At 53.0% G+C, this 922,746-nt stretch carries 692 protein-coding genes, 1 tRNA gene and 8 pseudogenes (2 of these 701 running past the window's edge); 321 read left to right on the forward strand and 380 right to left on the reverse strand.

The window, feature by feature from the left end; genetic code table 11:
• The 5 genes from DFER_RS06275 to DFER_RS06295 form a co-directional block, all read right to left on the reverse strand.
• On the reverse strand, nt 1-878 hold the 5' portion of the coding sequence (locus DFER_RS06275) for a dihydrodipicolinate synthase family protein (protein WP_015810774.1). Its footprint begins 184 nt before the window's first position; the window shows 878 of its 1,062 coding nt (coding positions 1-878); its start codon is at nt 876-878; its stop codon lies beyond the left edge, outside the window.
• A gap of 53 nt (nt 879-931) precedes the next feature.
• Nucleotides 932-1,948: an NAD-dependent epimerase/dehydratase family protein gene (locus DFER_RS06280; RefSeq protein ID WP_015810775.1), complete on the reverse strand. Its 1,017-nt coding sequence runs from the start codon at nt 1,946-1,948 to the stop codon at nt 932-934.
• A gap of 1 nt (nt 1,949) precedes the next feature.
• Nucleotides 1,950-3,182: an Nramp family divalent metal transporter gene (locus tag DFER_RS06285; protein ID WP_229206192.1), complete on the reverse strand. Its 1,233-nt coding sequence runs from the start codon at nt 3,180-3,182 to the stop codon at nt 1,950-1,952.
• A 102-nt stretch (nt 3,183-3,284) separates the two neighbouring features.
• Nucleotides 3,285-4,343 carry a substrate-binding domain-containing protein gene (locus DFER_RS06290; protein ID WP_015810777.1) on the reverse strand — a complete coding sequence of 353 codons (1,059 nt, stop codon included), beginning with the start codon at nt 4,341-4,343 and terminating at the stop codon, nt 3,285-3,287.
• Nucleotides 4,344-4,529: a hypothetical protein gene (locus DFER_RS06295; protein WP_041734772.1), complete on the reverse strand. Its 186-nt coding sequence runs from the start codon at nt 4,527-4,529 to the stop codon at nt 4,344-4,346. It lies immediately after the preceding gene.
• 45 nt (nt 4,530-4,574) lie between these two features.
• Between DFER_RS06295 and DFER_RS06300 the strand changes: the two genes are divergently transcribed.
• On the forward strand, nt 4,575-5,576 hold the full coding sequence (locus tag DFER_RS06300) for a bestrophin family protein (protein WP_015810778.1): 1,002 nt from the start codon (nt 4,575-4,577) through the stop codon (nt 5,574-5,576).
• A 45-nt stretch (nt 5,577-5,621) separates the two neighbouring features.
• Nucleotides 5,622-6,281 (forward strand): response regulator, encoded by a 660-nt coding sequence (locus tag DFER_RS06305; RefSeq protein WP_229206193.1) that lies wholly within the window; start codon nt 5,622-5,624, stop codon nt 6,279-6,281.
• On the opposite strand, the gene DFER_RS06310 is transcribed toward DFER_RS06305, so the two are convergent.
• From DFER_RS06310 to DFER_RS06325, 4 genes are all read right to left on the reverse strand, one after another.
• Nucleotides 6,246-7,136 (reverse strand): sensor histidine kinase, encoded by an 891-nt coding sequence (locus DFER_RS06310; protein WP_041734773.1) that lies wholly within the window; start codon nt 7,134-7,136, stop codon nt 6,246-6,248. The two genes, DFER_RS06305 and DFER_RS06310, sit on opposite strands and share 36 nt — an antisense overlap.
• 265 nt (nt 7,137-7,401) lie before the next feature.
• On the reverse strand, nt 7,402-7,782 hold the full coding sequence (locus tag DFER_RS06315) for a hypothetical protein (protein ID WP_015810780.1): 381 nt from the start codon (nt 7,780-7,782) through the stop codon (nt 7,402-7,404).
• A 255-nt stretch (nt 7,783-8,037) separates the two neighbouring features.
• Entirely contained in the window at nt 8,038-8,784 is a 747-nt protein-coding gene (locus DFER_RS06320) for a LytR/AlgR family response regulator transcription factor (protein WP_015810781.1), read from the reverse strand.
• A 49-nt stretch (nt 8,785-8,833) separates the two neighbouring features.
• Nucleotides 8,834-11,842 (reverse strand): sensor histidine kinase, encoded by a 3,009-nt coding sequence (locus DFER_RS06325; RefSeq protein WP_229206194.1) that lies wholly within the window; start codon nt 11,840-11,842, stop codon nt 8,834-8,836.
• A gap of 275 nt (nt 11,843-12,117) precedes the next feature.
• On the opposite strand from DFER_RS06325, the gene DFER_RS06330 reads away from it, so the two are divergent.
• Nucleotides 12,118-14,676, forward strand: a complete 2,559-nt coding sequence (locus tag DFER_RS06330; protein WP_015810784.1) for a TonB-dependent receptor — start codon at nt 12,118-12,120, stop codon at nt 14,674-14,676.
• Between the two features lie 59 nt (nt 14,677-14,735).
• Entirely contained in the window at nt 14,736-15,452 is a 717-nt protein-coding gene (locus DFER_RS06335) for a LolA-like protein (RefSeq protein WP_015810785.1), read from the forward strand.
• Nucleotides 15,453-15,503: 51 nt separating this feature from the next.
• Here the strand turns inward: DFER_RS06335 and DFER_RS06340 are convergent, their stop codons facing one another.
• Both DFER_RS06340 and DFER_RS06345 read right to left on the reverse strand, forming a co-directional pair.
• The gene (locus tag DFER_RS06340) at nt 15,504-16,133 is read right to left on the reverse strand and encodes a response regulator transcription factor (protein WP_015810786.1); all 630 of its coding nucleotides are present in this window, start codon (nt 16,131-16,133) and stop codon (nt 15,504-15,506) included.
• Nucleotides 16,134-16,184: 51 nt separating this feature from the next.
• Nucleotides 16,185-16,814 carry a response regulator transcription factor gene (locus DFER_RS06345; RefSeq protein WP_015810787.1) on the reverse strand — a complete coding sequence of 210 codons (630 nt, stop codon included), beginning with the start codon at nt 16,812-16,814 and terminating at the stop codon, nt 16,185-16,187.
• Nucleotides 16,815-17,284: 470 nt separating this feature from the next.
• Here DFER_RS06345 and DFER_RS06350 point away from each other — a divergent pair, with 470 nt between their 5' ends.
• The 3 genes from DFER_RS06350 to DFER_RS06360 all read left to right on the forward strand — a co-directional run bounded on the left by DFER_RS06350 (nt 17,285) and on the right by DFER_RS06360 (nt 20,341).
• The gene (locus DFER_RS06350; protein WP_015810788.1) at nt 17,285-17,932 is read left to right on the forward strand and encodes a response regulator; all 648 of its coding nucleotides are present in this window, start codon (nt 17,285-17,287) and stop codon (nt 17,930-17,932) included.
• An 87-nt stretch (nt 17,933-18,019) separates the two neighbouring features.
• Entirely contained in the window at nt 18,020-18,379 is a 360-nt protein-coding gene (locus DFER_RS06355; protein WP_015810789.1) for a BlaI/MecI/CopY family transcriptional regulator, read from the forward strand.
• Between the two features lie 18 nt (nt 18,380-18,397).
• Nucleotides 18,398-20,341, forward strand: coding sequence for a M56 family metallopeptidase (locus DFER_RS06360; RefSeq protein ID WP_015810790.1), 1,944 nt, complete (start codon nt 18,398-18,400; stop codon nt 20,339-20,341).
• Nucleotides 20,342-20,352: 11 nt separating this feature from the next.
• On the opposite strand, the gene DFER_RS06365 is transcribed toward DFER_RS06360, so the two are convergent.
• The 3 genes from DFER_RS06365 to DFER_RS06375 all read right to left on the reverse strand — a co-directional run bounded on the left by DFER_RS06365 (nt 20,353) and on the right by DFER_RS06375 (nt 22,979).
• Nucleotides 20,353-21,486: an oxidoreductase gene (locus DFER_RS06365; protein ID WP_015810791.1), complete on the reverse strand. Its 1,134-nt coding sequence runs from the start codon at nt 21,484-21,486 to the stop codon at nt 20,353-20,355.
• Nucleotides 21,487-21,557: 71 nt separating this feature from the next.
• Nucleotides 21,558-22,178 carry a Crp/Fnr family transcriptional regulator gene (locus tag DFER_RS06370; protein WP_229206195.1) on the reverse strand — a complete coding sequence of 207 codons (621 nt, stop codon included), beginning with the start codon at nt 22,176-22,178 and terminating at the stop codon, nt 21,558-21,560.
• Between the two features lie 60 nt (nt 22,179-22,238).
• A complete protein-coding gene (locus DFER_RS06375; RefSeq protein ID WP_015810793.1) occupies nt 22,239-22,979 on the reverse strand; it encodes an SDR family NAD(P)-dependent oxidoreductase in 741 nt (246 codons plus the stop codon).
• Between the two features lie 97 nt (nt 22,980-23,076).
• Between DFER_RS06375 and DFER_RS06380 the strand changes: the two genes are divergently transcribed.
• Together DFER_RS06380 and DFER_RS06385 are read left to right on the forward strand one after the other, a co-directional pair.
• Nucleotides 23,077-23,466 carry a winged helix-turn-helix transcriptional regulator gene (locus tag DFER_RS06380; protein ID WP_015810794.1) on the forward strand — a complete coding sequence of 130 codons (390 nt, stop codon included), beginning with the start codon at nt 23,077-23,079 and terminating at the stop codon, nt 23,464-23,466.
• A 106-nt stretch (nt 23,467-23,572) separates the two neighbouring features.
• Nucleotides 23,573-25,237 carry an ArnT family glycosyltransferase gene (locus DFER_RS06385; protein WP_015810795.1) on the forward strand — a complete coding sequence of 555 codons (1,665 nt, stop codon included), beginning with the start codon at nt 23,573-23,575 and terminating at the stop codon, nt 25,235-25,237.
• A 35-nt stretch (nt 25,238-25,272) separates the two neighbouring features.
• Here the strand turns inward: DFER_RS06385 and DFER_RS30050 are convergent, their stop codons facing one another.
• The 5 genes from DFER_RS30050 to DFER_RS06410 all read right to left on the reverse strand — a co-directional run bounded on the left by DFER_RS30050 (nt 25,273) and on the right by DFER_RS06410 (nt 29,921).
• Nucleotides 25,273-26,691 (reverse strand): hypothetical protein, encoded by a 1,419-nt coding sequence (locus tag DFER_RS30050; protein ID WP_015810796.1) that lies wholly within the window; start codon nt 26,689-26,691, stop codon nt 25,273-25,275.
• Nucleotides 26,678-27,262 carry an RNA polymerase sigma factor gene (locus DFER_RS06395; RefSeq protein ID WP_015810797.1) on the reverse strand — a complete coding sequence of 195 codons (585 nt, stop codon included), beginning with the start codon at nt 27,260-27,262 and terminating at the stop codon, nt 26,678-26,680. Before DFER_RS06395 ends, DFER_RS30050 begins: the two co-directional genes overlap by 14 nt.
• 43 nt (nt 27,263-27,305) lie before the next feature.
• A complete protein-coding gene (locus DFER_RS06400; protein ID WP_015810798.1) occupies nt 27,306-28,244 on the reverse strand; it encodes a hypothetical protein in 939 nt (312 codons plus the stop codon).
• A gap of 39 nt (nt 28,245-28,283) precedes the next feature.
• A complete protein-coding gene (locus DFER_RS06405) occupies nt 28,284-29,021 on the reverse strand; it encodes a hypothetical protein (RefSeq protein ID WP_015810799.1) in 738 nt (245 codons plus the stop codon).
• 111 nt (nt 29,022-29,132) lie between these two features.
• The gene (locus tag DFER_RS06410; RefSeq protein ID WP_015810800.1) at nt 29,133-29,921 is read right to left on the reverse strand and encodes a mechanosensitive ion channel family protein; all 789 of its coding nucleotides are present in this window, start codon (nt 29,919-29,921) and stop codon (nt 29,133-29,135) included.
• Nucleotides 29,922-30,036: 115 nt separating this feature from the next.
• On the opposite strand from DFER_RS06410, the gene DFER_RS06415 reads away from it, so the two are divergent.
• Nucleotides 30,037-30,645: a hypothetical protein gene (locus DFER_RS06415; RefSeq protein WP_015810801.1), complete on the forward strand. Its 609-nt coding sequence runs from the start codon at nt 30,037-30,039 to the stop codon at nt 30,643-30,645.
• Nucleotides 30,646-30,688: 43 nt separating this feature from the next.
• Here DFER_RS06415 and DFER_RS06420 read toward each other — a convergent pair whose 3' ends face one another.
• Entirely contained in the window at nt 30,689-31,726 is a 1,038-nt protein-coding gene (locus DFER_RS06420) for an AI-2E family transporter (protein ID WP_015810802.1), read from the reverse strand.
• A gap of 82 nt (nt 31,727-31,808) precedes the next feature.
• Nucleotides 31,809-32,546, reverse strand: coding sequence for a LytR/AlgR family response regulator transcription factor (locus DFER_RS06425; RefSeq protein ID WP_015810803.1), 738 nt, complete (start codon nt 32,544-32,546; stop codon nt 31,809-31,811).
• Nucleotides 32,547-32,884: 338 nt separating this feature from the next.
• Here DFER_RS06425 and DFER_RS06430 point away from each other — a divergent pair, with 338 nt between their 5' ends.
• Both DFER_RS06430 and DFER_RS06435 read left to right on the forward strand, forming a co-directional pair.
• Nucleotides 32,885-33,274, forward strand: a complete 390-nt coding sequence (locus DFER_RS06430) for a helix-turn-helix domain-containing protein (protein ID WP_015810805.1) — start codon at nt 32,885-32,887, stop codon at nt 33,272-33,274.
• A gap of 85 nt (nt 33,275-33,359) precedes the next feature.
• Nucleotides 33,360-34,730 (forward strand): FAD-binding oxidoreductase, encoded by a 1,371-nt coding sequence (locus DFER_RS06435; RefSeq protein WP_015810806.1) that lies wholly within the window; start codon nt 33,360-33,362, stop codon nt 34,728-34,730.
• A 36-nt stretch (nt 34,731-34,766) separates the two neighbouring features.
• Here DFER_RS06435 and DFER_RS06440 read toward each other — a convergent pair whose 3' ends face one another.
• The 3 genes from DFER_RS06440 to DFER_RS06450 form a co-directional block, all read right to left on the reverse strand.
• A complete protein-coding gene (locus DFER_RS06440) occupies nt 34,767-37,070 on the reverse strand; it encodes a penicillin-binding protein 1A (protein WP_015810807.1) in 2,304 nt (767 codons plus the stop codon).
• A 185-nt stretch (nt 37,071-37,255) separates the two neighbouring features.
• Nucleotides 37,256-38,173, reverse strand: a complete 918-nt coding sequence (locus tag DFER_RS06445; protein ID WP_015810808.1) for a helix-turn-helix domain-containing protein — start codon at nt 38,171-38,173, stop codon at nt 37,256-37,258.
• 75 nt (nt 38,174-38,248) lie between these two features.
• Entirely contained in the window at nt 38,249-39,076 is an 828-nt protein-coding gene (locus DFER_RS06450) for an SDR family NAD(P)-dependent oxidoreductase (RefSeq protein WP_015810809.1), read from the reverse strand.
• A gap of 133 nt (nt 39,077-39,209) precedes the next feature.
• Between DFER_RS06450 and DFER_RS06455 the strand changes: the two genes are divergently transcribed.
• The 3 genes from DFER_RS06455 (at nt 39,210) to DFER_RS06465 (ending at nt 42,751) form a co-directional block, all read left to right on the forward strand.
• Complete coding sequence (locus DFER_RS06455) at nt 39,210-41,549, forward strand: GAF domain-containing protein (RefSeq protein ID WP_015810810.1); 2,340 nt, start codon at nt 39,210-39,212, stop codon at nt 41,547-41,549.
• Nucleotides 41,550-41,723: 174 nt separating this feature from the next.
• Nucleotides 41,724-42,440, forward strand: a complete 717-nt coding sequence (locus tag DFER_RS06460) for a DUF4198 domain-containing protein (protein WP_015810811.1) — start codon at nt 41,724-41,726, stop codon at nt 42,438-42,440.
• 23 nt (nt 42,441-42,463) lie between these two features.
• Nucleotides 42,464-42,751, forward strand: a complete 288-nt coding sequence (locus DFER_RS06465) for a transcriptional repressor (protein ID WP_015810812.1) — start codon at nt 42,464-42,466, stop codon at nt 42,749-42,751.
• 65 nt (nt 42,752-42,816) lie between these two features.
• Here the strand turns inward: DFER_RS06465 and DFER_RS06470 are convergent, their stop codons facing one another.
• Nucleotides 42,817-43,338, reverse strand: a complete 522-nt coding sequence (locus tag DFER_RS06470; RefSeq protein WP_310586757.1) for a hypothetical protein — start codon at nt 43,336-43,338, stop codon at nt 42,817-42,819.
• 579 nt (nt 43,339-43,917) lie between these two features.
• On the opposite strand from DFER_RS06470, the gene DFER_RS06475 reads away from it, so the two are divergent.
• On the forward strand, nt 43,918-45,885 hold the full coding sequence (locus DFER_RS06475; protein ID WP_015810814.1) for a glycoside hydrolase family 97 protein: 1,968 nt from the start codon (nt 43,918-43,920) through the stop codon (nt 45,883-45,885).
• On the opposite strand, the gene DFER_RS06480 is transcribed toward DFER_RS06475, so the two are convergent.
• Complete coding sequence (locus DFER_RS06480; protein ID WP_015810815.1) at nt 45,861-47,078, reverse strand: PepSY-associated TM helix domain-containing protein; 1,218 nt, start codon at nt 47,076-47,078, stop codon at nt 45,861-45,863. The two genes, DFER_RS06475 and DFER_RS06480, sit on opposite strands and share 25 nt — an antisense overlap.
• 253 nt (nt 47,079-47,331) lie before the next feature.
• On the opposite strand from DFER_RS06480, the gene DFER_RS06485 reads away from it, so the two are divergent.
• The 4 genes from DFER_RS06485 (at nt 47,332) to DFER_RS06500 (ending at nt 51,276) form a co-directional block, all read left to right on the forward strand.
• On the forward strand, nt 47,332-48,381 hold the full coding sequence (locus DFER_RS06485) for a sensor histidine kinase (protein ID WP_229206196.1): 1,050 nt from the start codon (nt 47,332-47,334) through the stop codon (nt 48,379-48,381).
• 118 nt (nt 48,382-48,499) lie between these two features.
• On the forward strand, nt 48,500-49,618 hold the full coding sequence (locus DFER_RS06490; RefSeq protein ID WP_015810818.1) for a sensor histidine kinase: 1,119 nt from the start codon (nt 48,500-48,502) through the stop codon (nt 49,616-49,618).
• Nucleotides 49,615-50,400 (forward strand): LytR/AlgR family response regulator transcription factor, encoded by a 786-nt coding sequence (locus tag DFER_RS06495; RefSeq protein WP_015810819.1) that lies wholly within the window; start codon nt 49,615-49,617, stop codon nt 50,398-50,400. Before DFER_RS06490 ends, DFER_RS06495 begins: the two co-directional genes overlap by 4 nt.
• A 96-nt stretch (nt 50,401-50,496) precedes the next feature.
• Nucleotides 50,497-51,276 (forward strand): hypothetical protein, encoded by a 780-nt coding sequence (locus tag DFER_RS06500; RefSeq protein ID WP_015810820.1) that lies wholly within the window; start codon nt 50,497-50,499, stop codon nt 51,274-51,276.
• A 3-nt stretch (nt 51,277-51,279) separates the two neighbouring features.
• Here the strand turns inward: DFER_RS06500 and DFER_RS06505 are convergent, their stop codons facing one another.
• Nucleotides 51,280-52,407 carry a metallophosphoesterase family protein gene (locus DFER_RS06505; protein ID WP_041736003.1) on the reverse strand — a complete coding sequence of 376 codons (1,128 nt, stop codon included), beginning with the start codon at nt 52,405-52,407 and terminating at the stop codon, nt 51,280-51,282.
• 149 nt (nt 52,408-52,556) lie between these two features.
• On the opposite strand from DFER_RS06505, the gene DFER_RS06510 reads away from it, so the two are divergent.
• Genes DFER_RS06510 through DFER_RS06540 form a run of 7 tightly spaced genes read left to right on the forward strand, consistent with a single transcriptional unit; the run spans nt 52,557 to nt 57,671 of the window.
• Nucleotides 52,557-53,066, forward strand: a complete 510-nt coding sequence (locus tag DFER_RS06510; protein WP_015810822.1) for an RNA polymerase sigma factor — start codon at nt 52,557-52,559, stop codon at nt 53,064-53,066.
• An 11-nt stretch (nt 53,067-53,077) separates the two neighbouring features.
• Nucleotides 53,078-53,644 (forward strand): hypothetical protein, encoded by a 567-nt coding sequence (locus DFER_RS06515; RefSeq protein ID WP_015810823.1) that lies wholly within the window; start codon nt 53,078-53,080, stop codon nt 53,642-53,644.
• Between the two features lie 10 nt (nt 53,645-53,654).
• A complete protein-coding gene (locus DFER_RS06520; protein WP_015810824.1) occupies nt 53,655-54,545 on the forward strand; it encodes a hypothetical protein in 891 nt (296 codons plus the stop codon).
• Nucleotides 54,546-54,592: 47 nt separating this feature from the next.
• Nucleotides 54,593-55,834: a hypothetical protein gene (locus tag DFER_RS06525; protein ID WP_015810825.1), complete on the forward strand. Its 1,242-nt coding sequence runs from the start codon at nt 54,593-54,595 to the stop codon at nt 55,832-55,834.
• A gap of 39 nt (nt 55,835-55,873) precedes the next feature.
• A complete protein-coding gene (locus DFER_RS06530) occupies nt 55,874-56,263 on the forward strand; it encodes a hypothetical protein (RefSeq protein ID WP_015810826.1) in 390 nt (129 codons plus the stop codon).
• 11 nt (nt 56,264-56,274) lie between these two features.
• Nucleotides 56,275-57,087 (forward strand): metallophosphoesterase family protein, encoded by an 813-nt coding sequence (locus DFER_RS06535; protein ID WP_015810827.1) that lies wholly within the window; start codon nt 56,275-56,277, stop codon nt 57,085-57,087.
• Nucleotides 57,088-57,089: 2 nt separating this feature from the next.
• Entirely contained in the window at nt 57,090-57,671 is a 582-nt protein-coding gene (locus tag DFER_RS06540; RefSeq protein WP_015810828.1) for a hypothetical protein, read from the forward strand.
• 69 nt (nt 57,672-57,740) lie between these two features.
• Here DFER_RS06540 and DFER_RS06545 read toward each other — a convergent pair whose 3' ends face one another.
• From DFER_RS06545 to DFER_RS06555, 3 genes are all read right to left on the reverse strand, one after another.
• Nucleotides 57,741-59,996 carry an ATP-binding cassette domain-containing protein gene (locus DFER_RS06545; RefSeq protein ID WP_015810829.1) on the reverse strand — a complete coding sequence of 752 codons (2,256 nt, stop codon included), beginning with the start codon at nt 59,994-59,996 and terminating at the stop codon, nt 57,741-57,743.
• Nucleotides 59,997-60,180: 184 nt separating this feature from the next.
• Nucleotides 60,181-60,600 carry a VOC family protein gene (locus tag DFER_RS06550; RefSeq protein ID WP_015810830.1) on the reverse strand — a complete coding sequence of 140 codons (420 nt, stop codon included), beginning with the start codon at nt 60,598-60,600 and terminating at the stop codon, nt 60,181-60,183.
• Between the two features lie 8 nt (nt 60,601-60,608).
• Complete coding sequence (locus DFER_RS06555) at nt 60,609-61,100, reverse strand: VOC family protein (RefSeq protein ID WP_015810831.1); 492 nt, start codon at nt 61,098-61,100, stop codon at nt 60,609-60,611.
• A gap of 178 nt (nt 61,101-61,278) precedes the next feature.
• On the opposite strand from DFER_RS06555, the gene DFER_RS06560 reads away from it, so the two are divergent.
• From DFER_RS06560 to DFER_RS06570, 3 genes are all read left to right on the forward strand, one after another.
• Nucleotides 61,279-62,250: a GlxA family transcriptional regulator gene (locus DFER_RS06560; protein ID WP_041736005.1), complete on the forward strand. Its 972-nt coding sequence runs from the start codon at nt 61,279-61,281 to the stop codon at nt 62,248-62,250.
• A 158-nt stretch (nt 62,251-62,408) separates the two neighbouring features.
• Nucleotides 62,409-62,909 carry a DUF4468 domain-containing protein gene (locus DFER_RS06565; protein ID WP_015810833.1) on the forward strand — a complete coding sequence of 167 codons (501 nt, stop codon included), beginning with the start codon at nt 62,409-62,411 and terminating at the stop codon, nt 62,907-62,909.
• A 42-nt stretch (nt 62,910-62,951) separates the two neighbouring features.
• Nucleotides 62,952-63,398 (forward strand): DUF3592 domain-containing protein, encoded by a 447-nt coding sequence (locus DFER_RS06570; RefSeq protein WP_229206197.1) that lies wholly within the window; start codon nt 62,952-62,954, stop codon nt 63,396-63,398.
• A 4-nt stretch (nt 63,399-63,402) separates the two neighbouring features.
• On the opposite strand, the gene DFER_RS06575 is transcribed toward DFER_RS06570, so the two are convergent.
• The 3 genes from DFER_RS06575 to DFER_RS06585 form a co-directional block, all read right to left on the reverse strand.
• Nucleotides 63,403-64,881, reverse strand: coding sequence for a DUF1501 domain-containing protein (locus tag DFER_RS06575; RefSeq protein WP_015810835.1), 1,479 nt, complete (start codon nt 64,879-64,881; stop codon nt 63,403-63,405).
• An 11-nt stretch (nt 64,882-64,892) separates the two neighbouring features.
• On the reverse strand, nt 64,893-68,099 hold the full coding sequence (locus DFER_RS06580; protein WP_015810836.1) for a DUF1553 domain-containing protein: 3,207 nt from the start codon (nt 68,097-68,099) through the stop codon (nt 64,893-64,895).
• A 239-nt stretch (nt 68,100-68,338) separates the two neighbouring features.
• Nucleotides 68,339-69,706, reverse strand: coding sequence for a glycoside hydrolase family 140 protein (locus DFER_RS06585; protein ID WP_015810837.1), 1,368 nt, complete (start codon nt 69,704-69,706; stop codon nt 68,339-68,341).
• A gap of 513 nt (nt 69,707-70,219) precedes the next feature.
• On the opposite strand from DFER_RS06585, the gene DFER_RS06590 reads away from it, so the two are divergent.
• The 11 genes from DFER_RS06590 (at nt 70,220) to DFER_RS06640 (ending at nt 87,039) form a co-directional block, all read left to right on the forward strand.
• Complete coding sequence (locus DFER_RS06590; RefSeq protein WP_015810838.1) at nt 70,220-70,729, forward strand: phage tail protein; 510 nt, start codon at nt 70,220-70,222, stop codon at nt 70,727-70,729.
• Nucleotides 70,730-70,765: 36 nt separating this feature from the next.
• Nucleotides 70,766-71,281, forward strand: a complete 516-nt coding sequence (locus DFER_RS06595) for a phage tail protein (RefSeq protein WP_015810839.1) — start codon at nt 70,766-70,768, stop codon at nt 71,279-71,281.
• A 47-nt stretch (nt 71,282-71,328) separates the two neighbouring features.
• Nucleotides 71,329-71,850 (forward strand): phage tail protein, encoded by a 522-nt coding sequence (locus tag DFER_RS06600; protein WP_015810840.1) that lies wholly within the window; start codon nt 71,329-71,331, stop codon nt 71,848-71,850.
• Nucleotides 71,851-71,892: 42 nt separating this feature from the next.
• On the forward strand, nt 71,893-72,396 hold the full coding sequence (locus tag DFER_RS06605; RefSeq protein WP_015810841.1) for a GNAT family N-acetyltransferase: 504 nt from the start codon (nt 71,893-71,895) through the stop codon (nt 72,394-72,396).
• On the forward strand, nt 72,378-72,686 hold the full coding sequence (locus tag DFER_RS06610) for a DUF6916 family protein (protein WP_015810842.1): 309 nt from the start codon (nt 72,378-72,380) through the stop codon (nt 72,684-72,686). The genes DFER_RS06605 and DFER_RS06610 overlap by 19 nt, the downstream gene beginning before the upstream one ends.
• 65 nt (nt 72,687-72,751) lie before the next feature.
• On the forward strand, nt 72,752-77,758 hold the full coding sequence (locus DFER_RS06615; protein ID WP_015810843.1) for an Ig-like domain-containing protein: 5,007 nt from the start codon (nt 72,752-72,754) through the stop codon (nt 77,756-77,758).
• A 338-nt stretch (nt 77,759-78,096) separates the two neighbouring features.
• On the forward strand, nt 78,097-81,240 hold the full coding sequence (locus tag DFER_RS06620) for a SusC/RagA family TonB-linked outer membrane protein (RefSeq protein WP_015810844.1): 3,144 nt from the start codon (nt 78,097-78,099) through the stop codon (nt 81,238-81,240).
• 12 nt (nt 81,241-81,252) lie between these two features.
• Nucleotides 81,253-83,148: a RagB/SusD family nutrient uptake outer membrane protein gene (locus DFER_RS06625; RefSeq protein ID WP_015810845.1), complete on the forward strand. Its 1,896-nt coding sequence runs from the start codon at nt 81,253-81,255 to the stop codon at nt 83,146-83,148.
• A gap of 137 nt (nt 83,149-83,285) precedes the next feature.
• Nucleotides 83,286-83,975, forward strand: coding sequence for a DUF3823 domain-containing protein (locus DFER_RS06630; protein ID WP_015810846.1), 690 nt, complete (start codon nt 83,286-83,288; stop codon nt 83,973-83,975).
• Nucleotides 83,976-84,092: 117 nt separating this feature from the next.
• On the forward strand, nt 84,093-85,400 hold the full coding sequence (locus DFER_RS06635; protein WP_015810847.1) for a glycoside hydrolase family 99 protein: 1,308 nt from the start codon (nt 84,093-84,095) through the stop codon (nt 85,398-85,400).
• A gap of 67 nt (nt 85,401-85,467) precedes the next feature.
• Nucleotides 85,468-87,039: a M81 family metallopeptidase gene (locus tag DFER_RS06640; RefSeq protein ID WP_015810848.1), complete on the forward strand. Its 1,572-nt coding sequence runs from the start codon at nt 85,468-85,470 to the stop codon at nt 87,037-87,039.
• Between the two features lie 68 nt (nt 87,040-87,107).
• Here DFER_RS06640 and DFER_RS06645 read toward each other — a convergent pair whose 3' ends face one another.
• The 3 genes from DFER_RS06645 to DFER_RS06655 all read right to left on the reverse strand — a co-directional run bounded on the left by DFER_RS06645 (nt 87,108) and on the right by DFER_RS06655 (nt 88,600).
• Nucleotides 87,108-87,665, reverse strand: coding sequence for a dihydrofolate reductase family protein (locus DFER_RS06645; RefSeq protein WP_015810849.1), 558 nt, complete (start codon nt 87,663-87,665; stop codon nt 87,108-87,110).
• 44 nt (nt 87,666-87,709) lie between these two features.
• Nucleotides 87,710-88,123: a DUF6157 family protein gene (locus tag DFER_RS06650; protein WP_015810850.1), complete on the reverse strand. Its 414-nt coding sequence runs from the start codon at nt 88,121-88,123 to the stop codon at nt 87,710-87,712.
• 90 nt (nt 88,124-88,213) lie between these two features.
• Nucleotides 88,214-88,600, reverse strand: a complete 387-nt coding sequence (locus DFER_RS06655; protein ID WP_015810851.1) for a winged helix-turn-helix transcriptional regulator — start codon at nt 88,598-88,600, stop codon at nt 88,214-88,216.
• 80 nt (nt 88,601-88,680) lie between these two features.
• On the opposite strand from DFER_RS06655, the gene DFER_RS06660 reads away from it, so the two are divergent.
• Nucleotides 88,681-89,571, forward strand: coding sequence for an SDR family oxidoreductase (locus tag DFER_RS06660; RefSeq protein ID WP_015810852.1), 891 nt, complete (start codon nt 88,681-88,683; stop codon nt 89,569-89,571).
• Nucleotides 89,572-89,603: 32 nt separating this feature from the next.
• On the opposite strand, the gene DFER_RS06665 is transcribed toward DFER_RS06660, so the two are convergent.
• The 4 genes from DFER_RS06665 to DFER_RS06680 form a co-directional block, all read right to left on the reverse strand.
• Nucleotides 89,604-90,368, reverse strand: coding sequence for a methyltransferase domain-containing protein (locus DFER_RS06665; RefSeq protein WP_015810853.1), 765 nt, complete (start codon nt 90,366-90,368; stop codon nt 89,604-89,606).
• Between the two features lie 7 nt (nt 90,369-90,375).
• On the reverse strand, nt 90,376-91,560 hold the full coding sequence (locus tag DFER_RS06670; RefSeq protein ID WP_015810854.1) for an ATP-binding protein: 1,185 nt from the start codon (nt 91,558-91,560) through the stop codon (nt 90,376-90,378).
• A 133-nt stretch (nt 91,561-91,693) separates the two neighbouring features.
• A complete protein-coding gene (locus tag DFER_RS06675) occupies nt 91,694-92,347 on the reverse strand; it encodes a dihydrofolate reductase family protein (RefSeq protein ID WP_015810855.1) in 654 nt (217 codons plus the stop codon).
• Between the two features lie 190 nt (nt 92,348-92,537).
• Nucleotides 92,538-93,071: a glycine zipper family protein gene (locus tag DFER_RS06680; RefSeq protein ID WP_229206258.1), complete on the reverse strand. Its 534-nt coding sequence runs from the start codon at nt 93,069-93,071 to the stop codon at nt 92,538-92,540.
• A gap of 96 nt (nt 93,072-93,167) precedes the next feature.
• Here DFER_RS06680 and DFER_RS06685 point away from each other — a divergent pair, with 96 nt between their 5' ends.
• Together DFER_RS06685 and DFER_RS06690 are read left to right on the forward strand one after the other, a co-directional pair.
• Nucleotides 93,168-94,535 (forward strand): alpha/beta hydrolase, encoded by a 1,368-nt coding sequence (locus DFER_RS06685; RefSeq protein WP_015810857.1) that lies wholly within the window; start codon nt 93,168-93,170, stop codon nt 94,533-94,535.
• A 118-nt stretch (nt 94,536-94,653) separates the two neighbouring features.
• A complete protein-coding gene (locus DFER_RS06690; protein ID WP_015810858.1) occupies nt 94,654-95,067 on the forward strand; it encodes a hypothetical protein in 414 nt (137 codons plus the stop codon).
• A 17-nt stretch (nt 95,068-95,084) separates the two neighbouring features.
• On the opposite strand, the gene DFER_RS06695 is transcribed toward DFER_RS06690, so the two are convergent.
• Nucleotides 95,085-95,885, reverse strand: coding sequence for a hypothetical protein (locus DFER_RS06695; RefSeq protein WP_143828682.1), 801 nt, complete (start codon nt 95,883-95,885; stop codon nt 95,085-95,087).
• A gap of 137 nt (nt 95,886-96,022) precedes the next feature.
• Here DFER_RS06695 and DFER_RS06700 point away from each other — a divergent pair, with 137 nt between their 5' ends.
• The 3 genes from DFER_RS06700 to DFER_RS30055 all read left to right on the forward strand — a co-directional run bounded on the left by DFER_RS06700 (nt 96,023) and on the right by DFER_RS30055 (nt 97,434).
• The gene (locus DFER_RS06700; protein WP_015810860.1) at nt 96,023-96,778 is read left to right on the forward strand and encodes an MBL fold metallo-hydrolase; all 756 of its coding nucleotides are present in this window, start codon (nt 96,023-96,025) and stop codon (nt 96,776-96,778) included.
• Between the two features lie 242 nt (nt 96,779-97,020).
• On the forward strand, nt 97,021-97,266 hold the full coding sequence (locus DFER_RS06705) for a type II toxin-antitoxin system ParD family antitoxin (RefSeq protein WP_015810861.1): 246 nt from the start codon (nt 97,021-97,023) through the stop codon (nt 97,264-97,266).
• Nucleotides 97,267-97,434 (forward strand): hypothetical protein, encoded by a 168-nt coding sequence (locus DFER_RS30055; protein ID WP_187293432.1) that lies wholly within the window; start codon nt 97,267-97,269, stop codon nt 97,432-97,434.
• Between the two features lie 421 nt (nt 97,435-97,855).
• On the opposite strand, the gene DFER_RS06715 is transcribed toward DFER_RS30055, so the two are convergent.
• Complete coding sequence (locus DFER_RS06715) at nt 97,856-98,065, reverse strand: SymE family type I addiction module toxin (RefSeq protein ID WP_015810863.1); 210 nt, start codon at nt 98,063-98,065, stop codon at nt 97,856-97,858.
• Nucleotides 98,066-98,216: 151 nt separating this feature from the next.
• On the opposite strand from DFER_RS06715, the gene DFER_RS06720 reads away from it, so the two are divergent.
• From DFER_RS06720 to DFER_RS29090, 5 genes are all read left to right on the forward strand, one after another.
• Nucleotides 98,217-98,426: a helix-turn-helix transcriptional regulator gene (locus tag DFER_RS06720; RefSeq protein ID WP_015810864.1), complete on the forward strand. Its 210-nt coding sequence runs from the start codon at nt 98,217-98,219 to the stop codon at nt 98,424-98,426.
• Nucleotides 98,427-98,540: 114 nt separating this feature from the next.
• Complete coding sequence (locus tag DFER_RS06725) at nt 98,541-99,362, forward strand: HipA family kinase (protein WP_015810865.1); 822 nt, start codon at nt 98,541-98,543, stop codon at nt 99,360-99,362.
• A complete protein-coding gene (locus DFER_RS06730; RefSeq protein WP_015810866.1) occupies nt 99,359-100,192 on the forward strand; it encodes a DUF3037 domain-containing protein in 834 nt (277 codons plus the stop codon). Before DFER_RS06725 ends, DFER_RS06730 begins: the two co-directional genes overlap by 4 nt.
• A 720-nt stretch (nt 100,193-100,912) precedes the next feature.
• Complete coding sequence (locus DFER_RS06735; RefSeq protein WP_015810867.1) at nt 100,913-101,971, forward strand: nucleotidyltransferase-like protein; 1,059 nt, start codon at nt 100,913-100,915, stop codon at nt 101,969-101,971.
• Nucleotides 101,968-102,888 (forward strand): STING domain-containing protein, encoded by a 921-nt coding sequence (locus tag DFER_RS29090; protein ID WP_015810868.1) that lies wholly within the window; start codon nt 101,968-101,970, stop codon nt 102,886-102,888. The genes DFER_RS06735 and DFER_RS29090 overlap by 4 nt, the downstream gene beginning before the upstream one ends.
• Before the next feature lie 135 nt (nt 102,889-103,023).
• Here DFER_RS29090 and DFER_RS06745 read toward each other — a convergent pair whose 3' ends face one another.
• Entirely contained in the window at nt 103,024-105,279 is a 2,256-nt protein-coding gene (locus tag DFER_RS06745; RefSeq protein WP_015810869.1) for a M28 family metallopeptidase, read from the reverse strand.
• A 160-nt stretch (nt 105,280-105,439) separates the two neighbouring features.
• Between DFER_RS06745 and DFER_RS06750 the strand changes: the two genes are divergently transcribed.
• Entirely contained in the window at nt 105,440-106,009 is a 570-nt protein-coding gene (locus DFER_RS06750) for a helix-turn-helix domain-containing protein (RefSeq protein ID WP_015810870.1), read from the forward strand.
• Here the strand turns inward: DFER_RS06750 and DFER_RS30860 are convergent.
• Together DFER_RS30860 and DFER_RS06760 are read right to left on the reverse strand one after the other, a co-directional pair.
• Nucleotides 105,999-107,176 (reverse strand): annotated as a pseudogene (locus DFER_RS30860) (monodechloroaminopyrrolnitrin synthase PrnB family protein). The gene DFER_RS06750 and the pseudogene DFER_RS30860 overlap by 11 nt on opposite strands.
• Nucleotides 107,177-107,406: 230 nt before the next feature.
• A complete protein-coding gene (locus DFER_RS06760; protein WP_015810871.1) occupies nt 107,407-107,769 on the reverse strand; it encodes a DUF1304 domain-containing protein in 363 nt (120 codons plus the stop codon).
• Between the two features lie 233 nt (nt 107,770-108,002).
• Between DFER_RS06760 and bla the strand changes: the two genes are divergently transcribed.
• Complete coding sequence (gene bla / locus DFER_RS06765) at nt 108,003-108,737, forward strand: subclass B1 metallo-beta-lactamase (RefSeq protein WP_015810872.1); 735 nt, start codon at nt 108,003-108,005, stop codon at nt 108,735-108,737.
• Nucleotides 108,738-108,954: 217 nt separating this feature from the next.
• Here bla and DFER_RS06770 read toward each other — a convergent pair whose 3' ends face one another.
• From DFER_RS06770 to DFER_RS06835, 14 genes are all read right to left on the reverse strand, one after another.
• A complete protein-coding gene (locus tag DFER_RS06770) occupies nt 108,955-109,698 on the reverse strand; it encodes a ThuA domain-containing protein (RefSeq protein WP_015810873.1) in 744 nt (247 codons plus the stop codon).
• Nucleotides 109,699-109,738: 40 nt separating this feature from the next.
• Nucleotides 109,739-113,188 carry a PVC-type heme-binding CxxCH protein gene (locus tag DFER_RS06775; protein WP_015810874.1) on the reverse strand — a complete coding sequence of 1,150 codons (3,450 nt, stop codon included), beginning with the start codon at nt 113,186-113,188 and terminating at the stop codon, nt 109,739-109,741.
• 133 nt (nt 113,189-113,321) lie between these two features.
• Complete coding sequence (locus DFER_RS06780; protein ID WP_015810875.1) at nt 113,322-114,554, reverse strand: GDSL-type esterase/lipase family protein; 1,233 nt, start codon at nt 114,552-114,554, stop codon at nt 113,322-113,324.
• A gap of 90 nt (nt 114,555-114,644) precedes the next feature.
• Complete coding sequence (locus DFER_RS06785) at nt 114,645-115,916, reverse strand: MFS transporter (RefSeq protein ID WP_015810876.1); 1,272 nt, start codon at nt 115,914-115,916, stop codon at nt 114,645-114,647.
• An 81-nt stretch (nt 115,917-115,997) separates the two neighbouring features.
• Nucleotides 115,998-117,725, reverse strand: a complete 1,728-nt coding sequence (locus DFER_RS06790) for an SGNH/GDSL hydrolase family protein (RefSeq protein WP_015810877.1) — start codon at nt 117,723-117,725, stop codon at nt 115,998-116,000.
• 18 nt (nt 117,726-117,743) lie between these two features.
• A complete protein-coding gene (locus DFER_RS06795) occupies nt 117,744-119,111 on the reverse strand; it encodes an enolase C-terminal domain-like protein (protein ID WP_041734780.1) in 1,368 nt (455 codons plus the stop codon).
• A 33-nt stretch (nt 119,112-119,144) separates the two neighbouring features.
• Complete coding sequence (locus DFER_RS06800) at nt 119,145-121,454, reverse strand: outer membrane protein assembly factor BamB family protein (RefSeq protein WP_015810879.1); 2,310 nt, start codon at nt 121,452-121,454, stop codon at nt 119,145-119,147.
• An 82-nt stretch (nt 121,455-121,536) separates the two neighbouring features.
• Entirely contained in the window at nt 121,537-123,261 is a 1,725-nt protein-coding gene (locus DFER_RS06805; protein WP_015810880.1) for a RagB/SusD family nutrient uptake outer membrane protein, read from the reverse strand.
• Nucleotides 123,262-123,285: 24 nt separating this feature from the next.
• Entirely contained in the window at nt 123,286-126,747 is a 3,462-nt protein-coding gene (locus DFER_RS06810; RefSeq protein ID WP_041736018.1) for a TonB-dependent receptor, read from the reverse strand.
• Between the two features lie 297 nt (nt 126,748-127,044).
• Nucleotides 127,045-128,271 carry a FecR family protein gene (locus DFER_RS06815; RefSeq protein WP_015810882.1) on the reverse strand — a complete coding sequence of 409 codons (1,227 nt, stop codon included), beginning with the start codon at nt 128,269-128,271 and terminating at the stop codon, nt 127,045-127,047.
• A gap of 98 nt (nt 128,272-128,369) precedes the next feature.
• Nucleotides 128,370-128,963: an RNA polymerase sigma factor gene (locus tag DFER_RS06820; protein ID WP_015810883.1), complete on the reverse strand. Its 594-nt coding sequence runs from the start codon at nt 128,961-128,963 to the stop codon at nt 128,370-128,372.
• Nucleotides 128,964-129,100: 137 nt separating this feature from the next.
• On the reverse strand, nt 129,101-130,927 hold the full coding sequence (locus tag DFER_RS06825) for an alkaline phosphatase (RefSeq protein WP_015810884.1): 1,827 nt from the start codon (nt 130,925-130,927) through the stop codon (nt 129,101-129,103).
• 118 nt (nt 130,928-131,045) lie between these two features.
• A complete protein-coding gene (locus DFER_RS06830) occupies nt 131,046-131,855 on the reverse strand; it encodes an AraC family transcriptional regulator (protein ID WP_015810885.1) in 810 nt (269 codons plus the stop codon).
• Nucleotides 131,856-131,889: 34 nt separating this feature from the next.
• Entirely contained in the window at nt 131,890-132,747 is an 858-nt protein-coding gene (locus DFER_RS06835) for an NAD(P)H-binding protein (protein WP_015810886.1), read from the reverse strand.
• Between the two features lie 234 nt (nt 132,748-132,981).
• Here DFER_RS06835 and DFER_RS06840 point away from each other — a divergent pair, with 234 nt between their 5' ends.
• From DFER_RS06840 to DFER_RS06850, 3 genes are all read left to right on the forward strand, one after another.
• Nucleotides 132,982-133,962 carry an alpha/beta hydrolase gene (locus DFER_RS06840; protein ID WP_015810887.1) on the forward strand — a complete coding sequence of 327 codons (981 nt, stop codon included), beginning with the start codon at nt 132,982-132,984 and terminating at the stop codon, nt 133,960-133,962.
• 207 nt (nt 133,963-134,169) lie between these two features.
• Nucleotides 134,170-135,420 (forward strand): SGNH/GDSL hydrolase family protein, encoded by a 1,251-nt coding sequence (locus DFER_RS06845; protein ID WP_015810888.1) that lies wholly within the window; start codon nt 134,170-134,172, stop codon nt 135,418-135,420.
• 105 nt (nt 135,421-135,525) lie between these two features.
• Entirely contained in the window at nt 135,526-136,224 is a 699-nt protein-coding gene (locus tag DFER_RS06850) for a hypothetical protein (RefSeq protein ID WP_015810889.1), read from the forward strand.
• Nucleotides 136,225-136,313: 89 nt separating this feature from the next.
• Here the strand turns inward: DFER_RS06850 and DFER_RS06855 are convergent, their stop codons facing one another.
• The 14 genes from DFER_RS06855 to DFER_RS06920 all read right to left on the reverse strand — a co-directional run bounded on the left by DFER_RS06855 (nt 136,314) and on the right by DFER_RS06920 (nt 153,155).
• Nucleotides 136,314-138,065 (reverse strand): RagB/SusD family nutrient uptake outer membrane protein, encoded by a 1,752-nt coding sequence (locus DFER_RS06855; protein WP_015810890.1) that lies wholly within the window; start codon nt 138,063-138,065, stop codon nt 136,314-136,316.
• A gap of 21 nt (nt 138,066-138,086) precedes the next feature.
• Nucleotides 138,087-141,200, reverse strand: a complete 3,114-nt coding sequence (locus tag DFER_RS06860) for a SusC/RagA family TonB-linked outer membrane protein (RefSeq protein WP_015810891.1) — start codon at nt 141,198-141,200, stop codon at nt 138,087-138,089.
• Between the two features lie 265 nt (nt 141,201-141,465).
• Nucleotides 141,466-142,509, reverse strand: coding sequence for an FAD:protein FMN transferase (locus DFER_RS06865; RefSeq protein WP_015810892.1), 1,044 nt, complete (start codon nt 142,507-142,509; stop codon nt 141,466-141,468).
• Nucleotides 142,485-143,696 (reverse strand): Gfo/Idh/MocA family protein, encoded by a 1,212-nt coding sequence (locus DFER_RS06870; RefSeq protein ID WP_015810893.1) that lies wholly within the window; start codon nt 143,694-143,696, stop codon nt 142,485-142,487. Before DFER_RS06870 ends, DFER_RS06865 begins: the two co-directional genes overlap by 25 nt.
• A 150-nt stretch (nt 143,697-143,846) precedes the next feature.
• Nucleotides 143,847-145,184 (reverse strand): hypothetical protein, encoded by a 1,338-nt coding sequence (locus DFER_RS06875; RefSeq protein ID WP_015810894.1) that lies wholly within the window; start codon nt 145,182-145,184, stop codon nt 143,847-143,849.
• Nucleotides 145,171-145,755, reverse strand: a complete 585-nt coding sequence (locus DFER_RS06880; RefSeq protein ID WP_015810895.1) for an RNA polymerase sigma factor — start codon at nt 145,753-145,755, stop codon at nt 145,171-145,173. The genes DFER_RS06875 and DFER_RS06880 overlap by 14 nt, the downstream gene beginning before the upstream one ends.
• A gap of 51 nt (nt 145,756-145,806) precedes the next feature.
• Nucleotides 145,807-146,730: a hypothetical protein gene (locus DFER_RS06885; RefSeq protein WP_015810896.1), complete on the reverse strand. Its 924-nt coding sequence runs from the start codon at nt 146,728-146,730 to the stop codon at nt 145,807-145,809.
• Between the two features lie 43 nt (nt 146,731-146,773).
• Entirely contained in the window at nt 146,774-147,433 is a 660-nt protein-coding gene (locus DFER_RS06890) for a hypothetical protein (RefSeq protein ID WP_143828684.1), read from the reverse strand.
• Nucleotides 147,434-147,611: 178 nt separating this feature from the next.
• Nucleotides 147,612-148,526 carry a glycoside hydrolase family protein gene (locus DFER_RS06895; protein WP_015810898.1) on the reverse strand — a complete coding sequence of 305 codons (915 nt, stop codon included), beginning with the start codon at nt 148,524-148,526 and terminating at the stop codon, nt 147,612-147,614.
• Nucleotides 148,527-148,561: 35 nt separating this feature from the next.
• Nucleotides 148,562-149,869: a purple acid phosphatase family protein gene (locus tag DFER_RS06900; RefSeq protein ID WP_015810899.1), complete on the reverse strand. Its 1,308-nt coding sequence runs from the start codon at nt 149,867-149,869 to the stop codon at nt 148,562-148,564.
• Between the two features lie 180 nt (nt 149,870-150,049).
• Nucleotides 150,050-151,513, reverse strand: a complete 1,464-nt coding sequence (locus tag DFER_RS06905) for a Gfo/Idh/MocA family protein (protein WP_015810900.1) — start codon at nt 151,511-151,513, stop codon at nt 150,050-150,052.
• A gap of 114 nt (nt 151,514-151,627) precedes the next feature.
• The gene (locus tag DFER_RS06910; RefSeq protein ID WP_015810901.1) at nt 151,628-152,002 is read right to left on the reverse strand and encodes a hypothetical protein; all 375 of its coding nucleotides are present in this window, start codon (nt 152,000-152,002) and stop codon (nt 151,628-151,630) included.
• Complete coding sequence (locus DFER_RS06915) at nt 152,002-152,199, reverse strand: hypothetical protein (protein ID WP_015810902.1); 198 nt, start codon at nt 152,197-152,199, stop codon at nt 152,002-152,004. Before DFER_RS06915 ends, DFER_RS06910 begins: the two co-directional genes overlap by 1 nt.
• 89 nt (nt 152,200-152,288) lie before the next feature.
• Nucleotides 152,289-153,155 (reverse strand): helix-turn-helix domain-containing protein, encoded by an 867-nt coding sequence (locus DFER_RS06920; protein WP_015810903.1) that lies wholly within the window; start codon nt 153,153-153,155, stop codon nt 152,289-152,291.
• A 159-nt stretch (nt 153,156-153,314) separates the two neighbouring features.
• On the opposite strand from DFER_RS06920, the gene DFER_RS06925 reads away from it, so the two are divergent.
• The 3 genes from DFER_RS06925 (at nt 153,315) to DFER_RS06935 (ending at nt 156,937) form a co-directional block, all read left to right on the forward strand.
• Nucleotides 153,315-154,196 carry a phytanoyl-CoA dioxygenase family protein gene (locus tag DFER_RS06925; RefSeq protein ID WP_015810904.1) on the forward strand — a complete coding sequence of 294 codons (882 nt, stop codon included), beginning with the start codon at nt 153,315-153,317 and terminating at the stop codon, nt 154,194-154,196.
• A gap of 241 nt (nt 154,197-154,437) precedes the next feature.
• Nucleotides 154,438-156,000, forward strand: coding sequence for a carboxylesterase/lipase family protein (locus DFER_RS06930; protein WP_374754554.1), 1,563 nt, complete (start codon nt 154,438-154,440; stop codon nt 155,998-156,000).
• A gap of 58 nt (nt 156,001-156,058) precedes the next feature.
• On the forward strand, nt 156,059-156,937 hold the full coding sequence (locus DFER_RS06935; protein ID WP_015810907.1) for a sugar phosphate isomerase/epimerase family protein: 879 nt from the start codon (nt 156,059-156,061) through the stop codon (nt 156,935-156,937).
• A gap of 5 nt (nt 156,938-156,942) precedes the next feature.
• Here DFER_RS06935 and DFER_RS06940 read toward each other — a convergent pair whose 3' ends face one another.
• The 9 genes from DFER_RS06940 to DFER_RS06980 form a co-directional block, all read right to left on the reverse strand.
• Entirely contained in the window at nt 156,943-158,232 is a 1,290-nt protein-coding gene (locus DFER_RS06940) for an enolase C-terminal domain-like protein (RefSeq protein WP_015810908.1), read from the reverse strand.
• 301 nt (nt 158,233-158,533) lie between these two features.
• Nucleotides 158,534-159,661: a mannonate dehydratase gene (locus tag DFER_RS06945; protein WP_015810909.1), complete on the reverse strand. Its 1,128-nt coding sequence runs from the start codon at nt 159,659-159,661 to the stop codon at nt 158,534-158,536.
• A 36-nt stretch (nt 159,662-159,697) separates the two neighbouring features.
• Complete coding sequence (locus DFER_RS06950; RefSeq protein ID WP_015810910.1) at nt 159,698-160,552, reverse strand: NAD(P)-dependent oxidoreductase; 855 nt, start codon at nt 160,550-160,552, stop codon at nt 159,698-159,700.
• Nucleotides 160,553-160,582: 30 nt separating this feature from the next.
• Nucleotides 160,583-162,049: a GntP family permease gene (locus DFER_RS06955; RefSeq protein ID WP_015810911.1), complete on the reverse strand. Its 1,467-nt coding sequence runs from the start codon at nt 162,047-162,049 to the stop codon at nt 160,583-160,585.
• A 12-nt stretch (nt 162,050-162,061) separates the two neighbouring features.
• Nucleotides 162,062-162,829: an HpcH/HpaI aldolase family protein gene (locus DFER_RS06960; RefSeq protein WP_015810912.1), complete on the reverse strand. Its 768-nt coding sequence runs from the start codon at nt 162,827-162,829 to the stop codon at nt 162,062-162,064.
• A gap of 23 nt (nt 162,830-162,852) precedes the next feature.
• Entirely contained in the window at nt 162,853-164,379 is a 1,527-nt protein-coding gene (locus tag DFER_RS06965) for a SusD/RagB family nutrient-binding outer membrane lipoprotein (protein ID WP_015810913.1), read from the reverse strand.
• Nucleotides 164,380-164,388: 9 nt separating this feature from the next.
• Nucleotides 164,389-167,886, reverse strand: a complete 3,498-nt coding sequence (locus DFER_RS06970) for a SusC/RagA family TonB-linked outer membrane protein (protein ID WP_015810914.1) — start codon at nt 167,884-167,886, stop codon at nt 164,389-164,391.
• A gap of 120 nt (nt 167,887-168,006) precedes the next feature.
• The gene (locus DFER_RS06975; protein ID WP_015810915.1) at nt 168,007-169,104 is read right to left on the reverse strand and encodes a FecR family protein; all 1,098 of its coding nucleotides are present in this window, start codon (nt 169,102-169,104) and stop codon (nt 168,007-168,009) included.
• 54 nt (nt 169,105-169,158) lie between these two features.
• Nucleotides 169,159-169,746, reverse strand: coding sequence for an RNA polymerase sigma factor (locus DFER_RS06980; protein WP_015810916.1), 588 nt, complete (start codon nt 169,744-169,746; stop codon nt 169,159-169,161).
• Nucleotides 169,747-169,935: 189 nt separating this feature from the next.
• Here DFER_RS06980 and DFER_RS06985 point away from each other — a divergent pair, with 189 nt between their 5' ends.
• Nucleotides 169,936-170,292, forward strand: coding sequence for a winged helix-turn-helix transcriptional regulator (locus DFER_RS06985; RefSeq protein ID WP_015810917.1), 357 nt, complete (start codon nt 169,936-169,938; stop codon nt 170,290-170,292).
• Between the two features lie 336 nt (nt 170,293-170,628).
• Nucleotides 170,629-170,778: a hypothetical protein gene (locus tag DFER_RS30060; RefSeq protein WP_015810918.1), complete on the forward strand. Its 150-nt coding sequence runs from the start codon at nt 170,629-170,631 to the stop codon at nt 170,776-170,778.
• A gap of 117 nt (nt 170,779-170,895) precedes the next feature.
• Here DFER_RS30060 and DFER_RS06990 read toward each other — a convergent pair whose 3' ends face one another.
• The gene (locus DFER_RS06990; protein ID WP_015810919.1) at nt 170,896-171,969 is read right to left on the reverse strand and encodes an NAD(P)H-dependent flavin oxidoreductase; all 1,074 of its coding nucleotides are present in this window, start codon (nt 171,967-171,969) and stop codon (nt 170,896-170,898) included.
• A 339-nt stretch (nt 171,970-172,308) separates the two neighbouring features.
• Between DFER_RS06990 and rsgA the strand changes: the two genes are divergently transcribed.
• On the forward strand, nt 172,309-173,373 hold the full coding sequence (gene rsgA / locus DFER_RS06995) for a ribosome small subunit-dependent GTPase A (RefSeq protein ID WP_015810920.1): 1,065 nt from the start codon (nt 172,309-172,311) through the stop codon (nt 173,371-173,373).
• A 298-nt stretch (nt 173,374-173,671) separates the two neighbouring features.
• Here rsgA and DFER_RS07000 read toward each other — a convergent pair whose 3' ends face one another.
• The 4 genes from DFER_RS07000 to DFER_RS07015 form a co-directional block, all read right to left on the reverse strand.
• Entirely contained in the window at nt 173,672-175,456 is a 1,785-nt protein-coding gene (locus DFER_RS07000; protein WP_015810921.1) for a RagB/SusD family nutrient uptake outer membrane protein, read from the reverse strand.
• 20 nt (nt 175,457-175,476) lie between these two features.
• Complete coding sequence (locus tag DFER_RS07005; RefSeq protein WP_222837308.1) at nt 175,477-178,926, reverse strand: TonB-dependent receptor; 3,450 nt, start codon at nt 178,924-178,926, stop codon at nt 175,477-175,479.
• A 311-nt stretch (nt 178,927-179,237) separates the two neighbouring features.
• The gene (locus DFER_RS07010) at nt 179,238-180,224 is read right to left on the reverse strand and encodes a FecR family protein (RefSeq protein WP_015810923.1); all 987 of its coding nucleotides are present in this window, start codon (nt 180,222-180,224) and stop codon (nt 179,238-179,240) included.
• A gap of 103 nt (nt 180,225-180,327) precedes the next feature.
• The gene (locus DFER_RS07015; protein ID WP_041734783.1) at nt 180,328-180,909 is read right to left on the reverse strand and encodes an RNA polymerase sigma factor; all 582 of its coding nucleotides are present in this window, start codon (nt 180,907-180,909) and stop codon (nt 180,328-180,330) included.
• 279 nt (nt 180,910-181,188) lie between these two features.
• Between DFER_RS07015 and DFER_RS30490 the strand changes: the two are divergent.
• Nucleotides 181,189-181,356: pseudogene (locus DFER_RS30490) on the forward strand (Fic/DOC family N-terminal domain-containing protein); the annotation flags it as partial.
• Between the two features lie 76 nt (nt 181,357-181,432).
• A complete protein-coding gene (locus tag DFER_RS07020) occupies nt 181,433-181,906 on the forward strand; it encodes a Fic family protein (RefSeq protein ID WP_050774650.1) in 474 nt (157 codons plus the stop codon).
• A gap of 117 nt (nt 181,907-182,023) precedes the next feature.
• On the opposite strand, the gene DFER_RS07025 is transcribed toward DFER_RS07020, so the two are convergent.
• The 4 genes from DFER_RS07025 to DFER_RS07040 form a co-directional block, all read right to left on the reverse strand.
• Entirely contained in the window at nt 182,024-182,902 is an 879-nt protein-coding gene (locus DFER_RS07025) for a helix-turn-helix domain-containing protein (RefSeq protein ID WP_015810926.1), read from the reverse strand.
• A gap of 105 nt (nt 182,903-183,007) precedes the next feature.
• Nucleotides 183,008-184,243 (reverse strand): DUF4374 domain-containing protein, encoded by a 1,236-nt coding sequence (locus DFER_RS07030; protein ID WP_015810927.1) that lies wholly within the window; start codon nt 184,241-184,243, stop codon nt 183,008-183,010.
• Between the two features lie 35 nt (nt 184,244-184,278).
• The gene (locus tag DFER_RS07035) at nt 184,279-186,654 is read right to left on the reverse strand and encodes a TonB-dependent receptor (RefSeq protein ID WP_015810928.1); all 2,376 of its coding nucleotides are present in this window, start codon (nt 186,652-186,654) and stop codon (nt 184,279-184,281) included.
• A 279-nt stretch (nt 186,655-186,933) separates the two neighbouring features.
• Nucleotides 186,934-187,788, reverse strand: coding sequence for a sugar phosphate isomerase/epimerase family protein (locus DFER_RS07040; RefSeq protein ID WP_015810929.1), 855 nt, complete (start codon nt 187,786-187,788; stop codon nt 186,934-186,936).
• Nucleotides 187,789-188,032: 244 nt separating this feature from the next.
• Between DFER_RS07040 and DFER_RS07045 the strand changes: the two genes are divergently transcribed.
• Nucleotides 188,033-189,820: a hypothetical protein gene (locus DFER_RS07045; RefSeq protein WP_015810930.1), complete on the forward strand. Its 1,788-nt coding sequence runs from the start codon at nt 188,033-188,035 to the stop codon at nt 189,818-189,820.
• Nucleotides 189,821-189,895: 75 nt separating this feature from the next.
• Nucleotides 189,896-190,336 (forward strand): hypothetical protein, encoded by a 441-nt coding sequence (locus DFER_RS07050; protein ID WP_015810931.1) that lies wholly within the window; start codon nt 189,896-189,898, stop codon nt 190,334-190,336.
• Between the two features lie 30 nt (nt 190,337-190,366).
• On the opposite strand, the gene DFER_RS07055 is transcribed toward DFER_RS07050, so the two are convergent.
• From DFER_RS07055 to DFER_RS07070, 4 genes are all read right to left on the reverse strand, one after another.
• A complete protein-coding gene (locus tag DFER_RS07055) occupies nt 190,367-192,601 on the reverse strand; it encodes a xanthine dehydrogenase family protein molybdopterin-binding subunit (protein ID WP_015810932.1) in 2,235 nt (744 codons plus the stop codon).
• A gap of 6 nt (nt 192,602-192,607) precedes the next feature.
• Nucleotides 192,608-193,615, reverse strand: coding sequence for an FAD binding domain-containing protein (locus DFER_RS07060; RefSeq protein WP_041734784.1), 1,008 nt, complete (start codon nt 193,613-193,615; stop codon nt 192,608-192,610).
• The gene (locus DFER_RS07065) at nt 193,612-194,238 is read right to left on the reverse strand and encodes a (2Fe-2S)-binding protein (RefSeq protein WP_015810934.1); all 627 of its coding nucleotides are present in this window, start codon (nt 194,236-194,238) and stop codon (nt 193,612-193,614) included. Before DFER_RS07065 ends, DFER_RS07060 begins: the two co-directional genes overlap by 4 nt.
• 94 nt (nt 194,239-194,332) lie before the next feature.
• The gene (locus DFER_RS07070) at nt 194,333-196,705 is read right to left on the reverse strand and encodes a glycoside hydrolase family 95 protein (RefSeq protein WP_015810935.1); all 2,373 of its coding nucleotides are present in this window, start codon (nt 196,703-196,705) and stop codon (nt 194,333-194,335) included.
• A gap of 380 nt (nt 196,706-197,085) precedes the next feature.
• Between DFER_RS07070 and DFER_RS07075 the strand changes: the two genes are divergently transcribed.
• The 6 genes from DFER_RS07075 to DFER_RS07100 all read left to right on the forward strand — a co-directional run bounded on the left by DFER_RS07075 (nt 197,086) and on the right by DFER_RS07100 (nt 209,725).
• Nucleotides 197,086-199,416: a S9 family peptidase gene (locus DFER_RS07075; RefSeq protein WP_015810936.1), complete on the forward strand. Its 2,331-nt coding sequence runs from the start codon at nt 197,086-197,088 to the stop codon at nt 199,414-199,416.
• 91 nt (nt 199,417-199,507) lie between these two features.
• Entirely contained in the window at nt 199,508-203,023 is a 3,516-nt protein-coding gene (locus tag DFER_RS07080) for a PVC-type heme-binding CxxCH protein (protein WP_015810937.1), read from the forward strand.
• Nucleotides 203,024-203,061: 38 nt separating this feature from the next.
• Nucleotides 203,062-206,061, forward strand: a complete 3,000-nt coding sequence (locus DFER_RS07085; protein WP_015810938.1) for a SusC/RagA family TonB-linked outer membrane protein — start codon at nt 203,062-203,064, stop codon at nt 206,059-206,061.
• A gap of 19 nt (nt 206,062-206,080) precedes the next feature.
• A complete protein-coding gene (locus tag DFER_RS07090; protein WP_015810939.1) occupies nt 206,081-207,664 on the forward strand; it encodes a RagB/SusD family nutrient uptake outer membrane protein in 1,584 nt (527 codons plus the stop codon).
• A gap of 102 nt (nt 207,665-207,766) precedes the next feature.
• Nucleotides 207,767-209,152, forward strand: a complete 1,386-nt coding sequence (locus tag DFER_RS07095) for an aminopeptidase P family protein (protein ID WP_015810940.1) — start codon at nt 207,767-207,769, stop codon at nt 209,150-209,152.
• 114 nt (nt 209,153-209,266) lie between these two features.
• A complete protein-coding gene (locus DFER_RS07100) occupies nt 209,267-209,725 on the forward strand; it encodes a DUF6934 family protein (protein WP_187293434.1) in 459 nt (152 codons plus the stop codon).
• Between the two features lie 168 nt (nt 209,726-209,893).
• Here DFER_RS07100 and DFER_RS07105 read toward each other — a convergent pair whose 3' ends face one another.
• The 5 genes from DFER_RS07105 to DFER_RS07125 form a co-directional block, all read right to left on the reverse strand.
• Nucleotides 209,894-211,678 (reverse strand): DUF885 family protein, encoded by a 1,785-nt coding sequence (locus tag DFER_RS07105; RefSeq protein WP_015810942.1) that lies wholly within the window; start codon nt 211,676-211,678, stop codon nt 209,894-209,896.
• 163 nt (nt 211,679-211,841) lie between these two features.
• Nucleotides 211,842-212,579, reverse strand: a complete 738-nt coding sequence (locus tag DFER_RS07110; protein ID WP_041736044.1) for a helix-turn-helix transcriptional regulator — start codon at nt 212,577-212,579, stop codon at nt 211,842-211,844.
• Between the two features lie 228 nt (nt 212,580-212,807).
• Nucleotides 212,808-213,578: a LytR/AlgR family response regulator transcription factor gene (locus DFER_RS07115; protein ID WP_015810944.1), complete on the reverse strand. Its 771-nt coding sequence runs from the start codon at nt 213,576-213,578 to the stop codon at nt 212,808-212,810.
• Nucleotides 213,575-214,582, reverse strand: a complete 1,008-nt coding sequence (locus tag DFER_RS07120) for a sensor histidine kinase (RefSeq protein ID WP_229206198.1) — start codon at nt 214,580-214,582, stop codon at nt 213,575-213,577. Before DFER_RS07120 ends, DFER_RS07115 begins: the two co-directional genes overlap by 4 nt.
• Before the next feature lie 134 nt (nt 214,583-214,716).
• Nucleotides 214,717-215,751 (reverse strand): AraC family transcriptional regulator, encoded by a 1,035-nt coding sequence (locus DFER_RS07125; RefSeq protein ID WP_015810946.1) that lies wholly within the window; start codon nt 215,749-215,751, stop codon nt 214,717-214,719.
• 129 nt (nt 215,752-215,880) lie between these two features.
• On the opposite strand from DFER_RS07125, the gene DFER_RS07130 reads away from it, so the two are divergent.
• Nucleotides 215,881-216,453, forward strand: coding sequence for a cupin domain-containing protein (locus DFER_RS07130; RefSeq protein WP_015810947.1), 573 nt, complete (start codon nt 215,881-215,883; stop codon nt 216,451-216,453).
• A 61-nt stretch (nt 216,454-216,514) separates the two neighbouring features.
• Here DFER_RS07130 and DFER_RS07135 read toward each other — a convergent pair whose 3' ends face one another.
• The 5 genes from DFER_RS07135 to DFER_RS07155 all read right to left on the reverse strand — a co-directional run bounded on the left by DFER_RS07135 (nt 216,515) and on the right by DFER_RS07155 (nt 222,473).
• Complete coding sequence (locus tag DFER_RS07135; protein ID WP_015810948.1) at nt 216,515-216,937, reverse strand: SRPBCC family protein; 423 nt, start codon at nt 216,935-216,937, stop codon at nt 216,515-216,517.
• 120 nt (nt 216,938-217,057) lie between these two features.
• Nucleotides 217,058-218,095 (reverse strand): LLM class flavin-dependent oxidoreductase, encoded by a 1,038-nt coding sequence (locus tag DFER_RS07140; protein WP_015810949.1) that lies wholly within the window; start codon nt 218,093-218,095, stop codon nt 217,058-217,060.
• A gap of 141 nt (nt 218,096-218,236) precedes the next feature.
• Nucleotides 218,237-220,852 (reverse strand): ABC transporter permease, encoded by a 2,616-nt coding sequence (locus tag DFER_RS07145; RefSeq protein ID WP_222837310.1) that lies wholly within the window; start codon nt 220,850-220,852, stop codon nt 218,237-218,239.
• A 1-nt stretch (nt 220,853) separates the two neighbouring features.
• On the reverse strand, nt 220,854-221,192 hold the full coding sequence (locus DFER_RS07150; RefSeq protein ID WP_015810951.1) for a PadR family transcriptional regulator: 339 nt from the start codon (nt 221,190-221,192) through the stop codon (nt 220,854-220,856).
• Nucleotides 221,193-221,579: 387 nt separating this feature from the next.
• Nucleotides 221,580-222,473, reverse strand: coding sequence for a sugar phosphate isomerase/epimerase family protein (locus DFER_RS07155; RefSeq protein ID WP_015810952.1), 894 nt, complete (start codon nt 222,471-222,473; stop codon nt 221,580-221,582).
• 858 nt (nt 222,474-223,331) lie between these two features.
• Between DFER_RS07155 and DFER_RS07160 the strand changes: the two genes are divergently transcribed.
• Complete coding sequence (locus DFER_RS07160; protein WP_015810953.1) at nt 223,332-225,728, forward strand: TonB-dependent receptor; 2,397 nt, start codon at nt 223,332-223,334, stop codon at nt 225,726-225,728.
• A 31-nt stretch (nt 225,729-225,759) separates the two neighbouring features.
• Nucleotides 225,760-226,971: a DUF4374 domain-containing protein gene (locus DFER_RS07165; RefSeq protein ID WP_015810954.1), complete on the forward strand. Its 1,212-nt coding sequence runs from the start codon at nt 225,760-225,762 to the stop codon at nt 226,969-226,971.
• A gap of 20 nt (nt 226,972-226,991) precedes the next feature.
• Here DFER_RS07165 and DFER_RS07170 read toward each other — a convergent pair whose 3' ends face one another.
• The 10 genes from DFER_RS07170 to DFER_RS07215 form a co-directional block, all read right to left on the reverse strand.
• The gene (locus DFER_RS07170) at nt 226,992-229,436 is read right to left on the reverse strand and encodes a TonB-dependent receptor domain-containing protein (RefSeq protein WP_015810955.1); all 2,445 of its coding nucleotides are present in this window, start codon (nt 229,434-229,436) and stop codon (nt 226,992-226,994) included.
• 99 nt (nt 229,437-229,535) lie between these two features.
• Nucleotides 229,536-230,351 (reverse strand): helix-turn-helix domain-containing protein, encoded by an 816-nt coding sequence (locus tag DFER_RS07175; protein WP_015810956.1) that lies wholly within the window; start codon nt 230,349-230,351, stop codon nt 229,536-229,538.
• A gap of 132 nt (nt 230,352-230,483) precedes the next feature.
• Nucleotides 230,484-231,017: a YceI family protein gene (locus DFER_RS07180; RefSeq protein ID WP_015810957.1), complete on the reverse strand. Its 534-nt coding sequence runs from the start codon at nt 231,015-231,017 to the stop codon at nt 230,484-230,486.
• A 247-nt stretch (nt 231,018-231,264) separates the two neighbouring features.
• Nucleotides 231,265-232,797: an FG-GAP repeat domain-containing protein gene (locus tag DFER_RS07185; protein WP_015810958.1), complete on the reverse strand. Its 1,533-nt coding sequence runs from the start codon at nt 232,795-232,797 to the stop codon at nt 231,265-231,267.
• Between the two features lie 88 nt (nt 232,798-232,885).
• Nucleotides 232,886-234,664 (reverse strand): RagB/SusD family nutrient uptake outer membrane protein, encoded by a 1,779-nt coding sequence (locus DFER_RS07190; protein WP_015810959.1) that lies wholly within the window; start codon nt 234,662-234,664, stop codon nt 232,886-232,888.
• Nucleotides 234,665-234,690: 26 nt separating this feature from the next.
• Nucleotides 234,691-238,260 (reverse strand): TonB-dependent receptor, encoded by a 3,570-nt coding sequence (locus DFER_RS07195; RefSeq protein WP_015810960.1) that lies wholly within the window; start codon nt 238,258-238,260, stop codon nt 234,691-234,693.
• Between the two features lie 210 nt (nt 238,261-238,470).
• A complete protein-coding gene (locus DFER_RS07200; protein ID WP_015810961.1) occupies nt 238,471-239,571 on the reverse strand; it encodes a FecR family protein in 1,101 nt (366 codons plus the stop codon).
• Between the two features lie 88 nt (nt 239,572-239,659).
• Nucleotides 239,660-240,253 carry an RNA polymerase sigma factor gene (locus DFER_RS07205; protein ID WP_015810962.1) on the reverse strand — a complete coding sequence of 198 codons (594 nt, stop codon included), beginning with the start codon at nt 240,251-240,253 and terminating at the stop codon, nt 239,660-239,662.
• Nucleotides 240,254-240,394: 141 nt separating this feature from the next.
• Nucleotides 240,395-243,751: a sensor histidine kinase gene (locus DFER_RS07210; RefSeq protein WP_015810963.1), complete on the reverse strand. Its 3,357-nt coding sequence runs from the start codon at nt 243,749-243,751 to the stop codon at nt 240,395-240,397.
• Entirely contained in the window at nt 243,748-244,152 is a 405-nt protein-coding gene (locus DFER_RS07215; RefSeq protein WP_015810964.1) for a response regulator, read from the reverse strand. The genes DFER_RS07210 and DFER_RS07215 overlap by 4 nt, the downstream gene beginning before the upstream one ends.
• 342 nt (nt 244,153-244,494) lie before the next feature.
• Here DFER_RS07215 and DFER_RS07220 point away from each other — a divergent pair, with 342 nt between their 5' ends.
• The 5 genes from DFER_RS07220 (at nt 244,495) to DFER_RS07240 (ending at nt 248,948) form a co-directional block, all read left to right on the forward strand.
• Complete coding sequence (locus tag DFER_RS07220) at nt 244,495-245,082, forward strand: hypothetical protein (protein ID WP_015810965.1); 588 nt, start codon at nt 244,495-244,497, stop codon at nt 245,080-245,082.
• Between the two features lie 89 nt (nt 245,083-245,171).
• Entirely contained in the window at nt 245,172-245,396 is a 225-nt protein-coding gene (locus DFER_RS07225) for a hypothetical protein (RefSeq protein WP_015810966.1), read from the forward strand.
• A 173-nt stretch (nt 245,397-245,569) separates the two neighbouring features.
• Entirely contained in the window at nt 245,570-247,978 is a 2,409-nt protein-coding gene (locus tag DFER_RS07230; RefSeq protein ID WP_015810967.1) for a TonB-dependent receptor, read from the forward strand.
• A gap of 145 nt (nt 247,979-248,123) precedes the next feature.
• Entirely contained in the window at nt 248,124-248,456 is a 333-nt protein-coding gene (locus tag DFER_RS07235) for an ArsR/SmtB family transcription factor (RefSeq protein WP_222837311.1), read from the forward strand.
• Nucleotides 248,457-248,516: 60 nt separating this feature from the next.
• The gene (locus tag DFER_RS07240; protein ID WP_015810969.1) at nt 248,517-248,948 is read left to right on the forward strand and encodes an SRPBCC family protein; all 432 of its coding nucleotides are present in this window, start codon (nt 248,517-248,519) and stop codon (nt 248,946-248,948) included.
• Between the two features lie 40 nt (nt 248,949-248,988).
• On the opposite strand, the gene DFER_RS07245 is transcribed toward DFER_RS07240, so the two are convergent.
• Nucleotides 248,989-249,612 carry an NAD(P)H-dependent oxidoreductase gene (locus DFER_RS07245; protein ID WP_015810970.1) on the reverse strand — a complete coding sequence of 208 codons (624 nt, stop codon included), beginning with the start codon at nt 249,610-249,612 and terminating at the stop codon, nt 248,989-248,991.
• A gap of 99 nt (nt 249,613-249,711) precedes the next feature.
• Between DFER_RS07245 and DFER_RS07250 the strand changes: the two genes are divergently transcribed.
• The 5 genes from DFER_RS07250 (at nt 249,712) to DFER_RS07270 (ending at nt 254,037) form a co-directional block, all read left to right on the forward strand.
• Nucleotides 249,712-250,635: a LysR family transcriptional regulator gene (locus DFER_RS07250; protein ID WP_015810971.1), complete on the forward strand. Its 924-nt coding sequence runs from the start codon at nt 249,712-249,714 to the stop codon at nt 250,633-250,635.
• A 164-nt stretch (nt 250,636-250,799) separates the two neighbouring features.
• Nucleotides 250,800-251,744 carry a heme-binding domain-containing protein gene (locus DFER_RS07255; RefSeq protein WP_015810972.1) on the forward strand — a complete coding sequence of 315 codons (945 nt, stop codon included), beginning with the start codon at nt 250,800-250,802 and terminating at the stop codon, nt 251,742-251,744.
• A gap of 57 nt (nt 251,745-251,801) precedes the next feature.
• Entirely contained in the window at nt 251,802-252,257 is a 456-nt protein-coding gene (locus tag DFER_RS07260; protein WP_015810973.1) for a hypothetical protein, read from the forward strand.
• A 12-nt stretch (nt 252,258-252,269) separates the two neighbouring features.
• Complete coding sequence (locus tag DFER_RS07265; RefSeq protein ID WP_015810974.1) at nt 252,270-253,289, forward strand: sensor histidine kinase; 1,020 nt, start codon at nt 252,270-252,272, stop codon at nt 253,287-253,289.
• Entirely contained in the window at nt 253,270-254,037 is a 768-nt protein-coding gene (locus DFER_RS07270; RefSeq protein WP_015810975.1) for a LytR/AlgR family response regulator transcription factor, read from the forward strand. Before DFER_RS07265 ends, DFER_RS07270 begins: the two co-directional genes overlap by 20 nt.
• A gap of 162 nt (nt 254,038-254,199) precedes the next feature.
• Here the strand turns inward: DFER_RS07270 and DFER_RS07275 are convergent, their stop codons facing one another.
• Nucleotides 254,200-254,880: a metal-dependent hydrolase gene (locus DFER_RS07275; protein WP_015810976.1), complete on the reverse strand. Its 681-nt coding sequence runs from the start codon at nt 254,878-254,880 to the stop codon at nt 254,200-254,202.
• Between the two features lie 256 nt (nt 254,881-255,136).
• Between DFER_RS07275 and DFER_RS07280 the strand changes: the two genes are divergently transcribed.
• From DFER_RS07280 to DFER_RS07300, 5 genes are all read left to right on the forward strand, one after another.
• The gene (locus DFER_RS07280; RefSeq protein ID WP_015810977.1) at nt 255,137-255,706 is read left to right on the forward strand and encodes a hypothetical protein; all 570 of its coding nucleotides are present in this window, start codon (nt 255,137-255,139) and stop codon (nt 255,704-255,706) included.
• Nucleotides 255,707-255,802: 96 nt separating this feature from the next.
• Nucleotides 255,803-256,585, forward strand: coding sequence for a hypothetical protein (locus DFER_RS07285; RefSeq protein WP_015810978.1), 783 nt, complete (start codon nt 255,803-255,805; stop codon nt 256,583-256,585).
• Nucleotides 256,586-256,598: 13 nt separating this feature from the next.
• Nucleotides 256,599-259,307, forward strand: coding sequence for a COG1470 family protein (locus DFER_RS07290; RefSeq protein ID WP_041734788.1), 2,709 nt, complete (start codon nt 256,599-256,601; stop codon nt 259,305-259,307).
• 8 nt (nt 259,308-259,315) lie between these two features.
• A complete protein-coding gene (locus DFER_RS07295) occupies nt 259,316-259,852 on the forward strand; it encodes a hypothetical protein (RefSeq protein WP_229206199.1) in 537 nt (178 codons plus the stop codon).
• On the forward strand, nt 259,852-260,328 hold the full coding sequence (locus tag DFER_RS07300; RefSeq protein WP_015810981.1) for a hypothetical protein: 477 nt from the start codon (nt 259,852-259,854) through the stop codon (nt 260,326-260,328). The genes DFER_RS07295 and DFER_RS07300 overlap by 1 nt, the downstream gene beginning before the upstream one ends.
• A 38-nt stretch (nt 260,329-260,366) precedes the next feature.
• Here the strand turns inward: DFER_RS07300 and DFER_RS07305 are convergent, their stop codons facing one another.
• Entirely contained in the window at nt 260,367-260,912 is a 546-nt protein-coding gene (locus DFER_RS07305) for a DinB family protein (protein WP_015810982.1), read from the reverse strand.
• A 214-nt stretch (nt 260,913-261,126) separates the two neighbouring features.
• On the opposite strand from DFER_RS07305, the gene DFER_RS07310 reads away from it, so the two are divergent.
• Nucleotides 261,127-261,759: an NUDIX hydrolase gene (locus DFER_RS07310; RefSeq protein WP_015810983.1), complete on the forward strand. Its 633-nt coding sequence runs from the start codon at nt 261,127-261,129 to the stop codon at nt 261,757-261,759.
• 70 nt (nt 261,760-261,829) lie between these two features.
• Here DFER_RS07310 and DFER_RS07315 read toward each other — a convergent pair whose 3' ends face one another.
• The 11 genes from DFER_RS07315 to DFER_RS30495 all read right to left on the reverse strand — a co-directional run bounded on the left by DFER_RS07315 (nt 261,830) and on the right by DFER_RS30495 (nt 284,919).
• Nucleotides 261,830-264,586, reverse strand: coding sequence for a PQQ-dependent sugar dehydrogenase (locus DFER_RS07315; protein WP_015810984.1), 2,757 nt, complete (start codon nt 264,584-264,586; stop codon nt 261,830-261,832).
• Nucleotides 264,587-264,725: 139 nt separating this feature from the next.
• Entirely contained in the window at nt 264,726-266,033 is a 1,308-nt protein-coding gene (locus DFER_RS07320) for a hypothetical protein (RefSeq protein WP_015810985.1), read from the reverse strand.
• Between the two features lie 174 nt (nt 266,034-266,207).
• Complete coding sequence (locus DFER_RS07325) at nt 266,208-267,842, reverse strand: glycoside hydrolase (protein ID WP_015810986.1); 1,635 nt, start codon at nt 267,840-267,842, stop codon at nt 266,208-266,210.
• Nucleotides 267,842-269,518, reverse strand: coding sequence for a RagB/SusD family nutrient uptake outer membrane protein (locus tag DFER_RS07330; RefSeq protein ID WP_041736082.1), 1,677 nt, complete (start codon nt 269,516-269,518; stop codon nt 267,842-267,844). The genes DFER_RS07325 and DFER_RS07330 overlap by 1 nt, the downstream gene beginning before the upstream one ends.
• 17 nt (nt 269,519-269,535) lie before the next feature.
• A complete protein-coding gene (locus tag DFER_RS07335) occupies nt 269,536-272,706 on the reverse strand; it encodes a SusC/RagA family TonB-linked outer membrane protein (RefSeq protein WP_015810988.1) in 3,171 nt (1,056 codons plus the stop codon).
• 272 nt (nt 272,707-272,978) lie between these two features.
• Nucleotides 272,979-277,193, reverse strand: coding sequence for a two-component regulator propeller domain-containing protein (locus DFER_RS07340; protein ID WP_015810989.1), 4,215 nt, complete (start codon nt 277,191-277,193; stop codon nt 272,979-272,981).
• Between the two features lie 87 nt (nt 277,194-277,280).
• Nucleotides 277,281-279,113 carry a malto-oligosyltrehalose trehalohydrolase gene (gene treZ / locus DFER_RS07345; RefSeq protein WP_015810990.1) on the reverse strand — a complete coding sequence of 611 codons (1,833 nt, stop codon included), beginning with the start codon at nt 279,111-279,113 and terminating at the stop codon, nt 277,281-277,283.
• Between the two features lie 126 nt (nt 279,114-279,239).
• Nucleotides 279,240-281,003, reverse strand: a complete 1,764-nt coding sequence (locus tag DFER_RS07350; protein WP_015810991.1) for a flavin monoamine oxidase family protein — start codon at nt 281,001-281,003, stop codon at nt 279,240-279,242.
• Between the two features lie 9 nt (nt 281,004-281,012).
• On the reverse strand, nt 281,013-282,209 hold the full coding sequence (locus DFER_RS07355; RefSeq protein WP_015810992.1) for an FAD-dependent oxidoreductase: 1,197 nt from the start codon (nt 282,207-282,209) through the stop codon (nt 281,013-281,015).
• A 34-nt stretch (nt 282,210-282,243) separates the two neighbouring features.
• Nucleotides 282,244-283,089 (reverse strand): heme-binding protein, encoded by an 846-nt coding sequence (locus tag DFER_RS07360; RefSeq protein ID WP_015810993.1) that lies wholly within the window; start codon nt 283,087-283,089, stop codon nt 282,244-282,246.
• A 399-nt stretch (nt 283,090-283,488) separates the two neighbouring features.
• Nucleotides 283,489-284,919 carry a Gfo/Idh/MocA family protein gene (locus tag DFER_RS30495; protein ID WP_015810994.1) on the reverse strand — a complete coding sequence of 477 codons (1,431 nt, stop codon included), beginning with the start codon at nt 284,917-284,919 and terminating at the stop codon, nt 283,489-283,491.
• 343 nt (nt 284,920-285,262) lie between these two features.
• On the opposite strand from DFER_RS30495, the gene DFER_RS07375 reads away from it, so the two are divergent.
• The 7 genes from DFER_RS07375 to DFER_RS07405 all read left to right on the forward strand — a co-directional run bounded on the left by DFER_RS07375 (nt 285,263) and on the right by DFER_RS07405 (nt 295,950).
• Nucleotides 285,263-285,811 (forward strand): RNA polymerase sigma-70 factor, encoded by a 549-nt coding sequence (locus DFER_RS07375; protein WP_015810995.1) that lies wholly within the window; start codon nt 285,263-285,265, stop codon nt 285,809-285,811.
• A 618-nt stretch (nt 285,812-286,429) separates the two neighbouring features.
• A complete protein-coding gene (locus tag DFER_RS07385) occupies nt 286,430-287,476 on the forward strand; it encodes a FecR family protein (protein ID WP_015810996.1) in 1,047 nt (348 codons plus the stop codon).
• A gap of 131 nt (nt 287,477-287,607) precedes the next feature.
• On the forward strand, nt 287,608-290,916 hold the full coding sequence (locus DFER_RS07390; protein ID WP_015810997.1) for a TonB-dependent receptor: 3,309 nt from the start codon (nt 287,608-287,610) through the stop codon (nt 290,914-290,916).
• A 21-nt stretch (nt 290,917-290,937) separates the two neighbouring features.
• Nucleotides 290,938-292,584 (forward strand): RagB/SusD family nutrient uptake outer membrane protein, encoded by a 1,647-nt coding sequence (locus DFER_RS07395; protein ID WP_041734793.1) that lies wholly within the window; start codon nt 290,938-290,940, stop codon nt 292,582-292,584.
• Nucleotides 292,585-292,639: 55 nt separating this feature from the next.
• Nucleotides 292,640-292,942: a hypothetical protein gene (locus DFER_RS30500; protein ID WP_229206200.1), complete on the forward strand. Its 303-nt coding sequence runs from the start codon at nt 292,640-292,642 to the stop codon at nt 292,940-292,942.
• A complete protein-coding gene (locus DFER_RS07400) occupies nt 292,857-294,308 on the forward strand; it encodes a glycoside hydrolase family 28 protein (RefSeq protein WP_229206201.1) in 1,452 nt (483 codons plus the stop codon). Before DFER_RS30500 ends, DFER_RS07400 begins: the two co-directional genes overlap by 86 nt.
• Complete coding sequence (locus tag DFER_RS07405) at nt 294,295-295,950, forward strand: glycoside hydrolase family 43 protein (RefSeq protein WP_015810999.1); 1,656 nt, start codon at nt 294,295-294,297, stop codon at nt 295,948-295,950. The genes DFER_RS07400 and DFER_RS07405 overlap by 14 nt, the downstream gene beginning before the upstream one ends.
• A gap of 24 nt (nt 295,951-295,974) precedes the next feature.
• Here the strand turns inward: DFER_RS07405 and DFER_RS07410 are convergent, their stop codons facing one another.
• From DFER_RS07410 to DFER_RS07420, 3 genes are all read right to left on the reverse strand, one after another.
• On the reverse strand, nt 295,975-296,361 hold the full coding sequence (locus DFER_RS07410) for a hypothetical protein (RefSeq protein ID WP_015811000.1): 387 nt from the start codon (nt 296,359-296,361) through the stop codon (nt 295,975-295,977).
• Nucleotides 296,362-296,437: 76 nt separating this feature from the next.
• Entirely contained in the window at nt 296,438-297,202 is a 765-nt protein-coding gene (locus tag DFER_RS07415) for a LytR/AlgR family response regulator transcription factor (RefSeq protein ID WP_015811001.1), read from the reverse strand.
• A gap of 6 nt (nt 297,203-297,208) precedes the next feature.
• Complete coding sequence (locus DFER_RS07420) at nt 297,209-300,799, reverse strand: histidine kinase (RefSeq protein ID WP_229206202.1); 3,591 nt, start codon at nt 300,797-300,799, stop codon at nt 297,209-297,211.
• Between the two features lie 301 nt (nt 300,800-301,100).
• On the opposite strand from DFER_RS07420, the gene DFER_RS07425 reads away from it, so the two are divergent.
• A complete protein-coding gene (locus DFER_RS07425) occupies nt 301,101-301,802 on the forward strand; it encodes a DKNYY domain-containing protein (RefSeq protein WP_015811004.1) in 702 nt (233 codons plus the stop codon).
• Nucleotides 301,803-301,870: 68 nt separating this feature from the next.
• On the opposite strand, the gene DFER_RS07430 is transcribed toward DFER_RS07425, so the two are convergent.
• The 3 genes from DFER_RS07430 to DFER_RS07440 all read right to left on the reverse strand — a co-directional run bounded on the left by DFER_RS07430 (nt 301,871) and on the right by DFER_RS07440 (nt 303,989).
• The gene (locus DFER_RS07430; protein ID WP_015811005.1) at nt 301,871-302,350 is read right to left on the reverse strand and encodes a hypothetical protein; all 480 of its coding nucleotides are present in this window, start codon (nt 302,348-302,350) and stop codon (nt 301,871-301,873) included.
• A 7-nt stretch (nt 302,351-302,357) separates the two neighbouring features.
• Nucleotides 302,358-303,515: a zinc-dependent alcohol dehydrogenase gene (locus tag DFER_RS07435; protein ID WP_041734795.1), complete on the reverse strand. Its 1,158-nt coding sequence runs from the start codon at nt 303,513-303,515 to the stop codon at nt 302,358-302,360.
• A 93-nt stretch (nt 303,516-303,608) separates the two neighbouring features.
• A complete protein-coding gene (locus DFER_RS07440) occupies nt 303,609-303,989 on the reverse strand; it encodes a hypothetical protein (protein ID WP_041734796.1) in 381 nt (126 codons plus the stop codon).
• 264 nt (nt 303,990-304,253) lie between these two features.
• Between DFER_RS07440 and DFER_RS07445 the strand changes: the two genes are divergently transcribed.
• Complete coding sequence (locus tag DFER_RS07445) at nt 304,254-305,447, forward strand: MFS transporter (protein WP_015811008.1); 1,194 nt, start codon at nt 304,254-304,256, stop codon at nt 305,445-305,447.
• Here the strand turns inward: DFER_RS07445 and DFER_RS30065 are convergent.
• The 3 genes from DFER_RS30065 to DFER_RS07455 form a co-directional block, all read right to left on the reverse strand.
• A complete protein-coding gene (locus DFER_RS30065) occupies nt 305,444-305,617 on the reverse strand; it encodes a hypothetical protein (protein WP_015811009.1) in 174 nt (57 codons plus the stop codon). The genes DFER_RS07445 and DFER_RS30065 overlap by 4 nt on opposite strands.
• Before the next feature lie 132 nt (nt 305,618-305,749).
• On the reverse strand, nt 305,750-306,229 hold the full coding sequence (locus tag DFER_RS07450; protein WP_015811010.1) for a hypothetical protein: 480 nt from the start codon (nt 306,227-306,229) through the stop codon (nt 305,750-305,752).
• Between the two features lie 82 nt (nt 306,230-306,311).
• Nucleotides 306,312-307,319, reverse strand: coding sequence for a glycoside hydrolase family 43 protein (locus DFER_RS07455; RefSeq protein WP_015811011.1), 1,008 nt, complete (start codon nt 307,317-307,319; stop codon nt 306,312-306,314).
• A gap of 244 nt (nt 307,320-307,563) precedes the next feature.
• Here DFER_RS07455 and DFER_RS07460 point away from each other — a divergent pair, with 244 nt between their 5' ends.
• The 3 genes from DFER_RS07460 to DFER_RS07470 all read left to right on the forward strand — a co-directional run bounded on the left by DFER_RS07460 (nt 307,564) and on the right by DFER_RS07470 (nt 311,027).
• Nucleotides 307,564-309,009 carry a baeRF7 domain-containing protein gene (locus DFER_RS07460; protein ID WP_041734798.1) on the forward strand — a complete coding sequence of 482 codons (1,446 nt, stop codon included), beginning with the start codon at nt 307,564-307,566 and terminating at the stop codon, nt 309,007-309,009.
• A 182-nt stretch (nt 309,010-309,191) separates the two neighbouring features.
• Nucleotides 309,192-310,223, forward strand: a complete 1,032-nt coding sequence (locus tag DFER_RS07465; protein ID WP_015811013.1) for an SDR family NAD(P)-dependent oxidoreductase — start codon at nt 309,192-309,194, stop codon at nt 310,221-310,223.
• Nucleotides 310,224-310,229: 6 nt separating this feature from the next.
• The gene (locus DFER_RS07470; protein ID WP_015811014.1) at nt 310,230-311,027 is read left to right on the forward strand and encodes a helix-turn-helix domain-containing protein; all 798 of its coding nucleotides are present in this window, start codon (nt 310,230-310,232) and stop codon (nt 311,025-311,027) included.
• 78 nt (nt 311,028-311,105) lie between these two features.
• Here the strand turns inward: DFER_RS07470 and DFER_RS07475 are convergent, their stop codons facing one another.
• Nucleotides 311,106-312,767 (reverse strand): arylsulfatase, encoded by a 1,662-nt coding sequence (locus DFER_RS07475; RefSeq protein WP_015811015.1) that lies wholly within the window; start codon nt 312,765-312,767, stop codon nt 311,106-311,108.
• 356 nt (nt 312,768-313,123) lie between these two features.
• On the opposite strand from DFER_RS07475, the gene DFER_RS07480 reads away from it, so the two are divergent.
• Nucleotides 313,124-313,534: a response regulator gene (locus DFER_RS07480; protein ID WP_015811016.1), complete on the forward strand. Its 411-nt coding sequence runs from the start codon at nt 313,124-313,126 to the stop codon at nt 313,532-313,534.
• A gap of 256 nt (nt 313,535-313,790) precedes the next feature.
• Nucleotides 313,791-316,355 (forward strand): TonB-dependent receptor, encoded by a 2,565-nt coding sequence (locus DFER_RS07485; RefSeq protein ID WP_015811017.1) that lies wholly within the window; start codon nt 313,791-313,793, stop codon nt 316,353-316,355.
• Between the two features lie 107 nt (nt 316,356-316,462).
• Here DFER_RS07485 and DFER_RS07490 read toward each other — a convergent pair whose 3' ends face one another.
• Both DFER_RS07490 and DFER_RS29105 read right to left on the reverse strand, forming a co-directional pair.
• Nucleotides 316,463-316,756, reverse strand: a complete 294-nt coding sequence (locus DFER_RS07490; RefSeq protein ID WP_015811018.1) for a helix-turn-helix domain-containing protein — start codon at nt 316,754-316,756, stop codon at nt 316,463-316,465.
• A gap of 1 nt (nt 316,757) precedes the next feature.
• A complete protein-coding gene (locus tag DFER_RS29105; RefSeq protein WP_050774653.1) occupies nt 316,758-317,120 on the reverse strand; it encodes a hypothetical protein in 363 nt (120 codons plus the stop codon).
• Between the two features lie 275 nt (nt 317,121-317,395).
• Between DFER_RS29105 and DFER_RS07500 the strand changes: the two genes are divergently transcribed.
• The gene (locus DFER_RS07500; RefSeq protein ID WP_015811020.1) at nt 317,396-320,701 is read left to right on the forward strand and encodes a glycosyl hydrolase; all 3,306 of its coding nucleotides are present in this window, start codon (nt 317,396-317,398) and stop codon (nt 320,699-320,701) included.
• A 53-nt stretch (nt 320,702-320,754) separates the two neighbouring features.
• Here the strand turns inward: DFER_RS07500 and DFER_RS07505 are convergent, their stop codons facing one another.
• Both DFER_RS07505 and DFER_RS07510 read right to left on the reverse strand, forming a co-directional pair.
• Nucleotides 320,755-321,513 (reverse strand): rhamnogalacturonan acetylesterase, encoded by a 759-nt coding sequence (locus DFER_RS07505; protein ID WP_015811021.1) that lies wholly within the window; start codon nt 321,511-321,513, stop codon nt 320,755-320,757.
• Nucleotides 321,514-321,602: 89 nt separating this feature from the next.
• On the reverse strand, nt 321,603-322,667 hold the full coding sequence (locus DFER_RS07510; RefSeq protein WP_015811022.1) for an endonuclease/exonuclease/phosphatase family protein: 1,065 nt from the start codon (nt 322,665-322,667) through the stop codon (nt 321,603-321,605).
• A gap of 150 nt (nt 322,668-322,817) precedes the next feature.
• Between DFER_RS07510 and DFER_RS07515 the strand changes: the two genes are divergently transcribed.
• A complete protein-coding gene (locus DFER_RS07515; protein ID WP_015811023.1) occupies nt 322,818-324,392 on the forward strand; it encodes a glycoside hydrolase family 43 protein in 1,575 nt (524 codons plus the stop codon).
• Here DFER_RS07515 and DFER_RS07520 read toward each other — a convergent pair.
• Together DFER_RS07520 and DFER_RS30685 are read right to left on the reverse strand one after the other, a co-directional pair.
• On the reverse strand, nt 324,389-325,309 hold the full coding sequence (locus DFER_RS07520) for a sugar phosphate isomerase/epimerase family protein (RefSeq protein ID WP_015811024.1): 921 nt from the start codon (nt 325,307-325,309) through the stop codon (nt 324,389-324,391). The two genes, DFER_RS07515 and DFER_RS07520, sit on opposite strands and share 4 nt — an antisense overlap.
• Before the next feature lie 91 nt (nt 325,310-325,400).
• Nucleotides 325,401-325,529 (reverse strand): hypothetical protein, encoded by a 129-nt coding sequence (locus DFER_RS30685; RefSeq protein WP_015811025.1) that lies wholly within the window; start codon nt 325,527-325,529, stop codon nt 325,401-325,403.
• Between the two features lie 266 nt (nt 325,530-325,795).
• Between DFER_RS30685 and DFER_RS07525 the strand changes: the two genes are divergently transcribed.
• From DFER_RS07525 to DFER_RS07535, 3 genes are all read left to right on the forward strand, one after another.
• A complete protein-coding gene (locus tag DFER_RS07525; protein WP_015811026.1) occupies nt 325,796-327,040 on the forward strand; it encodes a hypothetical protein in 1,245 nt (414 codons plus the stop codon).
• Nucleotides 327,041-327,221: 181 nt separating this feature from the next.
• Complete coding sequence (locus tag DFER_RS07530) at nt 327,222-327,962, forward strand: SDR family oxidoreductase (RefSeq protein ID WP_015811027.1); 741 nt, start codon at nt 327,222-327,224, stop codon at nt 327,960-327,962.
• 92 nt (nt 327,963-328,054) lie between these two features.
• Complete coding sequence (locus DFER_RS07535; protein WP_015811028.1) at nt 328,055-329,383, forward strand: rhamnogalacturonidase; 1,329 nt, start codon at nt 328,055-328,057, stop codon at nt 329,381-329,383.
• 2 nt (nt 329,384-329,385) lie between these two features.
• Here the strand turns inward: DFER_RS07535 and DFER_RS07540 are convergent, their stop codons facing one another.
• The gene (locus DFER_RS07540; RefSeq protein ID WP_015811029.1) at nt 329,386-329,787 is read right to left on the reverse strand and encodes a response regulator; all 402 of its coding nucleotides are present in this window, start codon (nt 329,785-329,787) and stop codon (nt 329,386-329,388) included.
• A gap of 17 nt (nt 329,788-329,804) precedes the next feature.
• Nucleotides 329,805-331,790, reverse strand: coding sequence for a PAS domain-containing sensor histidine kinase (locus DFER_RS07545; protein ID WP_222837313.1), 1,986 nt, complete (start codon nt 331,788-331,790; stop codon nt 329,805-329,807).
• A gap of 101 nt (nt 331,791-331,891) precedes the next feature.
• Between DFER_RS07545 and DFER_RS07550 the strand changes: the two genes are divergently transcribed.
• From DFER_RS07550 to DFER_RS07560, 3 genes are all read left to right on the forward strand, one after another.
• Nucleotides 331,892-333,151, forward strand: coding sequence for an Hsp70 family protein (locus DFER_RS07550; RefSeq protein ID WP_015811031.1), 1,260 nt, complete (start codon nt 331,892-331,894; stop codon nt 333,149-333,151).
• A 64-nt stretch (nt 333,152-333,215) separates the two neighbouring features.
• Complete coding sequence (locus DFER_RS07555) at nt 333,216-334,454, forward strand: Tm-1-like ATP-binding domain-containing protein (protein WP_041734800.1); 1,239 nt, start codon at nt 333,216-333,218, stop codon at nt 334,452-334,454.
• A gap of 38 nt (nt 334,455-334,492) precedes the next feature.
• Nucleotides 334,493-335,359, forward strand: a complete 867-nt coding sequence (locus DFER_RS07560) for a phosphoenolpyruvate hydrolase family protein (RefSeq protein WP_015811033.1) — start codon at nt 334,493-334,495, stop codon at nt 335,357-335,359.
• A gap of 160 nt (nt 335,360-335,519) precedes the next feature.
• Here the strand turns inward: DFER_RS07560 and DFER_RS07565 are convergent, their stop codons facing one another.
• The 6 genes from DFER_RS07565 to DFER_RS07590 form a co-directional block, all read right to left on the reverse strand.
• Entirely contained in the window at nt 335,520-337,757 is a 2,238-nt protein-coding gene (locus DFER_RS07565; protein WP_015811034.1) for a xanthine dehydrogenase family protein molybdopterin-binding subunit, read from the reverse strand.
• Between the two features lie 18 nt (nt 337,758-337,775).
• A complete protein-coding gene (locus tag DFER_RS07570; protein ID WP_041734802.1) occupies nt 337,776-338,795 on the reverse strand; it encodes an FAD binding domain-containing protein in 1,020 nt (339 codons plus the stop codon).
• Nucleotides 338,788-339,258 carry a (2Fe-2S)-binding protein gene (locus tag DFER_RS07575; protein ID WP_229206203.1) on the reverse strand — a complete coding sequence of 157 codons (471 nt, stop codon included), beginning with the start codon at nt 339,256-339,258 and terminating at the stop codon, nt 338,788-338,790. Before DFER_RS07575 ends, DFER_RS07570 begins: the two co-directional genes overlap by 8 nt.
• 60 nt (nt 339,259-339,318) lie before the next feature.
• Nucleotides 339,319-339,804 (reverse strand): response regulator, encoded by a 486-nt coding sequence (locus tag DFER_RS07580; RefSeq protein ID WP_015811037.1) that lies wholly within the window; start codon nt 339,802-339,804, stop codon nt 339,319-339,321.
• 245 nt (nt 339,805-340,049) lie between these two features.
• Nucleotides 340,050-342,452, reverse strand: a complete 2,403-nt coding sequence (locus tag DFER_RS07585) for an ABC transporter permease (RefSeq protein WP_041736101.1) — start codon at nt 342,450-342,452, stop codon at nt 340,050-340,052.
• Nucleotides 342,453-342,609: 157 nt separating this feature from the next.
• Nucleotides 342,610-343,029: a hypothetical protein gene (locus DFER_RS07590; RefSeq protein ID WP_015811039.1), complete on the reverse strand. Its 420-nt coding sequence runs from the start codon at nt 343,027-343,029 to the stop codon at nt 342,610-342,612.
• Between the two features lie 183 nt (nt 343,030-343,212).
• Between DFER_RS07590 and DFER_RS07595 the strand changes: the two genes are divergently transcribed.
• Entirely contained in the window at nt 343,213-343,518 is a 306-nt protein-coding gene (locus DFER_RS07595) for a recombinase family protein (protein WP_015811040.1), read from the forward strand.
• A gap of 531 nt (nt 343,519-344,049) precedes the next feature.
• Nucleotides 344,050-344,805 (forward strand): hypothetical protein, encoded by a 756-nt coding sequence (locus tag DFER_RS07605; RefSeq protein ID WP_015811042.1) that lies wholly within the window; start codon nt 344,050-344,052, stop codon nt 344,803-344,805.
• A gap of 69 nt (nt 344,806-344,874) precedes the next feature.
• On the opposite strand, the gene DFER_RS07610 is transcribed toward DFER_RS07605, so the two are convergent.
• Together DFER_RS07610 and DFER_RS07615 are read right to left on the reverse strand one after the other, a co-directional pair.
• Complete coding sequence (locus DFER_RS07610) at nt 344,875-345,855, reverse strand: ThuA domain-containing protein (protein WP_015811043.1); 981 nt, start codon at nt 345,853-345,855, stop codon at nt 344,875-344,877.
• A 97-nt stretch (nt 345,856-345,952) separates the two neighbouring features.
• Nucleotides 345,953-347,149 (reverse strand): cytochrome-c peroxidase, encoded by a 1,197-nt coding sequence (locus DFER_RS07615; protein WP_050774655.1) that lies wholly within the window; start codon nt 347,147-347,149, stop codon nt 345,953-345,955.
• Nucleotides 347,150-347,724: 575 nt separating this feature from the next.
• Between DFER_RS07615 and DFER_RS07620 the strand changes: the two genes are divergently transcribed.
• Genes DFER_RS07620 through DFER_RS07630 form a run of 3 tightly spaced genes read left to right on the forward strand, consistent with a single transcriptional unit; the run spans nt 347,725 to nt 350,080 of the window.
• Entirely contained in the window at nt 347,725-348,537 is an 813-nt protein-coding gene (locus DFER_RS07620; RefSeq protein ID WP_015811045.1) for a glycosyltransferase family 2 protein, read from the forward strand.
• On the forward strand, nt 348,521-349,369 hold the full coding sequence (locus DFER_RS07625; protein WP_015811046.1) for a glycosyltransferase family 2 protein: 849 nt from the start codon (nt 348,521-348,523) through the stop codon (nt 349,367-349,369). The genes DFER_RS07620 and DFER_RS07625 overlap by 17 nt, the downstream gene beginning before the upstream one ends.
• 3 nt (nt 349,370-349,372) lie before the next feature.
• Nucleotides 349,373-350,080 carry a glycosyltransferase family 2 protein gene (locus tag DFER_RS07630; protein WP_015811047.1) on the forward strand — a complete coding sequence of 236 codons (708 nt, stop codon included), beginning with the start codon at nt 349,373-349,375 and terminating at the stop codon, nt 350,078-350,080.
• Here DFER_RS07630 and DFER_RS07635 read toward each other — a convergent pair.
• The 3 genes from DFER_RS07635 to DFER_RS07645 are packed head-to-tail and all read right to left on the reverse strand — an operon-like array spanning nt 350,077 to nt 352,341.
• Nucleotides 350,077-350,934 (reverse strand): glycosyltransferase family 2 protein, encoded by an 858-nt coding sequence (locus tag DFER_RS07635; protein ID WP_015811048.1) that lies wholly within the window; start codon nt 350,932-350,934, stop codon nt 350,077-350,079. The genes DFER_RS07630 and DFER_RS07635 overlap by 4 nt on opposite strands.
• Nucleotides 350,935-350,964: 30 nt before the next feature.
• Nucleotides 350,965-351,333 (reverse strand): sugar 3,4-ketoisomerase, encoded by a 369-nt coding sequence (locus DFER_RS07640; RefSeq protein WP_015811049.1) that lies wholly within the window; start codon nt 351,331-351,333, stop codon nt 350,965-350,967.
• A gap of 18 nt (nt 351,334-351,351) precedes the next feature.
• Nucleotides 351,352-352,341 carry a hypothetical protein gene (locus DFER_RS07645; RefSeq protein ID WP_015811050.1) on the reverse strand — a complete coding sequence of 330 codons (990 nt, stop codon included), beginning with the start codon at nt 352,339-352,341 and terminating at the stop codon, nt 351,352-351,354.
• Between the two features lie 266 nt (nt 352,342-352,607).
• On the opposite strand from DFER_RS07645, the gene DFER_RS07650 reads away from it, so the two are divergent.
• Nucleotides 352,608-353,390: a methyltransferase, TIGR04325 family gene (locus DFER_RS07650; RefSeq protein WP_015811051.1), complete on the forward strand. Its 783-nt coding sequence runs from the start codon at nt 352,608-352,610 to the stop codon at nt 353,388-353,390.
• Nucleotides 353,391-353,399: 9 nt separating this feature from the next.
• Here DFER_RS07650 and DFER_RS07655 read toward each other — a convergent pair whose 3' ends face one another.
• Nucleotides 353,400-354,068 (reverse strand): DNA alkylation repair protein, encoded by a 669-nt coding sequence (locus tag DFER_RS07655; RefSeq protein ID WP_015811052.1) that lies wholly within the window; start codon nt 354,066-354,068, stop codon nt 353,400-353,402.
• 75 nt (nt 354,069-354,143) lie between these two features.
• On the reverse strand, nt 354,144-354,683 hold the full coding sequence (locus DFER_RS07660) for a RidA family protein (RefSeq protein ID WP_143828689.1): 540 nt from the start codon (nt 354,681-354,683) through the stop codon (nt 354,144-354,146).
• Nucleotides 354,684-354,957: 274 nt separating this feature from the next.
• On the opposite strand from DFER_RS07660, the gene DFER_RS07665 reads away from it, so the two are divergent.
• The 7 genes from DFER_RS07665 to DFER_RS07690 all read left to right on the forward strand — a co-directional run bounded on the left by DFER_RS07665 (nt 354,958) and on the right by DFER_RS07690 (nt 366,127).
• Complete coding sequence (locus tag DFER_RS07665; RefSeq protein WP_015811054.1) at nt 354,958-358,272, forward strand: SusC/RagA family TonB-linked outer membrane protein; 3,315 nt, start codon at nt 354,958-354,960, stop codon at nt 358,270-358,272.
• A 10-nt stretch (nt 358,273-358,282) separates the two neighbouring features.
• Nucleotides 358,283-360,052: a RagB/SusD family nutrient uptake outer membrane protein gene (locus DFER_RS07670; protein ID WP_015811055.1), complete on the forward strand. Its 1,770-nt coding sequence runs from the start codon at nt 358,283-358,285 to the stop codon at nt 360,050-360,052.
• 149 nt (nt 360,053-360,201) lie between these two features.
• The gene (locus tag DFER_RS07675) at nt 360,202-360,537 is read left to right on the forward strand and encodes a PadR family transcriptional regulator (RefSeq protein WP_015811056.1); all 336 of its coding nucleotides are present in this window, start codon (nt 360,202-360,204) and stop codon (nt 360,535-360,537) included.
• Nucleotides 360,534-361,928: an ABC transporter permease gene (locus tag DFER_RS30785; RefSeq protein WP_310586758.1), complete on the forward strand. Its 1,395-nt coding sequence runs from the start codon at nt 360,534-360,536 to the stop codon at nt 361,926-361,928. The genes DFER_RS07675 and DFER_RS30785 overlap by 4 nt, the downstream gene beginning before the upstream one ends.
• Before the next feature lie 62 nt (nt 361,929-361,990).
• Nucleotides 361,991-363,157, forward strand: a complete 1,167-nt coding sequence (locus DFER_RS30790) for an ABC transporter permease (protein WP_310586759.1) — start codon at nt 361,991-361,993, stop codon at nt 363,155-363,157.
• Nucleotides 363,158-363,251: 94 nt separating this feature from the next.
• Complete coding sequence (locus tag DFER_RS07685; protein ID WP_015811057.1) at nt 363,252-365,117, forward strand: M61 family metallopeptidase; 1,866 nt, start codon at nt 363,252-363,254, stop codon at nt 365,115-365,117.
• 83 nt (nt 365,118-365,200) lie between these two features.
• Nucleotides 365,201-366,127 (forward strand): DUF3078 domain-containing protein, encoded by a 927-nt coding sequence (locus DFER_RS07690; protein WP_015811058.1) that lies wholly within the window; start codon nt 365,201-365,203, stop codon nt 366,125-366,127.
• Here DFER_RS07690 and DFER_RS07695 read toward each other — a convergent pair.
• The gene (locus DFER_RS07695) at nt 366,119-367,036 is read right to left on the reverse strand and encodes a ClpXP adapter SpxH family protein (RefSeq protein ID WP_015811059.1); all 918 of its coding nucleotides are present in this window, start codon (nt 367,034-367,036) and stop codon (nt 366,119-366,121) included. The genes DFER_RS07690 and DFER_RS07695 overlap by 9 nt on opposite strands.
• Nucleotides 367,037-367,207: 171 nt before the next feature.
• Here DFER_RS07695 and DFER_RS07700 point away from each other — a divergent pair, with 171 nt between their 5' ends.
• The gene (locus DFER_RS07700) at nt 367,208-367,564 is read left to right on the forward strand and encodes a winged helix-turn-helix transcriptional regulator (protein WP_015811060.1); all 357 of its coding nucleotides are present in this window, start codon (nt 367,208-367,210) and stop codon (nt 367,562-367,564) included.
• A 14-nt stretch (nt 367,565-367,578) separates the two neighbouring features.
• Here DFER_RS07700 and DFER_RS07705 read toward each other — a convergent pair whose 3' ends face one another.
• From DFER_RS07705 to DFER_RS07780, 15 genes are all read right to left on the reverse strand, one after another.
• Nucleotides 367,579-369,891: a glycosyl hydrolase family 95 catalytic domain-containing protein gene (locus DFER_RS07705; protein ID WP_015811061.1), complete on the reverse strand. Its 2,313-nt coding sequence runs from the start codon at nt 369,889-369,891 to the stop codon at nt 367,579-367,581.
• Nucleotides 369,878-371,332 (reverse strand): RagB/SusD family nutrient uptake outer membrane protein, encoded by a 1,455-nt coding sequence (locus DFER_RS07710; RefSeq protein ID WP_015811062.1) that lies wholly within the window; start codon nt 371,330-371,332, stop codon nt 369,878-369,880. The genes DFER_RS07705 and DFER_RS07710 overlap by 14 nt, the downstream gene beginning before the upstream one ends.
• A gap of 43 nt (nt 371,333-371,375) precedes the next feature.
• Nucleotides 371,376-374,777 carry a TonB-dependent receptor gene (locus tag DFER_RS07715; protein WP_050774658.1) on the reverse strand — a complete coding sequence of 1,134 codons (3,402 nt, stop codon included), beginning with the start codon at nt 374,775-374,777 and terminating at the stop codon, nt 371,376-371,378.
• Nucleotides 374,778-375,013: 236 nt separating this feature from the next.
• On the reverse strand, nt 375,014-376,078 hold the full coding sequence (locus DFER_RS07720) for a FecR family protein (RefSeq protein WP_015811064.1): 1,065 nt from the start codon (nt 376,076-376,078) through the stop codon (nt 375,014-375,016).
• An 86-nt stretch (nt 376,079-376,164) separates the two neighbouring features.
• The gene (locus tag DFER_RS07725; protein ID WP_041734809.1) at nt 376,165-376,758 is read right to left on the reverse strand and encodes an RNA polymerase sigma factor; all 594 of its coding nucleotides are present in this window, start codon (nt 376,756-376,758) and stop codon (nt 376,165-376,167) included.
• A 133-nt stretch (nt 376,759-376,891) separates the two neighbouring features.
• A complete protein-coding gene (locus tag DFER_RS07730; RefSeq protein ID WP_015811066.1) occupies nt 376,892-377,383 on the reverse strand; it encodes a hypothetical protein in 492 nt (163 codons plus the stop codon).
• A 114-nt stretch (nt 377,384-377,497) separates the two neighbouring features.
• The gene (locus DFER_RS07735) at nt 377,498-379,873 is read right to left on the reverse strand and encodes a glycoside hydrolase family 31 protein (protein ID WP_222837314.1); all 2,376 of its coding nucleotides are present in this window, start codon (nt 379,871-379,873) and stop codon (nt 377,498-377,500) included.
• A 28-nt stretch (nt 379,874-379,901) separates the two neighbouring features.
• A complete protein-coding gene (locus DFER_RS07740) occupies nt 379,902-381,800 on the reverse strand; it encodes a glycoside hydrolase family 44 protein (RefSeq protein WP_015811068.1) in 1,899 nt (632 codons plus the stop codon).
• Between the two features lie 4 nt (nt 381,801-381,804).
• Nucleotides 381,805-382,974 carry a glycan-binding surface protein gene (locus DFER_RS07745; protein WP_015811069.1) on the reverse strand — a complete coding sequence of 390 codons (1,170 nt, stop codon included), beginning with the start codon at nt 382,972-382,974 and terminating at the stop codon, nt 381,805-381,807.
• Nucleotides 382,975-382,992: 18 nt separating this feature from the next.
• Nucleotides 382,993-384,618 carry a RagB/SusD family nutrient uptake outer membrane protein gene (locus tag DFER_RS07750; protein WP_015811070.1) on the reverse strand — a complete coding sequence of 542 codons (1,626 nt, stop codon included), beginning with the start codon at nt 384,616-384,618 and terminating at the stop codon, nt 382,993-382,995.
• A gap of 37 nt (nt 384,619-384,655) precedes the next feature.
• Complete coding sequence (locus tag DFER_RS07755; protein WP_015811071.1) at nt 384,656-387,781, reverse strand: SusC/RagA family TonB-linked outer membrane protein; 3,126 nt, start codon at nt 387,779-387,781, stop codon at nt 384,656-384,658.
• A 490-nt stretch (nt 387,782-388,271) separates the two neighbouring features.
• A complete protein-coding gene (locus tag DFER_RS07760; protein WP_015811072.1) occupies nt 388,272-392,408 on the reverse strand; it encodes a hybrid sensor histidine kinase/response regulator transcription factor in 4,137 nt (1,378 codons plus the stop codon).
• Nucleotides 392,409-392,474: 66 nt separating this feature from the next.
• On the reverse strand, nt 392,475-393,440 hold the full coding sequence (locus DFER_RS07765) for a methylenetetrahydrofolate reductase (protein WP_015811073.1): 966 nt from the start codon (nt 393,438-393,440) through the stop codon (nt 392,475-392,477).
• A 107-nt stretch (nt 393,441-393,547) separates the two neighbouring features.
• Nucleotides 393,548-394,012 carry a PD40 domain-containing protein gene (locus DFER_RS07770; protein ID WP_143828690.1) on the reverse strand — a complete coding sequence of 155 codons (465 nt, stop codon included), beginning with the start codon at nt 394,010-394,012 and terminating at the stop codon, nt 393,548-393,550.
• Between the two features lie 171 nt (nt 394,013-394,183).
• On the reverse strand, nt 394,184-394,591 hold the full coding sequence (locus tag DFER_RS07780; protein WP_015811075.1) for a Dabb family protein: 408 nt from the start codon (nt 394,589-394,591) through the stop codon (nt 394,184-394,186).
• 435 nt (nt 394,592-395,026) lie between these two features.
• Here DFER_RS07780 and DFER_RS29110 point away from each other — a divergent pair, with 435 nt between their 5' ends.
• From DFER_RS29110 to DFER_RS07795, 3 genes are all read left to right on the forward strand, one after another.
• Nucleotides 395,027-396,211 carry a T9SS type A sorting domain-containing protein gene (locus tag DFER_RS29110; RefSeq protein WP_015811076.1) on the forward strand — a complete coding sequence of 395 codons (1,185 nt, stop codon included), beginning with the start codon at nt 395,027-395,029 and terminating at the stop codon, nt 396,209-396,211.
• Between the two features lie 216 nt (nt 396,212-396,427).
• On the forward strand, nt 396,428-398,233 hold the full coding sequence (locus tag DFER_RS07790; protein WP_015811077.1) for an Ig-like domain-containing protein: 1,806 nt from the start codon (nt 396,428-396,430) through the stop codon (nt 398,231-398,233).
• A 144-nt stretch (nt 398,234-398,377) separates the two neighbouring features.
• A complete protein-coding gene (locus DFER_RS07795) occupies nt 398,378-400,114 on the forward strand; it encodes a tetratricopeptide repeat protein (RefSeq protein WP_015811078.1) in 1,737 nt (578 codons plus the stop codon).
• A 51-nt stretch (nt 400,115-400,165) separates the two neighbouring features.
• On the opposite strand, the gene DFER_RS07800 is transcribed toward DFER_RS07795, so the two are convergent.
• From DFER_RS07800 to DFER_RS07820, 5 genes are all read right to left on the reverse strand, one after another.
• Nucleotides 400,166-401,410: a M14 family zinc carboxypeptidase gene (locus DFER_RS07800; protein ID WP_143828691.1), complete on the reverse strand. Its 1,245-nt coding sequence runs from the start codon at nt 401,408-401,410 to the stop codon at nt 400,166-400,168.
• Nucleotides 401,411-401,466: 56 nt separating this feature from the next.
• Nucleotides 401,467-402,906, reverse strand: a complete 1,440-nt coding sequence (locus tag DFER_RS07805; protein WP_015811080.1) for a RagB/SusD family nutrient uptake outer membrane protein — start codon at nt 402,904-402,906, stop codon at nt 401,467-401,469.
• A 14-nt stretch (nt 402,907-402,920) separates the two neighbouring features.
• Complete coding sequence (locus DFER_RS07810; protein ID WP_015811081.1) at nt 402,921-406,454, reverse strand: TonB-dependent receptor; 3,534 nt, start codon at nt 406,452-406,454, stop codon at nt 402,921-402,923.
• A gap of 182 nt (nt 406,455-406,636) precedes the next feature.
• The gene (locus DFER_RS07815; RefSeq protein WP_015811082.1) at nt 406,637-407,809 is read right to left on the reverse strand and encodes a FecR family protein; all 1,173 of its coding nucleotides are present in this window, start codon (nt 407,807-407,809) and stop codon (nt 406,637-406,639) included.
• A gap of 72 nt (nt 407,810-407,881) precedes the next feature.
• Complete coding sequence (locus DFER_RS07820) at nt 407,882-408,460, reverse strand: RNA polymerase sigma factor (RefSeq protein ID WP_015811083.1); 579 nt, start codon at nt 408,458-408,460, stop codon at nt 407,882-407,884.
• Nucleotides 408,461-408,601: 141 nt separating this feature from the next.
• Here DFER_RS07820 and DFER_RS07825 point away from each other — a divergent pair, with 141 nt between their 5' ends.
• From DFER_RS07825 to DFER_RS07845, 5 genes are all read left to right on the forward strand, one after another.
• A complete protein-coding gene (locus tag DFER_RS07825; protein ID WP_015811084.1) occupies nt 408,602-408,922 on the forward strand; it encodes a DUF6660 family protein in 321 nt (106 codons plus the stop codon).
• 89 nt (nt 408,923-409,011) lie between these two features.
• A complete protein-coding gene (locus DFER_RS07830) occupies nt 409,012-413,331 on the forward strand; it encodes a CusA/CzcA family heavy metal efflux RND transporter (protein WP_015811085.1) in 4,320 nt (1,439 codons plus the stop codon).
• A complete protein-coding gene (locus DFER_RS07835) occupies nt 413,328-414,575 on the forward strand; it encodes an efflux RND transporter periplasmic adaptor subunit (RefSeq protein ID WP_015811086.1) in 1,248 nt (415 codons plus the stop codon). The genes DFER_RS07830 and DFER_RS07835 overlap by 4 nt, the downstream gene beginning before the upstream one ends.
• 87 nt (nt 414,576-414,662) lie before the next feature.
• Nucleotides 414,663-414,902, forward strand: coding sequence for a hypothetical protein (locus tag DFER_RS07840; RefSeq protein WP_015811087.1), 240 nt, complete (start codon nt 414,663-414,665; stop codon nt 414,900-414,902).
• Between the two features lie 202 nt (nt 414,903-415,104).
• Complete coding sequence (locus DFER_RS07845) at nt 415,105-416,379, forward strand: YihY/virulence factor BrkB family protein (protein WP_015811088.1); 1,275 nt, start codon at nt 415,105-415,107, stop codon at nt 416,377-416,379.
• A 19-nt stretch (nt 416,380-416,398) separates the two neighbouring features.
• On the opposite strand, the gene DFER_RS07850 is transcribed toward DFER_RS07845, so the two are convergent.
• The 7 genes from DFER_RS07850 to DFER_RS07880 all read right to left on the reverse strand — a co-directional run bounded on the left by DFER_RS07850 (nt 416,399) and on the right by DFER_RS07880 (nt 427,235).
• Nucleotides 416,399-416,668, reverse strand: coding sequence for an SWEET family sugar transporter (locus tag DFER_RS07850; RefSeq protein WP_015811089.1), 270 nt, complete (start codon nt 416,666-416,668; stop codon nt 416,399-416,401).
• Between the two features lie 92 nt (nt 416,669-416,760).
• On the reverse strand, nt 416,761-418,923 hold the full coding sequence (locus tag DFER_RS07855) for a chitobiase/beta-hexosaminidase C-terminal domain-containing protein (RefSeq protein ID WP_041734816.1): 2,163 nt from the start codon (nt 418,921-418,923) through the stop codon (nt 416,761-416,763).
• Nucleotides 418,924-418,944: 21 nt separating this feature from the next.
• Complete coding sequence (locus DFER_RS07860; protein WP_015811091.1) at nt 418,945-420,405, reverse strand: DUF1501 domain-containing protein; 1,461 nt, start codon at nt 420,403-420,405, stop codon at nt 418,945-418,947.
• 201 nt (nt 420,406-420,606) lie between these two features.
• On the reverse strand, nt 420,607-422,904 hold the full coding sequence (locus DFER_RS07865) for a PSD1 and planctomycete cytochrome C domain-containing protein (protein WP_015811092.1): 2,298 nt from the start codon (nt 422,902-422,904) through the stop codon (nt 420,607-420,609).
• 196 nt (nt 422,905-423,100) lie between these two features.
• Entirely contained in the window at nt 423,101-423,832 is a 732-nt protein-coding gene (locus DFER_RS07870) for a GntR family transcriptional regulator (RefSeq protein WP_015811093.1), read from the reverse strand.
• A gap of 78 nt (nt 423,833-423,910) precedes the next feature.
• The gene (locus DFER_RS07875) at nt 423,911-426,067 is read right to left on the reverse strand and encodes a hypothetical protein (RefSeq protein WP_015811094.1); all 2,157 of its coding nucleotides are present in this window, start codon (nt 426,065-426,067) and stop codon (nt 423,911-423,913) included.
• 79 nt (nt 426,068-426,146) lie between these two features.
• Nucleotides 426,147-427,235, reverse strand: coding sequence for a Gfo/Idh/MocA family protein (locus tag DFER_RS07880; RefSeq protein WP_041734818.1), 1,089 nt, complete (start codon nt 427,233-427,235; stop codon nt 426,147-426,149).
• 321 nt (nt 427,236-427,556) lie between these two features.
• On the opposite strand from DFER_RS07880, the gene DFER_RS07885 reads away from it, so the two are divergent.
• The 6 genes from DFER_RS07885 to DFER_RS07910 all read left to right on the forward strand — a co-directional run bounded on the left by DFER_RS07885 (nt 427,557) and on the right by DFER_RS07910 (nt 439,111).
• Nucleotides 427,557-428,891: a sugar porter family MFS transporter gene (locus tag DFER_RS07885; RefSeq protein ID WP_015811096.1), complete on the forward strand. Its 1,335-nt coding sequence runs from the start codon at nt 427,557-427,559 to the stop codon at nt 428,889-428,891.
• A gap of 15 nt (nt 428,892-428,906) precedes the next feature.
• Nucleotides 428,907-429,824: a carbohydrate kinase family protein gene (locus DFER_RS07890; RefSeq protein WP_015811097.1), complete on the forward strand. Its 918-nt coding sequence runs from the start codon at nt 428,907-428,909 to the stop codon at nt 429,822-429,824.
• Between the two features lie 36 nt (nt 429,825-429,860).
• Complete coding sequence (locus tag DFER_RS07895) at nt 429,861-433,028, forward strand: SusC/RagA family TonB-linked outer membrane protein (protein ID WP_015811098.1); 3,168 nt, start codon at nt 429,861-429,863, stop codon at nt 433,026-433,028.
• Nucleotides 433,029-433,048: 20 nt separating this feature from the next.
• Complete coding sequence (locus DFER_RS07900; protein WP_015811099.1) at nt 433,049-434,761, forward strand: RagB/SusD family nutrient uptake outer membrane protein; 1,713 nt, start codon at nt 433,049-433,051, stop codon at nt 434,759-434,761.
• Nucleotides 434,762-434,840: 79 nt separating this feature from the next.
• On the forward strand, nt 434,841-436,343 hold the full coding sequence (locus DFER_RS07905) for a glycoside hydrolase family 32 protein (RefSeq protein WP_041736111.1): 1,503 nt from the start codon (nt 434,841-434,843) through the stop codon (nt 436,341-436,343).
• 53 nt (nt 436,344-436,396) lie between these two features.
• A complete protein-coding gene (locus DFER_RS07910; protein ID WP_015811101.1) occupies nt 436,397-439,111 on the forward strand; it encodes a substrate-binding domain-containing protein in 2,715 nt (904 codons plus the stop codon).
• 17 nt (nt 439,112-439,128) lie between these two features.
• On the opposite strand, the gene DFER_RS07915 is transcribed toward DFER_RS07910, so the two are convergent.
• Together DFER_RS07915 and DFER_RS07920 are read right to left on the reverse strand one after the other, a co-directional pair.
• Entirely contained in the window at nt 439,129-440,484 is a 1,356-nt protein-coding gene (locus DFER_RS07915) for a hypothetical protein (protein WP_015811102.1), read from the reverse strand.
• 67 nt (nt 440,485-440,551) lie between these two features.
• Nucleotides 440,552-442,684, reverse strand: a complete 2,133-nt coding sequence (locus DFER_RS07920; protein ID WP_015811103.1) for a sensor histidine kinase — start codon at nt 442,682-442,684, stop codon at nt 440,552-440,554.
• A gap of 222 nt (nt 442,685-442,906) precedes the next feature.
• Here DFER_RS07920 and DFER_RS07925 point away from each other — a divergent pair, with 222 nt between their 5' ends.
• Nucleotides 442,907-447,007: a response regulator gene (locus DFER_RS07925; protein ID WP_015811104.1), complete on the forward strand. Its 4,101-nt coding sequence runs from the start codon at nt 442,907-442,909 to the stop codon at nt 447,005-447,007.
• Here the strand turns inward: DFER_RS07925 and DFER_RS07930 are convergent, their stop codons facing one another.
• Complete coding sequence (locus DFER_RS07930) at nt 447,008-447,622, reverse strand: DUF3455 domain-containing protein (protein ID WP_015811105.1); 615 nt, start codon at nt 447,620-447,622, stop codon at nt 447,008-447,010.
• A 249-nt stretch (nt 447,623-447,871) separates the two neighbouring features.
• Here DFER_RS07930 and DFER_RS07935 point away from each other — a divergent pair, with 249 nt between their 5' ends.
• The 3 genes from DFER_RS07935 to DFER_RS07945 all read left to right on the forward strand — a co-directional run bounded on the left by DFER_RS07935 (nt 447,872) and on the right by DFER_RS07945 (nt 452,502).
• Nucleotides 447,872-449,155: a vanadium-dependent haloperoxidase gene (locus DFER_RS07935; protein ID WP_041736118.1), complete on the forward strand. Its 1,284-nt coding sequence runs from the start codon at nt 447,872-447,874 to the stop codon at nt 449,153-449,155.
• 145 nt (nt 449,156-449,300) lie between these two features.
• On the forward strand, nt 449,301-450,125 hold the full coding sequence (locus tag DFER_RS07940; RefSeq protein WP_015811107.1) for a class I SAM-dependent methyltransferase: 825 nt from the start codon (nt 449,301-449,303) through the stop codon (nt 450,123-450,125).
• A 208-nt stretch (nt 450,126-450,333) separates the two neighbouring features.
• Nucleotides 450,334-452,502: an outer membrane protein assembly factor BamB family protein gene (locus tag DFER_RS07945; protein WP_015811108.1), complete on the forward strand. Its 2,169-nt coding sequence runs from the start codon at nt 450,334-450,336 to the stop codon at nt 452,500-452,502.
• 72 nt (nt 452,503-452,574) lie between these two features.
• Here DFER_RS07945 and DFER_RS07950 read toward each other — a convergent pair whose 3' ends face one another.
• The 15 genes and pseudogenes from DFER_RS07950 to DFER_RS08015 form a co-directional block, all read right to left on the reverse strand.
• Nucleotides 452,575-453,195 (reverse strand): dihydrofolate reductase family protein, encoded by a 621-nt coding sequence (locus DFER_RS07950; RefSeq protein ID WP_015811109.1) that lies wholly within the window; start codon nt 453,193-453,195, stop codon nt 452,575-452,577.
• A gap of 94 nt (nt 453,196-453,289) precedes the next feature.
• A complete protein-coding gene (locus DFER_RS30505; RefSeq protein WP_015811110.1) occupies nt 453,290-454,132 on the reverse strand; it encodes a Kelch repeat-containing protein in 843 nt (280 codons plus the stop codon).
• 98 nt (nt 454,133-454,230) lie between these two features.
• Nucleotides 454,231-454,476: pseudogene (locus tag DFER_RS30865) on the reverse strand (hypothetical protein); the annotation flags it as partial.
• A gap of 68 nt (nt 454,477-454,544) precedes the next feature.
• Nucleotides 454,545-455,789 (reverse strand): sulfite dehydrogenase, encoded by a 1,245-nt coding sequence (soxC, locus tag DFER_RS07960; protein WP_015811111.1) that lies wholly within the window; start codon nt 455,787-455,789, stop codon nt 454,545-454,547.
• 2 nt (nt 455,790-455,791) lie between these two features.
• Nucleotides 455,792-456,436, reverse strand: coding sequence for a c-type cytochrome (locus DFER_RS07965; RefSeq protein WP_083769054.1), 645 nt, complete (start codon nt 456,434-456,436; stop codon nt 455,792-455,794).
• Nucleotides 456,417-458,156, reverse strand: coding sequence for a hypothetical protein (locus DFER_RS07970; protein ID WP_015811113.1), 1,740 nt, complete (start codon nt 458,154-458,156; stop codon nt 456,417-456,419). Before DFER_RS07970 ends, DFER_RS07965 begins: the two co-directional genes overlap by 20 nt.
• Before the next feature lie 17 nt (nt 458,157-458,173).
• Nucleotides 458,174-459,601, reverse strand: a complete 1,428-nt coding sequence (locus DFER_RS07975; protein ID WP_015811114.1) for a hypothetical protein — start codon at nt 459,599-459,601, stop codon at nt 458,174-458,176.
• 11 nt (nt 459,602-459,612) lie between these two features.
• The gene (locus tag DFER_RS07980; protein ID WP_015811115.1) at nt 459,613-460,959 is read right to left on the reverse strand and encodes a RagB/SusD family nutrient uptake outer membrane protein; all 1,347 of its coding nucleotides are present in this window, start codon (nt 460,957-460,959) and stop codon (nt 459,613-459,615) included.
• A complete protein-coding gene (locus tag DFER_RS07985) occupies nt 460,959-464,003 on the reverse strand; it encodes a SusC/RagA family TonB-linked outer membrane protein (protein ID WP_015811116.1) in 3,045 nt (1,014 codons plus the stop codon). Before DFER_RS07985 ends, DFER_RS07980 begins: the two co-directional genes overlap by 1 nt.
• Nucleotides 464,004-464,039: 36 nt before the next feature.
• Complete coding sequence (locus tag DFER_RS07990) at nt 464,040-464,993, reverse strand: cyanophycinase (protein ID WP_015811117.1); 954 nt, start codon at nt 464,991-464,993, stop codon at nt 464,040-464,042.
• A gap of 19 nt (nt 464,994-465,012) precedes the next feature.
• Nucleotides 465,013-466,356 (reverse strand): RagB/SusD family nutrient uptake outer membrane protein, encoded by a 1,344-nt coding sequence (locus DFER_RS07995; RefSeq protein WP_015811118.1) that lies wholly within the window; start codon nt 466,354-466,356, stop codon nt 465,013-465,015.
• Nucleotides 466,356-469,718: a TonB-dependent receptor gene (locus DFER_RS08000; RefSeq protein ID WP_015811119.1), complete on the reverse strand. Its 3,363-nt coding sequence runs from the start codon at nt 469,716-469,718 to the stop codon at nt 466,356-466,358. The genes DFER_RS07995 and DFER_RS08000 overlap by 1 nt, the downstream gene beginning before the upstream one ends.
• Before the next feature lie 12 nt (nt 469,719-469,730).
• On the reverse strand, nt 469,731-470,720 hold the full coding sequence (locus tag DFER_RS08005; protein WP_015811120.1) for a FecR family protein: 990 nt from the start codon (nt 470,718-470,720) through the stop codon (nt 469,731-469,733).
• A 68-nt stretch (nt 470,721-470,788) separates the two neighbouring features.
• Nucleotides 470,789-471,364 (reverse strand): RNA polymerase sigma factor, encoded by a 576-nt coding sequence (locus tag DFER_RS08010; protein ID WP_015811121.1) that lies wholly within the window; start codon nt 471,362-471,364, stop codon nt 470,789-470,791.
• Between the two features lie 228 nt (nt 471,365-471,592).
• Entirely contained in the window at nt 471,593-472,339 is a 747-nt protein-coding gene (locus tag DFER_RS08015; RefSeq protein WP_143828692.1) for a hypothetical protein, read from the reverse strand.
• A gap of 131 nt (nt 472,340-472,470) precedes the next feature.
• Between DFER_RS08015 and DFER_RS08020 the strand changes: the two genes are divergently transcribed.
• Nucleotides 472,471-473,241 (forward strand): TerC family protein, encoded by a 771-nt coding sequence (locus tag DFER_RS08020; protein ID WP_015811123.1) that lies wholly within the window; start codon nt 472,471-472,473, stop codon nt 473,239-473,241.
• Nucleotides 473,242-473,270: 29 nt separating this feature from the next.
• Here DFER_RS08020 and DFER_RS08025 read toward each other — a convergent pair whose 3' ends face one another.
• The gene (locus tag DFER_RS08025) at nt 473,271-475,613 is read right to left on the reverse strand and encodes an outer membrane protein assembly factor BamB family protein (protein WP_187293435.1); all 2,343 of its coding nucleotides are present in this window, start codon (nt 475,611-475,613) and stop codon (nt 473,271-473,273) included.
• Nucleotides 475,614-475,854: 241 nt separating this feature from the next.
• Between DFER_RS08025 and DFER_RS08030 the strand changes: the two genes are divergently transcribed.
• Complete coding sequence (locus DFER_RS08030; RefSeq protein ID WP_015811125.1) at nt 475,855-477,657, forward strand: sensor histidine kinase; 1,803 nt, start codon at nt 475,855-475,857, stop codon at nt 477,655-477,657.
• Here DFER_RS08030 and DFER_RS08035 read toward each other — a convergent pair.
• Nucleotides 477,626-478,357 carry a response regulator gene (locus DFER_RS08035; RefSeq protein WP_015811126.1) on the reverse strand — a complete coding sequence of 244 codons (732 nt, stop codon included), beginning with the start codon at nt 478,355-478,357 and terminating at the stop codon, nt 477,626-477,628. The two genes, DFER_RS08030 and DFER_RS08035, sit on opposite strands and share 32 nt — an antisense overlap.
• Nucleotides 478,358-478,645: 288 nt before the next feature.
• On the opposite strand from DFER_RS08035, the gene DFER_RS08040 reads away from it, so the two are divergent.
• Nucleotides 478,646-479,500 carry a hypothetical protein gene (locus DFER_RS08040; protein ID WP_015811127.1) on the forward strand — a complete coding sequence of 285 codons (855 nt, stop codon included), beginning with the start codon at nt 478,646-478,648 and terminating at the stop codon, nt 479,498-479,500.
• A gap of 8 nt (nt 479,501-479,508) precedes the next feature.
• Here DFER_RS08040 and DFER_RS08045 read toward each other — a convergent pair whose 3' ends face one another.
• Nucleotides 479,509-480,642, reverse strand: coding sequence for an acyltransferase family protein (locus tag DFER_RS08045; RefSeq protein ID WP_015811128.1), 1,134 nt, complete (start codon nt 480,640-480,642; stop codon nt 479,509-479,511).
• Between the two features lie 238 nt (nt 480,643-480,880).
• Between DFER_RS08045 and DFER_RS08050 the strand changes: the two genes are divergently transcribed.
• The 4 genes from DFER_RS08050 (at nt 480,881) to DFER_RS08065 (ending at nt 484,783) form a co-directional block, all read left to right on the forward strand.
• Nucleotides 480,881-481,129: an acyl carrier protein gene (locus DFER_RS08050; protein WP_015811129.1), complete on the forward strand. Its 249-nt coding sequence runs from the start codon at nt 480,881-480,883 to the stop codon at nt 481,127-481,129.
• Nucleotides 481,130-481,165: 36 nt separating this feature from the next.
• Entirely contained in the window at nt 481,166-482,359 is a 1,194-nt protein-coding gene (locus DFER_RS08055) for a cytochrome P450 (RefSeq protein ID WP_187293436.1), read from the forward strand.
• A 97-nt stretch (nt 482,360-482,456) separates the two neighbouring features.
• Complete coding sequence (locus DFER_RS08060; RefSeq protein WP_229206204.1) at nt 482,457-483,788, forward strand: MBOAT family O-acyltransferase; 1,332 nt, start codon at nt 482,457-482,459, stop codon at nt 483,786-483,788.
• A 20-nt stretch (nt 483,789-483,808) separates the two neighbouring features.
• On the forward strand, nt 483,809-484,783 hold the full coding sequence (locus tag DFER_RS08065) for a hypothetical protein (RefSeq protein WP_015811132.1): 975 nt from the start codon (nt 483,809-483,811) through the stop codon (nt 484,781-484,783).
• Between the two features lie 82 nt (nt 484,784-484,865).
• Here DFER_RS08065 and DFER_RS08070 read toward each other — a convergent pair whose 3' ends face one another.
• From DFER_RS08070 to DFER_RS08085, 4 genes are read right to left on the reverse strand one after another with little or no spacing between them, the layout of a single operon-like run.
• A complete protein-coding gene (locus DFER_RS08070; RefSeq protein ID WP_015811133.1) occupies nt 484,866-485,609 on the reverse strand; it encodes a DUF6250 domain-containing protein in 744 nt (247 codons plus the stop codon).
• Nucleotides 485,606-486,979, reverse strand: a complete 1,374-nt coding sequence (locus DFER_RS08075) for an arylsulfatase (protein ID WP_015811134.1) — start codon at nt 486,977-486,979, stop codon at nt 485,606-485,608. Before DFER_RS08075 ends, DFER_RS08070 begins: the two co-directional genes overlap by 4 nt.
• Nucleotides 486,980-487,005: 26 nt before the next feature.
• A complete protein-coding gene (locus DFER_RS08080) occupies nt 487,006-489,258 on the reverse strand; it encodes a RagB/SusD family nutrient uptake outer membrane protein (RefSeq protein ID WP_015811135.1) in 2,253 nt (750 codons plus the stop codon).
• Between the two features lie 16 nt (nt 489,259-489,274).
• Nucleotides 489,275-492,592, reverse strand: coding sequence for a SusC/RagA family TonB-linked outer membrane protein (locus tag DFER_RS08085; protein ID WP_015811136.1), 3,318 nt, complete (start codon nt 492,590-492,592; stop codon nt 489,275-489,277).
• A 439-nt stretch (nt 492,593-493,031) separates the two neighbouring features.
• On the opposite strand from DFER_RS08085, the gene DFER_RS08090 reads away from it, so the two are divergent.
• The 11 genes from DFER_RS08090 (at nt 493,032) to DFER_RS08140 (ending at nt 506,550) form a co-directional block, all read left to right on the forward strand.
• On the forward strand, nt 493,032-495,758 hold the full coding sequence (locus tag DFER_RS08090) for an exo-rhamnogalacturonan lyase family protein (protein ID WP_229206205.1): 2,727 nt from the start codon (nt 493,032-493,034) through the stop codon (nt 495,756-495,758).
• Between the two features lie 94 nt (nt 495,759-495,852).
• Nucleotides 495,853-496,041: a hypothetical protein gene (locus DFER_RS08095; protein ID WP_015811138.1), complete on the forward strand. Its 189-nt coding sequence runs from the start codon at nt 495,853-495,855 to the stop codon at nt 496,039-496,041.
• A 75-nt stretch (nt 496,042-496,116) separates the two neighbouring features.
• Nucleotides 496,117-497,085 carry a hypothetical protein gene (locus tag DFER_RS08100; RefSeq protein ID WP_015811139.1) on the forward strand — a complete coding sequence of 323 codons (969 nt, stop codon included), beginning with the start codon at nt 496,117-496,119 and terminating at the stop codon, nt 497,083-497,085.
• Between the two features lie 104 nt (nt 497,086-497,189).
• Entirely contained in the window at nt 497,190-497,555 is a 366-nt protein-coding gene (locus DFER_RS08105) for a hypothetical protein (RefSeq protein ID WP_015811140.1), read from the forward strand.
• Nucleotides 497,556-497,615: 60 nt separating this feature from the next.
• Nucleotides 497,616-498,020 carry a GreA/GreB family elongation factor gene (locus tag DFER_RS08110; RefSeq protein ID WP_015811141.1) on the forward strand — a complete coding sequence of 135 codons (405 nt, stop codon included), beginning with the start codon at nt 497,616-497,618 and terminating at the stop codon, nt 498,018-498,020.
• A gap of 241 nt (nt 498,021-498,261) precedes the next feature.
• Entirely contained in the window at nt 498,262-499,341 is a 1,080-nt protein-coding gene (locus DFER_RS08115; protein WP_015811142.1) for a calcium:cation antiporter, read from the forward strand.
• A 165-nt stretch (nt 499,342-499,506) separates the two neighbouring features.
• Entirely contained in the window at nt 499,507-500,478 is a 972-nt protein-coding gene (locus tag DFER_RS08120) for a phytanoyl-CoA dioxygenase family protein (protein ID WP_015811143.1), read from the forward strand.
• A 92-nt stretch (nt 500,479-500,570) separates the two neighbouring features.
• Nucleotides 500,571-501,563 carry a 2-hydroxyacid dehydrogenase gene (locus DFER_RS08125; protein ID WP_015811144.1) on the forward strand — a complete coding sequence of 331 codons (993 nt, stop codon included), beginning with the start codon at nt 500,571-500,573 and terminating at the stop codon, nt 501,561-501,563.
• Between the two features lie 95 nt (nt 501,564-501,658).
• Nucleotides 501,659-502,474, forward strand: a complete 816-nt coding sequence (locus DFER_RS08130; RefSeq protein ID WP_015811145.1) for an AraC family transcriptional regulator — start codon at nt 501,659-501,661, stop codon at nt 502,472-502,474.
• A 24-nt stretch (nt 502,475-502,498) separates the two neighbouring features.
• Nucleotides 502,499-504,034: a SulP family inorganic anion transporter gene (locus tag DFER_RS08135; protein WP_015811146.1), complete on the forward strand. Its 1,536-nt coding sequence runs from the start codon at nt 502,499-502,501 to the stop codon at nt 504,032-504,034.
• Nucleotides 504,035-504,147: 113 nt separating this feature from the next.
• The gene (locus DFER_RS08140) at nt 504,148-506,550 is read left to right on the forward strand and encodes an ABC transporter permease (protein ID WP_015811147.1); all 2,403 of its coding nucleotides are present in this window, start codon (nt 504,148-504,150) and stop codon (nt 506,548-506,550) included.
• Here DFER_RS08140 and DFER_RS08145 read toward each other — a convergent pair.
• Entirely contained in the window at nt 506,537-507,349 is an 813-nt protein-coding gene (locus DFER_RS08145; protein WP_015811148.1) for a universal stress protein, read from the reverse strand. The two genes, DFER_RS08140 and DFER_RS08145, sit on opposite strands and share 14 nt — an antisense overlap.
• A gap of 258 nt (nt 507,350-507,607) precedes the next feature.
• Here DFER_RS08145 and DFER_RS08150 point away from each other — a divergent pair, with 258 nt between their 5' ends.
• Nucleotides 507,608-508,423, forward strand: a complete 816-nt coding sequence (locus DFER_RS08150; protein WP_083769055.1) for a GLPGLI family protein — start codon at nt 507,608-507,610, stop codon at nt 508,421-508,423.
• Nucleotides 508,420-511,059 (forward strand): TonB-dependent receptor, encoded by a 2,640-nt coding sequence (locus DFER_RS08155; protein WP_015811150.1) that lies wholly within the window; start codon nt 508,420-508,422, stop codon nt 511,057-511,059. The genes DFER_RS08150 and DFER_RS08155 overlap by 4 nt, the downstream gene beginning before the upstream one ends.
• A gap of 46 nt (nt 511,060-511,105) precedes the next feature.
• On the opposite strand, the gene DFER_RS08160 is transcribed toward DFER_RS08155, so the two are convergent.
• The 5 genes from DFER_RS08160 to DFER_RS08180 form a co-directional block, all read right to left on the reverse strand.
• On the reverse strand, nt 511,106-512,275 hold the full coding sequence (locus tag DFER_RS08160; RefSeq protein ID WP_015811151.1) for an FG-GAP repeat domain-containing protein: 1,170 nt from the start codon (nt 512,273-512,275) through the stop codon (nt 511,106-511,108).
• 90 nt (nt 512,276-512,365) lie between these two features.
• Nucleotides 512,366-513,859 (reverse strand): RagB/SusD family nutrient uptake outer membrane protein, encoded by a 1,494-nt coding sequence (locus DFER_RS08165; RefSeq protein ID WP_015811152.1) that lies wholly within the window; start codon nt 513,857-513,859, stop codon nt 512,366-512,368.
• A 32-nt stretch (nt 513,860-513,891) separates the two neighbouring features.
• Nucleotides 513,892-517,218: a TonB-dependent receptor gene (locus DFER_RS08170; RefSeq protein ID WP_187293437.1), complete on the reverse strand. Its 3,327-nt coding sequence runs from the start codon at nt 517,216-517,218 to the stop codon at nt 513,892-513,894.
• Between the two features lie 219 nt (nt 517,219-517,437).
• Nucleotides 517,438-518,475, reverse strand: coding sequence for a FecR family protein (locus tag DFER_RS08175; protein ID WP_015811154.1), 1,038 nt, complete (start codon nt 518,473-518,475; stop codon nt 517,438-517,440).
• 110 nt (nt 518,476-518,585) lie between these two features.
• Nucleotides 518,586-519,149, reverse strand: coding sequence for an RNA polymerase sigma-70 factor (locus DFER_RS08180; protein ID WP_187293438.1), 564 nt, complete (start codon nt 519,147-519,149; stop codon nt 518,586-518,588).
• Nucleotides 519,150-519,459: 310 nt separating this feature from the next.
• Here DFER_RS08180 and DFER_RS29115 point away from each other — a divergent pair, with 310 nt between their 5' ends.
• Together DFER_RS29115 and DFER_RS08190 are read left to right on the forward strand one after the other, a co-directional pair.
• Complete coding sequence (locus DFER_RS29115) at nt 519,460-520,935, forward strand: SdrD B-like domain-containing protein (RefSeq protein ID WP_015811156.1); 1,476 nt, start codon at nt 519,460-519,462, stop codon at nt 520,933-520,935.
• Between the two features lie 157 nt (nt 520,936-521,092).
• Entirely contained in the window at nt 521,093-522,307 is a 1,215-nt protein-coding gene (locus tag DFER_RS08190; protein WP_015811157.1) for a sensor histidine kinase, read from the forward strand.
• Between the two features lie 30 nt (nt 522,308-522,337).
• Here DFER_RS08190 and DFER_RS08195 read toward each other — a convergent pair whose 3' ends face one another.
• The 9 genes from DFER_RS08195 to DFER_RS08235 form a co-directional block, all read right to left on the reverse strand.
• Entirely contained in the window at nt 522,338-522,970 is a 633-nt protein-coding gene (locus DFER_RS08195; protein ID WP_083769056.1) for a response regulator, read from the reverse strand.
• 214 nt (nt 522,971-523,184) lie between these two features.
• Entirely contained in the window at nt 523,185-524,888 is a 1,704-nt protein-coding gene (locus DFER_RS08200) for a hypothetical protein (protein WP_229206206.1), read from the reverse strand.
• A 227-nt stretch (nt 524,889-525,115) separates the two neighbouring features.
• Nucleotides 525,116-526,102 (reverse strand): FAD:protein FMN transferase, encoded by a 987-nt coding sequence (locus tag DFER_RS08205; RefSeq protein WP_015811160.1) that lies wholly within the window; start codon nt 526,100-526,102, stop codon nt 525,116-525,118.
• A gap of 1 nt (nt 526,103) precedes the next feature.
• A complete protein-coding gene (locus DFER_RS08210; protein ID WP_015811161.1) occupies nt 526,104-528,302 on the reverse strand; it encodes a PepSY domain-containing protein in 2,199 nt (732 codons plus the stop codon).
• Nucleotides 528,303-528,307: 5 nt separating this feature from the next.
• Complete coding sequence (locus DFER_RS08215) at nt 528,308-528,793, reverse strand: DUF2271 domain-containing protein (RefSeq protein ID WP_015811162.1); 486 nt, start codon at nt 528,791-528,793, stop codon at nt 528,308-528,310.
• A gap of 97 nt (nt 528,794-528,890) precedes the next feature.
• Nucleotides 528,891-530,420: an ankyrin repeat domain-containing protein gene (locus DFER_RS08220; protein ID WP_015811163.1), complete on the reverse strand. Its 1,530-nt coding sequence runs from the start codon at nt 530,418-530,420 to the stop codon at nt 528,891-528,893.
• Between the two features lie 7 nt (nt 530,421-530,427).
• Nucleotides 530,428-531,768 carry a DUF4374 domain-containing protein gene (locus DFER_RS08225; protein ID WP_015811164.1) on the reverse strand — a complete coding sequence of 447 codons (1,341 nt, stop codon included), beginning with the start codon at nt 531,766-531,768 and terminating at the stop codon, nt 530,428-530,430.
• An 11-nt stretch (nt 531,769-531,779) separates the two neighbouring features.
• Nucleotides 531,780-534,251, reverse strand: a complete 2,472-nt coding sequence (locus DFER_RS08230; RefSeq protein WP_015811165.1) for a TonB-dependent receptor — start codon at nt 534,249-534,251, stop codon at nt 531,780-531,782.
• 148 nt (nt 534,252-534,399) lie between these two features.
• Nucleotides 534,400-535,416 (reverse strand): helix-turn-helix transcriptional regulator, encoded by a 1,017-nt coding sequence (locus tag DFER_RS08235; protein ID WP_015811166.1) that lies wholly within the window; start codon nt 535,414-535,416, stop codon nt 534,400-534,402.
• A gap of 165 nt (nt 535,417-535,581) precedes the next feature.
• On the opposite strand from DFER_RS08235, the gene DFER_RS08240 reads away from it, so the two are divergent.
• The 7 genes from DFER_RS08240 to DFER_RS08270 all read left to right on the forward strand — a co-directional run bounded on the left by DFER_RS08240 (nt 535,582) and on the right by DFER_RS08270 (nt 541,141).
• On the forward strand, nt 535,582-536,448 hold the full coding sequence (locus DFER_RS08240; protein ID WP_015811167.1) for an STAS domain-containing protein: 867 nt from the start codon (nt 535,582-535,584) through the stop codon (nt 536,446-536,448).
• 19 nt (nt 536,449-536,467) lie between these two features.
• Nucleotides 536,468-536,866 carry an STAS domain-containing protein gene (locus tag DFER_RS08245; RefSeq protein WP_015811168.1) on the forward strand — a complete coding sequence of 133 codons (399 nt, stop codon included), beginning with the start codon at nt 536,468-536,470 and terminating at the stop codon, nt 536,864-536,866.
• The gene (locus DFER_RS08250; RefSeq protein WP_015811169.1) at nt 536,841-537,260 is read left to right on the forward strand and encodes an anti-sigma regulatory factor; all 420 of its coding nucleotides are present in this window, start codon (nt 536,841-536,843) and stop codon (nt 537,258-537,260) included. The genes DFER_RS08245 and DFER_RS08250 overlap by 26 nt, the downstream gene beginning before the upstream one ends.
• Nucleotides 537,253-538,260 carry an ATP-binding SpoIIE family protein phosphatase gene (locus tag DFER_RS08255; protein WP_015811170.1) on the forward strand — a complete coding sequence of 336 codons (1,008 nt, stop codon included), beginning with the start codon at nt 537,253-537,255 and terminating at the stop codon, nt 538,258-538,260. Before DFER_RS08250 ends, DFER_RS08255 begins: the two co-directional genes overlap by 8 nt.
• 4 nt (nt 538,261-538,264) lie before the next feature.
• The gene (locus DFER_RS29120) at nt 538,265-539,941 is read left to right on the forward strand and encodes a PAS domain-containing sensor histidine kinase (RefSeq protein WP_015811171.1); all 1,677 of its coding nucleotides are present in this window, start codon (nt 538,265-538,267) and stop codon (nt 539,939-539,941) included.
• Entirely contained in the window at nt 539,938-540,348 is a 411-nt protein-coding gene (locus tag DFER_RS08265; protein ID WP_015811172.1) for a response regulator, read from the forward strand. Before DFER_RS29120 ends, DFER_RS08265 begins: the two co-directional genes overlap by 4 nt.
• Nucleotides 540,349-540,445: 97 nt before the next feature.
• Nucleotides 540,446-541,141, forward strand: coding sequence for a hypothetical protein (locus tag DFER_RS08270; RefSeq protein WP_015811173.1), 696 nt, complete (start codon nt 540,446-540,448; stop codon nt 541,139-541,141).
• Between the two features lie 3 nt (nt 541,142-541,144).
• On the opposite strand, the gene DFER_RS08275 is transcribed toward DFER_RS08270, so the two are convergent.
• Nucleotides 541,145-541,897 carry an OBAP family protein gene (locus DFER_RS08275; RefSeq protein WP_041734829.1) on the reverse strand — a complete coding sequence of 251 codons (753 nt, stop codon included), beginning with the start codon at nt 541,895-541,897 and terminating at the stop codon, nt 541,145-541,147.
• Nucleotides 541,898-541,908: 11 nt separating this feature from the next.
• A complete protein-coding gene (locus DFER_RS08280; RefSeq protein ID WP_143828693.1) occupies nt 541,909-542,139 on the reverse strand; it encodes a hypothetical protein in 231 nt (76 codons plus the stop codon).
• Between the two features lie 129 nt (nt 542,140-542,268).
• Between DFER_RS08280 and DFER_RS08285 the strand changes: the two genes are divergently transcribed.
• The 6 genes from DFER_RS08285 to DFER_RS08310 all read left to right on the forward strand — a co-directional run bounded on the left by DFER_RS08285 (nt 542,269) and on the right by DFER_RS08310 (nt 551,435).
• Complete coding sequence (locus DFER_RS08285) at nt 542,269-543,141, forward strand: manganese catalase family protein (RefSeq protein WP_015811176.1); 873 nt, start codon at nt 542,269-542,271, stop codon at nt 543,139-543,141.
• A gap of 105 nt (nt 543,142-543,246) precedes the next feature.
• Entirely contained in the window at nt 543,247-543,645 is a 399-nt protein-coding gene (locus DFER_RS08290; protein WP_015811177.1) for a DUF4345 domain-containing protein, read from the forward strand.
• A gap of 17 nt (nt 543,646-543,662) precedes the next feature.
• A complete protein-coding gene (locus tag DFER_RS08295) occupies nt 543,663-544,145 on the forward strand; it encodes a hypothetical protein (protein ID WP_143828694.1) in 483 nt (160 codons plus the stop codon).
• A gap of 241 nt (nt 544,146-544,386) precedes the next feature.
• Nucleotides 544,387-547,599 (forward strand): SusC/RagA family TonB-linked outer membrane protein, encoded by a 3,213-nt coding sequence (locus tag DFER_RS08300; RefSeq protein ID WP_041734831.1) that lies wholly within the window; start codon nt 544,387-544,389, stop codon nt 547,597-547,599.
• A 101-nt stretch (nt 547,600-547,700) separates the two neighbouring features.
• Nucleotides 547,701-549,479: a RagB/SusD family nutrient uptake outer membrane protein gene (locus DFER_RS08305; protein ID WP_041734833.1), complete on the forward strand. Its 1,779-nt coding sequence runs from the start codon at nt 547,701-547,703 to the stop codon at nt 549,477-549,479.
• A gap of 66 nt (nt 549,480-549,545) precedes the next feature.
• Nucleotides 549,546-551,435 carry a heparinase II/III domain-containing protein gene (locus DFER_RS08310; protein WP_015811181.1) on the forward strand — a complete coding sequence of 630 codons (1,890 nt, stop codon included), beginning with the start codon at nt 549,546-549,548 and terminating at the stop codon, nt 551,433-551,435.
• A gap of 39 nt (nt 551,436-551,474) precedes the next feature.
• On the opposite strand, the gene DFER_RS08315 is transcribed toward DFER_RS08310, so the two are convergent.
• Nucleotides 551,475-551,753 (reverse strand): ABC transporter permease, encoded by a 279-nt coding sequence (locus DFER_RS08315; protein WP_187293439.1) that lies wholly within the window; start codon nt 551,751-551,753, stop codon nt 551,475-551,477.
• Here DFER_RS08315 and DFER_RS31005 point away from each other — a divergent pair.
• From DFER_RS31005 to DFER_RS08375, 13 genes are all read left to right on the forward strand, one after another.
• Nucleotides 551,716-551,847, forward strand: a complete 132-nt coding sequence (locus tag DFER_RS31005; RefSeq protein WP_510185862.1) for a DUF8464 domain-containing protein — start codon at nt 551,716-551,718, stop codon at nt 551,845-551,847. The genes DFER_RS08315 and DFER_RS31005 overlap by 38 nt on opposite strands.
• Nucleotides 551,848-552,466: 619 nt before the next feature.
• A complete protein-coding gene (locus DFER_RS08320) occupies nt 552,467-553,360 on the forward strand; it encodes an OmpA family protein (protein WP_229206208.1) in 894 nt (297 codons plus the stop codon).
• A gap of 486 nt (nt 553,361-553,846) precedes the next feature.
• Nucleotides 553,847-555,421, forward strand: a complete 1,575-nt coding sequence (locus DFER_RS08325; RefSeq protein WP_187293440.1) for a vitamin K epoxide reductase family protein — start codon at nt 553,847-553,849, stop codon at nt 555,419-555,421.
• A gap of 115 nt (nt 555,422-555,536) precedes the next feature.
• Nucleotides 555,537-556,916 (forward strand): glycosyltransferase family protein, encoded by a 1,380-nt coding sequence (locus tag DFER_RS08330; RefSeq protein ID WP_015811184.1) that lies wholly within the window; start codon nt 555,537-555,539, stop codon nt 556,914-556,916.
• Nucleotides 556,913-559,234: a peptidase domain-containing ABC transporter gene (locus DFER_RS08335; protein ID WP_015811185.1), complete on the forward strand. Its 2,322-nt coding sequence runs from the start codon at nt 556,913-556,915 to the stop codon at nt 559,232-559,234. Before DFER_RS08330 ends, DFER_RS08335 begins: the two co-directional genes overlap by 4 nt.
• Nucleotides 559,235-559,332: 98 nt before the next feature.
• Complete coding sequence (locus tag DFER_RS08340) at nt 559,333-560,619, forward strand: HlyD family secretion protein (protein ID WP_015811186.1); 1,287 nt, start codon at nt 559,333-559,335, stop codon at nt 560,617-560,619.
• 371 nt (nt 560,620-560,990) lie between these two features.
• The gene (locus tag DFER_RS08345) at nt 560,991-561,719 is read left to right on the forward strand and encodes a porin family protein (RefSeq protein ID WP_015811187.1); all 729 of its coding nucleotides are present in this window, start codon (nt 560,991-560,993) and stop codon (nt 561,717-561,719) included.
• Nucleotides 561,719-561,988, forward strand: coding sequence for a hypothetical protein (locus DFER_RS08350; RefSeq protein ID WP_015811188.1), 270 nt, complete (start codon nt 561,719-561,721; stop codon nt 561,986-561,988). Before DFER_RS08345 ends, DFER_RS08350 begins: the two co-directional genes overlap by 1 nt.
• A gap of 18 nt (nt 561,989-562,006) precedes the next feature.
• Nucleotides 562,007-562,882, forward strand: coding sequence for a hypothetical protein (locus DFER_RS08355; protein ID WP_015811189.1), 876 nt, complete (start codon nt 562,007-562,009; stop codon nt 562,880-562,882).
• Nucleotides 562,883-562,891: 9 nt separating this feature from the next.
• Entirely contained in the window at nt 562,892-563,650 is a 759-nt protein-coding gene (locus DFER_RS08360; protein WP_015811190.1) for a MotA/TolQ/ExbB proton channel family protein, read from the forward strand.
• A gap of 36 nt (nt 563,651-563,686) precedes the next feature.
• Nucleotides 563,687-565,132 (forward strand): S41 family peptidase, encoded by a 1,446-nt coding sequence (locus DFER_RS08365; protein ID WP_015811191.1) that lies wholly within the window; start codon nt 563,687-563,689, stop codon nt 565,130-565,132.
• Nucleotides 565,129-567,123: a tetratricopeptide repeat-containing sensor histidine kinase gene (locus DFER_RS08370; protein ID WP_015811192.1), complete on the forward strand. Its 1,995-nt coding sequence runs from the start codon at nt 565,129-565,131 to the stop codon at nt 567,121-567,123. Before DFER_RS08365 ends, DFER_RS08370 begins: the two co-directional genes overlap by 4 nt.
• Before the next feature lie 3 nt (nt 567,124-567,126).
• A complete protein-coding gene (locus DFER_RS08375; protein ID WP_015811193.1) occupies nt 567,127-567,750 on the forward strand; it encodes a response regulator transcription factor in 624 nt (207 codons plus the stop codon).
• On the opposite strand, the gene DFER_RS08380 is transcribed toward DFER_RS08375, so the two are convergent.
• From DFER_RS08380 to DFER_RS08420, 9 genes are all read right to left on the reverse strand, one after another.
• Nucleotides 567,747-569,396: an FAD-dependent oxidoreductase gene (locus DFER_RS08380; protein ID WP_041736168.1), complete on the reverse strand. Its 1,650-nt coding sequence runs from the start codon at nt 569,394-569,396 to the stop codon at nt 567,747-567,749. The genes DFER_RS08375 and DFER_RS08380 overlap by 4 nt on opposite strands.
• 29 nt (nt 569,397-569,425) lie before the next feature.
• Nucleotides 569,426-571,594: a PKD domain-containing protein gene (locus tag DFER_RS08385; protein WP_041734838.1), complete on the reverse strand. Its 2,169-nt coding sequence runs from the start codon at nt 571,592-571,594 to the stop codon at nt 569,426-569,428.
• A 38-nt stretch (nt 571,595-571,632) separates the two neighbouring features.
• Nucleotides 571,633-573,078, reverse strand: a complete 1,446-nt coding sequence (locus DFER_RS08390) for a SusD/RagB family nutrient-binding outer membrane lipoprotein (protein ID WP_015811196.1) — start codon at nt 573,076-573,078, stop codon at nt 571,633-571,635.
• A gap of 12 nt (nt 573,079-573,090) precedes the next feature.
• Nucleotides 573,091-576,621, reverse strand: a complete 3,531-nt coding sequence (locus DFER_RS08395) for a SusC/RagA family TonB-linked outer membrane protein (protein WP_015811197.1) — start codon at nt 576,619-576,621, stop codon at nt 573,091-573,093.
• 282 nt (nt 576,622-576,903) lie between these two features.
• On the reverse strand, nt 576,904-578,001 hold the full coding sequence (locus tag DFER_RS08400) for a FecR family protein (protein WP_015811198.1): 1,098 nt from the start codon (nt 577,999-578,001) through the stop codon (nt 576,904-576,906).
• A gap of 159 nt (nt 578,002-578,160) precedes the next feature.
• Nucleotides 578,161-578,766, reverse strand: a complete 606-nt coding sequence (locus DFER_RS08405) for an RNA polymerase sigma factor (RefSeq protein ID WP_015811199.1) — start codon at nt 578,764-578,766, stop codon at nt 578,161-578,163.
• Nucleotides 578,767-578,786: 20 nt separating this feature from the next.
• Nucleotides 578,787-579,611 carry a class II fructose-bisphosphate aldolase gene (locus tag DFER_RS08410; RefSeq protein ID WP_015811200.1) on the reverse strand — a complete coding sequence of 275 codons (825 nt, stop codon included), beginning with the start codon at nt 579,609-579,611 and terminating at the stop codon, nt 578,787-578,789.
• Nucleotides 579,608-580,561, reverse strand: coding sequence for a carbohydrate kinase family protein (locus DFER_RS08415; protein ID WP_041736174.1), 954 nt, complete (start codon nt 580,559-580,561; stop codon nt 579,608-579,610). The genes DFER_RS08410 and DFER_RS08415 overlap by 4 nt, the downstream gene beginning before the upstream one ends.
• A 2-nt stretch (nt 580,562-580,563) precedes the next feature.
• Nucleotides 580,564-581,718: an SIS domain-containing protein gene (locus tag DFER_RS08420; RefSeq protein WP_015811202.1), complete on the reverse strand. Its 1,155-nt coding sequence runs from the start codon at nt 581,716-581,718 to the stop codon at nt 580,564-580,566.
• A 190-nt stretch (nt 581,719-581,908) separates the two neighbouring features.
• On the opposite strand from DFER_RS08420, the gene DFER_RS08425 reads away from it, so the two are divergent.
• The 13 genes from DFER_RS08425 (at nt 581,909) to DFER_RS08485 (ending at nt 597,666) form a co-directional block, all read left to right on the forward strand.
• Nucleotides 581,909-583,867 carry a S9 family peptidase gene (locus DFER_RS08425; RefSeq protein ID WP_015811203.1) on the forward strand — a complete coding sequence of 653 codons (1,959 nt, stop codon included), beginning with the start codon at nt 581,909-581,911 and terminating at the stop codon, nt 583,865-583,867.
• Nucleotides 583,868-583,918: 51 nt separating this feature from the next.
• Nucleotides 583,919-584,770 (forward strand): EamA family transporter, encoded by an 852-nt coding sequence (locus DFER_RS08430; protein WP_229206209.1) that lies wholly within the window; start codon nt 583,919-583,921, stop codon nt 584,768-584,770.
• A 115-nt stretch (nt 584,771-584,885) separates the two neighbouring features.
• Complete coding sequence (locus DFER_RS08435) at nt 584,886-586,097, forward strand: hypothetical protein (RefSeq protein ID WP_015811205.1); 1,212 nt, start codon at nt 584,886-584,888, stop codon at nt 586,095-586,097.
• Nucleotides 586,094-587,296, forward strand: coding sequence for an NHL repeat-containing protein (locus tag DFER_RS08440; RefSeq protein WP_015811206.1), 1,203 nt, complete (start codon nt 586,094-586,096; stop codon nt 587,294-587,296). The genes DFER_RS08435 and DFER_RS08440 overlap by 4 nt, the downstream gene beginning before the upstream one ends.
• Nucleotides 587,297-587,307: 11 nt before the next feature.
• On the forward strand, nt 587,308-589,218 hold the full coding sequence (locus tag DFER_RS08445; protein WP_015811207.1) for a glycoside hydrolase domain-containing protein: 1,911 nt from the start codon (nt 587,308-587,310) through the stop codon (nt 589,216-589,218).
• A 35-nt stretch (nt 589,219-589,253) separates the two neighbouring features.
• Nucleotides 589,254-592,517, forward strand: a complete 3,264-nt coding sequence (locus DFER_RS08450) for a DUF5107 domain-containing protein (protein ID WP_187293441.1) — start codon at nt 589,254-589,256, stop codon at nt 592,515-592,517.
• 2 nt (nt 592,518-592,519) lie between these two features.
• Nucleotides 592,520-594,547: an alpha/beta hydrolase gene (locus tag DFER_RS08455; protein WP_015811209.1), complete on the forward strand. Its 2,028-nt coding sequence runs from the start codon at nt 592,520-592,522 to the stop codon at nt 594,545-594,547.
• Between the two features lie 2 nt (nt 594,548-594,549).
• Nucleotides 594,550-594,819: an ACT domain-containing protein gene (locus tag DFER_RS08460; protein WP_015811210.1), complete on the forward strand. Its 270-nt coding sequence runs from the start codon at nt 594,550-594,552 to the stop codon at nt 594,817-594,819.
• Between the two features lie 132 nt (nt 594,820-594,951).
• Entirely contained in the window at nt 594,952-595,710 is a 759-nt protein-coding gene (gene agaR, locus DFER_RS08465; protein ID WP_015811211.1) for a transcriptional repressor AgaR, read from the forward strand.
• A gap of 84 nt (nt 595,711-595,794) precedes the next feature.
• A complete protein-coding gene (locus DFER_RS08470) occupies nt 595,795-596,019 on the forward strand; it encodes a hypothetical protein (RefSeq protein ID WP_015811212.1) in 225 nt (74 codons plus the stop codon).
• Nucleotides 596,016-596,372, forward strand: coding sequence for a type II toxin-antitoxin system PemK/MazF family toxin (locus DFER_RS30870; RefSeq protein WP_015811213.1), 357 nt, complete (start codon nt 596,016-596,018; stop codon nt 596,370-596,372). The genes DFER_RS08470 and DFER_RS30870 overlap by 4 nt, the downstream gene beginning before the upstream one ends.
• 61 nt (nt 596,373-596,433) lie before the next feature.
• Complete coding sequence (locus DFER_RS08480; protein WP_015811214.1) at nt 596,434-596,748, forward strand: helix-turn-helix domain-containing protein; 315 nt, start codon at nt 596,434-596,436, stop codon at nt 596,746-596,748.
• A 39-nt stretch (nt 596,749-596,787) separates the two neighbouring features.
• Nucleotides 596,788-597,666 carry a HEPN domain-containing protein gene (locus tag DFER_RS08485; protein ID WP_041734839.1) on the forward strand — a complete coding sequence of 293 codons (879 nt, stop codon included), beginning with the start codon at nt 596,788-596,790 and terminating at the stop codon, nt 597,664-597,666.
• 1,368 nt (nt 597,667-599,034) lie between these two features.
• On the opposite strand, the gene DFER_RS08495 is transcribed toward DFER_RS08485, so the two are convergent.
• Nucleotides 599,035-599,916: an Rpn family recombination-promoting nuclease/putative transposase gene (locus DFER_RS08495; RefSeq protein WP_187293442.1), complete on the reverse strand. Its 882-nt coding sequence runs from the start codon at nt 599,914-599,916 to the stop codon at nt 599,035-599,037.
• Between the two features lie 323 nt (nt 599,917-600,239).
• Between DFER_RS08495 and DFER_RS08500 the strand changes: the two genes are divergently transcribed.
• From DFER_RS08500 to DFER_RS08510, 3 genes are all read left to right on the forward strand, one after another.
• Nucleotides 600,240-603,455 carry a SusC/RagA family TonB-linked outer membrane protein gene (locus DFER_RS08500; protein ID WP_015811218.1) on the forward strand — a complete coding sequence of 1,072 codons (3,216 nt, stop codon included), beginning with the start codon at nt 600,240-600,242 and terminating at the stop codon, nt 603,453-603,455.
• A 38-nt stretch (nt 603,456-603,493) separates the two neighbouring features.
• Nucleotides 603,494-604,969 (forward strand): RagB/SusD family nutrient uptake outer membrane protein, encoded by a 1,476-nt coding sequence (locus tag DFER_RS08505; protein WP_015811219.1) that lies wholly within the window; start codon nt 603,494-603,496, stop codon nt 604,967-604,969.
• Nucleotides 604,970-605,089: 120 nt separating this feature from the next.
• Entirely contained in the window at nt 605,090-607,381 is a 2,292-nt protein-coding gene (locus DFER_RS08510; protein ID WP_222837315.1) for a glycoside hydrolase family 20 zincin-like fold domain-containing protein, read from the forward strand.
• A 25-nt stretch (nt 607,382-607,406) separates the two neighbouring features.
• On the opposite strand, the gene DFER_RS08515 is transcribed toward DFER_RS08510, so the two are convergent.
• Nucleotides 607,407-609,776: an outer membrane protein assembly factor BamB family protein gene (locus DFER_RS08515; protein WP_015811221.1), complete on the reverse strand. Its 2,370-nt coding sequence runs from the start codon at nt 609,774-609,776 to the stop codon at nt 607,407-607,409.
• Nucleotides 609,777-609,999: 223 nt separating this feature from the next.
• Between DFER_RS08515 and DFER_RS08520 the strand changes: the two genes are divergently transcribed.
• The 4 genes from DFER_RS08520 (at nt 610,000) to DFER_RS08535 (ending at nt 615,517) form a co-directional block, all read left to right on the forward strand.
• Nucleotides 610,000-610,542, forward strand: coding sequence for an RNA polymerase sigma-70 factor (locus tag DFER_RS08520; RefSeq protein WP_015811222.1), 543 nt, complete (start codon nt 610,000-610,002; stop codon nt 610,540-610,542).
• A 37-nt stretch (nt 610,543-610,579) separates the two neighbouring features.
• Complete coding sequence (locus tag DFER_RS29125; RefSeq protein WP_143828695.1) at nt 610,580-611,560, forward strand: FecR family protein; 981 nt, start codon at nt 610,580-610,582, stop codon at nt 611,558-611,560.
• A 132-nt stretch (nt 611,561-611,692) separates the two neighbouring features.
• Complete coding sequence (locus tag DFER_RS08530; RefSeq protein WP_143828696.1) at nt 611,693-614,359, forward strand: TonB-dependent receptor; 2,667 nt, start codon at nt 611,693-611,695, stop codon at nt 614,357-614,359.
• A gap of 3 nt (nt 614,360-614,362) precedes the next feature.
• Nucleotides 614,363-615,517: a PepSY-associated TM helix domain-containing protein gene (locus DFER_RS08535; RefSeq protein ID WP_015811225.1), complete on the forward strand. Its 1,155-nt coding sequence runs from the start codon at nt 614,363-614,365 to the stop codon at nt 615,515-615,517.
• Here the strand turns inward: DFER_RS08535 and DFER_RS08540 are convergent.
• A complete protein-coding gene (locus DFER_RS08540; RefSeq protein ID WP_143828697.1) occupies nt 615,514-615,747 on the reverse strand; it encodes a hypothetical protein in 234 nt (77 codons plus the stop codon). The two genes, DFER_RS08535 and DFER_RS08540, sit on opposite strands and share 4 nt — an antisense overlap.
• A gap of 193 nt (nt 615,748-615,940) precedes the next feature.
• Between DFER_RS08540 and DFER_RS08545 the strand changes: the two genes are divergently transcribed.
• Nucleotides 615,941-617,551, forward strand: a complete 1,611-nt coding sequence (locus tag DFER_RS08545; RefSeq protein ID WP_015811227.1) for an outer membrane protein assembly factor BamB family protein — start codon at nt 615,941-615,943, stop codon at nt 617,549-617,551.
• Here the strand turns inward: DFER_RS08545 and DFER_RS08550 are convergent.
• Entirely contained in the window at nt 617,548-618,516 is a 969-nt protein-coding gene (locus DFER_RS08550) for a GlxA family transcriptional regulator (protein WP_015811228.1), read from the reverse strand. The genes DFER_RS08545 and DFER_RS08550 overlap by 4 nt on opposite strands.
• Before the next feature lie 252 nt (nt 618,517-618,768).
• On the opposite strand from DFER_RS08550, the gene DFER_RS08555 reads away from it, so the two are divergent.
• The 8 genes from DFER_RS08555 to DFER_RS08590 all read left to right on the forward strand — a co-directional run bounded on the left by DFER_RS08555 (nt 618,769) and on the right by DFER_RS08590 (nt 627,015).
• Nucleotides 618,769-619,749 (forward strand): helix-turn-helix transcriptional regulator, encoded by a 981-nt coding sequence (locus DFER_RS08555; RefSeq protein ID WP_015811229.1) that lies wholly within the window; start codon nt 618,769-618,771, stop codon nt 619,747-619,749.
• 87 nt (nt 619,750-619,836) lie between these two features.
• Nucleotides 619,837-620,790 (forward strand): DUF6268 family outer membrane beta-barrel protein, encoded by a 954-nt coding sequence (locus DFER_RS08560; RefSeq protein WP_015811230.1) that lies wholly within the window; start codon nt 619,837-619,839, stop codon nt 620,788-620,790.
• Nucleotides 620,791-621,148: 358 nt separating this feature from the next.
• Nucleotides 621,149-621,895 carry a hypothetical protein gene (locus DFER_RS08565; protein ID WP_015811231.1) on the forward strand — a complete coding sequence of 249 codons (747 nt, stop codon included), beginning with the start codon at nt 621,149-621,151 and terminating at the stop codon, nt 621,893-621,895.
• 14 nt (nt 621,896-621,909) lie between these two features.
• The gene (locus tag DFER_RS29130; RefSeq protein WP_187293443.1) at nt 621,910-622,692 is read left to right on the forward strand and encodes an AraC family transcriptional regulator; all 783 of its coding nucleotides are present in this window, start codon (nt 621,910-621,912) and stop codon (nt 622,690-622,692) included.
• A 2-nt stretch (nt 622,693-622,694) separates the two neighbouring features.
• On the forward strand, nt 622,695-623,546 hold the full coding sequence (locus tag DFER_RS08575; protein WP_015811233.1) for a helix-turn-helix domain-containing protein: 852 nt from the start codon (nt 622,695-622,697) through the stop codon (nt 623,544-623,546).
• 86 nt (nt 623,547-623,632) lie between these two features.
• Nucleotides 623,633-625,072 (forward strand): sigma-54 interaction domain-containing protein, encoded by a 1,440-nt coding sequence (locus DFER_RS08580; RefSeq protein ID WP_015811234.1) that lies wholly within the window; start codon nt 623,633-623,635, stop codon nt 625,070-625,072.
• A gap of 159 nt (nt 625,073-625,231) precedes the next feature.
• Nucleotides 625,232-626,215 carry an alpha/beta hydrolase gene (locus DFER_RS08585; protein ID WP_015811235.1) on the forward strand — a complete coding sequence of 328 codons (984 nt, stop codon included), beginning with the start codon at nt 625,232-625,234 and terminating at the stop codon, nt 626,213-626,215.
• Nucleotides 626,216-626,238: 23 nt separating this feature from the next.
• Nucleotides 626,239-627,015, forward strand: coding sequence for an alpha/beta hydrolase (locus DFER_RS08590; protein WP_015811236.1), 777 nt, complete (start codon nt 626,239-626,241; stop codon nt 627,013-627,015).
• 62 nt (nt 627,016-627,077) lie between these two features.
• On the opposite strand, the gene DFER_RS08595 is transcribed toward DFER_RS08590, so the two are convergent.
• The 4 genes from DFER_RS08595 to DFER_RS08610 form a co-directional block, all read right to left on the reverse strand.
• Nucleotides 627,078-628,118 (reverse strand): sigma-54 interaction domain-containing protein, encoded by a 1,041-nt coding sequence (locus DFER_RS08595; protein ID WP_015811237.1) that lies wholly within the window; start codon nt 628,116-628,118, stop codon nt 627,078-627,080.
• 87 nt (nt 628,119-628,205) lie between these two features.
• Nucleotides 628,206-629,606 (reverse strand): RagB/SusD family nutrient uptake outer membrane protein, encoded by a 1,401-nt coding sequence (locus DFER_RS08600; protein ID WP_015811238.1) that lies wholly within the window; start codon nt 629,604-629,606, stop codon nt 628,206-628,208.
• A 2-nt stretch (nt 629,607-629,608) separates the two neighbouring features.
• Nucleotides 629,609-632,887: a SusC/RagA family TonB-linked outer membrane protein gene (locus tag DFER_RS08605; RefSeq protein ID WP_015811239.1), complete on the reverse strand. Its 3,279-nt coding sequence runs from the start codon at nt 632,885-632,887 to the stop codon at nt 629,609-629,611.
• 13 nt (nt 632,888-632,900) lie between these two features.
• Nucleotides 632,901-633,890, reverse strand: a complete 990-nt coding sequence (locus DFER_RS08610) for a FecR family protein (protein ID WP_015811240.1) — start codon at nt 633,888-633,890, stop codon at nt 632,901-632,903.
• 196 nt (nt 633,891-634,086) lie between these two features.
• Between DFER_RS08610 and DFER_RS08615 the strand changes: the two genes are divergently transcribed.
• Nucleotides 634,087-634,608, forward strand: coding sequence for an RNA polymerase sigma-70 factor (locus DFER_RS08615; RefSeq protein WP_229206260.1), 522 nt, complete (start codon nt 634,087-634,089; stop codon nt 634,606-634,608).
• A gap of 77 nt (nt 634,609-634,685) precedes the next feature.
• Here DFER_RS08615 and DFER_RS08620 read toward each other — a convergent pair whose 3' ends face one another.
• The gene (locus DFER_RS08620; RefSeq protein ID WP_015811242.1) at nt 634,686-636,173 is read right to left on the reverse strand and encodes a choice-of-anchor A family protein; all 1,488 of its coding nucleotides are present in this window, start codon (nt 636,171-636,173) and stop codon (nt 634,686-634,688) included.
• 256 nt (nt 636,174-636,429) lie between these two features.
• Nucleotides 636,430-638,082 carry an ATP-binding protein gene (locus DFER_RS08625; RefSeq protein ID WP_015811243.1) on the reverse strand — a complete coding sequence of 551 codons (1,653 nt, stop codon included), beginning with the start codon at nt 638,080-638,082 and terminating at the stop codon, nt 636,430-636,432.
• A 220-nt stretch (nt 638,083-638,302) separates the two neighbouring features.
• On the opposite strand from DFER_RS08625, the gene DFER_RS08630 reads away from it, so the two are divergent.
• Nucleotides 638,303-638,641 (forward strand): zinc ribbon domain-containing protein YjdM, encoded by a 339-nt coding sequence (locus tag DFER_RS08630; protein ID WP_015811244.1) that lies wholly within the window; start codon nt 638,303-638,305, stop codon nt 638,639-638,641.
• 77 nt (nt 638,642-638,718) lie between these two features.
• Here the strand turns inward: DFER_RS08630 and DFER_RS08635 are convergent, their stop codons facing one another.
• Both DFER_RS08635 and DFER_RS08640 read right to left on the reverse strand, forming a co-directional pair.
• On the reverse strand, nt 638,719-639,126 hold the full coding sequence (locus DFER_RS08635; RefSeq protein WP_015811245.1) for a VOC family protein: 408 nt from the start codon (nt 639,124-639,126) through the stop codon (nt 638,719-638,721).
• A 99-nt stretch (nt 639,127-639,225) separates the two neighbouring features.
• Nucleotides 639,226-640,125 carry a helix-turn-helix domain-containing protein gene (locus tag DFER_RS08640; RefSeq protein WP_015811246.1) on the reverse strand — a complete coding sequence of 300 codons (900 nt, stop codon included), beginning with the start codon at nt 640,123-640,125 and terminating at the stop codon, nt 639,226-639,228.
• Nucleotides 640,126-640,260: 135 nt separating this feature from the next.
• On the opposite strand from DFER_RS08640, the gene DFER_RS08645 reads away from it, so the two are divergent.
• Both DFER_RS08645 and DFER_RS08650 read left to right on the forward strand, forming a co-directional pair.
• Nucleotides 640,261-642,762, forward strand: a complete 2,502-nt coding sequence (locus tag DFER_RS08645; RefSeq protein WP_015811247.1) for a glycosyl hydrolase family 95 catalytic domain-containing protein — start codon at nt 640,261-640,263, stop codon at nt 642,760-642,762.
• A gap of 258 nt (nt 642,763-643,020) precedes the next feature.
• Nucleotides 643,021-645,426, forward strand: a complete 2,406-nt coding sequence (locus tag DFER_RS08650; protein ID WP_015811248.1) for an ABC transporter permease — start codon at nt 643,021-643,023, stop codon at nt 645,424-645,426.
• Between the two features lie 13 nt (nt 645,427-645,439).
• Here DFER_RS08650 and DFER_RS08655 read toward each other — a convergent pair whose 3' ends face one another.
• Nucleotides 645,440-649,426: an ATP-binding protein gene (locus DFER_RS08655; RefSeq protein WP_222837316.1), complete on the reverse strand. Its 3,987-nt coding sequence runs from the start codon at nt 649,424-649,426 to the stop codon at nt 645,440-645,442.
• A 191-nt stretch (nt 649,427-649,617) separates the two neighbouring features.
• Between DFER_RS08655 and DFER_RS08660 the strand changes: the two genes are divergently transcribed.
• From DFER_RS08660 to DFER_RS08670, 3 genes are all read left to right on the forward strand, one after another.
• Nucleotides 649,618-650,487, forward strand: coding sequence for a DUF808 domain-containing protein (locus tag DFER_RS08660; protein ID WP_015811250.1), 870 nt, complete (start codon nt 649,618-649,620; stop codon nt 650,485-650,487).
• A gap of 818 nt (nt 650,488-651,305) precedes the next feature.
• On the forward strand, nt 651,306-657,713 hold the full coding sequence (locus DFER_RS08665; protein ID WP_015811251.1) for a N,N-dimethylformamidase beta subunit family domain-containing protein: 6,408 nt from the start codon (nt 651,306-651,308) through the stop codon (nt 657,711-657,713).
• A gap of 33 nt (nt 657,714-657,746) precedes the next feature.
• A complete protein-coding gene (locus DFER_RS08670) occupies nt 657,747-658,772 on the forward strand; it encodes a T9SS type A sorting domain-containing protein (protein ID WP_015811252.1) in 1,026 nt (341 codons plus the stop codon).
• 76 nt (nt 658,773-658,848) lie between these two features.
• On the opposite strand, the gene DFER_RS08675 is transcribed toward DFER_RS08670, so the two are convergent.
• Nucleotides 658,849-661,650, reverse strand: a complete 2,802-nt coding sequence (locus DFER_RS08675; RefSeq protein WP_015811253.1) for a BspA family leucine-rich repeat surface protein — start codon at nt 661,648-661,650, stop codon at nt 658,849-658,851.
• A gap of 361 nt (nt 661,651-662,011) precedes the next feature.
• On the opposite strand from DFER_RS08675, the gene DFER_RS29135 reads away from it, so the two are divergent.
• From DFER_RS29135 to DFER_RS08695, 4 genes are all read left to right on the forward strand, one after another.
• The gene (locus tag DFER_RS29135) at nt 662,012-662,428 is read left to right on the forward strand and encodes a TetR family transcriptional regulator (RefSeq protein WP_015811255.1); all 417 of its coding nucleotides are present in this window, start codon (nt 662,012-662,014) and stop codon (nt 662,426-662,428) included.
• 166 nt (nt 662,429-662,594) lie between these two features.
• Complete coding sequence (locus DFER_RS08685) at nt 662,595-664,904, forward strand: TonB-dependent receptor (protein WP_015811256.1); 2,310 nt, start codon at nt 662,595-662,597, stop codon at nt 664,902-664,904.
• Between the two features lie 241 nt (nt 664,905-665,145).
• Nucleotides 665,146-665,463: a nuclear transport factor 2 family protein gene (locus DFER_RS08690; RefSeq protein WP_187293445.1), complete on the forward strand. Its 318-nt coding sequence runs from the start codon at nt 665,146-665,148 to the stop codon at nt 665,461-665,463.
• A 158-nt stretch (nt 665,464-665,621) separates the two neighbouring features.
• Nucleotides 665,622-666,092 carry a Crp/Fnr family transcriptional regulator gene (locus tag DFER_RS08695; protein ID WP_222837317.1) on the forward strand — a complete coding sequence of 157 codons (471 nt, stop codon included), beginning with the start codon at nt 665,622-665,624 and terminating at the stop codon, nt 666,090-666,092.
• A gap of 51 nt (nt 666,093-666,143) precedes the next feature.
• Here DFER_RS08695 and DFER_RS08700 read toward each other — a convergent pair whose 3' ends face one another.
• The 7 genes from DFER_RS08700 to DFER_RS08730 all read right to left on the reverse strand — a co-directional run bounded on the left by DFER_RS08700 (nt 666,144) and on the right by DFER_RS08730 (nt 675,472).
• Entirely contained in the window at nt 666,144-667,055 is a 912-nt protein-coding gene (locus tag DFER_RS08700; protein WP_015811259.1) for a glycerophosphodiester phosphodiesterase family protein, read from the reverse strand.
• A gap of 77 nt (nt 667,056-667,132) precedes the next feature.
• Nucleotides 667,133-668,578, reverse strand: coding sequence for a RagB/SusD family nutrient uptake outer membrane protein (locus tag DFER_RS08705; protein WP_015811260.1), 1,446 nt, complete (start codon nt 668,576-668,578; stop codon nt 667,133-667,135).
• A gap of 11 nt (nt 668,579-668,589) precedes the next feature.
• A complete protein-coding gene (locus tag DFER_RS08710; protein ID WP_015811261.1) occupies nt 668,590-671,940 on the reverse strand; it encodes a TonB-dependent receptor in 3,351 nt (1,116 codons plus the stop codon).
• Between the two features lie 126 nt (nt 671,941-672,066).
• A complete protein-coding gene (locus tag DFER_RS08715; RefSeq protein ID WP_015811262.1) occupies nt 672,067-673,263 on the reverse strand; it encodes a FecR family protein in 1,197 nt (398 codons plus the stop codon).
• Nucleotides 673,264-673,438: 175 nt separating this feature from the next.
• Nucleotides 673,439-674,035 (reverse strand): RNA polymerase sigma factor, encoded by a 597-nt coding sequence (locus DFER_RS08720; RefSeq protein ID WP_015811263.1) that lies wholly within the window; start codon nt 674,033-674,035, stop codon nt 673,439-673,441.
• Between the two features lie 202 nt (nt 674,036-674,237).
• Entirely contained in the window at nt 674,238-675,107 is an 870-nt protein-coding gene (locus DFER_RS08725; protein ID WP_222837318.1) for a TolB-like translocation protein, read from the reverse strand.
• Nucleotides 675,108-675,193: 86 nt separating this feature from the next.
• The gene (locus DFER_RS08730) at nt 675,194-675,472 is read right to left on the reverse strand and encodes a hypothetical protein (protein ID WP_041734848.1); all 279 of its coding nucleotides are present in this window, start codon (nt 675,470-675,472) and stop codon (nt 675,194-675,196) included.
• Nucleotides 675,473-675,759: 287 nt separating this feature from the next.
• On the opposite strand from DFER_RS08730, the gene DFER_RS08735 reads away from it, so the two are divergent.
• From DFER_RS08735 to DFER_RS08760, 6 genes are all read left to right on the forward strand, one after another.
• Nucleotides 675,760-676,326 carry a Crp/Fnr family transcriptional regulator gene (locus DFER_RS08735; RefSeq protein WP_015811266.1) on the forward strand — a complete coding sequence of 189 codons (567 nt, stop codon included), beginning with the start codon at nt 675,760-675,762 and terminating at the stop codon, nt 676,324-676,326.
• A gap of 93 nt (nt 676,327-676,419) precedes the next feature.
• Complete coding sequence (locus DFER_RS08740; RefSeq protein ID WP_015811267.1) at nt 676,420-676,812, forward strand: RidA family protein; 393 nt, start codon at nt 676,420-676,422, stop codon at nt 676,810-676,812.
• A 317-nt stretch (nt 676,813-677,129) separates the two neighbouring features.
• On the forward strand, nt 677,130-680,183 hold the full coding sequence (locus tag DFER_RS08745; RefSeq protein WP_229206211.1) for a SusC/RagA family TonB-linked outer membrane protein: 3,054 nt from the start codon (nt 677,130-677,132) through the stop codon (nt 680,181-680,183).
• 3 nt (nt 680,184-680,186) lie between these two features.
• On the forward strand, nt 680,187-681,833 hold the full coding sequence (locus tag DFER_RS08750; RefSeq protein ID WP_015811269.1) for a RagB/SusD family nutrient uptake outer membrane protein: 1,647 nt from the start codon (nt 680,187-680,189) through the stop codon (nt 681,831-681,833).
• Between the two features lie 5 nt (nt 681,834-681,838).
• The gene (locus DFER_RS08755; protein ID WP_015811270.1) at nt 681,839-683,602 is read left to right on the forward strand and encodes a sulfatase family protein; all 1,764 of its coding nucleotides are present in this window, start codon (nt 681,839-681,841) and stop codon (nt 683,600-683,602) included.
• Nucleotides 683,603-683,647: 45 nt separating this feature from the next.
• The gene (locus DFER_RS08760; RefSeq protein WP_015811271.1) at nt 683,648-685,210 is read left to right on the forward strand and encodes a sulfatase family protein; all 1,563 of its coding nucleotides are present in this window, start codon (nt 683,648-683,650) and stop codon (nt 685,208-685,210) included.
• Between the two features lie 31 nt (nt 685,211-685,241).
• Here DFER_RS08760 and DFER_RS30510 read toward each other — a convergent pair whose 3' ends face one another.
• A complete protein-coding gene (locus DFER_RS30510; protein WP_229206212.1) occupies nt 685,242-686,162 on the reverse strand; it encodes a sulfatase/phosphatase domain-containing protein in 921 nt (306 codons plus the stop codon).
• A gap of 84 nt (nt 686,163-686,246) precedes the next feature.
• The gene (locus DFER_RS30515) at nt 686,247-686,855 is read right to left on the reverse strand and encodes a sulfatase-like hydrolase/transferase (RefSeq protein WP_229206213.1); all 609 of its coding nucleotides are present in this window, start codon (nt 686,853-686,855) and stop codon (nt 686,247-686,249) included.
• Nucleotides 686,856-687,028: 173 nt separating this feature from the next.
• On the opposite strand from DFER_RS30515, the gene DFER_RS08770 reads away from it, so the two are divergent.
• The 5 genes from DFER_RS08770 to DFER_RS08790 all read left to right on the forward strand — a co-directional run bounded on the left by DFER_RS08770 (nt 687,029) and on the right by DFER_RS08790 (nt 694,965).
• Complete coding sequence (locus tag DFER_RS08770; RefSeq protein ID WP_015811272.1) at nt 687,029-690,148, forward strand: SusC/RagA family TonB-linked outer membrane protein; 3,120 nt, start codon at nt 687,029-687,031, stop codon at nt 690,146-690,148.
• Nucleotides 690,149-690,166: 18 nt separating this feature from the next.
• Nucleotides 690,167-691,624, forward strand: a complete 1,458-nt coding sequence (locus DFER_RS08775; protein WP_015811273.1) for a RagB/SusD family nutrient uptake outer membrane protein — start codon at nt 690,167-690,169, stop codon at nt 691,622-691,624.
• 3 nt (nt 691,625-691,627) lie between these two features.
• Complete coding sequence (locus tag DFER_RS08780) at nt 691,628-693,073, forward strand: sulfatase family protein (protein ID WP_015811274.1); 1,446 nt, start codon at nt 691,628-691,630, stop codon at nt 693,071-693,073.
• A 115-nt stretch (nt 693,074-693,188) separates the two neighbouring features.
• Complete coding sequence (locus DFER_RS08785) at nt 693,189-694,454, forward strand: erythromycin esterase family protein (RefSeq protein WP_041734849.1); 1,266 nt, start codon at nt 693,189-693,191, stop codon at nt 694,452-694,454.
• Nucleotides 694,455-694,620: 166 nt separating this feature from the next.
• Nucleotides 694,621-694,965, forward strand: coding sequence for a winged helix-turn-helix transcriptional regulator (locus DFER_RS08790; RefSeq protein WP_222837319.1), 345 nt, complete (start codon nt 694,621-694,623; stop codon nt 694,963-694,965).
• A 61-nt stretch (nt 694,966-695,026) separates the two neighbouring features.
• Here DFER_RS08790 and DFER_RS08795 read toward each other — a convergent pair whose 3' ends face one another.
• The 13 genes from DFER_RS08795 to DFER_RS08855 all read right to left on the reverse strand — a co-directional run bounded on the left by DFER_RS08795 (nt 695,027) and on the right by DFER_RS08855 (nt 709,819).
• Nucleotides 695,027-695,545, reverse strand: a complete 519-nt coding sequence (locus tag DFER_RS08795; RefSeq protein ID WP_041734851.1) for a GNAT family N-acetyltransferase — start codon at nt 695,543-695,545, stop codon at nt 695,027-695,029.
• 193 nt (nt 695,546-695,738) lie between these two features.
• Nucleotides 695,739-696,308: a dihydrofolate reductase family protein gene (locus tag DFER_RS08800; RefSeq protein WP_015811278.1), complete on the reverse strand. Its 570-nt coding sequence runs from the start codon at nt 696,306-696,308 to the stop codon at nt 695,739-695,741.
• 249 nt (nt 696,309-696,557) lie between these two features.
• The gene (locus DFER_RS08805) at nt 696,558-696,953 is read right to left on the reverse strand and encodes a hypothetical protein (RefSeq protein ID WP_015811279.1); all 396 of its coding nucleotides are present in this window, start codon (nt 696,951-696,953) and stop codon (nt 696,558-696,560) included.
• Nucleotides 696,954-697,000: 47 nt separating this feature from the next.
• Nucleotides 697,001-697,213, reverse strand: a complete 213-nt coding sequence (locus tag DFER_RS08810) for a hypothetical protein (protein WP_222837320.1) — start codon at nt 697,211-697,213, stop codon at nt 697,001-697,003.
• Nucleotides 697,214-697,224: 11 nt separating this feature from the next.
• Entirely contained in the window at nt 697,225-698,232 is a 1,008-nt protein-coding gene (locus DFER_RS08815; protein ID WP_015811281.1) for a cbb3-type cytochrome c oxidase subunit II, read from the reverse strand.
• Nucleotides 698,232-698,714: a cbb3-type cytochrome c oxidase subunit I gene (locus DFER_RS29880; RefSeq protein ID WP_041734853.1), complete on the reverse strand. Its 483-nt coding sequence runs from the start codon at nt 698,712-698,714 to the stop codon at nt 698,232-698,234. Before DFER_RS29880 ends, DFER_RS08815 begins: the two co-directional genes overlap by 1 nt.
• Nucleotides 698,714-699,454 carry a YggS family pyridoxal phosphate-dependent enzyme gene (locus DFER_RS29885; RefSeq protein WP_015811282.1) on the reverse strand — a complete coding sequence of 247 codons (741 nt, stop codon included), beginning with the start codon at nt 699,452-699,454 and terminating at the stop codon, nt 698,714-698,716. The genes DFER_RS29880 and DFER_RS29885 overlap by 1 nt, the downstream gene beginning before the upstream one ends.
• Before the next feature lie 281 nt (nt 699,455-699,735).
• On the reverse strand, nt 699,736-701,322 hold the full coding sequence (locus DFER_RS08830) for a RagB/SusD family nutrient uptake outer membrane protein (protein WP_015811283.1): 1,587 nt from the start codon (nt 701,320-701,322) through the stop codon (nt 699,736-699,738).
• 9 nt (nt 701,323-701,331) lie between these two features.
• Complete coding sequence (locus DFER_RS08835; protein ID WP_187293447.1) at nt 701,332-704,829, reverse strand: TonB-dependent receptor; 3,498 nt, start codon at nt 704,827-704,829, stop codon at nt 701,332-701,334.
• 187 nt (nt 704,830-705,016) lie between these two features.
• Entirely contained in the window at nt 705,017-706,114 is a 1,098-nt protein-coding gene (locus DFER_RS08840; protein ID WP_015811285.1) for a FecR family protein, read from the reverse strand.
• Between the two features lie 83 nt (nt 706,115-706,197).
• Entirely contained in the window at nt 706,198-706,809 is a 612-nt protein-coding gene (locus tag DFER_RS08845; protein WP_015811286.1) for an RNA polymerase sigma factor, read from the reverse strand.
• Between the two features lie 99 nt (nt 706,810-706,908).
• Nucleotides 706,909-708,210, reverse strand: a complete 1,302-nt coding sequence (locus DFER_RS08850) for an OmpA family protein (RefSeq protein WP_015811287.1) — start codon at nt 708,208-708,210, stop codon at nt 706,909-706,911.
• A gap of 124 nt (nt 708,211-708,334) precedes the next feature.
• Complete coding sequence (locus tag DFER_RS08855; protein ID WP_015811288.1) at nt 708,335-709,819, reverse strand: serine hydrolase domain-containing protein; 1,485 nt, start codon at nt 709,817-709,819, stop codon at nt 708,335-708,337.
• Between the two features lie 240 nt (nt 709,820-710,059).
• On the opposite strand from DFER_RS08855, the gene DFER_RS29140 reads away from it, so the two are divergent.
• Nucleotides 710,060-710,500, forward strand: coding sequence for a GNAT family N-acetyltransferase (locus DFER_RS29140; RefSeq protein WP_015811289.1), 441 nt, complete (start codon nt 710,060-710,062; stop codon nt 710,498-710,500).
• Between the two features lie 179 nt (nt 710,501-710,679).
• A complete protein-coding gene (locus tag DFER_RS08865) occupies nt 710,680-711,321 on the forward strand; it encodes a hypothetical protein (protein WP_015811290.1) in 642 nt (213 codons plus the stop codon).
• 58 nt (nt 711,322-711,379) lie between these two features.
• Here the strand turns inward: DFER_RS08865 and DFER_RS08870 are convergent, their stop codons facing one another.
• Complete coding sequence (locus tag DFER_RS08870; RefSeq protein ID WP_015811291.1) at nt 711,380-712,006, reverse strand: CAP domain-containing protein; 627 nt, start codon at nt 712,004-712,006, stop codon at nt 711,380-711,382.
• 153 nt (nt 712,007-712,159) lie between these two features.
• Between DFER_RS08870 and DFER_RS08875 the strand changes: the two genes are divergently transcribed.
• From DFER_RS08875 to DFER_RS08895, 6 genes are all read left to right on the forward strand, one after another.
• On the forward strand, nt 712,160-712,981 hold the full coding sequence (locus DFER_RS08875; RefSeq protein ID WP_015811292.1) for a hypothetical protein: 822 nt from the start codon (nt 712,160-712,162) through the stop codon (nt 712,979-712,981).
• 302 nt (nt 712,982-713,283) lie between these two features.
• Nucleotides 713,284-713,847 (forward strand): DUF4833 domain-containing protein, encoded by a 564-nt coding sequence (locus tag DFER_RS08880; protein WP_015811293.1) that lies wholly within the window; start codon nt 713,284-713,286, stop codon nt 713,845-713,847.
• A 153-nt stretch (nt 713,848-714,000) separates the two neighbouring features.
• Complete coding sequence (locus tag DFER_RS08885) at nt 714,001-715,491, forward strand: catalase (protein ID WP_015811294.1); 1,491 nt, start codon at nt 714,001-714,003, stop codon at nt 715,489-715,491.
• Nucleotides 715,492-715,582: 91 nt separating this feature from the next.
• Nucleotides 715,583-715,642 (forward strand): hypothetical protein, encoded by a 60-nt coding sequence (locus DFER_RS30875; protein WP_374754562.1) that lies wholly within the window; start codon nt 715,583-715,585, stop codon nt 715,640-715,642.
• A gap of 186 nt (nt 715,643-715,828) precedes the next feature.
• A complete protein-coding gene (locus tag DFER_RS08890) occupies nt 715,829-719,188 on the forward strand; it encodes a SusC/RagA family TonB-linked outer membrane protein (RefSeq protein WP_015811295.1) in 3,360 nt (1,119 codons plus the stop codon).
• Between the two features lie 10 nt (nt 719,189-719,198).
• Nucleotides 719,199-720,737: a RagB/SusD family nutrient uptake outer membrane protein gene (locus tag DFER_RS08895; protein ID WP_015811296.1), complete on the forward strand. Its 1,539-nt coding sequence runs from the start codon at nt 719,199-719,201 to the stop codon at nt 720,735-720,737.
• Nucleotides 720,738-720,849: 112 nt separating this feature from the next.
• On the opposite strand, the gene DFER_RS08900 is transcribed toward DFER_RS08895, so the two are convergent.
• Nucleotides 720,850-723,258, reverse strand: coding sequence for an ABC transporter permease (locus DFER_RS08900; protein WP_015811297.1), 2,409 nt, complete (start codon nt 723,256-723,258; stop codon nt 720,850-720,852).
• A 499-nt stretch (nt 723,259-723,757) separates the two neighbouring features.
• On the opposite strand from DFER_RS08900, the gene DFER_RS08905 reads away from it, so the two are divergent.
• Together DFER_RS08905 and DFER_RS08910 are read left to right on the forward strand one after the other, a co-directional pair.
• Nucleotides 723,758-726,130, forward strand: coding sequence for an ABC transporter permease (locus tag DFER_RS08905; protein WP_015811299.1), 2,373 nt, complete (start codon nt 723,758-723,760; stop codon nt 726,128-726,130).
• 254 nt (nt 726,131-726,384) lie between these two features.
• On the forward strand, nt 726,385-726,795 hold the full coding sequence (locus DFER_RS08910; RefSeq protein ID WP_015811300.1) for an ankyrin repeat domain-containing protein: 411 nt from the start codon (nt 726,385-726,387) through the stop codon (nt 726,793-726,795).
• 1 nt (nt 726,796) lies between these two features.
• Here DFER_RS08910 and DFER_RS30690 read toward each other — a convergent pair whose 3' ends face one another.
• Nucleotides 726,797-726,925: a hypothetical protein gene (locus DFER_RS30690; protein ID WP_262485296.1), complete on the reverse strand. Its 129-nt coding sequence runs from the start codon at nt 726,923-726,925 to the stop codon at nt 726,797-726,799.
• A 70-nt stretch (nt 726,926-726,995) separates the two neighbouring features.
• Between DFER_RS30690 and DFER_RS08920 the strand changes: the two genes are divergently transcribed.
• The 7 genes from DFER_RS08920 (at nt 726,996) to DFER_RS08950 (ending at nt 739,510) form a co-directional block, all read left to right on the forward strand.
• Nucleotides 726,996-727,676 carry a response regulator transcription factor gene (locus DFER_RS08920; RefSeq protein ID WP_015811302.1) on the forward strand — a complete coding sequence of 227 codons (681 nt, stop codon included), beginning with the start codon at nt 726,996-726,998 and terminating at the stop codon, nt 727,674-727,676.
• Nucleotides 727,673-729,025 (forward strand): sensor histidine kinase, encoded by a 1,353-nt coding sequence (locus DFER_RS08925; protein WP_015811303.1) that lies wholly within the window; start codon nt 727,673-727,675, stop codon nt 729,023-729,025. Before DFER_RS08920 ends, DFER_RS08925 begins: the two co-directional genes overlap by 4 nt.
• A gap of 106 nt (nt 729,026-729,131) precedes the next feature.
• A complete protein-coding gene (locus DFER_RS08930; RefSeq protein WP_143828700.1) occupies nt 729,132-730,427 on the forward strand; it encodes a TolC family protein in 1,296 nt (431 codons plus the stop codon).
• Nucleotides 730,428-730,442: 15 nt separating this feature from the next.
• A complete protein-coding gene (locus DFER_RS08935; RefSeq protein ID WP_015811305.1) occupies nt 730,443-731,537 on the forward strand; it encodes an efflux RND transporter periplasmic adaptor subunit in 1,095 nt (364 codons plus the stop codon).
• 9 nt (nt 731,538-731,546) lie between these two features.
• Nucleotides 731,547-734,669 carry an efflux RND transporter permease subunit gene (locus DFER_RS08940; protein WP_015811306.1) on the forward strand — a complete coding sequence of 1,041 codons (3,123 nt, stop codon included), beginning with the start codon at nt 731,547-731,549 and terminating at the stop codon, nt 734,667-734,669.
• A 3-nt stretch (nt 734,670-734,672) separates the two neighbouring features.
• The gene (locus tag DFER_RS08945; RefSeq protein ID WP_015811307.1) at nt 734,673-736,157 is read left to right on the forward strand and encodes a capsule assembly Wzi family protein; all 1,485 of its coding nucleotides are present in this window, start codon (nt 734,673-734,675) and stop codon (nt 736,155-736,157) included.
• 812 nt (nt 736,158-736,969) lie between these two features.
• The gene (locus tag DFER_RS08950) at nt 736,970-739,510 is read left to right on the forward strand and encodes a hypothetical protein (RefSeq protein ID WP_143828701.1); all 2,541 of its coding nucleotides are present in this window, start codon (nt 736,970-736,972) and stop codon (nt 739,508-739,510) included.
• Between the two features lie 33 nt (nt 739,511-739,543).
• On the opposite strand, the gene DFER_RS08955 is transcribed toward DFER_RS08950, so the two are convergent.
• Nucleotides 739,544-739,936: a putative quinol monooxygenase gene (locus DFER_RS08955; protein WP_041734862.1), complete on the reverse strand. Its 393-nt coding sequence runs from the start codon at nt 739,934-739,936 to the stop codon at nt 739,544-739,546.
• 174 nt (nt 739,937-740,110) lie between these two features.
• Here DFER_RS08955 and DFER_RS08960 point away from each other — a divergent pair, with 174 nt between their 5' ends.
• From DFER_RS08960 to DFER_RS08970, 3 genes are all read left to right on the forward strand, one after another.
• Entirely contained in the window at nt 740,111-741,313 is a 1,203-nt protein-coding gene (locus DFER_RS08960; RefSeq protein WP_015811310.1) for an RICIN domain-containing protein, read from the forward strand.
• The gene (locus DFER_RS08965; RefSeq protein WP_015811311.1) at nt 741,310-741,819 is read left to right on the forward strand and encodes a jacalin-like lectin; all 510 of its coding nucleotides are present in this window, start codon (nt 741,310-741,312) and stop codon (nt 741,817-741,819) included. Before DFER_RS08960 ends, DFER_RS08965 begins: the two co-directional genes overlap by 4 nt.
• Nucleotides 741,820-742,029: 210 nt before the next feature.
• Complete coding sequence (locus DFER_RS08970) at nt 742,030-742,872, forward strand: hypothetical protein (protein WP_015811312.1); 843 nt, start codon at nt 742,030-742,032, stop codon at nt 742,870-742,872.
• A 91-nt stretch (nt 742,873-742,963) separates the two neighbouring features.
• Here DFER_RS08970 and DFER_RS08975 read toward each other — a convergent pair whose 3' ends face one another.
• The 4 genes from DFER_RS08975 to DFER_RS08990 form a co-directional block, all read right to left on the reverse strand.
• Entirely contained in the window at nt 742,964-744,166 is a 1,203-nt protein-coding gene (locus tag DFER_RS08975; protein WP_015811313.1) for a hypothetical protein, read from the reverse strand.
• A complete protein-coding gene (locus DFER_RS08980; RefSeq protein ID WP_015811314.1) occupies nt 744,138-744,734 on the reverse strand; it encodes an RNA polymerase sigma factor in 597 nt (198 codons plus the stop codon). The genes DFER_RS08975 and DFER_RS08980 overlap by 29 nt, the downstream gene beginning before the upstream one ends.
• 53 nt (nt 744,735-744,787) lie before the next feature.
• Complete coding sequence (locus tag DFER_RS08985; RefSeq protein WP_143828702.1) at nt 744,788-745,597, reverse strand: hypothetical protein; 810 nt, start codon at nt 745,595-745,597, stop codon at nt 744,788-744,790.
• Between the two features lie 189 nt (nt 745,598-745,786).
• Nucleotides 745,787-746,734, reverse strand: a complete 948-nt coding sequence (locus DFER_RS08990; RefSeq protein ID WP_015811316.1) for a fasciclin domain-containing protein — start codon at nt 746,732-746,734, stop codon at nt 745,787-745,789.
• 296 nt (nt 746,735-747,030) lie between these two features.
• Here DFER_RS08990 and DFER_RS08995 point away from each other — a divergent pair, with 296 nt between their 5' ends.
• Nucleotides 747,031-748,779 carry an FAD/NAD(P)-binding protein gene (locus DFER_RS08995; protein WP_015811317.1) on the forward strand — a complete coding sequence of 583 codons (1,749 nt, stop codon included), beginning with the start codon at nt 747,031-747,033 and terminating at the stop codon, nt 748,777-748,779.
• Entirely contained in the window at nt 748,773-749,603 is an 831-nt protein-coding gene (locus DFER_RS09000) for an MOSC domain-containing protein (RefSeq protein ID WP_015811318.1), read from the forward strand. Before DFER_RS08995 ends, DFER_RS09000 begins: the two co-directional genes overlap by 7 nt.
• Nucleotides 749,604-749,735: 132 nt before the next feature.
• Here DFER_RS09000 and DFER_RS09005 read toward each other — a convergent pair.
• From DFER_RS09005 to DFER_RS30340, 3 genes and pseudogenes are all read right to left on the reverse strand, one after another.
• Nucleotides 749,736-750,208 (reverse strand): annotated as a pseudogene (locus DFER_RS09005) (DUF4625 domain-containing protein).
• 42 nt (nt 750,209-750,250) lie between these two features.
• Nucleotides 750,251-751,120, reverse strand: coding sequence for a TonB-dependent receptor domain-containing protein (locus DFER_RS29545; protein WP_222837321.1), 870 nt, complete (start codon nt 751,118-751,120; stop codon nt 750,251-750,253).
• A gap of 74 nt (nt 751,121-751,194) precedes the next feature.
• Nucleotides 751,195-751,587, reverse strand: coding sequence for a TonB-dependent receptor (locus tag DFER_RS30340; RefSeq protein ID WP_041734870.1), 393 nt, complete (start codon nt 751,585-751,587; stop codon nt 751,195-751,197).
• A gap of 284 nt (nt 751,588-751,871) precedes the next feature.
• Between DFER_RS30340 and DFER_RS09020 the strand changes: the two genes are divergently transcribed.
• On the forward strand, nt 751,872-752,264 hold the full coding sequence (locus DFER_RS09020; protein WP_015811319.1) for a response regulator: 393 nt from the start codon (nt 751,872-751,874) through the stop codon (nt 752,262-752,264).
• A 352-nt stretch (nt 752,265-752,616) separates the two neighbouring features.
• Here DFER_RS09020 and DFER_RS09025 read toward each other — a convergent pair whose 3' ends face one another.
• Together DFER_RS09025 and DFER_RS09030 are read right to left on the reverse strand one after the other, a co-directional pair.
• On the reverse strand, nt 752,617-753,555 hold the full coding sequence (locus tag DFER_RS09025) for an NAD(P)-dependent alcohol dehydrogenase (protein ID WP_015811320.1): 939 nt from the start codon (nt 753,553-753,555) through the stop codon (nt 752,617-752,619).
• A 77-nt stretch (nt 753,556-753,632) separates the two neighbouring features.
• The gene (locus DFER_RS09030; RefSeq protein WP_015811321.1) at nt 753,633-754,211 is read right to left on the reverse strand and encodes a flavodoxin family protein; all 579 of its coding nucleotides are present in this window, start codon (nt 754,209-754,211) and stop codon (nt 753,633-753,635) included.
• A 256-nt stretch (nt 754,212-754,467) separates the two neighbouring features.
• On the opposite strand from DFER_RS09030, the gene DFER_RS09035 reads away from it, so the two are divergent.
• Nucleotides 754,468-755,808: a serine hydrolase domain-containing protein gene (locus DFER_RS09035; protein WP_015811323.1), complete on the forward strand. Its 1,341-nt coding sequence runs from the start codon at nt 754,468-754,470 to the stop codon at nt 755,806-755,808.
• Between the two features lie 294 nt (nt 755,809-756,102).
• Here the strand turns inward: DFER_RS09035 and DFER_RS09040 are convergent, their stop codons facing one another.
• The 3 genes from DFER_RS09040 to DFER_RS09050 all read right to left on the reverse strand — a co-directional run bounded on the left by DFER_RS09040 (nt 756,103) and on the right by DFER_RS09050 (nt 759,864).
• On the reverse strand, nt 756,103-756,894 hold the full coding sequence (locus DFER_RS09040) for a glucose 1-dehydrogenase (RefSeq protein ID WP_015811324.1): 792 nt from the start codon (nt 756,892-756,894) through the stop codon (nt 756,103-756,105).
• Nucleotides 756,895-756,995: 101 nt separating this feature from the next.
• Nucleotides 756,996-757,844, reverse strand: a complete 849-nt coding sequence (locus DFER_RS09045) for a helix-turn-helix domain-containing protein (RefSeq protein WP_015811325.1) — start codon at nt 757,842-757,844, stop codon at nt 756,996-756,998.
• A 4-nt stretch (nt 757,845-757,848) separates the two neighbouring features.
• On the reverse strand, nt 757,849-759,864 hold the full coding sequence (locus DFER_RS09050; RefSeq protein ID WP_015811326.1) for a BCCT family transporter: 2,016 nt from the start codon (nt 759,862-759,864) through the stop codon (nt 757,849-757,851).
• 257 nt (nt 759,865-760,121) lie between these two features.
• Here DFER_RS09050 and DFER_RS09055 point away from each other — a divergent pair, with 257 nt between their 5' ends.
• From DFER_RS09055 to DFER_RS09065, 3 genes are read left to right on the forward strand one after another with little or no spacing between them, the layout of a single operon-like run.
• Nucleotides 760,122-761,726: a tyrosinase family protein gene (locus DFER_RS09055; RefSeq protein WP_015811327.1), complete on the forward strand. Its 1,605-nt coding sequence runs from the start codon at nt 760,122-760,124 to the stop codon at nt 761,724-761,726.
• 12 nt (nt 761,727-761,738) lie between these two features.
• Complete coding sequence (locus DFER_RS29145) at nt 761,739-762,533, forward strand: DUF2182 domain-containing protein (RefSeq protein WP_015811328.1); 795 nt, start codon at nt 761,739-761,741, stop codon at nt 762,531-762,533.
• Nucleotides 762,534-762,549: 16 nt separating this feature from the next.
• Entirely contained in the window at nt 762,550-763,011 is a 462-nt protein-coding gene (locus tag DFER_RS09065) for a DUF7868 domain-containing protein (RefSeq protein WP_015811329.1), read from the forward strand.
• Between the two features lie 46 nt (nt 763,012-763,057).
• Here the strand turns inward: DFER_RS09065 and DFER_RS09070 are convergent, their stop codons facing one another.
• A complete protein-coding gene (locus DFER_RS09070; RefSeq protein ID WP_015811330.1) occupies nt 763,058-763,510 on the reverse strand; it encodes a ferritin-like domain-containing protein in 453 nt (150 codons plus the stop codon).
• Between the two features lie 183 nt (nt 763,511-763,693).
• Between DFER_RS09070 and DFER_RS09075 the strand changes: the two genes are divergently transcribed.
• Nucleotides 763,694-764,680, forward strand: coding sequence for a nucleoside hydrolase (locus DFER_RS09075; RefSeq protein WP_015811331.1), 987 nt, complete (start codon nt 763,694-763,696; stop codon nt 764,678-764,680).
• A 49-nt stretch (nt 764,681-764,729) separates the two neighbouring features.
• Here the strand turns inward: DFER_RS09075 and DFER_RS09080 are convergent, their stop codons facing one another.
• The 10 genes from DFER_RS09080 to DFER_RS09125 all read right to left on the reverse strand — a co-directional run bounded on the left by DFER_RS09080 (nt 764,730) and on the right by DFER_RS09125 (nt 783,526).
• Nucleotides 764,730-766,445, reverse strand: a complete 1,716-nt coding sequence (locus DFER_RS09080; protein WP_015811332.1) for an endo-alpha-N-acetylgalactosaminidase family protein — start codon at nt 766,443-766,445, stop codon at nt 764,730-764,732.
• 9 nt (nt 766,446-766,454) lie between these two features.
• Nucleotides 766,455-768,293: a right-handed parallel beta-helix repeat-containing protein gene (locus DFER_RS09085; protein WP_015811333.1), complete on the reverse strand. Its 1,839-nt coding sequence runs from the start codon at nt 768,291-768,293 to the stop codon at nt 766,455-766,457.
• 77 nt (nt 768,294-768,370) lie between these two features.
• Complete coding sequence (locus tag DFER_RS09090) at nt 768,371-768,877, reverse strand: DUF5018-related domain-containing protein (RefSeq protein WP_015811334.1); 507 nt, start codon at nt 768,875-768,877, stop codon at nt 768,371-768,373.
• Nucleotides 768,878-768,894: 17 nt separating this feature from the next.
• Nucleotides 768,895-770,676 carry a RagB/SusD family nutrient uptake outer membrane protein gene (locus tag DFER_RS09095; RefSeq protein ID WP_041736242.1) on the reverse strand — a complete coding sequence of 594 codons (1,782 nt, stop codon included), beginning with the start codon at nt 770,674-770,676 and terminating at the stop codon, nt 768,895-768,897.
• A gap of 10 nt (nt 770,677-770,686) precedes the next feature.
• Nucleotides 770,687-774,073 carry a SusC/RagA family TonB-linked outer membrane protein gene (locus tag DFER_RS09100; RefSeq protein ID WP_015811336.1) on the reverse strand — a complete coding sequence of 1,129 codons (3,387 nt, stop codon included), beginning with the start codon at nt 774,071-774,073 and terminating at the stop codon, nt 770,687-770,689.
• Nucleotides 774,074-774,306: 233 nt separating this feature from the next.
• The gene (locus tag DFER_RS29150) at nt 774,307-775,389 is read right to left on the reverse strand and encodes a FecR family protein (protein WP_015811337.1); all 1,083 of its coding nucleotides are present in this window, start codon (nt 775,387-775,389) and stop codon (nt 774,307-774,309) included.
• 107 nt (nt 775,390-775,496) lie between these two features.
• Nucleotides 775,497-776,093, reverse strand: coding sequence for an RNA polymerase sigma factor (locus DFER_RS09110; protein WP_015811338.1), 597 nt, complete (start codon nt 776,091-776,093; stop codon nt 775,497-775,499).
• 182 nt (nt 776,094-776,275) lie between these two features.
• Nucleotides 776,276-778,747 carry a hypothetical protein gene (locus DFER_RS09115; protein WP_015811339.1) on the reverse strand — a complete coding sequence of 824 codons (2,472 nt, stop codon included), beginning with the start codon at nt 778,745-778,747 and terminating at the stop codon, nt 776,276-776,278.
• Nucleotides 778,748-778,767: 20 nt separating this feature from the next.
• Nucleotides 778,768-780,441 carry a RagB/SusD family nutrient uptake outer membrane protein gene (locus DFER_RS09120; RefSeq protein ID WP_015811340.1) on the reverse strand — a complete coding sequence of 558 codons (1,674 nt, stop codon included), beginning with the start codon at nt 780,439-780,441 and terminating at the stop codon, nt 778,768-778,770.
• A gap of 25 nt (nt 780,442-780,466) precedes the next feature.
• Nucleotides 780,467-783,526, reverse strand: a complete 3,060-nt coding sequence (locus DFER_RS09125) for a SusC/RagA family TonB-linked outer membrane protein (RefSeq protein WP_015811341.1) — start codon at nt 783,524-783,526, stop codon at nt 780,467-780,469.
• Nucleotides 783,527-783,705: 179 nt separating this feature from the next.
• On the opposite strand from DFER_RS09125, the gene DFER_RS09130 reads away from it, so the two are divergent.
• Nucleotides 783,706-785,028 carry a hypothetical protein gene (locus tag DFER_RS09130; RefSeq protein ID WP_015811342.1) on the forward strand — a complete coding sequence of 441 codons (1,323 nt, stop codon included), beginning with the start codon at nt 783,706-783,708 and terminating at the stop codon, nt 785,026-785,028.
• A gap of 135 nt (nt 785,029-785,163) precedes the next feature.
• Here the strand turns inward: DFER_RS09130 and DFER_RS09135 are convergent, their stop codons facing one another.
• The 10 genes from DFER_RS09135 to DFER_RS09180 all read right to left on the reverse strand — a co-directional run bounded on the left by DFER_RS09135 (nt 785,164) and on the right by DFER_RS09180 (nt 801,976).
• Complete coding sequence (locus DFER_RS09135) at nt 785,164-785,838, reverse strand: DUF3575 domain-containing protein (RefSeq protein WP_015811343.1); 675 nt, start codon at nt 785,836-785,838, stop codon at nt 785,164-785,166.
• Between the two features lie 105 nt (nt 785,839-785,943).
• The gene (locus DFER_RS29155; RefSeq protein ID WP_222837322.1) at nt 785,944-787,536 is read right to left on the reverse strand and encodes a BspA family leucine-rich repeat surface protein; all 1,593 of its coding nucleotides are present in this window, start codon (nt 787,534-787,536) and stop codon (nt 785,944-785,946) included.
• Nucleotides 787,537-787,825: 289 nt separating this feature from the next.
• On the reverse strand, nt 787,826-788,200 hold the full coding sequence (locus DFER_RS09145; protein ID WP_015811345.1) for an NAD(P)H-dependent oxidoreductase: 375 nt from the start codon (nt 788,198-788,200) through the stop codon (nt 787,826-787,828).
• Between the two features lie 246 nt (nt 788,201-788,446).
• Complete coding sequence (locus tag DFER_RS09150; protein WP_015811346.1) at nt 788,447-791,125, reverse strand: CBM35 domain-containing protein; 2,679 nt, start codon at nt 791,123-791,125, stop codon at nt 788,447-788,449.
• A 12-nt stretch (nt 791,126-791,137) separates the two neighbouring features.
• On the reverse strand, nt 791,138-793,483 hold the full coding sequence (locus DFER_RS09155) for a glycoside hydrolase family 95 protein (RefSeq protein ID WP_015811347.1): 2,346 nt from the start codon (nt 793,481-793,483) through the stop codon (nt 791,138-791,140).
• Nucleotides 793,484-793,569: 86 nt separating this feature from the next.
• Complete coding sequence (locus tag DFER_RS09160; RefSeq protein ID WP_015811348.1) at nt 793,570-795,087, reverse strand: RagB/SusD family nutrient uptake outer membrane protein; 1,518 nt, start codon at nt 795,085-795,087, stop codon at nt 793,570-793,572.
• Complete coding sequence (locus tag DFER_RS09165) at nt 795,087-798,167, reverse strand: SusC/RagA family TonB-linked outer membrane protein (RefSeq protein WP_015811349.1); 3,081 nt, start codon at nt 798,165-798,167, stop codon at nt 795,087-795,089. The genes DFER_RS09160 and DFER_RS09165 overlap by 1 nt, the downstream gene beginning before the upstream one ends.
• Before the next feature lie 115 nt (nt 798,168-798,282).
• Nucleotides 798,283-799,938: a sodium:solute symporter gene (locus DFER_RS09170; RefSeq protein ID WP_015811350.1), complete on the reverse strand. Its 1,656-nt coding sequence runs from the start codon at nt 799,936-799,938 to the stop codon at nt 798,283-798,285.
• Nucleotides 799,939-799,959: 21 nt separating this feature from the next.
• On the reverse strand, nt 799,960-801,186 hold the full coding sequence (locus tag DFER_RS09175; protein ID WP_015811351.1) for an enolase C-terminal domain-like protein: 1,227 nt from the start codon (nt 801,184-801,186) through the stop codon (nt 799,960-799,962).
• The gene (locus tag DFER_RS09180; RefSeq protein ID WP_015811352.1) at nt 801,176-801,976 is read right to left on the reverse strand and encodes an SDR family NAD(P)-dependent oxidoreductase; all 801 of its coding nucleotides are present in this window, start codon (nt 801,974-801,976) and stop codon (nt 801,176-801,178) included. Before DFER_RS09180 ends, DFER_RS09175 begins: the two co-directional genes overlap by 11 nt.
• A gap of 264 nt (nt 801,977-802,240) precedes the next feature.
• On the opposite strand from DFER_RS09180, the gene DFER_RS09185 reads away from it, so the two are divergent.
• The 6 genes from DFER_RS09185 to DFER_RS29160 all read left to right on the forward strand — a co-directional run bounded on the left by DFER_RS09185 (nt 802,241) and on the right by DFER_RS29160 (nt 808,030).
• Complete coding sequence (locus tag DFER_RS09185; RefSeq protein WP_015811353.1) at nt 802,241-803,143, forward strand: AraC family transcriptional regulator; 903 nt, start codon at nt 802,241-802,243, stop codon at nt 803,141-803,143.
• A 103-nt stretch (nt 803,144-803,246) separates the two neighbouring features.
• Nucleotides 803,247-804,503, forward strand: a complete 1,257-nt coding sequence (locus DFER_RS09190) for a GNAT family N-acetyltransferase (protein WP_015811354.1) — start codon at nt 803,247-803,249, stop codon at nt 804,501-804,503.
• A 150-nt stretch (nt 804,504-804,653) separates the two neighbouring features.
• On the forward strand, nt 804,654-805,088 hold the full coding sequence (locus DFER_RS09195; protein WP_015811355.1) for a cupin domain-containing protein: 435 nt from the start codon (nt 804,654-804,656) through the stop codon (nt 805,086-805,088).
• A gap of 299 nt (nt 805,089-805,387) precedes the next feature.
• Entirely contained in the window at nt 805,388-805,699 is a 312-nt protein-coding gene (locus DFER_RS30695) for a zinc-binding dehydrogenase (RefSeq protein ID WP_222837323.1), read from the forward strand.
• Nucleotides 805,699-805,956, forward strand: coding sequence for a zinc-binding dehydrogenase (locus DFER_RS30700; protein WP_222837324.1), 258 nt, complete (start codon nt 805,699-805,701; stop codon nt 805,954-805,956). The genes DFER_RS30695 and DFER_RS30700 overlap by 1 nt, the downstream gene beginning before the upstream one ends.
• A 79-nt stretch (nt 805,957-806,035) precedes the next feature.
• Nucleotides 806,036-808,030, forward strand: a complete 1,995-nt coding sequence (locus DFER_RS29160) for a BspA family leucine-rich repeat surface protein (protein ID WP_187293448.1) — start codon at nt 806,036-806,038, stop codon at nt 808,028-808,030.
• A 23-nt stretch (nt 808,031-808,053) separates the two neighbouring features.
• On the opposite strand, the gene DFER_RS09215 is transcribed toward DFER_RS29160, so the two are convergent.
• Nucleotides 808,054-809,412: a hypothetical protein gene (locus tag DFER_RS09215; protein WP_143828703.1), complete on the reverse strand. Its 1,359-nt coding sequence runs from the start codon at nt 809,410-809,412 to the stop codon at nt 808,054-808,056.
• Nucleotides 809,413-809,791: 379 nt separating this feature from the next.
• On the opposite strand from DFER_RS09215, the gene DFER_RS09220 reads away from it, so the two are divergent.
• The 7 genes and pseudogenes from DFER_RS09220 to DFER_RS30530 form a co-directional block, all read left to right on the forward strand.
• Nucleotides 809,792-810,316 carry a hypothetical protein gene (locus DFER_RS09220; protein WP_015811359.1) on the forward strand — a complete coding sequence of 175 codons (525 nt, stop codon included), beginning with the start codon at nt 809,792-809,794 and terminating at the stop codon, nt 810,314-810,316.
• 25 nt (nt 810,317-810,341) lie between these two features.
• Entirely contained in the window at nt 810,342-810,905 is a 564-nt protein-coding gene (locus DFER_RS09225; protein WP_015811360.1) for a hypothetical protein, read from the forward strand.
• Nucleotides 810,902-811,900, forward strand: a complete 999-nt coding sequence (locus tag DFER_RS09230; protein ID WP_015811361.1) for an alpha/beta fold hydrolase — start codon at nt 810,902-810,904, stop codon at nt 811,898-811,900. The genes DFER_RS09225 and DFER_RS09230 overlap by 4 nt, the downstream gene beginning before the upstream one ends.
• 48 nt (nt 811,901-811,948) lie before the next feature.
• Entirely contained in the window at nt 811,949-812,311 is a 363-nt protein-coding gene (locus tag DFER_RS09235) for a GIY-YIG nuclease family protein (protein WP_015811362.1), read from the forward strand.
• A 6-nt stretch (nt 812,312-812,317) separates the two neighbouring features.
• Nucleotides 812,318-813,052 (forward strand): MBL fold metallo-hydrolase, encoded by a 735-nt coding sequence (locus tag DFER_RS09240; protein ID WP_015811363.1) that lies wholly within the window; start codon nt 812,318-812,320, stop codon nt 813,050-813,052.
• Nucleotides 813,053-813,161: 109 nt separating this feature from the next.
• Nucleotides 813,162-813,662 carry a GNAT family N-acetyltransferase gene (locus DFER_RS09245; RefSeq protein ID WP_015811364.1) on the forward strand — a complete coding sequence of 167 codons (501 nt, stop codon included), beginning with the start codon at nt 813,162-813,164 and terminating at the stop codon, nt 813,660-813,662.
• A gap of 35 nt (nt 813,663-813,697) precedes the next feature.
• A pseudogene (locus DFER_RS30530) lies at nt 813,698-813,787 on the forward strand (DNA-binding response regulator); the annotation flags it as partial.
• 62 nt (nt 813,788-813,849) lie between these two features.
• Here DFER_RS30530 and DFER_RS09250 read toward each other — a convergent pair.
• Nucleotides 813,850-815,094 (reverse strand): hypothetical protein, encoded by a 1,245-nt coding sequence (locus tag DFER_RS09250; protein WP_015811365.1) that lies wholly within the window; start codon nt 815,092-815,094, stop codon nt 813,850-813,852.
• An 863-nt stretch (nt 815,095-815,957) separates the two neighbouring features.
• Here DFER_RS09250 and DFER_RS09255 point away from each other — a divergent pair.
• The gene (locus DFER_RS09255; protein WP_015811366.1) at nt 815,958-816,890 is read left to right on the forward strand and encodes an alpha/beta fold hydrolase; all 933 of its coding nucleotides are present in this window, start codon (nt 815,958-815,960) and stop codon (nt 816,888-816,890) included.
• Nucleotides 816,891-817,160: 270 nt separating this feature from the next.
• Here the strand turns inward: DFER_RS09255 and DFER_RS09260 are convergent, their stop codons facing one another.
• Nucleotides 817,161-817,652: a hypothetical protein gene (locus DFER_RS09260; protein ID WP_015811367.1), complete on the reverse strand. Its 492-nt coding sequence runs from the start codon at nt 817,650-817,652 to the stop codon at nt 817,161-817,163.
• Between the two features lie 308 nt (nt 817,653-817,960).
• A complete protein-coding gene (locus DFER_RS09265) occupies nt 817,961-818,629 on the reverse strand; it encodes an IS3 family transposase (protein ID WP_015811368.1) in 669 nt (222 codons plus the stop codon).
• Between the two features lie 46 nt (nt 818,630-818,675).
• Between DFER_RS09265 and DFER_RS09270 the strand changes: the two genes are divergently transcribed.
• Both DFER_RS09270 and DFER_RS09275 read left to right on the forward strand, forming a co-directional pair.
• Nucleotides 818,676-819,083, forward strand: a complete 408-nt coding sequence (locus DFER_RS09270; protein WP_015811369.1) for an IS3 family transposase — start codon at nt 818,676-818,678, stop codon at nt 819,081-819,083.
• Between the two features lie 8 nt (nt 819,084-819,091).
• Nucleotides 819,092-819,916: an IS3 family transposase gene (locus DFER_RS09275; RefSeq protein ID WP_041734881.1), complete on the forward strand. Its 825-nt coding sequence runs from the start codon at nt 819,092-819,094 to the stop codon at nt 819,914-819,916.
• A gap of 239 nt (nt 819,917-820,155) precedes the next feature.
• Here DFER_RS09275 and DFER_RS09280 read toward each other — a convergent pair whose 3' ends face one another.
• A complete protein-coding gene (locus DFER_RS09280; RefSeq protein ID WP_015810378.1) occupies nt 820,156-820,467 on the reverse strand; it encodes a transposase in 312 nt (103 codons plus the stop codon).
• Between the two features lie 128 nt (nt 820,468-820,595).
• Nucleotides 820,596-821,051 carry a DUF6624 domain-containing protein gene (locus DFER_RS09285; protein WP_015811371.1) on the reverse strand — a complete coding sequence of 152 codons (456 nt, stop codon included), beginning with the start codon at nt 821,049-821,051 and terminating at the stop codon, nt 820,596-820,598.
• A gap of 195 nt (nt 821,052-821,246) precedes the next feature.
• Between DFER_RS09285 and DFER_RS09290 the strand changes: the two genes are divergently transcribed.
• Both DFER_RS09290 and DFER_RS09295 read left to right on the forward strand, forming a co-directional pair.
• Nucleotides 821,247-821,876 (forward strand): hypothetical protein, encoded by a 630-nt coding sequence (locus tag DFER_RS09290; protein ID WP_015811372.1) that lies wholly within the window; start codon nt 821,247-821,249, stop codon nt 821,874-821,876.
• A 766-nt stretch (nt 821,877-822,642) separates the two neighbouring features.
• Nucleotides 822,643-823,512: an AraC family transcriptional regulator gene (locus tag DFER_RS09295; RefSeq protein WP_015811373.1), complete on the forward strand. Its 870-nt coding sequence runs from the start codon at nt 822,643-822,645 to the stop codon at nt 823,510-823,512.
• 40 nt (nt 823,513-823,552) lie between these two features.
• Here the strand turns inward: DFER_RS09295 and DFER_RS09300 are convergent, their stop codons facing one another.
• The 19 genes from DFER_RS09300 to DFER_RS09390 all read right to left on the reverse strand — a co-directional run bounded on the left by DFER_RS09300 (nt 823,553) and on the right by DFER_RS09390 (nt 845,457).
• On the reverse strand, nt 823,553-824,917 hold the full coding sequence (locus DFER_RS09300) for a hypothetical protein (protein ID WP_229206216.1): 1,365 nt from the start codon (nt 824,915-824,917) through the stop codon (nt 823,553-823,555).
• Nucleotides 824,918-825,007: 90 nt separating this feature from the next.
• Nucleotides 825,008-826,096, reverse strand: a complete 1,089-nt coding sequence (locus DFER_RS09305; protein WP_015811375.1) for a dipeptidase — start codon at nt 826,094-826,096, stop codon at nt 825,008-825,010.
• 5 nt (nt 826,097-826,101) lie between these two features.
• Complete coding sequence (locus DFER_RS09310; RefSeq protein WP_187293449.1) at nt 826,102-826,977, reverse strand: 3-hydroxyacyl-CoA dehydrogenase family protein; 876 nt, start codon at nt 826,975-826,977, stop codon at nt 826,102-826,104.
• 43 nt (nt 826,978-827,020) lie between these two features.
• The gene (locus DFER_RS09315; protein WP_015811377.1) at nt 827,021-828,319 is read right to left on the reverse strand and encodes an aspartate aminotransferase family protein; all 1,299 of its coding nucleotides are present in this window, start codon (nt 828,317-828,319) and stop codon (nt 827,021-827,023) included.
• Nucleotides 828,316-829,299, reverse strand: a complete 984-nt coding sequence (locus tag DFER_RS09320; protein ID WP_015811378.1) for a 3-hydroxyacyl-CoA dehydrogenase family protein — start codon at nt 829,297-829,299, stop codon at nt 828,316-828,318. The genes DFER_RS09315 and DFER_RS09320 overlap by 4 nt, the downstream gene beginning before the upstream one ends.
• Nucleotides 829,300-829,310: 11 nt before the next feature.
• On the reverse strand, nt 829,311-829,694 hold the full coding sequence (locus DFER_RS09325; RefSeq protein ID WP_015811379.1) for a RidA family protein: 384 nt from the start codon (nt 829,692-829,694) through the stop codon (nt 829,311-829,313).
• Nucleotides 829,695-829,805: 111 nt separating this feature from the next.
• Nucleotides 829,806-830,585 carry an SDR family oxidoreductase gene (locus DFER_RS09330; protein WP_015811380.1) on the reverse strand — a complete coding sequence of 260 codons (780 nt, stop codon included), beginning with the start codon at nt 830,583-830,585 and terminating at the stop codon, nt 829,806-829,808.
• A gap of 37 nt (nt 830,586-830,622) precedes the next feature.
• Nucleotides 830,623-831,528 (reverse strand): Gfo/Idh/MocA family protein, encoded by a 906-nt coding sequence (locus DFER_RS09335; RefSeq protein WP_015811381.1) that lies wholly within the window; start codon nt 831,526-831,528, stop codon nt 830,623-830,625.
• A 7-nt stretch (nt 831,529-831,535) separates the two neighbouring features.
• Nucleotides 831,536-832,489 carry an aldo/keto reductase gene (locus tag DFER_RS09340; RefSeq protein WP_041734883.1) on the reverse strand — a complete coding sequence of 318 codons (954 nt, stop codon included), beginning with the start codon at nt 832,487-832,489 and terminating at the stop codon, nt 831,536-831,538.
• Nucleotides 832,490-832,518: 29 nt separating this feature from the next.
• Nucleotides 832,519-833,325, reverse strand: coding sequence for an HpcH/HpaI aldolase family protein (locus tag DFER_RS09345; RefSeq protein WP_015811383.1), 807 nt, complete (start codon nt 833,323-833,325; stop codon nt 832,519-832,521).
• Between the two features lie 95 nt (nt 833,326-833,420).
• Entirely contained in the window at nt 833,421-834,380 is a 960-nt protein-coding gene (locus tag DFER_RS09350; RefSeq protein ID WP_015811384.1) for a hypothetical protein, read from the reverse strand.
• Between the two features lie 16 nt (nt 834,381-834,396).
• Nucleotides 834,397-835,185: an SDR family oxidoreductase gene (locus tag DFER_RS09355; protein WP_015811385.1), complete on the reverse strand. Its 789-nt coding sequence runs from the start codon at nt 835,183-835,185 to the stop codon at nt 834,397-834,399.
• 69 nt (nt 835,186-835,254) lie between these two features.
• Nucleotides 835,255-836,454, reverse strand: coding sequence for a sialidase family protein (locus tag DFER_RS09360; protein ID WP_015811386.1), 1,200 nt, complete (start codon nt 836,452-836,454; stop codon nt 835,255-835,257).
• Nucleotides 836,455-836,491: 37 nt separating this feature from the next.
• Nucleotides 836,492-837,646 carry a sialidase family protein gene (locus tag DFER_RS09365; RefSeq protein WP_015811387.1) on the reverse strand — a complete coding sequence of 385 codons (1,155 nt, stop codon included), beginning with the start codon at nt 837,644-837,646 and terminating at the stop codon, nt 836,492-836,494.
• 41 nt (nt 837,647-837,687) lie between these two features.
• The gene (locus tag DFER_RS09370; RefSeq protein WP_041734885.1) at nt 837,688-838,947 is read right to left on the reverse strand and encodes an MFS transporter; all 1,260 of its coding nucleotides are present in this window, start codon (nt 838,945-838,947) and stop codon (nt 837,688-837,690) included.
• A 55-nt stretch (nt 838,948-839,002) separates the two neighbouring features.
• Nucleotides 839,003-840,061, reverse strand: a complete 1,059-nt coding sequence (locus DFER_RS09375; protein WP_015811389.1) for a hypothetical protein — start codon at nt 840,059-840,061, stop codon at nt 839,003-839,005.
• 34 nt (nt 840,062-840,095) lie between these two features.
• Entirely contained in the window at nt 840,096-840,860 is a 765-nt protein-coding gene (locus tag DFER_RS09380) for a phytanoyl-CoA dioxygenase family protein (protein WP_015811390.1), read from the reverse strand.
• Nucleotides 840,861-840,902: 42 nt separating this feature from the next.
• Entirely contained in the window at nt 840,903-842,381 is a 1,479-nt protein-coding gene (locus DFER_RS09385; protein WP_015811391.1) for a RagB/SusD family nutrient uptake outer membrane protein, read from the reverse strand.
• A gap of 13 nt (nt 842,382-842,394) precedes the next feature.
• Complete coding sequence (locus tag DFER_RS09390; RefSeq protein ID WP_229206217.1) at nt 842,395-845,457, reverse strand: SusC/RagA family TonB-linked outer membrane protein; 3,063 nt, start codon at nt 845,455-845,457, stop codon at nt 842,395-842,397.
• 498 nt (nt 845,458-845,955) lie between these two features.
• On the opposite strand from DFER_RS09390, the gene DFER_RS29165 reads away from it, so the two are divergent.
• Nucleotides 845,956-847,899, forward strand: a complete 1,944-nt coding sequence (locus DFER_RS29165) for a BspA family leucine-rich repeat surface protein (RefSeq protein ID WP_015811393.1) — start codon at nt 845,956-845,958, stop codon at nt 847,897-847,899.
• Between the two features lie 32 nt (nt 847,900-847,931).
• Here the strand turns inward: DFER_RS29165 and DFER_RS30880 are convergent, their stop codons facing one another.
• From DFER_RS30880 to DFER_RS30540, 3 genes are all read right to left on the reverse strand, one after another.
• Complete coding sequence (locus DFER_RS30880) at nt 847,932-848,108, reverse strand: T9SS type A sorting domain-containing protein (protein ID WP_083769077.1); 177 nt, start codon at nt 848,106-848,108, stop codon at nt 847,932-847,934.
• A 484-nt stretch (nt 848,109-848,592) separates the two neighbouring features.
• Nucleotides 848,593-848,928: a Rossmann-fold NAD(P)-binding domain-containing protein gene (locus DFER_RS30535; protein WP_229206218.1), complete on the reverse strand. Its 336-nt coding sequence runs from the start codon at nt 848,926-848,928 to the stop codon at nt 848,593-848,595.
• Nucleotides 848,928-849,188 carry an NAD-dependent epimerase/dehydratase family protein gene (locus DFER_RS30540; protein WP_229206219.1) on the reverse strand — a complete coding sequence of 87 codons (261 nt, stop codon included), beginning with the start codon at nt 849,186-849,188 and terminating at the stop codon, nt 848,928-848,930. The genes DFER_RS30535 and DFER_RS30540 overlap by 1 nt, the downstream gene beginning before the upstream one ends.
• Nucleotides 849,189-849,286: 98 nt before the next feature.
• On the opposite strand from DFER_RS30540, the gene DFER_RS09405 reads away from it, so the two are divergent.
• Nucleotides 849,287-849,520 carry a hypothetical protein gene (locus DFER_RS09405; RefSeq protein WP_143828705.1) on the forward strand — a complete coding sequence of 78 codons (234 nt, stop codon included), beginning with the start codon at nt 849,287-849,289 and terminating at the stop codon, nt 849,518-849,520.
• Between the two features lie 567 nt (nt 849,521-850,087).
• Here DFER_RS09405 and DFER_RS09410 read toward each other — a convergent pair.
• The 3 genes and pseudogenes from DFER_RS09410 to DFER_RS09415 all read right to left on the reverse strand — a co-directional run bounded on the left by DFER_RS09410 (nt 850,088) and on the right by DFER_RS09415 (nt 852,918).
• Entirely contained in the window at nt 850,088-851,494 is a 1,407-nt protein-coding gene (locus tag DFER_RS09410; protein ID WP_015811397.1) for a TolC family protein, read from the reverse strand.
• Between the two features lie 12 nt (nt 851,495-851,506).
• The gene (locus DFER_RS30705; RefSeq protein WP_262485297.1) at nt 851,507-851,632 is read right to left on the reverse strand and encodes a hypothetical protein; all 126 of its coding nucleotides are present in this window, start codon (nt 851,630-851,632) and stop codon (nt 851,507-851,509) included.
• Nucleotides 851,629-852,918 (reverse strand): annotated as a pseudogene (locus DFER_RS09415) (efflux RND transporter permease subunit). The gene DFER_RS30705 and the pseudogene DFER_RS09415 overlap by 4 nt, the downstream one beginning before the upstream one ends.
• A 20-nt stretch (nt 852,919-852,938) precedes the next feature.
• Between DFER_RS09415 and DFER_RS09420 the strand changes: the two are divergent.
• The 3 genes from DFER_RS09420 to DFER_RS09430 are packed head-to-tail and all read left to right on the forward strand — an operon-like array spanning nt 852,939 to nt 855,314.
• On the forward strand, nt 852,939-853,820 hold the full coding sequence (locus DFER_RS09420; protein ID WP_015811398.1) for a PNPOx family protein: 882 nt from the start codon (nt 852,939-852,941) through the stop codon (nt 853,818-853,820).
• Nucleotides 853,821-853,825: 5 nt separating this feature from the next.
• Nucleotides 853,826-854,887, forward strand: a complete 1,062-nt coding sequence (locus tag DFER_RS09425) for a 2Fe-2S iron-sulfur cluster-binding protein (RefSeq protein ID WP_015811399.1) — start codon at nt 853,826-853,828, stop codon at nt 854,885-854,887.
• Nucleotides 854,888-854,891: 4 nt separating this feature from the next.
• A complete protein-coding gene (locus DFER_RS09430) occupies nt 854,892-855,314 on the forward strand; it encodes a nucleoside deaminase (protein WP_015811400.1) in 423 nt (140 codons plus the stop codon).
• A gap of 472 nt (nt 855,315-855,786) precedes the next feature.
• Here DFER_RS09430 and DFER_RS09435 read toward each other — a convergent pair whose 3' ends face one another.
• The 5 genes from DFER_RS09435 to DFER_RS09455 are packed head-to-tail and all read right to left on the reverse strand — an operon-like array spanning nt 855,787 to nt 859,878.
• Nucleotides 855,787-856,041 carry a T9SS type A sorting domain-containing protein gene (locus DFER_RS09435; RefSeq protein WP_015811401.1) on the reverse strand — a complete coding sequence of 85 codons (255 nt, stop codon included), beginning with the start codon at nt 856,039-856,041 and terminating at the stop codon, nt 855,787-855,789.
• Between the two features lie 3 nt (nt 856,042-856,044).
• Nucleotides 856,045-856,956, reverse strand: coding sequence for a hypothetical protein (locus tag DFER_RS09440; protein WP_143828706.1), 912 nt, complete (start codon nt 856,954-856,956; stop codon nt 856,045-856,047).
• Between the two features lie 11 nt (nt 856,957-856,967).
• The gene (locus DFER_RS09445) at nt 856,968-858,221 is read right to left on the reverse strand and encodes a hypothetical protein (RefSeq protein WP_015811403.1); all 1,254 of its coding nucleotides are present in this window, start codon (nt 858,219-858,221) and stop codon (nt 856,968-856,970) included.
• On the reverse strand, nt 858,197-859,249 hold the full coding sequence (locus DFER_RS09450) for a right-handed parallel beta-helix repeat-containing protein (protein ID WP_015811404.1): 1,053 nt from the start codon (nt 859,247-859,249) through the stop codon (nt 858,197-858,199). The genes DFER_RS09445 and DFER_RS09450 overlap by 25 nt, the downstream gene beginning before the upstream one ends.
• Nucleotides 859,246-859,878, reverse strand: coding sequence for a TetR/AcrR family transcriptional regulator (locus DFER_RS09455; RefSeq protein WP_015811405.1), 633 nt, complete (start codon nt 859,876-859,878; stop codon nt 859,246-859,248). Before DFER_RS09455 ends, DFER_RS09450 begins: the two co-directional genes overlap by 4 nt.
• 80 nt (nt 859,879-859,958) lie before the next feature.
• Between DFER_RS09455 and DFER_RS09460 the strand changes: the two genes are divergently transcribed.
• On the forward strand, nt 859,959-860,396 hold the full coding sequence (locus DFER_RS09460) for a cupin domain-containing protein (RefSeq protein ID WP_015811406.1): 438 nt from the start codon (nt 859,959-859,961) through the stop codon (nt 860,394-860,396).
• A gap of 56 nt (nt 860,397-860,452) precedes the next feature.
• Here DFER_RS09460 and DFER_RS30885 read toward each other — a convergent pair whose 3' ends face one another.
• The 8 genes and pseudogenes from DFER_RS30885 to DFER_RS09505 all read right to left on the reverse strand — a co-directional run bounded on the left by DFER_RS30885 (nt 860,453) and on the right by DFER_RS09505 (nt 866,005).
• A complete protein-coding gene (locus DFER_RS30885) occupies nt 860,453-860,689 on the reverse strand; it encodes a DUF1016 N-terminal domain-containing protein (protein ID WP_187293451.1) in 237 nt (78 codons plus the stop codon).
• A 98-nt stretch (nt 860,690-860,787) separates the two neighbouring features.
• A pseudogene (locus DFER_RS29560) lies at nt 860,788-861,934 on the reverse strand (IS3 family transposase).
• 1,116 nt (nt 861,935-863,050) lie between these two features.
• Nucleotides 863,051-863,491 (reverse strand): arsenic resistance protein, encoded by a 441-nt coding sequence (locus tag DFER_RS31010; RefSeq protein ID WP_510185864.1) that lies wholly within the window; start codon nt 863,489-863,491, stop codon nt 863,051-863,053.
• A complete protein-coding gene (locus tag DFER_RS09485; protein WP_510185863.1) occupies nt 863,382-864,113 on the reverse strand; it encodes an arsenic resistance protein in 732 nt (243 codons plus the stop codon). The genes DFER_RS31010 and DFER_RS09485 overlap by 110 nt, the downstream gene beginning before the upstream one ends.
• A 3-nt stretch (nt 864,114-864,116) precedes the next feature.
• Nucleotides 864,117-864,530 carry an arsenate reductase ArsC gene (locus DFER_RS09490; protein ID WP_015811408.1) on the reverse strand — a complete coding sequence of 138 codons (414 nt, stop codon included), beginning with the start codon at nt 864,528-864,530 and terminating at the stop codon, nt 864,117-864,119.
• Nucleotides 864,531-864,536: 6 nt separating this feature from the next.
• The gene (locus tag DFER_RS09495) at nt 864,537-865,031 is read right to left on the reverse strand and encodes a GNAT family N-acetyltransferase (protein WP_015811409.1); all 495 of its coding nucleotides are present in this window, start codon (nt 865,029-865,031) and stop codon (nt 864,537-864,539) included.
• Nucleotides 865,032-865,054: 23 nt separating this feature from the next.
• Nucleotides 865,055-865,621 (reverse strand): DUF6428 family protein, encoded by a 567-nt coding sequence (locus DFER_RS09500; RefSeq protein WP_015811410.1) that lies wholly within the window; start codon nt 865,619-865,621, stop codon nt 865,055-865,057.
• Between the two features lie 54 nt (nt 865,622-865,675).
• A complete protein-coding gene (locus DFER_RS09505) occupies nt 865,676-866,005 on the reverse strand; it encodes an ArsR/SmtB family transcription factor (protein ID WP_015811411.1) in 330 nt (109 codons plus the stop codon).
• Between the two features lie 489 nt (nt 866,006-866,494).
• Here DFER_RS09505 and DFER_RS09510 point away from each other — a divergent pair, with 489 nt between their 5' ends.
• Both DFER_RS09510 and DFER_RS09515 read left to right on the forward strand, forming a co-directional pair.
• Nucleotides 866,495-867,127: a hypothetical protein gene (locus DFER_RS09510; RefSeq protein ID WP_050774673.1), complete on the forward strand. Its 633-nt coding sequence runs from the start codon at nt 866,495-866,497 to the stop codon at nt 867,125-867,127.
• Nucleotides 867,124-867,480, forward strand: a complete 357-nt coding sequence (locus DFER_RS09515) for a hypothetical protein (protein WP_015811413.1) — start codon at nt 867,124-867,126, stop codon at nt 867,478-867,480. The genes DFER_RS09510 and DFER_RS09515 overlap by 4 nt, the downstream gene beginning before the upstream one ends.
• Nucleotides 867,481-868,116: 636 nt before the next feature.
• Here the strand turns inward: DFER_RS09515 and DFER_RS09525 are convergent.
• The 5 genes and pseudogenes from DFER_RS09525 to DFER_RS09555 all read right to left on the reverse strand — a co-directional run bounded on the left by DFER_RS09525 (nt 868,117) and on the right by DFER_RS09555 (nt 872,978).
• Nucleotides 868,117-869,226: pseudogene (locus tag DFER_RS09525) on the reverse strand (IS3 family transposase).
• Nucleotides 869,227-869,236: 10 nt separating this feature from the next.
• The gene (locus DFER_RS09535; protein ID WP_187293452.1) at nt 869,237-870,142 is read right to left on the reverse strand and encodes a PQQ-dependent sugar dehydrogenase; all 906 of its coding nucleotides are present in this window, start codon (nt 870,140-870,142) and stop codon (nt 869,237-869,239) included.
• Nucleotides 870,120-870,545: an energy transducer TonB gene (locus tag DFER_RS09540; RefSeq protein WP_187293453.1), complete on the reverse strand. Its 426-nt coding sequence runs from the start codon at nt 870,543-870,545 to the stop codon at nt 870,120-870,122. Before DFER_RS09540 ends, DFER_RS09535 begins: the two co-directional genes overlap by 23 nt.
• A gap of 59 nt (nt 870,546-870,604) precedes the next feature.
• Nucleotides 870,605-870,937, reverse strand: coding sequence for a hypothetical protein (locus DFER_RS30360; protein ID WP_222837327.1), 333 nt, complete (start codon nt 870,935-870,937; stop codon nt 870,605-870,607).
• Between the two features lie 718 nt (nt 870,938-871,655).
• Nucleotides 871,656-872,978, reverse strand: a complete 1,323-nt coding sequence (locus DFER_RS09555; protein WP_015811417.1) for a glycosyltransferase — start codon at nt 872,976-872,978, stop codon at nt 871,656-871,658.
• 57 nt (nt 872,979-873,035) lie between these two features.
• On the opposite strand from DFER_RS09555, the gene DFER_RS09560 reads away from it, so the two are divergent.
• Complete coding sequence (locus tag DFER_RS09560) at nt 873,036-873,989, forward strand: SDR family oxidoreductase (RefSeq protein WP_229206220.1); 954 nt, start codon at nt 873,036-873,038, stop codon at nt 873,987-873,989.
• Nucleotides 873,990-874,482: 493 nt separating this feature from the next.
• Here the strand turns inward: DFER_RS09560 and DFER_RS29170 are convergent, their stop codons facing one another.
• Nucleotides 874,483-875,988: a choice-of-anchor E domain-containing protein gene (locus tag DFER_RS29170; protein WP_015811419.1), complete on the reverse strand. Its 1,506-nt coding sequence runs from the start codon at nt 875,986-875,988 to the stop codon at nt 874,483-874,485.
• An 804-nt stretch (nt 875,989-876,792) separates the two neighbouring features.
• Between DFER_RS29170 and DFER_RS09570 the strand changes: the two genes are divergently transcribed.
• Both DFER_RS09570 and DFER_RS09575 read left to right on the forward strand, forming a co-directional pair.
• A complete protein-coding gene (locus tag DFER_RS09570; RefSeq protein ID WP_015811420.1) occupies nt 876,793-877,353 on the forward strand; it encodes a class I SAM-dependent methyltransferase in 561 nt (186 codons plus the stop codon).
• Between the two features lie 1,020 nt (nt 877,354-878,373).
• The gene (locus DFER_RS09575; protein ID WP_229206221.1) at nt 878,374-882,375 is read left to right on the forward strand and encodes a hybrid sensor histidine kinase/response regulator transcription factor; all 4,002 of its coding nucleotides are present in this window, start codon (nt 878,374-878,376) and stop codon (nt 882,373-882,375) included.
• A 380-nt stretch (nt 882,376-882,755) separates the two neighbouring features.
• Here the strand turns inward: DFER_RS09575 and DFER_RS09580 are convergent, their stop codons facing one another.
• Together DFER_RS09580 and DFER_RS09585 are read right to left on the reverse strand one after the other, a co-directional pair.
• Nucleotides 882,756-883,526 (reverse strand): hypothetical protein, encoded by a 771-nt coding sequence (locus tag DFER_RS09580; protein ID WP_041734903.1) that lies wholly within the window; start codon nt 883,524-883,526, stop codon nt 882,756-882,758.
• A gap of 1,066 nt (nt 883,527-884,592) precedes the next feature.
• Nucleotides 884,593-885,351 carry a helix-turn-helix domain-containing protein gene (locus DFER_RS09585; RefSeq protein WP_015811424.1) on the reverse strand — a complete coding sequence of 253 codons (759 nt, stop codon included), beginning with the start codon at nt 885,349-885,351 and terminating at the stop codon, nt 884,593-884,595.
• Between the two features lie 1,716 nt (nt 885,352-887,067).
• On the opposite strand from DFER_RS09585, the gene DFER_RS09595 reads away from it, so the two are divergent.
• Nucleotides 887,068-888,045 (forward strand): IS481 family transposase, encoded by a 978-nt coding sequence (locus tag DFER_RS09595; RefSeq protein WP_015811427.1) that lies wholly within the window; start codon nt 887,068-887,070, stop codon nt 888,043-888,045.
• 50 nt (nt 888,046-888,095) lie between these two features.
• On the opposite strand, the gene DFER_RS09600 is transcribed toward DFER_RS09595, so the two are convergent.
• The 7 genes from DFER_RS09600 to glgB form a co-directional block, all read right to left on the reverse strand.
• The gene (locus DFER_RS09600; RefSeq protein WP_262485298.1) at nt 888,096-888,629 is read right to left on the reverse strand and encodes an ISAon1 family transposase; all 534 of its coding nucleotides are present in this window, start codon (nt 888,627-888,629) and stop codon (nt 888,096-888,098) included.
• On the reverse strand, nt 888,619-888,951 hold the full coding sequence (locus tag DFER_RS30710) for a transposase (RefSeq protein ID WP_262485299.1): 333 nt from the start codon (nt 888,949-888,951) through the stop codon (nt 888,619-888,621). The genes DFER_RS09600 and DFER_RS30710 overlap by 11 nt, the downstream gene beginning before the upstream one ends.
• 43 nt (nt 888,952-888,994) lie before the next feature.
• On the reverse strand, nt 888,995-889,357 hold the full coding sequence (locus DFER_RS09605; protein WP_015811428.1) for an ISAon1 family transposase N-terminal region protein: 363 nt from the start codon (nt 889,355-889,357) through the stop codon (nt 888,995-888,997).
• Nucleotides 889,358-889,515: 158 nt separating this feature from the next.
• Nucleotides 889,516-889,587, reverse strand: a tRNA-Arg gene (locus DFER_RS09610).
• A 126-nt stretch (nt 889,588-889,713) separates the two neighbouring features.
• Nucleotides 889,714-890,385 (reverse strand): NUDIX hydrolase, encoded by a 672-nt coding sequence (locus tag DFER_RS09615; RefSeq protein WP_015811429.1) that lies wholly within the window; start codon nt 890,383-890,385, stop codon nt 889,714-889,716.
• A gap of 19 nt (nt 890,386-890,404) precedes the next feature.
• The gene (locus DFER_RS09620) at nt 890,405-890,995 is read right to left on the reverse strand and encodes a hypothetical protein (protein ID WP_229206222.1); all 591 of its coding nucleotides are present in this window, start codon (nt 890,993-890,995) and stop codon (nt 890,405-890,407) included.
• A 226-nt stretch (nt 890,996-891,221) separates the two neighbouring features.
• Nucleotides 891,222-893,228: a 1,4-alpha-glucan branching protein GlgB gene (gene glgB / locus DFER_RS09625; protein WP_015811431.1), complete on the reverse strand. Its 2,007-nt coding sequence runs from the start codon at nt 893,226-893,228 to the stop codon at nt 891,222-891,224.
• Nucleotides 893,229-893,522: 294 nt separating this feature from the next.
• Between glgB and budA the strand changes: the two genes are divergently transcribed.
• The 3 genes from budA (at nt 893,523) to DFER_RS09640 (ending at nt 896,145) form a co-directional block, all read left to right on the forward strand.
• A complete protein-coding gene (gene budA / locus DFER_RS09630; RefSeq protein ID WP_015811432.1) occupies nt 893,523-894,341 on the forward strand; it encodes an acetolactate decarboxylase in 819 nt (272 codons plus the stop codon).
• A gap of 75 nt (nt 894,342-894,416) precedes the next feature.
• Nucleotides 894,417-895,424 carry an alpha/beta hydrolase gene (locus DFER_RS09635; RefSeq protein ID WP_015811433.1) on the forward strand — a complete coding sequence of 336 codons (1,008 nt, stop codon included), beginning with the start codon at nt 894,417-894,419 and terminating at the stop codon, nt 895,422-895,424.
• A 79-nt stretch (nt 895,425-895,503) separates the two neighbouring features.
• Complete coding sequence (locus DFER_RS09640) at nt 895,504-896,145, forward strand: HAD family hydrolase (RefSeq protein WP_015811434.1); 642 nt, start codon at nt 895,504-895,506, stop codon at nt 896,143-896,145.
• Here the strand turns inward: DFER_RS09640 and DFER_RS09645 are convergent, their stop codons facing one another.
• Nucleotides 896,146-896,646 (reverse strand): DinB family protein, encoded by a 501-nt coding sequence (locus tag DFER_RS09645; RefSeq protein ID WP_015811435.1) that lies wholly within the window; start codon nt 896,644-896,646, stop codon nt 896,146-896,148.
• A 272-nt stretch (nt 896,647-896,918) separates the two neighbouring features.
• On the opposite strand from DFER_RS09645, the gene ybiA reads away from it, so the two are divergent.
• Entirely contained in the window at nt 896,919-897,290 is a 372-nt protein-coding gene (gene ybiA, locus DFER_RS09650) for a riboflavin biosynthesis intermediates N-glycosidase (RefSeq protein ID WP_229206223.1), read from the forward strand.
• 49 nt (nt 897,291-897,339) lie between these two features.
• Here the strand turns inward: ybiA and DFER_RS09655 are convergent, their stop codons facing one another.
• A complete protein-coding gene (locus tag DFER_RS09655) occupies nt 897,340-898,134 on the reverse strand; it encodes a class I SAM-dependent methyltransferase (protein WP_015811436.1) in 795 nt (264 codons plus the stop codon).
• A 192-nt stretch (nt 898,135-898,326) separates the two neighbouring features.
• Between DFER_RS09655 and DFER_RS09660 the strand changes: the two genes are divergently transcribed.
• From DFER_RS09660 to map, 4 genes are all read left to right on the forward strand, one after another.
• Complete coding sequence (locus tag DFER_RS09660) at nt 898,327-899,142, forward strand: AraC family transcriptional regulator (protein WP_015811437.1); 816 nt, start codon at nt 898,327-898,329, stop codon at nt 899,140-899,142.
• Between the two features lie 79 nt (nt 899,143-899,221).
• Nucleotides 899,222-899,686, forward strand: a complete 465-nt coding sequence (locus tag DFER_RS09665) for a VOC family protein (protein ID WP_041734907.1) — start codon at nt 899,222-899,224, stop codon at nt 899,684-899,686.
• 170 nt (nt 899,687-899,856) lie between these two features.
• Nucleotides 899,857-900,642, forward strand: a complete 786-nt coding sequence (locus DFER_RS09670) for a DUF3050 domain-containing protein (RefSeq protein ID WP_015811439.1) — start codon at nt 899,857-899,859, stop codon at nt 900,640-900,642.
• Nucleotides 900,643-900,652: 10 nt separating this feature from the next.
• Nucleotides 900,653-901,417, forward strand: coding sequence for a type I methionyl aminopeptidase (gene map, locus DFER_RS09675; RefSeq protein ID WP_015811440.1), 765 nt, complete (start codon nt 900,653-900,655; stop codon nt 901,415-901,417).
• Here the strand turns inward: map and DFER_RS09680 are convergent.
• Nucleotides 901,414-903,921: a M1 family metallopeptidase gene (locus DFER_RS09680; protein WP_015811441.1), complete on the reverse strand. Its 2,508-nt coding sequence runs from the start codon at nt 903,919-903,921 to the stop codon at nt 901,414-901,416. The two genes, map and DFER_RS09680, sit on opposite strands and share 4 nt — an antisense overlap.
• A gap of 282 nt (nt 903,922-904,203) precedes the next feature.
• On the opposite strand from DFER_RS09680, the gene DFER_RS09685 reads away from it, so the two are divergent.
• The 5 genes from DFER_RS09685 to DFER_RS09705 all read left to right on the forward strand — a co-directional run bounded on the left by DFER_RS09685 (nt 904,204) and on the right by DFER_RS09705 (nt 909,506).
• Nucleotides 904,204-904,506, forward strand: a complete 303-nt coding sequence (locus DFER_RS09685; protein ID WP_015811443.1) for a hypothetical protein — start codon at nt 904,204-904,206, stop codon at nt 904,504-904,506.
• 27 nt (nt 904,507-904,533) lie between these two features.
• Nucleotides 904,534-906,897, forward strand: coding sequence for a S9 family peptidase (locus DFER_RS09690; RefSeq protein ID WP_015811444.1), 2,364 nt, complete (start codon nt 904,534-904,536; stop codon nt 906,895-906,897).
• 91 nt (nt 906,898-906,988) lie between these two features.
• A complete protein-coding gene (locus tag DFER_RS09695) occupies nt 906,989-907,771 on the forward strand; it encodes a 3-keto-disaccharide hydrolase (protein WP_015811445.1) in 783 nt (260 codons plus the stop codon).
• Between the two features lie 17 nt (nt 907,772-907,788).
• Nucleotides 907,789-908,673 carry a cyclase family protein gene (locus tag DFER_RS09700; RefSeq protein ID WP_015811446.1) on the forward strand — a complete coding sequence of 295 codons (885 nt, stop codon included), beginning with the start codon at nt 907,789-907,791 and terminating at the stop codon, nt 908,671-908,673.
• Nucleotides 908,674-908,738: 65 nt separating this feature from the next.
• Entirely contained in the window at nt 908,739-909,506 is a 768-nt protein-coding gene (locus DFER_RS09705) for an SDR family NAD(P)-dependent oxidoreductase (protein WP_015811447.1), read from the forward strand.
• Here DFER_RS09705 and DFER_RS09710 read toward each other — a convergent pair whose 3' ends face one another.
• Nucleotides 909,507-910,790 (reverse strand): PQQ-dependent sugar dehydrogenase, encoded by a 1,284-nt coding sequence (locus DFER_RS09710; protein WP_041736280.1) that lies wholly within the window; start codon nt 910,788-910,790, stop codon nt 909,507-909,509. It abuts the gene before it with no gap.
• A gap of 178 nt (nt 910,791-910,968) precedes the next feature.
• Between DFER_RS09710 and DFER_RS09715 the strand changes: the two genes are divergently transcribed.
• Together DFER_RS09715 and DFER_RS09720 are read left to right on the forward strand one after the other, a co-directional pair.
• Nucleotides 910,969-911,295, forward strand: a complete 327-nt coding sequence (locus DFER_RS09715; protein WP_015811449.1) for a hypothetical protein — start codon at nt 910,969-910,971, stop codon at nt 911,293-911,295.
• Between the two features lie 110 nt (nt 911,296-911,405).
• A complete protein-coding gene (locus DFER_RS09720) occupies nt 911,406-912,584 on the forward strand; it encodes an AGE family epimerase/isomerase (RefSeq protein ID WP_015811450.1) in 1,179 nt (392 codons plus the stop codon).
• Nucleotides 912,585-912,589: 5 nt separating this feature from the next.
• On the opposite strand, the gene DFER_RS09725 is transcribed toward DFER_RS09720, so the two are convergent.
• The 4 genes from DFER_RS09725 to DFER_RS09740 all read right to left on the reverse strand — a co-directional run bounded on the left by DFER_RS09725 (nt 912,590) and on the right by DFER_RS09740 (nt 920,817).
• Nucleotides 912,590-914,764 carry a c-type cytochrome domain-containing protein gene (locus DFER_RS09725; RefSeq protein ID WP_015811451.1) on the reverse strand — a complete coding sequence of 725 codons (2,175 nt, stop codon included), beginning with the start codon at nt 914,762-914,764 and terminating at the stop codon, nt 912,590-912,592.
• Nucleotides 914,765-914,809: 45 nt separating this feature from the next.
• Nucleotides 914,810-916,264 carry a DUF1501 domain-containing protein gene (locus tag DFER_RS09730; RefSeq protein WP_015811452.1) on the reverse strand — a complete coding sequence of 485 codons (1,455 nt, stop codon included), beginning with the start codon at nt 916,262-916,264 and terminating at the stop codon, nt 914,810-914,812.
• Nucleotides 916,265-916,379: 115 nt separating this feature from the next.
• Complete coding sequence (locus DFER_RS09735) at nt 916,380-918,698, reverse strand: PSD1 and planctomycete cytochrome C domain-containing protein (protein WP_015811453.1); 2,319 nt, start codon at nt 918,696-918,698, stop codon at nt 916,380-916,382.
• Nucleotides 918,699-919,038: 340 nt separating this feature from the next.
• Nucleotides 919,039-920,817 carry a DUF885 domain-containing protein gene (locus tag DFER_RS09740; RefSeq protein ID WP_015811454.1) on the reverse strand — a complete coding sequence of 593 codons (1,779 nt, stop codon included), beginning with the start codon at nt 920,815-920,817 and terminating at the stop codon, nt 919,039-919,041.
• Between the two features lie 126 nt (nt 920,818-920,943).
• On the opposite strand from DFER_RS09740, the gene rbsK reads away from it, so the two are divergent.
• Both rbsK and DFER_RS09750 read left to right on the forward strand, forming a co-directional pair.
• Complete coding sequence (rbsK, locus tag DFER_RS09745) at nt 920,944-921,852, forward strand: ribokinase (protein WP_015811455.1); 909 nt, start codon at nt 920,944-920,946, stop codon at nt 921,850-921,852.
• Nucleotides 921,845-922,746, forward strand: partial view of a nucleoside hydrolase gene (locus DFER_RS09750; protein WP_015811456.1) — the 5' portion only. The gene runs 40 nt beyond the window's last position; 902 of the gene's 942 nt are visible here — the first part of the coding sequence; it begins with the start codon at nt 921,845-921,847; its stop codon lies beyond the right edge, outside the window. Before rbsK ends, DFER_RS09750 begins: the two co-directional genes overlap by 8 nt.

A 922,746-nucleotide genomic window follows, 5' to 3' on the forward strand; every position in this document is an offset into this window, starting at 1 on the left:
ATGCAGCCATGAAATGCATGGGCGGGGTCGAAAATGGCGGCGTTCATATCGGTGACGGCGATGTTTGTACTGAGCATCGAGTCCATGTCCGGGTTGCCGGTAGCAAGGGTTTGTTTGATATTCCGGAACAATGCCACGGCCCTTTCGGTCCAAACTGCCCAATGCCCGAGCAGGCCGCCGACGAAGCGCTTTTCGATGGTTTGACCCTGTATTTCAAAGCGGTACGGCGTGAGCAGGTCGGCCACGATATTATCGTCGTTGCCGGTGTAAAGGGCAATCTCGTCGCGGCGGCCCGAATGCGCTACCGCACGCACGACGTCGAGCGTCTGGTAGCGGTTAAATGCGGCCACTTTAATGGCATACACATTCGGTATTTCCGCAAACTGCTGCCAGAAATCGTAACTGTACACGCGCCCGCCGATGGCAGCCTGCAAGTAGAACCCGAACACCGGGATTACCTGCGCCACTTTTGTCACGTGCGCAATGATCTCTGCCTCCGACTGCGCTTTGAATGCGGCCATACTCACCAAACCGAGGTCGTATCCGTGTTTGACCGCAATACGGGCCTCATTCAAAGCCTGATCCGTCAAACCGCAAATGCCCGCCACTTTGATAAACGGCCGCTCCAATGCCGCCGTCCCAATCTCCTCCGCCGCGATTTCCAATACTTTTTCATACAAGCCGACTTCCGGGTCACGGATTTCGAACTGGGTTGTATGCACGCCCACAGCCACGCCCCCGGCGCCGCTGGCCATGTAATAGCGCGTCAATCCGCGCTGCTTGTGCTCATCCAGCTGCAACTCGCGCGTCAGTGCCAACGGATGTGCCGGAATCACCGTTCCGTCAAATAGCAGCTTTTTTATATCTTCCTTCAACATATTAACATAACTAATTGAACACTAAACCCATACACAATTAACTCCTTCCTACCCTAGAACTGCCCCTTCCGTTCCTGAAAATGCGTAGGCTTATTAATGGTCTTGCCGCCTTCCAGCAGCCATTGCGCTGTGATTTCGATCATTTGCTTCAAAGTAGTGCGCGGATAACCGAACAGCCGGAACGATTCGGCCGCATTGCTCAGCAGCGCGGTGGATTGTTCTTCTCCGACAAGCTGCGGTTCGATATTGAATATACGTCCGAACTCCATCGCCAGCCAGCGCAGCGAAACCGTCTCAGGGCCCGTAATGTTCAGGATTTTTGAGGGTGATTCGCAATGCAGCAGCGAGCGGATCGCCATTTCGTTGGCGTCGCCCTGCCAGATCACGTTTACATGGCCCATCGTGATGTCCAGCGGCTTGCCGTTCAGCACCGATTTGGCTACTTCGAGTAATACGCCATATTTGAAATCAATGGCATAATTCAGCCGGTACAGGAGGATCGGCGTGCCGTAAACCGAGGAGAAATACTGGAACATCCGCTCTCTTCCGAGGCACGATTGCCCGTATTCGCCCACCGGGTCGGCGCGCATGTCTTCCGTCGCGCCGCCTGCACCTACGGGCGTGAATGGGTACACATTACCGGTAGAATACACGACAATGCGCGATTTACGGAATTTTTCGGCCACGCGCCCGGGTAAATAGGTGTTCATCGCCCATGTGTACGGCTCGTTGCCCGCCGTGCCGAACTTCTGTCCGGCCAGGTAGAGCACGTTTTCCACTTCCGGTAAATCCTGCAACTGCGTGTCATCGAGAATGTTGGCAACAATCGTCTCGATCCCCTCTGCATTCAGTTCCTCCACCAGGCCCTCTTCGCTGAAACGCGACACGGCGATTACACGCTTGTCCAGCCCCGCACGCTCGATGGCCTGCATGGTGAGCCTGGCAATGCTCGGACCGATTTTCCCGCCCGCGCCAAGGATCATAATATCGCCGTCGATGCGCTTCATGTCTTCGACCAGCGCTTCGGACGGACTAAGCCATTGTTCTTCAATTGATTCTATTCCGTTCATTTTATTTAAAAAGCGGATTGTTAAAAAATAATTCTTTGACATTCACAAGCGCCAGGGCGAAAATGATGAGCAAGCCGAGCCCTGCGAAAACTTTCACGAAAGGTTTATTGACCTTGTCTCCCATAATACTCGCGTCGTTGGCGACCAGGTACATGACCGTCCCGATAAACGGCACGACGAAAATGGTGACGCTCTGCGCGAAAACGATGAGTTCGAGGGGTAGTTTGCCAAAGCGAATGGCCACAAAGGCGCCGATCACCATCACCAGCGCGACCAGATAGCGGACCTGTTTGGAAGAAAAATTACTGCCCAGGCCTAATGCATCGCCCAGTAGCGTGCCGCCCACCGACGCATTACCGATGACCGACGAAAACGCCGCTCCAAAAAGCCCGATCAGGAAAAACGCCGAGGCATTGCTGCCAAAAAGCGGTTCGAGGGCTTTGGCCATGTCGGACGCGGAAGTGACCGAAATGCCCTGGGGTTTCAAAATTGCCGCGGCGCACACGATCACGATCAGGCACATGACGCCGAGCAGGATGATGCCGGTAATGCTGTCGTTCCGGCCGTGGCGCACGGCTGGGTTAATGCGGATGCGCTCCTGGATCAGGTAGGCCTGGTACAACGCGCCCACGATGGAAAAACAGGAGGCCGTGAAAGCGATAATCAGCCCCAGCGAGCCCTCCGGCACCTCCGGGGTTACCAGCCCGCCCGCCATTTCGGCGGCATCGGGTTTGGCCCAAAACAGGGTGGTGATAAACGAAAGGAGCATCAGCACGATCAGGAAAATCATCGTTTTTTCCAGCACCGAATAGAAACTCCTGAAAAACAGCAGACAAATCGCCAGCGCATTGAAAAACAATATCCACGGTACCGGCGAGGTATGAAACAGCTCACCGGCCGCAATGCCCACACCCACCGAATTACCCGCCTGAAACGACGAAGCCACCAGAAAAACCCCGATGCCCATTGCAACAGCCGCGCCCCTGCCCCACTTCTGGCGCACCGTGGCAAGGAGCGACTGCTCAGTGGCAACGCCGATGCGGGTGGCCATGGTGGTGAATATCGCCATGAAGAAAATGGCCACTACCACCAGCCAAAGCAGCGAGTAGCCGTAAATGGCACCCATTTTGGAAGTGATGGTCATTTTACTGGGCCCGAAAACCAGTGCCGCGGTGATCATACCGGGACCGAGCGACCTAAGCCATTTGAGCAGATTGTTCTCCGATTTTTCCAATGTAAAAGGGTTTGGCTTTGAGTGAAATATGAATGAATGATGAATTACGGGCACGTGCCCGTAAAGGTAGAAAAGAATTTGTAATTTCCATTTTTGAGGAAATTAATTCTGGTAAAACTCGTAATTCTCCTTCGTGACGATGTCGATCGGCATGTAGTTCTGCCGCGTCACGGGCGCATTCACTACGAGCGTCTGGTAAAGTGCCATCATGCCCCGATAGCCCTGGTCGTCCGGGCGGTGGCAGATCAGGAAATCGATCACATTGTTTTCCAGGTAATCCACATTCTCTTTTACAAAATCGTAGCCGATCAGCGAAACGTGTGTCCGGTGGCTGTTTTTCAGGAATGACGCGACGGTGTGCACGCGCGAATTGGTGACGAATGCCGCGCCGATGTCCTTATTTAAATGGAACACATAGGTAAGGTGCCGCGCTACCGATTGGTAATCGGTTTCACGAATATCAATGCGTACGATCTCGTTCGGCTGCTTGTTGTCGTTGAAATAGGCCCGGAAACCGTCCTCGATTTCGGGGTAATTGAAATTATCAACCTCCTTGGAAATGTTGATGATCAGCACTTTCTTCTCGGGTTCGAGCCTGTAAGTGAGGAGTTTGGCGCCTACATATCCGCTCTTGCGCAGGTGCGGGCCAATGTAGGAGAGGCTGTTGAGATCGGGAATGTCGGAGTCGATGAACACATAGGGAATCTTGCGGCGATTGCATTCGGATGCGAACTTTTGGGTTTCCCCGATAAACGAGGGGGAGATCAGGATTCCATGAAACCCGCCGTCGAGTACATGGCGGATCTGGCCCGCAAATGAATCCTTATCATTCAAATCAAACAAAAAAACCTGCACCTGCACGCCATACTGCTTCATTTCTGCCTCTGCACGCCGGATACCCGCCAGCGGGGCCGACCAAAAATCCGTTTCTTCCGACACGTCGGGGATCAGCGCCGCGAGGCTGATGATCTTGCGCGAGGCCAGGCGGCTGGCCAGGATATTGGGCTGATAGTCCATTTCCTTGATGATCGCATTGATCTTCGCCTTGGTTTTTTCCGAAACGCCGGTCCGGTTGTGCAGCACACGGTCGACCGTCGCGGTGGAGACATTGGCACGCCTGGCGATCTCTTTCACGCCGAACAATTCGTTCTCTTTTTCCATTCAGGGATTCGTTTGGGCCGCGCGTAAACCTGCTTTTCGCGCACACATTCCGACAGCCGCATGGCAGCGGAGCGGGTTAAAGGTTATGTTCGAAGGGTAAATATAGTCGTTACCGCCCGTTTCCTCCAAGCGTTCTTCCGGCGGCGCGGCGCGGCGGGCATTGCCTATGATGCGATTTGTTTGCATTTTAGGGGGTTCAAAACCATCACTCCATTCACTCAAAGGCGCTTTATGTATATCAACCGTTTCCTATCTCCCATTATCGTCTACTACTATTCATGGCGGATGGTCCTGTTTTCGCTCTTCACAGGTTCCACCGCCATTTTTGTTTATGAATATCTAGACTGGAAATGGGTGGCGATCCCCTGGCTGCCTGTGTCGCTGGTGGGTACGGCCACGGCATTTTTTGTTGGTTTCAAAAACAACCAGTCCTACGACCGCAGCTGGGAAGCGCGCAAAGTTTGGGGTGCGATCACGAACCACAGCCGGTCGTTCAGCGCAGCAGTGCGCTCATTTACCACCTGCTCACCGGATTCGGACACCATTTCCGCCGCCATTGAAAACCGAACCATCATTTACAGACACATTGCCTGGCTTTATGCATTGAAAAACTCGATGGCGCAGCGCACCAACTGGGAGCATAAGGACCGCGCGAGCGAGCGCCAGCGCAGAGCCCTCCGGCGCGCACAAGTGCCCTGCGACATTGAAATAGCCAAATACCTGCCGGAATCGGAGCTGGCGCTGATCAAGGACAAAAAGAACCAGGCGACGCAAATCCTCGACCTGCAATCGCAGCACATCCGCGACCTGCGCCGTGCGGGCTCGCTCGATGCCTATCAGCATGTGGCATTGCAGGACCTCGTTTCGAAACTGTACGATGAGCAGGGCAAAAGCGAACGGATCAAGAACACGCCGTTCCCGCGCCAGTACGCAACGACTTCCACGCTTTTTATCTTCATTTTCATGACGCTCCTGCCATTCGGGCTGCTGCCGCAGTTCCTTGATCTGGGCGAAAAATTCATGTTTCTGCTCATTCCATTTAATATGATCGTGTCATGGGTGTTTATGTTTATGGAATACGTGGGCGATATCAGCGAAAATCCGTTTGAAGGCCTCCTGAACGATACACCCGTGAGTACCATCATCCGCAACATTGAAATAGACCTCAAAGAAATGCTCGGAGACGACGATCTGCCCGAGAAACTGACCGCCTATTCGGGCACTTTGTTTTAAGCAGCATGACCCGGCACTTGCAGAACCGCCCAAATTCTTGCGATATTGCCATTAATTAGATTCTCGACGTTCGAAATGATGAAAATATTGATAGCCGACGACCATTCACTGGTGAGGTACGGACTGAAACTGGTGCTTACCAACTATTTTTCGGAGAGCCAGATAGATGAGAGCTGGGATGGTGAGTCGGTAAGGGCGCAATTTACGGCACATCGCTATGACCTCCTCCTGCTCGACCTGAACATGCCCGACACCGATTCTACGGAGCTTTTGCAATGGATCCGGGATTTTTACAGTGAGACGAAGATTCTCGTCGTTTCCATGAATGATGAAAGCGTTTTCGGCAAACGGTCGCTGCAACAGGGCGCGCATGGTTACCTCGAAAAAGACTCTTCGCCCGAGGAGCTCGCCAGAGCCGTAACCACCATCATGAGCGGCAAACGGTACGCCAGCACGAACCTGGCCAACATCCTGATCAACGACACGCTCACGGGTAAGTCGGCCAACCCGTTCGACCGGCTGACGGCCCGGGAATTCCAGGTAGCGACCTATCTGGCAAAAGATTACTCGGTGACGCAGATCAGCGAAATACTGCAAGTGCAGTATACTTCCGTTAACACCTTCAAGCGCAGGATTTTCAAGAAGCTCAATATTCCCAATAAAGCCGCGTTAGTCAGGCTGGCAGATGCCTATAACCTCGGCTGAAAGCAGCGCGCCGACGGCCGGACTGCCGCATTTCAACCCGCTGATACTTACCGAAGTACCAATGCCTCTGCTGCTCGTCACCGACATTGCGTAGCCCAGCGTGTGCGCGAAGTCGGCGATGAGCTGGTAGCCCAGCCTGCTATTCGGCTCCACGGGCGCATTCAACATAGGGTTTGAAAGTCTGCGGCGGATTTTTTGTAGATCGGCCGGAAGCATTCCGCTGCCGTTATCGGCGATGGTGAGCAGCGAATGATTCGGTTCGTTGGTGAAAACGAGCTTTATTTCCCCTCCGCGCGTATGCTTGTTCGCATTGTCGATCAGGTTCCGCAGGACGGCTTTCAGAATGTCGCGATTGGTGTAAACATACACTTCGTCCGGGCAATCAACCGTGAGCACGTTGTGATTGAGCAGCAGCATATCCTCGAAAAACTGCTGCAACTCTCCTACCAGCTCATTGAAAGAAAACGAATGCTCCGCCAGCTGGAAGTTCTCGTGCTGCGAACGCGCCCAGAGGTTCACTTCTTTCACAAATGCGTGGATGTTGCCGGTGGCCTTACGCATCTCCTCCGTGCCCGCTTTTACCTCGGACAGCTGGTTATTGGCCGCAAAGCGCGACACATGTTCGGAAAGTACATTCAGAAAATGCAGGGGCGACTGGAGATCGTGGGCGATCATCATCGTGATCTTTTGTTTCAGCCCATTGCTAAATTCGAGTTTTCGGGAAAGGTCTTCTACCTGCATTTCGAGCAGCCTGCGCGCATGGGCGAGCCGGAAGTAGCGGCTGCGCGCCCACAGGGAAAACACCAGCAGCCCCGCCGCTGTCAATATGATGACACAGATCCATTGCAAGATCATAACTCACTACCGGGATTAGTTTCGGTTTAATTGAATAAGAGTTGTATCGTGGCGGGTGCTTTCAGAAATGCAAATAAATGAGATTTGTAGTAAATATTGGTACGCAAGGCTTATTTTTTTCTCACAATTTCTACAAAATCACTACAAACTATAAACGAAGGTGATCAGACACATTGGTTTATGAAAAACAAACAGTCCCGCAGCAAAGCCGCGGGACTGTCATGGTATTCTACTTCGGGCGGCTGGCGCCCGTCCTCTCACGCTGTTACTCCACAAACCTGATCCGTTTGCATTCTTCAATGGTAACGCTGGCCGAACTCGCCTTCCAGTTCCCAACCAGCTCGCCGCCTTTATACCGCTTGCCCGACACCGCGTAGCTGCCGACGGGCAATGTAAGGCTTACTACCGCCGCGCTGCCCTGCGCATTGCACTCCGGCCTCACCGCCGCCGTTTCGGAAATCGACCCCATGATTTTGCCATCGACAATAACGTCGATTCGGTCGTATTTTTCCGGGGTGTAGTTGGTATAAAACAGCAGGTTTCCCTGCGGCACAGGCTCCTTGTCGTCTTTACAGGAGAAAGTGAAAACGATGACAAACAATAATGCAATGCTGCTCAGGCGACTCTTGTTCAATAGATTTTTCATGACTAGTAAATAATAATTGATTGTAAATAATCTGATTGCTGCGGACAGGTATTTTGCTAACTGACACGACAAAATTATATCCGCCCATCGCCGCCGCATCATGGCATTGAGCCGCCTGCACGTTTATTGAGCAAATCGACAGAAACGTAAAATGCCCTGCATCCGGCAGGGCATTTTGCATAAATCACATTCACAACTCGCTGATTACTAATTAAATAAACAAAACCGTTTAATAAAATTCATTTGAGTATCCGGTCAAAAACGGGCGAACATTTCCATGAACTCCTGTCGCCTCGATCTTGAAATGCTGATGGCCACATCGTTGTCCATCACGATATAGCCGCCTTCGCCGCGTACAAATTTCTTGATGCGGTTCAGGTTCACAAGGTAGGAATTGTGTACACGGTAGAAATCGGGGCCGCTGAGGGCTTCGTCGATGTCTTTCAAAACCTTGGAAACCACTACTTTCCTGCCCGTAACGAGCACGACGCTCGTGTAGTTGCTTTCGGCCTCGCAATAGAGAATATCCTGGGTAGGCACAAAAATCATCCCGTCGCCGGCGGTGAGCGCGATCCGCTGCGGCGTGTTTTTCATCTGTCTCACATTCTGGAACAGCAGTTCGATCTGTTCGCGCGACGGCACGCTCCGCTTCTCCTCGATCCGCCGGATGGTCTCGATCAGGTCGTCGGGGTCAATGGGTTTCAGTAGGTAATTCAATGCGCTGTATTTGAATGCCTTGATCGCGAACTTGTCATAGGCGGTTGTAAAAACGACGTCGAAATGCAGCTTATCAAACTTTTCGAGCATATCGAAACCATTCATCCGCGGCATTTCGATGTCCAGAAAAACGACATCGGGCCGGTGTTCACGGATAGCCTCGATGCCCTTTTCGCCCGAGCTGCACATGGCCGCCACCGACACACCCGGAGCGTAGGTTTTGAGCAGCCATTCCAGCATTTCGAGACAATTGTTTTCGTCGTCGATGATCACACATTTAATCATAAGTTCATTCGGTTTTTATCTTTTAATACCTTCAAACAGGCTCACTACTTCAAACAGGGATTTTGACAATCACCCGCGTTCCTGCGGCTTGGCCGAGGTCGTCGACCAGGTCCACAATGGCGACACTCGCATTCGTGCGGGCATATTGGTTGAGCACCGCAATGCGGTCCTCGGTGAGTTTCATGCCCAGCGACTTCTTCCCGGTAGCCGACTTGCTGCGGAATTCCGCCGCCTTCCCGCGCCCCACGCCATTATCTTCCACGATGCATTCCAGCGTGCATTCGTCCAGCATCCTGATCCTGATCCAAAGGCTCCCGTGACTCTCCTTGTGCAGCAACCCGTGCCAGATCGCATTCTCGACATAGGGCTGGATGATCAGCGATGGAACTTCGATTGAGTCGGGATGCACGTCTTCTCCGAGCATAAACTGATAGTCGAATTGGTTATCAAACCGTATCCGCTCCATTTCGATGTATAACTTCAAGGCTTCCAGCTCGTTGGAAAGCAGCACTTTCTTGCTATTGGAGTTGTCGAGGATAAGCCGTATTAGTTTGGCAAAACGCGTCAGGTAAAGCGACGCCGTCGCATTGTCGCTTTTGACGATGTATCGGTTAATGGAATTGAGGCAATTAAATATAAAATGCGGGTTCATTTGCGCGCGCAATGCCCGCATTTCCAGTTCGGCCATGTGTTCCCGCAATGCGGTTTGGCGCTTGATAACCCATAACCTCCGTTTGAAAAGCCAATAAGCAAGTCCACCTGCCGCCAGAAGCAAAGCCGCCGTGAACCACCACGTTTTCCACCAGGGCCGCAAAATCACGAAGGACAATGGCCTTGCCGTTTCCGACCATGTGAGCCCGTCCAGGCTGGCAGCGACCGAGAAGGTGTACGAACCAGGCGGCAGCGACGTGAACCTCACCCGGCTGTTGCGCGCATTGTCCGTCCAGGCGTCGTCGAGCCCGCTGAGGCGGTACCGGTACATGAGTTTGCCCGGGTTTCTGAAATAGGGTGTCAGATACTGGATTTCCACGGAATTCTGCGTCCAGTCGAGCGTGAGCGGCGCTGCGGTTTCGGTGAGCAGGGAATCGTCCTGGTTCGCGGTTACGGCGGCGATGATCACATTCAGTTTTTCTTCGCGGTGTTTCAGGAGCGCCGGATCGAAATAGTTCAATCCGTTCAAGCCGCCGACGTACATCCGGCCGTCAGCCGCTTCGAGCACAGCATTGCTATTGAAAGGTTTGTTTTGAATGTTATCCCTGAAATCGAACCATTGCAGCTTGTCGGCATTCGGATTGAGCAGGTAAAGGCCGTCATCGCCGCCGATCCATATCCGCCCGCCTTTGTCGCGGTGGATCATCGAAATCCGCTGGTTGGCCAGTTCGGGAAAGATTTTGCGTTTGCGGAGCGAACGTCCGCTTTTCACTACTTCGTAAACGCCCACCGAGCCGCACCATGCCGTAGAATCGTTCCGGACGAGCACCGCTCCCACAAGCTTTCCCGGAGCGAAACCGCTATCCGAGAGCGCATTCCGAAAGTCCTGATCCGTAACGAGCAAGCCCTGGTAAGTTCCCATCCAGTGATGCCCGTTCGCGTCGCGGGCCACGGTCTGGATCAGTTTTTCAAATCCCTCGACAGGTATTTCCGCAATTTGGTAGGATCCGGCCCGCACTTCGTAGCAGCCCAGTTCGCCCATAATAAGGAAATTCCCATCGGCCTTTCTGATCATGGTTCCAACGGCATCGTCGTTCAGTTTGGAGCGGAGGGCCTCCCCTTTCACCCCGGCAGGGTAATGCAAATCGGCGAAAGTTTTGCGCACCGGATCAACCAGCATGGGCAATGCGCCGCTGGCCGCCACGAGCAGGTGCTTTCCATCAAAAATCAGCCCTCTTACCTCCCCCAAATGCCCGTCCCTACGGCCAGGCAGCTTCACAGCATTCACCTTACCGCTGCGAATATCCAGCACCGCCAGCCCGCGGGACGTACCGAGCCAGATATTTCCCTGCGCATCCTCGGCGATGGATTTGACATTATTGCTCAAACCAGGATCGCTGACGCCATTGAGCCAGCCGACGGTATGCGCCAGCGGCCTGAAAAACAGGATGCCTTCCGGGGAAAGTATCCATTGCGTCCCGTTCTGATCATGAAAGTCGGCGTAATTCTCATCATTCGGCAGCGGCTTACCGGAGTCGAAGAGCGTGGCGCGGGTGAATGTCCGGCGGTGAATGTGGTGCAAAAAGCAGCCTTTGGTAGTATTCACGAGTTTTCTGTCACCGTCCAGCGGTGTAATGCTGATCAGCTCCGCAAGCGGAATTCCTTCCGGGTTGTTCGCATCGGCCGGAGCGATTTGCCGCACATTTCCCGAAGCGAAGTTGATTTCAAACGTCTGTAACAGATTGTTGCTCGCCCACACCACATCGTCGCTCACAGGCACCACTGCCCGCACATCCGCGAATGCGGCCCGGCGCGTGCGTCCGGTGCGCGTATCGTGGCAGAATACCGTTCGCACATCCGCCAGGTACAGCTGATAATCTTTCCTGCTGAAAATCCGCCGGTAAAAGTAATGGTTTTCAAGCCCAGCCATTGGAACGAAGCGGAAGGAGCCGGCGCGAGGATCGTAGCGGTACAGGCCGCGGCCTGCATTGGCCCATACCCGGTTGTCGGGGGTTACCTGCAATTTGTTCAGCTTGTTGAGTGGTGCAATGGCGGGGCCGGTTAGAGGAATTTTTCGCAGTGAACGGTCGCCGATACGGTAGTTGCGGATGCCGCTGCCCGACGCCGTCCAAACCGTGCCGGAGCTGTCGGCTGCGATATCGAGCAGGTTTTCGCCCTGCGTTTCGATCCGGCGCACATTCTGGCCGTCGAAACGCTGAATGTGCCTTGGCGAAAGGACCCAGAGAAACCCGTGGCGGTCGCGGATGATCCTCGACGCATTGGCCGTCTGGATGCTGCTCTGGTCGTCGAGCAGCTGCACATTGAAATCCGGCAACTGCCCGCGGCATAGGGAACCCGCCGCCAGCAGCGCAAACAGACCAACACACAGACATTTAACAAAGGCCACCTGGTTTGACGGGACAGAGGTTAGTTCGAAAGCATGCAAGTTTTACAATTTAATACAGGAATGACGGAACCGTTCAGTAAGTTGCCGATTTTGTTAGTCTGCGGCCGTATTCGGCCAGCCGATCCACTTCGGGCCGGCCCTGGGGGCGTATGGCGGCCGGTTTATCGCCCATCGCGCCGAACCCTTCATCCATCCCCTATATTTCGGCCTTTGTCATATTTTGCTTTCAGAGGAGCCCTCGCACAAGCATTTTTGTTGCGTCATTTACCAAACCCATGAAAATGCTAAGATTTCTCCTCGTTGTTTCCATCCTTGCCTGCTCACTCCTGTCACCGGCATTTGCGCAATTTCCCGCCGCAGGAAGCAGCCAGCCCAAAGCCCTGCCCGGAACGGCCGGCGACCAAAGCCCCAAGGGATCGGCCAGAATTACCGGTTCCATCGTTGATTCCGCTTCATCCAAACCCATCGAATTTGTTAGCATTGCACTTTACGACAAGTCGAACAACAAGGCCATTGACGGAACGGTAGCCGATGATAAGGGGAAATTCGCGCTCACCAAACTCGCTGCCGGCGACTACAAGATACTCGTATCGTTCATTGGTTATGCCAATAAAACCGTCGACAATATCAAGCTCGGCAAAGGACAGGACGTGGATCTCGGGACGATCAGCCTCGGCTCCAATACCAAAACCCTGAATGAGGTAACGGTAACCGGACAAGCCGCGTTGATCGAAGAGAAAGTTGACCGCCTCGTTTACAATGCCGAAAAGGACATTACCGCCAAAGGTGGCGACGCTACCGACATCCTGCGCAAAGTTCCGCTCCTAACCGTTGACCTGGACGGCAACGTATCGCTGCGCGGAAGCCAGAATATACGCGTGCTGATCAACAACAAACCCAGCACGATCATCGCCAACAGCGTAGCCGATGCATTGAAACAAATCCCGGCCGACCAGATTAAGTCGGTAGAAGTGATCACCAGCCCATCAGCCAAATACGATGCAGAAGGCTCGGGCGGGATCATTAACATCATTACCAAAAAGAACTCCCTGCAAGGTTTAAACCTGAATATCGACGCGGGTGTCGGAAACCGTGGTTCCATGCTTGCACTCAATGGCGGCTACCGCAAGGGCAAAGCCGGTTTCACGATCGGCGGCTTCGGACGAGGGATGTACAATACGGTAACCAAAAGCACATTGGAACAAACCAGCACCGTAGAGAACGTTACCACAACCACGCGCCAAACCGGCGACGGTTCCAGCCACGGCCTTTTCGGTAACTATAACCTGGGTTTTGATTACGACATTTCCAAAAACCAAAGCCTCACGGCCGGTGTGAAATACGGCGTACGCAATTTCTCCAACCAGCAGGACCTCGCCACCCGACTAATGAAAACCGGCTCGACGGATGTGCTTTCAGCACGTAATGTGGCTGCCGACAACCTTTCGGGAACGGTGGACGTGAACGTCGATTACCTGCATACGTTCAAGCCGCAGCAGGAATGGAGCGTATCGACGCTGTACAGCCGCAATGACCTGACCAATGACTTCGACGCCGACATTTTTGACGATAAAAACCTGAAAGCGCGCCAGCGGAACCTGAACAAGAGCATTAACCAGGAATTTACGTTCCAATCTGACTATCAGACACCTATTAAGAAAAACCAGATGCTGGAATTCGGTGGAAAAGGCATTTTCCGGGAAGTAAAAAGTAAATACAGCTTCCTCATCGCCGAACCTACCGGCGACTACCGCCCCGAAACCGACCAGCCTGCCGGTGACCTGACTTACCATCAGAACATTGCCGCGGCCTATTCGTCCTACACTTATACGACTAAAAAGCGCTACACTTTCAAAGGCGGCTTGCGCTACGAACACACATTTATCGACGCGGCCACGAACGAAGGTGTGGTGGGTGTGGGCAATTACGGCGTGCTCGTGCCGAGTGTGAATGCATCCAAAACATTTAAGGGAACCACCGTGAAACTGGGTTACAACCGACGCATCCAGCGCCCGGGCTTGCAGCAGCTCAACCCCAACTTTAACTCGGCCAACCCGCAGAACATTACCGTCGGTAACCCCGAACTGCGCCCGGAACTTACAAACAACTACGAACTCGGGCTGAGTAAGAACATCAAGAAAACGTATGTGAATGCTACATTCTTCGGTCGGTTCACGAACAATGCGATCACGCAGGTACGCCAGCCTTCGGATACGCTCGCGGGCGCCATCGTGACGACCTACGAGAACATCGGTAAGCAGCATGCCTACGGCGCGAACATCTTCGCCAACATCGCCGCTACTTCCAAAATCAACTTCGGGATGTTCGCCAATGCATTTTACACGAAGCTGACCGGCCAAACAGTCGGACAGGACGGGATTTCGCAGGAAATCGACAACACCGGGGTGAATATCAGCGGTGGTTTGTTCTCGCAGGCTACCTTCGGCAATGGCTGGGGCGCGCAGGCGTTCGGATTCATGCAAGGTCAGCAGATCCAGTTGCAGGGTAAGCAGGGCGGATTCGGGTTCTACACCGTCGGTGTGAAGAAGGAATTTGCCAATAAAAAGGCCAGCCTCGGCCTCGCTGCGGAAAACTTCCTGAGCAAAAGATTTAAAATGCATACCGAATTGACTTCCTTGCAGTTCAACCAGGTCAATGACATTTATTTGTACAACCGCGGGTTCCGCCTCACATTCACCTACAAAATAGGTAAAATGACAATGGACGCGCCGCGCAGAAAAGCCAAATCCGTGAACAATGACGACGTGAAAAGCGAAGGCGGAGGCCAGCAGCAAGGCGGTGGCGGCCAGGGCGGCGGAAACGCCCCTCGCTAAGTGCGACAATATTTCATGAACTTACACAAGCCTGTTTAACTCAAAATACAACTTCGGTTATGAAAACAAACAAACTAATGTGGACGCTGGCAGTAGCGCTCGTTTCTACCGCTTCCTTTGCGCAGACTGTGGACGAAATCGTAGATAAACACGTCGCTGCCCTCGGTGGGCTCGACAAGATCAAAGCTGTGAATACCGTGATCACCGACCGCTCCCTGGCGGTGCAGGGCATGGAAATACCCAATAAAACGACGCTCGTCGTGGGTAAGTCCGTGCGCAACGAATCGACGGTGATGGGTAACACCATGGTGCAGGTGGTGGACAACGGCCAGGGCTGGATGATCCGTCCGACGATGATGGGCGGCACCGGCGAGCCGGAAGATATGCCTGCCGACCAGCTCAAACAGCAACTCAGCTCGCTGGACCCATTCGGCGGCCTGGTGAACTACAAGGAAAAAGGCAACAAAGTGGAGCTGGTAGGTAAAGAAACGGTTAACAAAAAAGACGCATTTCACCTGAAACTCACCACGCAGGACGGCCAGGTGATCGACGAGTACCTCGACGCGAACACCTACCTCGTAAGCAAAGTGAAGGTATCAATGAACGGCCAGGACGGCGAAATCGAAATGTCGGATTACAAGGAAGTCGATGGCGTGAAATTCCCGAATACCATGGAGATCAGCAACGCGCAAATGGGCACGATGTCGTTCATTACCAACAAGATCACCGTCAACTCCCCGGTAGATCCGGCGATATTCAAAAAGCCGGCGAAATAGCCCGGGCCAATTGCACGATTCGTGCGCCGGCATGACCATACAATAGCGTTGTTATCTGAACAACGCTATTTTTTTTGATAGTTCCACCGGGTCCTTCACCTGCATTTTGTCGTAAATGCGCCTTTTGTACGTGCTGATCGTGTTTTCTTTCAGGTTCATGATGGCCGCTATTTCCTTTGTCCATTTTCCCTCGGTCATGAGCTGCATTACGCGGCGCTCGCGGGGTGAGAGCGACACAATCGGGTTGCCCGTGGAGCGGCCGCTGGTGTCGGTGAAGCTGGTGAGGAACACTTGCTGGACTTCGTAGCTGACATACCGGCCGTGATCGAGGATCGCCTGCACCGCATTCTTGAATTCCTCATGCGGCGCCTGCTTAGAAATGAAGCCGTCCGCCCCGGCTTGCAGGTAGGGCAGCGCATACACCTTTTCATCGAATCCCGAATGGATCAGAATAGGAAGTCCGACCTGCTTTTCGCGCATGATTTCCATCATCCGCACGTTTTCGCCGCCGGGGATTTCGATGTCTACCACCGCCAGAGCGAACGTTTCCGTTTCGAGTATAGTAAGCGCCTCTTCGAACGTAGCAGCGTGGGCGACGGTTGCATGCGGGTAGCATTCGGCAAAAACCATTCTTAGTCCCAGCAACAGAAGCGGGTGGTTTTCAATACATAAAAATTTCATAGAAGTGTCGTCAATACGCGTCGGGGGTGCGGGTTATTGATATAAATGTCTCTAACTCAACATTCTGACCTTTTCGATCAGCTTGATGAGACTATTGACCTGCATTTTCCGGAGTATCCGCATTTTGTGAGTACCCACGGTTGTCTTGTTAATGTTCAGAATTGCGGCGATTTCGGCGGTGGACTTTCCGGCGATCAGGTGGTTCATGACCTGCTTCTCTCGGGCGGAAATGCTTTTGAGCGGATTGGCATGCCGCACGGACCGCGTGACGTGGTTTTCCTGGATAATCTGCTGCTGCAAAGCGGTACTGGCATATTTACCCATCACCATCATGCCCCGGATTGCCTCGTCGAACTGTGCGGATGGCGCCAGTTTGGATAAAAATCCGTCAGAACCTGCCTTGATATACGGCAGTCCGTAAATGCGCTCATCTAAATCCGTGATCACGAGAATCGCGGTGGCGGGATAAAGCGTTTTCATGCGCTCCACCACTCCGGCGCCTGCCTTGCCTTTAATGTCGATATCGAGGATAATCAGTTCGTAAGTGTTTTGTCCGGTCAGTTCAAAAGCCATGTCGACGGACGGGGCATTATCCACCATCGCGGCGGGATTGATTTCTTTGATTTTCTGTTTCAACCCAAGCACCGTCAGCGGCTCGTCCTCGATAATGAGTATATTCATAAAATTGCTGAATGGCAGACAGTTGGCCCTGCCGATAACCGTTTCAAATCTGTCATAATTCTACTCATGACCTCGTAGCAAGTAATTCGTTTTTAATATACCTTGTTTAAGTACAAATTAAATGCATCTACTCCTACATGTAAATGTAGAAATTTCTCTAACATACATCAAACAAACTCGTCTAGAATCGTCGGCTGGCAGGCGTTTGGAGGGCTAAAATTCGTCGAAAACACCTGCCTACATGATGTAAACCGCGTTTTTGGACGTTAAGAACGGCTTCTTGCGCATTTCGACAAGTAAAAGTTTTTTTGCCTATACGCACAATTAACTGTAAACTTGTACAGACCGCTGGATAAGTATTGCCTTAAATAATTGGAGATTTATCCAATATTTACTGCATTTGATTCCCAACTAATAGCGTCCCGAAAATGGCGGGCGGTCTGAAACCGATACAATCCCTTCTCTGAAAAATGAAAAAAATCTTACTGGTTGAAGACCATGCGATTGTCAGGCTGGCCACCCGGTTCCTGATCCTCGACTTACTGAATCCGGTGGTCGTGTACGAGGCTGGTTCTTTCAGTGAGACCCTTACCCAACTGTCGCACTCTCCGGCGGACCTCGTCGTGCTGGACATCAACATTCCAGACGGTGAAGGCTTCAATATGATCCCGAAGATCCGTGAAATTCAGCCGAAAGTCCTGATCATGATCTTTTCCAGCCTGGAAGAAGAGATTTACGCATTGCATTACATGAAAGCAGGAGCCAATGGATTTCTTTCAAAAAACGCTTCGCAGGAGGAGATTAAAAAAGCAATATTATCCATGCTTGAAGCAGGCAACTATATCAGCACCGCCGTGCAGCAGCAGCTCCTCCGCAACACGGTCGAGAACAAACCGAATGGCGAAAATCCCCTCGAACACTTGTCGCAACGCGAACTGGAAGTGATGGATATGCTTATTGAAGGCTACTGGACGAAAGAAATTGCCATCAAACTCAACCTGACCGAAAGCTCGGTTAGCACCTACAAATCACGCATTTTTGACAAACTGAAAGTATCGACGCTGATCGAAATGTTCAAAAAAGTGCAGTTTTACAAAAGCCGGAATCCCGGCATCTGACATGCCCGTGCCGGTCATCTGATATTTTTCACCAAAATATTTGACTTAATTACGAACAGTTCGTAGAATTACGAAAAAATCGTAGATATGGAAAAATTAACGACACAGGAGCAAGACGCCATGCTGGCGGTATGGAAAACGGGAGAAGGCAGTGTGAAGTCGTTTATGGAAGCAATGGCACCTCCCGCCCCACCCTATACGACAGTCGCTTCCACCATCAAGAATCTCGAAAAGAAGGGCTACCTCACCAGCCGGCTGATCGGCAATGCGTACCTCTACGCCCCGGCGATCAGCGAAGAGGCTTATAAACAGAAGTTTATGGGAAGTGTGGTGAAAGATTATTTCGAAAATTCCTACAAGGAACTGGTGAGTTTTTTCGCGCAGAAAAACAAAATATCGGCCGACGAACTGCGGGAGATTATCGGCATTATAGAAGGTAAAAAGTAACCTCAAACCCAGTCAGCTATGTCGGCATTCCTGGATTACCTGCTCAAATTGTCGGTCAGCTTCGGTTTGATCGCGCTTTTTTACCAGTTTGTGTTGCGCAAGCTCACTTTTTACAACGCCAACCGGCATTATCTGCTGCTGTACTCCGCACTTTGCTTTATCATTCCGCACATCAATATTAACACGGTGATCGAACAAGCACCAGCCACGTTGCCGGCCCGCACGTTTGTCCAAAGCGTGCCCACGATCACACAGGCGCAGGCACCGGCGATCGTCGTGCCGCCGCCAGTGGCAGAAAGCCCCGCCGGCCCTACTCCTACCGACTGGATTGCCATGCTCTGGATCTCCGGCATGGTGGTTATGGTTTCCAGGCTGTGCATGCACATCCGGTCCTACCGGCGCATTAAGGCGGAATCGTGGCTCGTGTCGGACGACGGCGTGAGGATCTACCATTTCGACCTCGAAATCAGCCCGTTCTCCTTCGGAAACTCCATTTTCTATAATCCAACCCTGCACCAGCCCGACGAATTACAGGACATGATCCTGCACGAGTACATCCACGTGCGGCAATGGCATTCGGTGGACGTGATCTGGTCCGAAATCCTGTGCATCATCAACTGGTACAACCCGTTCGTGTGGCTCATCCGCAGCGCGATCCGGCAGAATCTCGAATACATTGCCGATGAGAAAGTGCTCGAAAATCATCCGGATACCAAAGCATACCAGTATTTATTGCTCAAAACGGCCGTTGGTGCCGAGTTTTCGCTCGTCAACCAGTTCGGTTACCATTCCCTGAAACAGCGGATTGTGATGATGAACAAAAATGCTAGCCCGCGTATATTGCTGGCGTGTTTCCTGTTCACACTGCCGCTGCTGGCGGTGATGCTGGCGGCATTCAGGGTTGACCAACCGAAACCAGCGCCCGTGAAACGCATCTTCATGCGGCAATGGCAGTCGGACAAGAAAACCGTGAGCAGCCGGAAGCCCAAAGACCACATTCACCTGGCGGGCCTCTTGTTCGACGCCTCGACCGGCAAGCCGCTTGACCGCGAAATGCTCACTGTGACGCACGACGACCTTACCGTCAAAACGATCATGACCGACGAGGACGGCTACTACTTTGCGGAGGTGCCCGTCAAGATGGAAAAGGGGGTCATGCATTCCTACGAGGTGAAATACCTTAGCAAAGGCCGCGAGCGGTCGATTGCCGGCCAGACTTACCAGCAAGATTACGTCTGGGGCGACGGGTTTAATGTGACCTTCCTCACAACGCAAGGCCCACCGGCTTCGCTGAGCAACCACTACTACATTCCCACCAAGCCATTTTACGACAAGTACGAGCCGCGGCGCGCCCGCTCCGAACTTAAAGCGTACTTACTTCAAAACCTGCGTCCATTCCGCGATGAGGTTGCGCTCAAAATGGATTTCCAGCGAACGCACCGATTCCCGAAAGACGTGATCACACTCTACAAAGGAGGTTATTTCGACCGCAAAAAGGAGCTCGTCGGCTATGAAGGAGAAACCAAACTGTACCTGAACGGCAAGGAAGTCACGCACCGCGAGGTGAATGCGGCATTCAAAAGCTACCCCTATATGCTCAGCTGGGACCAGGAGCGCAGAGCGCCGTCGATGGTGGGCATCTGCACGCAGATCGTTTACCTTACATGCCCGATCCACCGCGACGCCCCGCCAGCAGCCCTCGTAAAAGGCAATGTAGAAGTGCTGGACGCCCCATCCTTCGATCCCGGCAGGCTGCAAACCGAACCGTATATGCTCGACGGTTTCCGCCAGGTGTACGGTGCAAGCAGCAATCTGATGCCTGAAAAGCACGAAATCAAAAGGATTATGCTGCTCAAAGGCCGACTCGCCCGCTACTACGATCCGGCCCTCGACCGGATTTGGTGGATCGAAACGCGGCCTGTGGCCGAAGTATTTGAGCGGCCGGACTTCGCGCGGCGATAATGTATTGTTAATCATGACAAACACAGGTCCGACTCTTGCTGCTGTGCTTTCACACGTCGCGTATGGGCGAGCGTAAGGCTGGGCTTGATGAGCTCCTTGTAAAACGGCACCACCGGTTCGCCCGCGGCAATGCGCTGCGGCCAGTCGGGCGTGGCAATAGCGGCGCGGCCGATGGACACAAGGTCGGCCGCACCGCTATTCAGCAGCGTTTCGGCCAATGCTACGTCATGCATTCCGCCATTGGCGATCACGGGCGATCGGAGAATGCTTTTGGCAATGCTGTTGGACGAAAGGCCGTCCGGATAGAGGCATTCGCGTTCCCAGCGGCCGCCTTCCGCAGCAATATGCACGTAATCCGGGTTAATTTCAGAAAGTACTTCAAAAAGCCGTCGCGCCGTGGCCGACCCGCCCGGCCAGCGGTAAGTGAGGTCGTTCACCTTGCTCTCCGAAAGCCGGATACCCACGATAAAACGTTCCGGCAATGCCGCTTTCACCGCCTGGTATACTTCCATCAGAAACCGCAGCCTGTTCCGCTCGTCGCCGCCGTATTGGTCGGTTCGGAGGTTGGTATGCGGGGTAATGAACTGGTCGAACAGGTAACCGTTGGCCGCATGCAGCTCCACGCCATCGAAACCAGCCTGCTGTGCAAGTAAGGCGGCATTTACATAACCTTCCCTGACATTTTGAAAATCCTCCTGCTGCATTGCCCGGGGCACTGGAAAAGGACTTGGAGCGCTGGTGAAGTCCGTTGTTCGCAAACCTACGGGCCTCACGGCCGAAGGCGCGATCGTTTCGTCGCTGAACTCCGACAATGCGCCGGCATGCATCAGCTGGCTGATGATCACCGCATCGTGCTGGTGCACGGCGTCGGCCACCCGTTTCCAGCCCTCCATTTGTTCCGCATTCACGAGTCCTGGCTGATCGTAGTTCGCCTTACTGAACAGCGTGTCGGTGAAAGTACCTTCGGTGATTATCATTCCGAAGCCCCCGGCGGCAAATGCTTCGTAATAGTCCGCCATTTCCTGTGTAGGCACGCCCGCGGCTGTGGCGCTTACGCGCGTCATCGGTGCTACCACCAACCTGTTTGCCAAGGCTTTACCCTGCATTTCGGCAGGGTCGAATATCGTCTTTCTAATCGTTTCCATACTTCGTTTTTTGATTACAAAAGTACCGGGCCGATCAGCCAGAGGACGTATAACTATTTTAATAAAACCCCTTAAACTTGTTTAATGCCGGGGGCGTCGGGCCGGGTGGCCTGCTTGCGGATCTGGCTCAGGAAAACGGGCGTAATGCCGAGGTAGGAAGCAATATGGCGCTGCGGCATGCGCTGTTCGAGGGTCGGGTATCTGGCAATGAGCGCTTCATACCGCTCTGCGCCGGTCATGGAAATGGCATTCAGGATGCGCTGGTCCTGGGCGATGCCGCTCTTTTGTTCGAGTATGCGCCAGAAGCGTTCGAAGACGGGAATATCACGGTACAGCTGTTCGAGGTCGTCCTTTTCAATTTGTAATAAAACTGAACTTTCCAGCGCCACAATGTTGCGCGTGGCGGGTACCTGCAAATGGTAACTGGTGGAATCGGTGATCCACCAGTCCTCCATCGCGAAATGCAGCGTGTGGTCATTCCCCTTCTCATCCACATAAAACGACCGCAGAAAACCTTTGCACACGTAGTTTTCGTACCGGCAAATGTCGCCCTGCTGGACGAGGTATTGCCTGGGAAGCAGCCTCCGGATTTTGAGAAGGGAAACGAAATGGTCCTGTTCGGCCGGCGTGAGCGCGATCCGGCGCTGGACGTGGCCGAGGATCATGCTGTGCAATGCGGGATCTTTTTCCAATGGACGGGCGGCATATTATGGGCCGTAAATATTGGAAACTAATCCGTGCGATCCAAAAACCTAGCTTAGCGTGCCTCCGTCGATGGTGAACACCGAGCCGGTGGTGTAGCTGTTGGCCGGACTCGCGAGGAAGGCCACGGCATCGGCAATGTGTTCGGGACGGCCGTACTTCGGAATGGCCATCATGGCCCGCTGCGAGTCGGAGAATGCCGACGACGCCGGGTTCATGTCCGTATCCACCGGCCCGGGCTGGATGAGGTTGACGGTAATGTCTTTGAGCCCGAGGTCCCGCGCGAGCCCTTTCGTAAAGCCCGACAATGCCGATTTACTGGCGGCGTACAAGGTTGCCTGCGGCCCCGCCACGCGATCGGCCATGCAGCTGCCGATGGTAATGATCCGCCCTGCCCGCTCCATTTTGCGGGCCGCCGACAGGCAGGCTTCGAACACCGACTTTACATTCACATTCATCACATAATCGTAATCCCCTGTCGTATGCTCCTCGAATGGCTTGCCTACATACACGCCGGCGCTGTTGACGAGGATATCCAGCCGGCCGTAATGTTCAACGACCTGGTCGATGGCCGCCGAAACGGCCCCTTCTTTTGCATTATCGGATTGAATGGCGGCAGCGTTAAGGCCTCGTCCGGCCAGCTCGCTCACGAGCGCTTCGGCCTGCGCCTTGCCGTTCACGTAGGTAAAAGTCACCTTCGCGCCTTCCGCAGCGAGCCGCCTCACGATAGCTGCTCCTATTCCCCTGGACCCTCCTGTTACGAATGCGACTTTGTCTTTCAGATTTTGCATGATGTTCGATAGGTTTGATTTCGTTGCAAAACTATCCTGATACTCTTACTTTTACAGGTACTAACATAATTGTCAAGTACTAACATTAATGTAAGTTATGCGAAAACAAAGCTCCACGAACCTTGAAAACGAAATGCTGATCAACGGGAATTGCGACATGGCCTACACGCTGGACCTCATCGGCGGGCGGTGGAAGCCCTCTATCCTGTGGCGGCTGGCTAATGGCGCCATGCGGTACAGCGACCTCCGCCGCAGCCTGCCGGCGGTTTCGGAACGCATCCTTATTTTGCAGCTGCGCGAAATGGAAAGCGACGGGCTCATCAGTCGTAAAGCGTACCCCGAAGTTCCGCCGCGTGTGGAATACCAGCTCACCGACCTCGGCAAAAGCCTCGAGCCGGTTATAAACATCCTCACCGACTGGGGTGCTGAAAACCGGCCGGGTTCGGACGGCAAAAGGGTAAGTTGCGCGCAATTAACAATTAAATAACACGGATTTTACATCCGCAACCGTCACAAGTTCAAAACTTCGTGCGTACATCACAAGGCAGGCATAGTTTTAACGCACTCCTGTATCCCCCGAAATACGCAACGTTATGAACAACCGTGACCCCTATTTGAACCGCTATTTTCCCTGGCTGCTCCTCGTCGGCATTTTGCTCAACATCCCCGGGCTCTGGCTGGACATCATCGAGCCCGACGGCGCATTGTACGCCACCATCGCCAAGCATATTGTACTTCATAACGACTGGATAAATCTCCACGGCGACGGCCACGACTGGCTCGATAAGCCCCATTTCCCGTTCTGGATGGCGGCGATCAGCTACAAAATCTTCGGCATCACGGGCTTTGCATACAAATTGCCCGCATTTCTGTTCTGGCTGCTCAGTCTGCGCTACACCTACCTCATTGCCAGAGACTTACATAGCGAAGATGTCGCCAAAATTGCCGTGCTTATTTACACCGTGGCATTGCACAGCACACTGGCCAATTTCGACGTGCGCGCCGAGCCTTACCTCACGGCCTGCATTATCGGGGCAGCCTGGCACATGCTGCGCGTGAATGCCCGGGCGCATTGGTCGCACATCGTTTGGGCGGCATTGTTCGCGGCTTGCGCCATCATGACGAAAGGCATTTTTGTGCTCATTACGCTGGGTGGCGGATGGGTAATCTACTGGCTCATCACCAGACAGTTCCGTGAGTTTATCAATTACCGCTGGTGGCTTGTGCTGGCGTTGTGTTTCGTGTTCATATTGCCGGAGCTGTACAGCCTTTACGTCCAGTTCGATCTCCACCCGGAAAAGGTCGTTTTTGGGCGTACGAATGTTTCCGGTTTGCGGTTTTTCTTTTGGGACAGCCAGTTCGGGCGGTTCTTCAATACCGGGCCTATTAAGGGCTCGGGCAATGTCACTTTTTTCCTGCACACCACGTTATGGGCATTTCTGCCGTGGTCGGTGGGGCTTGTGGGCGGGATCGTTTACCTGCTGCGGTTCGACAAGGAACGGAATGCGCTGCGTTGGGTCATTTACGGCAGCACGCTGGTGACATTTGTGCTGTTTTCCTTGTCCAAATTTCAGCTTCCGCATTACCTGGTGATCGAATTCCCATACTTTTCAATGATCACGGCCTACTTCTTCGTTGAACTGGCGCGCCGCTCCCGGCTTAATCACCTGGTGACGGTGCAAACGGTCCTGCTCGTAATCACGCTGCTTTTCATTGCCGGTTTGCTGTACATCACCCGCATTGAGAATGGTCTTTTGGCGGCCGGCATTGCGCTCGCGATCGTGGTGATAGCGAATGTAGTCAGTTACCGCAATGCCATGCAGCAGCTGCTATTCAAAGGGTATGCAATGGCCGCGATGTTGTATATTTTCCTGTTCCAGTTCTTTTACCCTTTTTTACTACAATACCAATCGGGTATGCAGGCGGCGAGGGTTATTCCTGAGAAAAACCGGGATCTTCCCGTGGCGGCGTACGGGTCGTTTTCTTACAGCTTCGAATTCTATTCGCCCGGTGAGGTGAAGCTCATTAAAAACGGCGAGCACCTCGACGATTTTATCGATGATGCGCCCTGCTATCTCTACACCACCGCCGCCATAACAGACAGCCTCATCCGCTCGGGCGTGGATGCCGAGGTGCAGGCATCGCCCCAGCATTTCCATGTTACGCGGTTGAAATATGGTTTTCTGGATGAAAAAAAGCGCGGTGCCGTGGTGGAACCGCGCTATCTGTTGCTGATCCGCGACGAAGATACGCTTTGATAGCCCTCCGGACGGGTGAGTCCGAGGGCTTCGCGTCATTTTTTCATATAACGCAAACCTACCGAGAGGCCGATCTGGTAAGGCTGGATTTTAAACGGATTGTCGGGATTGCGCAGTTTGGTAAGGCTGTATTCGATGTAAGGGCCCACGGTCATCACCACATTGTTGCCTGCAAAAAGCTCTTTGCCAAAACCCGCATTTACCCACACCATATTCCTTTTCGACGTCAGGTCGCGGCTGAACTCCGCGCCTACATCGCCGAAATAGTCGCGCAGGAAATGCGACCGGCGAACGGTATGTTTTTTCACAGCAAGGCCCACGAGCCGCACGGTGCTGTTTTCCTCCTGCGGAATTCCTTTCCGGATCACCTCATAGTTGCCGGACAAGTCGGGCCCGACCTCGAACTCGCTCGTCGCGATTTCATAGCGGTACGATTGCCGGAACTGGCCGTAATTGACCAGCATTTGGAAACCTTTTCGCTCCACGCCCGCCGAAAACTTATAGCCGACCGTTTCCGCCGAAATTTTAGCAGGCAATACAAAATTCTGATACACAACGCCATTACCCGGCCGCACGGTCAGTATCTGGAATGTACGCAGCGGGGTGACGCCCGCGATAATACTCCAACGTTCCTTGAAAAGATATTCGTAGCGCTTTTTCGGCTCGCCGGGCGTTACGAGTGTGTCCGGTTGCCATTGGTATTGTGGAAGGGCCAGTGGCCTGTGATCCAGCACCCCGATGTCTTGATCGGCCACCGAAGGCCCTTCCAGTGTCTTCCGGTCCGCGGTAATGAGAGGCGTTTCGCTCTCCTGCACATCGGCAAGCTGTGCATTGGCGAGCTGCCCGTCGGCGAGCTGCACATCCGGCAATTCGCGAACTGTTAATGGCGCTTTGTATGACGGAGCGTCGCCCGGCAGCCTTTGTCCCTCATCTATTTTGCGGGATGAAGGAGTGCGGCCGGCAATGCGGCCTGTTTTATCCCTGCTAATCTTTGTCTGAATATGCTTTTCCGCTGGCGCTGAAATGCCTTTTTGCGCCGGCAATTCAGCCTCTGCGGCAGTTACGCGCTCTGCCGCATTAGCCTCAGCGGCTTCCGATAAGTTTTCCGGCACATTGGTTTGATCGATCACTTTTTCCTTCCCCGCAGCCCCGCTCCTTCGCGAATGCACTGCGACGCGCTTTCCTGGGCGCTCTCGCTGCGTGCCGGCGGATGCATGCGTGAGGGCTGCATGCTCCTGGCTGCGTGATGATGCCACGAAGTACACCAAGCCTGTCACCGAGATCAGCAGCAGCAGCGAGGCGATCAGGCCGGCCTGGACCAGGCTGGTGCCGCCGCCGAGCTCCTTAAAGATCTTTTCGCGCAGGCCCGGGTCGGGCAGCCTTTCAAAATTACCGAACCTTTCCGTGAGGGCTTTCCGCAATTCCTCATCGATGCGCTCTTCAGAAGATTTCATATTGCGTAATTCCTTTTTCCTGTAACTTCTTCATTAACAAATTCCTTCCTCTCAAAAACTGCGACCGCGACGTGCTGTCCGATATGCCCAGCATTTCGCCGATCTCCGTGTGCGTGTAACCATCCACCAAATGCAGGTTGATGATCATCCGGTATCCATCCGGCAGCGTGCTGATTATGTTCAGCAGCACATTCATGTCCATTTGCGTGATTACCCTGCCGTAGTCGCCCGAATCAATCTCCCGCTGGTAGTCGTCCAGGTTCGAATGCAGCTGCTGTTCCTTGGTGGTCCGGTGGTAGTAGTTGATCGCCGTCCTGATCACCACCGATTTCACCCAGCTATCAATCACCTCGACATTCCTTAATTCATTGATATTTTTGAAAACCTTGATAAATCCTTCCTGGAAAATGTCCTCCGCTTCCGCCTTTGTTTTGGCATACCGGAGGCAAAGTCCAAGCAGCCTGGACTTGTACCGTTCGTAGAATGCCGTCTGCGCCCTGGTATCGCCTGTTTGACAAGCCCTTACCAGATCGGCCAGCGAACTATATTTCTTGTTTCGGAAAAGGGACATTCAAAGGGGTCGAGAAGTGTATCGTTGATTAGCTATTTCCTGTTCATCGTTCTAGTGCTGTCTGATAAGTCATGCTCACGAAATTCCCGTCCTGATCAAAATTCAGCCAGCAGTTCTCCTCTGTTCCCTGCATGCTGATCACATAGCCCGTCCCCGCCGGATCAGAAAATTTATATCCCTCGGCAATTTTCATCCCTGAAAAAGCAGGTGAATTCTGGATAAAGGTCTGCATTTTTCCAGGCAGTTCCTTCACATCGTAATAAAAAGCTTCAGCCCGGTAAATGGTATTGATTAATTTACCCGAACCATCAAATGTAAATGAATAGTTGGTACTCGATGCGGTGGAAGCATGCACGAAGTATTGTTTTTCATTTTTTTCAGTAATCGAAACCGTCCCGCCCGAAAATCTCAGCTTTTCTCTTTCAATAAAACTGACAGCCGGCCCCGGCAGCGTGGTAAGTTCTTCTTTGGTTAACGGGTACGAAAACTTCACGTAAGGTTCCAGCCGGAGCATGTATTTCACCGGGTCCGACGGTTTGTTTTGTATCCAGGTAAGCAAATAGTTATTGTTATTCCAAGTGTATTTCGAACTGAACACTTTATCCACAGCTGGCTGAGGGACAGGTTCTTTATAGGCATCGGCCGCTCCTCCCGTCACGCTCCGCGCAGGCAGCGCCTGCTGCATGGAATCGGGAATGGCGCCGTGCATGCGGTACACGCTCAATATTTTTCTCGTATTTAATGCGGCATAAAAAGGATTGCCATTGAGTTTGTAATAAACTTCATACAATTTTTCCTTTTCGATGGATTGAAATGTGGCATCCGTCGCATCCGGAAATGCATCGGACATTACTTTAATGACCGATTCCGGTAAATTTTCCGGCGGTGTAATCTGTTGATCTTTGTAATTGCTGCACCCGGCCGTAACCAGAACGGCAGCGATCATCAGGAATAATTTGTCGGTAAATTTTCTATCATTCATAGCATCAAACAATTGATCGCCGGGGTGCCAGATCTGTAATTAATATAACGATACTCCATATTGATGTTCCGCATCGCGGTTTTCTACGTCGGTCAACCAGGCAGCACGCATGATGAATGCATAAGTCACCTTTCCTGCCTCGGTATGCTCCTCCACCAGCACCTTGATCCGCTCCGGACTAGCTGCGCGCCGGGCTTCCTCCACACTTCTGAACAGCGGGGCAGGCTCCGCGGCCACATAGCCGGTGTCCGGTAGCCAGTCCGAGCCCGACAATGCTCCGGCGATCGTGCGAATGCTGCCGGGCAAGGCGAATTTCAGCATCTTGCGCTCCTCGTCCCACGCCCACTCGCCGCTATTCTTTATCGTGAGGGACATCAGCACGCATTGAAACGTCCCGAACGGCACTTTGCCATAGGCGCCCGACATTCTGCCTTCACTCACGGTCCCTTTTCCAAATGTTCCGCGTTTGAATTGCAGGGCTACAAATGGTATCACGTCGTGCAGATAATAGCTGTTTAGCATCGGGGAATTTTCCCTGACGTTCACCGTCGCGATCTGGTCTTCTTCCTGGCGGGTGATTTCCTCCACGCGCCAGTATCTTTCCTGAACCATGATCCGCCCCAAAAACTCCGCTTTCGTCAGGCCGGTCGATTCCGGCTTCGGTTCCACATTTCCCTCGCAGGAAATGAGCACCACCAACGTTGCGAAAAGAAGGCTGCCGAGCGGCCATCCGCCGGCCAGCACGCGGCGACCGGCTCTTCCACACTTCATTTTCATTCAAATCCCTTTTGATACTAAAATGTCTTCCCGCAGGTTCGCGCCACGGGCGGAACATGCAGGAAGACACGATGTTCGAAAATATCGCTGCACGGAGCAGCAAAAAAAAATTTAACTGAGGCCGGGCAGTTTCAGGCCGGAGCCTTTAAGCGCTTCCATGATTTTTTCCTGGATCTCCATTTTGGTATCCACATAACCATGCGCATCCAGCCACACATTCACCATTACCTTGTAGCCGTCGGGCTCGATGGAGGATATCCCGATGCGCCTTGCGGGGACTTTAAGGGCACTTTGGGCATGATCGAGGACATTGTTGATGACCTTTTTGACCTCCCCGAAATCGATACTGTTGTTGAATTTCATTTCCACATCCAGCCGCCGGTTGCCCGACCCGCTGATGTTGATGATCACCTCGTTTGAAAGTTTGCTATTCGGGATCACCACTTTGCGGTTATCATAGGTTTTCACCACCGTGTAAAAAATCTTGATCGCCTCCACGGTCCCCTCCTGCCCCTGCGCCACGATATTATCGCCCACATGGAATGGTTTGAGAATGAGAATAAGCACGCCGCTCGTGAAATTTTGCAGCGTTCCCGACAGCGCCAGTCCCGCGGCAACGCCTATTGCACCGATTAATGCGGCAAAAATCGTCATTTGAATGCCCACAATCTGCATTACTGAGACGATCAGCAGTACACGCAACGTGGTGACGGTCAGGCTCAGTAAGAAAGGGGTTAGCGAAGGGTCGATTTTGCGTTTGTACATGTGTGTGGTCAGCCAGCGCGACAGCAGCCGGATGAGCCAGAAGCCGACGATGAGTACGGCTATACCAATGAGGACCGCAGGGCCCTTTGCTAAAATCCAGGTGTAAGCCTTGTTATAAAACTGCTCGATTTTCATGTGTTGAGTGCATTGTTTTAAATAATGCCGCTCCCGGAAAAATCCGTTCCAAACCGCTGTGGCATATTTTTTGATCCATTCCTACCATAAAAATCAAGGAAAAAACCCAACAGACATGGAAATTCATCATCATCAACAACGGACCAGATCATACCGGTATGTCGTGTATCTGGTGCTGGCGGCCATTGCTGCCGGGATCAGCATTTATTTTTATGCGCCGAAGCCCGTGAATGAGGCTGCCAATGAAAGCATGTCGCTTTTCCTGCAAAACAAGATCAGCGATATAGATACGAAACTGAAAAACGGCGACGCCGATACCGATCTCGCCACGCGGTTATCATGGCATAAATCGAACACGGCGCTTTATGACGAAGCGAAATCCAACAACGATAAAAAGATCGTTGGCCAACGCGAGCTTCTGAAAAAGAAAATGGTGCAGGTCCAGCAGCGCGATTTTCCCGAACTGCGTACGGCATACGTGGAGTCCAAAAAAGAAGCGCTGGACGGACAGCACGTGGCGATCGGCCTTTCCGGCACTCACCAGGAAGTGCTCACATTTGAAGGCGATATTTTCAAGCCCGAGCAGGTCCAGGAAGATTTCATGAAAAACATTTACGGCATCGTGAATGACCTCCGGTTCAAAAAAGTGGTGTACAAATGGTCGGACGCGCCGGACGGCCATCACAACTACGAAATCAAATCCAAACAAGACGCGGAGATCTGACACGCAGAGCGGGCCGGTCAGGTCGACCGAATCGGCAACCCGCCTATTCTGTCGTCTTGACCGGCTCGCTGCGTGAACCGCTGAATTCGTTTTTATAAATCCGCACCAGCAGCATGAGATAGCTGATCAGCAGCGGCCCGAATATGAATCCCCAGAAACCGAACAGTTTCAAACCGGCGATGAGCCCTAGAATGGTGATCACGGGATGTACATTGCCGACCTTTTGCAGGAATGTGATACGCGCCACATAGTCGATATTGCCGATCACCGTCACGCTGTACGCCGCCAAACCGATCGCTTTCCCGCTTTCGCCTTTTGAAAAAAGGAATATCACCAATGGCAACCAGATCAGCGCCGTCCCGATCACAGGGAAGAAGGCGCAGAAACCGGTAATGAGCCCGAGCAGCACAAAATCTTCGATGCCTACCACCCAGTAACCTAGTAATGCCACCAGGCCCTGGATCAATGAGATCAGCGGGATGCCCAATGCATTGGCACGCACCATTCCGCAGGTTTCATCGGCCAGGAGGTCGATATTCTTGTGTTTAAGGGGAATGAAATCGTCGATCGTCCGCTCCATGCTCCGGCCGTTTTTGAACATAAAATAGGCCAGGAAAAGGATCATCAGCAGGTTGCCGAGCATCATGGCCGAGCTATTGAGTATAGCTGGAATAAAACCTGCCGCTTTCTTGCCCATATCGGCGGTAGCCTCTTTGGTAAGCAGGTCCTGGCCGGTCCATTCGCGGAGCTGGCGGGAAATGGCGGCGATGGCCTGGTTCACCTGCTCCGGGTTATCCATAATGCCCGTGACTTTCTGGAAAACCATTTGCAAGGCCAGGTAAACCGGCGCCACGATACACGCCATAAAAAGCACCATAAACAATATTGCCGTGAGGCTTTTGTTCCACTTGCGCTTTTCGGTGAGGTGGAAATAATACCTCCGGCACAGGATGTAGAGCGTAAGAGCGCCCAGGAATCCGGGGAAGAATATGTAAAGTTGTTTGAAAACAATGATTGCCAAAGCGGTGACAATCAGCAGAAAACTGACCTGACGGATGCGGTTGTTGAATTCGGGAGCCATGTGGATCGTATTAGAACTATATACGTAATACAATTACCGTACCAGAATGGTTACAACAGCGACCGCTTTCAAGTCAGGGCGCCTATCCGCCGGACCGTCCCCCGCGCGCAATGCGCGACACGTGCCCCCGGTACGGCGCGCTCACCGGCAGGATGTGCCCATTGATTTCGAGCGTGTCGTCTGTGAAGGCGGTAATCCTGTCGATGGCTACCACGAGCGCCCGGTGTATGCGCATGAACCCTTTCCCCGCCAACCGCTTGGCAATGGGTGTCAATCCCTGGTGAATGATGATCTCGTTTTCGGTAGTCGTGAATTTGCAATGGTTCTTCACGCCTTCCACGTACATCACTTCATCCAGATAAACCTTCACCATGGCCGGGCCCGAAAAGAAATAGACGAACGGCCCACGGTCGCGCCCGCCGCGTTTGGGCTTGCTCAGAATGGCGTGCCGCATTACCGCGGGCAGCGTTTCGTAGAAACGATCGATGGTTATGAGGAAATCCTCGAATGCTACCGGCTTCATGAGACAGCCCAGGATATGATCGTCGGCGCCGGGCTTCCACTTTCTTCTCCGTGAAGAGACGAAAATCACCCGCGGCCTGCTCGGCAGCATCCTGAGAAACGCATCGCCGGTTACTTGGGGTAGCATGATATCCAGGAAAAGCAAGTCGATTTTGTTTTGTTGAAGATACATCAGCGCTTCAACGGCGCTGTAAAACGTGCCCGCGAGTTCGAGCGAATCCAGTTCGCTGATATAAGCTTCGAGCACGCGTGCGGTGGTAGGTTCATCGTCGATGATCAGGCATTTTATTCTGTTCATAAGTAATCCGGCCAAATGACTTTTTTGAAAAACTCCAGACCCTGTGCGGGCAGTGAATTGAACAAGGGGCCGTTCCGGGAGATTTGCCGGGTAAAGTAGCGGAGAAAACGGATTGAGTAGGAGGCCGTCAATTTCTGAATAATTCCGCACATCTGCAATGCCTGCTCCGGCCGGCACACCGGCCGGAATGGAAAGCCTGCATTTTTGTGCCTCAGCCTGCTCTTTTTTGAGCCTCACAGCAAAAATTTCATCATAAATATCACTTACATTTGGTCAATAAGGTGTGATCATCGCAATGACCCCGCCCGTTTTCCTCTAACTGCTAAAATGACGTTACGATGATCAACGGAGATGAATCCCCCCGATACCCGCCGGTCCGCCATGACCACCGGCAGATCGACGACCGCAAACGGGCGTCGCTGCTGGATGTGATGGAGACCAATTACATGTATAATCTGTCTTTGGAAGAGTATGCAAGAATTTCCAACCGGAGCCTGGCGACTTTCAAACGGCAATTCAAGAGCCTTTTTTATACGACACCCGGCAAATGGCTCATGGCCAGACGGCTGGATTATGCATTGCTGATGCTCCGTACCACCCGCAAAAACATCAACGAAATCACGCTGGAATGCGGCTTTGAAAACAGTTCCCATTTCAGCCGGGTCTTCAAAGAGCGGTTCGGCACATCGCCGCTCAATTACCGGAAATCGCGGCGCGCTGCGATATAACGCTTTTGCAACACCACAACCATCTGAAACGCGGTCACCCCGGCCGGGCAAGGCTTTCTTGTTTATTATTCAAACCTCTTCCCATATGGAAACAAAAAGTACTTCCATGACAGTCCCGCATTTCAGGGGCAGAATCATCACCCCCGGCGATGCCGATTATGAAACCGCCAGGAAGGTCCACAACGGTATGGTGGACAAATGCCCCGCATTTATCGTCCGCTGTGCCGACGAGACGGACGTGCAGCAGGCCATCCGTTTCGCACGGGATAACGACCTGCTCGTGGCCGTGCGCGGCGGTGGGCACAACGGCGCCGGCCTCGGCGTATGTGACCAAGGGTTAGTCATCGACCTGTCTGCGATGCGCAATGTGACGGTTGATCCGCAGGCCCGCACCGTACGGGCGCAGGGTGGCTGCCTGCTCGGCGACCTCGACGCGGCCGCTCATCCGCACGGCCTGGCGGTGCCCACGGGGATCAATGCCACTACCGGCATCGGCGGCCTCACGCTCGGCGGCGGGCTGGGGCATCTGACGCGCTTCGGCGGGCTTACGATCGACAACCTCCTCGAAGCCAATATGGTACTGGCCAATGGCGAGATAGTAAAGGCCTCAGTTACCGAAAACGAGGACCTGTTCTGGGCCATCCGCGGCGGCGGGGGAAATTTTGGCGTGGTAACGTCCTTTCTTTTCAGGGCGCATGAGGTGCACACGGTGTACGGCGGGCCGATGTTCTGGCATATGGACGACGCGAAGGAGCTCATGGCGTGGTACCAGGATTTTATCAAACAGGCTCCCGAAAGTGTCGGCGGTTTCTTTGCATTTCACAAAATACCCCCCGCACCCATGTTCCCCGAGCAATACCACCTCGAAACCATGTGCGGGATCGTATGGTGCTGTGTGGATGAAGAAGAAGCGGCGGAGGTGTTCGACATGGTGCGGGCATTCAGAAAACCGCTCATAGACGCCGTGGGGCCATTACCGGTGCCGGCATTGCAAACCATGTTCGACGACCTTTTCGCGCCCGGATTGTACTGGTACTGGAAGGGCGATTTTGTAAAACATCTCAGCCCGGAAGTGATGGACGTGCACATCAGGCACGCACATAAAATCCCTAATTTTTTCTCGGGAATGCATCTGTACCCTGTAAACGGCGCCGCCGGCCGCGTTCCGAACGATGCCACCGCCTGGAACTACCGCGACGCCACGTGGTCGATGGTGATCGTGGGCATTTCACCCGATCCGTCTGAAAAAGAGCTCGTCACCTCTTTCGCCCGCAATTACTGGCAGGAACTCCACCCTTACGGCGCCGGCGGCGCGTATGTCAATTTCATGATGGATGAAGGCGCCGACCGCGTGAAGGCCACTTACGGCAGCAACTATGAAAAGCTGGCGCGCATCAAAGCCAAATACGACCCCGATAACCTCTTCCGCGTGAACCAGAATATCAAGCCCCAATAATGCGAACAGGCAGGCCGCGAATGGCCTGCCTGTTTTTCAGAATAAGACGCCTTCATCATCCGACTTGGCCGGAGGCGTGTATATCTCGTCCGGCACGATCGTAGAATCGGTCGCGCATTCGCCCGTGTAGCCTTCCGGGCGAGGGAATGGGCCTTTGCGGTATTGGATGAGCGTTTGGTCGTTGTAAACTTTCTGCATGAATGCACCCCAGGCCGGCATTGCCACGCGGCCGCCCTGCCCGAGCGCGAGCGTACGAAAGTGAATGCTGCGGTCTTCGCCGCCTACCCACACACCTGCCACGAGGTTGTGGGTCATGCCCATAAACCAGCCATCCGACTGGTTTTGCGATGTTCCGGTTTTCGCGGCGATCTCATTGCCATCCGTCACGCCGTACTGGCGCAACCGGCCCGCCGTGCCGCCCGCGTCTTCCACCGCGCCGCGCATCAGGTAAAGCATATTATAGGCCATAGGCGCACTGAGTTCCTGGCTTTGCTGCTCATGAAACTCGGCCAGCAGCTTTCCGTACCGGTCTTCAATACGCAGAATCGTCATTGGCATTACCTTATAACCACCATTGGCAAACGACGAATAGGCCGATACCATTTCGAAGACCGACACATCGCCCGTGCCCAGGCACAGGGCGGGCGTCGCGGGGAGATCGCTCGTGATGCCCAGCTTATGCGCATAATCCACGACGGTGTTGGCTTTCACCATTTTCATGATATTGGCCGTTACCGAGTTCACCGATTTCCCCAATGCCTGCCGCAGCGAAAGCGCCTGTTCGGAATACACGTTGTTGGAGTTTTTGGGTGTATAATCTTCCGATACGTCGTCGATACCGGCGTGGAATGTCACCGGAGAATCCATGATCTTTTCGCAGGGAGTGATAAAGTTTTTGTCCAGCCCCGCCGTGTAAACGAACGGCTTGAACGTCGAGCCGGGCTGCCGTTTGCCCTGCTTCACGTGGTCGTACTGAAAGTGTTTGAAGTTGATCCCTCCTACCCATGCCTTCACATACCCGTTGCGCGGGTCCATGGCCATCATACCGGCGCGCAGGAAGCGTTTGTAGTATTTAATGGAGTCGATCGGGCTCATGGTTACTTCTTTCTCGCCGTCCCACGAGAATACCTTCATTTTGTAAGGCTTCTTCATGATTTTCCAGGCCTCTTCCTCTCCCAGCTTGTTTTTCAGGAGATTGAAATAAGGCAGCCGGCGCACGGCGGTGTTGATGAAACCCGGAATTTCCTTGCCGCTCTCGTCGATCCACGGGTTGCGGCCTTTCCAGTGTTCGCTGAAAATCTTCTGCTGCTCCTTCATGTGGCGCGTGAGCGCTTCTTCCATGTAGGTCTGCATGCGCGAGTCGATGGTCGTGTAAATGCGCAAACCGCTGGTGTAGAGGTTCAGGTCGGTGCCGTTTTCCTCGTTGTACAGCTTCACCCACGCTTTTAGATAGCCCCGCATCGACTCCCAGAAATATGGCGCCGGGCCGTTGGCGTGCGTTTCCATCGCAAATTCCAATCCGAGCGGTTGCTCTTTCAGCTGGTTGAAATCCTCGTCGGTAATGTAATCGTACTTCGCCATTTGCCCCAGCACGGTATTGCGGCGGTTGGTGGCGTTCTGCGGGAACCGCATCGGGTTGAAGATCGTCGGGTTCTGCAGCATGCCTACCAGCAATGCGGATTGCGGAATGTCGAGATCCGCGACGTCGGTATTGAAATACGTTTTGGCAGCCACTTTAATCCCGTAGGCATTGTTCCCGAACGACACGGTGTTCAGGTACATTTGCATGATCTCCTGTTTGGTATATTTCCTTTCAAGAATCACGGAAAGAATCCACTCCTTCGTTTTGGCGATCACAATGCGCACTACGGGAATTTTGCCCAATGTGCCTTCAAACTCCTCTGAACGCGTGTTAAACAGGTTTTTGGCGACCTGCTGGGTGAGGGTACTGCCGCCGCCGGAGCTGGAATTGCCGGTAACAATGCCCTTTACAACGCGCAGCAAACTGCGCGGGTCGATGCCCGAGTGGCTGATAAAACGGGTATCCTCCGTGGCGAGCAATGCATTGATGAGATTCGGCGAAATTTCGGATATCTCCACCGGCGAGCGGTTTTCGATCAGGTATTTGCCGAGTGATTTGCCATCCTGCGAGATCAGCTCCGAAGCGACTTCGCTTTTGGGGTTTTCCAGCGCTTTCAGGTCGGGCATGCCGCCGAACAGCCAGAAAAAATTGTAGTTGACGGCGGTAATGTATAAAATCAGCAGCGCCAGTCCAATGCCGAAGCCCCGCCACAGGTATAGAATGCGACGCCGGTATTTTCCGGGTTTCAATTGAATCATGTAAGTTCCAGAGTAACGTCCAATAAACCGACCAAATAAGCGAATTTGATCCATTAATCAGCTACTAGAACGTCACGGGGAAGCTTTTCTGCTATTTTTTAAATCAAATTTTAACCGAACGACCCTACTACACGCGGCTCGCCACACATTAGGGCAAGCCCGCAACATGCACATTTCCAATGTACTCAGGCCACGCCCGGCTGTCCCGGATACTCCACCCGCTTTTTATATTCGTTCGGACTGAAACCGGTTTCTTTTTTGAATAGCCTTGAAAAATAGGGCGGATTTTCGAAACCCAGCAGGTAAGCCGTCTCGGCTACGGTTTTATCGCTGCTGAGCAACAGGTTTTTGGCTTCCGAAACGAGGAAAATGTGGATCAGTTCAATGGCCGTTTTACCCGTTTCCTGTTTGAGCAAGTCACTCAGATAGCGCGGCGAGGTGTTGAGCATATCGGCCATCAGTTTCACGGACGGCAGCCCCTTTTCCTGGAAATTGCCATCTTCGAAATAATGGGCAAGACTATCGTTAAATCGCGAAACCGTGGTGCCCGAGAGCTGCGTGCGGTTAATGAATTGTCTTTTATAAAAACGCTGCGAATATTTAAGCATCGAATCCAGGTGGGTGAGCATAATGTCTCGGCTGTATTCGTCGGTGTTATTGAAATACTCCATCTGGATTTTACTGAACAGGTCCCAGATAATCTGCTCCTCGCGTTCCGATAAATGCAATGCCTCGTTGGCCTCATAATCGAAAAAGCCGTATTTGCGGATTTCGGAATGCAGCGGGTGGCCGGTCAGGAAATCTTCATGCACATAAAGCATAAATCCCTTTTCTTCCAGTTCGATATTATTCATTTCAACCACCTGGCGCGGCTTTGCAAAAAGCATCGAACCGTTTTCATGATCGTATTTCGTGCGGCCGTACAGGACATGCCCGGCCTTGATCTTTTTAAATGCGATCATGTAAAAGTCCGTCGTAAACTCGCGGCGGCCCAGCGAGCAGCTTTTCAGCTCGTCGCAGGTGAACATGCTGATCATCGGACTTTCGGGCGCGGACATATTGCTGGCCCGGTGCAGCTCACTGATGCTTTTATAATGTTCCATGACTTTGAAACGGTTAAATCTGCACCCTTTTCCGGGGTGCAGATCTGATGATTTTAATCAAAAGTTATTCAAAAATCAGACAGTTGCATGACCGTGCGCGGCGTCCGCTACTTCTTTCCATTCTTCCCAGGTCGCGAGGCGGTCGGCATATACCTGGCTCAACCATGGAAACCCTACTTTTCCGAGGAAAATTCGCAATGGGGGATTTTCTTCGTCGACCACTTTCAGAATGGCCTCCGCGGTTGCTTCGGGCTTGCCGATGGTGTCGGGTGTGAGTCCCGCGTAGAGCGAGGCCTTCACGTCTTCATACAATGGATTAGCCTCGGTGTGGAAGGCCGAAGCGCCGCCCCAGTCGGTAGAGAAGCCGTTCGGCTCCACGATGGTAACCTTAATACCAAAGTCTTTCACTTCCGAAGCCAGTGTTTCGCTAAGGCCCTCAACTGCCCATTTGGAAGCATTATACAGGCCCAGCACCGGCAGTGTTGCCACGCCCAGCACGCTAGATACTTGCAGGATATGCCCGCCGCCCTGCGCCCGCATCACGGGAATGGCGGCCTGCGTCACCCATAGCAAACCGAATACGTTGGTTTCGATCTGGTCGCGGGCCTGCTGTTCGCTGGTTTCCTCGATCGCCCCGAACAAGCCGTAACCGGCATTGTTGATCACGACATCGAGCGATCCGAAATGGGCGGCGGCCCGGTTCACGGCGGTGAAGCTGGCCGCGCGGTCGTTCACATTGAGCTGAATGGGCAGTAATGTATCGGGGTATTGCGCGGCGAGGTCGGCCAGGGTTTCAGTATTGCGGGCGGTGGCCGCTACTTTGTCCCCTCTTTCCAAAAAAGCCTCGGTCCATATACGGCCGAATCCTTTGGAAGCGCCGGTGATAAAAATTGTTTTTGACATGATTGACAAATGTTTTGGTGTTTTAATGCTACAAATTTACCGGGTCGCTTCCGCCGGCGACTTATACAAAAATCCGGAAATGCGATACACTTTTACGTCGTATATTTAGGCATCCATTGCCAGCCATAGCACCATGAAAAACGAAGTACTCGACGTATCCGGCATGAGGGCGCTCCCGCTCGACCTCGACTCAGCCATTTCCTTTATGCTCTACATCCGCTTCCTCGAACAGCGCGTGGCGGAGGAGAAAACGCTCAAATCGACGTTCTACCAAACCATACTCGACCATTTTTACGGCAATCACCTGCCGCAGGGCGACGTGCCGCTCGGCGAAGCCCACCAATACAGTGATTTTTTCGAATATGTTTACAGCAGCCTGTCGGCACCGCTGGCGTCGGAACATAAGCTGGCCTGGGGCATGTGCATGCCATTGTATCCGAACATTTTCTATGGCACCGACCTGCTGTTCGATATGCTGAACATCCAGTCGGCCGAGGCCACTTTCGAATTGCAGAAGCGCCCCGAGGATTACCAGCGCGAACGGCTGCACCTGATATACACGCTTATTTTACAACGGCTTTATAATTTCCAGGTACCCGTCAAAATAGAGCAATACCACGCCTGGACGGACACCGAAACGGGGCTTTTCCGCTATTACGAGGTGCTGGTAAGCCCCGAGTTCGTGGAAGTTTCGGCGAAAGTGCCATTGCCCGAGCTCAACTTCGTTGAGATTTATGCGCATTTCAGCGAAAAGGACGGCCATTTGCAGCTTCAAAAAGTGCTGCCGCTGGACATGTTCCGGTTCCGCGGCTTTGCCGTCGTGTCGGTTTCGGACGTTACCGCGCGAATGGCTGTTGAAAACATTAAAAAGGTGCAGTTCAACCGCGTGCGCGGCGATAGCCCGAACCGCTACCAGCGCATTATCCAGTCGCTCAAAACGCTTGTCCAAAACAACCGCATCGAGTTCGATCTTTTCCCTTTCGTACGCGTGAACGGGCAAGCGGTGTATGGCTACGGGCAGGCGGGCACGGGCGTGCTGTTTCAGATATGGGGTGAAAACCGCCTCACGCCCGAAGAATTCCGCCGGCAGGCCGAAGGCTATGCAGCAAAGCCCAACTCCTTCTTTTCGCCGGATATCCAGGGCGACGACGAGCAGCAGATCGGCTGGCTGACGCCCTTCCGCAATCTGAATGTGCGATCGCTGGCCCTGGTGCCGCTGTTTTTTGAAGACAAACTCGTTGGCGTGCTCTGCATGCACACGTGGGAGAACGAACGGTTCGACGAAAAGAAACTGGCGTCGCTCGAAATGGCCTTTGCGCCCGTGGCCCAGCTGCTCAACATTTATATAGAGGAATTCAACCTCGAACTGGAAAGCATTATCAAGGAAAAATTCACGTCCATTCAGCCCGCCGTGCAATGGAAGTTCAATGAAGCGGCTTGGCATTATCTGCACCGCCGGAAAAAAGGCTTGCCGGAGGTGAATGAAAACATTGCGTTTTTCGACGTGTTCCCGCTGTACGGCGCCATAGACATCCGGAATTCTACCAGCGAACGCAATGCGGCCATCCGCGCCGACCTTGGCCATTACCTTCAAACGCTCGACGAATTGCTTAAAGCTCTGGACGGCCTCGACCGCTCGTCGCTCATGCAGGAACTGCGCTTCCACTGCACCAAATGGCAGCAGACGCTCAACCAGGGCGACCTGAGCAGCACTTCCGAAAACAACCTGAATGTGTTCCTGAACGAGGAAGCGCGGAATTACCTGCTGCATTTGTCGCAACAAGACGCGCGAACCACGCCGCTCGTGAACGAATACCTGCGCATGACCCATTCCGCGCAAGGCGAGGTGCATCGCCACCGCGAAGCGCTCGACCGCTCGATGGAATGCATTAACACGGCCGTAAACAGTTATTTCGAAGACCAGAAAGAAGCCTTGCAGCAGTCGTATCCGTGCTATTTTGAGAAATTCAGGACGGATGGGATCGAGTATGACATCTACATCGGCCAATCCATTGCGCCCGACAGGCCGTTCAGCCATTTTCATCTCAAAAATCTGCGGTTATGGCAACTATCATCGATGATCGAGGTAGCCAAACTCACGCGCGGGCTGCTGGACGGAATGCCTAAGGAATTGCACACGACACAGCTGATATTCGTCCACAACCACATGATCGACATCAGTTTCCGCAGCGACGAACGGAAGTTCGACGTAGAAGGCGCCTACAATATCCGCTACCAGATGATCAAGAAGCGGATCGACAAGGTGCGGATCAGGCATTCGCAGGAACGCCTCACGCAGCCCGACAAGATTGCGCTCATTTACCTGCATCACCGTGACATTGAGGATTACCTGCCATTTATCCATTATTTGCAGGAAACAAATGCCCTCGAACCGGTTATAGAAGAACTGGAACTGGAAGACTTGCAGGGACTCAGCGGCCTGCGAGCGCTGCGGCTGGGAATTGCATATTGACTAATCTATAATTCAGTGCCAGGCCTTCGGTTCAAAGCCGGAGGCTTTTTTTTGTGTCAATTTATATTTAAATATTATTTGGACTTATTATAAATAATTTATCTTTGCAGCTCCACTGGCGAAACGGGCAATAGAATTCCCCTTCGCTTTTTTACTACTCATTTTTCTCAAATCATGTTTAAAAAACAACTTCTCATTGCCGCATTTCTGCTCTGCTGCTCTGCCCAACTCTTCGCGCATGCGCTCTGGATTCAAACAGCTTCGAAAGGCAAAGCCGGTCAGAAACAGACCGTTAAAATCATCTACGCCGAGCCGGGAGATAAGCCGGAAAAACTGGGCGAATGGTATTCCGATGTAAAGGAATTCGAACTCTGGCTTACAGCTCCCGACCAGAAACGCACAAAACTCGCGACGGTAGCTGCCGACGACCATTTCACGGCCGATTTCACGCCCGACCAGCAGGGCGTATACACGCTATCGGTGGGCCACACGTCGAAAGACCTGGGTGGAACGACCGTTTATCAGTTCAATGCCAGCGCATTAGTGACCGTGGGTAAAGCCGATGCGGGTAACAATCCCGGTGCAAATGCCAACGAGCTGAGCGTATTCGCCGATCCGGCCAAAACCTACAAGGTAAACAGCCCGCTCAACCTCCGCGGCCTTTTCAAAAACAACGGCAATGAAAAACTATATGTGACGGTGGCGTCGCCATCGGGATGGAGCAAACAAATCACCACGGATGAAAAAGGGCTGGCGGAATTTGTACCACTTTGGCCGGGCACGTATTACATCGAAGCGTCCAAAAGCTGGAAAGAAACCGGCACACATAACGGCAATGAATACAAATCGTTTTGGCGCTGCGCGACAACGCTCGTAGAAGTTGGAAAATAATTATCAAGGAGCCTTTCAAACGCATGTCACTTCACGAGCAAATCAGCGCTTATTGCGCCAACCATAAAATTAGGCTGGCCGAAAAACGGGTCGTTGTGGCCGATCAATTATTGGTGGCCAATGAATTTACGGACGGCGATACGTTGTGGCGTGATATGCGCAGCAGGGGGATCAAGATCAGCCCGGCGACTGTTTATGAATCGCTCAATTGGCTGGTAACGACGGGATTTGCCGAGCGGCGTTTCGCGACCGACAGCCGGAAAAATCTGTTTGGAATTTCGCGGTCGGTACGAAACGGGCTGGCAGGATAAACCGGAAAATCCTGTTTACCAGACGCTAACGAAAAAGGGTTCGCGATTGCGAACCCTTTTGTTATTTATTCTGCTACCACTGCATTCTTTGGCTTGCGGCCGCGGGGTTTGCCTGTGTAAGCCGGCTTGGGATCTTCCGTTCCCAATGTAAGTTCATAACCAACAACACCTTCTTCGTAATTGAAAAGCGTCACCTCAAAAATGTGCTTGGTATTTTCAAAATCAACACCGCCTTTGCGAAGGATCAGTTCGAGCGGGATGGAATAGCCGCGACCACTTCTGGTGAGGGCGAATGTACCGTTTTCATCGGAACTCGGGATCAGATAAAGGTGCTTCAACGTTCTTTTTCCTTGCGCAGATCCGATTTTAAAGCGGGCTGTTTCAGGTTCGATACCTAATTCTTCCAAAGTTTTGGGAGGAAGAACAAGCTTGCCGGATGAAGAAATGTAGCCGGTCGGCTTTGCTTTCTCCTGTGGTTTTTTAGTTACTGAAACATTATCCTCAGGAGAAAAGAATTTAATTGCTCTTGCTTTCATAAATAAATTGCGGGTTGCTGGTGGATTATTACTTATCGCAAAAGTAATCAAGTTAACATTTTATTAAAATGTTTTTTTTGATAAATAATATTTCAAATGAAGTAAAATAAAAACGATTCGAATATTGGCTGAGCCGTTATATTCAAGCATTTTACATCGCCTCATTTAAAATCGAATAAATAAAAGACGACCGAATTCCATACATTACAACCCGATTGAAGGCACAGGCAATGCGGTTTCGTCTTCACTTATCCAATTGGTTTTCCTAAAACGAATCGACGTGCGGATACATTTTGCATTTTGGGTGACCGGCAGTTGCACAAGATGTTAGGCAAACAAATTTGTAGCATACGGTTACATATTTCACTTTTACAAAGTCAATCAATCTGTGAATCACCCGCATAATCAAATTCAAATCAACCGCTGATCCGTTTTTTGGTAATTGATATTAACCTTCTGATAGATTTTGTGATGATGAATAAACTGCATTTCGTAGAAGTAGTTTGTCTTTTTGCGTTTTTACCTAAGCTTTAAGTTATAAAACTATAAAGTCATTAATTGTCCGGCGCGCGTTCCGTTCACCGCATTATCCCTTACATTGCATGTAATACGGCGTAAATCATACTTGCTATGAAAAAACTGCTAATTACATTTCTGCTCTTCGCATCCTTTGTCGCAAATGCGCAGGCCACACGGGAGGTCTCCTCCCCCAACGGCGCGATCAGGCTGGTAGCACAGCTGGGCGACCAGTTGCGATACAGTGTTTATTTCAATAATGAAATCATAGTCTCACCGTCGGAAATCGATATGGTGCTGACCGACGGCAGGAAGCTTTCCGACGGCCTCGCCCGGCCTCAGTTCACGGAAAGGAACGTCAGCGAAACCATCATTTCGCCGGTCCCTGAAAAGCGTATCCGCATTCCCGACCGTTATAAGGAACTCAAAATCACGCTTCGGAATGCATTTACTGTCATTTTCAGGGTATATGACGATGGCGTCGCGTACCGTATTGCCACGTCGTTGCCCGGCGAGATCACCGTCCGCTCCGAAACGGCCGCTTTCCGGTTCCCGGCCAATCATCCCGTGTATTTCCCGGAAGTGGTGCCGCCGACGAACATGGACATTTATCACACCGGCTTTGAAGAGCCCTACACCATCCGGCCGCTCGAAAACATTTCATCCAAGAACCTGTTTTTCTCGCCTGTGCTCGTCGCCCCGAAAGAGGCGCCGAAAATCGGCATTACCGAATCCGATCTGGAAGATTACCCGGGCATGTTCCTCACCGGCAATGCCGAAAAAGCGCTTTTTGGCAACTTCGCGCCCTACCCCGCCGAAGAAACGGAGACGAAGGAGCTGTACTCGACCCGCTATGTTTCCAAACGCGCCAACTTCCTGGCCAAAACCAAAGGCACCCGCGCATTCCCGTGGCGCGTGCTGATTATCGCGGCGCAGGACAAGGATTTGCCCGCCAACGACCTCGTGTACAGGCTAGCGAGTCCGTCGCGCGTGGCGGATGTGTCGTGGGTGAAGCCCGGCAAAGCGACCGACGAATGGATTATTACTTCCAACATATTCAATGTGCCTTTCAAAAGCGGGATCAACACGGCGACCTATAAATATTACATCGACTTCGCCAAACGCTTTGGCTTTGAACGCATTATGATGGACGCCGGGTGGAGCGACAACAACGACCTGTTCAAGATCAACCCGGACATTGATATGGACGAAATCGTCGCTTATGCCAAAAGCAAAGGCGTGGGGATCAGCATGTGGACGCTGGCGCTCACACTCGACAAGCAGCTCGAACCGGCGCTGAAACAGTTCAGCAAATGGGGCGTCGACTTCGTCATGACCGATTTCATCAATCGCGACGATCAGAAGGCAGTGCAATTCTTTTACAAAATCGCGGAGGCCTGCGCCCGTCACAAGATCATGCTCATGTTTCACGGGGCTTTCAAACCGGCGGGCTTCAACCGCACCTTCCCGCATGCGGTGGCGCGCGAGGCTGTGCTGGGCTCGGAGTACAACATGTGGAGCGCCAAAGCAACGCCCGAACACAATGTGTTGCTGGCATTCATACGCATGCTGGGCGGCCCGCTCGATTACGAACCGGGTATGCTGAACAACGCCACGCCGAAAGGCTTTCATCCAATGCCCGAAAATGTAATGTCGCTCACCACGCGCACCCAGCAGCTGGCCATGTTTGTTGTGTACGAAAGTCCGATCCAGTTTTTTGCCGGCAATCCTTCTCAGGGCCTCAAAGAACCCGGATTTATGGAATTGCTGGGAAGCATTCCCACCGTTTGGGACACGACGCGCATCCTCGACGCGCGCCTTGGAGACTATGTGGTAACGGCCCGGAAAAAGGGCTCGGATTGGTTCATCGGCGCATTGAACGACTCTACCGCCCGCGAGCTCAGCATTCCGCTGGATTTTCTGCCGGCAGGCCAATTCAATGCTACCATTTGCGAAGACGGCGTGAATGCCGACCGCTACCCGGCCGACTACCGGATCTCGGAAGCTGTTCTCACCTCGCGCGACCGGCTTACAATCCGCCTCGCGCCGGGCGGCGGCTATATGGTGCGGCTGAGGCGGTGAGCCGGTTTCGGCGATGCGAGCGGGCTCTTCGCTCCTTTCCGTGGCTTGCTTTCCTTTTTGCGGCGTCCCCACCAGATCACAATCCCGGTTACGGGCAAACTGGCGCAGATGAGCCCTGCAAAAAAAGTGAGGATTTTGCCCGGCATTCCTGCCCAGGCGCCCACGTGCAGGTCGAAATTCAATGCGTACAGCTGCTCGCCATTGGTAAGTTCACCGAACGATCGCGAGCGTAGCTGCGCGCCGGTAAACTGATCGTACTGACCCTGAATGCGGTCGTACCGATTGCTGGCCGTGAGATAGGTGGATGTATTGAGGGGCAATTTGCCTTTAACAGGGAAGTTAATCAGGTAACCGTGGGCGTCGGGCTTGTCGGCCTGTAACTGGCTGAAAATGCGATCCACGGCGGCTGCGTCCTTTTGTTGGGTGGTATCCGAAAAAACGGCCGGCACTTTGGCGAGCGTGCCGCCGTCGGCGACGGTCTTTACACCTGTTTCAAACCATTCGAACGCCCAAACCAGTCCGGTAAGCGCACAAACGAGCAGGATCACGCAGGCATAAAAGCCCAGCACATTGTGCAGGTCGTAGTTTACGCGCTTCCATTTGGCGTTCCATTTGATTTTGAAGCTCTTATCTACATTAGATTTGCTCCATTTCGAAGGCCACCAAAGCACCAGTCCCGAAATCAGGATCAGCACAAAGGCAAGCACGGAGTAACTTACCACGGCATGACCGATTTTTTCACCGAACAACATCCGCATATGCAAGCCCAGCACAAGGTTGAAAAACTCGTTACGGCTGTCTTCCAGCTTCACCACCTTTCCATTATACGGATTCACATATGCCCGCCAGTAGTATTTGTAATAATCCCAATGCGAAAACCCTTCCTTATCGACCTTCAATGCCCTGAAAATGTACGTTCGGTCGGGCTGGGAGGATATTTCCACGCGCGTGACGGGCCGGTTGGGACCGACCGCCTCCTGTGCTACGGCCAGCAGCTGGCTTAGCGGGAGTTTGGGTTTATTTTCGGGTTGGATAAAAAGCCGGTCGCGGTACACGAGCGGCTTGATCTCATCTGTAAAAACGTAGATAGCACCGGTGAGGCCGATCACGATAATGACCAGTCCGGACGCCAGCCCCAGCCAGAGGTGCAATGTTCCTATGAACTTTCCCAGCGCCGTCTTTTTTTGAGACATGAATACAATTCGGGTTTGTAAAGCAAGCAAAGCGGTCCATTCACCTCCGGACGCTCAGGAAGCAAAGAAATACCGTATTTAGTTTAATTACAAATTATGCCACCCGGTGGGCTGCATTATTTGTGATAGCGCTTGCATTCCACGGCATTCAGCATGTACGCTTTCAAGTCCGCCGGATAATCAGTCTCGCCCATTGATCCCCGAATTCTGTTAATTTTGTCGTTCCTGTATACCCTTATCAACCAAGAGTACATTGAAGCCGGCCTTTTTCTCGAAATACGAGTGGTGGTACCATTTTGCGATGATGCCCGTTTGCTTTGCGCTGGGCAACTATTACATGCTGGGCGAGCGGTACTTCTTCCATTTGCCTACGTTTTTAACGGCAACCTCTCTCGCATTTGCCCTCTACTGGTTTTCGGTGGTGCTGCTCACGGTTACCATCCGCAAAACGGCCGGCAGCGCCGCCGAAGGGCATATTCTCCGGCAAATGCTCCGGATGTTCCGGAAGCTGGCGCTCGTAACGGCATTCCTGGCCATTTTCAACTGCTGGATTTACAGCCTGGTGCCTTCGCTCCAAGTCGGCTTTTCGTGGGCGGTCCTGTGGCCGCTGGTCGCGATCGGGCTGCTTTGCGATGCGTTTATCTGTGCCCTGCTCGGTCTTTTTTATGCATTGCAGCAATGGAAAAACGACCAGGCCGACGATGAGAAACTCGCCCGGCAATCCGTGGAAGTGGAATTTGATGCATTGAAAGGGCAGGTTAACCCGCATTTTTTGTTCAACAGCCTCAATACGCTGTCGTCGCTCATTAATGCCGACCCGATGCAGGCCGAAGATTTTGTGGAAGACCTCGCGCGCGTTTACCGCTATACGCTCCAAGGTGGCCGCACGGAGCTGGTGCCGCTGCAATCGGAGCTCGGCTTTCTCCAAGTCTACATCCAGCTTTTGCAGGCGCGCTACAACGATGCGCTGGTAGTTGAAATGCCCGACCGCTGTCCGGCCGACCTATCCATTCCGCCGCTGATGCTGCAAATCCTGATCGACAACGCGGTGCAGTACAACATGCTTTCGTCCAGCCGCCCGCTCACGATCACGCTCAGCATTACCGGCGAGCGCGCCATACGCGTGACAAACAATATTCAGATGCGCCACCGCACCCTTCGAGCCACCGGTGCCGGCCTCCGGGGTTTATCGACGAAGCTGCTGGCGTTTACCTCCCGCAAGCTGGAAATATCGGAAAGCGACGACACTTTTTCGGTAACGATCCCGCTCCTGCCCGACACCGCTCCGGCTTCAATGCAATGACAATTCATGCCATTAAAAATACAGTTGGTGCAATTCACGCGGTTGCTTTTGAATGGCAATACCCTATTTTTGAACCAGTCGCAAATGCCCCCAAGACAGGCCCGACGGCTGCCTACCCATGAAGAAGAAATTATTGTTTGAAAAACTCCCGGAAAAAATCCCGTCGGCAAACCGCTGGGCCTATGCTGCCTGCGCGGTTGCATTCCTGTTGTTTTTCAATTTTCTGACGGTCGGAGCGGCAGTTTTTGGCGACCCTGCATTGTTTCTGAAAACGACATTCCTGAATGCGGCCATCCTGGGTGCGGCATTCGGCATCCAATCGGCGGTGGGACGGTACATTACCCGGCGCTACGCCGATGTGCAGCAGACGCTCGTGCGCGTGGCTTTGTCTATTTGCATGCACGCGGTGGTTTCGGGCGTATTTGTGCTGCTGGCGGGCTGGTTGTACATTGGCTGGGGCTTGTTCCGTTCGGTTTTGACGGCCGATGCCCTGGTAGTCGTGTACATGGTGAATCTCGCGGCGATCGTGCTCGGCACGGGGCTATGGGAAAGCTTCGACGCTCTCGCACGCTGGCGGCAGCACGAGATCAACAGCGAACGGCTGATGAAAGAGAACGTAAACGGGCAGCTCGAAAGCCTCAAAACGCAGATCAGCCCGCATTTTCTTTTCAATACATTAAACTCCCTCTCTGCGCTGATCGGCGAAGACCCGCAAAAGGCGGAACAGTTTGTGGATGAAATGGCGCGGGTGTACCGCTATCTGCTGCAAACGAACCATTCGTCCGTAGACCAGGGGGATTTCGGGCAGTTAACGACGTTAAAAAAAGAATTGTCGTTCATTGAATCGTACGGACACCTCCTCAAAACGCGATACGGCGACGGTATGAAGCTTTACATCCACGTGGAAGACAGCTTCCTGGACGCCCGCATTCCGCCGCTAACGCTGCAATTGCTCGTCGAAAACGCTGTTAAGCACAATGTAATACGCGCGAGCAGACCGCTCACGATTTTTATCCTGAGCACCGTGGAGGGAGGACTGATGGTGCGCAACAACCTGCAAAAGAAAAATCTCACGGCCGGTGCGGAAAACATCGAATCCACGCACGTAGGCCTGGCGAATATCATTACCAAATATAAACTGCTGGCAGAATACCGGGCCTGGCCTGGCCCAGCCGATGGTCGAAAGCAATCACGAGTTTTTCACCGTAACCATCCCATTGATTTCCTGAAAGCATGAATGCGCTTATCGTAGAAGATGAAGACCTGTCGGTCCGCCGCCTCAAAAAAATGCTGTCCGAAGTAGCACCGTCGCTGCACATCACCGGTGTTACCGACAGTATCGAGCAAACCGTGGAATGGGTACTCGAAAACCGCGCGGCCGGCCATGCCGACCCCGATCTGATATTCCTGGACATCGAGCTTTCCGACGGCCAGAGCTTCGAGATTTTCAACCGGATCGAAGTTTCCAGCTCGATCATCTTCACGACCTCCTACGACGAATATGCGTTGCAGGCATTCAAGCACAACAGCATCGACTACCTGCTCAAACCCGTGCACCGCGACGAATTGCAGCGCGCCCTGCACAAATACGACAAATTGAAGGGACAACCGGCGACCGACCAATCGCTGGCAAGCATTAAAAAGCTGCTGGAAGATTTCAAAAAGACATCGGCTGTTGAATACCGCCAGCGCTTTCTGGTGAAACAAGGCCAGAAAATGCTGTCCATCGAAGTGAATGAAATAGCCTATTTCTTCACCGACGACCGTTACAGCTTTTTCATGACGGATTCCAACCAGAAAATGCTCGTAGACTACACGCTCGACGAGCTCGCCGACTCGCTGAACCCTTCACGCTTTTTCCGGATCAACCGCGGCATGATGATCACCCACCGCTCGGTAGAAAAAATCGACCCCTATTTCGGGAACCGCCTCGCGCTCACCTTACGCCCCGCGCATAACAAAGAAGCGCTCGTGAGTCGGGAGAAAGTGAGTGATTTTAAGGTTTGGATGGGGAAATAGTTGCCTCTGCAAAAAGTGCTGGTTTTCGAAATACCGGTAAACGGTTACAACCTTTGGGCTTCATTGCGAATCCAGAGAGAAAATCAGCTATGAAAAATGAAAACAGCTCAACTCCTGCTATTCCTGGCCGTGATCTGCACGGCCTGCTCCAAAGATTCCAGTGATCCGAAAGTGCTTTTCGACGAAACAGACCCACGGCTCGACGCCGCCCGGTTTTACTTCGTCGATCAATCCTACTACGCAGTACAGTACAAATACAATGGTGACGGCCTGCTCGATAGCGAAACGCAGCTGCTGACAAACGGCCAGCCACTTCTGACAACGACATATAAATACAAAGAGCAATTCCTGACAGAGCAGCGGATCAGCGGTAATCCGAAAGTAACGGCATTTACCTACCAATATATAAAGGACACCCTCGTATCCGTCGACTACCACGATTTCCAGCTCCCTCCGGACCATCTGCATTTCACCAGAAGCTACTCCTATCCCGAAAAAGGCATTGTGAAGATCGTAGAGCAGGATGTGCTGACCAAAACGACCCAGCACATTTACCTCTTCATCCGGGACGGCAACATCGTCAAAACCAAAGTCCTAGACCCAGTTACGGATCAGGTTAAAGAAGAAACTGCATTTGAATACGACCAGCATCCCAACCCCTATTCCGGCCTCACCGGCAAAGGTGATTACATGAAGTTCTACAGTGCCAACAATGTAACGGTGGAACGGACGCTGTTCCGCAACAGCGCGTCGGTGAATCAGGAAGTGCGGTACGAATATGAATATTCACCCGGCGGCTGGCCCCTCAAAAAGCACCAGGTGCTGGGCGGAAGCAAGAAGCTCCTCGAACAGGAATACATTTACAAGGGCCGTTAGCACTCATATTTTCACTACCAGCCGGTCTTCCAGCGCGGCATTCTGTCCCGGCCCGATGTGGCGCTCATGGGGAAGCGTATAGAATTCGGCGGTGAGCGTGATGCCGTCGGCTGTTCTTTCCAAAAGCACTTTTAGAAATCCGTGCTTGGTATCGCAGCTGCTTTCCAGCTGAATGCCTTCGAAAATGGGTAATGCGCTGGTGAAACGGTAGTCGTTTGTGTAAGCGACGGGGTGCAGCTCGTCGTACCCGCCGCTACCTGCCACAATGAAAGGCAGCACGCGGCCGCCGTGGTAGTACCTGCTGAAACGCTGGTAATTATGCACGTGCCCGCTGAAAACGATGTCGGGATAAATGCCGGTTTCTTCAAAAACACCTTCCAGTAATTCGATCATCGGAATGCTCGAACCGTGGTTGATATCCGCCGAATAAGGCGAATGGTGCAGGCAGAGGATCACGGCTTTGTCGGGGCGCTCTTTATCGGCGGTCCGGAGTTCGTGCATGAGCCAATTGCGCTGCTCGTCGGTCACTACGCCGAATTTGGGCACATTGCTATACATACCGATGATGTTCGCGAGCGGAGTGACGAGCGTCCAGTACACGTTCGGCTGGATCATGCTTTTCCGTTCCGCATTGCCGCTGAAAGGCACCGTGCGGCGCTCGGTATCGCAAAAAACGGTCGTGAATGCATCGAGACTGCCGTAACGGACGCGGCTGTCGGGATTGATGTCGCTGTCGTGGTTGCCGGGGATCGCGAAAATCGGCCCGGGGTATTTTTTATAAGGATCGAAAAACTGACGCTGGTACTCGCTGGCTTCACCGTGATTGTACACCACATCGCCGAGGTGGAACAAAAACTGCGGTTCGTAGCCTGTTTTCTCCGTCGCTTCAAACTGCTTCACCATTTCCCCTACCACCAGTTTCTGAAAATCGGGCGTGCGGATGCTGCCGGTATCGCCTACCATGTGGAATGCCAGCTTGTTCTGATCGGGCACGGGATCGATGGCTTCGAGATCGAGGTGGTAAGGATATTTTCCGGACGGTTTGGGTGCGGGCTGGTACTTGAAGGTATCGTCGGGAACGTCTCTTTTGAAAACGGGTTTGGAGAATTTCTTGAAAAAATCTGGTTTCATTACGGATGGCTGCCATTTATCAGCCTTTTTTGCTTTCGACAGCGGAAAGCTAACAAAATTCCAAAACACCTCTTCTTTTTTCTTCGCATCCATACAACCAATTCCTCATCTTGCGGCCTCTTTAATCCGAATACGTTAAAAACCATTACATGACTTCGGAAGCCGACTTGATCTCTGGTTGCCTCTTAAATGACCGCATTGCGCAGCGGCAGCTGTACGACCGATACAAAAAGGCCATGTACACGCTAGCCTACCGCATTACCGGTGATTTCGACGACGCCAACGATGTTTTGCAGGATGCCTTTCTTGAGATATTCAAACACCTGAACCAGTTCCGTGGCGAATCGACGCTCGGGGCGTGGATCAAGCAGATCATCGTGCGGAAATCCATGAAGAAGAAACGGCTGGTGATCTGGGAGAATGTGGAGGGTTACATGGGCGAGAGCATCGACTGGGGCGAATCGGAGATCAATGCCGCACATCTGGAAACAGCCATTCTGTCGCTACCCGACGGTTTTCGTACAATCTTCGTCCTGGCCGAAGTGGAGGGATACACGCACCGGGAGATTGCCGTAATGCTCAAAATTTCGGAAGGAACTTCGAAGTCACAGCTGTTTCATGCCAAAAGAAAACTCCGGACAATGCTTTCGGCAAACTGAGATCTGATACCATGGAAAAGAACGAGCATAATCTGCAAAATGCCATCCGGCGCTTCCCGACCTACGAGCCGGGAGAAGAAGTGTGGCAGGCGATACGGGAAGACCTCGGATCACAGCCGATGCGCCAGGCGCTTTCGGAAATGCCGGCTTATGAACCGGACGACAAGCTGTGGGACATCATCGACCGCAAAAATGTGCGCCAACAGCGCTGGAAATGGGGCTATGCGGCGGCGGCGCTGCTGTTTGCGGCCGGCATAGCCTGGATGATGCGCCCACTGGCCCCACATCGGGTTGCCTACTCGCAGGAGACCGTCGACGACCGGCTGCAAATGGACGCCGACCTCAAAACGGACCGGCAGTACAAGCTATTGAAGGCCTATTGTGAAACCGAAACCCTCGTTTGCGACAGCCACGAATACCGCTCCCTGCAAGAGGAATACGAACGCCTCAGCGCCGCTTCACACCAGCTCGCGCAAGCTATTGGCGACTATAACACCGCGCCTGAACTGCTCCGGCAATACAATGATATAGAAAGACAAAAAACGGACATTCTCAATGCAATGGCCAAAATGATTTAAGCATCCAATCATGAAAAAGTATATTAAAACCATTCGAAAACTGACGCTGCTCGCCTGCATGCTCGGGGCCGCCACTGCCCACGCACAGGGTAAGTTGCAGGTGGCGACGAAAAAAATTGAGAGGACGATCGGTGCGCCGGCCGTGCGGACGATGTACATCAGCGCCGAAAAGGCCGATATCGAGATCGTCACCTGGGACAATGCGGATATCAGCGTCACCATTGAACTCTCTGCCCGGCATCCCGACCGCTCGACGGCAACGCAGGACCTTTCCAAACTGCAATACATCGCCGACCGCAACGGCAGGGACTATTTTCTGCGCAACTATATCGTGCTCAAAAACGGGGAAAGCAAGCCCGTGTCCAACCTGAAAGCGCGCTACACGATCCATTTGCCGGCTTCGTGCGCGGTAGATCTCAAAAACTCCTTCGGGACGATTACACTGCGCGGACTGACCAACCAGCTGAACCTCAAAGCCGATTTCTGCACGACCAATCTCACGGGAATCAGCGGAAAAGGCGCACTTCAAACCACATTCGGCGCGCTTTCGGGCAATGAACTGGCGGGCACATTCACGTTCACAAGCGACCATACCAATGTCCGCCTGGAACAGATCGCCGGCGCGGTGCGCGTGGATGCCGAATACGGCAATGTGGAAATATACCCGACCGTGGGCCTCACAAGCCTGGGAATTCACTCCAAAAAGGCCGAAGTGACACTCCTGGCCAAGAACTGGAAGCATTTCGACTACACCATCAACGGCGCCTACGCGACGATGAAGCTGCCGAACGGTTTCAAGTGGAAACGCAATACCGCCGATTTTAAAGAAGCATTCTTTTCCCGGAACCAGCTCGCCAGCGTCGATATCAACGCCGAGTTTGGAAGGGTCACGATCAAATAAAACGCATCCACATTTTGCACACACATCGCTAACCCCTTACCCTTAGTATGTTTAAAGCTTTATTGCGCAGCCTGATTCTGGCGGCCGGGCCATTTGTGGCTTACGCGCAGGACTCGATCCAAGTGTCTTATTCCGAAGAATCCGACACCCTGGTCAAGCAGCGGTTTCTCGACCGGTATGAGCATGTATTCATGACCAAAGTGCCCACGCGGCACATGCTCAAAATCGGGCTCTCGCAGTATTACCAGGCGGTGGACTTTCCGCTGCGGGACGACAAAATATTAAACAATACCTCCCTGAAACTGGGATACGAGTTCAAGTTTTTGCCTGCGTTCTCCATTGCGCTGGCGGGTCACATGCCTTTTTTCGACCTGAATATGCCATTGAAAACGCTGGTGCAATACACGGTAATGGACGCGCAAATCAGGTGGTTTGTCGGGATGGGCAAGCGTATCCGAAAGGGTTTGAGCGCCAACAATTTCAGTGGAAATTACGTGGCTGTGTTTTATAACCTGCCGGGCACGGCCGATAATTACAACCCGAAAGTCGGCCTGAAACTGGGTCTTCAACGGCGGTTCCTGAACCACGGTTTTATGGATTTCAGCGTGGCGGTGTTCCAGGGGGCATACGATGGCAGCCCGTCGTTCTCTTCGCAGGCCAGCCTCGGGATTGCATTTGGCGACTGGAAGCAGATCAGCAAGGCGCCACTTTGCGACATTCTGCTATGCGACGCCCAGATCATGAACCAATGGAAGATCCGGCTGCCTGAGATCACGGTAGGTTACTATATGAACAGGCTCAAAGCCGGGGTAGCATTTGAACAAAAACTGGGCGCATGGCCCCTCACGCTCAATTTCCAGCTCGATGCGTCGATGAACAACGGCTTCAACCTGATCCGCTACACCGACATGCCGTGGAATTCCTATGGTGGGTATATGCAGGTATATTCGCGGGAAAAAATCGTGTCGTTTTCCGTGCAACCGAGGTATTACATCCTTACCAAACGGCAGCAGATGAAAGGAAGGAACACCAATGGGATGTCGGGGATTTACGGTGGAATCAACACACAATACTACTATTACAAGGGCAAGCACAGCGACATTCCGCCCAATGACCTGCGGCAGGAGGACAACATCATCCATGCAGGACCGCTCCTCGGCTTTCAGTTGCGCCTTTTCAACCGCGGCTATTTCGATTGCAATACGTCATACAACTTTCAGGATTATTTAAAGAGCACAAAAACCGACTTCGGGTTCCGAACGAATTTCACGCTGGGAATCGCTTTGTAAGACCTTTTTTCACTAGCCGTATTTTAACACAACTTCCCCATGGCACGCAATGCTAAAATATGGGCCGGCATCGCTATGTCCGCCGCGATCGTCCTGCTATTCCTTGCCCGGCGCGATACGGAAGACGAACGAATGCAAGCTGTGTGGCAAGAGAAATACCGTCACACACAAAGGCGGATCGGTTGGCAGTTGGTGCACCTTCGGCACGAGTACGCAAGACAGCCAATCCGGACTTCGGAAAATACGCTATTCGAAATCAAGCAATTATGGATAGATAAAGACATACTGACGCATTTAATCCAATCCGCCAAGAGCCGGTTCCCCGCCGACAGTCTTATGAAATTGGAAAACTTGATTACCCAAAAAGCACCAACCATCGCCGTAGTACGCGAAATCGAACGAATTGAGAAAATCAATGCAAACCATTAACCTTCAATGCCATGAGAATCAAAAGCGGCATTCGATGCCTCACTTTACTGGCTGTACTCGCTTTCCTGACTTCGTGCGACCAGTTCGAATTCAGTCCGAACCAGTATTTCGATCATTCCAGCCCTAGCAACCTGAACGCACAAAACCTGGCCAGGCTGCGCCAGCACGCGGCCGATGACACGGTCACGATCGTATTTGCGGGCGATACCCAGCGGTGGTATGCAGAACAGGAAAGGTTTGTCAATAAAGTGAACAGCCTCGAAAATGTAGACCTCGTATTACTCGCGGGCGACATTTCCGACTTCGGCCTCTTGCAGGAATTCAAATGGGTGCACAAAAGACTCTCCGAACTGCGTGTACCGTACTTTGCAATCATCGGCAATCACGACATGGTAGCGAATGGCAGGCAGATATTCCGGCAAATGTTCGGGGAGCTGAATTACTCCTTTGTTTACGGCGGTATTAAATTCATTGCCCACAATACCAATGGCCTGGAAGCTCCCGGCGAGCACATTCCCGACCTCGGCTGGCTCGCGCACGAGCTGCAAAACACGGAGCGCGCCAGGCACATTATCACCGTTTCGCATGTGCCGCCATTCAATCCGGCCGAATTTGGGCCCGAATCGTTGGAGCCCTACACGCAACTCCTCCAAAACACCCCCAATCTGCTGCTATCCCTGCATGGCCACGTTCACCAGCACCAGGATTACTCCCCTTTTGGCGACAACGTTCGCTACATGACCAGCTTTTCCTTCGAGCAAAGTGCATTCGTGCTGCTCAGGATCGTGAACGGCCAGGTAATCAAATCCACCATTCCTTACTGAATATGAAACAAATACTGGTAAGCGCAGCGCTCCTCGTGACGGGAGCTGCCGGGGCGGCTTATGCGCAATCCGGCCAGAAACTGGTGCCCGATTTTGCCCAGCTGCAATACGCAGGAAGTATCGGCTGGATGGGCGTGGGAGCAGGTTACGAGTTTTTCAACCGCCGCGTGCGCACACACCTGCAATACGGCTATGTGCCGCCGGACAAAGGCGGGCGACTGCATTTGCTGTCGGGAGCCGTGTTTTACCAGCCCGTCCGCATCAAAGCCGGCGCACGTTGGGAGATCAACCCGCTCGATATCGGGTTTAAAGCCAGTTACCAGTTTGGGAACAACTACTTTTTCAACCTTCCCTCCCGCTACCCGCCAAACTACTATTGGTGGAAACCGGCTTTGAGAATGCACCTGGCAACCGAGTCATCGATAACGCGCAAATTGCGTCGAAATGCCTCGATCCGTTCCGTAAGCGCCTACCTGGAATTCAATACCAACGATCTGTACCTGGTAAGCTACGTGTTGAATGCAGGCTCGTTGCGGGTGACGGAAGTAGTCAAAGCGGGGTTGGGAATCCGCGTGGGCTTTTGAATGGCTTAAAAAAAAGACATTCGAAGGGTGGTTCCGGTCAGAGAACCTGCCCTTCGAATGTCCTCAGGGCTAATTACCGCCGCGCAGGTATTCGGCCGTCAGCGACTCGCGGCATTTGAGCAGGTCGGCCGGTGTTCCTTCGAACAGTATTTGTCCACCCTTGTGCCCGCCTTCCGGGCCGAGGTCGATGATCCAGTCGGCGTGTTTCATAACCTCGGTGTTGTGTTCGATCACGATCACGGAATTGCCCTGATCTACCAGATGGTCGATGATTTCCAGCAAATGCCCGGTGTCCGACATGTGCAGGCCGGTAGTAGGCTCGTCCATGACGTAAATGGTGCCGTTTTTGTGCAGTTCCCCCGCCAGTTTGATCCGCTGGCATTCACCGCCGGACAACGTGCTCAGCGGCTGCCCGAGCGTGAGGTAGTTCAGCCCTACCTGGTTCATCGCCGTCAGTTTATGCACCACGTCTTTGGCCTTAAAAAAGCTTAATGCCTCTTCCACAGGCATATCCAGCACATCCGTGATCGATTTGCCATTCACTTTGTATTCCAGCACCTCCTGTTTGAAACGCTTCCCCTCGCAGGTTTCGCAAACCGTTTTCACCGGTTCAAGGAACGCCAGGTCCGTAAAAATAAAACCCAGCCCCTGGCATTCCGGGCACGCGCCGTCGGAGTTGAAGCTGAACAGCGACGCACTCACTTTATTCGTTTTTCCGAACAATTTGCGGATATCGTCCATGATACCCGTGTAAGTGGCCGGGTTGGAGCGGATAGACGTGCCCACTGCCGACTGGTCGATCACGATCGCCTCGGGATGCTGCGAAAGGAACACGCCATTGATGAGTGAGCTTTTTCCAGAACCCGCCACGCCGGTTACCACGGTAAAAACGCCGGTAGGTATGTCAACCGACACATTTTTGAGGTTGTGCCGCCTGGCATTCTTCACTTTCAATGCGCCGGTAGGCTGGCGGAAGCTGGATTTTACCCTCAAATCGCGCTTCATGAAGCGGCCGGTAAGCGTATCTGCTTTCAACAACCCTTCATAATGCCCTGAAAACACGATTTCGCCCCCACCGCTTCCGGCTTTCGGGCCAACGTCCACCACGTAATCCGCTACACGGATCACATCGGGATCATGCTCCACAACCAGGATAGTGTTACCCTTATCGCGAAGTTTTTGCAATAACTCATTGAGCCTGTGCACATCGCGTGGGTGCAGACCAATGCTCGGTTCGTCGAAAATATAAGTTATGTCGATCAGGCTGCTGTTCAAATGCTTCACCATTTTGATCCGCTGCGACTCGCCGCCGGATAATGTGCCCGTTTCGCGGTCGAGGCTCAGGTAACCGAGGCCAATGTCGACCAAATGTTGCAGCCGCTCCGTGAGCGTGTCGATCATCGGTTTAGAGACCGGATCATGGATTTCACTGATGATTTTAACGAGTTCCGACACTTCCATAGCGGACATTTCGGCGATATTCAGCCCATTAATGCGGCATGCCATTGCCCGCTCGTTCAGGCGCGCGCCTTTGCACGCAGGGCAATCGCCCATTTTCAGGAAACGCTCCACCTTTTTAACGGTCTTTTCCGAAATCTCGCTGCTATCTTTTTGAATATAAAGCCGGTTGAACTTATCGACGAGCCCCTCGTACTTCGTTTCAAACACCGACCCATTGTAATTGGATTCATACGTGCCCTTCCCGTAAAGCAGCATGTGCATTTCGTCGTCGGAATAATCTTCAAGCTTTTTATCATTATCCAGCATGCCCGAAAACGTGTAGGCTTTCCAATACCACGTGCCCACGGCGAACACCGGAAAAAGGATCGCCCCTTCGTTGAGCGACTTGGTCGGATCGAGGAACTTTTCGAGGTCCAGCTCGACCTTCTTGCCCAGGCCGTTGCATTCGAGACACATGCCGGCAGGGTCATTGAAAGAAAATGCGTTGGAAAAGCCCGCATGAGGTTTTCCAAGGCGCGAAAAGAGCAGTCTGAGCACCGCTGAAATGTCGGTAATTGTGCCCATAGTCGATCTGGAATTGCCGCCAAGGCGCTTCTGATCAATGACAATGGAAGTAGAAAGGTTTTCGATCGCGTCGGCCTCAGGCTGGCTGATGCGCGGCAGTCGGTTGCGGATAAACATGCTGAAAGTCTCATTCAGCTGGCGCTGCGCCTCTGCGCCGATGGTATCAAAAACGATAGATGATTTGCCTGACCCCGAAACGCCCGTGAAGATCGTAATTTTGCGTTTCGGAATGTCTAATGAAACATTTTTAAGATTATTCTCCCTGGCCCCGCGAATGCGGATGTACTCCTGTTGATTCATGATGGTTGGTTTGAGGTTGGCTAATAGGTAATGAGTGAATGAGCCTCCGTGGAACGGGGAATGATTGAATGATTGAATGATTGAATGATTGAATGATTGAATACAATTTTATTCATTCATTCGGTCATTCGGTCATTCAATCATTCAATCATTAAAACACTCACTCATTCACACATTCACTCATTCACTCATTCCCCGTTCCACTTGCGGCTGAAAAAATCCATTGTACCGCGTAGCGATCGGTGAGTGTGGCCCATTGGCCTTTGAGAATGGAGGGCGAGAGCGGTGCGGTGATTTCGCCCTCTCGCGCCAGCTTTTGAAATACCGATTTCAACTGCCGGGGAGCGGCAATGCTGATCCACAGCGAAATGCTGTTCCCCGAAGCTACCCCTTCCTCGTCACCCAGATCGGACGCAAACAGCCTCACATGCTCCGATTCCAACCTCGCGTGCAGCACCAGCTGCCGGATTTCCAGCGGGAACAGCTTTCCGTCGGGCGTGTCGCCCAGGTACGTGAAATGCAGCTCGCCCCCGAAACACGACTGGTAAAAGCGCATCGCCTCTCTGCAATTGCCGTTGAATGTAAGGAAGGGGTAAATCGCCATTTTGTAATTTATTGATTGTAAGCGCGGTCGAGCTCCGCAATGTCGAGCTTTCGCATGCCCATTACCGCCTGGAACATCTGTCCTGCCCGTTTCGGATCGCCGTTGGCTAAGCGCTCGCCGAGCACCTCCGGCACGATCTGCCACGACAATCCGAACTTGTCCTTCAACCAGCCGCATTGGCTTTCCTCGCCGCCATCGGCGGTAAGGGTGTTCCAGTAATGGTCAATTTCCTCCTGGTCTTTGCAGGAAACAAACAGGGAAACCGACTCATTGAACTTGAATTCCGGGCCGGCGTCGAACATATGGAGCGTGAGGCCCTTGATTTCGATGGTACCCATCATCACCTGGTCGGCCGGGAAGGGACCGCCTTCACCCCATCTTTTCAATGCTTTGATCTTCGAGTCCGGAAATAGCCGGGTGTAAAGGTTCATGGCTTCCTCGGCCTGGCCGTCGAACCACAGAAACGGCGTAATGCCTTGCGTTGTTGATAATTCGCCCATTGTTTTGATTGTTGAAGGTGATTGGTTTGGATAAAATGATTTTTAGTTTGCTGATGTTTGACATTACAAATTTGGGGGGTTGTTTAAAAATAAAGGGGGTGTAAAAGCGCCGATCGCAAGGGGCAAAAATGCCAACTGAATATTTTTCTATATTTACAGGTCTAAATCCATGATCGTTATGAAACATATCTCGGTATATGTCCCCCAATGCTCGTACATCGAAGCGGTTTCGCCCGCTTACCGGCTGTTCAACACGGCCAACGACTTTCTGAAAGCATCGGGAAAAGAACCGCATTTCCATGTCGAATTCGTAGGCCTTAACCACGATATCCGGGCGCAGGACGGAGAATACACGATCCGGATCAACAAGCTGCTGAGCGAAGTGACCCGCACCGACCTGGTCGTGATCCCTGCATTATGCGGTAACCTGCGCGACTCCGTGGAGCTCGACCGGCCCGCCATTCCGTGGATGCTCGACATGCGCGAAAAAGGTTCGGAGATTGCGTCGCTCTGCCTCGGGGCGTTCCTGCTCGGTGCTACCGGGCTGCTCGATGGCAAGAAATGCTCTACCCACTGGGCTTATTATGAGGAGTTTAAAGAAATTTATCCGCAGATCGAAGTAGTGGATGGCACCATCATCACGGATGAAGGTAAAGTATATTCCAGCGGCGGCGCCAACTCGATCTGGAACCTGCTGATCTACATCCTCGAAAAATACACCAGCCGCGATATCGCCATCCTTGCCGCCAAGTATTTCGCAATTGACATCGACCGCGACAACCAGCGCGCATTCACGATCTTCAAAGGCCAGAAGAACCACAACGACGACGGTATCCTGGCGGCGCAGAATTTTATCGAGAACAATTACACCGAAAAGCTGACGATCACCGAGCTGGCCGATATTGCCAGCGTAAGCCGCCGCAGCTTCGAGCGGCGTTTCAAGAACGCCACCAATAACACCATTAATGAATACGTGCGTCGCGTGCGCGTCGAGGCGGCCAAACGCAGTTTTGAAGTGTCACGCAAAAATGTAACCGAAGTCATGTACGACGTGGGCTACACCGATACGAAGGCATTTCGGGACGTGTTCAAAAAAGTGACCGGCCTGACGCCCGTCGAGTACCGTAATAAATACAGCAAAGACAATTGAAAGCGGCCACCGAGCCGCTTTTTTTATCGAATGGCATTGTGCTAATCAATTGTTTTTCAAGGGTAACTGAGATTTACCGGTAGCTCATTTTATTTGCGCTCTCCCTGCCGATTGCGCAATTTCGCACCGCATTTTTTAAATCGAACAAATTTATAATCATGTCAAAATCCATTTTGATCGTCGTGCTCGCATGCATGATCAGCTCCGCGCACGCGCATTCCAATTTGAAACCAGCTATGAACAGCAAAATCGCCTACACCGAAACTGTCGATTGCGGCAGTGTTTCCCTCATCGACATTTTCAGACGCGCCCGCTTGTGGGTCAGCAAGTCGGCGCCGGACAGTAAAACGCTGGTTGACGACAAGGAAACGGGCGATCTGGTTACGCAAGGGCAAATTACCATTACCATTCCAAGGTCGGAAAGTAGTGCGGGCGGTGTTTACAAATTTGCTTATGTACTTTCCGTCGAATGCGCCAACCGCAAATACCGTGCGTCGCTGGCGAATGTCGAGTACCAGGAATCCGCCGGCCGGGGAGTGCCGCTCGAAATTTTCAGCCAAAAAACGGAGAACAAAGTCGCTGCCGCCGAGCTCGATGGCAAACTCAAAGCGCTACTCGCCGATTTGCAGACGAACGTAAAGGATTACAAGCCGTTCTGACCGTGAATACCAGCAGATATACCCATGGCTTTAATGCCGGAAATGATGGAAACAAGTAAAGGAGTTCCCGGCTTTGCGCTGTTCACGCTTCTGTTTTTCACAGTAGGCGCGGTTTTCGCGGTGATATCGTATACCATTTACCGTAACAATCAGAACCTGATCGAACACGGCATTGAAACTACCGGCGTCGTGATCGACCTGCATCGGCTGAAACCGCGGGAATATCCGCTGGCGCCGTCCATCCGGTTTGTCAAAAAAGGCGGCTCCGAGCACGTTTTTCACAGCTCGGAAGCCCGCAACCCGCCCGCATACCAGATCGGCGAACAGGTGACACTTTACTATGATCCCGCCGACCCGGACAATGTCCATTTGGAAGGAAACTATCTCTTCGTATATGTGTTTGCCGGCATGGCAGCAATGTTCTGGTTGTTTTCGATCTGGAATATCGGCTCGGCGGTGAGGGAGATATTCCAATGGATTGCCGGCTGATGCGCTATGCCAGCAACGGCTTCACCACCTTGCCATGCACGTCGGTAAGCCGGTACCGGCGGCCCTGATGCTTGAACACCAGCTGCTCATGATCGACGCCCATTAAATGCATAACCGTAGCCTGAAAATCATGCACATGCACCGGGTCCTTGATCACATTGTAGCCAAAATCGTCCGTTTGTCCGTACACAAAACCCTTTTTAACGCCCGCGCCGGCCATCCAGATCGTAAAACTCCGGGGGTGGTGGTCGCGGCCGTAATTTTCACGGGTGAGCTTGCCTTGCGAATAGGCCCCCCGACCGAATTCGCCACCCCAAACCACGAGCGTCTCATCCAGTAAACCGCGTTGTTTCAAATCGTTGATCAGCGCCGCCGAGGCCTGGTCCACGCTTTTAGCCATGATCCGGATGTCGTTGGGCAGGTTGCCGTGCTGGTCCCAACCCTGATGGTAGAGTTGCACAAATTTCACGTCCTTCTCGATCAGTTTCCGCGCCAGCACGCAGTTGGCCGCGAACGTGCCGGGCTTGCGTGAATCTTCGCCGTACATGTCGAAAATGTACTCGGGCTCTTTGGAAATATCCATCGTCTCGGGCACGGCCGTTTGCATGCGGTAAGCCATTTCGTACTGTGCCATCCGGTAGTTGATCTCCGGATCGAGCAGTTTCTCGAACTGGCCTTGCTGCAATTTCGCAAGCGAGTTCAGCATTCGTCTGCGACTTGTGCGGTCGATTCCCTCCGGATTGTTGAGGTAAAAAACAGGGTCCGGACCGGAGCGGAACACCACGCCCTGGTGTACCGACGGCAAAAACCCATTGCTCCACAATTTGGCATACAACGGCTGATCACCGCTGCGGCCCTTGGAAAGCAGCACCACAAACGAAGGCATATTCTGATTATCGGAACCCAGCCCGTAGCTCACCCACGAGCCCCACGACGGCCGACCGCCCTGCTGGCTGCCGGTTTGGAAAAAAGTAACGGCGGGATCGTGGTTAATGGCCTCGGTGAACATCGAACGGATGAAAGTGACGTCGTTGACGATGCCGGTAGTGTAAGGCATCAGCTCGCTGATCATCATGTCGTGATCACCATATTGCTGGAATTTGTATTTCGAAGCGGCGAGCGGGAAGCTGCTTTGCCCGGCTGTCATACCGGTGAGCCGCTGGCCCTTCCGCACCGATTCGGGGAGGTCTTTGCCCCACATTTCTTCCAGTTTCGGCTTGTAATCAAAGAGTTCGAGCTGCGAGGGCGCGCCGCTTTGGAACAGGTAAATCACCCGCTTCGCTTTGGGGGCGAAATGCGGATGCCCGATCGGCATTCCTGCCGCCTCGGCGCCCTTCTCCCCTGCCTTTTTGGCAAGCGAGCTGTCTGCACTTAAAAGCGATGCCATCGCTGCCGCACCCAGGCCAAGGCTCGTTTTGGAGAGGAAATTACGCCTGCTCAACTGCTCGTGGACATGGTTTTCAAGTTCTCTGTAAAGGCTCATTGCTTTGATTTTTATCGCTTGATCAAAAATTCGTCGAAATTCATCACCGTGCTCGCCACGATGGTCCCCGCCGCCAGCTGCGCCGGGTTCAGGGTTTTGTCCACGGGGTATTCCCCTACCGAAAGAATCGATTTCGCGCGTTTGGGATTGTGGGTAAAATCCTTCAATTCTTCGTCATACAGCTCGCGCAGCACTGTTTTCTCCCGGGTATCGGGCTTGCGGCTCGTTAATGCGGTGAATGCGTAATCGAGCTGCTCGTCGATGGTTTTGCCGTTTTTAAGCATCTGCTGCGCCAGCACGCGCGATGCTTCTACAAACTGCGGGTCGTTCATGACTACCAATGCCTGCAAAGGCGTGCTGGTTTTCTGCCGTTTGGTAATGCAGAAATGCCGTTCGGCAGCGTCAAAGTTGAGCATCATCGGCGGCGGCGAGCTGCGTTTCCAGATGGTATAGAGGCTTCGGCGGTAAAGCGAGTCGCCGTGCTGTTGCTTGTAAGTGACCTCGTTACGCGTAGCGAGCGCTTCCCAAAGGCCCGCAGGCTGGTACGGGTACGCGCTCTTACCCCCGATCCGCCGCGTAAGCAATCCACTAGACGCCAATGCATTATCCCGGATTTGCTCCGCACTCATGCGGTAGCTGGGGCCGCGGGCGTACAGGCGGTTATCAGGGTCGACGTCCTGCGCACCGGGACCGATCTTCGACGACTGCCGGTAAGTTGCCGAAGTGACGATCAGCTTTTGCATGGCCTTCACATTCCAGCCCGATTCGCGGAAGCGTGCCGCCAGATAATCGAGCAGCTCCGGATGCGTGGGCAATTCGCCCTGGTTTCCGTAATCGTCGCTCGAAATCACGATGCCCTTGCCGAAATACATCATCCAGAAACGGTTCACCGTCACCCGGGTGAAAAGCGGATGGTCCTGATCGAGCAGCCATTTCGCCAGGCCGAGGCGGTTTTTGGGGTAATTTTTGGGTATTTTAAAAAATGCGCCGGGCGTATCCATCGTGACCGCTTTACCGGGCGCATCGTAAGCTCCGCGATTGAGGATGAACGTCTTGCGTGGATATTTCCGCTCTTTCATCACCATTACGTCAATCTCCTTGTCCATGATTTCCGTTTCCTCGCCAATCAGCGCGCGGCTGTCGGCCAATGCTTTTCTGTAGGCGGGATCGACGTTGGTCAGGTAGTAGTTCTTCAATGAGGCCAGCTGGGCAGGTTTCAGCTGTGCGGCAGGCGTTTGCAATGCTGCAAGCAGTTCATTTTTTAATGTAAACATCCCCTGCATTTCCAACGGACTGATCGCACGGGTGTAGATCCGGAATTCATCGACTTCGAAATTCTTTGTCCGCTGGTCCGACAACCGGCCGATATTCAGCCTGTCGACGTACCAGTTTGTTTTATTTTTTCCGTACAAAATGCTTTCCGTCAGATGGTCGTTATGCACGGCGACTTTCACGGGCTGGCCGTTCACATACAGTTTCAGCCCGGCCGCTTTGCTCAAACCGTCATACGTGAAGCCCAGCTGCGTCCATTTGTTCATCGGGAATTTGTCTACCGTCTGAATTTCAATCGCATTCTCGGGCCACACATGGCTGATCGTCAGCCGGATGCGCCCGTCTTTTTCACGAAACACATTCCAGCCGCGGTAGCCGTTCATGACGCCATTGGACTTATGCAGCAGCGACCCGCTCACCGATGGATCATGCAGGTTGAGCCAAATGCTGATGCTGAACGGCTGGTTCCGTTCGAAGAAGGCGAAATTATCACCGAAGCTCACCGCATTTTCACCAAAAATATCCCGCGCCTTACCAATCCGCCCGGCTCGTGAAGCCACATTGGACAAGCTATCGTCGCCTTCGGCCGTTGCTTTGTGCTTTGGATTAGCAAGATTGGCAAACTCCTTACCCGTCGGTTCATCGAACGTGAAATGCCCCAGCAAATCTGCTTTTTCAGATAGTAATGCCTTTTCGGGTGCCGCCTGGGCCGTGACCAGCCATTGCCGGAAGTTTTTTTCATACACTGCCGCATTGCCAGCCAGCACCGACCGCTCCTTTGCCAGGTTAGCGTGGATGAATTTCAGCCTGGCATCCGCTTCCGGAGTCGGCAGCGTTATTGCAGGGCTGGCCTCTCCGTTGTAGGGAATCTGGCCGTTTTCATCATTATTATTGAAGAACGCATATAGCGAATAGTAATCCTTGTGGCTGATCGGGTCATACTTGTGGTCGTGGCAGCGCGCGCATTCGACGGTCAGGCCGAGGAATGTCTTGCCAAACGTATCCACCCGGTCGGACACGTAGGCGGCGCGGTATTCCTCCGGGATAATGCCGCCCTCCTGGCTCTGCTGGTGCATGCGGTTAAATGCCGTCGCCACCATCATTTCTCGGGTCGGGTTAGGCAGCATATCACCGGCGAGCTGCCAGATCACAAACTGGTCGTATGGCTGGTTTTTGTTGAACGAGTTGATCACCCAGTCGCGGAACGGCCAGGCGGTGCGCAGGCCGTCATCCTGGTAGCCGTGAGTATCCGCATATCGGGCGGCATCGAGCCAGGGAACGGCCATATGCTCGCCGTAATGCGGCGATGCAAGCAGCCGGTCCACCGCCTTTTCGTAGGCATCCGGAGACTTGTCGTTCATGAAGGCTTCCACCTCCGCAGGCGTGGGCGGCAGGCCAGTCAGATCCAGGGAAACCCGCCGCAGCAAGGTTGATTTACTGGCCTCCGGCGAAGGCTTTATTTGCTTGTCTTCCAGCTTTTTAAGGATAAAGCGGTCGATATCGTTGCGCCCCCAGGCTTCATTTTTCACCTTCGGCAACCGGGGCTTTTCAACCTTGGTGAACGCCCAATGCGGCTCATACCCGGCGCCTTCCTCCACCCAGCGGATGAGGATGGCCTTCTCCCGGGCGGTGAGCGATAAATGCGATTCGGGCGTGGGCATGACGATGTCGGGATCGGCCGAGAGGATGCGATGCACAAGCTCGCTGCTGCCTGGCTTCCCGGGCTTAATGGCCTTCAAACCGCTTTCGGCTTCCTTTTTATAAGCCACTTCGGCCACGTCGAGGCGCAAATCGGCTTTCTGGTGATTGGCATCGGGGCCGTGGCATGCGAAGCACCGGTCCGAAAGGATCGGCTTCACATCGTAGGTATAGTCCACGGGTGCAACCAGGGTGTTCATCTCGGCGGCCACGTCGTCCGGCAAGTCTATTTTTTTGTCGCACGACATTAAAAAGAGACCAGCGGCTGGAACCAGCAAACAGTATTTAAACCACAATTTCAACATCAACAAAAAGTATTAAATGGGCAGTGGGCAAATGGTGCTTCAAACTGATTTCAAAAGCTGATCCCATCCGTTTCTCTAATCTAAGATAATAAATAAATCCCAATTGACATTGGTTTAATCCAATAACAATCAGAATCCGCGCCGTTCAACACACGGTCTTTACAGCTTTATGATGGAATCGTTTACGGCTTTTTGTAACCCTTTGAAGCATCATCCACTACCAGTACCCAGTCGTGCCCGTAGCCTGAGGTGGGCGGCACAAACTTGTTGACGCTCTGGTTACTAAACTTTCCCGCGTCCCGCGTCTTGCCCGTCCGGGGATCATACCAGAATGCCGTAAGTTCCGACCCTGAAATTTTTCCCGGCTGGACCGAAAAGGGCTTTCCGGCTGCCGTATACACGAAAAGATAGTCGGCACCGCGCGTAGCCTGCACGCGTTCGGCAGCCGGCAGATCGCCTTCCACCACGATGGATTGGTCGGGAACGCGCTCCGTGATTGGCCGCGATTCGAGGAGCCTGCGCACGTGTTTCATTTCCAGCGCGCCCGGTAAATCGAGTGCCTGCTGCCAGAACAAATGCGGGCCATTCACCGCCTCGCGGCCCGGAGCGTACATCTGCCAAATGTCGTGGCAGCCGTAAGTATGCCCGAATGCGCCCGCGAATAGATCGAGATAGGCCGATTTGCGCACATCATACGCACTTGACGTACCGTTTTCCTTCGCGTTGAAACACACCGGATGGTCCTCATAAACCGGTTCGGCATCGATCACCGGCTTCACGCGTGTGCGGTTGTAGGAGCGCTGGATAAGGTCGTAAACGGGCGTATCGCGGCAATGGCCGGTCTGGAACATATTGAAATCGAACCATTCGTCGTCGTGGAACCATTCGCTCGAACCTTCTTTGTTAGGCTGCGGGTGGTAGGTGACCAGTACTTTGTCGTGGCCTCCAGCACCTTCGGCAATGCCGGCGGCCATGGCGCGCCATATTTCCACGTCGCGGCTGTCCTTACGGGGCTGGCGGTCACCGCCGAGCACCCAAATGATATTCGGCTTGCTTTTATAGCGCGTGGAAAGCCATTTTCCATACGCTTTTGCATTGCTTTCATTGAAAATCTCCGGCCCCTTGCCCCAGGTATTCTTGAAAACTTTGTCGCCCCAGGTGGGCAGGAAGGCGATGGTCAGCCCGTAACTGGCGGCTTTGTCGATAATGTAGTCGACATGTTTGAAATAATTCTCATTCGGCTGCGTGGGGTCGTTGTTGACGAGCGGCTTTTCGCCATATGCATTGGGAGAGTCCAATCCGTCGAGCTCGGCCAGCCCTACGGCCTGGATGACCGAGAATCCCTGGTCCGCCCTTTTTTGCAGGTAATAATCGGCGTCGGCGCGGTCGAGGCGATGGAAGAGCTCCCAGGCGGTATCGCCCAGCCAGAAAAACGGCTTATCGTCGCGAAGTAGAAAGCGTTTGTTTTCACTGACCTTATAATGCTGCGCGTGAACGCCGGAAAGCGAGCAGCCAAGAACTGCCAGAGCAAGGAGCTTGATGGATTTCATGAATTGTAAAGATTAACAGTAGATGTTCCACCGAAGAAAGGCGCTTGTCTTCCATTCTTAATATCCGGTCTTCGAATAATCTCACAAAAAAGTGAGGTCCAAACCGCATAAAACATTCTCTGCGTGCACTCCGAAACAAAATTAGTTTTAAAACACCGGATAATCATCGCAACAGCGTCAATCTCAGCGATATATCACGAAATGCTTGTAGATAACTATGGCATTATACGTAGAATAAATATGACCGTTAAGTAATTTATTTCATCGAACTGGTGATATATCATTAATATTGAAGTACTAATTTTACAAAACCTAACCCGACGTACCTCCCGATGAAAACAACTTCTACTCCTATTGCTGTCATTGTTGCCCACTTGCGGCCCTCACCCTGACAGTTACAAGCCACCCAGCATTCAGCTCAACGACCGTCTTTCGATTACACTTCATTGACCCGCCGCAACCCGGCGGCAAAGTATCATTTTATTTATCCATCTATCCAACCTATTTCACTTTATGGCAGAACCATTTCTATCTGAGATCCGGATGGTGAGTTTCAATTTCCCACCGAAAGGCTGGGCGCTCGCCAACGGACAACTGCTCCCTATCAATCAGAATCAGGCCTTATTTGCGCTTTTGGGAACGACCTACGGAGGCAACGGGCAAACGACCTTCGCATTGCCGGACTTCCGAGGCAGGGTTCCCATTCACTTCGGACGAGGCCACGTTCTCGGTGAATCCGCCGGCCAGGAATCGCATACGGTCAACATGCAGGAGATGCCGGAGCATACGCATTTTCTGTCTGCTGTGGACAACAACGGTTCCAATACCAATAACCCGATCAACAACTCCCTTTCCAATTCGTTACCCAACAATCTTTACTCCAACACCGCGGGTAGTCCGGTGTTCATGCACCCGAGCACCATATCGAGTGTGGGAGGCAGTCAGGCTCATAACAACATGCAGCCATACCTGACGCTCAATTTCATTGTCGCACTGCAGGGTATTTTCCCAAGCCAAAACTGAGGTCAATTTTCTATCAACCCAAAACTTTCGAAATAAATGGGACAACCTTACGTCGGAGAAATCAGAATGTTCGCCGGCTCTTTCGCACCTGCCGGATGGGCTTTCTGCAGCGGTCAAACGCTTCCTATATCTGAAAATGACGTGCTCTTTCAACTGATCGGCACAACTTATGGCGGCGATGGCCAGGAAACCTTCAACCTGCCCGACCTTCGCGGGCGGCTTCCCCTGCACATGGGTACCGGAAAATTCGGGAATACGTATCAGATCGGTGAATCGGCCGGAACGGAGAGCGTCACCCTGTCCACCCAGCAGATTCCCAACCATACCCACAGCTTTCGGGCGAGCAATGACATTGCCAACTCCGGAAGTCCGAATAATTCGGTCATAGGGGTATCGAGCTCAACCTCTGTTTTCATCGCGGATCTTGCATCCGAGCCGATGAAACCTGCGCTGAGCCCTGTCGGCGGCAACCAGCCACACGAGAATATGCAGCCCTTTCTGTGTATCAGCTTTATCATTTCGTTGTTCGGCATTTTCCCTTCGCAGACTTAGGCGCGGTAACCGGCAATTGTTGAACCTCAAAACCTCTTTCAATCCATATGGCAGATCAATTTGTAGCAGAGATAAGAATATTTCCTTTCAATTTCCCCCCCACCGGGTGGGCATTTTGCAATGGACAAATCATGCCCATTTCCCAGAACACGGCCTTGTTCTCTTTGCTGGGAACCTATTACGGGGGCGACGGAAAATCCACATTCGCACTTCCCGACCTGCAAGGTTCTGCGCCGATGCACCAGGGGGACGGGCCCGGCCTGAGCAACCGCTCGCTCGGTGAACAATCAGGTTCGCCATCGGTTACGCTCATTCAAACGGAGATACCGGTGCACACGCATAACCTGAATTCGGTGGGTGCAATTGCGGATTCGAAAGATCCCAACGGCACTTGTTTTGGTGTGTCCCAGAACGGCAACGTGTACACAGCTTCGGCCGGTCCGTCGGTCATTATGCAACCAACTGCACTCAGTACCGCGGGAGCGACATTGCCGCACAACAACATGATGCCTTACCTGACGGTCAATTTCTGCATTGCTTTACAGGGCATTTTCCCGCAGAGAGGCTAACTAACAACCCGAAGTAACACTGCTTATTTTTTCTGATTATTGATGAAGTTGACGCTTACCGACCCTAACCTTCGGTTGCGGCCCATTGAGCCCGCCGATATGGACAAACTGCTTGAAATCTACGGCAGTACAAGAGAAAAAGAAATGGAAAGGGTGCCGCACTGGTCCGATCTCATGAAAAAGGAGTTTATCGCCAGCCAATTCCGGGCGCAGCATGAACACTATCAGAAAAACTATATCGGTGCCGACTTCTGGGTCATTGAAAAAAACAACAAAACGATCGGAAGGCTCTACTTCCAGGAAGATCACCAGGGATTGGGTATGCGGATCATTGATATCAGTATTCTGCCGGCCTACCGCAACCAGGGAATAGGCTGGGGAATATTTGAAGACATCTTCGGAAAAGCGGCCGAACTCGATCGGCCGCTTACGATCCATGTCGAGAGCTTCAATCCTGCCAAGAATCTGTATACCCGCCTTGGATTTAAAACAATCAGTGAAACCAATGGAATTTATCATTTAATGGAATGGAAGCATACGATTTAAGCCAGATCACATCCTCGGATTTTACGCCTTATGTGCAACAGTCGTTAGAGATCCATTTCGCAGAGAACGTTGTCGTACAAGCCGTTCTGAAAGGTGTGACGGAATTGAACGGTTATAGTCCGCTGGAAAGAAAATCGTTCTCGGTCGAACTTCAGACCATCGGCGACCACCGGGCCCACCAACAGGGTATCTACCGGATCGTCCACGCGACCGGCAAATTCCTGGACGTATTCATGGTCCCCATCGGACCCGACCGCGAAGGAATGCGCTACGAAGTGTTGTTTTCTTAATCCCAACTTTTCGAACTAAACGCATGATGTATCATGAGCCAATGATTGCTTAACAAACTAAAACTATGAGAAACCTATACTTCTACCTGGCAGGCGCCGCCCTGCTCGCGTCGGGCGTTGAAATGGTCGGCAGGCTAGCCGAAACCCCGGCCGTACCCCAGGAATGGATCGTCCAAAAGGCGGACAGATCCGTCCGCAACCAGCAAGAGCGGGTTCCGTTCGCCCGCACACGCAAGAAATCGGGCACCAAAGCCCTTCTCGCCCCGAGTATCACCGCCACCAACACGTATGTCATCACCAGTAATACCGGGCCTTCCGGCGCTTCGGCGGGCGATGAGCTGGAATATACCGTCACCATCAACAACGGCGGGCCCGACCCTGCCACGGGAACGGTGTTCACGGAAACGATCGACGCCAACACAACACTGGTGCCGGGGTCCGTCAAAGCGAGCCCGATCGCGCAAAACGATTCCTACTCGACCATAGGAAACGTCGGGATCAACATTCCCGAAGGCACGGGCCTATTCGCAAACGATGTCAGCCCCGCCGGCACGCCCATCAGCCTGAACAGTACCACGACCGTTGCGACGACGGGCGGTGGTTCGGCCACTATCACTGCGGCTACCGGTGCTTTCATTTACGAACCGGCAGCAGGTTATTCAGGAAATGACACTTTTACCTACGAGATTCAGAACGGATCGGGCATGACTTCGACTGCTACGGTTACCATTTCCGTAGGAAGTGCTACCAATATGATTTGGTTTATCAATTCGGCTGCCGCTGCCGGTGGTACGGGAACGCTGAGCAAACCATTCAATTCCATCTCCGCTTTCAATAGTATTAATGGTGACGGAGCAGCTTCACACCCTCAAAACGGACATGTGATATTCATTTATTCCGGATCGTACACCGGCCCGCTCACGCTGCGCAACGACCAGAAAATCCTTGGACAGGGCTCCACGCAGTCGATCCTCAGCTTCACAGGGTTCTCCGCTCCGAATGGCACCAACCAGCTCCCGGCCGTAACCGGAAGCAACGCAGGCAGGCCTACCCTCACCACATCGAGCGGAACGGACAATGCGATTAACCTGGGCACCACCAACATCATAAAAGGGATAAATATAGCCAACACGACCGGCACCAAAATTTCCGGATCGTCAGCGGGGACATTCACCGCTTCGGAAGTCGGCTTATCAGGCAGCGGAAGCGCATTGAACCTAACGAACAAAACGCTGAATGCAAGCTTCTCGGAAGTATCGAGTTCGTCTGCGACCAATGGCGTCAGCCCGATCAGGATATCATCCGGTAACGGGACACTTACCATACCAGCGGGTTCCATCACGTCCACGTCTGTACCCGCGATCGACATTGCCGGCAAGGGCACAGGCGACAGGATTGCCCTCAATGTGACATTGACCTCCGTATCAGCTAACGGCGGCTCCAAAGGTCTGGCATTGCAAAATGCCACCGGTTCGTTCCAAATTAACGGTACCGGCACAACAGGGGGATCAGGCGGGACCATTCAGAACATCGCCGACCGCGGGATCGATTTACGTGACGTTCAGAATATCACGATCAAAAATATGAACCTGGCGAGTGCCAATACGGCAGAGGGGCCAGTTGTTACCGGCGCAGACAATACCAACGCCAACGCAGCAATCCACGGTTTGAATGTCGCCGGCCTTGCGCTGGATCGCATTGTAGTAAGTGGAATTGTTGCACAAATGGGGATCAACCTGCGCGGAGGCAGCAACTTTAACCTCACCAATAGTACCATTAACCAATCCGGTACGGCGTCCATCGTTGAAGAAGGTAATATCTATGCAACGAACCTCGGCGGAACCAACTCGATTGTAAATTCTGCATTAAAAAGACCGGGCGGGCGGGCCGCGTACTTCACCAATTACGACGTGAATATGACGAGGCTGACCATCGATAACTCTTCATTCGAAGATGCAGAGTATGCAGCGTGCTTACTCTTCGAAGGAAAAGGTTCGTCTACGATGAGCCTTAAAGTTCAGAATGGCAGTCGTTTTACGAAACCGGGTTCGGCGGGCATTGAGGTTTATTCTAATAACAGCGCCCAAATGGAGGCCGACATCCAGGGTGCCACCATAGATATCGGCTCAGGAGCAGACGAGGGTAAAGGGATCGACATGGCCGCATCGGGAACATCCAGATTGAAATTCAATGTAGCCGGTAACACCTCGGACTACCGAAGTGGCCCGGGCTTCAATTTCTTCGCTTTCAGCGACGGATACCTTGAAGGCAATGTAACAAACAATGTGCTGACGAACAACGCTACTGGTGAGGGAGGCTCTTTCCACGGTATCGCATTCTCGACACAGGGATCAACCGCTCGCGGAATTGTCCGGATAAATGGCAATACGATTAACAATTCTTTGAGCTCCATTGGTATCAGCGCCCAGGCGGGTTCGACTGGCGGCGCACAGAGCAGCGCTGTGATCGACAACAACAATGTTTTCTTGACCGGCAGCAATTTCGCTCACGGGGTGTATGTCAACTCCATCGGAGGTACCAACTATAACGGAACACTGTGCGCCAGCGTTACCAACAATGATGTGACGTTAAACGGCGGCGGCGCTGCCGCAGGTGGTTACAGGGCCGGCACGCCAGGCACAGTTCTCAACGTGCAGCAAGCCGCCTCATCCGGTTCAACGGCCTGGACTGCCGGCAACAACACTCCGAGTGGCTCCGGAACCCAAAACGGGCTTGGTACAATCAACTATAACGCAGGAGGCCCCACAGGCTGTCCGACTCCGTCGTTCAGCGGGTTGCGTGAAGCGGCTATCGAGGAGCCGGTCGCGGGAAGAATTTCGGCTGACTCATCTGTAACGGAGCAACAGCCGGTACAACAAGTGGCAGCTCAGGCGCCTGCACCAACGGAACCGAAAGAAGAAATCGCCCAGGCTGCCACCACGGCACCAAGCCCGGCCAGGACGGATGCTACGCAATCGGGTGAAACCGTGACGGTAAACGGCACCGGCAGCGGCTTTACATTGCCTGCCGGCAAAAACACTGTCATCAAGTTCAGAGTGGTGATAGATGCGAACATTCCGGCGTCAGACTGCGAAGTTTCGACCCAGGGAACAGTTAGCGGCAGCAACTTCACGTCTGTCCTGACCGACGATCCTAATACTACCGGAACCGACAATCCAACCGTCACCCCGGTGGTGTCCGTACCGGTGATCACATTCTGCCCCGGCGACCAGACCCTATCGCCAGACCCGGGAACCTGTACATCCACGCAGACCTTCGCGGCGACTGCCGGTGCTTGTCCGGTAGCGACGATCACCTACACCGTCAATGGCAACCCGATCACCTTCCCGTATGCATTCCCGGCCGGCAACACCACCGTGCTGGTAACGGCTTCCAACGGCATCGGCACCGCGCCAACCTGCTCGTTTACCGTAACGGTAACCCCTACCCCGGCACCGCCGATTACCGACGAGCCGGATGCTGCAACTATTTGCGCAGGTTCGGGCGCTTCGTTCACCGTGGCTACTTCGCAGACAGGCGTTACTTATCAATGGCAGAAAAAGCCATTCGGGGGCGCATTCGCGGACATTTCGACCGGTACTAACCCTACTGCCGACGATGCAACGCTGACGCTGACCAATGTACCGGCTTCGGATAACCTTTCGGAATACCGCTGTATCATTACAAACCCTTGTAACAACAGCACCTCCGATGCGGCCGTGCTCACGGTGAACGAGATCACCGGTTCGAGCGCTACCGGAACGACCAGCATTGCTCAGGGAGGGCCTATGCCGCACGTGACGTTCACTGCTACCGGAGGGACACTGCCGTACACGTTCACCTACAAGATCAACGACGGGGCAAATCAGACCGTGAGCACCACGGGGGCGCTCACCAGCGCCAAGGTAGGCCAGCCGACCGAGACTGTGGGGGCATTTACGTACGAACTCGTGAGCGTAACGGATGCCCAGAACTGCACGCTGACGCCGCCTTCGCCCCAAACGGCCACCATCACGATCACCAGCAACCTTTCCGCTACGATTTCAGGCAGCACTACCGCTTGCCAGAGCGAGACGGCTCCGCTGGTCACATTCACGGCTGTGAACGGCATCGCGCCATTTACATTTACCTACCAAATCAACGGCGGGGCTGAACAGCAAGTAACCACTACCGGGGCTAGCACCACGGCCACCGTGAGTGTGCCAACCACTGCCACCGGCACATTTGTGTACACGCTGACCAACGTGACCGGCGCAGGCAGCGCTTCCACGGCGATTTCAGGACAAACGGCCTCCGTGACCATCGACGCGAAGCCGACAATCGCATTGACCGGCGACGAGTACCAATGCGACTTCGGTGCCGATCCGCAGACGTACACGGTGTTTTTCACCGCCACCGCCGGAGCCGTGATCACAACTGACAAGGGAACCGTGAGCGGTAACACCGTGACAGGCATCCCAAGCCAGGAAACGGCGATCATCGTAGCCACAGTGAACAACTGTTCGGACACGCTTATCGCTTTCAAAGACTGCTCGATGCCGGTGACCCTGATCGATTTCAGCGGTGCAAAGGTGGAAAACACGGTAGCACTGAAATGGAATACCGCAGAGGAAACCAACAGCGACTATTTCGAGGTCCAGCGCAGCAGCAACGGCAAGAACTGGACGGCCATCGGCACGCAGAAATCGCAAGGCGAAAGCTACAAACTCGTGGATTACGCATTCGTGGACCAGAAACCCGCTCAGGGCGACAACTTCTATCGCCTGAAAATGGTGGATGCTGACAAGACCTTCGCTTACAGCAAGATCATCAACGTTCGCTATGACGGACTGGCCCTCGTATCGGAACTTTATCCGAACCCGGTTTCCACCACCCTCAACCTGAGAAGCACCGACTGGGGCCAGGTTAAATCGGTGGAACTGCATAGCCTGACGGGAATGTCGGTTTATAAATCGGGTAAGACTGTTTCCAAAACGATCGACGTGAAAAACCTGCCTGTGGGCATGTACATTCTGACGATCACGCACAAAAACGGGGAAATTGTGAACCGAAAAGTGGTAATCAACCGATAATCGTATGACACCAATGCTTAATTAAAGCGTTGTTTAGGTTAACTGATATCAGGCGGGGAGTTTCTCTCCGCCTGATTTTTTTGCCCTCTCCTCATTCCGGCTTCACAGCGCTTTCGCCGCCTACTTCCTCAAATACCTCAATATTTTACCCGGAAAATGTAAAAAAGAGGCCAATTAAGCGCCCCGTTAATGCTTTGTTAACCATTTCTTAATCAGTGCCCGATTACTTTGACCACAAGGTTCGGCCGACCGATTGCTCATTTCACCCACGCTTCCCGACCGGGGAGCGGCATTACCAACCAAACACATTTAAACAACCAGGAACTTGACCCTACGGTATGAACAAACAACTTCTATCAAAACATTTATGCAGGCAATCCTTCCGGACCAGGCTCTGGCGCGTGTGCATTGCATTGTGCGCGGTGCTGCTCGTACAGACTGCCGCGTTGGCCCAGGTAGCCGCGGACGAGGTGCTCGTCGGCGGCGAAGTGAAGGATGAAAAAAACAGCGCGATCCCCGGCGCAAGCATCGTGCTCCAAGGCACCGCGAAGGGCACAACGACCGACGCCGACGGAAAATTTTCACTCGCCGTCCCTAAGTCGGGATCGGTGCTGATCGTGAGTTTTTTGGGTTACAAAAGGCAGGAGGTCGCGGTCGGTAACCATACCGATTTCAGCATTCGCCTGGAACCCAGCTCCGACGACTTGCAGGAAGTGGTGGTGGTAGGCTACGGCACGCAGCGCAAGCAAACGCTCACCGGCGCCATTTCAAACATTGTTTCGGAACAAATCAAAACCACCACGCACACGAGTCTGGCGCAAAGCCTGCAAGGCAAGGTGGCCGGGGTGCAGATCCGCCAGAATTCCGGCGAACCGGGCTCGTTCAGCACGAACATTAATATACGTGGTTTTGGAGAGCCGTTGTATGTGGTAGATGGCGTGGCGCGCGACGGCGGTTATGAATTTCAGAAAATCAACCCGGACGACATTGAGAGTATTTCGGTGCTGAAAGATGCTTCCGCGGCGATTTTTGGTATCCGTGCGGGGAATGGCGTGGTGATCGTGACGACGAAAAAAGGGAAGCAGGGCAAGCCAAAGTTCAGCTACAACATGGTGTACGGCCGCCAAAGCCCCACCGATGTGCCCCGGATGACCAACGCATTGCAATGGGCCGAAATGCGGAACGACGCTGCCAAGAACCTGGGAGAAAACCCGGTGTACTCGCCCGAAGAGATCGAAAAGTTCCGCTCCGGCGCGCCCGGCTACGAGGGCACCGACTGGTACAAGGAAACGCTGAACAGATCGGCCGGCCAGCAGCAGCATTTCATTTCGGCATCGGGCGGCGAGGGCGTGGTGAGCTACTTCACGAGCTTTGGCTACCAGAAAGAAAACGGCCTGCTCAAAAGCCGCGATATGGGTTATCAGAAATATACCTTCCGTTCCAATATTGGTATTGATTTAACCAAAAACCTGAAAGCGGACCTGATCCTTTCGGGGCTGTTTGATAAGCGGGAGCAGCCGGGTGATAACTTTTTTAACATCTATAAAGGAACCCGCATTGCGTTGCCTACCGAGCGTCCTTTCGCCAATGACAACCCCAAATACCCCGCATTACTGAGCGGCGGCTATAATCCGGTGGCATTGGCCGACCGGGAACTCACGGGCTACTCGCAGGAGGTGAACAAGTTCTTTCAATCGACATTCGCACTCACCTACACCGTGCCATTCGTGCCGGGGCTGCGCATTAAGGGGCTCGTGGCCTACGACAGCAACAACTACCGCGGCAAGTCGGTGTCGAAGGCCTACAACCTGTACACCTACGACGCCGCAACGGACAAGTACACCGCGCACGCCCAGCGCAATCCTTCGCGCATCGGCAACAATTTCACGGACAATAACCGCATTACCTTCCAGGGACAGCTGTTTTACAACACCGTGATCGCGAAAAACCACAACCTCGGCGCGACGCTCGTGTACGAGCAGCAGGAATCGCACAACCGCTGGGCTGGGCTCGGCCGTGAATATGCATTCTTCACCAACGACCAGATCGACCAGGCAGGACTCAACAACCAGACCACGAGCGGTTCCGAGGCGGAATATGCCAGCCAGTCGTACGTCGGCCGGTTGAATTATGATTTCAAAGAGAAATACCTGCTGGAAATCGCCGCGCGCTACGATGGCTCCTACCGCTACCATCCCGACCGCCGCTGGGGGCTATTCCCGGTCGTATCGGCGGGCTGGCGCGTGTCCGAGGAAGGTTTCATGAAACAAATCCCATTCATTTCGATGCTGAAACTGCGGGGCTCTTACGGCCTTGTGGGTGCGGATGCAGGTGCGCCGTTCCAGTATGTGCCCGGCTTCTCGCTCACCGGCGGCGGCGGATATGAGTTTACGAACGGCAATTACACCACCGGCGCCGCTTCCCCGGCAATCGTGAACGAAAAGCTGACGTGGTTTAAGTCAAACATCCAGGACGTGGGTATCGACGTGGGCCTTTGGGATAACAAAATCGACCTTACTTTCGACGTCTACCAACGCGACCGCAAGGGCCTGCTCGCCCGCCGGAACGTGTCGCTGCCCAACACATTCGGCGGCACATTGCCCGAGGAAAACCTGAACAGCGACCGTGTGCGGGGAATCGAGTTTTCAGCCGGCTATAATGGACAGATCCGCGATTTCAAATATGGGATTTCCGGTAACTTCAACTTCGCACGCACGCAGAACCGGTACGTGGAGCGGGGCGAGTTCCTCAGCAGCATGGACAAATGGCGCGGCGGAGCTACCAACCGGTGGAATGACGTGGTGTGGGCCTACCAGCTCGAAGGCCAGTTCCAGAGCAAGGACGAGGTCATTTACGCACCCATTCAGAATGGCGACCTGGGCAACACCCGCGAGCTGCCGGGCGATTTTAAATACAAGGATGTGGACGGCAACGGCGTGATCGACGGCAACGACGCCATTCCGCTGTTCTTCGGCGGCGATCCCAAAATGTACTACGGCGTCACGCTCAACGCGTCGTGGAAGGGCTTCGATTTTACGGCATTGTTCCAGGGTTCGGGGAAATACAGCGTGCGCTTCCGCGAAGTGTATGCCGAAGTCTTCGCATTCCGCGGCAACACGCCGGAATATTTCTATGACAGATGGCAGCAGTCGCCCGACGGCCAGTGGATTCCCGGCGAATGGCCGGCTTCCCGCTTCAACTACAATGTGGGCGCCATGTACGCCGAAAGCGGTGCGTGGCGGAAGGATGCTTCCTACCTGCGTTTCAAAAGCGCGCAGCTCGGCTATACGTTCAACCTGTCGTGGCTGAAAAAAATCGGTATTGACGATGTACGCGTGTACGGCAATGCGCACAACATCTTCACCTGGGCCGATCCGTTCGTGAAGCCCTTCGATCCTGAAAAAGTGGAAGGCTTATTCGGCGCGGGACTTACCTACCCGGTAACGCGGAGCTTCAACTTCGGGATCAATGTCAACTTTTAACTTCAATTGATAATGAGCTATTTAAAAAATATCCTGACGCTCCTGCTGGTGCTCGTGGCGATGAGCTGCGGCAATGTGCTCGACAAGCAGCCGCTCGATAAGTTGCAGGGCGAAAACCTCTTCTCCAACCCGGAAGGTGTGAAACTGTACATGGCAAACCTGTACTACCAGCTGCCGATAGAGGATTTTACTTTCTTCCGGCAGGGATTCAACTGGAACACCGGCGACCCTAACAACGGCGGCTTCGCCCCGGCCATGGCCACCGACGAGGCCGTGCATACCGAATTCGGCGATTTTGTGGGAGATGGCGATTTCCAATGGTGGGACCAGGGTTACAAACTGATCCGTGACGTGAATATCCTGATCGACATCATCCCTACCCTGGATGTGACAGACGACGAACGCAAAGCCCTCATCGGCGAAAGCGCATTCATCCGCGCCTATGCGTATTTTGCCCTGGCCAAACGCTACGGCGGCGTGCCGCTGATCACTTCGGTGCAGAAATATGAAGGCGATGTGGAAGCCCTGAAAGTGCCGCGCAGTACCGAAAAGGAAACCTGGGATTTTGTATTAAAAGAATGCGACACTGCTGCCGGCAATCTCGGCGACGCCTGGCCGGGTGGCGAACGCCGCGCGACTAAATGGGTGGCATATGCCCTCAAATCCCGTGCAGCACTGCATGCGGCGTCACTAGCCAAGTACGCCGACCGGGCCCCTATCTCGGGAACCGCCGCCGATCAGAAGCTTGTCGGATTAGACAAAACCGCGGCCGCGGAATTTTACAAAGCAGCCATTGATGCGTCGGAGGCCATTATCAGTGCGGGGAAATTCAATTTATATAAACCCTCACCAGCCACACCCGAAGAAGCTGCAAACAACTACCGGCTGCTTTTCGAAGACCCCAACAATGCGCCGGAAGAGGTGATTTTTATCAAAGGCTATGCACGACCGGGCTCGGGCACAGGGCATAATTACGGCATCTGGTACCAGCCCAACCAAACAGCCAACGGCTGGCCGCACCCGGGCCGCATGAACCCGACGCTCGAACTGATGGACGTGTACGAAAGCTACGACAAGCCCGGGGAAAGCGCGCCGCTGGCCACGTCGGCCGCAGCAAACGACCTGAGCGATTACACCGGTTTCAATGCAGCCAAACAATACAAAAGGTTTGATACCGAAAACGAAATTTTCAAAGGAAGGGATGCGCGCATGTGGGCGACGATGATCCTGCCCGGTACAAGCTGGAAAGGCCAGAAAATCGTTATCCAGGCCGGGTTCATCAAACCGGACGGAACGGCACAGATCATGGGCGGCGACCCTTTCACCCATGCAGGCAAAACCTATTACACCTATGGCGCGGCAGATCGGACGCAATATTCGGGATTCGATACCTGGGGCGGCAATAATACCCGCACAGGTGTGAGTTTCAAGAAGTTCCTGAATGAGGGCCTGAACATCCCGCCGGGCTGGAACCAGTCCGTAACCGATTTTGCCGACTTCCGCTATGCCGAAATCCTGCTGAACTACGCGGAAGCCATCGCCGAAAGCGGCACGGGCGACCAGACGAAAGGTAAAAAGGCATTGAACGACATCCGCCGCCGGGCCGGCCACAAAACGGAGATCCCGCTGACGATCAACAATGTGATCCGCGAGCGGCGCGTAGAACTTGCGTTCGAGCACAAGCGGTTCTGGGACCTCATCCGTCGCCGGGAATACCACACGCTGTTCAATAACACCATGCGCCACGCATTGCTGCCGATCCTGGACCTGCGCGTCACCCCCGCGAAATACATTTTTGTGCGCGTCAACGTGCCCCGCAGCAACCCGGCCACATTCGACTACCGCCAATACTACCGTTCGATTCCGGGCATTGGGGCGAATGGTCTGGTTCAAAATCCGCAGTATTGAGGGGGCTTTAAGCATTAGGCTATAAGCTTTAGGCTTTAAGCGATAGGCTCGACAAGCGAGAATTTTTGAAGCATAGTACAGCTTACAGCTTACAGCTTGCAGCTTACAGCCTTCACAACGTAACAAACGATCTAACAATGAAACAAATAACCACCCACATCTCCGCTCTGCTCCTGCTTTTCGGCGCGGCGGCTTGCGGCGTCGACAATTATCCGGCGCCTGATTCTCAGCTGTATGGCACGTTTCTCGATATCGACACCGACGAGCCTGTGGAACAGGACATCATCCGCGGCAGCACGATCGAGTTCATCGAGCACGGCTACGCATCGCAGACGAAGCAAACGATGATCGTCAAAAACGACGGAAGCTACCGCAACAACCTGATTTTCGCGAATACTTACACGATCACGCCCGTACGCGGTAATTTCGTGCCGATGGGGGCACAGGAAGTGGCCGTCAAAGGCGATACGAAGCTCGATTTCAAGGTGCAGCCCTACATTCGCGTGAAAGAAGCGAGCATTGAAAAAGCCGGAACGAAAGTGATCGCCAAGTTCAAATTGCAGCAAACCGTAATGAATAATGTGCGCAAAATAGGCCTCTACGCACACCCGGAACCCTCCGTGGGCGAGCCTATGCGCGTGGCGCTGGCTGAGCAGGAAATCAACGGCGCCATCGACCCGGATAAGGTGTATCAGCTGGAAATCGACATTCCATCCAACAGCAATGTATTGAAAGCCGGCAACCCTTACTTCTTCCGCGTAGGAGGCATCATCGACGCACCGGAGTCGAAGTTTAATTATGCGAAAGCGGTTAGGATTGCATTGTAAATTAAAAAGCCGTAGGCCATAGGCTTTAAGCAATTAGCTTTCAGCACCAGCCTGCGGCCACAAATATTTTATCTAAAAACTAGCCAACTGCATACAGCTTAAAGCTTACAACCCCTTATGAAATTAATAAAACTCCTAATCTGCATTTCCCTGGTTTCGTTCGGCTGCAAGGGCAGCGATGAAGATCCGAAAACGAACGATCCCAAACCCGTCGAGGAAGTCAGATACGACGAATCGCATTCGCTTTATAAAAGTTACAAGGGGCTGGTCATGGCCGGTTACCAGGGCTGGTTTACGGCCGAAGGCGACGGCGCCGGGCGCGGCTGGCATCACTATCAGAAAGCCGGAAAGTTCGAGCCGGGGTTTGCCTCGATCGATTTCTGGCCGGATGTGAGCGAATATTCCAAATCTTACAATACGGCATTCAAATATGCCAGCGGCGAGGCGGCGAAAGTGTACAGCCCCTACGACGAAGAAAGCGTAGACCTGCATTTCAAATGGATGAAAGAGCACGGCATCGACGGCGTATATATGCAAAGGTTTGTGGTGGAAGTGAAGGGCGAAAGCGGCAAGCGGCATTTCAATAAGGTACTCGCCAATGCATTGAAAGCCGCTAAGAAATACGGCAGGGCGATCAGCATCATGTACGATCTCAGCGGCTCCACTTCGGCAGACATGGATTTCATCGTCCGCGATTGGGAGGAACTCCAACAGCAGTTTAAACTCTTCGATGGCCAGGAAAACCCGACCTACCTCCGGCATAACGGTCGTCCGCTGCTTGCCATTTGGGGCGTAGGCTTCAACGACGGCCGTAAATACACCATCGCGGACATTCAAAGCCTGCTCGAAAAAGTGAAAGGGCCGGCCAAAAAAGCCTCCATTCTCCTCGGCGTGCCCTATTACTGGCGCGAGCTGGGCAACGATACCGAGCAGTCGCCGCTGCTGCACACGGTGATCAAACAAGCCGATATAATCATGCCATGGGCCGTGGGGCGTTACAATGCCTCCAATTATGTGAGCGTGGCCGGACCGAACCTGCCTGGGGATATCAACTGGTGCAAAACAAACAAGATTGACTACGCGCCGCTGGTGTTTCCCGGTTTCAGCTGGGGTAACCTCAAAAACGACAAGTCGCTTTACAACCAGATCCCGCGCAACAAGGGCGAGTTCCTGTGGCAGCAGATCGCTGGTGCGAGAATGTCGGGTGCAGAGGCGCTCTACGTCGCGATGTTCGATGAAGTGGACGAAGGCACCGCGATCTTCAAAACCCTCAAAGAAGGAAGCACGCCGCTGAACGGTGACGGAAAGTTTGTCGGGATCGAGGCGGACCTGCCTTCCGATTATTACCTATGGCTCGTGGGCCAGGGGGCCAACTGGTTTCACGGTGCGGGCGGGTACGGCGCCGAAAAGCCTGTTAGGAAATAGATTTCGCCATTTTTCATTATGTTTAAACAAAATAGCGGCCTAAAACCATTTTGTTAAAACATTAAATATGAAAATTACATTTTCCCTGATCCTTTCTTTCCTGCTGGCCGGTTTGCAGACGCTTTCCTTTGCGGACAGCGGAAAAAAATCCAAAGCACTTCCCCGGATCGCGATCGCCGGGCTCGGCATCGAGTCGAGTACGTTTTCGCCTGCCCGCACGGAGGAACCGGCGTTCAAGGCGAAATACGGCGAACAGATTTTTACCTCCTACCCCTTCATGGCCGCCGATTCCAGTCTGCGCAAACGCGCCGAATGGCTTCCGGCGCTGGTGGGGAAATCGCTGCCGGGCGGTATGGTGACGCGGGCGGCCTATGAGTCGCTGGTGAAGCAGACCCTCGACCTGCTCAAAAAGAACGGCCCGTACGACGGCCTGTATTTCGATATCCATGGTGCCATGAGCGTAGAAGGACTGGACGATCCCGAGGGTGACCTCATTACCCGCGTCCGCGAGGTGATCGGCAAAAAAGTGCTCATTTCTACGTGCATGGACCTGCACGGCAACGTCTCGTGGCGTCTCGCACAGCACACGGACCTCATTACGTGCTACCGCATGGCGCCGCATGAGGACGCCATGCAATCCAAGCGCCGCGCGGTCGAAAACCTGCTCTCGCGACTGGAAAGCGGCAAAGGAAAACCCGCCTACAAAGCGTGGATTCCCGTTCCGGTCCTTCTCCCCGGCGAAAAAACCAGTACGCGCATCGAGCCCGGCAAATCGCTTTATGCCAAAGTCGCCCCCGCCTCCAAGCAGCCGGGCGTGATCGACGCGGCCATGTGGGTGGGCTACGCCTGGGCCGACGAGCCGCGCAACCACGCGGTAGTAATGGTGACCGGCGACGACAAAGCCAACGTGACCCAAAGCGCCGAAATGCTCGCAAAAAGTTTCTGGGATGTCCGCAAGGAATTCGCATTCGTAGCACCCACCGACGATCTGAAAGGCGCACTCAACAAGGCACTCGGCAGTAACAAGCGACCGTTTTTCATCAGCGACTCGGGCGATAATCCCACGGCAGGCGGTGCAGGCGACGTCACCTGGACGATCACCGAAATCCTGAAACGACCGGAATTCAAAGCCGAAAACGGGCCATCACTCATTTACGCCTCCATTCCCGGCCCCGAACTGGTGGAAGCAGCGGTGAAAGCAGGCGTGGGAGGCAAAATCGACGCGCATGCCGGTGCAAAGGTGGACGCACGTTTTGCGCCGCCCGTTCACCTGGCAGGCACCGTGGAGGCCATCCATCACGGCGATATCAATGCTGAAACCGAGGTGGTTGTGAAAGTGGGCAGCGTGCGCGTAATCGTTACGAAAAAGCGTAAGCCCTACCATAAAGAAGCTGATTTCACCAGATTGGGCCTCAACCCGCGCAAGTCGGATATTGTAGTGGTAAAAATCGGTTACCTCGAACCGGAGCTTTATAACATGCGCGCTGATTGGATTCTGGCGCTTACGCCGGGCGGCGTCGACCAGGACTTGGAGCGATTGCCCTACAAACGCATTAAACGGCCGATGTTCCCGCTGGATAAGGACATGAAAGAGCCCGATCTGAAAGCGAAACTGGTGCCGTCATCTGACAGTAATTAGTATTAAAAATGCAAAGCCGGCTGCTCCTGAGGGGTAGCCGGCTTTGTTTTGCAGGAGTGCGGGGACGATCAAACGTCCCGTTTCCTCGAATATTCCAGGAATGTAATGCCATTGTTGCTGCTCTTCACCTGATCAAGTTGGAGGTTGACACGGTGCCTGATATTGTCGAACACCGGCTTACCTTCTCCCAGTATAACGGGGTAAATCGCGAGGCGGTAAACATCGATCAGATCCAGATTAATGAACGTCGTGATCAGCGAGCCTCCGCCGTAGAGCCAAATGCCCTTGCCCGGCCTTTGCCGAATTTCCCGGACGTGTTCCGCCAAATCGGTGTTGATGAACGTCGCTTTGCCATCGCCAACCGCATTATGCGAGAAAACGTATTTCTCCTTGCTGTGAACGGCTTCCCAAAGCTGCTTTTCCGTTTCGGACACCTCGGCGGGCGGCAGGTACTGGCCCCAGAGGTCGTAGCTGACACGACCATAGAAAATGGCATCGATACCCGAGAGAAAATCGACGAGGCCACCGCCCACGCTATCGTCCATCGTGATCCAGTCGATTTCGCCGTTCGGGCCTTCGATGAAACCGTCGAGGCTCACCGCCAGATCGAGAATGATTTTGCGCATAGTTTTTGGTTGATGAACTAAAATAAATGCTGCATTCCGCCAAATCAGCGGCTGGATTTCATCGCTTTCACCGTTTTCAAATCCGGTTTTTGCGTGAATTTCTTGTATTCGGGACTATCACATGCGTACAATGCAATCTTCCCGTTCCCGTCGTTGTGAATGCCCCAGCCATAGCGTTTCGTCAAAGGTGACGCGCGCATACACGCCTGGCCTTTTGAGAAAAACTGCTTCCGCGCATCTTCCAGTTCACTTTCTGTAAGATCCTTCCGTTCGGCAAAAACCTGGAAAAGCACATCGTCGGACGTGAATTTGTAGGGATTTTTGCTGATCATCTCGTATTGAATACCGGCCACGGTTTTGGAATCGCCTTTCATCGGTGGTACCTCGCCCCCGGCAGCCGGACAATCGTCGGCTATCTCGATGAATGTGTTTTCGTAATTGGTGGTATGAACTTTCATGACGTGTCTGTTTTGGACGCAAAATAATGACTCTGCTGACAACAGTATGTCAGCAGCAAATGCAAAATCGACAAAAACTTTGCCCGGCTATCACGCCGCGATTTCCGCCTCAACTGCCGCATGGCTCCGTTTCATATCACGGTAAGCCCATTCCGCCATCGCGTTAATCACCGATTCGAGCTCCCGGCCGCCTTCGGTGAGCGTGTAGGTAACATACGGCGGCACCACCGGCTTAGCCTCGCGGATGAGCAAACGGTCGTTTTCCAGCTGTTTTAAATGCTGAATCAGCATTTTTTCGGTGATATGCGGCATCGCCTTCCGGATTTCGCTGTAACGCTTGCTCCCGGCCAGCAGGTGATAAAGAATGATGGGCTTCCAGTGGCCGCCGATCTTGTTCATCACATACGTAACCGGACATTCCTGCATTACGATCTCGCGGTTCGCATTGTAAGTCGAGCTTTCTTTGATTTTAGTCATACATACTCTCGGGTAAGTACTTGTCAAAAAGTAAGTACAAATATAGCTTTGTCCCATCAAAAAACAAATGCAAAACAGACATGAAATACATCATCACAGGGTCACTCGGCAACATTAGCCTGCCCGTTACCCAAAATCTCTTAAAAGCTGGTCACGAAGTAGTGGTTATCAGCAGCAACACCGATAAAAAAGAGCAGATCGAAAACCTCGGCGCGCAAGCGGCGATCGGTTCGGTACAAGATCCGGTCTTCCTCGAAGCGGCGTTCCGGGGCGGCGACGTGGCCTATCTCATGATCCCGAGCGTGTTTTCTCTGAGCGATTACGCCGCGTTCCAGATTGACGTAGCCGATAAATACGTGCAAGCCATTCAATCGGCTGGCATCACGCGCATTGTGCTCCTGAGCAGCATCGGCGCACACATGCGCAAGGGCGCCGGGCCGATCGACGCATTGGGTTATCTGGAAGAAAAGCTGGCAGAAGTCCAGGGATTGCAGGTCAAAATCCTGCGTCCTTCCTACTTTTTTAATAACCTTTATTCACAAATCGGGCTAATAAAAAATGCGGGAATCGCGGGCAGCAACTTCGGCGGCACGGACGAGAAACTCGTGCTGGTAGATACCGACGACATCGCCAAAGTAGCCACCGAGCAGCTTCTCGCGCCATTTCCCGAAGCTCAAACGATCACCTACATTTCCAGCGACGAACGCCACCCGACCGAAATCGCCGCCGTCCTCGGCGCGGCCGTAGGCAAGGAAGGAACACCCTGGGTTACATTCTCCGACGAAGACAGCTACAACGGCATGCTCCAAGCCGGCCTGAACGAAAGCTTCGCCGGCCTCTACCGCGACATGGGCCAGGCGCTGCAGAACGGCACAATGCAGGAAGACTACTGGAAAAACAGCAGCGAAATCAAAGGAAGTTTCAAACTCGAAGACTTCGCCAAGCGCTTCGCCGGCGCTTATCAGGCTTAATTATTTTGAAGGGCTGGTCTTGTGTCAGCCCTTCAAAATTCCGCCCCTATCAAGATCCGCTTAAACGGATAAAAAACAGGGGTTTTCGGGAAGTGGCTTTTTAGCATTGCCTTGTAATCTTCTACAAATACCGCTTTCAACTCCTCCGGCAAGCGTTGGAGGTAGGGAATCAGTGCCGTGCCGGAAACCCAGGTCAGCAGCGCGTCCACGTCGTTCAGCACGAGCGGGTATATTTTTTCAGACACCTGCATGGATTTGCTTCCGTTTTCGAAAAGCAGCTGGGCGTAACTGTCCAGTTCCAATACGGGTGACAGGCGGTTCCAGCCCTCGTATGCCGATGCATAAGTTTCCCGTGTGGCGAGCTCATTGAGCAAACGGTTGGTTAGGTTGTGATGCTGGGCAGGCATTTGCACCAGCAGCTGGCCGCCGGGCTTTATTTTGGAAATGAGCCGGGGGAATAGCGCGCGATGATCCGGTATCCATTGCAAGGCTGCATTGGAGAAAACCACATCCCATTGCTGCGGCTTTTCGAGCTGGTTTTCGATCGTGATGCATTCAAAATTCAATGTACTACCATTCGCTTTTTGTGAACTGCCCAGCATTTCCTGGGAAGAATCCACGCCCAAGACCCGGGATTCCGGCAGGGTATCAGCCAACTTGGCCGTTAATTCGCCCGTTCCGCAACCCAAATCGATCACTTCCAGCCCCGGCCGGACTTTCAGCAACGCCATCAAATCGTAAAACGGCGCCGAGCGCTCTGATTTAAACTTATTATACACTTCGGGGTTCCAGGCCATAGGGAATTTATATTTTCAGATTGAGTAATTCGGTAACCATATCCGCCAGCGGAATGGCCGTAACGTCCTTTGCAAGGGGAAACCTCTCTTTGCCGGGATATACCAAAAAACGTTTCTCGGCTCCGATATCTTCGCAACCCAGGTAAAAACCTTTCGAAAGCGCGGGAGACAGCGATCTTTTTATTTCGATTGCATACCGCTCCTTCGGCCCCCTTTCGAGAACCAGGTCAATTTCTGCTCCCGCGGAGGTGCGGTAATACCAGGGCGTCATGCCCATAGGCACCGCAGCCATTAGGTTTTCTATCACAAACCCCTCCCAGCTATTGCCCGACACCGGGTGGCCAAGCAAATCATCGTACGTGGCGAGGTTGAGCAGCGCATGCGTGAGGCCGCTATCACGGATATATACTTTGGGTGTTTTCACAAGTCGTTTGCCCACATTTCCCGACCAGGGCCGCAATGTCCGTATCAGAAAAAGGTCTTCGAGCAGCTCCACATAGCGTTTCACCGTCGGCAATGCGATATCGAGGCTTGAACTCAGCTGCGCCGTATTCAACTGCCCGCCCTGATGGTGCGCGAGCATGGTCCAAAGTCTTCTCAACAAGACAGTGGGAATGCGCGGCCCGAACTGCGGAATGTCCCTTTCCAGATAAGTATTAATAAAATTGAGCCGCCAGCGAAAGCTGTTCACGTCGTTTTTGGACAAAAAACTATCTGGAAAGCCACCCCGCAGCCACAATTTATCCTGCGCGCCGGGGCCGGTTTCTTCAATTTCATTAATAACAAACCCCGAAAGCTCACGGTAAGCAATCCTTCCGGCCAATGTCTCGGACGATTGTCTCAAGAGATCGAGGGAGGCGGAGCCGAGGATCAGAAACTGGCGTGAACGCAATCCTTCTTTTCTGCGCCGGTCGATAACGCCACGCAGCACCGGGAAAAGTTCGGGCACACGATGCACTTCATCCAGGATAATCAGACTTCCCTTGTGCGCTTCGAAATACACCTCCGGCGCATTGAGTTTGGCCAGATCAAGTGGATTTTCAAGGTCGAGGTAAATGGGTTTGGGATCGAGCGACTCAGCCACGAGCTCGGCAAGCGTAGTTTTGCCAATTTGCCGTGGCCCTAATACGCCCACAGCTGGAAAATTATCCAGCAACTCATCAATTTCTTCCTTCGCTATCCGTGGTATCATCCTTGCAATTATAACATCCGGTGTTAGATTTACAAGGTAAAACTAACCTTTTCCCTTCGGAATTACTACGGTTTTACCTTGTAAATCTAACACTAAGTGTTATAATTACAAGGTAAAACACGCAGGCAAAGAGCTACACTCCACTTTCCCTTCGCTTGATTTCCAGCTCAGTAGGCTCTTCCAGTGCAAAAGAACCCACTTTAATCTCGCCATCGGGCACGTAGGTTGTCATGATGACGCCGGTGCTTGATACGCTGTGTTTTGTCAGTTTGAGATTGGACGGGACTGTGCCGTTGGCAAACAGCTTTTTGCCTTGACCGATCACGAGTGGGAAGATCCAGATATTCATTTCGTCGATCAGGTTGTGGCGGAGGAGCGTCTGGATAAAATCGGCGCTGCCATGTACCTGCAAGTCGATGCCGTCCTCGGATTTGAGGGCCTTCAATTGCGCAAGCGTGTCGCCATTGAGCAGCACCGTGTTTTGCCAGGTCGCATCTTTCAGCGTTTGCGTCGCCACGTATTTGTTGCAGGCATTGAACTGCTCGGCGGTGGGGTCGTTTTCCATGAACGGCCAGTGGGCGGCGAAAATATCGTACGTTTTACGGCCTAGCAACAGGTCGTAGGGCCGGCTCATCCCCTCGTCCATGACCTGGCCCATGATTTCGTCCCAGTAGTGAAACGACCATCCGCCGAGCTCAAAGCCGCCGGCACGGTCTTCCTCGGGGCCGCCGGGTGCCTGAATAACGCCGTCTAATGTCGCGAATGTGTTGGTGATGATCTTTCTCATGATTTCTGAAATGTTGATGGTTGATTAATGATTGATTATCAATACAAATTTAGAGCACCAACTGCATTTCAAACGAGTGTCAAAGCGCCTTTTGAAAGGGTCATTTGCGACAAGATTCGGCTTTGAAAGGTCGATCAAAAAAAATGCCGGCCTCACGACCGGCAATTTGCCTTTCTTATAGCGTATGTGATTATTGTTGTTTGCGTTTTTTGACACTCTGGTCGACGATCGCGCCGGTACCTGCACCTACGCCGGCACCGATTAGGCTGCCGATCAATGCACCTTCACCCCGCTTCTTGTTGACGATCGCGCCGGTGATCGCGCCGGTCCCCGCGCCCACGACTGCCCCTTTGGCGGTATGGCTCCATTTCTTTTTAGCCGGAGCTGATTGTGCGGCAGGTGCGCTTGCAACGGCCTGATTGTGGTTTGTTGCCTCATTTTTCTCAACATCTTCCCACTTTTCCGCTTCCGCGCGTTGCGTGTGCAGCGTGTTCATTGAATCTATGATGGCCTGCTTTTCCATGGCTACACGCATGGAATCAATGGTTTTCTGTTGTGATTTCAAGAGTGCTTCCTGCTTATCTGACTGCGTATTACAAGCCACCATAACGGAGGCGGCACATAACACCGAAATAACAGCTTTCATCTTTGGTGTTTGGATGGTTATGCCAATGAAATGACCAAAATTGTGCCAGCCAACCATTTCTGCTCCCGCCGCATGCACATTCAAGTCCTCCTGCCGGTAAATAACAAACGATTGAGTAAAATCACGATCCTCGCTAACTTGTAGAAGTACCTTGATTTTTAAATAACCATCTCCATGGAAGGAATTATCAACGACGACCTCGACCAGCGATCGCAGCGCCCCGGTCCGAATGGTGCGCGACCGTTTTTTACCAGAGGCAATCCGGTCACCGTCACCCGCGCCGAGCGCGACGGCCGTGCATTGTGGTACATCACGAGCGACGGCACGAAGGTCATCGCCAATAAGGTGGAACTGAATGCCTACTCTGGCCTTTCGTCTGCCGATCAGTCGCATTTCTTCGTTTGCTACCGCGCGCAAACTGCCGGCGTGCCGGTGATCGAAATGGCGGATGCGCCCGACAGGCTATTTTTTGCCAACCTTCCACCCTCGCCGAACCGCGAATTCAAGGTGATGGAGCTGTTTCCAGAGGTTTGGGCCACAGCCGTGACGCAAGCCGCGAGCCGCCTGCCCGAATCCCGCAAGCATGTTTTCGTTTACATTCACGGTTTCGACTGGGAGCCTGGCCTTAAACTGGATCTCGTGCCGCAGTTTGTACAAAGCTACCTGGCCCACCCGCAAAACAGTGTGGCCAATGTGCTTTACTTCGGGTGGCCGTCGTACGGATGGCGCAAAAAGGCCGACGACCGTTCGATCGGCTACGGCGAGCAATTTACGCGGAATGGTTTGTTCAAATACTTCGAAGTGCTCTCCAGTAAACTGAAAGAAGCCGGAAAAACGCTTAACCTCGTCGTTCATTCATTCGGCCACCAGCTATTGAACGGCATGGTCAACCCCGGCGGCGGCCACAGCATTCCTACCGGCATTTTTGAAAACATATTCCTCATGGCGCCGGATATAACTCACCTGGCGGTACAAAAAGGCGGCGTGCAGCTCAGAAATATGCGCAGAAAGTTCAAAGGGCCGCATTTCCATTACAATTACACCCCCTTGAAGCAACTCGCCAAAAACGTCCACATTTACTACGACCCGAGCGATTACTTGCTGTACGTGAGCTCCAAGCAGTTCAACCTCAATGCAAATTCAGCCGCATTCGATCCCCGCCCCGACGCCGAAGGCCTCACGACCGACTTCCGCAACCTGGGCAGCTACGGCGACGAAATCTTTAAAAACGATCCCAATCTCCAACTCGAAGACGGCTTCAACTTCTACAACGTATTGGATATTATCAAAAATAGCACCGATCCCGAGCCCGACCCGCTCTACTACGGCTTCCTGGACAACACCGACGAAGCCATGACCCAAGCCCGCGAAGGCGATTACAGCGGCATTAAACTGCTTAGCACCTTCTGGGACCGGCATTTCCTCATGAACCATCATGCCTACCTATTCAGTTGCAGGCCAGTTGTCGCGCATGTGCTGGAAAGGCTGGCGGCGACAGCTCCTCAACCGGATATCCGTGAGGAAGAGGCACCCATTGTATAGACCTGCGCATTCAAAACACAGGCTAATCGTAAGATTGTTATATCCAAAGACATTAGTTTACAACCAAATACAGCACATTTTGGTCTTCAAACCCACTCACATTCCCTAATTCAAGACGATGAAGACCTTTATACCAATTCTCGCTCTTTTGCTGGCTATGGCTTGTAAAAAAGACCAGCCGACCCCGATCCTGTTCGAAGACTTTTCATTTGTAGCACCATCCGACTGGAAAAAATTCGAGGCACAGGGCTACGATTCCAAAGTGGGCGGCATTACCAATGGAAAAGACACGCTGCGGTACGATATGGGCATGTATTCCTACCGCTTTACCAAAGAAACGGATGCCACGCATTACCGAACGGAATCTATGCGAAACGGATACAAAACACTCACCGTCAGGCCAAAAAAACGTGGAAAGGGATTGATCGGTCTTTACATTGAAGTCGACGCTTTCAGGAAACTGAGCATTTACGGGCAGAGCAAGGATGAGGATGAAATTTTGGAAATACTGGCGTCGGTGACAATACTTTGAGCGATTGCTTCTCCTACTTATTCCAAATGCTTCAACACTTTACCATCCCAAACACCCTTATAATTCTCGCTCAAACCCTGGATCGCAATGTGAAAGGTGCGATCCTTGTCGTTGTATCGGGATTTAATAGCGTTATCGCTCTGATCCAGAAACTCATAGCCGTAGCGGAACGGCAATTCCTCGCTGATAAAGCGCGTTTTAAGGCCCCCGTTTTGCCGATCGAAAACCGCGATGTGGAAGTGCTCGGGATAGCCTTTGTCGGCATACACTTCGTAGCCGGTGTCCTGCGATGCCAAGAGCAAAAGCTGTTTATGATGCGGTAATTCTTGCCTGAAAGCAGCCAAATCGTGCGGCCGGAAGTCGGTATAGTAGCGCTTACCATCGATGCGCAGGGAATAGCACATATCAAACGAATACTTCCCGCCGTCAGCATCCTTTTGCAAATAGACCTGATTGTAAAAAATCGTATCCACGATCGCCATCGACGGGCTCATTAATTTCCCGGCCACGTTCGTCAGTTCCTTCAATTCTTTCGTCCTAAAAAGCAGAATGCCTTGCTGCGGAGGGTAAACAAGCCACATCCCAGCCTCCGGATCCGGCATGAACGTCTGCGCCGGGACTTCCGCTTTCACCTTCGCGAGCGCCTTCGCGTCCGTACTTGCGGGTGTATAGAAGCCGTTTTTGACATTGAAATTAAATGGCGCTACGACGAATTTTTGGGCTGATGCCTGAAAACAGCTGCTGACGCCGACCAAAGCGCAGAACAGAAAGAATGTGAACCGGGCCATGCGGTCGGCCATTTTGTGATGAAGAGTCATTCAAATGCGCGTTAAACAATGCGGCTGCAAGCTAAACAAGTCCGGCACTTCGCTATTAAAAAGCAATGAAAAAATCTGCAAAAGCTTGATCGTGGGCCTGTAAACCCTAAATTTGGTTAATCTAACCTATACAGATCATGAAAACTACGTTCACCTTTTTAGTATTGTTCGCAGCGTCGCTCTGCTTCGCCCAACTTCCCAAACCCGATGAAATCCCGACCTCCAAAGGTCCGCTCAAAATCCAGCCGCTCAACCACGCCACGCTCGCGCTCACGTGGAACGGCAAAACCATCTACGCCGACCCCTACCAAGCCCCCAAAACCTTCGTAGGCATCGCCAAACCCGACCTGATCGTGATCACCGACATCCACGGCGACCATTTCGACCCGGCCTCCCTCAACGCCCTCGACCTGACGAACACCGTGATCGTCGCCCCGCAAGCCGTCGCCGATAAAATGTCCGACGCATTGAAAGCCAAAACGACCGTCCTCGCCAACGGCGCCACCACCGAAAAACTCGGCATCAGCATCACCGCCATCCCGATGTACAACCTCCCCGAAACAGCAGACTCCCGCCACCCCAAAGGCCGCGGCAACGGCTACATCCTCAAAATGGGCGGCAAATCCGTCTTCCTCAGCGGCGATACCTCCGGCATTCCGGAGATCAAGGCATTGAAGAATATCGATGTGGCATTTGTCTGCATGAATTTGCCTTATACGATGGATATTAATGAGGCTGCGGCTACTGTGGCGGCGTTTAAGCCGAAGGTGGTTTATCCTTATCATTATCGTGGGCAGGGTGGGTTCAGCGATACGGAGGCGTTTAAGAAGCTGGTTGTTGAGAAGGATGGGAAGATTGATGTGCGGGTTAGGGATTGGTACACGGTGAAGTGACGCCTATGCCGTACCGCCCGCCTTCGAGCGGAGCAGTGCATATCGCAGACATCACGCGTAGTGCTTCGACTTCGCTCAGCATGACAATTGAAAGATGTCAGTCTGAGCGGACCGGGCCGCCGGGCGGTCGAAGACAGTCGATACAGTACAAAATCCCTTCGATTAGTGGAGGGATTTTTTGCTGCTATATATTACCAATTTTTGGTACTTTTATTTCGCTACCAACTCGACAGAAATCGGTCATGACAAAAAATACATCAATTTCCCTCGGCCCTCATTTTGACACATTTATTCAGAATCAAATAGAAACCGGCCGTTATGCTTCCACCAGCGAGGTCGCAAGAGCTGGCTTGCGCTTGCTGGAAAAAGAAGAAGAGAAATTGAAGCTATTGAGACAAGCATTGGTAGACGGCGAGCAAAGCGGATGGGCGGATGACTTCGACCCGGAGGAATTTAGAGCCAGAATGAGAGGTAAAAGAAAATCGTAAATGCGATCATACCGCCTGGCCCGTCGGGACGAGTCCGACTTGGAGGATATCGGGGTTACACCGAAAGCACTTGGTCGGCAGAGCAGGCGGAAAAGAAAGTCCTCCGGCCACGTCATCGAAATTATCCGCATTCTTCATGTAAGCATGGATGTAGAGCTGCATCTTTGAGCTTGAAGGATTAGCCCAGCCAATTGCCGTCGCCCGCAGGCAAAGCCGATATTCCGTACGAAGCGGTACAAATTCTCCTATACTTAGCGCCATGCACGCTGCGCATCCAACAAGCAAAAAGGTGCAGAGCGCCGTAATATTGCAGCAATGCCGTCAGGCATGGAATATAGGTAGCAGATCACTGGAATAGCGGTAATCCAATGCCCCTTGGGCATGAAACAACCACGCAAGTGACAAGCACTGCAGGTTTCTGTTGTTGCATCCCTGCCGGGATTATCGATTGCCTGTTCCCTCGATCTTTCTACCAATGTTACATCGCTACGCGACTTGAAGTAGTTGCCCCGCAATAGCGATACCAGCTGAGGCTGGAATTCCGATGGCAGAGTAGTCGAACACATAGGGGCTCGGACGCGAAGATATTCTACTCTTCCGGGTTCAACGTAATCTCCAATTTATTCCCCAAACACCGCACCGTCACTTCGTCGCCGCATTCGAAACCGGCTTCTTGCAGCCACTTGCCGCAGAGGCGGATTTCGGGCATGACGGCGTATTGGTAAACACGCGGGAGGAATTTTCGGTAGACGGTTAGACGGCGTTCGGTGGGGATGGAAGATTTTTTTTCGCGTGTCATAACTCAAAATTCGCCATACAGTAGTACTATAAATAGTAATATTTACAAACTAAATATACATAAAAATACTATTTCAATACAAATTTAGTGCTTTTAAAGTTGTGCAATTTTTATATTTTATTTACACGAAACAGCTATAAATGAGCATCTCGTGGCAAAATTGCGCCTTAATAGGATAAAAATTGTTCTTATAGAAAAAGAGAAATCTGGGAAAGACTTAGCCAAACATTTGGGCAAGACTGAAACCACCGTCTCGCGCTGGGCTCGGAATGAGGTACAGCCAACATTGGAGACGCTTTACGAGATTGCGATGTATCTTAAAATTGATATTCGGGAGTTATTGGTGAGTACAAAAGAATAGCTTTCGATACCATTTCTCAGCCCGATCTTACCGTTCGTTCATCGAAAACAAACAATCCAGTAAGTCCTTCAAGATCTTAACTTTCAATAGCAAACCCCTTCGACAAGCTATTGAATGCCCAAAATCACAGACGAAAACTATTTAGTCAAGACAGTTCATGCTACTGAGTGGCAAGATGTGCTTTCGACAGGGACGACTGAACCGATGCTGATTTTGGCATTGGATGCCGAAAGTGGGGAACGCGACAGCTATGTGGTAAAACCATTCGGTCATCCGCGGATATACAGGCAAGCTGTGATGAAAGAATGTTTAGGTGCTTGGATTGCCATGGAACTGGGATTGAATGCATTTGAACCGGTTTACATTGAAGTAAGTACCGATTTCGCCGATACGCTTCGCGGAAACCCACATTATCAGCGATTTACTGAAAGTATAGGATTGAACTTTGGAACAAAATACGTTCCGGGGACTATTCCGATTGTTGGCCCGAAGTGCTTTTCCAAGATTCAGGCTTCGCAGGCCGAACAAATCACGGCGTTTGACCTGTTCATTTCAAATGCCGACCGTCGCGAAGGAAAGCCGAATCTGCTGATGGTACAGTCGGACCTGTTCGTTTTTGATCATGAACTGGCATTTGATTTTATGCTCATGCTGTCCTTCAACCGTAACCTGAAACCCTGGGAGCTTGGGGAGATGGAGCTGACAATGCTCCGAAAGCACTTCCTTTATCCAAAACTGAGGGGGACACAGGTTGATATTCACGACTTCATAGAACGGTTCACCGGCATTGACGACCATTTTTGGGCAAAAGCTTCAAATCTGCTTCCACCCGACTGGGTTTCAGACGATTTGGCAACAATCCAAAACCACCTTGCGTTGATCGTTGAGAATAGAACTATCTTTGCACAACAACTGGCACAGGCAATTTTGATATGAAAAAATATCAGTATCAAATCATCCGATATCTTCACGACCGTGTCACCGGCGAGTTTATCAACGTTGGCGTGATCGTATATTCGCCTGAATACCAACATCTAAACTGCAAGATTATCACCAAATACGGAAGAATTACTTCATTCTTCCCAGGAGCGGACGGAAGGGTGATCCTCAAAACCCTTCGCCAGTTCGAAAGAGAAATCACAAAAGCAAAGCAGCTATTCTCGGAACTCCTTCCCTTCCCCGAGGACTTGGTAGAACTCACTCAAAAAATCCTACCGGACGATGACAGCTCATTGATTTTGACAGAGGTAAAAAAAGGAATCGACCTGGATTTCAACAAAACCCTCGCCGACCTCTATCGTCTATTGGTAACCAAATGGCAAAGTGACGATGACGAATCCGCAACCAGCGACGCCGACGTTTGGAAGAAAAAGTATAAAAAGTATTTTGACGAATATGGAATAACCGCCAAGCTGACTAACCACGAAGTGGAGACTAAATACGACAGTTTCCAGTTTGACAAAGCTTGGAAAAATGAAATTTGGCATTGCTATCTGCCGGTTTCATTCGACTTGCAAAATGTGGAGAATATCAGGAGTAAGGTTTACAAATGGGCGGGAAAGCTTGCGGAATTAGCCACATCGAGTGAGAGTATTGATCTTACTTTGCTAACCTCAGTTCCTAGACGGCATTTAGAGTTGAATAGCTTTATTCAGGAAAAACTGACTTTGAAGTCGGCTGAGATTAATGTTAGGTTAGTTTCTGAGACGGAGGCTGAGAGTTTTGCAAGGAGGTTGATTAGGGAGATGGACGAGCATAATGAGTAAGGTAGATTTCCCCACTGTGTGCGCAGAAGTTCTATGAGGCTACGCTTACTTAAATAGGGCTTAGGACTTGTCGCGAATGCTCAATGACGTGAAAATGTCAGAGCACAGTTACAAAATGTCAGCTCGATACTGTCAGTATCAATTTGTAGAAATACTTCAATGCTTTAAAATATCAGACTTGCATTAATACGCTTGCCGAGATAGCCGTTTTACGTCATCATTTCCAAAATCGAATCTCACCTAAGCGTTTCAGTCGTCATCAGTGAATTTCTTGCATCTCATCGGTAGCCAGAATATCGACTAAGTTCGTGGCTATTTTTCGAATATAAAAGATCGCGCATCGAAGATGTTCTATTTGCCCTTATGGCCAGATACTAGAATAATATTTGCTTAAACCAATACAACCCAACTTTTTCTTCTGACATTATGTCACCACTCGGATGTGGCACGGTAATATACGTAACCTCCTCAGGATCTTGAATGAAAAAATCGCAATCAGACAAAGTGGGGACTTTAAAAGTTGCGATTTCCAATTGAGATTGGTCAAGTTGGCACTTGCCCAAAGATTAGGCCCGGAGGATTGAGCACAGTTAAAACGGACTGCAAAAGTATAGTTGCTTCGCCAAAATCCAAACGGGTTTCTTCATTTTCCCTTCGCTCGGCTAAATGGTGTCCTACTCCGTAACCAGATCGGAACACCAATAACTAACAAACAAGAAAATGAATTCAAATTACAAATCGCTCACTGAGCAAATGCAGCGTCGTCTCAATCCTGAGAATTTAGCTTTTAAGGAACCTTTTCGCGAAGAGCTCCGATCTCTTCAATATCAGGATGCTTTATTGTTTATCCGATTTGCTATGAAAGGTGTAGAACCGGAATACACTAGCAAAAGCATCGAAGCAGGAAATCGTGCTAAAAAACACCTTGAAGCGGAGCTTATGAGTGTGGACTATCGCTTTCAGGGCTCAGTTATGACCAACACACACATCCGAGGTTATAGTGACATTGACTTACTTTGCCTGTCCTCCAAATTTTACAATTGGGATAGCTATAATGTAGACCGATATCTAAACGAAGATTCATTTCGACAACAATTGACGGAGCTACAAATTAGAAAACTCAATGCCGAAAAAAACAAGAGTAGTTACCAAGGGGATTCAAACAATGACCTAAGAACTATCCGGCTAACATCCGAACGCATAATGACTTCGAAGTACACCGAATGCGACACATCAAAACCTAAGTCAATAAAGATCAGGAATAAGGACCTTCATCGTGATGTCGATATAGTCACAGCTGCTTGGTATAATGACCTCCGGACGATCTTAAGAGATGACAAGGAAAACCGCGGAGTTAAAGTGTATGATAAAGACGCAAATGCAACTGGATCAGCTGACTTCCCATTCATAAGCATTGCACGCATTAATCAACGGAGCAGCGACACGAATGGAAGATTGAAAAAGATGATTCGATTTTTGAAGAATGTTAAATCGTTTTCGGATTTGGAAATCAACCTGAGTAGTTTCGACATAAACGCCTTATGCTTCGATATCGATACTTCGGATTATTGGTCTGCAACATATATCGAGCTTGTTACGGTGCTGCACAGGCAATTAACTAGAATAGTTAATGACAGCGCCCATGCTGATAGCATAGTTTCAGTAGATGAGAGAGAATACATTTTCCGAGGCAAGCCTCAAAAAGTTGATGGAATACGTCGACTTTTAGGAGAAGTCAGTCAAGTTCTTCGTGACATGCCTAAACCACTTTACTCATGAAACCGAGAGTTTTCATTGGAAGCTCGCGGGAAGGACTCCCAAAAGCAAAACTTCTAAAAGGCTATCTTAGCGGTGTTGCCGATTGTCAGATATGGAATGAAGATTTTTTCGAAAACAACAAAAGCTCATTTGAATCTTTGAGCCAGAGTTCTACCCTATTCGACTTCGCAATCTTACTTGCGTCGGCAGATGATGTCGTGTTAAAGAGAGACAACTTGGAAATATCCGCTCGTGATAATGTGCTCTTCGAATTTGGTCTCTATGTAGGCAGACTTGGCCGAAACAGGGCATTTTTTGTAAAGGAAAAAGGCTTGAATTTGCCAAGCGACCTTTATGGCATCACATTATCAGAATTTGACTTCGGTTCTAATTTTGAAGACGTAAGTAATGGGATTGGAAAACGCATTGTAGATCTGTGGCAAACTTTTGAGCTCGGGCTTGCTCCATCAACAATCCTAGCTCTGGGATATTTTGACAATTTTGTCTTACCTGTTTCAAGAGAATTAATGCAATCCGAGAAACGAAGCGTAGAAGGGCTAAATTTCGCAGACTTTACCTTGAATATCGTCATACCGGATGAACTGCCTAATAATTTCCAGGACGAAGTGATTGCGTATCTTGGCACGCATAATTTGAAAGAAATGAAGGTTGAAACGGTGACTCGTAAGTTTAATTTTTATCTCGACTATGATTATGCAAATCAAGAGTCTCTGAATCTCTATGATCTACCCACAACTCTTGGGGCATTGAAGCGAGCAATTGAAATGGCGGTCCCGAATAGTTATTATGGTGAAAGTGAGAGGGAAAGAGTTTTTAAAAAGAAGGAAATGAATAACTTTTGCCGTGCATTAACTTACCTCGTGGGGAACAACTCAATAACAAAGAAGAAGGTAAAAATTACGATGGTTGATGTATAGTTGAGCTCCTTAGTCCAAATCAGTAGCGGAACACAAATGGGTAGCACATCATGAGATATATGTGCTACCCAAAAATCCGCTGGGCTAAAACAAGAAGGAAGCAGGTCATCCGCCTCAATCTTTAACTTCTACAATTCAATCCAAGCTCCCCACCCCCGTCGCCCGCTCAACCTCCCCCACAAACCCCTCCAAAACCCCCGTCACCCGCAATATCCCCTCCTGAGCCTCCTTCCAATCCCTCTGTTCAATCGCCTCCCGGATCATCGGCAAAGTCTTCACCCCATACCCCGTATAAAATCCCGGCGCATAAATCTGATGCCGGTACCACGGCCGGCGCGGCAAGCCATCGGCATGGATCAGCTTCCTTTCGGTTTTATATAAAATCTCGTTCAGCTCCTTCAACTTGTCCGCAGGCAAGAAAGCAAACTTCGAAGACGAAGCGGAAAATGCTTTCGCGGTGTTTTCCAATGCTACCAATGCATTATCCAGCGGCGCGAAGTTCAAATAGGGAGCCACCGACAATACAGCAGGCTTCACAAACGGGTCTTTCGGGTCGGAAGCGGCTTCGAAGCGGCCTTCGCCGACCGCTTTGTTGTGCTCCTCCGCTTTGGTGCGCGTGGCTTCAAGTTCCTTTTTTACTTCCGAAGCGTAGAGCTGCACCGTGTTGGCGAAGTTACTGAAATCGAACGGCAGCACATCGGCATTGGCAAAGCGCAGCACGGAGCGGCCCAGGGTTTTGGCAAGCGTGACGCCGTAGGCAAAGTCGCCGTCCTTGGAGCGGGTGTAATGGTCGTAAGAGTCGAAAATCGAGTGGTAGTCGCCGCCGGCATCTTCGCCGCCGTAGCCGACGTTGAGGGAGGCGATGCCGAGGTGCTGGATGAACGGCGTATAGTCTGAACCGGAACCCAACGCGCCAATGCGCAGGTCGGCGCGGGTGCGCGCTTCCTGTTTAGCAACCGGCGAGCCGTTCAGGATCGTGCGCGAACGCAGGCGGTCGATTACGCTCGTGCCCTTTTCGGGGTCGGTCACGTCGCGGCCTACCTGGTTGATGAATTTTTCGAGCGTGTGCGAGCCGCCCGCGCTCAGGTATCCGCGACCGTTTCCGTCCGAATTGAGGTATACAACGGCCTTTTCCCGCAAAACAGACTGGTATTTTTCCACCCATTCCGTCGAGCCGAGCAGGCCGGGCTCCTCACCGTCCCACCAGCAGTAGACGATGGTGCGTTTGGGTTTCCAGCCCGTTTTGACGAGTTCGCCCAAGGCGCGCGCTTCTTCCAGCTCGGCCACCGCCCCGCTCACCGGGTCGGCCGCGCCGAACACCCAGGCGTCGTGGTGGTTCCCGCGGATCACCCATTGATCGGGGAACTCGCTGCCTTTCAGCGTCGCGATCACATTGTAGCAAGGCACGATATCGAAATTGAATTCCAACTTCAAATGCACCTTCGCCGGGCCGGGGCCGACGTGGTAGGTGATCGGCAATGCGCCACGCCAGGTCGCAGGGGCAATTTGTCCGCCCAATGCTTTGAGCAGCGGCAACGCATCGCCGTACGAAATCGGCAGCACCGGAATCTTCATCATCGCCGGGGCCTCCTCCACCGACAGCCTCTTATGCGTCGCGTCGGCCACGAACCCATTCGTCAGCGGATCGCCCGGCGCGAGCGGCAAATCCACCACGGAGCCACGCTGCACACCCGACTCGTTTTTAAATGCCCCTTTGGGATATACGTCGCCCTGGAAATAGCCGTCCTCCTTCGGATCGGAATAGATAATACAGCCGATCGCGCCCTGCTCGTACGCGACTTTCGGCTTGATGCCCCGCCAGGAGCCGCCGTATTTCGCAATCACGATCTTGCCTTTCACATCCACGCCCAGCTTCGCCAGTTCCTCATAATCGTCGGGCACGCCGTAGTTCACAAAAACCAGCTCCGCCGTCACGTCCCCATTGGCCGAAAACGCGTGGTATGGCGGCAGCACATCCTTCGTCTGTGCGGATGTTGCGTCCTCTTTCAATGGCTTTTCGGTTAATGAGGCCTTGAATTTCGTGGGCTCGGTCAGTTCCAGAATGCGCACCTTGGGCGTCGGGAAAAGCACATGCACGGTATCCAGCCGTGCCTCAAAACCCCAGGAAGCGAGCTTATCGCGGAGGAAAAGTGCATTATTGATGCCATACGGCGAGCCGAGCTGGTGCGGGAAAGCAGTCATGCGTTTCATCCAGTCGCGCAGGTTACCCGCTTGCAGTTGCTTGTCGAAGGTTGCTTCGAGGGCGAGTTGCTTTTTCGCTGCTTCGGTGCCGAAGCCCTGCAGTGATGGCTGTTGCTGCGCTAGTGCTGAGGCTGCGGCCAGGCCGGTTATGAGTATGGAAGTGAATGTGCTTTTGAAAAGGTGTCGCATGCGAATAGAGTGAAACGGGTTTGGTAATATTTAAATATAGCGAATGCACCGAAAATGCGGGCTTTTCGACCGCCGAAATTACCACCGGTTGCAAATGCCGTAAGAATGCCGCTATCATTCCCGCTCGTGAATGGTTAAATTTGGGTAAAACAACTTCAATATGAGCAAGCTAAGCATCTCGGAACAAATCAAAACCCTGCGCCGCGCGAAGGGACTTTCGCAGGAAAACCTGGCCGAAAGCGCCCGCATCAACCTGCGCACATTGCAACGCATCGAAGCCGGCGACACCATCCCGCGCGGCGAAACGCTCCGCCTCCTCGCCCAGGTGCTCGACGTGCGTGTTGAAAGCCTCACACCTACCCTCGCAGAGGACACCGCCTTTCTCAAACTCCTGAACCTCTCCGCATTGGCATTCTGGATCTTTCCGTTCGGTAATGTAATTGTACCGCTCGTACTTTGGATCAATAAACGCAACGAGGTCGCCGGAGTGATGGGCCTCGGCAAGAGAATCCTGAATTTTCAGATCACGTGGTCGATACTCGTGTACGGATTTACGACGGTTACCATCATCGGCCTCATGTCCGGACAATTCTTCTTCCACCCTTTCCTAATGGTCGGTTTCTGCTTTCTAATGGCGTTCCTGAACACCGCGGTGATCCTCACAACCCATTTCCGGATCGTGAAGGGCGAAGGGGATTATTACGGGATAGGGCTGCGGATCATTCAATGAGATGTTCCCTGCGCGCGTACATGAGCGAAGTCCCCGATTTCATCTCGTAAAAGGAAATATAGGCATCCAGCTTGTCCGCCTTCTTTTTGGTCAGGCCGACGATATGGGACAAAATATCAGGAGAATAGCCTCCGCTGCCGGTATTCCTATGGTCGCTGTTTTCCGAATCCCTGCCCTCGTGCGCATACGCTTCCTCCGCGACTTTCCTATGCGGCATCCGAAATCGTTTCAGCTGCTGGAAGCATTGCCGGAGCGCACGGAGGGATGCCAGCACGGATAGGTCAAAATCGCGGCGATCGTTGATGATCGCGCGGAAGGATTTACCTAGCAAGCTGTCACGTTTTTGGTATTTCAAATAAATTTCCCGCATTTCGGGATGAACATAAGGCAGGTAAGTTTCCTTGAAAACGCGGTAATCCTCGTCGGCACAGTCGCAACTCCAAAGCAACTGATCGAACACAAACATAGGCATTTCCACCGCCCCCGGGCCGAGGTATTCACGCCCGCCGATCTGCACCGGATCGAAATACAGGCGGAGTTCCGATGCAAAATAGGACAACGACACATTCCGCCGCGCCAGCACCATTCCGTCGACCACCTGCTGAAAATGGCCCGTCACTTTTCGCAAATCGTCTTAAAATCAGCGGAGTGCATGGGTGTTTGGTGTAAATCCGCCAGCAATTGAATCGCATTCACCAGCGGCTCCATCGCCGTCACGACACTGTCGATCAGACAATGCTCGTCACGCGTGCCCGTATATGTACGCCTGCGATGATCGCCTGGGTTCCAAACCGTATAGTGCAAAAGCGTATCGCGCGGCGGCATCGAAGTCGTCTCCGATAACACATTCACAACAGCTTCCAGATTACCGATAACAGCACAAGGCTCAATACCATGCCTTTTGATCGAACCCAGAAAGATACCAATATCCCGAACCGCCGCATGGGCCTGATAGTAGTCAAAATCCCGCGCATCAGCCACCGACGGCATCATATCCCGCGCCAGCGACACGAGCGTATACAAATCCTTATTGCGGTTCAAATCGGGTATTCTCTTCATCAAATCATCTGCCCCCAGCGGGTCCAGACTTGCAATAATGCTATTTTCATTCTTTCTCCCCTGCCCCGTCCAGGCACAATGAGCGATCGCTACCATGCATATCTCCATTAAGTTTTAAACTAAACCAGGCCGCCGCCCGTGGAAGCGACCGGTTGGGAGACAGGGAAATTTGTACCGCGGTTCAGCGATTCTGGAAAGAAATAATCCTCCGGCCGAAGTCGATGACTCAACGGCTGGATTAATGTCTTTGAATAGATTCAGGAAGGATTTTGCGTTAAGGTAATGGGGATATTTTCGACATTAGTGTGTGCTTATGGCATTGCGTTTACTGAACTCCCTCACAAATGCAACACTACCAAAGCCACAATCGCCGGCAGCGCCTGCACAAAAAATATCTTCTTACTAGCGGTAACCGCCCCATAAATCCCGGCCACAATCACGCAGGTAAGAAAGAAAACCCCGACGTACAACCGCCAGTGATGGTCCTCGATCAGCAGCGACCAGATGAGCCCGGCAGCGAGAAAGCCATTATAAAGCCCCTGGTTTGCCGCAAGCGTTTTGGTAGGTTTAAAAAGCTCCGGTGCGAGTGAGCCTTTGAAGGTCTCCTTCCCCTTGGTTTCCCAGGCGAACATTTCGATGTAGAGAATGTAAAGATGTTCCAGCGCGACGAGGGCGACGAGGATGGTGGCGAGTGTTTGCATAAATTTTGATTAATGAATGCTGTTTCGATTGGAGATCATGGAAGTTGAAGCAGCAATTTCAGCTTCGAATTTGGTTCCGTCAATTCAATAGTCGACAACCTGATTAATCGCTTCCAAAGTCTTTTGAATAATCGCCTGTTTTGTCATCGTTTCGCAAGTTGTGTATCCAAATATAGCAATTTCCCTTATCTTGTCACCCACAATTTCCGTCACTTCTATTCACCAGTCAACCCATGCAAAATCACATTCTCACCTGCCTGCTAGCGCTCGTGTGCGCATACGCGCACGCCCAAACGCCCGACAAAAGTTTCAAAACCGACGACCTGATCGTCCAGAAGTTGACCGACCACACCTATCAGCACCTCACGTACCTGCAAACACAGACCTTCGGCAAAGTGCCCTGTAACGGCCTGATCGTGTTCGATGGCGGCGAGGCGGTGATTTTCGATACGCCGGCAGATGACGCGACGTCGGAAAAGGTGATCCGTTGGGTGGAGGATAGTTTGAAATGCAAGGTAAAGGCCGTGATCGCGACGCATTTTCACGAGGATTGTGTAGGCGGGTTGAAGGCGTTTCACGAGCACGGCATCCCCTCCTACGCGACCAACAAGACGATTGCATTCGACAAAGAGCACAAATTTCCCGTGCCGCAAAAAGGTTTCGACAACAAACTGGAATTGAATGTGGGTACAAAACCAGTCGTGGCCGCATTCTACGGTGAGGGACATACGCGGGATAACATTATCGGCTATTTCCCGTCGGAGAAAGTGATGTTCGGCGGCTGCCTGATCAAAGAAGTCGATGCTACCAAAGGCAACCTCGCCGACGCGAACGTGGATGTATGGCCAGCGACCGTGGCGAATATTAGAAAGCAATACAGCGACGTAAAAGTAGTGATACCGGGCCACGGAAAGATCGGCGGCAGCGAGCTGCTGGATTATACGATAAAACTGTTTTCACAAAAATAAACGCGGCACGACTGACCGCAGCGCGACTAACCGCAGCATGACTGACCGCGGCACGATTGACCGCAGCGCGGTCTCCTGTTTATAGCAAACAGGTCACGCAAAAATGATTCAGCTCCGGCGGAGCTTCCTGACGTAAGATGTTCAAGGAAGCTCCTGCGGAGCTGAAACGTTATTTGGGCATTCGGATTCTATAAACAGGAAGCCGCGCTGCGGCTGGCTACTTCAACCCCTTTCCAGTCGCGGCCCAGTAAATGCCGCCGTACAGGTGATCCAAAAACGATTGATCCGAGTAAACAAGCCCAATGTGGCCCAGGCCCGTATAAAATGCGCGGCCGCCGTCGAAATTGTGGTACCAGGCGATGGGGTGGTCGCCCATGCCGGTACCCTGGCTGGTTTTAGGATCGTAGGTTTTTTCGTCGATCGTGATGAGCACTTTCAGATCGTCGGCGTTGAGGGGCTTTTTGTATTCGTACCATTCGTCAGTCCAGAGCATACGCTTTGGGAAGCGTTCGAGGCCGGGGAAATTGCTGTCTTTGACGTCCAGATAAGCCGTTTGCTGCGCCGGGTGGGTTTTGAAATAAGCGCCCACCAGCTTCCCGTACCAGGGCCATTCGTACTCCGTATCGGCCGCCGCATGGACGCCCACCCAGCCCTTTCCACTCTTAACGAACTTTTCAAGCGCTGCCTGCTGCGCTTCATTGAGGATATCTCCGGTCGTGTTCAGGAAAATCACCACGGCATAGTTAGCAAGACTTTTGTCATTGAACACATCCGCATTCTCCTGCCAGTCGACCGAAAAGTTATGTCGCGCCGCGATGTTCCGCACGCCCGCCACACCCTCATGGATCGAAACATGGTGAAAGCCAGCGGTTTTGGTAAACAGCAGCGCCTTAAACTGCTGCGCATGCGCCGTAACCGCGCTTGCGATCAGGAGAGACAGGGCCAGAATTTTTTTAAGCATGATTGTATTTTGAGATTGAATGTAAAAGTATTTAAAAAGATCACCTCCCCACCTTCAACCGCGTCTGTGCCCCTCCATTCACATCCTTCAACTCCACTTTCAAACCAGCTTTTACGGCGTTCCTGTCGAGAATGAGGGTGATCGGTTGCACGCCTTGCGCGAGGTCGGTGGTCAGTGTACCGTTGGCGATTTTGAGCGGTTTGGTGCCGCTGTATGCGGTTATGCCCGTCGGATTGCTGAGCGCCAGCGACACCGTTCCTTTGGTCAACGCTTCGATTTCGAAATTGACGATGCTGAACGGCTTGCCGGCACTGTTTTGCATTTCAGGCAGCTCATCCACAGGCAGTTCTCCCGAAACTTTGCTATATACCGGCGTCTTTACGAGCCTTGCACCTTTTCCGGCAAATATCGCGCCTTCCATGTTGAATTTGGAAGCCAGGTCTTTGCTCAGCTCCACATGCTCCCACCTGCGCACGTAGCGCGTCGCCGGTACGCGGAAGTCGCCGGGTTCGCCGAGCTTCGTGAGGAATGCGACGAGGTTTACGAACTGGTCGCGGTCGAGGCTGGCGGTGAGGCCTGGGGGCATCAGCGAGCCGGGCACTTTTTCCATTACCTGCACCTGGCTTTTGGCGATCGACACTTCCTTGCCCGTCACGTCGCGGATCACGATGTCGTTGGCGCCGTCGGAAGCGAGGTAACCCATGAGTTCGGAGCCGTCTTTTTTCACGACGCGTTTGAGATCGTAACCTTCCTTGATCGATTCGCTGGGGTACAGGATCGACCGGATGATAGTCTCGGCCGGCGAGCTCGTTCCGAGGCTGCTCAAATCAGGGCCGATGAGCCCGCCCGCGCCGCCGATGGCGTGACAGGTCGTGCAGCTCGACTCCGCTTTGCGGAAAATCAGTTCACCTTTCGCAGCATCGCCTTTCTCACGGGCTAGCTTCGCAAGGCCTTCAATCGTCTTGTCGTCGAGGTCCTGCGGCATTTTGGGAGCAGGCAACGAGCCTCCCGACGCCTCGAGGGCTTTTTTCAATGCGGCGATCTCGTCAATGCTCTGTCGCGTCCAGCCGGCACGCTGCTGCACCAGCACGCGACCGCGTTTGGCCACGCTTTCAGGAATCTTTTTCGCAGCAATTGCCTCCGCTAGTGCCGCAGCACCGGGGTTTGAAGGGATGAATGCGAGAAACAGTTCCGACATATCCGTGTCCGCGGGGAGCGTGCGCATGAGCTCGGCACTGACGCGGGCGCCTTCCTTCGCATCGAGTGAAGCCAGCTGTGCAGCAGCGATAATGCGCACTTCCGGCGTGTTTTTCGCACCGGTCAGGTCGGTGACGAGTTGCAGCGCTTTGGGCTTATCAATAGCCCCCAGCGCGCCCAGCGCAGCCTTTTTAGTGGCCGGGTTACCATTTTGGATCAGGCCGGTAAGGCGGTCGTTCAGCGAGCTCAGCTTCCAGAGGCCGATCAGGCGGATCGCGCTCAGGTTCACGGCCTCGTCGTCGTTGCCGATGAGCGTTGCAATGCGTTCAGGGTTTTTATTGGGAGAAACATGGCGCTGATTACCAGCCTCTTCCAGCGCGGCCAATTGTGCAGCCGCATGCTTGTTGTTGGCCTGCACTGCCAGATCAAGCAGCACATTCAGGTCTGCCGGCTGGCCGAGGCGCGCGATGGATGCGAGAACATCTTTCTGATAGTCGTCCGGCACCTGGCCTTTCTGGTAAAGCGCCGTCAGCAATGTGGCGGCATCCGCACCGGTGGCCGATTTCAATGCATAGGAAGTCTTTTTGGCGTCGCCGAGCAGGTTGGCGTCGGTTTTCAGTTTCGGAAGCCACACCGGTTCCAATTCGCGGACGGTTTGCCACAATGCAAAGTCCAGGAACTCGTCCATCTGCCCATCGAGCGCTGTCAGGGCGGTTTTTGCCGCTTCCGGCGTCTTGGTTTTACGCAATGCGATCACCGCTTCCAGACGCACCTGCGGGTGGGTGTCGCCTACTGCCTTCGCCAGCAATGCGGGTGTGTTCGAAACCTTCGGGTACCAGAGTGCCAGCGCACGCAGGGCTGCCGCACGGGCATTGTGGGTTTTCGCATTCAGCAAATTGAGCAGCACCGGTTCATTTACGGTTTCAAGGGTTTGATATAACCACAAGGCTTCGAGGAGATTATGCTCATATTTCGAATCATTTTTATCCAAAGCACCTACCCATTTTTCCAACGCGGGCAGCACTTCCTTCGCTCCGCGCGCTTTCAGAACCTGCTTGGCTTGCAGGCGCGTCCAGTCTTCCGGCAGTTTCAGCGATTCGAGCAGGTCGTTCACGCTCGCTTTGCCGAGCTGCGGTTTTGGGACCAACGGGCGGTTTTTCGCAACGATCCGCCAGATGCGGCCATGTTGCTGGTCGCGGCGGGGATCGTGGAAGTCCACCTCGCCATGCTGAATAATGGGGTTATACCAGTCGGCGACGTAAATGGCGCCATCCGGACCTACATTGATATCAACCGGACGGAAAGCCACATTGTCGGACCACATCAGATCGTCGGTTTGTTTCGACACATAACCACTACCCTGCTCTTCCAGTTTGAAACTGTTAATGCGGTTAGCGCGGAAGTCGTTGGTGATCATGCGGCCCTGCCACGCATCGGGCAAATGCCGACCGGAAACGACGTCCAGCCCGCTGTGCTTCGGCTGACCGGGGTTCAAGCCGCGCAAAAGGCGGGCTGCGCCGGGTGCCGTCACGAATGTAGCGCCGGGAAATGCATAATTAATACCCTCACCGCCGGCACCGTCGGTCAGGAATGATTGCCCCCAGCGGTCGAACTGCAAGCCCCACGGATTCACAAGCCCGCGGGCGTACACGTCCATGTCCAGGTTACGCGTGTTGAGCTGCCACACACCGCCGCCTTCGAGGCGTTTGATGCCGAAAGGCGTTTCCACGTGGCTGTAAATGTAGATCGACTGGTTGAAATACATCCTACCCTCCGGTCCCCAGCGGAAAGTGTGGATCAAATGGTGCGTGTCGCCGGTGCCGAAGCCGTTCAGGATGCGGCGCTTTTTGTCGGCCTTGCCGTCGCCGTCGGTGTCTGCAAAATGCAGGATTTCCGTCGAGTTGGCCACATAGCAGCCTCCGTCGCCCGGCAGGATACCGGTCGGCTGGATGAGCCCTTCGGCAAACACGGTCGATTTATCGGCTTTGCCGTCGCCGTCGGTGTCTTCCAGGACGAATATCTTATCGTTCGCCGATTCGCCGGTTTTCAAATGCGGGTACACCGTGCTGCTAACCACCCACAGGCGGCCATCTGTATCCCAGTTCATCTGAATGGGCTTCGCGACCATCGGATCAGCGGCGAACAATGTTACCTCGAAGCCGTCGGCTACTTTAAAGGATTTGAGTTCCTTTTCAACATCCGGGTCGACATTAAAAGAATGGTGCTCGGGTTCGGTCGAGGCGGTAATCAGCACCATGGGAAGGAGCAGTGCTCCGTATAATAGTTTTTTCATATTTGGGCTTTCGGCCGTCGGCTATCAGCTTTCGGCCTTGTTACAAATCTTACGGTGCGCTGCACCTGTTTTAACATCAAAACTCAGGGTAACTCAAATCGCCGGCTGCCGATAGCCGACAGCCGAAGTTCCATCATTCCAATTTCCGCAACTCATACACGACTTCCTTCGGTTCGCTGTTGAGGATAATCTGCCCTTCGAGCCATTTGATCAGGATATTCTGCTCTTCAAGGCCCTTCACATGGCGTCCCTGCTCGTATTTGCGGAAACCGATAATGTAGGTCTGGTTCAACGGACGGTACTGGAAAAAGTGCAATTCGTTTTTGCGGATCATCATCTCCCTGATCCGCGCCGATTGCTCAAACTGCGGACCTTGCACGATCGCCACGCCTTTTTCCCAATCCCGGGCAGATGCAGTCACAACCTGGTTGTTGGCCGCAGTCAACGTGTAATAGCCTTTTTTCAAACCCACCACCCGGATCACATTGGCATTATCGCCGACCTGGTTTCCGGCTTGCGGGAACGGCAGCGGCAGGTATTTGTCGGTTGCCACAAACCGCACGATCGCGTCGCCGTTTGTGTCGTCCGTGAGGATTCTCACATTGGATGAATAGGGCGAGGGCTTGCCGATCGTGATCGTGGAAGTCTCGCGGTCGGTCGGCAGGCCCAGCGCTTTTTCGAGCACCCCGGCGAGGAAATAGTAACCCGCTTCGTTCAAATGCACGGTGTTTTCGATAATGTCCGCCTTTTTGCTCCTTTCGAGCACGGGGTTGTAAATGTCGATAAACTGCTTGCTGCGCTGCGATGCCACATCCGAAATCGCTTTGGAATACAATTCCAGTTCCGCATTCCGCGGGCCGATGCGCTGCGATGTATCCGACGACACGACGGGAATCGTGGAAAGCAGCACAGCCCTGGCGCCGAGCGCGTCTATTTTATCGATGAGTTTATTCAAACCATCCTTAAAATGCGCCACGCCATCCTGCCCTTCCTGAGCCTCCACGCCTCCGTAAGCGAGGAAAACGACCGTCGGGGCGGCATTGGTAATGTCCTGCATCAGGTGCTCGTAGGGTGTCGGCGGGTTGGTGTAGGTGCTGCGCGCCTGGCCCCAAACATTGTCGCCCGTCCAGCCGAGGTTGCGGAAAGTAATGCCTTTATCGGCAAAACGGGTCGTGAGCGCGAGTTCCAGGTAACCGTACTGGAATTCGTTTTCAAAAATGGAATTACCCAGAAAAACGACACGGTCGCCGTCTTTCAATGTGAATGCATTCGGGCTTTTGTTTTGAGCAAGGGATGGTCCGCAGACGAGGGTTAGTAACAACAGAAAAACACAAACCGGGGTTGCCGGCAGTCTGAAACTTCTCATTTACTTCGGGTTAATGGTTTAGCAGAGTACTTTAAGCATACAAAGGCCGGAAGCCACGGAAGCTAACTGCCCTGCATGCAAAAATCAATTTTATACTTCCTCGGCGACGGGCCGGGCTATCTGCGGAGCGGGAATGACGGCGATAGTGATCACGGTCGCCAGCACCAGCGCGACGGACATCAGGATGTACGATGCGTTGAAATTCCCCGTTTCGCTATTGAGATAACCCACCAGGTAAGAGCCTGCAAATGAGCCTAATGCACCCAGGCTATTGATAAGCCCGATGGCCCCGCCAATCACATTTTTGGGCAGGATTTCGGCGATGGCCGCAAAGAAAGGGCCGTACGGCGTATATAATGCGCCGCCAGCCACCACCAGCAAGGCATAAGCCACCCAAAACTGCTCTGTACCGATCCACACGGCCCCGTACAGGCACACGGCCGCCACCAGCAGAAACGGCCAGACGAAGATTTTACGGTTACCTGTTTTGTCCGAAAAATAGGAAGCCGCCAGCATCCCGATCACCGCGAGCACGTAAGGCACCGACGAAAGCCAGCCTGTGGTGACCATATCCATATTGGGTGCCGCTTTGATGATCGACGGCAGCCACATAACAAACCCGTAAACGCCCACGCTCCACAGCAGGTATTGCAGGCAAAGCAAAATCACTTTGGTGGATTTGAAAGCCTCCGCATAGTTTTTGACGGGTTTAATGCCCGCTTGCTCCGCTTTCAGCTTTTCCTCCACGGCAAGTTTTTCCTCGTGTGTGAGCCAATCGGCGTCCATCGGCCGCTCGTCGATGAGTTTCCACCAGATAAATGCCCAAAGGATGCCCGGAAGCCCCTGGATGATGAACATCCAGCGCCAGCCCATCGAGTCGATGAGGTAGCCCGAGAGCACCGACATCCACAATACCGTCACCGGATTGCCCAAAATCAGGAATGTATTCGCCCGCGAGCGTTCCTCTTTGGTAAACCATTGGCTGAGCAATATCAGCATGGCGGGCATCACGGCGCTTTCCACGACGCCAAGCATGAACCGGATGACGATCAGCACGGTGGTATCGTTCACCATGCCCGTAGCCGCCGCGAGGCCTCCCCAGAGGATCAACGATATGAATATCAGCTTCTTGGCGGTGCGGGTAGCCGCATAATGCGCGCCGGGAATCTGAAAAAAGAAGTAACCCAGGAAGAAGAGCGAACTCAGCAGCGTGGAAGTGTTGGGCGTGATGCGCAGGTCTTCGGCCATTCCGCCCGCCACGGCGAAACCGAAATTGGCCCTGTCGAGATACGCGAGGCTATATGTGACAAATACAACGGGAATAATCCGGTACCAGCGTACCTGTGCGAGTTGGGGCTTCATGCGAGGTTCAGGAATTGATATGGAGTTAAAACGCAGATGCGCGGCGGTTCTACCATTGTGCAAGAAAAATGCCTTGAATGGCTACCGTTGCGCTTCCGCCTGCTGCTGCACCACCGTCAGCAGCTCGTTGAGGTTAAACCGCGACGTGTTGTTCGCCGCCGCGTAGCGCACGTAGGGCAATGCTTCGCCGGGCTTGTCCATTTTCAGGAGTATTACAAAAAGCATTCGTGCGCGCTCGAAGCTGTTTTCCATTCTGAATGCTTTCGAGAGGTAATTGACCGCCTGCGCGTTGAGGCCGCTGGCGATGCTCAGTTTGGCGGCATTGTCGAAAGACACGGGATTCAGGGGATCGTCCAGCGCCAGGGCTTCGGCCACGCGGAGCATACCCGTCGTATCGTGCCGGGCGGCGTAATGTGTGTGCAGGCGTGCCATGGCGTCGCGCCAGGTGATTTGCTTTACTACCAAGGCCCCGGCCAGCGTTTCTTCCTCGGTTTTCGCGCGCTTTTCCTCCGCAGGCATGGGTATGTTGAACGGCCAGCCTTCTTTCAGGATCATCATTTCATATTCCCCTTTCAGCGAATCCACCAATGTAATGGGCATTTGTTTTTGCAAAACATCGAAGGGCATTTCATACGCAGGCGCAGGCAGGAGCGCGGTTTTTCGAAGAGATTGGTAAAATGCCTCTGATAGCAATGCATATCCCTGCAAATTCGGGTGAACGTGTTCCAGCAATGTTTCTTTACCCAAAATCCCTCCTTCCGAGTGCTTTTCGAACAGGTCTCGCGCATTCACGAGCGTCACGCCCTTGTACGTCCGTGCGATTTCATCCAGGATGGGATTGAATGCCTCGGGCGCCCGGAAACGCAATGCGTCCAGGTCCTTGGCTCGGGTTAATTCACGTTTTGCGGCAGCGTAATTTCCTTTTTGGTACAAATCAATACCGGATTTGAAATGCTCATCCGCGGATGTTTCCTGCTTATCATTCAGGCTGATGAATGGTTTCAGGTCCTTCTCATTACTTACCAGGTTCCCGATCAGCAGCGGCACTCCCTTCGCGCCGGCGGCATCCGCGAGCTCGTTCATATTTGCCTTAAATTGGTCTATACCAGCATGATATTCATCTGAGCCAAACGCAATTTGCTGATCGGCTGCCATTCGTTTCATGAGGTTTTCGCGCAAATCGAGCCTTTCTCCGGATAGGAGGGCTGCGGTTTTGTCGGTGAACGAGGCTATGAGCTGGGTCGATCGCCAACCGCGCAAATGCATTAGCAGGCGGGCCAGCGTGCGGCTGTGCCCGATGCCCTGCGTGGAGGCTACGCCCATTGCACCATAATACTCGTTGTGGCCCGTGTACACCAGCACGGCGTCCGGCTCGTAGTCGAGCACGGCTTTGCCGAAATCGAGCACGGTGTAAGAATTTACAGCCGTGAGCGAGAGGTTAATGACTTCAAAATCACGTTCGGGATAGCTTTGCGACAGCCTGTATTGCAGCCAGCGGTGAAACGAGCCGTTATTCATATAGGGATAGCCGATGGTCGTCGACTCGCCGAGCACGAACATGCGGAAAGTCCCCGGCGCTTTTCGGGCGGCAAATGGCTCCGCATTCCCGTAAGTCGCATTTTTTTGGTTGGCAAAATAACGCTTCGAGGCATGCTGATTCAGCACGAGATAACCTTTCCGGGACGGATCTTCGGTAAACACCGCCAGATCATGACCATAACCGAACAACCGCAATGCCCCTTCCAGCACCAGCAGTACCAGAAAGGGCATGAACATGGCAATGACTTTAAAAACAGACTGTCGCTTCATCGAAAAGTGGTTACACGCCTACGGCCGGATGCTCGTTCCGTCAAATTTACGAACCTGCCAGTTGGATTTGCTGGTAATCGGATATTTAGCCGCTTCTTTTTCATCAATATCCACACCCAGTCCGGGCACTTCGTTCACCGACATGTACCCGTCCTTCATCGTAGGACACCCTTTGAAAATCGCCTGCGTTTTCTCATTAAAGCTCACAGCCTCCTGGATACCGAAGTTCCATACCGCGAGATCAATGTGCGCGTGCGCCGCGTGGCCCACCGGCGAAACGTCACCCGGACCGTGCCAGGCCGTTTTTACATTGAACCACTCCCCTAGCCGCGCCACTTTCATGGCCGGCGTAATGCCGCCGATCTGCGACACGTGGCAGCGGATGTAGTCGAACCACTGGTTGGTCATCGGGTCGCGGAACTCGTTCACATTGTTGAACAGCTCGCCCATCGCAATGGGCACCGTCGTGCTTTGGCGCAACTGGCGGAACCAACCCATGTTTTCGGGCGAAAACGGGTCTTCGATGAAGAATGGCCGGTAATCCTCCAATGCGCGGATCATATTGATGGCGTCCATCGGCTGCACTCGTTCATGAATGTCGTGCAGCAGCTCGATCTCCTCGCCGCAGCGCTTCCGCACCGCTTCAAAAAGCTTGGGTACCGATTTCAGGTACGCCCGCTCATTCATAAAATTATCGGTGGCCCCTCCAAACCCGGCCGCTTTAAAGTCGGGCTTCTGCTCGGTGGCGCCTACCGCGCCATAGCCGCCCTGCTGGATGCGGATGTACTTGAAGCCGCGGTCCATAATGCGCTGCACATCGTCGGCCACGGCCTCGGGCGTGGTACCATTGGCGTGGGTATAGCATGGTATCGCGAAGCGCGCTTTACCGCCAAGCAGCTGGTACACAGGCATTCCGGCACGCTTGCCCTTGATGTCCCAAAGCGCTTCGTCCAGCCCGCTTAATGCATTGTTCAGCACCGGGCCATTGCGCCAGTAGGAGCTCACGTAGGTGGAATGCCACATGTCTTCGATATTGTCGACGTCCTTTCCGACGCAGAATTCATTGAGGTAAGTGTCAATGGCCGTCACCACTGCAAATGCCCGCTGGGTGAATGTTGCACAGCCGAGGCCGTAGAGGCCTGGCTCGGTGGTTTCCACCTTCACCACGATGAGGTTGGAGCCCTGGGGTGCGGTGGCAATGGCTTTCACGCTCTTGATTTTCACGGGCGCCATGCCTTTTGTGTAGGCGGGTTGCGTGTAATTTGCCTGCGCATGCGCACGATCAGCCGAGCCCAGCAGGCCGAGCAGCCCCGCAGCCGATCCGGCTCCCAGCATTTTCAGGGCATCACGACGATTTTGTTGGGGCTCAAAGGGATGGTTATTCATAGTTTTCTGGATTAGGAATGGTATAAATTTGGTTCAGGGCAGGGCGAATGCGATGTATTTACCTCCGGCTTTATGGCCGTTTTTGGCACCTCCGGCGGCGATCACCACGTACTGCTTCCCATTCACCATGTAGGTGGCCGGGGTTGCAAAGCCGCCTGCGGGCAGTTGGTATTCCCAAACGGTTTTGCCGGTTTTACGATCGAATGCGCGGATTTTCTCGTCTTTGGTGCCTGCAATGAATACCAGGCCGCCGGCTGTCACGATCGGGCCGCCGTAGTTTTCGGTGCCTGTAATGGGAACGCCTTTTTTGGTCAGCTCGGGGAATTCGCCGAGCGGGACGCGCCAGAGGTATTCGCCGGTGTTGAGGTCGATGGCGTTGAGCGTGCCCCAGGGTGGCTTAATAGCCGGGTAACCGTCCGGGTCGAAGAAGCGCGTCCAACCATTATTAATGTAAGGCGGAATGTAGGGAAACACCGATTGCGCTTCCGCAGGCGCTTCGCTGGCACTGTGCTCCTCCGCGCCGGGAGTTTTAGAAGGTGTATTCAAAAGAAAACCCACCAGCTCGTCGCGATCCTTGTCGGAAATGTGCTGAAATGACGGCATTCGTCCCCGACCGGTTTTGATAATGCTGCCGATTTCTTCTTTCGACATCCGGCTACCGACCTGCACAAGGCTCGGGTACTCCTGCCCGCTGCCCTGGCGGTCGGCGCGGTGGCAGGCGGCGCAATTGCGCATGTACACAGCCTGGCCGGGCGATGCGGCGGTCTGGCTGGTTCCCGGCTTTCCGGCAGATGGTCTGCGTTGGTAGTCCATCATTTTCAGGTCCCACACCATTTCGTTGGCGTTTTGGTACAAAATGCCTTCCGGGTCGGCCGCGTTACCGCCCCATTCGGCACCGCCGCCGATGCCCAGGTACAGGCTGCCTTCCTTGCTGGGCGGCATGTATTTATTGCCGGAGCGGGTTTGTTTGAATTTTTCCAAAACAAATGCATGCGCTTCGGGCGTGCGGTCGGTGATTTCGCTTTCGGTGAAATTCTGGCGTGCGAATGGCGCCGGCCTGATCGGGAATGGCTGCGTGGGCCAGGGATGTTCGCCGGGCAGGTGGTAGTCGGTCAATGCGGGGCGTTCTTCTACCGGGAACAACGGCTTGCCGGTGTCGCGGTCGAGCAGGAACAGCAGGCCGTCTTTGGTAGCCTGTGCTACGGCGTCGATTTTGCGGGGTTTGCCGTTGCTGCCTTTGTGGGTGACGGTGAGCAGGTTGGGCTGGCAGGAAATGTCCCTGTCCCAAAGATCGTGGTGCACGGTTTGGTAGTACCAGTTCATCTTGCCCTTCTCTGCATTGAGCGAAATCACGCAATTGGCATACAAATTCTTCCCTTCCCGGTCCGCGCCGTAAAAATCGACCGACGGCGAACCGGTACCGAAATACACGGCGCCGCGCTTTTCGTCGAGCACCATTCCGGCCCAGTTGTTGGCACCGCCAATGCGTTTCCAGGCATCTTTCGGCCAGGTATCGTGGCCGGGTTCGCCGGGTTCGGGCACGGTGTGAAAGGTCCATTTGAGTTTTCCGGTGCGCACATCGAATGCACGAATGTGCCCCGGTGCGGCATCGCCGTACTCGGATACCCGCGAGCCGATCACGAGCATATCCTTATAAATCACGCCCGGCGAGGTCGCGTCCACGGATAGTTTGTCATTATCCCGTCCGGGCCGGCCGGTCACTCCTGCACTCAGGTCCACCCGACCGCCATCGCCGAAGCGCTGCACGAGCTTTCCAGTGGCCGCATCGACGGCACAAAGGTGGTTCCCGGCGGTGTATAGGATTCTTTTATCCCTGCCATCTTCCCAAAACATTACACCCCTGTTGGCATGAAACCGCGGCGTGCCCCCGGCAAACGGATCGAAACGCCACAACTCCTCACCGGTGTCGGCTTTCAGGGCAAAAAGGCTCAGATACGGCGTGGTGCCATACAGCACGCCGTTCACGATGATCGGCTGGCACTGGATTTCCATCGGGCGCCGCCGCGCGGGCGACCCTGAAGCAGGCGCCCCTGCGGCAGGCGATCCTGCGGCAGGCGCCCCTGCGGCAGGCGTCACTTCGGCAAGTTTCGCGGCGTCGTACTCCCAGGCCACCCGGAGCTGGCTTACATTGCTGAGGTTAATCTGCGTCAATGGCGAATAGCGGTTCCCGGCCTTGTTGCCGCCGTAGGCGATCCAGTCGGCATTCCGGTCGTCGGTTTGCAGGCCGTTGAATGCGACCAGGGCTGTCAGTATCACGGGAACCGCCACCAAGCGCAAGGATCGCCCCGGCGGACCGACTTTTTTGTGTTGGTTCGAATGCATTAAATGAAGGTTGGGTTTAGGAAAATCTGATTAGATGTCAGTCTGAGCGAACGGGCGGGCCCGTTCGCTCAGACTGACATCGTCAATATCCCGGATTTTGCCGCATGTTTACGTTGGCGGTGATTTCGTTGATCGGGATCGGCTGAGCGTAATCGGTCGGGTCCCATTGAATGGCCCCGCCGCGAATCCGCTGATAGTAAGCCGCTTCCTTGTCACCGATTTGCCAGCGGCGGACGTCGAGCCACCAGTGTCCTTCGGCGAAGAGCTCGGCCCAGCGCTCGTATTTGAGCGGGTCGTTTTTCAGGACGGCGTCCGTGGCCTTGGTCTGGTCGGTGAGACTTTTGTAATCCATTGCGGAAGGCGTGTTCACCGGTAAGCCGTACGCGCGCCGTTTGACCTTATTAATGTATTCCAATGCACCCGCATTATCACCTGATTTAGCGAGTGTTTCCGCATACAGCAGGTACACGTCGGCCAGCCTCAGCCACGGGAAGTTGGCACCATTCGACATGTTGATCTCCGCTTCCGTTCCGTTCGGGTTTGTGAATTTCCGGAAGCTCCACGCCTCCATATCCAGCTCGGTTATGTCGAGATAATGCGAGATCGGGCGTTTTCGGCCATTTACCACCATCGAGTCCACGTAAGGCTGATAGCAAGCCACCCACAGGCGCGGGTCTACGGTTTGCTTCTTTTTCGCTTCAAGGGAACGGGTGATGTAGGCAGGGTCCACATTGGCGATGTTCGCACTGGTGGTGCCGGGTTTGAAATAATGCCCTTCATTGAAGCCGAAACGCGCGATGTTTTTGGCATGCGGGAACACATTGGACCAGGCCGAAGCCGCCTGCCCGCCATTGTCGTTCACATAGGTAGGCGCGATCACCATCCCGATGCTCGATCCCATCGACTGGTCGTCGCCCCCGCGCGCGGTCATGTCCACGTTCAGGTTCAGTTCAAAAAGGGATTCGGAAGTAAACTCATTTTTACCATTGAACATATCCTTGTACACATCAAACGACACGAGCGACTTGCCGCTGTTGTTCACCACATCGGCCAGGTAGGTTTTCGCATTTGCCCAATCGGCCTGATAGGTGTACACTTTTCCCAAAAACCCTTTCACCGCCCAGCCCGACACTTTGTGCTTGTCGGTAGCGCCGGTCCAGTTGGTGTTTTTGAGAAGGCCTTCGGCTGCTTTGAGGTCGGCGATGATGAAATCCCAGCCTTCCTTTACGGTCTTGCGTGGCACCTGCGTTTCATCGAGGCCCGACGCCACTTCGGTGATGATCGGCACGCCCATTTTAGCACCGTCCGTGGCCGCATTGAAGCCCTCACCCCAGAACGACACGAGGTGGAAATAGTACCACGCGCGCAGGAACAGCGCCTGTCCTTTGATCACGTCAATGGTCGCCGCGTCGTTCGGCGCTTTCTGGCGGTAGGTTTCAATGCCGGCCAGCAAAGTATTGCTGCGCTGCACGCCGCGCCATAGTTCGCGCCAGGTGTCGTACAGGAAGCTGTCGTTGGGCTGCGAATTGTTCTGGCCCATCTGAATCCAGGTGGGTGTTCCCTGCCAGCTCAAATCAAGCGTGTGGTCCCAAAGCCAGAGATTTTTGCCAAGCATGGTGTGCCCGTAGAGGCCCGTGGCGTGCTGCGTGCCGTACACGCCGGTGAGCAGCTGTTCTAGTTCAGCTACCGTGGACGGGTATTGCGAAGGTGCCAATGCGCCCGGGTTTTCGACATTGACGAAATCGTCGCTGCACGAAAGCAGGCCCGTGAGCGTGAAAATCAGGAGAAATCGGTGTAGTATTTTCATAGCCTTGCCAGCTGTTTAATTCGGTTAGAAATTCAGATCGATACCCATGGAAACGAGCCGCGTGCGCGGGTACGAGTAAATCGTGTCGAGCCCGCGGGCGGTGGTGCCATTGCGGCCCAGCACTTCCGGATCGAGGCCCGAGTAGCCCGTAAATGTGAGCAGGTTCTGAGCCTGGAAGTAAATGCGCAGGCCGCTCATTTTCCATTGTTTCACCAATGCCGACGGCAATGTGTAGCCTACTTGCAGGTTGCGCAGTTTCAGGAACGAACCGTTTTCCACCACAAAGGACGAAATACGGGTATAGTTCGAGTTCGGGTCGCGGACGTAGTTGCCCGAAGCGTCCGTCGTGCCCACACGCGGCTGGTCGGTAAGGCCGTTTCCGTTGAAGAACGAGGTTTTGAAAATGTCGTTAGTCGTGTTATAGTCGCCGACGAAGAACTGGGTGTAATATTTGTTTCCATTAAAAACATCCACACCCTGCACACCCTGGAACATCGCCTGTACGTCAATGCCTTTCCAGCCGAGATTGAGCGAAAGACCGTAGGTGATCTTCGGCCACGGATTGCCAATGTACGTTTTGTCGTCGATCGTAATGCGGCCGTCGCCATTCACATCGCGGAATTTGAGGTCGCCCGCGCCGGTGCCCGAGTTCTGGAAAAACACGCCGGCAGTAGGCCTGCCCGCCGCAGCAGCAGCTTCCTGGGCGCTCTGGTTCAAAGTGGCTACTTCGGAGTCGGTTTGGAAAATGCCTTCTACAATGTACCCGAAGAACTGGCTCAGCGGCTTGCCTGCCTGCGTGCGGGTAACTGTGCTTTCGAGGTAATCTCCCGCTGCGCCGTCGTTGATCGGGTTGTTGTTGGTCCCGCTCAGCTGTTTCACGAGGTTTTTGTTAAATGCCGCATTGGCGCTCACAGCGTAGGTAAAATCCTTCACCTTACCCCGGTAATCGACCGCCAGTTCGAGCCCTTTGTTGCTCATCTGGCCGATATTGGTGTACACACTCGACCCGTAGAACCCTGCCGAAACCGGCACGGGCACCTGGTAAATCATGTCCTGCGTCTGGCGGCTGTACCAGTCGGCGGTGATATTCAATGCATTTCTGAACAAACCAATGTCGATACCGATGTCGGTCTGGTTCACCTGCTCCCATTTGATATTCTGGTTGGTGAGCTGGGCGGTGAGCGCGTAGCCTTTCGAGCGGTCGCCGTTGGGCAGGCCGTGAATGTTGGTACCGCCGCTGCCGCCGTACGACGCCTGGTAGGTGTATTGCGGAATGCTGCTGGTGCTGCCGAGCTTACCGTAGCTCGCACGCACTTTCAGGTTGGAAACCTGCGAAAAGTTGTCCCGCACGAATGCTTCCTCGCTCAGCTTCCATCCCACCGAGAACGACGGGAACACGCCCCATTTGTTGGCCGGGCCGAAGCGGTCGGAGCCGTCGCGGCGGACGTTGGCGGTGAACAGGTATTTGTCGGCAAATGTATAGTTGATCCGCCCAAACTGCGAGAGCAGGCGCGTTTGCGGGAATTCGCCGCCGCTGGCCCGGTAAGTGCTTGGATTGGTGGTCATGCCCAGGTTGTAGGTGATCACCTGAAAACCCTGCGCCTCTCCGCGCAAATTGCTCAGATCCGACTGGTAAGCCTCATAACCCGCCATGGCCTTGATCTCGTGGCGACCGAATGCTTTATTATAGGTCAGCACGAAGTTCGCCGTCAGGTTGCGCGAGTTGTTCAGGTCGCGGCTCAGGAATGCATTCACGTTTTTAAGTGTACCAAAATCAAATGCTTCGGTAAACTTATAGTTCGCGCCGCTGTAAATGGACGCGCCGAACGTGGAGCGGAAATTCAGCCCTTTTACGATCTCCCAATCCAGGTAAACATTGCCTTCCAGTGCATACTGGATGTTTTTGGCGTGGTTGATATACTCGTTACCCACGAGGTTCGGGCCTGTAAAGAACGTCCCGGTTTTTGCCCAGCCGCCTACGGGGTTCGTCGGGTCGTACACGGGGATCAGTGGCGCCGAGCGGAACGGGAATGTGCTCGTTTGCACCGGGTTATTGCCTGTACGCCAGCCATACAGCGTCTCGCCCACTTTCAGGCGATTGTTGATTTTGAAATCCGCATTGGAACGGATACCGTAGCGCTCAAACCAGTTGTCGATAATGGTACCGCCCTCGCGCTGGTAGTTGGCCGAGAGGTAATAGTTGGTTTTGGCCGTCGCGCCCGAGAGCGAAAGTGAATAGCTCTGGTCGCTGCCGTTGCGGTAAATCTGGTCCACCCAGTCGTTGTCAGGCAATGTATTTGGGTCGCCCCAGCCGCTGGTATTCACGCCCGAAGCCGACTTAGCCTTGATATAATCGGGCGTGTTGAGCATCGAATACAGGTTAACCGGCTGGCGCACACCATAATAGGCATTGAAATTGATATTCATCTTGTCGGAACCGGCTACGCCGCGCTTGGTCGTCACCAGCACCACGCCGCCCGCAGCCTGCGCGCCGTAAATAGCCGCGGCGCTCGCATCTTTCAGTACTTCAATGGATTCCACATCCTGCAAGTTGAAATTGTTACCGGCCGACATGCGGATACCATCCACAATGTACAGCGGCGACATTCCGCCAATGGACCCCACGCCCCGGATCACAATGTCCGACGAGCCGCCGGGCGCACCGTCGTTGCGCGTTACCTGCACGCCCGCCGCACGCCCCTGCAATGCCTCGTTCACGCTGCGTACGGGCAGGTTTTTGATTTCTTCCGACTTCACTGACGACACCGAGCCCGTCAGGTCCGAGCGCTTTTGCGTGCCATAACCTACCACCACTACTTCTTCCAAAGCCTTGTTATCGACCCGCAATGTGACGTCAATCTGGCTGCGGCGGCCTACGATCACTTCCTGCGACAAAAAGCCGACGAAAGAGAATGTGAGCACTGCGTCGGCGTCTGTAATGTCGATATTGAAAACGCCCTGCTCGTTGGTGGACGTCCCGCGCTGGGTGCCTTTCTGGATCACGTTCACACCTGCGAGCGGCTCGCCTTTTTCGTCGGTAACCTTACCGGTAACGCTGATGTCGAAGATCGTTTGCAGGTCGACCTTCTTGCGCATCAGCTCCGTCATCCGCTCCCTCAAAACCGGGTCGGAGTTGAAGGAAAACGGCTCTTTTATGCTCGCCTCTTCCTTCGGCTTTCGGGCCGGTTCGCGTTTTTTCTTGACGATAATAGTCTTGTCTACAATGTTGTAGGTCAATGGCTGACCCGAGAAGCAGGCGTCGAGCACCTCTTTCAGCGGCGCGTTGGTCACGTTGATATCGACCTTTTCCGCCTGTTCGAGCATACCGAGGTCGCAAATGAAGAGATAGCCCGTCTGTTTCCTCACGGTTTTGAGCACTTCCAGTAACGTTGCATCCTTCTTTTTGATCGATACCTGCTGGGCGAACGTGTTTTCGGCCAGCACCTGCAATGTACCAATCAGGAATATCAACACGGTTAATTTCATCGTCAGGAGGACTTTGCCAAAGTCGGTTCGGTGTTTTATGGCGTAAGCTTCCCACAAAGAACGGATTAATATATACGCTCTCCATAGGACAGTTTTGCCCTTGTATACAAATTTCATAGTTTTGTATGCCTGGTTAAAAGTGAATGAATCGTTGTCCAATGATCTCAGAACTGATCAGGTCGGGCCGGGTGCGGTCGCAACGCATCCGGTCTTTTTCCTCATCGTCCTTTTCCGTAAGCTGCTCAGGATGAATTCAGAAGGCTCATGTGTCAGGGGTCGGGTTTAAATTGAAGGTAATCAATCTGCATTTTTCACGGTAATTTTTCTGTCATCGATCCGGAACTGGATTCCGCCGGTCATTTCGAGCATTTTCAGCACTTCCGACACGTTGTTTTTGCGCGAGATCGTCCCGGCAAACGACTTCTTCTCCACGTCGCCTTCATATTTTACATCGAGATCGTACCAGCGCGAAATCTGCCGCATGATCTCCCGGATATTGCCGTTGAACTCGAAACGCCCCTCTTTCCAGGCTACAACACTCTCGGTATCAACCGTTTTCACAGCGATGTCGCTTTTCTCGCCCGTGGCTACCCGCGCTTGCTGGCCCGGTGTGAGCACTTTGGTCACCGCGTCCTTCTCCACCCGCACCGAACCTTCGAGCAGAGTGGTTTGCATGGTCGGTTCATCGCCGTACGAACTGATATTGAAATGGGTCCCCAAAACAGTGATTTCCATATCCTTCCCTTTCGCATTCTTGTCGGCGACCCGCACCAGAAACGGCCGGCTTTTATCAGGTTCTATTTCAAAATACACCTCGCCGGTCATTTCCACATCCCGCCGGTTACCTTGAAAAGCCGTCGGGTATTTCAGGCTCGAACCGGCATTGAGCCAGGCGCGCGAGCCGTCTGGCAGCACGATTTTGTATTGCCCGCCGAGGGGCGTTTTAAGCACGTTATACGCCACAGCGCCGCCATTGGCCGTATTTTCATAAATCACTTCCCCTTTCGATTTGTCGATCGTCGTCCCCGGCTGCACCGCAAGATTGCCTTCTGTAATCGTGTTCAGATCATACGTGCGGCCGTCGGCGAGGGTGAGGCTTGCTTTGTTGCCGCCCGCAGGCGCATCGTCGCCGTACACGCTTTGCAGTACAGCCACCTGCGGCACGGGCTTCGCGCGGTTGAGCCAGCGGTAGCCGCCGTAAACTAGGAACAGCACCACCGAAGCCGCTGCGAGCTTGAAAAGCCACATCGGGCGGGTCCGCGTTTCGTCTTCATGGGCACGGGGCTCTTCGATCACATTCCGCTCGCCCGTAGCCGAAAAAATGGAACTGAGAATGTCGTCAGCCGTTTCGTCGGATAATGTGTGCTTTGATCCGTCGCTGCGCATGAACTGGTCGATGAGCCCGTTGATCTGCTCGCGGTGATCGTCCGAAAGCAGCATGGCCATGAGCTCTTCCCGCTCTTCGTCGGTTATTATTTTCTCACAATACCGGAAAAACAAGTCGTCCAGTCGTTGGTTTCGCATAAATAGTCAGGATTACGGACGGCTTTTACCGACCTTCACCCGTAAAGACATTTGCGGGACGATTTCGGGGGACAATGAGACGAAAAAAAGTTTAAAAATTAATTTACCAGGAAAAACAGCAGCCAGGAAATGGAAATTTCGAGCTTCAATTTGCTGTACGCACGGATGTGGCGCAATGCGCGTGCGAGATGGGTTTTCACGGTTTCCGAAGAGATACGGAGCTTTTTCGCGATTTCCTCGCGTTTGAGTTCCTGCTCCTTGCTCATGAGGTAAACCTGTTTTTGCTGTGCAGGCAGCAATTCTACCGCCTGATGCACAATCTCCGCAATTTCGAGGTCCAGAATGCGGTTGTAAGTCGTGTTTTCGGCAACGGGCAGTTCAAGTTGCAGGTCATCGACGAGCTGCTGCTGCCGCGCCATTCTTTTGAGGGCCGAAAACACGTGGTTGCGGGTCATAATGAAGAGATAGTCCTCAAAACCGGCGATTTCAAGTAATGTCTCCCTTTTGACCCATAATTTCAAAAACACATCCTGCACCACTTCTTCGGCCAGGAAACTGGAATGCGTAAGCCGGAATGCGGCGGAATAGACCTTATCGCGGTACCAATGAAACAGCGTGGCAAAAGCCCTCTCGCTGCCGGCTGCAATCTCAGTCAGCAACTCCGTCTCATTATGTGTCGCGTTTATCTTCAAAGGAATACATACCAGATTCGCACAAATGTAATATCAAAACGGAATCAAATAGGAAAATATGGTTATTAAATGTTTTTAAAAAGGGAATAGGGGGAGGAAAGGGAAAAAATTCACTTCCCCTTCCTCCCTTTTCCTCCCTACTTCAAAATCGCCCTCATCTTCCGATAAATCTCCGTATTCTCGTACACGCCACGGAAATCCAGGGAATGGGGACCGTAGGCGAAAACGGGGACCATAATGCCCGTGTGGTCGCCGGTGCTGAACTGGCCGTCCACGTAGCCGGTTTTCAGATTGCCGTCCAGAAGCGTGAGGCCGCCGGTTTCGTGGTCGGCAGTGACGATCACGAGCGTTTCGCCGTTCGAGTCGGCGAAGCGCAGGGCCTCTCCTACCAGTTTGTCAAAATCAAGCATTTCGGTCACTACGTAAGGCACTATGTTCGCGTGGCCGCCGTAATCCACCTGCGCGCCTTCGGCCATCATGAAAAAGCCCTTCTGGTTCGATTGCAGGGATTGAAGTGCTTTTTGAAACGAATCTTTCAGGAAATCGCCGCGGCCTTTGAGCATTGACACCGTGTGCTTATCGTCGAGCAAAACGAATGGCGCTTTCATGCTCGCCAGGTCGTTCCAATTGTCCGACACTCCAAATCCGCGTGCTTTCAGTGAATCGGCAGTTTTGGTTTTGGCGAAATGGCTGTAACCGCCGCCGATGAGCACATCCACGGGCTCTTTGAGGTAATCCGTCGCGATTTCGTCCATTTGGCTGCGCTCGGGGCGGTGGGCGTAGAATGCGGCCGGTGTGGCGTCGGTAATGTCACCGGCGGAAATCAGCGCCGACTTGCGGCCGGTGGCCTTCACTTCACGGATAATGGACGGCACGGCCACCAGGTTGGAATCGACGCCGATGGCGCGGTTGCGGGTTTTGTTGCCCGTGGCGAAGGCGGTCGCGCCTGCCGCCGAGTCGGTAATGTAGTTGTCCGAAGAGGCCGTTTTGGAAAAACCGATATTGAGGAATTTGCCGAGGTTGAGTTCGCCGCGGTTGGCGGTGAGGCCGGAGTGAATCTGCGCGAGCCCCATTCCATCGCCGATGAGCAGGATGATGTTCTTCACCTTGCCCAGCGCATCATTGTTTTTGTAGGTGGGCTGGTAGGGCTTGTAAAACTCCCTGGACTGGTATTCGGCGTTCTTGCGGCCGCTGAGAAATGTGCCCAGCTCGGCCACGTGGTCGGTGTTAATGTAGTCGGCGCCGAGGTTCATGAGCACTTTCCATGCATTGATGTTGTCGGGGCTTGCCCAGAAACGGAACGGCTTGCCCATCGCGTGCGCTTGCGAGATCGCGTCCACGAGCGCTTTGCGGTCCTTTTCAACCGGGATGCCCTTTCCGTTCCATTGCGAATATTTGTGGAAGTCCTGGCTGATCATCCCCAGGCGCGCGGCCTGCCCGGAGGTATAGCTCACACCCGGACGACCGTCAAAGAATATAAATGCCGGATATTGTTCAAATTCCGCCGGCGGGGGCGTGTTGCCGCTCAGCACCACCTTCACCGAGCCTTTCGGGGCCAGCAGCGCTTCATGCGGCGCCAGGGCTTTTACCAATGCCGGCAGGGTCGCTTTGTAAGTAGTTTTCAGGTCGATCAACAGCGTCATTACGCGCCTTTTATCCTTGTAAATGCTCCCCTGGTTTTTGCTGATCTGCTTGATGATTTGCTGCAAATACAGCTTGTCGAAAGTGCGGTCGGCGCTGATGTCGCGGGAATCGTGTGCGACGTAAAGCGTGTCGTTACGGAAATGCACATCGGCTTCAACCGAGCCGAACTGGTGCTCGTGGGCGAGCGTGAATGGCGCCGCCTGCATGTAATCATTATGCGAATGCGCCCGCGAAAGCGGGTTTTCGGAATTGTGTTGAGCGGAAACAGCCCAGGGCAAAAGGGCAAAAAGTGAAATCGAGAGTTTTGAAAAAGCATTCATGAATCAATGTCCCCGGCGGTTTGAATAGCTGATTGAACCGGGAATGGCGGCAAATATGCGTTGAAAAGGCATTCCCCCACGCGGAAATGCCTTTTTCATAACAATTATTTAAAACCGCCTACGACTGGACCAGCACCGGAAAATTCTCCACCGTTTCGTGAATGCTTTTCCGAAACTGGAAGGGCGTGAGGCCTGTAAACTCTTTGAAATTGCGGATAAAATGGGATTGGTCGGCGTATTCCTGCTCGAAGGCAATGTCGGACAGCTTGTCGTACGACTGCCTGCGGAGCTGGTTAAGCGAGGCCTGGAAACGGCAGATCCTTCCAAAAAGCATGGGCGATAACCCTATTCCCTCCTGAAAGCGCCTTTCGAGCGTGCGCTCCGATACCCGCAACTCGTGCCGCAGTTCCTTCATCGAAATATTGCCGTGCGATTGGATAATGCGCTGCAATGCATGGCGCGTGGCGGTTTGCAGGTGGTGATCGTTGCGGCAAATCTGCGCCCAAAGGCATTCAGAGAGGATATTTGCCTTGGTATCCACATCGGAAGCGCCGTCCAGCCGTTCCATCAGATGCTGGCCATTGAAAAACAGGTCCAGGTCCAGGCAATCGTTCGTGAGCTCGTTGGAATCCATCCCGAAAATCGATTTCAGCGCATGCGGATAAAAGTATACCCCGATGGTGCTGAACGTGGCCGGCGACACGATGCGGGTGTGGGCGGTCGATTGTCCGTACAGGAACACCGACGATAATTGCTTCCCTTCCTGAAACGAAGCCCCCGGAGATTGCTGGAAAATGATGCCCGGAGAACCGTCGGCGATGGTCACGAAATGGATTTGCTCGTCGGGCCTGCCCGTGCTTTCGAGCGCCCAGTAATACCGGACGTAGTCTCGTAAATGCGGCGGCGGCAGGATCTGATGGTATTTCATGGCTAATGATGAATAAGGCAAGTTACCTATTTTTTCAAAACAATTCTTTCAGATATTGCTGAACCCCAAGCGGTTTGCGTCCCAGGAAGCCTTCGAGCGAATGATGCGTTTTTTCAAATTCGCCTGCGCGGATGCTGTCGGCCATGCTGGCATAAAACCCGGCCTCATCCTCGCCCAGCCCGAAACCGAGCAGTCCTTTACGGTAATCTTCCGGCGAAATATCGGTGTGCGCGGCGTCGTGGTAGCCTGCTATATCTTTTAATGTTAATGCAATGTCCGCAAAACTGAATGTCTCCGCGCCGGTAATATCGAACGTCGCGTTGTTGAAAGTCGGGCCGGTGAGCACATTGGACAGCGCCTCGGCAATGTCCTTCCGCGACGCGAAACTCACGCGCCCGCTGCCCGACGGGTAAAAGATCCGGCCGTCGCCCATGGCTTCGCCGATAAACAGCGGGATCGTTTCATGGTACATGCTGTTGCGGAACAAGACGTAACGCATGCCGCTCTGCCGGATCAGTTCCTCGGTATTGCGGCAAATATGCGCTGCGTGAAAATGGGCCGATTCGTGGGGGAACAGCGTGCTGGTGTAAGCGATTTCTTTCACTCCGCAGCGCACGGCGGCCTGCACCACGCGCGTTTCCTGCGCCATTGCCCGGACGCCCGTGGCCGAAGCGGAGATCTGCAACAGCCTGTGCACGCCTTTCAGCGCCTTCTCCAACGACTGCTGATCTTCATAATCTGCCGTGCGGATATGGATTCCCGAACCGATGTATTCGCTGAGCTTACCTGCATCACGCACAATGGCGACGATGTTGCCCGGTAATGTTTTTTTCAAAAGGAATGCGAGTGTGGCTTTTCCAAGGTTTCCGTTTGCTCCTGTGATGGCTATCATTGTTTGTCTGTTTTAGTTTAAGACAAAACTAGAAGCTCCCCTACCCTCAAAATAGAACAAATCCGTCATGTGCGATTTTTTCGGCCGCGGCCACACATTTTCAATTTTTTTGCCAAAATCTTTTTTTCTTAACCTAGGTTAATGTTTCCCGTTTCGGCCGCGTCTAGTTTTGTCCTATCAAATCAATCACAACCGAACGAAACAAATATTCAATCACAAAAACCTTTTTAGATCATGGAAACGCTGCATATCATCGACCCCGCCAACGACCCTGCTATTTTTGAAGATGTTAAAACCTTCCTCAACGCGCTGAATTCCGGCGGCGGCACGCCATTGGAACAACTCTCGCCCGCTGATGCCCGTAATGTGCTCGTAGGCGCACAAAATTCGGTGGAAGTGGATCTGTCGGGTGTGGAAACGAGTGAAAAAACCATTACACAGGACGGCATTACGGTTAAACTCGACATTGTGAAACCCGAAGGTGCCACCGGCAAACTCCCCGTGTTCATATTCATTCACGGCGGCGGCTGGGTGCTCGGCGACTTCCCTACCCACCAACGCATTGTCCGCGACCTGGTGGTTTACTCCGGCGCAGCAGCTGTTTTTGTCAATTACACCCCGTCACCCGAAGCCCAATATCCGACGGCGATCAACGAAATTTACGCCGCTACCAAATGGGTGGCCGCACATGGCGAAGAAATTAATGTGGATGGCAGCAGGCTGGTCGTCGCGGGCAATAGCGTCGGTGGCGACATGGCCGCCGTAACCGCCCTAAAAGCGAAAGACGACAATGGCCCGGAAATCAAATTGCAGGTGCTGCTCTGGCCCGTTACCGACGCCAATTTCGAAACCACATCCTACAACCAGTTCGCCGAAGGCCGCTTCCTGACCAAAAACATGATGAAATGGTTTTGGGATAACTACACCACCGACCCCGAAGAACGGAAACATCGCTACGCATCGCCATTGCAAGCTACCACTGAACAGTTGCAGGGACTTCCCCCAGCCCTGGTCCAAACTGCCGAAAATGACGTCCTGCGCGACGAAGGCGAGGCTTATGCTCGCAAACTGGAAGCTGCGGGCGTAAAAACCACGCTCGTGAGATACCAGGGACTGATCCACGATTACGGCCTGCTGAACCCGCTGGCAAACGTTCCGGCGGTGCAGGGCGCATTGCTCCAAGCCGGTGCCGCCATCCGCGAAGCTTTGAAATAAACTCTTATATATACTACTACACGGAAACGGGTTGCGCGCAAGTGTAACCCGTTTTTTATATTCTCCAATCCTATAAATCACATTATCAATTCATTATAAATTTCTGATAAAAAATAAAATAAAAACGTGAACAATTTCCGTCTTTTTCCGTGTCTGGTTGAATGTAAGCGGTTAAATTGCCGCACCTATATCCTTACAGTGATTCTAATGACGCAGAGACAAATCGGGGCAATCGCCGTCTTTTCCGGCTATTTGCTGCTGGCCATAGCGGTTTACCGCTGGCAACTTTTCACACACTTCACATGGACCGTGCTACTTTTCAAGGCATTCGTCCCGCTGGCGTTCGTCGTTTTCTGCTGGTCGGTTACCCGGCTGCTGAAATGGCCTTTCTGGACGGCGCTGCTGCTGCCTGTTTTAATGGAAACCGCCGCCTATTTCTACATCCGGCATACGATTGAGGTCAACGAGCGAGCCGAACGCCAGGAAGTGGGTGTGCTGGGCAAATGGATCAACTACCGGGATGTGATCCAGTTTAACCGGAATTTTGCGAGCTATTCGCCCGATCTGGGATATGTGCTCCGGCCCGGCAGCGAAGGCGTGCATTCCAGTTTGGAATATAGTAATGAATTCAAAATCAACAGCTTCGGCGTCCGCGACGACGAACCCTCGCTTAATAATCCTAAACTCGTCTTCCTAGGCGACTCGTTCACCATGGGCTGGGGCGTGGATGAAAACCAGACATACGCCGACCTGACCGGCCGGAAACTGGGCGTAAAAACGCTGAATGCAGGCATTTCATCCTACGCCACGTTCCGCGAAATGCTGCTTTTTTCAAAGATCAAACGGGATTCCTGCCAACTGGTGGTACTGCAATACTGCGATAATGACCTTGAAGAAAACCAGGCCCGCAACGAGCCCGCCAACCAGGGCCAGCTGCTTACGCCCGAAACATTTGCGAACACCGCCATATTCAACCAAATCAACGAAACCTACTATCCGATGCGCTTTACTTACTTTTTCGTGCGCGAAAAGGATCTGCTGAAACGGATCTGGACGAGTCCAATATCGGCATTCGGCGAAATCGGGGGAGGATTATCGGCCTGGTTTGGTGGCCGGAAGTTGAACGTGGTCACGCCGCAGAAGATCAAAACAGCGGAGGAAACAGCGAAGCATACGGAGTACTTTTTCAAATCACTCGCCAAAATCCGCCGGTTTTACCAGGGCAATATCGTGGTGCTGCACCTCGATGGCCGGTACACACGCCCCGAACTGATCCGCGCATTCGAAGCGGAGGCGCAGAAAACCGGCGACGGGCATTTGTATTTTCTTCACACTGACGAACTGCTGAAAGCGCCTGATTACTACCCCGTCGATGGCCATATCAATGCATCGGGCCATGCGAAAATCGCCAATGCATTGGCTGCGCTGGTTCAGGAAAAAGCATTGCTCACACGCTGAGAGGCTATCGGTTTACGCATCTTTTTTTTTTAAGTCTAAAAACGAATTGATTTATAACTTAACTTGTAACCGATCATAGACTTTATTCAATAACCCCTCATATCCATGAGACAATTTCTACCATTTCTTGCCTCATTGCTACTGCTGTTTGCCTGCGAAAAAGAGGAAAAAGATACGCCGCAACCCGAAGACCCGAACTGGTACGTGCTCCGCGCCCCCGACAACCGGGAAATCAAGGCCGTGCACGGGAACATCGACGATACGCTGGTAATCACCACCGGTTTCAAGATATTTGTCACCACCGACCAGGGCAAAACCTGGCAGGCAAGCAACTACGACGGAGGCGTCGGCCTTTTCGCATTCATAAAAAGTGAGGACACATTGTTTGCCATGGAAGGACAGCGGGGCAGTTTCACGACGCGCGACAATGCATTCGGCATTCAACCCTACTGGTGCAGCCTCGACAATGGCCTTACCTGGGCGCGAGCGCGCGGCAGTATGGCCAAAGACGGCTGGCAGGTGCCGATTAATTATGCATATTCCGGCAACGGGATCAAGTTCGGTATCGACATGATCCAGACGGCCGAAGGTTACCTCCAAACGATCGGGATCAAATCCGAAAGCGGCACCAGGTTGACGCTGCCCGCGGATCATCAACTGATCAGCATTAGTTTCGACCGAACGTCGCGGTTGTACGTGACAGGTTCGGCGCCGCTCTGCGGGCAAGGTGTGACATTCGAATATTGCGACGACAAAATCAGAAGCGGAACGTTGTATGTTTCCCGCAAGCCAATTTTGTACTGAAAAGTATTGCATTAAAAAGCTTTCTACTGAAACGAAAATGCCATCACATGAACTCGTGTGATGGCATTTCGCGTGATAACGCTTACAGGCTACTCGATTTTCGTCAGCGGCGGCACGTTTCTGTTCGCGCCGTCGTAGCCAATGTTCTGGTTGATCACGCCTTTGGTGTTGGCGGTGATCACGAGTGAAGGGATCGGCCACAGGGCATGGAACGGCGCCATATTTGCCGTGTTGCCGAGTAGCTGGATCTTCTTTTCGTAGGTATTGTTATACTTCATCACCCGGTCGAAGTAGAAATTCTTCTCGCTGAAATTGGTCAGGCTGTAACCGTTCAAACCGGCTTTGGCCATGATGTAGGAAATCCGTACCAACTCCGAATGCCGGGGTTCTTCGGCGAAAAGCTCCCGCGCACGCTCGTGCAGCAGGAAATCGACGGTCACTTCCCCTGCCGACACCGGCATTGCTTTGGCGCGCTGGCGCACTTTATTGATATCGTCGGCAGCGAGGCCGAGCTGGTTTTTCCAAAGGTAGGCTTCCGCACGCAGGAGGTAGGTTTCGGCTAGCCTGAAAATATACCAGTCGCCATTACCGCCCATCGGTACCGCCTTGGGATCGTCCTGCGGATTGTACATAATGTAATGCGGCATCGCATATACGTGCTTGAAGGTATCCACCTGCGCGGCCAGGAATTTGGTATTGATTGGTTTGCCGAAATCCACCGACGCGGGATTGTTGTATTTCAGCTCATGAATGTCCACCCAGTTGATATCCGCGCGCCGCAAATCGGGCGTGTTGCGCCAGGTAGCGCCCTTGTACGACCAGATATCATATTGATAATAACCTGTAAGTCTGATATTTGCATTGCCTCTTCCCAATGAATCATACATCGGCCCGCTCGCTACCATGCCCGGCTTGCCCTGGCTGTCGAGCACCTGCGGCTGGAACCACTGGCAGTTGTAGAGTCGCATGGTGTACAATCCTACCGACCGTGCGGCGGGGGGCGCTTCGTACCGGTCGATCGCCGCTAGGATGGTTTCGGTGTTTTGCGTAATGCTGAAATTCTTGGGCCGGTGCAGGTCCCACATGAGGTTACGGTTGCCCTTCGCGGCATCGATGCCGAATCGCTGGGTCATGAGCGCGTAAGGGCCATTGATCACCTTCGTCGCGGCTTCGATCGCCTTGTCGAATTCCAGGTTTGCCAGATAGATTTTCGTCAGCAAATGATTGGCGGCGCCTTTGGTGATTACCCCCGGCTTGGCCGTGGCCGGCAGCCATTCGGCGGCGAACTCTACATCCGTTCTGATCTTTTCCAGGATTGTCCAGCGGCTATGCGTCTGAAAATCGAGCTTCGCTTCCTGGATTTCACCACTCAGAAACGGCACATCGCCATACGAATTCACGAGGCGGTAATACCAGTAAGCCCGGTGCCATAGCGCCTCGCCCAGAATGGCGTTGCGCTCCTGGTCCGATGCCCATTTAATGTCATCAATCCTGCTAATGAGCACATTACAGTTTTTGATGGAAGAATAAATCACCGTAAACATCGTCAGGAAGCGGTAATACTGATCGGTGTTCGGCGTGAGGTTGTAGAAATCGAGCTGCGACCACGGCGATGCCAGATCCGACGCGGCAAATTCCATTGTGAGGTTGGGCATTGTGCCGGTACTCTCGTTTTTGAGGTCTTTGCGCATGGTAATCAGCAGCGCTTCCATGCCGGCCTTGTCCACAAACACATTCTCCGGACTGAAAAACGACAGCGGCTCGGGTTTCAGCCAGTCTTTATCGCACGCCGACTGGCTGAGCAGCAGCGTAAAAAGGATGAGGTATTTAAATAGCTTCATAATGCAAGGTGAATGGCGGTTTTACAATGACAGGTTGAAGCCAACCGTGAAGTTTTTCGGCATTGGCAAGTTATTGCCTTCGGTATCCCAGGCCTCGGGGTCCCAGCCTGGCCACCGGGTGAATGTGAGCAGGTTGCGGGCAGATGCGAAAACACGCACACTGCTCACTTTCAGCTTCCTGGAAAGTTCAGAAGGTAGCGAATAGCCTACATTCACGTCCTGAACGCGGAGGAACGAAAGTTTTTTATAAACCTTGATCCCCCCGCCGAACACGTTCGTGTTGGTGTTCAGCCGCGCATAATCGTTGGTCGGGTTTTCGGGTGTCCAGTAGGGAAAATCGTTTGTATTCCGGCGGTCGTACGTATCGGCACCGCCCGTGCGCAAACCTTCCGCAAACGGTGCCATATGCCCGAGTTCGCTCCTGAGGAATACGCTGGCTGTCAGGTTTTTGAAGAATGTAAACTCGTTCCGCAAACCGATCCGGAAACGCGGTTGCCGGTAGCCGATAAATTGCTTGTCGATCAACGCCTCGTATTTGCCGTTTCCATCCACATCCACTGCCTTGAAATCGCCGGGCTGCAATTTGTATACCGCCGCCGCGTCCTTTTCAGCCGTCTGCCAGATGCCCGTCACATTGTAGTTCCAAACCCGGTCGATGGGCTGGCCGGGGAACCATTCGTTGGAATAGTCGGGCAGCTCCCTCGTCACGGTTTTACCATCCACGGTTTCTTCCTTGTAATCGCCGAATAACCGCTTGATTTTGTTTCGGTTAAATGAAAATACCAGTCCGCTGCGCCATGAGAAATTGGGCCGCTCGGTATTCACCGTGTTGATGGTCATTTCAAAACCCTTGTTCCCGAGCAGCCCCAGGTTGGTGGTAATGTCCTTAAAACCCGTGATTTCGGGCAGGAGCCGCCTCATGAGCAGGTCGGTGGTGGTCATATCGTAATATTCCACGCTCAGGTCGATCCGGTTTTTAAGCAGGCTCAGGTCCATACCCAGGTTGATCGACTTCGTCTTTTCCCAAACCAGGTTCGGATTGGCCAGCGAGGTGTTGTACACGCCCACCTGCACATTGGTACCGTCGTAGTACATGGCCGAAAGCAGCTGCGCCAGGGCCGAATAAGCACCGATATCCCGGTTACCATTCACACCCCACGACAAGCGAAGTTTCATCTGGCTCACAAAATCAAGCTGAAAAAACTTCTCTTCCGATATTTTCCAGGCAATGGCTGCTGCGGGAAAAACGGCGCGCGGCTGCTTGGTACCGAATGCAGAGAAGCCATCGCGGCGAACGGAGGCGGTAATCAGATACTTGTCGAGCAGCGTGTAGTTGAGGCGGGCCATGGCTGCGTCGCCGGTGATTTGCGTATCATTGGTTTCCATGGCGGGATTTGTTCCGTACTGCATGCCGTGGAAGCCCAGGTTGCCATTGGGTACAAAGCCCTGGTTGGCGATCCTGGAATACCATCCGCGGTTGCGCTCGGCGCTGTACAGTAGGGTGACGTCGAACTGGTGAATCCCGAATTGCTTGTTCCAATGCAGGAGGTTGTCCAGGATGTACTCATACGCGGATGCGTCCGCCCGCGTCCCGTACCCGCCCGAGCGCGTGGAGCCACCGTCAATCGTGCTGGGGGACCAATAGTTATAGTCCTTCGACGTCTCATAACGCGGTTGAAAACTTATTTTGTAGTCAAATCCGAACGGGAGCTTGATTTTACCATACAGCGAAGCAAAAAGCGTATTCACTTTCTTCATCCGGTCCTGACCAAAATAGTTGATCAGCGGGTTGGCCACTGCGAAACTGTTGGGAAACCACATCACATCTCCGTTTTCTTCAAACATCGAACCATAGGGGCTCATGATGTACATTTGGCCAAGCGACGCGGCTACGGTACTCTCGTCTCGGTCGGCGAACTGCGTGTTCACGCCCACATTGAGCCAGTCGGTGACCTTGAAATCCACATTCAGGCGCGAGCGGATCGTCGAAAACTTATCGCCGCGCAGCACGCCCTCATTGTTTTGATATCCCAATGACCAGTAATAGGTCACATTCTGCGATCCGCCGCCGATGCTGACATCGTAATTCTGCCGTAAGCCGGTGCGGATCACCTCTTTGTACCAATCCACGGTTTTGCCCGCGAGGTAGTTTTCAGTTTCGATCGGGAAGAAGCGCAGGCGGCTGAGCCATTCCTGGGTATTGTCCGTTTGCGGGTTGTTACTTGCGGTGCGCCACTGTTCGAGGCTCACACCAGCCGGTAGCGTACCCGGGTTATCGTAGTAAAAAGATGGCCGGTCGGGGTTAGTCGCCCGGAGCAGGTCCCGGCGGAAGCTCAGGTAACCGTCTTTATCGAACGGCTTGAATTCGTTCGTAGTTTGCGCCGTGCCCACGTTCGCCGACACGTTGATCACCGGCTTGCCGGTAGCACCCTTTTTGGTCGTGATCAGGATCACGCCCCCGGCCGCGCGCGCACCGAACACCGCCGCCGAGCTGGCGTCTTTGAGAATATCCATCGTTTCAATGTCCGCCGGGTTGATATCGGCAATGCTTCCGTTGAAAATCACCCCGTCCATTACCACCATCGGGCTCGAATTGGCCGTGAGCGATTTCGGGCCGCGGATTTGCAGCGAGCTCCCGCCAGCCGCCGATGTGGCCTGGTTCGCATTGAAACCCGCTACCGTTCCCGTAAGCATGTCGGTGAGCTGCGTCATCGGCTGATTTTTGAAGGTTTTAGAATCAATGCGGATCACGGCGCCGGTGAGGTCGCTTTTTTTCATTGTTCCATAACCAACCACCACCAGCTCGTCGAGGGCATTGGTGCTCGGCTGCAAAGCAATTTCGATCACCGACTGATTACCCACCGGCACTTCTTTCATCACATAACCGACATAACTGAATGTAAGCACGTCGGAAGCCGCCGCCTGCACGGCATAGTGGCCATCGGCATCGGTGGTGGTGCCGCGCTGCGTTCCTTTTACCACGACGGTCACGCCGGGCAGGCCCTGTTTGGTGAGGCTGTCGGTAATCACACCGGTAACGTCCTTTGGATTCTGGGCGTGCAGCCACAGCGGGGCGAGCCATGCCAAAACGACGAGAATACGGGCCCATGGATGGGTGGGTAATTTTACATGCATAAAGTTGTTGGTTAGGAATTGAAAATGAATTTCCCGAGGGCGAGGCCAAAAAATCCGGGCACGGCAAATCTTGCTTCGCAATGCGGCTGCGAAGATGATTTGGATGCATTATCCGCATCCGGCAGTATTTAATTTTGGCTTATGGCAATGTTACAAGGATTTTGATAGGTATCCATGCACAACAGCGGAAATAATACCGATAACGTTCTCGAAACCGGGAATTGCTGATTATGAGGAAGAAAGGGAAAACAGGCTGCCCGCGTGATCAGCGGACAATGTAGCGGCCAAAGCCAGCGGAAGCCGTGTCCGCAATTGTGCCGTCGGGCTTTTTGTAGATCAGGTAGACCTGCATTTCAGGATGAGTTTTGAGTATTTCAAACGCCCCGTCGATGCCAGCAGCGAGCAGTGCATTGTCGAAACCGTCGGCGGTGATCGCGTCGGGTGCTACTACGGTTGCGCTGATGATCTCGCGCCGGACGGGGAAGCCAGTTGCCGGGTCGATGATGTGGGAAAGCCGCACACCGCCCGATTCGCGGAACTTCCGGTAGCTGCCCGACGTGGTAACGGCCCCGTCGCCAATGCTGATCACCTCGCGGATCACGGGCGCGGCAAAGCCGGTCGCCGAGGGTGTTTCAATCCCGATCCGCATCGGCTCTCCACCCGGGTGTTTCAGGCCGCGCGTCCGGATCTCCCCTCCCACTTCCACCATGTAATCGGCAATGCCTCTCGCTTCCAGAAACCGCGCAATGACATCTACCGAATAGCCCTGCGCGATCCCATTCACATCGACCTGCACGCACGGTCCAGTTTTCAAAAGCCGGTTACCCTGGATTTCCAGCCTATCCGAACCTACACATTCCAAAAGCGTACGGATGCTGGCGCTGTCGGGCATGGCCACCGGGGCCGCGGTGCCGAACCCCCAGGCGCGCACAAGCGGGTACACCGTTATATCGAACAGGCTGCCCGTTTCGCGATAGATCTGCAAGGATTTTGCGATCACCTTCGAAAAATGAAGGTCCATTTCAATGCCCTTTTGGGAAGCATTGAAACGGCTGATCAGCGAGCTGGGGTCGTAAATGGACAGGGACGCGTCGAGGCTTTTAAAAGCACTGTCGATCTCCCTTTTGGTAGCCAGCTGCCGTTTGGCATAGTAAGTAATGGCATAGGTGGTCCCCTGCGCCTCGCCGGTGATTTGGAAAGTGCGCAGTTTGTCAGGCATTAACGCACTCATTGACAGGCACATCAGTACCATCGCTAGCCCAGCCCTATGCCGGTATTTGCCCATCAGGCTGAGTATTCCGGTTTCCATAGCTGCACCGTTTCGGTGTCCGCCGCGGCGTTGCCCATATGGATGGCGATCGAGCCGTCACGGCCGGTTTCGACGTTCGATATCGGTTCCTTTTTGTTCCTCACGCATTCGGCGAAGTCCTTCAATGCAAAAACCGTCGGTTCCAGCTGCGCTTCGCCGGGCTTGCCGAATTTTACCTCCACCCCTTTTCCTTGCGTGGTCACCGCGATCGTGGCGCCGGTGACGCCGTCCACGGTGCCCTTCGCATTATTGATCGTTTCGGGGTAGATCAATGCCTTGTCGCGAAGGATTTCAACGGTAGCCTTGTCGCCCAGGATGCGGATGCTGTAACCATTGTAGGCATTGGAAAGCACCGAAGTAACGCTCGCCTTTACACCGTTCGGGTAATCATACACCGTTCGGATATTGTCGTACGTGTCGCGGCCGTCCTTCCAGTAGTTGATACCGCCCAGGCCGACCACCTTCACAGGGCGGCTGTCGGTGAGGTAGTTCACGACATCAATCTCGTGCGCGCAAAGTTCCGAAAGCGGGCCGCCGCAGTATTCGCGGTACATCCGCCAGTTGATCGCCCGCTCCATTTTCGGGTCCTTTACCGGAAAGCGCCAGTTGGAATTGCGGTTGTACTGGCATTCGAAATGCGTGATCTTGCCCAGCCAGTTTTCCTTCATGATTTCCTTCACCCGATGGTACAGGCCGTAGTACCGGTATTGATACCCGATTTGAAAAACCAGTCCCGACGCTTTCACCTTTTTCACCAGGTCGATTGCCTGCGGAATGTCGTACGTCATGGATTTTTCGAGGTAAATATGCTTACCTGCCTGCAATGCGGCCACGGCCATCGGGTAATGCAGGTACAAAGGCGTGGCGATCACCACGGCGTCGATGGATTTGTCGTCGAGCAGCTTACGGTAATCGGCGTAACCCTTGGCGTTTTTCGCGGCCAGGCTCAGGCCTTTTTGGAGATTTTCGGGAATAATGTCGCAGCAGGCTACAAGTTCGTAATCGGGCATTTCACGGATAAGCGTGGCCAGCCCCGCCCCGCGTGACCCGGTGCCGATGATCCCAAGCCTGATCTTGTCAGCCGGGCGCACGGGGGTACCGAACGCCGAGGGAAATACGGATAATCCCGCCACTGCGGCCAGGCCGGTAGCGATAAAATTTCTTCTGGAAGCGGATTGCTGGGTCATGGGTCAGAATAGGTTGAAAAAGATTTACGGGCACGTGCCCGTAAATGTATGAATTTTTAAATCATATTGAAAATGAATCACTCGCAGAAAAAAATATGGATTACAAAAAAAGCCCGGCAGCCTGCTGCCGGGCTCTAAAACCGCGTCGTATCAGGGACGGACAAAACGTAGTCCGGCCGAGATGCCCACGCGGTACGGCTGATAGTAGAACGGGTTTGCGGTACCTCTCACCTTCACCGGGCTGAACTCGGCGTAAGGCCCAATGCTGAATGCCGTATTGCGGCTGACCGCAAACTGCTTTCCAAGCCCCAGATTGATCCAGCCGAGGCTCTGGCTGCTGCTCAGATCACGCGAATACTCGGCGCCGAAAGTGGCATAAAACCGGCTTACCGGCGAATGCCCCCAGCGAAACTGCCTGGCCAAACTGATGCCGAGCATTGAAAACTGCCGGTTTTCCTCGATCCGATCGCCCTGGCGAACGGTTTGGTACTGGCCCTTGTCGTCGGGCTTTACGAGGTAATTGTTGTTCGCGACTTCGTACGAATACGTTTGCTTGAAGCTGTTGAAATGCAATTGCAGCTGAATGCCATTCCGTTCCACACCGCCGCTCAGCTTGTACCCCAGCGACCGGGCCGTGAACAATGACGGGAAACTGAAATTCTGAAAATCCTTCGCTGCCGACGATGGCACGGTCAATATCTGGTACGAATGCAGCACCGACGCATTCAACAGCCAGGCCACTTTCGCCGGGTTGGTCACGATCACTTTCGCCGGTTTATAAGCCGGCACGGCCACGCCACGGAGTTGCAGCGGAATGCCCGCCTCGGTGCGGGGCATTGCGGCCAATTCTTCCAGCGGCGCGATGTGAACGACCGGGCCTGCTTGTATGGCTATTTCATCGGCGAGCGCTGCCGCTATGTCGGGAGCTGCCGCGACATTCGAAGCGTCCAACTGCATTCCCGGATCGGCATGTTCAAGTTGCGCCGTACCGCCCCCAGTGGCGCCCCCATCGTTGCCGGAAGGCACCTGATGCACTCCCGCCCGTACTTTATTGACTGGTTTGTTTATAAAAATACCCTTACCACGCGCCGACGCATTCGGTATCGCCGCCGTTGTCCTTTCTTTCAATACTTTTTCAGGCGTCGATAGCTGACTAATGCGCTGCGCTGCGCTAACCGCTGTATTTGCCGGCATTTCGGCCGGAGTTGATATGGCGGCCCTCGTCTCTTCCGGTGCCTTGGCGGCAACGTTTTCCCGGATGCCTGCCGGTGCTGCGTCATCATTTGTATAGCGGTTCAGCACGATTCCCGAGCCGGAAATCAGCAGCAATGCGCCGGCGAACCACCAATATTTCCAGCTTCGCGCAGGCTTCGCGCGCGCGCGAATGCGGTCGAGCGCGTCCGGGGCGGGCCGCTCTTCATAGTCATCAAACTTACGTTTGAGGACGTTGCGCAGGGCTTCGTTCAGTTTGTCCTCAGTAGTTTTCATGATGCACTATCCCTTTTTTTTCGAGTTTTTTCATTAGCAGGTTACGTCCTCTCATAAACTGCGACCGCGCCGTCGCGTCCGACATGGACAATATTTCACCAATTTCAGTGTGTGTATAGCCGTCGATCAGGTGCATATTGATTACCGTCCGGTAACGGTCGGGCAGCTCGTTGATCAGATCCACCAGGTCGCGGACGTTCATCTGGTCGATGATCCGCACGTAATCGTCCGATTCCATATGCCATTCCACGCCGTCCAGCGAGCTGTGCAGCTCTTCGTGGCGTGTGGTACGGTTGTAATAATTAATGGCCGTCCGGATCACCGTCACTTTCACCCAGCTGTCGGCCGCCTCGGGTTCTTTCAGGTCGCCGATGCTGTTGAATATCTTCACAAATGCATCCTGGAAAATATCGTCCGCTTCGGCCACCGTTTTCGCGTACCGGCGGCATATTCCCGTCATCCGCGTTTTGTATCGCTCGTAAAATGCAGTCTGCGCCCTCGGGTCCTGCTTTTGGCAGGCTCTCACGAGGCAGGCGAGGCTGTCGTATTTGTTAGAGCGAAAAAATTTCATCAGGGGAACGTCGGTTCAGGAACTACAATAAACTTAGTTAATTTATATTTTTTATTGAAATGTCATATAACACTTTTTGTAAACTACATTAAAATCCTTGTCGAAATACAGGTCGTAGCGGCCATTTGCGTAGCTTAGGCTGATGTAGTAGGAAGTTAATCCGCGGTAATCGCTCACCAGTTTCAGGTTGTACGTAAATCCTTTCAGCTCGTCCTGACTGTTCAGGTAATCTTCAATGGGCGCCGGGACGGTCTGCATATTCGAACTGGCGCCCGTCACGCCGAGTTCGGTGAATTTGGTGCTGCTCCAAACAAGCCTGCCGTCGTTATTGAACAGCATGGATATCCTTTCGCTCATCTGACCGTTCCAGGTATCGCCCATCACATGGTATAGCCTCGAATCGTCCATGATCACCCACGTTTGTCCTTTCACGTATTTCATCGTGGGAATGGCCCGGAGCGTGTCGGCAACGAAGGCCGGGAGCTCCACTACATCGTAGGTCGTGAGGCGGTACAGCGAGCGGTCAAACGTGGCCCAGCTGGCGTTGCCTCCAGTGTTCCACTCAAACGAATAGTTACCTCCTTTATAATTGAAAACCAGCTTGTTATTGGCGCTCGTCGCGAAAAATGCCGTCGTGTAGGCCGATAGAGTACCCGCGGCAAACACTGTTTTTTGCAATGATGCCTGCAATGCGGCTGGCACGCCGTCGGGCATGATCTTATAGGTCTCCCACAATTTGCCATAATCCACCAGGGAGATGTAGCGGTCGGCCTCCGATTTCAGCCTCACTTCCCAGATTTTGTCCTTCATCACGGGTTTGAACACCAGTTCCTCCGCTTTGGGAAACTTTGCCTTCACCACATTCACGGCCTCTTCCGGAATCGCCGGGTCGGGACCGGTGGGTCGGAGGTCGTTCAGGTTGTTGCAGCCCCAAAGCACCCATGCGCAAGTGAATATCAGAGCGAGGGATTTCATAGTCTTAGCGTTCTCTCCACCGTTGCCGGTGCCCGGTTTGGATTTAAAATACGACAAATTTTGCGTAGGTCTGCTGGTATTCCTCGCGGTAATATTCGTACAGCGGTTTCAATGTAATCTTGTAGGTGACCTTGCCCAGCTTCGGGTCCTCGTCGTCGTACACGAAAACCATCTTCGGTTTCACTTTCGATGCCTGCGCGTCCTGCCGCGTACGGCAGTATTTGAATGTGGCGGGGTCGAGATAAGCCTTTTTCCCGGGAATGATCATCGGCAGGTAGGAGCTCGTGCTGACGCTTTCCACGACGAGCGTTTCCTTTTCTTCGTCCCACGCTACCCGCAGCCCGGTGGGCTGGTTGGTGCGGATCTGCATGTTGAAGGTAAGCGCCGTGCCCGGGAATTCGGTATTGGCCAGCGGGCTCAGCGACCAGAAGTTAATGTATCCGTTTGTGAAAAAGAATTGGAGGCTCACGGAATTCCGGTAGGTATTGAAAAGCGGCACCTCATTCATGATGTCCACCGAATCCTTGCCATTGAAGCGGTAGGCTTCGGCGACGTACTGCGGAAAATAGGAAGCAAACATGACCGAGTCTTTGTTCAATTTCACGGGCTCGGGCTTTGGCTCCGGCTGGGGATCGTCCTTCGAGCAGCTGATTTGCCATGCGGCAAGAAACACGAGGCAAGCTATCGACCAAAATCTTTTCATAACGGGTGTCGTTTTCATAAGCGTGAAACTGCATTTGCAGCTTCGAATACAAAGACACCCCGGCGCATTCCCCGCGTGGCGACTTCCATGCCTTTTTTTCATGTATTTCTACAAAAAAAGCATTGCAGCCACATAATCAACAGGTTGCAATGCCTTAAAAGTACAAAAACCGCGCGTGCTATTCCGGAAAATAGACGCGCACATCCGGGTGCATGGTGTAAAAGCGATATTGCTTGCCATCGAACACTGGAAATCCGCTCGACGCATTATCCCCGGCAATGGGGTTTCCCGCGTACTTTTTCCAATGGATGAGATCTCGCGAAACGGCCACATTCATCGTCCATTCCCGCCAGTCTTTGAACGCCGAACCGTGGTAGTAGGCATAATACAAGCCTTTGTGCCGGATAATCTTATTGAATGCCACGGCAAAGGCGTCGTACTTTTCGGGGCCGGCGTCCAGCACGGGTTCGTCTTGCACATTGGTCCACGTTTTCAGGTCTTTGCTGGTGGCGAGCCACACGGCGGCGTCATTGCGCTCGTAGAACAGGTACCACGTGCCGTTCTCCTTCCAGATCGTGGGCGTGCCGTATGGGCCTTTGCTGATGGGTGAGCCGTTTTTAAGCCGGATGTCGATAGCCCCCTGGTCTTTCCAGCTGATGCGGTCCGTCGAGGTGAGCAAATGCGCAATGTCATCTTTGCTTTCGGCGAACATGTAGTAGGTATTCCCTTCTTTCAAAACACACATATCCTCCACCCAGAGGGTCGTGTGAATGGGGTTTTCCGGATGACGCGTCCATTTCAGGCCGTCGTCGGAGGTGGCCAGGCCCAGGTATTTCATGTCATTGCCCGATGCCTTGGTATAGCCCGTGTACCACATATAATATTTGCTTCCCTCTCGGAGAATGTAGCCCCGCTCACGTATTTTTTCGTCCCAGGTTTTAGGGTCGCCGGTGCCTGCGAAAAGCGGATTACCGGCATAGGGTTTAAATTTGATGATCTCGGCCGGGAATTCCTCGACGGCCGCCGAGCGGAAGGCTGTTACCAATGCCGCGCCCGACAATGCCAGCGAAAGGAAAAGAATGATGCGTTTCATGGATGGTCAAAAAGCTATGTAATGCACGGAGACGGCTAGCGGCGCTCGGCAACGTTGGCCGGTATGCGTTCGACGATGCGGTTAACCTTGTTCTTTTGTTTAATCAGGTCAAAAGCGTCGTAAAGCTCGCCTGTGGCGGTATATGTTTCAAAAGAAAGCTTTTCTCCCTCTACATTTACTACATGAAACAGTTGGGTGTAAAGCGCCGAGCGGTCCATCCACGCCGCACGGTCGACATTGGAGCCGGTCATTTTCGGGCCGCTCACCGACACCACATACATCGTACCCGACGGTGCCCCTTTTCCAGTCATCGGAATGTTGGCCATGCCCCGGGCATAAGTGTGGTCGTGGCCTTGCAGCACGAGGTCTACCTTATACTGGTCGAAGAGCGGTTTGAAAGTTTCGCGCATGCGCTTGTTGTCGCGGGTGCTTTTGGGTGAAAAAATGGGGTGGTGAAAAGTGATTACCGTCCACCGGTTGGGGTTATTTTTGAGAATGCCTTCAAGCCATTGTTTCTGTACCTCTGCCCATTGCTCCGAAACATCCACCTGATCGGAGTTTAACGAAATGAATCTCACGCCCTGAATATCTGCATAGTAGCAGGTTTCTTCCAAGCCTTTGGGGCCGTTTTCGGGCAATGTAAACTGCGGCCGCCAGAATACCGACGTGGTGTTGATGCCCTCGGGTGTTTCGTAGTGATCGTGGTTGCCGGGCGTAGGGAAAGCGGGGATCATGGCGTGGATGAAGCTGCCGCCGCGGAACCAGTCGCCCCATTCAGCATCGCGGTTGGCTTTGTTGATCAGGTCGCCCGCGTAGATGGCCAGGCGTGCGTCGGGCGCCTTGGCAAACGCCTCGCGCGCCACCCGCGACCATAGCGAGGAAATGTTCACCTGCACATCGCCATAGTAGATGAACGACAATTTCTGGTCACGCGTGCCGGCGGTGGTGAAGTGTATCCACTCACTCCAACCCTGCTCGCAGCCCACGCGGTAGGCGTATTTGGTGGCAGGTTGCAGGTTTTCAAACACCACGGAATGGTAGCTGGCCGACGGCGTGTCCTGCCACACGAGCTTTTCAGTGCGTGCCTTGAATTTCTGAGCTTTCGAGACAAAACGCGGATCGGCTTCCGCCACGGCAATTTCAGCAAAGCTTTCGGCGACCGAATCGGACGTCCGCCAGTTCACCGCCATCGAGGTCGACGGATCGGCCGTGACATTGAGTACAATGCGGTCGGGATTGTCTCCGGGTGCGTACAAGGCGGCGTTTTGCGCGGATACCGCCAGCGCACACAGCGAGAGCGCGCCCGCCGAAATCAATTTTGAAATGCTGATTTTGAAATACATACTAATAAAACCAGCTGGCGCCGGATTGAGGATCGTTCACAAGGAATACGGCCCAATGACCGGTTCAGGCTACGCAGCGCGACAGCCGTAAAGAAATTTGATTCAGAAATATGTCCCCATGGAAAATGCGAAGAGCCCTCCTGCTCGTGCAAAAGGGCTCTTCGCTCATTGACTTTCAGGTTAAACGCCCAGGCTCCAACCTTCGCGGTAGTTGCGTTTCACCCACTGGTTCACCTCATCGAAGTTAGTGACTTTCATATTTTTATAATCCCACAACATTTTCAGGTTAGCACCCGGATAGTCGTAGCCATTGCCTGTGGCGCGCGGCTTAGGCATATCTGCTCCGCGGATCGCAAGGTTGGCCATCAGGATCGCCTCGGTTAACGGACCGGCTTTTTCAAACGGCGAGCTGAGCTCCATTTTGCCGTAACCGGCAATGCATCCTTCCACCCATTGCGCGTAGTGGCCGTCGGCCGAGCCCGGCACGCGTGCGAATTTCTGCTTCACCTTCACCTCTTCCATGCGCGAAAGCGGCAGCAATCGTGGATTGGCGGCATATTCGCTGGCCATCATCTTACCCTTCGTTCCTACGAAAAGGATTCCGCTGTTGCCGTCGCCGAACAGTTCGTTCGGTCCCAGTTCCTCGGGACGCTCGGGCTTGATGCCGCCGTCCATCCAGTGCATGGTTACCTGTCCTTTGGTTTTAGGTGTTTTCGGGAAAGTAAGAGTAGCGTGGCTTGACGGCGGGCAGCTGTCGGGGAAAATGCCTCTTTTACCAAATGCCGTAAACACGCTGCCGACGCTAGCCTGCATATCGAGCGCGTATTTCAGGTCGAGTATGCGGAATGGCGCTTCCATCAGGTGGCAGCCCAGGTCGCCCAATGCACCGGTGCCGTAATCCCACCATCCGCGCCAGCTGCCGGGAATGAGGTTATCTACATAATCTTTGTACGGAGCCGTACCGAGCCACAGGTTCCAGTCGAGCTCAGCCGGAACGGCGGGCTTGTCGGTAGGCCAGGGAATGCCTTGCGGCCAGATTGGCCGGTTGGTCCAGATATAAACCGTGTGCACATTGCCGATAATGCCGGCGTCGTGCCATTCGTGGAGCTGGCGCACACCGTCGCCCGAAGCGCCCTGGTTGCCCATTTGCGTCACAACCTTGTATTTGGCGGCCGCTTCGGTAAGCATCCGCGCCTCGTAAATATCGTGCGTCATGGGCTTCTGCACATACACGTGCTTGCCCAGCTGCATGGCGGCCATAGCAACTACCGCGTGGGTATGGTCGGGCGTCGATATCGACACGGCATCGAAATTCTTGGATTCCTTTTCGAACATCTCCCGCCAGTCCTTGTAATATTTAGCCTGCGGGAAATTTTTAACGGAGGTCGCTGCACGTCTGTCGTCCACATCGCACAGGTAGCCGATATTGGCTTTACCGCTTTTGAAGAAATTGGCGATATCGGACGTGCCTTTTCCGCCCACCCCTACTCCTGCAACCGTCAGCTTGTCACTGGGTGCCACATAGCCTTTGCCCAGCACGTGGCGGGGAACGATCATCAGGCCGGCGGCAGTACCCGCGGCCGCTTTAATGAAATCCCTCCGCGAAGAAGAAGGTTGCTCTTGAACGGTATTCTTTTTTTCCATGTACGTGATTTTTTGATTTAGGAAACGGATATACAGATTACAGGTACTTCACCTCAATTTACTACTAGGTTAAGTACTTTTTTTCAAGTTTTTACTCTGAATGTCCGATAATGACTACCGTGAGAGGTTTTCAAAACGCTTTTGAGCCAGTTGGTCCCTGTACCGTTTCATCTCGCATTTGATTTCCGCAAGCCGCTCGGGAGATGTATCCGGGGCGTGGTATTCGATGGTCAGCTCACGAATGTAGCGGTACACTTTTCGTTCGGTGAATGCAAGCGACACCCAATGCGCCATCTCAGATAGAGCAAAGCGTTTTACGAGAACAAAAACATGGTACACAAAATAAGCCAACAGGCCAACCATAACAAGCAGGATCTCTTTGTATATGCCGTCCGGCAGCTTGAATATGATCGCGCTCAATGCGGTGGTAATGGTGGCAATGGCTTTACTTTTTGGATAGGCTACCGGAGGGTTTGGCCGCCTGGGCATTAGTCAAGAACATCTTGGATTTCCTTGGAAAGACCATCCCGGTGGTGCCGTCCCAACGTCACCGATTTTCCGGTTCTGGGGTTGGTGAGGACGATGTCCCCGTAAATCAGATTGTAAACCCAGCGGGTAAGTTTGAAGAGAATCAGCATGGCCGTTATGACCAGGATGGCCGTCGACAGCATATCAGCAATTTCCATAATGAAGTGTGAGTTTAGTTGATTAATGCCCTGAAAGTATCTCTTCTTCCCCGGTTAAAAAACTTTAAACACAAATATTTCACCACCATTTATCCTTCGGCTTCCGTCGTGCGGAACTGATTGCGATAGGCGGCGGGCGTGATGCCGCCGAATTTGCGGAACTGCCTGAAAAAGAAGGGCGGACTTTCATATCCGCAGGCAAAACTGATCTCGGCGACCTGCATGTCGGTTTCGATGAGCATTTTGGAAGCCATATTAATGCGGTACTCATTCAGGAATGTGAAGAGCGGCTTTTGCATGGTCCGGCTGAAAAACCGTGAAAATGATTCTTCACTCATATGCACGAGCCCGGCCAGCGTAGCCAGCGTAATGCGCTCGGCATAATGCTCGCGGATGTAGTTGTACACGGTGTTGATCCGCTGGTTATCTTCATAATTGAGCGGGTGCGTAAATCCCTGTTCACAAAGCAAATGGATGCTTTTCACTGTCGCCAGCAGTTCCAGGATTTCCAGGAACTTCATCAGCCGGGGAAATGGCTGCATGTCCAGCATCGCGGCCAGCATGGGCAGCACCCGGGCCGACACTTCCTGATTGAACCGCACTCCCTGCGTGGCCAGCTGTAACAGCCGGCGGATCGATTTGAACTCCTCCACATTCAGCCAGCCGCTTCCCATGAATTCCGCAGGCCACTGCACCACAATGGAACTGGCCGGGCCGACGCTGTCGGGCGTGTTTTTCCAGCAATGCGGCAGGTTCGGCCCCAGCAGCACCAGGTCGCCGGCCTCGAAACTTTCCATGCTGTTGCCCACGTAGCGGATACCTTCGCTTTGCAGGATCACCGTGAGCTCATATTCGGGATGGTAATGCCACGGCGCATCAAACTCCTTCACTTCGTAGCCGAAGATGCGGAAGGAGGATTCGGGTAGCGGCTGAAATGCTTCGAATTGTGCTTTCATCGCATTAAAATTAGGATTTATACCCTATTTGACAATCCATTTACAATTAAGCATGAATATTATTACAAAATAAGTTAGTTATTGATCAAAATCGGCAACCTGCTTAAATCCTGACATCCGTCATATTTGCATCGCTATAACTAATCCCGAACAAAAATTATGGAAGTAGCGATCCGGGACCTTTCGAGGCATCATGAGTTGATTTCCGACCTTTTCAAACAGCCTTCCAGCAAGGAAGAATGGGAACAATACCGCCTGAGCGACGAGCAGGTGGCGTTTTTCCACGAAAACGGTTATCTCTCCAACATCAAACTGCTGGACAACTGGCAGGTGGATGCTTTGAATAAGGAACTGGCCGTTACAACCGACCCCGCGCACCCCGGGCATCATTTATATTACGAATTCCATTCCAACGAATCGGCCGACCCGAATGCCGTGCTTTTGCACGCCCTGGGCGCCTGGCGCGTCACCGAAGGCTTTCACGATGTGCTCTGGAACCCGGCATTCGTGATGGCTGCCAGCCAGCTGCTCGGCAACAGGCCCGTCCGTTTCTGGCACGACCAGCTGTTTTGCAAGCCCGCCCGCCACGGCGGAGTGGTAGCATGGCACCAGGATTATTCCTACTGGACGCGCTCGGTACCGATGCAGCACCTCACCTGCTGGACCGGCCTGGACGACTCGATGGTTGAGAACGGTTGCCTGTATTATGTACCCAAAAGCCATCGCTGGGGCCTGCTCGACAAGCCTGAGCTGGCCGGCGACATGGAAGGGCTCATGCAATACCTCACCGAAGAGCAAAAAGCGGAATTCAAACCGATACCCATTGAAATGAAGCGGGGATATGGCAGCTTTCACCACCCGCTCACCGTCCACGGCTCCTACGAAAACCGCTCCGAACGGTCGCGCCGGGCCTTTGTACTGAACGTTTTCGCCGACGGCACCGCCTCGGATACGGACGCCCCGCTACTCGACGGCGTACCAGCCATTCCGAAAGGACAAGCATTAGAAGGACAATTTTTCCCGCTCCTTTACAACGCATAACGCTACTATTCCTAATCCCGAAACACAAATTCTACACACGCTTAACCGGATAGCTGCCTTCCTTGGAGGGCAGCTATTTTTTTGCCGGAAAGCAGCCGTTTGAAAGATAATCCTGGGACCGCCGTTCCGTCTCCTGCAAAAACCAAGAGAAGCCGAGCTGATGCAGAATGCGGTAATTCGGGAGCGCGAGCGCAAACATCTCAAAAATAAAATCGAAATTACGCTCTGAAACGACTATCCGATGCGCATCAAATACCTTTCCTTGTTTTTGTGTAGGACAATGCTCCTGGCCGCGACCTGCGGCATTCACTTCGCTGCTTTTGCTGCTGACACGCTGCGCGTGGAGGGTGGGAAGATTTCCGGGACCGTCAGTAGCGACGGGCGGGTGAGTATCTATAAAGGCATTCCTTTTGCGGCGCCCCCGGTGGGTGATCTCCGTTGGAAAGCGCCTCAGCCAGTAAAGAAATGGAACGGTGTGCGGGCCTGTAATGCATTCGGGCCCAGTCCGGTGCAGGGTGAGCCGGTACCATTCAGCATGTGGAGCGCGGAGTTCCTGATTCCAAAAACGCCTATCAGCGAAGACTGCCTTTACCTGAATGTATGGGCGGAAAAACAGGGGAAAACGTCGGCAAAGAAACCGGTGGTGGTCTGGATTTACGGAGGCGGTTTCGTGAGCGGCGGCGCTGGCTGTGCCATTTATGACGGCGAAGCGACGGCCCGGAAAGGCGTTGTTTTTGTCAGTATCAATTATCGGGTGGGTGCATTCGGCTTTTTTGCGCACCCCGAACTGACGAAGGAATCGGGCAAAAACGCGTCTGGTAACTATGGCCTGATGGACCAGATCGCGGCTTTGAAATGGGTGAAAAAAAACATTGCCCAGTTCGGTGGCGACCCTGATAATGTAACTATCGCCGGGCAATCGGCGGGGTCGATGAGCGTTAACTGCCTCGTCGTGAGCCCCCAGGCGAAGGGTTTATTCAACAAGGCGATCGCGGAAAGCGGCGCGGGCTTCGGCAGGAATTATCCTTCGCTGAAACAAGCAGAAGAAGCAGGACTGAAAGCCGCGGAGAAACTGAATGCCGGCTCGCTGGCCGCATTGCGCAAGGTTCCGGCGGAAGATATCCTGAAAAACGTGACCACCTACCGCGGCCCGATTACCGACGGACTGGTCGTCCCCGAGCCGATCGACGCCATTTACGCAGCCGGGAAGCAAAATCCCGTGGTGCTTTTGACCGGCTGGAACCAGAATGAAAACGCAATAGCGAAACCGAAAACGGCCGCTGATTTTCAGGCACAATATAACCAGCAGTACGGCCCGGCGGCGCAGGTGTTTTTTCAGCATTACCCCGCCCAAACAGACGCCGAGGCCGCCCATTCGCAGAACGAACTGGCCCGCGACATGAGTTATGGAGTTCAAAACTACTCGTGGGCCAAGGCGCAGGCTGCCCAGGGCAAGCCGGCCTATCTCTACCGCTTCACCCGCAAGTTGCCCGCGACGGGCATTTACGCGCAGTACGGGGCATTCCACACCGGCGAGGTGGCTTATGCGTACGACAACCTCCGGTTTATCGACCGCACCCTGCGCCCGCTGGAAGCAACCGACGATCAGATCGCTAACGTAATGTCGGCATACTGGGTGAATTTCATCAAAACCGGGAACCCTAATGGCCGGGGACTGCCCGAATGGCCTGCATTTAACGCCAATGCACCGCAAATGATCCTGCTTGGCGAGGACATCAAAGCTGCGCCGCTGACCGAACAGCCCGCACTCGATTTTCTGATCGAGCAGGCCGCGAGGCGGTAGATTTGACGGACAGCCGGCTTAAAGCGAGTGTAACCATTCAAATCCAAACCGGCTTCCCATGCGCATCGACAGAAAGACTTTCCTTCAAAACCTCTCCATTGCGGCCGGGGCCGCGCTCCTGCCCGACCTGACCCAAGCCAGCCCGTATATTTGGAAAAAACCCAAAATGCAGCTCGGCTTCGTGACCTATCTGTGGGGTAAGGACTGGGATGTGCCGACATTGATCAAAAACCTTTCTGACACACACATTACCGGCGTCGAACTTCGTGTGGAGCACGCGCACAAGGTCATGCCCGACCTCACAGCCGGGCAGCGGAAAGAGGTAAAAAAACAGTTTGCCGACAGCCCCGTGAAGATCGTGGGCCTCGGTACGAACCAGCAATACGACTATCCCGACCAGGAAAAACTCAAAGCTTCCATCGAAAAGACCAAGGACTTCATCCGCCTCAGCGCCGACGTAGGCGGTACGGGCGTGAAAGTGAAACCCAATGCGTTACACAAAGAAGTCCCAACGGAAAAAACGTTGGAGCAAATCGGGCTCTCGCTGCACGCGTTAGCGGCATACGCGGCCGATTTTGGTCAGCAGCTGCGGCTCGAAGTGCATGGCGAAGAGACCCAGGAACTGCCCAACATCCGCAAAATCATGGATTATGCCGATCATAAGAATGCCAAAATCTGCTGGAACTGCAACAAGCAGGACCTGAATGGCGAGGGCTTTCAATACAATTTCGACCTCGTGAAAAAGTATTTTGGCGATACCTGCCACGTCCGCGAGCTCGACCGCACCGATTACCCCTACCCCGAACTGATCGACAATCTTGCCAAAATGGATTACAAAGGCTGGGTATTGCTCGAATGCCACACCAATCCCGATGACAAAATCAGTGCCCTGCAACAACAACGCAAGGTTTTCGACCAAATGATGGCTAAATATTGACGCTGCTACCAGCGCACGGCCTTGAACTCCCAGCCGGGCACCTTTTTTTGCATTTCAATCTCGTCGTCGCGCTTTTTAAGGCCGCATTCGAGGTAATTCTGATGTAGTTTTTGCAATGCCGCCCGATCCAGCTCCACACCCAAACCGGGGCCGGTGGGCACGGCCACACTGCCTTCGTCGAACTGAATCCGTCCGCCGACGATCACCTCGTCGCTTTGCCAGGGATAATGCGTATCGAGCGCATAGGGCACGCCGGGCAGCGCCGCGCCGAGGTGAACCATGGCAGCAAGCGATATGCCCAAATGGCTGTTGGAATGCATGGAAAGTCCGCGCCCGAATGTTTCGCAAATGCCCGATAGCGTCATCGACGCCCGCAGGCCGCCCCAGAAATGATGATCGCTGAGGATAATGTCCTCCGAGCCCAGCTCAATGCTCCTCGGGATGTCGCCGAACGACGTGGTACACATGTTGGTAGCCAGGGGAATGCCAAGTTCCTTTCGGACTCTGGCCATATTTTCCTGTCCGCGCACGGGGTCTTCGAGGTATTCCAAAATGCCTTTCAGCTCTCGGCCGTAGCGGATCGCCGTGTCCACTTCCCAAATCGCATTCGGATCGACGCGCAGCGGTACGGCAGGCCCGAATGCCCTGTGCAATGCGAGCATAGAATCTACCTCGACCCGCGGCTCAAAAACGCCTCCTTTTAATTTAATGGACTGAAAACCAAATTCTTTACACATCGCACGCGCTTGCTCGACGATGCTCTCGGGGTCGAGCGCGGCAGCCTGGCGCGCTGCGGCCCAGCCAGTTGCATACGGGTCCGTCCCAAACCCCAGCGGGCCGCCAGCGCCCTCGAACTTGTAGAACAGATAAGCGGAAAAAGGCACCCTATCCCGCATTTTCCCGCCCAGCAGATCGACCACCGGACGACCGGTGATTTTGCCGATAATGTCCAGGCAGGCCACTTCCACCGAGCTGAAAATGTGCACGAGCTTCCGCTGGTCCCAGGGCGCATCCCCGCGCGCAGCGGCCGATTCCGTCCCGAAATGTCCCGCAAGCACCTGCCGGATCACATTCAGGTTAAAAGGATCGCGGCCGATCAGCAATGCTTTCGCTTCTTCCAGCGCAGCATCGATGTCCGCATTACCGGGGATTTCGCTAATGCCCGAAATGCGGTCGTCGGTAACAATCTCCACCACCGTCCGCAGCGCATAAGGCGCATGCAGCCCGGCAGCATTCAGCAACGGCGGATCGACGATGGCAATGGGAGTGATGTGGATTTCTTGGATGAGTGGCATTTTTAATTTTGAATGATTGAATGAATGAATGAATGAATGAATGAATGAATGAATGATTGAATGAGCCGCCGTGGAACGGGGAATGAGTGAATGAGTGACTGGGTGAGAATTGTCGGGTATGGTCAGCATGGATTGCTTTTGAATTACTATTGGACGAATAACAGGTTTTGAAATAACTAACCATATCAATCCTAAATGACAAAACCAATACTATTCAATCATTCAGTCATTCAATCATTCAAAATTCCCCCCATTCACTCATTCACCCATTCACTCATTCACTCATTCAAAATCCCCCCCCTCACGTCCTCACCTCGTCCGATGCCGCCTGGATGAGGCCTTTGATATACCCGTACGTGAATGCGAATGCTTCGTTTGTGGAACCGGGGGCTTCGTGGTGGGGGACGTGGTCGGGCATGACCATGCCGTCGAAACCGACGTCGCGGAGCGCGCGGACAACTTGCAGGAAATTCATATCGCCATTGTCGGGGTAAACTTCCTGAAAATTGTTCCAGCCGCCTTTGATATTGCGTAAATGGATATTAAAGATCTGTTTCCGGTCGCCTACCCATTTGATAATCGGCAAAATTTCAGTTTTGGGGTCCTTCAAACCTTCGGCAATGGAGCCGATGCAGAAGTTGAAACCATGCCACGGGCTGTCGTACAGCTGCGCGAAACGCTTGATGCCCGCAAACACTTCCGGACTGTTCCACCGCGTAATGCCTCGGTAACCGACGGGCGTCGGCGGATCGGCGATGTGGTTGCCGAGCTTCACCTTGTATTCCTTTGCAACGGGCAGGCAGCGGTCGAGCAGGTAGGTAATGCGCTCGAACATCATATCGATATTCACGTCACCCGCGATCGTTTTCGGGTCGTTCCTTTTCGATGCCTCTTCGTAGTTCCAGGTACTGTATGTCGCATTGCCGCGCTTCGGATCCACCGTGCGGCCGGTGCGCAGCACGGGAAGAATGGTTGTATTGTAGTTCAAAAGCGGCACGCCCGTTTTCCCGGCGACCATGATCATTTGCTGCAATTGTTCGATCTCCCGGTCGCGCTGAGGGCTCTTGCCGAGCATTACATTGGGAAATATGGCCTTATCGATCCCCGACGATGCCAGCGGCCAGTGGTAGGCGTCGAGGCTGATGCCGTATTTTTCGCACGCCTCCCGCTTCCGCATTGAGTCGTCGAGGTCCCAGCCTTTGCCTTCGATAATCTTCGGCGCGCCGCCGTCAATGTTAAAAACGCCGTGCCTCGCCTTGAATTCGAGGTTTTCGACCGATGTACCGCCCGACTGGCATCCCACTTTCATCAAAACCTTCTTGGGTTCGGCGGGGGTTGCGGGGACTGCCGCGCGGGCGTCGTTTTCGCCTATTACCGCCGCTCCTACCGAGCCGGTGGCGAGCACCTTCATAAACTGATGTCTTTTCATGATTTGAATCGGTTAAGGTGGAATAATCAGAAACTGCTAATGCCCGAGGTTGAGAAACAGGGCACTATGGTCCAGTTCGCCGTTGCCCTGCTGCATGGCGGCTTCCATTTGCCGTGCCACGGTTTCGGTTCCGGGCAGTGTGACTTGGAGTTCGCGGCCGGTTTTGAGGGCAATGCCGATGTCTTTCTGGTGTAATTTGATTTTAAAACCGGGCTTGAAATTCTGGTCGATGATCCGCTGGCCGTGAAGGTCGAGAATGCGGCTTTGCGCGAAACCGCCTAGCAGTACTTCCCGCATTTTGACCAAATCCACGCCCGCTTTTTGAGCCAATGTAAATGCCTCTGCAACCGCCTGGATCGTCTGCCCTACGATCATCTGATTGCATGCTTTGGTAGTTTGTCCCGCACCGGGCTCGCCGATATGCACAATGTTTTTGCCCATGGCCTGAAACACGGGCAGCGCTCTCCCGAATGCAGCCGCGCTGCCGCCTACCATAATGGACAATGCAGCACCCTCCGCGCCTACCTGTCCGCCCGACACCGGCGCGTCCAGCGCCTCCACGCCGCGCTCCCGCATGGCGTCGAAAAGGTTGCGGGCGACGAGCGGTGCAATGGTGGACATATCAATAAAAAGGCTGCCCGCACGAACGCCGCTTAGTACGCCGCTGTTCACGACCTCCTCCACCTGCGGCGAATCCGGCAGCATGGTAATGATGATGTCGCTGGCCGATGCAAGGGCGGCTGCATCCGGCCATATTTTCGCTCCGGCGTCATTCAAAATGGCCGATGCCTGGCTCGTGGCGAGCACGCCCACCGGATAACCCGCTTTCAGCAGGTTGAGCGCCATCGGTTTTCCCATGATTCCCAGCCCTATAAAACCTATTTTCTCCATATCAAACCTAACTATCTGTTTTTGAATAAATTAAACCAATGGAAACAGCCGCGCCGCAATCATCAGCACCACCAGGCCCACGCAGCCCATCACCACGAGCATTGGGGAGAAGGTTTTGAGCGCCTCTTTTTCAGTAAGGTTGCTGATTTTGACGATGATCCAGAAGCCGGCGTCGTTCATCCAGGGCACGAGCTTCGAGCCGCAGCCGATCGCCAGGCCGAGGTACAGCGGGTGGTATTCCAAATGGGCGCTGGTAGCCATTCCCGACAAAATGCCGGAAGCGGTGATAAGCGCCACCGTAGCTGAGCCCTGCGCGGTGCGTACCACTGCGCTGATGACGAATGCGAGCGGAATGAGGGTCATCTGATAGTCGGCAGTAAGTGCCGCGATGCGTGCACTGATCCCGGTTTGTTGTAAAACCCCGCCAAATGCCCCACCCGACGCCGTAATGAGGATAATGCCTCCCCCGCTCATGAGCGCAGCCTGTACAAAGGCAGAAATGCCATCCTTGCTACCTTTTTTCCTGACCGCCAACAGCACCAACGCAATGAGCCCACCGGCCACGAGCGCGATGTTTTTGTCCCCAACCAATGCCACAAAGTCCACCAGAAAATGTGCTAGGGAAGATTCCGGCACGAATGCGCCCGATTTGATCATCGACCTTACAATATTGTCCAAACAAATGAATACCAGCGGAAAAGTGACCGGCAGCAGCGAAAACCACAGCGGCGGCAGCTCTTTATCATCGCGTTCGGCAAGTGAACGGATGTCCTCCAGCCGTGCTTCGAGCGAATCGCGGAGCTCGACGGGCCATTTGGCATTGGCCCATTTGGCAAACAGGAATCCGGCAGTGATCGTGATCAGCCCGAGCAATGTGCCGCCGGCCATCATCATGCCGATAGGGATGTTCATTTCGCCGATGAGGAACAACGGCCCGGGCGCCGGCGGAACGAACGAATTGGCCATGGCCGCACCGCCGGTGATGGCGAGCACGAGCAGGAGGTAATTTTTGCCGATGCGCATGCTCACTGCTTTGGCAAGCGGGATCATGAGGAAAATCACAATGTCGAAAAACACCGGCACGCCCAGGAAGAAACTGCTCACGAGGAATGCAAATGGCGCGTTGTTTACCCCAGTCACCCCCAGCATCGACCGCACGATCCGCTCGGCCGCGCCGCTTTCGAGCATAGCCTTACCGATAATGGCCGCCATGGCGATCAGAATGCCGATTTTACCGCACGTGCTGCCGAATTCCGTGGCAATGCGCTCGCCAATGCTCTTTTTTGCCAATGCGGCTGCGGCTTCCGGCGACGAGCCTTTCGCGATGGCAAACGCCTCGATGGATGCCGCAGGCGTGAGCAATGCCACTATAAATGCGGCGAGGATGAGCGCGAGGAATGGATGTAGTTGCAGGAAAATAATGCCTCCCACCACGATAATGACACCGATGAGGAGGATGAAGAGCGGGTCGCTGAATAACACAGTCATTAAAGTCATGAAAAGTCAGGTTTAGGATGGACGGAGTTCGTTCAGCTTTTTGGCCATGGTGCGGGCACCTTCTGCAACAAAGGTGGCATCGGAGCCGCAGGCGATGAACCGGATGCCCAGCTCGTGATAGGCCTGGTATTCATTGGTGTTGAAAAACAGGATACCTACCGCCTTTCCCGCTTTCCGGGCGGCCTCGCACGTGGCACGGACGGCGTCACGGAACGTAGGATGATCAAACTGCCCGAAGATGCCGAGCTCCATCGACAGGTCGGCCGGGCCGATGAATAGGACATCTACGCCATCCGTATTCGCTACGGCGTCGAGGTGGTTGAGCACTTCCACCGTTTCGATCTGCGCGATGCCCAGGATATTGGCCCGGCTGTTGTCATAATATTCCTGAAAATGCTGACCAAAACCTGTCGCACGCACCATTTTGGCCACTCCACGGCCGCCAAACGGCGGGTAATGCAGCCCTTGCACGAGCTTTTGCACCCCCTCGGGATTCACGATTTTGGGACACATTACCCCCTCCGCACCCATATCGAGCACGCGGTGAATGCGCTGGCTTTCCGAACTTTCCACACGCACGATCGCCGCCGTGGCCGTGTGTTCGAGCGCTTGCAACTGGTAAAGCACGTCCTTTTCGGTACCGGCCCCGTGTTCGAGGTCGATGAGCACCCAGTCGAAACCGGCCATTCCAACGATCTCCGCGGTGAGGGAGCTGCCGGTATTGAGCCAGCAGCCATGCAGGGTTTCCCCGTTTTGCAGTCTTTTTTTCAGGTTTTTCATTCCAAAAATCAGTTGATACAATGCTATTTCTTATCCCACCACACGCGCGTGTCGAGCAGGTCGGGGCCTTGTGCGGAAATGGCCTTCTGGACATTATCCTGGTTCACATTCAGTTCAGCGTCGGTGTAGGTGAGCCGGCGGATAAACGGCTCGGTTTTGAGGTCGCTGCCGGGGTATGGGTTGGGTTTCAATACCGGGAAGCCGCTGCGGCGGAAATTGGCAAATGCCTCGGGGCCAATCAGGAACGACGCCACCCAATATTGCGTATTGATCTCTTCCAGCTCTTTGCCCGCATGGAGCGGGTGGGCGGCCACGTAGGCATTCACCGCCGCGTCGCCGATCGCCGTGCTGGCGCCGTACATGGCAAATTGCTGCATATGCGCCCTGATTCCCTCGCTGTACAGCGCCGCGGCGTCGCCGGTGGCCCATTTGCGGACCACCGCTTCCGCCAGCAGGAATTGGGTTTGCGCGTAAGTTACCAGGAAGCTCGGCGCTGTTAATGCAGCCATGCGCGTCCGGTCGAGCTGGCTGTAATCCCACAAACTCGCGAGTTTCTTCGCCGCTACATCGGCACTGATGGTCGTATTATCATATCCCTGCGGCATTCCGATCTGCACCGCTACCGAACGGTTGGCTTTTGCTTCCACCTGGTCAGCACCGCTTTGGGCGCCCACGTAACGCACTGCGATAGACGCGAGCCGCGGGTCGTTATTAGCGGCCAGGTAAGTCACGAATTCATCGTCCAGATAATAAAATGCCGACTGGCCGCCATTCAGCGAGCTGCCCACCGGGTTGCTGAAACTCGCCGTGTGCCGGATCACCGCATTATCCTGGTTGGACTGCATGAGCCCGCCCGCCACTGCCTTAGCCACATATTCTTCCGCCTTCGCGGGATTGATCTTCACAAGCCGCATGGCCGCGCGCAGCAGCAGCGAGTTGCCCAGCCGCTTCCACTTATCCACGTCGCCGCCATAGAGCACATCGCTCGACACCGCCGCTTTGGAGGCATCCAGGCCGTTGGAAGCAGCATCGAGTTCGGTCAGAATGTCGTTGTAAATGGCCTCCTGGTTGTCATAAGCCGGTGTGGTGGTGCCGGTGAGGAAGCCCGCGCCTGCCTCGGTGTAGGGAATGTTGCCGTAGGTGTCGGTGAGGACCATAAATGCGTAAGCTTTCCAAATGCGCGCCATGTTGTACAAATTGGTGCGGGCGGCATCGTCTTTGGTCTTCGCCACCACGTCGGCCAGCTCTTTAATGATCGTCCGGTAATAGGTGTTCCAATTGCCGGACGTAACGCCCCGGTTGTCCTGGTTAAAATTCGCCGCCGACCCTTGCCCGCTGAATGGCGTGATCATCTGCTTCACGATCGTCGTTTCATAGCTGAGGTTGCCGTACACCGGCGCGCTGTTTACGATGGTGGTATTGAGCTGATAGGCAGGATTCACGGCCGTGAGGGCAATGGGATTGATATTCATTTTATCAAAACCGCTGTCGCAGGAATGCGTTGCCGCCATGCAGATTCCGCTGATCATTATTTGTAGGACCTTTTTCATAGTCGATGCTTAGAATTTCAGGTTGAGGTTGAAACCCGTGCTGCGGGTAATGGGCAAGCCGGTCGCTTCGAGGCCGATGAGGTTGTCGGACGGGAAACCGAACTGATCGGGGTGGATGGTCGGTACCCATTTTTTGAGGACCGCCACGTTGTTAGACACAATGCTCAGCCGCGCGCCTTTGATAAACGGAATGTTTTTAGGCAAAAACCGCGCGAAATCGTAGCCGAACGTGATCTGCCGCAGTTGCCACAAACCCGCATTGTACACAAACTGCTCCGCGATATTCTGCGAACGGACCGTTTCGTAATAAGCCTGCACAACCGACTTTGTCTGGTTCACTTCGCCGTTCGGGTTCACGCCATCACCGATCACGAAGCCTTCGGCGCGGCCAGGCAGCGTTTCTTTGAGCAACCCGTGGCGCCAGGCATTGTGATTTGTGCCCGAGATCATCTTATGGCCGAGTTTGAAGTCGACCAGCACCGAGGCAGAGAAGTTTTTGTAATTAAAACTATTGGTAATGCCCCCTACCCATTTCGGCAATGCACTTCCGAACGCGATTTGCGTGGGTGTACGCAGCGGGCGGCCATTGCCGGCATCGAATACCTGCCGTCCCTGCTCATCGCGGAGGTAGCCAAACCCGAACAGCTGGCCCATTGGCTTACCCACCACCTGCCTGAGCTCGCCGGTGAAGTCGCCCGTGCCGACGGTGATCATCGCGTCGCTTACATTCCCGCCGAGGTCGAGCGTCTTGGTGACATTGTACGCCGCATTGAAATTCAGGTTCCAGACAAAGTTTTTGGTTTGGTATGGCGACACATTCACCATCATTTCCAGGCCCCGGTTGCGGCCCTTACCGACATTGATCAGCTGCGTGAGATAGCCTGACGCGTCGGAAGTCTGCGCTTGCAGGATCTGATCGGACGACAGCTTGTCGTAATACGTAAAATCCAGTCCCAGCCTGTTTTCAAACAGTTTCAGCTCCAATCCCACCTCTTTCTCGGAAACACGCATCGGGCGAAGGTTCGCATTAGGCACCGTGGAGCCGTTGATCGTCGCCAGTGGCTGGCCGGCGCCGTTCGGGTTGGGAAATTGTTGTGGGTTGATATTGTAAAACAAATTGTTGGCGTAAGGCTGAACATCCGTGTCGCTGCCTACTTCGGCATAGGCTACGCGGACTTTACCAAACGAAATCCAAGCCGGAAGCGAGGCAGTAAATGCCTGCGAGAAAACGAAACTGGCTGTGACTGACGGATACATAATGCTCCGGTTCGCCGCTGAAAGTGTCGAAAACCAGTCATTCCGGATCGTACCGTTCAAAAACAGAAAGTCGTTATAGGAAATTTCCGCCGCGCCGTACAGCGAGTTTACCTGCCGTTTGGAAATCTCATAAGTAGCATCGCGCTGCCGGCCGTTACCGATTGTGTAGAGATCGCGCACATAAAAATCCTGGACGAATACATTGTGGCGGCTCAGCTTGCGGTACATCTGGTTACCGCCCGCATTGATATTCAAGCCAATGCGGCCAAACGTTTTATTGGCCGAGATCAGGAAATCGGTATTCAGCTCGCGTACCGAGCGGGTATCCTGCACATATTGCCCATTCACAAAGCCCTGAGGGGCTGCGGCCTGGCGCTGGCTCCCGGTAGGCAGGTTATAATCCTGCTCGCGGGAGAAATAGTCCTGCCCTACCCGCACCTGCGCATACAGCCAGTCGGTGAAATTGTACCGCACCGACAGGTTCCCGAAAACACGGTCCTTTTCCACGTTTTCGAAGCGTTTCAATGCGAAATAAGGATTGGTTCGGTTGGTGAAGCGCGACCATACGTACTCATTTCCATTGGCGTCGTTCGCATATTTTTCCAGCAGATCGAGCGGCATTGAGTTCGCCATGTTGTACAGCACCACCGGACTGTAATCCTGTTCGGCAATGTTCGGCGGATTCTTGCGGTCCTCATTGGAATAATTAATATTACCCGAAACGGTCAGCTTTTTGGCCATAGTTTGGGTAAAACCCAGGTTCACCGTCTTGCGATGGTAACCCGAGCCCGGCAGGATCGTCTTGTTGTCGAGGTTGGACAGCGACAGGCTGAAACCGCCGAATTCGCCGCCGGAAGACACCGTAATCGTGTTCGTAAAAGTACTCCCACGGCGGTAATAATCGGTGATCTGGTTGCGCTGCGGCACATAAGGCACTTCCACACCATCGAAAAGCACCTGGGTCATTCCCGGCTCGAACCGCTCGCCAAAGCTCCATTGCCCCGAAGTCGGGTTAGGCGTGGTGGGCCGCTTGCCGTTTTCGCCCTGGCCGTATTCATATTGGTAATCGGTATAGTCGAGCGGCGTTTCGGTGGTAAAATTGGAATTAAACTCAATGCCGATGCCCACGCCCGCACCGCGGGTTTTGGTGGTGATCATAATCACGCCGTCTTTCGCGCGCGATCCGTACAGCGCCGATGCCGCGGCACCTTTGAGCACGGTCATTGATTCGATATTGTCGGGATTAATGCTGCTCAGCCCGTCGCCGCTGTCGGAAGTGCGGTTGGAGCCCTTATCGGCCGCGTCGCCGCGTGCACCGAAGTTGCTGTTGTCGATCGGCACGCCGTTCACGACGATCAGCGGCGAGTTGTTTCCGCCAAAAGAAGACTGCCCGCGAATGCGGATCTTGCTCGTTCCGGCCGGCCCGGAGCCGAGCGAAGTAATGTTCACGCCCGCCATTTTCCCCTGCAATGCATTCATAAAATTAGCCGTGCGGTTCACGGTCATTTCCTCGGTAAGCACGCTGGCGGTGGCATACCCGAGGCTTTTGGCCGCTTTTTTTATACCCAAAGCCGTTACCACCACTTCCTCCAACGCCTTGCTCTCGGGTACGAGCGACACCACGAGGCTCGTCTGGTTTCCCAGGATCACCTCTTTGGATTGATAACCGACAAAACTGAAAAGCAGCGCCCCGTCACCATCCTCCAAGTCGATCTCGAAGGCGCCTTCGGTATTGGTGGTCGTGCCGCGCTGGGTGCCTTTCACCATGATATTCACCCCCGGCAATGCGCCGCCTTTTTCGTCGGTTACCTTGCCCGACAGTTTCTTTTTAGGCGAAAGCCCGGGTGCATTATCTTCCGGAAGCAGCAGGCCATTACCGTTTCCCTGCCAGTCGCCGGACGACAGGATGATCTTCTTCCCGGATAGTTCATATTTGATTTTCAAAGGTTTGAGCAGCTTCGCCAACACTTCTTCCAAAGTCGTGTTCGGTGCCTTGATAGTGACTTTCCGCGACACGTCTAGGACATTGGAACTGTAAACAAACTGTACGTCCGTTTCCTTTTCGATATGCGCCAGCACTCGCTTAATCTCGCGGTTCTCCGCCTGGACCGTCAAACGCCGGTTCAGGTATTCCTGCGCAATGCTCGTGTGCGCATACGCCACACCCGCGAGCAAAGCCATGACCAAACTCTGTGTGATTGAAAACCTCATAAGTTTCAGCCAGAATTTTCTGGTAATGCGTTTTTTCATACTTTTGATCAGGGTTTAAAAGGTTCTTTTAACCGGGAACTCGCAGATTCCGAGCGTGTAACTTTGGCGAGTGGCCGCTCGTAATCCAACCTTGATGGCAGTGTGAACCACTGCCATTTTTCATTTACTGCAACCCTGTCCGCTGACGATGATCTGTCCGTCGACAACCTCGTAGCCGGCGGAAACGGTTTTGCAGAGAATGCTCAATTTGTCGTACATGCTTTCGTCGGAGAAAGCCACCGTAATTTTGCAGGTCCAGAAGCTGTCGGCATCGAACTGGACAGGAATTCCGTACAGTTTTTCAATATCCCGCAGGATAACCGGCAGCGGCACTTCATCGTACTTCAATATGCTTTCGACGGGGCCGTCAGGCAGCCTTTCCGGATTCTCGACGACGGTTTTAGAAAGCTGGTTGGCACTTTTCTCAAAAACAGCCGCCTGATTTGCTGTGATAATCAACCCTTTAACCTCTTTCTCCGAGGGTTTATCGACATACACCGATACTTTGCCCGTTTGCACCTGTACCCTGATCTCCCGATCATCGTCGAACGCGCTCACGACGAAACGGGTGCCCAGCACCTTGGTAACCACCTTGCCGGTGTGTACCATGAAAGTCTGGCCCTGCTTTTTCACCGAAAAAAGCGCCTCGCCGGTGAGGTAAACCACGCGGGCACCGTCCTCAAACTCCGAGGGATACCGCAGGCTGCTGTTTTCACTCAATATCACTTCCGAACCGTCATTTAAACTGATTTTCAAAGTCTTATCGGTATCATTCCGGGTCGTTACCAGGTTCGGCGGGCTTGTATCCGCAGTGGCGATGCCGGGTGCGGTGTGATTGGTCTGATAATAATGCCAGCCGATTCCCGCTCCCAGCACGAGCACGGCGGCTGCGGCAATGAGCCAGCGTTTCCAGAAAATGCTACGGCCGGCATCGTCGTCATCATCGGGAAAGCTGAATTCCAGATCGCCTTCCTGCGCGCCACTCTGCCCGATAAACCGCTCCACCTCAGCACGAATCTCGCGCTCCGAAATCCGGCTATCCTCTACATGGGCTGCACGGATAATATGCTCGGCCTGCCGGAAAGCCTCCTGCTGGGCCGGGTATCGTTCCCTGAAAGCAAGCCAGAACACTTCCTGCGTGCCCCGGCCCTGCACCCATTCGCGGAAGTGCTCGTCTTCGAGAAAATCTTCCACGGTATACAATTCGTAGGGCTTCATGCTGGTTTCGGTTGTATGACGTTATAGGCTATACGCGGGACTGCGCAAGGGTTTTCAGCTCACGTGGTAGTGCTTTCGCAGGCTCCCCAGCGATTTTTGCAAAAGATTGTAAACCGACTGCCTGCTCAGGTTCATCACCTCGGCGATCTGTTCGAAGCTCAGGCTTTGGTAAAACCGGAGGTAAATCAGCTCCTTCTGCCGGCCGGAGAGACTATTCAGTATTCCTTCCAGCTTTCTCACCTGGTAAATTTCATGCTCCTCGTCAATCAGCCGGAGATCGGACGAAAACTCCACGGAAAACGAGTATTCATCCGAAAGCATGGATTGGTGCGTCACATGCTTTTTTGATAACTCCCGCAGAATCCGCGTTTTGAGCGAAACCAGCAGATAAGAACGGACATTGGTGACCACTCCCGCGGGCCCTTTCACTTCCGCGCCCGACGACTGCTGCATCCGCCACAGGTTCACAAACATGTCCTGAATGCAGTCCTTCACAAACTCGCGCTCGCCGTGCAGCCGCAATCCCCAATGGAACAGGTCGGCGTAGTAGCCCTGCATGATGTTCGCCAGCGCGTACATATCACCCGACTGGTAGTCGTTCCAAAGTTTCTGAGCTTCATCGGGAGTAATGCGTGGTCTCATCTTTTGGTGGCTGTCACTTTTCTAGATGAGACTCAGTTTTAGATTATATACCCCATTATTTTCATCTTTTTTATCAAAATAATACAGAATGTTTTCTTAAACGAGCTGCGTCGCCGGCTTGAACGATCTTGACACGCGATCATTATCTGCGTAAATTGTGAGTAGCTCCTATAAAAATGAGCCGGACCTATGAGAAAACTTACCTCGACGAATTACTACAACCAGACGTTCCTGGAAGAAAAATGTACATTGAACGAACTGATCAATCTGCTTAGCAAACGGTGGCTCACGGAAGTAATGTTCAGCATTGAAGAAGGCAATAACCGATTTTCGACGCTTAAAGAAGACCTTAAACACATTAGCGACAACATTTTAGCGGACCGCCTGCGGCTGCTCGAACAGCACAAGCTGATCATCCGCAACGACAATTTCCGCGAAGTCCCAAGCCGCGTGGAATACTCTCTATCGGAAACCGGCTCCAAGCTCAGCGAACTGCTCGACGGCCTCTGCCACTTCTCGGAAACCGAAATGGAATTCCCCGAATAGCCCCCACAAAGGCGCCCCCTCCCGCCCCTTAACAATTGTTAACATCCACTTCGGAAATTGTGAGTGCGCCGGGGAGCTTTGGGCGCCGTTTGATCATGGGTTGGCGCTGTTTGATCATTGCATTCTGTGCCCCCTTACCGGATTCCTACATTCGGTAATGCATTCAAACCTGCCTCGGCACATCGCCTGGAACACACAACATTTAACCGGTTCCGTTCAACACACGGTCACCGGCGAGGCAGTTGGGGCGTGTGTGAGAACCGCATGTTTATCGATACCCGCGAAGCATTGACACTGATCAGGCATTATTTGAGATAAATATAGACAAACAAGCTTATGATTGATTTCAAAAAAATGGACGAAAAGGACTTTGTTTTTCTGGACAAAAAGCTGTCCGACAAAGAACAGAAGGCATTCAGTGAATTTCTGAAATCTCAAAAGTCTTCTTCCAGCAAGAGTGCTGCCGTGAGAACGGTACATCAATAACCATGATCCTTCCTATTCTGGAAACCTATTGACAGGCGATCGGAACAACCTGATGGATTCAGCGGAACAATATATGCTTCCGGCCGGTTGCGCGTCGCTAACCGGCCGGAATTTTGTTTATCTCAAAAAGACTGGCACTTCCTCTACGATTGTTTCAAAAAGCTTTTTTGCGCTTGTGTGCTTCAAGTTGGGCGCGATTTGTCCTCCCCAGAACATGATCAGGTCATATTGCTGCTTTTCGGTCGCGGCTTTGCGGAGCGGTACGATAAACTGGTTTTGTAATGGAAATGGCAGGAGTTCGTCGTTGCGACCGGCCAACGTTTCGGTGAAGCGGCTTCGGATACCGCGGCCCAGGCGCCCTGTCGATACTTTCGTCAATGTCGTGTACCGGGCCGCGTCGGAATGCAGCAGGTTGCGGTGGTATTCGCTGGCGCCCGACTCTTCGGTGGCAAGGAACGCGGTACCGATCTGCACTCCTTCCGCTCCGAGGGTCAATGCGGCGGCCATTCCGCGGGCATCGGCAATGCCTCCGGCGGCCACGACGGGCGTTTTCACCTTTTCGCGGATTTGCTGCACGAGTACAAATGTGCCTGTGAGCGAAGCTTCGGCCGATTCGAGGAACGAGGGCCTATGCCCGCCGGCTTCGAAACCGGAGGCGATGATGACATCCACGCCCGCATTTTCAAGCGCGATGGCCTCGTCGAGGGTGGTTGCATTGCCGATAAGTTTAATGCCTTTTTTGCGAAAATCGTCCAGAATGGTTTGTGAAGGCACACCAAAAATAAAGCTGAAAACCGGCGGCCGCGTCGCGAGCAATGCTTCCACCTGATTTTCGAAACGCGACGGGTAGGCTTTCGGCTTGGCAGGCAGCGGCGCGCCGAGCTCGTCGAAAAACGGCTTCACCAGCGCAGCAGCTTTCTCATAAGCCTCTTCGGAAACTTCGCCGGAGGTTTGATCGCTGTCGGACACCCAGAGGTTGATGTTATAGGGTTTTGCAGTGGCCTCTTTCAGCTCCTTATCCAATGCCACGATCTCATTGGGCGTGAGCATGTAAGCGCCGTATCCGCCCATTCCGCCCAAATTCGAGACAGTCGAGACGAGTTTAACAGACGATAAATTCCCTCCGAATGGGCCTTGCAATATCGGATATTCGATTCCCAGCGTGCGGGAAACCCTGGTTTGATTCCACATAATTCGCGCGGCGGGCGGTAAGTGAAACCCGCCGCGCAAATTAAACAGAGAAAACGATCGATGCGGCGTGAAATACGGTACATTTTTGCCCCGGTTCGCTACCGGTGTTCCTGCGAGATGGTGCATTGCAGGATCTCTTGCATTAATTATTTACCTTTGCCCCCAGTATGTCAAGATCTGAAACTACATATCGCCCCTCTGCTGACATTGCAGCCTGACGCCGGTCTTCCGAACTACTATCTCTCCGGGACCCGCGACCAGCTACTGCTTTGATCTATTTTTTCCCACGCTATGCGCGCGGACAGGCGATGTGCTGCCCATAGCTCAGACTTTACAATCATGACATCTTTAACTTCATACGGGTGGAACCCCCATTTTGAACAACATTTCCATACTTTCCAGTCACAAGGCCTCGAACCGGGGCGCGTTACTGCCATCGAGGGATTCCGGCATAGGCTCGTTTCGGCATCCGGGCAGGTTGACGCATTGCTTTCGGGTGCCCTGATGAACGGCGCTAATCATTGGGAACTACCCAAAGTCGGCGACTGGGTCGCATTCAAAAACTATGATAATGAAGGTATTATCATCTCCGTGCTGCCGCGGGCGAATGAGCTGAGCCGCAAAATGCCCGGCCGCACGACCGAAAAGCAGGTGATTGCGACCAATATCGACACCGCGTTCATCGTGCAGGGGCTCGACCGCGACTTTAATCCGATGCGCTTGCAGCGCTACATTGTGCAGATTATGCAATGCAACATCCGGCCGGTGGTGCTGCTGAACAAACAGGATCTCGTGGCCGATCCCGAATATTACCGGCAACAAGTGACCGCATTGGGCTACGAATGTCCGGTACTCCTGCTAAGTGCTACGGGCCGCGAGGGCTTGCAGCAGTGGGCGAACGAACAGCTGCTGCCCGGGCAAACGTATGTGCTCATCGGTTCATCGGGTGTGGGTAAAAGCACGCTGGTGAATGCATTGCTCGGGTACCGGTTGCAGGAAGAGGGCTCGGTGAGCGATTTTAATCACAAGGGAAGGCACACGACGGTGTCGCGGAACCTGGTCATGCTGCCGTCGGGCGCGATGCTGATCGATTCGCCGGGCATGAGGGAATTTGGCGTGACGCTCGATGCCGATGATCAGGGCATGCATTACCATCCTCTGCTGGCAGCATTGGCGGCTGATTGCCGGTTTCACGATTGCACGCATCTCCATGAGCCCGGCTGCGCGATAACGGCCGCCGTACAAAGCGGCGAGCTTCCACGCGAGGTTTACGACAGTTACCTCAAAATCAGTCGGGAACAAGCGCATTATCAGGGCGACTCGATTGAAAAGAAGCGTGCTGAGCGACAATTCGGGAAAATGGCCAAGCAGGTGGTGCAATACCGGAAACAGCGAAAATACTAGTGTAGCTGGCGTGTGCAACAAGCGCGTGCAACAGGCGCGTGCAACAGGCGCGTCCGGGCCGATGTTCGGTTACGGGCGCGCCCTGTTTTTTACAAAAAGAAAAAGAGGAACATGCCGCCCCTCTCTTTACTCAAACTACAATGAAATCATGTCCGGAAACCCGGACTCCACTAAAAGGCCTTTAAACGCCGTTCTCTAATGAATTTTGCCCCAAGGACCGATTAAACGGTATTTTACAAAAACCGTGCGAATACAAAAAACCCCGGAGCGAGAGGCGCTCCGGGGATAAAGCATTGGTTTAATAACCTGGATTCTGAATGATCTTTTTATTCTGATCCACAACCGGTTGCGGCACCGGGTTCATATACATTTTCTTCGTAAAAACATGCGGATGGTTCAGTCCCACGACCTCGTACACCCATTTGCCCTTATTATCGTTCGGCGAAGTGTTCGTGATTTTCATGCCGTGGAAATCCTTGTTCATCACGTCTTCAGCAATTACCCAGCGGACAATGTCGTAAAACCGCTTGGCCTCGAAGCATAGCTCCACGCGGCGCTCGCGGCGGATGGCCTGGCGCATGGTTTCCTTCGTGAGGCCGGCGGGAAGTTCAGGCAGATTGGAGCGCTTGCGGATCGCGTTCACCGCCGAATACACCGACGCATCGGGCCCGGCAGCCTCGTTTTGGGCTTCGGCGTAGTTGAGCAGCACTTCGGCGTAACGGTAGTATACATAGTTTTGCCCGCTGGCAGCGCCCCCGCGCGGCTTTAATGGGTTGATTTTCTTTTTGAAATAATAACCCGTATTTCCCACGTCGTCCGTACCGAAATCGATCTGATTTTTCGATGGCCGTACTTTGTCGATCCGCGTGTAAATGGTATCGGTTTTGGCCATCCAATCCTGCTTGTAGGGCGCGCCGTCGTACACGATGAAGTCGTAGAAACGCTTTTCACGGTTTACGTAGGGATTTTGCGGGTCATAACCGGATGCGGGATCGGAAATGGGCTTGCCGTTGGCCATTGCAAACTGGTCGACGAGCTCCTGCGTGGGACAGTAGTTGCCCCAGGTGTAGTACACGCCGTCAATCCACACCGGGCCGCCATATTGCTCGTAGTTCGAGCCCATGATCACCGCAACCACCTGCCGGTCCCAGATCACCTCCGAGTTGTACTCGTTTTTCTCCCACCAGAATGCATTGATGTCCGGAAACAAGGCATAAGTACCGCCAAACGTGTCCATAAACTGCTTGTTGGTCGCAGCGGCGGTAGCCCAGCGTTTTGGGTCGAAGTTGCCAAAGCCGACGAGCTTGTTCGGATCCGTGCCGGCGGCGGGTGTTGCTGCATTGAAGGCCGGGCTGGCCGCGTACAGTTCGAGCCAGCCTTTGAGCGCCAGCGCAGCGCCGAGGGTAGCACGCCCGGCGTCGGCATCGCCATTATTGTATTTAACCGGCAATGCTTTGTTGGCCACAATTTCACCTAACTCTTTGATTATGAAGTTAAATGTCTCCTCGAATGTAGCCCGCGGGCGGTAGAGCTCCTCCTCGCTCATGGTATTGCGGTCGAGCACCTCGGTGATGATCGGCAGGCCGCCCAGGTGCATAAACAGCTCGCTGTAATAGTAGGCCCGCATGAACCGGACCTCGTCGATACGCTTTTTGCGATAAGCCTCCGAGAAGTTCGCCGCGTTTTCGGTGACCTTCTGGATAAACAGGTTGCATTTGCGGATTTTGAGGAAACCGGCCGCCCACGACGCGTAATCGGTCGCATTGCCATTGGCATGGTCCATGGGCGTACCGTTGTTCACGGCCGGGTCCACGATGCCCTGGCGCCACGAGTAGGATTTCCAGTAGAAGCCCGCGTCGTTGTCGTCCGTGAAGTTGTCGAGGTTATCGGGCGAGTTCCATTTGTTGGAAAGCACTGCGTAAATGTCGTTCAAAAACAGGTCCGCATTGCCTTCCGACGACCATTGCATATCATCTGTCAGTCGGCTTTTGATGTCGTTTTCGAGAAAATCCTCATTACAGCCGGTCGTAAAAAGGCCCAGGGCCAGCACTGCGAGGGAAATGGTATGTTTAATTCTTTTCATTGTTTCAAAGTTTTTCGAGATCAGAATGTCACATTAAGCCCAAATACGTAAACCCGCTGGTTCGGATAGGCGGTTTCGCGATCGGTGTAGCCCACTTCCGGGTCCATGAATTTCAGCTTGCTGAATGTCAGCAGGTTCTGGCCGGAGGCATACACACGTACATTCTGGATGCGAATGGCCTGGGTAATGCTTTTGGGCAATGTGTAGCCGACGATGGCGTTTTTGAGGCGCAAATGCGCAGTGCTCGTCATCCAGAAATCCGACAGCTGGGTGTTGTTCGCATAGGGCGCCTGGGTGGCACGCGGGTAGCGCGCATCCTGCGTTTCGGGTGTCCAGCGGTTGTCGTAATATTCGTAGCTCGAATTGCTGTTGTTGTTATTGAACGGAATGGTCTGGAACTGGCGGATGTCGAGGCTGGCCAGCGACGAGCCCTGGAAGAACAGGTTCAGGTCGAAGCCTTTCCAATCGGCGGTGGCGTTCAAACCATAGGTTAACAGCGGGTACACCGGTTTTCCGATCATCACCTCGTCATTCGAATCAATTTTGCCATCGGGCACACCCTGCGGGCCGCTCACATCCACATAGCGAATGTCGCCCGGGCGTAATGCACCAAACTGCGTTACGTTGTAGCCGTCGGCGGAGTTAATCAGTCCGTCGTCGTTCTTGTCGTCGTCGGTCGTGAACAGGCCGTCGGTTTTGTAGCCGAATTGCGTGCCCAATGCCCGGCCTGTGCGGCTGCGGTTGGGATTATTGCGGGTTGCAGCCGTTTCAAACACCTTGATCATCTTGTTTTTGGCATAACTCACATTGCCGTTAATACCCAGTCGAAGGTCATTCTGAAAGCGGTACTGCGTGCCGAGGCTGAGCTCGACGCCATTGTTTTCCATGATCCCGCCATTCTCGTCGGCCAATGCAAGACCATACTCTACCGGCACGCTCACAGCCGGCGGCAGCAGCATTCCGGTGCGTTTTTCATGGAAGTAATCGGCTTCGATCGTCAGCAAACCGCGCCAGAGTGATGCTTCCAGACCGATATCGGTTTTGGTAGAAATCTCCCAGGTAATGTTCTTGTTCGCTTCGTTGGGCACCACGGCGCCCTGCACCATCGATCCCGGGCCGAATGCGTACGCATTGCCATTGAGGTTGTAGCCCGTCAGGTACTGGAATGCCGTTCCCGCCAGGTTACCCGATTTCCCCCACGAGCCCCGCAGTTTCAGGTTATCCACCCAGTTGAAGCCGTTTTTGAGAAAATTCTCTTCCGAAATCACCCAGCCCGCCGAGAATGCCGGGAAATACCCCCAGCGCTTGCCGGGCGCGAAATAATAATGGCCGTCGTACCGTCCCGAGGCTTCGAGCAGATATTTGCCGGCATATGCATAGCCCACGCGGTACACGTAGCCGATCTGACTGCCCGTGGACGACGTGCCGCCATTGTCGAAATCGTTTTTGTTGGAACTACCCATATTCAGCTCGTCCACGTCCACGGCGAAGTTGTTGCGCCGGGCCGAAAACAGCTCATAGGTGTTGTTCCGCGCCTCGGCCACGATGAGCCCCGTGAAATCGTGCTTGCCGAAAGTGTTGTGGTAATTGAGATAACCCTGGTAAGTAAATGTCTGGGTTTTGATAAACTGCTGCGCCAGCCAGGAAAATGCCGCTGCACCGCCCTCCGCGGTCGAAATCTCGCGTTTGTAGGTGTAGGGCGTCGTGGTCAGGTCCTGGGTGTAGTAATAAAACGGTTTGTGATAACCCTTCTTCGTGCGCTGGCTCGGGTCGTAGCTGAATGTGCCTTTGATGCTGAGCCCTTTGATAAACGGCAGCTTCTGCTCGATGCCGATGGTCGTGAGCAAAGTATTGTTGGAATTTTTGGTATAACCTGCATTCAAAACCCCTACCGGCGAGTTGCCTGCAAATTCGCCCCATAAACCGTTGCTGTAATACAATGCACGTATCGGAATGTATTTGAACCCGTTACGGAACAGATTTCCGGCCGACACCGCTGTATCCACCGACGATACCCGCTCCACGGAGCCGATCAGTGACAGCGAAACCGTCGTGGTTTTGGTCGCTTCGGCAGTGAGGTTCATGTTGTAGCTGTAACGCATGTATTTCACCGGATCGAACATCCCGTTCTGTTTCAGAAACCCGAAACCCGTCTGGTATTTGATCCGCTCCGACCCGCCGCTGAGCTGCAATGTGTAGTTCTGCATTGGGGCATTCATATTCACGAGGTCTTTCGTGTTGCTGATCGGATATTTGTCCGGGTCTTCGCGGTTCAGGTTCACGTAGTTTTCCACCAGATCGGTCGCGAAAGGCAGTTGCGTTCCCGTTGGATTTTCATTGCGGTAGGCTTCGTTTTTCAGCCGCATGTAGTCCTGGGCGCTCAGCAGTTTTGGATAATAAGTGGGCGTTTGAGAACCATAATATGCGCCGAAAGTTAACGTTGGTGCGCCGCTGGCCCCTTTCTTCGTCGTGATAAGCAATACGCCGTTCGCGCCGCCCAGTCCGTAGGGTGCAACGGCCGCCGCATCTTTCAGCACCGTCACGGTTTCAATGGAGCTGGGGTCGATCTGGTTGATATTGTCGCGGATTACGCCGTCCACGACCACCAGCGGCTTGTTATTGCCCGTGGTACCAATGCCCCGGATATGGATTTCGGGCGAATCATTGCCCGGCTGGCCGCCATTCGGGCGCATACTTACGCCGGCCACGCGTCCGGCAATGGAGTTGGAAATGTTCGGGACCGGGTTTTCGGCAATTTCACTGCCTTTCACGGCCGCAATGGAGCCCGTAAGCGTCGATTTTTTCTGCGTGCCGTAGCCCACCACCACAATTTCGTCCAATGCCTTGGTATCCAGCTGCAAAGCAATGCTGATATCGGTGCGGTTTCCGACGACCACTTCCTGCGAGAGATAGCCGACGAACGAAAAGATGAGCGTCGCGTTCTCGTCCGGCACATCGAGCTGGAACTTGCCGGCGGCGTCGGTGGTGGTGCCGCGCTGGGTGCCTTTCAGGATAATGCTCACGCCTGGCAGCGGTTCGTTGGTTTCGGGCGAGGTTACGGTGCCCTTCACGGTCCGGTCGGCGGCAGCGAGCATTTCGGTCGCATGGGCAGCAGGCAATTCACTGGTTTTCTTCGGCGCGCGGGAGAGCAATATCTGGTTGTTGCGCACGCGGTAGTTGATGTCCAGCGGCAGCAGCAGGCGGTCGAGTACGGCGAAGAGCTTTTCCTGCCGCGCTTCCACGCTGACGGTCTTTTGCAGGTTCACCAAACCGCTGCTGTACGCGAATTTCACCTTTGCGCCTTGTTCAAGACGGGTGAGGGCTTCATTCAGCGTTACGTTTTTGAGGTCCAGCGTCACGTCGCGGTTCAGCAGCTCCTGGGCCGGCGAATGGCTCGCCACCGCCACCACCGAGCACAGGCTGATCAACAGTAACTGGTAAAAAGTCAGGCGCATGATATGGAGTAGCAATCTATGCCATGGATGAAAAGGTTTTTTCATAATTTTACATTTGACTGGGTTGAAATTCAGACAATAGTTATCCTGCCAAGCCTGCCTTCGGGCGAGCCTGTGAACCGCACGTTCCGGGATATTTTAGCCGGTCTCGATCAGGGGTGTCGCAACCACTCCTGATTTTTTATGGCTAAAAGTTGCTGGTGGGGACGGGTTATGTTTTCATGATGGTGATTAGGGGATTAATTTGGGTTGTCTGTAATGTATTGACGTTTTTAGGGCCAGGTGTTATCAGGTGTTGTCATTACTTGACCCGTTATGGGGTCTTGTTATCGGCACCCTTGCCCTTTCAGCGTAATGCTGTCGCCGTCGATGCGGTAGGTGCTTCCTAAGAGGGTATCAATCATGTCGAGGATTTCGGGGAGGCGTTGGTTGGTGAAGTCTACTTTAAGGCGGCAGTCGGCCAGGCCGTCGTTTGCAAAGCTGATTTTCACCTGGAAAGTCTGCATTAAGCGCTCCGCCACCTCCGTCATCGGCGTTTCGTTGAACACCAGCGATGCCGCTTGCCATATTTCCTTGTCGGATTCCTTTTCCTGCACCGCCTGAACGGCCAGATGTTTGCTTTTGGGCTCAAAAACCGCTTCTTGCTCGGGTTTGAGCACTACGCTCGTGCGCTTGGCGGCGTCGCTCACTTCTACCCTGCCCGTCGCTACCGACACTTTCACCGTTGCCTCGCCCGGAATGGCCCGCACGTTGAAGCTTGTACCGAGCACGCGCGTCTGCAAATCGCCCGAATGGATGACGAACGGACGCTCGGGATCGCGCTTCACGTCAAAGAAACCTTCGCCGGAGAAATGCACGTTGCGGGCGGCGAAAGGCTCTGCCCACCGCACCTCGGCCCGCGGGTGGAGCCATATTACCGAGCTGTCCGGCAATACATAAGGCACAATCCTGGCTTTGGTATTCGTGAAAGTAACCCAGCCCACAGTGGCGCCCCGACGTTGCTCCACTATCCTTTCAGGTTTTTGATATAAAAAATAAAGAATACCCAGCCCAAGCACGAATACCGCGGCCACGCGGCCCACATAATGCCACAAACTGGACACCGGCTCCGCCGGCTCATCGTTCCGGCGCAGCTCCGAGAGGTACGATTTGATGCGATTGAACAGCCTGGCCTCGTCGGCATCCGTGAATGCCTCATCGGCGGGCTGGTCCAGCTGCTGGTACCATTTGTTTACCAAACGGCGTTCTTCGTCTGTGCATTTGTTGGCCAGGTACTTTCTAAAGATTTCAGGAGGTAACGGGGGCTTTTCCATTAGGTGTAATTTTTACACTTATTAATCAACTAACAGTACAGTCCCGGAAAAGCGGGCGTATCCCTTACTCCAATAGGAATTTTTTTTCAAAAAATTGGATGTGTCAAATGACGGGCAGCATAAGGACGGCCAGCGCGATGTAATCTTTCATTTCCACGCGGAGGATTTTGAGCGCTTTACTGATGTGGGCTTCCACCGTTTTCTCCGAAATTTCCATCTGACCGGCGATTTCTTTGAGGCTGTAACCTTTGCGGCTGAGCGAGAAAACCTCCCGGCATTTCTCGGGCAGTTTGAGCAGCGACTGTTCGTAAAACTCGTTGAGGGTATTGAAATCGAGGTCTTCGGCGGTAACATTATCGGGCACGAAATCATCTTCTTCGAGCGTCGAGATCTGTTTGCGCTGCTCCTGGTGGTAGTAATTGATAATGCAATGGCGAAGCGTGCCATTGAGGTAGGCCTGGATATTTTTCTGGATATCAAACTTGTGCCGCCCGAGCCAGAACTTCACAAAAGTTTCCTGCACAAGGTCCTCCGCGATGGCTTTCCTGCCCGTTTTGCGGATAGCGGTATGCACGAGCAGCCGCACATGCCTGCGGTACAACTCCCTGAAAGCCAACTCCTCATCCTGCTCGCAAATCAGCGTCATCAGGGTCTGTTCGGTGTAGCTGCTGTATGGATGGTTCACGGGAAATGCAGGTAAAAGTGTAAGACATGCAGGGAATATTTCGGAAAAGCGGAAGGTGTTTACAATTTAATGATATAAATTATAATAAATATATCCCGCCAGCAACCTTGTGAACACCCTCGAATTGTTCATTCATCAACATGCCGATGCGCATCAATGGACCTACAAATTAATCGTTGTAAGCGAGCGGATTGATTTTGGGTTGCGGGTGGGGTGAATATTGATATTCTGATATATTTGTGATGACACGTCTCTGGTAATTAAGCTTTTCTACCTTGTATGCCTTACAAAGTTTCGCCGCTTCCATTAGAAATCGAACTGGAAACCAGGGCGGTTTTAAAAAAAGTTACTGCGGCCCGTAGTGCACTCGCGGAGCTTAAAGGATCAGTTGCGGGCATTCCGAATGAGACAATACTCATCAACACGCTGTCATTACAGGAGGCGAAGGATAGTTCCGCGATCGAAAACATCATAACTACACAAGACGAGCTATACCAATTTGACACATTCGGCGCGACGGATTTTGAATATTCTTTATCTCGTAAAAGAGGGCTTGCTAAATATTCCTGTATTGTATTTAAGTCGGTACATCAATCAATACAAGGCAGATTACTACCGGTTGCTACAAAAGGTGCGCACAGACAATGCGTGGGAAGAATGGGTGCTTTATATGCTCGATGGAGTTGAGAAAACTTCTTTACAGACCATTCAGCAAATTCAAGGCATCAAGGCATTAATGTTGAAGCACAAACAAAAGGTGCGCAGCGAGCTTCCGAATATTTACAGCCAGGATTTACTGAACAACATTTTCAAGCACCCTTACACGAAAATTGATTTTATAATGGCCGATTTGGAGATATCCAGGATTACGGCAGCACGTTATCTTGATCAGCTGGCGCGAATCGGGATACTTCACAAGCAGAAATTCGGGAGGGATTATATTAACCTGGATTTGTACGACCACCTGGGTAACGTTAACAGCTTTCCACAGACTTGATGATATGTATAGAAAATCGGCATTTTCTATACATATCGCAAAAACATGTATAGAAAAGTGCCGTTTTCTATACATATCCAAAAAACATATATAGAAAAGCGGCATTTTCTATACACATCACCCCTCATAAAGCGCCGCGATCTTCTTCCTGAAATCCTCCGGCGCGAGGCCGGTTTGCTTCCCGAAAAACCTTGTGAAATACGATGGCTCCGAAAAGCCGAGCTCGTAGCTGATTTCTTTGATGGGCTTGCGTAGGTAGCCGATTTCGCGCTTGGCTTCGAGCACCAGGCGATCGTTGATGATCTGGCTGATGGTTTTACCGAACGAGCCGCGGGTGAGTTCGTTGAGGCGTTTTGCGCTGAGGGATAGTTCGTTGGCGTAAAAATCCGCCTTGCGCTGTCGCCGGTAATTGAGCTCGATGGATTCGAGCAACATTTGCAGGCGCGCGTCACGCGGGGCGGCGTCGCCGGCTTCTTTTTGGAGATCGAAACAATGCAGGAACCAGCTCCGAAGGTAGGATTCCAGGATGGCCGGGCGTTTGCCGTCCTCGTATTCGGTGCGGATGAGGGTCATTAATGCGTTCATCACCGGCAGCCGGCTGTCGGGGATGGTGACGGTGAAGTTGGCCGAGTATCTGAATAGTTTGAAAATGTCGCTTCCGATAAACCTTTCGAAGAAGTCTTTTGAAATAGCCATCACAAAGCCCCGTTTTTCGCGCTGGTCCATGCTGTGGACCTGGTCGGGCAGCAACAGGAATAGGTCGTTGCGTGCAATGGGATATTGGTTGAAATCAATGTAATGTGCCTGGCCGGGCTCTACGTCGGTAAACCAGAGGACTTCGTAAAAATCATGGCGGTGCACACCGTTGAAAAAGTGCTCGTCGCCGTCTTCGATGGTGGTTATGGCAAAAAAATCATCGCCCAGGTCGTGCAGCGGGAACTCGCTGCGCTGCGGCTCGTGCGGTCTTTCGTTTGCCCTGTTACCTGTATATTCCATATCGCTCACTGCTTTCTGGCTCCGCCGGCAAATATCGGCTTTTTAAACACAAATCCCCGCCGTCCATGAGGAGCGGCGGGGTTTGTAGCACTTGTAAAACCCAAACTATTTGACTTTAACAATGGCGGTAATAGCTCCGCCTTCCACTTTCAGACCTTGCTTGGCCGTAGCAGTGGCAATATCCACCGTGTACACCCAGCTGCCGGCCTCGGTGTTGATCCCCACGAAAACGCTCTTCTTATCGTCGCTGATCGTGTTGTTGTTATACGATGCGGATGACGACGCGATCACGTCGGGCACGCCTGTCACCCATGTAAATGTCTGGTTGTAGGCATCTGCGATAGCGAGTTTCTTCGCGCCGGATGCTTTGCCCTGGTCGCCGTACATATAAAGCAGGAACTTGCCGCTGCCGAGGTAGGTCTGGTTGGCGATTTTGTACCCGCCCGATTTTTCCTGCACGTTGAAGAAATAGCTTTGGTCAAACTCGGTCGTTCCTTTTTTGATGCGAACGAATGCCGATGGCTTGGTGGAAGTGAGCGTACCGCTGTTGGTAGCCGCTGCGGGCGAGAAGCCGTACACGTCGCCGTTTTCGTCCACTGCCAGGCCGTTGTTGAAATAGGCACCAATGTAACTGGTGCGGTTGTCTTTGATGACTTTTTCAAGCGTCATAGCCGGGTAATTGAACACCGCGATCCAGCTGCTGTCGGGATATGCCGTGCCGAATACGTCGGGAGCGGCTCCTTTGATGCACATGTAGGGAGCGAAAACTTTGTCGCCTACCTGCGTTGCCCACGTAAAATGCGCACGCTCGCCGTTGCCCGCGAGTTTTACGATATTCGTTTGTCCTTCACCCACGATTTTGGACTGATCCGCATTGATCCGGAACCACGAAGCGCTTTCATTACCGCTTCTCGGCACTTTGATCGTCAGGATGTCATCGCCGGCAGGCGCGAATACCTGAACGGTTTCACTCTGAAAATCCGATGTTTTCACCAATGCGCCTTTTTCATCCAATGCATAAGTGGTAACCGCGCCGGGGTTGCCCTGGCCGTACAACAGACTGAAAAACTTGCCTTTATGGGTCAGGTAATAGCGGTATGAGCCATCCTGCTCGATGCCCTGCCCTACCGTGCTGATCGTTCCCTGGCTGAGGTCGCTGGTGGTGAGGAGGTAATCGGCCACCCCCTGCGAGCCGATCGGCGCGGATGCCACCACGTAGCGCGACTGTGTTCCATTGCCGGGCTCCGGCGTGGGGGTTGTATTGTTATCGTCGTCACTGCACGCTCCAAGGAACGCGCCCATACCTACCACGAAAAACCATTTCAAATATGACTTTTTCATTTGCTTACTTTTATTGAATTATTAATTATGAACTGTTATTTACTGATAAAATAGCGTAATTTGACGTAGAAACCGCGACTAGGCTTCTGCAAACTGAAATTGTCAAATAGCTTCGCGTCGAGGAGGTTTTTGCATTCCAGCGAGACATTGTATTTACCATCGGCCATGGCGTACACCACATTCACATCGTGGCTGAGCTGCTCGGGAATATCGAGCTTGTCGCTGCCGAGGCTTGGCCAGTAGAGGTAATAAGCGTGCACGTAAAGCAGGTTGTAACCGAGCGTGAGCGTGTTCCCTTTTTTACCCAAATCCTTGAAGAAAACCGCTGCATCCGCATTGCCGAAGAGGAACGGCATGTTGGGGATACGGTCGCGGTAGAGCGGGCTTTCGGTCGTGTAGCCTTCCTCGAAACGAGTGTTGTTGCGCAGGTTCTGGTAAGTAAGGTTCACGCCGGCGGTGAGCAGCTGGCGGAACGAGTAGCGCACTTCTCCATCGATGCCGAAGTTGGTCACGTCGGCCAGGTTGTCCATTACCTGCTTGGTTTGGTTGGCATTCAGGCGCGGGCGGATGAAGCCCTGGGCGTCGCGGTAGAGCACATTCGCATCCACGCTGAACCGGTGCGCGCGGTTAATGGCGCCATTGTAGCTGAAACCCAGGTTGTAATTATAGCTTGTTTCAGGATCGAGTTCGATATTGCCTTCGAGGTTGAGCAGATCGCCGAAGAGCTCGTCGGTTTCGGGCAGGCGGTAACTTTTTTCAAATGAGCCTTTTAACTGGAAATTTTTGAAAAGAAAATAGGTGGATGCGACGCCGTAGCCCAGCTTTTCGAAACTGTTTTTCTGAACCATGAATGCCTCGTCGCCCCAGTTTCCGGTCGGGTTGTAAGAAACGGAGAACTTGTTGTTTTGGGAGAAATGCTTGACGAACAAAGACGTGTTCCAGCGTTCGGAATAATCAAACTTATAGCCCACGCCGAGTACATTCTTACGGTTGACGCGCGGCTGCTCGTACCTCGCCGATTCGGGAAAAAGCTCGTCCTCACCCTTGCGGTTAAATGTATTGAGCACATTGTTGATCGTAATCGAATGCCGGGGATCGATCTGGTAGGTCACATTGGCCGTAGCCAGGCCATTGTTGTTCCGGAATTTGTACAGTGACCGCTCGCGCTCGCTGCCTTTCCCTTCATATTGTTTAAACTGCTGAAACCAGTTGTAGCGGCGGTAAACGGTATCCACATTCTGCTCCTGCCCCAGGTTGTAATTGGCTGATACATTCACGCTCAATCCTTTGACAAACAGATCTTTTTTGGAGTATTTCAAACTCGGCATCACAATGTTACCCTTGCGATGCCACTGCCCAAACACGCTCACCATCCGGGCTCCCGTCTGGATCTCGGCCTTGTTCTTACCCAGCGTAACACCCACCAGCAGCCGGTCGGCGAACTTCTTGCCCACCACACCCACGTTGGCGATCACCGTTTCGTTGTGGTAGGTGTCGTGAAAACGGCGCAGGCGCTGGTTGCGGAAATACTCGCCGGTGTTCACATCGGCCACGTCCACGGTGATCCAGTAGTTATTGTCCGAATAGTTCTGAAATGCGTTCAGTTGGGCGGTAAAGCCGTTTTTTGCTGTAAAACCTGCATTAATCGTCGTGCGGTGCGTGTTGAACGAGCCGTACGAATAAGAGGCATCGAGGTAACTGTTCTGGCGCGTGTTCGTCACGATATTCACGGCACCGCCCAGCGCATCGGAGCCAAGCCAGATCGGCACCACGCCCTTGTACACTTCAACGCGCTCGGCGAGGTTGATGGGAATGTTATTGAGCTGAAACGACGAACCGAAATTATCCATCGGCACGCCGTCCAGGAAGAATTTCACCTGGCGGCCTGTGAAGCCGTTCAGCGAGAAGTTCATGTTCGATCCCACGCCGCCGCTTTCCCGCACACGCACCCCCGACACGCGGTCGAGTGCATGGGAAAGGTCGAGCGTCGAGTTTTGCAGCTTTTTGGCGTCGATCGCCGTTACATTATAAGCCTGGCGGTTGATTTCCTTCGTCTCCGTCCGCCCGATCACCGAAACCGATTCCAGCTCGCGGGTTTCAGAAACCAGTTTGGGATTGTATTTGAAATGCTCGCCGGCTTTGAGCGTAATGTCCTTGGTTTGCGTTTCGTAACCCATAAACGAAACCAGCAACTTATAAGAGCCGGGACGGACGTGTTCGAGGGTGTATTGGCCGTCCGCATTGGTAAACGTTCCGTTGGAAGTGCCTTTCAGGCTCACGGAGGCTCCGGGGAGCGTTTCGCCGTCCTCCGACCTGACGTGCCCTGTGAGGGTAACATCCGCCTGCTGGGCAAAGGCGACGAACGATAAGGCACAAAGGAGCCCTGTATGCAGAATTTTACTAATTTGCATTTGCTTTAAATGTTTCAGCGTTTATAAGTAATGCGCTTTGGCGCAGCAAACCGGGTGGGTACCAGCCATCCGGTTTTTATTGATAAGTAGACTCGTTCTAAATAGCGCCACAAAAGTAGCCGCCCGGCGACAGTTACGCTTATACAATTTGCCGGTTTAGATGGACAATCTGCACATTCGGCTAAACTAACGGTTTTTGCTGTACCATTGGATGAAAAAGAAAACGCGCGCTGCCTCCGGAGGAAAGCAAGCGCGCGTTGCAAAAAAGAGCTCTTACATTCAGTATTTCAAACTCTTAAGATAAGCGATCGATTGCGGCACCTGGGTCGCGTAGCTCGGGCTTTCATCCTCGATGTAATAATGTTTAATGCCTGATTTTTTGGCTGCCTTCAGAACCGAAGGAATGTCGATCTGGCCGGTGCCCAGGGCGACGTCGTTCTCCACGGGCGTGCCGCCGGACATATTGCCGGTAATGCCTTTCTTGAGGTCCTTCATGTGCATCAGCTTGAAGCGATCGGGGTATTTGCTGATCAACGCCGCCGGGTCCTGGCCGGGGAAATACGTCCAGAGCATATCGAGCTCGAAGCTGACATATTTTGGATCGGTATTTTGGATAATATAGTCCATGAGCGTGCCGTCGCCATGTTTTTCAAACTCGTAGCCGTGGTTATGGTAGCAGAACGTCAGACCGAACTCGTCTTTCAGCTGCTTACCGATCTTATTGAAATCGGCAACGGTTTTCTGGGCCATTTCGAGGGTAAAAGGGCCTTTGTGCGGCACCCAGGCCACGCGCACATAGCTCGCTCCCAGCGCTTTGGCATTATTTCCCACTTCCTGCGTCTTATTCAGCGCATCGTCATAGCTCACCCCGAACGACGAGCATTTCATCCCACGCTCATCCAGCATCTTGCGGATTTCGGGGGCCTTCTTTCCAAACAGGCTGGAAAACTCCATGTCGGTCACTTTCAGGGCTTTGATCGTGTCGAGCGTAGCCGCTACATCTTTGGAAAGACTTGCGCGGTACGTGTAGGAAACCATACCGGGCTGATCGGGAAAAAGTGGTTTACCTTTCTGTGCCAAAGCGGTATAACCGCAAGCCATCGCGGCGAGGAGCGTCAAATGTTTGATTTTCATATTCAAATGGTGATCAGGTTTTGAGGTTCGTTTGTGTCCCGGAAACTGGAATTGAAAATGGACTTACTATTCATGCAGAAGACGATGAAGCGGATGGTTTACCCTACACCGGCATCGCACGTGTTGCAACTTGGCAAGCATAACAAATGCCGTCTGATAATTTCAATCAGCCCAAGGATCATTTAGCAGCAAGAGGGGCAAGCAAAGCCAATAGTTTGGTGGCCAGCATTAAAACGCTCCACCAATGAATTTAGCAGTTTTCACACTTTTGTCTGTCGGCGTGGGCAGTACTGCCCTGTGGGCGGTCCGCCTGCACCGCGCTAAAACGCACCGCCCGGCGACTGCAAAATATGCCGTTTCCGGCTCACTCGAACTCCGGCACGTCCTTTTTGTTGTCGCCTTTGCGGCACCTGCGCTGCTGTTTTTCATCGTGTGGGGAGTCAATGCAGTTAATATCCCGTTTCAGGATGATATCGATGCCATCCTGGAATCAACCGCGATAGTGGCCCAGGGGCCCGGCTCGTTCAGTGAACTGTGGCTCGTTCTCTCGAAACAAGACGATGAGCGGCGGATCGTGGTGGTGAGGCTGGCGGCTTGTTTGCTCTACTGGGCCACCGGTTCCGTCGATTTCCGCATCCTGGCATTTGCCGGGCTCTGCTCCTATCTGGTCTTTTTGAGGATGATTTTCCTGTGGTTCAAAGCGCAGCGGGATCTTTCCCTGGCATTGCTCCTGCCAGTCCCCTACCTGCTTTTTTCCAATTACAATTACGAAGCATTGTACTGGTCCATTATCCCTTTGCAGCAGATTGCGGTGTTTATCTGGGGCTTTGCGAGCATCTGGATGGCGAGCCGGAACACCAAAGTGGGCCTGGCTTGCGGCATCGGCTTTGGAATTCTTGCCATTTATTCGGATGTATCGGGCATATTCGTCGGGCCTGTTGTAGCGCTTATGCTCTTCGCCCGCCGCGACGGGCTGTCTGCAATGGTCTGGATATTGCTGATCGGCCTCGTCACCACCTATTATTTTAGTGAGCTGACAATCCCAGATTACCGGCCGACGACGGCGCAAAACCTATCGTCGTGGCGCGATATGCTGCTCATGATGGTCGCCATGCCCGGTATGATCACCGACGTGATGATCGACCAGAGTGCTTCGTCGCGGCTGGCGGGCGCTGCCGTTGCGGGGCTGGTCAGTCTCTTGTTCGTGGGCGGCAGCGCATTCGTGTTTTGGAAAAAACTAATGCGTGCACCAACTACGATCACTCCGGGCGAATGGTGGCTTGCGGGCTGCATACTGTTCCTGCTCATCACCTTTTTCGCCCTCGCGTTCGGGCGTGCGGCGTTTGGGGCGCATAACATTTTGATCAGCAGATACAAGCATATATTTACGTTCTGGGCGATTTTCAATTACCTGCTTTTGCTACGTCTGCCGATCTTCCGGCGCGTACTTGGTCGGTGGCTGCTCGTGGTGCAGGCTGTGGCGGTCATTTACTGCGCAGGAAGCTATTTTCAAACGTGGGGAGAAATGATGTTTTTCCGCAAAACAATCCAGGCAGATGCTTACGGCTGGACCAGAAACCGCGAGTTCCCGTCGGCGCCCATCTACCTTTCCGTGAAAAGAACGGTGGATGCGATATTTGAAAATGCACTGAAAAATCGCGTGTATCAGTTTCCCAACCTTCCTTTCGATGATTTGCAACATGCCGATGTACGCGGCTCGTCGGATGTGATCGTCCGCACGACGGACTTTATTGTTGTAGGAGCACAAGCTCCCGAGCTGCGCTGCTCACCCGACGATGGCATTTACCTCATCATCCACACCAGCGACGAAACCCACGTATTGCCCATGCGGATGCGCAAAAACTCATTCCTTTGCTTCCTTCGGACCGCGCGCTATTATAGCAGTTACTGCGAGTCGATGGGCATGCTCAGGCAATATTTGTCCAAAAACAAAAAGTACAACCTCACCCTCGGCGTGATCAGCGGGCCGAACCGCTATTTGCTCACTACCGGGAAAAAGGTTACCGGCTAGCGGCATCACTCCTTCACGAATATTGAGCTTCGGAAACACTTTCTGTCTTAATTTGCGGCATAGAAACCGATTTCCATGCGCAATAACCTTATTACCGGCAAGCCCTGGCTGCCACTCCTGCTTACCTGTTCCATCGTCGCACTCATTGCCTGGATCAGGCGCGGGCTCGTGGCGGATGTGCAGCTTTACGACACCTACTTCGTCTTTGAAATACATCTACTGGCCGGTATTCTGATCACGATCATGCTGGTTACCTCGCTGCTATACCGGCTCACCAGCCGTCGTAACGGCCTTCGCCAACTCACCGCCGCGCATGTGCTGGGCACCATCGGGCTTGCGATTTACATCGTCAGTTCGGCCGGGCACGCGCCGGAGCAGGCGAATATCACGATGTCGTTTGCCGAATACAAGGCTTGGCAGGATGCGAATGCCCGGTTTGCGATGGCGCTCGTTGCATTAGGGAGTGTTCAAATGCTTTTTGTGGCAAACCTGATCGCGAAATGGGTGAAGGGCTGATGCGCCCGGATTCAGCAAGCAGCCGGGTGCTCATACCAGTTGATCAGGTGTGATGGGCAATGTCCTGATCCGCTTTCCCGTAGCATTGAAAACCGCATTGGCAATGGCGCTTGCCACGCCTACGATGGCGATTTCGCCCAAGCCTTTGGAACCGATGGGATTGGCGTGCGGATCGGGCTTGTCGATGTAGTACACCTCGATAGGCGGGACATCGGCATGCACGGGGATATGGTAGCTGGCGAAGTCGGTCGTAACGTACCGCCCGAAGCGATGATCCATTTGCGAATGCTCCATCAATGCCATGCCGATCCCACCCACTACGCCGCCAATGGATTGGCTGCGTGCGGTTTTCGGGTTGATGATCGCGCCCACGTCCGCGCACGTAACCACGCGGGTCACGCGCACCTCGCAGGTGAGCGGGTCCACCTCCACCTCTACGAAATGGCACCCGAAAGAATACATCGAGTACTGGTCCCGCTCCGCACCCGACTTCGATTCCTCCATTGCTTCCAGGCTGTCCAGCCGGTGGTACTTCAATATCTCCGAGAATGCAATTCCGGTCTGACCGCCCGTAGAGCCAAACACCCGGCCTTCCCTGACCACCATCGGCCCCATTGATCTACCCTCCGGCATTTCCGAGGCCAGTGCAAGCAGCTTGGCCTTCAAGGCCTCGCAGGTCACATACACCGCCGAGCCCACGCTCGGGATCGTGGACGAGCCGTTCTGGCCGGGCGCGTCGGGCAGGTTGGAATGGCCTAGCTCAAACCGAACTTTTTTAGCTTCGAGCCCCAGTACTTTTGCCGCAATGCGCGTCATGGCGGTGCCGGTACCCGGCCCGATGTCCATTGTCGCGCTGGAAACGGTCACTGAGCCGTCGGCATGCAGCACGGCCCGCGCCCTGGACGGATGCCGGTGATAGCCGTAAAGGCTCGAAGCCATTCCAACCCCGACCAGCTTGCCGTTCCGTCGTACCGATGCCGGTTCCATCCGGCGGTCGTGCCAGCGAAATTTCCCGGCACCCAGCTCGTAACACGCTTTCAGCGACTTGGCCGACCACGGCAGATTCCGCTCCGGATCGGTTTCAGCATAATTCTTCAACCGCAATTCCAGCGGGTCCATTTTCAATGCAAATGCCAGCTCATCCATAGCCGATTCCAGGGCGAACATACCTGTGGCATCGCCCGGCCCGCGCATCCACGTAGGCGTACTCACGTCGAGCGGAAGCAGCCGGTAGCGCGTCGCCACGTGTGGACAGGCGTACAGGGCGCGGCTCGCAAGGACGGTCCGTTCGAGATGCTCTTCGTACATGGACGTTTGCCCCGTGCCCTCATGCACAATGCCGAGCAGCCTGCCGTCCGCCGCCGCCCCCATGCTGATTTTCTGGACGGTATAAGGCCGGTAACCAACGGATGTAAACATCTGCTCCCGGCCCAGAACCAGCTTCACGGGGCGTTTCAGGTGCCGTGCCGCCATCACCGCCGCCATGGTGTGCGGCCACACCCTTATGCCAGAGCCAAATGCCCCGCCGATGTATTTCGCCACCACCTGCACATTTTCTCTTGGAATTTTAAAGGCCTGGGCGAGCTGTCCCTGCACCGATTTGACGCCCTGGTTTTTGTCATAAACCGTAAGCTTGTCCTCCGCCTCCCAAACGGCGATAATCGCATGCGGTTCGAGCGGCTGGTGGTGCTGGGTGGGGATGGTGTATTCGGCTTCAATTTTGGTGTGTGCCTGATTTAATCCAGCCGAATCACCCCGGTCATAGTCTTGAAAAGGCGAACTTTTGGAACGCTGAACATTTTGAGGAACGACGGCCTTTTGGGTATTTTTCTCAAAATGCGTTTGATGTTTTTCCTGCTGATACGTCACGCGCACCAGCGACGCCGCATGTACCGCCTGCTCGCGCGTTCCCGCCACGACCATCGCTACGGGCTGGCCGTCGAAATAGATGAGCGGATCATAAAAAACGCGCAACGCCGTGCCGGTCGGGGCGCGTTCGGCGGGTTGCTTGCGGGCTGGCCAGCCGGGTACCTCGACCGCATCGACGTGGCTGATCACCGCGAGCACGCCCGGGGCGGCCGCGGCCTCGCGCGATTCTATATCCTTAATGCTGCCTTTCGCAATGGTACTCGTGACGAGCACGGCGTGGGCCAGGCCTGGAATGGCATATTCGGCGGAATAGGTTGCGGTGCCGGTCACTTTTGCCGCGCCGTCGACGCGGCTCAGCGAACTATCCGAAGGGTCATCCATGGGTTGTCTGGTCATAGCCGGTTAGGAAATCCCCGCTGCGAGTTTCAACGCCGCAACGATCGCATTGGAAGTAAGTCTGATTTTGAATGCATTTTGCTCCGTGGCTTTGGCGCTCTTCATTTCATGCTCCGCAACTTCCCTGAAAAGCTTCTCCGAGGGCGCCTGCCCTCTCAGCATCAGGTCCACGGCCCAGTAGCGCCACGGCTTGTGCGCCACACCGCCGAGTGCCATGCGCGCGTCCCAGATCTTGCCGCCGTCAATTTGCAACGCAGCAGCCACCGACACCAGTGCAAAGGCGTAAGACGCGCGGTCGCGCACTTTCAGGTAATGGCTGTGCCGGGCAAATGCATTGTCCTCCACCTCGATGGCCGTGATCAGCTCACCCGGGCGCAGGTTGGTATCGAGCTCGGGTTGCTGGGTGGTTAGCCGGTGGAAATCTTTCATCATCACCCGCCGCTCGCCATCCGGGCCGTTCACGACCACGGTTGTTTCCAAAGCGGTGAGGGCCACGCACATATCGCTCGGGTGAACGGCCAGGCAGGAGGATTTTTCGATCCCCCCGAAACCATTTCCCGCGAAAAATATGGCGTGCGTGCGGTTAATGCCCTCTTCCGCGCCACAGCCCGAGCCGGGCTTGCGCTTGTTGCAGGGTAATGCGAGGTCGTAAAAATAGCTGCATCGCGTCCGTTGGAGCAGGTTCCCGCCCACGGTGGCCATGTTACGCAACTGGCCCGATGCGCCCGCCAGCAATGCCTGGGCGAGAAGCGGCTGGCGCGTTTGGATCAGCCTATGCTCCGCCACGTCGCTATTGAGGGCTAATGCGCCAATGCGGACACGGTCGTTGCGGTGTTCTATTTTTCTTAATGGGAGATGATTAATATCAATCAGTTTGGCGGGCGAGGTAACGCCCCGCTTCATGAGGTCGATCAGGTTGGTACCGCCGGCAATGTACTGCGCTTCCGGATTGTCACCAGCCATAGTAACGGCCTCGGCAACCGTTTTGGGTCGAAGGTATTGAAATGGCCTCATACCTTTGTCCCTGCTTTTTTAACTTCCAGGATCGCGTCCACGATATTCGGGTAAGCCCCGCATCGACAGAGGTTTCCGCTCATATATTCCCGGACCGATTCTGCCGACCCGGCGTGTCCTTCGCGGATGCAGGCCACGCCCGACATGAGCTGGCCCGGCGTGCAGTAGCCGCATTGAAAACCATCGTGTTTCACAAATGCCTCCTGTAACGGATGCAGCTGGTCACCGTTTGAGAGGCCTTCGACGGTCGTGATTTTCCGGCCGTGCTGCATCACCGCGAAGCTCAGGCACGACAGCGTCCGGCGGCCGTCCACGTGCACGGTACAAGCCCCGCATTGACCCAGATCGCAGCCCTTTTTGGTACCGGTAAGGCCCAGGTTTTCGCGAAGCAAGTCCAGCAGCGTCATGCGCGGATCGACCGACAGGCGCCTCCTTTTGCTATTGATCATCAGCGAAATCGTCACCTTCACCGCATTCCCTACCGGCCCGTCGTCCGGGGCCGAGTGCAAGAGGCCTGACGGGGCGATCGAAAGGCCGGCAATGGCGATCGATTGTTTGAGAAAAAAGCGCCGGTTTTCGTTCTCGGCATCGGGTGAGGCTTCGTTATCAATGGCCATGACCATCCGGTTTCGGTGAATTTACAGGCAAAAGTTATTTCCACGCCTGATTTACCGGTCGGATGGCCATGTTATGAGAAGGCGCGGTAAGTAAGCGCTGCTATCTGAAATCGTTTGCCGTCCAGGTTTTTGCCTTCCCGGCCGCTAATGCCGCGTCGATCGTTTTGCTACCGTATTTCAGCACACGTTTCTGCGCGGTGGCCGACGTGAGGGTCACCGTTTTCAGTTTTCCATTCTCCCAAACTTCGTCGACCGTTACATTGCCCCGCGCTTTCAATCCTTTCACGGAGCCGGTCGGCCAGGCGTCGGGCAATGCGGGCAGGAGTTCGATCACGCCGGTTTGCGATTGCAGAAGCATTTCGGCCACGCCCGCCGTGGAGCCCATGTTACCGTCTAGCTGGAATGGCGGATGCGCGCAAAGGAGATTGGCATACGATCCGCCGCCGTCGGCCATGTTGGTTCCCTGGCTTGCCACAGGCCTCAGCACGCTTTTGAACAACTTATGCGCGCGGTTACCATCCTGCAAGCGCGCCCAGAAATTCACTTTCCACGCCAGCGACCAGCCCGTGCCGTCGTCGCCGCGGGCATTCAGGCTCACCCGAGCCGCTTCGGCCTCGGCCGGGGTTTGCGCATTGGAAATCTGCTTGCCCGGGTGCAATGCAAACAAATGCGAAACGTGGCGGTGGTGATTCGTGGAATCGTCCACGTCTTCGCGCCATTCCTGTAACTGCTTCCAGCGGCCGATCTGCAACGGCAGGATCTTGTCGCGCGTGCTGCGGGCTTTTTGCGCAAAATCCTGGTCGACACCCAGTATTGCGGCAGCCTCGGCGGTGTTGTTGAGCACGTCCCAGGCCATTTCATGGTCCATGGTGGCGCCGGTTGAAATGCCGCCATGCTCGGGCGAGTACGACGGAGACGACACCAGCCGGCCCCTGCCGTCGTCAGTAAGATAATCCATCCAGAACTCCGACGCCTCCTTCATGATCGGATAGGCTGTGTTTTTCAGGAATGCCTTGTCGTTGGTAAATGCATAATGCTCCCACAAATGCTGGCTGAGCCACGCCGCACCGCCCGGGAAAAAGCCCCACGGAAAATCCCAGCCCGGCGAGGTATACCCGTAGGCGTTCAGCATCGTGTTCACGATCCAGCCTTTTGCATTGAAAAACTCCTTCGCAGCAAGCCGTCCCGGCGCTACAATGGACTGCGTGAAATCCATCAGCGGCACATGGCATTCGGACAAATTCGTCACCTCCGCAGGCCAGTAGAGCATCTGAATATTGATATTGGTATGATAATCGTTCGCCCAGGGGGGATTGGTACTGTCGTTCCATTTGCCTTGCAAGCTCATGGGCATCGTGCCGGGGCGCGTGGACGAGATCATCAGGTAGCGACCATATTGAAAATACAGTTCTTCCAGGCGGCCATCGGCCTGTCCGGCCGAATAGGCCTTTTGCCGCTGGTCCGTCGGGATAGCGGGCGCGTCGGCATTACCTAATGTGAGCGCCACGCGATCGAACAGGCTGTGGTAATCTTTCTGCTGCGCGGCGACCAGCGACGCGTAGTTTTTTCCGGCCACTCCGGCCATGGTTGCGGCATTGGCCTTTTTGTAGTCGTTGCCTTTATAATCAGGGAATTTCATCACATAATCCGTCGCCACGGTGTGGATCAGGACAATGGACCTGGCGCCTGTCACCGTGAGCACGCCATCGCTGAAAGCCGTTTTACCGTCGGTATCAATACGGTACACGGTTTCGAACTCCTGGTGGTTATCCTTCAAATGCCCGCCGAATGTGTACTGCTTGCCCTCAAAGCGCTCATAATCCTTCGCATGCGGCGTTTCGAAGCGGATTGAGTAGGTTTCGGGCGTCGACGATGTGAAGCGGTACACCATTACTTTGGCTGGATAATTGCCGAAATAGCTTCTTTCAAACCGCGTACCGCCTGCTTCGTACTGCACTTTGCCCAGCGCGTCGGAAATATTCAGTTCGCGGCGGTAGTTCTGCGCGGCGCCTTTGGAGGGCATTTTAATGAAAAGATCGCCCACCGTTTGCTGCGCGCCGAAATCGGAGGAAGGCGTATTTTCCTTCTTTTCATGTATCGCGCCGGTGAGTTCTTTGTTCGCCAGTGCGTGCGCCTCCTTCAATTTCCCGGCTGCGAGCAGTTCGCGCACTTCGGGCAAATGTTTATGAGCTTCTTTTTTTATACCAAAATTATAATCCGCATTCGCGCCCTTACCGCCTGCCCAGAGGCTGCCTTCCGAGAACTGAATGCGTTCTTCGTCCGTCCCGCCGAAAAACATGGCCCCGACATGGCCATTACCGATCGGCAATGCCTGCGTCATCCATTCTTTTGCGGGCTGGTCGTACCAGAGCGATAAGGGTGCGGTCTTGGAAGTAGGCTGCGCTTGCAGCGGGGCCAATGCGGTAGCCGCGAAGAGCAGCAGGGAGAGGCTGGAAAGTAACGTATTATGCATATGAGGTTTTGGCAAATAATGGTAAAATTAGAAGCCGTTGTTGAATAAAAAACCTATTTCAAACAAAAACCTGCCCGGATCGGGCTCAGCCGCAATCATCCGGAGGCGCGAAAGGATTGCCGCCCAACAAGCCATTATTCGCCGTTTTGAAGGAAAGGCCAAATAAAATCACCCAAATTCACAGTTTTGCGGAATTTCGGAGAGAAATAAGTTAATATCGGTAAAAAAGCCGCTAATTCACATCAAGTTTTTGGTTTTCCGACCTGCTAATTTTACAAATAGATAATTTTCAAAACGGGCCGCCGGGCCTGCTTACTAACCCAACTGCCTACGCAACAGGCGGCCAGTATCTTATTGCCTTTTTATTCGTGAACGGAGCTATGAAAATCCCTAACCCAGGCTTTTACAAAAAACTTTACCTGCACACGATCAGCGCGTTATGCATTGCTACACCGCTGGTGGCCCAGAAATCGCTGCCGGCGTATCAACCCAGTCCGGCGGAGCTCGCGGCGTCATACAAGCGGATGGCGCTCATGGATTCGCTCACCAAAGGAAGCGTGCTGAAAGCGCAGGTACAGCCGAATTGGCTCGCGGACGGGCAGTCGTTTTGGTACAGGAATGTATTAAAGGATAGTTTGACTGAATATATGGTTGTAAAACCGGCCGAAGGCAAAAAAACTCCCGCTTTTGACCAGGCGAAACTCGCCGCGGCACTTTCCAAAGCGTACGACTCTACTTTCTCGGCGACGAAGTTGTGGATCAGCGACATTCATTTCGAACCCGAAAAACACAGTATTATCCTGCAAAGCAAAGGCAAATGGTTCGCGTACGACACCGAATCGGGCACGGCGCGGAAAATCGACAAGCCGGACTTTCCCAAACCGAAAGAAATCGGCTGGACGAAGCAGCTGAGCCGCTGGGGCCGGTTCCGGGCCGACAGCGTGTCGCCCGACAAGCAAACGAAGGCATTTGTGCGCAATGGCAATATTTATTTGGGTAAAAAGGAAGATAAAATCGGTAAACAGCTGACCTACGACGGCAACCCGCTGAAACCTTACGGCGAGCTGAGCTGGTCACCCGATGGCAAATACCTGGTGTGCTATCGGATTGATCGCCGTGACGAACGGCAGGTGAGCATTATCTTCTCTTCATTGCCCAACACCACCCGCGGCGAGGTAAAAACCCGTGGCTATGCGCAACCGGGCGATGAATTTACGAGCTACGAAATGCACGTGATCGATGTCCAAAGCGGTAAATCGGTGCAAGTACAATCGGAAGTGATCGACTTTTTCAATGCACCCGTGATACGCTGGCGCAAAGGCGACGCCACGCATTTTACCTACGAAAAAGTAGACCGCGGCCACCAGCGCTTCCGCGTCATCGAAGTGGACGCCACGAGCGGTGCTACGAAGCACATCATCGACGAGCAGAGCAATACATTCATTTACCAGAACATGATTTACACGCATTACCAGCCTGAAAGTCACGAAATTATCTGGGTTTCCGAGAAAGATGGCTGGCGACACATTTACCTGGTGGACGAGCAAACGGGCAAGATCAAAAACCAGGTAACCAAAGGCGATTGGGTGGTGCGCGACATCGACAGCATCGACACGCAGAAACGCGAAGTGTGGTTCAAAGCGAGCGGAATGAATGCGAACGAAGACCCGTATCACATTCATTATTACCGCGTTAAGTTCGATGGAACAGGCCTCGTAAAATTGACCGACCACGCCAAAGCCACGCACCAGCTCACATTTTCTCCCGACAGAACTTACTACGTCGACACCTACTCGACCATGACTACCGCGCCGGTTTCGGAACTGCGCAAAACGGCCGACGGCTCGCTGGTGACGAAACTCGAAACCGCAGATATTTCCCCGTACCTCACTTTGGGCTTCAAACTGCCGGAGATTTTCAAGGCTAAAGGCCGCGACGGCAAAACCGACATCTGGGGCATCGTGTACCGCCCAAGCCACTTCGATCCGAAAAAGAAATACCCGATCATCGAAAACATTTATGCAGGCCCGCAGGACTCGTTTGTTCCGAAGGCATTCCGCCATTATGGTGAGATGCAAAGCATGGCCGAGCTGGGCTTCATTGTGGTGCAAATGGACGGAATGGGCACTTACAACCGCTCCAAGGCATTCCACGACGTATGCTGGCAGAACCTGGCCGACGCAGGTTTCCCCGATCGCATTGCGTGGATGAAAGCATTGGCAGACAAATATCCGCAGGTGGACTCGACCCGCGTGGGCGTGTACGGAACATCCGCGGGGGGCCAGAATTCCCTCGGTGCATTGCTCTTCCACCCGGGCTTTTACGATGCGGCGGTTTCGGCATGCGGCTGCCACGACAACCGCGTCGATAAGCAATGGTGGAATGAGCAATGGATGGGCTATCCGGTGGGCAAGCATTACGACGAGCAGTCGAATGTGACGAATGCGGCCAAATTGCAGGGCGATTTGCTGCTTATTGTAGGCGAGGTGGACACCAACGTGCCGCCCGAAAGCACTTACCGCGTGGCCGACGCATTGATTAAGGCCAACAAGGAGTTTGACCTGCTCGTAGTGCCCGGCATGGGCCACAGCGACGGCGGGCCTTACGGGCGCCGCAAAAAGCGGGACTTTTTTGTACAAAAACTTTTAGGTGTAAATCCTCCGAACAGAAACAGGCAGACCGCCGCAGAGCCAGTCGGGCTTGGGCGGTAAGCGTGCCTGCATATTGACATGACGATTGCAATTTTATGAGAAGGCGGCCTCCCGCCTTGCAGTTACCCTTATGCGCTTAGCTTTCATTTTTATGAGAAAATCAATACTGATACTGGCCATTCTTCATCTGCTTTTTGTGGGATGCGCGCGGAAAAAAGGAACCGTACAAACCCCGACGGCCCCGGCGGAAACCGGCAGCGGTCGGCGGATCGAACTGCTTTTCCTCGGGCACGACAGCCGGCACCATTTTTCGGAGAAATATTTCCCGATGCTCTCGCTGCCGCTGTTTCAGAAGGGCATTAATCTTACCTACACCTCCGACCCGAATGCATTGAACACCGAAAACCTCGCGCGTTACGACGGTGTGGTGATTTATGCCAACCATAACACCATCACGCCCGCACAGGAAAATGCCTTGAAAACCTTTGTGGAGGGCGGTAAGGCGCTTATACCGCTCCACTCGGCTTCTTTTTGCTTTCAGAATTCGGATTGGTATATCAAAGCGGTGGGCGGGCAGTTCATTTCGCATAAATACGGTACGTTCACGGCGCCGGTGGTGAAAGCAGACCACCCGGTGATGAAAGACTGGAAGACGTTCGAAACCTGGGATGAGACATACGTACATTCTAAGCTTAACCCGGACATCGTCGTGCTGCAAGAGCGCGTGGAAGGTGACCACCACGAGCCCTGGACCTGGGTGCGCACGCAGGGCAAGGGGCGCGTGTTTTACACCGCATACGGCCACGACGAGCGCACTTGGAAGCAGTCTGCATTCCAGGAGTTGGTCGCCAACGGCATCATGTGGGCCGTAAGCGACGAGGCGAAGGAGCGTTTGAAAAAATTCAATTTAACCAAACCCACCTACACCGACGCCAATGTCCCCAACTACGAAAAGCGCGACCCGGCACCGAAATTCCAGCAGCCGCTGTCTCCCGCCGAGTCGCAGAAACTGACGCAGGTGCCGGTCGATTTCGAGCTGCAACTCTTCGCCTCCGAGCCGGACATTGTGAAGCCCATTGCAATGGCCTGGGACGAGCGTGGACGGTTGTTCGTAGCCGAAACGCAGGATTACCCCAACGAAGTGCGCGACCAGGACGGCGTGGGCAAGGACCGTATCAAGATCTGTGAAGACACAGACGGCGATGGCAGAGCCGATAAATTCACCATTTTCGCCGATAATCTCAATATTCCGACCAGTTTGGTATTTGCCAACGGCGGGCTCATCGTAGCGCAGGCACCGCATTTCATATTCCTGAAAGACACCAACGGCGACGACAAGGCCGATATCCGCGAGAACATTATCTCAGGCTGGGGCAAAAGCGACACGCACGCCGGGCCATCGAATTTGAAATATGGATTGGATAACAAAATATGGGGCGTGCTGGGATACGCCGGGTTTCGCGGCACGAACGCTGGTAAGCAGCTGAATTTCAGTCAGGGTATTTATCGCTTCGACCACGACGGAAAAAACCTGGAATACATTGGCCGCACGTCCAACAACACCTGGGGCCTGGGCTTTTCGGAGGAGTTTGAAGTGTTTATTTCAACAGCGAACGGCAATTACAGCGGGCATTTCGCCATGCCGCTTGAATATGCAAAACGCTCGGTAGCAGACGGTTCGGGTAATACGGTTTACAAACTGGACTCGCATTATGAAATGAATTACCTCACGCCTGCATTGCGCCAGGTGGACTTTCATGGCGGGTTTACAGCCGCGGCGGGCCATAATTTGTACACAGCCCGTAACTTCCCGAAATCGTATTGGAATGCGACGGCGTTCGTCTGCGAGCCCACCGGGCGACTGCTTTACCGGGCATTGCTGAAACCGAAAGGCGCCGGTTACAAAGAAAAAAACGGGTTCAACCTGCTGGCAAGCGCCGACGAATGGTTCTCGCCGGTACACGCGGAAGTGGGCCCGGACGGTGCCGTGTGGGTGGCGGACTGGTACAGTTTCATCATCCAGCACAACCCTACCCCGCGCGGATTCGAGAATGGCAAGGGCAATGCATACATTAACCCGCTGCGCGACAATCAGCACGGACGTATATACAGGGTCGTTTGGAAAAACGCAAAACAAACACCTTATCCCAAACTCGACAAAAATGATGCGGCCAGTCTGGTCGCAGGCTTGAAAAACGACAACATGTTCTGGCGTACGACGGCGCAGCGGCTGATCGTCGAGGGAAAGCATACCTCGGTGGTACCGGAGTTGATTAAGATGGTCAACGACCAGTCGGTAGATGAAATCGGATTGAACAGCCCCGCCGTGCATGCATTATGGACGCTCGACGGCCTTGGCGCATTCACCGGCCCGAATGAGGAGGCCTATCACACCCTCGTGCGCGCCATGCGCCACCCGGCGGCGGGCGTGCGAAAAACAGCGGTAAAATTACTCCCACGCAACGACAAGGCCCTTTCTGCATTGAAATGGACCAACTCGCTCAACGACCCCGACCTGAAAGTGAGGCTCGCCACCGTGCACGCCCTCACCGATCTGCCCGCCTCCGATGAAATAGGCCGCATGCTTTACCTCGCCGGCCAGGATTCGCAGAATGCCGCCGACGAATACCTTGCCCAGGCCATTTTTTCAGGGGTTATCAGGCACGAAAGCGGTTTCAAAGCCGCAGCGGCGAAGCTGAAAGATTCGACATTGACGGCCCGGATCGAACGCGGGCTGGTGGAAGAGACTTATATGCTCAATCTTTGGGCGCCGCCTATTTACCCACCGGTGATTTCACATAAAGAATTGAGGATCAAAGCGATTATTACCAAGGCACAGGAAGATCTATCCGGTGTGGTGGTGTCGCAGGGCAACCGGCAGAATGGGTACAGCCTGTACATGCAGGATGGAAAGCTGCATTGGCTGGTGCGGCAGAATGGTCAATCCTACCAGGTCACCTCCACGCGAAAGCTGCCCGACGAGCGTTTTACGGCTTACGCCACCCTTTTGGAAGGCGGTAAAATGACGCTGGCCATTGAGGACGAAACGCCGGTAACAGCCAACGCGGCAGGCCTTTTCCATCAGCCATTCACACCGGACGACATCCGCCTGGGCCGCGACCTCCGCGAGGGCAACCAGGTAGGCGAATATGCAGATAATGCCCGCCTGCGCGGCTGGCTCGACATCAAAAGCACCTTACAGCTGAACCAGGTCGTTCATAATCAAGAAGATAAGAAACTATCCCGCACCCATACCGAAGCACCGGTTGAAATACTGAAAGGAAAAGGCACGCCGGTAACTGTGAAGCTGAAAGTGATCGAGCATGAAATGAAGTTTGACCAGAAAACTTTCACGGTAAAGCCTGGCCAGAAAGTGACGATCCAGTTCACAAACCCGGATTTTATGCAACATAACCTGCTCATTATTAAATCCGGAACATTGGAAAAAGTAGGCAATGCGGCCGACCTGCTGGCGCGGGAGGCGAACGCGATCGCGCTCAACTACGTACCCAAAATGCCCGAAGTACTGCACGCAACGGAACTGGTGAGCCCCGAGGGCAATGCCACGTTGGTATTCATCGCGCCCGACAAGCCCGGCGATTACCCGTTCCTGTGCACCGTACCGGGCCATTGGCGGATCATGAATGGTATTATGAAAGTGCAATAATCACCCTCAAATAAGTTTCACCATCTAACTCCAATTGTATGAAAAGACCATTATCCCGCCTGATCCGAGAACTGCACCGCATTTGCCTGCTCGTAGCGGCGGTGGCCTGTTTCCTGACCGAAAATGCCCTGGCGCTCGCCGCCGACCGACAGATCTCCGGCAAAGTGGTGTCCGCCGAGGACAAAAACCCGCTGCCCGGCGTGACCATCATCGTGAAGGGAAAGAATACCGTTGGTACAGCCACTGATACCGATGGAAAATTTAAACTGGAAGTGCCCGAAGGAGCGACGCTTATCCTCAGCTACATCGGCTACATCAGCCAGGAAGTGCCCGTGGGCAACCAGAGCGAAGTGAATGTAGAGCTGGCGCCCGATCAGAAACAGTTGCAGGAAGTGGTCGTGATTGGATATGGTACCCAGAAAAAAGGCGACATTACCAGTTCTGTGGCGAGCATCAAGCGCGAAGATTTCGTTCAGGGAACGGTACGCGATGCGGCCCAGCTCGTGCAGGGCAAAGTGGCCGGCTTGCGCATTACCACGCCCAGCGGCTCCCCCACTTCCAACACGCAGATTAATTTGCGGGGGATTAATTCCATTGAGGGAACGGCAAACCCGCTCATCCTGATCGATGGCATCCCCGGCGGCCTGAACACCGTCGCGCCGGAAGACATCGAGTCCGTAGATGTGTTGAAGGACGGTTCAGCGGCGGCCATTTATGGTACCCGGGCAACGGGCGGCGTGATTTTGATCACCACCCGCAAGAACCGCGGCACTTCGCGATCTACCATCGAGTATTCCAATTATGTCAATATCCAATCCATCGCGCGTCGCCCCGAGCTGCTTACCGGTGACGATTACCGGCAGAAAATCAAGGAAGGAATCGACTACACCGACTATGGCGGCAATACCGACTGGCTTTCCGAGATCATGCAAAAGCCCGTGAGCCACAACCATAACCTGACGTTTTTCGGCGGGAACAGTACCACCAACTTCACTGGCTCGGTGAATTACCGCAACTGGGAAGGGATCTTTCTGAGGTCCGGGCAAAACCGCTTCACCGGCCGCGCGGATTTGAACCATTCGATGTTTAACAACAAACTGAAAACCAATTTGCAGCTCATCAACCGCATTACCCGTTCCAACGGTGCGGTGAGCCCGGCTAACGACGACGCGGCTTATGGCTACGCCTACCGCCAGGCGATCATCCGCAACCCTACTGATAAAGTAATCGGCGACAATGGTAAATGGCAGGAGCGCGACGGCTATTTCTACGAAAACCCGGTTTCGTTGCTCAACGAGTCGAACTTCAACAGCTCATTCAAAGAAATGCGGATGGCCGGTAGCCTCGATTACGCGCCGATCGACGACCTGAACTTCAAATTACTGGTTTCCAATGTACAAAACAGCAACCTCGAAGGTGGCTCCACGACATTCAACCACACCAGCACGCGCCTGGGTAACCAGAACGGCACAGCGTTCCGCAACACCTATGCCAACAATGAAAACCTGCTGGAATTGACCGGAAATTATTCCAAAACGATCGGTAAACACCGCTTTTCGGTACTCGGCGGGTATAGCTGGCAGGACGCTACCTATGAGGCATTTGCAGCCAGCAACTGGGATTTCCCGACCGATGCCTACGATTGGAACAACCTCGGCGCGGGTGGCGCATTGCAAAAAGGACAGGCAGCGATGAGCAGCACCAAAAACAAATGGCAGCTGGCCGGCTTCTTCGGAAGGGTTACTTACAGCCTGAGCGACAAGTACTTATTCATGGCAAGCGTGCGCCGCGAGGGTTCTTCCCGATTCGGGGTCAATAACCAATGGGGTACATTCCCGGCGGCGTCCATCGGCTGGCGCATCAGCAAGGAAAACTTCATGGGCGGCCTGGGCGCGGCCTCGGACATCAAACTCCGCGCGGGGATAGGCGTAACGGGCACGATCGCGAATAACCCGTATATGTCGCAGATCAGCTACAATTTCGACCGGGCGCAGGGTGCATTCATCGGCGGTAAATGGGTACCGGGCTTTGTGCCGGCACGTAACTTCAACCCCGATCTCCGCTGGGAGAAGAAAGAGGAATACAATGCGGGTGTAGATTTTGGTTTCCTGAAAAACCGCATCAACGGGTCGATCGACTTTTACAGCCGGAAGGTGAAAGACCTTCTCTATAATTTCCCTGTGCCGGTTCCCCCCTATCTAACGGGCAGCATGTTTATCAATGCCGGGGTAATGGAGAACAAAGGCCTGGAAGTATTGCTGAACATCGTGCCGATCCAGACCGGCGATTTCCAGTGGAACACCGGTTTGACCTACTCTACCAACCGCAACAAGCTCGTGAGCCTCTCGAACGAACAATTCCAGGCCGCAAACGACTTCTTCGACGCGGGATATACGGGTGAGCCGATCCAGGTGAGCACGCACCGCGTGAAAGTGGGCGAGCCGATCGGCCGGTTCTTCGTATGGAAGAGCGTGGGCGTGGACGACAAGGGCGCGTGGCTCGTCGAAAACAAGGAGGGCGAGGTGATCCCCATCGCCGATGCTACGCCGGAAGACCGCCAGTATTATGGTAATGGTATTCCAAAACACATTCTGGGCTGGAACAACAACATCCGCTACAAGCAGTTTGACCTCGCTGTGAACATGCGCGGCGCATTCGGATTTGACATTCTCAACTTCCAGAATATGTTTTACGGCAACCCGCGCAACAAGGCCTACAATATGCTCAAAACGGCCTACGACCCGATCGACGGCAAAGTGCTGACCAGCGACCTCGTGTACGTGTCGCATTATATCGAAAAGGGAGATTACTGGAAGGTCGACAATGTGACGCTCGGCTACACGCTGCCTGCCAATACGATCAAAGGCCTTAAAAATGCACGCATTTTCGTGTCGGGCCTTAACCTGGCGACCATTACCGGCTACACCGGCATCGACCCGGAGGGCGTCAGCTTCACCGGCTTCTCGCCCGGCAGTGACTACCGCGACAAGTACCCTACCACCCGGACATTCACCGCCGGCCTGAGCGTAACATTCTGATCCTCAAATCTTGCAAACAATGAAAAACAGAAATATAAGATACGCGGTCCTCGCTGCATTGCTCGCCGGAGCGCCGCTCTACTCCTGCACCGACCTGAACGAGGAAGTATATTCCGAGGTGCTCGGCAGCAGTTACCAGCCTACCGAGAAGGACCTTCCGGCGATTGTTGCGCCGGTGTACTCCTCATTGCGCTCGCTGATGCTCGGCTGGCAAGGCTACTTCGATTTGCAGGAAGAAGCCGCCGACGCGATCATCACGCCGGTCCGCCCGAATGGATGGGACGATGGCGGCACGTACCGCCGGATGCACCAGCACACGTGGACGTCGCTGCAATGGCAACCCGAAAACGCGTGGCGCCAGGCATTTGCCAGCATTACCACGGTAAACCGGGTGCTTTCCCAGATTGAAGACGGCGATTTGCCCATTACCAACGGCAAGGACGCCACCATCGCCGAGCTCCGCGCCGTGCGTGCATTTGCCTATTACCTTTTGCTGGATAACCACGGTAATGTGCCCATCGTGACCAATTTCAAGGACGTAACGCTTCCCGAGCAAAGCACCCGTAAGGAGGTTTATGAATTTGTGATTAAAGAACTGACGGAAGCGCTGCCCAACCTGAGCGAAAATGCGCAAACGACCTATGGCCAAATGAACAAATGGGGTGCGAAAACGCTCCTGGCTAAAATTTACCTGAATGCGCAGGTCTACACCGGCACCGCACAATGGGCGAAGGCGATCCAGGAGGCCGACGACGTGATCAAAAGTGGAAAATATACGCTGGATGCCAATTATTCGGATGTATTTACCTGGACTAACTTCAACTCGAAGGAAATCATCTTCGCAATTCCCTACGACGAAATCTACGGAACCGGCAACCAGATCCACATGAAAACGCTCGACCCGCTGAGCCGCTCCGTGTACCCGATGAACGCCGGCCCGTGGGGCGGAAACTGTGCCGTGCCGCAGTTTATCGACACTTACGACGCGGCCGACAGTCGCCTGGCCGACACCTGGATCATGGGCCCGCAGAAAAGTGCTGCCACCGGCGCCGTGGTGATCACCTACAACAAGGCCGTGCCAGGAATGGACAAAACCACGGTTCAGGACGGTTACCGCATTGGCAAATACAAAATCAAACCCAATGCCACCGGCAGCCTCGACAACGACTTCCCGTTCCTGCGCTATGCGGATGTGCTGATGATCAAGGCCGAGGCGTTACTGCGCACGGGCAAGGCGGCCGAAGCGGCGGAGATCGTTACCCAGGTACGCCAGCGCGCATTTAAAGGCACACCGGCGAAAGCGACCGTTACCGCGGCCGATCTGGCCAAGGGAAGCCGCTATAACTATGGCTACCAGGCCACCGACGGCACCATTACCGAGCGCCAGGGAGGCGACGACATCCAGTTCGGCCGCTTTCTCGACGAGCTGGGCTGGGAGTTCGCCGCGGAGGCCCACCGCCGCCAGGACCTGATCCGTTTCGGGGTGTACGAAACCAAGAAATGGTTCAACCACCGTCCGGCGTCGGCCCAGCGCGCGCTCTTCCCGATCCCGCAGAACGAGCTCGACAAGAACCCGAAACTCAAACAGAACCCGGGTTACTGATACATTTAATTTGGGTTAGGTAGTTCCTATTTGCTCACCGGACGAACTATATTTGTTTCGGTGGGCAAATTTTTGTTTTTATTCCAAAACCGATTTTATCTCATGTTTTCTAAATCAACATACTTAAACCGCAGACAGACACTTCAATCCGGACTCGGCAGCGGACTGCTGCTTTTCCTCGGCAATGAAGAAAGCGGCATGAACTACCGGGACAATGTATATCCGTTCCGCCAGGACAGCACATTTCTTTACTACTTCGGCATCGACCACGCGTCGCTCACCGCAGTGATCGACATCGACAATAACCGCGAAATCATCTTCGGCGACGAGCTCACCATCGACGACATCGTGTGGACCGGCCCCAAGGAACCGATCACCGAAAAAGCCGCCAAAGTGGGTGTTACCGAAGTAAAACCGACCTCGGCCATCGGCAGCTTTTTGAAGGACGCGGTATCGCGCGGCCAGACCATCCATTTCCTCCCGCCCTACCGCGGCGAGCATTACCTGAAATTGCAGGAGTGGCTGCATATCAATCCTGCCGAAGCCGCTCAAAAGGCTTCCGTGGCGTTCATAAAGGCGGTAGTATCCATGCGCTCGTACAAAACGGACGAAGAAGTGGCTGAAATCGAGAAGGCAGTGAATACCTCCGTGGACATGCACCTCGCATTCATGCGCAGGACACGCGCAGGCATGACCGAAAAGGAGATCGCCGGCAACCTGCAAAGCATCGCCATCGCGCAGGGCGGCGACATTTCCTACCCCATCATCCTCACTGTGAATGGCGAAATCCTGCACACGCACGCCCGCGACCTCGCCATCCGCGAAGGGCAAATGGCCCTCTGCGACGCCGGTGCGGAAACCGCCATGCATTACTGCGGCGACCTGACGCGCACCATTCCCGTGGGCAAATCGTTTAGCGGCATTCAGAAAGAAATGTACGAAATCGTGCTCCAAGCGCAGGAAGCAGCCATTGCAGCCTGCAAGCCGGGGGTTTTGTTTAAAGACATCCACAAACTGGCCTCGACAAAGCTCGTGGAAGGCATGAAACAAGTGGGCGTCGTAAAAGGCGACGTAGCTGAAGCCATCGAACACGACGTGCACACCCTCTTCTTCCAATGCGGCCTCGGCCACATGATGGGCCTCGACGTACATGACATGGAAAACCTGGGCGAACAATACGTCGGCTACACCGACGACCTGCAAAAAGGCACCGCTTTCGGATGGAAATCCCTCCGCCTGGGCCGCGCCCTCGAACCCGGTTTCGTCGTCACCGTAGAGCCCGGCCTCTACCTCATCCCCACCCTCATCGACCGCTGGAAAGCCGAAAACAAACTCTCGCAGTTCATCGACTATAACAAACTCGAACATTTTCGGAATTTCACCGGCATTCGTATTGAAGATAACCTTTTGATAACCGAAACCGGCAACCGGGTACTCGGGAAGGAACTGGTGAAAAGTGTAGCGGATGTGGAGGGGTTGAGGGAGTAATATAGTAAAGCGTGTGTGTTAACTTAGTTCGTTTTTATACATTTTAGCACACACTCTTTTGACTAAGTAATGCATTTACCCAAATACATGTGCACAGCAAACGAGTCCAAATCCTTGTTTGAATTTTTTAGTGAAGGCCCTCACGGACGAATCAGAAAACTGGTCGAATTCAGCAGGACCGAGGCAGCCAACGTGTATAATCTTGGCTTCGGTGATTTTGACAAGTTTTCCGGATGCATTGATGATCTCGCCGTTACCAATAATGGTGATAGCACAAAAGTACTTGCAACCGTCGCCACAACAGTGTACGAATTCACATCTGCATACCCAGATGCAATCATATTCGCCACCGGAAGCACCAAATCAAGAACCAGGCTTTATCGGATAGGAATCAATCGGCATTTAACTGAAATCCAAAGAGATTTCGTTATTTTTGGTAGTACCAACTATCTTATTTGGCAAGAATTTGTTCCCGGACGAGACTATAATGCATTCTTTCTGACCAAAAAAGAAAACCGTCAAGCACTATGGCAACAGCTAATAAAAATAAATCAGCGCAATCATCCACAGTAGTCGTGAAGAATCTGAGTCACTTGGAAGGCCGCATTCACTTTCCCGAAAAATTGCGGAAAGCCAATGAAATATTAGCAAAACTTAATTTTCCCAAATGGGAGGATTCTGACTAGTCCACCCATTTAGTGAATTCTCGGCACCAGGGGCTCAACCAAGCCATTGACCCGGCTATTTATAAAACTTCCACCCCGTCTTAAAATCACGGCTCAAACTCTGCTTCGTTAGCGTCGCACGTACCATTTCGATGGGCATGTTGTTTTCCTTCATGACCGCGTCGTGGAATTGCTTGAAGGTCATTTTCTTGCTGTCCACGAGTTCCTTTTTCAGGCTGAACAGTTGTAATCCGCCGATGAGATAGGCTACCTGGTATAGCGGGCTGTAATTTCCTTCGAACGAGCGCCTTACTTCCCCTTCCGCATTCGCACGCTCGTGACCCACGCGGTCGACGAGGAAGTCGATGCATTCCTGTGGGGTCCATTTGCCGAGGTGGTAGTTGAGTGAGAATATAATGCGAGCGCAGCGGTGCATTCGCCAGAACAGCATCCCGATCCGCTCCTCGGGCGTTTTGGCGAAGCCTTTGTCGTACAGCAGCAGCTCCCAGTACAGCGCCCAGCCCTCCGTCCAGAAAGGGGTACGGAAATCGTTGCGGTAGGATTTGTACCGGCTGCTCATGTAGTATTGCAAATGGTGCCCCGGAACAAGCTCGTGGTGCACGGTGGAACGGGAGAAGTACGGGTTGTTGCCCCGCATGCTCATCAGCTTGTCGTCGTGCGCCATGGTGTTGGTCGGGTAGGAAATGATAATGTCCCTCCCGCCTAAAAAAAACGGGTTAATGAGCTGCCTTTCGGGTGTCATCATTTGCATTCCCCAGGTTTCGTCGGCAATCTCGGGGTATTCGATGAGGTCGTTTTTGAGTATAAAATCCTTTGCGTCGTTGTAAAGTTTCAGGATCAGTTCCGGCTGCGTTCCTGCGGGGACGTAGCTGTTTTTAACCTTTTCCTGCGCTTTTTTCCAATCTTTTCCAAAACCCATTTCCGCCGAAGCTTTCAGCAGCTCCCGGTCGCACCAGGCAAATTCCTTGTTTGCCAGCTCGATGAGCTCGTCGGGCGTGTAGCTGATCATTTCAGTGCCCAGCTGGCGAATGAGCTCTTCCGGGCCGATCGGTACGCCTTTAATGCCGCTGGCGTCCTCCTTCTGCGTCGTATTCAGTTTTCCCTTGCTGCGGATCAGCTTCGCATAGCCCAGGAGCGTGCTGTCCAGCGTTTTGTAGGGTTTTGGCACCCACCAGGTGAACATGGGGTCGTAGCCGTTGTAAAACTCAAATGTACTCTTCAAACGTGCTTCCAGTCCGTTCACCGCTTCGGCACCGATGCGCGACAGCGGCATATCGAGCGATTCGAGCTTCTTGAATGCCTCTTCCGCCTTCTTTACTTCTTTTTGCAGGTCGTTCAGCTTCGCGGCCACAGCCTGACCATCCACGGTAGCGCCACGGCGACGGCCTTTTTCCAGTTCGTAAATGCCGGCAGCGAAGGGAATGTACCGTTCGATCTGCGCATATTCCTTTTCCTCCTGGCTGAGCGAAAGCAAATGGTCGTCTATATTCCGTTTCAGCAGCAGATAATCCACTTTGCCGTAAATGCTCATCGCATTGAAATCCACTTTGCCGAGCTTTGCCAGGTAGTCATTATCCACTTCCCGGAGCCGCTTCCGCTGTTCCGGCGACGCCAACGCCGATCCGCCCCGCTGCCCGCGTCCTTCCGCAGGCATGGGGCCATAAAAGTAGTTTACCGCCCGAACGTCCTGCGCATAACGGATCACCAGGCCCGCCACTTCGCTGGTTTGTTCATAGAGGTTAAAATTGGATTGGGAAGATTGCGCCGCCGCACCGAAAGCTGCCAGCCAGCAAAACAGGAAAACCGCCCAACGCGGGCGCGTCACGTAGTTATGCGTCATAAGGTTCAGGATATTTGAAATGGATTTTACCAAAAATACCCTAAAATCCCTGACGAAACGTGCCGGGTTTTAATCATTTCTTGACGGATTTTAGCAAGAGGCCCATTAGCCTGGATCACCGTCATTTTTTGCATGAGCAACGGGTAAATGAATGCAACCGCTCCTACGCTTGCAAATCCAGCAAACGCGCGCGGGCGAGTTCCGATCGGTAGCGCCCGATGATCGCCTTCAAGGTTTCGCCGGTGCCCTTGATCACCATTTTGTTGAGGTTGTACTGCGACATATCCATCGCCACGGCGATCTCCTGGATGGTCAGGTGCTCGTTCCGCTGCAACATTTTGCGCACGTCATTCAGCACACGGTCGGTTTCTTCGCTGTATTGCGCGGCAGGTTCGGGGCGGTGGGAGTCGGCGAGGTTGCGCTTCACCAGGTTCACGAGCAATGCCACCGAGTTGGTGACGAGCTCGCGACTGCTTTCCTGCACATGTGCCAGTTCGGTTTCGATCAGGCGCACGAGCTGCGTTACGGCCAGGCGGTCGGTTTCGCTGCGGAGCTCATTCTGGCGTAGGAAGCTGGGTACCGAAAACAGGTCTCGCACGGCCCGGAACATGCCCGAAAAGCCGCTGAGAGGATCCGCCGCCCCGGCGATGCGGAACGGATCGAAGAAAATGGTAAGCAAGTTTGTCCTGTAAAAGGACTTGAAGTGAATCGGGTGGCCGGGGGAAAGGAGAAAGATCGCCTGCTCTTCGTAATGCCACGAATCGTCGTCGCAGGATAAAACACCCTCCCCCTCCGTGACAAACGCAATACCAAACAAGCCGCCGTAGCGGGATGACTTTTCAAGCTCGCGGGCTTCGCAGCTAACCAGATTCAGGGTTTGGTCGATATTGAATTCTTTCATCACGTTGAAGAAGGGTTTAGGAATAGTCACCTTCATTCGCCAGCATCACAAAACACTCACGAACACAGGGTTTAGGTTTATGGTCAACTTACTGTTCGTTTTGGTTAAAACACAGTCAGTAACCAAAGATGTATACCATCGGTTAAAACAAAAAATCAAAGGTGACCAATGCCGGATTTCAGATGCCGAATGCCCGGATTGCAAGGAAGAAGGAAAATTAGCGAACGGTTATTTACCGAGCCATTGCTTGAAATCGGCCATCCGGTCGCCGCTGACGAACACTTCCTGCGACGTTGCCGGCGTGAGTTCGAGTTTCAAACGGCCGGCCGAAACCGTGTAGATCGAGCGGATGCTGTTCAGCGAAATAATGAGCGAACGGTTAATGCGGAAAAATTCTTTCGGGTTCAGCAGCTGCGCCAGTTTGTCCAGACTGTAATCCATTGCGAGGTGCTGGCCGTCGTATGTGCGCAGGAAGGTCGCCTTTTGCTCAATGGTGAAATAGGCGATTTCGCTCGTGCGGATGCTGAACAGCTTCTGTCCGGCCGTGGCGAGGAAACGCTCCTTGTACCCTTCGTCGCCCGACTGGTACATGGCCATCAGTGTGGCGAAATCCGGCATGGGCGCCACGGCCGATTTGGCGTGCAATGCCACGAATTTGTCGATTGCGACGGACAGTTCTGATTTATCAACCGGTTTGAGCAGGTAATCCACGCTGTTGGCTTTGAATGCTTTGAGCGTGTACTCGCTGTATGCGGTTGTAAAAATGATGGGAATAGTGAGTTTGAGCTCTTCGATGATTTTGAAAGCGAGGTCGTCTTCCAGGTGTAAGTCCATGAAAATCAGGTCGGGCCGGACATTAACGGGATCGCTCAGCCACTGAATGCTTTCGCGCACCGACGATAACTTCGCCATTACATTGATTTTCGGGTCATATTTATTCACGAGGCTTTCCAGCCGGTTGGCACTGAGCGACTCGTCCTCGATAATAAGCACATTCATGAAAGCAGGGGCACTTTTACTGTAAAACAGCCATCGGTTTTGTCCACCATTACCGGCTTGTCGATGAGCAGTTTATAACGATTTACAATATTCTGAAGTCCCAGCCGCGTGGATGACTCCGGCAACTCGCGGACTTGCAGCGGATTACTGATCACCAGGTAGTCACCGTCCACGCCGATCGTGATCAGCAGCGGATTGCTGGCCGACATCCGGTTATGTTTCACGGCATTTTCAACAAGCAGTTGCAGGGTAAGCGGCACGATCGAGTACTTTTCGCGCTCCTGGCAGGAAATGCGGATATCCAGGTTCAGCTTGTTTTCGAAGCGGATCATGAGCAGGAACATGTACGTTTCCAGAAACTCCACTTCGGTAGCGAGCTTGATGGAGTCATAAACCGATTTTTCGAGAATATAGCGATACGCTTTCGATAACTGGTTGATGAATTTGACGGAAAGCTCCTGGTTCGTCTCCACGAGCGTGGTGAGGACGCTGAAATTGTTGAACAGAAAGTGCGGGCTCACCTGGTTTTTCAATGCATTGAAATGGGCCGTCGCGTTTTCCTTCTGCAAACGCTCCTCGTTGATCACCACCCGTTGCAGGCGCTCGTACACGCGCTTGTTGGCCGCCAGGTAGTATTCGGCCATGAGCGCCATGACCGTAATGCTCGTATTGGCGCGTTGTTTCAGCACGGGCGAATTGTTCAGCGTAATGGGCAGCACATCAAAGCTTTTTTTCTCAAAAACCGCCTCCATCCAATGCCAGAGATACCGGTACCAATGGTTAAACACCATAGCCAGACCGATCGCTACTACAAGCATAATTGCCTGGTTCAGAATGCGATGCCGTTCGGGAAAGTCCTCACCCAGGAAACGCGTGGTAATGTATTGCAGCCATTCGATCACATTGATCCACAATACGAAAAACGCAATGCTGAAAACCAGCTCCATGGTCCAGAGCGGAAGCCGGTGCCAGAAAATCGGCATGTCGATCTGTAAAACGTTCATATATATGCGTATAGGCACATATATGACCGCCAGGCCCAGGCCCAGCTCCCATTTATGACGGCTGGTAAGACGTGATGTGATCGGGGACTGCATTGAATTGCGTATTCAGAACCTCAAAAGTAAACAAAGTAGCATTAACTGCGATCTACTATTTTCGGGGCGTCAGTCAGCCTTTTCTGCCGGACGGGGCTTGTGCGGGTCCAGTTGCGGAAAGCGCGGTGAAATGCGCTCGGCTCGGCATAGCCCAGCACTTCGGAAATGGCGTACACCTTCGCATCCGTATTGCGTAGAAGGCTCACGGCCAGCTCCTTTTTCAGTCCGGCGGCCAGCGAACGGTAACTTTCGCCATCCTCGTGCAACCGGCGCTGAAACGAGCGCTCGCTCAGATTCAAATGACCGGCAATGATTTCGAGCGATGGTATTCTACCCCCGAAATCGCGCGCGATCACGGCCCTTACCTGCGCGCCGAACCGCTCCGACTGACCGCTGGCCGCACTTTTTTCACGGAGGATTTGTGCAAACGAGGCATATAGCGATTCATCGGCGCTGATGAGCCGCGTATCGCCCAGGCCGCGCTCAAATACTACCCGGTTTTGGGCTTTTCCAAAATACACGGGGCACCTCAGTAGCTGCTCGTAAGTGGCTTTGGGAACCGGCGTCTGCAAAACCAGTTCGGCCCTGACCGGACAGATTTGTTTTCCCGTAAGGATCTGAATGTGGTTAAAAATGCCGGCAACCGCCATTTCAACGCCCTGGCGTGCAGTTTCGGGCGAAACCTGCTCCCAAAGTGGATGCACCTTGAAAATCAGTTCGAACTCCTTGCCGTCCACAAAATCGTACGATATCCAGCCCGAGACGGTTTGCTGGTATTTCACTACTTGAGCGTAAGCCTCTTTCAATGTGCGGCAGCTTTGCATTAAATACCCCAGCACGCCGAATATCGAAGGATTATTGGCCTGCCCGATGTGCAGGCCGGCAGCCTGGTCGCCCGTGGACCTTACCACCTCGGTCCAGAGATCGATGATCGGCTGCACGCCTTCAATGCGCTTATCCGCGTCGGTGAGGTCCGCCGGGCTGATCCCCAATGCCGCGCATAAGCGCCCGGGGTCGCCGCCTCTTTCGACGGCGGCATACACGATATTTCGTAAAACGCGCACAGTTCCGTACATAACCTGCTGAATGGCGTGAAAAACTTCGACCTGGCGTAAAGTACCACAATCCTGGCGTAATGCGTCATCCGTTTCGGGCAGCAGACCGGATTGTTTTGTACTGTCAAATCAAAATTAAATAAAACAGCCATGGAAACACTTACCGTACCCGAACTCGCCCAAACCAAATCTCTGCAACGCGTGATCTCCAACCAGGAGTACACCGTTACCTTCCTCACCACCGCCGCCGAAAGCCGCAACAGGCTTACGGAAATGGAAGTGGTACTGCTGCCCGGCGGCGGCAACGAGCTGCACACGCACCTCAATTTCGCAGAAACGTTTATCCCGGTTAAAGGCACCCTCGAAGTGCAGCTGGGCTCCAAGAAATTGCTTCTCGAACCCGGCGAGCGATATACGGTGCCGGTGGGTGTGCCCCACAATTTCACTAACCCGGGCAACAAACCAGTGCATTTCCGGGTGGTGATCGAGCCGGGTCACGAGGGCTTCGAATACTCGCTGCGCATGCTCTACGGCCTCGCGAATGCCGGCCGCGCCGATATTCGCAACTGGGACGACCTGATGAGTGTGGCCGTTATCCTCGGGATCAGCGAAATGCGGCTTTGTGGCAAAAAGGCGATCCTTAACCCATTCATCCCGCTGCTGTACCGCGTGGCACGCAGGAAAGGCATCGAGGAGGAAATGATCCGGAAGTATTGTGTTTAGTACAAAAACAAATGCCCGGTCGAACGACCGGGCATTTGCCTGTTTTATAGCGCAAAACTGCTTATTTGCTTTCTGCATACTTCTTAAAATTATCCAGTATCGCCTGCCAGCCGGCTTGCTGAAACTCGACCGGATGCGTGTTTTCCGGATCGAAAGTCTCGACGACCTTCGTGCCATCACCTTCCTGTTCGAACGACACGGTTACCTTCCGGCCGTCGCCCAGGGTGTAGGCCAGGTAACGGTTTTCCTCCACTTCGGTGTAAGTACCGCCGAAATCGAAGCTGAAACTGCCGTCTTTGGCGGCCATGGTGGTTTTGATGCTGCCGCCTACCCGCAAGTCGTTTTCGGAAAACGGCGCATGCCAGTCGTCCGATGCGAAGCACCACTGGGTAATGTGCTCCGGCGCATTCCATTTGTTCCAGACTTCCGCTACGGGTGCATTGATTGTCGCTTGTACAGTTACAGGTTGTGTTGTCGTTTCCATTTCTTTGTGTTTTTTAGTGATTGATTGATGTTACAAAGTTGCCGGGTTTCGGCGAAACGGAGCGATGCCTGTTGCGACAAAAAGCGGGTGCAATTACGTCACCCGCTTCCAAACTGCCATTTATTTTACCGCAAGGGCCTTTTTTACCGCCGGAGCGACATGCGTGCCGAGCAATTCGATGGACTTCATCAGGTCCTTGTGCGCAGGCGCACCCACGTCCGTATGCATCAGAAAGCGCGTGAGCCCGAACATCTCCTGATGGTAAAGGATCTTGTCCACCACGGCCGCAGGCTCTCCTACGAACAATGCGCCATTGCGGGTTTGCCCGCCTTCGAACTGCGAGCGCGTGTAAGGCGCCCAGCCCCGGCTGCGGCCCACCCGGTCCATTTGCGCAGCGTACGACGGAAAGTAAGTATCGTTCAGCGCCTTGCCGTCCAGCCCGATAAGCCCGTGCGAATGCGTTGCCAGCTGCATTTTGGCCGGATCGTGGCCTGCTTCGAGGTATTCTGTTTTATATAATTCAAAAAACGGCTGAAACTGGGACGGCATACCGCCGATGATCGCGATGATCAATGGCAAACCGAGCCGCGCCGCGCGCACTACCGACTGCGGCGTGCCGCCCACAGCCACCCAGATGTCCAGGTTATTGTTCACCGCCCTCGGCAAAACCTCCTGCCTGTCGAGCGTTGCGCGGTACTTGCCTTTCCAGGTAATCACGTCGTTTTCATTGATTTCCTTCAACAATTGCAGCTTTTCCGAAAACAGGCCGTTGTAATCATTCAAATCATAGCCAAAGAGCGGAAACGATTCGATGAAGCTCCCGCGGCCGACCGTGATTTCCGCGCGGCCTCCCGAAATGAGGTCCACCGTCGAAAAGTTCTGGTAGATGCGCACCGGATCAGCCGAGCTGAGCACGGTCACCGAGCTGGTCAGTTTGATGTTTTTCGTAACCGAAGCCGCCGCTGCAAGGATGATTTCCGGCGCTGACACCGCGAAATCCGGGCGGTGGTGCTCCCCTATCCCGAAAACATCGAGCCCTACCTCATCGGCCAGCTTGATTTCCTCCAACATATCCTGCAAACGCTCCTGCGGCGACTGAAAAGAACGGGTGGCATTGTTAAAAGCCAGGTCCCCGAACATACTGATTCCTATTTCCATTTCCTGTTTGTTTTTCGTCTTTGTCTAAGCCAGGCATTACTGCAAGGCAACGAAAATACAACCAGCAACCCGGTGTTTAGATTCCGCAAGGAGGCTTTTGAAGCGGTATCCAAAAGTATAGCGAGCGTGGGGTACGACGGCCTACTCACTCTTCAAACTCCTCACCGGATTCACCATGGCCGCCCTTACCGATTGAAAACTGATAGTAAACACGGCGATCAGCACGGCGATAATGCCAGCCAGGGCGAACATCCACCATTCGATATTGATCTGATAAGCAAAGCCTTGCAGCCAATGCTTCATAATGTACCAGGCTACCGGAGATGCCAGCACGATGGCCATGACGACGAGTTTCAGAAAATCTTTGGAAAGCAGCCCCACAATGCCCGCTACCGAGGCACCCAACACCTTACGCACGCCGATTTCCTTGGTACGCTGCTCGGCGGTGAATGCCGCCAAGCCGAATAGCCCGAGGCAGGAAATGAATATTGCCAGGAATGCGAAATACCCCGCCAGCTTGCCGACGATCTGCTCACTTTGGTATTGCCGCGCATATTCCTGATCGGTAAATGCATAAGTAAACGGTACGTTAGGATTAAATTTCTTGCATATCTGCTCGATGGCCGCCAGTGTTTCGGGCGTTTTACCCGCCTGAATGCGGATCACCACGCTGCCCTGCGGCTGGCGTGCGCCCAGGTAGGCAATCAGCGGACGAATGGCCTTGTGCAGCGACTCGAAGTGAAAATCTTTCAAAACGCCCACAATGCGGACTTTCGACTGGCCCCAATTTATTTCCCGGCCAACGGGATTTTTGAGGCCCATTACTTTCACAGCCGTCTGGTTGACGAGCACGCCGCTCGAATCCGTCGGGAAATCCTTCGAAAAATCGCGACCGTCGGCCATTTTCAGGTTCATGGTTTTGGTAAAATCATAACCAACACCCACGGGCGTGAACCGGACCTGTTCGGTCGGGTTGCTGCCCGGCCAGGTAATGCCGTCGGTGCCGTTGCCGTTGGACGCGGGATTGGCGGTCATGTGGGTGACCTGTTTGATGCCTGTAACCTGCGTGAGTTGTTCTTTTAACAGGTCGAATTTGGAGAAAAGGTCGCCTTCAATGGGAAAATAGACGAGGTTCTCACGGTCGAAACCAAGGTTTTTATTTTGTACAAAACCTACCTGCCGGTAAATAATGATCATACCCACGATGAGGATCACCGACAGCCCGAACTGGAACACCACCAGCCCCTGCCGCACCCATACCGAGCTGGAATCGAATTTCAGGGCACCTTTGAGAATGCGCACCGGATTGAGCGACGATAGGAAAAATGCAGGGTAACTCCCCGCCAGCAGGCCCGTTAACACAAGCAGCCCGCCGATCACCGCCCAGAACACCGGCTCCGAAAAAGGCAACGCCATCTGCTTGCCTGTGAGGTTGTTGAATGCGGGCAAGAGCAGCGTCACCAGCAACACGGCCATGACCGCAGATAGTGTCGCAATCAGCAATGCCTCGCCCATAAACTGTCCGGCCAGCATCGAGCGCATGGCGCCTACCACCTTCCTCACGCCCACTTCCTTCGCCCGCCGCGACGATCGTGCCGTAGCGAGGTTCATAAAATTAATGCAGGCAATAAGCAGGATAAACACGGCTACAAAGCTAAAAAGCCGCACATACTCAATGCGCCCGCCGTCCATTTTGGCGTCTTTGATATTGCTGTTCAGGTAATATTCATGGAAAGGCTGCATGGCCAGCTGCGTCTTGTAGGGCTTATCGCCGTCGCGGTTTGTTTTGTCGAGCAGGTGGAGCATTTTGGCTTCCACCTTGGCGGGATCGGCATCTTTCCGGAGTTTAAAAAAGGTTACCGGATCGGTATTACTCCAGTGCGTGGCCCAGTTGTTGTCGTCCACATAGGCATCCCAGGTCATGAGGCAATCGAATTGCAGGGAACTGTTGGTTCCTATATTTTCGAAAACGCCCGAAACGGTCATTTCCTTGCGGTTGTCGTAGCGGATCGCCTTCCCTATGGCAGCCTCGGGAGTTCCGAAAAACGCTTCGGCCATATTACGCGAAATCACGATGTTGCTCTTGTCGCGTAATGCCCCCTCAGGAGTTCCCTGCAAGAGCTTGTAGCTGAACATTTTAAAGAAATCCGCGCCCCCCCAGTTGGTCGCCTGCTTGTGAATTTTATTACCAACAGAAAAGGTCTGCTGAATGGTCCAGGAAAACGGCGTGCTCATTTCGATCTCGGGAACCGACTTTTTCAGCTCTTCGGCCAGCGGCCCGGGCGTCCAGATCACGCCCTGCACCTTCCCGCTGAAATGTTCGCGCATGTAAATCCGGTACAGCTGGTCCTTGTTGGCATGAAACGAATCCACGGCGCGTTCGTCGCGGATCCAGAGCAGGATCATGAGGCTGCACGCCATCCCGAGCGCAAGCCCGAGGACATTAATGGCAGAAAATGTTTTGCTTTTGAGCAGGTTACGAAATGCGATTTTGAAGTAATTCTGAATCATGGCTGCACTAAAGGAATAGGTTTCGGAATAGTCGTTTACCCTTTTCGGGCGGGCGAACGGCCGCATGAGCCGGATTGCCGCGAGGGCATATTTCCGGTCGGCGGCCGGCTTGCCGAGGCTTTCGAGCCAGTAGGCGTACATTTCGAGCATATCGCCCTGCAATTCTTCACGTGCATCCGGATGAGACCAGCGTGCAAGCAGTCGGATAGCCCAGCGCGGCGGATGGTGATTAGCGTGCGGCTCCATATCAGTTACCCATTAGTTGGAGTGTCTGCGGCGACATGGCATTCCACAGCGTCTCCCGCGCCTCTTTGGCCTCGCGCAATGCCTTGCGCCCGAATGCAGTCACCCGGAAAAACCGCTTGCGGCGACCGCCCCGCTCGGCGGTCGCCCCGCCCATTTCGGACGAGAGATAGCCTTTTTCCTCCAACCGCTGCAAAGTAGTGTGCACGGTACTGAACCCGACGGCCCGCCCGGTCTTCTGGTCGAGCTCCTGCGCGACGGTGACCGCGTAGGCTTCTTCCGCCAGTAGCGCCACCGTGAGGAGCACGACCTCTTCCAGCTCCCCTAGAAATGTTCTTTTCATGGCTAAAAGTATTTATTCCGATAATGTCGGGCAAATGCCATGCCAAATTCCGAAACCGGCCATTAACCCCTCAAAAACAGGTTTTTAAGTATTTAAATCAGCCCTTGCATGTCCGATTCCGAACATCGTAACCGTCAAACCGGACAATGAGGACAATGCCACAGGGTGGCTACCTGTTTATACCAATCGAACGGCGATTTAGCGGTTGACCTTTTACGGGCTTTCCATGCTCGGATTAGGCGGCTCCTACGGAGCCCAAATGTGGGTTGTACCTGGGTTGCTATAAACTGGATGGCCCGCCGGGCCACGTTTTATCTTGCTTTTACTCCATTCATCCTAACATGCCAACTCCTTTCTCCTGACTTGTTTGGCCCGTTGGTAGCCTTACTACTTATAGGATTCCAACGCCTCGAAATCGGTCTGCTCTTTTAAAATTTTCTTCAAACCCTCCACATTCATTGTCAGCCCTGCTTCGGCGTCGGGCGCGGTGTCTTCGTTGATGATGCCGATGGGACCGCGGTAAGGGCTGTCGCGGATGATGCGGATCATTTCGGCTTCTGCGTCGCCCTGGCCAATGGGCACTACTTTTACGGGATTTCCCTTTTTAAGCCCCATGAGGTTGACGGCCATTAAATGCGGGAGTATTTTCGGGAAAAATTGCGGAAAACGCTCAATGTCCTCCTCGGCGTGATGCAGGTTGTAAACGATCCCGATGTTCGGGCGTTTGAGATAATCCATCACTTCCAGCTGGTTTTCAGGCATTCCGTACCAGCCGCCGTGGTTGTAAAGACCTAACATACAGCCGATTTCGGCTGCTTTGTCGGCAATGTAGGCCACTGGTTTGGCCACTGCTTCCACCTTCTGTTGCTGGGTCATTTTGTCCATGTCTTTTATCCCACCGATCATGCACCAGATTTCGGTTTTGGTATTGTGGCGTTTCAGCAAATCGAGGATAATGGGCAGGTTTTTGTCGTTTTCCGGGTTCGGGCCGGAATAGAGCCAGAATGCCTGTAATTTGATCCCATGCTTTTTCAATGCTTCGAGCTCGGCGTCGAATTCGGGAATGTGCTTTTCGCGCCAGTCGTAAGCAAGCATGGTGAAACCCAGCTTGTTGAGCATTTCGGCCCGCTGCACAGGACTACGCTCTTTGGAATCGAATGGGACAATGCACCAGGCGATGAGGTTTTGCCGGGCGTAGATGTTGTCGGTACCCGCGGATTTTTGGCCCAAAGTAAGCTGCGAAACAAGCAGCAGCATCGACAGAAGCGTTTTTTGGATCATGGGAAATTTTGAATGAGTGAATGAGTGACCGGGTCGCCGGAGCGATGAGTAAATATGGCAGTTCGTTTATTAGACAACTTCTAATCCTGCGCCTGCGCAATCCGTAAATGCCGTCAGGCATGCAATATTGGTAGCAAAAAGCCCCTTATCTAACGTGCCATTAATGCCGTCAGGCATGTTACAACGACGCACTGCGCAATCCCTGTTGTTACATCCCTGACGGGATTAGTGGGACTATCGGTAAACATTTTTCTACCAATATTACATCGCGTCGCGATTGCTGCGTCTAATCTAGTGCATCTATTAGTTAACTGCTAATCCTGTGCCTGCGCAATTCGTGTAAATGCCGTCAGGCATGCAATATTGGTAGCAAAAAGTCCCACATCCAAAGCGCCACGAATGCTGTCAGGCATGTAACAACATGCGCGCAAATGCCGTCAGGCATGCAATATCGGTAGCAAAAAGCCCCTTATCCAAAGCGCCACGAATGCCGTCAGGCATGTAACAACAATGCACTGCGCAATCCGTGTTGTTACATCCCTGACGGGATTTGTGGACTATCGGTAAACATTTTTCTACCAATATTACATCGCTTCGCGATTTATTCAATCATTGTCGGCGATCCGGTCAATCATCGCTCCGGCGGCCCGGTCAGTCAGTCATTCAATCATTCACTCGTTCACTCATTCACTCATTCACTCATTCACTCATTCACTCATCGCTCCGGCGACCCGGTCACCCATTCCCCTTTCACCCCTTCACTCATGCTTTCTTATAAAATTTTAATTTTTTTCAAAAACCGACCTTCGGGTCGTTTGGGGTAATGCTACTATGAGGTGATATTAGCATTAACACCTCATGCCAAGCAGCTTATTTACACGTTTATTCCTCCTGATTTCAATCAGTTTTATTGGGTTACAAGGGTTTGCCCAGAAAGTCCCTTCTGTTACCGGTTATGTGAAGACGGAATCGGGCGAGGCGTTGCCCGGGGCGACGGTTTCCCTGCTTAAAACACCACACGGCGTTACTACCGATGCGAACGGCTTTTTCACGTTACCGAACGTTAAAGCGGGCAGTTATACGATCCAGGCCACGCTCATGGGCTATAAGGCGATGTCCGAAACGGTTAGCATCCAGGCTGGAAAAACGGCCTCTCTGAGCTTTCAACTCAAAGAAAACCAGCAGAATCTCAGCGAAGTGAGCGTTTACGGGAAAACGGAAACGCAGGTGGTGAAGGAGCAGGCATTTACCGTGAATGCCATTGAAACAAAACAATTCCAGAACACCACCGCCGATTTGAACCAGGTGCTCAACCGCAGTGCGGGTGTGCGCATCCGTGAGCAGGGCGGGCTGGGTTCGAACTTCAATTTTTCGATCAACGGGCTGTCGGGCAAGGCGGTGAAGTACTTTATCGACGGCGTGCCTATGGAAGTAATGGGCAGCGCGATGTCGCTGAACAACATCCCGGTAAACCTTTCGGAGCGGATTGAAGTGTACAAAGGCGTGGTGCCGGTGCAGCTGGGTTCTGATGCGATGGGCGGCGCCGTGAATGTGATCACAAACCAGAAGCAGACCAATTATCTCGACCTCAGCCACAGCTACGGCTCGTTTAACACCCACCGTTCGGCGGTGACGGCCCAGTATGTGCACAAGCCAACGGGCATTACCGTGAAAGCGAGCGGCTTTTTCAATTATTCCGACAACAATTATAAAATGAAGGGCGTCGAGATCCTGGAAGGCGGCACGCGGGTCGGCAACCAGATCACCGATCTCAATGGCGCCAACTTCGTGACAACCAACGTGAAGCGCTTCCACGATCACTACCGCTCCGGAATGGGCCAGGTGGAGGTGGGTATTTCCAACAAAAGCTGGGCCGACGTGCTGTATGCCGGATTTGGCTATTCGGAAACGCGACAGGACCAGCAAACGGGTTTCGAGCAAGCGATCGTGTATGGCAATGTGGACCGGAAAGGAAAGTCGTCGACAGCGACATTGCGTTACAAGAAAAGCAATTTGCTCGTTAGCGGACTGGATGTGAATGTGTTCGCATCGCTTTCCAAAGACAAATTCCTGACCGCCGACACGCTGCTGCGCCAATATTACTGGGATGGTTCGTGGACGGTTAAGGGCGCAACGGAAATGGGCGGGGTTAAATCGCTTTCGCACATCAACCGCCCGCGCTCGTTTATGCGGGCAAATGCGAGCTACACGCTCAGCGATCAGCATTCATTTAATATCAACTACACTTTCGACCGCCTCAAAAACGAGAACTACAATGAGCTGCTCGTCTCCGGCGACGATATGCCGGGCATTATGACGAAGCAAATCCTCGGCCTGGCCTACCAGCAGGAGCTGCTCAACAAGCGCTGGACGAATACGTTTTTTATCAAATACTACGGCCTGGGGCTTGAACGGAAGAAATGGATCGACAATAGTTACCAGACGCTGAACGACAAATTCCCGAACTACGGCTACGGCGCGGCGTCGCGCTACAAGATCCTCCCCGACCTTGGCATAAAGCTGTCCCTTGAACACACGTTTCGCTTGCAGGAAGTGGAAGAAGTTTTCGGCGACGGCCTGAACCTGCAACCGAATCCCGATCTCAAACCCGAGCGCAGCGACAATGTGAACCTGGGCTCCTACTACGGCTTCCGCACCGGCAAACACCGGTTTTTTGCAGAAGCGGCGGGATTTTACCGCAATGCCTCGGACTTCATTTACCCCGTGGCCGACCAGCGTTCGAAGGCTTTGAAGAATGAAAATAAATCCAATGTGCGCGTGACCGGCTTCGAAGCCGAACTCCGGTACGACTACGCGGACCTGCTGTCGTTCAATGTGAATGCGACCTATCAGAGTGCCGTCAACATGACCAAATTCGGCAGCACGACTTCCAATTTGCCCGAAGCGACCTACAAGAACAAGATCCCTAACCAGCCGTGGTTCTTCGGCAATGCCAACTTCGGCATCGGGAAAAGTGATGTATTTACAAAAGGTTCGCGCCTGCAATTCAGCTGGTTTACGCAATATGTGCATTGGTTTTACCTGACCTGGGAGGCATTCGGCAATGTAAATGGCAAATCCACCATCCCGAGCCAGCTGATCCACAACGCAACGCTGAGCTACTCATTCCGCGATGGCCGCTACAATGTCTCCGCGGAATGCCGCAACCTCACCGATGACCTTGCCTACGACAATTTCAGGCTCCAAAAACCCGGTCGCGCTTTTGCATTGAAACTCAGGTATTTTATTCAGTAATCAACCCAAATTTTCATCTATAACACCCAAAATGAACAGATTTTTCAGCTATCAGGCAAAAGCCATCATGGTGGCCCTCACTGCTTTCGCCCTGAACGGATGCAGCGACAGCGACGACAACAACGGCGGCACGCCCGTGCAGGAAGAAGGCAAGTATTCAGCCGTGCTCTGCGTGGGCGCCTGGCCTAACACCGCCTATTACATTGCCGACGTGCCGTCACTCATGGGCGGCAGCATCAGCCTCAAAGGCAACGGCGCCGAAATGACCGGCAAAGTGTATGCACAGGACATTATCCAGAAAGACGGATTTTACTACCATGCCAACTTCGGCAGCGGGCGTTTCGGCAAATACCATGTCGAAAAGGGCGTATTGGTGATCGACAAGGAAGTGCCTTTTACGTTCCTGAATTGGAGCTCGTACGTGTGGGTCGACGATCAGACGCTCGTGATTCTGGGCGATGCAGAAGGCGAAGGTCGCTATGCGATCGTGAAAGTGGCCGATATGACACTCACCACCGGCAAACTTGATTTGAAAGCGAAACCGGCAGGATTTACAGGTTACAACATCGGCTTCGCCGAGTACCGCGACGGAAAGCTGTTCCTCGGCTACGGCTACGCATTTTCGGACTGGTCTCAGGACCCGCTACCGGTGAACCCGGATTTCAATGTGGCAGTAGTGAGCTACCCTTCGATGAAAACCGAAAGTGTGATCACCGACAACCGTACCACCACTCCGGGCGGACCGATCGTGTATGCACCGGCGTCTTTCAAGGATGAAAACGGCGATATCTATTTCGTGAGCGACCCGGTGGCGGGCTACGACTACAAATCGCCTTCGGTGGTATACCGCATCAAAAACGGCGCTACCACCCTCGACCCGACCTATTTCTTCGATCTCTCGGCGAAAACCGATTTCGGAATGGGCGCGGCCATGTGGTACATCGGCAACGGCAAGGCGGTGGTGCGCACGCGTATCAAAGGCGAGTCCATCGACGCCGTGCATTCGTTCTCGATCATTGATGTAAGAACCGGCACATTCATCAAGAAACTCGACCTCCCCGACGATGAAGGCGAACGCATGGTGAATGCCGTGGTAGTGGAAGACGGCAAGGCTTACATTGCCGTGAACGGCGCCGACAGGGACTACATCTGGGAATACGATCCCGCAGCCGACAAGCTGACCAGAGGTGCTGAGTTTGTCGACGGTGTCGATTTCATTCTTCGCCTGGAAAAGACGAAGTAGGAAAGCATTGTCTCATAGTTTCAAAACTCCCGCTCACCGAATTCGCTGGCCGGGAGTTTTGCTTTTTTGGTCAGCTGGTTGAGATTATAGCTAAGGTTTAACAGGAAAATGTCGGTTTCCTGAATGTAGTTGGTGGTCGTGAAAAAATCCTTTCCCCAGGTAGATATGCGCTGCTGATTGGCGCCGGTAATGCCCAGGTCCATATTCTGCCATTGCAATGTGGCGGCGAGCTTGCCTTTCAGGAACGTCTTCTTTACCGACAGTGAGGGATTCACGAACCGCGAGTCCTCCCCTTGCGCCGTCACCCTTTTGGACAAGTAGCTGATCCCCCATTGCAACTGCCATGCCGGTGCGATTTTGAATGTAGAGGTAGCGTTGACGGAATATACTACGCTCGACGTGTTCACCACTACCGTATTTCGGAAAAGCCCGCCTTCGATCGCGTACCGGTACACGTTTGCGCCCGCGTAAAGTTGCCACCATCTGGTCACATTTGCATTTCCACCTGCTTCTATGCCCCAGGAGGTTGCCAGGCCCGCATTGGTGTAAATGCGGTTGATGATGCTATCGTTGTAGACGCTGTTCACGCGGTTCAACACGTTGTCGATCCGCTGATGATACAGGGTCAGAAACGCGCTGCCTTTTTCAAATTCCTTAACTAAACCGGCTTCCGCCTGGCCGATAAACTCCGGCAAAATGTCCGGGTCGCCCGATTCGAGGGTTTCGGAATGCTCGCGTTCGGGGAATGGGTTGAGCTCGTTGTTGGTGGTGCGCTGCACGCGGCGTGTGTAGCCTGCCTTCGCGCGCCAGCCTTTGGAAAATGCATATTGCAGCTGGGCCGACGGAAAGAAATTAGAGAGGTTAAGATCACGGGTTTCCGTGCCCCCGGCGGTGAATTGGCGCGTCGCGTATTCATACCGCAAACCGCCCGAATATTCCAGCTTCCCCGATTTCCCGCTATACTGCCCGTACACCGAATGAATATGGTTCAACAGCCGCGTACGGTTCGAAAATTGCGGCACCTCCACAAATTCGCCCGTTTCCAGGTTTTGATCAAGGTATTGAAATACCCCTTTTTGTTCCTGGTTCCGGTACTGATAACCGGCTTCCAGTTTGCCTTTGCCAATGGGCACGACGTAATCTGCTTGCAGGCGAAATGCATTTAATGGATTCTCGCCGGGATTGCGCGTGCTCTGCAGCGTGCGGTTGCGGCCGGGTTCGGACAGGTTCATGTTCGTGGTCAGGCCGTCAAGGTCCGCCGCTTCGATCAGCCCCGACAGCGTCAGTTCGGATTTGTTCCCAAAACGGTGCAGGTAATCGAGGTTAGCGGACGTTACATCGGCCGTTTTCCTGGCAATATTGGAGTTAAAATAAATGATCTGTCCCAGGTTCTGCCCCGTTTCCAGGTCGGTTTTTGTATTGTTATAAACCAGGTCTGCTCTCCGCGACTGAAAGCGGTATCCTTTGTAAAAACCTGCCGAAATCACATTCGAAGGGTCGGCCGTGAAGCTCACCGACGCCCGCGCCGTGTAGTTGTACCGTTTGAAACTACGCTCGCCGTCGGACGGGAAGGTAGTAAAAATGCCGTCGATGGTCGTATTCACATCGCCCACTCTCCTTCCGGCGAGGTCGTTCCGCAGGTAATTACCGCTCAGGTTCACCTCCCATTTTCCGGCCCGCAAACCCCACGAGGCATCCGCCCCGAATCGCTGCGGGTTTTTCAGGTTGTTGTAAGTGCGGACCGATGGCAATCCGCCCAGAATATTCACAATCAGACTTTGACTGTTCTTTTCAGCGGTCTTGGTGGTGATATTAATGATGCCTGATTTGCCATCCGGATCGAAACGAGCCGAAGGACTGGTAATGATTTCGACGTTTTCAATGCTGTTGGCGGGGATCTGGTTGAGCACTACCGACGGGTCGGTCTGCACGGGTTTGCCGTTCACGAGCACCAGGAAGCCCGTGGAGCCACGTAAGGTAATGTCGCCTTCGCTGTTCACCGTTACCGACGGCGTGTTTTTGAGTACATCCACCGCCGTGCCGCCCTGGCTGCCCAGAAACGCACCGGCACGATACACCTGGCGATCGATCCGGCTTTCCACCGCATTGCGGTTGTCGGTTACTTCCACGGCGTCCAGTACACGCCCGTCGGCCAGCAATGCAATGGGCGCAAGCTCCTCCACGCCAGCTGGCACTGTGGTGCGCACCGTATTGTATCCCATATATTGCGTTTCAAGATAATATGCCTCCGCACCAGGCTTGTCGAACCGGAAATTGCCTGTGTCGTCGGCTAGCACGCCGCTTACCAACGCCGAGTCGGCCGAGCGGTACAATGCAACGGACGCATAAGGCAGCCCCTGGCCGGTCTGCCGGTCGGTGACTTTGCCGGAAATAGAAGGTTTGCGCTGCGCCCCGGCCGTGGCCAACAGGCAAAAAAGGAATGCAAGGGTTAAAAGGAATCTCATGCGGGCTAAATGTGCGCGTTCATGGTGTTGAGCAACGCGGCAAAAATAACCCTACAAATCAAGTAGACTTTTGTACTTTCAGTCCGAATTCTGGTACATTCAGGAAATTCCCTTGCGATAAATACTTGGCAAAACGCCCGTTTGCCTTTTGAAGAACTTATTGAAATGCGAAGGATCGGTAAAACCGAGCTCGTAGGCGATTTCCCCCAGGTTAGCCTGCGAGTACAACAGCCTCCGTTTACTTTCGGCCGTGAGCTTTTCGCCGATCACCGCCCCGGCCGTCTTGTCGAGAAACTTCCGGCAATTGGCATTCAAGGTTTTGGCGGTGACATTCAGGGCATTGGCATACCAGGCTACTTCGTGCCGGGACTGATAATGGGCCGCTACCAGGTCGAAGAACGATTTGAGCAATGCCGGCTCGGGCCGCGTGCGGTCGATGTGCGTTTCGCGTTGCAGGAGGTTGAAGAGCAGCAAAAGGTACGTCTGGATTATAGCCTGGTAGTTCGGTCGCTGCTCAGCGTGTTCGGCTTCGATACTTTCAAAAATGCCCTGAATGGTCGAGGCTGTGCTTTCCAGTTGGTAGCCGCTGCTGAATGCGAGCGGGAATGTCTGGAAAAGTGCGTCATACAGCGGATGACCGAGCAGGAAATCTTTTTGAACCATCATCACAAAGCCCTTTGGAATGGCCGTCAGCTCCCAGTTATGAATCTGGCCGGGCATTACCAGGTACAGGCTATTGCCGGAGACGGGGAAGCGATGGTGGTCGATCTGGTGAAGGCCTTCGCCCTGCGTCAGAAAAATGATTTCGAGATATTCCTTATGCCCGTGCGGACGGGTGGTTTTGATGACCTCTTTCATTCTCTTGATCCGGAACAACTCATTGTTTTCCAGCTTATTCTTAATCTCGATTTGCATTCGGGCCGGGGCGCTTTGGGATAATGGCAGGTAGAAAGGGCTGCAAAGTAAATGAAAAACAGCTCATCACGAAAAAGAGGGTGCCCCGAAACAGGGCACCCTCTCGCACTTTAGCTACTCTAAATAATGGCGTTATGCCTGTTTCGCGAGCTGGATGTTCGCGAGGATTTTGATGTTTTCGCCCAGGGCGAGGCCGCCGGTTTCGGTGAGTGAGTTGAATGTCACGCCGAATTCCTTGCGGTCGATCGTGCCGCTTACCTCGAATCCTACCTTGATATTGCCCCAGGGATCGCGCTCGGTGCCGCCGTATTCCGCGGCCAGCTCCACTTCTTTCGTTACGCCCTTGATCGTCAGGTCGCCTACAAGTTTATAAAGGTCGCCTTTGTCCTTTCTCAGGGATGTGGATACGAAACGGAACTCGGGGTATTTCTCGGCTTCGAAGAAATCGGCATTGCGTAAATGCTCGTCGCGGCCCGGCTGACCGGTATCCACGCTGTTGACGTCAATCGAAAAATTGACATTTGCATTCTCAAAATTGTCACCCTCCGTTGAAGCGGAACCGCTGAATGTGCGGAAGAATCCGGTTACGGTTGAAATGACGAGGTGTTTCACTTTAAACTGCACTTCTGAATGTGCAACGTCTACGGTCCAGGTTGTCTTTGACATGATTTCATTGTGTTTGGATGGTATGAATAGTGCCCGGCGGCGATGCCTGCCATGGTCGGGCGGCGATACAAAATTAGGGCGTAACCCAACCGCTGATCGACCGCTAACCCCGAGGTTACCGCTATCCTATACGATAGCGCACCCGTTTTTTGGCCTATTCAAGTGCTTTTCCATCCCTAGTACCGTGTGGCGTGCGAGGGGGCCTTTCGGCTCCCGGCGTGGTGACAATCAATGAATCAGATTCCGGCTAATGCGCATTAGCGGAGTGGGTTTCGTTTTGCAGGATGATAAATGGCAGGTACACATTCCAATCGGCCTTCACCTCTTCCTGGTTCAGAAATCCTTTGGAATAATTACCCAGCACGATGTCCGGGCGGCCATCACCGTTCCAGTCGTTCACATCCATGCAAATCCAGCGGCCCTGCCCGGCAATGGGCGGCGAAAAGGGCTGGAATTTCAAGCCATTGCCTCCTTCGTTTCGGAGATAGAGAAACTTTTCACCGGGGTTTCGCAGAAGGTCCGCGAAGAATGCGACGCAAGCGATATCAGGGTCTCCGTCGCCGTCAAAATCTACCGAAATGGCCTTTGTGGCTCCGTTTACAGGAAAAAACCAGCTTTGCTCTAAACGAAAATCGCCTTTGTTGAGATAAATATAAATGCCGTGATAAGGTTTGAGAATGCGGGAATAATCGCTATTGTCGCCGGCGGTGTAAAGGATATCGGGAAGCCCGTCGCCATTGAAATCGGTGAGCTGGAAACTGGACGAACCGTAAACAGGCGGAAACCGGAGCAAAGGCTTTTCGGAAAACCCACCTTTGCGATCATTGGTAAAAAGCCAGATGCCTTCCTGCGCATGCGCGAAGAGCGCGATAATATCCGGCCAGCCGTCGCCGTCGAAGTCGCCCGTGTAGGATTGCGTTGCACCTGCCGCTTCGCGGATGGGGATTTGTTCAAACTTCCCGTCATTCAGCTGGCGGAATTCATAAAGCCCGCCCTGGTTATGGCCGAAAGCCGAAACTACGTAATCCGTTTTACCGTCGCGGTTGAAATCCGCCGCAGCCGTATGCAGCGGCCTGCGCAGTCCTGTTATCAAAGGCTTCGGATCGTTGGCACCGGATCGTTTGAAACGGCGGAGCTCGCCCTGCGTGACGTCGTAGGCACGCATTTCTCCCACCACGGTGAGCACGGGCTCGTCTTCAAACAACATATGCATCGCCGGTGATGAGAGCGGCGCTTTCATTGTTTTCGTCATTGCCGTGTTCCAGGCCATGAGCGAAGGCGTTTCGGAACTGCTCGTGTAAATCGTGCTGCGTGCGCTGTCGATGGCCACGAGCGTCGTGGTGGCAATACGCGAGGTGTCGGTAGCGGGGGTTTTCAGGCTGAAACCGGCCCATTCTTCGCACACGGGCACGGTCGGGCGGGCAGCGGGCAGGCTCACGGGCGCGAGGGAGTCGTAATAAGCAACGATCTGCATCCATTCGGCGATGGGCATAGCGGCGCGCTCGCCGGCAAAATACTGATTGCGCTGCCACACTTCAATCCCGAAATATTGGGCCATTACCGGCAGTACGCGGTTTTTCCAGGTATCCTTGTCGAGCAATGCAGGATCTACCGGCAAATGGCAGGTGCTGCAATGCCTTTGGGCCGCATCCCGTCCCTGTGCCAGTTCGCCGGTCAGCTCGTTTTCCCCCGATTGTCCGCTCGTACCGCACGCCTGCATGCACACCGCCACCGCAAAAATGCCGAGCGGCAATCCTGAAAGCCATTTTAACCAGTTCATATAATTTTCAATAATCCTCTATAAAAACAAAAAGGGGCAGTTTATAACTGCCCCTCCGGCGATAACCGCCTTCTTCGGTATTAGCTTGTTATTGATAACCCGGATTTTGCTTCAATGACGATACGCCATTTTTAGTACTAAGGTCGATCTGCCGTTGCGGGATCGGGAAGTACTCATTCACATTTTTCAGGAACTTGCCGCCCCGCACGTCAGGGGTGATTTTCCCTTCAAATGCAATGTAGGAATTGAGCGTCTGCTCGGCGATACCCCAGCGCGACAGGTCGAAGAAACGGTGACCTTCCATCGCCAGTTCCAGCTTACGCTCGAAATAGATGGCTGCAAGCGATCCGTCTTTTCCTTTTGCCGCAAATGCACCTGCCGGATATTGCGCGACTTTGTAATTCGCAGCCGGCGTTTTGGTGAATCCAGCCATTGGTTTCGAAGGATCGGCGTAAGTGTACACCCAGCTTTCGGGTTTCGCGGCGCGGGCGCGGACGCGGTTTACATATTCCTGCGCTTTGGCGAGGTTGTTCAGCTGCGCTTCCGCTTCCGCTGCCATCAGGAGCACGTCCGCAAACCGGATTACCTGAATATTGATCGCCGTTCCCGGAGCCCATGAATGCTGATCGGAATACTTATCCTGCGTTGCCTGCCAGTAAATATTCTTTTTAGGCGAATAAGGTCCTGCGTAGCTCTGGTCGCGGATCCATGACTGCCCCGGGTGATTTCCCCAATCGAGGAACGGGATACCGCGGCGGCCTACCGTCCAGTCGATCCGCGGATCGAGCGCGGTGGTGACGTCCGGCGCGAATGCGGCGTCGGATTTGACACCCATATCGTTTTTCAGGGTTGTCGCATTGTAGTTGTCCACTTTGGGCAAACCATTGGCGTCGGTCTGGAACGAATTGGCCAGGTCGAGGCTCGGCTGGTAGAACCCGCAGCAGCGGAACGGCGAGTTGTACGGGAAGTTGAGCATGCCGCCGGTATTGGCATTGTCGATGGTGTTGGTACCATCGTTAGCCGCCATCTGGATCGCGAAAACCGACTCCGCGAGGTTCTTTTGCGCCGCATCGAAGTTGTCCTGGTATTTCGGCAGCAGGTCGTATTTCAGGCCATTGCTCGTTACACCCTGCGTGATCACCTGGTCGAAAATCGTTTTGGCATCGGCAAATTTCTTCTCGTACAGATAAGTTTTCGCAAGGTAAGCCGCAGCCGCCCATTTGTTGGCACGGCCCACTTCCGACTGTGTTGCCGGAAGGTTATCCATCGCAAACCGGAAATCCTCTTCAATTTTCGGCCAGATGTCCGCATCGTTTTTCACGGCTGCCGGGTCGGGTGTATTCTCGTCCACCCAGGGCACCATGTTGAACATTTTTTTCAATTCCGAATAGTAATGCCCGCGCAGGAAGCGTGCCTGAGCCGTGTAATCGGTCTTTTCGGCATCGGTGATTCCCGAAGTGACGAGCGGAATGAACCGCAGCACGCTATTGGCCCGGTTGATGCCCTCGTAGGCAGCGCGCCATTTGCTGTTGAAAAACCCATTGCTCGGACCGGCGCTGTAAATCATGATGGAGTTGATCCCCGGCTGGTCGGCGCCGTCGCTGCCTTTTTTGGCGTCTCCGCCGGCAATGCTGCCGTAAATCCAGTTGTCGGCGGCGGCATCCCAGGCGCTGGCAGCACCTACCCCGTTCCCATCGAGCGCCGCATATGCGCCGATCAGCAGGCTTTGCACACCGGCTTTGGTGCTCAGCTGGGCATCGCTCAGCGACCCTAGTGCGGGTTTATCGAGGAAACTCTCTTGGCAGGAATATGAAATCAGACCGAAAATTGCGACCAGCGCTATTTTTGAAAATCTAAATGTCTTCATCTCTTTCTGTTTTTAAATACAGTGAATTAGAATGTCAGGTTTAAACCAACCAGGAACTGGCGCGTGTTTGGATAAACCCCTTCGTCCAGACCGAATGCCGTAGAACCAGCCACCTGGCTTTGTCCAACCTCTGGGTCCGGACCGGAATATTTCGTGATCGTGAACAGGTTGGCCGTTTGCACATACACGCGCAGGCGGTCGATTTTCAGCGCCTGGGTCAGGCTCTTAGGCAGTGTGTAGCCGATCTGTGCGTTTTTGGCGCGCAGGTAAGAGCCGTTTTCCACGTAGTAAGAGTTGGGCACGTTGGTGGTGCTGAAAGAACCGGTGTTTTCCTGAATAGGCGCCGTAGCGTTGGTGCGCTCGGGTGTCCAGGAATCGTACAATGCCGTGTTGCTTTTTGCGCCCTGGAAGTTGGTGTAGAAGTCGTGCCACCATTTCAGGTTGTTCCAGATCTGGTTGCCCTGTACACCGTAAAGGAAGATACCGAAATCGAAGTTTTTATAGGTAGCACCGATATTCAGACCGTAGCTGAACTTAGGGCTTGGGTTACCGAGGAACGTGCGGTCGTCGGCGGTGATAATGCCGTCGCCATTCACATCCTCATAGCGGAAACGTCCTACTTTCACTTCGTTCTGATAAATGGCCGCCGGGTTACCGCTCTTTTCAGCAGCCTGCGCGTTAGCCGCGTCGATTTCCGCCTGCGAGTTCCAGAAACCCACGATGTTGTACCCGAAGAACTGGCCGATCGAGTGGTTCACCGCGTTGCGAACGATCGTGCTGCCATTGAAACGGCGGCCTTCCTGGTCGAAATAGCTTACACCGTCGGTGATTTTCACGATTTTGTTGTTATAAGTCGTAAGCGTAACGGTGGCATTCAGTTTCAGGTCCTTGCCAATGTTCTTTTCGCCGTAGATCGACATATCGATACCTTTGTTCTTCATCTTACCGATGTTCACAGCGGGTGCAGTTCCCTGGCCCACGGTTCCTGCGAGTTCAGGTGAGAAAAGCAGGTCGTCGATGTTCTTCTGATAGTAGTCGATCGTGAAATCAATGGCTCCGTTGAACAACTGCGCGTCGATACCGATGTTGGAGTTGATGTTACCCTCCCATTTGGCGTTCGGGTTACCTACGCGGGTGCGCTGGAAGCCCAGCACCGTGCTGTTTCCGGTTCCTTTGATGTCGTAGAATGCAAAGCTCCTGTTCTGACCGTAGGTAGTAAATGCATTCGCAGGGTCCACATTGAACTGGTTACCCATTATCCCCCATCCACCGCGGATTTTCAGGTCGGTAAGCCAGGTTGCCGAGCGCATGAATGCCTCTTCTTTCAGCCTCCATCCCGCACTCACTGCCGGGAACCAGCCGTATTGCGAGGTAAAGCGCGAAGAACCGTCGCGGCGTAATGTACCGCTCAAAAGGTATTTGTCTTTGAAATTGTAGTCAATGCGGCCGATGTAGGAGAACAATGCATCTGCCGAACGGTTGGAGAAGTTGGTAGGTGTTCCCGAACCGGTCGAAAGGCTGGTGTAGTTAGGGTCGAAAGAGAAATAGTTCTGCGTCGATCCGCCTACTTCGCGGTAGGTGCTGTTGTATGCTTCCGTTCCCAAAAGCACTTTCACATTGTGCTTGTCGTTAAACGAGTGCTCGTAGGTAACGGTGTTGGTCCAGGTCCAGTTGTAGCCCGAGTTCACGCGTTCCGAGTAGGAATTGGTCGTCACGTTTTCGGAGTTCTCCCATTCAGGATAGGCAAATGTATTCTCCGCATAAGTGAACTGCCCGCCACCGAAGCTTGTACGGAAGTTGAAATCTTTGAGGAAATCCACCTCTGCAAACATGTTACCAAACAGGCTGTTAACCACCCCACGGTTGTTGCGAGCGCGGTCGCGGATCGCGACGGGGTTTTTGGCATTACCCAGGCCGCTACCGAATGAACCGGCATAGTTACCCTGGATATCGTACACCGGGATGATCGGCTGCATGCGGTAAGCCATACCGATACCACCGCCTTCTTCGAGGATACCCGTACGCGGGTTGTTCACGAGGGTAAGCGCGATGTTTTCACCCACGCGGATGTTTTTCGTGATGTTGTACTGGCTGTTGGCGCGGATCGTGTAGCGTTTCAGGAAAGTGTTCATCAGGTTACCCTGCTGGTTGAAATGATTGAACGAAAACAGGTAGTTACCCTGCTCGCCGCCGCCGCTCACCGAGAGGTTGTGGCTCTGGATCGGCGCATTCTTGAACACCTCGTGGAACCAGTCGGTACCCTGCTTGTTGGCCTTCACAATGCGGTAAAAGGAGTCCATATCCGCTTTGTCGGTGTAGTTCGGGTTCACGTAATATTTCGAAAGGTCCACGCTGCCTTCTTTCGCACCGGTAGGCACGATGTAGTCGGGAAGCACAGGCGATTCTCCGCTGCCGTACTGTGGATCGTTGATCGCCGCTCCCGAGTTTTTCAATGCGAGGAATTTCAGGTCGGCCATTCCCTGCGGCGAAAGAATGTCGTACACATTGCCTTTCGGAACGGTTTGTGTGCCGTAGAACATGTCGTAGCTTACTTTCACTTTGCCCTGGCCACGCTTGGTGGTAATGATCACTACCCCGTTGGAAGCGCGCGAACCGTAAATGGAAGCCGAACCGGCATCTTTCAATACCTGCATCGAAGCCACGTCATTGGGGTTCAGGTTGTTGATATCCTGGGTAGGCACGCCGTCCACCACGAACAATGGCGTGTTGTTTCCGAACGAGTTGATACCGCGGATACGGATCTGCGGCGCTTGTCCCGGCTGGCCGGAAGTAAGGACGGTCACACCGGAGGCACGGCCTTGCAGCTGGTTGCTCAGGTTGGCATTCGGCTGCTCGGTCAGTTCCGATACTTTCACGATCGATACCGCACCGGTGAGGTCCTTGCGGCTGGCGGTTCCATAACCTACCACCACCACTTCGTTCAGCAGTTTTTCGTCCTGCGTGAGCGTCACGTCGAGCACATTCTGGCCTGCGGCTACGTCCACATCTTTGGAAGTAAATCCTACAAAGCTGAATGTAAGGGTCACATTGCCATCCGGCGCGTCGATTTTGTAAGCGCCGTCGGCATCAGTACCTGTACCGCGGGAGGTGCCTTTCACCACCACCGAAACGCCCGGAAGGAAGGAGCCGCTCGCATCGGTAACCACCCCTGAAATAGTCCGGTCTACGGTCGCCGACTTGTAGCTTTGCGGGTTCAGCCTTTCGACGGGCATTTTCACCCTTTTCAGGATGATCTGCTTGCCTGAGACTTCAAAATCGAGGTTCAAAGGCGTCAGGATGGTTTTCAGCGCGGCGCCCAGCTGTTCCTGCCGGACATTCACGCTTACCTTCCGCTCCGCCTTGATCAGACTGGAACTGTACAGAAATTTGATTTTAACCTGGTCTTCTATCGCTGACAACACTTTACGGACGTCCTGGTTCTGCACCTGGATCGTCACACGGTTATTCAGGACCTCCTGCGCTTCGGTAACACCAGCCACGGCCACGGTCGTCAGGAGTGCAGCAATGATGAGTTGCATACAACTGAATCTCATAAGGATCTGCCAATAAGCATAGTTAGGATACAATTTTTTCATAACTTTACTAAGTTTTGTAACATGGAAAATGGGCAAAACGAATCCTCCATCCGCTGGTAACGGATGTAATCGTAATGGGGATGAATTCAGGGTTGGTGATGGTGCAACATCGCCAACCTTTTTTTGTAGGGAAGTTTTGGTTAAATCATAGAAGCAGCAGGGTTAGGGTTGTCAGTTAGGTTTGTTATGCATTTGGTAAAATCTTGAATTTCAATTACATCCGTGACCCGAGATGATCATCCGGCCGTCCACTATCTGAAAATCGGCCTCGATGCCTTTGCAAATGAGGTCCATCTTTTCATAGAGACTTTCGTTTGTGAAAGAGGCAGTGAGCAGGCATTGGCTGAATAAACGGTCGTCATATACGATGTCGATCCCGTACGTTTCCTCGATGTTGCTGAACAGCTGCGCCACCGGCATATCCTGGAATTTCTGCAACGGTGCTGGTAACACCGCCGACACAAGAACTTCCGGTGATTCCACCAATTCTTTGCGGATTTGTATCTGATCTCTCGAAAAAAGCACTTTTTGGTTCGGGGTGATGATCGTTCCCGCGAGTTCCGGGGTGGCTATACCCTCGCACACTTCGGTGTCGGTGCGGGGAAAAACCGATACTTTGCCGGTCTTGACGCACACTTCCACCTGTTTCGCATCCTCGAACGCCTTTACCATAAAGCTCGTACCCAACACCTTGGTGACCAACTCATTGGAATACACCACAAACGGACGCTGGCGGTTTTTGGTTACTGTAAAAAACGCATGTCCCGACAGGTACACTTCGCGCAATGCATTGTCCATGAATGCCCTGCGATAACTTACGCTGCTTTTAGGCTGCAACAATATCGTGCTGCTATCGGGCAATGTGAGCAGAATCGGTGCGATGGTCGTGTTCGTTTGCTCGATTAGTGGCTCTTCCACGGCCGACAACAGTTCTGAATAACTCACATGGTTGTCGTGACGGTTGGGTTTCCGCAGCCAGCCGATCACTACCAGCACCACCGCAGCGGCCGTGAGTGAAGCGCCCAGCCTGAACCATAACCTCCTCGCCTGCCCGCCGCCCGTCGTTTCCCGCCGGCTCTGGATTCCTTCCAACATGGATGCCACCTGGTCGTCTGCCGGGAAATCCTCTTCCATCTGCGATTGTATGCCCAGGAGCAGTGATCTTGCGCCTGCTATTGCTTCTGATTTTTCGGGGTGTTGCAATAAAAAGTTGTTCCAAAAATCATCGGATTCGCGGTCCGGGGTCAGCACCCAGGACTTGAAATGTCGATCTTCCAGAAAATCAGCTAATCCGTAATGATAGTAACTCATCGGATATGATTATTTAATGAAAAAATGTAAACATGGTGCTCATAAGGAAAGAGCAAATGCGAAGGCGGTTTAACTCGTTTGGCGCGAATTATTTTAGAAGAAAAATGAAAAGGCCGGAAATGGCGGCTGAAATGGTGAGTTGGCGCAGCTTGCTTACTGCCCGCTGCACAAGGTTGCGCACCGATTGCTCATTGATCGTGAGCATTTCGGAAATTTGTGAGTAGCTGAAATCCTGGTAGTAGCGCAGCATGAGCACCTCATATTGCCGGCCGGGCAGGCTTTTGAGCCAGGCATCGAGCTCATCCTTTTGCTTCTGGAACTGCTCCGATTCGATGATCTCGCTTTCCTTCGAAAGTTCCACCGGGTGGAAGCCTTCGTCGATGTATTCCCAGCGCTCATTGAAACGGCCGTTGCCAGCCTTATGAATGCGCCTGCGAAGCGAGCGGAATAGGTAAAAACGGGGAGATTCGGCGTCGGCCAGGCGGGAGCGGCTTTGCCAGAGATCGATAAACAAATCCTGAACGAGGTCCTCGATCACCGCATCTTCGGTAGCGAGTTTCTTTCCATAACTATACAGCACCCGTACATACCGCTGGTAGAGTGCCGTAAATGCCTCTTCATCACCCTGGCGAAAGCGTTGCCAGAGGACTTTATCGTCGTTATCAGTAAAAGTTGAAGCCAAATAGTCAGGATTTTTGCTTTGTCCAAAAATACTAAAAAATGTTCAAATAGAACAATTTCACTAATAAATCTCACCATATATTGGCATATTGTTATGCAATATTGGCATGTTTTGATACATAAATGGCTGGTTACATAGCAATTACGCGGGCAACCACAGGTGAAAAACAGCCCCTTCGCCTGGGTGTGATTCGGCAGAAACGTAGCCATTGTGCTGCTCAATGATTTTCTTGACAATGCTCAGCCCGATTCCCGTTCCGGCATATTCCTGCCTGCGGTGTAGCCGCTGAAACAGCGCGAATATCTTCTCACTAAACTCCGGCTCGAAGCCGATCCCGTTGTCCCGGATCGTGATGTGGTAATAGTCGCCTTCGCGCGGCCCGGTACCGGCAAGCGGGATGTCCCGTCCGGCCTCGCGGCGGCCGGTGATCCGGATTTCGGGCTTTCCGTTCGAGAATTTGAGCGAGTTGCTGATAAGATTGGAAAACAGCTGGTTCATTTGCAGCACATTGGCGCGGAGCACGGGCAGGTTTTCGCACACCACCGCCGCCTGCTTTTCCTCGATCGCCAGCTCGAAATCCACGCGAATGTCGTCGATGACCTTGTTCAAATCCACCAGTTGCAAGTTTTCGCCATTTTCGGAAAGACGGCTGTACGACAGTACCGACTGGATCAGCTCGCCCATACGCTGCGATGCGAGGTAAATTTTCTTGAAATAACCCTTCGAAAGGTCGCTATCGAAATCGTTGCGTTCGATGAGGTGAATGAATGTCTGGATCTTGCGCAGCGGCTCCTGAAGGTCGTGGCTGGCCACGTAGTTGAACGATTCCAGTTCTTTGTTGGCATGGAGCAGGTCTTGTGTCCGCTGGTCCACTTTTCGTTCGAGTTCCTCCGTGAAAATGCGCTGGTCGTGCGAATCGGAAAACGCGCCGATCCAGTTGATAATGCTGCCCATTTCGTCGCGAATGGGCTCTCCGATGCCGGAATGCCAGCGGTATTCGCCGGTTTTGCTTCGCAGGCGCACTTCCGCCTTGTAGCCTGCGCCTGTTGCCAGGCTGTATGCCCAGCTTTCTGAAATGGCTTCAAGGTCGTCCGGGTGGACGATCTGCCGCCAGGAATGCTCGTCTGTCGGCGCCACACCCGAATATTCCATCCATCGCCCCGAAGCGAAAAGCACATGGCCTTTTTCGTCGGTCATCCACACCAGCTGGGGTAATGTTTCCGTGAGCGTCCTGAACTGCTTTTCGCTCGCTTCGATCTTGCTCCGCGCGCTCGACATGCGCATTTGCGCCTGCGCCCGCACGATGAGCTCCCTGCTCGAAAACGGCTTTACAATGTAATCATCCGCACCGATCTCGATCCCCTCGATCCTCGACTCCTCTCCTGCCCGGGCGGTGATCAGGATAATGGGCGTTTGGGCGATCACCGGATCATTTTTCACGGCCTTTAACAATGCAATTCCGTCCATTTCGGGCATCATCACATCGCTCAACACGAGCGCCGGCCGGTGCCGCCGGATGATTTCGAGGGCTTCCACGCCATTGGAAGCGGTTAAGGTATCGTATTCGCTGCCCAAGAGCGACTGGATGTGCTGGCGCATGTCGGCATTGTCGTCGGCAATCAGGACGCAATTTTTGCCGCCATTGTCGCACGACTTGTCGCTTCGGGCGGCAAATTGCCCCGCAGCCAGCAGCGTTTCAGCTTCTTTGATATAAAAATCGGAGATCGCCTCGGCCATTTCCGGGTCTGTTTCGAACACTTGCGACGCGTCCAGGTGCTTGTTGCCAAGCGGCACGGTTACTGTGAAGCGACTGCCTTTGCCCTCCATGCTCTCCACGCCAATGTCGCCTCCGTGCAAATGCACCAGTTCCCGGATCAGCGACAAGCCTATGCCGGTGCCTTCGTAGGTACGCCCGGCCGAGTTTTGCACGCGGTGAAAACGCTCGAACACATGCGGAAGCTCATGCGCGGGAATGCCCACGCCCGTATCGCTTACCGCCAGCCGTACGGCCTTCTCCTCCGCGCTCAGTTCCAGTGTGATCGTGCCTTCCAGGGTATATTTGAATGCATTGGACAAAAGATTGAAAACCACTTTCTCCCACATCGGCCGGTCTACGTACGCATCGCATTCATCCCCGGCCACCTTCACCTCGAACTGCATACCCGCCTTTTCGATCACCGAACGGAAATTGGAAGCCAGGTTTTGGGTGTAAGCCGCCAGGTCCGTCCGCACAAACCGTGCGTGGCCGCGGCCGCCTTCCATTCTGCTGAAATCCAGGAGCGTATTCACGAGTTTCAGCAAACGCAGCGCATTGCGGTGGGTCACTTCCACTTTGGCTTTTTCCGCTTCCGACCATTCGGGCGCATTGAGGCGGAGCAATTCTTCAAGCGGACCGAGCATGAGCATGAGCGGCGTGCGGAACTCGTGGCTGATATTGGTAAAAAACAAGGTCTTGGCCTTGTCCAGCTCTTCCAGCGCACGCAGCCGCCGCTGTTCTTCTTCGTAGGCCATCACATTGCCGAGGCCCAGCGCAATGCGGTCGGCGATCTGTTGCAGGAAGTTCCGGTAGGCCTCATCCAGCTTTCGGTAGGGGTTCAATCCCACCGCGAGCAATGCCAGCGGATACTTGCGGCTAGCCGACTGGATGGGCAGGTAAGCCACATACTTCGGCGCTACATCCCAGCCGCCCCTTGCAAGATCCTCCCATTGTCCGCGGTTGAGGGCTTCGGTGGCTTTGTTATCCTCCACGGCGCGGGCGAAATGCACATAGCGCCCGGCATCTTCCGATAGCCGGATTTGCGCGTCGAGCCGGCTGTCCGTTCCCTCCACGCCCGAAGTGGCCACGAGATCGGCGCGCTCGCCGTCCTCGGAGATTTTATACAATACTGCAAAAGGAAAGTCCAGCACGTTGGCCGACAATGCCCGGCCTACCTGGGCGAAAACCTCCCCTTCGCGCTTCCTTTCGCCCAGCGTATCGAGCTGCTGCATGGTTTTGAGCGCGCGCTCGCTGAGAATGCGTTCGGTATCGGCGGTGTTGTAGCAAATGATGCCGGCTGGGCGGCCGTCGTCGCCCAGCACGGGTGTGTAGGAGAATGTATAATAAGTTTCCTCGGGAAAACCGCTTCGGACCATGATCAGCAGCCGGGATTCCACATAAGTGCCCTCATCGCGCTGCATTGCCCGCGACAACATCGGTTCTATCTCTTTCCAGATGTCTTTCCACACCACCGATGCCGGGTCACCGAGTGCGTGCGGATGCTTTCCCCGGACTATATCAATGTAAGCGTCGTTGTAAAATTTCAGCAAATTGGGCCCCCATCCTATCCAGATGGGCTGTTTAGAGCTGAGCATGATGCGGATACACGTTCTCAGGCTCTGCGGCCAGCCGCCCGGACTCCCCAGTTCAGTAGCCGACCAATCGAATTCCCGTATGCGCCGTCCCATTTCACCACCACCCGCCAGAAATTCCAATGCGGTTTGTTCCCTCGGGTCGGTCATATGGCAGTCCTTTTATCGATCACATTTATAAAATCTCTTCTGAGCTCTTCAATATCCGGACTCTTCTTCATAAACCCCGATGCCCCCAGCTCCATGCACCGCGTCACGATCTCCCGCTGGTCCGACGTCGAATACATATAGATCGGCGTTCCGTCCAGCCGTGGGTTTTGTTTCAATTCGGCGAGCAGTTCCATGCCGTTCATTTTAGGCATGTTGATATCTATAAAAATCAGATTGGGCTTGTAGGCAGGCTCGCCCAGCTTTTGGAGCGCCTGGATGCCATCGCATGCGAAATCGCAGGCTACATTCGTGCCTGTGTCCTGAATTGTGAGGAGGAAAATTTCCTGGTCGTCGATATCATCATCTACCAGGAGAATCGAAATATTTCCGGGTGTCTTCATTTCTTAACTTAATCAGCGCTGTCCGTTTCCACCTGCATTGCATATACGTCGGTGACCGGCACATTATAGGCGTTAATTTTGTAACTGCAAAAGTTATTCCATTGACCGGCTGAGATTCCGCATTGCCAGATCAACCGATTAAACGGCCCGTGATTCGGCGAGCATCAGGGTACCTGCCTGAACGCGCCTCAGTGTTGGGAAAAATTTGCACGTATGTCCAATATCGGGGAAAAGTCGACCATTTTTGTAGTAATAATTCAAAATAAATACTACAAGTATCGAATTAATTAACTTTTCTGTATACTTGCGGACACAACAATTGTTTCCCAACACCTATTATCCATGAAGAAAAATTTCCTTCGCTTGTGGCTGCTCATGCTCATGACGGCCGTATCCATGTCGTGCGGCGACGATGATGACAAAACCCCCGAGACGATCCGCCTGGAAGATTCCTGGAAGGACGGCTGGAACGCGCAAAAGGTGCTCGACATTGCCAAGGGGCAACGCCCGGCGCCATCGGTGTACCTGGATGAAAAGTATATCAACTTCCACCTCGCCCAATTCGCCGGCGGAGCCACCTACCTCGTTACGAAAAAAGCATTGGACGACTACGGCCGCGACACACTCGGCTATCCCGACAACACCCAGTTTGTGATGACCAAAGCGGAAATGGACGCAATGCTCACCAAAACCGGAAAGGACATCAGCAAAATTGAGAAAGAATTGGGCATCCCTGCCGACAGCTGGAAAGGCAAGGAAATGGTACGGATTTCGATCCCCGACCCGAAAACGCTGAACGTGCGCCTGCCTACCGGCAACGAAATGGGCGCCAACAGCTTATGGCTCCCGGGCGGGCATTTGCCGACGGGCTATTCCGAGGCCGTTGTAAACCGCATTCCGAAAGGAAAATACACTGAGACACCACTATAACCCATGAAAAAGGAGGCGGCGCGTTGGGCGACGCGCCGCCATTCCGTTTTTTACGACGTATATTCAGCCCCGCATAACGCTATTTTTAAATGAAAGAAATTGCCAAAGAGGCCTGGAATTACACTTTGTCGGAGGAGCAGCCGGGGAGCTACGTCCTTTCGGTCGTGTGTGGCGGTGTGGGCATGTACGACTTTGCCATCCGGCTCACGCCCGCGCAGGCTGCGCGGTACGGGCAGGAAGGAATCGCCTACATTGCCGGTCTGGCCGCCGACGTTCGCCACGACCAGCGGCCTTTCGAGGCCCAGCGGGCTTAGTCCCACAGCGGCTTCCTGGGAAATTACAGGTTGATTAACAGACTGACAAAGGCCCTCGCGGGCCTTTTTTCTTTTTCCGTGCAACGTTACGGAAACTTGATCGTCATTGCGTTGCATTGAGATGCCCAGGCATCCCAGTGGACGCAAATCGAACAGTCGTTAAACAGCCATGTATGAAAACACCCCTACTCACCCTGGCCATTCTGGCCCTCACCATGCATTTTCTATCGGCGCAGCACGTGCGCATTTCGGGCCTGCTGATGGATTCCACGGCAGCTAAACCGATCGAATTTGCGACGGTCGCATTGATGAAAGACGGCAAAATCACCGAAGGCGTCACCGCCGATTCGAAGGGAAGGTTCGTGTTCGCCAAAGTTTCACCGGGCATTTACATTGTACAGGCCTCCCTCATGGGTTATACTACCAAAACCTTTGGTCCGGTTCATGCCGACAAGGGAGAGGATATCGAACTCGGTGTGATTAAACTGGTTGCCGCGGCGCAAGACTTGAAAGAAGTGACGGTTAGTGAGCAAAAAGCACTGTTCGAAGAGCGTTCGGACCGGATGGTTTATAATGCGGAGAAAGACATTAGCATCAAAGGCGGCGATGCGACGGACGTGCTCAGGAAAATCCCTTCCATAGCAGTCGATATCGAGGGCAATGTGCAGCTGCGCGGAAGCTCGAACATCAAAGTACTGATCAACAACAAGCCTTCCAACATCGTGGCACGCAGCGTTTCGGAAGCATTGAAACAGATTCCGGCCGACATTATCAAGCAAGTGGAAGTAATCACCTCACCTTCTGCCAAATACGACGCAGAAGGAACGGCGGGCATTATTAATATCATTACCAAAAAGAACACCCTGAAAGGCACGAACGGCTCCATCAGCCCCAATTTCGGACAATGGAACAATTGGCCCAATGCGACCATCAGTCACCGCGTGAAGGGGCTTACGCTCTCGGCCAACGGCGGGTTCAGCAACTGGAAAAATAAACGGTTTATCATGCAATCGCGCGCATTTACGAACGCGGATACGGTCACCAACCAGGAGCAATCGCAATGGGTGCGCGGCCGCGGGCAGAATGTGTACGGCACGTTTAATGCCGACTGGGATATCGATTCGCTCAACCGCATCGGCGCCGGGCTCAACTATTATAACGGCATCAATACCAACTGGTTCGATATTGTTTTCGAGGAAAGCAGCATGAGCGTGCCGGGCCAGTTTTTCAAGCGCAACATGAGGCGGACCTACGACTGGCAGGGCTCGACGATCAACCTCGACTATACGCGTTTGTTCAAAAAACCTAAAAAAGAGCTCACATTGCTCATGATGTACTCGTTCGAAGGCGAAGACAGCGATTACGACTCCGACCTGCTGAACCGCAGCAACAGCATTTACTACCGCGAAAAAAGCTACAACATCAGCAACAACAAGGAAGGAACAATCCAGCTCGATTTCACGAACCCGCTCGACAGCATCAGTACGCTCGAAACAGGCACGAAAACGATTTTCCGCAAAATCCTGAGCGACTACCGTATATCCAGCGCCATAGACGGCTCGGACGATTTCCGCGACATTCCCGAGCAGGCCAACGTGTTCGACTACGCCCAGCAAGTGACCTCCGCTTACCTCGTTTATAACCGCACGCCCAAAAAAGGATGGGGTATCAATCTCGGCGCGCGTTACGAGCACACATTCATCCAGGCCGACTTTCTCAATGGCGCCGCTTCATTTTCAAACAATTATGGCAATATCATCCCGAGTGTCAGCCTGTCGCGCAGCCTGAAAAAGAACCAGCAGATCCGCATGAGCTACACGCAGCGCATCCAGCGACCGCAGTTCTACTACCTCAATCCCTACGTGAACCAGGCCGATTCGAAAAACCAGTACGGCGGCAATCCCTACCTGAAACCAGAGCTAACGCATTCGGTAGAAGCGAATTACAGCGTTTCGATCAAACAAACGAGCATTAATGCTTCTTTCTTTTTACGCAAAACCAACAATGCGATCGAGAGCATCAGCACTGTGGACAGCGCCGGTGTGTTGCGGCAGATTTTCCAGAACGTCGCCGAGAATTCCGCCTACGGCCTCAACCTCAGCGCGAACACGAAGCTCATGAAGCAATGGACCGTCAACGGCTCGCTTAACGTATTTTACAATATCCTCGAAAGCGCCGAGCTCAAAACCCGCAATGCCGACTGGATGTACCGGATCAACCTCAATTCAACCATTGATTTCGGAAAGGGCATCAAGGCGCAGCTATTCGGGTTTTACAACTCACCGCGCGTGAACCTGCAAGGCAGTTACGGCGGTTTCGGGTTCTATAATATGGTGTTGCAAAAAGAGGTGCTCAAAAAGAAAGGAACCATCGGCTTCGGTTTCGACAACCCCTTCAACCGCACCATCAAGTGGCGGAATGAGTTTGTGGGCGCAAACTTCCTGCAAACGCAGGACATCGCCATGTACCGCCGCGGCTGGCGCCTGAACCTCAAATATGAGTTCGGGCAAATGTCGGGCAGCCAGCGACAAAAGAAACGGATCAGCAACGACGATAAAAAAGCAGGCGAAGGAAATAATTGATAATCAATACATTAAAGTTATATCACAATATTGAGGTCCGGATTTTCGAAAAAATCCGGACCTTTCTTTTGGAAACCATATGGTTTCATTTATATTTGGAAACCAAACGGTTTCCATTTTTCATTTTAACCCGTTTCTGTCAACCATGAACCAAATCCGTCGCGATGTTTTCCAGGCCATTTCCGACCCTACCCGTCGCGAGATCATCCATTTGCTAGCCCGCAAGACATTGAACCTGAACAATGTAGCCGACCATTTCCCGATCAGCCGTCCGGCCGTTGCGAAGCACATCCGCATCCTCACCGAATGCGGGCTGGTAAGCGTGGAAACCCGCGGCCGGGAGACATTCTGCCAGGCCGACCTGAAAGGGCTCAAAGAAGTTTCGGACTGGGCCAATACCTACAAAAAGTTCTGGACCGAGAAGCTCGATGCATTGGAACGCTATCTCGACGAAGACACCCCGGAAGAAAAACCTTGACAATCAACTCATTAAAAACCAGTTTCAACAATTATTTCTTTCAACTTAATCAATCAAACCATGGCTTTTGAACCATTTGTTTTAGAAAAAGTACTCAATGCCCCGCCAGCACGCATTTGGCGCGCGATCACCGACGCCGGCGAGATGAAAAACTGGTATTTCGACATTCCGGATTTCAAAGCGGAAACCGGGTTCGAATTCGAGTTTACAGCAGGCAGCGAGGACCGGGAATACCGCCACCTGTGCAAAGTCACGGAGGTGGAGCAAAACCGCAGGCTCAGCTACTCCTGGCGCTACGCCGACTACCCGGGTGACTCCGAGGTGAGTTTCGAACTCATTCCCGAGGGCGAAAAAACGCGCTTACGGCTCACGCACAAAGGCCTCCACACCTTCCCCAAAGATCATCCGGACTTCGCACCGGAAAGCTTCTCCGCTGGCTGGAACCACATTATTGGCAAAAGTCTGGCCGCATTTGTGGAGCAGGAAGGTTAGGCGGTGCGCCTGCCCGGCCACATCCCGGAGCGAACGTCGCTCAGGCTTCGCATGCGATTTCCAGATTGCTGAAAACACCGGCCAGGTGCGTCAGATACTGATTTTTATAGGCTTCGATGCGCTCCGGCGTCGCGTTCTTTTCGAGATCGTGGAAATGGAAGCTTTCGAGCGGCTCCATTCCGGTGAATGCGTTCATCCGGTGAAAACCGAACATCACGCCGTCGTCCACCGAATGCTCGCGGAAAAACTCGCCGGGCAATGTGAATGCGGTTTCGGGTGCGTTCCAGGTGGTGGTAAGCATATATTTCCGGCCGTGCAGCATGCCACCGGTGCCGTAGTTGATGGCCGGGTTGTCGTTTTTCCGGCCATCACTGCGGTAAATCCCCTTGCGGTGACCGGCCGTAAAGACGATGTCTATGTACTCCTTTAATTTATATGGCATGGAAAACCACCACACCGGCGTGTGGTATACGACTATGTCCGCCCAAACGAATTTTTGCACCTCCTCATCCGGATTATAGGGCCGATTAATATCGGTTACTTGCAATTGAAAGCCATTTCCAGCTGTAAAAAATGCCTGGTCTAGGCCCATGAGCGTGTGGTTGAATTTTCCTCCCGAATGCGCGAAATGCTGGCCGCCGTTAATGACAAATATCTTTTTCATAGTTGTATTTAAATTTGAACACCACAAATTTCCGGCGATTGAATGCATTATCAAAATAACTTAAATAGTACATTTGTATTATAAAACTTATAGATAGCTATGCAACTCAATCTGGAATGGCTGCGCACGTTCAAGGCGATATATGAAACCGGCACGCTCTCTGCGGCGGCGCAGGAGCTTTTCATCTCACAGCCGGGTGTAAGCCTGCATTTGAATTCGCTGGAAGCGTACACGGGCCACAAGCTGTTCGACCGCTCGCCCAGGAAAATGGTGCCTACCGAAAAGGGGAAGGTGCTGTATAACTTCGTGCTCGACCCGCTGCACAAGCTGGAAGCCGTGGAGCAGCATTTTCACAAAAGCTCCAAGTCCGAACGGGCGACTATCAGTGTGGGAATGTGCTTCGAGACATTCCAGTACACGCTTGAAGAGCATATTTCCACTTTGCCGTTCAACCTGATCATCAAATTTGGGGAATATCCGCAAATGCAGCAGGACCTCGACAACGGCCTGCTCGACCTGATCGTGACCCCGCACCAGGGCCAGCAGCAGAACCTGCAATACAAAGCATTCTCCAAAGAACGGATCGTGCTGATCGCCGGCAGCCGCACCGACACCGGCGCGCTCCAAGACCTGCTGCACCAGCCCCGGAAAACGGAAGCAGCCAACTGGCTCAAACAGCAAACCTGGTACAGTACGGCCGCCGATATGGAGCATTTGAAAAATTTCTGGCTCAAAAACTTCGACCAGCACCCCGATTTCCGCCCCAACTACATCGTACCCAACATTTGCTCGATCATCCGTTGCCTCAGCGACGGCGAGGGTTTCTCCATCGTGCCGCACTTCCTGTGCGTAGAGGCCATCGAGGCCGGCCAGATCGTGCTGGTTTGGGAAGGCACCACACCTATGGAGAACACGCTGTACTTCGGAACGCGCAAGAAGACCATTTACCAGCAGGAGATCGCACAATTGCAGGAACTGTTCATCAGCAAATGGAAAGCGCCGGCTGTGCTGTCCGTAGCCTGACGCGCATGCCCGGCGCGCGAGCGGAACTTGCGGCGCGTTTCCTGCACCACCGGCCCTACCCGCCCTTGGCCGTGTCTATTTCGGAGGCCGAAGTGTCCAGTTCAACCATTTTCTGATTCCCGCCGCCTCGCTGCGGCGCTAGTTTTGGGAAAAAACCAATCGAAATGGACACCCCAAAACGCAACCGATTCCGCTCCGCCGCTACCATCCTCGCCGGCGTTCTGTTTACCGGCTTCGCCGTGTTGCAGGCCAATAGCCCCAAAGTCGAAAACCCGCCGGTAACCTCCGAGTTTCACGGGCCCGAAGAAGTGACCCGCATCCTGAAACGCTCGTGCTACGATTGCCATTCCAATGAATCCAACCTGCGTTGGTACGACAAAATCGCTCCCTTTTCCTATAAAGTCGCTGCCGATGTGGAGGAAGCCCGCAAGCGCTTCAACTTTTCGGAATGGGACAGCATTCCCAAAGGCGAGCAGGAAGGCAAGCTCTGGTATATTGTGAATATGATCGACGCGGGCCGGATGCCGCTGCCTGCATATGCCGCCGCGCATCCGTCGGCCCGTGTGACGCCCGCCGAACTCACGATCCTGAAAAACTACGTGACCAACCTCTCCCGCGCACATCAGCCCGCAAGCGACACCGCGCGGATCGCCGGAAAGCAAAAGCCAACAACGGTTCCGACATCTGTCAACGGTATCCGTTACATCGACGACTACAAAAACTGGAAGGTGATCAGCACCACGGGCCGGCCCGACAATGGCACTTCCCGCATTATTTACGGCAACGACATCGCCGTGAAAGCCCTCGAACAGGACCAGATCCGCCCCTGGCCCGACGGTGCGGTGATCGTCAAGGTCGTTTGGAACAGTCAGGCACCGGACAAGGACGGCAACATCATGCCCGGCAGTTTCAACAACATTCAATTGATGGTGCGCGACGCCAAAAAGTTCACCGATACCGAAGGCTGGGGCTTTGCCAAATTCAATGGCCCCGAGTTGAAACCTCAGGGCCAGAAGGCCTCATTCGCGACGACCTGCATTAACTGCCACCAGCTCGCCAGCGAAACCGGTTTCGTATTCGACATTCCCACGCGCCCGGTCGCCAGGTAACCGGGCCCCGAAGCAGCCGCCATAGCCCGTCAGTTCATTAAACAACCAGATATTCTCATGAAAAACCGCATTATCACACTTATTATCAGCACATTCACTTTCGCAGCCTGCCATGAGCCCCGCAAGCTGGCGCCCGCTCCCGAAACCATTTTCGACGACCACGGCATGCACGTCATCACATCATTCTACAACGAGCGGACGCGGATCATTTTGGTGCTATACGGCAACGACGACGCCCTCGCACACGCCGGCGGGGAACAGGCCGCCCACATGCCGGGCGAGGTTTTCAAGCTCGTCACCTGGGACCTCAAATCCAACCCGCTGTGGTTTGGGAGCGATATCAACGGCGGACTGAAAACCATCGAAACAGTTACCGTGCGGCCCGGTGCATCCGGCCCGGCGATTAACTACACCATCGAAAACCGCAGCCCCGCGACCGGCAAAAGTGCGCCTTCGGACAATGCGGAGCGGATAAGTTTTATATTTGCCCAGCGGGCATCCGTTTTCCCGTAAACTCAAACCATAATGGCACAAAAGACATTCAGGGTTTCGGCGGTGATCGTGTGGCTGAGCTCCCTGTCGCTCGGCGTGCTTACCACCGTCCCGAAAATCGCTGAAAAGGACCCCAATGCATTCGAGGCGGTTACGAGCGCGCTCATTACCACCTCGTTCACATTGTTTGTGTGGTATTTCAATATCTACTCGCTGCCAAAGTTCACGAAGGAGCATTCCGCTACGGGCTTTTCGTACCCGCTGCTGTTCAGGAGCATAGCCATTGGCCTGATACTCATGTTCCTGATGGTGGGCGCGCAGAAACTGCTTATTCCTACCTTGGATTTCGGGCCGGTGGTGCTGATGTTCGAAGTGCGCGGGATCATGATCAACCTGATCTTCTACATGCTGCTGCACCTGCTCTACCAAACCCACCGGAACCAGCAGGTGGTCCTTGAACTCGAACGCAGCAAGGCCGACAACCTGGGTGCGCAGTACGAGCTGCTGAAACAGCAGGTGAACCCACATTTCCTGTTCAACAGCCTGAGCACCCTCAAATCCATGGTGGAGCTGGAAGACAAAAACAGCGTGGACTTTATTCTAAAACTATCTGATTTTTACCGGTTTACATTAGAAAACCGAAAACTCGACCTGATCACGCTCGCGGAAGAAACCGAGATCCTCGACGCGTATATGTACCTGCTGAAAGCCCGGTTCGAGGAAGGGATCGAGCTCGAATACCGGATTCCCGCGGAGGTTTACCACACCTGGATTCCCCCGTTTACATTGCAGCTGCTCGTCGAGAATTGCATTAAGCACAATGTCGTTTCCCTCGATTACCCGCTCCACATTAAAGTGTATGCGCAGGACGGCCTGTTAACGGTCGAAAACCCGCTCCGGCTCAAAAAGAACCCCGAGCACTCCACCGAAGTTGGTTTGGACAATATCAACCGGCGCTATTACCACCTGCTGAAACAGCACGTCGAGGTTGAAAATGACCAGCAATATTTCCGCGTCAAACTACCGCTTATCCATGAAAATCGTAATCATTGAAGACGAGATCAAAACCGCACGCTCGCTGGCGCAGCTGATTACCACGCTCCGGCCCGATGCGGAGATCGCCGCCACGATCCAAAGTGTGGAAAGGGCCATTTCCTACCTCACCGAAATGCCGCAGCCCGACCTGATCTTCATGGACATTCAGCTATCCGACGGTTTGTGTTTCGAAATTTTCGAATCGGTGAAAGTGGTGCCGCCGGTGATATTCTGCACAGCGTACGACCATTACGCGATCGAGGCATTTAAAGCCAATGGCATCGATTACCTGCTCAAACCTTTTAAAAAAGAGCACATCGAGGGCGCGCTGTCCAGGCTCGATCAGTTGAAAAGCTATTTTTCAAGCGAAAAACCGCTCATTCCCGACCTGGAAATGCTGCTGAAACGGCTCGCCGGGCCCGAAGGCAAAAAGTCCTTTCTCGTTTTTAAACAAAATAAATACATCACCATTAAAACCGACACGATCGCATTCTTCTACATTCACAATGAAACCACCTGGCTGCGGACGTTCGAAAACCAAGATTACACCATTTCGCAGCCGCTGGAAGACGTGCAGGCGACGGTCGCCGCAGCGCAGTTCTACCGGCTGAACCGGCAATACCTGGTCAATTTCGATGCGGTGAAAGAAGTGGAGCATTACTTTTCGCGGAAGCTGTACATCAAGCTGAGCGTCCCCACACCCGAGAAACTGCTGATCGGAAAAGAGAAAGTGAGCCATTTCCTCGGCTGGCTTGAAAACCGGTGAACAGGCATAAAAAATCCATTGACCATAATAAGGACAATGGATTTTTGACTACATAACTCAATAGCAATAACCGCACTATTCGTACCTGTTATTGATTGCTAAATATATTGTGAAGATCGGGGCAGTGGAATTAAAATGAGATTAAAATTGCCGCCCTGCGCCTCAGATCGTGATCGTTTCTCCGATTTCCGGCAGATGAAGCGTGAGCCCGGCTTCGCGGAACGCCGCTATCGCCTGCGCCTTATCCACTTTAATGAACCCGAAAGTATCGTAATGCACGCCGAGCACCTGCGTCACTTCGAGTAATTTGGCCGCTTCAATGGCATCCTCTATGCCCATCGTGAGCACATCGCCGATCGGCAATACCGCGAAATCGAGCCGCGCCCATTTCGGAACGAGCGTCATATCGAGCGTCAATGCGGTGTCGCCGCTGTAATAGAAGTTCCCGTCGGCTGTTTTGAATGCAAAACCTTCGGCTACGCCTGCATAGCTGCCGTCCTGGAAGCTGCTCGAATGCACGGCTGCGGTGCCTTTGGCCGTGCCGAAATCGAACGTCCATTTTCCGCCCGGGTTGAGCGGGTGCACGTTTTTCAAGCCCTGCGCACCAAAATGCGTGTACAGCTCCCAGCTCCCTACCACCATCGCGTCATTATGTCCGGCGATTCTCACCACGTCGTGCGAGTGGTCGAAATGTCCGTGCGATACGAAAATATAGTCGACCCGGATGTCGTCGGGATTAATGCCGCTGGCAAGTTCGTTGCCCGAAATGAAGGGATCGAACAGGATGGTTTTGCCGCCCGCGACGACGGAAAAACAGGAATGGCCATAATAGGTAATTTTCATTGTTCAGTTTTTGGCGTAAGTATACATTCCTCACATGAGCGATCAAAATGATCCCGCGGATAAAACACCAGTAAACGTATAACGACTGCTTAATCGTCCATTTCTATCATTTCGGGCACATCACTGTAAACTCACTCTAACACAACGCCTTGTAGAAAAAATTTTTTCGCAAAGTTTGTTGGTATGTAAAAGTATTTCTACATTTGTGTGATTTTACAAACCAGTACAATTCATCTATTTTAATTCTTTCATTTCTATGAAAAACAGAAGTACCCTCGTCTATTCACTGCTCGTGATGTTGATGGCCGGGATTTCCGGTCGGGTTGTGGCGCAGGACACTCAAACCGATAACCATCAGGTGACGGTAGTGGTGCCCGTGGTAGCGCTGCTGGACCTTGAAACTTCGGACACCGAGAATCTGACCGCCACTTTTACCAAGCCCGCTAACGACGAGGCCGGTAACAAAATCGTGGCCCCGACTGCCATTAGCACTACATGGCTCAATTACACAACGATCCAGGCCGGCACTACCACCAAGAAAGTGAATGTGAAAGCCAGTGGCGTAGTCGATGGCGTGGACATCCAGCTGGTAGCAGCCACCGCTTCCGCAACAGGCGCAGGCACCAAAGGCACCCCTGCGGGCACAATTACCCTGTCGACGACCGACCAAACGCTCATTTCGGGCATTGGAAGCGCCTACACGGCCTCAGGAGCGAGCAGCGGCCACCAGCTCACCTACTCGTTCGTAGCAGACGATGCTAATTACGCCAGCCTGCGTTCGGACGAGACAACGATCACCGTGACTTACACGCTGGCCGACAACTAAGCAACAATCCGATCAGCAGTAACAAACCAGACTCCACGCAACGCTCCGGCCGCCAGCGGTAGCCGCCCGGCCGGCAGCTTGCCCAGCTTGTTCCGAATGATGAAATGGATTGCCCTACTCAGCATGCTCCTGCTGACCGGAAACCTCCGGGCCGCAATAGCGATCCTGAACGGACTGACGCACCAACACAGCATTCCCACCGCCGCTACCAAGGTCCAGGGGATCATTAAGGTCAAAAATGAAGGTGGAAAAGAGGCTCGTATACTGGTATACCGTCAGGACCTCCTTTCGCAATGCGACCAGCAGGCGGCCTACCCCGAGGTGGGCAGCCACAACCGCTCTCTTGGGACGGCCCTGAAAACGAATATCGACGAACGGGTGATCGCCGCCAATGAGGAATACGACCTGCGCTACACGGTCGACGCCGATCCGAACCGCGCTGCCGGCACCTACTGGGAGGTGATCATGGTGGAAGTAGCCGACCCCGTGCGCGAAGAAGCGCACAAGGGCATTCAGGTGAGTTCCAAAGTACGTTACGCTATCCAGGTGATCGTGGACATCGGACCGGTGGAAGGGCCGGCGCTGTCCTATGAAAAGGTCGCCTATGAGAAAGTCTCCGCCGACCAGTCGGTTTTGAAAGTGGTGCTTAAAAACAACGGCACGTTCGCCGCACGCACGAATGTGATCCTTGAAATTTACGACGGCAAAGGCAACAAGCTGAAAACAACACAGCCCAACACGCGGATGATGTATCCCGGCCAATGCAACACTTTTGAAATCCCCGTGGCCGACGTGCCCAAAGGAAAATACGACTGCGTGATTATTGCCGACACGAAAAAAGATCTGTTCGGCTCGAACATTTCTTTACAGATTGAATAATCCTCCTCTTCCATTGTACCGGCTACTAGCCATATTGTTGCTCATCAGCGGCCTGGACGCTCACGCACAAGCACCCATGACCGTAAGCCTCACCAATGCACCGGGCACGATCGTTCCCGGCGGGCATGTCACACTGTTTTTTGAAGTTAAATCCTCCTCTTCATTGCCGGATTCGCTGCGGGAAGATATTGAGTTGCCCAACCAATGGCGGCTGCTTTCCCAGCGACGACCTGTGCGATCCGCGGCCGATCAGGCGGTACGCTACTTTTACGTGCTGGCCACACCTGCGGAATGCGCGCCGGGCGAATACCAGGTGGCCTTCCGGGTGCGGGCGGGCGCACAGCAGGTGGCGGCAAAAGCTCAGGTTACAATCCGCCAGATCCGCAGCCTCGGGCTGTTTTTAGTGGAAAAACCCGAATACATCCGCGAAGGCGACACCCTGCGCCTCACCTATCTCATCCGCAACACCGGCAACCATACCGAACATTTCTTCCTGAAAACCGAACAGGGCAAAGTCGAGAATGCCGCTGACAGCCTCACCCTGGAACCCGGCGCAGGCACCAATGTAACCGTGGCGCAGGTGATCCCCGCAACGGGTAACAATGCCTGGCAGGCATCGTCCAACCTTACACTGGTCATGACCGGCGACGCCGAACCCGTTTATTCGGTGACCAGCATTCCCGTTTTTTCTTCCAAATCCACCAAAATCGATCGCTATTTCCGCTTCCCGGTGGAAGTGGGCGGTGCGCATCTGTCTTATCGATATGGCGGTAAACACGTCTCCGCTTACCAGTACCAGGCCACCGGCCGGGGGTTTGTGGACCAGAAAGACCGGCATTATATCGACTTCACGCTCCGCGGTCCTAACCAGTTTGTATTTCCGGCCGTAGGCACTTACGACCAATATTCCCTGAATTATTCCTATCGCAAACGGCTTCATATTTCGGCGGGCGACTATGTATTGCAGCTCAACAACCTCATGGAATTTGGGCGCTTCGGGCGCGGGCTGCGTATCGAGCAGCAACTCTCCAAAGTGGCGTACACCGCCTTTTACCAGCGTGCGCGCTTCTTTATGAACCAGCGGGATGCGTTTGGGGGCAAGTTTTTGATTAAAATCAAAGAGACTTCCGACGTCGGCCTGCATTATGCTTCCAAAAATGTGGTATTTCAAAACCGCCGATTCTGGTCGCACATGGCGGGGCTTGCCGGGCACATTCACTCGAAGGAATTGAATGTTGAAACCGAGCTCAGTGCGGGCCAGGCTGTCGGCAAGACCGATTATGGCGCGTTTCTGCGTCTTCAAGTCACTAAAAAATGGCTTAGCCTTACCAGCAACGTCATTTATGCGGGGAAACACTTTTATGGCTTTTACAACAACAGCCGCTTGTTCAACAACAACATTGGTTTCAACATTACCCGCAAAATCACGATCGGGATAGGCAACAATTTTTCCGACGTCAACCCGAGCCTGGACGCCAACCTATACAGCGTGTCGCCGAAGGACCGCAGCTACACGGCCTACGCCTCGTACCAGCCCGACCAGCGCAACCGGTTCTTCCTTTTTTACGCCACCGTAGAGCGGAAAGACAGGCAGACACCCGCGGAATTCCATTACTCCGAGAATTTCAGCAATTTCTCCTACAATCTCACTTCCAAGAAGTTTACCGTCTTCTATCAGGGCCGTTACGGTTATTCCAAAAATCACCTGGCCGTGGACAACAATGGCCTGAACGAGTCGATTTCGAACCTGGTCCAGCCGGCCGTGCGCCTTTTTCCCTGGGCGTGGCTGGGCGGCTATTTCGAACACCAGCACACGAGCAAGTTTTCGAGCTCCGGGGTGGTCGAAAACCTTTTCTTTTATGGCGGCAATGCGCGCATTAATGTCAAACGGAACCTCTACGCGAACGTGTTGTACCGTAACAATTACGCGCCGGACGAATTGTATATGCGAAGAAGTTTTGTGGACGCGTCCGTCGTGCTCGATCTGCAACGGCATATGTTTTCGCTCTCCGGAGGCCGATCGCACATCCCGAACCTGACCAGCACCGACCAGAATACTTTGTTTTTCAACCTCCGGTACACCCTCCGCCTCAATGTCCCGTTGGGCAAAAAGAAAAACATCGGGACCGTGCGCGGCAGGCTCACGGGCGCAGGCTACCGCAAGCAGGGCAACCTCATCCAGCTGGGAAGCCACAAGTTCATGACCGACAGCACCGGCCTATTCAGTTTCGAAGGCGTGGCCCCCGACCGCTATTATCTCAGCATTACCCAACCCGGCGCAGACAACGAAGGCGTGGTACCGGCCATCAAAATGCCGATGCTCCTCGACGTACGCCCCGACAGCCTGCAAACGATAGAGATACCGCTCACGCGCACGGGCAACGTCACAGGTAGGATCGAGTTTTCGAAAGGCAAACAAAACGGCGTCGCGTCCGCATTGGCCGAAAAGCCCGTGGTGCTCATTAAACTGACCGGCGACGGCGGCAGCCACCTCACCGAACTGAACGGCAAGGGCGAGTTCTCATTCCGGGAAATGCAGCCGGGGAAATGGGCGATATCGGTGTTTATCCCGGGCGGCGAGGACCGTTTTGTGGTGGAAGACAGCCAACGCGAGCTGATGCTGGAAACAGACAAGACGCTCGATCTGCTATTCACGATCCGGCCAAATGAAAAGCGCATTCATTTTTCAGGAAAAAGCTTTGAAGTATCGGTTAAAAAATGAGGTATGTGATGATCATATTCGCAATGTGCTGCTGCGGCATTTCCCGCGCCCAATCGACCGTGGCGAACGTGGACGTGAGCCTGACGATGCCTTCGGTAGCGCTGGTGGACATCCTGCCCTCCGGCTCCAACGCCGTCACATTACAGATGACCGCGCCTTCCGAAGCGGGCAACACGGTGGGAACGGGTACAGCGAACAGTGCCAACTGGCTGGTATTCACTTCGGCTGTCGCCCCCGGCGCATCGCGCAGCATCAGAGGCGACGTGGTGGGCTCATTGCCGCCGGGAATCCGCCTGCGGCTGGATATTTCGCCTTATGTGGGCACCGGGCAGGGGTTCACGGGCGGCAACAGCTACGTCACCGCCAATACTTACCTGACCAATACGCCGACGAATTTTATAGCCAACATCAAGGGCGCGTACACAGGTATCACCTACGGCAGCAGCGGATTCAAGCTCAACTATTCCCTTGAAATACAAGATTTTGCAAACATGCGCAGCGGCACTACGAGCGTGACCGTGCGCTACACGATGGTGGATAACTGATGAAATACCTGATCCTTTTCTGCATGGTTTGCCTGACGGCGCGGCTGGCGCCCGCGCAAACGATTTCGATCAAAGGCGGAGCGAGCTGGTCTATCCCGTCGGTTTCGTCGGTCATTACCAAAGCAGGGAAAAATTACGAGCATACCGAAACCAGCAGCGCTTCACATACTTTGCTGAAAGTCAACTCATTGATACTCTGGAACATTACGGCCCATTTGAGCACCACATCCAACTGGGACCCGGCGCTGAAATTATCCGTCGTGCGCACCGGCAACGGCACGGGCATCGCCATCCTCACCGGCGGAACCACCTATTTGCAGCTTACAAGCACCCCGCAGGCGTTTTTCAGCGGACTGCTGAATCTCACGGCCCACCGCGACGACATTCCGATCCAGTACAAGATCGAAGGGCTTTCGGTAACATTGCCGGTTAAAACCTACACCACCACCGTGATGTACACGATTTCCGGACTGTGAATCCTGCTTAATGCGAAAAAGAGACCAGGCAATGCAGTTCATCGCGACAGGTCGCTTTGCGGCTCATACTTTCCGAATGTCCGCTCCAAAAATGCCTCGATCCGCTCCTTTTGCCGCAAATGATGCCTGAAATGCATTTCTGAAAACGCAAACCATTCCTCAGCGCTCAGATAATGCAGGCCGGGATGCCTGGTTTTGCCGTGAAAGAGGCTGGTGGCGATCAGTTGGGCGGTTTCATCGACGATCATTTTTAACGCCAGAAGGCGGTCGATCAGGAGCTCTTTGCTGGTCGGCTGCCGCACGTAGGCATTGGACGGCGGCCCTTCGATGATCATGTCGGGGAATGCCCGGTTACGCAGCATGGCTTTCGCTTCGGAAGTGCAATCTTCCATCGCATAGTCGTTCGATGCCAGACAGGTTTTGATTTGTGAAAAGTAAAATTCCGTTTCGTCGAGCATGTGCACATACACCTGCCCCAGCGACCATGCCCCCGGCGCCGGCTGGGCCAGAAGCCTCGCAATATCGTAAGGTTCAAGCGATTTGATCCAGATGTCGATGGTGTGATGATAATCCTTGACTCTCATGGGTAAGTCCGGTGCTAATTTCTGCACAAACCTACAAGCATTGCCGCCGAAAATGGGCGGGTGTTAACGACAATCGACGGTGGCATTTGCGCCAAATTTGGCTACATGCGTGTTTTTATCTGTGTTTTTTTGGTGCTGCACATTATCTTACGGCGCGAGAACCGTGGTGCAGAGCGCTACATTTCAGCTCCCTTTTACTTTAATTTAAATACAAATGCCTTCAAATCCCTGGCTTGGCGCCATGAAGCGGGTCCTTGCTCTTTCTCAAACCGGCCTGGCTTTCCAGCCGAACGACTACGACCGTGAACGCTACGAAGAAATCCGCCAGATCAGCCTGGACCTGCTCGCCCACATGAGCAATGCCCCGGTGCAACAGATCATGAGCCTTTTACCAAACGATGTCGGTTACATAACGCCGAAAGTGGATGTGAGGGCGGTGCTTTTCAATGCCGGCCAGATCCTGATGGTGCAGGAAAAAATAGATAACGACCGCTGGACGCTGCCCGGCGGATGGGCCGACGTCGGGTACACACCATTCGAAGTGGCGGTGAAAGAGGCTTTCGAGGAAACCGGTCTGCGCACGGAGGCGGTTCGGCTGCTAGCTGTTTTTGATAAAAGCCGGCACGACCATCCCGAGGAACCGTGGTACGTTTACAAATTTTTCATCCTCTGCGAAGTGACCGGCGGCGAAATCCTGCGCCAAACCACCGAAACATCGGACGTAGCCTGGGTGAAGTTCGAAGACGTGGCCGGCCTCGATTTGTCGGAGAACCGGGTGACCTACTCGCAGATCACCCGGCTGCTGCCATTTGCTGCTGACCCCACGCTGCCGGTTTTGTGCGACTAGCATGCATTGGCGGAAATGGACGGACAGTCCACGCGGCCTGTTGCAGACCAGCGCGATAACAAACACTATTTCAAGGCCTTGTCTTAAACCTGATTTTAGAAAAGGACATCAGCGGTTCGATCGGCTTGGCCTCCGCATTGCGGAATACGAAATAGATATCCTGCTTGCCCGCGGTGGGTTGCAGCGCGATGCGAACGGGCGGCTGTGCGAAGCGGCTGCGCGGGGCAGGTGCCGGTTTGGCGGGCTGCGTGCCTTCTTTTTTGGCTCCACTTTCCAGCTCAGCCATCATTTTGGTCATATCCACCGGCTTCGCAACCGTGAGGTTATGCTGGCCGATCAGGGCGCCGGTGGGCGAGCCAAGCCGCACCTCGATCGTGCCGCCCACGCTGCCTTCGCGCTGTTGCGCGGCGGCGTTCAGTTCCAGGGTGTCGATGCCCGTGAGATCAATGCCAGGGAATGCAATGTAGCTGTTTTCAAATGCTACTACGCTGAAACCCAGTCCCGCCACGCCCAATGCCTTTGTTTCCACACCTTTCGTCACAGGTGCCTCGGCTGCATTCAGTTCCGGGCTGCGGAGCACGATCGTTTCCTCGGTAGTTTGGGCCGGCACCGCTTTGGTAGTCCCCACGGGGCGGTCGGTGTATGCGGCCCGGATGATCACCGAGCCTTTGCCGTTGTCGGTCCTGGGAATGCGCGGTGTGTACCGGCCTTCGAGCGGGAGCGTCGAGAGCGTTTTAGCGGTGCTGTTGAGCATATACCGGACAATCACCTCGGCGTCGGCCACGGGCAGCGCCGGATGTGCGGCCATTGCCACTTCCCCCCAAACACCCGAGCCGCCTTCGAGCACCTTTTTCACGAGCCGGTCCAATGCGCCGGGGTCGCTTTTGTATTTGTTAGAAACATCGGCGAACGACGGCCCTACCGACTTCGTATCCGGCTGGTGGCATACTTTGCAGTCGCTTTTGCTCATTAATGTCTGCGCAACGGCAAATTGCGTGGTGGCATCCACACTACGCTGGCTCTGGGCAACTTCGGCATAGTCGAAACCTTCCGCGGTGTAGTCGATGCTAACGGCCACCTGGCCGGGGTTAATGCTGCCGTCGGCTGTGCTGCCGTCTTCCTTGTCGGAAATACCCACGGAGTAGCCTATGACCTTGTTCGGGAAGAAAAACGTGTTGTTCCCGTCCAGCCTGATCGCCACTTTCGGCGGTTCGTTGCCGGCAATGATGCGCACCGACTGGCTGTTACTGGCGCCTTTGGTGTCGGTTACAGTGAGCGTGGCCGTGTACACGCCGGCCTTATCGAATTTCACGACCGGGTTTTCAGTGGTAAATGTCTTTGGCGCCACACCTGGGCTCGTCACTTTCCAGCTGTATTTCAGGGCATCGTTATCGAAATCTTTGGTGCCTTTTGACGACAAAACCGTTTCAAACGGCACTGTCCCGCCCTTCTTTTCGGCATTGGCGGCGACGATCGGCTTGCGGTTGCCGCCGTTGTATTCAATGCGCACCAGGCGCGAGTTGTCGCTTTTCCGGAACCAGTTGCTTCCGTATTCGAGAATGTACAAATCGCCATCCGGCCCGAATTTGATATCGATCGGCTGTACCGGGTGGTAAGCCGGCAGCACCCGCTCCATGGATTCGTAATCGCCTTGCGCATTCATGCTGATGGCCATGATCCAGCCCCGCGAGAAGTCGGCGGCGATCCATTTGTTTTCATAATAGGCCGGCCAGGGACGTTTCGGATTTTTGAAATCGGAGCGGTGGTAGACAGGCCCGCCCGTGGCGCTGCGCGAGCCTGAACCCACTTGCGGAAACTGCTCGGAAACGCCGTAAGGATAATATATGAAGCTCGGGGCAGTGGGAAACAGCTCTTTCAGGCCGGTGTTGTTCGGCGATGTGTTCACGAGGTTTTTGGGGTCTTTTTTTGCGCCCGGCTTGTTTGCGGCGTAGTCGAACACGGGAAATGCCTGGTCGTTGCCCACAAACCACGGCCAGCCGAAGTTGCCGGGCTTGCGCGCCTGGTTCAGCTCGTCGTAGCCTCTCGGGCCAATTTCCGAATCCTCGTTCGCATCCGGTCCTACTTCGCCCCAGTACACAAAGCCTGTTTTGCTATCCACCGCAATGCGCCATGGGTTGCGGTGGCCCATCGAATAAATTTCGGGGCGGGTTTTCGCGGTGCCTTTGGGATAAAGGTTGCCATCCGGAATGGTGTAGGTACCGTCGGGTTCGGGATGAATGCGAAGGATTTTGCCCCGCAAATCATTGGTATTGCCCGCGTGGCCCTGGTCGTCCCAGCTCTCGCGGCCGGGGCGCTCGTCGGTTTGCGCGGCCTTGTCGTTGCCGGTGTTGTTACCGACCGTCAGAAACAGGTTTCCGTTTTTGTCCCAGGTCATCCCGCCGCCCGTATGGCAGCACACTTCGCGCTGGGTGGTTACTTCGAGCACTACCTTTTTCGAACTTTCCACCAGTTGGTCATCCACAAGGTCCCAGCGTGCGAGGACATGTTTTTTCTCCGTCGGATGCGCATAATAGAGGTAAATCCAGTGATTTTTCGCGAAGTTGGGATCGAGCGTGATGCCCATCAAGCCCTCCTCGGCCTCCCGGGAAACGCCCTCTTTGTTCACATATTTGGTATTAACGGGAATCGTCGTGATCAGCTCGGTGGTCCGGCTGGACGGGTTGTATTTCTTCAAAGCACCTTTCCGCTCGATAATGTACGAACTACCGTCCGGCAGCACTTCAAATGCCATCGGTTCGTCCAGGTTATCGGCCAGGACAACCGGCGTGAAACGGCTCTCGTCGGGTTTGGTAGCGGTGTCCTGCATGGTGAATGCCGCCAGAGAGGCTATTGCAATGAGTTTTGCAGACCATCGGGCAAATGAAACAGTACGGTTTTGTGGGCTCGGAAAACGTTTAGGCATAGATGATTACGTCAAAAGTGAATCATCGAATATATGGATTTTTTTAATCCTTATCCAAAGGAAGTATGCCCCTCAATGTAGGATTATCCAGCAGGCTCCGCAAACGGATCGAATCCGGGTAAGGAATTTCAAACTGAGGCTGAACGAGTGTCGCCGGATCGTGGGTTTTCAGGTATTTCCTCACGTTCGCATCCTGTTTTAAAGACAGGTCGTGAGTTTGGCGAACGGCACGCATATCGCTGTTTTTGCGGGTAATGTGGCCCATCACGAACACCACGAAGAACACCGCCCCCAGCCAGGCAATGCGCCAGTTTTTACGAAAAATCTCAATGAAACGCACTGCAAACCACGCATTGCCGATTAAGCCCAATGTAAACAGCTCCGTGTACCGCGACGATACGCTGAGCATCGACTGCCCGCGCCCATACGCGATCGCGATCGTTTGCGCGAACGACCACATCACGCATCCCGCCATAAACAGGTCTGCTGGCGTCAAATCACGCTTTCGCAGTAACCAGGGCACCATCGCGAATGCGGGTAGCCACAGCACAATGGCCGCCGGCCAGCTTTTCGACACCGGCCAGGCGAGAATGTACCGGAGCGCGCTGAACAGCTCCCCGACACTCCGCGCACGAAAAATATGGTTAGCCTCGATTTTCGGCATAATCGAATATCCCAGTCCGGCGAGCGCGACGAGCACAACCGCCAGCACCGCGTGCTTCACATTAACCTCCCTTTCCGAAATGCTGCGCAGCACATACACACCCGCTACCGCAAGCGGCGTGAGGATGCCGGAAGCCATTGTGAGTACGCTCAGCCATGACACCACCAGCACACCGACCATCGCCAGCGGCTTTTCGGGATATAATGTGGCAAGGATAATGCCGGCAAGGGTGAAAATGATCAGGAAATAGAACTGGCTCTGGAAACCTACCAGCAGATTTTCGAATGCGAAGGGCAGCGAAAACTGGGCGATGATCACGATCAGCACCAGCCAGCGCGGGCCGTAGAGCGCATTCCGGCGCATGAGAAATAAGAGCAGCATAAGCGGAATACACGCCGCCACGAGGATATTCACCCGCGCTTCGGTGAGGTTATCCCAAACGCCGGTGGCGCTGAATATCGCCAGCGACAGCAGGCGCGTCGGGAAAATCCGGTGTTCGTTGTGCGGCTGCCAGAGGTGCGCAAGTTGTAACCGGCCTTCGAGCCACGGCCTGAGCAGATAGTCACCCTCCGCATCCCACTGGTCCCAGAAAGGAAGGCGGATGGCGAATGTTTCGATAAAATAAAACCGGGCCGCTATGATGGCGACAAGTGTGCCAAGCAGCGCGAGAATGTGTCTTGTTTGCAATAGCGTAACATGAGTATAGACGTCAAAATTAGTTTGTAACTGTTATAAAGCGACATTTTTTTCCGAAATATCAAGAACGGGCCGGCACACCCGTGCCGACCCGCGTCTGCTGAACGACCGCTTGCGGCCACTCATGCTGCATTATTCTAAAAGTAACGACTGGCGAAACTTCGGTTACAATTGCCTGATAATGGTGACAATGCTTTGCTTCTTCACAGCCAGGCGCCCGTCGGCACCGGCATTCCGAACCGGGGCGAGGTCATGCTCGGCCGATGTCTCGTAAACGCTTACCGCACCGGCCGGCTGCCCGCCGCTGATCGCAAGGCTGATGTCACGGTCCTGGTTGTCGGCATTCACGATCACCGTCACCAGCGACTTATCGGTGTTCAGGTAGGAAGAAACGACCATCGCGTCCGTGCCCAGGCCACCCGAAACATCCACACGCACCGCACCCGGGCGTACGAAACGGCTGAAATTGCCCAGTGCCCAAAGCATTTTGGAGGACTGAAAGCTGCCGTCGTTTTTATTTTTATCAATGTAAACCAGGCCGTCCTTGTAGTCGTACGGCGATACAGAAATCCACCAATGCCATGCCGCTGCCTGCGCATTCACAAGGTCGTTGTGGATCACGCGCGCCATGTACAGCCCGGCATTGATGCCCAGGTCACGCCCCTCTCCCTTAATTTCCCCCTCATTATCACCCAGAATGCAATACTCCGACTGCCAGTATTCTAGGCCGGGAACTTTGGCAACCGCGGCGGCCAGCTGCCGGCGTTTCTCGGCAGCGGCTTTGTAGGGAGAAGTGGTGAAATAGCTGTGCCCCGAAATGGCCGGAAGCACATTGGGCAGGTTACAGACGTAGTCGGGGCTGTTTTTGTCAAAAAACGCAGTGACCTGGCTGGCGCGTCCGGGCCGGTTATGCTCGGAATACAGGTAGTCGATCTGCCCCGCCTCCGCGATGTTGATTTTGGTAGCCAGGTTCTTCTTCAAAAGCGCCGCGCTGAGCGAGCGGGTAATGGCGGCGATCTGGTTGTTGAAATAAGGTGTTCCCTCCTGCCCTCCGTCGCTCCAATCCCATTGCGGCTCGTTCACAGGGCTGACGTATTGAAATGTAATGCCCGTTTTCCGGCGCACGCCGTCGATCACATCGGCCAGGTAACCGGCGAACTTATCGTATTGCTGTGCGGGCAGGTTCGGCTGACCATTGGTAGCATAGCCTTTTCCATTGGTGGTAAATTGCACGGGCGGGGAGTTCGGGAAAACCAGGAACTCATTCACACCGCGTTCTTTGGCGGCTTGGAGGAACCACATCTGGCCCTCCTGCTTGTTCCAGTCGTAGCCGCCATCAGCAGCAAAAAACGACTCGGCGCGGCGCCATTCGTCCCGGATACCGCTGGCATCGCCCTGCTCGGCTGTGCCGCCGCCCGCGTTGAAACGCCACAGCGACAAGCCGATGCCTTTCGGACGGCCGTCGCTGTGCGTGTCTTTACTGAAGAGGAGGTCGGCAATGGCATTCTTCTTCGCCAGGGGCCATTTACCTACAAACTGGCAGGCCCAGGCGTCGGAACCGCCGAAATGGCGGATGGTCTGGTAAGTTTTGGATGGATCAATGCGGATCGTGACCGTCTCCTGAACCGGGTCAACGGGTTTGGTGGCGGATTCGGCGCCTTGGCAGCTCATGGACGACGTCATGAGGAGCCCGAGGAACAGCGTTCCGAGGTGTTGGGAAATTTGCATGAACAGGTCTGTCAGGGAATGGAAGAAAAAAGAACTCCCGGCGACAGAGGCACCGGGAGCGGAAATTTGCATTAATAGCCCGGGTTTTGTTCGAGCTGGTTATTCGAAGCCTGGATCTCGGTGCGCGGGATAGGCAGCCAGTACTGCTTGTCGGCAAAACTGCGGCCGGTAAGCGCCTCTTTACGGGTGTAAGTAAACGTGTTGCCGGTTTTACCGATTTCCACACCATAAGCAGGCGCATTTTCGGTGGTGCTGGCGATTTTCCAACGACGAACATCATAAAAACGGTGCTCCTCAAACGCCAGCTCAATGCGGCGCTCAGCACGGATACGCTCGCGCATTTGCGCCTGCGTGAGGCCCGCAGGCAATGCAGGCATGCCTACGCCTGTGCGCTGGCGTACCGCATTCACGGCCGCGTAAACGCTTGCATCAGGACCAGTCGCTTCGTTTTGCGCCTCGGCGTAGTTCAACAGGATCTCGGCGTAGCGGAAGTAAATCCAGGTTTGCGTACCAGCTACATCCCACGGGTTTTCGATCGGCAGGTTGTCGTTCATGAATTTTTTCAGATAGTAGCCGGTTTTCGACGTGTTCCAGTTCGAAGGGCCGTCTTTGCTATCCTTTCCACCCGGTGTGAACGTTTCCACGGTGCTGCCGCGGTAAGGTGCGCCATTGTAAAGGATGGTCGCGTAGAAGCGCGGGTCGCGGTTTTTGTACGGATTTTTCGGGTCGTAGCTCGTATTTGCGTCGGTGATGCGCGTGCCGTCCATCATTTCATAGTCGTCTACCAGGTTCTGCACCGGCACGTTACCGCCCCATGCATTGTAGCCATTAGGACCGTTCGCGATTTCGAGGCACACGTGGCGCGCGCCAATGGCGTACAGTCGACCGAAAATGATCTCCGGGTTGTCGGAAGTGATGAAAAGGTTGCCGTATCCGCCGGTGTACAGGTTGTATTTGTTCAAATCCATCACTGCTTTGGCTGCCGCTGCTGCCTGCTGCCAGGTTCCGGCATTGTAAAGCGGGCTCGCCGCGTACAGGGCCAGACGCGATTTCAAAGCCATTGCGGCGCCTTTGGTGGCACGGCCGAGTTTCCAGTTGTTGTCATTCGATGCCGGCAGCAATGCGGTTGCTTCGTCGAGCTGCGCGATGGCGTAGTCGAGGCCCGCTTTGATTTCGGCACGCTGGAACAGCTCGGGGCTGGTGAGGTCGTCGCTTACCTCCGAAACTTTGTCGCCCATGAGCACCACTTTTCCGTAGTTACGGATCAGGTCGTGGTAGCGGAATGCGCGGATAAACTGCAATTCGCCCTTCAAGCGGCTGCGGCGGCCGGCGCTCATCGGCACCTGCTCAATGTTCGCCAATGCATAGTTCACCTCACGGATGCTGCGGTAGCTGCGACCCCAGAATGTGCCCGCGATACCGGTATTCTCAGGCGCAATTTGTCCCCGCTGGATCAGCCAGGTATTGTCGTCATTGTTATAAATGGACTCATCGGTAAGTGACGACCACATTGCATATTCGAATCCGCGGCCAAAGCCCGGCAGCGTTCCTTCCGCTTCCTTGTCCGTGAGCCGCACGCCCATGTAGCGGTTGGTCACGTAGGCTTCAAAAAGTACCGAATCGGAAAGAATGGAGGCATCGGAGACACGGTCGGTCGGCACGACGTCGAGGAAGTTCTGGTCGCAGGCAGTCACCGTCAGGAGCGCAGCCACGGCCAAACCGGGTAGTTTCAAGCTTTTTATATTCATGTCAATCATGATTGCAATTAGAATTTGATATTGAGGCCCAGGTTCATGATGCGCTGCTGCGGATAGAACTGGCCGCTCTCGTTATTTCCTTCCGGGTCATAGTCCTTCACGCCCGTGATGGTGAACAGGTTGAATGCGCTCGCATAAATACGCAGCGACGATATTTTCAGCTTCGCCAATGCGTCTTTCGGCAGCGTGTAACCCAGCTCCACGTTTTTGAGGCGCACGAACGAAGAGTTGTTCAGCCAGAAATTGTTGGCATACAAACCGCCGTTGATCGACGACGAAGCACGTGTATCCACCCGCGGGAAAGAGCCGTCCGGATTGCTCGGGCTCCAACGGTTGTCGGCCCAGCTGCTGTAAAAGTTCCCTACCTGGCCTGACTCAGGCAATACATACTGGCTTACCATTCCCTGGCCTGCAAACACGAGGGCAATGTCGAATGCATCGTAACCCGCATTGAAAGTAAGGCCGTAGGTCAGCAACGGCACATTGCCGTACTTGCTGCGTACCTGGTCGTCGGCGGTGATTTTGCCGTCTTTGTTGTAATCTTCCAGGATAAGGTCGCCCGGCTGTGCGCCTTGCAGGTGCGGGTAAGCGTCGAGGTCGGCCTGGGTGCGGAAAATGCCGAGGGTGTTATAAAGCAGTTTCGTGTAAAGCGGACCGCCTGTTTCGCGCTGATAATCAAGCGCACCCGGAGCCTCGTCGATGAAAATCACCTTGCTTTTGGCATAAGTAACATTACCCGAAATGTTGTAGCGGAACCGTCCGTTGTGGTTGTAGCCCAATGTCGCTTCCATACCGCTGTTGTTCACTTTCCCAAGGTTCTCATCCGGCACGAGCGGCGTGTTGTCGTTGGTTTTGTGCGGGTTTACAATCCCCGAAGTGTTTGGAATAGAAGCGTTTCTGGCAGCAAGAATGTCTGATCTTTTCTGTTTGAAATAGATCACTTCAATGTTGAAGTTTTTCAGGAAAATCGCATTCAAACCGATATCCAGCTTCCGGGAAGTTTCCCAGGTAATGTTCGGGTTGGCGAGCTTCGTGAGGTCGATACCGGGCGAGATCACATTATTGCCCAGCACATACTGGTTCACGAACGAGTAGTTGTTGTAGAACTGGAATTGCCCCACATTGTCGTTACCCAATGTACCGTAAGAAGCGCGGAATTTCAGGTCGTCGATAAAACGGACGCTATTTTTGAACCAATCCTCCTGCGAAATACGGTAACCTGCCGAAACCGACGGGAAGAAACCATATTGCTTGCCTTTCGGGAAAATCGACGAGCCGTCCACACGTGCCTGCACTTCGGCCAGGTATTTCTCATCGAAATCGTAGGCAATGCGGCCAATGTAGCTCCGGCGGGTAAAGTTGAAGCTGCTACCCGAGTTGTTTTTGTCGGTTGCCGCCGCGCCTCCCTGCGAAAGTTCCGGCGTGGAGGCCGTAGGGAAGTTGATACGCGTCGCACCGAACTTCGCCTCATGGCGCTTGTTTTGCTCGTAGGCCACAAATGCATTGATATTGTGCTTGCCAAACGTTTTGAGGTAGTTCAAACGAAGGTTTTGCGTGATGTTGGTGATGTTCACCTGCGACTGGTCGATGGACGCCGCTCCGGCCGAACCGCCTGTAACCACACCCGTGTAAGCACCCGTGGTTTGGTTGTAGTTATAAAGCGTGTAAGGGATGCTGAACGACTTCGAGAAGTTGAACGATTTGTCCACCGAATAAAAACCATCCACCGACAGACCGTCCAAAAACGGCATGTTGTAGCTCGCACGCAAAATTCCGTTAAAAACGGACGTCGGGTTATTCACCGTTCCGCCCATGTCCGTGCCGAGCACAACCGGGTTCTGATTTTCCACGCCGGTGGAGTAGAAGCCGTTCGGATACTGCGAAATTACCGTCGGATAAGCCCGGTAGATCGAGCGGAACGTGTTACCCGCGGAAGAAATCGGGAATGTACGGTTTTCCTGGCGGCCCGAAAGTCCAAGGCTCACCTTGAAATCCTTCGTCACATTGGCATCAATGTTAGAGCGGAAATTGTACTGCTTGTATTTCGTAGCGGCATTTTTGTACAATGCATCCTGGTAAATCGTCCCCAGCGACACGTAGTATTTCACATTGTCGGTTCCGCCATTGATGGCCAGGCTGTGCTGGTTTTGCAGCGCAAACTTTTTGAGAGTTTCCTTTTGCCAGTCGGTGTTAGGGTAGTTCAATGGGTCGGAACCGTTGCGGAACTTCTCGATTTCCTCGGCCGTGTAATGCTGGTTCATTCCGCCCGACGGATTGTTATAATAGTCGATTTCGTTCATGATCGTCGCGTAAGTACCTGCGTCGGCAAGCTTCGGCAGGCGTGTCGGCGACGAAAATCCCTGGTTGAAGCTGTAAGAAATAACCGGTTTGCCGGTAGTTCCGCGCTTGGTAGTTACAAGGATTACCCCGTTGGCCGCCCGGCTTCCGTAAACCGCCGCCGAAGCGTCTTTCAGAATGGATACGCTTTCGATGTCGTTCGGATCGAGGCGATCGAGGCCGCCTACCTGGCCGGGGATACCGTCTACGACGATCAGCACGTCGTTATTGCCGGTGGTCGCAAAACCGCGCACGGTGTAGCTCGAACCATCGTAACCAGGCTCGCCGCCGCGGTTGTTGGCTACAAAACCGGAGAACCGGCCTGCCAGCGAGTTGGACAAGTTCGGCTGAGGGCTTTTTACCATATCGGCCCCTTTTACTTCCGAAACCGAGCCGGTCAATGTCGCCTTTTTCTGCGTTCCATAACCGACCACCACGATTTCGTCCAGTGTTTTGTCGTTTGTCGCGAGTTTCACATCGAGCTGCGTGCGGTTACCCAGCACGATTTCCTGGTTGACATAGCCAATGTAAGTGACCACCAGCGTGCCATTGCCATCGGGCAGGCTGAGGGAATACTTGCCGTCCACATCAGTTGTGGTGCCGGTGGTAGTACCTTTCAGGATCACACTCGCGCCCGGCAGGCCTTCACCGTTTTCGGCGGTGACGGTACCTTTTACCGTAAATGTGTTTTGTGCAAATGCCGGGAGTGTAATGAGCGCGAAGCAAAGCGACCAGCAAACGGCCTGCAATACTCCCCGGAGGGTTGGCCGACCGGCCTTGCGCATGCCCGTCCGGAGAGCCGGCCTGGCGCGTTCGGGGTCGTTGTGAAAAGTTTTTTTCATACAGCTGTAAAAAGTTGAATAATTGGATGCCGGGACCAGTTTAAAACAGCGGCGGGCGAAGGCGGTTGGTCCGGACATCCGGTAATCTTGAAATAGTCATAAGCCGGGGTGCCAATCGCCGCGATTTATAAATTGATCAATCAAAAGTAGGACTATTTCAACCCGGCCATAGGGGGACATTTTCGCATTAAAGAGGGGGTGAATTCACAAAAAATGCCTGATTTTGTTAGAATCAGGCATGAAAAGCTGGGGAAACTCCAATAAACCCGCGGTTACACGGATTTCTGACGGAAAATATCCTTGTCGATCGTCGTACGCTCGTGGAAGGGTTTTCTGAATTTCTTCACATATTCCGAAGGCTTCATTCCAAACAATTTCTGGAAGTGTTCCCGGAAATACCGGATGTCGTTAATGCCGACGCTGAATGCCGTTTCGCTGATCGTCGTGTCGGTCGTGATCAGCAGCTGCGCGGCCTTGCGCAGGCGTATGAACCGGACAAAGCTCGTCGCCGACTGGCCGGAAATGGACTTAATGCGGCTGTACAGCGTGGAATGGCTCATTCCGATCTCGGAAGCGAGCACTTTTATATTGAAAGCAGAGTCGGTAATGTGGCTTTCTACAATGCGGATACATTCGGTGAGGAACTCCCGGTACTCCGCCGAAATCTTAAAATCGCTTGTTTGCAGCGTGATTTCGTTGTAGAAATACCGTTGAAGATCGTTGCGGTTTCGCAGGATGGAAGCCACGCGGGCCACGAGTATGCCGTTATCGAACGGCTTGCTGATATGGTCGTCGGCCCCGCCTTCGATGCCTTTGAGCCGGACGTCCTGGGAGGTGCTTGCCGTGAGCAGGATCACCGGAATGTGGCTCAATGCCATATCGAGCTTCATCTGCCGGCACAATTCAATGCCTGAAATGCCGCCCATCATCACATCGCTGATCACGATATCGGGCAAATGTTTGCGCACAAGTTCCAGCCCCTCCTCCCCGCTCCCGGCTTCGAATATTTTGTACTTTCCCGCGAACACCGTCGAAAGGTATTGCCGGATCTCCGGGTCGTCGTCCACCACAAGCATCGTATAAATGCCGGGCGAGGGCTCCTTCATGTCGAGTAACTCGCTCTGCCAGTCGGGCAAGGCGGGTGCTTTCACGGGCAGCACGCCATCGGACAGTTCTTCCAGCAACACCGAGTCGCGCGCTTCGCCCGCAACGGCACCGGAAGCCAGCCCCGGATGGGCCTTCCACAGCAGCACCCGGAACGTCGTGCCGCGGTCAAGCTCCGACTCATATTGCAGCGTTCCGAAATGGTTTTCTACAAAGGTTTTAGCCAGGTATAATCCAATTCCAAAACCACCTTTGGCCGCAAAACGGCGGTCGGCGTACTGGTGAAACACCTTGAAAATGTCATCGCCCGCATCCGCCGGGATGCCCGGGCCGGTATCGCTCACGACGATCTCCACCTGCTCGCCCATATCAACCACCTGCACATTCACAGTGCCATGTTCAGGCGTGAATTTCAATGCATTTGAAATCAGGTTAAATACGGCTATTTCAATTTTTTCCCAATCACAAATCACTTCCAGCTCCGCTTCCGGGAGGGCGAGCTCGTAGCGGATGTGCTTCTGCTCGGCCTGGTGCAGGAAGCATTGAAATACTTCTGTAATAAGCTGTGGCAGGTGATGAGCGGCGGGTTTGAGCTGGTCGGTTTGCTGGTCGGCCTTGCGGAAAAGCAGCAGCTGGTCCACCAGGCTGAGTAGCCGCTTCGCATTGCGGTAAATGATGTGCATGCTCGGCGAAGTGGCATCCGCGCCCGCGGCCTGCATCATTTCCCGGATCGGGTTGATAATCAATGTAAGCGGCGTGCGGAACTCATGCGATACATTGGTAAAAAACGAAAACTTGCGCTCATTCAGTTCGATTTGCTGGCGCGTTTCGAGCTGCGCGAGCTGAACTTCGTACTTCATCTTCTCCTGCCCGAGCTTGTATTGCTGGTAATAGTAAAGTACCACGCCGACCGTCAGAATGTACAGCATGTACGCCCACCAGCTCTGGTACCAGGGCGGCATCACACGGATCGGCAACGAAGCGTAGTCATCAAACCAAACCCCGTCCTGGTTGGCCACTTTTACCTTGAACTCATAATTCCCCGACGGCAAATAACGGTAGGTTGCCGATCGCTCATTTTGTACATAGTTCCAATCCTTATCGAGCCCTTCCAGCATATAGGCGTAGCGGGTCAGCTCCGGGTAGGCGTAGTTTAATGCCGTAAAATCAATCGTGAAGATCGGCTGACCGGGCCGGATGGTGAACCGGCGCGCTTTGCCCAGGTATTCGAAAAGCGAAACCGGCTCGTTACCTTCCTTGTCTTTGCCGAAAATGCGCATTCCGCTGATCATCACCTTCGGCTGGTACCGCGATGCGCTCACTTTTGCCGGGTCGAAGAGGTTCCAGCCCTCTGTTCCGCCGAAGCTCATCAGGCCGCTTTTGGCATTGAATAATGTAGAACCAGGGTTGAACTGCCCGCCCTGCAAGCCGTGGCTGGTATCGAAATTCTCGATAGCGCCCGTGCGTGCGCTGATCCGCGACAGGCCTTTGTCGGTGCTCACCCAAACCTTGTCCGTACCCTCGGGCTGGATGGCATTGATCACATTGCTTGCAAGCCCGCGCTTTTCATCAAAGTAGCGGACCGATTTGGCGCGCGTGTCGAACAGCAGCAGCCCATTACCCTCCGACCCTATCCATAGCCGGTCGAGCGGGTCCATGTAAAGGGAAAATATGATGCGGTTGGACAAAAAAGGCTCTTTCCCCGCCTCATTGAACCATGAAACGAACTGCATCGTGCGGGTATTGAGGTAGTTGAGCCCGCCGCCATAAGTCCCGATCCACAGGTTGCCATACTTGTCCTCGGTAATGGCACGGACGTCGTTGGCATTGATGGAGCTGTTGGATGGCACGAAACTGCGGAATTTACCCGTCCGCTCATCGAGCAGCCCCAGTCCGCCCCCATTGGTGCCTACCCATACATTTTTACGCTTGTCCTGGTAAATCACCCGCACGTCGTTTCTCCCGAGGGAATGCGGGTCGGCAGGATCGTGGGCGTAGCGTTTAAAAGTATCCGTGGCGGGGTCGTACCGCACCAATCCTTTGGAATAAGTCCCGAACCACAGGCGGTCCTGGCGGTCGCGGTGCGCGGCGATTACGGCACCATCCGGTAACTGGCCGGGTTTTGCGGACGCGGCATAATGCTTTAATACCTCGCCTGAGGCCGTGGTTTTGAAAATGCCATCGCCATCGGTGCCAATCCACAGGTTGCCGTCCTTGTCCGCGCACATGCCGTAGTAGCGCAAGTATCCTTCGGCGCGGGAATCGATCGTTTTTTGCTCGAACTTCCTGAATTTCTCGGGAATAGCGCTCATCAGGAAAGTGCCTTCCCCGTACGTGCCGAGCCATACGTTGCGGTCCTTATCAATATAAAGCGACTGCACCGAACGCTGCGTAATACCTTTATTGTCCTTATCCCGAACCGGTTCAAAAATGAGGGCTTCCGCCGGCCGCGACGCTACCTGATCCAATGCGAGCCTGTAAATGCCGCCGTCCTGCACGCCGATGAGCAGGTTTTGCCGGTGGTCTTCGATTACCGAAAGGTAGATGTCGCTGTGATGGAATGTATCGATATGCAAGTCGTAAAAGCGGCCTTCGCTCCGCTTGAAGAGGATCAACCCGCGGGAAGATGCGATCCAGACGTTGCGCAGGTGATCTTCGTAAATCGCATTGACCCTCGCCGAAGGCACATTGTTTAAATTGAATGCGACTTTCACCAGCTTGCCCGACCCGCCTTTTTTCCAGACCTCAATGCCGCTGTCGCGGGAGCCGAGCCACAGCATTCCCTGTGAATCTTCGAACACATTCAGGATGGAATTGGTAAAAAGCCCAGGCAGCGTTTGCTGGTTATAGAGGGTAAATTGATGATTTTGGGTGTTGAACGAAGCGAAACCGGAGCCGTTCAGCGCCAGCCACAGACTATTGCCGCCTCCCTGGCTGATGTCGCTCACGTCGTTTCCGGCGCCGTTCTGGTTTTGGAATGGTTTATATCGATTGAATTGCTGCTTGGCAGGTAAAAATTCTCCGATCCCGTCGCGCGAGGACACCCAGATCGTGCCGTCCTTATCGCGGAGAATGGATTTGACATAATTACCCGGCAAGCTGTGCGGATCGCTGCGGTCGTATTTGTAATTGCGGAACGTGGTGCCATCGAACCGGCTCACGCCGTCGCCCGTCGCGAACCACATGAGCCCGTCGTTGTCCTGCGTCATGCTGTTCACCACGCCGAAAGAAAGCCCTTCACCGATGGAATAGCGCAGCACGCGCCCCGCCGCAGGGTCCGCCGCATTCCCAACTGCCGGCAGCCAGCAGATCGCCGCGAGCAAAACGATCAATAAATTTGAAAATATGCGTTTCATCACCCGCATAGCCACTTTTCCAGACATATTTTCTAACAATGCAATCCTGAGCCGCCCCGTTTTTTTCCGGGCGGAACTTCAAATATAGCATAATCCGGGGCGACTATCTAAGTTTCACGCACGCTCACATACGATTGCCGTTAAACCCTGCACTGCGATTTTGCCCTCTTGCAGCGGAGCGGGCTCCTGGGGCTCGGTTGCCGGTTTTGATTCACCATTCCAATCCGCGTCGCGCGAGTTCAATATCGTAATCCATGGCTGCGCGTCGCCGGGTAATGCCACATCCGCGGTTGTTTCGCCGAGGTTGAAAATGCAGGCCAGTTCGGTCTGCTGGTCGGCGCTGCGGCGGTGAAGCACCAGGCAAGTGTCGCTGACGATGTTTACACGCACATCGTTTTTGGCAAAATGGCGCAAGGCCGGATGCGTTTTACGCAAGGCTATCAAAGCGCGGTGCCAGCGGAGCAAAGCAGCGTGCTCCCCGCGCTCCGGCTCCGACCAGTCGAGTTTGGAGCCCTGAAAAGTGGTTTCATCCTGCGGGTTGGGCGGATCTTTTTCCCACTTGTAGTTTTCAAATTCCTTCCTGCGGCCTTCCACCACCTTTTGGATCAGTTCTTCGTCGGAATGGCTCACAAAGTAGAAGAAGGGCGTCTGCGCGCCATATTCTTCGCCCATGAAGAGCATAGGCAGATAGGGAGCCAGCAAAATGGCGGCGGCAGCCAGTTTTTGTCTTTCAAAACTGACGAGCATACTCAGTCGCTCTCCCCCGACGCGGTTGCCCACCTGATCGTGGTTTTGGTTGAACACGAGGAATTTTTCGCCCGGAATGCCCGCCGACGATGCGCCGTGCCGCCGCTTGCGGAACCTGACGTATTCGCCGCTGTGCACGAAGCCGTCGGTAAAGGCCTTGCCCCATTGCCCGATGCTGCCGAAATCCTCGTACCGGTCGCGTCCGCTTTCATCGAGCAGCACATATAATGCGTGGTGGAAGTCGTCGAGCCATTGAACGTCGAAGTCCCAGCCGCCATTTTCCGGCGATTTCACCACGTGCGGACTGTTCAGGTCGCTTTCGGCAATGAGGTAGAAATTGCGGCCCATTCGCTGGCGCATTACATTGAGCTCCCGGGACACCAGTTCCCAGAAATGCACGGCGCCATTGTCGAACATCATGTGCACGGCGTCCACACGCAGGCCGTCGAGGTGGTAATGCTCATACCAATGCATGACGGCCTGGCAGAAGTAGGCCCGCACGCCGTCGGACCATTCGCCGTCGAAGTTGATCGCATTGCCCCAGGGCGTACAGTATTGATCGGTGAAATACGGCCCGAATTGCGGCAGGTAATTACCCTCCGGACCGAGGTGATTGAAAATCACGTCGAGAAACACGGCGATACCCTTTGCGTGAGCGGCATCGACGAGCGCTTTCAGGCCATCGGGACCGCCGTAGCTGTGCTGCACGGCGTAGGGAAACACCATATCATACCCCCAGTTGCGCCCGCCCGGGAACTGCGACACGGGCATCAGCTCGATCGCATTGACACCCAGACTGGACAGGTAATCTAGTTTTGAAATAATCCCTTCAAAAGTGCCTTCGGGTGTAAAAGTACCGGTGTGTACCTCGTAAAATATAAGATCCTGCAACGGGAGGCCTTTCCAGCCGGCATCGCTCCACCGGTAAGCTTCGTGATCGACCACCGCGGATGCGCCGTGCACGCCGTCGGGCTGGAAATGCGACGCAGGATCGGGATAGCTGTCGCCGCCTGCTGGTGCGAAACGGTACCGCGCGCCGGGCGCAATGTCGCTCACGTCGAGTTCGAAGTATCCTTCTTCGTCTTTGAGCATATCGGCTGGCGGACGGCCGTCGATGACGAGTTGCATGGCATCTTTTTCGGGAGCCCAAACCGTGAATTTACATTGTCCTGCGGAGAAGCTTGCACCTGTGTTGCGCATCGTTGGATCGAAACGTTTAATTCATAAAAACTGCGCACTTACCAATAAAACTGTGCCCCGGTGCCACAAGAAAAAAGGAAGCCCGGTTACGGACTTCCTTTCGGTTACTATAATATGTACTGAATGTCACCAGCCCATATAGTAACGGTCGTTCAGCCAATGCGGACGCGTGAGACCGAAGTGGCTGTCGAGCATCTTTTCGGCTTCGCAAAATGCGCCTTCCACCCAGCCCTGCTGGTCGGAATAGGCTTCACCCACGACGTAGATATTCTCGTCGGCATTGGGCTTGCGCATGTAGGGCATCACGTCCCAAACGGCCACCCCGGCCTTCCACGCATGGTAACCGGCACCGAACGGATCGTCGGACCAGTCGCGGAAGTAGGTCACGTAAGGCTCGGGAATCTCCACCTCGTGGCCGTGCAGCTCGCGCAGCTGCGACATGATTTCGTTCACCATCAGCTGTGTTGCCTGTTCGTGTTCCAATGCTTTCAGCTCGTCCAGCGAGGCCGACCGCGCTGCCCGGACTTTGAACAAAACTTCATTTTCGGAAAGTGCTTTCCAGAAAGTCTCGGTTTCCATATCGCCATAGCTGCCTAGCAGCATAGCGTTGTTGGTCTGCTCGTCGGTCCCGAAATAGTAGCATTGGCGCATGGGCAAGTCGGTGATCGAATGCCCCGAATCGATGCCGAGCTTCTTCCACCACGGCTCGGGAAAGCCCATCAGGATCTTGAATGCAGGCTCCATGATCACCGACTCGATGTTGCCGCAAAGCCGTGCATTTTCATTGGCATTGAAGAAAAAGTTCTCCTGGTCGAGCAATTGGAGCGATTTGCGCGGCATACCGAGGATAATATGGTTTGCATAAACATGCCAGAGCGTATTCGAAGGAATGTTCAGGAATGTCAGCTCGTAGCGGAAATCATCGCGCCGTTCGTGGCCTTTCGAGAACGTGATCAGCTTGTTTTCCGACCAGATACACGCACCCTCGATGCCCGTATACTGATTTGCCAGCGCATAGGCAATGCTGTCGTAGCCTTCCCCGATGGTTTTATAGGTAACATCCGCCGAAAAATCGCCTACCATGTACGGAAACGCCTCCGCGGCATTCCAGTTGATCGTGTTGGAATAATAACCTCCCGCATTCGCGACAAACAGATAACCTTCCTGCGAAACCTGGTCCTTGATCAGGTTCCAGAAACCGAGGTCGTTGACCTTCCGGCCGTCATAAGGCGAACCGGGGAAGTGGTATCTCAGATGCGGCTTCACCTTGTCCCAATCCTCGCTGGTGAGCATGAACGCGTAGTCGTACTCGGTCGGGCCTTTTTTGACCCTGTCGGAGAAGTTTTCTACGAACCACGGATCGGCCATGAGCACGTCGTAAATGATTTTATTGAAAAGCTGGTCGGAGCTGAAACCGATGTCGTCGTCGTTGAGATAATACCTTGTCACCAGCTTTTCCCCATTCTGCTGCGCCACATTCCACGCGTCCTGTTTGAAATGCTCCTTTCGGAGGTAAAACAGCAGATCCGCCGCATTGCCCATCGGAAATGGAATGGGCGTCATGCGGTCGTTGAGCACAAATTTCCGCTTCGCCGGGTCTTTTTCCGTGAGCGGGTAACCTTCGATGAGCGTGGTGACGATTTCCTGGGACGTGAGGTAACGCATGCCGCCCAGTTCGCCCCAAAAGTTCATCCCGGGCAGGACCACCGATTCGAGCCGCCCGCCGAGCCGCTCGCTCATGTCGAATATCTGCACCTGCGATCCGGTGTATTTGCCCACCTCCGTCAGCCGGAAGGCGCTGTAAAGGCCGGACGTTCCCGCACCGATGATGGCGACCTCGGTTTCCAGGCCGGGCTTCATTCCGTTGTTAAGTGGCGTGTTTTTGTTCATGATTTTGGATTAAAGCGCTTTGAAATAATTATAGCCCAGCTTGAACGGCGATATATCGAACGTAGAATGGCCGTCAATCGCCATTTCGGTCAGTATTTTGCCCAAAAACGGTGTGAATTTGGCGGCCCAGCCGGTGGCGTAAACCACGATGTTTTGATGGTTGGGTACATACGGCGGCGCAAAGTCGATCAGCAGTTCCTTGTTGGCGATCTTGCTGAGGGCTATGAGGCAGGTGGACGTGAAATGCGGCGTCGGGTCGAGACCGGTCATATGCCGGCGCACCCATTCGGATGTGTAGGCCAGCTCCTGCGGGTTCGGCACGAGCGTGCGCTGCTCGGGACTGGCGAGCGGGTCGATCACGAAATCCGGCGCCACGCGAATGTACTCGGGATGGTCCCAGGCCACGCCCGGGAAGCCGTAAAACTGGTTACCATTCGAACCGATGGCATTTTGGAATACAAACCAGGTGGGATATTGGATCGTCGGGTCGGTTTTCTTGAAATAGCACGACGACATATTCCAATAAGTCGCTTCGATGGTGAAACCGAGCAGATTGATCGCATTATCGACATAAGGCCCCGGCACCAACACCAGCTTTTCGCTCGTAAAAACGCCTTTCGGGGTAGTTACTTGAAACAGGCTCCCGTCCTGCTCGATGCGCGTCACCGGCGATTCGTCCTGCAAGGTCGTGTAGGGATCGCGTTCGCAGGCCTCGTACAGCGTTTCGATCGTCGCCCGGAAGTCGATGCTTGCGCCGTCTGCCTGGAAAAGGCCGGTGTAAGTATCGGGCAGGTCGCGAAAATGGTATTGCGCTTCGATCTCCCTGGCCGTGAGGCTCGTGTAAGGCACATTCAGCGCTTTGAGCGCCTGCTCGGCCTCGGCAATGTTGCCCTCCGTGGAATGCACGGCCGGATCGCCGAACCACAGCGTCCCCACCTTGTCGAGCAGGGTTTTCGGGGTGAGGCTTTGCAGCTCGTCCCAGTACGGCTGGGCATCGAGCGCCATTTGCACCATGTATTCTTCGGGGTAAGGAATGCGGTACTGGCGCGACACGCCGGCGGAGCTGCCGAGCTGGTTTTTGAAGGTAAACTGTTCCAGGACCAGCGTTTTGGCCTTTCCTTTTCCCAAATGGTAGCCGGTGGAGAGGCCAATCGCCCCTCCCCCGACCACGATCACATCGAAATGACGATCTGATGGTTGCGACATAATATCGTTTTTTATTGTGAAGGCTTTCTGAATGCTATTGTTTCACGAGGGTGTTGATGTTCACATGCGGCCACTGAATCAGCTTAGACGGATCGTGGAACTGCGGAATGAACTCGATAATGGAATTCTGCGAGTATTGTAATTGAAGGAACGACCCGCCGGTGTTGGGGTTCTGCACGGTTTCGATCCAGTAGGTAGCCTCGAAACTCGTAGTATTCGCGTTCTGAACGATGAATGGAATGTTGGTAATGCCGCCCTTGTTGGCCGTACTAACTGAAATGGTGGTGGCGGAGGTGATCGTCTGCCCGGCGATCGCGTCGTGCAAGGTCGCATTGGGGTTCACCTTGTTGAAACCCGGCATGGGCGTCAGGTAAGGATCAGTATAGCCCAGCGGCTTCGAGCCGGGGCCGGTGATCGGCAATGTACTGATTTCGGGGAAAACGGGCGCACCGCCGGTTACCGACGAGCCGCCAAGCGCCAGCAGCGAATCCCCGTGCGGCACCGACGCCTGGCGGGCAATGCTGAACTCATCGGGGCAATCCTGCAACAAAAGCCAGGTGCCGTTTTCCGCGTGCAACAAACTGCCGTCGGTATTGCTATGAATGGTAAGCTGGTAAAGCAATGTGGGCACCTGCTGCACAATGTGCGTTCCGCGGTTGGGCGTAGGCGTGCTCAGGGGCGTTACGGTGAGGGTTTCGGTGTAGGGCTGCACGAGGAGGATAAACCCGCCCCGCTGGTTGGGGACCGCTACGAGGTTCCAGCCCTTGTTCCCCACCCACGTACCGATAAGGTCGGTAAGCGGACCGAACATGGATGTGGTTTCTGTGGGGGAGCCACCCAAACGGGTCGTTTGGGGAGCACTACTAGCAACTTTTAACATGGTGTATGATGGTTAGATTGAAAAATGAATGCGGTTTCATCACGCTCTGGTTTGTGAACCCCCGCTTCATTTCCACTCCACCACCGGATTCGGATCACCTGCGTATTAGAATTAGTTTTACATTTTTCGACAAAATAGATTAGATAAATTCTATTCAAACTATTATTATTTCTAAACTTATTTAACGGTAAAAAATCGACAGTTCGGTGACAACGATCGATCCGGGCGGCCACGGAGGAGCCGCCGGGAGAATGCCCGGAAGTATATTTGGGAGATAAAGTCGCAGCGAAGCGCGGAGGCGGTCAGTCTGCTGAGCGCTCCGGGGTTTTGGGTGAAATCGGGGCGGGAGCCTTGTTTTCAGGCAGCGGTCAGGTGGGACTGCTGCCCGTTTTGGCGGCGCTAGCTTCGTGGCATTTTGTAGCCGTTGTGGTATGCATTTCCGATCAGCTTGTTGGCGGCGGCGTTGTCGAACTCGCCCTTTGCGGCGTTCCAATGCAGCGTGCTTCCCGTTCGGTAAGCGATATTGCCCATTTGAGAAAGTATAGCTACGTCGGCGCCGGCACGTATGGGTGCGTGGAGGTCGCCCATACGCCGCGAGCGGATCACTTCCACGAAGTTTTTGGCATGCTCGTCCAGCCCGTTGTCCGACGATGCCTGGAACGGCACTGCTGCCATCCGTTTTTCGTACGGCACCACTTCCCAGCCTTTGCGATCGACGATCAGCGTCCCGTTTTCGCCCAGAAATGCTACCCCGTGCTGCCGGTTGTAAATGCCCGCACCATAGCCGATTACGTGCTCCCACTGGATATTGAAATCGTCGTACTCGAAAAGTGCCGTCAGCGTATCAGGCGTTTCCGCGCCGGGGTTTCGCATCATGGCACCACTCGCACTCACCCGCTTCGGACCAACGGCCAGCGAACCGGCGGCCGGCGAACCGGCGGACGGCGAACCGGCGGCAGGCGACCCGGCAGCAGGCGATCCTGCGGCCGGCGTACCGGCGGCAGGCGTACCGGCGGACGGCATCCCGCCCGAAGCCTTCATTCCCAGCAAGGCATAATCCAGCAAATGCACGCCCCAGTCGGTGAGAATGCCGCCTGCATAATCCCAGTACCAGCGGAACGAGCCGTGAAAGCGGTTGGCGTTGAACGCCCGTTTCGCCGCCGGGCCCAGCCACATGTTATAGTCGACGCCGGCTGGTGCAGCACCGTCCGGCCGTTGCAAAATAGGATCTCCGTAATTGAAATACCCCCAAACCTTCACAAGGCCCACCTTGCCCAGCTTTCCCGAATGCACAAAATCGACGGCATCGGCGAAGTGCTTCTGGCTGCGCTGCCACTGCCCCACCTGCACCACGCGCTGGTAACGTTCCTGCGCGGCCACCATCGCGCGGCATTCGGCGATGGAGTTGCCGATGGGCTTTTCCACGTACACATCTTTCCCGGCCTCGCAGGCCTCGGCCATCATCAGGCAATGCCAGTGGTCGGGCGTGCCAATCACCACCGCATCAATGTCCTTGTTTTCCAGCACCCTGCGGTAATCACCGAAGGTTTTTACCTGAATGCCTTTTGAAGCGAATTCGCCGGCGCGTTTATCGAGCACGTTGCGGTCCACGTCGCAGAGTGCCACGCATTCGACACCGGGATTTTTAATCACTGCATTCACATCCGCCCACCCCATGCTGTTGATCCCGATCGCGGCTACGCGGATTTTGTCGGCAGCCGAACCGGCCCTGCGACCAACTTGCGCAGGTTCTGCAAAAATGGGGGAAAGCCCGGCGCCGGCGGCGAAGGCTGTGGCGGAATGGATGAATTTTCTTCTGGAAATAGTCATGACAAATCAAGGTGTTGAATGGCTTAAAACAAAGGCTGTGGCGGCGGACATTTACCGCCGCTTTTACACAAAGTATTCCTTTAATATTTCAAATGTCATTCTGACAAATCTAGCCGGATAATTTTGTCTTGCCGGGAAAAAGTATGGCTTTCCTTATAAAAATCCCGAATGACAACGTTCCCGGCAACGTCTGCGTAAAAAAATCGGCCGATTGCATTGGTCACGATCAAAAATGGATTCAAATTAAGTCCGGGCAAGTATCCGGCAAATTGGCACCTATCGGAATAATCCAATTTTCTTTCAGGATGGCCCGCACCGGCTTTACGACACTATCCAGCAGCAAATGAACCTTAAATCTCTTTCGGACCAACACCTCGTCGACGCAATGCGCCACGACGACGGCATGGCATTCCGGGAGATTTACCAGCGCTACTGGAAAAAAATGTACCTGCTCGCACTCCGCAAGGTGGACGACCGCGAAGCAGTCGAAAGCATCGTCCAGGATGTGTTCCTGCGACTTTGGGAGCGCCGCGACCTTTTGCAGATCGACAACCTCGAAGCCTACCTGATCACGTCGGTCAAATATTCGTGCATCAACCATTTCAAATCGGCCATGGTGCGCGAGAAATACATGGCACACGCATTCGCCGGCTATTCCGACTCCATTTGCTCCACCGAAGAGCAGCTCAATGCAAGCGAGCTCATGCGGAACATCGAGGAGCGCCTCAGCCATTTTCCCGAAAAAGCCCAGACCATCTTCCGCCTCCACCGCCTCGAAAACCAATCCACCCGCGAAATCGCCTCCCAAATCCAAATGCCCCAACGCACCGTCGAGCATCACCTAAGCTTGGTAGTGAAGGCATTGCGGGTTTATTTAAAGGATTATTTTTGAAAAGGGCAGCAATGGAAAAAGCGGAAAGCGAACGAAGAGGAAGTGGACGATGGTAAAGTTGAGTCAAGAACGCATGAAAAGCCACAGAGTGGCAGATGGCAAAGTGGAGTCCAAGAACGCATGAAAAGCCACGGAGTGGCAGCCTGTTTATAGAAATAGCAATGCAATCGGGTGGCTGGCTCCGTCGGAGCCTCCTTCGCTGTGATTAGGAGGCTCCGACGGAGCCAAAACGTGGGGCACGTTCGGATTGCTATAAACAGGGTGGCCCTAGCGGGCCTGTTTGCTTTGCCGTTTTTGCTGGGTTCGTTTCCACCCGATCTTGCATTCCTTCCATTCATTCCACCCAATCCTCCATCCTTCTATACCCTTTCCACCCAATCTTCCATTCCACCCGTTACATTGCATCCGAATCCTTCATCGCACCCATTCCACCATTCCTTCGGTTCCTCCCGTTGTACCCTGCCTTCCACTCCGCCTTTCCCCAAATTGCATTAAACCCATAACTTTTTACACAAACAACCCTCCCAATATAATTAATCCAATAACATTTAAAAACTTTTGCGGAATACCGGGTTGCATTTTGACTACTTACCGGAAACACTAGCAGCCATTCAGGCAATGAACCGGGAACAATTCGCAGCATTATTGGAGAAATATCAGGAGGGACGATGCTCTGAGCAGGAAAAACAGCTCGTGGAGCATTGGTTCGCGCTGCTGGAAAACGAGAATGCAGACGATGTTTCGGAGAATGATCTGGACGGGGCCGGAGACCGGATGTGGGTATCTATGCAGGAACAGGCATCCCTGCCCGATCTCCATGAGCGCGAAAGACGCAGTCCGCTTCGGTCCGTTTACCTGCGGTGGGCGGCTATGGCGGCTTCCCTCGTACTGATCGGCTGGTTTTTCACGGGCCGGCGCGCCGACCGCAATGTGCCGCTCACGGCTTACACCTGGCAGGAGCAGCGGAACGACGGCGAAACCGTCCTCCCCGTTATGCTGGAAGATAGCAGCGTGGTAGAGCTGCGTCCGGGCAGTTCATTGCGTTATCCGAGCCGGTTTAGTGAGGAAAAAAGGGAGGTGGTGCTGAAAGGCGATGGGTTTTTCAGTGTTAGAAAAAATTCCAAAAAGCCGTTTTACGTGCATTCCGGCGGGGTTACGACCAAGGTGCTCGGGACGAGTTTCCGGGTGAATACCGGGGCCGACGGCCGGCAAACGAAGGTAGAAGTGGTGACCGGCCTGGTGTCGGTGTACAGCGAGCGTAACAGCAAAGAGGAGGTGGATATGCTCGTGAGCCCCAACCACACCGCTACATTCGACCGCAGTTCCGGCAGGTTTTCGGCAGGGCTGTCGGAGCGACCGCGATTGCTGAATGCCGGGGTGTCGTTCCGGTTTCGTAATGCGCCGTTGTCGCAGGTAGCGCAGCACCTGCGCGATGCGTGGGGCGTGGATGTGTATGCCGAAACGAGCCAGATCATGAACTGCCCTCTCACCGCCGACCTGAGCGGACAGCCGCTTTTTGTACAAATGGACATCATTTGCGCCGCCCTGGGCGCCAGATATAAGGTAAGCGGATCGACCATCCGCATTTCAGGGCCGGGCTGCCAAAGCCGCGGAACGCACGCTTTCCAGACACGTAAACCCAATCATTCCGATATGCATACATAGCCGCCAACGAAAACGCTGGCCATGCAGCGAACATGGGCCAGCGCCAGAAAAAATCCGGGAGACCGACAGCGAATCGAGCCACTCCGGAGCTTCATTTTATCAAATGTCCATTCAATAAAACATTTAAAGGTATGAAAAAAACAGAACCTTTACTTTTTAGCCTTACCGGTTACAAGGGCAAAAATTCTACCCGCAAACTGCTATTATGGTTCGTGGTGGTTACCCTGCTCGCCTGTCAGTCGGCATTGGCGATCGATTTTCAGCAGGAAGTAATGTCGCGGCTGGTGACGCTCAAAATCCGCAATCAGCGGTTTGAAAAAGTCATCAACAGCATCGAAAAACAGACCAAAGCCCGCATCGTGTACAGTTCCGAGCGCGTGAATGTGGCCCGGACGGTGAGTGTGGAGGTCAATAATGTGCGCCTGGATGCCGTTTTGGACGAAATCCTCTCCCCTTTGAACCTCACCTACCGCGTGGTAGGCGGGCAGATCGTCCTGGAAAATGCGGCGCGCGAGGAATCAATGGCCCCGCAGAAAAGCCAGGCCGTCGACCGCACCATTTCCGGCGTACTGACCGATGAAAAGAATGCCGTACTGCCGGGCGTGAGCGTGGTGCTGAAAGGGACCAACCGCGGAACTACCAGCGACGGCGAGGGCAAATTCAGCCTCATTGTGCCCGACGACCCTTCGGCCATTCTCACGTTTTCGTTCGTAGGTTACCAGAGCCAGGACGTGGTGCTGGGCGCGCAGACCGCATTTAATGTATCCCTGAAACCGGATATTGGTGCCTTGGAAGAGGTGGTGGTGATCGGCTATGGCGCCGTGCGCAAGCGTGACCTCACCGGCTCGGTGGTGCAGCTCAAAAGCGAGCAGCTGAAAGAAGTGCCTTCCAACAACGTCCTCGACGCCGTACAGGGCAAGATCGCCGGTGCGGACATTACCCGCAGCAGCGGCCAGGCGGGCGCGGGCGTGAACATTACCATTCGTGGTAACCGTTCGATAGGTGGAAACAACTCCCCGCTCATTATCGTCGACGGCGTGCAGTACGGAGACCTGGCGGACATCAACTCGAACGACATCGAATCCATGGAAGTGCTGAAAGATGCGTCCTCGATTGCGATCTACGGCTCACGCGGTGCGAACGGCGTTATTTTGATTACGACCAAAAAAGGAAGAAGCGGTCGTCCGGACATTTCTTTCAACTCCTACGCGGGTGTTTCGCAGGTGACCATGTATCCCCGCGCGATGAATATCACCGAATTCCGCGATTTCAAACGCGAAGCCTGGCGTGCCGCGGGCGTGTGGAATAGCCCTGCCGACGATCCGGCGATTTTCACCAACGTAGCCGAATACGACGCATTGCAAAAAGGGACCTGGACGGATTATCAGAAAGAACTCATTCACCCGGGCTTTCAGCAGAACTACCAGCTGGGCTTCCGGGGAGGCTCGGAAAAGCTGAAATCCTACGTTTCAGTGGATTATTTCAATGAAAAAGGCGTGCTTAAAATGGACGAAATGAAGCGCTACACCGCGCGCCTCAACGTGGATTACACGCTTACCGACTGGATGAAGATCGGGTTGCAAAGCCAGCTCACCTACTACAACCAGAGCGTCCGCCGCGACCCCCTGAACCAGGCCAACAAAATCAGCCCGCTGGGCTCGCTCTATGACGAAAACGGCAATTTCAACTTCATCATGCTCGACGGACAAACTGCCAACCCGCTTTCGGACGAGCAGCCCGGCGTATTTAACAACAATATTCTCACAACCCGCACGCTCACAAACGGTTATGTAGAAATTACACCATTGAAAGGACTAACATTCCGCAGCACATTGGGCGCCAACCTGTCCAGCTCGCGCAACGGGGCATATTCCTCACCGAAGTCCATCGACCGCTCGCTGACAGGCAAATCCCTGGCTACTTATAATGTATCCAACGGCCGTACCATTAACTGGGAGAACGTGCTCACTTACCAAAAGGTATTTGAACAACATAGCTTTACTTTCACGGGAATCGGTAGCTCGCTCGCGACGGTTTCGGACAATGCGTCGGCATCGGGGGTAAACCAGCTGATTCCCTCGCAGCTCTTTTACTCCCTCGGCAGCGCTACGGAAGAGATTAAAATCAATTCGGCCTATTCCAAAAACAACCTCGTTTCCTTTGCAGCGCGGGTGAATTATGGCTTTAAGGAGCGGTACTTGCTCACGCTGACAGCACGGAAGGACGGCTCGTCCAAACTCGCGCCGGGCAACAAATGGACATTCTTCCCTTCGGCGGCATTCGCATGGCGGATCATCGACGAGGGTTTTATGAAAAATGTAAAGAAACTCAGCGATCTGAAACTGCGTGTGAGCTACGGTATCGCGGGTAATGACCCATCCGGCCCTTATGCGACGCAAACCACCCTCACGCGCATTGCATTCGGATTCGACGAAGTGGCTTATCCGGCCTACACTTTCTCCCGGAATGTCGGCAATGCGGCCCTGGGCTGGGAGCTTTCGGCGACGCAAAACCTGGGTCTTGACTTCGGGCTGTTCGATGGCCGCATTAATGGTTCGATCGACTACTACGACACCCGCACGTCCGACCTGCTGCTCGATCGCGGCCTGCCGCCAACTACCGGCGTAACCACCGTGAAACAGAATATCGGTAAAACCCGCAACCGCGGAATCGAGGTCGTATTGGGGACCACCAATGTGCGCACCCGCGATTTTACCTGGAATACCAACCTCACATTTACCAAAAACAAAGAAGAGATCACCGAACTCGTAACGGAGGGCAACGACATTGGCAACGGCTGGTTCATCGGCAGCCCGATCAGCGTTTTCTACGATTATGAAAAACTGGGAATCTGGCAGACATCGGAAGCGGAACAGGCGAAAGCAATGTCGCCCACGCAGCTGCCCGGTGAGATTAAGGTAAAAGACCAGAATGGCGACGGCAAGATCGACGCCGTGAACGACCGCGTGATCCTCGGCACCCCGCGCCCGAAATGGAGCGGCGGCCTGGACAATACCATCAAGTTCAAAGGGTTTGACCTGAATTTCATGATTTACGCAAGGATAGGATCGATGATCAACTCCGATCGCTACGCGCGCTTCGACCAGCAGGGTGTGGGCAACAGCACCGCCGGACTGGATTACTGGACGCCGGAGAACCCGACCAACGACTACCCCCGACCGAACAAGAACGCGGGCCTCAAATACCTGTCGACGCTCGGTTATCGCGACGCCTCCTACGCACGTATCCGTAACGTGACGCTCGCGTACAACCTGCCGGTAGACAAGTTCAACTGGAAAATCATCCGCGGCCTGCGCATTTATGCCACCGCGAAAAACCTGGCGACATTCACCAAGCTCGATTACGACCCCGAGCGGGGCGGATCGGAGAACTTCCCGATGACGAAACTGTTCGTTTTTGGTCTGAATGTAAACCTTTAACCCTTTAAACCAGTCGAAACAATGCGATCAAAACTATTGAAAACAGGGTTAATAGCGGTTTCCCTCATGGGGCTGTTTGCCTGTGAAAATACGCTGGAAGAATACAACCCGTCGGGCCTGACGTCCGCCAACGTGTACACGACGCCCGAGGGCTTCGAAACGCTTGTGAATGCCGCCTACTCGTACCAGCGCTGGTGGTACGGCAAGGAAGAAGGCTACAACATCGCTGAAACCGGCACGGACATCTGGACCAGCGGCGCCGGCGAAGTGTACCGCGATTTGACCCAATACCTGAACCTGCAAGGCAGCAATACGGCCCTTACCAATGAATGGCGGGAGTTTTACGCGGCGATCAACCTCTGCAACGGGGGCATCAACCGCATTGACGAAGCCGGCCTTTCAGCCACATTGCGCCTCGTGCGCGAAGGTGAGCTGCGCTTTCTGCGGGCATTCTACTACTGGCACATCGTCGAAACCTGGGGCGGCGTGCATTTCACCACCACCGAAACGAACGGCATCGTGACTACCGCCAACAAAACACCGGTAGAGACATTCTACAAGCAGATTTTCGAAGACCTGCAAATAGCAGCCAATAACCTGCCCGCCACGCAGCCGCAATATGGTCGCGTTACAAAGGGCGCCGCGCAGGCGTTTCTGGCCAGAATGTACCTCACCCGGGGCATGAACAAAGAGGCGCTGGAAATGGCCAAAGCGGTACTGGAAGGCAACTACGGCTATCAGCTTGAAGCGAACTATGCCGATTTGTGGAAAATGAGCAATTTGAAGTCCAAAGAGGTGATTTACACGGTTGATTACGCGGCTAACCTCGCCCTGAACGACCTCGCCAACTCGACTTTCAACCCGTACGGCCACAGCCGCGGCAGCAACAACGCGCATTTGCTCTTCCTGATGAAGTACGACGACCGCCCCGGCATGACGCGCGACATTACCAACGGCCGGCCGTTTAACCGCTACATGCCTACCCGCTTCCTGCTGGACCTGTTCTCGGCCGACGACGCCCGTTACGAAGGCAGTTTTATGGAAGTATGGTATGCCAATTCAAACACGCTTCCTACGGGCATTGCAAAAGGTGATACCGCTGTTTACTGCACTAAAAAAGAAATCCCGGATAACGTGGAAGCTTCGAAAAAGTACCAGACCTACGACCGCAGCGACATTTACCTTGCCGATGGCACCGTGAAGGACAACCTGCGCTACCCGACGCTTTCGAAGTTTATGGACCCGTCCCGCGCCAGCCTGAACGAGGCGCAAAGCGCGCGCGACGTGTTCGTGATCCGCCTTGCGGAAGTATACCTGATCGCCGCCGAAGCTGCCATGCAGCTGGGTGACCTCGCCGCAGCCGCGGAGTACGTCAACAAAGTGCGCACGAGAGCTGCGAAACCGGGCAAGACGGCGGCTATGCAGATCAAACCGGCCGACGTAACCCTGGATTTCATCCTCGATGAGCGTGCCCGCGAGCTGGCGGGAGAGCAGCTCCGCTGGTTCGACCTGAAACGGACCGGCAAGCTGGTGGAGCGCGTTAAAAAACACGCCCCCGACAATGCAATCAACATTCAGGAGCACCATACCCTGCGCCCGATCCCGCAAACCCAGCTCGACGCGGTAGTGAACAAAAGCGAGTTCAATCAGAATGCCGGTTATCAATAAATCCATTTTCTATTAAACGTCTTCCTGCCCTCAAAGGCAGGAAGATTCTTTTGCTATGACTTACAAAACCAAAATTGCCGCATTGGCCCTCGCCTCCCTGGCCTGGTGCAACGTGTCAGCGCCGGAAGCTTCCGCTCAGTCGGCACCGTACAGCTGGTCCAACCTGCCGAAGATCCAGCAACCGGTTTTCCGCAAGGACACCGTCCGCATTACCGCATTCGGCGCGGTGGCCGATGGCCATACACTCAACACAAAGGCCATTAACCAGGCCATTGAAAGTTGCAGCAAAAAAGGCGGCGGCGTGGTGCTGGTTCCCGGCCGGGCTGTGGATCACGGGGCCGGTGGTGATGAAAAGTAATGTGAACCTGCATTTGCAGGAGGGCTCGCTGCTGCTTTTCACGACCGACAAGTCGCAATACGCCATTACCGAAGGTTTTTATGAAGGAAAAGCCGCCGCACGGAACGAGTCGCCCATTTCGGGAAAAGACCTTGAAAATGTGGCCATTACCGGCAAAGGGATTGTGGACGGAAACGGCGATGTGTGGCGGGCTGTAAACAAAAACCAGCTCACCGAGCCTCAATGGAAAGAAAAAATCGCCTCGGGCGGCGTGCTGAAAGACGATGGCAAGGTATGGTACCCGAGCGAGCAGTTTAAAAGCGCCAGCGTGGGCAATAAGAGCATGCTGCTGACAGGCGGCAAAAAGCCTGCGGACTTTACGGATATCAAAGATTTTCTGCGGCCTAACCTGGTGGTTTTCAATAACTGCAAAAAAGTGTTGCTGGAAGGCGTTACGTTCCAGAATTCGGCCGCCTGGTGCCTGCACCCGCTCATGGTTCAGGACCTGACCATCCGCAATGTACGTGTCAAAAACCCCGAATACGCCCATAACGGCGACGGAATGGACATCGAATCCTGCAAAAACTTCCTGATCGAAGGCTGCGTGCTCGATGTGGGTGATGACGCCATTTGCATTAAGTCAGGCAAAGACGAGGAAGGCCGCAAGCGCGGTATCCCGACCGAAAACGGCATTATCCGCAACAACATCGTGTACCAGGGCCACGGCGGTTTTGTGGTAGGCAGCGAAATGAGCGGTGGCGCCCGAAACATTTTCGTGGAGGAATGCACGTTCATGGGCACCGATAAGGGCCTGCGTTTCAAATCGGTACGCGGTCGTGGCGGCGTGGTGGAGAAGATTTATGCGCGGAATATCAATATGAAAGACATCAAGCAGGAAGCGATTTTCTTCGACCTGTATTATTTCGTCAAGTTCGCGACCGACGGAGAGCGTGATATGCGGCCTGTCGTGAATGAGGGCACGCCGGTTTTCAAAGACATGCATTTTGAAAATATCGTGTGCAATGGCGCTACCAAAGGCGTGTTTGTGCGCGGGTTACCGGAAATGCCGGTGCGCAATATTGTGATGAAAAACATGGTGCTTTCAGCGGAAACCGGCGTGGAACTTACCGACGCCGACCAGATCCGCTTCAAGGATGTGAAACTGATCACAAAGCATTCCAAACCGGTGATTTTCACAGACAATGCCACCAATGTCACATTCGACGGCCTCAAATACAACGACCGCAGCGAAACGCTAATTTCGGTAAATGGCGAACGCAGCAAGAACATCAGCATTTCACACACCGACGCGTCGAAAGCACAAAAAGTAAAGGAATTTTCAAAAGGAGCACAGGAGAAGAGCCTGGTTATTCATGAAGGTAAATAAATACTGCTGGGTAGCCGGCGCATTGCTGGCTACCTCGGCATTTGCACAGAAAAAAACGGTTTCACAACCAACATCCATTTCCGAAACCTGGGTGACCGATCTGCGCGACGGCCGCTACCAAAACCCCGTCCTGCACGCCGATTACTCCGACCCGGACGCATGCCGCGTGGGCGACGACTTCTACATGACCGCATCCAGTTTCGACGCGGTGCCCGGCCTGCCCATTCTGCATTCCAAAGATCTTGTGAACTGGACGCTGATCGGCCACGCATTGCCGAGACAAGTGCCGATCGAGCATTTTGAGCAAACGCAGCATGGCAACGGCGTGTGGGCGCCGGCGATCCGGTTTCATCAGGGAGAATTTTATATCTACTACCCCGACCCGGATTTCGGCATTTATGTCACCAAGGCTAAAAATGCTGCGGGGCCGTGGAGCGAGCCGGTGCTGGTGGAAGGAGGAAAAGGGCTGATCGATCCGTGCCCGCTCTGGGACGACGACGGGCAGGTGTACCTCGTGCACGGATGGGCGGGCAGCCGCGCGGGCATCAAGAGCGTGATCACGGTGAAGAAAATGAATGCGGAAGGCACCAAAGTGACCGACGCCGGCGCGCTCGTGTACGATGGCCACAAGATTGACCCAACCGTGGAAGGGCCCAAATTTTACAAAAGAAATGGCTTTTACTACATTTTTGCCCCTGCCGGTGGCGTGGCTACGGGCTGGCAGATTGTGCTGCGGTCCAAAAACGTGTACGGTCCTTATGAGCGGAAAGTAGTGATGGCCGAGGGCAAATCGGGCATTAACGGGCCGCACCAGGGCGCCTGGGTAACCACCAGCCCGGTGAACGGCAAATCGGAAGACTGGTTCCTGCATTTTCAGGACAAAAACGAATATGGCCGCGTGGTGCATCTGCAACCAATGAAATGGGTGAACGACTGGCCGGTAATCGGCACAGACCCGGACGGGGACGGCATCGGCGATCCCGTGCTGACGTACGCCAAACCATTGACCGCCAAGCAATACCCGCCCGCCACTCCGCCCGAGTCCGACGAATTCAGCGGGCCTGCATTGGGAAAACAATGGCAATGGCAGGCGAACCCGAAAGGCATATGGGCCATGCCCGCGGCGGGCTTTTTGAGATTATATAGTTACAAAACACCCGCACAGGCGAAAAACCTCTGGGACGCCCCAAATGTACTGTCGCAGAAATTTCCGGCAGAGGCATTTACCGTCACAACCAAATTCCGATTTACCCCGAACGCCAATCTGAGCAACGAAAAGACGGGTTTGGTGATCATCGGGCAAAGCTATGCGAGCATTTATCTGCGGAGCGGGAAAAATAAAATGGAGCTGGTTTATGCCACTTGCGCGAAAGCTGCTGACGGAAAGCCGGAAACGGAGCGCGTTTTGGCGGAATGGAAGCCGGAAACCGACCTGTACCTGCGCGTGAAAGTGAGCAAAGGCGGCCAATGCACATTCAGTTACAGCGAAAACGGCACCGAGTTTAAAACAACCGGGGAGACATTCAAAGCGGAGCCAGGCAGGTGGATCGGTGCGAAAGCGGGCATATTCTGCACCCGCGAAACACAAACCAACGACTCGGGCTATGCAGATTACGACTGGTTCCGACTGACGAAAGATTAGTGTCGAACCATGTCAAATAGGTGGTTAAGCAATTCCGGGATTTTCGGGATTCAGGACGACGTTGCGCTTACGACCTGAATAGTTGAATTTGACCGAAACGTGGTCGCCGGCCTGGGGAATGCGGTTGAGTTGTTCGCGAAGCACGTGAATTTCTGTTACAAAATTGCGTCCCCTGGCCGGTTTCACATGCACCTGAAAAGTGTAATAGGTTTCGCCCTGCAAATAAGAGCCGGGATGTTCTTCCGAGAGCAGCACCACGGCATCGGCAACCTGCCCGCCCTGCATGCTTTTGCCGCCGAGCAGCAGCATTGTCCTCCTGAAACGATACAGGAACCATAGCCCGCCGACGATCAGAAAAGCCAGTAATAAAATGAGCAACCATTGCTCCGTTAGTGTCGCCAGTATCTCCATAGCCCATAGAATTCAATGGCTTCAAAGAAAACCGGCAACGTTCCAAGTTAAGACAATAGTGATTTAACGGGCATTCTCACTTATCGAGTGGCTGGTTTCCGAGCGGCAATTGTAAAAGCACTTCTTCCTTCTTGCGTCTCGATATTTCTACACGGCTGCCATCCAGCAATTCCACCAGATCATGGTCAGCCATGAGTTTTGCAATAAATTTCGGATTCACCAGGTGTGATTTGTGTGTGCGGATAAAGCCGAATTCCGTCAGCATTTCTTCATAGTGTTTGAGCGTCTTGCTCGCGAGAACGGGTTTCCGGCTTTTGATGTAAATATTGGTATAGTTACCCTCTCCCTGCAACCGGACGATCTGGTCGAGCGTGAAAAACGATACGCCGTCCTGATAAGGCACCGCCAGACGGAATTCGCTGGCCCTTTTGTGGGCAATGTTCCGGACCAGGTTATCGAACAGCACGGGGTTCTGATGTACGTTGGCCTTTTTGAGAAAACGGTTCACGGCCGACCGCAACTCGTCGGGATCGACGGGTTTCAGCAGGTAGTCCAATGCGCTGAACCGGATCGCCTGCACGGCGTACTGATTGTAAGCCGTGGTAAAAATCACTTCGAAAGCCGGTTCCTTCAATGCCCTGAGAAAGTCGAAGCCGTTCTTGCCCGGCATTTCAACGTCCAGGAAAACAATGTTCGGCCGGAATGTTTTCAGTATCTGGAGGGCATTATCCACCGATTCCGCTTGCTTTACTTCACGCACCTCCTCCACATAGGTTTCAATGTAATGCGCCAGCACATTTCTTGATCTAGGCTCGTCGTCGACAATAAGTACTTTGATCATCTTCGTCTAGGTTTGATATAAATAGGTGGATAATTCTATTCTGACAAGCGTTCCGGTGGGGTTGCCGGCGTCGTCGTAAAGGTCTGTCACCTCCATCTGCGCGTGGTTCCCCTGCCGCGCCAGCACGTCGATCCGGTCTTCACAGATACGTATCCCGCGCGACTCGTGTTCCCGTGTACGCGAGGAATTCTGGCGTAGTTCTGCCGATTTTTTCCTCCCAATGCCGTTGTCCTCGATTTCGCAGGCGAATTGTTCGGGGCCGGTCAGGAAAAAACTGATCCGCATGTGCCGGTCGCCCTGCTTATGCATGAGCCCGTGCCACAGCCCGTTTTCCACGAACGGTTGCAGCAGCATGGACGGCAGGCGCACATAATCGTCTTCCAGCTCGGGATCTATTTCAATGGAATAGGTAAATCCCTGTCCGAAACGCATCAGTTCCAGTTCGAGGTAAAGTTCCAGCACGTCGCGCTCCTCGGCGATCGTGACGAGGTTCCTGCCCGAGTTGTTGAGCACCAGCCTGAACAGCTTGGCGAATTTATTCAGGTACTTGCTCGCTTCGGTGTATTTCTGGGTGACGATGCATTCCTGTATGCTATTCAGGCAATTAAAGATAAAATGCGGGTTCATCTGCGCACGCAGGGCCATTAGCTGACTCTCCGCCAGCATTTTATTAATGCGAAGCAGCATAATCTCCTGCCTTTCCGCCTGCGCGCGGGCCATAGCCTCGGTGATTTTGTTGGCGCTGATGGCCGCGATCGTGGAAATCGCACGGACGTGATCGTGGTTATAAAAATTCTTGCTGGGATGCTCCGAGTCGATCACGCCGATCACCTGGCCCTCGTGCAGAATGGGCACGGCGAGTTCCGAAAACCGCGCCTGGTCGTCGATGATATAACGCGGGTCTTTGGACGTGTCGCCGATGATTTGCGGCAACCCGGTGGCGGCCGCCGTGCCCACGATCCCCTCGCCGACCGGTATTTCGATCGGGTTCAGGATTTCATATTCCTTCGGACTTTTGGGACCGTAGGCGGCTTTCTGGATGAGTGTGTTGGTTTCCTTATCGAGCAAATACACGACGCAATCCTCGAAATGCAGCTTTGAAATGCAATTGCGGGCAATGTCCCAGCAAATTTCGTTCACCGAGTTATCCCCGTAAACGCTGTTGGCAAAGTACTCGATCGTGTCGTCGAGATCCTTCTTATGCCGCCTTTTAGTATAAATCCGGGCAAACCAGTAGAGCGAACCGCCTGTCGCAAGGGCGCACACAACGAAAAACCACCAGGTTTGCCACCAATGCGGCAATACTTTCAGGCTCAGCGTTTGCGCGGTGCGCATCCAGCGGCCATTTTCATCGGTACTTCTCACTTTGAAAACATATTCGCCGGGAAGGAGGTTGGTATACGACGCCGTGATGTTGCGGCCCGCCATCACCCAGTCGTTGTCGAGGCCCACGAGCTGGTAGCTGTATTGCAGCGACGGAATGTCGCGGTGACTGAGCGAGGCGTACTGGAATGCGACGAACGATTCGTCCGGGTTCAGTTCCAGCGGCCCGCCGTCCAGGTCCTGCAACCGCTCCTGCCCGAATATCTTCACGGAGGTAATGGCCGGAGGCTTCTGCACCGGCACCGAAGCGAAATGCCGCGGGTTGATTACCACGACGTGGTCGAGCATGACCGCGTAAATTTTGCCCTCGGCCAGCGTCACGTAATTCCAGTAATCCTGCAAGGTCTTGCCCAAATCGAGCTCCACCTTGCTCACATTGTTGCTCGCGGGATCATACGTTGCCAATCCTTCGCGGCTCGCGCACCAGATTACGCCCTTGTCGTCAATGCCCAGTGACGAAATCTGGTCGTACGGCAAGCCATCCTTCGTCGTGATACTCCGGATCACCTTCCCGCCCGCATCGATTTTGAGCAGGCCGCTGGAAGTCGCCGCGGCCCATATTTCGCCGGTTTTGCTTTGGCGCATTTCATAAATGTACTCCTCGGCAATGTCGGGCGCGGGCAGCATGGAGAAATGCTCGCGTTGGTGATCATAGCGCAGCATTCCTTTGCCCTGCACGCTAAACAGAATGTCGCCATTTGAAAGCGGTATAAAAGCCTGTGCATCGGCGAATGCGAAAAGGCCGTAACGCGGGTCGGTACCGTCAAACCGCAGGGTCGTTTTAGTAGCCGGCTGGTAGCGGTAAATGGCGTCGCCGTCAATCTGGAACCATATATTTTTTTGTTTATCCAAAAAAACAAAGGGTGCTTCGTAGGATGCCAGGCCGGGCTTCGTCTGGTTGAAGCGCCGCAACACGGTTTCTCCGGGCGAGAGTGAGTAAATACCGTCGAAACCGGCAAACCACCAGGTATCGTCCACTTTGGCGGTCATAACGAACCGGTTATTGCGCAGCCGTTTGCTGGGCGTCACGAATTTCTGGTATTTGCGATCTGCCGTGTTGTAGAACACAACGCCATCTTCCTTGCAGGCCACGATCATGCTGCCGTCGACGGTGATGGAGTTGGCATGGGCAAAGTTTGTTTCGAGAAAAAACGGAAAGCTGGGCAGTTTGTAAATCGCCTCGATGGGATTTTTGGGGAGCGTTTTGCTCACGCCATTGATCGTCCCGAGCCATACATTGCCTTGCGCGTCGGAAATCGCGTCCCGAAAATGCCCGTAAGCGATGGTGTAGGCCTGGTCCTGGCTGTATTCGATTTTGCGGAAAGGCTGCCCCGGTTCTTTCACAAATGCCGCAAAGAGCCAGGTAGAGACCCACAGCCGGTCCTGCCGGTCCATAAAAATGAAATTGCAGCCCTCACCAATCAGCTTGCCATCCAGCGCATAATGCGTGTCCACTTTGCCGGTGCGGTAGTTCCAGTAGTTCAGCGACGGGTCGGTATCGCAGCCATACCACACATTTCCCGTACGGTCGACGGCGATCGCGTGCACTTTCGCCGATTCGAGCAGCGGGCTGCGCAGGACATTGTTTCCTTTGAAGTATACGCGGTCGGCTTTGCAATCGATAAACAGCGGCCGGTTACCTCCTACCCACATCCCGCGTCTCAGCGTATCGTACACCATCACTTTTAGCTCAAAGCCACGGAAATCGAATTTGCGGGCGTCGGGAAACAGATCGGTGACAGGACCTAGTTTATTATTTTGGTAAACAAACAGGCCATCGGAGGTCCCGATCCAGATGCGCTGCCGGCCATCCTGACGGATGCTGACGATGTAGCGATTTGCCAGCTCTCGAAACCGGGGATCATGCGAAAAGCGGCCGTTTTTTTTATCAAACAAAAGCACACCGCGCCGCAGGCCGATCATCAGCGTGTCCTCTCCGCCGAACGGCCAAATCGCATTCACATAATGCTTCTGACCTCCCGCCGCATCATGAAAACGCCGGACGACGGCACCGTCGTAACGGTCGAGGCCGGCAGACGTGCCAATCCACAAAAAGCCGGATGAATCTTTGTACAAACAGCGGATTTGCTTTGCACTAAGGCCATCCTGCCAGCGGATGTTCTGGAATAACGTCTGCGCCCGAAGGCCTCCGCTGTACAGCCAGAGACCCATAACGGACATTGTCCAGAACAGCCTTTTGAGGAAAAACGACACGGGTTAGGGGGATTTCATGGAAGATTCGCATCTAATATGCTTCATCTGAAGCCCAAATACGTCAATTCTATGCAACCGTACTACCTCATTTATTTATCGGTAAACGCCAGGAACCGCCTCAAAACGGCGGAAACGGCGATTTTGTAATTACCGCTTACTCAATGATTTACCGGTAAATAGTCGAAAGCTACCGTTGCATCATTAAAATTCAACGTTGCACAAGCCGATATGCACTTTTGCGCCGCCATTCCCACCGCCATGAAAAATAAAACCTTATCACTCAATCTCATCCTATACCATTATGCTGATCCTGCTATTGATCGCGAGTGTATGCCTGACCCTGGTCGTTGCAAGTATGTTCCTGCTCCGCCCTGCCGCCAAATCCTTCGTCCCATCGGGTGCATCCGACATGTACCAGATTGAAAACAAGCTGGTTTACTACATGGAAAAAGCCGGACACAAGGTTCGGATCGCCGACGCACACGCCCGGACATTCCAGGTGCTGACTACCGGCGCTGCCGGTCGCTCCGTTGCTTCGCATTATGCTCGTGACTTTCAGAACGTCTATTTCCGGGGTAAATGCATTCCCGGCGCCAATCCGGTCTATTTCCAGATTCTGGGCTCCGACCTCGGCCGCGACGACCGCAATGTATTCAAAGCCAGCGAAATGATTTCGTCCGATGCAAAGAATTTCAAATGCCTCGACGAGCGTTTAAGCAAAGACAGCCAGCGCGTTTACTTCGATGCGCAGGTGATTTCGGAAGATGCCAGCCATTTCAGATACATTGGCAAATGGCAGAAAAACGCATTTTATAAGGACCACAGCAAAGTGTTCGTGGACGGCAAAGGCTACCGCGTGGCCGACATTGATACATTCGGCTATGCAGGCAATGGCGTTTTTACGGATCGCTACCAGGTTTATAAATTCGACGGCGAAGGATTTCGGAGCAATTCCGGCCAGCCGGTTTTCCGGGCGATGATGCAGTTCGAGCCGGCATTCTGATCCATACAAAAAGGTGCCGCCCCGCGCTACAACACGCCGGACGGCACCTCGTCACTTCAACCTTACGGTCACTTTCTGCGCGACAGCGCCACCAGCAGACCTACCACTGCCACCGTACAAATCACCTTTCCGGCGAATCCGGCAGCATTATGTTTCAGCTCGGCTTTGCCTCCGTGTTCCTCGAAAAGATTGGGCACGTGGCCGCCTTTCAGGTCGTCGGCAATGCCTTCCATAATCTGCACGCGATCGGCCATCAGCAGCCCGATCCAATGCATGACGTGCGACTCGCTGAATGTGAATGCCCAGCGGCGCAGCTTTCCGCTCAATCCGGTTGGCGGGTTGGGCGTTCCGAAAACGGCTGAGAGGCTTGGCCTTTCGTTCGAATGCAGGATTTCCACGAGCTGCGGCTGCTGGGGCGGACGTTCCCAGATCATTCCCCTGTTATCATTCTCGGTCCGCTTTTTCATCGGATAATTGGGCACATCGAGCGGGTCCGCATCGATTCCCCAGCCGTTGATATGGCTGTAATCAGTGAGTGGCTTTTTCATAACAATATTATTTTCTGGCTGATGGCGGGATCAGGATAGGCTTGATACAATTGTCGAGTTTTGCTGAGAAGATGTGATAAGCATCAGCCACTTCTTCGAGCGGCACACGGTGCGTTACGATCGCTTTCGGGTCAATCCGGCCGGATTGCACGTGTTCGATCAGCCGCGGCAAAAGCCGCTTAACGGATGCCTGGTTAGCCCTGAGCGTCAGCCCTTTGTTGACCACGTTACCGATCGGAATGATGTTCCCGGTGGGCCCGTAAACCCCGACGATCGACACAATACCTCCTTTTTTCACCGCATTGATCGCCCAATGCAGCGCAATGGCCGAGCCCGATTGCAGCATCATTTTCCGACCTGTGATGGTATGGAAAGCACTTCCCGCCGCTTCGCAGCCAACGGCATCGATACACACATCGGCACCGATCCAGTCGGTTGTTTTTTTAATGAAAAGGACCGGATCTTCCAGCGAGCGAAAGTTGTAGGCCTCGCATTGCGCGTAGTTTTTCACAAATTCGAGGCGGTATTCCAGGTGGTCGATCACAATCACGCGGCCCGCACCGAAAAGCCAGGCGCATTTGGCAGCCATGATCCCAATGGGCCCCGCACCGAACACCACCACCGTGTCGCCCGGTTTAATGCCCGCCATTTCGGCGGCCTGGTAGCCGGTCGGCAGCACGTCCGTGAGCAACACGGCGTCGTCATGGTCCATATCGTCGGGGATGATCATCGGGCCTACGTCCGCGTAAGGAACACGCACGTACTCCGCCTGGCCGCCGTCATAGCCGCCGGCCGTGTGCGAGTAGCCGAAAATCCCTCCCACAGCCGTAGCTTCGGGGTTGGACTCGTGGCAGTTGCCAAAAAGCTGTTGTTCGCAAAAAACGCATTTGCCGCAAGCGACATTGAAAGGGACCAATACGTTATCGCCCACTTTGAGTTTGGTCACATCGGGCCCCACTTCTTCCACCACGCCCACAAATTCATGACCGAAAGTGGTCCCTATGCGCGTATCGGGCACCATTCCGTGGTAAAGGTGCAGGTCGGAGCCGCATATGCAGGACCGGGTGACGCGCACGATGGCGTCACCCGAATGCTCGATGCGCGGCATCGGCTTGTTGCGGTCGGCACGGACCCGGTAGGGTCCTCGATAATTCATTGCTAGCATGTAGTTCGTGTTTAAACTGTTGATGATCGGTTTTTTGGATGGCGCGATTGCTTAAAAATCGTGCCCGATCAACAGCCTGAACCCGCATGCCTCCTACTTCACCCGCTTGGCCGAAGCGTCGAACATATTCATCATATTGCCTTTCAGGTTATCGTCGTCTACTTTCGAAAGGTCGAGCGTAACGTCGTAGCCCTGCGCTGTGAAGCCGATAATGATCTTGTCCGCTGCCTCGTCAATGCCGGTAATCGCGATTTTGTCCGCGCTCGGGTCCGTAGCGTTGGTGATCTGTCCGGTCAGTTTCCCATCCGTCCGGGTGAGGTCGGCCAGGAGCTTTGCATCGCCGTTAGGTGTACCCACAACCGTGATTTCCCACTTGCCCGCAAAGAAATCGGCAGGCGCAGCGGTTTGGGCAATGCTGGTGCAAACGACGCCCAGCATTAAAAAGAGCATGATCATAGAACCGATTCTTCTCATAGTCGCAATGGATTTGTGGTTAAAATAAAATGAAACCGCGATCAGCAGGAGTCGCTGTGCCGATCAGCTGAGACAAAGTAAAGAAGAAGTTCTCTTATTGTCTATAATAAAGACAATAATATTTTTGCAAATAAATACCCTTTTAATGCAAACTTGCTTCATGGCCGGATTTAAGCGGATTTGTCTGAATCACCCCTTGAAAAAGTCTGGTTCACCGACCGTCCGCGCATCCGCAGCCGGGTAATTTTGCAAAAAGATTTCACCATGAAAATGAAACCCGCGGAGTTTATCGCCCTCTCCGCCTGCACGATGACGCTCACCGCGTTGGGAATCGACGTAATGCTGCCTGCCTTCGGCGATGTACGGCGCCATTTCGGCCTCAGCGCCGACTCCACCGCCACCGCGCAAATCATTTCGTTCTTTTTCATGGGGCAAGTCGCGCAAATCATTTTTGGCGCCTTATCCGATCGCTTCGGCAGGCTTCCTATCCTTCGGACCGGCTTTCCGCTTTACATTATCGGCGGGATCGTCGCGGCCATTGCGCCCGACCTGCCTATCATGCTTACCGCCCGCTTTTTCGCCGGCATGGGCGCGTCGGCCGTGTTCATGACCACCATCGCGGGTGTCCGCGACCGCTTTGTGGGTGATCATATGGCGCGTATCCTGTCACTCATCTTCACGATTTTCCTCTTCACGCCTGTATTCGCGCCGTTCCTGGGCCTGGCTATATTATCGGTGGCTTCCTGGAAAATGGTTTTTCTCACGCCTCCGCTGTTTGCGGTGGCGGTGTTCATCTGGTCGCTTCGGTTGGAAGAGTCCCTCCCACCCGCGCAGCGGACGTCACTTACGCGTGCGCACATCGGCCGGTCGATTGCCAGAGTGCTGGGTAACCGCACTTTTGTGCGCTACACCACGATCACGACATTGCTTTTCACCGCGCTAAGCTCTTACGTGTCCAGTTCGGAACATATTGTTGGGGAAATTTATGGCAGGCCGGAGCTGTTTGCCTGGATTTTTGCGGGAATGGGCGTCATGATGTCGCTCTGTGCATTGCTGAATTCGCGGCTTTCGTCCACGTTCGGAGCGCGGAAAACGATTCAATGGCTGCTGATCATCTACACGACCGTGGGCGCGGCCTTGCTCGCGTTCACCTCGGCGTTCGGCGATCCGCCGCAAATGCCGGTGTTTTTTGCCGCGATCACCATCATGCTTGCCATCAATCTGGCCGTGGAGCCCAACAGTAGCGCGCTAGCGCTCGAACCGATGGGCGAAATGGCCGGAATGGCATCGGCCATTTACGGCACCTGCTTCTTTTTCGTGGGTGCGCTGTTCGGTTCGGTCACGAGCCACCTGATGGTGGACGGCGTGTTTCCGCTTGTGCTATGCTTTTTTGTTTTCGGGCTGATATCGGTGGCGCTGGTGCTAACCGACCGCCGGCCGGCCGGAGAAGTTTCCTAGCTGCGTTTCCACTTCTTTTTCATGGCCGAATAGGATTTTTTGCTCACGGTTTTCTTACTCTTCGACCGCGACGTGCCTTTCTTTTTGCGCGCATTAATATTGTTAACCAGCGAATTCTTCACGCCGAGCTTGTTGCGTTTGGTGTTTCTTTTCTTCTTAGTTGTTGACATATCTTTTTTGTTTTGATAATAGATATGTCAATATCCGTGCCGCATAGGACCTCGTTTACGAAAACGAAGGACAATGATATTCAACTCGCAGGTCTGCATTGGCCTACAATGCTGCATTTGCCTCACAAATCCCTAGTCATTCGAAGAACTGCATGAATCGCCGGATGAATCCGAAGAAGAATCGCTGCCGGAGCCGTCGCTATCGCAGCTACTTCCCGAATCATCGTAGCTGAAAGCGTTGCCGGCATCGCCAGCATCGGATGGATCGCTTCCATACGCGCCCGTATCGTAGGATTCGCCTCCAAACGTGCCTGTATCGTAGGATTCGCCTCCAAACGTGCCCGTATCGTAGGATTCGCCCGCGCCTCCGCCACCAAACTCGGCCCCTCCGAAAGCCAACGGTTCGTACAGGGTATTTTCAGATCCGGGACTATTTGTATAAAACTGATCCGAAGAGCCGGAATGACCGAATGCCGTCGGGTGATCATCGATTGCATTACCCCGGTTTGGAGGTGCTACGCGTTTTCTGTAAGCAATGGTATTCTGCCTTCCGGCGCGCAAAAACAGGAGCACCAGCGCAATGATGACGAGCAATATAACCGCTTCGAACATATCAGGTAAGTTTGGGATGAGTACCCAATATACCCGTCGCTACACCTCTCCCCGCATCCGATTAGCAGGCGGAGACAAACAGTTAGCGTCCGTTTGTAATCTGCTTCCCGACCACCAGTTTATCCCCCGAATCGTCCACTTCGAACAGCTTCGGAACGCGCACCGTACGGCCGTTTACACCGCGATGGCTGTGAATGGACATCAGCAATCTGCCGTCGAAGGTGCGGAACAACATGCCGTGTCCGAAGTTGGGCGGCGTGATCGGTTCCTTTTCCTGGATCCAGGGGCCATCGAGCGTGCCGCTTTGGGAGTAGGCAACGCCTTGCGTGTACACGTCGTAAATCCAGCTCGTCCAGAGCATTCCCAGCTTGCCTGTTTGGGTACGGAATACCCACGGACCATCTGTCACTTTGTTGGGCCTGTCGGAACCGTCCTTGTTTTTCTCGCGGCTCCACGGCGAGTCGCTGGCCAGGAAAAGGAGCTTTGCCGGACCGGTAGTGCCGCTGAAATCCGGTTTCAATGCGATCTTTTCGACCGTTCCATTGCCATTTTGCAGCCATTCGTGGCAAAAAAGCATGTAGGGCTTACCATCGGTGTCGGTCCAGAGGGTAGCATCGAGCGTCAGCTTGTCGGCCGGCAGGTAAACGGAATCCTTCATGGGTGCATACGGGCCATCCGGACGATCACTTACAAGCACGTGGCACGCGCGCCGTTCAAGGCCTTCGCCCAGCTTGACAGCCTTGTTGGTGAAGGTCGCGAAATAATAGTATTTGCCCTTGTAAGCATGCAGCTCGGCGGCCCATATCATCGGCTCAGGCCCCATCCAGGACTTCGGGTCGGTTTTCGCCACCGTGTAAGGTCCGGTCCATTTCTTCAAATCCTTACTCTTCCAGAGTTTGCCGCCTGTGCCGGTCATGTAGTAGGTTTGGGAAGGTCCATCGGCGAGGATAAATGGGTCGCTCAGCCGGATCGAATCCAGCGGAATGTCGTTCCGCACCGGCTGTGCGGCATTTTGCGCCCTTACGCCACCAGCTAGTGCAATGGAAAGTGAAACGGACAAAACAGCGCGTTTGATAAGGGATAGGAGCATTTGGAAAAGTAATAATGGAAAATCAGTACCAGACGCCAAAATAACGAAATTACCTACTGCCGCGGCGGGTGCGGGTCAATAAATATGCCATCCGCGCGCGGGGAAACGGTTGTGCAATGCATTGGGGAAAAGATGCAACTCTCCCTTCCGGCCGATCGCCCCGCCCGCGCCTGCCACGGCGTGGCATATCTTTTTCCGGGGCGCTCGGCATTAACATATTCAAACATCAACAATCTACATCGTTATGGCAAAAGACCGATCAGGAGGATTTCATCCCACTAAAGGAAAACCATCCGGCGGCCGCCCGGAAGGACTGGGCGTTTCCACCGCCCCGCCGGAGGAAATCGAGGAGTTCCTCGACCGGACCGACCAATATGTTCAGGATGACGAAACATTAGATCCCACAGTCCCTGTGCGCCACCCCAACAGGCGTACCGGCGGCGGTAACGGCAGTTCCCGCAAGCCTAATCTGCGCGGATCGGACACCACCATCGAAATGGCCACCGCGCCGGATGTGGAAACCGAGCCGGAGCAGCTGCCCGACCTTCCGGACAAGGAATTATTCGCCGAACTCGCCGGATTCCAGTCGGATTGTTGCGTCACCATTTACCTGCCCACGCACCAGGCGGGCGTGGAAGTGAATGAAAAACACGACGCCATTTTGCTAAAAAATACATTAAAGGACGTGGCCGCACAGCTGGCGGGCCAGGGCATCGAAACCGCCCGCATTGAGCAACTCCTCACGCCGGCGTATGGCTTATTGCAGCAAGATCGGTTTTGGGGCAGAATGGAGAAGGGGCTGGCCATTTTTATTGCCGACGGCTATTTCAAATACCTCAAAATGCGCGTAGCACCGCAGCACGAGGCCGTTTGTCAGAAGCGCTTTTACATGACGCCGCTCATTCCGGCGCTCGCCTGCAAAACATATTTCTACCTGCTGGTGATCAACAAGCAGAAATGCAAACTGTTCCGCGCCGACGCTTCCGGCATGGAACCGATTGAAATTCCGGAACTTCCGGATGAAATGCTGGACGTTAAAAGATTGTCGGATAAGGACGCCAGTACTTTCCGCGCGGGCGTGAGCTCGGGCGCGGGCGGGGCCAATTTCCATGGCATGGGCGGCGGCAATCCCGATCATAAGGATACCATCGCCGTCTATTTCGAGGCAGTCGACGATATCATTTACAAAGAAGTGCTGCATGCGGAAAATGTGCCGCTCTTGCTCGCAGGCGTCGAATACCTGATCCCGATTTACCGCTCCGTGAGCGATTACCACAACATCTGCCCCGAATCGCTCACCGGCAGCCACGAGCACGACGAGCTGCACCATCTCTATGCCCAGGCGCGGGAGATCATGCAGCCGTATTTCGACCACGGCCTGGACAAGGCGCTGACGATCTACGCCAACCAGTCGGCCTCGCCGCTGAGCTCATCGGTGATTGACGACATCATTCCTGCTGCTTACTATGGCCGGATTTCGCATCTGTTTATACAAAAAGGAACACATATCCACGGTCAGTTCGACGAAATGAATGCAAAACTCGACATGCAGGAAAGCGGTCAGGAGTCGGCCGAGGACCTCGCGGATATGGCGGTGATCAAAACGCTTACCCAAGGCGGGGATGTGTACCTGCTTCCTGAGGAACGAATGCCGGTGCCTTCGCCAATGGCGGCGGTATTCCGATACTGATATAGTTTTTTTGAGGTTGGTTAATGTAAATGGAGCGGGGCATTTTCAATGTCCTGTTCCATTTTGTTTTTTGGGCCGGGCCAAATAATATGGTCTTTAAAACAAATAAAACAGGCCCTTAAAACAAAACAGCCTCAGGCAGCCCCGCCTACCTTTGTTCCATCAAAAACAAATTCATTTTTATGGAACATTCAACAGCAACAGCCTCACAAACAAATCATCATCAAAAACCCACCGACTCGGGGTTCGATGCATTTTCCACCGCGCAGGACGTAATCCGGGGCATTGACCTCACAGGTAAGACGATCATCGTCACAGGCGGTTACGCCGGCATCGGCCTGGAAACCGTGAAGACATTCGCGCAAGCCGGTGCCCGGGTGATCGTGCCAGCCCGGGATGTCCCGAAAGCTGCCCGCAACCTGGCCGGCATTCCCAACACAACGGTAGAGTCTCTCGACCTTACCAGCCCGGCTTCGATTGATAGTTTTGCGGCGCGGTTCTTGGAAAGCGGCCAGCCGCTGGATATATTGGTCAATAATGCGGGCATTATGTGGGTACCGCTTCTGCGGGACGCCCGTGGCTATGAATCGCAGCTCTCGACGAACCATCTTGGTCATTTCCAGCTGACGGCCCGCTTGTGGCCGGCATTGAAACTATCGGGAAATGCGCGGGTGATCAGTGTGTCGTCTTTCGGTCACCATATCGCGCCGTTCGATTTCGACGATCCCAATTTCGAGCAAAGGGAATATGAAACACTGGCTGGCTACGGGCAGTCCAAAACGGCCAACAACCTGTTCGCGGTAGCGCTCGACCATCTCGGGCAGTCGCACGGCGTAAGGGCATTCTCGCTGCACCCCGGCTCGGTGAACGGTACCGAACTGGGGCGTGTGGCACCGATGGAGCTTTTCAGGCAAATGGGCACGCACGACGCCGACGGCAATATTTACCCGGAAGTGGCCCGGAAGCTGAAAACAATCCCACAGGGAGCAGCCACGACCATCTGGTGCGCTACCAGCCCGAAGCTCGAAGGGCTCGGCGGGCTATATTGCGAAAATGCGGACGTGGCGGAGGTGGATCACGGAAATATCGCGCACCGGTACGACGAACCGCTCACTTTACGCGGTGTGAAACCCTACTCGATCGATCCCGGTAACGCCCGCAGACTGTGGACTTTGAGCGAGCAATTGACAGGAATTGATTTTAAACCAAACTGACATCCGGTGGCACACGAGGCACACTACATTCATCCCGACCTGAAAATATCCGGATTTACGGAACATTTTCAAAAGAGCGACGTGCTGTTCGAATCGCATTTGCTGGTTTGGTTTATTTCGGGTGAGACGAAGATCATACAGGGCGGACAGGCGCATATTTTCGGAGCCGGTGACACGCTTTTCTTTCCACGCCACGAGCTGGTGACGGTGATTAACTATCCCAAAAACGGCCTCCCGCACCGATCTGTCGTCATGCATTTGACCGCCCCGCGGCTCGAAGCCTATTATGCGAAAAACAAAGTGGATGTGAAGCCCGTGCCCAGGCCCGGATTCAGGACATTTGAAAAGCATCCGCTCCTGCAAAGCTGCATGGCCTCGCTCGTCCCCTATTTTGACCTGCGCGAAGCACTGCCGGAAGCACTCGCGGGCATGAAGATCGAGGAGGCCATTACCATTTTGCGGACCATCGAGCCGGAAATTGACCACTTCCTGGCCGACTTCGGCGAGCCGGGTAAGATCAATCTGGTCGATTTTATGGAGCAACACTTCATGTACAACCTCCCGATGACCAAGTTTGGCTACCTTACCGGTCGCAGCCTCACGACTTTTAAGCGGGATTTTAAGAAAACCTACCAAACCACGCCGCAAAAGTGGCTTACCGAAAAACGGCTGGCCCTGGCCCATTACCTCATCCGCGAGAAGAAACGGCGACCGTCGGAGGTGTATCTGGAAGTCGGTTTCGAAAACCTGTCGCATTTCGGATATGCATTTAAAAAGCATTTTGGCTACGCACCTACGGATTGATTATCCCAAATGCCCCGACCGCTCCTTAATCCCGGGCGGTCGAGGCATTTAAAAACTTGCTATCCTTACATTACTATTTCAAAAAGTAGGCGGGGCGCGGTTCGGACGGGGTGCCGGGGCGCCGATGGGGGTAGCGGGCTTGATTTTGTCATATTCCACTACACCCGTTTTTTCCGCCCAGCGAAAGTAGTCGGCAGCGAGCTGGTCCACTACATTCGGGTTGGCGGAGGCCACATCGCTCGTTTCGCCGCGGTCGGTTTCGAGGTCGTAGAGCTCCCATTTGTAGGCCGGGTAGGTTGACACGATTTTCCATTTCCCCTTCCTCACAGCCCGGTTTCCGGCGCGTTCCCAAAAGATAGGCTCGCCGCCACGGTCCACCTCGCCCGATTTACCCGTGAGTACCGGCACCAGGCTTTTGCCCGGAAGGGTATTCGTAGCAACACCATTCGCTGTGGCCGGATAGGCGGCTTTGGCAAGATCATAGAACGTCGGCGCAAGGTCGATCAGGTGGCCGGTGCCCTTCACGATCTGCCCGCCTTTGATCTGCCGGGGAAACCAGGCAATGAATGGCGCGCTGATACCGCCTTCGTGCATGTTGTTCTTATATGCGGCGTGCGGTGCGTTTGACACGTACGCCCAGGGCTGGTCCTGATACACATACGAACCTGCCGTGCCCGCCGGGCCGGTGTTGCGCTGTGGCCTGCGCGGAGATGCGCCCGCGTAACCACCCTGCGCACCATTGTCGGAAATGAAGACAATCAGCGTGTTATCGTCTTTGTTAAGCGCTTTCAGTTTTTCGCGAAGCTTGCCTATATTCTGGTCCACCCGATCGACCATCGCCGCATAAATCTCCATTTTACGCTCCCAAAGCAGTTTTTCATCATATGGCACATTCTCCCAGGGCGTCACGTCCTTGTCGCGCGCCGCCACGGATTGTTTGGGATCGGTAATGCCCAGCGCTTTCTGCCTTTGCAGGCGCTCGGCACGGAGCGAGTCCCAGCCGATGCTGTACCGGCCCTTGTATTTGGCAATATCCGCTTCCGGGGCTTGCAGCGGCCAGTGCGGCGCATTGTAGGCGAGGTAAAGGAAAAACGGCTTGGCGGTTTTGCTTTGCTCGTCGAGGAATGCGAGGGCGTGATCGGTGATCTCGTCGGTCAGGTATTTGTCGGGCGGCAGGTTAATGCGCTTATTGTTCTCCACCAGCTCCACAGCCGGGCCTTTGCCGTATTTTCCAATATCGAAATAGTTGCTTGCCCCATTGATGAAACCATAGAAACGATCAAACCCGCGCTGGTTGGGCCACGCGGTGCTGTCGTTCCCGACGTGCCATTTGCCGCTCAGCAAGGTGCTGTAACCCGCATTGCGCAGCACTTCCCCGAATGTGAGCGACTCCTTGTTGAGATACCCCTGGTAAGCCGGCAGGCCCAGATTTACATTAAAATATCCCACTCCGGCCTTGTGCGGGTACTGGCCGGTGATGAGCGACGCCCGCGTGGGCGCACAGATGGAATTGTTATAAAATTCGCGGAACCGGATGCCCTCGCCGGCGAGCTGGTCGATATGCGGGGTTTTGATCTCGGAGCCGTATGCGCCGATGTCGGAGTAGCCCAGGTCGTCGACCATGATGAGGATGATGTTGGGCCGCTGGTCGGCAACCCGGCGGTCCGGGGCGGATTTCTTTTGCGCCGCCACGGCCGAAAAGGCAAACAGCGCAGCGGCAAAGAATGCAGAGGTCTTCATGATTTTGGAGAAATGTAGAACAAAAGGTTTCGCTCGCAAAAATATATTTATTCTATATAATTAATATACTATTCAAAAATTCTCTTTCTTGAATGAAGCGCAGCATTGGGTCGGCGGGGCTTGTTTTGAGGCTGATACGGTCGGAAACGGCCACTTTTCACATGTATCTATACATGACCGGACGCCGCTGATTTTCAAATTTCTAAGACAGATAAGCGGCGATAATGGTGATTGGTAAGGAAATATGGCTAACTTGCCTTTACGTCACTCCCTTCTCCTCTGTTGCCGCCTGCCTTTACGGTTACCAAAACCGGTCGTTTTCTTAAAAAATGTGTGTACCAAGCTATCGTGGGGTGATGAAAAGAAATACTGTAATAATTGCTGATGACGATGCGGATGACCGCTATCTGATCGGAGAAGCGCTGAACATCGTGGGTCAGCGGAGGAAAATACTGGAAGTTGAGGACGGCCGCGAACTGGTGGACCTGCTCGCGAACGACAATCCCAATCCCGAACTGATCCTGGTAGATATGAATATGCCGCGGATGAACGGCGTGGAAGTGCTGGACGCGATCCAGGCGTTTGCAGGCTACGGCGATGTGCCCAAAATTGTCCTTTCGAATGATAGCCAAAATGCCCAAAAAGCCTACCAGGCCGGCGCCGACGGCTTCTACACCAAGCCCGTCACACTCGATGGTTACCTGGACGTAGCCCGAAGAATCCTGAAAAAATACCTCGGCGGAGAGCCACCCAAGCCATTGATTTAAAGAACCTTGTGGACAATGCATGAATAAAGTGCAGATCCATTTTTATCTTATTTTCAAAAAATATTACTCTACTATTTCTATATACTAAATAATATCCATAGCTTTGCCGGAGAAACTTACAATCCCTACATATGAAACCACCGATTATACCTTACTGTTGTCCTGCGATGTTTCCCAAACAGTACTAGGACAGGCTGTTTCACAGTAACCACCACTCATGAACACCATCAAAAAACAGTAAAGCAACACCGCATTTATGAAGACATTTTTAACGACCCTATTCAGCACAACAATTCTACTCATCTCATTGGTTGCCCAGGCGCAGAACCCGCCGATCGTGAATGCCACGGTTACCGGAACGATTCTCGACGCCGCCACCGACTCCCCGCTTATTGGTGCTACCGTCACCATTAAGGGAACAACGAACGGTGCCGCAACGGATGCAAACGGTGAGTTTCAGCTGGTAACGGGTCAGAAACTACCTTTCACACTGGTTGTTTCGTTTTTGGGCTATATCAAAAAAGAAGTTGTGATCGAAGGCAGCGGGGTGACTATCAAGCTCGATCCTTCGGCGGATAACCTGGAAGACGTGATCATTTCGTCGCGTCGCCGTCAGGAATCTGCTCAGGAAGTTCCCATTCCGATTTCCGTGATCCGCGGATCGGCCGCTGAGGATGCAGGTGCGTTCAATGTAAACCGTTTGAAAGAACTGGTTCCGACCGTTCAGCTGTATGTGTCGAACGCGCGTAATACAACTTTGAACATCCGCGGCCTCGGATCTACCTATGGCCTTACCAACGATGGCATCGACCCTGGCGTGGGTTTTTATGTGGATGGCGTTTACTACGCACGTCCGGCTGCAACGGCACTCGATTTCATTGATATTGAGCGCATTGAAGTATTGCGCGGACCACAGGGAACACTTTTCGGAAAAAACACGACGGCCGGCGCATTCAACATCACCACCCGCGGCGCGAGCTTCGACCCCAGCGGCAGCTTCGAGCTAAGCTATGGTAACTTCGGTTACATTCAGGCCAAAGGGTCATTCACCGGCCCCATCAATAAGAAACTTGCGGCACGCGTGTCGTTCACGGGAACGCAGCGTAATGGGCTGTTTTTCAACGAACACACGCAACAGCCGATCAACGATATCAATAATATCGGTGTGCGCGGCCAGATTCTTTACCAGCCAAACAGCAAGGTGAACATTACCGTTATCGGCGACGTGTCGGATCAGAAACCAAACGGCTACGGCTGGCCTATCGCAGGCGTGGTGCCTACAAAACGTGCGCCTTACCGTCAATTCGACGCGATTATCGCCGACCTGGGCTACAAACTCCCCTATTCAAGCGCATTCGAACGCAAACTTGACCTTGATACGCCTTCAAAAGCAGATAACAGACTTGGTGGCGTATCGGCCAACGCTGACATCAAAATCGGAAACGGAACCCTTACCGCAACTTCGGCATGGCGTTTCTGGAAATGGGTGCCCCTTAACGACCGCGATTACCTGGGATTGCCGGTATTCACGATTTCGTCCGGTAACTCGGTGCATGACCAATGGTCGCAGGAGATCCGCTATTCAGGCAAAATTTCCCCTAAACTCAGCGGTGTAGTTGGTTTGTTCGGACTTTGGCAAGACCTGAAATCCGATCCTGTGCAAACGGAAGAGGCCGGTTCTGCACAGTGGCGTTTTGCACAAAACAGCACCAGCGAACTCTGGAAAACACCGGGCTTGTTCGATAACTTCGGTATCCGCACCACCAACCGCATCAAAAGCACCAGCCTTGCCGTGTTCGCACAGGCCGACTGGGCAATCACCGACAAGCTCCATGTATTGCCGGGCGTTCGCTACAACTACGACAAGAAAGTGGTGGATTACAAAAGAGAGACTTACGGCGGCCTGCAAACGACCGACGCTGCATTGCTCGCGCTGAAACGACTGGTTTACACGGACCAGGCCTTCAACACGAACTACGACCAGGGTAACTTTTCGGGACAATTGTCGCTCCAATACAAAGCCAGCAGCCGTTTCAATGCCTATGCAACGTATTCGGTGGGTTACAAGCCTATCGGCGTAAACGTGGGCGGCTTGCCGACAGCCAATGGCGCTGTTCTGCTCGACCTGGCTAATGTGAAGCCCGAGCACGTGGATCACAAAGAGTTGGGTATCAAAACAAAACCGACTGCTAACTCCGTCCTGAACCTGACCTTGTACCGTTCGGACATCAACGATTTCCAGACCCAGGTTCAGACTCCCGAGCCGGGCGTAAACCGCGGCTATCTTGCCAATGCTGAAAAAGTGCGGGTACAAGGCGTGGAAGTAGATGGTAACATTCGATTCAGCAACCTGTCGTTCAATGCGGCGGTGGCTTATACCGACGGAAAATATGTCAAATTCGCCAATGCACCCGTGCCTTTGGAAGAAGTAGGCGGTGAGCAGGCATTCAAGGATATTTCGGGCGGTGCGCTGCCGGGCATTTCGAAATGGTCGGGCTCCGTAGGGGGTGAAGGAACGGTGAAAGGCACCTTCCTGGGACTGAAAGGCAACTACTTCCTGGGTATCGACGTATTTGCGCGCTCCGGCTTCTCATCCAGCCCATCACCATCCAAATACCTGAACATCGACGGCTACTCGCTGACCAACGGCCGCCTCGGTTTCCGCGCCTCGAACGGCATTTCGTTCTTCGTATGGGCCAGAAACGTGTTCAACAAAGACTACTACGAACTGCTCCTGGCAGCACCGGGCAGCTACGGCCAGTACGCCGGCATCGTGGGCGACCAGCGCACCTACGGCGTCACATTGCGCTACTCGTTCTAATGCATAAAAACGAAAAAGGATATTATAACACAAAAAAATCAGGGCGCCCCGCTGGGGCGTCCTGATTTTTTTGTGCTACCTGTAAAATGGACGTAGTCCGCCCCCATTCAAACCGGCTCCGGTACCTCCTGCTCAATGGGCTGTATAACCCCATTCGACACCTGGAAAATTGAGACGCCCAGTTTCACTTCAAGCAATGCCAGTGTCTTGATCGTAAAGTTGTGCGTCCCGGTCATCCATTTACTCACCTGCGACTCCTTTTTGCCGAGCATTTCGGCCAGTTCCTTCTGTGAAATCCCCTTGTTTTCCAGTATCTCATGGATACGGTCGGAAAGATCGAAGCTTGTTCCAATAAATCTGTGTATGACCGGATCCAGAGGAATTTTTTCTAGCGCATTCATATCAAATACCTATAAATAGTTCACCTTCTAATTGCATCAAATCCCGGGAGTACCAAATCTCTCCCGCCCTGATTTTCTCTACTAATTTCTTGTCAACGGCCATCATCATCTTCAAGGCCTTCCAGGTTTCGGCGCCGTCCTGGGCCTTTCGACCTTTCTTTTCACCACCACCACCCAGAATGACGATATTCTCGCTACATCTGATGCAGTAGATTCTGAGCCGAGAGAATGTGATCGGCCCGGCACTCACGTTGTTCTCGGGACGGAAATACCGCATTTGTGCTCCCCGCCTTTCGAGGTACCATATCCAGCTCCTGATCATAACGACATCTTCTCCAAAGCCTTTCTCTTTGTACTGGTCCACAAATGAACTGGTTTCGGTACTTGCGCTACCTTCAAACCGGATCGATTAAACAGTCACCTTCTGCGACCGGGTGTACACTTCAAGATAAATACGATTCACTTTTAAGTTAAGTTCAAATATAAGACATTTCCAATAAAAGGAATGCTGAGTGAATTCGTTTTGCATCGGTAATATCTAAAAAAATCATCTCAAAATATCATAAGTAGATATAGCAAATTCATCGCTTCACCATCCGGGCGATGTCTTTTTACCGGCAGATAATCAATACCTTACGTATGAAAAAACTTATACTACTTGCGTGGGCGGTGCCTGCGCTTGCCTGGGGGCAGTCACCCGCTTTGCAGCAAGGCTTCCAAACGCCTCCCGATGCGGCTAAACCGCGTGTTTGGTGGCATTGGATGAACGGCAACATTACCAAAGAAGGGATCACCAAAGACCTCGAATGGATGAAGCGCGTAGGCATTGGCGGCTTCCAGAATTTCGATGCGAGCCTTTTTACACCCAATGTGACGCCCAAAAAGCTGGTGTTCATGACGCCCGACTGGAAGGACGCTTTCAAACATACCACCGACCTCGCCCAAAAGCTCGGCCTCGAAATGGCGATCGCAGGCTCACCCGGTTGGAGCGTTACCGGCGGGCCGTGGGTACCGGCCGCAGATGCGATGAAAAAGTACGTTTGGACCGAAACGCATGTGCCGGGCGGGCAAACTTTTACAGGCAAACTCCCCCCGCCCGCACCGGTGGCCGGGAAGTTTCAGAATGTGCCATTGCCTGCCGAAGGCGGGATGTCAGGACCGTCGGGCGAAGTGCCGGATTATTATGCCGATGCGCTCGTGATCGCCTACAAGCTGCCTTCTGCCGACAAGCGCATGAGCACGCTCAATCCCAAAGTAACGTCGAGCGGAGGCTCTTTTTCGGTAGCCGAACTGACCGACGGCGATTTGGGCAAAACCTCCCTCCTGCCGCCGATGGAAGTTGGCCAGGATATGTGGGTACAATATGAATTCGATACACCGCAGACATTCAAGGCATTGACGATTGTAGGCGCCAGCTCGGGCGGCGCATTGGCCGAGTTCAACGGAGCGCCCAACAACCGGACGCTGCGGGTAAGCGACGACGGCGTCACTTTCCGCGACGTTGCGCCCATCAAAGGCAGCATTGTTCCTCAAAACACACTGGCATTTACTCCCGTAACGGCCAGATTCTACCGGATCGCGTTCAAAACGCTGGCGCCGCCGTTCAATCCTTTCGTAGCGATGATGGGCGGAGGCGGCGGGCAGCCGGCCGCGCCCGAGGGCGTTCATGTGGCCGAAATCGTGTTTCATAATACCGACCGGATGGATCAGTTCGAAGAAAAGGCTGGTTTCAGCCCCTGGCGCGAGAATACTTCCTCGCTGATCCAGCCCAATGCGGACGCGGTACCCCTCACCGACGTGATCGACCTGACTTCCAAAATGACCGCCGACGGCAGCCTGAACTGGACACCGCCTGCCGGCAACTGGGTGGTGGTACGGCTCGGGTACTCGCTCACCGGGCGCAAAAATCATCCCGCCTCGCCGGAAGCAACCGGTTTAGAAGTGGATAAGCTCGATAAAGCAGCCGTGACCCGCTATATTAATACCTATCTCGATATGTATAAGGACGCTACCGGCGGGCAAATGGGCGCGAAAGGACTGCAATTCATGGTGCTCGACAGCTACGAGGCAGGCCATATGACCTGGACGAAAGAAATGCCGCAGGAGTTCAAAAAGCGCCGAGGCTACGACATCACGCCCTGGATTCCCGCGCTCACAGGCATCATCGTGAAAAGCGCCGCTGAAAGCGACCGCTTTTTGTGGGATTTCCGAAAAACCATCGGCGAACTGATCATCGAAAACCACTACGAGGTGATCGGCGACGCATTGAAAGCGCGCGGAATGAAGCGCTATACCGAATCGCACGAGGGCGGCCGCATTTACCTGGCCGACGGCATGGATGTGAAGCGCAAGGCCGACATTCCGATGGCTGCAATGTGGACGCCCGGCAGCCTGGCCGGGGGCGCCGACGAGGAAGTGCGGAGCGAAGCCGACATCCGCGAATCGGCCTCGGTGGCGCACATTTACGGACAAAACATCGTCGCGGCGGAATCGATGACGTCCGTTGGCAATGCATTCACCTGGTATCCCGAAAAGCTGAAACGCACGGCGGATCTCGAAATGGCGTCGGGACTGAACCGGTTTGTGATCCACACCTCCGTTCACCAGCCACTGGACGACAAAAAACCCGGCTTTTCGCTCGGGCCGTTCGGGCAGTATTTCACGCGGCAGGAAACCTGGGCAGAACAGGCAAAGGCGTGGATGGATTACCTGGGGAGGAGCTGTTTCATGCTGCAACAAGGCAAGCCGGTGGTGGATGTGCTGTATTATTATGGTGAAAACTCAAATATCACGCAGATCTCCACGCAAAAACTTCCCCCGATACCTGCCGGCTATGCATTCGATTTCGCGAATTCGAGTGTGATCAAAGATATGCTGAAAATAGAAAAAGGCTTGATCGCGACGCCATCGGGCCAGCAGTATCGTTTGCTGGTGCTGGACTCTACCGCCAGGGATATGACATTGCCGGTGCTGCAAAAGATTGGCGAACTGGTGGATAACGGAATGAAAGTGGCGGGCGTGAAACCGGAGCGTTCCCCCAGCCTGGGTGACGATCCGTCGGCATTTACGGCGCTCGTCAACAGGATTTGGAATAATCCGAATGTTTCCTCGCAGCCGCTGGAAACCGTTTTGAGCAGCATTGCGCCCAAAGATGTGGCCATATCCGGCGAGAAAGCGAAGATCCTTTACGTGCACCGCCAAACACCCGACGCCGACATTTACTGGCTCGACAACCGCAGTAACGAGGCCAACCAGGCCAGTATCAGCTTCCGCGTTACCGGCAAAATTCCCGTACTATGGAACCCAGAAACCGGCAAAACCAGTAAAGTCTTTTACCAGATCGCCGACGGCCGGACCACCATTCCTTTGAAATTCGATTCCTGGCAGGCCTATTTTATCGTTTTCAGTGGCAAGGCTCCCAACAATTTGCATTCCGAGCCCGAATGGCGCGAATCGGACGCCACTGCTGTGACGGGCACCTGGACCGTGCGCTTTCAACCGGGCCTGGGCGCTCCTGCGCAGGCGCAAATGAATGAACTCGCCTCGCTATCGGAGCATGCGGATGCCGGGATCAAATACTTTTCGGGAACTGCCACTTACGAAAACACGCTCAATGTGTCGGCAATTAATAAAAAAGCGCGCTACTGGCTCCACCTCGGCGATGTGAAAAATCTCGCCGAAGTGATCGTGAATGGCAAAAATGCAGGCATTATCTGGAAAAAGCCGTTCCGTATCGACATTACCGACGCGGTGAAGCGGGGCGCTAATAGCATTCAGGTGCGTGTTACCAATACCTGGGTAAACCGCCTGATCGGCGACGCACAACCCGGCACCGCCACCAAAATCACTTATACGACGATGCCGTTTTACAAAGCCGATTCACCTTTACAGCCCAGCGGCTTGCTGGGCCCGGTGAAACTGGTGGCGGCAACGCCCGCAAAATAGCGAATGCGGCAGGCGTAGAAACTTGTGTTTTCAAATCCAGGTGTTTTCCGTGATCAGGGATTTTTAACGATCCGTTCGGCCAGCGCCAGTTTGAGCGCCTTAATGTCGGCCAGCACAAGCTGTGCCATTTTACGGGCACCAAGCTCGCTGAAATGGGTATTGTCTTCTTTTCCGGCCGGGTAGTTGGGATGTTCATCCGCAGCAAGGTGCAGGTAGAGCAATTTCGAGTTCTCCACGCCCATGCTTTGAAGTAATACCTGGCTTCGTTTATCAAGATCGATCAGCGGAACGCTTTGTGCCGCCGCTACGTCGCGCACGAGCTGCGAGTACACGGCGTGCGTGTCCTGAATTTTCCCCTCGGCATCGAAACTCCGCCGCGCTACCGGGGTAATGAGCACTGGATTGGCCTTTTTCGCTCGCGTTTCTTCGATAAAACGCACCAGGTTGTTCTGGTAACCCGCCTCATCAATGTAGCTTTTCTTGGTTTTAACTTCATCATTATGCCCGAACTGGATCAGCACATAATCGCCTTCCCGTAGACTGTCGGACACCGATTGCCAGCGCTTTTCCTCTATAAAGGTTTTCGTGCTACGCCCATTCACCGCCCGGTTATCGACCTTCACCGTTTGATCAAAAAAATAGGCAAATGGCATTCCCCATCCTGCTTCGGGATAAGCTTTTACTGCTTTGTTGGCCATCGTGGAGTCGCCGATGAGGTACACGGTAATGGGCCGTTCGGCAACCCGGAAACCCGCTGCGATCAGCAAAAATAATGTAGCCGCCAATGGACGGAGTAAGTGTTTTCTGGTCATAAAATCTTCCGAAATGAATCGCCGCAGAGTTCGAAATGACCGCAAAAGCTGTCGTTAGGGCCGGTCTACTGGATAGCGGGCCTGTGAATTCACTCGGGCACTTCCTTCGAGATTTTTTCGTTGGCGAGCTCAATGTCCTCCGGTTCGGCCTCGGGCTCTTCCTGCTCCGCACTTGCCGCCTGCTCATATTGTAGCGAAAGCAGGATAGGGAAATGGTCGGATGAGAAATTTTCGAGCCGCGCGAGTTCTACCAGCTTGAAATCGGTGGAACAAAACACGTGATCGAGCGGGAAACGCAGCAGCGGCATACCCGCATGGAAGGTATTGTAAAAACCCCGCCCAATGCGCGGATCGAGCAGGCCGCTGATTTTGGTAAAAAGATCGGTGGTGTAGGACCACGCCACGTCGTTCAGGTCGCCCACCACAATGCAGGGTAACCGGCTGGCTTTAACCTCCTTAGCTACCAGCAGCAGTTCCTTGTCGCGCTCGGTGGAATGCAGGTTTTCTCCGGGCACGGGCGGCGTCGGGTGCACGCAAAACAGCTGTATCCGCTGGCCCGAGGGCAATGCGACCTGCGCTTTAATGGAAGGTATTTCTTCGTCGACCAGGTAGCGGACCTGCACATCCGACAGCTCCAATTTCGAGTAGAGCAGCATTCCATAGGTGTTTTCCAGCGGCACCGGCACCTCGTACGGATAGTCCTTTTGCAATGCCAGCGTGCTTTCATGCCAGAAACGGTCGGTTTCCAGCAGCAGCAGCACGTCGGGATCGTACTTCCGGATCAGGTTCATGCAGCCCTCGGTATTCCGGTTGTCCTGAAATACATTCGATGAAAGGATCGACAGGCGGTTTTCGGGCAAGTGCTTCTTGGCAGGCTCGATCACAGTCCCCGCAAGGCGCGTAAACGGGTACACGAGGTAGCACAAATAAATGGTGTTTAATAGGAAGGCACCCGACAGGATGAGTGTCTGCAAATCGGTCGAGAAAAACAGACTAATGTAAATGCCGGTGACAGCCACGCAGAGGACGAGTTTCTGCAACCGCGGGTATTCGAAAACCCGGAATGTCCAGTAATCGCTCCGGATCAGGGGAATAAGCGACATCATGACGATCAGCACGCCGGCCACTTCCAGGAAGCTCTTGAAATAGTGCATTGTTATGTTGAAGTAAGAGCTGCAATATTTTAATTATTTCGGATCATTTCAACTATCCTGACCCCTGCACGGCTGATATTTTACGATATAGGCCGGTTTCTTATCCAAAAATAAATCCCTTTCTTCGCAGTTCCATCAATTTGCCCGATCATGAAGTTCCTGCCCGGTGTATTTCTTTTCACATGGATGTTCGCTGTCCAAGCTTTTGCCCAACGGCCTGCGCCCACCCGCGTGATCACTTATCGAAACCCGGTCATCGCCGGCGACTTCGCCGATCCGTCGGTCGTGCGCGTGGGCGATACCTATTATGCCGTCGGCACTTCTTCCGAATGGGGGCCGGCCTACCCTATTTACAGCTCCAAAGACCTGGTGAATTGGGAATACGTGGGCCCCGTTTTCGCCGAACTACCCAAATGGACCATGGGAAGCTACTGGGCGCCGGAGCTGTTCTACCGGAATGGGACGTTTTTTATGTACTACACCGCCCGCAGAAGGGCCGACAAGCAGTCGGTAATCGGTGTGGCCACCAGCAAGGACCTTCGAAAGGGATTTAAAGATCACGGCATTATCATTGAATGGACCAAAGAGGCCATTGATGCATTTGTGGTGGAAGACAAGGGAAAACTGTTTATCACCTGGAAAGCATACGGCCTGGACAAAGACCGGGGCATCGAACTGCTAGGCGCCGAACTTTCACCCGACGGCTTAAAGGTGACCGGCAAGGAGTTCAGCCTCATCAAGGCCGATCCCACAGGCTGGGAAAGCGGCGGGGCCGAGGGACAGGCCATTTTCAAACGCGGCAACTACTGGTACATGCTCTATTCGGGCAATGCGTGCTGCGGCGATCGCTGCGACTACCAGGTCGGGGTGGCAAGGGCCGAGAAGTTGCAGGGGCCGTGGGTCAAATATTCGGGAAACCCGGTGCTGTTCGGCGACGACGCCTGGAAATGCCCGGGACACGGCACGGTGGTGGTAACGCCCGATCGCCGTTACTTTTACCTGCACCACGCCTACAACGGCATCGATTTTACATTCGCCGGCCGCCAGGGTGTGCTGAGCGAGCTGGTTTGGGACGAAACGACCCATTGGCCGGCATTCCGGTACGGGAAAACAACGCCCATCCAGGCAGAAGCGCCCGCGGTACTGGCCACGACACCGCCCCAGACACACAATTTTTCGGTGAACTACGACCGCGACACGCTCAAACTACCCTGGGTATTCGATGCGGGCTTTCCGAAACCGAAATATGAAGTAACGGGAAGCGCTTTGGTGCTGGAATGCGGCAACCCGGCACGTACGGGCAACTTCCTTGGCCAGACCATCCGGAAAGGAACCTACACATTTGCCGCCGAAGTGATCATGAAGGACGACGTGATGCAAAACGTGGTCATCTACGGCGATGCGCAGAACGCCATCGGCTACGGTGCCGGAAACAATCGCATTGAGCTGTGGCAAGTGAAAGACGGCGTATATGAAGTACTTAAAACCCAGAACATTCCCGACAAGTACAATAACATCCGCCTCGAATTGCAAAGCCGGTTCGGACGTTTCTACACATTCAGCTGGGCGGTGAAAGGCCAAAAAATCGATTCGCTCACGAGCGCCGTGCAAATGGAAATCCCCTGGCTGCCCAGGTGGGACCGGGCGCCAAGGGTGGGAATCAGCGTAACGGGAAATGCAGGGCTGAAAGGTGAAATCAAAGCCGTGGAAATGAAGTACGATTAAAAGTACTGCTGCATGAGCCCGGGAAATGCCGGGATGACAATTTCAGGATCTTCGATTTCGGGATGCCACTTTTTCTCCCATTCGAAACTATAATAGCCTTTGTAATTGTCTTTCACCAGCACGCTGATGGCCTCTCGCAGCGGCCCCTCGCCTTTTCCGACCTGTGTATAGCGGATTTTGCCGCCTTCCAGGATGCCGTCCTTGATATGGGTGTGGCGGATGTACTTTTTCAATGTCCGGTATACCTCCGCAGGCGGCTCTTTCGTGACCGACCACATATTGAAAATGTCCCAGATGAGCCCGACGTGCTTGTGTTCAGCCCGGCCCATTACCTTGGCTAGGATGTCCTTGCCGGTAACATCGCCATGCGATTCGAGCAGCACCGTTACGGATGTCTTTTTGGCATACTCGCCCAGTTCCAGCAGCCCGGAACTGATCAGTTCGATGGTTTTCTCCACTTCCTGGTCTTTCGGCAAATCATTCGGAAATACGCGCACAAACGGGCAATTGAGCTGCTGAGCCAGGTCGATAAACCGCTTGGCTTCGTCCAGGTTTTTGGCACGCACCGCGGGATCGGCCATGTGGAGCGACGCCGATGAGCCCAGGTCCACGATCCTCAGCCCCTTTTCCTCAGCCATCGCCCGCGAGCGCGCAATGTTGGCCGGCGAATTGAAATCCTCACATTTAGGCAGATCCATACAATCCAGCACCCCTCGGATCTCGATGCCTTTGTAGCCATTGTCGGCGGCATATTTGACGATCGTCGCCCAGTCCCATTTCGGGCAGGCGAGTGTTGAAAATGAAAAGAGCGGCTTGGCTTTGCCCTGAAAATGGAAAGGCCGGACGAAAGGCAGGGCCAGTCCGGCGGAAGCGGCCATCAGGAAACCCCTGCGGCTCAGCGAAGTAGATTGGTTCATAAGGTTCAGGAAAAATTCTCCTGACAATATATCAGCAAATCAGGGCTTTGACAAATGCCTTTTAGTACAATTTGCTTCTATATTAAGTCCCCTACTCGGCGGCCTGGTCGTTCCATTCCGTTTTGCGGAGTTCAAGAATGATCCGGATACCAATCGCGGCTATTGCTACCGCTATCCCGATCTGGACCGCTCCGGCCCATAGGCTGATTGTAGATTCCATTTTGTGCTGGTTGATTTTTGTGCAAAGTAAAGTCAGGTAAGAGCGCAACTAAGGCGTTATTAATTAACCGGTTAGCAAATTGAGTTAACGGCACGGGCAGCGCGTGAAAAAAATTTTGACGCACAGTATTGCGGAAATTCAAATCGTTTTTAACTTTGAATCACAAAGTACTTTTTAATATTCATAAAAAAGCACAGCAACACTACAAAGGGAGTAACCATTCAATCCAATCTTTAAAGGGAGTAACCATTCAATCCAATCTTTTTATGCGCGAGGAAATCCTGTTGAACCAAGACAATCCCCTGCAACTGGAAAAGTTGTACCGGGGCAACAAGCCGAGCTTCAAGGCTGCATTTAACGCATTGTACCCCGAAATCCGCACGAGTCCGCTGGCGGAAGGCTGGTATCAGCGCCTCAATTTCCATCAGGATGAGTTTTTCTGGGGCACGCCCGCCGAGCGGTCCTTCGTGATCGCCGCGTCGCTGTTTGCGGCACTGCTCGCGAAGCTGCCCGAAATTTTCTCCATTCAGGAAGACTTCTTTTATCCCCGCAATCTAGGGTTCATCGTCGGCCCCGCCCTGATGGCCTATTTTGCCTGGAAAAACAATATTACGTGGAAAACGCGCGGACTGGCGATCGTGCTGCTGGCGGTTGCGGCCATTTTCATCAACTGGCTGCCCCGCGATCAGCATAGCGATACGCTGATCCTCTCGTGCATTCACCTGCCGCTGTTGCTGCTCTCGATGCTGGGCATTGCTTTTCATGGCGGCAAATGGAACAGGGACACCAACTGGCTCGAATTCCTGCGCTACCTTGGCGAACTGGTGGTGATGTCGGGCTTGCTGGTGCTGGCGGGCGGACTTACCACGGGCATTACGCTCGGGCTTTTCCACCTGATCGGCTGGAATATCGAGAACTTTTACGGCAAGTACATTATTGTCTGCGGCCTCGCTGCCGTTCCGATCGTCGCCACATTCATCACCCGCGTGCAGCCTACGCTCGTGAGCAAGATCCCCCCGGTCATTGCGAAGCTTTTCAGCCCGGTGGCGCTTGTAATGCTGGTAGTATACCTTGGAGCAACGCTCGTTGCGGGCAAAAGTCCCTACCACGACCGCGAGTTTCTCCTGCTGTTTAACGGACTGCTGATCGGCGTGATGGCACTCATCTTCTTCTCCATCGCCGAAACGGACAGATCCGAAGGCAACCGGTTGCAGATCACCGTGTTATTCCTGCTCTCCGCCGTGACACTCCTCGTAAACAGCATTGCATTATCGGCCGTACTGTTCCGCATTTCGGAATGGGGCCTCACGCCGAACCGTGCGGCCGTATTGGGTGCCAATGTGCTGATGCTCGCCCATTTGTTTTATGTAGGATTAAAACTGTTTTCCGTGCTGAGCAAGCGGAGCGGGTTGTCCGCTGTGGGCGCGTCGCTGGTCGTATTCCTGCCGCTGTACACCATTTGGAGCGCATTGGTGGTGTTTGTATTTCCTTTTCTATTCGGGTTTGAATAAGCACTGGCGCGTGCAGCAAGCCGGGCCCGGATATTGATTATGCAGAAAAGTTGTCGGAATGCCGGCGGCTTTTCTGCTTTTATAGCCATTGGGAATTTGTAACGCTTCCTGAGCAGCTTGTACGCGTTAATGTGCCGGTTACATGCCATCTTTGCAATGTTCCAGCCAAAAACAAACCTATATGAACTCACTCCAAAACAAAGTAGCCCTGGTGACCGGCGCGTCACGCGGGATTGGGGCGGCAATAGCCATACACCTCGCCCAAGCCGGCGCCAGGGTAATCGTGAACTACACCAGCGGCGAAGAAGCCGCACAGCAAACCGTTGCCGCGATCCGCTCGGCTGGCGGCGACGCCATTGCGTTACAGGCCGACGTCGCCAATCCGCAGCAGGTGAAAGCGCTTTTTGACGACGCCATCGCCCATTTCGGGCGGATCGACGTGCTCGTCAACAATGCCGGCATCATGATCACCAAGCTCCTCAAAGACACCACTGACGAGGACTTCACCCGCCAGTTCGAAGTAAATGTGCGCGGGACATTCAACACCCTCCGCGAAGCTGCCACGCGCCTGGCCGACGGCGGAAGCATTATCAACTTTTCCTCCACCACCACGCGCCTGATGATGCCCACCTACGCGACCTACGTAGCGACCAAAGGCGCTGTGGAGCAAATGACGCGCGTTTTTGCCAAAGAAGTAGGCGCTCGGGGCATCAACGTCAACGCCGTGCTGCCCGGCCCTACCAACACTGAGCTCTTCACCAAAGGCAAACCCCAGGAGCTTATCGACCGCCTCGCATCCCTGAACGCCTTCAACCGCCTCGGCGAGCCCGACGACATCGCCAAAACCATCACCTTCCTGGCCAGCGACGACGCCAAATGGATCAGCGGCCAGACGATCGGGCTGAACGGGGCGATGGCGTAGCGGCGAGCAAAAACCTGTAAATGCTGCCGACAATGAAGCTTGAACCGGAAATAGTTGCAAATTGTGATGGATTTCTATCACAATTTGCGGTTATGAAAAAATACACCCTGCTCGTTTCCTTGTTTTGCTGTGTCGCGCTTTCTGCCATTGCCCAGGGCACGAGATCTGCCAACTTCCCCGACGGCACCCAAATACCCGACTGGTTTTCAGACACTTCCAAAATTCAGCTAAGCAAACTCGGCAAGCAGTATGTGCTTACGGAGCATGGCGTGGGGGCGGATAGCAACGTCGTTCAGACGGCCCGGATACAGCAGGTCATTGATCGGGCGCATTCCCAGGGAGGCGGGGTGATCGTCGTGCCGAAGGGTGTTTTTTTGAGCGGGGCTTTGTTTTTTAAACCCAAAACACACCTTTACCTGGCCGATGGCGCCGTATTGAAGGGGTCTGATCAAATAGCGGATTACCCGATGATGCCTTCGCGGATGGAAGGGCAAAACCTGGATTATTTTCCGGCGCTGGTGAATGCTTATGGCGTGAATGGTTTTACCATTTCGGGAAAAGGGACCATCGACGGTAACGGGCTGAACTACTGGAAGGCTTTCTGGCAGCGGCGGAAGGAAAATCCCAATTGCACCAACCTGGAAGTATCGCGACCGCGACTCGTTTTCATCTGGAAAAGTAACGATGTGCAGGTACAGGATGTAAAGCTCCGGAACTCCGGGTTCTGGACGAGCCATTATTACCAATGCAATAATATCAAAATCCTCAATGTGACGATCACAGCTCCCCACGAGCCGATCAAGGCGCCCAGCACGGATGCCATTGACCTGGATGTGTGCAACAATGTCCTCGTGAAGGGTTGCTACCTCGCCGTAAACGATGACGCCATTGCATTGAAAGGCGGAAAAGGCCCCTACGCCGACAAAGATCCCGGCAACGGCGCGAATACCAACATCATCATCGAGGATACGAATTTCGGGTTTTGCCACGCCGCGCTCACACTTGGCAGCGAGGCCATTCACAACAAAAACGTGATCATGCGCAACTGCCACATCGAGAATGCCATGCGCGTGCTCTGGCTGAAAATGCGCCCCGATACACCCCAAAAATACGAGTTTGTAAGTGTGGAAAACGTGGATGGTTACGCATACAGCCTCATTTACGTAAAGCCTTGGAAACAATTCTTCGATTTGAAAGGAAGAACAGACGTGCCGCTCTCCTATTCCGACCACATCAGTTTGAAAAACATTAAACTGAAATGCGAGGTGTTTTTCGATGTGAGCCCGGGCGATTACGACAAACTATCCAGATTCCACTTCGAAAACCTGGATATTACCGCCAAAAACGTGGCATACGACAAATCCGTAGTGCGCGACTTTACGCTCACGAATGTAAAGGTGAACGATAAGCTGATCCGGTGAAGTCAGGCGCCCAGATCGCGGCAGGCCAGCTGGTAAAGTTCCTTCACGAATGCCTCGTAGGCGATGAATATGTCGGGTTTGGCAATAAAATCCTTGGCGCCGGCGGAAATGCATTTCTCGCGGGTGGATACGACGGACGACGTGGAAGTTGCGATGACGGCGATGCCGGGATAGTCCACTTTGAGTTCCCGGATAATGTCGTACCCGTTTTTCCCGGGCATATTCAGGTCCGACAGCACGATTTCGGGCAGTTCGGCGGGCCGGCCGTGGAGCCAATCGGTCAGCTGGTCGCCGTTGCCGAATTCTCCGAGGATCTGGAATTCCCCGGAGGCCTTGAATGCCTCCGACATGAAGTACCGTTCGTCTTCATCATTTTCAACAATGGCAAGTCGGAATATTTTCATGTTCTTGCGTGTGGGGCTTAAATCTTGGGTAACAAAATATGGAAACTGGCGCCTTTTCCCTGCGCCGACTCGGCCCAGATCCGTCCTCTGTGGCGCTCCACCACTTTCTTGCAAACGGCCAGCCCGACGCCGTGGCCGGGATATTGGTTCGCAAAATGCAGCCTTCTGAATATCTCGAAGATCTTTTCCAGGTTTTCAGGTGAAATGCCGATGCCATTGTCCGACACCACAAACCGCACGCTTCCATTCTCCATCCAGGATTTCACGGTCACCTCCGGCGTGCTGCCGTTGGTGAATTTCAATGCATTCGCGACCAGGTTCTGGAAAAGCTGCACCAACTGCACACGGTCGCCATAAATGAATGGCACGAGGCTCTCGACCTGTATTTTCGCGCCCGATTGCGCAACGGCGTCGTCGAGGTTCTGGATCGCCTCCCCGATCACTTCTTCCACTCTCAGCTTCTGCCGTTGCAGCCCCACCTTGCTGATCTGCGAGTAATGAAGCAGATTATCGATCAGATCGTGCATTCGCTGGGCGGCGAGGATACCTTTGCCAATGCTCAGCCGCAGGTTATCATAGTTTTGCTGGTCGACATGCCGGTCCATCAGGTGCAGGAAGCTGCGGACCGTCCGCACGGGTTCTTTCAAATCATGGGAAACAATGGCCGTAAACTGTTCGAGCTCGCGGTTGACGGAGGACAGTTCGCTGTTCGTGACCGAAAGCTCGTCCACGAGCTGCTTGTACCTGTCGGAGCTTTCCTGCAATGCCTGCTCATTCATTTTCCGCTCGGTGAGGTCGCGGGTAACTTTGGAAAATCCGCTCAGCCTGCCCTCGGTGTCGTACACGGCCGTGATGACGATATTTGCCCAAAAGCGGCTTCCGTCCTTCCGCAGCCTCCAACCTTCTTCTTCATATTTGCCGGTAGCGCGCGCCACTTTCAGTTCCCAGGCAGGTTTTCCGTTCAGAATGTCCTCTTCGGGATAAAATATCGAGAAATACTTTCCGATCACATCGTCGGCGCTGTAACCCTTGATCCGCCGGGCGCCTTCGTTCCAGCTGATGATCCGGCCCCGGATGTCGAGCATGAATATGCCGTAGTCGCCTACTTGTTCCACGAGCGAACGATAGCGGGCTTCACTTTGCCGTAGGACGTCCTCACTTTTCAGCCGGTCGGTCAGGTCGCGGGTAACTTTGGAGTAGCCGATCAATTTGTTGCGGTCGTTGTAGAGCGCGGTCAACACCACATTTGCCCAAAACAGCGAGCCATCCTTCTTCACACGCCACCCTTCCTCGCGGTACGAGCCACTTTCGCTGGCTGTTTGCAATGCCTTTCGCGGCTTGTCGTCGATGACATCGGATGCGGAATAGAATACGGAAAAATGCTTGTTGAGAATCTCACTTTCGGCGTAACCATGCACAAAAGTGCCGCCGTCGTTCCAGGTGATCACATGGCCTTCGGGGTCGAGCATAAAAATAGAATAGTCGCGGATAGCCTCCACCATGAGCCGGTAGCGTTCCTCGCTTTGGAGCAGCTGGAACTGGTGCTGCTTTTTTTCCGTGATATCGCGCATCAGCACACAAAACCCCACATGTTTTTGAAAATCATCGAATAACGGTGAATAGGAAGTCTCGGCCCAATAACGGGTCTGGTCTTTTTTCAACTTCCACCCTTCTACAACGAGCGATTTCTTTTTGAGTGCCTGGTCGAGCTCGTAGCGGTATTTGATCGGATCGTCCTGGCCGTCGCCGATGGTAAAAAACGGCTTGCATTCAAGATCGGTGTCATCGTAGCCTGTAATCGCGCTTGCGGCTGCATTGCACGCGGTGATTCTTCCTGTTTCGTCCAACACAAAGATTCCCTCGGAGCAGCTACGGAAAATCAGGTCGTAATTCAAATGCATGGATGGGTAGCGGGTAATAAAGTCGGCAAGAGAAACAGCAAATATCATGCCCGGCCCGCCCGCATTACCCGGCCCGCTATACGTCGCAGGGAAGGGAGGCACTTTTGGTGCCGGACTCTGTGGCTACACATCGTAACTAATCTCTTTCTGATTTGCATTGCCGGGTAAATAATGAGAAATTGCGCGCCCAATTTTCAAAAACCATGATATCTCCTGTTTTCTGCGGCATCGATTTCGGCACCTCCAATTCCAGCCTCGCCATTGCAAACCCTGACGACGTTTTCCTGATCCCGGTAGAAAACGAACACAAAACCATCCCCAGCGCCATGTTTTTTGCGCGGAAAGACAATGCGGCATCCTTCGGCCGTGCGGCCATGGAACAATTTCTCAGTCGCAACCCCGGGCGCTTAATGCGAAGCCTGAAACGCGTGCTGGGAACGCCGGCCATGCGCCAGGGCACGATGGTGAATGGCGAATTGATGAAGTTCGACCAGATCGTGGCGGCCTTTCTCGACCAGATGAAGCGCAAGGCGGAAGCCGATTGCGGTACGGAACTGAAACACGTGGTAATGGGCCGGCCCGTGCATTTCATCGACAACGACCCCGCCGCCGACCAGCGCGCCGAGAATGAGCTGAAAGCCATCGCCACAAGCCTAGGTTTCGAGCATGTAGGCTTCCAGTTTGAGCCGATCGCAGCCGCCTTTGCGCACGAGGCACGGGTGACGGGCGAAAAACTCGCGATGGTGGTGGACCTCGGCGGTGGAACTTCCGACTTCACGGTGATCCGCCTGTCGAAAGACAACGCCAGCAAGCACGACCGCAGCAGCGATATCCTCGCCAACACAGGCGTGCGCCTCGGCGGCAACGACTTTGATAAAGACCTGAGCCTCGCGCGCATGATGCCCGAGCTCGGCTTCCGCACGACTTACGGCGCCAAAAACCTGGAAGTCCCCTCCTACCATTATTTCGATCTTTCGGAATGGAGCAAGGTGAATTTTTTATATACCAACCGCACGATATTCCAGGCAAAGCAGTTGCTGCGCGAAACGCATGCGCCGGAAAAGTACGGACGGCTTATCAACGTTCTCGAACAGGAGAGCGGCCACGCCGTGCTGGCCGAAACTGAGAATATCAAAATAGGCCTCACCCAGAGCGATGCGTACGTGGCCTCTCTCCCGTTTATTGACGAAAACCTGGAAATTAACGTTGAACGCAAGGTTTTCAATGACGCCATTGGCGCCAAGGCGCAGCGCATTGTGGATGCGGCCAGGCAATGTCTCGAAACGGCGGGCATTAGCGCCGGAGCCATCGGCCTGGTGATCATGACCGGCGGTTCTACGGAAATTCCGCTGATCCAGGAGCGCTTCCGCGAGCTGTTCCCCGCCGCCGAATGGTCGGAAGAAAACAAACTTTCCAGCGTGGGGCTCGGCCTGGCGTACGACGCACGGAGCCGGTTTGCCTGACGTCCCGGCATCACTTTCGCGGCCGGGTTTGCATCGGATGCCCATCTCTGGTTATACTTGCATTATGTCAATTCCAGATAAAAGCATTTTAATACTCGGCTGCTTTGATACTAAGGGAGAAGTGTTTTCCTACCTGCGGCAAAGCATTATCGCGGGCGGCGAAAGCGTTATCGCCATCAATACCGGCGTTTTCGGCAGTACAGAAGCATTTCCGGTGGAGTTTGAAGCGGACTTCGTTGCGGAGGCCGCCGGCGACAGCATTACCGCTCTCCGTCACCACCGCGACCGCGGCAAGGCGATCGACGTCATGGGCCGCGGTGCAGCCCGGCTTGTTTCGCAGCTGTTTGCCGATGGCAAGATCAAGGCCGTCGTAGGAATGGGCGGCGGAGGCGGCACGTACATCGCGCTGTCGGCTATGCAGGGACTTCCTTTTGGTTTGCCAAAAGTCTGTCTTACCACCCTGGCCACGAAGGACCTGTCGCGGCAGATCGGCGACAAGGACATTATGCTCATTCCATCGGTGGTGGATGTGGCGGGCATGAACCACATCCTGCGGCAACTGGTAGCGCAGGCCGCCGCAGCGGTGTGCGCGATGGCCAATGTGGAAACGGCCGGTTCGGACACAAAACCACGCAGCATTGCCATCAGCATGTTCGGCAACACCACTGCGTGTGTCGATAAATGCACCGAGCTCCTCGCCGAAGCGGGCTTTGAAGTGCTCGCATTCCATGCCACGGGCGTAGGCGGCAAAACCATGGAATCGCTGATCCGCGAGGGCTGTTTCGACGCCGTGCTCGATATTACCACTACCGAATTGGCCGACGATCTCTGCGGCGGCATTTGCAGCGCCGGCCCGGAGCGGCTTACGGCCGCCGCCGATATGGGCATTCCGCAAATCGTAGTACCGGGATGTATGGATATGGTCAATTTCGCTCACCTCGATACCGTCCCACAGGCATTCGCAGGCAGGCACCTGTACAGCTGGGCGCCCGACGTGACGCTCATGCGTACGGACGAGCGCGAGAACGCAATCCTCGGCGAACGCCTCGCGAAAAAAGTGAGCGCCTCGCCGGCACCGGCGGCGATTGTGCTTCCGCTGCGGGGCATTTCGCAGGTAGCATCGGAGGGTGGCATTTTCTACCACCCGGCGGCAGATGCAGCGTTGTTCGGCGCAATCCGGGCGCACGCAGCCCCTCACGTGACTTTGCTCGAAGCCGATACGCATATTAATGACCCGGTGTTTGCACATTTGCTGGTAGAAACGCTACTCGGGCTGATGGCACAGCAGGAAACAATCAACTAAAATCGATTTAATCACCACATAAACACATCCGAAACGACATGCCTAACCCATGGACTGGTAAGGGAAATCCCTACACAAAACAGGAAGTAAGAGATCGCCTCCAAAGCACGATAGATCAGGGAAAAGCCATCATTGCAGCCGGCGCGGGCACGGGTATCAGTGCCAAATTCATCGAGAAAGGCGGTGCCGACCTCATTATCATCTACAATTCCGGGCGGTTCAGGATGGCGGGGCACGGCTCCACTGCCGGACTGATGGCTTACGGCGACGCCAATGCCGTAGCGATGGAAATCGGCGAATTTGAAGTACTGCCGGTGGTGGAAGAAATTCCCGTGATTTGCGGCGTACACGGCTCCGATCCCCGACGCAGAATGTGGCACCATTTGCTGAAAGTGAAGGAAATGGGTTTTTCAGGTGTCAATAATTTCCCTACCCACAGCATTGTCGACGGTCATTTCAGGCAGGTATTGGAAGAAACCGGGATGGGTTTTGCCAAAGAAGTAGAAATGATCAGACTGGCGACGATGATGGACCTCTTTTCCATCGTGTATGTGGCCACTCCCGAGGAAGCCCGGCAAATGGCCGAAGTAGGCGCCGACGCGATCATCGCGCACGTAGGCACCACCGTCGGAGGCTCCATTGGCGTGGTGGACGCTACTTGCAGCATGGACGAGGCCATCGAGCGCACCCAGCAGATCGGCGACGCAGCCCGCAATCTTAACCCCGACGTATTCGTACTCGCTCACGGCGGACCGGTAAACACCCCCGCGGACGTCCGCGAAGTGCTGTCACGCAGCGACATTCACGGGTTTGTAGGCGCATCCTCCCTCGAACGCATGGGCGTGGAGCATTCACTCACCGAGCTCACGCGGGATTTCAAGCGACTCACGCTCGGCAATTCCTGAAATACCTCCCGCAAAGGTCATATGCAATACATACCAGCCGCCGGCATCCTGCGAAACAGGTTACCGGCGGCTGTCATACCTCTCCTTTGATCCCCAACACTTCCCGACGCTCCGCAAATATGGATAGCTTTGAAATGAATGCGGCGATGTTGCCGAAGAATCACAAAAGCTTGTCAAAATGGATCGGCAGCTCGCGGATGCGCCTGCCCGTGGCGTGAAACACGGCGTTCGCAATCGCGGCGGGCATTGCTACCAGCCCTATTTCTCCCACGCCCTTCACCCCCAGCTCATTGATGAGCTCATCCTTTTCGTCGGCAAAAATCACGTCGAGTTCGTTGATATCCGCATGCACCGGAATGTGGTATTCGCCGAGATTGGAATTCATGTATTTACCCAGCTTTTCATCCAGGATTGTCTCCTCGTGCAAGGCTTTGCTAACGCCCCAAACCATCGAGCCGGCGATCTGGCTGCGCGCAGTTTTTGGGTTAATAATGCGGCCTGCGGCTACGGCGGTGATGGCCCGGGTGACGGTGATCGTTTTCAGGTCTTTATCCACCTCCACTTCCACAAAAGCCGCGCTATGGGTCATTTTGGTATATTTTCTCAATTTCAAAACGTGCGGAACACCGGTTCCGGTGGCCTTGATGGGCTTGCCGCCCTGCGCCGCTACGATTTCCTGGAACGAAACGAACGTCGAAGCGCGGCTTCTCATGAACATCCGGCCGTCCTTAAACGCCACATCGTCGTCGCCCGCGCTGCCGAACGGCGAGCCGTCCATTCGCTTGGCCTTTTTTAACAACCGCTTCTTCAAAGCCTTTATCGCCGCCTGGATAGCCACGCCGGTGGAGGCGGTCATGGACGAGCCTCCCTGAAACATGGAAAACGGCTTTTTACTATCTCCATAGCGGAATGTGACGTCTTCCAGCGGCATTCCCATCTCATCGGCGGCGATCTGCGTCATGACGGTGAGCGTGCCGGTCCCGATGTCCGTGACGGCGCTGTTCACTACGAGCTTGCCTTCTTTGGTGATCACGGCCTCCGTCCGTGCGGGAAACTGGTAGGCGTCCCAGGCGCCGGTAGCCATTCCGTAGCCGACCAGCTTGTTACCGCGCCTCATGCTTGCGGGCTCAGGATTGCGATCTTTCCAACCGAACTTTTCGGCGGCTTTGATATAACATTCCCGCAGCGCCTTGCTGGTAAACGGCTTGCCGGTGGTAGGGTCCGTTTCGGCATAATTTCTTAGCCGGAATTCCAGCGGGTCGATGCCCGCCTCGTGCGCCAGCTCATCCATCGTGCATTCGATAGCGTGCAGGGCTGTCACACCTCCGGGCGCGCGCATGTCCAGCGGGGTGTAAAGGTCCAGCGGGACGAGTTTGTATTCAAAAAGCGTGTTCGGTGCGGGGTAAAGTTTGTGGCTCCACGTGGCCACCACTTCGGCGTAGTCCTCAAACTGCGACGTTTCCGATACGGCCGAATGGTTCAATGCCGTAAGGCTTCCGTTCGCATCGGCCGCGAAGCGCAGCCGCTGATAGCTTTGCGGCCTGTGTACGAATGGAAACATTTGCTTTCTTTCCAACACCAGCCGAACGCTCCGTTTGAGGTGCAATGCCGCCATTACGCACAGATAAAGCTGATATTGCGGCCGCAATCCCGAGCCGAATGCGCCGCCCACGAACGGAGCGAGCACGCGCACATCCTTGTATGGCAGCCCGAATACATTCGCCACAAACAGCTGATTATTCACCGTCCCCTGCGTTTTATCATAAATCGTAAGCTTCCCGTCGCTTTCATAAACGGTGGTGGTCGCGAACAATTCCATCGGATTATGGTGCTCGCTGCCATGCCGGAATTCCGAATCGACTTTGAAAGGTGAATTCTGGAACGCCTGTTCAAAATTACCGGTCGGGGCTGGCGGAGGTGGTTTCAGCATGGTTGCAAAACCTTTACCGGGGTCGCGGGCTTTGTCCAGATTGTGGTCGAGACAAGTGTCGAAAGGCTCTTCTTCATAATCGAAATGCACGAGCGTCGAGGCGTACCGGGCGGTTTCGAAATCCTCGGCAATTACCATCGCTACCGGCTGACCGTTGTACTTCACATCGGTGTCACGCAAAGGCTTGAAAACCAATCCGGGCGGCGCATCCATATCAATGTACTTAATGTCCATGGCCGCCACATCCGGGCGGTTTTCGTGCGTGAGCACTTCCACCACGCCTTCCAAGGCCATTGCCTTGCTGGTATCCACGCGCACGATCCGCCCTTTCGTAATGGTGGCATTGACGACGTAGCCATACAACAGCCCCGGCGCGTCATACTCGGCCGCGTATTGGGCGGCCCCGGTCACTTTCAGTTTTCCTTCGAGCCTGCTTACCGGCTTTCCTACCACGGGTTGTATTTTCATAAATCGGATATTGACAGGTTATGCCGATGGCTGCGCTCCCGGAAGCTGCGTTTCGGGATGCAGGGCCATCATTCCATTGCGGATAATGGCTCTTTTGGCCAACTCTATTTTAAATTGATTGTATTGAAAACCCTGCGCTCCTTGCAGGATGATATCGGCCGCAGCCGCAAAGCTCTCTTCATTCGCCTCTTTACCCACCAGGGAAGCCTCCGCATCCGCTACGCGCCAGGGCTTATGCGCCACACCTCCCAGCGCGATCCGCGCGTCACGGATCACACCATCTTCGATATCCAGCGCCGTGGCTACCGATACCAATGCAAATGCATACGAATGGCGGTCGCGGAGTTTGAGATAGGAATAATGACGGGCAAAACCGTGGCCGGGCAGGTCGATGGACGTGATCAGTTCGCCGGGCTGTAATGCATTGTCGACTTCCGGCGTGTCGCCGGGCAGCCGGTGGAAATCGGTAAATGGAATGCTGCGTTCACCATTTTTACCAACCACCTGCACAACCGCCCCCAGCGCCGCAAGCGCGACACACATATCCGACGGAAACACGGCAATGCATGCGCTGCTCGCGCCGAGAATGGCATGAATGCGGTTGTACCCCTCGATGGCCGAGCAACCCGAGCCCGGATTCCGCTTGTTGCAAGGCGCGTCGGGATCATAAAAGTAGTAGCATCGTGTGCGTTGCAGGAGATTACCGCCATTGGTGGCCATGTTCCGGATTTGCGCGGACGCCCCGGCCAGAATGGCCTTCGACAACAGCGGATAGCGCTCTTCCACCAGCGGATGGTAGGCTGTGTCCGCATTCGAAACGAGCGCTCCGAGCCGCAAACCGCCATCTTCAAGTTCGGTAATGCTGTGGCATTCGGAAAGGTGGTTGATATCCACCAGCAGTTTCGGATGTAAAAGATTGTATTTCCAAAGGTCGACGAGATTAGTGCCTCCCGCGATTAACATCGCTCCATCAGCATTCAGTACCTGATCCGACGCTTCTGAGGGGCTATTGGCCCGGATATAGTTGAAGTTATTCACGGTTCCCTCCTTCCCGCACTTCCATTATCGCATCGATAATGCCGACATTGGCGCCGCAGCGGCAAAGGTTTCCGCTCATGAGCTCTTTCACCTCGTCGCGGGTGTGGGCCTTCCCTTCGCCAAGCATTCCGATAGCGCTGCATATCTGCCCCGGCGTGCAGTATCCGCATTGAAAAGCGTCATGCTCTATGAATGCTTTTTGCAGGGGATGCAGCTCGTCGCCGTTGGCAATGCCTTCGATGGTGGTTACTTCGGAGCCGTCTTTCATTACGGCGAGCGTCATGCAGCTTAGTATCCGCTTTCCGCCGCACAGCACGGTGCAGGCGCCGCATTGGCCGTGATCGCAGCCTTTTTTCGCGCCGGTGAGTTTCAAACGGTCGCGCAGCGCGTCCAGGAGCGATACCCAGGGCAGGACATCCAGCGAGTACTGGTGCCGGTTTACTTTCAATGTGATATTCGTCATGGTGGTCTGAATTTGCCGCATTCGGACAAAGACTGTGCCATGAGCAACGCGCGGGCCGAATCAGGTATCGGCCAGCTGCAAATGCACGTAAAAATCATTCACCGACCGCGTGCCCCAGTCGATCGCCAGCACATTGGAAAGCAGGTTGGTCAAATCCTCCATCGATGTCGGTTTGGATAAATACCCGGTAGCGCCCAGCTTTCGGGCCTGCTCCACCGTGAGGCGGTCCTGGGCGGTCGAAAAAAGGAACACGGGAACCACTTTCGAAACGTGCTGCCGGATATGCAGCAGGCATTCCAATCCGGTGAGAACGGGCATATTAATGTCGAGAAAAACAATGTCCGGCTTCCTCGAACCCGGTTTTCGCAGTTCGTCAAGTACCTCCTGGCCATTCGCGAAAGTACTGAGGCTGTGTCCCGCTTTCATGCCGGTAAGCGCGCGTTCGAAAAGGTAGATATCGTCGTGGTCGTCTTCGGCCAGGAAAATCAGCCTTTCGATGCCAGCTTCGGCGGGTTTGCCTGCATTAGGGTGTGGATTTTGTTTCATGGAAGGTGAAGGTCTGGTTAGGCATAATGTGTGTCATATGGTAAATTCTATGCCATCATCGTACACGCATCGTGCAGGCCGGCGCTACCGGCCTGCGTGCCATTAACCTTCCCTGCGCGGCCCCGGGGAATGTGGGTAGCCGGGCCGGTGTTACCGTGCGTTGCTTTTGTTCTACAACGTTGTGGAAACTGCCCGTTGCCCGCGAATCGCGGGCATGCCTGAGTTGTAGGATAAATGAGTCGTATTTATTCGCTTTTCAAACTTTTCACCGGGTTCATCAACGCCGCGCGGATGCTTTGGAAACTCACCGTAAACAATGCAATCGCAACGGACAGGATTCCGGCCAGCACGAATACCCACCATTGGATATCGGTGTGGTAGGCAAAGTCCTGCAACCAGTTTTTCATCCCGTACCAGGCCAGCGGGGAGGCGATCAGGATCGCAATGAGAACGGGTTTGAGAAAATCCTTTGAAAGCAACCCTACGATGCCCGGCACCGAAGCGCCCAGCACTTTGCGCACGCCGATTTCCTTCGTCCGCAATTCCGCCATGAACATCGAGAGCCCGAGGAGGCCCATGCAGGAAATGAAAATGGCAATGCCTGCAAAAATACCGAACAGCAATTGCTGCGTTTGCTCGCGGGCGTAAAGCTCGCCAAAACGCTCATCCAGGAAATAGTATTGGAACGGTACGTCGGGGAAACGCTCTTTCCACACCGACCCGATGTGCGCAACGGCCTGCTGGATATTTCCGCCCGCCACATGCACCGACACCCGTCCCAGCCGGCCCGGCTGATAGAACATCACAATCGGCGCCACTTTCTGGTGAAGCGATTCGAAATGATAATCGGCCGTCACGCCGATGATCTGTCCCCTCATCTGGCCGTAGCCGAAGCGGTTGCCGATCGCGTCGGCCGGGTTTTTCCAGCCGAGCAGGCGCGCCGCGGTGGAGTTGATAATAAAGCCGTTGGTACGGTCGGTCGGATGCTGGCGAGAGAAGTTCCGTCCTGCCGCCATCTGGATCTGGTAAGTGGGAATGAAATCTTCGTCCACCGACAGCGACTTGATATTGATCTCGGTAGGCGCCATGGAATCGCCTTTCATCACGTACGCCTCCCACGAATCGAGCAGCCGCCCGGACGGGATGCGCGACGAACGCCCTACCTCCCGCACGCCCGCATGCTCCTTGAACCGCTGGCGGATCGCCTCCACGTCCGTAGTGGAATCATCCGGCATTCGGAATGTGACGATCTGGTCTTTGGCATAGCCCAGCTTGTAGTTCTGAATGAAATGCATTTGATTATAAATCACCGTAGTGCTGATGATCAGGGCCACCGCAATGGCAAACTGCGCCACCACGAGCGTTTGCCGCAATGCGCCGTTTTTCAGTGCCGTAGCGATCCTCCCCTTCAAAACGGCGATCGGCTGAAAGCCTGTCATGAAGAATGCAGGGTAACTGCCCGCCGCAAGACCGGTGAACAGGGTAATTCCCAAAAGGATTAAAAGGAAAGTCGGATCGAGCAATGCCGAGACAGCAAGTTGCTTTTGGGTAAAATTGTTAAACAATGGCAGGCAAAGCGCCACGGCCAGGAATGCCAAAGCAACCGATATCACCACCAGCACCACCGACTCGCTCAGAAACTGGTTGATCAGCTGTGCCCGCACCGCGCCGATCACCTTACGCATTCCTACTTCCTTGGCGCGTGTGGCCGATTTGGCTGTTGCGAGGTTCATATAATTAATGCAGGCGATCAGCAGAATGAAAACGGCGATTGCCGAAAAGAGGTACACATACTGAATATCGCCATTACCCTCGATTTCCGAATCCAGGTGCGAGCGCAGGTGAATGTCGGTCAGTTTGGTAAGGCTCAGCACGGAGTATTTCGAAGCATTCGCGTCGATATGCTTGTTCTGGAACGCCGGAAATGCGGCGGTGAGCTTTTGCGGATCGTAATTTTTGGGTAAAAGCAGGAATGTCGAGAAAGAGTTGTTGCCCCAGTTGGAGCGGAGCCCTTCGGCACCGTACACGCGGTCGTCGTTGAGCGATGAGAACGAAACGAGGAAGTTCGGATGAAAATGCGACTGCGGGGGAAGCGGCTCAAACACGCCCGTCACCGTGTAATCGAGCTGATTATCCAGCCGGACCACCTTTCCAACGGGATCTTCCTTGCCGAAATACTTTTCCGCCATCGGCCGCGAAAACATGATCGAAAATGGGTTTTCCAGCGCCTTTTCCGGATTTCCGCGGTCTGTTTTAAAAGTGAATACTTTGAAAATATTGGCTTCGGCGGCAAACATCTGCTCTTCCGAGAAACGCTTTTCACCGTATGTAACCAATGCACCCGTTTCAAGCATGCGCACCACCTGTTCTACCTGCGGAAAATCCTGCTTTACCAGCGGTCCGAAAGGCGGCGCCGCATGGCCGAGCCGCAAGGATTCGGTTCCATCGTTAGCGAGAAAAGTGCGGTTGAGCCGGTAAATGCGGTCGGCATGTTCGTGAAACCGGTCGTAAGCCAGTTCATCCTTGACGTATAGGGCAAGGAGCAGGAAGCATGTAAGGCCCAACGATACGCCGGAAATGTTGATAAAACTGAAAACCTTGTGCTTGCTAAGGTTACGGAACGCTATTTTCAGATAATTTTTGAACATGATCGTATGCATTAGAGCCTGGTCAGGCGATGGTAAAGGGTTGTCCTCCGTTCGACCATTGCCCAACAAACACGTGCCACTTGTTCAATAAACTGAAAATCAGCATTTTGCACAAACCTACCTTGTCCGATATCGGACGCATGTCCGGCTCCGCGTGTCAGCAGTAAGCCGCCCGTTTGTAGCGCAATCCCCTGATCCAGCCTTGCACATGCTGCAAAAAGCCCGATTTGAGGACCGAAGGGAGGTAGTTCCGGCGCGAGGACTGCTGGCGGTGCCCGCCGCTATGGCCCCGCGTATCGGAAGCCGCTACCATAATGTCGAGCGCTCCGTTGGTGAGGTCACAAATGTCGTCGTGGAGGTCGTGCAGGAGCGCCCCTACTCCCCCGCGCAGGTGGTGGCGGTCGGCGAGCTGAATGGTCGTGTTTACCGCAAAATCATAAATTTCCTGTGAAAGCTGATCGCAAAGTTCGCACATATCGGCACGTCGCTCGGGCAAGATAATGCTCCGTGCTTTCATTTCCTGGATTTTGTGCTCGGTTTTAGCGACCATTTCGGTCCTGATGTCATTCAAAGTCATAACGGGTGCTGTTAGAGGAGTTATTGGCAAAAAACGCATAAACGTTCCCAGAAATATTATCAATATTTCTGTCTAATCAAAAAGATTGGAACAGGATTAGCGGTTTTAATTTTTTTCTAATCTCTATTACTCGTCCGCGGCGGCTGGGTAACCTATTTTTATCGTCGCACCATCGTGGATGAAATGATAAAGGGATACCTGCCTTACGGGGCAAATAGTGATTTTGGACAACAACTCGAAGCGGCCGGATGCCATGTGGTTGTGGCGGAAGAGCAAATGAATGGCAGGCCAGCGCTCGATAAACTGGTGTCGGATTTGCAGGAGGGCGACGTGCTCGTGATCTGCAATGCCGCCCACGCAGGCTCACAGGCCGATTTTGTACAACTGCTGATCCGCGCAGGCCAGCAACACGCCCATCTCGTTTCCATAGCGGAAGATATCGATACTCTGCGCGATACGCTGCTTTTCGGCATTGGGGCTGCCCATTGATGCGCGCGATATAAAAAGCTGATAGTGATTACGTTAAATAACACTTTCTTCAAATATTCAAATTTGATGTTGGAATTTTATTACATTTAACTTACCCTGCCGCGACTTCCCCGCGCAGGCATTTTACGCCTCCAACCAACCAAATCAGTTTGCATTATGAAAGCATTATTTACTCGTAAAACAGGAGTATCGATTTGCCTCCTTTTGATGGCCGGCCTGCCCTGGTCATGCGTGGACCACGCCGAACCGCTCACCCGCGTAACATGTTCCTGTGAGATCGTCGACAATACCGGGCCGACAGGATCATTCGACACCGAAACCATGGATTGCCCGACGGGCGAGTACACATGTGTGTGCGGAGGATTGCAATGGCGAGGGCAGATCATCGAATTCGCATGCAAATGACAGACTGACCGCTGCACGGCGTGATATTTCCTGCATTGGTTGACCGTTTACTCAATAAACGGCTTTCATTATCCAACCTTCGCATTTAATTCGCGCTCTGTTCAAGCAAAGTCAAATCTGTTAGCCATGAACGCACCATTTCAAAACCAATCATTTTTTTCAAAAACTATTCTATTCTGTTGCGCGCTGGCCGCCATTCTGACGGGCTGCAAAACAGCCGAGCTCCAAGTCGACAACGACCTCCGAAACGAAACCGAGGCCTACCAGGTAAAAGGCCGGCAAGGATCGCAAATCGGGCAGGTGCTGACTTTCGGTGATTTCAAAACCAGCAAGGTAAAACGCGGGTGGACATTCGGATACAGCATTCCGTTTCTCGTGAAATTCAATGGCGCGAGTGAAAAAATCAGTTTTACGCAATCCGACGCCAGCGGGCGCGCCGCCGATGTGGCATTAGTAAGTAAATTCCGCGAAACCGAGCTTACGCAGCTCGAAACGTACTTTTCGGTTTCTCTGAACTACAAAAACTACTGTGCAGGGTCGGTGAAGATGGATGATAGCAACTGGGAATTCGTCGTCCACAATGTGGATGGCCCGCAGCGGAGCAACGCCACGGCCGGGTTTATCCGCAACGGCCGCGACCGGATCGAAGTCACGGGCATCCGAACGCTGGAAGGAGCCCCGGCCCTGTTGACGCAAAACGACGTTTACGGTTACGAGTTTCGCCTCGGCGGCAAGGTGATCGGCGCCGTGGCCACCATCAACAATGGTAAAGTTTGGTTTAAAAACGGCCTGAACGGTGAAATGCGGCTGCTGCTCGCCAGCGTATCTTCGGGACTGATGCTACGGAATTCGGTAGAAGAAGCGTCAGCAAGTTTGAACTGATATTTAACCCATTCACACAAAAAGCGCCGCGGAGATCGACTCCGCGGCGCTTTTTGTGTTCATTAATACCTATTGGGCAAATTTGCGCTGCCGGGTTTCTGTTTCGGTCGGAAAATCGGCCGGGATCGGAATGTTCGTTTTTCCGGTGGCGGCCCATTGGCTGCCGCGTTGCAGGCAGGTGATGAAGCCCACGCACTCTACGGAATAGTCGGCGTGGCCGAGGGCCATGTGGAAAATACGGCCCTTACCATAGCGAAGGGCGATCAGCATGGGCTCGTGGCGGTCGGTGCCGTTGTTGCTCTTCGGGGAAAATGCGGTGGCGAGGATCTGCATATTCTCTGCCGGACCGCGCAGGCGGTCGTACAGTTCGTCGCGGCTGTGCAGCCAGTTTGCAGGCATGCCTTTCGTGATCGGATGGTTCGGTTCACGCACGGTGATCTTAAACTCCATCTGGGCGCCATGCGAACCCGCCTTGCCAGGCTGGTTATCGCGCACCTCCTTGCCGTTTTGGTCATAGTAAACGTACGGGCCGTCTTTTTCCGTCCGGTCGCCCCATCCGCCGAGGCCTATCATCTGGTTGTAGGCAGGCCATTGCGGAAACGAGTTATTGGCCGCATGAATGACCACCAGTCCGCCGCCATTTTTCATAAATTTTTCAAAATCCTGCTGCGCCGCCGCCGACCACGGTGCGGCATTCCATCCGAAATTGCAGATCACCACGTCATAATTCGCAAACACGGGATGGAAAGTGGAATCCATTTTGGGCTGCTTCAATGCCTGCGTTTCGGGACCGCCTTTCACGGGATAGGCCTCCACGAGCTTGTCACCCTGCCAGGTGTAGCGCGTGCGCTGGATATCGACGGTGAATTTTTTAGTGTCTTCAAGATAGTACTTCATCATGGCGGTGATCTTCGGCCAGTGCTCGTGGTTGTTCTGGCCGTCGACGATAAGCACGCGAAGCGGTGATTTTTGCGCAGCTACCGGAGCTGAAACAGTGCCGGCACCCAGCAATGCGAGCAGAAAAATGAGGATTTTGTAACTATGGGCCATAAATGGACGGGGTTATCGTAAAAACTGAATAATTCGGTTCGGGTGGCGGCAAGGTAAACTAATGTCTGCTGGAAATCAAGCGGCGGCTCGCCGGCTGCTAACGCCCCATTACCGGCAATCCGCTTGGAACGCTTTCGGGGATGGTTTTATCGAACGAGTCGTCGTTGAGTGTGTTCAAAAACTCGACGATCCGCGAAATGTCCTTGAAATTAACGTCCATATGCGTGGCGAGCGGATCTACCTGCCCTGATTTCACATTGGGATTGAGCAGCTTACCTCCGGCTATGTCTTCGTAAAACATCAGCACCTGATCGAGCGTCTGGAACTTGCCGCTGTGCATATACGGCGCCGTGAAGCGCAGGTTGCGAAGTGTGGGTGTCCTGAATGCATATTTCTGATCGGCGCCGGAATCGCTTTCCTTCCTGTTTTCGGTATCGGGCACGCCCAGGGTATGCAGTTTGAAATCCGAGAACATCGGACCGGAATGGCATTTGGCACAACCCGTGACCAGGAAAGCATTCATTCCCTCCTTCTCCCCGGTGGACAATGCATTGCTATCGCCCCGCATGTACTGATCGAAACGCGTGTTGGTGGCGATCAGCGTGCGCTCATAGGCCGCGATGGCGCGTGCGAGATTCAGCTGGCTGACGGGCGCGGGATCGCCGGGAAATGCCTCCGAAAACAGCCGGCGGTATTCGGGAATCTTTGCGACCCTCGTTACAACTTCTTCCACGATACCGGTTTCATGGAAGCCGTTTCCCCGCATTTCTTCCAGTGTTTTAATCGGTTCGAGCGCCTGCTGTTCGAGGCCTTTGGCACGCATGTCCCAAAACATCGGGGCCTGTGCCGGATCGTACGGTTCATTATTCCGAATGCCGTTGAAGGCGGTATTGAGCACACTCTGCGAATTTCTTTTCACAAAGGGAATGTCGTTCGGGTCGACAAACCGGCGGCTTTGCCCCCTACCGACGCCGTTCACGCCAATGGACGTTTCCAGAAATTCGGCATAGTTGAACTCCGGCTGATGGCAGGTTGCGCAGGCCACATCCTTATTTCCGGAGAGTATCGGATCAAAAAACAGCAAGCGCCCTAACCCTACCTTTTCCACCGTCGTAGGATTATCGGCCGGGCTTTCCGCCGACAGCGGCAATGCACCCAGGTCGGCAATCGTTTCTACGGGTTCTTTCTCTTTTTTAAGTGCCGTATTCCGCTCTCCGCCGCAGGCCAGAAAGGCAATGCCCGCTCCGGCCATCAAAACCCACTTTCCAAGCACTTTTATTGGTAATACTGACATGCCAATCTCAATCTTCAAACTCAAATTCCTCTATATAAGACCGATGAACTTTAAAATTACCATTTCAGCAGTGCGGAAATAGCCGCTACTCAGTTGGCAACAGACATCCGGCAATTCTTCCAACGCCCGCTTTCCGGCCTGACGACCGCAGGAGCATCCCGCCTGCATTGCTACATTAAAAATAAATTAGAAAAAAATTAAAATCCGCTTGAACTATATTCTTATACTTTTTCGATATTTATGACGTCTCAACCCACGACGACGCTCAATCCCTAACAAACGTAAAACATGTCCTCTGCCAACATTTTACCAACTACCTCACCAAAGCCATTCTGGCCACCCAATCATCAAACGTATATCGTAATAAGTAACTCGCGGTTTCTCAATTAGACTTACCAATTCCCCGGACAAGCCCCCTTTGGAGGCACAGCCTGGCGTTTTAACTGAACGACTACCGATCGGTTACAACCATGGGCTACCCATTTGTGTCAGTAAGCACAAATAGTCCGAGGGCTGCGAGTTCTTTTTAGAATACCCGGCACCAAGTGTATCAGGAAAAATAATTTAGATTATCGATGGGTTCTGCTCCGGCAACATCGCTTATTATCGCTACTTATAACTGGGCGGAAGCGCTGCATTGCAGCCTTTTGAGTGTATTGAAGCAAAAAACGCTGCCCCTGGAAGTGATCATCGCCGACGATGGCTCCGACCACCGGACGCGCGACCTCATCGCGCGCATGCAGCAAATATTTCCCGTGCCTGTCATCCATGTGTGGCACGAAGACCGGGGGTTCCGCAAGAGCGAAATCCTGAACAGGGCTGTTCGGCAGACTTCCGGCACTTACATAGTTCAGGTGGACGGCGATGTGGTGCTGCACGCCTCGTTCATTCAGGACCATATTGCCGCGGCCGAATGCGGCGCCTTCGTGCGCGGTACCCGCGCCAGGCTCAACCCTGCCAGAACCGAGGAGCTCCTTAAAAGTTCAGAGGCGGAAATGCGGAAGACAAACTTCCGGTTCTATTCCCGCGGAGTCGACAACCGCCTCAATGCGGTGCGGCTGCCGGTGTTCCGGTCGCTCGGGCAGCGCAGGGAAATGAAAAGCCGCAGTGTACGCGGCAGCAACCTGGCCTACTGGAAAGACGATTTTCTGCGTGTGAACGGCTACAACAACGAATTGAGCGGCTGGGGCCATGAGGACGAGGAGCTCGCGGCGCGGTTTATCAATAACAATATCATTAAAAAGATCGTGAAACTCAGCGCTGTGCAATACCACCTGCACCACGACGAGCTGCCCCGCTCCAACGAGCCGTTCCATCGCGAGGCCGTACAACAAACCCTGCTAACAAAAGTTAAAAAATGCCTGAATGGATATGAAAACCTTCTCTAAAAGCTCGCTCATTATTTCCACCTACAACTGGCCGGAAGCATTGCGGCTTTGCCTGCTTAGTGTTAAAGAGCAGTCGGTGCTGCCCGATGAAGTGATCGTCGCCGACGACGGCTCCACCGGCGCGACCGCGGAGCTCATCGAGGCATTGCGCCCCGCATTTCCCGTGCGGCTCATCCACGTGTGGCAGGCAGACGAAGGTTTCCAACTCTCCAAGATCCGGAACAAGGCCATCGCAACCAGTTCCTGCGACTACATTATCCAGATCGACGGGGACCTGATCCTGCACAGGCATTTCATCAAAGACCACCTTGCATTGAGCAAGCGCGGCACATTTGTGGCCGGCAGCAGGGTGCTGATGAACAAAGAGTTGTCAGAAAAAACACTACACCAACAGCAGCCACGGGTGGCGCCGTTCCAATCGGGGCTGGGGAATTTTTCCAACCGTTTCAGCATATCGTGGCTGAGCAGGTACATGGCCGACCGTTATAAAACGCAGGACATTTTCGCGCTGCGGGGCTGTAATATGGCATTCTGGCGCGACGATCTGCTGCGCGTAAACGGCTACAATGAAATTTTTCACGCCTGGGGCCGGGAGGATAATGAAATCGCGGTGCGGTTGCTGAATGCCGGATTGAGGAAACGGGCGATCAAATTCGGCGGCGTGGTGTTCCACATCTACCACCCCGAAGCCGACCGCGCCGGCTGCCCCGAAAACGAGGCATATCTCACCGACGCGCGATTGCAGAAAACGGTGTTTTGCAGCCTGGGCCTGCATCAATACCTGCATGCGGCCGAGCCGGCCCAACTGGTGGAAAAAGAGTTTGCGCTGTAAGCAATGCGTCAGAATCCATTGATCTCCATCATTTTGGTCACTTACAATGCCGGCGCCACCTTGCAGAGGTGCCTCGACAGCATTTACAGCCAGAAATACCCGCATATAGAGGTGATCGTGATGGATGGCCGCAGTACCGACGATACGACCGCCATCCTCCACCGGAACGACCACAAGATCGCGTTCTGGGAAAGTAAAAAGGACGGGGGCATTTACGACGCCATGAACAAGGCGCTCGGCCATGTGCGGGGCGAGTGGGTATATTTTTTGGGTGCCGACGACGTGCTTACGCCCCAGTTTTCGGATATGGCGCGGGAGCTGCGCGACCCGCAGGCCATTTATTACGGCAGCGTGCTGAAAGCCGGCAACAAATACCTGGGAAAAATGGCTCCCTACCAGCAAGCCAAAACCGGCATTAACCACCAGGCGATCATTTACCCCGCCGAAATATTCTCCACACGCAGCTACGACACGCGCTACCGCATTTCCGCCGACCACGTGTTCAACATGCAGAGCCATTCCGACGAGCGCTATCATTTCACGTTCGCCGATTTCGACATTGCCATTTTCAACGACACCGGCGTGTCGTCCCTGCACAAAGACGCATTATTTGAAAAAGAGAAAGCCGGGCTCATCCGAAAGCATTTCGGAATGGCGATTTACATGCGGTTTTTGTTTAAAAAGCTGAAAGAGAGGCTATCGGGCCATTAAAGCGCCTCATTGAACTTCATGCCCTGCGCCCTGTCGAACACAATGGCGGGCGGCAAATTCAGCAACCGGACGATCAGCCGGTTGCGCCACTTCCTTTTAGGTACCCATTGAATGAAGAACAGCAGCAAACGGAGCACGGAAACAGACCCCTTATCTGATTTTTCCGCTGCCAGCAGCTGCCTCACTTCCCGCAGATACTCGGCGCGCTGCTCGTAACTTTTCTGGTTTTCGGTGCGGAAACGGAAGCCTCCGAGCAGGAATGAAGTGGTATAAAGCCGCTCCAAACGCGAGAAACGAAGCCAGAGCTCGAAATCGGCAGCCAGCGGATGCTGCTGGCTCACAAATCCGCCCGCCTGTTCCCACAAGCCGCGCCGCCAGAAAACGGATTCCTGCTGGACGAACCGTCCATCGAACATGCGCAAGCGCTTCGCCGACCAGCGTTGACCGTACGGCAGATCGTCGTAAACGAACGGTCGCCCGGCTTCATCAAAAAATGTATTACTTCCCATGATCCATTTCACATCGCGAAACCGTTCGAAAATTTGCGCCACCGTGAAAAGCGATTGCGCATGGTACATATCGTCGGCATTGAGCCAGGCCATAATGTCACCCGTTGAGCGGTCAAAACCCTTCTGCAATGCATGGTAGAGCCCATTATCCTTTTCACTCACCCAATACGCGAGCTGCGGCTCGTACTTACGGATGATCTCCACCGAACCGTCGGTGCTCCCGCCGTCGATGACAATGTATTCCAGGTTCGGATACCCTTGCGACAGCACCGAAAGAATGGTGTCTTCCAGGTAACCCGCCTGGTTGAACGACGGCGTCACAATGGTGATTTTAGGAAGAGACATATTTATATCAACACATTCATAAACAATGCATTAATCGACCAATAACCCGCAGAGCGATGGTTCCAGAACCTGCGCCTCCTGCTCGAACGCGCCGGATGACAGCACCATCAGAATGGCTCCCTGGGAGGTTTCCAACAACCGGTGCCGGTCCTGCGGAGACAGAAGCAGGCATTGGTCCGCCGTGGCGAGCGTGAAATGCTGCTCACCGCTACCGGCGTGGCTGCTGATATGGCAACTGCCTTTGAGACAAATAACCGCCTGCTCCACACCTTCTCCACCGGCATAATCGGGGCCATTTGCGTAGAAAATGCGTTTGATCTCAAATGGAATAACACGTTCGATCACGGTCAGGCTTCCGCGGGTGTCCGTAATAGTTTTCAGGTTGATTAACTGGGCCAATGGGTGTTTTAGATTAGGTTATGCCAATGCATTCTTTTTTGTATAATTCTTATATCGCCCACGCAACCCAAACTGTATACGTCGCGACAAACTGACTTTGATCCATTTTAAAACCATTGGCGGCTCATGGCAAACCGCGCCGGGACTGACCTTCGAAACCTGCGCCTCCGCCCGCGCGAGAGATTGGATATACGGCCCGTACACGAGCCGGATCGCATCCTCCGGAAGCCGGTATTGCTCCGCAGTGAGCCGGAAACTTCGTTCGGCGCAATAACGAAAATCGTGAAAATGATAAAAGATTAGCGGCGCATCGGCCCCGTTCGCGTGATGCACCATTACTTGCCCATGCACATTTTTGAATGTATGATCGAGCACATTCCAGGGCGCCAGGCCGCCTCCCGGGTGTTGCAGCACGTGCACGCCTTCGAAACGCTCGGTCCAGTCGTCGAGGTACTTCTGGTCGCCGAACTTACCATCCTCAAAACGCGCGTAGCACCAGTCCAGGCAGGCATTCATCCACCACGCCAACGCCGTGAGGCCTTGTTTTGTGTTTTTAAATGTAATGAACTGCACACAGTATATGCCGCTGTTTTCGGACTGATCGTGCTCCTGACTGTACCGGTGCGCGGTGATCAGCACGGAATTTTCGCCCATTTCGGCGGTTAGGACCGATGGATCGGCAAAAAACAGCAGGTCCGCATCGAGGTAAGTACAATGGTCGAGCGAAAAATGGTGGATACAATGCCAGATCGTGAATGAAGTGCAGGTCCAGCAGTACTCTCCGGGCGTCCGGCCGGGCTTCACGGCCAGGAGATCGGGGGTTTCGAATTCACCAAGGGAAATGACGGTCGCATTCGGCAGTTGCAATCGTCGCAGCACGGCGTCGCAATCGTCGTCGAACGCGAAAATATACAGATGAAAATCAGCGCCTTGCAAGAGCAGCGAGTTGTACATCGCCAATCCCCGCGAAAGGTAGCAAGAGTTGAAAAGGGTACAAAAATTCTGCATTCAGGTATGTTAGGGGTCGAAGAGGGTAGCTTCAATCACAAATATCAGCGATATATTGCTAATCTGATGCGCCCCGCAGGTGATAAAATAATATATTCCTGACCATTTTCCAGGCTACTTGGTTGCAAAGCGCTTTCAGAAATAATTGACTTACAGTTACATAATAATGATTTGACTCATTATCACCGACTTGGCAATGCTAAGATCGTATTATACAGGAGTTACTTATTAATGCCGTACATTGCAGCCGATTCCAACAGAAACTTATGTCGTTTTTTAAACAGAAGAAGAAAAACCCTTACGGCTGGTTTGGTGACTATCAGAAGTGGGAAGCATTAACCGCACTCTCGGGCGGATACGAGGCGGGAGCTATTTTGGATAAAACCAAGAATGCCCTGCTGAAAGTAAAGAACGGCGAGGCCGTGTACGAGCGGGATTCGGTGCTGTTCGATAAGAAGATTTACCCCTACTCCGTCATTTCAGCATTGCTTTACACTGCCATTGAATGCGGCAATAACCTGACTGTCCTGGATTTCGGCGGATCATTGGGAAGCACCTATTATCAGGTCAAAGATGTCATCCCAAAAGCCGTGCAGCTGCATTGGAGCGTTGTTGAACAGGAAAACTACGTTCGCAGCGGAAAAGCGGTTTTCGAAGACGATGTGCTGCGGTTCCACTTCACGATCGCCGAAAGCGAGGCAGCGAAGAAAGCCGACGTACTGCTGCTGTCGAGCGTGGTCCAGTACCTGGAAAAACCGCACGCGTTTCTGGAAGATATCAAACAGTACAATTTTAAATACATCCTCATCGACCGCACGGCGTTCGTCAACACCGAACGGCCCGACCGGCTAACGCTCCAAATCGTACCGCCGGAGATCTACGAGGCGCGGTATCCGGCCTGGTTCTTCAACGAACAGCAGTTTCTGGCGCATTTTGAGGGCTACGAAATCAAAATGGAATTTGACTCTTTCGTGGCGGGTGAGCAGGAAATGGAAATCGACCACGTGAAGGCCGGCTACGACAAAGGTTTTTTCCTGATCAAAAAGTGAGGCAGCGCGCTATTTGCCCTGCCGGCTCACCATTTCATTGATCCAAATGGGCGCGAAGGGTGACGTGCAACCCTTGGAAACGGGGTAATCGCGGTAAATGCCGAGCTTCTCGCCTATTGCGAGCGCGCGGGCGCGAAGCTCCGGAAAGTGGATGCCGATTTGCGCCAGCGTGGTGTTCATCGTCCATTGTGCCTCGGAAGGGGCCGTCGGCATTTCGGATTCGATACGGTCGAGCAGGCCGGGAATGTCGAGGCCTTCGGGTTCGCGGGTGACGCGGCCGGCGGTGAGGCTCCACCCGGCGCGGGCAGCCCAGGGGTAACCGGAATTCATCCAGGCCTCGCGCAGTTCCTCTTTTTGCGGATGCTCCTTGATAATGTAAGAAGAAAGCCAATCGGCCACCCAGAAATAGTTGACGCTGTGCACGAGGCGGTCGAGCTCGCCGACGGACAGCAGCTTGGGCTTCATGACCAGCATTGCCAGCAGTTGCGCTTCGATATTCCCCGTGTCCCACAAGGCGAGGCCCAGTTGCTGATCGGATTTGATTTTGCTGGCGATGGACCGGATATCGCCCATTTTCACGCCAAACTGATTATCGTGCGCGCCATTCTTCTTATTCATGGCGCGCACCTTTTCGTTCCCAAGCGATTCCAGTTTTGCTAACGCTTCTTCGACGGTCATTTTGCTTCAATTTTCGGATAGCGAAGTTGACCATCCGTTAGATAACCGATAAAGGCTTTTGGGACAAAAAACTCCTTACGGTTCTACTTCAACGATCATTTCGATCTCCACGGCAATGCCGGAAGGCAGTGAAGCCACGCCGATGGCCGAACGGGCGTGTTTGCCGCTCTCGCCGAAAACCTCGACCATGAAATCGGTGAAGCCGTTGATCACCTGCGGCTGCTGGGTGAGCGTGGGCGTCGAGTTCACGAGGCCAAGCACTTTCACGACTCTTTTGACTTTATTCAAATCGCCGATCTCGTTTTTCAATGCGGCCAGCAAAGCCACCCCGCAAAGTTTGGCAGCCTCTTTGCCCTGCTCCACGCTGAGGTTATCCCCTACTTTTCCAAGGATCTGTCCGCCGCCGGGCTTGTCGGGACCGTGGCCCGAAAGATAAATAAGATTGCCCACACGCACAGCGGGGAGGATGTTTCCTTTACCGGGCTTGGGTTTCGCTAAGGAGATTCCCAGCTCGGTCAGCTTTTTCTCAACATCGGGACGGGTTTGTGCATTCCCCTGAAAAGCGACTGCCAAAAACAGCATCAGGGACGCAGCGAATGAAGTTGGTTTTAACATGATAGGTTTAGTTAATCTATTAATTATGGCCAAAAGTAGCAATCATTCCGCAGTAAGCCCAGCCGAAGCCATAAAGTAATCCTTCCTCTACACCTAACCGCCAGGCTACCAGCCAGGCACCCCCCGGGCTTCCAGCGGGCTACCGCCGGGGTCACATTATGATATTGTTAAATAGCATTTCGCGGAAAGCCCAAGTACGAACGATTGACCAATTTTGCGGCCCTAAAACCGGAACTAACTTAATCCAATCACCATAAAAATCATCTACACCCATATGGATCGATGTAAAGAAAGGTGGCCGCTGCGTGCAGGCACCTTACAAAAATCGATTGCCCACGCAGCGCTGATCGCCCTGATCGGCGGCACGAGCTGGGCATCCCCGGCGATCGAAACCGGCCTGAAAACAAGCAGGACCCACCGGAACTTCGCTCAGGCCGACCGCCAGATCAAAGGCCGCGTTACCGACGGCGATACGCCCGACGGTATCCCCGGCGTGAATGTCGTGATCAAAGGCAGCCAGACAGGCACCGTGACCGACGCCAGCGGAAATTACACCCTCGACATCCCCGATGGCGGCGCGACACTCGTGTTTTCCTACGTTGGCTATATCAGCCAGGAAATTCCCTCCGGCACCCGCAGCACGATCGACGTGGCATTGAAGGCCGACACCAAGTCGCTGAACGAAGTGGTGGTGGTAGGTTACGGCACCCAAAAGAAGGTGAACCTGACCGGCGCCGTAGACCAGGTGGGCCAGGAAGTACTGCAAAACCGTCCAATCCCGAACCTTGCGCAAGGCCTCGTGGGCGTGGTACCCAACCTGAACATCCGTATGTTGGACGGAAAGCCGACGCAATCGCCGTCGTTTAACGTCCGCGGTACGACGTCCATCGGCCAGAACGGAAGCGCCCTCGTGCTTATCGACGGTGTGGAGGGCGACCCGCGCATGCTCAACCCGCAGGACATTGAAAGCATTTCGGTGCTGAAAGACGCCGCTTCGGCGTCCATTTACGGTGCACGCGCGGTTTTCGGCGTGGTGCTCATCACCACCAAACCGGCACCGGAAGGCAAAATGCGGATTTCCTATACGGCCAACTACTCGATCAAGTCACCGACCGAGGTGCCCGACAATATCGTGGATTCCTATCCGTGGGCGCAGGGTTTCAGCGACGCATGGTCGCGCTGGAACGACAACGGCAGCACGCCGACGGCGATCAACAAGACGATCAGCTTCTCACCTGCCTATTTGGCCGAGATCAAGCGCCGGTATGAAGACCCATCGCTTCCAAAAGTGGAAGTGAACCCCACCACGGGCGAGTACCAGTATTATTACAGCACGGATTGGTACAAGGAGCTGTACAAGAAGAATTTCAGCGCCCAGGATCACGCCCTGTCCATCGCCGGCGGCACCGACAAGGCTACCTACCTGCTGAGCGGCCGGTTCAATAACCAGGACGGCTTGTTCCGCTACAATACCGACAAATACAGCATGTACAACTTCCGCGGAAAAGGCGGTATACAGCTGACATCGTGGCTGCGCGTGGATAACAATACCGAGTTTTCGCAATTGAAATATCACCAGCCATTGAACGTGGGAGAAGGAAGCGGTATTTACCGGAACATCGCCGACGAAGGCCACCCGTTGGCCCCGCTTCGTAACCCCGACGGAACGCTCTCATTCTCGGCAGCCTACACGGTGGGTGACTATTATTATGGTAAAAATGCGATCGACCAGACGCGCCGCTTCCTGAAAAACCAGACAGCCCTCAAAGCACAGTTTTTCGAAAAGGCATTGACCATCCGGGGTAACCTCACGTTCCAGAGCACCGACCTGGCTACCAACCAAAAGCGCGTGCAGGTGCCTTACAGCCGTACCAAGGGCGTGATTGGCTACACGGGAACGAACACCAACGACCTTGCCGAAGGCCGCAACACGATTAACTACCTGGCTACCAACCTTTATGCCGACTACGTGAAGTCGTTCAACAACACGCATAACTTCACTTTGCTGGGCGGTTTCAACTACGAGCGCTCGGTCACCGACAGCATTTACGCGCAGCGCAACGGAATCGTGTACAGCGACGCCGACAACATCAACCTGGCACTCGGCCAGAGCGTGACCACGGCGGGCCGTTACCGCAAATGGGCCATTGCGGGTGGTTTCTTCCGGTTGAACTACAACTTCCGCGAGCGCTACCTGCTCGAATTGAATGGCCGCTACGACGGTTCGTCGAAATTCCCGACCGACCAGCAATGGGCGTTTTTCCCGTCGGTATCTGCCGGATGGCGCGTGTCCGAGGAGCCATTCTGGAAGGTTAATCCCAAAGTCATTTCCAACATCAAGGTCCGCGCTTCTTACGGTTCGCTGGGTAATGGCAACATCGATCCTTACTCTTTCTACGAGAAATTCGGCATTACGCAATCGGGTCGCGTGATCAATGGCATTCGTCCGCAAACGACCAGCATGCCGGGCGTGGTACCAAACGGACTGACCTGGGAAACATCCACTACCGCCAACTTTGGTCTGGATTTCCATGCGCTGAACAGCCGCCTGCAATTCTCTGGGGACATTTACCAGCGCAAAACGACGGACATGTTCACCGTAGGCCCGACTGTCCCCGCAGTTTTTGGAACGACCGTTCCAAAAGGCAACTATGCCGATTTGAAAACCAATGGCTGGGAGCTTTCGATCAACTGGGACGACCTGTTCAACGTGGGTTCGAAGCCATTCCACTACAACGTGCGGGTGACTTTGGCGGACTACAAGGCTTACATTACCAAATACAACAATCCCGACAAAAACCTGACCGACTACTACGAAGGCCAGCGCGTGGGTGAAATATGGGGCTACAAAGTGGCGGGCCTGTTCCGTTCGGAAGCTGAAATCGCGGAATCGCCATCGCAGAGCAACATTCCGAACACCAACACCCGCAAAAACTATCCGGGCGACCTCAAATTCCAGAACCTGGACGGCGACAACGTCATTTTCCAGGGCCTGAACCGCGTGGGCAACTCGGGTGACAAAACGATCATCGGTAACTCCGAGCCGCGTTATACTTACGGTGTAAACCTCAACAGCGACTGGAACGGGTTCTTCCTGGGCGCATTTTTCCAGGGTGTGCTGAAACAAAACTGGTACCCATCGGGCGAAGCGCGTTTCTGGGGACAATACAACCGGCCTTACAACGCCTACCCGCGCTGGCACCAGGACAATATGTTCCGCGAAGAGCTGGGTAATTTCGATGCTTACCTGCCGCGCCTCGTAGGCTACACGGCACAAGGCACCGGACGAGCATTGCAAGTGGCCAACGACCGCTTCATGCAGAATGTGGGGTATATCCGGTTGCGAAACCTGCAAATCGGCTACACGATTCCAGAGCGCATTACCTCGAAAATCCACGCCCGCGACCTGAAGGTGTACCTTTCGGGCGAAAACCTCTGGACGTGGTCGCCATTGTACAAATGGACGCGTGACACCGACGTGACGAGCATTATCGGCTCCGACCGCGACCTCAGCGGCGGCGCAAGCGGCGATGGTTACAATTACCCGATGTTGAAATCCGTATCGATCGGATTGTCACTCAACTTTTAATGGAATTTTTATGAAGACAAATAAAATACTTAGCTATACCCTTGCCGCGATGCTGCTCGCCACGGCAAGCTCCTGCGACCTGAACGAGGTGCCGGTGGATACCGCTACCAACGAAGCGGTGTTCAGCTCGGAAGCGGGCCTGGAACTTTACGCCAATTCATTTTATGACCTGCTCCCCAACACGGACGTGGGCGTGTTCCAGATTGACGACAACTCCGACCTCGTGGCCCGCAACGGCGTGGACGATTACCTCGCTGTGAATGCATTGAGCCCCATTACCAGCAGTGGATGGACCTGGACGCAGCTACGTAATATCAATTATTACATTGAAAATACGCAGAAAAGCACCGTCGCTACCAAAAACCATTACCTCGGCGTGGCGCGCTTTTTCCGGGCGTTGTTTTATTTTGAGAAGGTCAAAAGATTCGGTGATGTGCCCTGGATCGAAGAAACCATTGATGTGAACGACGATGCGGCGCTTTACGGCGCGCGCATGAACCGCTACGAGGTGATGGACAAAGTGCTGGCCGACCTGAACTTCGCGATCGAGAACATTACACTCACCTCCGACCCGTCGGTTACGCGCATTACCAAAAATGTAGCCCGCGCCTACAAGACCCGCATTGCCTTGTTCGAGGCGTCGTGGCGCAAGTACCATACCGAAGACAACAAGCAGTCGACGGCCGATGCGTGGTATGAAGAGGTAGTTAAAGAAGCGAATGCGATCAATGGTTACACGCTGCATTCGACGGTGGCCGACAAGTCGTACCGCGAGCTGTTCCTTGCCAAAACGGCTTTCGCCGACGAATCGATCCTTTCCGTAGCGCTGAGCGCCAGCTTGCAGGTGTACAGCTCGGCCAACCGCCGGTTTATCAGCCCTACTTATGGTAACCGCCCAAGCCTCACGCGCCGTTTTATCAACACCTACCTTAACCTGGATGGAACGCCATTCACCAGCAAGGCAGGCTACGAAACGACGCCGTTTGTGGAAGAGGTCAAAAACCGCGATCTGCGCCTGAAACAAACCATCCGCACGGGCGATTACACCCGCACGGAAAACGGCCTGCCCGTGATCGCGCCGCCGAATTTCAGCCAGACCAACACCGGCTACCAGCCCATCAAATGGTGCTACGACGAACGTTTCCCGTTCGACGACGAAAGCCGCAACGACAATGCGCACATCGTGATGCGCTATGCCGAAGTGCTGCTCAACAAAGCCGAAGCATTGGCCGAGCTCGGCAAAATGACCGCCGAAGACTGGACTACGACCATTGGTGCCCTCAGAAAGCGTGCAGGCATTACCGGCGCCACGCTCACGACGCTGCCTACCAAGGCCGATCCCTACATGGTATCGTTCTTCGGCGGCAAATTCAGCAACCCGGTGCTGCTTGAAGTACTGCGCGACAGAGGTACGGAAATGGTATTCGAAGGCCTGCGCCCCGACGACCTGAGAAGATGGAAGCTCGGCAAGTTGTTCCAGGACGCGCCGATGAACGGCATGTACGTGCCCGCCCTCGGCGAATACGACCTGAACGGCGACGGCAAAAACGATGTGTACTTTTACCAGGGCACCAAACCCACGTCGACCACGCCGGGCATCGCATTCGTGGACGTAACCCCGTCCACAGCCGTTGGCCGCGTTCAGCTTTCGAAAGGCACTTCCGGAGAGGTTATATGGAATCCCGGCCAACGCGAATGGGCGGATAAGAAATACCTCTACCCCATTCCCGAGGCCGACCGGATCAGAAACCCGGCCCTGGGCCAGAACCCGGGCTGGTAAGCGTCAGTTCATTCGAATTACAAAAGAGGTTGTCCCGAACGGCAACCTCTTTTTTTTTGTAAAAAATTATTTTACATACAAAATATGAATTTAATCAAACAATAATACATACATTTACTGAATAAATACATTAAACCGTTGGCTGCCAAATGAAAGGGACCAACCTGGGGGAGTTTGAAGAGCTGGTATTGCTCACGATCGCGGCATTGGGCCGGGAGGCATACAGCGTGGCCATTTGCGACGAGCTCGAACGATACACCGGCCGCTCGGCTAAGCTGGGCGTGGTGCATGCCGTGCTCAATCGGCTGGAAGAAAAAGGGCTTGCGAAAAGCCAGCTCGGCGACGCCAGCGCCACTCGCGGCGGCAAGCGGAAGCGGTATTACGAAGTGAGCCACGCAGGCAAGGTGGCGCTCATGCGTGCGAAGGAGCTGCGCGAAACGATCTGGCGCAACATTCCCGGCTTTAACCTCGAAGGTTCGATATGAAAAAGCCCGACCCGCAACCACCGCAATGGGCCACGCGCTTCCTGCGCTGGTACTGCCGGCCCCGCCTGCTCGAAGACCTCGAAGGCGACCTCTACGAATATTTCCGGCGCAATGTCCGCGACAAAGGCGCCCGGCGCGCCCGGTTCATTTATATGATCGACGTCGTCAAGTTTCTCCGGCCGTACACCGTGCGCAAAATCGAAATCTTCACCTTTCTAACCCATTTCATGATGATCGGCAGCTATTTCAAAACCTCGCGGCGCAGCCTGGTGCGCAACAAACTGTTTTCGGTGATCAACATCATTGGTCTGGCCGTGAGCATGGCTGTGGGCTTATTGGTGATCTCTATTGTGAACGATTTGCGCTCCTATGACGATTTTCACGAGAAGAAAGATCGCACATACCGGATAATCACGCGGCATGCCGGCGATGGGCAGTCACCGATGGACCTGGCTTCCACCTCGGTGCGCATCGGGCAGCGGCTCAAAGAAAATGTGCCGGGCGTGGAAGATTTCACACTCCTGCGCACGGGATTTTCGGGTGATGCACAAATCGGCAAAAACACCTTCCCGCTGGAAGCGATCTGGGCCGACCATTCGTTTTTCAAGGTATTCACCTTTCCGCTCGTTGCCGGCGATCCGGCTACGGCGCTGAAAGAGCCATTTTCACTCGTAGTGAGCGAAAAAACGGCCGAGCGGCTTTTCGGCAAATCCAACCCGCTGGGCCAGACCGTCCGCTTCGATACGCTGGATTACCAGGTGACCGGCGTGGCGAAGGAAGTTCCAAGCCTGTCGCACCTGCGTTTCGACGCGCTGGTATCATTTGCCACCGCCGACGCAACGATGGGTAAAAAGGAAGACTGGTTTTATGATTGGGATAATGTGTGGTCCAATTACGTGTACCTCACCGTGCCCCGGGGCGGCAGCACAGGCAATGTGCAGCGCACACTGGATCAGATCAGTGCGGAGGAAAACAAGGCCATGGAGAACCTCAAAGTGACCGTGTCGCTGCAACCATTAAAGAATATCGCTTTGGGAAAGGATCTTTCCAACAATCTCGGCCCTGAAACCGAGCCGGTTACGCTCTGGATTCTTGGCGGGCTGGCATTGGTGATCATTCTTTCGGCCTGTTTCAACTACACCAACCTGTCGATCGCCCGTTCGCTCCGGCGGTCGCGCGAGGTGGGGGTACGCAAGATCATCGGTGCCCGAGCGGGGCATGTCGTCGGGCAGTTCATTGCCGAAGCGGTGATGATCGCATTTCTTGCATTGCTGCTCTCGTTTGGCCTGTACCTGCTGCTGCGCAAGGAGTTTTTCGCCCTCGACCCGCATATTTCGCAGATATTCACCCTTGAACTATCGACCCGATCCTGCTGTATTTCATTGCATTAGCGGCATTCACTGGCCTCGTGGCGGGCTTTCTGCCGGCGGTGTTTTTTTCCAAAATCAATGCAATGTCCGTGATGAGAGATGCCGGCGGGCTCAAAGTCTTTAAGCATATCGGGCTAAGAAAGGCACTTATCGTGGTGCAATACACATTATCCCTGATTTTTATCGCCACCACGGCCGTGGGTTACAGCCAATACAAAGGTTTCCTGAACTTTGACCTGGGTTTCAACACCGAAAACATCCTGAATATCAAGCTCCGCGGCACCGATGCATCCGTACTGCGCGAAGATCTGGCGGCGATACCGGACGTGAAGCGGCTGTCGCAATCGAGCATGGTGACGAGCGTAGGCAGCATTTTTGGAGATTATACCAAATACATCCCCGGCGATTCCGCGCTGGTGTGGATGAACACGGTCGACGAGCATTACCTGCCCATTCATGGACATAAACTGCTCGCCGGGACGAATTTCATGCTACGCCCCGAAAAAGGGAACGAATCAGAAGTGATTGTGAATCAGAAGCTTTTAAAACGGTTCAACATTGCCGATCGCGATCCGCGGAAAGCTTTGGGTAAAATATTAACCGTGGGCAAACAGAAGCTGACGATCGTGGGTGTGCTCAAAGACTTTCATTACGGGACGGTCGAAAACAAGATCGAGCCCGTGATGTTCCGCTATTCCCGCAGCGAGCCCTGGGGTTATCTCAACCTCCAAATCGCGTCCGGCGACCTTACGGCCACAATGGCGCGCATCGAAGAAGCCTGGAAACGGTTCGATAAGGTGCATCCGCTCAAAGCCGTTTTCTACGACGACCAGATCGAGCGTACGTACAGCCAGTTTTCCATGATGTTGAAGGCAATCGGGCTGCTGGCCTTTCTGGCGATTTGCATTGCCTCGCTCGGGTTGTTCGGCATGGTGGTGTTCACCACGGAAACGAAGCTCAAAGAAATCAGCATCCGCAAAGCGCTGGGCGCCAGCGAGCCGGGCCTCATATTCCTGCTTTGCCGCGGGTTTCTGACACTCCTCGCCGTTGCCGGGCTGATTGCGCTCCCGGCCACTTACCTGCTCTTCGACCAGTTGGTGCTCGCGCGCTTTGCTTACCACCAGCCTATCGGCATGATTGAGCTGATCGGCGGAACGGTCGTGGTCATGCTGCTCGCGCTGCTGATGATCGGCTCGCAAACGGCGCGCGCGGCACGGTCCAATCCGGCAAAAGTCCTGAAAAGCGATTAGAGCAGGACAATCAACGGGTTGTTTCCCGTAACTTGCGCCACGGCCCCGAAAAACATCCGCCCGCAAGGCGGAGGCCGCAGCTAAGCTCTTTAATATGAAAATACAATTCTTATCCGCGCTTTGTGTGAGCGCGATGCTTTACGGCTGTGCCGGCAGCAAACCCGGACCGGCCGCTTCCGGCGCAAATACCATGGACGTTTCCATCGACCTGGTGAATGTCCAGTCCGACCGTGTGCGTGTGACGGTGACGCCACCTGCACAATCCGAAGAAACAGCCACTTATAACTTCCCGAAAATCATCCCGGGCACGTACGCGATCGCCGACTATGGCCGGTATATCAGTAATATTGAAGCATTTGATAAAAAAGGAAAACCCTTGCGCATCACGCGCACCGATTCCAACACGGTGAGCATTACGCCCGGCCGCAAACTGGCCCGTCTCTCCTACCTGGTGGACGACACGTTCGACACAGAAAAGGAGAGCGATACATTTTCGGAAACCGGCAACACGATATTTTCGCCCGCAGGGACCAATATCGACGCCGGAAAGCATTTCCTGCTTAATATGGCCGGGTTTGTCGGCTATTTTTCAGGACAAACCGAGACGCCTTACCGCATCACCGTCAACCATCCCGAAACACTCTACGGCACCACCGCGCTCGTGGACAGCGACGACGATGCCCGCCGGGATGTGTTCACGCTTGCCCGCTATCCCGATGTGATCGACAATCCCGTGATGTACGCTGCGCCCGACACCTCGGCATTCAAGGTCGACGGCATGGAAGTGCTGATCGGCGTGTATTCGCCGCGCGGGAATGTGCGCGCCTCCGCATTGCGCCCCGACGTAGAAAAGATGATGCGCGCCCAGAAAAAATTCCTGGGAAAGATCAATGACACGCCGAAATACGCGGTGTTGACCTACATTTCCTCGGGCGCGGCGAACGATGCCAAAGGCATTGGGGCGTTGGAACACAATGCATCCACGACGGCAGTTTTCCGGGACCCGATGAAAAGCAAGGACCTGATCCACGTGATCAGCCACGAGTTTTTTCACACCCTCGCCCCGTTGAAAGTACATTCGAAAGAAATCCATTATTTCGATTTCAACAACCCGAAAATGAGCCAGCATTTATGGTTCTACGAGGGTGTAACGGAGTATTTTTCCAATCTTTTCCAGGTAAACCAGGGACTGATCGGCGCCGACGTATTCTACGACCTCATGGCCAAGAAGGTAGCGAACTCCCGCGATTACCAGGATGACCTGTCATTTACCGAAATGAGCCGCAATGTGCTCGATCCGAAAATCAAGCCGCAGTATCCGAATGTGTACGAAAAAGGCGCGCTCATTGCGATGTGCCTCGATATTGTAATCCGCGAGCAAAGCAAAGGCCAGCGCGGGCTGCTTTGGCTGATGGGCGAGCTGTCGGCGAAATTCGGGCCGCAAAAGCCGTTCGACGACGCGGAGCTGATCCCAGTCATCACACAGATCGCCGGGCCGGAAGCCGGTGCATTTCTGGACAAGCATGTGGTAGCCGGCGAACCCATTGTGTATGAAGACTTTCTGGCTAAGGTTGGACTCAAAAAAGAGCCCGTTCCGTTTCCTGAACCGGTGGTATTCATGCGCGACAGTGTGATTTACATCAAGCCCGATCCCTCGCGTACGCACGTGCTCGCGGACATGCCCGACGACGCCAACCAGTTTTACAAGGCATTGGGCATCCAGAACAACGACGTATTCCTCGAATTCAATGGCGTGCCCATTGACCCTACCAACCTGAGTTCCATCGTGTTCCTCGGCTACGACCTCGACGAGGGCAGCCCCATTACCGTGAAAGTAAAGCGCAACGGCCAGGACCTGGAGCTGAAAGGCGCGGTGAAACTGAACTATGCCGACGGCGACGGTTTCCGCTTCCGCGACGAGTCCAAACAAAGCCTGAACCAGGCATGGCTCAAAAATTAGCGAAACATTTGCATGTCGAAAACTTGGTAAACTTCTGGTAACACAAATATATTCGCCGGATTATTAATTAGTATTTTTCGAGCATGTGTACAAGGAGGATCATTCCGGGCTTCATTTTTTTTGTTATATTCTCAGTTTCAACAGTATTTGCCCAAAATAAAGTCGACCTTACCAACGCCATCAATGCGGCCCGGCTTAAAACGGCCAAAGACACGGCGTGGAAGAAAATCGAGTTTGGCGCTAACCTCAACCAGGGCTCGTTCAGTTCCAACTGGACGGGCGGCGGGGTGAACTCGGTGGCACTGGGCGTGTTTTTTAACGCGTTGAACGAGAAAAAGAAAGGGAAGGATTCGTGGCGGAACGACTTCCAGTCGCAGTACGGGATCGTGCGGAACAAGGGGCAGCAGAGCCGCAAGAGCGTCGACCGCATTTTTTTCGACACCAAATATAACCGCGAGCTTTCCGAGAAATGGAGCCTTTTTGCCAACCTGAATTTCCTGTCGCAGTTTGCGGCGGGGTATGAATACAATACCAACCCCGACTCCATTAATTACAAGAAAAAGGTTTCGGGGCTGTTTTCACCGGCCTACGTGACCGAAGCGATCGGTATCGAGTACCGCCCCGCTCCCTATTTCTTCATTGATTTTGCGCCGGGTGCATTGCGCCAGACGATCGTGATCGACCGCGATTTGTACGTCAACACGCCCGACCAGAAAAACTACGGCGTTCCCATCGGCAAGCGCGTACGTACGGAGGCGGCCCTCATCCAGCTCGTGGCGAATTTCGACAAGGATCTGGCCAAGGATATTAACCTGAAATTCAGGTATCTGATGTTTTCGAGCTTCCGGCACCCGCTGGAAATCGACAACCGCCTCGACGCGCAGCTGACCGCCAAGATCAACAAATACGTGAATGTGAACCTCGGGGCGATCGTCGTGTACGACAAGGATCAGAGTACCCGAATCCAGTTTGCACAGTCGCTCAACATCGGGTTCCTCTTTTCATTTTGAGAGGCTGGTATATTTCCAAAGGATCCCATTCTCGGTCACAAACGATTTGAGAAAACCTTCCTTTTGCAATGCATGCAGCTGCTGATCGGCGGCTTCGAATGTGTGGCCGGTAAGTTCGGCAAACTCCTTGGTTGTAAGGGTCGGGAATTGGTTGAAAAGGTCCTGCCAGTTTTTGCTGTACCAATTCTTTTGCGCGCCGGATTGCATTTTGGCAACGGCGTTTTCAAACATTTGATAAGGTTTGAACCCGTAAACTTTTTCATGTGCGCCGCTTCCGTCCACGAAAAACAAGGTCGGAAAACCGCGGACGCCCCATTGCGCGGCCAGTTGCAAATCGGCCTGAAATGCGTCGTTTGCACGTGTTTCGCAGTCCTGTTTCAGCGTTTCCGCATTCAGCCCCGCGTTTTCAGCAGCCTCGGCCAGATGTTCCCAGCGGGTAATGTTCTTTTTTTCGATGAAAACCATTTCCCTGATTCTCCGCAGGAATGCAATGGCCCTGGTTTCGTCCTGCATTTGCGCGGCTTTGAATGCGATGGACGGCGGATAGGAGGAATGCAGCGGGTCGGTGATCCACACATCGCCCACGATGGGCATCTGATAATAGCGGCTTACTTCATCCCAATGCGGCGCCACGTCGGAAGGTTTGCTGATGCCCCCGCTGTTGTAAGTCCAGTCGGGCAGCAGGCCGCCCATCCGGTACTCGATATCCACGAGATGGCCGTATTCCAGTTTCAGTTTTCGGAGCTGCGGCTCAATGCCCCAGCAGGTGGAGCAGATCGGGTCGGTGAAGTAGATGATCCGGACCGGCTTTTTGCCAGCCTCTATCGGGCCGGTATATTCCTGATTTTGTGCCGAAGGCAGCTCGCAAACGCCGGTTTCCGGGTCGCAGTGTAATGGGTTGTTTTGCATATCGGGAAGAGCAATTATACAGTTCTGAAAATCCCCGGAAGGAATTTAATGCCCCAAAACTAGCAGCAACCCGGTTTACTATTGTTATGCATTTCCCTTTTGAAACCAGTTTCCTGTTGGAAACCAGCTTTCACGCACTTACATTTACGACGAACTAATCCGGAGCGGAAGATGAAGAAACAGGCGTCGTGCAACACCACCGCACAATGTAAAAAAAGGATTCTGGCGATCAGGGACACGATGGAAATCCTGTCGGGCAAATGGAAGTTCCATATCCTGGGCACACTGCTGCTCAACGATAAAATGCGCTTTATGGACTTGCTGCGGGAAGTGGACGGCATTGCCGCAAAAATGCTGTCGAAAGAACTGCACGACATGGAGACCAACCAGCTCATTACCCGGCGGGTGCTGGACACCAAGCCGGTGACGGTAGAGTACCAGCTCACCGAATATGGCCGCTCGGTAGAGCCGATCATCAATGCCATAGCGAGCTGGGGAGAAGAGTACCGCAGCGCCGTCGTTGCGTAAACGGCGCTGCGCATTCATTTTGCTGCCAATGTAACTGTGCCGCCTGCCTTGCATTTCAATTTCAGGAAGCCTTTTTCTCCATTCACCACGTCAATGCCCCTGGCATTTGCAATACGGTGCCCGGCAAATGGGCTTTTCAATACAATTTCTCCATCCTTTTCCGCCGTGAGCTTCACCGACACCACCTTGCCGCCACGCCTGGACGCACTCACGAGCACCGCGCCTTCCGCACGCAAATCGGTGAAGTCGGCGTCCTTCCAGCTGTCCGGCAATGCCGGCATGACCTCGACGAACCCGGCGTAGCTTTGCAGCATCATCTCCTGCAAACCCGACGCAAATGCGAAGTTACCTTCCAGCGTAAATGGCCGGTAAGTGAATTTGGACAGCCCCGATTTCGTCTGGTCGCCGTTGGCATGGAAGCTGTTAGGCAGGCAAAATGCCCTCGCGAAAATGTCCAGCGCTTTGCGGGCGCCTTCGCCGTCCTTGGCGCGGGCTTTGAGATTGGCCAGCCACGAATACGAGTAACCGCACCAGAGATCCGGCCCTACGCGGTCGAGCAAGGCAATGGTATTGCGAATGGTCTTCTGCGCTTCCGGCCCGTCTTCCCATTTAATCAGGCCAAGGGGATGGATGGCCATCAGGTGCGAGAAATGCCGGTGCGACTCATTATAGGGTAATGTGCGTGCAAACATCAGCTCGGACTGCCCGGAATGGGCATATCCCGGAAATTCGGACAATACAGCCTGCCAATGCTTCGCCTGGGCCTCGTCGCCCATTTCGCGGGCGAGCTCGGTGCCAGCCTGGAATGCGAACCGGATGAGCGCCAGGTCGTAATTCGTCGTTTGGGGGAACCACGCTTCCAGCTTGTTGTCCCGGATCTCGGGGCTCGAACTGATCGGCAGCTGCCGCTCGCCCTGGTCATTTTTGAAGGTAATATTTTCAAAAAACTGACACACTTGTTTGAACCACGGGAAAGCCCTGTCTTTCAAAAACACCTTGTCCAGACTGTACCGCCATTGCAGGTAATAATGGTGCGCCAGCCAGCCCGACACCGTCGGCGAGAGGGAATACTGTATCCAGCCGCCCATTTCGGTGCCGTCGAGGGTGGTGACGCCGGGCACCGCCAGGCCTTCCACGCCGAAGTACTGCCGGGTGTAGCGCAGGTAATTCGCTTTGTTTTCATCCAGATGGTCGAGATAGCCCAGGGCTTCTTCGAGGTGGTTGCCGCTGTATGCGGGCCAGTAGCTAAGCTGGGTGTTCAGGTCGTGATGGTAGTCGCCTTTCCAGGGCGGAATGCGGCCATTGTCGGCCGTCCACACGGCTTGCAGTGAGATCGGCGGCGCACCACGGCGTGCAGCCGATCCGAATTTGTATTGTTCCAGATACCACTGCTTTTCGAGGAGCGGATCGGGTACACGAATGGTCGATTTGTTCCAGAAAGTCGTCCACCAGGCGATATGCGATTCCCGGACAGAGGCATACGACGATTTCAATGCAGTAGCCGTCACATCCGCTGCGGCGGGAAGCTCCGCCGCTTTGGGATAATGCGACGATACGCTCCATACGCCTTCGATAACGCCTTTTGCCGGCTGTTTCCAGCGCACCGATACCTCGTATTGGAACCCTCCCCAACCCTCCTGCCGGTAAGTAATGCTGCCCGATTCGCGGGTTATCGTCCCTTGCTTGTACCCCAGCCGCGCCAGATCGTCGCCCACGACTGAATTCACCTCACCTCCCGGGGTAACTTTGCCGCTGTACCGCGGCGCGATCATTTCGGGCGCGAGGTCACCGGCCACGCCCTCGAACCGGAACCAGCCTACCGGCCTCGTTGCGTGCACGAAAGTTTTGAGTACCATGCCGTTTGCCCATTCCACAACGGCCGTCGCCGAGGCCAGGTCCACGTCCGCCTTTTTCACGCGTAAGTCTGCGGGCAGGCTGAATTCCAGCGCGCCCGCCGGGATTTTGGACGGGGCCGGCTCCCGGTCATAAGGCGCATCGAAATACTGCTGGACCGGCTTGTAATCCTTTTTACGCACCTGCTCCCGGACCCATTTATAGCTGAATTCCTCGCGGTGGAGACCGGCCATAGGGCGCATGTCCCAGATATCGGCCCGGTCGAGCGATAAGCGGAGCTTTCCCTCGCGTTCCCAGATCAGCGCGCCGATGGTCCCGTTGCCGAGCGGCAGCGCTTCGTCCCAGACTTTGGCAAGCTTGTCAAAATGAAGATTGTGCTTCGCAGCCGGCTGGGCACGGGCCGTTGTCATGCACAACAGCCCGGCGCATACCGACAGGATTTGGAATAGAAAACACCTCTTAATATCCTTCATTTTGTACCAATGCTTTGTTAATATCGATTTCACTCTGCGAGAACGGCCAAATATAAAACTTGTCGTCCCATCTCAGCCGGATGTTGCTGTGGATCAGCTTGTCATTGATATCCTTCCCAATCCGCCAGCGGACAATATCGAACAGCCGAAGCCCTTCGAATGCCAGCTCACGCCTGCGTTCCTTACGCAGCTGCGCACGTGTGAGCGATGCGAATGCAGGCACACCCGCACGGGCGCGGACCGCATTGACGTAGGAAAGCGCTTTGGCCTCGGAGGTGGTACCGCCCGCCTTTTCCATCTGCGCCTCCGCGTTCATCAGGTAAATGTCGGCCAGGCGGAAAAGCACGATATCGTGGCCGGTGAGGATATCCCGCTCGCTGGGAATGAACCGCGACTGGTCCCAGACTGCCGCAAATTTGATCAGCCCGTAGTTGGTAGCCGTGAATTCAGTCTGGAATTTGAAGCCGTCCTCGCGTTCGAAAGTTGTTTTGTTGGGAGAAAAATAATACCACTTTTTCAGGCGGAGATCGGCGGCCTCGTACTCGTCGATCAGGTCCTTGGTAGGCGCCAGGCCGCCCCAGCGGAAGAATTCAACCTCCTGCCCGCCGTCGTTCGATTGCCTGCCATCCCGGGTTTCGATGTATTTAATGGAAAAAATGATCTCCGGGCTGGAAGCCTGGCCTTTGCCCTTGATAAACGGCGATTCGAGGTCGGGCGCGAGCGAATATTTATTGGAAGCAATAATGGCGGAAGTCAGCGAAATGACATCATCCCATTTACCCTGAAACAATGCAATGCGCGCCTGCAACGCCTGGGCGCTGGTTTTCATGGCGTGGCCGGATTTGTAGGCATCGTCCGGCAGGTTGGCCACAGCAAAAGCAAGGTCTTCTTCGATGAACTTGTAAACTTCCTCCCTGGAAGATTTAGCGATTTTGAGCTGCTCCACATCCGACGGCACCTCTTTGTAAACCACTACCCCGCCCCAGCGCTGCGCGAGCTCGAAATAGAACATCGCCCGCAGGAACCGGACTTCGGCCTCGTACGCCCGAGAGGCCGCTTCGGAGAGCGTTACCTTTTTGAAGTTCTGAAGAAATGTGTTGCAGCTCGCAATGCCCTGGTAGCAGGACGTGTACAGCGACCGCGGCGCGCCGGAGTTGGCCGGATCGAGCGTGCCCGACTGCATGAGGCGGATGTCGCCGTAATGCTGGGCCCAGCCGTTATCGGCGGCGGCATCCCAGTAGCTGCGGTGCCAGGTAACGTAAGTGCCTTTGAGCCGGGCATAGCAGCCCGCCACGCCCATTTGCACGTCGCCCTCGGTGGTCCAGAACTGCCCGGCCGCAATTTCCTGCGGCGGGTTTTTATCCAGAAAATCATCACTGCAACCCGTGAGCGTGGCCACGAGCATGGCCGGCAAAAGAATACGGTTTAGAAACGTTTTCATATCAGGTATATCTTTTTATATCAGGTGATAGCTGTTTAACCAATCAGAATCTCAGGTTCAAACCCACGGAATACACTTTCAGCTGCGGGTACTGCGCATGCCAGCCGTCGCCCGCACGTTCGGGATCGAGGTCGGGGTATTTGGTGAATGTGAGGATGTTATCTCCCGTGACGAACACTTTGAGATGATTGATACCCACTTTTTTGGTGACGGAAGTCGGTATGGTGTAGCCGATCTGCACGTTTTTCAGGCGCAGGTAGGACGCGTCTTTGAGGAAATAAGTCGAGTTCTGGGCCGTTCCGCCGGTCATCGGAGCATATCCCCAGCCGTAAATGGCCGGCACTTCGGAGTCGGGGTTGGTCACGGGATCGTAGGCGTCGAGGAACTTGGGATGCGGGGATGAGCCCTGCGAGAATGGATCTTCGCCAAAGAAAAATGTTCTCACTTTTTGCCCCTGCACACCCTGGAAGAACAGCGCCAGGTCAAAGTTTTTCCACCGCACATTGCCTCCGAAAGAGTAGATGAAGCCCGGATATGCGCCCTTCACGCGAATGCGGTCGTCGCCGTCGATCTTGCCATCGTTGTTCTGGTCTTTGAATTTAATGTCGCCGAGCTGTGGGTTACCGGGTGTCACCACGGCTTTCAGCTCCTCCTCCGATTTGAACAGGCCGGTGTATTCGTACAAGTAATAGTCGCGGTACGGCAGCCCTTCCATGATGATACGGTCGCTGTAAGCGGGGGCGGGGAATTTGATGACCTTGTTGCGGTTAACGGATACTTGCCCATTAATGCCGTATTCAACCTGCCCAAATTTGCCTTTGTGTCCCAATTCCAGTTCCAGGCCGTAGTTTCTGAGCGTGCCGTAGTTGATCACCGGCGCCGACATGCCTGCGCTGGCGGGGATGATGGCGCCGGCCAGGATTCCGGTAGTTACCTTGTTGTACCAATCTATCGTACCGTAAATCAGGTCGCTTTTCAGGTTAAAATCGAGGCCGATGTCGGCAATAGTCGTTTTTTCCCATTTAAGTCCCCTGTTGCGGAATGCGGTTTGCTGAACACCCTGCCCCAGCGCTTCGTTGAAAGCATAGGTCGTGGCGACATAAGTATCCTGCCAGGGATATTCACCGAGGTTTGTATTGCCTACCCGGTATTCACCGATGTTGGCATTACCGAGCAGCCCGTACGAAGCCCGCAATTTCAGGTTGTCGATCCAGCTTGCCCCGTCACGGATAAATGCCTCTTCGCTGATCCGCCACCCGGCCGACGCGGACGGGAAAAAGCCCCAGCGGCTGTCTTTGTAAATGCGGGATGTGCCGTCATACCGGAAATTCGCTTCCAACAGGTATTTCGAAGCCAATGCATACGTAGCCCGGCCGAAAAGCGATTGGAACGCCCATTCGGTGAGCCCGCCGGTGGTAGTCTGGTTTAATGGTCCCATTCCATCGAGCTCGTACATATTTTTGACTGGAAACACATTGCGCGTGCCGCCCAGCCAGCGGTATTTCTGCTCCTCCTGGCTGTATCCGACCATCAATGCGATGTCATGCCGGCCGGGATTCCAGTTCCAGTTCAGCGACGAGTAAAACGTATTGAGCAGCGTGCGGAAGTTGCCCTGGTTTACGCCCAATGCCTCTGGCCCGAACGGCGTACCTTTCTGGTACACATTGGCTCCGCCGGCAGTGTACTCGTTTTCAGGCAGATAATAAAAAGCGTCGGCGCCGTAATGGTAAATGTTGCGGAACTGCTCGGCAAACCGGGAGGCATATTTGGAGCTCCATTTAAGTCCCATTTTTTCGGTTTGCAGGAAGTTCACATCGAGCCAGCCCTGCACGTTGGCCTGCCAGTCGTCGTAATCCCTATACGTTTCGTTAGCGATCCAGAACGGGTTGCGGTTGTTCTGCGAACCGCCTACGCCGGTGGGCACGGCCTTGTCGGTATACCGGCCGCTTCCGTCGGGCAGGTACGGCTTCACGAGCGGCGACTGGGTCATCGTCATGAGCACGAAGTTCTGATTTTCGTAGTAGGGCGAAAGCGAATTGCCTTTCATGTAGCTCACGTTCGTACCCACTGTAATGTATTTGTTGATCGTGGTCGAAAGGTTGGCCAAACCATTGAAACGCTTGTACCTGTGCCCCAGCAGCACCCCTTTCTGGTCGATCATGCCGGCGGATATATTGTATTTAAATGCATCGGAACCACCATTTACGCCCACATTGTGCTCCTGCATTGGTGCCGATTTCCAGACGGCATCGGCCCAGTTGTAGTCGGGAAACTGGTCCTTGTTCCGGTTGGGATCGGTGTACTTGTCGATCAGCGCCTGCGGGAACGGCACCGCGCTCACGGCATTCCGGGCAACCGCTTTGTTGAAAAGCTCCATGTATTGCCCCGAATTCCAGATCTGATTCGGCACGCCGGTGGGTGACTGCGTGCGGAGCGACATATTGTAGGTCAATGTCGGCTTGCCCTTTTTGCCCTGCTTGGTAGTCACGAGGATTACGCCATTGGCAGCGCGCGCGCCGTAAATGGAAGCGGACGCCGCATCTTTCAGCACTGAAATGCTTTCAATATCCGACATCGGAAGCACGTCCAGCGAGCCTACGACACCGTCTACCAGCACCAGCGGACTGGTGTTGGTACCCCATGAGCTGGCCCCGCGGAGGGTGAGCGACACGCTTTCACGGCCGGGCATACCAGTACCCTGGCTGATGCGAAGTCCCGTCACCTGTCCCTGCAATGCGGCAAGGCTGTTGCTCACCTGGCGGCTTTGCATATTGTCCACATTCACCGTGGATACCGAGCCGGTAAGGTTCACTTTCTTTTGGGTACCATAGCCCACCACAACCACCTCTTCCAGGGCTTTTTCATCCACTTTCAGGGTCACGTCCAGCGCGGTACGGTCGGTCGCGACGACGATTTCCTGCGAAATATACCCTACCGACGAAAACACGACCGTTTGGCTGCCCTCGGGTACGAGGAGGCTGTAACTACCGTCTGCATTGGTGACGGCCCCGCGCTGGCTGCCTTTGATCACGATATTGACGCCCGGCAAGCCTTCGCCGTTATCGCCGGACACCTTCCCCACCAGCGAGCGGTCGTCTACCACCGTTGCGTACTTCGGGCCCTCGGGTGCCGGTTCGGCGGCATTGATCACCTCGGGCTGGCTGCGGAGGACAATGCGGTTGCTTACCTGCTTGTAGCTGATCTTGTTGGGCAGCAGCAGCTTGTCGAGCACGGTTGCGAGCGGCTCGTTCTGCGCATTGAGGCTCACTGTAAATTTCAGCGGCAGCATGCGCGAGTTGTAGGAAAATTTAATCTCGGCTGTTTTTTCCAGCTGCTGTAACGCGCTGCCCAGCGTAGTGCGGTTCAGATTGAGCGTAACCCTTCTTTCCAGCAGGTTCTGGCCCGACGACGGTCCGGCCATTGCCAGCTGGGTGATGACAATCATTAGGAGGAATTGTTGTAACGACTTCATTAAGAGTTGGCACAATAATCGTTTGGCTGTCAAAGTTTTCTTCATAGATTTGACGGTTTATTGTTTCGATACGAGAAAAGATTGGGCAATAACACCCCTCTCCCAGGGCGCTATGCGAGTGGAGATGGTCGCTTTCAGGGCCGGGCGCGCTGCAAACTTGTCCGGCCCCTATTCGCTTTCTAGCTTAATTCATAGGCATCAGTGGGCTCTTAGTTACATCCGGTAGATTCAATGATGACACGGTCACCCTCCATCCGGAACTGGGTGCCCGAGCTGATGCTTTCGCATACGATTTTCAATTTCGAAAGAAGCGGTTCGTCCGCAAGTGAAGTGGAAAGGTAGCAGTCCCGAAACGCATCCTTCGGGTATTCGATCGTCACGCCGTAAGCGCTTTCGATCGCCGCGAAAATGGTTTCGACATGCGCGTCGGTAAAGTCAAAATTCAGATATTCGATAGCCCGCTTCGGAATGTCCTTCGTTTCCGGCTTTTCAAATACGTGCTGCGATTTGAGGAAGCTGACCGATTGATTGGGCAGCAGCACGACCTTGTCTGCGGTATTTCCGGCCTTGATCTGCCGGACATGCACTTGTCCTGTTTTTACAAAAACCTCTACTTCGGGCTGGTCGTCGGGCGCTTTGATGCGGAAACTGGTGCCTACCACCTCTGTGACGATGTCGTGCGTGTACACCAGGAACGGCCGGCGGCGGTTTTTGCTGATCTCGAAAAACGCTTCCCCCGACAAATGCACCTCGCGGCGATCGGCGGCGAACTTCACCGGGTAGCTCAGCCTGCTGCCCGGTTGCAGGATAATGGTGCTGCCGTCTTCAAGGTTGATCAGCCGGGCCACGCGGGATGCATTATGCAGCGCCATCACGCCGTTCGCTCCGGACACTGCGGGCCCGGGCAACCCCGCCGCGCGCTGCCGCCCCGGATATTTATGTGAAAAATACCACACGAGGCCTACGCCGAGGATGAGCACCGCCGCAGCGGCCCGCCACCACACCGCAAACCGCACCACCCGGCCGCCTTCCTGCTGCCTGATCCGCGACCAGGTTTGGGCCAGGGCCTCGTCGGCTTCACCGGCCTGCATATCGGGCGACTCCCTGCCGATGGCCAGAATGAGCATACGCGCCTGCCGGGCAAGCTGCGCCTTGTCGGGATTTGCGTCGAGCCATGTTGCCCAGCCGGCCTCGTCCCGGCCGGTGCTGGCCCAGTTCCGGAATGAAGTATCGTCGCAAAACTGTGTGACGGTAGAATAGCTTTCTCGCTGCATGAAATTTTGGTTTTCAGGCAGGAGAGGACAACGGCACCGGCCGATACTCACCGATTTCTATTTTTTCTCAAAAAAATTTAACATAATCAGAAAAGCAGCGGAAAGAGCAGCACTAACGAATGGAACTCGCCCACCCACGCGCCGCGAATGTGCTTGATACCGCGGTGGAGAAGATTGGAAGCGGATTGGGGATTGATCTGCATCAGGCGGGCGATCTCGTCGATTTCCAGTTCGTGATGATAGCGGAGGTAAATGGCCTCCTTCTGCCGGGGAGGCAGTTGGTTAAGCAATACATTGAGCTGATAAACCTGCCGGCGCGTTTCCTCGTCGGAGATCATTTCGTCCAATGGCGTGAAATGAAAGCAGAAATCGGCGTCTTCGACAGCCTGGGCATGCTTGAAAATATGGTCGCGTTCGAGGCGCCGGGCGATTCGCTTACGCACACCGGCGAGCAGGTAAGCACGGACAGACGACGGCAGTGCAAGGTTCTGGCGGTATAGCCAAACCTCCATAAAAACCTCCTGTACGCAATCGACCGCCAGTCCCTCACGGGCTGTGAGCGACTTGCCGTAGCTTACGAGTGTGGGATAATATTTTTTGAAAAGGACCCCGTAGGCACTTTCATCCCCCTCTCTGACAAGGCACCAAAGGTCTGAATCCTGATGAGTAATGTCTGTCATGAGGTGGGTGCGGGTTAGGACAAAAATGCAATAATTGTGCATTTTACTTATTTTGAAAGGAATTCAAAATAAAGCCGGCGAAATAAATTCGCGTGTCCGCACCCGCTCCTACTCACTTATCTGCAACAATGTGTTATCTGGGATCATTACTTTTCCCTTTCCGGCCGCCCGTTTTGTCGGATTTGCTGCCGGCGTTATTCGATGCGTCATTTTTTTGCATTCTTGGCTCCCCGCCATTATCCGATTGTTTGGACGGAGCCGTGGTACCCTGCGGATCATTGCTGGCCGGCTCGCTGGTCACGGGCGTTTGCGATTCGGGTGTGATCGCCCCGGTTGTGCCGGTTGCCTGCGGCCAGGCCGATGTTCCACCAGCACTATTGCCCTGAGACTGGTTTTCGTTCGTCTGCTTGCGCGTTGTATCCTGGCTTTGGGTTTTGTCACCTTTCGGTTCGTAATAAGGTCGCTCTGTATCGGTGCCACGGCCTGTTTGCGGTGTGCCCGTTTTATTACCGGAAGTCTCGCCGTTGGTGTTTTTCGGCGTCGTTTGCGCGGAAGCTGCCTGAGCGAATAGCAATGCGCATGCGAACACGAGCGAGGCGGCGGCTGATTGAATTAGCTTTTTCATGATTTCTATGAGTTGATGATTAAAAACTTGCCATCATCACACTAAATGCATGCCAGAAACGCCATTTACACATCGCCGGGGCGCTACGCCACAAGTCCGCATTCGAAACCAATGCTATTTAACCTCCCACCTCACCTTTCCGGCAAACGGATCTTCGCCTACCACATATTTGCCTCCTTTTTTCACAAGACCTACCTGCTTCACCTGCTCCTCGCCCGGCAGATAAAGCTGCAAACTGGCCGAAGCGGTATTCGAAAAGTTGACGAGCTCGATCTTCGACCAGTCGATATCGCCCGTGGATTGGGCAACTTTTACACGCGGAAGCACTGCACCTTGCCGCACCATCATCACCACATCCAGCTCGCCGGTCGCGATTTCATGCCAGCCGGCTGCGTAGGTTTTGCCGGTTTGGTAATCGGTCCAGTTGCCCTTCGGCAGGTAAACCTGGCGTTTTTTAGCATTTTCGAAAAGCGGCGCCACCAAAATGTCCGAACCCAGCATGTAGGCATCGTCCACCAGCCACGCACCGGGGTCGTCGGGGAACTCCACGAGCAATGCGCGCACCATCGGCAGTCCTTTTTCCGAAGCCAGTTTGGATTGGGTGTAGATGTACGGCATGAGCCTGTATTTCATTTCAACGGCCTTTCTGAAATAATCCTGAAATGCCGCACCATATTCCCACGGCTCCTTGGGCGCCTGGCCGTGCGTGCGGCTATGTGAGCTCAAAAGACCCATCGGAAGCCAGCGACGGTAAAGGTCTTCGGGGGTTTTCATGGTAAAACCGCCAATATCGTGGCTCCAAAACGTAAAGCCCGACATGCCGAGCGACAACCCGCCCCGTAGCTGCGCCTGCATTCCCTTGTCCGTCGTTTCGGCGTCGCCGCCCCAGTGGATGGGATAACGCTGGCTCCCCGCCCAGGTGCTCCGGGCCCAGATAATGTTCTCGCCATTCAGCTTGCGGGTCAGTTCGGACACGATTTTGTTGTAGCGCAAAGGATAGAGATTATGCTCGTAGAAACCGGTCCGGCCGGAAGCATACACGCCCGAAAGCGGCGCAGCTTCCCCGAAATCGACTTTAATGGCCGAAACGCCCAGTTTCAGCAGTCCCGCAATTTTATCTTCATACCATTTCACCGTGTTCGGATTCGAAAAATCGAGCACCGCGTCTTCATAGGGAAGTGTACCGTTCGCATTCTTCACGGCCAATCCTTTCGACACGATTTCAGGGTACAAATCATTTTTTGGAACAAAATAAGGCAACTGCCAGAGCGAAGTGCGGAAACCCTGCTTGCGGAGGTCGGCGATCATGCCTTCGGGATCTTTGAACCGGCTCGGCGCGAAACGGTAATCGCAGCGCCAGTCGGTCTCGAACCATCCTGTATCAAAATGGATCACATCCGCCGGAATGCGGTTTTCTCGGAGTTTTGCGGCGACATTACGGCCGTCCTGCTCCGAAAAATAGGTAATGCGGCTCATCCAGAGTCCGAAAGACCACAATGGCGGCATCGTTGCCTTGCCCGTCACATCGGTGTAGGCATCGAGGACCTCCTTCGGGCCGCCGAGGAATATAAAAAGATCTAAGTTCTCGTCGCCGATCTGCATGGCATTCGATTCCCCATAGGTGGCGCCGAAGTCGCAGGTAATGGGCGAAGTGGTGTGCATAAACATGCCGTAGCCGCGCGAGCTCATGTAAAACGGGATGGGCTTGTACATGGTCTGGGTTTCTACGCCGTTCGGGTCGTGGGCCCAGAGCACCACCTTTTGTCCGTTTTTGTCCAGCTTCGTAAACGATTCCCCGCAGCCGAATATCTTTTCGTCGGGCGCGATGGAGAATACAGCCGCCACGCTGCGGGAGTAGTCCGACGCCCGGCGCACGAAGGAAAACGGCAATGTGGGCGTGTACGACGCCTTTCCATCGGCCTGGCCCCGGGTTTGGGTGAGGATTTTGCCCTGGGCATCGCGGATGAGGATTTTCCAGGGGTTTTCATAAATGGTCACCGAGCCGTGGGCGCCGGTGTACTGATGCCCGCCGCTGATCTTGCTGTATTTCCACGACGCATCTTTCCCCGGCTCGCCTGCCAGCATGAGCGACGTGCCTGTTGCCGGCCCCTGCGCGCCGGTGTTCGCCCGGACGCGTACGGTACGCGGGGAGGTGAATTCAATGGAGAATGGTAAAACGGGGTCCTGGGCATATTCGATCGCCGGAAACTCGTTGCTGAACGACCGCTTGTAGCTCTGCATCGAGTTATTGAAGTTATGGGCGGCAAAAACTTCATTGCGCTTCCACTTAATCTTGCCCGAACCCGTGACCGGATCGAAGGCAGCCAGGCTGTCGGCAAAGAAAATGGTGTTGGAAAAATCCCGGAAATCGCCGCTGATGTCGACCGGCTCATTGATGAGGCTGCTATGCTGCGCGTGAGCGCCGGTGAGGGCGATCACAGGGGCCAGCAGGAAAGAAAGCAGGCGGCCCCGCTTGATCAGGTTATTCATGGAGTGCATTTCAAATGTGATGCCCTTGCTAGCGGGCGATGATTTTTCTGACAGCCGATTGCCCGCCCGGCCCGGTGAGCCGGATGAGGTAAACGCCTGCCGGTAACTTCCGGCCGATCACCGCTTCGCGCTGCGATTTTTGCAGCGTACGGTTGTAAATCTGCTTTCCGGAAGTGGCTGTAATGGTAATTTGGTCGAAATCCTGATGGGCCCAGCGCACGGTGACGCTGTCCCAAGAAGGATTAGGGAATACCTGGAACGGCTCCGCCGCAGGCGGTTCGCCAAGCACCGGGCCGCCATTGCGGAGTGTGACGCTGGAAACCGACATGGGCGGCAGCGAGATGCCGAACCCATTGACGCCGACATTGACCTCCGATTTCTTCAATGCATTATCACGATGGGAAACAAACGTTTCCTCCGCCGGCAGCTGTGATAATTTGTACAGCACCGCTTTCCCCGGCTCCGGCGAAAACTGGTTGAAGCGCACATTCACCACCTGGCTTGCGTCGGGAGAGCGGTTAATGAGCACCACCGTCATCGAATCTTTCGAAGCATTTACAGTCGGATACGCCGATACCAGCGCCTCGTTCGCCGAAATCCCCCTCACAGAATGGGTAAGGTTATAGCGGCTAAACAAATGCAAGGTTTCCCACATGCCGGTTTGCCAGGTCCACGGAGTGAAAATCTCCACATTGTTTTTCATAAACTCCCCGAGCGTGGAGGCATACCACACCGCCCTGACGGACGGCTGCACGGCGTCGTGAATGCCTGCTTCGGTGAGTCCTAGCGTAACGCCGTGGTCCGCGCCGAGGTATTGGGTGAGCCAGTCGTTGCAGCGGGCAAAAATGTATTCGCGGGTGAGGCTGTTGTCGTAGCCGCCGTTCATGGTTTTCACGCCGTTTGCTTCGGGAAAATCGTAATTCCGGTCGAAGAACACCCGGTGGAGTTGCACGACTTCCTCTGTTTTTTGGGTGGATGGATAAAAATGGATATCGAGCACGTCCAGCAGCCTGATTCCGCTTTGCTGCTGCCCGGCGGCAATGGTTTTGATAAAATATTCCAGCCAGGGGTAAGTTTTACCGTTTTCGGTCACCGGCCGCGTGCCCCAGTTGTACCATTGCCATTCATTGGCCGTTACCGGGCCCACGAGCTTGATGTCCGGGAATTTAGCCCGCGCCTTTTTGGCCAGTTGGATGTACCGCTGCATGAACTCCTGCGGGCTGAGCAGCACGGGCATCACGTCGTCGTGCGTGCCCGACCATATTTCCGGCTCGTTGTCCATATTCCAGTAGCGAATGCCCTCCTTTTTCAGGCCAATGCCGTTTGCACCGAACCAATGGTCGAGCATGGCAACCGAAGAGTCGGCGGGCCATTTTTCCAGGTAAAGGTGGGGGTTCCCTTCGGTGAGGGCTTTGGTACCGGTGGCATTGGGCACGCCGCCGCCGGCCAGGTTCTGGTTCACACCTTCCCACCACTGGGAGCGGTTGTAGTCCCAATCCGGGAAATTGGCGGCATTGCTCCTGGCCGCATAGCCCAGCAACTGAAACGCCCACATACCCTGCGCGGCAGGAAAGTGCTTTTGCAGGGTCTGTGCGGCGTGGTCCCAGTTGTTGACGTAAACGTTGTTGTACCAGTCGGGATGGCTGCCGAGCTTTCTTCGCCAGTTGTACTTGCTTGAATTATTGCCGCCGCTTTCCCGGAAGAAGGTCACGCCCGCATCGCGGAGCCGCACCAGGTCGGCATCGGGTAATGTCCAGTTCGGATCGGTGGAGGAGAATGAGTTGTTACGGCCGTAGAGGTACGGCGAAACAGGCTTCAAGTCAGCTCCGGCGTCGATCGTCACCTGTATTTGCCCGACCACCGGCATTGCCCCCATCCAAACTACGATGAGTGCCCTGCCGATGGCGGATAATGCATTGTTCGGCATCGGATTACTTTTTCACGATCCGGAAATTGTCCACGCTGCCGTTGAACGAAGCGATCGTCTCATCCGGCGTATTGAACAACACTTTCAGGTCGGAGACTTTCGACACGTCGGCAATTGCAGAGCCGGTAGAATTCTTGAACTCGGAAAGTTCGATCACCGCCGTTCTCCATCCGTTGGTCTGGTAACCGGACGAAGCGTATTCAGTAGAGTTCCAGGGCTGGAAAGTGTACACATACTCCTTGCCGTCGGCGGTGATGGTAATATCGTACTTACCTGCTTTCCATGGCTCTGCGATATTGTGTTCAAATTTGAACTGCCGGTCCGCCGCGCCTCCTGCCGGAAGCTTGAAATCGAAGGAGCAGGTAGAGAATACCCAGCCGTCGTTATAACCTGTTGCGGGCAGCTTGGTTTGCTTGATCCTCGAAAACTTGCCCGAAATGGCCTGTGCGTCGGTAGCGGCCACGATAGGCGCGCCGCCCCAGCATACGGCTGCATCCCAGGTAGTAGCAGGCACGTCGAAATTGACCATGTTTCCGGTCACGGCATCGTTCATTTTGAACGCCGTTTTGGCCGTTCCGAACTCCCCTTCCACCGTAATCACGTCCACCGGCGCAGTAGCGGGCATTTTGGCTGTGATTTGCTTCACATTGGAGCTCACCACCTGCAATGCGGTATTGCCGAGCTTCACCGATTTGATATTATAGAAGTAATCGCCATTGATTACGACCGTTCCATTGGCTTTCACAAACTCGGAATACAAGCCGGAAATGACCGGTACCGGAGCCGTGAGCACGAAATCATACGTTGTTTCGCCGCCTTTGGTCACTACGCGGATCTTGTTGGGCACGCCCGCGTCCACCGCTTTGGTGGGCGCATTGGCGGGAATGGTAATGATGATATTCGAGTTGCTGCCCAATGCTGAGTTGAACGTCGATTCGAAATCATTGAAATACACTTTGAGCACACTGCCCAGGTTTTGCCCCTGGATCACGACCAGGCTGCCCGGCTCAGCGGCGGATAGCGAGCTGTCGGCTTTCGTCGGATCGAGCAGGCGTACGTTGCTGATCGACGGCGCGCCGTCGATGTCGTCGTCGTTACAGCTCTGGAACGTCAGCAGCATACCCGCCGCCAACAGCAGCCCCAGGCCTGTTTTGCATATATTTTTGAAATTCATTGTGGTCACAGATTTGGGTTAGTCGACTAGTTTGCTGAAATCAAATGCAACCGGCTCGTCCTTCAACGAAGGTGCATTCACGATCTCACCTTCTGGGAACGGCAGGTACAGCGTGGCATCGGTGAGCGGGTAGTATTCCGCCGGCGAGTAGGTTACGCTGTATTTTTTAGGTCTGAGAGAACCTGCCGTGTACGACATCGTGTAGTTTTCCTTGTGCTGCGCCGCGGTGTAGGCGATCGCTTTGGCCGGATTGAAATAATACCAGCGCACGACTTCGTTCCACGAATTGCCTTCGAACACGGTTTCAATTCTTCTCTCCTTGAAAATATCCTCGAAAGTGAGCGACGTTTTGGCTGGCATTCCTGCCCGCTTGCGCACGGCATTGAAGTATTCCAATGCCTTCGCGTCGGAAGTGGTGGCGCTGTTGCCCAGCACGGCATCCGCGTAAATGAGGTACACTTCCGCGAGGCGCAGCATGTACGAATTGATATTCGCCGCCATGAAACCGCCCAGGCCGCCATTGTCAGCAGGCGAGCCGATGATGTACTTTTTGATGGCCGACAATGCTTCCGGACGGTTGTATTTCAATCCGCCGGTGCCTTTCTGAATGTTCGGATACACATCGGTATCGAACATCGCGATCGCCTTTCTGCGCAATGAGTCCGCCGGGTTTTCGGTGAAGTATTTCACGAGGTCGGCCGAAAGCCCCTGTGCCGCGCCCCAGCCGTCGCCGGTGCCGGTAATGTTGGCATCGTAGGCAAAATACGCCTGGAATGAATTGTTCACGCCCCAGGGGTTGCTTACCGGCATCCATTGCAGGGAGAAAAGGCTCTCGGGATTGTTTTTGGACGCATTGTGGTTGGCGCTTTCAAACAGTTCCGCATACGTAGGCGCCAGAGAGAGGCCGCTTTTGGTGATCACGCTTTCGGCATAGTATTTCGCGCTGTCCAGGTCCGACTGGTTACGTGTGCCCTGCTGGTTCAGGCCCGAGCGCATGAGGTACATGCGGGCGAGCATTCCCTCGGCCGAATATTTGGTCAAACGGCCCTGCACCGCCGTTGCAGGCAGATTTTCGGCAGCGAAGCGGAAGTCCTGGATCACGAGTTTCCAAACATCCTCAATGCGGTTGCGCACGGGCGGCGTATTGAGCTGCGCCACGTTGTCGTATACGATGGGCACCGCGCCCCAGTTGGTTACCAGGTAATAGTAAGCCGTGGCGCGCATAAACCGGCATTCGCCAAGCCCCTGCGCCTTCACAGCTGCCGAAGCGGTGCTTCCCTGTGCCTCTTTAATGGCCTTGTAGGCATTATTGCTCTGCGCGATGATTTTGTAAAACGATTTGTAGCCCGGCAGCAGCGTGTTCACGTCGGTGGACGGAATGGCGTGCTTGATGTAGGCCGTACGGTCGTTGGAATTGAGGTTTCCGGCGCGGGCTTCCTGGAAGGACATGTTGGCCTTGTCGTTGAAGTCGAACCACACGATGTTGTAAAGCGGCGCGGTACCGGCCATGATCTCGTCGTCGGTTTTATAGAAGTTACCGGATGTGAGCGCGTCCAGCGGCGGGCGGTCGAGGAAGTCCTCGCTGCATCCCTGCATGAGCATCAGCGCTCCAACGGCCGCTATAAGTCTGAATTTGAATTGCATATTAATGTCTTTTGAAATTGTCGTTGAAACTGATGGCTTAGAAATCAGCCAGCAAGCCGAATGAATACATGCGAACCGACGGGTAGCGGCCTGTATCGATGCCTGCCATGACCGTACCGCCATAGTTCACCATACCGATCTCCGGATCGTAGCCTTTGTACTTCGTGATCGTGAACAGGTTTTGCGCGCCTACCGAAGCCCGCAAGCCTCTGATAAAGAAGTCTTTCAACATCGATTTCGGGAAGTTGTAGCTGATCGTGATGTTTTTCAAACGTACGTAGCTGCCATCTTCGATGAAGTTGGTGTTCATACGGTTGTTGCCGTTCGGATCGCCCGGAGCGATGCGTGGGATGGTGTGGCCTGGGTTGGTGAGCGTAACCGATTCCGCATCAGCAACATCGTAGCTGCTTGGTCTCGCGTAGTTGGCTACCGATTTCCACTGGTTGCCGAACACGCCGCCATTGCCGGGGATCTCGGCGCGGTAGCGCGGATAGTTGAGAATGTCGTTCTTGAAACTTCCGGTGAGGAATGCATTCAGTTCGAAATTCTTATAAGTCATGTTGTTGTTGAACCCGAGGGTGAACTTCGGCCAGGGGTTACCGATCACGGTGCGGTCCTCGGCGTCGATCACGCCGTCGTTGTTCAGGTCGCGGAACTTGGTGTCCCCTACCCAGCTACCTGTGGCCGGATTGATCGTCAGCTGGCCGTTCGAAGTCTGAACCGCGTGGCCTTCGATATCATTCGCGTCCTGGAAGAGGCCGTCGGCGATATAGCCGGTGATCATGCTCGCAGGCTGTCCTACCTCCGTTTTGAAACCTACCGAAGTCGCATTCCAGATCGGCGTGATCGGGTTCAGGAGCGAGGTCACTTTGTTGCGGTCAAACGACAGGTTAAGTCCTGTTTTCCAGTAAAAACCGCCTTTGTCGATATTCACGGTATTTAATGTAAAACCAATACCGCGGTTTTTCATCGAACCCGCATTCACTGCCGGCCAGCTCAGGTAGCCGGGTGAGTAAGCGATATCGCCGCCGTAAGTGAATGGATAGGAGTTTACGGTAATGAGGCTGGTAATGTTTTTGATATACGCATCCACAATCAGCTCCACCCGGTTGCCGAACATATGCAGGTCAAGTCCTCCGTTGATCACGTCGTCCTTTTCCCATGTAAGGAACTCATTGGCGAAATTGGAAGCCAAAAAGCCCGTTCCCCAGCCTGTCGGCACGGTTTGAAGCGTCGAGAAGATCGCATTACCGCCGCTGCCCTGGTTACCCGAGCGACCGATCTCAAACCGCAGTTTCAGGTCGTTGATTTCCTTCACACTTTTCAGGAAAGGCTCTTCCGAAACGCGCCATGCTACCGATACCGCCGGGAAGTTGCCCCAGCGACGACCTTCGCGGAATGCAGAGGAGCCGTCCATCCGGTAAGTTCCCTGCAAGAAATAGCGCTCGTTGAAGCTGTAATTCACACGGGCAAAATACGATTCGCGCGAGCCGGCACCTTTGCCGCTGTTGTTGCTTACATTCGAAATCACGGAAGCATCACCGCCCGAAAGCTCTTCTATGGTATTGGTAATGAATTTCTTGCGCGTACCGGTCAGCGACTCGTAGGTATACTCCTGTGCCTCGTGACCAGCCATGATGTTCACGCCGTGGCGACCAAGTTTGAGGTCGTAGGTCAACCGGCTGTGCAAGCTCCACCAGGTATTGGTATTTACCGAGCGGGTGGAAGTAGCCGCGTCCTGCGACACCACGAAACCTCCGATGGTATACGACGGGTGGAATGAGTAGTATTTCAAAAATTCGGCGCTGCCGTTCGCTTCCGTGTGCCAGGTGAGGTTCTTAGCCAGTTTCACATCCGCAAAAAGGCTTCCCAGGATGGAAGTACGGCGGTTGTAATCGTTGTAGATCTTCGAGATCATCACCGGGTTTGTGAACTGGAATTGCGTCGATGTAGGTCCGCCCCAACTGCCGTCGGGGTTGGTTACCGGTACGCTCGGGTTTTGGTCCAATGCGAGCTGGATAATGCCGCCATTGTTTGTATTCACCTTTTCTTCCGTGATACCCACGCTCATGTTCGCACCGATTTTCAGCCAGCTGCGGGTCTGGTTTTCCAGGTTCAAACGGCCATTATAACGTTTGAAACCCGATCCTTCCACAATCCCCTTCTGGTTGAAATACTCTCCCGACAGATAGTAGGTCGATTTTTCGGTACCGCCGCTGAGGCCGAGCGAATATTTTTGGAGGGTCGTCGGGCGGAAAAGCGCGCTTTGCCAGTCGGTACCCTCGCCGAGCACCGACGGATCGGCAAACTGCGGCTCCGTAGCCGTGCTGCCCACCGCAGCCGCTTCGTTACGGAACTGCGCATATTCGCGCAGGTTCATTACATCAATATGCTTAGGCTCAGCCTGCAACGTAATGAGCGAGTTGAATGTGATCTTCGCTTCGCCCGCCTTACCGCGCTTGGTGGTGATCATCACGACGCCGTTGGCACCCACTGCACCGTAGATCGCTGTGGCAGAAGGGCCCTGCAATACGTTGATCGTCTCGATATCGTCCGGGTTAATGCTCGACAGGATGTTCGAGAAGCCGGTCGGACGGTTGTTAGGGTCGTCGCGCATGTTGTCCGGCTTAATCTGCACGCCGTCGATCACGTACAATGGCTGCGTGGTGCCCGTGAGGGAGCTCAAACCGCGTATCAGTACCGACGGTGCCGCACCCGGCTGGCCGGAGTTTTGCTGCACCATTACGTTGGCCGCGCGGCCCTGCAAGCCCTGTTCGAGCGAGGTGTTGATGGTTTTACTTAAATCCTTGCCGGAGACGGTCACCTGGGAGCTGGACACGTCGGTCTTCTTCATTTCCCCGTAGCCGACTACCACCACCTCGTCCAATGCCGAAATGCTTTCTTTCAGTTTAACGTCGATGCGGGTTTTGTTTCCCACTGCCACTTCCTGCGTCTCGTACCCGATGAACGAGAAAACGAGCGTAGTACCCGAAGACGCCTCGATCGAGAACTCTCCGTTGGTGTTGGTCGTGGTGCCGTTGGAGGTACCCTTCACAACCACGCTCGCACCCGGGATGCCGTCGCCCTGGTCGAGGGCTACGACTGTACCGGTAATTACTCTTTTAGCTTCCGACTGCGCGAATGCGCCGGCGGCTGTACCCATAATCCCCAGTGATAGAAGGAGAGGTCGTAGCAACCTGGCCAAAAAGCGCATACGCCGCTTCGTCTGCCTAGTTTCGTACAAATTTTCTTGCATGTTGTTTTGTTTTAAAAAGTGACTATTTGTTCACCTCGATTTAGACATTTCCAATATCCCGGGGTTGGATACCGGACAATGGGATAAATCGAATGAATAGTTGGACAAATGTGTCTTTAAAAAACATCCAGCAAGGGGTCCAAATGTTTACAAATAGGGGTTCATTTGTAAACTGGCGCAGAAAATCGGGCTATTTTTTCACTATTTATTACAGTTTGCCAATGAGCCATGTGCTGAAATGAATGAGCAAGCAATGAGCAAGTGACCACGAACGGTTATTAGAGTATGCAACTGGCTTGTTGAACTATTCCAATATGAACCCTACCGCGCATTGCCGGATTAGCTGTATTAAAAATTGCATTTTACGGCTTCCCGAGGTTTGGGGCGGAATGCAGGATCAGGCCTGGACGGCATGCTTTTTCCGGTATTCGGTCGGAAGCGTCTGGTACTCCTCCTTGAAGAGCCTGGTGAAGTATTTCGGGTTGTTGAACCCGACCTGGTAGGCAATTTCCGACACCGTCAGCTGGCTTTTCGCGAGCAGGTCGGCGGCCCGCCGGATGCGGATAATGCGAATGAATTCCACGGGCGTTTTGCCTGTGAGGGACAGTATTTTTTTGTAGAGATAAACGCGGCTCATCGACATCGCGTCGCTGAGCTCCTCCACCGTGTATTCGGGATTGGCGAGGTTGGCCTCCACCACGCGCACGGCCCCGTTCACAAATTGCTCGTCCATGGACCGCGCCGGCACTTCGCTCGGACGGATGGCGATATGCTGCTGGAATTGTTTTTGCAGCTGCTCGCGCTGGGAGATCAGGTTGGCGATCCTGACCTGCAAAATATCCAGCCGGAACGGCTTGGTCACATACGCGTCGGCCCCGGTTTGGTAGCCCTGCAATTGCTGTTCTTCTTCGGCCCGCGCCGTAAGCAGCACCACGGGGATGTGCGAAATCCGCCGGTCGGTTTTAATGGTCCTGCAAAGCTCGGTCCCATCCATTTCGGGCATCATTACATCGCTCACAATCAGGTCCGGCACGTGTTCGAGCGCCATTTCCAGCCCTATTTTGCCATTAGCGGCTTCAATAATCCGGTAATCTTTCTGAAATACTTCTTTGAGATACTCCCTGAACTCGTCGTTGTCCTCGACCAGCAGCACCAGCGGCTTGTCCTTGCCCGCATTTTCTGTGGGTATGTCAATGTCGATGTCGGCGGTTACTGCCGGGATCACATCCGCTTCGGGCAGGGTTGCACGGCGTGCGAGCGTTTCGCGGAGGGGTAATGTCACGGTGAATGTGCTGCCTTTTCCGGGCTGGCTTTCGAGGCCGATGGTGCCGTCGTGCATTTTGGTAAACTCCCCCGCAATGGACAGGCCGATCCCGCTGCCCTGGTTCATGATATGTGCGGGCGTGGGATGCTGGTAGAAACGTTCGAATACTTTCGGCTGGGCCTCGGGGGGAATGCCGATGCCCGAATCCTCGACGCTGATCTCGATGGCTTCACCGCTCTCTTGCTCCACCACGCGCAGCCGCACGGTAACCTGGCCGTTTTCCGGCGTGAATTTGAATGCATTCGACAGCAGGTTGTACATCACTTTCGATAACTTATCCTGGTCGAAATCCGCGTACCGCGATTCAATGGCCGTTTCGAACCGGTAGCGAATGTGCTTGTGCTCGGACAGGTCGGAGAACGTCTGCGCGATTTGCCGCACGAACCGCACGATATCGCCCCGCTCCGGCATAAACTGCGTCTCCTCCACTTCCAGCTTCTTGAAATCGAGCATTTGGGTCACCAGGTTGAGCAGCCGCCGGGCATTTCGGTGCACGAGCGACAGCTGCCGATGGACCGTGTTATCCGCCCGGATGTTCGTCAGCAGGTTTTCGAGCGGCGTAAGCATCAGCGTCAGCGGCGTGCGGAACTCGTGGCTCACATTGGTAAAAAACCTGATTTTCATCAAATCCAGCTCATGCATTTGCTGCGCATACCGCCGTTCCTGTTCCAGCTTGAAATTCATCCGCTCACGTTCGATCAATATCCAGCGCGCGACCATCAATGCACCCGCAAAAAGCAGGAAGTAGAGGAGATACGCCCAGGGCGTCCGCCAGAAAGGAGGTAGAATACGGATTTCGAGCCTTCGTTCGGTAACGGCCCCACCCTCCCGTGTTTTGACCTTGAACACATAGGAACCGGGGTCGAGGTTGGTGTAGGTAACCCGCCGGGTGTTGTCGGCCTCAAACCATTGGTCGTTAAACCCTTGCAGCGTGTAGAGGTAATGATTTTTTTCGGGATGAAGGAAATTCAATGCGGCAAATTCGATCGTGAACACATTCTGGCTGTGTTGCAGCTCAATGCGCTCGGTGATCGAGACCGACTTTTCAAGTACGGGATCGCCTGCTGCGGGCATTCCCGGACGGATGCTTTTGTTAAAAATCTGAAAATCGGTGAGCACCACTTTGGCAGCGGCGGCCTCGTCGGTAACCCGCGCGGGGTCGAATATCGAAAAACCGTTCGCGCCCCCGAACACAAGCTCGCCCGTTCGCAGTCGCAGCGCCGCATTCTCATTAAAGCCGCGCCCCTGTAACCCATCGACTTCGTTGAACGTACGGACCTGAAATGCGGTCGGAATTCCTCCTGCGCTTTTGGAGACCTGCAAATTCACGAGGCCTTTGGGCGTACCGAGCCATAATCCCTGCCGCTTGTCGACGGCCACGGTAAGGATGGCATTATCGGGCAGACCGTGGCGGGTGTCGTACGTAACGAATGCATTGCGGCCGGCGTCGTAGCGGTTGAGGCCCTCGGACGTGCCGATCCAGATATTCCCCGAACCATCCTGCACGAGGGCCGTGACGGCGTCGCTGCTGAGGCTGCTGCGGTCGCCTGCACGGTGCGCATAATGCACAAAGCGTCCGGTTTCGCGCATGAGCACGTCCACGCCGTTCGCCGTGCCGACCCACAGGTTGCCCTCGCGGTCCTCCATCAATGCCGAAATGTAGTCGGAACTCACCGAATTGGGCGCCAGATTGCGGTAGTGCCTGAATGTCCTTTTCGACCGGTCGAAAAGGTCGAGGCCATCGGCCATGGTGCCTACCCACAGTCGTCCGCGCGAATCTTCAAATATCTCCCACACACGATCGTCGACGAGGCTGGTCGAATCGGCCGGGTCGTGGAGGTAGCGGGTGAACTTCCGGCCGTCGAAACTGTTGAGCCCGCCGAAATACGTTCCTATCCAGAGCACATCCTGGCTATCGAGGAACAAGCTGACAATCACATCATTACTGAGACTGTTCGGATCGCCGGGCCGGGCCTTGAACTGCCGGAAGCTGTTGTTCTGCCGATCGTAATAGATCAGTCCGCCGCCATTGGTGCCTACCCATAAATTCCCCTTCCTGTCTTCGGCAAACACATTCACGTCGTCGAAGGGCAGACTGCTCGCGTCGCCGGGCAAGTGGCGTACGAGTGAAAACCGGAAGATATTCTGGTGATAATTACAAAATCCCTGCTTGAACGTCCCGGCCCAGATCATGCCTGTGGCGTCGCGGTACAATGCCTGGATGCTGTTCTGGCTGATCGTCCGCGGGTCGCCGGGATTGGAGCGCAGCGTGGTGACGGAGCCACTTTTTTTGTCGAGAATATTAATGCCGCCGTGGTCGGTCCCGATCCAGATCCGTCCGTCGGGTCCGAGCACCATCGCGCTTACCGCATTGTTGCTCAGCCTGAAATCAGGCCCGGTTGTACTGGCTACGCGCAGGACATTCTTTTGGAAATCGAAATTGAATGCGCCCAGGGCTGCTTTCACAATGTACACCCACGGCTGGCCGTCGGCATCTACAAACACCTTGCGGTTGGAAAGCTTGTCGAGGCTTCGGCGCTGTAACAAAGCGCTTTGGATATCGATCTTGTGCGTGCGGGCGTTCACGCGGGCGAGCAGGCCGTCGTCGCAAACCACCCAGAGATTGCCCTGCGCATCCTCGTCGAAGTCCGAAATGACGCGGGTACCTCCGCCGGCGGCATCCCCGGCAGGGCTGAAACGCACTCTGACGAGCGTTTTGGTGGCAGTTACAAATTTCAGGAGTCCGAGTTTGTTATGGCTGATCCAGTAGTCGCCCGAGCGGGTTTTGATCACGCGGTTAAAATCGGCGTCGCTGAGCCCGAAACGGTGAGCAGCGCGGTTGGCATTGTGATCGATGGTTTCGGTAACGGGGTCGTACACATCAAAGCCGATCCGGGTATTGATCCAGATGTAACCTTGCGGATCTTCGAAAATCGCATTCACCTGACGGTCGGAAATGCTGGCCGAATCGGCCGGATCATGCCTGAAAACGCGGAATGAATAGCCATCGAAGCGGTTCAGCCCATTGGCAGTCCCGATCCAGACGAAGCCGCGGCTGTCCTTCAAAAAGCAGTTGACCTGGTTATGCGAAAGGCCTTTTTCGGTGTTGTAGCGAACAAACTGATAGTCGGCAGGCTGCGCCGTCCCCTGCTCCGCCCATCCCATGAAGCCCACCAGGAGCACCAAGAAACATATCACCCAACGATTCATTCTTGTGAAGGTACCTCTTTTGCACCGAATTTACCATCCCCACGGCCTGGCGGCCAGGCATTGCGGCTATTGCTGGTCACGGACGAGTTCCGGCGCCGAAGGTTTTCTCACCCCTTTCTCTTTCAGCATTTCGCTGATTTGCCGGGCCATATACACCGATGCCTCGATTTCTGCCTTGCGGATGGCCACGCTCTCGATGTTGAAGCCAAAAGGAATCGCGCGTTCGATGCAGAGTGAAGTCAGCGCCGAGGCAATATCGAGGCACACATTCACGGATTTATCGAGAATATCTTCGGATTTTCTAAAATCGTCTTTCAACGCATCGGGCACGTGAATGCCGAGCCATTCCATGAATTGGAGCGTTTTTTCCGATCCGCAGGCCGTAAGGGTAAAAATGATGGTCGGGGGCGAAACCTGCTGGCGCTCGCAACGCTGCGCGAGGTCTTCGATCACCTGCCGGGCATATTCGAGGTCGAAAACGCATTGGGAAATAAAATACGATACGCCGCATTCCATCTTGTCGAGTATCCTTACGTCTTCGTCTTGCAGCACCTTATGGCGCTCGGGAATGGTCACCGCGCCGATGGCCGACGTCGCCTCGTGTTTCCGCCAGATCTGATAAGCCTCCGGCAGGCTGGTTTTCACCGGAAAATCCGGGGCCGGCACGCCTACAAACACCGGATAAAAACTCTGATCATGCAGCTGTTCGAGCCAATCCGACAGTTCATCGGGCGAAAACTTGCCTGCGGGGCGGTATATGATCTTCGGGACGTTCAGCGCGCCCAGAAATTCGGAAGCAAAAACCAGGGGATCGAGGGCATTCAGGAACGGAAAAGGCCTCTCCTCCTTCGTCCGCGCCGATTCATCCTGCACATCATAAACCACCAGCGCATCAATATCCAGGGACGACAATCGCTCGATCGTCTTATGGGCGATCTCGGCAACGCGATCGGCGGTGGTATCAGCTTTGGGCGGCGTAATGCCATAAAGCACCACGCCCGATTCTCTGGATTTGATTTTTTGTAAAAACATGCTTGTAAAATATGGCCCTGGGCTCCGTTTTCCGGAAAGGTCAGCAAGTATAATAAAATTTAGTGACTACACATTTGCCGGTTGTCCCTTAACCCGCTTCGCCTCGTTCACAAAAACACCGTAAAATACCCCTGCTTTCCTTGCAGCGTGCCTTTAAACAGCAGCCTTTCATTTCCCTGCCAGCGCGGCGCAAAGTCGTCGGAAGGAAGGAGGCCCGGTAGCAGGAGGATCTGCCGCGGCTGGCCGGTTGTGAGGTCGCGGACCCAGAGGCTGTAAGGGCCGCCCGAGGGGCTGGTTCGCGTGCTCAGGAATGCGAGCTGCTTTCCGTCCGGCGAGAATGAGGGCGAGGTGTCCACCCAGCTGGGCTGCGTTTCGAAAAATTTCGCTTCGCCGGTCCCGTCGGCGGAATATAAGGAAATGACGGCTCGCCATTGCTTGCTTTCCGGCTCTGCCCGGGCCCGTGAAACGGCAATGAAACGGCCGTCCGGCGACCAGTCGATATCGCCTGGCCGGATGTTGTTCAACTCGCGGATCGGCATCGGTGGGGTCAGCGGAATCGAATCTCCTGCCACGAGAGCTGGTACGCGTCATTGGCGACAGAAATTTTCAGGGCAACAGGCCTCACAAGCCTGGATGGATCGATTGCCTTTTCCCGGCACGAGAGAAAAAATGCAATCAGCATTAACAGGAAGATGGAGCGTTTTATGGCTGGCCGCTGTTTCCAGCGGCCCGTTGCCGTTTTTCTAAACATCTATCGCGTCATATACGATCACTTTGTCCCACAGATGGCTGCAATCCTTGATAAACTGCTGGTGGATCGGGTGATCCTGGTAACTGGCCTGGCCTGCAAGGTCTTCAAAAAACATGAGCTCGGACACCGCCCAGCTGTTGTCCACGACGTCCCGTTTTTCCGTGCTGGCCACTACGCCGATTCGCAGATCCTTGATGGCCTCGATCTTCCGCAGCGTTTTCAGGCCTTCGATAATCCTGTCGCGATCAGCCTTGGAACCAGGGTTTTTCAACCAGAAAAAAACATGGTGAACGAGCGGGTACTTGCTTTTCTCAGGAGCAAGCGGCGACGCCACGGAAGCGGTAGCACCAGCGGCCAATGTAACGGAACTTGCTATGAATTTCCGACGGGAATGGGTCATGATGATTGTTCAGATATAGTAAGAAATAAAAATTGGCTTAAAACTAACATAACAGGCGTTTGGGGGTTTGAACATATCCCGACGACGCGGGCGAAGATATAAAGGAAACCTGGCTACTGAAAACACAAAAAGTCATTTCCAGGATTGAGCACCGGTATTAGTTCAAAGAGTTTCAGGCGCAACTAGTCTCGGGCCGGGCGTCCACAGCTGTCTTACCATTTTGTACTTTAAGATTCATATTAAGCGTATCTTATTTTCAACGTCTATCTTTTAATAACGCATTTATCAAACAAATATCTAATTGATTTGAGATCCACTGAATTTCGATCGTTTCCCGGCGCTGATGGTTCCAGTTTTTTCTACGGATTTTGCAATTAATTTGAGTTAATTGTAAATATGTCATTGTTTACTGAAGTCGACTAACCCAATAACCGCATGAAAAATCTATACCTCATTCTTTCCCTTGTTTTATTTTCCAAATTGGCCTTTGCTCAGTGTCCTACCACCGAAATTCAGTTTACCACGCAACAGCAAATCGACAACTTTGCAATAAACTATCCCTTGTGTACAGATGCCTCGAACTTCAACCTATATATTTCAGGCAACGACATTACAAATGTTGATGGGTTTATAAATCTTACTAAGATAAAAGAAATCGGGATTTTCACCGCACCTAATCTTGCCAATTTGGAAGGATTGGCGAACATAACTGCTGCCGGTGGAATCCAAATTAGTGGCCCCAATCTACTGTCAGGAAGCCTCGAAGACCTTGAATACCTCCAAACAGCCGGTTACCTTGTAGTTATAGGATCGAACTGGACAACCTTGACCATCCCACAAAATCTGGAACAGATTGAAAATTTTGTGGTATTAGGCTATAATTCCCTATTAACCAATATAAGTTCTTTATCCTCGTTACCTGCTGTCAGCGGCAGGGTAGATATTTATCAAAACCCACTACTTAGCGATTGTCTATCAGAAATCGTTTGCAAAGGAGTTGAAATTATACCCGGCAAATTTCCCGAATCGACAGTAAATGATAATGGCGCAGGCTGCAACACCAATGCTGAGATCCTTGCGAATTGCGAGCAAAATCTACCAGTAGACCTGGCAAGTTTCGAAACAATGACAGAAGGAAAAACAGCTGTGCTTACATGGGTGACGACATCTGAAACTAATAGCAGCCATTTTGATATCCAGCGGAGTGCAAATGGAATAAACTGGAAAACATTAGGCACCGTAGCTGCGCAGCAGGATAGTAAAAATATATTGATCTACAAATATGTTGACAAATCTCCGCGTCCAGGCAATAATTACTACCGGCTGAAAATGGTCGACTTGGACAGGACGTACGCCTATTCTTCTGTACAAGCCACATATGTTAACCAACCCATTGGCATTATTTATCCTAATCCTGTCGAAGATCGGCTTGTTATTACAGGCGGTGAAAATCAGAATAAAGCTATTGTAAAAATTTATGATGCTGCCGGGAAAGTTGTATTAACGACCCAATATACCCATGAAGGAATTCCAGTTGAAAAGCTAGGTACGGGGATTTATACTGCCACATTCGAAGGAAAAGATGTAGAGATCAGTACTTTCAAATTTGTAAAAAAGTAATTAAACCGAACAATTTCTTAGCCTGCATACAGCAAGCAAAAATAAACATGCCCTACTGCGCTGAAAGTACAATGGAGCGCCGCTACCACTCCAATTAACCAAAAGTCAACTTAATGACTATCAATTATTTAATTGTATTTCGCAATGGTTTTCCAGCGAAATACAATTAAATTTATTGTACCGTTAGTTGCTCAGTGAACCCTAGCATCCATCACCATGAAAAACGTTACCAGGCTTTCTCCCTTCGGGGTTTGCTGCTTTGTAATCGTTGCAGCATTATGGCTTCCGGTCGCAGTTTTATACGCGCAGCCCGCAGCCAGCCCCCTCTGCTCTTCTACGCAACATCATCAGAAACTGGCTATTTCGAAATCCCAAAAGCAGATTTTTGACGACGCACAACAAAGGCTCAATGCCTGGATCGCCGCCCACCACACGAGCCGGGCCGATGCCGTAGAACCGGTGTACACCATTCCGGTAGTGGTGCATATCCTGGAACCGATCGGGAGTTCGCTCCTTACCGACGCCCAGGTGCATGAAGGTATCGCCGAACTCAACAAGGCGTTCAGGAACCAGCTTGCCGAATCAGATGGGACGGATACACGCATTCAGTTCAGGCTGGCCGTTCGCTCGCCGCGATGCACGCCTACCACGGGGATCAACAGGATTTATACCAACAATGCAGCCTACACGTCGTACGGGGTCACTGGCCCTGGCGGCGCGGGACTTCCCTATGATCAGGTGTATCCGATGAGTTATTGGAATAATCTCGAATATTACAACGTGTGGGTGGTCAATTACATGGACCAGGCTGCCGGAATGGCCGGTTACCCCACCGGGAGCGCTTCGCCCACGGACGGCGTGCTGATCATTGCACCCTATTTTACTACCAAACTCCTCGCGCACGAATTCGGGCACGGGATGTTTCTTGGTCACACGTTTTCGCGGGGCATCGGCGAGGGGGACCTTGGGACGGTTGAATGCCCGCTCAATGATAATTGCGCCGCGCAGGGCGACAATGTCTGCGATACGGAGCCCGTTAACCAAAGCTCCAACTACCTTTGCCCCGGCAATCCCAACCCGCTCAACCCGTGCAACAACAACGCGCCGTATGGCAACGTCCTGAAAAATTACATGGGTTACAACAATTTCAGCTGCCAGACGCAGTTCACGTACGACCAGCGCGTCCGCATGCGCGGCGCGATCGAAACGCTGCGGTCGGGGCTGATCAACAGCAAAGGGCTGGACCCCGCCGTGATCGCGCAAAGCATCCCGACCGGCACCGCGGCCACGCTTACCGCCACCGGCTGCAACGGACAGATCCAATGGTACGATGCCACTTCCGGCGGCAATCACCTGGGCTCGGGCAGCAGCTACACCACGCCCGTTCTGGAAGAATCCAAAACCTACTATGCATCCTGCCTCCGCGCCGACTGCCCCAGCGATGTGCGGGTAGCGGGCCTCGTGACCGTCGGCCCGGGTTTGCCGGTTACGCTCGTGGCATTCGGGGCAAGTATTTGGGAAGAAAATCAGGTGCTGCTGAGCTGGGCCACGTCGTTGGAGGTCATGCACGATCATTTCGAGATCGAATCGGCCCGGGATGCGAAAACGTTCCGAAAGATCGGCCAGGTTTCTGCACCATTCCGGCTGGCTTCGGGCGTTTCGGAATATCGGTTTACGGATACGCCGGAGCCGCCTGCCAGCCTTGTGTATTATCGGTTAAAACAGGTGGACCAGGCCGGGGACGGTACGGCCGGCCGCTACGCCTATTCACGGATCGTGCACGTGCGAATGCCCGACACGCATGGGATCACGATCAGCCCCAATCCGGCGGAGCAACGCATCCATGTCGACGGTGTTTCCCAAAACTGGGACGTTGAAGTGATCCATGCGAATGGAACGATTAGCCAGCGGTTCAAAAACGAACGGTACATTGACTCGAAACACCTTCCCGCCGGACTTTATGTGATTAGGGTAACTACGGGTAATGGTTACACTGTTTCGAGGAAGATCATACGAAAATGAGGGAATGCAAGGTATCACCGACCGGAAACTAACAAACGTATAGCCATCTCAGTTCCAATAGTATATAATCTTATCTTTATAAATGCCGTAACAGGCGGTCCCACAATCACTTCCGTATGATCTGTCACTCAACCTTCGACCATTATGAAGCCCGGCCAATGTTACCTTGCACTCATTTTGTTCATTAGTTTTTCCTGCGGTAAAAAACAGGAAGAGCAGGAAAAGCAATCGGCCGGCAATGCCGCGCCGATTACCGTTTGCTACAATCCCAAAACCACCGACGCCGAATGGTACAAATCATCCAAAAAAGCGCCGCTGCTGAATGGGCTGAAAGGCATCGATTTCAAAATCACCACCGCTAATCCGGAAGCGCAGGCCTATTTCAACCAGGGATTGATGCTGGCCTACGGGTTTAACCATGCGGAGGCGGCCCGGTCGTTTTATGAAGCAATCCGACTGGATTCTGCCTGTGCCATGGCGCATTGGGGCTTCGCTTATGTGCTCGGCCCGAACTACAATGCCGGCATGGAGGAAGACAACTTCCAGCGCGCCTGGGAAGCGGGCCAAAAGGCCCGGCAGTTCGCTGTCAACACCAGTCCGAAAGAGCAGGCACTCATCGCCGCGCTGGCCGTACGGTATGCCGAAAAACCACCTGCCGACAGGCGTCCCCTGGACATTGCCTATGCCGCAGCGATGAAGAAAGTGTACACGCAGCATCCCTCCGACCCGGACATTGGGGCTCTGTATGCCGAAGCCGTGATGAACCTGCACCCATGGGACCTTTATGAGAAACAGACCAAAGCACCCAAGGCGTGGACACCGGAGATCATGGCCGTTTTGGAAAGCCTGCTGCGCAAAAACCCGAAACACCCCGGCGCGCACCACCTGTATATCCATGCCCTGGAAGCATCGGGCACACCCGAAAAAGCCATGACATCCGCAGCGCTGCTCGATTCCCTCGTGCCTGGCGCGGGGCATCTTTTGCATATGCCTTCACACATTTACATCAACACCGGCGACTACCACCTCGGCTCTCTGTCCAACATACGCGCAGCGCAGGCCGACAGCACTTATGTAACGGCCTGCCACGCCCAGGGTGCCTATCCCCTCGCCTATTTCCCCCACAATTACCACTTCCTGGCAGCCACGGCCACACTCGAAGGCAACGCCGCCCTGGCATGGAATGCGGCGCGGGAGGTGCAGCAGCACACCGCCAAAGAGGTAATGCGGCTGCCGGGCTGGGGTACATTACAGCATTACTACACCATTCCCTGCTATGTGGCCGTGAAGTTCTCGATGTGGGATGAAATCCTTTCGCAGCCACGGCCCTCCGACGATCTCGTGTACCCGCGCGCGATCTGGCATTATGCACGGGGAATGGCGTTTCTGGGCAAGCACGACGTGTCCGGGGCGCAGCAGGAAATGAGTAAGCTGGGTAAACTGGCTGCCGACACCAGCTTGCAAAACCTGACCGTTTGGAATATTAATACCACCGCCGATCTCGCACAAATCGCCGCGAAAGTGCTTTCGGCGGGCATTGCAGCGCGACAAAACCAGCTCGAAAAATCGGCGTCGTTGCTTGGCGAAGCGGTTGTGATGGAAGATAAACTGAACTATAATGAACCGCCCGACTGGTTTTTCTCCGTTAGGCACCACCTCGGTGCTGTTTTGCTAAAAGCCGGTAAACCTGCCGAAGCCGAGGACGTGTACCGGAAGGACCTGCTCAATTGGAAGAAAAACGGCTGGGCACTGATAGGCCTTTACCAATCGCTGGAACAGCAGAAAAATGCCGTGGAGGCACGCACGGTGAAGGCGGCATTCGATAAGTCGTGGCAATATGCCGACACGAAGATCACCGCGTCATCCAGCATTGCGGATTAGAAGCAGCACGTGCCTGTGGAGGAGCTCCGGCAGGCACGTGCTGTTTTTTGATTACTCAAAATAATGGTAAAACACTTCGGGCAATTTGTTCCCGAGCGAGAGCCAATCCGATGCCAGCGGGGCCTTTTTCAGGCCGGCTATCCATTCGTAATTGAGCTCATACACGGCCGCGTACACGCCAAACCGTTCGATAATGCCCTCCCCTAATGTGCCGGGGTTGCGGAAACTGGGTTTGGTGGAGCCTTCGGTGAACCAGGTGTATTGGCGCAAAAGCTTGTCGAGCTTTTCCATATGGGCCAGGTAGTCGCTGATATCCCCGTCCGGCCTGCTTACGTGCAGGTTTCCGCCCGCGTCGTTATGAATGTCCAGGGCGAGGTCGGGGCGCTTTTTGGCCTTCACCATTTTGTGCAGCCATTGTTCGAGCGCATAGTTTTCCGGCGCCACAAGCGAGTCCGCCGGCTTGTCCCATTTACGGTTCAAATCATACCCATTGGCATTAAACCGCGTTTTTCCGCGCGCTACACCATCCTTGTTGGCCATCGGAAGGATGTACACACAGTAGCGCTTCAGATACCGCTTCGAATCTTCATCATTGCTGAGCAGTTTTTCAACCAGCCCTTCGACCGTCCAGTTGCCTCCCGCCTCGAATGCGTGGGCGCGGGCACGCAGGAAGAGCCTTTTCGGCGCATTTTCGTTCCCGATCCGGATGATTTCCAACGGCCGCCCCTCGGCAGTTTTGCCGATTGTGGTGATGCCGGCCAGCTTGCTCCGGCCGATTTTGGCCAGCATTTTGTCCAGATCGCTGATCCGGTAAGGCTCCACGCTGGCAATGTAGGCATGCGGAGCTTCCATTTTGAGGGAAAATTGCATCCGGCGGCCCGGCAGCGCTTTGACCGAACGGCTTTCCCACTTTTTGTTATCAAACGAAACCACATAGCGCGACCGGTCCGAAAGATCGCTCGCATGGCGGTTGTTCCAGATATTGTCAAAATTTTCGAGGATCACGGTCACGTCCGTGCCCACGGGCGCTTCGATCCTGAAATGGAAATGGTTGACGGCCCTGTTCTTCGAAAACCGCTCGTGGTCATAAACCATGCTGCCGATCACCCGCCCAGCCGAATCGATTTCCCAGTTCATCGGCGATGCGTTTTCAAACCCGGTGTTGATGAATATTTTGGGTTGAACAATACTGTCCGCTACGGCAGACCGCTTGTCGCTGGCTTCTGCGGCCACCGCGCTCACAGTGGCTGTGAGGCACCCGGCCAGCATTACGTGTAAAAAAGCATTTATTTTCATATCAAAAAGGTTAAGGATAATGCCCGGCAGCAAGTGCTGGCCGGGCCAGGAATACGTCAGAAATTATAGCCCGGGTTTTGTCGGATACCTTCCGGATTGATGTCGATCTGCGTTTGTGGAATGGGATATACGGCGTTAAACTCCTGCACGACAGGCGCTTTGAAATGCGCATTCATCACGGCTACTTCCCGTCCGGTACGCACGAGGTCAAACCAGCGGTGGCCTTCAAATGCCAGTTCCACCTGCCGCTCATGCTCAATCGCCAGCTTGAATGCCGCTTTGGACAGGCCCGCCGGCAGGGCAGCCAGCTTCGCCCGCTTGCGTACGGCATTGATGGCGTCGTAGGCTTCCGTCACCGGGCCGCTCACTTCGTTCACTGCCTCTGCATACATCAGCAACACATCGGCATACCGCAGCACCGGCCAGTTGTTATCGGCATCACCATCCGTGAATGCATCATCCTGAAATTTAAGCGAATACGGATCCGCCACGAATTTGCCGGTGACATTATCGGTATAGCCCAGCGCAAGTGAAACGCCTTTGCGGTAATCGCCCGGCTCGTAAGCGGCAATGAGGTCGGTGGTGGGGAGGTTCCGCCCGCCGGCAAAGCCGACTTTAACCACGGATGATCCCGAGTTACGCGGAGCAAAGTTGCTGTAAAAGCTGCTGCCCGTGCCCGTACCGCCTTTTTTGAACTGCACCTCAAACAGGGATTCTGCATTGTTTGCATTAGCGACCGGCCATAATGCCGCATAGTCGTCGAGCAGCTTGTAATGCCCCCCGTCGATCACCTCTTTCAGTTTGTCTTTCGCTTTGGCAAAATCGCCGGTGGTGAGGTATACTTTTCCAAGCAATGCTTTTGCGGCGTCGCGCGTGGCGCGTCCTATGTCGCTGCCGGTGTAAGAAACTGGCAGTTTCTGCTCTGCGTCGGTCAAATCGGCGACGATCTGCGCATATACTTCCGCTTTCGGCACCCGAGCGTGCGAGTAGCCTTCGTCCACGGTTTTGGTTTCCGACAAAACCAGCGGCACGTCGCCGAACGTCCGCACAAGATTAAAGTACTGCAAAGCACGCAGAAAACGGGCCTCGCCGATAAAGCGCTGGCGCAGGGCGTCGTCCATTTGAGCGCCGCCGATATGGTCGAGCACGGTGTTGGCGGCGAGTATTCCCCGGTAGGTATCCACCCACATCACGCGGATGATCTCGTTCGTGGACGCCATTTTGAACTGGTCGAGCTCGGCATCGGGCAGGTTGCCGCCGCCTTCCCAGTTCGTGGTGTTGTCGGACCGTGCCTCGGCGATATTATAATAGGCGTAGCCGTATTGGCCGAAGTTGGCGAGCATGCCATAAGCCGCGGTCACCGCCGCCTGCATATCGGACGCATTGCGGTAGAAGTTTTTCACGTTAGCGGCGTCTATCGGCGCCAGGTCGAGAAAGCCCGAGCAGCCCGTGGTGAGCACGCACATTGAGCCAAGTATGATGGTATTGAGTTTCATGGTTCGGGTTGGGTTTATAATGTCAGGTTCAGACCAAGGGTGAATGTGCGCGCCAGCGGATAGCCGTTGAAATCGACGCCGGGCGTGAGCGAGCTGCTGCCGTTCAGGCTTTGCTCGGGGTTGTAGCCCCGGTACTTCGTGAATGTGAACGCATTCTGTACCGACAGGCTCACGCTTGCATTCTGAAGACAAACCGCCTTCGCCAGTTTTTCGGGCAGGCTATACCGCAGGTTGATGTTCCTGATCCTGAAAAAAGATGCGTTTTCCACGAGCAGGCTCGACACGTAGCTCACGTTGCCGCCGGTAGGCGCCACATTGGCACGCGGCGTGCGGCCATCACCCGGCTGCTCGGGCGACTGCCAGCGGCCAAGGACGTCCTTGCGGCTGTAACTGCCATTCACCAGTCCGATATTCCGACGCGAGCCGTTCAGCAGCTGGATACCCTGCACGCCGTCGCCGAGAATGCTGAGGCTGAACGGGCCATAGGAGAAATTGTTGGTGATGCCGTAAAAGAAATCGGGCGCATTGTCGCCGATGATCGTGACGTCGCTGGGCGTAATGGCGCCATCGCCGTCTATATCCCTGAATTTCAGGTCGCCCGGCCGCGATCCGGTGTTACCTCCTACCCTCGGGCTGCTATCCACATCTTCCTGCGACTGGTAAACGCCGATCGCCTCATAACCCCAGAAACTCCCGATGGGCGAGCCGATCCTGGTAATGTGGGTGTTGGGACTGAAAGACGGGCTTTTGGAGATAATCGGGTTGCCGGACGGCCCCAGCTTCATTACTTTATTGCGGTTAAAGGAAATATTGAACGCCGTCGACCATTTGAATGCGCCGGTGAAATTCCGCGAATTGACACTGAACTCCCAGCCCCGGTTATTGAGCTTTCCGATGTTCTGCAAGGCGGTTTCATAGCCGGTAGACGCCGGTACGGGCACGTTCAGGAGCAGGTCGGTGGTGTTTTTGTTGTAAAAATCAATGGTAAAGCTCAGCCGGCTGCGCAGCAACGAGAAATCGACGCCGATATCGAACTGGTGCATCATTTCCCAGCCCAGCTGCTCATTGCTGATCGATCCCGGGTAGAGCCCGTAAGCCAGCGCCCCCGCGCCCTCGCCGAAGCTGTAACGGCGGTTGCTGAGGAGCCCGATGTGGTTGTAGTTACCGATGGTATTGTTACCCGCCAGCCCGTAGCTCGCCCGCAGTTTCAGATCGCTCACCACGTGCTGCGATTTCATGAAATGCTCTTCCGAAATGTACCAGCCCACCGAAGCCGACGGGAACGTGCCCCATTTGTTGCGCGCGCCGAAGCGTGACGACCCGTCGCGGCGCATGGTAGCCGAAAACAGGTATTTACCTGCATAGGTGTAGTTGGCCCGCGCCAGCATCGAAAGCAGCGACCATTCCGAAACGGCGGTGCCGCCGCTGGTAACCTGGCCTGCATTCAGCGTCGGCACGAGGTCGGTCGGGAAGTTGGTGGCATTCAGCGAAGCCGCTTCGTACCTGGCTTTTTGAGCGGTAAATCCGGCAAGCAGGTCGAGCTCGTGCTTTTCGCCGAATGTCTTTTTGTAGGTCAAAATGTTCTCATTGAGCCAGTTCAAGTCGCGGCCCGTTGAAGCTGACGCCCTGGCCTGTACCGGCGCCGGCACTCCATTCCAGCCCAAATCGGACGGATAATAGGCATTGTCGCGGGAGTCGGAGTAATCGATCCCGAAAGAGGTCCTGAATTTGAGGCCGTTGATAATGGTGGCTTCGGCGTACACATTTCCAAGGGTTCTGAAAACGGTCCGCTTGTTCTTGATTTTGCTGGCGATGGCTACGGGGTTGTCGATCACCCCGATGTTATACGGTGATGGCCCGAGCAATGTCGTGAACGATCCGTCGGGATTGTAAACCGGCACGGTAGGCGGCAGCGACAATGCGGAACCCAATATACCGCCCGAAAAAACCTGGTCTTCCACGGGCAGCAGCCGGCTCGAAGCGAACGAGGGCGAGAGGTTCATGCCCACGGTTACATGGCGCGATGCCTTATGGTCGAGGTTCACCCGCGCCGAATACCGCTCGAAGCCCGTGTTCATCACAATGCCGTCCTGTTTGAAATAAGCCCCCGAAGTGAAGAATGTCGTTTTATCATTCCCGCCCGACAGCGACAACTGATAGTTCTGGATCGGCGCCGTGCGGAAAACCTCATCCTGCCAGTCGGTGCCTTTGCCGAGTGTTTCCGGGTTGGCAAACATCTCCGGGATTTGCAGCGCCGCCGGGCGCACGCTGTTGGGATCGGTTGCCTTTCCGCCGCGGTCCACCCACGCATTATTGCGGGCTTCGGTGTTGAACTCGGCATACTCGCGGGCATTGAGCATGTCGATTTTGTTGGCCACCTGCTGAAATCCATAATAGGTATCCAGCTGCACAACCGATTTCCCCGACTTGCCGCGCTTCGTCGTCACCAGCACCACGCCGTTACTGCCGCGGGAGCCGTAAATGGCCGCCGCCGAGGCATCTTTCAGTATTTCAATGGATTCGATGTCGTTGGGATTGATGGACGCCAGTGGATTTAAATTACTGTTAAAACCATCCGACACGGGAAAGCCGTCGATCACATACAATGGCTCGTTACCCGCCCCGATGGACCCCGTGCCGCGTACCCGTACGGACACGCCCCCGCCCGGGGCACCTTTGGTTTGCGCCACGTTCACACCTGCAATTTGCCCGCCCAGGGCCTGGTCGAGGCTGGTAAGCGGCTGATTGGCCACATTCTTCATCGGCAGCGACGCCACCGAGCCGGTAATGCTGCTCTGCTTCTGCGTGCCGTAGCCGATCACCACCACGTCGTTCAATGCCTTGGTGTCCACTGCCATAGCAATATTCACTTCCAGCCTATTACCGACCGCGATCTCCTGGTTTTTATATCCTACAAAACTCACCACGATCACCGGTTCCGGCTCCCCGTCGGGAATGCTGAGGCGGAACTCCCCGGCTGCGTCGGTGGCCGTGCCTGTCTGCGAGTTTTTGATGACAATGCTCACGCCGGGGAACGGGCTGCCGTTTTCGTCGGTAACCTTCCCCTGTAGCGTGCGGTCGAGCCGCGCCGGTAAGGGTTCGATCGTCCGCTGGGTAAGCTGAATGCCCGGTTCCGCGCCCGGAATGCGGGCGGGCAGTCCGGTTTCATGAAGGGGTGTTTTCACTACTTTTTTCAAAACAACGTTCCGCTGGAAAATGCGGTACGACAGCGGCATGTCTTTGAAAACGGTGGCGAGAATGTCGTCGATAGACGCGTTTTTGAAGCGTACCGACACATTATTTGCCTGGGGAAGGTCGAGCTCGTCGTAAAGGAACAGGTAGCCAGTCTGCTTTTCGATGTTCCGCATGACGACTTTCAGCGGGGCATTTTTGGCATGAAAGGAGAACTTTTGGCTGAACCCGTCGGCCGTAACGTGGGAAAGCGTGATGGTGAGCAAAAGTAGAATCCTGGTCATAGTTCTCAGTATCCGGCCGGCATAATGCGCCTGCCTGCCCACCGGAAGGCGGGTCAAAAGGTTTATTTTCATAACTTTGTTAAAGTTTAGGAATGCAAAAAGACTTTTTCAGAGAAGCTCGGTTGCGCCTGGACGTCGGGGAAAATGTTAGCGCATTTTCCCTTTTGTTTAATGGCGCCGGTTTCAGGGTGGAAGGCAGGGTGTCCGGAACATGGCGAAAAGGGTTTATTTAAACGGTTTATTATATACGAAAACTACTGTGCGACCACGATCGTATGGTCTTTCAAACTGCAATTGACGCCTGCATAGCGCAGCATCCCGACGATCTCCGACAGGTTCACATTTCTTGAAACCTGCCCCGTGAAGCGCCTCACGGGCACATCGCCCTGGTAAGTCACATCCACATCGTACCAGCGTGCAAGCTGCCGCATGACATCCCTGACGCCCGCATTTTTGAAATAAAACAAACCATCCTTCCACGCCACAGCCTCTTCCACCGGTTTGAATGCGGTTTGAATGCGTCCGCCCGGGGTGACGGCCGCCTGCTGGCCCGGTTGCAGCCGCGCCTGCCCCGACCGGTTCCTGACCGACACCGAACCTTCTACGAGCGTCGTGCGGGATGTGCCCTCCTCGGGATAGGCCATGATATTGAAGCTCGTACCCAGCACCTGCACCGTAGAGCCATTGAAAAGCACGGTAAACGGCCTCGCCGCGTCTTTCGTCACTTCGAAGTAGGCCTCGCCGGTGATCTCCACGGGACGTTCCGTTGCGGGAAACACCGACGGGAACCGGATAGACGACGAAGCATTGAGCCAGACCTTGCTGCCGTCGGGCAGCTGCACCTTGTACTGGCCGCCGCGGGGTGTCGATACCTTGTTCATGCCCGCCTTGCCGGCCGACCGGTTGTGATAAACCAGCAGCCCGTCGGCTTTTTTGGTGATTTCGGTGCCGCCCTGGCGGGCTACCAGGCCGCTTCGGACCTTGTCGAGCTCGATACCCGCGCCGTCGTCCAGGGTAAGCAATGCCTTATCGCCGCCGGGGAGCACATCCTGCGGGCTGGTTTGCCCGGCAATGGGCGCGGGCTGTTCCTGCGCGCTTTTCCGCTGTTTCCACAGCCCCGCCACGACCACCAGCACGGCAGCCACCGCGGCATACCGCACCCATAGGCGCCGCATAGCACCCCACGGCTTGCGGTGCCGGGAAGTGGTGAGGATCGAGCTGAGCATTTCACGGCTTTGCGACGCGTCGAAAAGGTTGCTTTCGCTGCCCGGTTCGAGCCAATGCTGTTTCATCGCGTCCCCGATGATGTCGTCGTGTGCGCCGGAGCGGATGTAGCGCATCAGTTCCTCTTCCTCGGCGGGCGTGGCCTCTCCCGAGTAATAGCGACTGAAAAGCGCACGGACCCGGACGTCCTTATCTTCGTTCATTGACCTGAAAAAACTGGTTCAATGAGAGGACAATGGCACCGGGATAAAAGGGGCTATCGGGTTACGAAAAATTTACAAAAAAATTTTAATCACCAGCAATGGGCTTATTCTCACACTTTTCCCGATGTGGGTAACAATGGACGCCGTGGCGATCTGAAGGTATTTTTTGACCGTCTCCCGCGACAGCCCCATGCGCAATGCGATCTCGCTGTATGATAGCCGCTGGTGCCGGCTAAGCATGTACACCTGCCGCTGCTGGGGAGGCAGCCGGTCGATCGCCTCGTCGATGAGCGCGTACCGGTAGTCGTCGGGCTGCTCGGGCATGATGTCGCCGGCCTCGTCCAGATCGGTGAAACGGGAACGTTCGACGGCGATTTTCTTCAATGCGTTCAGTGCGGCGTTTTTGGAAATGACGAAAAGGTAGACCGAGAAGTTTTCAATGCCGGAAAGCAGTTCGCGGTTCAGCCATATTTTCAGAAAAACGTCGTGAACGAGCTCTTCGGCAATCTGTTCGGAACGCGTAATGCGGTAAATGTGCATCCCAAGCCACTGGTGGTAATGGTCGAACAGCCGGCTGAACGCCCTCTCATCGCCCGCGGCCACCTGCCGGAGCAGCTCTTTTTCTTCGTTCAATGCGGACCGGTACGACATAGGAAAAGAGCGCCAAAGTGCTCAGGATAATCGGTGTAACTGTGAATACCATAAAGGCAGGCTGCATTTTATTCTACCACGACCGCCGCCAATTTTGTTTTTGCCTACCTGTTGCACGACTTCGCCCCGTAACTTTGCCGCATGAGATTTTCGCTGATCATACTGGCATTTTACATCGGGCTGCTTTCGTGCTTTCCCTGCCAGGATGCGCCTGTCCGGATGGCCGGTCAGATCAGCACGCAAGCCGGGCATGATGATGCGGGCCATGAGGATGAGCCGGGCGATTATTGCTCGCCTTTCTGCATTTGCGCCTGCTGCGCCACCGTAAATATGCCGCCGAAGATCTCCGGTTTTACAGTTCCTTCTCCAATGCCTGCGCCTTCCCGCGAGTCGTTTTTGTATAAAGCCTCCTCCGCCCAGACCAACGCGCATTTGATCTGGCAGCCTCCGCGGCACGTGTAACCTGTTTTGTTTTTCAGTCTGGTCCTTTTTGCCGTTTGCCTAGCAGCCGGTAGCGGGCTATTTGTGCACACTTTTCATGTTACATTCAAATGCTGGATAGAATCATTCTTTTTTCGATCCGCAATAAGCTGGTTGTGGGCATTTTTACGCTCACGCTTATTGTGTGGGGGCTATGGAGCGCGTCGAACCTGCCTGTCGACGCCGTGCCCGACATTACCAATAACCAAGTACAGGTTATCACGCTCACGCCCACGCTGGCCGCTCAGGAAACCGAGCAGCTGGTCACCTATCCCATCGAGCAAAGCCTGGCCAACCTGCCGGATCTGGTGGAAATGCGGTCGATCTCCCGGTTTGGCCTGTCGGTAATCACCGTCGTTTTTGAGGACGATACGGACATTTACTTCGCCCGCCAGCTCATTACCGAGCGGCTCAAAGAAGCGGAGCAGAACATTCCCAAAGGAATCGGGACGCCCGAGCTGGCGCCGGTGAGCACGGGTTTGGGGGAAATATTTCAATATGTGATCCACCCTAAAAAAGGCGCCGAAAACAAGTATTCGGCCATGGAACTGCGCACCATGCAGGACTGGATCGTGGCCCGGCAGCTCTACGGTACGCGGGGTGTGGCCGAGGTTAACAGTTTCGGCGGACTGCTCAAACAATACGAGGTGGCGGTAAATCCGCAGAAACTGAAAGGGATGAACGTCACCATCGCCGACATTTTTGAAGCGCTGGCCCAAAACAACGAGAATACCGGCGGCGCTTACATTGATAAAATGCCGAATGCTTACTTCATCCGCGGCATCGGGCTCGTGTCGTCGCTGGACGATATCCGCGCCATCGTGGTGAAGAATGTGAACGGCATTCCGGTGCTGATCCGCGATGTGGCCGAGGTGCGTTTAGGCCATGCCGTTCGGTATGGCTCGGTGACGTACAATGGCGAAAAGGAAGTGGTAGGCGGCATTGTGATGATGCTCAAAGGCTCCAACAGCGCGGCCGTGGTGGCGCGGGTGAAAGAGAAAATGGAAACCATCCGGAAATCGCTGCCTGCCGACGTGGAAATAGAAGCCTTTCTGGACCGTACCGACCTGGTAAACAGAGCCATATCCACCGTCCGCACCAACCTGATCGAAGGCGCATTGATCGTCATTTTTGTGCTGGTACTGTTCCTGGGTAACCTCCGCGCCGGGCTGATCGTGGCGTCGGCCATTCCGCTTGCAATGCTTTTCGCGCTGGGTATGATGCACACTTTCGGCGTTTCGGCAAACCTGATGAGCCTCGGCGCGATCGATTTCGGGCTGATCGTCGACGGGGCGGTGATCATTGTGGAAGCGGTACTCCACCATCTGGCGCTGCGCAAAACCACCGGCAGGCTTACGCAGGACGAGATGGACCAGGAGGTGTTTGAATCGGCCTCCCGCATCCGGAACAGCGCGGCGTTTGGGGAAATTATTATCCTGATCGTCTATATTCCGATCCTTTCGCTAGTGGGTATCGAGGGTAAAATGTTCCGGCCGATGGCGCAGACGGTGTCGTTTGCCATCCTGGGCGCGCTCCTGCTGTCGCTTACCTACATTCCGATGATGGCCGCACTGGTGCTGCCGAAGACGGTTTCCGACAAAAAGACGCTTTCCGACAAAATGATGGCGCACATGCAGGCACTCTACGCCCCTGTGCTTGCGTGGGCAATCCGGTTCAGGATAGCGGTTATTGCGGTGACCATGGTCGTTTTTGGCGTGGCGGTATTGCTTTTTGTGAGAATGGGCGGCGAATTCATCCCGCAACTCGAAGAAGGCGATTTTGCATTCCACTGCATTCTTCCGCAGGGCACATCGCTGTCGCAAAGCGTCGAAACGTCCATGCAGGCCAGCAGGATTATCCGCTCCTTCCCCGAAGTGGCGATGGTGGTGGGCAAAACGGGCAGTGCGGAAGTGCCGACGGACCCCATGCCACCCGAAGCCACGGACCTGATCATTGTCCTCAAACCCCGACGCGACTGGGCCACCTCCCAAAGCTATCCGGAACTGGCCCGGAAAATGGAAGAAAAGCTCGAAACCATTCCGGGCGTATTCTTTGAAGCTAACCAGCCTATTCAAATGCGGTTCAACGAGCTCATGACGGGCGTGCGGCAGGACGTTGCCATTAAGGTGTTCGGCGAGAATATCGATACCCTCGCCGCCATTGCACCGCGGGTGGCGCGCGTGGTGGAGTCGGTACGGGGCGCTACCAGCCCGCAAATGGAGCGCACAACCGGCCTTCCGCAAATCACCATCGAATACGACCGTGCCAAAATCGCTGCCTATGGGATGAATATCGCCGATATTAACCGGACGGTCCGCACGGCTTTTGCCGGGGAAGCGGCGGGCGTCGTGTTTGAAAATGAACGCAAGTTCGATCTGGTCGTCCGCCTGGATAGCGCCAACCGCTCGTCGATCGACGATGTGAGCGACTTGTTCGTAGCTATGGCCAACGGGACGCAGATCCCGCTCTCGCAGGTAGCGACGGTAGCCTTTCGCGAAGGCCCGGCGCAAATCAGCCGCGAGGATGGCAAACGCCGCATTGTGGTGGGTTTCAATGTGCGCGGCCGCGATGTGCAAAGCGTGGTGGAGGAAATCCAGGGCAAACTCGCCGCGGCAAAACTGCTGCCGACCGGCTACTATTACATTTATGGAGGAACTTTCGAAAACCTGCAAAAAGCCACGTCCCGACTGCTGATCGCCGTGCCGATTGCCCTCCTACTGATCCTCGTGCTGCTCTATTTCACATTTGGCTCTTTCGCGGAAGCATTGCTCATTTTCACCGCCATTCCGATGAGCGCCATCGGAGGAGTGTTTGCATTGCTGCTGCGCGGTATGCCGTTCAGCATTTCGGCCGGCGTGGGTTTCATCGCGCTGTCGGGAGTGGCCGTGCTGAATGGCATTGTACTCGTCAGCACGTTCAACCAGTTGAAAAAAAGCGGGTTTGACCAACTGACACCGCGCATTGTGGAGGGTACTAAAATACGGCTGCGGCCGGTGTTGATGACCGCGACGGTAGCGTCGCTGGGCTTTCTGCCCATGGCCCTCTCCCACGGGGCCGGCGCCGAGGTGCAGAAACCACTCGCCACCGTGGTGATCGGCGGGCTCGTCACCGCCACTTTTCTGACGCTCGTGGTGCTTCCATTACTGTACTTATGGTTGGAAAAACGCCACGGAAATGCATTCAAAACCCTGGCTATAATCGGCTTACTGGTTGCTGCATCCGGCCAGGCCTCGGCGCAGGACAGCCCGCCCGCCGTAAGGGTGAAGATCGGGCAGCTTCTCGAAGCCAGCAATGCCAACCTCGAACTGGAAGTGAACCGGAAGGCCATCAGACGGGACGAACACCAGGTCCGCGCGGCCGGGATCATTCCCAAAACGGGCGTATTCGCTGAAAACGAGGACCTTCGGCCCACCGATAGCCGAGGCATCCTCAAAATCGGCATTTCACAGAGCATTCCCTGGCCTGGGCTTTACAAGGCGCAGAAAAGCCGCTACAAGCACCAGCTCGAAGCCACAAAGGCGAGCGGCACGCTCATCGCAACGAACATCAGACGAGATGTACGATTGGTATATTACCAGCTCTGGTATTTGCAGGACAAAGGCCGCCTCCTCCGAAGCCTGGACAGCATCTACATAACCCTCAACCAGACAACCGCGCTCAGGGTACGCACCGGCGACACGCCCGGCCTGGACAGCATCGCATCCACCGCCCGTTCGCGCGAGCTGAGGGCGCTTATTTCCCAAAATGCGAACGAAATGCAGATCCAGCAGCGGCTGCTGATGCAGCTGCTGAATGCAGAAGGCCGATATCTCCCGCCGGACAGCGCATTGGAAAAACTGCCGCTGCCCGACAGCATCCTGCACCATCCCCACCCGGCTGTGGAGGTCCAGCAACGGAACGTCGACATTGCCCGCGCGGGCATAGCCGTGGCCCGCAACGAAAACCGCCCCGACTTCTCGGGAAGGTTCTTCTCGCAGCGCCTGTACGGGCTCAGCGACCCATTCACGGGCTTTTCCGTAACTGCCGCGTTCCCGATCCTCGGCTCTGGCTCGTACCGAAGCCGCGTAAAGGCAGCCACCGCGGATGCCGACCTGCAACAGAGCCAGCTTGCGTACAGTGAGCAGGTGTACCAGACCGGCCAGGCGCAGGCGCGGCAGGAGGTCGGGAAAAACAGCGCGCTACTGGCATACTATGAAAGTACCGGGCTCGCGCAGGCTTCCGAGATCATCCGGTCGGCTACGCTCGCTTACGGGCAGGGCGAGATCAGTTTTGCGGAGCTTTCACAGTTTCTGGCGCAGGCAGTCGACATCCGGCGCAACCACCTCGAAAGTTTGCACGCGTACAACCAGTCCGTGATCCAGTTGTATTATTTCATCAATCCAACCCAATGAAAAAGCTATTAACCATAACAGGCATGCTGACGTTGCTTTGTGCGCTGGCTGCCTGCCAAAACGAGAAGAATGCAAGCCACGAAGAGGCCCCGCACACGGAACAGCATTCGGACAAAAACTCAGCCGAAGGGCGCGAAAATACCGCCCGGCTGACCTCGGCCCAGATCAAGAGCATCGGACTGGAACTTGGTGCGATTGAGGAAAAGGAGCTCACCGCGGCGCTTAAAGCGAACGGCACCTTGAAGGTGCCCAACCAGAACCGCGCGACGGTGAATACGCTGTACAGCGGGGTGATCCGGACGCTGCACGTGCAGCCGGGCGACAATGTCAGGAAGGGCCAGGTCATTGCTACCATCGCCAATCCCGAATTTATGCGCTCGCAAGAAGAATATGTGGCTGTTAACGAACGTATTGAACTGGCCGAACTCGAATTTAACCGTCAGAAAGAATTGTCGGCGGGTAATGCGGGCGCATTGAAAAATTTCCAGGCGGCGAGTACGGAGTTGAAAACGCTCCAAACGCGCCGGAATATGCTCCACCGCCAGATCAGCCTGATGGGCATCGACCCGGAACAGCTCGGCGACGGAAAACTGATCGCCACGCTTTCCGTCAAAAGCCCGATCGCGGGCGTGGTGAGCGACGTTGACGTGCAAATCGGCAGCTATGTGGACCTTACCTCTCCCATTGCCGAGATCGTCGACAACAGCCAGCTTCACCTCGATCTGTTTGTATATGAAAAAGATCTGCCTAAACTCCGCGACGAGCAGATCATCCATTTTACACTCACTAATGCGCCTGGAAAAGAATACGACGCGCGGATTTTCTCGCTTGGCTCTTCGTTTGAAGGCGAAAGCAAGGCGGTTCCCGTGCATGCGAAAGTAATGGGCAACAAAACGGGCCTGATCGACGGCATGAATATTACGGCCGCCGTGAGCCTTGAAAAGGCCAAGGTCCCCGCCGTACCCACCGAGGCGATCGTGAGCTACCAGGGCCGCGACTACGTTTTTATCGCATCGGACGCGCCTCAGCACGACGACGAGCATGATCATGCCGCCGCTGATGCCGACAGCGTGGAACCGGGCGTCACCTTCGAACTGATCCCCGTCGCCAGGGGCACCACCGATGTGGGTTATACCGAAATCACCCTGTTGAAGTCTATTCCCGCCAATGCCAGAGTGGTGGTGAAGGGTGCCTTTTTTGTGCTTGCCAAAATGAGTAGTCCGGGAGGCGAGCATGCGCATTGATGGGATGAGCTAAATTTCAGGCACCGGTTCTGGAACGCTTTTTTAGAACCGGGGGCCTAAATTTCTGTTCACATCAATCAATTTATCATGGATTTAACCAAAAACAAAAGCCACGAGGAAGGTGGCCTTGCAACGGCGATCGAAGAACAAACCGCCAAATTACCATCGGATGTGTTCCTTTGGACCTCCATTGCTTCCATGGGCGTGTCGCTCGCATTCAAACTGTCGGGCCACAAGCACACCGCACTGTTCATAGGCCAATGGGCCGCTCCATTCCTGCTACTGGGCATTTATAACAAGATCGTGAAAACGCAAGGACACGATTAGCATCTCCAAATTATGCCGGCAACGGGCCAAGGCTAGCCCGGAACCCGTTGCCGGCATGTTATTCCGCGGTTAGACCCTGAAAATAGTGCCCCTAACCTCGTTGGAACGGTTTTTTGCGGGTCAGCGGCTGCATTTTGGTTTAAATGCCTTTTCGCCGGACGACGCGGAAAGACTATCACAGGCAAAATTCATCCAACGAACTATGATCCGTTTGAAAGATTTTTTTACTCTCATGAAGGAAAGCTTCTCGGAGTTTTCCAACGACAATGTCCTCAAGCTGAGCGCTGCGCTTTCCTATTACACCATATTTTCACTCGCCCCAATGCTGCTCCTGATCATCTCGATCGTCAGCTTCTTTTTCGGCCGGGAGGCATTTGAAGGGGAACTGTATGGACAAATCCAGGGGCTGGTCGGCAAGGAGGCCGGGGCGCAGATTCAACAATTGATCAAGAATGCGGCGATCAACGACAAGTCTACCACCGCGGCCATCATCGGCGGCGTGACGCTGCTCATTGGTGCCACGGGGGTTTTCGCCGAAATCCAGGATTCGATCAACTATATCTGGGCTATTAAGTCCAAGCCGCGGAAAGGCTGGGTGCAGTACCTCAAAAACCGGCTGCTCTCCTTCTCGCTCATCATCACGCTCGGCTTCCTGCTGGTGGTCACGCTGGGTGTCAATACTTTGGTCGATTTGTTGAGCGCAAGGCTCGAACGGTATTTTTCGGAGGTTTCCGTGGTCGTGTTCTCGGTCCTCAATGTGGCGCTCGTCCTGGTGATCATCGCGGCGCTTTTCGCGGTGGTATTTAAAGTATTGCCGGATGGCCACGTACGCTGGAAAGAATGCCTCATCGGGGCCGGGTTCACTTCGCTATTGTTCGCGATCGGCAAGTTTGCGATCAGCTTTTATCTCGGCCAGTCGGACCTCGGCGCTACGTACGGCGCCTCGGCGTCCATTGTGATATTGCTCACGTGGATTTATTATTCGTCGATCATTCTCTATTTCGGGGCCGAGTTTACGAAGGTATTCGCTCGGTACGACGGCCACGAAATCCGGCCGAATGAGCATGCCGTGCGGCTGGTGCGCCAGGAAATGGAAACAACCACCGCGGGCATTGCGCCGCAGCCCGAAAACGAGCCCGCCGGCTGGAATGCGGCAGCTGTGAAAGACAAGGTGCTGGATTCGGTGTACACGTTCATCGACGAAAAAATCAATGCGGTGCGTGAGGAGATTGAAGCGAGGATATCGAAAATCGTATCGCCGGCGGTCTACTACCTCGTGCTCGCCGTACTCGGATTTTGCGCTTTTATGACGATACTGCTGATTGCAGGCCACTTCCTCAACGTGTGGCTGGACAGCAGTTTCCTGGGTTACATTGTCCTGCTCGGCCTGCTGCTGGTGCTTACGGCCGCGTGTGTTTTTGGTAGGAAAACATCGCAGGGCATTATCCGGAAAATACTCTTCCGGGGAAGCAAATGATTCAGCAAAAAACGGCAGGCTATTCGGTCTGCCGTTTTTTGTATTTGTATTTCAGCACAAGCATGGCGATGTTCAGGCCAATGGTGAAAAGGTTGGTAGCCACGATCGGGACGTCCTCTTTCTCGAAACCATAGTACACCCACAAGGCATTACCGGTGAGCAGCACGATGAACATGGCCGTCGAAACCTGACTGGCCTTCTTTTTCTTAATGGTTGTTACCAACTGGGGTATCACGGCCGACGATGTGCAAATCCCAGCGACCAATCCGATAATTTCAATAAAATCCACGTATGACAGGTAATTAGTTTAAATGGCGATGCGAGCAGTAAAAAGTGTACCAGACGCCATTTCCACATGGTTGACCTGTCTCATGGTTTACTTCAATTCACAATAATCTCATCCACAAACAGCCAACCTTTGCCGCCTTTGCCTGCGTGCCAGGCCGGCAACTTGGCTACCGGCTTCGCTTCCACTTTAATGCAGCCGAGCGGCCTCGGGTCGAATGCTGCCTCGTAAACCAGGTTTTCCGCACCCGGGATGTCTTTGGCCGGAATTTCCGTGGTAATCACTTTCAGCAGTTTCAGGGACTTTTCATCCACACCGCCCCACACCTCGATGCGCACAGGCGGGAAAATGTAGCTTCCCAGGCTCCGCAGCGTATTTACAGTAATGTTCGAAGCCATCACCGGTTTTTTGAAATACAAAAATCCCTGGAAATCGTTTTGGTTATAGCCGAGCCATGTCCCGCTCACCCGCTCGGTGTCCCCAACCTTGCCATCGAAGAGCGACAATGCCCCTTTGGCCTTATATCCCTGATCCGACGGCAGGCCAAGGCGTGCGCTATCGACGCGGTAGCCGGCTTTGTAGAATGTCTTCCCTACCTGCGTGCTGCCATACCAGCCGGTCCTGAACGCGCGGGCTTTCAATACGGTGTTTTTGGTAATCGGAATGGGCTTTTGGTATACGGGTGAGGTGGTGCTGTCGGGCTCGGTGCCGTCCACGGTGTAACGGATGATGGTGCCGGATATCTGATGTTTGAGTGAAACGGCCCCGTCGGCTGCTACGAGCTGGTTTTCGGTGACAATGATCGGCGGATTGAGGGCCAGTACCACGGAATCGCCGCTAAAACCGGTTTCCAGCGCGATGCCGGACTCTTTTTTGAGTTGGGCTAGCTCCGCTTTTGTCAGGCCGGTGCTCCACAAATACACCCGTTTGAGCGATGGAATGCCTTTCAAGGCTTTCACCTGCTCCATTTTCACAGCGGTGCCGCTCAGCGACAGTTCTTTGAGCTTGCCCAGCTTTTTCAATTCCCCCAATGTAGCGCCGGTAATGTCGGTAAAATTGAGTATCAGTTTGCGGAGCTCGGGGAAGGTTGCCAGCACTTTAAGGTCCTCGTCCCGGACGGGCATTTTACTCAGGTCCATCGCGACGATTTGTCCTTTCAAAGGGCTTAGCCCTTCCACTTCCGCTATTTTAAAGTTGGCCCGGTTGTAAAAATTGGCAAACAATGCCGGCGACTCGGCCGACAGCGGCTTAACGAGCCGGTAGCTTGTGTTGAGCTTCAATACTTCGTCAGGGTCCGCGGCGGCAAAATCGTACGCCGCTTCCGTGCGCCCGCCGCCGAGCACATTCTGCGCATAGGCGTACACGGGACTTTGCGGCGGCAGCGAACTCACCAGCTGGCCAAACCGCGAGCCGCTCTTTACCCAGGCGGCGAGCAGCACCATTTCTTCGTCGGTGAGCGGCACCTTGCCGCGCGGCGGCATATGTTTCTTGTCTTCGAGCGGCAAATGCAGCCGGCTGATCAGCAGGCCGAGGTCGGCTTTGGTAGTGTCCCACAAAACACCGCTTTTGCCGCCTTTAGTGAGCAATGCCTGGGTTTGCATCTGCAAATCGCCCTTGGATTTCTCGGCATTGTGGCACGACAGGCATTTCTGGTCGAGTACCGGCTTCACCAGGTGTTCGTACACCATCGCCTCTTCCAAATCGACCTGCGGCGGTTCGTCGGCCGACGGCCCGAGGGGCGAAATAAGGAAGTCCTCGCCGTGGGTAAGATTGCCGCCGAGGTGCCCGCCGACAAAAAGCAGCACGAGGAAAGAACCTGCCACGAGTTTGGAATGCCATTGCCACGGGGTTAGTGCATTGCGGAACCCGTACCAGGCAATGCTCGCCACTGAAATCGCGACGCCCAGCCATTTATGCCAAAGCAGCGTATCCGATTCGTAGCCTTCTTCCTTCGATAATACAAAACCCGAAAACGCGGCCACTGCCGCCGTCAGCGTGCCGATGATCAGCAGGCTGTCGGCCAGTTCGCCGTTCCACCGCGGCGATTCCTTTTTGTCGACCACCAGCACCCACAGGCTGTATAACATTAGCACTACCAGCGGAAAGTGCAGCACCAGCGGGTGCATTCTTCCGATAGCCTGCATCCACACCGGCACCACAAACCGGCCCTCAAAAAGCAACAGGAATACGAGTAAACCATTTAGGAAGAAGGCCAGATTATAAATCAGCCCTTTCCAATCCGACAAAAATCTGCGCACTGTTTCGAGGTTTGTATTTGGTTAAGCAATAATCCCTTTTACCAGCTTACCGGCCACGTCGGTGAGACGGTAGCGGCGTCCCTGGTGCTTGAAAACGAGTTTTTCATGGTCCAGCCCGAGCTGGTTGAGTATTGTCGCATGGAAATCATGCACGTGCACAGGATCTTTGACAACGTTATAGCCAAATTCATCGGTTTCGCCGTACACAATGCCGGGTTTCACGCCGCCGCCGGCCATCCACACGGTAAATGCCCTCGGATGGTGGTCGCGGCCGTAATTATCCTTGGTGAGGGTGCCCTGGCAGTAGTTGGTGCGCCCGAATTCTCCTCCCCAGATCACGAGCGTTTCGTCAAGCAGGCCGCGCTGTTTGAGGTCGGTTACCAATGCCGCCGACGCCTGGTCGACGTCCATGCATTGTCCCCGGATCTCGCTCGGCAGGCCGCCGTGGCTATCCCATCCCTGGTGGTACAACTGCACAAAACGCACGCCCTGCTCGGAGAGCTTCCGCGCCAGCAGACAGTTGGCCGCGTAGGTGCCCGGCACGAGGCATTCGGGGCCATACATTTTCACGATTGATTCCGGCTCCTTGCTCATATCGGTGATTTCCGGAACGGCGGTCTGCATACGGAAAGCCATTTCATATTGCTGCACTTTGGCCGTTATTTCCGGGTCGCCGAACTCATTATAGGTGCCCTGGTTGAGTTCCGAAAGTTTATCAAGCATTTTGCGGCGCTGGGCGCGGTCCATACCGTCGGGATCGTTGAGGTACAAAACCGGGTTTTCGCCGCTGCTGAACTGCACGCCCTGGTGCACGGAGTCCAGAAAGCCGTTGGTCCATAATTTGGAATACACCCCTTGCCCGTTGCCTTTCCCGCGCGAGAGCAGCACGCAAAAGCCGGGCAGGTTCTGGTTTTCGCTTCCCAGGCCGTAGCTGAGCCATGCGCCGAAACTCGGGCGGTTGCCTACCTGGGCGCCGGTTTGGAAGAAAGTCAGGGCCGGGTCGTGGTTGATCGCCTCCGTGTTGAGTGTTTTGATAATGCAAAGATCATCCACAATGCCGGCTGTGTGCGGGAGCAGCTCGCTCATCCACGCGCCGCTTTTGCCGTATTGTTTGAAATTGAATATCGAACCGGCCAGCGGGAATTTCGCCTGGTTGGCCGTCATGCCGGTGAGCCGCTGTGTTCCCCGAATGGATTCCGGAAGGTCTTCGCCGTGCATTTTGTTCAGCATAGGCTTGTAGTCAAACAAGTCGAGCTGCGATGGTGCGCCATTTTGAAAAAGATAGATCACCCGCTTAGCCTTGGGGGCAAAATGCGGCAGACCGGCCATGAGCCCTTCCATGTCAGCTTCTCCGCCACCTCCTTTGAACAGGTCGGGAATGAGCAGCGAACCCAGTGCGGCGCTGCCGAGGCCCAAACTTAGTTTCGATAAAAAATGCCTGCGGGTGGTGTTCATCCCGTAATCCAATATTGGCTTTTCCATGTTTTTTAGCTTTAAGCTGTAAACCTTAGGCTTTATGCTTTTGGTTTGATGTCTATCTGGGGCTTTAAGCGTTAGGCTTTAAGCTGTAAGCCTTAGGCTTTATGCTTTTGGTTTGATGTCTATCTGGGGGCTGTAAGCGTTAAGCCATATGCTTTTGATTTGTCTAAGCTTAAAGCCTATGGCCTATCGCTTACAGCCACATTAGCTCTTCGTTATCGTCTCTTCCATATTATACAGCGCGTTGATCACCCGCATCAGCGCGGCGGCCTGCGCCTGGTTTGCCTTCGGCTCGTGCGGATATTCGCCCACGTTCAGGACTTTCGCCGCAGTTTTTTTGTCTTTTGTAAATGCCGAAATCTCGTCGTTGTAGTAATCGGCAAGCAATTTCATTTCCTTATCGGTCGGTTGCCGGCACAGAATGCGCTGGAATGACTCCCGGATGCCCGCCTTCGGGTCGGCCGACTTCGTCACCAGCCGTTCCGCCATCACCCTTGACGCTTCCAGCACCGTGGGGTCATTCAGCATCACCAGCGCTTGCAGGGGCGTGTTCGTGCGGGAGCGTTTCACTTCGCAATGGTCGCGGTTGCTCGCGTCGAAAATGATCATCGAGGGCGGCGGGACGGTGAGCTTGATAAACGTGTACATGCCCCTGCGGTAGAGGGCGTCCTCCTTGTCCTGCTGGTAGGTGCGCAATGTGCCCCTACCCGATGTAGCCGCTTCCCAAAGTCCTTTTGGCTGGTATGGCTTCACACTCGGCCCGCCGATTTTGGGGTTGAGTAATCCGCTCGTGGAGAGCACCATATCCCGCACGAGCTCCGCCGGCAGCCGGTAGCGTGGCCCGCGGGACATATAAATATTTTCGGGATCGGCTTTCAGCTTTTCTTCGGTAACCCTGGCCGACTGCCGGTAAGTGGCGGACGTCACGATCTGCCGCACGAGCCTTTTCACATTCCAGCCGTGGTTCATGAAATCCACCGCGAGCCAGTCGAGCAATGCGGGATTCGTGGGCAGGTCGCCCTGCATCCCGAAATCCCCCGTGCTTTTAACAATACCCCTTCCGAAGAACTCCTGCCATATCTGGTTCACAAACACCCGCGCCGTGAGCGGATTGCTTTTGCTCGTAGTCCATTGGGCAAGCCCCAGGCGGTTTTGGGCGATTTTGGTAGTATCGAATTTCATTACCGCGGGCAATGCAGCTGCGGTAACCACGCGTCCGGGCGCGTCGTACACGCCCCTGTTCAGGATGTGCGTGGGCCTGAGCGTGTCGAGGTCGCCGAGGACGGATACCGAGAGCCGGCTCGTATCAGGCCGGTTGATGAATGGCAGCAATGTCCTCGCTTCCTCATCGGAGATCGTCATGATAGGGTTCTTCGCCGGTTTGGATTGGGAAACATCGCCTTCATAACCCGCTTCTTTGGAGTTGTTGAAGAACGCGAACAGCCGGTAATAGTCTTCCTGCGAAATGGGGTCGTATTTGTGATCGTGGCATTGGGCGCATTCCACGGTCAGGCCCAGCACGCCGGTGCTGAAAGTCTTGGTTTTGTCGATATTATATTCGATCCGGTATTCTTCCGGGATCACGCCGCCTTCCTCCGTGTATTTATGGTTCCTGAAAAATGCGGTTGCCAGAATCTGCTCCTTATTGGCATTCGGGAGCATGTCGCCTGCGATCTGCCAGGATAGGAACCGGTCGTAGGGCATGTTTTTGTTGAATGCATTGATCACCCAGTCCCGCCACGGCCACTGGGTCCGGTACTCATCGTCCTGGTAACCGTAGGAATCGGCATAGCGGGCGACGTCGAGCCAGTAAACCGCCATTTTCTCGCCGAAGGTTTTCTGCGAAAGCAGCTCGTCAACCACCTTTTCATAGGATTTATCGCTCTGATCGCCCGCGAATTTCTCCTGCATGGCCAGCGTAGGCGGCAACCCGGTGAGATCCAGGGCAACCCGTTTGAGCAAATGACTTTGCGTAGCTTCCTCGTTAGGCGCCAGTCCGGCCCCTTCCATCTTTTGCAGCACAAAACGGTCGATTTCGTTTTTCGGCCAGGCTTCGTCCGACACCTCCGGCAAAGCAGGCAGCACCGGCGCGGTGAATGCCCAATGCTTCTCATATTTGGCACCCTGCTCGATCCATTGGCGTACCAGCCCGATTTCGGATTCATTCAGCAGGCCCAGGTGCGACTCGGGCGTAGGCATTTGGTAGGACGGGTCCACCGAGGTGATCCGTTTATATACCTCCGACTCTTCCGGCTTGCCCGGCAGGATTGCGAACCCGTTGCCGTCTTTGAGCTTGGCATACGCGCTTTCGGCGACATCGAGCCGGAGGCCCGCCTCCCGCTTGTTGGCATCCGGCCCGTGGCATGCAAAGCATTTATCGGAAAGAATAGGCCGGATATCAAAATTATAACTGACCGACCCGCTGCCCGATTTCTGCTGCAAAGTGCCATTCTTCTGAAAGCAGGAAACCACGAGCAGCGCAACAGCACTGGCAAACGCCATTAAAAACAAAAACCGATTCTTCATCTATCAATCACTAAGTCCTGGACAAAAAACGCACGGATTTAACCCCTGTCATAAGCATGGATCATCCGTATGTATGTACAAACATATGGACATAATGCCATACATACAAGCGTTGCAGGAAAACAATGATTCGATGAAATAATGTAAATATTACAAGTAACCGCCCAAATCGCTACTCACGGACGCTTTCAACCGTGTAAACGAAGCTATCAGCCCGGTAATAACCCACGTTGAATTCGATGGGCCGCTCGCCCTGATCGTATACAAACCGTTTGCGGAAAAGAATGGGGCTGCCCGGCTCCACTTCGAGCTTGGAGGCGATGAACTTGTCGGCGGCGGTTGCGCTTACTTCTTCCTTTGAAAGCGTGGCCACAACCAGGTAATCTTTTTCGAGAATGTCGTAGAGCGGCCGTTTGAAATTCTCCTCGCCCGTTAAACCGATCCTGGGGTGGAAATAGGAAATGAAGTACACAAAAGGCCCTTCGACCTTGCCCCGGAGGCGTTCCAGTTTGAGCACCTTCTTGTCGCGGGGGATATCGAAAAAGTTGGCGATTTTTTCTTCCGGCGTAACCCAGGTCACATGCAGTTCGAAATTCTTGACGACGATCCCCCGCGCAGTCATTTCCTGCGTGAAGCTCTGCCAGTTTTTTGCTTTGGAACTGATTACCGGCTCGGCGACTTTGGTACCAATGCCTTTTTTGCGGATCAGCAATCCTTCGTAAACCAGCTTGTTGAGCGCCTGCCGCAAGGTTGACCGCGATATGGCGAGCTGTTTGGCGAGTTCAACTTCGTTCGGCAGGAACTTCCCGTTAAGATGCTCAGGCTCACTGATCATCGTGCGCAGCAGGTTTTCTGCCTGAATATGTAACGGAACCGGACTTTTGTGGTCAATGCTGAATTTCATAATCGAAGATAAAGTATCCGGTTGTAAAACTAGCAAATTCGGCTGCTCATTGGTAGCATAGGGCCCGGCCGGCGACCGTCACTCGATCACCAGCCACGTGTATCCTTCCGCCGGGATCTCCACTTTGTAATCGACTTCGTATTCGCGGTTTACCCGGAACGTCTGCGGGGCGCCTTCCTTCACGCGGATCTTGACGCTGTCGTGCCGGCCGGTGTAGTATACCGGCAGTTTGATCTGCCGCGTCATCGGTGCGGTAGTGGGGTTGTAGAGCATCACGAGCCCTTTTTCGCGCAGTTGCGGGCTTACGTGCATGATGCCGTCCCAGTCGCGCCCGTCGGCACGGCGCAGGTGAATGATGTCCGCATTGAGGATATCGCGGTATTTTTTATACCAGCCCACCACATTGCTTACCGTGCGCCTGGTTTGTTCCGTATCATAAAGTCTGGGGCCGCGGTAACAGGCCTGCACACCGGCCCCGTAGTATTGCATCATGAGTTGCTCATAGGCATCGAGGTGCTCAGATAGCGGTTCGAGCACCGCTTCCGGCCCGCCGCCCTGGTACTTCGTCAGCGGCACAAAACCCCACACCATCGAAGGCGTTTCGTTCCAGGTTGCGTCGTAAATGTTCTGCCGGTTCAGGATCTTCTGCTGCTCTCTGGACAGCGAAAAGTTCACCTCGCGGTAGCCCAGCGCAATCTTGTTCGTCCCGTCGAGAAAGTACCAGTCGGGCGCATTCACGTACACACCATTGGCAGCGCACCAGCGGTAAAGTTCTTTCTGCAATGCCATTTGCCGCCATTGCGAATCGGCCAGGCCTTCGTGGCCGGGATGGGATGTCGATGCGCACAGGTCGCCCGGGTAGGGCCCGTCGTTTTCAAAAATATCAAAGCATGTGTAGGACATGAATTTTTTCAGCCTGGCCAGATAGCCCAGGCCCCATTTGCTGCCCATGCAGGGGGCATTGCCGAAAAACGCGCCGCCCGGCTTGCCGGTTTTGGGGTTGATCACATCGTCTTCGTCGCTTATTTTGCGCGAGCTGAAAAGTGAGTAACTGCCGATCAGGACCTTTTTGCCGTGCGCATAGTCAGCCAGTTCTTTCCATTTGCGGAGATTGGCCGCGGTGGTGTCTTCCATGTTGCAATGGCTCCCGAAGCTCAGGATCAGCGCCTCGTAACCCGTGGCCGCGCATTGATCGATCGCCGTGCGGACCTGCTCGTCGTTTTGGCTCACCAAATGCATGAAAATCGGGTTAATGGTCGTCCACGGCGCAATGGTGCGGTACATTTTGCGGATCGCGAGGCCCTTCCGCTCGCGGTCGTAGCTGTCGGTCAGCAGTTCGTACGTCCGCACGGATTCCAGGTTCTCCCCAGCTTTCAGGCGCACGCCCATATCGACTTTGGGGTGCACTTCCAGCAAGCAGGGCGTCTGGTAATCGTAGTTGACCTGCGAGGTGTAGTGCTTGTCGGTTTTCCAGTGCGTCGCCTGATCGCTCAGCGAATAGCGCATGGCGTTGTTGAATGCATAATTGTTTTCAATGTACAAACCATTCGGTTTGGCCATTTCCTCCGGCTTGCCCACCACGGCGCTTTCTTCCTCCACCACAGCCAGGATCTCGTTCACAACCTGGTTGACCGTCCAGTCGGCATTGCTCCTGTTCTCAATCGTCACCCATTTGGAAATCAATGGAATACCATCAAAAATCGCATAATGCACGTACACATCCACACCGGCCAGCGCCGCAAGTCCCGAACGGAAACGGAGCGTGACCTCGCTTCCCGAGGCATCCTGCTTGTTGCCGGCCCACATGGCGGTTTTCCATTTCAGATAAGGCATTAACGGGCTGATTTTCAAATCGACAAAATGGAAAGCGCTGTCCGATACCTGCAAACCGTCGATCCACTGCGGGAGCAGATAGGCGTTTTCCTTCTGCCCGTACAGGCCGCCTACCGGGTAAGGCACGCCATTGAGCACCACGCTCGCCTCGGGCTTAACGGCCCTCAGCAGCTGTTGGCCGTTGGTGAGATTCTTGTATTCAATGCAGGCAAGGTCGGGTTTGACGCGGAACGTCCTTCTAACCAGGCCGTTGGATAGCACCAGGTCGCGGCCGTCCTTCGAGTAGGCGATCGTCGCCCGCGCGGATTCCGGCGCGATCAGCCAGTCGTTGGAAACGGAACGGGCATTCTGGCCGGTGGCGGCAAGACTGGTCAGGCAAAGCAGTAGGAAAAGGTATTTCATTCAGGAATGTTGGTCAAATGCAGGGTGATGGGTGCCAAGGCATTCTCCCGCACGATGGCGCGGGAGAATGCTTTCTTATTTAGATTTTAACCGCTTTGCCGGAAGCCACCGACTTGTAAATCGCCTCCACGACCCGGATGTCGCGCAGGCCTTCCTCCCCGGGAGCGATGAGATCGGTGTTGTTCATAATAGCCAGGCAATCCTCGTCCATTTGCTTGGCCTGTTGGCTTTTTATGGGGAAATTAATGATCGTCCCGTCCGACATGCTGCCTTTGTTGCCATTGTAAGCCGACTGCGGTTCCATTTTCAACCAGCCTTTTTCGTAATTCACCTGCAGGTAGTTCATATTGATCCCGAAGCTCGTCTGGCAGGCGGCGCGGGCGCCGCTCGGGAATTCGAGCATGAACATCATGGTTTCTTCCACTTCCTTGTAAATGTCGGGACGGGTGGTGGAAGCCTGCGCGATCACGCTCACCGGCTCCTCGCCTGTGGCCAGTCGCGCGCCCTGCAATGCATATACGCCCATATCGCCCATCACGCCGCCGCCGAGCGATTTTTTCTGCTTCCAGTGGTCGGTGCGGGCGTCGAAATACCCCGCGGCGCTGTTGATCATTTTTACTTTGCCAAACTTCTGGTCTTTGGCGACTTTCATATAGGCCTGGATATTCGGGTCGTGCTGGCACCGGTAGCCTATCGCCAGCTTCACTTTATTGCTCTTGCACGCGCTGATCATCGCCTCGCAGTCGGCCACGGACGGTGCCATAGGCTTTTCACAAAACACATGCTTGCCCGCTTTCGCCGCGCGCACCACAAACTCGCGGTGCATGGATGGCGGCAGCACCACGTACACGATGTCGATATCCGGGTTTTTCGCGATCTGGTCGAAATTCTGGTAGTTGTAAATGTTCTTTTCGGGGATGTTGTATTTGGTTTTCCAGGCCTCTGCCTTCGCGGGCGTTCCGGTGACGATGCCGGCCAGGTAACATTTCTCGGTTTGCTGGAGCGCCGGCGCCAGGAGGTCGGTGCTGTAATACCCCAGCCCTACCAGGGCGATGCCCAGCTTGTCTTTTTTAGGTGCGGTTGCGGCCAGCAGCGGGTTGCCCGAAAACAATGTGGCCGCTCCGGCCATTGATAATGTCGATAAAAACTCACGTCTTTCTATTTGCATAACCTGTTTGGATGAATGTTTTGAATGGATTCCCGATGGGTTGAACGATCAATATGATACCAAAAGCCCGGCACGCGGCGACTTTACCGGGTAGCTGATGCCCGGATGCCGCAAAGACATGCCCGCGCAACGAGTGAAACATATTTAAAAAATCATGAAACAAAATTGAAAACAGCCTAATGACATCAAAATACAAAACCCTGATAATCAATACATATAGCCATATTTTCTCCTGATTTTAAAATTAAAAACATTTGATACGCATTCTAAAACAGTTTGCCCGGAGAGCCGGTAGCTTCGTCAGAAATTAATTCCAAAATCATGACAAGCAAAAAGGTAATCTTCTGGGCATTCACAGTCGCGCTGGGCGGTTTTTTATTCGGGTTTGACACGGCGGTGATCTCCGGTGCCGAAAAATCGATCCAGCAACTGTGGGGCCTCACTACGGTACAACACGGGTTCACGGTATCCATCGCATTAATAGGCACCGTGCTCGGCTCGCTCACCGGCGCGATCCCTTCCGAGCGCTACGGCCGCAAGTATACGCTGTTTGCCATTGCCATCCTCTATTTGCTTTCATCCATCGGCTCCGCACTCGCTTCCGACTGGGTTTCGTTCCTGATCTTCCGTTTCCTGGGCGGCATCGGTGTGGGTATTTCGTCGGTTACCGCGCCGCTGTACATTTCAGAGATTTCTCCGGCCAATTCCCGCGGGCGGCTCGTGGCGATGTTCCAGTTCAATGTTGTGCTGGGCATTCTCGTCGCTTACCTTTCCAATTTCCTGCTCGTGGGCATGGGCGATAACGACTGGCGGTGGATGCTGGGCGTGCAGGCATTCCCCTCCCTGCTCTTCCTGGTAGCCGTCCTTTTCGTACCCGAAAGCCCGCGGTGGCTGATCGTGAAACGCGGCCGCGTGGACGAAGCACGGCGGATACTGGCCGTCGCCAATGGCGGGTTGGACGTGAGCGGCATTGTGGCCGACATTCAAAACTCGGCAAATGCAGGTAAGGTGAGCGGCAGCAGCATTTCCATTTTTTCCTCCCAATATAAATTACCTGTGCTGCTGGCATTGCTGTTCGCGTTTTTCAACCAGGTGTCGGGCATTAATGCGATCATTTACTACGCGCCCCGGATTTTTGAAATGGCCGGTTTGGGCAAAAGCTCTGCATTGCTGTCGTCGGCGGGCGTGGGTTTGGTCAATTTCTGCTTCACGTTTATCGCCATCAACCTTATCGACCGTTTCGGCCGCCGCACGCTGATGTTCATCGGCTCGTTCGGGCTCATTGCCACGCTCGGGCTGGTGGCGCAGGCGTTTTACAGCGGTAACCTCGGCGGCTACGCGGTGCCGGTGTACCTGTTCATTTACATCGCCTTCTTCGCATTGTCGCAGGGCGCGGTGATATGGGTATTTATTTCAGAGATTTTCCCCAACCAGGTGCGCGCTGCGGGGCAGTCGATGGGCAGCTTCATGCACTGGTTGCTGGCGGCGGTGATCGCATTCACATTCCCCTACATCGCCGAAACGCTGGGCGGCGGCAACACCTTTATGATCTTCTGCGGAATGATGGTCCTCCAACTGGTTTTCGTATGGAAACTCATGCCCGAAACCAAGGGAACTTCGCTCGAACAAATTGAAAAAACATTGATTCTCCACTAATTCAACGCAAACGATATGACACCAAAACTGACGGTTTTCGGAGAAGTACTTTGGGACGTGCTGCCCGACGCGCGCCTGGCCGGCGGGGCCACCATGAACGTCGCCGCACATTTGCAGCGCTACGGCATGGACGTCGCGTTCATCAGCCGCGTGGGCCACGACGAGCTCGGCGCCGGGCTGCTCGCATTCATGGCGCAGCAGGGCCTGGACACGCAATGGGTGCAAACCGGCGAAACGCACCTGACCGGTATTGCCAAAGCCAACGTGTCCGATAGCAATGAGGTGACCTACAAAATCCTGCATCCCGTGGCCTGGGACTATATTCAGTTCGATGCCGCTGCCGCCGGGAAGGTGGCCATCAGCGACTTTCTCGTGTACGGCACCCTCGCCGCCCGCGACCGCACCTCGCGCGACACGCTGCTGCGCTACCTGGCGCACACTGGCGCCGGCAATGCGCCCGTAAGGGTATTCGACGTAAACCTGCGCCCTCCGCACTACACACCCGAGCATGTGCTCGAACTGCTCGGCTTCGCACAAATCGTTAAAATGAACGAGCACGAGCTTCGTGAAGTGACGGGCTGGCTTACGACATTTGAAAACGAAAAACAGGCGATGGCGTTTATCGTCGACCGTTTCAGGCTCCAAATGCTCGTACTCACCTGCGGGGCCGAGGGCGCGATGGTGCTCACGAGCCATGGCGATTACCACCGGCATGGCGGCTTTGCCGTGGAAGTGGCCGATACCATCGGCAGCGGGGACGCGTTCCTGGGCGCATTCCTGTACCAGATCGCCACCGGCCATGCCCTACCCGATTCCCTGGAATTTGCCTGTGCCGCCGGTGCGTTCGTGGCCGGCAAGCCGGGCGCACTGCCGCCGTTCGGAGAGCAGGACGTCCGGAAATTCGTACACGCGCAGCAAGCGGCTGTTCACTGATTTTCTTCCAACTCACCCTTTTTAATCAATACCCTTATGCAAAAAGTTTTACTGCTGGTAGCCCTCGCGGTTGCCTGCGTGGTGAACCTGCCCGGCCACGCGCAAAACAGGGCGCAAGTCAGGGGCGTCGTCAAAAGTACCGACGGCGAGCCGCTTCCCGGTGTGAATGTCCTCGAAAAAGGAACCTCGAATGGCGCTGTCACAGACGTTTCGGGCGCTTACAGCATTACGCCCGGCGCTGCCGCGAATGCGACTTTGGTATTTTCCTACATTGGCATGCAAACGAAGGAAGTAGCAGTGGGCAACCAGACGGTCATTGACATTACCCTCGACTACGACCAGAAAAGCCTCAACGAAGTAGTGGTAGTGGGTTATACTTCTTCCAAAAAAGAGGACCTCACGGGCGCCATCGCCGTGGTGGACATGGCGCCTTTGAAAAACATCAGCTCCGGTAACCCGATGCAGGCCTTGCAGGGCCGCGTGCCGGGTTTGTACATTGAAAAAACCGGCTCGCCCAATGGTACCAACTCCCGCATCCTGATCCGCGGGGCCAACACACTGGGCAATACCGATCCGCTTTACATCATCGACGGTGTGCCCACAAAACGCCCGGAGGTTTTCCAGGGGCTGAACCCGAATTCAATTGAGTCGATTCAGGTGTTGAAAGATGCTTCGGCATCGTCTATTTACGGTTCGCGGGCCTCCAACGGGGTGATTATTATCACAACTAAAAACGGCTCGAACACGAATGGAAAGATCAATATCGATTTCAACACCAGCATTTCGGCACAATCGGAGAAGTATGCGCGGTTTAAAATGCTGAATGCGGTGGATCGAGGCCGGGCATTGTGGCGGGCGTCGGTGAACGACGGCGTAAACCCCGAGGACGGCTACGGAGCGTTGTATCAGTTCGACTGGAACAAGGATTTCAGCAACCCGATCCTGAACGGCGTGAAAGTACAACCGCTCGTGGGCGGCGACGCCAATATGCCCGCCGGCGACACCGACTGGCAGAAGGAAATGTACAAAACAGGCATTGTAACCAATAACGAGCTCACAATATCGGGCGGCAATGGCACCTCTTCCCTGCAAATCAACCTGGGCTATTACAAAAACACAGGCATGCTGCGCTACACCGACTACGACAAATTCAGCGGGCGCATCAACGGGCTCACCAGCGCATTCGACGGCAAGCTGAAAATCGGGGCGAATATGCAGATCGCCTCGTCGAACGAAACGCTCGCTTCCACCGACATCGGCGGCGCGGCCACGCCCGGCCTGGCGGTTACCCTCGCGCCCACCATTCCGGTGTATGCCAAAGACGGTTCGTGGGGCGGCGCCATCGGCTCGGGCTACTCCGACCGAAACAACCCGCTGCACATGCAGGAGATCAACAAATGGGACAATGCACACCGGCTTACGCTGTTCGGGAATGTGTTTGTGGAAATTCAGCCTCTCAAAAATTTCTTCCTCAAAACCAGCCTGGGCGCCGACAATGCGGCTTTCCGGTTCAAAAACATCGAACAATCCTTTGAAGAAGGCTCATTCGGCCGTCCCAACAACAGCCTGACGATCGATCAGAACCGCTACCTGAGCATTACCTGGTCGAACACCGCCCGCTATAACCTCGATTTGGGCAGCCACCATTTCAAATTCCTGGCGGGGATCGAGGCCATTAAAAACGATTCCGATTTTGAAATAGCCCGCAAAGAAGGCTTCGCCGTGCAAACGAAGGATTATTTCGTTCTCAATGCAGGCACGGGCAATACCAACGTAACCGGCACAGGCTCGGGCAGCAGGCTGCTTTCGCAATTCGCCCGCATCGACTACGGCTTTTCGGACCGTTACCTGGCGGCCGTTACCATTCGCCGCGACGGTTCCTCGCGTTTCGGGTCGGAGAATGCCTACGGGATTTTCCCGGCGGCATCGGTGGGCTGGCGCATTGATAAGGAGCAGTTTTTCAAAGGTGTGACCAAAATCAGCAATCTGAAACTACGCGCCGGCGTCGGCAGGGTTGGTAACCAGGAGATCGGCGACCTCGCGCGGTTCGGGTTGTACGATACACGTTACGGCGCGCGGCAATCGCAATTCCCGAATGGGCATAACAGCTTTTTCGACCAGTTTTACAACATTGGCACCGCCTACGACCTCAATGGCGCCAACACCGGCAACCTGCCTTCCGGCTTCGTGTCCATCCAGGGTGCCAATCCGAACCTGAAATGGGAAACCACCGATGAGGCCAACTTCGGGCTCGATTTCGGGCTTTTCGAGGGGATGATCCAGGGCTCGTTCGACTATTTTACCCGCAAAACCAGCGACATTCTCATTACACCGCCGGTAGCCTCTGCGGTAGGCGAAGGACAGCTGCGCGTACTCAATGGCGCGGCCAAGTCCAACAAGGGTTTTGAGTTTTCAGCCGGCTACTATGCCCGTCCGAAAGGTGATTTTACCTACAATATCATGGCCGGCGTGAGCCGCTTCCGTGACAGGATCACCGAGCTGCCCGAAGAAGTGCGCGCCGCTTATCCCGGCAACGCGGTCCAGACGATCCTCGGTCACTCCCAGTTCGATTTGTTCGGGTATAAAACCGATGGCCTTTTCCAAAATCAGGCCGAAGTGGACGCCGCTCCCGCACAGGTGGGCGCCGGCCCGGGACGCATCCGCTATGTGGATACCAACGGGGATAAGCGCATCGACGACCTCGACCGCGTGTTTTTCGGCACTACATTGCCTGCATTCGAATACAATGTGAAAGTGGAAGCATTTTACAAGTCGTTCGACCTGGCCGTTTTCGGGTCGGGGATCGCCGGGCGCAAGGGTTTCGACATTTATACTTTTTACAACAATTTCGTCCGCGGCCGCGAAAATGTAGGCCCGGGTGTGTTCGATGCCTGGTCGCCGACGAATACCGGCTCCAAAATCCCCGCATTGTCGCTGTCCGACGCGAACAACGAGACGCGGTCTTCGGATTATTTCAATGTCAATACTTCCTATTTCAAACTGCGCAACGTTCAGCTCGGCTATGCGCTCCCTTCCGAGCTGGTCCAGAAGATCAAACTGCAACGTGTGCGGATGTACCTGATGGCCGAAAACCTGTTCCTGATCAAATCCAAGCAGTTTAGCGGCCCCGATCCCGAGCGGACGGACATTAACGCCATCCCCATTCCGAGGACATTCACTTTTGGTTTGAACATTTCTTTCTAACCCGTAAACGCGCATTGAATATGAAACGCAAATATATTTTCGGTCTGATGGTCAGCGGGACGATGCTGATCGGGACTTCCTGCAACGACTTCCTAGATTACCAGCCGGAAGGGCTGCTGTCGTCGGAAAATATCAAATCCGCCTCGGCGGCCGAATCGCTGGTTACCGCGGCCTATGCGGGCATCGGCAACGACGAAATGATCGGCCCGATGACCAGCATGTGGGTGTACGGCAGCGTACGGTCCGACGACGCCTACAAGGGTGGCGGCGGCGTGTCGGACGTTGCGGAAGTGGATTTTTACGAGCATTACAACCTCACCCGGCCTGACTTCGGGATGATGCACCCATACACCTGGGAGAATTTCTATAAAGCGATTTCCCGTGCCAATGCGGCGCTCAACAGCCTCAACGGGATTACCGAGGCCGAGTTCCCGCTGCGCACCACGCGCATGGCCGAAATGCGATTTCTGCGCGGGCATTCGCATTTTATGCTCAAAATGCTTTTTAAAAACATCCCCTATATCGATGAGAAGCTATCGAGCGACGACATTCTGAAAGAGTCCAACGTCCGGTATAACCATGACGAGCTTTGGAATAAAATCGGGGAAGATTTTCAGTTTGCCGTCGATAACCTTCCGCAGAAACAGGCGCAGGTCGGGCGCGCGAACAAGCTGTCGGCAGCGGCTTACCTGGCCAAATTGCGCCTTTTCCAGGCTTACGAGCAGGATGCGAACCATCAAGTAACGGGCATTAACAAAAACCGTTTGCAGGAAGTAGTGACGCTCACGCAGCAGGTGATCGCCTCGGGCCAATACAGCCTCCAACCCGATTTTGCGGAGAACTTCATTGCCGAAACCGAGAACGGCCCTGAATCCATTTTCGCCATTCAGTACTCGATCAATGACGGCACGGCTGCCGGCCGCCTCAGCTACGTGACCGGCCTCAACTACCCGCACGGCGCGCCGCAATACGGCTGCTGCGGATTCCACCAGCCGAGCCAGAACCTCGCCAATGCCTACCGCACGGACGCGAACGGTCTGCCGCTTTTCGAGACATTCAATGATAAAAACGTAGATTTCGCGAATGAAACCGTCGACCCGCGCGTGGACCACACCATCGGCATTGATGGCCACCCTTACAAATACGACGCCACGAAGCCATTCAGCAACGCCTGGGTGCGCGATCCGGGCGTGTACGGATTTTTCCACACCATGAAAGAGCAGCAACTGGCCACCAGCCCGTCGTACCATAAAGAAGGGCCATTTATCGGCAGTTCCAAAAACATCGACATTATCCGCTACGACGATGTGCTGCTGATGCAGGCCGAGGCTTACATCGAGCTGGGACAGCAGGCATTGGCATTGCCGCTCATCAATCAGGTCCGCAGGCGCGCCGCGGCCAGCACCGGGCGGTTGAAAAAGACGGATGGCAGCTTTGCTTCGAAATACAATATCAAGGAATATGCCGCTTCCGGCTGGACGCAGGATTATGCGCGGAAAGCATTGCGCTGGGAAAGAAGGCTTGAATTCGCGACGGAAAGCCCGCGCTTTTTCGACCTTGTGCGCTGGGGTGTCGCAGCGGAAACTTTGAATGCGTATCTTGAAAAAGAAAAAGTAAGAAGGCCGTTCCTGGCAACTGCGAAATTCACTGCGGGAAGGGATGAGTACCTGCCCATTCCGCAGCGGGAGATCAGCTTTACGAAAGGGCTTTATGTTCAGAATCCGGGTTATTAATATGTCAGCCTGAACGAATCGGCCCGCTCAGGTTTACCGGTCCGCTGACAACTAAAACATGATCGACAAATTCATAAATATGAAAAAACTAACAATACTGGCGGCGTTACTAACCACGAACTTCGCCCACGCGCAGGAAACCCCCGAAAAGTACCGTCCGCAGTTCCACTTCTCGCCCAAAGCGAACTGGATGAACGACCCGAACGGGATGGTGTTCCATAACGGCACCTACCATTTGTTTTACCAGTATTATCCCGATGCCAAAGTGTGGGGCCCGATGCACTGGGGCCACGCTACGAGCAAGGATATGCTGCATTGGAAAGAGCAGACGATTGCACTATACCCGGACAGCCTCGGCTACATTTTCTCGGGAAGCGCCGTGGTGGATGTCAACAACACTTCCGGCTTCGGGAAAGACGGGAAGGCGCCGCTGGTGGCCATATTTACACACCATAACCCGGTGATTGAAAAGCAAAAAACCGGCCTCCACGAATACCAGAGCATTGCATACAGCCTCGACGACGGTAAGTCCTGGACGAAATACAGCGGCAACCCGGTACTTCCGAATCCGGGCATTACCGACTTCCGCGACCCGAAAGTGTGCTGGTACGAACCGCAAAAGAAATGGGTGATGACCCTCGCTACCAAAGACCGCATTACGTTCTACTCCTCGCCCGACCTCAAAAAATGGTCGAAGGAAAGCGAGTTTGGCGCCAACGCCGGCGCGCACGGGGGCGTGTGGGAATGCCCCGACTTGTTCCCGCTCATGCACGAAGGCAAGCAGGTGTGGGTGCTGATTGTGAATATCAACCCCGGCGGCCCGAATAAAGGCTCGGCCGGGCAGTATTTCCTCGGCGATTTCGACGGCAAAACATTTACGGCGAATTCCAGCAAAACCAAATGGCTTGACTGGGGCACCGATAATTATGCCGCCGTTACGTTTTCTAACACCGGCAACCGCAGGCTCCTCATGGGCTGGATGAGCAACTGGCAATATGCAAACCAGGTGCCTACCGACCCGTGGCGCAGTGCCAACACCATTTCCCGCGAGCTCGCGCTCACGGCCGTGGACAAGGAACTGTACCTTACGTCCGTACCGGCACGTGAACTGGACGCCATTGAGGAAGGGGGTTATTCCAAACAAAATATGGCCGCGAAAGCACCGGTGAACCTGGCCCCTAAAAGCGGCAACCCCTCGGGGCTTTTCCGGCTGGATTTTGAGACCGCCTCGGTGGCCGATTTTGAACTTGTACTGTCCAATAAGGCCGGTAATGAGCTGCTGATTGGCTACGACCAGGCAAGCAACCAATATTATATCGATCGGTCGAAGTCGGGCAAGACGGATTTTGAAGCGGGATTTGCACAAAAACACTTTGCCCCGAGGTTATCCAAAAACGGCAAGATCGACTTCACGCTTGTGGCAGATGTGGCATCGGTTGAGGTTTTCGCCGACGGCGGGCTCACGGTGATGACGGACATCTTCTTCCCCGAAACTCCGCTTTCCGAGTTGAGTATCAAGTCGGTGAAAGGCATTCAGGTGAAGGATTTACAGTATAGTACCCTAAAACCCTCGATGGAATAGCCGACGACCGGGGACCGCTCCCCGGCCGCGTTTAATTGTATTATATTTGAAAAATGAGACTTGCGCTGATCGCTTTGCTGTTGCTCACGCTGTTTGCAGGCTGTGCCGGGAAACAGGAGGACGCGTATGTGATCGGCTTTTCGCAATGCACCGGCGACGATGAATGGCGGCGGGCCATGCTCGACGGTATGCAACGCGAACTCGCATTCCACAATAATACGAAACTGATTTTCAGGGACGCCCACGCGAACAGCGCTGTCCAGGTGAAGCAGATCGAAGAATTGCTGCGAAACGGCATTCACCTGCTGATCGTCTCGCCGAACGAGTCGGACCCGCTCACACCGGTGATCGAAAAGGCTTATAAGCAGGGCGTTCCCGTAGTGGTGGTCGACCGGCGCACATCCTCACCCTATTACACGGCATATGTGGGCGGCGACAACTACCAGGTAGGCAAAACCGTGGGCGAATACGCGGCCGCGCTGCTGGGCGGCAACGGCAAGATGATCGAGATTACCGGCCTGCCCCGCTCCTCGCCTGCCTCCGACCGCCACCGCGGCCTTGTGGACGCCCTCGCAACCCGCCCGAGCATCCGCCGCGTAGCCACGCTGAACGGCCAGTGGCAGAAGGACATTGCCAAAAGCGAACTGCGAAAAGTCCTGCCCCGCTTCCCCGATCTCGACCTGATATTCGCCCAGAACGAGGTGATGGCAATGGGTGCCCGCGAGGTTTGCAACGATATTTTTCCCGACCGCAAGATCCGCGTGATCGGCGTCGACGGGCTGCCCGGGCAATTCGGCGATATTCAAATGGTGTACGACGGCCACATTACCGCCACGGCCCTTTACCCCACGGGCGGCGAGGAAGCGGCGCGCGTGGCGATGAATATCCTTCAAAAACAACCCTACCAAAAAGAAAACCTGCTGCAAACGGCCATTATCGACTCGTCCAACGTGCGGATGATCAAGATGCAGACGGACAAGATGATTTCGCAGCAAAACGATATCGAGCGGCAGCAGGCGCGGATTGACGAACAGCTGGAAATTTACCAAACCCAGCGCGGCCTGTTATACGTGATGACGGGCCTGTTTATCGTGTCGATCATCCTCGGCTCGGTTGCATTGTATTCGCTGATCGAGAACAAGAAGATCAACCGCGAGCTGAATTCCAAAAATGAAGAAATCGTTGTCCAGCGCAATCGCATTCAGGATATTGCGGAGAAGGCGCAGGAAGCGACCGAGTCGAAATTCAGGTTTTTTACAAACATTTCCCACGAATTCAGGACGCCCCTCACGCTGATCCTCGGGCCGGTGGAAGAGCTGCTGCGACAAAAGAACGAGTCTCCGGCTGTGCGGAAAAACCTTTCGCTGGTTCAGAAAAATGCTACGCGGCTGCTATGGCTGGTCAATCAGCTCATGGATTTCCGCAAGATCGAAAGCGGCAAGATCCGCTTGCAGGTTTCGGGCAACGATATGGTGGCGTTTGTGCGCGAGCTCATGTTGCCGTTCGATCAGGTTGCACGCAAGCGCCGCATTGATTTCCGCCTCGTTACCGCCTTGCCCGCGCTGGAAGTGTGGTTCGACCGCGATATGATGGATAAGGTGTTTTTCAACCTGCTTTCCAATGCATTCAAATTCACGCCCGACTGGGGCCGCATTTACATTCATATTTCGCAAGCGGGGGAAAATGTCGTCGTCAGCGTGCAGGACAATGGCTCGGGGCTGAGCGATGCGGACATGGCCGGGGCTTTTGAGATGTTTTACCAGGGAAAAAACTCCACCAAAGGCACCGGACTGGGCCTGCCGCTCTCGCGCGAGTTTGTAGAACTGCACCAGGGAACGATCGCCGCAGACGGCAAAAAGGGCGAGGGCGCCATTTTCACGGTAACATTGCCGCTAGGCCAGGCGCATTTCCAGCCGGAAGACCTGGCCGACGCCGCCACCATCACTTCGGCATTCGGCCGGACCGCCGTGCAAAACGAACCGGAGCCCCAGCCTGCCCAGCCGCTCCCTGCCGACCTGCCCTCGGTGCTGCTGATCGAGGATAATGAAGATCTGCTCGGATTCGTCAACGCGCTTTTGCAGGACCAATACCAGGTTTCCACCGCTACCGACGGCCGCGCCGGGCTCGACCAATGCTTCGAAACCGTGCCCGACCTGGTGGTATGCGACGTGATGCTCCCCGGCATGGATGGCCTCGAAATCACCGCTGCACTGAAATCGGATTTGCGGACGTCGCACATCCCGGTGATCCTGCTTACCGCCAAAAACACGCCCGAACAGCAGGTGGAAGGCATGCAGGCGCGCGCGGATATGTACATCACGAAGCCGTTCAGCCCGCAGTTTTTGCAGGAAAGCATCGCCAGCCTGCTCGCCAACAGGCAATTGCTCCGGAACACGCATTTCGGTCCGGGCGTGGCAGAGGCCGAAGCTGGCCTCTCGCGGCTTGATAAAAAATTCGTGAATGAGCTCCGCGCGCTGATCATTGCGCGGCTGGACGATCCTGCATTGACGGTGGAATCGCTCGGGAAAGCGCTGGGGCTATCGCGCGTGCAGCTGTTCCGCAAAACGAAGGCGCTGCTCGGCGGCGGTACCAACGAGCTCATTCTGAACCTCCGGCTCGAAAAAGCCTGCACATTGCTCCGCAATCCCGACCTGACCATGGCGGAAATCGCCGATCAGACCGGGTTTACTTCTCAAAGCTATTTTTCCACTGTTTTTAAAACCCATTTCGGTGTGTCGCCGAAAGACTGGCGGATGGTCAGAAGCTAGCGGTACGGCGCGAGCGGCTATTTTACCTCAATGCGCGACCAGTACGGCTTCGTCTTGCCACCGTCCGGGAAGGTGGCGGTTACTGTGTAAAGGCCGGGCGGCAGGTCGTTGGGCACCTTGTATTTACCAAAACCAATGTAAACGCCCGCAATGCCCCACGAATAGACGCCCAGCTCGGGGCTGATGTCCACCGTTTTGGCGGCCGATGCGAAAGTCAACCGCGGCAGCCGGGCTACATTAAAATCCGAATCCCGCATACCGTAATAAATCGGGTATGGTTTGGCATTGAATTGCTCGCCGCGGTTCAAAACGGGCCGGTTGGTATTGCGCTCGACAGCGCCCGCGGGATTACCTTTCCAAATCGTTTCGATGGCCTGCAAGTTGCCGGTTGCAATGCTGATACTTCCGTTTCCAATTAATCTATCGTTTTCATAAACCGACACTAGATAGCTGCCTTCGGAAAGCGTTGCGGGAATTTTATCGACCCTCAACCAATTGGAATCGCGCACGGCAACCTGCGCCGTCACCGGTCGCGCCATGTCGTCATTGGAAAAAGTCAGTTTGTATTTGGCCTCCGGCAAAAAATAGCCGCCGGAAATATTAATCGTATCGCTCGTTTTGAAGTCGTATTTGTAAGAAGGCTGGAAGAAAATATTGGGTAATCCGCGAATGAATTTTATTCCTTCAAAAATAACGGGGTTATGATTGAACAGTTTGAGTTCTAATGTAAACAGGTCGTCGGAAACGAAATTACTTGCGCCGATAAAGCCAATCGTTGTTTCGAAATCACCGATTTCCGCTTCGGTCGAAAAGCCGGTTTTTTTATTGGTAAACTTCGCCGTAATGCCGCCCCATTGCCCGGGCGCGCGCGGTATGCTGCCTGTGCGGGCAGAAAAGCGGGCCGGAATTTTCACGCCCCAGGAATTGAAAGTGATCTCTTTTTGAAGGAGTTCTATCGTCGGCGTGCCTGTAAAATTGAAATACACATGAGCAAGAAAATCATTTTTACCGGCCTTATCGATCAGCCGCAATGGCAGCGGGCCCGTGGCGCTGTATTTATAATGGATTACCGATTCGGGCGATTTTTCTCCAAGACTATCCAGCAAAAAAATGTCACGCTGCAACGTTAACTTCACCTCCGCCTCTTCGTCATTAAATTGATCCGGCAAACTCACCATAAAGCTTTTGTTCAGCGAATCGTATTCAATTTTCGCAGCGCCCGTCACATCCAGCTTTTGCAAAAAATCTTTCACCGTCAGCACTTCCGTTGGCCCGGGCTCGGGTTTCGGCGCGAATTCGACTAAATCTTTATCCTTTTTACAGGCCAGCAAAAGCGCGAATAGAAAAATTAAAATGTAGCTGTTTGTTTTCATGACTTATAGAGCGGTTTGTTACGGGCGTACTTTGTAACCTCGGGTAATTTCAAGCTAATGTAATAAATTAATTAACAGGTAACTCTACAAAAAAAGTAGTTCCCGTGCCGCCCGCTGATTCGAACCATATTTTGCCTTCATGTGCCTCCACAATCTGCTTGCAAATCGCTAATCCGATGCCGAAAGATTGCTCGCCCGCCGTGCCGGTCCTGCGGGCATCGTTAGAGTTGAGAAAAATATGCCCTTTGAGGTCTTCGGGGATGCCGATACCGTGGTCCCGGATCGTCAGCAGCATCGAATCCGGCTTTTTCCGGAGTTTTACCTGGATGGCGCTTTCCACCGGCGAAAATTTGACCGCATTGCTCAGCAGGTTGGAAAACACCCGCCAGATCTTTTCGCGGTCCACCGGCACAAGCGCCTCATCGTAGTCGTAGTAGATCGTCTGCCTCTTCTCCCTGCCCTTGTAGCTGAGCATATCAATGCACGAACGGACGATTTCGGCCAGATCTTCGTGGTTTTTGATGATCTTCTTCCGGTCGGGGCTCGATTGCAGTATCTGCCCGATCAGCCCGAATGCCAGCTGGCCCGATTGCTGGATCGCGTCGATGATCATCGCCTGCTCTTCGGTAGGCACCTGGTCCCAGAACAGCATATCGGAGCCGGAGACCATCGCGGCAATGGGATTCCGCAAGTCGTGCGCCACGATCCGCAAGAGGCTTTCTTTCTCGATTTCAGCCTGTTCCAATGCATTCACCGTGTCCTGAAGCGCAATGTTGCTTTGCGTAATAATGCCGTTCAGGTTAGTCACCGCGCGGAGGTTGGCGGCGTTTTTCCGGGCATTGCGCCAGATCAGGTACACGATCACGCTCATGGCGATCGCGATCAGGATCGCGAATTGGAGGAACAGGTCTTCGCGGGCATCCTTTTCGCGCGCCAGCTCTATTTCCTGTTCGTGGTGGATCTGTTGCAGCAGCTGCCCCACGTCGCTACCGGCTTCCGCATTGCTTTGCAGTTTTTGCTTGCGGTCTGTTTCGAGAATATCCGTCAGCAGCCTGCTTGCTTTTTCAAATTCGCCGCGCGCAAGCCAGATCGACGCCTGCATCGTCCGGTAAGATCTCGCCGCGTCGCCCGAGCCCGTGCCCAGGCGTTGGAGCGTATCGAGTTGTTCCTGGGCCTGCCCGTAAGCCTTTTTGTTGATATAAATCTGCGCCAGAAGCTGGCGGGATTCCTGTTCCACTTCCACCGACCAGTCGATGTCCGGGTCGTGTTCGAGGCATTTTTTGATGAGCCTTTCGGCGGTGCGCGTGTCGCCTTTCAGCAAATAGGCTTCGGCCTCGTTCCTCAAAATGACTATCCTTGCAAATCTGATGAAGTTTTTTTCCCTCGGAAACCGGGCCTCTGTGGCTGCAATGAACCGGTTGGCCTGGCGGAAGTATTCGAGCGCCTTCCCGGGCTCGTTGAGGCGCAGGTATGCCATGCCGATATTCCGCATACTGCCCTGTTTTTCAATAAATTCCAATTGAAAATTATCCACTTCCGTGCATTCGGACAGCTCTTTCAGCTCTTGTTTCCAGTATTCGATCGCCTGGTTGTAGTTTTCTTCTTTGAACGAAATATTGGCGATCCTGCTGCTGTACCGGGCGCATTCACAGATCTCTCCCTGCGCCGTCAGAAACGATTTTCCTTTGTAATAGTTACGATAGGCGAGATAATATTCCTTCTGTTTCAGCAGGTCGTCGCCTTTGAGAAGCAATGCCTTTGAATAGTCGATCGGGTTCTGCTCGCGTACGTGTACGGAGGCGAAAAGCCTGAGCAGGCTGTCGGTATAGAGAAGTGCCGCGCGCGCCATCGTAGAATCGCGGTGGCTGAGCACTTTCATGAATTTATAATAGGCAATGCTGTCGTGAATGTCCTTATTGTCTAGCGTCGTCACGAAAGAATCGAGCCGGGCGATGGTTTGCGGGATACCCATCTTGCGCGAATTGCGGTCGAGACTGTCGATCCACGTTTTTAACTCCGCCTCATGATCGTTTTCGGGCGACTTCCGGCACCCCGCCAAACTTCCGGCGAGGAACAGGACGATCAGGACGAGTGTGCCCGGAAAACAACGCGTAGACAGGTGATAAAGCTCATTCATCGCTTCAAAATCGGTTTCTTGCTCATAGTGACCTTCGGACACACCGGCGCCTTTGCGTTTCATCGCATTTGTTCATGTAACTCAGCACATTGCCCCGGGGATCCGCATTGAAAGTAAGCAGAAAGCTACACACAATTTACGCGCTGAAATGTAGAAAAAATTCAATCGCATGAATACCGTGCCTACCCCGTTAACTAAGTTCCCCCGCAGGCAGGCGGCCGCACTTTGCAGCTATTGGTGAAATACAATACTTTTATTACTTATATCCAACTATCACTCAACTTGATGAAGGCTTCGTACCCGGCCATCCTGCTCTTTGTGCTGGCATTCAGCCTGAACCTGGCCGCCCAGAAGCCCGCGTCACCACTCGCGAAAATCTGGCAGCAAAGCCTGCCATTCATCACCAATTATTCCACGGACGATTACAAGGCCGCTTTCCAGAACTGGGCATTGGTGCAAGGCAACAACGGCATCATGTACGCGGCCAATAATTCGGGCGTACTTGAATACGACGGCACATCCTGGCAGCTCACGCCTACCACCGAGGGCAATCCCGTACGATCGCTCGCGAAGGACCCGCAGGGGCGCATTTACGTGGGCGGTTCGGGAGAAGTGGGTTACCTCGCGGCCAACAGCCAAAATAAAACGGTGTTCCGTTCGCTGAAAGCCATGCTCAGCCCCGCCGACCGGAATTTCGGGAATGTGTGGTTCACATTTGCAGGCAAAGGCTCGGTATATTTCGTTTGCGACCAGCACATTCTCGAATTCGCCGGGGGGAAATTCAAGGTTTGGAAAAGCGACATCGGCGCGCTCGGTTTTGCGTGGTATATCCGGGATACTTTATATGTGAGCGTGAGCGGAAAGGGTTTGTTCCGAAAAGAAAAGAATGCGCTGAAACTCGTTGAAGGCGGAGAGGCATTCAAAGGAATGGGACTCACAGGATTGCTGCCCTACGAAAACGGCCAGCTGCTGGCAGTGGGCCTTAGCAAGGAATTCTACATTTACGACGGGACCAAACTGGCGCCGTTCATGAAAGACGGCGAGCGGGTGCGGATTAGGGACGCCGTGTACCACAGCGCGCAGCTCAGCAATGGCGACTATGCCCTGGCCACCACAGGTTCGGGATTTTACATCATGGACCGCCAAGGCACGATCCGCAACAATATATGCCGGAAGGAAGGCCTGTCGAGCGATGCGGTGTACTCGGTGTTTGAGGATGCGGAAAAGGACGTTTGGCTTGCCACCGATAATGGTATCAGTCGGCTGGAAATCAGTTCGTCGCTGCGGGTGCTGAACGAAAACCACGGCCTGGACGAGAATCCGATGGACATCGAGGTGTTTGGCGGCAAGCTGTTCACGACCAACAGCAAAGGGCTGTTCGAACTGACCAGCCAGCCCTCACAAGGGATTGCCAAACCCTATTTCAAAAAGATCGCGGGGATTGACAACCTCACCATGCATTGCCAGACCTACGGCAACGAAATGCTCGTATCCAACTACGACGGCGTTTTTGTACTGAACCAAAACGGGCAAATGTCGCATATCGCGAAGGAAAACGTGGTACGCGTGGAGGAGTCGCGGTCGGCGGAGATGCCCGGGCATTTACTCGTAGGACTGGAAGGTAACGGCCTCACCGAGCTACTGTTCCGCGACGGCAAATGGATACAGGGCGACCGGCGCGACGATATGAAATTTTATTCCGAAAGCTTCGCGCGGGCCGGCGACGGCACCATTTTCCTGAACAGCCGCCGCAATGGCATTTATGAGATCGTGTGGCAAACGCCCGGCCGCGAGCACACGCTGGCGGAGCCGTTCAAACTCATTCACCACGGGCCTGAAAACGGGCTGTCGTCCAACAAAATCCGCTGGCTGGAAAAGGTCGGCAACACGGTGTACGCCTCCACCGACGAGGCCATGCACCGCTATAACCCAGCCAAACGGGCATTCGAGGTAGATCGGGCGCTCACGGCAGGCATAGCGCCTTACAAGGGCGGGTGGATTAATGAAATCATCGCGGGCCGGGATGGTACGATGTGGTTCACATTGTACCACAACTACCAGAGCCAGGTTTTTGGGTATGCTAATAGCCGGTTGCAAAGGTTACCGGTTTCGGGAAGGCTGTCCGATGCGCTCATTTCCAAGGTACACGACAATGGCGACGGCTTTCTGCTCTTTGGCTCGAACAAATGGTTGGCTCTTTTTAACAGAAACCTAAAAACTACTGTTAATCAACACTTTAAAACACTTATCCGGCAGGTTACCATCGATCAGGATTCGCTTGTAGGCTTCCGGGACGGGGCGCCGGAAATTGCCTACGGGCACCGGCTGCGGTTTCGGTTTGCGTTGCCGGCTTATGACCTTTCGTCCAAAAATCAATTCCAGTATTTTCTCGAAGGCTTCCACGATCAATGGTCGGCGTGGTCCGCCGAGCGGTTTGTCGATTTCACCAATCTACCCGAGGGCCGCTACGTGTTCCGCGTGCGCGGTCGGAACGTATATGGAGAAGCGGGAGGTGAGGCCAGGCTGGCTTTCGCCATTTTGGCGCCCTGGTACCGCACCTGGTGGGCTTATGCCGTTTACGCGCTGCTATTGGGCGGGTTCGGGGTGTTGCTGGTGCGGTTCCGTGAGCGGAAGCTGCAAATGGAGAAGCTTGTTTTGGAAAACACCGTCCGCGAGCGCACGGAAAAAATCATGCTCCAAACGGAAGAGCTGAAAGAAATGGACCGTATCAAATCACGGTTTTTTGCCAACATTTCCCACGAATTCCGCACGCCGCTCACGCTCATCCTGGCACCGCTCGAAGAAGAATTGAACAAGAAATCACCCGAAGCCCAGGATAAACTGCTCATGATGAAGCGCTATGCCAACCGGCTGCTCGAGCTGGTGAACCAGCTGCTCAGCCTCTCGAAACTCGAAGCCGGTAAAATGGAGCTGCAAATCCAAAAAAGCGACCTGCGCCGGTTCCTGGGCGTACTGTCCTCTTCTTTCGATTCCCTTGCGCAGCATAAGGGCATCTCGTTTACAACGACCGTCGGCGTGCCGGAAGGCCACTTCTGGTTCGATCCAGACAAGCTGGAAAAGGTGATTATCAACCTGCTTTCCAATGCATTCAAATTCACACCGGCAGGCGGATCGGTCCGTTTCGAAGCGCAAGTAACTCCGCGTGCAGGCAGGCAGATCCTGCACATCGCCGTGGCCGACACCGGTCCTGGTATTGCGCCGGCAGAGCAGAAGCAGGTGTTTGAATCATTTTACCAGGCCAGGCGCACCTCCGAAAATCACGACGGAGGCACGGGGTTGGGGCTCGCATTCGCGAAAGAGCTTGTGAAGCTGCATAAAGGAGAGATTTCGCTGCAAAGCGAGGTGGGCAAAGGTTCGGTTTTCTCCATCGAGGTGCCCGTGGATGCGGACGCCTACGACGCCGCGCAGATCATGGAAGCCGGCCTTGAAGAAAACGAGTGGACGCAGCCCGCAAGCGTTATGACTCACACATTTATGGCAGAGACCCCGATTCATCCGCAGGCTGAAACACCTGCTCATCCACAGCGCGAAACACCGCTCAGCACAAAATCCCAAACCGGCACCGTAAAAGAGCCCGCGCCGCACAGCCGCCCTTCGCGGGAGACGGTGCTCATTGCCGAGGATAATGCCGAACTGCGCGATTACATGGCTTCGCTGCTGGAAAATCAATATACCGTTCTCAAAGCAGCGGACGGCCAGGAAGCGTTATCATGGGCCCGAAAAGTATTGCCCAACCTGATCATCAGCGACCTCATGATGCCCCGGATGGACGGTATGGAGCTCACCGTCAGCATTAAATCCGACGAACGCACGAGCCACATTCCCGTAATCCTGCTTACGGCCAAAAGCGGCCAGGAGTCGCGGATCGACGGCCTGAAAACCGGGGCGGACGACTATCTTACCAAGCCATTTTCAGTAGAAGAACTCACCGTGCGCGTCGCCAACCTGATCGAACTCAGGAAAAAACTCGCGGAGCGCTACCGTGAACGTATCCGGGTACACGTTACCTCTGCCGGGGAAATGTCCCTCGACGACAAGTTTTTGATGAAAGCCAAAGAAATTGTGGAGGCTAATATGGAGGATGCCTTGTTTTCAGTCGAAAAAATGGCGGAAGAGATGAGCCTGAGCCGCACGCAGCTGCTGCGGAAACTGAAAGCGCTCACCGGCCTCGCCCCCAACGATTTCATCCGCGACCTGCGCCTTCAGAAAGCCGCCGAAATGATCCGCCAGAAGGCCGATACGATCACACAGATCGGCTATGCGGTCGGATTTAGTGACCAATCGTATTTCAGCAAGAGCTTCAAGAAAGAATTTGGCGAAACCCCCACAGAATACGCAGCAAGGGTTTCCCAAAAAGAAATGTGATCACGGAACCCGTTTCACAAACCGGTAAATGGCGGTGTAGGGCACATCGGCCGTGGCAGTGGGATCGGTCGGAGGTGCGGACGGTGCACGGCCTCCCGTGGTCGCGATCCTGAAAATGTAACCTACTCCCTGAAAAATGCCGGTCGGTTCCTCGCCTGCTTTGTTGCTCAGCAACAGCCAGTCGATGCTGCCCGGGTCCTGCGAGTGCGTCTTCGCCGGACTGAATGCCTGGCCCCGGATCGTATGGCCTGTGGCTGCGATTTTCCACGTGGGACCTGCGAAATGCGTCCCGATCACGGCGTCAGAGGCATCGTAAAGCTCCGCCTCGGGCGCCACGAACACCCACTCGTACGCGAACGGACTGGTACCCGCCTTCACCTGCGCCTTGTACTTCTGCACACCCACCGCATAATAGGTAGCCACGCGCTCGTAGCCATTTGGATTGGAAGGAAGCGTGAATGCCGCCGGTATCGGCAGGTTTTCGCTGTCAAGAATATGACTTGCGGGCGTCACCGGCCCGGGGTCCTGGTGATCGGTGCAGGCATTCAAAAATGCCAGTAGCATCATGGACGTGATAAGGCCTCCGCTGCGGCGGAGCAATGTGCTTTTTTTCATAGCTGTTTGTAATAAAAATGATTTGAGTGACGGCCTGGATTTGACCGCGTGCAAAACTAAACAGCCCAAGTGCGGCCAGGCTTGTAATCAGGATGCATATCCAGGTAGTTATGCGCGGCGCTGCCGCAGGCTCATTCAGGTGGCGCATAATTACCTGGATATGTGCCGCTAGTACAAGTTTCGGACACTTGCTGCCCCCCAAATTTGCAGCCTCAATCATCTATTATACTCATGAAAAATGTAACATTAATGAAACGCATCCAACGTTCGGCGATCGGACTGTTTGCATGCACACTCGTAACCATCTCCTGCACGGACCACGACGGTCCGCAAGTTCCGGCCGAGCCCGTGGGGTCTTCCGAAGTTGTGACGTCCTGGCTTACCATGCAGCTCAAAATCGCGCAGGCTGTGCCCGGCTCGCCGCCCGCCCTGGCACGCAGGTGGGCTTACAGCGGAGTGGCATTGTGGGAATCGTTGCAGCCCGGATTGCCCGGCTACCAGTCTATCGCGCCGCAGCTGAATGGCCTGCCCGCATTGCCGCAGCCCGACAAGTCGCTCGACTACTATTACCCGGCCAGTGCCAATGCTGCGCTTGCCGCGATCAACCGGTCGATCCACCCGGGTATTTCCGGCGCTACGCTGGCACGCATTGATTCCCTGGAAGCCGCAAACCTGGCAAAGTACCAGCAGCACCAGCAGCCGGGGGTTCTTGCGAATTCGATTGATTTTGGGAAGAAAATCGCAGCAGCTGTTTTCGAATGGTCCAAAACAGATGGCTATGATAACGCATTTCCATATACGCCGCTCAGTGGTCCGGCCTACTGGAAGCCGACTCCGCCCGCATTTGCGCCGGCTGCCCTGGCGAACTGGGGAAAGGTGCGCATGATCGTCCCGAATGCCGATGCGGGAGCGGAACAAGGCGCGCCCATCGCCTATTCGGAAGAGAAAACGTCCGCCTACTACAAGCAAGCCGAAGAGCTGTACACGATTTCGCAGCAGCTCACGACGGAACAGCGCACGATTGCCACTTTCTGGCCGGATAATGCATGGCACAATGTGCTCAGCCAGGTGCTGGCGATCGAAAAGCCGGGACTGGCCGTAGCCGCGAAGGCCTTCACGCAGCTCGGCATCGCGATGTCCGATGGCGCGATCAGTCTTTGCAAAGGCAAATACGTGTACCAGGGCCTGCGGCCGGTGACCTACATCCGCACCGTAATGAACCATCCCGAATGGAACACGGTGATCCCCACACCCGCACATCCGGAATATCCATCGGGACATTCGGTGATGTCGGCGGCCGCGGCGGAGGTGCTGACGCGCATTTTCGGCGAGAACTACCATTACACCGACAAGCCCTATAACCTGCCCGGTTTCGCGCCGCGAAGTTTCAGCTCTTTCGAAGCCGCCGCCGCAGAGGCAGCCGTGTCCAGGGTGTATGCGGGCATTCATTACCGCGAGACTTGCGAGGTGAGCCTGCTGCACGGAAAAATCGTCGGTCAGAATGTGATCGGGGCATTGAAATTCAAACCATAAGACCAGCCCGGGCAGCGCCCCGCTTACTAAAAATGAGCCATGAAAACACTTGAATTGATTACCTTGCTTCTCGCATTGGCCAACACCATAATGCACTATAAGCGAGTCATTTAGTCGAATTTTAAGAAGTATCTGTTAACCATAAATGAAAAATAAAATGAATGCAAACAAAGCACTTTGGGAAAAGGGTGACTTCACCCGTCTGGCAGAAACAATGCGCAACAGCGGCACTGCACTTGTAGCAAAATTGGGCGTAAAGAAAGATATGGATGTGCTCGACCTGGGCTGCGGCGACGGCACCACGGCCCTCCCCTCTGCCCGCCTGGGCGCGAACGTGCAGGGTGTGGATATCGCCCGTAACCTCGTAGCCGCAGGCAATGCCCGCGCGCAGGCCGAGGGACTGACGAACATCACATTCCGCGAAGGCGACGCAATACACCTGGACGACATCGCCGACGAAAGCTTCGACCTCGTGGTGAGTATTTTCGGGGCCATGTTCGCACCGCAGCCTTTTGATGTGGCAAAGGAAATGTTCCGCGTAACGCGGCGCGGCGGCAGGATCGTGATGGGCAACTGGATACCCGGCGACCCTACGCTCGTGGCGCAGATCCTGCGGGTGAGCTCCGCCTATACACCCGCACCGCCGGAGGGCTTTGTGAGTCCGATGCTGTGGGGCGTGGAAAGCAATGTAACGGAGCGTTTCGTTGCCGCAGGCGCTTCGAAAGAAAACATATCCTTTGAAAGGGAAACTTTCACCTTCGAGGCGCCTTACACGCCGGCGGTGTTTCTCGACACATTCAGAAAATATTACGGGCCTACGATGAATGCATTCGAGGCAGCGGCGAAAAACGGGCAGGAAGCCGATCTTCAACGCGAGCTGGAAGCATTGTTCGAAAGCCAGAACCAGAGCGCCGATAAGGGTAAAACCTCCATTCCGGCCACGTTTCTGAAAGTGACGGTCCGACGCTAGCAGCGCGCAACAGGCGGCCTGTTCTCATCTGCTCCGGCAGGCGGCGAACAGGCCGATTTTGTTTTTAATCCAACACCACACAGCGCACACGCTCAGACATTTATCGGCAAAGCATAGTAAAATCCGCATTCAGAAGTTCTTATATGCCAAATGCCGCCAGGCATTCCGCAATCCTGACCCTTAAACCGAGCCCAAGAACTTCATCCTTATGATTGGAATATCCCGATTCAGAAAACATTTTTCCAACAATAACCTCCTCCTCATTCCCGCAATCGCCGCATTTGCCGGCCTGGTAGCTTACCAAACCCGCCAGTCCGACGACCGCTCCTGGGGCGTGTACAAGGCCGATGCCGAAAGTACCAGCTATTCGCCCCTCGACCAGATCAACACATCGAATGTAAGCCAGCTTAAACCGGCCTGGACGCATTCCTACCACGATATGAAGGATGGAAGCAGGCCCGGAAACAGCGAATGCAACCCCATCGTGGTGGACGGCGTGATGTACACCACCTCTGCCCGGCATTGGGCCTATGCGATCAACGCGCGCACCGGGGAGCAGCTCTGGGCGTTCGACCCGTTTGACGGGGCCGAAGGCGGCGGGGTAAGCCGCGGCGTTACCTACTGGGAGGATGGCCAGGACAAACGTATCCTCTTCACCGGTGGAGATAACCTCTTCGCGCTCGACGCCCGCACGGGCAAGCCCATCCCAGGTTTCGGCCAAAACGGCCGGGTGAGCATGAATGTGGGCTTGCGCGACCACCCGGCGACCATTTCGGTGATTCCTACTTCGCCCGGCATTGTGTACAAAGACCTGCTCATTATGGGCGCCGAGGTTTCGGAATTATACGGCGCACAGCCCGGCTATATCCGGGCCTACAACTGCAAAACCGGCAAATTGGAATGGACATTCCACACCATTCCCCTTCCCGGAGAGCCGGGCTACGAAACCTGGCCCAAAGATGCTTATAAATATGCAGGTGGCGTGAACGACTGGGCCGGCATGAGTGTAGACGCCCGCCGCGGCATCGTGTTCCTCGCTTTGGGCTCGCCTTCCTACGACTTCTACGGCGCAGACCGCCATGGCGACAACCTGTACGGCAATAGCGTTGTGGCCCTGGATGCGGCTACGGGCAGGTATATCTGGCATTACCAGCTAGTCCATCACGATTTGTGGGACTACGACCTTCCCGCTCCTCCCAACCTGGTGACCGTCAACCGCGACGGCCAAAAGATCGACGCTGTGGCGCAGGTGACCAAGCATGGGTTTGTATTTGTATTTAACCGCGAAAACGGGGAACCGCTGTTTCCGATCGAGGAAAGAAAAGTGCCGGCGTCCAACATTCCGGGCGAGCGGGCCTCTCCTACCCAGCCATTCCCGCTGAAACCCAAGCCTTTTGCACGACAATGGATGACGGAATCCGATTTGACGCATTATACCGATGCCGGCCATGATTCGCTCGTGAAGAAATTCCGCTCCATGCGCTATGAAGGCCTTTTTACACCGCCCGACCTGAAAGGCACGCTTATGCTGCCGGGCACACGCGGCGGTGCCGAATGGGGCGGCGCTGCCTACGAGCCGGCCTCGACGGTGCTTTTTGTAAAGTCCAACGATTCGCCCGAAATACAATCAATGAAGAAGGTAGACCCTGAGCAGGAGGCCAAAGACCAGACGGTTTTCGACCAGGGCAAAACATTGTACATGACCTATTGCATGGCCTGCCATGGCAAGGACAAGAACGGCGATGAGCCCAACTACCCGTCGCTGATCGGCCTCCGCAGCCGCATGACCCGCGAGGCGGCGCTCGACAAGATCAAAAAAGGCGGCGGCAAGATGCCTGCATTTGCCTCGGCGATCAAGGGGAAGGAAAAGGGCATCATCGCATTCCTGTTCGACCGCCCGCAAAATTCCGCCAAAGTGACGAAGCAGGAAACCGGACAAACACAAAAAGGCGCCGACAAATACCTGAACCTAACCGCCTACGGCCATTTCAGAGATCCGCAAGGCAACCCGGCGCTGCGTCCGCCGTGGGGAACACTCAATGCAATCAACCTCAGCACGGGCGACTACGAATGGCAGATACCACTCGGCAACGACGAGAAACGGCAGGAAAACGGCGGCCCCGAAACCGGCCAGGAAGGCTCGGCGGGCCCTATCGTCACCGCCGGCGGACTGATATTCATCAGCGGAACGCTGGACCGCAAGCTTCGGGCATTCGATAAAAAGAACGGCAGACTCGTTTGGCAAACTACGCTCCCGGGCGTGGCCAATGCTACTGCCTGCACGTACATGAGCGGCGGGAAGCAGTATGTGGCGCTGTCGGTGGGTGGCACGAAGGAGAATCCGTCGGGTTTTGTGATGGCGTTTGCGGTGCCGTAAACGGACGGAAGTTTTGTGATAAAGAAGGTGTACCCCGTGTCGTGATGAAGCGCACGGAGTACCAAACCCTTCCTATTTTCTTTTCACCTCGTAGGTGATATGGGTCGTTAGGGCCGAAGGCTGCACGTTTTTAATAGTGAATTCAAACCGGTCGATATCGATATGGTCGAACAGGCGGATGCCGCTGCCGAGCATCACGGGCGACTGGTGGATGGTGAATTCATCAATAAGCCCTGCGTTCAGAAACTGCTGGATGATGTCGGCGCCGCCCTGAATGCGCACGTCCCTGTCGCCGGCTGATTGTTTCGCCTTTGCAAGAGCGCTTTCCAGGCCGTCGTTCACGAAGTAAAATGTGGTGCTGCCGTTTTGCCGCCAGGGCTCGCGCACTTCGCGGGTGACTACAAATACATCTCTTTTATATAAATCTTCCGGCCAGTTTACTTCGCCTTCGTCAAACATCCTCTTACCCATGACATAGGCGCCGGTGCGCGCAAAAGTGTCGTCGATCAGCCGGCTATCGTCGCCGTACTCCTCGCCGCCTTCAAATCCCAGATTTTTGAAAAAAGCCTTTTGCTTGTACATCCAGAGATGGATTTGCGTCCCGCGGTCGCCGAGCGGGTTTTGCGGCCCCCTTTTTTCGCCCGCGAAAAAGCCGTCAAGTGAAATCGCATTGTCAAAAAATACTTTACTCATCTGTTTTACCCTGTTGATTGAATTGAACGGTCAAAACTAAAAACCGGTAAAACGAAAAAATTGGATATTTGCGACACGGCACTTTTTTCCGGTATTATTCAGGGTCGAACCGCCAGATTTCGTTGGAAACGTTGCCATACGTGGAGCCCGTGGCTACATAAGCCACGCCATCGATCACAAAAGAAACGGAACTGGTGGTGGCCGCGCCGGGGAAGTCTTTCTTTCTCGACCATTTATTTTTCGCAGGGTCGAATTCAAAGATTTGCTTGTAAGAACCGTTGGCATTGCAGATATAGCCCTTCCCATGAACCGAAAACCCGGTCCCTTCGTAGCCTATCGACCTGATATCGGCCCTTCGAGTCCAGCTGTCCTGCGAAGCGTCGTATTCCCACACGTCCACCAGCCCACGCCCGTAGCCGGGATTTCCCCCCACGAGATAGCCTATCCCATTGATCACAAAACCCGCCGCCGAGGATCTGTCTTCACCCGGAAAATCCTTTTTAACCGTCCATTGATTGGTTACCGGATCGTATTCCAGGACCTGCTTCGAGTAATCGCCTGTGATGATATAGCCTTTGCCGTTCACCGCAAGCCCCACGGCGTTGTTGTTCCACAGCCTCGGGATATCCGCTTTTCGCGTCCAGCGGCCGGTAGCCGGGTCGAATTCATAGAAATCGTTGCGGAGGGAAAACGTGTCGGTGTTGGTGCCATATCCCACGTAGGCCTTGTTGCCGATAGAAAAACTGAATGCTTCCCTGCGCGCGCCTTCGGGGAAATCCGCAACGCGGTTCCAACTGTTTTTTTGCGGGTCAAAAGCCCAGTTGTCGCGCAGGTAACGGTCATACCCGGTACCGTTCGAAATGTAGCCGGTGTTGCCAACGGAAAAGCCGACGGCATCGAAGCGACCTCCGCCGGACAGTTCGCCATTTTGGTCCATTTCCCGGTTAGTAAATAAAATGTGTCCTTACTTACGGCAACTTTTTGATGCACTTTCACCCGGATGTTACCCGTTGCGGCGCCCTCCGGCACGCGTACGCGCAACGTGTCGCTGCTGGCATAAAACGGTTGAGCCTCACCCGTGTTGAAGATTACCACATTACCGGCAGCATTTTTATCAAAATTCCTGCCCATGATATACACAACTGCTCCCACGGTGTCCTCGCGCGCAAAGAAATCCAGTATTTCGGGCTCGGGCAGATCGGGAATTTCGGTGACGGATTTTTTACAACCAATGAAAGAGAAGGTCAGGAAACTGATCAGCAGAAGGGCAAGGAGTTTCATTTAAATGCTTTGGTACAAGGGAATACTTGTCCAAATGTAGAGATTTCATCCGTTTGCCCGCTTCTTTGTCAGGTGGATTTAAACAAAACCTGCCCGTCCTGCTGCAAATACCAAGCTGTGACGGGATTGAAATGGTAACCCATATTTCCGCCCCGCGCGGCTACCAATTGTTTCAGAAACGGCTGCACGTACCCGGTTTCATCTACCGTGCGGCTCATGATTTCGGTAGGGTTGCCGTCCCAGTTCCACAGGTAGCGGAATGCGGCGATGGCCTTGTCGAGCACGGGCTCCTGCAATGCGGCGTTGTGCCAGGTCTTGCCGGCATCGGTGCTTACTTCCACGCGCACCACTTTGCCGCGGCCGCTCCACGCAATGCCGCGGATCTCGATCCACCCTTTTTCCACTTTGGCGGGATAGGAAGGATAAGTGATGATGGAACGCGCGTCCATCGTGAAGCTGAATTGCCGGATTTTGCCGCCACCCACGGCCTCGGTGTATTTGGAAGTTTCCTCGCGGGTCATAAAAGGCGCGTCGGCGAGCTCGATGCGCCGGAGCCATTTCACATTGGCATTACCTTCCCAGCCCGGCAGGAAAAGCCGCACAGGATAGCCCTGCTCCGGGCGAATGGCCTCGCCGTTTTGGGCATAGGCAATGATGGCATCGTCCCAACCCTTGTGGACGGGCACGCTGCGCGTCATTACCGCCGCATCGCCGCCTTCTGCCAGGAACCAGCTTGCTTTGGGGCTCACGCCTACCTCCCGGAAAAGGGTGGATAGCGCCACGCCCGTCCATTCGCTCTGGCTGGTGAGCCCGCAAATCTCCTGCGGGCGGATTTTGCCGTCGCCCGCGCCCCGGTAATTGCCCGAACATTCCAGGAATGCAATACGGGAAACCGACGGGAAGCGTTTCAGATCGGCTACGGTGAATACCATCGGCTTGTCGACCATGCCGTGAATGACCAGCTCGTGCTTTGTCGGGTCGATGGCCGGCACGCCGCCGTGATGCCGCTCATAATGCAGGTCCGAAGGCGTGAGCATGCCTTGTAAATCCTGCAATGGTGTGCGGGAAGATGTTTCGGAAAATACCTTCACGGGTTTCTCGAACGGCGAACGTGTTCCCAATGCGCCCGGCGGCACGCCCGGTACTTTCGTAGGGTCACCTGCCAGCTCGGAAGCGGTTAATGCGGCCTGGAATGCCTTGCCGCTCGCGGTTTGTACCAGCACAATGGACGCCGCGGCCGCACCGGCGAGCAGGTTACGCCTGCTCATTTTGCCGGAGGTGGTCAATGTCTTCTTATCGTCGGGTTGCTGCATGGTTATTTGATTTCGGGGCCGTCCGTGCGGTCGTCGGGCACGAACTTGTCGCGGGCGGGCATCTTGATGGTCGGAAGGTTTTTCGCATTCAATGCGACTTTCCCGTCCCACAGGCCATTGGCGTGGAGCAGGTAGGCGGTAAGGCCGTACACTTCCCGGTCGGTAAGCGAACCGGGCTGGTTGAAAGGCATTGCCCGCCGGATGTAGTCGAAAACCGTGGTGGCGTGGGGCCAGTAGTTGCCGATCGCCCTGATCCGCCGTGCGCCTTTGATCGTGTCGCCCACCACGAGCCGGTCGTTGGGGCCCTCGGTGCCGGTGGCGCCGTGACATCCGGCACATTTCAATGCGTAAATGGCCTTGCCTTCCGCGGCATTGCCTTCGCCGGTGGGCAGGCCTTGGCCATCCGGGCGGACATCGATGTCGAGCATGGCGATTTCCGCCTCCGTGGCCGGCCGCCCAAACCCGAAGCGGGCAGGCTGTGAAAGGGTATCAGCCAGCGATGCGCCCCCGCATGGCAATGCAGGGCGTTGCCACGCCGGGCGTGGCAACGAGGCACGTTGCTGGCCGACTTCAAGGCCGCTAGCCGTAAACGACAGCGTGGCGATTACCACCACGCTGCCTATAAACCTAATCGTATTTCCCTGCATTGAGCGTACTTTTAGCCAGCACGTAAGGTCTTTCAACCCGGTCCAGCACTACGTAAATCGAATCTTTTTTCTCATTGATGCCTTTCAGGATCACCCGCGAGCCGTCGGTGGTTGAGTAGTTGAGGATCATGTGGTTGCGCTTGTCGCGGCGGGGTTTGGCGGCAAACTCGCGGTCGCGGCGCGCCGACTGCCCCAGCGGATCGATCATCTTGTTTTCATCGCCTATGTTCACCAACGCGGCTTTGCTGATCCAGTTCCGGTCGCTCGGGCCGCCCCGGCCATTGGTGCGTTCGCCGCGGTTGCGGGCGTCTGCATTGGCCTGATCGTCATTGGCTCCTTCGCCGCGGGCACGGTTTGCATCGCCCCGGGCACCGCCGCCTACCCCTCCCTGGCCCTGGCGTGCCTCGCGCTGTTGGAGCTGACCGATGCCGTCGCGCGGGCCGCCTCTCGCGTATTTATCCTGTAAATACAGGGTATGCGCCACGGTATCGGCCAGGTAATGGAACACGCGCTGGCCGCCGCCCGTGCCGGTGAGCTCGAAGGTACGCCCGAGGTCGCGCATGGGTGCGCCGCCGCCGTTCGATAGGTCGAGCGGTGTGGGTTTGTTTACTTTGAAAGTCAGCGAGGTCCAGTTCTCGAACGTCGCCCATTGCCATCTCACGGTGTCGGTAGGCGAGTATGGAATTTCCTGGTTATTGATTTTAAACTCGGTTACCTGATAATTGCCGCGCAGTTCTTTGATACCCGCCGTGGAAGGCTGCTTATAGGGATCATATTTGAAATTCACATATTGCAACCAGAACAAATAGAACACAAACAGGCCGAAAACAAATATTTTAAGTCCATACCGAACATATTGCTGCCATTTTTGCGAGAATGCCGGATAGTAGCTGTTGGGCACCGTGAAGCGTTCGAGGATGAGGAGGTTCCAGAATTTGGGAATATCCTTGATGAGCAAAAACGCCGCCAAAAGCACGAAATAAGAGCTGTACACATGCACGCCGCCATCATAGGCGAAATTGACATACACAATATCCCCCAATGCACCGAGCAGCAGGATCGCACCCAGCGTGGTGGTGCCGCGGAAAAAGAGCAGAATGCCCGCCGTAAGCTCCACAACTCCCGCAAATACCTGGTACCAGGGCACAATGCCGACCGACAGCCAGTAGATTTTCTGCAAGGTAAAGTCGCCGAAGTTGGTGTTCAGCAGGCCGTATGACGGATAAGGCATTTGGGTAGGCATCAGTTTGGTATACCCGAAACCGATGATCCCGATGCCCGCACGGTAACGGACCACCACGCGAAGCCAGTAGTAGAGCAGGTTGTAGTCTTTAGGCTCACGTTTGACAACCTTCACAATCACCGTCCATATCGCACCTACCGCGATGGAAGCCAGTAAGGTGATGATCCAGGTGGCGTAGCCTTCCAGCGTGCTTCCGAAAATGGTGCGACCGAATAGGTCGAGGCCGGAGCCGAAGCGGGCGATGTCGTACACATCGCGGTAATGCAGGCGCGTCCAGTCGAAGGTGACGAGGTCGGTGTACCAGGTCGGGCTGTTGGGGATGGACATGGCCAGGAAAAACACGAATGCAATGCGGAAAAGGACTTTCTGCCATTCGGGCCAGCTGCGGCCTGCGGGTTGCCCGGCGGTGTCCGCGGCGATGGCCTCTTCGGTGCCGGTGAGCGTCAGATCTTCCTCGGTTGTTCTGATCGTTGACATATCGTTTATGTTTTGATTTATAGTTTGAATTCGCCACGCCGGCCAACCTTTTTCACTTCTTCGAACAGGTATTTTTTATTGGTTTTTTTCAAAACCACCTGCAACGAATCGCGGCCATTGGCGACGCCTGAAAGCCGGATCGTGGTGCTGTCGGGACGGACGTAATGCAGCACGAGCTGGTCGGCCGCATTCACTTTATTGGTCAGTGTCAGCGTTTTCGAAGCCTCGTCGAAATCGTAGCCGTAATAATGCCGACCGCCCGATCCGGCGAACTCGAAGTTGCGTTTGGCATCGTCGAAATGGATCTGCTCCACATTGGTAGAGTCGATCACGAGCGGCCGCGACGAGCGGATACTGATGGTAGCCCATTTTTCAAAAACCACATCTTTCCAGCGCACGGGGTCCAATGCCGAATAGGCCAGCGTATCGCCATTCACGACAAACTGCTCCACATTGTAAAGCCCGGCAGCTCCGGCGAGGCCCGGTTTGGTCGGGTATTGATAGGGATTGGAATGGTAACCGGCGTATGCCTTCGAACCATAAACCACGACAAAAAACAGCACGAATGCCGCTTTCAGGGCAATGCGGCCGAATTTCAACCGCGCATGGCTGAAATCGGGTTTGAAAAGGTTCGGGGCCGTGGGTTTTTCCAATGCAAAAAGACGGTAAAGCCGGTTGGCATCGAATGCAAACAGGAACAGCGCAAGGACGATCAGATAAAAACTGTACACATACTCGCCGCCTTCGTAGGCCAGATTGGAGAAAAACACATTGCCGGTAAATGGAATGATAATGAGCGTAGCGATGGTGGTAGTTTTCCTGTGGAGCAAAAGCAAGCCACCCACCAGTTCCACCAGCCCGAGAAACGACTCATAATCGGGCACCACGCCGAGGCTGAGTGCAAAGATTTTCCAAGCGCTCAGATCGCCATAGGCCGTGTTGAGGTTGCTGATCGACGGCAGCGGCGCCTGCAAGGGGTAAAACTTGATAAAACCATAAGCGATAAGCCCGGCGGCAAGGCGGTAACGGACGATCACGCGCAGCCAGTAATAAAGCTGGCTGTAATCACGCCGGTCCTTGTCGCGGTTGCCCCACACCACAGCCCCGGCGACGGCGATTACCAGCACCACGAGCCAGTTGAGGAATGTGTCGTGCTCGCCGAAAAAGCGCGGCTGGTAGCGCGCCAGATCGAAAATATCCCCGTACGTAAGGTTCAGCCAGTCGATCCGGAACACGCGGCGGAAGTATTTCCAGTCCAGCGGAATGCTCTGGATCGCGAAATAGATGAATGCCACGCGGAAAAGCAGCTTTTCGGCCGGGCTCCATGCCCGCGTGGATATGCCGGGAGTGTCCACTCCGGGCGTCGCCACACGGGATGTGGTTGCGGGGTTTGCGGGCAATCCGTTGGCGGCGCCCCTTCGCTGGTAGGTGGTGTTTTGTGCCATGAGTTCAGGAATTAGTAGCCGGGATTTTGTTTCAATGCCTTGTCGATCAGCAGCTGTTCGGATGGGATCGGAAGCAGCAGACGGTTGTTATCCGTGACGTTCAGCACCGCCGCCGCGCGGCCGGTACGCACGAGGTCGAACCAGCGGTGCGGTTCCAGCGCGAACTCGATGCGGCGCTCGTTTTCGATGGCGAGCAGCAGCTGGTCGGCGGTGGATGCGGTGCTTTTCGCGATGCCTGCCCGCTCGCGGATCGCGTTCAGGTCGGCGAGTGCTCCCGCGAGCTCACCGGTATGCGCGCGGGCTTCGGCGCGGATGAGGTACAGCTCGGCAATGCGGATCACGAATGTGGGATCGGTGGCGGGGCTTCGGTAGTACATATTGCCGTACCAGCGGCCCTGGTTGTCCTTCGCTACAAGCGTGCTCCGGTTACCGCCTACCGCAGGGTCGTTCACGAGTGCCACGAATGCGTCGTTAGGCGCCCATTGCCGTGTACCGCCTTTTTCCTGCGGCTGCCACTGGCCCCGATGACCGTTCGTTTCGTTAACACTGTAAAATATCTCGAAAACAGACTCCGTAGTGCCCCGCGCGTCGTTGGCGAAGAATGCGTTGTATGGCGTCACCAGCTTGTAATTGGCCGCATCGGCTATTACGCTGGATGCATATTCCGCCGCCTTCGCGTAGTCTTTCTGATACAAATAATACCGCGCTTTCAATGCCCAAACCGTCTTTTGCGTGGCACGAAAACGATCGGTGGTGGCGGGTAGCAGCGACTCGGCGGCATTGAGGTCGGCGAGCACCTGGGCGTACACCTGCTCCTGCGTGGCGCGCTCGATGCCGCGGTTATCCGACGGCGTCGCGGTGGGTTTGGTGATGATCGGTACGCCGCCCCATATGCGTGCCAGGTCGAAATAGGCCAATGCGCGGAGGAAATAGGCCTCGCCGATGAGCTTGTTTTTCAATGCAGCCGTCAGCAGCGGGTCCTGCACGTTGGGGACCTTCTCGATGACGTGGTTAATGCGGTTGAGCGAGCTGTAAATGCCGGTCCAAACGGACGATACGGTTGAATTTTCGGCATTAACGCGGTGATTGATAAACTCCTGGATCTGCGATTGCGAGCCGGTCCATTGAATGTTATCGCCCGAAAGGTAGCCGATCGACTGGAAGCTCACGCTGTAATAGCTCCGGAACGAGTCGTAAACGCCGTTCACCGCAGTTTCCGCAGATGCTTTGTCGATGATCGTCTGGTCGTCGGAAATGGACGAACGGGGCTGCACGTCGAGGAACTTGTCGCAGGAACCGAGCCCGATCAGCAGGGAAAGCGGCAGGATGTATTTGAATGCTTTCATGTTGGTAATCATTAAAATGTCAGGTTAACACCCAGCTGGAAGCTGCGCGGCTGCGGCGGCGTACCGAGGTCGATGCCTTGCTCGTTTTGCCCGCTCGATGAGCTCGATTCGGGGTCGAGGCCGGTGTATTTGGTGATGGTGAACAGGTTGCTGCCCGTGGCGTAAATGCGCAATGAGCTGATGTGTCGCACGGGAATGGTGTAGCCGACGGTGAGATTCCGCAACCGCACAAACGAGCCGTCTTCGAGCCAGCGGCTGCCGCCGTCGCGATAGTTGTTCACATTCACGCCGTCGGGGCGGGGCACGTCGGTGATGTCGCCCGGCTGCTGCCAGCGGTCGTTGTTGCTCGCGAAAATCACGCGCGCCGCGTCGCGGGCACCGCCGCCTTCGCCGAAGAACTTGTTGTGGTTGTACACCTTGTTACCATAGCTAAATGCGAGGAAAGCATTGATATCAAAGCCTTTGTAGGTGATCGAATTGGTGAGTCCGCCGTAAAATTTCGGCCAGATACTGCCGTTGATCTGCCGGTCGGCGACGGTAATCTTGCCGTCTTTGTTCACGTCTTCATACACGGTGTTACCCGTCTGCGGATCTACATACAGCTGCTTGTATACCCAGAAAGAATAGAGCGGATGGCCTTGTTGAAGCAAAATCAGGCTTCGGCTGCCGTATTCGAGCGGGTTTTCCAGCTTTTCGATTTTATTGACATTCCGGGCCACATTGAATGTCGTGATCCAGGAGAATGTGTTGTTCTGAAAATTCACCGAGCGGATCGCGAGCTCGAAACCTTTGTTGCTGATCTCGGCCGTATTGCTGCGGAAGCTGCCAAAACCGGTGGTGGCGGGCAATGTGAGTGAAAGCAGGCCATTGCTCGTGTATTTGCGGTAAACATTGAACTCAATGCCCAGCCTATCGCCGAAGAATGCGATGTCGGCGCCTGCATTGAGCTGGTTGGTACGCTCCCATTGCAGATCGGGGTTGGCGAGCTGCTGAGGAGCGATGCCGGGGTTGCCCTGGTACGACGCGCCGCTGCTCCAAAGGCCCCGCGCGGCAAAGCTGCCGAGGCCGTTCTGGTTACCCGTTACACCGTAGCTCGCGCGGATTTTGAGGTCGCTGATCGTGGATGAATTTCTGAGAAAATCCTCCTGCTTCACACGCCACGCGCCGCCTACCGACGGGAAATAGCCCCATTTGCGATCCGCCCCGAAGCTCGACGAGCCATCCGCACGAATGCTGAAATCGAGCAAGTATTTGCCGCCATAGTTGTAATCAATGCGGGAGAAGAACGAGGCCAGATTTTTCTTCGACCAGCTGCTCGAACCGGTCGTAGTGGCCGCCGAAGTGATCAGTTTAAAAGAATTACTGGCAAAACCGCGCCCCGTAGCCGCTGTACCGGTGTTCAGATCGCTTTGAATGGTGTTACCCAGCAGCACACCGAACGAATGTTTTGAACCGATCTTCTGACGGTAGGAAAGCGTCTGCTCATTGAGCCAGGTCGTGGCCTGGCCGTTGTTTGCGGATGCAAAGCCATTCGGGCTGCCGGTGATGAGGTAGGTGTTCCAATATTCATTTTCATCGTAGTTATTGAAATCCAGCCCCCAGCTTGTGCGGAATTTGAGGTTAGGCAAAATATCGGCCTCGGCGTAAAGGTTACCGATGTAGCGCAGGCTCACTGATTTCACATCATAATTATCCAGCAGCAGGCTCACGTTATCGAAACCCGCGCGGCCTACCAGCTCGCCATTTTCGTTCGTGGGCGAAAGGTAAGTGGGCGTGTGCAATGCCGCCTGCAAAAGTCCGCCCGCGGGGCCGTCGCCGGCGCGTGCCTGGTTACGGAACGTGCGCGCGAAGCTGTTGCTCACACCCACCTGGATTTTGTCCGAAATCTTCTGATCCAGGTTTACTTTAAAACTCGCGCGATTGAAGGTAATCGGCTTCAAAATCGACTCCTGCCCCGTGTAGCCGCCGCCAATGTAGTACTTGGTGGAAGCCGTCCCGCCCGACACCGACAGGTCATAGTTCTGCAAAGGCGCGGTCTGGAAAACCTCGCCGAGGCGGTCGTAGGTCTTTTGCTCTTCGGGCAGGCCGCGGCCGCCTTCGGAAACGGGACGGAACGGGCGGTTGGCCTCGGTGCGGTTCAGCGACGGCGTGTCTTTGCCGGTGTTGATCCACCATTCGTTCACCAGCGCCGCGTGCTCGGGGCCCGTGGTGAGGTCCCACAACTTAGCCGCTTTCGCCCAGCCGTAGGAGGCATTGAGGCTCACCTTGGCTTTCTGGTTAAACTTGCCTCTCTTGGTGGTGATGATAATGACCCCGTTTGCACCGCGCGAGCCGTACAATGCGGTCGCTTCGGCGTCTTTGAGCACTTCGAGGCTCTCGATGTCGTTGGGATTAATGTCGGCGATGGGCGACGTGGCCTTGCCACCGGTATTGGTGGTTTGCATACTGTTGCTGTTCATAAACACGCCGTCGATCACATACAGCGGGTCGTTATCGCCGTTGATCGATGTGGCGCCCCGGACGCGCACGGTTACCGCTTCGCCGGGCACGCCGGTGTTGGAGGTAATCTGCACGCCGGGGACTTTTCCTTGAAGCTGGGCATCGAAACTGCCCACCGGGATACTTTTCACGTCGGTAGGGTCCACTTTGGTAATGGAACCGATCACATTTTTACGTTCCTGCGTGCCATAGCCGACCACGATCACCTCGTTCAGCTGCCGCTGGTCCACTTCCAGCTTCACGGTGAGGCTGCTTTTGTTCCCCGGCCGCACCTGCTGGCTCACATAGCCGATAAATGAGACGACCAGCTCCTGCCCTTCGGCCACATCGAGGTGAAAATTCCCGTCGGCGTCCGTTACCGTGCCCTGGTTTGTGCCTTTGATCTGGATGTTCACACCCGGCAGCGCGGCGCCGTCTTTGTCGGTCACCTTGCCCGTCAGCTCGGCGGCCGGACCGGCAAAAGCCGTCGAAACGACCAGCCACGTCAGCACTGCCAGCCAGGAAATCCATTGCCCCGATCGTCCGGACCGGGGATTTTTGAATACAGAACGTTTCATCAATCAGATTAAAATTGGGGGTGTATGGAAATGCGGTTATTTGCCTTTATTTCCCGAGATAGCTTCCGGATCTTGCTGGCGGCGCGGCGCCTGGATCACTTTGCGCTCTTTGAGATCGTACTTCTGGCCTTCGTGCAGAAAGAAGAATGGCCCATTGCTCGCCGTAGGCACTTCGCGGCTGCCCTGCACGTGTTTTGCGCCGCTGCCGATGATGGTGTTGTAGTCATAAATGGAGGCATATGAGCGGCCCACCACTTCCAGCGTGTCTTTTTGCACCACAATGGACGTAGCCTCATCCAGCCCGATGCCGATCAACTCCGGCGCGTTTTTGACAAAATCCACGAGATCGAACTGCCGGTTGCGGCGGAACAAATGCTGGTCGATCACCGAGTTTTTGAGAAAACCCAGCCCCTGCGTATGATCGCCCACGAGAATGTGCGGCCCTTTGGTATCGCCCCGCCACAAAAACGACCCCTGAATGCTGGCCCCCGCCGAAGTGCCGGAAATCACGCCGCCGCGGTCGAGCAGTTCCTGGAATGCCTGGTGGGTTAATGTGTTGAGGTAAGAATCGGCAATGCGCCACTGGCGGCCGCCGACGATGTACACGCCCGTAGCCGAGCGGATGGGCGCGACGAACTTTTCGCTATTGGCTTCTTTGAGGTCATTTGTATGAAGTAATGTTACATTGGCAATGCCGGTTTCGCGCTTCACGAGCTCGACGGATTTTTTATCATATGCCGCAGAATCGCCTCCGGCCGCGGTAATGACCACGATTTTGGCCTTGTCCTTCCCGCCTGCGAGCTGCACGAAGCGTTGCCAGATTTCAGGCGTAGCTCCTCCCCCGCCGATGATGATCAGCGAGCCATTTTCGGGACCGTGGCGGGTGATCGCATTCTTTTTGACGGTTACCGGCGTTTGCGCGTGCAAGGTGTCGAGCGAGGCCAGTGCAATGCCCGCTAACAATGTGCTGAATAGGAATCTCGATTTCATATTTTGGTAGGAATGAACGTTAATAGCCGGGATTTTGGACGAGGTCGCCGTCAGTCTGGATGGCTGTGAGCGGGATGGGCAGGACGTTGAATTGCTGGTTCTTCCGGTTGGCATTAACAGCCCCGAAAATGCTCGCCGAACGGCCCGTGCGCACTACGTCCACGAAGCGGTGGCCTTCGAAAGGCAGTTCCAGCCTGCGTTCTTCTAGGATCGCAAGGTTGAATGCCTCCTTGCCCGACGCGGCCGTGAGCGGCGATGCCGGCACGTCCGAACGGCTGCGGATCGCATTCAGGTCGGCCAGGGCGCCGGTGAAATCGGGCGCGGCTTTGTTGGCACGCGCTTCGGCGCGGATGAGGTATTGCTCGGCAATGCGCAGGATGAATACCGAGCTGGAACCGTCGGGCTTGCCGTATTGGATGAGGTCCCAGGAGCCTTCGGCGGTTTGTTTGAGCAAACTTTTGCGCGCGCCGCCCCTGGCCGGATCGAGCAGCTGGCTCACGAACTCCCGCGCAGGGATGTAGTCATGCCGACCGCCATCGGCCGGGGAAAGCCAGTTGGTATAAAATGAGTTCCGGTCGGAGGTGCTGTAAACGAGTTCGAAAATGGATTCTTCCGTCGTTTTGCCCGTAAAGAATGCGGAGTAAGGTTTCACCAGCTTGAACCCTGCCTGGGCAATCACTTTCGACGCGTTCGCCTCCGCCTGTTCCCAGTTTTGCAAATAGGTGAAATACCTCGCTTTCAATGCATATACCGAAAAACGCGTGGCGCGGGTGCGGTTCACCGTTTCTTTCAAAAGCTGCTCGGCCTGGTCGAGGTCCGCGCCGATTTGCGCGTAGGTTTCGGCTGCGGTGCTTCGTTTGGTCCCTTTATGCGTATCCGGGCCGGTGGCGGGCGCGAGTACGAGCTGCACGCCGCCGTAGGTTTTCACCAGGTCCAGGTAACCCAATGCGCGCAGGAAATAGGCCTCGCCCAGCACCTGGTTCCGCTCTTCCTGGGTAAAAAAGCCATCCTGCACACCCGGTACTAGGGCGATCACAAAGTTGGCCTGGTTGATCATCTTGTAAATCGCCGAGAAGCCGCCGCCTGCATTGTTGGGCGTCAGGTCGGGCACCAGGTTGTTCTGGTTATTGTAGTTCACTACGTTGTCGGAAGCGAGGTCCACGCCGATAATGTTGGATGTTGCGTAGCCTTGCAATGCGTCGTACACGCCTACGAGGGCCGTATTGGCCGATTTTTCGTCTACGATCACCGCTTCGTCGGAGATGTTCTGCTCCGGCTCGGTGTTCAGCAGGTCGGAGCAGGACGAGAGCCATAATGCGGCCAGTATCAGTGTTATATTCAGTTTTTTCATCATCAATTCCATTAAAAACTCAGATTCACACCCAGTACCACCGATTTCGGCTGCGGCGGCGTGCCGAAATCCAGCCCTTGCACGAGCCCGTTGCGGCTGTCGGCCGCCACGTTCACCTCGGGGTCGGGACCCGAATAGTTGGTCAGCGTCCACAGGTTGGTGGCCGTCAGGTACAGCCGCACGCCCGAGGTACGAATGGCCGACGTGATGCTTTTGGGCAGGTTATAGCTGATTGTAATGTCGCGCAGGCGCAGGTAGGAAGCGTCTTCTAGGTAGCGGCTGTTGCCCGTGCGGAAGTAGTTGAGGCTGCCGTCGGGGTTGGTGAGGTTGGTCGGGCGGGGCAGCACGCCGGTGTCGCCGGGTTTCTGCCAGTAGTTGAGCGAGCTTTTCTGGATGGAGCGCGTCACGCCGCGGGTACCGGCGGTTTCCAGAAAATAAGCCGTGTAGTTGTAGGCCGAGTTGCCGTATTTGTAATAAAAATTCAGGTTCAGATCGAGGCCTTTGAACGACAATGTGTTACGAAATGCCCCCTCGAACTTGGGCCAGATATTGCCGACGATGTGCTGGTCGTCCACGGTGATCCTGCCGTCCCTGTTAATATCCTCGTAAATCGCATTGCCATTCTCGGCATTCAGCCCGAGCTCTTTATAAGCGTACACCGAGTACAACGGCTGGCCTTCCACCACGCGGAACATGTCGTAGCCGGCCGTAATGGGCGTCAGCAGCTTCTGCACGCGGTTCACGTTGCGCGATACGGTGAGCGTCGTTTTCCATTCCAGGTCCTGGTTCCGCACATTCACCGAGCTTAGCAACAGCTCCACGCCCCGGTTGCTGATCTCGCCCACATTGCGCACCACCGACGAAAATCCGGTATTCGGCGCCACGGGCTGGTCGAGGAGCAGGTCGTAGGTGAATTTATCGTAATAATTGAATTCAAAATTGAGCCGCTGTTTCAGCAATGCCCCCGACAGCCCGAAGTTGTACTGGCGCGTGGTTTCCCATTTCAGATCAGGATTGGCGAGCTGGCTGGGCGCGATGCCGGGCTGGTCGCCGTAGTTGGTACCGCCCGCCCACAGGCCGCGGGAAGCGAAATCGTCTATATCCTGGTTACCCGTTAATCCTAAACTGGCCTTGAAGCGCAGGTCGGTGAGGGTGTTATTTTCAGAAAAAAATGCCTCTTTGGAAATGTTCCAGCCCAAGCCCACCGATGGAAAATAGCCCCAGCGGTGATCGGCCCCGAAGCGCGAAGAAGCATCAGCGCGGATGTTGCCGTCAATGCTGTACCGGTTGTCATAACTATAATTAAAACCTGTAAAAAACGAGAGCAATCCGTACGACGAGCCTGTGGATGAGGCTGTTTGCACGGCGGCCGACGCAATGCGCTTGAACTGGTTGCTTGGGAAGCCGGTGCCGGTCAGTGTGGCGCGTTCGGTAGTGGTTTTTTGAATGGTGTTACCTACGAAAACTGAGAATTCGCTTTTGGCAGAGGACAAATTGTAATTCAAAAGCTGCTCGGCAATGAGCGATTGCTTGATCGTCGTGACGTCGTTTGCCTCGCCCGCGGGCTGGCCGTACACGAGGTTGGTGTTGTAGTAGGCCTTCTCGTGATAGTTGTTGTAATCATTGCTCCACGAGGATTTGAAGGACAAGTTCGGCAGGATATTCCAGAGCGCGTACACATTGTTGATGCTCCGCAGGCTCACCGAATGCGTGTCCGAGTTTTCTAGAATGGCGAGGTGGCTGTCGAAGACCGTCGGTTTGGCATAGCTGCCGTCTTCATTGTAGAATGGGTAAAAAGTAGGCGTGTGCAATGCCGCCTGGAACAGTCCCGCCGGGCCGTCCCCTACCCGCACGAGCCGGCGCGGCACGCTGGAAAGGGTGTTGCTCGTCCCGATTTTAAGGTTGGGCAAAATCGAATGGTCGATATTGAAACGGAAGGAATACCGCTTGAAGTCCTGCGTTTTGAGCGTCGATTGCTGGTTTTGGAACTCGCCGCCGAGGTAGAAGTTGGTGCGCGAGTCGCCGCCGGACACGGATAAGGTGTATTTGCTCAATGCTGCCGTGCGGAAAATGTCGCTCACCCGGTCGTAGGTGCCCTGCTCTTCGGGACTGCCGAATGCCGGAAAACCTGCTACGGCCTCCGATACGGGCCGGAACGGGCGGGTAGCAAACGACTTCCCATCGTTTACATGCACCAGGTTCACCAGCTGGGCATGCTCGGGACCGGTTACCAGCTGCCACAGGTTGGTGGCTTTTGCAAAACCCTGTTCCACATTGATACTCACCTTCGTACGCGAGTTGCGCGCGCCGCGCTTGGTCGTGATCAGGATCACGCCATTGGCACCGCGTGCCCCGTAGAGCGCCGTCGCATTGGCATCTTTCAGCACCGATACCGATTCGATATCGTCCGGGTTCAGGTCGGAAAGCGGGTTGGGCGTCTGCCCGCCCATGCCGCGCGAAAGGCCTTGTAAGTTTTCATTGTTGATAAAAACGCCATCCACCACATACAATGGATCATTCCCTGCCTTAATAGACGTGGCGCCGCGCAGCCGCACGAGCACCGATGTGCCCGGCACGCCCGAATTGCTCGAAATCTGCAAACCGGGCACCGTACCCTGCAATTTCTCGATCACGCTGTTGTAGGAAACCTGCGAAAAGTCCTTGGAATCGACGGTTGTGACGGCGCCGGTTTGGGCGCTGCGTTTGGTTTGGGTGTAACCCGTCACGATCACCTCGCTGAGCTGGCTTTCGTCGGGTTTGAGGGAAATATCGATGCTGGTAGCGCTGCTAATGGCTTGTTCGGCAGTGACATAGCCAATGTAGGAGAAGATGAGCACGTCGCTGCCGCCCGCCGAAATCGTGAATGCGCCATTGGCGTCGGTGAGCGTGCCCTTATTCGTTCCTTTCACGCGGATGGTCACGCCCGGGAGACCGTCGCCCTTCTCGTCTTTCACCACGCCGTTGATCGCCTGGTCGGACGCCTCGTCCGAATCGGCGGCTTCACCGGTCTGCGCAGGCGCTTTGCGGATGATCACTTTTTCTTTCTGCTGTTCGTAGTCGAGGCCGCGCTGGCGCAACAGGCTGTTCAGCACCTGTTCAAGCGATTCATTGCGGGCCTCAAAAGCGAGGTTAGTATATGGATTTACTAGTCTATCCTGGTAAATAAAAACGAACCCGCTTTTTGTTTCGATTTGTGTTAAAATAGCCTTTAAAGACTGTTTCTCAGCCCTGATCGAAATTTTCACATCCCGGATCGTCTTCTCTCTTTCCGCGTGGAGCGGGTGGAAAAGGGAAGCCGCGAGGACGAGAATCACCCAGAGCCTGCTTAGGTAATGCTGGCCAATGCCATTGTTTTGTCGGATAAATACCGTCATAGTTTCTTCGTTTTAATGCTCGTTCATTGTGATCAGCACCTGGCCCGTTGCATGGCGGTACCTGAAATTGCCCGCCATGGCCAGCGTCCCGAGTATGTCGTCCAAAGTTTCCTCCGCTCTGAAACGCGCCGTAAGCCTCTGGATGCCAAGTGTTTCATTTTCAACCCGCACCGGCACATTGAATTTCTTTTCCAGCAGCAATGCGATCGTTCTCAGCTCTTCATTGTTGAAATCCATCGCACCGCGCAGCCACCCGGCCAGGGAGCGCGCATTCACGCGTTCTTTTTGCGCCCGTCCGCTCCGGTTGTCGACCACCAGCTGCTCGTCGGGAAGCAGAAACGCCGTTTGCGTGTCGGAATAGCCGCTGGCGTTGCGCACGCCTACTTTGCCGCTGGCCACGGTTACGCGTACGTCGGCCAGGCTTCGGTAAGCACGCACGCAAAATACGGTGCCGAGCACCTGCGTCCGCGTGCGGCCGGCGTCGACGATAAACGGATGCGAAGCATTGTGTTTCACATCGAAATACGCCTCGCCGTCGGTAAGCGTCACTTCCCGCACTTTGGCTCCGAATACTTCGGGATACCGCACGGAACTGCCGCCGTTGAGCGTTACCAGCGAGCTGTCGGGCAGCCGGTAGGTCCGCACTTCGCCGGGTAATGTACTGGCGGTGAGCATGCGAGCCGCTGCACCGTTTTGATTCTGAGACAACCCGCCGCCCAGCCAGAAAAAGCCCAGGCAAAGCAATGCCGCCACTGCGCCGGCTGCATAAAATACCCGGCCCCAATGGACGGGCCGCAGCCGGGCTTCAAATGTGTGTTCCGCATGGACCGCCCCCATGATATTCGCCCACGATTCGGCGCGGGCCGCTTCGGGGTCGCCGGGCAAATCGGGCTGCTGCCGGGCCGCCTGCGCATACCATTCCGCGATCAGCGCTTTTTCGGCGTCGGTACATCGCCCGAGCCGGTATCTCCCCAGCAAATCCCTCACCTCCCGATGGTCCATTCGATTCTATTTTTGAATTGCAATTCAGAAGTATGACAGGCGAGTAAGCATTTGGTAGTAGAATTTTTTTAAAAAAATAGCACTACCAACTGGGATTTCCATTGTACCAACCTGTCCCTCAGTATCTTAATTGCATTACTAATCTGCTTTTTTACAGTGTGATCGGACAATGCAAGTTGATCGGCGATCTCGGCATAGGACATTTCCCCCTTTCTGCGCAGCTCGAAAACTTCCTTCATTTTGCGCGGCAGGTTTTCTATTTCCGCTTCGAGAAGCGAGAACAGAATTTCTTCATCCGGGTCGCCGGCCGGAGCCGGATTTTCACGCAGAAACGCCGCCAGGCCATCGATATGATGCTGGTAAACCGTCTTTTGCTCAATGAGGTTCAGCACGCGGTTGCGCACCGATGTGAACAGATAACCCGCCAAACCGGTATGCAGCCGGACGCCCGCCCCTTTGGCCCACAAGCTGATAAACACCTCCTGCACCACATCCTGCGCATCTTCCGCATTACCGAGCATTTTGAAGGCATGCGCGTAGAGCCGCCTGAAATAACGCCGGTGTATTTCTTCAAATGCCGCCACGGAGCCTTCCTGGAACATTTCCAGCAACTGCCGATCCGATAAATCTCCTAACTCATGCACTTCCCAAAAGTTTTACATTGGTAGTTGATAGCAAGGCTTATTGGTGGTTAACAAGACAAGTACTCTATAAACTTAGTAGACAAATAAAGACCAATTTAAGTTATCGTGCAAGCGATGATGCTGAAAAATACCTGGCTAACTTTTTGAAAAGTGCTACCGGAATACTATATACGCGACACTTATAACGTGTGGTCACAGCGGCTATTCACCCAGAGGCTGCGTCGTGTCCTACACGTCCAGCGTGCCGATAAAAGACGGCTGGCCTTTCTCGGCTTCATAGTAGTAGAAGGCGATGAACTGTTTTTTACCCCCTGAATGCCGGTCGCGGCCGGTCCAGTTTGCATGGCTGATGATCGCTTTCAGTCGCTCATCAACCGCCTGCGTGAAACCGCTCACGGTCCGGACCGTGGCCACTTGCAGGCTATCGCTGAAGGTGATTTCGAAAATGGCGAAGCTTTTGGAAAGCTGCACCCCGCGCAGGGCTTTAAGCTGATCTTGCAAATCGGCCTGGTACAAGCCGGGCGTCGGGCGGCTGGCTGATTCTCTTTTTAAAACTTCCAGCATGTCGAGTTCCCGCCTGGCCGTGTGCGAAAGGGTATTGCCCAGGACAAGGTAGCCCGAGCATGAATCGAAAATATATTGGCCATCTTCCGTCAGGCGCGCGTACACGAGGATTTCGGTGTTTTTGGGAAAGAATAAATCGCTTGTCGTTCGAATTTTGCCATCGCTGCTGCCTTCGATGAAGATTTCCTGCACGCGGCGGCCCTTGTAGAGTTCGCGGATCGCAATTCCCGATTGATAATGGAATGCGTCACCCACATTGGAACTCAGGCTCGTGATCGTGACGCGCGCCACGAAGTCCGATGCTTCATATTTACGGAGGAACTCGACCGGGATACAGATCCCGCCCGCAGCCGCCAGCGCGTGCATGATACCGATAATAGTGAGAGCTGCTTGGAGAAAATACTTCGGCATAGGGTGGCTTTTAAACAGCTCCAATATATCATTTAATTTAATATTATTTAAACAACGCCCCATCCGGTGACAAATTCACTGCGGCATGCATTTTGCCTGCGCATGAAAAACGTCCACCAAACCTCATCCACATGGAAGTTGAAGTCATTATTTCCCTATTGACGCTCGTTGCCCTCGAAGCCGTTCTGGGCATCGATAATGTAATTTTCATCTCAATCATCGCAGCGAAGCTGCCTGTCGATCAGCAAAAGAGGGCCCGGCGGATCGGGTTGATCCTCGCCGGTGTGCTGCGGATCGGCCTGCTGATGCTCATTTCACTGATTATGAAGCTGGACAAAGACCTGTTCGTCGTTTTCGGAGAGGGATTTTCGGGAAAAGAGCTGGTGCTGCTCGCGGGCGGGCTTTTTCTGCTCTATAAAAGCGCTACCGAGATTTACCACAAAATGGAAGGCGAGGAAGGTGACCAGAGCAAGCAGATCAAAGCCACCACTTTTGCCCAGGTTATCACACAAATACTCATCATGGACATGGTTTTTTCGATCGACTCCATCATTACGGCCATCGGGATGGTGAAGGAAGTGTGGGTGATGTACGTGGCCGTAGTGGTAACGGTGCTGATCATGCTCGTGGCAGCGGAAAAGATCAGTGATTTCGTGAACCGCCACCCGGCATTCAAAATGCTTGCATTGTCGTTCCTGCTCCTGATCGGCTTTTCGCTGATTACCGAGGGTTTCGGACTGGAAATACCCAAAGGCTACATTTACTTCTCGATGGCCTTCTCGCTGCTGGTTGATGTGTTCCAGCTCCGGATGAACAAAGCCAAAGGCGAGCCGGTAACCACCCGCGAGCATTACCGGGCGGGGGAAGAAAAGCTGGTGAGCAAGGCGGCACAAAAAGAGTAGCGTCTTTTCGTGCCGCCCGGCGGTATCTGCTATTTCATGCCTGATTCAACCATATAGTAGCTCGTTCCATTTTTCTGGACAACCACCATATCGCGTGGGAAGATGAGTTTGGAGGTGTTTACATTGGTTTTCCAAAGCTGGTTGCCGGTGGCAATGTCGAATGCCACCGCTTCGCCATCCCAGGTCACAACCTTGTTGCCTGCCGCCAGAACGCTTTCGGCCACTGTGGTGGCGAGCTTTTTCTCCCACACCAGTTTTCCATTGGTAATGTCAATCACATGGATGAAGCGGTTGCCGCCAAATGCGCTGGTTCGCTCCATGACCGTCATGGCCGCATATTTGCCTGAGACGCTCCATGCCCTCGTATAGATTTCTCCCACCGCCGGCGTGTATTGCCACAACCGGGTACCCGTTGCTTTATCGAGCCCTTTGAGGGCCTTGCCGGCAACGTCGTGCCCTACCACCACATTGTTGCTGATCACGGAGCTGGACAGGAATTCGCGCGAGCGCCACATCTCCTTCGGTGCGGGTTTCAGTGCGAATGATTTCAGGTCTCTCGCGCCGGTAGCCATCACCAGCTGGTTATCGTCCCAGAACGGGTTACCGGAGTAGGATTCGCCCTGGTTATCGAATTCGGTGATCGATTTGCCGTTTCTCGGATCGCTCACGATGTAACCCGTGTATTTAGAATTCCTTCCCCAGGTTACGAAAAACAGCTTATTGTCTTTGGTTACGCTCAATCCGCCGTGGAAGCTCGTATTGGCATCATTCGCGAACTCGGCCGCGTCCAGCGACCACAGTTTCAGGCCCGACTGGACGTCAATCGCAGTGAGGCGATACTCACCGATCATGAACACTGTTCCGCCGATTGCCACCGGTTGGGAATAAAATGAGGTGTGGTACCGGGGATCGGAATACATCCACTTCGTTTTCCCGGTGACGGCATCAACACCCACAAGGCGATGTTCGCCGAAAACATACATGCCATTGGCATAAACGCTTCCCTTATCGTTCGAAGATCCATCCTTGGGCGAGGTCCATAGTACCGTTCCATTATCGACGTCGACCGAGAATGCCTGGCGTCCGTCGTTGAAAAACAACGTATTCTGGGCCAGTGAGCCGACGGGGTTACTGGTGTTTTTGAGCACCACGTGGGCGGTATCGCCATAAACCGTTCCCGAAACGGTTTCGGCATAGGCACGGTACCAGAGCGTATCGCCCGCGAGGCGTTGCGAATAGGTAAAGTTGTAGGGCACCATCGAGATCCCTTCAATGCGCACGCTCGATTTCACTTCGGGCAGACTTCTAGTACTGGCAATGCAAAATCCGACGCCAAGGATCGGCGCGTCGCCGCGGTCGGTAACGCGGGCAGAGAACACCACTTCGCCGTCCTCTTCCAGGTTCGCCCCCACGGTTTCGACCTTCGGTGGTGCCACAATGGATTTGTCATCGACGATCATAATATACGCTTCCCTGATCACTTCTTCGACCAGCTCGTACGACAGCCAGATATACCCGCGGTTAGCCCAGTTTTTCCCCCAGGAATTCTGAACTTTGAATGCTTTGCGGCTATCGTCGTATCCAACAACAACCATGGCGTGCGCACTTTTGGCGCCGGTATTTTCTTTCCACACAAATTCGTTTTGCGGGTCTTTGTGCGTAAGTTCAAGGAAGCTGTTATCGAGGTAGGCACTGATGATAACAGGGTAATCGTAGTAAATGAATTTCTTAAAAACGCTCTCCGAAATATTGATTCTACCCCAATCTTTAATCTTAAAATTGCCCGCTTTTTGCGTTTGCTCGTTGGTTGGCTTGGTGAGAAAATCGGTGTCTTTATAGGGCATATCCTGCCAGGAACACACGCCTGTGTTCTTCATCAGGTCCAGCGCATTGTAGGTAAATGAGCCTTTATCGTTGCCTCCGTTGATCTGATTGTACACAAATGCCGGGCTGAATACGCGGGCATTGTCGCGGTTGCCGTCGCTGCCCACGTAGCTCGCGCCTGTCAGGCGGGAATGGAGGTAGCTTCTCGCGGCAAATGCCGTTGCCCATGCCGTGCAGGAGTTTTGGTTTCCCTGACTGGCCACGGGCGGCATTTTGGCCGTCAAATCGTACGTTGGGGTGAGCGTCGGGTCCTTCATGGTGCGGCCGTTGGCCATGACCGGCTCGGCGATCAGAGGCAATTTCTCATATTCTTCCGCCGGGACCAATTCCACGCCGAACCCGACCGTTTTGCCGGGAATCACGACTTCCGGTTCGGGCTCGGGTGCAGGCTGCGTGGGAACGACGTCCTTTTTACAGGCAATGACAGTGAGAAACACCAGAAGCATTGTAAAAATCTTCCGGAGCGGTTTCAGTAAGCGTGATTTCATCGAGAACTGATAGAGGATGTTATTACGAAAATCTTCGGCCGAACGCGGAGCGGCTTTGTATTTCAAAACTGCGACAAATAAAAATGTATCCGCGCGGCTACCGGATGAAACCCGATTCATTTCTTGCAAAGCGGCAGCTTTTCTTTACAAAAACTGGTACAACTAATTCCATTAAAAAACTTCTTTATATTGTTTCGCCAATGCGGCGAATTACATTGAAAAAACCCTCCCATCGTTTCCTATGCAGCTTCCCATTTTCCGGCTTTTGATTTTGGTCACGTTCTGTTTTCCGGCATTCGGACAATCCCTTTTTCCGGAACTGAACCTCGATCCGGATAATATCAAAAAAGCGCAGGCGATGGAATCGGAAGCGATGGCTCAAAACGACTCGGTTTTACTGGGAAAGGCGTGGTTTTTGTTTGGTAATACCTATAAAAAGGCAGGAAACTTCTCGCGGGGAAATGAATATTTTTTGAAGGTGATCCGCATTCTCAAAGGCAAAGATTCAAAAGAGCTGGCAATGGCCTATCTGACATTAAATGAGGGAATTCATGTCAATGGCAGGTCACGCGTGGACTATGAAAATGCCTGTATAGCGCTCGATATATTCAGCCGGATGGAAGATAACAGCGGCATCGCATTGGCCTACAATTACATTACCAGCTTTTATAAAAGAATATGGATTTGGGACAAGCAGGAGCTGAAAAAAACCGCTGCGATCCCGGAAAGAAGCGACACAATCCGCCATTGCATTGATGCGATCGCATTCCACGCGAGTGTGGCCAAGGACACTACCATGATGGCCGAAGCGCATTTGCAGCTGGCGGATCTTTACCGGCATTTCAATGACAAGCGGGCCATTACCGAGCTCGACGACGCCTATCTTTTGTTTCTGGCAAAAGGCGACAACAATGCGGTCGTTCACACGATTTGCCACATGGCCTCGGCATTCCTGAAATTCCGTGATATGCCGAATGCGATCAAAAGCGTGGATAAGGCCGAGAAACTGATGTCGCAAAAGCAAATCGCCGATTACTGGACCAGCACGCATCTCATTGAGGCCCAGGTCGATGTGTTCGTGGCAGCCAAATTATGGAAAAGGGCTTTTGAGGCAGCGTCAACACTGAACCATCTATACGCGCAGAGGCGCTCCGGCGATCGCGATAACGCCATCCAGTCGTTTTATTTAAAGGAAGAGGCCGAAAAAAAGGAAGCGGAAATCCAGGCCCAGCGAGCGGAGCTGGAAGCGGCCCGGGCCGAGCGGAATTTTACACTGGCCATGGGCGCGCTGCTGCTGCTCGCCATCATTACTTCGCTGGTATTCTATTTTTTATACAAAAAGAACAGGCAGATCAGCGCAAAAAACCAGGACCTGGTGCGTGAGCAAAACCACAGGGTCAAAAACAACCTGCAAGTGATCGCCAGCTTGCTTAGTCTGCAATCGGATCAACTGGACGATACCCCGGCGCGTCGTTTGATCGACGAAACGCTTCTCCGGATCGAATCGATGGCCATTTTGCACCGGCGGCTTTACGATGGCGAGCAGCTGGCGCAGGTGGACCTCGCCGATTTCATCCCCGAAATCGTCCGTGGCGTGCTCGAAACGCTGGGTGTAAAACAGGTAAGCCTCGACTACCAGCTCGCAAGCGTGCTGCTCGGCGCCGATAAAGCGACGCCCGTGGGGCTGATCGTGAACGAGCTTACGACCAATGCCTGCAAATATGCCTTCGGTCGGACACCCAACCCGCGCTTTCGCATTGAATGCTTTGAGCATAATCGGGTAATCCGGCTCGTGGTGACCGACAATGGACCGGGAATGGAAGGGGTTAACCTGTCGGTTCCGCTGAAATCGCTGCTCAAAAGCCACTCCTCCACCTTCGGGATCGCGCTCATCCAGTCGCAGATCCTCCAACTGAACGGCAAGGGCCAGTTTACCGGCGCCACGCCGCCCGACACGGGCGTGAGTTTCCAGCTGGAATTCGCACGTGCATGGCCTGCCCCGGGAAGCCTTGTTACTTCGGCTGTTTCGTTTTCAAAATCGTAAACTTATTCAGCAGCTCCTTGCGGGCGCCGTCGGGCAGGGAAATTTTCGTAATGCCGTCACGCAGCAGAAGTTCGCCTTCCTTCACGCGCTTGATGTACTGGATATTGACCACAAACGAGCGCGAGAGCCGGAAAAAATTGGCTCCACGGAAATACAGCCCGGTTTGCCCGAGGCCGGAACTGACGAGATACGTAGTGCCATCGGCCAAAACCACCTCCGTATAAGCGCCGGCGGCTTTCAGATAGGCCACCTCATCGAGGTCCACGAGTTCCAGTCCGCCATTGGTCGGCAGCATCAGGTGCCGCTCCGGATCGTGATCCGCCGCTTTGAAATTGTGATAAGCCAATTCGACATTGAAAATCACATCGCTGATCCTGAATGGCTTCAAAAGATAGGCTGCCGGACGGGTCAGCTGTGCTTTCCTGAACTGCTCCTCTTCGGAATTCGCGGTAAGGTAAATGATGGGAATGGGCCGCAATTCGGTCAAATACTGGGCGATTTCGATCCCCGACGCATCCGAGCCTTCCAGGATGATGTCGATCAGCGCGAGGTCCGGGAGCGTTTGCACCACGGCCTGTCGCACCTCCTCCATATTCCGGGCGATCGCGGTGACGACGTAGCCGTTTTTTTCAAGTGAATTTCTCAGGTCCAGGGCGGTCAGGACGATATCCTCAACAATCAGTATTCGTAACGGGGGCATTTACGTTTCAATTGAATTTGACAAGGTTTACGTGCAGCCCGATCCTATCGAACTAGCTGTACAGCGAAAATAAGCATTTATTGCCAGACCGACTTTTGGAAAACAGACTTTCCGAAGGTTCTTCGTTTGAAAAAAATGCCGTTTCGTCAGAAATAACTCCGGTTTCATAGGTTGTAACTTGTAGGAAACCTGCATTGAAAGCTATTTCATGTTTGTATTGTCAAAAGCTATAACTGTCGGCGACAAGACCATCTCTATCAAACCTCCTTGCTATTATTCCCGTCTCTTATGAAATACACTTTCCTTTTCCGGACATTATTGGTTGTGTCAATCCTGGCCTTCTGGGCCTGCGGCGATAAAGATGAAGATAAGGGCAAAGATCCTGGCCCCGATATTGCTTCCCTGCCTCAGTTCGATACCAGTAATCCTGCCAGCCAGTCGTATGTGAAAGAGGTGGTTCCGCCGGGCGGCTCCTCGGGCGGGAGCAGCACCGCGCAGGTGGTGAGCACACTCACCGGCAAAGCAGGCCTCTGCGCCGATGCCCACGGACACGTGTGGAGCACCGCCCAGCAGCAGCCGACGCTCACGGATTCGGAAGGTAAATCGACGCTGGGAAAATACTGCGGTGATACGCTGCTGGTGTTCGAAAGCAGGCTATCCGGGCTGGTACCGGGCAAAACGTATTTTGTACGGCCCTATGCCACCTATGCCCAGCAGACGGTGTATGGCAAGGCATTCACCGTTACCCTGGACGTGAAAGCACCCGTTTTTCCACCCCGGATATTGCTAAATGCCATTCCCGAAATCACCGCGAATCAAATAAAAATCGGGGTGTATATAGAAGGAAACGGCGGCGGCGATATTCAGCAGCACGGATTTGCGTACCTCGAAGGAACCACCAACGACTTGCAATCGACGCCGGAGTTTACGCCGGAAGACATGAAATTTCTCTTTGCAGAATCATCTCCGGACTACCCGGCCCTGAAATTCGGGCCTTACACCGGCTCCCTTCCGGGCCCGATCAGCGGTACCCTCACCGGCCTGAAACCGAACACGAATTACAAGGTATGGGCATTCGCGTCCAACGCCGGAGGCATTTCATTCACCCAGTCGCCATTCTTATTCAAGACATTGGAGCGGTGAAAGTTGCTTTACGGCCTGCGGCCCGCCAAACGCTTGCTCAAAAACCTGCGCAAGGGCTCGTCGTACAGTTTCAGGCACATGTAAGCGAGCACTACCGATCCCACTACGAGTGCCAGCGCCCCGGGAAGCGATTGCCCGAATGTGAGGTTCTCGTTTTTGACCCACGCATAATACCAATAGATGAACGGGTAATGCACCATATAAAGCGGGTAAGAAATATCGCCGAGAAACCGGCATATCCGCGTCGTGGTTTCACCTGTAACCTGCGCCGAGGCGCCTATCCGGACCAGCAATGGAAAGATGACGATGACGCAAACCGAATCGTACAGACCGTTTAACCACAACTGGTCGCTGCCGCCGACCCGCGGGATAGCCGACAGGACCACAACGGCCGCGCTGCCTGGCCAGAATGCGCTCTTCACCGGAAGGGGTTTGAAAACGCGCGAGAGCAGGAGGCCTGCGGGAAAAGAGAATAACAAACGTAAAAATCCGCCGAGCGTGTTTTCGGGAGTGAGGGAAAATCCTACGCAAATGTCGCCGTAGGGCCCCCAGACGGCAAATGCAGCCAGGCCCGCACCAGCGATTGCGACGAGCCAGGCCAGCGCCCGGGTGCCGAGCTTCCGCAGATAGAAGGCATAGAGGATACTGCCGATGTATTCGTAAAACAGCGACCAGCTCGGGCCATTCAGCGGGTACATCTCCCCTACCCCGCGGATTTCGAGTCCCGGCGTGGCCGGTATGAGGAATGCGTTGATCACCGTGGCAACGACCAGGCTGCCGGCCGATACTTTGGACACGTCCCAGGCGGCGCAGCCCTGCAAATAAAACACCGCCGCACCGATGAGCGCACCCATCACCACCATCGGGTGCAGGCGTATAAGCCGGCGTTTGAGGAAGTCGCGGATGGTGATCTTATCCCAGCGGTCGTCGTACGCATAGCCGACCACGAAGCCCGAGAGGATGAAGAAAAAATCGACCGCCAGATAACCGTGGTTGATTTTTTGGTCCAGATGGCTGGTCGCGAATGCTTCGAACACATGGAAACAGATCACCGTTAGTGCCGCTACGCCGCGCAGGCCGTCCAGTATAGGGTAATGCGGTTTGGAGACGAGTGCATTCGAAGGAATTCCTTTTGTGGGCATATTAAAGATAAAGGGGTAAACAAAAGCTATACTTGCGTATGGCTGCGGGGGGGCAAAATTAGCCTTTAATGCATGCTAATCCTAGCCCCGACGGCCCGCAAACGGTTCCGGGCCCATAAAGTTTCACCGGTTACTAACATTATTCGCGTCAAAAGCACATTATTCGCCGTAACGGCTTTTTTACAAAAAACTTTGATACTATCTTCCGAAATTATACTTGCCACATTAAAACACCCTCATGCCCAAGACTTTTAGTGAGATTTCTGAATGGATCGCCGCGAAGATTTCAAAACACGCCGAAATTGATCCTTCCCAGGTTGCCATCGATGCCGACATCGTTCATTTCCGCCTCGATTCGCTCATTCTCGTCAACATCACCACCGAGCTCGAAGAATACGTCGGGATGGAATTAAGTCCCTCCATTTTCTGGGAAATGCGCACCATCGCCGCTACCAGCCAATGGATTGCTGAAAATCAGGAAGTATAAAGCCTCATTTCCGTTTCGATTATGCAAACCCCGCTCATGTCCGCCACCTCGATCTGGTCAGCCAAAAAAGAGGTCAATCAAAACTATACCGAGCTCATTGCCGACGTGCGAAAGTCGGACCCTCTGCATATTAATATGTTCGGCGACCTGGTGGCGATGGATTACGCGAACGTGAAAAAGATCCTGGCCGATTCGGACAATTTCAAAAACTTCGATTTTACGGAAAGATTCAAGGTCGTATCCGCGCTGTCGGACAACGACCCCGGCCTGCTGGAATTCGGCGAGAGCCTCCGGTATTGGCTGCTCTTTATGAATGGTGAAAAACATGCCGAGCACCGGCGCTTTGTGAACCAGAAGTTTTATCAGGCCAACTACGAACAAATCACACTCGACGCTATTACGGAAGTCATAGCCGCGCTCGACGGCCAGGAAGAAGCCGACCTCGTAGAAATGGCGCGGCAGTTCAGCTTCCTCATTATCAGCAAGATCATCGATCTCGACAAAGCGGATTTCGACTTCATCCAGAAGTTTTCCTACGTGATTACCTTCATATTCGAAAAGACCTTGTCGGTGACCGAACTGCTGGAATGTGCCTCCATGTCGCGCACTTTCCATAGCTATCTTTCCGAAACATTCAGCCGTCACGAACGCGAGGCCACCAACAGCCTCCTGCTCGAAATGCGCGAGGTAATGGGAAGTGCAAGGGCCCCGCAGCTGATCGGCACCTGGGAATTCCTCGTCAATGCGGCTACGGAAACCACCACGCTGCTGCTCACCAAAAGCATTGCCGCGCTGATCGAAAACCGCGACAAGGTGATCAACTGGAACGCACATAACGAATGCGCCATCGCCGTGGAGGAGCTGATCCGCTACGTGAGTCCGGTGAACTGGATACCCCGGCAGGTGGCCGCCGAAATGGAATTTGAAGGCCTGCAACTGCGAAAAGGACAAACCGTGCTGCTGGGCCTGGCCTCCGCCAACCGCGACCCGGCCGTGTTCCAGAACCCCGATACGTTTACGCCCACCCGCAAGCCTAACCCGCATATCGGTTTCGGTTTTGGCATGCATCATTGCCTCGGCGCAAGGCTCTCGCGGTTCGAATTGCAGAAATTCCTGCCGCGTTTCATGGCTGCGTTCCCAGACATCCGTTTGCACCCGACCAAAGCGCCGCAATGGGATTCCAAGATCTTTTTCAGAGGCTTTAAAACATTACCCGTGCTGTTAAAATAGGCGCATGGTCAAATTCACCGATTTTACATATTTACTTCTATTATCCATTGCGGTTGCAGCGTACTACAAAGTTCCGGAAACGAAAAAATGGATCTTTTTGCTAGTTGCAAGTATTTTATTCAACCTCAGTTGGAGCGGGAAATACTGGATCGTTTGGCTCGTACTGGTGCTTATCTGCTATGTTTCCGGCAAAGCGCTGAGCAACCAGGCCTATTCCAAAAAACATCGGAAAATACTGCTATCGCTTTCCATCGCGATTTGCCTTTCTCCTTTGTTGTTTTTCAAATACCTGGTCCCGGTCCATAATTCCATGTCGCTGGTGGCGCTGAACTGGATCGCACCGATCGGCATTTCTTACTACACGTTTCTCATCATCGGTTACCTGTACGATGTGTACCGGAAATACATCAAGCCCGAAAGCCATCTCGGTTACCTGATGATCTACCTCGGGTTTTTCCCTACGCTGCTAGCCGGCCCGCTCGAACGTACGCGCCAGCTCGTTCCCCAGCTCAAAGCGCCCAAACCGTATGAGCAGGACAACATCAAGGGAGGCATTTACTTCATTGTGTGGGGGTTATTCAAAAAAATCGTCCTCGCAGCCCGGCTGGGCGACCTCACCGGACCGGTTTTCGACCGGCCCGAATCCTACACAAGCATGTCCGTCACGCTGGCTATTCTGCTGTTTTCGGTGCAGCTCTATTGTGATTTTTCAGGCTACTGCGACATTGCTACCGGCTCGGCCAGGCTCTTTGGGATACGCTTGAGCAAGAACTTCTCGAACCGCTACTATTTCACGCCCTCGCGCACAGAATCGTGGACGGCCTGGAACATTACCGTCACCTCCTGGTTCCGCGACTACATTTTCTTCAACATCAGCAAAGGCGTCACGAACCAGAAAAGACTCGAATTCAACCGGTTAGTCACATTCATCATCACCGGCCTCTGGCACGGGCCGAGCTGGTCGTTCGTGATCTGGGGCGCGCTGCAATGGGTGTACATCAATATCGAAATGCGCACGAAGCAGTTCTGGCAAAAGTTTTACGCCGCCACCGGCCTCGTGCGGCTGGGCATGGCCATCGGCACGCAGGCGCATCATGTGTGGCGCGTGGTGGTGCGGCTGCTTACGGGCACGCTCATTATGGGGTGGTTCCGTGCCGCGGAACTGAGCAGTGGCGTGCGGCTGTACAGCAGCATGTTCGGCTTCGGGTCCGGCGTAACGTCGCTGCTCACATCCAGTTTCCTGCTCACGACCGCGCTTTTCCTGGTTATGGATTTTTATAATTACAAAATGGGCGAACAGGAAGACATCGCTTCATTCATGCTGAAAAAAAGCGCTGCCTACCGGACCGTCTCGATGCTGCTGCTCGTGCAGCTTGTGCTGGTGTTCGGGAGGCCGTCGGTAGCCAATTTTTACTACATTCAGTTCTGAAAAACCGCTAGCTAACGCCCATGATCCTCCAAATCGCCAAGTGGCTGCTGCTGCTCATCGCATTCAAACTGATCGTCGCGCTGGTCGTCGCACAATGCTACACCGACCCGCGCCGCGACATTACTGCCCGGAAAAAGCATTTAAGCGCATTCAACCCGAACGTCGTATTCATCGGCACCAGCCGCACGCTCTACGGGATCGATCCAGCGCTTTTCGACTCGCTTAACCATCAAAAAACGCGCAGCTATAATTTCGGGATATTCAGCCTGTCGCCATACAGCGCCATTCAGCTCGCCAGCGACATGCTTACGGAAAACCCTGGCGTTACCACGATCTACATTGAACTCAGTGCACTGGAATACAGCACCGTAGCCTTGCAGCCGCAGGAAGTCATTCCCGATGCCGTGTTCCGCGCCCAGGTAATGTCCGATGCTCCCGCTATTGGCACAAGCGAGAAAATCGGCAGCTTCCTGAGCGGCCTCAATACCACCTTGTTCCAGATGGTATCGATCGCCCCGCAGATCCTGTCGGCCAAAAAGGCGATCAAACCCGAGAACGATCCGGTGGAAGGCAACGCCGATCTGCACGCCAACGGCCACCAGTCCGTCGCCGGGGCGCTACCGGCAACGAATGAGCGGATCATAGCGAACAAAACTTCCACTGAAGCCATGCCAGCCATTCACAAGCCTGCGGCACCCAATGCCTTTTACCTTGCGCAGCTCAGCGGGCTCGTAGCACGCGCCCGGCAGCAGGGGAAGCAGGTCATTTTTTATTATCCCAACAGCATTACCGCGGCCGAGCAGCGGGTACTGGCGCAGGTCGCGCCATTTTTGCCGGATGCACAATGCATTCCACTGCCCGCACCTCCCCTGCTCGATTCGCTGTTTACGCCCGGCAACCTCTTCGACGCCCACCATCTCAACCAACGGGGGGCATCGGCCTACACCCGGTTCTTCCGGGAGGAGGCTGCCAAACGCATTTCGGTTAATCGCTGAATCACTTCGTCACAGCGCGCATTCGCAGCTGCAAAGCCGGTGACGGGCACAGCGGCCTCACCGTACAAGCGCGGCCGGCACTTCAATTCAGCTTCCATACCCGGAACCGGTCAATCGCGTGCCGCGCTTGGGTCGACCGGAAACCGAACCAGCCCGCGGTGAGCGGCGCAGGGTCTGTCCAGTCAAAAAGCACTTCCCCGTCCGCGGAAAAGGTCGTGCGGCCATCCTTTACGGTGATCACAATATGATAAGTGTGATTGGGTTTAAGCAAATGCGGCGCATCGAGGTATTCCTTCAAAAGCGGCTTGGTACCATCGCCGTGGTACTTGCGGAAACGCGTGGTGGTGTTGGTATTTCCGCCAAAACCGACGTAGTAAAGCGACAATGAATCATATTCTGCAAAACTTCCGCTGCGCGCCTGCGCATTCGCGGCAAACAGGTCCGCATTGCGCGGGTTGGTGGCCATCCAAAATTGATTAAGGTCCGAAAGCCGGTCGTTCCGGCCGGAATCCACGAGCACCGTCCAGTCGTATTCGATGCGAATGTTGCCTTCCAGCTTCGGTTTGAACCAAACGGTTACCCCTCCGCCGGTGTCGAGAATCAGGCGGCCGTCTTGCGCACGCACCCGGGATCGGCCTTTCGGCTCTGTTTCGGCTATCCAGCGGCCGGCGAGCGGTTCTTGCGTAAAATCATCGGAATGTAGGAGCGTCGCATTACTGCCGCGTCCATCGTTCTGACTATAAGCCGGTTGCGCCGCGGCCTGAATGCAAAATAGCAGGACAACGCCCCGCGCCGTCCTGCTGATTATTTCAAAAATTCGTGTCATTTGCCCTCCACCGGCCAGAATGGCGATTCCGTCCTGCTGGTTTTCAGATAGTTTTCAATTTTCGCTACAATCGCCGGGTTGTCCGCGGACACGTCGTTCGTTTCGCTGATGTCCTTATCCAGGTCGTACAGTTCCAGCTTTCCTTTGGCTTTCACCGCTTTCCATTTGCCGTAACGAACAGCCTGTTCAAAGCCTTTTTCAAAAAACTCCCAATACAAAAAGCGCGGCTGCCATGCTGCCTTCCCCTTGATCGACGCCAGCACGCTCGCGCCGTCGGTCGTATAAGAAACTTTCGATCCGGCAATATCGGCGAATGTAGGCATAATGTCCGCGAAATAGGCCGGTTCGCTGCTCACGCTGCCCGGTTTCACAATCCCCGGCGCCCACACGACCATCGGCACGCGGATGCCGCCTTCGTACATATCCCGCTTATATCCGCGAAGCCGGCCGTTGGAATCGAAAAACTCGGCGATGGCCGTCTGCTGCGGCGTACCTTCCGAGCGCGGACCGTTGTCGGAGCAGAAGAACACGATGGTGTTTTTAGCTAAACCACTCTCGGTCAGATATTTTTTGATCTTGCCCACATTTTCATCGAGGTGATGCACCTGCGCGCCGTAGATTTTCATGTCCTGCGGCCAATCCCGGTCTTTGTACGCGGAGCTGTCGGCGGCATCCAGCGGCGAATGCGGACTGTTATAGTTGATCATCAGCACAAAAGGTTTCTTCGCATCCTTCTGCGCGGCCAGAAACGCCAGGCTTTCGTCGGTTGTGAGGTCGTCGGCGTAATAGCCCTTCCGGCCATTTTCATTTTGCTCAACATCTTTCAACACCCCATTGACGTACCGTTTTGCGGGCCAGTAACCATTGGCATACGTGCCGGGATAAGCAATCAGCCAGCCCGAAAACTGGTCGAAACCGCGGTGAATGGGCGTGGCGAGCGTGTCGTAGCCATCGAGGTGCCATTTGCCGGTCAGCGCGGTGGTGTACCCGCTCTGCGCCATCAGCTTCCCGACGGTGAAATCGCCGGCGGCGAGGTTCGCACGACGAACGGTTTGTTTGCCTTTGTTGCCGACAATGCCGCCCCGGATGGTCGCATTACCGCGGATGGTGGTATGCCCCGTGTGCAGTCCCGTGATGAGCACGCTGCGGGAAGGCGAGCACACGGGCGCACCTGCGTGGATGTCGGTGAAAATCATACCCTCTTTGGCCAGGGCGTCGATATTCGGTGTGCGGAGGAGCTTCTGGCCATGTGCGCCGATGTCGCCATACCCGAGGTCGTCGGCGAGGATGAAAACGATGTTCGGCGATTGTCCCATCGCCCGGGCGCCGATCAGCAGGGCCAGCGCCCATGTACTTAACCTTTTCAGCATGAGTAATTTATTTGTATTTCAAAAAATCAGTTATAACCTGGATTCTGGTATTTCCGGATCGCATCCGTTCCCAGCGGCGCGCCTTTTTCGTCCGTCAGCATGTCCATGTACGACTGCGGGAACGGCTTGAATGTATCTTTTGCACTAAAAACACCTTTTCCATTGCCATTCTGGCCGTTGGCGGCCACGGGGTTGTCGGCCACGGGCCAGTTGCCTGCGCGGGAAGATGCGAGCTGGTTATGGTGCAGCACGCGTTCGAGCTGGATGCCGGCGTGGTGAATGCCCTCGTACACGATCTGCTCGGAGTTGAATTCGCGCGAGTATTCATTGTATATAAAATGAATGAAGCGCCTGGCGGAAGTATTCGCCTCGGGCGGATAATTTTCCAGTTTAGATTTGGTCGAAGCCCCGTCCCAATAGGAAGCGTCCACCCTGATTTTGGCATAAGTATCGGTCGCCGCGGCGTAGGGATAGCTTTTTTCCGACGCTGTAAGGCTTTCGGAGCCCGGATACAGGCGCGCAAGCACCTCCGCACGGCTCTCGCCCGATTTGTACGCGGCCCGTGCGCGAAGTACATTGATATCCGCGATCGCGCCGGCATAGTTACCCTGGCGACCCAGCACTTCGGCGCGGATCAGGTAAGTTTCGGCGAGGCGGAAGATCGCCACGTCGCGCGTGCCGAAGTGGTTGTCCACCGTGCTGCGGTTGGGATCGATGAATTTGCGGGACGATGGACGCAAGGTACGGCCAAGGAGCAAGCCCGTGTTGGACGACAGCCTGTCCACCCCTGTTTTGCGGTAGTAATATTCATTTCCCTTTTTCACCCAGCGGGGGTACAGCACGTAAGGCTGCGCCAATGCTTCGTTAACATCGATCGCCGTTTCTTTGGTATTTTCCAAAAATACGAGGCCCAGGTCGCCCTGCCCTATTTTCCGCTCGCCAGCCACGGCTTTCCGCCCGCCCCACGACGGACGTTTGTAGCTGTTCTGAATGTTCGCATTGAAATAACCTGCCTCATCCGCCGTCCAGGTGAGCGACTTGTTGCCAGCATCGGTGTAGGTCAGCCCCGGGCCGTCCTGCAAGGCCGCATTGTCGAACGACGCGCTCACGTACTCGATCTGGAAGCTTTTTTCGAAGCGAGAGTCATTGATCTTATCCGTAAAAACATCGTAACCCCAGTCGGTCGGGAGGAAGCCCGTGCCTTTGCGGAGGCCGTATGCCCAGGTTTTGGAAGGAATGTTCCAGGCTGCATTGGTATAATCGCAGGTGAATGCAGCTGTGGTACGCATGCCGTAGCGGCCATTGTCGAGGTTGTTGCCGTAGGAAGCTTGCAGGATGATTTCCGGGTTGCTTTCATTGCTCCAATCTCCGCGCGCGGTTTTGAATAAATCCCAGTAATTATCCGCAAGCCCGCCGAACTGCCCGCCATTACTTGCGCCGTAAGTATCGATTACCTCGGTGGCAAAAATCCGGGCCGAATCGAGGTCGCTGGCGACTTCGCCCTTGTACAGCAATCCCAAGTGCGCATGGGCATCGCCCGGATTGACGGTGCCGTCCGCAGCGCGGTATTGCTTGAATTCCCTGCCCTGTGCGCGCTGCAAATACAATTTTGCAAGCAAATGCGACACGGCGCCTTTCGTAATGCGGCCGCGTTCGCCCTGGCGCACCGGCAAATGTCCGTGTGCAAAACGCAGGTCGGAAATAATGCGGCTGTACACCTCCGCCGAAGTCGATTTCGGGAAATTGAATGCCGTCGGCAGCGAGTTGTTGCTCTTCAAAGGCATCGGCACGTCGCCGAGCTGCGTTACCAGCATATAAAACGTCCAGGAGCGCAGGAAATACACTTCCGACAACCGCTGGTTGGCATAGGCCTTGTCCGAACCGAACTTGCCCGGCGCTTTTCCGGTAATGATTTCGATGGCCTTATTGCAATCATTGATGATCGGGTAGCTTCCCAGCAGCTGCGTGGCGTAGTAGCCCATGAGGTTATTGGCATAGTTGCCCGCCTCGCCCGTAGGCGCCCATACGGCAGGGCTGATCGTCGCCCAGTTGTTGTCCGTCGGTTCGGTAATGTCGGTGCCGGTTTCGAACAGGTACGGGCCTTCCATGAAGCCGTATTTCCACCGGAGCGTATTGTAGGAAGCCACCACGAGTTCTTCCGCGCCTTTTTCGGTTTCGAAATAGTCCTGCGTGATGGTCGACACCATTTTTTCTTCCAGGAACTCCTTGCAGGAGCTCAGCGGGAGCAAAAAGAGAATGGGTAATAGGTATTTTTTCATCGGTTCAAATGCTTTGTTATAGAGAAATTCTCAGGCCCAGCACCAGGCTGCGGTTCAGGATGGTGTTGTTGGTCTGCCCGCCCGACTGCGCGCCGGCGGTAGTGTCCCAGCCGGTGAGGTCCTCGGGGTTAAGGCCCGCTTTCACGGCCGCGCCGCCCCACATGAACGGGTTCAGCACCTGCGCGTAAATCTGCGCACTACCGATTTTGTAGCGGTCGGCAATGCCCTGGTTGAGCGTGTAGGTAAGCGACACATTGCGCAGCGCCACCAGCGAGCCGTTCACGTAGTTCCGTACATAATTGTAGTTGGTGAACGTCGCGGTGGTCGGCTGCGGGTATTCCGCACCGGTGTTGGCCGGGCTCCACGTGTCGTTCTCCACGCGGCGGCCGTACGTTTGCAATGCGCCGTAATAGAGGTTGTTGATCCGTGCTTGCAGAAGAAAACTCAGTTCAAAGTTTTTGTAACCCAATGTATTGGTCAAACCGGCTGTCCACGACGGGCGGTTGCTGCCCAGGATGGATTTGTCGCTGTCGTTGATCGTGCCAAAACCATTATCCAGGTAATTGACCACCTCGCCGCTTGCCAATGTGACGGATTTGGAGCCGGCAGCGCCGTCGCCCACTTCCACCAGCGGCTGGTCTTTGATCTTCACCTGGCCCGGCAGGGCGGTAATGTTTCCGATTTTCTTGTACAACTCGATCAGGCGCAGGTCTTCCGGCGTGTTCTGCCAGATGCGGTCATATGCGTAATCCCGGAAAACGGAGATCGGCTGACCGATGTACCAGCCATTCGAAAGATCGTCGGTAGCGCCGTTGGTCAGTTCGAGGATCTTCTCCCGGTTTGCCGACCAGTTCAGATCCGTGCGCCAGGTAAAATCTTTCCGATGCACATTCACGCTCGAAATGGTGATCTCGACACCGCGGTTTTCGGTCCGGCCCACATTGCTCAGGATGCTCGTGTAACCGAGCACGGGCGGTATGGAGCGCGACATGAGCAAATCGCTCGTTTGCGCCTTGTACAATTCCACCGACCCCGAAATCCGGTTTCTCAGCAACCCGAAATCCAGTCCGATGTTCTGCTGAGCCGTTTTTTCCCAGCGCAATGCAGTGTTAGGCATCGTCGCCGATTTGTAACCCGCATATTGGGTTTCATTGAATACATAAGCCGCACCGACGATCGAACCGCCGGTAGAGTATGCCGCTACCGACGAGTTGCCGGTACGTCCCCAGCTGTACCGGAGCTTCAACTGGCTGATCCAGTCGATCTGCTTCACAAACTGCTCTTCTTCGAGCTTCCAGGCCAATGCCGCCGATGGGAAAAACTCCCATTTGTTGCCCTCGGCCAGCACCGAAGCCCCGTCCCAGCGACCGGTAAGGGTCACGAGGAAGCGATCGAGCAATCCGTAATTGATGCGGCCCATGTACGAAGCCAGCGCCGAGCGGCTGTACGAAGTGCCGTAGCCCATCGGGTTACCGATCGCATTCGCGGCGAGGTTGTACCACTGCGACGATGGGAATGTGATGCCCTGCGCGCGGATGTTGATCCCGTTGTTCGTATTCTGCTGCAAGGATTGCAGTGCCGTGATGCCGATGTTATGTATCCCGATTTGTTTGTTAAAAAACAAAAGGTTCTCCAATGTCCAGCCCAGCGACTTGTTATGCGAATTGTAGCCGATCAGCGGCGCAGTGCCCACGGCGCTGAATGGATTGGTGTAGTTGGACCCGTAGAATGAGCCGTACTCCTTGTCGCTGTACTGCGCGCCGAATTTGCTCGAAAATTTCAGCCAGTCGGTGAAACGGATCTCGGCGTACACATTCGAAAGCAGCGAAGCCAGCTTGTGTTCGTTGGTGGAGTTATTGATGTTCAACAGCACGTTATGCGCCGAAAGTCCCTCGCGGTTGGTGTTCAGGATTTCGCCGTTGTCGTCGAATGCGCGGGCGTAGGGCATGAGCGCGAGCGCCTGTCCGTAGGAGTCCTTGGCTCCGCTGTTCGAGGAATTTTCCGAAGTACCGTAGTTCTGCAGCGAGTACACGCCATTCAGCGCCAGGCCCACCGTGAGCCATTTGCGGGGCGTGATGTCGCCTTTGAGGTTGAGCGTGTAGCGGTTGAAATCCTGGTCTTTCAACGTCCCGAGCTGGTTGAGATAACCCAGCGAGAGGTACACCCGCGACTTGTCGGTGCCGGACGAAAGCGAAAGCAAGTGGTTCTGCGTCCGGCCGGTGCGGGTCACGAGGTCGCCCCATTTCTGGTCAAACAGGCTGGCGGCGTTGTATACAGGGACCTGCGCTGCATAGCCAGCAGCCTGCTCTTCGGCGGTGGCGGCGCGGAGTTTTACCGAGCCATCGTCATTCCATTCATAGGCCGTTCGGATGCTGTTCATGCCGTACTCCTCGCCGCCTCCGAACGTCTGCACGTCGAAATCCGGGTCAGGTGCGGTGCCGTATTTGCCGGTGTAGGTGCCGCCGTTAATATGCGACTGCCGCTGCCAGTTCAGGAGCTGCCCGGAGTTCATCCAGTCGGTCATCGAATGAATGCGGGTGGACGTGTAGCTCACGTCGTAGCTGATATTGGTTTTACCCTTTTTTCCTTCCTTATAATTGATGAGGATCACGCCGTTGGCGCCGCGTGAGCCGTAAATGGCTGTGGCAGAAGCATCTTTGAGCACTTCCACGGATGCAATGTCGTTCGGGTTGATGGCCGTTATCTCGCTGGCTGAAAGCGGCACACCGTCCACCACGTAAAGCGGCTCGTTGGACGCATTGATGGACCGGTTACCGCGGATGCGGATTCGTCCCACTTCGCCTGGTCGCTGGTTGGTGGTGATGTCCACCCCGGCCACCTTTCCCTGCATGGCCTGCACCACATTCTGCACGGGCCGCTCGCGGATCTGGGCCTCCGAAAGGCTCGAAATCGCGCCGGTAATGTCGCTCTTCTTCTGCGTACCGTAGCCCACCACCACAAATTCTTCGAGGGATTTGGTATCAGGGAGCAGCACCACTTGCAGCACCGACTCGTTTTGGACGGTAACCTGCTGCTGCACATAACCGACAAACGAAAACACAAGCTGCACACCTTGCTCAGGCACAGCGAGTTCGAAATTTCCCTGCTCGTCGGTGAGCGATCCGCGCGTGGTGCCTTTGATAACCACACTCACTCCGGGTAGCGGCTCGCCTTTGTCGTCTTTCACGGTACCCTTCACCGCCCGTTCGGCATGACGGCCGGCTTGCGATTTTTCGGACCGTGACCGCTTCGTTTCGGCGGGCTTTGCTTGCACCACAACCGACGCCCCCGCCAGGCAGACGACGATGCTCAGATGATAAAATAGCTGTTTCATAAAACCGGTGACCTTCGGTCGCTGCTGTTGGTAGTCATACTCTTTTTTTGGATTATTTAAATAAAGCACTCCCTGCCCGTGCAGGGCGGTTCTACACGGAAAGAAACTTCGGCAAATGCACCTGCCTGTCGCGACCAGGCCGGGCCTGCTGAATGTGCTCAGCTGATGATTGTTTACTAAATGCGGCTAACGGAATACAATGAAACCTTTGAAATTTTTACAATGAATCAACTATATATCATTAAAATACAATTTCAAGGATTAAATGTAGGTTTGACACAAAAATAGATATTCTATTTAATCTACAATACCGATATACTAAAAAACTTTGCTAATTTGCCCGCTCATCCCGCTGGAAAGGCCTTGAAAACTCCCCTTAGCACGAATTGAAATGAAGAAAATAACGCGAAGAAAATTTGTAAAAAACTCAGTTATAGCCGTGGCAGCAGCGCCTGCTTTTGCGCAGCTTTCGACTAATGCGAATACCCGGCTCGTCACCGGCGCCAGTGCGACGCTTCCGGCTGCGGCCACCGCGACGCCGTCGAAAAGCATCGCGCCCGACCCGCCTGTTGCCCCTCTGCATTGGCTCGAACAACCCACCGAACCCGTACGCGGCGTGACCTGGGGCGTACCCTGGCCGAAGGGTTCCGTGAAGGCCGACAGCGGCTTCCAGCTACTGGCCGGTGACACCGAAAGCCCGATCCAGACCTGGCCCCTCGCCTACTGGCCCGACGGCTCCCTGAAATGGACCGCCCACGCGCTCGCACACGGGAATGCGCCGCAGGGTAACTGGTCGGTCCGGCCGGTTAAACGTGCGAAGAGCAATTCTTCGCTGCTGATCACCGAAACGGGTACGCATTTGCATATCAACACCGGAAAGCTGCAATGCGAGATTGCCCGGGATGGCCATGTATTGTTCGAAACGCTTTCAACCCAAAACCAAACCACCGCAGCACAGGGCCGGCTTGTACTGCTCGTGCAGCAGCAGGATGCCGACGATGAGCAAACGCGCTTTTCGGTAAGCCGCTTCGAAGGTAAGATCAGCAAACTGACCGTGGAACAGAATGGCCCGGTGCGTGCTGTGGTGAAGGTGGAAGGGCATCATGCCCATGCGGGACGGCAATTGCTGCCTTTCACGGTGAGGCTGTATTTCTATGCCGGAAGCGAGTCTATCCGGCTCGTACACACCATTATTTATGATGCCGATGAGCAAAAGGACTTCATACGCGGCATCGGCGTGCGTTTCGATGTGCCGCTTGGTCAGCAGGAACTACACAACCGCCATATCCGCTTTGCGGGTGAAAACGACGGCGTTTTCGCCGAAGCCGTGCGCGGGCTTACCGGCCTGCGGCGCGATCCGGGCAAGGCATTCACGGAGGCGCAGGTGGCAGGCAAAGCTACGCCAGGCAATGGGCAGCTGTCGGATAATGTCTCGAAACGGCTGCAATACATTCCCGCATTCGGCTCTTACACGCTGTTCCAGCCCACGCCGGATGCTTTTGAAATACAAAAACAGACCAAACCCGGACATAGCTGGCTGCAATCGGCTTACGGCAAACGGTCGGCGGGAACGGGCTACCTGGGCTCGCCGGGCGGGGGAATGGCTTTTGGGATACGGAATTTCTGGCAAAGTCACCCCGCCCAGCTCGATATCCGCCATGCCGACCATGACACCGGCGAGGTGACGCTCTGGCTGTGGGCACCGCGCGCCGAGCCGATGGACCTGCGCTTTTACCACGACGGCATGGGCCAGGACACCTACGCCGAGCAGCTCGAAGGACTGGAAATCACTTATGAAGATTACGAACCAGGCTTCGGGCGCCCGTACGGCGTGGCGCGGACGAGCGAAATGCAGCTTTGGGCGCTGCCTGCCACGCCGTCCAACGCGGAGCTGGCAGGTATCGCGCAGCAAATCCAGTCGCCGCCGGTGCTGGTGCCCACGCCGGCCTGGCTGGCGTCGAGCGGGGTGTTTGGCGGCGCGTTCAGCCTGCCCGACCGCTCGGTACCGGCGAAGGCGGACATCGAAAAGCAACTGGATTTTTATTTCGATTATTACAAAAACCAGGTCGAGGTCCGGCACTGGTACGGCTTCTGGAACTACGGCGATTTCATGCACGCCTACGACACCGACCGTCACGTATGGAAATACGACGTGGGCGGCTTCGCGTGGGACAATTCGGAACTTTCGACTGACATCTGGCTCTGGTACTACTTACTCCGGAGCGGCCGGGCCGACGCATTCCGCATGGCCGAAGCCATGACGCGCCACACCGGCGAGGTGGATGTGCACCATATCGGGCCGTTCGCGCCGCTCGGTTCGCGGCATAATGTCATGCACTGGGGTTGCAGCGCCAAGCAGCTGCGCATCAGCACCGCCACCAACCGGAGGTTTTTCTACTACCTCACTGCCGACGAGCGCACGGGCGATCTCATGCGCGAGCAGATCGACGCCGTGAAAACGCTGCAAACCATTGTACCGGTCAGAAAAGTGAATAAATCGGCACCGAAAAACACGGAAAACACCGACCTGGCCACCGTCTCATTCGGGACCGACTGGGGCGCCATTGCCGGTGCCTGGCTCACGGAATGGGAACGCACGCAGGACAAGGCTGCCCGCGACAAGCTGCTCAGCAGCATGCGCACCATTGCCGCGCAGCCGCACGGTTTTTTCACAGGCTCATCCCTGATGAACCTTCAAACCGGCGCATTCCAACGCGAGCCAACCGGCAAAATATCCGTATCGCACCTGAGCGCCGTTTTCGGACTCGCGGAAGTGTGTTACGAGCTTACCAGCCTGGTGGACGACAAGGCATTCAAACAAGCCTGGATTGACTACTGCCGGCTGTACAATGCCACCCCCGAGGCCCAAAAAGCCGAACTTGGCGAAAGTCTCAAAAAACTGAACTTGCAGCAAGGCCACTCGCGGCTGACGGCATTCGCGGCGAAGGTCACGGGCGACAAGCAGCTGGCAACGAGAGCCTGGCAGGAGTTCCACCGCGGGCAGGGCGGCAAGCGCGAGGCCGCCGATCAGACGATCGCCATAAATGCGCCGGACGTGCTCAATCCGTTGCAGGAAGCGCCGCGCGTTTCGACCAACGGTGCGGCGCAATGGAGCCTGGCAGCCATGCAATGCCTGGCATTTGCAGGGGACGCCATCGGGCAGTGAAACTCGGGCCGAGGCAAACGCACAGCTTGCTCGGCCCACCCCATTTGTGGCACGGGATTTGGTAATTGTTTTCAAACCAAAATCCTATCCAGCAATGTCCAAAGGTGTTTTTCAACTCAAAGAAGACGATACGCAGACCGTCCGCATCGGTCGCGACGAAGTGCAGGAAATCATTCCCGACGCCGATTTCCGGTTCAGCCTCATCATGCTGAAAGACGGACGTAAGTACTTCGTTTGCGGGACATTAGAAGAAGTTGACCAGACCTTTGAGGAAGCCAAGTGAAGCTCAATGTGACTTTGGAAATATGAAATATCAAAATAGGTCGTTATATTTACAACTGTAAAAAACAATTGCAAGATGACATACCTGAGTGCTGTACCGCAAGCTGCTACTACCTGGGATGAGATTTGCTACCCGGTGGAATCGATCATGCTGGGTGATTTATTGCCCGAATACGACATCGTCGCCTCCGACCGGCAACAGCTGATCGTGGGCGAGCCGTTCGGTCAACGGAAAACCGTTTTTGGCATTCAGAGCGCCGGATATACCATTATTCCAAATCATCTGATCCGACAGGCCGTCGACAGGCTGTTTACCGGCTATGAACTTCAGATCAAGCATACGGTAACGGGCGAGTTCAGCATCAGCATTATCCTTGCCGAGGAACTGGCCATTGGCGAAGAGCATCTCCGGCGCAGCATTATCGTCACGAATGGCTACAATGGCAAAACGCCGTTCAGCATTCAGGGGCGGACGCTCACCAGCGATCTCGGGCAGTCGGCCGGCAGCATGTACCGCGCATTGTGTCAAAACGGCCTTGTGGGCTGGGCCGACAGTTTTGCTGACCTCGGGCATTACCAGAACTGGCTCAGCGGCCAGTCGCCCGGCGCGGCCCGGAGCGCGCAGGGAAAAGCGAAACCGGCTGTCGGCATCGACCAGCCAGCGCAGCTGCGGAAGCAGAAGGGCTACCAGAGCGCCGACGAGCTGGAACTGCTTTTGGTGGAATCGCTCAGCGGGCTGCACCGCGAACTGAAACGCCAGCCGGCGCTGACGGCCATGGTGTATGAGCATTTACAAAGAAAACAGGTCACGCGCGAGGATGAGCGGATACTGAGAAGTTTGCCGATCCCAGCCCAGCTGGCGAGGCAGGCATACGACCGGATGCGGATCGAACAACGGCTGCTGGGCGGTACGGCATCGTATTGGCTTATGTACAATGCGGTGAATTATGCCCTGTTTACGGCGCGCAGCAGCCTCACCCTAAACGACCGTTACAAGCTGGACGAGCGGGTATTTCATCAGCTGGCCGCAATGGCGCTTGGCTAATGGGCTGTCTGCGACTGGCGGTTCACGACTGGCCGTCCGCGACTAGCCGTCCGCGACTAGCCGTCCGCACCAATTTTTATAATGCAAATCTAGATTTGGCGAGCATGAAAACAAGTGACATTTCAACGTACATCAGCAAGGTTCAGCAAGTTCTTCAAAGTTACGACTACGGGCATCGGCGGTCGGAGGCCCGGTTACACACTGCTGAAATCCAGATCATTACGAATTTTATTTATGAAAACACCGCTATACTCCACCCCAATGCCGGCGAGCGTACCAGCCTGGCAGCGAAAGGGCAAGAGTTGTTTGAAAAAAGTACCTGCCGCTTCCTGTCGATTTTGAGGCGGCTGTCGAAGGCCGACGAGGGCGTATCGCGCCAGGAGCGGATTTTCCTTTATCAATATTGGGCCGATCTGGAAAAGGAGTTCCAGAATGCCCCGAATGCATTATCAGAAAAGCCGGGCAGCTGACAAGCGCCCGCCCATTGTGCGGCGACGCCGCAATTACATCAACTAAAAATCCATTTAAAAATGAACAATACCCTTAACCCCGTTATACTTGGGAAGGATGATTTCAAGCTTCTCAAACAATTTGCACAAACCTTCCCGGACAACAACAGCTCGGAAACCATGTCGCTTGCCTACGAGCTGAACCGCGCTGTGGTGGTGGAAGACAACGAGCTTCCGGCCGGCAGCATCCGCCTGAATTCCTACGTGAAAGTCCGGGAAACGACTACCAACAAAGAAATGGCGTTCAGCATTGTAATGCCGAAAGACGCCGATATCGCCAAACAAAGAATATCTATCCTCACCCCCATGGGCGCCGCGCTGATCGGCCTGTGCAAAGGTGAAACCGTCGAATGGAAAATGCCCGCCGGAATCCGGCGGTTCAAGATCCTCGATGTGTGGTATGATCAGGAACAGAAAAACAGCTAGCTAGAACCGACATGAAGCATGAAACCAACTATCGCTCCGGGCATGGCAGACATGCGCAAGAGCAAATTTTTGCATCATTTTATGCTTTCATCTGGGTTTTTACCTACATTTTTCTTTGTTTTCTGATGGATAGATATTTTTAGCTATGTAAAAATAGCTTTCACCTGTCCTGATTCGAATAATGACGGCGACTTTGTAAGGCATACCGGCAACCGGCCGGTGCCTTACCAACAAACAGGATATGGTAACTAGAATAACGAAATATTGGGCTGTAATTTTTCCGGCACTTGCCTGGATCGTGTATTATGTAAAATCAATCGGATTCGCGGGGACATTTGATCTGGTGGTAGCCGGCGCGTTGGTTGGCGTGGTGTTGGCTGCCGTACACCACGCCGAAGTAATCGCACACCGTGTGGGAGAGCCGGCAGGCACGCTGGTGCTCGCGATAGCGATCACCGTTATTGAAGTCGCCCTGATCGTATCGCTGATGCTTACCGGCGGGAGCGATACGCACACACTGGCGCGGGACACGGTTTTTGCCGCGATCATGATCATTTTAACCGGGATTATCGGCCTTTGCCTGCTGGTAGGGGGCGTCCGGTACAGGGAGCAACATTTTGGCCGCCACGGCACCAGCGCAGCTCTGGTGACGCTGACGGCCATTTCCGTTCTTACGCTGATCTTACCCAATTACACCACGAGCGCTCCCGGGCCGGTGTATAATTTGAGCCAGCTCGTGTTCGTGGCCATCATTTCCCTCGTGCTGTACGGCACTTTCGTGATGGTGCAAACCGTAAGGCACCGCGCCTACTTTCTTCCCGACGAGATCGCAAGCGATGCGGATCTAGCCACCGAAAAACCTTCAAATCAAACCGCGCTGGTGAGTTTGCTGCTGCTGCTCGCCTGTCTTGGGGCCGTGGTGCTGCTCGCGAAAAAGCTCGCGCCGGTGATCGAAGAAAAGGTGGTGGCATTCGGCGCGCCGGAGTCGGTGGTGGGGGTGATTGTAGCCCTGGTTATTCTTCTTCCCGAAGGCGTGGCGGCTTTCCGGGCGGCGAGGAGAAATCACTTGCAAATCAGCCTGAACCTCGCATTGGGGTCGGCATTGGCGAGTATCGGGCTCACGATCCCGGCCGTGGCGATCGTTTCGATGATGACGGACATGACCATTTCACTGGGTATCGACACCAAATCGACGGTGCTGCTGGTGCTGTCGCTATTCACCGTTGCGCTTTCATTCACCACCGGTCGGACGACGATTATGCAGGGCGTGGTACTGCTGGTTCTATTTGCGGTTTACCTGTTCACGACCATTGTTCCCTAACGGAATTTAAAAGCTAATTGGGTAGGCTGATATTTTCGCGGCTAATGATTATCCGTTTTTTATTGGAGATCATTCATTCCAACCGTTTATTTGTTAATTGAGTCACCTTTTATAATTAATAAATAACGCCAAGTCTCCGCATTAAAATCAGCAAAAACTAAACTCATGGTCACCGCAAATCTCCCGTGGATAGAATCACCATTTTTTGAAGAAATTCTTAAAACCAAAAAATTAACAGACCAGCAGCTCAGCTATGTACTTGAATATCAAAAAAATGGTTTCGTAGTCATCCCGGGCCTGCTGCCCTTGTCGCTGGTGGACCAAACCCGGGCCGATGCCGAAGAAAAGGCATTCAACCCCGACTTCCCGATTAAAACGCAGCGGGACGACCGCAGGATACAGGACTTCTGGATGGTATCCGAAGCGTCGCGGCAACTGGCTTGCTACCCTGCATTGCTCGAAATCCTTGAAATTTTTTACGGCCGGGAAGCCATTCCTTTTCAAACTTTGAATTTCAGATACGGATCGCAGCAACGGGCGCATTCGGATACGATTCATTTCAGTTCGCTGCCTGCCAAATTCATGTGCGGGGTTTGGGTTGCATTGGAAGATATTACGGAAGAAAACGGTCCCGTATTTTATTATCCGGGTTCGCAAAAACTGCCTGAATACGACTTTTCCCACATCCGTCCCGACGCGGTAACGCCTTCGTATAAAGACTATGTGCAATACGAGGATTTCATTGAAAAAATCGTGGAAGCGCACCAGTTTGAAAAGAAGAAGTTCCTCGCTAAAAAAGGGGATCTTTTAATTTGGTCATCCAACATTATCCACGGCGGCTCGCCCGTTACCCGCGAAGGTGCCACGCGGTGGTCGCAGGTGACGCATTACTTTTTCAAGGACTGCTATTATTACACGCCCATGCTTTCCAACATGGTAACCAAACAATTGTATCTGCGCAACGAGCTCGTCAATATGGTTACCGGCGAAAAAGTGGACCAGACCTACAACGGCGACCACATCAATGCTCTTAGATCCGATAAGAAAATCTACACGCTTTTAAGCAAAAAGGTTGGCCTCGGCTCCCTGGCCATGCGTTTTCTGAAAGGCAAGGCCTATTTGAGCCAAAAAGGCTGATCTATTAAAAAACTGCATTGTTTCACCGCGGCCGGAATGGTTCGCGGTGAAAACAATTCGTATCTTGCTTTTGCTCACCATCCGACCATCCAATGCGCATTCTGTTTTTTTCCGCGAAGCCCTACGACAAGCAATTTTTCAACAAGGCCAACGAGGAGTACGGCCATCAGATCGAATACCTCGAAACGCATTTGGGCCCGCACATTGTGCAGGCGGTGGACGGACAGGAGGCGGTGTGCGTGTTTGTGAATGATAAAGTGAATGCCGGGGTGATCGGCGTGCTGGCCGACAGGGGCGTAAAGATCATCGCGCTGCGCTGCGCGGGCTTCAACAACGTCGACCTGGAAGCCGCGCGGAAGGCCGGTATCCGGGTTTGCCGCGTTCCCGAATATTCGCCCGAAGCCGTGGCCGAGCACACGATTGCGATGATCCTCACGCTCGTCCGCAAAACCCACAAGGCCTACAACCGCGTGCGCGAGCAAAATTTCTCGCTGAACGGCCTCATCGGCATGAACCTGCACCAGAAGACGGTGGGCATTATCGGCACCGGCAAAATCGGGAAGGCATTTGCCAGGATCATGACCGGCTTCGGCTGCCGGGTGATCGCCTACGACCCCTACCCCGATCCGCAATTCGATACCGTCACTTATCTGCCGCTCGATGCGCTGCTGGCCGAATCGGACATTATCTCGCTGCATTGCCCGCTCACGGACGATACCCGCCACATTATCAACAAGCAGACGCTTTCGGCCATGAAAAAGGGCGTCACGCTCATCAATACCAGCCGCGGGGCGTTGGTGAACACCGCCGACGTAATCCAGGCATTGAAGCGACACCATATCGCATTTCTGGGAATCGACGTGTACGAGCAGGAAGAGCAGCTGTTTTTCAAAGACCTTTCCGAAAGCATCATCGAAGACGATACCATTCAGCGGCTCATGAGTTTTCCGAACGTGCTGGTGACGGCGCACCAGGCATTTTTCACCCAGGAAGCCCTGCACGAAATCGCGACGGTGACATTGGATTCGGTCACTGCGCTCAACGCGGGCAATGAGCCGGAAAATCGCGGGGTGATGCTGGTCTGATCCGAAAAGAAAGCCGGCTTTACTGCTGCGGGACATTGCGGCTTGTGTAACTTTGCACCGTTCATTTCCATCCGGAACAACAGTTACTAAAAGCCATGAATATCGTTCAGCACAAAATTTTCACACCACCCAAACATCTCCAACCCTACATCCGCTTCTACTGGACGCTCGACCTGAACGGCAGCGGCGTCGTGGACCAGACTTTCTGGATGTATGCCCGGCGCTATCCCCGGCTCGTGGTCCAGCATTATGACGGATCGTCGGCCGTGACGAACGCCAATGGCTACCTGCCCGTGTCGTACCTGGGCGGACTTAACCTGACGCCCTACGCATGCGGCATTCACCCCTGCGCTAAAATAATGGGCGCCAGCTTCTACCCCCACACGCTCCGCCGCTTTTTCGGCTTCGATGTCGTGGATATGGTAGACGAATTGCCCGATCTGACCAACTTCGCGCCCGAATGGTGGGTGGCCTCGATGGTCGAGGAGACGGACGAAAACCGGAAGCTGGCAAAACTATCGGAGTTTTTCACAAGCCGGCTGCTGCACGCCGCTCCCCGGGATTCGGCGATCCAGACCGGCTGGGAAAAGATTAGTCAGTTCCCGGCTTCCTGTAACATCATGTCGCTCGCGAAGGATTTCGGCATATCGCCCAGGCAGCTGGAACGGCGGTTCAAGCTGACGATCGGTTATTCGCCCAAACAGTTTTTACGCGTCAGCCGGTTTGAAATAGCACTTGCCGAGCTCAAAGCGCGCATCGATCCGAAGATCTCCGACATTGCCTATCGCCTCGGCTACGCCGACCAGTCGCATTTGATCAGGGAATTCAAGGAGTTTTCGGGCCACACGCCAACGCGGTACCTTAGTACCGGTAAATTTTACGAGGAAAACGGTGCATTCATCGTCAAATAGAGTTAATAACAACAATTTTAAAGCGTGCAGGCATATTTAAATCTGTTTGATTTCAAACAAAAAGTCAATTACAAAAACGAAATTCTCGCCGGTCTGACAGTGGCTATGACCATGATGCCCGAATCGTTGTCATTTGCCATCCTGGCCGGCTTCCCGCCGCTGGTGGGGCTTTACGCGGCATTTATCATGGGATTGGTGACGGCCGTGTTTGGCGGCAGGCCCGGGCTGATTTCCGGCGGCGCGGGTGCCACGGCGGTGGTGCTGGTGGCGCTCATGCAAAGCCACGGGATCGAATATGTGTTCGCGGCCGTGGCGCTGGCCGGGGTTACCCAAATCGTGATCGGGGTTTTCCGGCTGGCAAAGTTCATTCGCCTGGTGCCGCAGCCGGTCATGTATGGGTTTGTGAATGGCCTCGCGGTGATCATTTTTATGTCGCAGCTCAACCAGTTTAAAGAATCGGGCAGCGATGGTGCGGCATGGCTTACGGGCGGGCCGCTACTGACGATGGCGGCACTGGTGGCGCTTACAATTCTGACGATCATCGTCGTTCCGCGGTTTACAAAGGCGGTACCGGCGTCGCTGGTGGCCATTATCATCGTATTCGCCGTTGTGCTGGGGTTTGGGATTGAAACAAAAACGGTAAGCGATATCGCGTCGGTGGCCGGGGGCTTCCCGCCATTCCACGTGCCGGCTATCCCGTTCGACCTCGAAACGCTGCGCATTGTGGCGCCTTATGCGCTGATTATGGCGGCGGTGGGACTGACGGAAGGCTTGCTGACCCTTAACCTGGTGGACGAGATCACCGGCACCAAAGGCAACGGCAACCGCGAATGCGTGGCGCAGGGCGGGGCCAATCTGCTGAACGGCTTCTTTTACGGAATGGGCGGCTGCCCGATGATCGCCCAAACGCTCGTGAACCTCGGCTCTGGTGCCAGGGCACGGCTGTCGGGCATTATCGCCGCGCTCACGATCCTTTGCGTGGTATTATTCGGTGCGCCCGTTATCGGGCGCTTGCCGATAGCGGCGTTAACGGGCGTGATGATCATGGTGGCCGTGGGCACATTTGAGTGGGCGAGCTTCCGCATTATCAATAAAATGCCGCGGCAGGATGTGTTCGTCGGGATGCTGGTCGCTGCGATCACCATTTTCCTGCACAACCTCGCCCTGGCCGTGCTGATCGGAGTGATCATATCCGCGCTTGTGTTTGCCTGGGAAAGCGCCCGGCGGATCAGGGCGAGGAAGTATATCGATGAACACGGCGTGAAACACTACGAAATTTACGGTCCGCTCTTCTTCGCCTCCGTTTCGGCATTTAATGAAAAATTCGATGTTGCCGCCGACCCTGCACGCGTGGTCATCGACTTCCGGGAGAGCAGGATTGCGGACATGTCGGCCATCGAAGCCATCAACAAGCTCACCGGGCGCTACCGCGCGGCAGGCAAAGAGCTCCATTTGAAACACCTCAGCGAAGATTGCCGCAAGCTCCTCAAAAACGCCGAAGCCGTGATTGACATTAACCTTATAGAAGACCCTGTTTACAATGTAGCGACCGAGCGGTAGCAGTCGCCGGTCGCTGCGGCCCGGAAGCATTGGCAGCAAAGCAGCAGATATTAGTTTATTTTGTTTTATATAAAATATAATTATATATTACAACGTCACCTAAACCACTGTTTATGCTCGCACATTATCTCACTCTCTCCCTCCGCCGCATGTGGCGGCAGCGCCAGGTTAATCTGATACGCGTCGTAAGCCTTGCACTCGGGCTTGCCAGCGGATTGGTGATTTTCCTGGTGGTGAACTACATGTTCAGCTTCGATCGCCACCATCCGCACATGAACCGGTCGTACTGGGTGGTGACCGACATTAAAAAGGAGAACGTCATGCAAACCGACGCCGCGCCCCGCCCGCTGGCGGAAGTGCTTCGGCGCGACTACCCGTTCGTGGAAAGTGCCACAAGGCTCGAAACCGTTTTCGGATGGACGATCAGCGTCCCGGCCGCGAAAGCCGGGGCGGAGAAGAAGTTCAACGAAGCCCGGAATGTGTGTTTCGCTGAACCTCAGTATTTCAATCATTTCCTGGTCGAATGGGTGTCCGGCAACCCTGCCACCGCCCTATCGTCGCCGAATACGGTCGTGATTAGCGAGCGGTATGCCCGCAAATACTTCGATAACGCCGATCCGATGGGCCGGACATTGCGGCTGGACAACCGCGCTGAGCTTACCGTAACCGGCATTATCAAAAATCCGCCTGCCAACACCCAGCTGCGTTACGATGTGCTGATATCCTATGCCACCATTCCCGGTTTGGAGCAGAATGGGACCATGCAGGATTGGGAAGGCCTGCAAAGCATGTGCTTCGTGCTGCTGCGCGACGGCACCAACCCGGCGAAGCTGACAACCACATTGGAAGAAATCCGCAAAAAGAACCTTCCCGCTGCGCGAGCGGCGCAGTTTGCCTACCACATGCTGCCCCTCGCCGACCTCAACCACGAGCGCAGCGGCATGGCGCCCCGCCCGGTTTTATATGCGCTGATCGCCGTGGGGCTGCTCCTCGTGCTGGCTGCGTGCGTCAATTACATTAACCTCGCCACCGCCCAGGCATTGCAGCGGGCCAGAGAGGTAGGGTTGCGCAAGGTGGTCGGCAGCACCCAGTTTCAGCTCATCAGGCAATTTTTGCTTGAAACTGCATTGCTTACCGTGTTTGCGGTGATTGTATCCCTCGTGCTGGTGCAGCTGGCCATGCCGCTGGTGAATGGTACGCTCGCCAAACAGGTAGATATGCTGCATCCGGACATTTCCATCCTGGATTTGTTTCAGCCAGGGGGACTGAAATGGTTCTTGGCATTGGTGGCCGGCGTGATCGTGCTTGCGGGATTGTACCCGGCCTGGGTACTGTCCAGGTTTAGCCCTACCAAAGCCATTACCGGTCAGCTGACGACGCAAACAGTCGGTGGATTCACCATCAGGCGGACGCTCATCACCGGGCAATTCGTACTCTCACAGCTTTTTCTGATCATCGTCCTCGTCATTTCCGCTCAGCTGAAATACATGCAAAAGGTAGATTGGGGTTTTGATCACGACCGGAAACTGACCGTCTGGCTTTCACGCTCCACTCCTGCCCCGTTTGATCAGCTGCGTAACGGCTGGTTGCAGCTGCCCGGCGTCGAAAAAGTTACTTATGCCAGCGATCCTCCGGCCTCCCCGTACAACCGCCCCGTTCCATTCAGTTACCACATTCCATCCAGGCCGGAAGCGTTCGAAACGCGCCTTCGCGCCGCCGATGAACAGTATTTGAAGACATTCGGACTGGCGCTCGTCGCGGGGCGCAATTTCCGGGCTACCGACACGACGGCCCGGGAGGTGCTGGTGAACGAAACGCTCGTCCGGCAATTGGGCGTCTCGTCTGCGGACGCCATTGTGGGCAAGACTATGCGGGTCAAAGACGAGGACCGCGTGATAGTGGGTGTTGTGAAAGATTTCCGGAGCGGCGATCTGCATCAGCCCGTCATGCCTGTTACCCTTGTGCACGACCTGCGGCATACGACCATGGCCGTGCTAACCTTGTCCCCCAACTACCCGGCTTCCACTTTAAAGACCATCGAGGCGGTATGGGACGAAACCATGCCCCGCCAGGTGTATAAGGCCGATCACCTGAACGACCTGCTGGCGTCGTTTCTGAACATGGAGCGGTTGCTGGCCGGATTTGTACAGGCATTTGCATGCATTGCCATGGCTATGAGCTGCCTGGGACTGTACGGATTGGTAACTTTTATGGCCGAGGGACGCGCCAAGGAGATTGGTGTGCGGCGGGTGCTGGGCGCAAAAACGCGGCAATTACTGTGGATATTCGGCAAAGAATTCGGCCGCCTGATCCTGATCGGCTTCCTGGTGGCTGCACCGCTTGGCTGGTGGCTTACCAACGGATGGTTGCAGCAGTACGCCCACAGGATTCCAACCAATACCTGGTCGCTGGCGGCAACGCTCGGCATTACCGTGCTCATTACGGCGGCAACCGTTCTCGGGCATGCGCTGAAAGCGGCCATGCGAAACCCTGTCGAGTATTTCAGGACGCAATAGATCGCCGGTGCCTCAGCGGATAGGCCAAAACGGGTATCCGGCCGTGATTCACAACATCGGCCGCGATACTCGGGCGGAACATATGCGCCGGATCGGGGTCACCCAGCGTGCCCATGGCAATCATATCCGCGCCCACCAGGCTCGCGTATTTCAGTATTTCGTCCACCACGTCTTCCGCGTGCACCACCGCATTGACACAATTGCTGAGCCCGAGCTTCCTGTCGTATGCTGCAAGCAGCTCGGAGGCGGCCTGCCGGGTTACGGCCGGGTCGGTGTTGATATACAAGAGATAAAAACGGCCGCTGAACCATTCGCCCAGCTCGGTTAAAAACGCCTGCATTTCCGCCGGATCGCGATCGATATCGATCGGCACGACGATGTTCCGCAGCCCTGCAAAGCGCGGGCTGCGCTGGATGGCAAGCACCGGAACCGGGGATACGCGCACGATCCGCTCGGCGTGGGAGCCCATAAACACCCCTTCCCAACCCCGGGCACCGCGCGTTCCAACCACCACGAGATCAATGCCTTGCGTGGCAACGGCGTCGAGCACGACGGTCACGAACCGGCCGCGCTCCTGCAACAGGCGGACCTGCATGGTAGCGGGAAAGGCATTAAGCCATTCCGCAAGGTGACTTTCGGCAAATGCCCCTGCTGCGCGCATCGGGTCGTCGACGGTGAGGATAAACACTTCAACCGGCACATGCCATTCGAATTTTGCACAGGCGTCGAGCGCCTGGCGGGAAGCTTCGGAATAGTCGCAGGGAACGAGAATGCGGAACGGTTGGGGGTTATTGGTCATATCTAAAGGGCTTGGCCGGCGCGGTCGGGTAAGCTTGGCGGCCATTCCGATAGCGCCGGTATCATTGCATTTGGCGTGAATGTGAAGGCAAAATTGGCCACGAATAGCACGCGGATTCATGACTGTCGTCAGTTTCAAAGGTGACGTTCGCAGTCGGTACGCGAACGCTTTCGTCACAAATTAGGCATGAAACGGTGACAAGTTGTGAACTATCAGTAAATTACAATATATTCCTATTTAAAACATAAATAATCTGATATGGGACGATTCGGTTTTGTCGCATTAATGATACTTGTTTCCGGCTTTGCAATGAGCCAGGGCAAAGAATCCACGCCGGTTCCTTACGACGTTACCTGTTCTTTCCAGCTCACATTTTTCCCGGACAGCACCAATACCGGTGCCAAAACGGAGACGTTTCTGCTATTTTTCAACCAGGAGCAATCCCTGTTCAAGAGCAGAAACCGATTCCTGTCCGACTCGGCGATCGTGGCCAGTGAGCGTAGCCAAAACCGCCGGGATTTGATGTCGTTCCTGCAATCGCACCGGACGGACTTCAATTTCAACATCGTCAAAAAAGGCTGCAACGCCGTCCATACAACCGACCAGATCCACCACAACTATTTTACCTATCCGGAAACCGCGGGACATTTGCAATGGACTTTAACCCAGGACACTATGACCATTACCGGCTATCCGGCCCAACGGGCCACGACGGCATTCGGCGGGCGAAAATGGGACGCCTGGTTTACAGAGGCCGTGCCTGTCAGCGAAGGGCCATACAAGTTTTGCGGGCTGCCCGGCCTGATCATCCGCCTCACCGATTCGCGAAAGCAGTACGATTTTGTATTGAATGGCTTGACGCAGTCGCGGCGCGAGCTGGCCGGACAGATGCCCCAATCGGTAAAAACCGACAAGCGCACATTCATTAAAAAGCAGCAGGAATACCGTGCAAATCCCATCGGCGTCGCCGAGCAGTCGGGTGTGGTGTTTACATCGGGCCGAAGCGAAATAGCCCAGCGGGTGCAGCAAAAGATCAAATCCGACAACAACCCAATTGAGTTTTTCCCCAATTGAAGATCGGAATAGCCCAGCGAATCATCCCGGCCCTGATTCTCCTCTTGCAAATCGGGTGCTTCCGCGCCTACGCCCAAGCGACGATTTCGGGCAAGGTGCAGGACGAGCACGGCACGCCGATTCCCAATGCGAACATTGCGATTATTCAGAAAAACAATACGATTTCAGCCTTCACATTCAGCGCTAATGATGGGAGTTTTACATTAAAAATTTCCGTGGTGGCCGATACGCTCACGATCAAGGCCACACGCCTGGGTTTCGATGCGCGATTGTTCATAGTCGCAAACAAAACGCAGCCGGTACAACTGGTTTTGAAGGAAAGTGCATTAAAACTTCAAGAACTGACCGTGAAAGCACCGCCGGTGATTATACGGAAGGACACGATCGACTACCAGGTAAGCGCGTTCCGCACGGAGGCCGACCGGACCATTTCGGACGTGATCAAACGCATGCCCGGCATTGAGGTGAAGGAAAACGGCCAGATACTCTATCAGGGAAATCCGATCGGGAAGTATTACATCAACGGCCTCGATTTGCTGGAAGGCCGGTACAATCTCGCGAATGAGAACCTCCCGGCCGACGCCGTGAGAAAAGTGCAGGTAATGGAGAACGACCAGCCGATTAAAATCCTGAAATCCAATGCATTTTCCGACAAAGCGTCATTGAACATACAGCTAAAAAAAGTCACCACCACCGGCAGCGCGCGGGCGGGCGCAGGACTGAGCCCGGCATTGTGGGATGTGAATGCAACGCCGATGATCTTCAACCGGAGCTTCCAGGCGATCGCGAGCGTGCAAAGCAATAATGCAGGGACGGACCTTTACAGGCAACTGGATGTATTGACGAAAACAACCCAAATCAGCATTCCCGCGCCGGTAACGGGCATTCAGCCACTCAATCCCCCCCAGATCAGCCCCGATCGCTGGCTCGACAACCGTTCGCACCTCGCCTCATTCAACCTGATTAAAAAAACAAAAGACCAGACCGAACTGAAACTGGGCCTGGGCCTGCGGGATGAAATGCAGCGGCAGGCCGGCAGGAACCATACCAGGCTGCTAACACCCGCCGGCGTGATCGAAATAGACGAACGGATCACCAACCGCGCCGATACCCGGTCGCTGAATGCCCATTTGACCATTGAAAAAAATACGGACCGGCTTTTTCTGAAAAGCAATGCGAGCGGGCAGTTCGGGCAACTGAGCGGCCTCGGCGATGTGAGCAGGAACCTGCTTCCCACCAACCAGAAACTGAAAAACGACCACACGCAGCTGCAAAACAGCCTTGCCATTATCACCCATGCGGGAAAACAGCTGCTGAATATCCATTCGCAAACAGTCTATTACCGGCGACCGGAAACGCTGCTCGTACGCCCCGGCGTTTTCGATGCGCTTTTCAATGCGGGTAAAAGCCTCGAATCTATTTCCCAAAATGCAACCACTGCGGAATTCGACACCCGGAACTCCGTCAGCTTTACCCGGAAACTGTCGGCGGTAGCCATTACGCCAATGGCGGGCGTAAATTTCCGGGAACATCGGTTCGACAGCGCAATCGGTACCAGCGCGGGCGATAGCGCTGGCACGCACGGCCACCCATTCCGAAACGACCTGAAATATGCGCAGTTCACGTCATTTGCACAAATCGGCGGCTATTATGAATCTTCAAAATGGCAGGTAGAACTGACGCTGCCCTTCCGAATGCATACGTTCAGGGTGTCGGATTTTGTTCAAAACAGCTTTCAGAAGCAGCATCGGCCTGCATTCGAGCCTTCGCTGGCGGTGCGCTACCGGCTGACGGAATACACAGACCTCACGTCGGGCGTGAACTATGCCTACGATTTCGGGAATCCATCGCAGGTGTACAGCGGCTTCATTATAAGATCGTACCGCAATGTGCAGCGAACCAACGGCACCATTCCGCAGAACAGGATACTGATGGGAAGAATTGGGATAAACTATAAAAACCCGCTTTCGCTCGTGTTCCTCAACATGGCCGGTTCGGTGCTGCGGATACAGAACAATCTGCAATACCGCACCGGTATCGACTCCGCGGGTGCCGCTGAACTTACCTATATTCTCAATGACAATGTCCAGCTTTCCAAAAATGTCCATCTGGGCGTAGGAAAGTATTTTGGCGCAATCAAAACCTCACTGAAACTGAATGGCGACGCCGGATTCTCCCGCTCCGAACAGATCGTGACCGACCGCACGGTTACCGTCCGCAACCGGAACTACCGTGTGGGGCTCTCAGCCTCTACCCTGTTCTCGACGTATCTCGGCGTCGACCTGTCGGGCAATGCGAGCTTTTTCCGCAATGCCGTTGCCGCTCAGCGCAGCGCAGCGACGGCACTCACGCAGCTGCAACTGGGTATTGACATCTACCCGGCCGCAGCACACGCATTACGCGTGGACGCCGAGCAATATGCCACCCGGGGAAGCGCGCGGCAAAATCAGTTTTATCTCAACCTCCGCTACCGTTACACTTTCGGCAAAAGAAAGATCGATCTCGAAATCAGGGGCACTAATCTGACGAACGCGCAAAGCTACCTTTCGATCGTCAATTCCGCATTCACGATCGCGGAAAGCAGCTTCCGCCTCCGGCCGCGGCAGGGGATGATTGCGGTTAGGATTCCGTTTTGATATTCACGCGATTATAAATTCGAATGCGTGCAGAAAATGGATTCCCCTACTCATTGCCGCGATTGAAAAAGACACACAGCCCGTCCTTGCCAGCCACGATAATGTCCTTTCGGTTATCGCCATTGAGGTCAGCGATGGAGAAATACACCCCGATTCCCTTGCCATCGCCATAAGGCCCGTGCGAGATCGTTTGCTTCACGAACGCCTCGCCATTCCACTGAAAATAGTACAGCCCGACCATATCCTTTTCGCCGGGATCGCCGCCATTGTGCGCCCGGTAGCGCTTGCCGGTAACGAGCTCCATTTTGCCGTCGCCGTCGAGATCCACCCAATCCATTGTGTGATATTGAGAGGTAAACGGGTCGATGGTGTGTTTAATCCACGAAATGGCTCCCGACTTCGTGGTTTGTTCGTACCAGTCGAGCCCGTAGCTGTGCGCCTGGCCTACGATGATGTCATTCTTCGAGTCGCCGTTCACGTCGGCCACGATCATGGGCACGCTCGCGTCTTCAAAAGTGAAGTCGCTGTGGAGAATCCATTTGTCCTTCATGATGTCCTTCGGCGCTTCCAGCCAGCCTGAGCTGATGATGAGGTCGCCGCGACCATCGCCGTTAATGTCTCCGAAACCCAAGCCATGACCTTGTTTATCAGCCACCTGCACTTTGGTAAATTTGCCTTGACCCTTCCCGGAAGGCGTACGATCCAGTTTGTAGAATTTCAAAGGCAGGTTCGGGTTATTAGGAATAATTTCCGGGTAACCGTCCTGATCGATATCCCAGGCGCGGGCCGTTTCCACATTGCCGGTTTCGTCGATCTCGTGACTCTTCCAGGGTTTGTTGTTGCCGGGGTTTTCCCGCCATATCAGGCTTTTGTTGAACCAGCCGCCGGTGATAAAATCCACATTGCCGTCGCCGTTCACGTCCATAGGAATAGTCGCGAAATCGTCCCAGTATTCTCTTTCCCGTTTCACTTCTGCGATGTAGTACCGGTCGAAGAACTCAGGGCCTTTGTACCAGAATTCCCCTGAGATCAGGTCGGGCTTCCCGTCGTTGTCCACATCGGCAACGCCGACGGATTCGACGCTTTCAGAGGCTATCATTTTCTTTTCAAATACAATCGGCGACGCCCGCTGCTCTTTTTGCTGCGCTTGCGCCGATAGCGACGCGCAGGCGCCCATGAGGAAAGTAAAGGCGAATTTAACGGAATGATATTTCATACGCATTGGATAAAACGATTGGAGTGATCACCGCTTCCGGTGATCACAACTGTGTTAAGGGTTAGGAATAGTAGGTTAGGTATTTAAAAGTCAATATCCTGGGTTCTGCTTCAAGTCGGGATTGACTTGTATTTCGAGGAACGGTATTGGAAAAAGCAAATCGTCCTCCGTGAGCGTGTAGGACGCCGGCGTAAGGTAGAAGTAGGCAGGATTTGCTTTCAATTTTGCTCCGTAAGCATTCATCACAGAAATGGCGTTGCCCGTCCGGACGAGGTCCAGCCAGCGTTTGTTTTCGAATGCCAGCTCCACCCGCCGCTCTTTCAGGATCGCAGCGCGGAGTGCCGTTTGGTCTTTGGCCGGTGAGTCGCCCAGCCCGGCCCGGGTGCGCACCTGGTTAAGATATCGCTGCGCGTCGGCTAGCTTGCCCTGCTCGTTAGCCGCTTCGGCCAGCATCAGCAGTGTTTCGGCATAGCGGTAAACCGGAAAATTGGTGTTGGTTTGGTTAAAAACCGAATGCGGGTATTGGTATTTTTTAATGTAAGGTAAATTCACATAGCTGGTGTCCGACACGGTTGACGGCCCGGTGAGGAAGCCAATGGAGGCACTGAACCGCTTGTCGGCGGTGCGGCTTTCGTACGACGCCAGCAGGTCGTCGGTAGGGATGTTCCATCCTGAGCCGGAAGCCGACTGCGAGCCGACCGGGCCCAATGTCAGCTTTGTGTAATCCGGTGTGAGCGGGACGAATGCGTAGGGAAAAGAACTGGACAAATTCAACGATGTTCCCTGTAAATACTGGACTTCAAATACGGATTCCTGGTTGTTTTTATTGGAAGGACTAAAAACAGCCGCGTAGTCGCCCAGCAACGTGTAACCAGTCACTTTCAAAAGCGCTGTTTCGGCTTCTGCCCAGTTTTTCCTTGTCAGGTGCACGTCGCCCAGCAACATCCAGGCGGCTCCCGATGTGGCCCGGCCGGCTTCCTGGTTAGCCCTGACCGGCAGCAATGCAGCGGCCTCGGTGGCGTCGGCGATGATCTGGGTGTAAACTTCCTCTGCGGTGGAGCGCGGCAATGTAGCCGAACCGAGGTCCGTAGCTGGCGTCAGCGGAAGGGGTACGCCACCGTAATAACGCACCAGATCGAAATACGCCAATGCGCGCAGGAACAGCACTTGTCCTTTGAAATTATCACTTTTTGCCTTGTCGAGATTGGCGTCGTCGATCACGGAGAGGATCTTGTTCGCGCGGGCAATCATGTCAAAATTGATGTAGTACCGGTCGGCAGTTACCGTATTTTCGGCGCCATTCACGAACTCGTCGATTTCCTCCGGCATGGGTGAGCGGAAGTCGTTGTTGTAGAAAAAATGGGTATTATCCGACCGCATTTCGCCCATCGCCCAGCTCGACGAATTGTTGTACATGGACTGCAAGGGGGCGTACGCGCCATTAACCGCCTGAACGAAGTCGGCCTCCGACTGGAAAAAATTGGAAGGTACTACGGCATTTTTCGGGGCGATGTCCAGAAAGTCGCTGCAAGCGCCCAGTGCTGCGGATATTGCCACAAACAATAGTATGGTCTTTATTCTCATGACCTTATCTGATTAAGATTTTACGTAAATGTTTAGAATCCGACGTTCACGCCGATCGTACAAGTGCGCGGTACGGGATACGAGCCGCCGTCGATACCCAGACCGGTGGACGCCGTGCTGACGGCAACCTGCGGGTTGGCTCCCGGGTATTTGGTGAAAATATGCAGCTGCTGAACGCTCGCATAAGCTCTGAGCCTTTTCACGCCCCTGGTCGCTTTCAGCGGAACGGTGTAGCCCAGCGTAACGTTGTTCACCGAAATATGGCTTGCCTTGTACAACATCTGGCTGCCCCACCAGTCGCGTTCGAGGCCGGTGGTGCCTGCCGCCAGGCTTCCATAACGGCCCTTGCCCGGGTTCTCGGGCGACCGCCAGCGGTCCTTCACATCGGCCAGCACGTTGAATACGCCGTCGAGGTTGGTGAGCGTCTGCTCCGAGCCGCGCAGGATATCATTCCCATAGGTACCCGACAACGTAACCGACACATCGAAGCTATTGTATTGCAGCGAGTTGGTCATCCCGAAAATGAATTTAGGATGCGGATTGCCGATGATCGTCGCGTCGTTAACCGTGATGGCACCGTCGTTGTCCACATCACGGAATTTCACCGTGCCCACCTGTGACGTGGTATGCTTGGGAAAACGGTCGAAATCCGCCTGATCTTTATAAACCCCCAAATGGTCCATGCCGTAAAGCATTCCGATCGGCTGACCGACGATGGTAATGTGCGAGCCGCCGATCACGCCGCTGCCGGGGCCGGTAATGAGTTTGGAAGTTTTGTTTCCGAGCGAAACGACCTCGTTCCGGTCGAACGAAATGTTGAAATCGGTAGTCCATCTCAACGCTTTGCGCTGGATATTGGTCGTACTGACGGAGAACTCATGTCCCCAGAACTTCAATTCACCGATATTGGTCTGGATATTCGAATATCCCGAAGCCCTTGGAACACCCACGTTAAATAGCAAATCGCTGGTGTTCTTGCGGTAATAGTTGTAGGTAACATTGATCCTGTCGTTGAAAAGGTTCACATCCAACCCGATATTGAGCTGTTTGTTAGACTCCCAGCCGATGCCCTCATCGGCCAGATTATCCACCCTCCTGCCCCCGGCCACGCCTGCGCCGAACACATAGTTCGCAGTGGAAATGGTAGGAATGTGGCTGTAATTGCCGATATTAAAATTGCCGGTAACCCCGTAGCTCGCCCTCAGTTTCAGAAACGAGATCGTGCGCATATCCGCCATGAAGCTTTCTTCAGACAAAATCCAGCCTAGCGACAGCGACGGAAAGTTCCCCCAGCGATTCTGCGCGCCAAAGCGGGACGAGCCATCGCGGCGAATCGAGGCCGACACGAGGTATTTCCCTTTGAAATTATAATTCAGCCTGGCGAGGTAAGACAGCAGGCTCCATTCCTGAATGCTGCTCGAAGCGGTGATCGTCCCGGCTGCGCTGATAGTCTGCACTTTGTCGTCGGGATAATTGCTGCCGTTGATAGCGCTATTGTCCTGTTTGAATTTTTGCGCCGTAAAACCAACCAATGCATCGAAGTTATGGTCGCCGATTTCTTTTGTATAATTCGCTGTGTTTTCATTCACCCACGAGAGATAGGAGCTTTCGCTCAACGCCGAGGTAGGTGTTTTGTAAAGTCCGACGCCACGCTCGCCGGTGGTCGTTCCCTTAAACAGGAAGTTTCGCGAATCGCCCATATCGATATTGCCCGATGTACGCAGGTACAGGCCCTTAATGGGCTGATATTCCGCGAAAAGATTGGACAGGATACGGGTATTGCTGTTGTTCACCACGCGGTCGGTAAGCGTTCTCGCATAATTGGGTGTGTCAAACATGCCCGGAGAAGTCGCTTTCAGCGTCAGGCTGCCGTCCGGGTTTCTCAACGGCGCCAGCGGGGAGGTTTGCAAAGCCTCGTTGAAATCCCCACCTACATTGTCGATGCCGCTGTTGGTATTGGTAGCGTAAGTCGGTGCCACGTTCAGGCCGATGGTCAGTTTTTCGACAGGCCGGAAAGTGGTATTGATGCGCAGCGAATATCTTTTGTATCCCGATCCCAGCACCACGCCGTCCTGGTTCAAAAACCCGGCAGTCGCCGTGGTGCTGAACTTCTCCGTTCCGGTGCTGAGCGACAGGCTATGTTCGGTCATAGGGGCCGTGCGGGTAATCGCATTGAACCAGTTGGTACCCTCGCCATATTGTTCAGGATTTTGGAACACCGGGTCCACATCCAGGCCGCGTTCCTCGGCCAGTTCCTTGCGCCAGGTGGCAAATTCGCGGGCGTTCATCATATCGGGGCGGCCGCGCTGCGGCACCTGCTGAATCCCGAAATAGGCGCTGTAATCGATGCGCGTCTGGCCTGCGACTGCTTTTTTGGTCTCGATCAGCACCACCCCATTGGCTGCGCGGGAACCGTACAGGGCCGTGGCCGAGGCGTCTTTCAGTACGCTGATGCTCTCGATCTCATTCGGGTTGATATTGCTGATGCTGCCCACAATGGGGTTTCCGTCAATCACATACAACGGATCGGCGCCGGCATTGAGGGAAGCGGCCCCTCTGATGCGCACGGTCATGCCCGCGCCGGGAGTGCCGGTTGCCTGGGATATTTGCACGCCCGCCAGTTTGCCCTGCAATTTTTGGGTGAATTGTGAAACGGGAAGGTCCGCAAAATCCTTGCCGCTTACCGTTGCGACGGAGCTCGAAAGCTGCCGCGTCGATTGTTTTCCATACCCCACCACTACCAATTCATCCAGCGACTTCTCGTCGTCGGCCATCATCACATCCACCTGGGCGCGGTTGGCGACGGCGATTTCCTGGCTTATGTAGCCCACAAATGAAAATACCAGCACGGCATTCTCATCCGGCACGCTGATTGAATATGCACCGTCGGCATCGGAGATCGTTCCCTGTTGGGAGCCTTTCAAAATGATACTGACGCCGGGCAACGCTCCGCCTTTCGCGTCGGTCACCTTGCCGGACACCTGCTTGTCAGCCACCACCGCCTCTTCTTTTTGCGGCCGGGGCTCTGCTGCTTTTTCCGGCACCTTCCGCAGCATGATTTGCCCGCCGACAATGCTATATGTAATGTTGAGGGGCTTCAAAGCCATATTGAGAACGTCCGATAACTTCCGGTCAATGGCCACCACGCTGATTTTCCGATCGGCGCCAATGGCATTGGAACTGTACACGAACTCCACCTTCGCCTTGCTCTCGATTTGCGCGAGCACTTTCCGGATCTCGGTGTTTTCGGCCCGGATCGTAATGGAGCGGTCGAGCAGGTCCTGGGTGCGCCCTTCATGCGCGTACCCCAGCGAAATGCCGATACATAGTAAAATCGATTGTAGAATGGTGATCCTCATAATTTGCACGATGAGAGGATGGAGGCGTATTCGTTTTTTCATTAGTTTTGAGCGTTTTGTTAAATGCTTGAAAAAGTTTGGCAAAACCCCTCTCCGTTCATTAATTTTTTAATGAAAACCTGTTAGACGCAAAAAGGGGAGATTCAGAGTCGGAAGTGCTCGCAACACCTTCGGCTCTTTCTTTTTTGTAGGGATGTTACATCATATCGGATATAGGTTTTAGTTGATACCTGAGCAGCCTTTCCCACTGATCAATATGCGGGTTCCGCGCACTTCGTAGCTTGCATTTATCGAGTTGCAAAGCAAATCCAGCTTGGTGAACAGCGGTTGCCGGGTAATGTTGCCGCTGAACATGCAGCCCTTGATGGTTTCGTCTTCCAGGATGATTTCAATCCCATAGGCTTCTTCTATCTTCCCGATCACTTCGCTGAACGGACTTTCCTGAAAATCAAACGAGCCCGACACCTTGTTGCCCGCCTTATCGACCGGCATGGGAACCGGCGCCGCTACCAGGCCTGTTTCGAATGTATGCGTTTGCGATGTGTATTTAACCCGCTGGTTAGCGGTGAGGATCACGCCATTTGCCACTTTGCCCGTGCCGGCCGGGTCCGGACCGGTATGCTGCGATACGGCCACCTTCCCGGTCACCACCGACACTTCGATGGCGCTGTTGTTGTCCATCCCCTTCACCCAGAAACTGGTGCCCAGCACCTTGGTCACAACGTCGCCCGTGTGCACCAGGAATGGTCGGCGCGAGTCTTTCCGCACGTGGAAAAACGCATTTCCTTCGAGGTAAACCTCCCGCTGCACGCCATCGAACCGGGGTTCGTAGCTGATACTGCTCTTTGGCGAAAGCCGGATTTCGGAACCGTCGGGCAGCTGAAACGCCTTAGGGGCATTGGATTGGTTGGTATTGGTAACAAGGTTTTTGCGGGTGACTTTTTCCGCAGATGCCCCGGCTAGCGATGGCGGCTGGGTTGCCTGGTACCGGTAGGTGGCCCAGCCTGCCACGAGCAAAACCACGGCGGCGGCGGCCCACTTCCACCATGAGAGGTTGAAAATCCCGTTGCGGTCGTCGGTCCGCTGCTGGATTGCAGTCCAGATGCGCTCTTCGACGGCCTCATTGTCCGCACTGTCGTAATGGGGAATCTCTTCGTCGAGGGTTAAAAACCATTGCTCCACCAGCCTTTTCTCCTGGTCCGTGCAGGTGCCTGCCTGGTACCGTTTCAGCAGTGTATAAAAGTTCTTTTTTGTCATAGCCGCATGATGTCGTCTTTAAAAGGACAAAAAAGTGGCCCCCAACCGCAAATGGGATAAAGAAATCATCAAAAGTTTATATTTATTAATCAAAACCCGCGATGTAATCTTTAAAATTTAATATTTATAATAACTGCAATGATAATGGATGTACTGTTGCGGAGCAGTACTTTCAGCTGGCGAAGCGCCTGGGTGATGTGGTATTCGATGGTACGTTCGGGGATTGCGAGCTGAGAGGAAATTTCGCTCACCGATTTTCCCTCGAACCGGCTGAGAAAGAAGATGTCGTGCGTTTTTTGGGGAAGCTGGCCCAGGGCGTTTCTCAATGCAGCGTCGAGCTCTTCCAGAAACAGCGGATAATCGGGAGCTACGGAATCAGAAGCACTGTCCAGATCTGCAAAGATTGCCTGCTTGTAGTGGTTGATGACCTTGTTGCGCACCGACACGAAGAGGTAGCTCTGGTAGTTTGTCACCCGCAATTCCCGGCGTTTTTCCCAAATGGTTACAAACAAGTCCTGTACGATTTCCTCCGCAACGTCCCTGTCGTGCGTTTTGGAAAGGGCAAAATTGTACAAGCGCTGCCAATACAACCTGTAAAGTGCCTCAAAATCTTTCTTTTGAAGGACTTTCGGTTCCGAAAAAGGATCGGCGCTATGCAGGGACTCGGAATCCAATTGCTGGTAACGAATTAGTGGATTAACCCTCGCAAAAGCCGGGTGCATGAGCCTTTTTACTTGCCGGTCGAAATCGCCGGCTGAAAAGTTCGTTATACTTTCCGACCGGAGACCCTTTGCAGGTTCCGTGCTTGCACTGATGATCGTTGCAAGCGCCTAAAGGCTCGCATTACAACCCGCCACAAGCCGCGCATCAGCATGGAAACATTACTAAATGCCGGGTACAATAAATTCTATTACAAAAGGCGATTTCGCTACGTTTCCGCGCTCACAGCCAAGTAGGTTTGCATGAAACCGTAAAAGGATAATCATGAGAATCTCTACATCCACTTTAATTGCATTTTTCAATCTGGCATTCTTCGGAAGTGCTGCAGTTGCCCAGGGACCGGTGTCGATCACCGGCACAGTATGGCAGGAAAAGAAACCGTTTGATGGAATCCGGGACCCTTCGGAGGCCGTAGTACCCGCCGTGCTGGTGAAACTGCTCGCCTCCGACGGCAAAGTTGTTGGCACGACCATCAGCAAAAGCGACGGAACATTTGCACTGAGTGCCGCTACCGCGGGAGCGTACTTTCTGGAATACGTGTATCCAACCAAAGGATATTCCGTTGTACCGAAGCGCGCAGGCAGCGACAACTCGGTAAACAGCGCAGCAAACAGTTCGAACTATTCCGATCAGATTGTCGTCGATGGCGTAACGCCCGTTGAAGCACAAGGGCTCGGCCTGCAACCGAAACCCAACACGATCACATACTGTACCATGAAAGAGCCCGCGGTAACAGTATGGCAAGAGGATCTGCTCCTCCCCAAATCCAGCGTGGAGCCGCAACCGGTTGCCGTCAACATCTTCGCCTCCGGGGCGGTATGGCACCCCACTATCGGGATCGAAAACCTGGGAACACCCGACGAATATGACATTTCGGTACAGGGCATTATCACCCTGGCACTGCCCAAAAGCCAGACATTGAAAGTCAATAGCGATGTCCCTAAAACCGGAAATTTGCCAGCTTACGATGGTACGCAGGACTACGGCGGCACATCGGGAATCAGCTGGCCCAACGAGTATTCATTCGCGACGGGCAGTTACGACTATGCTCCGTTTTTAGTGGACGGCGCTTTCAAAGGAAACGAATCACTGGTGATAGAGGGCGACTCTAAAAGTGGCGTGACCGTGGTGGGAAGCGGTAACCAGCAGACCTTCGTGCAAACGTACGTAAGCGCGGGTGCGTGTGTGGTGTACCAGTATGCAGAAGGTGCATTGCCCGTGACGCTCGTTGCTTTCTCTGCCAACCAGGAAGCAGGCCAGGTGCAGCTCAAATGGGAAACCGGCGAAGAGACCAATAGCAGCCATTTCGAAGTAGAAGCCAGTGCCGATGGCAAGAAATTCGTGCAGATAGGGCGAGTAGCCGCCTCCGGTGAAAGCTCAGAGCGCAAAACCTATACATTCACTGATGCAAAACCGCTGGCCCCGGTGACGCTGTACCGTTTGAAAATGGTTGATACCGACGAAACTTTCGCATACAGCCGGATCGTCGTTACGAAAAACAACCAGGCTACCCTGTTCTCCGTATTCCCTAACCCTGCTGCCAATGAGCTCGTTGTGCGCTCGGCACAGGAAGGAAATGTGGCGGAAGTACAGCTGTTCGATGCGCGCTCGGTGCTCGTGCTGAAAAAGACCGGTGCAGAACCGATCGATATTTCGAAGCTCACGCCCGGCACTTACGTGGTGCGTGTGGTAGATCACAATGGAGCGGCCCAGTCGCAGAAACTGCTGATCCACCGCTAACAGCCGATCACCATTCGTCCGGTTTATCATCAGGGGCCCGCAGGTATGCGGGCCCCTGTCTGTTGCCGTCAGGTTACCAACGTTTTTTATCAACTATTTCTGTTTGCAGACTAGTTTTGCAGCAAAGCGAAGTCTGGTCGCGCCAAAATGCTGTTTAATGAATACCCATCTACATAAAGCGGGCCTGGCCGTGGCAGCCTCGATCCCGCTATTCGTATTGCCGGCCCGCATTTCCGAAGGGCAGTTGAATGACCCTGTTAACCTGATCGGCTCGGAAATCGTGATTTTCCTGATGTCGCTCACATGCTGGTACAGCATCCATTACATCCGGCGACGGGTCAAAAGCTGGAAGGGCATTGTGCTGTCGGTACTTTGCTGCTGCTTTTGGTCCAATGTCTTTTTCTTCACATTCAATCCCTATTTTAAAGACTTCCCTTTCCGTACGTCCCGGAGCTTTTCCATGCGGGTGATGATGCTGTCGAGCCGGGGCGTGCTGATGAGCATTGTCCTGATCCCCGCGGCGGTGTACCTCAAAAGAGACTATGAAGCGCGTTTTCAGCGCAGGGAGAATGAGCGGCTCGCATTGGAACGGATCAAGGTCGAGAACGAGTTGCTCGAAGAGGCCGTGGCCGAACGGACGCACGCATTGCACCAAACGCTCCATTCCCTAGAAGAGTCGCAGCAAAGCTTGAAGCACCAATTGTACGTCCAATCGCGCCTCGTGGCGTCTATCACGCACGATATCGGCGCGCCGTTCAATTACCTGCTCATGGTGTCCAGGAACATCTGTGAGCTGCTCCAACGGCAGGAGTACGACACCGTGGAAACCCATAGCATCGAGCTGACCAAGTCCCTCGAAACCATGTATGGTTATGTCAAAAACCTGCTTGAATTCACTAAGCTGCCTGTCGAGCACAAGCTGTCGAGGCTGGAAACGATCCACCTCGGACAGCTCGTGGTGCAGAAATCTGCATTATTTAAAGGGGTGATCAACAGCCAGGGCAATACCCTCGAACTGGAACTGAATGCAGCGGCCGGGATCGTGAGTAACCCCGGCCTGCTGGGCGTGGTGCTGCATAACCTCATCGACAACGCTAATAAACATACGCGCAACGGCCGGATCGTGATCAGGAGCGCCATGCAGCACGAGCAGGCGCACCTGTCGATCGAAAATACCGGCAACCAGGTACCGCCCGCTATCGTGCAATGGTTCAATTCCAAAACCGGGGAACCGGTTTTGCAGCGGGATATCGCGCCACTGGCCGGCATTGGGCTCATTCTGGTAAAGGAAATCTCCACGATGCTCGGAATCGCCGTCTGCATGCGGTCAGATGAGCGGTCGACGGCAGTGGAACTGGCATTCCAAAGCTAACCGACCGGTACTAACCTCTTTATGAACAGGTTAATCAATATACCAAAGCGTTTTGCGCACAAGGTCCACAATGTTGGTTGCTTCCATTTTCTGCATGATCCGCTCTTTGTAGGTGCTTACAGTGGACTGCTTCATGCGCAGCGATTCACTGATCTCCTTGATCGTGTCGCCGTCGAGCATTTTGTGCAAGACCTCCTTTTCGCGCGGCGAGAGGCCATCGTAGCTGTTCGCGTCAATCGCCTTGTTGGAAGTCAGGGCTTCGAGCATTTGTGCCTGCAACTGGCTGCTTACGTACTTTTTGTCGTTGATGACGGTCTTCAAAGCAGTCCGTATTTCGTCCTGCGAGGACATTTTGTGTAAAAAACCATTCGCACCCGCCCGCAGGTAAATGGGCGCGTTCATGGACTCGTCACGCGCGCTGAACACCAGAATACGCACCTCCGGCTGTCGCTCGCGCAGTTGTTTGATCATGTCCACACCCGCACTGCCCGGAATACCCAGGTCCAGCACGATCAAATCGATGTTGGTTTCGTCCAGTCTCGCAAGTGAATCCTGAAACGAAGCCGTCATGTGTACGTTACAACCTTCGAAAATTTCTTTCAATAGAAGTTGCAGGCTGATCTGCATCATAGGATGATCATCAACCACTAAAAATTGCTTCATAATTGGGGGGTAAGTGAGTTAATCCATTGTGCAGCCAAAATAAGTAATATTTACGACCGGTTACCTTTTTGCGGAATGGCAACCGGACGAACTACTTTTAATTTTGATGCTGACGGATCGAATTATAATGAGCAGACATCGAACAACTTCGTATCACGAAATTGTAAATATCGACAGAGAATCACTGCCTGCCTGCTGCCTGAATGCGCGGCTTTTACCGTAGGGAAATCCGGCCGTCGGCGACCTGCAACTGGCGGTCGAGGCGATGGAAAACCGGGGCATTGTGACCGGCCACATCCAGCACTCCGAGGTCGTAGCCACCGGGGCTCAGGTCGTCGCTGCGGAGCAGTGTGTTGAAGCCCGGCTGGAAATATCCCCGGCCCGTGAACACCTTTTTGCGGCCCTCTATTTTGGGATTGGCGCACATGAGGTGAATGCGATTGTCGTCACGGCTGCGGAGGACCAGGAACCGGTCGCTGAGTAGGGCCCTGGGTGCGGGCGCGTCGTGGCTGGTCAGGAAAAACATCTCCATGATCTCGTTCCCCTCGCGCAGCGGCCGCTCTACGGTCCACGTTTCGAGAAACACCTTGAAATCCTCCCCTTCGGGTGTTGCGGCAAACATGGAATCGAGCTGGCGTTCGGCAACGACCGGGGCCGGCAGCCGGAAAAAGCCCTTCGCGTAGGCGGGCGAGAGGTAAAAGTCGCCGTTACGGATAATGCTTTTCTCGACGGAGAACATGTTTTTGTTGGTGGTCCAGTTGTAGACGTCCGCGAGGTAGGTCGTTTTCTTGTTCGCGACCACACCCGTGTAGCGGTAGTAGGAATAGGCCCAATAGCCGACGCTCAGCACGAGAATGGTTGCCAGCACTCCTTTTTTCCTGAAAAACGGCAGGTAATCGACCAGAAACACGTAAAATATCACCGTCGACAATGCGGCGTAAATCTGAAAACGGCTTGCGAGTGTGCTTCCCGTCCACGACCGGAACAGAGCGATTACAAAGCTGGTCACGGCGATAAAGACAAATAGCGTCAACAGCTCCGCCGTTCCCGTCCTGATCACCACGTCTTTTTTGAAATACCCCATTAAAACCTTCACGATCAGGTAAATCATGAATGCAGTAATGACGAGCCCCCACAACATCGACAGCGTCTCGGGATAAGACCACATGGACATTCCCGAACCGATAAAACCGAAGAACGAAAGCGTGAACGAGCCGATGCTTTTGGGCAAATCAACCGCCTGCCCGGATTCGTATCCGGCGAGGTAAATCACCAGACAGATCACCATGAACACGACCGTCAAACCCGCCTTGCGCAGGTCTTTTAAACACAAATAATAAAAAATGATCGCCGGGAACGAGAGCACGCCGTTCCCATGTGTGAATGTGGCCAGAAAGCAACAGAACATCGCCAGGTAAAAGCCGCCGCGCACACGCCCGGAGGCGATAAGAATAGCCGTGACGGTGAATGCCGTGAGAAACGTATGCTGCATGCCGTTGAGCGCCCAGCCGGAAATATCATGGAAAAGCGGGTGAAAAAACAGGAACGGGACAGGCAGGAAATAATACAGCGGGAGCTGCATTTTCCGGAACTGGATAAATACGAAACTGAATATATAAATGATGTTGGCGAGCACCAGGAAAATGTAGAAACGGAAATGGAGGTGCCCGGTAAGGGTATAGTCGATCAGGGCTATGAGCCTCGGTACTACTGCTTTATGATCATTGAACGTGCGGAACAGCTCGGTGAGAAGCCCCTCCACCCCTATTTGCTGCCCGGATATTGCTTCAATAAATTGGATTAGTAGAAAATCGTCCTGAAATGGAAAGTTGACTGAGAAGAAGATGTTGTACACCAAATAAATTGCAACAACCAGGCATAAAACCGCTGCCGGCACAATTCGTAAAATTATGTTCATGATCGGGTGATTACCGCTTCGGCAAACACTTTTGGTGAAAACCGACGCGTTGGACTTCCATGCTGAGGCTGGGGGGCCGCTGTTAAAAACTATGGTCAGTTGGTACCAGGAAAAATACCGTTCCATCGGAACGCATTATCCGGAGCAGCACAAACCAATTTGCGAAAATAGCCCCCTTATCGGATATTTCCATGCATAATTGCACGTCGCAATGAGCAGCCGGTGCGTTATTTGCCTCTGCTGCGTACAATCCGTGCATGATCGGTGAGAAGCAGGCATTGATATCCGGGAAAACGTTTCACCAGATCGAGGCCGTTTGGCACGCCCAGAACCATTACCGACGTGCTGAGGAAATTGGCAAACTCCGTGCTGGGCCCGGAGATGGTGACGCTGGTAATGCCCGTCGACGGATAGCCCGTTTGGGGATTAATGATGTGTGAAAATCGCTTGCCGTCGATCTCGGCATATTTCTCATAGCTGCCCGAAGTAGCGAAGGAACCGGTCCTGATTTTAAAAACCTTCACCATTTTCCGCGTTTTGAATGGATTATTAATGCCGATTGCCCAGGGTTTTCCGTCGGCCTGCTCACCCCATGCGGCCAGGTCGCCCGAGGCATTTACGATTCCGCCCGGCACGCCCCGCGCTTGCAGGAGCTCGCGGCAGCGGTCGGCGGCGTAGCCTTTTCCAATGGAGCCAAAACCGATTTTCATGCCCGGTCGCGACAGGTAAATCGTGGAATGCAGGCTATCGAGCACGATGTGCCGGAACCCCACGTTTTCGATCGATTTCCGGATCGCTTCCGGGTCGGGCATTTCGGTCATGCTGCCATCGTACCGCCATAGCTTGTCCATGGCGGCAATGCTCACGTCGAATGCGCCACCGGTCATATTGGAATATTGAACGGCCCGCCGGGTGAGTTCAAATACTTCCCTGTCCACCGTTACCGGCCTGATCCCGGCATTCCTGTTCACTTCGGAGATCTGCGTTTCGGGGCGCCATTCGGAGATCAGGTTTTCGATGCGCGTGATTTCTTCCACCGCCCGGTCGATTTCCGCATGAGCGCCAGCCGAATCCCTGGCCGTAATGCTGATGTCGAACAATGACCCCATGAGCGTCACCCGGCGCTTCACCGTCACCTGGGCATGGCCGGGTAGTGCACATCCGGCCACGAATGCAAGCATTGCCAGCCAAGCCACCAGCGATCTTATAAGCATTTTAATAACAATCCGTTAAAATCTGACCGCGGTCCTTGTAGTAACTCAGGCCGCGGATATTTCCTGAAACACAAAGATCCTCGAGCAAAAGCTCCACGTCCTTCTGCATTTTCAGCGAGCCGCAAATCATGATCACGCCGTCATTGGCCAGCAAGTCCGTGAAATACAGGGCATCCCGCCGGATGAGGTCCATCACGTATTGCGGTTCGGCTCCGCGGGAATAGGCAATATGCAGGCCTTCCAGTCGCTTTTCGTCGATTTCCGCCGAAGCGAATTGCCTGTAATGCGCCGTCAGCTCGTTGTCGTGCCTGAAACCCGCGTACATCCGCACCGGCACATTCGCCCGGTTGTTCATCACCATTCCCAGAAACGGCGCGATGCCCGTGCCGTTGGCGATCATCGCCACGGTTGTCGCTTTTTGCGGGAAATGGAAGCCCGGATTGGGCATAATGCGGGCTTTCAGTGTGCTGTTCGGTTCGAGTCCGTAGAGGTATCCCGAGCCCAGGCCGTCTTCGTAGAGCTTCACCATCAGCTGGATCATCCCATTGTTTTGTCCAATGGAATAAAACCGCTCGCGGCTGTCGGACGCGGGGTAAATAGCCAGCAAATCGCCCGACTGGAAGCCATTCCGCGACTCGGGTGCGAGCACGATTTTGAAAGTGGCATTATCCGCACTCACCGAAGTTTTTTCTACTACTTTCAGGTTTTTCAGCCCTACCTGCCGGGTGGTATACAATGCTGGCGCCGTAGCCAGGGCCGTGAGCGACTGCTCGCTCCATGCATGCACCCATTTTACAAATTCCTCCGGCGACTTGTCATTCACCGTGTGAAGATCCAGGTAGCGTCTGGCCCATTGCTGTCCTTCCAGCAGCTGATCCACCTCCATCGCGAATGCGCAAAAATCGGGATAGGCTTTGGAGCCAAACCCCACGACGCTGAACGTCATGTCCTGCTGCTGCGGCACTTTTTTTACCAATGCGGCAAAATGCGTGGCATTGGCGGGCGGGCTGCCGAGGCCGTAGGTGGACGTGAAAATAATGAGATGTTTCGCCTGCGGATAGGCACGGTACTGGTTCATTTCGGCGAGAAAAGAGCGCTTTCCGTCCGAGAGCAGCTGCCGGTGGATTTGGTTGGCAAAAAATAACGTGCTGCCGTTTTCGGTGCCAGTCAGCACCACTATTTCTGCGTTTTCGGGTTTGAACCGGTTTTTAATGCTCGTCCGGGTCCGCTTCCAGGTCATCACGAAACCGGTGTAGATAAATGCCAGGATATTGAGTGAAGAAAGCCCGAGCACAATGGCCCAGATGATGTTCGTGCGGCCGGTGTGCAGGTCCAGACTCAGTTTTTCAAATACAACTGCCCTGGCCTGTGCCGCCTCGCTCACAATGCTGCCGTCGATCTGATTAATGGTGACCGTTTTGTCTCGGAGTTTGAGCACAAAAAATTCTTCCGGGTCGTCTTCCAGCAGCGGGAATTCCACCTTTTCCACCTCCGCCAGCCTGGTTTGCTGAAATACCGGAAATTGGCTTTTTTCAAGAGATGCCGCATCGGCAGCCTGTTCCGTCGGCACCGGTTCGCCTGCTTCTTGTTCCAGCAAGCCGATCCGCATCATAAACAGGTAAGTGCCCGTAAGCGAGATCACGAGAATGGGAACCAGGAAGAGCCGGCCGGTGACGACGTGGAAGTATTGGGAGAAAAAATCGCGGTTGATCCTATCAAAGAAATGGCGCAGCCCCTGCTGCCGTTTGAGGATCAGCACAAAGCCGCTAACGGTGATCAGGAATAGCAAAAAGGACACCACCCCGACCACGATACGGCCCGTCTCTTTCAGGAAAAGCGAACGGTGTAAAGCAATATTCCACTGCATAAACGCACTTTTGGGCACAACAGGCCCCAGCACAGCGCCATTGCGCGGATTAATGTAAGCTTTCACCGGCTCGCCGTCCGCATCGGTAGCGTCTATTGCTACAAACTGGTTATGGTCGACCGTAAGTTCAATGATTTCGGGGTAAACTTTACTTAATGCGGGAATGCATTCCGCGAGTGTAATGCCGTCGATATCGCTCACGCGATAGGCTGGCATTTTCTCATTCACCGCGTCGAATGCAAGGATGACGCCCGTTACCGAGAGGATCACCAGAAACAGCGTGGATACAAATGCCAGCGCCAAATGTGCATACCGCCAGATGGAGAGCGTCATCGGGTTTACTGTACTTTACTAAGTTTTACAAAACGGACATATCCCTTGCCGGTAGCCCGCTCGGCGAGGCCTTCGGTGGTCAACGGGATCTCGACGTCGGTAACATGGTATTTCTGTTCTTCCACAGCCGATTCGAATCGCAGCTTGTAACCCTTGTTGAGCTTCGCGTCGTCGATCTCGATCACGTGCACGGCACGGTCGCCGCCGGCGATGGATGCGCCCGTGATGGCGCTGAGTTTCGCCTTGGTTTTGGTTTGATACTTATGCCATTCTTTCAGGGTGTTGTACCACTGTTTGTCGGGACCGAGTACATAGAGGGTTTTGTCGTAAGCGCCCTGCGGATTAATGAGCGAAATCACCACGTAGGCCGCCTCGCCGCGGTAGCCGTCCATTTGCACAAGGCATTTGTATTTGCTCGTCTGCGCGAATGCGTTTACAGTAAAAAGGAGTGCGAAAACAATCGGCAAAAGGAATCTTGAAGAATGCTTCATCGGTTGGTTTGTCAATAATTTCAATGGGTGAAAAGAATCCGCCGCAATGCGGTCGCCCGGGAAAAACGGTTGACTGCAATGCGGCGGAAGCAAATAACTATTTAAGGAAATCGATGGTTACCTTATTGTCCGCGAGGAAGTTATTTTCCTTTGCCAGGTCATAGGCCGTCTCACCGAACTCGGTTTTGAGCTCCTTTTTCGCGCCGAGCGCGATCAGCGCTTTCAGCACTTTATCATCTTTGGCAGTAAGGGCCGCTTTGTGCAGAGGCGTTGCCCCTTCCTTATCCTGCGCATTGATGTTGGCGCCCAGTGCCGAAGCTCTCTGGAACAGCTTCTCGTTGCCCTTCGCTACGGCGAGGTGGAAAAGCGTGTTGCCGTTTTTCTGCGGAGCCGACACATCCAGACCGGCGCTTTTCAGCAATTCCAGCTTTTTCTCAAACTCCTGCTCGGCACGTTCACGGCCATTGCCGCTACCGGAGCCCGGACCGCCCGGTCCCGCACCTTCGCGGTACGATTCGAACCAGTAGTAGGCCAGGTTGTATTGGTCTTTGTCCAGCACCTGCACGTCCGCGCCGTTTTTGAGCAGCAATGCCGCCATTTCAGACGATCCGGTGGCAATGGCCTTCGTCAATGCCGATTCACCTTTTTCATTTTTTGCATTGATGTTCTTGACCTTCGGCAGCAACGTTTGCTCCACGAGCTGTACGTCCCTTCCCGACGCGGCCAGCATGAGCAGCGTATTGCCCTCATTATCAGCCTTGTTCAAATCAACACCTTTGTCCACGAAGTAGGCGATCACCTCCGCATTAGGTCTGCGGATGAGCTGGTGCAGCACCGTTGCGCCGTCCTTGCTGATCGTTTTCGGGTCCAGTTTCAGCGTTTCTACCAGGTATTTGTAGGTATCAATGCCGTTGCTCGACATGCGTGATCCCTGCGAGGCAAAGAACAATGCCTGGCCCGTCGGCTTCACGCCCCTTTTGATGAGCTTTTCCATCAGCTCGCGGTTGCCCGTGCGGGCAGCGTAGTCGGCTACGGTACGTCCGTATTCGTCCTTATCGGTGATGGAAAGCCCTTTGGAAATGAAATAGTCGGTCAGCGTAAGTTCCGGGTCGGCGGCCACGCCCAGCATGAGCACGGTAGCGCCGTTGTCATACTTTGCTTTGGGCGACACACCCGCTTTGAACAGCGCTTCGTAAACGCCCTTGTCCTGGTTGCCATTGGCTGCGGCATTGCCGATCACACTTGCGCCGTGGCTATCCGTCAAGTGCACATCCGAGCCCTTGTCGATCAGGTAGCCCACCAGTTCCGCATTCCCCCGCGCAGCCGCCCAATGCAGGTACGATGCGCTGTGGTGCGTTTTTTTCTTCACGCTATTCCCCTCCTGCTCCACCATTAACTTAATGGTTTCCAATGGGGCGCCGTTCAGGATGGCACGGGCTGTGGGGTCCCAGGAAGCGGCATCCGGCTGGGAAGGGCTGTTGCCCTTCGCGATTTCCGCCTTCACCTGCTCCACGGTAGGTTTGGTTTTCCAGAAATCGGGGCTCATCAACGTGTTGCCCCGGGGCCCTTGCTGTGCATTGGCGAACATCGCCGACAGCATGAATGCGGTTAGAAGGATTTTTTTCATATCAATATTAGTAAGATCCCAGATAGCTTGATCCCGACTGACCTGCCAGCACCGCACCTTTGGTCACTTCTTTTGTTTTCCAGTTAACCACGTACAATCTGCCCGCTTCGCCTGTTGGGGTAAGTGGTACATAAATGTGATCGCCGCTCACTGCCAGGTTCTGGAACTGACCGAAGTCCAGGCCTGCTTCGTAATCGTTCGCGATTTTGGTCGCGGTTTTTGCATTCAGGTCAATCATTGCAATATAGCCACCTTCTCCCGCAATATTATACAACGCCATCCCGATGCCGTCCTTAATATATCTCCAAGCCTGGATGCGCGTGCCGGTCAGGCCCAGTGCCGCGTCGAGGTCGAAGTGGTAGGTATTGTCATAATCGTTGGTTGACTTGCTGATGCGCAGGATGTCCTTGCCGCCGGTAGCCGTTGCCTGGTACACATGGCCGTCGGCGCCTACGTACTGCGTCATGGTGCGGTACGAGTGGTTGTTGGTTTTAGAAACTGTGGAGTAGATCAGCTTCGGGTTCTGGAGTGACGGGTAATCTACCACGAGGGTTGTCGTGCCCAGCGCTCTGTTAGCCGCGTCGTTAGCCCATACCGGGTTTCCGCTGGCATTGTAGCTCAATTTCGTAGGATCGATTTTGCTTACGTTGCAGCCAATGTAGATTTTGTCCTTGGCCTCGTTCAAAACCGGCACGTCGATGCGTCCTACCGAATATCCCTGCGCTTCGAGCTCAGCCGGGAATGGGAAGTCGAATTCTGTGGAGTTGGGAACCCGTGCATTTTCGAGGTCGATCACGGCGATGCGCACTTTTCCGCGGGTGTATTTAAACACGTGGTTCGGCGCGGTGCCTTCGGTAACCGTGGTGCTTCCCGTCAAATGCACGCCTATGCCGATGTTTTCGGCCGCTTTGGTCCAGCGCGGCGATGTGCCCACGATGTCCGAAAGGTCAAGCTCGTTGCCGGTATCCTGATAGTTTTTAGCGCCTTTTACCAGGTATTTGTTAAACACACCGCCGTCTTCGCCGGTATACTGGATGTTGTACAGCTCGGTACCGTCCTCGGATGCCTGCACGCGGGCTGTACGGGCGGATCTCAAACCGAAACCATCCTTATAAATGTCTACCGAGAAGTTGGGGTTTACAGCCTGCTCATGCGTGATCGCATAAGCCATTGTTCCGCCGTTACCGGCTGTTCCGGCCTCGTCAGGAATAGAAGCCGTAAGGGAAATAAACTCTCTCTCGCTTTCCGGCGTTCCCTGGCCCGGGCCGGGTGTTCCTTCATCATCATTACACCCTGCGAAAACCAGGGTCATACCTAAAATAGCTGCGCTTAACAGGCTCTTTTTCATATTGAAACGGATTATAGAAATTTACTGATTGTATAATTCAATTTGATGGATATGCTTCTGCCGGGCTTCTGCACGCCGAAGTTGTCATACATTTCGGCATTGAGAATGTTTTTCAGGTCGAGGCTGGCTACCATTTTGCCGCTGGGGAAGCGGTAGCTCGCGCCAATGTCGTGGTAGAATTGCGTGGGTGTCGTAAACCATTCCGATTCCATCCAAACCGTATTGAATGGCGCTACGTAGCCGGTGTTATAATAAAGGTTCAGGATGGATTTTTTCTGGAACTTGTCATTCAGCCGGTATTGCACGCTGCCGTTCATTGTGAAAAACGGCTCGTTGGGTAATTGTAAGTCGTACAAATCGTGCGGGTTGCCCTTCTGGTCGGTCTTTTGCTTGAACAGTGTGGCGAACTTGGAGAAGTTGAAAAGCGCATTCAAACGATTGTCGTACACATAAATGATCTCTCCTTCAAAACCTCTCGACTGTGTCCGTCCGATGTTTACATATTTCGTCACCTGGATATCCGCGTCGCTTTCGCGGCCGGGGATGATCTGATCTTCCACCGCCTGCTGGGTGATTTTGTTATAACCGTTCCGCCAGAATGCGCTCGCGTAGAGCGTGAGCTTGTGCTTGCCCGTTTGAATGGGTCCGTGCCGGAAGCCGAGGTTGTAGTTGATGTTCTTCTCGGGCACCAGGTCCAGGTTTTCGAGAATGTTATTCTCAGGGTCGCCGTAGAGCTGGTTTTCAGTTGCCGATACATAGGAGTTTTGCGTGGAGCCGATGACATACATTTTGGAAAACACATTGTACGACACTGTGGCTCCATATCCGAAATTGTTGTTCACCGCTTTACTTTCCACCCGGTTCACCACATTCTCGCCGTCCTGTTCCACCAGTTCCGGCTTCGTCTGGATGGTGCGGTTGGAGGTGTATTTTCCTAAAATATTGGTTTTCAGCTTGTCGTTCAGCACCTGCGCCTCGTAGTTCAGCGCAACGATGTTGGTCATTACATTACTCACCGTCACGAGGTCTTTGTTCACCGAGTTGAGCAGGTCGTTATCATCTCGGTCGGTCGCTTCCAGCTTGTGGTTCAGGGATATCCGATGGCCGGGGAAGATGGTGTAGCCGAGGTTCGAGCGCATGTTGGTGATCTTGCGGTTCACCTCCACAATGCTTTTCGCTCCCTGCTGGCCCATTCCGGGCGTGGGCGGCACGGGGATCACCTCTCCATTGCGGATGAGCATGCGCGGGTTGCCGTCCCAGTTGTACACCTGCCCTACCGTGTCCTGCACGTAGGTGCTGCGGTAACTTCTCACGGCGTTCACATTCAGCGCCATGCCTTTTACCAGGAAATTATTTTTGTTATAATTCAAACTCACCACATGCGCCTGGTACTCGCCAAACCGTCCCACATAAGGCCGCGCCATGGTGGTACCGTGTGGAATGTCGGCGTAAGTGTCCGACACGTTGTAGCCTACAAAAAACTGGTCCGCCCAGTTAACATTGGTAAAACCGACCTCAAAACGCCCGCCGACCGTCCGGTAGGCATTGTTGAAGCGCTTGGCGCGATAGTAGCGTTCAAGGGTCCTGTCGGGGTGTACAAACTTCGAGAACTTGCCCCAGGTAGTGTAACTATTATCGGTATACGTATAAAAGCCCGAGCCCCTCGTTGTGAAGCCCGTACGCTTGTTCCGGTAAATTCCGGACAGGTCCGCCTGAAAGGTATTGAATGACCCGTAGGCAACGGCCGCGGTAATGTTGTTTTGCGAAGCGTCCTTTTTGAGCACCACGTTAATGGCCCCGCCCACGTAGTCGCCCGAGAGGTGCGCGGGCAGCACGCCCTTGTACACCTCGATGCGCTCGATCATCGCCGGCGGAATATTGTTCAGGTTGAAGGACGATCCGTAGGTCGATATTTCGATCCCGTCGAGGAAAATCCCGACCGCGCTGCCCGACATGCCATTCAGGTTATACTCTACCCGTGAGCCGATCCCGCCGTTCTGCCGGACGCGCACGCCTACCGAGCGGTCGAGCAGTTCGTTCGTGTTCAGGTTTCGGAGCGATGCTTCTTTCGTTTCGATCACCGCCACGGCAAAGCCCTGCGTTTCGATCTGCTTCTTTTCCGTCTTTTGGACAATATTCACTTCGCTGAGCTCCTGCGCGGTCCTAGCCACCACGGGGTTGAGCTCGTGCGTGGGCTTGATCACATGGAGTTTCAGCTTTTTGGTTTCGATCTCCACCGATGTGATCACGATGTCCTGATGTCCGTAAGGCACGTCTTTCAGCTGAAATGTCCCGTCGGTTTCAGAGAACGTAGCGATGTTGGAATCGCCCACACGCACCGTGACAAAGCTCACCACCGCGCCCCTTTCGTCCTTCACTTTTCCTTTAATCGTCGCCTTCCTGGTAGCCGTCGTCTGGGCATTCGTACTGAAATGGAACAGCGTGGCGATGGCTGCGATGCGTAAAGCGTGTTTCAATAGCATTGTATTATTTACTGATGTCCGGGGGTCTAGCCTGCTGGCCTTCGTTTAAACGGGTGATTTAACGAAAAACCTTATTTAGACTAATAATAAATGCAAAGATAAGTGGCCACGCGAACCGAAAACGACGCGAGAGGGAATACGGGAGACGTCAGAGGGAGTAATTGGATTTACTGAGCCTGCTGGGCAGGATTCCGTGGTATTTCTTGAAGGCGGCCGTGAAATGCGTGGGGTGTTTGTAGCCCATGCGCTGGGCAATGTCGTTCACCGACGATCCCGGCTGGCAGAGCTCGTCCTTGGCCGTTTCCATCCGTTTCTGGTGCAGATAGCCGAATACCGTCTCACCGAACACTTCCTTGAAATACTTTTTAAGGTTGAATTCATTGGTACCTACTCGCCGCGCAAGCTCTTTCAGCGACCATTGCTGGCCCAGGTTTTCGTCCAGGATGTTTTTCACAAGCTGCATTTGTTCGGCATGTGCGCTGTTCAGGCTGGACAGGATGCTGGGCAGCGGCAAATGCTCGTGCTGTTCCATTTGGAGGAGCAAAAGCTCCACCGTTTTGGCTTTCACAAAAAGGCTTTTATGGTGCCCGGTGTATTCGCAATGGAGTATTTCAAACAAAATACGGCCCATCTGCGCAGTCACCGGCAGGTTGCGCATGCTCATAAATGCCGGCAGCCGTTGCTCGATGCCCATTTGGAAATGCTGGCTGAGGCGCTGGGAAGGCGGTAGAAGGCTTTGGAAAAAATCAGTGCAAAGGCTGAGTGAGAAGATCTCCGAATGCTCATCGGCCGACCAGTGCATTTGAATATCCCCTTCCGGAATGAGGATGAGGTTATGCTGGCCGGTGCTGAACCGTACGAATACTTTTTCCAGTTTGTTGGAATAGAAAGACGTGCTGCCTTGCAGGTTGAAGTTCATCTGCACGCGCGGGGCATCGTTCCGGATCTGCCAGGTCCGCTGGTGGGCGAATTTCAGGGACTGGTACCACAGGTGAATGCCTTCGACGGCAATTTCCCGTCCGATACCGGCAAAATCCTGCTCGTCCATCGTCAATGCCCTGTCCGACACCTCGTGCGCCTTCATCTGGCAAATGTCCGGAAACCGGTAATGATGGATCACTACGCTGCTGTCCGGCTCCAACTTACCCACGCCTCTTTTTTCCATGCTCCAAAGTTCGCAATCGGGCCGGCAAAATCAAACGCTATTTTGCGCCTCCCGCCGCGCTGCGAGGCTGCGGACAGACGATTTTTGAAAATAAGTGAGGGCGTTACTTAAACTGTCTGGCCTTATCCTTACCTTGGTCGCTTTGTACTTAACCTTTCACAAAAAATGACGATAGCGATTGTAGAGTCTCTGCGCACTAAACAAGATCAGATACTGGATAATTGGGTAAACCAGCGCGAACTGGCCGACGACTTCCAGGGCAATTTCAATTCATCCGACGACCTCAAAGCACAATCGTCCGAACTGCTGGACGTACTCCTGAAAGCAATCACCGCCGAAAACATCACAGACATCTACTCGGTGGATCTCGAACCGCTGTTCGATTTCATTTCCGGGCTGACCCTCTCCCGCGCCAAGCAGGGTTTTTCGCCGAGAGAAACGGCCACCTATATTTTCTCGCTGAAAGACGCGCTGTTCAAGGCCCTGGCCGAAATTGTGGGCGACAACCCGCGTGAACTGTATGACGTTACGCTGGAACTGAGCAAATTTATCGACAATATCGGCATCATCAGCTTCGAAACCTTCATCAAGGGACGTGAGGAAGTGATCCTCAGCCAGGCCGACGAAATGGCCGAGCTATCCACGCCGGTCATCAAGGTTTGGGACGGCATTATCGCCATGCCGATCATCGGCACGCTCGACAGCGCCCGCACGCAGGTAGTGATGGAAAACCTGTTGCAGGGAATCGTGGAAAATGAGAGCTCAATCGCCATTCTCGACATTTCGGGCGTGCCTGCGGTGGACTCGCTCGTAGCGCAGCACCTGATCAAAACGGTAAATGCGATCCGCCTCCTCGGTGCCGACTGCATTATCAGCGGCATCCGCCCGGAAATCGCGCAAACAGTGGTGCACCTTGGCATAGATCTTTCCAAGATGGTTACAAAAGCCACCCTTGCGGGCGCTTTGAAATTTGCTTTTGGAACGCTGCAACTGGAAGTGAAACGTATGCAGAAAGAAAAATTGAACCCGTAACGGCCTTTTACATTAATATATGGAAAGAATACCTATCCTGAAAATGGGTAAATTCCTGTTGGTTACCATTCAGGTCGATCTGTATGACAGGCTGGCGCTCACGCTGGAAGAAGATCTGATCCAGATGGTGCACAAAACAGGCGCGCGGGGCGTTCTCATCGACATTTCCGCCTTGTCCATCGTCGACTCGTTTATGGGCAAAATCATCGGGAACATTGCGGCGATGTCCAGCATTCTCGACGCAGAAACAGTGGTGGTGGGCATGCAGCCCGCCGTCGCCATTACATTGATAGAACTTGGTCTTCCTTTGTCCGGTGTCCATACTGCCCTGAATGTAGAACGCGGGATGGCTTTACTTGCAGCGCGAATGCCCGACGAAACGGACGACATAGATGTTGACGACAACGACGAATATTAGGGAAATCCTTTCCGTCCGTCAAGAGCGGGACGTGGTGATTTGTCGCAACAGGGTTAAAGAAGTTGCGGCCAAACTTGGTATGGGGATTGTCAACCAAACCAAACTGATCACCGCGGTAAGCGAACTGGCGCGAAACATGCTCATTTACGGAGGCGGCGGCAATGTATTGCTCCAAACCGTAACCCGGGGCCGTGAGCCCGGCGTACAGCTCATTTTCGAAGACAAAGGCCCCGGCATAGCCGACATCAAAAAAGCCATGCAGGATGGGTTCACAACCGGCAAGAGCATGGGCATGGGGCTCCCCGGCGCCAAGCGGCTGGTGAGTGAGTTCAGTATTGACAGTACAGTAGGAAAAGGCACTACCGTTAAAATTATTAAGTGGAAGAATGGATAGTGCACAACAAATTGCGTTTGACCTGAAAGACCGCAGTTCGATCACCCTCGTTAAAAAAGAAGCATCCCGGTTGGCACAAAAAATGACCCTATCGGCGAAGCAACTGGCGGAACTCGACATTATTATCAGTGAAATATCGACCAATCTCCTCAAACACGCCGGCGGCGGGGAAATTATCCTGCGGGGCATTGTGGATGGCGACACGCGTGCCGTGGAGGTGCTCAGCATCGACAGCGGCCCCGGAATGAGCGATCCCGCACGGATGATCGAAGACGGGGTGTCCACCACGGGGACATTGGGACAGGGATTAGGAGCTATCAAACGGTTATCCGACCAGTTCCAGATCTACTCGGTGCCGGGCTGGGGCACGATTTTGATGGTGAGAGTTTTTAAGCAAAACCCATCAAAAGTGAATCCTTTCAGATACGGAATCTATCCTATTGTGCTTCCGAAACCCGGCGAGCAGTATTGCGGCGACCTTTTCAGCTGGAAAGCCAATGCATATTTCCTGAAAGTCATGCTGGCCGACGGCCTCGGCCACGGTATACTGGCCCAGCAAGCCTCGGAAAAAGCGGCGGAAGCTTTTCAGAAAAGCCTTTTCAACACGCCGCATCAGATCCTGACCGACATGCATCACCAGGTGAAAAGCACACGCGGACTGGTGGCCACGGTGGGCGTGTATGACCTGACTGCGAAAACGTGGCAGTTTTGCGGGATAGGGAATATCTCCACGAGGCTGCATGACGCGATTTCGTCCAAGTCGTACCTGCCTTATAATGGCATCGTAGGCGTGAACATACCACGGCACCTCGAATCGCAGACGGTGAAATCGGAAGCCGGCAGGCACCTGGTGCTTTGCTCCGACGGGGTCTCCTCGCGTTGGGATGCCTCCAAGCACATCGGCGCGTTCCGGTGCGACCAGTCGATTCTCGCAGCAGTCATTTACAAGGATTTCGCACGTCATTCCGATGATACTTCCGTAGTTGTAGTCAAAACCTAGCCCTATGCACGTCATTACCAAACTGAATCTCGACAACGACCTGGATCTGATGCTGGCCCACAAGCGGTCGATGCAGGTGGCTGAGTTTGCCGGGTTGGGGCTGGTGCATCAAACCAGCTTTGCGACGGCGGTTTCGGAAGTGTGCCGGCTGGTGCTCGATAAGGGCAGCCGCTCGCATATGATGCTGGGTTTCCTCAAAACACCCCACGGCAAAAACAGCGTATATGCGAAGATCGTCGATACTTCCATCGGCGACATCGCGCGGGATAATCCGAACCTGGGCTACGCACGCCGGCTGGTAAGCGGTTTCAGCGTCGATCCGGATTCGATTTTGCTGCTCTTCGAAATGCCCGTCGGCTCCCGGCTGAGCAGGGAGTACATTATTAAAGGGCAAAAACTATTTGACGAAATGCCGCCCGTGACTCCGTACGAGCAGGCAAAACAGCTGAACATGCAGCTGCAAGAAATGGCCAATAAACTGGTAGAGAGCGAAAAACGCTACCAGACATTGACCGACACGATTCCGCTGATGATGTTTACCCTTAACGACCAGGGACGCCTTCTTTTTGCCAACGAGGGTTTCAAACTTTTCGCGGGCAGCGACATTCAGAACGTCGGCGGCAACTGGATCAACTGGCTTTCGGGATGCGAGCCAAGCGTGCCCGTGGAGCAGGTCCGCGAGCAGCTTTCGGGGAATTCGGAGTTTTCGATGGAGATTTCGCTGACCAAAAAATCCAACGGCGAGCGGATCTGGCATCTGCTTTCCATGAGCCCGGTGCTCAACTCATCGACCGGCCTTCCCGAATGGGCGGGCTTCCTGGTCAACATTCACGCGCAGAAACTGGTGGAAGAAACGCTGCGCGACAATGCCGAGCTGCGCGACACAAAAAGAGTGTTGCAAAAGCGCCAGATCGAACTCGATGCAACGATCACGGACTTGAACCGCAAAAACCAGGAACTGGCGCGCTTTGCCTACGTGGCTTCGCACGACTTGCAGGAACCTGCCCGCAAAATGATCGTGTTTTCCGAAATGCTCAACAGCCGTTTCGGGCATTTGCTCCCGGCGGACGGAACGAGCCTGCTCAACCGGGTCAAATCCGGCTCGGAGCGGATGGTAGCCGTGATCCGCGACCTGCTCGATTACTCCGGCATATCGGCCGACCAGGACATTGACGTGCACCCGATCGAACTGCTCGAAATCGTGGACCAGGTAAGGGAGCATCTGGACAAGGAAATCAGCGAATCCAATGCAGAAATACAGCTACGCGGCTCTGCTACGCTGGTCGGCAACAGGCGGCTGCTGGTGCTGCTGTTCCAGAATTTTGTGGGAAATGCGATCAAATTCGTCAGGGACGGGGCAGCCCCGCGCATTCAGATTACCTATTCTTTCCCGGCCGCGGAAGTGATCGACGCCAACGGCCTCGACCAGCAAACGACCTGGGTGCAGGTGGACGTGAGCGACAATGGCATCGGATTTGACGAAAAGCACGTCGACCGGATATTTCAGATGTTTCAGCGGCTGCACACACAGGATCAGTTCAAGGGCACAGGAATCGGGCTCGCTATTTGCAAGCGGATCATTGAAATGCACCGCGGGAGCATCAGTGTGAAAAGCAAGATCAATCAGGGATCTGTTTTCAGTGTTTATTTACCTTACCAAATTAACCCACCTCTCTTATGAATGTAACCGGACCTATCGTATTGGTGGAGGACGACGAGGACGATATCTTCCTGATCACGACCGCATTGGACGAATTGCGCCTCGAAAATTCGGTGAAAGTATTCCGTAACGGCCACGACGCGCTCGATTATCTGCAGGAAACCAACCCTACACCCGTCGTCATCATCAGCGACGTCAATATGCCGGTCATGAACGGTTTCGAATTACTCGACGCGTTACTTACGCACCGCGGTTTGGGGAATACCCTACCCCCGTTCGTGTTCCTCACTACTTCCGACCCATCGGCCTTCCAATCGGCCGGTATGGACAGCGACCGCATTGCCGTGTTCACGAAGGGATATTCGTACAAAGAAATCTCCGAAACGCTTCTGTCCATTCTTGAATACAGCAAGTCGGGCTTGAAGTGAGCGGGATGATTGCAGAAATACCCTGAAATATTCGCCGCTGTTCCAACTAATTGAGCAGCCTTCATGTCACCAATCAGACGCAAATCCTAGATCTGACATGAAAGTAAACTTCTTCTTACCTGCTTTATTGTTTTTGGGAATAACCATTACCAGCTGCCGCGTGGAACCGGACGAGCCGATCATCGTCGGGCCGGAACCTGAGCCACGGGTCAACTACCTCGGCAGGGACAGCATCACCACGGGCGATTACCGCGGCATTGGCATCCGCGCATCCGCGGACGAGGCTTTCGAAGTGCTGGAAGCCCACCGCGAGAAAAAGACGGTAGCCTACATCAGCGCTGTCAATAACTACTTCGCCGACGTCACAGACTTGAAAAACCGCCTGCAATTTTTCGACTGGATGGTACTCGACGAGAAGTTCGATACACCTAACGGTGTGCAGCTGCAACTCGCTGCGGGCAAAGTAACCGGCATTCGGCTCAACCAGGGCACGATGCTTACACAATGGCCGGAAGCCGGCGAAGCCGCGGATGCAATCCAGGTAGGCGATGCATTGGGAGTATTATATCAAAAACTCGTTACACTGAGCGTGCAGGACGCATATGCGCATAAATTCCAGCGCGTGGTGCTGGGAAGCAAATACGACTACGCCCAGTATGATTCTAAAAAGGCAGAGCTGCCATGGATTTTCATTTACGACACGCAATCACAAGGCATTAGCGAGCAGGTGCAAGTTTATTTCAAAGACAAAAAAGTGGATTACATTATCGTAAACCGCTTCCAGCAATATTAAGCGCTAATGCTTGTGTACCGCCGAATCCGCCCTGCTGCTCACGACCAGCTGGCGCACTTTGCCCTTTTCCCAGGCATTGGCCAGCGGGTCCACGGCCGGTAGCGGAATATCTTTCCTTCGTTTCTTAATTTCTTCGGTATTAATTTCAAAACGTTTGTCCCGGCTTGCCAGCAACGCTTTGTCCAGCTGACCTTCGCGGGTGAAGCCCATCATGATCATCGGCGCGCCCACGGGAATGGGCCGCTGCTGATCGGTGTGCCAGGTGTGGATCGTTTTGCCATAGGTCGAAATGAGCTTTTCCATCAGTTCGTGTTCGGCAATGTCGGGAATACCCGGCGCGATGAGCGTTCCCGAGCTTACCTCGTGGTGGTGGCTGTGCCAGAGCAGTTTTTCACTATCGTCCAGCGTTTTGAAAAGCTTTTCGGTAATGATATATTCCACGCCCATCAGCTTCGCTTTATTGCCATTCCCATCGAAAATTATTGCCTGGTAAACGTCCTCGTTCAGCTGCTGCACGTAATGGTGCGCCTCCATTTGCGCTTGCAGGTTTCCATTGTAAAAGTGAAATCCGTCCAGGTAAACGTTGAAAGCCCGCAGGGGCGTTTTGTCTTGCAGGAGGGCTGCTCCCGCTTCCAGCACGGCCTCTTTGGCTGGCTGGCCGTCGCCGGGCGCCTCCACGTTTGAGCTGGTATTCCTTCCTCCGCAGGCCGTAACCAACGCGAGGCAGGCGCAGATGATCGCATTCCGATGCTTCATAATCCCATCCATTATTGCCGCGGTTCGTCGCTTTGGGTGGTGTCCCTGCCTGGCAGCGTCAGTTTTTGCTCGTCGCTGTTCTCAATGTCTTTCCGGGTGCTCACCGGGCTCGTGTCCTTTCCTACCACCGCCGTGTCGATGGGCGTTCCGGCATCAGCGGCTTCTTCCGCATTGTCATTCTTTGTGCATCCTGCCGATAGCAAGCCCGCGATCATCAGGATGGTGAGTGTTTTAGCTTTCATCTTAAAATTATTCAGTTCCAACATATCAGAAAATCGACCGGGCATCCCATAAAAAGCATGCCCGCGATGCCACTGATGGAACGGTTTTTATGTAACCCGGCGCCATTTCTCACCTAAAAAATCCAGATTATGTTTTATCATGACGGAAAGCTTCAGTACACCGTGAGGGTCGACAAACCAAACCCTCAATTCGCAAAATTGCTTCAACAGGCCATCGGCGGCATCGAAGGTGAAATGCGCGTTTGTTTGCAATACCTGTTTCAGGCCTGGAACTCGCGGGGGCCTCAGAAGTACAGGGATATGCTGCTCGAAACCGGAACCGAAGAAATTGCCCACATCGAAATGCTCGCTACCGCCGTATGCCTCAACCTGGAAGGTTCGTCCAGCGCCGTGAAGGACGAGATGGCTATGAGCAACCCGATGGTCGAAGCCGTAATGGGCGGACGCGACCCGCGGCATATTCTCTCGGCCGGACTGGGCGCAATGGCCGCCGACGCCAACGGCGTGCCGTTTAATGGCTCATGGGTGGTAAGCAGCGGCAACATTGCCGCCGATATGCATGCCAATGTAATGGCCGAAACCACCGGCCGCGTGCTCGCCACGCGGTTGTACGAAATGACCGACGACAACGGGATGAAAGACATGCTCGCATTCCTCATCGCCCGCGACACCATGCACCAGAACCAATGGATGGCCGTGCTCGAAGAGCTCGGGCCCGACGCCTATCCTATCCCGAACAGCTTCCCGTCGTCGCTTCAACACGAGAATGTCGCATACAGCTTCCTGAGTACGAGCGTCAACGACATGAGTAATGCAACCGGCCGCTGGACCGAAGGCGCGTCCATCGACGGCAAAGGCGTTTTCCGTTTTGAAAAAGCGGTTCCTACCGGCGGCGCTCCGGTACTGGCACCGGCTGACAAGGAAATCCACGCCCAGGTCGAACAGGGTGTTGCACCCGACGCGGGCTTTATCGATAAGGTAAAGGACATGATCTCCGGCTAATGCCCCCCGATCGCACAACACCGGGTCGCCGGCAGGCCAAAGTTAAGCATGCCGGCGGCCCGGTTCCGCATGCGGACGAGAAATGCCATTTGGAACTGTTGCAACATGATCAAGAAACGCCAAAACAGAAAACTGCTGCAAATTGCGCTCGGGGTGTGTGCCCTGGTGCCCATCTTTACCGGCCTGCTGGGAATGGCGGGGAACAATAACCCGCTTTACTACGGAACCGACCAACCCGCCGGACTCCTTCTGGACAGCAACCTCCGGTTCCTGAATGGCCTTTCGGTAGGAATCGGTGTGTGTACATTATCCATTATCCCCGACATTAAGCGCCGCTCGGCCGAGCTGAGGCTCATTTGCACCGTCATTTTCATCGGGGCCGTAGGCCGGATGCTCTCGATCGCCAGCTACGGTTTCCCGCCTTTTCCATTCGACATCATCGTATTTTTCGAAATGGCCCTGCCGCCGCTGTTCGTATTCTGGCAATCCAAAGTCGCGGATTAGCAACAAATTACACATCTTTGCAAGCAAGCGCTCGCCCCAATCCCGGCGCGAGCGTCAGCCAAAGTCGGATGAACACGATCTGGAACATTTTGAAAGGTTTCTTCTTAGGGTTGCTTTTTTTTATCGTGGCTTCCTATCTATGGTATTTGTTTGAAACCAGTCATGTCAAAACCATGCGTGTAAAAGACTGCGAGCGTTCGGCCGGACAAAGCTTGAAGGCATTGAGCGCATACGTCGAAGGACGCTGGTTCGAGCGGAAACATTACGATATCGAGGTGTTTTCAGACGGCCCGTGCATGTTCTTTCAGTACTACGAGAAGCCGGGTACATTATACTTCGGCCAGGCTACGTCGAGCGGTCATTTCGTAGCCGTTGCCATGACTTCCCGGGAGCTGCATCAACTGGCGGATTCCATCCCCGCCGACTTCGGCTTCGAACAAATGAGTAACTATCTGTTTCAGCGGGCAAAGACAAAACCAGCGCCCATGCACGAACTGTAACCCAGCCCCTCCCGACCGGATTACAACACCCAAAGTCCCCACACGTAATTTTGACTTATTTCAATAAAAAATATCAGTAAAAGGCGTACAACGAACTACTTTGTACAGCATATTTAACTGCCCGCTTATTACAGGCCGGGATGAATTCGCCGGCAATGCGGCGGACTTCACCCGGGCGATTATCCGGCTTGCCGGACGATGCACTTTTCAAGTTTTTTTTCCACTACCTAACGTTTCGTTTATGAGAAAAAAACACTTCTACCCATCGCTCAATTTTGCCCGATTTTTTCCGCTGGTTTGTGCCTTATTCGGCATCATGGCCTGCTGCACTGCCGCCTTCGCACAGCCCGTTTCCGGGACTGTGCTGGACGAATCGGGCTCCGGCCTGCCGGGCGTCAGCGTCGTCGTGAAAGGGACGGCAAACGGTACTACCACCGACACAAAAGGTAAATTCCAGCTCGATGTGCCGGGCGACAACCCGACATTGGTTTTCAGCTTCGTAGGGTACGCAACGCAGGAAATCGCGGTCAGTAAACGTACAAGCATTACCGTTAACATGGCGGTCGAGGATCGGCTCATGACCGAAGTGGTGGTGGTCGGCTACGGAACGCAGCAAAAGGTGAACGTAACCGGCGCCGTGGGCGTGGCCGATGCCAAACGCATCGAAAACCGCCCCATTGCCAACACCGGCGAGGGCCTGCAAGGCGTGATTCCCAACCTGAACATCACCGTGCGCAATGGCGACCCGGCCCAGTCGCCCAGCTTCAACATCCGGGGCTATGAGTCGATCAACGGCGGCGCGCCGCTGATTCTCGTCGATAACGTGCCGATGGACATTAACCGCATCAATCCCAACGACATCGAGAGCATCAGCGTGCTCAAAGACGCCTCCGCAGCGGCCATTTACGGCGCCCGCGCGGCATTCGGCGTGGTGCTCGTGACGACCAAAAGCGGCAAGGCGGGCAAAGTACAGGTGAATTTCGGCACCCAGTTTTCGTTGGCCAAACCCATTTTCAATATGGATGTCGTCACCGATCCCTACCAGTTTGTGCAGGCGCGCAATGCAGCCAACATCCGCACGCTGGGCGCTCCGAGCTACAACGACCAGTTTGTGGCAGCCGTGAAAAAATACTCCGAAAACCCCATTCCCGAAAACGAATGGGGCGTGGTAGACGGGGCATTGCAGTATTACGGCTACAACCGCTACCAGGAAAAAATCATGACCAATTACGCGCCTACCAACCAGCAGGACCTGTCGATTTCGGGCGGTGGCGATAAGTCGAAATTCTTCTTTTCATTCGGGCGGTACAGCAAGGATGGCTACCTGCGCTATAACAATGAGAAGTTTAAGCGCTACAACATTCTGATGAAAGCGGATTTTCAGGTCAACAAATGGCTCAGTTTGTCGGAAAAAGTGGTTTTCAATTCCCAAAACAGCGACAAGCCGCACTTCTATAACTGGGACGTGAACATCAATTCACTCGCGAGGGTGAACCCGTTGCAGGCCATTCAGTTTCCGGACCTTCCGCAGTACATGGCGCCCGGCGACCACGATAAATATGCGCCGCTGATCGGTAAGTATTTCGGCGGGACCAACTTTTTCCCCTACCTGCTCGACGGCGGCCGCGAAACATTCACCAAAAACGACCTTTGGCTGTCGCAGGAAGCCGTACTCACGCCCCTCCCCGGCTTGAAGATCACGGGTAATTTCTCGTACAACATCTACAACAATATGTACCAGGATGTCCAGAGCAAGGTGGAGATCGTGTCGCAGGACCTGAAAGAGGCGAATCCGATCAGCTACGGTTTCAGCGGCGACGACTGGATCAAGAATATGAATGAATACAACCGGTATTATGTGCTCAACACATTTGCCGAATATACATTCCAAAACCTGGGGAAACATCAGCTGATGGCGCTGATTGGCTACAACCAGGAAATGGGTAATTACCAATCGTCCACGGCACAGGCCCGCTCGCTCATTACCCCGCAGGTGCCCGACCTGAGCACCACCACCGGCACGCAGCAGACTCTGGGCGGCAGGTCGCAGGTGGCGCTGCGCGGCGTGTTTTACCGGCTAGCCTACAACTACGGCGACCGCTACCTGCTTGAATTCAACGGCCGGTACGACGGCACATCGCGCTTTCCGAAAAACGACCGGTTCGGGTTTTTCCCGTCCTTCTCGGCCGGCTGGCGGATCAGCAACGAGAAATTCATGACCGGTACCAACAGCTGGCTCGATAACCTCAAACTGAGAGGCTCTTTCGGAACGCTTGGCAACCAGATCATCCAGAACCGGAGCACGGGGGCGCAAATCTACTATCCGTCCGTATCCACAATGGGATCAGGACAAGCTCCTTACATTTTTGCAGGCTCGCTTATCCCGTTCGTTTCGGCCGCCGGCCTCGTGAGCCCGACGCTCACCTGGGAGTCGGTCACGTCCAAAAACCTCGGTCTGGACCTGACGATTTTAAGAAGCCGCCTGGATATGTCGTTCGACATTTACACCCGCGACACCAAGAAAATGCTCATGAACGTGGCCTACCCCGACATTCTCGGAACTACCGCTCCGCAGGAAAACGCGGCCGATCTCCGCACGAAAGGCTGGGAACTTTCGCTGACCTGGCGCGACAAATTCAAATCCGACTGGACCTACGACGTCACCCTCGCCCTGTCCGACGCCAGCGCCACCATTACCAAATTCCGCAACCCTTCCGGCGCATTGCCCAACGAAGGCAGCGGGATTTACTACGAAGGCCAGAAACTGGGCGAGATTTGGGGATACCAAACGGTAGGCATATTTCAGTCGGCCGACGATGTGGCGGCGGCCCCCAACCAGTCGCGCCTCGGCAACAACTGGCGGGCGGGTGACATCCAGTATGCCGACCTGAACGGCGACGGCATTATCAGCTCCGGCAACAACACGCTTGGAAACCCCGGCGACTACAAGATCATCGGAAACTCGTCGCCGCGCTACACCTACGGCATCAATGCGAGCATCGGCTACAAGGGCTTGCGCCTGACCGCATTCTTCCAGGGCATCGGCAAAGCGGATTACCTGCCCAACAACGGCAACTGGAACTGGTTTTATCCTTTCAATGCGGGCCACGTAGAGAAGTACTACATCACCGACACGTGGTCTGAAACCAACCGTGACGCCTATTTCGCGGCACCGCATATATCCACGAGCGATAAAAAGAACATCCTGCCGCAATCCAGATATGTGCAAAATGCCTCGTACCTGCGTGCGAAGAACATCATGCTCAGCTACACATTGCCCTACGACCTCACGGGCCGGATCGGCATATCGCGGGCGCAGGTATTCGTGTCGGGGATGAATTTGTTTGAATTCACCAAAATCCGCAAACCGCTCGATCCTGAAACGATCCGGACGCCGACGATCGAATACCCCATGCAGCGCATCGGAACGATCGGTATCAATATATCCTTTTAAGCGTCCCCGAACGCAACGGCAGGTCTGCCACATTCGCAGGAAGCATGTTGCAGCAGCGCTTATCAGTACACAAGATTCAATTGGTTTTAAATCAGATTTGTATGAAAGATATATTCTTAAAATCCCTGACGGCCATTGCCCTGCTTCTGCTTGCAGGCTGTAACGATGAGTTCCTCGACCGGGCGCCGATCGACAAAATCACCAATGCAACCTACTGGAACACCGAAAACGACCTGGCTGTTTACAACAACAGCCTTTACAACATTGCCCGCAACGACTGGAAAATACCCATTATGATGGGCCATACCGAGGGCTTCGACAGCCATTTCGGTAATATCTGGTCGCTCGACGAGCTTTCGGACAACATGGCCCCGCGCGAGCCGCGACACAACTTTTTCCAGCAGATCCGCGCCGGGAAATACAACGTCCCATCCAGCCCCGACTGGTTCGGCTACCAGGGCTGGGACTTCGTGCGGGCCATTAACGTGGGCCTCGCCAACTACGACCGCGCCAAAGTGAGTCAGGCGATCAAAGACAAATACATTGCCGAGGCCAGGCTTTTCCGCGGGTGGTTTTACGCCGATAAGGTGCAGAAGTTCGGCGATGTGCCCTTCGTGGAAAAAGAACTCACCATCGACTCGGAAGAACTGTACGCCGCCCGCACCCCGCGCGCCGAGGCCATGCAGAAAGTGCTCGACGACCTGAATTTCGCCAGCCAGAAACTGCCCAACAGCTGGGGCGACGGCAATGCGCCCGGGAGGATCAACCGCTGGGGAGCATTGCTGGTGAAAGCGCGCGTGTGCCTTTATGAAGGAACATATAATAAATACCACAATGCGGGCGATTCCAAAATGTGGCTCGAAGAAGCCGCCAAGGCGGCCGCTGAACTGATGGACACCGGCCCCTACCGCCTTTACAACACCGGTAAGCCGCAAAGCGATTACAATGCCTACCACCGCATGCTGGACCTGGCCGGCAACTCCGAGGTCATTTATTGGAGGAAATACAGGACCGGGTTGATCAATAACCACGTTCAGCAGTATTTCAGCTACACCGGCGGCGCCACCAAAAGCATCGTGGAAGATTATTTGTGTACCGACGGCCTGCCGATCACATTGTCACCGCTGTACAAAGGCGATGAAACGATCGAAAGTACATTCGAAAACCGCGACCCGCGCCTGCGCCAGACCATCCTGCACCCCGAAGACACGGGCGTTTACAAATACCACCTCGCCGACGGCCGCGCCTACCCGATGCTGGAAGGCATGCCCGGCGGCGGTTTCAAAACGACCACCGGCTACCATATTATCAAGCATTACAATGCCGATGATATGATCGGGAAGGCATACAACACAGGCGAGTCGCCCGCGATTACCCTGCGGCTGGGCGAGGCGCTGCTCATTTATGCCGAGGCCGCGGCGGAACTGGGGACGATCAGTCAGGGGGATTTGGACAAAACCGTCAACAAACTCCGGGACCGGGTGGGCATGCCGCATTTGCTGCTTTCCAAAGTTCCGGTTGACCCACGTTACACCAAAGACGGCATCTCCCCGATTATCGCCGAAATCAGGCGCGAGCGGCGGATCGAGCTGTTCATGGAAGGCCAGCGCTACGCCGACCTGATTCGTTGGAAACAGGGCAAAAAACTCGAAATCCCCGCGATGGGCGTCCGCTGGAACGACGCGGCGAAAAAGCGCTTCGCCGGCACGACCATGAAATCGGACATCGACCCGGTTTCGGGCAAAGAGTACATCGCCGTGTACAAAGGCACCGACTATGAGATACCCGTTTTTGATGAAAAGAAACATTACCTCTGGCCTATCCCGCTGAACACGCTGGCGCAGAACCCCAAAATCAAGCAGAACCCCGGTTGGGAATAAGTACATCCGCATGAATACCATCCGACCGGCCGCAAACCGGTCGGATATTTTTAACCCAATACAGATATGAAAAAAACGCTGACGATACTGCTCATCCAATTATTCACCCTGACCGGCATTGCCGCGCAGCCCGCGCCGGACAGCAGCCAGGTATTGAAAAACCTCCGGCAGGAGCATCCGCGGCTGCTGCTTTTGAAAGGGGAAGAAAAAGCGCTTATGGCGCGAATCGGGAAGCATCCGCAATGGCAGGCCGTGCACAAGCTCATCACCGGCGAATGCGACCGCCTGCTCGGCGAAGCGCCGGTAGAGCGGATCAAAATCGGAAGACGCCTGCTCGACAAATCCCGCGAATGCCTCCGGCGCGTGTTTACGCTTTCGTACGCCTACCGCACCACCGGCGATGCCAAATATCTCGCAAGGGCCGAAAAAGAGCTGCTCGCCGTAGCCGCATTTGAAGACTGGAATCCTACCCATTTCCTCGACGTGGCCGAAATGACCATGTCCGTGGCCATCGGCTACGACTGGCTGTACGACCAGCTGAGCGAGCAGTCGCGCGCGCGCCTGCGAAAGGCAATGCTCACCAAGGGCATTAACCCATCGCTGGATAAGACATACAACGCGTTCCTTACCGCCCAGCACAACTGGAACCAGGTTTGCAATGCCGGCATCACATTCGGGGCACTGGCGATGGCCGAACATGAGCCTGCCATTGCCGCGCAAATGGTAAAAAGGGCCGTTGGGAGCGTCCCGAAGGCCATGATTCACTCCTATAAACCCGACGGCGCCTATCCCGAAGGCTTCGGCTACTGGGGCTACGGGACGAGCTTCAATGTGCTGCTCATTTCGGCATTGCAAAAAGCACTGGGGACGGACTTCGGCCTTTCCGGTTCGGAAGGGTTTTTGAAAACGGCCGCGTTCATGCAGCATTTGGTAGGGCCAACAAGCCTTGCCCACAACTGGGGCGACAGCGGCGTGAAAGAGGGCCTCACGCCCGCCCTGTTCTGGTTTGCGCAGCGCACGCAGGACCCGTCGCTATTATGGGGGCAAAAAGCATTGCTTGCCGCACCGGCCCAAACGGAAGTCAGGAACCGTATACTGCCCGCATTGCTGATTTGGGGCACGCAAACTGACCTTGCCGCCGTAAAAGCGCCTGCGCAAAAGTTCTGGGCGGGCCAGGGGCCTTCGCCCGTGGCTATGATGCGGAGCTCCTGGGAAAACCGTGACGCGGTATTTCTGGGCGTAAAAGCAGGTTCGCCTTCCGTCAACCACGCGCATATGGACGTGGGCTCTTTCGTAGTGGATGCGCTCGGCGAGCGCTGGGCCATGGATTTTGGAATGCAAGATTACAATTCGCTCGAATCCAAGGGAGTGGACCTGTGGAACCGAACCCAGAACTCGCAGCGGTGGCAGGTTTTCAGGCTGAACAACTTCGCCCATAATGTGCTCTCATTCGACGGGCAGCTGACCAACGCGCAAGGCTATGCGAAAATCGACGGCGTGCGGGAACAAGGCCGCGACCGAATTGTGACCACGAATTTATCCGAAATGTACCAGGGCCAGGCCAAGACCGTGAACCGCGGGCTGGGCATCATCGGCGAGCGGTACGTGGTGATCCGCGACGAGGTCGAATGCGGCCCGAAAGAGACTGTCATGCGCTGGAACATGCTCACCGCCGCCGACGTGCGGATCGTCGACGAAAAATCCGTAGAGCTTTCGCAGAATGGAAAGAAAATGCTGCTGATTTTCAAAACAGAAACGCCTATCAGCATCCGGACCTGGCCTACCGCGCCCCAGCATGACTATGATGCGCCGAATCCGGGAACCACTTTCGTGGGTTTTGAGGCCAAACTATCTGCCGGAAGCCGCCACAGCTTTACTGCCTATCTGTCCGCGTCGGCCGATGTGGCACCGGTAAAACCCCTGGCGGAATGGCCGGTGAAGCCGTTACAAAAGTGATCGTCACGGCTTGGTTTTCCGACAGAAAGCCTCGTGCGCTTACTCATTTGCCAGCGAGCGCACGGGGTTCATCAAGGCGGCTTTCAGTGCCTGGGAAATCACCGTGAGCGTCACGATCAGCAACGTGGACCCGATGGCGAACAGGAATACGCCCGGCCCCACTTGTACCCGATACGTAAAGTCGGCGAGCCATTGCTCCATCGCGTACCACCCCACCGGCGCCGCGATCACGAATGCGATACCCACCAGCTTCACGAAGTCGCCCGCCAGCAGGCCGACAATGCCCGGTACCAAAGCATACTTCGCCGTCGGATTCAAAAACGACAACGGTGGTTATGAGCTCAGAACTGTTTCTTTGACGATGATGCCTCAGGTGACAAGGCCACCCATAAGCTCCAAAAATGGGACTTAACGTCAAAAACTGGTCTAAACTGCTTTACCCTACCAGTAAAGATTTTGACGAGTTTATAGTTAACAGCGGTAGGGCAGCGGTATAATATTGCCCCTGATTGCATATTGCTTCTTCCGAAAAAATCTGAAGGGAAACAATTCAACAGACCAAATCATCAATTATCTCAACGCTGACCGGCCATCCATCCCAAAACATCTCACAGCGATGCCTTCCAATCCTTCCAGGAATCAGTTTTCGCAGGCTGTTACCCCATAAGAAACACTACCTCGAATTAAAAGCCTCCCTATGTACAAAGAACATTTATCCCGCATCTCCCATAAAGTTAATCCCTACCAATAGCCATCTAATCAGATACCTACTCATAAATACATTTTAAAACAATAATCGTTTATTTAAAGGCAATAAATTTACAATCAATTGACAATTAATCAATTGTAAAACCGGTGAGTAAATCTCTAACGTATTCTACAATTCCCACAAAATAAAATATATACGTTTGTCTAGGTAGTAACACGGCGTATCCTGAACGCTTTGCGACCGAGTCTACTCAACTTCCATTATCATTCAATTGTTTTGCCTGGCTAGAATTGGAAAGTTCGAAACAAATTCCCTATTCGTCGTGATAAACATATTAAATACCATTGCCTTCTTACCAATATATTTTCTGTGCATTTGCCAATCTGCTAAATGCCAAAATATCACTGGTCGTTGGTTTGGTCGTATTACCATTCCGGGCTATAATGGAAATGAATACCACCTCGAAGTATCTATAACACAAAAAGATAGCTTGGTTAGTGGGCAAACAAAGACAATATATGAGGGGAAATATGCTATTATGAAACTTCAAGGTATCGTTTCCAAAAACAAAATTGTCTTTACCGAAAATGAGGTTATCGAAGATTCGTCTCCAAATAAGGCATGGTGCTTAAAGAGCTTTAACGGCGAGTATTACATAGACACAATAAATAATATGAAGAAAATTATAGGCACCTACACTGGCTACACGAATTTTCTTCACAACCGATATTCCAATGAATACTGTGTCCCGGGAAGTTTTATACTGTTGCAAAAAACTTCGACTTTAATCAAAGATGATGAAATTTTCGAAGATAGTATTTTGAGTATAAAAAAAGAAGAGCCTCTCTCCTTGTACGGTTCGAAATATGGAATCAGCTACCTTATTTCCATATCGCTTCAATTTGAACAAAGCACTACCAATTTGTCAAAATCTTCAACAAAGAATTTATCTAAGATACTCAATTGCTTATCTGAGAATCGGTCAGTAAAAATAACCCTTGAAAGTCACACAGATAATGTTGGAGACCTTAAGAAGAATTTAAGGTTAGCCGAAGAACGAGCCGCTAGGATCAGACAATACCTCGTGGATAACAAAATTTCGGAAAGTCGAATTCAATGCCGAATCCTCGGGCCGCTTTTACCACTAGCACCAAATAACAACGAGTACAATCGAAGTTTGAATAGGCGCATCGTTGTTAAAGTGCAAGGTTTATAGCACTTACAGTCCATTTTTATATTCAGTTTCGTATTTATATGTTTCAGTTTTATTACCTACAATCTAAATACAAATAAAATGAAAAAATTAAAGTTGAAAGATTTAGACTTCACAAATGATGAAATTCTAACCCGTAACCAGTTAAAAAATCTAGTCGCCGGCGGATCAGTTTTCGGGCCGACAATACCTGTGGGTAAATGTTGCTGGATATACGATAACAGTGTCTGTATGGAGTGCGTACAAAATCCCATCTGTCCCGCTCTAAACTGGGTACAGCGAATATGTTAATGTGCTGATCTTAATCTGAAACACATAACAAGATAAAATGTGTAATTATCTCGCATTTATCTTGAAAAAAATTTGAGATATTCTGCACGATTGCCCTTTCTAACCTATGTCCCACAGATCACTTCCTCCATGAATTTGCTTCCGATACCCATATCCTACGACAATTCATTCGATATCATTAGCAAGCTACTTTCGATATTGGATATTCCTTTTACAAGAAAGGCACTTTTGAGCAAATTAAAGGAACATCCTTATCAATCTAATCTGTTGGGTATTAGCGAGATTTTGGACGACTACCAAGTAAAAAACATATCAATTGCAACATCAATTTCTCAACTACCTCAGCTGCCAACCCCACTTATTACTCAGATTGCAGGTGTAGGTAAGGAAGAACTTCGGGCTACTATAGTCAAATCAGTCACGCCAGAAGAAATTGAATTTTACGAACTGGAATCCGGTCGATGGCGACTCGTCGCGCTCCCGGATTTCGACGTTATTTGGCCGAGCAAGATTGCGATGATCGTCGATAGTGAAGGGTCGAGTGGAGAGAAGGGCTATAAAATAAATCTTGTTGTTTCCTTTATTGAAATTGTACTAAGAATAGCCATTTTAGCCTCCCTTCCTTTGGTTGTTGCCTTTGTTTCAATTGATAACTACCGGGAAATCGATAGCCAGATTATCACATTTTTAGCTTACGAGATTCTACTTTTAATTGGACTTGCCATATCAGGTTATCTGTTTTGGGTCGAATGCAGCGAAGATTCATCCATCCTTAAAAAGGTCTGTCAACCAACAAAGAGGGTGAGTTGCGCAGCAGTTTTGAAGAGTCCGGGTGCCAAACTTTTCGGGATTTCTCTTTCCACCTTAGGGAGCTGTTATTTTTTAGGGTGCTTGCTATCACTGATTGTATTTAGCCCGTTGGACAGGGCGCTGTTATTTCTACTATCATGGACGAATATCTTCTCCATGGTTATGATAACATTTTCAGTCTACTACCAGGCTTATTCCCTGAAACAATGGTGTTTACTGTGTCTATATGTTCAATGCACGTTGCTTGCACTACTGTCAGTTGGTTTGTGGAATCGATGGTATATGGTCGACGACATCAAAGTTAGCGTACTGCTCACAAGGATAGCTATTTTGGGATTCAACCTAGGGATTTCCCTTGCCGCTCTCTGCCTGCTTCGCTATGCATACAAACTTATGATGGAAAAGGATCGGCTAACATCTGAACTTAAAAAACTGAAATTTGACCCTTTTTCATTTAACGGTCAGCAAGTAAATCAGGCACATTTGAAGTTACCGGTTGATAAACTTGGAATTCTACTAGGTAAAGATACCGCCAGTCATCAGATTCTGAAGATTTGTGATCCATACTGCCCTCATTGTGCTACTTCTCATAAAGCCATTAGCTTGCTGATTCGCGAGAACAGTAACGTGAGTGTTCGGATCATATTTACCGCTCCGCCCAACTCAGAAGATGCCAGGTTCCATCCTGTAAAGCACTTTTTGGAGCTCTATGAGCCAGGTGATCAAGAATTGCTCCTCTCGGCAATGGACTATTGGTATCTGTCACCGGATCGTAGCGTAGAAATGTTGAGAGCAAAATTTAAGCTGCCTACGAAGGTATCAGGCCAACTCATAAATATAGAAAAGATGTATATGTGGTGCCGGAATATGGAAATAACCAGCACACCGACGATTTACTATAACCAAAAATTGCTAGCTGACATATACGATCCACAAGACTTGCGATATGTTTTGTCTGACTAAACGAGCCATCTTACTTAATCCGAGTAGGAACACTGTCTGGCTCGGAGCGCTACACCAGGGCGTTTCACATGCTGCAAGCTTAACCATATGATTTGTAAGAAAGAATCTAACTAACATGCAGGATCAAAAAATTGTCACCTATGTTGTCAACTTGAGAAATAGGGTTGATCGACGAGCTCATATTTTGAATGAGTTTAATAAAAGGGGTGAATTTGCTGTCGAAATCGTTCCGGCAATTGAACAGAAATTAGGCTCAGTAGGTCTCTGGATGACAATAAGATATATTGTTGAAAATGCTGCCAAAACAGACGCCGAGTATATTCTTATCTGTGAAGACGATCATCAGTTCACCGGTGAATATTCAAGAAGTCTCCTTCTCAAATGTATCTCTGAGGCTAAGTTGAGGGATGCGGATATTCTATTAGGGGGCGTGAGCTCCGTACATAGTTTATTCAAGACTTCAGATTCATTGCTATGGATAGAAGGATACACTGGCAATCAATTCGTTATCGTTTTTAAGCAATTTTTCGAAACTATCCTCACAGCAAATTTTGAGATATTTGATTCAGCGGATTATAAGTTCTCAGCACTTTCACAAAGGCTGTTTCTCATTTATCCCTTCATTTCAATCCAACGGGAATTTGGGTATTCAGATGTAACGGCTCTGAATGGTGAAATTGGAAGGGTTGATAGACTATTTGCAAATGCTTCCCGCTCTATTCAGTATTTGATCGACGGAGCCAACTTTTACGGATTTAATCAAGACAGAAACGGTTCGCGTCAGCAGACCTTTGCTGACGTAGTGCTTCCTACTTACATTGTTAACTTGTTTAGACATGAACGCAGTCTGTCGCGTATTCGGGCGCAGTTTGCTGCAAAAAAAGAGTTTAATGTAATTTATTCAAGGCAAAAAACGCCTTGCCCTGAGGCCGATACGGCTTGGTTTGAAATTAAGGAGACAATACTGACAGGCATTAGAAATGATGATGATTTTCTTATCCTTTGCGATGCTAGGCACGTCTTTTCAGAGTCTTATTCCCCGCATATACTCATTCCAAACATAGTTGAAGCCCATCAACAGGGAGCAGATATTCTCTTAGGCGGCACTGAGCGCATTGGTGGAGGATTCGCCCACGCCCTGCCTATTGGCAATAACCTATTCTGGATCAACCACTTCAATACTATGCAGTTTCTGATTATCTACAGAAAATTCTTTCAGAGGATATTAGACGCTCAGTATGATAGCGCCACAGGCCTGGGGGACTTTTTGTCTGGACTTACGAGTAATAAAATGTTGGTCTATCCATACATATCCAATATGGACAGTTTTCCCAATTCAAGCAGCGTATCGGAAAGCCTAGGTGAAGAAAAAATGGTCTTATGGATGTTCGAAGATCCATCCAATAGGTTACATAAGATTCATCACGCGTATATGAGGTACGGAACAGGCATTACCCACCAATCCGTCCGGGAGGAAAAAATCAGGCACAGATGAAGTTTCCACACTATTATCAACTCGATCAAATGGACTGCGGCCCGACATGTCTTCGCATATTGGCTAAATTCTATGGTAGAAGCTATACTGCTCAAAGCCTAAGGGAGAAGGCCCAAATAAGCAAGGTTGGTGTATCAATCCTAGGCATTTCGGAAGCTGCTGAGGCCATTGGTTTTCATTCCATCGGTGTAAAAATCACAATTAAAAAACTATTGTCGCAAGTACCATTGCCCTGTTTGCTGCATTGGGAGCAAAGTCACTTTGTGATTTTGTACGATGTGCGGCCCGCGCAAAGAAACGCTATCCTCGGCATTTTCTCATGGCTAACTGGTAAACTGATGCCCTATCAAAGTCAACGTGCGGCAGAATGCAAGACAAACATGTTTTACGTTTCAGATCCAGCAAAAGGGCTTCTCACCTACTCAATGGCGGAATTTGAAAAGCGTTGGCTGGCTACCAGCAATGAAGGAATGGCGTTACTGCTTGAACCAACAAGCCGATTTTATGAAGAGCAGGGGGAAAATTCCCCTATTTTGGGTCACTCACAGCTTGCTGGCTATTTATGGCAGTATAGAAGGCTGGTTTTGCAGCTCGGATTGGGAATGTTGGTTGGAAGCGGATTGTCTCTGTTACTGCCTTTTCTTACACAGTCGATTGTAGACGTCGGCATTAGTACGCGAAACATGTCGTTTATCAATATCGTTCTGATTGGTCAAATAGTATTATTATGTAGTACGTCGGCTGTCGATTTTATAAGGGGTTGGATTGTGTTGCATATAAGCACCCGATTGAACTTATCAATATTGTCTGAGTTTCTTGCGAAGCTAATGCGATTGCCAGTCTCGTTCTTTGATGTAAAGCAATTTGGCGACATCATGCAGAGGATCGGCGATCACCATCGTATTGAATCGTTTATAACTGGCCAGACCCTCGGCGTGATGTTCTCATTACTTAACCTGTTGATATTTGGTTTCATACTAGCTTATTATCATTCGCCGATTTTTGTGGTCGCTCTTGGAGCTGCCATTATTTACTCTTTTTGGGTGATCCTGTTCTTGAAACAACGCAGAAAGTTAGATGCAAGCCGGTTTGATGCGTCCTCAAAGAACCAAAGTCAAATTGTTCAGCTAATACAGGGGATGCAGGAAATTAAATTAGCAGGCGCTGAGACGCAGAAGCGATGGGAATGGGAACACACCCAGGCTAGGCTTTTCAGATGGAATGTAAAAAACCTATCGCTTTCTCAATTTCAGCAAGCAGGAGGTCTATTGATAAATCAAGGTAAAAACATACTAATCAGCTTCTTAGCTGCAAAAGCAGTGTTAAACGGACAACTTACGCTGGGAGGTATGATGTCGGTTCAATATATATTGGGCCAGTTAAATGCGCCTATCGAGCAAATGGTCAACTTCTTACAATCATTGCAGGATGCCAAAATAAGCTTAGAAAGACTCAATGAAGTTCATGCTCTCGCCAACGAAGAAACAGCCAGTAAAGAACTACGTAGCGAATGGGGGCAAAAACAAGATATCGTCGTTGAGGACCTAATATATGCCTACCCGGGAGCCGGTAATGACCCTGTGTTAAAGAAAGTAAATTTGACAATACCTCACGGAAAAACAACTGCAATAGTCGGGACAAGCGGGAGCGGAAAGACAACGCTCTTAAAACTCTTGCTAAGATTTTACGAGCCTCAATGCGGTTCCATCTTCCTGGCCACGGCTCCTCTCGCACTGACAGCTAGTGAAAAAATCACAGAAGGTTGGGAAAACCGGATAGCCCTGGAACATGTCTCTCATCGGGCATGGCGCCAGCAATGCGGCGTCGTAATGCAAGAAGGTTTTATTTTTTCTGATACCATTGCACGAAACATTGCAATTAATGATGAAATCATTGACAAGGACCGACTTTACTATGCCGCACGTGTAGCCAATATCCACGAGTTTATCCTATCTATGCCCTCGGGATACTACACCAAAATAGGTGCGGAAGGCAACGGAATTAGCCAGGGACAAAAGCAACGAATATTAATTGCTCGATCCGTTTATAAAAACCCGCAAATGTTGTTTTTTGACGAAGCCACGAATGCGTTAGATGCTGATAACGAATCGCTGATTCTTCGAAATTTGAAGGCTTTTTTCAAAGGCAAGACTGTTATCGTAGTCGCTCATAGGCTAAGTACCGTCAAACACGCTGATCAGATCATTGTCATGGAAAAGGGAGAAATAGTTGAAACCGGCTCACACTCTGAATTGATTGGTATAAAAGGGAAGTACTTTGACCTAGTAAGTAATCAACTAGAATTGGCCGTGGGGTAACTGTTGCTAACCCTAACTTCGAATTGTAAAGTTTAGTGCCTTCTAATCAATCGTCCTCCACAAATAATCACAGTGTTACATGCTGGAACAAGAGACAAATGTCTAAGACGCCAACACCTTTTCCCGAATTGTACAGCGAAGAGATACAGGAGATCATTAATCGACCACCCGGTTGGCTGCTACGCTCTGGGATGTCTCTTTTCTTTGCGGTACTAAGCATATTTTTTGCGAGTTGCTGGATGATTAAATATCCAGATGTTATCCCTGCGACATTTACGTTGGTTGCAGACAATATACCTCGATCAGTTATTATCAGGTCAGACGGAAAACTGCAACGAATTCTTGTAAGAGATGGACAGTATGTAAATCAACGGCAAATGGTGGCCTTTATGGAGAGCACTGCCAGCCATGACCAGATAAATCTGCTCGAAAAGAATATTCAACTATTGGCCACATACATTGAGCAAGGTCAGTGGGAAAACGTCAATGGGTTTTCGACAGACTCTTATAACATGCTTGGTGAGATTCAAGGCGATTTTCAGGCATTTGCTCAGAACTTTGTCAGGTTAAAGACATTTCTCAACAGCGGATACTGTATCCAAAAGCGAAGTCTGTTGCGAAACGAATTAGCCGATTTTAAAGATTTGGAACAAAATATTATCGAACAGTTGCAACTACAAAGGCAAGATTTAATACTGGGGAAAGATGAGTTCAAAGTTCAGGAAAGATTATTTGGCGACAGAGTCATTTCTTCGTTGGAATACAAAAAGGAGAAATCAAAACTACTAGCGCGTGAAATGCCGGTCAAAAGTTTAACAGCTTCTTTGATCCAAAACCGTTCATCGCAAACTGCCAAGCGGAAAGAAATATTAGAACTTGACAATGCCATTGCTGAGAGTAAAGCTAATTTTCGTCAAGAGCTTCAAACATTGCAGAGTAGTATCGAATTATGGAAACAGCGATATGTAGTTCTCGCGCCAGTGGCTGGGACGGTATCATTTGCGGCACCTTGGCAGGAGCAGCAGCACGTAGCTGTTGATTGGGAATTGTTGACGGTAGAACCTCCTCAAAGTGGTTTTCGAGGATTGGTGAAATTATCGCAGGGAAGTCTGGGTAAGGTTAAAGAAGGGCAGAAGGTCCTAGTCAAATTAGATGGATATCCTCATCAGGAATTTGGGTCGATTGAAGGAATTTTATCAAAAATTTCAACAACGCCTGGACGCGATTCTTCATATTGGGGTTATGTAGCCCTTCCACATCAGCTCGAAACGAAATATGGTCGAAAACTGACATACAGAAGCGGACTTAGCGGTACCGCCGAAGTTGTGACTACGGATAGAAGATTGATAGCCAGGCTTATTTCCACGATTAGAGATGGAGGATAGTAAATTCAACGAAAAATTCCTGACAATCTATCGATTATCAGGATTTAAATTCAAGTTGTTCTGATCCAGAGGAAGATCAGGGCCGCGGCTGTCATCCCGACCATCAGCCCAGCAATATTGATAAAGGCGTAACCTTTCGCTAACGGACAAGACGGCGACCTGCCTGCTCCCGGCATGCCCGGTTAATATCCTTCCCAAATGCAAATCATCCCTGAAAACCGCCAGGCGAAAAAATGGCTGTTTTCAGGGATGGTTTGTTTTTGCGCCGTGGCTGACCTTTGTCATACTTAAATCCTCCAAGAAAAATTTGCTGTCAGTGGTTCCGGGCTTGCCCGCTTTTGAAATACTAACCATCAGTCAATCAAACAGCAATGAAAAGACTAACCATCCTGATCCTCTTTTTCGCCGCGGGGGCAATTGTCCCCTCCCAGGCTCAAAACAGTTCCTTTTTTGTAGGCGGAGGCGGTGGCAGCAACCTGTCGATGTACGCATTCACCTCCGACTACGCCGACCGCTGGACAAGCTCCAAACCCAAGCCGGGCCTTAACGGCGGGGTCGTTTTCGGAATGGAGTTCAACCGCATGGCCGTTGTCATGGGCGTTAATTTCATCCAAAAGGGCTCGAAGGCCGAAACCGACAACTATCGCATCGAGGGCGACTATGTGGGCTATGTAAAAGGCCGGGAAAACACTTCATTCATCCAGATTCCCATGCTCTTCCGCTTCCGCATCCTGGGCGGAAAGTTCGGCCTCACTGCTTCCGCCGGTCCTTCATTCAACATCGGACTATCGGGCAACTCGCGGCTGGAACTGGAAGTGGCGGGCGTGGGCTCCGAAAGCCGCTCGGGGACGATCAAGTTCGGAAGCGGTATAAACGACACCTACAAGCGCTTCCAGCCGGGCTTTATGCTCGGGCCGGGCATGGTGATGGCCGTGGGAGAAAAAGGAAAGCTCAATTTCAACCTCATGTGGGACCTGGGTTTCAATGCGGTGAACAAGCGGAGCAGCAGCGCCGCGGGCATCGACGGAAAGATCTCCAACATCTCCACGATCCTGAATGTAACCTACACGCATCATTTCGTTTTCGGGGATAAATATTGATGCAGGTCTGTAACAACTGCGGCACCATCAACGAAACCGATGCCCGCATTTGCACCCACTGCCGCATCCAGGGGAGCTTTTCGACGGTGGCCGACGCCCCGCACGACGATGCTTCCGAGGCCAAACAGCAATGCCGCAACTGCGGCAGCCTCATCAGCGCACATTTGCCCAAATGCCCTGAATGCCGCTTCCCCGTACCCATCCGGCGCGCCGAAAACCGCCAGCAGCCCGACGGCACGTTCGTTATCGGCAGCCTGCGCGCGGGCTAAGCATTAAACCATCCGATCATGGCCAGAAATCGCGAACCTCAAATATTCAATATCTCGTTCCTGGACGTCATCTGCGGAGCGCTCGGCGCGGTGATCTTCCTGTTCATCGCCGTGCCGAAAGGCGGCGCGCCTCCGGGACGGTCCAATCAGCTCAATGTCTCGATCGACACCACGCACAGGCAGCTTTTCGCGACCATCAGCGACAGCCTTGCCGGCAAACGCCCCGGCGATACGCTGCTCGTGGTGCTCACCGACTACAAACCCATGCCCGGCATCGCCGAATGCCCCGACTGCCCCAGCTGCCCTGAAACACAGCCGATTGCCGACACAGAGCCGGTGACGAAAGCAGCCGCGCCGAAAAAGGAAACGGGCCGGAAAGATTCCGCATTGGTGGCGGCCGGCAAAACGGCAGAAGCCCCGCCCCCGCCGCCAGACAATTTCAAACGCAGCAAATACGAGGGCGACCCGCCTTCGGTGCCCTGCAAGGTTTCGATCGAAATCAACTGGGCCGATGTGGGCGATAATGTGGACATTTTCGTGTGCAAGGGCAACAAATGCGTGTCCGGCGGCGCGCGGGAAATCCGCGACATCGGGCAATGGGATAGCGGCAAGGCCAAAACCAAGTTCTTCGGCAGCGACCTGCGCACCACGCAGGAGGCCGTGCGGCAGTTCGATAAGATCGTGCCCGGCGAGTACAAGATTTATGCATTATTCAAAGAGAGTGTCAAAAACAACACCTCCGTGCGCATACGAGGCCTGGTATACTCCCGCAACGATGTGGGCGAGGAAAAAGGGGAGCCATTTGGCGCCACGCTGCAACTCAACGCACCGCGCGTGCTCCTGGGCACCGTGCAAATGCCGGAAAACGGCGCATTCCAGTTTACCAAAAATTAAACATTTCCTATGCTGACAAATAAAAGACTCTATCACATTGCCATCGCCCTCGTAGCGGCGGTTATGATCTGGTTTGTACTGATCCTGGGCGCGTCGATGTCGTCCGGGCCGGGGCTCAAACGCTTCTTCGAAGCCTTCGGCGGGTCGTTTGGCGGGTATGTGCACGCGGTGATTTATATGGCATTCATTTTCGGGGTGCTGGAAATCCTGGAATACCAGAAGTTTATCAAAAAACAGCACGAGGGTTTTAAGCTCAATCTCCTGCCTGTGCAGGACCAGCTGGTACTCTCGCCGGACGAGGTAGCGAAGATCAAACTGAATGTGATCGACCTCGAAAAACACGGTTTCAGCTTCCTGCTGACCGATTTCGTGAAGCGTGCCTGCACACAGTACCGGAATAATCAGTCGATCGGCGAAACGTTGCAGGTGCTTACGGCGCAGATCGATAACAGCAAAACCGAGCTGGAAGGCAAGCTGGAAATCGCGCGGTTTCTCATCAATGCCATTGCTTCGCTGGGCTTTATCGGCACGATCCTGCATTTGGCGGGTTCCATCGGACTTTTTCATTTGGCCAAAACCGAGGAAGGCATGCCGCTCATCACCCAGAGCCTGAATGTTTCTTTCGATACCACATTCATCGCGCTGTTTCTAGGCCTCATCCTCAGCTACTTCTACCACCGCTATCTCGAAGACCTCGATACTTTTTATTCCAGAACGAAATCCTACATTATCGACAACCTCATCAGTCGCATATATCACCCTCACTGAACCTGAATTTCCATTCACATTCATCCTGTGACCATTATGAAAACATTCAGTAAACAGATTTCAGCGCTGATTATCCTGCTCTCCGCCTTGCTGGGCTGCCAGCCCGGCGACGTGGACACGCTGTCGGGCAAGCTCGGCAACAAAGGGTCGGTCAACGGCTGGATTTTCGACATGATGCACGACGCCTATTTCTGGTACGACGAAATGCCGGCAAAGCAATCGCTCGATACCACCGAAAATCCCGATGCATTCTTCGAAAAACTCGTTTACCAGCGCAAGGTTTACGACCGTTTTTCGCTCATCACCGACAATTACAGCGCAATGCAGCAGCAGCTCAACGGCGTCGTGAAAGCGTTCGGGATCAGCTACACGCCGGCTTACATCGACGCCGGCAAAACGGCCGTGGCGCTGTTTGTAAGCCACATTATCAAAGGCAGCCCGGCCGCCAATGCGGGGATGAAACGCGGGGATATTATTGTTCAAATCGATGGCAAAACGCTGACAACCGAAAACTACGGCACATTTCTTTCAGCGCAGGAATCGGTGACGCTCACGCTTGGAACGATCGTGGACCAGTCGTTGCAGCTGAACCCGAAAACCATCCCGCTCACCCGCGCCCAGATCACCGAAGACCCGGTGGCCGTGGCAGGCGTGATCCGCAAGCAAAACAAGCGGATCGGCTACGTGGTGTACACGCAGTTTGTACCGGGTACGGAAGCCGACAAGGAGAAATATGACAATACATTGCGCCGTATTTTCGCGGATTTCAAAGCGGAGGGCGTGAATGAGCTGGTGCTCGACCTGCGGCTGAACGGCGGCGGCTACGTATCTTCGGCCCTCACGCTGGCGTCGCTCATTGTGCCCGGCAGCGGGGCAAACCGGCTGTTTTACACCGAGCAATGGAACGACAAATACATGGCTTACTGGAAAAAAGAAAAGGGAGAAGACGCGCTGAATTACCGTTTTTCGAAGGAAAGCAGTAATATCGGGGATAACCTGAGCCGCGTTTTTGTGCTGACCTCGAAGGGGACCGCCTCGGCCAGCGAACTCGTCGTGAATGGACTAAGGCCGTATATGAACGTGATCACGGTGGGCGACCACACGGCGGGCAAGAACCTGTTCGGCGCATTGATCGGCGATGAAAAAAAGCGCTGGAACTACGGCATTTATATGATGCTCGGGCAAACGGCCAATGCCGACGGCCGATCGGACTACGGCACGGCCAGCGGCATGGCGCCCGATGTGGCGGTGGCCGACAACCGATTCCCGTTCCTGCCGTTCGGCGACGAGAACGAGACGCTCCTGCGCGCCGCATTGGTGGAAATGGGCGTCGCAACCGGGCAGCCGGCCAGGCTGGCGAACACGCGCGAAACCGAGCGCGTGACGCCCGCGCCGCTGCGCGACACGCCGTCGGTGCTCGATGGCCGGATGATCAAAGCGGCGCCGGAAGGCGGGCCGCTCCTTGTCAAACCTGATTTATGAAAAAACTGCTCATTATTAGCCTTGGAATGTTGCTTGCCTGCACCGGCCGGCCGTGTTACGCTCAAAAAACGGCCGGCCGGGCAGACCGTTATTCGGACAGCCTGCGGGCCATTCTCAGCCGCAAACTGCCCGATTCGGTACGCATCGCCACGCTGTTCCAGCTCTCCGACTATTGGAGCGACAAGGATACGGCGCAATCGCTGCGGTACGTGCGCGAGGCCGCGCAGATAGCGAAGCCGGGCTCGTTCCAGGAAGCATTGAGCCACTTTTACACCGGCAGCGCCTATTTCGATGCCGATTATGCGCAAAGCGGCAAAGCCTACCTCACGGCCGAAAAGCTGCTGCGAAAGTTTCCGGGCCGCGAGGCGCTCATTTACCGGGCCAGGGCGTGGCACAATTTCGGGGCATTGGAGCAGCGGCAGGACCGGGAGAAAAAATATGCGGAAATCATTTTACAGCATGTGATCCCGCTCGCCCGGCAGGCAGGCGACAGCGTGCGCGTTGCCAGTAACTACCATAATCTCGGCATTATTTTTTCCAACCAGCTGGATTACAAGCGGGCAGAAGGCTATTTCAACACGGCCATCGGCCTTTTGCAAAAACTGGACAAAACCTCGCTCGAACTCGCCGACGCGTACATTTTCGGGGCCAAAAATTACGTGTACCTCAAAGATTACCCGCCCGTAAAACCGATGCTCGACAGCGCGGCGATTATCCTGGGCATTCACCCCAATGCCGCCTACCAGCTCGATTTCCATATGGTGGAAGGCATGTACCATTCCCGACTCCGGCAATATGAGGAGGCATTGAAAAGCCTGGGCAAAGGAATGGCACTGGCGAAGGAACAGAAACGCGAGTATGATTACCAGGGCATGCTTTTGCAGGTGTATTTTACCTATAAATCCATGGGTGATTATCCCAAAGCGTTGGGCATTATCCGCAGTGTGATCGGGCAGAAAACACCGCTCATCCGCTCAGCCAACCGGAAATTGTATTACTACGAATACGCGCAGATGCTCGACAAAACCGGCCAGCACAAGGCCGCTTACGAGTGGCTGGCCAAATACGCGGAGCTCGCCGACAGCACTTTTGAAGAGCGTACCAAATCGGAGATTGCGGCATTGGAAGCCAAATTCCAGTCGGCGGAGAAGGAGAAACGCATTTATCAATTGCAAGCCAACAATGAAAAGGCCGCATTGACGATCAAAAACAACCGGCTCCTCAACTGGCTGCTGGCCGTGGTGTGCCTTTTCCTGCTGGCGGTGACGGTGCTGGTGCTGCTGTTTTACCGGAACAACAAGCGCCTCTGGCAGCAGCATAAGCAACTCCACGACCTTGAAATGCAGAAAATCAAGCAGGACTACCGCATTTCGATGCTTTCGGCCATGCTAGAAGGGCAGGAACAAGAGCGCACCCGCCTCGCCCGCGACCTGCACGACGGCCTCGGCGGGCTGCTGAGCAGCATTAAGATCGAATTATCGCGAGAACTTTCCGTCCAGGACGATCGCCTTAAAAACAGCGTAACGCGTACGCTTTCGCACCTGGACGACGCCGTGAACGAGCTGCGCCGCATTGCCCGCAGCCTCATGCCCGAAATCCTGATGAACTACGGACTGGCCGAGGCGACGAAGGAATTTTGTAAAAACCTGCGGGAAACTGGCATTAACCTCGTTTGTCAGGTGTTCAACTACCGCGATTCGATGCCGAAAGAGAAGCAGATATTACTCTACCGCATCATCCAGGAACTCGTGAACAATGCCGTGAAACACGCCGCCGCGCCGCAGATACTGGTCATCATCCAGCAAAGCGGCGAAACGCTTTTTGTGACCGTGGAAGACGACGGCCGCGGCTTCGATCCCGACCGTGTGAATGGCAAAGCCGGCGCGGGGCTATCCAATGTAAAAGCCCGCGCCGACTTCCTGAATGCACGGTTTGAACTACAATCATCACCCCAAAAAGGCACTTCCGTTACGGTAGAGTGCGAGATCTGAGCTATGGACGTATTCATCATCGACGACCACCCTATTGTATTGCAAGGACTCAAAAACCTGCTCGAATCGCGGGAAGGCATACGCGTCACCGGCATTTTCGACCAGGCCGATAGCGCATTGGCCGCCCTGGACAGCCATATCCCGGAGGTGATGCTGATGGACATCAACCTGCCCGACATCAGCGGCGTGACCTTGTGCCAGCAGGTGAAGCAGGCCCATCCCGAAATCCGGGTTGTGGCGCTCAGCATCCACAACGAACGCAGCGTGATCATGAGCATGCTGCAAAGCGGCGCGAGCGGTTATGTGCTCAAAAATGCAATCGGCGACGACATTGTGGCCGCATTGCAGGCGGCGATGGAAGGCCAGATATACCTTTGCGCCGAAACCCAGAAAGCCCTGAACGAAGCCCCCGGCACCGAACCGAAGGAAATCCCCCGCCTCACGCGCCGCGAGAAAGAAATCCTCGAACTGATCGGCCAGGGCTACACCACGCAGCAAATCGCCGCCGAGCTTTTTATCAGTACCCACACCGTGGAAAGCCACCGCAAAAACCTGAAAGAGAAATTCGGGGTGCCCAACACGGCCACCGTGGTACGGATGGCGGCCGAGCTGGGGCTGATGCGCTAGTTCGACAAATCCAGTTTCTGCTTGTCTTTCAGCAGCTGCACCCGCAGCCGCTCGTAATCCACGTCCTGGACAGCCGCCTGATTATCAATCGCCTGCACGGCGGCAGACGCAGCGCTTTGGCCCAGAATCATGAATACCGGCTCCATGCGGATCGATCCGTAGGCGATGTGCGAGCTCGAAAGGCACACCGGTACGAGCAGGTTATGGCATTCGTCTTTTTTGGGGATAATGGAGGTGTAGGCAATGCTATACGGCTTTTTTGGATGCACACCAATGTCACCCTCGTTCTGTACGAAACCTTCCGCCGTCACGTAGCGCTGCGCATTGTGCGCGTCCAGCGCGTACGACCCCATTCCTACGGGCTGACTCACCGGTTCGAGGCCGAGGGTATGGTTCTCATTCATCACGCTCTGGCCGATCATCCGGCGCGCTTCGCGCACGTAAATCTGGTGCGGCCAGCCGCCATTGTCTTTAAATTCGTCCTTCGGCAATCCCCACTGGCTCATTTGCTCGCGCACGTCCGCCGGCACGCGGGGGTCGTGGGTGAGAAAGTACATCAGGCCTTTCTGGTACAATTCATGCGCTTTAACGATCTCCTTGCGGCGCTCGTAGGTGGCTTCGGGGTAGTCGTAGTTTCCGCCGATAAAATCCGTGCTGAACGGGCCGTGGTTGTTCGTATCGGTCTTTTTGTTCGGGATCGGGTCATATTTGTCGAATGTCTCCGTCCAGCCGGCTTTGTACACGCGGGCCAGCAATTCATACTTTGCAGGATCGTAGCCTTTCGGTTTTTCGAATGGAATGCGGTTATCGGGATTTGCGGAAAGGCACATGCGGAAGCAGTAGGCCTGTATTTTGCTGTCACCCGATCCGTTCGGCGCGATGGGCTCGTCGCTGATGTAAGGCAACAGGCCGCTTTTGGGATCGCCCTCAATCTTGTAGGGGCTGATGTTTTTCTGGAAATAATGCTTGTGGTGGTAAACACCGGCCTGCACACCGTTCCATTTTTCATTGTAAACACTGTTAGACTCCCTTCCCACGTGATATTTTACGCCCGCGGCGGCCATTAAATCGCCTTCATAGGTGGCGTCGATGAACATTTTACCGTTGAATGTCTTGCCTGAAAGCGTTTTCATGGAAACGATCCGTCCATCCTTTTTGACCACGCCGCTTTTGCGGTCGAGCCACTCGTCGCGGAACACCCGGATGTTATTTTCTTTGACAAAATCTTCAAAAACCTGCTCGGCGGCGTGCGGTTCGAAGATCCACATCGTGCGTTCTGCGCCGTCCATCGCCGGCGTTCCCTGGCCTTTGTTGCCATAATCCTCTTTTTTCTGCCATTTCCAGGCTTCGGATTTGTCGTAATGCAGGTAAAGCCGGTGGTAAAACTCCCGCGCCAGCCCGCCGATCACTGATTTGTCGCCGGTATCGGTGAAGCCGAGCCCGGCCGACGAAAGTCCGCCCAAATGCTTGTCGGGGGAAACGACCAGCACCGTTTTGCCCGATTTAACGACCTGTACCGCCGCCGTAATCGCCGCGGAAGTGCCTCCATAAATAATCACATCCGCCGCCAGTTCTTTCTTTTTTTGTGCAAAACATGGCTGCACAAAAGTGGCGAGGAGGGCTATGCTATAAATCAAATACTTCATCATTTCAATCGAGGTTAATCTTAAAATACTTATTGCGCTGCTTTCCGGAAAATGATCGCGTCTACCAGCACCTGTCCCTCCGAACCTTCACTCAGGATGTCGACATAGCCGTCCATTCCTTCCCAAAACTCGAACTTGCCGATGGAGAGCGATTCGGTAGGTTTCACCCATATTTCCTCGGTCCCATTTTTGGAATGGACCCGCACTTTAAACCGCGGCACAGCATTCAACCGGCCGTCGACCGGGTGTTTCTTTTCGCCCACCGTTGCCCGGCGTTGCGGGTCGAAAGGTGTTTGTTCCGAAAAAGCCACCTCGTAGGTACCCGCCGCGAGGTCCGGCCGGAAGCGGGCAAACTCCCCTGCCGCGGCCCGGCTGCCATTGGTGAGGTACATATCCCGGAAGCCTTTTTCTTTCCATCGCTTAAACTGCGGCCCCACCCAGAAATAGGGCGTGCAGTAAAACCGGCTTTCGCGCGCATCCGCATTGTCCACGATCTCGCGTTTCAGGTTGCCGGTTTCGTTGTGTGCCGGCGGGTAAGTGGGGATTGTGAGGTTTACGGTGAAGGACTGCACCGCATTCAGGCTGCCCGGCGCCTCCACCCGCACGCGCGCAGCATACACGCCGGGAAGCAGCCCACTTCCGTTAACCGACACTTGTATTTTCTGATCATTCCCCTGCCCTTCCGATTGCAAGCTCAGCCAGTCTTTTCCTTGCAGGTATTCCACCTTCGGCACATTGATTTTACCCAAAGTACCATCACCTGCATTAACCAGCATCACCGTTTTCGCCTCGGGCTGCGGCCTGGTTTCGCGGGCAAGGAAATGCATGGTATTCGGAATGAGCGCTCGCCCGGTTGCATACACGTCCATGATATGCGCGGGCCGGATGCGGAATGACGGGTCGTCGTCGGAGGCCAATGCGAGCGAAGCGTTTGCCGAAGGTTTCTGGCCCTCGCCGTCGATCGTGATATGCTGCGTGATGCTGCTCCGCGACACGCCATCGTCCACCAGGAGCGTTACCGGGTAAATGCCCGGTTTGGTAAAAACGTGTTTCGGGTTCTTGTCGATGGAAATGCCGCCGTCGCCGAACGTCCAGTAATAAAGCAGCTCGCGGCCGGAGCCTCGGTACGCATTCCGCGACTTTTCTCCGTTGAATGCCAGCTGCTGGCCCGTTTTGCCCGGGCTGGACGGCGCGGCGATTGCCTTCGTCTCCCCGGCGCGTTCGCGGTTATCTTCGAATGTCTGCCAGAAGAGTATCCACGGGTCAAGCAAAATCTCCGTGTCGCTCTCCTTTGTTTTGACCCGGAATACAAAATGCGAATGATTGTGATCGCCCACGTGCACCCCGGAGCCGTCGGAATAATATGCACCTGCCTTGATAGGCGTATGTTCCGGCACGCGGAGATTTAGCATGTGGTGGTTTTGAATGCTCCACCGGTCGCCGTTTTCCCAGGTGTGAATGCCCCGCCAGCGGTTGTTGTTATCGCCCTTATCGAGACTGAAAACAAAATAATGGTCGTCGATCGGGAACGGCGTGAAATGCGGCGTCCCGGCCGGCTTGTTCAGGTCGAGGCCGCCGTGCAGCTCAAATCCATCGTAAGCACCCATCCAGCAATCGTCGCCATTGTAGCTGTCCGAAATGCGTAGCTGGTTTTCGGTCATGGGGAACATGGGGTACAAGCGCGAAGGCGCGATCCGCATGGTCATGTCCGTCACCGCAAACCGGGCGTGCTTTTTCGGGACCGACTCGCTGCTTTTGCCGCCGTGTTCGTCCTTGATGATCTGCCCGATCGTATTCACGCCATCGAACCACACCCGCATGCCATTGATGACGTACGGCTCGAAAAAGCTTTCCTGCGACCCGACGTAGCGTTCCATTTTCATAAAATGGCCGTCTACCAGCACCTGGCAGGTGAAATGGTAGAGCGTAGCGCCGCCGGGCTGGTCCGCCCGGAGCTTGCCGAGGTTAGTGATGATGATATCGGAGGAAATTTCCTTCAACACCATCGTTCTGACCTTGCCGTTCGCGAGCGTGAATTTCAAGGTATCCTCCTTGTTCATTTCGACGGGCGTGAGCGTGGCCCTGGCCTTGCGATGGATGGTTTCTGCGATGGCCGGCATACCGGCCATCAGCAGAAACCCGACCAGCAGCGAGTTCAGGCGCAATGTTGGGATTAATGCTTTCTGTTTTGGATTCATATTCATAATGCACTTTGATCTTCGCTACCAGTTCGCTTTTACTTATTCACCTGCGTGGGTTCGAACAAATCAGGCAGCGGGTTCGGCACATTCGCATTGGAATTGATCTCGTTCTGACCGTAAAAGAACCTTTCAGGCAGACGGTTCCCGGTAGCAGGCGTGAGCTTGACGCCGATGCCTTCTTTCCGCGTCCTTCTCACATCGTTGAAACCGATCAGCCGCACGTAAAAAGTGACATACCGCTCTTCCAGGATCTCTTCCAGAAGCGCCCTCGTTTTATCGAGCGTTCCCGGGTTATTCATCCCGCCCGCCGCGAAATCGGCTTCGGCATACGGCTCGTATTTCAATGCATACCGCGTCCGGTAAGTCGGATCAATATAGCCGCCTGCATTCATAAAGCTGCGAAAGCTGTTCAGGTGTTCCAATGCGGTTTTAAAATCGGGTTTCCGGGCGGCGGCTTCTGCCAGGATGAGCAGGTTTTCTTCATAGCTCACCATTGGTGAAGACGCGTTCATCGCGATGGCGCCGTTTAAAGTATCACCCCGCGCCACGGAAAGGTAATTCGGCTCTATTTCGCCGGTAATGCCCTTGGTACCCAGGTTGACATAATAGAAATTAAACCGCGCGGATTCATCCGTTTTGGCATTCCCGCGGTAGGTGGTCGATGCCGGATCAAGGATGGTCGTCAGGTATGCATTCCTGGCGCTTACGTCGCCCGCGCGCTCTTCCACATTGTGCAGGTAATAACGGTTACGCGTGCCGGCGGTGGCGGTATGCGGGCTGAGCAACGAGCCTGCCGGGTTGGCAATGCCCTTCAATGCTTCGCTGTATGCTTTATCATATTCCCGGGTTTCGAGGTACATCCGCGCTTTGAGCGTATGCGCCACGCCCAGCCATTTGGCCGCATCGCCATCGAAGAAAATATCCGATTTGCTCCGCACCGCACCTTTGCCCGATTCGAGGGCCACAATCGCTTCGTCTAGCAATTGCTGCACGCCCGCATACACGCTCACCTGCGGGTCGAACACCGGATTCGGAAACTGCTGCGGATCGCCGAACTGCGAGAAAGGCACGTCGCCGTAAAGCGCGGCGGCGCTGCTCATCACATAGGCCTGGATCACCCGCGAAATGCCGATGCCGCGCTGGTTGTCCACCACCGTGTACTTTTCTATCGCTTTTTCGAGCTGAATGTAGGTTTGGTTATAAATGTAAGTCCAGGCGTCGTCGGTTTCCACGGCGGTGTACTGGTAGTTCTGGTAATTGAGGTATTGCCGCTGGATGCCGGTCATGTAGCCCGACCACATATTGGAGATGATGGCGATCCTGGACCCGTTGAAGTTCACCGAGGCAACCTGCGCGCCCGTCAGCATCATATCCGCCGGGGCGTCGGTCACATTGTTCGGGTCCACGTTCATGTCCTTCACGAAATTGGAACAGGATGTGGCAAATGCAGCTAGTATGATCAAACAAAATAGTCTTTTCATGAGGATAACCGATTAATAGTTAATGAGTAAGGAGAACAGGTAGGATCTTGTACCCGGGTTATCGAAATAATCCAGTCCCCGGCCGAGCGATACCTGCGTGTGGTTGGAATCGGGGTCTACACCGCGCACGCCCGTCCACAAAAACAGGTTCCGGCCCGACAGCCTGAACTCGATGGATTGCAGCTTGCTCGCTTTGCGGAAAGCTTCGGATTGCAGGGTATAGCCCAATGAAAGCTCCCGCAGCCTGGTCCAGCTGCCGTCCACAACGAATTGCTCTTTCAAACCGCTGAAACCGCCTCCCAACGTCGTGTAATACGATTCGTCCAGCAGCACCTCACCCGCTCCAAGGTCGGCGATATTGCCCCGCACCGTCGTTCCGGCCGGTATCACATTGCCTCTGAAGTTTTTCAGGTCGCGCGTCAGCGTCACCTCTTTGCCTACGTCCTCGTGCGTACCGTGCGAGTACATTACGCCGCGCGTTCCCTCGAAAAAGTCGCCGCCCTGGAAGGTTTCAAACAGCAAGCCGAGCGAGAACGATTTGTACGAAAGATTTGCCCCGAAACCACCTCTCCAATTCGGGTTAGGATCGCCGATTTTGGCATTGGCCGCATTCACCGTCGGGAATCCGTTGGCGTCGAAAATCTTGTTACCCTGGTCGTCGCGGGCATAATGGCCGCCCATAAACACGCCCACCGGCTGTCCTTCGAGCGCATTGATCGTCATGTAGCCGCTGATCCCGCCCACCTGCACGGCTGTGGCGCCGGCGAGGTCTGTTACCAGGCTGCGGTTTCTGTTTAAGTTAAAATTCAGGGAAAGGGTCAGGTCCTTACGTTTGAAAATGTCGTAGTTCAAATCAAAGTCGATACCCTTGTTCTGCATAGTGCCGGCATTCTGGTAGGCACTTGAAAAGCCTGTCGAATTCGGTACGGGCACGGACAGCAGGAGGTCTTTCGTCCTGTTTTTATAATAGGTGATTTCGGTGCGCAGCCGGTTACCCAAAAACCGGAGATCGGCGCCGACTTCGTATTCCGTTTTTCTTTCAGGGCGCAGCTGGTCGTTTCCAAAGTTGGCGCTTTGCAGGTATGAACCGTTTCCGTAAAGCGAGTTACCCGGCACGAAGAGCGTCCTGGTGCGGTAAGGCGCAGGCTGTGAACCCACCACGCCGTAGGAAGCCCGCAACTTCCCGAATGACAGCCAGTTGGCACGCTCGAAGAATTTCAGCTTCGTAAATTGCCAGGCCACGTCGCCGGAAGGATAGAAAAACGTATTGTCGGAAGCTTCCCCGAAAGTAGATGCGGCTTCGCCGGCAAACGACAAATTCAAAAACAATGCATCATAAAACGACAAACCTAGTACCGAATACGCCCTTGCGCTGCGGATGTAAGTTTTACCATTGTTCGGATTTTTATTGAGCGTCAATGCATTGGAAAAATTCCAGGGGCCGTCGGCGATGAGGAAATCGGACATTTCGCCGCCCAGGTCGGAATATTTGCGGTCGTTCAGGTTGAATCCGGCGATGAGGTTGGCCGAGAAATTGGGGTTGAAATTGTGGGAATAACGTCCGATGAGGTCGTAGTTCAGCTGGTTTTCCAGGATATTCACTTCACCGTAGCGGCCATTCAGGTTCACGGCATCAGCCTGGGCGGAGTTGACGGGGAAATAGGTTTGTCTTACGTCCGAAGAATTATCGATCCCTACCCTGTTGATAATGTCAAATCCTTTCAGCGGCGTAATGGTCAGCTCGGCGCTACCGATAAACCGGTTGACGGAGTTCGGGTTTTTCTGCTCGATCATCGTCCACAACGGGTTGTTATACACCGGGTTGGAACTGTTTCCGAGGTAGTTGCGGTAAGAACGCTGGCGGTTTACGACCGGCGCGGCATTGGGGCCGGCATAGTAGTTACCCTTATAATCCGTGATGTCAAAATCGGGCGTCATCCGGTAATAGCCCAGCAGCATCCCCGCCGTGTTGTTCGATCGCTGTACGCGCTCCGAGCGGATCATCGCATAGGAAGCGTGGGTCGAAAGTTTAATAATGTCATTCAGCTTGCTTTCGATATTCAGGCGGATGGTGCTTCGCCGGTAGTCGCTGTTATGTCTGAAAACGCCCTTCTGGTAAACGTCGCTGAGGCTGAACATATAGTTGGAACTGGCACCGCCGCCGCTCAGGCTCAGGCTGTTGTCCATCGAATAGCCGTTCCTGAAAATCGCGTCATACTGATTATCGGCAAATACGTCGCGGGAATTCTTTTTGGTGATGGGATAATAGCGGGTACCGGTTTGGTAACCTTCGAAAAACTCTCCCGACATGTTCACTTCGTCCGCACCGCCCGCTCTCGCAGCGATTTTATCCCCCCAGGCATTGCCCGATGCGGGATTGAATTTTCCCTGATCGCCCTGCCCGAATGCGGTTTGCCGCTGATGGAAGCGGTTGATCTCATCCATTGAATAGCTGGATTTAAACGAAATCCGCATCCGGTCGTTGAAAGAACCGCTTTTCGTCGTGATCACGATCACACCGTTGGCCGCCCGCGATCCCCAGAGCGCAGCCGCCGAAGCGCCTTTGAGCACCTGGATGGACGCGATATCGTCCGGATTAATGTCGTTCACCCGCGATTGCTGCACTACGCCGCGGATGTTCGTACCGCCGTGCACGGAGCTGTTGATCGGCACCCCATCCACAATATACAGCGGCTGCGATGAGCCCGACAATGTGCTCGCGCCGCGGATCTGCACAAACGAGCCGCCGCCCGGATCACTTCCCGACGACCGTCCGATGAACACGCCCGACGCTTTGCCAGCCATTTTGTTGAGCAGGCTGGTTTCGCCGGATGCCGCAATGCTCTTATCGGTAATTTTCGAACTGGTCGATCCCAGCTTGTCGGCCGATTCCTTGAAACCCAGCGCCGTCACCACCACCGCGTCCAGCATTTTGACGTCCGCTTCCAGCACGACATCGAAGCTGGTCTGGCCGCCTACGGCTATTTCCTTTGTCATATACCCTACATAGGACAGGATCAGCGTCCCGTTTTCTTCCGGCACATCCAGCTCAAAAGCCCCGTCGACGTTGGTAAGCGTTCCCCGCTGGGAGCCTTTCAGCATAACACTCACACCCGGGAGCGCCTCGCCTGCCGCATCTTTCACCACGCCCCGGATTTTCCTGTCTGCCTGCGAGCTCGCGCCGTTAGGAAGCTCGGGCTGAGGGTCGCTTTTCGAGGGAGGTAAGGCTTTTTGCAGGATAATCTGCCTCCCTTGCAGCCGGTACCGGATGCCCGATTTGATCAGCAGCTCGTCCAGCACGCCTGCCAGCGGCTGCTGATGCGCCGTTACGCTCACTTTTTGTTGGGCCGTAATGAGGGCGGAGTTGTAAGTAAAATGCACGTCCGCCAGCTTCTGAATCTGGTTAAGCACAGTGCGAAGCCCCTCATTCTCTGCCTGAATGCTGATTTTCTGGTTGAGCGCATCCTGTGCACCGGCGGTCCGGGCGAGGGTCACGCCGGCAAACAGGACGGTCAGCAAAAACTGGTGTATGGTTATTCTCATTATTGTACGTGCCAGCCAAAGCGCTTGTCTTTGTTTTTTCATAATTTTGATCGTTTTGTCGAAAACTTGATTAGGGTTGAAGGCAAAATGGTCCCGTTCATCTTCATCGAAGATTTGCATGTTTACAGGCCTGCAAATGGGACGGGAGCGGGTTGGTGGTGGCGCAAACACCGCCAGCCCTTTTTTCGAAATCGTCGGAAGAGGTTTAGTTCATAGGCAATGGAGGATTAGGTTAAAGGGTCAGTCAGAATTTCTTTCGGTATATCAAATATTTCTTCCGGCTTAAATGCCGCATCCGTCACCGGAGATCACGATGCCGCCCATCGTCGGCTCGTAATGCGCGCCGATCGCCTGACAAATGCTGTTGATCCGTTCCACGAGCGTTTCCCCACGGAACGAAGTGATAATGCGGCATTCGCCCAGCAAGCGCTCGTCGAACCGGATTTTGATGCCGTAAATGCTTTCCAGCTCTTTAAATACCTCTGTCACAGGCGCATCCACAAATACCTGCTCGCGCAAGTCGGTGCCCTGGGCCACCACGCCGAGGTCGGTGAGATGTGCTTTTTCCAATAAGTGATTGGTGCGATCGAAAACGACCTGCTCGTGCATGGTGAGCATTACACCGGGAATGGGCTGTGTGTCAGTAGTTTTGGGAAGATTAAATTCTTCAACCCTGTGAACGGATACCTTTCCGCTTTTTACACTCACTTTCACCTGCTTGTCGCCCGGGAGGGCAGTTACGCGGAAGCGCGTTCCCCATACCCTGGTCACCGTTTCTCCGGCGTACACCAGGAACGGTTTGCCGTCGTGCGCCACTTCGAAGAATGCATCGCCGGTGAGGGTTACCTTGCGGCTGTCGCCGGAGAATGTTTCGGGAAACTGCAAGGCGCTTCCCGGGAAAAGGGTTACAATGCTGCTGTCGCTCAGCATGAGCGTCTGGATGTGCGGCGTATTATTGTTTCGGGAAAGCGTGCGGCTGGCTGCCTGTGCGCCGGGTTCGCCGCTGCGAAGCGGTTTCCAGTCATGGCGGTAGCTCCACAATGCAAACCCCAATGCGGCCACGAGCACCGCCGCCGCGCGCCACCAGTAGTGGAGGAATGCGGGTTTGGCAGGCCGGGGTGCATCTTCCAGCTCATCGAGCCTTCCCACGAGCTGCCCTACCCGATGCGCCACTTCCTCCTGGGAAAGCTGCGTGTGATAGCGCTGTTCCAATGCGATCACGATCATCCGCGCCTTTTCGTACCGGTCGCGCTGGTCGGGGCTGGCGGCTGCCCACGATTGCCAGAATGCAGCCGACTCGCGGTCGGGGTTCAGGATCGCATGCCGGAAATAATCGTCCCGGGCCAGCTCTTCAATGGTGTAGGCACTGTAATCGTACATGGGCAGCGGACATCAGTAAGGTGAAATGTGTCGTCGACCCGTGCGTCTGCATCTTAGGGTCACCTTATAGTCCGCATTGCCGCATGACATACCCAGCAGAATTCAAAAATTTTTTAAAAACTTTATATAAACCGCAAAACCGGCTCAAAAAGGGGGATTTTATTGAGGAGAAAATAGAAAAATGAAGGAGATCAGGAAAGCGATCGTCCAGCTTTCCTTTAATTTTTTGAGGGTGCGGTGGAGCAGATTAGCCACACTCTGGCGCGTGAGGCCCATAATTCCGGAAATCTCGTCGAATTCCAGCCCCTGGTAGAAGCGCAGGTAAACGATTTCCTGCTGGCGGGTGGTAAGTGTTTCCAAAACAGCGCTCAGCTGCCTGATCTGCGCTGTTTCCTCTTCATTCAAAACAATCTGCGACTCGATCGAAATATCCGCTCCGGCGACAAACTGCACGTCCTGCGGCTGCTTGAAACGCCGGAGCCGAATGCTTTCCTTGAAGATCTTGTTGCGAAGCGCCCGGAGCAGGTAGGTTTTAACAAAATCGGTTTTGGACAAAAACGCACGCCGCTCCCACAGTTCAAGAAAAAGCTCCTGAATGCAGTCCGACACGAAATCTTCATCGTTATTCAGATTCAGCCCGTAATTATAAAGCAGCTGATAATAATGCAGCGCAATCTGCCCGAACGCTTCTTTATCGCCCGCCCTGAATTTGTCCCACAACACCTCGTGCGAAACCGGCTGCGCTATGTGGATCGTATCGTTCAAGGGCTCGGGGGTTTAATGCATTATGCCACGTTCTCTACCATTTCAAGCTTGGCTTTCACCAGTTCGGTGATTTTGCAGGTGGCTCTCGGGAACACCTTCCGGAGGTCGATATCCTCGTTATAGGTGAGTTCGTTTTTGAGGGAAGCCATGAAAATGTTCTTGATCTCGGTCGCCAGGTTCACCTTGCAGATGCCGTTTGAAATAGCGCGCTGCACCTGGTCGTGCGGGACGCCCGAGCTGCCGTGCAGCACGAGGGTAGCGGCTGTTTTTTCGGCAATACGCCGGAGCAGGTCGATGTCCAGCTTCGGTTCCTGCTTGTAGAAGCCATGCGCCGTGCCGATCGCCACCGCTAATGCGTCCACGCCCGTTTCTTCTACAAACGCCGCCGCTTCGTCGGGCTGGGTGAAGCCGGTACTCTCGTGCGACTGGCCCAGTTTGGCTACATACCCGAGCTCCGCTTCTACGTGTACATCATACCGTTTGGCACGCTCGACGACCTCGCGGGTGAGGCGCACATTCTCTTCGAACGACAGCTCGCTGCCGTCGATCATCACCGAGTCGAAGCCCGCGTCGAGGCAGCGCTGCACCAGCTCCACCGAGCCGCCGTGGTCGAGGTGTATCCATCCTTCCACGCCGAACTCTTCCAGGCCGTTGCGTCCCAGGTTGACGGCCGTTTTCAGGCCCATATAGTCGATCGAGCTTTGCGTTAGTTGGAGGATCAGCGGCTGCTTCATGTCCGCAGCCGCCTGCAACACGCCGTGAAGGGTTTCCAGGTCGTAGTAATTGGTGGCCAGCAAGCCTTTTTTGAGCTGCGTCAGTTGCCTTAGTTTATCTTTCAGTTTCATGGAAGGCTTAATTCTATTCCCCAGAGTTCTTGAATATGTTCGCTTAGCTGTTGGCGGTTATCGAATGCGCCGGTGCCCCCGGCGGCTGTGGTGTTGAGCGCGCCCATGAGGTTGCCCTCGCGGAGGCATTCTTCGAGGCCCGCGCCGGTCATGTATTTGCGGATAAATCCGGCATTGAAAGAGTCGCCCGCGCCGATGGCATCCACAAACTGCTTTCCTTCGAAGGCGGGCGCCATCATCTGCTGGTCGCCGCGCACGCCCATACTGCCTTTGCTGCCCATTTTGAGGGCGAGCGTATTCAGGTAAGGTCTTATTTCTTCCAGGGCGCTATTTATCGACTCGGCGCCCGTCAAAGCCAGCAATTCCGATTCGTTGGGCATAAACACATCCACATAAGGCAGGCAGCGGGCGTAGTCGAATGCCCATTGCTCGGCCGGGTCCCATTGCAGGTCGAGGGAGGTGGTCATACCGGCGGCTTTGGCGCGGATGAGCAGCTGTTCGATGTCCCTGAGGATGCCCTGTTGGAGAAATACGCTCGATACATGCAGGTGCTGGTAAGCCGAGGGTGTTTCAAATGGGATATCGTGGAGGGTCAATGCATGCATGGCGCCGGGAAAGGTCACATTGGCGCGGTCCTGGCCGTAGCTCATCACGATGGTACAGCCGGTTTTCTGGCCGGGGATTTGCTTTACGCGCGCACAGTTCACCGATTTGCGTTCCAGCTCGCGGAGGATGAACCCGCCGAAATCGTCGTCCCCGACCACCCCGCAAAACGTGGTGTCCACGCCCAGCGCGGCGCTGTTGGCCGCCATAATGGCCGAGGAGCTGCCGAGGCACACATTCATTTCATCGGCGATCGTCTCTTTGCCCAACTGCGGGAAAGCGTGGATCTGGTTTAAGATAAGGTCGACGTTAAGTTCTCCTACGACGAGTAGTTTTCCGTTTGACATGTTCATTCCTGATAAATGTTCACCCCCTGCACCACCCGGCTGATCGAGCCGGAAGTGGATGGGCTGTCGGGGTCGATACCGGCATGCAGGGCGCTGTAATAGCCCAGCAGCTGGCCCACGAGCGTCGCCGCGATCATCTGATAGGCATTGTCGGGATCGATCTCGGGCACGATGCGGCTGCTATGCGGCAATGCCAGTTCCTCCGCACCGCCGATTTGCAGCGACTCGATGCCCCGCGCGTCCCGCCCGATCTCTCCGGCCAGGTCGCGCTCGTAGCGCATCACGTGCGGGTTTCTCGAAAACAGGTACACGATCAATGTATTTTCATTCACAAATGCCCGCGGCCCGTGCCGGAAACCGAGGAAGGAATCCGACATGCATACCTGCCTGCCGTCCGTCAGTTCGAGCAGTTTCAAATGGCATTCCCGCGCAATGCCGAGCATTTCGCCCGACCCCAGGAACACCACCCGCTCGAAACCTTTCAATACCAGGCTTTCCAGAAGAAACTGGTTTTCCAGAATCAGTTTCCCCTGTTCGACGATCCGCTGTACTTTCGGGAATTCGCTCTTAATATCGGCGGCGTGGGCCACGAGGAGCACGCTGAGCAGCATACAGGTAAAACTGCTTGTCATGGCGAGGCTTTTGTCGTTCGTGGCCTCGGGCAGAACGATGCAATATGCTTTGTCAGGGTTGACCGCGGCGGTACCGGCCAGTGCGCCTTCACCGTTGCAGGTGATGATGAGGTGATATATCTCGTCGCAGCAGGCATTGGCCAGCCGCACCGATTCCACACTCTCGGGACTGTTGCCCGACCGTGCGAATGAAATCAGCAGCGTGGGTACGGGCCGGATAAAGACCGTATCGGGCTGCGTGACGATTTCCGTCGTCGGCACCGCCTGCACGGGTCTGCGCCAGGCTTTCTGCAAGGTTCCCTGCGCCGCGTCCCCGATAAAGCCCGAGGTGCCCGCGCCGGTAAGAATTACCCGCACATTGCCTTTTTCCAAAACCGGCCGTAAAAAGCCTTCGATCGCCGCACTTTGGCCGCTGATCAGGTCATATACTTCCTCCCAGAGTGCGGGTTGCGACAATATTTCTCTTCGCGTGTGTATATCTCCGCTGGTTTCGGGCTCGTCCGTCCCATTTTTGATTTGGTTCATTCCCACAAATTCAGAGGGTGGTAGTTAGGAAAATTTGAAAGTAAGATCAATGGCGATTCAAATTAAACATCATAAAACGAAAGTAAAAAATATTACTAAACCTTTCTTTTAATTTATTTAATCTTACCCCTATCTTGCGAGAAATATTTTGGTGTATTTTAAGGTGACCACCAGCTCCTAACCCGCTTTTATGACCCCGACAGAACAAAAGGCCCCGCCGCAAGGACTTGTAATCGACGATTTGAGTAAAATCCGAAAGGCAGGTACGCCGCTCTTGTCGCCTGATGACCGTTTCCTCGCCTACCACGTGGCAGTGGCCGATTACGATGCCGATGAACGATATGACCTGATCATGGTCACACCGGCGGACCAAACCGCGCCCGTGACCATCGCCCGCGGCATTGCGCACGGCTGGTCGCCCGACGGCCGGGAGCTGCTCTACGAAACCGCGAACGGTGAACTACATATATATACAGTAAGCACCGCAGCCAGCCGTTTACTGACGCGGCGGTCGGAATCTGCCTACTTTATCAATCACCTTGCCCTGAACAATTGCATCTGGTCGCCGGACGGACAGTCCATTGCGTTCGTGGGTGCCGACGTCCCGGAAGCCCCGGAACCGGCCGTGCGTGTGATCGACGACCTGCTTTACAAGTCCAAAGGCGGACGCGGCAGGCCCATTTACGCCGACCGCGCACAAACGCACATTTACCGCATACCGGCCGCAGGAGGCGCCCCGGAGCCACTCACATCCGGGCCATTCAACGAACATTCCACCACCTGGTCGCCCGACGGCCGGTATATTGCATTCGTCAGCAACCGGACCGACCGCCCCGACGACATCCAGCAGAGCGAAATCTGGAAGGTCGATATTCATTCCAAAGCGATCACGCCACTTTCCGACCATCGGGGCCTGGCCTACCAGCCAGCCTGGTCGCCCAAGGGCGGGCACATCGCATTCCTGGCAACGCCGGGGCAGACAGGCACCAACGACAGTCCGGCCGAGGATACGCACATCGCATTGATCCCCGCTGACGGCGGACAAATGCGCTATCTGACCAAATCACTGGACCGCCGCATCGAGCACCTTCGCTGGCACCCTTCGGGAAAGTACATCTACTTCACCGCAGGCGACCGGGGTGACACCTCGGTTTACCGGGTAAGCATTGAAAATAACCACATTGAAACGGTGCAAGGGGGCAAAGGCTGTATCTCAGAGTTCTGCCTGACTGCGCAGGGCGAGGATATGGTTTTTATCAAATCCAACACCCATTTCCCACCGGAGCTTTTCCGAACAAAGAACAAAGGCGCCGTCGTGGAGCCCGTCACGCAGGAAAACGCCGCATGGCTGTCCACGAAAGCGCTGCAACCGGCTGACCCATTCTGGTTTGAGAGCTTCGACGGCATGCAGGTGCAGGGCTGGCTGATGAAGCCGGTCGCATTCGATCCGTCCAGGAAACATCCGTTGATCCTCGTCATCCACGGCGGGCCGCACAATATGTTCGGGCACGACTTCGACGAGCGGTTTCATTTGCTGTCGCAGGCTGGCTACGCGGTCGTTTACATAAACCCCCGGGGCAGCCACGGTTATGGGCAGGCGTTTTCGAAAGGCACGCTCATGAACTGGGGCGGCGGCGATTACCAGGATCTGATGGCGGGCGTGGATTACATTTTAGCCCAAAATCCCTGGCTGGATGCTGACAATCTGGGCGTTACCGGGCAAAGCTACGGCGGATACATGACCAACTGGATCGTCACCCAAACCACGCGTTTCAAAGCGGCCGTGACCGACGGCGGGCTGAGCAACCTCGTCAGCTTTTCGGGCACCTCGTTGTACCACTCGCTGATGGAATCGGAATTCGGCGGGCGTGCTTACGACCGTTTCGATCTGTTGTGGAAATGGTCGCCGCTGCGCCATGTGGTCCGCGTGACCACGCCGACGCTGCTTTTACACGGCGAAACGGACAACGAAGTGCCGTTTACCCAGGCCGAAGAAATGTACATCGCGCTCAGAAAGAAGGGCGTCGATACAATGCTCGTGCAATATACCGGCGAAGGCCACGGCTGGCGGCCGGAACTGGGCCCGCGCAACAAAGCCGACCTGAACCAGCGCATGATCGCCTGGCTGAATAAATACCTAACCCTTTAATGAAGAAAAAAGAACCTAATGAGCAGGAGTACAAACAGTTGGTTGATTTTTGTGATTATTCATGTCCTGTTTATCGGAGTATGGGGCGCTGTGATTGAAATGCCGGAAAAGGCAGGTTTTCCCGCCACGCTGGGCTATGTGGTGTGGGCACTCACGATGGTACCCGCTTCGCTGGCGGCATTGAAACTGAAAGGCTGGAAACTGGATTTCAACCGGAAGGCAATGCTTTGGGGCGGCCTGGCGGGGCTGTTGGGCGCCGGCGGGCAGCTGGTGCTTTTCTTTGTGCTGCGTATTGCGCCGGCCTACCTGGTGTTTCCGCTGCTTTCGCTCACGCCCGTGGTTACCATCCTGATGGCCGTGCTGCTGCTGCATGAAAAAACCGGCAAAATGGGCTGGGCAGGCGTTGTACTGGCACTGGTTTCGATTTTCATGCTCTCCTACCAGCCCGCCGGCGCGACGCTCGTGAGCGGGTACACCTGGATGCTGCTGACGGCCATTCCGCTGCTGGCCTGGGGCGCGCAGGGCTACGTGATGCGGTTTGCGAACGAGATCATGTCGGCCGAAAGCCTGTATTTCTACATGATGTCGACCTCGGTAATGCTCATCCCCCTCGCGCTGATGATGACGGATTTCAGTCAACCGATCCAGTGGGGGTTCAAAGGGCCCTATTTGTCGGCGATCATCCAGTCGCTCAATGCGTTCGGTGCGCTGTGCCTCGTGTATGCATTCCGGTACGGGAAAGCGATCATCATCGCGCCCATTACCACAGCCCTTTCACCGGTCCTTACAGTGGCATTATCGCTGGCATTGTACCAAACCATCCCCCATCCTGTAATCGTCGCCGGCATTGCGCTTGCTATTGTTTCGGCATTGCTGATGGGATTTGAAGAGGTGCACAGCTGAGCCTATATTTTTACAAAAGAAATGAATCGAAAATATTTTACTTTCAAATCATATCTTTTATAGAAATTCTTTACATTAGCATTCAGAAACCGACATTTACCTAAACCCTTTCCCATTGATACGCCATTTACCACTCTGGCTGCTCTGCCTGTGCGCAGCCCATGCCTTTGCCCAGCCCAAAGGCACTATCGACAAGCACATCGCCACGATCGAATACCCCGACTTTCCCGAGGCGCATTCCACCTGGGGCTCGATCGGGTATAATGCGGCTGCCAACACGGTGCACATAGGCGTTACCAACCACGCCAATAACATCGGCCTCTACACGTTCGACCCGGCGCAGCATGCCATGAAACTGAACGGCTTCATCCGCGATATGGCGCATTTGCGGCCGTATCAATGGCAGGGGAAGATCCATTCCAAAATCGTTGCAGGCCAGGACGGTACTATTTTCTTCTCGACCGACGGCGGCGAGTCACGCGAGGAATACCTGATGGAGCACCCGCAGGGTTATGCGGGCGGCTTTTTTATGCAATGGAATGCCAAAAGCGGATTGAAAAACCTCGGCATAGGCATGCAGTACGAGAGTATCAAAGACGTAGATATCGATCCCAAAACCGGGCTGCTGTACGCCGTTACCTATCCGCAGGCGCATTTCCTGGTGTATGATCCGGCCAGAAACAACCTCCGCGACCTCGGCCGGCTTGCCAGCTCGCACGTGCCGCGCGTGCTGTTTACTGACTGGTGGGGCAACTGCTATTATGTGGACTGGCGCCAGCGGCTCGTAAAGTATGAAAAAGACGCCGACAGCCTCGTATTTGCCCGAGAAGCCCTGCCCGCCTTCCCCGGAACGCCCGGCTCCAAAATCATCACCGGCGTGACGGCATATGCCAAAGACGAAGCCAAAGGCATTATTTACCTGATCACCTACGGCGCTAAGCTCATCGCATTCCACCCGGCAAAAGAAGGCATTGGCAAGGTGGAAGACCTCGGCGGCGTGATCGAAACCGGACAGGCGCCGGCCTGGGGGCCCTATGTGCCCAACCTGAATGTGGGCCGGAACGGAAAGCTCTACTACATCATCGGCGGGCACGGAAACTATGTGTTGAAAGACAAGACCGTGCTGGTGGAATACGACCCGGCTACGGGCAAAAAGACCATTTTGAAAGACTACCCGATCACCGCCATTACCGAGGCGACCGGCTCCGATATCCGGGACAAGGACGGCAACCTGTACTTCGCCGCCCGGCGCAACCAGTCGGGAAAAGGCGATGACACGCGCCCCTATCTGATCCAGTTCAACCCTGAAAAAGAAATCCGGAAATGAGAAAGCTCACCCAAAAAATACTGCTGCCCGCATTGCTGGTAACCTCCGCAGGCCCATTGCTGGCGCAATACACGTTTTTTACCCCCAAAGAGGCATTCGCCATCGAAGTTTCGCTGCCGAACAGCACCGAGAAGCGCCTGCCCATGTACCGCAACGCGATCACGTCACTCACCGTGCAAGGCGACCGGGTGCTCGGCGGAACGACGGCGAAAGAAGGCTTGTCGCCCTATCTGTTCATCGCCTCCATTTCGGGACGGAATGTGGTGGCGGTCCGGGATTTACAAGATATAGTTCCGGGACAAAAAGGCATTGCCACGGGGTTTTGCAAGGGGAGCAGCAATCAGCTCTATGCAGGCACCATGCCGCAGGCGGGGAAAGAACGCCAGGCGGGCCACCTGTTGCAGGTCGGCATCGGGCAGGGTAATGCTATCGAGGTTAAAGATTTGGGCGCTCCTGTGCCCGGAGAAGGCATTTTTGCATTACTGGCCAACCGGGATGGCTCCGAATTGTACGGCATCAGCTACCCAAGCGGGCGCTTTTTTACCTACACCATTGCCACTCAAAAAGTGCAGGTATTCGATGACCTCGTTCCTAATGAAAAAGCGCTGAAAAACTTCCATGATTTCGCTTCGGGACCGGAAGTTTACCTCTGCAAGGCGCTTGTGCAGGATAATAAGGGCCTGGTTTACGGCAGTGCGGCGGGTAACCGGATATTTGCGTTCGATCCTGCGAAAAAGCGCTTTACATTCCTGCAAACGCCCCTGCCGGCCGTGTGGGGCCGCGAGGTGCTGGGACAGGTGGAATCCTGGGCCAAATCGCCGGATGGCAAGCTGTACGGCGGCAACGCAGGCGACGGTCAGCTGTTTGTACTCGACCCGGCCACGCAAAAGATCAAAAACCTGGGCAAACCGATGATGATGGGCCGCTTGCAGGCATTGGCGTTCGGGCGCGATGGCAAGCTGTATGGCCTCGCTGGCGGTGCGCCGGGGTATTCGCATTTGTTTTGTTATGATGAAAATGCCGGTTTTGTGGACCTCGGCAATCCTGAATTCAAAATGGTGGCGCCGGGCATCGAGCAGGGCATTCTGTGGCGGGGCTTTCAGCTGGGCACACTGGCCGCTTCGGCGGATGGAAAATACATGGTCATGGGTGAAGATGAAGCCCTTAGCCAACTGATGATCTTTCCCGTAGGCCAATAAATGCAAAGAACATGATGAAATTTACCAAACTCCTCGCTTGTTTGCTTGCATTCACTGCATGGAACAACGCTTCCCACGCCGCCGATCCGTGGCGCCTGCGTGCATTGCCCGCGTCCGTACGCCTCGACCCCGTTTCGAATGAAATTATCGAACACCGTTTCAAAGGCGTGCCCGCTAAGCAAACGGGCAATCTGCTGGATAAGAACTGGATTTATGACGGAAAGCAAGTTTCGCTGCACGGCGCGCGCGGGGAATATGTGTCCTTTCAATTGGTATTGACCAACGAATCGGACGCGGAACTGACGGGCATTAAAATCGATATGACGCCATTCAAAAATGGAAGTGCGGAGCTTACGGCGAAGCCGGAGCTTTTCCTGGAATGGTCTGTGAATGTGCAAAGTACGAGCACCGGCTACCCGCGCGCCACCCTCGGAAAAGGCTGGTATCCCGATGCGCTGATCCCGTTCAAATACATTCAGACCGATTCGGCCAAAGTCCGCGGGCGCTGGGTGTACCCGTTTACACTGCCGGATTTTAACAACCGCATCGCAAACCAGCGTTCGCAGGTGATTTGGGTGGACCAATTCATTCCGGCGGGTGCAACACCTGCGCAGCCAGGTACTTACCAGAGCATCATGACAGTCACTATCGGAGGGCAAAAAAGGCAAATGCCGGTGAGCCTGACCGTCTGGGACTTTGAACTGCCGAACGAAAACCTGTTCAAAGCCAGCCTGCAACACGAGGGTTTCCTCAGCCGAATGGACGAAAAGCAGGAACTCGCTGTGTACCAGCTCTTCAAGCGCAACCGCATTTCACTTATGGACCCGACTTACGACCCGGAAATCCAGGTCAAAAACGGAAAGGTGGACATCCAATGGGAAAAGTTTGACAAACGACTGAAAAAATACCTCACCGGCGCGGCATTCACCGAGGCGCACGGCTACCAAAACGGCCCCGGCTACGGCGAGCCGCTCGAAACTTTCGCGCTGCCGTTCGACGTGTACGGCAAGCATGGCACCGCCGGCTGGCCCGATATCGGCAAGCCGGAAGTGGAGCGCAATGCGGCCAACCAGGCTATTTACACGAGCGCCATCCGGCAGGTGCGCCAGCATTTGCTACCGATGGTGAACCCCAAAAAGACGCTGCTGACGGTATACCTGAACGGCCTGGACGAGTCGTATTTCCCCGAAGCATGGTCGCGGATGGTGTTTTATGGGAATTTGTTCAAAAAGGAATATCCAGAAGCAAAATTCCGGGTGGATGGTGCGTACACCAAGCAAGCTATGGACGTGATTGGCAAGTCCATTACCGACTGGGCCTCGCACACGATCAACTACAACATCGACTCCGTAAAGCATTACCAGCAAATGGGCATCAAAGACTGGCTCTACGGCCCGATGCTCTACGAAGCGAAGCTGAACAGCTGGGTCGGCAGCTCTACGTTCATTGATTTACCATTAATCAGCGACCGGGCGATCAGCTGGTCGTGCTGGAAATACAAAACCTACTCCTGGATCAGCTGGGGCGTGGGCGCAGGCTGGGAACGTGGCTGGTACGATCCCGAATCCTGGAAGGATTTCTACAAGGAAGCCTCGGAGGCCGATGCGGAATTTACCTACCGGACATTCAATGGCAACGGCTCGGTGATTTACAAACCCGGCATGGTGCCGAACGTATCCGAACCTTGCCCGTCTATCCGCCTGAAAACCATGCGCGATGGCGTGCAGGAATACGAATACCTGCGCCTGCTCACTAAGCTCGACGGTAACCCGAAGCGCGCCGATGCATTGGTGGACCAGCTCATTAAGGAGCCGTTTGGCGATAAATCCATCGGTAACCTCGATGTATGGAGCTACGACCAGGAGCAATGGTACAAAGTCCGCATGGAGCTGGGCGAGCTGATTTCCAAGAGCAAAAAGTAAATTCTGACACCCTTCCAAAACCCGCATTTGAACGCGTGATTACCTTTTCCTCCATCTCCCTGTCGCCAGCCCATGCCCGGATGGCCGGTTTTATGCTGGCCATGCTGGCGCTATCCCCTCCATTGCACGCACAGCATGCCGGCATTTCGGAAAGAGTGCAGCCGATGAAGACCTACCCCTACTCCGACCCCAGCCCGCTGCCGGTAATGGGTATTGGGAAGAAAGTGGCGCCATTTTATCCATACAACGTTTTTGACGGCTATACCAACAAGAGTACGACGCAAAACTGGAAGATCGTGGAGCTGGAAAACCCGTACATCAAAGTGCAGGTGTTGCCCGAGGTAGGTGGTAAAGTGATGGGCGCGGTGGAGAAATCTACCGGCGAGGAATTTGTGTATACCAATCACGTGATGAAATTCCGCGCGATCGGTATCCGCGGCCCCTGGACGAGCGGCGGCATCGAGCACAACTTCGGGCTCGACCTCGGCCATGCGCCCTGGGCAGCCGCTCCGGTGGATTATGTGATGCAAACCAATGCGGACGGCAGCGTTACCTGCACCGTAGGCGGCCTGGACCTCGCCTCGCGTACGCAATGGCGGGTGAAAATTGTACTTCCGAAAGACAAAGCCTATTTCGAAACCCAAAGCCTTTGGTATAATCCCCTGCCCCTCCACGATGCCTATCTTTCGTGGGAAAACGCCGCATTCAGGGCTTCGGACGACATGCAGTTCTTTTTTCCGGGGACGCACCACGTAGGGCATGACGGCAATGCGAGTCCGTGGCCGTTGGATGAAAAGGGCGTGGATTTGTCTTATTACAAGAACAATAATTCCGGCGGCGACAAATCTTACCACGTCGTGGGGACGCATACCGAATGGTTTGGCGGCTACTGGCACGACCGCAAGTTCGGTTTCGGGCATTGGGCGCCCTACTCCGACGCGCCCGGCAAAAAACTGTGGATCTGGTCGCGCGCACGAGAAGGGGCGATTTGGGAGGATTTGCTGACCGATAAAGACGGGCAATACATTGAGGCACAGTCGGGTGTGACATTGAACCAGGCGGCGGAGCGCAGCGGGTTTCATAGTCCGTTTAACCAAAAATCACTAGGGCCGTATTATTCCGAAACCAAAACAGAATACTGGTTCCCCGTCAAAGGTTCCGGCGGGATGGCCGACGCCTCACCCTATGGCACGCTCAATGTGGTAGCGGGCGGGGATAGCCTGAAAATATACCTGAACCCTATTTCGGCCATTCGCGATACGCTGAAAGTGACTATGGGCGGGCAGACGGTCCATCGCGAACTGCTTTCGCTGAAACCGATGGATGTGTATTCAAAAGCGATTGCATTGCCGCAATCCGGGGCGAATGGTAAGCCCGTGCGCGTGGCCGTCGGCAACGACCGGCTGGTGTGGGCTTCACGTCCTGAAAAAGTGCTGGATCGGCCGCTGCTTTCCGCCGACAAACAGGATTTCCATTCGGCAGAACGGCTTTTTGAGCTGGCCGAGGATGAACATGCGATGCGCAACTTCGAGGGCGCGCGCCAGCGTTACCAGGCAGTTTTGGAAAAAGAAGCCACGCACAGCGGCGCATTGATCCGCCTGGCCGAGTACCATTACCGCAAAGGCGAATATGCGCAGGGACTGGATTTTGCCCGGAAGGTTATGGCCGAAAACACCTATCATGGCGGCGCCAACTACCTGTACGGCGCACTTCACCGCAAGCTCGGCGACCTCACCAAAGCGGAAGAAGCATTGTCCGTAGCGGCCTGGACGATGGAATACCGCTCCGGCGCCTACACGCAGCTAGCGGGCATTGCCTTACAGAAAAACGATTTTGAAAAAGCCGAAAGCGACGCGCGGAAAGCATTGGACTATAACCGCAATAACCTCGCGGCCTACCAGTTGCTCGGTACCGCGCTCCGAAAACTCAACAAACCGGAACAAGCCATCGAGACGTGGAAAGCATTGCTGGCTATCGATCCGCTGAGCCATTATGCGCATTTTGAACAATACCTGCTTGACCCGAGGCAGGCCAACCGCGCCACTTTCCAGGATGCGATCCGCAACGAGCTGCCGCATGAAACCTATCTGGAACTGGCGATGGACTATGTGAACCAGGGGCAAAATGCCGAGGCTAAGCAGCTCCTGGCGCTGGCCCCGGCGTACCCCACCGTTTCATACTGGCTGGCCTATCTTCACCGCGACTCGAATCCATCGGAAAGTAAAAAGCATTTGCAAAATGCCATTGCCATGTCCGCCGAGCGGGTTTTTCCATTCAGGACTGAGAGCATTCCCGTATTGATTTGGGCTGAAAACCAGCATTCCTCGTGGAAAAACCGCTATTATCTGGGGCTCATTTACTGGCATATCAGCGACAAGGAGAATGCCGGAAAGCAATTTGCGGCGTGCCAAAACGAGCCGGATTATGCGCCTTTTTACATGGCAAGAGGCATTTTATTCCAAAATGAAGCCCCGGGCAAGGCGCAGGCTGATTTTGTGAAAGCTAACCAAATGAACGCCAAAGAATGGCGCAGCTGGCATTACATTACCCAGTTTTATCATAGTCAAAAATCGGAGGAAAAAGCGCTTGAAAACGCCCGGAAGGCATTCGAGCGCTTTGCTGACAATCCCGTAATCGGTATCGACTACGCCAAATCGCTGCTCGATGCCGGGAAGTTTGAGGCGAGCTTAAAAATACTCGATAAAGTGCAGGTACTGCCACAAGAAGGCGCGCGGGAAGGCCATACTTTGTACGTGACGGCCCACCTGGCCAATGCATTGGCATTGGCAGAAAACAAGAAATACAAGGATGCATTGAAGTCGCTCGAAAAGGCCCGCCTGTGGCCGGAGCACCTCGGTACCGGCAAGCCGCACGAGCCCGACACCCGGCTGATCGATTACCTAGCGGCTTACTGCGAAGCGCAACTCGGCCATGCGGAAAAGGCGCGCCGGTACGAGCAGGCGATCGTCGATTATTCCCTGAATCCCGACAAGGCAGGCAACCGCAATGCATTCAGTAACTATTTGGGTGTGAACTTGCTGCGCAATGCCGGCAAGCAGGATGTGGCCGAAAAATACCTGAAAGGCTGGAAAACGGAACAGGATTCCTTGCGAAATTGGGAGCTTACCAAAGGCTCCGACGCGCCGGAAGTGCAATGGGTAATGGCCAGGGCCGAGGGTGACGACAGCCGCGCCGCGCAGCTTCAAAAAGAGCTGACAGCGACTAAAAAGTATAACATAACCAGCCTCTTTTTCAGGGCTCTTAACCTGGCAGCAATGCGCAAAAAGGAAGATCAGTAAGCATGATGATTTTGAAAAACAGCGTGATCATTTTGGGGAAAAACAATGGATATGCCAGGCGGCTGCTCGCCGGTGTGCTGCTGGTGGCGGCATGCATAAATGCGTACGCCCAGCCCGCGCGAAAGGCCATTATCGAAGACCGGACGCATTACAGCGAGGTTTTCAGGGAAACGCGCAACGTCCGTCTCATTCTCCCGCCCGATTACTACCAGCATCCCGAAAGGCGGTATCCGGTGATTTACTATTTCCACGGCAATGCGGGGCGGTTCAATGGCCCTGCCGAGGGCGAAGTTTCCCGCTCGGGCGAGGCGCGGTATTATGACGAGTTCAATGGCAACTACGAGCGTTGCGGGCCTGATTCGCTCGACAATTTCGCGACCTACGTAGCTGGTCATGATGTGATTATCGCCAAATGGGACGGCTATGTGCCGGCCCAATACCCGCGCCCTTACGACATCGCGCCGGTGAAGGAAGACCGGCAGTTTACCGACTACTTCCCCGAATTCGTGCGCTATGTCGATACGCATTACCGCACCCGGGCCTACCGCGAGGCACGGGCGGTTTCAGGGCTGAGTATGGGCGGGTTTATGTCGATGCTGGTGGCGTCCAAATACCCGCATTTGTTGTCCAGCGCTTCGTTTTTTTGCCCTTCGGCATCATTTACCGTCGGTCCGAAAGCGTTGCAGATTTACACGCCTTTCAAGGAAATGGGGCGAAATTTTGTGGGGTTGCCCATTCGGATGCATCTGGGCAGCAAGGATTTTCTGCGCCAGCACGACCAGGAAATAGATCAGGCGTATAAAACATTGGAACTGAACTACGAAAGCTGGCATTACGGCATCGGCTATTTCCGGGGATTTCATAATGCGGTCAATATCCAGTCCCAATTCGATTTCCACATGCATTACTTCCGCATGCCGCTCGCGAAGCCGGAAAAGTGGCACCATATTGATGTTTTTCCCAATTTTTCAGTCTGGAATTACGACGTGAAGTCCGACCGGAAAATCCCCGGTTTCACCATCCTCGACGACGTCCGGCGTGAAGGGTTTAGTTTACACACCAAACAATGGCTCCCCGATGGCCCGGCCGTCCCGAACCTGGCTGTGAACCTGACCAGCGACAGCATTTACCCGCCCAATACCCGTTTTGAGCTGATCCAGCTGGAAGTTACTTCCCGCAAAATCTCGCGCACCAGCGTAACCAGCGATGCCAAAGGCCGCATTCAATGGAATGGAACGGGTCTGCAAACCAATGTGGGGCTATACCTCACCGGCGATGCTGGCCATATCACGATGGCCACCTATACCCTCGACCGGCAGATGCCCGCCGTGGGCGACATTGTCACGCTGAGCCCGCTCCTGTTCAACAAAGGCGGCGCGGCGGTAGACTCCATTCGCATGGAGCTCATCGCGCAGGACGAAGAGGTGGAAGTAATGGACGTGGCAACGACCATTGGAAAAATTGCGCAGGGCGCATTGCACGAGAAGACCGGCTTTAAAATCCGCTCCCGCAATGCAAACCTCGACCGCGCCAAGCTTAAACTGATATTGACCTATAATGGCAAAAAAGACCAGTTTTTGCTCGAAGTGCCTTTTTATTCACCTCAATCCACCCTTGTGAATTTCAAAATCGCAGACGGCCAGAATGTGAACCTCGAACAGGAAAAGCAGACGCGCGTTGGCGAAGGAAACGGCAATGGAATCGCCAATCCCGGCGAGTGGATCAGCATTTTTACGAAATCGGACCTGGATTCCCTGCACGATTTCGGACTGCAATTGTATACCAAAGATCCGTATGTGGCAATGAGCAACCGGCGAATGTTGTTTTTCGGCCGAAACGACTGGTCGGGTGCGCAGCGGCTCACCTCGCAGGTTCAGATCAGGCCCGATTGCCCGGATGGACATGAAATCGCGTTTTACGGCATTTACGAATATCCTAAAACCGGCAACACACGCCGCGACAGCCACGGCGCGCATTCGTTCATCCGCGAAACGAAGCGGGTTTCATTTAAAGTGAAAGTGAAAAAATAGCGATGGAAAACCAGTCCAGCCGGATATCGGTCTATGCCAGCGACACCAACCAGGTTTTGAGCAGGCTTTTGCAGGTATTCGGCAAAAGCCGCTTCGAGGTGAGCTACATGCAGGTTTTCGCCACGGAAGACGACCATTTAAAACGGATCATCGTGGAAGCCGCATTTCCAAAAGAGATGATGACGTTGATCCTCGCACGCATCGAAAAAATCATAGAAGTACACCGCGCCTTCGCCCACCGTGACGACGACGCGGACCCGACCGCCATTTGAGCGGCCCGTCATGAGTTTTGCCCGTGCTTATGGTTGAATATTGCTACATTTGCAAGCTGGTTTGCCCGGCCCGACATTGCTTACCAATGCCCCTGGATCGACAAAAAGTTATAGAATAAACGGATTAACTCCATGAAAAAGACCGCACAGCGCCGCTCGCTTATATTGCAAAAACTGGATGAGTTGGGTGAAGTGAATGTGAACGATTTGAGTGAAATGCTGGAAGTGAGCGAAGTCACCATCCGCAACGACCTCGACAAGCTGGAAAACAGCAACCTGCTCGTGCGGGCTCACGGCGGCGCTTTCAAGACCAACAACATTGCCCTGACCGTCACGGAAAAACGGAAGATCAACCACGACACGAAGCGGCTGATCGGCAAAAAGGCCGTGTCGCTCATCAACGAAGGCGACAGCATCATCCTCGACTCGGGCACGACGACCTTCGAAATATCCAACAACCTCGAAAAATTCAAAAACCTGACGGTGATCAGCAACGCGCTCGACATCGTCAACAACCTCGCCCAATTTGAGAACTTGCAGGTGTACATGCCCGGCGGTTACCTCAAAGAATTCTCGATGTCGCTCGTAGGCCCGATGGCCGAACGCAACTTCAAACAGCTCTATTGCAACAAGTTATTCCTCGGAATCGACGGCATGAAGGCCAACTCCGGCTTCTTCACGCACTACATGGAAGAAGCGCACCTGAACCAGATCATGATCGACATCGCCGAAGAAGTCATCATCGTCGCCGACTCCACAAAGTTCAAAAAATCCGGCCTGGCATTCATCTGCGGATTTGAGAAGATTAATAAAGTGGTGACGGATGAAAAGATTGAAGAAGCGGATTTGAAGATGCTGAAACAGCATAATATTGAGGTGATTATTGCGTAGGAAGGTAAGTTTTATGACCTTGGAACTCGAAATTGAATGTAGCGGTTGAAAACTGCGAATGTACATTACTAAAAGTTTTTCGAGATGACGTATAAAACAGTTTGTCCGGTAAAAAACAACCAGGTAATCCTGACGCTCCCGCCTGATTTTCGTAATAAAAAGGAGGTGACTGTGTATGTTAACGACCAAATCGATGTGAAATCTCAAAAGATTGAAGCATTGAAAATGGCCGCTAACGACCCGTTATTTCTTGCAGACATCCGCGAGATTCAGGCTGATTTCGGTGCTATCGAAGATGAAACCCTATGATCATAAGAAGATGGTCTATACATCGCGCTGATCTGGATCCCGTAGTTGGTTCTGAACAAGGCAAATCCAGGCCCGTTCTGGTAATCAGCGAAGATACCATCAACAACCTTCTGAGTGTTGTAAATGTAATTCCAATTACGTCCCGGAAGCCAGGCAGGAGAATATATCCCAATGAGGTACTGATCCCGGCAAATAACTTTGGGTTAAGCAACGAGTCCATTATCTTATGCCATCAAATCCGCACATTGGACAAACAAAGGCTTTCTACACATTACGGGTCGGTCAATGACCCTGAAAAGCAGATTGAGATTTTGGACGCGCTTTGCTTCCAATTAGGAATAGAAAAAGGGTAAATTGGAACCTACTGCCAGCTGACCGACGCGCTATTGTATTAGACAAACAATAATAGAAAAGATGAAGGCATATACATTAGACGAAGTTCAGGATAAACTGATCGGAAAAATAGGAACTCCGGAGCGTGATATATTTGAGTATGAACTTCAAATGGACTTAATTGGCAAAGCGATCAAAGAAACCAGAGAAGAAATAAATCTGACGCAAGAGGAATTGGGGAAATTAATTGGTGTTCAAAAAGCGCAAATATCGAGACTTGAAAGTAATGCAAGTAACGCAACAATGGATATGCTATTGAGGGTTTTCACTGCTTTAAAGGCAAAGGTAAAATTGCAGGTGGAGCTACCGAATCTGAACATCAGCATCGGAGAGTAAATGTATCTTCCTAACACCCGCACAATTCTACACACACACATGAAAACCTCCATCTCCCACCTCCCCGACCACAAGCAAGAAGAACTAACAGCGCTCACCAAAGTCATCATAGAAAACACACCAGCCGAAATGATCATTCTTTTCGGCAGCCACGCGCGTGGGGATTGGGTAGAGGATTTTCACGAGAACACTGAATATGTGAGCGATTATGATATTCTCGTCATTACCAACGACAGGAAATCTGCCAAAGACGGCGAAATATGGTGGAATCTTGGCAAGAAGTTAAGCGGTAATGAAGAGAATACAAGAACCACGATCATTCAACACAGCATTGGCTTTGTAAACGACAAAATCGAGCGGAATCAATATTTCTTTGTTGATATTTTAAAGGAAGGCATTGTGCTATTTGATTCGGGGAAATGTAAATTGGCTGAACCGAAGAATTTGAATCCCGAAGAAAGACAGAAGAAGGCGAAAGAGCAGTTCGCATCATGGTTTGACTCGGCAAATAATTTCTTTGAAACTTTCGAATTCCATTTCTATAAAGGCGAAACAAAGCATTCTTATTACAATAATGCCGCATTTGAGCTTCATCAGACAACCCAACGATTTTACGTTGCTATTCTTCTGGTTTTCACCGACTATAAACCTAAGATTCACGACATCGAGAAATTAGGAAATCAGGTTGAAAAACTGCATCCTCATTTTGCAACGGTTTTCCCGAAAAACACGCCCGAGGAAAAGCGATTGTTTGAATTGCTACAAAAGGCATACATCGATTCGCGCTATAATATGAATTACAAAATCGAGAAAGCAGATTTGGAATACCTGGGTGAGCGGGTGAGGCTGTTGAGAGATTTGACGGAACGGATTTGCAAAGAGCGGATTGCGGATATGCGAAATTCGAATCCAGGTTGAGCGTTAAATAACTGCATAAAGATTGCTTCCGGCTCCGGAGGAGCCAACTGTTTATAGCAAAAAAGGTGGTCGAGTTCCCTTGGCTCCGGAGGAGCCTCCTAATCCATTGGCATAACCCAGGAGGCCCCGCCGGGGCCCGGGCATTTAGGGATATGCCCTGCGTAGCTACAAACAGGGAGCCGCGCTGCGGCTACTTCTAACCCTAGCTAGAACCGTCCCTTACGTTGTTCCATTTCTTGAATAAAAAACAACAAAGATAAGTCGTATTAATAGATGACTCGTAGTGTAGTAAATTAAGCAACCCGCTGGCACTGGCCGATCTTTACTACTATCCTTCCTTTTTTTACCATTGGTTGTAAAAAACAATTTTCTAAATTGGTAGTTCATCCTGCGAAAGTTACCGTGCTAAATTAACCCTCCAAAATACTTCGATAATGAACCACTTTTACAACACAATCAAGGTTTGCACTTTCCTTCTTGTTCCTTTTTATGTGCATGGCCAAACAAATCATGCTCAGAGATTGGGCCACCTTAAACAGGAAGTAGCTCGGATTGAGAAGCGAATACAGGAAGAGACCGATACGTTAAGATCAATTAGGACACAAATTGAGATACTCGAAGATCAGCACTTAACGATGAAATTCGGTAGTAGCGGCGACAATATGTCGTTAACAACTACACTTAAAACGGACGGAAAAATCAGAAAATCAAGTGATCCGATTTCGGACGTTATTAAATTCATAAACAAGAAAGACACAGTAAGACTGCTAGGCTATCAGGATAATTATTGGATCGTTTCAAGTGGGGACTATTACGGATATCTATCAGAGATTTATGTGCATGAATCAAATGACGTCTTACTATTTAAGAATACATTAATAAGGCGAGGCAAAGTGCAGGGAAGCAGCCAGCAACAAATTAAAGAAAGCAATACTGAGTACTCCCCAAGGTACGCACCGAGCACAGATACATACCGCATCTCCCCATCTAACCGAGTAATTCATACTGGTCCCAGAGGTGGAAGGTACTACATCAATTCGAATGGAAACAAAACATATATCAAGAGATAGCCCTACTGCTCCGTTTACGGGCGATCCCGGAAGTCAAGCGCTTCATACAGGAGGTGATGACTAGGTCTTACTCGGGAATATTGTCATACCAGAGATTTCGATCTGGCTCCGGAGGTGCCTCCTAATCCATTGGCATAACACAGGAGGCCCCGCCGGGGCCCGTTCCTGGGCCGTGGATTCGGATTAGCTACAAACAGGGTGCCGCGCTGCGGCACTGGCATTTGGCCAACATTAGGTTATTTGCTGTTCTGAAATCCAGCCTCGCAGAGAAACTTATAAATGGGCTTTCCGCCCGGGATTATTCGGCAGCTAAATTATTTCGAACCTCTGCGACATAGTCCGTTGTCACATTCATAGCAGAAGCGATCTGCTCATCGGTCAATACCGATTGTTTGATAAGATTCCTTACGGCGGTTTCGATCTTCTGCTCCGCCTCTGCACGGCCTTCTTCAATTCCTTTCTTCCAGCCTTTCTCCTCGAATATTTCGAAAATATCCATAATCGCTTCTTTTTTTTGATTAGGTACCGATTTAATCAGGTTCAAAAATTGCTCCTCGGTAAGAGGATTCCCTACTAATGTATAAAACAACAGGCTCTTATGCAAGTTCCTGTCCACCTCACTGGCCAGCGTCAATATAGTCGGAAGTAATGTATTTAGCTGGTCTTTCAAAGCGCTGTATTTCATCGCCAGCAGCGATGCGGCCAGGAATTTGTTGTGTAGGCTTTGGATTTCTTCATCAGAAATCTGGCCGAGATCGTGGAAAATGTACTGGTAGTCAGGAATGAATTGCTGTAACGCCGGTTCAGGATTTTCGAAGAGGTCGGCCACCGTCTTGTACTCCCACCGGTCGGCGCCGTGGTAGAGTAGAATAGGGATGATTAGCGAGGGGCTTTCCTTGTTGCCGATCTGTTTCAAAAGCCCTGAAAAGATATAGCTTCCGATCTGGATCGGAGTGTATTTATCGACATAGCTTTTATGCTCTACAAGCAGCGATATTTTCACTTCTCCGTTCCCGCTGGCTTTCTGACAGACATAAACAATGTCTGAAATCGATTTTTGCAGCTCCTTCGAAACGTACGTGTCGGGAAGTTGCCGGAGGGTCGAAAAATCCAGCAGGTCCTGAATGTTTTGAGGAATGCTGGCCCGGAAATAGTCGAGCGCGATTTGCTTATTTCCCATGATGGCCCGGATGAAGGCATCATGCTTTGGTGTGTGTTTGTCCATTTCGTAAAGATAAATGATTGACACATACTAACCTTCCACTCGGATTGTACGAAAACCCTGGCGGGATTTTGGCTTCGTCGTCCCAGCCTGGCCAGCAATGCTTCATTTCTACTCCCCAAAACCCCTGAAAATTTCACAAAAATCTACGTAACCTTTCTTTTTAATTCGTATTTGTTAATTTTTTCTTACGTAATATACTTTCGTTTCAATAATAAGATTATATTTGTTTCGATACCTTTCGAATCAATTACATCTAGACCGTTAACCTTCCATTACTTATGGGGAACAGAATGTTTACTTCAAGCTTTTATCGCGTCCGCGGTACTTATGGGGTGCCGCTGCGGGTGCTCTTCGCAGTGTTGTTTTTGTTTTTTTGTTGTGACCTCGCGCAAGCGCAGACCGGCGGCCGGGGCAGTTTAGTCACTGTGAGTGGGCAGGTTACCGAGAAGGCATCCGGGCAGCCGCTCGTGGGCGTGTCCATCCGTGTGAAGAATACGACCGATGGCGTGGTCTCGGATGCGGATGGGAATTACAAAATCCAGGTGCCTGCGAATAGCACTTTGCTGTTTACGTATATAGGTTATAGTGATGTGGAAGAGGCGGTCGGTAACCGCTCTAACATTTCGCCCCAGCTGGAAAGCAGCGACAAAGCCCTGAACGAGGTGGTGGTCGTGGGTTACGGAAGCCAGTCGAGGCGTGAAATTACCGGCTCGGTGGCTTCGGTGAATGCCCGGCAGATCCAGGACCGGCCCGTGGTTTCGTTCGGCGAGGCGCTGGCCGGGCAGGTGGCCGGCGTGCAGGTGCAGCAAACGTCCGCTGCTCCCGGTGGTGGCTTATCCATCAAAATCCGGGGAACAGGCTCCATCACGGCGGGTATCCAGCCATTGTATGTGATCGATGGTGTGCCGCTGGACAACTCGGTGAGCAATTCGGCGGCACAGGGCGGCGGCATTGGCAGCCAGTCTCCCGTTAACCCGCTGGCGAGCATTAACCCCGGTGATATTCAGTCGATTGACATTTTGAAAGATGCGGCCGCGACGTCCATTTACGGTTCACGCGGGTCGAATGGTGTGGTGTTAATTACGACCAAACAAGGTGCAGCGGGCAAATCGCAGATCACCGTTAATGCGAGCTACGGTTTCCAGGAGATCGCCAAAAGAGTGGGCTTGATGACCAATGAAGAATACGCACGCCGCCAGATCGATATGCGGAATAACGACTGGATTCGTGCCGGGGGAAAAGCGACGGACCCTAACTCGGTACGAAGCGGACCAGGCTTTAAAATCCCCGACGAGTTCAAAAATCCATCGGCCTATCCCTACACCGACTGGCAGGATGAACTTTACCGCACCGCGCCGATGCAAAACTATCAGATCGCAGCCTCCGGCGGGACCGAGAGCGCGCGGTATTACGTGTCGGGTAACTTTCAGAACCAGGAGGGTATCATCGTCAATTCGGGTTTCAAGAAGTATGCATTCCGTTTGAATGTGGATGCCAAAGTTTCGGACAGGATCAGGGTTGGCGCGCGTGTCGCCCCTTCTTACACCAACAACCGCATTGCCACATCCGGCGGTATCCAGGATTATGGCGCGGTGGCGGTGACGGTCATGTCGACCCCGGGTTTCTATCCGGCCAGAAATGCGGACGGCTCCTATTCAAGGTCGTTCACACTGCATTTCGACGATGGTACGCAGCAGAACATCATTTATAACAATGCACTCGCATTTGGTGAGGGTATTCAGAACACAATGAACCAGTTCAGCACCGTGGGCAGCTTGTTTGCCACTGTTGACATTTTGAAAAATCTCCAATTTAAAACCAGCGTCAATGCGGATGTCAACACATTCAGCAACAACCGCTTTTCGCCTTCCTACATCAGCGTAAGCCCTTCCAACGGCCGCTCTTTTTCATCTGCCAACATCAGCTGGATCAATGAAAACACGCTGACGTACGACAATTCATTCGCGGAAAAGCACAATGTGAATGTGCTGGTGGGTTTGACGGGGCAAAAGTCTTCGTTTAACTCTACCACGGTGAGCGCCAACTCTTTCCCGAACGACCTCGTCCCTACGCTCAATGCGGGTATCGTGACAGGCGGAAGTTCAAGCCGCTCGCAATGGACCCTGCTCTCGTTCCTGAGCCGCGCGACTTATAATTACGACGAAAAATACTTTTTGACGGCTACTTTCCGCCGCGACGGTTCATCCCGCTTCGGGGCCGACAATAAGTGGGGTAACTTCCCTTCCGTTTCGGCCGGATGGCGAATCGGACAGGAAAAATTCATGGCTAATGTGCCTACTATCAGCGAATTGAAAGTCCGGGCGAGCTACGGTCTGATCGGAAACAACCAGATCCCCGACTATGCTTCCGTGGGCTTGATCAGCAGCGCTAACTACATTTTCGGAACGGGCGACGGCGCGATCATCAACGGTCTGGCGCAGGGAACGCTCGGTAACACCATTCTGGGTTGGGAAAAAGCCAAAGAACTGGATTTCGGTATTGATATTGGACTCTTCCAAAACCGCCTTTTCCTGAATCTGGATTATTATAACAAACTGACTTCCGACCTGCTCCTGAATGTGCCCGTGCCGCTTTCGACCGGTTTTGAAACTGCGCTGCGCAACCTGGGAAGTCTGCGTAACAAAGGAGTTGAAATTGCATTGGAAACGAGAAATTTCGCACGCAAAAATTTCACCTGGACTACCAATGCGAACATTTCATTTAACACCAATACCGTAGAATCACTGGGAGCCAGCGGCGCGCCGATTATCGTGGCCAACCGCGCGCAGGAAAACTCGCTGACGCACATCACGCAGATCGGAAAGCCGCTGGGAAGTTACTATGGCCTCGTTTTCGACGGCATTTATAACACCCAGGCGGAAATCGACGGTTCCGCGCATTTGCCGAACACATTCCCGGGCGACGTCCGGTTCCGCGACCTGAACAACGACGGCCTGATCAACGATTCCGACAGGACCATCATCGGAAATAACCTGCCCGCATTCACCTACGGCATCACGAATACGCTCAATGTCGGCAACTTCGACTTCGGTGTCTCGTTGCAAGGTGTACAGGACGTAGATGTGATGAACCTGACCAAGCGGAGCGTTTACCGCAATAACGCGTCGCTCTCCAACAACTACTGGCGCTCGCCGGAGGAACCTGGCGATGGCAAAACGTGGGGTGCCAACAATGCCGCCAACAACCGGAACATTTCATCGTACTTCGTGGAAGATGCCTCTTTCCTGCGCATCCGGAACGTGACAATCGGCTATCGGTTCGACAAAATTTTTGGCGGAAAAGTGATCAAGAATGCGCGGGCTTACGTGAACATCCAGAACCTGCACACTTTCACCAAATACAGCGGCTATAACCCGGAAGTGAACACGACCGAGGGTGACCCGTGGATTTCTTCCGCGCTCACGCCGGGCATCGACTATGGTACTTATCCCGTGGCGAGAGCATTCGTATTCGGCCTCAACCTTGGTTTCTGATCCACCTGAACCCTGATCAACCTTAACATTGATTCATTATGATCTCAAAAAATATCAAAATAGCTGTCGCCCTGGTGATCCTCGCGTTTTCGGGAACCTCCTGCGAAGATTTTCTCGAATCAAAACCCATTTCACAGATTGGTGAAACGGACTTTTTCAAAACGGAATCCGATTTCCGCCAAGCAGTTGCCGGTGCCTACAATGCCCTTGGCCAGGTGTATTCGGGCAATGGATATTATTCGCTGCTGGTCGACCTGCGTTCCGACAACACCACCGAACTCGGCCCGGGCGGGGGCGGTAACGATGCCAAAAGGAATATCGACGAATTCCGCGAAACCACTGACAATGAGCACCTCACGGCATTCTGGCAGACGAGCTACATTCTCATCGCGCGGACAAACAGCATTCTGGCCCGCATTGATGCCTCGCCTGTATCGGACAACCTGAAAAAGCAGTTTACCGGCGAAGCCAGTGCTCTCAGGGCGCTCGCCTATTTCAACCTGGTGCGGCTTTGGGGCGGTGTGCCGCTGGTGACCGAGCCCGTTACCGACATCGACGCCAGCTACAAGGTGGGCCGCGCCTCTGTGCAGGAAGTATATGCACAAATCGAGGCTGATCTCGTAAAGGCGCAGGGAATGCTCCCCGCCACTTACCCAGCCGCTGAAACCGGAAAAATCACCAAAGGCGCGGCGGAAAGTCTGCTCGGACAGGTGTATCTCACCCAGAAAAAATACGCCGAGGCAGTTGCAGAGTTCAAAAAAGTAGTGACGGCCGGTACTTACAGCCTATTGCCGGTTTATGCAAATCTTTACAAAGCGGCCCAGCAGGGAAATGCGGAGGCGGTTTTGCAGGTGCAGTACCGAACAATGTCGAATGGCTTAGGCTCTAACCTGCCCAACCACTTCGCTCCCACCGGCTCGCAGGGGATTCTGATCCCTACCGGCGGGGCTTTCGGGTTTAACCAACCGACGGAAGACATCGCAGCGGCCTACAAGGAAGGCGATGTGCGCCGGAACAACATTGGCGATGGCTACACGCTCGCTGGCAACTTTGTAGCCGCCAAATACGTCCGCGGCTATGTGGAGCGCGAAACAGGCGGCGGCAATGCCGACTCGGGCGCCGACTGGTACGTGATCCGCTACGCCGATGTACTGCTGAATTATGCCGAAGCAATCAACGAAGCCAACAAAGCGCCCAATGCGGACGCCTACGCGGCGATCAACCTCGTGCGGAAACGCGCCGGGCTCACTGATCTGTCGGGCTTGACTTATGATACTTTCAAAACGGCGGTTTACGAAGAAGAACGACTGGAATCGCCTTTCGAAGGCCACCGCTGGTTTGATCTGCTGCGCACGGGCCGTGCGATGGAAGTGATGAATTCGAAACTATCCGGCCCCGGCAAGCCAACCGTAGGCGTTTCCACGCCGATCAAGCCTTACCAGCTTCTCTACCCGATCCCGACGCTCGTGGTGACCACCAGCAGCCCGGCGATCGCGCAGAATGATGGCTATTAAAATGATATAATGCGCATCGCGCGGCACGCCAGCCAGCCTGGAAATTCAAACTGATTTTTACCAAAAAGAGTAATTAGCCCCCGCTGATTACTCTTTTACTTAACCCTTAATTACAACCCATTGAACACGATTCACATGTACCGGAGCATTTTTCTGCTCAGTTTCTGCTGCCTCATTATCTGGCCCGGAGCGCACGCGCAAGTCCGGAGTTCGCAAAAATCGGTAGCCGCGGAAAGCCAGGCCGGCGCGGGGCTCCTGCCACTTCCCCAGCAAATGCAGCTCACGGCCAAGCGGTTTTCCATGGGCACAAACTGGCATATCGCGGCCGATCCGGCGCTCGCCGGCGAGCAGGCGGTGATGAGCTTGCAGCAGGGATTGAAAGAGGTAAATCTGGCGCTTAATGTGACCGGAGCAAAGGGCAAGTCTCCCGCCATTCAGCTTATCGTGCAAAACGGCTCGGTCGAGATCGGCGCTAGTGTGGATACCAACCGCGCCGCGCTTACCCGCCAGGCTTACCGGCTGAGCTTGAAACCCGGGCAGGTGACCATCACGGCCAATGCGCAGCAGGGCTTGTATTATGGTGTCCAAACTTTTTTACAGTTGGTCAAAGCCGGCCCGCAACTGCCTGAAGGCGAGATTACCGACTGGCCCAATGTGGAGGTGAGGATGATTTATTGGGATGATGCGCACCATCTTGAAAAGCTGACTGCATTGAAACGGATCATCAGGCAGGCATCTACGTACAAAATCAATGCGTTTTCCATCAAACTCGAAGGGCATTTCGAATACAAATCCGCCCCGGCGATTGTAGAACCTTATGCGCTGACAGCCAAAGAATATCAGGAACTCACAGACTTTGCCAAAGCACACTTTATCGACCTCGTGCCGTTCCTCGACGCCCCGGCGCACGTATCGTTCATCCTGAAACACCCCGAATTCCGGAAACTGCGGCTGATCGACGACATCAATTACCAGTTCTCGGTCACAAATCCGGCCACGTTCAAGCTCCTGGACGCCATGTACAGCGAGTTGATCAATGCGAGCAAAGGCAGCAAATACATTCTCCTTTCCAACGACGAAGCCTACTACACCGGCAAAGCACCATCCGAAAAGGCGATGGCCGACAGTCTCGGAGGCAACGGGCGTTTGCTGGCATGGTTTATGAAAAAACTGGCCGACAGGCTCCACGAGCAGGGTCGCACGGTGCTTTTCTGGGGCGAATTCCCTTTGCGCAAAGAGGACATTACCGCGCTGCCTTCACATATGGTTAATGGGGTTTATAACAAATCCATCGCGGCCGACTATAAAAAGCATGGCATCCGGCAGTTCGTATACACCGCCACGCAGGGCGCCGAGCCCATTTTTCCCAACTACTACCCGAAACACACTAAAACCGCCATCATGGCCGACGGCAGCGACCGCTCCTCGGGGCGGGTGGCGGATATGTTCCGGGAAATCGGGACGGCATTCTCGGGCAATCTGTCATCGTTTATGGGCGTGATCATCGCAGGCTGGGCCGATGCGGGGCTGCATCCCGAAACGTTCTGGCTGGGCTATGCCACGGGCACGGCGGCCGGTTGGAATAATAAAAATCTCACCCCTGCCAATGCTTCCGCACGGTTTATGAATTCATTTTACGGGCCCAGGCAAAAGGATATGGACAGCGTTTACCGCGTCCTGAGCGAGCAAGCCGAGTTCCATACCGAGAGCTGGGATTGGATTCCATCGCCCTGGCGCGCGCCCATCAAAGGAAATTCCGACAGCCTGTTCCTACAACCGGAAAAAGACCAGACCTTGCCCCTATTGCCCTTACCGGCATCCAGCACGCTGGCCGTTAGCAACAAAACTTACCCGGTGAATGCCAAACGCTTTGCCACGGCGCAGTCTATGCTGCCGCGCAATGCCTATGCGCTCCAACTGCTCCGGGAGAATAAATCGCTTGCCAAAACCCAGCTTTACAACCTGGAAGTACTCGAATCGGTGGCGGCGATTTGCGGACAGAACCTCCGCATGCTCGTCGCATTGAACCGGATTTCGGATTTAGTGCAGGAAGCTTCCGCCGCGACCGCCGATCCGAAGCTGGCCGTCAGCAAACTGGATGCGGCGATGGAAATGGTGGGCAAGCTGAAAAACCAGCGCGACAGCACGTTTGCATTTGTCGAAAGCATTTGGTTCAAAGAATGGCAGCCGCTGGTGGAAAAAGCCAATGGGAGGACATTTTTACACCAGGTCGACGACATCAAAGACCACCAGCCCGTGCGCACGATCGACCTCAGCTACCTCATTTACCGTGAGCTTCACTACCCGCTCGATCAATGGTGGAACGATGTGCTGAAAGTGCGGAACGACTTCGCACAGCAGCATAACCTCCCGCTGGTGAACAAGCAGCTCGAATGGGCGCGGTACAGGTGACCGGAGATTGGGCATTCACGATCTTCTACATCCCCGACTCGGGCATGTAGAAGATCTTACCTTCTTTAGTGATCAGGCTGAAAGGACTAATTGTCCCAGGATTGTTAAAGAGTTTCTTTTGCCAGATAACCGCTCCCGTTTGCAGCTTGAAGGCCGCGATCTCCAAATTGTCGGGAGATACGTACACCTTGTCCCCGGCAATCAGAGGATACATTGGAATTACCGGATAGGGACTCGTAGACAGCTTTTTTGTCCAGGAAACTTTCCCTGTGGAAATATCCAGTACCTGCAACGAATACTCGTACTCAGAAGCGCCACCCATGTTTACCCGCACGATCATAGCGATGAAATCGGCCGAGGCACTCCACTTTTTCGACAGTACTTCGCCTTGCTGCGGATAATACTCCCAGAGCTTTTTACCTGTGGCCTTGTCCACCGCCTGCAATCCCTGAACCAAATTACCCATTATAACCCCGATCACACGCGATCCCACGATGAGCGGGCTATCGTGCGCTGCCGTTGTCGTAGAGGGCGTGCTCCACAGTTTCTTGAAAGGCGACAGGCTGTAAGCCGCCAGGCCACTCATTGCCTCCGAACGCACCATATAGTTGTCCGCAAAATCCGGATGGCCCTTCACCGTGGTTGGGAAAATGCCCATTCCGGTAATCCCGGTCCCGTTGGAAGGATTGGAAACAAAATACATCTCATCGTCGTAAAAACTCTTGTTGACATTCACGGAGAGCTTACTATCCTTTGTCACAGCCAATCCGAATTCAACAAAATCCTCGCCTCCGAACGCAGCCTGCTTTTGGGTCCACGACAAGTTTCCCGACGCCTGGTCCACGGCGATCAGCTCTTCACGGCCAATCGTGATGATCTGGTTATCGATAATGACCGGATACGTTTGTTTGCTCCGCATCATTTCCCGCCGTTCCCAGTTCACCTTGCCGGTCGACAGCGATACGGCACTGAGTGAGCCCGTCATATTGCCAGGTACAATATATTGCTCATTGACGATCAACCCGCCCAGGAGCTGGTCGGAGGCAGCGCCGCTTCGTAAAGGCGCCTCCCAAAGTCGCTCCCCGGTGCCGGCGTCGACGGCATATCCAAAGAAGCCGCTGTGAAAGAGGAGCAGGTCTTTGTCACGCGTCTCGCCCGGGCCGCTGTTCAGGACGATACTGGCCGTATCGCCATATACCACTCCGGCGACCGTTTCCACAAATGCCCGATACCATATTTTGCTGGTGTTGATGCTCTCGGTGACGGAAAATTCGAAAGGAGTAGCGGGAATGTTCTGCGCTTTCGCGTAATATTTACGTGTCGGCAGGCTCGGCGTTGTAGCCAGGCACATGCCGTATCCGATTACCGGCAAATCACCCAATTGCATGATTCGTCCCGTGTAGCCGACCACATTCTGCTCGTATTTTACGGCCGCGCCGGTCTCCACGCTGGCCTGCGATCGCAGCAGCAATTCGTCAGAAGTCATTACATAAGCTTCCCTTATAACGTCTTTAACAATGTCGTAGCTCATCCAGATATAGCCATCGTTACACCAATTCTTGCTCCATGAATTCTGGATTTTGAAAGCCTTACGGGCATCATCGTAGCCCACAATGATCATGGCGTGATGGGAAACATCATTCGGGGTGGCGTCCTTCCACACGAACTGACCATCGGGGAAACGCGTAGGCTTTTTGAAATCAGCATTGAGCCTGCCCGCAATTACTACGGGCATATCGTAATACAGGAATTTCTTGATGGCATCGGTGGTGATCAATATCCGTCCCCAGTCGGCTATCTTGTACTTCGCTGCACCGGCAACTTGCTGCGTTCCGGGCTGCGTGTCGCATTCCTGGTCAGTGTAAGGCATGTCTTTCCAGGTACACACGCCCGTATTTTTCAAAAGGTTAAGTGCATCTTCGATATAGGATCCTTTCAAACAATCTCCGGCTTTGATCTTGTTATAAACGAAGGCAGGGCTGAGGACCGTTTCGTTGTTGACCGAGCCGTCCGCAAGTTTGAAATTTGAATTGAATCCCAAACCACTAAAATAGCTGCGCGCTGCATAGGCAACCGCCCAGGCAACACACGATCCCTGCCGGCCCTGACTTTGCACCGGAGGCATGTTCGGCGACAAATCATATTGCGGCGCAAGCTTCGGGTCTTTCTGGGTACGGCCGCCGGGGATCAGCGGTTCGGTGATTATTTTGATTTTTTCGTATTCCGCCGGGTCGAGCACTTCGGCACCATAGCCCACCGTTTCGCCGGGAATCACCTCCTCGTCCGGTTTTGGATCGGGCGGTGTAAGTTCGCTTGGCTTCTTGCTGCAGGCAGTGATAATGACAAATAGAAGGAGGCAGTAAATGCTCGCGTGGAGGCGTAGAGCGCGCAACATGTGGACTAATGGGAGTTGGTTCGAAAATCCATTGAAAATAGCGCACGCACACCCCCGTGCAAATCTGGAAAAGACGTGAGGGCCGGTATTTCTGATGAACCGGCAGTTATTTCTTTTTAAACCCCACGCTACCCGCTTACCTCCTATATCCAATTACTTTATTTGTACTAATTCCAAATTATCGCGTACTTTGCGGCGGTCCTTTCCTCACCGAAATCCGCATATGGACGCTCCCGATCATGAAACGGTAATCCACCTCAACGAGTCGAAGTCGTTTGAGCAGGTCTATCTGATGTATGCGAAGCCGCTTATCAGGTTGTCCTACTCCATGTTGCAGGATGTGCAGGAGTCCGAAGAAATAGTGCAAACGGTTTTCCATTCATTGTGGGAACGGCGAGATACGCTTATTGTTCATTCTTCGATAGAAGCCTACCTGGTGCGCGCCGTGAAGCTGAAAGCCATGCAATACCTGCGCGATAAATCCAATGAACAGAAGCATATCGCCCTGTTTTCGCAGCAGCTCGCCCGCGGACAAAACGATACCGAGCAGCGGATCGAGTACAAGCTGCTCACCGACCGCCTCGAAACCCTCACGGCCGGATTACCCGGACAATGCCAGCAGGTATTCACCCTCAGCCGCAAAAAAGGCATGACCAACAGTGAAATCTCCAGCCTGCTCAATATCACCGAAAAAGCGGTTGAAAATCAGATCACCCGGGCGCTGCGCTACCTGCGCAAGGGCCTGGTGGGGTACATTAATTCCTGATTTTTTTCAGGTCAGCGCGTGGGGGTAGGCGCTGGTTGTGGAACTACTGGTTGTACTATCGTTCCCCAATATGCGCCCCGACCGGCAACTTCTCGACAAATACCTTGCAGGCCAATGCACGCCCGACGAACAGCGTGCCGTTGAGCAATGGCTGCAAGCCGACCGGTTGGATGCCGATTTGCCGCCCGCACCGGACGAAACCGGGGCTACGGAGCGGATCTGGGACGAAATACAGCACCTTCCTTCAAGCCGGCCTGCCCGCAGCACCCGGCTGATGTGGCTGGCCGGGCTGGCTGCCAGCGTACTGCTGGTAGTGGGCATTAGCTGGCTATTCACTCCGGCAAAGACGGTTCGCGTGGCCGAACGGGTGGCGCCGTCTGCCCGGAAACAAACCATCGTCCTGCATTCACCCGCCGGCAAGCGGGAAAAATTCACGTTGCCCGACGGCAGCCGCATACACCTCAACGCCGGCAGCAGCCTGGAATACGCCGAGCCGTTCGACCGCACCGTTGCCTTGCGCGGCGAGGGCTATTTCGAGATCGCCCGCGATACGCTGCACCCGTTCCGCATTGCCACCGCGCGCACGCAGGTAACCGTGCTCGGCACGGTGTTCAACCTGAAAGCCTATGAAAATGAGCCACTGACGGAGCTGGTGGTAAAAGAAGGAAAGGTACGCTTCGCAGACATCCGCGACGAAAGCCGCCAGCTCATCCTCACCGCCGACCAGCGCGGGGCATTTGCCAACGGTAGACGTCCCGAAAAAACGAGCGTCCACCCCGCCCGCTACTTTGCATGGCGCGATAACAGGCTTGTTTTTCAGGACCAGAAACTTTCGGAGATCGTGCCGGTGCTGGAACGCTGGTATGGAGTAAAAATCACGATTCGATCCAAAGAGCTGGCCGGATTGCGCTACATCGGTACGTTTCAGGACCAGTCGTTACAGCGTGTGATGGAGCACATCAGCTATGCGCTGGATTTTAAGTATCAATTAAACGATCACCAATTGACCATCTATTAAATGCCCCTGACAAACCCGCCCCCAGGCCATTCCGCCTGAAATGATTTGAAAAGTCCGGTGCTTCGTCGCCAAACTCACACCGGACCGAACAGCCATTACCTGATTACAGTAATTAACCGTTTTTTCAAAATTATGAAATCTTTATTTCAGAACAGTAGCCCATTTCCCTACCCTACCAAAATACCCGGCTCCCAGGCTCGGCCGTCACGGCTGTCACGCCTTTTCATCCTACTCATATTCATGGCATTCACCGCTGCGAGCGCGCATTCGCAAAGCAGCGTTCTCCAAAAACGCATTACGGTGCAGCAGGCCGACATCGCGCTCGGCGACGCGCTTTTGCTCCTGGGCGACAAAGCGGGATGCACATTTTCATACAGCAGCAGCCTAATCGACCCGCAGCGGAAAGTGCAGCTGCAATACGATAACGTTCCGCTCGGCCGGATCCTCGAAGACCTGCTCGGCGAGGTGGCAAAGGGCGCCCGCGTGCAGGATAATGGAAGCGGTGTGCCGCAGGTAGCGATCCGGCCCGTGCGGCGTACGGGCGCTATCAAAGGGGAGATCCGCACGTCCGACGGCAAGCCTGCCGGGTTTGTGAATGTGAGCATCAAAGGCCTGGGCAAGGGCACCGTGGCCGACGAAAATGGCTCGTTTACGATCCGCAATGTGCCCGACGGCGCGCAAACGGTGGTCGTCCGGCTGATCGGCTATGAGGCCGTGGAGCAGGCTTGCACGGTGGAGCCCGGAATGGTGTCGGAGCTGCCGGTGATCCACATCCAGGAAAGTTCGAGCACACTTCAGGAAGTGATCGTGCAGGGCAATGTGAATGCATTTGCCAACAAGGAAACCGACTATGCGGCCCGGATGCCGCTCAAAAACCTCGAAAACGCGCAGGTTTATAATGTTATTTCAAAAGAATTTCTGAACCAGCAGCTCGTGGTCGACTACAAGGATGCGCTCAAAACCGCTCCGGGCGTGGTGCCGTTCATCAGCGCAGCGGGAACCAACCTGGCCTACATCCGCGGCTTTCCCGTGCAGGCGTCGGTGCGGAACGGCCTCGCCACGCAAACGTGGACGCTCGTGGACCCGGGCAACATCGAACGCATTGAAATCCTGAAAGGTCCGTCGGGGACGCTGTTCGGGGCTAACAATGTGTCGTTCGGGGCGGTGGTGAACCGGGTGACCAAGAAACCGATGGAAACCTTCCGCGGCGAGCTGTCGTATTCGCTCGGAAGCTGGAACCTGAGCCGCCTGCTGGTGGACATCAATGCGCCGGTGAATGCCGACAAAACTGCGCTTTTCCGGGTAAATGCCGCCCTTCACGAAGAGAAAACCTTCCAGAATTTCGGCGGGAACAAAAGCTACATTGTCGCGCCGAGTTTTTCCTATAAAGTGAATGACAGGCTTTCGTTTCTCTTCGAGACGGAGTTTTTTAAAGGACAAATGATCCAGCAGCCCTATAATGTGCTCACCACGGACGTTACCTTCCGTAATCTCAATGCATTAAAACCATTTTACAAAAACTCTTTCGCCGGCTCCGACCTGGAAGGCACCAAAATTTCCAACAACTTTTACGCAGTTTCCAACTACCGCATTTCGGACCGCTGGACGTCCCAAACCGGCCTGGCTTACAGTTTCAACCGCGAAGCAGACCAGTTCCAGCTCACGGCCAACTGGCTGAACGACACCACCGTTGCACGGACTTTCTGGAAAAACCTCCGCCGGGATTTTTCAACGCTCAACCTGCAACAGAATTTCAATGGTGAATACTATACCGGCAACATGCGCCACCGGATCGTGCTGGGCATTAACCTCATCCGCAACACCGACGACCGCTTCGTGGTGGAAGACCCGCGGTACGATACGCTGAACCCCGCGCGGCCATTCAAGCCGTTTTTCAGGGATAAGGCCGATGCCATCGTGGCCCGCTCGACCATCCAGAACTCCCATCTCGACTGGATGACGTACAGTGCCTATTTTTCCAATGTATCCAACATTACCGACCGCTTGCTGCTCATGCTCAGCCTGCGATTCGACCGCTACGACAAAAACAACAGCACCCGAAACGGGACCGTGTCCGTGGACGCCTACCAGCAGAACGCGCTTTCGCCGAAGCTGGGATTGATTTACCAGGTCGTGAAGGACCAGGTATCGCTTTTCGCGAATTATATGAATGGTTTCAACAACGTGGGCCCGGTGACGCAGCCGAACGGCGAAGTCCTCGAACTGAAACCGCAGCGCGCCAACCAATGGGAAGGCGGGGTGAAGATGGAGACGTTCAATAAGAAACTCAGCGCGACCGTCAGCATTTACGACATCCGCGTGAGCAACTCTACGCGTACCAACGAGCAGCAATTTACCGTGCAGGACGGCACGCAGCGCAGCCGTGGTACCGATTTGGAAATCATCGCAAACCCACTCAAAGGACTCAACATTCAGGCGGGTTATTCATACAACAAAAACACCTACCTGAAAGCCGATGAATCCATGGAAGGCAAATGGGTAACCGGCTCGCCGAAGAACATTTTCACCGCATGGCTCACCTACAAGCACACCGGCCGGGTGCTGAACAATGTGGGCGTCGGTTTCGGCGGAAATTATGTGGATGATGTGTTTTACGATGCGGCGAACCTTTTTGTGGTGCCGGCCTACACCCTGCTCAACGGTACGGTCTACTATGAGAAAGCGAAATGGCGCATCGGCCTCAAGGTGAACAACATCACCAATACGGAGTACTTCAATGCATGGAGCTACCCACAGCCGACGAGACAGCTCATCGGTAACCTGACTTTCAAATTCTGACGGATGACCTTCAAAAAAGTCGCCCGCATAATTCACCTCTGGCTCGGACTCGCGTCCGGGCTGGTGGTGTTTATCGTGAGCATTACCGGTTGCATTTTTGCATTTGAAGAAGAGCTTTTCCACCTATTTCACCGGCGGCTCGTGTACGTGGGCGCGCCGGCTAGCGCTCCCGTCCTTCCGGCTTCCCTGCTGAAAGCCCGTGCGCAACAGGCATTGGGTAACGCGGATACGATCAATGCCGTGAATGTTTACGGGGACCCGCGCATGGCCTATGAATTCAATGTCTTCCAGGGATCACATCAGGCGGATAATGGCCTGTTCGAACATCCCGGCCTGAACTGGAAGCGGGTTTACGTGAACCAGTACACGGGTGAGATAAATGGCGTTTTCGACATGGAATGGGAATTTTTTATCACCGTGAGGGCCATTCATCAGAACCTGTTGCTCGATCCGCAGATCGGTAGCCCGATTGTCGGCTCGGCGACGATCATTTTCATGGTGCTGCTCCTTTCGGGCCTGGTGCTTTGGTGGCCGCAAAACAGAGCCGCGGCGCGGCAGCGGTTCCGGTTCAAATGGAAAGAAACCACCCGCTGGAAAAGACGGAATTACGATTTACACAACATTCCCGGGTTTTATGTCCTGATAGTAGGCCTGTTCCTCGGGCTTACCGGAATCGTATGGTCGTTTCAGTGGTGGGAAAATACTGTGTACCGCATGCTCGACGGCCAGGTGGTACAATTTAAACTTGCCCGAAACCCCAACCCCGGCGGAGCACACCACGCTACATTGCTCGACCGCCAACTGGAAACGCTGCGGTCGGTTTATCCTGACTTTAAGCGGATTTATCTTTCAGAAATCTCATCCACCAACACCCTGCTCGCGGCGGTGAACCGTCCCGGCAAAGACCTTTGGACGCACTACGATTACCACCAGTATGACCTCACAACCGGCCGCGAATACGACCGTTTACTGCACAATTCCAAAACCCGCGGCCAGAAATGGCGTAACAGCAATTACGATCTTCACACCGGCAAAACCCTGGGCCTGCCCGGTATGATCCTCGCCTTCGCCGCCAGCCTCGTATGCGCGAGCCTGCCTGTTACCGGGACTATCATTTGGTGGGGAAGAAAGAAGAATCACCAGAAAAAACGCACTTAAATCACCTGCGATTCCTCCGGCAATGTGGCGGCGGCTCCCATGCAAAGAATGCCACGGTATCGGATTTCGGTGATCAGGTTGAGCTTCCAAACCAGTACCCGTTTGCGCCAGCCCGTTGCCTGTTGAAGGTCCTGCTGATATTCGCGCATCACCTGATCTCTGATCTTCTGGCGCACCAGCCTGATTTGAGAAGGCGACTGATTAATGATGAATCCGTTTTTCTCGTCCATAATGAGCTCATTTTGATTTCCTAAGGTACTATTTATCATTCATCAAAATGAGATCTGTCCCCGATTTCTTCCATCCTGCACAAGCTTCAAATATGCCTTTCCGGCAAGCATGATGTAACTGATAGTTTTTGTCGAATTAATTTCGATATTTAGCGTTCCAAACACCTCACTTATCAGTTCCTTTTTTTTGTTCATGAAAAAAATTCTATTGTTTTTTCTGTTGCTGTGCCCTGTCGCCGGCACGTTTTCCCAATCCAAATTCCAGCCGACCACCAACATCCTGCAAACCGGCATCGATTTCAGGACCAATACGCCGCTCACGGGCCGTGAAATGGGTTTTGGAATGCCCGTTTTCCGCATTCATCCGCTCCCAGACGAGTCGTTCGCGCTCATGCTCCGCCAGAAAAAACCGAACAAGGCCATGTGGACGTTCAAGGGCGAGGTGATGGTTTACAATCCTGCAAGCGGACAAATGAAATGGCAGAAAAAATTCAAGTACGCGGAAAGCCAGCTGCTGCTCGACAGCGACGTGATCCTCGAACAGCGGGGCAACAAACTGAAACGCCTCAATCCCGAAAACGGCCTGCCGCTATGGAAAACCAAAGGCATCGCGTACAAAGTTTTTCCCGAAGCGAACCGCGCATTTTGCTACAACGTGCAGGGGGATGGCGGCTATAAAGTAATGCAGGGCATTGACCTGGAAAACGGGCGACAGGTATGGCAGCGCTACGTGCCCGGTGCATTCGGCTGGCAGGACCTGCAAATGCTGAACGATGAAACGGCGCTGATCAAGTCGTCGGGCTTGCATGTGGTGCGGGTTACCGATGGCGATGGCTGGTCTGTGGACCGCGTATCGCATGCCGAAAAAGTGGATATGAAGCAAGTCGGGCTGGCTGTGCTTACGGTAGCAGTTGCCACTGCCGGGACCGCATTCACCGGCAGCCCATACTATGCGGTGCCGATCAGCGGAAATGGCTATACGAATCTTTTTCTGAGTATTTGTTCTAACGTGGTCTTCGAAAAAGATACGGTGTTCTTCGCTGCCAAGAACAAGATCAGCCGCCATTCGCTGGACGGCAGAACGATTTGGTCCACGGCGCTGAACGAGAAGCAAACCAGCAAATCGCATCTTTTCAAGGAAGGTAACGTGCTCTATATGATCAACACGGGGCATGCGATAAAAAATGGCCAGGCGGCGCGTTTCGGCACTCCGTTTATTGCGGCATTCGACGCAACCACCGGCCGGGAGCTTTTTATGAAGGTGTGGGGCGAACGTAAAAATTACTTCACGGACTACATGATTCAGGGCCGCGACCTGTACCTGCTCTACCGCGACAAGCTCGAAGTTCACGAGTTTTCGCCCGAAGGGCTTACCCAAAAGGACATGATGACCATGCATACAGGCGACGAGATGCAGTCGTTCGTATCGGACGAATTGTTTGCCAAAAAAGATTCGGCCTGCTTGCAGCTAAGCCTCGACCGCGACCATTATTATATCCACTCCGAGGCCGGCGATCTGCTCAAATTCAACAACGATTTTCTGCTCGTCGAAAAGGTCGACAAGGCTATCCTGTACCGGAATTACTTCGAAAACGCCGATTTCAGGTTTTTGGGCAACGCCAAAGAGACATTTGTAGTAAACAAAACCGATAACCTGCCGGTAGCACATTGTGAAATCCCGCATAACGCGTCGCGTTTCGGGACCAGGTTTTATTACCGGAAGTCGAACCTCAACATTGCAGAAATGGATATGCGTCCGTTTATGAGCGCGTTTGGCGGGGCAGTCGGCAGGCAGAACGATTAGAGGCGATATCTGGCCTTGTAATCCAGCGGCAGGAGTCCAACCAGCTTTCGAAAAACCTCCCGGAATGCCTTTTCGTCGTTGTAGCCGCAACCGAGCATGATTTCCCAAACGGTTTGGTTGGTTTCTTCGAGCGCTTTTTTGGCCAGTTCCATTCTGGCGCGCTGGATGTATTGCATGGGCGTGTTGCCGGTGGCGCGGATGAACCGGCGGTCGAAGTTCCGCCGGCTTGTAGCCAGGTCCGAGGCCAGCATTTCCAGTGATATCTTTTCGCTGATGTGCTCTTCGATGTACTCCTGCGCCTTGATAATGACCGGGTCACCGTGGCGTTTCTGACCTGCAAAGACGGCGAATGGCGATTGGGTGCTCCGGCCGATGTCGATCTGGAACATCTTCGCGCACAGGACTGCCGTGGACCGGTCGAAGTACTTTTCCACCAGCATCAAGGCCAGGTTGAGAAATGAATAGCCGCCGCCGTTGGTGTAAATGCCCGGGGCTTCGGTGAGCACGTCTATACACACCTTCACTTTCGGAAACATAGTCCGCAGGTCGTAGGCCGCATCCCAGTGGGTCGCACACCGCTTCCCGTCGACCAGCCCGGTTGCCGCGAGCAGAAACGCGCCCGTGCAAATGCTAGCGACCTGGGCTCCAAGCTGGTGCTGCGTCCTGATCCATTCCACCATCGCGTGCGAGCTGCCCAGCATGGTTTTGTACTGCTGGGATACGGAGGGGATGATGATCAGGTCCGGCTGCGACACGCTGGCGATAGAAGTCGATTTTAGTACCGGGAAATGCATGTCGGACGGGCTTATCTGCGGTCCCTGCCCTGCCAGCACCATATTCAGCCTCAGCTTGTGGCCGTGACTTTGCCAGTGTTCATCGGCCCATTGCAATATTTCACTCACAGCGGTAATGCTGCTCCAATTGATCAGACCTTCGGGAACGAGGAATACGATTTGAACCTGCATGGCATTTTGGTAATAGACGGCTGCAAAGATAGGCAGCCGGCCCTGTCCATATTAACCCGAAAATCGTCTTTAAAGCACTTTTCTTGAATAGACCTTGGGCAGCACTAGCGCGTTTTGCCCTGTTAGAACTCCTGATTTATAAAAAACGACTGCGCACGTTTAGTGAATGAGCCCGCTGAGTTGTCTATCAGAAAAATGTTTAACAGCGATCCCGATTCGCTACGGATTTGGGATCAATCCTGTCCCAGGTTTATGAAAATCGAAGTAATTGATCAATATGGAGAGGTAAAAGCCTCTGGCACAGTGGCTGATGGAGGTGAGATGTCCTCGCCCTATTATAAAACGTCCTATTCAACGGTTGAAAAGTATTGGACGAGCAGCACGACTGAAATATCTGCCGGACAAAGTCACATTGCTGTACATGATGTAGATGTGAAAGAACAAGTTAGTATAAAAGCTTCCGACGCACCGGTGACGGTAGGCCTGCTGTTTCTCGAAAAGGGCAATATCCGTGTGAAGCAGCCGGACAAGTCGTTCCGCGAAATCGGCACGCTGCAACACAATCTGATTTACAACGCCCATCAAACCGAAGAAACGCTCTTTGCCGCCGGACAAAACATACGGCTGACCGTCATCCATCTTTCACCCGACTATTTTTTCCGGCTGGCAGAGGGCGGCAGTCCCTCCATCGACCGGATGGCTACCGATATGGCCAAAGGGAACGGCCATTCGTTCGCCGCCGGTAATCATTTGCAAATATCATTTCCAATGCTCAAACTATTAAACTCGCTCGATTCGGGTGCGTACAATGTGGCTTCGCTTCGCTTGTACACCGAGGCGAGGATATTGGAATTGCTGTCGCTGCAAATAGCGCAGATAGAGGACAATTCACAGAATTCAGTCTTGTCCAAACTAAATGATGGCGATGTAAAAAGGCTAAACCTGGCCAGGGAATTTATATTATCCGACATTTCTTTCACCCCGTCGCTTGAAGCCATTTCGCTTGAAGTAGGAATGAATGTTTATAAATTAAAAACAGGTTTCAAAGCATTGTTCGGCCAGTCCTTATTCAACTACCTAAGAGAAGAACGATTGACCACGGCTTATCAGGAAATTGCCAAAAGAGACCGCTCTTTAACCGAAATAGCCTATCAAACCGGGTTTGCATCAATCAGCCATTTCAGCGATGCATTCAAAAATCGGTATGGTGTTTCTCCCAGTCAGCTAAGGTAATGTGATTTTCATTTTTCGAAAGCAATACTCCCGCATTTGAAACAGTTAGTCTTGCCGGTGAGATTTATTTGCAATAAAAACCTGAAAATGAAAGCAAGTAAATTATTGTGGTCAGTTCTGATACTGATCATCTTCCGTCCAGCCTCCGGATATGCCCAGATTTCACAAATCGAAGTTTCTGCAAAGTATAATCCCCTATCCAAATACTTACCTCCCGCAGACAGCGCCTCGAAGCCAGGCAAGGCCTCTCAATCGGAATTCAATGTGGGGGCGTTGGTCAATATCCACACGAGAATCGACACCGCTACCGGCCGGATCCGCTCGCTGGGATCGAATATCCAGGCACGTTACACGAGCTTTTCCAGGGATGGATATAACAAGGAAATATTACCTCCCGAGCTGTATGCATTGAATGTCGGTTTCTTTTACTATTCCACTATCAACAGGAAATGGGCGTATAATGTATTTCTGAATACGGCTATCAATTCCGACTTTAAGGAGGTTGATAAAAACGATGCATTCCTTGCGGGCGGTGCGGTGTTTATCCGGCAATTCACCCCGAATTTCAGCCTGGGAGTCGGTGCGATTGTACACAATAATCTCGGTGGATTTATGCCGTGGCCCGCTTTAACGGTCGATTGGAAAATGGGCGGTAAATTCCGATTGGATATCCGAACCCCTGATAAATCGGCCGGTATCGCACATTACGTTGGAATTACGTATGCAACCAGCAATAAATGGAATATGTCGTTCGCATTTCAACCGGAAGTATTGTCTTATGATGTAACAACCAGCAACGAACGAAAGAACAGGCTGATGAGTTTCTGGCAGCTGCCATTTACGCTGTCATCTACCATTCGCGCAGGGAATTTTGAAATAATCCCGAGAGTGGGTTTTACCGCCCTCCGTCGCTATGCCTACGGCGAGAAAAAGGTGTCCGAAATGTTTACCGAATATCCCTATCACGGCTTGGGGACCAACCTTATTTACGGAATCGGGTTCAAGTACCGCCCGTCGATCCGCGCGAAAAATAGCCGGTAATGTGATAACTGACACCACAAACCCCGCTTCCGCCATTTCGGTATGTTGCTGCATTTCCGAATTTCGCTTTTGAGTAAGGAATAACGTACAGTTGTGGTTTGGTAATCTGGTACCGTTTTGAGCACTCGGTTATTTTCAGGCACAAGAAATCTGCGGAGGTTTCTTGTGCCTTTGTTTTTTAGCGCATAACAAGCTTCGGGAATATTGATATATCACAAGCAGCAGTACAGATTATTGATATTTCAACAAAAAAATAAAACCTAAAAAACTATAAACATCTAATAATCAACATATTAACCGAGTGGCATAAAAATAGCTCTTAATGCTGTAATCTCACCTTTAACGCCAACAGTCAAACATGAAAACGATTTGCAGTATTCCCCTCTCCCTTTGTCTCACGCTCACTCTCTCCCATTCCTTTGCACAGAAACCCGGTGAAAAGTACAACAATGCCGATTTTAAACTCAAAGCAGCCGAGGTGGTGTACGAAAGCCGCATCGACGCGCTGGTGTTTGAGGTAACCGTGGAAGGCCAGGCCGGGAAAACGGTGCCGGCACCCGTGGGAAGCATGAGCGGCGCCCCCGTGCTGGGGTATGTGTTCCCGACCACTTTGAAATCCCAGGACGTGGGCTTTTCCGCCACCGAGGGCATCGTGGCGATGGCGCTCACATCCCACCCCGACATGGACGACACGCCGCTTTGGGACGAGGACGCCGACGGAAAATACGACAACGACGGGGTGATCTGGCACGCGCACTGGGTGGTGCTCACCAAAGACGACCGCGTACCGGGCGGTTTGAGCGTGAAAGAATTCAAATTGGGCGACAAAACAGTGGCCTTACCCAAAACTGCCCCCGGCATGCCGATGTTCTTCGATTCGCCCGGATTTAACGTCATCAAGCAGGGATCGTCGATGCGCGTGCTGATTCCCGCATTCAGAATGCATTATCAAAAAGATTTCAAATTCGATGCCGTGGCTTGCTATATGCAGATGAGCCATGGCGAAGGACATCACGGCGGCAAATCGGAGCCGATCCTGGGTGTGTACAATGTGTACGGCGTATTGTCGGGGAACCTGTCATTGCCTTATACAGTCAAAAAATGAGGGGCGGCAAATCCATGATGCATTCCGGGGCGAGCCTGCTCCGGGTGCAGCCTCTTCGCTGCTCCGACGACCTTGCGACGGCCCCCAAATCCCTCTACCGGATTTTGTGGCTGGCACATCCGTGGGACAAAAGCCTTCGCCAGCTGCATGTTTTGCCTCCCGGCAGCAGCGCCGACCTCACTTTCGGCCACAGCCAAACGGGATACCTCGTTTCCTTCCCGGAAGAAATACTGCTGATGACCGGGTGCCAGCATTACTACCCGTTTGCCGGCGCCCAGCCCAGCGTCCGGCAGCACGAAAAGCCCATTCCGGTGCAGGATGGCCTGGCCATTGAACGGATGATCACCAACCTCGCACGTGAATGCGCCCACCACGCAGGCGAAATGCTCATTCCAGGCCTTTTGAAAGTGCTGATCATCTCGATCGCCCGCCTGTACCCGCAGCCGGAAGCGGTCGTTTCGGAATGCGATGAGCTCCGATTGTTCCAGCGTTTTATGAAGCTGGTCAAAGACCGCAAGTCGGGCCGGCGGAGTGTGCAGGAATATGCCAATGCGCTGTCTGTGAAAACGGAAATGCTCACGGAATGCGTCCGCAAAGTGTCCGGCTACCCGGCTAGTCATCACATTTACGAGCACATTATCCATGTGGCCAAGCACGCCGCCATCAGCTCGGGCGCGAGCATGAAGGAGGTTGCTTACGGACTGGGCTTCAACGACATGGCGCATTTCAGCAAGTTTTTCCGAAGCAAAACCGGTATGACATTCTCCAACTATAAACGGGCCTATCAGGCGATATAGCGATGAACACCACCACCCTACCCGGCCGGAAAGAGCCTTTCCGCGCCGCATGCCTGCATGAAGCGCTGCGCAGCACGGCCGCTTCCGGTCGCTACTACCAGTCGGAACTATTTGAAATGATCTGGATCAAAAAAGGCAAAGGCTTCCTCACGGTGGACCTTGACAACAGGCCGATCATCGACAACACCCTCTATTGTCTTTTTCCGGGTCAGATCCACCGGCTCAGTCCCGAGCAGGATCTGGAAGGTTATCAAATCGCGTTTTCGGAGGATTTTCTCTGCGGCGGCCATGCATCCTCCGCCCTCCCTCCCTTCCTGAACCATTCACGCCGAGGCAAACTCATGCAGGCCATGCCCCTGAATGCCGAGGCGCAAACGGACATTGAATACATTGTCCGCACGATCCTCTGGGAATATGGCAACCGGCAACGGTTCCGGGCTGATATGCTGAACGGACTGGTGAAAATGCTGCTCGCCTACTTCTCCCGCAGGTCCGGCACCGACGAGCACCGGCCCCCGGGCAACGACCAGCTGGTGTTTGGCCGCTTTATGAACAAAGTAGACGAGCATTTCAGGAAGCAAAAACAGGTTTCGGCCTATGCCGACGACCTGGCGGTTTCATCGAATTACCTCAGTGAAGTTACCAAACGGGTTTCAGGTTACTCGGCCAGTTACCATATTCACCAGCGCGTATTGCTCGAAGCCAAGCGCAAAGCGGTAAGCAGCGGCTTGTCGATGAAAGAAATTGCATTGCATCTGGGGTTTGACGACCCGTCATCATTCAGCAAGTTTTTCAAAACCCAAACCGGCATGAATTTTTCCGATTTCCGGAACAACTGGCTGAAACGCGCGTAATACGAAGCATTCGCGCGCACAGTCGGTGTTACGTACAGTAGATAGCGTTACCATCCGCCTTAGGTATCAGTACATTGGTTCATATTATGTCGCACGACGAAGCATTGTCACCAAACCGGCAGTTAACAGCGCAGGAAATGGCGGTGCTTACCTCGCTGTACCGGCAATTGGCCACTGCCCCTAGCCTGCTGGCATTGCAACAAATCCTGAACGACCAACTGAAAGCGTTGTTCCACTTCACCCATTGCCGGATCAGCAGGCTGCCGCTGTCCGCTGATGCCCACGTACCAGCGGGCGAGGCCAGCGAACATGAAGTACTGGCAATCGCATTGCACGACGAATCAGGGACATGGGGCCATTTACGCTTTTATTCCGACCGCGAAGCCATTTCTCCGGCGATACCGATGGCCTTGCCGGACCAGGTGTCCAGCGTGGTTTCGCTTGCCATTGCCAACATCGTTTCAACGGAAAAGCTGAGCCGGCAACTGGAAGAAATCAAGCATTACCAAAGCCAGCTGGAAGAACAGAATGCATACCTGCTCGAAGAGGCGAAAGAAGGCTTCTCCTACGACGACATTATCGGTTCCAGCGGGCCCATGCAACGTGTTTTTCAGCTTTTGTCGCAGGTTTCGTTTACCAACAGCACCGTGTTACTGCTCGGGGAAACCGGCACCGGGAAGGAACTGGTGGCGAGGGCCATCCACAATTCATCCGCGCGAAAGGACAGGCTGATGGTGCGCGTAAACTGCGCCGCCATTCCGGCCCACCTGATCGAAAGCGAGCTGTTCGGGCACGAAAAAGGCAGCTTTACCGGCGCATTTGAACGCCGGATCGGCAAGTTCGAACTGGCTAATCAGGCCACGCTTTTCCTGGACGAAATCGGTGAAATGCCGCTGGATATGCAGGCGAAGCTGCTCCGCGCCATTCAGGAACGGGAAATAGAGCGCATCGGCGGGAAGGGCGTGATCAAAGTCGACGTGCGCATTATCGCGGCCACCAACCGGAACTTGCTGGAAGAAGTACAGCAAGGCCGCTTCCGCAGCGACCTTTTTTACAGGCTCCATGTTTTTCCCATTACACTCCCGCCCCTGCGGGAACGAACCGGGGATATTTCCCTGCTGGCCAAACAGTTCGTCGGCAGGTTTGCCAAAAACAACGGAAAAAGCATTTCGCGGATATCCAGCAATGTGATGAAGGCGCTGCTGGCCTATCCCTGGCCCGGCAATGTGCGCGAGCTCGAACACCAGATGGAACGCTGTGTGCTGCTCGCCCGCGACCACGTGATCCGCGACGTGCTGCTGCCTTCTCCCACCCAGTCCGGGCACGCACCTGCCGCAGGCATTTACACCAAAACGCACGAGGAAAACGAGCGCGAATACATTATCCGGGTTCTCAATCAATGCAATGGAAAAATATACGGCCCCGGAGGCGCCGCCCAGCTGCTCAACCTGAAAGTGGGAACATTGAATTCCAAAATCAAAAAGCTCGGCATCAGCAAGGAGCAGATCATTCTGAGAAACCACTGAACCGGCATTCGCTGCTGGTGGCGGTAATGACCGGAAAATGTACAAATAGTACCGTCAAATGGCGGTTGAGGCGTAAAACCGGCATCAGTAGCTTTGTTAAGTAAGGCCCGGGACAAGTTCCGTCCGCGTGCTATCCATTTATCTAACTTCAATCTTATCATGACCACCGAAGCTATTGCATCGTCGCGGATCGATTTTGCAGAAGATCCCCATTTGTCTCCGGCTGTTAAGGAATTTCTCAAACCGTTGAACGCAGGAGGGCCACCATTGGAAAGCCTGCCGGTGGATGACGCCCGAAATGTGCTGGTTTCCGCCCAGGCGGCTTTCGAGGTCGATCTTTCGGGCATTACCGAGGAAGAAAAAACGATCACCGAGGATGGCTTTGATATTACGCTCAACATCGTTCGGCCCGAAGGTGCTACCGGCGTGCAGCCCGTGTTCATGTTCATCCACGGCGGCGGCTGGGTGCTCGGCGACTACCCTACCCACAAGCGCATGGTGCGCGACCTCGTGACGCTCACCGGCTTCACGGGCGTGTTTGTGAACTATTCCCGCGCGCCGGAAGTGAAGTACCCGCAGCCTGTGCACGAAGTGTATGCAACGGCTAAGTGGCTGGCTGCCAACGGGGCATCGATCCAAGTCGATGGATCCCGGCTGGCCATTGTGGGCAATAGCGCGGGCGGAAACCTCGCTACGGCCGCCGTATTGCTGGCCAAGGCCCAGGGAGGCCCGGCGTTCAAAACGCAGATCCTTTTCTGGCCGGTGACCGATGCCAATTTCGGGCGGAATTCGTATCAGCAATTTGGTACACAGCGCTTTCTGACCTCATCCCTCATGCAATGGATGTGGGACCAGTACATTTCTCCCGACCAGAGACACGAAATTTACGCATCGCCCGCACAAGCGGCGACCGAGCAGCTCAGGGGCTTGCCGCCAACGCTCATCCAGGTGGCCGAAAACGATATTCTGCTCGACGAGGGGGAAGAATACGGACGAAAACTGAGTGAAGCGGGTGTAGAAGTCACAACGGTTCGCTACAACGATGTGATCCACGACTTCGGCCTGTTGAATGGCCTGGCGGAAATACCGCAGACAAAAGCGGTGTTCGTCCAGGCGGCACAGCAGTTGAAAAAGTACCTGTAACAACTCACCATCAGTCATTTGACATGAAAACAAAGAACATACTTTTTGTCACAGGCGCATTTGTGACGCACCATTGCTGGGATGAATGGCGGGTTTATTTCGAAGCGCGCGGTTACTCGACCCTGGCGCCTGCCTGGCCGTTCAAGGACGCCTCGGCCGCCGAACTCCGCGCACGCCAGCCGCACGACATCGACCTGGCCCGCCTCACACTCGCCGAACTGGTCGACCATTTTGCGGGTATCGCCAAAAGTTTTCCGGAAAAGCCCATCATCATCGGCCATTCCCTGGGCGGGCTCATCACGCAGATATTGCTGAACCGCGACCTGGCCGCCGCCGCGGTGGCCATTCATTCGGTGCCGCCGCAGGGCATCATTCCCTACGAGTTTTCATTCCTCAAATCCACCTGGGGCGCATTGGGGCTGTTCACGTCGCTGGACGAGACCTACCTCATGCCGTTCGATACCTGGCAATATGCATTTGTGAATGAAATGCCGCTGGACGAGCAGCAGAAGGCGTATGACCTGCTCACCTCGCCCGAATCCAAGCGCGTGGCGCGCGGTGGACTCACGAGCGCTGCCGCGGTGGATTTTGATAAACCGCACGCGCCGCTTTTGCTTACATCGGGGTCACTGGATAATATCATTCCGGCGCATCTGAACAACCGGAACTACGAGCGCTATAAAAAGAACGGCTCGGTATTGGAATACAAGGAGTTCCCCGGCCGCAACCACCACGTGCTGGCGCAGGCCGGCTGGGAATCTGATGCCGACTACGTGCTCGACTGGATCAAGAATTACTGATCAACGCTTCTCAGCAAACCCGGTGCCCTTGCCTTATGCAAGGGCATTTTTTTAATATCCTATCAATAATAGCTGTCGTTGGCGGAAATGGGATCGTTTTTCCAAACGCTTACCTGGCTGATGCCCAGCTTTTTCAGCCTGGATACCAGCGTGGAAGGGTTAATGTCCAGCAATTCGGCGGCACCGTCCTTGCCTGAAATTTTCCCTTTGCACCTTCTCAGGGTGGCTACGATGTGGTCGCGCTCCATTTCCGTAAGCGATTTCACTTTTGTTTCGGCCACTTTTTCCGCTTCGTCCGCTACGTCGAACTCTATGAAACGGTGGATCGTGTGGGTCGGGCAGAGTAGCACGGCCCGTTCGAAAAGGTGCTGCATTTCACGGATATTTCCGGGCCAATGGTGGTTTTCGAGCTGCATAAGTGCCTCCGGCGCAATGCCTTTGATGTTTTTCCGGAACCGGGCATTGTACATCGAGAGAAAGTAGTCCGCAAGCTGCCGGATGTCTTCTTTCCGGTCGCGCAGCGGCGGCAGGGTGATGGGAAAGATGTTGAGCCGGTAAAAAAGGTCTTTTCGGAATGTACCTTCGGCTACGTCCTTTTCCAGATTCCGGTTGGTGGCCGCGATCACCCGCGTGTCGATCGGAATGCTCGCATTGCCGCCGATCCGCTCGATTTGCTTTTCCTGCAATACGTGCAGCAGTTTGGATTGCATCATCAGCGGCAGCTCGCCGATTTCGTCCAGGAATATGGTCCCCTGCTGCGCCCGCTCGAATTTGCCCGTTTTCCGCTCGTAGGCTCCTGTGAACACACCTTTTTCATGACCAAACAGCTCCGATTCGATGAGCGTGGGCGGCAGCGATGCGCAGTTGATGCGCACAAAAGGCTTGTTTGCCCGGGGCGATTTCAAATGGATGGCTTCGGCGAATTTCTCCTTGCCCGTGCCGCTCTCGCCGAGCAATAGCACCGAGACATCGGACGGCGCGACGGCATTGGTCAGGTCTACGGCGTGCTGGAATTTCGGTCCGGACCCGATGATGGAGGTTTGCCAAATGGGCTGCCTCACCTCCCGGTCGTCTTTTAAATAAACTGAGTTTGCGCTTTTCATTATCAATAGGTTTCTATCACCGGTTGGCAGAATATTCTGCCAACCGGCTTTATCGGAAATTGGAATAGCTTGATATTGTCGCTGCCGTTACTGATAGCCCGGGTTTTGGACAAGGTTTTGGTTCAGGTCCATTTCGGCCTGCGGAATCGGCAGCAACACGGCATGCGGCTTCCAGGTGGCAGGCTTTGCCGCTCCGAATACCGCATTGGCCCGGCCCGTCCGCACGATATCGAACCACCGGTGCCCTTCCACGAACAACTCGGCGCGCCGTTCCTTTTCCACTTGCAGGACGAGCTGCTCTTTTCTCATATCGGACGGCAAATCACGCAACCCGGCGCGGCGGCGGAGCACATTCAGGTCGGCCGCCGACTCGCTGGTCTTGCCCATCGCTGCATTCGCTTCCGCCCGGATCAGGTATTGTTCCGCGAGCCGCATCACCACATCATCTTCCGCCAGCATGGGGCCCATGTTGGTCGATTTTTGCTTGTATTTGGCCGTAAACAAGATGGTATCCGGGCTTACCGCGAAAATGCCGATCCATGTCGAACGGCGCTTGTCGCCTGGCTCGAAACTGTTATAGAGCGATTTCGGTAATCCGTAATTCAGATTAGTGGGAGACGGTAATAGCATGAGTCCGTAAGTGGTTCGGTCCCCTTGGTCGGGCCTGGAACCGCTGCTGCTGATCGTCCAGATCGTTTCGTCACTGCTCCGCAGAAAAACGCTGTCGAGTGCGCTTTCCAGCCGGGCATTTCCGGCAATGGCTGCGGTAGCGGCCGCCGCGGCTTCCTCCCACTGCTGCGAATACAGGTACACCCTGGCCAGCAGGGATTGGGCGGCCAATGCATTTACCCTGGTTTTGGGCATATCCATCCGGCTCAGATCCGCGATAACATCCTTCAAATCAGCCACTACCAGGGCTATAACAGCCGCCTTGGGCGACCGCGGCGCGCTGTCCGTTTCCTTGATATCGGTGGTGGTGATCAACGGCACGTCGCCATAATAGCCTGAGAGCAGCAGGTAAATGTACGCTCTGAAAAACTTGGCTTCGGCTATGTACCGCTTGTGCAAAATCTCCGGCAAAAACGTGACGTCCGCAAGGCCGGTGATGATGCTATTGGCATGGTAGATCACTTTGTATCCATTTTGCCAGAACTTGCCATAGGTGTCGGTGGAAGGATTATATTGGTTAAAAAGGAGATCATCGAAAACATTCACGCTCCTCGGGTAAAGCTCGTCGGCCATCATGCCGCCATAAAAGTGGGGCGCATAAGACCAGAAGTTGATGTCGATGAACGTCAGAGTATACAAGCCGTTGACCGTGGCTTCGACGGAACTGGCGTCGCTGAAAACGGTGGTTCTCGTCAGGTCGGTAGTGGGCGGCGGAATTTCCAGATAGCTTTTGCACGACTCTTGCGACGCCGCAATTGCCGCCAGCGCCACCGCCAGCCAGGCGTTTTTCAGGACACGGTTAAGGAGTGATGGTTTCATAATCAAAGGGTCAGTCTGATGCCGGCTACGATCGTTTTCAATGGCGGGGCGAGCCGCGGCGTTTCCGGATCGAAGCCGCCATAGCGGGTGAAAGTCAGCAGGTTTTGTCCGTGTACGTAAACTTTCATGTCCCGCAGTTTGAGATACTTTTTCAACCTAACCGGCAGATTGTAGGACAGCGCGGCATTGCGCAGGCGCATGTAGGAGGCATCTTCAAAGGCAACGTCGGAATTGCCGTAAACGTCGAAATAATTTCTGCCGGTGGCGGAGCTGGTGGGCCGGGGCCTCAATGCATTTTGCCCGGGCTCTGTCCAATAGTCGGTTGCCCAGCTTCTCTTCACGTTGGCTCTTCCACCGATCGGCGACGGAAATACATCCAGATAGCCGTATTCCAGGGGTTTTCGTATAAAATCAAAGAAAAGATCCAGCTCAAAGTTGCTATACCGGAAAGTGTTGCTGAATCCTCCGAAAAACCGGGGATCAAGGTTGCCCAGGGCCTGAAAATCGTTTCCGGGGTTGTAGGCGCCATCCCGGTTGAGGTCCTCCACCATAGCCATTCCGCTTTCCGGGTTCACGCCGGTGAACCGGTAGCCCCTCACCACATTCACCGACTCGCCGATCTCGTATCGGCTGGCGTAGGATGACGACGCCAGGCCGGGAAAGCGCAGCAGCGTGTTTTTAAATGTCGTGAGGTTAAATCCGGCTTCCCAGCGGAACCTGTTCCGTTCGGCGATTTTGGCATGCAACTCAAATTCCAGTCCCTTGTTTTCAATCAATGCATCCAGATTGGCCTGGTAGAAGGAAAAACCCGTTTGGCTCGCCACGGGGAAATTTACCAGCTGGTTGCTCGACCGGCTCATGAATGCCGACGCATGCACCTGCAAGCTGCCGTTCAGAAATGCCAGTTCAAGCCCTGCTTCGGCTTTCCGGCTCACCTCCCAGCTGTAATCCGGGTTGGGCAGGCGGTTGGGCGTGAGGCCCGACTTGTTCATGTACGGTGTCTTCGAAGCCATGTAGGTTTCCAGGTACCGGTAATCGCCGATCTGGTCGTTGCCGGTGGTGCCATAGCTGGCCCTGAGTTTACCGAATGTGACAAACGGCAATGCCTCGCTCACCCAGGCTTCCCGCGAGAATATCCAGGCCACGCCCATCGCCCCGAAACCACCAAATCGCCTGCCTTCGCCGAAACGGGACGAGCCATCCACCCGGTAGGTTCCATTCAAGATGTATTTATCCTCCCACGCATACGACGCGTGCCCGAGAATGGAGTGATACCGGTAATCGCTGAATGCAGAGCGCCGGTCCGAGATAATGGCAGCCGAAGCCAGGTTATCCATCAATGCCTCCATCGGAAAGTCCTGTGCCGAAATCTGCTGGCTGCTTTTCACGCTCTGCTGGAATGTAGCGCCCGCGAGCGCCGACAACACCCCCGCCCCCACCGCGCGCCTGAACCGGATACGCGGCTCGATATTGTAGGTCCACCGCTGCCCGTTCGCAAAGCTCGCTTGGTTTTTGAAGCCGTACGACATCGAGGGATTAATGTAGGTCGAGGGGTTTTTGAGCACTTGCCGGTCGTTGATGCGCGTGTAACCTCCGCTGAGAACAAGAGTCAGGTGGTCCGAAAGCCGGTATTGCAGCAATGCGCTGCCAATGAAGTTGTCGGAGCGCATGCGCCATTGCTGGTACCGCAGCGCCGAGGCATTGAAACTCGAACCGAACCAGTACGGCGTCACGCCCGTGCTGTCGAATTTAGGCTGATTGGGCGCTTCCAGCAGGTAATCGTGCGGGTTAATGCCCCTTGTTTCAAGGTCGGTAACGCCGTAGGTCATGGTCAGGCTCAGGTTCAGCCGCTTGTTGCCCGACTCATGCTGGACGTTCAAATGGGTATTGCCCCGCCGGTCGCGGTTGTTGCCGGACAGCATCGGCTTTTCATGCCGAAAACTGCTTCCGAGCATGAAGCGCGTGGCGTCGTTGCCGCCGGAAATGTTAAGCTGCGCATTCGACACGGGTGCCGGGTTGCCGATCAGTTCTTTTTGCCAGTCGGTATGCGCGTTTTGGTCCCATAATACGAGGTCGGGCGCATTCCGGTCGGTGGGAGTAATGCCGTCGAGCGCAAATGCCTTGCGCCGCAGATCGAGGTATTCCTGCGTGTTGAGCACGTCCATCTTGCGGGTTACCTTCGAAAAACCGGAATACACATCCAGGTCGACGCGCGTCTCGCCGGGCCTTCCCTTTCGGGTCGTGAGCAGCACCACGCCATTGGCGCCCCTGGAACCGTAAATGGCCGTGGCGTCGGCGTCTTTCAGGATTTCAATGCGCTCTATATCCGCCGGATTGATCGCATTGAGCGGGTTGGGCCCGCCTCCGTACGATTCCATGCCATGCGAGCCCGTGAGCAAATTGGGCGATTCGTAGGGAACGGGCACGCCGTCGATCAGCACCAGCGGTGTTTTGCCGGAGTCGATGGTATTGCGTCCGCGGATCTGGATATGCACCGCCGAACCGGGAACGCCCGTTCCATTGCTGATAAACACGCCCGGTATCCTTCCCTGCAATGCCGCTATCGGGCTGGCGACGGGCTGCTTTTCGATCACCTTACGCGATACCTGCGCGATATTACCGGTGCTCATGCTGCGCGAGCTTTCGTAGTAGCCGGTAGAGACCACCAACTCCTGCAACTGCGTGATGTCGCGGCGTAAATTCAGGGTAAGCTCGCCTTCGATCGGAAATGAAAGTAATGTATCCAACGAACGGTATCCTATAAACGAAACCACAATGGATGCACCGCTGCCCGTGGCCCGCAATGTGAACCGCCCGGCCTCGTCGGTAACGGCCCCCTCGTCGGCGTTTTTGAGCAGCACCGTCGCGCCTTCCAGCGGGCCGCCTTCCTGCAAGGCCATCACCCTGCCGCGGATCAGGAACGATTGCGGCTTTTCGGCCTGTTCGGTTTTAGGGATGTTTTCCAATTTTTCGAAAAGAATAATGTTACGGCCTGCCTGCCTGAATTGAAGGTCTGTCCGTTCCAGCATTAAAAGCATCGTCTGCTCGATCGTGCGCTTTCCCGGCGGCACGGTTACGGACCTGACCTTCCCTACCTTTTCCGACGGATAGGCGATCGTGTAACCGGTTGTTTTTTCGAGCTTTTTCAATGCGGTTTTCAAAGTGGCGCGACGGATCTCGAACGAGACGGTTACCTCCCTGATATTTTGCCCGCAAACAATGCCCGACGCCATTGATCCCAGGATCAGCGCGAGAAAAAAATGGTAGAACTTTATGGTCATCGGCCCTCAGGCTTTAATTTTTGCAACCTTCACCATCAATTGTAATTCCAATTCCGCTTTCTTCTTTTCGGTAAGTCGCGCCCCGAGTGGTGGTGATAATGTCGAGCACGTCCGTCAATGTCTCTTCGCCCGTGAAAGTGGCCGTAACCGGGCACCGTTCCAGGGATTTTGTAGTAAACAGGATATTTGTCCCGTACCGCCGCTGCAACCGCTCGGCGATCATCCCGAACGACACCGAATCGAACCGCATCACCAGATCATTCCACGGTTGTTCGCCGGTCGCCGTCACCGCCTTTTGCACCGCGTCATGACCGTCGGCGGTGATAACGAGCTTCTCATTGGCCAGCAGCACGCCCAGCATTTTGCCCGACTGCTCCACGCTCACTTTGCCATGGTTCACCACCACTTCGGAGCTGTTCCGCGCCGCATCGGATTTCACATTAAATGCCGTTCCGAGCACGGTCACCTTCACTTCCCCAGCCTCCACGGAGAATGGCCGCTGCGGATCGGGCTTCACGGCAAAGTAGGCCTCGCCGGTGATCTCCACCTGCCTGAGCGCGCTTTCCGGCTCATAATATTCCAGGCTGGTGCCCGGCTGCAACACGGCCTTGCTGCTGTCGGGCAGCAGCACAAACCTCGGCTCGGTGGCGTTGGCGGGCAGTTCGATACGGACCAGCGGTTCGGCACCTTGCTGCCGCCCGGCCAGCCAGTAGCCGGCGCCTAGCAGGCACGCGATCCCCACGAAACTGGCGGCAATGCGTGTCCACGGCCTAAGCGGCTTATTCTCCGGTTCCTTCACCTCTCGCTCCGCCCTGCGCTGGAAATCGCTGAAAAGCCGCTTCGCCAGGGCCGCTTCCGAGCCTTCCGTCGCCAGCCATTCTTCGTACGACAGGCCATTTACATCCAGCCGATGGTACCAGCTCAGCAGCTCGCGCTCCTCTTCCGGCGAACATTCGTTCCGGTGATAGCGGGCCAGCAATGCAGTAAGTCGTGCGGTGTCCATTTCGGGGTATTTAATGTCAAGACAAATTAGCCCGGTGCTACCGTTATCCGCTATGAGTTTTTTTTAGACTAAAATTAAAAAAATCTTATCCGCCGCCCTAAAAACACCAAAAAGCGTATTTTTGTAACTGTACCCTAAACGAACGACGATTAAAATTTCTCCGCCATATGACGACGCAGAACTGATCTTGCGCTGGGTGCAAGGTGATGACAGTGCTTTCGAGGCAATTTATAACCGGTATGCCGTGAAATTACTCGCAATGGCCTGCCGGAAAGTCGCCGACCGGAGTGCCGCCCAGGACATGGTTCAGGATATATTCATGAACCTGTTCAGAATGCGGTCCAACCTGCCGGAAATCCAGTCATTGAAAGGTTACCTGTTCGGAAGCCTGCGCAACGCCATCCTCAATTACTACCACCGCGAATCCCTCACGAGGCGCCATCACGACATACTGGAACTGGCCACACAGCGCAGCGACGATTCGTTTTTACAAAAACTATACGCCCGGGAGCTCTCCGAACACATTGCGGGGATTATCACAAAACTCCCGCCGCAGCGCAGGCTGGTGTTCCAGCTGAGCCGCGAGGAACATCTTTCCAACCGCCAGATCGCCGAAAGGCTCAACATATCCGAAAATACGGTGGAGCAGCACATGCGGAAAGCGCTGCAATTCATCCGCTTCTCACTCAGCGAAAGCAAACTCGACTCCCGGAATTAATGCAGCATCCGGTTGGACGCTGCCTCTTTCAAAGCAGGTCCAACCGGATGCGAAAATGCGGGGCATTGAATTAAAACCTATTTGGCGACCAGCACTTTTTGAGAAAACGAGCTGCCGTTTGAGCGGTGCATGGTGACAACATACATTCCCGATTTCAGCGCGTGGCAGTCGATACCATCCGGCTGAACCTGGTTAGCGGAATATACCTGCCGGCCGGCGAGGTCATTAATCGTAACGCTTGTAATATCGGCACGGTTGGCAAAGCGAATCTTATCGGTTACCGGATTAGGGAATATGCTGATGGCATTCTCAATATCCATCGTCACGCTCTGCATGCTGCTGTACGCAAAGCTGCCGTCCAGGTCCACCATTTTGAGGCGGTATAGGTTTTCGCGGAAAGGTGATGCGTCGGTGAATGTGTAATCGATTTTTTCCTTGCTTTCGCCATTTGACGACACTGTTCCGATGCGGTTCCAGACCTTGCCGTTCACGCTGTGTTCGATGTCAAAATGGCTGCTGTTCGACTCGGTCGATGTGGTCCAGCTCAGGTTAACCGCCTTGCCTTCTTTTGCGGCTGCGAATTTCACGAGGGTAACAGGCAGCGAAATCGAATTCTCTTCGAAATAGAAATTGTGGAACTCAAAACCGCCTTTCTGATCGAAATGCCCGCCGATAATGGACTGCCCGTTGATCGAGCCGCCATTGCCATTCAGGCTGGCTTTCGGTGCGAGAAAGTTGCCGAGCCATTTGAAATGGGACAGAGAAATAAAGTTGGCATTGGGAAAATTGAAAAGTACGCGTCCATTCACCTGGTCGGCGCCATTCATTTTCATGCTGCCGCTGCTGATCGTGAGTGAAGTGTTCAGGATATTGATGATCGCAGAGGAGCCCGCCGGTATCTCCACCTTGATTTCGTCGCTGGACATATTTTCAGGCAGCGTAATATCGAAAACGTTCAACCCGAGGCTGGTGCCTTTTAAGGTATACTGGTGGTAGCCGTCAAAAAGCAGCGTGCCGGTGTTCGGCAGAAGATCCAGCTTGCCGCTCAGCGTGCGGTAGTAGTCGATCAGCTCATTGTCCGAAAACCGGATGTGGTCCAAAACGCCGCCTTTGATCGATGTGCCGGTCACTATCAAGCTCGGCAGCGTCGTTCCTGAGGGGTTGGTGTTGTAAATCATGTTCCCCCGGAGGCCCCAATTGCCCACGCCAGTGTTGTTAAACGCACCGTTGATGACGAAGTTATCGGTGTCGTCCGGGGCGTTCACACCTTGCCCGCCCGTGCCCACGCTGTACCCGCCGGTGGTGAGGTTAAAGTCGCCGGCCACGGCAAGTCGTCCTTCCACGTCGCCGGAATTGCTTTGGAAGTTGCCGAAAATGATGGCGTTGAAATTTCCATTACCCACAAAATCGGAGGACAGAAACTCATCCGGGATTGTCAGGATGGTTTCTGCGCCCTGCGCTTGCGCCGGCTTTTCGATACCAGCACATACGACGGAAGTAATTAGGGCAGCGCGACAGAACTTTGCGTAGTTTGGTAGACTAAGTAATTTGAAGAAGTTTTTCATAACAATTTGATAGAGAAGGAAATGATCGATTTTTGATTGGAGAATAAAATGCGTATCCGCGGATTATTCAAACAAAATCGGTCTCATTGCTTCATTTTTTTCAAATTGGCATGTACTTGTCGAAAGTAGTCTATCGGTTAATTAAATAGCCTCGCTTTAGTTCGCATCGACTATCGAACTATCGGGCGCCGGCATGTTAGGATTGACGATGCACCGATGACGAAATAGTGCAATGCAATTTTTGCATCTACCTCTCCTACATTGGTAAAAAAATCTTGAACGTGGCTCCGTGCCCGAGTTGACTGCTTGCCGTGAGCGCGCCGCCATGATGCGTCACCACCTTTTCGCAAATCGCCAATCCGATGCCTGTCCCTTCATATTCGCTCCGCCCGTGAAGCCGCTGGAACACCTGAAATATGCGGTCCAGATATTGTTCGTCAAACCCTATCCCATTGTCCTGCACCTGGATCAGGTGATAGACCTCCGATTTGCGGACCGGGTTCGCGGCGGCGGGAAGCAGCGTTCGGGGTACCTGGTCGTAAGTGACGAGCACCACCGGCGCGTGCCCGGGCCGACGGAATTTCAATGCATTTGCCAGCAGGTTCCTGAAAAGCTGACCCAGCTGCAATGCATTGCCTTCGATCACGGGGAGCCGCTCAACTTGCACATGCGCATTGGTTTCGGCGATAATGAGGTCCAGGTCGAGCAGTATGGTGTCGATCACCGCATTCAATTCCACCGGCTCGATGCGCGCCTGGCCGGTTGTGATGTTGGAAAATTCCAGCAGGTCGTTGATCAATGTGGACATTCTTCCCGCTGCGGCATTGATCCGCTCAATGTACCTGGCGTCGTTTCCGGCCGCGCCGGGTATATGGGATGTCAGTAACGCGCTGAACTGCCGTATTTTGCGCAGCGGCTCCTGCAAATCGTGGCCGGCTGCGTACGCAAATTGTTCGAGGTTTTCATTCGAGCGCAACAGAAGGCGGTTGGCTTCTTCGAGCTCTTCATTTACAACCATATATTCCTCATTTTGTGCGGCAAGTTCTTCGTTGAGGGCTTCCAGCTCTGTGGTCCGCTCCTGCACGAGCCGCTCCAGATCCTGCTGCCTGTGGCGCTCGGCGGTCACATCCTGGGCCGTTCCCAGCAATTTATAGGGCTTGCCCTCGGCATTCGATACCACAATCCCCCGCGCATGCACCACCCGCTCCGAACGTGTATCGGGATGAACCAGGCGGTACTCCGCATCGAAAATCCCGGAAGAGCCCGGCGCGATCGCCCGGTTGATCGCCGCCTCTACGGGGTCGCGGTCTTCGGGGTGCATCGGGTCGTATACGTCGTCGATCGCGATCCGTTCTTTTGCGAAACCAAACCAGGATTGAATGTTTTCCGAATAACTCACCGCTCGTGTAGTCAGGTCGAGCTCCCAGGTGCCGAGCTGGGCGAGGTCAATGGCACCTTTCAGGCTTGTCTGGGCCAATTCGAGCTGCTGGCGGGCCAGCACCAGGTCAGTCACGTCGGCAGCGGTGTTCATTACACCATACACCTCTCCCTGCGCGTCGAAAAGCGGGGTAAAGCTGTATTTGAAATAAAACTCCTGCAAAATGCCGTCGACAACCAGGTCTACGCGCTGGTTATTGGCGTGGTGGGGCTCGCCGGTGGTGTATACTTTTTGGATTTGTTCGTAAATGCCGGTTCCCGCGAGCTCGGGCAACACTTCGGCGTACGTTTTACCCACTACTTCCGGACCTTTTCCCCAAACGTCGATGATGGATTGATTAACAAGCGCAATGCGCATTTCGCGCCCCACATACACGCCAATGGGAAAAGGGGCACTCTCCACCATGCTTTGAAGTTGAAGCTTATCATTTGAATCTAGGCCCGATTCCTTAGCCGGAACAATGCCGCTCATAATGTCTTTTAGTTGAATGGAGTTACTTTTTATTCAATTCCAAAACTAAAAACCGTGCCAGCCGGCCGCAACTATTACACCCATTTGATCCATCCCCCGTGGCCTTCCCTCATCCCAAAGCATCCGCTGCTGATGCCGGATAACATGACGAATGTCAGTTCCGCACCCGTTCCAGCCTTCAACGAATGCTTTATCTTTGCCGCAAATCATTTTAACACTCATGCCTGAATTAGCACCTTGCCCCCAATGTAAATCCACTTACACCTACGAAATGGGCTCCCTGTTGCTTTGCCCCGAATGCGGCTACGAATGGAGCCCGGCCGAGGCCGAAGCCCCCGAGGACACATTTGTTGTAAAAGACGCCAACGGCAATGTCCTGCAAAACGGCGATTCCGTGGTCACGATTAAAAACCTGCCGGTGAAAGGCTCTTCCCAATCGATCAAGGCCGGAACGAAAGTGAGAAACATCCGCCTGGTAGACAGCGATCACAACATCGACTGCAAAATAGACGGCTTCGGCGCCATGGCACTGAAATCGGAATTTGTGAAGAAGGCGTAGGCAGGCAAAAATAAAAAACCATAACCGGCGGTCACCCCGCGGTTATGGTTTGTCGGAAACTGATTGCTTCCGTGGGATTATGACGCAGGGAACTGAGTTTCGTCCATGTAGGCAAGCTCCCACTGATGGCCGTCCAGGTCGGCAAAGCTGTGCTGATACATCCAGCCGTGGTCGGCGGCGTCCTTATAAATGGTGGCGCCCAGCTCTTTCGCTTTGGCGACGGTTTGCTGCACCTCCTCGCGCGACGCGGCGTCGAGGGCGATCAGCACTTCGGTGCTTTCGTGGGCGTTGGAAATCGGCTTTTGGGTGAATGTCGCAAAATAGGGCTCCGTGAGCAGCATTGCGAAAATAGCGTCGCTGATCACCATGCAGGCGGCATTTTCATCGGAAAACTGGGGATTGAAGGTAAAGCCAAGACCTTCGAAAAATGTTTTTGATTTGTTGAGATCCTTAACCGGCAGGTTAACAAAAATTTTGGTTGCCATTTGTTGTTCATTTAAGTGGTTATAGAAATAATTACCAATGCAAAGAAAGGCTACCATCCGCCGTTCGAATGGTGAAAAGCTTGGGTGTGATGGTGAATTCTATTTATGCTTCTGCTTCCGGAAGGCCAGCGGCGATATCCGCTCATGTTTTTTGAAAAAACTGCCAAAATTAGCCGGGTCCGAAAAGCCAAGCTGGTAGGCGATCTCGGCCATATCCACGTGCGTGTACAGAAGCAGCGATTTCGCCTCCGTAATTAACCGCGCGGCAATGTAAGAAAGCGCATTTTTGCCCGACACGGCCTTCACCGACTGAGAAAGATGGTTGGGCGTCACAGAGAGTAGGTCGGCGTATTCTTTTACTGTTCTTTTATCAATATAATGATTGTTCACCAATTGCAGGTATTTGCTTAAAAGCAGTTGCTGGGGCGTTGCAAACCGGGCTATTTTCTTTCGTTCCGCCACAAACACCTTCATATAATAGAGCAATGCCAGCAACCGTGCCCGCGCTTCCATGTGCGACTCAGGGCCGGACCGCTCGTAAGCGGCCAGTACTTCCCCGAAATGCGGGGCCAGGGCGTCGAAGGTCGCCTGGTCGAGCTTAAACAGATTGGTATACATCCGGTTGAAGAACGGGAATTCATCATGAAAATCCGGCTTGAAAAACGAGAAGCATTCGGATTTGAAATAGATTACGTACCCTTCCAAAGTTTCGTCGTGCGAGAAGCTGTACACCAGGTCGGGCGAGTGAAAGACCAGGTACGATTCCGGGTTGGTGACGGTTTTATCCCCATAACTGACTTGCGCATTGCCGGAGTTGACAAACAATGCGAAAAAATAAAACGACCTTTTGAAGGGAGGTTTGTAGATTTCCGCCGGGTGTTCCAACTTTTTCAGCCTGAGACAATAGAACAGCGGATTGGTTGTCCTGCCTGCCGAAGGGATCGATTCCAGGAAGGCGTTGATGTCTGTATAATAAGGAATGGACATTTTCTTTTTCATGATGGCGTGCCTGCCGACACCGTTCAACTGGCTGCTTTTCGCGATATTGCAGCCATGCAAGTCCCGCACAACAGCCGACGGATTGGTCGTACAAATGGTCCGATGGCTTTTATCCTTTAAAATTAACCAAGTATAATGAAGATAATCAATGCAATAGCAACAGCGCTGCTCCTGAATGCGCTTTCAACCGACGTGATTGCGCAGAAAGGCCAGGACCTGAAACTATGGTATAGCAAACCCGCCTCGCGCTGGGTAGAGGCGCTGCCGGTGGGTAACGGGCATATCGGCGCCATGGTGTTCGGCGGTGTGGAAGAGGAACTGATGCAGCTCAATGAGAGCACATTGTGGTCGGGCGGGCCGGTGAAGACGAACGTGAACCCTGCCTCGGCCTCCTACCTGCCGCAGGTGCGGAAAGCATTGCTGGAAGAGCAGGACTACCAGAAAGCCAACGAGTTGCTCAAAAAAATGCAGGGCCTTTACACGGAATCCTACATGCCCATGGCCGACCTGAAGATCGTCCATGACCTGAAAGGACAGCCGGCCTCGGCCTACTACCGCGACCTCGATATCGCGCACTCCAAAGCGACAACCCGTTTTTCCGCCGGGGGTGTTGACTATAAACGGGAAGTGTTCACTTCGGCACCGGATAATATTATGGTGATCAAAGTGTCCGCTTCAAAACCCAATGCGCTCAATTTCACTGTTTCGCTCAGCAGCCAGCTGCGCTACCGGCTCGAAGCTTCGGGTAACAAGGAGCTGCTCGTGAACGGCAAGGCCCCATCGCACGTGGCACCGAACTATTATAATCCGCCGGGCCAGGAGCCAATCATTTACGACGATCCGAATGGCTGCAACGGCACCCGTTTCCAGATCCGCACCAAAGCCGTGAGCAGAGGAGGCACAACGGTCGTCGACACAGCCGGTATCCATGTTAAAAATGCTACGGAAGTGGTGATTTTCCTTTCCGCGGCCACAAGTTTCAACGGCTTCGACAAATGCCCCGACAAAGATGGCAAGGATGAAAAAGCATTGGCGAAAAACTACCTCGACAAGGCCCTGGCCAAAGGGTACGCCACGCTGGCTACCAGCCACCAGCACGACTATCACAGCTATTTCAACCGCGTAAGTTTCTCGGTAACAGACACGCTCACACGCAACCCGAACACTGCATTGCCTTCGGACGAGCGCCTGATGGCCTATGCCAAAGGCGATTACGACCCGGGGCTGGAAACATTGTACTACCAGTTTGGCCGGTATCTGCTCATTTCTTCTTCACGCGCCGCATTGCCGGGCGTGCCCGCCGGACCACCTGCCAATTTGCAGGGCATTTGGAACAAAGAAATGCGCCCGCCGTGGAGCTCCAACTACACCATCAATATCAACACGCAAATGAACTATTGGCCTGCGGAAGTGGCTAACCTGTCGGAAATGCACCGGCCGCTGCTTTCGTGGATCAAAGACCTCTCGCAAACCGGCGCGGTAACGGCCAAAGAATTTTACGATGCCAAAGGCTGGGTGGCGCACCATAATGCCGATATATGGGGAATGTCCAATCCGGTGGGAAATGTGGGCGATGGCGACCCGGTGTGGGCCAACTGGTACATGGGTGCCAACTGGCTCTGCCAGCATTTGTGGGAGCATTACCGGTTTTCGGGCGATAAGGCATTTCTGCGGGACAAAGGCTACCCGCTCATGAAAGAAGCCGCGCTGTTTACGCTCGACTGGCTCGTGGAAGACAAGGATGGCTACCTGGTTACGGCGCCGTCCACCTCGCCGGAAAACAAGTTCAAAGACCCGAAAGGCGGAGAAGCCGCCGTATCGGTGGCCACTACGATGGATATTTCGATCATCCACGACCTGTTTTCCAACCTGATAGACGCCGCCGAAGTGCTTGGTACCGACGAGGATTTCCGGAAACTGCTCATTGAAAAGCGGGCCAAGCTCTATCCGCTGAAAATAGACGGGCGGGGAAGGTTGCAGGAATGGTACAAAGACTTTGAAGAAACCGACACACTCCACCGGCACGTATCGCATTTGTTCGCGCTGCATCCGGGGCGCCGCATTTCGCCGGAAACGCCCGAGTTTTTCCAGGCTGCGAAAAAAACGCTGGAAGTCCGGGGCGATCACGGCACGGGTTGGAGCAAGGGCTGGAAGATCAATTTCTGGGCGAGGCTGCTCGACGGCGACCACGCTTACCTGCTCATCCGCCAGCTGATGAAATATACCAATGAAGGAAATAGCGAATACCGCGGCGGAGGCACCTATCCCAACTTTTTCGACGCCCACCCACCCTTCCAGATCGACGGGAATTTCGCGGGCACAGCCGGCATGTCGGAAATGCTGATCCAGAGCCATTTAAACGAAGTATACCTGCTGCCAGCATTGCCGAATGCCTGGAAACACGGACAGGTTAAAGGCCTGAGAGCGAGAGGTGGTTTTGAGGTTACGATGAACTGGAAAAATGGAAAGCTGGCCAATGCCAGTGTGAAATCCGAGAATGGGAACAATTGTACGATCAAAACGAGGGGGCCGGTAAAGATATCGGGCGCCAAATCCGTCGAAAAGCGGACCGAGTCGGGTTACATCAATCAATTTCCTACTACCAAAGGCGGGACGTACCAGATTCAGGCGCAATAGCGCCTTGCATTTTACGGGAAAAAGGATTGAATATCACGGCAGTAAGGCGTTGCAAACGGACATGGATCGTCCGTAAATGAACAATATGCACCTTTTAGGTACAAAATAACTAATTCATTATCAATTAGTTATTTTGTACCTTTTTCATTGGCAGGCAATTTGAGCAGCATTCCGAAACTGATCAGAACAACCGACATCCTTCCAGGTATGAAAAGAGCAAAAAGCGACGATCCGTCTACGTATTTACTCAGCCGCGATATGGTCCGTAACTATTTCAAAATCGCGCTGCGTACGCTGCTTCTCAACAAGGTTTACTCATTCATCAACGTCACAGGGCTGAGTATCGGGCTCGCCGCTGCGATGCTGATTTTGCTTTACACGAAGGACGAAGTCAGTTTCGACCAGTTTCATGCCCATAACCCGAATATTTACCGCATTACCAACAAATACATTTCGCCCGACGGCCAGCACGTGGGCTCGATGGGCAACACGGGTTACGTAGCCGGTCCGGCCTTTGCCGCCGGTGTGCCCGAAATAAGGGCATTCGTGCGTTTCCACGGGCACCGTAATGATATCAAAAGAGGCAGCGAAATCAAGAGTGAGGACATTTTCCGTGCCGATTCCGCCTTCTTTTCGGTCTTCTCCCTCCCCCTGCTGAGCGGCGACCCGAAAACCGCATTGAAAGAGCCGCGGTCGGTGGTACTGTCGGAAGAAATGGCCGAGAAGCAATTCGGCAGCAGGAATGTGCTCGGAAGGACGGTTTTGATGAAGGATAGTTTTGACAAGGACGCCCGCTTCGAACCTTACACGGTTACCGGCGTAGCAAAAAAAACACCGCAAAACTCATCGATCAAGTTCGATATCGTTATCCCGATGGTGATCGGGCCCAGCGAAGTCCACCGCGCTACCAACTGGTTCAATACATTCATGAACACATTCGTCCTGCTCGCTCCCGGCGCCAACATCGCGCATGTGGAGCGTAAGATGAACCTCATTTACAATGCCGAGGCGAAAGAGGCGATCAGGGAAGTGGCGCTGAAATACGGCATGAAGAACAAGAAAGTATACACCCTGCAACCGTTTACCGATATGCACCTGAGCGCCGAGCTGCCGTCGGACGGCGGCCTGGTGGGCCATAGCAATCCGCTTTGGTCGTATATTCTCACGGGCATTGCGCTTTTTATCCTCGCCATAGCATGCATTAACTTCATCAACCTGACCGTCGCCCGTTCGCTGAAACGTGCGAAGGAAATCGGTATCCGCAAGGTGGTGGGCAGCGGGCGCAGGCAGCTGGTTGTGCAGTTTCTGGGCGAATCCTTCCTGCTCTGTGTGATTGCATTCGTTTTGGCACTCGTGCTCGTGGAGCTCGCGCTGCCGGTTTTCAACGACCTCTCCAACAAGGCCCTGGCACTTTCGTACCTGTTTGATACCGGTCTCGTGCTGGGCTACCTCGCGCTGTTGTTCGTTACAGGCCTGCTAGCCGGGATTTATCCTGCATTCGTGCTGTCGGCCTATGATCCTGTCAAAACGCTTTACCACCGTTTGCAGCTTTCGGGCAAAGGCTATTTGCAAACTAGCCTGGTGGTGCTTCAATTTACCATTGCATCCTTTCTGATCATCGGCACGCTTACGATCAACTCCCAGTTCAACTATCTGATCAACAAAGACCTGGGCTATAACGATGCCCACCTGATCAGTATTGACAAACCGAACCTCACCCGCGAGCAGGCGCACGTGCTCACACAGGAGCTACAAAAAGACCCGAATATCCTGGCGGTGGCGCCCAAAAACGGGGGCCGCTGGAATACGGCGGCGAAGGTTAATCAGGGTAAGGAAATTGCGTTTATATATGAAACGGTCGATCCGGAATACCTGCCGGCCATTCAGGTACCGGTGGTGAAGGGACGTAACTTTTCGCCCGCTTTCCCTGCCGATTCCACGGGCTCGGTGCTGGTAAACGAAGCGTTTGTGAAGCAAGCCGGCTGGAAAGACCCGATCGGGCAGATCGTCGATTTTTCCTATGAAAATTTTAAATGCACGGTCGTGGGCGTCGTGAAAGACTATCATTACACCGACTTGAATGAGGAAATCGGCCCGCAGCTGTTCACCATGCGGCCGGGCAATTCCTACGGCAGGTTTTTCGTCAAAATCAAGCCCGGCTCCGAAACTTCGAGCCTTCGGCACATCGCTGATACTTACGCCCGGCTGTTTCCATTAAACCCCTACACCTACCGGTTCATGGACGACGAAAACCGGAAACGGTACGAATCGGAGGCCAGATGGAGGCAAATCATGCTTTTTGGCACCACGCTCACGATTTTCATCTCTTGCATAGGCCTGTTCGGGCTGGCTACGCTTTCCGCCGAGCGACGCAGGAAAGAAGTCGGTATCCGCAAAATCATGGGTGCGTCGGTGGCGAGCATTACCCGCCTGCTCACTTCCGATTTCCTGAAACTGGTCGCGATATCCTTCCTATTCGCATTTCCGCTGGCCTATTACGCCATGAGTAAATGGCTGCAAAATTATCCCTACCGCATCGGCGTAGACGCATCCCTGTTCGTGGAAGCCGCGCTGATAGCCGTGCTCGTCGCATTCCTGACGGTAAGTTTCCAATCCGTGCGGACGGCCGTGACCAACCCGGCCAGAAGTCTGCGGAGTGAATAGGGCGAGCCGACTGTCAAATGCCGCCGGAAATAAAATCCGACGGCGTGAGGTGGTACCGCTCCCGGAAGCATTGCGTGAAATAGGACGGACTCCCGAAGCCCACATTGTAGGACACCGATGCAATATCCATCCCCGATCGCAAAAGGGTCGTTGCCTTTTCCAGCCTGTACTGACGGATCAGGTCGGCAGCGGAAGCATCCAGCAGGGCTTTCAGTTTGCGGTTGAGCGTACTTTTGCTCACCGAAAGTGCCTTGCACAGATCGTCTACCATGAGGTCGGGATTAGCGAGCCTGGCGTCGATCTCCTGGTACAACCGGTTCAGGAACGGGTCTGTGATCCCCGGACCCGCCTCGGGCGGCTGACTGAATAATCGGGCTTTCAATTGTGCACGAACATTCTGCTGCAACCGGCAAAGGTTCAGCACCCGCAGCTCCAACTCGTCCATTTGAAATGGCTTGGTCAGATAAACGTCGGCACCTGCTTCCAATCCATGAATGCGTGCCTGGTGAGCGGCCTTGGAAGTGAGCAGGATAAAACCAATGTGGGCGGTAAGCGGGTCCGACTTGCACAGCTTGCAGAGATCAAACCCGTCGCGGCCGGGCATCATCACGTCGCTGATCACGATGTCCGGCAATGAGGTGCGGATCATTTCCCAGGCCAGCATTCCGTTGGCGGCGCCGGTCACGCGATACGCCCCTTCCAGGCTTGTCATGATAAATGCGCGAAGCTCGTCGTTGTCCTCCACCACGAATAGCTGAGGTAATGCACCGTCCATCGGCACAGGGCGGAATAGCGGCGTATCGCTGTTCAAAGTTGTATTTTCAGGCGAAAGGGCCTTTGGCACCGGCAGCTCAACGCAAAACCGGGCATATTTTCCCGGCTCGCTATCCACCTGAATATGTCCTCCCATCACCCCTACCATTTCCTTCACCAGCGCCAGACCGATACCTGTGCCGCCCTGGCTGCGGATAGCCGACCCATCGACCTGATAAAACCTTTCGAATATTCTTTCCTGCTGATCGGTCGCAATGCCGGGGCCATTATCCCAAACCTCCAACACGATACAATCTCCCGACGCTTGCCTCAGCCCAACCGAAATTGCTCCTTTTTCCGGAGTGAATTTCAATGCATTACCTAGCAGGTTGATGACAATTTTGCTCCATTTTTCCTGATCGAAGAGGTAGAAACCCTCCACGTCGCCGGAAGCAAAGGAAAGTGTTATCTGCTTTTCCGAAGCGGCCGCTTCGAAAGACCGGACGTGGGCGGATACAAACGGGGCCAGCTCACCGGCGGATCTGTTCACCTGCATTTGCCCGTCATTCAATTTGGAGAAATCCAGAAACTCGTTAACCAGGCCCAGCAGTTGGCGGGAGTTTTTCTCGATGCCCCGCAGCGTTTGCCGGATCGGCCCGGACACTGCTCCTTCCGAAAGTAATTTCTGCAACGGACTGATGATCAAAGTAAGCGGCGTCCTGAATTCATGGGTTATGTTGCTGAAAAAACGATCTTTCAACTCGTCCATTTCTTTCAGCCGCAAGGCCTCCCGTTTTTCGAATGCCAGCTTTTGCCGCGTGATCATCCGTTCCTCTTTGAAAACCAGATAGCGCCAGACGATCACGACCAGTACCAATGCATAGATCAGGTAAGCCCACATCGTGGCCCAGAAAGGAGGACGGATCACAATGCTGATTTCCTTGAAATCTTTACCCCATAAACCCATATTGTCCGTCGCATTCACGAGCAGTTTGTACTTGCCGGGCGATAAGCCGAGATACGAAGCGACATTGCTCGTGCCGTTTTCTACCCACTGCTTATCAATTCCCACCATCTGAAAGCGGTATTTCGTTTTGGCCGGCTGGTTGAAACGCAATGCCGCAAATTCGAACCGCAAATGGTTTTTATCAAACGGAAGGGTTATCTCGCGGATCAGGCTCAGCGGCTCAGCAACGATACTGCCCCGAAGCGACGGCTGCTGTAACTCGTTGTTGATCTGTAAGCTGATGAGTTGAATCGGCATTCGGGTTCGGGGATGGTTCCCGTCGAAGGCGGCGGGATCAAATATCGTGTACCCTTCCGTACCGCCGAAAGCCAGGCGCCCGTCGAAAAAACGGAACTTATGCGCCCGGTTGAACTCGTTCCCCTGCAATCCGTCCGATTTGTCGAAAGAATGGATCTCCTTCGTTTTGGGGTCAAGCCGGAAAATTCCTTTGTTGGTACTGCACCACAACTTGCCGGCCCGGTCCGGCAGAATGCAGTAAACGGTATTGTTGGGCAGCCCGTCATCCACGGTAAAAATCTGCTGCAACCCCTTCTCAACATCCCAAAGAATGAGCCCAAATCCCCGCGAACCGATCCATAACAGGTTTTTATTCAACGGGTCAGAACAAATCTCGGTCAGTTCGTTCGGCATATGACCCCGCGAGCCCGGCTGCTTGCCGATAAAGTGCCCGATCCTTTGAGCATCTTTGTATTGGAGCAAACCGCTGGCATAGGTTGCCAGCCAGAGGCTGCCCTTCGCGAAGTAGCCGTCCGTCATTTCCACCTTCATCATTTCCGCACGGTTCAGCGAAAACGAATCCGGCGCCGACGCCGGGGCTTTCCAGCTATACCACCGCGAGTTCATTTGCTCGAACGCGCACACTTCCCCTCCGGGCTTCACGACCAGCGCCGTGTAGACTTTCGAATGCCTGGCCCGATTGAAGCGGCTTAACGTGGCGCCGTCGTAGCTAAAAATCTCACCATTACCCCACAGATTGGCCGTGAGATAAAGTTGGTTGTCAGACGCCCATGCCTGCCGAAAGTAGTAGTCAATTGCAGAATCAGTCCATTCTGCTGGGATTTGGGGTGGTGGAATTCCCGCCTCCTCTAAAATGTCGGCCACAAAACCGCTTTTGTAAGGACGCGTGTAAAAAGGGATCGCGCGTAAATCGATCTTGGTGATTCCGTGCGTGTTAATGCTCATCCACAGCACATCGGACCGATCGACAAAAAATGCGGTAACATTGAATTGCGGCGCCGACCCGCTCTGCCAGATCAGTTCCAGCTGGTCCTTTTCGTTCACCCTGAAAACCCTGCCCTGGTTCACGAGGTAAACAAGTCCCTTCGAATCCTGGCAAAGCAAATCCTTGTGGCTGTTATTATAAGCCGGCACGCCGCCCGGGATTGTAATGGACTTCGAAGTTCTTTTCACCAGGTCGAGGAGCACGACCCGGTTATCCCGGTAAACCAGCAACCGGTTTCCGGGCAGGCGCGCAACAGTACCCGCATTGATGTTTCCGTCGAAGATCATCTCGGGCCGGAGCCTATCTACGGAGGTATTGAAACGGATGAATTTGAAATGCTTTTTTGCTTTGTCACTCACCTGCACCCCATCCTCCGAGATCAAGAAAACGCCGCCATCGGCTGATTGAAAAATAACGCTGAGGGTGTCCTGCTTCAACAATCCGTTGGCCGTGTTGGCGAAAAAAGTTTTGCCTGTTTCGGCATTTACCCATCCGATCCCCCCGGCAACAGATCTTGCGAAAACCCAGTCTTCGCCATTGTACACATTCGCCCGGTTAATAAAATGCGCTTTGGTACCGGGGATGCGCCGCAGCGTGGCCAGGTGGGGAATCCGCTTGGCCCGGAACGTCCGCGTATCGAAACAATCATGGTGCAAGCCTTCGTAAATCAGTGTCAGTTTGCTGCTGTCGGCGTGCGGAATAATTTTGAAAATCACATTTTGCGCGATCGTGGCGGGATCGCCGGGCCTGTTGCGGAAATTTTTGAAGCCGCGTCCATCAAACCGGCTCAGCCCGTCGAGCGTGGAGATCCATATAAAACCATCCTTATTCTGCGTGAAGCCTGTGATGAAGCTTTGCGGCAAACCGTCATCCACGCCGAAATGCTGTTCATTCGAATAAACAGGCCGCTGTGCAAAGCAGGTCTGCGATGGGTGTAAAATCAAAAGGCAGCTTACACAAAAAACCAGTTTTGTGATCCGTACAAAAGTTTTTTCCACGAAAATGATGATCAGCCTGTCTCCAAATGTAACCGAATTCCGGTTCAATCCCGCACATGTAGCAGAAACTCGCCAATCGGTAACATCCGGCGAGGAATTTCTCGTGGCATATGCTTGTTGGAACGATTCTTGGGTAGTTACTTTGCTCCTGCCTGCGCGTGGGCATGGGTTCAATAGTAAAACTACTCTTAATGGCATCAGGATTTTTTGCAGTACTCGACGATATAGCCGCATTGATGGACGATGTGGCGCTGACTACCAAAATGGCTACGCGCAAGACGGCGGGTATTTTGGGTGATGACCTCGCAGTTAATGCGGAGAAAGCAACCGGTTTTCTGGCAGAACGGGAGCTGCCGATCCTTTGGGCTATCACCAAGGGCTCATTCATCAACAAACTCATCATCGTACCCATTGCACTGATACTTAATGCGTTTGCCCCGGCAGCCATGACGTACGTGCTCATTCTGGGAGGATGTTACCTGGCCTACGAGGGAGCCGAGAAAGTCATCGAGTTTTTCGTAAAACACAAGCATGAACCGTCGCCCGCCGCGGTGCAGGAAGAACAAGCGCCGGCAACGGACCACGAAAAGGCCAAAATCAAATCGGCCATTGCGACGGATTTTATCCTCTCGGTCGAAATCGTCATCATCGCGCTCGGGGCCGTTGCAACCGAACAGTCCATGATCCAGATCGTGACGGTATCGGCCGTCGCATTGATCGCGACCATCGGGGTGTATGGAATTGTAGCCCTCATTGTGAGGATGGATGACCTGGGTTACGGCCTGATCAGGCGAAGCAATAACTCCGGACTGCTTGCTAAAATCGGGAACATGCTCGTTTCCGCATTGCCGATTATTATCCGCATTCTCGGCGTGGTGGGCACATTTGCACTTTTGCTTGTCGCGGGCGGCATATTCTCGCACAACATCCATTTCCTGCACGATCTTTTCCCAGCACTTCCGGCCATGGTCAAAGAATTTCTGATCGGATTAGCAGTAGGTTTAATCGTGGCCGCGGTTGTAGGCATTTACAGAAAGCTAGCCGGAAGTTTCAAGAAGTAAGCTGCATTGAAACGGACTGTTTGGCAAAGTTATTGGGGAAGCTATACTTTCGGATTTTATTGAATCCATTTTCCGATAATGCATTAATAAGTATTGCATTTGCCGCACCAGGAAAGGCTTCTCAAAGTACTTACAATCTCCTCGTAGAATACCGAAGCCGGAGTCGTAAAAAGTCATTCACATCTCCAATTATACAACGGCTACGTACGTATAACCTTTGGCGTATTCCGTATGCTTTTATTATACTTTTACAATTCATTTGAAATAGTTTGATCGCTTGGTCATGTCGCTGTACAATAAGTTTTAAATAGTTTATAATCAACTATTTATATCGAAAAAAGGTTAAAAATTTCTATGTTTTGAAATAATTAATAAACATATTGTACTACGATGTTTTAAAGCATTTAGCGGGCACTTAATGCCTGCTTTAATTGCATTAAATATCAGCTTCCCTACCCACTGATTTTCTGGAACGTACTGCAAGGATTTTAACATCTGCCGGCAGAATTGCGCACGCACTTTTCGGTAATTATCCACCTAACCTTACCCTCTGCTAACCCCGATGGTAACCTCTTCCATTTATGAAAAAACGCATCCTGAAACCCTTTTATCACACGCCTAACTTAATTCAATCCGATTAGTTTCGGCGAAAACTGATGGCAGGCGACTTCCAGCGCCATCATTCCCTTTCTTTCTGATTCAGCACTTCCAGCGAATTCCGGACGCTGGCCGGAAGTGCACGGATCATTAAAAAACTTCACCAAAAGTGAGGGTGGGAAAAGTACGTCCTTTTAAACCCTTTTTTAAATTAATGCACTATGTTACGAAAACTACATTACTCAATTCGTTTCTTTATTGCGCTCATCTTTTTACTGGGCGTGGCCGGCATTCCGGTCGTCGCCCAGAACGCGATCGTGACCGAAAACACCCTGCCCGGCAGTCCTCCCTCGGAATGGGACGTGGATGGGTCCGGCGACCTGAGCATCCAGGGCTTCGCCACCGACATCAGCTACAACAGGGGCGAAACCGCCGTATTCAAAATTAAAACAGACGCGACGGGGTATACGGTCAAAATTTACCGGCTCGGCTACTACCAGGGCAACGGCGCTTCCTTTAAAGGCGACGCCACCATTACAGCCAGCAGCTTGCCGCAGACGCAGCCTACCTGCCTGACTAACCCCACGGGCCTGGTCGATTGCGGCAACTGGGAGGAATCCGCCCGCTGGGACATCCCCACCAGCGCCGTTTCGGGCATTTACATCGCCAAGCTGCAGCGTACCGACACCCCCGAGGGCGAAGATCCGCGCGCAAGTCACATTACATTCGTCGTCCGCGACGATGCCAGCACCGCCGACCTGTTTTTCCAAACCTCGGATGCAACGTGGCAGGCCTATAATGTGTATGGGGACAACGATAACGGCAGAAGCCTCTACACCGGCGTAAACGGCATTGGTAAGGCCTCGAAAGTGAGCTATAACCGGCCGTTTCTTACCCGCACCGGCGGAGGCGGCGGGGGCGCTTATGAAGATTTTCTGTTCAATTCGGAGTATCCGATGATCCGGTTTCTCGAAAAGAACGGGTACGATATGAGCTACACCACCAATATCGATACCGACCGCCGCGGCGAGTTGATCCTGAATCATAAGGTTTTCATGTCTGTCGGCCATGATGAATACTGGTCGCAGGCCATGCGGAATAACGTTGCCGCGGCCCGGAATGCCGGTAAGCACCTGGCGTTTTTCAGCGGCAATGAAGTGTACTGGCGCACGCGTTGGGAAAACAGCATTAGCACTGGTGAGGCCGACCGCCGCACGCTGGTGTGCTATAAGGAAGGCGCCGAAGGCGAGAACCAATGCAACGGCAAGTGCGATACCAGCTCTCCGGAATGGACGGGATTGTGGCGCAGCGGCTGCGAGTATACCGGCTCGGGCGGTTGCAACCCCGAAAACGAGCTGAGCGGACAAATCAGCTGGGACGGCACCACGGGCACCATACAGGTACCGAGCAACTACAAAAACCTGCGCTTCTGGCGCAATACCAGCGTAGCGCAATTGAGCGACGGCAGCTCCGAAACGTTGACAGCCAACACGCTTGGCTACGAATGGAACCCCGAACAGGAGAATTACCGCAGCAGCTATCCGGCCGGCCGCATCCTTCTTTCCCGCTCTGTGGTAGCTGGTAAAATACACCATTTGAGCCTATACAAGCATTCCAGCGGCGCGCTCGTATTCGGCGCGGGAACCGTACAATGGACGTGGGGCCTCGACGACCAGCACGACCGTGGCAACGAGCCCGTGAGCCGGACGATGCAGCAGGCGACGATCAACCTCTTTGCCGACATGGGCGTACAGCCTGCCACACTCCAGACCGACCTTACCGCCGCATCCGAGTCCGACGACGACACGGCCCCGACGGTGGCCATCACCGCTCCCGCTGAGGCCGGCAATGTGCCCGTAGGCTCCGTAGCGACCATTACCGGCACCGCTGCCGATGGAAAGGTAATTGCAGGTGTGGAGGTGTCCACCGACAACGGGGTATCCTGGCGCCTTGCTACCGGCACCAACGCCTGGACATTCACCTGGGTACCATCCCAGCAGGGCGCAGCGACGATACGAGCCCGCTCGTTCGACGATTCGGGGAACATCAGCGAGGTGGCGATCACAAACGTGAATGTCTCCGAACCCGAACCACTTCCCTGCCCCTGCACCGTGTTCCTGCCGACGGATGTGCCCGACGGCAATGTCCACAACGACGGCGGGCGGGCGATCCAGCTGGGGATGAAGTTCCGCTCGGCGGTGGCCGGCTTTGTTACCGGGGTACGTTTTTACAAACATCCGAGCAATACCGGCACGCATATCGGGCAGCTTTACAGCAATGCGGGTGTGCTGCTTGCCGAAGCTACTTTTGTTAATGAAACAGAATCGGGATGGCAGCAGGTGCAATTCGGTGCGCCGGTGGCCATTTCTTCCAATACCACCTATGTGATTTCCTACCACAGCAGCCAGGGTTACTACTCGGCCATGGACTCGTATTTCCAGGTCCCTAAACAAACCGGCGCGCTGAAAGGCCTTGCCAATGAAGAGGATGGTAAAAACGGCATTTACATATATTCGGCAACACCCGCTTTTCCTAACAGCAACTACGAGTCAAGCAACTACTATGTGGATATAGTTTTTGAGACTGAAAGCGGTCCGGACACTGCGCCGCCAACGGTAACTATGACCTCACCGGGGGCGAATGCTACGGGCATCCACATCAATAACAACATTACCGTGCGGTTCAGCGAGGGTATCGATGCCGCCACGGTGTCGGGCGCGAGCGTCGTGCTGAGCAGCGGCGGGCAGGAGGTCCCGGCCAATATCACTTACGATGCAGGCAGCCTGACCGTCACCATCGACCCCGCTTCGGCCCTGGGCTATGCAACCGTGTACACCCTGCTCGTGAAAGGCGGCGGTGCCGATCCCCGCATTAAAGATGTGGCTGGCAATGCATTGGCGGAAGATTTCAGCTTCTCGTTCACTACGCAGAATGCGCCCGGACCATCGCCGAACGATGGCCCCGGCGGACCGATCCTCGTGCTCAGCGCAGGCGCGAACCCGTTCAGCAGGTTCCCGGTTGAAATACTGCGGGCAGAGGGTTTAAATGCATTTGCCGCCAAAGACATTTCTGAAATCAGCGGTAACCCGGCGTTGCTGGATGCCTACGATGTGATTGTTTTGGGAGAAATCGGATTATCGGGTGATAATATCAACGCCCTCACCGCCTGGGTGAATGCCGGCGGGACACTCATTGGCCTCAGACCGGCAGCTGGCCTGGCGTCGCTATTCGGTATATCGCCGGCGGGAGGCTCGCTGAGCGACCGGTACCTGAAAGTAAATACTGCCACCGGGCCCGGCGTGGGCATCGTGGACGAAAGCATCCAGTTCCACGGCACCGCCGACCTCTACACGCTGGCTGGCGCAACGAGCATTGCCACCCTGTATTCCGATGCTACCAATGCCACGATCAACCCGGCTATTACCCTCAATAATGTCGGCCCGAATGGAGGTAAAGCCATCGCATTTACCTACGACCTGGCACGGTCCATTGTGTACACCCGCCAGGGCAATCCCGCCTGGGCAGGCCAGGAACGCGACAATCAGAGCGGCCCGATCCGTTCCGACGATCTGTTTTTCCCCGACTGGATCGATCTAAATAAGGTAGCCATTCCGCAGGCCGACGAGCAGCAGCGCCTGCTGGCCAACCTGATCCTGCTGGGTAATTTGCACAAAAAGCCTTTGCCACGCCTCTGGTACCTGCCGCGCGGACTGAAAGCGGCTGTGATTATGACCGGCGACGACCACGGTAGCGGCGGTACAATAGGGAGATTTGACGATTATATCAGCAGAAGTGCGGCTAACGATCAGCAGGCAGTCGATAACTGGACGGCGATCCGGGGCACTTCCTACATTTACCCCAATACGCCTATCACCAACGCCCAGGCATCCGCATTCCAGGCGCAGGGCTTTGAAATAGGTGTGCATTTGAATACCAACTGTTCCAACTTCGACGAAACATCGCTGCGCGGATTCTTCAATACCCAGCTCGCGCAAATGACGAACAACTTCCCTGGCTTGTCGCCCACGATAACGCTGCGGACGCATTGCATTGCGTGGAGCGACTGGGCTACGATGGCGAAAGTGGAGCTGGAAAACGGCATACGCCTCGATGCGAACTACTATTACTGGCCCGGCAGCTGGGTTGCCGACCGGCCCGGCATGTTCACCGGCTCGGGAATCCCGATGCGGTTTGCAGACCTCGACGGCTCGCTGATCGACGTGTACCAGGCGGCCACGCAAATGACCGACGAATCGGATATGTCCTACACGAAGCACATCACCACGTTGCTAGACAATGCATTGGGATCCAGAGGCTACTACGGCGTATTTACCGCCAACATGCATACCGATGCCAGCGGATCGACCGGTTCGGACGTGATCATTACGGAGGCGCAGGCGCGGCAGGTGCCCGTCATTTCCGCCAGACAAATGCTCACCTGGCTCGACGGCCGGAACAATTCTTCATTCGGTGCTTTGAGCTGGACAGGCAACACGCTGAACTTCACGATCTCCGCGGCAGCAGGCTCGGGCAGCATGCAGGCGATGGTACCTACCGAAGCCCAAAACGGGCATTTAGTAGGCATCACCGTCGACGGAAATACAGTGAGTTATTCCACACAGGTGATCAAGGGCATTTCCTATGCATTTTTCCCCGCCAATAACGGCAGCTATGTTGCCACCTATGAGGTAACAGAAACCAACCAAGCCCCGCAGATCTCGAACGTGACGGTGACACAGCCGGTAGCAGGCTCCGCCACCATTACCTGGACTACCGACGAGCCCGCCGATTCGCGCGTGGATTACGGCACAAGTGGCGACGCATTGACCCAAAACTCGGCCACTACCACGCCTACCACCAGCCACTCCGTCACGCTCACAGGCCTGCTGCCCGGTACCACCTACCATTTCCGGGTGACCTCCGCCGATGAACTGGCGGCTTCGAGCACGTCGCCGGCTTCTTCCGATGCGCCGCTGAGCTTTACCACCGCGCCCAACGCCGATCCGGCCTGCTTCGAGGACCTTACCGCCGCTCATTTCAGCGAAGGAACAACGGGCACCGGCACGCTGGTTACGGCTGGCGGCGTCACGCTGAAACCGATTATCGTGGAAGATTTCACAAACCTTCCGCCGACAGAACAATGGCAAAGCTTCCCGTGGGACGGCGGCGGCTCGTCCACCATTTCGGACGGCCAGCTGGTGGTGAATGGTGCGCGGTTCAACACCGAGCCGGTGGGCAACACATTATCACCCGGCACTTCGATTGAATTCGTAGCTACGTTCGGGGCTTCTACTTTCCAGCATATCGGGCTTGGCGCGGGTAACAATACGGATATGTATAACTCGGCAGGCACCTGGATCATGTTCAGCACAGGCGCTAGCGGTGCCATGCAGGCGCGGGTGAACCTGAACAACTCGCCCGAAGATGTAAACCTGGGCGGGGGCCTGATCGGCACGCCTCACCTCTACCGGATCGAATGGAACGCAACGAATATCCTTTTTTACGTGGACGGCACGCTCGTTCATACCAGCTCGAAGGTTATTTCCACGCCAATGCGCTTCGGTATCAGCGATTATCACATGGGCGCACCGGGCGTGAGCATTGATTGGGTACGCATTACCCCGTATGTTCCTTCGGGCAGCTTCACATCCCGCGTGTACGATGCCGGCGGAATCAAAACGTGGCAGACAGCTAACTGGACCACCACCCTACCCGAGGGCACCAGCGTGCAGCTTTTGCAGCGGCAGGGCAATGTGGCCGAACCGGACGATTCCTGGTCGGCATTCACGTCCATCCCGGGCAGCGGATCGACCGTGGGCGGCTCCTCGCGCTACATTCAGTACCGTGCAGACCTTTCGACTTCGAATACGGCCGTTACGCCGGTGCTGCAAAGCGTAGCCATCCACTGTGCCGATCCTGTGGTGACCTGTAATGCAGGCACCGAGCAGGTGGCGCTTTCGGCGAATGCGATCACCAATACGTGCCCGGTTACGACGGTCAATCTCAGCAGCCTTGTTACCGGGACATTGCCGGAGGGCGTGCTGGCGGTGTTTTACACAACAGCCGACCACCAGGAAGGTACCCAAGTAGCCGATCCGCTGGCCGCACCGGCTTCCGGCACTTATTATGCATTCTATTTTGATACCCACAATTCCTGCTTCAACACGGCTAATTCTACGGCCATCGTGACGGCAACGGCTACCGACTGCACCATTCCGACCGACCTGCGGCCTTACCTGGTGATGGATCATGTAGAATTCACCGCAGATGCTGTCACCAATCCGCTTTCGCTGCGGGTGAGGAACACGAAGGTCGGCAGCAATGCGACGGCGCGCATTTATGTACAAATCTACAAGCCGGTCCCTGGTGCTACCATCGCGCTAACGGGCCAGGCGGCTGTGGACTGGGTTCAGGAGAGTGAAAATGCGAATTATTACGAATTCTACACCGACGTGGACATTCCCTACGCCCCAACAGGCGGGTATGTGATCACGGCGACGCTCACTATTCCGGCGGCGGCGACTAATGGTGCCTACGATTTCAAGGCATCCATCAAGGACAATTCCGGAGGCGAAGATCCTGCCAGTTACACGAATAACAACGTGGTTATAGGCGTGTCGAAACAATAGGAAAGCAAGGTTCAACGCATTAACATTCATATCATGAAAATCAGACATACAATTGCTTTATTGCTCTGCATAGGCGCATTGGCAACCGGCGGGAACAATGCCCGCGCCCAGTCGGTAACCGCGGGAGCCGTCTCGTTTACGCCGGAATCGTTTGAAGGCTATCCGGAGTCGGGCACCTTCAAGGCCAGTTTCACAAAAACCAGCGGCACCATTCCCGGCGGAACGGCACAGATCGTGTTCACTATGGTGCCGGAAGTGCCCTGGAACGGGGACGAGATCACCATCCCGCCCGGCTGGGTACGGGCAGTCTCCTCCACCGCCACCAATATCCGGTTTGTTCTGGTCGACGACTGGACCGATGCATCAGGCCAAACCCAGCAATGGAGCATACCAGTGACCACCGCATTGGGACGGGATGAAACGTGGCCGGCGGCGACGAGCCAGATCCAGCAGCTCGACGGCGACTGGACGGTAGCCACGCCGCTTGCGAGGGTGGCCGTGACGGTCGGGGACGTGGCCATGCCGGTGACGCTCACCACATTTACGGCCGCAAAAGAAGGGAGTACCACCCTGCTGAAATGGACCACTACCGAGGAAACCAACAGCGAGCGGTTCGATATCGAGCACAGCCTCAACGGCAAGAACTGGATTGTGATAGGCAGTGTCAAATCGAAGGGCGAAAGCACGGTGCTGCAACGGTACTCCTTCGTCCATCCCGAACCGGTCAATGGCGAAAACCTGTACCGGTTGAAAATGATCGATAACGACGGAAGCTTCGCTTACAGCAAAATCCAGCAGGTTACGTTCAACGGCCTTCCCGAACAGAACATCGTTTTCCCGAACCCGGCTTCCGGGCGGATCGAGCTGGGCGTTAAAGACCTGGCCCAGGTGAAAAGCGTGCGGATTTACGACCTGGCGGGCAGGGCGATGTACTCCGCCACAGGCAAGGCTATTTCCAAAATCATCGACATCCGAAGCCTCAGCAGCGGCGCTTACGTAGTCGAACTCGTGTACAAAACCGGCAAAGCGAAGACGGTTAAGGTAGCGATCGTGCAATGAGGGTTTAAAGTTTAGTATAGTAATGCCGAATGCCCGGAGTCGCGAAACTCCGGGCATTTTTGTTGCTGTTATAAAATTACTTTTTAACGAACTTCCCCTGCCATCCTTCATCCGACCGGATTAAATAAACCCCGCCCGGGAGGCCGCTTAACGGAATAGTCGTTTTTTCTGAAATCAGGGTGATTTGAAGCACCTTCCGGCCTGTTGCATTGTAAATCTGCACCACACTGCCCGGCTTGCCTGAAAAGGTCGCCGACGTAGTGGCAGGATTGGGATAAATGAACCTTTCTTCGCGCTCGGCGAAAACCGCGGCCCTGATCGCTGAGTATTCCGTCTTCCCCGCCAGGTCGACTGTTTTTAACCGGTAATACGCCTTTGGAGAGAGCGGGGCGACGTCGGTGTGGCTGTAAATGCGCGTGGTAGTGGTGGTACCTGCGCCGTCTATGCGTGCAATGGACGTCCACGTGCGCGCATCGGCAGAACGCTCGATTTCGAAATAATCATTATCCGTTTCGGATGCCGTGATCCAGTTCACTTTCACCTGCCCGCCGGCTTTGCTCACATTGAAACTAACGAGCGAAACGTCCAGCGCGGCGCATGGCACTTCCGCGCCCAGGGTGATCGTCCAGCCTTTCGTGTCGCGCAGGTAATCGATCGATGTGCGGGCGGCGCTGGCGTAAGCAACATCCTGCGCATCTAGTGTAAGACCGTCCGGTGTTTCGGTGTTCGCCGCCCAGGCCATTAAAGTGCGGCTCACATGCTCACAATCCATCCCCGAATGCGACAGCATCCCGGTCAGGTTGATCGCACTCGACAAGTTCCATTTACCCAGTTCCTGGCTGAAAGCATCTGCGCTGAACATCATGTGCGAAAAATTACGGACCTGGCGGACGTCCCAGTTTTCCAGTGGCTGGTTAAAACTTCTGGCCCCCAGCAGCATATAGGACATATCGGTTACCGAGGATACATTCCAGTCGCCGATCGGTTGGTCAAAAGCAAAGGCGTTCCGGAACATTGCCTCCATGGCTCCGACCTGGGAAACGTCCCAATCCCCTATCGGCTGATTGAATGCATGCGCACTCAAGAATAACCTGGTCATGTTGCGGACCTTGCTCACATTCCAGCGGCCTATCGGCTGGTTAAAACTCGTTGCGCCGCTGAACATGTTGTTCATGTCTGTGACGTTTTTAGTATCCCAGTCTGCGATAGACTGATTAAACGCGGGCGAATTCATAAAGAGCGCGCTCATGTCGGTCACGTTGCCTACGTCCCACTTGTCCAAACCCGCCACCGTCGTGAACCGACAGTCGGAAAACATCGCCCGCATAGACCTGACATCGCGCAGATCGGGAAGGTCGCCAGCGGTAATTGTCATATTCACGCAGCGGTAATAAGCCTGCTCCATGTCCGACCACCGGATATCTCCCCATTGCTTGACTTCCAACAGCTTCTGAGGGTCCCTCGCCGACATTCTAATTGCGGTGAAAGTGCCGTTGCCAGGCGTAATGCTTAGCTGATAGGTTCCTGCATGCGGCAGTGTGAGGGTAAACAAGTCGCTTCCCGTCGTAGTCCCGAAGTTAGCCGCATTACCCACTTCTTCCCAGGCCACACTGTAACCGGTGCCGGTGGCCGCGATCATGATCTGATTATCGGCAGTCCGGCCGGGATTATCGGTTTTCCATACCGCAACATAAGGCCGGGGCGGCAGCGCACAGGTGACCTCGCTGCCGATGGCGATCGTCCAGCCTTTGGTGTCGCGCAAGGTGGCCAATGCCGCAGCGGCCTGGCTGCCGTAGTTACGGCCATTCGCGCCGAAGGTGATGTTATCCGGTGTAGCCGCATTGCCTGCCCAGCCCTGCAAGGTAAGGGTCATGCTGGCGCATTGCATACCCGAGCCCAGGAGCATTTGCACCATCGTGGTGACGGCGTTCAGGTTCCAGCGGCCGAGGGGTTGGTTAAATGCAGTTGCGTTCACGAACATGGCGGTCATATTCCGCACCTTCGATACATCCCACCGGTCCAGCGACTGATTGAACAAAGTGGCGCCGTAAAACATATTGGACATATCGGTCACCTGGCCCACGTTCCATTTTTCCAGCGGCTTGTTAAAAGCGGGGGCCAGCGTAAACATGGCACCCATATTCGTCACGTTCGAAACATTCCAGTTTTCAATGCTTTCATCGAATGCCCGGGCCTGGTAAAACATCGAATTCATGTTGGTGACCTTCGACACATCCCAGCTACCAATGGGCTGGTTGAATGCACTGGCGCTGTGAAACATCTGATGCATGTTCGTCACACTCCCCATATTCCAGCTACCGAGCGGCGCGTTGAAGGTGGAGGCGAAGTAAAACAGGCGGGCCATGTTCGTAATGCCGCTTACATCCCACTGGTCGATCTCCGGTACGGTGGCGAGCGCCGCGCAGCTTTCGAACATCCCTGCCAGGCTCGCCACATCTTGCAAATCGGGCGCATCGGTGGCCGATATGGTAAGGTTGGTGCATCCCTGGAAAGCATTTTCCATACTCGTCCAGCGGATATCGCCCCATTGCTTAATTTCCAGCAGCTTGTTTCTGTCGCCGCTATTGGCAAAGGCGATCCTGCTGAATGTGCCGCTTCCCGGCGAAATGCTCACCTGGTATGTACCCGGTGACGGAAATGAGAGTACTTGCGTGCCTGATCCGGTGGCCGTGCCGTTGTTGGCCGGGTTGCCCACTTCCTCCCAGGCGATGCTATATTGGTTGCCGGTAGCGGGAATCGTAATGGAAGAGTTGTTGAAAACGCCTGGATTATCTGTTTTCCAAACGGTAATAAATTGCGCGCTGGCATTCAACACTGCCATGACAAGCAGGCTGAAAAGGAAATAAATTTTTTTCATAGGTTAGAGATTTCCGGACATAGCATTCCCGGCGTGCTGTGAATGGAACGGCACCGGATTGAACGCTATTTATTATACGTTAACAATGAAATGGGAAACATACGCTGATGTGGTGCCCAGGCAGATCAATTCATTTTTCATGAAGGGAATCAGTTATTGAATTAAATAAGGAGTTTGTGAGATTTAAGTCTCACAAAGTAAACTACCAGTTCTGAATCGCCCAAAATTTATGAGATATTTATCTCATGACGAATTCAAAATTGACTACCGGCAGGGTCAGGCAGAAGCTTGAAACCCGTGACAGGATTCTTGAAACAGCGCAAATGCTGCTGGAAAAGAATACGATTTTCACCCTGGAAGAGTGGCGAAGGAACTGAATATCTCAAGGGCGACCATTTACAGGTATTATTCCAATGTGGATATGCTCTGTGCGGAGGCCACGCTATCGCTGCGGGTAAAACAGCAGGAGGATTTTCTGGAAGACGTCAAGGATATGACTTTGAAAGATTCGCTGGTGTATGTTCAGAAATACTTCAACATGCTTGCCTATGTACATGAAACGGGATTCCGGAAGTACCTGAGCGTGGTACTGGACGAATCGGTCAAAAAAGGGTCGGCCGCACCGCTGCGCGGGGCCCGGAGGCCGGCCGCATTGGACGCGGTCATGCGCCGTCACGCCGACCGCATCGGCCCGGAAAACTACATCTGGCTGAAACAAATCGTGACCAAGCTTTCCGGCGTGGAACCCATGATCGCTCTTAAACCGCCGGCCGAATGATTGCGGAAATTCAAAACCCAACTGAAAACTGATCTCGCTCACGGTTAGCCTGGTTTGGGTGAGGAAATCGGGGTGATGAGCCAACTACTTGTATTTTTTCGCCCCTGATTCACCAAAAACATTTACATTTGACATTATTTATAATTAGTCTATATAAAATATACAAATGAAAAACGTTTATCTGCTTATTTGTTTGCAATTTTCGATCCAATCGCTGGCCCAGACCGGTGCGATTAAGGGGACCATTACCACGTCGGACGGGGCGCCGGCGGAATTTGTGAATGTGGTACTGAAAAAGACCGGCCGGGCGGCTGTTGTGAACCAGCAAGGGCATTATACGATCGGCCGCGTACCCGCTGGAAGCTATATGGCGGTGGCGAGTTTCACAGGGCTTCTGACCCAGGAACGGGAAGTGACGGTTGCAGCCGGTGAGACGACCGTTTTGGATTTCGTGCTCGCGGAGGACAATCAGCAGTTGCAGGAAGTAATTGTGAAGGGCAATAGCAGGCTGGTGAACAAGGAAAGCGACAATGTGGCGCGCATGCCGCTCAAAAACCTCGAAAATCCGCAGGTGTACAATGTGGTAGGCAAGGAATTGCTGAAAGAGCAGGTCGTTACCGTGATGACGGACGCCCTGAAAGCCGCGCCGGGCGTTGTAGCGGTATCCTACCCCAGCGGCGGGATCGGCGTGATGTCGCGCGGGTTTGGGACGAGCATCGGCGCACGCAACGGCTTGCAATCCGACCTGGGCCGTTCCAGCGCGGATGTTTCCAATATCGAGCGGATCGAGTTCATCAAAGGGCCGTCGGGCACGTTGTTCGGTGCGAGCATTTCTTCATTCGGCGGGCTGGTGAACCTGGTTACCAAGCGCCCGGGCGAAAATTTCTTCGGCAATGTGTCGCTCACTTTGGGTAGTTTCGGCTTGTCGCGTATCGCGGCCGACGTAAACAGCCCGCTGAACAAAGAAAAAACCGTGATCGCACGTGTGAATACCGCGCTGCACCGGCAGAACAGTTTCAGTGATTTTGGCCGTACCAACAGCTTCGCATTCGCTCCGAGCCTGCTTTTCAAAGCTACCGACCGGCTGACGGTCCTTTTCGACGCCGAGATTTTCAATGCCAATTCGTCCCGGCCGACCTACACGCGCTTCGGGCCTCAATCGGGCATTACCAACTACAAAGAGATACCGCTTGGCTACCGAAAGTCGCTGTATGACAACGACCTGGATTCCAAAACGCAATCGCAGAAGTATTTTGTGGAAGCTAAATACCAGCTCAACAGCGACTGGACTTCTTCGACCAACATTTCCTATGTCAACGAGTTTACCGATTACAGCTATCAGACCTATAATACCTGGATCACGAAGGACCGCGTGGCGCGCTATGTCGGCATTTGGGGGCCTATTAAAAATACTTATGTCAATGCGCAGCAGAATTTTGTAGGGAAATTTCAAACCGGCATGGTGAAACACACTTTGCTGGCGGGATTGAGCTACACCAACTACTACGCGAGCGGGATGAGCAAAAGCGCGCCGAATTTTGATACGATCAGCATTTCACAACCTTACAAGCTCATCGACAAGGTGTATTCCGACCGGATTTTGCTCCAACCCGCGCGGGTAAGCAGTCGCGGTACGACCAAAAACCAGTACATGGGCGCATATGTATCGGAGGTAGTGAACCTGGGCGACCGCCTGTATGCCATGCTAAGTCTCCGTTTCGACCGGTTTATGCAAGCCACGGGCGGTTTTACGCCGGGTGGCTATGACCAGAATTCGCTTTCGCCAAAACTCGGCCTTGTATACCAGCTCGTCAAAAACAAGGTATCGGTATTTGGAAACTATATGAATGGCTTCCAGAACACCAACCCGCAGATCGAACAACCCGACGGATCCATCCTGAATATCAAGCCATTATATGCCAACCAGTGGGAAGCCGGTATCAAGAGCGAATGGCTCGACGGCAAGGTGAATGCGACATTGAGCTATTACACCATCAATATCGACAATGCCTTACGCACCGACGACAGCCGCTTTACCCGCCAGGACGGCAAGCAGCAAAGCAAAGGTTTGGAACTGGACATCCTCGCCAACCCCGTGACCGGCCTGAATGTGATCCTCGGCTATGGGTACAATGAAAACCGGATCGTAAAAGCGGAAGTGAACCAGGGCAACATCGTGGCAGGCGCCCCGAAAAATATCGCTACCTACTGGGTTAGCTACAAATTCAGCGGACAGGCGCTGAAAAATCTCGGAGCGGGCATCGGCGGAAATTATGCAAGCCATTCGTATTTCAGCGATGCCAATACGGTCACCATTCCATCGTACAGCGTACTCAATGCGACCCTTTTTTATGAAAATGCAAAATGGCGCACCGGCCTGAAACTGAATAACATCGGCAACACGGAATACTGGGATTCGTACGGCATCTACAACCCGACGCGGAATTTCACGGTCGACCTGGCGATCAAGTTTTAATCCGCCCGACATTCAAGCTATCTCAGCACGATAAACACCCTCAGCCCGGACTTTCGTTCGGGCTGAGGGTGTTTATCGTGCTGGTCATCCACCTGATCTCGCATTTACACACAATTAGCAGGATATACCGACAAGCTGCTATGCCAACCTACTCTATTTTTGCAGGCAAAACCAACGAAATATCGCCCATATGGACGCAGTAGCGCAGATTTTGGAGATGGAACAAAAACTCCTTAAAGCTATGATTGCCAGTGATGTCAGTGAGCTGGAATCATTGATCTCAGACCAGGTCATTGTGGTGGGGCCCGACGGGCGCCTGGCGCAGAAAGCGGAGGATATAGCCGCGCATCGGGATGGCGTGCTGCGCATTCACGCCATGGAGCCGCACGAGATAAAAACACAGCCTTTATCGGATGAGGTGATCGTTGTTTTTGCACTCATGGAAATACAAGGCACCGTCCAAAACCAGGCTGTGGCGGGCCGTTTTCGTTACACGCGCGTTTGGCAGATTCAGGGCGGGAAATGGCAAATTGTAGCGGCTCATATCAGTTCCGTGTAGGATTTTGTTAATTTGTAACCTCAAATCAACATATCACCTACTTAATGACCGACCAGCATTTGCTATTTCAGACCCTGCGGCTGCGGCATGAATTCCCTGCCTCAGAATTTGAAAAGTTTCTCCCCCTTTTTCACGCTCGGGTTTTGGAGAAAAATGAAATGCTCTTTCAGGAAGGTCACGTGGTGAAAACCCTTTCATTTGTGATGCAGGGTGCCCTACGGCAATTCCAACGCACGCCGGAAGGCATCGAGCGCAACATCTTTTTTGCGGAAGAAGGCTGGTGGGGCGGCGAGATGGATAGCTTCATCAACCAGGTCCCGTCGACAATGAGCATGCAGGCGCTCGAAGACTGCGAACTGCTCACACTCGACCGGGAGCGCTGGGAATATGCCACACGGAATTTCCCGGATTACGCATTATACCAGATCAAAAATCGCGGGCGCACGGTGGCCTGGCTCAAAAACCTGCTAAGCAACATGATCACCGACACGCCCGACGAAAAATACCGCCGCGTTTTAAAGGAGAACCCGCACTGGATGAACCGATTCTCCCAATATCACATCGCCAGCTACCTGGGCATTACGCCGGAAACGCTTAGCCGGATACGAAAGCGGAATATGCATTTATGAGCGTTTGAAACGGACAGTCGGTGGTTTTGGGCACCGGTGATTACTTCAATGTTATTGTTTATCAAAAAGGTTGGGATAGTCGGTAATGATTCCGTCGACGCCCAGCTCGCGCAGCTTTTTCAATTCATCGGCCTTATTCGGTGTCCAGGCAATGACTTTCACGTTCTTCGCGCGGCAATAGCTGACAACCTCTTTGTTGACCAGGGTAAAAATCGGTGAAAATATTTCAGGTGTGAAACCCAGCTCCGCAAACAGATCACCGATCGGACTGCTGATTTGCCCGCTGTATAAATAGGATAATGCTTGTTCGGGATATTTTTGATGCAGGACTTTCAATGCCCTCACGTCGAATGATTGCACCATACACCTCTGCTGGATGCCGGTTTTGAGAATGTCGGCCATGACCAGGTCCACAAATTCACCAACCGCCGGATGGTAGATCCCGTCGCCTCCCCCGCCCGATCTGGACTTTACCTCGACATTGTAATGGATCACCCGGCCCTTCTTTTTCGCGTAGGCTTCCGTGGCAGCGATCAGTTCGGTAAACAACGGCATCACCGCTTTGATCTTTTTCTGGTCAGGATATTCGGGGTTGGGTTTCATTCCAATGTCGAATTGCCGAATACTGTCGTAAGGCATTTCGTACAACTTATAAGATTCGGCCTGTTCCCTGGTTAAGTGGCGTCCGTCGGGGGTAGTTGTGCTTTTGTAATTCAATATCGGATTGTGCGAAACGATCACTTTCTTGTCTTTGGTGATATGAAGGTCCATTTCCAGCGTATTCACCCCCAGGTCGATGGCCGCCAGCATGGCAGGGATGGAATTTTCCGGCATCAGCCCGGATCCTCCGCGGTGCGCCTGCTTATCCAGTTCCACCGGGCTTTTTGGTGCTTTTTGCGCGATGCCTGCTAATGGCAGCAAGGCCAGCATGATGAACAGCGAAAAACGTTTTGTAGTAATCATGTATACTATTTCGGTTGGTTGCGATTGTGGTTTAGGTGTGAAAGCCGGGCATAAATCCCCGGCTTCCAATGATATTACTAGTAACCCGGATTTTGTGTCAATGCGGGGTTCATAGAAAGCTCGATAGACGGGATCGGGCAGAGCACGTGGTGCGGACGGATATTTTTGGCGCCGCTCGGATTGCTTTTTGCGGTTTTTTGAACGGCCTCCACCAATGTGCCCCAGCGGATCAGGTCCCAGCGCCGGCCATATTCAAAGCTCAGCTCGTGAAGCCGCTCATTCCTCACTGCCTCCCGGAATGCATCTTTCGAGAGACCGCTCAGGCTCGCCAAGCCTGCGCGCGTGCGCAATGCATTCAGGCTTGTGTAGGCTTCGGCCGTAGGGCCCGACAGTTCATTCTGCGCTTCTGCGTACATCAAATGCGCATCAGCCATTCTGAAAACCATGCAATTCAACCCGTGATTTGCCCTGGGCTCACCCCATTCGATGTGCTTGCGTATGTAGTGAAATTTGGTGGTTACGCCTCCTGCTCCATTGAAATCGTACCATTGTTTGCGCAAATCACCCGGTTCAAAAGTCGCCAGAAACTCGGGCGTGGACGTGATGAGCGCGTACCCTGTAAACATGCCCTCATAGCCCGGCACTACCACGTCGAAATTCTGATTGGGCACATACCGGTCTGTAAAAGCCTGAGAATGCGTGTTCAACGTGAAGTCAATCTCCCAGATATTCTCCTCATTGTATTCATTTTTGATGCCCCATAAATCGCCGTAGTCGGCCAGCAAACGGTGTTCTCCGCCTTCATTAGTAATTACCTGCTGTGCTACACTGGCCGCATTGGCCCAATCTTTCTGCCAAAGGTGCACGCGGGTCAGCAGCATCAGCGCCGCCCATTTGGAAACCCGGCCTTGTTCATTACCCGTCCATTGAGCCGGCAGGTCGGCCGCAGCGGCGGTCAGGTCGGACACGATTTGCCTGCGGATTTCGTCGACAGGTGTACGTGGAAGCTGCCCGCTGATTTTGTCCACATCCAGCGCATCCAGCCACATGGGCACATCGCCCCAGAAACACGTAAGCCAGTAATAGTACAGCGAACGAAGGAACAATGCCTGCCCCGTCACCTGACGGCTCACTTCGGGCGATAGCTTTTCATTGTCTTTGACACCCGCGATCACCATATTGCAATTAGCCACGCCTTTGTATAGCGTCTGCCAGATCGAAGCGAGGTTGGTTTCGTCATTCGGACCTAATGTGTAGGTCAGATAGTTGAAGCCAGCCTGATCGCCCGTGTTGGGAATGCCAATGTCAGTGCCCAGGGCCGACCAGTAGCCGAGATCATACGTGGTGCCGCTACCGTACAAAAAGTAGCAGGTATTGTAAGCACCATTAACAGCCTGGATGGCTTCCCCGTCGGAATTGAAAAACTGGTCGGGGTTCAGGAAATTTTTGGGATTTTCCTCCAATGCCGTTTCGCAGGCAGTTGAAAATACGGTCAGGATTGCGAAAAGAATATATTTTTTCATTTCGGGAATGCTTAAAGTTTCAGGTTGACGCCAAATATGAAGGAGCGGTTTTGCGGGTAGCTGTATCCGTCGAAACCTCTCAGTACCGCATTGGTACCATTTGAATTGACCTCCGGATCATAGCCCCATTTGTAGCGATCGAGCAGGAACAGGTTGGAGCCGGTAACGTAAATGCTGGCATTTTTCAGCCACTTAATCCGCTCTGAGCTGATGTTATAGTTCAATTGCAATGTTTTCAACCGCAGGAAAGAACCATCCTGGACCGCGAAAGAATAGGCTTGCGTATTGACACTGTAAACAGAATGCGAGCCTACACGCGGCAGATCCGACTGGTTATTTTCAAGCGTCCAGCGACCCGTCTGCTGAGCCGCAACATTCGACGCATATTCGCCCATGAAAAGCCGTGGGCCAAAGCTGTTGACGACGTCATTCCCATAAGTGTATTGAAAAAAGGCGTTCATACTGAGCCTCTTATACCGCAATGCCGTATTGAAACCGCCAAAGAAAAGCGGCTCGGGACTTCCGATGATGTCGTAATCCGCCACGCCGTCGTACTTACCATTGCCATTCACGTCCCTGAATTTGGGAAAACCGGGCTTCAAGCCGGGAATGGGCGTGGGTAGGGCGTCTATTTCTTCCTGACTCTTGTAAGTCCCTTCGTACACAAGACCGTAGAAAACCGGTGCGGGCTTGCCTACAATCAGTCTTGCGCCGTCGGTCAGTTCGCGGTGCTGCAAACCACGCCCCAGGTCCAGCACCTTGTTGCGGTTGGCGGCGATGTTAAAGCCCAGATCCCACGTGAAGTCGGGACGATCGAGCACCGTGCCTTCCACAGTGAGCTCAATGCCTTTGTTTTGCACGGTCCCGATATTCTGTAACCTGCTCGAATAGCCTGTTGTGCCGGGGATTTGCGCGGATAGCAGGAGGTTGTAGGTTTTTTTGTAATAAAAATCCAGGTTTACCGACAGCCGGCCTTTTAATAACGAGGCATCGATTCCGGCATCTAACTGGTCGGTCGTTTCCCATTTCAGATTGCTGTTGGCCAGCGTTCCCAGCGCGTAACCGGTTTGCTGCACGCCATTGAACCAGGCATTGGAAACGCTCAAAGAAGCGAGTGTAGAATAAACCCCGATGGCCTGGTTGCCCGTTTTGCCGTAGGTCAAACGTACTTTCAGGTGATCAAACCAGCCCAGGTTTTTGACAAAATCCTCCTCTCCCAACTGCCACGCAAACGCCGCGGAAGGGAAAAACGCATGTTTGTGATTGGCCGACAAACGCGACGATCCGTCGTTGCGGGCGGTGACCGTGAACAGGTATTTGCCTTTCAGGGAGTAATTCAGGCGGGCAAGGAAGGAGATGATCGTCCATTCCGTGGCTGTGGAAGTGTTACTGGCCTGCAGCGGATTTCCGGTTGCAAGGTTATTGTAAGCCAGCAGGTCGTTGGCGAAACCCTGTCCGGTTGCCGTAAACGATTCCAGGTTTTCCTTTTGGTAGGTAAATCCGCCCAGTACATTGATCTGATGGCTGTCCCATTGCTTATTGTAGCTGATTGTATTTTCGCTGAGCAGGTTCAGGCTCTGCGTGTTGGACAAATACGCAGAGCCGCCCACCCGCTGGGTACTCCTGAGCGGCAGCGCGCCGGGCCTGTACTGCTTGGATTTCGCATTGACGTTGTTGATCCCCAGCTGCGATTTGAGCTGCAAACCGTTTTTGAAATCGGCCAGTAAGAACCAGTTGCCCAGCAGGCTGTTGTTATAGGTGTTGTCAAGCGTCATTTTGGCAACAGCCACCGGGTTTTCAAATGTGCCGCCATTGAGGTTGCTGACGATCACATAATCTCCGTTTTCGTCGGTGACCGGCGAGGTGGTTGGGGCGCTTTTCAGGACGTCGTACAGGTTTACCTTATTGTTGTTCGTGTTGGAGCGATTGAAGTTCATATTCGCCCCGACAGATAACCAGTTGGTTATTTTCAAATCCAGGTTCAGCCGCGTTTGATACCGCTGAAAACCGGAGTTCAGAATGATACCATCCTGGTTAAAATAGTTGCCGGATAAATAATAGGTCAGTTTTTCGGTCCCGCCTTCAAAAGCGAGATTGGCGCTGCTCATGGGCGCGGTGCGCGTGATGGCCTTTTGCCAGTTGGTAGTGGTTACCTTCGACAGGTCGTCGAAAATAGGTGCCGCACCGAAAAGCTCGGCCCGCTCATTGACAAATTCGGCCAGCTGCGGCCCGTTGAGCAAATCGATTTCCCGCGGCAGCTGCTGGAACCCAGTGTAGGCGTTGACCGATATATTGGACCGGCCCGCTTTCCCTCTTTTGGTGGTGATCAGGATTACGCCATTGGCCCCGCGCGCGCCATAAATCGCCGTGGCCGACGCGTCTTTCAGGATTTCGATGGAGGCAATGTCCGTCGGGTTGATGGAAGTGAGGCTGAACTCGCCGATGAAGCCGTCGATCACGTACAGCGGCTCGTTGGACGCGGATATGGAGTTCCCGCCGCGAATCCTGATTGTCGTGGCTGCTCCCGGAGCGCCATTCACCGCGGTCACCTGCACGCCGGCCGCTTTTCCCTGCAAGGCCTGATCCACGCTGGCAACAGGCGCGGATTCAATGTCGCTGCCTTTGATTACCGAAACAGCGCCCGTCACATCCCGCTTTTTCACACTGCCGTACCCGACTACCACCACCTGGTCAAGGGCCGAAATGGCGGTACCCAGCACGATCCGAAGATCCTCACCGCCGGACGCCCTTATTTCCTGCGTGCTATAACCGACGTACGACACAATGAGAATCACGCCCTTTTCCTGGATTTCAAGTGAAAAACGGCCATCGGGATCGGTAACGGCCCCCTCTGCACTTCCCTTGACGCGGAGTGTTACGCCGGGCATTGGCATGCGCGACGCCGAATCGACCACAATCCCTGTGACCCTGGCCGGGGGCAATGGAATGGCGGAACTTTCCGTGTCCGGCGCTGGCGCAGGCAACTTGTTGCCCGCCAGGTGGACAACCACCGTTTTGTTGGAGATTCGGTAACTCAGCGGCTGGTTTTCGAAGCATTTTTCAAGAACCTTCTCAATGCTTGATTGTTCAATATGGACACTGACCGGCCGCGCGTTTTTCAGAACTTCCTCCGTGTGCAGGAAAAGATAGCCGGATTGCTTTCTGATGCTTTTAAAGACTTTTTCGATCGGGGCATTTTTGACCGACAACGTGATCATCGGCGAGCCGGCACGGGCGCCGGCGTGAATAAAAAGAAAGAGCGCGACCAATGCCCAGAGCCGCAATGCGCCGGCCCGGATCGGCCAGGGCGATTTCGTCTCATAAATCCGCACGTCACCCGTAGATTTAGAATTAAAATCCATAACTTCGTTTAAGTTTAAATAATTGAAAATTTCCTTTGGATAGGTCGTTTTTAAATTAGCTTAGACTTTCAGCAGGGAAGTATTCGCCGTACTTCCCTTTTTTATGTCCTGCTAGCGAGCGTTTTTCTATTGGTAGGGCATAACAGTGATTTTCTTTTTTTGAGGTTCAACAATAAATTTTACTCCTTTTGTCATTTCCAGCAGTTTCAGCAATTCATGAATATCGGCATCCCTGGAAATGTTACCGTAGAATTTGTGGGAAACCTGTCCCTTGTATTCCACATCGACGTCATACCAGCGGGAAACCAGTTTCATCACTTCCTGAATGCTGTTTCCATTAAATTCAAAGAGCCCGTTTTTCCAGGCCATTACCGCTTCCAGATCAACGTCTTTGAGCAGCTTTATCTCTCCGTCTCCGGCTATCTGCGCCTGCTCACCCGGCACAAGCGCCTGATTATCTGCACGATTCGCTCGCGATACTTTCACGGAGCCTTCCAATAACGTGATCTTCTTCAGGGCATCGTCGGCGTAGCCGCTCACATTGAAATGCGTACCGAGCACCAACACCCGCGCGTCGCCGTGCTTCACCACGAAAGGCATCTGCCTGCTTTTAGCGACTTCGAAATACGCCTCGCCCTGCAATTCTACCAGCCGTTCGTTTCCTGCAAAACGCGTTGGATACCTCAACGAACTGCCTGCATTGAGCCAAACGGCCGACCCGTCCGAAAGTACGAGTTTGTACTGTCCGCCCTTGGGAATTTCGATAACGTTATAGGTGATACGTTGCGCATCTTCCGCACTCGCCCCTGCCGGTTCATATACAATTTCACCATCTTCGGTTTTGGAAATACTTGTTCCGCTTTCACTGGCTAGCTGGCCGTTGGCGGCACCGTCGATCACGATTTGCTCTCCATTGCCCAGGGTAAGAACCGCCCTGTTTCCGCCAGGCCTGATCTCAGCCTCCGTGCTTGCCACTCTCTTTTCAGCTTGCGGCTCCTTTTTATCATGGACTAAAAAATAGCCGCCCAGGCAAACGGCGACGAGAATGCTCGCGGCCACACTATACGGAATTAGCTTACGGACGACGCTTTTCGGAACAATGATATCGTCCAACCGGTGCTGCACCCTGCTGCTGATATCATCCAGCAGCCCGGGGTTATCTACCGTCACATCGTCGAGCATCGCGAGCCGGATGTGATCGGTGAGCAGGTCCTTCTCGTGATCTGCCCCGAAATAATCCAGCAATTCCGACAACTCCGACCGGCTCAATGTGCCAGCCAGATACCTTTCCACAAGGTCCTGTATGCGTGCGTTTTTCTCCAACTTCCGTTTATTATTACGTTGATGTCTTCATGGCAAACCGTCCGGCAAACTCAGTTCATCCGGCGTTGTCGCTCATTTTCCGTAATACGTTTGCAGTCGGAAAACCAATGGTTCCCAACAGAAAAAAATAATGCATTAGCATTCAATCCACTGATAAACAGATGAATAATTAATGCTACCTGGAAAATATTGCTTGAAGTGAAGTAATTATCACGACCACATGCTGAAATATGCGGAAGTGTTTTTTAAGGAAAATATTGGCCTGCCGGATATGGTCATTGACGGTGGCGGTGGAGATGTTCAGGATTTCGCTCACTTCCCGGTACGACTTTTCTTCCAGCTTGCACATCACCACCACGCGGCGGCGCTGTGGAGGCAGCAGGGCAAGCGCCTGATGAAGCTCAGAAAACTCGCTTTCCACGTTCCCCGGATCATCGATCACGTACGTATCCTCGAATGATGCCATGAAATGCTCGCGCAATCGCCGGTCGCGCGCCACTTTGCGGAACATATCGTAAATGAGGTTGCTGCTGATGGTAATCAAATAGCCTTTGAAAGATTTGTCCGGATCGATACTGGCGCGGTTTTGCCAAACCTTCACGAAAAGATCCTGCAAGACCTCCTCAGCAAGGTCAGGTGATTTGACAACATATAGAATGTGTGCAAGCAGGGGCCGTTTGAACCGGTCGTATATTGCCTGAAACGCAGCATGGTCGCCGTTTTTCAATTGCCGGCTCAATGCATTTTCATCTGTCTCGACTTGTGAATCCATTACATGCGCACAAATTTAGCCACGAAAACCAGCCTGCTCCCGGCGAGGCTGTCAGACGCAGAACTTAAATTGTCGTAAGACTTTGCAATGCGACCTGGTTTAGCTGCACAAAAATTGAAATTTTTGATTAAAAAATTGAGATAAAGAGGCATTAATAATATTTAATTAATGCCGGACCAATTCAGCGGCGAACCTGGGGGGACTACTTCAACCTACCAATCACTTCCGAGCTTACCCAGAAAATATCTCCGTCGCGGGAGAAGAACAGGTATTTTCCGTCGGCCGTCACGAACGGACAGAATTCGTAGCCGCTGGTATTGATAGCAGGCCCCATATTTTTTGCATTTTCCCAATTGCCTTCGCTGTTTTTGAAGCTGATATATAAATCACCTGCGCCCGAACCGCCCGGTCTTTCGGAGCAGAAGATGATATATTGTTCATCCGGAGATACGAATACGTCGGCTTCATAATGCGTTGTATTGATGGAATTTCCCAGCTTTTCGGACTTTGCAAATTGCCCGTTGGCATACTTCGAAAACCGGATATCATAATTTTTGTCGGTAGCCTGATCGGTGTCGCCATTTGACGAAAAATACATGGTTCCATTTGTTAAGAACGACATGTAATATTCATTCTTATTGGAATTAATAGCTGCGCCGGCATTCACCGGCTGATCAGACCAGTCGCCATTTTTTCGCTCTACATACCAGATATCAAAATCCTTTTTCGGCCCCCGACCGTCGGCAGCGCGGTCGGAAATAAAATAGAGACGTTTTCCGTCGGGAGAAAGGAATGGATCGTTGTATTCATATTCTTTGCTGGCGATAATAACCTTTGGTGCGGTCCAGCCATTTTTTTCGTATCTGATACAACGGATCTGCGGTTTAGAATTGACAATGACCGCGTAATAGAATTCGCTTCCATCTTTCGAAAAAACGGAACCGTACTCATAGTAATCAATCAAAGAAGCCCGGTCGCGCGCAAAAATCACAGGAGCAATGCCCGGCGGCTTCTGCCCGAGATAAGCCGAATCTTGTGGTATGGTGGTTTGAGCAATAGCAGATTGTGGCAAACTAATGATTGAAAAAAGACCTGCCGCATAAAGCAAACCAATGATGAATGGGCATAAGGAAATTGTTTTCATGGGAAACATTTTACTTACCCACAATTAAACAAACCCCTATAAACAAAAATCCGATCGCCCATACCACAGCGGTCTTTCTGCGCCCCGGCCAGTTTCGGATGGAGTAGTATAATGCCACTTCGACGACCAAAGAAAGCACTCCGGACAACACAAAATATCGGAATGGCATTCTTTCCATTCCGACGTTCTTTTTCGATTATCTTTTGAAATATCGAATACAAAAAGCCTCCAATAATCATAAAGCGCAACCAGTCCCGCGACAATTCTGCTTTTTTAGCTTCATCTATCTCCATAATTGCTAGTTCTTGTTTTCAATTAACCGACATTTGGCCGGAGTGGTTTGGGATTCCACTCCGAAAGCAATTTACAAAAAGTCAGATGCGATTAGTAGCCGCATTGAAATTAATCATTAAATGCATTATGCAAGAAGACACGCGGTGTTACTTTTCGTAACTTCGGACTCAAAAGTAACAGTAACATCCAGGTAACAAACTAACATATTGAGTTCGAACTGCGTCAGACTGACAAGCAAAAAGATCATCGGCGTTTAACTTCCATTTCCACCTGAACCTCACCGGCTATGCACACCAAGCTGCGGCAGCATATTGAAAAGATTATGCCCCTGACGGACGACGAGTTCGCGTTTGTCGGGAAGCATTTTGTTTTCAAAAAATTCAAAAAGCACCAGTTTATGGTCCAGCAGGGCGAGCTTGTGCCTTACAATTATTTCCTGCTATCCGGCCTGACCAAGCTTGTTTACACCGATCCCGCCACCGACAAGGAGCATATACTCGCATTTGCCATGGAGGACTGGTGGGACAATGATTTTGAGGCCTACTACGCGAAAACCCGGGCCTCATTCTCCATGGTTTGCCTGGAAGACACCGAGGCGCTGTGCCTGTCGTTGGATGATTTCAATGCGCTTCGCACGGGCCTGCCGAAAATCGAGCATTTCTTCCTGGAAAAAGTGATGGCGGGCTTTCTGGCTGCGCAACGCCGCATTCTTTCGATGATGACATCCAGCGCGCAGGAACGTTATGAGCAGCTCCTGTTGCAGCATCCTTCCCTTGCGCAGCGCCTGCCCAAAACGCAACTTGCTGCCTACCTGGGGGTTTCCCGTGAGACGCTCAGCAGGTTGAATGCGTAGTGTGACTTAGCTCACATCAAATACGTGCGGTAGCGCACGTGATGATTCTCAGCCACTTACCTAATTTTGCATTAAAAATCAACGCAAAACAAAATGGAAAAGAGCATCATCAACCCATGGACGTGGCAAGACCAACTGAGCTACGTACAGGCCGTGGAAGTGAAAAATACCACAGGCACATTATATGTGGCCGGGCAGGCAGCCGTACACGCCGACGGCACATCCAGCAATGCAGATATGCGCACCCAGCTCGGGATAGCGATCCAAAACCTGGAAACGGTGATCAGCGAAGCGGGTTACGAAGCCGGCAACATCGTCCGGCTGACGGTCTACACCACCTCTTCCCAAGAGTTTATCCATAACTGCTTCGACCTCTTCAAAGCGTTCGTGGCAAGGCACGGAATGAAACAGGCCGTGACGCTCTTGCAGGTAGTCGGCCTGAACGAAACGCTCAATGTGGAGCTGGAAGCCACCGTCGTGAAATAGTCAGCGCCGAGGTGACCGTGAGGGGCACCAGCCTGATTTCGTCTCTGTAATTCGCTCATGCATTATCATTGATATTCCGCCGGCATCGAACAAGTTCGATGCCGGCTTTTCTATGTCAGGCCATGCTGACTAACAAAATTACTAAGCTACTTACTCTATAAAACCAATAGTTCATATATATTTGCCACTCCTGATTGAAAGCCGATCTCATTCAAAGCGGGTCATTTCCGCCTGCTACACACTTTTGCAAACCCCCATCACTCATTTAATCCCTTATGCAACAACCATTTACAAAAAACCCATCCCGATTTAGAAAGTTGGCTACAAGTATGCTCGCTGCTGCGGCATTCGCCGTACTCCTGTTTTTCCAATCCGCTTTCGCCTGCGCCCTGGGCACATTAACCGGAAAAATTTCCGACGAGAAAGGAGAAGGCATTCCTGGCGTCAGCATTTTGCTCAAAGGTTCCGGGAAAGGCACTTCCACGCTGGCAGATGGCACATTCTCATTGGACGGTGTGGATGAAGGTTCCGTTTTAACTATTTCCTTCGTCGGGTACGTTACCCAAGAGGTGACAGTGGGCAACCGGACCACGCTCGACGTAACGCTCGTTTCCGATCAGAAGCTGCTGAATGAGCTCGTCGTGGTCGGCTACGGCGAACAGAAAAAGGTGAATGTGATCGGCTCCGTGTCGCAGATCGACTCGGACGCGCTGGAAAACCGGCCCGTCACGCAGATAAGCCAGGCCATCACCGGACAAATGCCCGGCGTAACCGTCACGACCGGCTCCGGCCGGCCAGGCGCGAACGGAGGCACGATCCGCGTCCGGGGCGTAGGCTCGTTTGGTGCCACGCCCGACGCGCTGATCCTCGTGGATGGTATCCCAAGCACGCTCAACGACATCAGTCCGGATGATATCCAATCCATTTCGGTATTGAAAGATGCCTCATCCGCAGCCATTTACGGTGCACGATCGGCAAACGGGGTGATCCTTGTTACCACCAAAAACGGCGGTTCGGGCAAAGCAACGGTGAGCTACAATGGCTACGTGGGTTTCAACGAACCGACACAGCTGCCCGACTTCGTCAACTCCTGGGAGTATGCGGAAATGTTCAATATCGCTTCCGGCACCACGGCCTATTCAGCCGAGGACATTGCCAAATTCCGCTCGCAAGCCGACCCCGATAATTTTCCCAATACCAAATTCCTGGACATGCTTTTCTCGGAAAAAGGCATTCAGACCGGCCACACGATCAACATCAACGGCGGCAATGAACGGGCTAAATACTTCATCTCGGGCGGCTACATCAGCCAGGACGGGATTGTGCCCAAAAACAATTTCAAACGTTACAATGTGCGCCTGAACCTTGAAAACGACCTGGGCAGGAACTTCAAGCTCACAACCCGCATCGGGGCCTCGTCACAGCTGCGCAAGGAACCGCAGGCGACCGGCAACAAAGGCGGAGAGCTCACCGACCAGCTCATCCAGAATGCCGTCAGGTACCCGGCGGTTTTCCTCGGCCAGGCTTCCAACGGCGATTTTGGGATCGGCCCCGAAAGCGGCGGCACGCCCGTGTCGTGGATCGCATCGTCGTCCTATTTCCGCAATCCGCAAAACCGGCTGACTACCAACATGAAACTGAACTGGCAACCCATTCCCGGCCTGAACTTGTCGGCGATCGGCGGCTATAATTTCGCATTGCTGGAACGCGTATCCTACAATGCATCGCAGCGGCTGAGCCCGACGGTCAATCTGGCGCAGTCGATGTTAAACCAGGACCGTAACAAAGAGATTTATAAGACCTTGCAGTTTATAGGCGAGTATTCCAAAAGTTTTGGCAAAAACACGATCGATTTCCTGCTCGGCTATTCCTTTGAGAATGAGCTGAGCGACTACATGTCGGGCTACCGCCAGGGTTTTCCCAGCAACGACTACACGGCCATCGATATGGGCGGCGCCGACAACCAGCAGGTCAACGGATACGACGAACAATGGGCGATCCAGTCGTACTTCGGGCGCTTGCGGGTCAACAGGGAGGACAAATACCTTTTTGAAACGACCCTCCGCTACGACGGTTCTTCGCGCTTCCCCGACAACAACAAATATGCCGTTTTCCCGTCTGCAGCGGCCGGCTGGCGCATTTCGGAAGAGCAATTCCTGAAAGGCGTTTCCTGGCTCTCGAACCTGAAATTGAAAGCTTCATGGGGGATATTGGGGAATCAGAACATTGGTAACTACCCTTACCAGACCGTGCTCAACTCGGGTGCCAACTATCCGTTCGGAAATGGCATTACTACCGGTGCCTCCTACTCTGTTTACCGGGATGCCAACATCAAATGGGAGTCGACAAGGACCACTGATGTGGGTATCGAAACGGAATTCTTCAACCGGAAACTGGGCTTTAATGCCACATATTTCCAGCGCAATACCACGGATATTCTGTTCAAGCCGTCGGCGAGCGTTTCGTCTGTTCTGGGCGTGACGATCAGCGAAACCAACACCGGCGAGGCACAAAACAAAGGTTGGGAGTTTGACGGTTTTTACCGTGATCGCGTCGGCAAGCTGAACTACTCACTCAGCGGAAATTTTTCGATTATACAAAACAAGGTGGTGTCGCTGGGCCTTGGCAATGTCCGCCAGCCTAATGGACTGGTCGGAAACGGCTCCACGCTGTTCAACGGCTTCCCGATGGAAATGTACTACGGCTACCTGTCCGACGGCGTGTTCCTCGACCAGGCCGACATCGACGCCTGGCCCAACCAATCTACCATTACTCCCGGCGCCCGCCCCGGCGACCTTCGCTACAAGGATATCAGCGGCCCCAACGGTGTCCCCGACGGCAAAGTGGATGCCACTTACGACCGTACTTACCTTGGCAGCCGCATTCCCAAATACACTTACAGCTTCAATGCGGACCTGCGCTACAAGGCGTTCGACTTTTCGCTCTTCTTGCAGGGCGCAGCCGGCGTACAGGGTCAGCTGAACAATTACGCGGGTGTGGCGTTCTTCAACCTGGGCAATATCCAGCGCTGGCAAATGGAAGGCCGCTTCGACCCGAACAATCCGCAGCGCTACCCCGAATATCCCCGCCTGGAAGTGGTCACGAACAGCGGCACGCCTAACACCGTACAGTCGGATTTCTGGGTGCAGAATGCGGCTTACCTGCGCGTGAAGAACGTGCAGCTGGGCTACTCGCTGCCAGCTTCCGCATTGAACAAGCTGAGAATCGACCGCCTTCGGCTGTACGTGAGTATCGAAAATCCGCTCACATTCAGCGGCTTCCGCGAAGGCTGGGACCCGGAAATCAACACGAGCGGCCCCTATTACCCTATTCTTTCCACTTACACTTTTGGTGTCAATATCAAATTCTGAGGCATGAGATTCCCCAACTATATTTTACGTAAATCGATACTTTCCCTGCTGGTGCTGTCGCTGGTTTCCTGTGATGATCAGTTGAAGCAGTTTCCTACCAATGCATTTGCCAAAGACGTTTTCTGGAATTCGGAGTCCAATGCGATGATCGCGCTCTCGGGCATGTACCGCGGCGGCATTACGTACGGCACCAATACCGTCCCGAACGACTGGTGGAGCTATTTCGGAAGCGTTTTCCTGGAATTCGCAACCGACAATGCGTACGACCGTCGCGGCGACAATTCGACATTCAACAAACTGACGGACGGCACATTAACCGCCAACAACAACGTGATCCAGGGCTACTGGGTCGGTTCCTACAAGCGAATCGCGATCACCAACGATTTCCTGGAAAACATCGGCAAAGTACCTGCCGGCGAGGCATTCATCCGCCGGTTGACAGCCGAAGCAAGATTCCTGCGCGCTACCCAGTACTTCTATATGTCCCAGTATTGGGGCTCGGTGCCGCTGGTGACCAAAACGCTGACGCCCGATGAAGCCAACAATGTCGAAAAAGCGCCTAAAACAGCCATTGTGCAGTTTGTCATCGACGAGCTTACGGCCGCGGCTGCCGATTTGCCGGGCCAGAAATCCCTGGCCGCCAACGAATCGGGCCGCGCCAGCAAGCAGGCTGCATTGGCCTTTTTAGGAAGGATATATTTGGGTGAAAAACGCTTTCAAGAGGCTGCGGCGACCTACAAGCAGATTGTCGATCTGGGAGAAAATACCATTGATCCCGACTATGCGGGGCTGTTTAATACGGCTAACGAAAACAGTAAGGAGATCATTTTCAGCTTGCAACACGTTCCGGGCCAGGCGCCCAATGCCATGCCGCAGCACACCTACCCGGCGATCAATGGCGGCTGGCACATTATCAATCCTCTCGGAAACCTGGCCGAAGAATACGGTTTTGCCGACGGCACCGCATTTTCCTACGAAAGCCCGAAATACAACCCCAAAGACATGGGCGCCAACCGCGATTCCCGCTTCCGCGCCACTTTCCTGTGGGACGGCACCACATTCGGCGGCCGCAGATACGTGGTACACCCCGATTCGGTCAACTCGCTCGACCAGCTGACCTATTCCAAGCAGGCGACGCGGACAGGTTATGGCTTGCGTAAATTTTTTGATGAATCGTTCAGCGGGAGTCTCACGGCCGACTATGGCGGCAACCTGCCCGTGATCCGATACGCGGAAGTGCTGCTGAGCTACCTCGAAGCCGAGCTTGAAGCCGGAACGCCCATTACCCAGGCTCTTCTCGACCAGACGATCAATGCAGTGAGAGGCCGGGCTTCGGTGAACTTGCCTAAAATCACGGAAACCAATGCCGCCGCATTGCGGACCATTCTGAGGCGCGAACGCCGGATAGAGTTGGCATTTGAAGGGACGCGCCTCTGGGACTTGCTGCGCTGGGGCATTGCCGACCAGGTTTTAGTGGGCGACTTCTGGGGCGCCGCATTCCCGGATTCCAAAAGATATGCGACTACTTCGAAGAAGATCGATCCCAAATTCCGCTGGTACGTCACTTCGAAAAAATTCAGAAAAGGCACCGACGAGCGCTGGCCAATCCCTGAAACCGAGGTGAATGTAAATCCGAAACTCGCGAATTGATTTTTATGAAGAACCTGAGTAAAAACAATGCGGCGGGCTTCTGGACGGCGGGCATACTGGCTGCATTTGCGTTGGGCGCGGCCGTGCCTGCCATTATCCCGCAGGTGTTCCAAAACAATGTGCCTGCTGTGCAGCAGGAGTATATCAAAGCCTTCGGAAAGCAGCCGGCAGTAAAGCCGAATGTGGCCAACCAGCCCAATATCCTGTACATCACCAGCGACCAGCACCACTGGCTGCGCATGGGCTACAACGACCCGACGATCAAAACACCCAACCTCGACCGGCTGGCCCGGTCGGGGAGCATTTTCGACCGGGCTTACACGGTAAACCCTGTGTGCACGCCTACGCGTGCTTCCATGATTACGGGCATGTACCCGTCGCAGCACGGCGCGTATGCATTGGGCACGAAGCTGCCGGAGACGATCCCGACGATTGCGAATTACCTGCAAGAAGTGGGATATTTTTCGGCGATTGTGGGCAAGGCACATTTTATGCCGCTGGCCGGCAATGCTACTTATCCTTCGCTGGAAGCCTACCCGGTCTTGCAGGATCTCGACTTTTGGGAAAAATACCATGGCCCGTTCTACGGCTTCGAACATGCCGAACTTGCCCGGCCGCACGGCGACGAATCGCACGTGGGCCAGCATTATGCAATATGGATGGAGCGCAAGCTCAAAAGCGAAGGCAAAGACCCGAAATCCTGGAAAAAGTGGTTCAGAAAGCCGCCAAAGGAGAAATTCAATGAATCCAACGAGCGCATGCGAGAAATCATGGAGGAGAATGCGGCCATTGGCGAGGCGCAGTACGGTGCCTGGAATATCCCCGAACCTTACCATTTGAATGCCTGGATCGCCGAACAAACCAATGCGCAGATCGACGCGGCGATGAAGCGCAACAAACCGTTCTTCGTTTGGGCGAGCTTCTTCGACCCGCACCCGCCCTACCTGGTGCCCGAGCCGTGGGCCTCGATGTACAAGCCGGAGGATATGAAGCTGCCCGAAGTGCCGGCCGACGACCTGGACGACATGCCTTACCATTACCGCATGACGCAATCGGGCCCGAGAGGATGGGGCAAGCAGTTCGAAGAAGATGGTTTCGCCGTACACGGGTTCACCCGCCACGAGCCCGACAAGGAGAAGCAGAAAAAGGACATGGCGCTGTACTACGGCATGATTTCGATGATGGATAAATATATTGGTAACATCCTCGACCATCTCGAACAATCGGGCCAGCTTGACAACACGATCATTGTATTCACCACCGATCATGGTCACCACATCGGCACGCACCATTTGTCGGCCAAGGGCGGGTTTGCGATGGAGGAAGACCTGCGCATTCCTTTTATTGTATCCTGGAAAAACAAAGTCCCTGCCGGCAAACGGAACAATGCGTTGATTTCCGTCGTCGATTTTGCGCCCAGCTTTCTCACTTTGGCCGGCCGCGAAAAGCCTCTGACGATGACCGGCGTGGATGTTTCGCCCGTTTGGCTGGGCAGGTCGGAGAAAGTAAGGGATTGGGTGATTGCGGAAAACCATTTCCAGCGCACGAAATTTTACCAGAAATCCTACATCGAAAACCGCTACAAGGTAACGTGGTACATGCATAGCGACGAGGGCGAGCTGTTTGACCTGCAAAATGATCCGCATGAATTTAAAAACCTTTGGCAAAGCAAGCAGCATCAGGAGCTGAAACTCAAACTGCTGCACCGCGCCATGCAGGCCGATATGGCCAAGGAAAGCTGCTGGATGCCGCGCGTCGGCCCTGCATAAACGATAGGTCAGCACGGTTTTCGACTTTTACCTAAAAACACATTTATGATTAAATATAAAACCAAACAGTTCGCGATCCTGGGCACCTCGCTGGCGGTGCTTTTGGCTGCTACCGGATGGCAATTTGCGCCCCAAACCGAAAAAGCCGCAAAACCCAACATCGTGATCGTTAACCTCGACGACCTGGGCTACGGCGACGTGGGCGCATACGGCGCCACGGCATTGAAAACGCCCAATATGGACCGCATCGCAAATGGAGGGATTCGGTTTACGAACGGCTATGCCACTTCCTCCACCTGCACGCCGAGCCGGTTTGCATTGGTGACGGGCGTGTATCCATGGCGCAATAAAGAAGCTAAAATCCTGCCCGGCGATGCCCCGCTGCTGATCGATACCGCCCAGCAAACCATCCCGAAAGTGCTCAAAAAAGCAGGCTATGCGACCGCTATTGTCGGAAAATGGCATTTGGGGCTCGGAAACGGCGATACCGACTGGAACAAGGAAGTGAAACCGGGACCAAACCAGCTCGGCTTCGATTATTCCTACATCCTCGCCGCTACCCAGGACCGCGTGCCCACGGTTTACATTGAAAATACGCGCGTGGTAGGCCTCGATCCGAACGATCCGATCCGGGTGAGTTACAAGCAGAATTTCGAAGGCGAGCCGACGGGAAAAGACAATCCGGAGCTGCTGAAAATGAAATGGCACCACGGTCACGACCAGAGCATCGTGAACGGCATTTCGCGCATCGGCTACATGAAAGGCGGCCAGAAAGCGAAGTGGAACGATGAGGAAATGGCCGATCTGTTTTTGACCAAAGCACAGCAGTTTATCAAAGACCATAAATCCAAACCCTTTTTCCTGTACTACGCCATGCAGCAGCCGCACGTGCCCCGCACGCCGCACCCGCGTTTCAAGGGCGTTACCGGCATGGGACCAAGAGGCGACGCTATCGCCGAAGCGGACTGGTGCCTGGGCGAATTGCTGAATACGCTGGAAAAAGAAGGCATCCTGGAAAATACCCTCATTATCTTCACCAGCGACAATGGCCCGGTGGTGAACGACGGCTACCACGACGACGCGGTGGAAAAACTGGGCAAGCACAAACCCGCCGGACCGCTACGTGGCGGCAAATACAGCTTGTTTGAAGCCGGTGTGCGGGTTCCATTCATTACCTATTGGAAAGGCACGATCAAGCCTGCGGTATCGGATGCGGTGGTTTGCCAGCTGGATCTGCTGAGCTCGCTCGCGCACCTGACCGGACAGGAGGCGAAGGGCCTCGACAGCCGGAATTACCTGGATGTATTTTTAGGTAAAACCCAAAAAGGCCGCAGCGAGCTGATCCTCGAAGCCAGCTCGCGCACGGCATTGCGGCAGGGCGACTGGCTGATGATACCGCCCTACAATGGCCCGGCGATCAATAAAATGGTGAATATCGAGCTTGGTAATGCGAAAGAATATCAGCTTTATAATCTAAAAACGGACATTGGCCAGCAGCATAACCTGGCCAAATCGGAGCCGGAAAGGCTGAAAAAGCTCGTTACTGCATTTGAGCAGCTGCAACAAGGCGGGGCAAAAAGGGAGACGGAGACGATCAAGCTCGAATAAGCTGTTCTACCTTGCCGCCGAGCCGGCTGGATCATTCGAAATCACCCGGATTGACCCAGCCGGCTTTCATTTTTTCACCATTCTTAAAACGTTCGTAAAAATTACGCGAAGCAGGCTCTGCGAATGGGTAGGTGTCGAAAATACCGCCGTTACCCAGCATGCGCGGGTCCTGCTGTGCGTGCAATTCCCGCTCCATCTGCTGTTTCAAAGCAGCTTTCACTTTGGCAAAAGCGGGGTCTCCGGCCAGGTTTTTCATGGCGTCGGGGTCTTTATGGACATCGTACAGTTCCTCGGCTCCTTTCTTACCGAATGCCAGTTGCCAGCGTGTGCTGTCCCGGCCGCTGCGCTTGTCGAGCAGTATCCGGGTTTTGGTCGGGCTGCCGTCCGTGTCCAGGTAACCGGTTTCCGGGTTGCCGGAGGGCCAGCGATCGGGCTCGTAGTTGTGGGTGTAAATCATGCTGCCTTTGATAATGCCCCTCACCGGATAACCCTCGTCGCGCGGCCTGCCGACGTCGGTCCGCTCCTTTCCGAGCAGCACGTGGTCGCGGGACGCATCCACATGCCCTGCTTTTGCCGACGTGAAAATGGGCACCAGCGATTTCCCTTGCATTTGCATGGCCGTCTTGCCTTTTAATCCGGCCGCTTCGAGCATGGTGGGCGCCAGGTCGATGAAACTCACGAAATCGTTCACCTTACGCCCCGGCGCCTTGATCCCCCTTTTCCACATGATGGCCAGCGGCAAATGGTTATCATACTCGTACACATGGCCTTTCGTTCGCGGAAATGGCATTCCGTTATCGGAAGTTACGATCACGATGGTATTATCCAGCTCGCCGGCGCGGTCGAGTATGGCGAGCATTCTTTGCAGATGCTGGTCGAAATATTCCACTTCGTAGGCGTAGTCGAGCATATCCTGCCGCACGGTGTCATTGTCGGCCCAGTAGGCGGGCACGCGGTCGATGTCGGTTGGCTTCTTGTTCCCCTTCGCCGAGCCGCTGCCGAATTCGTAGGCGCGGTGCGGCTCGTGGCCGCCGTATCAGAAGCAGAACGGCTGCCCGGCATTCCGCTCTTTCAGAAAAGCTTCCAGGTTGCCTGCATAGTCAACCGGCGAGATGGCGCTGGTGGGCGCTTTGAGTTTGAACGCATTATAATGCCTGCCGGTCAGCAGCCGGGGTACACCATTCTTTTCTCCCGCATTTCCCGGCCCCCACCCTTTTCCGGTGTAACCTGTGAAATAACCCGCATTACCCAGCTCCTCGATCCACGTGTTGAACTTCGCCGGGAAAAAGGGCACATGGTTAGCCGCCGCTTCCAGCTGCCACGGATTCCTGCCCGTGAGCATGCACGACCGCGACGGCGCGCATTTGGCATTGGGTGTAAATGCATTTTGAAACAAAATCCCTTCCGCCGCCACGCGGTCGAAGGCGGGCGTGCTTACCCATTTCGCCGAAAGCCCGTAGGCGCTCATGTGCCGGTAGGAAGCGTCGTCGGCAATGCAAAAGAGAATATTCGGCCTCTGCGCATCAAGCGTGGACCGGGTCCCGCCGGACCGGGTCTCGCTGGACCGGGTCTCGCCGGACGGGGTCCTGCCTATTTGCACCGCGGCCAGAATGGGCAGCAGCAGTAGTAAAAAGAGCTTCTTCATACAATATCGGGCTTAGGTTACAACCAATCGGAAAAGCCGCAATAATAAAATAAAAAATCTATATAGTTGGTAGAATAAATAGCTTTTACCACTTTTATAGCCCGAAGGAATCGCTTGCATTAACCACCAGTGCGCGGCTTTTCCGGATTTTGTTATTTCTCACCCAATTCAAGATGTTAAAAAAACTACGATCACCCCGGATCGACAGATCCTGGCGGGCCTTATTGCTGGTGGCAATATTGTCCTCGCTCGGCGCAACCGCCCAAACCCTCACCGTCAAAGGCAAGGTAACCTCCCCTGCCGACCAAACCGGCGCTCCCGGCATTAATGTGATACTCAAAAATACGACAAACGGCACCACGACCAATGCCGAAGGCTCCTACCAGATAGAGGCCCCCGAAAAGGGCGTGCTGGTGTTCTCCGGGATCGGCTACCAAATGGTGGAAATCCCCGTGAGCGGCCGGGCGAGCATTGATGTGACGCTCACGCCGGACACGAAGCAGCTGAATGAAGTGGTGGTGGTCGGCTACGGGACGCAGAAGAAAAGCGACGTTACCGGCGCTGTGGGCTCGGTGAAGATGGACCGGGAGATAAACAGCAGGCCCATTGTGGAAGTCGGGCAGGCGCTGTACGGAAAGATCCCGGGCGTGCAGGTTTTGTCCAGTAATGGCCGCCCCGGCACCTCCTCAACGATCCAGATCAGGGGTATCAATTCGGTTTCGGCCAGCAGCTCGCCGCTGATCGTGATCGACGGCATGCCGATCCCGAACTACGACCTCAACCTGATCAATGCCAACGATATTGAATCGATGGAAGTGCTCAAAGATGCCTCCTCGGCCGCCATTTACGGCTCGCGCGGTGCGAATGGGGTGATCCTCATGACCACCAAAAGCGGGAAGGAAGGCAAGACGCGTTTTAATGTCAATTATTCCTACGGTATTCAGAAAGTGATCGACCGGATTGCCGTAATGAACTCGCGCGAGTACGCGCAGGCCTCCATTGATGCCGCGCAGAACGGCTGGATCGAAAGCGGCGGCGACCCCGCGGCACCGAACACGATCGAGGCGCGCAAACAGTACAAATACACCTGGCCCACGGCATTCGACAACCCTGAAAACCTGCAAGATACCGACTGGCAGGATGTGGTTTTCCGGACGGCGCCCATGCAGAAGATCGAGCTCAATGCCAATGGCGGGACGAGCAAGGCCAATTTCATTGTCTCGGCAGGTTATGTGAAGCAAAAAGGCATTGTGATCACTTCCGATTACAAGAAATACACCTTCAATATCAAGGCCAATGCGCAGGTTAAAAAGTGGCTGCAAATCGGCGGGATGCTGAATGTGAGCTACGACCACGAGAATGAGCCGTTCAACCGGACGGTGGAATGGGCGGTGCAATACCCGACGATTTACCCGGTGTACGGCAACAACGGCTACCTGGGCGCTCCCGCCAACACGCCCGGTTTCGAAAAATACGACGCGATCCTTTTCCGCCCGAAGAACGGGCACCCGCTCTACCAGATCACCGACGACATTCAGCACAGGCAATTTAATAACCTCGGCAATGTGTTCGGGCAGATTGATCTGCTGCCAGGCCTCCGGTTCAAATCCTCCCTGAACTTTTTCTATAACCGAATCGACAACAGCAATTACCAGGCGGTTGACCATAACCTCGGCCCGACTTATTACACCGAGGGCATTATGGGTGTAAACCAGTCGCGGACATTAAATTACACCTCCCAAAACCTCCTTACCTACGATAAGGCCTTCAAAGACCACACTTTCTCCGCATTGGCCGGGATGGAGTATAATAACAACGAATATTATTACACCAACCAGGAGCGCCGCGGCTATGACAACGACCTGATCAAGGCTCTCAGCGCGGGAAAAACCGTTTTTCAGGCCGAAGACGATAAAAACCGCAGCATCCTGATCTCCTACTTTTCGAGGCTCAATTATACCTTCAAAGGCCGGTATCTGCTCTCGGCCAGCATCCGCCGCGACGGCTCATCCCGCTTCGGGCCGAATAACAAATGGGGCCTGTTCCCGTCCGTCTCGGGAGGGTGGATCGTTTCGGACGAAAGCTTTTTGAGTCCGGTCAAGTCGGTGAGCAACCTCAAACTACGCGCGAGCTACGGTTTTACGGGTAACGACCGTTTTGCGGACTACAAATGGGTCGGCGCGATGTCGCAGGGAAGGATTGCATTTGGCAACACCCTGGGCACCACCTACTACCCCGGCAGCATCACCAATCCCGATCTGGAATGGGAACGCACGCAGCAACTCAATGCCGGGATCGACCTCGGGCTGTTCAATAACCGCATTTCTTTGGAAGCGGATTACTACATTTCCAAGTCCGACGGACTGTTGCTGGACGTGCCCGTGCCCATTGTTTCAGGTTTTAACAGTGTATTCAAAAACATTGGCAAGCTGCAAAACAAGGGATTGGAATTAAACCTTACCACACACAACCTCACCGGCGCGCTCACCTGGACTTCGCAGCTCAACTTCTCCCGCAACCGTAATAAGCTGCTCGCATTGGGCAAGGACAACGCGCCGATGATCTACCAGCCCGGCTTCGGGATGGAGTCGATCAACCAGGTGGGCCAGCCGATTTTCAGCTTTTACGGCTACCAATATGACGGTGTGTACATGAACCAGTCGCAGATCGACGCCGACCCCGCACATTATGCCTCAGCCAAGCCCGGCGACGGCCGGTATGTGGATATCAACGGCGACGGCGTGCTCAATGCGAAAGACCGCACGATCATCGGCAACTATGCGCCGGACTTTATCTGGGGCTTCACCAACAACCTCAGCTACAAGGGATTTGATTTCAGCGTGCTCATCCAGGGCGTGCAGGGCAGCGATGTGTATGACAACAACATCCACCGCTCGATGCTTTACCATGAAGGGCGGAACTACTACAAGGAAATGACCAACCGCTGGCGCTCCGAGCAGGAACCGGGCGACGGCCACCACTATAAACTGACCGTGGACCTGGATGGTTATGAGAAAACGGCTTCTAGCTACTGGATCGTGGACGGCTCGTATTTCAGGGTCAAAAGCCTGACGCTCGGCTACACATTACCCGCTGCGCTCCTGTCGCGGCTCGGGCTGGAATCGGTGCGGGTGTATGCCAACGGGCTGAACCTGTTCACCCACAAGAATGCGCCGGTGTTCGATCCCGAAAACTTCAACGGCAGCACCACCAGTGCCACCGCGCGCGGCGTGACGCACTCGCCCTACCCGTCGGCGAAGACCTACACTTTCGGCATAAACATTGGCTTTTAATCCCTATTTGAAAAGAACATGAAATATTTAAAACATTCCCTGATATACTTTCTGATGGCCGTCGGCGCGTTTTCGTGCAGCCAGGACCAGCTTGACCAGTACCCCGAAACCCGGCTGACGGAAGGCAGCTTTTACACCTCCGAAGCGCAGATTGTCCAGGCCGTCAACGATGTATACCGCCAGCTCAACCGCACCTACGCGGCCAGCGGGCTGGTAGATCTGTACGGTGAATTGTATTCGGACAATACCTACATCGAGTTTTCCGGCGGCTCCACCACCTTTGAAGACGACATCAAGGCATTCCGCATTCAGCCGAACAACGGCCTGATCCAGACGGCCTGGAACAACAGTTACAATTCGATCTACATCTGCAATAATGCCATTGAGCAGCTGGAAAAAACGAAGGTGCAGTTCAGTAACCCCGCGCTCAAAGACCGCCTGAAAGCGGAGGCGACGTTCATCCGGTCGCTGATATTCTTTAATATGGTGAGGGTTTGGGGAGACATTCCTTTGCCGCTGAAAGTGGTGAGCGCTGACGAGAGCTACACTTACCTGCGCGAGAAAAAGGAGGCGGTGTACCAGCAGCTCATCACCGACCTGAAAGCCAGCAAGCTCGCATTGCCCGAAAAATACACGGGCACCGATGTGGGCCGGGTTACCAAATATGCCGCCGCCGCGATCCTGGCCAAAGTGTACCTGACGATCGGTGACAAGGCCAATGCAGCCAAAGAATTGAAGGAAATCATCGATAGCAATGCCTATTCGCTGGATGCCAACCAGGATGGCAAGGTGAACAGCGCCGACTATGCATTCAATTTTGCGCCGGGCACCAAGAATTCGAAGGAGTCTGTCCTGGAACTGCAATTTCTGGCGGGACAAAACGCCGTGAACAGTAACTACCAGCAGACTTACACGCCTTACCACTGGGCCTTCCACTTGCCGGGAAGTACCGAAACTTTCCGCGGCAGCGGCCTCAACAGTCCGTCCCCGGACCTCACCAATGAGTTTGAAACAGCGGATACCGTACGCAAGAATATTTCCGTATACCCCGGCTACGTGAACCTGGAAACGGGCGCATTCATTAAATACCCGTTCACCCAAAAATTCTACGATCCAAACTGGCGCTATCCGGGCCAGAACGTGGAGCTGGTAAGGTATGCCGACGTCCTGCTCTCCTACTCCGAAGCCACCGGCGACCCGTCGTATCTCAACCAGGTGCGCGAGCGCGTAGGCCTGCCCGGCTATGGCAAAGCGGGCTATCCGGCCAAATACAATTCACTCGCGCTGGCGATCGAACATGAGAGAAGGGCCGAATTGTGCTTTGAGTTTCACAGGTTCTTCGACCTCGTGCGCACGGGCCGGGCTGTGGAGGTATTGAAATCAAAAGGATTTAACATTACCGACAGCAAACTGCTGTTCCCGATCCCGCAGAGCGCCATCGACGTGAACCCGCAACTGACGCAAAACGCCTATTGAACCATGCAAACTTACCTGCGGGGTTTCCTGCTACTGACTCTCATGCTGGCCGGCGGCTTTCTCCCCAAAGCCGCCGGGCAAAAGCCCAACATCATTTTCATCATCGGCGACGACATCAGCTGGGATGACATCGGGGCTTATGGGAATGCCAAAATAAAGACACCGAACCTGGACAAACTGGCTAAGGAAGGGCTCCGATTCACCAACCTTTACCTCACCGCCAGCTCGTGCAGCCCGAGCCGGACGAGCATTCTCACAGGCCGGTACCCGCACAATACCGGCGCGGCGGAACTGCATTCGCCCCTGCCCGCGCATCTCGCGTATTTCCCCGAACTGCTTAAAAAACAGGGTTACTTTGCCGCATTGGCCGGAAAATGGCACGAGGGGCCTAACACACGCCGGGCATACGACACACTGCTCGTAGATAGGAGAGCCAATGGCGAAGGCGGTGAAGCACAATGGCTTAACCTGCTCAGGGCAAGGCCTAAGGACAAGCCGTTTTTCTTCTGGCTCGCGCCATTCGATGCGCACAGGCCGTGGTCGGCGCGCACCGAGGGGCACCAGCATGATCCGCAAACTGAAATAGTAGTTCCGCCGACGCTGGTCGATGACAGGGAAACGCGGCAGGACCTGGCGCATTATTACAATGAAATTTCGCAACTCGATCATTACGTTGGTCAGCTGCGCGCGGAGCTGGTGCGGCAGGGCGTGGCCGAGAACACGATCATCATTTTCACTGCGGATAATGGCCGTGCATTTCCGGGCAGCAAAACGCGGTTGTATGATGCGGGTGTGAAAACGCCGTTTATCGTGAACTGGCCTGCGGGTATCCGCCCCGGGCAGGTTTGCGAAAGCCTGGTGAGCAGCATCGACATCGCGCCGACCTTGCTGGAACTGGCCGGTACCCAGCCCACAGAATCGTTCCAGGGCCTCAGCTTTGCCCAGCTTTTGAAAAACCCGGAAAAAGCATTCCGCAAATATGTTTTTGCCGAACACAACTGGCACGATTATGCCGCTTACGAGCGCTCGGTACGCAGCAAGGATTTTTTGTATATCATCAATAAAAGGCCTGAGCTGGACAACGGAGGGCCTATTGACGCCAACCAAAGCCCATCGGCCAAAGCGCTGAAAGCGCCCGGCAAACTGACCGTCCTGCAAAAGGACGCATTGCTGAAACCCCGCCCCACAGAAGAATTTTTCGACAACCGGAAAGACTCGCTGCAAACGCACAATGCAATTGCCAACAAATCCTACGCCGCACAACTGGCCGAACACCGGGCGATACTCGAACAATGGCAGCAGGAAACCGGCGATACCGAGCCGAAATCCATCACGCCCGACTGGTACCATCGCGAAACGGGCGAGCCGGTGGCCAGCAACGGCCAGCGCGGAGAAATTCCGGGAAGCAGCAAAAAGGCAGACCATGTCAACCGGAAAGGGCCATTTTAGCCTTCTCATCGGACCCGGAGTTCCCAAAACCGGCCTTGCAAAAGAAAGTTGATGACAAGTAGATCAAAGCCGCTTCACTTCTTATATATAGAAAAATTATATATCAGCGGTATCTATGAACTTGTATCAACCATTTTGCATTGCTCTATTTCTTTCGCTTGTCACGCCTGCCCTGGCCCAGGATAGCAGCAAGCCAGCGGGGATGGCGGCGCCACTGAAAAGCATTGCCGTGAAACTGGATTCAGCTGATCTGGCGGGAAAAGCCAATGTGGCTACCATGCGGAAGGCGCTCGACAGGCAGTTTAAAGTGTTGGGGATCGGAGAGCAATCGCATGGTACTTCGGAATTTTTCACGGCGCGGCTGATGCTGATCGAAGCACTGGCCGACGATCCTGCGTTCACCAAAATCGGGTTGGAAGCGCCTATGGCCGAGGTGCAACAGCTGAACGCCTTTTTGCAACAAGGTCGCGGTGATTTGCAGGAAATCCTGAAATCGTTCCGGCTGTATGGATATGAATGTGCGGAATTCGTGCACCTGGTTGAGCAGGTGAACCGGATCGGGAAGGCGCGCGGCAAGGCCATCCGCTTTTTCGGGTTCGATATGCAAAGCCCGTTCCAATCGTTGCAGAATATGGCCGACGCTGCCGCGACCAAAGATGTCGCCGATTCGCTGAAAGCATTACAGCAAAGCTATGGAATGCTGAACAATGAGATTTACAACCACATGTTTACCCAGGCAGATTTTGCGGAACTGGAAGCATCGAGCAACCGCGTGCTTGCCCGCCTGGAAGCGACAGCGTCGAAGAATGCGTTGGTCCGTAAAAGCATGCGTAACTACCGGCAGTTTCTCCTCCTCAATGACCCCGTGCACGCGCATTCGGGCGCCGCGCAGGCCGTGGTGCGGGATTCGTTGATGGCCGAAAATGTACTGGCTGAAATGGAGCCGGGCTCCAAAATGGCTATCCTGGCCCACAATGGGCACTTGCAGCGTACACCGAATGTGTTTTCCAAAAGCGCCGGTTTATTTTTGGCGCAAAAGCTCGGGGCCGGTTATCAATGCATTGGAATCACAACTTCTTACGGCTTCTACACGACCTATAACCCAACGGCAGGCCGGATCACCGACCAAAATGAAGTAGTTGCCGGCGATGCCGCTACTTTCGAACATCATTTGTCTGCTTTGGATCAACCGGTATTCTTTTTCAGGACTGCCCGGCTTAGATCCCAAATGCAGGGCAAGTCTCTGCCTCGTCGGTACCGGCTGCTCGTTTACGGCCTTGCCGATAACCAGTTTTTCGACGGTAACCTGCTCGACGACTTCGACGCCGTGCTTCACATCAGGCACACTTCGGGCAACCGCAGCTTCTACCTGTCACAATAATCCGGGCTTATTTACTTCCAATTACTTCAAAGTCATCCTCGACATTATCAGCGCGGGAGGGCCGCCGGATCGTACCCGAAAAAAGATTCGGTATGCCATTTATTGGAAATACCTGGTTAATAGCCGTATTTGTGCTGCTAAACAAACGACTATGTATCAGCCTAAGATGGAAGAAGACCTCGGTTGCGGCATCCGGGTCGCGTTTAAAGTTTTTGGCGGCAAGTGGAAGCTTTGCATTATCGACGCGATCAACCGCGGCATCACCCGGCCCCATGAAATTCACAAGGAGATCAGGGAAGCGCCGCTGAGAGTGATCGAAATGCAGCTGGCGGAATTACTGCAACATCAGATAATCGAGAAATCTGCATTCGACGTGTTCCCGAAAAAAACCGAATACCGGTTAACCCCGCTCGGCGAATCGGTCCTTCCTATTCTCTCACAAATTGATCGCTGGGGTACAGAAAATTCACCGATTGTCCTTTCAGCATCGGCCGCGCCTGCGCTCCATTGATCTTAATGGATTGGAAGATATTTAGGCTGTGTTTGGTAAGCCCATTCATGGAACTGCTTAACTACCGGGAGTCAGCCGGTAATTGCTTTGCAGTGATCCGGTAATAATGCGTACTGTATCCGAATTCGTCATTTTGCCCGAAGGCAAAACTAAACCCCAGTTTCCCGAGAATATTTTCCGAAGCCTTATTCTCCGGGTCAATGGACGCATAAATTTCGTCGAGCTTTATCCTATCCAGGCCGAACTCAATCATTTTCGCACCCGCTTCGGTCGCCAGTCCCAAATTCCAATATTGCTTTTTCAAAGCATAGATCAATTCGATTTTATCGATGTTTTTGGAATAAACGAGCCCGCAATATCCGATCATTTCATTGTCAGATTTATTCACGACCGCATAGTTGCCGAACCCCTTGGTTTTGTAATTGTTTTCCGTAACCGATAACCATTCTCTGACCTGTTCAATGGACAATGGCTTGCCATCGCCTACAAACTGCATCAACACTTCATCGCTGCAAATGGCATACAACTCCATCAGGTCATTTACACTCAATTCCCTGATATAGAGCCTTGGCGTTTCCAATACTATTTCTATTTCACGCTTAAATTCAATAGGAACCCCTATTGCAATATCCATTGTACAATATCTGTACGCCATTTCCCTCCCGACTGTTATATTGTCGGCCTTAATTATCCAATTTGCTTTTCAGGGATTGATTAAATGCTGCGGCGCAAAACGGGCTTCACTAAAAGAAACGCAATGCGTTTAACTAATTTCATTTCGGCGCATACCGGAGTAATGTGATTCCCGTGGGATAGCTCTTGCTCTCAATGAGTTCCAGTTCCTGCTCGTCATTTTGTGAAGGTTCAAAAAGCGGCCTGCCTGCCTTTATCAGCACCGGCACAACTCTCACTTGAATATCATCCACAAGTCCGGCATTTATCAGGGCCTGCGCGATGGAAAGGCTTCCCCACATCACGATATTTTTCCCTTCCTGTTGCTTCAACCGGCGGACCGTATCAACGGGATCGGTTTTGATCACCTGGCAGGCCTCCCATTTTCCCCAGGGCGCCGTGTCCAGCGACTTGGAGAATACGAGCTTCTGCGTTGTGTTTAACCGGTTGGCAATCAGCTCCGTTTCCGGGTCTACATCCGGCCAGTATCCGAGGAACAATTTGTAGGTATTCGCGCCGAGCAGGATTGTATCGATGCCTTCCATGAATGCAAGCAAATCATCATCAGACCCTTCCGCATATTTGGGACTGCTGAAAAAGTCCGTAGTACCATTCCGATCCTCCGCATAACCATCGAGGCTGATCCACTCCTGAAGAATTACCTTTCTCATTGTTGCTGGTTGTTAATGGTTATTAAATTCAAATCAACCAGATGTGATTGCACTTAATAACCTGATGTTTCAGTACAAATTTAGCCCATCATCGCAATGGCGAAAAAGGGCAAACCAGACAATGTGCGGGTCATTCGGGACACAATATTAAATGGAAATTCCAAGTCATCACTGCCGCTTGCTACCGGTGGCTGCGATTTATTTTACTTCAAAAAAAGCTCATTCTCCGCGGGCTTTCTTGCTGGTGGGTTAAAAATACCTGACCAGGTAAAAAATGGCCCAGCCAGTGAAGCTGATCAGTAAAATCCAGATCCAGGCCGGAATGCTATGCGGCGTTTCGCTGCCGGTAATGAGAAATTTCTGCTGATCCCCTTTTCCGTAAGCATTGATCATCAGCGGCAAGATGCCGTCCACCACCGCGTTTTCGTGAATGCCTTCCACGGCAATGGCCGGGCCGTTCCGCACCTCGAAGGGAATGATCCTGATCCCTTCTTTGCCGGAAGGATCTTTGCTGACAATTTTGAGCGAATGCTTGCCATCGACAAGCTTCCGTGTGTCGAGCTCAAAGCTGACCGGCGCATCCAGTACCGCGACGGGTGCCGGATCATCGTCGACGAAAATGTGAACTTTACTGCTATCGTACATCGGCGGAAAGATTCAGAATGCGTCTTTTAATGTGGTGATCCGCCTTTTCACCGGGACGGATCAGCCATTTGACCGAGAAAAACAGCGTCAGCAGCACTATGGCCGCCATTACCAATGATCACATAATCCCACCGGCTTTCCGGGCCGGCGCGATGTGTAATGCCCCGCAGCGGCTTGGGCTGGTTTTCGCCGCAAACGGGACAGGCGTACGCAGCCGACGCAACGATCAGACCGGGCATTGTCAGACAGATTTTTCTCATATTTTTCATGCTTATTGAACAGGGATTTCCTTGATTGCCCCGATCAACCGGGCAACATCTTCGGCCGTAACGCGGGACGCATTGTTACCCCAGCTCGTGCGCTCGTGGTTCATGATCGCCGCGATTTCTTCCGGTTTCAGGTTGGCATTCGTTCCCACAGCCGGCATGATCCCGAACTCGGGCTTTGCGTCGTAGCCCTTCATAATGATCGCCAGCATCATTTTCGGGTCGCTGTCCAGCACGATTTTACTTCCTTTCAATGGCGGGAAAGCTCCTTTCAGACCTTCGCCGTTTTCCTGGTGGCAGGCCTGGCAATGCGTGGCGTACCATGCTTTTCCGTCGGGCAGGGCGTCCGGAGCGGGTGCGGCGACATTGGTTGGTGTTTCTGCTTTTGGGTACAAAAACGCCGGTGCCGCGGCGGGATCGGGCAATGCGGTTTGTTTCAGCGATTGCAGGTAAGCCACCAGTTGGAGCGCTTCGGGTGTGGCGATCAGCACGCCGGCGCTCTTTCTGAACCGGTCGGGAACATTTAACAGTGTTTCGCCATCAGCGGCTTCCGGTTTCCACTCGAAAAGCCACGGGTAAGAAGGCATGATTGATTCCTGGACCACAATCCTCGGGTTGTACAAATGCACCAGGTTCCATTCCTTGCTGGGCTGGCGCGCGCCTGCCGAGGTCAGGTCGGGGCCGGTGCGCTCGGTGCCCATGAGCGTGGCGGTGTTGCGCCAGAAGTCGGTCCGGCCGATCAGCGCATAGTCGGCGGGCAGGCCGGGCCGTTCGCCCCACATTTTGTCCATATCCACATTGCGCACCTGCTGCGTATGGCAGGCCACACAGCCATTGGCAACGAAAAGCGCCTTGCCTCTTCGGGCATCGTCGCTGGGCGGCTCGCTCCCCGGCAATGGCGCATTGTCCCGCTCGTTCTTGATGGCCGGGATTACAGCAACGAAGGCTGTTAATACCAGAAACAGGCCCAATGCGCCGCCGAAGAGCTTATGGTGATTGTCGAAGAAGTGCATTATCTATTGATCCGGTAGAGGTTATACGCGAAGAACAAATGCGAGAGCCACATCAGGCTGCCGCCAATCGCCCGCCAAAGCCAGTAGGGCGCCATCAGCACCACGCTATCGATAAACGGTTTTCCTTCCATCCACATCAGGCCGCGCAGAGTGCTGCCGTACATCAGCGGGAAGGTGTAAAACAGCAGCCCGATGAGCGCCAGCCAGAAATGCGCTCCCACGGTAACCTGCGGCGGCTCCTTGCCGGTCAGCCGCGGTGCCAGTGCGTAAATAGCCGCCCAAAGCAGGAACGAGATGATCCCGTACATGGTCAGGTGTGAATGGGCGACGGTGAAGTCGGTGAAATGCCAAAGCAGGTTGGTGTAACGGAATGCCTCGGCTGTGCCTTGCAGGGATGCTGTGAAGTAAAATACGACGCCCGTCAGGAAGAACGGCAAGGTGTAGCTGTCGGCGATTTTGTGCCATCCTCCCCGGAAAGTCATCAGGAATTGTCCTGGCCTTCATTCCAGTAATAGCTGTCGGGGTAGATGCGCTCACCAAATATGGCCGTGCCCACGCGGACGATCGTCGCTCCTTCCTGGATGGCTGTTTCCAGGTCGCCGCTCATGCCCATGGAAAGCTCCGCCATTCCGACGCCCGGAATATTTTCACTGATAATCTGCGACTGAATGCTTTTTAGTAATCTGAAACACTTCCGAACCTGCTCGTTATCAGCACTGAACAGACCGATCGTCATCAACCCTTTGATATGCAGGTGCCCGCAGCAGGCTACCTGCCGCACCAGATCGAGCGCCGCTTCCGGCGCGACCCCGAATTTGCTTCCCTCGAAAGAAGTATTTACCTGAATAAACACATCCATATGCCTGCCCTCGAAGGCCAGCCGCTGTTCCAGCTTTTCGGCAAGCTCCAACCGGTCGACTGACTGGATGCAGCTCACATTGTATTTCAATACATCCTTGATTTTATTGGTCTGCAAATGCCCGATGAAGTGGGTCTGATGCGGGATGTCCGACAGCGCCTCGTATTTGTCCCTGATCTCCTGCACTTTGTTCTCGCCGATCAACGTCTGCCCGGCCAGTAGCGCATGCCTGATCCTGTCGGCAGGCACCGTCTTGGTCGCCAGTAAGAGTTTAACGGAATCCGCCGGTCTGCCACTCGCTTCGCAGGCGCGGGCTATCCGGTCGAGGATATGGGTCAGGTTTTCGATTACAGGGTCATTCATCCGGTTTATGTATTAACGCCTATTGTTGATGACGAAGCTAGTCGAAAACTGCACTGCAATTATGATGCAGTTTTGCTAAATAATGCTAGTCCAGGCGGCTGGTAAGCGGTCCACCGTCGTGACAGGTTTCGCAAAAGTACCGGAGCGGGAAAGGGCCGGCAATGGAGGTTTTGGGGAGTCTGTTGTACAAATCAGGATCGAACCCTGGCCAGCCTGGTGAAGCTGATCACAAAAAAAGCCGTTTCCATAACAGAAACGGCTTTCGTACACGATCTCAGATCCTATTGGTAACCATTATTCAAACTTCGCTCCACCACCGGCACCGGCCACACGAACGCTTTTGAAGTATAAGGCGTCGCTCCGGCGCCGCGGTCGCCGTTGCCTACCTCCTTTTTCATCGCCCTGAGGTAGTCGATCCGGTCGCCTTCGCAGAACATTTCAATCAGCCTTTCGTCGCCGATCATTTGCTCCGTGACGTTGCTTTCCGTCACGAAATTCGGTGAAGATTCGTAGGCAACTTTGGCTACGGCAGCATTCCAGGCGCGTTTCCGGACGATGTTCAAATCCGCAGCGGCCTGCTTTTTATCACCGGCTTTGAATGCACAGGATGCACGCGTGAGGTACATTTCGGCCAGCCTGATCTGCGGCACGTTGGTATAGCCCGCTTCCGGTCCCCGGGCCGATTTGTCGGAGACGATGGTGCGCCAGGTGAGGTTTACGCGGGTTTCATAATACCGGTTCGGCAGGCGCAGTGCCTGGGGCACATTGGCCGGCTCGCGCACGAAGCAGAGCTGCGTGAAGCGTTTGTCCCTTTTTGCCGCGATGCCAATGGTGGTATCCGACTTCGGATTCTGCATCCAGCCCAGTCTTTTCAATGTTTCGTAGTCCATGTGCGTGGCCGTCCAGCCGCACACCGTTTTTTGAAACATATTGGAAAAACAGGTCGCATGCAGGTTTTGCTTGCCGTAAGTGAGGTCGTAGCTGGGAATGTACATAATCGTTTCCTTGCCGCGCGCCAGCATGCTTTTGTTGAATGCCTCGATCGGCTCTTCGCTCAGATCATAGTCACCGCCGTTTTTATCAATCACAAACGAAGCAAATTCCAAAGCTTTGGGATAGTTACCCATCGCGAAATGCGCACGCGCCAGCATGGCCGCCGCGGCAAATTTGTTGGCACGGCCCGCCTGGTAGGAAGCATGCATTTTGCCCGCTACAAATCGCTCCGGCAGCATCTGGTATGCCTTGTCGAAATCAGCCAGCACCTGGTCCCAGATTTCCTGTGTAGTACCGATCTTGGGCGTGGATGCATCTTCGTAAGAAGTCGCTTTGGTGGTGCGCAGCGGAATTTCCCTGGCATTGTTCGGGCCGCCGGGAACGTAAGCGGTGCAGAATGTGGTAGCCGCCATATAGTACGCGAAACCCCTCAGAAAATGCAATTCGCCCACGATCCTTTCCAGGTTATGCTTTTGATCATCGGCTGTGATCTTGGGAAATGGCGCGCCGCCGGCATCGTCAACAAACTGCAAGGCATCATTCACCGACGATATCGCATTGTAGCTGGTGTTGAAAATATCATCCGTCCAGGCCTTGTTCGCCTCGGTATCCCGGTACCAGCCCCAGGTGCCATCCCCGGGCGTGGACCACGCTACATCGTCGGCTACTGCGTTTTTATACAAATACCAGTAATTGTACACGTTGCCCCAATCCCCTTTGGCGAACAGGAGCGCATAAGGCCCGATCACCGCCCGGTCGAACTCGCTGAGTTTCGTCCAGGGACTTTGCACAGGTCTTTCCAGTTCAAAAAATTCTTCGTTTTTACAGGCGCTGAACTGTAAGAGCATGACTGTAAAGAGTAATATCTTTTTCATTTTTGCTAATTAAAATTTGATCGATACCCCAAGTGTCGCCGAGAAGAGTTGCGGCAAATCCCATTGATAAACCGTGCTCTGCCCTTCGGGGTCCCAGCCTGGATATTGGGTAATGGTATAAAGGTTTTCGAAGGTTGCGTAAAACCGCATGTTCTGGAGAAAACGGCGTTCTTCGGACAGGCGCGGGATGGAGTAGCCCAGCGAAACCGATTTTAGCTTTACAAAATCTCCTTTATACAAAAACTGATCGGTGTAAATGCGCGGGTCGCCCAAACCTACGATGGTGCCATCTTCCATCTTCACATTGCCTTTCCAGGTCAGTCGCTGGTATTTGGCCACGTCGCCCGGCTTGCGCCAGTAGTTGTCGTACACATCCTGCAACTGCTCTCCGTTTGAATTCTGCACGGCAATGTCGCGCCGGAAAATGTCGTAGATATAATTTCCGCCGGAGAATGTGACGAGGAAACTGAAATCGAAATTCTTGTAGCTCAGCCGGTTGGTAATGCCGCCGTAATATTTCGGAATTCCGTTCTTGTTTTTGAGATGGAACATATTGTCGTTCACATTCGCGCTGTTCGAGATCAGCAGCACGTCCTGGCCCTCGGTATCTTTGAGCCGGCGCGTTTCACCGGTGGCTGCATAATGCTCCTTATCCAATGCATAAATCTGCGAAATACCTGTTTGCGGGTCTACATGGGCAAAATCGGCGAGATAGTAATCCCGAACCGGGTAACCCACCTTTGAAATAAAGGGCAGCACAGCCATTCCTTTTCCCGACCGGTCGACCTGCGGTGTGAGTTTGCGGACTTCATTGCGGTTGAATGCGATGTTAAAAGTGGTTTGCCATTTCAGGTTACGCGCTTTCAGATTCGAAGAAGTCACATTCAGCTCGATCCCTTTGTTGACCAAATCCCCGATATTCCCCCAAATCGAGCTGATGCCGGAAGAAGTCGGCAAAGTGCTGGCGAGCAACAGGTCTTTGACATACTTATTATAATAGGCCAGCGATCCGTTAATGCGGTTTCCGAAAAACCCGAAGTCCAGGCCCGCGTCGAAATTGCTGGTCGTTTCCCAGGAAAGATTATTGACCCCAATGGACGTAATGACCGTCCCGTTCGTCCCGAAAATGTCGCCGCTGCCGTAAGCGTAATGATTGGCATAATTAGACACATCCAGATAACCCGGAATGCCCGCATTGCCGGTTTGCCCGTAGCTTCCGCGCAGTTTCAGGAAATGGTTCCGGCCGAAATCACCCATGAACGCCTCGTCGGAAATGATCCAGCCCGCAGAAAATGCCAGGAAAGTCCCCCAGCGGTATTTGGAAGTGAAAACCGATGAACCATCGCGACGGACGCTGACACCGGCCAGGTATTTGTCTTTGAACTTGTAGTTTGCCCTGCCGAAATAAGCCAGCAGATAACGCTCGCCATTGAGCCCGGAGAAAAAGGTGGTCAGGTTGGCCGGCGTGCCAATTTGCTGATAATTGCCCACGAGGTTTTGCCCTTCCATACTCCGGTACCAGGTGCTGGAACGCTGCGCTTCGGTGCCGCCTACGAGGTTGAGCGAGTGCTCGCCGAAGTTTTTGTTGTAGGTAAGAAATACATTGTAATTGATGTTTTTGGAAGTAGACGCATTATCCTCGCCCAGCGAACCATTGGAACGGATGGCGTCGGACACCCAGAAGTTCCGGTTGGCCTGCACAAAATCCATCGAAAGCTGGGTGCGGGCGGATAAGCCTTCCAGAGACCGGAATTTGTATTCGGCATAAATGTCCGTCAGCACGCGGTACATATCCAGTTGCTCCACCATATTGTCCGGGTCGCTGGTGGCGCGGGGGTTGCCGGTGTAGGGATTGTAATACAATGAAGGATTTTCGAGACTGTAAACGGGTTCAAACGGGACTGTAATCGTGTTTACAAAACTGAAACCGCCATTCGTACCGCTTTTATTGCCGTCCTCGCTGGCCGTCCCGTTTTTACCGCGGTTCCCTTTCGACATAGATAGGTTAATTTTGGCGCCGATGTCCAGCGTTTTTAAGGGTTTCATATCAATATTCGCCCGTAACCCGAATCTTTCCAGGTCTTCATTGGTCATGATACTCTTGTCCTTCCGGTAATTCCCCGACACATAATAGCGGGTCAGCTTATCGCCGCCCATCACCGACACATTCGCATTATGAAAACTTCCCGTGCGCGTCATTTCCTTGCGCCAGTCGGTATTGATATTCTCTGCCTGCTCGCGGGTGAGAAATTCGCTTGCAAAAGGTTTGCTTGAATAAAAATCGCTCATTTCGAACCGGCCCAATCCGTAGGCCTGTTTGGACTCGTCCTTCATCTGAAACCATTGCCGGGTATTCAGGAAATCCACACGTTGAAAAGGGAGCTGCGAAATGCCCGTGCTGTAATCCACATTCACGCTCGCTTTGCCTGTGGCGCCCGATTTGGTGGTGACCATAATCACACCATTCGAGCCCCGAGAGCCATAAATGGAAGTGGCTGCCGCATCTTTCAAAACCTGAATGGATTCAATATCCGACTGGTTGATGAGCGCCATCGGCGACTGGGCAGCCGAACCATTGTTGCCGATCGAAATGTCCGTCCAGATAGGCACGCCATCGATAATCCACAACGGACTGGTTCCGGCACTGATCGAGCTGAGGCCCCGAATAGTGATGTTAACCGGCGCCCCAAGCCGCCCCGAGGACGATTGCACATTGATCCCCGACGCCTGTCCCTGCATTAATGCACTGAAATTCGTAGAACCCGAAGGCGTTTCCAGCACGTCGGCCTTGATCGTCGAAATGCTGCCGATCACATCTCTTCTTTTTTGCGAACCATAACCCACCACCACCACATCTTCCAGCGCTTTTTCATTGACTTTCAAAGAAATATCGATACTGCGCCGTGTTCCAACGACCTCTTCCTGAGAAATATACCCTACGAAGGAAAACGTGAGCGTAGCCTGTTCATCGGGGACATCCAGCTCATAGCGGCCTTCCACATCGGAGACAGTCCCGCGCTGCGTGCCTTTTAACACCACACTTACACCCGGCAGCGCTGCGCCCGCCTGGTCGGTAACCCGACCGGAAATTTTGAGGTCCAGTTCCAGCAATCCCTGCTCCTTTTCTGCCGGCTGCACCGCCTTTTCGGCTTTGTCGAGCACAATTTGCCTGCCGGAAACCTCATAAGTCAGCTGCATGGGTTTCAGCAGCCTTTCGAGTACGTGGGCCACGGGTGCATTGGTCACATTGAGGTTCACGCGATGCTCGGCGTCGATCACCCGGGAGCTGTAAATGAATTTGATATTGGAGTTTTTCTCAATGATCTGCAATGCGTGCTTGAACTTCTGATCCACGATCCGGACAGAAATAGTTTGGCTGAGCACATCCTGCGCTTTCATGGTCTCGGCAGAAGCGATACTTACAAAAACAATGAGCAGCAGAAGCTGGTAGAAGGTGCGTTTCATAATCGTCCACAACAGGAGTTGTAATCGTTCCTTTCTTTGCATAAATTCGTTCGTTAAAATTTCCAGAAGTTTTGACATACTGATCCGGTCATCTGCCAGGATGATTCGGGTCTTCGGGCCGGCAAAGCGCTAACTTTGCCGGCTTTCGTTTTTCATGGATAGTAGTTTTAAATCGTCATATGGTTCAGGGTTTTAGGTGATTGATTTGCTTGCGAAATGCGATTTGAAATCAGCGGCAGCCGCGGCCGGACACGATAATTTGCCCATTTACCCGCTCATAACCGGCGTGCACTGCCTTGCATAACAGATTCAGTTTCTCGTTCAGCGGTTCGCCCGTGAGGGAGGCTGTCACCGGGCATGACCCAATAACGGTAGAGTCATATACGACACTGATCCCATAGGCTTTTTCAATGTCCGCGAAAATGGTGCTGATCGGCGCTTCTTCGTATTCAAAACGCATCTCTTCCGCTGGCACAGCGCTGGTCGGCTGCGAGGCGGTTTCCAGTCGCGTGACTTTATCATTGGAATAAACGGCCAGCTGCCGGGCCGTCAGTACCAGGCCGGAAAGCGAGCGGTCACTTTTTGCCGCCTCCGAAACCGGACGATCCGACTTATACACCGATACCCGCCCGGTTGTGACCGAAACCATCGCCTCGGCCTCGCCCGGGTAAGCGCGCACCTTGAAACTCGTACCTAATACCTTGGTAGTGATCCGGTTGGCGTGTACATAAAATGGCTTTTCAGCATTGCGCGCAATCTCAAAAAAGCCCTCGCCGGTCAGATACACCTCGCGTGACGATGCTTCAAATTGCTGGGGATAGGAAAGCCTGCTGCCTTTTTTAAGGATCACCGAACTCCCGTCCGGCAGGTTCACCAGCGTAACCGGTTTGTTTAGGTTTTCAACCTCCACCAGATCATATTTTTCGGACGCTTCCGCCACAATAGCCTTATAATCGCCGCTTGCGTCACGGTTTTGTTTTGTCAAAAACCAGCCTGATACCACCAGCAACACCGCCACACCAGCCGCTGCCACCCAGGCAGGAACGTAGGACCACAGCTTCCTGACCGGACGTTCCGCAGCGTCGATCCTGTCAAAAATAGCGGTTTTGAGATCATCCAATTCCGGGTCGGAGACCTGCACTTCCGGCATATTCTGCGTCAGCAGCACCAGTTGGCGCGCGGTTTCCACCGCTGCCCTTTTGAACGGATAGGTTTCAAGCCAATCCTGCCAGAAAGCCTCCGCAGCAAGATCCGTCGATTTGACCCAGTGGATGAAAAAATCGTCACCGGCAAAATCCTCCGGCTCGTATTCCAGGTAGTTGTTCATTGGTATTAAAACAGGAAATAATTATCCTCACAATGAACAGATGAGCGCAGGCCCGACTTACTACCAAAGAATTTGAAAGTTTTTTAGAAAAATTTTCCAAAAAATGAAAAACACAACAGAAAACAGAGCGTCAGGCTATTTCTGAGCTTCCTTAGCGCATTCTGCAACGTGTTGGCAATGGTTTGCTCCTTTAAATTGAGCATTTCGGCTATCTCGCGGATTTTGAGATCGGAGTAGTATTTCAGAGAAATCACTTCGCGCTCGCGCTCGGAGAGCAGGCGCAGGGACTGGCTTATACGGCTGCTTCGCTGCGTTTCGGTTTCGCTTGTTACCCAGTCGGTTTCCACGGAAGCCTGCGTTTCGGCAAGGCTTTCCATTGCGTCCATTTCCACGTCCGTGCGCTCCGATTGTGCGATGGTTTTGAGAATGGCGCGGCGCAGACTGCGGTAGAGATAAAACTTTACCCGGACCTGCGGGGCGAGGTTGCTCCGGTACGTCCATATATCGACAAAAACGTCCTGAATCGCATCTTTCACCAGCTCCTTGTTGCCGCAGATCCGGTAACCGTATATGAGCAATGGCTTGGCATAAATATCAAAAAGACTGCCCAGCGCATACCGCTCACCCGCAATGATGCCCAACCAAAGTTGCTGCTCTTTGGCTTCGTCCTTTTCGCTGTACTGATATCCCGGCATATCCTTATCACCATTCGGTAGTATTTTGATAAGAATTATTTGTCGGTTTCTACTGAACGTATTATGCTTTTCTCATCCGGGCAGTTTTCGATACCAGATTTACAATCTGATAAATTCCACACGCCGGTTGTTAGCCTTCCCGGTCGGAGTGTCATTAGAATCTATCGGGGAAGATTCGCCCTTCCCGTCCGTTTGAAGCCGGGTGCCATCTATCGCAAAATGTGCCTCCATTGCCTTTTTGACGGCTTCGGCACGACGCATTGAAAGCTGAACGTTGCTCTCGTCGCTGCCGTCGGCATCGGTATGCCCTACAATCTGCACTTTTACGCCCGGGTTTTCCTGCAACACCTGCGCTACATCTTTTAATGCCCCGTACGACAGCGGTAGAATTTCATCACTATTCACATTAAACTGGATGCCATGGGTTGTGAACCTGCCTTCGGTGACCAGTTTGTTGCGGGTATCGGCAGCGCCGACAGCCAGAATGATGTTTCCAATAAAGAACGCGCCCCCTTCTTGGCTGAAATCCGGATTTTTTGCCGTGAATGCGAGGGTATTCAGCGTCGCCATCGGGTCCAGCGCCCGGGGCAAGTCGAGAATCTTCGTACTGTCCAGGTACACGCGAACACGCTGCTTTTGACGCCAGATCGCCACTTTCACCGTATTTTTATCCGTCCTGAACTCCGGCACGCCGTATTTGTACTGCTTGCCAATCAGGTTTGTCGAATAATGCAACTGGCCTTTGTCGGCCGAAGTCGGCGAAAACCCAATTTTGAAACTGGGCGACTTGATGTGGTCAGATTCGGCCAGATCAAACTTTTGGTCAGTATCGTCAGCTTTCATGAGACTGATCATCAACTCCCCGATGTTGGATACCTGCTTGTTGCCCAGCAAATCGAATTGCAGTGTAAAATTGTTTGGCAGACTGTCTAGCTGCTCGGGGTAAAAAATGCCGTTTTGATTTATTCTGAGCCATTTTCCCTGCCGATTGGCTATTGTCACAAGTTCCGCGCCCGAGCGGGTGTTCCAGTTTGCCGGAAAATCACCCACCGCATCCTGAGAGAAATCTTCATGCATGATCACCTTGCTTCCCGGGATAAAATCAAAGGCAGAGTAGGAAGTCAGGTCAGCTACTGGCGGCTTGCGCCCGGCATCTGCATTCGCATCGTCGCTTGCCTGCGCGGCGGCACTGCTCGTTTCGGAAGGGTTATTTTCCGGCTGCGGGCTTCCGGTGGCTGTTGTGGTGTCTTTCTGTTTCTTTTTTTCAAGCGCTTTGTCGATGGAGTGATCCACCTGGTCCACCACTTTTTGTTCTACCCTGTTTCGGATGCGGTCGAGAAGTTGGGCCTCACAAATGCCGCCCATGGTGCAGAGAATGCCGATTAGAAAAAGCTTTTTCATGTAAGTCAATTATCAAGTCGCCCAAAGTTACAAGCGAGTCTGCAAACAAGCTATCCCTGAAATCAGCTATTTCTTTGAATCAGATCCAAGATTATGCGCCCACGCCGACGTAGAATGCTTGCGACTAATTGGCCATCAGCCGTTGGCATTTGCGCAGGATCGTTTCGCCGGCGGGCGCTACTTCCTGCGCGGCATTGGACAAAATCACTATACCGAGTTGCCGCTGGACGTCGAATCCTACAAACGAACGGAACCCGCCGGTTCCGCCTGCGTGATGGAAATAGGCCATATTCTTATCCGCATTAATCCGCCAGCCAAGGCCCATCTGATGGGTTTCACTTTCAAATGTCGTCTTTTGCATGAGCCTGGCAGCGCTTGCCATGCTTCCGCTTGCACTTAGCTGTGCCTGGGTAAATCTGATCATATCGTTCAATGACGACCTGATTGCACCCGATCCTTTTAGCGCACCGAGATCCCATAGCGGAGTGGGAAGTCCGTTCTCGTTGTAGCCAACGGCAAAATTTTTCTGATCGGATTTTGATAGTGTAATGGTCGTATGGTCCATTTTCAATGGTCGGCAGATTTTTTCGATCAGCAGTTCTTCGAAGGTCTTCTGCCAGACATTTTCCAGTACAGTTCCCAAAATTCCCGCACCGAGGTTTGAGTATGAAAAGTCCTTCCCCGGCGCTTGAGTTTCCTTGAAATGCATTAAATACTGGTAGAGCGAGTCGCGCCGGTAATGCCTGTAAGGATCACGTGGATCGACTGCGCCCGTAAAAATGTTTGCCGGAAGGCGCGGCAAACCCGATGTATGGTTCGCCAAATGTTTCAGCGTTACGGGATGCTGCTCGTAGCCCAATAATGGAATGGAGTCGGGAAGGAACTGGCTCACGGGATCATCGATATTTACCTTCCCGGACACGACAGTCATACTGAGCAGCAAGGCGGTAAAGGCTTTTGTGACGGAACCAATCTCGAACAAAGTCATTTCAGGATCAGGCAAAAGCTTGCTTTCCATACTTGTGGAGCCGTAACTGAACCTCCTCACGCCGCCTTTGGTAATGACAGCAATGGCAAGCCCACAAGTGTTTTGTTGCTGAATATAAGGCCTGATCACCTGCTCGATCAGGTGATCCAGCGAATCTTGCATGGGATTATTACCTGGCACCCGCCCGGCCTTTTCAAGGGCTGCCCTTGAAACTTCGGAAAAGTTTATCCTCACCAGGCTGTCATTTTCACCGACCTGGATCGAAAATATCTGCCTACCCTCTTCAAATTCAGCCCAATAATCAACCCCTCTATCATTTGCCTCTTTGAAATCAAATTTAACCCACCGCCCCATTTTCGCCCTGAATTTGCTTAAACCCGCCGCAAATTTCTCCCGCGACATCCTTGCCCGGTAAACCTGGGCGGTCATGGCATAAATGCTATCTGCACTTCCAAGATTGAATCGGTCCCGAACAACCCTCGCCAGCGAATCGGACCGCATCCGAACACCCTGCGCGGAACAGACCTCAGCGTTCAGCGAAAGTATCGCGATGATGAAAGCGAGCATGCGGAATGAAGGTGCATTCAGGAACAAGGCTCGGCTAGTTATTTTCGTATTCATAATTTTCAATGCGGCTGGTGCCGCCCGTCGCGGGGATCAAGAGAAGTGTTGTTTGCTTTACTTCCAAACGGGATGTTACTGGATAAGACGGGTTGCGTGGGATGCCGGTTACAAAATGTGCGGGAAAATGTTAAATTGTTTGCGGTAGACGCCGGCCAGGCCTTTCAATCTTTCCGGTGAAAGAATAATGAGTGATGTAGATTGAGCCACCGGGCAATGCGTATTTTTAAATGACCACCCATGAACACAGTTCAATTACAGCCGCTGACCCTGGACGATGCGGCGGTATTTCACAATTTATACAGACCAGCTGATGAAGATCCTGTCGATTTCACAGGCCGCATCTTAGCCGTTTGCGAGCGTCTTTACACGATTCGGCTGAATGCTGAGCCGGATGTGATTATCGGGGACTGTGCCCTGCATCACTGGGACAAGGCAGCGCGAACGATCGAAATCGGTGGCTCGCTTTTGCCTGCTTATTGGGGAAAAGGCTATATGGCCGCTGCATTTTCGCAACTGGAAGTGGTTGCTCAAAACGATTTCAACGTATTGGCCCTGGTTGCGAAAACAGAGCCGTCCAATCAAAACGCGATCAGGTTCGCAGAAAAATTCGGTTTTTCACGCTGTGCAGCTACGGGTGAAGATGTTGTTCTTATCAAACATCTTATAGCCGAAAAGTAAAGAGAAAGCTAGCGGGCCATCATGCGGAATGGGGACCGGGGTGGGATGCTTCCAGTTTGTACACGGCCGTTGATCGAGAATTATTGGCACTTTATTACAAGATGTCCACAAAGAATAGAGTAGCTGAAACATGTAATTTCCTTTGTTGTATTCTATCGGTTACAATTTATTTACCAGCCATGAAATCAACAAAAAGCTATCTTCGTAATTATCTGTGGGCACTGGCGTCAGCCGCGGTCTTATTTTTGAATGCTTGTTCAAAAACCAAAGAGCAAGAGCCCGAAGTATCGCCTGAAAAGCAGTATGCGCTGCGTGATTTGCGGTATTTTGTTTCTGGCAGCACCCAAGTAGATACTACCACGCTGAACTTACAGGATACGACGCTTTTAAACCCCGGCAGTGCATTGATGACCGCGACGTTTGCCAGTGACCTGTCAAGTCTTGTAAAAACCTCCCGCTTTGAAATCAGCAACGCCGGGGCATTGCCGGACGGTATCAATTACAAACATTTCCAGGTGAATCTCCCTTCGGTTTTAAACCCGGACAATTCTTTGACCTATACAACTTTCAAAGCCCCTTTCACCACCACTGTCGCACAGCTCCCGTACAAGACCGGTACCTCCGAAACGCTCACCGTCCATGTCCCCGCCCGGTCCCGCATTGTGGTTAACCGGACCATCCTGGCGGAAAATATCTCCTGTTCTTTCACCGCAACGATTGAAGAAAAAACAACCGGGCAAACTTATCCCATTGAAGGTACCTGGAAAGGGCTGCTCCGGTATGACAACCTGAGCACGAAGCTGACCGAGCAGCCGTTATAGCTCAACGAGTAAACCTTGCACGGCTGCGGCAACTTTGGTTAAGATTTCTCGCCCGCCCTCATTGCTCACCTCCGAAGTTCTGCACCAGGCTTGCGTAGGGTGCTTTTTTGTGAAGATAAGGCTCTGGCGTCAGTCGGGCAGCGCAGCCAAGGGAAGTGTATGCGGGATTCATCAGGTTTTGCCGGTGAGGCGGCGAAGCCATCCATTTTTCCACCACGAACCGTGCATAGTCGGCATAAGTGTATGGAATGCATAGCTTATTATCGCTTTCATTCAGGAACTCGTACTGTTTGCTGGAAGCGTCCCACCGCGCGATCATATAAGTCCCGCTGACTAATGTCTGGTATTTGCCGATGTTCTCGCCCACCCGCCTGAATCTCTTCGTATAAAGATGGACGCGTTGCTGAGCAGTGCGTTCGTAAGGACTATATGGATTGGTATGGTTGAAAAACATGCGGTAGGTCATGGATGTCGCGTGACCGGCAGATGCCAAATATAAACCAGGATCATATTCAAATGGTGGTAAGCCATGTTTCCTCCGCACTTCGTTACTGGCATGAAAGACGGCCGCGTCCAGAAATAACGTATCCGGATGCTGCAATGTAATCAATGCATTGGATTTTGCAGTTGCAAAAAAGCGGGCCTCATCCACAGAATAGTATTCGCCTTTATGCAGGCTATACATTAAACTCGAATGTAAATAGAGGGCGAAAACGACAAGAACTTCCATGGCGTCTCAAAATGACTTTGACTATATTGATTTTATATGGTAAAATAGTAAAAAAATGATATTAATAGAATTTCATAAATTACATATTCGAAATCAAGCATTTCCGCAATGACTTCCCAGGAATACAAATGGCATATCGGTACAATCCAAGACAGGTATCATTTCCTCAATCCTGACTTCCAGCAGGCTGAAAAAATTTACAACTACGAACTAACGAAGGATTCCTTCAATGGCTCGCTTTCTCCCTGGGAAGCGTGGGATTATGAAATTACCGTTTTTTCAGACATCCTATCCGAGCAGCAACTTATTGAATACAAGCGCCATAACAATAATATAATTGAGCTACATAAAGAAGACCTCCGCGAAGCGGATCAATGGAAAGTCGCAGAAATAGAAAACCTCGAAGAAAGAAAACAATTTTACATTAACACGTTTCTGCCTCCACTTTTGGCGCATTTCGAAATTATATTTTCCAGTCGTTTAATGGATCACCAATCCAAAATAAACTTTCTGAAGGGTGAGTATGCGAAATTCCTGGTCAAATCAAGGGGTGAGGCCATTGCAGAACATTTCAGGTTCAACAGGACATTTATGCCTAATGGATTTAAAGCAACCATACTCGAACATAAACTCCGATGTATGATGCCTGCCTATCTCTCCTTTAAACGCCAGATGGACAACCCTACCAAAGAAACCGGAAACTTTTTAATACAATATCTGGATAATCTTTCGGGTGAAACGGAAAGTTTGCTCAAATGCAAAATGAACGAGCTTCACGAATTTTCAATGGAGTTGCTTACTAAACAGTATAATGAAAGCAATTCAGGCAGCATCTGGATAACAGAACGAAACCTGTTCGAGGAAAGAGAAAACTTAATCATGTCACTGCTTTTGTATGATGAAAAGAAATATGATTTCGATGCGTCATAGCTGAAACGTTTTAGTTTACAAAGTCCCGCCTCTTATACTATTCGAAGAGCTTTTTTCCAAAACGGCTTCTTCCATATATATATCTGCGTTTGATATTGAAAGTTACTTGACCAGGGTAAAGGCACCGGCCAGGCTTCCTCAGCGGAGGCCTGGCCGGTGCTTTCACGACCTGGTGGTCCCAAAGTTGACCATCGATGAGCTTTCCCCTGATACAACTCAACAATGGAAAACACCATTGCGACTGCAACCGGATCGACTGACCTTTGACATGGTGAAATACTGTCGACTAATCAGCTATAATTATGGCACTTTATCCTTTTTGCATAATACTCGCCATTGTGGGCATCGGTATCCATTGGTCGGATACAACGCTTATTTTTCACAGGAGCACGGCTGACTCAACGCCGGGTGTAAAGGGAATAGCAAATCTACTCTTCTATCTGGAACGCAACCCTGATGCGAACGCTGTTTGCTACACGGTAAACCTGGACGCCCATGGCCGAATCAATCAGAATGACCCGATTGACGTGTTTTGGTTTCGGTATAACAGAAATCCTGCTAGAAGAAATTTGAATCTGGTTCAAAAAAAATTAGCCTACGGGGTGAAAACCCGGCTTGTAACTGCCGATGAATATGAAGTGAGCATCGTTTCCTTTCCCCAACGGATTCTAACGCTGAAACGATTCGAAGATGGACCATATCAAATATTTACGTCCATCGATGGGCAAGAGTCGGTCTTGTCGAATGTGTATGTAAAATTCAAGTCAGCCAATGCTGCACCTCCTGTGGTAGAATACATCGACTTGTTTGGTAAGTGCAATGTGACGGGCAAACCGAGTAAGGAGCGGATTCTGATTAAGGAATAGCGTGCCGGGCATGAACGTATATGGCGCTCCGCACAGCGGCTGGACTACCTGTTATTCGAAAAACTGTATCAGCCCAGTTGCTGTATGCATCCATAGCTTCACAGTTACAAATTCATAGTTACAATTTCAACAACATCGCAGATCAAACATGACATGGAAAATTACAAATTAACGAACCGTACAGGCTCTCCCGTGCCCGACAACCTCAACACGCTCACAGCCGGTAAACGCGGGCCTGCTTTATTGCAGGATACCTGGTTTCTGGAAAAAATGGCGCATTTTGACCGGGAACTGATACCCGAAAGGCGCATGCATGCCAAAGGCTCGGGCGCGTACGGATCGTTCCGGGTGACGCATGACATCACCCGTTATACGCGGGCGAATATTTTCTCCCGGGTGGGAAAGGAAACGGATGTGTTTGTACGCTTTTCGACTGTGGCCGGCGAACGCGGTGCGGCAGACGCCGAGCGGGATATTCGCGGATTTGCGATCAAATTTTATACCGAGGAGGGCATTTGGGACCTGGTTGGCAACAATACGCCGGTATTCTTCCTGCGCGACCCGCTTCGCTTTCCCGACCTGAACCACGCCGTGAAACGCGACCCACGAACCAACCTGCGCAGCGCGGACAATAACTGGGACTTTTGGACGCTCATTCCCGAATCGCTGCACCAGGTAACCATTACGATGAGCGACCGGGGCTTACCAAGTTCCTACCGGCATATGGATGGTTTTGGCAGCCACACGTTCAGCTTTATCAGCAGCGACCAAAAGCGCTATTGGGTGAAGTTCCACTTCAAAACCCAGCAAGGCATTCAGAACCTGACCAACCAGCAGGCCAATGCGCTGATCGGCACAGATCGGGAAAGCCACCAGCGCGACCTGTTCGATCACATTGAAGCAGGAAACCATCCCAAATGGACCATGTACGTGCAGATCATGGAAGAACAGGATGCCGAAACGTACCCTATCAACCCGTTCGACCTGACCAAAGTATGGCCCCACGGCGATTATCCACTCATCCCCGTAGGCGAGCTTACATTGAACCGCAACCCTTCTAATTACTTCGCCGAGGTGGAACAGGCTGCGTTCAATCCGGCCGCAGTGGTGCCGGGAATCGGCTTTTCTCCCGACAAAATGCTGCAAGGCCGCCTGTTTTCCTACGGCGATGCGCAGCGTTACCGCCTAGGCGTGAACCACCACCAGATCCCGGTGAATGCCCCCAAATGCCCGTATCATTCCTACCACCGCGACGGCCCTATGCGGGTCGATGGCAACTACCACGGCGCTGTCTCTTATTTTCCCAACAGTTTCAGCGAATGGCAAGAGCAGCCCGAATACCAGGAACCACCCTTGAAAATTACCGGCGATGCTGCCCGCTGGGACCATCGCGAAGACGACGACTATTTCAGCCAACCGGGGAAACTGTTCAGGCTGATGAACGACCAGCAGAAAGCGGCGCTTTTCGGCAACACGGCCGATGCGCTGCGAGGTGCCCAGCATTTTATCCAGATCCGCCATATCCGTAATTGCTACAAAGCTGACCCGGATTATGGACGAGGAGTCGCGGCGGCACTCGGCCTATCCATGGAGGTCGTGAGGGATTACCAGGGCTATGAAATGCAGCCGATGACCGCCATTTAATCCGTTTCCGATATTACTCAAAAGCCTTGCCCGATTGGGCAGGGCTTTTTTATAGCTGTCCTTCTGTCACATAGAACAGGCAACTCCGGAAATCACCAGCGCAATCGAAGAGAAAGGATACTTTACTATTGAAATGCAGGGTTGTAAGTAGTATTGCCTCCGGGGCGCATGCCCACCAAAGAGCGTTTCTTCAAAAATTGATATTAACTTAATACTACGTCACTTCTGACTTAACACTGCCGCACTACTTTCGCGGCGGTGTTGGGTGTTTTTTTGGCATTTGATGTGGCGAAGAGCAAGACCCCAATCTTGTAAAAATTAAATTTTAATTCAATTTATGAAAAAACTGCTTCTACCCATTGTTCCTGTGGTTATCGCCGGTTCTTTGGTGTTCAGTACGTTTAATCCGGCCGGCGCGGTACGGCCGGAACGCCCCGGCGCGACGCGTCATGCCGGGAAGCAAGCGCCGGCGATCCGGGTTACCGGGCGGGTTCTCGACGACAATGGTGATCCTTTGCTCGGTGTGACCGTGGTGGAAAAAGGCAACAGCGGACGCGGTACCGTGACGGACGTAAACGGCGAATTTGCCATCGAGGTGGAAAACGGTGCCAGTCTGGTCGTATCATTTGTTGGGTTCATTGCGCAGGAGGTGGTGGTCTCCGGCGACAAGCCACTTAACATACAGTTGAAGCAGGACGCGATGATGCTCGACGAGGTCGTAGCCGTGGGTTACCAAACCCTCCGGAAGAGCGATTTGACCGGCGCGGTGTCCAGTGTAAAAGCCAAAGAACTGAACCTCACCACCCCGACCGTAGGCCAGGCGCTGGTAGGTAAGGTGGCGGGCGTGCAGATCTCGCAGGTAAGCGGCGCGCCCTATGTGGGTACCAAAATCCGCGTGCGCGGCGTAGGTTCGATCAATGCAAGCTCCGATCCGTTGTATGTTATCGACGGCTATCCGGCTGGAAATGATGTATTTATCAATCCTAATGACATTGAGTCCATTGACATTCTGAAAGATGCGGCTTCGGCGGCTATCTATGGCTCCCGCGCGGCGGGTGGCGTGGTGCTGATCACCACCAAACGCGGCAAGGAAGGCAAGGGCAAGCTGGAATATGACTTCCAGTTCGGCGTGCACCAGCTGGCCAAGAAGGTGGATATGCTCAATTCGTCTGAATTTGCGCAGCTGCTGATCGACGGCCGCAACAATACTTACCGCGACCTGATGGTGAATGCAGGCAAGCCGTGGAACGACGGCATGTTCTCCGACGACAATGCGACGCGGATCAAAAACCTGGGCGGCAGCGCGGGGTCGGTGAGCATCCCGACCGACATCTACGATTTTGCCAATCAGCGCTTGATCACACCGAAATACAACACCGACTGGCAGGACGAGCTCTACCGCAATGCGCCCGTGAGCCGTCATAACATCAGTTTCAGCGGCGGACAAAAAGGTTTGCGCTACGCGATCAGCGGCGGTCATTTGTCCCAGCAGGGTATCATCGAAAGCACCAAGCAGGAACGGACAAACTTCCGCGCGAACATCGACGCCGACGTAAACAAACGGTTGAAAGTGGGTGCAAACCTTGCATTTACCTACAATACCAACCGCGAGGTGCAGGAAGGCCGCTTCAACCAGGGCCCGATCCTGGGCGCGCTCGTGTACATGCCTATTTTCAAGGCTTATAATGAAGACGGCTCCCTGGCCAAGAACGAGGCGGCGGCGTTGAGCTCGGGTTTTGGATTGCAATCCATCGAAAATCCGGTCGCACTTGCTACCGAAACGCATATCAACCGGAATGGGCAGCGCGGGACTTACAATGGCTTTGCTACATTCGATATTGCCAAAGACCTTGTTTTCAAGGTCAATCTCGGCTTGCAGACTTACACCGAAAAGTACGAATACTATCGCCCGACCAGTCTGAGCGATGGTGCCAACCCACCGGGATCGCCGCAGGCCATTGCCGCTGCCAATGCATTGGCGCGTACGGTTAGTTTCATGGACAAGCTCGCTGAGTTTACATTGAACTACAAAAAAGCATGGGGCAAGCACAACTTCGACGGATTGCTCGGCTACACGGCGCAGAAGAATAACCGCGACGTGATTTCCGTGACCGCCCGCGGCTTCCAGAACGACCGCATCGAAGAGATCACCGGGAAAGGTGCGGATGCCATCTATTTCAGTCTGAATACGGGCAATCCCGAAGGCGACGGAACGGGCAAGACCAACTGGACGCTCCTCTCCTACCTGGCCCGCGCGGTTTATAATTTTGACAACAAATATTACCTCACCGCCTCTTTCCGTACCGACGGCTCGTCGCGTTTCGGCCCGAACAACCGCTGGGGAAGCTTCCCGTCGGTGTCGGCAGGCTGGAACATTTCCAATGAGCCATTTTACAATGATTTGCTGGGCAAAGCCTCCACTATGAAGCTGCGTGCCAGCTGGGGATTGAGCGGGAACAACAATATTGGTAACTACAACTTCCTGCAAACGATGGCCGCTCCGGGCGGGGTCGTGTTCGGCAACGGAACGGTGAACACCGCGCTGTGGGCAGAGGGCATCAAGGATCAGAACCTGGGCTGGGAATCGACATCGCAGTACAATGTAGGCCTGGACCTGGGATTGCTCGAAGACCGGCTTTCCATCATTGCCAATTACTACCTGAGCCGCTCGTACAACCTGCTTTTCAACCAGCCGTTGTCGGCCATTTCCGGCGCTTCTACCATCCTGACCAACCTCAGGAATTCCAAAGTGCAGAATACCGGGTTCGATATTCAGGCAGATGCGCGTGTGATCGCCAAGCGCGATTTCAACCTGAACATCAGCGGTAACATCTCACTGAACCGCAACAAAGTCCTTGATATGGGCGGTGCCAACACCATCCTTTCCACCGGCGCCGAACGCTCGTACATCACCCACATTACCCAGGAAGGACAGCCGATCGGGATGTTCTATGGCTTTAAGGTGAAGGGCATGGTGCGCGAGTCGGATATGGAAAACCTTGCGGCGGACAATGCAGCCTATAATGCTTCTACGCAAAAATTCCCCGAAGGCTATGTGCTCAAAGGTCCGGCCCGCTCAACGGCCTCGACCAACCCGCTTCGTCCCGGCGACCTGTATTTTGAGGACATCAACGGCGATGGCGTCGTGAATGATGCCGACAAGCAGGTGATCGGCTCGCCGCATCCGAAATTCACCTATGGATTTGCGATTTCGGCCAGCTACAAAAATTTCGATTTCAGCTCGTCGTTCAATGGCGTTTCGGGCAGCCAGGTGCTGGACGGCCAGGATTACTATATTTTCAATATGGAAGGGTCCGGCAACCAGTATTCCAAAGTGCTCAACCGCTACCGTTCCGAGGCCGAACCCGGCGATGGCAAAGTGTACCGGGCAGCACGCGGCGGCACGCAGAGCAACAGCACGCGCCTTTCGACCTTTTACCTGCAAGACGGCTCTTTCCTGAGATGTACCAACCTCACTTTGGCCTACAACTTCCCGCAGATTGCGCAGATCAGCAAAAATGCCATCAGCAACCTGCGGATCTATGTCGGTGTGGATAATGCATTTACATTGACCAAATACCTGGGCTACAACCCGGAGGTGGATTACAACAACGGCTCCAACCTGACACCGGGTGTGGATTATGGTAAATATCCATTGGCCCGCGCCTACAACATCGGGGCGAGAATCACTTTCTAATTCAGCGATTATGTTTCATATCAAATACAGATTACCCCAGCTTATCCCGGCGCTCATGCTATGCCTGCTGAGTGCCTGCTCTACCGACTTTATTGACCAGGAAGATCCCAATGCCGTTTCGAATGCATCCTATTACCAGTCTCCCGGAGACGTGGAGGCGGCTGTGAATGGCATTTACCAGTCGCTCCGCACCGGCAATGGCATTGGCGAAACCAGCGGACTATACAGCGAAGAGCGCTCGGACAACACCGGTCGCAACGACAACCAGTCCAATGCCGGCGAGCCGTTCCAGTTCAATGACTTCTCCCTGCTGCCCAGCAACACCTATCTCAAAACGCACTGGCTTGCATTGTACCAGACCATTACGCGTTCCAACCAGGTCCTCGAAGGCATTGAGAAGGTCACTTTTACCGACAATAACCTGAAAGAAAAATACAAGGCAGAAGCCAAGTTCCTGCGCGCCCTGATCTATTTCAACCTGGTGCGCAAATGGGGCGATGTGCCGTTGATCACCCGGCCGCTGACGTTCCAGGAGGTGCAGGAAAATACTTTCCGCGAAAAGCAGGATGTGGTGTACAAGCAAATCGTGGCCGACCTGACCGACGCCGTGAACAGCCCGCTGCCCGACATCCAGACCGCTGCGCTCAAAGGAAAAGTGACCAAGGCTGCCGCCAATGCATTGCTGGGGCAAGTGTACCTGACCATGGCCACGACCCAGGACCAGGCCAGCCGCACGGCCAACCTCAATGAGGCTAAAAAACACCTGATGGCATGTTACGACCTGCGCACGTTCGGGCTGCTGAAAGAAATCCCTTATGCGGATGTTTTTGATGTAGCCAAAAAGTCGACCGTGCCGGAGATCATCTTCCAGGTCGTAAACAAGCAGGGCGACATCAACTTCTCTTCGGCCATCGCCCGCAACAACCAGGCAAGGGGCGAGACGATCAACTCGCTGGTGAATTCCACCGGTGCAGGCGGCAACGTCACGCCAGACCTGGTGCTGGACTACGAAGAAGGCGATGTAAGAAAGGATTTCAGCGTCAAATTCGCCAACGACCCGATCGTACGCGATTATTTCATCACCAAATACCGCGATGCCAGTCCGGCTGCTACCAACCAGGGCTTCGGCGGCAACGACTGGATCCTGATCCGCTACGCCGACGTGATCCTGATGCTGGCCGAGGTGAACATGTACCTGGGCGACGAGCCGGCCGCCATCGGCTTCCTGGACCAGGTCAGGGAGCGCGCGGGGCTGCCGCTGTACGCCGCTTCCACGGCCAACAACGCCTACCGGACCAAATACCCGACGCTCAAACTGGCGATCCTGCACGAGCGGCGCGCCGAGCTCGCATTCGAAAACCACCGTTGGTTCGACCTGCTCCGTTTCTTCACCACCGACGAGCTGGTCGCCTACTTCAAAGGCAAAAGTCAGGACAACTTCGGCCTCGCCAAGCTCTCCAACTTCGGCCCTAAGGACCGCTACTACCCGATCCCGTTTGACGAATACAAACTGAACCCGGAGAAAATGTACCAGAACCCGGGGTATTGAGTGACTGGAAGTTTAATGGATTGAAAAAAAGGGGCGTCTTTTCGGACGCCCCTTTTTTTGTGATTTGCAGTTCTAAGCTACCGGCTTGTAAAGCGCATTCCAAATCAGCAGCCTACTCGCTGCGCAAGCTTTTCACCGGATTCAGCAGCGCCGCCCGAATCGCTTGAAAGGTGACGGTAGCAAGGGCGATTGCGAGCGTTCCCACGCTGGTAAGCGCAAATATCCACCAGGAAATGGGTGTATGGTAACTGTATTTTTCTAACCAGCGATCCATAAGGAACCAGGCAACGGGCGTTGCCAGCGCACAGGATACTAGTACCAAAACCACAAAATCAGAACACAGCAGCTGCCATAAGCTGGCTACGGATGCACCCAGCACTTTTCTAATACCAAGTTCCTTCGTGCGTTGTTCTGCCATAAAGGACGCCAGTCCAAAAAGGCCGAGACAACTGATGAAGATAGCCAGGCAGGTGAACACTGCCGCCAGACTACTGACCTTTTCCTCGGAGGCAAATTTGGCTGCATATTGCTGATCGACAAACTGATAATTGAAGGGTGAATCCGGATTGTATTTTTTGAAAACTGCTTCTAATTGCCCTATTGCCTGGCTGGTATGCGTGGAAGGGTTAAGGCGCACTGTTACAAACCGTCCTCCATTCGGATGGATAAAGAAAATGGATTTCCGAACCGGTTCATAAGGCGATTCCATAATCATATCGTCAATTACGCCGATGATCTTAAATGCCCGTCCATCCCAGGTGACGGTTTCGCCGATGGCGTTATTTAAATCCTCTTTTCCTAAACCCATGAATTGGGCCGCGGCCTTGTTGATCACAAATCCCGCGGAATCCGTTGCGAAAGACCTGCTGAAATCCCGGCCTGCCGCAAAGTCCCATCCCACGGTTTTCCCAAAATCATGAGAAATCCCGATGGTCGCAAACTCAGAATGCAAGCCGGGGTCTTTGCCTTTCCAGTGGAAGCCTACATTGGCCGAAAATACTTCTGTGAGAGGAGCCGCCGACTCTGCCATCGATGTCACGGTGCCTGTTTTTAACAAGTCGTCCAACACAGCGTCGAAATGCGTGTGGATGGCTTCATTCGTGACGAGCATGGTCACCAGACCTTGCCTCTTATAACCGATGGGCCGGTTTTTGGCGTGCAGGATCTGCTTGTAAACTACAACAGTACCGATAATGAGTGTAATGGAGACTGTAAACTGGATGATGAGCAGGACTTTTCTTGGCAGCGTTGCGCGCAGGCCGGAGGGGGCCCATTTACCTTTCAGTGCTTTGATCGGCTGAAAAGAAGACAAGTAGAATGCCGGGTAACTACCCGCAATAAAACCGGTTAGCAGAGTAAACAATAATCCGCAAGCCCAGAAAACAGGATTTAGCCAGGGAAATGCCATTTCCTTTTCAGCAATTTCATTGAATGTGGGTAGTAGAAGCCAGGTAAGGGCGAGAGAAATTACAAATGCCGGGAAGACAACCAGGAACGACTCACTGAAAAACTGACTTACCAGCTGCATCCGCACCGAACCTATGGCTTTTCTTATGCCTACTTCCCGCGCCCGCTTTTGCGACCGCGCGGTGCTCAGGTTCATGAAATTAATACAAGCCAATAGCAGTACAAATATGCCTGTAATGCCGAATAACCAGACGTAATCAATTCTGCCGGTTGTGTTTTGTCCGTTGAGCCATTCGGAATACAAGTGCCAGCGACTCATAGGGTGCAAAATGATCCGGGGCTTGAATTTGCGCCCGTTTTCATCCACTTTGCCCAGTTTCAAGTCCCTGATCTTTGCGGAAACCATACCGGGATCACTGTTTTTGGAAAGCTGCACTAAAATCTGAAAAGAACTGCTTTCCCAATCTCTGTCGTTGATGGCGTCCCTTACCCACTCCGTAGATGCGGCATACAAATCGAATGGAGCGATGAAACCGAGCTCGTGAAATTCGGAATTGTAGGGAATGTCTTCGTAAACGCCCACTACTTTAACATTCAGATCCTTATTGATTTTGATCATCTTGTCCACAGGATCGGCATGCTCGAAGATTGCCCTGGCGACAGATTCAGAGAGCAAAATGGTAGCCGGGTCTTTGAGACACGATGCGCTTCCGTGAACCATTTTCAGGGAGAGCATTTCCGCGGCACCCAAAGACATGAAGTTGCCCGGCCTTGTAAAGCTCGACGTTTTGTAGGTGAGTGTATATCGTTGAAGCCACGAGGTGATCACCACACGGTCGAAGTCCTTTTCAAAATCGGTTTGCAGCGCTTCAAATAGCGGTGCGGGGACATTGTTGCCTGTATTTATTTCGCCATCCAAGGTCTGTTGCTGCACCACGCGGGCAATATGCCTGTAATGGGTGTGGTATTTATTAAAAGAAAGCTCATCATAAATCCATAAACCTATCAGCATAGCTACCGTCATGCCCATTGCAAGCCCGCCAATGTTGATGGCGGAATAAGTCTTATTGCCAATCAGATTACGCCAGGCAATTTTAAGGTAGTTTTTGATCATCGAAATGCGCAGTTTTCCAGAAAAGATTGCCTTAGAAACTCCTTACTTAGCATCTTCAATAAAATAAGCAAGGTACTTGTCGACCGCACCACTTTTATGTCTGCTGACTCAGAATTCGTCAATGAAGTGAGCTACCTGCTCAATGATTCTCTAATGATCGAAGGTTTGGCAGACCGGAATTTGCGTGGAAAAGTCTTCGTTTTTAATGATAGGGCTCGCGTTCAATACAACGGCATGCAGCTTCGCCGGACTGATTGCCGGCAAACGCCGGGCAAGAATGGGGAGTAGTCCTGTACATCCGGTCATTCTCCGTCAATTGTTCGATTACGAACAGCTCTCCCTTGTTTGAATACAAATAACAAACTCAAAATCAATTAATTAGCAATTTTACGCTCTCTGGCGCAGTATTTGGGCGGCATATTCAGAATAAATCCGGATTTACATGAGGCGGACCTTTCCGCCTCAACTCATTGTATGCCACAATGCAAATATGCCAGCCATGATCAGCAACTACATCAAAATCGCACTCAGAAATATCTCGAAAAGCAAGGGATATTCCGCCATCAATATCGGAGGACTTGCCATAGGAATGGCCGTTGCCGTCCTGATCGGCCTTTGGCTCTATGATGAATTGTCGTTTGACAAATACCATAAGAACTATGAGCGGATTGGCCTTGTGATGCAGCATGTAAAATTTGATGTCGAAAAATCGACCTACAAGGATGCTCCCATTCCCTTGGGAGAAGAACTCCGCAGCACGTACCCCGATTTCGAGTCGGTGGCGGTGACACGGACCCAGGGGCTGATCCTGGCTTCGGGTGACGATAAATTCTTTAAGACAGGCATTTCTGTGGAGCCGGATTTTTTGGATATGATGTCCGTTAATTTGCTGGCTGGGAATCGCGGGGGCTTGCAGGAAGTGAACGCTGTGATGCTCTCTGAAAGTCTGGCGAAGGCTTTCTTTGGGACCGAAAACCCTTTGAACAAGGTCATCAAAATCGACAATAAGCTGGATGTGAAAGTGACGGGCGTTTACGAGGATTTTCCTGAAAACAGCTCATTTAAGGAAGTGACCTTTATTATCCCATGGAAACTGGCGATTGCCAAAGACGAATACGTAAGAAGCTCTTTGCAGGAATGGGATGAAAATTCCTTTTATATATACGGCCTTCTGAAAAAGGGAGCAGATTTTGATGAGGTTTCAGCTAAAATTAAGGACGTGCGGATGAAACGCAGTGATCCCCCCGGCTACAAACCTGAGTTTTTCATCCAACCGATGAGCAAGTGGCATTTGTATGCCGATTTTAAAGACGGAGTCAACACCGGCGGACTGATCCGGTTTGTCTGGCTTTTTGGCATCATCGGCATTTTTGTATTGCTGCTGGCATGTATCAATTTCATGAACCTAAGCACCGCACGTTCGCAGCAGCGTGCGCGGGAAGTCGGGATCAGGAAAGCCATCGGCTCGTTTCGCGGTCAGCTGATCGGGCAGTTTTTCAGCGAATCCTTTCTCGTCGTTTTCATTGCTTTTGTAATCGCCATCGGACTGGCCGCCCTGGCACTCCCATTTTTCAACGAAGTTGCGGAAAAAGAAATGTCCATTTTGTGGCTGAACCCCTGGTTCTGGGCTGCGGGGATAGCGTTCAGCATTCTGACAGGAATCATAGCCGGCAGCTATCCGGCGCTGTATTTGTCTTCGTTTCAGCCACTTAAAGTACTCAAAGGCGCGATGTATGCGGGACGGTTTGCGGCGACTCCCCGCAAAGTACTGGTAGTTGTACAGTTTACCGTATCCGTCACATTAATTATCGGGACAATTATCGTTTTCCGGCAGATTCGCTTCGCCAAAGACCGTCCGATCGGATACAGCCGCAATGGCTTGATCGAGATCCAAATGACCACCCCGGAGCTGTACGGCCACTACGACGCGTTACGCACCGACCTGAAAAACACAGGCGCAGTGAAGGAAATGTCCCAATCATCCAGCCTCGTAACCGCGAAGGACGCAGGCACCACCGATTTCTCCTGGGAAGGGAAAAGCCCCGAAAGCCATCCCCTGTTCCAATCCAACGCCGTGACGCACGACTATGGCAACACCATCGGCTGGCAGATTAAAGCAGGCAGGGATTTTTCCAGAACCTTTTCTACTGACACCGCTTCCATTATTTTGAACGAGGCGGCAGTTAAAATCATGGGCGTTAAAGATCCGCTTAACGCCTTCGTCAGAGCGCGCGGCCGGTCTTACAAGGTGGTGGGGATTGTGAAAGATATGATCAAGGAGAATCCCTTTTCGCCCGTAAGCCCTTCCTTTTTTATATGCAACTACAAATACACCAACACGATAAATATCAGACTGGCAGCAGGCCGGAGCGTAAGTGAGGCGGTGGCGGAAGTCGAAAATGTGTTCAAAAAATACAGTCCCGGCAGTCCATTCACTTATCAATTTGCGGATGAGGAGTACTCCAAGAAATTCAGAACAGAAGAACGCGTCGGCAAGCTTTCGACATTCTTTGCCAGCCTCGCGATTTTGATCTCCTGTCTGGGATTGTTTGGACTAGCCTCATTCGTCGCCGAGCAGCGTACCAAGGAGCTTGGAATCCGAAAAGTACTGGGCGCGTCGGTCGCCAGTTTATGGCAAATGCTTTCCAGGGATTTTGTGCTTCTGGTGGTCATCTCTTGCGCCATTTCCATACCGGTCACCTGGCATTTTATGGGAAAATGGCTGGCAAACTACGAGTACCGGACCGAAATGTCCTGGTGGATTTTCGCCGTCACATCTACCGGTGCTTTGATCATTACGTTGTTAACGGTAAGTTTCCAGGCAATCAGGGCGGCGCTGTTAGATCCCGTGAAATCATTGAAATCGGAGTAGTTTACCGCCAGGTCATTTGTCCGTCCGGTAAAAGCGCTCTCCCCTTTTTTCAATTAAATTACCATTTCCATATTCCGCAGTTTCAGGCAACGTACATATTTCATATTTCATCTTTGAAAATGTTAATGTTTGAGCGATGATCCAGCCTGACGAATTGAAACTTTCTTTGCCTGTCGAGCTCTCTGGCGGCGTGGTCTCTACTACCGATAAGGTGTGGAAAATGCTGAAAGCCGCTTACGACGGATCACCGGGAAATGATGGAACTGCTGATGCGCTACGGTGCAGAAGTGCCTGCTGTTGTGAAATGGGCGCAAGCATACTACTTTGAACGTTACGACGGCGCGGAATTTCTGCTGGAAAATGGCATGAACCTGAATATCATGACTTGTCAGCGCGTAACGATTCTGCACAATATCGCCCAAAACGGCGACATTGAAAAAGCCGGGCTTTTGATCCGCTATGGCGCCGATTTGAATGCTGTTGACGGTATCTACCATTCTACGCCAATGGGATTTGCTGCGAGATGGGGACAAGTGGAAATGGTTGCGTTTTTAATGGCGCAAGGCGCAGATATCCATCAGGCAGGTGCCCCATGGGCTACCCCTTTGGAGTGGGCAAGGAAAAAACAGTATCCCGAAATCGAAAGATTACTGACAAGACGCTAAATCATCGGTTTCCCAGCGCAATGACTGCCAGATCCATGCCTTTTTTCACATGGTCGCCGGCAGTAATTCCCAGGGTTTTCCCGTCCCGCGCACCATTGAAAACCGTCACAGGAATGATGGTAGAGTCCATACCCGTAATGATTATCACTGCTTTTCTGATTCTTCCGTATGTTTGCAAAAGCAGCATGCATTGGAGATCCATGAAAATTCTGGTGGTAGAAGACGACGAACGTATCGGGAGCTTTCTGACGAAGGGCCTCGCCGAGGTGGGCTATTTTGTGGAATGGGCGCAGGATGGCGCTATGGCCCGGACGCTCATCCAGGACGGTTCGTGGGACCTGTTTATTCTGGATGTGATGCTGCCCGACATCGACGGTTTTCAGCTCACGCAGCTGATCCGCTACAAAAAGATCGACACGCCGGTGCTGATACTAAGTGCATTGGGCGAAGCCGATGATAAGATCAAGGCACTGGACCTCGGGGCGGACGACTACCTTACCAAACCCATTCACTTCCCTGAATTGCTCTCGCGAATCAATGCATTGCGGCGGCGGTATGACATGCATTACTCCAAAGACAATGTGCTGGTGTGTGCGGATCTTGAAGTAAACCTGGACACGCACCTGGTACAGCGTGCGGGCAAAGAGATCGTGCTTTCGGCCAAGGAATTCCGGTTCTTGGTGTATTTAATGGAAAACCAGAACAAAGTGCTGACCCGCAGCCAGATCCTGCAAGTGGTGTGGAGTACCAATATGGACACTTATACCAATGTGGTGGACGTGTACATTTCCTATCTCCGCAACAAAATCGACGTGGATTTTCCAGACAAGCTGATCCGGACGGTGAAAGGTACCGGCTATATGATCGCGTCGCAAAAATGAAGATACAGCACAAACTTACGCTCACTGCCTCGCTGGTATTCAGCCTGGTTTTTACCATTTCATCCGCGCTGATCTACCTGAACTTCATCCAGTCCGCAGAAAATATCTTTTTCGAAGAATTAGGACGAAAAGCTTCACTCACGGCGCTGTTCTATCTGGAAGAGGATGAAATGAGCTCCAAGGAATATAGCCGGATCGAAAAAAGGTTTCTGACCGCCACCGCGGATCAGGAGATCAGGCTGTACGACAAGGCGGGCCGCATCCATTTCGGAGAGGCCGACCCGGACACAAACATTACCAGCCGCATCCTGAAAACCATCCGCGACAGGCACCATTACAGTTTTAAAGTAGGCAGCCTTTATTATTACGCCATTTACTACCGGGATAACCAGGGCTCTTTCAGCATTATCATTAAAGCCAATAACCCCACGCTGAATGCGCAGGAGAGCGAGTTTCTGAAAATCCTGATCACAGCGCTGTTCATCGGCATTGTGGTGATCGTGGCGCTGAGCTATACCTTGTCGCGGATAGCCTATTCGCCGGTGCGGAATATCATCGAGCAGGTGAAGTCGCTGGATGTGGCGCGCGAGCGACAGCAGCTCGCTTATCCGAAAACCCGCGACGAGCTGGAAGATCTTTTCAAGGAGTTCAACAGCATGCTCGACAAATCGTACGAGAGCATTCAGATCCAGAAAAACTTCATCAGCCACGCTTCCCACGAGCTGAAAAGCCCGCTCGCCGCCATTGTCGGCAACCTGGAAGTGCTGCTCAACAAACAGCGGACTGCCCAGGAATATGAATCCGTGAGCCGGAATGTGCTCAATGATGCCGAACGCCTGGAAAAAATCCTGCAAAACCTGCTCCTGCTGGCCGGATTGGGCCAGCCGCAGGCGGACATTTCCAGCCAGCAGCGTATTGACGAAATCCTCTGGGAAATGCTCGAACAGCTCGAACGTGAATACCCCGATACCAAAGTGAACCTGCTGTGGCAGCTGCCGGAAGGGCAAACGGACCTGCTTACATTCACGTGCAACCCTACACAGATTTACATTGCCTTATATAACCTCATCGAAAATGCGGCCAAGTTTTCCGAAGGCAAGCCGATCGAAATAGAGGTCGGCGAGGAAGCCGGGCACCTGGTGATCCGCATCCGCGACAGGGGTATCGGCATCCAGGAAGCAGACATGGCCCATATTTTCGAGCCTTTCTACCGCGGCGGCAATGCATTGACGCGCAAAGGCAACGGACTTGGCATGACCATCTCACAAAAAATCCTCGAAAATCATCACGTGCGGCTGGATATGGAATCGTCGGCCGGCGTGGGCACCACCGTTCGTGTCACCTTCTGATTTTCTCATTTACTTTTAATGTAGCTCTCATCTACATATAATTTGGGTCAAAGAATGCTCTAATGTTGCGCGGCTAGTTTTGTGCCTTCAACAAACAGACAACTTTGTGAAGGTATATATCATCGCATTTTGCGTGCTAGCCTCCTCTATCTTCCCTGCCTTGAAAGTGTCGGCCCAGGACACACTGAGAATCAACCAAAAAGAGGCCGAGTCATTGTTTTTGACCCAAAACCTCGACCTCATTGCCCAGAAACTGAGCATCAGGCAGGCGGAGGCAGCCATTATCCAGGCCCGGCTCTGGCCTAACCCCGAGTTCAGCCTCGACGAAGTGAACCTCTGGGCGACGCGCAACCAGCTATCGTCCGGCGAGACGATCCCGCCGCTGTTCGGCAACGTCGGGCGCAACCGGGAATTTACGGCCGAGCTCTCGCAGCTCATCGAAACCGGCGGCAAGCGGCGCAAACGCATTGCGCTCGAATCGGTATCGCGGGATATGGCTGCCGAATATTTCGGCGAGCTTGTGCGGGAGCTAAAAATGCAGCTCCGCGGCGGACTGTTTGAGCTGGCTTACCAGCAGGCTTATGTAACCGAGCTGCTGGCACAAGATGCCGTTCTGGCGAGGCTCGTGGCAGCTTTTGAGGGACAGTACAGCCGGGGGAATGTGAACAAAGGTGAGCTTTTTCGCCTGCGCGCCGTGAAGCTCGAACTGGCCCAGCAGATCGTGGAAATACAAAAGGAAATCCACGGCTTGCAGAAGGACCTGACCGTGCTGCTCCACACGCCGGCGAATGCGTACCTGGTTTTCGAAGCGCCCGACCGCCCCGACACCGGCCCGCTGGCCACATTATCCCTCGATGCGCTCACGACCACCGCGCTGGCCAACCGGCCCGATGCCCGGATCAGCATCCTGCAACAGCAATGGGCGCAGAAGAAATATGACTACGAATACGCCCAGCGCAAGCCCGATGTGAATGTGGGCATCAACTACGACCGGGGCGGCAACTTCCTGCTGAACTTCTTTGGCTTCGGTGTGAAATTCGATGTGCCGGTATTCAATCGCAACCAGGGCGCTATCCTCGAAAGCAAAGTGGGCATCGAGCATGCCCAGGTTCAGAATGACCAGAAAAGCTTGCAGGTGCAAACCGAAGTGACCGAGGCATTCCGCAACCTCCGAAAGCATTTGGGTGTGTACCAAAGCCTTGACCCGGCCTATTCCGATGAGCTCGGCCAGGTGCTCGAATCCTACACCCGCCAGTTTGTCCAGCGCAATGTAAGCATGGTCGAATACCTCGATTTCCTCGAAGCTGTTCTGGCCAACAAGCGCACCATTCTCACGGCGCTCAAAGACCTGCGCCAAAGCCGGGAAGCCCTCATATACGTGACCGGTTCCGAAATCCAGTAAAAAAGCATTTACATTATGTTCCCATCAAACCTTTCTCTGAAAACGCTCGCGGCCGTTTCGCTGCTGGTTACCTCCTGCTACCAGCCCAAAGCGCCGGTGGTGGAGGAAAAACAGCCCGTCGCATTCCTGCCGTCCAACGTAGCCACCTATCCCGCTGTAATCGAGCCCGTTACCGAGTCGATCCGGCTTACCGGCCAAATCGAATACAATCCCAACCAGGTGGTGCATTACACCAGCCTGGTGACGGGCGTCATTACCCGCTCGCACGTGTCGCTGGGCGACCGCGTCACCAAAGGACAGGTGCTGGCCGAAATGCGGAGCACCGAACTCTCCGAGCTTAGCTCGCAGCGCCGGGTGCTCGACTCGCAGCTTGCCGTAGCCCAGCGCAAGCTCGCCGCCGCGCAGTCGATGTTCGACGACCGCATTGCTTCCGAAAAAGACCTGGCGGAGGCGAAGAGCGAAGTGGAAGTGGTGCGGTCGGAAATCGACAAAATCGCAGCCAATCTCTCGCTTTACAATGCCAGCTCCGAAAAAGGCGTATTCCAGATCAAAGCGCCGGTGAGCGGCTATGTGGTGGAAAACAATGTGTCGGAAGGCACGCAGGTAGGCAGCAGCGAGTCGGGCCTGTTCACGATTTCGGACTTGTCGGAAGTGTGGGTAACGGCCAATATTTACGCCGTCGACCTGTCGTTCGTCACCAAAGGCATGAAGGCCATTATCAAATCCAAAGCCTACCCCGGTGAGTTTTTTGAAGGCACCATCTCCGATATTTCGCAGGTATTCGACCCGCAGGAACGCGTGCTCAAAGCGCGGATCAGGATGCCGAACAAGGACCTCAAACTGAAACCGGGGCTGACGATCGAGGCCGTGGTAACACGTCATTCCAGCGAAATGGCGGTAGGAATACCAGCCAATGCCCTGATCCTGCACAATAATGAAAACTACGTCCTGATCCGGAAGGAAGACAATTCCCTAGAACCCAGAAAGGTAACGCCGGACGCCACCGACAACGACCGGATCTTTTTTAAAAGCGGCATTGCAGCCGGCGAGCACGTGGTCGTGCGCGACCAGCTCCTGCTGTTTTCGCAAGTTCTGGACACGGAAAAATAAGAGACATTCATGCAGAAATTAACACAAAGCATTGTGGGCTTCTCTTTGAAGAACACAATGATCATCTTTTTCATGACCGCCCTGCTGGCTGTGGTGGGGATCGTCAGTTACATCCATACGCCCATCGAAGCATTTCCTGACGTGACCAACACCCGGGCCAGGATCATTACGCAATGGCCGGGCCGGAGCGCCGAGGAGGTCGAAAAGTTTATTACCCTTCCCGTCATGAAGGAAATGAACACCATTCCACGCAAAGCGCAGGTCCGCTCGATCTCGCTTTTCGGGCTATCGGTGGTGACGGTGCTGTTCGAGGACGGAGTTGAGGATTTTTACGCCCAGCAGTACGCTTCCACGCGCCTCCGCAATGTTGGCATGCCGTCGGGTGCAGAGGCCGAAATCGAGCCGCCTTATGGCGCCACAGGGGAAATATTCCGGTATGTGCTCAAAAGCGACCGGCCCATCAAGGAATTGACCGCTCTTCAGGAATGGGTGATCGAGCGTGAGCTGGTGGCCGTGCCCGGCGTGGCTACGGTGGCGAGCTTTGGCGGCGAGGAGAAAATTTATGAAGTGCGCGTCAACCCGGCGCTGCTGGCGCAGTACAACCTCACGCCGCTCGACGTGTTTGATGCCGTCGGCAAGAGCAATATCAATGTGGGCGGGGATGTGATCCAGAAAGGCGATCAGGCTTATGTGGTGCGCGGAATGGGCCTGCTCGAAAGCGTCAAAGACATTGAGAATATCCTCATCCAGGTGAAGGGAAATACGCCGGTACTGGTGAAGCAGGTCGCCGACGTGGAAGTAACCGCCAAGCCGAGGCTGGGGCAGGTAGGATTGGGAGAAGACAAAGACCTGGTAGAAGGTATCGTGGTAATGCTCCGGGGCGAGAACCCGAGTGACGTGATCGAGCGCCTCGAAGCCACCATTGCCGATCTCAACAACCGCATTCTGCCGTCGGACGTACAGATTGAGCCGGTGATCGACCGTACCGAGCTGGTAGACGCTACCGTGAACACCGTAACGCATAACCTTGCCGAGGGCATTGTGCTGGTATCGGTGATTGTATTTGTATTTTTGTTCAACTGGCGCACCACGTTAACAGTCGCATTGGTGATCCCGCTATCCTTCCTGTTTGCCATCACCATGCTGCGCATCCAGGGGCTGCCTGCGAACCTCATCTCCCTGGGCGCGATCGACTTCGGGCTGCTGCTGGAAGGGACAATGGTGATTGTGGAGAAAATATATGTCGATCTGGAAGGCAGGTCGCGGGTTTTGGGAGAGGAAAGGTTTGGCAAAATGTCGAAGCTGGGGCTCATGAAGCGGAGTGTTAAGCACGTGGCACCGCACATATTTTTTGCCCAGATTATCCTGATCGTCGCATTGCTGCCCATTTTCTCATTCCAGAAAGTGGAGGGTAAAATGTTTGCGCCGCTGGCATTTACGCTTGGCTATGCATTGGTGGGCTCGCTGATACTCAGCCTCACGTTCGTGCCGGCGATGTGCAAGGTGCTGCTGCGGGGCAAGGTGCGGGAGGTGAACAACCCGGTGGTGAATTTTTTCCGGACCAATATTTTCAAACTATACCAATGGAGCGATCGGAACAAGCGGCTCGTCATGGTCGGCTTTGTGGTGCTGTTTGCGGTTTGTATCGGCAAATTCCTCCATTACGGCACCGAATTCATTCCCAAGCTCAATGAAGGCGCTATTTATGTGCGCGCCACTTTGCCCAACAGCATTAACCTCGAACAGTCCGTCAAAACGAGCAATACCCTCCGTGATACCCTGCGCTCGTTTCCCGAAGTGAAGTTCGTCATGAGCCAGACAGGCCGCCCCAACGACGGTACCGACCCTACCGGATTTTTTAACAATGAATTCCATATCCAGCTCAAACCCGAGAGCGAGTGGAAGCGGAAGATCACCAAGGAGGAGCTGCTGCGGCAGATGAAGGATGTACTGGCGTCGTTTCCCGGCATTACCTTCGGTTTCAGTCAGCCCATCCAGGATAATGTCGAAGAATACGTGGCCGGTGTGAAGAGCTCTCTGGTCGTCAAAATCTTCGGCGACGACCTGGTCGAGCTCGAACGACAGGCCGACGATGTGGCCGCGCATCTGAAAACCGTAAATGGCATTGCCGACATCCTGGTGTACCGCAACATTGGCCTGCCCGAGCTCAACATCAAACTCGACGAAGGCCGCATGGCCCGGCACGGCGTGTCGATGGCCGACGCCCAGGCTGTGATCGAGATGACCATCGGCGGAAAAGCGGCCTCGGTATTCTACGAAAACGACCGGATGTTCGATATCACCGTTCGGTTCCAGGAAAAATACCGAAATACCCAGGAAGAGATCGGGAACATTCTCATTCCGTCCCTGGACGACCACCAGGTACCGCTGAAAGAGATCGCCACCATCGGTACCAAAACCGGCCCCGCATTCATTTACCGCGAAGGCAGCAGCCGCTACATCGGCATTGGTTTCAGCATTGAAGGGCGCGATTTGGGCAGCACCATTGCCGAGGCGCAGCAGGTGGTGAAAGAGAAGGTCAAAATTCCGAAAAATGCCAAAGTAGAATGGGCGGGCGAATTTGAAAGCAAGGAGCGCGCCACGCAGCAGCTGTCGGTAATCGTGCCGGCCGCTGTGGTGCTCATCGTCTTTTTGCTCTACATGAATTTCGGAAATGCGAAAGACACGCTTATCTCGCTGATTACCATTCCGTTCGCATTCATCGGGGGATTTATCTCGCTGTGGGTCACGGGTACCATCTTCGGCATTTCGGCGGGGATCGGGTTCATCATTCTGTTTGGCGTGTGTACCATCGACGGCATTATTCTCGTGCACGTCATGAAGGATAACCTGCTGCATAAAATGCCACTCCGGCAGGCCATTTCCGACGGCATTTACGGCCGGATCAGGCCGGTGATCATGATTGCCCTCATGGGCTCGCTGGGGCTGCTGCCGGCCGCCCTTTCCAATGGAATGGGCTCCGAAATCCAGAAGCCGCTCGCGATCATGATCGTGGGAGGATTGCTGATCTGCATGTTTTTGTCATTCACGGTGTTGCCGCAGATTTTCTACTGGGCCTACCGCAAAGCCGATGAGCCGGCCAGCCAACCGGCGGGGCACTTAACGGAATAAAATATGATCTTACGCTGCGGGATTGCCACATTTCGATGCCTGGGCCTACTCTTGCTCGATCCGCTGCCTGCTCATGCGCAGGACACGCCCCGGCAGACGAGCTTACCGGATTCGTCGATGACCTACCTGTCGCTGGCAGGTTACGTGTCCACTTCCGGCCGGGCGCCTTTCTGGATACAATCCAATCAGTTCGGAATGGTGCCAAAGGAAAGCCCGGCCGGGGTGATCGGGGCTGGAATGGAGTGGTTTATGAATTTGGACAAGCGTACCGGCAAGCCTGCGCAATGGCGGGTGGGACTAGGCGCAGAGGCACTGGGTATTGTTTCAAAAAACAGTAAAATCATATTTCCCCAGGCCTATGCAGCAGTCCGGTTTCGGAATTGGGAATTGTCCGCAGGGCGGAAAAGGGAATGGTTTGGCCTGGCCGACTCTACACTTGGAACGGGCTCCTATGCCTGGTCGACGAATGCCCTGCCGATCCCGAAAATCCAGCTCAGTACCCGCACCTGGGTAGCCGTCCCGCTCACCGGCGGCTGGCTGTCGTTTCAGGCGTCTTATGGCGATGGTTGGTTTGAGAAAGGCCGGCCTGTTACAAGCGGATTAAAACTTCATCAGAAATCGCTTTACGGCAGGATCGGGAAAACGCATTCGCGGGTGAAGCTGTACGGCGGATTCAACCACCAGGCGCAATGGGGCGGCAATTCGCCCTATAACACGGTCGACGGCAAGATGGCGAAAGGTTTCCGGAATTATCTCAATGTGATTTTCGGTAGTCCGCGCAGCAACACGGCCAGCCACCACGATAACACCGGCCGCGTGGGCAACCACCTCGGCAGCATTGACCTCGCTCTGGAGCTGGAAACCTATCCGCTGAGCGTGCTCATTTACCGGCAGAATCTCTACGAAGACGGCTCGCTGTTCTGGCTCAGCAACATCGCCGACGGCCTGAATGGTATCCGCATTAAAAGGAAGCACAGCTACGGTGCGGCCTTCCATGTGAATACATTGGTGTTCGAATATTTATATACCAAAAGCCAGGGCGGTCCGGTGGCCGACGACAACCTGCCGAGCTACAAGCGGGGCAAGGACGATTATTTCAACAACGGACAAGTCCAGGACGGATGGTCCTACTTCGACCGGACCATCGGCACGCCCTTCATCACCCCTACTTCGGACACCCGCTGGAACTGGCCCAGCTATGCACATTTTTTCACCTCCAACAACCGCGTGGCCGTGGCGCACATTGGCTTGGAGGGAACGCTGCTGCGGCAACTGAAATGGACCGGCAAGTTCTCTTATTCCAACAACGCGGGCGTCTACGATTCACCCTTCGAAGGCAACCCGGGCCAGTTTTCTGCAATGATCAGCCTGGAAAACGACCCGCGCCTGCTCAAAGGATTTCAGGCCAGGCTATCGCTCGCGACCGACCTGGGCGCATTGTACCCGCATACTTTCGGCGCGGCGGTGAGACTGACGCGGTTTTTTTGATTTTTTGCGAATAAATCCCTTCGAAGTTTGCCATTCTGCGGTTCACAACAAAGCAGCTCAGAATTCACAAAGTAAAAAATAAAAAAAGGAAGGGGATCCCCCCCTTCCTTACATGACCAAGAGCAGGCCGCTGCAAAGGATCAAGAATTTACAAAATACATACATCGATTTTTTGTTTTCTTGAACTTCCCTCAGAAACCTTTTCGCTTGGCGGTGGACGTAAAACTTCCGTTTCATTCCTTTTGCCGTTTATGTTAGTGACTGAAACTTCAGGCATCGCCTATTATAGAAACCGATCATGGAAAATGATGATAACACCCAGTGCAGTTACATGTTCAGTAACGAGCCCCAGTGCGGTACGGCACCAGAGCACAAAATCGCAAAGCAGACTTACGGAATCTTTTTTCAACTTTTCGATCAATACCTCGAATTCTGCCTTTCTTGGTTTTCTTCTATTCCTCCGAAAAGAAGCGCGAATCATTCGATTCGATGTAGAATTATTTTGTGAGTTAGACATAATAAATTTATTTTGGTTAAGTGTTATAGATATACAATTGTATGAAATAATATTCCAATAAATAGGATTCACACCAATTATTATTCCGCAAATTCTAGTTTTAGAGCATTATTCTTTGATATGCCCTAAATTGATTTTCATTGAAAAATTGTACCGAAATTCAACACCCCATCTTACCATAATGCTATTTTTTCCAGACGCGACATAATCGTGTTCAATGAATAGAATCCAAATATTCATTGTACACATCCTAAAAAGATGTTAAAATGCGACGCATAAACCTAAACCGACATCAGTGAAAGAAAACACTACTCTACCAGGACTCCTCGAATTGGAAAAGTTAGACCCTTGGACGGTCGCGTTGCACAGAATTCTTGAGCGAATCACAAAAAACACTACGAAAGACGATCGTCTTTTAACGCGAAATACGATCATACAATGGATGCTTCGAGACAAGCTTCATGAACCTGCGGGAACAATCTTCAAAGAAATCACCAACCTGCATTCAAAGGATCTTCTTAATCAATATCTCGGACAAAAGTCTGTTGCTAAAACTGACGAAAAAAGATTAGTCGAATATTCGAATAGCTACAAAAGCAAAAAAGAAGAAGCAGAAAAACACGATAATGAGAAGAAAAGGGGAAACATTCCAAGAAGTTACGAATTCCTATCCAGAGAATCCGTAGAAAAGCACTTGAGAAAGTATTTTGAGTACAACTTTGAATACGAAGAAATAGGTGGAGAAAAAGTCCCAAAACTTGGGTCGAAATTTGAGTTGAGTTTTAAATTAGCAGCCGATTATCCTAAGCTAAAAGTTCAAACTGAACAAACCTACCCTGAGCACTTTGTAGCATTCTACCTTTTGAAGGAGAAAGCTCCAACTGTGGCTAAAGTTGTTTTAAATTGGAGCAAGGAATCATCAGAAAAAAATCCAGTGTCTGCAACGCTGACTCAGTTGGCTGAACCACTTGCTGGAAATGAAAGTATCGAGTTTACCAACCACGGGATTCCCTCGCTCGGTGGCAATGGACTGCTGTTCGTAACTTTTGAAGCCTCGAACAAGGGCAAATACAAAGACCTTTTCCATCAATGCGTTATAGACTTGTCCGCAAAAGATGCTGTCGCCAACAATCCAATATACGGGACCTTTTCTGCTGTCAGAAGCGGAGTGTACACCACAGCAATTCGCCCAGCGGCGGGTTCGGTTGTACTCTTTAAAGCAGCCACCGCCCAGCAATTAGAGCATGACTTTGAAGTAGCAGCTGCGTTCATCAGAAGCGGCTTTAAGGATGACGCTCACAAACCAGCAATTGAAAATTTTCTAATGGCATATTCGCACTTGTACAACAAGCTAACGATTACGCCCGAAAATCAACCTGGGAAAGACTCTCATGCTGGAAAATCTAGCGAGATAAGAGATTGGAAACGAATTAAAGATGAATTGCGTGGGTGGTACACCGGAGAGGTATTTCTACATACTCCAAATGACGCATTCGAAAAAGTAACGTTTTTGCTCGAAATCAATATTTTAGGACATTGTGTGCTAGCCTTCCATAACAGAAGGCGTGAGCTGAAGGGAATGCTTGGCTTTGACGGAGGCGCAATCACCATGAGACTATACCACCAAGACCGGTATATCGTCTTGGCAATAAGGGATCAGCTGGTTGATGATCAATACTCAGGGACCTTTTATGGAAATACGGATATTAAAGACGACAACCAGATATTCAATCAGGGGCATTTAATTCTTCGCAAAAACGCTTCTGCAGACAACGACGAAGATCATGTTGTTCCGGTAGTTTCGTATGAGGCACAGCTCGAAACGCTAACCAAACAGTTGAAAAACCATCCAAATCTTTTACCGGACGGGCAGTTGTTAGCTGACCTCATTGCTTTTCAGGACCCCATCCCAAAAAATATTAGCCTCGCATCCCTTAAACTTCCGGAACACTTTAAATACATTACTTTTCGAATTCCAGACGAGCGAAGACCTCCCCGAGTTGGTATCCCCAGCACAGCCTATCGCTTCGAAAAATGCGATCTCACTTTCGAAGACAATTTTCAAACGGTGTCGTTACGTTCAAATCCGATCAAGTTCAAAGGCAATGTTTATTTTAATGGAAAAGTTATCTTAATGATCCTAAATCCTGTCACAGAGTCTGGCGCCAATTCAAACGAAAACTTCTTCACAATACAACTTGATGTGAGCGACATAGTTGAGCATAAAATCTCAGGAGTAGACACAATCTTTGGAACTTCCACCTGGAAGAGCAAAAAGCATCTGGAATCTAAAATGGTTGTTCTGGTCAAAGCGGAGTCAGATGATACTGAAAGTGATGTTTACACGATGGGGGGATTTTTCACGAACCCGACAAAAGAGGAATTGGTAAAACTAAATATTGAAGACAAGAAATATCGCGGAGCCTTTTCTTACCTGAGTGGACGCCTGAATCGTCACATACACGTCTCTACCGGTAACGGCATCAAAACAATTTTAAGGCCTCGTGATACGCAGAGTAGGGAGCCCTATTTTCACGCAGCATTATTCCTGATCACCCATCTTAACGATAGTACGAAAGACATATACAAGCCAAAAATCCTAACCTACTTGCGAGAGGCACACATGCACCAGTTCGCTAGCAATTATTTTGCCGGGAATAAACTTTCGACAGTCAGAGTCGATGAGATGGCCCCCACAATAGATCCCGAGGTTATTGAACGTCTCAGACAAATTCTGTTAGAGCAACAAACCCTGGCCGATGAGTTTTCGATCCTAAACAACCTGGAAAAAGAGGTGGCGGAAACATTTAAATCGCTCTGGCCTTTCCTTGCCTAGTAATTTTGAAATAACGAAGAGGTAGCCTGCCCGCTACCTCTTCAAGATATCCGGCTTCGCCCCAAACGCAATCGGGTCTACGTCGACGAGCTCCAAGGATTTCACCATTTCAAGCGTACCGGTTTTGTACTTCTGGAAATGAGGTGTTTTCAAATGGGCCTCGTAGGCCGCTTTACTCGCATAGATTTCCAGCACAGTAACGAGGGTCGGGTGTGCCTTGTCATACATGGCATATAATGTGAGCACGCCAGGCTCATTGGCAATTGCCGCTTGCGTGTGCTCGCGGATAGCGGCTTTGTACTGTTCCAGGTACGCGCTATCGATCTCGATCCTGGCCATTCGGACCATCCACTCTTTCTTTTGACCAAATGCTGACTGCAAGGTGCAAGCTGTCAACATAAACAGCATTAATAGAAACGTCTTCATCTGATTTTCATTTAGGATTGGAATACGCCGCGCGCCGGGCAGCGTTCGGCTCAAAGGTTGTTTGGGTCAGTGAATACAGTTTCAATGTACAAATATCACACGAACACCCAGCTGGTTGGTTAACTTACGGAATTAGTTTAATTTACAAAGTTCCATAACCCTTAAATCAGACACATGGCATTTAAACCGCTGGGAAAACAGCATTACTACCTCATCGCCAAACATAGCGGCAAAGCCCTTGGATTCTCCTCCGACACCCTTGGCAATGGGCTTCGTCAAATGGCTCTCGACCCTAACAACAACCTTCAAAAGTTCCGTTTTGACCCTGGTAACAATTTCCATTGGCTGGTAATGCCTCATTATGGCCGCTATGTAGCGGTACACGACAGTTCGCAGGCAGACGGCGTGCCGGTGATCTTATGGCAGTGGGCGCCGACCCAGGAGAATATCCGTTTCCGCCTGGAACCGGCGGGTGGTGGCTATTACCGCATTAAGGCAGTCCATAGCGAGAAGTTTTTCGATGTATATCTGGCGAAAACCACTGATGATGCCGGAGTGGTACAGCATTCGTTAATGGCATCAGAAAATCAACTTTTTAAACCGGTACCTGTGATAGACCAGGCGGTGGGGGCTAATGCCACATCGTATGCCGAGGTTAATGAATTGATCCGGACGGGCGCATTGGGTCTGATCGGTTTGATTCCTGACGGCGGGGGCGCACTTAAATTTCTGGTGGGATTGTTCTGGACCGAACACAACAAACTGGCCGACCTCTGGGACCAGATGAAAAGCTACGTGGATGTCCGTGTACGCGAACTGCTCAAAGAGGCGCAGCTGAAACAGTTAAGGGAAATGCTGGCAGGACAGTTGAAGGTACTCAATGAAATTAAAAACTCCCCCGGTTTGAAAGGGACGAAACTCGAAGATGTGATTCTGAAGATAGTGGAAAAGGAGCCGCACTTTCTCGAGCAATCCAAAGAAGTATTGCCTTATATGGTAGGACTCGGCACGATCATGATCACATTGAGGCATATGATGGTAGCCAATTACAAAGACCTGTTTGGCAAAGACCCTGACCAGGAGACACTTGACTCCAATAAAGCCAAGCTAAGGAGTAGTATAAAGGAGTACTCAGATGCCGTAAATAAGAGTAAAGTGGAGCTACTGGAATGGCGGATGTCACATATCAAAGATCGGAACGATGACCAGCAGGCAGGTGTGGGATGGACATCTACCGTGCGGGATACCTATGATGGTTGGTCCATGGAATGGCATATATATGAAAATGGGAACGGTGATGAGGACTACAAGGTTCGCGCGCAAACGCTGTGCAACAGCGCAGAAACCAGATTAGGACTCAATATGAATGTGAATTGAACGAGTTTTTGCGCGCAGCCAAATTCTGGCCCTATTTCGATCCCGCATCAACCACATATAGAGAAACGGTCATCAAAAAAGAAGTCGGTTCCTTCGGCGGGCCGTATTCGCATAACCCTTTCACGGGTGTGGATGGACAACCCATCACAAAAATCATCGCCCATTCCAACAATGCAAGCACACTGTGCGGCCTCGAGGTGTTCTACGACGGCAGGTCGTCTGGCCTGAAAGGCGCCCGGGGTACCAATTCGAGCAGTATCGTGTTGGAGGAAGGCGAGTATATTACCAGTGTATACGGGTACCTTCGCAACATTATCGAGGGGGTATGGTTCACCACTCAAAAAGGGAATACAGTTGGTGCGGGCAACCGGGCACCGCACTACGCACGCCACTTGTTTTGCGCTGATATCGCCGACAGTTTCAACCCGAAGCTGGCAAAAATCTCCGGTTCATACAACGGCGATACGATCGAACACCTCACATTCCATTGGGAGTATATTGATTAGTGCATAGGAAAAGTTTTAACAGCTGTCATAATATTCGTTAACTCACGCAACCCAAAATACGGAATATCCTGTCAATACACCCAGCGGCTAATTGGCTGATCAGTTGTGATCTGGCCAGTGGAGGGAGCGCCAGAGATAAACATTTCAACGCTCCCCGCTGGCTGAAATAGCCGCTTCAGTGTATTCTTTTTAACATTAAATCAATTCCGTATGAAGTTTGCTCACCGATTAACGACTTGCCTTCTGCTACTGACAGTCTTGGGCTGTCAGAAAGCAGATGAAACGCTCTCGCCCGAAGGGCCGGCATCTAACCCGGACCGGATTGCCACGACGAACCTCCGGCTTAAACAAATGCTGGTCAGCGGAAACAACAATGGTCTTGGACCTATGTTTGTCAATACCTATTTCACTTACGCACAGGGGCGCAACCTTGAAAAGGTCACTATTCCCACGCAGACTTATGCCGGCGTTACGACCTATCTGTACACCTACGACGAGCAGGGGCGTGTGATTGCCAGCCGGTACCTGCGCGAAACCCCTGATAACAACAATTTCAGAGGCTCGCAGTCCAACTACCAGTACGCCGACAGTACGATCGTCGAAACGGCTTTGCGGGTGGATGCCGAGGGGAATTTATCGCCCTACCCCACCGAGCCAAATTATAAGGTTACTTATCGTTTGAACAGCGAGGGCCTTGTTTATGAGGAATTTGTGGAAGGAACTGTCATCTGGGGAAGCGAAACCACCTTGCTAAGCCGGTATACTTACGAAAATGGGAACGTTGTGAAAGTAGAGACCACAGATGCAAATGGACAGCCAGTGAGCACATTGCACTATGAATACGACGACAAAGTCAATCCATTTTACAAGTGGACCTACATGTATGATCCCGTGCTTCATTGCAGCCGGAATAATATCGTCAGCGCCCGAACCAGTCAAAGTCAGCCCCAGCGAACCGAATATACTTATAATGAACAAGGGCTGCCGCTCACGAAAAAAAATGTGACGCAAGGGGCGGTGCTCACTTACGATTATGAAACTTTTGATAAGTAAATAATAAGGTTCGATTCAAATAAAATGCCGTCCCGGATTATTCAGGACGGCATTTTATTTGACAGGCCGATAAATGTCAGTTCATTAATGGTTATTTCAATTTAACTTGAAGTGAAATACCAACCTGGTAAGGTCTGTATTTCCAGGTTTGCCGCGCAACTTCTCGTTGTATAAAGCTATATTCTCCGTAAGGCCCGATTTCAAGCTGGACGCCGGGCGATTGATAAATTTGCCTGTAAAAACCAACATTTCCCCAAACCAGACTTTGTCGATCAGGCATTACCAATGTATATTCCGCACCGACATTTAGACTATAACCTTTTAGAATTTGTTTCGGCATCGTGATTTTTTGCTGAATTCCGATTCCCAGCAAATGGGAGCGATCGTCTTCCACATGCTTTTTCCCAATTCGATGCATCTGGTACTGATGCCCGCCAATATTCGAAGCTACCACCTGATTGGTACCAATTTCATATTCATTCCAGCTCCTCAGATAGGTGTAGTTTAGCAAGATCCGTGAATGTTTTTTTTCTAATCCTACCGTCACTTTATAGGATAACGACCTGGAAGACAACAATGGAGCAAACCGGAAGTTTTGAATTTTCTCCGTCGTCGATTGGCTCAGATTAACAAGTTGGAAAGTTTGTAAAACGGAAGTAGAAAAAATACCTTTGACACCCCGCAAAATTCCCGGCTTTTTCCTGATTTCATTGGAAGCAATGGGAAGTAGTGGTATAGCTAGGTTTGCAAACGAAGTATTCAAATGGATAGAGTCAATGGAAGATAAGGTTGCATAATCGGTTTCATCAAAATAGGATTTCCCGGATTTGTATTCTGATACGGGCGTTTCTTTCAAATCAACTTCTGGATTGGCACCGGCAATTTGTGCTAGAACTTTTGAGGAATTCTCTTTCTTAGGATTCAGGGTGAATGTCGTTTTGCTTTTTTGTAATAAGCTGTCTTTATTACTTTCTGAGTTCCCTAAGTCATTTCCGAGAATATACGCTGTCTCAGCATTTATCCGGGATATTTTATTGGTGGATATCTTTTTGCTTTTCATCAACATTCCCTGATCGCCCTTACGATCAAACATGATATAACCAATAATAAATACAAACAGGAGAAGCATTCCGCCTGCTCTCGGAATCCAGTAAATCAGCCTGGACGAATCGTCCAGAGTGGCGAAAACGTTTTTACGTACCCGGTCATTTACCGGTGCTTTAAAACCTTCAAATCTCTGCTGTAACTTCCTGCTAAGTTCTTTATCAGCTTCTTCTTCCGGCGAATTCATCATATTCAATGCCTGATTCTTGTAATTTCTTGATTAGTAAGGTGCGGCCGCGTTGCAGCTGTGATTTGGACGTCCCTTCTGCAATGGACAAAATATTTGCAATTTCCGCGTGTGTGTATCCGTCGATCAGATACAAATTGATAACGGTGCGATAGCCATCCGGCAGGCTCTTGATAACCCCCAGCAAAAGCTCGAAGTCCAGCTGCTCAATGACCCGGAATGATTCATCGATACCAATTAAATTCTCTGAATTTTCGATAGACGAATGCAGTAGTTCCCTTTTTGTTGTCTGATGATAATAGTTAATAGCCGTCCTGATGACCACCGACTTAACCCATCTATCGACGGACTCCGGCTGTTTGATATTTTGAATATTTTTGAAAATCCGGATAAATGATTCCTGCAAAATATCGTCGGCCTCAGCATCTGTTCTGGCATATCTGACACAAACCCCTTTGAGGCTGTTTTTATATCGTTCGTAAAAAACATTTTGTGCCCGCCGCTCTTCCCGCTGACATCCTTCGACCAATTGGGTAAGAGAAGCGTATCCACGCCATTTAAATAATTTCATTCGGTTTCACATTCAATCCAGGCCGACAGATAGGATTATTTTAAAATTGTCACTCAAAACACCGTAGATACATAATTGCGGAATAAAGGTTTCGCATTTGCATCGAAAACAATAATCCAGCTTTGTAACTTTTCCGGCATTTCATTTACTTCATTCACCGTCAAATGGTAACTCTTGATACCGTCCATTTCATTTGCAACTAACCTGTCAATTTTCCCTTGGAAACCAAAGTCGTTATTCACATTAGCCTTACTAATAAATGCTGTGATGTTTTCCGGATAATCGCGCGTATCATTAATCCAGAGTGGTTGATCGGAGCCGGCTATTAGCTGACCATCCCCATTAAAAAAGAGCGGATAGTACGCCCGGTCTACACGTATATAAACCTGATATAGTTTTGAATCCCGGGCGTCTGTTAAAACATTTGCCCAGGAGAATTGAAGTCCCTTTCGCTGTAAGTATTGCGGTATCGCATCAGGCAGGTCGCCTGATTCAAGCGTTGTAAAATTAGAAATGCCAGGCAACATCGAAATGTCATACCCGATCCGCTGTCCGCGTACCGCAGACGACCATTTCAACAGATACGGCTGGCCTTTCCAGGTATAGTCAGCCAAATACCTGTGGATATAATTGAAACTGGTATCGGGAATTGTGTTATATGTTTCCTCCTTCCAATCCGCGAAAGTGCCTCCTGTCAGGCCGCTTTCAGCAATGAGGTTTTTCAAACTATCCGGCACGTCTGTTGCGGCAAGCCGGTATGCGACTTTTACATTTTTGGGGCTTAAAATCAGGTTATATTTCACAGCACGCGATTCCAGCTCCGCATTCCAGATTTTACCAGTCAAAATTTCCGTAAAAACCACATTCTGAGGACTTTCGTATATCGATTCCACGACCTGCATCATGCCGGAGGGGAGCAGCGGATCGGCAGGCGCGGGGTCTGTAACGGCGTTACAGCTACTCAGCGCAGCCGCAGCACAAAGCGAATAAAGAAGGACTTTCATAGGAGGATGTGTTACCTGGACAAAAGATGAGAAGGAGAAAAAGGGATATTAAGTCATTAAAACTTTATCGATTACATGCACCACACCATTGGTTGCAAGGATATTGGTAGCTGTAATGTTAGAAGCACCACTCGATTTTCCTACCACTTTGGCACCGCCGGACAAATTAAATGTCAATGTCCCGCTGGTATTCGCTGTCGTTACCGGGCCGGTTACATTGGGCAGGTCGGTGGAAAATACGCGGCTTGGGATCACGTGATATAGCAAAACATTGGTGAGCAGCGTCTTGTTGGCGATCAGGGCAGCTTTGGGAGTTGTTTTGTATACTTCCCGGAATGCTGCGTTGGTCGGCGCGAAAACGGTCAGTCCGCTTGCGGCTGAACCCAGGGAGGTTGCCACGGCCGGGTCGGCTGCCAACACCAGGGAAACGAGCTCGGAGAAAGTTGTATCGCCCTGTGCCACCTGCACCAGCGTTTTGCTTGGAGGCATGATCACATTGTCGATGACATGAATCACTCCATTGTCCGCGGCCACATCGGTACTCACCACTTTGATCTTCCCGTTGATGAATACACCATCCGCATTTTTGGACAGGTAAATGTCATTGTTTGCATTTAAAGTTTTCGCTGTCCCGCTCTTCACATCTGCGGCTTTCACGGTCCCGTTGAGCACGTGCGAAGTAAGAATCGGCGTGAGCGCATCTTTGGACAAACCATCCAGACTCGTGACGCCTGCCTTCGTAAATGCCGCATTATTCGGTGCAAAAACGGTATACGGGCCGGTGCCTTGCAGGGTGCCCGCCAGCTCCGCCTTCGTGAGCGCGGCTACCAGCGTAGAAAATTGCGGATCGGCCGCGGCGACGGCAGGGATCGTTTTGACAACAGGATCTATCGGAGCGTCATCATCGTCGTCATCGTTACAGGCAGATAGCGAAAAGGCCACAAGGGCGGCGAACAAGCAGGTTTTTAGTAATTGTTTGTGAGGTACTTTTTTCATGAGTGTTAGTTTTTTTTGAACTGTGTTGATCAATGCATTCAGCTATTTTATCCAGCCTTATGCACTGAGACAGGTCAAAGAAAAAGGCGGTTGCATGCATCGCCGAAAACCACCAGTTTTTTTTGAGACCAACACTCACGAAGCAATCACTAACCCGCTGCGCAAACTTTTTACCAGGCACACTGGCCGGCACCGAACGCCGCCGCGATTCTCTGTGAGATGGGGACAGGTGGGACTGGCACAAGCTTTTATAGCAATATGATTAATCCCGCAAATGGGAGGATATGTGACCACATATGCACAAAAACACGGAGAAAATTGCCCTCATAGGCGCCGGGCCGAGCTGCCTGTATTTGTTGAAACACCTGCTTACCCTGGAAAAGGAGCTGGTTATTGAAATTTTTGAAAAGACAGGCATCGTTGGGGCAGGCATGCCTTACAGCCCGCAAGGGGCTACGAACGAACACATTACCAATGTATCCGGCAACGAGATACCGCCGCTGGTAGTGCCGCTCGCCCGCTGGCTTGATGAAATGGCCGGCCGCTTGCCCGAACAGTTCGCCATCGACCGCGACAACTTTTCGCAATACCATGTGGTGCCGCGGTTGCTTTTGGGTAAATACCTGACAGATCAGTTTAAGCAGCTGGTAGAAAAGGCCGGTTCCAATGGCAAGACCGTTAAAGTACACCTCAACACGGAGATCACGGATCTAACCGACTGCCACGAGGATGGAAAGGTGGAGCTCACATTGCATTCGGGCAAGAAGATGGCCTTTGACTATGCCGTCGTTTGCTCGGGGCACCGCTGGCCGAAAGCTGGCGAAAGCAGCCGGAAAGGCTACTTTTTGTCGCCCTACCCGCCTGCCAAGCTCGCGCTAAAAGTAAACCACGCGGTAGCTGTCAAAGGCTCTTCGCTCACGGCCATTGATGCCATCCGCACGCTGGCGCGGAACAACGGCACCTTCGAATGGGAAGGTGACAAGCTGCGGTTCATCGTGGCGGAGGGAAGCGAAAAGTTCAAGATCATGATGCATTCCCGGAACGGACTGCTGCCAGCAATCCGGTTCCATTTGCGCCAGTCGGAACTTTCGCAGGATTCGCTGCTGACCGACGCCGAAATCGAGGATAACAAGCGCGAAAACGGCGGCTTCCTATCGCTCGACTTCGTTTTTGACCATAATTTCAAAAGGCGTTTTCAAAAAAGCGATCCGGCATTGTATAAGCGGATCAAGGATCTGAATGTTGAATCTTTTGTGGAGCTCGTGATGTCCATGCGCGAGGATAAGCCGCCTTTCAAATTGTTCCGTGAGGAATATGAAGAGGCGGCCGAGTCGATCGACCGGCGCAAGTCGATTTTCTGGAAAGAAATGCTGGCGGAGCTCAGCTTTACGATGAATTATCCTGCCAAATACCTTTCAGCAGAGGACATGCTCCGGCTGAAAAACGTGCTTATGCCGCTGGTTTCGATCGTGATCGCATTTGTGCCGCAGTCGTCCTGCGACGAGCTGTTTGCCCTTCACGATGCGGGCCGGCTGGACATCATTTCCGTTGGGCAGGAAAGCCGCGTGGAGCCGCTGAAAGAAGGCGGCATACGCTACCATTATACCGACGAACAGGGCGGCAAGAAGCATGCGAAACACTACCAAACCTATGTGGACTGTTCGGGACAGCCGCATTTATCGATGGAAGATCTGCCGTTTCCGGGGTTGCTCCGCAGGAAATCGGTGAGCCAGGCCGTACTGCGGTTCAAATCAAAAGAAGAGGCCGAAAAGCTGATTAAAGAGGGGAACAAGTTTATAATCAGCAACGATAACGGCGACCATTTTCTGAAAGTTTCGGGCATCACGATCACCGACCATTTCCAGATTGTGAACGAATACGGCATCCCTAACGAACGCATTTACATTATGGCCGTACCGTACATCGGCGGCTACAATCCCGATTATTCGGGCCTCGATTTCTGCGAACAGGCCTCGCGGTGCATCGTGGAGAAGCTGGGCCAGGTGTTCGACGCCCGCCACCCGCCGCTGCACGCGGAATGCTGACCAACCCAAACGACAAGACCTTGCAAACAGCGTATTTGTCCCAAATATGGATTTACCCCGTAAAATCCCTGGCCGGAACCCGGGTGCCGGTGGCGCACGCGGGATGTTCGGGGTTGCAGCATGACCGGCAATGGATGGTAACCGACGCCGGGGGCCATGCCCTTACACAGCGCGACATTCCCGGCATGGCGCCGCTGCGCGCCTCAGTGACGGCGAACGGCTTGGAAATGGCATCCATCCATGAAATGGGCGACAAAGTCATCGTGCCGTTTTCAACCCGGATGGGGCCGCAAATGCAAGTGAAAGTCTGGAACGACCGTGTCTATGCGCATTGCCCGAGCCAGATCGCCAACCAATGGCTGAGCGAAAGGCTCGGCCAGGAAGTGAAACTCGTTGCCATGCATCCCGATATTTCAACCAGGACCTACGACGTACCCCGGCATCCGTCCGGCGCATTGAGCTTTGCCGACGACTTTCCCTACCACCTGATTGGTCAGTCGTCTGTTGACGACCTGAATGCACGGTTGGACGAAGAGGTCACGATACAACGCTTTCGTGCCAACTTCGTCATCGCCGGCCTGGCGCCTTACGGCGACGACCTGCTCGGTACATTCACAATGGGCGACGCCGCATTTGCATCCATTTCCCCCTGCGAGCGCTGCGTGATGGTGAACATCGAACCCGGTTCCGCTAAAAAAGGCCGCCAGCCATTAAAAACGCTTTCAACCTATCGCCGGCAGGGTAATAACATTACTTTCGGACAAAACCTGATCGCGATCCGCGAAGGGATCGTCCGCGAAATGGATCAGATTTTAATGCATTGATACTTACTTTTATGCAAAACCAAACAGGAAAACTATGAATGATATTCATTTTATCATTTCATTATTCGTTTTGGGTAATACTTTAAAAACTTCAACTTATTGACCATAAACTGATAGAGCTCTTCATGCGCCCTAATTAATCTTTATGCTAATGCCGCGTATCGTTTGCCAGCCTTCCTTATCTGTTAGCCTGATCATAAAATGGTAATCGCCGGGGTCAATGTCAGCAGGAACATCGATTTGCTGGTTTGCTACATGCATTTTCTGATTTTCAGGTATGTCGTAGTTTTGATAAAAAGGAACGGCTTCACCGGCTTTTTTACAGGGTCTGAATTACAGTCATTCACCTCTGTACTATGCGTATGGTGATCGAAATTGTGGTGAATATCCAGGCTGTATGAACCGAGCTGTATATTATCTGTGAAGGTGGCCTGGAACGCAAGCTTCTCGCCTCTTTTGAGCACGCTGCATTGCACTGGAAAAGTACCGTCCGCATTCACATCGGTAACCGGATATTCAGTATCTATAACCGGCTCGTCCTTGTCGCAGCTGCCGGACAGCAAAACAATAATGGCAAATACCGGCAATAGCTTAATTCTTCTCATAGCATTAAAAACAGGAGCCGTACTTCTGGCTCCGTGCGGTTTTTAGTTATAATCAATCGTAAATGGAATTGACTTATGGATGGTCTTATTGTGGGTTGTATTCTGGTAAATCACAACCATATTGAATTCTCCGCTTTCCCAGGCTTTCGCTCCGTTGATCACATTTTTGCCCGGTGCATTGTTATCCTTTTCGGAGCCTATAATCAGGTCGGGAATTGCCCGGATTACCGTAAATGTTTCCATATCGAATTCCGCATTGCCAAAATCAAAAATGCTTTGCTCATTTTTATGTTCATGGACATCATACACAATCGCTTTATTTAAATCCACTTCTTCAATGGTCCGGGGATTGTAGTTTGCCGACTTTTTAATGAGCAGCAGATACAATTTGCCATCGCCTTTCACAAAAGAAATATTGGCTTGCACTGGCGTAGGCCGTTCGGGCGGCACAATGCGGTTTTGGCTGGCGGCAAAACGACAGTCGATCGTGAAATAAGCCCCGCTGACCAGTCCATTCCAGGAAGGTTCGTAAGTCAGACTGGCCAGTGCAGAAGCCGGCGGCGCGAAAGGTAACCCGTAACCACGTTTCAGGCCGGAGAGCTGTTTGCTGTACAGGTATTCGCCAGCGACGCCTGCCCGCCAATATTTAAGGAAATGATATTCGGCTTGCAGCTCCGAGCCGTAGCGCATCACGCGGCTCTGCGCGTAGTTAAAAACCTGGTTTCCAGCTCCATAAAAATAGTCGTGGCCCGAAGTTGGGTTTAGGTAAATGTAGTTGGGGAAATAATTAAAAAACGGACTGATCTGCACCGTTAGGTCCTCCTCTAAGCCCAAACCCAGATCCAGCTGGTAGGACTTTTCCGGTGACAATCCGGGGTCGCCCTTTTCATACCTGAAATAGTGGTAGTTCACCCCGTTCGCCGCCAGCTCCTTCGCGATCCGCCGCCGGGCCTTTGATCACCTCTACCCTGCCGGCTGCAAACTGATCAATTTCCAAGGCATGGTCTGCGCCCCACTGTTGCCCCCTCATGCCGCACGCCGTTTTCAACAACAACGACCTGATTAAACCCCAATCCGCGTATCAAAGGCTTGGAGCCTCCCGAGCCAATGCCGATCGTTTTGATGCCCGGCAGTTTTTCCAGCGACTGCATCAGGCTCCCTCCCAGGTTCCGGCGAATGTATTCCGCATTTACAATGTCGATATTGAGCGAAACTTCCTGCTGGCGCTTTTGCTGGTAATGATCGTGCACGGTGACTGTTTCCAACTGCAACTCACGCCTACCGGCCGAGTCCGGCTCGATTGCAGTCTGCGCAAAAACCCTCTTTCCGGCTAATAGCGGTATTTGAAGGAGCAATATGTACAATAAAGCTTTTTGCATTCGACAACAATCTTCGGCCAGGTCATGCAGACCTAAATGAAACAATGTTGCAAATAAAGCTTGGGTTAATTAATAATGCAACATTGTTGCATATAATATTTTGATTGGAGTGAGTCTGCCAACTTACGGTATTACATATACGCAAATTATGTACACGCCTATTGCGGGGTGATTGCCCGGCAGATCCTCAGGCACAGCGGTAAGGCGGCCTGTCCGTACTACTCCGAGCTCCCGGCACAGATTTTTAATCGCGAGTAACTTATCGAACCGACTATTTTAAACGAATGGGTAACAACACGCTTTTGGTAGTGATCGACGACGATACGGACGATCAGGAAATTTTTAAAATGGCTGTCGAAGATTTAGATGAGCCAATCGACTGCCTGTACTTTACTGATTGTGAATCTGCCATTGCCCACTTTTCCCAACCTCAGGCGACAACTCCCTCATGGATTTTCATTGACCTGAAACTGCCACGAGTGGATGGTGAGCAATGCCTGGCGCAATTGCAGCAGCTGCGCCAGTTCGATCATCCGTTTATGGTCGTTTTCTCTTCATCGATCCCTGACAATTTGCGGGAAAAACTTTCAAATTCGGGTGTGGACAAAGTGATACCAAAGACGAGTTCCATACCGGAGCTTGCAAATCAGATCCAGCAGGTGGTTAAAATGCATTAGCCCTGCAAGCATTTCCAGAACCAGGAGCATATCGAAAAAGCAATGGCTGCTTCCATGAAAGGAGCAGCCATTGCATTGATGGATGCTTTGTTCCAGAAAAATTAGCTGAACCGTACTGAATACACCGGTTTTGAAATCCTGGGCCGTTTCCCTTCTTTTCGGCCACCGGCTGCGTCAGCTGCGCCCCTATTTACTTTGGGGGCAAAAGGATTTGAGCTGACATATATGTTATCTGAATTTGAGTGTGATTTGGCGTTCATAACTTTTATGTTTGAGATGAAGTTTTGTTTTTCTTTCTGGGACTGGTTTTAAAATCGTGCCACAAAACCCCGACCGGGCGGATTAGCGGTCATTAAATTTCGATCGCTATTTTTCCAGTGAATCCGCCTTGTTCCACCAGGATGTGCGCTTGCCCTAGATCTTCCAATTGGAAAGTCCGCGACACATAGGGTTTTATCGCACCGGATTCCACCAGTTGCGCAATCTGATAAAGCTGGGCGCTATCCGGCTCAACTTTCACCAGTTTCATGCGTTTCTGAAAGGTAACATCGACTGCCGCCTCTATCGCTCCGCCCAGGCTGTCAGCACCCGCTTTGGTTGTTACAAAAAGACCTTCTTCTGTGAGACTTCCTTTCAGGTCCGATATCGTGAAATGGCCGCTCGCATCGAAGATCAGATCAAACTGGCCGTTAGCCGGCACCTGCTCCTGATCGTAGATAATCACATGATCAACCCCGATTTCCCGGGCAAAGTCCGCGTTCCCGGCGCTGCATGTTCCGGTGACAGTGTTGCCAAAATGCTTCGCAATCTGGACCGCGACCGAGCCTACCCCACCTGTGCAGCCGGTGATCAGTACATTCCATCCGGATTGTAGCTTCCCATCCGCCATCAGCCCCTGCCATGCGGTTAGCCCTACAAGCGGAAGGGATGCTGCCTCTGCAAATGAAATATTGGAAGGCTTCTGCGCCAGGTTCTGCTCTTCGGCGACCAGCATTTCGGCATAAGCGCCGCCTTTGACCGCATTGAGCATTCCAAAAACCTCCAAACCGACTTTGAATGACGGATTGTTGGATTTAATCACAATACCGGCAAAATCAGCGCCAAGTACGTGCTGCCCGAACAGGCCTGTAATCAGCCTGGTCTTTCCCTGTCGCACCAGCGTGTCGACGGGATTAACGGATGAAGCCTTGTTTTGGACAAGAATTTGACCCTCTTCCAAATCAGGTGTGGGAAGTTGGGTAATCCTGAAATTTTCCGGATTACCATATTCAGTGACTATTGCAGCTTTCATAATGTCCTGGATAAATGAAATAGACGTTGGTATGAAAAGTGTGCCTTGATGCTCCCGTGCCGGAACGGATGGCGACTTCACATGACTGAGCCGATTAGTTGCTTCGCCATTTTTTCCGCCGTTTCGGTATACTGTTTTTCATACTCTTCCATGAGCTGTTCCCTGGTAGGCCGCGCCTGCTTTTGATGTTGGTCCGAGATGACGGATAGCGCAGCATAAGGCGGCGACTTGATACCGATCGCGCCAAAGAAATTGGTGATATTGCCCGTAATATGCTGCACACCATCCGAGTCGCCGGTAATCAGGATGCCGCCTGCTTTGCCATCGAGCGCCGAGCCCTTGCCCGCCAGGATATCGTCATGGATCTGATCAAGGCGCTCAATGATTTGCTGTATTTGCGAGCAATGGTTTCCCCACCAGATCGGGGTGGCGAAGATGATGATGTCTGAGCTGGTGATCTTGCTAAGCACTGCCGGCCAGTCATCGCCCGGGCCCATATCTGTATAGGTACCAGGCAGGATGTTCCGGTCTACTAATTTGACGATCTCGCATTCTGAGCCGTGCTTACGGATTATCGATGCGAAAAACTCGGACAACGTTTCGGTATTGGAAAGCCCCTCTTTTTTAAGGGTGCCCAGCAGGATCGTGGTTTTCATTGATGGCGCAGAGTTGGTTTGCCGCCTATTGGCAAATCATGTTCCAGGATCTTTTCCCGCAAATCATCTTTCCACTTGTGCGGGTACACACAAAGCGTTCGATTCCGTACGGCATTGGCGAAGCGATTCATTTATAAACCACTGATATAGAGATGGTTTTACAATGGAACAGAAGTTATCATATGACTGTGAAATTTAATCCCTGATCTGTAAACACTGCAAACCAGTATGTCCGGAAATCTTAAACCAAAACTAAATGCTTTATAAGTATATCGTGCTGATGTCGCTGTTGTGTTCAGCGATGCTGTGCCAAGCTCAGACCGTAAATAAGCAGATAGAAAATCTCGTGGATACTTATGCAGCTTTGAGGAAATTCAATGGCAGCATTCTCATTGCGCAGCGGGGGGAAATCTTACTCCGCAAGGGATATAGCTACAAAAATTCTCAGAATAAAACGCTTAATGATGCCAAAACTGTTTATCAAATCGCTTCGCTCACCAAATCGTTCACCGCTACACTCGTACTGAAATTGGTTGAAACGGATAAACTGGCATTGACGGACCGGATAGCAATGTTCTATCCCCAAATTCCAAAAAGTGACAGCATCACCATCGAGCAGCTGCTTTCGCATACATCGGGTATTTCAGATAACGATTCCCTCACAAAGCATAAAACCTACAAAGGCTCGGATGAAGAACAGTTTATTGCGACCTTAACAGACAGAAGTCTTGACTTTGCGCCCGGGTCGGACTTTCGGTATAGCAACTCCGGCTACATTCTGCTGGGATATATTATCCAAAAAGTCACAGGAACGAGCTACTATGATGCAATAAAATCCCATCTGTTCCAGCCGCTGCAAATGGAGCATAGTGGCTTTGACTTTACCGGCTTATCTGGCAAGGACAAAGCGACGGGTTACTGGGAATTCCCCACAAGCGATACCGTCCGGCCGGCCACGCTGATCGAGTATTTCAAGCCCGCAGCTGCCGGAGCGATCTATTCAACTGTGGACGACCTGTTTAAATGGCACCAGGGCTTGCAAAGCGGTAAAATCGTCGGCAAAGCACTTCTCGAACGTGCATACACGCCTGTTAAAAGCAATTACGGCTACGGATGGATCATCGATTCCGTTGCGCAGGCAACGGTAGTATGGCACAGTGGCGACATCTGGGGGTTCAAGTCAGAGTTGGCCAGGGTACCGGCTGACGATATCTGCATCGCCATGCTCAGTAATATCGAAGATGTTGACCTGCACATCATTACCCGAAAAATTCTTGCCATTATCTATGGCCAGCCATACCAATTTCCCGCGCAAAACAAGCTGCAACTGACTCCCGAGGTAATGAAAGAATATGTAGGAGATTATTCGCTCCGGCCCGGCGAATTCATCAAGGTGACTGTGGAGAACCACTCCCTAATGGCAACTACCAGCAGAAAACAAGAATTGTACGCACAACAGAAAGACCAGTTTCTGCTGGACGATGGTCGCGAGCAGCTGTCTGTGACATTCGCCAGGGATAGCATTGGCAAGGTAACGGCATTGTCATTCACGATTGGGGACCGTAAGATTGTTTGCCCGAAAGACAACCCGAAATGAAATCTAAGTCGACGTGATTCGCCCCAAGCCTGCCCTGTGGTATTTGGATTACACGAAAAGTGAATTATTTCTACAATCGATTGAACCGCAATAGCATTATTTTTTCCAAAAAAATGCATTCGCGCTTAGGTGCGTGAACGTTGAGCTAATGCCGACACCCCTTGGAAAATTCTAAGGGGTGTTTTTATGCATGCATCGAACCGGCGCGCTGATTAGTTACCCGGCTATGCCAGCCACATTAAAAAAGGCCGCCTAAATTGCTTTGGAGCGGCCTTACTTTTTCTGGATTTTCAATTAAACATTTCCGTACGAATTCGATTGTCCGCCGTCGATCGCGATGACTTGTCCGCTGACATAGCTGCAATCTTCACTCAGCAAAAACACCACCAGTTTGCCGACTTCCTCGGGCAAGCCGAGACGCTTTGTCGGGTTGGATTGTGCGTAATGATCTTCCGCCTGTTTGGGATCTGCCGGATTCACCTGTCTGAAAGCCTCTGCCACCATTGGCGTGAGAATCGCACCGGGGGCAATGGCGTTGGTCAGGATTCCGTAACGGCCGTATTCCAATGCGGCGTTTTTTGTTATCCCCGAAACAGCGTGTTTGGTAGCCACATATGGCGTCTGATTCATCACACCACGAATCCCGCCCACAGAAGCGACGTTGACAATCCGGCCATATTCCTGTTTTTGCATAACCGGAATAATGTATTTCAACCCATAGTAAACACCCATCAAATTAATATCGACCACTTTTTTGAAGACATCCAGATCATATTCGACCATGGGCGCCTGTCTGCCTTCAATGCCGGCGTTGTTGTAAAAGCCGTCTATCCTGCCGAACTCGGCAACTGTATCGTCCACGTACTTCTTGACCGCAGTTTCGTCTGAAACGTCAGCGACGGACGCAAGCACGTTAATATCCGGGTACCTGGATTGGATCTCGGCTTTCGCCTTTTCCAGTGATTCTGCGTTATAGTCTATAATGGACAATGCTGCGCCGTTCCGGGCAGCTTCGAGAGCGGTGGCAAAACCCAGCCCCATTGCAGCGCCCGTGATAACGATTACTTTATTTTCTAGCCTTTTCATGTCATTTGTGATTAAAATGTAATAATGTAAAGATCAGAAAACAGGGCCTCAAACAGCCGCATTATCCGGCCGAACATTAGCACTATTTGAACATCTTTCATTTACGAACGGGCGTAGGGAGCTTGCTGATGAACATTGTATTTGAACTTCTCCGGCGTCAAACCGGTTTGCTTTTTGAAAAAACGGGCGAAGTAGGACTGGTCGGCAAAACCCAGGTTATAGGCAATTTCTTTAATTGAAAATTCCCCGTAAAACAGTTCTCTTTTACTTTCTATCAGCACAAGCTGGCTGAGCAGCTGACTCATGGTAATGCCCGCTTTCGCACGCAAAATTTCATTTACTCTTTTCGGTGTCAGCCCGATTTGCCCGGCATAATAGGACGCGGATCTGTTTTCTTTGAAATTTTCTTCCATCAATTGAAACAACCTGACAATGCGCAGGTCGTCGCCCACTGCCGCGCGGAGTTTGTGCGTGCCGAAACGGTGTAGGTGATGCAGAAAAACGGTTGTGTATTCCAGCAGCACCGTAATTTCCGCAATGCCTGCATATTCCAGCAATATGAGCGAAAATAAAGCTTCCAGCGGCGCGGTCATTTCCGGCGGAATCGGTATTCCCTTGTTTTCAAATGGCAGGAATAGCTGCCGGAGCTGCATTTCTTCAATGCGGTGAAAGAATTCTTCGGAAAAGACGATCACCCTCGCTTTTGGGAGCTGGGCCGATGGAATGGAATGCACCTGGTTTTTGGAGATCAGGTATACCAGGTTCTTTTGAATGGGATAAGGTTCAAAATCGATATACTGGACGCCCATATCTTCACTAAACCACACCAGCGCATAAAAATTAATGCGGTGGCTCGGCCGGTGTTCGCCAAACGCAACCACCTGGTCCGAAGCCATAAACTGCCCCTGGGGTAGAACGTGTAGCGGTATGGCGTTGCGTTTGGAATCCATCTTCTCAATTCCTGCGTTTGGAAGCGATATCTGTAAATATTTCATTTCTGACATCTGAGGACAATTCCAGAAACCGCTCGTATTGTTTCAGTACATCGGCAATGATTTCCTTTTCGGTGAAATACGCGACATTATAGCCGATTCGGTTGTCGCCGAAGTAGCTCATGGGTATGTTGGCCTGATCTTTCCTGACGTTTGGAACATTAACCTCTTTCACCAATACGCTGGAAACCAGACGGCTCTCATTGCGAACGCCGTAGACAAAGTCCTCGATTTGCTTGTGCCGGATCGTGAGCGATACATCTGTCGGGTTGGCCCGGAAGTCGATGCCCGCGGTGATCCCTTTGCTGTTAAACTCTGCCGCCAGTTCCGCCAATGCGCCGCGTACCGTGGTGCCTATGTATTCTTCCACGTTTTCGGACGTTTTCACCGACACGATTCTGTGCAGCCGCTCTTTCCACAACTCACCTGACCAATAGCTGGTTGCCGGTGAAAAGTCTGTGTTATAATAGTAGCTATCGACCACCAGCGCCCGTACCAGACAGTAACAAAAAAGGATCATCACCACCGAAAAAGGCAATGCGGTGATCAGCGTCATCGTCTGCAAGGATTGCAAGCCGCCGGCATTCAACAGCACCAGCGCAAGCAACGCAAGCAGCGCCCCCCAGCAGACGAGCTGCCATTTGGGTGACTTTTCGGCATTGTGGGAGGCAATGCTGTTGATCACAAATATCCCGGAGTCGGCCGATGTCACAAAAAATACAAATATGATGAAGATGGAAAAACTGCTGCTAAGTCCGGGAGCGGGCAAATAATCCAGAAAACGGAACAGCAGCTCGTCGGCATTGGCCGTGAGACTGCTGAGCTGCCCGGCGGCCTCGTGCTGGTCAAACCAGATCGCAGAATTCCCGAAGACTGTCATCCACAGGAAGTTGAATGCGGTAGGAAGGATCAATACCGCGCAGATAAACTCCCGGATAGTCCTGCCGCGGGAGATCCCGGCAATAAACAGCCCTACGTACGGCGCCCAGGAGATCCACCATGCCCAGTATAAGATTGTCCATTGAAAGTACCATGGCTGCCGTTCGGGCTCGTAGGCATGGGTATTGAATGTTAAGCTTAAAAACTGGTTCAGGTAATCGCCTATGCCTTCGGAGAGCGTGCCCATCAGAAAAACGGTTGGCCCGAACGTGAGTACAAACAGCATCAACAGGACCGCACCGGTGATGTTCAACTGGCTCAGAAACTTGACGCCCTTGCTCACGCCGGTGGTGGCCGAAAAAATCGAAATAGCCATGATTACAAGCACAATCACGATTTGTGATGAAAACCCAGAACTCTCGATAAGCCCTACTTCCACCAGTCCGGCACTGAGCTGCACCACGCCAAAGCCCAGCGTGGTGGTGATACCGAAGAAAGTACTGCATAGTGCAAAAGTGTCGATCGCGTCGCCCGCGGTGCCGTTGAGCCGGTCTTTCAAAATCGGGTAAAAGCAACTTCTCAGCGACAGGGGCAGCTTATAGCGGTAAGTAAAATAGGCCAGCGAGAGTCCCACCACCCCGTAAATCGCCCAGGCGTGAATGCCCCAGTGAAAAAAGGTATACAGCTGCGCGTTTTTGGAACGGGCAATCTGGTCCATCTGCCCGAAGGTTGGATCAGAAAAATGCGATAACGGTTCGGATACGCTGAAATACATCAAACCGATGCCCATTCCAGCCGCAAACAGCATCGAAATCCAAGAAAAGAAAGAATACTCGGGCACGGCGTCGTTATCGCCCAACGTAATCGAACCGAATTTACTGAAAACCAGCGCCAGCAGGAAAAACACGAAAATGGTGACCGACCAGACATAAGCCCAATTTAAATTGACAAATATCCAATCCTTCATTTGCGCCAGCAGCGTACCCGTGACTTGTGGAAAAAAACTGGCCAGAAAAGTGACTGCCAGGATAAACAACAGGCTGGGAACGGTGATGCCCTTCTTGAAGGTCGTGCGAGGAAGGAAATAGCTGTTTTTCATGGGGTGCGTTTTAGTGTGACAAAAAGCCCGCAGTCCAAAAGTATAAAACTAAAACGATAGCTGCCTGGTATGCCATTCGGGCACGAGCGGGTTGTGCCAGAAAACAATATAGAATTAATTCTATAACTATTGTCAAACTAATTAGTAACTGGCTTTGCTTCGATAGCCTTCGTTTCTACTTTTAGGCCCTGTCAATAATTGCCAGTCAAATCCCATTGCCCGCATTACCTATATCCTTCAACTATAATACAAAAATTATGGCTCAATACGTGCGTAACAACGCCTGGAACAACGGCGGTACTTTCGACAACAAAGACCTGTACTGGTACGCCAGGGGCGTCGAGGCGATGATGGCCCGTCCCATTGCCGATTCTGCCAGCTGGTGGTTTTATGCCGCCATCCACGGCGAGTATGCCAATCCCAATACCCCGTGGTATCCCCGGCCGGCCGCCTTCCCGGGGTGGAGCTTCATCCAGGGCACACCACAGGTACCCACCACTCCCCTGCCCGACTCCGCCACCATGGACCTGTACTGGAACCAGTGCCAACACGGAAGCTGGTATTTCTTCCCGTGGCACCGCGGCTACCTGATGTCGCTGGAAACCCAGCTGCGCGCGGACATTGTAGCAGCCGGCGGACCAGACACCTGGGCGCTCCCCTACTGGAACTATTTCGGAGGCCAGGGTGGTAGCCAAAGCCAGATGCCACCGGCATTTGCAGCCGAAACACTGCCCGAAGGAACGCCTAATGCCCTTTTCGTGACGATGCGCTACGGCCCGGATGGCGACGGCAACATTTACGTACCCTGCCCGCCCAAATACCCAACCGGCCCGATCAATGCAAAGGCCATGAAAAACGACCTTTTCACAGGCAGCGACGCGGTAACACGCCCGCCCGGCTTTGGCGGACCGCAAACCACATTTGCCCACAACGGTTCTCCGCACGGTAACTTTGAAAGCAACCCGCACGATCTGGTACATGGCTATGTAGGCGGCCAGCCAGGCCCTTCCGATGCGATCTACGGCATTATGGGCGACCCCGGCACAGCCGCATTAGACCCGATTTTCTATCTCCACCACTGCAATATCGACCGCATGTGGGAGGCCTGGAATGACCAGGGCAACAGCAATCCGACGGTGTCCAGCTGGACGAATGGCCCTTCGCGCCAGTTTGCGATGCCTACCGCCTCCGGCAAACCCTGGAACTACACGCCGGGTGACGTGTCCACGCTCGCCAACCTCGATTACAGCTACGAAAGCCTGGGTATCGAAGACGCACCTCAGGCCCCCAAAACACAGCCGGCGCTTACCCTTGCCAAACGCCTTGAAACCCTGGGAGCGTCACCGGAAGCCTCCAATGCCAGCCTGGAAGCAGCGGCGAGCACAGCACCAAGGAAAACCGAACTGCTGGGTGCAAGTCCAACCGCTCTGAAACTCAGCAAAACGCCCATCGAAATCACTGTTGCACTGGACGCCAGCACGCGCAAGGCCGCGGAAGTAAGCCTGCTGAAAGCCTCCGTCAGCGCACTGCCCGATAAAGCCTACCTTCGCCTCGAAAACGTGAGCGGGATTTATGACGCCACCATTCTCGGCATTTCGGTAAGCACGCCCGAAAGCGGCGGCAGTTATCTCGTTGGCCATGTTGCGCTTTTCGGCTTGCGGCGCGCAACCGTTTCGGACGGCCAGCATGGCGGGGAAGGACTTTCCTTTATCCTCGACATCACGCCGTTCATCGATGAGCTGCATCTCAACAACGCGCTCAATGCGGACGCTGTGAAAGTGGCCATCGTGCCCGACAAACCCCTCCCCGACGGTACGGAGGTAACCATCGGCCGTGTAAGCATTTACCGCGAAGCGTTTTAACCCAATACACGCATGATTTACAACGACAGGGAATACAGGCAGGTGAGGAATGTGGTGATGGGCGTCAGCCTGATTGCCTGGGCCATGATTTTCAATAAGCCCGCCTCCTCATCGTCCTGGTGCTGCGGCGGCGATTGCCCGAGTCAGCTGCAAATGGCTCTCGGAGCGGACGCCCCACTGACCCTGATCGCGGAAGTGGCACTGACAGAAAATGCGCCTGGTCCCCTGCTCGGGGATTGGGCGCTTATGCTGCTGGCCATGATGACGCCCACGCTGATACACCCGCTCGTGCACGTACGGATGAGCAGCTTCGCCAGCAGGCGTCTCCGGGCGACGGCGCTGTTTACAGCAGGATATTTGGGAATGTGGATGCTGGCTGGCCTGCCTTTTCTGGCCACCATGCTGGCTTCCAGGGCGATATGGCCGGGATCATACATACCGGCGATCGTGGTGGGCATGTTCGCATTGCTTTGGCAGGCCTCGCCCATTAAACAACGGGCGCTGAACCGCTGCCACAAGCACATGCCATTGCATGCATTCGGCAAAAAGGCGGATGCAGATACGTTGGTTTTTGGGGTGGTGCATGGAAGCTGGTGCCTTTCTTCCTGCTGGGCGCTGATGCTTTTTGCAATGCTGCTGCCGGAAGGGCATTCGCTGGGAATGGCGGCGGTGAGCATCCTTGTGTTTTGCGAGCGGCTCGACCCACCCAAAACACCGGCCTGGCAATGGCGCGGTTTTAGTACCATTTCAGGATACTTGATGAACCGGATACCCAAAACCCACGCCGGATCAACGACTGGTGCCTGATCCAAATCGCAAAGCCATGTACTCCGCCCAAAATCGTGAAACGATTGCATTGCGTACAGAGCCACTGGAAGTCTGGGGAGCTGGCGCCGATGCAGACATTCCGCTCACCCGGGAAGGCATTGATAAGTTGGCGCAATCGTATGCAGACACGCTCATTGGGAGGACCGGCCGCATTTACCTGGCACTTGAAAATATCCGCGGAACCCGGGACGCCACCATTCTGAAAGTGTATGTCCATACTACCGAACTGGCGGAATGGCAGGTGGAACATCTGGCCGATAGCATCAGCCTGTTCGGGCTGCGCAGAGCCAGTAGCGCCGAGGGCCTCACATCATTTCTCGACATTACTTCCATTATCAATAACCTGTCGGCAACTGGCCCGTTTCATCAGATGCGCGTCCATATCCAGCCCGAGCGGGTATTGCCAGAGACGACGGACATTGTAATTGAGAGCATTCGTATATTTCTGGAACATTAGCACGGAGCTGCCCTCAGGAGAACAGCTCCGTGCTTTGGCTGTTTAATTATGCTTTCGCCGCGTCGCGTAGTGCTTTAATCCGGTCGTGTGCGGCGTAGATGCCCTGTGCCTGGCCTCTGATGATTTCCTGTGCTTCCAGCGAAAGCCCGCTTCTGTTCACGGCATCCTGGTAGGCCTTTTTGATGGCGTCCTCACCTCTTTCGGCTTCCGAGAGAATGCTGGCGCGGTCGCTTCCACCGAACAGGGACTTCACATCGATCCACACGCGGTGTAATGTCCCGCTTACACTCTTATCTTCTTCAAGGTGCGGGGCGGTCCCGGCGATGGCTGAAAGCTCCTGTACATTTTTGCGGCTTTGCTGGGCATACTCTGCAAAAATCGCTTTCAAGTCTACATTTTCATCTTTAATATCCTCAATCACTTTCTCAAAGCCGGCGACGCGGTCATTATTGATCTCGATCAGATCGCCGATCAGGCTTGCGTTTTCGTTGGTTGACATATCGTTTCTGGTTTGTTGTGATTGACTGCTATGCCAAGATCGTGCCAGGAATGCGGAATTAAGAAACCATCAGCCTGTCTTTTTTATTCACGGTTTGGGACAATGTGGTGTTATATCTGAATACCGGCGTGCTTTCTCATATAGATTACCACAACTGACCGTTCGGCCATTAAAACGCTTCCAATGTTTTGGGTTAAAAATCTTTGCCTGATTCTCACCGGAATCCTGATTCTCGAAAGCCACGCATGTGCCCAAAAGCCGGCGGCACCTCCCGTTTCTGTCATTCTCGACACGGACATGGACTCCGATGTGGACGACGTGGGCGCGCTTGCCATGCTCCATGCGTATGAAAAGCGTAATATGGCCCGCATCCTGGGCATCATAGTAACAAGCGATGAGAAATACAGTGCCGGCTGTACAGATGCCATCAACAGATGGTTTGGCCGTAAGGATATTCCGATCGGCGTCAGCCAGAAAGACTCGCTGCGAACATTTTCCAGATACACCAGGCAAATCTCAGAGCGCTTCCCCACCCGGTTTACAACCAATGCCGATGCGGAAGACGGGACGGCGCTATACCGGAAATTGCTGGCCGCACAGCCTGACACCAGCGTGGTTATTATCACCATCGGGCACCTGACAAGTCTTGCCCGGCTGATGACGTCAGGCCCGGATACGATCAGCCCGTTGAACGGCGCCGACCTTGTGAAAAGAAAAGTGAAGCGATGGTCCTGCATGGGAGGCCAGTTCCCTGCGGGAAAAGAAGCCAACTTTTACAGGCCAGACCCCGCTTCAACCATTATTTGCCTTGCCAAATGGGAACTGCCCGTAACTTTCGCCGGCTGGGAAGCAGGTAACCAGATCGTTACCGGCGGCCCGGCATTTAAATCACAATCCAATCCGAATAGCCCTACTTACCACGCGTACGATCTCTACAATGGCTTTGCAGGACGTGCAAGCTGGGACCAGCTCTCCGTTTTGGAAGCGATTGAAGGAACTGATCCCTACTTTGATCTAAGGAAAGACGGCCAATGCAAAGTTGCCCCCGATGGAAGCAACCAATGGATTTCGCTACCCAACGGCCTGCACGGCTATTTAAGCATCAGATCGTCTGTCGCCACCATCCGCGAGCGAATCAATATGCTGATGCTTGGTACGCGCAATCCTTAACGACCGGCAAAGGAGGCAATAGACAATGCTCTTTTTGACCGACTTTTTATTATTCGGGCAAAATCATCACTGCTGTACCTGGCCGAAGAGACAGTTCAATGGCATTGCCAGTCAGCACTTTGCCTTTTTCCAGCAGCTTTCTGCCATCTATCCCGATCTCGTAAATAGCTGCACGGGAAGTGCCCTTCCATTCCGCCGGCAGCAGCCAGCGGCGTTTATCGTAGCCGTGCTCGCTGTATGCCATGATTTGCTTGCCCTGCCACAATGCCGGCACAAAAAAGTCGTCGTTATCCCGCAAAATGAACGCCCCCTTTCGGATCACGCGGTGGCCGTTCTCCACTCCTGCCCGCACACCTTCCGAATAAAACAAGGTGTCGCCTGCCATACCCACGCGGCTGAGCCGGCTCAGATAGTACCAGGGCAGCGTCGTGCGGCAAAACTGGGCCATGAAACCGGGCAGGTTATCTTTGTCTTTCAGAAAAATTTCTTCTCCCTGCATACTCGACCCAAAACGGAAATCTCCATCGTCTTTCCGGCTGGTGCGGCCACGGGCGGAAAGCATTTCGGGCGTTTCGAGCTGGTAGGCGGCGTCATCAGGGTACCACCACGACATTGGTTGCAGGCCCGTGAAACCTTCGCCCGGTGGATGCGCCCAGAAAATCCCTTCCCCCGTCACATCGAAGCCTTTCGCCCGCCAGTATTTGAAGATCTTGCGCTGGGTTTCCACTTCTTTATAAATGTCGATACCGCCGTTTTCCTTTTTCGCATGCCACGGACTGATCGTTTCCTCGTGCTCACCTTTGGCAACGAACACGTCGACATGGATCGTTTTACCCTCTTTCAGCTCGGGCACCATTTCGATGAGCGCGTCAATTCGTTTCTGACCCAGGCCCTGGTCCCATTCACGCGTATAGCTTACGTGGTACATGCTGTCGCCCTGGATCTGCATCCCGGCCACGAGCAGCTTTCCATTTTTGTCCTTCGCGATGATGTCGCGCTTCACATACTCGTCCCAGAGCGGGCTGTGGCGGTAGGCGTCCACCATATTGATATGCAGGCTCACAGTCGTGTTGTATTTCCGTCCTTCGCGGATCAGCCAGCGGAGACTTTCGAGCGCCGTGGCGTCCTGCGCGCGTTTGAGGCGCGGGTTCACCTCGTCCCAGGCCGGATACTGGTGGTCGTGCCCGCCTTTTTGCCAGCCTACGAGGTAGAGTATTTTCGGAATGCCATTTGTGAGATTATCTGTTTTACGGATCACTTCAAGCGCCTGCTCGAACGTGCAGATCACGTCGTGCTGCCTGGCAAACAACGGTTCTTTTCGAAGTCGCTCCACCGGTTCGCCTTCCATGCCCATCATCAATTTCATGACGAGTGCCTGATGGTAATCACGGTAGTAGGGCCTCACGGTGATATCTGTTGTGGCCGTCAATGTTTGGCTGCCCGTCGAATACAATGCGGTAATGGTGGCAATGCCCCCTTCCCGGCCCGTCACCTGGTTGCCTGTCAGCGTCACCACTGGCGCATTGCCGCTGGTGATCCTGTTTTTGGCATTGAAATGCACGTCGCCGATTTTCAGCGGCACAGCCCGTCCGTCGCGCAGGACACCTGTCACGCGCAAGGTGGCTTTTTCATCGGGATGCAGCACCGGGTTTAGCACCGGTTTGTCGGCTTCTATTCTGATATATTGGTACGCCGGTTTGGGCGCCTGTGCATTCAGCCGGAATGCAAACAGGACCAGCAAAACCGGTAGCAGATGATACTTCATTGTGTTGATTTAAAATGATTGGATAATAAACTTCTCGCTGCCCGTCTGCTTTACATTCATTTTAGGCATGTTTTCGAGCCTGATGTTTCGGCCCAGCACATCGCCTTGCAGCTTCGTTCCGCTGAGCTCTACTTTTGAACAGCCATTGAAATAGAACATGACCTTATGGTCCGTCTGCGGTGCGAGATCATGGCTCCTGATGACGGTGTTATTGGCAAAAAACAGCCCTTGCGTGCTTTTGCCATACAAAACGGGATAGTCAAAAGTCTTGAAGACATTGTTCTCGATGCGGATATTGAAATGAACAGGCTGCTTCACATCGGCCACTTTGTTGGATGGGTGAATGGCAATCACGGCATTACCCGGACCGCCCTGGTAGGCGCAATCGACGAACTCGTTATTCCGGATCGTGACGTCCCGCACCGGCCCCGACTCATACCAGCCCTCCGCATCGGCTTCGATGAGCACGGCGCTCATCCCGGTCCGGAAAAATGTATTATTCTCGATAATGGCTTTGCGGGGCGTCGTCAGCAGCACTCCGCGGGTATTGGTGCGGGTGAAATGGTTGCCTCGGATGAGCACTTCCGGCGTCCAGGTCATATTTTCAACACAATCGTGTTCCTCCAAACCGGCAGGCACGGGCTGCTCAAAAGTGACCAGCACCTCGCGGTCGCTTAGGCGCTCCACATTTTTCACCCTACCCTGCGCAAAGCGCTGCATGGAAGCGGCGTGCACATATGCCACGGTATCGCCGGGGAAATAGGCATTGAAACCGTAACTCTGGCCGTGCATGAAGCGAAGTTTTAACTGATTGGCAGCAGGCTTGCCCGTGATGCGCAGATTGGTACCGTGCACATTAATAGGATCGTCATGCGCGCCCGAGAAACGGCAGTCTTCGACGGTTACCTTGCCCCGGCAACCCGAGAAGTGCATGAAATCCGCCGAAGAAGCGATGATCCGGCCTGACTCCGGCCGCGGTGCGCAGGTCACCCGGCGCATCGTCACATTTTCGGTATACTGGCTCACGATACCCAGGCCGTGCATGTAATGCATGCCCACGTCTTCCAGCGTCATATTTTTGCTTTCCAGGATGAGCATGCCCACCTGGTCGCGGATAATGTCGCGGACGGTAAGGATATTGCCCTGTTTCGGCTTGAAATCGCGGGGCGTTTCAAAACGGACACGGCGGGGTGCCAGCCCGGTAGCTTTGCTGTTGCCAAATGGCTTCCAGTCGCTGTAAAGCATGGTTTTTAAAGTGGTATCAAACTCCACCGCGTGGAAATGGTTGGTTTTCCAGCCTTCTCCAAACCATTCGAGACGGCCGTCCCGAATGGCGTAACGCGCATCCGGGTGGATATCGAGTTCCACACCGCCTTCCGATACATTCGCATACCCCATTTCAGACATGGTGGGCCGCTCGAAATCGACATGCACGTTTTGCAGTTTCACATCGCTGCAATGATCGAAGACCATCGTCGTCATTTTCCCATGGAACATAAACAGCGCCCCGTTGCCCTCGATCGTCAGGCCGCGGGCATTTTTGAACAGCATTCCAATGATCCTGATCTTGTCGGGGTCTTCCGCTTCGGTAGATGTGTTGGAGATAAAATACCTGGCCCTAACGGCGCCGTCGGGCCAGAAATCGTAGCGGCCTTTCGGGAATACGATCTTCTTCTGCCCACTTTGAATAGCCTGGTCGATCACCTTTTGCACACGGGCTGTCACATTCTCGTAGCTATCCGGCCGGATGCCGGCGTCGGACACCGAAACGGACTGCCCACGCGTCGTGAACGAAAGGACAAAAAGAAAGAATAATGCATTGAAATGCAACTTTTTAAGAAAAAACATGGGTTAGGAATAGTTCAAATAAAAGACCGGAAAAAAGCGAACGGGCGATTCACGGCATCGCCCGGCGCTTTCCATGGCTACTTGATTATTTTGTTCACTTTAATGGTCCAAACACGGGTATTCTTGCCATCGGCAGCCGTCACCTGATACTGTCGGGGTGACGAAAAATCGCCCGGGACGCCTAGTAAAGGCGCGCCAGAAAGCGGCGTGATGTCGGCAGCCGTCGAGATGTTGCCGTACAACACCAGATCGCCGACATTTACCTTGTCCCGCACAGCGGCCGTGAATGCACCAGAAGCCTGCGGAACGGTTATTTCCAGCAAAACCGAATCGGTAGCAGCGCCCGGCGTGTTCTCGCGGAGTTTGAAAGTCCGCGCCACAGGCAGGTTCACCATGTTGACCTTCGGCGAACCATCGTTGTTTTTGGCCGTGGCGTCCGCGAAGCGGTACTCCGTAAATACATTGATAATCTTCGCTTCTTCAAATGCGGGAAGCTCGTCGAGGCCTTTATCCAGGCAGCCTGTCAGCAATGTCGCCGACGCCAGCAGCAGTCCCAGGGAAATGGAATAGGTTAGTTTCTTCATAGAAATGTCGGGTTATGTCACCAGTTAGGGTTCTGCTGCAATTTGCTGTTACGGTTGACCTGCCCCTGGGGGATTGGAAAAAGGTAGCGTTTCGTCTCGTCGAAGTCGCGCACATTGTTGACATTAAATGTGATAGGATCAATGAAGTAGCTCTTGCGATCCTGGGCGATCTCGATGAATGTCGGCGCTTCTTCGAGTTCCGGGATGTTGCCTCCCGGCGCAATGCCGTGGTTGGCCTCCCGGCCGTACTTGCCCCAGCGCAGCAGGCTCCAGTAAAAGTCCTTTTCCTTCACGAGTTCGACCTGTCTTTCCAGCTTGTAATCCTCCCACGCTCGGGCCGGCGAAGCCGCTTTGGAGGCAGGCAGCTGACCGTGCGCAACCCGTGTCACATTCAGTGCAGCGACGGCCTCACCAGTCTTACCCTGTTTCAGCAATGCTTCTGCCTTATTGAGATACACCTCTCCCAACCGGAAAATCGGCCAGTGATAATCGGTCGGAATGCCGTAAAATACCCTCGGCGAGACATTATACACGCCTTTGCGCCAGTAATAATTGGTAACGCCGATATGCGGCCCCAGCGCTCCGTTCACCAGGCGGTGCAGGTTTCCTTTCAGTTTGGTCGTAACCGTTTCGTTGAACCACGTGCAGGAATCGTACACGACCGTGGCGTAAAAACGCTTGTCGCGGTGGGCATAGATCAGCGCGCTTACGTCGCCCGTCTGACCGGTGTAATTAGCACTTTCGGCATGTGAGCCGCCGGCTGTTTTGGTTAAATTTTTCTTAAACTGGCTGCTTTCGCTCCATTTCACGGCATCACCGCTCGACTGATCCACGACCAGGTACTTATCGACGAGATTCTGCGAGGGCGAATAGTAAAGCCACGCCTCGAACGTTTTGTCCACCTTGAACAACGGCCCTCCGCCCGAGCGTGTTACGTAGTCGTTATTCGTGTTCGGCACCACATTCTGCATATCTTCAATATTATCGCAATTGGTGTTGGCGCTGCTGCGGTATACGCCCATAATGATCTCTTTGGAATACCGGTTTTTCTCATTGAACATGCCTTCGTAATCGGGGTCGATCGCATATTTCCCGCTGTTGATCACCGCATCGGCGGCGTCGATGGCTTTTTGGAAATAGGCTGCGTCGCCGGTGTAGGCGGCTGCCTGCAATGCCACTTCCGATTTCAGCGCCTGTGCCACATACTTGTTCGCGCGGCCCGATGCCGATGTTTCCGGCAGGCCGGCGATGGCATCGTCGATGTCCTTCATCACGATCTGGTAGGATTCCGTTGCATCGGCCGTTAATGGCAATTCTAGTTCGTCGTCGGGCGTAAGGACCTTATCGATCCAGATAAACCGGCCGAAACGTTTGACGAGAAAAAAGTTGACCATTGCCCGCAGGGACTTAGCTTCCGCCACGAGCAGGGCTTTGTTCGCCTCGGTGAGCGCGGCGGATGAAGCTGCTTTTTCGATAATAAGGTTGCAACGACGGATCTGCGCAAAGCGGTTGAAGCCGAAGTTATCGTCATCGCGGGTGATTTGCCCGCGGCTCACCACGTTGCCCCGACCATCAATGTTGTTGGTCGTATAACCTTCCTCGCCCACGAAACTCGTGTAATTTCCCAGTACATCGGCATAGGTGCTGAAAACAAACGCCTCGGCCGATTCCATCGTGCCCCACACGGTCGATTCGTCGTACTTGCCTTCGAACGGCTTCGTATCGAGCAGGTCATTCTTGCACGAAGCGACCGTCAACAGCAAGATAAAAGTCAATAAAGTATATCTCAGATTTTTCATGATCTTCGGTTTAGAATGCCACATTTACACCCAATGAAAAGGTCCGCTGGATCGGGTATGCATAATTGTTGTCGCTGCCGGACTCGGGGTCCATATAGAATTTTCTGAGCGGAGAAACAGTCAGCAGGTTTTGTGCGGTAAGGGATATACGCAGTGTCCGGATGAAGCTGGCACGACTCAGCAAACCGGATTTTACGTCGTAGCCAAGCTGCAACGTTTTCAACCTTACATACCTGCCATTAGCAAGCCAGAATGTCGACGTTACATAGTTGTTATCCCCATTAATTCCCGAAGAACTGACCAGGCGCGGGTAGGTTGCATTGCGGTTTTCGGGCGTCCAGTAATCTTTCTGAAATTCGTAGGTCACCTGCTGGCGGATCACATCACCTACGTACACGCTGCGGTCGCCGGCCCCCTGGAACAACGAGTTGAGAAAAAAACCTTTGTATTGCAGGTCGAGATTGACACCGTACATGATGTGAGGCACAATTTGCTTCCCAATCCGCACCTGGTCGGCGGCATCGAGCTGGCCGTCGCCATTCACATCGCGGTAGCGGATATCACCGGGCGCGAGGTTTACCGATCCGGCCCTTTTCGGGCTGTTCAGAATTTCTTCATGTGTCTGGTAAAAACCTTCGGCAATGTATCCGCGGCCCCAATAATCCTTCTGGTGCGTGGTGCGGCTGTCCGGGTTTTTCAATGTCGCCTCGTCCTCGGTTGGGTTCACTTCCCACAGTTGGTCGTATTTGGACAAATTACCACCGACACTGTAACGCAGTTCTCCGATATTGTTGCGGTAATTCAGGCTGAACTCGAAACCTGCGCGGCGGTGTGCCCCATTGGTTTTCACGGTCGGCAACGCCGTCCCGAGCGGGTCTGAGTATTTTGTGCCGGACGGGCTGGCGAGGTACCCCGTCGTGCGGATGTAGAAGTAGTCGAAAGAGCCATTCAGTTTGCCTGATAGCGTCGTGAACTCCAAACCGATGTTTCGCGAATTCTGCGTGTACCAGGTGATATCTGGGCTGGGCAATGCGCCTTCGCTAAAACCCGGCACCAGCACGCCGCCCACCATATAAGTCCGCTGATTGAGCGAATACCCGGGCAGGTAACCATAGCGGGGTATTTCGAGGTTGGATGCCACCGTACCCGCCGATCCATCCTGCGCTACCGAACCAATCGAGCCCCTGATTTTCAGATAGCTGAGAATGTTTTTATCCGCGACAGGCTGGAAAAATCCTTCGTCCGAGACGGTCCAGCCCGCCGAAATCGACGGAAAGAATCCCCAGCGGTTGCCTTTCGGGAAATTGTCGTTGCCGTCGTAGCGGAAGTTGCCTTCGAGCATATACTTGCCTTTATAGTCATAGCGAAGCCTGCCTACATAGCCCGCGCGGGCAGATTCCGCTGCCGAGCCGTTGTTTTCCATATTTTCAGTCGGACCGGAAGCGAGCTGGTCCACCGGGAGCTGGTAATTGCGGCGCGTCGCATTGAAATTTTCGCCATACGAGTAACTTTCCTCATAAATGACCGCTGCACTCACGTTGTGGTGCTTCGCAATGATCGTCTCGTAATTAATATGGCCTTGCAGGCTGTACGACCAGTTGTCCTGAGCATTGGTAAAAAGGTTCGGCTTATTGGCAATCGCTGCTACATCGCTGCCGATCGCATATTGCGGCGCTGTCTGCGTCCACATTTTCTCCCAGAAATTACCCATGCGGTAATTACCCAATGCCTTCACCGATAGCCCTTTTACGCCAGGAACGGCCCAGCTCAGCATCATATTTCCATTCACAAACTTGTCGGTAGACCGGTCGTAGCCCGAGCGCGGGTCCATTTCCACCAGCGGATGGTCGCCCGAGTTGGCATATTTGCCCTTGTCATTAAAGGCGGGGGTCATTGGACTCTTGTTCTGAATGTGGCCCCAGATGTAATAGTAGCCCGATCCGTATTGCGAGGCAGGCTGATTCAGCTTCTCAATGGCCCCACTGAGGTTGATCTCCGCTTTAAGGCCGATCTTGTCAAAATTGTTGGTCATATTGATCCGGTAATTGTACCGTTTCAGCCAGTTGGTTTTCTGCGTATACAACGTCCCCTGGTCGAAATAGCCCAAAGATGCGAAGTACTGGGTGCGCTCGGTTCCGCCGGAAAGCGAGATGTTGTGCCTCATTTGAGGCGCGAAACGTTTGAGTGCAAGTTTTTGCCAGTCGGTGTTCGGGTAGTTGACAGGGTCGGTTTGGTCGCGGAATTTAGCCAGCACTTCTTCGGAATAATCCGGCGGCAGGCCATCGTTGATCTTGGCTTCATTTGAAATAAGCGCACGTTCGAACGAGCTTAATTTCTGAGGAAGATAAGTCGGCTGCGAAAGGTCATAATTGTAGTCGTAGCGGATCACCGACTCTCCTGCTTTTCCACGTTTCGTCGTAATGAGAATGACGCCATTACCGCCACGCGTACCATACACAGCCGTCGCGGCAGCGTCTTTCAGCACCTGGAAACTCTCGATATCATTGGAATTGATATTATTGAAATCCAGCTGGGTTGAAATCACACCATCGATCACAAACAATGGCTGGTTGCCACCACGGATCGAAATCGTCGGTTTCACACCGGGACCTGCGCCGCTGGTCGACACGATCAGGCCGGGAGCCCTGCCCGCAAGTCCGTCGGCAATGCTGGTCAATGGCAGGTTTTCAAGTTTTTCGGTTTCCACCTTTGCTACGGCCGCCGTATTCTTGCGGATTGAAGTCGTGCCGTAACCCACTACCATCACCGCATCCAGCGCCTGTACGTCGGCCGCCAGCTTTACCTCGATATAAGTACGGTTGTTGAGCATTACCTCCTGCGTCAAAAAACCAATGGAGGATACCACCAATGCGCGGGCACTGTCGGGCAGCGAAAGCGTAAACTCGCCCTTTTCGTTGGTGGACGTGCCCGTGTTGGTCGTACCTTTGAGCAGCACGGTCGCACCAGGAATGGCGCCACCGGCATGGTCTACCACTTTGCCCGATACGGTAAATGCTACGATCGACTCTTTTTCAGTCACAGAGGGAAACAAATGTTCGAAAAGCGACTGTTTCGGCATTCTTTTGAGCAAGATCTGGTTACGGCTGGTGACCTGGTAGTTAATTTGCAGGGGCGTCAGCAGCTTATTCAGGACATTTCCCAAAGTTTCTTCTTTCACACTGACGGTAACGGTGCGGGTCGACTGGATCAGTTCAGGAATATACATGAAGCGCACGCCTGTTTGCCTGGTCAGGATACCCAGCACGGTCTCTACTTTTTGTTCATTGATGCTCAGGCTTATCCGCCGGCTGAGCACCTCCTGCGCCCGGGTCGGCCCGGCCAGGGAAAGGTTTGTGAACAGGCCGATCACGAATAGTTGTATGAGGCTGACTCTCATAATCTTCCAGAGTATTTTAGGAAAATGTAATGGTATTTGCATACTTTTGATTGTTTTGAGGTTTTGGAGAAAATCGGCAAAACGCGTCCCGGCGACCTTTTTCGAAAGGTCAGGTTTTGGAGAGAGAACTGTCGGGATTTCAGGTGAATCGTGTTAGCGCACTATTCACCTTTTTTTGTGGTCGGGGTTTATATCATAGGCACGGGTTTAAGTTACCAATTCAAACTGCCGGTTCAGTTACAGGATTTTGCTGAAATGGTGATATCCTGATCGCTGATCGTGTACGTCGCTTCCAGTATTGCACCTATCCATTCCAGCTTTGTTTCCAACGGCTCGTCGCCAAGCGTGGCCGTAAGGCTGCAATGTTCCATCAGTTTCCGGTCAAAATGGATTTTTACTCCGTAAGCATTTTCAATCGAAGCAAATACCTGAGCGATCGGTGTGTGGTTGTATTCAAATGATTGTGTTTCGATCGGGATGTTCAGCAGCGTGTTGGACTGATTGGGGACCTTGATGATTTGTGTGCCCGCCTTTTGAAGCGTCGCTTGCTCCTGCGGCATCAGAAGCACGGCGTCCTTCGGCTTCACGTTGGCGGCGGGCAGCGCTTTTCCTTCCGGAAAGACGGCTACCTTGCCCGTTTTCACCGCAACGGTAACACCCTCCGAGCCGGACCGAATACTGAAACTCGTACCGACTACACGGGTTACCAACCCGCCCGAACGCACGAAGAATGGCCGCAGCGAGTCTTTCGCAACTTCGAAAAATGCATCGCCCGTCAATTCGACGAACCTGCGGCCTGAGAGAAAATGCCTGGGATACCGGATGCTGCTATGCTGGTACAGTACCACTGAACTACCGTCGGAGAGGCGGATATGCCTTAGAGACTTGCCGGTGTTGGTCACATGCACAGCTTCTTCGCCATCCGCAATTCCCCAATGCTGCTCCTGGCCGGCCAGCAGGTTGGCTACGTGGTTGTTCTGATAAGCCGCCCAGCCAAATGCAACCAGCAAAAGCACTGAGGCTGCCGCTGCCCACGGCCGCCAAGCCATCCATAACGGCCGAAATTTCCCTTCGCGGGATTTCGCATGAGCGAGAATCGCATGTGCTCTGGCATCCACCTGCTCGTCGGTCATGCCGGTCTTCGCGCCATGAATGGCACGAACGGTCAGCCGGGCTTGTTCGAGGATTTCGGTGTGCTGCGGATTATCCAGTTTCCAGCGATGCCAGAATTCATCGTCCGGTTTAGAGCCGTTCAAGACCCAGGATATGAAGCGTTGGTTTTCCAGCAGTGACTGATAGAGCAGATCGTCATTCATGTTCAAAACTTTTCATCGTTCTGCTGCTATTATCCTTCGGACGCCTCATTCATACTCACCAGAATTGTAAAATTTTTAATTAATAAAATTATATTTAAATAGTCCGATTATTTATTGCAATAATTATAATAAATAGTTAAAATTAGGATGATTGCAATCCAGTGTTCTCGGAGATTGGTCAATGCCCGCTGAATGATATTTCGCACCGACTGAGGCTTGATTTCAAGCATGCTGGCGATCTCCTCCGGGCTAAGGTCGTGAAAAAAGCGAAGATAAAGAACCTCTTTCTGGCGTTCTGGCAACTTGGTGAGAAGGCTGGTCATTCTACCGAAATCAAGGCTCTGGTCGCCGTGGAAATGGTTTTCTTCCGAGAGAATATCCGCGCGGAGCTCGTCGAGCTGGTCCTGCCACTCGATCGTCCGGTTGGCAACTTTGATGGCCTTAAAGATCTGGTTCCGGAAAGCCTTCATCAGGTAGTGGTTTACCGACGGCGTTTCTTTCACTGACTTCCTGTGCAGCCACAGGTTGACGAGCAAATCCTGTAATGCATCTTCGGCGAGTTGTGTATTGGATGTGAATTTTTGCCCGTAATGTAAAAGTTTGCGGTAGTAGCGGCGGGTAAGTTCGGTAAATGCACCTTCATCATCCTCTCTGAGGCGCTGCCAAAGTATTAAGTCGGAGGCGTTGTCAAAAGGCTTTTCCAAGGGAGAAGAGGCGAAATGGATGAGTGCGCAGAAGGATGTACGGTTTTCAAAATTAATCCGAAAATTAGAAAAAATAGGACATTAGGCTGCATTTGTTTCACCAGGCTAAAAATAAAAATCACCCTTTTCATGGAAAAGGGTGATTTTTAGTCGAGCGGGTAACAGGCGCTCACGCTTACTTCCTAGCGATACTCCATCCACGCCGTCGCTTCGCAATCCTTATCGGCTTTAAACCGTACCCATCTTGCCGCAAATTCCTTGGGAAAGCTGAAATCGACGGTTTTGCCGGGCTCGACAACGAATTTCCGGCTCTCCATCCACGGGCCGTTTCCAACGGGATCAACTTCCATTGTGAAGGTCACGGGCGACTTTGCATTGTGCGAAAGCTGCAAGGTTTTTTGGTCGTAAAACCCAATCAGAAAGGGGTCTGAGGCTTCATTGGCTTTGACCTGCGTATCGTTCAATGGTCCGCCGTGGCCGGTTGGTTTGCCGAGCTTCCAAAGATCGTCGATCGCCCCGGCCCAAACCGCCGCTTTTTGATCGTCCGACACGATGATGTGCTCATTTCCTTTGGCCGATTTGGCGTCGATGCCCGTCATTACCAGCAAGCCCCGGTAGGATGCGTAATCATTGATGCGCAGCTTGTGCGACGATATCGGCCGGATCTTCGCGTAACCATCGGCATTCTCCGCAGGCAGCTCGTAAAATGTCCCGTGGCAGTTGAACAGATCGCGCTCGGTGGAAACTTCGCGGCAAATACGCAGGGCAGCGTCGTTCGTAAGGCCGGTAAATGCTTCGTCGCCCAGCGGCAGTCGCCAGCGCCGACCTTTGTCATCAATCACGAGTACGGACGATGCGTCTATCGTCACCACCTGCTGCGGAATCCTGAATTTTGTTTTGATAAAATCCTTCGTTTTCAAATCTTCCTTGCGCGACAACTTCATATCGCCGTCGAGCTCGTAGTAACCGGCGTCGCTGGCTTTGCTACCGGCATAGTTGAGTGCGGTTATGCCCAGCGCCCTGCGGTTTTCTCCCAGTCCGTAAAGCAGTCCGCCGGTTGTTGCAGCAGCATTTACAGGACTCAAACCATTGAAAATCGCATTTGCGGACATTGTTCGCTTGTCGTCATTCTGATAGGAAAAATGCGCGGAAACATAGGTCTCCTTATCCGCTTTAATGCGAATCCATTCACCCGACTCGGCCGTTGCGAACACGATTTCCCTGGCTGTTTTTGCAGGAATTTTCACAGTTTTCAATGCAGCCCAGCTGTCATTTCCCGATTTGTCCACTTCAAATGTAAATGCCACTTCGCTGTCTCCATTGTTTTGCACCCAGGCTGTGCGGCGGGCCCAGCCGCTGAACAGGAACGGTTCCGAAGCCGCATTCGCTTTCACATTTTCATTCAGCCACACCGCGCCTTCGGAGTTGTTCGGGCCGAGCTCGTCGGGTTTGGTGAGTGAGGTAAACCAGAGGTTCGAGTTGGATTGGCCGGGGCCTTCGATGTTGCCTTTGGCTTTTCTTTTGTTCAAAAATTCGCGCTGGGCGGAGTCGTCACATCCGAAAACCAGCTGATCGTTCCAGCGGGTATAATCGCCGATCACCTTTAAATAGGCAGTTTTCGGGCGGATTCCGGCGCTGTTTTTGGAGGTAAATGTTTCAGGAAACTTCCAGAACATTCCGTGCATCGTCATCAGATAATCCGGTTTTGCGGCAGTTCCAACGTCCCTGATGCGCGGCCATTCGGTGTTCCAGCCGTGGGCGCCGTCGTAGGCATGGCTCGCTTTGGGCAGTCGGTAAAATGTCCATTTCCCATGGTCCCGCACCGCCATCAGCAGTGATTTGTGGTCCCACCCTGTCGCCCAGATCGCGTCTGTTTCAGGGTTTTTGTTCCCGTCAATGCCGCCCGGACCGGTCACTTCCACAAACTGGTTGCGGCGTACCACCTTCCAGTTTTTTCCATCCCATTCCGACAATGAACCGGACTCCACATCAAACTGCTGCTCCGCCTTTTTGCCCGGTTCACCATTGTTGGAATAAACCGTCACGCCCTGTCCGGAATAATAACCTTTCCCATGCGCGCCGGGCAGCAAATTATTGTATTGATAAGGCTGCTGCTCACCATCGCTTTTAAGATTTTTGACATTCCCATCGGTGTAAAGTGTTTTCACATCGAGGCTCTTTACATCGACTTCGTAAAAACCTTCCTCCATCGTCCCGTAATATATTTTTCCCTTCGGATCAGTCAAATGGCGCGCATTGCCCGTGTGGCGGCCGGGCATTGTTTTGTAGGAAATTGCACGCACGCCGCCTTTCGCATCGATGGCATAAGGCCCGATAAAAAGCTGGTTACTTTCCTTGTGGATCATGCGGTTGGCAGGCGTGCCGCCGATGCTTTCCGGTCGCACGGTTTGGGTCAGATCCGCGCTGATTTCGTACAATTTATCGTCGGAACCGAAGGGCAAATGGGGTGCGTAAGTGATCGCCCAAAGCTTGCCTGCCCAGGGTACCACAGCACCGGTTCCGCATTCGCCGGCGCTGTTGTACATGGCCAGGTGCGGATAGATGCCGCTGAACGAGGGCTTTTTGCTTTGGGCGGTTAGTTGCAGGGTTAGGAATAGTAAGGGAGCTGTAAGCCAAAGGTTTGTCTTTTTCATAAATGCGTTTTTGTATACTTTTAATAACCTGTGTTTTGAGTAATGCCGGTGTTCACGCGCCCTTCCACGGCGGGAATCGGCCAGAGATATTGGCGGGTTTTGTCAAAATTTCGCTGGGCGAGCACTTTTACGTCGGTACCGAAGCCGGAATAGTCCGCAATGCCGTCGTCATCAATGGGCGTTACGCCGGGGAAAGGCCATTTGGCGCGGTTTTGCGCAGCCGGGTCGGGCAGACCGACTACCGGGCGTGACAATGCTTTTTCAGCGAGTCTCCAACGGATCAGATCCATATAGCGCAGGCCTTCGCGGGGGAATTCTACCCGGCGCTCGCGGCGCAGAATTTTGGTCAAAGCGGCTGCATTGGTGACAGCCACGGCGGGATAACCGGTGGTTTGCTGCCCGGTAACGCCGTAAGCCCGCGCCCGCACCTGGTTGATCGCGCTGAGCACGCTGGCGTCGATTTCGCCTAATTCTATTTTCGCTTCGGCGTAGGTCAGCAGTATTTCGGCGTAGCGGGAAATGATCGCGTCGTTGTCCTCCACGAGCCGGTCGGGCCAGGTTTGGTCAATGCCTTTTTTCCATAAAAAACCGGTAAAACTGGCAAATGCAGCCACAGCACGGGTGTCCCTGTTTTGGACCCTTTTATTTTCTTTTGAACTAAAAACTGTAAGCGAATCGGGGTGCGGCGTATAGTTGTAGCCGAGCCACTGCGTGTTGAACTCCACCACATTGGCCGTCAGGCGCGGGTCGCGGTTCTTGAATGGATTCTTAGGGTCGTAAAGGGGCGATTCGTCAATGGGCTTTCCGTCGGCGCATTCGTAGGCGTCCACAATTTCCCGCGTAGGCAACTGCGCACCGAAGCCGCCGGCGTTGCGCGAAATGTTATCCTGCACATAGCCCGCCGGGCTAAAAACCTGCTGCTTTTCATCCCGTGGAATACTGATGATGATCTCGCGGCTGCTCTCGCCCGCTCTCAAAAAAAGCTGGGAATAGGATGCATGCAATGTATAAACACCCGACTGGATAATCGCCGAAGCCGCATCCCGGGCAATGGCCCAGTTTTCGGTGTACAAAGCAGTCCGCGCCTTGATCGCCAGCGCCGCGCCCTGGGTGAGGCGTTTTGCCTCGGCAGCACCATAGCTGGCCGGCAAATTGGCTGCCGCAAAATCCAGCTCGGCGAACACAAAAGCAAGGATTTCCGCCTTCGCCGTGCGCGTGATCCCGTACGACTCTTCCAATGTGAGTGGCCCGGTCAGGAAAGGCACGTCGCCGAAATGCGTGATCAGGCGGGAGTACTGGTAGGCGCGGATCAGGCGCATTTCGGCTTCCAGGCGCAGCATCACATTGGCTGGCGTGTTGGAAGCGGCTTTGTCTTTATTTGCCAGAAATGAATTCGCACGGGCAATTGCTTTGTAGGCATTGAGCCAAAATGTTTGAACGGCTGCATCGTCGGCATTCATCGTACCGCCGATCACCGCGTTGGTCAGCTGGCCGCGGTGCCATTCATTGTCACTGAAAAGCTCGTTATCGTTCCCCCAGAATGCGAGCCGGTACAGGTCATTTACGGCCAGTTCCAGTTCGGTTTGATTGGCGTAAAAAGTGCCTGTGGAAGCCTCCGAAAGCGGTGCAAGGTCGAGCGTGTGGCAGGACGATAAGCCCGCCAGCAGGAATATGGGAAGGATGATTTTTTTCATCTTGAATAGCTGTTTTGAATAAAACCTAAAACCGGATCGTAGCGCCCGCCATGAAGGTGGCTACAATGGGATAAGCATAGCTGGCCGACTCGGGATCAAGGTATTTCGGGAATTTACTGAGCGAGAAAACATCGTTGGCGGACAGATAAAACCGCAGCGACTGAATGCCCGCTTTCTTCACTGCCGACTGGCCCAGCGTGTAGCCCAGCGTGACGTTTTTCAACCGGAAATAACCGCCGTTAATCAGCCAGTAATCGGAAAGGGAGTAATTGGCGGCATTGGACGTACGGGAAAGTCGCGGATAGGTTGCGGCCAGGTTTTGCTGAGCGGTATTGTTGAGGCTCCAGAAGTTGCCTACCATTTCCGCAGGCATATTCCCGAATGCTTCTGCAAATGGCTGCACGGCGTCGGTGTTCAGGCGCGACAACTTTTTGGCAACGCCCTGGAAGCTAATACCGAAATCGACACCGGCATAATCGGCGCGCAGGTTGCCGCCGTAGAGATAGCGGGGCAATGCGCCGCCGAGCAGCACTTTGTCGTCCGTGGTGATTTTCCCGTCCTTATTGACATCCACATAACGCACGTCGCCGGGCATGGTGGTTACGTTGAGCACGGGCGCGCCGGTGATTTCGTCCTGCGTCTGGAACAGGCCGTTGGACAGGTAGCCAAACCATTCGTTATACTCGCTGCCATTCCGGATGATCTGGTCGCCGCGGAATTCGGTGCCTTTCAAATCGCCTACCGTGGATTTGGCATCAGATAGGTTGGCGGAAACCGAGTAGCTGAATGCATTGATTTTCTCGCGCCAGGCCAGTTCCAGCTCCCAGCCTCTTACATTCAGCACACCCGCATTCTGATTGGGTTTATCGTACCCCAGGTACAGCGGAATGTCGAGCGGGAGCAGAATGTCGGTGGTTTTTTTCATGTAATAATCTGCGGCCACGCTCAGGCGATCATTCAGAAATGCCGCGTCGATACCGAAATCCGTGGTCCGGCTCGTTTCCCAGGATATATTTTCCACGGCATACACCTGCTGGCCGCCGCCTGTGAGCGGCACTACGCTGCCATTTTGATAAAACAATGCGTTGGAAAAATCAATGGTCGCCATGTAGGGGTAATAAGCCGGATTTCCATCTTTGTCGAGCAGGCGCTCGTTACCCGCTTTACCCCATGAGCCGCGTACTTTCAGGAATGACAGCCAGGGAATATTTTTGATAAAAGACTCTTCCGAAATCGTCCAACCTGCCGACAATGAAGGATAGATCGCCTCGCGATAGGCCGGCGCAAAACGCGACGACAAATCCGAGCGCAGGTTTCCCTGGATAAAATATTTGCTTTTGTAATTGTATTGCAACCGCCCGAATACCGAATGCAGCCCCGATTCATTGGCGCTGCCCGCATTGTCGCGCAGCTCGGTGGAACCGGAATTCAGGTAAGGAAAATCGGTGAGTGCAAAGCCGCTGCGCGAGGCGGAAAGTGTTTCGAATGAGCGGTAGTTTTCTTCATACCCTACCAATGCGTCGATGTTGTGGCCGCCTTTGAAATCCTTCACATAATTGGCAAGCACCTGTCCATTCATGGCAATGCTTTCCTGGCGGCCTTCGGTGAGGACCGTCCGCGCCTGGTTCACCACCGTGCTGTTGCTTCCGTCCGGATTCGTGTAGCGGATCTGTCTGGAAAAGTATTTGTTTTTGTCGAGGTCAAAAACCGGGGCGATCAAGGCTGTCAGCGTCAGTCCGGCTACGGGTTTATAGTTGAGCGTAATGCGCCCGCCGATCTGGTTGTTGAGGGTTTTGGTAAAACCGCCGTCACGCAGCTGCGCAAGCGGGTTCCGGCCGTCTTTCCCGAATGCCAGCCGACCGTCGGAATACACATCGTCGTAAATCGGCGGCATCACGCGCGATTCGTAAATGGGGTTGAATGTGTTGTTGGGCAGCTCGTTGGCATTGCCGTTGTTGGTCGTTCTTTTGTAAAAAACATCCAGGTTCAATGACATTTTATTGTTGACCTGCAAATCGTTATTGATCCGGAACAGGTAGCGGTTGTACGAACGGTTGTCGTAAAACGCACCCGAATTGGTATAGCCGAGCGAAGCTTTGGTTTTGATTTTTCCGGTACCCATGGTAAAAACCAAATCGTGGCGCTGGCGCGGCGCATTGCGGCGGGTCAGCAGTGATTTTTGCCAGTTGGTGTTGGGAAAAAGGTCGGGATTGACGCGGTTGCTATCGAGGTAGTTGTCGATCAAACCTGGTGCAAACGGGCCCGCACTCGCGCCGTCGTTGGTCGTTTGCTCATTAAAATACCGCATATAATCCTGCACGCCTACGTATTCGGGCATGGCCGTGGCGCGCTGGACGCCGTATTCGTAGGTGTATTCCAGGCTGCTTTGTCCTGATTTGGCACGTTTGGTCGTGACCAGAATTACCCCCGCGGCCCCTCTCGACCCGTAAATGGCCGCTGACGCAGCATCTTTCAGAACCGTTATATTTTCTACATCGCCGGGATTGACGTTGTCAATGCTGCTGACCGGCACACCGTCGACGATCACGAGCGGATTGTTGGTGCCGATCGTGGTGATCCCGCGGATGAGAATGTTGGCACCAGCGCCCGGCGCGCCGCTGCTGCGTGTGACGGAAACGCCCGCAATGCTTCCCTGCAAGGCTTCCGAGATCTGGATGGTCTGCCGCCCGGCCACTTCCCGCGACCCGATGGTCGAAATAGCGCCGGTGAGGTCGCTCTTCTTTTGGGTACCGTAGCCGACCACAACCACCTCCGATAATGCATTATCATTCGGCTTCAATGTAATGTCAATGGCCGAGCGGGTTCCCGCTTCGATTTCCTGACTTTCGTAACCGACGAACGAAAAGATGAGCGTTACGGGTTCCGCTTCCGAAATGGGCAGCCTGTATTGCCCGTCTACATCGGTCACTGTGCCTTGCTGTTTTCCTTTTACGACAATGCTGACACCGGGAAGGCCTTTGGCCGCTTCGTCGGTGACCTTGCCCGTCAGCTGGCGCGTTTGCGCCTGGGCGGCCAACGTCCAGCAAAAAAAGAACAGGCAAAAAAGTAGAATTTTTTGTCCCATATTTATTAAGTTTTACAGATTGATTAAGAGGTTTTAAGTATTATCCGGCCGGATCATATTTGAGTTTGCAAATATATTTTTGGACAATGTCATGAAATCAATGGCAGCCTGATCAGATTTCAATTCAAAACTTTGAACAATTTAAAACCTTAACCCACAGACCCTTACAGTGATTTAATATGAAGAATGAACAAGCCGGATCGTCCGCTTTTGATCGCCTCGATCATTGTTGCCGACTGGTCAGTGAGATTTTTGGAAAACCCGACATTGCCAGCTGGACAAACAGTGATTATGTGCAACTCGGATACATTCTTTACAAGAAGACGCGGGTACAGATCAGCCCGAGCACCCTGAAACGGATTTTTGGCAAGATCAAAACAGACGAACGCTACTTCCCTCAAAAAGCCACCCGCGACGCGCTGGCACAATATGCGGGCTTCAAGAACTGGGAGCATTTTACCGACATCCCGCTTCTGCCCGCCGTTACCGAAGAAAAACCTGCGCCCCTGCCTGTTCATCGCATTGCGGCAGAGCAACCTGCTGTGCTTCATCATGCCAAAAAGCCGGGAAAAGTAGTTTGGCGGCGTGCTGCGCTGCTGGCGCTGGGCATAGGTGGGTATCTGCTCTACTATTTCCTTTTTCGCACGGTTGAAAAGGCGGTTGTGACGCTGGAATGCAGTAATGCGGTTGGGAAAAACCCGCATTCGGCCGCTTTTATCGTGCGCGGGCTGCCAGCGAGTTTTGACGATCATTATGCGATCGACTTTGGGGATAGCCGGAAGAAATCGATTGCGGCAGGCGACAGTTTGGTTTCGCACTATTATGAAGTACCGGGGCGGTATCTGGCGATGCTGAAACGCGACGGCGTGCCGCTGGACACGGTGTCGGTTTATCTGAAAACGGATGCCTGGACGGCTACTGCGGAAATGATGTTCGACACCACGCGCGTTTATCCGATCAATACTGCCGGTTTGTTTTCGAACGGTAAAAATGGCGTCGACGCCTGGGAAGTCTCCCGGGCGGGTGTGGATACGAACCGGACCTTTTTTGTCAAATTCCTGAACACCCAGGAAACGAACATCGACGGCGACAACTTTGATTTGCTGATCAGGCTCAAAACTTCCGCCGACCGCGCCGGCGTGCGCTGCTCACAGGTGCGGGTGATTGTTTTTGGGGAAGAAGCCAAACACATGATCGACGTCATGAAACCGGGCTGCGAGCATTGGACTGACATGCAGTTTTCCGAAATTTCGAAACAAGGCGAGTTCAATAATATGGATTTTCTGGGCGTAGACCTTCATACCGGCGGCTCCATCGCATTGAATGTGCACGAGCAGAACGCCAGACTTTCGATCAATTCCAGGCAGGTTTTTGAATCCGCCTACCAAAAGCCATTGAAGAAGGTTTACGGGCTAGGGATCACGTTTTCAGGGATTGGGGAAATTCATTCTGTCACAATGAAAGATTCAAAAACAGGAGCTGCCTTTGCGGGGAATTTTTAATCAATTGCTCCCACCATTCAGGCGACTGCTTGGCTAACGGGAATAGGGATTTTTATCTTACGAATCGAGCAGGGCATTGCATTTGTCCGATTCAACTGAGGATCCATGAATGCGTCATGTCGCGTCCGCAGGTCTTTACTCCTGTTTCTGCCAAACCAGCAGGCCAAACTTTGCTCCGAACGAAACCAGCGGTGTCCATTTTCTGCCCGGGAAAAAGTTTTCACCTTCAAAGAACGGATCGTAACTCACCTCCCGGGGGTTTTCGATACGGGAGTACCGCACATTCGCCTTTGCAAGGCCAAACCCGGTATAGAGGTCAATTGTCAGTCTTTCCGGAACGATAAATTTTGTTCCCAGCTTTACTACAAATCCCGCTTTGCTTTTGCTAAACTTTGAACCATCGAAACTCAATTTCGTCGAATCTGACAGGTAATGATCATTTTTCCCGAGTGTCCTGTGTACACGTAAAAAGACACCTTCGGCAGCCGCATACCAGCCTACATTTTCGCGGCGCAGCCAGTAAAATTTCACCTCCGGCCGGATTTCTACCATATTGTATTTGCGCGATTTGAGCGAATTCCATGGAGCCCGGTGCAGGCCAAGCACATTTAAGCCCCCGCCAAGAGAGATTCCGTAGCTCCACCGTCCAGACGTCATATATTCGGTACCGATGCGCAGTGAAGGGTCCGGAAACGCAAGCGCGATGGGCATGATGTGCACATCAATATTGGGCGCGTAAGTTCGCTTCTGTGCGGATGCACTGGCACTGAGCATCAGCAGGATGAATAACGAGAATGTAAATTTTTTCATGGCCGTGATAGTTTCACGAAATATAACAAACGGTTACATTTTACGGTACTATCGGGCAGATTAAATTCTTTTACATATCATGAACAAGTGGAGTTTGGCGAAGACTTACCTGCGAATCACAAGCGGTGTAACCTGCTCTCCTATTTTGACAATGTAAAGCCCATCGCTAATGCTGCTTATGTCAATTGATTCGGCAACGTCATCTTCTTCCCATACTTTTTGTCCAAGCAGATTCACGATGACCACTTTTTGAGGTGTGCGCTCGCTTTCAAAAAACACCACATCCCGGGCGGGGTTCGGATAGATTTTTACGGGTGCCGTCTTACTCTTGACGGAGATGATCCGGGAATATGCGAAAGTTCCGTCGTGGTCATGTTGTTTTAGTCGATAATAGGTTGTTGAAAATGGACTCAGGTCAAAAAACTGATATGTGCTCAGCGTTTTAGTGTCTGAACTGCCCCGGACAAATCCAATCTTTTCAAAAGAAACCGCATCTGCGCTTTTTTGGATTTCGAATCCCTCATTGTTTTCTTCTTCGGATGTTGTCCAGTTCAATGTAACAGCCTTTTCATGATACATTCCCGTAAAGCTGATAAGCCGGACCGGCAGTGGCGCCTGACTATCCCGTAAAATAGTCCATCCTTTGTTATTGATCAGATTGTTCCGTGACACCAAGGCGTTGCTGCTGTACCGAAGGCCCGCCGCATGCAGGGTGCGACCATTTGGAGTAAGCGGGTTTTGGTTCCATCCGTTCAAGGTCGAATCGTAATTCCTTGTATCCATTCCGCAGCTATTGAGCATATTGGCCAGGTTAACGGCCGGGTGAAAAGTCCAGGAACCGAGTGATTGATTAAATGAAGAAGCTGTTCCGAACATGGAGCTCATGCTGGTGACCTTACTGACGTCCCAATTGTTTAACGGTTGGTTGAAGCTGACAGCCCTGCTAAACATTCTGTCCATATTGGTGACCTTGGCGGTATTCCATCGTCCGATTGGCTGGTTGAATTGGGTGGCATCAAAAAACATGTTACCCATGCTGGTCACAGCGCCCACATTCCAGTCACCAATCGGCTGGTCAAACGCTCTGGCTGCCTGAAACATGGCCGTCATGCCTGTCACATTACCCGTATCCCAATCGCCCAATGGCTGGTTGAAAGACAGCGCGTAGGAAAACATCCAGTCCATAGTGGTGATCATCGAAGTATTCCAGCTGCCAATGGGCTGGTTGAATGCCAGAGCATTGTCAAAAACCGACATCATGTTTGTGACATTACCAGTTTGCCATAAACCGATATTTTCAGGACCATTCAGAACTTTACAAAAAGCAAACATGGACTGCATGGTTGTAACCCGGCTCAAATCGGGGATGTCGGCAGCACTGATTTGAAGGTTCACACAGCCCTCGAATGCGCTTTGCATCGATGTCCAGTCCGTTGTTCCCCATTGTCTGACATCAATCAAACGCTCTTTGTCAGGGCCGTCGGACATGCGAAATCTATCAAAATTTTCGGGCTGGATACTCAGGTCTATGGTAGAACCGGCAGGCAGGTTACGAATTGTTGCCAGACTACCGCTGCTGTTGAATATACCCGAACCTGATGCTGTGCCAGGCGATATCTCCTTCCAGTAATAAGTCACCGGTCCACTGGTATTCGCAAAGAAGCTGATCTGTGTGTCCCAGAGTCCGGGATTTGACAAGTTCCACCGGGTTATGAACGCTTCCTGAGCGAAGATTTCGGGACAGATGAGAAAAGCAATTATGAGGCAATACAAATGTTTCATACGGATATCCTTTCAAATACATTTTATTTATCGAAGTGAAGAATACCGGTAAAAGAACCTGTGGAATGGGTTGTAAAAAATGATTTGAATCAAGAAGAATGTGTAGCTTTTGCATATCGCATCGCTCAATTTCTGCAAAAAGAGCATATTAAATATTACGCCGATCGCTACCCGCAATTACGTACAGTGGATTGGATTGCAATAATTACAGCATGACGCTGATCGGCTGGGCGGCCGAACCGGCAAAATTGATATGCTCATTGTATCCTCCCGGATCGTAGCCATCGGCACCCCTTGAGAACAGCAGGTAAACGGTCTTGTCTTTCAGAAGGCCTATATATGGATCATGCCTGTTTTCCCGGTTTAAACCCCAGGTTTCATTCATTCGCAGTACCTGGTCGATATACGCCTTTAAAGAGCTGGTAATACACCAATTGTACATTGGTGCGCCTATCGCAATGACATCTGCGGCTTTGAGCACGCGTATGAGCTCATTACTGAATGCCAGCGCATTCATTTCTTCTAACCGGTTCTTTTCATGTGCGGCTTTTTCAAGGACTTTGATCAGTTCGTTACGCATAAAGAGCGCATCGTCGATAGATTTAAATCTATTGTAGCAGGCACTCAACTCCTACCCGGATGCAGTGGAAACCGCGTTTCGCTATCTGGACAACTCATATTTCCCTCGCAAACTTTTTTGCCTGATACAACTTGTTGTGCTGTTGTAAAGGAACATGCTACGCAGGGGAATCGAGGGTGGCAGTCGCGCGTGGGATTTAGCGGTATCCGACAAATACCCAGCAATCTGTTTTCGAACAACGAAACATTAATTCTTGACAAACTTGCCACGCAGGCTATTTCCTTTATTGTCTTCCAGGGAAATTACGTAATTGCCTTTTTCCAGTTCGGCAATGCTGATTGTCAAGCCCTTTTCCGAATACTTGGTAAATTTTTCGGAAAACACATTCGTGCCATTTGCTGCTGCAATTTTCAGATACAATTCGCCGGAAAAGTTACGGGGCACTTTTACATTCAGCTGCGTATTTCCCGGGTTTGGGAATAGTGTCACCGGCAGACTGGTGTCCGTCAACCGAACCAAAGCCACGTCCTGGCCGGGAATGTTCAGTGTCAATGTGCCTTGCGCGGTCGTTGCTGCTTTTCTTGCCGAAGGGTCTTCGCCTGAGAAAAGTTCTTTCGTGTTGTAAGAAGCGCTGGCATTTAACCCCGCCCGCGCCAGGTTTACATTAAAAGTCTGCGGTTCACTTCCATAGTTAAATACGGCCAGGTAATGCTGTGCCCCGATGGTTTTGACAAAAAGCGCATTGGGGTCCCAGCCAGTGTTTCCCTCCACCGGCCGGAACGCTTTTCCGTCTTTGGCAAGATGCAGCAGATCAGCGTTTTGCAGTAAGGTTTGCGAAGTTACTTTCCATGCGCCTTCGCTTGCATAATCGTCGCCGGTGATGATCGTCCCGGTCACAATGGCCGAAGCCAGCCGCGCCCGGTTTTCGCCCGCAGTTTCTGTTCCAAAAACAATGTGATCGGCGTCGATGTACTGGTAAATCTGGTTTTGCCACCAGCCGTAATTGGTACTGTTCAAAGTGTAGGCCGTTTCGCCCATATCTTTATAGGCATCGCACGCAATGCGCCGCATGTGGGCGTAGCGGCCCGTCGCCAGATTTGGCGAAATCGCTGCATAAACCAGCATGGAACCGTCGAGCTGGTCGGTCAGGTATTCCATTCCGATTTTGTAAGCCTCCATTCCCGTGTGGACGCCCGGCTCGTAAAAACTATCCGCTTCCAGGGATGCGTGCGCCAGAAAATCAATTTTGATCATTTCAAAACCACACGCTTTGAATTTCCCGATCAGCAATGCAATCCTGGCTTTCGTGCCTGGATGCGTCGGGTCAAGCGCATAAGCTCCGTCGAGGTCGAGCGGCGCGCCATTGACTTTCGTCCACACATCCTCGTAATTGTAGGTGCTGCCTTCCATTGGTCGGTTGGATTTTCCCCAATCCACAAACGGCGCCCAGTAAATGCCCGGCTTCAAACCTTTGGATTTGCAATAGTTGGCGAACTCGTTGAGCTGGCTGAAATCGCCATTGATACCCCCCGGCGCCAGATTATCCCAGTAAGAATCCAGGTCTACATACAAAGTGTTATCGCCATTTCTGAAAGCAGGAACGTCATTTGCGAAAAAGTCGACGACGGATTTTGCTTTGAGTAAATCCAGGTTTGCCTGGATCGCGCCCCAGCTGTTCCAGCCGAACGGCGTAGCGGCCGTCCATTCAAAAATGTAGCGGGGCTCGGCCAGGGCATTTGCTTTTCCGTATTCTTCAAGCCCCGCCCGCCAGTCGCTGTGGTAACCTACCATAATCCGCGGCGATTTGCAGCTTTGTTGTCCCACGCTCACCCAGCCGTGACCGCGTTTGTCCCGTGTCACATTTTCATTGGTCCAGCCTGCGATCACAGAAATGAATGAAGTTTCCGTCCGCCCCTCTCCCGCCAGGTTCACGCCCGTTTTCCAGACTTCATGCTCCACCGAGCCGACAAGCAATCCTTTCCGGCTCGTATTATCGTAGATCGCCCCGGCTTCGGACGAAGTAAAGTTGGCATAACCAATTTCTTTCGCTTCGTAGCGCACCCATTTGTCGTTATCAAAGGGCACGAAAAGCGCACGGCGGTCGCCGCCTGAATGGATGTTCACCGCATTGGAAGTCAGCGGCGTCATTTTGTAGGAATTGGCACCGGAACCATTCAGGATCAGTTCCGTATAGAAATGATTTTTATTCGAATAGGTGTAAAAAACCTGCTGCATTTCCAGCTGGCCGCTTCCGGTGGAAGTAATGACATGCCGCGTGCCCGAACCGAATTGATCTGTTACCGGTGTGGAGGTGTAAGTGCGGCTGGTGTAGCCGGTCGTACTGTTAAAAACTGCATTCGAATTGGCTGTTGCAAATGCTTCACCGACGGTTTTTAAATTTTCAAAATACACATCGTAAGTCCCGTTATTCAGGTCATAATCAATGCGGTTATTAGTACCAAATGCAATGGTTTGAATGTCAGGCGCATTCAGCGGGGTTAAGGTAAATCTATCTACATTCGGGCCGTAGCCGTATACATTGTCCAGTTTGATACTATTACTTCCTGCATTCAAAGAAACGTTGACCCCAATGCTCGCCACTTCCGACCAGCCGCCGGAAGCCGGACAAGTTACCGCCACAAAACCGCCCGCATTGGGTGTAATGTTAATCGTGCGCTGGTCTCCCGTGGCATAGAAAAGTGTCAGCCTGTAATTCCCCGCTGCGGCCACATTCACCGGCACGGTCACCGCACCGCCGCCCAGGTTACCCACCATTTTCTGTCCCGAGCAGGATGCACAATCCTGCATATCCGCACCACCGGCCAGTGTGCCGGATTCTGCTTCGAAACTTTGTGAAAAAGCATTGAATGAAAGCAGTGCCGCAAGCAAAGCCAGGCTTCCTATTTTCTTAAAAATCAAATGCATAACAAGTATTTTTTAGTGAGTTGATGTAGTTTCCATTTTTTCACCATTCACTCTCACCGTCACTTTCCGAGGCGTCTTTGAAGTGATTTTATAGTCGGTTACTTTCCCGTTTTCCCATTTAAAATCCACTGTAAAATTGCCCCGCGCCTTCAAACCTTTCACTTCACCGGAACCTTTCCATTCGTCGGGGATGGCGGGTAGAATATCGATATTACCGTCGTGGCTCTGGATCAGCATTTCGGCAATGCCCGCCGCGCCGCCGAAGTTGCCGTCGATCTGAAAAGGCGGGCCGGCGGAGAGCAGATTGGGATACACGCCGCCACCGCCACCATAGTTCATATTGGTTTGCAATGTAGGTGTGAGCAAGTCACGAAGCAGTTTTCCGGCACGGTTACCGTCATGCAGCCTCGCCCAGAAAAGCAGTTTGTAAGCCTTCGACCAGCCCGGACTATCATCCCCGCGAACTTCCAGCGTTTTGGCAGAAGCCGCGGCCAGTTCGGGCGTTTTGTCCGGTGTGATCAGCGGTGCAGGGTATAGCCCGTACAAATGTGAAATGTGCCGGTGCTTCGGATCGGTTTCCTTGTATTCTTCCAACCATTCCATCAGCCTGCCGTCGCTGCCTACCACGCCCGGCGGCGGCAGTTCTTTCAGTTTGTTTTGTAATGATTTGGCAAAATCCGCATCCACGCCCAGCACTTCGCAGGCGGTGATCACATTGGTAAAAAGCTCGCGGGTGATCTGGTTGTCGATCGTCGGCCCCATGCAAATCGCCGCCGTTTTTCCGTTGGGGAGATAAAATGAGTTCTCCGGCGAAACCGAAGGCGCCGTCACCAGCCAGCCCGTTTTGGGATCTTTGATCAATGCGCTGATGTAAAATTCAGCCGAACCTTTGAGCACGGGGTAAATGTCTTTCAGGTAATTTTTATCGTGCGTAAAGGCATAGTGCTCCCACAAATTATTGCATATCCAGCCCGAACCTGCATTGCTCGCGCCCCACGAAGCCTCTTCTCCCGGCTCGGTATAGCCCCACACGTTCGTGATCACGTGCGCCACCCAGCCGTTTGCATTGTAGTAAGCCTTTGCCGTTTTTTCTCCCTGCTTCACCATTCCTTTTACCAAATCCGCCAGTGGCAAATTCAGCTCCGAGAGGTTCGCTACTTCCACCGGCCAGTGGTTCATTTGCACATTCACATCCAGGTGATAATCCCCGTTCCAGGGCGTGCGGATCTGGTTCGCCCAGAGCCCCTGCAAGTTCGGCGGCAATAGCCCTACGCGCGTGCTGCTGATGCTCAGGTACCGGCCAAATTGAAAATACAATACCGCCAGTTCATTATCCTTTTCCGGATTCTTTTGGAATGCCGAAAGCCGCTGATCCGTGGGAACACCGTCGCCTTTTGATCCGCCTAAATGTATTTTGGTACGATTAAAAAGTTTCTGGTAGTTTGTTGTGTGTAAATTTTTCTGAACACTGTAAGATTTCTTGACTGCGGCATCAATCAGCCTCTGCGTCTCCGTTTCGAAGTTTTTGTTTTTAAAGTCCGTTCCTGCGGAAAAGTAAACGATGATCTCGTCAGCGTCAGAAATAACAATTTGCTTTCCCGAAACACTCGTTTTCCCGCCTTTCACCAGTGGTTTTATTTTGGTCAGATAACGCATTCCTTTTCCATCGGTACCATTGTTCAACTGGCCCGACATTTCGAGCGTGTTGTTTTTGATAACCGTCTGAAAACGCTCCGGTCGGTCGAGTGCAATCCGAAGATTGAGCTGTCCCGGCTTGTCGGCAGTGATTTTGATTATTCCCAAATCATCACCAAAACTGGTAAAATACTCCCGCGTGTAAGTCACGCCATTTACTTGATAAATCACACTCGAAACCGCCTCGTCGAGCGACAACTCCCGCTTGTAATCCCGCACCTGCACGCGCGCAGTATCCACGCCTTTGTAGCCGAATTCCAGATGCAGATTTCCCAAAACCTGGTAGCAGCCAAAGGGCACATTGGCCCCGTCGCCGTGACCGGACCCTGCACCTTTTGCCACAAAATTCTTGTTGACCAGCGCCTGCGCCTCATCATTTTTCCCTGCCAGGATCAGTCTCCTGATCTCCGGCAAGCTCTCATGCGCATCGTACCGGTTCGCATCCTGCGGCGCCCCCGACCAGAGCGTAATATCATTCAGCACCACAGTTTCCTTTGTAACGCCACCATCACCCATCATTCCGAGGCGGCCGTTTCCCAGCGGGATGGTTTCTTCCCATTGGGAGGCGGGTTTGGTGTACCAGAGCCGGAGGGGGGCTTGCTGGGCGAGGGCCGCTAAGTTGAGAAAAATGGTTAGGGTTGTTAGCAGGAATTTTTGGATCATTCTATTGATTTTTATTTGACGGTAAAGTTGTTATGTGTCTCATTTTGTCATGCTGAGCGGACCGGGCCGCTCAGCATGACAAAATTTTACAAATAATCCTCATTCTGCTTCAACACCCCGCCGCTTTTATCAATTTCCGGCTGCGGGATGGGCCATTTGTAAAATTTATCTTCAAATTTATAAGGCACGAAACTGTCTTTTACACTGTTCAGGACCTCTCCGGCAATGTGCCATCTTTTCAGATCATAATAGCGCAGGCCTTCGAATGCCAGCTCGATGCGGCGTTCGTGGCGGATTTTTTCGCGCATTTGGGCTTTGGTTAAACCTGCTGGTAATGCCGGCATTTTGGAGCGCAGACGCACGTCGTTGATCGCTCTATAAACCGTCGCATCCGGACCGGCGAGCTCATTTTGTGCTTCGGCATACATCAATAGAACATCCGCCAGGCGCAACACTACTGCATTTTGCTGACTCAATGTGGAGTACCCGAATGGAATGTTGCCAGGTTCCAGGAATTTCAAAACACCATAACCCGACGGCCGGCTGTTGGACGGGATATGTACCCTGCCGCCACCAAAATCGGGGTGGTCGACGAAAACGGTTTTGGCCAGGCGTGGGTCGCGGTTTTTGAAGGGCTCTTTTTTGTCTGTCAGCGGAGAAACGCCGTAAGGCAGGCCGTCGGTGCATTCAAAAGCATCTACAAAATTCTGTAACGGACTCGCTACCAGCCAGTCGCCGTAGTACATATCCCAGGGCCGCGTGTTGTTAGGGGCCAGGAAATTAGTCGAAAAGATGATTTCGGGATTGTTCTTCTGGCCCGCATCGCGGAACACATCTTCAAAATTGGGGCTCAGGCTGTACTTCAGCATAATCTCCGTAGCCAATGCTTTTACCTGCGCCAGGATCGCTGCGTCGGGTGTGCCGTTTTCACCATAAGCCGCGTACATCAGCACCCGCGCTTTCAAAGCCTGGGCCGAAGAAGCCGCCGCGTGCCCGCCATTTTGCGGATAAGCATTTGCATTCAGGTTGGCAATGGCAAAGTCCAGGTCGGCATTGATCTGCGCCAGGATTTCAGCGGCTGGGACTTTCGGCTGGTTTTGGGTTTCCAGAGTAAGCGGCTCCAAAACCAGCGGCACATCTCCGTACAAATGATACAATTGGAAATAATAAAATGCGCGCAAAAACCGCGTTTCTGCCTCGTAAAGCTTCCTGTCAGTTTCCGTTACGTCAGGATTTGCATAGGCTTTAAGCTGGGCAAGAAAAATATTGACCCGCGCAATTGCCTTGTAACTTTCACTGTAAACACCCGACACATAACCACCTGTGGAAGGACTGATGCTGCCCGAAGTGATTTCCTTCGCCGCGCCGGAATTGTGCTGCGCGAAACCATCGTCGGTGAGACAGTTCCAGACCGGCAGCTCCACCGCCCAGGGATCGGCCTGCATGGAAGCATAATTGGCGGTTAATGCTTTGTCAAAATCACTTTTCGTTTTCCAGAAGGTCGAAGTCGAAATCTGGTCGAGTGGATTGAGATCCAGGGAATTGTCACATGAACTGAACGCCAGCGCCAGCAGCATAAACAGTTTATATTTCTGACTTTTCATTATAATCTGAGATTTAAGCCGAATGAGAAAATCTTGTTTTGAGGGTATTGCACAAAGCTGCCGCTGCCGCCGCGCTCGGGGTCGAGGCCGGGGTATTTCGTGGCTGTGATCAGGTTGTCGCCTGAGAAGAACACGCGCAGGTTATCGATACCGAGCTTGTTCACCACCGCTTGCGGCAGTGTGTAACCGAATGTGAGGTTTTTCAAACGCAGGTAGGAAGCATCCTGCAAGAAGTACGAGGACGATCTGCGAATGCGGTCCGGCGCGCCCCAGCCCCAGTAAATGCGCGGCATCGTAGCCGACGGATTCTCGGGTGTCCAGCGGTTCCGCCAGTCGGTTGTCGGCGGCGAGCCTTGTACAAATGGCACCGTTCCCCAGTTATCGACAAAATATTTAACATTGTTAACCCCCTGAAACAGAACCGATAAATCAAATCCTTTCCAGTTCACATTGCCATTGAATGCATAGTTCATTCCCGGATAATTGCCCGTCATCGCCACGCGGTCGTCGTCGTTAATGCGGCCGTCGCCATTCACGTCGCGGTAGCGGATATCGCCGGGCACGGTGGCGTCATTGTATTGTTTCGGCGCAGTGGCCACTTCGTCGGCAGTCTGGAAAATACCGATCATTTCCAGCATATAGTAGGTGTTGTACTCCCGGCCTTCCTCGCGGATCCGGTAGCCGTCAATCTCGCGCTGACCAAATTTCACCAGCTTGTTTTTGTAGTGCTCCAAATTGCCACCCACGGTGTAGCTCAGCCCTGAAAACAAGCCGCTTTTCACCTGGTTACTATAAGAAAGCCCCAATTCCACGCCCGTATTCTGCATGGTACCATTGTTGATCGTCGGCGCGCCGAGGCCTACTACGCCTGTCACCTGGGAGCTCCTGAGAATGTCCGTCGTCGTTTTACGGTACCAGTCGGCGGTCAGGTTCAGGCCGCGGAAAATGGTGAGGTCCAGACCGAAATCGGCGATTGTGGTGGTTTCCCATTTGATGTTGGCGTTGGACAGATTCGTCTGCGCGACACCGGAGGATAAATTGGAATCGTCAAATGAATAGTTTCCGGTAAAGCTGAGAATAGCCTGGTATGGATAATTCCCGATGTTCTGATTTCCCAATTGTCCCCACGAGCCGCGGAACTTGGCGCTGTTCAGCCAGTTGAGGTTCAGGTCTTTGATAAAATCTTCTTCCGTCAAACGCCAGCCTGCCGAGAAAGAAGGGAAAATACCCCAGCGAGACGCCGACGCCAACCGTGAAGTCCCGTCGTAGCGCATGTTCGCTTCCAGCAGGTAACGCTCTTTGAAATTGTAGTTCAAACGCCCGAAAAATGAATTGATCGCCCATTGATTCTGCGAACCATTGGCATATTGAATGGACGGACTTCCGGCGTCGATTTCGCGCAAAATGTCAGTCGGAAAATTCCTGCGGATTGCTTCAAGGTATTGGAAAGTGCTCTTTTCGGTACTGTAACCTGCCTGCAATTTGAATGCATGATTTTGCCCGAATGTGCGCTCGTAGTCGAGGTACGTAAACAAATTGGTGTAGACATTCTGCTCGTCCTTCACTTCCAGTCCGCCGCCCAGATCGAGCGTCGCCATGAATGCATTTGTGCGGTAATTGTACAGTTGCAATGGCGGTTTGAAGGATTTGGTTTTATAAAAATCCGCATTCACCGCGCCTTTGGCATACCAGGTCAGACCTTTGGCCAGATTGACCTCGAACCAACCCTGCGTGTTGGCCGAATAGTCCAGCTTGTCGCGGTTAATGTGCCCTTCCAGCAGCGCGATTGGGTTTTTATTATTGTATTCCAAATCATACGCCTTGTAAGTAAACTTCCCGCTGCCGTCGGAAAGCTTGGGCCCGTAGGTGGGCGCCTGCGACATCGCCGACAAAAACATATCTTCCGAGCCAAAAACCGGCGATTCCGTATTCCCGGATTTCAAAGCAATGTTCGCCCCGAATTTGATCTTTTTGTTGATCTGCGAAGCAATGTTGAGCCGCGCATTGTATCGCTTGAAATCAAATCCTTTCATAATCCCCTTCTGATCCACGTAGCCGATCGAGGCATTGAAGTGCGTTCCGCCGCGGCCGCCGTCGAAAGTAAGGTTATGCTGGTGCGTGGGCGCGGTGCGGAAAATCAGGCTGAGCCAGTCGGTGTTCGGGTACAAATTGCGGTCGGTGGCATTGCGGTACTCGTCGATCTGCTGCTGGGAATACAGCCCCGAAGTGAGGCCCGAATTCACGCGCGCTTCATTATAAAGCTCCATGTATTCAGCCGAATTGGTGATCAGGTCAAACAGTTTCGTCGGTTTCGCAATGGCGAAATTGCCGTCGTAACGAACACTGAGTTTACCTTCACTGCCTTTTTTGGTCGTAACCAAAATCACCCCGTTTGCCGCGCGCGCACCGTAAATGGAAGCCGAAGCCGCATCTTTCAGTACCGACACGCTTTCAATGTTATTCGGATTCAGGTCGGACATATTGCCCTGCACCCCGTCGATCAGCACAAGCGGATCAGAACCCGCGCCGCTGAATGTGCCCGTGCCGCGGATCCGCACCGAAATGCCTTCATTACCAGGCTCTCCCCTGCCCTGCGTGACCTGCACACCGGGCATGGTTCCCTGCAACATCGCGGTGGAATTGGTCACGGGTCGTTTGATCATCTCGTCGCCGCTCACGGTCGCCACGGCGCCGGTAAGGTTCACTTTTTTCTGCGTTCCATAACCGACTACGACTACTTCGCCGAGCTGCTTCAAATCTTCTTTCATCACCACGTCGATCACGCTGCGACCGCCAACAACTTCTTCCACCGCTTCATAACCGATAAATGAAAATACGAGCGAGGCATTTTCAGCATTTACCTGCACGCTGTACTTTCCGTTTAAATCTGTTACTGTGCCTGAATTGGTGCCTTTCACGGTGATCGAAACGCCCGGCAAACCGGCATTGTCGCCTCCGGAAGTGACTGTTCCCGTGACGGTTACATTCTGAGCCAATACTGTGAGGATAGTTAAAACACTTAATAATAATGTCAGCAACGACTTAACAAGCTGACCTCTGGCTAGGGTAAATTTTTCCATATTCTTTCATCATTTTATACTATTTGATGGGGTAAAATTAGATAGCGCCAAATCGCATTGAAATGGATTAACCTGATAATAGGATGGATAATACGATTATTTGGAAGCAATCTTTTTATCTGAAAAACCAGAATAAAAAGCACATAATGCAAGCGAGCAGCACCGACAGTGTTTTGTAATTACCGACGCCTTTCCAGCCAGGATTTTGAAGAGATTCAAATGGAGATTTCCAGAAAAGAAGCCGGCTTGCAGCGGTGTGCCGGACAGGAAAAATGCGGGAGAAAATAATCTGGATCAAAACACAAAAACAAAACAGGTAAAACGCCATCACCATAAACGGCACCTGACCGATGAGACTTTCAGGGCCTAATTTATTGATTGTAAATACAATAACCCCCACCGCCGAGCCGATCCATAAAGTATATTTCGCTGACTCTGCGGAGGCCTTTTCCCAAAAAATTCCCAATAGAAAAACGCAGGTAATGGGCGGCGCGATGTGTGCGATAATATCATTTAGTCCATTAAAAATGCTTTCATAACTGTTCAAAAGCGGCAATGTGGCCAGCGAAACGACCAATGCAATGGCGGCGGAAATCTTGCCGACACGGATCAGCTCTTTGTCCGAAGCCGCCGGTTTTCTGCGTTGATATAAATCATAGCTAACTAATGTTGAAATGGAATTCAACGCGCCGGAAATCTGGCTCATTAATCCCGAAAGCAATGCCGCTACCAATATTCCTACCAAACCTTTCGGCAGAAGCTGCGTGATCATCAAGGTGTAGATGCCTTTGCTGTTGACCACAGTTTCCCCTTCGGTAACAGTTTGCAATACCGAAATATCCAGTCTGCCGGTTTGCGATAAAGTGTAGGCAAAAAGTCCGGGCAAAACGAAAATAAAAACGGGCAGAATTTTGATAAAACCACAAAAAAGCGGTCCGATGCGGGCGTGATTTTCATCTTTGGCACCAAGCACACGCTGGACAATCGTCTGATCTGCACACCAGTACCAGATACCCAGAATCGGGTAGCCGAGGAAGACAGCATACCACGGCATTCCGCTCGCGTCGCCGTGCGGCCGCATCATCGAAAGTTTGTCGAGCTGGTTGGTCTGCTGCAACACATTCACCATCGGCTCCCAGCCGCCCATTTTATAATAAGCTGCAATGCTGATGATGATTGCGCCAACAAGCAGCACGATCGTTTGAATAGATTCCGTCACCACCACCGCAGTCAATCCGCCGACGATGGTGTAAATGGCGGTAATTACCGAAATGGCAATGACGCTGGTGTACATATCCACGCCAAAAAGCGTTTGCAAAACGATCCCACCGGCCAATAGTGAAAATGAAATATGCACAATCACAGCCGACACGACTGAAATAACGGCCAGCCAGTCGCGGCTTGCGCGGTCGTAGCGCTTTTCCAGGAAATCGGGCAAGGTGGAAACGCCGGAGCGGATGTAAAACGGGGCGAAAAACAGGGCCAGCAGGATGAGCACAAATGCGGCCATCCATTCAAAATTGCCATTCAGCAAACCCGTATCAAATCCACTCTGCGCCAGACTGACCAAATGCACGCAGGAAATATTGGTCGCAAATAATGCAAGTCCGATCGTGGGCCAGCGCAAGGTCTTTCCAGCCAGAAAATAAGCGCCTGCTTCGCTGGAAGAGCCTTTCGACTGGTTTTTATGTTTTAATCCAGCCCACAAACCGATGACAAAGATCGCGGTAATGTACAATGCGCTGATCGTAATATCGAGGGTATGGATCATGGATAATCGGGTTATTACTTACTAAAATTTGATCAGGTCGCAGCTGCTGCCGGGCTCCTGCGGCGTTTCGTAAACGCCATTTCTGATACGCGCCGGGTGTACAAAATGCTTCTGCAAATGCGGGATATGCTCCAAAAATAGTGCTTCATGGCCCATACCCATGTGATTGTACAAAACCAGATGCTGATGGAGTTGCCCCATATCGCCCACGTGCGGCACGACCGGAATCCCGAATTTTTTACACAACAAGCTGATCGTCAGGAACTCGCTCACCCCGCCTACCCGCACGGCGTCGACCTGGATAAATGCGGCGGCATTAGCCTGCAAATAATTTTTGAAGATGACTTTGTTGGGAACATGCTCGCCCAGCGCCAGTTTCACAGGGGCGATTTCCTTTGCCAAAGTCTGGTGTGCCAGCACGTCGTCGGGGTGCGTGGGCTCCTCGATCCAGTACGGGTTCATGGACGAAAGCTTCTTGCAAATTGAAATCGCATTGGGCAGGTTCCATTGCTGGTTGGCATCGAGCATGACTTTCGCATTGTCGCCAGCCACCTCGCGGACAATGTGCGCACGCCGGATATCGCGTTCGGGATCAGCCGAACCCACTTTGAGTTTCATCGCCGTAAAACCTTCCGAAAGTGCCTTGTGACAATTTTCACGCACTTTTTCATCCGAATAGTTAAACCAGCCGACGGACGTATCGTAGCCCGGATAACCCGTTTTCAGAATACTTTCTCGATCTGACTTCCCAGCTTCCTGCTCCGTCAATATGCTGATCGCCTGCTCTTTGGTCAATTCATCTTCCAGATAGGAAAGGTCAAGTGTATTGACAATCGCTTCCGGGGAAAGATCCGTGAGCAGTTTCCAGAGCGGCACGCCGCGTTTTTTGGCCCAGAGATCGTAACAGGCATTCGTTACCGACGCCAGCGCCAGGTGTACCACGCCTTTGTGCGGGCCGAGCCAGCGGAATTGCTGATCGTCGGACAAACTTTTATAGAACGTCCCGAAATCGGCCATTAAGTCTTCAATGTCCAGACCGACAAGCTTTTTAGCATAATAATGCGCCGCCTGACAAACCAGCTCATTGCCTTCGCCTAACGTAAATGCAAAGCCCGTTCCGACCAATCCGCCGGAATCGAGCAGTTGCGTGACGGCGTAGGAATAGACAGGATCGCGGTGAATGGCGTCGCTGCCCGCGTTGCCTTCCAACGGAAAACGGGCGTCTTTGACTTCGGTTTTATAGATCATGAAAATGGTTCTGTTTGCTGGAAAGCTTCTTGTAGCCCAGTTCCGCGCCGCCGCTGACGGGGAGAATGCAGCCGGTAATGAAGCGTGCCATATTTGAAATCAGAAAAAGGCAGGCATCGGCGATCACGTCGCCTTCCGGGCAATAACCCAGCGCGTGAATGTGGTTCAGATAGTCCTCCACCGACTCAGGATCAGGCTGTTGCCGGCTCCAACTACGCAGTAATGGCGTAATGACCCCGGCTGGCGCGACGGCATTTACCCGAATCCCAAACGGTGCATAATCCAGCGCCATGGATTTGGTCAATGCATTCACCGCGCCTTTTGTAGCCGTGTAGGCCGCGTGGATTTCCTGGCCGATCTCCCCTACCAGACTGCCTGTGTTGAGAATATTTCCACCTGTTTTTTTCAGAGCGTCAATGCCATGAAAAGTCGTGTTGTAGATCCCGCCAACATTGACCTCAAAGAGTTTACGCCATTCTTCTTCCGAAGTTTCGTGCAGGGCTTTGGACGGGCTGGAAATGCCCGCATTGTTATGAATGACGTCGATTTGACCAAAAACGGTCAGGCAATGCGCAATGGCATGCTTGACGTCTCGCGACCTGGATACGTCGGCCAGCACAAATTCGGTGGTTTGTTCGCCAAGCTCCAAACTGGCGCGGGAAATGCTGCGCGGATCATTGCTCACAATGCACAGCCGCGCGCCTGCCTGCTGATAAACTTTAGCGCATTCAAACCCGATACCCTCGGTCCCGCCTGTAAGAAAGACGACTTTGTCGGCAAGTAGCAGCATTTTATATAGAAAGTATCATCATGGTTTTAAAAATATCAGTAAATGGAACTGACAATCCGGAAGCCAAAAGTAGGACGACATAAATCCGATTGGTATAGGATATTCACTTATTTTAATGGACAATACGATGATTAACTCAACGACAGAAAATCTCATTTATATCACCATCTCAACATAAAATGGAAATATTGTCTATGAAAATGGCTATTATCGTGTCGTAGAAACTCTCATCATGGAAAATTCAATTAAAATCGGCGCCAAATCATGAGCAACGTTTTCAGAAGAAGGGACGGGTTCGACGGAGAAAAACTGATCAGTTTACCGCCGGGGATTTTGAAGGATGTCGCGCAAAGAAATCCCGCGCTTTTTCAGATTTACATTACCCATATCGGCTACTTCCCGAAGGCGCTTTTCCATTACCGCGAGCGCCGGAAAGGTTGTGAAGATAATATCCTGATTTACTGCATTCAGGGAAAAGGGCATTACGTGATCGGCGACAAGAAATTCGAAGTTTCCGCCAATCAGTTTATTCTGCTGCCGGCAACGGATCAATATATACGTTATTGGGCCGATCATGACGATCCGTGGACCATTTACTGGGTGCATTTTACGGGTGCCGGGATCGACAATTTTAACCAGTCGCTGCAAATCGCGCCGCAGAAAGGGCCGGTCGATATTTTGTTCAATGAAAAAACCCTGGATATCTGGCACCGCATTTACCAGAGCCTGGAAATGGGTTACAGCCTGGAAAACCTGGCGAATGCAACCATGTGCCTGCATTACTTCACCGCCATGTTCCTTTTCCCCGAAAAGCACCTGACCACAGAAGGCACGGAAAAGACAGACCTGATTACCGAAACCATCACGCACATGCGGCTGAATCTGGACCAGAAATTATCGGTAGAAGACATGGCCCGCCAGCACCAGCTTTCCTGCTCGCATTTTTCGATGCTTTTCCGGAAAGGCACGGGCATGGCGCCGGTCGATTATTTTATCCATTTAAAAATGCAGAAAGCCTGTCAGCTGATCTATGCCAATGAAGGCAAAATCAAGGAAATTGCCATGAGTCTTGGCTACGACGATCCATTTTACTTTTCAAGAGTTTTTAAGAAAAACATGGGGCAATCCCCTGAACAATATAAGCTCACTGCCAAGAAGTTAGGGTAACACCTCGACTTCAAAATTCGTTTAAAGCACTTGGGGCGGATCGCGTTGCAGGGAGCTTGTTTAATTTAAGTCTGTAAATTTCCGGGCATTATCAATCTGTTCTATGACTACTATCCTGTCAAATGCCGATTCCTTTCAGCTCGAAGCCGCAATTGCCGGAAATCACGCCGATCTGTTTTTTCTGGATGCCCAGGCAAAAGGAGGCCTCATAGCGCAGGAAGCCGGATGCAGCTGGACCTACATACCAACAGAACAGAGTGGAACCATACCTTTTCCGAGTACCCCTGACGGCACGTCGGCCCTCGATGCCATATCAGGCTTTTATCAGACACATCCGGTCCGCAATCTGGGGGTTTGGTCCCTAAGTCCTGCCGAAACAACCGATCTGGATGTAATGCTCCTCGCGAGGGGGTTCCAGCTTGGATGGCAGCCTTGCTGGATGGCAATAGAGATTGCCACGCTGCGCTCCGACTTTGTTGCGCCTAATGATCTCCTGATAAAGCCGGATAATGAGACATTGCTGCATAGCCTCACCGCACTTCCTTATTCAGGAAAGGACAGTTGTGGAAATACAAATCTTCAAAACTCAAATCCTGACCAAGTGCAGCGCTTCGTGGCCCTGTGGCAGGGCAAAGTGGCGGCACAGGGCCTGGTGGTGTTTGGCGGCGGGGTCGCCGGTATTTATAATGTAGGCGTAGTACCGGAGGCCCGGGGAAAGGGCATTGGCAAGGCCATTGTTTCGGCAGCTTGCCTGCATGCCTTTCAAAAAGGCTATCATTATGCGACATTGAACGCCAATAACATGGGACGACCACTTTATGAGCAGCTGGGTTTTAAATGGATCAATGACGGTCTCACCTGGTGGATCACCGATGACCGGCTAAGCACCCGTCCGCCCGGCCCGGGACAGGTTGCCCTTGCGGAGGCCGTAGGAAAAGGCAACCTATCCATCTTGGACACGCTGCCCGCCGCTGATTTGAATGTACCACTTTGCAATGGAATGCGGCTTTTGGAGCTGGCAGCACATTGCCGACAAGAAGCTTCCGCCGAATGGCTGATCGCGCATGGTGCTTTGTGCAGCGTTCTTGATGCGTGGGATATGGGGTGGGAAAACCGTTGTATCGCAATGCTGTCCCAAGAGCCTGCGGCAGCAAATCAACTTTACGGAATGCACCGATATACCCTTCTGCATGTGGCAGTGGAGAGAAATGATATTGCGCTGGCGCGGCTGGCCTTATCCGCAAATCCCGACCTCCGGCTTCGGGATAAGATCCACGGAGGCACTGCGTTGAATTGGGCCCAACACCTGCACCGGCATGAGATACAAGAGCTGATTCAAGCTCATTATAGCCGACATTAATGCCGGAAAATCGCGGGCTACCTGGGTTTCACGCCTGAAACGTTGAGCCGCATCCGCAAGGGAAACATGCATTTTGTAAAATTTCTTGATTACAATCAATTTTTTAGCGGGGACGAATTGCTTGTTTTGCCTTAACAAACCGCTGTTGCTATGAAACCTTCCGAAATCATCAACCTGGGTAACGGGCTCGAAATCCATTTTTGCCTGGACGCTGCCGACACGAATGCCCAGTTCACACTATTCAAATGCGTGATCCATCCCAATGCCAAGGTTCCCGCCGCGCACTATCACGACAATTTTGACGAAACCTTGTACGGTTTGAAGGGCTCGCTCACACTCTCTGTAGATGATCAGGTAGTGCAGCTCGGCCCCGGCGACCATTATTTCATCAAGCGGGGACGGGTTCACAGCTTTTACAACAACACCGACGAAACAGTCGAAATCCTCGCCTATGCCAATCCCGGCGTTTTTACTTCTAATTACTTTAAAGACATCCTGGGCATCATCAGCGCCGCAGGCCCGCCGGACATGGCGAGGCTAAAAGAAGTGATGCTGCAATACGGGCTGGTGCCGGTGGCCAACTAGAAGCCTTGAAGCAGGCACCGACACCGATCACCGTCCAGCGAAAACTTCATGAATACGTAGACTAAGGTCCCAACACCGCAAACTTTCGCCGTCTCATATCAAGTAACAGCCGTTTTTGCAGAAACAGTTTGTTGCCCGACACCCCTCCTATTCCAATCTTTTTCATTTGGTCTTCTTGCCGGGCATCGACGCCTTCCATATAAGTAACATGCCCAATCGGTATCCACCGGGAGGCCATCCTGAGGCTATCGGCTGCCTGTACGGCGACACTTCCGCTTGCCGCCGGCACGGCATGGGAAATGCTGGTAACCAGGGCACAGCTGAGGGTCAATCAGTCTATTCTGGTTCACGGCGGCGCAGGTGGTGTGGGTATTCCAACCATTCAGATCGCGAAAGCCATGGGAGCAGTCGTATTTACGACAGCAAGGAAAGTCCATCACCAGTTTCTGCTTGACCTGGGTGCCGATCATGTGATCGACTATGAAAGCGAAAACTATATTGACGTTATTCAGCGACTTACAAGAGGTAATGGAGTAGATGTCGTGATTGACACCCTAGGCGGTAACACGCTGTCGATAGCGGGCTGGTGCTTAGTCAACTGGGACAAGTAGTGACCTTAGTCGACATTGAGAAGCCGCAAAACCTGATCCACGCGTGGGGGAAAAATGCCACTTACCATTTTGTATTCACCAGGCAGACCAGAAACAAAATGGACGAGCTCACAAAGCTCGTGGAATCCGGTAAGCTAAAACCTGTATTAAACAAAGTTTTCCCATTGGCTGACATAGGAAAGGCGCACAGCTTGCTTGAATTCAAAGACGGGGATGAAAATTTTTATGGAAAGATTGGTATAGAGATAGGTCATTGAGATGAAGATAGGGGTCTGATTGTCGGGCTTGTCATAGCTAAAAACACGTGTAAGAAAAGGTATTCCAGTCTGATAAAAATTGATTGAAATCAAGAAATATCGGCGGGTATGTGGCGTATTTTGTGACCATACAACCACAATTTATGTATTTGCTACTGCCTTATCCCTTATGCAAAAACTTTACATCAGCCTCCTTCTTGTTTTCCTCTGCGCTGCGGGCGTGAAGGCGCAATACATCACGATTTGGAAGACAGACAACCCCGGTTCCAGTACCGATCACCAGATTCTTATCCCCGCAACCGGCACTAATTACAGTATCACCTGGCAGGAGGTTGGAAACCTCGCAAATAGTGGTGCAGAGACCGCATCAGGATATCATACGCTCACTTTTCCCAATCCCGGGATTTATGAGGTGAGTATTTCACCTGGCAGCGGGACCTTCACAAAAATTCAATTCGATAGCCAAAACGACAATGCCAAGCTCCTGGAAATCAAGCAGTGGGGTGATATCCAGTGGGAAAATATGGACCGGGCATACTCCCGTTGCACCAATATGCGCATTACCGCAAGCGATATCCCCAATCTACAAAATGTAACTTCTACCTACGGAATGTTCAGCTATTGCAGCTCGATCACCACCATTCCCGGAATCAACAGCTGGGACGTCAGTTCTGTGACCGAAATGGATGGGATGTTTGGCTTCACGAGCTGGAATGAACCAATCAACAATTGGGATGTCAGCAATGTAATCTATATGGGAGGCATGTTTCATGGTTCGCAGTTTAATCAACCGATCGGGAACTGGGACGTGAGCAAGGTGACGGACATGTCATCGATGTTCGCAGAAGCAAAAGATTTCAACCAACCGCTCAACACCTGGGATGTAAGCAGTGTGACGAACATGTATTCCATGTTCAACGCAGCGACAAGCTTTAACCAGCCACTGGATAACTGGAATGTTAGCCAGGTCACCAATACAATTCAGATGTTCGAGAGGGCGAGCGCATTTAACGGTACTATCGGCAGCTGGAACACAGGCAACGTATGGGAAATGAGCAGAATGTTTAAAGAGGCCACCAGTTTTAATCAATCCCTGGATAACTGGGATGTCGGCCAGGTTACTGACATGGCCGAGATGTTTTATGGCGCCAGCGCTTTTAATGGTGCAATTGGCAGTTGGAATGTTGGTAATGTGCAAATTATGCACGCGATGTTTGGTGATGCGTCATCGTTTAATCAGCCTATTAATAATTGGGACGTAAGCCAGGTGGAAGATATGTCGTTAATGTTTTCCAACGCCACTGCATTTAACCAGCCACTCAGCAACTGGTCGCTGGCGAATTCGCCCAATATGTTTGAGACACTGGCATTTACGGGAATTGATTGCGTAAATATGTCTCTTACACTGGAAGGATGGGCTGCAAATCCCAACACTTCTGATAATATCCTGATGGGCGCGCAAGGCGTTGATTACGGCACCTCTGCCGCCCAGGCACTTGAAACGCTCCAGAATGCCAAAGGCTGGATGATCGAGATTGGTGAAGAAGTGGAATGCGCTGCACTGGAAGTTTCGCTGATCAGCTTTGATGCGAAAAGTAGCAATGGCATAATCCGGCTTGAATGGTCCACAGCTTCGGAAACTGACAATGACTATTTTGAAGTGGAGCGGCTTGACAGGTCCCGCAAATGGGTGCCGATCGGGCGCGTTAAAGGGGCGGGGACAGCGACGTCGGTACAAAAATATCTGCTGGACGACTTGGACCCGATGGACGGTACAGCTTACTACCGATTAAAAATCGTAGATTTTAACGGAAAAACCGACTATTCCAGCATTCAGGCGATCACCCTGAAAACCGGCTCTGTGATACATATCTTCCCTAATCCGACAAGCGATTTTATCACCATATCAGGAAAAGACAATGGATACCTGAGAATCTTTAATACTTCGGGTAAGCAAATGGCGCAGGTAAAGAAAACTTCTGAGACAATCCTTATTCCCGTCAATGAGCTACCAATCGGAATTTATATGATCAAATCGGACTCTGGCTGGTTCTCGAAATTTGTGAAAGAATAGTTTTGAGCGTATTATCAAAAATGCTATTCAATAGTGATAATCTTATGGTATCGCTCGCTTGTTTTATCAACTTCTTTTATAAACACCTCATACTTTCCCGTTGGAACTTCTTTGGTAATGTTAAAAAGCGAGAAAGGGATGAAGGAATCCGTTTTACCGGAAAAGGGCAATTCGAAAGTTTCTCCCGTAGCCACATTTTTTAATAGCATAATTATGTTGCTCTTGTAACCTCCATCGCGCAGATCTGCAATAATCGGTTCACTTTTCTTGAAGGTTGTAACAGCCTTGTAAAGTGTGACTTCGCCCAAAACAGCATTTTTTTCATTTGAGAGAGTAGCTAGACTTGGCTGTCTGCTGTCTTTTTTGATTTCGAGGATATTGCGGTTGTAATTCCAATAAGATGGCATTTCCTTGCCATCAATAAAAAGTACCGCCTCGTAGTTCCCGCTTGGGAAAGAAGCTGGGATATCATGTTTTAAGCTGAGATGGCTATTAGGGGATAGTTCCAGCCGCACTGGTGCAGTGAAATCGTTTCTGAGCTCCATGATATACTGATGTTCCGGCAAGAGGTTATAGCCGAGATAGCTGATACCGCTTGAAGTATCCATGCTGACCGACGTAAAGGGTAATATTTGAACAACCGGCTTTCCATATTTCAAAACAAGCGCATCCGGAATAATTACTTTTCGATTTTGTTTCTGCACCGTGAGTTCGTACTCTCCGGCCTCCATTGCTGCGGGGATCATGGCAAAGAGATCATTGTTAGGGTTTTCAAGATAGTATGCCCCGCGCGAAGTGGTCACGATGCCAGTTTTCTTGTTTTTAATAAAAATATCAACGTCAGTAAGCCATTCATTTTTTTCAGTAATCGTTTCCGCAGTCCCTAGGTTTTGGACAGGTATGTATATAAATGTTTCCGTCCCGTCTAGCGTTTCTTCGTAGTCTTTGCCGGTCGAAGGAGCGGTCAGTGGGATTGTCGGATCGACGTATAAATAAAAGTTGCCCAAGTAAACTTTGCTATTCTTATTGTAGACGGTAAATTCAAGGCTACCCGTTTTCGAAAAGTTCAGCTTCATTTCTGCCGGGTTATATTCGTTCATGGCACCGTCCAGAATGACAAGATCTTCCATCATCTTGATCCTGACAGTCATCTCGTCACCTTTTGGATATGCCTTCGGCAATGTTATCACGATCCGATTGTGGTGCGGCCCATTTTCTTCAATCGTGGCGAAACGGATATTTTCCTGAGGAACATTGTCAATCGCAAAAGAAAGTAAACCGGTTGGAAGACTCCGGGTCAATATCTCGGGAGCAGGCGCGTCATCTTTCTTTTTGCAGGCAACCAATAAAATAAGTAGCAGAAGCGGGTAAAGGTGACGCACAGGATTTTGGAGTTAAGTGAAGGTATAGCGGAAGTTACATAGATTTTCGTTTCCAGTAATATTTAGTTTATAGTATCATACAATCATGAGTTGTGCAACAACCACGGGCGCTTTGTACAACTTGTAGCTATTCATCTCCCCATACAAAAAACCGCTTCTCAATTTTTTTATACCAGTTGGCCGTTCTCATATACTTTTGATACCGATGGCCAACAACTTACTTCCATTCCATTACAATTCACATAGCCTTTTCTGCATTTGAACAGGATTCTTGTTCTTGCCCAACATCTTGTCTGCCAATTTTGCATTGCCTTGAAAGCATGCTGCGGGAACGTGTATCCGCTGAACTTTCAGGATACATTATCAAAAATCACCAGCCATGAAATTCAAAACGACGTTTTTAAGCGCAGGCCTGCTCATCGGCCTGATCGCCTGCCAGCAAAGTCAGGAATCCTCTGATTCCCCGGAAAAGGCAACGCTCACATTAACCTTTAACGGCAAAACCAAAACGTATAGAGATGCTAGTATTTCCGAAGGAAAGCTCGGATCAATCGTCAGCATCGGTATTACTGCTGGCTCAACCGGGGATGACTATCTCTCGCTGACCGCGTTTGGTGACCAGGCGGGAACGTATCCTTACAAACAGGACATCGGAAACTACACCCAGGTAAGCCAGGTTGAATACAAAATTGACGGGACGGTGTTCAACAACTACTTCACGCAGATCTGCCCGGACAAATCCGGCTACTCCTCTTCAAAGGGCGAAATTAAAATCACTGAATATACGCCCGGCAAACGTGCAAAAGGCACATTCTCCGGAGCATTGTTCGATGCCAACAATCCGGAGGAGTGTAACCCGGACAGCGCTGCTTTCAGCGGCGAGTTTGATATAACTGTTAATTGAGGATTCGGATTTTTTCACTAATGTTATGAAAAACTACGTTATCTGGCTTGGGCTTCTGGTCCTGGCGCCCGGCATATCATCCGCCCAAAAACTGCGTTTGGGCTATTTTGGAGAAACAATCACGCATTACGGCTTAAAAGGCGCTTATGAAGTACCTTTGGCAGGCTCGGTATCCTCCCGCAATGCGGCAAAACGCCTTTTATATGGCTCACTCGGCATTGCCGGTTACAGGCATCCCCAAAACCATGTTGGCATGATTCTCTCTCCTGAAATTGGTTTCCGAAGGATTGGGAAAAGAGGCGCGCTTTTTGAATTTGCCATTGCCCCATCATACTTCCGCTATTTCCTCGAAGGCCGCACGTTCGAAGCTACATCCGACGGCGACTTCGAGCGGGTTCGCTTCGCAGGAGGCAATGCCTTCTTGCCCACGGTTTCAATCGGCGTCGGTCACGACTTATCAGTCCGTAAAAAGGTGCCGCTCGCATGGTACGTGAGGCTGAACGTCATGCAGCAGCGCCCTTACAACACTTCTAATCTGGTGCGCTTTGCCCTGGAAGCTGGAACATTAATCCCCCTCAAAAAACGATGAGAATACTAACTAGACTACTGGCGATCTGCCTGATAGCCGGACTGACCAGCTGTAAGGACAAGGACGCCAAGCCACGCGAAGATCAGACGCTGTTTTTGCGTCATAAGGGCGCGGATATGCCCATTTGGGTAAAGGGAAACAGCCAGGCCAAAAAAATTGTGCTTTTCGTCCACGGCGGGCCGGGCGACTGCGCGATGTGTTACCGCTATTACCTGAAAGACCTCGAAGAAGATGTGATGATGGCATACTGGGACCAGCGCGTGGCCGGTGCTTCCTCGGGCAAAGTAGACCCTGCTACCCTGCGTTACGGGCAGTTTGGTGAAGATATGCAGCTGGTGATCAGGCTGCTGAAAAAGCAATATCCCGATACCGAAGTGTACCTGCTCGCGCACAGCTTTGGCGTGGAGCTTGCATGGCAGTATTTAACCACCGGCAACAACCAGCAGCAGGTGGCTGGCGCCATGATGGTGAATGGAATGTATTCCTATTACCACTGGCTTTACCAAGTGCGCGAATGGGCATTGAAACAGGCGAAAGAAAAAGGCAACACCCAAGCCGAAGATTTTCTAACGGCTAATCCGGTCACTCCGCAAAACACCCAAACTGTCGATTGGGAAGGCATTTACCGCTGGATGCACAAGCTGGACGGCAACCCTGTCTCGCTTTATTCGGATAAAAAATATGTCATCAATTATGCCTTCGGCTCACCCAACACAGCGCTGGCACAGTTCACCCACAGCAAAGCATACGGCTACTACGGGGATATTGAAAGCAAGACATTTGAGAAAGGTGATCTGCTTAAAAACGTCACTGTCCCGATCGGTCTCTTCTGGGGTGCAAAAGACGGGATCGTGCCGGTAGAGATCGGCCGGCAGAGCCGCACGCTGCTTACAAACAGCCAGGTAACCTGGACGACCTTCGAAGAGTCATGGCACGAGCCGTTCATCACCCAGACGGCCGATTTTGGAAACGCGGTGCGAGCGTTTGTGAAGTGATTGAGCCACTCTTTACAAATTTGGTCAACACTTTACCATCATCCACAAATGACATCAACCAACCAAAAAGCATTAAAAGAAGCGTTCCGGCAGAAGAAATTCAGGATAGGCGTGTTTCAACTTCGCAACCTGACCAATCAGAAGATCCTCATTGGAAGCAATGTAAACCTGGATGCGTACTGGAACAGAATGCGAAGCGAGCTAAAATTGGGCGCGTTTCGAAATGCTGAGTTGCAACAGGAATGGAATGAGTTCGGTGAGACGAGCTTTGCATTTGAAATACTGGCTGAAATTCAGCAGGACGAATCGCAAGCACGCAACTACGCCCGCGAAGCAAAAGAGCTTGAAAAGCTGCACGTCGACGAGCTTCAACCATTTGGTGAGCGCGGGTATCATTTCAAAAAAATTTAGTCCGATATGTCTTACAATTTGCTTGTGCATCCACTGGAAATAGAATTTGTTTCCGGTCAGGGACTTGAAACAACCTATCCGGTGCTGATTGAGAACGGCCCGCAAAAAATCCTGGTTGACACTGGCTATGCCGGCTCCGCTGCATTGATTGAAAAGGCGCTTGGCGCACTGGGGACCGGATTTGATCAAATAACCGACATTGTGATAACACACCATGATCTGGACCATGTCGGCGGATTGCATGAAATATGTGAGCAGCATCCGCGCATCCGCGTCCATGCATCCGCACAGGAGGCGCAATTCATCAATGGCTCATGCAAAGCGCCCCGACTTGTGCAAGCCGAATCCATGTTCGGTTCACTGCCGCCTTCCGACAGAGAATGGGCGCGTGCATTTCAATCGCAGCTCGAAGACATCCGGCCCGTGCCCGTTCACCACATTTTACAAGAGCACCCGGAACGTTTAGCAGGCATTCAAATCATCCCAACACCCGGTCATACCCCAGGGCACATCTCACTATATCTGCCTGAGCAAATGACATTGATTGCCGGCGACGCGGTGGTATATGTGAATGGAAAACTCGATATCGCCAACCCAGCATTTACGCTAGACCTGCCGGAAGCAGTCAATTCGGTGAAAAAGATTGCAAACCTACGCGTAACGCAGCTGATTTGTTTTCATGGCGGCGTGGTCGAAAACTCACAGCCACTACTCGGAGAAATGTTGGGAGGTTATAGATAGTCTATTAGCATGAAAACAATTGCGAATACTTGGAGGAATGAGTTGGGAATCAACTGTGACCTACTACCACAGAAATGCTGTAACCTTTATTTCTAGTCCAAGTCTCTACATGTCAACAATCAATATACGACCAGCCCATTTAGAGGACAAAATTGCATTACAAATGTTGTACAAGCGAACCATAGACTACGCTTGTACAAACGATTATGACCAGCAACAGCGCGACGCCTGGAAACGAGGCACAGAAAATGAATCACGATGGGATCAAGCGATAAGCGAACAGTTCTTTGTAATTGCGGAAATGGATCGCGAGATAGTCGGCTTCGGCTCCCTGAAAAACGGATGTTACATAGACTTTATGTATACTGACTCACGCCACTTGCGCAAGGGTATCGGCTTAGCCATTTACAAGCAGCTGGAAGCACAAGCAATAGATCGGGGCACCCAGGTGCTGACAGCTGACGTTAGCAAAACAGCACGGCCGTTTTTTGAAAAGCAGGGCTTCTCTATCATTCGAGAAAATCACAATTTGATTCGAGGAGTCCTGATTACCAACTACCACATGCAAAAGAAGTCAATCGGCGACGCAGGCTTTCCCACCAGCCGCTAAATAGATTTGTGTTGCCACGCAAGGGCAGTTTGGCTATGCTCAAACACGACGGTCAGTCCGGTCTCGACGCCTTCAAATCCCGCCCCTTCGATTTGTGCGTGCTCGATATCAAAATGCCAAAAAAAGACGGTTTCACGCTCGCTGAGGAAATCAAGCAGATCGACGAAACCATACCGATCATTTTTAATTATATCCTGAGTCCAAAACCTATCCTTAAAGTGCCGAAGTGTATTGGTATGTCTGGTGAATCACTAAGTAAGTTTCGCCCCATGGCTCCAAAAATATCGACATACACACGCTTAAAGATGGATTGCTGATAACCTAGTGAAAGTCCTGGCCCAAAGTGTTGCTTGGATTGATAATGTCCCCACCTTGTTGTAGCATACCTAAGGAATTCAACATGTGGCGCAAAATATATTCCTGATAAATTGTTACCCCCGGTACCTTTCCGGATGTTCCGCTTTTGCAAGGCATAGAACCGAAATTGAACAATTGGTTGCAGTTGGTAAGAGTAATCAAATATTTCATTGCCATCAGCTTTGTAGCTTCTACGAAACTCCTTCCGAAAATCTGAAAATACCTGGGCATTGACAGAAAAGGGGCTTTGTCCGAATTTGCGCTCATAAGCGAATGCCGTCGTCAATTGAATTTTCCTCAATGACAATTCCAGACTTGGAAGGGACACCTTCCATTGTTTAAGGACGAACTGTTCACAGTTTAATATTTCACACAAAGGGGAACGGCTGGTGCGTTTCCAGTCGCCGATGGCCAACCCGATGTTGGTACGAGTGGTTATGGCCAGTTCCGTTGTTTGATCACCCGCTAACCATTCATTAGCCTGATAGTAACCATTTTGGTATGTCTGACGAAACAGGCCAACTGCAAATTCAAATCTCCCCTGACTTAAAAATCTGCGTTGTAGTCCGAACTCGATCCCCATCCTGGATAATTTAAAACGCCTCCAGTCATATCGGATCCGATGCTCATAGACTGCTGATAGAAAATTGCCGGTGAAATTGTTGGCACTTTTTTCCTGACTGATCCTTTTGGCCATATCGAAATACCATTTCCCTTGAACGTTTGCGACGAATGTACCAGCAAATTTAGGCGTGTAGTTATAGGGATTGGTAACCCCAATATTTACACCGATTGAGGCCGCAGGTAATATTTTAAACTCATAGCCGATCTCATAAGTAAGGTTCCTGACTTCGGAGCTATAAAATCTACTAAGATTGTCAGGATAAAACCCCAACCCAAACTTCAACATATGCCGGGTGGGCACTTTTGTCATGAAGATATTTTCGTATCTGTCAATGAACCGCTGCTTGGTAAGTGTGTCGGTTTCCTGGCTAAAAGTCACTTTGATTGTATCTTGGGAATACACTAATGGTGCTGCCAAGGAAAAAAAAAGTACGATTATATGGTTTCTCATTGACGGCTGGTGTTTTACACACAAGAGGTAATGTTATAATACTACCCGTTGTTACAAGGTGGATAAAAACCACCTGAATGGTTGTATGGGCTCGTTTAAGTTTTAAAAATATCCGGATCTTTGAGCGCTAATCAAACGTCTGTGATAAATTCAGCATAAAAGAAACGCGAAACGCAATCCAGAGTGAGTAGAATGCCCGCTGCTTGGGTGCATGCTAAATAAAGGCTGGCACAAAATCGAGCCAGTTTCTGAGCTACTACCGGAGCACACAAAAAAGGGCTAGAAAAAATCCTAGCCCGTCGATAGCAGCGTATCGATTCTTTGAACTTTCAATTAGCTAATCGCCTTTTTTGTGCTTGTGTGGTTTCAAAGAAGGCGTGTTGCCCGGGGATTCCTTATTGTCCCGTTGGCGCTTGTCAGGCTCTTTTGTTGAGTCTGCAACTTTTTTAGGTCCTGGCTTAATTCCCATAGCTACATGTATGTTATGTTACAATCAAGCACATTAAACAAAAAAGCATGCCATTGCTTATTGCAGGATGATCGGGCTATGAGCAATTAGGACGATCCGGCTATCAGCAATACCGACTTAGATCATAAATCCTTTATCTGATGGGTCAGCCTTTACCCACTCATCAAAATCAATCCTGCTCTCGTTTTGCTCTCTCGTAACTTTTGAAGCTTAAACCAAACATGATAATACAAAATTTTCTTAAATAGTACGTTTAATTCCGTTTGCAGATACGTACCCTCTTCTTGCCAAAAAATCTCTTTATGAAAACTGACTAGCTGTCGACGCCATTCCGTAGCATACGCCTCGCCTGAACTGATGTTATTTTACATATTCTGCTCTGCACTAAACTGATATGAAGATATTATTCTCGATCCTTCTCATTTTATTTGGCTGGTCGGCAGCTTGTTCACAGGCACTGTACAGCAGATCATTTGGGAATCCGAAACACCAGCCAATCATATTTTTACACGGTGGGCCAGGAAGCAGCAGTGTTTACTTTGAAGCTACAACCGCAAAGTTACTTGCCGATAAGGGATTTTTTGTGATCATTTATGATCGACGGGGAGAAGGCCGCTCAAAGGATAGTACTGCCAAATTGAATTTTAATGAAGCATTCGCTGATTTGAGTGGCATTTATAAAAAGTACAACCTAAGGTATGCCAGTCTGATCGGATTTAGCTTCGGCGGTTTGATAGCAACTCAATATGCTCAAATGCATCCTGGCATGGTCAGGGCAGTTGTGTTATGCAGTGCACTAATATCTCAGCAGAAATCGTATGAGACGATATTGAGCAAAACAAGGACGATTTATGAGCAAAGAAAGGACACGACAAATTTGAACGAACTAACCGCCATTGCTCAACTTAATCCTCGGTCTTTTGCATACCGTACATTGGTTTTCAGACATGCGTCGGCAAATGGCTTTTTCACACTTTCGGATCCTGATCACTTAGCAAAACGTATTTACGCCACTTATAAAACGGATACACTAATTAATAGCTATCTGAGAAATGAATCGGCAGTACATACATTTTGGCAGAATGAGAATCAAGTTAATATTGATGTGACGCCTATCCTAAATAGTTTGAGAAATGCAAACATGCCTATATTCGCATTATACGGGAAACAAGACGGACTTTATTCCGATGAGCAAGTAAGTGGATTGAAATACCTGATTGGTAATTCAAATGTTAAATACCTTGATCGATGTTCCCACACTGTCTTCATTGATCAACAGTCGTTGTTTCTGTCAGCGCTAAGCACATGGCTCAAAAAAGCTAAGTAAGACTGCCAGCGGAAATCTCTACATACGTAGCCCCGATAGACCTCTTACTGTCTTACAAATCCCTGGTTATTTGAGACAAGTGCTAATTGTCAAGTTTCCAGCGCGTATGCGTGACCTTAATCGTGTTTCTGAATTGGAAGCCGGTGCCGCAAATCTTCCGATCGAGGACCCAAGAACTTTTATCCAGCGCAAACAGCAATAATTATGTCAGAAAACGGGCATTATTTGATACCAGGGTAAAGTAAGTTCTTCATCTATGACGGGCCTAGGTTACTTACGATTAAAAGGCTCTATGGCGGTATTGATTAAATCGGCAGATTTTTGAGTTCCGATTAGAAATTTGCTGCCGTTATTCAGTTCAAGTGCGATCCCTTTATTTCCAGAAACATTATTGACTGTCCCATATTTACTGCTAAACCTCCATCCATAACCTACAAAACTGTAAGTTGTAAATTGGATTGATTTTATTTCTTGCCAAGAAATGGTTTTAGCCTTTTTGGGGAACGGAAGCCAGACAAAATGCACCCCTTCTTCGCTTATCGTGCTGACTAACCTAACATTGAATGCATAGATTACTAACAAGATGATTGCTGGAAAAAGCGCGATTAATAGATTGAATATCAACTCTACTGGGCCAAAAGCGTTTTCATTTAGTATAGAAATCGTTAAGTCTCCAACTAAAATCACTTCGATCAAAATCAAAATAACAACCATCCAAACTGGTCTAAACTTTTGTTCTTCTTGGAATACTATCGGCTTCATAACGGCTCTATTCTGTTTTGAGTCAAAGCGGTGCGAGTCAGTTTAACAAATTCCCATACGGTACCGACGATCACTACTATTCCTATTCCCCCAAGCCATAAATATAGCGCGGTAAAATGTTTTACTCGCCCAGAAGTTGGCAAAAAGGCCCTCCCGCTGGCAGAATCTAAGCAGGCCTCAATCGTATCCACCCCCAAAACCCCTTACATCCTCTTGTTCTGTGTTCCGTCATTTAGCATAAAATGAGTTTGACGTGGTTCCTTTTTGGTTTACACTTCTTGCTGGTTAGTAATTGATTTTATTTCTGTTTAACCAGTTTTTCGGTAGTATTCAGTTTCGAATGCTACGGGGTTTCGGTAATTTAAAGAGGAATGTAACCTCCGGGTGTTATAATACCCGTCGATGTATTCAAAAAGTACGGATCTCAATACCTCGAGGTTGATATATCCTCCTTTGGGAATACTCAGTTCGGCCTTTAATCGACTCCACAATGACTCCGCACAGGCATTGTCGTAGGGATCGTCAGCTCGCGACATGCTTTGTTTCAATCTGAAAGTTTTGACTACTTGCTTCATTCTACGTGACAGATATTGACCTCCCCGGTCAGAATGAATTATTAGACCAGGCTTAATTCCTCGCTTCAACAGCGCTTTTTCCAATGGCTCCCTCACCAGATTTTCCTGCATATTCTCATCAAGCTTCCAACTGACAATCTGGCGAGAGAACAGATCCATCCAGATACACAAATATGCCCATTTACCACCTTTTAGTGGCATGTAGGTAATATCCGACACCCATATCGCATCGGGGTGATCCGGCTTTGGCTGATCGAGAAGCAGATTATCGCAAATCCGTTTGCCGTGTTTACTGTCAGTAGTCCTTGGAATGAATCTGGGAGGCTGGATCGCTTTCAAACCCTCTCTTCGCATGATTTCAACCACCTTTCGACGGCCGATTCTGATGCCTTTTTGCTTCAAGGATTTGTCCCGTCCTGATATAGGTTGACACAATCAAAGTCAACTAATGGAAGAACAAGACTTTAAGTGTTACAAGAAGCGTACTCAGAAAGATTACAGTTTGGCCTTCAAACTATCGATTGTGGATGCAGTCGAAAAAGGTGAGTTGACCTACAAGCAAGCCCAGCTCCGGCATGGCATTCAGGGAAGGAGTACTGTTTTGGTTTGGCTCAGAAAACATGGTAGATTAGATTGGAAAGAATCTGAAACCATGAAAAAAGACACACCCAATAAAAAGATCCGGGAACTGGAAAGGAAGCTGAAACGGCTTGAACAGGAAAAACATGTGCTTAATACGGCCATCGATATTGCTGACAGCCAGTTTGGTACCGACATCAGAAAAAAGTATTTGAGCCTGTTGTCAGAAGCTGCGGATCAGGCTCAAAAAGAGAGCGGCTCCCCGTCGGATTCGTAGCGAAAGTACTGGGTTATAGCCGCCAGTACTTTTATAAACATTGTAAATCAGCACAGTTACGGGTGCAACGAGAATCACAAGTGAAGACCTTGGTTGAACGAGAGCGAAAGCTTTTGCCACGTTTGGGTACCAGAAAGCTTTATCATCAGCTCAGGGAGTCCCTAAGCGCATCCCAAATCAGGTTCGGGCGTGATCAACTGTTTGATTTAATGCGAAAACATAGGATGCTGATCGTTCCTAAGCGGAGATATGTGCAAACAACGATGTCAAAACACTGGCTTAGAAAGTATCCAAACCTGGCCAAAGATTTGAAGGTAACCAGGCCCGACCAGCTATGGGTAAGTGACATCACCTACCTGAAAACCGATGAAGGGAATTGCTACCTAAACCTGGTAACAGACGCATATAGCAGGAAAATAATGGGCTATGCAATTGCTGATAATATGGAAGCGGTTGAAATGAAAAAGGCTTTCCAAATGGCTGTTAAGTGCAGTATGAATGGACTTGAAGGTCTTATCCATCATTCTGACAGAGGATTACAGTATTGTAGTGCCGAATACACCAGTATTGCGAGGTTTAACCATATCAATATCAGCATGACCGAAAACTCTGACCCATACGAGAATGCATTAGCAGAAAGGATGAACAAAACGATGAAGGAAGAATTTGGACTAGGAAATATTTTACCTTCCAGGAAACTGGCAGGTCATCTGGTCGATGAAGCCGTTCAGCTTTACAACAATTACAGACCACATCTGTCCTTACAAATGCAAACACCTGAATACATTTACAAACAAAAATCCCAGTCACAGAAGCAACTGGGATCATTATAAAACCTGTCAACCTATTTCAGGACGACTCAATTCCTTGATTCGTCGACTGCCGTAGCGTTTCATGTTCCGGATAAATTCGATCCGAACTTCATGCTTTGGACGGTTATATTTCTTGTCCGCATTATGACTTTCTCCGCGCCTGTATCGGTAGTAGGCCGTTCTGCTAACGTCGAATAATCGACATAGGTAGCTTACTTTATTCGTCTTCGACAGGTTGAAAATCAAGTCATAGACGTCTCTCAGTCGGACTTGCTGAAAAGACCTAACGCCTTTTTTAGTATCTCACGGTCGGTTTTTAAGCGTTCGTTCTCAGCCCGCAATCTTGCATTCTCAGCCGCAAGCTTCGCAGACTTACTGCTTTCACTATCGCCCGTTTTCGTTTTTGTCTTCATCGTCGCCATGCTTTTCCAACGATAAAGAAGATTTTCTGCAATTCCAAAACTCTGGGAAAGTTCTCGCGCACTCCTGCCGGACATTAGCATTGTAGTCAGTTCTTGCTTGAAATCAGCATCATAACTTCTTCGGGATTTTACCCCAAATCGCTTTTCCATTGCACTTAGGTTGTGCAAGAATGTGTGCCGCTTTTTGGAGCCACCTTAGTTATCCGAATCATATAACTGGCTAGTAAGAATACATGCCTACGAGTCAAACTCTGGACCGAACGATTGACGCGACAATCTCATACCTCTATGTGGCCGGTGGTGCGATCTTCCATCATACCAGAAAGATAAAAAGGCAACTGGTCCGTTTCTGCTGCTGCTCTAACTAAGGGGAAGTATACTTCAATCTTTGGTGAATGCTGAATAATATAAAATGCAGCCTCGTCTGTGATCTTGCCAACCAACCTTGTTCCTGGGTAGCCATACTGCTGAATTATTTGTTCGAGTCGATTGAAATTTGATTTATCGATTTCATTTTGACGAGTCCATAAATATCCTGATAGGTTTTCTGTTACTGTGAATGCTTTCTTCAGGCTATCTGCCAAAGCAGGACTATCAGATAATCTTGAAAAATACCCTCGGTAGCGCTGATCAAGGACATACATGCTATCCAGCTCATTTTTAAGCTTCAGGTCGACTTGTCCAAAACTTAGAAAAGGGAGCAGGTACAATATGCCGTTAAAGAAAATTTTCATGCGTTATATGTCCAGGTGAAACGTCCGACAAGCGCTGGAATCCAATATACGCAAAATGAATGGTCTCCTTGCACTATTCCTACTGATCCAGCAACTCAGGTATATCAAATAAGTTTCATGAATTTCAAGAGAAGATTTCAATCAATGTATATATTGCCGGGATCCTATTTCCAGTCCCGACAGTAAAATGACCATATGAGAAAAATACTAATAATTTTCGTTTGCCTATTCATTGTAAAGTCATCGTTTGGCCAAAGCATTCAATCGATTCCTGTTCAATTTTTTAGTAGTAATATTGGGCTGGCAAAACTTGGTACAGGAGACAGCTATGGCTTGATGGTGGGTATGGAATATGAAAGAATATTTCAACAAAAATTTTTATGGTCGACCGAATTGGCCACTACTATACATGATGGCGCTGACATTTTGAAAGTAAAACCAGACAATCTACCTGAACAGGATTTGTCGTATAGATACACTATTGCAGCCGTACAGGTTGTAGGAAAAGTAGGACATTACTTTTTAAGAACAAACAAATTTGAAATAGGTGGTAAGGTTGGTGCCCTAGCGCGCTTCCAATCCTCGTCCTTAGCCGATGACAGGGAAGTTCTTTTCCCTGCACTTACAGGATATCCGTTGCCGTTAAGAATTAATCGAAACACCGAACCGCAACGGACAGTGTCAGTTGGAGGAACCTTACAAATATTTGCCAGACATAATTTTAAAAACAATTGGGCCATCGGTACGACAACGGGCCTTCAATTGGACACTAATGGCGATGTTATATTTCCACAATTTTTACTATCAATTGGAAAACGCCTTTAATCACAATGTGTACTAAATCGCGCATAAGTTATTAACCCGGCCAATTTCATTGCGTTTTTCGCTTTGTCCCATTCTATCCATTTTAGCGCGAGGTCCGTGCCGGTCGGCCCGCTGTCCCACTCGGCGCAGCTCGCAAATCCTGGTTCCGTAAGCCAGTTTGGTTATTTACACCTGGCCGCCCGGTTGGCGCAACAACCGAATGTAAAATTTGTGATGATTCTGACGGATGGTTCGCCTACCGACCAATTTACGTCGTGTTGGATGGCTCCTGTCACATATTCCTGACACTATTTGCGAAAACGAAGTAAGGTTTGTCCGGGGAATATCCAAAAGTAGCAATCGGTTACATCGAAATACACTTCATCCTTATCATAACAATCTTTGTCTTGGGAATAAGGAGGTTGATCCTCTTTTTCTAGATTCTGGTGATCCTGCTGACGCGCTTCGAACGAAGACCGATTTACCGTATGCAGAAGCAAGCAACTGCTTCTGCATACATACTAACCTCAGACTCTCTCTCCGTGCCACCATAACGACAGGCTACACCTCTTAATTACCAATTCTCGTAAAAGACTGTCATGCAAGCAATTAAAAACTAATGTCAGGTTATTTCAGGACAATACCGCCGAATCCGTCCCGTTAATTCCAAACCGCCGCCAGAACCGGCTCACCTGCTATTTTTATCGTTATTTCTGATACTATCTTTCACAAACTGGCGCCGATTGAAATTTTGTATTAGTTTACATAGGCACTAAAACCCTGGACTATGAAAGCTGTTGAATTCCACCTGCCTCAGGATGTCGACAAATCCTTCATCGTGTTTCGCGAAAAAGGCGATTTCTTTCCCGCCCCCTGGCACTACCATGCGCATTTCGAATTTGTATTGGTCAATAAGAGTACAGGCAAAAGAATGGTTGGTGACCATATCGGCTATTTTGAAGAAGATGACCTCGTTTTCATGGGTTCGCTGCTGCCACATGTCTGGGTGAATGACCCTGTTTACCTGGAACGGCAAGCGGAAGAGCAAGCCGATGCGCTGGTGATCCATTTTACCGACGATTTTCTGGGGGAAGATTTTATGAATATTCCGGAAACCGACAATTTGAGAAAAGTCCTTGCCCTGGCCGACCGAGGCCTTGCATTGCGCGGCGATACGCGTGCCCGGATCAACAAACTGATCCGCGAAATGCCCGCACTGAATGGGTTACAGCGTTTGGCCAACCTTTTCCTGATATTCGATATCATGTCTACTACGTCGGAATATGATCTTTTGGCTAGTCCGCGCTTCGTACAAAACTTCCATTACGATTCCTCCGACCGTTTCAAAAAGATTACCGGCTATATCATGCAAAATTTCGACAGGGATATTAGTCTCACTGAAATCGCCGCCGTAAGCAGCATGGGCGTCACTGCATTTTGTAATTTTTTCAAGGAACAGTTCCGGGTTACGTTTGTAGAATACCTGACTACGGTCCGGATCGGTCACGCCTGCAAATTACTTTCCCAAAACGACCGGAACGTGGTGGAAGTAGCTTATGAATGCGGCTTTAATAACCTGGCGAATTTCAACCGGCAATTCAAAAAACTAAAATGCATGACACCGAGTGATTACCGCAAAACGCTGGCAATCCGATAAATTCGTGTGGTTTTGCTGATAGCACTATTGAAATATAGTATCAGCGGTGGGCAGCTGCGAGGGTTTTTGCCAATACGAGCAGCTTTTCACGGATCGTATCTTCCGCTCCTGGCGCAAGGCAGCTGTAACGGCAGCGCCAAGTTTCATATCCTCCCCTAGCAATTTCCTGCGCCGGAGGTACATAACCTACATTCCCATTGGCCATGCTGATCGTGAAATAGTGCGCTGCCACGGAATTTTCTTTAAGGCGCAGTCCCGTTTCCGAAAAAAATTCCCCTGCCAGTCCGCCTATCATCCCATCGCCTATCCTGATCACCTGCACAGGACATTCGCGCCGGTCGGGCATTTCATTGAGCAATATCTGCTCTCTCGCATAAATCCGCTTCAAACCTTCCTGATCCGGTTCAATGGTTTCAAAATGCGCGCCGGCCAGGAGTCCGGCTGCTATTTCAAGTTCCCGGGAACTGGGTTTGGTAACCGGAATAGAGACAAGCTCCAAAGCCGCGTCCAGCAGCACTTCCGATTTCCACTCCAATGTATCCATACTCTGAAAAACCCGCCCGGCCAGATCAGAACCTATCAGCTCGCTTTTTGCAAAATGCGCCTTAGGATACCGCTCAGAGTACATAAAATCCCAGATATTAACATCTCCGCTGGTACCATTGCTCATCATCCCGACAAACTCCGGCCCTGCCTGGAGTTTGTCGCCGAGTGCCCTGGCAAACACCCCGAAATAGTCTGCCGAAATCGTCCCATTCTCCCAATCGCCCACATAATGCAACGAATAATTTGCCAGTAAACCGATCCAACGGCCGTCCGTACCTCGCACTGCCAGGTAACCCAATTCCGGATCGGTGGGAGCAATACTTCTGAGAATGCTGCTTTCTGCGCCAAATGGATTGGTCTTAATCAGATCATCCCCGCCCGAAACCGGGTTGAATGGGCGGTAATCTGCCTGCATTTCGTATCTCCGGCAAAGCAAATGCTCCGGGGCCCGTACACTGCCGAATGCCAGCTGCGCAGGTCGGAGATTTTGGATAGCCAGCCGGACTGACTCGACAATCAGCCCCGGCAACTTTTGCGCATAAGCCGGATCCACGCTGCCCAGATGCACATCCGCAACCGAGCCCGCCGCGTGCGTGTGCGTACTTGAAATCAGGATGTGGGAAGCAGGAATACCTGTCATACGGGTTATATCCGCTTTCACAGGATCCAGAAACTCTTTCGGCATCACGCAAATATCCACCACCACCAAAGCAACGACGGTATCATCGCATTTCAAAACAAGCGCTTTGGAATACAGATGATCATGAATGTAAGTGGCATAATGCGTGATGAAATCCCCATTAATGCGGGTCCCCAGCGGAGGGGTAGTTTTAACTTGTGCAGCTCCGGATTGTAGCATGGGTTTGATTGGTTTGGGCATCTCGTTTATTCACTCATTCCCCGTTCCACGGCGGCTCATTCACTCATTCCCCGTTCCACGGCGGCTCATTCACTCATTGGCTCGCCACGCCTCCCTCAGGAACCTCAGCCAGTTTCCATTAAAGATATTGTCGATATCTGTTTCCGAGTAGCCTCTTCTTTCGAGAATGGATTCGTATTTCTGTAAGTCTGCAATCGAATTGAGGTCCCAGGGAGATTGCTCTGTGCCAAAAATACCGTCGAGATCGCTCCCTATGGCAATGTGATGACTATTTCCCGCCAGCTGGCAGATGTGGTCCCAGTGATCGACCAAATGTTCCAGCCTGATATCCAGTTGCCAGGGGTCGGAAACCATATCGATAAAACGGATGTCCATCGCCCAGCAATCGAGCATACCGCCAATCACAGCGCCCCGCTCGATCAACCTTTTAATCTGGTGGTCGGTAAGTTGCCGCTGGTTAGGCACAATTTTGCGGACGTTATGGTGGCTCGACCAGATAGGCCCGTCGTAAATATCCATTACCTGCTCAAAGCCTTCGTCCGTCAAATGCGTCGTATCAAGTATCATATTCAGCCGGGACATTTCGCGCATTAACTCAAACCCCGCCGGCGTCACCGGCCCCTGCATCTTTGTCCCCGGAGCATACCTCCCGGACCCGAAATGCGACAGCCCAACTGCCCGCAGGCCGTCGTCATAAGCTCTCTGCAAATAGGAAATATCCACCAGGGAATCGGCCCCTTCCAGACTTAAAATATAGCCGACAGGCTTCGATTCGGCCGCCATGGACTGATCATTCCATAGCGTCAGGTGTGCATTTAATCCTGCCACATCCCTGATCTGGACCATTTCGCCAAGTGCCTCCATTTCCCGGTACCAGGCCAGCTGCGCCTGCGTCATCGCCCAGGCTTGCTGAGGCGAATTCCAGCCCGGCAGCGCACTTCCCTGTGGGGTGTAGCGCGCCAACTGGGTTGCTACTACCAAACCAATATTGCCCTTTCTAAGCTCCGGTAAACATACCGTCCCTTTGCCGCGGTCGTTTTTGTCGGACATATGCATCTCGCGCTGCCGTATTTCAGCCAGTGGGCGGGTCAGGTCCCGGTTCCATTCGATGGCATTCATAGACAAATCCAGGTGGGCGTCGAAAATCAGTCTGCTCATCGTTTTTACCGAAAATTAAATCCGTTACGAAACTCCGCTACCTCTTCCGTGCTGTAATTAAAAGGGTATTTCTCAATCAATTCCTTTACCTGAATGCTGAATCTCCGATGCAATTCCTGCCATTTTTCCATTTCCCCTGCCGCATACGCGTAAAAACCTGCTCCACTGCTCATTCCGGTCTTCCGTTCCGACAGCATTTGTCTGAAAAAGTCCGGGGTCCGCGTGTCGATGGAAAGCTCGGGATTAAGGTCTTTCATGACCATTCCATAAGCATAAGTGCCCATCAAATCCATATAACGCAAATTCCCCGCGAACGGCAGATAATATCCGGCGTCATTCCGGCAGGCGCGGTCGATATCCTCTACCGTGGCGAAACCATTTTCAACCAGATAAAAAGCCTCCCTGATCAGCGCGCCCATTAGCCGTATACGCACCCCTGTGTTCCCTTTGATAATATACGGGTCCTTATTCCACCACCTCGCCGCCGTCTGGCTGATTTGTCCGGCTATACTTTCGTCGGTTACCTGATTCGTGATAATTTCAAGAAAAAAGGTGGTATCCGCCGGCTCTACCCAGTTCAGCCCGATGATACGGCTGGGAAATGCCGCATTTTCCTGCAAAAGGTCCAGCCCAATGGTTTCCGTATTGATTGCAATGATGACATTCCCGCCCAACTTCTCTTCCAATAGCCTCAGCTGCTGCCTTTTAACAGCCAGGTCTTCCTCCGTAACCAATATTGCAAGTGCAAACGGTTTTCCTGCGTGGTGGCCGGTCAGCTCAGAAATGTCTTTCTGCGCTGTAAAAAGAAGCCCCGATTGTTGCAGACAAGACGCAATGCCACTCGCGAGCATATGATCACCTACCAGCAATACAGGTTCCAATGGTTGTCCCCGTTTTGTCATTTTTCCAGCTTAATACTCCTTGTCAAATATTTTTGAGAACCTTCTCCGCAGTAGCGACAGCCAGGTCAATATCTTCGTCATTATGCACCGCACTGATGTACCACAAGCCCCGACCGATCACCCGGATGCCCTCGTCGTGCATACCTGCGATGAATCTGCCCAGTTTGGCCTTATCAGCCATAAGCGTATCCCGGTAATCCGCAGTTTTTTCCAGGCTGGTGAAACTCATCGCAAACATCGGCCCCGGACCTTCCACCAGCATCGCGTGACCAGTTGCGGCGGCGGCAGACCTCAGCCCTTCCATAAGTTTGCGGCCCAGCCGGATCATATTCTCGTGTGGCTGTTCTTTTTCCAAAACCGCTATGGTAGCCAGCGCGGCGGCTACGGTCGGGTTATTGGCATTCATCGTGCCGGCATGTATCACCTTCGCCTGCTCAATCAACTGCATCCACTCGTATTTACCCACAATTGCGCTAATCGCATATCCACTTGCGATGGCCTTGGCGAAAATCGACAGATCGGGTGTCACACCGAAGTACGTTTGTGCGCCTCCCAGGGAAATCCGGAAGCCGGTGATCACTTCGTCGAATATGAGCGCGATATTGTTTTCCGTGCAAATGTCCCGCAGTCCTTGCAGGAATCCCGGGGCAGGCTCGATGCAGCCGTTATTACACATGATAGGCTCTGTGATGATCGCGGCGATTTCGGCTGCACGTTCAGCCACGGTTTTACGTACCAGATCAAGATCGTTCCAGGGTAAAATGATAAAGTCATTTTCTACCCCCTCGGGCAAGCCTTGTGTCCAGGGAAATACATTCGGCATTTCGCGACTGCCCAGCGCTTCCGGCGATGGTGCTGAAATACCCCAGCATACATTATCCATCCAGCCATGGTAATGCCCTTCGAAACGAAGGAATTTGTTTTTTCCGGTTTTTGCCCGCGCCACGCGGAAAGCAGTCTGCACCGCCTCCGAGCCGTCCAGACAAAAACGCATCAGCTCGGCGGAAGGAATGAGCTCATTGAGTTTTTCGGCCAGTTCAATTTCTTTCAAATGCTGGCCCGCAAACAATTGCCCCGTTTCGGAGTATTCCCCGACCGCCTTCAAAACCTCCGGGTGAGAATGCCCGAGGATGAGCGGCCCCTGGCTAAGGGTAAAATCGAGGTATTCATTCCCATCGACATCGTAGATCCTGCTTCCTTTCCCGTGCGTATAAAACAACGCATGCGGGTGGTTGTATTTTCTGAATTCGGAAGAGACGCCGCTGGCAAGTACTCTCCTGGCCCTTTCCAGCAAGGCAGCGGATTTTGAGTAAGTTTTCATAATTTATATAAATGCCCTTTCACCTGCTCTTCCGAATACTTGGCAGCCAGGCTATGTATTTCAAGATTAAACCGGGTAAATGCCTCGTCCCACTGCTTTCCCTCACCGGGTGCATAAGGGAATAGTCCTCTGTCATTGTGTATGCCCCGGGCTGTTTCAGCCACCATCGCCTGCATCATTTCGGGTACGCCAGCCGCGTTGCTTAGCTGCGGGAAAATATGATCCAGGGCAGCAGCGTAATCTTTCAGCCCCAGATAATCCATTCTCCTGAACACCCCCATTAAAGTCATCCAGGAGCCTGCATCGTAACGAAATGCCTTGTCAAGGTCCTCCCGGGTTGCATTCCCGCTCTCCATCTGATAAAATATTTCACGATACACCGCATACATCAGCCGGTTGGTGATGAAGCCGCGTATATCTTTTTTGAGCAAGGTGGGTTCCTTGCCCCATTGGTGAGCCAATGTAAATATGCGCTCGGCGAAAACGGGCATGGTCAGCTTACCGCAGGTGATTTCCAGAAAACGCGTCATAAATGCTGGTTCGGCCCAGTGAATACCCAGAAAGCGGCCTGGATTGGAAACATAATGTTGCAGGTCACTAATGGGCAGCGCAGATGTATTACTGCCGATGATGCACTCGGCGCTGACTACGCCGGTGATTTTGGTGTAAACCTCCGATTTGACGGCCAGCTTCTCGATCACACATTCGATTACCACCTGGCAGTGTGCCAGTACTGCATAATCCTGGGATATTTCGAGCTTCGTTTTAAGATCTTCAACCGAATCTGTCAATCCTGCTTCCTGGCAATAATGAAGTTGGGTATAGATCCTTTCGTGTACATTTTCTGCGTCGGAAGCAATCGGAGCGATCGCCTTTACCGGGTGTCCGGAAATCAGCAGCGCAGCAACTATGCTGCTACCCATCAATCCCAGGCCCACCACTCCCACCGGTATTGCCGCAACATTCGATTGTTCATCCATACTCGGGGCGCTCAGGCTGGCAATTTTACAATGCAATCAATTTCCACTTTGATGTTTTCTGCCAGAACAGACTGCACGGTTGTACGCGCAGGCTTTATGCCCGGGAAGTAGGTGGCATAAACGGCATTATACCTGTCGAAATCCTGTATGTCGGCCAGGTGGGCGGTGCATTTGACCACATTCTCCATAGAGGCGCCGGCGGCACGGATAATCGCTGCAATATTCTCCAGCGTACGTGCAGTCTCCTCTTCAATCGTACCGAGTACAAACTGGGAGGTTTTGAAATCCACGGCAGCCTGACCGCTCACAAAGAGAAACCCGTCGACCACAATGCCGTCGGAATAAGCACCGGTAGCGAAAGCAGGATCACGGTCGGGATGAATTATATTTTTCATAAAAACAAAATATTATTTCAAAAAATAACTACATCGCAAAAGTACATATCACCCACTTTTGCGTTCTCCTACTTTTGTGTGGATTACTGATACTATCTTTTATCCGCGATTTCAGGCATTCAGCCCGCCGTCCATGAGAATATTCTCGCCATTGATGTAAGCACCTGCATCCGAAGCAAGCAGCACAACCAGACCTTTGATATCATCCTGGTTGGCCATGCGGCGCAGTGGCACCTTTTTGTTGTAATTATGAAGAAATGCAGCAGGCTGGTTGTTAAAGAGCCCGCCAGGACTAATGCAGTTGAAACGGATATTCTTCCCCGCATGCATCTGCGCCATATACCGGTTGAGGTTGATAAGCCCGGCGTTATGGAAGAAATAATCGGGCGGCAGGTCGCCCATATTCTCGGTACCGTCGTAATTGGAGAGGTCCGGTCCGAACATACCCATCATCGAAGCGATGTTGATCACGCTTCCGCCGCCGCTCCGGATGATCAGATCGGTCATTTCCCTTAATAAATCCACCATCCCCGTCGCGTTTGTATGCATAGACTCCTCGAACTGGCTCAAAGGTGCATTATACCCTTTCATGGGCCTGGAAACCGCATTATTCACAAAACCGTCCAGCCTGCCGAAGGTATCAAGGACGTATTGCTTCAAACTCAATACTGATTCATGATCGCTCTGGTCAGCCTGTACCGGATGTACATCCAGTCCGCGTTCCGTAAAGATCGCCGCGGTAGCCCGGGCAGAGTCAATGTCACGGGAAGTAGTGATTACCGTCGCATCCGCTTCGGCCAAACCTTCCACAATACATTTCCCGTAATTCCCCGACCCTCCGGTCACAAGGATTACTTTGTTCTTTAAGCTAAGTAGGTCTTTGATGTGCATATTTTGTGGCTTTGGGTTGTTGGCGATCGGCTGTCGGCTATCGGCTTTTGGCCATTCGCCCTCCCTTCCCCTCCACAATCACCCTCACAATCCTTTCGGTTTTACCGAAGTCCAGCCTGGGCCTTCCTTCTTCTACCGACCGGATAAATTCAATGAGGTTGTCGCGGAACATAGAGTAAGAGTTGCGTATATCAATCAGTTTCCAGGCATTGCGGCCAAAGAGTGAAACCTGAAAGGTGCCTGATATCTCGTTGAAAAGGTGCAGCGTCACGTCCGGCCCGTTTTCAAGGCGGAGATGTACTATTTCACGGTCGAGTTCGCCGATGCTTTTGACCGAGCGCACTTCCGGATCATCCAGGATAGCAAAAATGGCTTCGAGTAAATGTATCCCGTATTTTTTCCAGTCTTTCTTGCCCACTGCGGTGACCAGTTCCAACTTGCCCAGCGATTTCAGTTCCTGCCTGGCCACCCGCACTTCATTTGCGTAACGCATGGACGAACAGGACATAATGAACCTGCCGGCAGCGCTTTGGGCCGAGAACCAATCCAGATCTTCGGCAGAGTAAGCAAGCGGTTTGTCAATGAAAATCGGGACGCCTGCCTCAATAAAGGGCCGCGCCATCTCCTTGTGGCTTTCAGGATCGTCGCGCGCCAGGATCACCGCATCTACCTCACCGATCATCTCAGTCAATTCGTTTACGACAACAGTTACCCCGGCCGCTTTACAAATGCTTTCAGCGATTTCGCGCTCCTGCGCCCATACATGCGTCACCTTTGCCGCCGGTAAGCCCAGGGTATCGCGGTTAGCTTCCAGGTAAGCGGCCACAGCGGGGTAGCCGATCCGTGTGATCTCCTCTCCGTCGAACTGCCCGTTGATGATCGCCGACCAGGAGTAGGGATGGGCATTGCCTGGGCTCATGCCAATGATTCCAATTTTCAACATATTCGATTTACTTTAACCACCCCATCCGGTCCCAGTGCGGCAGGTTTAGGAATTCCGGATCGGGATATACGAGATTTTCGGCCTCTTTTCGCATTGCTGCATGCATGTAGCTGCCATTTGCCGTAGCGAGGGCTTTTTCCAGATAAGCTGTTTTATCAATCCCCACCAATACCGAGGATACCTCTTCAAATGACAATGCAAACCGGGTAGCGAGCGTAGGCAGATCAGGGAAACGGTCGCCTGTCCAGGAATGATAGCTCTGGATATGCCGCTCCACATCGGCCAGGGCGGGATGCAGGTTTTTGCCCCTGTCGCTCAGCAACCCCTTCATCAAAACGGAGCGAATGACCAGGCCGACCCCACTTTCGGATGCTTCCTGAAAAAACGCCCCGTGCCGCTGGTCCATGAGATTAAAAGGCAGCTGGATCATATCCCATCTCCCGCTTCCGATCGCCAGCGAAGTTTCGTTGGTAGTGTAGGTCGACGCCCCGGTGGCCCGGATTATGTCTTTTTCTTTCAGTTCCGAAAAAACTTCCGCAATGGTTTCATTTTGCAAAATTTCCACATCGGCCTGGTGCAACATGAAAACATCCAGGTAGTCTGTCCTGAGCATTTCCAGGCTCTGCTGTAACGAATGCTCGATAAACGGCCTGAGCTCCCGGTCGGGCAGCAGTTTCCCGTCTTTTCGAAAATGGCTGCATTTGGTTGCAAGGACAATGTCATTCCTTCTGCCTTCAAAAGCTTTCCCCATGATCGCCTCGCTCTCACCATAGAGCCGGGCAGTATCGAAAAAATTGATCCCCCTGTCTTGCGCTTCATGTAACAGCAGTATTGCTTCCTTTTCAGAAAGCATATCCTCTTTACCCGCCACACCGATGCCGTAGGGCATACCAATTTCTACACCGCCAAAAGCAATTTCAGAAACCGCAATCCCGGTATTTCCCAGCAGTCTTTTTTTCAATTCGTGTAAATATTAAAGTGACTATTTCGTCAGGTGTTCATATAGGAATTTTTCGATCCCGCAGCCGAGGATTTTGTAAAGGCGCCCACCAGGTCCTGGCAATAATTTTTAATGCCCACCACATCAGCGCCCATACTGATGAACTGGTAGCCCATCGCAATCAGCTCGTTGGCATTCCCGGGCCCGCCTACCGTTCCTGCAAACTTTCCGTGCCTTCGTGCCACTTCCGCCACCCGCTTTCGGGCGGCAATCAGCTCGGGATGGTTCCATTCACCGGGGGCACCTATTCCCTGACTGAAATCCCCGGGGCCAAAAAACAGCATATCATAACCGTCCAGGGCCGCTATTTCTTCCAGCTCTTTCAACGGCTCCGGATCTTCGATCTGAAAAATCACAAACCGCTGCTGGTTCGCCTGCACCAGGTATTCGTTGAAATCCAGCGCCGTGTATGCCCCGTCGGAGTTGCCGCCGTCGATTGGCCGGCGCCCGGTCGGGTGAAAGCGTGTCATTTGGACAATCAGCTCGGCTTCGGCCAGATTCATGATGTGCGGGACCATGATACCCGTAGCGTCCAGTTCAAGCGGGCGTATAAAATCGCTATAACTTCCCTTTGGGACGCGGACCAGAATGTCCGTATCGTGCGCCTTGGTCGCCCAGATATTGGATGCCAATACCGACCAGTCCTGACCGATATGCTCCTGGTCTGTCCAAACGCAGTCGAAACCGGAAATAGCGGCAATTTCAGCGATGCGGGCGTCTGACAGATTGATTTTGAAACAACTTACAATCTCCCCTGCTCTCAGCTTTTTCAGGACCCTGCTTTCCCGCATTTTCATGGTTTTATCTTTTTTTTCAAAATTAGCTGCCGGCTCAGGGCCGGTCTTTTACTTTCATCCCGATTTCCGATACTATTTTTCAAAGACGCTCATACCTACTCTGTGCGGCTTCTGATTTGCAAAATGGCATATGCTGCGGCTGCCGCGATATCCGCACGATCCGACTCATTTTCCAGCTGGCTGGCACCCGCCAGCAGCGGCGTTAATATGGGAATATCTTCTGCTTTGCCCTTTTCAGCCAAAGCTGCGGCCATCTCCGAAATAGCACCCTTCGATTTCGCGCTTTTGTAACTTACCACCGCGGCATGCAACTTTTCGAACTGGCCGGAATTATAATCGTTGTTGGTAAAAGCCGCGCTCAGCAAATATATCCTTGCCGGCGAACCCGCAGGCTCCGCCAATGCTGCCTCTGTCAGCTTCGTCGATTCTTCCTGCGAAATCCCCTTCAATTGACGCAGGGCATAGGCGGGAATCACCTTATCCGCCGCTTCTGTATCCGCATTCAGCACTGCATGAAGGAATCGGGCTTTGACCGTCGCACGTGAATCCGGGGAGGTAAATGCAGTGCTCCACAAAGTGTATAGCGCCAGCGATTTTACCTCGCTCCGAAGTGTATTCTCCGTCAGCTTCTGGTCTTTTCCAAAAGGAGAAATCCCCAGTTTTGCCAACGTTTCGGCAGCATGAATGCGGTCGGCAGCCGTCGAGTCGAGGAAAACCCCTAAAATCTTATCTGTCCAGATTTGCTTATCAGCGTCCAATGTGGCCGCCTGCGCCAGCACACGCCAGATCCCGATGCGGTACTGCGGCTTTGCAGCCCACATTCGCTCTTCCTCTATATAAGCCTCCCGGACACCCTCGGGATGCCCCGCCCAGATCAGGAATTCAGCTGCATGGACTTTTACCCATTCGTGCTGCTCTGCCAACACATTCCTTAAAACGGTAATGCATTGGTTTTCAAGCTCACGGAAGCTTTGGGAATCTTGACTCTTACTATTGCATGCGCCCAGTACCACGGTCAAAAAAATCAGGTTAAAAACGATTGAAACAAGCTTCATAAAAATTGTATTAATGTTACCAGCAGGTCCACCCGCCGTCCACAGCCAGGTCCTGCCCTGTGATATAGGAAGCGGCATCGGATAATAAGAAAGCCACCGAGCCGACAATTTCCGACGCCTGTCCGATGCGCCCCATCGGCGATTTACCGGCAAGCCTGGCAACGAAAGCCGCGTGCGTTTTCTGTACGTCAGGATTAGGGAACGGCCCGGGAGAAATGCAGTTGCAGCGCACGTTGGATTTGCCCCAGTGAACAGCAAAATAGCGCGTCATTTGCTTGATACCTGCCTTCCCTACGCCATATTCGAGCGGGTTTTTGTTCATGGGCTCCTGGTATACTTCCGGGTAGGGCGATACCGAACCGTACATACTCGAGAACAACACCATACTGCCGCGTTGCCGGGCAGCCATTTCCATACCCACGGCGCGGGTAAGAATAAAAGTGGCCGTGAGCCCGCCGTGGTTTACTACATCAAAATCTTCCGCCGACAGTTCTTCCATTGTCTTAGCGGTGGTCGCGGTAGTGAGGTTCACACACCCATCGGGCACGCCAAGCGCAGCAATCTGCCTCTCGACAAACCGTTCAACCGCTTCGGTATGGCTTACATCCAGCGTGGCGCAGGTGGTGTTCACGAGTTTTTCCCTTTCCGCAAAAACCGCTGCCCTCTCGTCCAGATCTACACACAGCACTTTGGCACCCCATTTATCCAGGGCCGAAACAATAGCCTGCCCGAGATAGCCGGCCCCTCCAAAAACCCATATATGCTTGTCTTTCAGACTTAAAACAGGAATTTCAGTATTTGCCATCGCACAGGCGATTTAACGTTTTGAATTGATATACTTACCCTTCCGCAGCAAATCTGCCCAATACGCGGTTCACCTGATTTCCAGAATACTCCCTGCAATATGCTGCGGTCCGCCGGGCACGTTGAAATAGTAGCTTACCAGTACCCGGTTTTTGTCCAGTTGGACAGCCCAGGGATACCCCAGGTCGGTAGTACCGCCGTCGGTGCGCAACACGATTTCGGGGGCGGTGGCAAAATCGGTGCATTCGGCATTCAATATCCGCGCCCGTATGCCCAGTGGTTTGTGGCGATAACCGTAAGAAAGCAGTACACGGTTATCCGGTAGCCTCAGCGCGTGCATTGGATGACCTTGAAAACCCATTTTTTCCCAGGCGGTAAAAGTTTTTCCGCCATCGACAGACCGGGCAATGCAAGCCTGGTCGCCTAAACCGGCCGTTCGTAAAAACGCCACAACATCCCCCTTCGGCGTTTCGTAAACGGAAGCTTCGTTGAACGAAACCTTTTCGTCCACGGCAACCGGCGCCGAGTACTTCCAGGTTAGCCCCTTATCGTCCGAGATCAGTAAATGATTGGAAGTTTTATTCGGCGACTGGCGATCGGTTGCTGCCACTACCCACAAAATCCGTCCATTTTTCCCCTCATACATGGCGCCCCTGTTGTAAGCCGGGAGTTTTTCGCCCATGGCGGTGTAGTTGATCTCCGGTTCGATATGCGGCGGGTACAATGGCCCCTGCCAGGATTTGCCGCCGTCTGTCGAGCGGAGTACATATCCTCCCAGGAATACGGCCCCTCCTGCCAGAAAGTAAGGTTTTTTCAAATTCTCCATCCCATCGGGCCGGAGGAATGCCCAGCCGTAGCTGGCACAAAGGATTGTCCCGTCCTTTAACTGCAACAAGCAAGGATCTTGTGAACCACCGAACGGGTGCGAATAGATCAGTTCGGGCTCGGGTGTCCAGGTCTTACCGTCTTTTGATTTCACGGACACGAGGTAACTATTCGGGTCCACGTGGTTGGTACCTTTCTCGCCAAATACCTTTCTGTCGGGTGCCCTGCGGAATGCGAGCACGATCTCCCCGTTCTTCTTTTTGATCACCGAAGGAAATGCAGCGTGAAATTTTTCATTCCGGTAAATCACCACATCCTCTACCTTACGTACGCCGGGAATGCTGTCCGTAAAAGTAAGGTGCGGGCCGGCGTTCGCGCGGGCCGGGACTCTATATCCCATCGCTGAAAAGAGCAGTAACAGCGTTGATATTTCTTTCAATTTCATAAATATGCGGGTTAGGATAAAAGCAAAAGGAGAAGCATCATTTGCCGGTCAGCATTTCCAGCCGCCTGGGTTCTGCAAATGGCGCCGCTTTTGCGGGAATTCTGAACCGGTAGGCACGTATCCCGCTTCCTTGCCCTTCTTCATAATAAACCACCAGCACCGAGCCGTCTTTCAGCTCAACCGTGGAGGGGTAAGCTCCCAGTGTTTCATCAACCATATAGGGCCCTTCCCAGGTTTTAGCTTCATCGCGGCTGATCCGCAGGCCGGTATAGCCCTTTTTGGAAGGCGCATCCGTGAACGCCCTCGTAGTGAGCAGTATTTCGCCCGATTTCAGGCGGGTAAACGACGGCGAGTGCCCGCGAAAACCAATATCTTCCACATCCGACCACGTTTTACCCATATCCTTACTTTTTGCAAAATGCATGTGTACCTCCTGTTGAGCGCGCAATGCGGCGTAGAGCGTCCCGTCTTTGAGCAGAATGACATCCGTTTCCGCCGCCAGGGGAAGGTTTGCCTTTTCGCCGATAGTAATCACAGGCCCCCAGGTTTTGCCTTTATCGCGTGAGAGCATTACGCCTCCCCACGCTTTCAAACCGCCCCTGCCTTCCTGGTGGTACACCGGCAGGATAGTGGTCCCATCGGGCATTTCGCGCACCTGGGCCGACGAAAGCCAGTCTATATCACCGGTTTCCAGCAAGGTTGCTTCCTTGTCCCAGGTCTTTCCATTATCCCGCGACCACAGCAGCTGCGGACTTCCCAGTGTCTTATATTCCTTTGCCCCAAAACTGGGATAACGCAGGGAAAAGAAGCTCACCACCAGCGAACCGTTGCTCAATTGCGAAATATGCGGGTCACGGTTGTCGTCGTTGTCATCATAAATCGTAACAGGTTTCGACCAGGTTTTCCCCTCGTCTTTGGAGCGCACCAGGCAAATGCGGCCAGCCTTCGGATACTTCTCACTTTGCTTTGTCACGTGTTCGTCGCCTGCATAAAATACCGCTACGATATCCCCGTTTTTGAGCCGGCAAGCGTCGGGGAAGGCCTGGTAATCACCTGCATCCCCGCCCTTTGAAATGAGCATCGGTTTCTGAGCATGCCCGGAAGCGGGTTTTGCGACTTCCTGTGCAGACAGGCTGCCGGAAGTCAGCAGGCATCCGAAGAGCAGTAAACGGGAGAATTTGTTGGTATTCATATTAAAAAGGATTTAGGAATAAATGCTTTTGAAACAATTACTTACGAAGCCGCGCCTGCATTCGTCCGCTTTCTGATCAGCAGCAGGATCATTACACAAACAAACATCAAAACACCGGCAAACCGGAAAATTTGGCCGAGGTCAACCTGCATGTCACGCAAAACCCCGCCTGCATACAAACCGATCCCGCCGATGACGCAGGCAAAAAAATTGAGTACGCCGTAACCCGTTGCCCGATAGCGCGGGTCGGCGGTCAGGCATAGAATGGGCATCAGGTTCGCGTCGCTGAACATACGGGTGAGCCCATACACCATAAACATAGCGATCGCCAGCGGCAGTACCGAGGTATTGCTTGCGACAAATATGCTCGGTGCTGCAATGCACAGGCCGATCACGGGTATGAGAAATTTGGAATTGGCACTCGCTTTTGCGAACCGGTCGGATAAAAAGCCGCCCAGGATTACCCCGGCTATGGAAGCGGGATAAAGATAACCCGTAGCATAAAGCCCGGCCATGCCCTGCGTCAGGTTGAAATGCTCTTTGTAGTAAGTTGGCATCCAGCCCATCACCATCCAGCCGATAATCCCCAGCAAAGACCAGAAAATAACGAGCAGTATAAACGACCACTGACCAAAAAGGCTGCGGAGTGCCTGAAAAAAGTCGATTTTCGGTTCGTCCGATTTTTCCGCCGCTTCATTGCTTTCCGGCGCATCGCGCAATAGCCAGAGTAATACAAAAGAATACCCGATCCCTACCAGCCCGAATACGCTGAAAGGCGCTGTCCAGTCGTGGTCTTCCGCTATCCAGCCGCCGACAAATCCCAGGCTTTGCCCCACCATCACCCCGGCAATATGAATGCCTGATGCGAGGGAGCGTGTGGTGGTTTTGTGGTAATCGACGATCAGGGCTACTGCTGCGGGAAGATAGCAGGCTTCACTTACACCCATTAAAATGCGCGTCGCCACCAGTTGTTCAAACGTTGTTACATAAGAGGTGAGCCAGGTCACCGCGGACCAAACAAACAAGCTGCAAATGATCACCCGGCTCCGGTTGAAATGGTCGGCCAGGTAGCCTGCAAAGGGGCTTAGAATACCATAAACCCACAAAAACACGGAAGTCAGCAACCCGAACTGGGCGTCGGACATGGGCATTGCCTCTATGATCGATGTCCGCATAGTGGTGATCATCGTTCGGTCCAGGTAGTTGAGACAGCCTACAAAACATAATAAAATAACAATCCGCCACGCCCCGGAAGGCAATGTATACTCAGCTTTTGATGGTGCGGCCTGGACTGTGGACATACGGAACGTGGGTTTGTTGAGAAAGAAGTAAATACCGATTGAATGGGTGCACCGCTTAGCGCCCGGTTTGCAGGTCTTTCAAAGGGATTTGAGTCTGGTAGATAATCGCTTTGCCTTCATGGCTGGAATAATAGGCTACGTACAACTGGCTTTTCTCTACAATCAGTCCGGGATAGCTACTGTCGCCATTGCTCGGCAACTTCATGATTTTTAATATTTTACCTTCCAGGTCCGTCACGTGCAATGCGGTAGACGCTTCTTTGCCTTCATGCAGCCGCGAGCCTATGATCAGTCTGTCGCTGCCCAGGAACTGGAAATTCGGGCCGCCGAGCCGGACGCTCAGCTTGTTGTACTTCCATTGGTTATAGGGAAAGTCACTTACTGCCAGTACACCCATCTGGTCACCGGTTTCGCGCCTTACCAGCACATACATTTGATCATTTTTATCAAAACGGATCGTCGATTCGTTGGGACTTCCGTCCAGGTCAAATCCCGGGACATTCTCATAGTACTTACCGTCTTTGGTTTTGAGCAGCCGGGCCGACATCGTGCGCACCCGCTTTCCGTCGACGGTCTTGTAATCGGCCGTGTACATAATCCCGTACCCTACCCCCTTGTGCCACGTAATCCGCCAGATCCAGTCGAGCGCGGGCGTAATTTCTTTACTGAAAGTCGTTTTTTCGGGCTCTGAGAAATGGGTTCCCGATTTATCTGAGACTGACACGTAGGGCGCCAGCGTGAGATACCTGCCGTCTTTGAAGATGCCTGCGGCGACGATGGCCATCAGGGTGCCATCCGGCCGGACAGACAGCCTGGCTTCGCGCACATCTTCGGCGTCCATGTCAAACAAGGCCACCGATTCCCAATCCTTCCTGTTTTTGGACCTCACGATCCTTACTTTTCCATTGTTCTCGTTCCCAACGTGGTTCGCGCCTTCCCGGAATGTGATATAGAAATAATCCTTGAACTGAACCAGATCAGGAAAAGCATTGTGCGGCTCTTTGTCCCAAACCCTGGTGACCCGGATCGAATCGGCTGGAAGTCCTGTACCCGAAAATGCGAAGCTGGTGCCAATCAAAAGCAAGACCAGTAAATACCATTTAATTCTAATCATTCCTGAAAAATTTAAAACTGAATAGCCAATCACTTCACTCTGCCACCAACTCGTCTCTTTCGCGCATTTCCTGCCGCAATTGTGCCTGATAGGCCGCTTTGGCCTCTACGTCTTCCTGCGCCGACGCACCGAAATAGATAAACCCCAGCGCCTTCCGTGTACGGTCGGCAGTCTGATTCCCGTCGGCGCGGTGGATGGTCAGCGAGTCATGGATCAGCAGGTCGCCCGCTCTGGCGGGGAATGCGATCTCATTTTCAAGATCCTCCGGCAAGCCGAAATCCGTGATTCCCTGTGAGAAACCGAGGGTTTGTGTTCTTCCGTGCCGGCGCATTCCCAATTTATGAGATCCCCGTACGTAACGCACACATCCGTTGGCCTCGTCCACGTCTTCCAGCGCCATCCACATCGTCACCGCCTTGGCGGGTTTGAGCATGAAGTAGTAGCCGTCCTGGTGCGGAGGGGTAGGCTTTCCAATTTTCGGGGGTTTGTTAAAATACTCCAGAATCTTCGGCACTACGGTGTCTTGCAGCAGCTCCCCTGCGATCCTGCTGAACTTACTGTCATTCAGCATAGGCGCGAAATAGGGCGCGTGTTCAGACACGTGCATAATCTGCTTTAACGTGGCGGGATCGTTCTTATCTTCATAAAAGACATCGTTCGGAGGAAGTCCGGGAACCGTGTTTTCAATAAAATCTTCCAGTCTGCGGTTCACTTCCGCCACTTCCCGATCTGAAAGGAATCCGGGCAAAAAAACATAGCCATCTTCCTCAAATTTTCTTTTGATCAATCCAAAATCCATTTTTCACCATATTTAAAATGAATGCAATCAATGCTCAAAAGGTCAGTTATAACCCGGATTTTGCTTCACCTTCGGTTCAAGGCTCAATACCGTGTTCGCGATCGGGAACAATAGCAAATGGTCCTGTCCTTTCCGGGCTTGGAGGTTAGGCACGAGATCGAACGCTTTGCCGAAGCGTACGAGGTCCCACCATCTTTTTCCTTCATACAGCAATTCGAAAAGCCTTTCTTTCAAAATCGCATCATCGTTCGCCTGTTTCGTCCCTTTCACAAAAACGTGCTTGCTGTAATTTGCGCCATAAGCGCGCTGGCGCACTTTGTTTATTTCTTCGGTAGGATCCTGGTCCAGCGCATTTTTAGCCTCTGCTTTGAGCAATATCACGTCCGCGTAGCGGTAAAGCACAATATCGCTCAGAAAGAGTCTCGTGCCGCCCGTCAGCAAACCACGGCCTTTCATAGACAGAGTCGTGTAAAAGGTTGGTTTACCCGCCGCATCATAGGTGAAAATTTCATGGAAGGAGGCTTTTTTCCGTGTGTCGTCTTCTGTAAACTGGTTACGAACAAGCGAAGTGATCACCAGCAGCCCCTGGCCGCCGCCCACCGGCTGGATTAATGCCTTGGTGGCAGGATCTATATTGGCGGGTATCGCGCTATCAATAATCCAATGGAGCCAGAACTGGTTATTCGAGGCGCCGTCCAGATCCTGATAGCGGATCGTCATGATGGTTTCCTTATTACCCTTGTTGGCATATTCGAACAGGTCGGCATAACTCGGCAGGAGCGAAACATCCGCCTTTTCCACTTCTGCGATTGCGGCCAGTGCTGTCGTGAAATCGGCCGCACCGCCGTTCATTCTTTTGCCCGTCCATAAATGCACATCCGCTTTCAGGGTATTTACCGCTGCGCGGGACCATTTCGACCGGCCGGCTACAAAATTATTGTCCGGAAAAAGGCTGAGCGCCGTCTCGATATCGCTTTTGATCAGCGCAAACACTTCTGCCTGGGGTGCGCGCTCCCTGATCGTTACTTCCGCGCTGGACGTTTCGGTTGGCTCCGTGCGGATAATCAGGTCCCCCCAGGTTCGCGTCATCACGAAATAAGTGTACGCCCGCATACTGTATGCCTGCGCCAGTATGCTGTTCTTCACCGCCTCCGACTTGAATGTCATGCCGGGAACGTATTTAATGATCAGGTTTGCAGAGTTGATAATGGCATAAAATCCGCTCCAATCGGGATGGTGAGGCTGATCGCCGCTGAGTTCGTTCAGAAAAAGATCGTTACGTCCGCTACCGTATACACCACCTTCAAAAACCTCGCTTCGCTGTTCGCCCAGGGTGTAAATCGCGCCGGAAACGCTTCGGAGGTTAACATACATACCATTCAATGCCCCTTCCGCATCCTCCTGCGTTTTCCAGAAAGAATTGGTAGTGATAACGCTGACAGGCGCTACGTCCAGAACATCACAGGAAGCTCCGCAAAAACACACGAGCAGGGTAAGGAATATAAGTCTCAGTCTTTTCATAATTTCCTGATTATCAAAATGAAATATTGGCTCCGAAAATGATGTTTTTAGGCATTGCATAACGGCCATCGTCGACGCCGCCCTCTTCCGGGTTCAGGCCGAGGTATTTGGTGAAGTAGTGAATGTTGTTGGCGGTTACGTTGAATCTCAAACTGGCCAGTTTCAGCTTGTTCAATATCCGCGACGGTACGGAGTAGCTCAGCGTCACCTCCCGAATGGCCAGAAAGTCGCCGGACTCGTTGTACATCGAGTTGCCTGAGGTGGTGACGCCATCGAACAGGTTACGCTGAACCCGCTCTCCGCCCCAATACGACCTGGGCATATCGGTAATATCGCCCTGCTTTTTCCAGGAGCGCTCTACCATTCGCTGAGTCAGGTTGCCGTCGGAATACATATTTCCGTCCAGGAACATCCTGCCCCAGTTGAAGATCGTGTGGCCGGTGGTATAATCAAGCCGCACATACAAATTGAAACTCTTGTAGCTCAATGTATTTGAGAACCCTCCCGTCCACAGGGGATAGGCATTTCCCATATACCTTTTGTCCCTCGAATCGATAATGCCGTTTTTGTCCGCATCGTAATATTCAACGTCTCCCCCGTACTGGGTTTTATCCGCACCTACGATGTACGAAGCGATCGGACCGTTTTTCGCATCTTCATCGGTGGGATAAATGCGCACTTGTTTTCTATCGTACATTTCCCCCAGCCTGTGGCCCTCCTGAATTCCGCCTTTCCAGGCATAATCCTGCCGGGCATCGTCCCACACCAGCAGACCGCCGACACGGTTGTTTTCTACCCCATTATTGGGCAATTTCAAAACCTTATTCTTTGTTTTGGAGGCATTGAAAGCCACATTCCACTGCAAGGGAGAATTAGCGGAAAGTACACGCGCGCCGAGCTCAATCTCAAAACCCTTGTTTTCAAGTGTGCCCAGGTTGGTAAGCACGCTGGCAAACCCGGTAGACTGCGGCAAGGGAAGGCTTGTCAGCAGGTTGCTGGTGACGCGCCGGTAATAGTCCACGATCAGGGTAAGCCGGTTGTCCAGGAAACCGAGGTCCGCACCTATGTCGAAAGTCCTGGACTGTTCCCATTTCAAATCCTTATTCGGAATCACGGTATTCTGGATTGCGGCAGCTCCTCCGTATCTGGATCCCACGCCGTAAGCGCCCTGAGCTGTAAAATCCCCCAATCCGCTGATATTTCCGTTTTCACCATAACTCCCTCTCAGTTTCATTTGAGAAACGCCGCGGGAGATTCCGGCCCAAAAATCTTCCTTGTGCATATTCCAGCCTAAGGAAACCCCTGGGAAAAAGCCCCACTTGTGCGACTCGCCCAAATTGGAAGCACCATCGTAGCGCATATTCAAGCTCAGCAGGTACTTCATCTGATAATTGTAATTCGCACTCGCGAAATACCCCAGTATACGCTGTTCGCTGATTGAACTGCTGACTGCGGTTGCTTCTGCAGAAGCATTCAGGGTCGGGATCAGGTCGGTCGAGGCCCCTCTGCCGCTGGCGCTCAGACTGGACGTGGTACGTCCGAAATAGGATATCCCTGCCCTTGCGTCGAGGTTATGGTCCTTGAATGACTTGGTGTATGCAAAAACACCGTCCGCCTGGGTTTGGCGCCACCTGCTGCTGGTAGCAGAGGCTGCACGTGCATCCACAAACGCAACCGGCCCGTTCCAGAATCCCGGCTGAAACGTATATCCGTCTCCATTGACATTGTAGAGTGATACCTGCGGTTCAAACGATAAACCCGGCAGGATATTCCAGCGCGAACCCAGCGTCACCGTCAGCTTTTCATTTGAGTTCTCGGCCTTCCTGGTATTCATCTGGTATTCCGGGTTTCCGATACCATTGTTGGTACCGGGAGCCAAAGTACCGTCCTCAAACCTGTATTTGGCCGTCGGCGCCAGGCCGGCGTTTCGGTAGAAAGTAACTGCGGTGGAACCGTAGGGGGTGTTCGTTGAAGACCTTGAAAAAATCACCTTTGAAAACACAGTGAGGTTTTTCTTTACCTGGATATCCCCGTTCAGATTAAAGCTGAGGCGGTCATATTTCGTGGTAATTACAGTCCCGTCGGCAGTCATATACCCTACCCCTGCATTAAATGATCCTTTTTCAGTACCGCCGGAAACGGACAGGTTATGGTTATGGGAAATGCCCGTCTGGTAGTTTAATGCTTGAAAATCGGTGTCCTGGAAGATCAGTGTTTTGGTAGGATCCGCCGGATCCGGCATGCTCTGCCAGCCTTCCTGCAATTTATGTTCGTTCGCAGGCGTCAGGTATTGGGTTGTAAATGCGGTGTTATTGGTCAGGTCATTCCCTGTTCCGTAACCCATAGGCAAGGTCAGCCTTGAAGTATAATCTCCGAACTTCGCATCCCCAAAAACCCCTAGCCTGTTGATGGTCAGATAATCCCGAGCATTGGCAAGCTCGAACATTTTACCAGGCTTGGATGTAGTCATGTCATAAGAATAACTGACCCTCGTCTGCCCGGACTTGCCTGTTTTGGTGGTGATGATAACTACCCCGTTGGATCCCCTGGCCCCATAAATGGCGGTGGAAGCCGCATCTTTTAACACCTGCATGGAAGCGATGTCATCCGAATTAATATCATTCATATCAGTCCGGATCACCCCGTCGATGATATATAGCGGACTGGCCCCGTTGGGATTATTGATAGAGGTTCCGCCCCGTACGATCACGCGCGGAGCCGCACCGGGCTGGCCGGACGTACTTTGGACCCGCACGCCGGAAACGGTTCCCTGCAAAGCCGAGGCGGCATTGGCAAAAGGAACATTTTCAAGCACCTTCGTGTCGAGTTTTGAGATAGACGTGGTGAGCGTTTCCCTCGACTGCACACCGTATCCCGTCACCAGCACTTCCTGCAACACCGCCACGTCTGCCTTCAATGTCACATTCACCTCCGAGCTATTGCCTATCGGTATTTCCTGACTCTGGTAACCTATAAAAGAGAATATCAGGGAAGATCCGGGGGCGGCGCTTACGGTGTAATTTCCGTCCGCATCCGTGCTTGCGCCGGTAGTGGTCCCTTTCACCTGAATATTCACTCCCGGCAGCGCTTCGTTTTTTTCGTCAACAATTTTCCCCGAAACCCGAACTGCCGTTTGAGAGAATGCAGCAGGTATACAAAAGCAAATCAATAAAAATAATAAACAGGGCTTCCGGTGAAAAAGATGTAGTAATATTTCCTTTTGCATAGTATTGGGCTTAGAAGGTTTGGCATGAATTAACAAATCCAAAATTAGATTTTGCCATTCCTTCGATCCTCTACTTTTGTTTGCTTTTGTAATACTATTTTTCAGCCGCCCCGTTCGAAGCACTTTTCATTGGTTCAGAGTGGAATAGGAAGTTGGTACAAAACAAAAGAGGGCGGCGCGTCCATTCGTTGCAGCGGTATCAATTGAGCGAGCTGATAGAGCCAGGCGCCATCGGGTGAACGTCTTACTGATCTTTGTAGAGAAATGTCTACTTTCCTATGGTAATAATTGGTACGCCCGTTGGCCGCTGCCGCGACTATCTTGCTTGCTCTATCAACTTACAACTTCATGAAGAAAATTCTCCTTTTGATGATTGGTGTGTTCACCGCCATTTGCGGTCACGCACAGATCAACAGCACGGATTTTGTCGCTACCTGGAATAGCCTGAGCAATAACCGGATATTTTTCCCCGCTTCCGGTGAATATACGGTGTACTACGAAAGCTTGCCGGCAGGAAGATCCGGCACGCTGCCGGCGACCGGCACGTTTACCGGCCCTCAAACCATTATATTCCCTACAGCGGGAACCTATCGTATGGCTGTCAAGCCAACCGGTGCCGTGCCTTTTCACAGGATTGAATTTGATCTATTCTCTTCCCCGTCAACCCTTTTAACGATCGAACAATGGGGAAGTACGGTCTGGTCATCTTTCGAAAATGCTTTTAAAGACTGCAATAACCTCACGGCTATATCTGCAACAGATGCGCCTGTGCTAAGCAACGTGACGAACATGTCTTCCGCTTTCAGTGGTTGTAAGCTGCTCGCCTCAGCTCCGAACATTGGTAATTGGAATGTCTCTACGGTGACCAAAATGAATTCGATGTTCCAAGGCTCGGAGCTTTTCAACGAGCCGCTGGCAAATTGGGACGTTTCCTCGGTAACAGAAATGGCTGCAATGTTTACGAGCGCCCAGGCATTTAATCAACCCATTGGCAATTGGGATGTCAGCAAGGTAACTACGATGTCGTTGATGTTTGCTGTTGCTTCAACTTTCAATCAGCCACTTGGCGGTTGGGATGTATCCCACGTGAGCGCGATCGATTATATGTTTTTTGGTACGCCGTTCAATCAACCGATTTCGGGATGGGATGTCTCATCTGTGAACAATATGAACTCGATGTTTGCGAACTCGCCGTTTAACCAACCTCTCTCGGACTGGGATGTATCCGCCGTTACCTCCATGCGCGGTCTGTTTTCGGGAACCACTTTATTTAATCAACCGATTGGAAACTGGGATGTCTCAGCGGCGACTGACTTAGCATTTATGTTTTCCGGAGCACGTGCTTTCAATCAACCGATTGGCAATTGGGATGTATCGGGGGTGACCAAGATGGAATTTATGTTTAACGGAGCTGTGTCTTTCAATCAACCTCTCGATGCCTGGGATGTTTCGAAAGTTGCAAACATGCAGAATATATTTAATGGGGCATCGGCGTTCAATCAACCACTTGCAGATTGGGCGATAAACTCGGTAACAAATTTGACCGGCGCATTGACCGGAAGCTCAATAGATTGCGACAATTACAGTACCAGCTTGATCGGGTGGGCGGCAAATAGTGCAATCCCGTCAAACCTTAGCCTTGACGCCACAGGCCGCTTCTACGGACCCTCCGCAACCGATGCGCGGAATGCGCTCATCACAAAAGGATGGTCAATTACCGGGGATATCCTCGACCCGACCTGTGCGGTGCTACCCGTAACGCTCGTTTTCTTCACCGCTGAACCAACCTCCGGCAAAACCGTCGAGATTGCCTGGCAGACCGCCCAGGAAACGCAAAATGACCGTTTCGTAGTTGAGCGAAGCAAGGATTTGATTGTTTTCGAAAACATCGCCGAGGTTCGGGACGTAGGCGGTAATTCCAACACTATACACACTTACAGGGCCGTCGATACCGCTCCTTTCGCCGGCTCGAGTTATTATCGGCTCGTGCAATATGATTTGGACGGTACCAGAACGATCTCTCGCATCGTACCGGTCGTAGTGCGTTCTCAGGACTACATGCTATATCCGAACCCGACCAAGCATCTTTCCTTTCGCATTAGCATTGACGAGCCGGATACAGCACATATTCGGATTCACAATACTTCCGGACAGGAATTTGCATTCAGACGTCAGCCGGAAGGTACGCAAACGGTGTTAATCACACCGATGTCAAAGCTAGTTTCGGGGACTTATCTCATCACCGTACAAGAGCGAGCACACACACGTACATTCAACTTAATGGTGGAGTAACGTCGCTGGCACCACAAGTAACAGAGATTCTCTTATCTGCGAATGACAAGTGGCGTAGCCTGTTCACCTATTTTAACAACGTAAAGCCCGTCTCTGATACTGCTAATGTCAACTGACACAGTTATGTCATTTTCTTCCAATACTTTTTGTCCAAGCAAGTTAAAGATGATCACTTTCTGAGGTGTGCGCTCACCTTCAAAAAACACCACATCCTGGGCGGGGGGTTCGGATGTATTTTGACGGCTGCGATCTTAGTCTTGACTGAAATGATACGCGAATAGGTGAAAGCTCCGTCGTGATCAAGTTGTTTTAGCCGATAATAGGTTGTTGAAAATGGGCTTGGATCAAAAAACTGGTATACGCTCTGAGCTTTGTGTCTGAACTGCCCTCTAAAAATCCAATCTTATCAAAGAAAACCGCATCTGCGCTTCTTTGGATTTCAAATCCCGCATTGTCTTGTTCTTCCGATGTTGCCCAGTTCAATGTGACGGCATGGCGGCCATCCAGGCACTTGCAAAACTCACGAAAGCACTACAAGAAGAAAATGACAGCCTTAAAGCCAGGTTAGAGGCAATGGACGCCAGATTCACTCAAATGGAACAGTTGCTTGCCACGCACGCGCGCAAGGAGGAAGTGGCAGCTTCGCGATAGTTTCCTGATAGTTCCACTTGCATCACGTACGCGTAGAGATGTCTACGCCACCCGGTAAACCTGGCCGGTTTGCACACCATGTACGCTTTTTACGTAAGCCTGGGCTATCCGGTGCATTGAAGCAGGCACAAAGCCGGGAAAAAATGAAAAATAGAATGGGGAATTTTCTGCCAGGCCCGGCGCCACTGCATTTACCCTGACCCCGGGGGCGATTGATACCGCTGCCCCGACGGCAAATGCATTAATCGCCCCATTCACGGTCGTGACGGCCGCGCTGTACACGATTGGGTCTTCTGCCAGCACACCAGATGTGCGCGTAAACGAACCATTTGGATTAATGTAGTGCTGACCGATCAGGACCAGGTTGATCTGGCCCATCAGCTGCCGTCGACGCCTTTTCGAAAATCCTGGTCGGTCATCGAGGTGAGCGGACCAAAATGCGCGTCCCCGGCCGCACAGACCAGCGCGTCGAAGCTACCGATTTGTTCAAAAAAAGCTTTGATCGAATCCGGGATGGCCATATCCACCTGGTAGTCGCCGGACTTGGAGCCGGCCGTAATAATTTCGTGCTCACTTTTCAGTGCGTCCACAACATGCTTCCCGATTGTGCCGGATGCTCCAACGATAACGATTTTCATTTTTTAAAGGATTGGGTATGATTTGTATTGATTATTGACCGGCCGAAAGAACCTTCCTCACCTGCGGCACGTCCCCGTTTGAAAAGCGTATGCACAGGGTGGCATATACATTACGGGAAGAGGGTTATCCCAAAGAATCCATCGATTCGGCGAAGCACTATTCGGAGTTGTATTTTAAGTATGTGCAAAGCAATGCCGAAAAAGATTGGAAACAGCTTCGAGCGTATGCGAATACAATCACCTCCCGAAAATGGGTCGGCTATCTGGACGTTCCCGAGACACCCAAAAGCGAAGGGATCAGATGGTGGAGAAGCAACAAGTATGACCCATAGGAAACCCTGAAGAGCGTTAAATGCCCTGTCCTAAGCATCTTTGGTGAAAAATACGTTCTGGTCCCTCCTGCCGAGAACGTCAGTAAAATGGAAAATTATTTAAGTCAGGCTAATCTGGCTCACAAAATTGTTGTGTTGCCAAAGTGCGGACACGACATGATCACCATCGAAAGCGAGAATGACGACTCGTTGAATTGGCCTGCTAATTTCTGGCGGTGGAAAAGACAACCACAGGAATTCGCAGATTCAATCGTAGACTGGATTCAAAAATAGAGTCTAACATTGATAAAGCACGATAAAGGGTATAACTAGCTAGGTTTATCGAACCTTTAAGGGTGCTGAACGGCTGCAATACCACCAAGTGATAGACAATGTATTTTACACATAGCTGATATCACAAAAAATGCCGCTCCGAATCGTTCGGAACGGCATTTTGATTTGAAGCTAGATCAAGAAAGGATTCTGCCCAAACCTGTCCAGAAAATAAGATCCAGAATGTTCCGAATCAATATTTAACTACTTGTCCACATACCATGATTTGGCAAGAAGATTCAAACACTACAACTATCACTTCCACCCACCCCCCAGCGACCGGTACAGCCCGACCACCGCATTCAACTGCCGGGTTTTAATGGTAGCCGGTTGCAGCTCACTTTGCAGCAGGTTGCCTTGCGCCGTAATGACTTCCAAGTAATTGGCCATCCCACGGTTGAAGGGCAGGTTCGCATTGCGCGAAGCAGTTTCCAGCACGCGCGTCCGTTCTGCGGCTGCGCGGTATTGCGCTTTCAGCTTTTCCACTTTGGTCAGTTCGTCCGACACTTCGCCTACTGCCCGGAGAACCGATTGCCGGAATGCAATCACTGTTTTTTCACGTTCTATTTTGGCTATTTCAAGGTTCGCTTTTAATTGTCCACGCTGAAAAACAGGCTGGGTAATGCTGCCCGCGACCAGTCCGAAGAGCGATGCGGGAATATTGAACCAGTTGCTGGCTTTCAATGCATTGATGCCGCCGCCAGCTGTGATCACCAATGAAGGATAAAAACTCGCCTGCGCCTCGCCCACTTTGGCATTAGCCGCATTCAAAGCCAGCTCAGCGCTTTTAATATCGGACCGACGGCTGAGCAATGCAGATGGAAAACCTGCATGCAGTTCTTCCGGGATCGTCAATGCTTGCAAACGGCTTTTGCGGTTGATCGCCTGCGGCATTTTCCCGATCAGCACATGCAATGCATTTTCCTGCAATGTGGCCTGCTCTTCCAGCTGCGGAATGAGCTGGGAAGCAGTGAGCCGCTGCGCCTCGGCTTGCTGGACCGCCAGTGAAGTGACCTGCCCGGCTACCGCTTGCAATTGTATAGTGCGCAGCGTACTGTCGTTGAGCATCAGGTTCTTCCGGGCGACTTCCAGCTGCGCATCCAGCATTAAAACATTGTAATAACCCTGCGCGACCTGCGCTACCAGCTGCGTTTGCAGCGCTTTGCGCGCTTCTGCGGTTTGCAGAAAGCCCGCCAGCGCGGCAGCTTTGCGGCTGCGGATCTTGCCCCAGATATCGGCTTCCCAAACTGCCGTCATCCCGGTGCTGTAATCCTCGATGTGCGAAGTGCCCAGGAACTGGTTCAGGGTAAAACCATTCAGACTATTGTCGGAAGGGCGGCTGGTATTGGCAGTCAGCTGCGCTTTCAGCTCCGGCAGGTAGCCCTGCCTGGCCTGTTTGAACAGCACTTCGGCGGCATCGATGTTTTGTAACGCGATTTGCATGTCGTAGTTTTTAATTAATGCCGTATCGATCAGTTGCAGCAGCGCCGGGTCGGTAATGAAAGTCCTGAACGGAATGGCACCGATGCCCGCAGAATCTCCGGCCGCTGCACTTCTGAATGCCCCCGGTACCGCATCCGGCAGCGGCACGTTTTTCGAAACCTTGCATCCCGCCCATGTCAGGGCGACGAACAGGATAAGAGTTATATTAAACTGTTTCATAAATGGCTTGGTTTACAGGCCCTTCGTCATCGCGAACCGCCTCGTTGGAATCTTTGGATAAACGCTCCTGCAAAGCACGTCTTCCACCGCCTTGATCGCTGCCCCGGAGCTGAAACCGGCCTCGGGAATCGCGTTCACGGAAATGGAATTGAACATATTATACTCGAAACCGTCTCCGAACCGTAAATCCGGCTCAGTTTCACGAGCGTATTGATAGGCACCATCTCGCCGGTTTTGTTTTTGACAAACACCCTGTCGATCGCCGACGGATCGGCGCGGTCCTGCACATCGGCTTGCACCACCACGCGGTAATACTTGCCAAAACGGTTGAAATCCGATGCCTGCGCACTGCCGAAATAGGCCTGCATGGTTTCGAGAATGTCTTTCACGCTTACACCGAGCTGGTCGGCTTTATCGTCGTCGATGTCCAGTTGCAGCTGCGGGTAATCGGCTTTGAAGCTTGTGAATGCTGCCGCTATTTCCGGGCGCTTGGAAAGCTCGGTGATGAACTGCTGCGATATGTTGCTGAATTTATCGAGCTTACCGCCGGTTTTGTCTTGTAATACCAAATCCAGGGCTTCCACATTGCAGAAACCGGGCACGGTCGGAAAGCTGAACACAAAGAAGCTGGCACCGGTGATGCCGCCCAGTTTGCTGCGCACATTGTCCATCACAGCGTCCAGGTTCTTGATATCGCCGCGCTGCTTATTGGGTTTTAATAATGCATAAATAATGCCTTTGTTAGGGCTCATGGAGTTGGTAAGCACGTCAAAACCGGAAATGGCCGTCACAAATCGCGTGGCGTCAAGGCCCTTCACGGTCGTTTCGGCCTGGCTCATCACTTTCTGCGTCACATCCAGCGTAGTTCCCGAAGGTGTGTTCACGGCAATGGCTATAAACCCCTGGTCTTCTGTGGGTATGAATGCCGAAGGAGTGGATTTGATCATGAACACGGTCGCCGCCGCTACCAGCGCGAGGCCGCTCATGCTGAGTAACTTGTGACGGATCAGAAATCTCAACCCGCCTACATAGCGGCCCGTCAAAGCATTGAAACTGCTATTGAACCCGATGAAAAATTTTTCCTTAAAACCTTTCTTCACTCCCGCTTCTTCACCAGTACCGGAAGCATTTGTATGGATTTCCTTCAAGAACAATGCAGCTAATGCGGGACTGAGCGTTAGCGCATTAATGGCTGAAATCACAATCGCGATGGCCATCGTGAACGCAAATTGCCGGTAGAAGAGCCCGGTAGATCCTTCCATTGAACCCACCGGCACGAATACCGCTGCCATGACGAGCGTAATGGAAATGATAGCACCTTAAATTTCATGCATCGCCTCGTGGGTCGCCGCTTTGGGGTCCAGGCGCTTGTGCTCCATTTTGGCATGCGCCGCCTCTACCACCACAATCGCATCATCCACCACGATACCGATCGCCAGGATCAATGCAAAGAGCGTGGGCAGCGCAGATCGCCAGTCGGAACGGCCGGCTCATCGCAGACAAGGTTCCCAGCGGCGCATTGAAATTTGTCGATAAACAGCCATTCGTGCTGGCCGCGAGCCTGGATCCGGAGCAAAACATATGGGTATCGATGCTGGCAGGCCAGCCCGGTTTTATGCAGGCCGAATCGCCGCAAGCGGTGCAGCTGAATACGGAGCATCTGGTGTCGGCTGAGAATGATATTTTCTGGTCCAATGTGGTGGGGCACCCTGGTGTCGGCCTGCTGTTCATCGAGCTGGCCACGCGCAGGCGGTTGAAAGTGAACGGCCCGGTAAGCTTTGCGCCGGACGGCACGGGCTTGCAGGTACAGGTGCAGGAATGCTTTCCGCTCTGCCCGCGCTACATTCAGCGGCGCGAAGTGGCAGTGACCGCAGCCACACGGCAGGCCAATGCAGCCACCGAAACCGGCGGGCATTTCACCGACGCATTGCAAAGCTGGATTACCAGCGCCGACACCCTGTTTGTCGGCAGCGGCCACGACGACGACCACATCGATGTCGGTCACCGGGGCGGCAACCCGGGTTTTGTACAAATCCTCGACGAGCGCACGCTCCGCATCCCCGATTACAACGGCAACAGCATGTTCAATTCGCTCGGCAATTTCACGATCAATCCCCGCGCCGCGTTGCTTTTCGTAGATTTCAAATCCGGCGAAACCCTGCAACTTACCGGCCATGCCGAACTGGACTTTACCGGGCCCGACGAAGACGACACCACAGGCGGTACCGGTCGCTACTGGCAGTTTCATTTACACAGCTGGCGAAGGCAGGCAAGCCTGGCCGGACTCAACTGGACCTTTCTGGATTATTCCCCATTTAACGTTTAGCATTCATGTTCAAGCCCGTTCAGGTCATCGATAAAGTTCAGGAAAGCCAGACGATCTGGTCATTTTACCTCAAACCCGCCGATGGCGATCGCCTTGCGCATTATCTGCCGGGGCAGCACATTATCGTCCGGCTGCAAATACCCGGGCAAGCCGGGCCGGTTCAACGTTCTTACACCTTATCAGGCGTGCCTGGCCAGAACCTTTACCGCATTACCGTAAAGCGCGAGGGCACACCGGATCAGCCCGGTATTGCATCGTCGTTCTTGCATGATCATGTTGATATTGGCGATACAATCTGGATCAGCGAACCTCTTGGCGGGTTTGCATTACAAAAAGACTCACGACGGCCGGTCGTGCTTCTCAGCGCCGGTGTAGGCATTACGCCTATGCTCAGCATGCTCGAAGCCATTGCCGAAGAGCCCGATCCCCGGCAGGTTTGGTTTGTGCACGGAAGCAGGAATGCGGGCGAGCAGCCGATGCTCGCGTGGCTGCGATCGCTGGCCCGCACGCAGGCGCACATACGGGTGTCGATCCACCATAGCCAGCCTTCGCCGTTCGAAATCATTCGGGTTGACTATGATGCGTTGGGTCGGATACACCTGGATTTTCTCAAACAAAATTCATCCCCTACCCATAGTGACTTTTACATTTGCGGCCCGGCATCTTTTGTCAAAACACTTGCTGATGGACTTCGATCGCTAGGCATTGCTGACTCCAGGTTGTCTTGTACTTATTTTAGTGGAAATGACAACACTGTTTTACCAGATCAGCAAACAGCGCCGATTTTTATCGAAGAAGACCTGGCCGGTGCGGTCCCGACAATCTCACTCACGCAATCTGGCCGGTTATTTTCCTGGGCCGATGGAGACGGAAACCTGCTGAATTTGCTCGAAAAACACGACATTTACCCACCAAGCAGTTGCACGGAAGGTACTTGCATGAGTTGCAGCACGAGGATGATTTCGGGAACAGTAACCTACGACCCGGAACCATTCGGCGACCCGTTCGAGGGTGAAATACTGCTTTGCTGCGCACGGCCCGAAACCGATATCACGCTTGATTTATAGACAGATGGACGAACACCATAAATTTTTGCAACGCTGCCACGAGCTGGCATTGCAGGCAGGCCGCTCGGGCAACACGCCAGTTGGCGCTGTCATCGTACGCGAAGGCGTCATCGTAGGTGAGGGCATCGAAGCCACGCGCCCCGACAACGACATCACCCGACATGCCGAAGTGGAAGCTATTCGAGATGCATTGAATCGCCTGGGGACAGACAAACTTACCGGCTGCGCGATGTATACCACCCACGAGCCTTGCATCCTCTGCTCGTACGCCATCCGGCATTATCAAATCAGCTGGGTAGGTTTCGAGCATGCCGTGCCGGCGGTCGGCGGCGTCAGTTCACCCTGGCCGATTCTGACGGCAGCTGATATACAGATTTGGACGCCGCCACCTATGATAGTGACGTTTGAATCGCCGCATGATGCCTGAGAAGTAGCATGATACAGAACAAGTATGTAAGCAAGTGGTCAGAAAAGGACTAAAAACAACTTTGGGCTTGCAATTCGGAATCCGGTTTATTACGGACAGATATTATTCCTGAATTCGAAGTAGAAAAGGCGCAACGTGTAAAGGGATTGCACAAGCCAATCGTGTCGCCAACAACGTTCAATTTAGTCCAGGATATGATTTCCGGACGAAAACGGAATCGCTATCAAAAGCCAAAAATCGTCTCAGATGACAATCTTCCACTCCGGGGGTTGATGTAGCAACTGGCCATTAACCGAAACCGCAGCCTCCAATCTTGATTTTCGAATGGAAGTGCGGATTCCGGATAGCAAATCTGAATAGTCAGAGCAGGTTATAAATAAATTCGAACCTCCTCCTCTCTGCAAAAACAGACAAAGCCTGTAAAATGATACATTTACAGGCTTTGTCTGTTTACTTCAAAAATCACTTCATTCTATTGCTTGACAACCTTGACCGCCCGTCCATCGCTGGTCGTGAGCAGATAGGTGCCGGAAGCAACCCTGCCCAGGTCAATGTCGACTGTCCTGTCTTTCACTGAAAATTCAAGAAGTTTCTGCCCTGCCGTATTCACGAGCCAGACCTTCCCATCGACCGGCGGCGTCACCAGTTCGATGCGGGTGAAGCTGTTTGTAGGGTTTGGGAAGGCCATAATCGGGTTTTGATCTGCCGTGAGCACGCTGCGGAGCATGCTTTAAGCGAACGTGCCGTCGGCGTCAATCATTTTTAGTTTGTATAAATTCTCTCCCGCCAGCGGCGCTGCATCGGTGAACTTATATTGAAGGTGGGAGTTGCTGGTCTGCGCTGCGGCCACCGAGCCGATTTCGCTCCACTTTTTGCCATCCGCACTGCGCATGATCACAAACGTTTCGCTGTTCACTTCCGAAGCCGTTTCCCAGTGAAGCTGCACCACAGCCCCTTCTTTCACAGCCTGAAACGAAACCAGTTCGACAGGCAATGCACCCCCCTGTGTTTTTACAAAAAACCCGGAAAACCCTTTTACATCAAAGGAAATCTCCCAGCGGGCATGATCGGCGTTCCATATAATGTCGCTGTCCTGAGGATCGATGGTTGAAATCCCGCCTGTGTAAGTGTTGGGAAGGCCGGTTGCATCCGGCGCACCCTCCTGGCTTTGGCCGCCGCGTTTTTCGATTCTCAGATTTGCCTTGCCGGCGGCATCAGTCGCATTTGCAGGAAGCGGCTTGCTGGCGGTCGCGTTAAAAGCATTAAACTCTTCCTGAGAGAAATAAAGCGTCACACGGCCCTCAGCCGAACCTGCATTTTCAGCCGGAAAAATTTCGTAATGTCTTTTTACAAAACCATCAGGCTGAGATGCCTCCACCCACACGCGCGCCGTCACATTGCCGCGCACCGGCTGCTCGCTGCCAACACCTGCCACCGTGGCGATCAGCGATTCGCATCCCGACGCGTACACTGTGCTCCCGACACTGTTTTGATCGGCCTGCACGCTCTGAGCCGAGGTGGCCAGCGTTGCTCCTTGATCAGGATTTGTATTGCTGGCTTCATAAGCGCCAATATCGATGCTGCCAAGCTGGATGCGGAAATTCCCGGCCGCATCCGTCGCATATGAATTTGATGCCGACAAGCCTGCATTGATCAACGGCGAGCATCCTGAAAGACTGTAATCCCCACCCGTAAAAGGCGCCCCGGACCATGACAGTGCAGATTTAAAGAGCGGATTGGTGTTGGCGTTAAATTCCCGGTGCCTGCATTTGCTTCAACGCCTTCCACCAGGCAATGCGAAAACAGCGTGCTGCCGCCCTGGGTGTTGTAGCGCTGTTTCCGCTGATCACCAAGTTGACTACATTCACGCCGTGGCCATAATTGTAAAACCCACCGCCAACAAAGCCGGTTGCGGTTCCCGGTGATCCGGCCATTGATCAGTGTCGGATAGCCGAAATCGACTGAAATACCGCCCCCACTGCTGCTAGCCGTATTTTTTTGTAACACAAAATTAGAAATTGTCGCTTTTGACCAAATCAAGTAAACCCCTCCGCCTGACCTGGCGGCATTGCCCGCTATGAACACATTGTTGATTTTGGGAGAAGAGTTCGCGACATAAATCCCGCCTCCCTCGTCTCTTCTTGCATCATAACCATTGATCTGGGTGGTCAGATCATTGTAGGCCGTGCCGCCGGTGATAGTGAATCCATCCAGCGCAGCCTCCCCTGCATTGCCAATGCAAACCACCACATGGTAAGCGTTGTTTCCCCGGTTGCTGGTGCTCAGGCCGTCCACCGTAATATCATTGTTATCAAGGTCGCCGCTGAGGATCGAGCGTCTCGCAGATTGCAGGTCGCGCTCCGAAAGCGAGGTTTCCGTGCCTTTGAAGCCGCCATAAATTTTGACGTCGATCTTCATTAAAAACGCATTGTTGCGATCTCCGACAGATACGGTGGAAACGTCGTCAGCCCTGCGCCGCGGAACGTATTTGCCTTCCGCAACCCAAACCTGCTTTACATATTGTTTTTCAATCATCCCCTGAATGTCGTCGCTGGCATTCTCCCAGCTTGATCCATCGCCGGCACCACGGGCGGTCTGCATCACATATCGGATTTCATATATGGGCTCGACAGGCCGAACGCCGCCTTCGTGGGGGCCAAGGTCGATTCTTCCGTCGAGCAACCGGGCATTTCCGGCCAGGTCCAGTTCTGTCAAACCAAGCCCTTCAATGTCTGGCGTGCCTGCGTTGAGCAGCGGCGAGGTGGTCAGCAAGTGATAATCTCCATCTTTGGTAGGTGCCAGGCTAGCGAGCGCCGGGCTTACAAAACCCGGGTTCGTGTTGCCGGGAAAATTTCCTTCGCCCGGTAGATCGATCCCGCCCACTAATGAGTGCGCAAATTCGGGCAAGCCGCCAGTCGCATTGTCGCTGTTCCCCCAAATGATGCTGTTTTAAATCTGGCCACCGGCTCGCCGAAGGAATAGATCCCTGCCCTTCCAAGCCCGGTGTTCCCGCTGATCGTGGTGTTCACAACTTCCGTGGACGACCGATAAAAATACATTCCGCCACCATTCGAGGCCGTATTGCCGGTGATCAGCGTATTGCTAATCTTCCCGAGCGAGCTCCAAACGGCGATTCCGCCCCCGTTGTCCCTCACTGCCGTGTTGCCTTTAAATTCGCAATGCGTAAGGGTCACCTCTGAGTCCGAAATTGAGAGCCCGCCGCCGCTGGATTCTGTGGTGTTGTCGAGAAATGATGAGCGCGTGATATTTGCCTGAGAGTACCAGTAAACGGAGCCGCCTGCGCCGAGGCCGGTTGAATGGTTATTGCGGACGACCAGGTTTGACAGCGTGGGCGATGATTGGCCCACATAAAAGCCGCCGCCTTCAGAGCTTCGCACATTCCAGCCGTCCACATTAATAATCGCATCCGAATCGGCATTTCCGCCGGTAATAATGAACCCATCAAGCAGCGCGCTGCCGACGTCATTGACACTGACCACCACGTGATAGGAATTCGTGCCCCTGATCGTTTTACTGACGCCGTCGACAACAAAATCATCAATGCCCATGTCACCGCTGAGGGTGGAACGCGTACCAGCGTTCCTTGCATCAAGCGTCGTCTCCGTTCCTGCAAAACCGCCGTATATGCGCACATTGGGGCGCATTACAAAGGCATTTTTCCGGTTAAGCGGCTGATAAAGGGTGGTGTTGTCCAATGGCCTGACGGGCCGGTAAGTTCCTGATGCCACCCAAACCTCCTCCGTTCCCTCGGCGTCGATCATAGCTTGCAAATCGTCGCTGGCATTCTCCCACGAGCTGCCGTCGGCCTCCCCGGAGGAAGATGGTTTTACAAATCGGCGCGCCTGCGAAAAAGCGTCGCTTGACGAAATGTCTAAGCAAAACGGCAAAAGAAATGTTAGTAATTTTTTCTTCATAGAGTCGGGTTGGTTTTTTCCGCCATATCTGCCTCCACACCCCTAAGAATCATTTCCAGGGCCCATTTTAGCAATTCGTTGGACTGCTCATTATTCAATCCGCTGACATCTTTATTGGAAATTAGAGGCTCAATTCCGCAGAGCAGGGTCACCACGTTTTTTAAATTAATGTAAGTCTGGTCGTCCAATTCAGTTTGAAAAGGTTTCATGACGATCTCCAAAGTTCTAGGGCGCCTGCCCCCGCGATGAGCTATCGCCGACTCACCCTTTACTGATTTATCCAGCACCAGGCTCAGGTATTTGCGGAATTGATTCTCGTGCTCCTGAACCAAATTGTTAAAATAATCCTGCACATACAGAAGCGACTGGCTTAGGGTCATTCCTCTGACGTACTCGGTGAAGTCTTCTGGATCTTTATTGGTCATCGATATAGCCACATCCAGACACAGGATATCAATATTGGCGTAGTATCTATAGATGGTTGCACGGGAAATCTGCATCTGGGCAGCCACGTCGTCGAGAGAGAAATCCTTATTGGAAACTAACATCTCTCTTGCCGTTTCCAATATCTTCTTCTGAGTCTTCAACTTCTGGTTGACCCTGCCGGATTTTATATTTTTGTCATTCATGAGACAAATATCTTATAAAGCTTGCAATAATCAAAATTAGCTGATAGTTTTGTGAGACAAACTTCTAATAAAAATAAAAAATGAAAGTTGAAAAAGAAGTTATTTGTCTGGGTCACAGAATTATACCACACCAAACAAGCGGAAGTTACGATCTGATTGAAGGCATATCTGCCCCGGGTGTACCCGGCCCACCCCCTCATTATCACAGCAAATACCATGAGGTGTTTGTGGTCACAGAAGGCGCGCTGGAATTTCTTATTGACGGCAATCCGGTGACGGTAAAAGCAGGGGAAAGTATAGACATTCCCGCCAATACGCTGCATACCTTCACCAATCAAGGAGAAAGTAATTGCCGTTATCTCAATATTCACAGCCCAAAGGGTTTTCTGGGACTGTTCGAAACTTTCGGTGTTGATGCCTCAGAACAGCATGCATTTGAAAAGTCAGTCGCACCCGATGTAATCAGTAGGGTACTTCAAAGGGCAACAGATTTTGATATGCATATTATTGTTAGTTAATCAAGGGTGAAGACCCTTAAATTCTAATTTAGAGCTGGTTGGCTTTTTTCTAAACCTTACAAAAAGAATATGAAAATTATAATTGTTGGAGCCAATGAGCCCTTGACCAACTTGGCATAAAAGCGCTTTACCTCTGTGCTTTGTAGCGGTAGCAATACGAGAATATGCGACCAGCTCAATTGTCGTGACAGTGTCACGACAATTTTCTTAGCAGCAAATTGTAACGTCCGGCGAAGGTTTTTCTCTTTGAAGTTCCGTCCATATTTCTGAGTCAAATGCCTGGAAAAGGTCACAACAATCTTTTTACCATAGTCGGCTCGCTTTGACCTCCCCCCGGCAAGCGAGACAGCTGATAATTAGAGATTTTCGGTGGTGAGCCCCTCCCAGGTTTTCAGACGGTTGAAAGTAGAGTTTCCGGTGTGTCTTGATGGAAATTAACAAATTCCTTTGGGGTTAAATCATTCAGCGCGCTGTGAGGCCTGAAGTGGTTGTATTCCCACCGAAAGTCCTCGATTTTTTCACGGGCGTCGTCCAGCGATAAGAACCAATTGACTGAAAGGCATTCGTCTCGGAATTTTCCGTTAAATGAGTCAACATACGGATTATCGGTTGGTTTCCCGGGTCTTGAAAAGTCTAAGGTAACCCTATTTGTATAAGCCCACAAATCCATTTCCTTCGAGATAAATTCACTGCCATTGTCGCACTGAATACGTTCTGGAAAACATCCTTCGATTAAGCAGATCCTGGTCAGTTCAGCTGCGACATCTGCCCCTTTCAGAGATTTGCCAAGCAGCAATCCGTGGCAGATTTTACTGCAATTATCCACTACAGTTAACACCCGGAACCGTTCGCCGTTGTAGAGCGCATCTTGCACGAAATCCATACCGCGCGGCGTCCGCTCCACACCTTATTTATTCCTTGAGTGTCCAGACGTTCCAATCGGTGCTCTGCGCTTCGGCTTCTCCTTGGCCTCTTAGTTCGCAAATTCAGCCCGCAGGTCTTATAAATGCGGTAAACACGTTTATGCCGGGGTGCCGGTGCACTTGTCACTAAACCCTTCTCTTTTCAACAGCACAAAAATGCGTCTGAACCCATATCGAACCCTCGTATTTGCGATTTCTTTCATGCGCATCATTAGCAATGTATCGTCACGACGGTGCGATTTGTAGTAGTACATTGCCCGAACCAATTTCACACACCGGCATGCTCTTTGGATTGAGACGCGATAATTCGAAATAAGCCAATTGGCCATTTCCTTTTTGTAAGGAGGCCTCACAGCTTTTTTTAATAACATCCTGAAGCATTTGCTTGTCCAGGCTCAGATCTGCGACAAGCTTTTTCAACTGGGCGTTTTCCTCCTCCAACTGACGCAGCTTTCGCAGTTCGGCAACGCCCATGCCGCCGTACTTTTTCTTCCAGTTGAAAAAAGTGGCCTGGGAAACCCCTAATTGACGGCATATCTCCTCGACACGTGTGCCGGTCTCCGATTGTCTAAGCGCAAAAGCGATCTGCGCTTCCGTGAATTTCGACTTTTTCATAGTGACAAATTACGTTTTTGATCCGTTTTTGCCACCGAAAATCTCTAGTTTTCAGTTGTCTCGTTTGCTGGGGGGAGGTCAGGGGCAAAACGAAAGCAAGAAGCAGTTTCTGAAATGCTCAAATCGCTAGACGAAATCGACAACTATGTAAAAAAAGGTACTATTACACAAGAGCAAGGCAAAGAATACTCGCATCTTATTAAGAGTAGAACAGATGAGCTTCTCGGCATGGTGTGGTTCCTAAAAAAATCGCGGCACAGAGCCGGTATTCGACCGATGGAATCGCCCTGCCTTCCGCTAAAGCTCCAAAATTACTTGGCAACGGGGGAAATAACTGATATCATCAATTAATATTGCTGATACTCCAACAACAAATGAAGGATCGGTCTGCATATCCCAACAGCAGCCCTGAGTTTTTGCGGTCAGCACCGCCCTCTCGGTCTGCGCGACACCATCCTTTCATTTATTGCCTCTCTTTGCGATCGCAGGCCAAAGACAAGCAGCTCGCTGGGCATCTGCGAGCTTTTCGAGGCTGTAGATGCGAACCGGGTGTAAACCTGATCGCATCTATCTGAACTTTTGGAACCGCTCTTTTCGCTAATTCACGTAGACAACACGTTGTTTAACCTCCTCACTACTTAGATCAGCCTTTTCCTGCTAGGCCAGCCAAATATTTCCCTCAATGCCCCCTCCTTTCGATGCGACTTTCTAAATGCAACAGCAAGTTATAACTACGCGGCTCCTGCTTTCCGAATTGTCACCATCACCATGCAGATTATGCAGGCAACCCTGCAACTCGGCTATCAAAGAGGGGCTTTCGATGAAATTCTCCTGGAATAGTTTGTCGGCTGGAACTACAAGCAAATCTACGACTTAGTGCCTCAGCGAATAGTCTAGTGATTGGAATTCGATCAGGCTCACTGCCAATTGATCCGCCGCTGTCAAAAACTACTTAGTAGACAATCACCCAATCACTCTGAAAGTATTGAATGCACCGCCAGCTGGATTTTCTCGCGCCAAGTCAAGCCACTGATACTCCTGATATTATTAATCCACCTCCAAAGCCGGAGGATTCTCATGGATTTCCGCTATCAATGCAACTTTCATAGCTCTTAATTAGGAGATCGTTGATTTATAATATCTATCTCCCAGCCAAAAGGCCACATTAACCAGCGCTATCAAGGCCGGTACTTCTACCAACGGGCCAATTACGCCCACAAATGCCTGACCGGAATTGATGCCAAACACACCGATCGCGACGGCGATCCCCAGCTCGAAATTGTTTCCCGACGCGGTAAACGCAATGGACGCGTTCTGTGCGTAATTGGCCCCGTGTGATTTTGCAATGAAGAAACTCATCAGGAACATCACTACAAAATACATTACGAGCGGTATCGCTATCAACGCCACATCTCCCGGCAACTGGACGATCAGCTCCCCTTTCAGGCTAAACATTAAAATGATGGTAGCCAGCAGCGCTATTAAAGTAATGGGAGAAATGAGGGGTAGAAATTTCGTCTCGTACCTCTCCTCCCCCTTCAAGGCTGTCAGTCCGATTCGACTTAGCATTCCGGCCCCGAAGGGAATGCCAAGGTAGATCCCAACGCTTAGTAACGGTAATATCGACAGCCAGTCCTCTCAAACCGATCAACGGCGGTAAAACCGTAATGAAGAAATAGGTATAGAAACTATACAGCAGTACCTGAAACACGCTATTCACCGCGACCAACCCCGCTGCATACTCCCGGCTGCCTTCCGCAAGTTCATTCCACACGAGCACCATAGCGATACAGCGCGCCAGGCCGATCAGTATCAATCCGACCATGTAATCAGGATGATTCGGCAAAAAGATCACCGCAAGCACAAACATCAGCACCGGGCCGACGATCCAGTTCAGCAGAAGGGAAACGGTCATTACACGGGTGTTTCGAAAAACCTCCCCCATTTTGTCGTACTTCACCTTGGCTAGCGGCGGATACATCATCAGAATCAAACCGATGGCCAGGGGGATGTTGGTAGTGCCGCTGGAAAATCGGTTGATATACCCGGGTACTGATGGCGCGACATTCCCAAGAATGACCCCAAAGGCCATCGCGAGGAAAATCCACAACGTCAAGTACCGGTCGAGGAATCCGAGTTTCTTGCGGTTGGCCGCAGGAGCGCAGTTGTTGGCAGACATTGCTTACAGATTTTTCTTAACAAAGTTTTCAGAGTAAGTTTTAATCTGCTCACGAACGGCCCGGAACGCTTCTAGAACCTCTTCCTCAGTACCCGTTACTTTTGCCGGATCAGGAAAGTTGTGGTGGAATTGCTTTGCATTAGTGGGGAAATAAGGGCAGCGCTCTTTGGCATTGTCACAAACGGTGAGCACGAAATCAAAATCGATGTCGCCGTATTCATCCAGGTTGTTCGACGTATGATTGGAAGTATCTATTCCATCCTCCGCCATGATCGCGACCGCTTTGGGATTCACGCCGTGCGTCTCTACCCCGGCACTGTATACGACGGCCTTGTCTCCGGCAAAATGCCTCAAATACCCCTCTGCGATCTGGCTCCGGCAACTGTTACCGGTGCATAGCACCAATACTTTTTTCATGTTTATTTAATTGATTCCTATGATTTTACTTCTGCGTTCCAACAGATTGACATCCCGCCAGGCCCCTTTCATTTTACCGATTTTCTCACGGTAGCCGATGATGCGGAAACCATTGTTTTCATGAAGCCTGATACTTGCCGGATTTTCCGGGAAAATACCGGCCTGCAATGTCCAGTACCCCTTGCCCTCGCTTTCGATGATTAAATGCTTCAAAAGCAGATCCCCTATTTTCTGCCCTCTGAAAGCTTTGGCTATATAAATGCTCACTTCGGCCACTCCGGTATAGACGCAGCGGCCTGAAACCGGTGTCAGGGCAGCCCAGCCCGCCACTTCGCCATGATCGGAAACGGCAACGTACCGGAGATTAGCCACATGGGACTGATCCCACACCGCCCATTCCGGCGGACTCGTTTCGAGCGTTGCCTGACCGGTTGCAATTCCCTGAGCGTAGATGTCCCGGACCGCAGGCCAATCGCTGGGTAACAGTTCTCTGATCGTCATCGATATGTTGTTATGGTGGTTAATTAGCAGCAGCCGCCTCCCGGTGCGCAACAAGACGCTTCCTCAGCGACTACAATCAACTTAGGCTCTTCCTTTTTTTCGGCGGGAGCGCAGCAGGACGCGTCGGCCGACGATGTTCCGCAGCTTTGGTTGCGCGAAAGTGCCTTACACTGCGTGAAGTCGGGGACTAAATTTACCGTAAATGTCTCGCCTTCGGTAACGAACTCGCCGGGGTACATTTGCCGCATGTCGAACTTCGAATTGCCGAATTCAATCTTCACTATGGCATTGGGGTCCAAAGGCAATGATTTCTCTACGATCCCGAAGATTTTAAGCGCCTTGTCCACTTTCATGGAACGGTCAGCTTCTTTCACCGACGGCTCCCAAAGCTGCACGATAACCTCTGTCCAGCTGTTCATCTGACCGCCGCAATCGACCGACACGATCGGCGCCTGTTTGATTTCGGTAATATGATACGAGCTATCTACGAACTTCCCTGCTTCATATTCAAATTGCAGATGCATGTCAGCATTCTGCTCGAGCGTACTTTTGAAGTCGCCCCACGTCACTGGATTTGGTTGATTTGCCATAGCTCAATTGTTATAATGTAATATTGCGATTAATTTACTCAAAAAAATACCCGCTTAGTTGCAGCAGGTAACCTGTTCAAAGGATTCCAGTATCGAGCCGAAGGCTTGCCGAGCCTCTTCCCACACCGGTGGATTGATGCAATAGCAAACGCGTGGAGGGTTAATCTCACCCTGAATAATGCCTATCCGCTTCAACTCCTTCAAATGCTGAGACACGGTTGCCTGGGCAAGGTCCAGTTCATCCACCAGGTCGCCGCAAACACATGCCTTGCGCGCAATGAGCAGCTGCAAAATTGCCACCCGCGCAGGGTGTGCAAATGCCTTCGCCAGATCCGCGATCCGGTTTTGTTGCTCGGTAAATATTTCCGTTTTCGTAACTCCCATAATGCAAACATAAGAGAAAGAAAATACTATCGCAATATTACGATAGCATTTTCTTTCTTGTAAACGACAAAATTACAACCCTATTACTTCGACTGTACTCTGGAATTTTCAGAGTACATATAGAAGCTCCCGGCAGTCTAGGCCTCTTATTCATACATCTTTGATGTTTATCCCAATCCCAGGAGCTAATTAATTGTGACCATACTTCATGTAACCTTTATATTACTATATTTACAACCGGTAAAACAGCGGACTCATGGATAAATTTCATTGGGCAAAATATATTTTTAGCTTCTCGATCGTAGCAATCATAGCTGCCGTTACAGCCAAATACATTACAAGTAATGCCTTTTTACTGATCATTCTATCAGCCGCTCTTTGCTGGCTATCCATCAAAGGCTTTTCGGCCACACAGGCTCACCGGTAACGGGAGCGATCTGCACTTTTCGCTAACATCGTCAGTCAATCGGATGTCATGAGCTTTGTAAAATGGAAACACTGATCATTTTTTCAATCATTTTCCTTCCAATGGGCTGGTTGATCTGGTGTATGGTCCGATATACGCGAGATACGATCGGGAGCAATTCTCCGATGAAAGTTCAGCGGATTTACCGGACGACCATGCAGTCATTTTTTGTCAGGTCTGACTATTTGTTTGTCCTGATGGGGCTCATCATGTTTGGCGTGACCATGCACGCCGTATTTTTTGCGCGCTTCTCTACCCCATATCCAGAAATTGGCAGGGCTGTGGTCTTTTTACTCTGTTTGTCTTCACTAGCCGTGCCGGCAATGATCGTCAGCGTCGATCTAAACCATTGGCCATATTCGAGAGGCGTTGTGATTACCAGCTACCCAGAAGTGCATCAACTGGAAATTGAGCTTTCAGATGCGGTGCTTGTTTTGAAGGATGGAGACATTTCCCGGATACAGGTTTTTCATAACAACGGCAAACTACAACTCGGCTTCGCTGTATTCTATTTAACCAGCGGGGACCACTTCATTCTACCCTTCAAAACAGAAGGCATGTGGGTAATTCAGGAATACTTCAAAGGGCTACCCGTTGAATACTTCGATCGGCTGATACCGCTCATCAGAATCCACCCAATGGAATCCGTGATATGAGCGCAACACCGGCAGAAGGATATAAAAAATATCGCTGGTTCTGGTTTTACTTGCAAACTGGAATGGGACTGCTCATGCTGTTTGCCACATATATGATGTGGGCTAAAATGAAAGAAGAAGATGAGATAGTCAAGAATTCACCGCTGGTGTGCATGCGAGTGACTGCACGAGAACGTTGCGCGGGCATTTCCAAACTACCCGATGTTATCCACGCTAGCTATGAAGGGCGAAATTATACTTTCGATTGCGGGCGCAAATATTTCAGAAGTACCTTTGGTGTAGACAGCATCCAGGTCCACTTTGATGCCTTGAAAGATCGGGCCGTTTTACCTGTCCTTAATTTCCCGCACTAACATTTCTTGTGGTGATGATTGCCGGAGCCGCCGTGATGACGATCGCCGATGCGGCAGTCACTGCGCGGAAATATCGCTAAAATCAGTTGTGAATCATAAATTGCCCCATCGCCATGTGAAGAATCCGGCGGCCAGCTTTTTAAATACCCAAACACCTTTTTGCAACTACCACTCCCAATTCCTAGTTGAATTGATCCTTAGTATCCCCGGCGTTTCTGAGATCGTCTAAAATCGAAAAAAAACTGCTGATATCAAGAGGTCATTTCACGCTCGTTGAACAGGCTGCGCATGATACAAAGAAAAATCACCGCCTTTTCACTCCTTTGTCCGGTCACTACCATACCAGTCGTCGTCAACATTAAAAGCGCATTCGAAGCCGCACTTTTATTTACCTGAAAGCACGCCACAATGCCTCCAAAAACCGCCCCTTGTTTCCCTTGCCAAAGCAAATAAGGGAAATACCTTGCGGCAACGGCCCTTAACCCTAAATGTTCTAAGTGCCTGCTATGCTGCTCAATCCGATCCTAGGGCTGTTGCAGATGACTAATGATTTATAAAGAAGCAAGTAATTTTTTTCAGTTCTCATTCACCAATGGCTAATTGTAATTGAAGGAGACCGTGTAAGTACCCCGTTTCTCAGACAGTCATTTGGTGGTGAATTTTCTTTTTCACCAGCGATTCCTTCCATTCAAATGGTGTCAAATTGCCCAGTCCTTCATGTGGTCGTCGCTGGTTATATTCTTCAATCCATTCCGCGGTTAATTGCCTGACCTGATCCAGGTCGAAGAACAAATAAGCGTCTAATACAGCTTCTCTGTACAGTCGATTAAATCGTTCGATATAGCCATTTTGCGTTGGCTTGCCTGGCTGTATAAATTTGGCTTCAATGCCTTTTTCCTCACACCAGATCGTGAAATTTCCGGAAGTGAATTCCGGTCCGTTGTCCGATCTGATCGCCATTGGGAATCCTCTGCTTTCTCCAATACGGTTCAAAGTCCTAATGATCCGCTTCGCGGAAAGTGAAGTATCGATTTCTATGGCCAATGCCTCACGTGAGCAGTCGTCAATGACGTTGAACGTTCGGAATTTGCGGTTGCCGACCATACTGTCGCTCATAAAATCGACACTCCAAACTTCATTCACCTGCGCTGGCTGAGCTAAAGGTTGCCTAACCCGATCGGGTAATCGCCGCTTCCCCTTTCGCCTCTTATTCAGCTTCAAAACTTGATAAATGCGGTGAACTCGCTTATGATTCCATGGCTTACCTGATCTTCGCAGGTAGGCAAACAGCTTTCTAAACCCGTATGAAGGGTGTTTGAATGCCAAGTCCTGCAACGACTCAATTACCTCAGAATCATCCTTCTTACTGCTGTAATAATATTGAGAGCGAACAAGGCTAACGATTTTACAGGCTCTGCTCACAGCGATATCGTGCTCGCGAACAATCTCCTCTGTCAATTCCCTTTTTGCGGCAGAGCCCAGCCCTTTTTTACGAAAATCTCTTTGAGTATTTGGTTATCCAGGCTCAGGTCCGCGAACATCTTTTTGAGCCGGGAATTCTCTTCCTCCAAATCCTTAAGCCTTTTGACGTCGGAAGCTTCCATGCCTCCATACCGACTCTTCCAATTGTAAAAAGTGGCCTCAGAAATGCCATGCTGCCGACAAATCTCCTTGGTTGGGATGCCTGCTTCCTGCTGCTTGAGGATCGAAACGATCTGCGTCTCTTGTGAATCTGGTCTTTTTCATCAGTTTAAAATTAAGGTTTAATCTCTAATTTCAAACTGTCTGTCGTTTCGGGATACTTACAATTCCAGCCATAATCATAGTTTTTTGATGCTGCCGGAGCGGTGATATCGTTGATTTCTTCAAAATGTTCGCCTACATCGATGAGGAAAAGCTTTTTTGAAACAGGATCCAGGCTCATTCGCCACGGATTCCGGAAACCTACTGCCCAAATGCTCCTTCTCTGACGTGAAGCGCCGGGTTGATTGTAATAGGGATTGCCGGGTGCCGGCTCACCATTGTCGAGCAACCAGAGGATTTTTCCCCTGTACGTGTCGAGCTGAGGTGCAAACACGGGACGGTTGCTGTCGCCGATCGCTATATAGAGATAACCGTCTTTGAAAAGCAGGGCACCGCCGTTATGATTTCCATTCAGGATTGAATCGAACTGCATGACCCGGGTGACCGAATTTACTGTATTTGCAGGCGTGATGCCAATCACATCCAGATAATGCCTGCTACGCTGCTGATTCGTGTAAAAAAGATAGCATTTACCATTTGCGGCAAAATCAGGATGCAGAGTAATCCCCAACAGTCCTTGTTCGGCGTCGGTCGTTGTCTGTACCTGGTGAACGGTTGATAGCAAACCATTCTGGAAAACCTTCACGCTACCCGACCGTTCGGCAACGAAAATCCGGCCGTCGGCGGCATGGGCCATGCAAGTAGCCTCGTTGATAACGTCCTGCGTGAGCTTCTTTTGTGTGAAGCCCTGCGGTAATTGTCCAAATGTCAATACTGGGACAAGAAGAAAAGCGAGCAGCCCCATGAGCTGGCCTCGCAAAATCTTTCCCGATAATAGGCGAACTTGTAGAAGTCGAGTTTTAAGCATATCTGTTGTTTTGGTTTTGATCGATTGTTTATTCGTGGCTTTTGAAAACAAACTTGAACAGGTAGGACTGGGCATGCGAAGCGGGCCGAACGACTTGCAACCTCTTACCCAGCAACTGTCGTGAGATGTCGTTGTTTAAATCTTCTTCCTGACTGAAAATCTTCACATGAGTGATTGTACCACTCCTGCCAACGTCAATTTTGACCATTACTACGCCGCTGATATTGGCAGCTTCCAATGTTGTAGGGTAGCGCATCATGGCCGAGAGTTGCCGGGCAATGACGACATCCTCATCTTGAATGGGTGTGTTCTTAGTCCAGCTCTCATTCCTATCGATCCAGTTTTTCTGGTTTGACGCCTGCGCATTTTCTAACAGCTGCTCTGCGGGCTGGCCAGTCGCTTTGCCGATTGTCGCAATTAATAGGACGCAAAAAATTAAAGCATTTATTTTCACGTTTGTGTGCATTTTAAAATGACTAAATGATTTCTAACGCGCCTACATATACGCTCCACTCAAAAGGTTTGACAATGACCATCCATATACACCTGGAGGCCGTTCAAACGACATTCGGGTAGGGCCAGATACATCGCGTTGGCGGCTATCAGTTCCGCCTCGCCCGACTTGCCCGCGCCAAAATGCCGGATCGGGTTGTTGGTGTTGCCACCATCTAGTCCATCAAGAAAGCTGAGAAAATTCAATCGGATATTTCGGTCCGAAAAACGGCCGACTTGCGTCTTGATCAACTGCTTTTCCAAAGCGTAGGCCGCATCATTTAGAGCGAAACACTGATTTTTGTCCAAAGCTGAAACCGGACCGCTTAGAATCAATGCCGAGTTCGGGTTCATGAGAGGGAGGGCGAGCTGAACTATGGAAAACAACTCCCCTACCCCTGACATGACCTTCTCTCGGACTTCTGCCGTAATTTGTCCTGGTACGGCTAGCTCTCCCCTTGTTGGGAATACGCATAGTATATCGATCCCTTCCGGGCAACACCGCCTGAAACGTGCCGCTAGTTGCCCGGCTACCATAGGTCCGCAAGCAAAACCCGTTGCATTCTCACCGATCTGGTCGATCGCGAAGTTCACGTGATTTTGCCTAGAAGCTGTTACGATTACGCGGGCTCCTTCATTGGCAAATAATCGCGCTGTCGCAAGCCCTGGTCCAAACCAGGCATTTACAATGACTGCCGTTTTGCCTTCGAGACTTCTACCCTCCCACCAGCTCTGTGAAATCACCATTCTTTTCCACGGCCGGCCTTATAGTGGGCCGATGAATTAAATGGCGAGCGCAATCCTTTTAAAATCTTCCACTTTCTGGCAAAAATGAGCTGAGGTTTTCTAAGCCTGTACCTCGGCGTGCCCGAAACATGGTCAACTGAGGCATTTTTTGAGGAAGTATCCGCTACAACTATGACATGGTCCGACCGCCTCGCTGCATCCCGCGCCTTATGGGGATGCTTGTAATTGTGTGTTGAAATCGCCTGGTCGGCCTGGGCATGGGCAGCTAATGCTACGGCAACTACCATAGCAAACGAATATTTTATGAATGACATTTTCTAAAACTTTAACCGCAAACAACCCGCTCTTCCAACAAGTCAAGAATGTGACCCGCGCTTTTTTCATTCGCATCCACATCCAAGTGCGTCGAAATCCTGAAGACATTCTTTTTGAAGATGTCATTAGACAGGATTTTGTGGACACTTTCGCGTATCTGATCTGGGGTAGGTGTTTCCGTTTCCAGATTAATCCCACAGCCGAAGTGGCCGATACGTGAGCAAACTTCATTTTTACCCTCATGCACGCCCGCCGCTACCATTGGCAACTGATTATGTATGCTGAGCAAGGTGCCTCCATAGCCACCATTGGTAACATAAACGTCTGCTCTGGGCATCACATCGTCAAACGGAATGAAATCTTCGATGATCAGGTTTTCGAAAGGAAAACGCGCGCGCAATTCCGCTGTCCCATTACCGCCTGTTGTGGCAATTACCAGCGTCTCAGAATTTTTGAAAGCTTCCAGCGTGGGTACAAGTATCTTGTTGATATCGTGCTCAACAGTGCCCTGGGTAACCAGCACAATCCTGCCATATTGTAAAAGTTTCTGATCAAACCAGGGCTGCCGGGATTTACTTTCCGAGTACGGCAGCAATGCGCCGACAAAACGGACATTTTCGCCCAGGTCGCTGCGGTCATACTCAAATGCTTTTGCGCCAATTTGCAGAAACAAGTCGGATTGACGGATCAATGTATCGAATAAAATTGCTTTTTCGTGCGGTACCTGGTACCGGTCCAGAATGGCCGAAAAAGAGTCAATGGCAGTTTTGAAAACAACGTTGGCCAAAGCATCTTTCATACCAAAATACATCGCACGTTGCTCCTCCGTCGCGGCAGGCGGCAATCCTGTTCCATAAGGCGCCAGATCAACAGATTCTTCCGCCAGAGGAATTACGCCAACGGCAACAACGGGGATGCTCATCAGCTTGCTAACTAACGGAATCGCGGAAAAGCAGCTGTCAGCAATGAACACATCGAATGGGAACGATTCGTGTATTTCGAGAATATCCTCATAATACTCAGGTGCCCGGTTTCCGAAAATGTGGATCAAGTCAAAGCTCAGTTTTTCGGCGGGATCTGTTAATTTTTGTCGCTCCGGCAGGATCTCGTTTACATTCACACCGTTGACATCCCATGCTTTTTTGAAGCCATAATGTGGTATCGACAATTTTTCAAGCTTGCATTTGAAAACATCAGAAGCATACCACCTGACATCGCACCCTAATTCCTGTAAATATTTAGCAAGCCCGGTAAGGGGATTAAAATGACCGTCTCCGGGAACGGTACCAAAGAGTATTCTTTTACCTGTTAATTCATTTTTGTATTTCGTCATGATCTCTGATGATAATTGACGCGGTGCGTCGTTTGTCTTGATTTTTGTTGCAAAACTATGTTTACAGCAGACGGGCGCATATCACCACTTTTACTTAAAAAGACCCCTATTCGGGTGATGAATGGCGTTTCCAACCCATCACCCAGGAATTTAGTGATAGACATCACCACATTCGGCGTATCAGTGGTCGGCATCACCAGAATACTTTTGCTACCTCATCATTCAACATTTAAAATGAAAACTTTGAAAGATAAGGTGGCGGTTGTGACCGGGGGAAACCGGGGAATCGGATACAGCACCGCTCAAATTTTGGCCGAGGCAGGTGCGAAAGTGGTTATTACCGGTCGTGACAAAGAATCCGTTAACAATGCTTCCGCAGAGTTGGGGGTCAAAGGCTTTATCGCCGACCAAAGAAAACTTGAAACGCTCGATGAGCTTGCAAAAAGCCTGGAAGATCAGGTTGGCAAAATAGATGTGCTTTTTCTTAACGCTGGGTTAGGGACTTTTCAACCCGTGAGCTCAACGCCCGAGGACGTGTATGATCTGATCATGGACACAAATCTGAAAGGGACATTTTTTACCGTTCAAAAATTGATACCCTTGTTAAATGATGGCGCTTCGGTCATTTTCAATGCGTCCGTGACACCAATATTGGGCATTCCCGGTTCAAGTGTTTACGCGGCAAGCAACGCAGCCATTGTTTCCCTTGCCCGGATTTTATCTAAAGAGCTTTCCGATCGAAAAATAAGAGTAAACACTGTTTCTCCCGGCACGATCAGGGCAGGCGTACACACACCATCAGAAGAAGAACAAAAAAAGAACCTAATGCCCTCTGAAAAGCGCAGCGCTTTTGAAAACGCATTAGAAAGAAGGATGCTGTTAAAGCGGTATGGCACAGCCTGTGAAGTTGGTAATGCAGTCAAATTCCTCGCATCCGACGAATCTAGCTTCGTAAATGGTTCTGTTCTGACCGTTGACGGCGGAGTTACTGTCGATTCGCTCAATTACTAAAAAGTACAGCCACCAGATAATAGTCAATCTGGTGGCTTATTCATAGATTAGTCCGACAATTATTTAGTAAAAGTTCCATCATAAGGCTGATCGTACGCTCCCTTTTCGTCAATTACCAAACACATTCTTAGATATTAATATAGTAAAAGCATTGATTGACATTCGTTGGAAATGCTTTTCGAATGTTTTCTAACTGCATCCACAGTTCCGAAAATTCTTGTTGCAAGTAAACAGTGCTGCGACTTATCCCGACGCAAAATTCCTCTTCACAGGCCGTGGGCGCTAATATCTCCTTTTGACTGAATTCTGGGTATCTATTTAATGTTCTCACAGAATTAAATGCAGAAACGGATGCTCGGTCTCAGTAAGCGACAACTACATACCAAAATGATCTTTTAAATGCCTTTGAAAGCAGTACTAACACAAAACAATTACCAGGTCCGATTAAACCGAACCTGGCATAATGTGTGTATTTATTTGAATTAAACATGGCCTATTTCGCAATCACTATATTTTGTGATTCATTGAAGCCTGTCTTGTAGTAAACCTTAATCGAGTAGATACCATTGATTAGTTTTTGTACATTAATAGAATTGCCATCTTCTGATTGCGTTTCCAATACTCCTAATCGGTTGTAGATTTCGATTTTGGATACGTCATTTTGTTCTTCCGATTTTACAGTTATTCTTTCAGAAGCTGGATTCGGATAGACGATCAGCTCGGATTTGTTTTTAAAAGTGAGATTTACAATGCGACTATATGCAAATGTTTCATCGCTATCGATCATTTTTAGGCGGTACAGGTTCTGACCGTTTAAAGGTTCGGAATCAGTGAATGAATAACTAGATAGCACTGAACTTTGCTTTGCCGCTGCTACAGTGCCTATTTTTTCCCAATCCCCCCCTTGAATACTTCTTTCAATTTCAAAACGATCACTATTGATCTCGGCAGTGGTTTTCCATTCCAACTCGCTCACATTTTCTCGCTTTTTCGCATTGAATGATACTAATGTAACTGGAAGTGCGCCTTCTGCATAGGTGTAAACAACACAGGCGCCTGCGCTTACATAAGTTTCTATGGAAGTTCTCAGGTTACCGCTTCCTGTTATGGCAACAGAGCTCTGAGCAAGTGTGGGGATGGTAAATACATCATTACCGGAGCCGACAAAATTCGTTGTGATTATTGTTGCATTGCTGGTATTTCGCGCAGGGTAAGCATTGGCAAACGAATACTTGTTAAAAACCGAGGCCCCCGATGTCCCACCGTAATCTTGGACACCATCAAAGTCCGCAAGACTGCCATCGATGGTCACATCACTGTTCATAGCCAATGAAGCAGGGTTTATAGGCATTGTCATGGTGACTTTTCCAGCCGCTGTAATACTGTATCCGCTGGCTGTAGCGGTATTTTCTACCCCAATGACTGGATGATATACTGCTTCTGCTGCGAATATTTTTACGTTTAGCGGAATCGGGGTCACTGTGGACTTTGGAAGAATCAAATTTTGACTCCATTCAGTAGTAACCGATTCTTTTTGAGTACAATAAGTAATCGTATTTTCTTTGGCTACAAGCCCCAGCCCATAATCTGAAATTGTCTGATTGTCAACAATCGTAAATGGTGCAGTAAAATTATCTGCGTCGGCGGCACTATTGATAGCATTATCGGTGCCTGCCCGTTGAGATGTTAAAGTGAAGCCATCGGCTGGATATACATATTCGATGACGTAGTTTCCAGCATTGGCTTTAACACTAAATTCTCCGTTCTGATTGCTCAAAGCAGTTGATACGACCTCCTGTGTGTCAGCTGTCAAAAGCTTTACCAAAATCCCGGCCACCCTTGGTTCTGATTCTGCTCTTAATCCGTCGGCTGGTTTACCATCTTTCCAAACTACTCCGGAAATGGTACTAGTTAAAGCCGGTGTTTGGGCGTATGAAAAACTACTCGTAATTAATAATATACCAATGGCTACTTTGTCTGTAAAATTTTTGATTCTCATAACATAATGATTGTAAAAACACTCAATTCTCCCTTAATTGTATTTGGCCTATTCTTGATGAGGAAGAGGATGCAAATATATCTCTTATAGCATTTATCATACGGAGACTAAGTTGTCAAAAACGTACTGTAATCTTGTCTAAATCTATCGCTTTGTAAAGTACAAAAATGCCATTCTTGTTTTGTGCAATAAAATATTTAATCAATCATATGACTTGCATCTAACTGGAAGATTAATACGGTTTATTCATCGACCATCTATTTTATCTAATATGTATATCGTGTAGTCTTACCTAAAATGTTAGCTTTCCTGAAATTGTAGCCTTATCAAAAATGTAAGCTTTCCCGAGATTTCGGTCACCTATTTTGTTAGGAATTACAAGCAATTGAGATACAAGCGTTTTCAAGATTCAAATTGTCCCAGCGGGACAACTGATAGCGCTTCCGAGAGCGCTTATTTCATTCATATCAGTCGCTGTTGTGATTTCTTAAAAATATTTACGTGTAATTTCGATTCAATTCAGATCAAAATATCTGGTAACCTTTTCGGTAACCTGCCTTATGTGAACTAGTCTGGTTAGCGTTTCACAAAGGGAACCCAATACTGTTTCAGAGCGGTATAGATCAACATTTCTTTCTGGCCTTCATCGCGCACCATATGATGGGCAACCCTACATTTAACTTAATCGCGCGGTTGGCCATGCTCCCCCGGGTCATTGTCACTTATATTTGTTACGGTCGGCTCAGGTAGCATAGCATGATCACGGCTTGATTCTCAACCACAGCAATTAATTATCTGGAAACTATGACAAATCAAGAGGCCATAGAACTAATCGATGGCGGAGCCAATGGCGAGCATGCGCAGTACTGGTTAGATTTGGGTTGTGGGACGGGGACTTTCACCGAAGCCTTGGCGACGATGCTGCCAGCGTACAGCAAGATTATCGGCGTGGACAAAAACACCCAACAGCTTCCGCCACAAATGGGCAACCAGGTTTCGATCAAATTCATCGAGGCCGATTTTGGAACAGAGGCGTTGGAGATGGCGGGATTAGACGGGATCCTGATGGCGAACTCCCTTCATTTCATCAGGGATAAAGAATCGTTAATCCGGCGCCTGGAAAACCTTTTTAGTAAAGGTAGAAGGTTTTTGATTGTCGAGTACGACACAACAGCATCCAATCGCTGGGTGCCATATCCCATTGACTTCAAGGGTCTAAAAAGCCTTTTCGACCGTATCGGGACTTACACCATATCAAAACTTGGGGAGCGCAGGTCGTTGTATGGTTCCGCGATGCTCTATGGTGCGCTGATTACCTCCCCGGCCCAGTCAATAAGCCCATCTCAAACCACGTCCCGCAAATAGATCAAGGCGTCACGGTCTAAGTCCGTTGCCGAGCGTCCTGTGGATTGGAGACTATGAAAGCCTAGTTTGCTGTGGAGAATATTTGAATTCAAGCCAATCAAGTCATTTCATTCGGTCACCAATTCAGTCACCTATTCGATAGGTACGAATAACTTAACTGACAATCAACTGCTTTCGTCGATATTTTGCGATCCCGGCGGGATAACTGAGAGCGAATCAAAAGGCGCTTTTTGATTCGAAAAAATCGATATTGTAAGTTTTTAAATGATAAGTATGTCATTATGGCTCAATCCAGGTCAAAACATCTGGTAATCTTTTCGGTAAATTGCTTAGGGCTTTTCCGGGATAAACCGCCCCCTTTGTAAATGAACCGTACTTGACGTAAATCCCCCGTGAGCGTCTGGTCCAGTACCCACTGCAAAACCAAACGTTATAGCCGGTCCGGTCCTCGCCGGAGAGCGTAATGCCATATTTGATAGCCAGGCAGGAATTGAACGTCGTATAGCTGTTAAGGTTGCCGAAAAGAGTTTGCTAATTTCTTTAATAAAGCAAATCGCGCAATAGTAATGAGATTTCACATTCGTTTGTTGGCAATATTGGCGCTAGATTTTGTCATTGAATGCCCGCGGCGGACGTTATACAGGTTTTTCGGCGATGCTCCGGCTGTTTAAAAGGAAATCTATTGGAAAATACTATATTACAACCAGGTATGTGGCCGTCTATGTTGGCCGCATTTGTGAAGTTTGGCCGCGCTCGAGCGATCCCGGTTGATCCGTTTCGATCAGCAGTTGGAACGTTTTGATACTCAGGAGAACTGTTAAAAGAAGAACGGGAAAATTCGCAATGTGTCCAAGCCCGTCACAAGGTGTGGGAGCCTTACGCCGCTTCTGGGAACATATATGAATCCTTCACTGACTTGAACGGCAAATGTCCCACTTGTAAAGTAAAATAAGGACGAGACATATCTTTTAAATAGGCATGTTTGTCACTACAAAGCCATAGTTTTTTTACTAAAATATCTTGTCTACCATAGTGAAATTCTCAGGTCGCTTTCAGCTTATTTTGTCCCTTTTATTTTGCACACTGCATAGAAATAGTTTCGCCCAGGTATTTCGGCATTTTTCTGATAAAGAGGGCGCTCCGATAACCAGTGTATTGGCTATTGAACAAGATAAAGAAGGATTTATGTGGTTTGGCACAGAAAGGGAGCTTTACCGGTATGATTCTAAGACTTTTAAGAAATACAAACACAATCCTAAAGACCCTCGTTCGATCGCGTCCGATTACGTACACAAAATATATCAGGATTCGAAAGGAAATTTGTGGATGGCAGCCGGGAATAATGGACTATGCCTGTACAACCGTGAAAGCGATTCTTTTACCACATTCCGGCACGATCGGAATGACTCCGGTTCACTAACAGACAACAATGTAAAGGGACTGGTCGAAGACAACAAAAACAATTTGTGGGTAGCGACCGCTTTGGGACTCAACAGGATCATTTTTGAGGGCGCTTCTGTCAAAATAGCGCGTCAGGCAACTAATATCCCGTACCATATCGAATGTATTGTTGCTGGCCAGAATGGAGAGTTGTGGCTTGGAACAACGAATGGCCTGTTCAAGTTTAAAGCTGGTAAAACCAGCCCAGTCGGGCAAAAGATCTTAACCAGCGGAACTGCTTCATATTCTATATACAGCATGCACCTGGACAAGAAAGGTAACCTTTGGCTGGGCACGAGCCACGGTTTGGTAAAATACAATACAGCAACCGAATCGTATTATCCAGTAGCAAGTGTGAAGCGGAATAGCTTGCTGCCGGCGATATATGGGATTGCAGAAGATCACAACAATAAATTATGGTTGGCCAGTGAGTCGGGTCTTGCTTTTTTTGACCAGGAAACCTCTCGTGTAAAATGGCACCTGAGGGATAAGACTAATCCCAATGCCCTTGTTGATGACGCGTTAATGAGTATACACATTGATCAACAACGAGGGCTTTGGGTCGGCGCGTACTATCAGGGAATCAGCTATATGAACACCAACCTCCCTGATTTTTCGCTTTGGCCGGCCTCATACGAGGACAAATTATCCGATTTCTACCTGGCAGCAAAGATTGGCAAAACCCCGAAAGGAAAGCTTTGGGCTATTTCTGTTAATTATGACCGGATTTGGATATCCGGTCCAGGCAACACCGAAGGTGTGTCTACAAGGGTAAAACTTCCTGCTGGCGAAAAGTATTACGCTTTCTTTTTGGATGATTCGGGTACCTTATGGTGTGGTGGAAACAACTGTTTGTTTATTAAATATGACTTAAAAACCGGAAAAGTGCTAAGATATTCCCCTAACCAGGTTTATCAAGGAACGCCTCTTCCGGATACTAAAATTTTGATGTTATATCCAGACAAGAAAGGCAGGATATGGATAAGTGGTTGGCTCGGTCTGATATGTTTTAATCCCCACACGGGTCGGTTCCAGCGTATTGAAGGCACCAAGAGTATCCATTCGATTCTGGAAGATTCCAAAGGCAATCTGTGGTTTTCCGGCGAGTTTAATATTTACTTATTGGAATCCAATTCTTCCAAGATCAGCGTTGTAAAAGTCAGCGCACTTGCAGAGACCGGGAACCAATTGTATGCCGGTCGGATCGCAGAAGATGATTCCGGGAGGATCTGGGCTACCAGCAATAATGGGCTGCTTCTTTATGACAATAAAAACCGCACATTTTTGCCTCATACCAATGATTCCCCGGAATTGCTAAATTATGTCCAGGGTTTACAAATCGATTCCAGAGGCAATTTATGGCTTTGCAATGAAAATAAGCTGATCTGCTATCATCCCGAAAAAAAAAGTGTTAAAGTATACGATTACCGGGATGGGCTTCCTTATGGAGGGTTTCTATTGGATAATGCGTCATTGAAAGACAATCAAGGCAACTTGTATTTCCCCACAAGCGAAGGAACTTTCAGGTTTAACCCTGACAAGATCACTGACGACACGACTGCGGCGCCACTTACTTTAACATCACTGAAATTGTTCAATAAGGAGGTAAGGCCTGGTGATCGGACCGCCCTTTTAGACCATGCTGTTGAAATGACCAAGGAGATTATTTTCCGGCATGATCAGAACATTTTTACGCTCGACTTTGCTTTACTGAACAATGCCCGGTCGGAGAGGAATCAATACGCCTATTTTCTTGAAAATTTTGAACATCAGTGGAACTACGTTCAATCACCCAGCGCGACCTATACGAACCTCCCACCAGGTACCTACATGTTTCTTGCCAAAGCAGCTAATGGGGACGGTTTCTGGAACCCAAAACCACTTCGATTAAAAATTACCATTTTGCCCCCTTGGTGGAAGACCTGGTACGCCTACCTGTGTTATATGTTGCTGATCGCGACGGGAGTATACGCTATAACGAGATATTTCTGGCTCCGGAGCTCATTGAGAAGGGAGACCGCCCTAAACCAGATTAAACTTGATTTTTTCACCAATGTATCCCACGAGATCAGAACGCACCTTTCGCTGATCTCTGCGCCATTAGAAAAGGCATTCCAGCATGCGAAGGAAGGCAAGAGTAATGAGAGTTTCCTGAACTATGCCAAAAGTAATTCTGATCGGTTGCTGCTGCTCGTGAATGAGCTGCTCGATTTTCGCAAAATCCAGAGCGGCAATCTCCGTCTATTGGTTGGGGAGCATGATATAGTCAAGGTCATCAAAAGCGTGACCGCCGCATTTGAGCACATTTCGAAAGAAAAGGATATTCAAACTCTGCTATTTTACCCCGACAGGCCTGTGCTGCTCTGGTTTGATATCGCCCAAATGCAGAAAGTGTTTTACAACCTGCTCAGCAATGCCTACAAGTTCACGCCTGAGGGCGGCAAAGTCCAGGTGCGTATAGCTGAGACTTACGGCGAGGTGCTTATTTCGGTTGAAGACAATGGCAAGGGGATTTCGCCTGACCACCTTCGAAAGCTGTTTACTTATTACTATCAGGTGGGGGCCGACAAACCAGGTTATGGAATAGGCCTGGCGCTGTCCAAGAGTATTGTTCAGCAGCATTATGGCTACCTGACGGCAGAAAGCCGGCTCGCGTCAGCGTCCGAACCCGGAGGGACCACACTTAACATACGCATGCTACGCGGGAACAGTCATTTTCCCCCGGATCAGATCGCCATGCAAGCGCGCGATTATGTCGCCGGCATGCTGGCGGAACCGGTTGCCACGGCTATCAACGCGGGTGCTGCACATTCAGGTCAAAAAAACACCATCTTGATTATTGAGGACAACGACCAGCTGCGCGTGTTTATCAGGGAATTGTTTGAGGAAACCTACAATATATTGGAAGCCGGAAACGGTCTGCGGGGCGTTGAACTTGCCCAGGAAAAAATTCCTGACATCATTCTTTCCGACGTGATGATGCCCGAAATAAGCGGGCTGGAAGTTTGCAATCGGCTGAAAAAAAGCGATACTACTTCTCATATCCCGGTGGTGCTGCTCACCGCAAGAACGCAGAGCGAGCAAGTCATCGAAGGCCTTACGGCTGGTGCAGACGACTACCTTGTCAAACCGTTTGACCCACGGATTCTCGAGATCAAGATCAACAATTTACTCCGTGTTCGGGAGCAGATGAAAGCCCGCTATCGTCATTCGCTGTTCGTGGAAGAAGCAGGGCACAATATAGCCCAGGATCTGAATGAAGCATTCATTAACAAATTGAGGGCGCTGGTGATAGAAAACATTTCCGATGCTGGGTTCGGCGTCCATCAACTTGCCTTTCATGCCGGGATGAGCGTATCTGTACTCTACCGGAAAATGCGGTCGCTGACAGGAATGACAGTCAACGAATTTGTAAAAACCATTCGCTTAAACAAAGCAAAAACGCTGCTGGAGTCGGGAGCATATCAGGTGAGCGAAGTGGCGACGATCATCGGCTTCGAGGATGTCAAATATTTCAGCAAGGAGTTTACCAAAGTGTTTGGCAGAAAGCCCAATGAGATAAAAAAACAAATGTACGGCTAGGTTGCTGCGGACGGTACCCACCGAGGCGATTTGTCTAAACGGAGAAATAAATTCAGATCCCTACGAACCTGGATTATAGGGGCCACGTGGTACTGCATGAGCAGTTTGGATGATTTTGTAGATGACCTTGACCAGTTTCTGTATTGCTCAGGCGGAGGGTACCAAGTTGAAAAACTAGCCCTCTATGAGTAAGTGATCATTGTACTGAGTTTCGCATTCGGCAGTCATTCTCGTCCGGCCATTTATTATTCCTAACGACTTTCCACGATGCAACGACAATTTCATAAGAGCGTTCACACCTATAAGAGCCGCTTGTCCGAATACCCTGAGTGAATTGATGTTGAAATATGTTCTAATCATGTAAGAGCGCAATTAGGTCATTAGACTTCTCGACAACCCAGGCATTCTCTTGAACTAGATTCATTGTAAGCCTTTTTTGAGAATCTGAATTTAGCTTTATCGGCCCCGATGCGGAAATCGCGCGCGCCGGTGCTCAGGTTGGCGTTGTAGAACTCACTTCCAGAAAAGTCTGCACGTGTACCGTTCACGGAAACCGTCACGGCCGCGTACGATGTATTCGTACCGGCCCCGTTCTGCCAACCCGAACCAGCGCCAAAGGACATACCAGCCGAGAATTGAGTCGCGCTTAACCTCTCATAACCAGGCCCCCCTGTATAAAAGCGCAGCTTATTGTTGCCGCCCTGAATGTGTAGTCCCGGGTAATCCATTGATGCATGAAATCCCGCGAAGCCGCTCTGTTTCAATATATTGACGCGACCGGCAGCATAAATAGTTCCATTCGCGCGGTCGATCAGGTTAACGCCCGTTCCCGCAGTGATTTGCAAAAAGTCGTTGCTACCGTCGAAAGTAACGGTAGGGTTACAATTGGCCAGCGAGGAACTGTTGGAGAAAACCGGCCTTGCACTGGCAGTGCTTTGCAGAAGGTTTCGACCAGAACCCTGCGCCTCGTTCCATTGCCGGACAGTGGCGTTGTCCGATGCGGCAGTAGAGCCTGCATCTGAAAATACGGAGCTTGGCGCATCCGCCCGGTACCAAACCGCCGGGGCAACACCTCCGGGCGTCTGCGCACGTGCGCCGAAGCACGCAAGCATTGCAAGTGCGACGGCGACAACTTGTACATTTCGTTTCATAAGATAGTTTTCATTTGTTCATAAATGATTTACACTGATCTCCTTTATCCATATTCAACACTTTAAGAATTAATAAATTAATTTCAAATCTGTTACGCACTTAACCGTGAACCCATTTGTTCAATTACTCTTTGCTTAAGCACGACCTAGGTAGCCGGATGAAGCAATTCGCCCGGCATGAGTACTACCTTTGTCATAATTCAATTATGAAATATTACCGCACAGATCCGGAGTGCGGTTCATCAGATTACAGAATCTAAATGATATAGTGTGGCATAGCGTGATAAGACTTCCTAGGTTGTATTCCGAACAATAATCTTAATCGTAGAGGTCCGCTTGACAATTCATACGACAAATTTTCGAACTTAATTCGACTAAGACAGGGGACAATCTTGGCGAATTTGTATCATTTTTTTTTGTCATTATGCTGGCGGCGAAACATTTCCCGCCCTACCCGCTGTTTTTGGAAAAACTATTTAACAAAAAAATAACAATTTTGGATGCCTCGTTGAAATATCTGCGGCACCGCGGAAGACAAATAAACACACTAATTTAAAGCCACGTGTTTACAAGATGTCGCCGGGAAATTGCGTAGAAACGCCGTTGTGGCTTACGCGAAAATTGACGACAAGCAGGTAGTCGGCCATCATTGTAGAAAGCGAGGTGCGCTTATATTAATCAGGCCTATCAAGATACTGATTGGTATATACGTAACAAAAGACACAATCTTTCGGTCAGTCCGTTGCCAGCAATTTTTCCATATATAATCGAAGGTTAAATAATCCGCTGGAGGTATTCTGATGAATTATTCAAGTGAGGAGATTGCTCTTATTAAATCAACCCTTCCGGAAATCCGGAAGGGTGATCCTTTACTCAACGTATGCCGTCCTCCGGCAATACCTTAGTGTGTATATCAGCGCAGTGAAACATATTCAGGTTCAGCCATTTTTATCTTTTTATTGTATATCAATTTCTAATAAACAACCAAGTATATCAAACTCAAAAACAGTGATTCAATATTGTTCAGCTTAATGTATGGTAGTCGATGGCGTGCAGCCACATCAGTTTATCGTTTGTTAATGCGCTGCTTCACGTCCATGGGAGTCTTCCCGAAGAATTTACGAAACTCCCTACTAAAATATTTACTATCCTCATAACCAATTAGTGCTGCTACTTCATTGACACGATAAATACCCACCTCCAATAACCTCATCGCTCTCTCCATCCTAATTTTTTTCACAAATTCATTTACAGTTATTCCTTTAAGCAAACGAATCTTACGATAAAGTACAGAAACACTAATTCCTATCCTAAATGCCATATCCTGCACACCAAAAGAAGGATCAGAAATATTCTCAATAATCAACCGCTCGAGTTTTTCAAGAAACTGGCCACTTATTTTCTCTAATTCTGATTGAGTCGCCATTTCCTGCGCAGCTCTACCTCGCATTGCCTCGCGTAGCTTGATCAGGTTTTCTATGTTCACCATCAGCTCATGATTACCAAATGGGACCGAAATGTACCCATCAGCACCTGCCTGCAACCCAGCTAACCGCCATTCTATCGGCCCAAGCAAAACAATAGAAACGTGACTCGTGAGCGCATGAGATTTCAGGTTTTGGCATAAAGAAAGCCCATCAGTTAGCGAATTGGAAATATCACAAATCAAAATGTCGGGTCGCATATCCCTGGCCAGTTCAAGTCCATTCTCGTCGATACTACTTTCCACAATATGAAAGTTTTTAGCCAAAGAATCACTCCCAAAACCGTTCCGCGATACACGTTCGTCAACAATCAAAACCGGTCTTCGATATTCAAAATTCATAACATTCCCGAAGTGCAATAAACCCACTAGTATTAATAAGATACAGCGTATAACAAGTGTGTATTATGTTTTAGAACATAAGAATCATAATATCCAATAGTCAGATATTGTAATATCAGGCAGACCAGCAGAATCACAAATACACGTCTCATATGACATGCACAAACATACATCGGCCACATCTAGATATCAATGAATTAAAGCCAAAAACCGAACATAAACACAAAATCCATACCAAGTTGGCAAAATTTTCCTCCATGCTCAAATAGCTAAACTAGCCAGAGTTTTTGATCGGCCATATATCCAACAACTCCGGGAGGGCTCAGTAAATGCATTTATACTTCTCTTGTCAGAGCATAAAAATCACACCAAATAGACAGTTTAATCATCCATTCATTTCAAAAAAAATAGACAAATTAGCTACATAACAAAAACCAAAATTAGAATAAATGCATAAAAATGAATATTTAATTAAACCAACAAAACCCGCCATATATGAAAAACTCATGCGTCGTAGAAGCCGCCCTGATAGTAATCGTAGACAATCGACCGATGTACAGATCCGGTGTCAAATATGGAGTCGAATCAATAGTACCCGGATGCAAATTTTCAGACTACGATCAGCTTTCTGATTTATTATTGGATAGAAAAACTAGCAGATCTATCTATTTTATGATCAGTGTCAGAAATATGTCTAACAAAACCATTATTGGCCATATCAGGAAACTAAGGTCAGTACAAAAGAAATGCAAAATACGCATCTATGGCTATCAACAGTCGACTCTCGACATCATTTACTTCCTTAGAGAAAAAATCAGTGGATATCTCTCCGATGAATTCAGCGAGAGCGAGCTCGTCGAATGTTTTTCCGCCCTCACTGAAAATCGTATTTATGTAGACCTGCAAATAGCGATCGAATTAATGATTGCTTACCGGCCAATTCGTTCAAGAAAAAAGCAGCCGGTAGTCCATGTTAAAAACAATTTACAAATCTCCCGATCATATAGCTAAGTACAAGTTAGAGAAGTGAGCAAAAAAATGCTCTGGATAAACTAGATTAGATCCAACATCTTTACACACACAGCTGTCATCAACTAATCGATCCAGGATAATTAATAGTGAATAGAAAATAAACATCTGAAGTAACATGCTGTCAAAAAATGCAATTAATTCATGCCGTCTTAGACGCTATTTGCACACGTGCATCGCTTCATTAAAACTATTAAAGTTACGGTAGTAAAATTATTTGAATGAGGTAACGCAGGACAATATACGACAGTGCATCTATGCGATTAACCGTCTATTAAATGCCTTACCTTGGTCAACGTTTTGTTGATAAACTTCGAAGATGCAGCACTCACATTTCCTGCCTTTTTTTTGTAGCGCACAATCTGCCCGACGTCATTGCTTTGGGCCTGCATAATGAGGGGCTCCTAACACTTGTCAAGGACAGATCTGATTGGGATTTTTCAGCGTGGGCTAGTTGTTCGCGAAAAAATCAGGAGATACTGAATCATATCGCCATAATTACAGTGTGATGGTTCATAACATTCGCTACACTTACAGTCATTTCTGGTCATTCAAAAAATCATATTTGGATCATCGACTAACTCCCGAAAGTCGTTAAATTAATGATCATTTTTTCTCGCAATCCCTCTCACTTCCCCCGAGGGTTGTGAGAAAAAATGAGGCGGTGCGGATTCAAATTGTTTCGTTATGGCCACTGACAGCCTGAGAGCAGAAGCAAGGCAGAAATGGGTTATGCTCTATAGACAGATCGGAAACATATCGGTTGCTGCCAGGAGGTGCGGAATTGCTAGATCTACGTTACAACGTTGGATAAAACGTGAGGATGAAAATCTCTTTACAGATCGGTCTCACCGTCCGCATCGGCTGGGGCGACAAAAGTATCGTCCTGAAGACGAGGCCCTCGTACTTAAGGTACGCGATGAATTCAAGTATGGAAAACTCAGAATCTGCTCTCATCTGTTCAGGCTCCATGATTTGAAGATTTCAACTTCTACCGTAGCGAGAATACTCGAAAAGCATTCAGTTGCACCTATTCGTCGATTTACTAAACATTCCCCTCCAATTCGATATGCTAAGCTCGTTCCTGGCGAACGTGTACAGTTAGATGTCTGCAAGATCAGAGCTGGCCTGTATCAATACACGGCGATTGATGATTGTACCCGCCTAAGGGTGTTGAAACTTTACACGCGTCGGTCGGCCGCCAATTCAATCGATTTTCTGGACAAGCTTATTGATGAATTTCATTACCCCATTCAACGTATTCAAACGGACAGAGGACAGGAGTTTTTTGCGGTCGCATTTCAGCAGAAGTTGATGGATTACTGCATCAAGTTTCGTCCCATAAAACCCAGGTCACCACATTTAAACGGCAAAGTTGAACGAAGCCAGCAGACAGATCTCCAGGAATTTTACACAACAGTTGACTTACGAGACCCCCAATTGGACGACAAACTCGCTCAATGGCAATTTCACTACAATTACTTCCGCCCACACAGCTCGTTGGGCGGTAAGACTCCGATCGAATTTGCCTCCGAACACTCTGCTAAGGCACCTTTCTGGGACGAAATCGAGGCCATATACGACGAAACAAAGGAACGCATTAGAGAACAAGCCTACTGGCGAGACCTGCGGATGGCAAAGTTGACTAAGAAAAGCAAAACATAGTTTTGTCCTACAATTTGCCGACTGCGAGATGTAGCGGAACTATAGAGCCACTACACATTAAAAGACTCAGCAGATGCGTTGGTGCTCGGGTTATCAAAATAATTGACAATGGTCTTGTAGTGATTCTCTATAGATCTGGCGACGGTGTTGAAGGATTTGAAGCCTGACTGCCTGACTTTTTCATGCCACTTCGCTAGTCTGGTTAATCCGTAAATCTTTTCGGTTGTGTTGGTGAAAATGTTGCTTAGCTCCTGAGCCAGATCATATGCTTTTTTAAGGTCTGGAAAGAGTTCAAAAAGCAGTTGAGCCCTCTCTTTTTGGTTGTCAGTCCACGTATTAGGCTTTTTATACAACGCATATCTGCCACGCGCCAATAATTGCTTCAAGGTATCACCATTAGGTAATACTTCTGGCTGATATTCGACCTGATTAGCCTTTGCCCGCTCAATGGCATCGTTTTCCAGATCTAATGCTTCCCAGCGATGTTTGATGCGGATTTCTTGCAAGGCTTCAATAGCTAACCTTTGCACGTGAAAACGGTCGGTGACCCGTAATGCGCGCGGAAAACATCGCTTAGCGATCATTGCCGCGGCGGCGGACCGTCATGCTGCCAGCCATGTCAAGCGTAATTTCAGACACTTTCTTCCGCAGAGATTCCGGGATTTTACGGATAATCTCAATAACCGTTTCAGCCTTTGTACCAGCAACAATGGCAACTATACTTCCTTTCCCGCCTTTTGCAGCTTTATTGGTAAGGATTGTGTACAATTCACCATGCGAAAGACTAGTCTCGTCGATTGATAGGCGAGATCTCAGATTTTGAGGAAATAGCAGCCACTTCTTGGCATGCTTCCGTTGGTTCCAATCTTTAAATCCACTCTGGAAATCACGGTAATGGCGTAGCAAAGCTCTGCCGTTAATACCGTAGAACCGTCCGACCGACCAGGCGCTATTCGGGCTGGTATCGACTGATATCTTTTAAAAAATTCGCGAATTCACTCGTCATTCGCGTTCCATTAGCTACCTCAGTCCAGTCTCTGTAAACTACTTTTCCTGTTTTGGTATTGAGCCACCTGCGACGCTTGATGTGAAGAAAGACCTTATGGCCCCGTATTGGGAAATCCTGAACAGTAATTCTCGGAAAAAAGCCCTTGGAGAGCAGGTTCTTCCTTCCCGGGTCATTCTCATCTGCATTCTTCTCGTCGATATGCACATGAAATACACCGTCCTGCCGGTCGATGGAGGTTAATTCAAAATTTTCGAGGATGAACTCTGGTAGTAGAAACGGAATAATAGGCAGGAAACTCTCCAAAACAGACTAGGTTTATTAAATATACAAACCTAGAAAAATCATATATGCTCCACAAGTTTTGGATTTGATCCGGGATCGATCTTATTTATCAGATAACGAACAAGTTACGAACACAAGAAAAGGAACAAGTGCGTTTAAAAACGACTTGTCCCTTAGGGTGCTCCCGAAGGGATTCGAACCCCTATCGATGGTACCGGAAACCATTATTCTATCCATTGAACTACGGGAGCATTCGTTGGCTTTGGGCCGGTAACGGGGTGCAAATATAGTCGCAATTTCGAATTTTGACCAAATCGGTGCTGATTTGTTTTGCGATTTGTGACTGTTTTTTGTCGCTGGAAGTCTTTCCGGTTGAGTTACAGCAGTTTCAGCAGGTCCCAGTCGCCCACGGTTTTTAAATAAAGGTAGTCGAGCAGGATGCCGTTTACGTTCGTGATCAGTTTGTGGCCCTCGGCGAATGGGACGACGAATGTGTTGATGTATTCGTGGTCCGAAAGGAGGCCTTGCGTGGTGTTGTGGTAGGAGCGGATGGCTTCGGACGATAGTTCCAGCTCGCAATAGAACATGTACATCGCCTCGTCGCTCGTGCCGGTGGAGGGGTAGAATGGCTCGCGGTTGACGCTGATCAGCTGCGATTTGTCGACGGCAATGCCCGTTTCTTCGAAGACTTCCCGGGCCGCCACCGAAGCCGAGTCGCTTTCGCTGTCGAGCATGCCGGCCGGGTGCTCGTACGTCATGGAACCGTCGCAAATGCGGCGTTGCTGCACCAGGAGCAGGTATTTTTCACGCGTTTCAATGTCAATGAAACATACCAGCACGCTCACTACTTCGCCTTTCAGGAAGCATATCGGCGGGATTTTGTTGCCCTCGGGAGTCGTGGCGTCCGTGTAAAGCAGCGAAAACAGCACTTCGCCGTGGCCGTTCCGGCGGGTGTACAGCTCGTCTACGCGGTGAACGTCCAGCCCGTTCGCGATCAGCCGGTTTTTCCAGAGGTTGAATTTGTGCGAATCGGTCAGATTCTCAGCCATAATGGGGTGTGTGGGTTACTTAATTGTACAATGGGAACGACAATGCAAGATATGGAACGCCAAAGGTGGTCGAATAACGGGTTTGTCCGTTCACCAGTTTATAAGGCGACGCATAGGTCACGCGGCCGTGCACATAGGCCAGTTTCACCCCGATCCGGTCGGTGATCCAGTAACGAATATATGCTTCGGATTGTCCATTTTGTTTGTCCAGCACCAAGGGCAGCGCATTCAATGTCGCCGGGCCGCTCGAAAGGTATTTGTTGTAATATTCGCCGCTTTCTTCGTCATACAGGCCGCCGTTGGCATACAGCGCCTGCCGTTTCAGGCCGAATGCTACGCCGAAGAGGTCGGTATTGGCGCCGATGTCGAATTTCCAGAGGCGGAAGTTGGCACCGAGGAGGAAACTCGCGCCATTGGCCGACAGACGACCGAATTTGAGTGTGTCGCTGGACACCGCGCTGGATTTGGGAAACATGTCTGTGCGGCCACCGTAATAGCCCCACGCACGCACGCCCCAGCCGATCCGGAACCATGGAAAGTTACTCAGGCTAAGTTCCTGATGATAGGTAACTGAAGGCACCCAAACCTCGCTCTGATAGCCTAAACCCACGTCAAGGCCGGAAGTAACGCGGGATAAATCCTGAGAAAAAGCTTTTAATGAACCTAAAAAAACAAAAAGTACTATTAATCGAAGGCTTTTCATCTGATTCGTGATGTTTTGAACGGCAAAGGTAAAAAAATAAGGCAGAGACCACAGCCCCTGCCTCAAGATCGTGGACGAATTAAGTAAACGGCTGACACCATAAAGCGACTACCGCGTTGCTTCCGTCCATCATTTATTTTCGTGTTGGAGCTACCTTTTTCAGCACCACCGCGCCCAGCGGAGGCAGATCGAGGATCAGCGAATGGGCTTTTCCGTGCCATTGGTGGCTTTCGGCCGTCACCGGGTCGTAGTTAATGATGCCGCTGCCCCCGAATGCCTCGGCGTCGGAATTGAATATTTCCTGCCAGCTTCCCTCGGAAATGACACCCACGCGGTAGTTTTTCCTGGGCACGGGAGTCAGGTTGAGCGCCACGATCACGTTGCGCGCCGGGTCGGTAGATTTGCGGGCGTACACGAGCACCGAATTCTCCCGGTCCTGCGTGTCGATCCATTCAAAACCATCGTGCGAGAACGAGTAATCGAACAAGGCCGGCTCTTCGCGATACAGCTTGTTGAGGGCAATTACACATTCACGAATGCCTTTGTGCGGCGCGTGTTCCAGCAAATGCCAGTCGAGACTTTGCTGGAAGTTCCATTCGGAAGTTTGTCCAAATTCCCCGCCCATGAACATCAGCTTCGTGCCCGGGTGCGTGAACATGTAGGTAAACATGAGCCGCAGGTTCGCGAATCTCTGCCATTCGTCGCCCGGCATTTTGTTAATGAGCGATTTCTTGCCGTACACCACCTCATCATGCGAGAACGGCAGCATGAAGTTTTCCGAAAATGCATATACCAAACTGAAAGTCAGCTGGTCCTGATGCCACTTGCGGAACGAAGGGTCTTTTTCGAAATACTTCAAGGTATCGTTCATCCAGCCCATCATCCATTTCATGCCAAAGCCCAGTCCGCCTACAAAAACCGGTCGGGATACGCCCGGGAAGGCAGTTGACTCTTCCGCAATCGTCTGAATATCCGGGAATTCGGTGTAAACAGCCACATTCATTTCGCGCAGCAGCGAGATCGCTTCGAGATTTTCGCGACCGCCGAATTCGTTCGGAATCCATTCGCCGTGCTTCCGCGAGTAGTCGAGGTAAAGCATCGAGGCCACCGCATCTACGCGCAAGCCGTCGGAATGGTAGCGATCGAGCCAGAATATGGCATTACTGATCAAAAACGAGCGTACTTCGTTTCTGCCGTAGTTGAAAATATAACTTTTCCAGTCGGGATGGTAACCTTTGCGCGGGTCTTCGTGCTCGTAAAGCGATGTGCCGTCGAAGCGGAAAAGGCCATGCGCGTCGCCCGGGAAGTGCGACGGGACCCAGTCCATATACACACCAATGCCCGCCTGGTGCAGCTGGTCGATCAGGTACATCAGCTCCTGCGGCGTACCCATGCGCGACGAGCACGAGAAGTAGCCGGTGATCTGGTAGCCCCACGACGGCGCGTAAGGGTGCTCCATGATCGGCATCAGCTCCACGTGCGTAAAGCCCATTTCCTTCACATAAGGCACCAGGCTCGCGGCAATTTCTTTATAGGTAAGATGCCGCTCGGGGTCCGACGGATCGCGCTGCCAGGAGCCCAAATGCACTTCGTACACCGAAATGGGCGCGTTCAGCTTATTCTTTTCCTTGCGGACTTTCATCCATTCCGAGTCTTCCCATTCGTACCACGTATCCCACACGATGGAAGCCGTGCGCGGCGCCACTTCGCACCAGAGCGCAAACGGGTCCGACTTTTCGAGGTGCTGTCCGTTGCTGGATATAATGTAGTATTTATAAACCTCTCCTACCCCCACATTCGGAATCCAGCCTTCCCAGATACCCGAACTGTCCCACCGCGGTGCCAGCGAATGGCTGCCGTGGTTCCAGCCGTTGAAGTTCCCGACTACCGACAGATACGTAGCATTAGGAGCCCATACGGCAAAGTAAGTCCCTACTACCCCATTCACCTCCATCACATGCGACCCCAGCTTCTCGTATAGCTTAAAATGCTTGCCCTGACGGAACAAGTGTATATCGAAGTCTGTAAAACGGCTAATGGTTTCCACCGCATTCACCGATTGGGCCGCGACAGGCGTGCCGGCATCTTCGGCAGGTTCGATGGTTGCGTTTGTTTTCTTCTTTCCGATTGACTTAGCCATTTGTAATTCTTCAATTAATGTGTAATCTGTTCGAGGACGTAAGATTTACAATTTTATTAAACTATTTATTAAAATGTATATATTTTTTAGTCCTCCCGAGCCGCTGCCGACCTGCTTCTGGACTTCGTTTGAAGCGAAATCACAGCCTGGCGGCGGAGTTGCGCCAGGGTTTCCCACTATTCTCCAAAATATCCCCGGCATGGTTCAAAAAACCTTTGAATAGATTATCTCAGCGCGCCTTTGCAAAAATTTAACGGTATACCGTCTTTTGTAACCATTCCAAACCCCTTGCCCATGATGTTTCGTCATTTTTTGTTTGCTAAAAGCGCATTGACACGCCTGCCGATCGCCCTATTCCTGGCCTGTTTTACCTCCGGCAGCTTTGCACAAGCGCCTCCGCAAATGCCCGAAAACGACTTTATGTACCAATATTCGATCATCGACGCATTGATGGCGGGCGTGTTTGACGGTGATCTCACGATCGGGCAATTGAAAAAGAAGGGCGATTTTGGCGTCGGAACTTTCAACAGGGTCGATGGCGAGCTGCTGATCGACCATGGGCATGTGTACAAAATCGCCTACGACGGGTCGGTGAGCGAAGTACCCGATTCGGACAGCACCTCCGCGGCATTTGTGAAGTTTTTCAAAGCCGATACCGTCATCCAGCTCAGCGGCAAGGGCCTTACCTACGAAAAAATGCAGGAGCACCTCACCCGCGTACTCAACCCGAACGGAATTTACGCATTAAGGATTTCGGGCAGCTTCCCCACCATGACCACGCGAGCGGAAAAACCGGCCACCCGGCCCTACCTCAGCCTGCCCGAGCATTTGAAGCACAATCAGGTGGTTTTTGAATTAAAAAATACCAAAGGCATTTGCAGCGGCTTCCTGCTGCCACCCTACCTGGCCCGTACCAATGTGCCAGGGTTTCATCTGCATTATCTGGCGGACGACCGCCGATCGGGCGGGCACGTTTTCAACTTCACTACCGACGCACTCACGATCGAGGTCGATATAGCCAAAGGCTTCACGATCGAGAACAATACCCACCCCGATTTCGGCAAAGTGAACCTCCAACCCGACCGCGGGGCCGAGCTGAAAAAGATCGAATAGCCGCAAAGTTGCACCGGCGAAGTTGCCGTACCGTGTCGCAGGTTTTATATTTACGCCTGATTTGCACTTATTTCCATGAAACACCGCCTTTTACTCCTCCTCTTACTGCTTTCCACCGGCGCAGCGTATGCGCAGGTAACCTATTTCGGGGATTTGATCGGCAAAGGTTTCCAGCAGGCAACGGTGGTCCAGCCTTCCGACTATGAAGGCAGCGTAACCTGCACCATCATTCGCAAAACGGCGCCCGAAAAAAGCGCGCGGGCCGTGCTTTACGTCCATGGCTTCAATGATTATTTCTTTCAGGAAGAAATGGCACGCCGGTATAGCGAGGCGGGCTACAATTTCTACGCTGTCGATCTGCGCAAATGCGGTCGCTCGTGGCTCGGCCACCAAAAAATCGGTAACGTCCGCGATCTCTCCGAATACTACGCCGATATCGACACCGCATTGACCGTCATTCAGGGAGAAGGCAACGAAAAGGTGCTTCTGAGTGGGCATTCGCTCGGTGGGCTCGTCGTTACGCTGTATGCAGGCGAGCGGGCCGGCCGGGAAAAGTTCGATGCGGTGCTGCTCAACAGCCCGATGTTTGCATTGAATGTCAAATCCGGACTGAAAAAGACTGCATTACCGCTGCTCCTCAAAAGGGCTGAAAAACACCCTGAAACCAGTTTCGACCTCGATATTAACCCGCTTTACGGCGAAAGCCTGCACGTGACGGCGCATGGTGAATGGTCGTACAGCCTGGGACTGAAACCGTTTGTAGCCCCGCCGGTGAACCTGGGCTGGATACGCGCGGTGCTCAACGGGCAGGAGCGCCTGACCCAAGGCATTACGATCAACAAGCCGGTGCTGGTGCTGCATTCGGCCAAATCCATCGACGAAAAGAAATGGAGCGACGCTTTTTTCACGGGAGATGCCGTCCTGAATGTGGACGACGTGGCCCGGCAGGCGCAGAACATCATTGGCCAATACAGCATCCAGGCGGTGCAGGGAGGCATGCACGACCTCATCCTTTCGCGCCAGCCCGTACGCGACGAGGTTTACTCCACGATTTTCAACTGGGCCAAACGGGCTGTGAAATAAGCTGCATTTCAGCTTACGTTGTGGCGATTATGGCTATCTTAGCGGCCATCCGTTTTGACCAAAATACACGACCATCACCATGCAGATCAGCGATCTCAAAATCCTCTTTTTCGACATTGGCGGCGTTCTGCTCAGCAACGGCTGGGGACATGAGTCCCGCATCCTGGCGGCGGAAAAGTTTGGCCTCAATTACAAGGAAATGGACCAGCTCCATAACTTCATTTTCAATGTTTACGAAATCGGGAGCGTTAACCTCGACCAATATCTCGACACGGTGATATTTAACCACCCGCGCGATTTCGTTCGGGAGGATTTCAAAGAGTTTATGTATTCGCAATCCGTGGAGCTGCCCGGAATGCTGGCGTGGCTCAAAGAATGGAAGAAGGATTGCGGGTTCCGCATTATTTCCATTAATAATGAAGGGAAGGAATTGAACGACTACCGCGTTCAGAAGTTCAAGCTGCACACTTGTTTCGATGCATTCATTTCATCGTGCGAAGTAAAAATGCGCAAGCCCGATCCAAGGATTTTCGAACTGGCAATGGGCATTGCGCAGGCAACACCCAGCCAGTGCGTGTATTTCGACGACCGCATTATGTTTGCCAACATGGCCAAAACCCTCGGCCTGCGCGCATTCCAGCACACAAGCTTCGAATCCACAAAGGCGATCCTCGAAGAACTGAAAAAAGAACAATTCGACCGCTTCGGCCCACCGCATTGATCAGAAGGTGCGGTCGTCAGCGGACGGACCGTAGATCGACGGGACCGCGATGTCGTTCAGGCGCATGTACACCGTGAGCTGTCCGCGGTGGTGGACCCAATGATTGATCGTCGAACCGATACCTTCGCGCTTGGGCTGGGTAAATAGTATCTGGCCCTCGCGTTTGAGGTGGAACGGCGCGTCCAGATCGTCGTCGGTAATGCCGGACAGCGATTTTCGTGCGCCGTTGAAAACCTCCTCGAAATGGTCAAGCAATTCCTCGGCCGTCGTGAACTCGAAACGCTCGTAAGTGGCGAAATCGACCTCACCTTTCTCGACCATGAATGTGATCCAAAGCGGAATTTCGGCCACCAGCAGCGTGAGGTAACCCATCTCCATGGATTTGGGATGCGGTTTAAAGTCCAGTGAAGTCACCGGAATGCGTTCCAGGCATTTGCGCGTAGAAGTATACTCGGCTTCCAGCTCTTTGATGTAAGCGTCTACTAAGGTTCTGTTGCTCATAGTGATATTTGCTTTTTTACGTATGATTAAAAAATAATACCTTGAGAGTTGGGTCCAAAAACATATGCGATCCACATAAGTTAACTCTAATATGAAATATCATCTCGACTGGCTTATCGAAGAATATGGTAAGCAGCAAAGACTTAAATTTCTTCATTTCTGGGGGCATCAGCCCGCCCGCAATGGTGATATTACTCAGTCCTGTATGAGCCAATGGTGGCAGTCCCCTTTTACCCATCGACGATGCTTCGTATCGCACGTCAGAACATTGGATGATGGCCGAAAAGGCGAGACTGTTTGGCAATGACACGCTTCGTGAGCGGATCATAGCCTGCGCGTCGCCGGGCGAAGCCAAGGCATTGGGTCGAATGGTAGAAAATTTCGACGAACAAACCTGGATAATGCACCGTCAATCCATTGTTTTAAAAGGAAGTATCCAAAAGTTCACCCAGAATCCGCCGCTCACGGCATTCCTGTTAGACACTGGCGACCGGATTCTAGTGGAGGCTAGTCCGGTGGACCCAATTTGGGGGATCGGCCTTACGGCGGATGATACTCTCGCAAACGACCCCACGCGATGGAAAGGTCTCAACCTCCTCGGTTTCACATTGATGGAAACCAGGGATGTGCTCGCAAACCGTTGACAGATATACGTAGGATGATGGCGCTCCACAGCGGAGCCAGGGAATCTACTCAAATCGTCAGGATTGCAATGCTGGTGCCGCCGATGTGCCTGATGCCGCGGAAACGCACATCTTTCTGGTACAATTCATTCAGGGCGGTCCATACGCCGGGCCAGTTGGTGTAGTCGTGCCAGATCATAAGGCCGCCTCTCCGCATGATGGTGAGGACTTTTTCGCTGTCGTTGAGTACATATTCGTAGGCGTGGGAGCCATCTATGAATGCAACGTCGACGGAGCTAGCGTAATCGGTAAAGTCGAACGACGCCGAATCGCCGAACATCTGCCGTATTTTTGCCGCTGCCGGATGCCCGATAAAGCGCTCGCCCGAGACCTCTTTTTTCACATATCTCACCTCGCCTTCCTCGATTTCCATTTTGGTCGCATCCAGTTCGTCCGCGGGCAGATCGAGCGTAACAATCTCTGTATCAGCACTGCTGTTAAGCGCCATATTCAATGTGGTGCGCCCCTGAAATGTGCCTATTTCAAAAATCCGGCGCGGGTTCCATTTTTTGACAAGGTTACTGATCACTTTGAGTTCAAACTCCGTCGTATGCCCGAAACCGCATTCGTAGACGCCCTCATAGGCGGCCGTGTCGTTGCCGAAAAGCTCAAAAACATCGGTTTTGGGGATGATAAACGGGTCGACGGGGGTGTCTTGGCCGGAGGGCGAGTGACCGTTGTAGCTATTGTAAAGTTTCAGCAGTTCGTCGCGGGAACCGGAGTTCAACATGCCTAATGTGAGGGTGTATCCTACTCTCCTTACAACACCTGCGTACAAACGGAGATTATCTAACGCTTTGCTCATAGTTGTGTATATATTAAATTGAAAGTCGTGTAGCAGCAGCCAATTACCGGGGCTGCCTTGGCCCGGCAAAAAAGGAATCGAGGTAGTGGGGAAAATATTGATTTACAAATAAATACATATTTATCAATTTTCAAAACCCGTGCCAGGGAAGCATCACGACGCATCATCTCAAACTCAAAACTGCCTTGAAAAATGGACAAAACGCCGGACATACGCGGACTGTATATTCCCGTTCAACCGACGGTAAAGCAATCGGCCGAGCATGTCACTTACCGCGAATTTCTGCCCGAGACGGCCTTGCAGGGCATCATTTACTGCTACTGGCGACTCCGCACTACGCAGCCACTCGACGAGCCTTTCTTTTACCGCGTTGTGGCCGATGGTTGCATTGACATTTTCTTTGAGCTGAATAATCCCCGCGAAAATTTCGTGATGGGTTTTTGTAAAAAATACACGGAGTTCCCGCTTGAAAACAGTTTCGATTACGTGGGTGTACGTTTTTTACCCACGATGCTCCCCCAACTCTTCAAAGTAAACGCAGCCGGACTGAGCAATCGTTTCGAAAATCTGGACGTGGTGATCCCCCGAACGGCCCGTTTTATCGCCTCGGATTTCGGTCCCGATTTACCGGAAAAGGACATTAAAGCCCGCTTCGATCGGTATTTTCTTAAACTGCTGCAAAGCGCCGAATTCGATCATGACCCACGGCTTTACGGCGCGCTGGCCATTATCCTGCAAAATTTTGGTGTATTAAATGTCGAAAAAGATCTCGACACCGGCCTCAGTCCGCGGCAGCTCCGCCGCCTGTTCGAGTTTTACATCGGCGATTCCGCCAAGACTTTCAGCCAGGTGGTGCGATTTCAGAACATCCTCAGGGCAAAACCCTCGCAGCAAAGCCTGCGCGAAAACAAGCTCTTTTACGATAATGGCTATTACGACCAGGCGCATTTCATCAAAGAATTCAAAAATTTGTATGGGGTAACGCCCGGCAAAGCTTTCGGAAGGTGACAATGTCCGTTTTTTACAATTATGCCTCGCTGTTGCTGCCGACATTTGTATCATCAACAAACACCAAAACGGCAGCATTATGAAACGGCTCATCATTCTTTTCGCATTGGCTTGCATTTGCGGGCATGCATTTTCTCAAACCAAACCATCAACTCAAAACAACCGAAAAATGAAACTGAACGCAGGCATCGTCACATACAAAATCGCTGAAACCAAAGCATTCTACACCGAAAAACTCGGCTTCGGCGTCACATTCGAAAACGAGTTCTACCTGCTCCTGCACACGCCGGGCGGCGGCTCCGAGATCAGCTTTCTCCTGCCCGACCACCCCTCGCAGCAGCCGCTGTTCCACAAGGCATTCCAGGGCCAGGGCATGTATCTGACGATCGAGGTCGACGACGTGGATAAATTGTACAACGAAGTCAAAGGCAAAGGCGTAGAGATTAAGATCGATATCCGCGACGAGCCCTGGGGCGACCGGCATTTCGCGATCGTCGACCCGAATGGCATCGGCATCGACCTTGTCAAATACTCCCCGCGGTAAACTCAAATAACCGCCGGCAGGGGCGCTCAGCTTTCGGGCTGCGCGCCTTTCACTAATTGTCTCCCGGCACTTAGGATAAACGCTGCGCGCCATTAGCGCTGCGTGCTTACTTTGCGGCATTGAACAATCACGGGCCAACAATGGTTACTACCGGGAGACATAACAAAACAATGAACGAGCACATCACCAGAATTCAGCAAGACATCGAGCCGCTGCGGCAACAAATTATCCGGCACAAAGTTTACTCGGTCATCAACGACATCGAGGACCTGAAAATATTCATGAAATACCATGTGTATGCCGTTTGGGATTTCATGTCTCTGCTTAAATCGTTACAAAATAGCCTGACCTGCACTGCTGTACCCTGGTTTCCGACGGGCGACGGCGAAACGCGCCACCTGATCAATGAAATCGTGACCGGGGAGGAATCGGATGTGGATATGGACGGCCGGGTGAAAAGCCATTTCGAGCTTTATCTCGATGCCATGGAGCAATGCGGCGCGGATACGTCGGAAATCAAGCGGTTCATTGAAGTGCTGCGCCAATCCGGCGACTTTTCACTGGCATTCGACGCCGCAGGCACTCCCGCTCACGCACGGGATTTTGTCCGCTTCACTTTTGACACGATCGGCACAGGCCGGAGCCACCTGCAAGCTGCCACATTCACCTTCGGCCGGGAAGACCTCATTCCGGGCATGTTCATGTCGATGATCGAAGACATTCACCGCCATTTTCCCGACAGTATTTCCATTTTTAAATATTACCTTGAACGCCATATCGAAGTAGATGGCGACCACCACAGCCACCTGGCCCTGCAAATGACGGCAAACCTGTGCGGTGATGACGAACGATCCTGGCAGGAAGCCGGGCAAGCGACGATCGCCTCCCTGGAAAAGCGTATCGGGCTGTGGGACGGGGCTTTTGAAGAAATTGAAAAGAAGAAAGTACTGAATTAATACCGGCATTATGTCCATCAATAAAGAACACGAACTAATAGGAATGCAGGAAGCCAGCCGCGCGGTGGCAACCACGTTACGCGCCATGCGCGAGCACGCCCGTCCGGGCATGAGCGCGAAGGAACTGGACGATTTCGGAGGCGAAATGCTATCAAGCCTGGGCGCAAAATCAGCTCCGCGGCTTACTTATGGGTTTCCGGGCTGGACGTGCATCAGCGTGAACAACGAAATCGCGCATGGCGTACCGTCCGAAACGAAGATTTTGCAGGAAGGCGACCTGGTGAACATCGATGTATCCGCCGAGCTCAATGGCTTCTGGTCCGATAATGGCGGCTCGTTCGTGCTGGGCGAAGACATCCACGGGCACGGGAAGCTGGTAAGCGCGTCGAAACGCATTCTGAGCAAGGCGCTCGGCCAGGTAAAAGGCGGGGTGCGGATCGCCGATATCGGGCGGTTGATTGAGACGGAGGCCAAAAAATCGGGTTACAAGGTAATCAAAAACCTGGCGGGCCACGGCGTAGGCCGCAGCCTGCACGAAGAACCGCACGAAATTGCCAATTACTACGATCGCTACAATACCGCGCGCTTCCGCAAGAACAGCGTGGTCGCCATCGAGACATTCATTTCCACGGCTTCCACAAGCGCCGCGACGGAGCGCGACGGCTGGACGCTCGTAGGCTCACGCGGCGGGTATGTGGCCCAGCACGAGCACACGATTATCGTCACCGACGGTAAACCGGTGATCCTTACCGCTATGAACGGCATTTTCGACTAGCTGCGGCCATTGGCTGCGGTAAGCTTTACCGAGCGATCGAGCATATCGGTTGCCTGTAAAATTTTGTTTTTCAGGAAATAAGGATAGCCCGGGTGCGCTTTCAAAAACGCTTGCACGATGGCAGCAGCTTCCGGTGACGAATGTCCCGCGAAGGTGCTGTGCAGCCAGCGGGTCGGGAAGAAAATATCGCCTGTCAACTGGATTTCCTGCAACAAGTCGAGCGAAGGCCGGAGGTATTTCAATGCACTGCGCGTCCGCAGCGGATGGTGCAGGTAGGCCAATGCATCGAGCACCCATGCTTCCTTTTCGCGGTTTTCTTCCTTTTTCAGGGTTTCAAAAAAGGCATCGCGCTCTGCTTCACTGGTGCTCAGCGCGGGAATGACAAACTGCATTCTGGCTTTACGATCGGGGTTTTTCGTGGCATTCAGCTGCGTCTGCAAAATCAGCTTCGGATCGCCCTTGCCTTTCAGGGCCAGTTCGTAGGCCAGTGAAATTTTATCGTCTTCGGACAGAACCAGGCCCTTCACTTCCAGCTTGCCGGTCCAGATGCCGTGCATTTTTTGCCAGCCGTCATCGGTAAGCGCCAGCGCCTTGAATGCCCTGAAATATGAAGTTTGAATACCCTTATCGGTAGTTGAGTTTAACAACTGCCATATTTTATTTTCCATTCGGACCTGATATTCAGCTCTCTGATCCGCATTCAAAAACACCCACCAGGTTGTTTGCAAATTACCCAGCAGATAATCGACCAGTAGCGGGTTTTGCTCTTTGGGCAATGCATTCATCGTGTGGATCACGAACTGGGCCGGAGCCGGGCCATCGCCGCGCAGCATTCCTTCCCACCCATTCACCAGCATGGCGCCGCGGAACACCGGGTCGCGCAAAGCCGGAGCCGCAGGATCGTAATGTTTGAAAAACCATGCTTTGCTGGCGGAATCCATTTTGAAATACCCATAACCCGTTCCATCCTGATTGGGAAATGCCAGACCTTCACCTGCTTCGGGCAGGGTTTTCATTACGAGCGGCTGCTCCCAAACCCGGCCTGAAACCGAATCCTGCATTTGGGCCAGCTGGCCGTTTTCGACTTGATATTGGGGCATTCCGGGCGTTTTCACCCACACATTGCTCCACGCGGCAATATCCTGCGGCGTACGCTTGTCGATGATCCCGATCAGGTCGTCCCAGCGTGCATTACCGAACGAATAGGTTTTCAGGTATTCGCGCAGGCTTTCCTGCATCATCTTCTCACCGATTTTACGTTCCAGCTGCCGCATCACGATCGGCGCTTTCATATAAATAATCGCCCCGTAGAGCGTTCCGGCGTTTTTAAGATTGCCTAATTGCTGTAAAATCGGGTTCGTTCCGGCAGTGCGGTCCACGTCGTAGGCGTTCGGATAATGCGCGAGCAGGAAGCGCAAATCGTGGTTGATTTCCGGAAAACTGGGATGCACGATCTTGGCGGCCATGAAGTTGGCAAAAACCTCTTTCAGCCAAACGTCGTTAAACCAGTCCATCGTCACCAGGTCGCCGAACCACATGTGCGCCGACTCGTGTGCGATCACACTCGCGCGGGCCATTTTGCGGTTAACCGATGCATTTTCATCCAGGAACAGCGCAGATTCATTGTAAAAAACGGCCCCTGGATGCTCCATTCCACCATATTGGAATGACGGCAGCAGCACGAAATCAAACTTCCCGAAAGGATATTCAATGCTTGTATAGTCTTCGAGCCAGGTGAGCGACTGTGCATGCAGCCTGAAAACCTCGTCGCGGTTGCGGTTCACCTTCGTCGTGTCGGTTTCGCGGTAGTACATGGTCATTTCGCGGCCATCCTGCGTCCTGGTTTCCTTGAAAAACTTCCCGGCGGCAAATGCAAAAAGATACGAGCTGACCGGCTTCGTGGCCTCAAAAGCGTAAATGCGCTTACCGTTTGAGGTTGTCTGTGCATTCAGTTTTCCATTTGAAACCGCCTCCCACTCCACCGGCATTTTCAGCGTGAGCTGGTAGGACGCTTTAAGGTTCGGCTGGTCAAAAAGCGGAAAGCAGGTCGAAGCGCGGTCGGGAACGAACAGGGTGTACAGATAATCCTCGCTCCTGTTCAGCGACTGATCGCCCGCCACAAAATCGATCACCACCTCGTTCCTGCCTTTTCTTAAATGCTTTGGATCAATCACAATATGCTCATTCACAAACTGGTGCCCTACCTGCTCATCTCCCACACGCACATCCAGCAAATGCCCTGCATCCGCATTAAAATCCAGCACAAGCGCCGAATCGAGCGCATCGAGATGAAACGATATCGTCTCCTTCCCCACAATCTTCCCCGCCTTCCCGGCAGGAATATCCAGCTCGATGGCGTAGCGAATGCTGTCGATATGCTGCTTACGGTACTGGTTGAGCGCGAACGAGACGCCTTTTTCGGGAGCCGAACCTTCCGGTCGGGAGCATGCGAGCACAGCCAGGAGTGCGGCTGATGCCAAAATAAGGGAGCGTATTGAATTCATCAGATTAAGGGATACGCTCAAAAATAGCACTTTCGAGTCCGATAGAAATCAAATAGCCGTCAGAATTCCGTTACGAAGCGTAACATTTTGTATATTGTAACAAAAAATGCGCACACTATGAATGCAATGGAGGTCCGGATGCGGATTGCCGCGCTACGCCAGTATTTAAGGGATTTTCAACACGAGATGCCCCCCCAGCAAGTCGACGAGGTCCTGGACGTGATCTCTAAACTTTTGCAGGTGCTTGCAGAATTGGAACAAGGAAAATAGCAGGGAGGAATTATGAAAACTATCACGGAACAAAGACCTGAGCAGCTCGACGAACTGCTGCAAGTCGCAAGGGAAACTTTAACGAAGGCACAAAACTACCTGTCCAAGGACGGCAGGATTTACGAGTTGCACGACTGGGTGACCGTGGCTGAGTATTGCAGACGGTTCAATATCCCCAACACGCAGACCGTCAGCAACTGGATCAAGCGGGGCGTAATTGCGGCCGAAGACACGGTCGTCATTGAAGAATACAACAACATTCGCCTGATCAGGGCTATCCCCTACCAGGATAAAAAAGTTGCCCACAGCAGCTAACGATTTTCTCATTCCGAAACTTAAACCATGAAGCACTTTTACGTTTCCATTTTTTTTACACTCTTTTCTTTCACCTACCTCCAAGCCCAATCCCTCGCCCCGCTGACCGTCGAGAAAATCATGCGTGATCCGAAAATGTGGATCGGGACTTCACCGACCGACATTACCTGGGCCGACGATTCTAAAACGGTGTATTTCAAATGGAACCCGGATAAAAACCCGGCCGATTCGCTGTACGGCTATTCACTTTCGGGCAAAAAGATCAGTAAAGTTCCCCCCGCCGACCGGCGACGGATGCCCGGTAAAAACGGCATTTACAACCGCAGCCGAACCATGCGGCTTTACGAGAAGAACGGTGATATTTTCATCGTCAACTACAAGGATTTCTCCATCCGCCAGCTTACCAACACAACCGAAAGGGAAACCGAGCCGGCATTCAGCGGGGATGAAAATTCCGTCATTTTCGAACGGGATGATAACCTTTTCAGCGTCGCGCTGAACTCCGGGCTCATCAGCCAGCGGACAGATTTCAAAAAAGGAACCAAAAAGGCGGATAGCAAGGAATCGGGGCAGGAAAAATTCCTGAAAGCCGATCAGCTGGCATTGTTCGAAGTGCTGAAAGAGCGGAAGGAGAAGAAAGATGCCGGCAAGAAAATCACAGATGCCGACAAGCCTGCGCGGCCGAAGGAAATTTATCTGAGCGACAAGAACATCTCGAACCAGCAGCTCAGCCCCGATGGCCTCTTCGTCACCTACCGGCTCACGAAAGCCGATAAAAGCGCGAAATCGACCGAGGTACCGAACTATGTGACCGAAAGCGGTTTCACGGAAGAAATTCCTGCCCGCACGAAGGTAGGTGCTCCCGCCGCCGAGGTTGAATTTTGGGTATATGATGTAAAAAAGGATACTGCACGAAAAGTGGCGGCAACCGACATTCCCGGCATTTACGACAAACCCGACTACCTCAAAGACTACCCCAAATCGGACACTGCTTCGAAGAAAAAAGAGCGCAAAGTGATTTTTCACGGGCCATTCTGGTCGGATAATGGGCAGCAGGCCGTGGTAGTAGTCCGTTCGCTGGATAGCAAGGACCGCTGGATCATGGCTTTCGACCCCGCCGCGCTTTCGCTCAAACTCCTCGACCGCCAGCGCGACGAGGCGTGGATCGGCGGGCCGGGGATTGGCGGCTATCCGCAAAGTGCCGGCGAAATCGGCTGGCTCGACAACCAGACGATCTATTTCCAGAGCGAAACGACCGGCTATTCGCATTTGTACACATTCAATATCAGCACGGGCAAAAAAACCGCATTGACCTCGGGCCGCTTTGAGGTCCAAAATGTAGTATTGTCCAAAGATAAAAAGACTTTTTACCTCATTACCAACGAAGTACACCCCGGCGAGCAGCATGTGTACCGGGTGGCGGCAGCGGGCGGTGCCAGAACGCGCCTTACCCAAACGCCCGGCGCGCACGAGATGACGCTCTCGCCCGATGAAAAGCATCTGGCCATCCGTTTTTCCCAAAGTACTTCGCCCTGGGAGCTCTATTTGCTGGATAATACTGGGGCAAAAAACGCCGCGCCGCTTCAGATCACGCATTCCGTGTCGCCGGAATTCTGCTCCTATCCCTGGCGCGAGGCCAAAGTGGTAACCGTTAAAGCCGGCGATGGGCAGGATATCTACGCACGCGTGTACGAGCCGAAGCAATCCAACGGGAAGGCGGTCATCTTCGTGCATGGAGCGGGCTACTTGCAGAATGCACATAAGTGGTGGAGCCAGTATTTCCGCGAATACATGTTTCATAACCTGCTCACCGACAAGGGTTACACGGTCCTCGACATGGATTATCGGGCCAGCTCCGGCTACGGCCGCGACTGGCGCACGGGCATTTACCGCTTCATGGGCGGCAAAGATCTCACCGACCACACCGACGGCGCTCAGTGGCTCGTGAAAACGTACGGCATCGACCCCAAAAAGATCGGCATTTACGGCGGATCGTACGGCGGCTTCATCACGCTCATGGCATTGTTCACCACGCCCGACGTATTCGCTGCCGGTGCCGCCCTGCGCCCGGTCACCGACTGGGCTGCTTATAACCACGCCTACACGGCAAACATCCTCAACGAACCGCAGGCCGATAGCCTCGCCTACCGCAAAAGTTCGCCCATTTACCACGCCGCAGGGTTGAAGAACCATCTGCTGATCTGCCACGGAATGGTGGATGTGAATGTGCATTACCAGGACGTTGTGCGCCTTTCGCAGCGGCTGATCGAGCTTGGGAAAAGCAATTGGGAACTGGCGTCGTACCCCATGGAGGACCACGCGTTTGTGGAGGCTTCGTCATGGACCGACGAGTACAAGCGCATTTTGAAGCTTTTCGAAGAGAAGTTGTAGCCGGAAGGTGAGTAATTCTAAAATTTCAAGCCCTTATATCCGTTGCCGGCACATTCGCGGTAAGCCATCAGTATAAAAAACAACCATTCATATGAAGCAACATTTCTCGAAACTGAAAAGCATTTTCCTCGGCCAGGCGATCGCCATCGCATGCATAGGCGTCACTTACGCGCAGGTAGGCGTAGGTGTGAAGGCGCCGAAAGGAGCCGAAGTATACCTGGACGGCAGCCGCAAAATGCTCGACGACAAATGGATTTACTGGGAAGGACCACGTTTCGCGGCCAAGCCTCCGATTAAATGGACCGTCGTGAACGACCCGGTCGATAAGGGAACGGTCATTAATGCCAACGACCCGGCTTCTGCCGGCGGACTGTACGGCGCGGCGGATATTGTAACCAAAAAGCAATTCAAGGATTTCCGCGCCCACGTGGAATTCCTGATCACGAAACCGGGTGGTAACAGCGGCGTTTACCTTCAAAACCGCTACGAAATCCAGGTGCTCGATGGTGACACCACCTCGCACGGCATGGCCGCGGTGATCAACGAATCCAAATCACCTTACTATGCTTACAATGGCGTTGGCAAGTGGAATTCGTACGACATTCTGTTCCGCGCGGCGCGGTTTAAGGACGGCAAACTGGTGGAACAGCCGATGGTGACTTTGTATTTCAATGGCAAGAAAGTGCATACCAACCAGAAAATCAGCCAGGTGTGGGGCGGTAAAAACTCCGGCATCGATGGCGGTAACGACGGCGGCAAGGGCATTACCGACACGCCCGGCGGCCTGAAACTGCAATCGGAAGGCCATGATGTGTATTTCCGAAATATCTGGATCAAGGAAATGGAGCTGGACAGGCCTGACACCGACTTTTGAAATACCTATTTTAACGCATGGACCACAGGGTAGTTTTTGATTTTGACATTGCATTTACCAACGGCGGCGGCATTCAGGGGCAGGATTTCCGGCTCGACATTGCGGATGAAACCATTTCGGACGCCGAACTGGCCGACTATATCGTAAAAGACCTTCGCCTGCTCATGGTGGGCAAGGTTACGATTCTTGACAAGTTTTACATTCAGGAACCGCACAAGCGCAAGCCCGTGAACCTGATCTCAACGGAACACCTGGTGGACCTGAGCCACACGATTTTCGACGGCCTGGTCACCTACAAAGGGCTGCCTGCGCCGGTGATTTGTGATTTTCTGAGCCGGAAGGATTCGAAAGGGAAATACGAAGAAGGAACTGAATTTCAGATCGGCAAAATCGAAATGGTGAGCAATACCGGCACGTACATCGACTGCCCGTTTCATCGTTACGCGCATGGCAAGGATCTTTCCGAAGTGGAGCTGGAAGCATTTGCGAACCTCGACGCGGTGACGATCGATGCCACCGGAGCATTCGAAATCGGGATCGGATTTTTTCAAAACCTCGAAATCCGTAACAAGGCGGTCATGGTGCACACCGGCTGGTCGAAGCACTGGAACACGGAAGCCTATTTTGAAGATCACCCGTTCCTCACGCGCGAAGCCGCCGAATACCTGCGCGACTGCGCCGTGAAGCTCGTGGGGATCGACAGCCACAATGTCGACGACACCCGTGGCAACAGCCGCCCGGTACACACCACGCTGCTCGGAGCCGAAATCCTGATCGTCGAACATCTCTGCAATCTGGATAAACTGCCGGCCTCGGGTTACCTGTTCAGCGCGGTACCGCCTAAGTTCAAGGGCGTTGGCACATTTCCGGTACGCGCATTTGCCACGTTGACCAACCCCTGAAAACGCCTCATACGCCGATTTGGCACGGGATTGGTATAGGCCGAGAGTCTAACCATCCCGTACCTATGAAATTATCCGATCAATTTAAGCTCAACGGTAAAACCGCGCTCGTGACCGGTGCCAGCCAGGGAATAGGCAAAGGAATTGCACTCGCATTGGCCGAATACGGCGCAGATATCATCCTGCATTACCGCAGCGACCGCGCCGAAGCGGAATCCGTTGCGGACGAAATCAAGCAAAAAGGTGGAAAAGTGATGCTCGTCAATGCCGACCTTTCCGAGCAAGGAAGCGTCGCTTCGGTGGCTGAGCAGGTGAAGAATGCGGGCAAAGCGCCGGACGTTCTCATTATCAATGCATCCGCGCAAATTCCCTGTGAATGGGAGCAGGTTACCGAAGAAGATTTTGACACTCAGATCAATACCAATTTCAAATCGACATTGCTGCTCATGCAGGCTTTTGCCCCCGCGATGGTGGCCAATGGTTGGGGAAGGATCGTGACGATCGGCAGCGTGCAGCAGGTGAAGCCGCACCCGGCAATGATCGTGTATGCGGCCACGAAGTCGGCCGTGCTGAATATGGTGCAGAATCTGGCCATGCAGCTGGCCGATAAGAATGTGACCGTCAACAACCTGGCCCCGGGCGTGATCGGAACGCCGCGCCTCGACCAGGATGTGCCGCAGGTGCCCGAACGCATCGACCAACGCATGGGAACGCCCTCCGGCGACCTTGGCGATCCGCAGGATTGCGCCGCAATGGCCGTCCTGCTCTGTTCGGAAGCAGGACGGTTCATCACCGGTCAGAATATATTCGTGGATGGAGGCATGAGCCTCTGATCATTTCTTTTTGTAGGCAATCTTGAAGATCGTGCCGTTGAGGTCGTCGGTCACGTACAGCGCCCCGTCGGGGCCCTGCGCGAGCCCGCATGGGCGGTGCTGAATGGGGCCGGTGGGCTTCACGAGGTCGGTACCGGCAAAATTGTCGGCGAAAATCTCCCATTTGCCAGGCTTACCGTTCACAAATGGCACAAAAGCAACCAGGTAACCTTTTTTCAGTTCGGCCGATTGGCTGTGGAACGCGATGAATGCGCCATTACGATAGCGTGCCGGGAACATGTTACCGGTGTAGAAGATCAGCGCATTGGGGCCCAAATGCGCCGGGAATGCCACCAGCGGGTCTACCGCCTTTTCGCCTCCGGTCTTCTTGCCGTCGCCGCCATATTCCGGTGCGAGCATTTTTTTGTGCTGGAAATGATCGTAATAAATGTACGGCCAGCCTGCGTCGTCGCCCTCTTTCAGCCGGTAAAGCGTTTCGGAAGGCAGCTCGGCGCTGTGTTTTGGGGTGTAATATTGCGGGTACATATCATCGAACTTACCCCGGCCGTGCGACGTGGCGTACAATGCATTGGTTTTGTTGTCCCAATCAATGCCCACTGCGTTCTTTACGCCGGTTGCATAACGGGTGCCGTCGGCAAACTGCTGATTTTGCTGTCCTGCCTTGAAGCGCCAGATGCCGCCCGCCGAGTCGAGGATCGTGCAGGGAGACATTCCTTTTGCAGAGCCGGCCTCGCGGCAGTTGTCGTTATATGACCCCACAGTTACGTAAATATTCCCGTTGTTATCGAGCGTAATAGGTTTTGCATTGTCGCGGCCATGATCGGCCAGGCCGCTTACGATATTTTCAGGCTTGTCGAAATCAATGATCTCGTCTTTCTCATTCAGTTTATAGCGGAATACGCCTTTGTTGGAGGAGCTGTACAGGTAGCCGTTTTTGATGGCGATACCCGTGCCGGGATAATCGCCGAAAAGCTTTTGCTCGTCAATCGCGCCGTCGCCGTTCGTGTCGCGCAGGAGGTAAATCCCCTTGCCGTCTTTGAGTTTGGAAAGCTTTACATACATGTCGCCGTTTTTACCCACCGCCATGTGCCGGGTAGCGCCGAGGTCGGTGGCGAGTACCGTGGCCGAAAACCCGGCGGGCAGTTTCACGTCTTTTGCTTCAATGGGTGCGTAAAGCGGTTTTTTCGAAGGGCCTTCAACAGTTTCGTTCCGGTAACCGAACAACGCGGTAGCGGCAGCCAGCATCGCCAGCGCACCGGTCGACCGGATTAATTTTCTTTGCATGCAATCGTTAAAATTGGGTGAAAACATTAATTTTAGTTAAAAGCGCCGCATGGCTTTTTTATAACCGGCTAATCCGGCGCACCAGGGCAAAAAACCGTCGGGAATGCTTTTTTAAACAAAGCCCCGAAATACACAAATCAACTACCCGATTATTTTAGTAAACTTAACTGTTACAGCTATGAACCCATACGATAAGGACGACGAACTATATGATGATGAACTTCCCGGAAATTACCCTGCGGAGGAAGATGTTTACCGCCAGGGCCTGATCGACCCCGACATCGACCCGGAAGATATCTCCCGAGCGAAGCGCCCGGTGGAACTCGACGCCGACGACTGGAATGAAAAGTCGTTTGAAGACGACATGGTAGGCGACGACCTGGACGTGCCCGGCGCCGAATACGACGATGAAGACGAGGCGATCGGCCGGGAAGACGAAGAAAACAATTATTACAGCCTCGGCGGCGACAATCACGAAAGCCTGGAAGAAAACCAGGGCGATTAGCAGCCCCCCCGATACCGGCAAAGGCCCGATGCGATCCGCGTCGGGCCTTTTCTTTGGCGCAAGTATGAACCGGCCCGCTGGCGCTTTTTCCTAAAAACCAACCCGGAACCATGGCCGCATTTACACCCGAAGCTTTTAAGAAAGAATTTATCGCCATCCTCGATTATTGGGAAAAATACGGGCTGGACTCCGAAAAAGGCGGTTTTTACGGTCGTGTAAATTATGAAAACCAGCCGGTGAAGGATGCCGCGAAGTCGGTGGTGCTCACGGGCCGGATCTTGTGGACATTCTCGCTGGCGCACAGGCTGTTGAAAGAGGCTAAATACCTGACGCTCGCCGACCGCGCGTACCAGCAGCTTGCCAGGCATTTCTTCGATCCCGAACATGGCGGCGTGTATTGGTCGGTGAATGCGGATGGCTCGCCGCTGGAAACGAAGAAGCAGATCTACGGCAATGCGTTCGCGATGTACGGTTTAGCGGAATATTACCGCGTCACGCACTTCAAGCCCGCGCTCGAAAAGGCGCAATCCCTTTTTGAAATCATTGAAAAACATGCATTCGACCCCGTAAACGGCGGTTATCGCGAAGCATTTGCACGCGACTGGTCGGCTACCGACGATTATATCCTCAGTAAAAGTCCGTGGAACAAAAGCATGAACACACATTTGCATCTGGTGGAAGCCTACACCAATCTGTACAGCGTGTGGCCCGATGCCAGACTCAAAAAGCAGACCGCCGGTATGCTCGACACGATTATCACACGCATTGTAAATCCCAAAACCGAAACAATGCAGCTTTTCTTTGACGAGCAATGGAAAGCGAAGGATAATATCGTTTCGTACGGGCACGATATCGAAGCGTCGTGGCTCCTGTTCGAAACCGCTGAAATACTGCACGATGAAAAGCTGATCGGCCGCATGAAGCAGAAATCCATCGCCATGGCCGCCACGGCCGCGAAGGGACTAGGCGCCGACGGTGCATTGAATTACGAATACGACCCCGAAACAAAGCATACCCAAACCGATCGCAGCTGGTGGGTCGTGGCGGAGCAGCTGGTGGGTTTCTACAATGCCTATCAGCTCACCAAAGATGCGCAGTTCAAAACAAAGGCCGAAAAAAGCTGGGATTACATCGTGAACGAGTTCATCGACCACGAGCGCGGCGAATGGTTCGGAACGGTGAAGGAAGATGGCACGCCGGTGAAGGGCGACAAGATCAATTTCTGGAAATGCCCTTACCACAATGCGCGGGCCTGCGCGGAGATGTGGCGCAGGACCGGCAAAGCGTAATTTTATCAGTTCAAAAACATTTCGTCCACCAGTAATAATGCGCGGTTTCCCTTACTGCGGTGCCATGCGGGTATCTTGCTGAGCGGCTTGGCCACGATTTTGATGTACGAAACCTCCTGCGGCTTAAATGACCCTTCAATGCTCCGCAGCGAGGCCCTCTCCCCTTTCACGGGCATCGGCGCTTTGAATTTCGTAAGCAGCTTCATGTTGTCACGCGTGGTGCCGCCCCATATTTCGATCAGTTCGGGAGGGAAAATGCCCGTATCCTCTTCCACCATGTAACGCAGGCCGAGCGATGAGAGCATGACCGGCTTTTTAAACTCCGACACGAATGCCATATCGTTGTTCCTAACCCCCGCCCAGTTGTTGGCCCAGGCGGGATTGTTAGCTCCGATAACACCCAATTTCTGATCAAAAAATGTCTTCACGCCTTCCGCCTGGTGCACGCGGTTGAGCGGGGCCAGTAAGGTGCTGCTGTCCGGCTTGTAGGCACTTTTATAATAATCGAAAGTGACCATATCACTGCCGTACCAGCCATCCTTGAATGCTTTGGCGCGAATGGTGGTGTTGGTTTTGATCACAGTTTTACGATCGAGCAAGGGCGAATGAATGCTATCCGGCTCGGAGCCGTCCATCGTGAAACGCACATCCACACCTTTGATCGGATGCTGAATGTCCACCACCAGCGAATGCGGGAAGATGGGCGAGGCGTTTTTCATTTGCGGCGGGTTCAGTTTAAGCGGATTCTTGCCGTCGTCCTTAAAGCCTCCGATCACATTTTTGCCCTTGTTGGCCTGTTGCAATTGCTGCACATCGGCGGCCGACAGTTTAGTATCCCACACCGCCACTGTTTTCACGCTCTTCAACTGCGGCAGCAAACCTTTCAAATCGTTCAAATCCAGCTTGGTACCCGATAATGCGAGGCTTTCGAGGTGTTTCAAGCCAGCCAGTTCTTTCAATCCGGCGGCCGTCACATCGGTGAAGTTCAGATCGAGCCTTCGAAGATTTTCAAATTTGGAAATTTGTTTCAAATCACTATCCTTCACCGGCATTTTGTTCAAATTCAGGGAAATCACCTGCTTGCGGATGTCTTCCAGCTCGTCGAGCTGCTTCACATTATAGCCGGATGCATTGTAGATGTTCACCGCCAGCGCCGGCGATTCGCGTGCGAGCGGCATAATGGTGCGGTAGTCGGTGTTCAGGGCCTTTACTTTTTCTTCATCGGCTGCGGGGAATTCAAACTCTTCCTTCGTGGTTTGCGGTTGCAGATAGGCTGCGGCGAGCACGCGCAACGAGTCCGAGTCGGGTAATTCGGTCAGTTTCTTTTGAAAATCGGCTTTTTGTTTCACCCATAATGTGAGCAGCGAAATCTCCTGCAAGGTAAGCTGCGCCTTGCCCGACGGCGGCATGTGCTTTTTCTCCTCCATCGGCAAATGCACGCGCTGCAACAGCAGGCTCATTTGCGGATTGCCGGGCACAATGAGCTTGCCCGATTTGCCTCCTTTCATGATCGATTGCGGGTCGGTGAGGATCAGTTCGCCTTTCAGTTTGTCGGGATTATGGCAGCTGGTGCATTTTTGTTCCAAAATGGGCCGGATAACATGGCTGTAAACAACCGCCTGATCCAGCGGTACTTCGGCGATCTCGCGCTTACTCGAAATGGGTTCCCAGATGAAATTGCTGCCGTGGGTCAATGCGGCACCGTAGTGACCGGTAAGCACCAGCGCCACAACCGTCAGCAACGCGCCCGACCGTGCCGCAACTGATTTGTACCACCCCGCATTCCTTACCCAGTAAATAATGGAAGCGAAGAAGAAAATGCCCGCGCCGGTCCATTTATGGAACGTAAGCGTATCGCCTTCATACCCCTCCTCCCGCGACAGAAAAAGGCCCATAATCACCGTCACCGCCGCGAACAGCGCGCCGATGAGCAGCAAGCCTTGCAGAAAGTTGCGATAAAATGCATTACCCGCATATTCCGGCTTGAAACGGAAGAATTCCAGCAGCATTGCGAGCAGCAGGATCACAATTGGGAAGTGCAGGATGAGCGGGTGCATGCGGCCGATGGTTTGCAGCCAGGCCGGGATCACGAGTTTGCTTTCGAAGAGCAGTAGAAACAAAATGAAGATATTGGAAGCGACCAATAACTGTTCCGCGAAAACCCTGAGTTTCAAATGCATTTAAAATTCCACCAAAAAAATGACCGATGATAACAACTCTAAAAATCAGCTGATGATGTCCCGCACCACTTTGCCGGAAACGTCCGTGAGCCGGTAACGCCGCCCCAGGTGCTTGAATACCAGCTTTTCGTGGTTCAGGCCGAGCTGATGCAGGACCGTAGCCTGAAAATCGTGCACATGCACGGGGTCTTTGGCGATATTGTAGCCCAGCTCGTCGGTCTCGCCATACACGATTCCGGGCTTGATCCCGCCGCCGGCCATCCATATTGTAAAACAGCGCGGGTGATGGTCGCGGCCGTAGTTGTCGGCCGTCAGTTTACCCTGGGTATAGCTTGTACGGCCAAATTCCCCGCCCCAGATTACGAGCGTTTCGTCCAGCAATCCTCGTTGTTTCAAGTCGGTAACCAATGCGGCGGAGGCCTGGTCTACATCCATGGCCTGCTTGGTGATTTCGAATGGCAGGTTGCCATGCTGGTCCCAGCCCTGATGGTATAGCTGTACAAAACGCACGCCGTTTTCGGAAAGCTTGCGCGCCAGGAGGCAGTTGGCCGCGTACGTACCCGGAACGAGGCATTCGGGACCATAGAGCTTAATAATATCGTCCGACTCCTTGGACAAATCCATTACTTCCGGCACCGCGGTCTGCATGCGGTAAGCCATTTCATATTGCTTGATCTTCGCCGCAATTTCGGGGTCGCCGAATTCCTGATACGACATTTCGTTCAGTTCCGAGAGCTTGTCGAGCATGTCACGGCGCTCTTTCCGGTCCATGCCGTCGGGGTCGCGGAGGTAGAGCACAGGGTCTTCACCCTTGCTGAACTGCACGCCCTGGTGTACGGAGTCGAGGAAGCCATTGGACCAAAGTTTGGAATAAACGCCCTGCCCATTGCCGACGCCCCGCGAGAGCAGCACCGTAAAGTTCGGCAGGTTTTTATTCTCATTACCAAGCCCATAGCTCAGCCACGAACCCATACTCGGCCGGTTGCCCTGCTGTGAGCCGGTTTGCAGGAAAGTCAATGCCGGATCGTGGTTAATGGCCTCCGTGTACATCGAGCGCACAAAACAAAGGTCGTCCACGATTTTTGAAGTATAGGGCATTAGGTCGCTCACCCACGCCTGCGACTGGCCGTATTGTTTGAAATCCACAAAAGAACCCACCAGCGGAAACGAAGCCTGATTGGCCGTCATGCCGGTAAGCCGCTGCGTGCCCCGCACCGAGGGCGGTATTTCCTGCCCGAGCATTTCGCGGAGCTTCGGCTTGTAGTCAAACAGCTCCTGCTGCGACGGTGCGCCGTTTTGAAACAGGTAAATCACCCGCTTTGCCTTCGGGGCGAAATGCGGAATGCCGGGAGCGAGCCCCTCCTCTTCCAATCCGCCGCCTTTCAACAAATCGGGCATGAGCAGCGAGCCCAACGCCACGCTTCCGATACCCAGGCTCATGGTCGAGAGGAATCGCCTTCTGTTAAAACTGAATCCGTGTTCTATGATTTCCTTTTCCATATCATTTAAACTTCGGCTTTCGGCAGTCGGCCGTCGGCCTTTTATAACTGTAATTAATAGTACCTCAAAAAACCTTGTCTACGGCCGAAAGCCGATTGCCGATTGCCGACAGCCGTCATGACTTCGTGATGGTTTCTTCGAGGTTGTAAATCGTGGAAATGACGCGCATTAGCGATGCCAGCGCCTTTTTGTCCACGTTTTTGGTGAGCGGGTACTCGCCTATCGCGACCATTTTTTCGGCGGCTTTCGGCTGTATCTGCTTCATTTCCTTTTCGTAATAGCCGGTAAGCACTTCCAACTCCTTCTGGCTGGGCGTACGGCACACGATCTGCCGGAATGCCTTCGTGATCTTGTCGGCGGTGCCGGTTTTTTCCTGCAACAGCCTGGCCGCCAGTACGCGTGAGGCTTCGAGCACCGTCGGGTCGTTCATCATGACGAGTGCTTGCAGCGGCGTGTTGGTTTTCAATCGCTTCACCTCGCACAAATCTCGGTTGCTGGCGTCGAAAATGGCCATTGTCGGCGGCGGAACGGTCCGTTTGATGAGCGTGTACATGCCCCGGCGGTAGAGGCTCGCGCCGTGGTCCTGGTTGTAAACCGAGAGCAGCCCCCGGCCCGAAGTGGCGCCCTCCCACAAGCCTGCCGGCTGATAAGGCTTTACGCTGGGCCCGCCGATGGATCGGTTGAGCAGGCCGCTGCTCGCCAGCACCAGGTCTTTCACAAACTCTGCGTGAATGCGGTAGCGCGGGCCGCGTGCGAGGTAAACGTTATCAGGGTCCGTGGCGAGGGCTTCTTTAGTAACCACAGCCGATTGCCGGTAGGTAGCGGACATTACCATTTGTTTTACAAACCGTTTGATATCCCAGTTATGCTCCATGAAATCCACCGCCAGCCAGTCGAGCAATGCCGGGTGCGTGGGCAGCTCGCCCTGCATGCCGAAATCGCCGGAGGTTTTTACAATGCCTTTGCCGAAGAATTCCTGCCAGAGAATGTTCACATACACCCTGGCAGTGAGCGGATTGCGCTTATCGAACAGCCATTGTGATAATCCCAGCCTGTTTTTAGGGTATTTTTTGTCAAAAGGCAGGATGGCCGTCGGGGTGCCGGCCTGCACTTCTTCTCCCGGCGCGTCGTAGGCACCGCGGTTGAGGACATAAGTTTTGCGCAGCGTGTCGAGGTCGCCCATCACGGATACGATCAGGCGGTTGGTGTCGGGCTTGTTCACGAACGTCAGAATGTCCTTCACATCCTGGTCGCTGATTTCCATTAACGGTTTTTTTGCATAAGTTTCCGGCCCGCCGATCACCGACTCGATGCCCACTTCATTCACATTATTGAAGAATGCGAACATCTCGTAATATTCCTTCTGTGAAAATGGATCGTATTTATGATCATGGCAATGCGCGCATTCCAGCGTCACGCCCAGCAGGCCTTTACCGAACAGGTCGTTCCGGTCGGTGACGTACATGATCCGGTATTCTTCGGGAATTACCCCGCCCTCTTCCGTGATTTTGTGGTTTCGGTTAAAGCCTGTTGCCAGCAATTGCTCCTTCGAAGCATTGGGAAGGAGGTCGCCGGCGAGTTGCCACGTCACAAAATCATTATAATGCATGTTTTTGTTGAATGCATGGATCACCCAGTCGCGCCACGGCCATTGGGTGCGGTAGCCGTCGTCCTGATAGCCATGGGAGTCGGCATACCGGGCGAGGTCGAGCCAGTGGATCGCCATTTTCTCGCCGTAGGTCGGGTTGGCGAGCAGCTTGTCCACCATTTTTTCGTAGGCGTCGGGACTGTCGTCGGCCAGGAACTCGTCCATCAGCTGCAAGCTGGGCGGAAGGCCGTTCAGATCGAGGCTCAGGCGTTTGAGCAAGCGCTCCTTGTCCGCTTCGGCGCTGGGTTCCAGGCCTTTTTGCTCCTGTTTTTCGAGGACAAAATAGTCAATCGGATTTTTTGCCCAGTCCTTGTGGTCCACCTTCGGCAATGCCGGCTTTTTAGGCGCCACAAATGCCCAGTGCTTCTCATACTTGGCACCCTGCCTGATCCACTTTTCGATCAGGTCGACTTCGCGTTGGGTGAGTTTGAGATTGGACGAGGGCGGGGGCATTCGCAGCGAAGTATCCTCCGTGGTAATGCGCTGATAAGCCGCCGAAAGCTCGGGCTTGCCGGCCACGAGAGCGTGAGCTTTGGGATTATCCTTCAATGCCGCGAAAGCGCTCTCGGGGTCGTCGAGCCGCAGGCCCGCTTCGCGTTTGTTCGCGTCAGGACCATGGCATGCCAGGCATTTGTCGGAAAGAATGGGCCTGATATCAAAATTGTAGCTCACCTGCTCCGGCACTTTCTCCTCCGCTGTGCTTCCCGGCTTGTTGTTGCATGACTGCAAGCCCAAAGCAACCGCCACCGCTCCGGTCAGCAGCAAAAAACTAGTCGTCAAATTCATTGTCTTGGGTTCAGGTTCTTGTTACATTTTTTTACCCAGTATATAAACTTAACTAAAAAAATGCACATTTATTGAAGCAATAATGCCAATTTAAGCACAGCCAACTGTCCTGTGCTATACTGCTCCCCTGAAATTATTTTGCTTTTCTTACCCAGGACACTATTTCAGCTATTCCACTGACAATTATTGCGTTGCCAATATTCTCCGCGACATACGATGTGAGAGATCAGGTTAAAATAGGCCAATTCGAAGCGCTTTCCACACCTTTTACACCACCCACAAAGCAAAAAGAGCAATGCCATCACGACATTGCTCCTTTTCTGCGGTATTTTGAAACCCGCTATTTACCCGCTTTGATCCACTGATCGACCTTCTGTTCGAGTAATTTCAACGGCAAGCAGCCCGATTCGAGCACGAGCTTATGGAAAGCGCGGATATCAAACTTCGCCCCCATCTCTTTTTCCGCCTTCGAACGCAGTTCCCGGATTTTCAGCTGACCGATCTTGTACGATAATGCCTGCCCGGCGCCGGCCATGTAGCGTTCGACCTCGGCCGTAATGCTCTCCTCCGATTCGGCCTCGTGATCGAGCGAATACTTGATCGCCTGGTCGCGCGTCCACCCTTTTGCATGCAAGCCGGTGTCGACCACCAGCCGGATAGCGCGGTGCATTTCAGCGCTCAGCATCCCGAAATACTGGTAAGGATCGGTATAAAGGCCCAATTCCTTGCCCAGCGACTCGGTATACAATGCCCAGCCTTCGCCATAAGCGCTGTACCAAAGATTTTTGCGGAACTCAGGCAAAGCGGTATTTTCCTGCTGCAACGAGATCTGGTAATGGTGCCCGGGAATGGCCTCGTGGAGGAACAAACTTTCGTCGGACACAATGTTGTAGGCCGCAGCATCCGGCACGGGCACGTAGAATATACCGGGCCGCGAGCCGTCCGGTAAGCCCGGATTGTACTCGGCAGAGGCCGACGCTTCGCGGAATGCTTCCGTCCGGCGCACTTCGAAAGGTGTTTTGGGGGTTAGTTCAAAAAGCCGGGTCAGGTTTGGTTTCATGCGCTCATGAATGGCATTGAAATGCGCGATCACCTGGTCCGCTTTCGTAAATGGCATCAGCTTTTTGTTCGTCCGCACCGCATTGAAGAACGATTTGAGATCGCCCTGGTAGCCCACCTGCGCTTTCACTTTCTCCATTTCCGCCGATATGCGCGCTACCTCTTTCGACCCGATCTGGTGGATTTCCTCCGCCGTTAGCTCAGTGGTGGTGTAATATTTAATATAATAGTTGTATAACGACTTCCCATTCGGCAGCGCTGAAAAGCCATCGGTGGTCCGGCCTGCGGGTACGTATTCTTTTTCCATGAAAACATGCAGCTTCTGGAATGCCGGGATCACCTTCGATTCCACCATGGCGGCATATTCCTTTTCGAGCCGGGCCTTATCTTCATCGGAAAAATCCTTCGGGAAATTTTTAACCGGCGAATAAAACAAATGCTCTTTCACAGGCCCGTGGTCCATATCGGCCAGCTGCGGGATTACTTTCTTGATCAGCGGGCCCGGCAAAACGTAGCCTTCCTTGATACCCTTCCGCATATTCACAACGGCCGTATCGCACCATACCACAAATCCGTCGACCCGCTTCAACCAGTTGTCGTAATCTTTCACCGTTTTAAAAGGCTGCAAGCTGCTCCCGCTCGCCATTTGCGCCACCAGCAGGTGTGTAGAAAAGATCTGGTTGATCGGCATCAACTCGGTGGGGTATTTGAAACCTTCCAGGTTGATCCCGCATTCCCATTCGATCAGGTCCCAGCTTACCTGCTCCTCGGCGGTGAGCGTGGAGCGATCGTATTTGGCGAGCTCGTCCTGGTACTTCCGGTAAAACGCGATCATCTTCGCTTTTCCCGCCTCCGAGAGGTCGTCGGACATTTTGTCGTTGTAGCGATTGTCGCCGTTCATGGTCGCTTCCAAGGGATAAAGCGGCAGGCGCTCCTCGTAATAACGGGCAAATACTTCACTAATCGGTGGCATGTTCTGTTCTGCTTTTTCTGATTTTTTCTGGCAGCCCTGCACCAGCAGGACCGTCGCTGCGAACACGTAATAAATCAGTTTTTTCATGTATGATCGTGTTTGAAACTGCGTAAAGTAAGCAAAAACTGCCGGAAGAAATCAATTGCGGCGCTATGAATAGATGATCGGGCACGCTATTTTGCGTGGACAATTCCATTCAACCGACCGAAAGCAATGAAGCAAAAAGTGCTCGTGATAGGCAGCTCCAACACCGATATGGTGGTCAAGACGGAGCACTTCCCGAAACCGGGCGAGACGGTGCTGGGCGGGACATTTCTGATGAACCCGGGCGGCAAAGGTGCCAATCAGGCCGTTGCAGCAGCCCGGCTCGGTGCCGATGTGCGGTTCGTTGCCAAAACGGGCAACGATATTTTCGGAAAACAGGCCCGCGAAGGTTTCAGGAAGGAAGGGATCGACATCAGTTTTATGACTGAGACTGCCGAGCTGGCGTCAGGGATTGCGCTCATCACTGTCAATGCCCAAGGCCAGAACGAGATCGTCGTTGCCTCCGGCGCTAATATGGACCTGCACCCGGCCGACATTCCGGAGCTTGCATTCGAAAACGCCGGACTGGCGCTTTTGCAGCTCGAAATCCCCCGCGAAACAGTTCGCTGGGCCTTACAGCAATGCGCCGGGCGCAACATCCGCACAGTCCTCAATCCCGCTCCGGGCGCGCCGCTAGGTCCGGGTTTCCTCGACGGCCTGTACCTGATCACCCCCAACGAAACGGAAACGGAGCTCATCACCGGCATTACCGTCGACAGCGAAGAAGCGCTGGAAAGAGCCGCGCAGCACTTGCTTGGGAGCGGTGTTCAGAATGTGATTATCACATTGGGCAGCCGGGGCATTTACCTGGCCAGCGAACATTTTACCGGCATGATCGCCGCGCCGGTTGTGGAAGCGGTAGATACCACCGCTGCCGGGGACGTTTTCAATGGCGCACTCCTGAAAGCGCTCGCCGATGAAGCCCCGCTCGAAGAAGCATGCCGCTTTGCCTGCACGGCAGCGGCTATTTCGGTCACACGCATGGGCGCGCAAAGCTCAGCCCCTTTCTTACACGAATTACACTCTTACAATGAATAAACTACCCGTTATCATCGACTGCGACCCCGGCCTGGACGACGCCGTAATGCTCATGCTTGCACATGGCAGCGGCCAGCTGGACATCCGGGCCGTTACCATTTCCGCCGGAAATCAGACCCAGGAAAAAACCATGCTGAACGCGTTGAAAGTGCTTTCGCTCATTGGCGCCACCGACATTCCGGTGTACCACGGCGCCGAGAATCCGCTGTTCCGTGAACTGATTGCGGACGGTGTGGTTCATGGCGAATCCGGCCTGGATGGGCCTTCGCTGCCGATCCCTGACATGCGCCCGCAGCCGGAAAACGCCATTCAAGGCATCGCGTCGGTGCTCGCCGCTTCGGAGACGTCCGTGACGATCGTTCCCACAGGCCCGCTGACAAACATTGCCACATTTCTCCTGGCTTATCCGCATTTGAAACCGAAAATCGCGCGCATTTCGCTCATGGGCGGCGGCATTTTCCGTGGCAATATGACGCCCCTGGCTGAATTCAACATTTACACCGACCCGGAGGCCGCAGCCATTGTATTCAAATCAGGCGTTCCCATCACCATGTGCGGGCTCGATGTGACCCATAAGGCGCTGGTATTTCAAAAAGATATTGAATTGCTGCGGGCACTAGGCAACCAAACCGGCAAAGTAGCCGCCGATCTGATGGATTTCTTCTCCATTTACTATCGCGAAAACCGTGTGGAATTGAATGGTGGTGCGGCATTGCATGATCCATGCGCTATCGCGTGGCTGCTGAACCCGGGGATATTCAGCACAAAATCGTGCTATGTGGATGTGGAAACAAAGGGAGAACTAACGCGCGGTGCCACGGTGGTGGATTTTTACAACACATTACATCGGGAGCCGAACGTGACGGTAGCCTATGACCTGGATCGCGACGCATT

Source organism: Dyadobacter fermentans DSM 18053, from assembly GCF_000023125.1.
In the GTDB taxonomy this organism is placed as follows: domain Bacteria; phylum Bacteroidota; class Bacteroidia; order Cytophagales; family Spirosomataceae; genus Dyadobacter; species Dyadobacter fermentans.

Bases quoted from the DNA above. Each gene is read 5' to 3' on its own strand.
- DFER_RS06280 (WP_015810775.1), bottom strand. From the start codon at position 1,948: ATGAACGGAATAGAATCAATTGAAGAACAATGGCTTAGTCCGTCCGAA.
- DFER_RS06290 (WP_015810777.1), bottom strand. From the start codon at position 4,343: ATGGAAAAAGAGAACGAATTGTTCGGCGTGAAAGAGATCGCCAGGCGT.
- DFER_RS06295 (WP_041734772.1), bottom strand. From the start codon at position 4,529: ATGCAAACAAATCGCATCATAGGCAATGCCCGCCGCGCCGCGCCGCCG.
- DFER_RS06300 (WP_015810778.1), top strand. From the start codon at position 4,575: ATGTATATCAACCGTTTCCTATCTCCCATTATCGTCTACTACTATTCA.
- DFER_RS06310 (WP_041734773.1), bottom strand. From the start codon at position 7,136: ATGATCTTGCAATGGATCTGTGTCATCATATTGACAGCGGCGGGGCTG.
- DFER_RS06315 (WP_015810780.1), bottom strand. From the start codon at position 7,782: ATGAAAAATCTATTGAACAAGAGTCGCCTGAGCAGCATTGCATTATTG.
- DFER_RS06320 (WP_015810781.1), bottom strand. From the start codon at position 8,784: ATGATTAAATGTGTGATCATCGACGACGAAAACAATTGTCTCGAAATG.
- DFER_RS06330 (WP_015810784.1), top strand. From the start codon at position 12,118: ATGAAAATGCTAAGATTTCTCCTCGTTGTTTCCATCCTTGCCTGCTCA.
- DFER_RS06335 (WP_015810785.1), top strand. From the start codon at position 14,736: ATGAAAACAAACAAACTAATGTGGACGCTGGCAGTAGCGCTCGTTTCT.
- DFER_RS06340 (WP_015810786.1), bottom strand. From the start codon at position 16,133: ATGAAATTTTTATGTATTGAAAACCACCCGCTTCTGTTGCTGGGACTA.
- DFER_RS06345 (WP_015810787.1), bottom strand. From the start codon at position 16,814: ATGAATATACTCATTATCGAGGACGAGCCGCTGACGGTGCTTGGGTTG.
- DFER_RS06350 (WP_015810788.1), top strand. From the start codon at position 17,285: ATGAAAAAAATCTTACTGGTTGAAGACCATGCGATTGTCAGGCTGGCC.
- DFER_RS06355 (WP_015810789.1), top strand. From the start codon at position 18,020: ATGGAAAAATTAACGACACAGGAGCAAGACGCCATGCTGGCGGTATGG.
- DFER_RS06360 (WP_015810790.1), top strand. From the start codon at position 18,398: ATGTCGGCATTCCTGGATTACCTGCTCAAATTGTCGGTCAGCTTCGGT.
- DFER_RS06365 (WP_015810791.1), bottom strand. From the start codon at position 21,486: ATGGAAACGATTAGAAAGACGATATTCGACCCTGCCGAAATGCAGGGT.
- DFER_RS06375 (WP_015810793.1), bottom strand. From the start codon at position 22,979: ATGCAAAATCTGAAAGACAAAGTCGCATTCGTAACAGGAGGGTCCAGG.
- DFER_RS06380 (WP_015810794.1), top strand. From the start codon at position 23,077: ATGCGAAAACAAAGCTCCACGAACCTTGAAAACGAAATGCTGATCAAC.
- DFER_RS06385 (WP_015810795.1), top strand. From the start codon at position 23,573: ATGAACAACCGTGACCCCTATTTGAACCGCTATTTTCCCTGGCTGCTC.
- DFER_RS30050 (WP_015810796.1), bottom strand. From the start codon at position 26,691: ATGAAATCTTCTGAAGAGCGCATCGATGAGGAATTGCGGAAAGCCCTC.
- DFER_RS06395 (WP_015810797.1), bottom strand. From the start codon at position 27,262: ATGTCCCTTTTCCGAAACAAGAAATATAGTTCGCTGGCCGATCTGGTA.
- DFER_RS06400 (WP_015810798.1), bottom strand. From the start codon at position 28,244: ATGAATGATAGAAAATTTACCGACAAATTATTCCTGATGATCGCTGCC.
- DFER_RS06405 (WP_015810799.1), bottom strand. From the start codon at position 29,021: ATGAAAATGAAGTGTGGAAGAGCCGGTCGCCGCGTGCTGGCCGGCGGA.
- DFER_RS06410 (WP_015810800.1), bottom strand. From the start codon at position 29,921: ATGAAAATCGAGCAGTTTTATAACAAGGCTTACACCTGGATTTTAGCA.
- DFER_RS06415 (WP_015810801.1), top strand. From the start codon at position 30,037: ATGGAAATTCATCATCATCAACAACGGACCAGATCATACCGGTATGTC.
- DFER_RS06420 (WP_015810802.1), bottom strand. From the start codon at position 31,726: ATGGCTCCCGAATTCAACAACCGCATCCGTCAGGTCAGTTTTCTGCTG.
- DFER_RS06425 (WP_015810803.1), bottom strand. From the start codon at position 32,546: ATGAACAGAATAAAATGCCTGATCATCGACGATGAACCTACCACCGCA.
- DFER_RS06430 (WP_015810805.1), top strand. From the start codon at position 32,885: ATGATCAACGGAGATGAATCCCCCCGATACCCGCCGGTCCGCCATGAC.
- DFER_RS06435 (WP_015810806.1), top strand. From the start codon at position 33,360: ATGGAAACAAAAAGTACTTCCATGACAGTCCCGCATTTCAGGGGCAGA.
- DFER_RS06440 (WP_015810807.1), bottom strand. From the start codon at position 37,070: ATGATTCAATTGAAACCCGGAAAATACCGGCGTCGCATTCTATACCTG.
- DFER_RS06445 (WP_015810808.1), bottom strand. From the start codon at position 38,173: ATGGAACATTATAAAAGCATCAGTGAGCTGCACCGGGCCAGCAATATG.
- DFER_RS06450 (WP_015810809.1), bottom strand. From the start codon at position 39,076: ATGTCAAAAACAATTTTTATCACCGGCGCTTCCAAAGGATTCGGCCGT.
- DFER_RS06455 (WP_015810810.1), top strand. From the start codon at position 39,210: ATGAAAAACGAAGTACTCGACGTATCCGGCATGAGGGCGCTCCCGCTC.
- DFER_RS06460 (WP_015810811.1), top strand. From the start codon at position 41,724: ATGTTTAAAAAACAACTTCTCATTGCCGCATTTCTGCTCTGCTGCTCT.
- DFER_RS06465 (WP_015810812.1), top strand. From the start codon at position 42,464: ATGTCACTTCACGAGCAAATCAGCGCTTATTGCGCCAACCATAAAATT.
- DFER_RS06475 (WP_015810814.1), top strand. From the start codon at position 43,918: ATGAAAAAACTGCTAATTACATTTCTGCTCTTCGCATCCTTTGTCGCA.
- DFER_RS06480 (WP_015810815.1), bottom strand. From the start codon at position 47,078: ATGTCTCAAAAAAAGACGGCGCTGGGAAAGTTCATAGGAACATTGCAC.
- DFER_RS06490 (WP_015810818.1), top strand. From the start codon at position 48,500: ATGAAGAAGAAATTATTGTTTGAAAAACTCCCGGAAAAAATCCCGTCG.
- DFER_RS06495 (WP_015810819.1), top strand. From the start codon at position 49,615: ATGAATGCGCTTATCGTAGAAGATGAAGACCTGTCGGTCCGCCGCCTC.
- DFER_RS06500 (WP_015810820.1), top strand. From the start codon at position 50,497: ATGAAAACAGCTCAACTCCTGCTATTCCTGGCCGTGATCTGCACGGCC.
- DFER_RS06505 (WP_041736003.1), bottom strand. From the start codon at position 52,407: ATGAAACCAGATTTTTTCAAGAAATTCTCCAAACCCGTTTTCAAAAGA.
- DFER_RS06510 (WP_015810822.1), top strand. From the start codon at position 52,557: ATGACTTCGGAAGCCGACTTGATCTCTGGTTGCCTCTTAAATGACCGC.
- DFER_RS06515 (WP_015810823.1), top strand. From the start codon at position 53,078: ATGGAAAAGAACGAGCATAATCTGCAAAATGCCATCCGGCGCTTCCCG.
- DFER_RS06520 (WP_015810824.1), top strand. From the start codon at position 53,655: ATGAAAAAGTATATTAAAACCATTCGAAAACTGACGCTGCTCGCCTGC.
- DFER_RS06525 (WP_015810825.1), top strand. From the start codon at position 54,593: ATGTTTAAAGCTTTATTGCGCAGCCTGATTCTGGCGGCCGGGCCATTT.
- DFER_RS06530 (WP_015810826.1), top strand. From the start codon at position 55,874: ATGGCACGCAATGCTAAAATATGGGCCGGCATCGCTATGTCCGCCGCG.
- DFER_RS06535 (WP_015810827.1), top strand. From the start codon at position 56,275: ATGAGAATCAAAAGCGGCATTCGATGCCTCACTTTACTGGCTGTACTC.
- DFER_RS06540 (WP_015810828.1), top strand. From the start codon at position 57,090: ATGAAACAAATACTGGTAAGCGCAGCGCTCCTCGTGACGGGAGCTGCC.
- DFER_RS06545 (WP_015810829.1), bottom strand. From the start codon at position 59,996: ATGAATCAACAGGAGTACATCCGCATTCGCGGGGCCAGGGAGAATAAT.
- DFER_RS06550 (WP_015810830.1), bottom strand. From the start codon at position 60,600: ATGGCGATTTACCCCTTCCTTACATTCAACGGCAATTGCAGAGAGGCG.
- DFER_RS06555 (WP_015810831.1), bottom strand. From the start codon at position 61,100: ATGGGCGAATTATCAACAACGCAAGGCATTACGCCGTTTCTGTGGTTC.
- DFER_RS06560 (WP_041736005.1), top strand. From the start codon at position 61,279: ATGAAACATATCTCGGTATATGTCCCCCAATGCTCGTACATCGAAGCG.
- DFER_RS06565 (WP_015810833.1), top strand. From the start codon at position 62,409: ATGTCAAAATCCATTTTGATCGTCGTGCTCGCATGCATGATCAGCTCC.
- DFER_RS06570 (WP_229206197.1), top strand. From the start codon at position 62,952: ATGATGGAAACAAGTAAAGGAGTTCCCGGCTTTGCGCTGTTCACGCTT.
- DFER_RS06575 (WP_015810835.1), bottom strand. From the start codon at position 64,881: ATGAGCCTTTACAGAGAACTTGAAAACCATGTCCACGAGCAGTTGAGC.
- DFER_RS06580 (WP_015810836.1), bottom strand. From the start codon at position 68,099: ATGTCGTGCGACAAAAAAATAGACTTGCCGGACGACGTGGCCGCCGAG.
- DFER_RS06585 (WP_015810837.1), bottom strand. From the start codon at position 69,706: ATGAAATCCATCAAGCTCCTTGCTCTGGCAGTTCTTGGCTGCTCGCTT.
- DFER_RS06590 (WP_015810838.1), top strand. From the start codon at position 70,220: ATGGCAGAACCATTTCTATCTGAGATCCGGATGGTGAGTTTCAATTTC.
- DFER_RS06595 (WP_015810839.1), top strand. From the start codon at position 70,766: ATGGGACAACCTTACGTCGGAGAAATCAGAATGTTCGCCGGCTCTTTC.
- DFER_RS06600 (WP_015810840.1), top strand. From the start codon at position 71,329: ATGGCAGATCAATTTGTAGCAGAGATAAGAATATTTCCTTTCAATTTC.
- DFER_RS06605 (WP_015810841.1), top strand. From the start codon at position 71,893: ATGAAGTTGACGCTTACCGACCCTAACCTTCGGTTGCGGCCCATTGAG.
- DFER_RS06610 (WP_015810842.1), top strand. From the start codon at position 72,378: ATGGAAGCATACGATTTAAGCCAGATCACATCCTCGGATTTTACGCCT.
- DFER_RS06615 (WP_015810843.1), top strand. From the start codon at position 72,752: ATGAGAAACCTATACTTCTACCTGGCAGGCGCCGCCCTGCTCGCGTCG.
- DFER_RS06620 (WP_015810844.1), top strand. From the start codon at position 78,097: ATGAACAAACAACTTCTATCAAAACATTTATGCAGGCAATCCTTCCGG.
- DFER_RS06625 (WP_015810845.1), top strand. From the start codon at position 81,253: ATGAGCTATTTAAAAAATATCCTGACGCTCCTGCTGGTGCTCGTGGCG.
- DFER_RS06630 (WP_015810846.1), top strand. From the start codon at position 83,286: ATGAAACAAATAACCACCCACATCTCCGCTCTGCTCCTGCTTTTCGGC.
- DFER_RS06635 (WP_015810847.1), top strand. From the start codon at position 84,093: ATGAAATTAATAAAACTCCTAATCTGCATTTCCCTGGTTTCGTTCGGC.
- DFER_RS06640 (WP_015810848.1), top strand. From the start codon at position 85,468: ATGAAAATTACATTTTCCCTGATCCTTTCTTTCCTGCTGGCCGGTTTG.
- DFER_RS06645 (WP_015810849.1), bottom strand. From the start codon at position 87,665: ATGCGCAAAATCATTCTCGATCTGGCGGTGAGCCTCGACGGTTTCATC.
- DFER_RS06650 (WP_015810850.1), bottom strand. From the start codon at position 88,123: ATGAAAGTTCATACCACCAATTACGAAAACACATTCATCGAGATAGCC.
- DFER_RS06655 (WP_015810851.1), bottom strand. From the start codon at position 88,600: ATGACTAAAATCAAAGAAAGCTCGACTTACAATGCGAACCGCGAGATC.
- DFER_RS06660 (WP_015810852.1), top strand. From the start codon at position 88,681: ATGAAATACATCATCACAGGGTCACTCGGCAACATTAGCCTGCCCGTT.
- DFER_RS06665 (WP_015810853.1), bottom strand. From the start codon at position 90,368: ATGGCCTGGAACCCCGAAGTGTATAATAAGTTTAAATCAGAGCGCTCG.
- DFER_RS06670 (WP_015810854.1), bottom strand. From the start codon at position 91,560: ATGATACCACGGATAGCGAAGGAAGAAATTGATGAGTTGCTGGATAAT.
- DFER_RS06675 (WP_015810855.1), bottom strand. From the start codon at position 92,347: ATGAGAAAGATCATCACCAACACATTCGCGACATTAGACGGCGTTATT.
- DFER_RS06685 (WP_015810857.1), top strand. From the start codon at position 93,168: ATGGAAGGAATTATCAACGACGACCTCGACCAGCGATCGCAGCGCCCC.
- DFER_RS06690 (WP_015810858.1), top strand. From the start codon at position 94,654: ATGAAGACCTTTATACCAATTCTCGCTCTTTTGCTGGCTATGGCTTGT.
- DFER_RS06695 (WP_143828682.1), bottom strand. From the start codon at position 95,885: ATGACTCTTCATCACAAAATGGCCGACCGCATGGCCCGGTTCACATTC.
- DFER_RS06700 (WP_015810860.1), top strand. From the start codon at position 96,023: ATGAAAACTACGTTCACCTTTTTAGTATTGTTCGCAGCGTCGCTCTGC.
- DFER_RS06705 (WP_015810861.1), top strand. From the start codon at position 97,021: ATGACAAAAAATACATCAATTTCCCTCGGCCCTCATTTTGACACATTT.
- DFER_RS30055 (WP_187293432.1), top strand. From the start codon at position 97,267: ATGCGATCATACCGCCTGGCCCGTCGGGACGAGTCCGACTTGGAGGAT.
- DFER_RS06715 (WP_015810863.1), bottom strand. From the start codon at position 98,065: ATGACACGCGAAAAAAAATCTTCCATCCCCACCGAACGCCGTCTAACC.
- DFER_RS06725 (WP_015810865.1), top strand. From the start codon at position 98,541: ATGCCCAAAATCACAGACGAAAACTATTTAGTCAAGACAGTTCATGCT.
- DFER_RS06730 (WP_015810866.1), top strand. From the start codon at position 99,359: ATGAAAAAATATCAGTATCAAATCATCCGATATCTTCACGACCGTGTC.
- DFER_RS06735 (WP_015810867.1), top strand. From the start codon at position 100,913: ATGAATTCAAATTACAAATCGCTCACTGAGCAAATGCAGCGTCGTCTC.
- DFER_RS29090 (WP_015810868.1), top strand. From the start codon at position 101,968: ATGAAACCGAGAGTTTTCATTGGAAGCTCGCGGGAAGGACTCCCAAAA.
- DFER_RS06745 (WP_015810869.1), bottom strand. From the start codon at position 105,279: ATGCGACACCTTTTCAAAAGCACATTCACTTCCATACTCATAACCGGC.
- DFER_RS06750 (WP_015810870.1), top strand. From the start codon at position 105,440: ATGAGCAAGCTAAGCATCTCGGAACAAATCAAAACCCTGCGCCGCGCG.
- DFER_RS06760 (WP_015810871.1), bottom strand. From the start codon at position 107,769: ATGCAAACACTCGCCACCATCCTCGTCGCCCTCGTCGCGCTGGAACAT.
- bla (WP_015810872.1), top strand. From the start codon at position 108,003: ATGCAAAATCACATTCTCACCTGCCTGCTAGCGCTCGTGTGCGCATAC.
- DFER_RS06770 (WP_015810873.1), bottom strand. From the start codon at position 109,698: ATGCTTAAAAAAATTCTGGCCCTGTCTCTCCTGATCGCAAGCGCGGTT.
- DFER_RS06775 (WP_015810874.1), bottom strand. From the start codon at position 113,188: ATGAAAAAACTATTATACGGAGCACTGCTCCTTCCCATGGTGCTGATT.
- DFER_RS06780 (WP_015810875.1), bottom strand. From the start codon at position 114,554: ATGAGAAGTTTCAGACTGCCGGCAACCCCGGTTTGTGTTTTTCTGTTG.
- DFER_RS06785 (WP_015810876.1), bottom strand. From the start codon at position 115,916: ATGAAGCCCCAACTCGCACAGGTACGCTGGTACCGGATTATTCCCGTT.
- DFER_RS06790 (WP_015810877.1), bottom strand. From the start codon at position 117,725: ATGAAGCGACAGTCTGTTTTTAAAGTCATTGCCATGTTCATGCCCTTT.
- DFER_RS06795 (WP_041734780.1), bottom strand. From the start codon at position 119,111: ATGAATAACCATCCCTTTGAGCCCCAACAAAATCGTCGTGATGCCCTG.
- DFER_RS06800 (WP_015810879.1), bottom strand. From the start codon at position 121,454: ATGCATTCGAACCAACACAAAAAAGTCGGTCCGCCGGGGCGATCCTTG.
- DFER_RS06805 (WP_015810880.1), bottom strand. From the start codon at position 123,261: ATGAAAATACTACACCGATTTCTCCTGATTTTCACGCTCACGGGCCTG.
- DFER_RS06810 (WP_041736018.1), bottom strand. From the start codon at position 126,747: ATGAAATTAACCGTGTTGATATTCCTGATTGGTACATTGCAGGTGCTG.
- DFER_RS06815 (WP_015810882.1), bottom strand. From the start codon at position 128,271: ATGCGAAACCAACGACTGGACGACTTGTTTTTCCGGTATTGTGAGAAA.
- DFER_RS06825 (WP_015810884.1), bottom strand. From the start codon at position 130,927: ATGAATGCTTTTTCAAAACTCTCGATTTCACTTTTTGCCCTTTTGCCC.
- DFER_RS06830 (WP_015810885.1), bottom strand. From the start codon at position 131,855: ATGAAATACCATCAGATCCTGCCGCCGCCGCATTTACGAGACTACGTC.
- DFER_RS06835 (WP_015810886.1), bottom strand. From the start codon at position 132,747: ATGATAGCCATCACAGGAGCAAACGGAAACCTTGGAAAAGCCACACTC.
- DFER_RS06840 (WP_015810887.1), top strand. From the start codon at position 132,982: ATGGAAACGCTGCATATCATCGACCCCGCCAACGACCCTGCTATTTTT.
- DFER_RS06845 (WP_015810888.1), top strand. From the start codon at position 134,170: ATGACGCAGAGACAAATCGGGGCAATCGCCGTCTTTTCCGGCTATTTG.
- DFER_RS06850 (WP_015810889.1), top strand. From the start codon at position 135,526: ATGAGACAATTTCTACCATTTCTTGCCTCATTGCTACTGCTGTTTGCC.
- DFER_RS06855 (WP_015810890.1), bottom strand. From the start codon at position 138,065: ATGAAGCTATTTAAATACCTCATCCTTTTTACGCTGCTGCTCAGCCAG.
- DFER_RS06860 (WP_015810891.1), bottom strand. From the start codon at position 141,200: ATGCATGTAAAATTACCCACCCATCCATGGGCCCGTATTCTCGTCGTT.
- DFER_RS06865 (WP_015810892.1), bottom strand. From the start codon at position 142,509: ATGGAAACCGGAATACTCAGCCTGATGGGCAAATACCGGCATAGGGCT.
- DFER_RS06870 (WP_015810893.1), bottom strand. From the start codon at position 143,696: ATGACCCAGCAATCCGCTTCCAGAAGAAATTTTATCGCTACCGGCCTG.
- DFER_RS06875 (WP_015810894.1), bottom strand. From the start codon at position 145,184: ATGAAAACTACTGAGGACAAACTGAACGAAGCCCTGCGCAACGTCCTC.
- DFER_RS06880 (WP_015810895.1), bottom strand. From the start codon at position 145,755: ATGAAATTTTTTCGCTCTAACAAATACGACAGCCTCGCCTGCCTCGTG.
- DFER_RS06885 (WP_015810896.1), bottom strand. From the start codon at position 146,730: ATGAAATCCCTCGCTCTGATATTCACTTGCGCATGGGTGCTTTGGGGC.
- DFER_RS06890 (WP_143828684.1), bottom strand. From the start codon at position 147,433: ATGAAAAGATTTTGGTCGATAGCTTGCCTCGTGTTTCTTGCCGCATGG.
- DFER_RS06895 (WP_015810898.1), bottom strand. From the start codon at position 148,526: ATGAAACGCATCATTCTTTTCCTTTCGCTGGCATTGTCGGGCGCGGCA.
- DFER_RS06900 (WP_015810899.1), bottom strand. From the start codon at position 149,869: ATGTATTTCAAAATCAGCATTTCAAAATTGATTTCGGCGGGCGCGCTC.
- DFER_RS06905 (WP_015810900.1), bottom strand. From the start codon at position 151,513: ATGGAAAAAAAGAATACCGTTCAAGAGCAACCTTCTTCTTCGCGGAGG.
- DFER_RS06910 (WP_015810901.1), bottom strand. From the start codon at position 152,002: ATGCCCAGGCGGCCAAACCCTCCGGTAGCCTATCCAAAAAGTAAAGCC.
- DFER_RS06915 (WP_015810902.1), bottom strand. From the start codon at position 152,199: ATGGAAATTGCTGATATGCTGTCGACGGCCATCCTGGTCATAACGGCC.
- DFER_RS06920 (WP_015810903.1), bottom strand. From the start codon at position 153,155: ATGAAAGCACAATTCGAAGCATTTCAGCCGCTACCCGAATCCTCCTTC.
- DFER_RS06925 (WP_015810904.1), top strand. From the start codon at position 153,315: ATGGAAGTAGCGATCCGGGACCTTTCGAGGCATCATGAGTTGATTTCC.
- DFER_RS06930 (WP_374754554.1), top strand. From the start codon at position 154,438: ATGCGCATCAAATACCTTTCCTTGTTTTTGTGTAGGACAATGCTCCTG.
- DFER_RS06935 (WP_015810907.1), top strand. From the start codon at position 156,059: ATGCGCATCGACAGAAAGACTTTCCTTCAAAACCTCTCCATTGCGGCC.
- DFER_RS06940 (WP_015810908.1), bottom strand. From the start codon at position 158,232: ATGCCACTCATCCAAGAAATCCACATCACTCCCATTGCCATCGTCGAT.
- DFER_RS06945 (WP_015810909.1), bottom strand. From the start codon at position 159,661: ATGAAAAGACATCAGTTTATGAAGGTGCTCGCCACCGGCTCGGTAGGA.
- DFER_RS06950 (WP_015810910.1), bottom strand. From the start codon at position 160,552: ATGGAGAAAATAGGTTTTATAGGGCTGGGAATCATGGGAAAACCGATG.
- DFER_RS06955 (WP_015810911.1), bottom strand. From the start codon at position 162,049: ATGACTTTAATGACTGTGTTATTCAGCGACCCGCTCTTCATCCTCCTC.
- DFER_RS06960 (WP_015810912.1), bottom strand. From the start codon at position 162,829: ATGAAAAACCTGAAAAAAAGACTGCAAAACGGGGAAACCCTGCATGGC.
- DFER_RS06965 (WP_015810913.1), bottom strand. From the start codon at position 164,379: ATGAAAAAGGTCCTACAAATAATGATCAGCGGAATCTGCATGGCGGCA.
- DFER_RS06970 (WP_015810914.1), bottom strand. From the start codon at position 167,886: ATGAAAAAACGCATTACCAGAAAATTCTGGCTGAAACTTATGAGGTTT.
- DFER_RS06975 (WP_015810915.1), bottom strand. From the start codon at position 169,104: ATGAAGCCCTACGAATTGTATACCGTGGAAGATTTTCTCGAAGACGAG.
- DFER_RS06980 (WP_015810916.1), bottom strand. From the start codon at position 169,746: ATGAGACCACGCATTACTCCCGATGAAGCTCAGAAACTTTGGAACGAC.
- DFER_RS06985 (WP_015810917.1), top strand. From the start codon at position 169,936: ATGAGAAAACTTACCTCGACGAATTACTACAACCAGACGTTCCTGGAA.
- DFER_RS30060 (WP_015810918.1), top strand. From the start codon at position 170,629: ATGATTGATTTCAAAAAAATGGACGAAAAGGACTTTGTTTTTCTGGAC.
- DFER_RS06990 (WP_015810919.1), bottom strand. From the start codon at position 171,969: ATGTGGAATCAAACCAGGGTTTCCCGCACGCTGGGAATCGAATATCCG.
- rsgA (WP_015810920.1), top strand. From the start codon at position 172,309: ATGACATCTTTAACTTCATACGGGTGGAACCCCCATTTTGAACAACAT.
- DFER_RS07000 (WP_015810921.1), bottom strand. From the start codon at position 175,456: ATGAAAAGAATTAAACATACCATTTCCCTCGCAGTGCTGGCCCTGGGC.
- DFER_RS07010 (WP_015810923.1), bottom strand. From the start codon at position 180,224: ATGGAAAAGCCCCCGTTACCTCCTGAAATCTTTAGAAAGTACCTGGCC.
- DFER_RS07025 (WP_015810926.1), bottom strand. From the start codon at position 182,902: ATGGAATATACAGGTAACAGGGCAAACGAAAGACCGCACGAGCCGCAG.
- DFER_RS07030 (WP_015810927.1), bottom strand. From the start codon at position 184,243: ATGAAAAAGTCATATTTGAAATGGTTTTTCGTGGTAGGTATGGGCGCG.
- DFER_RS07035 (WP_015810928.1), bottom strand. From the start codon at position 186,654: ATGCAAATTAGTAAAATTCTGCATACAGGGCTCCTTTGTGCCTTATCG.
- DFER_RS07040 (WP_015810929.1), bottom strand. From the start codon at position 187,788: ATGAAAATCAAACATTTGACGCTCCTCGCCGCGATGGCTTGCGGTTAT.
- DFER_RS07045 (WP_015810930.1), top strand. From the start codon at position 188,033: ATGAATTTAGCAGTTTTCACACTTTTGTCTGTCGGCGTGGGCAGTACT.
- DFER_RS07050 (WP_015810931.1), top strand. From the start codon at position 189,896: ATGCGCAATAACCTTATTACCGGCAAGCCCTGGCTGCCACTCCTGCTT.
- DFER_RS07055 (WP_015810932.1), bottom strand. From the start codon at position 192,601: ATGACCAGACAACCCATGGATGACCCTTCGGATAGTTCGCTGAGCCGC.
- DFER_RS07060 (WP_041734784.1), bottom strand. From the start codon at position 193,615: ATGAGGCCATTTCAATACCTTCGACCCAAAACGGTTGCCGAGGCCGTT.
- DFER_RS07065 (WP_015810934.1), bottom strand. From the start codon at position 194,238: ATGGTCATGGCCATTGATAACGAAGCCTCACCCGATGCCGAGAACGAA.
- DFER_RS07070 (WP_015810935.1), bottom strand. From the start codon at position 196,705: ATGCATAATACGTTACTTTCCAGCCTCTCCCTGCTGCTCTTCGCGGCT.
- DFER_RS07075 (WP_015810936.1), top strand. From the start codon at position 197,086: ATGAAAATCCCTAACCCAGGCTTTTACAAAAAACTTTACCTGCACACG.
- DFER_RS07080 (WP_015810937.1), top strand. From the start codon at position 199,508: ATGAGAAAATCAATACTGATACTGGCCATTCTTCATCTGCTTTTTGTG.
- DFER_RS07085 (WP_015810938.1), top strand. From the start codon at position 203,062: ATGAAAAGACCATTATCCCGCCTGATCCGAGAACTGCACCGCATTTGC.
- DFER_RS07090 (WP_015810939.1), top strand. From the start codon at position 206,081: ATGAAAAACAGAAATATAAGATACGCGGTCCTCGCTGCATTGCTCGCC.
- DFER_RS07095 (WP_015810940.1), top strand. From the start codon at position 207,767: ATGTTTTCTAAATCAACATACTTAAACCGCAGACAGACACTTCAATCC.
- DFER_RS07105 (WP_015810942.1), bottom strand. From the start codon at position 211,678: ATGACGCATAACTACGTGACGCGCCCGCGTTGGGCGGTTTTCCTGTTT.
- DFER_RS07110 (WP_041736044.1), bottom strand. From the start codon at position 212,579: ATGAAAGAATTCAATATCGACCAAACCCTGAATCTGGTTAGCTGCGAA.
- DFER_RS07115 (WP_015810944.1), bottom strand. From the start codon at position 213,578: ATGAATGTGCTTATTATCGAGGACGAGTCGCTCAGTGCCAACCGGCTG.
- DFER_RS07120 (WP_229206198.1), bottom strand. From the start codon at position 214,582: ATGAACGTTTTACAGATCGACATGCCGATTTTCTGGCACCGGCTTCCG.
- DFER_RS07125 (WP_015810946.1), bottom strand. From the start codon at position 215,751: ATGTACGGAACTGTGCGCGTTTTACGAAATATCGTGTATGCCGCCGTC.
- DFER_RS07130 (WP_015810947.1), top strand. From the start codon at position 215,881: ATGGAAACACTTACCGTACCCGAACTCGCCCAAACCAAATCTCTGCAA.
- DFER_RS07135 (WP_015810948.1), bottom strand. From the start codon at position 216,937: ATGGAAACGACAACACAACCTGTAACTGTACAAGCGACAATCAATGCA.
- DFER_RS07140 (WP_015810949.1), bottom strand. From the start codon at position 218,095: ATGGAAATAGGAATCAGTATGTTCGGGGACCTGGCTTTTAACAATGCC.
- DFER_RS07145 (WP_222837310.1), bottom strand. From the start codon at position 220,852: ATGGAGCCGCACGCTAATCACCATCCGCCGCGCTGGGCTATCCGACTG.
- DFER_RS07150 (WP_015810951.1), bottom strand. From the start codon at position 221,192: ATGAAAAGAACATTTCTAGGGGAGCTGGAAGAGGTCGTGCTCCTCACG.
- DFER_RS07155 (WP_015810952.1), bottom strand. From the start codon at position 222,473: ATGATCCAAAAAACGCTTCTGTCGATGCTGCTGCTTGTTTCGCAGCTT.
- DFER_RS07160 (WP_015810953.1), top strand. From the start codon at position 223,332: ATGCCAAGCAGCTTATTTACACGTTTATTCCTCCTGATTTCAATCAGT.
- DFER_RS07165 (WP_015810954.1), top strand. From the start codon at position 225,760: ATGAACAGATTTTTCAGCTATCAGGCAAAAGCCATCATGGTGGCCCTC.
- DFER_RS07170 (WP_015810955.1), bottom strand. From the start codon at position 229,436: ATGAGATTCCTTTTAACCCTTGCATTCCTTTTTTGCCTGTTGGCCACG.
- DFER_RS07175 (WP_015810956.1), bottom strand. From the start codon at position 230,351: ATGCAAATCGAGATTAAGAATAAGCTGGAAAACAATGAGTTGTTCCGG.
- DFER_RS07180 (WP_015810957.1), bottom strand. From the start codon at position 231,017: ATGTCAAAGACAACCTGGACCGTAGACGTTGCACATTCAGAAGTGCAG.
- DFER_RS07185 (WP_015810958.1), bottom strand. From the start codon at position 232,797: ATGAACTGGTTAAAATGGCTTTCAGGATTGCCGCTCGGCATTTTTGCG.
- DFER_RS07190 (WP_015810959.1), bottom strand. From the start codon at position 234,664: ATGAAGACATTTAGATTTTCAAAAATAGCGCTGGTCGCAATTTTCGGT.
- DFER_RS07195 (WP_015810960.1), bottom strand. From the start codon at position 238,260: ATGAAAAAATTGTATCCTAACTATGCTTATTGGCAGATCCTTATGAGA.
- DFER_RS07200 (WP_015810961.1), bottom strand. From the start codon at position 239,571: ATGAGTTACTATCATTACGGATTAGCTGATTTTCTGGAAGATCGACAT.
- DFER_RS07210 (WP_015810963.1), bottom strand. From the start codon at position 243,751: ATGACCGACCCGAGGGAACAAACCGCATTGGAATTTCTGGCGGGTGGT.
- DFER_RS07215 (WP_015810964.1), bottom strand. From the start codon at position 244,152: ATGAAGACACCCGGAAATATTTCGATTCTCCTGGTAGATGATGATATC.
- DFER_RS07220 (WP_015810965.1), top strand. From the start codon at position 244,495: ATGAAGAAAAATTTCCTTCGCTTGTGGCTGCTCATGCTCATGACGGCC.
- DFER_RS07225 (WP_015810966.1), top strand. From the start codon at position 245,172: ATGAAAGAAATTGCCAAAGAGGCCTGGAATTACACTTTGTCGGAGGAG.
- DFER_RS07230 (WP_015810967.1), top strand. From the start codon at position 245,570: ATGAAAACACCCCTACTCACCCTGGCCATTCTGGCCCTCACCATGCAT.
- DFER_RS07235 (WP_222837311.1), top strand. From the start codon at position 248,124: ATGAACCAAATCCGTCGCGATGTTTTCCAGGCCATTTCCGACCCTACC.
- DFER_RS07240 (WP_015810969.1), top strand. From the start codon at position 248,517: ATGGCTTTTGAACCATTTGTTTTAGAAAAAGTACTCAATGCCCCGCCA.
- DFER_RS07245 (WP_015810970.1), bottom strand. From the start codon at position 249,612: ATGAAAAAGATATTTGTCATTAACGGCGGCCAGCATTTCGCGCATTCG.
- DFER_RS07250 (WP_015810971.1), top strand. From the start codon at position 249,712: ATGCAACTCAATCTGGAATGGCTGCGCACGTTCAAGGCGATATATGAA.
- DFER_RS07255 (WP_015810972.1), top strand. From the start codon at position 250,800: ATGGACACCCCAAAACGCAACCGATTCCGCTCCGCCGCTACCATCCTC.
- DFER_RS07260 (WP_015810973.1), top strand. From the start codon at position 251,802: ATGAAAAACCGCATTATCACACTTATTATCAGCACATTCACTTTCGCA.
- DFER_RS07265 (WP_015810974.1), top strand. From the start codon at position 252,270: ATGGCACAAAAGACATTCAGGGTTTCGGCGGTGATCGTGTGGCTGAGC.
- DFER_RS07270 (WP_015810975.1), top strand. From the start codon at position 253,270: ATGAAAATCGTAATCATTGAAGACGAGATCAAAACCGCACGCTCGCTG.
- DFER_RS07275 (WP_015810976.1), bottom strand. From the start codon at position 254,880: ATGAAAATTACCTATTATGGCCATTCCTGTTTTTCCGTCGTCGCGGGC.
- DFER_RS07280 (WP_015810977.1), top strand. From the start codon at position 255,137: ATGAAAAACAGAAGTACCCTCGTCTATTCACTGCTCGTGATGTTGATG.
- DFER_RS07285 (WP_015810978.1), top strand. From the start codon at position 255,803: ATGATGAAATGGATTGCCCTACTCAGCATGCTCCTGCTGACCGGAAAC.
- DFER_RS07295 (WP_229206199.1), top strand. From the start codon at position 259,316: ATGATCATATTCGCAATGTGCTGCTGCGGCATTTCCCGCGCCCAATCG.
- DFER_RS07300 (WP_015810981.1), top strand. From the start codon at position 259,852: ATGAAATACCTGATCCTTTTCTGCATGGTTTGCCTGACGGCGCGGCTG.
- DFER_RS07305 (WP_015810982.1), bottom strand. From the start codon at position 260,912: ATGAGAGTCAAGGATTATCATCACACCATCGACATCTGGATCAAATCG.
- DFER_RS07310 (WP_015810983.1), top strand. From the start codon at position 261,127: ATGCCTTCAAATCCCTGGCTTGGCGCCATGAAGCGGGTCCTTGCTCTT.
- DFER_RS07315 (WP_015810984.1), bottom strand. From the start codon at position 264,586: ATGCAGGACACCGCTACCAAACCCGACGAGAGCCGTTTCACGCCGGTT.
- DFER_RS07325 (WP_015810986.1), bottom strand. From the start codon at position 267,842: ATGCAAATTTCCGCTCCCGGTGCCTCTGTCGCCGGGAGTTCTTTTTTC.
- DFER_RS07330 (WP_041736082.1), bottom strand. From the start codon at position 269,518: ATGAATATAAAAAGCTTGAAACTACCCGGTTTGGCCGTGGCTGCGCTC.
- DFER_RS07335 (WP_015810988.1), bottom strand. From the start codon at position 272,706: ATGAAAAAAACTTTTCACAACGACCCCGAACGCGCCAGGCCGGCTCTC.
- DFER_RS07340 (WP_015810989.1), bottom strand. From the start codon at position 277,193: ATGTCTGGAAAAGTGGCTATGCGGGTGATGAAACGCATATTTTCAAAT.
- treZ (WP_015810990.1), bottom strand. From the start codon at position 279,113: ATGCGCAACACAGGTGCAAGCTTCTCCGCAGGACAATGTAAATTCACG.
- DFER_RS07350 (WP_015810991.1), bottom strand. From the start codon at position 281,003: ATGAACAAAAACACGCCACTTAACAACGGAATGAAGCCCGGCCTGGAA.
- DFER_RS07355 (WP_015810992.1), bottom strand. From the start codon at position 282,209: ATGTCGCAACCATCAGATCGTCATTTCGATGTGATCGTGGTCGGGGGA.
- DFER_RS07360 (WP_015810993.1), bottom strand. From the start codon at position 283,089: ATGTTAAAAGTTGCTAGTAGTGCTCCCCAAACGACCCGTTTGGGTGGC.
- DFER_RS30495 (WP_015810994.1), bottom strand. From the start codon at position 284,919: ATGACTATTTCCAGAAGAAAATTCATCCATTCCGCCACAGCCTTCGCC.
- DFER_RS07375 (WP_015810995.1), top strand. From the start codon at position 285,263: ATGAACCTTAAATCTCTTTCGGACCAACACCTCGTCGACGCAATGCGC.
- DFER_RS07385 (WP_015810996.1), top strand. From the start codon at position 286,430: ATGAACCGGGAACAATTCGCAGCATTATTGGAGAAATATCAGGAGGGA.
- DFER_RS07390 (WP_015810997.1), top strand. From the start codon at position 287,608: ATGAAAAAAACAGAACCTTTACTTTTTAGCCTTACCGGTTACAAGGGC.
- DFER_RS07395 (WP_041734793.1), top strand. From the start codon at position 290,938: ATGCGATCAAAACTATTGAAAACAGGGTTAATAGCGGTTTCCCTCATG.
- DFER_RS30500 (WP_229206200.1), top strand. From the start codon at position 292,640: ATGACTTACAAAACCAAAATTGCCGCATTGGCCCTCGCCTCCCTGGCC.
- DFER_RS07405 (WP_015810999.1), top strand. From the start codon at position 294,295: ATGAAGGTAAATAAATACTGCTGGGTAGCCGGCGCATTGCTGGCTACC.
- DFER_RS07410 (WP_015811000.1), bottom strand. From the start codon at position 296,361: ATGGAGATACTGGCGACACTAACGGAGCAATGGTTGCTCATTTTATTA.
- DFER_RS07415 (WP_015811001.1), bottom strand. From the start codon at position 297,202: ATGATCAAAGTACTTATTGTCGACGACGAGCCTAGATCAAGAAATGTG.
- DFER_RS07425 (WP_015811004.1), top strand. From the start codon at position 301,101: ATGCTGATCCTGCTATTGATCGCGAGTGTATGCCTGACCCTGGTCGTT.
- DFER_RS07430 (WP_015811005.1), bottom strand. From the start codon at position 302,350: ATGAAAAAGCCACTCACTGATTACAGCCATATCAACGGCTGGGGAATC.
- DFER_RS07435 (WP_041734795.1), bottom strand. From the start codon at position 303,515: ATGCTAGCAATGAATTATCGAGGACCCTACCGGGTCCGTGCCGACCGC.
- DFER_RS07440 (WP_041734796.1), bottom strand. From the start codon at position 303,989: ATGAGAAGAATCGGTTCTATGATCATGCTCTTTTTAATGCTGGGCGTC.
- DFER_RS07445 (WP_015811008.1), top strand. From the start codon at position 304,254: ATGAAAATGAAACCCGCGGAGTTTATCGCCCTCTCCGCCTGCACGATG.
- DFER_RS30065 (WP_015811009.1), bottom strand. From the start codon at position 305,617: ATGTCAACAACTAAGAAGAAAAGAAACACCAAACGCAACAAGCTCGGC.
- DFER_RS07450 (WP_015811010.1), bottom strand. From the start codon at position 306,229: ATGTTCGAAGCGGTTATATTGCTCGTCATCATTGCGCTGGTGCTCCTG.
- DFER_RS07455 (WP_015811011.1), bottom strand. From the start codon at position 307,319: ATGCTCCTATCCCTTATCAAACGCGCTGTTTTGTCCGTTTCACTTTCC.
- DFER_RS07460 (WP_041734798.1), top strand. From the start codon at position 307,564: ATGGCAAAAGACCGATCAGGAGGATTTCATCCCACTAAAGGAAAACCA.
- DFER_RS07465 (WP_015811013.1), top strand. From the start codon at position 309,192: ATGGAACATTCAACAGCAACAGCCTCACAAACAAATCATCATCAAAAA.
- DFER_RS07475 (WP_015811015.1), bottom strand. From the start codon at position 312,767: ATGAAGACCTCTGCATTCTTTGCCGCTGCGCTGTTTGCCTTTTCGGCC.
- DFER_RS07480 (WP_015811016.1), top strand. From the start codon at position 313,124: ATGAAAAGAAATACTGTAATAATTGCTGATGACGATGCGGATGACCGC.
- DFER_RS07485 (WP_015811017.1), top strand. From the start codon at position 313,791: ATGAAGACATTTTTAACGACCCTATTCAGCACAACAATTCTACTCATC.
- DFER_RS07490 (WP_015811018.1), bottom strand. From the start codon at position 316,756: ATGAATGCGCTAGAAAAAATTCCTCTGGATCCGGTCATACACAGATTT.
- DFER_RS07500 (WP_015811020.1), top strand. From the start codon at position 317,396: ATGAAAAAACTTATACTACTTGCGTGGGCGGTGCCTGCGCTTGCCTGG.
- DFER_RS07505 (WP_015811021.1), bottom strand. From the start codon at position 321,513: ATGACCAGAAAACACTTACTCCGTCCATTGGCGGCTACATTATTTTTG.
- DFER_RS07510 (WP_015811022.1), bottom strand. From the start codon at position 322,667: ATGCACTATTTCAAGAGCTTCCTGGAAGTGGCCGGCGTGCTGATCGTC.
- DFER_RS07515 (WP_015811023.1), top strand. From the start codon at position 322,818: ATGAAGTTCCTGCCCGGTGTATTTCTTTTCACATGGATGTTCGCTGTC.
- DFER_RS07520 (WP_015811024.1), bottom strand. From the start codon at position 325,309: ATGAACCAATCTACTTCGCTGAGCCGCAGGGGTTTCCTGATGGCCGCT.
- DFER_RS30685 (WP_015811025.1), bottom strand. From the start codon at position 325,529: ATGGAATCTACAATCAGCCTATGGGCCGGAGCGGTCCAGATCGGGATA.
- DFER_RS07525 (WP_015811026.1), top strand. From the start codon at position 325,796: ATGCGCGAGGAAATCCTGTTGAACCAAGACAATCCCCTGCAACTGGAA.
- DFER_RS07530 (WP_015811027.1), top strand. From the start codon at position 327,222: ATGAACTCACTCCAAAACAAAGTAGCCCTGGTGACCGGCGCGTCACGC.
- DFER_RS07535 (WP_015811028.1), top strand. From the start codon at position 328,055: ATGAAAAAATACACCCTGCTCGTTTCCTTGTTTTGCTGTGTCGCGCTT.
- DFER_RS07540 (WP_015811029.1), bottom strand. From the start codon at position 329,787: ATGAAAATATTCCGACTTGCCATTGTTGAAAATGATGAAGACGAACGG.
- DFER_RS07550 (WP_015811031.1), top strand. From the start codon at position 331,892: ATGATATCTCCTGTTTTCTGCGGCATCGATTTCGGCACCTCCAATTCC.
- DFER_RS07555 (WP_041734800.1), top strand. From the start codon at position 333,216: ATGTCAATTCCAGATAAAAGCATTTTAATACTCGGCTGCTTTGATACT.
- DFER_RS07560 (WP_015811033.1), top strand. From the start codon at position 334,493: ATGCCTAACCCATGGACTGGTAAGGGAAATCCCTACACAAAACAGGAA.
- DFER_RS07565 (WP_015811034.1), bottom strand. From the start codon at position 337,757: ATGAAAATACAACCCGTGGTAGGAAAGCCGGTAAGCAGGCTCGAAGGA.
- DFER_RS07575 (WP_229206203.1), bottom strand. From the start codon at position 339,258: ATGACGAATATCACATTGAAAGTAAACCGGCACCAGTACTCGCTGGAT.
- DFER_RS07580 (WP_015811037.1), bottom strand. From the start codon at position 339,804: ATGAAACAAAATCCACACCCTAATGCAGGCAAACCCGCCGAAGCTGGC.
- DFER_RS07585 (WP_041736101.1), bottom strand. From the start codon at position 342,452: ATGTTCAAAAATTATCTGAAAATAGCGTTCCGTAACCTTAGCAAGCAC.
- DFER_RS07590 (WP_015811039.1), bottom strand. From the start codon at position 343,029: ATGACTTTGAATGACATCAGGACCGAAATGGTCGCTAAAACCGAGCAC.
- DFER_RS07595 (WP_015811040.1), top strand. From the start codon at position 343,213: ATGATAAAGGGATACCTGCCTTACGGGGCAAATAGTGATTTTGGACAA.
- DFER_RS07605 (WP_015811042.1), top strand. From the start codon at position 344,050: ATGAACGCACCATTTCAAAACCAATCATTTTTTTCAAAAACTATTCTA.
- DFER_RS07610 (WP_015811043.1), bottom strand. From the start codon at position 345,855: ATGGCCCATAGTTACAAAATCCTCATTTTTCTGCTCGCATTGCTGGGT.
- DFER_RS07615 (WP_050774655.1), bottom strand. From the start codon at position 347,149: ATGTCAGTATTACCAATAAAAGTGCTTGGAAAGTGGGTTTTGATGGCC.
- DFER_RS07620 (WP_015811045.1), top strand. From the start codon at position 347,725: ATGGGTTCTGCTCCGGCAACATCGCTTATTATCGCTACTTATAACTGG.
- DFER_RS07625 (WP_015811046.1), top strand. From the start codon at position 348,521: ATGAAAACCTTCTCTAAAAGCTCGCTCATTATTTCCACCTACAACTGG.
- DFER_RS07630 (WP_015811047.1), top strand. From the start codon at position 349,373: ATGCGTCAGAATCCATTGATCTCCATCATTTTGGTCACTTACAATGCC.
- DFER_RS07635 (WP_015811048.1), bottom strand. From the start codon at position 350,934: ATGTCTCTTCCTAAAATCACCATTGTGACGCCGTCGTTCAACCAGGCG.
- DFER_RS07645 (WP_015811050.1), bottom strand. From the start codon at position 352,341: ATGCAGAATTTTTGTACCCTTTTCAACTCTTGCTACCTTTCGCGGGGA.
- DFER_RS07650 (WP_015811051.1), top strand. From the start codon at position 352,608: ATGTCGTTTTTTAAACAGAAGAAGAAAAACCCTTACGGCTGGTTTGGT.
- DFER_RS07655 (WP_015811052.1), bottom strand. From the start codon at position 354,068: ATGACCGTCGAAGAAGCGTTAGCAAAACTGGAATCGCTTGGGAACGAA.
- DFER_RS07660 (WP_143828689.1), bottom strand. From the start codon at position 354,683: ATGTTAAAACCAACTTCATTCGCTGCGTCCCTGATGCTGTTTTTGGCA.
- DFER_RS07665 (WP_015811054.1), top strand. From the start codon at position 354,958: ATGGATCGATGTAAAGAAAGGTGGCCGCTGCGTGCAGGCACCTTACAA.
- DFER_RS07670 (WP_015811055.1), top strand. From the start codon at position 358,283: ATGAAGACAAATAAAATACTTAGCTATACCCTTGCCGCGATGCTGCTC.
- DFER_RS07675 (WP_015811056.1), top strand. From the start codon at position 360,202: ATGAAAGGGACCAACCTGGGGGAGTTTGAAGAGCTGGTATTGCTCACG.
- DFER_RS30785 (WP_310586758.1), top strand. From the start codon at position 360,534: ATGAAAAAGCCCGACCCGCAACCACCGCAATGGGCCACGCGCTTCCTG.
- DFER_RS30790 (WP_310586759.1), top strand. From the start codon at position 361,991: ATGTCCGTGATGAGAGATGCCGGCGGGCTCAAAGTCTTTAAGCATATC.
- DFER_RS07685 (WP_015811057.1), top strand. From the start codon at position 363,252: ATGAAAATACAATTCTTATCCGCGCTTTGTGTGAGCGCGATGCTTTAC.
- DFER_RS07690 (WP_015811058.1), top strand. From the start codon at position 365,201: ATGTGTACAAGGAGGATCATTCCGGGCTTCATTTTTTTTGTTATATTC.
- DFER_RS07695 (WP_015811059.1), bottom strand. From the start codon at position 367,036: ATGCAAAACAACCCATTACACTGCGACCCGGAAACCGGCGTTTGCGAG.
- DFER_RS07700 (WP_015811060.1), top strand. From the start codon at position 367,208: ATGAAGAAACAGGCGTCGTGCAACACCACCGCACAATGTAAAAAAAGG.
- DFER_RS07705 (WP_015811061.1), bottom strand. From the start codon at position 369,891: ATGAAGGATATTAAGAGGTGTTTTCTATTCCAAATCCTGTCGGTATGC.
- DFER_RS07710 (WP_015811062.1), bottom strand. From the start codon at position 371,332: ATGAAAACGTTTCTAAACCGTATTCTTTTGCCGGCCATGCTCGTGGCC.
- DFER_RS07715 (WP_050774658.1), bottom strand. From the start codon at position 374,777: ATGATTGTCATCACCCAGCTGGCAATGGCCGGACCGTCGTCGGGCCAG.
- DFER_RS07720 (WP_015811064.1), bottom strand. From the start codon at position 376,078: ATGCAGCGAGAAAGCTATTCTACCGTCACACAGTTTTGCGACGATACT.
- DFER_RS07725 (WP_041734809.1), bottom strand. From the start codon at position 376,758: ATGACAGACATTACTCATCAGGATTCAGACCTTTGGTGCCTTGTCAGA.
- DFER_RS07730 (WP_015811066.1), bottom strand. From the start codon at position 377,383: ATGAAAAAGCTAATTCAATCAGCCGCCGCCTCGCTCGTGTTCGCATGC.
- DFER_RS07735 (WP_222837314.1), bottom strand. From the start codon at position 379,873: ATGAATAACCTGATCAAGCGGGGCCGCCTGCTTTCTTTCCTGCTGGCC.
- DFER_RS07740 (WP_015811068.1), bottom strand. From the start codon at position 381,800: ATGCCGAACAATGCATTATCCGCCATCGGCAGGGCACTCATCGTAGTT.
- DFER_RS07745 (WP_015811069.1), bottom strand. From the start codon at position 382,974: ATGAATTTCAAAAATATATGCAAAACAGGCCTGGGGCTGCTGTTGGCG.
- DFER_RS07750 (WP_015811070.1), bottom strand. From the start codon at position 384,618: ATGCAATTCAAATTCAGACTTATAGCGGCCGTTGGAGCGCTGATGCTC.
- DFER_RS07755 (WP_015811071.1), bottom strand. From the start codon at position 387,781: ATGGGTACAGCCGCCGGCGCATTCGCGCAGTCGGAAGCTAAAAGAGTA.
- DFER_RS07760 (WP_015811072.1), bottom strand. From the start codon at position 392,408: ATGAATCGTTGGGTGATATGTTTCTTGGTGCTCCTGGTGGGCTTCATG.
- DFER_RS07765 (WP_015811073.1), bottom strand. From the start codon at position 393,440: ATGTTTTTACAAAAAATCAAATCCAGAGAATCGGGCGTGGTGCTTTAT.
- DFER_RS07780 (WP_015811075.1), bottom strand. From the start codon at position 394,591: ATGACCCATTCCCGTCGGAAATTCATAGCAAGTTCCGTTACATTGGCC.
- DFER_RS29110 (WP_015811076.1), top strand. From the start codon at position 395,027: ATGAAAAATCTATACCTCATTCTTTCCCTTGTTTTATTTTCCAAATTG.
- DFER_RS07790 (WP_015811077.1), top strand. From the start codon at position 396,428: ATGAAAAACGTTACCAGGCTTTCTCCCTTCGGGGTTTGCTGCTTTGTA.
- DFER_RS07795 (WP_015811078.1), top strand. From the start codon at position 398,378: ATGAAGCCCGGCCAATGTTACCTTGCACTCATTTTGTTCATTAGTTTT.
- DFER_RS07800 (WP_143828691.1), bottom strand. From the start codon at position 401,410: ATGAAAATAAATGCTTTTTTACACGTAATGCTGGCCGGGTGCCTCACA.
- DFER_RS07805 (WP_015811080.1), bottom strand. From the start codon at position 402,906: ATGAAACTCAATACCATCATACTTGGCTCAATGTGCGTGCTCACCACG.
- DFER_RS07810 (WP_015811081.1), bottom strand. From the start codon at position 406,454: ATGAAAATAAACCTTTTGACCCGCCTTCCGGTGGGCAGGCAGGCGCAT.
- DFER_RS07815 (WP_015811082.1), bottom strand. From the start codon at position 407,809: ATGAACGAAGATAAGGACGTCCGGGTCCGTGCGCTTTTCAGTCGCTAT.
- DFER_RS07820 (WP_015811083.1), bottom strand. From the start codon at position 408,460: ATGTCGTACCGGTCCGCATTGAACGAAGAAAAAGAGCTGCTCCGGCAG.
- DFER_RS07825 (WP_015811084.1), top strand. From the start codon at position 408,602: ATGAGATTTTCGCTGATCATACTGGCATTTTACATCGGGCTGCTTTCG.
- DFER_RS07830 (WP_015811085.1), top strand. From the start codon at position 409,012: ATGCTGGATAGAATCATTCTTTTTTCGATCCGCAATAAGCTGGTTGTG.
- DFER_RS07835 (WP_015811086.1), top strand. From the start codon at position 413,328: ATGAAAAAGCTATTAACCATAACAGGCATGCTGACGTTGCTTTGTGCG.
- DFER_RS07840 (WP_015811087.1), top strand. From the start codon at position 414,663: ATGGATTTAACCAAAAACAAAAGCCACGAGGAAGGTGGCCTTGCAACG.
- DFER_RS07845 (WP_015811088.1), top strand. From the start codon at position 415,105: ATGATCCGTTTGAAAGATTTTTTTACTCTCATGAAGGAAAGCTTCTCG.
- DFER_RS07860 (WP_015811091.1), bottom strand. From the start codon at position 420,405: ATGGAAAAGCCAATATTGGATTACGGGATGAACACCACCCGCAGGCAT.
- DFER_RS07865 (WP_015811092.1), bottom strand. From the start codon at position 422,904: ATGGCGTTTGCCAGTGCTGTTGCGCTGCTCGTGGTTTCCTGCTTTCAG.
- DFER_RS07870 (WP_015811093.1), bottom strand. From the start codon at position 423,832: ATGAAATTCAGCATTGACCACAAAAGTCCGGTTCCGTTACATATTCAG.
- DFER_RS07875 (WP_015811094.1), bottom strand. From the start codon at position 426,067: ATGAAATACCTTTTCCTACTGCTTTGCCTGACCAGTCTTGCCGCCACC.
- DFER_RS07880 (WP_041734818.1), bottom strand. From the start codon at position 427,235: ATGCAAATAGAAAGACGTGAGTTTTTATCGACATTATCAATGGCCGGA.
- DFER_RS07885 (WP_015811096.1), top strand. From the start codon at position 427,557: ATGACAAGCAAAAAGGTAATCTTCTGGGCATTCACAGTCGCGCTGGGC.
- DFER_RS07890 (WP_015811097.1), top strand. From the start codon at position 428,907: ATGACACCAAAACTGACGGTTTTCGGAGAAGTACTTTGGGACGTGCTG.
- DFER_RS07895 (WP_015811098.1), top strand. From the start codon at position 429,861: ATGCAAAAAGTTTTACTGCTGGTAGCCCTCGCGGTTGCCTGCGTGGTG.
- DFER_RS07900 (WP_015811099.1), top strand. From the start codon at position 433,049: ATGAAACGCAAATATATTTTCGGTCTGATGGTCAGCGGGACGATGCTG.
- DFER_RS07905 (WP_041736111.1), top strand. From the start codon at position 434,841: ATGAAAAAACTAACAATACTGGCGGCGTTACTAACCACGAACTTCGCC.
- DFER_RS07910 (WP_015811101.1), top strand. From the start codon at position 436,397: ATGAGACTTGCGCTGATCGCTTTGCTGTTGCTCACGCTGTTTGCAGGC.
- DFER_RS07915 (WP_015811102.1), bottom strand. From the start codon at position 440,484: ATGAAAACAAACAGCTACATTTTAATTTTTCTATTCGCGCTTTTGCTG.
- DFER_RS07920 (WP_015811103.1), bottom strand. From the start codon at position 442,684: ATGAAACGCAAAGGCGCCGGTGTGTCCGAAGGTCACTATGAGCAAGAA.
- DFER_RS07925 (WP_015811104.1), top strand. From the start codon at position 442,907: ATGAAGGCTTCGTACCCGGCCATCCTGCTCTTTGTGCTGGCATTCAGC.
- DFER_RS07930 (WP_015811105.1), bottom strand. From the start codon at position 447,622: ATGAAAAAAAGCACATTGCTCCGCCGCAGCGGAGGCCTTATCACGTCC.
- DFER_RS07935 (WP_041736118.1), top strand. From the start codon at position 447,872: ATGAAACGCATCCAACGTTCGGCGATCGGACTGTTTGCATGCACACTC.
- DFER_RS07940 (WP_015811107.1), top strand. From the start codon at position 449,301: ATGAAAAATAAAATGAATGCAAACAAAGCACTTTGGGAAAAGGGTGAC.
- DFER_RS07945 (WP_015811108.1), top strand. From the start codon at position 450,334: ATGATTGGAATATCCCGATTCAGAAAACATTTTTCCAACAATAACCTC.
- DFER_RS07950 (WP_015811109.1), bottom strand. From the start codon at position 453,195: ATGAGTAAAGTATTTTTTGACAATGCGATTTCACTTGACGGCTTTTTC.
- DFER_RS30505 (WP_015811110.1), bottom strand. From the start codon at position 454,132: ATGGACCAAAATGGCGAACTGTCCGGCGGAGGTCGCTTCGATGCCGTC.
- soxC (WP_015811111.1), bottom strand. From the start codon at position 455,789: ATGCAGCAACCCGACGATAAGAAGACATTGACCACCTCCGGCAAAATG.
- DFER_RS07965 (WP_083769054.1), bottom strand. From the start codon at position 456,436: ATGCAGGGAAATACGATTAGGTTTATAGGCAGCGTGGTGGTAATCGCC.
- DFER_RS07970 (WP_015811113.1), bottom strand. From the start codon at position 458,156: ATGTCAACGATCAGAACAACCGAGGAAGATCTGACGCTCACCGGCACC.
- DFER_RS07975 (WP_015811114.1), bottom strand. From the start codon at position 459,601: ATGGCACAAAACACCACCTACCAGCGAAGGGGCGCCGCCAACGGATTG.
- DFER_RS07980 (WP_015811115.1), bottom strand. From the start codon at position 460,959: ATGATTACCAACATGAAAGCATTCAAATACATCCTGCCGCTTTCCCTG.
- DFER_RS07985 (WP_015811116.1), bottom strand. From the start codon at position 464,003: ATGAAACGTTCTGTATTCAAAAATCCCCGGTCCGGACGATCGGGGCAA.
- DFER_RS07990 (WP_015811117.1), bottom strand. From the start codon at position 464,993: ATGAAATCGAGATTCCTATTCAGCACATTGTTAGCGGGCATTGCACTG.
- DFER_RS07995 (WP_015811118.1), bottom strand. From the start codon at position 466,356: ATGGAATTGATGATGAAAAAACTGAATATAACACTGATACTGGCCGCA.
- DFER_RS08000 (WP_015811119.1), bottom strand. From the start codon at position 469,718: ATGACGGTATTTATCCGACAAAACAATGGCATTGGCCAGCATTACCTA.
- DFER_RS08005 (WP_015811120.1), bottom strand. From the start codon at position 470,720: ATGGACCATCGGGAGGTGAGGGATTTGCTGGGGAGATACCGGCTCGGG.
- DFER_RS08015 (WP_143828692.1), bottom strand. From the start codon at position 472,339: ATGCCGAAGTATTTTCTCCAAGCAGCTCTCACTATTATCGGTATCATG.
- DFER_RS08020 (WP_015811123.1), top strand. From the start codon at position 472,471: ATGGAAGTTGAAGTCATTATTTCCCTATTGACGCTCGTTGCCCTCGAA.
- DFER_RS08025 (WP_187293435.1), bottom strand. From the start codon at position 475,613: ATGAAATCACGCTTACTGAAACCGCTCCGGAAGATTTTTACAATGCTT.
- DFER_RS08030 (WP_015811125.1), top strand. From the start codon at position 475,855: ATGCAGCTTCCCATTTTCCGGCTTTTGATTTTGGTCACGTTCTGTTTT.
- DFER_RS08035 (WP_015811126.1), bottom strand. From the start codon at position 478,357: ATGCCCCCGTTACGAATACTGATTGTTGAGGATATCGTCCTGACCGCC.
- DFER_RS08040 (WP_015811127.1), top strand. From the start codon at position 478,646: ATGAAATACACTTTCCTTTTCCGGACATTATTGGTTGTGTCAATCCTG.
- DFER_RS08045 (WP_015811128.1), bottom strand. From the start codon at position 480,642: ATGCCCACAAAAGGAATTCCTTCGAATGCACTCGTCTCCAAACCGCAT.
- DFER_RS08050 (WP_015811129.1), top strand. From the start codon at position 480,881: ATGCCCAAGACTTTTAGTGAGATTTCTGAATGGATCGCCGCGAAGATT.
- DFER_RS08055 (WP_187293436.1), top strand. From the start codon at position 481,166: ATGTCCGCCACCTCGATCTGGTCAGCCAAAAAAGAGGTCAATCAAAAC.
- DFER_RS08065 (WP_015811132.1), top strand. From the start codon at position 483,809: ATGATCCTCCAAATCGCCAAGTGGCTGCTGCTGCTCATCGCATTCAAA.
- DFER_RS08070 (WP_015811133.1), bottom strand. From the start codon at position 485,609: ATGACACGAATTTTTGAAATAATCAGCAGGACGGCGCGGGGCGTTGTC.
- DFER_RS08075 (WP_015811134.1), bottom strand. From the start codon at position 486,979: ATGCTGAAAAGGTTAAGTACATGGGCGCTGGCCCTGCTGATCGGCGCC.
- DFER_RS08080 (WP_015811135.1), bottom strand. From the start codon at position 489,258: ATGAAAAAATACCTATTACCCATTCTCTTTTTGCTCCCGCTGAGCTCC.
- DFER_RS08085 (WP_015811136.1), bottom strand. From the start codon at position 492,592: ATGAAACAGCTATTTTATCATCTGAGCATCGTCGTCTGCCTGGCGGGG.
- DFER_RS08095 (WP_015811138.1), top strand. From the start codon at position 495,853: ATGTCCAAAGGTGTTTTTCAACTCAAAGAAGACGATACGCAGACCGTC.
- DFER_RS08100 (WP_015811139.1), top strand. From the start codon at position 496,117: ATGACATACCTGAGTGCTGTACCGCAAGCTGCTACTACCTGGGATGAG.
- DFER_RS08105 (WP_015811140.1), top strand. From the start codon at position 497,190: ATGAAAACAAGTGACATTTCAACGTACATCAGCAAGGTTCAGCAAGTT.
- DFER_RS08110 (WP_015811141.1), top strand. From the start codon at position 497,616: ATGAACAATACCCTTAACCCCGTTATACTTGGGAAGGATGATTTCAAG.
- DFER_RS08115 (WP_015811142.1), top strand. From the start codon at position 498,262: ATGGTAACTAGAATAACGAAATATTGGGCTGTAATTTTTCCGGCACTT.
- DFER_RS08120 (WP_015811143.1), top strand. From the start codon at position 499,507: ATGGTCACCGCAAATCTCCCGTGGATAGAATCACCATTTTTTGAAGAA.
- DFER_RS08125 (WP_015811144.1), top strand. From the start codon at position 500,571: ATGCGCATTCTGTTTTTTTCCGCGAAGCCCTACGACAAGCAATTTTTC.
- DFER_RS08130 (WP_015811145.1), top strand. From the start codon at position 501,659: ATGAATATCGTTCAGCACAAAATTTTCACACCACCCAAACATCTCCAA.
- DFER_RS08140 (WP_015811147.1), top strand. From the start codon at position 504,148: ATGCTCGCACATTATCTCACTCTCTCCCTCCGCCGCATGTGGCGGCAG.
- DFER_RS08145 (WP_015811148.1), bottom strand. From the start codon at position 507,349: ATGACCAATAACCCCCAACCGTTCCGCATTCTCGTTCCCTGCGACTAT.
- DFER_RS08150 (WP_083769055.1), top strand. From the start codon at position 507,608: ATGGGACGATTCGGTTTTGTCGCATTAATGATACTTGTTTCCGGCTTT.
- DFER_RS08160 (WP_015811151.1), bottom strand. From the start codon at position 512,275: ATGAAATATCATTCCGTTAAATTCGCCTTTACTTTCCTCATGGGCGCC.
- DFER_RS08165 (WP_015811152.1), bottom strand. From the start codon at position 513,859: ATGAGAATAAAGACCATACTATTGTTTGTGGCAATATCCGCAGCACTG.
- DFER_RS08170 (WP_187293437.1), bottom strand. From the start codon at position 517,218: ATGAGGATCACCATTCTACAATCGATTTTACTATGTATCGGCATTTCG.
- DFER_RS08175 (WP_015811154.1), bottom strand. From the start codon at position 518,475: ATGACAAAAAAGAACTTTTATACACTGCTGAAACGGTACCAGGCAGGC.
- DFER_RS29115 (WP_015811156.1), top strand. From the start codon at position 519,460: ATGAGAATCTCTACATCCACTTTAATTGCATTTTTCAATCTGGCATTC.
- DFER_RS08190 (WP_015811157.1), top strand. From the start codon at position 521,093: ATGAATACCCATCTACATAAAGCGGGCCTGGCCGTGGCAGCCTCGATC.
- DFER_RS08195 (WP_083769056.1), bottom strand. From the start codon at position 522,970: ATGAAGCAATTTTTAGTGGTTGATGATCATCCTATGATGCAGATCAGC.
- DFER_RS08200 (WP_229206206.1), bottom strand. From the start codon at position 524,888: ATGAACATAATTTTACGAATTGTGCCGGCAGCGGTTTTATGCCTGGTT.
- DFER_RS08205 (WP_015811160.1), bottom strand. From the start codon at position 526,102: ATGCTTATAAGATCGCTGGTGGCTTGGCTGGCAATGCTTGCATTCGTG.
- DFER_RS08210 (WP_015811161.1), bottom strand. From the start codon at position 528,302: ATGACGCTCTCCATCTGGCGGTATGCACATTTGGCGCTGGCATTTGTA.
- DFER_RS08215 (WP_015811162.1), bottom strand. From the start codon at position 528,793: ATGAAGCATTCTTCAAGATTCCTTTTGCCGATTGTTTTCGCACTCCTT.
- DFER_RS08220 (WP_015811163.1), bottom strand. From the start codon at position 530,420: ATGAAAAAAATCCTTCTAACCGCATTCATGCTGTCGGCGATGTTCGCC.
- DFER_RS08225 (WP_015811164.1), bottom strand. From the start codon at position 531,768: ATGAAAAAGAGCCTGTTAAGCGCAGCTATTTTAGGTATGACCCTGGTT.
- DFER_RS08230 (WP_015811165.1), bottom strand. From the start codon at position 534,251: ATGCTATTGAAACACGCTTTACGCATCGCAGCCATCGCCACGCTGTTC.
- DFER_RS08235 (WP_015811166.1), bottom strand. From the start codon at position 535,416: ATGGAAAAAAGAGGCGTGGGTAAGTTGGAGCCGGACAGCAGCGTAGTG.
- DFER_RS08240 (WP_015811167.1), top strand. From the start codon at position 535,582: ATGACGATAGCGATTGTAGAGTCTCTGCGCACTAAACAAGATCAGATA.
- DFER_RS08245 (WP_015811168.1), top strand. From the start codon at position 536,468: ATGGAAAGAATACCTATCCTGAAAATGGGTAAATTCCTGTTGGTTACC.
- DFER_RS08250 (WP_015811169.1), top strand. From the start codon at position 536,841: ATGTTGACGACAACGACGAATATTAGGGAAATCCTTTCCGTCCGTCAA.
- DFER_RS08255 (WP_015811170.1), top strand. From the start codon at position 537,253: ATGGATAGTGCACAACAAATTGCGTTTGACCTGAAAGACCGCAGTTCG.
- DFER_RS29120 (WP_015811171.1), top strand. From the start codon at position 538,265: ATGCACGTCATTACCAAACTGAATCTCGACAACGACCTGGATCTGATG.
- DFER_RS08265 (WP_015811172.1), top strand. From the start codon at position 539,938: ATGAATGTAACCGGACCTATCGTATTGGTGGAGGACGACGAGGACGAT.
- DFER_RS08270 (WP_015811173.1), top strand. From the start codon at position 540,446: ATGAAAGTAAACTTCTTCTTACCTGCTTTATTGTTTTTGGGAATAACC.
- DFER_RS08275 (WP_041734829.1), bottom strand. From the start codon at position 541,897: ATGAAGCATCGGAATGCGATCATCTGCGCCTGCCTCGCGTTGGTTACG.
- DFER_RS08280 (WP_143828693.1), bottom strand. From the start codon at position 542,139: ATGAAAGCTAAAACACTCACCATCCTGATGATCGCGGGCTTGCTATCG.
- DFER_RS08285 (WP_015811176.1), top strand. From the start codon at position 542,269: ATGTTTTATCATGACGGAAAGCTTCAGTACACCGTGAGGGTCGACAAA.
- DFER_RS08290 (WP_015811177.1), top strand. From the start codon at position 543,247: ATGATCAAGAAACGCCAAAACAGAAAACTGCTGCAAATTGCGCTCGGG.
- DFER_RS08300 (WP_041734831.1), top strand. From the start codon at position 544,387: ATGAGAAAAAAACACTTCTACCCATCGCTCAATTTTGCCCGATTTTTT.
- DFER_RS08305 (WP_041734833.1), top strand. From the start codon at position 547,701: ATGAAAGATATATTCTTAAAATCCCTGACGGCCATTGCCCTGCTTCTG.
- DFER_RS08310 (WP_015811181.1), top strand. From the start codon at position 549,546: ATGAAAAAAACGCTGACGATACTGCTCATCCAATTATTCACCCTGACC.
- DFER_RS31005 (WP_510185862.1), top strand. From the start codon at position 551,716: ATGCCCGGTACCAAAGCATACTTCGCCGTCGGATTCAAAAACGACAAC.
- DFER_RS08330 (WP_015811184.1), top strand. From the start codon at position 555,537: ATGCAGGATCAAAAAATTGTCACCTATGTTGTCAACTTGAGAAATAGG.
- DFER_RS08335 (WP_015811185.1), top strand. From the start codon at position 556,913: ATGAAGTTTCCACACTATTATCAACTCGATCAAATGGACTGCGGCCCG.
- DFER_RS08340 (WP_015811186.1), top strand. From the start codon at position 559,333: ATGTCTAAGACGCCAACACCTTTTCCCGAATTGTACAGCGAAGAGATA.
- DFER_RS08345 (WP_015811187.1), top strand. From the start codon at position 560,991: ATGAAAAGACTAACCATCCTGATCCTCTTTTTCGCCGCGGGGGCAATT.
- DFER_RS08350 (WP_015811188.1), top strand. From the start codon at position 561,719: ATGCAGGTCTGTAACAACTGCGGCACCATCAACGAAACCGATGCCCGC.
- DFER_RS08355 (WP_015811189.1), top strand. From the start codon at position 562,007: ATGGCCAGAAATCGCGAACCTCAAATATTCAATATCTCGTTCCTGGAC.
- DFER_RS08360 (WP_015811190.1), top strand. From the start codon at position 562,892: ATGCTGACAAATAAAAGACTCTATCACATTGCCATCGCCCTCGTAGCG.
- DFER_RS08365 (WP_015811191.1), top strand. From the start codon at position 563,687: ATGAAAACATTCAGTAAACAGATTTCAGCGCTGATTATCCTGCTCTCC.
- DFER_RS08370 (WP_015811192.1), top strand. From the start codon at position 565,129: ATGAAAAAACTGCTCATTATTAGCCTTGGAATGTTGCTTGCCTGCACC.
- DFER_RS08375 (WP_015811193.1), top strand. From the start codon at position 567,127: ATGGACGTATTCATCATCGACGACCACCCTATTGTATTGCAAGGACTC.
- DFER_RS08380 (WP_041736168.1), bottom strand. From the start codon at position 569,396: ATGAAGTATTTGATTTATAGCATAGCCCTCCTCGCCACTTTTGTGCAG.
- DFER_RS08385 (WP_041734838.1), bottom strand. From the start codon at position 571,594: ATGAATCCAAAACAGAAAGCATTAATCCCAACATTGCGCCTGAACTCG.
- DFER_RS08390 (WP_015811196.1), bottom strand. From the start codon at position 573,078: ATGAAAAGACTATTTTGTTTGATCATACTAGCTGCATTTGCCACATCC.
- DFER_RS08395 (WP_015811197.1), bottom strand. From the start codon at position 576,621: ATGAGAATAACCATACACCAGTTTTTGCTGACCGTCCTGTTTGCCGGC.
- DFER_RS08400 (WP_015811198.1), bottom strand. From the start codon at position 578,001: ATGTACGATTACAGTGCCTACACCATTGAAGAGCTGGCCCGGGACGAT.
- DFER_RS08410 (WP_015811200.1), bottom strand. From the start codon at position 579,611: ATGAAACTGAAAGATAAACTAAGGCAACTGACGCAGCTCAAAAAAGGC.
- DFER_RS08415 (WP_041736174.1), bottom strand. From the start codon at position 580,561: ATGTCAAACGGAAAACTACTCGTCGTAGGAGAACTTAACGTCGACCTT.
- DFER_RS08420 (WP_015811202.1), bottom strand. From the start codon at position 581,718: ATGAACCAAATCAAAAATGGGACGGACGAGCCCGAAACCAGCGGAGAT.
- DFER_RS08425 (WP_015811203.1), top strand. From the start codon at position 581,909: ATGACCCCGACAGAACAAAAGGCCCCGCCGCAAGGACTTGTAATCGAC.
- DFER_RS08440 (WP_015811206.1), top strand. From the start codon at position 586,094: ATGAGAAAGCTCACCCAAAAAATACTGCTGCCCGCATTGCTGGTAACC.
- DFER_RS08445 (WP_015811207.1), top strand. From the start codon at position 587,308: ATGATGAAATTTACCAAACTCCTCGCTTGTTTGCTTGCATTCACTGCA.
- DFER_RS08455 (WP_015811209.1), top strand. From the start codon at position 592,520: ATGATGATTTTGAAAAACAGCGTGATCATTTTGGGGAAAAACAATGGA.
- DFER_RS08460 (WP_015811210.1), top strand. From the start codon at position 594,550: ATGGAAAACCAGTCCAGCCGGATATCGGTCTATGCCAGCGACACCAAC.
- agaR (WP_015811211.1), top strand. From the start codon at position 594,952: ATGAAAAAGACCGCACAGCGCCGCTCGCTTATATTGCAAAAACTGGAT.
- DFER_RS08470 (WP_015811212.1), top strand. From the start codon at position 595,795: ATGACGTATAAAACAGTTTGTCCGGTAAAAAACAACCAGGTAATCCTG.
- DFER_RS30870 (WP_015811213.1), top strand. From the start codon at position 596,016: ATGATCATAAGAAGATGGTCTATACATCGCGCTGATCTGGATCCCGTA.
- DFER_RS08480 (WP_015811214.1), top strand. From the start codon at position 596,434: ATGAAGGCATATACATTAGACGAAGTTCAGGATAAACTGATCGGAAAA.
- DFER_RS08485 (WP_041734839.1), top strand. From the start codon at position 596,788: ATGAAAACCTCCATCTCCCACCTCCCCGACCACAAGCAAGAAGAACTA.
- DFER_RS08495 (WP_187293442.1), bottom strand. From the start codon at position 599,916: ATGGGAAATAAGCAAATCGCGCTCGACTATTTCCGGGCCAGCATTCCT.
- DFER_RS08500 (WP_015811218.1), top strand. From the start codon at position 600,240: ATGGGGAACAGAATGTTTACTTCAAGCTTTTATCGCGTCCGCGGTACT.
- DFER_RS08505 (WP_015811219.1), top strand. From the start codon at position 603,494: ATGATCTCAAAAAATATCAAAATAGCTGTCGCCCTGGTGATCCTCGCG.
- DFER_RS08515 (WP_015811221.1), bottom strand. From the start codon at position 609,776: ATGTTGCGCGCTCTACGCCTCCACGCGAGCATTTACTGCCTCCTTCTA.
- DFER_RS08520 (WP_015811222.1), top strand. From the start codon at position 610,000: ATGGACGCTCCCGATCATGAAACGGTAATCCACCTCAACGAGTCGAAG.
- DFER_RS08530 (WP_143828696.1), top strand. From the start codon at position 611,693: ATGAAATCTTTATTTCAGAACAGTAGCCCATTTCCCTACCCTACCAAA.
- DFER_RS08535 (WP_015811225.1), top strand. From the start codon at position 614,363: ATGACCTTCAAAAAAGTCGCCCGCATAATTCACCTCTGGCTCGGACTC.
- DFER_RS08540 (WP_143828697.1), bottom strand. From the start codon at position 615,747: ATGGACGAGAAAAACGGATTCATCATTAATCAGTCGCCTTCTCAAATC.
- DFER_RS08545 (WP_015811227.1), top strand. From the start codon at position 615,941: ATGAAAAAAATTCTATTGTTTTTTCTGTTGCTGTGCCCTGTCGCCGGC.
- DFER_RS08550 (WP_015811228.1), bottom strand. From the start codon at position 618,516: ATGCAGGTTCAAATCGTATTCCTCGTTCCCGAAGGTCTGATCAATTGG.
- DFER_RS08555 (WP_015811229.1), top strand. From the start codon at position 618,769: ATGAAAATCGAAGTAATTGATCAATATGGAGAGGTAAAAGCCTCTGGC.
- DFER_RS08560 (WP_015811230.1), top strand. From the start codon at position 619,837: ATGAAAGCAAGTAAATTATTGTGGTCAGTTCTGATACTGATCATCTTC.
- DFER_RS08565 (WP_015811231.1), top strand. From the start codon at position 621,149: ATGAAAACGATTTGCAGTATTCCCCTCTCCCTTTGTCTCACGCTCACT.
- DFER_RS29130 (WP_187293443.1), top strand. From the start codon at position 621,910: ATGATGCATTCCGGGGCGAGCCTGCTCCGGGTGCAGCCTCTTCGCTGC.
- DFER_RS08575 (WP_015811233.1), top strand. From the start codon at position 622,695: ATGAACACCACCACCCTACCCGGCCGGAAAGAGCCTTTCCGCGCCGCA.
- DFER_RS08580 (WP_015811234.1), top strand. From the start codon at position 623,633: ATGTCGCACGACGAAGCATTGTCACCAAACCGGCAGTTAACAGCGCAG.
- DFER_RS08585 (WP_015811235.1), top strand. From the start codon at position 625,232: ATGACCACCGAAGCTATTGCATCGTCGCGGATCGATTTTGCAGAAGAT.
- DFER_RS08590 (WP_015811236.1), top strand. From the start codon at position 626,239: ATGAAAACAAAGAACATACTTTTTGTCACAGGCGCATTTGTGACGCAC.
- DFER_RS08595 (WP_015811237.1), bottom strand. From the start codon at position 628,118: ATGAAAAGCGCAAACTCAGTTTATTTAAAAGACGACCGGGAGGTGAGG.
- DFER_RS08600 (WP_015811238.1), bottom strand. From the start codon at position 629,606: ATGAAACCATCACTCCTTAACCGTGTCCTGAAAAACGCCTGGCTGGCG.
- DFER_RS08605 (WP_015811239.1), bottom strand. From the start codon at position 632,887: ATGACCATAAAGTTCTACCATTTTTTTCTCGCGCTGATCCTGGGATCA.
- DFER_RS08610 (WP_015811240.1), bottom strand. From the start codon at position 633,890: ATGGACACCGCACGACTTACTGCATTGCTGGCCCGCTATCACCGGAAC.
- DFER_RS08620 (WP_015811242.1), bottom strand. From the start codon at position 636,173: ATGAAAAACTTCTTCAAATTACTTAGTCTACCAAACTACGCAAAGTTC.
- DFER_RS08625 (WP_015811243.1), bottom strand. From the start codon at position 638,082: ATGAGCGGCATTGTTCCGGCTAAGGAATCGGGCCTAGATTCAAATGAT.
- DFER_RS08630 (WP_015811244.1), top strand. From the start codon at position 638,303: ATGCCTGAATTAGCACCTTGCCCCCAATGTAAATCCACTTACACCTAC.
- DFER_RS08635 (WP_015811245.1), bottom strand. From the start codon at position 639,126: ATGGCAACCAAAATTTTTGTTAACCTGCCGGTTAAGGATCTCAACAAA.
- DFER_RS08640 (WP_015811246.1), bottom strand. From the start codon at position 640,125: ATGAAAAAGAAAATGTCCATTCCTTATTATACAGACATCAACGCCTTC.
- DFER_RS08645 (WP_015811247.1), top strand. From the start codon at position 640,261: ATGAAGATAATCAATGCAATAGCAACAGCGCTGCTCCTGAATGCGCTT.
- DFER_RS08650 (WP_015811248.1), top strand. From the start codon at position 643,021: ATGGTCCGTAACTATTTCAAAATCGCGCTGCGTACGCTGCTTCTCAAC.
- DFER_RS08660 (WP_015811250.1), top strand. From the start codon at position 649,618: ATGGCATCAGGATTTTTTGCAGTACTCGACGATATAGCCGCATTGATG.
- DFER_RS08665 (WP_015811251.1), top strand. From the start codon at position 651,306: ATGTTACGAAAACTACATTACTCAATTCGTTTCTTTATTGCGCTCATC.
- DFER_RS08670 (WP_015811252.1), top strand. From the start codon at position 657,747: ATGAAAATCAGACATACAATTGCTTTATTGCTCTGCATAGGCGCATTG.
- DFER_RS08675 (WP_015811253.1), bottom strand. From the start codon at position 661,650: ATGAAAAAAATTTATTTCCTTTTCAGCCTGCTTGTCATGGCAGTGTTG.
- DFER_RS08685 (WP_015811256.1), top strand. From the start codon at position 662,595: ATGAAAAACGTTTATCTGCTTATTTGTTTGCAATTTTCGATCCAATCG.
- DFER_RS08690 (WP_187293445.1), top strand. From the start codon at position 665,146: ATGATTGCCAGTGATGTCAGTGAGCTGGAATCATTGATCTCAGACCAG.
- DFER_RS08695 (WP_222837317.1), top strand. From the start codon at position 665,622: ATGCTCTTTCAGGAAGGTCACGTGGTGAAAACCCTTTCATTTGTGATG.
- DFER_RS08700 (WP_015811259.1), bottom strand. From the start codon at position 667,055: ATGATTACTACAAAACGTTTTTCGCTGTTCATCATGCTGGCCTTGCTG.
- DFER_RS08705 (WP_015811260.1), bottom strand. From the start codon at position 668,578: ATGAAAAAATATATTCTTTTCGCAATCCTGACCGTATTTTCAACTGCC.
- DFER_RS08710 (WP_015811261.1), bottom strand. From the start codon at position 671,940: ATGGATTTTAATTCTAAATCTACGGGTGACGTGCGGATTTATGAGACG.
- DFER_RS08720 (WP_015811263.1), bottom strand. From the start codon at position 674,035: ATGGATTCACAAGTCGAGACAGATGAAAATGCATTGAGCCGGCAATTG.
- DFER_RS08730 (WP_041734848.1), bottom strand. From the start codon at position 675,472: ATGGAGATAGATGAAGCTAAAAAAGCAGAATTGTCGCGGGACTGGTTG.
- DFER_RS08735 (WP_015811266.1), top strand. From the start codon at position 675,760: ATGCACACCAAGCTGCGGCAGCATATTGAAAAGATTATGCCCCTGACG.
- DFER_RS08740 (WP_015811267.1), top strand. From the start codon at position 676,420: ATGGAAAAGAGCATCATCAACCCATGGACGTGGCAAGACCAACTGAGC.
- DFER_RS08750 (WP_015811269.1), top strand. From the start codon at position 680,187: ATGAGATTCCCCAACTATATTTTACGTAAATCGATACTTTCCCTGCTG.
- DFER_RS08755 (WP_015811270.1), top strand. From the start codon at position 681,839: ATGAAGAACCTGAGTAAAAACAATGCGGCGGGCTTCTGGACGGCGGGC.
- DFER_RS08760 (WP_015811271.1), top strand. From the start codon at position 683,648: ATGATTAAATATAAAACCAAACAGTTCGCGATCCTGGGCACCTCGCTG.
- DFER_RS30515 (WP_229206213.1), bottom strand. From the start codon at position 686,855: ATGAAGAAGCTCTTTTTACTACTGCTGCTGCCCATTCTGGCCGCGGTG.
- DFER_RS08770 (WP_015811272.1), top strand. From the start codon at position 687,029: ATGTTAAAAAAACTACGATCACCCCGGATCGACAGATCCTGGCGGGCC.
- DFER_RS08775 (WP_015811273.1), top strand. From the start codon at position 690,167: ATGAAATATTTAAAACATTCCCTGATATACTTTCTGATGGCCGTCGGC.
- DFER_RS08780 (WP_015811274.1), top strand. From the start codon at position 691,628: ATGCAAACTTACCTGCGGGGTTTCCTGCTACTGACTCTCATGCTGGCC.
- DFER_RS08785 (WP_041734849.1), top strand. From the start codon at position 693,189: ATGAACTTGTATCAACCATTTTGCATTGCTCTATTTCTTTCGCTTGTC.
- DFER_RS08790 (WP_222837319.1), top strand. From the start codon at position 694,621: ATGGAAGAAGACCTCGGTTGCGGCATCCGGGTCGCGTTTAAAGTTTTT.
- DFER_RS08800 (WP_015811278.1), bottom strand. From the start codon at position 696,308: ATGAGAAAGGTAATTCTTCAGGAGTGGATCAGCCTCGATGGTTATGCG.
- DFER_RS08805 (WP_015811279.1), bottom strand. From the start codon at position 696,953: ATGTACGATAGCAGTAAAGTTCACATTTTCGTCGACGATGATCCGGCA.
- DFER_RS08810 (WP_222837320.1), bottom strand. From the start codon at position 697,213: ATGAGAAAAATCTGTCTGACAATGCCCGGTCTGATCGTTGCGTCGGCT.
- DFER_RS08815 (WP_015811281.1), bottom strand. From the start codon at position 698,232: ATGCACTTCTTCGACAATCACCATAAGCTCTTCGGCGGCGCATTGGGC.
- DFER_RS29880 (WP_041734853.1), bottom strand. From the start codon at position 698,714: ATGACTTTCCGGGGAGGATGGCACAAAATCGCCGACAGCTACACCTTG.
- DFER_RS29885 (WP_015811282.1), bottom strand. From the start codon at position 699,454: ATGAATGACCCTGTAATCGAAAACCTGACCCATATCCTCGACCGGATA.
- DFER_RS08830 (WP_015811283.1), bottom strand. From the start codon at position 701,322: ATGAAAAAGATATTACTCTTTACAGTCATGCTCTTACAGTTCAGCGCC.
- DFER_RS08835 (WP_187293447.1), bottom strand. From the start codon at position 704,829: ATGCAAAGAAAGGAACGATTACAACTCCTGTTGTGGACGATTATGAAA.
- DFER_RS08840 (WP_015811285.1), bottom strand. From the start codon at position 706,114: ATGAACAACTACCTGGAATACGAGCCGGAGGATTTTGCCGGTGACGAT.
- DFER_RS08845 (WP_015811286.1), bottom strand. From the start codon at position 706,809: ATGCCGGGATATCAGTACAGCGAAAAGGACGAAGCCAAAGAGCAGCAA.
- DFER_RS08850 (WP_015811287.1), bottom strand. From the start codon at position 708,210: ATGAAAAAGCTTTTTCTAATCGGCATTCTCTGCACCATGGGCGGCATT.
- DFER_RS08855 (WP_015811288.1), bottom strand. From the start codon at position 709,819: ATGAATACGAAAATAACTAGCCGAGCCTTGTTCCTGAATGCACCTTCA.
- DFER_RS29140 (WP_015811289.1), top strand. From the start codon at position 710,060: ATGAACACAGTTCAATTACAGCCGCTGACCCTGGACGATGCGGCGGTA.
- DFER_RS08865 (WP_015811290.1), top strand. From the start codon at position 710,680: ATGAAATCAACAAAAAGCTATCTTCGTAATTATCTGTGGGCACTGGCG.
- DFER_RS08870 (WP_015811291.1), bottom strand. From the start codon at position 712,006: ATGTATAGCCTGCATAAAGGCGAATACTATTCTGTGGATGAGGCCCGC.
- DFER_RS08875 (WP_015811292.1), top strand. From the start codon at position 712,160: ATGACTTCCCAGGAATACAAATGGCATATCGGTACAATCCAAGACAGG.
- DFER_RS08880 (WP_015811293.1), top strand. From the start codon at position 713,284: ATGGCACTTTATCCTTTTTGCATAATACTCGCCATTGTGGGCATCGGT.
- DFER_RS08885 (WP_015811294.1), top strand. From the start codon at position 714,001: ATGGAAAATTACAAATTAACGAACCGTACAGGCTCTCCCGTGCCCGAC.
- DFER_RS08890 (WP_015811295.1), top strand. From the start codon at position 715,829: ATGAAAAAACTGCTTCTACCCATTGTTCCTGTGGTTATCGCCGGTTCT.
- DFER_RS08895 (WP_015811296.1), top strand. From the start codon at position 719,199: ATGTTTCATATCAAATACAGATTACCCCAGCTTATCCCGGCGCTCATG.
- DFER_RS08900 (WP_015811297.1), bottom strand. From the start codon at position 723,258: ATGATCAAAAACTACCTTAAAATTGCCTGGCGTAATCTGATTGGCAAT.
- DFER_RS08905 (WP_015811299.1), top strand. From the start codon at position 723,758: ATGATCAGCAACTACATCAAAATCGCACTCAGAAATATCTCGAAAAGC.
- DFER_RS08910 (WP_015811300.1), top strand. From the start codon at position 726,385: ATGATGGAACTGCTGATGCGCTACGGTGCAGAAGTGCCTGCTGTTGTG.
- DFER_RS30690 (WP_262485296.1), bottom strand. From the start codon at position 726,925: ATGGACTCTACCATCATTCCTGTGACGGTTTTCAATGGTGCGCGGGAC.
- DFER_RS08920 (WP_015811302.1), top strand. From the start codon at position 726,996: ATGAAAATTCTGGTGGTAGAAGACGACGAACGTATCGGGAGCTTTCTG.
- DFER_RS08925 (WP_015811303.1), top strand. From the start codon at position 727,673: ATGAAGATACAGCACAAACTTACGCTCACTGCCTCGCTGGTATTCAGC.
- DFER_RS08935 (WP_015811305.1), top strand. From the start codon at position 730,443: ATGTTCCCATCAAACCTTTCTCTGAAAACGCTCGCGGCCGTTTCGCTG.
- DFER_RS08940 (WP_015811306.1), top strand. From the start codon at position 731,547: ATGCAGAAATTAACACAAAGCATTGTGGGCTTCTCTTTGAAGAACACA.
- DFER_RS08945 (WP_015811307.1), top strand. From the start codon at position 734,673: ATGATCTTACGCTGCGGGATTGCCACATTTCGATGCCTGGGCCTACTC.
- DFER_RS08955 (WP_041734862.1), bottom strand. From the start codon at position 739,936: ATGAAGACGTTTCTATTAATGCTGTTTATGTTGACAGCTTGCACCTTG.
- DFER_RS08960 (WP_015811310.1), top strand. From the start codon at position 740,111: ATGGCATTTAAACCGCTGGGAAAACAGCATTACTACCTCATCGCCAAA.
- DFER_RS08970 (WP_015811312.1), top strand. From the start codon at position 742,030: ATGAAGTTTGCTCACCGATTAACGACTTGCCTTCTGCTACTGACAGTC.
- DFER_RS08975 (WP_015811313.1), bottom strand. From the start codon at position 744,166: ATGATGAATTCGCCGGAAGAAGAAGCTGATAAAGAACTTAGCAGGAAG.
- DFER_RS08980 (WP_015811314.1), bottom strand. From the start codon at position 744,734: ATGAAATTATTTAAATGGCGTGGATACGCTTCTCTTACCCAATTGGTC.
- DFER_RS08990 (WP_015811316.1), bottom strand. From the start codon at position 746,734: ATGAAAAAAGTACCTCACAAACAATTACTAAAAACCTGCTTGTTCGCC.
- DFER_RS08995 (WP_015811317.1), top strand. From the start codon at position 747,031: ATGCACAAAAACACGGAGAAAATTGCCCTCATAGGCGCCGGGCCGAGC.
- DFER_RS09000 (WP_015811318.1), top strand. From the start codon at position 748,773: ATGCTGACCAACCCAAACGACAAGACCTTGCAAACAGCGTATTTGTCC.
- DFER_RS30340 (WP_041734870.1), bottom strand. From the start codon at position 751,587: ATGCAAAAAGCTTTATTGTACATATTGCTCCTTCAAATACCGCTATTA.
- DFER_RS09020 (WP_015811319.1), top strand. From the start codon at position 751,872: ATGGGTAACAACACGCTTTTGGTAGTGATCGACGACGATACGGACGAT.
- DFER_RS09025 (WP_015811320.1), bottom strand. From the start codon at position 753,555: ATGAAAGCTGCAATAGTCACTGAATATGGTAATCCGGAAAATTTCAGG.
- DFER_RS09030 (WP_015811321.1), bottom strand. From the start codon at position 754,211: ATGAAAACCACGATCCTGCTGGGCACCCTTAAAAAAGAGGGGCTTTCC.
- DFER_RS09035 (WP_015811323.1), top strand. From the start codon at position 754,468: ATGCTTTATAAGTATATCGTGCTGATGTCGCTGTTGTGTTCAGCGATG.
- DFER_RS09040 (WP_015811324.1), bottom strand. From the start codon at position 756,894: ATGAAAAGGCTAGAAAATAAAGTAATCGTTATCACGGGCGCTGCAATG.
- DFER_RS09045 (WP_015811325.1), bottom strand. From the start codon at position 757,844: ATGGATTCCAAACGCAACGCCATACCGCTACACGTTCTACCCCAGGGG.
- DFER_RS09050 (WP_015811326.1), bottom strand. From the start codon at position 759,864: ATGAAAAACAGCTATTTCCTTCCTCGCACGACCTTCAAGAAGGGCATC.
- DFER_RS09055 (WP_015811327.1), top strand. From the start codon at position 760,122: ATGGCTCAATACGTGCGTAACAACGCCTGGAACAACGGCGGTACTTTC.
- DFER_RS29145 (WP_015811328.1), top strand. From the start codon at position 761,739: ATGATTTACAACGACAGGGAATACAGGCAGGTGAGGAATGTGGTGATG.
- DFER_RS09065 (WP_015811329.1), top strand. From the start codon at position 762,550: ATGTACTCCGCCCAAAATCGTGAAACGATTGCATTGCGTACAGAGCCA.
- DFER_RS09070 (WP_015811330.1), bottom strand. From the start codon at position 763,510: ATGTCAACCAACGAAAACGCAAGCCTGATCGGCGATCTGATCGAGATC.
- DFER_RS09075 (WP_015811331.1), top strand. From the start codon at position 763,694: ATGTTTTGGGTTAAAAATCTTTGCCTGATTCTCACCGGAATCCTGATT.
- DFER_RS09080 (WP_015811332.1), bottom strand. From the start codon at position 766,445: ATGAAGTATCATCTGCTACCGGTTTTGCTGGTCCTGTTTGCATTCCGG.
- DFER_RS09085 (WP_015811333.1), bottom strand. From the start codon at position 768,293: ATGTTTTTTCTTAAAAAGTTGCATTTCAATGCATTATTCTTTCTTTTT.
- DFER_RS09090 (WP_015811334.1), bottom strand. From the start codon at position 768,877: ATGAAGAAACTAACCTATTCCATTTCCCTGGGACTGCTGCTGGCGTCG.
- DFER_RS09095 (WP_041736242.1), bottom strand. From the start codon at position 770,676: ATGAAAAATCTGAGATATACTTTATTGACTTTTATCTTGCTGTTGACG.
- DFER_RS09100 (WP_015811336.1), bottom strand. From the start codon at position 774,073: ATGAGAGTCAGCCTCATACAACTATTCGTGATCGGCCTGTTCACAAAC.
- DFER_RS29150 (WP_015811337.1), bottom strand. From the start codon at position 775,389: ATGAATGACGATCTGCTCTATCAGTCACTGCTGGAAAACCAACGCTTC.
- DFER_RS09115 (WP_015811339.1), bottom strand. From the start codon at position 778,747: ATGAAAAAGACAAACCTTTGGCTTACAGCTCCCTTACTATTCCTAACC.
- DFER_RS09120 (WP_015811340.1), bottom strand. From the start codon at position 780,441: ATGAAAAAAATCATCCTTCCCATATTCCTGCTGGCGGGCTTATCGTCC.
- DFER_RS09125 (WP_015811341.1), bottom strand. From the start codon at position 783,526: ATGGGACAAAAAATTCTACTTTTTTGCCTGTTCTTTTTTTGCTGGACG.
- DFER_RS09130 (WP_015811342.1), top strand. From the start codon at position 783,706: ATGAAGAATGAACAAGCCGGATCGTCCGCTTTTGATCGCCTCGATCAT.
- DFER_RS09135 (WP_015811343.1), bottom strand. From the start codon at position 785,838: ATGAAAAAATTTACATTCTCGTTATTCATCCTGCTGATGCTCAGTGCC.
- DFER_RS09145 (WP_015811345.1), bottom strand. From the start codon at position 788,200: ATGCGTAACGAACTGATCAAAGTCCTTGAAAAAGCCGCACATGAAAAG.
- DFER_RS09150 (WP_015811346.1), bottom strand. From the start codon at position 791,125: ATGCATTTGATTTTTAAGAAAATAGGAAGCCTGGCTTTGCTTGCGGCA.
- DFER_RS09155 (WP_015811347.1), bottom strand. From the start codon at position 793,483: ATGATCCAAAAATTCCTGCTAACAACCCTAACCATTTTTCTCAACTTA.
- DFER_RS09160 (WP_015811348.1), bottom strand. From the start codon at position 795,087: ATGAAAAGTCAGAAATATAAACTGTTTATGCTGCTGGCGCTGGCGTTC.
- DFER_RS09165 (WP_015811349.1), bottom strand. From the start codon at position 798,167: ATGGAAAAATTTACCCTAGCCAGAGGTCAGCTTGTTAAGTCGTTGCTG.
- DFER_RS09170 (WP_015811350.1), bottom strand. From the start codon at position 799,938: ATGATCCATACCCTCGATATTACGATCAGCGCATTGTACATTACCGCG.
- DFER_RS09175 (WP_015811351.1), bottom strand. From the start codon at position 801,186: ATGATCTATAAAACCGAAGTCAAAGACGCCCGTTTTCCGTTGGAAGGC.
- DFER_RS09180 (WP_015811352.1), bottom strand. From the start codon at position 801,976: ATGCTGCTACTTGCCGACAAAGTCGTCTTTCTTACAGGCGGGACCGAG.
- DFER_RS09185 (WP_015811353.1), top strand. From the start codon at position 802,241: ATGAGCAACGTTTTCAGAAGAAGGGACGGGTTCGACGGAGAAAAACTG.
- DFER_RS09190 (WP_015811354.1), top strand. From the start codon at position 803,247: ATGACTACTATCCTGTCAAATGCCGATTCCTTTCAGCTCGAAGCCGCA.
- DFER_RS09195 (WP_015811355.1), top strand. From the start codon at position 804,654: ATGAAACCTTCCGAAATCATCAACCTGGGTAACGGGCTCGAAATCCAT.
- DFER_RS30695 (WP_222837323.1), top strand. From the start codon at position 805,388: ATGCTGGTAACCAGGGCACAGCTGAGGGTCAATCAGTCTATTCTGGTT.
- DFER_RS09220 (WP_015811359.1), top strand. From the start codon at position 809,792: ATGAAATTCAAAACGACGTTTTTAAGCGCAGGCCTGCTCATCGGCCTG.
- DFER_RS09225 (WP_015811360.1), top strand. From the start codon at position 810,342: ATGAAAAACTACGTTATCTGGCTTGGGCTTCTGGTCCTGGCGCCCGGC.
- DFER_RS09230 (WP_015811361.1), top strand. From the start codon at position 810,902: ATGAGAATACTAACTAGACTACTGGCGATCTGCCTGATAGCCGGACTG.
- DFER_RS09235 (WP_015811362.1), top strand. From the start codon at position 811,949: ATGACATCAACCAACCAAAAAGCATTAAAAGAAGCGTTCCGGCAGAAG.
- DFER_RS09240 (WP_015811363.1), top strand. From the start codon at position 812,318: ATGTCTTACAATTTGCTTGTGCATCCACTGGAAATAGAATTTGTTTCC.
- DFER_RS09245 (WP_015811364.1), top strand. From the start codon at position 813,162: ATGTCAACAATCAATATACGACCAGCCCATTTAGAGGACAAAATTGCA.
- DFER_RS09250 (WP_015811365.1), bottom strand. From the start codon at position 815,094: ATGAGAAACCATATAATCGTACTTTTTTTTTCCTTGGCAGCACCATTA.
- DFER_RS09255 (WP_015811366.1), top strand. From the start codon at position 815,958: ATGAAGATATTATTCTCGATCCTTCTCATTTTATTTGGCTGGTCGGCA.
- DFER_RS09260 (WP_015811367.1), bottom strand. From the start codon at position 817,652: ATGAAGCCGATAGTATTCCAAGAAGAACAAAAGTTTAGACCAGTTTGG.
- DFER_RS09270 (WP_015811369.1), top strand. From the start codon at position 818,676: ATGGAAGAACAAGACTTTAAGTGTTACAAGAAGCGTACTCAGAAAGAT.
- DFER_RS09280 (WP_015810378.1), bottom strand. From the start codon at position 820,467: ATGGAAAAGCGATTTGGGGTAAAATCCCGAAGAAGTTATGATGCTGAT.
- DFER_RS09285 (WP_015811371.1), bottom strand. From the start codon at position 821,051: ATGAAAATTTTCTTTAACGGCATATTGTACCTGCTCCCTTTTCTAAGT.
- DFER_RS09290 (WP_015811372.1), top strand. From the start codon at position 821,247: ATGAGAAAAATACTAATAATTTTCGTTTGCCTATTCATTGTAAAGTCA.
- DFER_RS09295 (WP_015811373.1), top strand. From the start codon at position 822,643: ATGAAAGCTGTTGAATTCCACCTGCCTCAGGATGTCGACAAATCCTTC.
- DFER_RS09300 (WP_229206216.1), bottom strand. From the start codon at position 824,917: ATGCTACAATCCGGAGCTGCACAAGTTAAAACTACCCCTCCGCTGGGG.
- DFER_RS09305 (WP_015811375.1), bottom strand. From the start codon at position 826,096: ATGAGCAGACTGATTTTCGACGCCCACCTGGATTTGTCTATGAATGCC.
- DFER_RS09315 (WP_015811377.1), bottom strand. From the start codon at position 828,319: ATGAAAACTTACTCAAAATCCGCTGCCTTGCTGGAAAGGGCCAGGAGA.
- DFER_RS09320 (WP_015811378.1), bottom strand. From the start codon at position 829,299: ATGGATGAACAATCGAATGTTGCGGCAATACCGGTGGGAGTGGTGGGC.
- DFER_RS09325 (WP_015811379.1), bottom strand. From the start codon at position 829,694: ATGAAAAATATAATTCATCCCGACCGTGATCCTGCTTTCGCTACCGGT.
- DFER_RS09330 (WP_015811380.1), bottom strand. From the start codon at position 830,585: ATGCACATCAAAGACCTACTTAGCTTAAAGAACAAAGTAATCCTTGTG.
- DFER_RS09335 (WP_015811381.1), bottom strand. From the start codon at position 831,528: ATGTTGAAAATTGGAATCATTGGCATGAGCCCAGGCAATGCCCATCCC.
- DFER_RS09345 (WP_015811383.1), bottom strand. From the start codon at position 833,325: ATGAAAATGCGGGAAAGCAGGGTCCTGAAAAAGCTGAGAGCAGGGGAG.
- DFER_RS09350 (WP_015811384.1), bottom strand. From the start codon at position 834,380: ATGAAGCTTGTTTCAATCGTTTTTAACCTGATTTTTTTGACCGTGGTA.
- DFER_RS09355 (WP_015811385.1), bottom strand. From the start codon at position 835,185: ATGGCAAATACTGAAATTCCTGTTTTAAGTCTGAAAGACAAGCATATA.
- DFER_RS09360 (WP_015811386.1), bottom strand. From the start codon at position 836,454: ATGAAATTGAAAGAAATATCAACGCTGTTACTGCTCTTTTCAGCGATG.
- DFER_RS09365 (WP_015811387.1), bottom strand. From the start codon at position 837,646: ATGAATACCAACAAATTCTCCCGTTTACTGCTCTTCGGATGCCTGCTG.
- DFER_RS09370 (WP_041734885.1), bottom strand. From the start codon at position 838,947: ATGTCCACAGTCCAGGCCGCACCATCAAAAGCTGAGTATACATTGCCT.
- DFER_RS09375 (WP_015811389.1), bottom strand. From the start codon at position 840,061: ATGATTAGAATTAAATGGTATTTACTGGTCTTGCTTTTGATTGGCACC.
- DFER_RS09380 (WP_015811390.1), bottom strand. From the start codon at position 840,860: ATGGATTTTGGATTGATCAAAAGAAAATTTGAGGAAGATGGCTATGTT.
- DFER_RS09385 (WP_015811391.1), bottom strand. From the start codon at position 842,381: ATGAAAAGACTGAGACTTATATTCCTTACCCTGCTCGTGTGTTTTTGC.
- DFER_RS29165 (WP_015811393.1), top strand. From the start codon at position 845,956: ATGAAGAAAATTCTCCTTTTGATGATTGGTGTGTTCACCGCCATTTGC.
- DFER_RS30535 (WP_229206218.1), bottom strand. From the start codon at position 848,928: ATGGGCCAGATCAACCTGGTCCTGATCGGTCAGCACTACATTAATCCA.
- DFER_RS30540 (WP_229206219.1), bottom strand. From the start codon at position 849,188: ATGAAAATCGTTATCGTTGGAGCATCCGGCACAATCGGGAAGCATGTT.
- DFER_RS09410 (WP_015811397.1), bottom strand. From the start codon at position 851,494: ATGAAACAGTTTAATATAACTCTTATCCTGTTCGTCGCCCTGACATGG.
- DFER_RS09420 (WP_015811398.1), top strand. From the start codon at position 852,939: ATGCAAAGAGCGTGGGCAGCGCAGATCGCCAGTCGGAACGGCCGGCTC.
- DFER_RS09425 (WP_015811399.1), top strand. From the start codon at position 853,826: ATGTTCAAGCCCGTTCAGGTCATCGATAAAGTTCAGGAAAGCCAGACG.
- DFER_RS09430 (WP_015811400.1), top strand. From the start codon at position 854,892: ATGGACGAACACCATAAATTTTTGCAACGCTGCCACGAGCTGGCATTG.
- DFER_RS09435 (WP_015811401.1), bottom strand. From the start codon at position 856,041: ATGCTCCGCAGCGTGCTCACGGCAGATCAAAACCCGATTATGGCCTTC.
- DFER_RS09450 (WP_015811404.1), bottom strand. From the start codon at position 859,249: ATGAAGAAAAAATTACTAACATTTCTTTTGCCGTTTTGCTTAGACATT.
- DFER_RS09455 (WP_015811405.1), bottom strand. From the start codon at position 859,878: ATGAATGACAAAAATATAAAATCCGGCAGGGTCAACCAGAAGTTGAAG.
- DFER_RS09460 (WP_015811406.1), top strand. From the start codon at position 859,959: ATGAAAGTTGAAAAAGAAGTTATTTGTCTGGGTCACAGAATTATACCA.
- DFER_RS09485 (WP_510185863.1), bottom strand. From the start codon at position 864,113: ATGTCTGCCAACAACTGCGCTCCTGCGGCCAACCGCAAGAAACTCGGA.
- DFER_RS09490 (WP_015811408.1), bottom strand. From the start codon at position 864,530: ATGAAAAAAGTATTGGTGCTATGCACCGGTAACAGTTGCCGGAGCCAG.
- DFER_RS09495 (WP_015811409.1), bottom strand. From the start codon at position 865,031: ATGACGATCAGAGAACTGTTACCCAGCGATTGGCCTGCGGTCCGGGAC.
- DFER_RS09500 (WP_015811410.1), bottom strand. From the start codon at position 865,621: ATGGCAAATCAACCAAATCCAGTGACGTGGGGCGACTTCAAAAGTACG.
- DFER_RS09505 (WP_015811411.1), bottom strand. From the start codon at position 866,005: ATGGGAGTTACGAAAACGGAAATATTTACCGAGCAACAAAACCGGATC.
- DFER_RS09510 (WP_050774673.1), top strand. From the start codon at position 866,495: ATGGAAACACTGATCATTTTTTCAATCATTTTCCTTCCAATGGGCTGG.
- DFER_RS09515 (WP_015811413.1), top strand. From the start codon at position 867,124: ATGAGCGCAACACCGGCAGAAGGATATAAAAAATATCGCTGGTTCTGG.
- DFER_RS30360 (WP_222837327.1), bottom strand. From the start codon at position 870,937: ATGAACCCGAACTCGGCATTGATTCTAAGCGGTCCGGTTTCAGCTTTG.
- DFER_RS09555 (WP_015811417.1), bottom strand. From the start codon at position 872,978: ATGACGAAATACAAAAATGAATTAACAGGTAAAAGAATACTCTTTGGT.
- DFER_RS09560 (WP_229206220.1), top strand. From the start codon at position 873,036: ATGTTTACAGCAGACGGGCGCATATCACCACTTTTACTTAAAAAGACC.
- DFER_RS29170 (WP_015811419.1), bottom strand. From the start codon at position 875,988: ATGAGAATCAAAAATTTTACAGACAAAGTAGCCATTGGTATATTATTA.
- DFER_RS09570 (WP_015811420.1), top strand. From the start codon at position 876,793: ATGACAAATCAAGAGGCCATAGAACTAATCGATGGCGGAGCCAATGGC.
- DFER_RS09580 (WP_041734903.1), bottom strand. From the start codon at position 883,526: ATGAAACGAAATGTACAAGTTGTCGCCGTCGCACTTGCAATGCTTGCG.
- DFER_RS09585 (WP_015811424.1), bottom strand. From the start codon at position 885,351: ATGAATTTTGAATATCGAAGACCGGTTTTGATTGTTGACGAACGTGTA.
- DFER_RS09595 (WP_015811427.1), top strand. From the start codon at position 887,068: ATGGCCACTGACAGCCTGAGAGCAGAAGCAAGGCAGAAATGGGTTATG.
- DFER_RS09600 (WP_262485298.1), bottom strand. From the start codon at position 888,629: ATGATCGCTAAGCGATGTTTTCCGCGCGCATTACGGGTCACCGACCGT.
- DFER_RS09615 (WP_015811429.1), bottom strand. From the start codon at position 890,385: ATGGCTGAGAATCTGACCGATTCGCACAAATTCAACCTCTGGAAAAAC.
- glgB (WP_015811431.1), bottom strand. From the start codon at position 893,228: ATGGCTAAGTCAATCGGAAAGAAGAAAACAAACGCAACCATCGAACCT.
- budA (WP_015811432.1), top strand. From the start codon at position 893,523: ATGATGTTTCGTCATTTTTTGTTTGCTAAAAGCGCATTGACACGCCTG.
- DFER_RS09635 (WP_015811433.1), top strand. From the start codon at position 894,417: ATGAAACACCGCCTTTTACTCCTCCTCTTACTGCTTTCCACCGGCGCA.
- DFER_RS09640 (WP_015811434.1), top strand. From the start codon at position 895,504: ATGCAGATCAGCGATCTCAAAATCCTCTTTTTCGACATTGGCGGCGTT.
- DFER_RS09645 (WP_015811435.1), bottom strand. From the start codon at position 896,646: ATGAGCAACAGAACCTTAGTAGACGCTTACATCAAAGAGCTGGAAGCC.
- ybiA (WP_229206223.1), top strand. From the start codon at position 896,919: ATGATGGCCGAAAAGGCGAGACTGTTTGGCAATGACACGCTTCGTGAG.
- DFER_RS09655 (WP_015811436.1), bottom strand. From the start codon at position 898,134: ATGAGCAAAGCGTTAGATAATCTCCGTTTGTACGCAGGTGTTGTAAGG.
- DFER_RS09660 (WP_015811437.1), top strand. From the start codon at position 898,327: ATGGACAAAACGCCGGACATACGCGGACTGTATATTCCCGTTCAACCG.
- DFER_RS09665 (WP_041734907.1), top strand. From the start codon at position 899,222: ATGAAACGGCTCATCATTCTTTTCGCATTGGCTTGCATTTGCGGGCAT.
- DFER_RS09670 (WP_015811439.1), top strand. From the start codon at position 899,857: ATGAACGAGCACATCACCAGAATTCAGCAAGACATCGAGCCGCTGCGG.
- map (WP_015811440.1), top strand. From the start codon at position 900,653: ATGTCCATCAATAAAGAACACGAACTAATAGGAATGCAGGAAGCCAGC.
- DFER_RS09680 (WP_015811441.1), bottom strand. From the start codon at position 903,921: ATGAATTCAATACGCTCCCTTATTTTGGCATCAGCCGCACTCCTGGCT.
- DFER_RS09685 (WP_015811443.1), top strand. From the start codon at position 904,204: ATGAAAACTATCACGGAACAAAGACCTGAGCAGCTCGACGAACTGCTG.
- DFER_RS09690 (WP_015811444.1), top strand. From the start codon at position 904,534: ATGAAGCACTTTTACGTTTCCATTTTTTTTACACTCTTTTCTTTCACC.
- DFER_RS09695 (WP_015811445.1), top strand. From the start codon at position 906,989: ATGAAGCAACATTTCTCGAAACTGAAAAGCATTTTCCTCGGCCAGGCG.
- DFER_RS09700 (WP_015811446.1), top strand. From the start codon at position 907,789: ATGGACCACAGGGTAGTTTTTGATTTTGACATTGCATTTACCAACGGC.
- DFER_RS09705 (WP_015811447.1), top strand. From the start codon at position 908,739: ATGAAATTATCCGATCAATTTAAGCTCAACGGTAAAACCGCGCTCGTG.
- DFER_RS09710 (WP_041736280.1), bottom strand. From the start codon at position 910,790: ATGCAAAGAAAATTAATCCGGTCGACCGGTGCGCTGGCGATGCTGGCT.
- DFER_RS09715 (WP_015811449.1), top strand. From the start codon at position 910,969: ATGAACCCATACGATAAGGACGACGAACTATATGATGATGAACTTCCC.
- DFER_RS09720 (WP_015811450.1), top strand. From the start codon at position 911,406: ATGGCCGCATTTACACCCGAAGCTTTTAAGAAAGAATTTATCGCCATC.
- DFER_RS09725 (WP_015811451.1), bottom strand. From the start codon at position 914,764: ATGCATTTGAAACTCAGGGTTTTCGCGGAACAGTTATTGGTCGCTTCC.
- DFER_RS09730 (WP_015811452.1), bottom strand. From the start codon at position 916,264: ATGGAAAAGGAAATCATAGAACACGGATTCAGTTTTAACAGAAGGCGA.
- DFER_RS09735 (WP_015811453.1), bottom strand. From the start codon at position 918,698: ATGAATTTGACGACTAGTTTTTTGCTGCTGACCGGAGCGGTGGCGGTT.
- DFER_RS09740 (WP_015811454.1), bottom strand. From the start codon at position 920,817: ATGAAAAAACTGATTTATTACGTGTTCGCAGCGACGGTCCTGCTGGTG.
- rbsK (WP_015811455.1), top strand. From the start codon at position 920,944: ATGAAGCAAAAAGTGCTCGTGATAGGCAGCTCCAACACCGATATGGTG.